This window comes from Wolbachia endosymbiont (group A) of Longitarsus flavicornis, assembly GCF_963931955.1.
Lineage (GTDB): Bacteria > Pseudomonadota > Alphaproteobacteria > Rickettsiales > Anaplasmataceae > Wolbachia.
On the sequence record NZ_OZ008337.1, the window covers coordinates 57672 to 980417 of the forward strand.

The 922746-nt window shown below is 35.2% G+C and carries 757 protein-coding genes, 27 tRNA genes, 1 rRNA gene, 3 other RNA genes and 111 pseudogenes (2 of these 899 running past the window's edge); 426 read left to right on the top strand and 473 right to left on the bottom strand.

From position 1 onward, the window contains the following. The 5 genes from AABM58_RS00315 to AABM58_RS00335 all read left to right on the top strand — a co-directional run. Window positions 1-549: the 3' portion of an ankyrin repeat domain-containing protein gene (locus AABM58_RS00315; RefSeq protein ID WP_253302212.1), read on the top strand. Its footprint begins 21 nt before the window's first position; the window shows 549 of its 570 coding nt (coding positions 22-570); its start codon lies off the left edge, out of view; the stop codon is at window positions 547-549. A gap of 184 nt (window positions 550-733) precedes the next feature. After that, a complete protein-coding gene (locus tag AABM58_RS00320; RefSeq protein WP_338405922.1) occupies window positions 734-1315 on the top strand; it encodes an ankyrin repeat domain-containing protein in 582 nt (193 codons plus the stop codon). Window positions 1316-1358: 43 nt separating this feature from the next. Continuing rightward, window positions 1359-1790 (top strand): DUF2924 domain-containing protein, encoded by a 432-nt coding sequence (locus AABM58_RS00325; protein WP_338405921.1) that lies wholly within the window; start codon window positions 1359-1361, stop codon window positions 1788-1790. A gap of 10 nt (window positions 1791-1800) precedes the next feature. After that, window positions 1801-3303 (top strand): recombinase family protein, encoded by a 1503-nt coding sequence (locus AABM58_RS00330; protein WP_338405920.1) that lies wholly within the window; start codon window positions 1801-1803, stop codon window positions 3301-3303. Window positions 3304-3324: 21 nt separating this feature from the next. Next, window positions 3325-3894: a hypothetical protein gene (locus tag AABM58_RS00335; protein WP_338405954.1), complete on the top strand. Its 570-nt coding sequence runs from the start codon at window positions 3325-3327 to the stop codon at window positions 3892-3894. A 536-nt stretch (window positions 3895-4430) separates the two neighbouring features. Here the strand turns inward: AABM58_RS00335 and AABM58_RS00340 are convergent. Continuing rightward, complete coding sequence (locus tag AABM58_RS00340) at window positions 4431-5441, bottom strand: ankyrin repeat domain-containing protein (RefSeq protein ID WP_338405955.1); 1011 nt, start codon at window positions 5439-5441, stop codon at window positions 4431-4433. 749 nt (window positions 5442-6190) lie between these two features. On the opposite strand from AABM58_RS00340, the gene AABM58_RS00345 reads away from it, so the two are divergent. The 7 genes and pseudogenes from AABM58_RS00345 to AABM58_RS00375 all read left to right on the top strand — a co-directional run bounded on the left by AABM58_RS00345 (window position 6191) and on the right by AABM58_RS00375 (window position 30438). Continuing rightward, window positions 6191-7423, top strand: a complete 1233-nt coding sequence (locus AABM58_RS00345; RefSeq protein WP_338405956.1) for a hypothetical protein — start codon at window positions 6191-6193, stop codon at window positions 7421-7423. Between the two features lie 100 nt (window positions 7424-7523). Further along, window positions 7524-9482, top strand: coding sequence for a hypothetical protein (locus tag AABM58_RS00350; protein WP_338405957.1), 1959 nt, complete (start codon window positions 7524-7526; stop codon window positions 9480-9482). Beyond that, window positions 9454-19686 carry an ankyrin repeat domain-containing protein gene (locus AABM58_RS00355; protein ID WP_338405958.1) on the top strand — a complete coding sequence of 3411 codons (10233 nt, stop codon included), beginning with the start codon at window positions 9454-9456 and terminating at the stop codon, window positions 19684-19686. Before AABM58_RS00350 ends, AABM58_RS00355 begins: the two co-directional genes overlap by 29 nt. 148 nt (window positions 19687-19834) lie before the next feature. After that, window positions 19835-19984, top strand: a complete 150-nt coding sequence (locus tag AABM58_RS00360) for a hypothetical protein (RefSeq protein ID WP_338405959.1) — start codon at window positions 19835-19837, stop codon at window positions 19982-19984. Window positions 19985-20002: 18 nt separating this feature from the next. Beyond that, window positions 20003-20829, top strand: a pseudogene (locus tag AABM58_RS00365) (IS5 family transposase). Window positions 20830-20932: 103 nt separating this feature from the next. Further along, complete coding sequence (locus AABM58_RS00370) at window positions 20933-27871, top strand: ankyrin repeat domain-containing protein (protein ID WP_338405960.1); 6939 nt, start codon at window positions 20933-20935, stop codon at window positions 27869-27871. Further along, window positions 27829-30438 (top strand): ankyrin repeat domain-containing protein, encoded by a 2610-nt coding sequence (locus AABM58_RS00375; protein WP_338405961.1) that lies wholly within the window; start codon window positions 27829-27831, stop codon window positions 30436-30438. The genes AABM58_RS00370 and AABM58_RS00375 overlap by 43 nt, the downstream gene beginning before the upstream one ends. Before the next feature lie 337 nt (window positions 30439-30775). Here the strand turns inward: AABM58_RS00375 and AABM58_RS00380 are convergent, their stop codons facing one another. Next, a complete protein-coding gene (locus AABM58_RS00380) occupies window positions 30776-31660 on the bottom strand; it encodes an Rpn family recombination-promoting nuclease/putative transposase (RefSeq protein WP_253302174.1) in 885 nt (294 codons plus the stop codon). 391 nt (window positions 31661-32051) lie between these two features. On the opposite strand from AABM58_RS00380, the pseudogene rnhA reads away from it, so the two are divergent. After that, a pseudogene (gene rnhA / locus AABM58_RS00385) lies at window positions 32052-32544 on the top strand (ribonuclease HI). Between the two features lie 89 nt (window positions 32545-32633). Further along, a complete protein-coding gene (gene wmk / locus AABM58_RS00390) occupies window positions 32634-33539 on the top strand; it encodes a WO male-killing family protein Wmk (RefSeq protein ID WP_338405962.1) in 906 nt (301 codons plus the stop codon). Here the strand turns inward: wmk (AABM58_RS00390) and AABM58_RS00395 are convergent. Continuing rightward, window positions 33496-34322 (bottom strand): annotated as a pseudogene (locus tag AABM58_RS00395) (IS5 family transposase). The gene wmk (AABM58_RS00390) and the pseudogene AABM58_RS00395 sit on opposite strands and share 44 nt — an antisense overlap. A gap of 45 nt (window positions 34323-34367) precedes the next feature. Between AABM58_RS00395 and AABM58_RS00400 the strand changes: the two are divergent. The 3 genes and pseudogenes from AABM58_RS00400 to AABM58_RS00410 all read left to right on the top strand — a co-directional run. Continuing rightward, window positions 34368-35093 (top strand): annotated as a pseudogene (locus AABM58_RS00400) (AAA family ATPase); the annotation flags it as partial. Between the two features lie 19 nt (window positions 35094-35112). Beyond that, on the top strand, window positions 35113-35607 hold the full coding sequence (locus AABM58_RS00405) for a hypothetical protein (protein WP_338405963.1): 495 nt from the start codon (window positions 35113-35115) through the stop codon (window positions 35605-35607). A 50-nt stretch (window positions 35608-35657) separates the two neighbouring features. Continuing rightward, complete coding sequence (locus AABM58_RS00410; protein WP_338405964.1) at window positions 35658-35957, top strand: hypothetical protein; 300 nt, start codon at window positions 35658-35660, stop codon at window positions 35955-35957. Window positions 35958-35966: 9 nt separating this feature from the next. Here the strand turns inward: AABM58_RS00410 and AABM58_RS00415 are convergent, their stop codons facing one another. Together AABM58_RS00415 and AABM58_RS00420 are read right to left on the bottom strand one after the other, a co-directional pair. Continuing rightward, a complete protein-coding gene (locus AABM58_RS00415; protein WP_338405965.1) occupies window positions 35967-37037 on the bottom strand; it encodes a hypothetical protein in 1071 nt (356 codons plus the stop codon). After that, entirely contained in the window at window positions 36997-38232 is a 1236-nt protein-coding gene (locus AABM58_RS00420) for a hypothetical protein (RefSeq protein ID WP_338405966.1), read from the bottom strand. Before AABM58_RS00420 ends, AABM58_RS00415 begins: the two co-directional genes overlap by 41 nt. Before the next feature lie 146 nt (window positions 38233-38378). On the opposite strand from AABM58_RS00420, the gene AABM58_RS00425 reads away from it, so the two are divergent. From AABM58_RS00425 to AABM58_RS00455, 7 genes are read left to right on the top strand one after another with little or no spacing between them, the layout of a single operon-like run. Beyond that, window positions 38379-39065, top strand: a complete 687-nt coding sequence (locus tag AABM58_RS00425) for a hypothetical protein (RefSeq protein ID WP_338405967.1) — start codon at window positions 38379-38381, stop codon at window positions 39063-39065. 6 nt (window positions 39066-39071) lie between these two features. Beyond that, a complete protein-coding gene (locus AABM58_RS00430) occupies window positions 39072-41021 on the top strand; it encodes a DUF4815 domain-containing protein (protein WP_338405968.1) in 1950 nt (649 codons plus the stop codon). An 11-nt stretch (window positions 41022-41032) separates the two neighbouring features. Then, window positions 41033-42220, top strand: coding sequence for a hypothetical protein (locus tag AABM58_RS00435; RefSeq protein WP_338405969.1), 1188 nt, complete (start codon window positions 41033-41035; stop codon window positions 42218-42220). Then, window positions 42220-42414, top strand: coding sequence for a hypothetical protein (locus tag AABM58_RS00440; RefSeq protein WP_114517444.1), 195 nt, complete (start codon window positions 42220-42222; stop codon window positions 42412-42414). Before AABM58_RS00435 ends, AABM58_RS00440 begins: the two co-directional genes overlap by 1 nt. Continuing rightward, a complete protein-coding gene (locus AABM58_RS00445) occupies window positions 42411-43841 on the top strand; it encodes a V-type ATP synthase subunit I domain-containing protein (RefSeq protein ID WP_338405970.1) in 1431 nt (476 codons plus the stop codon). The genes AABM58_RS00440 and AABM58_RS00445 overlap by 4 nt, the downstream gene beginning before the upstream one ends. A gap of 20 nt (window positions 43842-43861) precedes the next feature. Next, window positions 43862-44419 carry a hypothetical protein gene (locus tag AABM58_RS00450; RefSeq protein WP_174516840.1) on the top strand — a complete coding sequence of 186 codons (558 nt, stop codon included), beginning with the start codon at window positions 43862-43864 and terminating at the stop codon, window positions 44417-44419. Next, window positions 44416-45591, top strand: a complete 1176-nt coding sequence (locus AABM58_RS00455; RefSeq protein WP_338405971.1) for a phage tail sheath subtilisin-like domain-containing protein — start codon at window positions 44416-44418, stop codon at window positions 45589-45591. The genes AABM58_RS00450 and AABM58_RS00455 overlap by 4 nt, the downstream gene beginning before the upstream one ends. A gap of 57 nt (window positions 45592-45648) precedes the next feature. Here AABM58_RS00455 and AABM58_RS00460 read toward each other — a convergent pair. Next, window positions 45649-46475: pseudogene (locus tag AABM58_RS00460) on the bottom strand (IS5 family transposase). A 51-nt stretch (window positions 46476-46526) separates the two neighbouring features. Between AABM58_RS00460 and AABM58_RS00465 the strand changes: the two are divergent. From AABM58_RS00465 to AABM58_RS00495, 7 genes and pseudogenes are all read left to right on the top strand, one after another. Next, window positions 46527-47006, top strand: a pseudogene (locus AABM58_RS00465) (phage major tail tube protein); the annotation flags it as partial. Window positions 47007-47094: 88 nt separating this feature from the next. Then, window positions 47095-47349 carry a phage tail assembly protein gene (locus AABM58_RS00470; protein ID WP_338405972.1) on the top strand — a complete coding sequence of 85 codons (255 nt, stop codon included), beginning with the start codon at window positions 47095-47097 and terminating at the stop codon, window positions 47347-47349. A 115-nt stretch (window positions 47350-47464) separates the two neighbouring features. Beyond that, window positions 47465-49732, top strand: a complete 2268-nt coding sequence (locus AABM58_RS00475; RefSeq protein WP_338405973.1) for a phage tail tape measure protein — start codon at window positions 47465-47467, stop codon at window positions 49730-49732. Then, window positions 49732-50088 carry a phage tail protein gene (locus tag AABM58_RS00480; RefSeq protein ID WP_174516835.1) on the top strand — a complete coding sequence of 119 codons (357 nt, stop codon included), beginning with the start codon at window positions 49732-49734 and terminating at the stop codon, window positions 50086-50088. The genes AABM58_RS00475 and AABM58_RS00480 overlap by 1 nt, the downstream gene beginning before the upstream one ends. Continuing rightward, window positions 50085-50294 (top strand): tail protein X, encoded by a 210-nt coding sequence (locus tag AABM58_RS00485; protein ID WP_174516834.1) that lies wholly within the window; start codon window positions 50085-50087, stop codon window positions 50292-50294. Before AABM58_RS00480 ends, AABM58_RS00485 begins: the two co-directional genes overlap by 4 nt. Beyond that, complete coding sequence (locus AABM58_RS00490; RefSeq protein WP_174516833.1) at window positions 50295-51230, top strand: contractile injection system protein, VgrG/Pvc8 family; 936 nt, start codon at window positions 50295-50297, stop codon at window positions 51228-51230. Between the two features lie 55 nt (window positions 51231-51285). Beyond that, the gene (locus AABM58_RS00495; RefSeq protein WP_338405974.1) at window positions 51286-51660 is read left to right on the top strand and encodes an ankyrin repeat domain-containing protein; all 375 of its coding nucleotides are present in this window, start codon (window positions 51286-51288) and stop codon (window positions 51658-51660) included. Here AABM58_RS00495 and AABM58_RS00500 read toward each other — a convergent pair. The 7 genes and pseudogenes from AABM58_RS00500 to mutL (AABM58_RS00530) all read right to left on the bottom strand — a co-directional run bounded on the left by AABM58_RS00500 (window position 51657) and on the right by mutL (AABM58_RS00530) (window position 59766). Beyond that, entirely contained in the window at window positions 51657-53003 is a 1347-nt protein-coding gene (locus AABM58_RS00500; RefSeq protein WP_338406860.1) for an IS110 family RNA-guided transposase, read from the bottom strand. The genes AABM58_RS00495 and AABM58_RS00500 overlap by 4 nt on opposite strands. Window positions 53004-53214: 211 nt before the next feature. After that, window positions 53215-53670 carry a helix-turn-helix domain-containing protein gene (locus tag AABM58_RS00505; RefSeq protein ID WP_338405975.1) on the bottom strand — a complete coding sequence of 152 codons (456 nt, stop codon included), beginning with the start codon at window positions 53668-53670 and terminating at the stop codon, window positions 53215-53217. A gap of 34 nt (window positions 53671-53704) precedes the next feature. Then, a pseudogene (gene wmk / locus AABM58_RS00510) lies at window positions 53705-54605 on the bottom strand (WO male-killing family protein Wmk). An 86-nt stretch (window positions 54606-54691) separates the two neighbouring features. Further along, window positions 54692-55888 (bottom strand): hypothetical protein, encoded by a 1197-nt coding sequence (locus AABM58_RS00515; RefSeq protein WP_338405976.1) that lies wholly within the window; start codon window positions 55886-55888, stop codon window positions 54692-54694. Between the two features lie 170 nt (window positions 55889-56058). Then, window positions 56059-56716, bottom strand: a pseudogene (locus AABM58_RS00520) (JAB domain-containing protein). Between the two features lie 171 nt (window positions 56717-56887). Beyond that, entirely contained in the window at window positions 56888-57826 is a 939-nt protein-coding gene (gene wmk, locus AABM58_RS00525) for a WO male-killing family protein Wmk (RefSeq protein WP_264731835.1), read from the bottom strand. Window positions 57827-57894: 68 nt separating this feature from the next. Beyond that, on the bottom strand, window positions 57895-59766 hold the full coding sequence (gene mutL / locus AABM58_RS00530) for a DNA mismatch repair endonuclease MutL (protein ID WP_338405977.1): 1872 nt from the start codon (window positions 59764-59766) through the stop codon (window positions 57895-57897). A gap of 205 nt (window positions 59767-59971) precedes the next feature. Between mutL (AABM58_RS00530) and AABM58_RS00535 the strand changes: the two genes are divergently transcribed. The 4 genes from AABM58_RS00535 (at window position 59972) to AABM58_RS00550 (ending at window position 66087) form a co-directional block, all read left to right on the top strand. Then, the gene (locus AABM58_RS00535) at window positions 59972-60925 is read left to right on the top strand and encodes an Rpn family recombination-promoting nuclease/putative transposase (protein WP_338405978.1); all 954 of its coding nucleotides are present in this window, start codon (window positions 59972-59974) and stop codon (window positions 60923-60925) included. A 273-nt stretch (window positions 60926-61198) separates the two neighbouring features. Beyond that, a complete protein-coding gene (locus AABM58_RS00540; RefSeq protein ID WP_338405979.1) occupies window positions 61199-62581 on the top strand; it encodes a hypothetical protein in 1383 nt (460 codons plus the stop codon). 9 nt (window positions 62582-62590) lie between these two features. Continuing rightward, a complete protein-coding gene (locus tag AABM58_RS00545; protein WP_338405980.1) occupies window positions 62591-64777 on the top strand; it encodes a hypothetical protein in 2187 nt (728 codons plus the stop codon). A gap of 635 nt (window positions 64778-65412) precedes the next feature. Continuing rightward, window positions 65413-66087: an ankyrin repeat domain-containing protein gene (locus tag AABM58_RS00550; RefSeq protein ID WP_338405981.1), complete on the top strand. Its 675-nt coding sequence runs from the start codon at window positions 65413-65415 to the stop codon at window positions 66085-66087. A 127-nt stretch (window positions 66088-66214) separates the two neighbouring features. Here the strand turns inward: AABM58_RS00550 and AABM58_RS00555 are convergent. Next, window positions 66215-66362: pseudogene (locus AABM58_RS00555) on the bottom strand (IS256 family transposase); the annotation flags it as partial. Between the two features lie 76 nt (window positions 66363-66438). On the opposite strand from AABM58_RS00555, the pseudogene tnpA reads away from it, so the two are divergent. Beyond that, window positions 66439-66865: pseudogene (tnpA, locus tag AABM58_RS00560) on the top strand (IS200/IS605 family transposase). Further along, entirely contained in the window at window positions 66862-67398 is a 537-nt protein-coding gene (locus AABM58_RS00570) for a hypothetical protein (RefSeq protein WP_338405983.1), read from the top strand. The pseudogene tnpA and the gene AABM58_RS00570 overlap by 4 nt, the downstream one beginning before the upstream one ends. 379 nt (window positions 67399-67777) lie before the next feature. Here the strand turns inward: AABM58_RS00570 and AABM58_RS00575 are convergent. From AABM58_RS00575 to AABM58_RS00605, 7 genes and pseudogenes are all read right to left on the bottom strand, one after another. Continuing rightward, a pseudogene (locus tag AABM58_RS00575) lies at window positions 67778-69110 on the bottom strand (IS4 family transposase). Window positions 69111-69193: 83 nt separating this feature from the next. Further along, a complete protein-coding gene (locus AABM58_RS00580) occupies window positions 69194-69349 on the bottom strand; it encodes a hypothetical protein (protein ID WP_338405984.1) in 156 nt (51 codons plus the stop codon). 440 nt (window positions 69350-69789) lie between these two features. Next, a pseudogene (locus tag AABM58_RS00585) lies at window positions 69790-70395 on the bottom strand (recombinase zinc ribbon domain-containing protein); the annotation flags it as partial. A 71-nt stretch (window positions 70396-70466) separates the two neighbouring features. After that, on the bottom strand, window positions 70467-71714 hold the full coding sequence (gene ltrA, locus AABM58_RS00590; protein ID WP_338405985.1) for a group II intron reverse transcriptase/maturase: 1248 nt from the start codon (window positions 71712-71714) through the stop codon (window positions 70467-70469). Window positions 71715-71757: 43 nt separating this feature from the next. Next, the gene (locus tag AABM58_RS00595) at window positions 71758-71880 is read right to left on the bottom strand and encodes a hypothetical protein (RefSeq protein ID WP_338405986.1); all 123 of its coding nucleotides are present in this window, start codon (window positions 71878-71880) and stop codon (window positions 71758-71760) included. Window positions 71881-72260: 380 nt separating this feature from the next. Beyond that, a pseudogene (locus AABM58_RS00600) lies at window positions 72261-72416 on the bottom strand (ankyrin repeat domain-containing protein); the annotation flags it as partial. Between the two features lie 167 nt (window positions 72417-72583). Further along, a pseudogene (locus tag AABM58_RS00605) lies at window positions 72584-73294 on the bottom strand (phage tail protein); the annotation flags it as partial. Between the two features lie 62 nt (window positions 73295-73356). On the opposite strand from AABM58_RS00605, the gene AABM58_RS00610 reads away from it, so the two are divergent. Next, a protein-coding gene (locus AABM58_RS00610; protein WP_338405927.1) for an IS5 family transposase occupies window positions 73357-74149 on the top strand; the annotation gives its coding sequence in 2 pieces (ribosomal slippage) (window positions 73357-73620 and window positions 73622-74149; 792 coding nt in all). Window positions 74150-74164: 15 nt separating this feature from the next. After that, window positions 74165-74976: pseudogene (locus AABM58_RS00615) on the top strand (IS5 family transposase). Window positions 74977-74991: 15 nt separating this feature from the next. Here the strand turns inward: AABM58_RS00615 and AABM58_RS00620 are convergent. Together AABM58_RS00620 and AABM58_RS00625 are read right to left on the bottom strand one after the other, a co-directional pair. Next, window positions 74992-76356 (bottom strand): annotated as a pseudogene (locus AABM58_RS00620) (DUF4815 domain-containing protein); the annotation flags it as partial. Between the two features lie 16 nt (window positions 76357-76372). Continuing rightward, on the bottom strand, window positions 76373-77059 hold the full coding sequence (locus AABM58_RS00625; RefSeq protein WP_338405987.1) for a hypothetical protein: 687 nt from the start codon (window positions 77057-77059) through the stop codon (window positions 76373-76375). 251 nt (window positions 77060-77310) lie between these two features. Between AABM58_RS00625 and AABM58_RS00630 the strand changes: the two genes are divergently transcribed. From AABM58_RS00630 to AABM58_RS00655, 6 genes are read left to right on the top strand one after another with little or no spacing between them, the layout of a single operon-like run. Next, a complete protein-coding gene (locus AABM58_RS00630) occupies window positions 77311-77799 on the top strand; it encodes a sigma-70 family RNA polymerase sigma factor (protein ID WP_264377110.1) in 489 nt (162 codons plus the stop codon). Window positions 77800-77851: 52 nt separating this feature from the next. Beyond that, window positions 77852-78655, top strand: coding sequence for an ATP-binding protein (locus AABM58_RS00635; protein WP_264377111.1), 804 nt, complete (start codon window positions 77852-77854; stop codon window positions 78653-78655). 23 nt (window positions 78656-78678) lie between these two features. Beyond that, window positions 78679-79488, top strand: coding sequence for a helicase RepA family protein (locus tag AABM58_RS00640; protein ID WP_264377112.1), 810 nt, complete (start codon window positions 78679-78681; stop codon window positions 79486-79488). 26 nt (window positions 79489-79514) lie between these two features. Then, the gene (locus tag AABM58_RS00645; RefSeq protein ID WP_338405988.1) at window positions 79515-80006 is read left to right on the top strand and encodes a hypothetical protein; all 492 of its coding nucleotides are present in this window, start codon (window positions 79515-79517) and stop codon (window positions 80004-80006) included. After that, window positions 79991-81178: an AAA family ATPase gene (locus AABM58_RS00650; RefSeq protein WP_338405989.1), complete on the top strand. Its 1188-nt coding sequence runs from the start codon at window positions 79991-79993 to the stop codon at window positions 81176-81178. Before AABM58_RS00645 ends, AABM58_RS00650 begins: the two co-directional genes overlap by 16 nt. 35 nt (window positions 81179-81213) lie before the next feature. Next, window positions 81214-83358, top strand: coding sequence for an AAA family ATPase (locus AABM58_RS00655; protein ID WP_338405990.1), 2145 nt, complete (start codon window positions 81214-81216; stop codon window positions 83356-83358). Window positions 83359-84136: 778 nt separating this feature from the next. On the opposite strand, the gene AABM58_RS00660 is transcribed toward AABM58_RS00655, so the two are convergent. Continuing rightward, the gene (locus AABM58_RS00660; RefSeq protein ID WP_338405991.1) at window positions 84137-85252 is read right to left on the bottom strand and encodes a hypothetical protein; all 1116 of its coding nucleotides are present in this window, start codon (window positions 85250-85252) and stop codon (window positions 84137-84139) included. Continuing rightward, window positions 85218-86450 (bottom strand): hypothetical protein, encoded by a 1233-nt coding sequence (locus tag AABM58_RS00665; protein ID WP_264376971.1) that lies wholly within the window; start codon window positions 86448-86450, stop codon window positions 85218-85220. The genes AABM58_RS00660 and AABM58_RS00665 overlap by 35 nt, the downstream gene beginning before the upstream one ends. Window positions 86451-86674: 224 nt before the next feature. Here AABM58_RS00665 and AABM58_RS00670 point away from each other — a divergent pair, with 224 nt between their 5' ends. From AABM58_RS00670 to AABM58_RS00730, 13 genes and pseudogenes are all read left to right on the top strand, one after another. Next, entirely contained in the window at window positions 86675-87133 is a 459-nt protein-coding gene (locus AABM58_RS00670) for a Holliday junction resolvase (protein WP_338405992.1), read from the top strand. A 102-nt stretch (window positions 87134-87235) separates the two neighbouring features. After that, window positions 87236-88450 carry a DNA modification methylase gene (locus AABM58_RS00675; protein WP_338405993.1) on the top strand — a complete coding sequence of 405 codons (1215 nt, stop codon included), beginning with the start codon at window positions 87236-87238 and terminating at the stop codon, window positions 88448-88450. Window positions 88451-88478: 28 nt separating this feature from the next. Beyond that, window positions 88479-88964, top strand: coding sequence for a hypothetical protein (locus AABM58_RS00680; RefSeq protein ID WP_338405994.1), 486 nt, complete (start codon window positions 88479-88481; stop codon window positions 88962-88964). 18 nt (window positions 88965-88982) lie between these two features. Then, window positions 88983-90452: an ankyrin repeat domain-containing protein gene (locus tag AABM58_RS00685; protein ID WP_338405995.1), complete on the top strand. Its 1470-nt coding sequence runs from the start codon at window positions 88983-88985 to the stop codon at window positions 90450-90452. Next, window positions 90449-92275: a phage terminase large subunit family protein gene (locus tag AABM58_RS00690; RefSeq protein ID WP_338405996.1), complete on the top strand. Its 1827-nt coding sequence runs from the start codon at window positions 90449-90451 to the stop codon at window positions 92273-92275. Before AABM58_RS00685 ends, AABM58_RS00690 begins: the two co-directional genes overlap by 4 nt. A 3-nt stretch (window positions 92276-92278) precedes the next feature. Further along, window positions 92279-92512 carry a hypothetical protein gene (locus AABM58_RS00695; protein WP_338405997.1) on the top strand — a complete coding sequence of 78 codons (234 nt, stop codon included), beginning with the start codon at window positions 92279-92281 and terminating at the stop codon, window positions 92510-92512. Between the two features lie 40 nt (window positions 92513-92552). Further along, window positions 92553-92813, top strand: a complete 261-nt coding sequence (locus tag AABM58_RS00700; protein ID WP_077188256.1) for a hypothetical protein — start codon at window positions 92553-92555, stop codon at window positions 92811-92813. Then, window positions 92804-93085 carry a type II toxin-antitoxin system RelE family toxin gene (locus AABM58_RS00705; protein ID WP_338405998.1) on the top strand — a complete coding sequence of 94 codons (282 nt, stop codon included), beginning with the start codon at window positions 92804-92806 and terminating at the stop codon, window positions 93083-93085. Before AABM58_RS00700 ends, AABM58_RS00705 begins: the two co-directional genes overlap by 10 nt. A 102-nt stretch (window positions 93086-93187) precedes the next feature. Beyond that, a pseudogene (locus AABM58_RS00710) lies at window positions 93188-94592 on the top strand (phage portal protein). Window positions 94593-94606: 14 nt separating this feature from the next. Beyond that, window positions 94607-95659 (top strand): S49 family peptidase, encoded by a 1053-nt coding sequence (locus tag AABM58_RS00715; protein ID WP_338405999.1) that lies wholly within the window; start codon window positions 94607-94609, stop codon window positions 95657-95659. A 63-nt stretch (window positions 95660-95722) separates the two neighbouring features. Next, window positions 95723-96082, top strand: coding sequence for a head decoration protein (locus AABM58_RS00720; RefSeq protein ID WP_338406000.1), 360 nt, complete (start codon window positions 95723-95725; stop codon window positions 96080-96082). 24 nt (window positions 96083-96106) lie between these two features. After that, window positions 96107-96712 (top strand): annotated as a pseudogene (locus tag AABM58_RS00725) (major capsid protein); the annotation flags it as partial. A 265-nt stretch (window positions 96713-96977) separates the two neighbouring features. Next, on the top strand, window positions 96978-98324 hold the full coding sequence (locus AABM58_RS00730; RefSeq protein WP_338406860.1) for an IS110 family RNA-guided transposase: 1347 nt from the start codon (window positions 96978-96980) through the stop codon (window positions 98322-98324). Here AABM58_RS00730 and AABM58_RS00735 read toward each other — a convergent pair. Then, window positions 98304-98927, bottom strand: coding sequence for a hypothetical protein (locus AABM58_RS00735; protein WP_338406001.1), 624 nt, complete (start codon window positions 98925-98927; stop codon window positions 98304-98306). The two genes, AABM58_RS00730 and AABM58_RS00735, sit on opposite strands and share 21 nt — an antisense overlap. Before the next feature lie 240 nt (window positions 98928-99167). Here AABM58_RS00735 and AABM58_RS00740 point away from each other — a divergent pair, with 240 nt between their 5' ends. Beyond that, on the top strand, window positions 99168-99953 hold the full coding sequence (locus tag AABM58_RS00740; RefSeq protein ID WP_338406002.1) for an enoyl-ACP reductase FabI: 786 nt from the start codon (window positions 99168-99170) through the stop codon (window positions 99951-99953). Between the two features lie 16 nt (window positions 99954-99969). On the opposite strand, the gene secD is transcribed toward AABM58_RS00740, so the two are convergent. Continuing rightward, the gene (gene secD / locus AABM58_RS00745; protein ID WP_338406003.1) at window positions 99970-101475 is read right to left on the bottom strand and encodes a protein translocase subunit SecD; all 1506 of its coding nucleotides are present in this window, start codon (window positions 101473-101475) and stop codon (window positions 99970-99972) included. A gap of 748 nt (window positions 101476-102223) precedes the next feature. Between secD and AABM58_RS00750 the strand changes: the two are divergent. The 4 genes and pseudogenes from AABM58_RS00750 (at window position 102224) to murB (ending at window position 105475) form a co-directional block, all read left to right on the top strand. Then, a pseudogene (locus AABM58_RS00750) lies at window positions 102224-103050 on the top strand (IS5 family transposase). Window positions 103051-103119: 69 nt separating this feature from the next. Continuing rightward, the gene (locus AABM58_RS00755) at window positions 103120-103269 is read left to right on the top strand and encodes a hypothetical protein (RefSeq protein ID WP_338406004.1); all 150 of its coding nucleotides are present in this window, start codon (window positions 103120-103122) and stop codon (window positions 103267-103269) included. Window positions 103270-103718: 449 nt separating this feature from the next. Continuing rightward, on the top strand, window positions 103719-104597 hold the full coding sequence (hemC, locus tag AABM58_RS00760; RefSeq protein WP_338406005.1) for a hydroxymethylbilane synthase: 879 nt from the start codon (window positions 103719-103721) through the stop codon (window positions 104595-104597). Further along, entirely contained in the window at window positions 104588-105475 is an 888-nt protein-coding gene (murB, locus tag AABM58_RS00765) for a UDP-N-acetylmuramate dehydrogenase (protein ID WP_338406006.1), read from the top strand. The genes hemC and murB overlap by 10 nt, the downstream gene beginning before the upstream one ends. A 20-nt stretch (window positions 105476-105495) precedes the next feature. Here the strand turns inward: murB and AABM58_RS00770 are convergent, their stop codons facing one another. Next, window positions 105496-106260, bottom strand: a complete 765-nt coding sequence (locus AABM58_RS00770; protein ID WP_338406007.1) for a hypothetical protein — start codon at window positions 106258-106260, stop codon at window positions 105496-105498. 125 nt (window positions 106261-106385) lie between these two features. Here AABM58_RS00770 and AABM58_RS00775 point away from each other — a divergent pair, with 125 nt between their 5' ends. From AABM58_RS00775 to typA, 3 genes are all read left to right on the top strand, one after another. Further along, on the top strand, window positions 106386-107570 hold the full coding sequence (locus AABM58_RS00775; protein ID WP_265035506.1) for a dicarboxylate/amino acid:cation symporter: 1185 nt from the start codon (window positions 106386-106388) through the stop codon (window positions 107568-107570). A gap of 3 nt (window positions 107571-107573) precedes the next feature. Further along, window positions 107574-108170: an orotate phosphoribosyltransferase gene (gene pyrE, locus AABM58_RS00780; protein WP_265023405.1), complete on the top strand. Its 597-nt coding sequence runs from the start codon at window positions 107574-107576 to the stop codon at window positions 108168-108170. A 97-nt stretch (window positions 108171-108267) separates the two neighbouring features. Continuing rightward, window positions 108268-110097, top strand: coding sequence for a translational GTPase TypA (gene typA, locus AABM58_RS00785; RefSeq protein ID WP_338406008.1), 1830 nt, complete (start codon window positions 108268-108270; stop codon window positions 110095-110097). 351 nt (window positions 110098-110448) lie between these two features. Here the strand turns inward: typA and ltrA (AABM58_RS00790) are convergent, their stop codons facing one another. Both ltrA (AABM58_RS00790) and AABM58_RS00795 read right to left on the bottom strand, forming a co-directional pair. Further along, window positions 110449-111696, bottom strand: a complete 1248-nt coding sequence (gene ltrA, locus AABM58_RS00790) for a group II intron reverse transcriptase/maturase (protein ID WP_338405985.1) — start codon at window positions 111694-111696, stop codon at window positions 110449-110451. A 43-nt stretch (window positions 111697-111739) separates the two neighbouring features. After that, a complete protein-coding gene (locus tag AABM58_RS00795) occupies window positions 111740-111862 on the bottom strand; it encodes a hypothetical protein (RefSeq protein ID WP_338405986.1) in 123 nt (40 codons plus the stop codon). 815 nt (window positions 111863-112677) lie between these two features. Between AABM58_RS00795 and AABM58_RS00800 the strand changes: the two genes are divergently transcribed. Together AABM58_RS00800 and ubiH are read left to right on the top strand one after the other, a co-directional pair. Beyond that, a complete protein-coding gene (locus AABM58_RS00800; protein WP_338406009.1) occupies window positions 112678-113688 on the top strand; it encodes an Mrp/NBP35 family ATP-binding protein in 1011 nt (336 codons plus the stop codon). 457 nt (window positions 113689-114145) lie between these two features. Then, a complete protein-coding gene (ubiH, locus tag AABM58_RS00805; protein WP_338406010.1) occupies window positions 114146-115294 on the top strand; it encodes a 2-octaprenyl-6-methoxyphenyl hydroxylase in 1149 nt (382 codons plus the stop codon). 155 nt (window positions 115295-115449) lie between these two features. Here the strand turns inward: ubiH and AABM58_RS00810 are convergent, their stop codons facing one another. Beyond that, window positions 115450-116469, bottom strand: a complete 1020-nt coding sequence (locus tag AABM58_RS00810) for a gamma-glutamyl-gamma-aminobutyrate hydrolase family protein (protein WP_338406011.1) — start codon at window positions 116467-116469, stop codon at window positions 115450-115452. 89 nt (window positions 116470-116558) lie between these two features. Next, a tRNA-Phe gene (locus AABM58_RS00815) sits at window positions 116559-116631 on the bottom strand. Between the two features lie 81 nt (window positions 116632-116712). On the opposite strand from AABM58_RS00815, the gene coaD reads away from it, so the two are divergent. Beyond that, a complete protein-coding gene (gene coaD / locus AABM58_RS00820) occupies window positions 116713-117219 on the top strand; it encodes a pantetheine-phosphate adenylyltransferase (RefSeq protein WP_338406012.1) in 507 nt (168 codons plus the stop codon). 67 nt (window positions 117220-117286) lie between these two features. Then, on the top strand, window positions 117287-117478 hold the full coding sequence (locus AABM58_RS00825; protein ID WP_151808017.1) for a zinc-finger domain-containing protein: 192 nt from the start codon (window positions 117287-117289) through the stop codon (window positions 117476-117478). A gap of 16 nt (window positions 117479-117494) precedes the next feature. On the opposite strand, the gene AABM58_RS00830 is transcribed toward AABM58_RS00825, so the two are convergent. Genes AABM58_RS00830 through rpsB form a run of 7 tightly spaced genes read right to left on the bottom strand, consistent with a single transcriptional unit; the run spans window position 117495 to window position 122228 of the window. Then, window positions 117495-118121: a phosphatidate cytidylyltransferase gene (locus AABM58_RS00830; RefSeq protein ID WP_151808018.1), complete on the bottom strand. Its 627-nt coding sequence runs from the start codon at window positions 118119-118121 to the stop codon at window positions 117495-117497. Next, on the bottom strand, window positions 118111-118806 hold the full coding sequence (uppS, locus tag AABM58_RS00835) for a polyprenyl diphosphate synthase (protein ID WP_338406013.1): 696 nt from the start codon (window positions 118804-118806) through the stop codon (window positions 118111-118113). Before uppS ends, AABM58_RS00830 begins: the two co-directional genes overlap by 11 nt. A gap of 11 nt (window positions 118807-118817) precedes the next feature. Further along, a complete protein-coding gene (locus AABM58_RS00840) occupies window positions 118818-119213 on the bottom strand; it encodes a hypothetical protein (RefSeq protein ID WP_338406014.1) in 396 nt (131 codons plus the stop codon). 6 nt (window positions 119214-119219) lie between these two features. Beyond that, entirely contained in the window at window positions 119220-119777 is a 558-nt protein-coding gene (gene frr, locus AABM58_RS00845) for a ribosome recycling factor (protein WP_338406015.1), read from the bottom strand. Window positions 119778-119784: 7 nt separating this feature from the next. Continuing rightward, on the bottom strand, window positions 119785-120522 hold the full coding sequence (gene pyrH, locus AABM58_RS00850; RefSeq protein WP_400771558.1) for a UMP kinase: 738 nt from the start codon (window positions 120520-120522) through the stop codon (window positions 119785-119787). Window positions 120523-120538: 16 nt separating this feature from the next. Continuing rightward, complete coding sequence (gene tsf / locus AABM58_RS00855) at window positions 120539-121399, bottom strand: translation elongation factor Ts (RefSeq protein WP_338406016.1); 861 nt, start codon at window positions 121397-121399, stop codon at window positions 120539-120541. Next, window positions 121380-122228 carry a 30S ribosomal protein S2 gene (gene rpsB / locus AABM58_RS00860; RefSeq protein ID WP_264718698.1) on the bottom strand — a complete coding sequence of 283 codons (849 nt, stop codon included), beginning with the start codon at window positions 122226-122228 and terminating at the stop codon, window positions 121380-121382. Before rpsB ends, tsf begins: the two co-directional genes overlap by 20 nt. Window positions 122229-122418: 190 nt before the next feature. Here rpsB and AABM58_RS00865 point away from each other — a divergent pair. The 6 genes from AABM58_RS00865 to AABM58_RS00890 all read left to right on the top strand — a co-directional run bounded on the left by AABM58_RS00865 (window position 122419) and on the right by AABM58_RS00890 (window position 128879). Then, window positions 122419-122495: transfer RNA gene (locus AABM58_RS00865), tRNA-Asp, on the top strand. Between the two features lie 129 nt (window positions 122496-122624). Continuing rightward, window positions 122625-122996 carry a preprotein translocase subunit YajC gene (yajC, locus tag AABM58_RS00870; protein ID WP_338406017.1) on the top strand — a complete coding sequence of 124 codons (372 nt, stop codon included), beginning with the start codon at window positions 122625-122627 and terminating at the stop codon, window positions 122994-122996. Window positions 122997-123076: 80 nt separating this feature from the next. Continuing rightward, the gene (glmS, locus tag AABM58_RS00875; protein WP_338406865.1) at window positions 123077-124897 is read left to right on the top strand and encodes a glutamine--fructose-6-phosphate transaminase (isomerizing); all 1821 of its coding nucleotides are present in this window, start codon (window positions 123077-123079) and stop codon (window positions 124895-124897) included. A gap of 456 nt (window positions 124898-125353) precedes the next feature. Beyond that, entirely contained in the window at window positions 125354-127102 is a 1749-nt protein-coding gene (locus AABM58_RS00880; protein WP_338406018.1) for a recombinase family protein, read from the top strand. Between the two features lie 595 nt (window positions 127103-127697). Further along, window positions 127698-128159, top strand: coding sequence for a dUTP diphosphatase (gene dut / locus AABM58_RS00885; protein ID WP_338406019.1), 462 nt, complete (start codon window positions 127698-127700; stop codon window positions 128157-128159). A 78-nt stretch (window positions 128160-128237) separates the two neighbouring features. Further along, window positions 128238-128879: a hypothetical protein gene (locus AABM58_RS00890; protein ID WP_338406020.1), complete on the top strand. Its 642-nt coding sequence runs from the start codon at window positions 128238-128240 to the stop codon at window positions 128877-128879. A 118-nt stretch (window positions 128880-128997) separates the two neighbouring features. Here AABM58_RS00890 and nusB read toward each other — a convergent pair whose 3' ends face one another. Genes nusB through yidC form a run of 3 tightly spaced genes read right to left on the bottom strand, consistent with a single transcriptional unit; the run spans window position 128998 to window position 131586 of the window. Next, window positions 128998-129480, bottom strand: a complete 483-nt coding sequence (gene nusB / locus AABM58_RS00895) for a transcription antitermination factor NusB (RefSeq protein ID WP_338406021.1) — start codon at window positions 129478-129480, stop codon at window positions 128998-129000. After that, window positions 129480-129908 carry a 6,7-dimethyl-8-ribityllumazine synthase gene (locus AABM58_RS00900; protein WP_015588873.1) on the bottom strand — a complete coding sequence of 143 codons (429 nt, stop codon included), beginning with the start codon at window positions 129906-129908 and terminating at the stop codon, window positions 129480-129482. The genes nusB and AABM58_RS00900 overlap by 1 nt, the downstream gene beginning before the upstream one ends. Continuing rightward, window positions 129886-131586: a membrane protein insertase YidC gene (gene yidC, locus AABM58_RS00905; protein ID WP_338406022.1), complete on the bottom strand. Its 1701-nt coding sequence runs from the start codon at window positions 131584-131586 to the stop codon at window positions 129886-129888. Before yidC ends, AABM58_RS00900 begins: the two co-directional genes overlap by 23 nt. A gap of 134 nt (window positions 131587-131720) precedes the next feature. On the opposite strand from yidC, the gene AABM58_RS00910 reads away from it, so the two are divergent. Then, window positions 131721-132224: a TIGR02281 family clan AA aspartic protease gene (locus AABM58_RS00910; protein WP_338406023.1), complete on the top strand. Its 504-nt coding sequence runs from the start codon at window positions 131721-131723 to the stop codon at window positions 132222-132224. Window positions 132225-132230: 6 nt separating this feature from the next. Here AABM58_RS00910 and secF read toward each other — a convergent pair whose 3' ends face one another. Both secF and AABM58_RS00920 read right to left on the bottom strand, forming a co-directional pair. Then, window positions 132231-133106: a protein translocase subunit SecF gene (gene secF, locus AABM58_RS00915; protein WP_338406024.1), complete on the bottom strand. Its 876-nt coding sequence runs from the start codon at window positions 133104-133106 to the stop codon at window positions 132231-132233. A gap of 50 nt (window positions 133107-133156) precedes the next feature. After that, window positions 133157-135124 (bottom strand): heme lyase CcmF/NrfE family subunit, encoded by a 1968-nt coding sequence (locus tag AABM58_RS00920; protein ID WP_338406025.1) that lies wholly within the window; start codon window positions 135122-135124, stop codon window positions 133157-133159. A 168-nt stretch (window positions 135125-135292) separates the two neighbouring features. On the opposite strand from AABM58_RS00920, the gene AABM58_RS00925 reads away from it, so the two are divergent. After that, window positions 135293-136534: a hypothetical protein gene (locus AABM58_RS00925; protein WP_338406026.1), complete on the top strand. Its 1242-nt coding sequence runs from the start codon at window positions 135293-135295 to the stop codon at window positions 136532-136534. Window positions 136535-136648: 114 nt separating this feature from the next. Then, window positions 136649-138010, top strand: coding sequence for a dihydroorotase (locus AABM58_RS00930; protein ID WP_338406027.1), 1362 nt, complete (start codon window positions 136649-136651; stop codon window positions 138008-138010). A gap of 618 nt (window positions 138011-138628) precedes the next feature. Here the strand turns inward: AABM58_RS00930 and AABM58_RS00935 are convergent. After that, window positions 138629-140149, bottom strand: a complete 1521-nt coding sequence (locus tag AABM58_RS00935) for an HlyD family type I secretion periplasmic adaptor subunit (protein WP_338406028.1) — start codon at window positions 140147-140149, stop codon at window positions 138629-138631. A 263-nt stretch (window positions 140150-140412) separates the two neighbouring features. Here AABM58_RS00935 and fabG point away from each other — a divergent pair, with 263 nt between their 5' ends. Beyond that, window positions 140413-141147, top strand: coding sequence for a 3-oxoacyl-[acyl-carrier-protein] reductase (fabG, locus tag AABM58_RS00940; protein WP_338406029.1), 735 nt, complete (start codon window positions 140413-140415; stop codon window positions 141145-141147). Between the two features lie 95 nt (window positions 141148-141242). Further along, window positions 141243-141587 (top strand): TrbC/VirB2 family protein, encoded by a 345-nt coding sequence (locus AABM58_RS00945; protein WP_338406030.1) that lies wholly within the window; start codon window positions 141243-141245, stop codon window positions 141585-141587. Window positions 141588-141608: 21 nt separating this feature from the next. Here AABM58_RS00945 and AABM58_RS00950 read toward each other — a convergent pair whose 3' ends face one another. The 36 genes from AABM58_RS00950 to carA form a co-directional block, all read right to left on the bottom strand. Beyond that, window positions 141609-142889: a M48 family metalloprotease gene (locus tag AABM58_RS00950; RefSeq protein ID WP_338406031.1), complete on the bottom strand. Its 1281-nt coding sequence runs from the start codon at window positions 142887-142889 to the stop codon at window positions 141609-141611. 71 nt (window positions 142890-142960) lie between these two features. After that, the gene (gene ribB, locus AABM58_RS00955) at window positions 142961-143614 is read right to left on the bottom strand and encodes a 3,4-dihydroxy-2-butanone-4-phosphate synthase (RefSeq protein ID WP_338406032.1); all 654 of its coding nucleotides are present in this window, start codon (window positions 143612-143614) and stop codon (window positions 142961-142963) included. 6 nt (window positions 143615-143620) lie between these two features. Beyond that, window positions 143621-144115, bottom strand: a complete 495-nt coding sequence (greA, locus tag AABM58_RS00960; protein ID WP_264704997.1) for a transcription elongation factor GreA — start codon at window positions 144113-144115, stop codon at window positions 143621-143623. 9 nt (window positions 144116-144124) lie between these two features. After that, window positions 144125-145666 (bottom strand): F0F1 ATP synthase subunit alpha, encoded by a 1542-nt coding sequence (atpA, locus tag AABM58_RS00965; protein ID WP_338406033.1) that lies wholly within the window; start codon window positions 145664-145666, stop codon window positions 144125-144127. Continuing rightward, window positions 145663-146223 carry an ATP synthase F1 subunit delta gene (gene atpH, locus AABM58_RS00970; protein WP_338406034.1) on the bottom strand — a complete coding sequence of 187 codons (561 nt, stop codon included), beginning with the start codon at window positions 146221-146223 and terminating at the stop codon, window positions 145663-145665. The genes atpA and atpH overlap by 4 nt, the downstream gene beginning before the upstream one ends. Before the next feature lie 41 nt (window positions 146224-146264). Further along, entirely contained in the window at window positions 146265-146615 is a 351-nt protein-coding gene (locus AABM58_RS00975; RefSeq protein WP_338406035.1) for a YraN family protein, read from the bottom strand. Between the two features lie 23 nt (window positions 146616-146638). After that, a complete protein-coding gene (gene rplQ, locus AABM58_RS00980; RefSeq protein WP_338406036.1) occupies window positions 146639-147067 on the bottom strand; it encodes a 50S ribosomal protein L17 in 429 nt (142 codons plus the stop codon). A 7-nt stretch (window positions 147068-147074) separates the two neighbouring features. Next, window positions 147075-148142: a DNA-directed RNA polymerase subunit alpha gene (locus AABM58_RS00985; protein ID WP_338406037.1), complete on the bottom strand. Its 1068-nt coding sequence runs from the start codon at window positions 148140-148142 to the stop codon at window positions 147075-147077. 21 nt (window positions 148143-148163) lie between these two features. Next, a complete protein-coding gene (gene rpsK, locus AABM58_RS00990) occupies window positions 148164-148550 on the bottom strand; it encodes a 30S ribosomal protein S11 (protein ID WP_338406038.1) in 387 nt (128 codons plus the stop codon). A gap of 24 nt (window positions 148551-148574) precedes the next feature. Next, entirely contained in the window at window positions 148575-148943 is a 369-nt protein-coding gene (gene rpsM / locus AABM58_RS00995; protein WP_338406039.1) for a 30S ribosomal protein S13, read from the bottom strand. A gap of 59 nt (window positions 148944-149002) precedes the next feature. Continuing rightward, complete coding sequence (locus AABM58_RS01000; RefSeq protein ID WP_338406040.1) at window positions 149003-149644, bottom strand: adenylate kinase family protein; 642 nt, start codon at window positions 149642-149644, stop codon at window positions 149003-149005. After that, window positions 149641-150969: a preprotein translocase subunit SecY gene (secY, locus tag AABM58_RS01005; RefSeq protein ID WP_338406041.1), complete on the bottom strand. Its 1329-nt coding sequence runs from the start codon at window positions 150967-150969 to the stop codon at window positions 149641-149643. Before secY ends, AABM58_RS01000 begins: the two co-directional genes overlap by 4 nt. A 3-nt stretch (window positions 150970-150972) precedes the next feature. Next, on the bottom strand, window positions 150973-151443 hold the full coding sequence (gene rplO, locus AABM58_RS01010; RefSeq protein WP_338406042.1) for a 50S ribosomal protein L15: 471 nt from the start codon (window positions 151441-151443) through the stop codon (window positions 150973-150975). Between the two features lie 3 nt (window positions 151444-151446). Then, window positions 151447-151959 (bottom strand): 30S ribosomal protein S5, encoded by a 513-nt coding sequence (rpsE, locus tag AABM58_RS01015; protein WP_338406043.1) that lies wholly within the window; start codon window positions 151957-151959, stop codon window positions 151447-151449. Between the two features lie 12 nt (window positions 151960-151971). Then, entirely contained in the window at window positions 151972-152343 is a 372-nt protein-coding gene (rplR, locus tag AABM58_RS01020) for a 50S ribosomal protein L18 (RefSeq protein WP_338406044.1), read from the bottom strand. Window positions 152344-152348: 5 nt separating this feature from the next. Further along, window positions 152349-152894 (bottom strand): 50S ribosomal protein L6, encoded by a 546-nt coding sequence (gene rplF, locus AABM58_RS01025; protein WP_338406045.1) that lies wholly within the window; start codon window positions 152892-152894, stop codon window positions 152349-152351. Between the two features lie 16 nt (window positions 152895-152910). Next, on the bottom strand, window positions 152911-153306 hold the full coding sequence (gene rpsH, locus AABM58_RS01030; protein WP_007551150.1) for a 30S ribosomal protein S8: 396 nt from the start codon (window positions 153304-153306) through the stop codon (window positions 152911-152913). A 21-nt stretch (window positions 153307-153327) separates the two neighbouring features. Next, entirely contained in the window at window positions 153328-153636 is a 309-nt protein-coding gene (rpsN, locus tag AABM58_RS01035; RefSeq protein WP_064124653.1) for a 30S ribosomal protein S14, read from the bottom strand. A gap of 16 nt (window positions 153637-153652) precedes the next feature. Next, window positions 153653-154186, bottom strand: a complete 534-nt coding sequence (gene rplE / locus AABM58_RS01040; RefSeq protein ID WP_338406046.1) for a 50S ribosomal protein L5 — start codon at window positions 154184-154186, stop codon at window positions 153653-153655. A gap of 6 nt (window positions 154187-154192) precedes the next feature. Continuing rightward, window positions 154193-154510 (bottom strand): 50S ribosomal protein L24, encoded by a 318-nt coding sequence (gene rplX, locus AABM58_RS01045; protein WP_065095310.1) that lies wholly within the window; start codon window positions 154508-154510, stop codon window positions 154193-154195. Further along, entirely contained in the window at window positions 154510-154869 is a 360-nt protein-coding gene (gene rplN, locus AABM58_RS01050) for a 50S ribosomal protein L14 (protein ID WP_006279348.1), read from the bottom strand. Before rplN ends, rplX begins: the two co-directional genes overlap by 1 nt. Window positions 154870-154882: 13 nt before the next feature. After that, window positions 154883-155119 (bottom strand): 30S ribosomal protein S17, encoded by a 237-nt coding sequence (gene rpsQ / locus AABM58_RS01055; RefSeq protein ID WP_338406047.1) that lies wholly within the window; start codon window positions 155117-155119, stop codon window positions 154883-154885. Then, window positions 155112-155315 (bottom strand): 50S ribosomal protein L29, encoded by a 204-nt coding sequence (rpmC, locus tag AABM58_RS01060; protein ID WP_265033798.1) that lies wholly within the window; start codon window positions 155313-155315, stop codon window positions 155112-155114. Before rpmC ends, rpsQ begins: the two co-directional genes overlap by 8 nt. Before the next feature lie 11 nt (window positions 155316-155326). After that, window positions 155327-155740, bottom strand: coding sequence for a 50S ribosomal protein L16 (rplP, locus tag AABM58_RS01065; protein WP_338406048.1), 414 nt, complete (start codon window positions 155738-155740; stop codon window positions 155327-155329). 14 nt (window positions 155741-155754) lie between these two features. Further along, entirely contained in the window at window positions 155755-156369 is a 615-nt protein-coding gene (gene rpsC, locus AABM58_RS01070; protein WP_338406049.1) for a 30S ribosomal protein S3, read from the bottom strand. Window positions 156370-156408: 39 nt separating this feature from the next. Then, a complete protein-coding gene (gene rplV, locus AABM58_RS01075) occupies window positions 156409-156759 on the bottom strand; it encodes a 50S ribosomal protein L22 (protein ID WP_338406050.1) in 351 nt (116 codons plus the stop codon). A gap of 5 nt (window positions 156760-156764) precedes the next feature. Beyond that, a complete protein-coding gene (gene rpsS, locus AABM58_RS01080; RefSeq protein ID WP_006279181.1) occupies window positions 156765-157049 on the bottom strand; it encodes a 30S ribosomal protein S19 in 285 nt (94 codons plus the stop codon). Between the two features lie 3 nt (window positions 157050-157052). Next, window positions 157053-157877, bottom strand: a complete 825-nt coding sequence (rplB, locus tag AABM58_RS01085) for a 50S ribosomal protein L2 (protein WP_338406051.1) — start codon at window positions 157875-157877, stop codon at window positions 157053-157055. Between the two features lies 1 nt (window position 157878). Further along, the gene (locus tag AABM58_RS01090; RefSeq protein WP_015589144.1) at window positions 157879-158166 is read right to left on the bottom strand and encodes a 50S ribosomal protein L23; all 288 of its coding nucleotides are present in this window, start codon (window positions 158164-158166) and stop codon (window positions 157879-157881) included. Then, window positions 158163-158777: a 50S ribosomal protein L4 gene (gene rplD, locus AABM58_RS01095; protein WP_338406052.1), complete on the bottom strand. Its 615-nt coding sequence runs from the start codon at window positions 158775-158777 to the stop codon at window positions 158163-158165. Before rplD ends, AABM58_RS01090 begins: the two co-directional genes overlap by 4 nt. A 2-nt stretch (window positions 158778-158779) precedes the next feature. After that, window positions 158780-159502 carry a 50S ribosomal protein L3 gene (gene rplC, locus AABM58_RS01100; RefSeq protein ID WP_338406053.1) on the bottom strand — a complete coding sequence of 241 codons (723 nt, stop codon included), beginning with the start codon at window positions 159500-159502 and terminating at the stop codon, window positions 158780-158782. 9 nt (window positions 159503-159511) lie between these two features. Next, window positions 159512-159832 (bottom strand): 30S ribosomal protein S10, encoded by a 321-nt coding sequence (gene rpsJ, locus AABM58_RS01105; protein ID WP_012673184.1) that lies wholly within the window; start codon window positions 159830-159832, stop codon window positions 159512-159514. Window positions 159833-159846: 14 nt separating this feature from the next. Beyond that, a complete protein-coding gene (gene tuf, locus AABM58_RS01110; protein WP_010962309.1) occupies window positions 159847-161019 on the bottom strand; it encodes an elongation factor Tu in 1173 nt (390 codons plus the stop codon). Window positions 161020-161097: 78 nt separating this feature from the next. Continuing rightward, window positions 161098-161168: transfer RNA gene (locus tag AABM58_RS01115), tRNA-Gly, on the bottom strand. Window positions 161169-161172: 4 nt separating this feature from the next. After that, a tRNA-Tyr gene (locus AABM58_RS01120) sits at window positions 161173-161255 on the bottom strand. Window positions 161256-161370: 115 nt separating this feature from the next. Further along, window positions 161371-162570: a glutamine-hydrolyzing carbamoyl-phosphate synthase small subunit gene (carA, locus tag AABM58_RS01125; protein ID WP_338406054.1), complete on the bottom strand. Its 1200-nt coding sequence runs from the start codon at window positions 162568-162570 to the stop codon at window positions 161371-161373. A gap of 204 nt (window positions 162571-162774) precedes the next feature. On the opposite strand from carA, the gene AABM58_RS01130 reads away from it, so the two are divergent. Then, complete coding sequence (locus tag AABM58_RS01130; protein WP_338406055.1) at window positions 162775-163257, top strand: hypothetical protein; 483 nt, start codon at window positions 162775-162777, stop codon at window positions 163255-163257. A gap of 251 nt (window positions 163258-163508) precedes the next feature. On the opposite strand, the gene AABM58_RS01135 is transcribed toward AABM58_RS01130, so the two are convergent. Together AABM58_RS01135 and glpX are read right to left on the bottom strand one after the other, a co-directional pair. After that, window positions 163509-164858 carry a hypothetical protein gene (locus AABM58_RS01135; protein WP_338406056.1) on the bottom strand — a complete coding sequence of 450 codons (1350 nt, stop codon included), beginning with the start codon at window positions 164856-164858 and terminating at the stop codon, window positions 163509-163511. 81 nt (window positions 164859-164939) lie between these two features. After that, window positions 164940-165857 carry a class II fructose-bisphosphatase gene (gene glpX / locus AABM58_RS01140; protein WP_338406866.1) on the bottom strand — a complete coding sequence of 306 codons (918 nt, stop codon included), beginning with the start codon at window positions 165855-165857 and terminating at the stop codon, window positions 164940-164942. A 49-nt stretch (window positions 165858-165906) separates the two neighbouring features. Here glpX and AABM58_RS01145 point away from each other — a divergent pair, with 49 nt between their 5' ends. Continuing rightward, window positions 165907-167334 (top strand): ankyrin repeat domain-containing protein, encoded by a 1428-nt coding sequence (locus AABM58_RS01145; RefSeq protein ID WP_338406057.1) that lies wholly within the window; start codon window positions 165907-165909, stop codon window positions 167332-167334. 65 nt (window positions 167335-167399) lie between these two features. Here AABM58_RS01145 and ppdK read toward each other — a convergent pair whose 3' ends face one another. Next, window positions 167400-170081 carry a pyruvate, phosphate dikinase gene (gene ppdK, locus AABM58_RS01150; protein WP_338406867.1) on the bottom strand — a complete coding sequence of 894 codons (2682 nt, stop codon included), beginning with the start codon at window positions 170079-170081 and terminating at the stop codon, window positions 167400-167402. 864 nt (window positions 170082-170945) lie between these two features. Here ppdK and ltrA (AABM58_RS01155) point away from each other — a divergent pair. From ltrA (AABM58_RS01155) to AABM58_RS01165, 3 genes and pseudogenes are all read left to right on the top strand, one after another. Beyond that, the gene (gene ltrA / locus AABM58_RS01155) at window positions 170946-172421 is read left to right on the top strand and encodes a group II intron reverse transcriptase/maturase (RefSeq protein WP_338406058.1); all 1476 of its coding nucleotides are present in this window, start codon (window positions 170946-170948) and stop codon (window positions 172419-172421) included. A gap of 3 nt (window positions 172422-172424) precedes the next feature. After that, complete coding sequence (locus tag AABM58_RS01160) at window positions 172425-172574, top strand: hypothetical protein (RefSeq protein ID WP_338406059.1); 150 nt, start codon at window positions 172425-172427, stop codon at window positions 172572-172574. Beyond that, window positions 172525-173452 (top strand): annotated as a pseudogene (locus AABM58_RS01165) (Rpn family recombination-promoting nuclease/putative transposase). Before AABM58_RS01160 ends, AABM58_RS01165 begins: the two are co-directional and overlap by 50 nt. Window positions 173453-173463: 11 nt before the next feature. Here the strand turns inward: AABM58_RS01165 and hemJ are convergent. Next, the gene (gene hemJ / locus AABM58_RS01170) at window positions 173464-173892 is read right to left on the bottom strand and encodes a protoporphyrinogen oxidase HemJ (protein WP_338406060.1); all 429 of its coding nucleotides are present in this window, start codon (window positions 173890-173892) and stop codon (window positions 173464-173466) included. A gap of 65 nt (window positions 173893-173957) precedes the next feature. Here hemJ and pdhA point away from each other — a divergent pair, with 65 nt between their 5' ends. Beyond that, window positions 173958-174938 carry a pyruvate dehydrogenase (acetyl-transferring) E1 component subunit alpha gene (pdhA, locus tag AABM58_RS01175; protein ID WP_338406061.1) on the top strand — a complete coding sequence of 327 codons (981 nt, stop codon included), beginning with the start codon at window positions 173958-173960 and terminating at the stop codon, window positions 174936-174938. An 806-nt stretch (window positions 174939-175744) separates the two neighbouring features. Here the strand turns inward: pdhA and AABM58_RS01180 are convergent. Continuing rightward, window positions 175745-177037 (bottom strand): cbb3-type cytochrome c oxidase subunit I, encoded by a 1293-nt coding sequence (locus AABM58_RS01180; protein WP_353273403.1) that lies wholly within the window; start codon window positions 177035-177037, stop codon window positions 175745-175747. Continuing rightward, window positions 177030-178382 (bottom strand): Na+/H+ antiporter NhaC family protein, encoded by a 1353-nt coding sequence (locus AABM58_RS01190; protein ID WP_338406063.1) that lies wholly within the window; start codon window positions 178380-178382, stop codon window positions 177030-177032. The genes AABM58_RS01180 and AABM58_RS01190 overlap by 8 nt, the downstream gene beginning before the upstream one ends. 228 nt (window positions 178383-178610) lie before the next feature. Here AABM58_RS01190 and AABM58_RS01195 point away from each other — a divergent pair. Beyond that, a pseudogene (locus tag AABM58_RS01195) lies at window positions 178611-180391 on the top strand (ABC transporter ATP-binding protein). A gap of 12 nt (window positions 180392-180403) precedes the next feature. Here AABM58_RS01195 and lon read toward each other — a convergent pair. From lon to AABM58_RS01225, 5 genes are all read right to left on the bottom strand, one after another. Then, window positions 180404-182863 (bottom strand): endopeptidase La, encoded by a 2460-nt coding sequence (gene lon / locus AABM58_RS01205; protein WP_338406066.1) that lies wholly within the window; start codon window positions 182861-182863, stop codon window positions 180404-180406. A gap of 15 nt (window positions 182864-182878) precedes the next feature. Further along, window positions 182879-184156: an ATP-dependent Clp protease ATP-binding subunit ClpX gene (gene clpX, locus AABM58_RS01210; RefSeq protein ID WP_338406067.1), complete on the bottom strand. Its 1278-nt coding sequence runs from the start codon at window positions 184154-184156 to the stop codon at window positions 182879-182881. After that, window positions 184156-184782 (bottom strand): ATP-dependent Clp endopeptidase proteolytic subunit ClpP, encoded by a 627-nt coding sequence (clpP, locus tag AABM58_RS01215; protein WP_038250016.1) that lies wholly within the window; start codon window positions 184780-184782, stop codon window positions 184156-184158. The genes clpX and clpP overlap by 1 nt, the downstream gene beginning before the upstream one ends. Before the next feature lie 11 nt (window positions 184783-184793). Further along, a complete protein-coding gene (gene tig / locus AABM58_RS01220; RefSeq protein ID WP_338406869.1) occupies window positions 184794-186128 on the bottom strand; it encodes a trigger factor in 1335 nt (444 codons plus the stop codon). A 158-nt stretch (window positions 186129-186286) separates the two neighbouring features. Continuing rightward, window positions 186287-186368 (bottom strand) — tRNA-Leu (locus AABM58_RS01225). A 140-nt stretch (window positions 186369-186508) separates the two neighbouring features. Between AABM58_RS01225 and AABM58_RS01230 the strand changes: the two genes are divergently transcribed. The 3 genes from AABM58_RS01230 (at window position 186509) to AABM58_RS01240 (ending at window position 189419) form a co-directional block, all read left to right on the top strand. After that, window positions 186509-187105: a BON domain-containing protein gene (locus AABM58_RS01230; RefSeq protein ID WP_010962515.1), complete on the top strand. Its 597-nt coding sequence runs from the start codon at window positions 186509-186511 to the stop codon at window positions 187103-187105. Window positions 187106-187165: 60 nt separating this feature from the next. Further along, window positions 187166-188095, top strand: coding sequence for a glutathione synthase (gene gshB, locus AABM58_RS01235; protein ID WP_338406068.1), 930 nt, complete (start codon window positions 187166-187168; stop codon window positions 188093-188095). Between the two features lie 226 nt (window positions 188096-188321). Further along, window positions 188322-189419 (top strand): Fic family protein, encoded by a 1098-nt coding sequence (locus tag AABM58_RS01240; protein WP_338406069.1) that lies wholly within the window; start codon window positions 188322-188324, stop codon window positions 189417-189419. Window positions 189420-189724: 305 nt separating this feature from the next. Here AABM58_RS01240 and AABM58_RS01245 read toward each other — a convergent pair whose 3' ends face one another. Further along, a complete protein-coding gene (locus AABM58_RS01245) occupies window positions 189725-190567 on the bottom strand; it encodes a hypothetical protein (RefSeq protein WP_338406070.1) in 843 nt (280 codons plus the stop codon). Between the two features lie 163 nt (window positions 190568-190730). Here AABM58_RS01245 and recG point away from each other — a divergent pair, with 163 nt between their 5' ends. Further along, window positions 190731-192752, top strand: a complete 2022-nt coding sequence (recG, locus tag AABM58_RS01250) for an ATP-dependent DNA helicase RecG (RefSeq protein WP_338406071.1) — start codon at window positions 190731-190733, stop codon at window positions 192750-192752. Between the two features lie 95 nt (window positions 192753-192847). Here the strand turns inward: recG and gltX (AABM58_RS01255) are convergent, their stop codons facing one another. Beyond that, window positions 192848-194335: a glutamate--tRNA ligase gene (gltX, locus tag AABM58_RS01255; RefSeq protein WP_338406072.1), complete on the bottom strand. Its 1488-nt coding sequence runs from the start codon at window positions 194333-194335 to the stop codon at window positions 192848-192850. 149 nt (window positions 194336-194484) lie between these two features. Between gltX (AABM58_RS01255) and AABM58_RS01260 the strand changes: the two genes are divergently transcribed. Then, window positions 194485-195147 carry an ankyrin repeat domain-containing protein gene (locus tag AABM58_RS01260; RefSeq protein WP_264724182.1) on the top strand — a complete coding sequence of 221 codons (663 nt, stop codon included), beginning with the start codon at window positions 194485-194487 and terminating at the stop codon, window positions 195145-195147. A gap of 61 nt (window positions 195148-195208) precedes the next feature. Then, the gene (locus AABM58_RS01265) at window positions 195209-197188 is read left to right on the top strand and encodes an acetyl-CoA carboxylase biotin carboxylase subunit (protein WP_338406073.1); all 1980 of its coding nucleotides are present in this window, start codon (window positions 195209-195211) and stop codon (window positions 197186-197188) included. Here AABM58_RS01265 and AABM58_RS01270 read toward each other — a convergent pair. The 6 genes from AABM58_RS01270 to AABM58_RS01295 are packed head-to-tail and all read right to left on the bottom strand — an operon-like array spanning window position 197171 to window position 201735. Continuing rightward, window positions 197171-198169 (bottom strand): COX15/CtaA family protein, encoded by a 999-nt coding sequence (locus tag AABM58_RS01270; protein ID WP_338406074.1) that lies wholly within the window; start codon window positions 198167-198169, stop codon window positions 197171-197173. The two genes, AABM58_RS01265 and AABM58_RS01270, sit on opposite strands and share 18 nt — an antisense overlap. Further along, a complete protein-coding gene (locus tag AABM58_RS01275) occupies window positions 198151-199749 on the bottom strand; it encodes a glycosyltransferase family 2 protein (protein WP_338406075.1) in 1599 nt (532 codons plus the stop codon). Before AABM58_RS01275 ends, AABM58_RS01270 begins: the two co-directional genes overlap by 19 nt. Before the next feature lie 5 nt (window positions 199750-199754). After that, entirely contained in the window at window positions 199755-200231 is a 477-nt protein-coding gene (locus AABM58_RS01280; protein WP_338406076.1) for a F0F1 ATP synthase subunit B family protein, read from the bottom strand. An 8-nt stretch (window positions 200232-200239) separates the two neighbouring features. Next, a complete protein-coding gene (locus AABM58_RS01285; RefSeq protein WP_338406077.1) occupies window positions 200240-200719 on the bottom strand; it encodes a F0F1 ATP synthase subunit B family protein in 480 nt (159 codons plus the stop codon). A 3-nt stretch (window positions 200720-200722) separates the two neighbouring features. After that, window positions 200723-200950, bottom strand: a complete 228-nt coding sequence (locus tag AABM58_RS01290) for a F0F1 ATP synthase subunit C (RefSeq protein ID WP_338406078.1) — start codon at window positions 200948-200950, stop codon at window positions 200723-200725. Window positions 200951-201009: 59 nt separating this feature from the next. Next, the gene (locus AABM58_RS01295) at window positions 201010-201735 is read right to left on the bottom strand and encodes a F0F1 ATP synthase subunit A (RefSeq protein WP_338406079.1); all 726 of its coding nucleotides are present in this window, start codon (window positions 201733-201735) and stop codon (window positions 201010-201012) included. Window positions 201736-201964: 229 nt separating this feature from the next. Here AABM58_RS01295 and AABM58_RS01300 point away from each other — a divergent pair, with 229 nt between their 5' ends. Continuing rightward, window positions 201965-202231 carry a hypothetical protein gene (locus AABM58_RS01300; protein WP_338406080.1) on the top strand — a complete coding sequence of 89 codons (267 nt, stop codon included), beginning with the start codon at window positions 201965-201967 and terminating at the stop codon, window positions 202229-202231. A 120-nt stretch (window positions 202232-202351) separates the two neighbouring features. Next, complete coding sequence (gene pheT, locus AABM58_RS01305) at window positions 202352-204757, top strand: phenylalanine--tRNA ligase subunit beta (protein ID WP_338406081.1); 2406 nt, start codon at window positions 202352-202354, stop codon at window positions 204755-204757. On the opposite strand, the pseudogene AABM58_RS01310 reads toward pheT, so the two are convergent. Beyond that, window positions 204754-205038: pseudogene (locus AABM58_RS01310) on the bottom strand (hypothetical protein); the annotation flags it as partial. The gene pheT and the pseudogene AABM58_RS01310 sit on opposite strands and share 4 nt — an antisense overlap. Window positions 205039-205176: 138 nt before the next feature. Between AABM58_RS01310 and AABM58_RS01315 the strand changes: the two are divergent. Further along, a pseudogene (locus tag AABM58_RS01315) lies at window positions 205177-206003 on the top strand (IS5 family transposase). 133 nt (window positions 206004-206136) lie between these two features. Here the strand turns inward: AABM58_RS01315 and AABM58_RS01320 are convergent. The 3 genes and pseudogenes from AABM58_RS01320 to AABM58_RS01335 form a co-directional block, all read right to left on the bottom strand. Then, the gene (locus AABM58_RS01320; protein ID WP_338406083.1) at window positions 206137-206589 is read right to left on the bottom strand and encodes a hypothetical protein; all 453 of its coding nucleotides are present in this window, start codon (window positions 206587-206589) and stop codon (window positions 206137-206139) included. A gap of 46 nt (window positions 206590-206635) precedes the next feature. Then, window positions 206636-208187: pseudogene (locus tag AABM58_RS01330) on the bottom strand (magnesium transporter MgtE N-terminal domain-containing protein). Between the two features lie 202 nt (window positions 208188-208389). Further along, window positions 208390-208465, bottom strand: a tRNA-Ala gene (locus tag AABM58_RS01335). A 348-nt stretch (window positions 208466-208813) separates the two neighbouring features. Between AABM58_RS01335 and AABM58_RS01340 the strand changes: the two genes are divergently transcribed. Together AABM58_RS01340 and nuoF are read left to right on the top strand one after the other, a co-directional pair. Continuing rightward, a tRNA-Lys gene (locus AABM58_RS01340) sits at window positions 208814-208886 on the top strand. 19 nt (window positions 208887-208905) lie between these two features. Beyond that, window positions 208906-210159, top strand: coding sequence for an NADH-quinone oxidoreductase subunit NuoF (gene nuoF, locus AABM58_RS01345; RefSeq protein WP_338406870.1), 1254 nt, complete (start codon window positions 208906-208908; stop codon window positions 210157-210159). A gap of 28 nt (window positions 210160-210187) precedes the next feature. On the opposite strand, the gene infC is transcribed toward nuoF, so the two are convergent. The 4 genes from infC to nuoI all read right to left on the bottom strand — a co-directional run bounded on the left by infC (window position 210188) and on the right by nuoI (window position 213498). Continuing rightward, window positions 210188-210706, bottom strand: a complete 519-nt coding sequence (infC, locus tag AABM58_RS01350; RefSeq protein ID WP_338406086.1) for a translation initiation factor IF-3 — start codon at window positions 210704-210706, stop codon at window positions 210188-210190. A gap of 12 nt (window positions 210707-210718) precedes the next feature. Next, a complete protein-coding gene (gene thrS, locus AABM58_RS01355) occupies window positions 210719-212620 on the bottom strand; it encodes a threonine--tRNA ligase (protein ID WP_338406087.1) in 1902 nt (633 codons plus the stop codon). After that, entirely contained in the window at window positions 212613-212900 is a 288-nt protein-coding gene (locus AABM58_RS01360; protein ID WP_338406088.1) for a hypothetical protein, read from the bottom strand. Before AABM58_RS01360 ends, thrS begins: the two co-directional genes overlap by 8 nt. A gap of 115 nt (window positions 212901-213015) precedes the next feature. Further along, window positions 213016-213498 carry an NADH-quinone oxidoreductase subunit NuoI gene (gene nuoI, locus AABM58_RS01365; protein ID WP_038199316.1) on the bottom strand — a complete coding sequence of 161 codons (483 nt, stop codon included), beginning with the start codon at window positions 213496-213498 and terminating at the stop codon, window positions 213016-213018. A 222-nt stretch (window positions 213499-213720) separates the two neighbouring features. Here nuoI and mnmE point away from each other — a divergent pair, with 222 nt between their 5' ends. The 4 genes from mnmE (at window position 213721) to AABM58_RS01385 (ending at window position 216967) form a co-directional block, all read left to right on the top strand. Continuing rightward, window positions 213721-215049, top strand: coding sequence for a tRNA uridine-5-carboxymethylaminomethyl(34) synthesis GTPase MnmE (mnmE, locus tag AABM58_RS01370; protein WP_338406089.1), 1329 nt, complete (start codon window positions 213721-213723; stop codon window positions 215047-215049). 47 nt (window positions 215050-215096) lie between these two features. Then, window positions 215097-215184: transfer RNA gene (locus tag AABM58_RS01375), tRNA-Ser, on the top strand. A 170-nt stretch (window positions 215185-215354) separates the two neighbouring features. Beyond that, entirely contained in the window at window positions 215355-216371 is a 1017-nt protein-coding gene (locus tag AABM58_RS01380; protein ID WP_338406090.1) for an NAD(P)/FAD-dependent oxidoreductase, read from the top strand. A 377-nt stretch (window positions 216372-216748) separates the two neighbouring features. Continuing rightward, window positions 216749-216967 carry a hypothetical protein gene (locus AABM58_RS01385; RefSeq protein ID WP_338406091.1) on the top strand — a complete coding sequence of 73 codons (219 nt, stop codon included), beginning with the start codon at window positions 216749-216751 and terminating at the stop codon, window positions 216965-216967. A 353-nt stretch (window positions 216968-217320) separates the two neighbouring features. Here the strand turns inward: AABM58_RS01385 and AABM58_RS01390 are convergent. From AABM58_RS01390 to AABM58_RS01405, 4 genes and pseudogenes are all read right to left on the bottom strand, one after another. Then, a pseudogene (locus AABM58_RS01390) lies at window positions 217321-218147 on the bottom strand (IS5 family transposase). 29 nt (window positions 218148-218176) lie between these two features. Then, a complete protein-coding gene (locus tag AABM58_RS01395; RefSeq protein ID WP_338406092.1) occupies window positions 218177-218986 on the bottom strand; it encodes a TatD family hydrolase in 810 nt (269 codons plus the stop codon). Further along, window positions 218983-219471 carry an RNA pyrophosphohydrolase gene (locus AABM58_RS01400; protein ID WP_338406093.1) on the bottom strand — a complete coding sequence of 163 codons (489 nt, stop codon included), beginning with the start codon at window positions 219469-219471 and terminating at the stop codon, window positions 218983-218985. Before AABM58_RS01400 ends, AABM58_RS01395 begins: the two co-directional genes overlap by 4 nt. Continuing rightward, entirely contained in the window at window positions 219464-220081 is a 618-nt protein-coding gene (locus AABM58_RS01405; protein WP_338406094.1) for an AAA family ATPase, read from the bottom strand. Before AABM58_RS01405 ends, AABM58_RS01400 begins: the two co-directional genes overlap by 8 nt. 173 nt (window positions 220082-220254) lie before the next feature. Here AABM58_RS01405 and rsfS point away from each other — a divergent pair, with 173 nt between their 5' ends. The 3 genes and pseudogenes from rsfS to AABM58_RS01420 all read left to right on the top strand — a co-directional run. After that, on the top strand, window positions 220255-220581 hold the full coding sequence (gene rsfS / locus AABM58_RS01410) for a ribosome silencing factor (RefSeq protein ID WP_338406871.1): 327 nt from the start codon (window positions 220255-220257) through the stop codon (window positions 220579-220581). Window positions 220582-220719: 138 nt separating this feature from the next. Next, the gene (gene tyrS, locus AABM58_RS01415) at window positions 220720-221970 is read left to right on the top strand and encodes a tyrosine--tRNA ligase (RefSeq protein WP_338406095.1); all 1251 of its coding nucleotides are present in this window, start codon (window positions 220720-220722) and stop codon (window positions 221968-221970) included. A gap of 275 nt (window positions 221971-222245) precedes the next feature. Next, a pseudogene (locus AABM58_RS01420) lies at window positions 222246-222494 on the top strand (phage terminase large subunit); the annotation flags it as partial. A gap of 17 nt (window positions 222495-222511) precedes the next feature. Here AABM58_RS01420 and AABM58_RS01425 read toward each other — a convergent pair. Next, a pseudogene (locus tag AABM58_RS01425) lies at window positions 222512-223338 on the bottom strand (IS5 family transposase). A 35-nt stretch (window positions 223339-223373) separates the two neighbouring features. Here AABM58_RS01425 and AABM58_RS01430 point away from each other — a divergent pair. From AABM58_RS01430 to terL (AABM58_RS01440), 3 pseudogenes are all read left to right on the top strand, one after another. Further along, window positions 223374-224036 (top strand): annotated as a pseudogene (locus tag AABM58_RS01430) (phage terminase large subunit); the annotation flags it as partial. A 51-nt stretch (window positions 224037-224087) separates the two neighbouring features. Beyond that, window positions 224088-224914 (top strand): annotated as a pseudogene (locus AABM58_RS01435) (IS5 family transposase). A gap of 16 nt (window positions 224915-224930) precedes the next feature. Beyond that, window positions 224931-225462, top strand: a pseudogene (terL, locus tag AABM58_RS01440) (phage terminase large subunit); the annotation flags it as partial. 24 nt (window positions 225463-225486) lie between these two features. Here the strand turns inward: terL (AABM58_RS01440) and AABM58_RS01445 are convergent. The 3 genes from AABM58_RS01445 to AABM58_RS01455 form a co-directional block, all read right to left on the bottom strand. Then, complete coding sequence (locus AABM58_RS01445; protein ID WP_338406096.1) at window positions 225487-228915, bottom strand: hypothetical protein; 3429 nt, start codon at window positions 228913-228915, stop codon at window positions 225487-225489. A gap of 41 nt (window positions 228916-228956) precedes the next feature. Beyond that, the gene (locus AABM58_RS01450) at window positions 228957-229157 is read right to left on the bottom strand and encodes a hypothetical protein (protein WP_338406097.1); all 201 of its coding nucleotides are present in this window, start codon (window positions 229155-229157) and stop codon (window positions 228957-228959) included. A gap of 559 nt (window positions 229158-229716) precedes the next feature. Further along, complete coding sequence (locus tag AABM58_RS01455; protein WP_338406098.1) at window positions 229717-231102, bottom strand: hypothetical protein; 1386 nt, start codon at window positions 231100-231102, stop codon at window positions 229717-229719. Between the two features lie 571 nt (window positions 231103-231673). Here AABM58_RS01455 and AABM58_RS07905 point away from each other — a divergent pair. The 3 genes and pseudogenes from AABM58_RS07905 to AABM58_RS01470 all read left to right on the top strand — a co-directional run. Next, a pseudogene (locus AABM58_RS07905) lies at window positions 231674-232319 on the top strand (hypothetical protein); the annotation flags it as partial. Window positions 232320-233384: 1065 nt separating this feature from the next. Further along, complete coding sequence (locus tag AABM58_RS01465; RefSeq protein WP_338406097.1) at window positions 233385-233585, top strand: hypothetical protein; 201 nt, start codon at window positions 233385-233387, stop codon at window positions 233583-233585. Between the two features lie 41 nt (window positions 233586-233626). Next, a complete protein-coding gene (locus AABM58_RS01470; protein WP_338406096.1) occupies window positions 233627-237055 on the top strand; it encodes a hypothetical protein in 3429 nt (1142 codons plus the stop codon). A gap of 24 nt (window positions 237056-237079) precedes the next feature. Here the strand turns inward: AABM58_RS01470 and AABM58_RS01475 are convergent. The 9 genes and pseudogenes from AABM58_RS01475 to AABM58_RS01515 form a co-directional block, all read right to left on the bottom strand. Beyond that, window positions 237080-237341, bottom strand: a pseudogene (locus AABM58_RS01475) (hypothetical protein); the annotation flags it as partial. 3 nt (window positions 237342-237344) lie between these two features. Then, complete coding sequence (locus AABM58_RS01480) at window positions 237345-239321, bottom strand: ankyrin repeat domain-containing protein (protein WP_338406099.1); 1977 nt, start codon at window positions 239319-239321, stop codon at window positions 237345-237347. 194 nt (window positions 239322-239515) lie between these two features. After that, window positions 239516-241423, bottom strand: a complete 1908-nt coding sequence (gene uvrB, locus AABM58_RS01485; RefSeq protein ID WP_338406100.1) for an excinuclease ABC subunit UvrB — start codon at window positions 241421-241423, stop codon at window positions 239516-239518. A gap of 101 nt (window positions 241424-241524) precedes the next feature. Next, window positions 241525-242286: a cytochrome c1 gene (locus AABM58_RS01490; RefSeq protein ID WP_338406873.1), complete on the bottom strand. Its 762-nt coding sequence runs from the start codon at window positions 242284-242286 to the stop codon at window positions 241525-241527. Window positions 242287-242675: 389 nt separating this feature from the next. Then, window positions 242676-243905 carry a cytochrome b gene (locus tag AABM58_RS01495; protein ID WP_338406101.1) on the bottom strand — a complete coding sequence of 410 codons (1230 nt, stop codon included), beginning with the start codon at window positions 243903-243905 and terminating at the stop codon, window positions 242676-242678. Between the two features lie 108 nt (window positions 243906-244013). Next, a complete protein-coding gene (locus tag AABM58_RS01500) occupies window positions 244014-245015 on the bottom strand; it encodes an ankyrin repeat domain-containing protein (RefSeq protein WP_338406102.1) in 1002 nt (333 codons plus the stop codon). 289 nt (window positions 245016-245304) lie between these two features. Further along, entirely contained in the window at window positions 245305-245784 is a 480-nt protein-coding gene (locus AABM58_RS01505; RefSeq protein ID WP_338406103.1) for a hypothetical protein, read from the bottom strand. Beyond that, on the bottom strand, window positions 245771-246313 hold the full coding sequence (locus AABM58_RS01510; protein ID WP_338406104.1) for an ankyrin repeat domain-containing protein: 543 nt from the start codon (window positions 246311-246313) through the stop codon (window positions 245771-245773). The genes AABM58_RS01505 and AABM58_RS01510 overlap by 14 nt, the downstream gene beginning before the upstream one ends. Before the next feature lie 95 nt (window positions 246314-246408). Further along, window positions 246409-246660 (bottom strand): J domain-containing protein, encoded by a 252-nt coding sequence (locus AABM58_RS01515; RefSeq protein WP_338406105.1) that lies wholly within the window; start codon window positions 246658-246660, stop codon window positions 246409-246411. Between the two features lie 169 nt (window positions 246661-246829). Between AABM58_RS01515 and AABM58_RS01520 the strand changes: the two genes are divergently transcribed. Together AABM58_RS01520 and hisS are read left to right on the top strand one after the other, a co-directional pair. Next, window positions 246830-247402 (top strand): NifU family protein, encoded by a 573-nt coding sequence (locus AABM58_RS01520; protein WP_338406874.1) that lies wholly within the window; start codon window positions 246830-246832, stop codon window positions 247400-247402. After that, window positions 247399-248622: a histidine--tRNA ligase gene (gene hisS, locus AABM58_RS01525; protein ID WP_338406106.1), complete on the top strand. Its 1224-nt coding sequence runs from the start codon at window positions 247399-247401 to the stop codon at window positions 248620-248622. The genes AABM58_RS01520 and hisS overlap by 4 nt, the downstream gene beginning before the upstream one ends. A gap of 24 nt (window positions 248623-248646) precedes the next feature. Here hisS and surE read toward each other — a convergent pair whose 3' ends face one another. From surE to AABM58_RS01555, 6 genes are all read right to left on the bottom strand, one after another. Beyond that, window positions 248647-249399, bottom strand: coding sequence for a 5'/3'-nucleotidase SurE (surE, locus tag AABM58_RS01530; RefSeq protein ID WP_265025776.1), 753 nt, complete (start codon window positions 249397-249399; stop codon window positions 248647-248649). 1038 nt (window positions 249400-250437) lie between these two features. Further along, the gene (gene ffh / locus AABM58_RS01535) at window positions 250438-251781 is read right to left on the bottom strand and encodes a signal recognition particle protein (RefSeq protein WP_338406107.1); all 1344 of its coding nucleotides are present in this window, start codon (window positions 251779-251781) and stop codon (window positions 250438-250440) included. After that, window positions 251766-253325, bottom strand: a complete 1560-nt coding sequence (locus tag AABM58_RS01540) for a proton-conducting transporter transmembrane domain-containing protein (protein WP_338406108.1) — start codon at window positions 253323-253325, stop codon at window positions 251766-251768. The genes ffh and AABM58_RS01540 overlap by 16 nt, the downstream gene beginning before the upstream one ends. Before the next feature lie 811 nt (window positions 253326-254136). Beyond that, window positions 254137-255510, bottom strand: a complete 1374-nt coding sequence (locus tag AABM58_RS01545; protein WP_338406109.1) for a hypothetical protein — start codon at window positions 255508-255510, stop codon at window positions 254137-254139. A 130-nt stretch (window positions 255511-255640) separates the two neighbouring features. Further along, complete coding sequence (gene carB, locus AABM58_RS01550) at window positions 255641-259096, bottom strand: carbamoyl-phosphate synthase large subunit (RefSeq protein WP_338406110.1); 3456 nt, start codon at window positions 259094-259096, stop codon at window positions 255641-255643. A 409-nt stretch (window positions 259097-259505) separates the two neighbouring features. Continuing rightward, window positions 259506-260618: a hypothetical protein gene (locus AABM58_RS01555; protein WP_338406111.1), complete on the bottom strand. Its 1113-nt coding sequence runs from the start codon at window positions 260616-260618 to the stop codon at window positions 259506-259508. Window positions 260619-260770: 152 nt separating this feature from the next. Here AABM58_RS01555 and AABM58_RS01560 point away from each other — a divergent pair, with 152 nt between their 5' ends. The 11 genes from AABM58_RS01560 to AABM58_RS01610 all read left to right on the top strand — a co-directional run bounded on the left by AABM58_RS01560 (window position 260771) and on the right by AABM58_RS01610 (window position 273584). Beyond that, on the top strand, window positions 260771-261409 hold the full coding sequence (locus tag AABM58_RS01560) for an HAD family hydrolase (RefSeq protein WP_338406112.1): 639 nt from the start codon (window positions 260771-260773) through the stop codon (window positions 261407-261409). After that, on the top strand, window positions 261409-261903 hold the full coding sequence (locus AABM58_RS01565) for an RDD family protein (RefSeq protein WP_338406113.1): 495 nt from the start codon (window positions 261409-261411) through the stop codon (window positions 261901-261903). Before AABM58_RS01560 ends, AABM58_RS01565 begins: the two co-directional genes overlap by 1 nt. 59 nt (window positions 261904-261962) lie before the next feature. Next, window positions 261963-262439, top strand: a complete 477-nt coding sequence (bfr, locus tag AABM58_RS01570) for a bacterioferritin (protein ID WP_264723057.1) — start codon at window positions 261963-261965, stop codon at window positions 262437-262439. A 1-nt stretch (window position 262440) separates the two neighbouring features. Then, window positions 262441-263058, top strand: a complete 618-nt coding sequence (locus AABM58_RS01575) for an SURF1 family protein (RefSeq protein WP_338406114.1) — start codon at window positions 262441-262443, stop codon at window positions 263056-263058. 1393 nt (window positions 263059-264451) lie between these two features. Next, the gene (locus tag AABM58_RS01580; protein WP_338406115.1) at window positions 264452-264973 is read left to right on the top strand and encodes a cytochrome b; all 522 of its coding nucleotides are present in this window, start codon (window positions 264452-264454) and stop codon (window positions 264971-264973) included. 5 nt (window positions 264974-264978) lie between these two features. Further along, window positions 264979-266007: an NAD(P)H-dependent flavin oxidoreductase gene (locus AABM58_RS01585; protein WP_338406116.1), complete on the top strand. Its 1029-nt coding sequence runs from the start codon at window positions 264979-264981 to the stop codon at window positions 266005-266007. A 122-nt stretch (window positions 266008-266129) separates the two neighbouring features. Beyond that, window positions 266130-267197, top strand: a complete 1068-nt coding sequence (locus AABM58_RS01590; RefSeq protein WP_338406117.1) for a hypothetical protein — start codon at window positions 266130-266132, stop codon at window positions 267195-267197. A gap of 101 nt (window positions 267198-267298) precedes the next feature. Next, window positions 267299-267673 (top strand): hypothetical protein, encoded by a 375-nt coding sequence (locus AABM58_RS01595; protein WP_338406118.1) that lies wholly within the window; start codon window positions 267299-267301, stop codon window positions 267671-267673. A gap of 44 nt (window positions 267674-267717) precedes the next feature. Continuing rightward, entirely contained in the window at window positions 267718-270072 is a 2355-nt protein-coding gene (locus tag AABM58_RS01600; RefSeq protein ID WP_338406119.1) for a VirB4 family type IV secretion/conjugal transfer ATPase, read from the top strand. After that, window positions 270053-272974 carry a hypothetical protein gene (locus AABM58_RS01605; protein ID WP_338406120.1) on the top strand — a complete coding sequence of 974 codons (2922 nt, stop codon included), beginning with the start codon at window positions 270053-270055 and terminating at the stop codon, window positions 272972-272974. The genes AABM58_RS01600 and AABM58_RS01605 overlap by 20 nt, the downstream gene beginning before the upstream one ends. A gap of 106 nt (window positions 272975-273080) precedes the next feature. Next, window positions 273081-273584 (top strand): WBM0748 family T4SS-associated protein, encoded by a 504-nt coding sequence (locus tag AABM58_RS01610; RefSeq protein WP_265034502.1) that lies wholly within the window; start codon window positions 273081-273083, stop codon window positions 273582-273584. On the opposite strand, the gene AABM58_RS01615 is transcribed toward AABM58_RS01610, so the two are convergent. Then, complete coding sequence (locus AABM58_RS01615; RefSeq protein ID WP_338406121.1) at window positions 273581-274072, bottom strand: SH3 domain-containing protein; 492 nt, start codon at window positions 274070-274072, stop codon at window positions 273581-273583. The two genes, AABM58_RS01610 and AABM58_RS01615, sit on opposite strands and share 4 nt — an antisense overlap. A gap of 70 nt (window positions 274073-274142) precedes the next feature. Between AABM58_RS01615 and AABM58_RS01620 the strand changes: the two genes are divergently transcribed. Next, window positions 274143-275480, top strand: coding sequence for a pyruvate dehydrogenase complex dihydrolipoamide acetyltransferase (locus tag AABM58_RS01620; protein ID WP_338406875.1), 1338 nt, complete (start codon window positions 274143-274145; stop codon window positions 275478-275480). A gap of 69 nt (window positions 275481-275549) precedes the next feature. Next, entirely contained in the window at window positions 275550-276191 is a 642-nt protein-coding gene (locus AABM58_RS01625) for a hypothetical protein (RefSeq protein WP_338406122.1), read from the top strand. Window positions 276192-276236: 45 nt separating this feature from the next. Here the strand turns inward: AABM58_RS01625 and AABM58_RS01630 are convergent, their stop codons facing one another. The 5 genes from AABM58_RS01630 to AABM58_RS01650 form a co-directional block, all read right to left on the bottom strand. Then, a complete protein-coding gene (locus AABM58_RS01630) occupies window positions 276237-277466 on the bottom strand; it encodes a KAP family P-loop NTPase fold protein (protein ID WP_338406123.1) in 1230 nt (409 codons plus the stop codon). A gap of 3 nt (window positions 277467-277469) precedes the next feature. Then, the gene (gene recR / locus AABM58_RS01635; protein WP_410529783.1) at window positions 277470-278069 is read right to left on the bottom strand and encodes a recombination mediator RecR; all 600 of its coding nucleotides are present in this window, start codon (window positions 278067-278069) and stop codon (window positions 277470-277472) included. A gap of 563 nt (window positions 278070-278632) precedes the next feature. Further along, entirely contained in the window at window positions 278633-279130 is a 498-nt protein-coding gene (locus AABM58_RS01640) for a hypothetical protein (RefSeq protein ID WP_338406125.1), read from the bottom strand. Then, a protein-coding gene (locus AABM58_RS01645; RefSeq protein WP_338405927.1) for an IS5 family transposase occupies window positions 279096-279888 on the bottom strand; the annotation gives its coding sequence in 2 pieces (ribosomal slippage) (window positions 279096-279623 and window positions 279625-279888; 792 coding nt in all). Before AABM58_RS01645 ends, AABM58_RS01640 begins: the two co-directional genes overlap by 35 nt. Before the next feature lie 48 nt (window positions 279889-279936). Continuing rightward, window positions 279937-280878 carry a hypothetical protein gene (locus tag AABM58_RS01650; RefSeq protein WP_338406126.1) on the bottom strand — a complete coding sequence of 314 codons (942 nt, stop codon included), beginning with the start codon at window positions 280876-280878 and terminating at the stop codon, window positions 279937-279939. Window positions 280879-281109: 231 nt separating this feature from the next. Here AABM58_RS01650 and AABM58_RS01655 point away from each other — a divergent pair. Continuing rightward, window positions 281110-281936 (top strand): annotated as a pseudogene (locus AABM58_RS01655) (IS5 family transposase). A gap of 305 nt (window positions 281937-282241) precedes the next feature. Here AABM58_RS01655 and AABM58_RS01660 read toward each other — a convergent pair. Further along, window positions 282242-283987, bottom strand: a complete 1746-nt coding sequence (locus tag AABM58_RS01660) for a type I secretion system permease/ATPase (protein ID WP_338406127.1) — start codon at window positions 283985-283987, stop codon at window positions 282242-282244. A 391-nt stretch (window positions 283988-284378) separates the two neighbouring features. Here AABM58_RS01660 and AABM58_RS01665 point away from each other — a divergent pair, with 391 nt between their 5' ends. From AABM58_RS01665 to AABM58_RS01690, 6 genes and pseudogenes are all read left to right on the top strand, one after another. After that, window positions 284379-285557 (top strand): aspartate aminotransferase family protein, encoded by a 1179-nt coding sequence (locus tag AABM58_RS01665; RefSeq protein WP_338406128.1) that lies wholly within the window; start codon window positions 284379-284381, stop codon window positions 285555-285557. Window positions 285558-285647: 90 nt separating this feature from the next. Beyond that, window positions 285648-286931, top strand: coding sequence for an HlyC/CorC family transporter (locus tag AABM58_RS01670; protein WP_338406129.1), 1284 nt, complete (start codon window positions 285648-285650; stop codon window positions 286929-286931). 13 nt (window positions 286932-286944) lie between these two features. Beyond that, window positions 286945-287211, top strand: a complete 267-nt coding sequence (locus tag AABM58_RS01675; RefSeq protein WP_182309168.1) for a DUF2312 domain-containing protein — start codon at window positions 286945-286947, stop codon at window positions 287209-287211. Next, window positions 287204-287779: a UbiX family flavin prenyltransferase gene (locus tag AABM58_RS01680; protein ID WP_264702693.1), complete on the top strand. Its 576-nt coding sequence runs from the start codon at window positions 287204-287206 to the stop codon at window positions 287777-287779. Before AABM58_RS01675 ends, AABM58_RS01680 begins: the two co-directional genes overlap by 8 nt. Continuing rightward, the gene (gene folD / locus AABM58_RS01685; protein WP_338406130.1) at window positions 287763-288641 is read left to right on the top strand and encodes a bifunctional methylenetetrahydrofolate dehydrogenase/methenyltetrahydrofolate cyclohydrolase FolD; all 879 of its coding nucleotides are present in this window, start codon (window positions 287763-287765) and stop codon (window positions 288639-288641) included. The genes AABM58_RS01680 and folD overlap by 17 nt, the downstream gene beginning before the upstream one ends. 358 nt (window positions 288642-288999) lie before the next feature. Next, window positions 289000-289881 (top strand): annotated as a pseudogene (locus AABM58_RS01690) (IS110 family transposase). A gap of 198 nt (window positions 289882-290079) precedes the next feature. Here AABM58_RS01690 and AABM58_RS01695 read toward each other — a convergent pair. Both AABM58_RS01695 and lipB read right to left on the bottom strand, forming a co-directional pair. Next, entirely contained in the window at window positions 290080-291057 is a 978-nt protein-coding gene (locus tag AABM58_RS01695) for an LD-carboxypeptidase (RefSeq protein WP_338406131.1), read from the bottom strand. After that, window positions 291057-291698, bottom strand: a complete 642-nt coding sequence (gene lipB, locus AABM58_RS01700) for a lipoyl(octanoyl) transferase LipB (protein ID WP_338406876.1) — start codon at window positions 291696-291698, stop codon at window positions 291057-291059. The genes AABM58_RS01695 and lipB overlap by 1 nt, the downstream gene beginning before the upstream one ends. Window positions 291699-291832: 134 nt before the next feature. On the opposite strand from lipB, the gene AABM58_RS01705 reads away from it, so the two are divergent. Then, the gene (locus AABM58_RS01705) at window positions 291833-293026 is read left to right on the top strand and encodes a phage portal protein (RefSeq protein WP_338406132.1); all 1194 of its coding nucleotides are present in this window, start codon (window positions 291833-291835) and stop codon (window positions 293024-293026) included. 54 nt (window positions 293027-293080) lie between these two features. Here AABM58_RS01705 and AABM58_RS01710 read toward each other — a convergent pair whose 3' ends face one another. From AABM58_RS01710 to murJ, 3 genes are read right to left on the bottom strand one after another with little or no spacing between them, the layout of a single operon-like run. Then, window positions 293081-295624 (bottom strand): AsmA family protein, encoded by a 2544-nt coding sequence (locus AABM58_RS01710; RefSeq protein ID WP_338406877.1) that lies wholly within the window; start codon window positions 295622-295624, stop codon window positions 293081-293083. A 44-nt stretch (window positions 295625-295668) separates the two neighbouring features. Then, window positions 295669-295857, bottom strand: coding sequence for a hypothetical protein (locus AABM58_RS01715; protein WP_253303538.1), 189 nt, complete (start codon window positions 295855-295857; stop codon window positions 295669-295671). Beyond that, entirely contained in the window at window positions 295839-297338 is a 1500-nt protein-coding gene (gene murJ, locus AABM58_RS01720; protein WP_338406133.1) for a murein biosynthesis integral membrane protein MurJ, read from the bottom strand. Before murJ ends, AABM58_RS01715 begins: the two co-directional genes overlap by 19 nt. Window positions 297339-297488: 150 nt before the next feature. Here murJ and AABM58_RS01725 point away from each other — a divergent pair. The 5 genes and pseudogenes from AABM58_RS01725 to AABM58_RS01745 all read left to right on the top strand — a co-directional run bounded on the left by AABM58_RS01725 (window position 297489) and on the right by AABM58_RS01745 (window position 301074). After that, a tRNA-His gene (locus AABM58_RS01725) sits at window positions 297489-297564 on the top strand. A gap of 98 nt (window positions 297565-297662) precedes the next feature. Then, on the top strand, window positions 297663-298112 hold the full coding sequence (locus AABM58_RS01730) for a hypothetical protein (RefSeq protein WP_338406134.1): 450 nt from the start codon (window positions 297663-297665) through the stop codon (window positions 298110-298112). Window positions 298113-298538: 426 nt separating this feature from the next. Beyond that, window positions 298539-299331 (top strand): IS5 family transposase gene (locus AABM58_RS01735; RefSeq protein WP_338405927.1). Its coding sequence is split into 2 segments (ribosomal slippage): window positions 298539-298802 and window positions 298804-299331, totalling 792 coding nucleotides; the frame shifts between segments, so codons are not numbered across the junction. A gap of 404 nt (window positions 299332-299735) precedes the next feature. Beyond that, window positions 299736-300197 (top strand): annotated as a pseudogene (locus tag AABM58_RS01740) (IS110 family RNA-guided transposase); the annotation flags it as partial. Window positions 300198-300247: 50 nt separating this feature from the next. After that, window positions 300248-301074: pseudogene (locus AABM58_RS01745) on the top strand (IS5 family transposase). 13 nt (window positions 301075-301087) lie between these two features. Here the strand turns inward: AABM58_RS01745 and AABM58_RS01750 are convergent. Further along, window positions 301088-301192 (bottom strand): annotated as a pseudogene (locus tag AABM58_RS01750) (tRNA (guanosine(46)-N7)-methyltransferase TrmB); the annotation flags it as partial. A gap of 139 nt (window positions 301193-301331) precedes the next feature. Here AABM58_RS01750 and AABM58_RS01755 point away from each other — a divergent pair. From AABM58_RS01755 to AABM58_RS01765, 3 genes are all read left to right on the top strand, one after another. Beyond that, window positions 301332-302984: a 30S ribosomal protein S1 gene (locus AABM58_RS01755; protein WP_338406135.1), complete on the top strand. Its 1653-nt coding sequence runs from the start codon at window positions 301332-301334 to the stop codon at window positions 302982-302984. A gap of 29 nt (window positions 302985-303013) precedes the next feature. Then, window positions 303014-303292: an HU family DNA-binding protein gene (locus AABM58_RS01760; protein WP_064125112.1), complete on the top strand. Its 279-nt coding sequence runs from the start codon at window positions 303014-303016 to the stop codon at window positions 303290-303292. Between the two features lie 72 nt (window positions 303293-303364). Then, on the top strand, window positions 303365-303691 hold the full coding sequence (locus tag AABM58_RS01765) for a cell division protein ZapA (RefSeq protein ID WP_010082086.1): 327 nt from the start codon (window positions 303365-303367) through the stop codon (window positions 303689-303691). On the opposite strand, the gene AABM58_RS01770 is transcribed toward AABM58_RS01765, so the two are convergent. After that, window positions 303666-303944 carry an FAD assembly factor SdhE gene (locus AABM58_RS01770; protein WP_182158663.1) on the bottom strand — a complete coding sequence of 93 codons (279 nt, stop codon included), beginning with the start codon at window positions 303942-303944 and terminating at the stop codon, window positions 303666-303668. The two genes, AABM58_RS01765 and AABM58_RS01770, sit on opposite strands and share 26 nt — an antisense overlap. Before the next feature lie 99 nt (window positions 303945-304043). On the opposite strand from AABM58_RS01770, the gene rseP reads away from it, so the two are divergent. From rseP to AABM58_RS01800, 6 genes are all read left to right on the top strand, one after another. Continuing rightward, the gene (gene rseP, locus AABM58_RS01775) at window positions 304044-305162 is read left to right on the top strand and encodes an RIP metalloprotease RseP (RefSeq protein WP_338406136.1); all 1119 of its coding nucleotides are present in this window, start codon (window positions 304044-304046) and stop codon (window positions 305160-305162) included. A 7-nt stretch (window positions 305163-305169) separates the two neighbouring features. After that, window positions 305170-307506 (top strand): outer membrane protein assembly factor BamA, encoded by a 2337-nt coding sequence (bamA, locus tag AABM58_RS01780; RefSeq protein ID WP_338406137.1) that lies wholly within the window; start codon window positions 305170-305172, stop codon window positions 307504-307506. Further along, window positions 307507-308058: an OmpH family outer membrane protein gene (locus AABM58_RS01785; RefSeq protein WP_338406138.1), complete on the top strand. Its 552-nt coding sequence runs from the start codon at window positions 307507-307509 to the stop codon at window positions 308056-308058. Between the two features lie 4 nt (window positions 308059-308062). Continuing rightward, window positions 308063-308494: a 3-hydroxyacyl-ACP dehydratase FabZ gene (fabZ, locus tag AABM58_RS01790; protein ID WP_006279640.1), complete on the top strand. Its 432-nt coding sequence runs from the start codon at window positions 308063-308065 to the stop codon at window positions 308492-308494. Window positions 308495-308539: 45 nt separating this feature from the next. Next, window positions 308540-311392 (top strand): FAD-dependent oxidoreductase, encoded by a 2853-nt coding sequence (locus AABM58_RS01795; RefSeq protein WP_338406139.1) that lies wholly within the window; start codon window positions 308540-308542, stop codon window positions 311390-311392. A gap of 85 nt (window positions 311393-311477) precedes the next feature. Continuing rightward, on the top strand, window positions 311478-311867 hold the full coding sequence (locus AABM58_RS01800; protein ID WP_338406140.1) for a hypothetical protein: 390 nt from the start codon (window positions 311478-311480) through the stop codon (window positions 311865-311867). A gap of 188 nt (window positions 311868-312055) precedes the next feature. Here the strand turns inward: AABM58_RS01800 and AABM58_RS01805 are convergent, their stop codons facing one another. Then, the gene (locus AABM58_RS01805; protein ID WP_213863234.1) at window positions 312056-312448 is read right to left on the bottom strand and encodes a TraR/DksA family transcriptional regulator; all 393 of its coding nucleotides are present in this window, start codon (window positions 312446-312448) and stop codon (window positions 312056-312058) included. 106 nt (window positions 312449-312554) lie between these two features. On the opposite strand from AABM58_RS01805, the gene AABM58_RS01810 reads away from it, so the two are divergent. The 7 genes from AABM58_RS01810 to trpS all read left to right on the top strand — a co-directional run bounded on the left by AABM58_RS01810 (window position 312555) and on the right by trpS (window position 316797). Next, on the top strand, window positions 312555-313202 hold the full coding sequence (locus AABM58_RS01810; protein ID WP_338406141.1) for a heme exporter protein CcmB: 648 nt from the start codon (window positions 312555-312557) through the stop codon (window positions 313200-313202). Between the two features lie 93 nt (window positions 313203-313295). Next, window positions 313296-313487, top strand: a complete 192-nt coding sequence (locus tag AABM58_RS01815) for a hypothetical protein (RefSeq protein WP_410529787.1) — start codon at window positions 313296-313298, stop codon at window positions 313485-313487. Beyond that, on the top strand, window positions 313447-313668 hold the full coding sequence (locus AABM58_RS07845; protein WP_410529770.1) for a hypothetical protein: 222 nt from the start codon (window positions 313447-313449) through the stop codon (window positions 313666-313668). The genes AABM58_RS01815 and AABM58_RS07845 overlap by 41 nt, the downstream gene beginning before the upstream one ends. 48 nt (window positions 313669-313716) lie before the next feature. Continuing rightward, window positions 313717-314037 (top strand): 30S ribosomal protein S16, encoded by a 321-nt coding sequence (gene rpsP / locus AABM58_RS01820; RefSeq protein ID WP_006279266.1) that lies wholly within the window; start codon window positions 313717-313719, stop codon window positions 314035-314037. 10 nt (window positions 314038-314047) lie between these two features. Next, window positions 314048-315025: a polyprenyl synthetase family protein gene (locus AABM58_RS01825; RefSeq protein WP_338406142.1), complete on the top strand. Its 978-nt coding sequence runs from the start codon at window positions 314048-314050 to the stop codon at window positions 315023-315025. Between the two features lie 61 nt (window positions 315026-315086). Further along, a complete protein-coding gene (locus AABM58_RS01830) occupies window positions 315087-315650 on the top strand; it encodes a nucleotide exchange factor GrpE (protein WP_338406143.1) in 564 nt (187 codons plus the stop codon). A gap of 106 nt (window positions 315651-315756) precedes the next feature. After that, entirely contained in the window at window positions 315757-316797 is a 1041-nt protein-coding gene (gene trpS / locus AABM58_RS01835; RefSeq protein ID WP_338406144.1) for a tryptophan--tRNA ligase, read from the top strand. Window positions 316798-317054: 257 nt separating this feature from the next. Here the strand turns inward: trpS and AABM58_RS01840 are convergent, their stop codons facing one another. After that, a complete protein-coding gene (locus AABM58_RS01840) occupies window positions 317055-318773 on the bottom strand; it encodes a monovalent cation:proton antiporter-2 (CPA2) family protein (RefSeq protein WP_265034876.1) in 1719 nt (572 codons plus the stop codon). 5 nt (window positions 318774-318778) lie between these two features. Next, complete coding sequence (locus AABM58_RS01845; RefSeq protein WP_265026539.1) at window positions 318779-319351, bottom strand: thioredoxin family protein; 573 nt, start codon at window positions 319349-319351, stop codon at window positions 318779-318781. 102 nt (window positions 319352-319453) lie between these two features. On the opposite strand from AABM58_RS01845, the gene tmk reads away from it, so the two are divergent. After that, complete coding sequence (gene tmk / locus AABM58_RS01850; protein WP_338406145.1) at window positions 319454-320056, top strand: dTMP kinase; 603 nt, start codon at window positions 319454-319456, stop codon at window positions 320054-320056. 134 nt (window positions 320057-320190) lie between these two features. Here tmk and AABM58_RS07910 read toward each other — a convergent pair. The 7 genes and pseudogenes from AABM58_RS07910 to AABM58_RS01895 all read right to left on the bottom strand — a co-directional run. After that, a pseudogene (locus tag AABM58_RS07910) lies at window positions 320191-321326 on the bottom strand (IS3 family transposase). 63 nt (window positions 321327-321389) lie between these two features. Next, window positions 321390-322024, bottom strand: a pseudogene (locus AABM58_RS01870) (transposase); the annotation flags it as partial. A 14-nt stretch (window positions 322025-322038) separates the two neighbouring features. Then, window positions 322039-323310, bottom strand: a pseudogene (locus AABM58_RS01875) (IS4 family transposase). Window positions 323311-323449: 139 nt separating this feature from the next. Beyond that, window positions 323450-323829 (bottom strand): annotated as a pseudogene (locus tag AABM58_RS01880) (IS110 family transposase); the annotation flags it as partial. 596 nt (window positions 323830-324425) lie between these two features. Beyond that, entirely contained in the window at window positions 324426-325106 is a 681-nt protein-coding gene (gene rpe / locus AABM58_RS01885; protein WP_338406148.1) for a ribulose-phosphate 3-epimerase, read from the bottom strand. A gap of 94 nt (window positions 325107-325200) precedes the next feature. Next, window positions 325201-325506 (bottom strand): hypothetical protein, encoded by a 306-nt coding sequence (locus tag AABM58_RS01890; protein WP_338406922.1) that lies wholly within the window; start codon window positions 325504-325506, stop codon window positions 325201-325203. A 27-nt stretch (window positions 325507-325533) separates the two neighbouring features. Continuing rightward, window positions 325534-325629 (bottom strand): annotated as a pseudogene (locus AABM58_RS01895) (zinc-ribbon domain-containing protein); the annotation flags it as partial. Between the two features lie 77 nt (window positions 325630-325706). Between AABM58_RS01895 and dapD the strand changes: the two are divergent. Continuing rightward, window positions 325707-326537, top strand: a complete 831-nt coding sequence (gene dapD, locus AABM58_RS01900; protein ID WP_338406149.1) for a 2,3,4,5-tetrahydropyridine-2,6-dicarboxylate N-succinyltransferase — start codon at window positions 325707-325709, stop codon at window positions 326535-326537. A gap of 6 nt (window positions 326538-326543) precedes the next feature. Here the strand turns inward: dapD and AABM58_RS01905 are convergent, their stop codons facing one another. Beyond that, window positions 326544-326828 (bottom strand): DUF2610 domain-containing protein, encoded by a 285-nt coding sequence (locus AABM58_RS01905; protein WP_010962783.1) that lies wholly within the window; start codon window positions 326826-326828, stop codon window positions 326544-326546. Further along, window positions 326829-327221: a hypothetical protein gene (locus tag AABM58_RS01910; protein ID WP_338406150.1), complete on the bottom strand. Its 393-nt coding sequence runs from the start codon at window positions 327219-327221 to the stop codon at window positions 326829-326831. Window positions 327222-327301: 80 nt separating this feature from the next. Here AABM58_RS01910 and AABM58_RS01915 point away from each other — a divergent pair, with 80 nt between their 5' ends. Beyond that, the gene (locus AABM58_RS01915; RefSeq protein ID WP_338406151.1) at window positions 327302-328408 is read left to right on the top strand and encodes a class I SAM-dependent methyltransferase; all 1107 of its coding nucleotides are present in this window, start codon (window positions 327302-327304) and stop codon (window positions 328406-328408) included. A 558-nt stretch (window positions 328409-328966) separates the two neighbouring features. On the opposite strand, the pseudogene AABM58_RS01920 reads toward AABM58_RS01915, so the two are convergent. The 5 genes and pseudogenes from AABM58_RS01920 to AABM58_RS01945 all read right to left on the bottom strand — a co-directional run bounded on the left by AABM58_RS01920 (window position 328967) and on the right by AABM58_RS01945 (window position 333828). Beyond that, a pseudogene (locus AABM58_RS01920) lies at window positions 328967-329927 on the bottom strand (IS110 family transposase). A 256-nt stretch (window positions 329928-330183) separates the two neighbouring features. Beyond that, window positions 330184-330270, bottom strand: a tRNA-Ser gene (locus tag AABM58_RS01930). A gap of 29 nt (window positions 330271-330299) precedes the next feature. Beyond that, window positions 330300-331106 carry a DUF2163 domain-containing protein gene (locus AABM58_RS01935; RefSeq protein WP_338406154.1) on the bottom strand — a complete coding sequence of 269 codons (807 nt, stop codon included), beginning with the start codon at window positions 331104-331106 and terminating at the stop codon, window positions 330300-330302. A 392-nt stretch (window positions 331107-331498) separates the two neighbouring features. Beyond that, window positions 331499-331717 (bottom strand): TA system antitoxin ParD family protein, encoded by a 219-nt coding sequence (locus AABM58_RS01940; protein WP_338406155.1) that lies wholly within the window; start codon window positions 331715-331717, stop codon window positions 331499-331501. 113 nt (window positions 331718-331830) lie between these two features. Then, complete coding sequence (locus AABM58_RS01945) at window positions 331831-333828, bottom strand: WD0745 family porin (RefSeq protein WP_338406156.1); 1998 nt, start codon at window positions 333826-333828, stop codon at window positions 331831-331833. Window positions 333829-334158: 330 nt separating this feature from the next. Between AABM58_RS01945 and AABM58_RS01950 the strand changes: the two genes are divergently transcribed. After that, window positions 334159-335433, top strand: a complete 1275-nt coding sequence (locus AABM58_RS01950; protein WP_338406157.1) for a lipase family protein — start codon at window positions 334159-334161, stop codon at window positions 335431-335433. A gap of 43 nt (window positions 335434-335476) precedes the next feature. Here AABM58_RS01950 and AABM58_RS01955 read toward each other — a convergent pair whose 3' ends face one another. Next, window positions 335477-336304, bottom strand: coding sequence for a 3'-5' exonuclease (locus AABM58_RS01955; RefSeq protein WP_338406158.1), 828 nt, complete (start codon window positions 336302-336304; stop codon window positions 335477-335479). Then, window positions 336297-337181 (bottom strand): GTPase Era, encoded by an 885-nt coding sequence (gene era, locus AABM58_RS01960; RefSeq protein WP_338406159.1) that lies wholly within the window; start codon window positions 337179-337181, stop codon window positions 336297-336299. Before era ends, AABM58_RS01955 begins: the two co-directional genes overlap by 8 nt. A 1065-nt stretch (window positions 337182-338246) precedes the next feature. Between era and terL (AABM58_RS01965) the strand changes: the two are divergent. The 10 genes and pseudogenes from terL (AABM58_RS01965) (at window position 338247) to AABM58_RS02010 (ending at window position 355714) form a co-directional block, all read left to right on the top strand. Then, window positions 338247-339699 (top strand): annotated as a pseudogene (terL, locus tag AABM58_RS01965) (phage terminase large subunit). Window positions 339700-339959: 260 nt separating this feature from the next. Next, on the top strand, window positions 339960-342410 hold the full coding sequence (gene topA, locus AABM58_RS01970; protein WP_338406160.1) for a type I DNA topoisomerase: 2451 nt from the start codon (window positions 339960-339962) through the stop codon (window positions 342408-342410). A gap of 194 nt (window positions 342411-342604) precedes the next feature. Next, window positions 342605-343612 carry a D-alanine--D-alanine ligase gene (locus tag AABM58_RS01975; RefSeq protein WP_338406879.1) on the top strand — a complete coding sequence of 336 codons (1008 nt, stop codon included), beginning with the start codon at window positions 342605-342607 and terminating at the stop codon, window positions 343610-343612. Next, window positions 343593-344351, top strand: a complete 759-nt coding sequence (locus AABM58_RS01980; RefSeq protein ID WP_338406161.1) for a cell division protein FtsQ/DivIB — start codon at window positions 343593-343595, stop codon at window positions 344349-344351. Before AABM58_RS01975 ends, AABM58_RS01980 begins: the two co-directional genes overlap by 20 nt. Before the next feature lie 191 nt (window positions 344352-344542). Further along, on the top strand, window positions 344543-347338 hold the full coding sequence (uvrA, locus tag AABM58_RS01985; protein WP_338406162.1) for an excinuclease ABC subunit UvrA: 2796 nt from the start codon (window positions 344543-344545) through the stop codon (window positions 347336-347338). Window positions 347339-347392: 54 nt separating this feature from the next. Continuing rightward, window positions 347393-348034, top strand: a complete 642-nt coding sequence (locus AABM58_RS01990; RefSeq protein ID WP_338406163.1) for a hypothetical protein — start codon at window positions 347393-347395, stop codon at window positions 348032-348034. Between the two features lie 272 nt (window positions 348035-348306). Next, window positions 348307-349623: a tRNA (N6-isopentenyl adenosine(37)-C2)-methylthiotransferase MiaB gene (gene miaB, locus AABM58_RS01995; RefSeq protein WP_338406164.1), complete on the top strand. Its 1317-nt coding sequence runs from the start codon at window positions 348307-348309 to the stop codon at window positions 349621-349623. A gap of 466 nt (window positions 349624-350089) precedes the next feature. Beyond that, entirely contained in the window at window positions 350090-353458 is a 3369-nt protein-coding gene (gene ileS, locus AABM58_RS02000; RefSeq protein ID WP_338406165.1) for an isoleucine--tRNA ligase, read from the top strand. Window positions 353459-353512: 54 nt separating this feature from the next. Beyond that, window positions 353513-353638, top strand: coding sequence for a hypothetical protein (locus AABM58_RS02005; protein ID WP_338406166.1), 126 nt, complete (start codon window positions 353513-353515; stop codon window positions 353636-353638). 234 nt (window positions 353639-353872) lie between these two features. Continuing rightward, complete coding sequence (locus AABM58_RS02010) at window positions 353873-355714, top strand: hypothetical protein (RefSeq protein WP_410529771.1); 1842 nt, start codon at window positions 353873-353875, stop codon at window positions 355712-355714. Here the strand turns inward: AABM58_RS02010 and AABM58_RS02015 are convergent. The 5 genes and pseudogenes from AABM58_RS02015 to AABM58_RS02035 form a co-directional block, all read right to left on the bottom strand. Next, window positions 355671-356497: pseudogene (locus tag AABM58_RS02015) on the bottom strand (IS5 family transposase). The gene AABM58_RS02010 and the pseudogene AABM58_RS02015 sit on opposite strands and share 44 nt — an antisense overlap. 283 nt (window positions 356498-356780) lie before the next feature. Next, window positions 356781-357437, bottom strand: a complete 657-nt coding sequence (locus AABM58_RS02020) for a CADD family putative folate metabolism protein (protein ID WP_338406167.1) — start codon at window positions 357435-357437, stop codon at window positions 356781-356783. A gap of 78 nt (window positions 357438-357515) precedes the next feature. Beyond that, window positions 357516-357592: transfer RNA gene (locus tag AABM58_RS02025), tRNA-Ile, on the bottom strand. A gap of 42 nt (window positions 357593-357634) precedes the next feature. Continuing rightward, window positions 357635-357958 carry a thioredoxin gene (trxA, locus tag AABM58_RS02030; protein WP_338406168.1) on the bottom strand — a complete coding sequence of 108 codons (324 nt, stop codon included), beginning with the start codon at window positions 357956-357958 and terminating at the stop codon, window positions 357635-357637. Between the two features lie 124 nt (window positions 357959-358082). After that, complete coding sequence (locus AABM58_RS02035; protein ID WP_338406169.1) at window positions 358083-358703, bottom strand: ribonuclease D; 621 nt, start codon at window positions 358701-358703, stop codon at window positions 358083-358085. Window positions 358704-358876: 173 nt separating this feature from the next. Here AABM58_RS02035 and AABM58_RS02040 point away from each other — a divergent pair. Both AABM58_RS02040 and AABM58_RS02045 read left to right on the top strand, forming a co-directional pair. Then, window positions 358877-358949, top strand: a tRNA-Gly gene (locus AABM58_RS02040). Between the two features lie 513 nt (window positions 358950-359462). Next, the gene (locus tag AABM58_RS02045) at window positions 359463-359639 is read left to right on the top strand and encodes a hypothetical protein (RefSeq protein ID WP_338406170.1); all 177 of its coding nucleotides are present in this window, start codon (window positions 359463-359465) and stop codon (window positions 359637-359639) included. 275 nt (window positions 359640-359914) lie between these two features. On the opposite strand, the pseudogene AABM58_RS02055 reads toward AABM58_RS02045, so the two are convergent. Continuing rightward, window positions 359915-360741, bottom strand: a pseudogene (locus tag AABM58_RS02055) (IS5 family transposase). 126 nt (window positions 360742-360867) lie between these two features. Here AABM58_RS02055 and AABM58_RS02060 point away from each other — a divergent pair. From AABM58_RS02060 to dapA, 6 genes are all read left to right on the top strand, one after another. Next, window positions 360868-362307, top strand: coding sequence for a hypothetical protein (locus AABM58_RS02060; RefSeq protein ID WP_338406171.1), 1440 nt, complete (start codon window positions 360868-360870; stop codon window positions 362305-362307). Between the two features lie 4 nt (window positions 362308-362311). Then, the gene (locus AABM58_RS02065; RefSeq protein ID WP_338406172.1) at window positions 362312-362920 is read left to right on the top strand and encodes a hypothetical protein; all 609 of its coding nucleotides are present in this window, start codon (window positions 362312-362314) and stop codon (window positions 362918-362920) included. Between the two features lie 4 nt (window positions 362921-362924). Further along, entirely contained in the window at window positions 362925-363740 is an 816-nt protein-coding gene (locus AABM58_RS02070; protein WP_338406173.1) for a hypothetical protein, read from the top strand. A 13-nt stretch (window positions 363741-363753) separates the two neighbouring features. Next, window positions 363754-363827, top strand: a tRNA-Arg gene (locus tag AABM58_RS02075). Window positions 363828-363893: 66 nt separating this feature from the next. After that, complete coding sequence (gene ssb / locus AABM58_RS02080) at window positions 363894-364367, top strand: single-stranded DNA-binding protein (RefSeq protein WP_338406174.1); 474 nt, start codon at window positions 363894-363896, stop codon at window positions 364365-364367. 9 nt (window positions 364368-364376) lie between these two features. Beyond that, window positions 364377-365330, top strand: a complete 954-nt coding sequence (gene dapA / locus AABM58_RS02085) for a 4-hydroxy-tetrahydrodipicolinate synthase (protein ID WP_338406175.1) — start codon at window positions 364377-364379, stop codon at window positions 365328-365330. Here dapA and AABM58_RS02090 read toward each other — a convergent pair. From AABM58_RS02090 to AABM58_RS02105, 4 genes and pseudogenes are all read right to left on the bottom strand, one after another. After that, window positions 365323-365814, bottom strand: coding sequence for a hypothetical protein (locus AABM58_RS02090; RefSeq protein WP_338406176.1), 492 nt, complete (start codon window positions 365812-365814; stop codon window positions 365323-365325). The two genes, dapA and AABM58_RS02090, sit on opposite strands and share 8 nt — an antisense overlap. A gap of 383 nt (window positions 365815-366197) precedes the next feature. Beyond that, window positions 366198-367760: a glutamine-hydrolyzing GMP synthase gene (gene guaA / locus AABM58_RS02095; protein WP_338406177.1), complete on the bottom strand. Its 1563-nt coding sequence runs from the start codon at window positions 367758-367760 to the stop codon at window positions 366198-366200. Window positions 367761-367865: 105 nt separating this feature from the next. After that, window positions 367866-368372: a DUF2924 domain-containing protein gene (locus AABM58_RS02100; RefSeq protein WP_338406178.1), complete on the bottom strand. Its 507-nt coding sequence runs from the start codon at window positions 368370-368372 to the stop codon at window positions 367866-367868. Window positions 368373-368518: 146 nt separating this feature from the next. After that, a pseudogene (locus tag AABM58_RS02105) lies at window positions 368519-369345 on the bottom strand (IS5 family transposase). An 80-nt stretch (window positions 369346-369425) separates the two neighbouring features. Here AABM58_RS02105 and AABM58_RS02110 point away from each other — a divergent pair. Further along, window positions 369426-369755: a hypothetical protein gene (locus AABM58_RS02110; protein ID WP_338406179.1), complete on the top strand. Its 330-nt coding sequence runs from the start codon at window positions 369426-369428 to the stop codon at window positions 369753-369755. 514 nt (window positions 369756-370269) lie between these two features. On the opposite strand, the pseudogene AABM58_RS02115 reads toward AABM58_RS02110, so the two are convergent. Further along, window positions 370270-371230, bottom strand: a pseudogene (locus AABM58_RS02115) (IS110 family transposase). 387 nt (window positions 371231-371617) lie between these two features. Here AABM58_RS02115 and AABM58_RS02125 point away from each other — a divergent pair. The 5 genes from AABM58_RS02125 to AABM58_RS02145 all read left to right on the top strand — a co-directional run bounded on the left by AABM58_RS02125 (window position 371618) and on the right by AABM58_RS02145 (window position 375797). After that, window positions 371618-372784 (top strand): aspartate kinase, encoded by a 1167-nt coding sequence (locus AABM58_RS02125; protein WP_338406180.1) that lies wholly within the window; start codon window positions 371618-371620, stop codon window positions 372782-372784. A gap of 276 nt (window positions 372785-373060) precedes the next feature. After that, window positions 373061-373270: an ankyrin repeat domain-containing protein gene (locus tag AABM58_RS02130; RefSeq protein WP_410529772.1), complete on the top strand. Its 210-nt coding sequence runs from the start codon at window positions 373061-373063 to the stop codon at window positions 373268-373270. A gap of 368 nt (window positions 373271-373638) precedes the next feature. Continuing rightward, window positions 373639-373761 (top strand): hypothetical protein, encoded by a 123-nt coding sequence (locus AABM58_RS02135; protein ID WP_338405986.1) that lies wholly within the window; start codon window positions 373639-373641, stop codon window positions 373759-373761. Between the two features lie 43 nt (window positions 373762-373804). After that, window positions 373805-375052, top strand: a complete 1248-nt coding sequence (ltrA, locus tag AABM58_RS02140) for a group II intron reverse transcriptase/maturase (protein WP_338405985.1) — start codon at window positions 373805-373807, stop codon at window positions 375050-375052. Between the two features lie 49 nt (window positions 375053-375101). Continuing rightward, the gene (locus tag AABM58_RS02145; protein WP_338406181.1) at window positions 375102-375797 is read left to right on the top strand and encodes an ankyrin repeat domain-containing protein; all 696 of its coding nucleotides are present in this window, start codon (window positions 375102-375104) and stop codon (window positions 375795-375797) included. 103 nt (window positions 375798-375900) lie between these two features. Here the strand turns inward: AABM58_RS02145 and AABM58_RS02150 are convergent. The 3 genes and pseudogenes from AABM58_RS02150 to serS form a co-directional block, all read right to left on the bottom strand. Continuing rightward, window positions 375901-376867: pseudogene (locus tag AABM58_RS02150) on the bottom strand (helix-turn-helix domain-containing protein). A gap of 111 nt (window positions 376868-376978) precedes the next feature. Next, entirely contained in the window at window positions 376979-378250 is a 1272-nt protein-coding gene (purD, locus tag AABM58_RS02155; RefSeq protein WP_338406182.1) for a phosphoribosylamine--glycine ligase, read from the bottom strand. A gap of 34 nt (window positions 378251-378284) precedes the next feature. Then, window positions 378285-379562, bottom strand: a complete 1278-nt coding sequence (serS, locus tag AABM58_RS02160) for a serine--tRNA ligase (protein WP_338406881.1) — start codon at window positions 379560-379562, stop codon at window positions 378285-378287. 143 nt (window positions 379563-379705) lie between these two features. Between serS and AABM58_RS02165 the strand changes: the two genes are divergently transcribed. Both AABM58_RS02165 and dusB read left to right on the top strand, forming a co-directional pair. Further along, window positions 379706-380833 (top strand): Ulp1 family isopeptidase, encoded by a 1128-nt coding sequence (locus AABM58_RS02165; protein ID WP_338406183.1) that lies wholly within the window; start codon window positions 379706-379708, stop codon window positions 380831-380833. Window positions 380834-380858: 25 nt separating this feature from the next. Next, a complete protein-coding gene (gene dusB, locus AABM58_RS02170; RefSeq protein WP_338406184.1) occupies window positions 380859-381821 on the top strand; it encodes a tRNA dihydrouridine synthase DusB in 963 nt (320 codons plus the stop codon). 6 nt (window positions 381822-381827) lie between these two features. On the opposite strand, the gene AABM58_RS02175 is transcribed toward dusB, so the two are convergent. The 26 genes from AABM58_RS02175 to AABM58_RS02300 all read right to left on the bottom strand — a co-directional run bounded on the left by AABM58_RS02175 (window position 381828) and on the right by AABM58_RS02300 (window position 406745). After that, window positions 381828-390347, bottom strand: a complete 8520-nt coding sequence (locus AABM58_RS02175) for a DNA-directed RNA polymerase subunit beta/beta' (RefSeq protein ID WP_338406185.1) — start codon at window positions 390345-390347, stop codon at window positions 381828-381830. A 58-nt stretch (window positions 390348-390405) separates the two neighbouring features. Next, window positions 390406-390807, bottom strand: a complete 402-nt coding sequence (gene rplL / locus AABM58_RS02180; protein WP_338406186.1) for a 50S ribosomal protein L7/L12 — start codon at window positions 390805-390807, stop codon at window positions 390406-390408. Window positions 390808-390833: 26 nt separating this feature from the next. Next, entirely contained in the window at window positions 390834-391352 is a 519-nt protein-coding gene (gene rplJ, locus AABM58_RS02185) for a 50S ribosomal protein L10 (RefSeq protein WP_015588767.1), read from the bottom strand. A 12-nt stretch (window positions 391353-391364) separates the two neighbouring features. After that, window positions 391365-392018, bottom strand: coding sequence for a 50S ribosomal protein L1 (gene rplA / locus AABM58_RS02190; RefSeq protein WP_338406187.1), 654 nt, complete (start codon window positions 392016-392018; stop codon window positions 391365-391367). A 4-nt stretch (window positions 392019-392022) separates the two neighbouring features. Beyond that, window positions 392023-392463, bottom strand: coding sequence for a 50S ribosomal protein L11 (locus AABM58_RS02195; protein WP_338406188.1), 441 nt, complete (start codon window positions 392461-392463; stop codon window positions 392023-392025). Window positions 392464-392465: 2 nt separating this feature from the next. Beyond that, window positions 392466-393302, bottom strand: a complete 837-nt coding sequence (gene nusG, locus AABM58_RS02200; RefSeq protein WP_015588764.1) for a transcription termination/antitermination protein NusG — start codon at window positions 393300-393302, stop codon at window positions 392466-392468. Beyond that, the gene (gene secE / locus AABM58_RS02205) at window positions 393292-393492 is read right to left on the bottom strand and encodes a preprotein translocase subunit SecE (protein ID WP_022626186.1); all 201 of its coding nucleotides are present in this window, start codon (window positions 393490-393492) and stop codon (window positions 393292-393294) included. Before secE ends, nusG begins: the two co-directional genes overlap by 11 nt. A 19-nt stretch (window positions 393493-393511) precedes the next feature. Beyond that, window positions 393512-393584 (bottom strand) — tRNA-Trp (locus tag AABM58_RS02210). A 13-nt stretch (window positions 393585-393597) separates the two neighbouring features. Continuing rightward, a complete protein-coding gene (gene tuf, locus AABM58_RS02215; protein ID WP_010962309.1) occupies window positions 393598-394770 on the bottom strand; it encodes an elongation factor Tu in 1173 nt (390 codons plus the stop codon). A gap of 11 nt (window positions 394771-394781) precedes the next feature. Then, window positions 394782-396857 carry an elongation factor G gene (fusA, locus tag AABM58_RS02220; RefSeq protein WP_338406189.1) on the bottom strand — a complete coding sequence of 692 codons (2076 nt, stop codon included), beginning with the start codon at window positions 396855-396857 and terminating at the stop codon, window positions 394782-394784. A 21-nt stretch (window positions 396858-396878) separates the two neighbouring features. Next, the gene (rpsG, locus tag AABM58_RS02225; protein ID WP_007549313.1) at window positions 396879-397358 is read right to left on the bottom strand and encodes a 30S ribosomal protein S7; all 480 of its coding nucleotides are present in this window, start codon (window positions 397356-397358) and stop codon (window positions 396879-396881) included. 5 nt (window positions 397359-397363) lie between these two features. After that, window positions 397364-397738, bottom strand: a complete 375-nt coding sequence (rpsL, locus tag AABM58_RS02230) for a 30S ribosomal protein S12 (protein ID WP_265016038.1) — start codon at window positions 397736-397738, stop codon at window positions 397364-397366. A gap of 111 nt (window positions 397739-397849) precedes the next feature. Then, a complete protein-coding gene (locus AABM58_RS02235; protein ID WP_338406882.1) occupies window positions 397850-398386 on the bottom strand; it encodes an SGNH/GDSL hydrolase family protein in 537 nt (178 codons plus the stop codon). Between the two features lie 15 nt (window positions 398387-398401). Beyond that, window positions 398402-398860 carry an IS4 family transposase gene (locus AABM58_RS02240; RefSeq protein WP_338406190.1) on the bottom strand — a complete coding sequence of 153 codons (459 nt, stop codon included), beginning with the start codon at window positions 398858-398860 and terminating at the stop codon, window positions 398402-398404. A 75-nt stretch (window positions 398861-398935) separates the two neighbouring features. After that, on the bottom strand, window positions 398936-399271 hold the full coding sequence (locus AABM58_RS02245) for a hypothetical protein (RefSeq protein WP_338406191.1): 336 nt from the start codon (window positions 399269-399271) through the stop codon (window positions 398936-398938). A 76-nt stretch (window positions 399272-399347) separates the two neighbouring features. Continuing rightward, window positions 399348-400140 (bottom strand): IS5 family transposase gene (locus AABM58_RS02250; RefSeq protein WP_338405927.1). Its coding sequence is split into 2 segments (ribosomal slippage): window positions 399348-399875 and window positions 399877-400140, totalling 792 coding nucleotides; the frame shifts between segments, so codons are not numbered across the junction. Between the two features lie 351 nt (window positions 400141-400491). Beyond that, a complete protein-coding gene (locus AABM58_RS02255) occupies window positions 400492-400653 on the bottom strand; it encodes a transposase DNA-binding-containing protein (protein ID WP_182319418.1) in 162 nt (53 codons plus the stop codon). 266 nt (window positions 400654-400919) lie between these two features. Continuing rightward, window positions 400920-401900: an SGNH/GDSL hydrolase family protein gene (locus tag AABM58_RS02260; protein WP_338406192.1), complete on the bottom strand. Its 981-nt coding sequence runs from the start codon at window positions 401898-401900 to the stop codon at window positions 400920-400922. A 211-nt stretch (window positions 401901-402111) separates the two neighbouring features. Next, window positions 402112-404025 carry an RNA polymerase sigma factor RpoD gene (gene rpoD / locus AABM58_RS02265; protein ID WP_338406193.1) on the bottom strand — a complete coding sequence of 638 codons (1914 nt, stop codon included), beginning with the start codon at window positions 404023-404025 and terminating at the stop codon, window positions 402112-402114. A gap of 123 nt (window positions 404026-404148) precedes the next feature. Beyond that, complete coding sequence (locus AABM58_RS02270) at window positions 404149-404475, bottom strand: cation:proton antiporter subunit C (protein WP_253307288.1); 327 nt, start codon at window positions 404473-404475, stop codon at window positions 404149-404151. Then, window positions 404472-404891: a Na(+)/H(+) antiporter subunit B gene (locus tag AABM58_RS02275; RefSeq protein WP_338406194.1), complete on the bottom strand. Its 420-nt coding sequence runs from the start codon at window positions 404889-404891 to the stop codon at window positions 404472-404474. The genes AABM58_RS02270 and AABM58_RS02275 overlap by 4 nt, the downstream gene beginning before the upstream one ends. Continuing rightward, on the bottom strand, window positions 404884-405411 hold the full coding sequence (locus tag AABM58_RS02280; RefSeq protein ID WP_015589497.1) for a DUF4040 domain-containing protein: 528 nt from the start codon (window positions 405409-405411) through the stop codon (window positions 404884-404886). The genes AABM58_RS02275 and AABM58_RS02280 overlap by 8 nt, the downstream gene beginning before the upstream one ends. Window position 405412: 1 nt before the next feature. Further along, window positions 405413-405700, bottom strand: coding sequence for a monovalent cation/H(+) antiporter subunit G (locus AABM58_RS02285; protein ID WP_338406195.1), 288 nt, complete (start codon window positions 405698-405700; stop codon window positions 405413-405415). A gap of 6 nt (window positions 405701-405706) precedes the next feature. Beyond that, window positions 405707-405952, bottom strand: coding sequence for a monovalent cation/H+ antiporter complex subunit F (locus AABM58_RS02290; RefSeq protein WP_320109922.1), 246 nt, complete (start codon window positions 405950-405952; stop codon window positions 405707-405709). Between the two features lie 28 nt (window positions 405953-405980). Continuing rightward, window positions 405981-406388 carry a DNA-directed RNA polymerase subunit omega gene (gene rpoZ / locus AABM58_RS02295; protein WP_338406196.1) on the bottom strand — a complete coding sequence of 136 codons (408 nt, stop codon included), beginning with the start codon at window positions 406386-406388 and terminating at the stop codon, window positions 405981-405983. A 60-nt stretch (window positions 406389-406448) separates the two neighbouring features. Further along, entirely contained in the window at window positions 406449-406745 is a 297-nt protein-coding gene (locus tag AABM58_RS02300) for a helix-turn-helix domain-containing protein (RefSeq protein ID WP_338406197.1), read from the bottom strand. A gap of 432 nt (window positions 406746-407177) precedes the next feature. Here AABM58_RS02300 and purE point away from each other — a divergent pair, with 432 nt between their 5' ends. The 6 genes from purE (at window position 407178) to AABM58_RS02330 (ending at window position 414809) form a co-directional block, all read left to right on the top strand. Next, complete coding sequence (gene purE, locus AABM58_RS02305) at window positions 407178-407669, top strand: 5-(carboxyamino)imidazole ribonucleotide mutase (RefSeq protein WP_015589499.1); 492 nt, start codon at window positions 407178-407180, stop codon at window positions 407667-407669. 7 nt (window positions 407670-407676) lie between these two features. After that, window positions 407677-409494 (top strand): DNA mismatch repair endonuclease MutL, encoded by a 1818-nt coding sequence (gene mutL, locus AABM58_RS02310; protein ID WP_338406198.1) that lies wholly within the window; start codon window positions 407677-407679, stop codon window positions 409492-409494. Between the two features lie 435 nt (window positions 409495-409929). After that, window positions 409930-410100 (top strand): hypothetical protein, encoded by a 171-nt coding sequence (locus AABM58_RS02315; protein WP_338406199.1) that lies wholly within the window; start codon window positions 409930-409932, stop codon window positions 410098-410100. A 130-nt stretch (window positions 410101-410230) separates the two neighbouring features. After that, window positions 410231-411043, top strand: coding sequence for a hypothetical protein (locus AABM58_RS02320; protein WP_338406200.1), 813 nt, complete (start codon window positions 410231-410233; stop codon window positions 411041-411043). Window positions 411044-411120: 77 nt separating this feature from the next. Next, window positions 411121-413775 (top strand): 2-oxoglutarate dehydrogenase E1 component, encoded by a 2655-nt coding sequence (locus AABM58_RS02325; protein WP_338406201.1) that lies wholly within the window; start codon window positions 411121-411123, stop codon window positions 413773-413775. Window positions 413776-414020: 245 nt separating this feature from the next. Then, the gene (locus AABM58_RS02330; RefSeq protein ID WP_338406202.1) at window positions 414021-414809 is read left to right on the top strand and encodes a GTPase Era family protein; all 789 of its coding nucleotides are present in this window, start codon (window positions 414021-414023) and stop codon (window positions 414807-414809) included. Between the two features lie 130 nt (window positions 414810-414939). Here AABM58_RS02330 and AABM58_RS02335 read toward each other — a convergent pair whose 3' ends face one another. The 7 genes and pseudogenes from AABM58_RS02335 to AABM58_RS02365 form a co-directional block, all read right to left on the bottom strand. Next, window positions 414940-415536 carry a TIGR02217 family protein gene (locus tag AABM58_RS02335; RefSeq protein WP_264329612.1) on the bottom strand — a complete coding sequence of 199 codons (597 nt, stop codon included), beginning with the start codon at window positions 415534-415536 and terminating at the stop codon, window positions 414940-414942. Window positions 415537-415726: 190 nt separating this feature from the next. Next, window positions 415727-416485: a DsbA family protein gene (locus AABM58_RS02340; protein WP_338406203.1), complete on the bottom strand. Its 759-nt coding sequence runs from the start codon at window positions 416483-416485 to the stop codon at window positions 415727-415729. 308 nt (window positions 416486-416793) lie between these two features. After that, on the bottom strand, window positions 416794-417615 hold the full coding sequence (locus AABM58_RS02345) for a group II intron reverse transcriptase (RefSeq protein WP_338406204.1): 822 nt from the start codon (window positions 417613-417615) through the stop codon (window positions 416794-416796). Continuing rightward, window positions 417612-417896 (bottom strand): annotated as a pseudogene (locus AABM58_RS02350) (transposase family protein); the annotation flags it as partial. The pseudogene AABM58_RS02350 and the gene AABM58_RS02345, both read right to left, overlap by 4 nt. A 17-nt stretch (window positions 417897-417913) precedes the next feature. Beyond that, window positions 417914-418740 (bottom strand): annotated as a pseudogene (locus AABM58_RS02355) (IS5 family transposase). 50 nt (window positions 418741-418790) lie between these two features. Further along, window positions 418791-419335: pseudogene (locus AABM58_RS02360) on the bottom strand (transposase family protein); the annotation flags it as partial. 29 nt (window positions 419336-419364) lie between these two features. Then, complete coding sequence (locus AABM58_RS02365; protein WP_338406205.1) at window positions 419365-420354, bottom strand: reverse transcriptase domain-containing protein; 990 nt, start codon at window positions 420352-420354, stop codon at window positions 419365-419367. A gap of 569 nt (window positions 420355-420923) precedes the next feature. On the opposite strand from AABM58_RS02365, the gene AABM58_RS02370 reads away from it, so the two are divergent. The 3 genes from AABM58_RS02370 (at window position 420924) to AABM58_RS02380 (ending at window position 423723) form a co-directional block, all read left to right on the top strand. Next, a complete protein-coding gene (locus AABM58_RS02370; protein WP_007548541.1) occupies window positions 420924-421076 on the top strand; it encodes a hypothetical protein in 153 nt (50 codons plus the stop codon). A gap of 16 nt (window positions 421077-421092) precedes the next feature. Then, window positions 421093-422157: a Fic family protein gene (locus AABM58_RS02375; protein ID WP_338406206.1), complete on the top strand. Its 1065-nt coding sequence runs from the start codon at window positions 421093-421095 to the stop codon at window positions 422155-422157. Window positions 422158-422244: 87 nt separating this feature from the next. Next, entirely contained in the window at window positions 422245-423723 is a 1479-nt protein-coding gene (locus AABM58_RS02380; protein WP_338406207.1) for a UbiD family decarboxylase, read from the top strand. 110 nt (window positions 423724-423833) lie between these two features. On the opposite strand, the gene AABM58_RS02385 is transcribed toward AABM58_RS02380, so the two are convergent. The 4 genes from AABM58_RS02385 to AABM58_RS02400 all read right to left on the bottom strand — a co-directional run bounded on the left by AABM58_RS02385 (window position 423834) and on the right by AABM58_RS02400 (window position 428281). Continuing rightward, the gene (locus AABM58_RS02385) at window positions 423834-423962 is read right to left on the bottom strand and encodes a hypothetical protein (protein WP_338406208.1); all 129 of its coding nucleotides are present in this window, start codon (window positions 423960-423962) and stop codon (window positions 423834-423836) included. A 529-nt stretch (window positions 423963-424491) separates the two neighbouring features. Beyond that, window positions 424492-426324, bottom strand: a complete 1833-nt coding sequence (gene ftsH, locus AABM58_RS02390) for an ATP-dependent zinc metalloprotease FtsH (RefSeq protein ID WP_338406209.1) — start codon at window positions 426322-426324, stop codon at window positions 424492-424494. A 12-nt stretch (window positions 426325-426336) separates the two neighbouring features. After that, window positions 426337-427632: a tRNA lysidine(34) synthetase TilS gene (gene tilS, locus AABM58_RS02395; protein ID WP_338406210.1), complete on the bottom strand. Its 1296-nt coding sequence runs from the start codon at window positions 427630-427632 to the stop codon at window positions 426337-426339. Window positions 427633-427801: 169 nt separating this feature from the next. Next, the gene (locus AABM58_RS02400; protein WP_338406211.1) at window positions 427802-428281 is read right to left on the bottom strand and encodes an OmpA family protein; all 480 of its coding nucleotides are present in this window, start codon (window positions 428279-428281) and stop codon (window positions 427802-427804) included. A gap of 277 nt (window positions 428282-428558) precedes the next feature. Between AABM58_RS02400 and AABM58_RS02405 the strand changes: the two genes are divergently transcribed. From AABM58_RS02405 to AABM58_RS02445, 9 genes are all read left to right on the top strand, one after another. After that, a complete protein-coding gene (locus AABM58_RS02405) occupies window positions 428559-429980 on the top strand; it encodes a gluzincin family metallopeptidase (RefSeq protein WP_338406212.1) in 1422 nt (473 codons plus the stop codon). 23 nt (window positions 429981-430003) lie between these two features. After that, complete coding sequence (locus AABM58_RS02410; protein WP_151807539.1) at window positions 430004-431080, top strand: rod shape-determining protein; 1077 nt, start codon at window positions 430004-430006, stop codon at window positions 431078-431080. A gap of 202 nt (window positions 431081-431282) precedes the next feature. Beyond that, entirely contained in the window at window positions 431283-432395 is a 1113-nt protein-coding gene (gene mnmA / locus AABM58_RS02415) for a tRNA 2-thiouridine(34) synthase MnmA (RefSeq protein ID WP_338406213.1), read from the top strand. Window positions 432396-433182: 787 nt separating this feature from the next. After that, window positions 433183-434424: a WD1261 family protein gene (locus tag AABM58_RS02420; protein WP_338406214.1), complete on the top strand. Its 1242-nt coding sequence runs from the start codon at window positions 433183-433185 to the stop codon at window positions 434422-434424. A gap of 69 nt (window positions 434425-434493) precedes the next feature. Continuing rightward, window positions 434494-435000 (top strand): inorganic diphosphatase, encoded by a 507-nt coding sequence (ppa, locus tag AABM58_RS02425; RefSeq protein ID WP_338406215.1) that lies wholly within the window; start codon window positions 434494-434496, stop codon window positions 434998-435000. A 133-nt stretch (window positions 435001-435133) separates the two neighbouring features. Beyond that, window positions 435134-435224: transfer RNA gene (locus tag AABM58_RS02430), tRNA-Ser, on the top strand. Between the two features lie 159 nt (window positions 435225-435383). Further along, window positions 435384-436529, top strand: a complete 1146-nt coding sequence (locus tag AABM58_RS02435) for a SurA N-terminal domain-containing protein (protein ID WP_338406216.1) — start codon at window positions 435384-435386, stop codon at window positions 436527-436529. Window positions 436530-436616: 87 nt separating this feature from the next. Further along, window positions 436617-437237, top strand: coding sequence for a ferredoxin reductase domain-containing protein (locus tag AABM58_RS02440; RefSeq protein ID WP_182319821.1), 621 nt, complete (start codon window positions 436617-436619; stop codon window positions 437235-437237). Continuing rightward, the gene (locus tag AABM58_RS02445) at window positions 437221-437772 is read left to right on the top strand and encodes a 5-formyltetrahydrofolate cyclo-ligase (RefSeq protein WP_155968432.1); all 552 of its coding nucleotides are present in this window, start codon (window positions 437221-437223) and stop codon (window positions 437770-437772) included. The genes AABM58_RS02440 and AABM58_RS02445 overlap by 17 nt, the downstream gene beginning before the upstream one ends. Before the next feature lie 44 nt (window positions 437773-437816). On the opposite strand, the gene AABM58_RS02450 is transcribed toward AABM58_RS02445, so the two are convergent. After that, window positions 437817-438851, bottom strand: a complete 1035-nt coding sequence (locus tag AABM58_RS02450; RefSeq protein ID WP_338406217.1) for a hypothetical protein — start codon at window positions 438849-438851, stop codon at window positions 437817-437819. A 149-nt stretch (window positions 438852-439000) separates the two neighbouring features. On the opposite strand from AABM58_RS02450, the gene elbB reads away from it, so the two are divergent. Both elbB and AABM58_RS02460 read left to right on the top strand, forming a co-directional pair. After that, window positions 439001-439708 (top strand): isoprenoid biosynthesis glyoxalase ElbB, encoded by a 708-nt coding sequence (gene elbB, locus AABM58_RS02455; protein WP_338406218.1) that lies wholly within the window; start codon window positions 439001-439003, stop codon window positions 439706-439708. Window positions 439709-439879: 171 nt separating this feature from the next. Beyond that, window positions 439880-440188, top strand: a complete 309-nt coding sequence (locus tag AABM58_RS02460; protein WP_338406219.1) for a hypothetical protein — start codon at window positions 439880-439882, stop codon at window positions 440186-440188. Between the two features lie 2 nt (window positions 440189-440190). Here the strand turns inward: AABM58_RS02460 and AABM58_RS02465 are convergent, their stop codons facing one another. Continuing rightward, entirely contained in the window at window positions 440191-442026 is a 1836-nt protein-coding gene (locus tag AABM58_RS02465) for a peptidoglycan D,D-transpeptidase FtsI family protein (protein WP_338406220.1), read from the bottom strand. 20 nt (window positions 442027-442046) lie between these two features. Here AABM58_RS02465 and ispH point away from each other — a divergent pair, with 20 nt between their 5' ends. Further along, entirely contained in the window at window positions 442047-442976 is a 930-nt protein-coding gene (gene ispH / locus AABM58_RS02470; RefSeq protein WP_338406883.1) for a 4-hydroxy-3-methylbut-2-enyl diphosphate reductase, read from the top strand. 784 nt (window positions 442977-443760) lie between these two features. On the opposite strand, the pseudogene AABM58_RS07915 reads toward ispH, so the two are convergent. After that, window positions 443761-444693 (bottom strand): annotated as a pseudogene (locus AABM58_RS07915) (IS5 family transposase). Window positions 444694-444717: 24 nt separating this feature from the next. Further along, on the bottom strand, window positions 444718-444879 hold the full coding sequence (locus AABM58_RS02485) for a hypothetical protein (protein ID WP_338406221.1): 162 nt from the start codon (window positions 444877-444879) through the stop codon (window positions 444718-444720). A gap of 84 nt (window positions 444880-444963) precedes the next feature. Between AABM58_RS02485 and AABM58_RS02490 the strand changes: the two are divergent. After that, window positions 444964-445790: pseudogene (locus AABM58_RS02490) on the top strand (IS5 family transposase). A 441-nt stretch (window positions 445791-446231) separates the two neighbouring features. Here the strand turns inward: AABM58_RS02490 and glyA are convergent. The 3 genes from glyA to AABM58_RS02505 all read right to left on the bottom strand — a co-directional run bounded on the left by glyA (window position 446232) and on the right by AABM58_RS02505 (window position 449106). Further along, window positions 446232-447509 (bottom strand): serine hydroxymethyltransferase, encoded by a 1278-nt coding sequence (gene glyA / locus AABM58_RS02495; RefSeq protein ID WP_338406222.1) that lies wholly within the window; start codon window positions 447507-447509, stop codon window positions 446232-446234. A 40-nt stretch (window positions 447510-447549) separates the two neighbouring features. Beyond that, a complete protein-coding gene (locus AABM58_RS02500; protein ID WP_338406884.1) occupies window positions 447550-448761 on the bottom strand; it encodes an MFS transporter in 1212 nt (403 codons plus the stop codon). Between the two features lie 183 nt (window positions 448762-448944). After that, entirely contained in the window at window positions 448945-449106 is a 162-nt protein-coding gene (locus AABM58_RS02505; protein WP_006280042.1) for a hypothetical protein, read from the bottom strand. 142 nt (window positions 449107-449248) lie between these two features. Here AABM58_RS02505 and AABM58_RS02510 point away from each other — a divergent pair, with 142 nt between their 5' ends. Next, window positions 449249-449737 carry a hypothetical protein gene (locus AABM58_RS02510; protein ID WP_338406223.1) on the top strand — a complete coding sequence of 163 codons (489 nt, stop codon included), beginning with the start codon at window positions 449249-449251 and terminating at the stop codon, window positions 449735-449737. A gap of 53 nt (window positions 449738-449790) precedes the next feature. On the opposite strand, the gene AABM58_RS02515 is transcribed toward AABM58_RS02510, so the two are convergent. Both AABM58_RS02515 and hemE read right to left on the bottom strand, forming a co-directional pair. After that, the gene (locus AABM58_RS02515; RefSeq protein WP_338406224.1) at window positions 449791-450984 is read right to left on the bottom strand and encodes a pyridoxal phosphate-dependent aminotransferase; all 1194 of its coding nucleotides are present in this window, start codon (window positions 450982-450984) and stop codon (window positions 449791-449793) included. A gap of 68 nt (window positions 450985-451052) precedes the next feature. Next, window positions 451053-452069: a uroporphyrinogen decarboxylase gene (hemE, locus tag AABM58_RS02520; RefSeq protein WP_338406225.1), complete on the bottom strand. Its 1017-nt coding sequence runs from the start codon at window positions 452067-452069 to the stop codon at window positions 451053-451055. 402 nt (window positions 452070-452471) lie between these two features. On the opposite strand from hemE, the gene AABM58_RS02525 reads away from it, so the two are divergent. Beyond that, a complete protein-coding gene (locus tag AABM58_RS02525) occupies window positions 452472-453290 on the top strand; it encodes a transporter associated domain-containing protein (RefSeq protein WP_338406226.1) in 819 nt (272 codons plus the stop codon). Window positions 453291-453361: 71 nt separating this feature from the next. Here AABM58_RS02525 and AABM58_RS02530 read toward each other — a convergent pair whose 3' ends face one another. Next, window positions 453362-453640 carry a hypothetical protein gene (locus AABM58_RS02530; protein WP_338406227.1) on the bottom strand — a complete coding sequence of 93 codons (279 nt, stop codon included), beginning with the start codon at window positions 453638-453640 and terminating at the stop codon, window positions 453362-453364. An 80-nt stretch (window positions 453641-453720) separates the two neighbouring features. Beyond that, window positions 453721-454014 carry a hypothetical protein gene (locus tag AABM58_RS02535; protein WP_338406228.1) on the bottom strand — a complete coding sequence of 98 codons (294 nt, stop codon included), beginning with the start codon at window positions 454012-454014 and terminating at the stop codon, window positions 453721-453723. Between the two features lie 133 nt (window positions 454015-454147). On the opposite strand from AABM58_RS02535, the gene purM reads away from it, so the two are divergent. Further along, complete coding sequence (gene purM / locus AABM58_RS02540) at window positions 454148-455185, top strand: phosphoribosylformylglycinamidine cyclo-ligase (RefSeq protein ID WP_338406229.1); 1038 nt, start codon at window positions 454148-454150, stop codon at window positions 455183-455185. Here purM and purC read toward each other — a convergent pair. Beyond that, window positions 455182-455904: a phosphoribosylaminoimidazolesuccinocarboxamide synthase gene (gene purC, locus AABM58_RS02545; protein ID WP_010081959.1), complete on the bottom strand. Its 723-nt coding sequence runs from the start codon at window positions 455902-455904 to the stop codon at window positions 455182-455184. The two genes, purM and purC, sit on opposite strands and share 4 nt — an antisense overlap. Window positions 455905-455978: 74 nt before the next feature. On the opposite strand from purC, the gene trmD reads away from it, so the two are divergent. From trmD to AABM58_RS02565, 4 genes are all read left to right on the top strand, one after another. Then, entirely contained in the window at window positions 455979-456689 is a 711-nt protein-coding gene (trmD, locus tag AABM58_RS02550; RefSeq protein WP_338406230.1) for a tRNA (guanosine(37)-N1)-methyltransferase TrmD, read from the top strand. Beyond that, on the top strand, window positions 456673-457050 hold the full coding sequence (gene rplS / locus AABM58_RS02555; protein WP_338406231.1) for a 50S ribosomal protein L19: 378 nt from the start codon (window positions 456673-456675) through the stop codon (window positions 457048-457050). The genes trmD and rplS overlap by 17 nt, the downstream gene beginning before the upstream one ends. A gap of 200 nt (window positions 457051-457250) precedes the next feature. Beyond that, complete coding sequence (pstA, locus tag AABM58_RS02560) at window positions 457251-458501, top strand: phosphate ABC transporter permease PstA (protein WP_338406232.1); 1251 nt, start codon at window positions 457251-457253, stop codon at window positions 458499-458501. Between the two features lie 6 nt (window positions 458502-458507). Then, window positions 458508-459305: a phosphoribosylformylglycinamidine synthase subunit PurQ gene (locus tag AABM58_RS02565; protein ID WP_338406233.1), complete on the top strand. Its 798-nt coding sequence runs from the start codon at window positions 458508-458510 to the stop codon at window positions 459303-459305. A gap of 876 nt (window positions 459306-460181) precedes the next feature. Here the strand turns inward: AABM58_RS02565 and AABM58_RS02570 are convergent. Then, window positions 460182-461630: a hypothetical protein gene (locus AABM58_RS02570; protein ID WP_338406234.1), complete on the bottom strand. Its 1449-nt coding sequence runs from the start codon at window positions 461628-461630 to the stop codon at window positions 460182-460184. 359 nt (window positions 461631-461989) lie between these two features. Here AABM58_RS02570 and AABM58_RS02575 point away from each other — a divergent pair, with 359 nt between their 5' ends. From AABM58_RS02575 to AABM58_RS02585, 3 genes are all read left to right on the top strand, one after another. Then, window positions 461990-462634 (top strand): alpha/beta hydrolase, encoded by a 645-nt coding sequence (locus AABM58_RS02575; RefSeq protein ID WP_338406235.1) that lies wholly within the window; start codon window positions 461990-461992, stop codon window positions 462632-462634. A 5-nt stretch (window positions 462635-462639) separates the two neighbouring features. Beyond that, on the top strand, window positions 462640-463446 hold the full coding sequence (locus tag AABM58_RS02580) for an SDR family oxidoreductase (RefSeq protein ID WP_338406236.1): 807 nt from the start codon (window positions 462640-462642) through the stop codon (window positions 463444-463446). A gap of 177 nt (window positions 463447-463623) precedes the next feature. Then, window positions 463624-463776 (top strand): hypothetical protein, encoded by a 153-nt coding sequence (locus AABM58_RS02585; protein WP_338406237.1) that lies wholly within the window; start codon window positions 463624-463626, stop codon window positions 463774-463776. A gap of 72 nt (window positions 463777-463848) precedes the next feature. Here AABM58_RS02585 and AABM58_RS02590 read toward each other — a convergent pair whose 3' ends face one another. Together AABM58_RS02590 and AABM58_RS02595 are read right to left on the bottom strand one after the other, a co-directional pair. Continuing rightward, window positions 463849-464148: a TrbC/VirB2 family protein gene (locus tag AABM58_RS02590; protein WP_338406238.1), complete on the bottom strand. Its 300-nt coding sequence runs from the start codon at window positions 464146-464148 to the stop codon at window positions 463849-463851. 94 nt (window positions 464149-464242) lie between these two features. Continuing rightward, window positions 464243-464590, bottom strand: coding sequence for a TrbC/VirB2 family protein (locus AABM58_RS02595; protein WP_338406239.1), 348 nt, complete (start codon window positions 464588-464590; stop codon window positions 464243-464245). 136 nt (window positions 464591-464726) lie between these two features. Here AABM58_RS02595 and AABM58_RS02600 point away from each other — a divergent pair, with 136 nt between their 5' ends. Next, window positions 464727-465542, top strand: a complete 816-nt coding sequence (locus AABM58_RS02600) for a YihY/virulence factor BrkB family protein (RefSeq protein WP_338406240.1) — start codon at window positions 464727-464729, stop codon at window positions 465540-465542. After that, entirely contained in the window at window positions 465529-466284 is a 756-nt protein-coding gene (locus AABM58_RS02605) for an SDR family oxidoreductase (protein ID WP_338406241.1), read from the top strand. The genes AABM58_RS02600 and AABM58_RS02605 overlap by 14 nt, the downstream gene beginning before the upstream one ends. Before the next feature lie 146 nt (window positions 466285-466430). Here the strand turns inward: AABM58_RS02605 and AABM58_RS02610 are convergent, their stop codons facing one another. The 3 genes from AABM58_RS02610 to smpB all read right to left on the bottom strand — a co-directional run bounded on the left by AABM58_RS02610 (window position 466431) and on the right by smpB (window position 468429). After that, window positions 466431-466595 carry a hypothetical protein gene (locus AABM58_RS02610; RefSeq protein WP_338406242.1) on the bottom strand — a complete coding sequence of 55 codons (165 nt, stop codon included), beginning with the start codon at window positions 466593-466595 and terminating at the stop codon, window positions 466431-466433. Window positions 466596-467181: 586 nt separating this feature from the next. Then, window positions 467182-467973 (bottom strand): prolipoprotein diacylglyceryl transferase, encoded by a 792-nt coding sequence (gene lgt / locus AABM58_RS02615; RefSeq protein ID WP_338406243.1) that lies wholly within the window; start codon window positions 467971-467973, stop codon window positions 467182-467184. A 6-nt stretch (window positions 467974-467979) separates the two neighbouring features. Then, on the bottom strand, window positions 467980-468429 hold the full coding sequence (gene smpB / locus AABM58_RS02620; protein ID WP_338406244.1) for an SsrA-binding protein SmpB: 450 nt from the start codon (window positions 468427-468429) through the stop codon (window positions 467980-467982). 98 nt (window positions 468430-468527) lie between these two features. Between smpB and AABM58_RS02625 the strand changes: the two genes are divergently transcribed. Next, window positions 468528-469058, top strand: a complete 531-nt coding sequence (locus AABM58_RS02625; protein ID WP_338406245.1) for a Na+/H+ antiporter subunit E — start codon at window positions 468528-468530, stop codon at window positions 469056-469058. On the opposite strand, the gene AABM58_RS02630 is transcribed toward AABM58_RS02625, so the two are convergent. Beyond that, entirely contained in the window at window positions 469051-469467 is a 417-nt protein-coding gene (locus AABM58_RS02630; protein ID WP_006279382.1) for a hypothetical protein, read from the bottom strand. The genes AABM58_RS02625 and AABM58_RS02630 overlap by 8 nt on opposite strands. A 305-nt stretch (window positions 469468-469772) precedes the next feature. On the opposite strand from AABM58_RS02630, the gene purN reads away from it, so the two are divergent. After that, on the top strand, window positions 469773-470339 hold the full coding sequence (purN, locus tag AABM58_RS02635; protein WP_338406246.1) for a phosphoribosylglycinamide formyltransferase: 567 nt from the start codon (window positions 469773-469775) through the stop codon (window positions 470337-470339). On the opposite strand, the gene AABM58_RS02640 is transcribed toward purN, so the two are convergent. The 4 genes from AABM58_RS02640 to ribF form a co-directional block, all read right to left on the bottom strand. Further along, window positions 470333-471652, bottom strand: coding sequence for a M16 family metallopeptidase (locus AABM58_RS02640; protein ID WP_338406247.1), 1320 nt, complete (start codon window positions 471650-471652; stop codon window positions 470333-470335). The two genes, purN and AABM58_RS02640, sit on opposite strands and share 7 nt — an antisense overlap. Beyond that, on the bottom strand, window positions 471639-472979 hold the full coding sequence (locus tag AABM58_RS02645; RefSeq protein WP_338406248.1) for a M16 family metallopeptidase: 1341 nt from the start codon (window positions 472977-472979) through the stop codon (window positions 471639-471641). The genes AABM58_RS02640 and AABM58_RS02645 overlap by 14 nt, the downstream gene beginning before the upstream one ends. Window positions 472980-473093: 114 nt before the next feature. Beyond that, the gene (gene lspA, locus AABM58_RS02650) at window positions 473094-473570 is read right to left on the bottom strand and encodes a signal peptidase II (RefSeq protein ID WP_338406249.1); all 477 of its coding nucleotides are present in this window, start codon (window positions 473568-473570) and stop codon (window positions 473094-473096) included. Next, window positions 473567-474499: a riboflavin biosynthesis protein RibF gene (gene ribF, locus AABM58_RS02655; RefSeq protein WP_338406250.1), complete on the bottom strand. Its 933-nt coding sequence runs from the start codon at window positions 474497-474499 to the stop codon at window positions 473567-473569. Before ribF ends, lspA begins: the two co-directional genes overlap by 4 nt. A 68-nt stretch (window positions 474500-474567) precedes the next feature. Here ribF and grxC point away from each other — a divergent pair, with 68 nt between their 5' ends. The 3 genes and pseudogenes from grxC to AABM58_RS02670 form a co-directional block, all read left to right on the top strand. Then, window positions 474568-474918 (top strand): glutaredoxin 3, encoded by a 351-nt coding sequence (gene grxC / locus AABM58_RS02660; RefSeq protein ID WP_338406251.1) that lies wholly within the window; start codon window positions 474568-474570, stop codon window positions 474916-474918. Window positions 474919-475037: 119 nt separating this feature from the next. Continuing rightward, window positions 475038-475910 carry a hypothetical protein gene (locus AABM58_RS02665; protein ID WP_338406252.1) on the top strand — a complete coding sequence of 291 codons (873 nt, stop codon included), beginning with the start codon at window positions 475038-475040 and terminating at the stop codon, window positions 475908-475910. A gap of 864 nt (window positions 475911-476774) precedes the next feature. After that, a pseudogene (locus AABM58_RS02670) lies at window positions 476775-477250 on the top strand (IS110 family transposase); the annotation flags it as partial. A 16-nt stretch (window positions 477251-477266) separates the two neighbouring features. Here the strand turns inward: AABM58_RS02670 and AABM58_RS02675 are convergent. Beyond that, a pseudogene (locus tag AABM58_RS02675) lies at window positions 477267-478093 on the bottom strand (IS5 family transposase). Between the two features lie 42 nt (window positions 478094-478135). On the opposite strand from AABM58_RS02675, the pseudogene AABM58_RS02680 reads away from it, so the two are divergent. The 3 genes and pseudogenes from AABM58_RS02680 to AABM58_RS02690 form a co-directional block, all read left to right on the top strand. After that, window positions 478136-478497, top strand: a pseudogene (locus tag AABM58_RS02680) (IS110 family transposase); the annotation flags it as partial. Between the two features lie 136 nt (window positions 478498-478633). Next, window positions 478634-479426, top strand: a protein-coding gene (locus AABM58_RS02685) for an IS5 family transposase (protein ID WP_338405927.1) whose coding sequence is annotated in 2 segments (ribosomal slippage) — window positions 478634-478897 and window positions 478899-479426 — 792 coding nt in all. Because the reading frame shifts where the segments join, the coding sequence is not laid out codon by codon here. 292 nt (window positions 479427-479718) lie between these two features. Continuing rightward, entirely contained in the window at window positions 479719-480450 is a 732-nt protein-coding gene (locus AABM58_RS02690; protein WP_338406253.1) for a ComF family protein, read from the top strand. 188 nt (window positions 480451-480638) lie between these two features. Here AABM58_RS02690 and AABM58_RS02695 read toward each other — a convergent pair whose 3' ends face one another. The 4 genes from AABM58_RS02695 to AABM58_RS02710 all read right to left on the bottom strand — a co-directional run bounded on the left by AABM58_RS02695 (window position 480639) and on the right by AABM58_RS02710 (window position 484588). Further along, window positions 480639-482054 carry a Mur ligase family protein gene (locus tag AABM58_RS02695; protein WP_338406254.1) on the bottom strand — a complete coding sequence of 472 codons (1416 nt, stop codon included), beginning with the start codon at window positions 482052-482054 and terminating at the stop codon, window positions 480639-480641. Beyond that, window positions 482029-483270, bottom strand: a complete 1242-nt coding sequence (metC, locus tag AABM58_RS02700; RefSeq protein ID WP_338406255.1) for a cystathionine beta-lyase — start codon at window positions 483268-483270, stop codon at window positions 482029-482031. Before metC ends, AABM58_RS02695 begins: the two co-directional genes overlap by 26 nt. A 7-nt stretch (window positions 483271-483277) precedes the next feature. Beyond that, a complete protein-coding gene (locus AABM58_RS02705; RefSeq protein WP_338406256.1) occupies window positions 483278-483562 on the bottom strand; it encodes a BolA family protein in 285 nt (94 codons plus the stop codon). Window positions 483563-483795: 233 nt separating this feature from the next. After that, window positions 483796-484588 (bottom strand): IS5 family transposase gene (locus AABM58_RS02710; protein ID WP_338405927.1). Its coding sequence is split into 2 segments (ribosomal slippage): window positions 483796-484323 and window positions 484325-484588, totalling 792 coding nucleotides; the frame shifts between segments, so codons are not numbered across the junction. A gap of 50 nt (window positions 484589-484638) precedes the next feature. On the opposite strand from AABM58_RS02710, the gene AABM58_RS02715 reads away from it, so the two are divergent. The 3 genes from AABM58_RS02715 to AABM58_RS02725 all read left to right on the top strand — a co-directional run bounded on the left by AABM58_RS02715 (window position 484639) and on the right by AABM58_RS02725 (window position 487344). Next, window positions 484639-485067 (top strand): ankyrin repeat domain-containing protein, encoded by a 429-nt coding sequence (locus tag AABM58_RS02715; protein ID WP_338406257.1) that lies wholly within the window; start codon window positions 484639-484641, stop codon window positions 485065-485067. A gap of 203 nt (window positions 485068-485270) precedes the next feature. Continuing rightward, entirely contained in the window at window positions 485271-486458 is a 1188-nt protein-coding gene (locus AABM58_RS02720; RefSeq protein ID WP_338406258.1) for a phosphoglycerate kinase, read from the top strand. A 58-nt stretch (window positions 486459-486516) separates the two neighbouring features. Then, a complete protein-coding gene (locus AABM58_RS02725; RefSeq protein ID WP_338406259.1) occupies window positions 486517-487344 on the top strand; it encodes an EndoU domain-containing protein in 828 nt (275 codons plus the stop codon). A 143-nt stretch (window positions 487345-487487) separates the two neighbouring features. On the opposite strand, the gene AABM58_RS02730 is transcribed toward AABM58_RS02725, so the two are convergent. After that, complete coding sequence (locus AABM58_RS02730) at window positions 487488-488834, bottom strand: IS110 family RNA-guided transposase (RefSeq protein ID WP_338406860.1); 1347 nt, start codon at window positions 488832-488834, stop codon at window positions 487488-487490. 223 nt (window positions 488835-489057) lie between these two features. On the opposite strand from AABM58_RS02730, the gene AABM58_RS02735 reads away from it, so the two are divergent. Continuing rightward, window positions 489058-489408 carry a diacylglycerol kinase gene (locus AABM58_RS02735; RefSeq protein ID WP_338406260.1) on the top strand — a complete coding sequence of 117 codons (351 nt, stop codon included), beginning with the start codon at window positions 489058-489060 and terminating at the stop codon, window positions 489406-489408. 11 nt (window positions 489409-489419) lie between these two features. On the opposite strand, the gene AABM58_RS02740 is transcribed toward AABM58_RS02735, so the two are convergent. The 3 genes and pseudogenes from AABM58_RS02740 to AABM58_RS02750 form a co-directional block, all read right to left on the bottom strand. Continuing rightward, window positions 489420-490358: an RluA family pseudouridine synthase gene (locus tag AABM58_RS02740; RefSeq protein WP_410529773.1), complete on the bottom strand. Its 939-nt coding sequence runs from the start codon at window positions 490356-490358 to the stop codon at window positions 489420-489422. Beyond that, complete coding sequence (locus AABM58_RS02745) at window positions 490346-492220, bottom strand: hypothetical protein (RefSeq protein WP_338406261.1); 1875 nt, start codon at window positions 492218-492220, stop codon at window positions 490346-490348. Before AABM58_RS02745 ends, AABM58_RS02740 begins: the two co-directional genes overlap by 13 nt. 35 nt (window positions 492221-492255) lie before the next feature. After that, window positions 492256-493149: pseudogene (locus tag AABM58_RS02750) on the bottom strand (ComEC/Rec2 family competence protein); the annotation flags it as partial. A gap of 51 nt (window positions 493150-493200) precedes the next feature. On the opposite strand from AABM58_RS02750, the pseudogene AABM58_RS02755 reads away from it, so the two are divergent. Next, window positions 493201-494027: pseudogene (locus AABM58_RS02755) on the top strand (IS5 family transposase). Window positions 494028-494043: 16 nt separating this feature from the next. Here AABM58_RS02755 and AABM58_RS02760 read toward each other — a convergent pair. Next, window positions 494044-495375, bottom strand: a pseudogene (locus tag AABM58_RS02760) (ComEC/Rec2 family competence protein); the annotation flags it as partial. 32 nt (window positions 495376-495407) lie between these two features. Between AABM58_RS02760 and AABM58_RS02765 the strand changes: the two are divergent. Continuing rightward, window positions 495408-495484 (top strand) — tRNA-Met (locus AABM58_RS02765). Between the two features lie 312 nt (window positions 495485-495796). Here AABM58_RS02765 and pnp read toward each other — a convergent pair. Genes pnp through truB form a run of 3 tightly spaced genes read right to left on the bottom strand, consistent with a single transcriptional unit; the run spans window position 495797 to window position 499443 of the window. Next, a complete protein-coding gene (gene pnp / locus AABM58_RS02770; protein WP_338406262.1) occupies window positions 495797-498070 on the bottom strand; it encodes a polyribonucleotide nucleotidyltransferase in 2274 nt (757 codons plus the stop codon). A gap of 14 nt (window positions 498071-498084) precedes the next feature. Then, on the bottom strand, window positions 498085-498357 hold the full coding sequence (gene rpsO, locus AABM58_RS02775; RefSeq protein ID WP_006279944.1) for a 30S ribosomal protein S15: 273 nt from the start codon (window positions 498355-498357) through the stop codon (window positions 498085-498087). A 12-nt stretch (window positions 498358-498369) separates the two neighbouring features. Continuing rightward, a complete protein-coding gene (truB, locus tag AABM58_RS02780) occupies window positions 498370-499443 on the bottom strand; it encodes a tRNA pseudouridine(55) synthase TruB (protein ID WP_338406263.1) in 1074 nt (357 codons plus the stop codon). Between the two features lie 135 nt (window positions 499444-499578). Here truB and AABM58_RS02785 point away from each other — a divergent pair, with 135 nt between their 5' ends. Next, window positions 499579-499962 (top strand): hypothetical protein, encoded by a 384-nt coding sequence (locus tag AABM58_RS02785; protein WP_338406264.1) that lies wholly within the window; start codon window positions 499579-499581, stop codon window positions 499960-499962. Window positions 499963-500018: 56 nt separating this feature from the next. Here the strand turns inward: AABM58_RS02785 and ribD are convergent, their stop codons facing one another. Both ribD and AABM58_RS02795 read right to left on the bottom strand, forming a co-directional pair. Continuing rightward, on the bottom strand, window positions 500019-501227 hold the full coding sequence (gene ribD, locus AABM58_RS02790; RefSeq protein ID WP_338406265.1) for a bifunctional diaminohydroxyphosphoribosylaminopyrimidine deaminase/5-amino-6-(5-phosphoribosylamino)uracil reductase RibD: 1209 nt from the start codon (window positions 501225-501227) through the stop codon (window positions 500019-500021). Then, entirely contained in the window at window positions 501227-502417 is a 1191-nt protein-coding gene (locus AABM58_RS02795; RefSeq protein WP_338406266.1) for a deoxyguanosinetriphosphate triphosphohydrolase, read from the bottom strand. The genes ribD and AABM58_RS02795 overlap by 1 nt, the downstream gene beginning before the upstream one ends. Window positions 502418-502464: 47 nt before the next feature. Here AABM58_RS02795 and AABM58_RS02800 point away from each other — a divergent pair, with 47 nt between their 5' ends. Together AABM58_RS02800 and AABM58_RS02805 are read left to right on the top strand one after the other, a co-directional pair. Beyond that, window positions 502465-502926 carry a HesB/IscA family protein gene (locus AABM58_RS02800; protein ID WP_338406267.1) on the top strand — a complete coding sequence of 154 codons (462 nt, stop codon included), beginning with the start codon at window positions 502465-502467 and terminating at the stop codon, window positions 502924-502926. A gap of 39 nt (window positions 502927-502965) precedes the next feature. Continuing rightward, a complete protein-coding gene (locus AABM58_RS02805) occupies window positions 502966-503640 on the top strand; it encodes an ABC transporter ATP-binding protein (RefSeq protein ID WP_338406268.1) in 675 nt (224 codons plus the stop codon). Window positions 503641-503878: 238 nt separating this feature from the next. On the opposite strand, the gene AABM58_RS02810 is transcribed toward AABM58_RS02805, so the two are convergent. Beyond that, window positions 503879-504577 (bottom strand): alpha/beta hydrolase, encoded by a 699-nt coding sequence (locus tag AABM58_RS02810; protein WP_338406269.1) that lies wholly within the window; start codon window positions 504575-504577, stop codon window positions 503879-503881. Window positions 504578-504732: 155 nt separating this feature from the next. On the opposite strand from AABM58_RS02810, the gene AABM58_RS02815 reads away from it, so the two are divergent. Beyond that, window positions 504733-505869, top strand: coding sequence for a cysteine desulfurase family protein (locus tag AABM58_RS02815; RefSeq protein WP_338406270.1), 1137 nt, complete (start codon window positions 504733-504735; stop codon window positions 505867-505869). Window positions 505870-506448: 579 nt separating this feature from the next. Here AABM58_RS02815 and AABM58_RS02820 read toward each other — a convergent pair. After that, window positions 506449-507275, bottom strand: a pseudogene (locus AABM58_RS02820) (IS5 family transposase). 262 nt (window positions 507276-507537) lie between these two features. Between AABM58_RS02820 and AABM58_RS02825 the strand changes: the two are divergent. From AABM58_RS02825 to AABM58_RS02860, 8 genes and pseudogenes are all read left to right on the top strand, one after another. Then, on the top strand, window positions 507538-507843 hold the full coding sequence (locus AABM58_RS02825) for an integration host factor subunit alpha (RefSeq protein ID WP_265022178.1): 306 nt from the start codon (window positions 507538-507540) through the stop codon (window positions 507841-507843). Beyond that, window positions 507843-508169: a MerR family transcriptional regulator gene (locus AABM58_RS02830; RefSeq protein ID WP_007549338.1), complete on the top strand. Its 327-nt coding sequence runs from the start codon at window positions 507843-507845 to the stop codon at window positions 508167-508169. Before AABM58_RS02825 ends, AABM58_RS02830 begins: the two co-directional genes overlap by 1 nt. Before the next feature lie 45 nt (window positions 508170-508214). Then, window positions 508215-508811 carry a murein hydrolase activator EnvC family protein gene (locus AABM58_RS02835; RefSeq protein WP_338406271.1) on the top strand — a complete coding sequence of 199 codons (597 nt, stop codon included), beginning with the start codon at window positions 508215-508217 and terminating at the stop codon, window positions 508809-508811. A gap of 12 nt (window positions 508812-508823) precedes the next feature. After that, window positions 508824-511274, top strand: a complete 2451-nt coding sequence (leuS, locus tag AABM58_RS02840; protein WP_338406272.1) for a leucine--tRNA ligase — start codon at window positions 508824-508826, stop codon at window positions 511272-511274. A gap of 118 nt (window positions 511275-511392) precedes the next feature. Then, window positions 511393-511989 (top strand): hypothetical protein, encoded by a 597-nt coding sequence (locus AABM58_RS02845; RefSeq protein ID WP_338406273.1) that lies wholly within the window; start codon window positions 511393-511395, stop codon window positions 511987-511989. 402 nt (window positions 511990-512391) lie between these two features. Beyond that, window positions 512392-512526: pseudogene (locus AABM58_RS02850) on the top strand (PD-(D/E)XK nuclease family transposase); the annotation flags it as partial. Between the two features lie 146 nt (window positions 512527-512672). Further along, window positions 512673-512986: pseudogene (locus tag AABM58_RS02855) on the top strand (IS66 family transposase); the annotation flags it as partial. 168 nt (window positions 512987-513154) lie between these two features. Next, window positions 513155-514173: pseudogene (locus AABM58_RS02860) on the top strand (IS4 family transposase); the annotation flags it as partial. 15 nt (window positions 514174-514188) lie between these two features. Here AABM58_RS02860 and AABM58_RS02865 read toward each other — a convergent pair. After that, window positions 514189-515015: pseudogene (locus AABM58_RS02865) on the bottom strand (IS5 family transposase). 46 nt (window positions 515016-515061) lie between these two features. Here AABM58_RS02865 and AABM58_RS02870 point away from each other — a divergent pair. Continuing rightward, a pseudogene (locus tag AABM58_RS02870) lies at window positions 515062-515323 on the top strand (IS4-like element ISWosp8 family transposase); the annotation flags it as partial. 161 nt (window positions 515324-515484) lie between these two features. On the opposite strand, the gene AABM58_RS02875 reads toward AABM58_RS02870, so the two are convergent. From AABM58_RS02875 to AABM58_RS02885, 3 genes are read right to left on the bottom strand one after another with little or no spacing between them, the layout of a single operon-like run. Beyond that, on the bottom strand, window positions 515485-516093 hold the full coding sequence (locus AABM58_RS02875; protein WP_338406274.1) for an SCO family protein: 609 nt from the start codon (window positions 516091-516093) through the stop codon (window positions 515485-515487). Between the two features lie 44 nt (window positions 516094-516137). Beyond that, a complete protein-coding gene (gene dnaQ, locus AABM58_RS02880; protein ID WP_338406275.1) occupies window positions 516138-516833 on the bottom strand; it encodes a DNA polymerase III subunit epsilon in 696 nt (231 codons plus the stop codon). A gap of 24 nt (window positions 516834-516857) precedes the next feature. After that, complete coding sequence (locus AABM58_RS02885; protein ID WP_338406276.1) at window positions 516858-517508, bottom strand: Tim44/TimA family putative adaptor protein; 651 nt, start codon at window positions 517506-517508, stop codon at window positions 516858-516860. Between the two features lie 164 nt (window positions 517509-517672). On the opposite strand from AABM58_RS02885, the gene secB reads away from it, so the two are divergent. From secB to AABM58_RS02905, 4 genes and pseudogenes are all read left to right on the top strand, one after another. Then, on the top strand, window positions 517673-518176 hold the full coding sequence (gene secB / locus AABM58_RS02890; RefSeq protein ID WP_338406277.1) for a protein-export chaperone SecB: 504 nt from the start codon (window positions 517673-517675) through the stop codon (window positions 518174-518176). A gap of 14 nt (window positions 518177-518190) precedes the next feature. Further along, window positions 518191-520776, top strand: a complete 2586-nt coding sequence (gene acnA / locus AABM58_RS02895; protein WP_338406278.1) for an aconitate hydratase AcnA — start codon at window positions 518191-518193, stop codon at window positions 520774-520776. 124 nt (window positions 520777-520900) lie between these two features. After that, a complete protein-coding gene (gene putA, locus AABM58_RS02900; protein ID WP_338406279.1) occupies window positions 520901-524041 on the top strand; it encodes a bifunctional proline dehydrogenase/L-glutamate gamma-semialdehyde dehydrogenase PutA in 3141 nt (1046 codons plus the stop codon). 335 nt (window positions 524042-524376) lie between these two features. Further along, window positions 524377-525203 (top strand): annotated as a pseudogene (locus tag AABM58_RS02905) (IS5 family transposase). A gap of 109 nt (window positions 525204-525312) precedes the next feature. Here the strand turns inward: AABM58_RS02905 and hslU are convergent. Beyond that, window positions 525313-526803, bottom strand: a complete 1491-nt coding sequence (hslU, locus tag AABM58_RS02910; RefSeq protein ID WP_338406280.1) for an ATP-dependent protease ATPase subunit HslU — start codon at window positions 526801-526803, stop codon at window positions 525313-525315. Window position 526804: 1 nt separating this feature from the next. Next, entirely contained in the window at window positions 526805-527359 is a 555-nt protein-coding gene (gene hslV / locus AABM58_RS02915) for an ATP-dependent protease subunit HslV (RefSeq protein WP_077188416.1), read from the bottom strand. A 115-nt stretch (window positions 527360-527474) separates the two neighbouring features. Here hslV and gshA point away from each other — a divergent pair, with 115 nt between their 5' ends. Continuing rightward, entirely contained in the window at window positions 527475-528635 is a 1161-nt protein-coding gene (gene gshA, locus AABM58_RS02920) for a glutamate--cysteine ligase (RefSeq protein WP_338406281.1), read from the top strand. Window positions 528636-528638: 3 nt separating this feature from the next. Here the strand turns inward: gshA and AABM58_RS02925 are convergent, their stop codons facing one another. The 3 genes from AABM58_RS02925 to AABM58_RS02935 all read right to left on the bottom strand — a co-directional run bounded on the left by AABM58_RS02925 (window position 528639) and on the right by AABM58_RS02935 (window position 531257). Continuing rightward, window positions 528639-529451 carry a hypothetical protein gene (locus AABM58_RS02925; RefSeq protein ID WP_338406282.1) on the bottom strand — a complete coding sequence of 271 codons (813 nt, stop codon included), beginning with the start codon at window positions 529449-529451 and terminating at the stop codon, window positions 528639-528641. Window positions 529452-529529: 78 nt separating this feature from the next. After that, window positions 529530-530477: a ferrochelatase gene (gene hemH, locus AABM58_RS02930; protein ID WP_338406283.1), complete on the bottom strand. Its 948-nt coding sequence runs from the start codon at window positions 530475-530477 to the stop codon at window positions 529530-529532. After that, entirely contained in the window at window positions 530478-531257 is a 780-nt protein-coding gene (locus AABM58_RS02935; protein WP_338406284.1) for a hypothetical protein, read from the bottom strand. Between the two features lie 113 nt (window positions 531258-531370). Between AABM58_RS02935 and ndk the strand changes: the two genes are divergently transcribed. Next, complete coding sequence (gene ndk / locus AABM58_RS02940) at window positions 531371-531790, top strand: nucleoside-diphosphate kinase (protein ID WP_338406285.1); 420 nt, start codon at window positions 531371-531373, stop codon at window positions 531788-531790. A 380-nt stretch (window positions 531791-532170) separates the two neighbouring features. Here ndk and rnc read toward each other — a convergent pair whose 3' ends face one another. From rnc to AABM58_RS02970, 6 genes are all read right to left on the bottom strand, one after another. Continuing rightward, on the bottom strand, window positions 532171-532869 hold the full coding sequence (rnc, locus tag AABM58_RS02945; RefSeq protein WP_338406286.1) for a ribonuclease III: 699 nt from the start codon (window positions 532867-532869) through the stop codon (window positions 532171-532173). 90 nt (window positions 532870-532959) lie between these two features. Further along, window positions 532960-534027, bottom strand: coding sequence for a quinone-dependent dihydroorotate dehydrogenase (locus AABM58_RS02950; protein ID WP_338406287.1), 1068 nt, complete (start codon window positions 534025-534027; stop codon window positions 532960-532962). 130 nt (window positions 534028-534157) lie between these two features. Then, a tRNA-Cys gene (locus AABM58_RS02955) sits at window positions 534158-534229 on the bottom strand. 5 nt (window positions 534230-534234) lie between these two features. Continuing rightward, complete coding sequence (locus AABM58_RS02960; RefSeq protein ID WP_338406886.1) at window positions 534235-535131, bottom strand: class I fructose-bisphosphate aldolase; 897 nt, start codon at window positions 535129-535131, stop codon at window positions 534235-534237. A gap of 64 nt (window positions 535132-535195) precedes the next feature. Then, the gene (locus AABM58_RS02965; RefSeq protein ID WP_338406288.1) at window positions 535196-537502 is read right to left on the bottom strand and encodes an AAA family ATPase; all 2307 of its coding nucleotides are present in this window, start codon (window positions 537500-537502) and stop codon (window positions 535196-535198) included. A 198-nt stretch (window positions 537503-537700) separates the two neighbouring features. Further along, a complete protein-coding gene (locus tag AABM58_RS02970; RefSeq protein ID WP_338406289.1) occupies window positions 537701-538666 on the bottom strand; it encodes an ankyrin repeat domain-containing protein in 966 nt (321 codons plus the stop codon). Window positions 538667-539163: 497 nt separating this feature from the next. Between AABM58_RS02970 and AABM58_RS02975 the strand changes: the two genes are divergently transcribed. Further along, window positions 539164-540846, top strand: coding sequence for a recombinase family protein (locus AABM58_RS02975; RefSeq protein WP_338406290.1), 1683 nt, complete (start codon window positions 539164-539166; stop codon window positions 540844-540846). Between the two features lie 561 nt (window positions 540847-541407). Here the strand turns inward: AABM58_RS02975 and dapE are convergent. Further along, a complete protein-coding gene (gene dapE / locus AABM58_RS02980) occupies window positions 541408-542604 on the bottom strand; it encodes a succinyl-diaminopimelate desuccinylase (RefSeq protein ID WP_338406291.1) in 1197 nt (398 codons plus the stop codon). Between the two features lie 42 nt (window positions 542605-542646). On the opposite strand from dapE, the gene AABM58_RS02985 reads away from it, so the two are divergent. Both AABM58_RS02985 and AABM58_RS02990 read left to right on the top strand, forming a co-directional pair. Next, entirely contained in the window at window positions 542647-543927 is a 1281-nt protein-coding gene (locus AABM58_RS02985) for an iron-containing alcohol dehydrogenase (protein ID WP_338406292.1), read from the top strand. A 306-nt stretch (window positions 543928-544233) separates the two neighbouring features. Further along, a pseudogene (locus tag AABM58_RS02990) lies at window positions 544234-545060 on the top strand (IS5 family transposase). Here the strand turns inward: AABM58_RS02990 and AABM58_RS02995 are convergent. Next, window positions 545010-546500, bottom strand: coding sequence for an actin-bundling T4SS effector WalE1 family protein (locus AABM58_RS02995; protein ID WP_338406293.1), 1491 nt, complete (start codon window positions 546498-546500; stop codon window positions 545010-545012). The pseudogene AABM58_RS02990 and the gene AABM58_RS02995 sit on opposite strands and share 51 nt — an antisense overlap. 450 nt (window positions 546501-546950) lie before the next feature. Here AABM58_RS02995 and AABM58_RS03000 point away from each other — a divergent pair, with 450 nt between their 5' ends. The 5 genes and pseudogenes from AABM58_RS03000 to AABM58_RS07850 form a co-directional block, all read left to right on the top strand. Continuing rightward, window positions 546951-547142: a hypothetical protein gene (locus AABM58_RS03000; protein ID WP_338406294.1), complete on the top strand. Its 192-nt coding sequence runs from the start codon at window positions 546951-546953 to the stop codon at window positions 547140-547142. 74 nt (window positions 547143-547216) lie between these two features. Then, entirely contained in the window at window positions 547217-548254 is a 1038-nt protein-coding gene (hflK, locus tag AABM58_RS03005) for an FtsH protease activity modulator HflK (RefSeq protein WP_338406887.1), read from the top strand. A gap of 2 nt (window positions 548255-548256) precedes the next feature. Continuing rightward, window positions 548257-549129 (top strand): protease modulator HflC, encoded by an 873-nt coding sequence (gene hflC / locus AABM58_RS03010; protein WP_338406295.1) that lies wholly within the window; start codon window positions 548257-548259, stop codon window positions 549127-549129. Window positions 549130-549132: 3 nt separating this feature from the next. Further along, window positions 549133-550626: a DegQ family serine endoprotease gene (locus AABM58_RS03015; RefSeq protein ID WP_077188355.1), complete on the top strand. Its 1494-nt coding sequence runs from the start codon at window positions 549133-549135 to the stop codon at window positions 550624-550626. A 117-nt stretch (window positions 550627-550743) separates the two neighbouring features. Next, window positions 550744-550857, top strand: a pseudogene (locus tag AABM58_RS07850) (WPE palindromic element domain-containing protein); the annotation flags it as partial. Window positions 550858-551099: 242 nt separating this feature from the next. Here AABM58_RS07850 and dnaK read toward each other — a convergent pair. Beyond that, the gene (gene dnaK / locus AABM58_RS03025) at window positions 551100-553022 is read right to left on the bottom strand and encodes a molecular chaperone DnaK (RefSeq protein WP_338406297.1); all 1923 of its coding nucleotides are present in this window, start codon (window positions 553020-553022) and stop codon (window positions 551100-551102) included. Between the two features lie 87 nt (window positions 553023-553109). Continuing rightward, window positions 553110-554882 carry an Rne/Rng family ribonuclease gene (locus AABM58_RS03030; RefSeq protein ID WP_338406298.1) on the bottom strand — a complete coding sequence of 591 codons (1773 nt, stop codon included), beginning with the start codon at window positions 554880-554882 and terminating at the stop codon, window positions 553110-553112. A gap of 149 nt (window positions 554883-555031) precedes the next feature. On the opposite strand from AABM58_RS03030, the gene rpmG reads away from it, so the two are divergent. The 3 genes and pseudogenes from rpmG to AABM58_RS03045 all read left to right on the top strand — a co-directional run bounded on the left by rpmG (window position 555032) and on the right by AABM58_RS03045 (window position 556972). After that, window positions 555032-555232, top strand: coding sequence for a 50S ribosomal protein L33 (rpmG, locus tag AABM58_RS03035; protein WP_015589280.1), 201 nt, complete (start codon window positions 555032-555034; stop codon window positions 555230-555232). Window positions 555233-555257: 25 nt separating this feature from the next. Next, complete coding sequence (locus tag AABM58_RS03040; RefSeq protein WP_213863160.1) at window positions 555258-555533, top strand: helix-turn-helix domain-containing protein; 276 nt, start codon at window positions 555258-555260, stop codon at window positions 555531-555533. 167 nt (window positions 555534-555700) lie between these two features. Beyond that, a pseudogene (locus AABM58_RS03045) lies at window positions 555701-556972 on the top strand (IS4 family transposase). Between the two features lie 410 nt (window positions 556973-557382). Here AABM58_RS03045 and AABM58_RS03050 read toward each other — a convergent pair. Then, window positions 557383-558264 (bottom strand): zinc ABC transporter substrate-binding protein, encoded by an 882-nt coding sequence (locus tag AABM58_RS03050; RefSeq protein ID WP_338406299.1) that lies wholly within the window; start codon window positions 558262-558264, stop codon window positions 557383-557385. Here AABM58_RS03050 and AABM58_RS03055 point away from each other — a divergent pair. Next, window positions 558256-558996, top strand: coding sequence for a metal ABC transporter ATP-binding protein (locus AABM58_RS03055; RefSeq protein WP_338406300.1), 741 nt, complete (start codon window positions 558256-558258; stop codon window positions 558994-558996). The two genes, AABM58_RS03050 and AABM58_RS03055, sit on opposite strands and share 9 nt — an antisense overlap. Next, the gene (ubiB, locus tag AABM58_RS03060; RefSeq protein WP_338406301.1) at window positions 558993-560423 is read left to right on the top strand and encodes a 2-polyprenylphenol 6-hydroxylase; all 1431 of its coding nucleotides are present in this window, start codon (window positions 558993-558995) and stop codon (window positions 560421-560423) included. Before AABM58_RS03055 ends, ubiB begins: the two co-directional genes overlap by 4 nt. Window positions 560424-560736: 313 nt before the next feature. Here ubiB and AABM58_RS03065 read toward each other — a convergent pair. Next, window positions 560737-561563 (bottom strand): annotated as a pseudogene (locus AABM58_RS03065) (IS5 family transposase). Window positions 561564-562141: 578 nt separating this feature from the next. Here AABM58_RS03065 and AABM58_RS03070 point away from each other — a divergent pair. From AABM58_RS03070 to AABM58_RS03080, 3 genes and pseudogenes are all read left to right on the top strand, one after another. Next, complete coding sequence (locus AABM58_RS03070; RefSeq protein WP_338406302.1) at window positions 562142-565528, top strand: hypothetical protein; 3387 nt, start codon at window positions 562142-562144, stop codon at window positions 565526-565528. A 114-nt stretch (window positions 565529-565642) separates the two neighbouring features. Further along, window positions 565643-566824 (top strand): hypothetical protein, encoded by a 1182-nt coding sequence (locus tag AABM58_RS03075; protein ID WP_338406303.1) that lies wholly within the window; start codon window positions 565643-565645, stop codon window positions 566822-566824. 102 nt (window positions 566825-566926) lie between these two features. Beyond that, a pseudogene (locus AABM58_RS03080) lies at window positions 566927-567753 on the top strand (IS5 family transposase). 14 nt (window positions 567754-567767) lie between these two features. Here AABM58_RS03080 and thyX read toward each other — a convergent pair. The 4 genes from thyX to acpP all read right to left on the bottom strand — a co-directional run bounded on the left by thyX (window position 567768) and on the right by acpP (window position 571541). Beyond that, on the bottom strand, window positions 567768-568619 hold the full coding sequence (gene thyX, locus AABM58_RS03085) for an FAD-dependent thymidylate synthase (RefSeq protein ID WP_338406304.1): 852 nt from the start codon (window positions 568617-568619) through the stop codon (window positions 567768-567770). Between the two features lie 9 nt (window positions 568620-568628). After that, window positions 568629-569906 carry a UDP-N-acetylglucosamine 1-carboxyvinyltransferase gene (gene murA / locus AABM58_RS03090; RefSeq protein ID WP_338406305.1) on the bottom strand — a complete coding sequence of 426 codons (1278 nt, stop codon included), beginning with the start codon at window positions 569904-569906 and terminating at the stop codon, window positions 568629-568631. Window positions 569907-569998: 92 nt separating this feature from the next. After that, the gene (gene fabF, locus AABM58_RS03095) at window positions 569999-571267 is read right to left on the bottom strand and encodes a beta-ketoacyl-ACP synthase II (RefSeq protein WP_338406306.1); all 1269 of its coding nucleotides are present in this window, start codon (window positions 571265-571267) and stop codon (window positions 569999-570001) included. Window positions 571268-571280: 13 nt separating this feature from the next. After that, the gene (gene acpP / locus AABM58_RS03100) at window positions 571281-571541 is read right to left on the bottom strand and encodes an acyl carrier protein (protein ID WP_338406307.1); all 261 of its coding nucleotides are present in this window, start codon (window positions 571539-571541) and stop codon (window positions 571281-571283) included. A 145-nt stretch (window positions 571542-571686) separates the two neighbouring features. On the opposite strand from acpP, the gene AABM58_RS03105 reads away from it, so the two are divergent. The 7 genes from AABM58_RS03105 (at window position 571687) to ltrA (AABM58_RS03135) (ending at window position 578457) form a co-directional block, all read left to right on the top strand. Beyond that, the gene (locus AABM58_RS03105; protein ID WP_338406308.1) at window positions 571687-572694 is read left to right on the top strand and encodes a polyprenyl synthetase family protein; all 1008 of its coding nucleotides are present in this window, start codon (window positions 571687-571689) and stop codon (window positions 572692-572694) included. Next, the gene (locus AABM58_RS03110; RefSeq protein WP_010963087.1) at window positions 572687-573628 is read left to right on the top strand and encodes an FKBP-type peptidyl-prolyl cis-trans isomerase; all 942 of its coding nucleotides are present in this window, start codon (window positions 572687-572689) and stop codon (window positions 573626-573628) included. The genes AABM58_RS03105 and AABM58_RS03110 overlap by 8 nt, the downstream gene beginning before the upstream one ends. A 1065-nt stretch (window positions 573629-574693) precedes the next feature. Continuing rightward, complete coding sequence (locus tag AABM58_RS03115) at window positions 574694-575293, top strand: peroxiredoxin (RefSeq protein ID WP_338406309.1); 600 nt, start codon at window positions 574694-574696, stop codon at window positions 575291-575293. Next, window positions 575280-576218, top strand: coding sequence for a thioredoxin-disulfide reductase (gene trxB, locus AABM58_RS03120; RefSeq protein ID WP_338406310.1), 939 nt, complete (start codon window positions 575280-575282; stop codon window positions 576216-576218). The genes AABM58_RS03115 and trxB overlap by 14 nt, the downstream gene beginning before the upstream one ends. Window positions 576219-576303: 85 nt before the next feature. After that, window positions 576304-576675: a hypothetical protein gene (locus AABM58_RS03125; protein ID WP_338406311.1), complete on the top strand. Its 372-nt coding sequence runs from the start codon at window positions 576304-576306 to the stop codon at window positions 576673-576675. Between the two features lie 368 nt (window positions 576676-577043). Then, window positions 577044-577166 carry a hypothetical protein gene (locus tag AABM58_RS03130; protein ID WP_338405986.1) on the top strand — a complete coding sequence of 41 codons (123 nt, stop codon included), beginning with the start codon at window positions 577044-577046 and terminating at the stop codon, window positions 577164-577166. Between the two features lie 43 nt (window positions 577167-577209). Then, entirely contained in the window at window positions 577210-578457 is a 1248-nt protein-coding gene (gene ltrA, locus AABM58_RS03135; RefSeq protein WP_338405985.1) for a group II intron reverse transcriptase/maturase, read from the top strand. Here the strand turns inward: ltrA (AABM58_RS03135) and AABM58_RS03140 are convergent. Both AABM58_RS03140 and AABM58_RS03145 read right to left on the bottom strand, forming a co-directional pair. Then, complete coding sequence (locus AABM58_RS03140) at window positions 578351-578890, bottom strand: alpha/beta fold hydrolase (protein ID WP_410529774.1); 540 nt, start codon at window positions 578888-578890, stop codon at window positions 578351-578353. The two genes, ltrA (AABM58_RS03135) and AABM58_RS03140, sit on opposite strands and share 107 nt — an antisense overlap. Window positions 578891-578906: 16 nt before the next feature. Continuing rightward, window positions 578907-579434 (bottom strand): c-type cytochrome, encoded by a 528-nt coding sequence (locus AABM58_RS03145; protein ID WP_338406312.1) that lies wholly within the window; start codon window positions 579432-579434, stop codon window positions 578907-578909. Between the two features lie 1192 nt (window positions 579435-580626). Here AABM58_RS03145 and ruvA point away from each other — a divergent pair. Further along, a complete protein-coding gene (gene ruvA / locus AABM58_RS03150) occupies window positions 580627-581208 on the top strand; it encodes a Holliday junction branch migration protein RuvA (protein WP_338406313.1) in 582 nt (193 codons plus the stop codon). Further along, a complete protein-coding gene (gene ruvB / locus AABM58_RS03155; protein WP_338406314.1) occupies window positions 581205-582179 on the top strand; it encodes a Holliday junction branch migration DNA helicase RuvB in 975 nt (324 codons plus the stop codon). Before ruvA ends, ruvB begins: the two co-directional genes overlap by 4 nt. Window positions 582180-582227: 48 nt before the next feature. On the opposite strand, the pseudogene AABM58_RS03160 reads toward ruvB, so the two are convergent. Then, window positions 582228-583054, bottom strand: a pseudogene (locus AABM58_RS03160) (IS5 family transposase). 235 nt (window positions 583055-583289) lie between these two features. On the opposite strand from AABM58_RS03160, the gene AABM58_RS03165 reads away from it, so the two are divergent. Both AABM58_RS03165 and lpdA (AABM58_RS03170) read left to right on the top strand, forming a co-directional pair. After that, entirely contained in the window at window positions 583290-583514 is a 225-nt protein-coding gene (locus tag AABM58_RS03165) for a hypothetical protein (RefSeq protein WP_338406315.1), read from the top strand. 626 nt (window positions 583515-584140) lie between these two features. Next, complete coding sequence (gene lpdA / locus AABM58_RS03170; protein WP_338406316.1) at window positions 584141-585526, top strand: dihydrolipoyl dehydrogenase; 1386 nt, start codon at window positions 584141-584143, stop codon at window positions 585524-585526. A gap of 1 nt (window position 585527) precedes the next feature. Here lpdA (AABM58_RS03170) and AABM58_RS03175 read toward each other — a convergent pair whose 3' ends face one another. Then, window positions 585528-585920, bottom strand: coding sequence for a hypothetical protein (locus AABM58_RS03175; protein ID WP_338406317.1), 393 nt, complete (start codon window positions 585918-585920; stop codon window positions 585528-585530). Between the two features lie 69 nt (window positions 585921-585989). Here AABM58_RS03175 and murG point away from each other — a divergent pair, with 69 nt between their 5' ends. Then, a complete protein-coding gene (gene murG / locus AABM58_RS03180) occupies window positions 585990-587027 on the top strand; it encodes an undecaprenyldiphospho-muramoylpentapeptide beta-N-acetylglucosaminyltransferase (protein ID WP_338406318.1) in 1038 nt (345 codons plus the stop codon). Window positions 587028-587075: 48 nt separating this feature from the next. On the opposite strand, the pseudogene AABM58_RS03185 reads toward murG, so the two are convergent. From AABM58_RS03185 to AABM58_RS03205, 6 genes and pseudogenes are all read right to left on the bottom strand, one after another. Next, a pseudogene (locus AABM58_RS03185) lies at window positions 587076-587252 on the bottom strand (IS4-like element ISWosp8 family transposase); the annotation flags it as partial. A 212-nt stretch (window positions 587253-587464) separates the two neighbouring features. After that, the gene (locus AABM58_RS07855; RefSeq protein ID WP_353278117.1) at window positions 587465-587686 is read right to left on the bottom strand and encodes a transposase; all 222 of its coding nucleotides are present in this window, start codon (window positions 587684-587686) and stop codon (window positions 587465-587467) included. Further along, window positions 587686-588327 (bottom strand): hypothetical protein, encoded by a 642-nt coding sequence (locus AABM58_RS03190; RefSeq protein ID WP_338406319.1) that lies wholly within the window; start codon window positions 588325-588327, stop codon window positions 587686-587688. The genes AABM58_RS07855 and AABM58_RS03190 overlap by 1 nt, the downstream gene beginning before the upstream one ends. Window positions 588328-588533: 206 nt before the next feature. Continuing rightward, window positions 588534-589118, bottom strand: coding sequence for a pyridoxamine 5'-phosphate oxidase (pdxH, locus tag AABM58_RS03195; RefSeq protein ID WP_338406320.1), 585 nt, complete (start codon window positions 589116-589118; stop codon window positions 588534-588536). Window positions 589119-589133: 15 nt separating this feature from the next. Further along, a complete protein-coding gene (gene mutM, locus AABM58_RS03200) occupies window positions 589134-589949 on the bottom strand; it encodes a bifunctional DNA-formamidopyrimidine glycosylase/DNA-(apurinic or apyrimidinic site) lyase (RefSeq protein WP_338406321.1) in 816 nt (271 codons plus the stop codon). Window positions 589950-589966: 17 nt separating this feature from the next. Then, a complete protein-coding gene (locus tag AABM58_RS03205; RefSeq protein WP_338406322.1) occupies window positions 589967-590185 on the bottom strand; it encodes a hypothetical protein in 219 nt (72 codons plus the stop codon). A gap of 20 nt (window positions 590186-590205) precedes the next feature. On the opposite strand from AABM58_RS03205, the gene AABM58_RS03210 reads away from it, so the two are divergent. Further along, a tRNA-Thr gene (locus AABM58_RS03210) sits at window positions 590206-590278 on the top strand. A gap of 53 nt (window positions 590279-590331) precedes the next feature. Here the strand turns inward: AABM58_RS03210 and AABM58_RS03215 are convergent. Together AABM58_RS03215 and AABM58_RS03220 are read right to left on the bottom strand one after the other, a co-directional pair. Continuing rightward, window positions 590332-591849 (bottom strand): acyl-CoA carboxylase subunit beta, encoded by a 1518-nt coding sequence (locus AABM58_RS03215; RefSeq protein WP_338406323.1) that lies wholly within the window; start codon window positions 591847-591849, stop codon window positions 590332-590334. 144 nt (window positions 591850-591993) lie between these two features. Beyond that, window positions 591994-593025 carry a hypothetical protein gene (locus AABM58_RS03220; protein ID WP_338406324.1) on the bottom strand — a complete coding sequence of 344 codons (1032 nt, stop codon included), beginning with the start codon at window positions 593023-593025 and terminating at the stop codon, window positions 591994-591996. A gap of 130 nt (window positions 593026-593155) precedes the next feature. Between AABM58_RS03220 and der the strand changes: the two genes are divergently transcribed. The 8 genes from der to AABM58_RS03260 all read left to right on the top strand — a co-directional run bounded on the left by der (window position 593156) and on the right by AABM58_RS03260 (window position 601519). Further along, window positions 593156-594481 (top strand): ribosome biogenesis GTPase Der, encoded by a 1326-nt coding sequence (der, locus tag AABM58_RS03225; RefSeq protein WP_338406325.1) that lies wholly within the window; start codon window positions 593156-593158, stop codon window positions 594479-594481. Further along, window positions 594478-594999 (top strand): disulfide bond formation protein B, encoded by a 522-nt coding sequence (locus AABM58_RS03230; protein ID WP_338406326.1) that lies wholly within the window; start codon window positions 594478-594480, stop codon window positions 594997-594999. Before der ends, AABM58_RS03230 begins: the two co-directional genes overlap by 4 nt. Then, complete coding sequence (locus AABM58_RS03235; RefSeq protein ID WP_338406327.1) at window positions 594974-595516, top strand: demethoxyubiquinone hydroxylase family protein; 543 nt, start codon at window positions 594974-594976, stop codon at window positions 595514-595516. Before AABM58_RS03230 ends, AABM58_RS03235 begins: the two co-directional genes overlap by 26 nt. 233 nt (window positions 595517-595749) lie before the next feature. Beyond that, entirely contained in the window at window positions 595750-597852 is a 2103-nt protein-coding gene (locus AABM58_RS03240) for a hypothetical protein (RefSeq protein WP_338406328.1), read from the top strand. Window positions 597853-598220: 368 nt separating this feature from the next. Then, window positions 598221-598343, top strand: a complete 123-nt coding sequence (locus tag AABM58_RS03245) for a hypothetical protein (RefSeq protein WP_338405986.1) — start codon at window positions 598221-598223, stop codon at window positions 598341-598343. Window positions 598344-598386: 43 nt separating this feature from the next. Then, window positions 598387-599634, top strand: a complete 1248-nt coding sequence (gene ltrA / locus AABM58_RS03250) for a group II intron reverse transcriptase/maturase (RefSeq protein ID WP_338405985.1) — start codon at window positions 598387-598389, stop codon at window positions 599632-599634. A gap of 49 nt (window positions 599635-599683) precedes the next feature. Beyond that, on the top strand, window positions 599684-600067 hold the full coding sequence (locus tag AABM58_RS03255; RefSeq protein ID WP_338406329.1) for a hypothetical protein: 384 nt from the start codon (window positions 599684-599686) through the stop codon (window positions 600065-600067). Between the two features lie 219 nt (window positions 600068-600286). Beyond that, window positions 600287-601519 carry a TomO hydrophobic C-terminal domain-containing protein gene (locus AABM58_RS03260; protein ID WP_338406330.1) on the top strand — a complete coding sequence of 411 codons (1233 nt, stop codon included), beginning with the start codon at window positions 600287-600289 and terminating at the stop codon, window positions 601517-601519. On the opposite strand, the gene AABM58_RS03265 is transcribed toward AABM58_RS03260, so the two are convergent. From AABM58_RS03265 to AABM58_RS03275, 3 genes are read right to left on the bottom strand one after another with little or no spacing between them, the layout of a single operon-like run. Further along, entirely contained in the window at window positions 601464-602396 is a 933-nt protein-coding gene (locus AABM58_RS03265) for a tyrosine recombinase XerC (protein ID WP_338406331.1), read from the bottom strand. The genes AABM58_RS03260 and AABM58_RS03265 overlap by 56 nt on opposite strands. 2 nt (window positions 602397-602398) lie before the next feature. Then, window positions 602399-603778, bottom strand: coding sequence for a dihydrolipoyl dehydrogenase (lpdA, locus tag AABM58_RS03270; RefSeq protein ID WP_265034459.1), 1380 nt, complete (start codon window positions 603776-603778; stop codon window positions 602399-602401). Further along, entirely contained in the window at window positions 603771-604880 is a 1110-nt protein-coding gene (locus AABM58_RS03275; RefSeq protein ID WP_265034458.1) for an outer membrane protein assembly factor BamB family protein, read from the bottom strand. Before AABM58_RS03275 ends, lpdA (AABM58_RS03270) begins: the two co-directional genes overlap by 8 nt. Window positions 604881-605254: 374 nt before the next feature. Here AABM58_RS03275 and AABM58_RS03280 point away from each other — a divergent pair, with 374 nt between their 5' ends. Beyond that, window positions 605255-605992: a WD_0702 family putative metalloprotease gene (locus tag AABM58_RS03280; protein ID WP_338406332.1), complete on the top strand. Its 738-nt coding sequence runs from the start codon at window positions 605255-605257 to the stop codon at window positions 605990-605992. An 18-nt stretch (window positions 605993-606010) separates the two neighbouring features. Here AABM58_RS03280 and AABM58_RS03285 read toward each other — a convergent pair whose 3' ends face one another. Next, entirely contained in the window at window positions 606011-606163 is a 153-nt protein-coding gene (locus AABM58_RS03285; RefSeq protein WP_338406333.1) for a hypothetical protein, read from the bottom strand. Between the two features lie 38 nt (window positions 606164-606201). On the opposite strand from AABM58_RS03285, the gene AABM58_RS03290 reads away from it, so the two are divergent. From AABM58_RS03290 to recJ, 3 genes are all read left to right on the top strand, one after another. Beyond that, on the top strand, window positions 606202-606333 hold the full coding sequence (locus AABM58_RS03290) for a hypothetical protein (protein WP_338406334.1): 132 nt from the start codon (window positions 606202-606204) through the stop codon (window positions 606331-606333). A gap of 106 nt (window positions 606334-606439) precedes the next feature. Then, complete coding sequence (gene tsaD, locus AABM58_RS03295) at window positions 606440-607447, top strand: tRNA (adenosine(37)-N6)-threonylcarbamoyltransferase complex transferase subunit TsaD (RefSeq protein ID WP_338406335.1); 1008 nt, start codon at window positions 606440-606442, stop codon at window positions 607445-607447. Between the two features lie 431 nt (window positions 607448-607878). Continuing rightward, window positions 607879-609618 carry a single-stranded-DNA-specific exonuclease RecJ gene (recJ, locus tag AABM58_RS03300; RefSeq protein ID WP_338406888.1) on the top strand — a complete coding sequence of 580 codons (1740 nt, stop codon included), beginning with the start codon at window positions 607879-607881 and terminating at the stop codon, window positions 609616-609618. 310 nt (window positions 609619-609928) lie between these two features. Here recJ and AABM58_RS03305 read toward each other — a convergent pair whose 3' ends face one another. Continuing rightward, on the bottom strand, window positions 609929-610825 hold the full coding sequence (locus AABM58_RS03305) for an aspartate carbamoyltransferase catalytic subunit (RefSeq protein WP_338406336.1): 897 nt from the start codon (window positions 610823-610825) through the stop codon (window positions 609929-609931). A gap of 222 nt (window positions 610826-611047) precedes the next feature. Beyond that, window positions 611048-612073: an extracellular solute-binding protein gene (locus AABM58_RS03310; protein WP_338406337.1), complete on the bottom strand. Its 1026-nt coding sequence runs from the start codon at window positions 612071-612073 to the stop codon at window positions 611048-611050. Window positions 612074-612381: 308 nt separating this feature from the next. Between AABM58_RS03310 and AABM58_RS03315 the strand changes: the two are divergent. Together AABM58_RS03315 and AABM58_RS03320 are read left to right on the top strand one after the other, a co-directional pair. Continuing rightward, a pseudogene (locus AABM58_RS03315) lies at window positions 612382-612659 on the top strand (IS110 family transposase); the annotation flags it as partial. Window positions 612660-612661: 2 nt separating this feature from the next. Further along, window positions 612662-612897: pseudogene (locus AABM58_RS03320) on the top strand (IS481 family transposase); the annotation flags it as partial. A 7-nt stretch (window positions 612898-612904) separates the two neighbouring features. On the opposite strand, the gene tldD reads toward AABM58_RS03320, so the two are convergent. Beyond that, window positions 612905-614323 (bottom strand): metalloprotease TldD, encoded by a 1419-nt coding sequence (gene tldD, locus AABM58_RS03325; protein ID WP_338406338.1) that lies wholly within the window; start codon window positions 614321-614323, stop codon window positions 612905-612907. Between the two features lie 62 nt (window positions 614324-614385). Here tldD and AABM58_RS03330 point away from each other — a divergent pair. From AABM58_RS03330 to radA, 3 genes are all read left to right on the top strand, one after another. After that, window positions 614386-614470, top strand: a tRNA-Leu gene (locus tag AABM58_RS03330). A 70-nt stretch (window positions 614471-614540) separates the two neighbouring features. Beyond that, a complete protein-coding gene (locus AABM58_RS03335; RefSeq protein ID WP_338406339.1) occupies window positions 614541-615014 on the top strand; it encodes a hypothetical protein in 474 nt (157 codons plus the stop codon). Between the two features lie 788 nt (window positions 615015-615802). Further along, entirely contained in the window at window positions 615803-617146 is a 1344-nt protein-coding gene (gene radA, locus AABM58_RS03340) for a DNA repair protein RadA (protein WP_264723993.1), read from the top strand. Here the strand turns inward: radA and ftsY are convergent. Further along, on the bottom strand, window positions 617133-618044 hold the full coding sequence (gene ftsY / locus AABM58_RS03345) for a signal recognition particle-docking protein FtsY (protein ID WP_338406340.1): 912 nt from the start codon (window positions 618042-618044) through the stop codon (window positions 617133-617135). The two genes, radA and ftsY, sit on opposite strands and share 14 nt — an antisense overlap. 178 nt (window positions 618045-618222) lie before the next feature. On the opposite strand from ftsY, the gene iscU reads away from it, so the two are divergent. Genes iscU through hscA form a run of 4 tightly spaced genes read left to right on the top strand, consistent with a single transcriptional unit; the run spans window position 618223 to window position 621218 of the window. Further along, entirely contained in the window at window positions 618223-618606 is a 384-nt protein-coding gene (gene iscU, locus AABM58_RS03350) for a Fe-S cluster assembly scaffold IscU (RefSeq protein ID WP_151808025.1), read from the top strand. 12 nt (window positions 618607-618618) lie between these two features. Next, on the top strand, window positions 618619-619032 hold the full coding sequence (locus AABM58_RS03355) for a HesB/IscA family protein (RefSeq protein WP_338406341.1): 414 nt from the start codon (window positions 618619-618621) through the stop codon (window positions 619030-619032). Then, window positions 619025-619483 carry an iron-sulfur cluster co-chaperone HscB C-terminal domain-containing protein gene (locus AABM58_RS03360; RefSeq protein WP_338406889.1) on the top strand — a complete coding sequence of 153 codons (459 nt, stop codon included), beginning with the start codon at window positions 619025-619027 and terminating at the stop codon, window positions 619481-619483. Before AABM58_RS03355 ends, AABM58_RS03360 begins: the two co-directional genes overlap by 8 nt. Next, complete coding sequence (hscA, locus tag AABM58_RS03365; protein WP_338406342.1) at window positions 619461-621218, top strand: Fe-S protein assembly chaperone HscA; 1758 nt, start codon at window positions 619461-619463, stop codon at window positions 621216-621218. Before AABM58_RS03360 ends, hscA begins: the two co-directional genes overlap by 23 nt. A gap of 7 nt (window positions 621219-621225) precedes the next feature. Here hscA and lepB read toward each other — a convergent pair whose 3' ends face one another. Beyond that, entirely contained in the window at window positions 621226-621972 is a 747-nt protein-coding gene (gene lepB / locus AABM58_RS03370) for a signal peptidase I (RefSeq protein WP_338406343.1), read from the bottom strand. A gap of 161 nt (window positions 621973-622133) precedes the next feature. Between lepB and AABM58_RS03375 the strand changes: the two are divergent. Then, a pseudogene (locus tag AABM58_RS03375) lies at window positions 622134-622960 on the top strand (IS5 family transposase). A 58-nt stretch (window positions 622961-623018) separates the two neighbouring features. Here the strand turns inward: AABM58_RS03375 and AABM58_RS07920 are convergent. Continuing rightward, window positions 623019-623123 (bottom strand): annotated as a pseudogene (locus AABM58_RS07920) (IS5 family transposase); the annotation flags it as partial. Between the two features lie 354 nt (window positions 623124-623477). Here AABM58_RS07920 and AABM58_RS03380 point away from each other — a divergent pair. Further along, window positions 623478-624484 (top strand): annotated as a pseudogene (locus AABM58_RS03380) (IS110 family RNA-guided transposase). 297 nt (window positions 624485-624781) lie between these two features. Next, on the top strand, window positions 624782-625729 hold the full coding sequence (locus tag AABM58_RS03385; protein WP_338406344.1) for an IS110 family RNA-guided transposase: 948 nt from the start codon (window positions 624782-624784) through the stop codon (window positions 625727-625729). A 216-nt stretch (window positions 625730-625945) separates the two neighbouring features. On the opposite strand, the pseudogene AABM58_RS03390 reads toward AABM58_RS03385, so the two are convergent. Together AABM58_RS03390 and AABM58_RS03395 are read right to left on the bottom strand one after the other, a co-directional pair. Then, window positions 625946-626772, bottom strand: a pseudogene (locus tag AABM58_RS03390) (IS5 family transposase). A 355-nt stretch (window positions 626773-627127) separates the two neighbouring features. Further along, entirely contained in the window at window positions 627128-628192 is a 1065-nt protein-coding gene (locus tag AABM58_RS03395; RefSeq protein WP_338406345.1) for a 5-(carboxyamino)imidazole ribonucleotide synthase, read from the bottom strand. Between the two features lie 99 nt (window positions 628193-628291). Between AABM58_RS03395 and apaG the strand changes: the two genes are divergently transcribed. Both apaG and AABM58_RS03405 read left to right on the top strand, forming a co-directional pair. Then, the gene (apaG, locus tag AABM58_RS03400) at window positions 628292-628693 is read left to right on the top strand and encodes a Co2+/Mg2+ efflux protein ApaG (RefSeq protein WP_174516854.1); all 402 of its coding nucleotides are present in this window, start codon (window positions 628292-628294) and stop codon (window positions 628691-628693) included. A 177-nt stretch (window positions 628694-628870) separates the two neighbouring features. Beyond that, window positions 628871-629812, top strand: coding sequence for an Rpn family recombination-promoting nuclease/putative transposase (locus tag AABM58_RS03405; RefSeq protein WP_259245307.1), 942 nt, complete (start codon window positions 628871-628873; stop codon window positions 629810-629812). Window positions 629813-629822: 10 nt separating this feature from the next. Here the strand turns inward: AABM58_RS03405 and AABM58_RS03410 are convergent, their stop codons facing one another. After that, on the bottom strand, window positions 629823-631421 hold the full coding sequence (locus AABM58_RS03410; protein WP_338406346.1) for an ABC transporter permease: 1599 nt from the start codon (window positions 631419-631421) through the stop codon (window positions 629823-629825). A gap of 486 nt (window positions 631422-631907) precedes the next feature. On the opposite strand from AABM58_RS03410, the gene trhO reads away from it, so the two are divergent. Then, window positions 631908-632735 carry an oxygen-dependent tRNA uridine(34) hydroxylase TrhO gene (trhO, locus tag AABM58_RS03415; protein WP_338406347.1) on the top strand — a complete coding sequence of 276 codons (828 nt, stop codon included), beginning with the start codon at window positions 631908-631910 and terminating at the stop codon, window positions 632733-632735. Window positions 632736-632927: 192 nt separating this feature from the next. Here trhO and terL (AABM58_RS03420) read toward each other — a convergent pair. From terL (AABM58_RS03420) to AABM58_RS03445, 6 genes and pseudogenes are all read right to left on the bottom strand, one after another. Continuing rightward, window positions 632928-633620, bottom strand: a pseudogene (gene terL, locus AABM58_RS03420) (phage terminase large subunit); the annotation flags it as partial. 58 nt (window positions 633621-633678) lie between these two features. Continuing rightward, window positions 633679-634505, bottom strand: a pseudogene (locus tag AABM58_RS03425) (IS5 family transposase). 39 nt (window positions 634506-634544) lie between these two features. Then, a pseudogene (locus AABM58_RS03430) lies at window positions 634545-635288 on the bottom strand (phage terminase large subunit); the annotation flags it as partial. Between the two features lie 572 nt (window positions 635289-635860). Next, window positions 635861-636439: an RlmE family RNA methyltransferase gene (locus AABM58_RS03435; protein ID WP_338406348.1), complete on the bottom strand. Its 579-nt coding sequence runs from the start codon at window positions 636437-636439 to the stop codon at window positions 635861-635863. An 85-nt stretch (window positions 636440-636524) separates the two neighbouring features. Then, entirely contained in the window at window positions 636525-637100 is a 576-nt protein-coding gene (locus AABM58_RS03440; RefSeq protein ID WP_338406349.1) for a PopZ family protein, read from the bottom strand. Between the two features lie 19 nt (window positions 637101-637119). Further along, entirely contained in the window at window positions 637120-638355 is a 1236-nt protein-coding gene (locus AABM58_RS03445; RefSeq protein WP_338406350.1) for a TolC family protein, read from the bottom strand. 132 nt (window positions 638356-638487) lie between these two features. Here AABM58_RS03445 and rplM point away from each other — a divergent pair, with 132 nt between their 5' ends. The 3 genes from rplM (at window position 638488) to AABM58_RS03460 (ending at window position 639870) form a co-directional block, all read left to right on the top strand. Next, the gene (rplM, locus tag AABM58_RS03450; RefSeq protein ID WP_253302273.1) at window positions 638488-638946 is read left to right on the top strand and encodes a 50S ribosomal protein L13; all 459 of its coding nucleotides are present in this window, start codon (window positions 638488-638490) and stop codon (window positions 638944-638946) included. 10 nt (window positions 638947-638956) lie between these two features. Then, entirely contained in the window at window positions 638957-639412 is a 456-nt protein-coding gene (rpsI, locus tag AABM58_RS03455; RefSeq protein WP_338406351.1) for a 30S ribosomal protein S9, read from the top strand. A gap of 146 nt (window positions 639413-639558) precedes the next feature. Further along, window positions 639559-639870, top strand: coding sequence for an HU family DNA-binding protein (locus tag AABM58_RS03460; protein ID WP_338406352.1), 312 nt, complete (start codon window positions 639559-639561; stop codon window positions 639868-639870). Here AABM58_RS03460 and AABM58_RS03465 read toward each other — a convergent pair. Further along, entirely contained in the window at window positions 639863-640570 is a 708-nt protein-coding gene (locus tag AABM58_RS03465) for a pyridoxine 5'-phosphate synthase (protein WP_338406353.1), read from the bottom strand. The two genes, AABM58_RS03460 and AABM58_RS03465, sit on opposite strands and share 8 nt — an antisense overlap. A 373-nt stretch (window positions 640571-640943) precedes the next feature. On the opposite strand from AABM58_RS03465, the gene prmC reads away from it, so the two are divergent. Further along, on the top strand, window positions 640944-641783 hold the full coding sequence (prmC, locus tag AABM58_RS03470; RefSeq protein ID WP_338406354.1) for a peptide chain release factor N(5)-glutamine methyltransferase: 840 nt from the start codon (window positions 640944-640946) through the stop codon (window positions 641781-641783). A gap of 164 nt (window positions 641784-641947) precedes the next feature. Here the strand turns inward: prmC and AABM58_RS03475 are convergent, their stop codons facing one another. From AABM58_RS03475 to AABM58_RS03510, 8 genes are all read right to left on the bottom strand, one after another. Further along, a complete protein-coding gene (locus AABM58_RS03475) occupies window positions 641948-642799 on the bottom strand; it encodes a P44/Msp2 family outer membrane protein (RefSeq protein WP_338406355.1) in 852 nt (283 codons plus the stop codon). Window positions 642800-642920: 121 nt separating this feature from the next. After that, entirely contained in the window at window positions 642921-644933 is a 2013-nt protein-coding gene (locus AABM58_RS03480; RefSeq protein WP_338406356.1) for a type IV secretory system conjugative DNA transfer family protein, read from the bottom strand. A 30-nt stretch (window positions 644934-644963) separates the two neighbouring features. Further along, on the bottom strand, window positions 644964-645956 hold the full coding sequence (gene virB11, locus AABM58_RS03485) for a P-type DNA transfer ATPase VirB11 (RefSeq protein ID WP_338406357.1): 993 nt from the start codon (window positions 645954-645956) through the stop codon (window positions 644964-644966). 1 nt (window position 645957) lies between these two features. Next, window positions 645958-647403 (bottom strand): TraB/TrbI/VirB10 family type IV secretion system protein, encoded by a 1446-nt coding sequence (locus AABM58_RS03490; RefSeq protein ID WP_338406358.1) that lies wholly within the window; start codon window positions 647401-647403, stop codon window positions 645958-645960. 16 nt (window positions 647404-647419) lie between these two features. After that, window positions 647420-648220, bottom strand: coding sequence for a P-type conjugative transfer protein VirB9 (virB9, locus tag AABM58_RS03495; RefSeq protein ID WP_338406890.1), 801 nt, complete (start codon window positions 648218-648220; stop codon window positions 647420-647422). Next, entirely contained in the window at window positions 648207-648887 is a 681-nt protein-coding gene (locus AABM58_RS03500; protein ID WP_015588757.1) for a VirB8 family type IV secretion system protein, read from the bottom strand. Before AABM58_RS03500 ends, virB9 (AABM58_RS03495) begins: the two co-directional genes overlap by 14 nt. Window positions 648888-648959: 72 nt before the next feature. Continuing rightward, the gene (locus tag AABM58_RS03505) at window positions 648960-650042 is read right to left on the bottom strand and encodes a GTP cyclohydrolase II (protein ID WP_338406359.1); all 1083 of its coding nucleotides are present in this window, start codon (window positions 650040-650042) and stop codon (window positions 648960-648962) included. A gap of 29 nt (window positions 650043-650071) precedes the next feature. Next, a tRNA-Leu gene (locus tag AABM58_RS03510) sits at window positions 650072-650159 on the bottom strand. A 190-nt stretch (window positions 650160-650349) separates the two neighbouring features. Here AABM58_RS03510 and AABM58_RS03515 point away from each other — a divergent pair. Next, entirely contained in the window at window positions 650350-651594 is a 1245-nt protein-coding gene (locus tag AABM58_RS03515; protein ID WP_338406360.1) for a metallophosphoesterase family protein, read from the top strand. A 148-nt stretch (window positions 651595-651742) separates the two neighbouring features. Here AABM58_RS03515 and AABM58_RS03520 read toward each other — a convergent pair whose 3' ends face one another. Next, entirely contained in the window at window positions 651743-652099 is a 357-nt protein-coding gene (locus AABM58_RS03520) for a hypothetical protein (RefSeq protein ID WP_338406361.1), read from the bottom strand. A 98-nt stretch (window positions 652100-652197) separates the two neighbouring features. On the opposite strand from AABM58_RS03520, the gene AABM58_RS03525 reads away from it, so the two are divergent. After that, window positions 652198-652806 carry a superoxide dismutase gene (locus AABM58_RS03525; RefSeq protein WP_338406362.1) on the top strand — a complete coding sequence of 203 codons (609 nt, stop codon included), beginning with the start codon at window positions 652198-652200 and terminating at the stop codon, window positions 652804-652806. Between the two features lies 1 nt (window position 652807). Continuing rightward, window positions 652808-654079: a M16 family metallopeptidase gene (locus AABM58_RS03530; RefSeq protein ID WP_338406363.1), complete on the top strand. Its 1272-nt coding sequence runs from the start codon at window positions 652808-652810 to the stop codon at window positions 654077-654079. Window positions 654080-654257: 178 nt separating this feature from the next. Here AABM58_RS03530 and AABM58_RS03535 read toward each other — a convergent pair whose 3' ends face one another. The 3 genes from AABM58_RS03535 to nuoE all read right to left on the bottom strand — a co-directional run bounded on the left by AABM58_RS03535 (window position 654258) and on the right by nuoE (window position 657708). Continuing rightward, window positions 654258-655847, bottom strand: a complete 1590-nt coding sequence (locus AABM58_RS03535) for a hypothetical protein (RefSeq protein ID WP_338406364.1) — start codon at window positions 655845-655847, stop codon at window positions 654258-654260. A gap of 142 nt (window positions 655848-655989) precedes the next feature. Then, the gene (tgt, locus tag AABM58_RS03540) at window positions 655990-657207 is read right to left on the bottom strand and encodes a tRNA guanosine(34) transglycosylase Tgt (RefSeq protein ID WP_338406365.1); all 1218 of its coding nucleotides are present in this window, start codon (window positions 657205-657207) and stop codon (window positions 655990-655992) included. Further along, a complete protein-coding gene (gene nuoE, locus AABM58_RS03545; protein ID WP_338406366.1) occupies window positions 657208-657708 on the bottom strand; it encodes an NADH-quinone oxidoreductase subunit NuoE in 501 nt (166 codons plus the stop codon). 224 nt (window positions 657709-657932) lie between these two features. Here nuoE and AABM58_RS03550 point away from each other — a divergent pair, with 224 nt between their 5' ends. Beyond that, a complete protein-coding gene (locus AABM58_RS03550; protein WP_338406367.1) occupies window positions 657933-659021 on the top strand; it encodes a hypothetical protein in 1089 nt (362 codons plus the stop codon). Here the strand turns inward: AABM58_RS03550 and AABM58_RS03555 are convergent. Continuing rightward, window positions 658978-659804, bottom strand: a pseudogene (locus tag AABM58_RS03555) (IS5 family transposase). The gene AABM58_RS03550 and the pseudogene AABM58_RS03555 overlap by 44 nt on opposite strands. Window positions 659805-659917: 113 nt before the next feature. Continuing rightward, window positions 659918-660565 (bottom strand): hypothetical protein, encoded by a 648-nt coding sequence (locus AABM58_RS03560; RefSeq protein WP_338406368.1) that lies wholly within the window; start codon window positions 660563-660565, stop codon window positions 659918-659920. On the opposite strand from AABM58_RS03560, the gene AABM58_RS03565 reads away from it, so the two are divergent. Continuing rightward, window positions 660558-660920 carry a hypothetical protein gene (locus AABM58_RS03565; RefSeq protein ID WP_338406369.1) on the top strand — a complete coding sequence of 121 codons (363 nt, stop codon included), beginning with the start codon at window positions 660558-660560 and terminating at the stop codon, window positions 660918-660920. The genes AABM58_RS03560 and AABM58_RS03565 overlap by 8 nt on opposite strands. 158 nt (window positions 660921-661078) lie before the next feature. Next, an RNA gene (gene rnpB, locus AABM58_RS03570) (RNase P RNA component class A) lies at window positions 661079-661425 on the top strand. Between the two features lie 52 nt (window positions 661426-661477). Here rnpB and AABM58_RS03575 read toward each other — a convergent pair. Next, a complete protein-coding gene (locus tag AABM58_RS03575; RefSeq protein WP_250295452.1) occupies window positions 661478-662248 on the bottom strand; it encodes a response regulator transcription factor in 771 nt (256 codons plus the stop codon). Between the two features lie 325 nt (window positions 662249-662573). Here AABM58_RS03575 and AABM58_RS03580 point away from each other — a divergent pair, with 325 nt between their 5' ends. The 4 genes from AABM58_RS03580 to AABM58_RS03595 are packed head-to-tail and all read left to right on the top strand — an operon-like array spanning window position 662574 to window position 666007. Further along, the gene (locus tag AABM58_RS03580) at window positions 662574-663557 is read left to right on the top strand and encodes an NAD(P)H-dependent glycerol-3-phosphate dehydrogenase (RefSeq protein ID WP_338406370.1); all 984 of its coding nucleotides are present in this window, start codon (window positions 662574-662576) and stop codon (window positions 663555-663557) included. A gap of 19 nt (window positions 663558-663576) precedes the next feature. Next, entirely contained in the window at window positions 663577-664059 is a 483-nt protein-coding gene (locus AABM58_RS03585) for a phosphatidylglycerophosphatase A family protein (protein WP_338406371.1), read from the top strand. Further along, window positions 664049-664828: a GNAT family N-acetyltransferase gene (locus tag AABM58_RS03590; protein ID WP_338406372.1), complete on the top strand. Its 780-nt coding sequence runs from the start codon at window positions 664049-664051 to the stop codon at window positions 664826-664828. Before AABM58_RS03585 ends, AABM58_RS03590 begins: the two co-directional genes overlap by 11 nt. A gap of 42 nt (window positions 664829-664870) precedes the next feature. Continuing rightward, entirely contained in the window at window positions 664871-666007 is a 1137-nt protein-coding gene (locus AABM58_RS03595; RefSeq protein WP_338406373.1) for a hypothetical protein, read from the top strand. Between the two features lie 3 nt (window positions 666008-666010). Here AABM58_RS03595 and AABM58_RS03600 read toward each other — a convergent pair whose 3' ends face one another. The 8 genes and pseudogenes from AABM58_RS03600 to AABM58_RS03640 form a co-directional block, all read right to left on the bottom strand. After that, window positions 666011-666799: a succinate dehydrogenase iron-sulfur subunit gene (locus tag AABM58_RS03600; protein WP_338406374.1), complete on the bottom strand. Its 789-nt coding sequence runs from the start codon at window positions 666797-666799 to the stop codon at window positions 666011-666013. 86 nt (window positions 666800-666885) lie between these two features. Continuing rightward, complete coding sequence (gene ybeY, locus AABM58_RS03605) at window positions 666886-667338, bottom strand: rRNA maturation RNase YbeY (protein WP_213863136.1); 453 nt, start codon at window positions 667336-667338, stop codon at window positions 666886-666888. A 237-nt stretch (window positions 667339-667575) separates the two neighbouring features. After that, window positions 667576-667974, bottom strand: coding sequence for an EVE domain-containing protein (locus AABM58_RS03615; RefSeq protein WP_213863010.1), 399 nt, complete (start codon window positions 667972-667974; stop codon window positions 667576-667578). After that, window positions 667974-669170, bottom strand: coding sequence for a cell division protein FtsZ (gene ftsZ, locus AABM58_RS03620; RefSeq protein WP_338406376.1), 1197 nt, complete (start codon window positions 669168-669170; stop codon window positions 667974-667976). Before ftsZ ends, AABM58_RS03615 begins: the two co-directional genes overlap by 1 nt. Before the next feature lie 237 nt (window positions 669171-669407). Further along, a complete protein-coding gene (locus AABM58_RS03625; RefSeq protein WP_338406377.1) occupies window positions 669408-669911 on the bottom strand; it encodes a hypothetical protein in 504 nt (167 codons plus the stop codon). 83 nt (window positions 669912-669994) lie between these two features. Then, complete coding sequence (locus AABM58_RS03630) at window positions 669995-670846, bottom strand: YifB family Mg chelatase-like AAA ATPase (RefSeq protein WP_338406378.1); 852 nt, start codon at window positions 670844-670846, stop codon at window positions 669995-669997. Further along, window positions 670843-671669: pseudogene (locus AABM58_RS03635) on the bottom strand (IS5 family transposase). Before AABM58_RS03635 ends, AABM58_RS03630 begins: the two are co-directional and overlap by 4 nt. A gap of 50 nt (window positions 671670-671719) precedes the next feature. Further along, a pseudogene (locus tag AABM58_RS03640) lies at window positions 671720-672400 on the bottom strand (magnesium chelatase domain-containing protein); the annotation flags it as partial. A 125-nt stretch (window positions 672401-672525) separates the two neighbouring features. On the opposite strand from AABM58_RS03640, the gene AABM58_RS03645 reads away from it, so the two are divergent. The 3 genes from AABM58_RS03645 (at window position 672526) to AABM58_RS03655 (ending at window position 675973) form a co-directional block, all read left to right on the top strand. Next, complete coding sequence (locus AABM58_RS03645; RefSeq protein ID WP_338406379.1) at window positions 672526-673359, top strand: polysaccharide deacetylase family protein; 834 nt, start codon at window positions 672526-672528, stop codon at window positions 673357-673359. Then, a complete protein-coding gene (locus AABM58_RS03650; protein WP_338406380.1) occupies window positions 673314-674867 on the top strand; it encodes a penicillin-binding transpeptidase domain-containing protein in 1554 nt (517 codons plus the stop codon). Before AABM58_RS03645 ends, AABM58_RS03650 begins: the two co-directional genes overlap by 46 nt. A gap of 185 nt (window positions 674868-675052) precedes the next feature. Continuing rightward, window positions 675053-675973, top strand: coding sequence for an RluA family pseudouridine synthase (locus AABM58_RS03655; RefSeq protein WP_338406891.1), 921 nt, complete (start codon window positions 675053-675055; stop codon window positions 675971-675973). 7 nt (window positions 675974-675980) lie between these two features. Here the strand turns inward: AABM58_RS03655 and AABM58_RS03660 are convergent, their stop codons facing one another. Together AABM58_RS03660 and aspS are read right to left on the bottom strand one after the other, a co-directional pair. After that, window positions 675981-677243: an MFS transporter gene (locus AABM58_RS03660; RefSeq protein WP_338406381.1), complete on the bottom strand. Its 1263-nt coding sequence runs from the start codon at window positions 677241-677243 to the stop codon at window positions 675981-675983. A 35-nt stretch (window positions 677244-677278) separates the two neighbouring features. Beyond that, complete coding sequence (gene aspS, locus AABM58_RS03665; RefSeq protein ID WP_338406382.1) at window positions 677279-679081, bottom strand: aspartate--tRNA ligase; 1803 nt, start codon at window positions 679079-679081, stop codon at window positions 677279-677281. Between the two features lie 190 nt (window positions 679082-679271). Here aspS and AABM58_RS03670 point away from each other — a divergent pair, with 190 nt between their 5' ends. Together AABM58_RS03670 and ccmA are read left to right on the top strand one after the other, a co-directional pair. Then, on the top strand, window positions 679272-679703 hold the full coding sequence (locus tag AABM58_RS03670) for a hypothetical protein (protein WP_338406383.1): 432 nt from the start codon (window positions 679272-679274) through the stop codon (window positions 679701-679703). Between the two features lie 3 nt (window positions 679704-679706). Then, window positions 679707-680330, top strand: a complete 624-nt coding sequence (gene ccmA / locus AABM58_RS03675; protein WP_213862934.1) for a heme ABC exporter ATP-binding protein CcmA — start codon at window positions 679707-679709, stop codon at window positions 680328-680330. Window positions 680331-681093: 763 nt separating this feature from the next. Here ccmA and AABM58_RS03680 read toward each other — a convergent pair. Next, window positions 681094-682719 carry an ankyrin repeat domain-containing protein gene (locus AABM58_RS03680; protein ID WP_338406384.1) on the bottom strand — a complete coding sequence of 542 codons (1626 nt, stop codon included), beginning with the start codon at window positions 682717-682719 and terminating at the stop codon, window positions 681094-681096. A 100-nt stretch (window positions 682720-682819) separates the two neighbouring features. On the opposite strand from AABM58_RS03680, the gene priA reads away from it, so the two are divergent. Further along, entirely contained in the window at window positions 682820-684823 is a 2004-nt protein-coding gene (gene priA / locus AABM58_RS03685; RefSeq protein WP_338406385.1) for a replication restart helicase PriA, read from the top strand. 18 nt (window positions 684824-684841) lie between these two features. On the opposite strand, the gene petA is transcribed toward priA, so the two are convergent. From petA to AABM58_RS03720, 7 genes are all read right to left on the bottom strand, one after another. Beyond that, on the bottom strand, window positions 684842-685441 hold the full coding sequence (petA, locus tag AABM58_RS03690) for a ubiquinol-cytochrome c reductase iron-sulfur subunit (protein WP_338406386.1): 600 nt from the start codon (window positions 685439-685441) through the stop codon (window positions 684842-684844). An 86-nt stretch (window positions 685442-685527) separates the two neighbouring features. Beyond that, window positions 685528-688236 (bottom strand): DNA gyrase subunit A, encoded by a 2709-nt coding sequence (gene gyrA / locus AABM58_RS03695; RefSeq protein WP_338406387.1) that lies wholly within the window; start codon window positions 688234-688236, stop codon window positions 685528-685530. A 52-nt stretch (window positions 688237-688288) separates the two neighbouring features. Continuing rightward, a tRNA-Val gene (locus AABM58_RS03700) sits at window positions 688289-688361 on the bottom strand. An 81-nt stretch (window positions 688362-688442) separates the two neighbouring features. Continuing rightward, window positions 688443-689318 (bottom strand): tetratricopeptide repeat protein, encoded by an 876-nt coding sequence (locus AABM58_RS03705; RefSeq protein WP_338406388.1) that lies wholly within the window; start codon window positions 689316-689318, stop codon window positions 688443-688445. A 168-nt stretch (window positions 689319-689486) separates the two neighbouring features. Further along, window positions 689487-689876: a DUF1284 domain-containing protein gene (locus AABM58_RS03710; protein ID WP_338406389.1), complete on the bottom strand. Its 390-nt coding sequence runs from the start codon at window positions 689874-689876 to the stop codon at window positions 689487-689489. Beyond that, window positions 689873-690400, bottom strand: a complete 528-nt coding sequence (locus tag AABM58_RS03715) for a biotin transporter BioY (protein WP_264723819.1) — start codon at window positions 690398-690400, stop codon at window positions 689873-689875. The genes AABM58_RS03710 and AABM58_RS03715 overlap by 4 nt, the downstream gene beginning before the upstream one ends. 81 nt (window positions 690401-690481) lie before the next feature. Next, window positions 690482-691274, bottom strand: a protein-coding gene (locus AABM58_RS03720) for an IS5 family transposase (RefSeq protein WP_338405927.1) whose coding sequence is annotated in 2 segments (ribosomal slippage) — window positions 690482-691009 and window positions 691011-691274 — 792 coding nt in all. Because the reading frame shifts where the segments join, the coding sequence is not laid out codon by codon here. 77 nt (window positions 691275-691351) lie between these two features. Between AABM58_RS03720 and AABM58_RS03725 the strand changes: the two genes are divergently transcribed. Continuing rightward, window positions 691352-691939, top strand: coding sequence for a nitroreductase family protein (locus AABM58_RS03725; protein ID WP_338406892.1), 588 nt, complete (start codon window positions 691352-691354; stop codon window positions 691937-691939). Beyond that, window positions 691920-692708: a diaminopimelate epimerase gene (gene dapF / locus AABM58_RS03730; protein ID WP_338406893.1), complete on the top strand. Its 789-nt coding sequence runs from the start codon at window positions 691920-691922 to the stop codon at window positions 692706-692708. The genes AABM58_RS03725 and dapF overlap by 20 nt, the downstream gene beginning before the upstream one ends. Window positions 692709-692716: 8 nt before the next feature. Here dapF and sucD read toward each other — a convergent pair whose 3' ends face one another. From sucD to hemF, 7 genes and pseudogenes are all read right to left on the bottom strand, one after another. Beyond that, window positions 692717-693592 (bottom strand): succinate--CoA ligase subunit alpha, encoded by an 876-nt coding sequence (gene sucD / locus AABM58_RS03735; protein ID WP_065094448.1) that lies wholly within the window; start codon window positions 693590-693592, stop codon window positions 692717-692719. 3 nt (window positions 693593-693595) lie between these two features. Continuing rightward, window positions 693596-694735 (bottom strand): ADP-forming succinate--CoA ligase subunit beta, encoded by a 1140-nt coding sequence (sucC, locus tag AABM58_RS03740; protein ID WP_338406390.1) that lies wholly within the window; start codon window positions 694733-694735, stop codon window positions 693596-693598. Between the two features lie 37 nt (window positions 694736-694772). Continuing rightward, on the bottom strand, window positions 694773-694973 hold the full coding sequence (gene rpsU / locus AABM58_RS03745; protein WP_006279819.1) for a 30S ribosomal protein S21: 201 nt from the start codon (window positions 694971-694973) through the stop codon (window positions 694773-694775). Between the two features lie 199 nt (window positions 694974-695172). Next, a tRNA-Pro gene (locus AABM58_RS03750) sits at window positions 695173-695246 on the bottom strand. A 209-nt stretch (window positions 695247-695455) separates the two neighbouring features. After that, window positions 695456-696144: pseudogene (locus AABM58_RS03755) on the bottom strand (16S rRNA (uracil(1498)-N(3))-methyltransferase). Between the two features lie 28 nt (window positions 696145-696172). Continuing rightward, a tRNA-Glu gene (locus AABM58_RS03760) sits at window positions 696173-696244 on the bottom strand. A gap of 104 nt (window positions 696245-696348) precedes the next feature. After that, window positions 696349-697173, bottom strand: coding sequence for an oxygen-dependent coproporphyrinogen oxidase (gene hemF, locus AABM58_RS03765; RefSeq protein WP_265026170.1), 825 nt, complete (start codon window positions 697171-697173; stop codon window positions 696349-696351). Window positions 697174-697333: 160 nt separating this feature from the next. On the opposite strand from hemF, the gene AABM58_RS03770 reads away from it, so the two are divergent. From AABM58_RS03770 to AABM58_RS03790, 5 genes are all read left to right on the top strand, one after another. Then, window positions 697334-699817: a response regulator gene (locus AABM58_RS03770; protein ID WP_338406391.1), complete on the top strand. Its 2484-nt coding sequence runs from the start codon at window positions 697334-697336 to the stop codon at window positions 699815-699817. A gap of 90 nt (window positions 699818-699907) precedes the next feature. Further along, window positions 699908-700750, top strand: coding sequence for a ParA family protein (locus AABM58_RS03775; protein ID WP_006280226.1), 843 nt, complete (start codon window positions 699908-699910; stop codon window positions 700748-700750). Continuing rightward, the gene (locus tag AABM58_RS03780; RefSeq protein WP_338406392.1) at window positions 700747-701598 is read left to right on the top strand and encodes a ParB/RepB/Spo0J family partition protein; all 852 of its coding nucleotides are present in this window, start codon (window positions 700747-700749) and stop codon (window positions 701596-701598) included. The genes AABM58_RS03775 and AABM58_RS03780 overlap by 4 nt, the downstream gene beginning before the upstream one ends. An 852-nt stretch (window positions 701599-702450) precedes the next feature. Then, window positions 702451-702981, top strand: a complete 531-nt coding sequence (locus tag AABM58_RS03785; protein ID WP_338406393.1) for a phospholipase D family nuclease — start codon at window positions 702451-702453, stop codon at window positions 702979-702981. 109 nt (window positions 702982-703090) lie between these two features. Further along, the gene (locus AABM58_RS03790; protein WP_338406394.1) at window positions 703091-703633 is read left to right on the top strand and encodes a hypothetical protein; all 543 of its coding nucleotides are present in this window, start codon (window positions 703091-703093) and stop codon (window positions 703631-703633) included. Window positions 703634-703709: 76 nt separating this feature from the next. On the opposite strand, the gene uvrC is transcribed toward AABM58_RS03790, so the two are convergent. The 10 genes from uvrC to AABM58_RS03840 all read right to left on the bottom strand — a co-directional run bounded on the left by uvrC (window position 703710) and on the right by AABM58_RS03840 (window position 716163). Beyond that, entirely contained in the window at window positions 703710-705527 is a 1818-nt protein-coding gene (gene uvrC, locus AABM58_RS03795) for an excinuclease ABC subunit UvrC (RefSeq protein WP_338406395.1), read from the bottom strand. Further along, window positions 705511-707628 (bottom strand): glycine--tRNA ligase subunit beta, encoded by a 2118-nt coding sequence (gene glyS / locus AABM58_RS03800; protein WP_338406396.1) that lies wholly within the window; start codon window positions 707626-707628, stop codon window positions 705511-705513. Before glyS ends, uvrC begins: the two co-directional genes overlap by 17 nt. A 3-nt stretch (window positions 707629-707631) precedes the next feature. Continuing rightward, window positions 707632-708471 (bottom strand): glycine--tRNA ligase subunit alpha, encoded by an 840-nt coding sequence (locus AABM58_RS03805; protein ID WP_338406397.1) that lies wholly within the window; start codon window positions 708469-708471, stop codon window positions 707632-707634. 44 nt (window positions 708472-708515) lie between these two features. Next, complete coding sequence (locus AABM58_RS03810) at window positions 708516-709274, bottom strand: phosphatidylglycerophosphatase (RefSeq protein WP_338406398.1); 759 nt, start codon at window positions 709272-709274, stop codon at window positions 708516-708518. Window positions 709275-709420: 146 nt separating this feature from the next. After that, window positions 709421-710416, bottom strand: coding sequence for a porphobilinogen synthase (gene hemB, locus AABM58_RS03815; RefSeq protein WP_338406399.1), 996 nt, complete (start codon window positions 710414-710416; stop codon window positions 709421-709423). After that, complete coding sequence (gene nuoH / locus AABM58_RS03820) at window positions 710409-711434, bottom strand: NADH-quinone oxidoreductase subunit NuoH (protein WP_338406400.1); 1026 nt, start codon at window positions 711432-711434, stop codon at window positions 710409-710411. Before nuoH ends, hemB begins: the two co-directional genes overlap by 8 nt. Then, window positions 711418-713466, bottom strand: coding sequence for an NADH-quinone oxidoreductase subunit NuoG (nuoG, locus tag AABM58_RS03825; protein WP_338406401.1), 2049 nt, complete (start codon window positions 713464-713466; stop codon window positions 711418-711420). The genes nuoH and nuoG overlap by 17 nt, the downstream gene beginning before the upstream one ends. Window positions 713467-713471: 5 nt before the next feature. Next, on the bottom strand, window positions 713472-713684 hold the full coding sequence (locus tag AABM58_RS03830; RefSeq protein WP_017532424.1) for a hypothetical protein: 213 nt from the start codon (window positions 713682-713684) through the stop codon (window positions 713472-713474). A 237-nt stretch (window positions 713685-713921) separates the two neighbouring features. Next, window positions 713922-715424, bottom strand: a complete 1503-nt coding sequence (locus AABM58_RS03835) for a leucyl aminopeptidase (RefSeq protein WP_338406402.1) — start codon at window positions 715422-715424, stop codon at window positions 713922-713924. A gap of 97 nt (window positions 715425-715521) precedes the next feature. Beyond that, window positions 715522-716163: a protocatechuate 3,4-dioxygenase gene (locus tag AABM58_RS03840; RefSeq protein ID WP_338406403.1), complete on the bottom strand. Its 642-nt coding sequence runs from the start codon at window positions 716161-716163 to the stop codon at window positions 715522-715524. A gap of 539 nt (window positions 716164-716702) precedes the next feature. Between AABM58_RS03840 and AABM58_RS03845 the strand changes: the two genes are divergently transcribed. Beyond that, complete coding sequence (locus AABM58_RS03845; protein WP_338406404.1) at window positions 716703-716852, top strand: hypothetical protein; 150 nt, start codon at window positions 716703-716705, stop codon at window positions 716850-716852. Between the two features lie 293 nt (window positions 716853-717145). Here AABM58_RS03845 and AABM58_RS03850 read toward each other — a convergent pair whose 3' ends face one another. Both AABM58_RS03850 and AABM58_RS03855 read right to left on the bottom strand, forming a co-directional pair. Beyond that, a complete protein-coding gene (locus AABM58_RS03850) occupies window positions 717146-718453 on the bottom strand; it encodes a bifunctional folylpolyglutamate synthase/dihydrofolate synthase (RefSeq protein WP_338406405.1) in 1308 nt (435 codons plus the stop codon). After that, window positions 718450-719040 carry an MlaC/ttg2D family ABC transporter substrate-binding protein gene (locus tag AABM58_RS03855; RefSeq protein ID WP_338406406.1) on the bottom strand — a complete coding sequence of 197 codons (591 nt, stop codon included), beginning with the start codon at window positions 719038-719040 and terminating at the stop codon, window positions 718450-718452. Before AABM58_RS03855 ends, AABM58_RS03850 begins: the two co-directional genes overlap by 4 nt. A gap of 101 nt (window positions 719041-719141) precedes the next feature. On the opposite strand from AABM58_RS03855, the gene ssrS reads away from it, so the two are divergent. The 3 genes from ssrS (at window position 719142) to AABM58_RS03870 (ending at window position 720523) form a co-directional block, all read left to right on the top strand. Further along, window positions 719142-719302, top strand: a non-coding RNA gene (ssrS, locus tag AABM58_RS03860) — 6S RNA. 19 nt (window positions 719303-719321) lie between these two features. After that, complete coding sequence (locus AABM58_RS03865; RefSeq protein ID WP_338406407.1) at window positions 719322-719783, top strand: type II toxin-antitoxin system RatA family toxin; 462 nt, start codon at window positions 719322-719324, stop codon at window positions 719781-719783. 53 nt (window positions 719784-719836) lie between these two features. Next, complete coding sequence (locus AABM58_RS03870) at window positions 719837-720523, top strand: DsbA family protein (protein WP_015589356.1); 687 nt, start codon at window positions 719837-719839, stop codon at window positions 720521-720523. Between the two features lie 29 nt (window positions 720524-720552). Here the strand turns inward: AABM58_RS03870 and AABM58_RS03875 are convergent, their stop codons facing one another. Then, window positions 720553-720831: a DUF2671 domain-containing protein gene (locus AABM58_RS03875; protein WP_007551133.1), complete on the bottom strand. Its 279-nt coding sequence runs from the start codon at window positions 720829-720831 to the stop codon at window positions 720553-720555. A gap of 251 nt (window positions 720832-721082) precedes the next feature. On the opposite strand from AABM58_RS03875, the gene AABM58_RS03880 reads away from it, so the two are divergent. Continuing rightward, window positions 721083-721730, top strand: a complete 648-nt coding sequence (locus tag AABM58_RS03880) for an O-methyltransferase (RefSeq protein WP_338406408.1) — start codon at window positions 721083-721085, stop codon at window positions 721728-721730. A gap of 1 nt (window position 721731) precedes the next feature. Here the strand turns inward: AABM58_RS03880 and AABM58_RS03885 are convergent, their stop codons facing one another. After that, window positions 721732-722385 carry a glutathione S-transferase family protein gene (locus tag AABM58_RS03885; RefSeq protein WP_338406409.1) on the bottom strand — a complete coding sequence of 218 codons (654 nt, stop codon included), beginning with the start codon at window positions 722383-722385 and terminating at the stop codon, window positions 721732-721734. An 89-nt stretch (window positions 722386-722474) separates the two neighbouring features. Between AABM58_RS03885 and ffs the strand changes: the two genes are divergently transcribed. The 7 genes from ffs to dnaN all read left to right on the top strand — a co-directional run bounded on the left by ffs (window position 722475) and on the right by dnaN (window position 728551). Continuing rightward, an RNA gene (gene ffs, locus AABM58_RS03890) (signal recognition particle sRNA small type) lies at window positions 722475-722574 on the top strand. Between the two features lie 15 nt (window positions 722575-722589). After that, a complete protein-coding gene (dnaX, locus tag AABM58_RS03895; protein ID WP_338406410.1) occupies window positions 722590-724191 on the top strand; it encodes a DNA polymerase III subunit gamma/tau in 1602 nt (533 codons plus the stop codon). A gap of 21 nt (window positions 724192-724212) precedes the next feature. Then, the gene (locus AABM58_RS03900) at window positions 724213-724527 is read left to right on the top strand and encodes a YbaB/EbfC family nucleoid-associated protein (protein ID WP_338406894.1); all 315 of its coding nucleotides are present in this window, start codon (window positions 724213-724215) and stop codon (window positions 724525-724527) included. A gap of 365 nt (window positions 724528-724892) precedes the next feature. Continuing rightward, on the top strand, window positions 724893-725570 hold the full coding sequence (locus AABM58_RS03905; protein WP_338406411.1) for a P44/Msp2 family outer membrane protein: 678 nt from the start codon (window positions 724893-724895) through the stop codon (window positions 725568-725570). 315 nt (window positions 725571-725885) lie between these two features. After that, window positions 725886-726779, top strand: coding sequence for an RNA polymerase factor sigma-32 (locus AABM58_RS03910; RefSeq protein ID WP_265034553.1), 894 nt, complete (start codon window positions 725886-725888; stop codon window positions 726777-726779). Continuing rightward, window positions 726772-727269 (top strand): invasion associated locus B family protein, encoded by a 498-nt coding sequence (locus tag AABM58_RS03915; RefSeq protein WP_265034554.1) that lies wholly within the window; start codon window positions 726772-726774, stop codon window positions 727267-727269. The genes AABM58_RS03910 and AABM58_RS03915 overlap by 8 nt, the downstream gene beginning before the upstream one ends. A gap of 124 nt (window positions 727270-727393) precedes the next feature. Beyond that, complete coding sequence (dnaN, locus tag AABM58_RS03920; RefSeq protein WP_338406412.1) at window positions 727394-728551, top strand: DNA polymerase III subunit beta; 1158 nt, start codon at window positions 727394-727396, stop codon at window positions 728549-728551. 88 nt (window positions 728552-728639) lie between these two features. Here the strand turns inward: dnaN and truA are convergent, their stop codons facing one another. Next, a complete protein-coding gene (gene truA, locus AABM58_RS03925) occupies window positions 728640-729377 on the bottom strand; it encodes a tRNA pseudouridine(38-40) synthase TruA (protein ID WP_338406413.1) in 738 nt (245 codons plus the stop codon). A gap of 142 nt (window positions 729378-729519) precedes the next feature. Here truA and recA point away from each other — a divergent pair, with 142 nt between their 5' ends. The 7 genes from recA to plsY all read left to right on the top strand — a co-directional run bounded on the left by recA (window position 729520) and on the right by plsY (window position 735887). Next, complete coding sequence (recA, locus tag AABM58_RS03930) at window positions 729520-730587, top strand: recombinase RecA (protein WP_012673345.1); 1068 nt, start codon at window positions 729520-729522, stop codon at window positions 730585-730587. Window positions 730588-730758: 171 nt separating this feature from the next. Then, window positions 730759-731451 carry a phosphatidylserine decarboxylase gene (locus tag AABM58_RS03935; RefSeq protein ID WP_265022137.1) on the top strand — a complete coding sequence of 231 codons (693 nt, stop codon included), beginning with the start codon at window positions 730759-730761 and terminating at the stop codon, window positions 731449-731451. Next, on the top strand, window positions 731448-732218 hold the full coding sequence (locus AABM58_RS03940; RefSeq protein WP_338406414.1) for a CDP-alcohol phosphatidyltransferase family protein: 771 nt from the start codon (window positions 731448-731450) through the stop codon (window positions 732216-732218). Before AABM58_RS03935 ends, AABM58_RS03940 begins: the two co-directional genes overlap by 4 nt. A 23-nt stretch (window positions 732219-732241) precedes the next feature. After that, the gene (locus AABM58_RS03945) at window positions 732242-733585 is read left to right on the top strand and encodes an alanine/glycine:cation symporter family protein (protein WP_338406415.1); all 1344 of its coding nucleotides are present in this window, start codon (window positions 732242-732244) and stop codon (window positions 733583-733585) included. Between the two features lies 1 nt (window position 733586). After that, window positions 733587-735053 (top strand): alanine/glycine:cation symporter family protein, encoded by a 1467-nt coding sequence (locus AABM58_RS03950; RefSeq protein WP_338406416.1) that lies wholly within the window; start codon window positions 733587-733589, stop codon window positions 735051-735053. 10 nt (window positions 735054-735063) lie between these two features. Continuing rightward, window positions 735064-735312 (top strand): hypothetical protein, encoded by a 249-nt coding sequence (locus AABM58_RS03955; RefSeq protein ID WP_338406417.1) that lies wholly within the window; start codon window positions 735064-735066, stop codon window positions 735310-735312. After that, a complete protein-coding gene (plsY, locus tag AABM58_RS03960; RefSeq protein ID WP_338406895.1) occupies window positions 735312-735887 on the top strand; it encodes a glycerol-3-phosphate 1-O-acyltransferase PlsY in 576 nt (191 codons plus the stop codon). Before AABM58_RS03955 ends, plsY begins: the two co-directional genes overlap by 1 nt. Here plsY and AABM58_RS03965 read toward each other — a convergent pair. The 3 genes from AABM58_RS03965 to AABM58_RS03975 all read right to left on the bottom strand — a co-directional run bounded on the left by AABM58_RS03965 (window position 735882) and on the right by AABM58_RS03975 (window position 738756). Then, a complete protein-coding gene (locus AABM58_RS03965) occupies window positions 735882-737708 on the bottom strand; it encodes a hypothetical protein (protein ID WP_338406418.1) in 1827 nt (608 codons plus the stop codon). The two genes, plsY and AABM58_RS03965, sit on opposite strands and share 6 nt — an antisense overlap. A gap of 52 nt (window positions 737709-737760) precedes the next feature. Further along, window positions 737761-738657: a cation diffusion facilitator family transporter gene (locus AABM58_RS03970; RefSeq protein WP_338406419.1), complete on the bottom strand. Its 897-nt coding sequence runs from the start codon at window positions 738655-738657 to the stop codon at window positions 737761-737763. 26 nt (window positions 738658-738683) lie between these two features. Next, window positions 738684-738756 (bottom strand) — tRNA-Val (locus AABM58_RS03975). 250 nt (window positions 738757-739006) lie between these two features. Here AABM58_RS03975 and AABM58_RS03980 point away from each other — a divergent pair. Next, entirely contained in the window at window positions 739007-742408 is a 3402-nt protein-coding gene (locus AABM58_RS03980) for a peptidase M2 (RefSeq protein WP_338406420.1), read from the top strand. Between the two features lie 502 nt (window positions 742409-742910). On the opposite strand, the gene AABM58_RS03985 is transcribed toward AABM58_RS03980, so the two are convergent. The 17 genes and pseudogenes from AABM58_RS03985 to rlmB all read right to left on the bottom strand — a co-directional run bounded on the left by AABM58_RS03985 (window position 742911) and on the right by rlmB (window position 760908). After that, a complete protein-coding gene (locus AABM58_RS03985; protein ID WP_338406421.1) occupies window positions 742911-743276 on the bottom strand; it encodes a hypothetical protein in 366 nt (121 codons plus the stop codon). A 120-nt stretch (window positions 743277-743396) separates the two neighbouring features. Further along, complete coding sequence (locus tag AABM58_RS03990; protein WP_338406422.1) at window positions 743397-745064, bottom strand: aminopeptidase P family protein; 1668 nt, start codon at window positions 745062-745064, stop codon at window positions 743397-743399. A gap of 8 nt (window positions 745065-745072) precedes the next feature. Continuing rightward, on the bottom strand, window positions 745073-747007 hold the full coding sequence (gene mnmG, locus AABM58_RS03995; protein WP_338406896.1) for a tRNA uridine-5-carboxymethylaminomethyl(34) synthesis enzyme MnmG: 1935 nt from the start codon (window positions 747005-747007) through the stop codon (window positions 745073-745075). Between the two features lie 724 nt (window positions 747008-747731). Beyond that, window positions 747732-748524, bottom strand: a protein-coding gene (locus AABM58_RS04000; protein ID WP_338405927.1) for an IS5 family transposase whose coding sequence is annotated in 2 segments (ribosomal slippage) — window positions 747732-748259 and window positions 748261-748524 — 792 coding nt in all. Because the reading frame shifts where the segments join, the coding sequence is not laid out codon by codon here. A gap of 61 nt (window positions 748525-748585) precedes the next feature. Then, window positions 748586-749458: pseudogene (locus tag AABM58_RS04005) on the bottom strand (transposase); the annotation flags it as partial. Window positions 749459-749481: 23 nt separating this feature from the next. Then, a pseudogene (locus tag AABM58_RS04010) lies at window positions 749482-750308 on the bottom strand (IS5 family transposase). Between the two features lie 157 nt (window positions 750309-750465). Continuing rightward, window positions 750466-750538, bottom strand: a tRNA-Met gene (locus AABM58_RS04015). Further along, window positions 750538-751830: an adenylosuccinate lyase gene (gene purB / locus AABM58_RS04020; RefSeq protein ID WP_338406423.1), complete on the bottom strand. Its 1293-nt coding sequence runs from the start codon at window positions 751828-751830 to the stop codon at window positions 750538-750540. Before purB ends, AABM58_RS04015 begins: the two co-directional genes overlap by 1 nt. Before the next feature lie 106 nt (window positions 751831-751936). Next, complete coding sequence (locus AABM58_RS04025) at window positions 751937-752134, bottom strand: hypothetical protein (RefSeq protein WP_338406424.1); 198 nt, start codon at window positions 752132-752134, stop codon at window positions 751937-751939. Between the two features lie 42 nt (window positions 752135-752176). Then, window positions 752177-752731 (bottom strand): 50S ribosomal protein L9, encoded by a 555-nt coding sequence (gene rplI, locus AABM58_RS04030; protein WP_338406425.1) that lies wholly within the window; start codon window positions 752729-752731, stop codon window positions 752177-752179. Between the two features lie 7 nt (window positions 752732-752738). Next, on the bottom strand, window positions 752739-753014 hold the full coding sequence (gene rpsR, locus AABM58_RS04035; RefSeq protein WP_007548890.1) for a 30S ribosomal protein S18: 276 nt from the start codon (window positions 753012-753014) through the stop codon (window positions 752739-752741). Next, on the bottom strand, window positions 753014-753787 hold the full coding sequence (gene rpsF / locus AABM58_RS04040; RefSeq protein WP_012673215.1) for a 30S ribosomal protein S6: 774 nt from the start codon (window positions 753785-753787) through the stop codon (window positions 753014-753016). Before rpsF ends, rpsR begins: the two co-directional genes overlap by 1 nt. Before the next feature lie 48 nt (window positions 753788-753835). After that, window positions 753836-757165, bottom strand: coding sequence for a DNA polymerase III subunit alpha (dnaE, locus tag AABM58_RS04045; RefSeq protein WP_338406426.1), 3330 nt, complete (start codon window positions 757163-757165; stop codon window positions 753836-753838). A 492-nt stretch (window positions 757166-757657) separates the two neighbouring features. Next, window positions 757658-758635: a quinone oxidoreductase family protein gene (locus AABM58_RS04050; RefSeq protein ID WP_338406427.1), complete on the bottom strand. Its 978-nt coding sequence runs from the start codon at window positions 758633-758635 to the stop codon at window positions 757658-757660. A gap of 169 nt (window positions 758636-758804) precedes the next feature. Further along, entirely contained in the window at window positions 758805-759341 is a 537-nt protein-coding gene (locus AABM58_RS04055; RefSeq protein ID WP_338406428.1) for a cytochrome c oxidase assembly protein, read from the bottom strand. Continuing rightward, window positions 759342-760064, bottom strand: coding sequence for a Bax inhibitor-1/YccA family protein (locus AABM58_RS04060; protein WP_338406897.1), 723 nt, complete (start codon window positions 760062-760064; stop codon window positions 759342-759344). It lies immediately after the preceding gene. Between the two features lie 79 nt (window positions 760065-760143). After that, complete coding sequence (rlmB, locus tag AABM58_RS04065; protein ID WP_338406429.1) at window positions 760144-760908, bottom strand: 23S rRNA (guanosine(2251)-2'-O)-methyltransferase RlmB; 765 nt, start codon at window positions 760906-760908, stop codon at window positions 760144-760146. A gap of 92 nt (window positions 760909-761000) precedes the next feature. Here rlmB and AABM58_RS04070 point away from each other — a divergent pair, with 92 nt between their 5' ends. Beyond that, window positions 761001-761495, top strand: coding sequence for a Smr/MutS family protein (locus AABM58_RS04070; protein ID WP_338406898.1), 495 nt, complete (start codon window positions 761001-761003; stop codon window positions 761493-761495). Between the two features lie 358 nt (window positions 761496-761853). Here the strand turns inward: AABM58_RS04070 and AABM58_RS04075 are convergent, their stop codons facing one another. Then, window positions 761854-763437: an actin-bundling T4SS effector WalE1 family protein gene (locus tag AABM58_RS04075; protein WP_338406430.1), complete on the bottom strand. Its 1584-nt coding sequence runs from the start codon at window positions 763435-763437 to the stop codon at window positions 761854-761856. A 379-nt stretch (window positions 763438-763816) separates the two neighbouring features. Between AABM58_RS04075 and AABM58_RS04080 the strand changes: the two are divergent. Continuing rightward, window positions 763817-764643: pseudogene (locus tag AABM58_RS04080) on the top strand (IS5 family transposase). A gap of 172 nt (window positions 764644-764815) precedes the next feature. After that, window positions 764816-766079 (top strand): annotated as a pseudogene (locus AABM58_RS04085) (IS4 family transposase). A gap of 70 nt (window positions 766080-766149) precedes the next feature. Here AABM58_RS04085 and mdh read toward each other — a convergent pair. The 8 genes from mdh to AABM58_RS04125 are packed head-to-tail and all read right to left on the bottom strand — an operon-like array spanning window position 766150 to window position 770337. Continuing rightward, on the bottom strand, window positions 766150-767100 hold the full coding sequence (gene mdh / locus AABM58_RS04090; protein ID WP_338406431.1) for a malate dehydrogenase: 951 nt from the start codon (window positions 767098-767100) through the stop codon (window positions 766150-766152). Between the two features lie 26 nt (window positions 767101-767126). Continuing rightward, window positions 767127-767414 (bottom strand): hypothetical protein, encoded by a 288-nt coding sequence (locus AABM58_RS04095; protein ID WP_338406432.1) that lies wholly within the window; start codon window positions 767412-767414, stop codon window positions 767127-767129. After that, window positions 767411-767962 (bottom strand): NADH-quinone oxidoreductase subunit C, encoded by a 552-nt coding sequence (locus AABM58_RS04100; RefSeq protein WP_338406433.1) that lies wholly within the window; start codon window positions 767960-767962, stop codon window positions 767411-767413. The genes AABM58_RS04095 and AABM58_RS04100 overlap by 4 nt, the downstream gene beginning before the upstream one ends. After that, on the bottom strand, window positions 767955-768470 hold the full coding sequence (locus tag AABM58_RS04105; protein WP_096617324.1) for a NuoB/complex I 20 kDa subunit family protein: 516 nt from the start codon (window positions 768468-768470) through the stop codon (window positions 767955-767957). The genes AABM58_RS04100 and AABM58_RS04105 overlap by 8 nt, the downstream gene beginning before the upstream one ends. Before the next feature lie 3 nt (window positions 768471-768473). Beyond that, window positions 768474-768827, bottom strand: a complete 354-nt coding sequence (locus AABM58_RS04110) for an NADH-quinone oxidoreductase subunit A (RefSeq protein ID WP_338406434.1) — start codon at window positions 768825-768827, stop codon at window positions 768474-768476. Window positions 768828-768845: 18 nt separating this feature from the next. Continuing rightward, complete coding sequence (locus tag AABM58_RS04115) at window positions 768846-769214, bottom strand: HIT domain-containing protein (RefSeq protein WP_338406435.1); 369 nt, start codon at window positions 769212-769214, stop codon at window positions 768846-768848. Between the two features lie 3 nt (window positions 769215-769217). Further along, on the bottom strand, window positions 769218-769493 hold the full coding sequence (locus AABM58_RS04120) for a hypothetical protein (RefSeq protein WP_410529775.1): 276 nt from the start codon (window positions 769491-769493) through the stop codon (window positions 769218-769220). A gap of 4 nt (window positions 769494-769497) precedes the next feature. Then, entirely contained in the window at window positions 769498-770337 is an 840-nt protein-coding gene (locus AABM58_RS04125) for a hypothetical protein (RefSeq protein ID WP_338406436.1), read from the bottom strand. Between the two features lie 185 nt (window positions 770338-770522). On the opposite strand from AABM58_RS04125, the gene AABM58_RS04130 reads away from it, so the two are divergent. After that, on the top strand, window positions 770523-772073 hold the full coding sequence (locus AABM58_RS04130; protein ID WP_338406437.1) for a UDP-N-acetylmuramoyl-tripeptide--D-alanyl-D-alanine ligase: 1551 nt from the start codon (window positions 770523-770525) through the stop codon (window positions 772071-772073). 50 nt (window positions 772074-772123) lie between these two features. Then, window positions 772124-773074 (top strand): complex I NDUFA9 subunit family protein, encoded by a 951-nt coding sequence (locus tag AABM58_RS04135; RefSeq protein WP_338406438.1) that lies wholly within the window; start codon window positions 772124-772126, stop codon window positions 773072-773074. Window positions 773075-773082: 8 nt separating this feature from the next. Here AABM58_RS04135 and AABM58_RS04140 read toward each other — a convergent pair. Beyond that, window positions 773083-773156 (bottom strand) — tRNA-Arg (locus AABM58_RS04140). Window positions 773157-773257: 101 nt separating this feature from the next. Then, window positions 773258-774084 (bottom strand): annotated as a pseudogene (locus AABM58_RS04145) (IS5 family transposase). A 113-nt stretch (window positions 774085-774197) separates the two neighbouring features. On the opposite strand from AABM58_RS04145, the gene AABM58_RS04150 reads away from it, so the two are divergent. Beyond that, entirely contained in the window at window positions 774198-775211 is a 1014-nt protein-coding gene (locus tag AABM58_RS04150; RefSeq protein WP_338406439.1) for a hypothetical protein, read from the top strand. A 60-nt stretch (window positions 775212-775271) separates the two neighbouring features. Next, window positions 775272-775781 (top strand): DNA-3-methyladenine glycosylase, encoded by a 510-nt coding sequence (locus tag AABM58_RS04155; RefSeq protein WP_338406440.1) that lies wholly within the window; start codon window positions 775272-775274, stop codon window positions 775779-775781. 19 nt (window positions 775782-775800) lie between these two features. On the opposite strand, the gene purF is transcribed toward AABM58_RS04155, so the two are convergent. The 3 genes from purF to AABM58_RS04170 are packed head-to-tail and all read right to left on the bottom strand — an operon-like array spanning window position 775801 to window position 779827. Further along, window positions 775801-777186, bottom strand: a complete 1386-nt coding sequence (purF, locus tag AABM58_RS04160; RefSeq protein ID WP_338406441.1) for an amidophosphoribosyltransferase — start codon at window positions 777184-777186, stop codon at window positions 775801-775803. A 25-nt stretch (window positions 777187-777211) separates the two neighbouring features. Next, window positions 777212-778315: a rod shape-determining protein RodA gene (gene rodA, locus AABM58_RS04165; RefSeq protein WP_338406442.1), complete on the bottom strand. Its 1104-nt coding sequence runs from the start codon at window positions 778313-778315 to the stop codon at window positions 777212-777214. A gap of 45 nt (window positions 778316-778360) precedes the next feature. Then, window positions 778361-779827, bottom strand: coding sequence for a proton-conducting transporter transmembrane domain-containing protein (locus AABM58_RS04170; protein WP_338406443.1), 1467 nt, complete (start codon window positions 779825-779827; stop codon window positions 778361-778363). A gap of 64 nt (window positions 779828-779891) precedes the next feature. Here AABM58_RS04170 and AABM58_RS04175 point away from each other — a divergent pair, with 64 nt between their 5' ends. The 3 genes from AABM58_RS04175 (at window position 779892) to virB9 (AABM58_RS04185) (ending at window position 781632) form a co-directional block, all read left to right on the top strand. Beyond that, window positions 779892-780206: an NADH-ubiquinone oxidoreductase subunit NDUFA12 family protein gene (locus tag AABM58_RS04175; protein WP_007548590.1), complete on the top strand. Its 315-nt coding sequence runs from the start codon at window positions 779892-779894 to the stop codon at window positions 780204-780206. A 2-nt stretch (window positions 780207-780208) separates the two neighbouring features. After that, window positions 780209-780664: an outer membrane lipid asymmetry maintenance protein MlaD gene (gene mlaD, locus AABM58_RS04180; protein WP_338406444.1), complete on the top strand. Its 456-nt coding sequence runs from the start codon at window positions 780209-780211 to the stop codon at window positions 780662-780664. A gap of 185 nt (window positions 780665-780849) precedes the next feature. Beyond that, window positions 780850-781632: a P-type conjugative transfer protein VirB9 gene (virB9, locus tag AABM58_RS04185; protein ID WP_338406445.1), complete on the top strand. Its 783-nt coding sequence runs from the start codon at window positions 780850-780852 to the stop codon at window positions 781630-781632. A gap of 3 nt (window positions 781633-781635) precedes the next feature. Here virB9 (AABM58_RS04185) and AABM58_RS04190 read toward each other — a convergent pair whose 3' ends face one another. The 6 genes from AABM58_RS04190 to AABM58_RS04215 all read right to left on the bottom strand — a co-directional run bounded on the left by AABM58_RS04190 (window position 781636) and on the right by AABM58_RS04215 (window position 787886). Next, window positions 781636-782232, bottom strand: a complete 597-nt coding sequence (locus tag AABM58_RS04190) for a ribonuclease HII (RefSeq protein ID WP_010082329.1) — start codon at window positions 782230-782232, stop codon at window positions 781636-781638. A gap of 6 nt (window positions 782233-782238) precedes the next feature. Next, window positions 782239-783219, bottom strand: coding sequence for a phospho-N-acetylmuramoyl-pentapeptide-transferase (gene mraY / locus AABM58_RS04195; protein WP_065094848.1), 981 nt, complete (start codon window positions 783217-783219; stop codon window positions 782239-782241). Window positions 783220-783287: 68 nt separating this feature from the next. After that, window positions 783288-784598, bottom strand: coding sequence for a hypothetical protein (locus AABM58_RS04200; RefSeq protein WP_338406446.1), 1311 nt, complete (start codon window positions 784596-784598; stop codon window positions 783288-783290). Between the two features lie 4 nt (window positions 784599-784602). Then, entirely contained in the window at window positions 784603-786423 is a 1821-nt protein-coding gene (locus tag AABM58_RS04205) for a hypothetical protein (RefSeq protein ID WP_338406447.1), read from the bottom strand. A 49-nt stretch (window positions 786424-786472) separates the two neighbouring features. Continuing rightward, the gene (gene ltrA / locus AABM58_RS04210; protein WP_338405985.1) at window positions 786473-787720 is read right to left on the bottom strand and encodes a group II intron reverse transcriptase/maturase; all 1248 of its coding nucleotides are present in this window, start codon (window positions 787718-787720) and stop codon (window positions 786473-786475) included. A 43-nt stretch (window positions 787721-787763) separates the two neighbouring features. After that, window positions 787764-787886, bottom strand: a complete 123-nt coding sequence (locus AABM58_RS04215) for a hypothetical protein (RefSeq protein WP_338405986.1) — start codon at window positions 787884-787886, stop codon at window positions 787764-787766. Window positions 787887-788258: 372 nt separating this feature from the next. Here AABM58_RS04215 and AABM58_RS04220 point away from each other — a divergent pair. Next, window positions 788259-788651, top strand: a pseudogene (locus AABM58_RS04220) (prolyl oligopeptidase family serine peptidase); the annotation flags it as partial. Window positions 788652-788655: 4 nt separating this feature from the next. On the opposite strand, the gene AABM58_RS04225 reads toward AABM58_RS04220, so the two are convergent. The 3 genes from AABM58_RS04225 to AABM58_RS04235 all read right to left on the bottom strand — a co-directional run bounded on the left by AABM58_RS04225 (window position 788656) and on the right by AABM58_RS04235 (window position 792203). Next, window positions 788656-789534 carry an Rpn family recombination-promoting nuclease/putative transposase gene (locus AABM58_RS04225; RefSeq protein WP_338406448.1) on the bottom strand — a complete coding sequence of 293 codons (879 nt, stop codon included), beginning with the start codon at window positions 789532-789534 and terminating at the stop codon, window positions 788656-788658. Window positions 789535-789733: 199 nt separating this feature from the next. Then, window positions 789734-791647 (bottom strand): ATP-dependent helicase, encoded by a 1914-nt coding sequence (locus AABM58_RS04230; RefSeq protein ID WP_338406449.1) that lies wholly within the window; start codon window positions 791645-791647, stop codon window positions 789734-789736. A 127-nt stretch (window positions 791648-791774) separates the two neighbouring features. Further along, window positions 791775-792203 carry a WD_0964 family protein gene (locus AABM58_RS04235; RefSeq protein WP_338406450.1) on the bottom strand — a complete coding sequence of 143 codons (429 nt, stop codon included), beginning with the start codon at window positions 792201-792203 and terminating at the stop codon, window positions 791775-791777. A gap of 196 nt (window positions 792204-792399) precedes the next feature. On the opposite strand from AABM58_RS04235, the gene AABM58_RS04240 reads away from it, so the two are divergent. The 9 genes from AABM58_RS04240 to ccmE all read left to right on the top strand — a co-directional run bounded on the left by AABM58_RS04240 (window position 792400) and on the right by ccmE (window position 800321). Beyond that, a complete protein-coding gene (locus tag AABM58_RS04240) occupies window positions 792400-793302 on the top strand; it encodes a hypothetical protein (protein ID WP_338406451.1) in 903 nt (300 codons plus the stop codon). 73 nt (window positions 793303-793375) lie between these two features. Next, entirely contained in the window at window positions 793376-793963 is a 588-nt protein-coding gene (locus AABM58_RS04245) for an NADH-quinone oxidoreductase subunit J (RefSeq protein WP_015589295.1), read from the top strand. Next, window positions 793954-794262, top strand: coding sequence for an NADH-quinone oxidoreductase subunit NuoK (gene nuoK, locus AABM58_RS04250; protein WP_019236815.1), 309 nt, complete (start codon window positions 793954-793956; stop codon window positions 794260-794262). Before AABM58_RS04245 ends, nuoK begins: the two co-directional genes overlap by 10 nt. Further along, on the top strand, window positions 794259-796106 hold the full coding sequence (nuoL, locus tag AABM58_RS04255) for an NADH-quinone oxidoreductase subunit L (RefSeq protein ID WP_338406452.1): 1848 nt from the start codon (window positions 794259-794261) through the stop codon (window positions 796104-796106). The genes nuoK and nuoL overlap by 4 nt, the downstream gene beginning before the upstream one ends. Before the next feature lie 3 nt (window positions 796107-796109). Beyond that, window positions 796110-797552: a complex I subunit 4 family protein gene (locus AABM58_RS04260; protein ID WP_338406453.1), complete on the top strand. Its 1443-nt coding sequence runs from the start codon at window positions 796110-796112 to the stop codon at window positions 797550-797552. After that, complete coding sequence (locus AABM58_RS04265; protein ID WP_338406454.1) at window positions 797549-798934, top strand: NADH-quinone oxidoreductase subunit N; 1386 nt, start codon at window positions 797549-797551, stop codon at window positions 798932-798934. Before AABM58_RS04260 ends, AABM58_RS04265 begins: the two co-directional genes overlap by 4 nt. 4 nt (window positions 798935-798938) lie before the next feature. Next, window positions 798939-799811, top strand: coding sequence for a biotin--[acetyl-CoA-carboxylase] ligase (locus AABM58_RS04270; protein WP_338406455.1), 873 nt, complete (start codon window positions 798939-798941; stop codon window positions 799809-799811). Then, window positions 799808-799945, top strand: a complete 138-nt coding sequence (locus AABM58_RS07925) for a CcmD-like small membrane protein (RefSeq protein WP_167482792.1) — start codon at window positions 799808-799810, stop codon at window positions 799943-799945. The genes AABM58_RS04270 and AABM58_RS07925 overlap by 4 nt, the downstream gene beginning before the upstream one ends. After that, entirely contained in the window at window positions 799929-800321 is a 393-nt protein-coding gene (gene ccmE / locus AABM58_RS04275) for a cytochrome c maturation protein CcmE (RefSeq protein ID WP_338406456.1), read from the top strand. The genes AABM58_RS07925 and ccmE overlap by 17 nt, the downstream gene beginning before the upstream one ends. A 187-nt stretch (window positions 800322-800508) precedes the next feature. Here ccmE and AABM58_RS04280 read toward each other — a convergent pair whose 3' ends face one another. Further along, entirely contained in the window at window positions 800509-800718 is a 210-nt protein-coding gene (locus tag AABM58_RS04280; RefSeq protein WP_338406457.1) for a hypothetical protein, read from the bottom strand. A 261-nt stretch (window positions 800719-800979) separates the two neighbouring features. Between AABM58_RS04280 and AABM58_RS04285 the strand changes: the two are divergent. Next, window positions 800980-801806: pseudogene (locus AABM58_RS04285) on the top strand (IS5 family transposase). A 15-nt stretch (window positions 801807-801821) separates the two neighbouring features. Here the strand turns inward: AABM58_RS04285 and AABM58_RS04290 are convergent. Continuing rightward, window positions 801822-802832 (bottom strand): annotated as a pseudogene (locus AABM58_RS04290) (IS4 family transposase); the annotation flags it as partial. Between the two features lie 271 nt (window positions 802833-803103). Here AABM58_RS04290 and gyrB point away from each other — a divergent pair. The 4 genes from gyrB to AABM58_RS04310 all read left to right on the top strand — a co-directional run bounded on the left by gyrB (window position 803104) and on the right by AABM58_RS04310 (window position 810465). After that, window positions 803104-805491 (top strand): DNA topoisomerase (ATP-hydrolyzing) subunit B, encoded by a 2388-nt coding sequence (gene gyrB, locus AABM58_RS04295; RefSeq protein WP_338406458.1) that lies wholly within the window; start codon window positions 803104-803106, stop codon window positions 805489-805491. A 171-nt stretch (window positions 805492-805662) separates the two neighbouring features. Next, on the top strand, window positions 805663-807159 hold the full coding sequence (gatA, locus tag AABM58_RS04300) for an Asp-tRNA(Asn)/Glu-tRNA(Gln) amidotransferase subunit GatA (protein WP_338406459.1): 1497 nt from the start codon (window positions 805663-805665) through the stop codon (window positions 807157-807159). A 421-nt stretch (window positions 807160-807580) separates the two neighbouring features. Further along, a complete protein-coding gene (terL, locus tag AABM58_RS04305; RefSeq protein ID WP_338406460.1) occupies window positions 807581-809044 on the top strand; it encodes a phage terminase large subunit in 1464 nt (487 codons plus the stop codon). Window positions 809045-809217: 173 nt separating this feature from the next. Next, a complete protein-coding gene (locus tag AABM58_RS04310; protein WP_338406461.1) occupies window positions 809218-810465 on the top strand; it encodes an IscS subfamily cysteine desulfurase in 1248 nt (415 codons plus the stop codon). A gap of 34 nt (window positions 810466-810499) precedes the next feature. Here AABM58_RS04310 and AABM58_RS04315 read toward each other — a convergent pair. The 7 genes and pseudogenes from AABM58_RS04315 to AABM58_RS04345 form a co-directional block, all read right to left on the bottom strand. Continuing rightward, window positions 810500-810700: pseudogene (locus AABM58_RS04315) on the bottom strand (Rpn family recombination-promoting nuclease/putative transposase); the annotation flags it as partial. 7 nt (window positions 810701-810707) lie between these two features. Next, window positions 810708-811534 (bottom strand): annotated as a pseudogene (locus AABM58_RS04320) (IS5 family transposase). A 51-nt stretch (window positions 811535-811585) separates the two neighbouring features. Continuing rightward, window positions 811586-812296, bottom strand: a pseudogene (locus tag AABM58_RS04325) (Rpn family recombination-promoting nuclease/putative transposase); the annotation flags it as partial. 282 nt (window positions 812297-812578) lie between these two features. Then, entirely contained in the window at window positions 812579-813742 is a 1164-nt protein-coding gene (gene dxr / locus AABM58_RS04330) for a 1-deoxy-D-xylulose-5-phosphate reductoisomerase (RefSeq protein ID WP_338406462.1), read from the bottom strand. A 65-nt stretch (window positions 813743-813807) separates the two neighbouring features. Continuing rightward, window positions 813808-814305: a hypothetical protein gene (locus AABM58_RS04335; RefSeq protein ID WP_007548965.1), complete on the bottom strand. Its 498-nt coding sequence runs from the start codon at window positions 814303-814305 to the stop codon at window positions 813808-813810. A 204-nt stretch (window positions 814306-814509) separates the two neighbouring features. Continuing rightward, the gene (locus AABM58_RS04340) at window positions 814510-815211 is read right to left on the bottom strand and encodes an ABC transporter ATP-binding protein (protein WP_338406463.1); all 702 of its coding nucleotides are present in this window, start codon (window positions 815209-815211) and stop codon (window positions 814510-814512) included. Then, entirely contained in the window at window positions 815204-815986 is a 783-nt protein-coding gene (locus AABM58_RS04345; RefSeq protein WP_338406464.1) for an MlaE family ABC transporter permease, read from the bottom strand. Before AABM58_RS04345 ends, AABM58_RS04340 begins: the two co-directional genes overlap by 8 nt. A gap of 474 nt (window positions 815987-816460) precedes the next feature. Here AABM58_RS04345 and rpmF point away from each other — a divergent pair, with 474 nt between their 5' ends. The 4 genes from rpmF to AABM58_RS04365 all read left to right on the top strand — a co-directional run bounded on the left by rpmF (window position 816461) and on the right by AABM58_RS04365 (window position 820072). After that, window positions 816461-816643, top strand: coding sequence for a 50S ribosomal protein L32 (gene rpmF, locus AABM58_RS04350; RefSeq protein WP_041573607.1), 183 nt, complete (start codon window positions 816461-816463; stop codon window positions 816641-816643). Between the two features lie 10 nt (window positions 816644-816653). Next, window positions 816654-817691 carry a phosphate acyltransferase PlsX gene (plsX, locus tag AABM58_RS04355; protein ID WP_338406900.1) on the top strand — a complete coding sequence of 346 codons (1038 nt, stop codon included), beginning with the start codon at window positions 816654-816656 and terminating at the stop codon, window positions 817689-817691. Further along, on the top strand, window positions 817684-818640 hold the full coding sequence (locus AABM58_RS04360; RefSeq protein ID WP_338406465.1) for a beta-ketoacyl-ACP synthase III: 957 nt from the start codon (window positions 817684-817686) through the stop codon (window positions 818638-818640). The genes plsX and AABM58_RS04360 overlap by 8 nt, the downstream gene beginning before the upstream one ends. A 328-nt stretch (window positions 818641-818968) precedes the next feature. Beyond that, window positions 818969-820072, top strand: a complete 1104-nt coding sequence (locus tag AABM58_RS04365) for a hypothetical protein (RefSeq protein WP_338406466.1) — start codon at window positions 818969-818971, stop codon at window positions 820070-820072. A gap of 35 nt (window positions 820073-820107) precedes the next feature. Here AABM58_RS04365 and AABM58_RS04370 read toward each other — a convergent pair whose 3' ends face one another. From AABM58_RS04370 to AABM58_RS04435, 14 genes are all read right to left on the bottom strand, one after another. Further along, complete coding sequence (locus AABM58_RS04370; protein ID WP_338406467.1) at window positions 820108-820887, bottom strand: exodeoxyribonuclease III; 780 nt, start codon at window positions 820885-820887, stop codon at window positions 820108-820110. Beyond that, a complete protein-coding gene (locus tag AABM58_RS04375; protein WP_338406468.1) occupies window positions 820887-821594 on the bottom strand; it encodes a uroporphyrinogen-III synthase in 708 nt (235 codons plus the stop codon). Before AABM58_RS04375 ends, AABM58_RS04370 begins: the two co-directional genes overlap by 1 nt. Before the next feature lie 245 nt (window positions 821595-821839). After that, complete coding sequence (locus AABM58_RS04380; protein ID WP_338406469.1) at window positions 821840-823066, bottom strand: DEAD/DEAH box helicase; 1227 nt, start codon at window positions 823064-823066, stop codon at window positions 821840-821842. Between the two features lie 35 nt (window positions 823067-823101). After that, a complete protein-coding gene (locus AABM58_RS04385) occupies window positions 823102-823353 on the bottom strand; it encodes a cold-shock protein (protein ID WP_064124857.1) in 252 nt (83 codons plus the stop codon). Between the two features lie 174 nt (window positions 823354-823527). Further along, the gene (locus AABM58_RS04390; protein ID WP_338406470.1) at window positions 823528-824862 is read right to left on the bottom strand and encodes a TldD/PmbA family protein; all 1335 of its coding nucleotides are present in this window, start codon (window positions 824860-824862) and stop codon (window positions 823528-823530) included. An 18-nt stretch (window positions 824863-824880) separates the two neighbouring features. After that, window positions 824881-825744, bottom strand: a complete 864-nt coding sequence (gene atpG / locus AABM58_RS04395) for an ATP synthase F1 subunit gamma (RefSeq protein WP_338406471.1) — start codon at window positions 825742-825744, stop codon at window positions 824881-824883. A gap of 209 nt (window positions 825745-825953) precedes the next feature. Beyond that, window positions 825954-827174 (bottom strand): heme biosynthesis protein HemY, encoded by a 1221-nt coding sequence (locus AABM58_RS04400; RefSeq protein ID WP_338406472.1) that lies wholly within the window; start codon window positions 827172-827174, stop codon window positions 825954-825956. Then, a complete protein-coding gene (locus AABM58_RS04405) occupies window positions 827171-827902 on the bottom strand; it encodes a hypothetical protein (protein ID WP_338406473.1) in 732 nt (243 codons plus the stop codon). Before AABM58_RS04405 ends, AABM58_RS04400 begins: the two co-directional genes overlap by 4 nt. Then, window positions 827895-829124, bottom strand: coding sequence for a lipoprotein-releasing ABC transporter permease subunit (locus AABM58_RS04410; RefSeq protein ID WP_338406474.1), 1230 nt, complete (start codon window positions 829122-829124; stop codon window positions 827895-827897). Before AABM58_RS04410 ends, AABM58_RS04405 begins: the two co-directional genes overlap by 8 nt. Window positions 829125-829535: 411 nt before the next feature. Further along, on the bottom strand, window positions 829536-830825 hold the full coding sequence (locus AABM58_RS04415) for a sugar phosphate nucleotidyltransferase (protein ID WP_338406475.1): 1290 nt from the start codon (window positions 830823-830825) through the stop codon (window positions 829536-829538). Between the two features lie 115 nt (window positions 830826-830940). After that, window positions 830941-832224: a hypothetical protein gene (locus tag AABM58_RS04420; RefSeq protein ID WP_338406476.1), complete on the bottom strand. Its 1284-nt coding sequence runs from the start codon at window positions 832222-832224 to the stop codon at window positions 830941-830943. A gap of 84 nt (window positions 832225-832308) precedes the next feature. After that, window positions 832309-832665, bottom strand: coding sequence for a succinate dehydrogenase, hydrophobic membrane anchor protein (gene sdhD / locus AABM58_RS04425; RefSeq protein WP_338406477.1), 357 nt, complete (start codon window positions 832663-832665; stop codon window positions 832309-832311). After that, window positions 832662-833039 (bottom strand): succinate dehydrogenase, cytochrome b556 subunit, encoded by a 378-nt coding sequence (gene sdhC, locus AABM58_RS04430; RefSeq protein ID WP_338406478.1) that lies wholly within the window; start codon window positions 833037-833039, stop codon window positions 832662-832664. Before sdhC ends, sdhD begins: the two co-directional genes overlap by 4 nt. Window positions 833040-833139: 100 nt before the next feature. Then, window positions 833140-834643 (bottom strand): 16S ribosomal RNA (locus AABM58_RS04435). Window positions 834644-834829: 186 nt separating this feature from the next. Between AABM58_RS04435 and AABM58_RS04440 the strand changes: the two genes are divergently transcribed. The 3 genes and pseudogenes from AABM58_RS04440 to AABM58_RS04455 all read left to right on the top strand — a co-directional run bounded on the left by AABM58_RS04440 (window position 834830) and on the right by AABM58_RS04455 (window position 837922). Continuing rightward, window positions 834830-835411, top strand: a complete 582-nt coding sequence (locus AABM58_RS04440) for a hypothetical protein (RefSeq protein ID WP_338406479.1) — start codon at window positions 834830-834832, stop codon at window positions 835409-835411. A gap of 81 nt (window positions 835412-835492) precedes the next feature. After that, a pseudogene (locus tag AABM58_RS07930) lies at window positions 835493-836525 on the top strand (IS3 family transposase). 122 nt (window positions 836526-836647) lie between these two features. Next, window positions 836648-837922: an APC family permease gene (locus AABM58_RS04455; RefSeq protein ID WP_338406482.1), complete on the top strand. Its 1275-nt coding sequence runs from the start codon at window positions 836648-836650 to the stop codon at window positions 837920-837922. Between the two features lie 40 nt (window positions 837923-837962). On the opposite strand, the gene AABM58_RS04460 is transcribed toward AABM58_RS04455, so the two are convergent. Then, window positions 837963-838376, bottom strand: coding sequence for a hypothetical protein (locus tag AABM58_RS04460; protein WP_338406483.1), 414 nt, complete (start codon window positions 838374-838376; stop codon window positions 837963-837965). Between the two features lie 133 nt (window positions 838377-838509). On the opposite strand from AABM58_RS04460, the gene AABM58_RS04465 reads away from it, so the two are divergent. The 5 genes from AABM58_RS04465 (at window position 838510) to AABM58_RS04485 (ending at window position 843155) form a co-directional block, all read left to right on the top strand. Then, entirely contained in the window at window positions 838510-839526 is a 1017-nt protein-coding gene (locus tag AABM58_RS04465) for an aspartate-semialdehyde dehydrogenase (protein ID WP_338406484.1), read from the top strand. A 395-nt stretch (window positions 839527-839921) separates the two neighbouring features. Continuing rightward, complete coding sequence (gene sdhA / locus AABM58_RS04470) at window positions 839922-841721, top strand: succinate dehydrogenase flavoprotein subunit (protein WP_338406485.1); 1800 nt, start codon at window positions 839922-839924, stop codon at window positions 841719-841721. A 430-nt stretch (window positions 841722-842151) separates the two neighbouring features. Further along, window positions 842152-842487, top strand: coding sequence for a divalent-cation tolerance protein CutA (cutA, locus tag AABM58_RS04475; RefSeq protein ID WP_338406486.1), 336 nt, complete (start codon window positions 842152-842154; stop codon window positions 842485-842487). After that, window positions 842478-842552, top strand: a tRNA-Gln gene (locus AABM58_RS04480). The genes cutA and AABM58_RS04480 overlap by 10 nt, the downstream gene beginning before the upstream one ends. A gap of 135 nt (window positions 842553-842687) precedes the next feature. Beyond that, complete coding sequence (locus AABM58_RS04485) at window positions 842688-843155, top strand: hypothetical protein (protein ID WP_338406487.1); 468 nt, start codon at window positions 842688-842690, stop codon at window positions 843153-843155. Window positions 843156-843162: 7 nt separating this feature from the next. Here AABM58_RS04485 and AABM58_RS04490 read toward each other — a convergent pair whose 3' ends face one another. Then, a complete protein-coding gene (locus tag AABM58_RS04490; RefSeq protein ID WP_338406488.1) occupies window positions 843163-843450 on the bottom strand; it encodes a hypothetical protein in 288 nt (95 codons plus the stop codon). A gap of 845 nt (window positions 843451-844295) precedes the next feature. Between AABM58_RS04490 and polA the strand changes: the two genes are divergently transcribed. The 3 genes and pseudogenes from polA (at window position 844296) to nth (ending at window position 848817) form a co-directional block, all read left to right on the top strand. Then, window positions 844296-846815: a DNA polymerase I gene (gene polA, locus AABM58_RS04495; protein WP_338406489.1), complete on the top strand. Its 2520-nt coding sequence runs from the start codon at window positions 844296-844298 to the stop codon at window positions 846813-846815. A 126-nt stretch (window positions 846816-846941) separates the two neighbouring features. Further along, window positions 846942-847922 (top strand): annotated as a pseudogene (locus tag AABM58_RS04500) (IS110 family RNA-guided transposase). A 256-nt stretch (window positions 847923-848178) separates the two neighbouring features. Further along, window positions 848179-848817, top strand: coding sequence for an endonuclease III (nth, locus tag AABM58_RS04505; protein ID WP_338406490.1), 639 nt, complete (start codon window positions 848179-848181; stop codon window positions 848815-848817). A gap of 30 nt (window positions 848818-848847) precedes the next feature. Here nth and AABM58_RS04510 read toward each other — a convergent pair. Further along, window positions 848848-849674, bottom strand: a pseudogene (locus AABM58_RS04510) (IS5 family transposase). 49 nt (window positions 849675-849723) lie between these two features. Then, a complete protein-coding gene (locus tag AABM58_RS04515; protein WP_338406491.1) occupies window positions 849724-851040 on the bottom strand; it encodes a hypothetical protein in 1317 nt (438 codons plus the stop codon). Between the two features lie 304 nt (window positions 851041-851344). On the opposite strand from AABM58_RS04515, the gene AABM58_RS04520 reads away from it, so the two are divergent. Continuing rightward, complete coding sequence (locus AABM58_RS04520) at window positions 851345-852850, top strand: type II secretion system protein GspD (protein ID WP_338406492.1); 1506 nt, start codon at window positions 851345-851347, stop codon at window positions 852848-852850. 7 nt (window positions 852851-852857) lie between these two features. Here AABM58_RS04520 and AABM58_RS04525 read toward each other — a convergent pair whose 3' ends face one another. The 3 genes from AABM58_RS04525 to ligA form a co-directional block, all read right to left on the bottom strand. Continuing rightward, the gene (locus AABM58_RS04525) at window positions 852858-853817 is read right to left on the bottom strand and encodes a P44/Msp2 family outer membrane protein (RefSeq protein ID WP_338406901.1); all 960 of its coding nucleotides are present in this window, start codon (window positions 853815-853817) and stop codon (window positions 852858-852860) included. A gap of 66 nt (window positions 853818-853883) precedes the next feature. Beyond that, window positions 853884-855110 carry a tRNA (N(6)-L-threonylcarbamoyladenosine(37)-C(2))-methylthiotransferase MtaB gene (gene mtaB, locus AABM58_RS04530; RefSeq protein WP_338406493.1) on the bottom strand — a complete coding sequence of 409 codons (1227 nt, stop codon included), beginning with the start codon at window positions 855108-855110 and terminating at the stop codon, window positions 853884-853886. Between the two features lie 92 nt (window positions 855111-855202). Then, entirely contained in the window at window positions 855203-857191 is a 1989-nt protein-coding gene (ligA, locus tag AABM58_RS04535) for an NAD-dependent DNA ligase LigA (protein ID WP_264339493.1), read from the bottom strand. A 214-nt stretch (window positions 857192-857405) separates the two neighbouring features. Here ligA and gltX (AABM58_RS04540) point away from each other — a divergent pair, with 214 nt between their 5' ends. Together gltX (AABM58_RS04540) and AABM58_RS04545 are read left to right on the top strand one after the other, a co-directional pair. Then, window positions 857406-858728 (top strand): glutamate--tRNA ligase, encoded by a 1323-nt coding sequence (gene gltX, locus AABM58_RS04540; protein ID WP_264339494.1) that lies wholly within the window; start codon window positions 857406-857408, stop codon window positions 858726-858728. Continuing rightward, window positions 858725-858940 carry a hypothetical protein gene (locus AABM58_RS04545; protein WP_338406494.1) on the top strand — a complete coding sequence of 72 codons (216 nt, stop codon included), beginning with the start codon at window positions 858725-858727 and terminating at the stop codon, window positions 858938-858940. Before gltX (AABM58_RS04540) ends, AABM58_RS04545 begins: the two co-directional genes overlap by 4 nt. Window positions 858941-859036: 96 nt before the next feature. On the opposite strand, the pseudogene AABM58_RS04550 reads toward AABM58_RS04545, so the two are convergent. The 3 genes and pseudogenes from AABM58_RS04550 to AABM58_RS04560 all read right to left on the bottom strand — a co-directional run bounded on the left by AABM58_RS04550 (window position 859037) and on the right by AABM58_RS04560 (window position 861604). Then, window positions 859037-859863: pseudogene (locus AABM58_RS04550) on the bottom strand (IS5 family transposase). A gap of 581 nt (window positions 859864-860444) precedes the next feature. Then, window positions 860445-860993, bottom strand: a complete 549-nt coding sequence (pth, locus tag AABM58_RS04555) for an aminoacyl-tRNA hydrolase (RefSeq protein ID WP_338406495.1) — start codon at window positions 860991-860993, stop codon at window positions 860445-860447. Beyond that, entirely contained in the window at window positions 860993-861604 is a 612-nt protein-coding gene (locus AABM58_RS04560; RefSeq protein WP_338406496.1) for a 50S ribosomal protein L25/general stress protein Ctc, read from the bottom strand. Before AABM58_RS04560 ends, pth begins: the two co-directional genes overlap by 1 nt. Before the next feature lie 145 nt (window positions 861605-861749). On the opposite strand from AABM58_RS04560, the gene AABM58_RS04565 reads away from it, so the two are divergent. After that, on the top strand, window positions 861750-862049 hold the full coding sequence (locus tag AABM58_RS04565; RefSeq protein WP_065094969.1) for an NADH dehydrogenase ubiquinone Fe-S protein 4: 300 nt from the start codon (window positions 861750-861752) through the stop codon (window positions 862047-862049). 51 nt (window positions 862050-862100) lie between these two features. Here AABM58_RS04565 and ftsL read toward each other — a convergent pair whose 3' ends face one another. After that, window positions 862101-862406, bottom strand: coding sequence for a cell division protein FtsL (gene ftsL, locus AABM58_RS04570; RefSeq protein WP_250295957.1), 306 nt, complete (start codon window positions 862404-862406; stop codon window positions 862101-862103). Beyond that, window positions 862403-863401: a 16S rRNA (cytosine(1402)-N(4))-methyltransferase RsmH gene (rsmH, locus tag AABM58_RS04575; protein WP_338406497.1), complete on the bottom strand. Its 999-nt coding sequence runs from the start codon at window positions 863399-863401 to the stop codon at window positions 862403-862405. Before rsmH ends, ftsL begins: the two co-directional genes overlap by 4 nt. A gap of 220 nt (window positions 863402-863621) precedes the next feature. On the opposite strand from rsmH, the pseudogene AABM58_RS04580 reads away from it, so the two are divergent. Then, window positions 863622-864386 (top strand): annotated as a pseudogene (locus tag AABM58_RS04580) (MFS transporter); the annotation flags it as partial. On the opposite strand, the gene AABM58_RS04585 reads toward AABM58_RS04580, so the two are convergent. After that, on the bottom strand, window positions 864372-865718 hold the full coding sequence (locus AABM58_RS04585) for an IS110 family RNA-guided transposase (RefSeq protein ID WP_338406860.1): 1347 nt from the start codon (window positions 865716-865718) through the stop codon (window positions 864372-864374). The pseudogene AABM58_RS04580 and the gene AABM58_RS04585 sit on opposite strands and share 15 nt — an antisense overlap. Window positions 865719-865984: 266 nt before the next feature. Between AABM58_RS04585 and AABM58_RS04590 the strand changes: the two are divergent. Beyond that, a pseudogene (locus AABM58_RS04590) lies at window positions 865985-866485 on the top strand (MFS transporter); the annotation flags it as partial. 27 nt (window positions 866486-866512) lie between these two features. Here AABM58_RS04590 and map read toward each other — a convergent pair. The 3 genes from map to ftsA form a co-directional block, all read right to left on the bottom strand. After that, window positions 866513-867295 (bottom strand): type I methionyl aminopeptidase, encoded by a 783-nt coding sequence (gene map / locus AABM58_RS04595; protein ID WP_338406498.1) that lies wholly within the window; start codon window positions 867293-867295, stop codon window positions 866513-866515. A gap of 150 nt (window positions 867296-867445) precedes the next feature. Beyond that, window positions 867446-867847: a nucleoside triphosphate pyrophosphohydrolase gene (locus AABM58_RS04600; protein ID WP_338406499.1), complete on the bottom strand. Its 402-nt coding sequence runs from the start codon at window positions 867845-867847 to the stop codon at window positions 867446-867448. A 41-nt stretch (window positions 867848-867888) separates the two neighbouring features. Next, a complete protein-coding gene (ftsA, locus tag AABM58_RS04605; RefSeq protein WP_338406500.1) occupies window positions 867889-869127 on the bottom strand; it encodes a cell division protein FtsA in 1239 nt (412 codons plus the stop codon). A 149-nt stretch (window positions 869128-869276) separates the two neighbouring features. Here ftsA and def point away from each other — a divergent pair, with 149 nt between their 5' ends. Together def and AABM58_RS04615 are read left to right on the top strand one after the other, a co-directional pair. Further along, window positions 869277-869816, top strand: coding sequence for a peptide deformylase (gene def / locus AABM58_RS04610; RefSeq protein WP_253309681.1), 540 nt, complete (start codon window positions 869277-869279; stop codon window positions 869814-869816). After that, on the top strand, window positions 869806-870627 hold the full coding sequence (locus AABM58_RS04615) for a uracil-DNA glycosylase (RefSeq protein WP_338406501.1): 822 nt from the start codon (window positions 869806-869808) through the stop codon (window positions 870625-870627). Before def ends, AABM58_RS04615 begins: the two co-directional genes overlap by 11 nt. A gap of 35 nt (window positions 870628-870662) precedes the next feature. Here AABM58_RS04615 and AABM58_RS04620 read toward each other — a convergent pair whose 3' ends face one another. Further along, complete coding sequence (locus AABM58_RS04620; protein ID WP_338406502.1) at window positions 870663-871874, bottom strand: bifunctional 2-C-methyl-D-erythritol 4-phosphate cytidylyltransferase/2-C-methyl-D-erythritol 2,4-cyclodiphosphate synthase; 1212 nt, start codon at window positions 871872-871874, stop codon at window positions 870663-870665. 84 nt (window positions 871875-871958) lie between these two features. Between AABM58_RS04620 and AABM58_RS04625 the strand changes: the two genes are divergently transcribed. From AABM58_RS04625 to AABM58_RS04660, 8 genes are all read left to right on the top strand, one after another. Beyond that, entirely contained in the window at window positions 871959-872876 is a 918-nt protein-coding gene (locus tag AABM58_RS04625; protein ID WP_338406503.1) for a PGAP1-like alpha/beta domain-containing protein, read from the top strand. Between the two features lie 37 nt (window positions 872877-872913). Further along, window positions 872914-873978, top strand: a complete 1065-nt coding sequence (locus AABM58_RS04630) for an AI-2E family transporter (RefSeq protein ID WP_338406504.1) — start codon at window positions 872914-872916, stop codon at window positions 873976-873978. A gap of 129 nt (window positions 873979-874107) precedes the next feature. Continuing rightward, window positions 874108-874743 (top strand): DnaA ATPase domain-containing protein, encoded by a 636-nt coding sequence (locus AABM58_RS04635; RefSeq protein WP_338406505.1) that lies wholly within the window; start codon window positions 874108-874110, stop codon window positions 874741-874743. Between the two features lie 204 nt (window positions 874744-874947). Then, entirely contained in the window at window positions 874948-875118 is a 171-nt protein-coding gene (locus tag AABM58_RS04640) for a hypothetical protein (protein WP_338406506.1), read from the top strand. Next, window positions 875108-876094, top strand: coding sequence for a tyrosine recombinase (locus AABM58_RS04645; protein ID WP_338406507.1), 987 nt, complete (start codon window positions 875108-875110; stop codon window positions 876092-876094). The genes AABM58_RS04640 and AABM58_RS04645 overlap by 11 nt, the downstream gene beginning before the upstream one ends. A gap of 56 nt (window positions 876095-876150) precedes the next feature. Then, window positions 876151-876876: a lysophospholipid acyltransferase family protein gene (locus AABM58_RS04650; protein ID WP_338406508.1), complete on the top strand. Its 726-nt coding sequence runs from the start codon at window positions 876151-876153 to the stop codon at window positions 876874-876876. A gap of 51 nt (window positions 876877-876927) precedes the next feature. Next, a complete protein-coding gene (gene rpsT / locus AABM58_RS04655; protein ID WP_010081981.1) occupies window positions 876928-877197 on the top strand; it encodes a 30S ribosomal protein S20 in 270 nt (89 codons plus the stop codon). A gap of 77 nt (window positions 877198-877274) precedes the next feature. Further along, window positions 877275-878525, top strand: coding sequence for a citrate synthase (locus AABM58_RS04660; protein ID WP_338406509.1), 1251 nt, complete (start codon window positions 877275-877277; stop codon window positions 878523-878525). A gap of 70 nt (window positions 878526-878595) precedes the next feature. Here AABM58_RS04660 and AABM58_RS04665 read toward each other — a convergent pair whose 3' ends face one another. The 5 genes and pseudogenes from AABM58_RS04665 to AABM58_RS04685 form a co-directional block, all read right to left on the bottom strand. Continuing rightward, on the bottom strand, window positions 878596-878724 hold the full coding sequence (locus AABM58_RS04665; RefSeq protein WP_338406510.1) for a hypothetical protein: 129 nt from the start codon (window positions 878722-878724) through the stop codon (window positions 878596-878598). Window positions 878725-878778: 54 nt separating this feature from the next. Beyond that, window positions 878779-879605, bottom strand: a pseudogene (locus tag AABM58_RS04670) (IS5 family transposase). A gap of 154 nt (window positions 879606-879759) precedes the next feature. Continuing rightward, window positions 879760-880839, bottom strand: a complete 1080-nt coding sequence (gene recF / locus AABM58_RS04675; RefSeq protein WP_338406511.1) for a DNA replication/repair protein RecF — start codon at window positions 880837-880839, stop codon at window positions 879760-879762. A 16-nt stretch (window positions 880840-880855) separates the two neighbouring features. Next, a complete protein-coding gene (gene bcp, locus AABM58_RS04680) occupies window positions 880856-881323 on the bottom strand; it encodes a thioredoxin-dependent thiol peroxidase (protein WP_015589489.1) in 468 nt (155 codons plus the stop codon). Between the two features lie 184 nt (window positions 881324-881507). Beyond that, entirely contained in the window at window positions 881508-882935 is a 1428-nt protein-coding gene (locus AABM58_RS04685; RefSeq protein ID WP_338406902.1) for a sensor histidine kinase, read from the bottom strand. A gap of 66 nt (window positions 882936-883001) precedes the next feature. Here AABM58_RS04685 and AABM58_RS04690 point away from each other — a divergent pair, with 66 nt between their 5' ends. The 4 genes from AABM58_RS04690 to AABM58_RS04705 all read left to right on the top strand — a co-directional run bounded on the left by AABM58_RS04690 (window position 883002) and on the right by AABM58_RS04705 (window position 886023). Continuing rightward, window positions 883002-884177 (top strand): aspartate aminotransferase family protein, encoded by a 1176-nt coding sequence (locus AABM58_RS04690; RefSeq protein ID WP_338406512.1) that lies wholly within the window; start codon window positions 883002-883004, stop codon window positions 884175-884177. 14 nt (window positions 884178-884191) lie between these two features. After that, window positions 884192-884698 carry a ribosome maturation factor RimM gene (gene rimM / locus AABM58_RS04695; RefSeq protein ID WP_338406513.1) on the top strand — a complete coding sequence of 169 codons (507 nt, stop codon included), beginning with the start codon at window positions 884192-884194 and terminating at the stop codon, window positions 884696-884698. Window positions 884699-884760: 62 nt separating this feature from the next. After that, complete coding sequence (gene efp / locus AABM58_RS04700) at window positions 884761-885327, top strand: elongation factor P (protein ID WP_338406514.1); 567 nt, start codon at window positions 884761-884763, stop codon at window positions 885325-885327. Next, a complete protein-coding gene (locus AABM58_RS04705) occupies window positions 885328-886023 on the top strand; it encodes an inositol monophosphatase family protein (protein WP_338406515.1) in 696 nt (231 codons plus the stop codon). Between the two features lie 118 nt (window positions 886024-886141). Here AABM58_RS04705 and hemA read toward each other — a convergent pair whose 3' ends face one another. The 4 genes from hemA to AABM58_RS04725 all read right to left on the bottom strand — a co-directional run bounded on the left by hemA (window position 886142) and on the right by AABM58_RS04725 (window position 893138). After that, complete coding sequence (gene hemA / locus AABM58_RS04710) at window positions 886142-887350, bottom strand: 5-aminolevulinate synthase (RefSeq protein WP_338406516.1); 1209 nt, start codon at window positions 887348-887350, stop codon at window positions 886142-886144. A 68-nt stretch (window positions 887351-887418) separates the two neighbouring features. Then, complete coding sequence (locus AABM58_RS04715; RefSeq protein WP_338406517.1) at window positions 887419-890916, bottom strand: host RNA manipulator TomO; 3498 nt, start codon at window positions 890914-890916, stop codon at window positions 887419-887421. Window positions 890917-890954: 38 nt separating this feature from the next. Then, window positions 890955-892859 carry a molecular chaperone HtpG gene (gene htpG, locus AABM58_RS04720; RefSeq protein WP_338406518.1) on the bottom strand — a complete coding sequence of 635 codons (1905 nt, stop codon included), beginning with the start codon at window positions 892857-892859 and terminating at the stop codon, window positions 890955-890957. A gap of 96 nt (window positions 892860-892955) precedes the next feature. Next, the gene (locus AABM58_RS04725; RefSeq protein ID WP_338406519.1) at window positions 892956-893138 is read right to left on the bottom strand and encodes a hypothetical protein; all 183 of its coding nucleotides are present in this window, start codon (window positions 893136-893138) and stop codon (window positions 892956-892958) included. Window positions 893139-893198: 60 nt separating this feature from the next. Between AABM58_RS04725 and AABM58_RS04730 the strand changes: the two are divergent. Then, window positions 893199-893456: pseudogene (locus AABM58_RS04730) on the top strand (phage terminase large subunit); the annotation flags it as partial. Here AABM58_RS04730 and fabD read toward each other — a convergent pair. After that, window positions 893443-894420 (bottom strand): ACP S-malonyltransferase, encoded by a 978-nt coding sequence (fabD, locus tag AABM58_RS04735; protein ID WP_338406520.1) that lies wholly within the window; start codon window positions 894418-894420, stop codon window positions 893443-893445. The pseudogene AABM58_RS04730 and the gene fabD sit on opposite strands and share 14 nt — an antisense overlap. Window positions 894421-894549: 129 nt before the next feature. Here fabD and rpmE point away from each other — a divergent pair, with 129 nt between their 5' ends. The 5 genes and pseudogenes from rpmE (at window position 894550) to AABM58_RS07935 (ending at window position 899765) form a co-directional block, all read left to right on the top strand. Then, window positions 894550-894762 (top strand): 50S ribosomal protein L31, encoded by a 213-nt coding sequence (gene rpmE / locus AABM58_RS04740; protein WP_338406521.1) that lies wholly within the window; start codon window positions 894550-894552, stop codon window positions 894760-894762. A 38-nt stretch (window positions 894763-894800) separates the two neighbouring features. Then, window positions 894801-895586, top strand: coding sequence for an NAD kinase (locus AABM58_RS04745; RefSeq protein WP_338406522.1), 786 nt, complete (start codon window positions 894801-894803; stop codon window positions 895584-895586). A gap of 92 nt (window positions 895587-895678) precedes the next feature. Continuing rightward, window positions 895679-897565: a hypothetical protein gene (locus tag AABM58_RS04750; RefSeq protein WP_338406523.1), complete on the top strand. Its 1887-nt coding sequence runs from the start codon at window positions 895679-895681 to the stop codon at window positions 897563-897565. A 115-nt stretch (window positions 897566-897680) separates the two neighbouring features. Next, window positions 897681-898507: pseudogene (locus AABM58_RS04755) on the top strand (IS5 family transposase). Window positions 898508-898808: 301 nt separating this feature from the next. Beyond that, window positions 898809-899765 (top strand): annotated as a pseudogene (locus AABM58_RS07935) (IS110 family transposase). 532 nt (window positions 899766-900297) lie between these two features. Here the strand turns inward: AABM58_RS07935 and ubiA are convergent. The 7 genes and pseudogenes from ubiA to AABM58_RS04805 all read right to left on the bottom strand — a co-directional run. Then, on the bottom strand, window positions 900298-901155 hold the full coding sequence (gene ubiA / locus AABM58_RS04770) for a 4-hydroxybenzoate octaprenyltransferase (protein WP_264339226.1): 858 nt from the start codon (window positions 901153-901155) through the stop codon (window positions 900298-900300). 3 nt (window positions 901156-901158) lie between these two features. Beyond that, window positions 901159-901557: a ribosome-binding factor A gene (locus AABM58_RS04775; RefSeq protein WP_006279769.1), complete on the bottom strand. Its 399-nt coding sequence runs from the start codon at window positions 901555-901557 to the stop codon at window positions 901159-901161. Window positions 901558-901566: 9 nt separating this feature from the next. Continuing rightward, a complete protein-coding gene (gene infB / locus AABM58_RS04780; protein WP_338406525.1) occupies window positions 901567-903891 on the bottom strand; it encodes a translation initiation factor IF-2 in 2325 nt (774 codons plus the stop codon). Between the two features lie 9 nt (window positions 903892-903900). Beyond that, window positions 903901-905463, bottom strand: coding sequence for a transcription termination factor NusA (gene nusA / locus AABM58_RS04785; protein ID WP_338406526.1), 1563 nt, complete (start codon window positions 905461-905463; stop codon window positions 903901-903903). 88 nt (window positions 905464-905551) lie between these two features. Beyond that, window positions 905552-907530: pseudogene (locus AABM58_RS04790) on the bottom strand (efflux RND transporter permease subunit); the annotation flags it as partial. A gap of 10 nt (window positions 907531-907540) precedes the next feature. Beyond that, a complete protein-coding gene (gene ltrA / locus AABM58_RS04800) occupies window positions 907541-909307 on the bottom strand; it encodes a group II intron reverse transcriptase/maturase (protein WP_338406529.1) in 1767 nt (588 codons plus the stop codon). A gap of 522 nt (window positions 909308-909829) precedes the next feature. Continuing rightward, window positions 909830-910927: pseudogene (locus tag AABM58_RS04805) on the bottom strand (efflux RND transporter permease subunit); the annotation flags it as partial. A 175-nt stretch (window positions 910928-911102) separates the two neighbouring features. Between AABM58_RS04805 and AABM58_RS04810 the strand changes: the two are divergent. Further along, complete coding sequence (locus tag AABM58_RS04810) at window positions 911103-911690, top strand: hypothetical protein (protein WP_338406530.1); 588 nt, start codon at window positions 911103-911105, stop codon at window positions 911688-911690. Between the two features lie 834 nt (window positions 911691-912524). Here AABM58_RS04810 and AABM58_RS04815 read toward each other — a convergent pair. Then, window positions 912525-913262, bottom strand: coding sequence for a type I glutamate--ammonia ligase (locus AABM58_RS04815; RefSeq protein WP_338406531.1), 738 nt, complete (start codon window positions 913260-913262; stop codon window positions 912525-912527). A gap of 326 nt (window positions 913263-913588) precedes the next feature. Between AABM58_RS04815 and dnaA the strand changes: the two genes are divergently transcribed. Then, window positions 913589-914971, top strand: a complete 1383-nt coding sequence (gene dnaA, locus AABM58_RS04820) for a chromosomal replication initiator protein DnaA (protein ID WP_338406532.1) — start codon at window positions 913589-913591, stop codon at window positions 914969-914971. Between the two features lie 64 nt (window positions 914972-915035). Beyond that, on the top strand, window positions 915036-915170 hold the full coding sequence (locus AABM58_RS04825; protein WP_338406533.1) for a hypothetical protein: 135 nt from the start codon (window positions 915036-915038) through the stop codon (window positions 915168-915170). Between the two features lie 145 nt (window positions 915171-915315). Here the strand turns inward: AABM58_RS04825 and AABM58_RS04830 are convergent, their stop codons facing one another. Further along, window positions 915316-915825, bottom strand: a complete 510-nt coding sequence (locus AABM58_RS04830) for an RDD family protein (RefSeq protein WP_338406534.1) — start codon at window positions 915823-915825, stop codon at window positions 915316-915318. Between the two features lie 136 nt (window positions 915826-915961). On the opposite strand from AABM58_RS04830, the gene icd reads away from it, so the two are divergent. Next, the gene (gene icd, locus AABM58_RS04835) at window positions 915962-917389 is read left to right on the top strand and encodes an isocitrate dehydrogenase (protein WP_338406535.1); all 1428 of its coding nucleotides are present in this window, start codon (window positions 915962-915964) and stop codon (window positions 917387-917389) included. 266 nt (window positions 917390-917655) lie between these two features. Here the strand turns inward: icd and AABM58_RS04840 are convergent. From AABM58_RS04840 to AABM58_RS04860, 4 genes and pseudogenes are all read right to left on the bottom strand, one after another. Then, window positions 917656-918616 (bottom strand): annotated as a pseudogene (locus AABM58_RS04840) (IS110 family transposase). A gap of 311 nt (window positions 918617-918927) precedes the next feature. After that, complete coding sequence (locus AABM58_RS04850) at window positions 918928-921315, bottom strand: ankyrin repeat domain-containing protein (protein WP_338406536.1); 2388 nt, start codon at window positions 921313-921315, stop codon at window positions 918928-918930. A 446-nt stretch (window positions 921316-921761) separates the two neighbouring features. After that, entirely contained in the window at window positions 921762-922370 is a 609-nt protein-coding gene (gmk, locus tag AABM58_RS04855; RefSeq protein WP_338406537.1) for a guanylate kinase, read from the bottom strand. Further along, on the bottom strand, window positions 922354-922746 hold the 3' end of the coding sequence (locus AABM58_RS04860) for a pentapeptide repeat-containing protein (protein ID WP_338406538.1). 1413 nt of this gene lie beyond the right edge of the window; 393 of the gene's 1806 nt are visible here — the last part of the coding sequence; its start codon lies beyond the right edge, outside the window; its stop codon occupies window positions 922354-922356. Before AABM58_RS04860 ends, gmk begins: the two co-directional genes overlap by 17 nt.

Genomic DNA, 922746 nt, shown 5'->3' on the forward strand with positions numbered 1-922746 from the left:
ACAAAAAATGCTTTTGATAAGTTACTGAAAGCAATATCAGAAGAAAACATAAAAGGAAAAGATTCAGGTGGTTGTACGGCATTGCACCGAGCAGCACAAGTGTCAAACCCAGAAGTAATAAAGTTATTAATAGAAAAAGGTGCAGGTATAAACGATAGAAACAATAGAGGCGAGACACCGTTGCACCTAGCAGCATTTTTAGGAAATAGAAAGAATGTGAAAGCACTGATAGAGAAAGGAGCCGAGGTAAATGCAAAGTCGAACAACAAAGCAGTACCACTACACTTAGCCTGTTTAGCAGGGAGGAAAGGAACAATAGAAGAGTTAATGAAGGCGGGAGGAGATCTTGATACAGTAGATAAATTTGGATGTAGTCCACTAAACTATGCGAAGATTTACCAGAAGGTAACGAATTTTCTAGAGAAAAGGGGAGTGAATATGAGAGATGTGGCGGTGATGTATGGAGAAGCAAACAAGGCAATAGAGGAGATAATGGAGAAACGAAACGTAAATGAATTACAACAGCAGGAGGTAGATTTAACAGATTAAACATATAGATTTATATCTTAATATAATATGCTGAAAAAATGTGTATATTTTGTAAAAAAAAACTTGCTTTTTATGCCAAAACAGCCCTAAGTGAAAAAGTAGCTAGTAAATAAACAAGATTTGCTAAGCGCTAAAGTGAGCCAAATTGGAGCCACTTTATATTGTATTAATAGCTGAGGAACTTATGGTAAAATTTAGTAAGAAAGAAAGAGAAGAATTTAATAAGTCGTGGAAAGAAGTATTAGATAACCCAATAGAAAATATTAATAAAAAAGACACAAAAGGAAGGACGATATTACATTATGCAGTAGGGATGCTAGATCCAAAAAAAGTGAGGTTATTAATCAAAAAAGGAGCAGATATAAATGTGGCGGATGCAGGGCAATATAGACCACTACACCTAGCAGTGATGGGCCAACGTCTAGAAAATACAAAAGAGCTGATAAAGGCAGAAGTCGATGTAAACGCAGTGGAACGAAATAGCAAATTTGCCCCGTTACACCTTGCCTGCATGGTAAGTGAAATAAAAATAGTAGAAGAGCTAGTAAAAGCAGGAGCGAATATAGAGCAAAAGGATAAATTTGGCAAAACCCCAATGGATTATGCGAGAAATAATAAAGAGATAAAAGAAGTGTTAGAGAACGTAAGAATCGCAAATAAACAGAGGGAGTTTATAGAAAGAATAAGGGTTGTATCGGAAAGTACGACAGCAGGTGTGATAGTAGCAAAGGAAGAGCTAGAAACTGTGGATGAGAAAGTGCTATAGCGTTTTAAAAATTCAGAAGGGCTGTGTTTGAAAAGGTGATCATATGGAAAAAAAAGTAGAAAAAGAGGTAAAATGCTTAGAGAAAAAACCACTAGCAGAACTGAAAAAAATATGGAAGAAGGTATTTGAGGAAGAAGCACCTAGACACTCAAAGAAATACTTGATACCGAGGTTAGCATATAGGTTACAGGAGAAAGCGTATGGAGAAATATCAAGAAAAGGAGCAAAAAGACTAGAATACCTGGCAGATCGACTAGAGAAGGGAAAAAGAATAAGTAGCGATAAACTGCCAGTGGAGGGAACGGAGTTGATACTAGAAAGAGGTGAGGAAACGCATGCGGTATTGGTAACAGATACTGGTTTAATCTACCGAGAAGAGTTTTATACGTCATTATCAGCGGTAGCCGGAAAAATAATGGGAATGAGCTACAACGGTCCTTTATTATTTGGGATGCGTGATAAAAAGGTAAGTTGAGGGGGAGAAAATGCTAAAAGAGGTGAGGTGTGCGATATATACGAGAAAATCAAATGAAGATGGACTAGAACAAAAGTTTAATAGCTTGGACGCACAAAGGGTAGCATGTGAAAAATATATAAAAAGCCGAGAAGGGTGGGTAGCATTAGCCAAAAGGTATGATGATGGAGGCTATTCAGGAAAAAATTTAGAAAGACCAGCGATAAAGGGATTGTTTGAAGATGTAAAAGCCGGAGAAGTGGACTGTGTGGTAGTGTATACGCTAGATAGGTTATCAAGAGAAACAAAGGACTGCATAGAAGTAACGTCATTTTTTAGAAGGCACCGGATAAGTTTTGTAGCAGTGACGCAAATATTTGATAACAACACACCAATGGGAAAATTTGTACAAACAGTGTTATCAGGAGCGGCACAGCTAGAAAGAGAAATGATAGTAGAGAGAGTAAAAAATAAAATAGCAACATCGAAGGAAGAGGGTCTATGGATGGGAGGGAATGTGCCGCTAGGGTATGACGTAAAAGATAAAGAATTAATAATAAATGAAAAAGAAGCAAAAGTAATAAAGCATATATTTGAGAGGTATATGGAGCTGAAATCAATGGCAGAATTGGCAAGAGAGTTAAACAGAGAAGGATATCGAACGAAAGCAAAATCAGATATCTTTAAAAAGGCCACAGTGAGGAGAATAATAACAAATCCGATATATATGGGAAAAATCAGACATTATGAGAAGCAATATGAGGGAAAACATGAAGCGATAATAGAAGAAGAAAAATGGCAAAAAGCGCAAGAATTGATAAAGAATCAACCATATCGAAAAGTAAAATATGAGGAAGCGCTGCTAAAGGGGATAATAAAGTGCAAGAGCTGTGAAGTAAACATGACGCTGACCTATGCAAAAAAGGAAAATAAAAGGTATCGATACTACATATGCAATAACCATTTAAGAGGAAAAGATTGTGGATCAATAAATCGAACCGTAGTAGCAGGAGAAGTGGAAAAAGAAGTAATGAAGAGAGCGGAATGCTTATATGAAAATTGGGAAAAAGGGGCAAAAAAAGAAAAATGGGAAAATTTAAGTTTCAGAGAGCAGAAAGAAGCAGTGAAAAAATTAATAAAGGTAGTGTGGGTAAGAGAGGAAGGAGTAGAAGTATGTTCTGAATCAGAGGAGACATTTATAGCAATGAATTTGAAGAAGAAAGGAAACAAATGCACAGTAGTGGAACCAGAAGGAAAAACAAACAATGCGCTACTGAAAGCAGTGGTGAGAGCCCATCTTTGGAAACGTCAACTAGAGGAAGGAAAATATAGAAGTGTGAAGGAGCTGAGCGTTAAAATTAATATAGGTACAAGACGTATACAACAAATTTTAAGATTAAATTATTTAGCTCCAAAGATAAAAGAAGACATAGTAAATGGGAGGCAGCCAAGTAGTTTGAGGTTGGTTGATTTGAGAGAAATACCGATGCTGTGGAGTGAGCAATTGGAGAAATTTTATGATCTTAATTTATAAAAACAATAGGAGAAAAACATTATGAGAACACCGAAAAAAATATGGAAAGATATTGCTGAAAAGCTTAGAAATAAAAAAGGTACCACTACCGCAAAAGGAGCTGATATGGAGATGCCGGCAGATGTTGAGGAAGTTAAAGTTGAAATAAAAAAGCAAACCAATACAGTTGATAAAGCTACAGAGACTGACACTAAATTATGTAATATAAATAGTGAAGATCTTCAACCTATATGTGAAAGTAGCGAAAAAGCGCAAAATGATTCAGTAGAAACCACTGTAGAACCAACTTCCGTCGATAGAGCTGACAGCCCATCTCCCACTGAACCATGTTTTGATGCTACAGACAAAAAAGACAAACCGTTAACGCAACAAAGGCAAGCAATCCTGGCTGGTGTTGTTGGTGCAGCGTTATTGGTAAATTGTGCTGCATTGTATATCATGAAAATGCCTGTAGTAGCAGTGGTTGTGGGAATAGCTGGATTGGTGTGTCTGAGCTTTGCGTTGCATAATGTGCTGAAACCAAGTACGAAAATCGAAAAAGTAGAGGACATAGAACAACCAATTGTTGAGTCTCCTCTGAATCCAACGTAAAAGGTTATATTCAAAAAATCATAATCGTCAAAACGGGATGATTTATTTAGAAAAATCCTTAAATCATTAATTAAAGATTACCTTTCTCCACACTTCCGCCATTTCTCCTTAACTTGAGCTTATGGAGCTTTTTACCCTATTTATTAAGAATTTAATGAACTATCGAGAATAACAATAAAGAGCACGCCTAACATTATATAAACGAATACCATAATAAAAGCCCCTTAGCTAACCACATTAAAACCACTGCCCTTCTTGGCTTTTTTGATTGTTTCGTTTACTTCTGCCTTATTACAATACATAGTACGAATAAAAACTAATGCAAGCATAATTCTTCTAACTTTAGTATTTTTTAGAGAATTTATATTTTCTTTCCTTTTATACCCACTTTCCCTTAAATAGTTTACATGTTTACACAATGCCATCTACTTTATCCTTAAGAATGTTTTCACCTTTACATGTTCTATTCAAATTCTTGAGCAGAGCAAACCTTTCTCCTTACACAAAACCTCAAGCAGAACGGAGCCAAAACCCCATCACAATAAATGCAAAGAGCTTAGTAACTGGCCATGCGGCACTGGTTGCGCTTCACTTAACCTGCTACTTGGATCTGGCTGATCACCTGTAGCCTGAACATTTGGTTCTTGCTGATGGCTAGGTTGAGCACCAGATTCTTGTTGTTGATTGGCCTGATCATTAGTGACTTGAGCATCATTTACAAATCCAGGAAGCTCTGATGGATAAGTGATATCGCTTACAATAGTGTTCATTTCCTTTGCACTTTTATCATTACCACTTTTTGATGCTTTCGTCATTCCTAAAGAAAACGGAGCAGTAATGTTGATACCTTGTTCATGTAAAAGTTTACCTAAGAAACGTATTCTATCGAAGATTTCCTTTAGCTCTTCATTTTTTGGATTTGCAGCATAGTCCAATAAAATAGAAAGCTGACTTAGTAGAGCTTCATGCCCTGTACTATCAATACATTGAAAGTTAAGAATTAAGCTAAGAGTAGTTTCGCCAGATCTGTTTACAGTATTAATATCAGCCCCTTTTTCTATCAGAAATTCTACTATACTCCAGTCTATATTTTGAGAATCAAGAGCTAAGCGAAGAAGAGTATTGCCATCACTGTTTTGAGTGTTAACATCATCCCCTTGCCTTGTTAAAAACTCAACAATATTCACATTACCATGAGAAACAGCTAGGTGAAGAAGAGTATTGCCGTTCCCGTCTCGAGTATTAACATCAACCCCTTGCCTTGTTAAAAACTCAACAATATTCACATTACCATGAGAAACAGCTAGCTGAAGTTCGTGATATACGTTTCGAATGTTAACACCAGCTCCTTGTTCTATTAAAAGTCTAATAACATCCACATGACCATGAGAAGCAGCTAAGTAGAGAGGAGTATTGCCGTCCCTGTCTAGAGTATTAACATCAACCCCTTCTCTTATTAAAAACTCAACAACATTCACATGACCATGAGAAGCAGCTAGGTGAAGAGGAGTATTGCCATCTCTGTCTTGTTCTAAATCTCTATCCATAAAACCCGTCCTAATAAAAATATTATGTAAATTAGGTGTATAACATAAATTTAATAACAAGCAACACCTAAATTTGTATACTTGAAATAATTTTTAAAAGGAAAAACAACATCAAAATATTGAATTTTATTCTATAAACAACACTATAGAGACTAACTCTTTGGAAATACAATGAGTTTCTAAAATCAAACTTTCAAGAAAATATACCTTTCTTTAGCATCAACGAAAATTTATTTGTTTACTTTTTTAAAAACATAAAAATAGTACGTATACTTGCGAGAACACGTTGCGTAAAAACGTGGTTGTGAAAATAAAAGCTTGAAATTGTTACAACAAAGCTAAGCAAATTAGTTCATATATAAATGTGGTGAAAGTAGGCTAATATAGCTAGTTTTGCGATATAATAAAATTATTATATAGTAAAGTTCGAACGGTACACTTGGTAGACCATAAGATCCAAAAACGAACGATTCTCACCGCCCTTGGTTTTGAGCGCTGGAAATGGTTATTCTGCTTGAGATCTTAATAATATATTTTACTAAATTAATAGTAGTTTGCTTGCGTAAGAATTAATAAGCGTATGACAAAAACAAAATTTAAAATAAACAAAAGATCTTATATCGAGCCTGTTAAGAGGCTTTCATCAAAAACAACTCCAAACTAAAAATTTTCTAAAATAGTAATTGACAAAGTTTTAAAGGTAGAGCAATATGCCTAAGATATATTAAATCTTGTTAGGGAGGGTAAGTATGGATTACGAGAATGTACAGAGGGTATTACTAACATCTATCAAAGAAGATGATCCTCATAAAGGATTCAAGGAATTAGAAATTAAGAGATATTGTATTGCATATCAGACGTTATTGCGTGAATGGGACAGGACAATAATAACACCATTTATTAAGGAAATTTTAGAAAGCGGGGCCTGTTGGAAAATCGATGACGTCTTAGGTCATGTTGAGCTTGATAGGTATACACTAGGGAAAAAATTATTAACCTTAAAAACTAAAGATGGACAAAAATCTCTTCTTGATTCCTTTGATCGTTACAGAATTGCCTGCTGGTGTTGTTTTGAGGACGAGATAAGAGCTATTTTTGAAGAATTTAAATCAACATTAGGTAATAAACCTGTAGAGAATTTAGTTAAGGGATGTGATAAAGGAGCTTTAATGATCTACTGGTCACATGCTATGAATAACCAGGAACATCAGTTAGAATTAAATAATGAGCATCCATACGTTTACGCTTTTAAATGTGCAATGATAGAAAAGCATGTTGAAGCCTTAGAGTTTTTTTGGAATAAGTTACAGTCAATTGATTCTGTATCTCAACAGAGGAAAGAAGATTTGTTAATGGAAGTAGCATACAATAAGGGGCGTTTTTCTACTGATGATGTTGGTATGGTTGATTTTTGCATACGTCGTCTTGATGTTGACAGATACCATGAATTATTGAAAAGGGACTTTAAACAACATGGGTGTTATTATACTTTAAGTATATTAAGAAGAAACCATTCTTTCGAAAATGCCAGAAAGCTGTTTGAACATTTAAAGTCAGAAGATTTATCTCCTGAAGGTTATAGTACATCAATGTTTTCAGCATTAAACTCACTTGTTTCTCCACTAGATGATAGTTTTATTAAATCTGGTAGTGACATGCTCACCTCTATGTGGAATAGTCCTGGCTTTGAGGCTCATAGACAACACTATTTACATAATCTAAGCATAAGATTGTCATCTAGAGATTTAATTGTCCATCTTATCAAGGAAAACAAAGCTACTAAAGTAGTATCAGAAATTATCAATTCTCTTAGTCAGGAGCAAATGCAGTCTATTATGGAACTCAATAAGTCAGAGTATGAGGTGTTTATTAGAATTAGAAACAAACAATTAGATGGTAGAGGTGATAGTCAGTTACCAAGGTCGTTGTTGGATGTAGAAGCTGTACAGCAGGAAGTTACTGATATTAGAAGCAAAGTGTAGTGTTAGGATAAAGTTATTTAGTTACTTAAACTTAAACGAAAGCATGCAAAGAGTTTAAGTAAGAGTAAAAATTGTAAAAGGTTAAAATCAGGAGGTAGTTATGGTTAATAACAATCAACAGCAAGAAAAACCACAAGATTTCGAGTTAATTGAGTTGCTTTTGGGGAAAGTAGATTCTTCAACTTCTAATGCAGTAGATCAATCTTGTGAAGCAAGATATCAGTCATTGGTTGATCAAATACAATCCTATTTACATTCTAGTGAAAAACCTGGCTTTTTTCCTCATAGATTTTTAGGTTCTTTTTCCAGTGTATTAGATACTAAACTTAATGACAAGCTAGGTATAAAAAAATTGCACTTTCGTTTTGAGGGAGCAAGAACTTTAAAGGTTGTAGCAGAAACAGAATCCAAAATACATGTTTTTATTTTTACTGAAGATATAGAAGCTCAACACTCTAAGCCTTCAGATACCCATACTAGGAGCTTTGAATTCACCATAGGTGAGTGGAAGAATGTGATGGGTAGAGATTACACTCCATTGGACGAACGTAAGCTTCAAATTGATGTAATAAAAATCTTGAAAGATAAGTATGAGTTAGTAAAAAGCAAACCTAAATCAGACAAAGATGTTAAATCAAAGAAGTTATACTTATATCTGAAAAGTGATGGTGTGTTAGAGTATAAAGCTAAGAATGTATATGGTAATGTTAAAACAATTGAGATTAGTCGTGATCAACTAAAAGGCAAGGTTTTCGATGAAGTCAAGCAATTTCTAGGTAAGCAAGGTAAAGATCTTAGTGATGATGTGAGAAAGGAGTTATCAAGAATCACGTCAGCAAAGGGATATACTTTAAAGAGTGATGGAGAAGATGAAAAAATAAACATTAAGGTAGAAAGTAAAAAGAAGATTATAGATCAACCTATTGAGCCTACAGTAAAGTTTCAAGAAGTGACAAAAAAGTTAGGTAAGTCTGTTTATTTAGAAAGTTATATTGAAAAGCTAGCTAACCCAGGTGCAGAAATAGATCAAGTTCAGGATAATCTTAAAGAAATTCTAACTTACATAAAAGAAGTTCATACTAATTTAAATTTACAAAATAATGTTTATGGCATTAAAGCTCGCGAAGCTGATCAACATGGCTTTGTAGCAGGAGTATTTGATAATTTTCGATATCGTGATAATACCAAACTCTATCTGGAGCAATTTGCTGGTGGAGGTTACGCTGATATCGTTTTGCTTGTCCGTGGGCCTAATCGTGCTGTTGATTCAGTTCCAATTCTTATTGAACTCAAGGCTGGAACTGAAGGACAAGTTGATCCAAGTGATGCGCTGAGACAAGCTGAAGATTATATAAAAGGTTTTAGACCAAATAAGATGAGGATTTTAACCAATGCAGATAATGCTATTGCTGTTGGGTTAAATTTAGATAATGCGGAACCGTTTAAAACTGAAGTACAACCTATTAAACAACCACCAGCTCCTTTGATGGAGGAATTTGTAAAATTAGTTCACAGATGGAATAATCAACAAATTTCTGAAGAAGATTTTAAGCGAGAAATAGCAGGTTTATTATCAAGTGAATACCATACTTTTCCAGCAAATAAAGAAACAAAAGATCATTACTATTTCAGTCGAGACATATTAGGTCAATCAATTTTAATCAACAAGATTGGTCAAGATCAAAGTAACATTAAAAAATATATATACTCATATGATGAGTACCCGCTGAACTGGCCTCAGGGAACAGAATACACTTTATCTAAAAGCCCAGTTATGACATTAATACTTGTTCAAGGTAATGAAGGACAAGAAAAAACAGCATTCATTTTTCATATACGAGAGTCCAATACAAAGGAATTCTATGCTGATAAAAAAATTCCAGTGCTGAACATACCTGAAATAGGAAGAGTAGGCAATGTTATAGAAATTAAAATGAGTCTCAAAAAATATGAAACAGGGTTATCTTTTGAAGAACTTTTTGAAATAGAACAGATAAGCAAATATAAACCAAGTAGTGCAGATCAACAATTTGCAGGTAGTTTTTTTCAAGATACCTAATTCTGATGAATTAAAGGGAAAACTTGATCAAGCAATTACTTCTCAACATGCTTCTGACGGTGAGGTTTCATTGCAAGCATATAAAGCGTTGCTTACTGAAGTAGCAGATAAGATTTACCCTATTAAAGATTTGATTACTAATGAAGCAAGATTGCAAGCCATTCTTAATGGTTTATTTAGTAGTTACAGCGATTTAAAGCTACAGGAAACTTCTTCTAAGACTGTAATCATACCTGAATTTCAAGTAGGAGCAGGTGGTCGTGTAGATATGGTAATTCAAGGTATTGGTCCTTCACCTCAGGGTGCTAAAGAATACACTCCTGTAGCGCTGGAATTTAAGCTTATAGATAAAAACTTAGATGAAGAAGGAATGAAAAAAGAGGTTGATAAATTAACAAAAGAACAAAATATTAGATATGCTAAAGGGGCAGCACTGAAAACAATAACAGATGGTGACAAAATGTTTTTCATGGGCGTAGTTGTTAATGTAAAAGCTAAAGACAAAAATTCTTTAATATTAACAAGTGATGAACTTGTTCCTGCTTTAGTGGTTCATAGTTCTATTGACATAACTAAGAGAAAACATTTAGAAGGAATACAAGAGGTAACTCAGAAACTTAAAAACACTGGTATACAAGAGGAGAATTTACGTACATTAGAATCTGCAACAGCAGAACAAGATTATCATTATTGGCTGCAGCAACATGATATAGCTGATACTGCAAGAATAAAATATGGTTATGGAACTGACACATTATTTGAAATAGTGGGATCACCAGAACATATAGCTAGTCAATTGCAACAGTTTAAGAATAGTGTAACAACAGGAGGTGAAAGAAGGCCATTAACTTTAATTGTTAATTTAGATAATAATCATTGGGTTGCATTAGTCATCTCTCATCAAAATGAGCAGTATAATGGATACTATGTAGACTCGTTGGGTAATAATATTCCAGATAATATTCGTCAAGTTTTACAGCAGGCTCAAATTACCGTTAATGATGTTTCTGTTACTCAACAAAGAGATGGTTATAATTGCAGCTTATGGGCGTTGGAAAACGCTAGAGATATTAATGCTGTGTTACAGGGAAGTAGATCACGTAATATTCCTAATGAAATGCGCAACCGTTTGCAAGTTCGAGGAAGAGATGAGGATTATTTTATACGTATGAGAAAAGATATCTCAGAAAGATTGAGTACAGATCCAGAACGTATAGCTAACTTAGAAGCTGTACTTGCTGAAACACAACAACCTAGGAAGAAATTTGACCTAAATAGTTGTGTAGGAGGAGGTGGTAGAAGTATTAATCCTTGTTTATTTTCAAAGGGTGATGTAGAAAAGTTTAGCAAAGGAAGGATAGATGAAAATAATATAGATAAGATTATAGTTGATAGTGAAAAGTTCCTAACTTATGTTAAAAGTAGTCAAAATGAAGGGAAAAATGCTCAGCTAATAGAGTTCGTTGGAGATAAAAATATCGAAGGTAATCATAAGTACTTATTTGATAAGGTAGTTGAAGATCAAGGGTACGGACGTTATATTGAAAATGAACGTATTAAGAATTTGCACGGTGACGTTTCACAGCAAACTGGTAGTACAACAAAAAGCTCAAAGTTGAAAAGCAGGTTAATGAACGCTGCAGGTGGAATACAATTAATAAGAGGAATTCATGGAGCTATTGTATCTTGTAAAGATGGAACAGCAATAGATTGTGGATTAAATTTAGGTGGGATAGCATGGTCTTTTGCATCTCAACCAATTGAGAATGTAATGGTTAAAATTACTCCAAAAGTTGTAGCATCAGCTGAAAAAGTTGCAGAAAAAATTGTATCAGGCACTCTGGGTAAACAGACAAAATTTGCTATTCGGATTGCAGGTGTAAAGTTTGGAAGTACAATAGCAAAAGGTACGGCAGGAGCTATAGCTGGTGTTTTTGATGTTGTTGATATAGGTATGTCAGCAAGTAATCTTGTTGATTGTAAAAAAAGAGAGGATAGTGATAATCCATGTGGAGAAAAGGAGATAAGAGATAATATAGCATCTATATCCTTTTCTAGTGTATCATTTGTTTCTGGTGTTGCTCTTACAGCAGCAAGTATGCCGGTAGTTGGTATTGCAGTTGGGTTTGGGCTCATGGTAGGTTATGGAATTTATAGTGGTGTCAGCAATATCGTGGAGTACGAGAAAAAGTACGATACAACCCATGATGAAAATTGGCGTATTTTTTGGCATACATTTGCTTTTCAACCTATACCACAAGATGTACAACATCTTGCAGCAAGAAAGGAAATGGTTAATAGTCTAGCTAAAGGAGTTTGGAAAGCTTTAAATAATGACCCTAGTAATGTTGTTGCTTATGGTATTGGTCTTGGAAAAATAAACGGTAATACTCTTCGTCCAGATTATGCAACGATTATGATGAATAGGAAAAATGCCAATACACAAGATCTTTCGCGTGTTATACCTGATTATATTGAAGGTGCTAGCATGATTTGTTTGCCACACAGTACTAGTCAAGATTACGAAAAGGGTATTAAAAGCTCAGTTCCATCGGCTAAGTACTATTGTGATAATGCAATGGTTATTAGCCATGATAAGAGAGTAAATATGATGCAAAAGGACAAAACAATTATTTATGATTTAAGCAATGTGGACAGAGGTACCATCGTTGGAAGTAACGAGTGGAACAATAATTTTCTAATTGGCTCAGGTACAGCAAACATAACTGGTGGTAGTAATAAGGTAGTAAATAGGTTTGTTGTAAATAACGTTGACTTCTCAGGTAAAATTATTGGTGGAAGTAACTCTGTTAATATACTTGATTTGAGCCAATTGAAAGATACAGTTATAGGAGTGAATGTTAACTATCGTTTTAAGCCTAGTGCCTCTGGGTCATTAAAGGCAAGAGTAAATGGTCGTTGGCTAATCAATGATCAAATTGATAATAATGGCATTTTTAATTACTACTATGTTGGAAGAAAGAACAAGGTGGATGAGATTTCGTGCATGGGTTACTCTGAACACTTTACAGGAATCGATGATCGTGACGTTATCATAGATAGTAGTGGTGGTTCTAATAAAAATGAGAAAGATGTAGTTGAAAATTGTAAAAAAGTAATTATTTCGCCGTATACTACAGTTAAGGGTGGAAAGAGCAATTATACTTTTTACGTAAAAGCTGCAGACTACAAAGGTAAGGGTTTATATTCAGAAATTGATGTAGATGGAACAGGAACTGTAATTTTTCCGGAAATTGATTTATTAGGTGATTGTGATCAAATAACTTACTCTACAAATAGTAATACTTTATCTTTAAAAATAAATTTTGGTCAAAACAATCAATTTACTCTTGATGTAAAAAATTATGTCGAGCAAAGCAGTAATAAACCTCACTTTGCACTAATAGATAAAAATGGTAGTAATATTGTTCCTAAGATTGAAAGATCAGACTCATCAACTATAAAAATTACTTCATTTGAATTACATTCAGAACATTCCCTAGATAATTTTGACAATGTTGAAACTCATTACAAAAAGATTCTAAACGATAATAAGGATTATAAAGTTTTGAGCGTTATTAGAGACAAAATGCGAAGTCAAGGTAATAGTGTAGTTCAATATATGGTTTTTGGTTCTTCAGGAGATGATGTAATCAACTTTGATCAAGGCACTATCTTTGCAAGAGGGGGAAAGGGAAGTGACGTATATGTTATTACTGATGATATAAACAACAAAGAAGTTAAGATTGATAATAATTCAGATGATGAAAAAGTGGACACGTTATTTGTGCCAGAGGTTGAAAAAGATTTTTCAATCCAGCAATGTGATCTGTATTTAAAATATAATAATAGTAACATTCGAGTGAAAAACTACCTTCAAGATCCTAATTGTAGGCATCTTATAATTATGAATAAAAAAGGAGAAACTTTTATCCCTAATATACAGTCAATATCATGTTCTCCCTCTTCTTCGAGAAATGGTAAATTAGTTCCTTTTTTCCACGCTACACAAGCTCAAAACATGTTTGTGTTACCTAAAGATTTTCAAGATGATCATGTAGTGATAGATTCCCGTCTTGAAGATATTGAGCGATATAGAAACAAAGATCATCTTTTACTGATAAGGAATAACGAGGTTCCTTTTATAATAAAAGTAGAAAATTTTTATGATAATCGAAGTAAATGGAGAAACGTTAATTTTTTTCTGTGGAATGATGGTAATTTTTCCTCATATCTTGGTTTACAGCAAGAAGTTAATGGAATAATGGACTATCAAGATAAACTTAAGAGTGATTATGAGAAAACTGTAAAAGAATACACTATAGACTTCACTGAGTCTGTCGATATTACACATAATCAAAATGGTACTTTAAATTCGATAGAGGAAGATGAAAAGCGTATAGGAGTAATGATACTAAAGAATATTACTCCAGATCGGATTAGAGTTTCTGGTAGTAACACAGATTTGGTGTTTTCTGATGAAGTATCCAATCACACAATCAATATAAAGAATTGGAATAATTCTGAGTCTCATAGAATTTCTACGTTGGAGTTTGATCTAGGTTTAGAACCAATAACGCTCCGTAGATTAGATAGGTTTAGTTTATCTGAGGTAAGAAAAATACAAGCTTTAATTGATAAAGCTTCAGAAAATTACCAAAATAGAAGTAAATATACTCCTAAAGTAGAAAATGACTTTAAATGTTTAATATCAGTTAACGATTTTGAAAGAGGAAATAGAGATTTAGTACATCAGTGTCTTGATTTTCCTTCACTGCAAGACCGGGTTAGCTTTACAGAAAGTTCCTGTAGTTTAGAACAAATTGAGGAATTAAAAAATAAAACGCCAAGTAGTAATCAGATTTTAACATTGCTTGAAAAGTTAGAAAACAACCTTTTGCTGAATGGCTATGATTCAAACATAATAGATCAGTGCAATAAGTGGATGATCTCTTTAGGGTTGGGAGTATTGAAACCTTTGGTAAGTACAGCAGTTTATGAAGGTAAATGGGATGAAGTTAAAACTCTTCTTGATAAAACTGCTAAAAAAAGTAATGTTGATATTGAACATAAAAATCAGTGTTCACAGAACTGGACGCCTTTGCATTATGCTATTTACAACGGTAATGTAGAATTAAGCAAGAGTGTATTCAAAGCATTTTTAGAGAAGAAAGGTAATATTAATGTTTTAGAGAGTACTAGTTGCAACAGTGATAATTGGGCGCTTTTGCACTATGCTGTTTATTATGGTAATCCTGATATGGTTAGCTTTCTTATAGATAAAGGTGCTAATATTGAAATTAGAAGTAAGGAGGGTAAGACACCCCTGCATTTGGCTGTTGAAGAAGCAAAGCAAAACGTAATTAATCTTCTTCTTGATAGAGGTGCTGATATCGAGGCTAAAAACAACGATGGTAAAACACCTCTATATTTAGCCGCTTACAATAATGACTCAGGTGTAATTGAACTTCTTTGTAACAGGATCAAGACTAAAAGTAATGACGCATTTAAAATGATAAAACAGGTTGAATTTTTAAAGAAGGAAGTTGTTAACCAAGCAAATATTCCATCTAATGCAAAAAGATTGGTAGAGTCTTGTATAAGTAGTTTAAGAGATTCAATAAAAAATGCAGCCAAAAAGGTGCTAAAGGACGGTATGCTGCATAATCTTAGTGCTTCAACTATTGAACTTGTGGATAGGGTTTATAATTTCGATGAAAGATTGTTTGACGAAGCAATTAAGGAAGCTGTAAATGACGTATATTGGCAAGTAGATAAAAAAGAAATGTTAAAGTTTATACATAGTCATAATAACCCTGGTAAGAGTATCTCAGGTTATATGGCTGTGTTTGATAAAATGCCAAAGAACGATGGTACATTATTTGAGTTAGCTCGCTGTATTAAAAATACAATGGACTCCAGTAAATATTCTAGTGTCCGTTCAGAAAAAAGATCTAACCTTGAGAAACTAAAAAGTAGATTACCAGAATCAGTGAAGAATTTGGTATTTTCGTCTAAAGTGTGTTTTAAAGATGTTAGGATTAATGAGTACTTGTGTGCTACTGGATATGAATATGATTCAGATAGACGAAGGGTATCTACTTATACTTCAAAAGGAGGTGATGAATGTAGGTGGTTGATTGAACGTAGTGGAAATAATATTCATATAAAAAATGATTATTATGGTGAATATCTTTACTCTGCTGGTAATGATTTTAATTATGATTCAAATAGGCGTAGGGTATTTACTTGGATTCCAAAAAACAAAGTTTATAGTGGTTGGAAGATCGAACCTAGTGGTGATAAAGTTTATATAAAAGATAATTCTGGTGAGTTTTTGTACTCTGCCAATCTTGATGATGGGCATGATTATGAAAAAATCGCTTATGGTGAAAATTATGGTGCACTTGACTTATCGACGAAAGCACGTGGAGTATTTACTTGGATTTCAGGAAAAAGAGTTTATAGTGGTTGGCAGGTTGAAGATTGTAGTAGATCTAGAAAAAGAAGGGGTGTTACTAGCTTAGATGTGAGTATTGGCACTGGAGATAATAAAAACAATATCTCCTTACACGTAACTTTTCAACACAGTAATGCATCCAATGTAAGTACTAGTCTTGATTCGGATATAGCAGCAGCATCGGAGCAAACAGAATTTGACAATGAAAAAGTTACACCAAGTTACAGAAATCGTCGATTGCTTAGTATAGAAGTAACAAACAATACTACAAGGCCAGCTTATCTCAAATTAGAAGATGATAGTGATCAGCACACTATTGTAGAAGATGCTGAAAGTTCATTACAAGTAGTAGACTATAAGTCAATATTGACTGGAGAAAATAGTCAGCAAATAGCGAGTAGAGTATCTGCTATAGTTGAAGATGTTGAAAGGCACACCTTTTTAAATCAGTTAAAAAATAAGTTAGATTTAGGTAGTTATTTAAATAGTAGAGGGAGAAGCAATGCTGATCTCTATCCGGATTCTATGAGGAGAGATGTATGTAGTGAACTCAATGCAAGTGGGAGAAGAAATATTGTTCTAAGCGGAAACGATGTATGTGCAATTACTTCAGGTTATGAAACACTTGATATTGAAAACTTTCCTATTCAAGAAGTAGTGATTAATGATGATGTCAATGGAAAGAAAAGTTTAAAGAGAACATTAGATTTGCATCAGTTAGTGAAGCAAGTAGATAAGGATTTGAGTATAAAACCAGTACCAATAGTTATTAAAGACAAAAATGATTTATTAATTAAGTTATCTATATCAGCTACCAGCTTGCAGCAAGATGTAATAACAGTTAGGTTGAAAGATGCCCTTGTAAATAAGTGGTATAAAAAATTACAAATTATTTTTGATAATGCACCAATGGAAATAGATGATAGTTTAGGTTTAAAGTCTTCGTTCTTTATTTCTGATGAAAGAATTATTGTAGTCAGACCTCAAAACATAGAAGAAAAGAATAAACTAATTATATCTAAAAAAGCAGGGCAGTATACCTATCTTCATAATAAGTACGACTTGATAGTTACCAATGCCTTTAATGCTGATATAGAGGAAAGTGAGTTGTGTATTATACGTTTTAGAGATTTCTATAAAGAACCTAAAATGAAAACATTGTCTATAAAATTTAATGACAAAGAAATATTGTTAAGTGATGAAATGGATAAAATATATGATTCAAGCAGTATTGATAAATTAACGTATGTTAAGCCTATTATTGATTTACAAGAAAGTTCTGCATCTTTGGAAGTTAAAAACAGTGGAGACATAAATGCTCGGGGCAAGCTTGACAGAACACTGTTGCATCTTGCTTCCGAGGCGGGTGAATTTGATAAAGTTAAACTTCTTCTTGATAGAGGAGCTAATATTGAAATTCAAGATAAATTTGGGTACACACCAATATTTCTTGCTACTCAATCAGGTAAATGGAGCGTGGTAGAACTTCTTCTTGATAGAGGAGCTAATATTGATGCTCAAGATAAGGAAGGTAAAACGCTTTTACACTTTGCTGCGTCAGGGAATAATTTAGATATGGTTCAATTTCTTCTTAATAGAGGTGCTAATATTGAAGTTCAAGACAAGTTTGCTTGGACACCAATACTTTCTGCTGCTCAGTCAGGTAAATGGGATGTGGTAAAACTTCTTATTAGTAACGGTGCTAAATTTAATAATGAAATAACATATCAGGGAACACCTTTACATTTTGTTGTTCAAGAGGGTAACTTGGATATGATTAGATTTCTTCTTGATGAAGGCGCTGACATTGAATCTCAAGACAAAGATAATAAAAAGCCTTTACATCTTGCTGTTGATACGAACAGGTTGAGTGTAGTTAAACTCCTTCTTGATAGAGGCGCTAGTGTAAATGCTAAAGATGAGAATAATAAAACACCTTTAGACTTAGCTGCTAAAGGAGATATGATAGAACTTTTGAAGAGAGCACAGTTGAATCAAGGATTGTCAATCAATGCACGAGATGGCAATCTCAACAGAGTTAAAGGTCTTATCACCGGAGGTGCTAATTTAGAGACCAAAGATAATAATGATAATACTCCTCTACATAATGCTTGTAATAATGGTCACTTTAACGTAGCAAAATATCTTATCGAAAAGGGAGCTAGTTTAAAGGCTAAAAATAAAGACGATAAAACACCTTTAGAGTTGGCTGATCACAAGGGTTACATAAATATAGTAGAAATGATAAAGCAGATACAATCAGGATTAGATGAAGAATTGTTGTCTGCGGTGAAAAATGGTGATCCTAATAAAGTTGATGATCTTGTTAGCCATGGTGCTAGCTTGGAGGTGAAAGATAGCAATGGTAACACTCTTTTACATTATGCTTCTCAAAATGGTCATTTAAAAGTAGTAGAATATCTTATCGAAAAGGGAGCTAGCTTAAAGGCTAAAAATAAAGATGGTAACACACCTTTAGACTTGGCTGTTAAAGAAAATATAAAAGAATTTTTGAAAAAAGCACAGTCAGGTTTAAATAAAGAATTGTTGGCTGTAGTAAACGGTGATGATCTTAATAGAGTCAAGGCTCTTGTTAGCCAAGGTGCTAGTTTAGAAGCGAAAGATAATAGTGATAATACTCCTTTACATAACGCTTGTAATAATGGTCATGTGAAAGTAGTAGAATATCTTGTCGAAGAGGGAGCTAGCTTAAAGGTTAAAAATAAAGATGGTGAAACACCTTTGCATGTAGCTGCTCAACATGATAGTACACTTGAAGTAATTGAATTTATTTTGAACAGAGATCTTAGTGGTATTAATGATATAACTAATAACGGTAGAACACCTTTACATTTAGCTATACAAGGAAATAAACCAAGTACAGTCAAACTTCTTCTCAATAAAGGTGCTAATATTAACGCTAAAGACAAGGATGGTAAAACACCTTTGGATTTGGCTGTGCAAGAAGGTTATACAAATATAGTGGAGATGATAGAGCAAGTACAATCAGATTTAGATGAAGGATTGTTGACTGCAGTACAAGATGGTAATCTCAATGAAGCTGAAGGTCTTGTTAGTCGGAATGCTAATGTTAATACTACAGATATATACAGTTGGACACCACTACATTGGGCTGCATTTGAGGATCGTTTAGAAATTGCAAGGTTTTTGATAAAAAAAGGCGCTGATATTAATGCTGCAGATAAAGGCCCTTATGGTAAAAAGCCTGTGCATGTTGCTATTGAGAACAATAGTAAAGATATCATAGGGTTTCTTCTCAGCAAAGGAGTGAGTATTAATGATACTGACAAGCAAGGTTATACACCACTGCACTATGCTGCATGGAGAGGACGTTTAGAGATTGCTGAGCTTCTCGTTGATAAGGGAGCTAGTATCAATGCCGCAGACGCCTCTACTGCTGGTGAAAAACCTATACATGTTGCTGCTGAAAATAATAGTAAAAGTATTATAGAGTTTCTTATCAGCAAGGGGGTAAACGTTGATGAGGCTGATAAAAATGGTTGGGCACCTTTACACTATGCTGCTAAGTTTGATCAATTAGAGGTTGCAAAATTCTTGATAGAAAAAGGAGCTAATATCAATGCTGCAGATACTTCTACTATTGGTGAAAAACCTATACATGTTGCCGCTGAGAATAATAGTAAAAACATTATAGAGTTTCTTATTAGTGTCAAACAGACGAAATCTGTCAAACCAGGAAGAAACTCCCAATTTAAGTTTTGAGTAATTTCTGATATAACTTTGTGAGAAGCGCTTTTGCAGTTATAACCGACCAAGTCACTGGTGCCTTTAGTGCCCGTTCGTAAGCGTGGTTTTGGGAGGAACGGTCAAATCATTGATGGAGTTTTTGTAGACTACCTCGGTTAGGAGATTGTACTATCAACCGTTCCAAGCTGAAGCGTTTCCCTATTACAAATTATACGAAGGAGTTGCCATGAAAAAAGCAAAAAGTAAATTAGAAATAGTGAATCCTGATGCAGCAGGGATTAGACTTCTTTCAAAATTGTTAGAGGGAGTGTAAGATGAAGTATTTGAAAGCATGAAATATAAGGAAATAGAAAAGTTAGAAGGAGAAAAGTTTCGACGTTTAACAGGGGTAAAAAAAGCAACATTTGAGCGAATGGTAGAAATTCTAGAAGTGGAGGATAAAAGAAAAAAAGCTAGAAGTGGAAGAAAAAGTAAACTTTGCATAGAAGACAGGCTACTTATGGCACTGGAATATATAAGAGAATATCGTACATATTTTCATATTGGGCAAAGCTATGGCATGAGTGAAAGTAACAGTTTTAAAATAATAAGATAGGTAGAAGACATATTAATAAAACATCCAGATTTTGCATTACCAGGAAAAAAAGAGCTATTAAAGAGTGATGTAGAATATGAAGTTTTAGTAATAGACGGAACTGAAACGCCAGTAGAGAGACCAAAAAAAAGCAAAAGCCCTTCTACTCTGGAAAGAAAAAAAGGCATACTATAAAAACACAAATAGTAACAGAGAAGAAGAGTAAAAAAGTCATATGCACATCTTTCTCGAATGGTAGAAAACACGATTTTCGGATGTTTAGAGAATCAAAGGTAGCAATATTACCGGACACCAAAATCTTAGCTGATGCCGGCTACAGGGGAATGCAGAAGATACACAAAAATGTTGTATTACCGCACAGGAAAATGAAAAAGAATCCGTTAAGCAAAGAACAAAAAAAAGAGAACAGGGCACTTATGAGCCAAAGGGCAATTGTTGAAAACGTAATTGGCTTATTGAAAAGGTTTAAAATCATCTCGGACAGGTATAGAAACCGACGAAAACGTTTTGGTTTAAGGTTTAATTTGATTGCTGCAATTCACAATTTTGAGCTCCATACATGAATTTTGAAAGAAGTCTATTGATTTAGAGAAATCCGTATTTTTATATAATGAGTACCCACTTGCTTCTTCTACAAGGTCGGGTGCACAATCAACTGAAAGACCTGTGACAACATTCATGCTGACTAAAGGAAATCAAGGGCAGGATAAAGAGGTGTTTATTTTTCATATTAGAGAGGGAGGAAAAGGAGAGTTTAGTGAGAAAAAAATACCCATTAACCTAACAACAGTCAGTAAAATAACAGAAGTATGTATAAGTTTACAAGAGGAAAGAAAATCAGATTTTTTCGATGTAGAGAAGGTTAATAGATATAATTCCTTGAATGAGTATAGGCAGGGAAAAAGTTTTTTTGATGGAGAGTGGAAAAACATTCCTTATCCTGCTGGGTTAAAGGAAACATTTGATGAGGTATTGAAGTCTCAGCTTGCTTCTTCACAAGATCAATCTCAATCAATAGGCAAGTATAAGGAGTTATTTGGAAAATTAGGTGAGACAGTGCTACCTTTTAAGGTTCTAATAGAAAAGGAAGCGCATACTCAAGCTATATCTCACGGAGCATTTAGCCACTATAGTGATATAAAGCTAGGAGAACTACAAGAAAACAGGGCATTAGTATTAACTGAGTTTCAAACTGGAAGAGGAAAACGTATTGATATGCTGGTTCATGGTATCAAATTTGCAGATCAAGCTAGCAGCGCTAAAGAATACGATCCAGTAGGGTTAGAGCTTAAAGGACCAAGGGAAGGCAAGACAGCTGATGCGTTAAAAGATGAGGCAAACAAACAAATAGCCGATGAGTATAAGAAAGGTGTAACTTATAAGACGCTGACAGATGGAAAAAAAGTAGATTTTATAGGTGTTGTATTTGATAAAGGTGCGAATAATGCAGATTCCCTTATCTTAATGAGCAAAGATGCGTTTACTCCTGTTAAGGTAGTTCATAGTTCTATCTTTAGTATTAGTCAGCAGCAATGTTTTAAAGGAAGGAGAACACGTAGTATAGGAATACCTTGTATAGATTCATTCGATGAAGAAAAGATTACAGAGGAGGAAAAAAAACAACGTGTTAAAAAGTTGTTTGATATTGATAATGCTAAAGATTTAACTAATGAAATTATAGATATAGGTCGTGAGCAAGTGTTTGATATGATAGGCAATGCTGATAGGACTGATGTATATGTAAAAGTAAAAGATAACAATGGTAATGATAAAAAATTGATAATAGGTGATATTATAGAAATGAAGAATGCAGAAAGATATTTTGTAGATGATTATAGTGATGGTATTGAGATCTTAGTAAAAGTAGGCAGAGATAAGGATCGCGTTATAAAAGAAAAAATAAAAGGACAAAATATTGAGTATTATTTAAGCATCGATGGCTATGAAGTAAAATTCGATGATATAATTAAAAATTTTACTACAGATGCAGAAAGAGAGAAAATTCATAATAAATTACATCAACTATCAAATGATAAGCAGTTGTTAGAGAATAAAAAATACATTGAAGACATAGGTGATGTTCAAGATGTTGGAACTAATCAAGATTACAATGATATTGTAAAGGAAATTAAACAGAATTTATTAGCAAAAGGAGTTAGGGAAGATACTTTCGACAGGTTTAAAAGTCATTTTGATGATCTTGGTGAAAAAGTTTTTGCAGATTATATTAGTAATGTAGAAAGCAGCCTTAAAGAAAAAGGAATTGCATTTGATCGTGATAAATTTGATTCAACGAAAATAAAAGGAGCAAAAGGTGGAAAGTTTTTTTCCATGATGGCTATATATGACTTGCTTGATAGTATAGGTGATACAGCAACACTTGGACGACATAATAATGATGCTTTAAAGCAAGTATTTGGTATCAATGGTATACTAGATGCTATGGATGATGTTAGGACGAGTGTAAGTATTTCTCCTAGTAGTAAAGTAGGAAAACTGATTGGTAAAATACCAGGGCCTGCACGTCAAGCTTTTGTTAAGGTTATCAGTAATCCTGTAGTTCAAAGTATTACATTTGCAACCATTGCTTATCAATTTGGATACAGTATAAACGAAATAGCTCAAGGTAATCATCATCCATTAAATTATTATTGGACAGCTAGTAGTGGTGTAAAATTAACAAGCATGAGTATAAGGCCTGTAAGTGCAGGAGTTAGTTTCGCAGTAAAAAGTGTAAGTACTGCTACTAAGATTTTAAGAGGGTTATCTGCTGCAGGCAAAGTTTTAGGTAGGATGTCAGTATTTACTATGGTTCCTGATATTGTGTTTTCATTGCATCAATCCTTATACAGTAGAACAATGGAAGCGCAAGCAATAGCAGCACAAATTCCCATATCTAATATCGATCGTACTAAAATATTTTTTTCAAATTCCGAAAAAGTAATATACGAAGACTATATAAGGATAAAGGGTTATTTAAATACTGTGAAAAGCAATGCCATAAATTACCTTAATTCTGATCCTAATATAGCTGCAGTTGTGCAGTATGTTACTAGTATTGAAGAAAAATATAGTGAGATCATTCAAACCGTTGAAAAAAAACTTGCATGTATGGGAAGTGGGATCGGTTGCCAGGATCAGTGGGTATGTGGATTAGAAAAAAGATATGAGAGTATCTCTTTCAATAAGGTTAATACGACTTCTAATGTAAAAGATGATTTATCTTCATTAAATATATCTAGACCTCTCGACTTAGAATTTTATCAGCTGGATGACATAGGCGCTACAAGATTTAAGAGTACTAAAAAATATGAAGAGTTTCTTGCAAAACAAGAAAAGAAAAAAGTTTATTTGATTAGTAAAGAGGCAAAATATCTTCCCCATATAACTCAAGACGAGTACAATAGCGGGCTGAGAGTCGTAATGGTCCCATCAGGACATTTAATACCACAACATCAATGTAGTGGCATAATTAATGAACAACGTATATTCCGGCCCTACGCTTTGGATAAGGTATATATGCCTTGCAATGCTGGCAAAACCTATAGAAATTGTCAAGAGAGCTTTACCCTCTCAGGTGAACCTTTTATTTTTACTAGTCCAACAAGAAAAGATCCTAGTAATACAAAAAAGCAAACCTTTCCTAAAGGATCAGTATTATATATTTCAGGACCAAAAACATTAACAGCAGCTGCAAATTACCCAGCAGTAATGTATATTCCAGATGGTAATGTAAATTATGTTGGTTCAAAAAACAAGGAAACTATCTTTGTTATTGGCAATTCTATATCTGGTACCCTCGAAGGTGGAGTAGGAAAAGAAAATACTGTAGTAATGAATGTTAAAGCTAATAATATCGTTGCTGATTTATATAGTGGAACTATACACTATGGTAATAGCAATAACATAGCATTGGTTAACACACATAACTACGTATCTAATTCTGACAACAGGCAAAATATTACTACTAACTGCAAGACGACTTTAATTAATGTAAAAAACGCAGAAATTTGGCAAAATTCATTTAACTGCACAGATAAAGATTATGAGGTTAGAGTGGTCAACAAAGAAAATGTACATCACAGAGGATTGAAGCAAACAGTATTTATTATTAATAAAAACAGTGATAGTGCTAGGATAGTAAGTGATTTAGGCAGTACAGGAAAAATAAAGGGAAATATTGACGTAATAAGTGTTCAAGTTGCTAATATCACACAGTGGGGAATAAGTGAAGATATAGAAAAGGTCGGCTATAGCTTAGATCTTTTAGCTAATAATACACAAAGTATTGTTTCAAGTACTAAAATCGATGATTTTAAAAATCTAATAATTCAAGTAAACTGTAGTGGAGTGACAGAATCTGTTGCAATACAAGACAAGTCTTTGTTTGATACGGCGGAGGATATTAGGTATCAAAAGTTGAAAAATTCAGGCAATGATATTAGTGGAGAAGTCATACAAAATAGTGAAAAAAAGTTAAAAGCATTTATACAAGCAAGCATTATAGATCAAGAATTATTTGATACTTATCAAATTGCAAAAGGTATTGCTGATAACAATAATTTTGACATACCAGTATCTCAAATAGAAGTCATTAAAAATCACATGGGAATACCTAGTGAAAAAGTGATAATTGCTTGCATGTACTCAGGTCAAGTCATTGTTGATTTTAGCTATAATAATTCTGACGTTACAAGTAGTTATCAAAAATATCAGGATAATAGAGGAAGCTATGATTATGCTCACTATATGATACTATGTAATTACTATCAAGACGTCACTGTGGAGGGGAGAGAAGGACAACATCAGTATATTATCAAACTACCAGATACATTAAATAGCGAAGTTTCATCGTCGCCGATAAGGATCAATCTAAAAATAAAAAACAAAGCAGCACCTTATCAAAGTATGTCTTACAATATTATTGACTTTGCTGAGTTGAATGTAACAGATGTTGATAGTATAAGCATACAGAAAGGTAAAAGGAGTTATACAAATGAATGTTATAACCAATCGATCTCTGACCTTACAGAGGATAGCTTAGAGATAAAAGATATTACAGTACTTGGTAGTGAAGGTACTAGATGGTCTTTATCCGTTGGTTTAGTTGATTATTTTCAAAGTCCAGAGCATCAGCAAATTGTATTACAAATGAACAATAAGCTTTATAAAATTGACAGTACAAATTTAAAGCTTGAGCATGTAGAGATGGATCCTAACTCTTTCAGATACTATCAGCCAGATGAACAAGGATTACAGATTTATCATAATCAACCTATTGACAAGAATGAGGTTGGGTTGGTTGATTTTAGAGATAAGTCTATATTGGGTTTTGATATGGAGATTGCTGATGATAGTTTAGTGCTATCATATGGAAATAGTACCATTGCAAAAGTGGAGAATTGGAGTAATTATCAGCCTGCAAGAGAAATGATGTTCGCTTTTAATGATACAATGGTTTCTAATCTGAAGTGCATAGTCTCCGCTTGTAATTCAGAAGGTATTATAGTGGAATTTAATCAGAAGAAAGTAATTTTATTAAAGGAGGAAATGTTTGATGCTATAGTACAAAATGGTACCAATGAAGCTAATGATTTAATTAGAAAAATTGAAACTATTGAAGGTAAAAGTGGATTAATACCTTTATACGTTGCTATTCAAGCAGGTAGATTGGACATAGTAGAAATTCTTTTTGAGAGAAAGCATTTTAGTGTTAAAGATAAAGACATCCATCCCCTGCACTGGGCTGCTCAGCAAGGCAATTTGAATATAGCTAGGTTTCTTGTGGATAAAGGTGCTGATATTGGAGTTAAAGATAATGATGGTAGAACACCTCTGCGTGTAGCCGCTTATAGTGGTAACCTAGATATGGTCAAATTTTTTCTTGATAGGAACATGAGTATTGAGGTTAAAAATAATGATCCATATAAGATGATGGGAGTAGTTGAGGGCGTAAAGAACGAAATTATTAACCAAGCAGATACTGCACCTAATGTAAAAAGATGGGCAGAGTTTTTTGTAGAGAAGTTAAGATATTCAATAAAAAGTGTAGCAAAAGAGAAGCTAAAGGATGGCATGTTGCATAATAGGTATAGTTCAGTTAATGAACTTGCTAATGAAATTTATAAATCAGATGGAAAGCTGTTTGATGATATAATTAAAGGAGTTATAAATGATGTGTATGGGAGAGTAGATACGAAAGAAACATTAAGTTATGTACGCAGTCATAATAATGCTGGTCAGCGTATATCAGGTTATGTAGCTGTGTTTGATGCAATGCAAAGAAATGATGATTTAAATAATAGTGCAATATTTAAGTTAGCTTACTCTATTAAAGAGGCAATGAGTTTTGATAAATATTCTAGTCTCGATTCAGGAAGAAAATCTGAGCTTGAAAGGTTAAAAAATAAATTGCCGGAATCGGTAAGAAATGCGGTGTTTTCGTCAAAAGTGTGTATTAAAAACATTTATCAAAATGAATATTTATATGCTGCTAATAGTTGTTTTAATTATGACAGCAATAGAAGAAGAGTATTTACTTGGATTTCAAAGGGTGCATTAACCGATAAATTTAAGTGGAAGATCAAGCTTGATGGTGACAACTTTAATATAGTGAATGCTGAATTTAATGAAAATTTATATGCTGCTAGTGATTATTTCAATTATGACAACGACAGGAGAATGGTATTTACTTGGGTTTCAGGTGGAGGAGTTGCACGAGATGTGTGGATGATTAAACCTGATGGTAACAACTGTTCTATAATGAATGTTAAGCTTAAAGAACATTTATATGCTGCTGATTATGCTAAATATGACAATGATAGGCGTAGAGTATTTACTTGGATTCCAGGAGGTCAGGTTTCACAAGGGATGTGGATGATTGAAGATTGTGGATCTACTTTAAGAAAAGTGAGAAATGCAGATGCTAGTTCTAATTTAATAGTTTCAAGGCAAGTACAATTGGATTACGCATTGTTGAATGCCACAAAAATTGGCAATATTAGTGAAGTAACAGGCCTTGTTAATCAAGGAGCTAATGTTAATACTGAAGACAGAGATGGTAATACTCCTGCACGCAATGCTGTATTAAAAGGTCACTTTGGCATAATTAAGTACCTTGTTGAAAAGGGTGTTAGTTTAAAGGCTGAAGATCATTATTGTGGTCCCCCTACATGTAATGCCGCTCATAGTGGTCATTTAAATATACTAAAGTACCTTATTAGCAAATGTGTTGATATTAATGATACTGATAAAAATGGTTGGACACCGCTACATTTTGCTGCATGGAGAGGCTACTTAGAAGTTGCTAACTTTTTAATAGAAAAGGGTGCTGATATTAACGCTGAGAACATTTTTGGCAGAAAACCTATACACATTGCCGCTGAAAACAATAACAAAGACATTATAGATTTTTTTCTCAGCAAAGGAATGAGCATTGATGATACTGGTAGAGATGGTCGGACGTTACTATACTTGGCCTCTCGGAATGGTCACTTGGATTTAGTAAGGTACCTCGTAGATAAGGGGCTGACATTTACACTCAAGACAAAGGCGGTAAAACATTGCTGGATATTGCTACTGATCAAAAACACAATAATATTGTAGAGTATTTAAAACAAGTGCAATTAGATAAAGAATTATTGATTGCAGTACAATATGGAAATCTTAGCAAAGTTGAAGATCTTGTAAGTCAAGGAGCTAGCTTAAGTGCTAAGTATAGCGATGGCCGAACTCTTATGCATTGTGCTGCTTATGGGGGCGAGCTAAATGTAGTAAAATATCTTGTGGTAGGTGAAAAAAGTAGTTTAAAAATTAAAGATAATAGTGGTAGAATTCCCCTTCACTATGCTGCTTACAATGGTAAACTAGATATAGTAAAATATTTTATAGACGAAGAAAAAATTGATGTTAATATTAAAGATCATGGTGGCTGGGCGCCTCTATATTATGCTTCTTGTGGTGGTTATTCTAATGTAATAAACTACCTTGGTAAAATACATAATTCAGATTTGATAAGTAACTTACAAGAAAATTCTACGTCTTTAGAAATCCCAAATAGTAATAACATTGAGGTTCAAGACAAACTTGGTAGAACACCCTTACATCTTGCTGCCAAAGCAGGTGATCTGAGCAAAATAAACCTTCTTTGTGATGATTATAATGCTAATATTGAAGCTCAAGACAATTTTGGTTATACACCAATTTTTTTCGCTACTCAATCAGGAAAATTGAATGTAGTGAGTCTTGTTCTTTATTATGGTGCTAATATTAATGCTCAAGATATGTATGGTTCTACGCCTTTACACTATGCTGCTCAAGAAGGTAACTTAGGTATGATTCAGCTTCTTCTTAGTAGATGTGCTAGGATTGAGCTTCTAGATAGGAATAATTGGACACCTATACTTTTTGCTGCTCGAGAAAGTAAATGGAGTGCAGTAGAACTTCTCGTTAGTAAGGGTGCTAAATTTAATAATGAAATAACGTATCAGGGAACACCTTTACATTTTGCTGTTCAAGAGGGTAATTTGGGTATGGTTAAATTTCTTATTGATCAAGGTGCTAATATTGAGTCTCAAGACGACTATAATAAAAAACCTTTGCATCTTGCTGTTAGGGTGAACAGATTGGATATAGTAAAATTTCTTCTTGATAAGCACGCTAACATTGAGGCTAGAGACATGGATGGTGATATACCTTTAGAATTGGCTATTCAAAGTGGTTACAAAGATATAGAGGAAGTTTTAAGGCAAGCACAATTAGATCTAGATAAAGAATTATTGAATGCTGCAAAAAGCGGAGACCTTGATAAAGTTAAAGAATGTATCAAACGGGGTGCTTATATTAATACTAAGAGTAATAATGGAAGGACTTCTTTACACTGGGCTGCATTTGAAGGTTGCTTACCCGGAGTAGAGTATCTTATAAAGGAAGTTGCTGACATTAATGCTAAGGATAACACTAGTAGGACTCCTCTACACTATGCTGCTAGAAATGGTCATTTAGATGTAGTAAAATACCTTATAGAAGAAGGTGCTGATTTTGAAGTTAAAGACAAGGATGATAAAACACCGTTGGATCTTGCTTCTTGGAAAAAACATAATGATGTTGTAAAATATTTAGAGAAAATCAAAGAAGAAAGAGACAAAACTGTTCAACGCAAACGCCGTCATCACCATGGAGATCATGCTCGTCATCATATGTCAAGAAAACCTCTTGCTATAGATTCAAGTAATCAACCTGAGATAGCAGCAAGTGGTAGTACAAGACCATCTTCATGGATAAATGATTTATTTGGTTGGGTAAAGAGCTCTATAGGTGGATTGTTAAGTTCTAAACCTGTGGGAATATCAAGCACTAAGGATTCAATCTCACAAGTTGATGGGCAATTTGCCAAAGCTTCGGTAAGTAATAGTAGTCCAACAAGTACCACACTATCATCTGATGGTACAGATAAAAAACAAGAAAGTAATTATTTTACAAGTGGGGGTTTTTCCCGAGATAATATTGATTATGTAAATGCAAATATAAAACAAATGCGTGAAAGGCAAACACCTGTTAAATTTAAACCTAGTGGCGGAAATACAATACTAGAAATGGGAGATCACTATCTATCACATGTTGATTTTAATGGTACAATAATGTTACTTGATTTATTAATTAGAAAAGTTACAGGTCAGAAGTATATTTCTACAGTAGATCAGTCTATATCCCCACTAGAAGCACAGGGCTATGCATTAAATATTACAAAGGAATTTGAGAAAGTAGTAGAGCAAGCTGGATTAAAAAGTGGTGTATCAATGTACCGGTTAAATATTGATTTTGTGGAAATACAGAAAGAAGTTACAGGAAAAATTATGAGTGGTAAATTTAATGAGATTTCAGGGATTTTAAGCTCATATGTAGAGAAAGCATGTCTTGGTGAAGAAGCTGGTAAATTAAGTCCGAAAAAATTTGAAAAGTTTATAGCTCAATTTGATAAGGGTCTGCTAAATCAATCAATAGAGCAGATATTACACAACAGAGATGGTAGATTAGAAGTTGATGATGCAAAGCAAATGAGTTTAGAGCCTCAAAGTTATTTAAGTAATGCTTCAGTTCACAGCCATTCAGAAGTATCAACTTGTCTTTCTGAGATAGGAGTAACCAAGCTTGGAGGTAATCTCAATAGGTAGGTTATAGGTGGAGCTATAATATGCCAAGTAGTGGAAAATTTAAAGTGAAGGTGGCAAAATTAGCCAAAATAATTAGAGATACCAGACCAAGTTTGATGGTCCTAATACTAAAATGGATGAAGTAGACATTAAATGCTAAGTGGTTAATATGTTTTCCATATTGAACTTACAGCACGTAGCTTTGATGTAGAAGTTTGGGTAACGTTATGATAGTAATTTATATAATTCTATGTGCAATCTTTATAGCCATTTTAGACAGTTCACTAGATTCTTAATTAGGGGATATGTCTAACTTAGAGAAGGTTTTCATAAATGTTAAAGTGAATAAGTAGGAATATTATGTTTTTTCTTTGAGTTGTGAAATTTCAGAATGAGAGAGACCGGTAATTTGAGCTATAACATCTATAGAGACACCGGCCTTAAGTGAATTTTTTGCAACTTCAATTTTACCTTCAATTTTACCTTTTTCATGGCCGATTAGGATGCCTTTTTCAGTAGCATCATCAAGGCGTTGTTCCCAAATAGCAGCTTCTTTCTGTACACTCAATACTCTTTCTTCGTATGCTGCAAGATCCTCTTCTTCCCAACTAAACTTGTCTAATTCATCATATGCTAGCTTTATTATTGGAGATTTTTCTGCAATATCTTTTAGGTCTTCATCTGTAGTATCCTCTGCATACCGAAAAAAGAAACACCACCTTTCTACTGTACTCTCTAGTTGCTCTACTCTGTTCTTTGTAAATTTAGGCAACTCAATAAAGATGAATTGAAAATCTTTTAAGTAATGTCCGTTAGTCTTTATATCACGTATATTGTGAGTGGAAATATACTCAACCTCTGTAGGAAATAGCGTACTGTTGGAAATAGCGATAAAGAAGACTTTCTTAAAATCAATATAATTTCCTGATTGTCTTGAGTAAGCTTTAGAAGCATAAAGTTGGGCACGTTTTTCAAAGCCCTTGTCACGAGCGAGCTGCATCTCCGCAATATATCTATTCCCGAAAGAATCCTTACAGAGAACATCAACAATACTCTGTTTATCAGAAGCAATCTCAGGATCCATAATAGTGCTAAGAAACTTAACATCTTGAATTGTGTTAACACCAGTAAACCCTAAGATGTCATTTAAAAAGTGGATAAGAATATTCTTGTTTTTCTCAGTGCCAAACACCCGTTTAAAGGGCAAATCGTATTTAGGGTCGAGGAACTTAGAAAGAGCCATAAAATTAACCTAAAAAGCATTAATAATTATACACAATTCTGAAGAAATATTCAACGTTTTTATTTTTAGGTAAGATTCAAGAGTGTTGATGAAAAAAACGACCTTCAGAGGTGAGCTTAGAATGGTACTTTAAGCCTTGAACATGTATCTTTGCATCTTTTTATAACCACCTCTATAAACACCCTTAAAAGCCCAGCAAATGGATGCAATGAATTTGGAGCTGTAGAAGACATCAAAGATACGCTTTTTGGTGTGGGAGCCTAATAAAAATACGAGCGTAAAAACTCAATTACGATTTACTTAACATCGTGAGCCCACACCTTTACATTATAAAGAACTCAAAACTCAATATCAACATATTTCAGTAGAAAATTTATCATATCCTGTGAGTATGGGCGAAAAAAAGAAGGTTACAATATATACGGATGGAGCTTGCTCTGGAAACCCTGGTCCAGGAGGCTGGGCTGCTGTAGTTATGTATGAAAATAAAAGTGTCTTTATCAAGAAACGTATTTCTGGAGGTGAAGAAAACACAACGAACAACAAGATGGAATTAAAGGCTGTAATTAACGGGCTAAAGATGTTAAAAATTTCTTGTGAGGTTATTTTACATACAGACAGTCTTTATGTAAAACAAGGTATAACAGAATGGATCAGCAAGTGGAAGACAAACGGTTGGAGAACAGCAACTAAAAAACCAGTAAAAAACATGGAATTGTGGAAGGAATTAGATGAAGCTGCCTTGCGGCATGATGTTAATTGGAAGTGGGTTAGAGCTCACAATGGTAAACGAGGAGGCAGATAAGCTTGCCAGAAAGGAAACTAAAAAGCTGAAATACAAAAACTACCAAAGCTGCAGCGAGTACAAGGCAAATAGAAATTAATGTTTTTATTCAGATACAAATTTGTGTAAGCGCTTACAATGAGGTATACATGGTTGTTTCCGTGAAAGAAGTGATCGTTAGCAGCTGTAATGATAGCAAAGCATATTAATCCTGTAAGATACAAAATAGCACAAAAGGTAAGAAGCTGGAGGTTAAAGCGAGGATATACCCTGAAAGCTTTAGCAGATAAAACAGGCATAAACTACTATACGCTGCTAAGATATGAACAAGGGGTACAAGGTATTCCAACTGAAGACTTAAAAAGACTAGCGGACGCATTCTCAATTAAGGCTGGAGCTCTATTTCCTAGACAAAAAGTACTAAGAGAAAACTGTTGTTTTGATAAAGCCAAGGAACAAGCAATATACAATCTCACGGCACAAACAAGAACGCGAGAATCACGCAAGGCAATTTATGCATTGACCCAATCTGTCCGAGCTCAGAAGGAAAGTAATGTAAAAGAGGCAAGGGTAAGAATAGCACAAAATCTACTTAAAGCAGGGTTTTCTATTGACATTATCTACCAAGCGACTGGTTTATTAGCTGATGAATACGACGACAAAGAGAAAAAAATACCTAAGCGTCAAAACGAAGGAGAAGAGATAAAAAATTGGAGGATAGTACGAGGATATGCTCAAGAATATTTAGCAGAAAATCTCGGTGTATCACGTTCGAAAATACACAACTGTGAACAAGGGAACGTTATCATTTTAGGTGAAACGTTATGGGGAATAGCAGTAGAATTATCAAAGGATGTTGACGATCTTATAACTAAACCAACGAAAGAAGATTATTATGAAGATAGTGAAGGAGAAAATGAGCGATTAAGTTTGGCGAGAGAGTGTCAAAAAATTGACGATCAAGAATCACTAGACGAACTGGGTATATGGGTAGAATTTTTATCCCAAAGAAGGCAAATTTACAAAGAAAAGATTAGACTTCTTTCAAAATTCATGTATGGAGCTCAAAATTGTGAATTGCAGCAATCAAATTAAACCTTAAACCAAAACGTTTTCGTCGGTTTCTATACCTGTCCGAGATGATTTTAAACCTTTTCAATAAGCCAATTACGTTTTCAACAATTGCCCTTTGGCTCATAAGTGCCCTGTTCTCTTTTTTTTGTTCTTTGCTTAACGGATTCTTTTTCATTTTCCTGTGCGGTAATACAACATTTTTGTGTATCTTCTGCATTCCCCTGTAGCCGGCATCAGCTAAGATTTTGGTGTCCGGTAATATTGCTACCTTTGATTCTCTAAACATCCGAAAATCGTGTTTTCTACCATTCGAGAAAGATGTGCATATGACTTTTTTACTCTTCTTCTCTGTTACTATTTGTGTTTTTATAGTATGCCTTTTTTTCTTTCCAGAGTAGAAGGGCTTTTGCTTTTTTTTGGTCTCTCTACTGGCGTTTCAGTTCCGTCTATTACTAAAACTTCATATTCTACATCACTCTTTAATAGCTCTTTTTTTCCTGGTAATGCAAAATCTGGATGTTTTATTAATATGTCTTCTACCTATCTTATTATTTTAAAACTGTTACTTTCACTCATGCCATAGCTTTGCCCAATATGAAAATATGTACGATATTCTCTTATATATTCCAGTGCCATAAGTAGCCTGTCTTCTATGCAAAGTTTACTTTTTCTTCCACTTCTAGCTTTTTTTCTTTTATCCTCCACTTCTAGAATTTCTACCATTCGCTCAAATGTTGCTTTTTTTACCCCTGTTAAACGTCGAAACTTTTCTCCTTCTAACTTTTCTATTTCCTTATATTTCATGCTTTCAAATACTTCATCTTACACTCCCTCTAACAATTTTGAAAGAAGTCTATTGTTTCCCCAAGAATTTTAACCAAGAGAGGCTTATTGGTATTTGGTGGCCCACCTAAAATCGGCAAAAGCGACTTTTTGATCTCTTGGCTTGTCTACATGGCTGCTGGTAGATCATTTCTTGGTATGATGCCAAGTAGACCTTTGAAGATCTTCTACATGCAAACTGAAATTGAGTATGACTATATGAAGGAACGTTTGCAACAGCTTCAACTTGATAAGGAACTTTTGGATATAGCTGCCAATAACTTAATTATCACGCCAAGAGTGCAATTATCGCTTAGTAGTGAAGAAATAGATGAAATCAAAAATACTGTTAAAGAGCGTTTTAAACCTGATATTATTGCGATTGATCCTCTTCGTAATATCTTTAACTCAAGTGAATATGGCAACGAAAATGACAACAGCGCTATGCTATTCTTCTTGCAAAAAACACTTGAAAAACTGAGAAATGTTATTAATCCAGATGCCAGCGTAGTACTTACTCATCATACAAAAAAATTATCCAAAAAAATGTTAGAAGAAGATCCATTTCAAGGTTTAAGCGGTGCTGGGTCCTTAAGGGGCTTCTACACTACAGGAATGGTGATGTTCAGTCAAGATGAAGGAAGCACTGTCCGTCAAATAGTATTTGAGTTGCGTAATGGTGAACGTGTGCCAAGTAAGCTTGTCGATAAACTAAATGGCCATTGGCAACTTGTGGATAAATGGAATAGTTAATTTTTATAGGAGATAATATATGTTACAAGATTTAACTGATTTTAACACTGCAAAGTCGCAAAGTAATTTAATACCTAAAGGTACAACGGTAAAAGTCAAAATGGCTATTAAGCCTGGAGGTTATGAAAATTGGTTCACTAAAAGCTATACTACTGGCAGCATCTATTTAAACGCTGAATTTACGGTCACTGAAGGTCCATATACAAAACGTAAGATTTATCAAGTAATTGGTATTAAAAGTGGCAAAGCAAGCGTTGAAGGAGAAGATACTTGGGGAGAAATGGGTCGTTCTATGCTTAGAAGTATTTTGGAGTCAGCACGGAACATTCATCCACATGACACTTCAGAAAAAGCAGTTGTTGCTAGAAAAATCAACTCCATTGCAGATTTAAATGGACTAGAGTTTATGGCAAAAGTGGGAATTGAGGCCGATAATAGGTACGGAGACAGGAACAGAATTGATACGATCATTACTCCGAATGAAACTCAGAAGGATGACTGGATTCCATTCTAAGCGAATAAAAGAATCATTTTTTTATCATAAATTATTGAAGGGCACCTTTTATGAATAGATCTCTAGAAGAAATAAAAGCGTTAGTAATTGATAGAATTGAAGAATACCTACTCTATTTACTACCTGGTGGTGAGTTTTACAAAAGTAAGTTTTACATTGGAGATTCACGTGGAGATAAAATAATAGTTGAGACAACAGGAGAAAGAGCAGGAGATTGGTATAAACTAGCCAAAATTAAAGGAGACGTAGTTGAATTTTTTACTTTCATTGCAGGTGACAAAAAAAGCGCTGAAGAATTGTATCTGTATATTTTAGAGAAGTATCCTTCTGCGTTTTCTGTCCAACATTGACTAAGGAGCTTAGCTAGCACTTAAGTTAATGGTAGATGGATTAAGCCGGTAGCCTGACCAGTTACATGCTTGTATCACATCATCTCGTCTTATATTTAGTCCCAAGGTGCTAGCTAGCTTTTCTGCTATTGTTTTTTGCATTCTGTTAAGAGGTCTGCGCACCTGCTGTTCTGGGTCTTCAATACCTAAACTATCTGCTATTTGAATGATACTAAGAAATTTATATTCTTTAGCTTCTTCCAAGTCACGCAAAAATTGTTTAAGTAATACTCTAAAGATGCGGATGCTTGAAGTTGCTTGTTTGCCTATAATTTCAACGTCATTAACATAAATAGTATTATCTATAATTTTCAACCTTAATATTTTTTTCTCCTGATGAACTGTTTTTTGTAGTGGAATACAAGGAAATGCTTGAAAAGAAACGTTAGGTAATAATTCTGGTACTCCTTTTTCAACTGCTTCGCTTAGTATTTGATTTAGAGTTTTTTGTTCACAAATTAAATCGGCCATGGGAACAGTGTATAGGGTTAACAATGTTTTTAGGTCTACCTTTCCAAAAGTTATAAGAACAGCAACATTAGCTCTTAACCTATCTACAGTTAAATATGACTTATCAGTACATAAAGTTGGTATTATAATGCTTACTATTTTACTTTTAAAGCTTATATGATATATCCCATTTGCCGCCTTTTCCCATATGAGTCCTATTAATAGTTTTTCAAACCAACTTATAATTTTTTCCGTATTAAGTTTTATTGAAAGCACAAGATAACGCTGTTTTTTATAAGTATCAGGAAAAATATCACGACCACAATCCTCGCAAGCTAGATCATCACAATCTTCATCAAAACCATGAGGAATGATAACCTCGTTTTTGCAATAAGGATTTTGTATATTTGGAAAATCAAGATCTAAATCATTAGCGCAAACAACGAAATAATACTTCTCAAGTTTAACAAAATCAAGCTGACTGAGATGCTCTGCAGCCTTTATATAGTTCTCGTTAGGATTTACCCAGGACCTATTTATTAACATAGTATCAATATCTTGAGAGTGTTCTCGACAAAACGGTAATTCCATAGCTATCTCTAATTAAAGACTTAAAATCATCTCGTTCTTTTCTATTGAGAACATATTCTGAGTAATCAATTTCTATATAATTTGCGCATTGCGTGTCTGTCTGAAAGGATAAAGTAACTTTTTTACTTTTGAACAATACTTTGATATGCTGAACAAGCGAAACATCATGCAGTACACTACCAACCGAAGGCTCTATTTTCTGCAACCACTCTTCAATATTATCCGTGTTTAACGTAAGATTAGTTTTAGATTTAGATGGACCAAATTTCAATTCAAATAGGCGAATATCAGGTACATGTTGTTTTACACAGTCATTCAAAAAAGTCCTCACTTGTGCTGTTGTATTTTGGTGGCGCATGTTAGTAAATGAACATTCTCGCTGAAAATAACAGCTTACTATTCTATTTGCTATTTTTAATCCTTGATCAAAACTTTGAATAGATAGATTTACTTGGTTAGCGTTTAAAGCAAAGTCAATAATAATTCTACTAGGTTTATAACCGTGTATTACCTTATTTGAACTGATTAATAAATCCTCATCTTTACTAGCACGTCGTATAAATAAGTAAATACTATTTTGGTAGTAAAAGAGTTCTTGAAACTGACTTTCAAAACTATCATTTTCCGAGAGATCATGCTGTTTTAATATTTCCTGTATTGTACTTTCTGATAAAAAATCCTTAAATGAAGTGGGCTTTTGTCTTGGAGGATTTTTTAATATGAAAGGTAAAAACCCTTTTTTTTGTACTTGATTAAAGCAGAAAATTTGTTTCAGCAAGTTATGATTAGTTATAAAGAGAGTAAACAACAAGGACTTTTTGTCATATTTGTTATTTTGGAACAGAAATGATTTCAGAAGATCTTGGCTTAACACAGATTGTGCTACTTCAGCTATAGTTGTTTCTGATTTTGCACGACTAAAACGATTGACTAAGTAATAATCAAACAGAGATTCAGAAATTTTAGTAAGCATTTTACGCTTTTGCTGAGTTGAAATATCATCGCATTTTTCGTATTCTTTAAATAATTGCCTATTTTGTTTATTCTGAAAATAATGGTTAAAAATAACACTTAATTGTCTACCAGAAAGAGAATTAAGCCAACTTTCACGTAAACTTGGATTTTGAAAGTCCTTAAGCAGAAAGGATACTGGCATTTCTAAACTGCTTTCCCAAAACTCCTCACTAGCTATCATATATCTAAAAGTAAACATATTATGTCTAAAATAGATTAAAGATTAGTCAACAAAAATCTATTATGAAAAAAAAGAAGAATTTTCCTAAAAAAACTGAACAGTTTTTGTAATTTTGGTGAATATATATACAGGAGTCAAATTTTCAAATGTCAATTCTCACACAATCAGGAAGAGCAGCAATAGCAGCAAGTATAAAAGAGCAAGCTATACATCTTGCTTGGGGCAGTGGTGATGCTAATTGGGAAAGCAATCATAAAGTAGAAAAAACTTTTGCAGCTGGTAACGAAATCAAGCTTGATCACCATCTCATTAAAGACGTAAAAGTTTTTATCGGACAAACAACTTATCAGCCAAGTATTGATTATACAGTTGATAGCAGTACTGGTGTAATTAAACGTACGGAAAATAGCTCTATTCCAGTAAGTGATAAAGTTACTGTAGATTATACTGAAAGCACACCACCTGAACCTATAAATTCTATAAAGCTCTTGAATGAACTTGGCAGACGTACTGCAGATGAAGTACTATTCTGCATAGGTGATGAGAATGGAGAGCTTGTAACTCCTACAGGTAGGTTTAAACCATCGAATGTACCAATCAATAATCTGTATCTTAAATTTACTTTCGATTTCACGGACGCAGCAAATCAAGTTATACGGGAATTAGGGGTTATGGTTGGTACTAAAATAAAAGAAGGATTACCTGAAGGACAGAGATATTTCGAGCCAAAAGACGTGGAAAATCCTGGAATTTTGTTAGTTTTAGAACACACCGTACCACTTATCAGAACATCTGCAACTCGGGAAACTTTTTCATTTGTTGTAACTTTTTGAAACAAAATGACCTTAAATAGTTATTATAACCGCTTTAATCCTGACAAAGAATATGAGAAAAGCTTATTTCTTGCAGGAAGAGGTTTACAGTCTGCAGAATTAAATGAAACTCAGGAGTATGCTCTTTCTAAGCTTAAAGGTATAGGTGATGCAATATTTCGTGATGGTGATGTTATAACAGGAAGCAATTGTATTATAGATAGAGAAACTGGTAAAGTTACGCTTGAATCAGGAAAAATCTATCTTCGTGGAGCAGTTAGAAAAGTCGAAAAAGAAGAATTTATTATTCCACTGAGTACCACAGTGCGTATAGGTGTTTATTACGTAGAATCTACCATTACAGAACTTGAGGACGAAAATCTTCGTGATCCTGCTGTTGGTACAAGAAACTATCAGGAAGTAGGAGCTGCAAGGCTTAAAGTTTCCACCATTTGGGGATACCAAGTAGAAAGTGTTACTGTTAACTCTACAAATGGCGAATTTTACCCAATTTACAATATTGAAAATGGAGTATTAATAGAACATTCACCACCTCCACAAGCAAACATAGTAACTACTGCTCTTGCTCGTTATGACAAAGAAGCAAATGGTTCCTACGTTGTAAATGGTCTTGAAGTAATGTTCCTGCAAAAGGAAGAGGGAGAAGAAGGGGTAAAAAAAGGTAAAAAAGAAATATTTGTGATTAATGAGGGTAAAGCTCATGTTGATGGCTATGAGATTGAACTTCATCACAGTATTCGTGTTTCTTTTGATGAAGATCCGGATATAAAATCAGTTGAATCAGAACCACATACTTTTCAGCCAAATAGCCAAAGAGTAATGGAACTGAAGGTGAATGATTTTCCAATAAGTGAAATTAAAAAAGTAGATATAACTGTTCAAAAAACCATTACCATTACTCATGGTTCATATTCAGGAGCTGTTGATCCAATACCTGACTCTGCAGTACTTGAAATTATTCAAATTAAACAAGGTAATGTTATTTATGAAAATAGTGTAGATTATAAACTAAACGCAGGAAACGTTGATTGGTCATTACCAGGTAAAGAACCAGCTCCTGGAAGTAGTTATCAAATAACTTACCGCTGTCGTACTCATGTAAGTCCTGAAGATATAAGTGAAGAGGGATGCAAAGTAAAGGGAGCAGTTGATAACAGCTTGGTTTTGATTGATTACACCTGGAAAATGCCACGCTTTGATTTAATTACTATCGATAGCAAAGGGGTGGTAAGAAGAATAAAAGGAATTTCCCACTCTTGGAGACCATCGATGCCTCAAGCACCTTCTGGACAACTTTTGCTCTGCTACATTCATCAGACATGGAAAAACGGAGAAAAAGAAGGGGTAAAAATAGTGAATAATGCTATTCATGCTGTACCGATGAATGAGCTTGAAGCAATGAAAAAAGGAATAAATGATCTTTATGCGCTGGTTGCACAGGAACGTCTACGCAGTGATGCAAATTCAAGAGAACCTACCACCAAAAAAGGAGTATTTGTTGACCCATTCTTTGATGATGATATGCGTGATCAAGGAATTTCGCAGTCTGCAGCAATAGTAAATAGAGAGCTAGTTCTGCCAATAGATGTAGAAGTTGCAGATATTGAAAAAGGTGGGGAAAGATATCTTTTGCCATATGAACTTGAACCGGTACTGGAGCAGCTTTTACAGACTAAAGGAGAAAAGATCAATCCATATCAAGCTTTTGATCCAGTCCCGGCACAAATTACTCTAAATAAAAACATTGATCACTGGACGGAGGTAAAAACAAATTGGAAAAGTCCAGTAACCAGAGTATTTAATGTTAAAGAAACGACAGAGCTGCTGTCAAGTACTTCATACGAAACTGAATTTATGAGAGAAGCAGTACAGAATTTTGAAATTGAAGGTTTTGAGCCAGATGAAAAGCTTAAGGAAATAAAATTTGATGGCATTTCTATTATACCTATGGCATAGAGGAAAAAAAAGTGGAAAAAAGAGCTAACAACCAGGGAAAATTAAAGGGAAAGGTGAAAGTACCAGCAAACATTCCAGCAGGTACTAAATTAGTACAGTTTTATGGGAATAAAGGAAGCTATGGAGAGGCAACTTATACTGGTAAAAAAACTATTACTATAGAAGAAAGAAGAAGAGTGATCGCAGCAAGAAGAGTTGATCCTTTAGCGCAAACATTTACTTTAAATGAGAGCAGACACATAGGAGGTCTAGAGTTATGGTTTATAAATAAAGGCAAAAAACGTGTTGTTGTGCAGATTAGAGAAACAGCAGTGGGAATGCCATCGCAGACTGTTATTGCTGAAAGCTATATTGAGCCGAAAGATATAAGAGTAGATGGCACAGCAACACATATAACTTGGTCACCAGTGTTTTGCCATGCAGGAGAGGAGTATGCAATAGTGCTACTTACTGATGATCCTGGTACTGCAGTAAAAATAGCAGAACTTGGCAAATATGATGCAGTAAATAGCCGCTGGGTAACGAGTCAACCATATCAAGTAGGAGTATTACTTTCATCGAGCAATGCAAGTACCTGGACTCCACATCAAAATTTAGATTTAACGTTTCGACTACTAGCTGCAAAATTTAGTGAAGTTTCTCACGTTATTGATCTAGGAAAAGTTACAGCAAACAATACTTCAGATTTAATTATTTTGACGAACGTCGAAAAAGTAGCATTTGATACCAATGTAGAATTTATCTTAACAGATGAGGAGGGAAGAGAAAACTTTTTGTCTGATAATTTGCCACTTGCACTGCGTGAAAGATTATCTGGAGAGCTAACAGTAAAGGCAAGCCTAAAAGGAGGGCGAGAAAAAAGTCCAGTGCTATATCCTGGGTTACAGCTAGTTATGGGTAATATAGGGGAAAAAGGAGATTATGTTACAAGAAGTATTACAGCAGGAGCTAACACTAAGATTACCATAACCTATGATGCGCTAATACCTGGCACTGCAGATGTAAAAGCATATGTGCAAAAAAATGTGGATTGGCAATTAGTAAATTTAACATCAGGAAAACCAATTGGAGAAAATTGGGTAGAGAGAACTCATGTGCTGACAAACTTTAATGGCAATGAAACAAGGATAAAATTAGTTTTAAGTGGAACGGTTGTTTATCGCCCTAAGGTAAAAAATCTCAGAGTGATTGTCACATAATGACTGTTGACCAAACCAAACGAGGATATCCACTGCCTCATCCAGAAAATATTGCAGTTCAAGATGTGGTACGTATTCGAAGAGCTATAGAAAAAATAGATGAAGATATTACCGAAAGAGAAGATGAGCATAATCAACTAAAAAATAATTTTAAACGATTTAGATTTGAAACTTTTTTGAATTTTTGGGAATGAAAGAAGCAATAGAAGCGTTACATAAAAGGATAAAGGATTTAGCAGTAAGTAGCACAGCTGATCAACTGGCATATCTTGCAAAATCGCTGGAATTGATAGCAGATAAAAAAGCTATTTCTGATATTGTGCAAATGACTAAAGTAAAAGGAATAATTGATGCACTGCAAGAAAGGCTTAAGGATTTAGCAGTAAACAGTACACCAGATCAACTAGAATATCTTGCTAAAGCATTGGAATCAATAGTAGATAAAAGTTCGGTATCTGAAATTATACAGATAACTGATGGTAAGCTAAAAGAACTTCTTGATAGTGCAAAAAAACACTTAACTGATCTGGATACTAAAAAAACTAGCTCTTTAGCAGCGATCTCTGAATCAGAGAAGCAGTTATTAAAGAGAATTGATGAAAAAGGAACAACAAATTTATCACTACTTGATACGAGAAAGAATGCCAGTATTGCAGCAATAAATAGTGTTGGCAATGATCATAAAGATGGTCTTAAAGGTTTAGTAGAAGATTTTCGTGCTGTTAATAATGTACCATCTGGCTCATCAATTATAGGAGAAATAGAAACTCGAACTAAAAACATTTATAATGAGATAAAAACTAGAGATGATCAACTAAGAGCGTTGCTTACAAACGAAATAAGAAAGCGCAATATGGTTGAACCAGGGTCATTACCTTTCTTATTTGGTGTACTTGGAAGAAAAAATAATTACTTTGGCCACGGAACTTTTACAACAGAGCTTGGAAAGTGGAGTAGTGATATAACAAAAACCGACTGTATGTTGCAATTACTAGCAGGTAGCCATACATACGATACAGATTACGTTAGTTTTTATCGGCCAAGACAACTCTATTTTATAGAGGGAAATAAAGGAACATTTATTTACGGAGAGTTATGCACAAAAAGTTTTTCGGGTAGTTATGATGAGATATACTATTACCCATATGCTGCACTTGGAGTAGTGTTTGTAAAAAATACAACGAATGTGAACATAAATAAAACAATAGAATTTGTTGGATCATCATACTCGAGTACGGAGTATGGGGGTGCAGGACTATTTGTGGGAACACCAGATAATACTAATTCTAATAAATCAAGTATTTCAAAAATAGTATGGAAAAATGTTTACCAATACACGAGTTCTGATAGCAAATTAGCTGGATCTGGTAATGTGGAGATTCCAGCAGGAAAAACAGTTGCAATATTACTTTACACATCATCTTACCTATGTTCCAGAACACAAGTCAGTCAAGGTATGCTTGCATCAAATTATGTATACAACTATGGTCAATTTATTCAGTGGGGAATATATAACATACGTAGCAATTTTCTAACCACGGGGCTTGAAGTAGATGTAGAAAGAACGCTAAAAGCTTGGCAATGTCCTGGGTTATCTAGCACACATAAAATTTGGCAGTGAATAAAATAGAGAGAAAAACTGTGAGCATTTACATACGTTTTGAAAACCACAAGCAGATTGAAACAACAACACTTGAAAGCAAGCCAACTGGAAATGATTGGTATGAAGCACCAAAGAATTTTGATTGGCAAAAAAGTTATTGTTTAACAGAGGGAGGAGAAATTGCTCAGCGTACTAAAGAAGATATACAAAAGGAGTTACTGGATAATGCGAAGCTTTGTGCATTTGATAGTATGCGTTTCTATTATGATAATCATACTCACCAATACGCAGGGCATTCTTACCAAAAAGCTAAATCTTATGAAATTCAAGCGGAAGCCGCAAAAAGCATTCTAGCAGCACCAGAATCTATGAATGAAAAGGATAAAGAAATTATAGAACCTTTAGCAAAAGTCCGTGGTATTACGGTTATTGAAATGGCAAGAATAATCGAGGAAAAAGTGAAAAAAGCAGTAAAAGCAATAGTGAAATGCGAGGAGTTGGAAGACATGGCCAAGAGGAAAATTGAAGAAGCTAAAAGTGAAGTAGAGCTACAGACTTTGCTCAATGATTTTAAACAAAGAATGCAAAAAAAATGACAGAGCAATTTTTACATGGTGTAAATGTTATTGAGGTAACCTCAGGGGCCAAGGTAGTACGCACAGCTAAATCATCAGTGATAGGTGTAATTGGTACTGCACCTGAAGCTGATGGGCAAAAATTTCCACTCAATAGTCCAGTACTAATAGCAGGAAGCTTAAAAGAAGCAGCAAAGCTTGGAAGGAGTGGCAGTTTACCTTCTGCAGTAAATGGAATATTTCTCCAGATTGGTGCAACAGTAGTAGTTATTCGAGTTAAAGAAAGTGAAAACAGCGATCCAAAATTAAAAGAAGAAGAGACGCTGAAGAATATAATTGGTAGAGTTGACGAAGAAACTGGAGAATATCAGGGAATTGAGGCATTTCTCAGCAGTGAAAGCATAGTTCATGTTGCGCCAAGAATACTCATTGCGCCTCAATTTACTCACCAACTACCAGAAGATGGCAAAAATCCAGTGGTTGCAGCATTAATTTCTATAGCAGAAAAATTAAGAGCTATAATAGTAGCAGATGGTCCAAATACCAATGATGAAGAAGCAATCAAGTGGAGAAAAAGTGTAGGCAGCTCAAGAGTTTACGTAGTTGATCCTTGGGTTAAGGTATTTATTGAAGGAAAAGAAGAAATCTTGCCATCGAGTCCATTTGTAGCTGGGTTAATAGCTAAGATAGACAGCGAGCAAGGATTTTGGCATTCGCCTTCAAATAAAGAGATAAATGGTATTGTTGGAACAAGCAGGCCTATTGATTTTACGCTCGGTAATACAAATTGTAGAGCAAACCATTTAAATGAAAATGAAGTAACAACGATAATTCATCAAAATGGCTATAGGCTTTGGGGAAATAGAACATGTTCAAACGATTCGAAATGGGCTTTTCTATCAGTAAGGCGCACTGCAGATTTAATTAACGATAGTTTACTTCGAGCTCATCTCTGGGCAGTTGATCGCAATATCACAAAAACTTATATAGATGATGTGATTGAGGGGGTGAATTCTTATTTGGCCAATTTAAAAGCACAAGGAGCTATTATCAGCGGAAAATGTTACGCAACTTCAGAATTAAACACACCAGCAAACATCGCAAGCGGAAAAGTATATTTTGACTTTGAGTTTACACCACCATATCCGGCTGAGCAAATAACATTCAGATCACATCTTGTAAATATAAGTTAGGAGAAAGCAAAGTGTTACCGAAAATACTGAGAAATTTTAATAGACTTCTTTCAAAATTCATGTATGGAGCTCAAAATTGTGAATTGCAGCAATCAAATTAAACCTTAAACCAAAACGTTTTCGTCGGTTTCTATACCTGTCCGAGATGATTTTAAACCTTTTCAATAAGCCAATTACGTTTTCAACAATTGCCCTTTGGCTCATAAGTGCCCTGTTCTCTTTTTTTTGTTCTTTGCTTAACGGATTCTTTTTCATTTTCCTGTGCGGTAATACAACATTTTTGTGTATCTTCTGCATTCCCCTGTAGCCGGCATCAGCTAAGATTTTGGTGTCCGGTAATATTGCTACCTTTGATTCTCTAAACATCCGAAAATCGTGTTTTCTACCATTCGAGAAAGATGTGCATATGACTTTTTTACTCTTCTTCTCTGTTACTATTTGTGTTTTTATAGTATGCCTTTTTTTCTTTCCAGAGTAGAAGGGCTTTTGCTTTTTTTTGGTCTCTCTACTGGCGTTTCAGTTCCGTCTATTACTAAAACTTCATATTCTACATCACTCTTTAATAGCTCTTTTTTTCCTGGTAATGCAAAATCTGGATGTTTTATTAATATGTCTTCTACCTATCTTATTATTTTAAAACTGTTACTTTCACTCATGCCATAGCTTTGCCCAATATGAAAATATGTACGATATTCTCTTATATATTCCAGTGCCGTAAGTAGCCTGTCTTCTATGCAAAGTTTACTTTTTCTTCCACTTCTAGCTTTTTTTCTTTTATCCTCCACTTCTAGAATTTCTACCATTCGCTCAAATGTTGCTTTTTTTACCCCTGTTAAACGTCGAAACTTTTCTCCTTCTAACTTTTCTATTTCCTTATATTTCATGCTTTCAAATACTTCATCTTACACTCCCTCTAACAATTTTGAAAGAAGTCTAATGTATTTGTAGATGGCCGTGGTTATGCAGGAAAAATAGATGAAATAACCTTGCCGAAGCTTACCATAAAAACCGAAGAGTACAGAGCTGGTGGTATGGATATCCCAATAAATATTGACATGGGCATGGAAAAGCTTGAAGCAGACTTTACTTTCGCTGAGTATGATTCAGAACTATTTAGACTTTTTGGCTTGATAGATGGAAATTCAGTATCTTTAACGCTCCGTGGAGGAATGCAAGGTAGTGGTAGCAATGAGGTTGAAGGAGTAATTATCAACCTTAGAGGCATATTCAAAGAATTTGATTTTGGTAGCTGGAAACCTGCTGAAAAAGCAACGCTGAAGTGTACTGTAGCTGCCCATTATTATAAACTTACGATGGGTGGTAATGAGCTGATAGAAATCGATGCTGAAAATATGATTAGAAAGATAAATGGTGTTGATCAGATGGCCTTGCTGCAAACGGTTTTAGGAATATGAAAACTTATTTGAAATTTTATTTTTTAAGGAGAAGCATATTAAAATAACTTTAAAAGTGTAAAAATATTTTATTTTTTAGGAGAATTTTATGAAAACTATAACACTAAACAACCCAATAACAGTTGATGGAATTTCTGTTTCAGAGTTATCAATGCGTGAACCTAAAGTAAGAGATTTACTTGCTATAGAACGCATAGAAGGCGAAGCTTTGAAAGAAGTAGCTTTAATTGCTAATCTAGCGTCTGTGCCAAAAGAAGTAGTTGAAGATTTATGTATTAAAGATTATGTAGAAATACAGAAGGTGCTAAAAGATTTTTTGTCGCCGCTGGAACAGAGAACTTAAAGTATAATGTATTACTACTCAGTTCTATTTCAGGAAGTGGAATTGAGCAGATTACTAATATGGATGTAAATGAATTTTTATCATGGGTAGAAATAAGTAAAGGAGTAGCAAAAAAATGTCAATGCTTTCAATAAAAATAGGTGCAACGTTAGATGGTAGTTTTAACAATGCAATGACAGGTAGTGCAGCAAAGCTTTCTAAGTTAGGCGATAGTATAAGGCAACTTGATTCGTCAATGAAATCTGTTTCCAAATTTAAGCAATTAAATCATGATGCCCTTGAAGCCATGAAGAATTGGAAGGAAGCGGAGAAGAAAGCGAAAGAATCAGCTACAGCAATTGCTAAAGAGAAGAAGGAAAAAAAAGAGCCAAGCGAAGCACTGAGAAATGAATTCGAAAAATTGAAAGCATCGGCATCAAAGGCAAAAGAGGCTTATATTAAAAAGAGAGATGCACTTCACACATTAAATGAAGAAATCAGGAAAAGTGGAAAGGATGTTAAATCTTTAGTGAGAGATCAAACTAAACTTGGTTCATCTATTGAAGTACTAAAAGGAAAATACAGTAAATTAGGATCTGTAATACAAAAACAGCAAAATGCTTTAGCAAGAAAAGCGCATTATAGATCACAAGTAATGGAGACTATAGGACTAGGACTTTCACTTGCAGCACCAATTAAAGTTGCGATTGATTTTGAAAGTGCTATGGCTGATGTTAAGAAGGTAGTAAACTTTACTCAGAACACAAATGAAACTATTGAGTTTGCTAAGAAGCTAAAAGAATTATCTCGTGAAATACCGCTATCAGCTGCAGAGTTAGCACAAATAGCTGCAAGTGGTGGCCAACTTGGGATTCAAAAAAATAAGTTAATTGGATTTACAACAACAGTAGCTAAAATGGCTACAGCATTTGACATTTCTGCTGAACAAGCTGGTGATTCTATTGCCAAACTCGCTAACATTTATGGAATTGCAGAAGAAAAAATGGAAGGAGTTGGCAACGTTATAAATCACCTCTCAGATAACACTGCTGCCAAAGCAAAAGATATGGTTGAAGCTCTAGCAATAGTTGGTGGTACTGCAAAACAATTTGGTTTAGATATTAATCAGACAAGTAGTTTAGTAAATGCCTTCGTTAGTTTAGGTAAACAACCAGCAAAAGCAGGAACTGCCATAAACGCTTTACTTTCTAAGCTCCAAACTGCTGAGGGACAAGGAAAAGAATTTAAAGCAACATTGGAATCCATGGGCATAACCGCAGAAGAGATGTCACAAAAAATTGCTCAAAACGGTCAAGAAGCATTACTCCATTTTTTTAAAACTTTAGAGAAAATAGATAAACAAGAACGTTCACAAATCCTTCTCAATCTCTTTGGTCAAGAATATCAAGATGATATTGCATTGATAGTTGGAAGCCTAAAAAAATATGAAGGTGCCATAGCTCTTGTAGCTGACAAAGAAAAGTATAAACATTCCATGCAAGAAGAATTTGACAATCGCGCAAGTACTACAGCAAATAATTTGCAGCTACTCAAAAATACAATAGCAGAGCTAGGAATGAACTTAGGGTCAGTTATGCTGCCTCCTTTAAATTGGATAAGTAAGATTTTGAGGTCTATATCTACAGGTATAGCTTGGTTCGCAGAGAAGTGTCCAATTTTGACTACAGGAGTTATGAGCATAATTTCAGCTCTTATTATTGGCAAGATTGCAGTGGTAGGTTTTGGTTATGCATTTGCATTGGCTGGAGGTGGACTATTAACTTTTAATGCTATTTTGCATGGAACACTTTTGCCAGTATTAACTTCGTTATCAGCACGAGTAATTCCAGCAGTAATCATGGGACTGAAAGCTTTAACGCTAACCAATCCTATAGGAGCTGCTATTGCTGGACTATCAGTTGGTGCAGCGCTTGTAATTGCTAATTGGCAAAAGGTAAAGGACTTTTTTTCAAGTCTCTGGAAATCAATTACAAAACCTATAGAAAATTGGATTGGTATAGGAAAATTGTTTAATGATAATCCAATAAAAGCATTAGAGAAACCAGTAGAAGCAAAAATAGGCAGTGCAACTAGTGAAAATAGAAATGTTTTTAGTAAAGGAAATCCTTTATTAAATAATAATACTTTTAGTGGAATTTCGAATAGTAGAACGAATATTGAAAGTGTGATTACAGAAAAAGGTTCTGTAGCAGATAATTCAGAGAAAGTTTTAAAAGACTGTGAAAAGTGTGAACAAAAAATTTTCAATCAAACTTTTACATTTAATATAAGTATTAAAGCAGAACCTAACCAAGATGTACGTAGTCTTGCCGATGCAGTGATAAAAAGAATAAGAGAAAAATCGCGTGACGTTCTGTTTGATTCAGTAGAGCCGATTTACTAATGCTATCACTTGGCCGGCATAAGCTTTCTCCAACAAGTGTAAGGTATAGTAAAGAAAATCGTTGGAGTACAATTGAGTGTATTGGTAAAATACCTTCATCACAAAATATTGGTCAAGGTACAGAAAATATAGACTTAGAAGGAGTAATTTATTTCCATAATCTAAATGATTTAAATCAATTAAAAAGTATGAAAGAAGCTGAGAAAAATCAGGAACCAAGTATCTTAGTAGATAAATTAGGAAATGTTTTGGGAAGATTTGTTATTATACGGTTAGAAGAAAAGCAAACGTCGTATTTTCCCTGTGGATTACCTAAAAAGGTTGAATTTAGTTTAAGTTTAAGGCGTTATGTATGACAGTACATTATATAACCAGAGAAAACGAAATGTTAGATTACATATGTTTTAAACACTATGGATATAGCTCTGGAGCAGTAGAAATAGTATTGGAGGAAAACCCTGGACTTGTAGATTATGGAAGTTTTTTGCCTGCAGGATTAAAGATCAGGTTACCTAGAATACAAGAGCAATTAAAAAAATCGAAGTTAAAAGTGTGGGAATAAATGAAACCTGAATTTAGCATTGAAGGAATAAAAGATCATGTAATATCGGTGCATCTTACTGATGAATCTGGTACTATAGATGATATCGCAGAGGTATATGTTGATTATGGCAATGAAAATGTAGAAGTTCCAAATGAATTGAACATAGCACTAGGTTATAAGGAAACGGGAATCTTTCCAATGGGTGTATATACAGTCAATGAAGTTACGATACAAGGCCCACCTAAGACCCTACTAATAAAAGCTCATGCAACAAATTTAAGAATATCTTTGAAGGCAAAAGTATCAAAAGAATGGCGCCAAATTACCATAGAAAACTTAGTAAAAGAAATAGCCCAAAAACATGGATATGGATATAAAGTTGCTGAGGAATTTAAGGATGTACTGATACCCCACATCAACCAAATAGACGAAAGTGATATCAGCTTGTTAACTAAAATAGCAACAGAGCGTGAAGCAATGGCAAAATTAGCTGGTGGATATATATTATTTATTTCAAAAAACATGGCAAAATCAGCTACAGGAAAAGCTTTAGGAACAACGACTATTAGACCTCAAGACACAATTAATTGGAAAGTGCATTTTACCGTACGTGATAAATACAATTCAGTAGTAGCAAAATGGCACAGCTATGAAAAGGGTGAAACTATTAAAGAAACAGTTGGTAGCGGCGAGCCAAGTTATATTATGCTAGAAATCTATCCAAATGCAAAGTCAGCACTAAGTGCAGCAAATGCCAAGTTAAAACAATTGAAGCGTAACAATGAAACTTTAGATATAACCATGCCTGGTAATCCAGAGTTATTTGCAGAAGCAAAGCTTAATCTTATAGGTTTTAATCAAGCGGTAGATGGTGAATGGATAGTTAATAGAGTGGAGCATACTTTAAATACCTCAGGTTACCTTACTGTGTTGTCAGCATCTTTGAGTAAGTAATGTTAATAAAAAATGAGTAATAATCTTTTTAATATGAAGAAACTGTATGTTAAGTATGAATAAACTGAAGTATAATGAAAAAGATAAATTACATTTTGTGTGGTTTATACTGTTAATAGTATGCGTTGTTATTACTTATTGCTACCAAAAATCCAAAGCTACAGATAATTACAAAAGAGTGTTACAGATCGCGTCTGAAAATTGCAATCTAGAAATTGTGAAGTTTTCAGTGAAAAATCTATTGAGCATTAATACACAAGTTCCTAGATTAACAGCGCTACATTGTGCAGCAGAGGGAAAATGTTTAGAGTTAGTGAAATTTCTAGTGAATGAAGGAGTTGATATAAATGATACAGGTAGACATAAAGGATGGACAGTATTACATTCTGCTGCATTAGGAGGAAATTTAGAAATAGTCAAATTCTCCTAAGAAACTCCTTGAACTAACTCATCTTTTTTTACCAAGAGATAGCCAAGTTCCTTTGCTCTTTTGATCAAATTTTTTACAGTTCTATCTTTATAGCGTATTTCATAGTATTCCATTCCTTTTTCTACATATTCCTGTCCGTATTTGAGCATACTATAAAATATGCACGCTATCTTTCTTGCAGTAGCTGTTATTGCTTTTGGCGCTCCTAATCGTTTTTTTAATTTCCTGTAGTATGCACCTAATGCACTTTTACTATTTCCCACAGAATTAGCAGCCATTCGAAATGCATTCGCAGCACGATTAATGACTTTACGCGTTCTTGTGCTAAACACTTTTTCTCCTGTAATTTTATTGGCAGGGCTGAGTCCTAACCACGATGAGAAGTGTTTTTCTGTTGACCATTTACTATGGTTTATACCAGTTTCTGAAATTATGGTCTGTACACTTAGTACATCAAGCCCTGGAACTTTAGTAAAATCCATACCAGTTATCCGGTGCAGTTCCTCGTGCAAAGCAAAGTTTGGCTTACTTTTTCTATGCTTATTCTTTTCCTTACTCAACTGTTTACTTTCGCCAGGTTTTGTTTCGAACGTTTTGTAATAGGCCTCAATATTTCTATCACATTCTGCTATTTTTTCTTGATAGATATTATATAGTTCAAATTCTTGCTTTAGCGTGAATAAGTGTTCCTCTCTATAGTCACCAGCTAACGCTTTTGCAATAGTAGACTGATCATTTTTTATTCGTGCATCCCTGAATTCAACCAATTTCTCAGGATCCCTTTCGCCTTCGATTATAGCCTTGATAATTTTCATACCAGTTACTCCAGTAATATCTCTTATAACTTTATGCAGCTGTATATTCATTTGAATTAATGCCTTCTGCATACGCAGAACATGTGTAGATGCACTTTCAGTAAGACTTTTACGTTGCCGCACATAACTACGCAATACACAAATTTGATCATCGGGTCTGAATGATCCATGAAGTAGTCCATAACTGTGTAGTTGTTGTAACCACTGACAGTCCTGAACATCTGACTTTCTTCCAGGTACATTTTTTACATGTCGCGCATTTACCAGTTTTACTTCAAACCCATATGATTCGAGTACTTGAAATAAAGGAATCCAGTATACTCCTGTTGATTCCATAGCTACAGTTGTAACTTTACATTTTTTCAACCACCGTGCTAAATTATGAAGGTCTTCAGTGAAGCAGCCAAATTTTTGGATACGTTGTTCATCTCTTCCTTCAGGTACACATACATAATGTACAGATGAACCAACATCAATCCCTGCTGCATCAGGATTCACTATTTCTAATTTACTTTTTGCTTTTTTCATGGCAACTCCTTCGTATAATTTGTAATAGGGAAACGCTTCAGCTTGGAACGGTTGATAGTACAATCTCCTAACCGAGGTAGTCTACAAAAACTCCATCAATGATTTGACCGTTCCTCCCAAAACCACGCTTACGAACGGGCACTAAAGGCACCAGTGACTTGGTCGGTTATAACTGCAAAAGCGCTTCTCACAAAGTTATATCAGAAATTACTCAAAACTTAAATTGGGAGTTTCTTCCTGGTTTGACAGATTTCGTCTGTTTGACGCTTACTAATGGATACAGCTTCTTACGTAATTCCTGATCCTTAATTTCTCTATGTATTTTTGTTAGATAGACTATTTCTTTATCCTCATCTTCATACCAACTGTTTTCTTTTAGTACTGTTGGTCCTGGAAGTAGATCTACAACACTAACTGACAATGCTCCTGCTATTATATACGATTCTTTGATTGTAATAGCCTTGCACCCTAGTTCAAAGTTATGTATTTCCTTATGTGTTAAACCAATTTTGCTTGCTAGTTTTGCCTGAGTATACCCTTGTACTATCCTACAACCTTCTATTTTTTTCCCTAGCTCGTAGCTTACTGAGCCAATATGCTCTGAATTATCATAGATAAATCCTCTAAAAGCTGTTTTTCCTACAGAAGCAAACATATATTCTATCACAAAAAAATCCACTATTGGCTAAGTTTTTATGAAATCACAAAAATTTCTCAATCATATAATTTGATAAGCCTGTCGTTTGCAAGATAATATCAACAGAAATTCCTTCTTTCACTTGCAACTTCAATCTTCTTTTCCTCTCTGACCTTTTCTCTACAAACATGTATACCTTTAAATAAAGACTTGATTAGCATATCGCGTAATTCTCGACTCTCAATCTTTTTGTATTCTTCTATCAAGTTTGATAGCTTTTCTTCCGCTTCACTATCCTCATCTGATTCGGGAAGTAGATCTATGATACTGATTGATAATACCTTTGCTATTTCATCTAACATTTCAAGTGAGACAGCAGCTCTCCCTTGTTCATACTCGTATATTCCTTGATTTGTTATGCCAACTTTATTCGCTAAATCTTTTTGTGTATATCCTCGTATCAATCTCCACTCTTTTATCCTTTGCCCTACTTTGTATGGAACCGGAATTTTGTTCTCCTCATACTCACCAATAGATAAGTTAGTTGTTCGAGAGATAACATGAGCAGAAACTCCTACTTTCATCAAACCCCTTGCTACTTCCATTTTTACCGCTTTTCTGCTTCTTTCCTCACTCAAACGAATAAATTTGGTTAATAAATAAAATACCTCGCTTAATTCTTTATCTTTATAACCCTTTATTAAATTTAATATTTCTTCATCTTCAAAATATCTTTTTTCATCTGGTAGTGTTTCTCTACAAACTAGACCTTTCACATTCACTGATAATGCTTCTGCTATGGCATATAACTTCTTAATTGGAATTTTACGGTTCCCTTTCTCATATTGCAATATTACCCAGTACTTTACACCAACCTTCTCTGCTAAATCCTTTTGAGTATAACCTCGCTCTAACCTCCAATTTTTTACTTTTTGCCCTACCTCACAGCCTAGACTTTTTTTCATACAAAGAACCATACATATAATATTTTCTACTATAGCTCAAAGGCTCCAGATATAATGGTAGACTCTGGAACCTTAAAATAAATGAATTAAAGCCCCCTAAAAGTTTCTTTACTATTTTCACGTACTTTATCTACCCATGAAGACAATTTTTCACTTGGGCTATCAACCTCCTTCATAAGCTGCTTGCTATTCCATATGCCACACCTCATAAAACTTCCCTTTTCTACTGCTTCTTTAAGTTTTACTCCAGCAAAAAGACAATTTTTTCCTATTTCTTCTCCTCTTTGTTGTAGTTCAGCCCACATTTCCTTGTTTTCTACTCTTACTTGTACTTGATCATATTTTTTTACATCATGGTACAATATAATATCTAGCTTACCAATGCTTGTAGGAAATTCTAATATAATAGAGCTTTCATCTGACATATCGATATAGTTTCTTATACCTCCCTTCTCACTTTTAACCTCAACTGCATCATTGCCAATTTTTAAAATATTACTTCCTAACTCTCTCAGTATTTTGGCTACCTCTACCTTGCTATCCCCAGAAAATTCTATATACGATGTTGTATTATCTATCTCAACATCTATTAATTCTCCTTCTTGCACAGCACTTTCGCCAGCTTTCTCTAGTTCTTCTAGTCTCTCATCTATCTGTGGCTGAACTTCTGGTTGTAGCTCATTATAGATTTCACCTATCAATTTATTCTCCAATAAAGTATCATGAAACTCTGCACCGTTTAGCATTAATTTACGTATTAGCTTTTTACGATCAGCCTTATCAAATTTATGAAAATGTGTGCCCAGTATCACATATTCCGCGAGGCTCCACTCTCCATCATTACATGCATTTAGCCTTGCTCCAGAAGCTAGTACTTTGTCTATAACTTTGTGCAATTCATTTACATTCTTTGTCTCTACCACTTCACTTTTAAACCAGCTCAAAGTTCCACTTTCACCTGCACTCGGCTTTATTTTTTTCAAAGCTGAAGCAAATGGATTTTTATCTTCTTGATCACTTACAGGTTTTGTGCCATAAACATAGTCAAATCCTTTCCCATAGTTGATTTTGTTTTCGCGAACTTCTCTACCAGGGAAAGGTGCTATTTCTTCAGGCTTTTTAGCCTTATTAATTTTGCTTATAAAGGTGGATTGCTCCTTAGTACGACCAATTCCTACAATAGCATTTAACACCTCACCTTTTGATAATCTATCAAGATCAATGTTTAACTCGTAAGTACCTCCTTCTTGATCATCAAAAGGTACAATTATTTTATTACTCATATTAGCCTCCGCTATTAAATATACTTTACTAAGTCTACAACCGACTTTATTACTTTATTATTAATTCAATATATACTTTCTCATTAATTATAAGCAATGGTTAATGTACTTGCAAATACTTTCTTCATTCAAGTAGTTAAACAACTCATGAAAATCTTCAAATATCTGCTTTATAACAGTCCTTGCTCTTTAAAACTAAAATATCCAACACTTGTAATGATAATGTGATCCAGTAACCTAATCCCTATAGTCTGACAAGCTTCAGCCAAGTCTTTAGTTACAGCTTGATCCTCATCAGATGGCTTTAACCTTCCTTCTGGGTGGTTATGCGATATTATTATTGACGTCGCTTTTCTTATTAATGCCTTTCTTGTTACTTCTCTTATGTAAAAAGGTACCTTATCCACTGTACCAGTAAACACTTCTTCCCCCTTTAAACGGCACTTTTGATCAAAATATATTATTTTCATCTTTTCCTACTCTGAATAACCAATACTCACCCTCAAATATTTTACGATGGTTTCCAAGTTATCCATTACAGGTCCTTTCTTTAACTCTTCTCTTGGTACCCTCTTTGCAGCTTCCTTTAGGCATAAAATTACTGCTACTGTAGAGTCAGTTATCCCTTCTATAGTTTTCAAGTCATCTATTTCCTGGCCTAGAACTCCTCCTATTCCAAAATTATCTATTAGCTTTCTAGCAATAACTCGAGCTTCTTCCCTGTCATGCACTGCACGTTTCTATTACTTCACGATCAAGTAGTGCTTTACCGTTGCTTTCTAATGCTCTGAATTCTATTTCTTCTCTACGATCTTTCTTATTATTCATAAAAATTACCCTTCACTAATAACAAAATGTTTTTATATATTTACTGCTGTTTTTTTGTCAGCATTGGCATAAAGCCATAGCTTTTGAGTGAAGTCAAATCAATTTTTCAATCTTTTTTACTTATTTTTTCATCAAAAAGTAAAAATATTAATAGATACTGATTTTTTTATTTTAAATTTGTTGAATTTCGTCTAAAGAGATGCCTACTGTTTTTAAAATAATATTGATAGAAATTCCTTCCTTAACTAAATTCTTTGCAATTTTCATCTTTTCTACTTTCTTCACTTTCTTTTTGCAAATTTGTATGCTTTCAAACAGAGATTTTATTAGTACATTACGTAGTTCTTGGCTTTTAATCTTTTTGTATTCTTCTATTAACCTTGATAGTTCCACTTCACTATTCTCATTTTCTCTTGTTTCTGGAAGCAGATCTGTAATATTAATTAATAGTACCTTTGCTATTTCATCTAACATTTCAAGTGAAACAGCAGCTCGTCCTTGTTCATATTCATATATTCTTTGATTTATTATACCCACTTTACTTGCTAAATCTTCTTGAGTGTATCCTCTTCTCAACCTCCATTCTTTTATTCTTTGACCTACTTTATACGGAATGGAAATTTTTTTCTCATCATTATCATATTCATCAATAGATAAACTGGTCGTTTGATAGATAACATGAGCAGAAACTCCTTCCTTAACTAAACCCTTTGCCACCTCTATTTTTACTGCCTTTCCACTTTCTTCCTCACTAATACGGATGAATTTAGTTAATAAATAAAACGTCTCACGTAATTCTTGATCCTTAATCTCTTTATGTCTTCTTACTAGATTTAATATCTCTTCTTCCTCATACCTTTCCTCATTTGATACTTCTTGTCCGCAAGCTAGATCTCTAGCAGTTGTTGATAATGCTTCTGCTAATTCATATAATTTCTTAATTGAAATTCTGCGTGTTCCTTTTTCATATTGCAGTATTACCTGATATGTTGTTCCGATTTTTTTTGCTAAATCTTTTTGAGTATACCCCTTTGCTATCCTACAACTTCTTACTTTCTGTCCTACTACTTTATAATATAAAAAATTAGAGTAATTATTCTCTTTTTTCACATTTTATACTCCATAACCAGAAGAGCTGTTACGTATGCTTAATTGAGAACCTTTTTGACAAACTGAACTCATCTCCTTTCAAACAATTTTTCTATATCACTTAGTTTCATTTCTATATACGTTGGTCTTCCGTGATCAGCATACGGTGTTTCCTCCATTTGTCTCATCAACTCATTCATCTCCTCCAACTTCATTTCCCTTCCAGCTCTATGGCACACAATGGTAGCTAGTATCTTGCTCACTTTTTCTTCTATAGGTAGAGTATCTCCTATCTCCATTAATCTATCAATTATATTCATCACCATCTCTCTCACATTTATTGTTCCTAAAATTGCAGGTATTTCTTTTACCCTTACTTTATCTTCTGATTCTATTTCAATAGCAAAACCCATTTCAAAAAGCTTATCTTTATAAGTTTTAACCATCTCCATTCCAGCTTGGTTTTTGATTTCAACTGTTTCAGGAAGAAGAAGTTTCTGTCTTTTTATGCTTGATTTTTGCTTTAAGCACTCGTATATCAATCTTTCATGAGCTGCGTGCTGATCTACTATAATTAATTTGCCTTTAGCCTCAGCAATAATGTAAGTACTGTGGACCTGACAGCGTGCATACCCTAGAGGATGATCCTCTATTAAATCAATTTGCTCCCTTTCTAAAACCATAGTCTCCGCTTGTAGTGGTAATCTCTGTATACCAGTATAGTCAAATGATTCTGACCGTTCTGATAAGCCTTTCTCTCCTGCATTTGGCAAGTTGAATTCTTTCATTAGCTGATTCTCAAAAGGACTTGGCCTTCTTTCGTAAAATTCTTTTCGACCCTTTACTTCTCTGCTTTTTCCATTATTAACACGCTCATTATTCCTTTGACTTTCACTAACATCAAAAGACGAACCACCCAGTTCTTCTCCAATACCTTGACACCTAGATCCATCAATATCACTCACTGAAGAGGTACCTATTCTCATTGACAACACTTTTATTAGCCCTCTTCTCACTATTTCATATACTAGCCTCTTGTTCTGAAACCTTACCTCTGATTTATTTGGATGCACATTTACATCTACTTGATCGTATGGTATCTCTAAGTGCAGCACTGCAAAAGGATACCTCCCACTTGGAATAAAGTCCTGATACGCATATCGAATTGCACCAATAAGTAGATTGTCTTTTATCGGCCTGCCATTAACAAACGTATAGATCTGAGTTGAATTACCACGACTAATAGTTGGTTTACAGATGTGTCCCGTAAGTTTGATGCCGTCTTCTTCCTCTTTAACTTCCAGCGAATTGCTCTGAAATTCTTCTTCTGTTTCACATAATCTGTTAAATAATGAAGTTTGCTTAACATATTTTAAGAGCTTTTTATTACCGGAAGTGAGAGTAAACCCAATACTATAATTAATCATCGCTAAGTTATTCACAATATCAACAATACTTTGTGTTTCTGCCCTCTCGGTTTTTAGAAATTTTAATCTATTTGGTGTGGCAAAAAATAAGTCACGAATTTCAATATATGTACCTTGCAACAAAGAACAAGGGATAATCTCTCTTATTTTTTCTCCTCCCTCATATCTTATAGACCATGCTTCCTTTGCTCCACTTGCCTTAGATGATAATTTCATTCTGCTTACTGCTGCAATTGAAGGCAGAGCCTCTCCTCTAAAGCCAAGATGTCTGATCTCTATTAACTCACTATCACTTAATTTTGAAGTGGCATGCCTCATAAGTGCTAGTTCCAGATCGTTCTTTTCTATTCCATTTCCATCATCCGTTACAGTTATAAGGTTACGTCCACCACTTTCTATCTTGATCTCTATCTCTGAACTTCCAGCATCTATTGCATTTTCTACTAATTCCTTTACTACACTCGCTGGCCTTTCTATTACCTCTCCTGCTGCTATACGGTTTATAGTTTTTGTGTCTAAAAGAATTATTGCCATATTCCCAACTCTCAGTCTGATGAAGATATAGCTTTAATGTTAATAAAAATCAATCTCTATTAGGCATCTTCACTAATTTCAAAACAGAAATAATTGTAAAAACCCCAGGCCAAAATTTTATGGCAAGCTCTCCTGTAGTTTAATTTTAGTTGAATATTTCTTCACAATTGTGTATAATTATTAATGCTTTTTATCTTACTTTCTCATGGCCCTCTCAAAATTTTTAGATCCTAAGCTTGATTTAACATTTAAGAAAATTTTTGGTACTGAAAAAAATAAGAATATCCTTATCCAATTTTTGAATGATATTTTGGGGTTTACTGAAATAAATACTATACAAGAAGTCGAATTCCTTAGCACCATTATGGACCCTGAAATTGCCTCTGATAAGCAGAGTATTGTCGATGTTCTGTGCAGAGATTCCACTGGGGCCAGATACGTGATTGAGATGCAACTCGCTCGTGATAAAGGCTTCGAAAAACGGGCGCAATTATATGCTGCTAAGGCTTACTCAAGGCAGGCTGATAAAGGTGGTAAGTACATTGATTTAAAGAAGGTTTTCTTTATTGCTATTTCCAATTGTAATTTATTTCCTGATAAGCTTGATTATATATCTAGCCATACCATAAGAGATGAAAAAACTAATGAGCATGACTTAAAAGATTTTCAATTTATTTTCATTGAGTTACCAAAGTTTCCTAAGAACAGAGAAGAGCAGCTAGAAAATGTAGTAGATCGTTGGCTATTTTTCTTTAAATATGCAGAAGAAACAACTGATGAAGATTTAAGGAAAATAGCAGAAAAATCACCGATAATAAAGTTAGCATATGATGAGTTAGATAAATTTCATTGGAATGAGAAGGACTTATTAGCATATGAAGAAAGAGTAATGGATTTACAGAAAGAAGCTGCTATCTTGGAACAAAAACTCGATGATGCTAAACTAGAAGGTAGACAAGAAGGCATCCAAATCGGCCAGGAAAAAGGTAAAGCGGAAGGTATTAAAATTGGTGCAGAAAAAGGTAGGGAAGAGGGCGAAAAACAAGCTAAAATAGATGTGGCCAAAAACCTACTTAAGGCTGGCGTGTCTGTTGACTTAATAGCTGAATCTACAGGCCTTTCTCAAGCTGATATTTCACAGCTCAAGGAAAAAGCTTAAGTACTGTAGCTCCCTTAGAGCGCTTTTCAACTTATTATACTTCTTTATCCATTAGTCTAATATATTAAAGCCTACATCTAACTCTTCCGCTATTCTCGCTATGGCCTATTTGATTTTCTCACCAATTCTACGCATCAGTTAAGTGCAAAATAGATGATATTTAAATATAAAAAATGTTTTTCATAAAATTTTTCTTGTCCTTGATAATTTTAGTGTTGCTATTTGATTCTAACTTTTGCATAATGCAGTAAATATTTTTATATAGGGGGTACAATGCCAAGGAAGACAGATCGCCATGCTACAATACTTAAGAAATTACAGAATATCATTAAACATCCAGATTCTAATATTGCTGCTGGAAGGCGTTTGACTATCGAAAGGTGGGTCAAAACTTACATTAGGCAGTTACAATATCTTGAAGATAACAAGCTACAATTCTTATACAACATATTTCGCGATGAAAGTTGTTGGTCGGGTATAAAATTAAATAATACTACTCTAGGACAAAGATTGACTGAAAGAAGTATAAGCCAAGTAGAAAACCCGCTTTCCAGATACAAAATGGCATGTAGGTATTGTGTGAAAGAAAAAATTAAAGATCTCTTTCAGGAAAAGTTCGATCTCCACAAGAGCAGGTTTTCTCCTGATGCAGTAGATGATGATGGTAGACCTGCAGCTAGCAACAACAAGTATATAAGAAGTGATCTGTTAGACTCTATGGAAAGTTATGATCCTGTATCTAGTTTTTGGATTGATAGAGAATCTGAAGAATTAAAATTAAAAGAATACGGCAATGTAGATGGGTTCCGAGAAGCTGTAGGTTTTAAATGGAATGAGGGAGCGGAATATTTCTATAATCGTTTAAGTGAGCAAGAGAGAAAAGAGGAAGTTACTAATGCGATTATTGCTTTGTCTACTATTCAATGCAACTACGATCGTGCTAACGTTTTGGATTTTTGCCTGCATAAAATGGATAATCCAACAAAACGTGAGTTGTTGCTTAAATTGTCAGAAAAAGATCAGGGAGTATATTCACTTCTTAATGGGTTAATCAGGTGGAGTTTTCTTGATACAGTTCAAGATATAGTGAAGCGCTGGTGCTATGAAGAAGTTTCAGTACCTGCAGGAAAAATACTCTCACATCAGGATTATGCACTCCTTCTTTCCTCACTTTCAAATGTGATGTTAGACAGTCCTGAGTTAAGTGTCCAAGCTAGATCAATTTTTATGGTCCTTTGGAGATGTGATCGTTTTAATGAGCACAAAAAGGTTGCGGTTGATTTTTCTAAGAATATAGATCCTATAACAGATGTACTAGCAGAATTAATTGTTGATTGCAGACGCTATGATGATAAGGACAGCTTAACTGTAAAAAAGGGTGAGATGTTAGAAATATTGCAGTTTGCCAAGGAAGTTTGTTCAGATAAAGATTTTGGAGACTTTAAAGGAGATATTATTGGTAATTTAAGAGTGGTTAGAAAGTCTAGTATGAAGAAGAATATTAATTACAGCGGGCTAGCAGAAGAATTGTTTTCTGAGTTAGATAAGAAGGTGTCTATTCCTCATAAAGGTGGCGGTGATCTTGGTGACTCTGGTGACCCGCAGTCCATGTTAGAGGCTCCTGGTGTTAGTGGTTTCCCTGGTCATAGTAGGTAGAGGTGTTTTATGCATAACAATGGTGAGAATATCGGGTTCATTAGGAATTTGTTAGATGGAAATTGTCAGGAGTTTAGAGAAAGGTTTGAGTCTTTCTTGGATCAATGTCCATCTTTTTTGCACTCGGTTGGTAAGGGTCGCTTTTTTCCAGCATTCTTTTTCGGTATGTTTGCTACTGCATTTGATTCTGATATTGCAAACGACAGTGAAAGAATTTTCTTTCGTTTTGACAATGATCCAGATAGACCTGGGAAAGGAAATTTAAAGGTTGCTATTTTAACTGAAGACGGAAACGGCAGGCAAATAGTAAGGTGCTATACTATTGCTGACAGGATAAACAGCATTGGTTCAAGATTCAGTGAAGAAGAGAAGCAGCGGATAGAACGTAAACTACAGGGGAATGGTACTAAAAGAAGAAAACTAAAATTAGAATGGGAAGAGTATAAAACATTTGTATGGGCAGAAAATCTAGGAGAAGACGAGGAAGAGGAAGCAATAAGATGTGAGCGATTTTCTGAAGGCGAAGCATTTACTCAAGGTTCAGCATCTCCATGTAATGATTTTGAAGAGATCATCAGAACTAAACAACAAGGCTACTTATCAGATCTTATAGGAAGGCTAGCAAGTAATAACGGAATAAACGTGAAAAGATCTACCAAAAGAATTTTGCAGTACATAATTGACATCTACAATAGATATAATCATGTACTAGATTTCAATGGCAAGGAGTCAGACTATCATGGCTTTCTGTCAGGGTTTTTGATGAACTTTAGGTATCGCCACACGGCTGGCATTTATCTTGAGTTATTTGTAGGAGGTGGATATACAGATATTACTTTCCTTGTACGTGGTGTGAATAGGTTAAGAGATTCTGTTCCTATTATAATCGAGCTCAAAGCTGGAGAAGAGAGTGCTGATCAAGCATTGGAACAGGCTGAAAATTACGTTACAAGATGTCCTGTTTCATCTATATCCATCCACACCTCATCGGATGATGCCGTTTGTATAGGGTTAAATTTTGATTTAGACAACAACGAACGTTTGCAGCTTAGCACTCAAAATTTTTTGGAAAGAGAATCTTCTTTGGTAGAAAGGCTGTTTAATGGATCTATGGCCGAAATTCGAGAGAGTATTAGAGACTATTTACTATACCCATCTTTTGGTGTGCCTGCTGTGCCTGATATTAGAGGTACTAACAGCAGAATATTTTCCTATACAACTAGATTTACTTTTGCAAGTGCTACGTTTGCAAAAAGAAGAATTGAGTTGGAAGATGGAAGTGAAGTATATGTAGATAAGCACTTGTTTAAATACCATGATGATGATAGGATGCGAGGTCCACATGGAAGAGTCACGCAAGTAAATGTTGGGGATCGTGCCTTAACTATGGTTTTACGAGCATTATGGCAAGGAGAAGAAAGAATTATTGTGCTTGATATTCGTCACGTGTTAGCTCACCAATTTCCCATACAAGGTCTAGACTTGTCACGTTGGCCAGATGCTAGAGTATATGAAGTAGCATGCACGTTGAATCCAAGGAGAAGAGATGAGGATGATCTTGGTTTAGCAGTTGATGTAACACCATTTCAATCACCTGCCGATTATCTACAGAGTAAGGGCAATCAGTCTTTTCAAGGTGAGCTTTTAACAATAGGTGGTGTTAGTAATATACACAGCACTGCAAATGTTATGATGAATACAGGCTGGCAAGATATCAATAGGCATAAGGCATTATTTCAAGCAATTTCCAAAGTGCTATTTCCGTTAATGTGGGTAGTGAATAGAAATAACGCCCGAGAGGTTGGGTTTCATTCTGTGTTGCATGGATTGTTTTATACTTGTAATAATCCAGCTAGGATAATTATAGAGTTCCAGTTGGGAGGAGGAGAGAAGATAGATTTGGTGTTATTAAGGTCTGCAGAAAGTAGAGGTGGTGTTCATCCAATTGGGATAGAGCTGAAGTTTGCTGATACTGGCGAACTACAGAGTAAAATACAAGAGGCAAATAATCAGTTAAATAGTTATTTGCAATGTAGAGGATATAAGCGTATTACCGATGGAGACACAGTAGTTTTGTCGTATGCCATATGGAATGATCGTGCACAGGGGCCAAATACTCTTATATCAGTTAAGGATGTTCTTCGTATAAAGGACAACTTAGGACATAGTTCTGCAGATGATCTTCCTGGTAGATGAGGGTTACTGAGAGTTTATATGTCAAAAATGAATTCCTATTAATTCAGCAATATATATCGTTAAAATCTTAGATAATTTAGCCATTTTCAGCAACCAAAACCAGCTAGCGTGAGAGCTTTTTGTTTCGGGACGCGTTGGTCTACCAAGTGATACATTAGAACTTTTTCACATAGTAACTTTACTATACGCTAAAATCAGCTATATTAGCCTACTTTTACTACATTTACATATGAACTAATTTACCTAACTTTGTCGCAATAATTTTGTGCTTTTATTTTCACAACCCTATTTTTACGCGGCTTGTTCTCACAAATATATGACCTTTCTTGAAGGAGTAAATAATTCAATCCTTTGCAACGCTGATCTTTAATATCTTTCCATATTAGCTGAAGCGATCATTAATAACTTACAGTATTAGGAAAAGTAAAAATTTGACTTTCTCATCAAAATAAGTAACTGTTAAATTATCATCTTAATAGAGGGAATCATAGCTTTAGTGGAAAGAGATACTAGATGCAGTAAAATCAAACTATGGTAGTATACTTGAAGCAATAAAAGAGGAATTAAAGAAACAAGATCAAGATACATATCAAGAGTGGGAAGGGAAAGACTTTGATATAAATCATCTATTTGGTGTGTCACTGACCACAGAAGGGTACAATGCAAAATTGGCATTATCACATATAGCTGCTTACAATGGTCATACAGAGATAGTAAGTGCTTTAGTAAAAGCAGAAGGAATCGATGTTAATGCAGCAAGTAAAGATGGAATGACTCCTTTACATTTGGCTGCTTTTAATGGCCACTTAGATACAGTTAGAGTTCTGTTAGCAAAAGGAGCTGATCCTTCATTAAAGAATAAGAATGGTGACACTCCGAGACAGCTAGCTAAAGATAAAAATATAATACAACTTTTAAAAAATGCAGAAACTAAACAAATAACTAGCAAAGCAATAAAGACTGGTGTTACTTTGGGTATTATCACTGCACTGACAGTAGGTGTTGGATGTGGTATCGCTGGTGTTTGGGTATCAATATTAGCTATAGTTACGACTGCTGCGTTGGTAGTTGGACTTGTTGCTGGTGGTATTACATATGCAATATTAAAACCTAGCGATAAGCTAGATAAAGCCAACTTACAGCAATCATCTCCTATCAACCAGCAATTGGATGTTTTATATTTTCCACTTTCTCGAGTTTTGCATTTGGCTTTAGAGTACTGTACAACGCATAACTCATACAAGCTAATCCAACCATTCCACCGCTATTGTATTTTTCATAATATAAGATGCAACACAACTCACCAATAACACCTCACCAACAATACCAGCTAGAATTACTTGCCTTTGTTGCATTAACGGTTTGTCTTTTTTGTCTGTAACATAAAAACATGGTTCAGCGGAGGGAACGTTCAAAAAAGTGTGTCAAACCGAATTTTTAGCTCAACTCAATTTTCAATCTATTGGAAAAGAAAATATCAAGTTGAGAGACAGTTAATGCCCAATTAGGCAAAGCCATAATCCATTTTGCTCTACCTTTTTATAGCACAATATACCTGTTTGTACAAGGCATTTGTACTAGTAAATTAGCCCTTAGTGTCCCCCGTCGGGGAATATAAAAACCCCTCGCCTTGAGGCGAAGGAAAAGTTATGATGTCGCGTATGCGACGATATAGGTATAACGCACATTCTAAATATGACATGAAGGTACATTTAGTCTGGATTCCCAAATACCGTAAAAGGATTCTTATGGGCCAAATTGCAGTCAGAACCAGAGAGTTGCTGAGGCAGGTTGCAATGGAAAATGAAATTCAAATTATCTCCGGCAAAGTGTCTGTTGATCATGTTCACATGTTTATTTTGTACAAACCTCAGCAAAGTGTTAGTAAAATTGTGCAGTTTTTAAAAGGGACAAGCTCAAGGTTATTAATGCAGGAGTTTGCTAGCTTACGCAAACAATTTTGGAAAAGACATTTGTGGGCAATTAGCCGTTAGCTCTGGCACCATTACAGATGAAGTGATACAAGAATACATATCTATACAGGAAGGTGAGCCAGTTCATGATGACGATCAATTTCAAATTGATTGAAAATTTTAACCCTTCGCCTTGTAGGCGATGGTTGTTTAGTTAATAAATTAAATGATATTGACTTATACAAAAATATTAGTTACACTATTAGTAATTTACTAATAAAAGGGGCCAACATTATGACAGACTTTATAGATTTTTTCAATAATAATTCAGAATTTGTTAATGATAACTCTTATTATGAAGTACACAAATATAATAAAGATGGTCAGCATATTAAAGATGATTTTTACTTATACTCGCTGGTGCTTCATCCGTGTGGAAATGAAGATGAAAATTTAGCATTTTTTCATGAAGATCATGAGAGAACATCTCTTATATGGCTAGACAAAGAGTATTTGCAAATATCAGAGGGTAGCTGGGGAAGCGGAAGCTATTATAGTGATCTTCTGAATTCTGACTATGTGGTAAATGACGTAACTTTGGATAAAAACATAGTAGAATTTAATGTAACTCCAGCTGTAGAGAGCTACTCACAAGGGGTAAATAAAATTGTAATCTCGAAAATCGGCTTGAAGAAAGGTAATTTATAACCCTTGATCTTGCCTAAAATAATGGGCTGTTGAAAAAGTATGAATGGTGAAAATGAGACAAGTATAGTATACTTTTAAGTAGCAACAAATAAAGATATAAAAAGATAATTTTAATTATCCTTTTAGGGAACATTCAACAAACCATACGCATCAAGTTAAGAAAAAGTGGCATAAGGAAGAAAAGAAATGAAAAAAACTATTTTATATGTTAAGTAATAAAGTTAGTAATTTATAAATTCTTTAAAAAATTTACCTTATTTTAGATCAAAACTTCTTAAAAAATAAATATAACAAATAAGGCACCTACCTTCAATGGTTGCTATATTGGGCTTATTTTCTTAACTTGACGCGTATGGTTAAATAAACCATACGCGTCAAGTTAAGAAGCAAGGGTAAGAAAATTCAATGAACTTAAGGTGGATACTCTAGTTTTTCTATATCTGTCTTTCACAGAAAATTGTGACCAGTCTGTGGTAAGTTTTTTCAGGAAAATTCTCAAATTATTAATTTTACTGCTTAACGCTAAAAACAACTCCCTAATCCTTCTTTTTAATTCAATGAATGCCTTTGTTAAACTCAGCTCTGTATTCTCTTTCAGTTTTATACAACCAACTATTCCATGAAATATAAGAATTGCGCACAATTTAGCGTATAGTTCACATAATACTCTGTATGGTTTTCCTTTAAGTTCGTCAAGCCTGATGTGACTCTTATACAATTTAAATAATAATTCAATCTGCCATCTTACCCTGTAAATTGTTAATACTTGTTCAGCGCTGATTTTACTCTCTGGAACGTTAGTTATGAATATCGACCAATCCAGCAAATTTTTGATTCTTTTGAGAAGATGTATATCCATGTGATTTTGCTAACTTACTAGCCCTTCTTCTTCTAATTATAGACTGTTCTTCAGTTAATTTTTGACATATAATTCTTACTTTAATTTTTACTTCTTTTCCTAATAGCACTTCCATCTCTAGAAGGGATTGACCTTCTAAACATTCCAACAACTCTATTTTTTGATTTGTTTCTATATCATATATATTGGTATTAGACTTATAACGACTAACAAAATATGCACCTGCTTCATCAATCTGTTTCAAAGAACTAGGCACAAAGTAGCCCAAATCAAATATTGGCAAATCATTGGCTGATAAACCGTTCAGATAATCCCTATAACCTTGATCCGACCTTATTCCTTCCATTAAATTTAACTTATCTAGTGCTTGATTCAGGTAATCAAAGACTAACTGTAGCTTTATTCCTGATTTGGTATTACTCTCGCAATCTCTATAGCTACTGCCATATCCTTTGTACATATTTTCCATGCTACTGGGCAGGCTAATATAGCTACTATCCAATAGCTTAATGCTTCTAAATTGCTTCAAAATTCTGCAATCAACCTGTAAGCTATTTTTAAATAAAACTAAAGATTCATTATACATTCTTTTCATACATTTCACTGCTTCTTCAGTAAATCTAAAATCCAAACCCTGTTTTGTAATTTCTATCGAGTCTTCATTTAGCAATTGGCACATTGTTTCTATGCTGCAATCACCAACTCCTATGTTACCAAAGACCATAGCTTTTATGAATGATGAGCCATTAAGTTTTCTCTTTCTTTTTATAAAATCTACTGCAATTGATATTTTGTCTGCTTTTTCATTAAAGAATTCATTGAGGTCTTTTGATAAGCAAGCTATTCTGTCCATTGTAAGTTCTCTCATTCACATATCCAAGAGAACTTATACCTTATTATTTTCCTTCACTCTATTAATTTTACTTACACTTTTCCTTAACTTGACGCGTATGGTTTATTTAACACTCCCGGCTGTACTGGACCTTCTAATTTTTCGAGTTTCGTATCCGGCTTCATATTACTATAAAACGCAAAACTTATGCAAGCCAATCCAACAATCCAGCCAACTACCGCTAATATATGCATTTTCATGATATACAATGCAATACTGCTTATCAATAATACTGTACCGACAATACCAGCCATAATTGGATGAGTTGCCTTTTTTGATGTCTACAGAATTTCCTTTGCTAGATCCTCTACATGATTCAGTTTGAAGTTGGATATCATAAGTACTTGGCTCTTTTGCGGCAGTGTCTTACTAAAGCATTTACAACCTCTTCTCTGCTTCATACACAGGTTGAAGATCTTCGCTATTTTCATTGACATCCTCATATGACTAAGTGTCAGTTTCTGTAACACTGGTTTGCTCTTTCACCTCAAAATCTTCTCCCATAATCCTTGGTTCCTCTACAGTAGCTCCTTATGAGGTAGTAGTAATTTGGATACCCTTTTTATTTTTAAGTTTTCCAGCAATACCTTCCTATATTTTTTCGGTGTTTTCATAGTTCTTCTTGTTGCTTTTATAAACATTACAATGCTAAGCCATAAAACTTTTCCAATTGCTCACTCCATAACATCGGTATTTCTTTCAGATTAACTAGCTTCAAACCTCTTGGCTGTCTCCCATTTACTATGTCTTCCTTAATCTTTGGTGCTAAATAATTCAACCTTAAAATTTGCTGTATACGTCTTGTACCTATATTAATTTTAATGCTCAGCTCCTTCACACTCCCATATTTTCCTTCCTCTAGTTGACGTTTCCAGGAATGGGCTCTCACCACTGCTTTCAGTAGCGCATTATTTGTTTTTCCTTCTGGCTCTACTACTGTGCATTTGTTTCCTTTCTTCTTCATTGGTATAAATTTTTCCTCTGATTCAGAACATACTTCTATTCCATCTTCTTTTACCATTACTCCCTTTATTAACTTTTTCACTACTTCTTTCTGTTCTCTGAAACTTAAATTTTTCCATTCTTCTCCCCATTTTTCATATAGCTGCTCTGTCTTTCTCATTACTTCTTTTTCCACCTCTCCCGCTACTATAGTTCTGTTTATTGATTCACAACCTTTTCCCCTTAAATGGTTATTGCACACGTAATATCGGTACCTTTTATTCTCCTTTTTTGAGTAGGAGAGTAGACCAGTGGAACTTCCCCACCAGTCTCTCGCAAAACTGTACGTAAACCTCTCGATTTATACAGCTTCCATTATTCAGCCTTTTGGCCTAACCCTAGTGTCCAGTGATAGAAAATATCCGGAGACCTCTTTCTCACCTTTCCTAGAAATTGTCTTGCTAGTCTTCCGTGACTCCTGAGTCTCTTATATTTCCTTTTCACCCACTTTTCTAGATGCCGCTCTATATTCTTTAGAGATTTGTATACTTCAGTTCTGTAAAATTTGCCATAGTACTGATACCAGCCTCTGACTATTGGATTTACTTTTCCTGATATCTCCTCTAATGTTATATGCGTATTTCGTAGCATTTTCCATGACCTTATGGTTGTAGTAATCTTTTTCTTGGCCTTGTTGCTAATTGCTGGAAGAAATGAAACAAAATACTTCCCTATTTTATTTCTTGCTAACCTGGGTCTGAATGTGTAACCCAGAAAATTAAAACTTTGTTTAGGAAATTCACCACTCCTATTGTCATCCTTACAGTACACTATCTGTGTCTTTTCAGGATGCAATTTCAACTTATACTCAGCCAATCTTTCTTCGATCATTACTTTCACAAACTCTGCCTGTTTCTCTGTTCTGCAGTGCACTATCGCATCATCCACATACCTCTCAAATGGTACTGTCGGGTAGTTCTTTTTCATCCATATATCAAACACATGATGCATGAATATATTAGAGATGATTGGGCTAACTGAACCTCCTTGCGGAACTCCTTTATCCCTAACTACCTTACTGCCATCTGCTTGCTGAATGGGGGCTTTCATCCACCTCTCAACATACAGTATGACCCATTTGCAGTCTGTGTGCTTTTTGATAGCTTGCAATGCCAAGCCGTGGTCCAAATTGTCGAAAAATCCAGATATATCAAGATCTATCGTCCAATCGTACCTCCAGCATCTTTTACGAGCTGTATCTACCGCATCCAGTGCAGACTTATTTGGTCTATAACCATATGAATCCTCATGAAATTTTGGTTCTACCAGCGGCTCTAGATACATAGCAGCAGCCGTTTGCCCTATCCTGTCGAATACTGAAGGAACACATAAAATTCTTTGCCCTCCTGTATCTTTTGGTATCGCAACAGCTTTTACCGGCTCTGGAAAATAACTTCCGGATGACATCCTATTCCATAGTTTGTACAGATTATCTTTTAGATTTTCTTCAAACTTTGTTATCGAAACCTCATCCACACCAGCCGCACCTTTATTTTTCGATACTTGTTTATAAGCCCTACAAATAAGTTGCTTTGGTATATCAAAAGACTTTGTTTTATTCATTAACTCCTCCCTTTCGGTTGATACATAATTAAAACTGAATAACTCAGCTCCTTCGCTCCATTTCCATTACAGAAACTTCTTCACTACTACGAGCTGATCCGCCCCTGTTTTTCGCATCGGTACTCTCATCCTTAGAGTTTAGCTCCTTGGATTTCTCCCTTATCATCGAAACGACAGGTTCCCGTAGTTCCACACAATAGCCTGAAATAGATTCATGCCACCTTTATGCCGGACGCCATCTATCCAGTAAACAAGCTCCCGATAGATTTATCCCAGGTTACAAACGACCCCCTGGTTTTGACGTCATTTAAAAGGTTTCGACACTTCATCAGTGGTTCACTTTCGTTCATCTCTCTATTCCTTACATGACATATAATTATGCCTTTTCCATAACGCTCACTACCTTGGCTCTTTACCAAAGCAGCTTATGGTTGTTTGAAGCCTGCTCTTGTAAACCGGCTCCGAGGGACCTACCCTCATCTACTGTGCAGCTTTTGCACTTAGTTTGCTCTTACTTGAACATTCTTTGTGTCTCTACGGCACACCATCTGCCCCTTTTTTTATTAATAATCTCACTGTTTTGTAATCAGAGATTTCCACTGCTTGGTGCAATATCGTCTCTCCTTCTTCATTTCTTTTATTAATATCGTTACTTGATACTTCTTTAAAAAACTTACTAAAAGATTCTTTGCTAAACTTCATACTTACCTCACAAAACTAGCTTTTCTAGCGTTAGATAAATTTCTTATATTTACCTGCTGCTATTCAAGTTATGTCCGTTTTAGCATGAGAAAGCAAGTCCTTTTCTTTTTATTTCATACACTTTTACCTATTATTAATATAATATATGAGGATCTAAATACAAGCATTTAACTTATTACACATATTGCTTGACTATTTTTCCAACTTCTGTGCAAATGTCGATGTTCGTGCCATTTCAGTACTCCTGGGTAAAATACCAAAATATGCTTTTCTAATTCATGTATTGAGTCTTCTTGCTCTAAATCGTTTTTATAGTAAACATTGTGTTCTGCTAAAACATAGTTTGTAATCTTCTGATCAGTATAATTTTCTACTTTGTAGTGGTGAGTAACGCTAAACCTTTCTAAAATTGGTTTGTGTTTTAAATTCCAACGTTGCCATGAAAGTTTATCGTTTCCCAATACAAATTTATTTCCTTCTTCTTCTATGCTACCAACCGGAAAGCACGCATTTGTTTCTCCTAAGTTCCAACTGTCCGATAATACTATCTGCGCTTTTGCAAATTTAATCGATGGTAATAAACTCTGTGGTAATGGATATAGTGCTTTTAAGTTGTACCACAAATGATTTCTTTCATAAATACCGTTATAATTCTTTGTGTGAGGCTCGGTTTCTCCAAGGATTGCTACATCTAGGCGATATATATCATTGCTTAAAGCTCGTTCATAATGATCGCGTAGATAGTTTTCTATAATCCTAATAACTGGACCACTAGACCTGAAAAAATTTACTCTTCCAAATGATAACACTGGTCCATCTTTTTCTATTTTTACCCCTGAATAATCAGAAAGAAGATCTCCAAATAAACTTTCATCTAAGAACCTGTACATGATCTCAAGAAAGGAATAAACTAAGAGATAATGTATATAAGTTAGGATATATGAGGAGTTTATACCCAAGTAATATAAGTCGGGAAAGATTTGAGATTATATTACCAGATCTAGAGTCCTGTAGAAAAAAAACAAAACCAAGAAAACTTGATTTGTATGATGTATTTTGTGGAGTGTTATACGTTCTGAAAAGCGTTTGTCAGTGGAGAATGCTACCAAAAGAGTTTCCAAAATGGCGCAATTGTTACGACTATTTTAAGAAGTGGAGTGAAAAACCAGATGCAAATAAAGAAAGTGTTCTGGAGCTGGTGTTAAAAAAAAATAGTTGGCGTAGTCCGACAAAACAATGGTCGGAAAGAAAAAACCAGCTTCTGCATAATTGATGCACAGAGTGTAAAAAATGCAGATACTGCTGAAGAAAAAGGCTACGATGCAGGCAAAAAGATTTCAGGAATAAAACGCCATATTGCAGTAGATACGCAAGGTTTGCCACATGCAATTTATGTAACAACAGCAGAGATAACTGACCGTAGCAGTGCTGTGAGAATGGTAGAAAATGCAAAAGAAAACCTCTCGGGAGTTAAAAATGTACTGGTTGATGCAGGCTATACGGGAGAGAATTTTGCAACACAAATAAAAGCAACTATTGGTGCAACTGTTGAGGTAATAAAACGCAGTGAATTACATACCTTTGCTGTATTGCCAAAAAGATGGGTTGTAGAGCGTTCTTTTGCTTGGTTGGAAAAATGTAGACGGTTATGGAAAAATTGCGAGCGTAAACTCAACACCAGCTTGCAAATGGTAGTTCTTGCTTTCACTGCTTTGTTCCTCAAAAGATTATGAACAGGTTCTAAGGAAATAGAAAAGTTAGAAGGAGAAAAGTTTCGACGTTTAACAGGGGTAAAAAAAGCAACATTTGAGCGAATGGTAGAAATTCTAGAAGTGGAGGATAAAAGAAAAAAAGCTAGAAGTGGAAGAAAAAGTAAACTTTGCATAGAAGACAGGCTACTTATGGCACTGGAATATATAAGAGAATATCGTACATATTTTCATATTGGGCAAAGCTATGGCATGAGTGAAAGTAACAGTTTTAAAATAATAAGATAGGTAGAAGACATATTAATAAAACATCCAGATTTTGCATTACCAGGAAAAAAAGAGCTATTAAAGAGTGATGTAGAATATGAAGTTTTAGTAATAGACGGAACTGAAACGCCAGTAGAGAGACCAAAAAAAAGCAAAAGCCCTTCTACTCTGGAAAGAAAAAAAGGCATACTATAAAAACACAAATAGTAACAGAGAAGAAGAGTAAAAAAGTCATATGCACATCTTTCTCGAATGGTAGAAAACACGATTTTCGGATGTTTAGAGAATCAAAGGTAGCAATATTACCGGACACCAAAATCTTAGCTGATGCCGGCTACAGGGGAATGCAGAAGATACACAAAAATGTTGTATTACCGCACAGGAAAATGAAAAAGAATCCGTTAAGCAAAGAACAAAAAAAAGAGAACAGGGCACTTATGAGCCAAAGGGCAATTGTTGAAAACGTAATTGGCTTATTGAAAAGGTTTAAAATCATCTCGGACAGGTATAGAAACCGACGAAAACGTTTTGGTTTAAGGTTTAATTTGATTGCTGCAATTCACAATTTTGAGCTCCATACATGAATTTTGAAAGAAGTCTATTGCTTCAAGCTCATTCATCGGTACAGCATGAATAGCATTATTCACTATTTTTACCCCTTCTTTTTCTCCGTTTTTCCATGTTTGGTGAATGTGGCAGAGCAAAAGTTGTCCACTAGGCGCTCTAGGCATTGATGGTCTCCAGGGATGGGCAATTCCCTTGATTCTTCTCACCACTCCTTTTGCATCTATAGTGATTAAATCATAGCGGGGCATTTTCCAGGTGTAGTCAATCAGAACCAAACTGTTATCAACTGCACCTCTGACTTTACATCCCTCTTCGCTTATATCTTCAGGACTTATATGAGTGCGACAGCGGTAGGTTATCAGGTAACTACTTCCAGGAGCTGGTTCTTTGCCTGGTAATAACCAATCAACGTTTCCTGCGTTTAACTTATAGTCTATACTATTTTCATAAATAACATTACCTTGTTTAACTTGAATAATCTCAAGTACTGCAGAGTCAGGAATAGCTCCTGAATATGAACCGTGAGTAATGGTAATGGTTTTTTGAATAGTGATATCTACTTTTTTAATTTCACTTATTGGAAAATCATTAACCTTCAATTCCATTACCCTTTGGCTATTTGGCTGAAAAGTATGTGGCTCTGATTCAACTGACTTTATATCTGGATCTTCATCAAAAGAAACACGAATACTGTGAGGAAGTTCAATCTCATAGCCATCAACATGAGCTTTGCCCTCATTAATCACAAATATTTTTTTTCCTCCTTCTCCCTCTTCCTTTTGCAGGAACATTACTTCAAGACCATTTACGACATAGGAACCATTGGCTTCTTTGTCATAACGAGCAAGAGCTGTAGTTACTATATTTGCTTGTGGTGGCGGTGAATGTTCTATCAATACTCCATTTTCAATATTGTAAATTGGGTAAAATTCGCCATTTGTAGAGTTAACAGTAACACTTTCTACTTGGTATCCCCAAATGATGGAAACTTTAAGCCTTGCTGCGCCTACTTCCTGATAATTTCTTGTACCAACTGCAGGATCACGAAGGTTTTCATCCTCAAGTTCTGTAATCGTAGATTCTAGATAATAAACACCTATGCGAACTGTAGTATTAAGCGGGATAACAAACTCTTTTGCCTCTACCTTTCTCACCGCTCCACGAAGATAGATTTTTCCTGACTCAAGTGTAACTTTTTCCCCATCTATGATGCAATTGCTTCCTGTTATAACATCACCATCACGAAATATTGCATCACCTATGCCTTTAAGCTTAGAGAGAGCATACTCCTGAGTCTCGTTTAGTTCTGCAGATTGCAAACCTCTTCCAGCAAGAAATAAGCTTTTTTCGTATTCTTTGTCAGGATTAAAGCGGTTATAATAGGCGTTTAAAGTCATTTTATGCTAGAAAAATTCAAAAAGTTACAACAAATGAAAAAGTTTCCCGAGTTGCAGATGTTCTGATAAGTGGTACGGTGTATTCTAAAACTAACAAAATTCCAGGATTTTCCACGTCTTTTGGTTCAAAATATCTCTGTCCTTCAGGTAATCCTTCTTTTATTTTAGTACCAACCATAACCCCTAATTCCCTTATCACTTGATTTGCTGCGTCCGTGAAATCGAAAGTAAATTTAAGGTACAAATTATTGGTTGGTACATTTGAGGACCTAAACCTTCCAGAAGGAGTTACAAGTTCTCCATTCTCATCACCTGTGCAGAAGAGAACTTCGTCTGCAGTACGCCTGCCAAGTTCATTGAGTAGTTTTTGAGAAGTAATGGGCTCCGGTGGTGTGCTTTGAACGTACTCTATAGTAACTGTACTACTCTCTACAATAGAGCTGTTTTCTGTGCACTGAATAATACCAGTACTACTATCAACTGTATAATCAATACTTGGCTGATAAGTTGTTTGTCTGATAAAAATTTTTACGTCTTTAATGGGATGGTGATCAAGCTTGATTTCGCTATCAGCTGCAAAAGTTTTTTCTACTTTATGATTGCTTTCCCAACCTGCATCACCTGTTCCCCAGGCAAGATGTATCGGCTGCTCTTTTATACTTGCTGCTATTGCTGCTCTTCCTGATTGTGTAAGAATTGACACCTGTGATGAGTTTGAAAGGCTTATATAATATATATTCAGGATTTGGAAAATTTTTGTCCAAAAAAAATGAATTTTTGCCTAATTTTTTGTTGCAGTATTATTTAAAAATCGAACTGTATTATTCTCGAAAAAAAACAATAGAATATCAATAGGTTAAAAATTGCATCTGTATTATTTATTTTTGCCCCTGTCCTACAAAGTGGACCTGTAAGTTCTCATCCTTAAAGCATTAATTGTTTTAGGGAAAAGTTATGAAACTAAAAACTGCCATAGTTGTTCAAAATATACGGTATCAAGCTAAGAGATTAAAACTTTTTGAATGCTTTGCTCATGAAACTCATGAAGATCTTGAGCAAGAACTTTTCTGTGAAATTTGGACTTATCTTGATAGATATGATGAAAGTAAAGGTAGCTTTAACACTTTTGTAGCAAGATTAACTGAACGTCGTGCCAATAACTTATTGGAGAAACAACTATGTATGAAGCGCAATATTAATAACTATGTCAATATTGAGAAAACAGAAGCTTTTGAAGATGAAGTAGCGAAACGTACTGATGTAGATTACATGATTTCAACGCTACCAAGAAAGATGCAAAAGATATGCGAACAACTCAAGTACTTTAACTTATATGAAGTTGCTAAGATGAACAACATATCAAGAACTACTTTAAATACTATGATAAGAAAAATACGTATAAAACTCTCTTCCATCTACTACAAGAGCAAAAAGAAAAATTGAACATAAATTCTACCTTTCCTGAATATATAACATATACCATTGAGGTGAATAAATGACTTTTAAAATTCTAAACAATAATGAAAGATTGAAAACAACTACAGGAATAAAAGTAGTAATTTTTGGTCCTTACGGTATTGGTAAAACCAGCCTCTTAAAGACTATAAGTGAACCAACACTATGTCTTGACTTTGAAGCAGGTCTGCTTGCTGTTCAAGATTGGCAGGGAGATTCAATTAGTGTTCGTACTTGGAATCAAGCTCGGGATATTGCCTGCCTAATTGGTGGTCCGAACCCTGCACTAAAATCTGATCAAGCGTATAGCCAAAGACACTATGAGCACGTATCAAGTAAATACAATGAAGAGTTTTCTAAATATCGATGTATTTTTATTGATAGCATCACTGTAGCATCACGTCTTTGTCTCTTATGGGCAAAAATGCAACCGGAAGCTTTTTCTGAGAGAAGTGGAAAGCAAGACATGAGAGCTGCTTACGGAATACTTGCGCAAGAGATGATGGCTTGGCTCAATCAGTTTCAACATATCAGAGATAAAGACATCATAATAGTTGGCACATTAGGTCAATATCTCGATGACTGCAATCGTCCAACTTGGCTACCTCAATGTGAAGGAGCTAAAACTGCTAGTGAGATTCCAGGGATAGTTGATGAGGTAATCAGCATGGTTGGAATCAAGAAAGATGATGGTACAGAGAAACGTTCATTTGTCTGTCAGACTATTAATACTTGGGGATACCCAGCTAAAGATCGCAGTGGCTGCCTGAATATGGTTGAGGAACCACATCTAGGTAAATTACTTGCGAAAATTAAAGCCAAAACTTTGGCTCCTATTGTTTAATTAAAAATTGGAGAATAATTATTATGGAACAAAGCTTTTTCAATATCGGTCAAAAAATTCCCTTTTTCAGCATAAAAGAGTATTTAAACGACAAAGCACCGATACCAGAAGATATAATCTCACCAAGGATTTTAACAAAAAGAGGCTTATTGGTACTAGGTGGCCCACCTAAAATTGGCAAAAGCGATTTTCTAATTTCATGGCTTGTCCACATGGCTGCTGGAGTTTCATTTTTGGGTATGACTCCAAGCAAACCTATGAAAATTTTCTATCTGCAAACTGAAATTGAATATGAATATATGAAAGAACGGTTGCAACAACTTCAACTGGATAACGAACTTTTGAATATAGCTGCCAATAACTTAATCATTACACCAAGAGTACAATTATCTTTCAGCAGTGAAGAAATAGATGAAATTAAAAATGTTATCAAAGAGCGTTTCAAACCTGATATTATTGCCGTCGATCCTCTTCGTAACATTTTTAACTCAAGTGAATATGGCAATGAAAACGACAATAGCGCTATGTTATTCTTCTTGCAAAAAACACTTGAAAGACTGAGAAATGTTATCAATCCAGATTCGGGCATAATACTCACTCACCATACAAAAAAACTATCCAAAAAAATGTTAGAAGAAGATCCATTTCAAGGCCTAAGTGGTGCTGGATCTTTACGTGGATTTTATAGCACTGGCATGGTGATGTTTGCTCATGATGAGGAAAGCACTGTCCGTCAAATAGTATTTGAGCTTCGTAATGGTGAACGTGTAGCAAATAAGCTTGTTGATAAGATAGATGGTCGTTGGAAGCTTGCAGACCAATGGAGTAACTGATTTTTACTTAATTTATAGGAGACAATATGTTATCAGATTTTTTAACTGATTTTAATAACGCAAAACTGCAGAGCAATTTAATACCAAAAGGTACAATAGTCAAGGTAAAAATGGCAATAAAGCCTGGAGGTTATGAAAATTGGTTCACTAAAAGCTATGCTACCGGCAGCATCTATTTAAACGCTGAATTTACCGTCACTGAAGGTCAATATGCAAAACGTAAGATTTTTCAAGTAATTGGTATTAAAAGTGGCAAAGCAAGCGTTGAAGGAGAAGATACTTGGGGAGAATCTGGACGTTCTATGCTTAGAAGTATTTTAGAGTCAGCACGGAACATTCATTCAAATGACACTTCAGAAAAAGCAGTTATTGCTAGAAAAGTCAACTCTATAGCTGATTTTAACGGGGTAGAGTTTACTGCAAAAGTTGGTATTGAAGCTGATCGATATGGAGAAAAAAACAAGATTGCCACTGTTATTACTCCAGAACAATCTGAAGTTGATTGGTTGCCATTTTGAAGTACGACGAAGAGAAGCTCTGGATTGCTGTAATTGAGAGAGCTATCAAAGATGCAGCAGTAGAGCTAAAGAAAGAAGCAATTAAATGGTTTGATTCAGAGTCTTTTGAAACTGTTTGTGAGCTAGCTAATCTCAGCTCTAAACGTATGAAAAGTATGTATGGGGGTTTTATGCAGAGAAAGGAAATAAAAGGATTATTGATTGATAATATTAAGGAGTGTGTACCTTACCTAATTCCAAACGGTAATTTTTATCGAGAGAGGACTTATGTTGGCAATTGTGATGGGGATACGATTACAGTTAAAATAGTGGGTAAAGAAGCTGGAAATTGGCGTAATTTTACTAAAGGAATCAGTGGTGATATTATTGATCTTTGGACTTTAGTTAAAGGTGATATAAATTCCGCTAAGAAGTGGTTAAATACTAAAGAAAACACAACAGAACATAAAATTACATCGTTTTCAGCAAGGCATTACTTGAATGATAAATCACCAATGCCAAAAGATATAATAGGCCCAAGAATTTTAACTCCAGGCGGTCTTTTGGTTATAGGTGGAACTCCCAAAATAGGAAAAAGTAATTTTCTACTTTCCATGTTGGTACATTTAGCTGCTGGAGTATCATTTCTTGGTATGAAGCCTGCAAAGCCACTTAAGATATTCTATCTACAGAATGAAATGGAATATGATTACATAAGAGAGCGCTTACAGAAGCTAAGAATCAGCAAGAAAACCCTTGATGCAGGGACAGAAAACTTAGTCATCACTCAAAAAATAAAACTAACCTTGAATGTGGAAAAAATAAAAGAAATTATGTCGGAAAATCTCGATGTAAAAACAGTTGATCTTATAGTGATAGACTCTCTTTTTGATTATAGGAGTATGATCTCTTTTCTGCAAAATAGTATTGATGAACTACGCTCTATAACTAATCCTGCTGCTGGAGTAATAGTTACACATTACACCAAAAAAATGTCAACAACCACGTTAAAAAAGAATCCATTTCAAGCATTGAGTGGTGCTAATGTTTTAAGAAGTTTATATACATCTGGAATAATGATATTTAGGCCAGAAAGGAATACTCTGCAATTGATGTACGAACTTAAAAACGGCAAACCAATACCAACAAAATTCATAAATATGGTTAACGGACGCTGGATAGCTACAGCTTAACCAAATTTCTAAACTTTAAATATATTGGAGATTTTATGGATATCTATTGTGATTTTAATACTGCAGCTCCACGAAAAAATGCACCGTTAGTAGAAAAAGAACAACTTAAAGCTCAGCTTCTGTTAAATATCAGATCATGCCTTTCTTATCTATTGCCAAGAGGGATTTTTCGTGGTGGTAAGTTTTATGTAGGCAATGTACAAGGTGATAAAGGAAAGAGTCTAGTAGTAGAATTAAGTGGCAGTGAAGCTGGCCTATGGCATGATTTTGCAACAGGAGAAGGTGGTGACATTATCGACCTTTGGGCAGAAGTGCATAGAAAAAGTACTAGAACAGAGTTTACTGAAGTAATGGACTCTATAGCTGAATGGCTTGGTCATTTTAAAAAGATCAAAACTGACAAAACTGCAGGTAATCCAACTGCATATTGGGATTATTACGATGAAAACGGCCAAGCTATTGTTAGGGTCTATCGTTATGATGATAATAATGGAAAGCGATATCTTCCTTTTGATATAAAAAAATCTGACTTTGGTGCACCGAAGATAAGGCCACTCTATAATATTCCAGGTATTTTGAAATCCGATAAAGTTATTTTTGTTGAAGGGGAAAAATGTGCAGAAGCGCTGATAGAGAAAGGAATAACTGCAACAACAGCAATTTCTGGAGCAAATGCACCTATTGAGAAGACAGATTGGACTCCACTTAAAGGTAAACACATTATTATATGGCCAGATAATGATGAACCAGGTAAACGATATGCTGAAAATGCTGCAAAAAAGCTTTTAGAGATCGGAGTTGCATCACTTGTTAAGCTTAAGATACCACAAGATAGGCCGAAAGGTTGGGATGCTGCTGATTGTGTAAAGGAGGGTATAAGCATTGAAGAATTTTTAGCTTCAACTCCTTTACTTACTATTGATACCCCATCTACTGACATTCCAAATACTTCAAATATGAAAAGTTTAGAAAGATCTACAAAACATCCGCTTAACATTTTAGACTGGAGTGTGAGTCGTTATTTAGGTTCAGTACCAATACAAAGGTTTCTTGTTGAAGGTTTATTTCCTTTAGGTGTTACCTCAATAGTAGCTGCTATGGGAGATACAGGTAAAGGTATGCTACTCCTTGACTTGGCACTTAAGGTTGCAAGTGATGCAGATCAGATATGTGGTTTTGGTTCCCTTGTTACAGAGCATGGATCAGTAGTGATTTTTTCAGCAGAAGATGATGCAGGTGAGATACACCGTCGTCTTGATCGTCTTGATCCTAGTAGCAAGAGAGCAGAATATCAAAATCGATTATTTATTATACCTATTCCAAATACGGGAGAGCCCTTTTCTATAGTGAAAAGCAACATGCGTGGTAAATGTCCTGAAACTTCAGATAAATTTGAAGACATCTGTAGACAATTAGATAAAGTAAAAGATCTAAAACTAATAGTATTTGATCCACTAGTATCATTTGTCCATGCTAATATAAACTCAGATCCAGAAATGGGATATTATGCAATGGGGTTACTTGCAAACTTAGCAAATGAAACAGGAGCAGCTGTAATTGTAGCACATCATATGAGAAAACCCAAGTGCAGTGAACCGATTACGACTGTGGAACAGGCAAGAGATGCGATAAGAGGTACAACTGCACTTGTTGATGGAGTTAGGTGTTCTTTTGCATTATGGCCTGCTTCAAAAGAGCATCAGAATACTGTGTTTAATACATTAAAGGTTAGTAAAGTTAATAATGCAGTATACCAAGGAGCTATAGTTAAGTCTAATGGAGCAACAGATAGGAATATAAGAACTTACTTACGCTCCTCAACTGGCTTGCTTGAGGATATATCTGAGGAATTTAAGCTTGGAAAATTATCTGATGAATACTTAAAAAAGATACTGATGCAAGCTATTGCAGTGTCAGCAGAAGAAGGTCATCCGTTTACTCATACAGGTGGACCAGGAGTGTTTCAACAACGGCATAGATTACCAGCTGCATTTCATAGTGTTAGTAGGCATAGACTTGAACGTTTAGCACAGGAACTATTAAACGAAAGAAAAATAGTAAAAGGTATGGCTACAAACTCAAAAGAGGATAAATGGCTTGATATCAAAACTGGTTCTTTTGCCAGAGGAGAAGGTAAGTTTAAGCTAGGTGCAGGAAGGTTTGAAATAGGTAACTTCTAAAAAATACTTAAAGCTCACTTATGAAAGTTTTGTGGGTTCATTTTGTCTCTCTGAAAGTAAGGTTTTAAGAACAAAAAATGAATTCCACACGACCAAATTTCCATGATTTCCGGAAAATTTATCAAGATTTGGAAATTAGAGTATATTCACACTTAAACTATTGAAATTCGTTGATTTTTAGCCATCTAATATAAGAAATATTACGTTTCCATTTCCAAAAAATTTAGCTAATTTGGTAATACTCAAACCCGCTACAGTGGCTGATTTCCACTTTCCGAGAATCTTATATATTATATATATATAAATAATAATAAATGATATAATAATAAACTAATATAAAATACAATAACTATAGTAATGGTTCATAGTAACTTTTGAGCAAAAAGAAAGAAGTTTGGAAAAGTAGTCACTAATAAAAATACAACACAGAGACAAAAATATGAAAAACCTACTATTGCATTTTGAACAACTTGAAAAAAAAGATGAAGGACCTAAAAGTGAAAGACAAATGCTTACAAAAGACAAAACAATTTATAATAGCATTTTAAAAAGACTCTATGACCCGAGGGTACAATTTACCACCTTGACCTAAAGAACGCTTATAACAGCCCTTAAAAGCCGATTAACACCATGTCTTAACTTATAAGAAAGACCTTATGTTAATTTTATCACGTTTTACTTTAGTTGTAAAGAAATTTTTTTAATGTATGACAGATTTGTATAGTCGATATTTTACGTAACTTATGGCGTTTAATTGGTTATTTAGTATCTCTAAAACTTAACGAGTTGCTTTTATAACCAAAGTAAAAGGGTTAATACGGTAGCCATAATCTTTACGTGATGATCCAGGCCAACCAACTGTTTGAATCACATCATTACGTTCGATGTTTAATCCTAACTTTTTAGCTAAAGTGGTTTTTATTGTTCTTTGGATTGTGTTTATTGGTTTTCTAATGTAATGTTCTGGGTCTGCTTCTGGATCAAGATTTAGGCGCTTTTCTATTTCAGTGATGCTAAGCAACATGTGTTTTTCAGGGGGTAATTCTTTTTTACAATCATTCAAAAATTGTTCAAATAATACGCGCAAAACTTTCATACATGCTACAGCTTTCTTATTTAGAATCTCTATATTGTTTACGTAAAGTGAGCCCTCTATCAATTGCAACTTTAATAATTCCTTCTCTTTAGGAGGTTCAATTAGATTAAGTGCAGTATGTAAGATTTGCATTGAAGTATTTGGTATGAACTCTAGTACTCCTCTTTGTGCTGCTTCTTGGAATACTTCAATTAACGTCTTATGCTGAAAGAAAAGGTCAACCATTTTTACTATGGGCAAATCAAGAGGTATGTTTGATGGATTTTTTCTCAGTATTATTAATACAGTTGGATTAGCTTTAAGCTTATCTATCGTTAAGAATGTTGGATTGGTGCAAAAATCAAGTATGATTAAACTTACAATCTTACCTTGTCCACCAACATGATAAACTCCACTTTCCACTTTTTGCCACATAAAATTTGTATCACTTAGCTGACCTTCAAACCAATTCATAAATTTCTCTGGGTTTAAATATGCAGATAAGCGGTGAAATCTTTGCTTCTTGTAGGTATTAGGCAAAATATCACGGTTGCAATTTTCACAAATTATATTATCGCATGCTTCGTTAAAGTCCTCATCAATGAAAATCTCATTGTTACAGTATGGATCAACTATATTTGGCCAATCTAATTTATCTTGTCTACGAGAGCAGATAATGTAAGACCTCTCCTGCATCTTAATTAATTCAAGATCTGACAAATACCTTGCTGCTTTGATGTAATTTTGATTTGGGTTAACCCAAGAGCTGCCAGAATTAAGAAGATCAGAGATTTGCTCTTGGCAAGATTGTAAGACCATAAAATTGTTTTATGTATGCTTTAAAATCCTCTCTTTCCCTTTTATTCAGAGGATGTTCAGAGTAGTAAATTGCTATATACTCATCACTTCGCTTGAAAAATAAGCCTATCTTTTTGCCTTGAAATATTACTTTAATCGACTCTATAAGTGGCACTATGTTTCCTACAAATGGCTTTAAAACATGCAATTCCGGTGCAATAGGATCATATGGAGCAACAGTCAAAGTGATATTAGTATAGCTGTAATTGAAACGATTTGACTGAAACTTTAACTCAAAAACACGAATATTTGAATCAGATTCATTAATACAAGTTTCTATAAATTTATGCACCTGTTCCGCGAAATTTTTATCCTGCACATCTACAAAAATACATTCGCAGCCAAAGTAACAACTTGCAATGCTATTTGCTATTTCTATAGCTTGATCAATATTTCTAGCACCAAGATCTACCTGAGTGCCATTTAGTAGAAAATCCAAAATCATCCACTCTGCCTTATGGCCATGAATAACTTTGTTTGAATTTAACAACAAATCTATATCGCTAGCTTTTCGTATTAACACATATAAACGATTCTGATGATAGAAGAAACCTTGTAGTTGATTCTCGAAACTGTCATTTCTCTTAATGTTATCTTCTTTCAGTATTTGTTGTATGATTTCCTCTGAGATAAAGTCCTTAAATGGAGTACTTGGTCGTCTTGGTATTTTTTGTAAGGCAAAAGACATGAAACTCTTTCTTTGTATTTTTTCAAAGTGATAGACAGACTTTAAAAGATTGTAATCTGCATGAAACAGTAGAAACAGCAAAGACTTCTTATCATATTTATTATTATTTTTTACAAGGTAGGATTTCATGAGTTCCGTAGTTAATGCAGATCTTGCAATTTCACTGACAGTGACTTCTAGTTTTGCACGGTCAAAACAGGTAATCAAGTAGTAAGTAACGAGAGAATCGGAATAATTAGCAATCACTTTACGTTTGTATTGTACAGATGTATTATCGTAGCTTTCATCATCAAAGAGTTGAGCATTTAATTTATCTTTAAAGGAGTTTTGAAAAATAATATTTAATTGCTTACCAGAAAGTGAATCTATCCAAGACTGACGTATTTTTGTATTGTGAAAACGATCAAGCAAATGGTTAACAGGTACTTCTAAATCATCTTCCCAAAATTTACGATTTGGATAAATGTTCATAAGAAACTAACCACACCATAATAGCATAATAGACTATTTAAATAGTTAAGATAGAAATTTGAAAGTCTTGACCAATAATTATGCAAGGGCTGTTTACTGATTTTTAACCAAGCTTTTTCTAAAAAGTTTGCTTAAGAAGAAGATTTTTTGGACAAAATTTTTTCAAATCCTGAATATATATTATATAGGGTTCACGTACTCTAGTGAAACAAATCTGAATATAAATGTCAATCCTAACACTAGATCTCGGCAAACAAACAGGCTGGGCAATTCTAGCAGATGGAGTAATTGAAAGTGGAAGCAAAAGTTTTCATGGTAGTCGTTTCAGTGGAGGTGGCATGTGCTTTTTGAGTTTCCGTAATTGGCTTAACTCTTTAGAACATAAGTTCACTGCAGTGTATTTTGAGGAAGTAAGAAGACATTTAGGAACTGATGCAGCTCATTGCTATGGTGGTTTTCTTGCAGTGCTGTCTGCTTGGTGTGAAGAACATCATGTGCCATACAAAGGTGTTCCTGTAAAGACTATAAAGCGCTTTATAGCAGATGCAAGTAAGAGTGAAGTTATTGAAGCTGTAAAGGAAAAAGGTTTTTTGCCTAAAGATGATAATGAATCTGATGCTTTAGCATTAATGTTTTACGCTATGAATCTTGGTAAAGATTTTAACATATCAAAAATACCATAAAAGTGGGTCCTTTCGGCCATACTGGCGGATTTGGTGGGTCAGACCCCAGGCCTTCTTTAGCGTCAGAGATATTTTGAATATTAACTTTTTAATTATTAAGATATGAATTTAGCAATCCACTACTATCCTACTCAAAATCTGGTCGAATATGAGCGTAATCCTCGTAAAAATGATGACGTAGTAAATAGAATGTGTGCTTCTATTCGGGAATTCGGCTTTCGTATACCAATAGTTGCAAAAAGCGATGGAACTGTGGTTGATGGTCATTTAAGACTTAAAGCAGCAAGAAAACTTGGTATGGAAAGTATTCCAGTGGTCTTAAGTGATAATCTAAATGAACCACAAACCAAAGCTTTTCGATTACTGGCAAATCAATCAGCTAATTGGGCAAAGTGGGATGATGAGCTTTTGAAAGTAGAAATTCAAGAGTTAGAAGATTTACAGTTTGATCTTAAAATGACTGGATTTGAATTAGAAAAAGTTCAACATTTCCTTGATGATTTAGATAGTGAAAAAGAAGATCTTTCTGACTTAGCTGTTGATGACAAAAAGGTAACAAAACCAGGTGATCTTTGGATTTTAGGTGATCATCGAATCTATTGTGGTGATAGCTCTGTAGTTGAATCATTTAAAGCAGTACTGGGCGATAAAATGGCAGACATTACTATTTGTGATCCTCCATATAACGTTGATTATGGTAGCAGTCAAGAAAGAGAAGATAAAAAAATATTAAATGATAATCAAGGTGAAAAGTATGAGCTTTTTCTCTACGACATCTGTTCCCATATTTTAGCATATACGAAAGGTGCAATTTACATCTGCATATCATCATCAGAGTTTTCAACGTTGCAAAAAGCATTTGAAGAGGCAGGAGGAAAATGGTCAACATTTATCATTTGGGCAAAGAATCATTTTACGCTAGGCAGGTCTGATTATCAAAGACAATACGAAGCAATGCTCTATGGATGGAAAAGGGGCAATAAACGTGAGTGGCATGGGGGTAGAAATCAAAGTGATCTGTGGTTTTATGATAAGCCAACACATAACTCATTACATCCAACAATGAAGCCAGTAGAGCTAATGGAGAGAGCAATAGTAAACAGCAGCAGATCAGGAGACATAGTACTTGATCCATTTAGCGGTTCTGGAAGTACACTGATTGCATGTGAGAGAACAGGAAGAATTTGCAGGACAATAGAGCTAGATTCAAAATTTGTAGATGTAACCATAAAACGTTGGCAAATATATACCGGAAGAGATGCCCTTTTAGCCAGTACTGGTAAAACTTTTGCGGAAATTCAAGAAGAAAATTCGTAAAAAGGAGCGAAAAGAGAGGAGGAAAAGAGTGGAAAAAATCACGCAGACGGAATGGGCAAGAGAGATAGGAGTATCAAAGCAATATGTCTGTTATTTAGTAAAAAAAGGAATAGTTGAGTTGGAGGATGGTTTGATCAATAGAGAACAAGCAAATGAAGCGGTGGCAGCAATAAGAGATCCAAGTCAGCCACTGAGGAGGAAAAATCCAGAAAACGAAAATACAAATAACCTTTCTACAATGTTGCTAAAAACGCGAATAAAAAATGAGATGGAACGTGGTAAACTGCTTGAGGCAAAGGCAAAAGCTGAGATTGGTGAACTTGTAGCAGTAGAGGAAGTAAAAACTGAAGCATTTAATGTAGCAAGAGTTGTCCGTAATAATCTGCTTAATATTCCAAATAGAGTTTCAGCACTACTTGCATCACTGAGTGACACTGAAAAGATTCATATGGCGCTAACTGAAGAGATTACAAACTCGCTTGAAGAATTATCTAACACTAAATTTCAAATATAAAAAGATTTTAAATATAAAATGGCTGATAACTTAAGTTTGGAGTTAATAAAGTGTCTCATTAATCAACCTGGATTAGATGTTAATGTTAGAGGGTTAAACGGAAAAACACCACTACATTGCGCTATAGAATTTGACGAATTAAGCATGGTGGACTTGTTACTCACGAAGAAGAACATTAATCCTTTTGTAGAAGATAATGATGGTAAAACATCTCTTGATTACGCCAAAGAGGGAAAAAAAGCAGAAATATTACAAGCGCTAATTAATAACAAGTACGGGTCAGAACAAGATAGCTTACTTCATTTGGCTGCAATGATAGGTGAAGTTAATGCAGTTAGATATTTGATAGGAAAAGGTGTTGACGTTAACGTACGAAATGCTCTGCATCATACGCCATTACATCTAGCAGCAGGCATAGGACATGCAGAAGTTGTAAAGATTTTGATAAGAGAAGGAAACGCTGAAATAGATGTCTTTGATGCGCGAAATCAGACACCAATGCACTATGCAGTTAATAATAAAAAGTTGGAGATAGTAAAGTTACTGCTGAAGCTTGGAGCAGATGTGAATAGTGCACGCATGGGACAAAACTCAATGAAATTGTCACCTGTTCATATAGCTGTAAGTAATACTAATTACGATGAAAGAGATTTGTGTTTGGATATCCTCAAATGCTTAATAAGGGAGCCTAATGCTCAAGTCAATTTGCAAGACTACGAAAATAAAACACCACTACATTACGCTGAAAGACTTAAAACAATAGAAGTTTTACTAACGCGAGAAGATATAGACCCTCTCGTAAAAGACGATAGCGGCAAGACACCATTTGATTACGCTAAACCTGAGATAAAAAAGGCTTTGATGAGTAATAAATACGGTTCTGAAAAGAATAGTCTACTACATTTAGCTGCACAAAGAGGAGAAATTGAGATTGTAGATGCAATTTTAAAAGAAGAAATTGATATTGATATTGTAAATAATAAAGGTCTATCACCGATTTACCTTGCTGCAGAAAAAGGACATTTACATGTAGTAAAATTACTGCTGAAAAAAGGAGCAAACTATACACCTGTTCTGCATTTAGCAATCAAGTCAAATAATTTAGAATTGCTAAAAACTTTATTTAAAGAAAAGAGTATCAAATTACCAGATAAGATAGGCAGATCTGTACCAATTTATTATAGGTGTATGGAGCATAGAGATGCAAAAGTAAGAAAATACAATAGTGTGATCTGTGTTTTTACCTCAGTAAGTGCAGTAGCAATGGCAGCATATATAGGTTTAACAGCAACAACAATAAGCAATGCAATCATTTTTGCAACAATAACAGGAATATTTGCGCTTATTATAGCAATAATGATAAGTGAGATGAGCAAAAGGTATATAGAAAATGAATTTCAGAAAAAGATGTTTATGGAATTGGAGGAATGTAGTTCTACTGTTAATGATGTTGAGATAGAACCAGCAATAAGTAGGGTTAAGGTATGATCTATGCTACATCTTTTTCTGAAGGTTTAAGACCAGATCCACTACTTAAAGTATCAGAGTGGGCGAATGAGTATCGAGTTTTAGCGCCAACTGCAGCATCAGAGCCAGGTAAATGGAGAACGGAAAGAACTCCTTATTTAAAAGAAATCATGGATTCACTTTCTCCGTCCTCACCAGCAGAAAAAGTAGTATTCATGAAAGGAGCGCAGATTGGGGGAACAGAAGCTGGTAACAATTGGATTGGCTACATCATAGATCAAACACCAGGGCCAATGTTAGTTGTGCAGCCAACAGTTGAAATGGGAAAGCGTTGGTCAAAAGGAAGATTTGCACCGTTAATAGAGAGTACGCCATGTTTAAAAAATAAAGTAAAAGACCCAAGGTCAAGAGATTCAGGCAATACTGTGCAAAGTAAGGAATTTCCAGGTGGAATAGTAGTAATAACTGGAGCAAACAGCAGTGTAGGTCTCAGGTCTATGCCAGTAAAATATCTCTTTCTTGATGAGATAGATGCCTATCCAGGAGATTCAGGAGGTGAAGGAGATCCAGTACTGCTCAGTATTGCACGAACTAATACATTTGCAAGGCGAAAGATTTTTTTAGTATCAACACCAACGATTCATGGAATAAGCAGAATTGAGAAAGAATTTGAAGCAACAGATAAGAGATATTTTTTTGTACCATGTCCGCATTGTAATTATTACCAAATTTTAAAATGGTCACAAATAAAATGGGAAGATAAAAATCCAAATACAGCACACTATATATGTATAGAATGTGGTGAAAAGATAGAAAATCATCAAAAGACAGAGATGCTTGAACGTGGAGAATGGAGACCTACTAATAGAGTAAAAGGTGAGAAAAAAGGATTTCATCTTTCAAGTCTTTATAGTCCAGTTGGCTGGTATAGTTGGCAACAAGCAGTAGAGGATTTTCTTCATGCAAAAGAAAGTGAACAATTACTGAAGGTTTGGATAAATACCACGCTAGGAGAAACTTGGGTAGATAAAGGAGAAGTACCAGATTGGAAGCAATTATTCAACAGGAGAGAATTTTTTCCCGTAGGCACAGTACCTAGGAGAGAAGTGGTACTTACTGCAGGAGTAGATGTCCAAAAAGATCGTTTAGAAGTAGAAGTTGTAGCATGGGGAAAAAGCCGTGAAAGTTGGTCAATAGACTACCGAGTATTTGAAGGAGATACAGGAGGAGGAGAAGTATGGAAAAAGCTTTCGGAGCTCCTCAATCATCATTTTATTGGTGAAAATGGGCTTAAATATATGATAAGTATGATGGCGGTTGATGCAGGGTATGCAACGCAGAAAGTTTACAACTGGGTGAGAAGTCATCAAGGGTCTGGAAGAGTAATGGCAGTGAAAGGTGTAAATAAAGCACTAGTGCCGCTGAGCAGCCCAAGTAGAGTAGATATAACAGTTGGAGGGCAAAAGCTGAAAAGAGGAATAAAGCTATGGCCAGTAGGAGTATCGATATTAAAGTCAGAGCTTTTTCAATTACTTAATATTTCAAAAGGAGAAGAAGGAAAAGCTCTACCTGGATATTGTCATTTTCCCGAGTATGCACCTGAGTATTTTAAGCAGCTAACGGCAGAGCAATTAGTCAGCAAAGTAGTAAAAGGATATACCAAACAAGAGTGGCAAAAGGTAAGAGAAAGAAATGAAGTACTAGATTGCCGGATTTACGCAAGAGCAGCATCGATAGCACTGGGGATTGATAGATGGCCAGAGAGTAAATGGAATAGTTTAAGTGAAAAACCAGAAAGTAAAAAATCAAAGAAAATAGTGAAAAGTAAATGGATCAGCAAGTAGTCAATGTATAACGAAGATTATTTAATTCAAGTCGAAGAAGCGATAAAGAAACTACAAAATGGAGAGAGAGTAGTATCAATTGCATATGGTGACCATGTTGTGCGGTACGGGGAAGTTCAAATAAAGGATTTATTGGAGCTCAGGCAACGTATTAAAGCTGAACTGAAAGTTGCAGGTGTGAAGCCAAAGAGAAAGATAGTGTTTTCAACGAGTAAAGGGATTGACAAAATTATATAAAAGTGTTACAATTCGAAGTTGATATCTTGCAGTGAATAATATGGATCAAAATCAAGGAAGGATTAATGTTAATGTAAATTTTGAGGGGGAGTTTGCTCATTACCTTATAGAAATGGCGAAAGTTCAAAATAGACCTATAGAAGAGATTGTAAAAGATCTAGTAGAAGAAGAACTTGAAGTAAGTAAACTATCTGAAGGTGACGAAATGGATGAAGGAGAAATAGCTCTACTTGAACTTGCTGCTAAACGTAATGTTCCTGGAGCAAAAATAATTAGGCATGAAGATATCAAGTGGGAATAATTTACCAAATTGGTTATTTAGAAGGTGTAGATACCGAAGATCTTCCTTCTCTTCCGAAAACAATACGGTTAAGGGTGCAAAAAGCTATAGAAAAACGTCTCACAATTATTCCTGATAAAGTAGGTGAGGCTTTATCGCGTAAATGGGTAGGCTACTTTAGGTTGCGTGTTGGCGATTATCGAGTCATATACTTAATAGATAACTCAGAGCACATGGTCAAGATTGCAGCAATAGGACATCGAAAAGAAATTTATAAACGTAGTCCAGAGTAATGACTCTCTACATACAATCTGTTAAACAAATTCTCTAGCAACTTGCTATAATTTTTCAATGTCAAATTGTGCAACAACTTGCTGCATAATTAAAGAGGCAAAATGTTATTAAAATCATTCAAACAACTATTTAACAGACCAAAGATAAAAAGTTCAGCATGGGATGCAGCAGGGTCAGGAAGAAGATTTTTTCACTTTCAACCAGAGTCAGGAAGTATAAATAATTTGCTGTCTCAAAGCCTTAAAACTTTACGTAGTAGATCACGTGATATGGTGAGAAAAAATCCATATGCAGCAAATATCGTTGATACAATAGTAAGTAACTCTATTGGAACAGGAATAAAACCGCAATCAAAAGCAAGAGATGGAGAATTTCGAAAGAAAATACAAGAATTATGGCTAAAATGGACAGATGAAGCAGATAGTAACGGAGTAAGTGATTTTTATGGATTACAAGCTCTGGTATGTAGGAGCATGATAGAAGGTGGAGAGTGTTTTGTACGCCTCCGACATCGTAAACTCGAAGATGGATTTTCTGTACCATTGCAACTTCAAGTATTGGAATCAGAGCATTTGGACAATAAGAGCAATCAAACACTAGCCAATGGTAATGTAATAAGAAACGGGATTGAGTTTTGGGCAAAGAGAGGCATATTACTTATTTAGAGAACATCCAGGAGAAGGCTCATTTGGAGAATCAGTGAGAGTACCAGCAAACGATGTTTTACATATCTATAGACCACTAAGACCTGGTCAGATAAGAGGAGAGCCATGGCTTTCTAATATACTGCTAAAGCTTTATGAGCTTGATCAATACGATGATGCAGAATTAGTAAGAAAAAAGACAGCGGCGATGTTTGCAGGATTTATTACGAGACTCGATCCAGAAGCAAATATTTTAGGTGAGGCGCAAGCAAATGAGCAAGGAGTAGCACTATCTGGACTGGAACCTGGAACAATGCAGCTTTTAGACCCAGGAGAAGATATAAAATTTTCAGAGCCGTCTGATGTTGGAGGAAGTTATGAAGCATTCATGAGACAGCAGCTAAGGGCAATAGCAATAGGCACAGGAATAACATATGAGCAACTAACAGGAGATTTAACAGGCGTTAATTATTCATCCATTCGAGCGGGATTAATAGAGTTTCGTCGTCGATGCGCTATGCTGCAACATAACATTATGGTATTCCAGTTTTGCAGACCAGTATGGAGTAGATGGCTAGAGTTAGCAGTACTTTCTGGAGAACTCTGTATAGATGAAAAAGTAGTAAAAGCAGCGAAAGAAGAAGTAAAATGGATACCACAGGGATTTGATTGGGTGGATCCTTTAAAAGATCAACAAGCACAGCAAATGGCAGTAAGGAATGGATTTAAGAGTCGATCGGAAGTAGTATCAGAAATGGGTTACGATGTTGAAGAAATTGACCAAGAAATAGCAGAAGATCAAAAGCGTGCTGATTCTCTCAACCTTTTCTTTGATTCTGATGTCAGGACACAAACAAAATAAGTCTCGTTTACTTTATGGAAATTTTACAAACCAACTGGCTATGTAGGCCGATGATGATAGAGCAAAAAAGCTTTGACCTGTTGTCACTATATAACGGAAAACAACCTATCTTGAAAAATATAAAACATGCAGTAAATCAGAATATAGAAAAAACAGCAGTAATAGCAATACATGGAATTTTGACCAAAAAACCAGGGGCTTTTGACGATTTTCTGGGAATGACATCATATGAGAAAATTCAAGAAGAAATAGAAGAAGCATTATCAAACAAAGATATAGAAACTATTCTGCTTGATATAGATAGCCCCGGAGGAGAGGTAAACGGTATATTTGACCTAGCTGACTTTATTTATGAATCAAGAGCAAAAAAGAGGATAATAGCGATAGCAAATGATGATGCATACTCTGCTGCATATGCTATAGCTTCAAGCGCTGAGAAGGTATTTGTGAGCAGAACTTCTGGTGTTGGCAGTATTGGAGTAATAGCAAGTCATATAGATCAAAGTAGATTTGATGAAAAGCAAGGTATTAAGTACACCACAATCTTTGCTGGTAGTCGAAAGAATGATTTAAACCCACATGAGCCAATGACGTCTGAAAGTCTGGAAAGCTTACAAAAAGAAGTAGATCGACTATATGAAATGTTTTTGCAGCTAATAGCAAGGAACAGAGGTCTTTCAATTGAAAAGATTCGATTAACAGAGGCAGGGCTATATTTTGGGGAGAAAGCAGTAGAAATAGGCCTTGCAGACGGAATGACAATTCTTTCATCTATTAATAAAAACAGGAGTATTACTATGAATGAACAAACTACAAATGACCTAGAAACTGATAATTTAACCAAGTATCGTACTGAAGTTCTTGAATTAATACGTTTATGTAATTTATCACGAATGCCAGAGAAAATAGGAGAATTTATTGAGCAGGGCGTAAGTATTGAGCAAGCAAGGGAAGTTTTAATGGAACTGCTAGCAGAGCGAACGAAGAAGACAGAGATACTGAGTGCAATATCACAGAATTCGCCGAAAGATTTGATGATGCAAGTAGCGAAAAGTCGGTGTATTTAAATTTTATAACCGCCGTATATAGCATTGACAAAAGCGGCGGTAAGCAATTAAGGAGAAAATTTTATGAGTTGTATAACCGAACAAAATAATCTGGGTGACCTATTAAAGTATGAGGCATCAAGTCTATATTCAAGAGATCAGATAACAGTAGCCAAGGGACAAAATCTTAAACTTGGTACAGTTGTTGGTTGTGATAAAGACAACATGATTAAGATAATAAATCCAACTGCCACAGATGGAGCGATAGGTGTGATAATAAGCGATGTAAACGCAAAGGAAAATACTAAAGGAGTCATTGTTACTCGTGGTGCAATGCTAGCAGATTATGCAGTTGTATGGCCAGCAAATATTACTGAAGAACAGAAAAATGCAGCAATAAAGCAGCTTGAAGGACGAGGAATCATTATCCGCAAGGGAGTTTAACTAAAATTAATAAGGAGAAAAAGAATGCAAAATCCATTTACAAATACAGCATTTAGTATGACGGCACTAACAAATGCGATGAATATATTGCCGATAAATTATGGACGAGTTGAAAATTTAAATTTGTTTCCAAGTAAGTCAGTAAGATTTAGACATATTACCATAGAAGAGCAAAATGGAGTATTAAGTTTACTACCAACGCAGTTACCCGGAGCACCAGCAACAGTAGGAAAAAGAGGAAAAAGAAAGGTAAGAACATTTACGATTCCGCATATTCCACATGATGATGTAGTGCTGCCAGAGGAAGTACAGGGAATAAGGGCATTTGGATCAGAAAGTGAACTGAAAGCGTTGGCAGATGTAATAACTGATCATTTGCAGCTAATGAGAAACAAACATGCAATAACGTTAGAGCATTTGCGTATGGGAGCGCTGAAAGGAATCATTCTTGATGCTGACGGATCAGAATTATTAAATCTGTACAACGAATTTGAAATAACACCAAAAGTAGTAAATTTTGCCCTTGGAATAGCAACAACTGATGTAAAGCGTAAGTGTCTGGAAGTACTCCGGCATATAGAAGATAACCTAAGTGGTGAATATATGACTGGAGTTCATGCACTCATAAGCGTCAAACAGACGAAATCTGTCAAACCAGGAAGAAACTCCCAATTTAAGTTTTGAGTAATTTCTGATATAACTTTGTGAGAAGCGCTTTTGCAGTTATAACCGACCAAGTCACTGGTGCCTTTAGTGCCCGTTCGTAAGCGTGGTTTTGGGAGGAACGGTCAAATCATTGATGGAGTTTTTGTAGACTACCTCGGTTAGGAGATTGTACTATCAACCGTTCCAAGCTGAAGCGTTTCCCTATTACAAATTATACGAAGGAGTTGCCATGAAAAAAGCAAAAAGTAAATTAGAAATAGTGAATCCTGATGCAGCAGGGATTGATGTTGGTTCATCTGTACATTATGTATGTGTACCTGAAGGAAGAGATGAACAACGTATCCAAAAATTTGGCTGCTTCACTGAAGACCTTCATAATTTAGCACGGTGGTTGAAAAAATGTAAAGTTACAACTGTAGCTATGGAATCAACAGGAGTATACTGGATTCCTTTATTTCAAGTACTCGAATCATATGGGTTTGAAGTAAAACTGGTAAATGCGCGACATGTAAAAAATGTACCTGGAAGAAAGTCAGATGTTCAGGACTGTCAGTGGTTACAACAACTACACAGTTATGGACTACTTCATGGATCATTCAGACCCGATGATCAAATTTGTGTATTGCGTAGTTATGTGCGGCAACGTAAAAGTCTTACTGAAAGTGCATCTACACATGTTCTGCGTATGCAGAAGGCATTAATTCAAATGAATATACAGCTGCATAAAGTTATAAGAGATATTACTGGAGTAACTGGTATGAAAATTATCAAGGCTATAATCGAAGGCGAAAGGGATCCTGAGAAATTGGTTGAATTCAGGGATGCACGAATAAAAAATGATCAGTCTACTATTGCAAAAGCGTTAGCTGGTGACTATAGAGAGGAACACTTATTCACGCTAAAGCAAGAATTTGAACTATATAATATCTATCAAGAAAAAATAGCAGAATGTGATAGAAATATTGAGGCCTATTACAAAACGTTCGAAACAAAACCTGGCGAAAGTAAACAGTTGAGTAAGGAAAAGAATAAGCATAGAAAAAGTAAGCCAAACTTTGCTTTGCACGAGGAACTGCACCGGATAACTGGTATGGATTTTACTAAAGTTCCAGGGCTTGATGTACTAAGTGTACAGACCATAATTTCAGAAACTGGTATAAACCATAGTAAATGGTCAACAGAAAAACACTTCTCATCGTGGTTAGGACTCAGCCCTGCCAATAAAATTACAGGAGAAAAAGTGTTTAGCACAAGAACGCGTAAAGTCATTAATCGTGCTGCGAATGCATTTCGAATGGCTGCTAATTCTGTGGGAAATAGTAAAAGTGCATTAGGTGCATACTACAGGAAATTAAAAAAACGATTAGGAGCGCCAAAAGCAATAACAGCTACTGCAAGAAAGATAGCGTGCATATTTTATAGTATGCTCAAATACGGACAGGAATATGTAGAAAAAGGAATGGAATACTATGAAATACGCTATAAAGATAGAACTGTAAAAAATTTGATCAAAAGAGCAAAGGAACTTGGCTATCTCTTGGTAAAAAAAGATGAGTTAGTTCAAGGAGTTTCTTAGGAGGCTTTGATATATTTCATGAATGTTAGTGTTGTTAGTATAGTCTTCTAGTTCTTTTGAAATCTCAGCCTCTAATTTTGCAACCTCATTTTCTAGTATAGAATAGTATTTTTGCTTCAATTGATCACTCAATACTGATTTACCACCATCCAGAGCATTTAAAATGTCTTGTTTGCATACCTCAATTTCTTTAGAAATTTTAGAATTGTGTTGTAGCTCCGCTTCTTGTATATCTTGATCCATTTTGGCCTGTAATTTTTTACTGATCTCATCAAAATCTTTGGATAAATTCCTGTGAACAAGGTATTTTAATATAATAGGTAAAGCTAGCGCATTTTCTTTATAAAGTGAAGACAAAAGCTCTAAAGCGAAAGAATTAGGTATTGCTTCTCTTGGTAGAGTTAAAGTTAAAATTTTATTGCCAAAGTAATAATGTTTCATAACTAACTCTACCAAAGAATCTTTGAATCCTTTTCGATCATCTATATTAAATATATTGCCAACAAAGAATTCTTCTAATGCTTTAAAAGGACAACGGTTTTTCTCTAATTTTACTTTTATAATACGGCTTAACATCGTAACCTCACTAATTATTTTATGCACGCAGTTTAACACTATTTTAATTACTTGTCAAAAGAGTATAATTATTAACTATAATATTTAATTAATAAAGCTTTGTTTCGTTTAATAAGGAGCAATCTAAGATAGACGGCTGTTAGAAACTCTCATTGCTGCCTTTTTGTTAACAGTGGTATTAGACTTCAAGTTACTGCAAAAAATGTTTTAAAACATAATTGACTTTGCTTAGTTAATACTCCAAATTATAAAAAAACAGATAGTTCTATGACGACAAGTCTATTACAAGGCAAAAAGGGGTTAATAACTGGAATAATAAATAAGAGATCAATAGCATACGGTATAGCAAAAACTCTCTCAGAGCACGGGGCAGAACTTGCAATCACCTACCAGAATGAAATAATAAAAGAAAAACTATCACCAATAGCAGATGAATTAAATGTGGAGCTAATATTACACTGTAACGTTTCAAATGAAAAAATCATAGATAACACTTTTGAAATAATAGAGAAAAAATGGGGTACTCTTGACTTTTTGGTTCATGCAATAGCGTTCTCCGATAAAAATGAGTTAAATGGCAAATATGTCAATACTTCACTGAATAACTTCCTCAATGCAATGCATATATCATGCTATTCTTTTACTGCTTTAGCGCAAAGAGCTGAAAAAATGATGTCAAGTGGTGGTAATTTACTTACTTTATCTTATTATGGCGCTGAAAAAGTTATGCCAAATTATAACGTTATGGGTTTATGTAAAGCAGCACTTGAAGCAAGTGTAAAATATATAGCATGTGATCTCGGGCCACAAAATATCAGAGTAAATGCAATTTCCGCTGGTCCAATCAGAACTTTAGCATCTTCTGGAATAAGCGATTTTCACTCCATATCAGAATGGAATAGAAATAATTCTCCGCTCAGACGCAATGTTACAATAGAGGATGTTGGCAAGGCAGCGTTATACTTATTAAGCGACTTAAGTAGTGGCACTACTGGGGAAATTTTGCACGTTGATTCAGGATATAACGTTGTGGGAATGAAGGTAGTTGACTGAGATCTAAATCCTTAATTCAAAGCGCTAGTTCCTTCGGGTTCATACACAACTCTATCAGGAGTTTTGTGACTGTGATTGCAGAAAACATCGAACATAAAATTCCTATTGATAGAGTGACAGAAAAGCCTCTTATTGCTCCACTGCCAATAATGAACATTATTCCTGCAGCAATTAATGTAGTGATATTTGAATCCAGTATTGTCTTTATAGCGTTTTTAAACCCTTCTTCAATAGCACGTTCCACTCTCTTGCCAGATTTGATTTCCTCACGAATTCGCTCAAATATTAAAACATTTGCATCCACCGCCATACCGACAGTGAGTGCAATACCGGCAATTCCAGGTAAAGTTAGAGTTGCTTCAAGCAGAGTGAGAATTGATAATATAAGAATTACATTAGAAAAAAGCGCAACAGAGGCCAATACACCTAATTTGCCGTAAGTGATGATTATAAATAAAGCCACGGCTACAATAGAGATTGTTGCTGCCATTTCCCCTGCCTTTATTGATTCTTCTCCAAGGCTTGGGCCAATATTTTTTTCTTCAATTATTTTAAGTGGTGCTGGCAGTGCTCCAGATTTTAAAAGTATTGCAAGTTCGCTTGCTTGTTTTTCAGTAAAATTACCGCTAATTTCTCCCTCTCCATTTAAAATTGGCTCACGTATTGTAGGTACTGTTAAAACTGTGTTATCCAGAACAATTGCAAAAGGTTTTCCTACATTTTCTTTAGTGATTTTCGCGAATCTTTTACTCGCTATGCTGTCAAATTTAAAATGCACTGTCGGTTTACCTAAATTGCCGAATCTAACTGATGCGTTAACCAGCGAATCGCCACCTATTTCAGTTTTGCGGAATATTGGATAAGAATTACCTAAAGAATCCTTGAGCATGACAGTAGTTTCGTGATCTATATCCTGCACCTTGGCTATGTTAGTGTTTGCCAAATGAAAAGCTAGCTTAGCAGTTTTGCCAAGCAAAGATTTTATCTGCTTGGTGTCTTCTACTCCAGGCACCTGCACTAATATTTTATTCTGCCCTTGTTTTTGAACGCTGACTTCCTTTGTGCCAAGTTTGTCCAAACGGCGCTGGACATTGTTTATTGATTCTGCAACTACTTCACTGATCAAAGAATTTTTATAATGGGGTTTATACGAAATGAGAATTGAAGAATCTTTTTTATTTAGCTCTAAATTTGGATTTATCGCATTAATCAACACAGATGCTTTTTTATAATCATCAATATTATTTAAAGTTACAACGCTATTTTGTACGTTAGATTCAATATTTTTTGTTAGCAATGTCTCTTTTATCTCACCTGCTAGCATGACTAGCTTTTCCTTAAAATAGAAGTCTAAGTCTATGTTTAGAAGCAAAGATGCCCCTCCTTTCAGGTCAAGGCCTAAGTTTATTCTTTTTTTCGAAATAAAAAGCTTATTATCAAAGAAATTTGGTAGTGTTATGTATAAAGCAAGTAAACAGATGCATAATACTGAAAAAGATTTGACTATAAGCCTGTTGTACATAAGTTGTAGGTTTAAAATTGCAGTGTAAGTTAAAAATAGATTTTTGTAAAATTCTCTATTGCCCAAATAACCTATGGTGTCATGCAAGTAGCCCGCAGAAACGAAAAAACTTACTTGACAAACTCCGCCAGTCCTCTTATCATGATAGTGAAGCTATTTATTTATCTTCGCAATCTGTGCAGGTTAATGACAAAAAACTTAGGGTATTTGGCGTCTCATGTTTAATTTTTCGCACTACGTGCATCGCATGTCTTTAAAAATTTTTAGGTTTTTACCTATATAAGCCGAAACGCGCTTACAAAGCGTTTAAGACAGCAAAAAACGTCAAATTGACAAGGGAGAATTTGAATACTAGCTACCCTAGGGTTTCTTTGCCTTTTTTCCTGCTTGGTAAATTTCTTAAACACTTGCGGTGTAGGTTAGTTGCAAGTTAAAAGCAGCTAAATCGCTCTTAATCAAGCGTTTTAGAATAAAAAAAACGCCGATATTTTAGTACATAGTAAATAGCCAACCACCACGGGGCTTCTTTTGCCTTTTTTTTCATTTGGTAAATTTCTTAACATTTATAGCTAAACGACAACCGTCATCCCGCTGCTTGTTAGCGGGATCTAGAGATACCGCGAATGAATCGCGGTATGACGGTTCGCGGCGGCATGACGATAAGGTTTATACCTTGTCATGCAAGTAGCTTGACACTAGACTTCTTTCAAAATTGTTAGAGAGAGTGTAAGATGAAGTATTTGAAAGCATGAAATATAAGGAAATAGAAAAGTTAGAAGGAGAAAAGTTTCGACGTTTAACAGGGGTAAAAAAAGCAACATTTGAGCGAATGGTAGAAATTCTAGAAGTGGAGGATAAAAGAAAAAAAGCTAGAAGTGGAAGAAAAAGTAAACTTTGCATAGAAGACAGGCTACTTATGGCACTGGAATATATAAGAGAATATCGTACATATTTTCATATTGGGCAAAGCTATGGCATGAGTGAAAGTAACAGTTTTAAAATAATAAGATAGGTAGAAGACATATTAATAAAACATCCAGATTTTGCATTACCAGGAAAAAAAGAGCTATTAAAGAGTGATGTAGAATATGAAGTTTTAGTAATAGACGGAACTGAAACGCCAGTAGAGAGACCAAAAAAAAGCAAAAGCCCTTCTACTCTGGAAAGAAAAAAAGGCATACTATAAAAACACAAATAGTAACAGAGAAGAAGAGTAAAAAAGTCATATGCACATCTTTCTCGAATGGTAGAAAACACGATTTTCGGATGTTTAGAGAATCAAAGGTAGCAATATTACCGGACACCAAAATCTTAGCTGATGCCGGCTACAGGGGAATGCAGAAGATACACAAAAATGTTGTATTACCGCACAGGAAAATGAAAAAGAATCCGTTAAGCAAAGAACAAAAAAAAGAGAACAGGGCACTTATGAGCCAAAGGGCAATTGTTGAAAACGTAATTGGCTTATTGAAAAGGTTTAAAATCATCTCGGACAGGTATAGAAACCGACGAAAACGTTTTGGTTTAAGGTTTAATTTGATTGCTGCAATTCACAATTTTGAGCTCCATACATGAATTTTGAAAGAAGTCTACTGGAATCCAGTTTTCCATATAATCTCATCGAAAATGTTGTAACCACTTTCTGTGCTAGTTTGCTTGCTCACAAGCAAACTTTCCTGGATCCCAGTGTCAAGCACTGGGATGACACCTCTGGGCGCTGGGATGACAGGAGAAGGAGGCTACTTTCATGACACCATTCTTTTTCCTGGATCCCAGTGTCAGCTACTTGGATGACATCATAGGGGCGCTGGGATGACAGGAGAAGGAGGCTACTTTCATGACACCATTCTTTTTCCTGGATCCCAGTGTCAGCTACTTGGATGACATCATAGGGGCGCTGGCCTGACAACCGTCATCCCGCTACGTGTTAGCGGGATCTAGAGATACCGCGAATGAATCGCGGTATGACGGTTCGCGGCGGCATGACGATAAGGTTTATACCTTGTCATGCAAGTACTAGAATCCAGTAAGCTTATTTATGCATATAAAAGGTTATTATTTTGTAAAGTCAAAGTTGCTTTTGGTTTTAAGTTAAAGTACAATAAATGCAAAGGCTCATATAAACTGGATCCAAGTACTTGAATAACATCAGAGAGAGGGTAACCGAGGTTCATGCGATACACGCTACCAAAGTGTTTAAATAATTAATTAGGTTAAGGTTTGGTATTCAAACAGTCGTACATATGCTAGTCAAAATAGGCACCAGAGGAAGCAGCCTTGCAGTTGCCCAGGCTTTGGAAGCAAAACAAAAGTTGCTGGACTCTTTTCCTAACTTATCTATTGAAATTGTTAAGATAAAAACTTCTGGAGATAAGTATGCAAACGCAAATCTTGCTGAAATAGGAGGCAAAGGATTATTCATTAAAGAAATTGAGGCTGAATTGCTCGAAAATAATATAGACATGGCAGTTCACTCGCTAAAGGATGTACCTGCATTTTTCTCAGGGGGTTTAACAATTCCTTGTGTTTTAGAAAGGCTAAGTCCATGCGATGCGTTTATTTCTCATAAACACAATAGCCTTGAGACTTTGCCACAGCAGGCTACTATTGCCACTTCTTCAATAAGAAGAAAAGTTCAGTTGTTAAATGTTAGACCAGATTTAAATATAATATCGCTACGTGGAAATGTAACAACCAGATTGCAAAATCAAAGTTTTGATGGAATAATTTTAGCTGAAGCAGGACTCATAAGATTAGAAAAACATCACTTAATTACAGAGGTATTGCCACCAAAAGTTATGTTAAGTGCAGTGGGACAGGGAGCGATTTGTATTCAATGTAGAAGGAATGATGTAAAAATTATCGATCTTTTAGAGAAAATTAATAATAATATGTCTTTTATAAGAGTGAAATCAGAGCGCAGTTTTATGAAGACAGTGAATGGTTCGTGTTTCACACCACTTGCAGCTTTGGCTGAATATGTGAGCAAAAATATGCTACACCTTCGTTGTATGTTGGCAGATGGAAAAAATATATACTTCACTGAGCGCACTTCATTTATAGAAGATGCGGAGAAAATGGGTATGGATGCAGGGTTAGAGTTGAAATCAAAATGCTTATAAGCTTACCTAAAGTACGTGGAGTCTATCGTTATGACATCTTAATGTCTAAAGCAACGTGGTTAAATGTCGGTGGACGAGCTGATATATTATTTAAACCACGTGATATTGAAGATTTAACATGCTTGATTAAAAACACTGAGTTGCCAATTAACGTTATCGGTGCAACATCCAACATAATAGTGCGAGATAGTGGCATTCGAGGAATAACAGTAAAATTAGGTAAGGAGTTTGCATATATTAAAAGTAAGGGTAACAACTCTATTGTTGCAGGTGGTGCTGCGCTGCTCAGGAACCTTGCTTACTTTGCAGGAGAGCAACAAATTAGTGGACTCGAGTTTCTAGTTGGAATTCCAGGAACAGTTGGTGGCGGAATAGAAATGAATGCAGGTGCATATGGTAATGATATCGCAAGCGTTGTACAATCCATAAAAGCAGTGAATCTAGAGGATGGAAACCTATATGAGTTCTCCAGCGAAGAAATGGGGTATTTTTACCGTGGACATAGCCTAAAAGGAAATTGGATTTTTGTTGAAGCTGAGTTTAAAGGAGTAAACTCAGAGTATGAGCTTATACTGCAAAGGTTAAAGGAAGTTATTGAGAGGAAAAATAAAAGCCAGCCAATAAGAGGAAAAACTGCTGGGTGCATATTCAAAAATCCAAAAAACTACCGAGCATGGGAGTTAATTGATAAATCTGGCTGCCTAGGGCTGAATATTGGTGGAGCTAGAATCTCTCAGAAACATTGTAACTTCTTGCTCAATTACGATAATGCAACTGCATCTGACTTGGAAAACCTTGGCAACAGAGTAAAAGATGCAGTGAAGGATAAATTTAATATTGAACTTGAGTGGGAGATAAGGGTTTTGGGTAGCTATTAGACAGTTTTTATAGTTGCTATTTACACTTTGACTGCGAAACTTTCTAATGATTCAATGCTACTTATTTCAGTTTGTGAGGTTTTATTACTACCACTTGATAGACTAACGCCATCGGAGTTATTTGTAGTACAAGGACCACTATTGCTATTTTCTTCCTTCGAAGAAGAACATTCCTTATCACTTGATAGACTAACGCCATCGGAGTTATTTGTAGTGCAAGGACCACTATTGCTATTTTCTTCCTTCAAAGAAAAACATTCCTTTATTTTTTTAATTACAGGCATTGTTACAAAATTCGTTACAAGGAAGCTTATAACTGGTACTAGACCCCCGATTATTCCTAGCATTAAAGCTCCTGACACAACTGCATCAGGCGAAATAGCATTTGCAGCTACACCAACACTAACTCTGATTGCAGCGCTAGTGGCCCAGAAGCTCAAAAAAAACAAAATTACTCCACAGTAGCCGTCACCAAATTTAGATAACATTTCTTCGTGCACTTTTTTTGGTCTACCGGCGAGTACAAGATTACTTGCAGCAAAAGTTATTGGCCCTACTAAAGAGCCACAGAAAAGAGCTTCTACTACTTGAAGTGGTAAAGTTATAGAACCTAATCTAGAACCTATAGAAGCCCCCGATATACTACCTATTATTGCTAAGAGCACATGAAACAATACAAGTTCTTTATTTTTTTCACGTTCTTCACGTTTTTTAAGTTCTTCACGTTCTTTAAGTGCTTCACGTTTTTCACGTTTTTTAAGTTCTTCATAAGCTTTTTCATGCATATCATCTCCATATTCAGTTACAAGTTAAGTATTAACATTTTGCCTAACTTGCAAGACTTTTTATATCAATCTGATTCCAAAACAGCAAAATTGTTGTATAATGTTACTTTGAAGTTTTATTTTCAATGCACAAGTTTGCAATACTCTTTTCTATACTGCTTGCAATAGTTGCTTACTACCTAAACAATGAAATCATATTTGAAATAGCAAAGCTATTTAGTGATATCTTTATCAGCTTGCTCAAATTAATAAGCTTACCTCTGGTTTTTTTATCCATAGTTTCCACAATTTCCGGGCTCAAAGACTCAATTGAAATCAAAGTCTTAGTTAAGAAAACACTATTTTATACTCTGCTTACAACTATTATAGCTGCGTTTGTTGCATTATCGTTTTATTTGTTAATAGATCCAGCAAGAAAAAATTTCATAAGTAATACAATAGGGAGTATTAACAGCAATAACCACAGTTATTTTTCATATTTAAAATCACTCATTCCTTCTAATTTTGTGCAAGTTTTTCTTGAAAATAATATGATTGGTAGCATATTAATCGCTTTTTTGATGGGAGGAGCTATTGTTTCACTTTCAAAAGAAAAGCAGGATATATTATATCAAGTATTCTCTGCACTTTTTGATACGTTACTTAAAATTGCTCAAGGATTATTAAAATTTATTCCGCTTGCTGTTTGGTCTTTTATTACATGTTTTTTGCATGAATTAAAAGGCGGTAGTGAGTTCTACAATCTTTTATGGTATTTTGTTTGCATAATGTCTGCAAATTTTGTGCAGGCATTTCTGATTTTACCGCTATTTATGTGGTATAAAGGCATATCACCAATTCAAACGCTGAAAGGGGTTATGCCAGCACTCACACTTGCGTTTTTTTCTAAATCATCCAGTGCAACATTGCCAACAACTATAGAATGTGTGCAGAACAAGCTAAAGGTGCCAAAGAAATTATCGTCTTTTATTTTACCAATATGCACAACAATTAACATGAATGCATGTGCTGCATTTATACTAATCACTGTAATATTTGTTGCAGAAATGAACGGATACGCATTTTCCTTGAGCGAAATGTTGATATGGATTTTTTTAGCTACAGGGGCTGCAATTGGTAACGCTGGAGTGCCTATGGGATGCTATTTTATGGCAACCAGTTATCTCGTATCGATGAATGTTCCTCTGCATATTATGGGACTGATTTTGCCTATTTACACGATCATTGATATGTTTGAAACTGCAATAAATGTGTGGTCTGATATTTGTATCACTCAGATAATTAATAAAGAATGTAATAGTGAAACTTAAAAAATGATATTAGACGAAAATAACCTAATAATAAAAGAATTTAAAGAAGCAGAGGCAATTTTGCATGGGCATTTTGTTTTATCATCCGGACTGCATAGTGACACATACATACAGTGTGCGAAGATTTTTGAAAATCCAAGCAGAGCCATGAAAGTTTGCGCATTATTAGCAGATAAAATAAAAAAAGAATTAAATAGCTCCATAGATTTAATATTATCTCCTGCAATTGGTGGAATAATCGTGGGTTATGAGATTGGTAGGCAGCTTGGAATAAAGACAATGTTTTGCGAGCGCGTTAATGGCAAGTTTGAATTACGCCGTGGATTTAAGATCAAAAAGGGTGAGAAAATATTACTTATCGAGGATGTAATAACCACAGGCAAATCTTCACTTGAAGCAGTGGAATGTGCAGAAGGGAAAGGAGGTAAAGTTGTTGCTGAAGCTTCTTTGATAAAGAGAAATAGTGAAACAAAACTGCCTTTTCCCGTCATATCTTTGATTGAACTGAACATCAAAAATTACAGCGAGGAAGAACTTCCAAGTGAATTAAAACAACTACCCATAACAAAACCTGGGAGTAGAGAATATTTAACAAAGTAATCCTATAATATCTTGGAAGCACAGCACAGCTTTAGTTATTTACTCCAAGTGTATTTTATGTATACTTATTACTAAATTAATTTTGAAATGATAGAAAATGAACGAATTTAAATCGATCCGAAATATAGCAATAATCGCACACGTTGACCACGGTAAAACTACTTTACTTGATAACATGTTAAAACAAAGTGGCACGTTCCGCGAGAATCAAGAAGTTCAAGAACGAGTGATGGATAGTGGCGACCAAGAACGTGAACGCGGAATTACAATACTTGCAAAGTGCACATCAATAATGTGGGGCGATGAAAAGATCAATATTATTGATACGCCAGGGCACGCGGACTTTGGTGGAGAAGTAGAAAGGGTATTATGCATGGCAGATGGTGTGTTGCTGCTGGTTGACGCTGCAGAAGGTCCAATGCCACAAACAAAATTTGTGCTCTCAAAAGCACTAAAAGCAAATTTGAAGCCAATTGTGATAATCAATAAGGTCGACCGACCAGACAGCAGAATTGATGAAGTACTAAATGAAATATATGAGTTATTTTTTAACCTTGATGCAACCAACGAGCAGCTAGATTTTCCAGTGTTGTATGCTTCAGGTAGAAATGGCTGGTGTGCTAAGGAGCTTTCTGATGAAAGGAAAGATTTAAGCCCATTATTTTCAACGGTTATAGATTATATAAAACCTTCTGTTTATGATCAAAATGCCCCTTTTGCTATGTTGGTCACTCTACTTGAGTCTGATAAGTTTCTTGGCAGAATATTGACAGGAAAGGTTTATCAGGGCGTTGCAAAAGTCAATTCAGATCTTAAGGTGCTTGACCTCGATGGTAAAGTAATTGAACGAGGAAGATTAACTAAATTGCTCTCATTTTCTGGCTTGAAACGTATTCCAGTAGAACAAGCTGTGGCGGGAGACATAATTGCAATTGCAGGACTTGAGGAAGCTTCGGTTTCAGATACTATAGCAGCACCAGAAGTTACAACTGCAGTAAGCTCAACTCCAGTTGATCCGCCGACAATGGCGATTACTCTGAGCGTTAATGATTCACCTTTTGCTGGGCAAGAAGGTACAAAGCTTACTTCAACTGCTATAAAGGATCGTTTATATGCGGAAGCAGAAACAAATGTTGCAATTACTGTGACTTTGGCACCAAGCGGTGAAGCATTTGAAGTAGGTGGACGCGGTGAGTTGCAGCTTGGAGTGTTAATTGAAAATATGAGAAGGGAGGGTTTTGAGCTTTCGGTATCACGCCCTCGAGTGCTATTCAAAGAGGAGGATGGCAAAAAACTTGAACCTATAGAGGAAGTAGTAATTGATGTAGATGATGAATATAGTGGAATCATCATGGAAAAACTCAGCTTCCGAAAAGGTGAAGTGACTGACATGAGACCTTCTGGTAATGGCAGGACAAGATTAACGTTTTTAGTGCCATCAAGAGGATTAATTGGTTATCAAGGAGAGTTTTTAACTGATTCTCGGGGCACAGGCATAATTAACCGTTTATTTCACAGTTATGCTTCGCATAGAGGTCTAATTTCTGGAAGGCGCAATGGAGTTTTAATTTCTACAGATAAGGGTGAGGCTGTGGCATATGCAATTTTCAATTTGCAAGACAGGGGAATTATGTTTATTAAACCACAGGATAAGGTATATTGTGGCATGGTTGTCGGCCAGCATAGCCGTGACAATGATTTGGAGATAAATGTGCTAAAAGGTAAACAATTAACCAATGTAAGAGCTTCAGGTAGTGATGAAGCCATAAAACTCACTCCTCCAAAGATAATGACACTGGAGGATATGATAGCGTATATAGACGATGATGAATTGGTGGAAGTAACTCCAAAATCTATACGTTTACGCAAGAAATTCCTTTATCCAAATGAACGTAAGCGTGCAGGAAGGGCGAAGAATAAGGAGTAGAGGTTTCTTTTTGCAGCCAGCGCATGATGCACAATTGTACAAACATTGTAGCCAAGTAGCCCGCAGAAACAAAAAACTTGCTTGACACATTTTGCCAGCCCTCTTATTATGGCATTAAGGGTATTTATGACTCAAAACTTGTTTTTGACCTGCAGGCTCAATGACAAAATTCAGTAAAAAACTTAAGGTATCTTTTGGCGGATTACATAAAATTATAGCGGCTGCATGTCTTTTAAAATTTTTCTACATTCAGCCAAATCGCGCTTAAAATAAGGGAGAGTAGACCAGTGGAACTTCCCCACCAGTCTCTCGCAAAACTGTACGTAAACCTCTCGATTTATACAGCTTCCATTATTCAGCCTTTTGGCCTAACCCTAGTGTCCAGTGATAGAAAATATCCGGAGACCTCTTTCTCACCTTTCCTAGAAATTGTCTTGCTAGTCTTCCGTGACTCCTGAGTCTCTTATATTTCCTTTTCACCCACTTTTCTAGATGCCGCTCTATATTCTTTAGAGATTTGTATACTTCAGTTCTGTAAAATTTGCCATAGTACTGATACCAGCCTCTGACTATTGGATTTACTTTTCCTGATATCTCCTCTAATGTTATATGCGTATTTCGTAGCATTTTCCATGACCTTATGGTTGTAGTAATCTTTTTCTTGGCCTTGTTGCTAATTGCTGGAAGAAATGAAACAAAATACTTCCCTATTTTATTTCTTGCTAACCTGGGTCTGAATGTGTAACCCAGAAAATTAAAACTTTGTTTAGGAAATTCACCACTCCTATTGTCATCCTTACAGTACACTATCTGTGTCTTTTCAGGATGCAATTTCAACTTATACTCAGCCAATCTTTCTTCGATCATTACTTTCACAAACTCTGCCTGTTTCTCTGTTCTGCAGTGCACTATCGCATCATCCACATACCTCTCAAATGGTACTGTCGGGTAGTTCTTTTTCATCCATATATCAAACACATGATGCATGAATATATTAGAGATGATTGGGCTAACTGAACCTCCTTGCGGAACTCCTTTATCCCTAACTACCTTACTGCCATCTGCTTGCTGAATGGGGGCTTTCATCCACCTCTCAACATACAGTATGACCCATTTGCAGTCTGTGTGCTTTTTGATAGCTTGCAATGCCAAGCCGTGGTCCAAATTGTCGAAAAATCCAGATATATCAAGATCTATCGTCCAATCGTACCTCCAGCATCTTTTACGAGCTGTATCTACCGCATCCAGTGCAGACTTATTTGGTCTATAACCATATGAATCCTCATGAAATTTTGGTTCTACCAGCGGCTCTAGATACATAGCAGCAGCCGTTTGCCCTATCCTGTCGAATACTGAAGGAACACATAAAATTCTTTGCCCTCCTGTATCTTTTGGTATCGCAACAGCTTTTACCGGCTCTGGAAAATAACTTCCGGATGACATCCTATTCCATAGTTTGTACAGATTATCTTTTAGATTTTCTTCAAACTTTGTTATCGAAACCTCATCCACACCAGCCGCACCTTTATTTTTCGATACTTGTTTATAAGCCCTACAAATAAGTTGCTTTGGTATATCAAAAGACTTTGTTTTATTCATTAACTCCTCCCTTTCGGTTGATACATAATTAAAACTGAATAACTCAGCTCCTTCGCTCCATTTCCATTACAGAAACTTCTTCACTACTACGAGCTGATCCGCCCCTGTTTTTCGCATCGGTACTCTCATCCTTAGAGTTTAGCTCCTTGGATTTCTCCCTTATCATCGAAACGACAGGTTCCCGTAGTTCCACACAATAGCCTGAAATAGATTCATGCCACCTTTATGCCGGACGCCATCTATCCAGTAAACAAGCTCCCGATAGATTTATCCCAGGTTACAAACGACCCCCTGGTTTTGACGTCATTTAAAAGGTTTCGACACTTCATCAGTGGTTCACTTTCGTTCATCTCTCTATTCCTTACATGACATATAATTATGCCTTTTCCATAACGCTCACTACCTTGGCTCTTTACCAAAGCAGCTTATGGTTGTTTGAAGCCTGCTCTTGTAAACCGGCTCCGAGGGACCTACCCTCATCTACTGTGCAGCTTTTGCACTTAGTTTGCTCTTACTTGAACATTCTTTGTGTCTCTACGGCACACCGTCAGCACATTATTACAGCGCCAATTTAAAGTATTACAGGGTCAAAACTCGCACCACGGGATTTCTTTGCCTTTTTTTTCGTTTGGTAAATTTCTTAAACATTTATAGCTAAACAACAACCGTCATCCCGCAGCGGGATCTCTTGTTAGCGCCGCGGCGGTATGACGGTTAAGTAGGGTGTCATTCCAGTCTGGAATCTAGTTCTTATTGTACATTTACTTGATGTAGAGTTAAGTTTCCTGGATCCAAGTAGTCAAGCTACTCGGATGACAGGAGAAGGGGCTACTTGGATGACAAGAAAGAGGCTACTTTCATGACACTGTCATAAAGTGAACCAGTACTTGGCTTGTGTTCTAGGCAAAACCTGCTATAACATTTAACATACTGTTTCCGAAACAAATGTTCCGCACTGGGATCTGCTATGTAAGAGGCCTAATGATCAACAAAGAAATTGTAAGAGAGAACTTAAAAAAAGTCATAGAGCAAAAAAGCGGTAAAGATGTGATCGCTCTTGGCATAATATCCTCAATCATTATTAAAGGCTGGGACATTGGTTTTGCGCTTGAAGTTGCCGGTGACACGCAAGCAAACGAAGAATTAAGAAGAAATTGTGAGCAAGCTGTTAAAGCTATACCGGGGGTGACAAAAGTGATCGTGGTTGCTACTTGTCAAAAACAAACTGGGCAACAAAAAGCTAAATTACATATCGAAGGAGTGAAAAATATAATTATTGTGGCCTCTGGTAAAGGAGGCGTAGGTAAATCCACAGTTGCGCTAAATCTTGCTCTCTCATTAGCAAAGTTAAAACACAAAGTTGCGCTGGTTGATGCAGATATATATGGTCCTTCAATTCCTAAAATGCTTGGCGCCGAAAAATTAAAGCCAGAAATACAGGGTGGAAAAGCAATACCTATAGAAAGGTATGGACTACATACTATTTCAATCGGCTATTTTGTTGACAAGGATCGTGCAGCAATATGGCGCGGACCTATGATCACAAAAGCACTTTATAATCTGCTAATGGGAACAAGGTGGTCTGATATAGAATATTTGATAGTTGATACACCACCTGGAACTGGCGATGTGCATTTAAGTCTTATGGAAAATTTTAACTTAACCGGGGCGATAATAATTTCAACTCCACAGGAGCTCTCTTTAATCGATGCTCGCAAAATTTATGATATGCTTAAAAAGCTCAGCGTACCGGTTATTGGCATTGTAGAAAATATGAGCTATTTTACTCAAAGCGGCTCAAAAATATACATATTTGGAAAAGACGGCGCAAAAAAAATGTCTGAGGAGCTGGGCATCAAACTCCTAGGCAGAATTCCTCTAGATCCACAAATATGTCATGCTTCTGATTGTGGAAATCCTTTAATGCTAAGTGAAGATTTGGCAGAGATTTATGAAGGTATTGCTAAAGATGTTATAGCTAAAGTGGCTTAGGTTTACCTACAATTTGAAAAACCGTCATTCCGCTACTAGTTAGCGGAATCTATACCGCGCATAGCTGTACGAACATTGTCTACCAGAAGGGTGTCATCCAAGTAGCTGACACTGGGATCCAGGAATTTTATTAAGTTGGTAAGCATAAAAGTAGCCGTTTTATGTTAAAATACAACATTCTGATGATTATGAAAAAGCTGGATCCCAGTGTCAAGCACTGGGATGACATCATAGAGGCACTGGAATAACATCATCCTTTTTTCTGAATTCCAGTGTCAGCTACTTTCATGACATCGTTTACTATATGCCACATTGCAATGTTCGTACAGCTATGGAATGAATCGCGGTATGACGTAGGGAAACCTTTCTTGGGTTAGCTATAGGTCTTTGTCTATAAAGTTTGTTTAAACTATTTTTAAAATAGATAAAATATAATTTTACAATTAGCGTAAATAAAATGAATTATGATGTAATCATTTCAGGTGGTGGATTACTTGGTCTTATTACCGCTATTGGCCTTAGTTGTGACTCTGTGTCTGTAGCTGTGATTGAAAAAAATAGTCTACCACGTGTAATTGATGATAATCGAGCATTTGCTATTTCTCAAGGCTCGAAAAAAATATTGGAAAAATTAGGGATTTGGCAGTTCTTAGAAGGTGAAGCTGAACCGATACTTGATATATGCATATTAGATGCGGTTACTGTGCATTACAATCATAAAATGGTTAGCGAAGAGCCAATGGGTTATGTTATTAACAATGCTACTATATGGAATGCAATCAACAATAATTTTCTGAATAAACTAAATATATACTCTCCACATTCCTATAAAACAATTGCTTGTGATTCAGGATATGTGGAAGTTATTCTTGATAATAACCAGGAATTAATATCATCGCTACTTATCTGCGCTGAAGGCAAAAACTCTAAATTACCAGAGTTATTTTCTATACCGATGATAAAATTTGACTATAAACAAAGTAGCATAGTATTTAATGTAAAGCATGAACTGCATCACCAAAACTTAGCTGTAGAGCGTTTTTTCCCTGGCGGTCCATTTGCAATTCTACCGATGAAGGGTGGCTATACTTCTTCGATAGTTTGGACAGAAAAATCTGAAATTTCAAAAATGCTAATGGATCTGTCTGAAGAAGAATTTATTATAGAGCTTAAAAAAAGATTTGGTTCTTATTTAGGAGAGATAAAATTAGAGGGTGAAAGAAAACTTTATCCTTTAAGTTTTGCTTTCGCAAAAAAGTTATATAAGGGTAGAGTTTTGCTTATCGGCGATGCAGCACATTCAATTCATCCAGTTGCAGGTCAAGGGCTTAATCTTGGAATTAGAGATGTAGAAAGTGTTATAAAGCACGTAGTTGCCGCAAAAGCGGCTGGTATTGATGTTGGCAGTAGTTATTTATTAAAGAAAATTTCACGTAATAGATACTTTGATAATTTTACAATGGCGCTTGCAACTGATGGATTAAATAGGATATTTTCCAACAGAATATTCTGCGCTAAAGCACTAAGAAATCTTGGCTTGATTGCAGTTGAAAATTCAAATTCTCTCAAAAAAAGCTTCATTCGGCATGCTATGGGATTTATATAAACCACTTTATAGCTCATGCAAGTCAGTACGTCATACCGCCACAAACCGTCATACCACCGCGGTATCTCGGCCGCTAACAAGCAGCGGGATGACGAATTTGTCGTTTATCGAATCGTCGGTAAGCCTAAACTACTTTAGCCATAGGTATATATCCATTAAGTACGATAAAGAAAATCATTTATAATCGCTATAGCAACTAGTGTAGACACTTGACGTTCCTTGTGATTTGATAAATAGAGGTTTTTATATGATTTTACAACAAGGGCTTCTGGATGACATTGAAAGTAAATATTACCGTGCTTATCTTCAATTGCCTCTATTACCCCATCACTGGAAAATGCTGCAACTTTATATCCAAGTAACTCCAATTTTCTTCTATTTTCTGGTGTATTACTTACTGCCCCTGAATGAGCATCTGGAAAATATGTTGAAAACCAGCCATTTTCATTAGGTATTAAGAATTTAGCTACTAATTCCGCTAAACGGCTGTTTGGAACGATCTTTATCTGCTGGAGAGGTGCATAATCTTTATGTGGATCAGGTGCTGATTCTAAATGAGATCTTTGCTTCTCTTCATCGCTCACAAGATCTGCCACACTCACTACTTCAATTCCCTTTGCATTCATTATGCCTTGCAAACCACCACATATGCCAAGTAAATGAATTGCAGGGTTATCATCAACTATTTTTACAATTGCTTCAGTAAAAAGCTGGCGATAAGGAGTGGGTGCTGAGTGTAAATTATCCGGAATAAATATTCTATTTATTTTGTGCTCTTTAACAAACTTTGCAACTTCAACTTTTATTCGGTCTAATGTTAGCTTCTTTGCCAATGTTTCATCTTGTTTTGCGAGATTAAGTGACTCTGCCTGAATTTTTTCAAGGCTAATTATCTTATTATAATCAATTAGTACAGTCTTAACCCCAAAGTTATTAAACATCTCGTAAATATTTTGAGATAGCCCAAACTCATGTGCTTCTTCCGTTTTCAACAAACCAACAACTACGTCATTATTTACTGCATTTTCCGCCGTCAAGGCAGTTGACGCTGGTTCTTCTTTTCTGGTTACATGTTGAGATGCCGGTTTTTCACTAACGCCAGCATAAGTAATGTTGCTTAATAATAGAACTATAATTAATAAGATATTAAATGTTCTACTATAACATTTATACATATAGTTTACCTTCCCAACACTTGTATCAATATCATAACATATTATAGAACGTTTTACAATAAAAAGGTAAATTTGGTAAGAAAGAGAAGTGGCCTGAGCAGGAATCGAACCAGCGACACAAGGATTTTCAGTCCTTTGCTCTACCAACTGAGCTATCAGGCCAACTGTATACTTTTATTTTTAGATAAAAAATGTTATTATGTCCATCAAAAGTTTTTAAAGTAGTTTATATAAAAATAAAGGATGAACATTAATAACAGAATAGGAATCTACCCTGGCACATTTGACCCTATAACTTTTGGGCATCTTGACATAATCAAAAGAGCGTGTAAACTAGTCGATAAATTAATAATAGGAGTTGCAGAAAACGTTAATAAGCATACTGCCTTTGACACAAAGCTACGCACAAGCATGGCTGAAAATGAAATCAAAGGGCTAGGAATTGATGCAGATGTTATATCTTTTAATGGGTTGCTAGTGAAGTTTGCCAAAGAGCAGAATGCTTCTGTTATTATTAGAGGATTAAGAGCAGTGTCAGATTTTGATTACGAGTTTCAAATGAGTTGGGTAAATTATAAACTTCTTCCTGAAATCGAAACCATATTTCTTCCCGCTTCTGAAGATACTCAATTTATCTCATCAAGTTTTGTAAAGGAAATAGCAAGATTAGGAGAAGATGTTAGCAAATTTGTATCAAAAGGCGTTCAAAACGAATTGATTAACCTGAATAGGATAAAAAATGGAGAATAGTGCTTGTTGTTTTTTATTTCTGAATGGGTATATTCAATATATAAATGTTATAAGCTAAAGGAGTAGCATGTCAAAAGTGAGGGTTAATAATAGAAAAGTTTGTTGTCATGGTGATGAAAATGATGAGGGTTCCGGCCATCCATTAATATATTTAGATATGGGAGAAGAAGAGGAAATAGCCTGCCCTTACTGTGAAAAGACGTTTGTCCATGACTGTACTGTAGAAGCGGTTGGGGAGCTGACTAGGGATGATCTCTAATGGCACTTCTGTAGACTTAGTTTATGTAAATAGCAATAAGGGGGGCAGTAAAAATGAAGCTGTCCATACGGTCGAGCACTCCTCCATGGCCAGGTATCATACTTCCACTATCTTTAACACCGTAAGCTCTTTTAACAAGCGACTCAGTGAAATCGCCAAGCTGCGCTAGAATAGCAATTGCAAGGCCAATGATTGGAGAATAAAAAATTGAAAATAGACCAAAAAATATTGATCCAAAAATTGTGCACACTACTCCAGCTAAAATCGCACCAAGAAGTCCTGTCCAAGTTTTTCCAGGGCTAAGAATTGGGCAAATTTTAGCTCCACCAAAATTCTTGCCAAACAGGTAGGCAGTAATGTCAATTCCCCAAATGGTTAAGACGAACCATACTAATGCGTATTTTCCCTGTGGTAGATTATATAAATATATTAATGAGGCGCTTGGTAGTGCAATCAATAATAATGCAAAAACGTATAAAATTTTGTTTCCTTGGGTTAGATTATACCATTCAAAAGAAGATAAAACTGCTATTGAAAAAATCAATAGATAAAACGATAAATCACTGAAATATGTAGCAAAAGAAAATATAAATAATATTACTATTGAGGATAATATTCTAACTATAAAATTATTATCTACCATATTTCTTCTCTCTTTTTGTATAATCTTCTAATGCTTTGCTCAAATCTTGACAAGAAAAATCAGGCCACAAAGTATCACAAAAATACAATTCAGCATAAGCTGCTTGCCATAATAAAAAATTGCTTAACCTTTTTTCGCCACCAGTGCGAATTAATAAATCCAATTTTGGCAAATCTTTAGTATATAGAAACTTTTCAAATTCTTCTTCTGATACACAATCAATATCTTCCTTGATAATATTGCTTATAGCTTGTGTAATTTCTTGCTTTGCTCCGTAACTAACTGCAATAGTGAGTAATAAACCATCGTTCTTACATGTCATTTCTTCTGCTTTTTTAATTTGATCCAATATTTTACTGGGTAACAGACTTAAATTGCCAATAAAATTCAACTTAATGTTACAATTGTAAATGAAATTGACTTTATCTTCATTAGTTAAAACGGAGTAAAATAAATCAAATAGACAGTCAGTTTCGTTTTTAGGTCTAAGCCAATTCTCCATAGAGAATGCATACAAAGTTAAGTAGGGTATGGTTAAGTCCGTACAATACTTGGCAATATCGTATGCAACTTCACTGCCCTTTTTATAACCATCAATTTTTACCCTTCCTTGATTGTTCGCCCATCTACCATTACCATCCATAATAATTGCTAAATGTTTCGGTAAAGATTCTTGATTCAACATTTAAAGTTCACCTAAACCATCCGCCAACACTCTTCTGTCATCCAAGTAGCTGACACACAGCTATACGAACATTGTGCTACCGGGAGGGTGTCATTCCAGTGCCCCGACACTGGAATCCAGAAATTTGATTGCAAGTGAGCACACTGAGCTGATAAGCATAAAAATAGCTGTCTTATGCTAAAACAAACGTCTTTGACGAGATTGTATGAAAAGCTGGATCCCAGTGTCACGCACTGGGATGACAGGAAAAAAAGGCACTGGGATGACAAAAAAGAGGGCACTGGAATGACATCATTTACTGTATAATATTGTGCAATATTGCAACGTTCGTACGGTTGTGTGCCTGCTACCTCCATGGCACCCTTGCATGTAATTTTTTCTTTTTCACTACTGAAGGTTTCTTTCATATTAACTTAGTGATGCAATATATCCTTTTCTTTGATGGACAATTCACCATCAACCTTTTTTATATTATCATCAGTAATATTTTGTATTTCCTTTTTAGTGCCATGAAAATCATCTTCTGAGATTTCTTTATTTTCCTTCATTTTTTCTATTTCTTCAATAATATCTCTACGTATATTTCTAATGGCAATCCGTGCATTTTCAGCAAACTGATGCAATAATTTCACTAATTTTTCACGGGTTTCTTGTGTTAAGTCCGGAAGAGCTATACGTATGGTATTGCCCTCAACAACAGGATTTAAATTCAAGTTGGCATTTAATATAGCATTTTTCACTTCACCTATAACACCGATATCCCAAACTTTAATTGATAGAGTTTTGTTATCTATAACCGAAACGCCTGCAACTTGATTTAACTTTTGATGTCCACCATAGATATTTACAACTATACCATCAAGCAACGATGCGCTAGCTCTACCAGTGCGTACACCTTTGATATCATCATGAAAGGACTGAATAGTTTTTAGCATCCTGTCCTTTGTTTTAGTTTTTATTTCATTTAACATAAATTACCTAATGTTTACAATCTGAAACTATAGTATAAGTACCTTGACCCTTAATAATATTGACTATTTTTTCTCCCTTCAAAGAAAAAACTATAATGGGAATAGAATTCTCACGAGCAAGTGAAATTGCTGATGCATCCATAACTTTTAAATCACGAGTCAACAAATCCGTGTAAGAAAGCCTATCATACATTACAGCATCCTCATTTTTTTTCGGATCAGCGGAGTATACACCATTTACTTGTGTACCCTTTAGAATAACGTCACAATTCATTTCAACAGCACGTAAAGCTGCAGTTGTATCTGTAGTAAAAAATGGATTGCCTGTGCCTGCTGCAAAAATTACCACTCTACCTTTTTCTAAATGACGAATAGCTTTCCTTCTGATGTAAGGTTCGCATACAGTGGCCATGGGTATTGCAGATAATACCCTAGAAGCTACTAAATTTTTTTCTAAAAAGTTTTGTAAAATTAAAGCATTGATTATAGTTGCAAGCATTCCAATATAATCACTGCTTGCTCTTTCACAACCACTTAAAGACGCAGATGTGCCACGAAAGATATTACCACCACCAACAACAATACATACCTGAACTCCAAGATTACAAACTTCAACTATGCCTTTAGATAACTCACCTATAGTCTCCATATCGTGACCAAATTGCTTTGATCCCATCAAAGCCTCACCAGAGATTTTAAATAACACCCTGGAATATTTTATTTCGCTTTTTTCATTTGTTGAAATAAACATTTTTTGCTATTTAATCTGCATCACCCAAAACAAGTAACTTGTAATTAGAGAGTTTAACAGCACTCAACTCGCTTGATTTTATAAAATCAGAAATCTTCATCTTATCATCCTTTATAAATTTTTGCTCCAGTAAAACAACTTCTTCATAGTACTTAGCCATTCGCCCATCTACTATTTTTTTTGCTACTTCTTCAGGTTTATTTAAGCTCCTCACTTGCTCTTCAATTATAGAACGTTCGTTGTTCAACTTCATTTGATCTAAATCATCTATAGACAAAGCTTCAGGCTTCATAGCAACTACATGCATAGCTATTTGTTTTCCAATCTCTTGTAGCTTCGCCTTATCACCAGATGATTGCAATGCAATTAAAGCACCAATCTTACCTAAGCCATGCGCATCACCATGTACGTAGCCAGCAATAACTCCATCCTTAGCTTCTAAGTAACAAAGCTTGCTTAACTCTAGCTTCTCACCAAGAACTGACGTACCATTCATAATAGCTTCCTGCACTGTGCCAATGCTTTCATACTTGGCATTTTTTAACTCATCAACGCTAGTACAGCGTTCTTGATGAGCAATTGATGCTAAATTTAAAACTAACTCTATAAATTTCTCATTCCTTGCAACAAAATCGGTTTCGCAATTGAGTTCAACCAATGTACCATAATTTTCAGTCAAACACATAGCAACGAGCCCATCTGAAGCTACTCTATCAGATTTTTTGTCAGCTTTAGCAAGACCTATTGTACGTAACTTATCAACGGCTTTCTTGATGTCACCATCACATTCTTCTAATGCTTTTTTACAGTCACTTAAGCCAAGCCCTGTCCTATCACGTAATTCCCTTATATTATCTGGATTCATCTTCATTTGTTACTACCTCCCTTTCTTCTTCTTTGTAAACTTTACTACGTCTCCTTTTAGTTTGCACAATACCACCTTCTTTTTCTTGAATAAACTCATCACCCCTTATATCATCAATCTTAACTCCAGATCTTGCTAGACTAGACTCTATTCCAGCTAATATAGAATCGGTAGCTAATTTACAATAGAGCTCTATTGATTTTCTTGAGTCATCATTTCCAGGTATTAGATAAGTAATACCATCTGGATCAGAATTAGTATCAAGTATTGCAACTATTGGAATTCCTAACTTTTTAGCCTCCTTAACCGCTATATGCTCTTTATTAGTATCAATGATGAATAAGATATCAGGAATTGCTCCCATTTCTCTAATACCGCCAAGCGCCTTATCAAGCTTTTGCTTTTTCTTTTCAATGTTCCCCAATTCTTTCTTTGTTAAAACGCTATCCTCGTCATTTAATATTTTCTCATATTGCATCAAGGTTTTTATCGAAGAAGAAACAGTGTCCCAATTAGTAAGCATACCGCCAAGCCATCGATGATTCACATAATATTGACCACAACGAATCGCTTCACTTGCAATAATATCAAAAGCTTGAAATTTTGTACCAACAAATAGAATGCGACCACCTTGAGATGCAACGTCATATAAAGCCTTCATGGCTACCTGTAGCAATGGTAATGTTTTTCGCAAGTCAATTATATGTATACGATTTTCTTGATGTACCCCATATATATATGGAGCCATTTTTGCGTTCCAGCGACTAATTTTGTGACCAAAATGTACACCAGATCCGGCTAAATCACGCACAGTGACTTCAGGCAAACTTGCCATATTTATTCCTCCAAATAGTTTATCTTCCATGGCATTGCCCTAAAGGGACTACTTGTACAAGCCATGTGTGAAATTAAATTATTTACATAGTAATAGAAAAGACAGCAAAGCGCAAACAAAAAATATTGACAAAGGGCAACATGTTTATTAGCTTTAAAGTCGAAGCCCGAAAACGCTAAAAAGAAATTAGGGGGGTGTAGCTCAGTTGGTTAGAGCGCATGCCTGTCACGCATGAGGTCGTGAGTTCAAGTCTCATCACTCCCGCCATATTAGTTTTAGCATAACTTAGAATTCGCAACCGATATTGAGAAATGCTTCCACCAAACTTGACATGGTATGGTATTGCAATTAATACTTAAATAGGTTTATTTTTATCGTTAACAATTAGGATTAAATATGTTCATTTCTGAAGTTTTTGCAGCAGATGCAACTAGCAATGCATCAAGTATCAGCGCATCTTTTGCTAGTTTTATTCCACTGATTTTAATATTTGTGGTATTTTATTTTCTCATTATTCGTCCGCAACAAAAAAAACTAAAAGAACATAGAAAGATGATAGATCAAATAAAGCGTGGTGATACAGTCATTACTTCTGGTGGAATAATAGGTGAAGTTAATAAAGTTGATGAGGCAAATGCACAATTTATAATAGAAATAGCACCAAAAGTTGAGATAAAAGTCCTAAAGTCCGCTATATCTGAGGTTTTAAGCAAAGAAACTCAAAAAGTAGCAGCTAAACCAATTAAAAAGGTAAAATCGAAAGAATGATAAAAAGAATATAAATCAACCAGTAATAAAGGCAAAAATGCTTAACATGTTTAGAAAAAAGTTTGTTTGGTGATCCATTTGTGTGCGGAATATTTGGTGTAGTAAGTAGCGGTGATTCAGTAATACCAACTTTACTAACTGGGTTGCAAAAATTGGAATATAGGGGATATGACTCTTCAGGTATAGCAATCATAAATAACGAAGGTAAGATAGAAGTCAAAAAATCAGAAGGTAAAGTCGAAAGGTTATGTGAAGTTGTTGATGACAGCAAGATGTCTCACAGTACAGTTGGTATAGCACATACTCGCTGGGCTACACATGGAGTTCCAGGCCTTAAAAATGCTCATCCCATTCGTACAAATAATGTTGTTGTTGCTCATAACGGCATAATTGAGAATTACAATCTGCTAAAAAAGGGCCTAGAAGAAAGGGGCATGTCATTCCATACTGACACTGACACAGAGATCATACCAAACATGCTAACCTTATATCTTGATGAAGGATTGTCGCCAATTGATTCTCTATTTAAGTGTTTAAACAACTTACATGGCTCATTTGCCTTGGTCTTATTATTTGCAGAATATCCAGACGCCTTATTTGTTGCGAAGAGAAATTTGCCTTTAGCAATAGGCTATAACTGTAACACAGTGTTTGCTGCATCTGACTTTAATGCTTTAAGTGCATTTGTGGAAAGAATATCGCATTTGGAAGATGATGACATTGCAGTGATAAAATCTAGTGGAGTTAGTATATACAACAATGGTACACAAGTTAAACGCAGTATAGAAAATAGTAGTCCAAGTGATTTTCTAATTAGCAAAAATGGTTACCCTAGCTTCATGTTAAAAGAGATTTTTGAGCAACCGCGTGCACTAAACAAAACAATAAATCAATTTTACAAGCAATATAAAGAGGTAATATTTGCTAACAAAAAATTGTTTTCTGAGCTGAGTTACATTACTATAGTTGGATGCGGGTCATCTTATTTTGCTGGGCTAATAGCGAAGTATTGGCTGGAAAGTATTGCTCAAGTTCGAGTATATCTAGAAATCTCATCAGAATTTAGGTATAGCAACGTCAAGCTGGAAGAAGGCAGTATTGGGTTATTCATTTCTCAATCTGGTGAAACTGCAGATACCATAGAAGCGCTGCGTTATGCAAAATCACAGAAGCAAACAATCATTAGTATAACTAATACATTTAGCAGCAGCATTGAAAAGATCTCAGATATTGTGTTACATACTCTTGCTGGGCCAGAAATTGGTGTTGCTTCAACAAAAACCTTCTCTGCGCAACTTGCAACTTTAGCATGCTTTGTCGTGGAGCTTGGAAAAATAAAAGGTGTACTGGGTGGAGAGAGAATAAAACAGCTAAGCAACGCTATTAACTCTATTCCCAAGTATGTTGAGCATGTTTTAAATGTGATGAAAATACAACATATATCAGGCAGCATATTAGAACACAATAACGTTATTTTAATTGGCAGAGGAAGTTCATACGGAGTTGCAATGGAAGGTGCATTGAAGATAAAAGAGCTTTCATACATCAATACAATTGGTATTGCAGCGGGAGAAATGAAGCACGGTTCTATTGCTTTAATAGACTCTACTGTGCTTGTTATAGCAATTATCCCTTATGATGATTTATTCTTTAAAACGCTATCTAATATACAAGAGATTATTGCAAGAAAAGGCAAAGTAATTGCCTTCAGTGATAAGCAAGGAACGCCATTCCTAAGGGAAGTTTGCGCAGATGTGGTGCAACTTCCAGACGCTGATAATTTTATCTCTCCAATCATCTACAGTGTTGCTATGCAATTCCTTGCTTACTTTACTGCAGCAAAAAAAGGGTTAGATGTGGATTGTCCGAGAAATTTAGCTAAGTCTGTTACGGTCGAGTAGCCTATTTAAAGTTAAAGCTAAACTTCTGTATCTGTTCAGGATAACGGCAAGACCATAGAGTAAAAGTGAATTTACAACAAATGGTGTCATCCGAGTAGCTGACACTGGGGTCCAGGAAAAAGAATGGTGTCATGAAATTATCTGACACTGGTTCCTTTACACTACCGACAATGTTGCAAAAAACATAAAAATAAAACTAGAGAAAACCATTTCTCGAAAACTTCTGTGTCCAGAACCAAGAGTCCGATTTACTTATAGCGCTAATAATCAATTAACCATCGGCTTTAAGGAATGATATGAACATATTATTTCAAGGAAAGTTCATGGGAAACAAGAGATTAGCTATACGAATTAGCTGTAGCTATGAACCTAACCGGTTGGCAGAACAATGCTTATCAGATGCTTATGAAAAGGTAGCATCAAAGGAAACAAGTCAAAAAAACTTAAAACATAAAAATGGGATTCAAGGAGGGTCAAATGGTAACAGTATGTTTATATGCGAGAGTTTCTTCGGGGAAACAAGTAGAAGGAAATACGATAGAAAGTCAAATTGCAGCTTTAGAGAAGCAAATTAATCTGGACGGATACAAATTGTTAAGTGAGTATAAATTTATTGATAACGGCTACAGTGGATCTCATTTAGTCCGCCCTGATTTAGAAAAATTACGTGATAAAGTAACAGAAGGTAAAATTGATAAGATTTACATTCATTCTCCTGATCGTTTATCTAGAAAATATGCATATCAAATGGTGCTGATTGAAGAATTTGAAAGAGCAGGAGCAAAAGTGGTTTTTTTAAATTATGAGATTAACGGTAACCCAGAATCTCAATTACTGTTACAAATGCAAGGTATGATAGCAGAATATGAACGTGCGAAAATTATGGAACGAAGTCGTCGTGGTAAAATCTATGCAGCTAACAAAGGCTGTGTAAATGTAATGGGAGGGGCTCCTTATGGTTATCGTTATATAGATAAACATATGGGAGGAGGACAAGCTTTATTTGAGATTAACGAAGAAGAAGCTGATGTCGTTCGCAAAGTATTTTTGTGGGTAGGCAGAGAAAGAACAAGTATTGGGGAAGTATGTCGTCGGCTAAATACTATGTCCATTAAGACACAAAAAGGAAAAGAACGCTGGAATAAAGGTACAATTTGGAGTATGTTGAAAAACCCTGCTTACAAAGGACAAGCAGCCTTTGGTAGAAGAAGGTTAGGAGTAAGATTAAAACAAGTAAGACCACAGAAAGGCTCTTGTGAGCAGCCAAAAAGTAACCATTCTGTCTATCCTGTTGAAAAAGCAAATTGGATTTATATTAAAGTGCCAAATATAGTAGATGAAGATATATTTGATATTGTTCAAGAACAATTAGCTGAAAATAGAAAAATAGCAAGGACAAGAAAAAGAGGAGCAAAGTACTTACTACAAGGTTTAGTCATATGTAAGCGTTGTAATTACGGATGTTACGGAACTTGCATGAAAAGTAGACGAGAAGAAGAAGGTGGCCATTATGCATATTACCGTTGTAGTGGTAAAGATTCTTACCGTTTTGGTGGTAATAAGATTTGTGACAATAAACTCATCCGCTCAGATGCATTAGAAACAGCTGTGTGGGAAGAGGTTAAGCAGTTATTGAAAAATCCAAATAGGGTTTTAGAAGAATACAAGCGTAGGCTTTCAGAACTAAAAAAATCATCATTGGATCAAAAAAGCGACCTGCTAGAGAAACAAGAAAATAAATTAAAACGTGGTATTGCTAGACTTATTGATGGTTATGCTCAAGAATATATCAATCAAGAGGAATTTGAACCACGAATTAAAGCAATGAAACAAAGCTTAAAAACAATTGAAGAAGAGAAGAAAAAGATATTTTATCAAAAGGAATTAGAACAGGAGGTCACTCTGGTTGTGACCAATTTAGAAGACTTTTCTTCCAATATTACGTTAAACCTTGATAACGCAGACTGGCTAACTAAACGTGATATTATCAGAACATTGGTCAAGAGAATTGAAATTAACCTTGAGGACGTAAATGTGGTATTTCGCGTAAAAGAGCTACCGAACTCTTCTGGACATAATGGAGAGGAAAATAAAAATTTGCAACATTGTCGTAGGTGTATTTATGACGGCAGTACCCAGAGGTGTCATCCGAGTAGCCCCTTCGGTGTCATCCCAGTGTCAAGCACTGGGATGACACCCTCCTAGTAGAAACGCTTTTGTAATTGCAACATTCGTGCAATCTTTAGCCATAAACATTAAGAAATTTACCAAACGAAAAAAAAGGCAAAAGAAGCCCCGTGGTTGGCTAGTTACTTACATTATACTTTCAAGTATGGCGTTTTTTTATTCTAAACGTTTAATAACCATGACTCAGCTGCTTTTAAACCGCAACTAATTTAAATTATAAACGTTAAGAAATTTACTAAACAGAAAAAAAGGCAAAAGAAACCCTAGGGTAGCTAGTTATTCACTATCCATTTTTTAAGTTGGCGTTTTTTAATGTTTTAAATGCTTTATAAGCGCATTTCAGCTTATATTAGGTAAAAACCTAGAAATTTTATAAAGACATAAGGTGCACATAGTGCAAAAAATTAAACATGAGACGCCAGATACGTGAGTTTTTTTGTCATTTAATCTGTACAGAGAAGATAAATAAATAGCTTCAGTTTTATGATAAGAGGGCTGGCGGAGTTTGTCAAGGAATTTTTATGGCTGCGCTGGAATGACATCATTTACATTTATCACTTTTGCAGATACAATTTACATGCTATAATTGAGTCTTCATAGATGGTAAATTGGAGTGCAAAGAAGTAAAATTAAAGTAGAAATAAAAAGATTATCACACGGAGAAGACTTGTCTCTTCCATGTTATGCAACTGTGCAGAGTGCTGGTATGGATCTTTATGCTGCATTGAATGACTCTGCTGTTTTAAATCCACTTGAGAGATTACTTGTTCCAACTGGAATTGTGATTGCAATACCAAACGGTTTTGAGGGGCAAATACGCCCACGTTCTGGTCTTGCTGCAAAACATGGAATCACTGTCTTAAACTCTCCGGGCACTATAGACTCTGATTATCGAGGTGAGGTTAAAATTTGCCTAATTAATCTAAGTAATCAACCATACGAAATAAAAAGGGGAGATAGAATTGCACAAATTCTTATTTCTCCTGTATCTCAGGTAATTTGGGATGACAGAGAAGAATTCTGCACAAAAGAAACCGGTCGCAATACAGGGGGCTTTGGCTCAAGTGGCAGGTAACTTACGAAAAAGCTTGACTATGACAATTTTTTTATACACAATTTAAGCATATTAATATTTTATTAAACGAGGTCGTTTATGCTAACTTTTAAAAATCACTGTGGTCAATTCCACAAAACAAATACTGCTCTTGTAGCACTTACTGCTCTGTATGTCATAGGCGCAGCAGTAGCACTTTCATCACCATATTGGGTGTCTTCAACTTCCATGCTAGCTCCACTTGCAGCTTTTGCAGCTACACCACTTGGAATCGGTATATTAGCAATTGTTGCTATTGCACTAACTAGTCTAGCAATATACGCTATCAGCAAAAATAACAAAACATCTGAGTTAAACGCTCCGAAGATTGTTGATAATGATAAACAAGCAGCATTGCTAGTAACAAAAGACACATTTACGGAAATGGCAAGTAATAACCAAGTTAAAGATGAAAAAGGTAAAGTGGAAGAGGGTAAATGTTATATAGACTTCAGCTTAGAAGGCAAGAACTACCGTATTATTGTTAATAATTTGCCTGATAAGGGCAATACGGTAGGCAATACTTTATTATTAAGTATAAATTCACTAGAAGAGAAAAACGATGAAGGTAAGTTCGAGGCAGTAAATAAAACAGAGTGGAATAAAACATTAGGTTTAGACAAAGAGGGTGCTAAAGAGGTTAACACTTATTTAGGCTCACTTATTGTTGAACAAGTTGCTTCTCAACAACAGACAGTATAGCCAAGTGAAATAAAAGAGGTAGATTAAGTCTGCCTCTTTGTTTTTTTAGTGTCGGTTACTCAAATTCATTATGGGAATTGTCTTGAAAAAGAGACATTCGTACAGTTGTAAGAAGCTGCTAAGAATTTTTATTTAATTTAACTGCATCTTTTGCCTTATCCAATAACCCATTAATAAAACCAATTTCGCTTGATTTATCAAGTAAATCAGATGCAATGTTAGTATACTCATTAATGACAACTGGAACTGGTGTATCGCAATTAATCAACTCACATATTGCAACGCGCAAGATAGATAAGCTTATAAGATTTAACCGTGAGAGGGACCAGCTTGGGTGTAAGTAAGACTCTATTATTTTATCATATTCTTCACTGCTTTTTATAACCTTATATAACAAGTTTTCTAAGAACTGATGTTCAAATTCTTCACATTCAAATATATCTTTCAACTTACTTATGTAGTCCTTAAGCTCACAATTTTCCAGTTTAAAAGTGCTTTTGTTGTAACCTACGAAAATATTTGAATAAGCAATTTGTACAGCAAGAAATCTCGCCGTGCTTCTTTTTATGCGCCACTTTTTATCTACTGGTTTTTCCTCCATTATTTTAATTTATTGTGTAAATCTATCATATGCAAAACAGTTGAGGCTGCATGGCCACCAACGTTCTTTTTGTTTTTATCAGCTCTAACTAGTGCTTTATCTTTGCTGTCAGCGGTAATTACGCCCATACCAAGGGGCATTGCATAATGCATAACAACTGCATTTAAGCCTTCAATTACTCCTTTACAAACATATTGATAATGATCGGTTTCACCGCGAATTACGCACCCAAGAGCTAAATAACCATCATAATTAGTATGCCCACTCTTGACTGCAAAAAGAATTGTAGCTGGTATCTCAAATGTACCAGGAACCTCAACTACATCGTAACTGGCATTACTGCCTTTTAATTTATCAATTGCACCTTCAAGCAAAAGGTTCGCTATTTCAGTATAATAAATCGAATTAACTATTAGTATTCTCGACATTTACTACCACTTTTTTTGTTAAAAACAACTTTATTAATGATTGTTGAATTAAAGTTATAATACTACTAAATATCCAATATATTATCAGGCCAGCAGGAAAAGAAGAAAAAATAAAGACAGAAATGTAAGGTAAAAACTTCATAACATTTACTTGAATATCGTCTTTGCTTTTCTCACTTAGCTTCTGCTGAATTATCATAGTAATACCAAAAATTATAGGCAAAATTCCTATAGAAATAGGGAAATTGTAATTAAACAACCCAAATAATGTAAAGATGTTCGTTGGGTCAGGAGCTGAAAGATCCTTAATCCATAAATAAAAAGGGGCGTGTCTCATCTCTATAGTAACAAATAATACTTTATATAGAGCAAAAAATACCGGTATTTGTATTAGCATGGGAAAAATGCTCGACATTGGGTTTACGTTGTTTCTCTTAAACAATGCAATTGTCTCTTTACGCTGCTTTAAGTTGTCATTTTTATACAACTCTTTTACACGAGTTAGCTCAGGCTGCAAGCTTTTCACCTTGAACATTGAAACATATGATCTATTAGATAAAGGAAGCATCAAAAGTTTGATTACTAAAGTCAGCAATAATATTGCTAAGCCAAAATTCTTTAAAACGAAGTTAAAGTATTCAAGCAGTAAAAACACTGGTTTAGTTATAAAGTAAAGAACACCAAAATCTACAGCTTTATCAAATAAAGGTATATTGAGAGTATCCTTATAAGAATCCAGTAAATTCAACTTTTTTGCTCCAGCAAAAAAATAATTCACATTAGAAACGCTTGCACCAGGAAGTATGCTCTTGTAAGGTTTGACAAAATCTACTTGGAATTTATCAGTATTATTAACGTTTGTGTGTTTAATGCTTACATTTATTTTATCGGATTTCTCAGGTATGATGGCTGTAAGCCAGTATTTATCAGCAAAACCAAACCAATTTTTTTCACTCGTGCTTGCTTTTACTAAATGTTTTTTGGAAATATCCTTATATGTCCACTCCTCTAGTTTATTATCAAATGCACCCAGTACTCCCTCATGTGATATCCAATAAGACTCATTAATATTATCACGTTTACGGTTGATTTTACCATAAGGAACCAAAACTACATTATCCTTTGTATTATTTTCAACAACTTGCTCAACCTTAAACATGTAGTTATCGTCGAGGCTAATTTTCATTTTAAACACAATGCCATTTTCATTATCCCAAAATAAATTGACCTCTTTTTGATTGAATTTATCTGCTTGCCAGACTGCCTTAGAATCTGGAACTTTAATCTTGTTATTCGGATCGAGCCACCCAAATTCTGCGAAATATACATCTTTTGATTCTGCAGGTGACAGTAACACCACTTGTGGAGAAGAAGAATTCGGTTCTAAGTGGTAATTAGTTAAAATTAAGTCATCAAACCTTGCACCTTTCAGAGAAATTGATCCTTTAATCATGTTATTGGTTAAACTAACCCTCTGTTCTCGAGTAGAATTAATAATTTCAGAACGATTTTGGTATATTATAGGAGCAAGGTCGTTAAAAGATTCGATATGTTCAATATTTTCAATCAATGGCTGGTTTTGGTTTGTACTAAAAAAATTATCATAAATAATACGCCAAGATACCATGATCAACATGGAAAGGATAGCTGCTAAAATTAAACTTTTTGCTTCTGACATGAAATTAAATCAAACATATCTTCTTAAAGTGTATATTAAATATTGTACTAAAACAATGAAATTTACTTATTTTTAATAATAACTTTTAACGCTAATCTTTAAAATTTATTTTAATAGCTTCGAATTTTAATAATATGAACGCGGTGAAAAATCTAGTTATTTGGTTACTAATAATAGCCACCACTGCAATGCTTATTGATTCACAAAGGGACAAACTAAGCGACAGATTTCTCAGTACTTTTTTACCATATAAAGGAAAAATTCAAAATAGTGGAAGTATCGAATTTACGAAATCATATGATGGACACTTTTATATTCAGGCTCAAGTCAATGATAGCAATATAACGTTTTTGCTTGATACTGGAGCAACCGATATTGTTCTATCACAAAAAGACGCATTACATGCTGGTATTAACTTACAAAACGTTCAGGATTTTAAAATATATGAAACTGCGAAAGGTCAAATAAAAGCTGGAGTGGTCCAAATACCTCAAGTTAAAATAGGAAATTTTTTGATTAATGATGTACAGGCAAGCGTTAACACTCATTCTATGTCTCATTCACTACTTGGAATGAGCTTTTTAAGGTATTTTCATTTCACTATAAGAGATAATAAGTTGATATTATACCGCGACTAAACACTTCTACAATCTGCTTATCAAAGCTCTGTAGGTTAATATAGGAGCAGAAATAAATATTGCAGAACAAGTGCCAATCAAAATACCAAAAAAAATGATCAAGCTGAAGTCTCTCACTGCATCTGTGCAGATTAATGCCAAAGGAAGAGCAGCAAGAAGGGTTGTACCCGAGGTTAATATAGTGCGAAATAATGTAGCGTTGATACTTGCATCTACTATTTCACTCATCCGCCCACTTTTACCACTCTTGCAATACTCTCGAATCCGATCGTATATAATTACTGAGTTATTGATTGAATAACCAATGACAGTGAGAAGAGCTGCAACTGATGAAATATTAAACTCAATGCCAGTTAGGCTAATAAAACCAACAGTTAAAATCACGTCATGAATCAGTGCTGTTATTCCACTGAATCCACATTGCCAATTAAATCTAAACCAAACGTAAAAAAATATTCCAACAATCGCGATCAACATGGATAACATTCCTTCAAATATTTGTGTTGAGCTTATTTGTGGGCCAACATAATCTATTTTACGATAGCTTATTGAGCTCCCCAGCTTTTCTTCTAGTATGCTTTTTATCTTTTTGATTTTATTTTCACCTCCTTCATCTTTAAAACGCATGACTAAATTATCACCCGCTTTTGAACTCTGCACTGTAAAACCATTTTCTTTTAATGCATCGAGAATAGAGTGATTCTCATCTGAAGATTTTATCTCTATCAAAATTCCGCCTGCAAAGTCTATGCCTAAGTTCACTCCACGCAGTACAACAATGAGCATTGAAAAGATGATAAGAATAATGCTAACGAGTGCAGTCAAATCCCTATATTTACTAAACTTGATATTGAGGTTATCTGGAATGAGTCTAAGTGCCATGCTATTTACTTAAACTTGAATTTTATATACTTTTCAAAAAATTCGCTAGTTTATTCTGTGATTAGTCTTGCTCGTCCACTAGAAGGAAAAGCAGCAAGAAGCGAGCCAAAAGCGATGAGGAAGGATCCAAGCCAGATTATAGGCATTCCAGGTTTATAGTGCACTTTAGCTGCGATTTTGCTCTTACTCTTATCAATCTCTCCAATTACAACATAAATATCAGAAAATAAATTGTGGTAGATACTGCTTTCAACATTTTTCTGACCTTCCGCAAGGTAAAATCTATATTCAGGAGTTACTTCACCTAATATCTTATTATTCAGCAAATTCCTGATATCCATTGTACCCCTCACTGCATGGAAATTTTTTTCTTTTATTAGCTCAATATTTCGTAAAGTAACTTTAAATTTATTGACTGTTATGCTATCCCCTATTTTTAAGTAATTTTCTTTTTTCTCCTGCCAACCAACCGAATAAGCTATACCAAGCACTAGAATTGCCACTCCAGCATGAGCAAGCATCATTGCATAGTAGGATTTAGAAACTCTTCTTGCTAATAAAATTGATTCACCAAATGCTACCTTAAATAAACGAATTCTTTTACTGTATGCTTCTAAAACAAAGATTAATAATGCTATGGAGATGGTAATTGATAGCACAATCATTAGCTCCATGTGAAAGATAAACGGCAAAATAGCTGCAGCACTGCAGAATGAGAATCTGTATTCACGGAATATTGGCAATAGACTATTTCCCTGCCAACTGCAGTATTGCCCGATCATGGTGAGCACTAGAATAGCTAGTGCAATAGAGTTAAATAAAGAATTGTAATATGGTGCTCCAACTGAAATTAATTCACCGGTTAAATATTCGAGCACTGTAGGATATAAAGTGCCAACGAACACAATGAAAAAGGCAGTGATGAATAATAAATTGTTCATCAGCATCATCGTAAGGCTTGAAAAGAATCTTCTACCCTCTGTCACTTGAGTAGCAAGTTTCTTTCTGGATTCCAGTGTCACGCACTGGAATGACATTGCAGATGTGTGATTTTTTCTCGTAAACACTACAAATATTACTAAGCTACTGACTGTAATTACACCAAGTAGAGTTAATATATACAGTCCATACCTTGGATCATCTGCAAACGTGTGCACTGAAGTAAGTATTCCTGAGCGGACTAGAAATGTTCCAGTCACACTCAATATAAAAGTTGTAAGCGTAAGTAAAATAGCAAAGTTTCTTAAAACATTGAAATTTCGTACCACAAGCAACAAATGTGTCAGCGCTACTGCAATTAGCCACGGCATCAAAGAAACGTTTTCCACTGGATCCCAAAACCAAAATCCACCCCACCCAAGTTCGCGATATGCCCACCAGCTACCCAAGCTGATGCCCAAAGTGAGCAGCGACCAAGAAATAAGTATCCAAGACCTGACAATTTTAGCCCAAACATTTCCTTCAACTTTTGCAATTAATCCAGCTATAGAGAGCGAAAAAGGAACACTAAATCCAAGGTACCCCAAATATAATATCGGTGGATGAATAGCAAGGCCTATATCTTGCAATATCGGATTAAAACCCAGTCCATCTGTTTCAATGCCTGGCATTTTAGTAAAAGGATTCGACTCAAGTAAAGTGAACAGTAAAAAACAAAAGCAAATCAAGCCTTGGGTGATCAAGGATACTTTCTTCAATTTACTGTCGTTATCAATAAAAATACCCATCAGAAATAGGTAAAAGGTAAGTACTAATGCCCAAAGCAACATGGACCCTTCTTTGTTTCCCCAAACACCACAAATCTTGTAGATCAAAGGTTTTGTTGTGTGTGAGTGGTAGTATACGTTTTCAAGTGAAAAATCATTTGTAATGTGGCAGTAGATCAAAATAGCCATTGATGTTGATACACAAAAAAATATGGCAGTGGTAATAAACCGACAAGAACTAAGCGGTAAAAACAAATATGTCAAAGACAATAAGCAGGCTATGAGTAGCAATATATTCCCAAATTCAGGCATAAAAAATTATAGTTTTTATATAAACAATATTACTGATGACAAGTAAGAAGTTAAAGTGTTAATTGATGCTAGCATAATGCTCCCGTAGTTAGCTGTGCTAGTATTAATTAAAAATTAAATATTAAATCTTTATACTTTTATAGATAGCGTTAATATTGAGGTAACATTGTGGGTACAACTAAGATTAGTAAATTTCCATTTAATATAAAAGGTAAAGTGGCAAAACAACATGCCGAACCAATAGTCGCAAAAAATCTCTATACTATTTTGGGATTCAAAGATATAGAAGATTTTGGAAATAAGACAAGTAAGCTTGTTAATAAAAAAGTTTGGCAATCATTTGTTGACTGCTTTGCAAAAGAAATAGATTATGCAGCAACCGAAAAAGTTGTAAAAAACATCGTTTGTAACATTGCAAAAAGTGATCAAGGTAATGCTTTTACCAAAACTGAACATCTGATATTAAATGAAAAGCAAGATAATAAAAAGAGAGAAAAAGCGATTAGAAAAGCTATTAGTATTTTGAGGAAAATCAATCCAGAAAAAGCCTTTAATGAACTTTCAGTAATAAAAAAACAAGCTGAAGATTTTTTACAAACCGATTTTTATAAAGCACAGAGTAAACCACTTCAAGGATTTGCTCCCTCCGGTGGACAGCTCTTTGCGGAAACTCTGAAATATATAGAAACACTAGAAAGATTATCCGAAGTAAAAAAAGAAGGGCTAGTTAAAGATTTCTTGTTAAATCATGTTAGTTCATTGAATAAAAAGTATCCTAAATCACAGAGTAAAAGGGAAGATGCTATAACAATACTATCAAGTGATGAGTTGAAGAATTTTTACAATAAAGGTGTAGAAGAAGGAATATTACAACCAATGGCATCTTACAAAGAATGTAGAAACCTGTATGACAAAATGAACCAGATAAAAAATGAATCCAAAAGTATAATTAAAAGAGAAGAACGGGAAGAAAATTTAAAGAAAATAGATAAGTCGATAATCAGCGCAATTAATGACATAAAAAAACATAGAGAAGCAATCCTTAACTGTAAAGACTTTCAAAGTTCTTACATAAAAGAGAAAAAAGAACATCCATTTAGAGGCAACGCATGTCAAAAAATGATTGATATATATCAAGAGAGAATTGTTGGATATCAGGAGAAAATTCGTCAAAACTTAAACCAAATAAAAGCGATATTAAAAAGTGCGCCGCAAGAAATGGATGATGTGGAAGAATTAGAGGAAATAATCGATGGTATACATGAAGCAAAACAGTTCGATGAAGATTTTGATTCAGCTTTAATTTGTTTATCGAACATGCAGAATGAGCTAGATATTCAACTGGAAAATCCTCCAACAGAGCTAAGAGTTTCACACATTAACGTTAAAACTAAGCTAATTAGGTTATAAGGGCGGGATTTTTGGGATAATTTTAATTCAAGACAGCTCTTAGTCTGTGTTTTAATTTGGTTGTGTTTTATTAAAAAAACTTTAGATTTATTGCATAATCGATACTCAAATATAATGACACAGACTTGGAATTTGTTACAAACAGGGCAAAAGGAAGGCTATAAAATTGCGTATACTAATGCTCGTATTATCGACCCGGAAACTAAACTTGATATAAAAGGTTCGCTATTGACTGAAGGGGATAAAATTGTTGATTTTGGCGAATCATTATTTTCAACAAGTGGAGTTGACGAAACAATAGACTGTAAAGGGCTTGTTCTAATGCCAGGCCTTATTGACATTCACGTACATTTTCGTGAACCAGGGCAGGAACATAAAGAAACTATATATACAGGTAGCAAATCTGCAGCTGCGGGAGGTGTTACAACTGTAGTTTGTCAGCCGAACACTGCTCCAGCAATTGATAGCGTTGTTTTGGCTAAATATTTGAAATATAGAGCATTTGAAACTTCGCATGTGAATGTTGAATTTTACGCTAAAATCACCACTTCGGAAGAACACCTGACTGAAATGGCACTTTTAAAGGAAGCAGGTGCGGTTGGGTTCACTGATGATGGCATGCCAGTTATGAACCCAATGATTATGAGACAGGCGCTGCTTTATTCAAGCATGCTGGGTGTTCCTATTGCTCAACATGCAGAAGATTTAAATTTATCAGCAGGTGGTGCAATCAACGAAGGTAAAATTTCTGAAGAATTGGGAGTAAAGGGAATCTTGAGTGCATCAGAATCGGTTATGGTAAGTCGCGATATACTGCTCATGAAAGATATGGAGAATGTGCACTACCATATTTTACATGTCTCTTCAAAAGATTCACTTGATGCTATTAAACGTGCAAAAGATTTGGGATTAAATGTTACGTGCGAAGTAACCCCTCATCACTTCACTTTGACTGAAGATATAGTAAAACAACATGGGGCAATTGCAAAAATGAACCCGCCACTTCGCACTGAAGAAGATCGTTTAGCTATGATTGAAGGTTTAAAGACAGGTGTGATTGACTGCATTGCAACCGATCACGCTCCGCATGATCGTAGTTCTAAAGATCTGCCACTTGAAAATGCTGCATTTGGTATTGTTGGTCTTGAAACAATGCTGCCCCTTTCACTTGAACTCTATCACAGTGGGCAAATGGGTCTACTTGATGTGCTCGCAAAATTGACATATAAGCCTGCAGATATAATACACATACCACGTGGTCGTATACAAAAAAACCTTGCTGCAGACTTAATTTTAGTTGACCTCAATCATGAATGGGAAATTAAAACTGACAACTTTGCTAGTAAATCAAAGAATTCCCCTTTCGATGGTCGCAAAGTAAAAGGACACATAGTACGCACTGTTGTGTCCGGCAAAACTGTATACTCACAGAAGCCCCCTCTCATCATTCCAGTACCCCCCATCCAAGTAGCGTGACACTGGTTCCTTAACAAGAGATCCCGCTAACAAGTAGCGGGATGACGGTTGTCGTTTAGCTACAAACATTAAGAAATTCACCAAACGAAAAAAAAGGCAAAAGAAGCCCCGTGGTTGGCTAATTACTTACATTATACTTTCAAGTATGGCGTTTTTTTATTCTAAACACTTAATAATCGCGATTCAGCTACTTTTAAACCGCAACTAATCTAAATTATAAACGTTAAGAAATTTACTAAACAGAAAAAAAGGCAAAAGAAACCCTAGGGTAGCTAGTTATTCACTATCCATTTTTTAAGTTGGCGTTTTTTTATGTTTTAAACGCTTTATAAGCGCGTTTCAGCTTATGTAGGTAGAAATTTTATAAGACATAAGGTGCACATAGTGCAAAAAATTAAACATGATACGCCAGATACGTGAGTTTTTTTGTCATTTAATCTGTACAGAGAAGATAAATAAATAGCTTCAGTTTTATGATAAGAGGGCTGGCGGAGTTTGTCAAGGAAGTTTTTTCGTTTCTACTGAATGACGGCTACGCGCTGCCAAAACTGGCTTGTTATGCAAGAAGTCCACTCTAAGACCTTAGCACCGTTATGAAAAAAGCCTATTTACTCTAATCTACCTTTCTATAAAAGACCTATCGACTGTTGCAATTATAGGCGTAAATAAGAATGATAAAAGAGTACGGGATTGAGTAACTATGTACACTTCTGCTGGCATACCAGGGTATAGGTATACATTTTTAAATTGAGCAAGCTCTGACTTTGGTATCACCACGCGCACTGAATAATAACGCCCTAGTCTTGGATCATCAAGAGCGTCAGGAGAAATATGGCTTACTATACCACTAATTAAACTTAAACGACGTGCACTGTAAGCACTTAACCGGACTTTAACCTTTAGCCCTTCTAGCCCATCAATAGAGACTATGTTGCTATCTTTCTTTTGTGCCGACAGTACCTCTTCTATGTTTCTGGTCTGAATTTTAGCATCTATTATTAGGTCATCATCCGATGGCACTACGCTCATGATCGGAACTCCAGATTGTATAACACCACCTTCAGTATGGTATCTTATATCTGTCACTATCCCATCTTGAGGCGATTTTATTATTGTACGTGCTAATGAATCTTCAGCAACCATCAGCCTCTCTTTCAAGTCTGCAATAGACGTACTAACTTCCTTAAGTTCAGCGTTTGCTCTTTCTTGAGAATCATTTTTTACGTTTATAATTTCTAATTCGTTCTCTCCAATTTTTTGCTGCACTTGAGATATTGCAGAACGGTAATGTCCAACTCTGCCTTCAATTTCAGCAAACTGTTTTTCTAAAGCTAAAATGTGTGGTTTGCTTATATGGCCACTATCAAGTAATTGTCTTTTTGTTTCCAACTCCTCAGTTATCAAGTCATATTGCTTATGAGCTGCATTTAGTTGAAAGTTTAGCCCCGCTAATTCATCATTTAACTGTTTTATACGTTGCTGCAGTATGTCCGTTTTTCCCAATATGCTCTTTCTCTGAGAGTTAAACAATTTTACTTGATTCTTTATCACTTTATTTACAAGCTCATCGTTAGATAATTTTTTAACCTCATCAGAAAATTCTAGTGTGTCCAAATCTACTCTGATTGCAAGAAGCCTTGCTTCTGTTGCTAAAAATGATAAGAGCTTCTCTTTGATGATACTTAAATTCGCCTTCTCGTTAACATCACTTAATAAAACTAAAGGCTCATCTTTTTTAACTGCTTGGCTCTCTTTTACTAAAATTTTGCTTATTATTCCTCCACCCAAGTGTTGAACTATTTTCCTATTTGAAGACACAATAACTTCTCCACTTGCATGCACCGCCCCGTCAATTGGAGCTATAGCCGACCAAATACCACCTATCCCAAAAAAGATGAGTATCACTATCAGACCAAAAGATAGTGGCCCCCATGTTACTTTCAGGACTTCATTTACGTTATTACTTTCGCGTTTTAAAATAAAATTTATCATCGCATCAATCAATGCGAACGTCTTATCCAAAAATTTTGGGTACTTCTTCTTTTTATTTCTTGTTTCTTGCATATTTATATCATCACTATGGCCAATCAGGCCTGTCAAAGAAAATCCAGTGCTAAGCTTTTTTAACTTACTGATCATAATACTACTGTGAATTTGTGTTAACTCAAGATAACACACAAAAACAAAGAATCTATAATTTAAGCATTCCATTTAGACTGTAGAGCACCAGAATAAACTATTTAGTAACAATTCCTGCAACTATGTTTTTAAAATTTTTTGACGTTTAACTTTATTATAACTTTTCCTTTATTTTGTGAATATCTGAGTTACTTATATTATGTAAGAAATCTATTGCCAACCAGTCAATATTCTGTTAGGAATTAAGATAATATAAAGTTATTATGTTTAAATTGGAAAGCAGAAAGTTCCTGATTACTGGCGCATCAGGCGGAATAGGGCAAGCAATTGTAAAAATTATGCACAAAGCCGGAGCAACTTTATGTATTTCTGGCACAAAAAAAGAAGTACTCGAAGAAGTTGCTAAACAATATGAAAAAAATATGCACATACTCCCTTGTGACTTATCAAATGCTGAGGAAGTAAATCAACTAGTAAATAGAGCAAGTGAGTTGATGGAAGGCTTTGACGGGCTTGTATGCAATGCGGGCATTACGCGAGACAGTTTATTATTGAGGATGACAGATGAAGCATGGCAAAAAGTAATTGATATTAACTTGAGCTCTACATTTAAGCTGAGTAGAGAAGCATGCAGGAAACTAATTAAGAATAATTGGGGAAGAATTATAAATATTTCCTCAATAATAGGGCTGACAGGAAACGCCGGGCAAGCAAATTATGCAGCGTCTAAAGCTGGAATAATAGCTATGAGCAAATCTATAGCAAAAGAAGTTGCAAGTCGTAATATAACAGTAAATTGTATTGCTCCTGGGTTTATAGATACTAAAATGACTGAAGTTTTAAATGAAGGACAAAAGGGAAAAATATTAGATAATATTCCAATGAAAAGAATGGGAACAGGGGAAGAAATAGCAGCAGGGGTCTTATTTTTAGCAAGTGATGAAGCAAAATATATAACAGGGCATGTGCTTAACATTAATGGTGGGTTATTTATGTAGCAACACTTATGTATGGACAAATTATAATTTTTATTTTAAAATAAAAATATGTGTAGGTTTAAGTTTGCATTAATTTATTATTTAAAGGCAAGAAAATGAGCTCTATGATAAAAAGATTTTTTAGTATTTTTTGTGTAGTATTACTTTTCTCTTTCTCAGGTTATGCAGCTACCACTGATCCTGATATGGATGACACAACTAAAGTAATATGCAATATTATTGGTTACGTTTGGGGAATAGGCGGTCCACTTATGACGGTAGTAATAATTGGTGCAGCTTTGCTTGCAATATTTGGCAGGATGCCGTGGCCAGCCCTCTTTGCTCTAGGCATGTTCTGTGGTGTATTTTTTGGCGCTAAAACTATCATAACGAAAATTATGCCCAACGTAAGCGATGAAGCAAAAGCTATGTTGGAAAAGTGTGGACAAAATAACCCATAAAAGTACAGAAATGCTTTTTTGTTATCCATTAAATCGCTTCATATCTTCAACTTGCAACAAATAAGGGCTATCTTTTGGTAAAGTTTTAACAGCTAGCTCAGCATATTTTGTAAATTGCTTTAAATTACCTTCAATGCAAGCCTTTTTTGTCAAGGCAAAATAATGCATTGCCGTATCAGCTTCACATTTATATGCAATGCTTAAATATTTCCAGACAAAAGCGTTATTTGGTTCTACATTCAAAATCTGCTCCAGGTAAAAAATCGCCTTTTTTGCATCACTGTGTAATAATAAAGTATGAGATAATGCAAGTTTTACTAAATAACTATTCTTCTCAGATAAATACCTAAGCGATTCTTCATACATTTTTATTGCTTCACTTAAGTTTCCAGCTTTGTATAGCATTTCTGCTTTTAATTCATATAGGTATGGATCACTGTGTGACTCTTGAATCAATGAGTTAACTTTAGCAATAGCCTCTTCTATCTTTCCTTGCCTATAGCAAACTATAGCATTTACATACTCAGAATTATCTTCATATTTATTAGATAACACATGAATAGGAGCAAAGAAAGAGTCTAGCTTTGCAACCACACGCTCAAACTTTAGTAACTTATCCGCAAAAATTGGTTTTACGTTGTTTTTGACCTTATAATTTTGTACAGCAAATATGCGTTTCTCACTAAGTGGGTGAGTGCGGAAATATTCCTCGGTGTTCTCATGCTCAATACTTTTAAAATAATCAAAAATCTCTTTCATACCTGAATTATCATAGCTAGATTCATCAAGGTACCTTAAAGCATAGCTATCTGCTACACTTTCTTGCTCTTGAGAATAGTTAAAAAATAGCCTTGAACTGAATGCTACACCACTAAGCAAAATTGCACCAGCAACCTGAGGGTTAATGATAATACTAGAAACTAATCCTACCATATAACTAATCATTGCTATCGATTGAAAATAACCCATAGCACTACTCATTTGCAATATATGACCAGCAGATATGTGAGCAATCTCATGTGCTAATATACCAAGCAGGACATAAGGTTTAGCCGAATATCGTAAAAGCCCTAAATGAATGAAGATACTGTTATTGTTAATTACAAAAGCATTAATCGAATTGTCATTAATTATAAAAACTTTTATTCGGTCACTATCAATGTTTGCAGCGAAAAATAAAGGTTGCGCTAGCTCTTTCACTATTGCTTCCACTTCACTATCTCTAATAATGTTAATAGAGTAAGCATTATTATAATATGCAAAAAAGAACAATAAGGTCAAAAACTTAGCAATTCTAAACATGAAAATTCTGTGCTTGTATAATTTATAGGAATTCTATATTTTAACACTTAAATTATACAAATTTATAAACGCTAGTTTAATTTTTTAACGTAACTGATAAGTTTGTCGATGGTAGTTAACTTAATTTTATGTTGTTCAGCAAATTTAAGCAACTGAGGTAAGCGCATCATAGAGCCATCATCATTCACTAATTCACACCCTACAGCTGCATGATTAAGACCAACCAACTTTGCTATTTCAACACTTGCTTCAGTGTGACCATTGCGTGCTAAAACCCCGCCTTCATTTGCAATAATAGGGAAAACATGCCCTGGAGTAATAATATCGTCCTTAGTACTCTTTTCATCAATGGCAGTAAGTATCGTATGCGTTCTATCATGAGCAGAAACACCTGTTGTGATACCATAACGTGCATCAATTGATGTAGTAAATGCAGTATGAGGAGCAATCTTTTCGTCTACATTACTTCTCTCCATAAACTCAAGATCTAGTTTACTCATATGAAGCTCTGTCATGGCTAAAAATACAATACCAGTACCGTATCTAACCATAAAAGCCATATGTTCCGGCTTTATTTTCTCAGCTAAGACAATCAAATCACCTTCATTTTCTCTATTTTCATCATCAACTAAAATGAATAATTTACCGGAACGAGCATCCTCTAATACATCTTCCACAGAAGAAATACCGGGTAGACTCATTGAAGCATAAGTGGCCTGTACCATAATAATTTACTTAAATTCAATCTTAACTATTTTATACAATTTCTCTCCATTTGGCACTGTCACTTCCACATACTCACCGACTTTTTTGCCGATTAAAGCACTCCCGAGTGGTGAACTAGTAGATATTAACTGCTTTGAAACATCAGCTTCATATTCGCCTACAACCTTATAAACATATTCCACTTCACCGTTATTATCACTTAACATGCTTAATGTCACAGTTGCACCAAATATTACTGAATCACCAGACAAATTTTTTACTTCTATTACTTCCGCATGTGAGAGCTTACTTTCTATCTCCATTATACGGCCTTCAATAAAACCTAACCTTTCCCGTGCAGCATGATACTCTGCGTTTTCAGACAAATCACCTTGATCACGAGCATCAGAAATAGCTTGTATAACAGAAGGCTTTTCTTCCTTTAATTTTTCAAGTTCGGCTTGCATATTCTCAAAACCTTCCCTCGTCATAGGAAATTTATTAATAATAGATGAAGCCATAATTACCACCTAAACGCAATTAAACTGAGTAACAAAATTACTCACAATATTAAAAATATCACCTTTTATATCACCATTCATGTCATTTGACAACTTTTTTAAAACCCCAGGGTGTACAGTACGAAAATAATTAACAAGATCATGTTCAAATTTATTAACGTTACTTATTTGTATTTTACTTAACTGATTATATAGACTAGAAAAAATATACATCAGCACTACTTGCTCTTCTATTGGCATAGGTAAATGTTGTTTTTGCTTTAATAACTCAACAAGATATTTACCCTTATTCAAGGATAATTGAACACTAGCATCAAGATCAGAACCAAATTTTGCAAAATCTTCTAATTCTCTATACTGAGCTAAGCTTAGCTTTATAGAACCAGCAACTTTTTTCACAGACTTTAATTGTGCAGCAGAACCAACCCGTGAAACCGACAAACCTATATTTACTGCAGGTCGAAATCCTTTATAAAATAATTCAGACTCAAGAAAGATCTGCCCATCGGTAATTGAAATAACATTTGTTGGCACATATGCAGATACATCACCAGCTTGAGTTTCGACAATTGGCAAAGCAGTTAAAGACCCCTGCCCTTTTTTATCAGACATTTTAGCAGCTCTTTCAAGCAAGCGAGAATGTACATAGAATATATCTCCAGGGTAAGCTTCACGACCAGGAGGACGTCTGAGCAATAAAGACATCTGCCTATATGCTACAGCATGCTTAGATAAATCATCATATACAATCAAACAATGCATTCCATTGTCACGAAAAAATTCCCCAATAGTGCAACCAGCATAAGGTGCTAAAAATTGCATAGGCGCGCAGTCAGATGCACTAGCCACAACTACAGTTGTATACTCTAATGCTCCACTTTCTTTTAGCTTATTTACCACTTTTGCTACTGTTGAAATTTTTTGTCCAATAGCAACATAAACACAGTAAACTTTTTGATTTTCATCTACTTCATCATTAATCTTCTTCTGATTTATAATAGTATCAAGCGCAATAGTAGTTTTACCAATTTGTCTATCGCCAATAATTAATTCACGTTGCCCTCTACCTATTGGAATTAGCAAATCTATAATTTTAATTCCTGTTTGCAACGGTTCATGCACAGATTTACGATCAATAATACCTGGCGCTTTGGATTCTATATCCATTCTGTTTTTGGCTCTAATTTCCCCACCGTCGTCTATAGGATGGCCCAACGCATTTACAACTCTCCCTAACAATTCATGCCCTACAGGCACCTGCACAACATTACCACTACATTTTACAACATCCCCTTCTTTCACATCACGGTCATTACCAAGCACAACTATTCCAGCCGTATCATGATCTAAATCAAGAACTATTCCTTCTACACCGCTTGCAAAAAATACCTTTTCACCGAATTTTGCTTTTTCCAGTCCATAAACCAATGCAATACCATCTGTTACTGAAATTACTTCACCTATATTTTCCCGCTTTATAGGATTATCAAACGTCTCAACTTTTTCCCTTATTACACTTGCTATCTCAGAAACATTCATACTGTTCTTCATACAAAATTCCTTACTTTTAATATTTCCATTTTACTTAAGTCAACTAACCTATCCAAGTAACTTTTTAGCGAAGCATCGATCAAATTAAAACCATACCTAACTACGAAGCCACCTAGTATAGAAGGGTCAATCACATTGCTTACTTTTATTATTTTACCAAGAAAGCTCAAAGATTCAGTAATTATTTTTATATCAGATTCCTTTAAAGTTTCTGCTGACTTTATAGTAATCTCGAATTCATTTTCATTTTCTCTTGCAAGACTTAAGAATTTTTCTAATATAAGGATCAATAAACTAGAGCGTTTATTTGCAAATATAACCATAATAAATTTTACTAAATTCTCACTCAAGTGCTCATTTATAGAAAGTATCACTTCTTTTTTGTGTGCAAAAGAAATCATAGGATGAGATAGGTACACAAAAACATCACGTTGATCCTTAAAAAAAGCCAACAAAAATTCTACTTCTTTCCTTATAATACCTAACCTGCTTCCTGAGACATGAAACAGCACTCTAGCGTAAGATGAAACTAAATTATTGTATTGGGTCTTTTTCATATTAAATCCAGTAAATCTAAATTAATTCAGCTACAAATCTTTCATTCTTCAATCCAAGCATTTTTTATATAAACAGGTCTTCTCTTTAAGGAAAGAAAATATAAATCATATCTGACTGAATAATTTAAAAAACTAAGGTTTTTACTTAAGAAATACTTAGAAGAATTTATAATAGACTGACATTGAAGATGAGATATCGGTATTTCTTTTCCAAGTAAACTTGTTTTAACTTCTATAAAAATCAGCTCCTTTTTTTTAGATACAATTAAGTCAATTTCACCGAACTTACAACGGTAACGACGTTTTATAACATTATACCATTTCAGCCTTAAACACGCTAAAATTAACAATTCGCCAAAGTAACCTATAAAGTAGCGTAACCTACTTACCATAAGAAGAACAATTATGATAATAATTAATTGTGTGTAACTACTTTGCCTCCTTCTCTATTTTTACTATAAACCTTGCCTTTTGCTGCAATATCCCTATCAACCAGTTCTACCACTGCCATTGAAGCACAATCACCCTTTCGAGTGCTAAATTTTATTATTCTAGAATACCCACCCTCACGATCTTGATAACGGCTGGCTAAGACGTTTAATAACTTATCAACTGCTAACTTACTATTATGAAGGCGTGAAAGCAAAAGTCTTTTACCATGTAAAGTATTCTTATTCTTAGCAATTGTAATAAACTTTTCGACATATGGACGAAGTTCCTTAGCTTTTGGTAAAGTAGTTACAATCTGCTCATGATTAATTAATGAGATAGATAGATTCTTTAACATCGATAATCTATGTTCAGTACAAAGAGATAGTTTACGTTTTTTTATTCCATGTTTCATATATCACCTAATCTTCATCAGTATGTTGTTTAGCCAACTCATCTATATCTTTAGGCGGCCAGTTTAACACATTCATACCCAAAGACAAGCCAAAATTAACCAAAACTGCCTTAATCTCATTCAAAGACTTTCTGCCAAAATTAGCAGTTCTTAACATTTCACCTTCTGTCTTCTGCACAAGATCACCTATATAAGTGATGTTTTCGTTTTTCAGACAGTTATGAGACCTGACAGATAATTCCATTTCATCTACCTTACGCAATAAGACAGGGTCATAACCCAAGTCTTTAGCACCACTAGACGAAGAAACTTGCGATTTTTTATAACTCACATCAGAACTAATAAAGGGCTGAAGTTGCTCCTGTAATATTCTTGCAGCAAAGTCAACAGCTTGACTCGGAGAGATTGTACCATCAGTTTCAATTGACAATATCAGCTTATCTTTATCAGTAACTTGGCCAACACGACTGTTCTCTACCTTGTACGAAACCCTGTTGACAGGGCTATACAAAGCATTAACTGGAATAAAACCTATTAAATCCTGTTCGCTCATAAGCTTCACAAGTTCATTTTCTTTATATTTAGTTACAGGAAGATAACCTTTTCCGCTAGCCACATATATGGTCATGTTAAACTCTATATTTTGCCCCAGCGTACATATTAACAAATCTTTATTAACAATAGAGCATTGATCATCCGTTTCTATCATCCCAGCTAATACCTGGCAAGGCCCTTTAGCGTTTAAATTTAAGCATTTATTAGAAGCACCATTTAATTTACACCTCAACATGCCCATATTTAATACTATATCAGTTACGTCTTCTCTCACCCCTTGAATTGAAGTAAACTCATGAGTTACACCTTCAATTTTTATTCCATAAACAGCACTACCTTTAAGAGAAGATAACATTACACGTCTTAATGCATTACCTAATGTTAAAGCAAAACCACTTTCCAACGGTTCTAGCACTACATCACTTTTTTCACTGGAATCATCTGATATTACCTTAACTGAACTAGGTTTAATCAATTTATCTAAATTGCTACAAAGAGAAACATCATTATTATAATACATAAAACAACCTTTTCAAATATCCTATACTCTTCTTTTTTTTCTTAACCTGCACCCATTATGAGGAATTGCGGTTTTATCTGCAATTGAAGTCACAGTCAACCCACAGTTCTGAAGTGCTTTAACCGCAGCTTCGGTACCAAAGCCAGGACCACGAATTATTACAGAGACAACCTTCATACCAAATCTCTCCATTGCATTCTTCGCAGCAGACTCCGCAGCCTTACCTGCAGCATAAGGTGTGGATTTTCTCGAACCTGAAAAACCACATGCACCCACAGAAGTTTGACATAGCGTATTACCATGAACATCAGTTACATTTACAAAAGTATTATTAAAAGTTGCACGAATATGGACAACACCAGTAATAAACTCCTTTGTACTCTTACCAACCGTTTTGACTTTTTTCATTAAAACTCACAATAATAATAAATTTTATTTTTTCCCAGCAATAGGCAACCGAGATCTACCTTTACGAGTCTTAGCATTAGTATGAGTCCTTTGCCCTCTCACAGGTAAACCTTTTCTATGTCTCACTCCTCTATAGCATCCCATTTCCACTAAAGATTTTATGTTCATAGCCACTTCTTTTCTGAGCTCACCTTCTATAACATAATTTTGTCTAATGAAACTGCTGATCTTTTCTATATCTTCATCTCGTAATTCTGAAACACGTTTGCACTTATCAACTTCGCAAGCATGACAAATTATATTCGCAGTAGCAATACCTATACCATATATATAAGTTAATGCAAAAGGAACACATTTCCTCACTGGAATATTTATGCCTGCAATACGTGCCACTGGTACCTCGATACTTTATTAATAACAACTCTTAATTTATACCATAAAACAACTCAGAGTCAAACCAAATTACAAGAAATTTTACTTTCAATCTCTTGCGTTACCTCATCAACACTCAAATTAGCGTCAATTGTTAATAATTTGCCTTTATAATACTCGCGTAAACCTTTCATTTGAAGGTGATATTCACTTATTCTCTTATTAATTGCAGACATATCAGCATCATCAATTCTTTTCTCTAACCTCGTACTTTTACATTTAGCACAAGTAGTACTCTTAAAAGAAGATATACTATATATGCTTTTACAGTCCAAACACGCGAGACGATTTTTTAATCTATCAATTGCAATATTATCGTCAAGCTGCAGCTCAATCACAATATCAACATCCCTATTATATTTTTCTTGCAAAACTTGAGTCAAAAAATGAGCCTGGTTTAAATTTCTCGGAAAACCATCTAATAAGCAATTATCATCCACTAATGCAAGCTGGTCACGTAATAATCCACATATAATTTCATCTTGAATTAAATTACCAGATTCCACGGTACCCTTTATTTTTTTACCTAACTCACTGCCATCAGATATAATATTCCTTAATAAATCCCCTACTGAAATTAATTTTAAATTATATTTTGCTATTAACAAGCTTGACTGAGTACCTTTACCGGAGCCAGGAGGACCAAAAATCGTAATGATCATCTTACTTTCCTCGTTCTAGACTCATATTTCTTTATCCAGCTGTCGTACCTATTCGAAAAAACATAGGATTGTATTTGCATAATAGTATCAGTAATAACGTTCACTATAATCAGCAAGCTCGTTCCACCAAAAATAAATGGTATATCATAATAATATCTCATAACTTCAGGTACAGTACATATGACTACCAAATACGCAGAGCCAATGAATGTCAACTTAAAAACTATATCTTGAAGGTAATCAGAAGTATGTTTCCCAGGCCTTCTACCAGGTATAAAACCACCATTTTTTTTAAGAAAATCTGCATTTTCCTCTGGATTAAATATAAAATTGGTATAGAAAAAATTAAAAAATACTATCAGCACCAAATAGGCTGCAATATATACTACTTTATTTGCCATAAAGTAATTCAAAATAAAATCAGAAAAAGCGTGCCCCTCATAGAAATTTGCAATTGAAATAGGTGTCAATAAAATTGCATTAGCAAAAATGGTTGGTACTACACCAGATAAATTAATCTTCAATGGAATATAAGTAAAATCGTCATTATATAATCTCTTAAATTGCTTTTTAGGATATTGAACAACAACTTTTCTATAAGAAGACTCTACAAAAATGACTAAGAGTAACAGCAAAAAAAACAATACCAAAACAAAAAGGATAATAAATAACGATACGCTACCGTTTTTATTTAATGTTAACAGAGATGACAAAGCGCTGTGTAACTCTGATATTATGCCCGTGAAAATGATTAATGAGATACCGTTGCCTATACCGCTAGCACTGATTCGTTCACCAAGCCATATTAAAAGCATAGTTCCACCTAAAAGGCTGAAAACACCTATTGTGCGAAACATAACACCAGGTTCGATTACAACCAATACCCCTTCCCTATTCATCCCTTCCAATCCAACCAAAATTGGAATTGATTGAAATACACAAATTACTATGGTCAGATAGCGTATATAAGAATTCATCTTTCTACGGCCTGACTCTCCATCATTCTTAACCTCCTTCATTCCTTTAATCGCAGAAGAAAGCAACTGAATAATGATAGAAGCCATTATATATGGCATAACGTTCAATGCTAGAATTGTCATTCTAGCCAATGCACCACCAGAAAATAAATTAAATACTCCAAAAACGCCTGATCCCTCTTTGGGAAATATATCATTAATTACATCAAGATTAATTCCAGGAATAGGTACATAAGTACCTAAACGGTAACAAATTAAAGCTATTAGCGTAAAAAATATACGCTTTAATAAATCGCCTTTATATAACAACGTAGGATCCAAGCTATTAAATGCGGATTTACTGCTCATGATTTACGATAGTATTTCCACACTGCCACCAGACGAAGCTACAGATTTTTTCGCAGCTTCTGACGCAGAATCAACATGAAACACAAATTTTTCGCTCAACTTACCTTTATTAAGAAGTTTAATTTTATCCTTAATAGACTTTATAAAACCTAATTTATACAGCTTCTCCTTATCTATAACAGAGTCTTTCACTATTTTTTTAACTTCCATTAAGCGCTGTATATCGCCAACATTAATTATAGAGTATATGTTCCTACGTATAGGCTTAAAACCCCTTTTAGGCAAACGAGTATATATAGACTGTTGTCCACCCTCAAAACCATTTATGGAAACTCCACTTCTAGCTTTCTGCCCTTTATGCCCTCTACCGGATGTTTTACCTTTACCACAACCGATACCTCTACCCAGCAACTTAGGCTTCTTTTTCTTAGATAATTTAGTAAATATAGAGTTTAATTTTACAGCATTATTCATACTTTACCTGTTTCCAACTATCTCGCTAATCTTTTTGCCTCTTTTGCTTGCTACCTGACGAGGAGATAACATACTATCAAAAGCCTTAAACACCGCACATATAACGTTATGAGGATTATTTGATCTAGTAGATTTAGCTACCACATCCTTTATACCTAACACCTCAAAAACTGACCTAATCGCTCCACCAGCAATAATACCTGTTCCGGCTCTTGCAGTTCTTAAAACTATCTCACCAGAACAAAATTTAGCTTTAATATCATGATGCAAAGTTCTACCTTCACGCAAGTACACTCTAATCATCGATTTCTTTGCAGCATTTGCAGCTTTGACTCTTGCTTCAGCAACTTCTGCGTGCTTACCTATTCCACATCCTACCCTACCCTTCTCATCGCCAACAACAACCAAAATTGAAAATGAAAATCTTCTACCACCTTTGGTAACCGTTGTTACTCTTCGTACCGAAACTAAAAGCTCTGATAAATCATTATTATTTTGTAAATTCTTTATAGCCATATTCAAAACCTTCTAAAATTCAAATCCAGAACTTCTTAAAGCCTCAGCAAATTGAGAAACTAATCCTGTATATTTATACGCTCCACGATCAAACGTAAGCTGCTGCTCTAATTTCATGCCAGACAGACGCTCAACCATTAAAGAAGAAACCTGTTTTATAGTTTCAGCATTGACCTTCCTTTTACATACTCCCCTAATTTTAGCATCCAAAGTAGAAGCAGAAGTGAGAGTTACTCCTTTTGCATCGTTAATTAACTGAACATAAAAATGTTTATTAGATTTAAATACGGATATACGTAAACGCTCAACACCACTATTGAGCTTCTTTCTATTACGTAACTTCCTTTTTTCAGAATTACTTAAAAAATTATACGACCTTTTCATTTTAATTACTTCTTTTTACTTACAACCTTACGCAGCATAAATTTGCCTTTTATTACAATGCCCTTACCTTTATAAGGATCATATTTTCTAATTTTGCATATATCAGACGCCACCATATAGACCTTCTGCTTATCCATACCACTAACTACTAAGTGAGTTGGCTTTATGCACTTAATCTCAACATCTTTAGGCACTTTATATTTAACATTATGGCTATAACCAAGATACAAAGTCAAATACTTACCATCACACTCTGCCTTATATCCAACACCGTTAATCTCAAGATTAACAGAAAAACCATCAACCATACCGTTAATGATATTATTAATATTACTCCTATAAGTGCCCCACATAGGCTTTATTTCATCATAATCATCTTTATCTTGATCAACAGAAAGCAATAGCTGATTATCAATAATCTGACACACAACATCCCTGATCAAGCTAACTTCTTTTTCAGCCTTAGCACTCTTTATTAGCATACTACCATTATTATATTCAACTGAAATACCAGCAGGAATATTGATAGGAGCAGCACCTATACGAGACATAAATTTCTCCTATTATTTAAAACACACGACACAAAACTTCTCCACCAACCTTTAACTTATGTGCATTATAATCAGTCATCACTCCTTTGGGTGTCGATATAATAAAAATACCAAGACCATTATATGCTTTAGAAATGTCCTTATACTTAGAATAACGACGACAACCAGGCTTTGACACCCTAACTATGTCACTAATTACAGGTGATTTCTCATAATACTTCAATTTTACAATGAAAGAAGGCAAATTATCTACAACTTGCTTTTCATAATCAAGGATATACCCTTCCTCTTTTAAAATCTCCAATATAGAAGAATTCATCTTAGAAAATAGTACCCTTGTCGCCCTATGCATTGCTAATTGAGCATTACGTATCCTTGTTAAAAAATCACCAATACTATCAGATAACGCCACAATATACTCCTTATATTATATTTACCAACTAGACTTTGTAACTCCTGGAACTTGCCCAAAAGAACATAAATCACGCAAAACAATTCTACATAAACCAAATTTTCTATATACTCCTCTTGGTCTCCCAGTCAAAGCACACCTATTTCTAATTTTGGTTTTAGAAGAATTTCTAGGCAATTTTTTAATTAATTTATTTTGAGCTGTAAACCTTTCTACAATAGACAAATTCTTATTATTTATTATAGATTTCAATTTTTCTCTTTTTTCTTTATATTGATCACATAGTTTTATTCTGCGAAGATTTCTTTCTATCATAGATTTTTTTGCCATATATTTCTCCTCTCAATTAATCAAAAAAAGGAAATTTAAAAGCCAGTAATAATTCTTTTGCTTCCTTATCACTAGCCGCAGTTGTTACAATGTTAATGTCCATACCTATAATTTTACTTATTTTATCATAGTCTATTTCTAAAAACGAGATATGTTCCTTTATACCAAAGGAAAAATTACCATTACCGTCAAATTGCTTCACACTAAATCCTCTAAAATCTTTTTCCCTTGGCAAAGCAATATATATCAATCTTTCTAAAAACTCATACATTTTATCTCTACGCAAAGTTACTTTGCAACCTACTGTAGCACCTTTTCTGATCTTGAAGCCAGAAATAGATTTTTTTGCAAAAGTTGATAAAGGCTTCTGCCCAGCAATCAAATATAGGCTATCAAGTGGTTCATTTATTGCTTTACTATCTGTAGCAGCATCTCCAACGCCCATATTGATACACACCTTGACAAGTTTAGGCACTTGCATTATATTGCCGTAATTAAACTTATCCTTTAAGGACTTTACTACGCTATCTTTATATAATTCTTTAAACATATCAACCTAATCTATCACTTCTCCAGAAACTTTTGCAAAACGCACTTTTCTACCGTCTATAACCTTAAACCCCACTTTAGTTGGAGTTTTATATTTAGGGTCCAATGTTGCAACGTTGGATATATCAATAGCTAACTCTTTATTTAATATACCACCACTACTACCAGCTTTTGGTTTAGTATGTCTCTTATGCACATTCACTCCAGAAACAATTACTTTCTTTTTAGCATCACGTGCTATAACTTTGATTACCTTACCAATTTTTCCCTTATCTCTACCAGTTAAAACTATAACGTCGTCACCACTTTTTATTTTAGCACTCATTATAAAACCTCAACAGCTAATGACATTATCTTCATAAAAGAACCAGATGATAACTTTTTTACCGGACCAAACACCCGAGTGCCAAGTGGTTCACCTTGATCATTAATCAAAACTACAGCATTGCTAGAAAAACGAATTACAGAACCATCAGATTTTCTAATAGGGCTTTTCACCCTCACCACAACTGCTCTATATACTTTTCCCTTCTCAACCTTCCCTCTTGGAGTAATAGATTTAGTAGATACAATAACTGTGTCACCTATAGATGCAGATTTTCTACCACCCAATAAACCAATACAAAGCACTGCACGCGCACCAGAATTATCAGCTACTTCCAATAATGTATTTTTTTGAATCATGTAAATATCCTATTCAATGTGAGCTATTAACAACAATCCATTTTTTAGTAGTAGAAATAGGCTTATGTTCTTGTATTAAAACCTTATCCCCTTTCTTACAACTATTACTCTCATCATGTGCTGTATATTTCTTATATTTTTTTATAACTTTTTCATATAGCTTATCCTTATACACTTGTAATACCGAAACCTTTACAGTTTTATCACACTCAGCTTTAACTACAGTACCACAAAAAACCTTTTTAGGCATTCTTTTCCTCTCTTCTTCTTTTATTTAATATAGTTAGAATACGAGCTATGCTCTTTCTTATTAAGCTAAAACGTGAAATATTGTTGCACTGCCCCAACTTCTTTTGAAAAACCAAATTAACAAACTCTTTTCTCAAATTCACAAGAATTTCATGCAACTCTTGTGAGGACCTCGATTCAATGTCAGCTATATCCATTGCAACTCCATTTAATTATGATTAGATACAAATTTACACTTCATAGGAAGCTTAGCGGTTGCCTTTTCAAGTGCCAATTTTGCTAAATGCATAGGAACATCACTGCTAATTTCAAACAACATTCTACCGGGCTTAGTTTTAAATACCCAAAATTCAACACTACCTTTCCCTTTACCCATACGCACATCTGCTGGCTTTTTACTAACAGGGGTATCAGGAAAAATTCTTATCCACACTTTACCAGAGCGTTTTAATGTTCTAGATATTACACGCCTTGCAGTTTCAATATGCTTAGACTGAATCCTACCTGCTTCCATAGCCTTTAGACCATAATCTCCAAAAGATAATGTGCTACCACCTTTCGTGTTACCCTTAATTCGTCCTTTAAATACTTTTTTATATTTACTTTTTTTAGGAACAAACATTTCAATATACCTAATTAGTTACCAATATAAACCCAGACCTTAACTCCTATGATGCCATATATAGTTTTTGCTTCAGCAAAAGCATAATCTATATTAGCACGTAAAGTATGCAAAGGCAAACGGCCTTCTTTATACCACTCAGTACGAGCTATCTCAGCTCCGCCAAGGCGCCCAGAACAACTTACTTTAATACCTCTAGCACCCATCCTCAAACAACTTTGAATAGCTTTTTTCATCGCTCTTCTAAATGAAACCCTTTTTTCTAACTGCTGTGCGATGCTGTTTGATATTAAAGTTGCATCTATTTCAGACCTTTTAACCCCTACTACATTCACTTCCACATTATTTTTTACTTTTTCAGCTATTTTTTGCTTTATCTTCTCAATATCTGAGCCTTTCTTACCTATTATCACTCCAGGCTTAGAAGAATGTATTATTACAGACACCAAATCGATCGTACGCTCTATAATTACTTTAGAAACACCAGCATGCTTAAAAGATTCATTTATATAACTGCGAATAGATAAATCTTGATGCAGCCCTTGTTTATAACCCTTCTCAGCATACCAAACAGATGACCAAGTATTAATTATTTTTAACCTAAATCCTTTAGGATTAACGTTTCCCATACTTTTGCATTTTCCTTATTAATTTTCTATTTTTATGAATCATATAATTTCCCCCAATTTTACAGTTATATTACTATAACGTTTATTAACTCTATTAGCTCTACCCATAGCTTTTGGACATACCCTACGCAAAGTAAGAGACTTACCTATTGAAATTTCTTTTATATATAAATTATCGATATCCAATCCATAATTATATTGAGCATTAGCAATCGCAGAATTTAATACCTTCCTTATAAGACCCGCAGCTTTCTTTTCACAAAATCTTAATTGCACAGTGGCAAAAGAAACTTTTTTATTACGTACTAAACCAGCAACCAAATTCAATTTACGAGGAGTTGATTTTAAAACCCTAGAACCAGCTTTAACTATTACATCTCTGTTTTTCATATCAATTACCTTCTTGTCGCCTTTTTATCACCACTATGCCCAGTAAATTTACGAGTGGGTGAAAACTCACCAAACTTATGACCTATCATATTCTGATCATTAACATTCACAGGAATGTAATCCTTACCATTATAAACAGCAAACTTTAAACCTAAACAATTAGGAAGAATTACAGAAGCCCTGGAATGAACTTTTATAGCCATGTTAACAAACCCCTTGTTTAAAGCATTATTCACCGACTTTAATATAGAAGGATGACAAAAAGGAGGCTTCCATGCAGATCTACTCATAAACTAACCTTTCAATTGTTTTATATACTTATCACTAGATTTATTTTTCCTCCGAGTTTTCTTTCCTTTTGTTGCAACACCCCAAGGAGTAACAGGATGACGACCACCAGAGGTTTTTCCTTCCCCACCTCCATGAGGATGGTCAACCGGATTCATTGCAACTCCACGTACAGTAGGTCTAATCCCAAGCCACCTACTTCTCCCAGCTTTACCCAACTTTCTATTCTTATGATCAGGGTTAGATACTACACCAATAGTAGCCTTGCAAGAAGATAAAATCAACCTAATTTGACCAGACCTGAGTCGTAATAAAACATATTGGCCATCACGACCAACGATTTGTGCATAACAACCAGCAGCTCTAGCAATCGCAGCACCATTACCTGGCTTCAGCTCAACATTATGAACGAAAGAACCAACAGGTATATGCTTGAGTAGCAAACAATTCCCTGGCAAAATATCAGCATCATTCCCAGCTGTAACAACATCACCTGGCTTCATACCTTGAGGAGCTAATATATAAGACTTAACATCATCTTCCTTATATGATATTAACGCTAAAAACCCACTTCTATTTGGATCATACTCTATTTTTTCAACTATACCTTGACCACTTCTATTACGCTTAAAATCTATCACTCTATACTTCTTTTTATGACCACCACCCCTATGACGAGTTGTAATTCTACCATAATTATTTCTTCCACCACTGGACTTTTTACCGGATGTAAGAGACTTTTCTGGATTATCTCTTGATAAACCAACTTTACTTACTAACACAGTCCCACGAGAAGACGGAGTAACAGGATTAAAAAATTTCATACCCATATTAAACGCTCATTATATCTAATTTTTGACCATCCATCAAAGAAAAATAAACTTTCTTTTTCTGTTTTTCACAACCAATCACACCCCTAAAACGCCTATATTTAGGCTTAATTCTAACAACATTTATAGAAGAAATTTTAACATCAAATAGAGACTCTATTGCCAACTTTATTTGACGCTTATTTACATTTACAAAAACATACAAAGAATATTTATTAAACTTCTCCCTCAAAAAAGAGGCCTTTTCTGTAATTATAGGAGATTTTATTATATTATTATATTTGATCATAACAATCTACCTTCAAGATGCTTTAAAGTATCCTTTGTCAACATCACGCATTCGTGATTCAATATATCAAAAACATTTAACCCAATAGGTTTGATTAAGTCTACATAGTGCAAGTTTTTAGCCGCACGCAACAAATCCTCTCCATAATCACCAACTATCAAAAAGGAAGAAAATTTAAAATTTTTAATACATTTACACATTTCAGACGTTTTCTTCACATCAATATTTAAATTATCCAGAATAATTACTTGATTATTTAAATACTTTAGAGATAAAGCAATTTTTAAACCAAATTTGCGTACCTTCTTATTAAGAGAATAAGTATGACTCCTCACAACAGGGCCGAAAATAATCCCACCACCTCTAAATTGAGGAGATCGCAAGCTCCCTTGTCTTGCCCTACCGGTACGTTTTTGACCATAAGGTTTAGCTGTTGTACCAGAGACATCACTGATACCTTTTGTTTTATGAGTACCAGCTCTTCTCTTCGCTAATTGCCATCTCACTATATCATGCAAAATACTCAATTTTTGCTTAGCAGAAAATATCAAAGGATTGAGCTGAGCAGTACCTACATTATTATTAGATAGATTAACTAAATTACATTCCATAACTAACTTACCAAATTACTAGCATCATCATTTACATCTAACAGCAGACCTACCGGAAAAGGAACATCTTTATGTAAAGATTTTTTAACTGCATCTCTTACAAAAACATAGGAATTTTTAAACCCAGGAACATTATTACCCTTCACAGCAATTATACTATTTTCATGATCAATGGATAATATCTTCATATTTTGTGCAGTTATCCTGCTGTCACCTAAATGACCAGCCATTTTCTTTCCTTTGAATACTCTACCAGGATCCTGACATTGACCAGTAGAGCCTTGTGATCTGTGAGCAATAGAAACACCATGAGATGCCCTAAGCCCACTGAAATTATGCCGCTTCATCACACCAGCAAATCCTTTACCTATAGAATAACCCGTAATATCAAGATATTGACCAACAACAAAATGATTGATTCCCACTTTTTTATCACATTCTATTCCCGACAGGTCATTTAATCTACTTTCGTATAACTTACATTTATTATTTATACCCTTTTTCTTTAAATATTCCAACTGAGGTTTTGCTATATTTTTAAAATCTCCTGTGCCTAAAATGACTGAATTATAGCCACATTTATCTTGTCCTTTTATATCAATAATATAAGTTTCGCTGAGATGCAATAAAGTTACAGCCATGCGACTATTGTCAGAGTATATAGCAGTATGACCAATATTCATCATTAATAAACCAATTCTCCTCAGCGAATTTATTCTCTTCATTTCCTTCTCCTAAACCTTAACTTCCTTGACTTTTAAATCCACTTCTACGCCAGCAGAAAAAGATAAACCTGTAAGCATCTGCATCATAGTAGGAGTAAGATCATGTAAAACAATCAAACGCCTAGAAGTTCTCATTTCAAACTGTTCACGAGATTTTTTATCAACGTGAGGAGATCTATTAACAATAAATTTAGAATCTTTTCTTGGCAACGCAATCGGACCAGATAATTTTGCACTGGACCGCTTTAATTCATCAACAAATTTTCGAACACACTCTTCCAATAAAGAACAATCGAAAGCCTTAATGTTAATATATATATCTTGCTTCATCTTAGTTACTACACTCACTCCAAAATTTCAGAAACAACACCAGAACCAACAGTTCTACCGCCTTCTCTTATCGCAAAACGCAATCCCTTATCCATTGCTATCGGTACTTGCAATTCTACTTCTACACTCACATTATCTCCTGGCATTACCATCTCCTTCCCATCTAGTAATTTTATGCTCCCAGTTACATCCGTTGTCCTTAAATAAAACTGTGGCTGGTAATTCGCAAAAAATGGTGTATGCCTTCCTCCTTCCTCTTTCTTTAATATATAAACCTCCGCCTTAAACTTTCTATGCGGCGTTATCGTCCCCGGTTTTGCTAATACTTGCCCTCTCTCCACTTCTTCTCTTTTTGTTCCTCTTAACAATATTCCTACATTGAGTCCTGCACTTCCCTTATCCAGCAACTTCTTAAACATCTCAACACCTGTGCATATCGTCTTTTGCGTCGCTTTCAGACCTATTATCTCTATCTCTTCTCCCGTCTTTATCTCTCCCTTCTCTATTCTTCCTGTTACCACTGTTCCTCGCCCCGATATCGAAAATACATCTTCGATTGGCAATAAAAATGGTAAATCCACAGGCCTTGGTGGAACCGCCACATATTCATCTAACTTTTCCATCAATTTATCTATTGATTTCTTTCCATATTCGCTGCTGTCATCCTCCAGCGCCTTGAGTGCTGAACCAACCACCACAGGCACTTCATCCCCTGGAAATCCGTATTTACTCAGTAATTCCCTCACTTCCATTTCTACTAAATCTATCATATCAGCATCAGCAACATCAGCTTTATTTATATACACCACGATATATCCAACACCCACCTGCTTCGCCAGCAATATATGCTCTCTCGTTTGTGGCATTGGCCCATCAACCCCTGACACTACCAATATCGCCGCATCCATCTGTGCTGCACCTACTATCATGTTCTTTACATAGTCAGCGTGTCCAGGACAATCAACGTGTGCATAATGCCTTTTCTCTGTCTGATACTCAACATGCGCTGTTGCTATCGTTATCCCCCTCTTCCTTTCTTCTGGCGCTTTATCTATCTGATCGTACGCTACAAAATTTCCATAATGCTTTGTTATCGCCGCTGTTAACGTTGTCTTCCCATGATCCACATGCCCTATTGTTCCCACATTTACATGCGGCTTTCCAAATGCTTCCACTACTGCTGTCATAATTTAAACTTTTCTACCTAAAATACAAATACATCAATAAATAATATGTTGATTTTATAAAAATACAACAAAAAAAAGAGCGGATAGTGGGAATCGAACCCACGTCACTAGCTTGGAAGGCTAGAGCTCTACCATTGAGCTATACCCGCACAATGGAGGAGGTAGGATTCGAACCTACGTACGCTCACGCGGACAGATTTACAGTCTGTTACCTTTAACCACTCGGTCACTCCTCCACAAAAATTTGTTAAGAGAACGCTATTTTAGTACCTTAACTCAAGCTTTTATTGTATTTAAATACTAAACACCTAAAATTAAAAAATCAAGCAATAAAACCTACCCTAATTAAAATCATGCAGATTTCATTTTATATAACACAATATTGCCAATAAAACGTCTAAACAAATAATGCGAATCATGCGTGCCTGGCGCTTCTTCTGGATGGTATTGCACAGAAAAGACTGGGTAATCCTTCATCATTATTCCCTCTACACTATTATCAAATAGAGAAATGTGAGTAATTTCAACATTACTTGGAAGAGAAGCTGAATCAACAACGAAACCATGATTTTGGCTAGTGATCTCAACTTTTCCACTAATTACATCATAAACTGGATGGTTACTCCCTCGGTGACCAATATCCATTTTAATGGTCTTTGCCCCCAAAGTAATCGCAAGTAATTGATGGCCCATGCATATGCCAAAAATTGGTATTTTAGATTTTATAATAATGTCTATTTCTGAAACTACACTTTCTCCTATTTCTTGCGGATCACCAGGACCATTTGAAAGCACTATACCATCTGGATTCATACTCAACACTTTTTGAGCAAAACCTGTATCTGGTCTGATTAATTCAACTGTACAACCAAGTTCTATTAAGCGTGAAACTATACTGATTTTTACGCCAAAATCAACGATTACAACCCTATATTTTGCATTAAGGTCAATAGCTCTATCTGGTGTCATTCCAGTGCGTGACACTGGAATCCATATATTTTTTGCTGGATCCGAGTAGTCAGCTACTTGGATGACAAAGTGCTCCGCTAGTCTATTATTTTCAAAACTGTTATTTAAGCTAACTTTATTGGTTATTTCTATCCCACTTACAGATTTGTATTCCTTCAATTCATCCAACACATGCGCCTTACTCGATGAGCATATCATTCCATTTTGAGATCCATGTTCTCTCAAATGTCTCGTTAAAGCTCTAGTATCAATTCCTGATATCCCAATCACGTTATTTTTCTCTAACCAATCATTTAAACTGATATATGAAGAAGGGTGGGACATAGAAGAAAGTTCACGCATAACCACACCACTTGCAAAAATTTTCTCTCCTTCATTATCTTTATGGTTTATTCCAATGTTACCAATATGAGGAAAAGTGAACGTTATAATTTGATCGGCAAAAGAAGGATCAGTTATAGTATGCTGATAACCGGTCATACCAGTGGTAAAACAGACCTCACCTATGCACTTGCCTTTTTTACCTACTGATTTTCCCCAAAAGCACTTGCCATCTTGTAAAATTAAAACTGCGTCCTGCACTTCATTATCTATTTAACTGATTCAAAACAGTATACAAGAATTTCAAATAATACGTAACTCTTTCTAAAACTCCAAATTTAACCACGAGGCAGCGAAGAACAATATGAAAAAATTTTTAACGCGCCCTTCCATAAAATATGTTGACTATCTCCGTATTTTATATTAGATATGTTTAGTAGTTAAAAAATAGAGAGGTTAGTTATTATGTTAAAAGGGTTTCAGTCTAAAGATAAGTTACTAATTGCAGGAGCTGGCTTACTATTCTTTGCTATGGTATTCCCATCATTTTTTCTCTTAGCAAAAATAGCCATAGGGTTAGCTATGACCGCAATTGCAATAATCGCGGTAAAAATTGCCTCAAAAACAATATCAAACGTTCTTGAAGAGAAGGAAGCAGGTCAAAATCAGGAAGCACAACAAACAACACAAAGTAAAATTATAAACCTAGCTATTGGATTAACATCTATACTTGTAGGAGGATTATCACTATTCATTATAGCACAAACTGGCTTAATTGCAGCATGTGCAGCTATAACTGCTTTAGCTCTACACGAATATGTTAAAAATGAAGAAATAGGAAAAGATATAAACAATAAATTCGATAAGGTAGCTGACGGCATAACTGACTTTATTGTTAGCAATGTTGAAAAACTTATTCCAACAAAGTCGCCAGGCATAACAGCCTAAACTGTCTCCGTTCAGGAGAGTGGTTAATAGATAGAAGGTTTTGAAAAGGGTTCAGCCTCCTTTGTTTCCAAATTAAGTATAATGAAATTATTCTTTCTGCTTTTAAACTTTCATTCTCTTTATTCCAACCTTTCTATTTTTGCTTCTAACTTTTCTATTTTTTGCTATAAATTTTCGCACAGTTTTAAAGAATCAACCATATTACCTCACTTTTTCTCTATGATTATCTTTATTATCTTGCTTTGTCTACCTTATTTTGCGCTCCCCTGAACGGATACAATCCCTTCTTCTACAGTTGTTCCCCCATCAAGAGAAGAGCCAGGTACGATAATACTCTCGTGCGATTGCGTACTCTTCTTTTCCTCACATGGTGTTTGCTTAATGAAATGTTCTGCTAAAACTTCATGTAAAGCTTTACCTTTTATAAGCACAGCCTCGTTTTGCTTAGCTAACTCTAAAATTTTCTTTGGTTCAACATTTTCACCATTAATAGTTGACTTTTGAATACTAACTTGACCAAAATTTATATTTAGAACAACAGTACAGTTAAGGTCTTTTCCAGATTCATCTTTTGCACCCCAACTAATTTCGATGTCACATATTGCAAATTCTGTAAAGGAGTAGTTCCTCTGTTGTTTCTCATTCTCCTCAATTGTTACTATTCTTTTATCATTACTGTATATTTTTACTCTTTGTACCTCATTTTTAATTGTTTCCATCCTTTTAATCTTTTTGCTAAAAAGACGACTAGTTTCTAAACTCTGTCCAGGTTTAGTAATGTTGATACTAAGATTATCATAATGATTAACAAGATGTCCTGCCTTTTTGTCTGGCCAATAACATCCATCAAAGAAACCAATTAGATCATCTTTGTTTAGAAATTCTTTTGCATCATTCATTCCTTCGTCAATTCGAAGAAGATATCTACCCAACCTCTTTTTAAAATTTTCTTTTAACTCCTCCTGATCTTTAGAAGTAAGCTTCTTATCCAATATATCCATTATTTCTCTTTGCTTACTTAATACCACATAGTTAAAAAGGAAAATGCTCTCCTTCTCCCGTCGATAATAGTTTGCTATTTTGTCAAATGGATCTGCTGGCCGGCCGTTATTATAATTTACAGAATCAGAAGAATCTTGACATTTATTATCCTTAAAATTGAAATTCAATTTTTCAAAATCTGATAACACTTCTTCTGCCCTATCTTTAAAAGACTGAAGTCTATCTTGAAGTTCTTTTCCATAACTCATTCCTTTGTCAATTTGAAAAACATATTGACTATATTTCTTTCTAAACTCCTCCTGTTCTTCGAGAAAAGGAAGATTCCTATCTAACATATCAATTATTTCTTTCCGCTTATTCAATATCACGTAATTAAAGAGGGAACTCTTCCCCTTCTTTTCATAATCGTCTGCTATTTTGTCAAAACACTTATTATCCTTAAACTCCAATTTCTCAAAATCTGAGAGCACACTTTGTACCTGAGTCTCATCGAATTGAAGATTTGCTTGAGGAGATAGAAGAGTCAACTTTTCTTCACTTTCCTTGGTACTCGAATTTTTGTACAAACCATTAAATAGATTTACAATACTAGAAAACATTTCACACCTCTATTGTTATAAGTAAACTTAATTATATCTTAATGCTAAATGTTGTAAAGCTAAAATTAGAAACTAAAAAAGCTAACATAAGTTCTGCATTGTTTGCAGCTTTATCAGCTTGTTAGGTAGAATTATTAAAGAACTAGTTGAACATATGTTATCAACTCCATCCACAAGTTCTCCGCTTGTTACTCCAGTTGCAATGAACACTGATTCACCTCTTGCCATATCTTTTACGGTGTAGATTTTTTCTGGATCGTGAATGTTCAAATCTTTTGCCCTTTCTTTTAACTGATCTGTGTCAAATATCAATCTTCCCTCCATCTGCCCACCTATTGAGCTTAGCGCTGCAGCCGCAAGCACCCCTTCTGGTGCTCCTCCTATACCGATATACATATCATGATTGCCATTTACTAGTGAAACTACGGCCGCAACATCGCCATCATCTATTAGTTTAACTTTTGCTCTTAATTTCCTGATTTTCTCTATTAATTCATTGTGCCTTTCACGTTTAAGTACAGTTACCACGAGATCATTTACTTTGCATTTTTTTGCCTTGGCTAAATTGTCTAGATTCTTTTCAAGGCTATTTTTTAGTGAGACTACACCCTCTGGGAGATTTTTTCCTACTGCTATCTTTTCCATATAAACATCAGGTGCATGTAAAAAATCACCTTTTTTCGTTGCAGCAAGAATGGACATTGCCCCTTGTTTGTAATGAGCACAAATTGTGGTACCCTCAAGTGGATCAACAGCAATGTCAATCTCAGGACCATTTCCAGTGCCAACCTTCTCGCCAATATATAGCATCGGAGCTTCATCTCTCTCACCTTCACCAATTACGATAGTACCATTTATTTCCATAGAATTTAACACTGTTCGCATTGCATCAACTGCAACCTGATCAGCCTTTTTTTCATCGCCGAAGCCTGCTAGTTTATATGCAGCAAGCGCTGCAGCTTCGGTCACTTTAACTAATTTATAGGCTAAATCTTCCATCATTTGCTTTAAGAACCATAAATAAAGCATTCAATATACATCATGCTGCTTGAAACTGCAATATGCCTTGACTGGTTTTGATGGAATTGGTATAATAGGTTATATTTATAGTAGTGGGATTGCAGTTATGCCGTATAGTAATGATGATATTGAAAACCTGGTCTCGCACATAGCTAGAATGTTGCAATATACAGAGGACATTGATCTGGAAGACTTGCTAAAAGGTTCAAGATGGAAAGAAGTTAATTTCCAAGATAAATGTGAAGGAGGCAATTCGTTAGGAGACTTACTTCTAAAACATGCAACCGAAAATAACAACCCACGCATTAAGGATCTTTTTCTTAGAAATGGGTTCAAGCTTTCTCAACAAGAACAAATAGCTGCAGCGATAAATGAGGAAGAAGAGGAGAAAAACACACCTGATGTGGAAGAGAATAGAGCAGACAGTGATGAAGTAGATTTTAGTAACTTCATAGACACTCAATTTGCTATGCCATACAACAAGATAAAAGAAATTGTAACTAACAATCCTAATATAACTGTTGAAGAGTTTGGTAGGAAGCTCAAAGAAAAGAAAATAAATACAAATAAAATAAGTAAAGGTCATTGTACTTTACTTGGGCATATTGTTAATTCAAATGGACCTAATATTACAGACAACACCAATGATCGTGCTATATTTCTACAAATTATTAAATTACTCACAGATTTGAAAACTCAAGCCAACACTGGTACTAAAATCATAAGAACTGGGTTGAGCGAAGCTATAACGACTAAGCAAGCTGATGTTGTGAGAATACTCCTGGATAGCGGTAAGTTTAATGAAGAAGAAAAATTTAACGCTTTGCTCTGTGCTGTTACTCAAAAGTATGTCCAGGGAGTTAAATTATTGTTAGGTCATGTAAATGATGAAAACATGCAAAAGGCTTTAAAGGTGGCCATGGATAAAGAACAAACTACACAAGTTGAAGAAATTACTCAGGTGCTTTTAAACTTTATTACACCAGAAACATCTAATGCAGAAGAAAATATAGTACCAGCACCTCCTATAGTAACAGAAGCAAATGCTAACCAACCTGTGTCAAGTAGTGTTAATGGCCAATCAAATCATAATAACAAAAATAAAACGCCTGTAATACCAGAGACTAAGCAAACTGCCACACCAAATAATGATAATAAAGCTAACGGCTTCGTAGATGCTCAATTTTCTAGGCCAAATGAACAAGAAACTAAATATAAGGAAAATTTTTACACCTCATTGACAAAAGATGTTGTTGGAGTTGTTGTTACAGGGTTACTGATTACTGCTGCTGTGATGGTTCCATCTGTGGCTGGTGCGGTGGTTTGCGGTATTGTAGCTGCTTTAGTTGCAATAGTTACCGGGTGGCATATAAAAAGTTCTACGTTACCAAGTTATAGAGAAATGGAAGAAAATAAAGTTGAACACGTGAGTCCAAAAACTGCACAAACGTTGTGATTCAATTTCGCTAGGGAGGATGTCATTCCAGTGCCCCTTTCTCGTTATCCGAACTGGGATCTAATTTACCCAACACACTTAGATTTTATGCTAAACTGTGCTGCCACTAACTTTGCAACCGGTACTCTATAGGGTGAGCATGAAACATAATCCACCCCTGATTCGATGAGAAACTCTATAGATCCTGGATCTGCACCATGTTCTCCACATATACCCAGTTTTATTTCTTTTCGGGTTTTTTTGCCTCTTTCAATGGCCATCTTGATTAACTCCCCTACCCCTTCGATGTCCAGCACTTCAAATGGGTCGTTTTCGAATATGTTGCTTTCCTTATAAGAATCAAGGAAATTAACTGAATCATCTCTTGAAAGTCCCATGGTTGTTTGCGTTAAATCATTAGTGCCAAAACTAAAGAACTCTGCATGTTTTGCTAACTTATCAGCAATCAGTGCTGCTCGTGGTAGCTCTATCATTGTTCCAATTGAGTACGCCTTGTCTGATGTCATTCCAGCGCGTGACGCTGGAATCTGCTTCTTGATCCTAGCTGAGATGACAGAAGATTCTTTCTTCACTAGCTCGCATATCAGAACAAATTCTTTCTCATTCATTATAAAAGGGATCATGATCTCAGGCTTGATTTCTACATTTTTTTCCTTTTTTAGCTCATTTGCAGCACTAAGTATTGCCCTAATCTGCATGCTATATATTTCAGGATGAGAAATGGCAAGTCTACAACCTCGATGGCCAAGCATTGGGTTCTTTTCTGATAACTGTGCTATTTTATTTTTTACTGACTCAACTGACTTACTAAGTGATTTGGCGATTTTTTCTATAGTAGACTGATTATTGGGTAAAAATTCATGCAAAGGCGGATCAAGCAACCGTATAGTGACCTCCCTGCCCTCCATAATAAAAAATATTTCTTTGAAATCAGACTTTTGCATTTCTTCCAGTTTAATGAGCGCATTTGCCCTTTCATTTTCATCGTCAGCCATTATCAACTTTTGAATGAATTCGATTCTATCACTAGCGAAAAACATATGTTCTGTGCGACATAAGCCTATACCTTCTGCACCGAATTCTTTTGCAATTTTTGCATCTTTTGGAGTATCAGCGTTCGCTCTCACTTTGACCGTTTTGATTTCATCTATCCAGTTGATTATCGTTTTGAATTCTTGCGATAATTCAGGTGAAATTGTAGGGAGAATGCCAAGCATAACCTCCCCTGTTCCTCCGTTGATGGTAATTGGTTCACCTTTATTTACTTTTGTATCCCCTACAGAAAAGAAAATTCCATCTTTATCGATATAAAGTCCACTCACACTGCAAATGCATGGCTTACCCATTCCACGGGTTACAACAGCAGCATGCGAGGTCATCCCTCCCCGTGCTGTTACTATGCCACTTGCAGCATTCATTCCATTAATATCTTCAGGACTCGTTTCTGACCTTACTAAAATCACTTTTTTACCCTGCTCTGCAGCTTTTTCAGCATCACTTGCACTAAACACTACATATCCAGAAGCAACACCTGGAGAAGCAGGTAGCCCCTTCCCTATTACTTTTTGGTCACTCTTAACGTCAAGAACTGGATGCAACAAATTGTCAAAAGTTTTTGGATCAATTCTCAATATTCCTTCTTCCTTTGTAATCGTTCCTTCGTTTACCATATCAACTATTATGCGAATAGCAGCTTCAGCCGTACGCTTGCCAGACCTAGTCTGCAAAATCCATAATTTACCGTCTTGTACAGTAAATTCGATATCCTGCATGTCTTTATAATGCCTTTCAAGTTTTTCACATACCGCGCATAATTCCAGGTAGACACTTGGCAGCAACTTCTCCATGGTGTTTTTTTGCTCTCCGTCAATTGGCATAGGAGTATAAACACCGGAAACCACATCTTCACCTTGAGCATTGACCAAAAACTCGCCAAAACATTTTTTTTCTCCAGTTGAAGGATTTCGTGTAAATATCACACCAGTTGCAGAATTATCATTTAAATTACCAAAAACCATTGCTTGCACGTTGACTGCTGTTCCAAGGTTTTCAGGAATATTATGTATTCTTCTATAGGAAATAGCTCTGTCATTTTTCCAAGAGGCAAATACTGCATTAACTGAGTTTAATAATTGCTCTTCAACGTTCTGCGGGAAGTGTTTTTCGGTTTTTTCATGTACTATCTTCTTGAAATTGTCAACGATCTTTTTTAAAATATCAACATCAAGATCAGCTAAACATTTTGCTCCATTTTTTTGCTGCTCATTGTCAACAACATCTTGAAATAGGTGATGGTCAAGCTGTAGTACAACATTGGAGTACATCATGATGAAACGGCAGTAGCTATCATAGGCAAAACGTTCTCCACTTTTTTTTGCAAGCCCAATTACTGTTTCATCATTTAAACCAACATTTAAAATAGTATCAAGCATGCCCGGCATTGAACTAACACTACCAGAGCGTATTGAAACTAATAAGGGGTTATTTAAATCCCCAAATTTACAACCGATGTCATTTTCGAGCATCGCCATGTAGTTTTTGATCTCGTTACGTAGGTCGTTAGACAATTCATTATCCTGACAGTAAGTCTGACAAACAGAGGTGGAAATTGTGAAACCAGGTGGAACAGGAATGCCAACATTGCACATTTCTGCTAAATTTGCTCCCTTCCCTCCCAGCAGATTTTTCATTTCTGCATTGCCTTCGCATTTACCCTGGCTAAAGTAATGTATTAACTTTTCCCCCATCATTTTCTCCGGATTTTCACTGATAAACACATTGTACATATAGTTCCAATAAACCTGTGAAGACTTGAAACCTTAGGATAATAAATTTTACAAAATTTGGCAACAACGTTCCTTACAACAACATCAGTAAAGTTAACAAAAAAGACGACAAATTATTGAATTATTATTAATAAGAATATATAATATAAAGATATATTTAAAAATTTTTTTATGGCTTTTTCGAAGTTCCTTGATCCAAAAAATGACTTTGCATTCGTGCGACGTGAAAAGTCGCTTATTAAATTGTTTAGCAGGTCACCCTGACTAAACCGAGTGTTTTGCCGCTCGTACCCTACTAGACTGTACAAAAGCAGTAATGCTTTGTGCAAAGCGTTTAGGACAATGAACCCGCCTGAAAAGGAGAAGTTCGGTCTGCGAAGAAAGAACAATGCTATAAGTGTCGAGTTGGCACGGGGGCTAGGGTTAATGGTATGGATAGCGCAAGCAAATGATCCTAAGCATCGTTACGTCGAACAAGCCAAAGACACTGATAGGCTTGAACCAAAAGGTAAGTAGACTGGTTATCAAACTGAACGCATTTGATACGCAAACATCAAGGTCACCGGTGTAGAGATCAATCCTAACCCGTTGTTGTTTAATAGGTGGAACACGGAAACCCCATATATCTCTGGGTTGGATATTCAGTAAGGCCGATCGTGAGAAAGGCTTATGGGTATGTGGGATTGGGAGTGTGGAAAAAGTGAACGCTCATCTGTAATGGATGTGATACAGGTTTAAACGTTACCTGGCTCGAAAGAGAACTGACGTCCACAATGGTCATCTTGGACAAGATTGTTTGTAAAACTTTTAAAGAGAGGAAAGCAGATGGTTACAGGTAAAATTGTAAGTGCACCTTTCGGTACTGCCGAGCACTGGAACCAAATTAATTGGTCTCAATGTAAGAAAAAAACCAGGAAGCTACAAGCTCGTATTGTTCAGGCAACAAAAGATGGGAGATGGAATAAAGTGAAAACTTTACAACATCTTCTCACACGTAGTTTTAGTGCTAAAGCATTAGCAGTGAAACGCGTAACTTCGAACAAAGGAAAATACACGGCTGGTGTTGATAATCAGTTGTGGCAAAGTCCTTCAGCTAAATCTCAAGGAATTGCTAGCCTAAAGCGACGTGGATATCGCTCTCAACCTATGAGACGCATTTATCTAATCAAGCCTGAGGGCGGCAAGCGGCCGATTAGTATTCCAACTATAAAAGATCGTGCGATACAAGCCTTATACCTTATGGGCTTGGACCCTGTTGCAGAAACAATAGGAGACACTCACTCATATGGATTCAGGGTGCATCGTTCAGCAGCAGATGCGGTAAGTCAAATTTTCATAACATTGGCAAGACGTGATGCTCCGCAATGGATTTTAGAGGGGGATATTAAGAAGTGTTTCGATGAAATAGACCACCACTGGTTGAAGAACTCAATTCCAATGGAAAAGAGTATCCTAAATAAATGGTTAAGGTCTGGATTCGTAGAAAGACGAATGCTACGTCCCACAATAGCAGGAACTCCACAAGGTGGAATTATATCTCCTGTACTTGCTAATTTAACTCTCGACGGTCTTGATGATGTTTTCAATAAACATTTCGGAAAAAAGGGAACCAAAAAACGCAAGAAATATGGTGTACACATGATCCGCTATGCGGATGATTTTATAGTAACTGGAAAATCGAAAGAAATTCTAGAGACTAAAGTCAAACGGCTTGTAGAGGATTTCCTGAGCCAAAGAGGGCTATCTTTATCGGCAGGAAAGACAAAGATCACACACATAGAACAGGGATTCGATTTTCTCGGTCAGACAGTACGCAAGTACAAAACAAAACTAATCATCAAACCTTCAGAAAAAAGTGTAAACAGACTTCTGAAGCGCATCCGGTACCTAATTCGCAAGAAGAACGCAGAAACCCAAGAAAAAGTAATTGATATGCTTACACCTCAAATTCGAGGATGGGCCAATTACCATCGAGGAATATGTGCGAGAAAAGCTTACGAAAAAGTGGACCATGAGATCTTCAAAGCCTTATGGCACTGGTCAAAACGCAGACATCCTAATAAAGGATTACGTTGGATTAAAGGTAAATACTTTAATGTCAAGGAGTCTCGAAAATGGTGTTTTGCAGTACTGGCTAAGAATAAAAACATAATTGAATGGAAAGAACTCTTCCAAGCGACAAGTGTACCAATTCGCCGCCATAAGAAAATTAGAGCAGTAGCTAACCCCTATGATAAAGAGTGGTATGCTTACTTTAAAGAACGTCAATCAAAAAAACTCTTCTCGTTGCAAAAATGGTAAGGTATGATTAATGTTAGTTCTAAGAAGGAATTTGTTATGTCCAAATATTCGATAAAAACTGTTGCCGGTTCTAAAGAAAAGGACTTAAGGTGGCTCGAGCCGTATGAAGGGAAACTTTCACGTACGGTTCCTAGAGGAGGGTTCGATGGGTAAATATCTTAGTCCATTGAACTCTTACTCTTTCCTGGCGTATCTTTGGCACTGAAAAGAATAAAGATATTCTCATTCACTTTCTCAATGATATCCTAGACCTTACTGATGCAGATCAAATCAAAGATGTTTCTTTTCTAAGCACGATTCAAGATCCTGATATTGCTTCTCAAAAGCAGAGTATTGTTGACGTTCTCTGTACTGATTCCACTGGAACTCAGCTAATAATTGAAATGCAAGTTGCTAAAACTACTGGCTTTGAAAAGCGCGCTCAATACTATGCTGCCAAAGCTTACTCAAGTCAAGCTCACAAAGGCGATCAATATCATAATCTAAAAGAGATTATTTTTATTGCTATCACTGATTTTATTCTATTTCCTGATAAATTAGCCTATAAATCAGATCACGTTACTCTTGATAAGGTTACCTACGAACATGATCTCAAAGATTTTAGTTTTACTTTCATAGAACTACCGAAATTTCCAAAAACAAAGGAAGATCAGCTAGAAAATATAGTTGAAAAATGGATCTATTTCTTTAAGTACGCTGATGAGACTAGTGAAGAAGATCTAAAGAAAATAATAGGTGGTGACGCTATTATAGGAAAGGCTTATGACTTGCTAAACCAATATAATTGGACTAAAGAAGAACGTTTTACTTATGACCAAGCAACAAAACATATCAATGATTATATTTCTTGTATTAATCAAAAATTTAATGAAGGTGTTGAATTTGGTAAAAAAGAAGGTAGAGAAGAAGGTGAAGTGAAAGCTAAAATAGAGGTGGCAAAAAATCTACTTAAAGCAGGTGTATCAATTGATATCATATCTCAAACTACAGGTCTTACGGTTGATGAAATTGAAAACTTCATTTTAGTTTGAGTTTACAAAGTTTAAAACGGTTTCACAACAACCATAATAACTATGATTATTATCAATACTGTAACTGCCTCATTTAAAACGCGAAAGTAAACGTGGGTTTTTTCATTTGAACCTATTACAAAACTTTTCCTATGCATTGCAAGTAGCCCATGAATAGCAAACACAAAGAGTAATGCTAGTGCTTTTACATGGAACCACCCTTCGCGATATGCTTCTCTTATAATCATTAATGTCATTCCCAAACCAAGTGAGAAAAGCATTGCAGGGTTTATGATATATCTAAGTAGCCTCTTTTCCATTGTTTGAAGCAAGCTATCATTTTCTGATCCCGGTTTTACAGTTGCGTGGTAGACATAAAGCCTGGGTAAATAAAGCATACCTGCCATCCACATAATGACGAAGATAACGTGAAAAGCCTCAAGCCAGTGGTAATAACCCATTGAGATTTATTACAAAATGTTAAAAATTTCTGATATTATTTTAGTTTAATGAAAAAGAAACTAATATGAAAGCAGAAAATTTCACTAAAGAACAGATAATTGGATTCTACAGGAAAATGCTACTCATACGCAGATTTGAGGAAAAAGCAGGACAATTATATGGGATGGGATTAATAGGCGGGTTTTGTCACCTATCAATAGGACAAGAAGCAGTTGCAGTTGGAACTCAAGCTGCATCAAAATTAGGTGATGCTTTTATCACAAGTTATAGAGACCATGGCTTAATGCTTGCATGTGATTCTGATCCAAATGTTGTAATGGCAGAACTCACCGGCAAAGAAACGGGATGTTCAAAAGGTAAAGGTGGTTCGATGCACGTATTTGACATTGAAAAAAAATTCTTCGGCGGACATGGAATAGTAGGAGCGCAAGTTCCAATTGGTACAGGAATAGCATTTGCTAATAAATACAAGAAAAAAGATACCGTGGTATTCACGTATTTTGGTGACGGTGCTGTAAATCAAGGGCAAATATATGAATCGTTTAATATGGCAGCTTTATGGAAGTTGCTTGTGGTTTATATTATAGAGAATAACGGATATGCAATGGGTACTTCTGTAGAAAGATCCACTTTGGTAACTGAGCTATATAAAAAAGGAGAAAACTTTGGTATTCCTGGAAAACAAGTTGATGGAATGGATTTTTTCTCTGTTTATGCGGCTACAAGCGAAGCAGCGGAACACACACGCAGCGGAAAAGGGCCTATCCTGCTTGAAATGAAGACATATCGATATCGCGGTCACTCAATGTCAGACCCTGCTACTTATCGCTTAAAAGAAGAAGTTGAAGATATGAAGCAAAATCATGATCCTATAAGCACTTTAAAGAAATACATGGTAGATAATAAAATTGCTTCAGAAGAAGAATGCAAAGTAATTGATAAGGAAATACGTGATTCAGTGAAAAAATCAGAGGATTTTGCCAAGAGTAGTAAAGAACCAAGCATTGATGAGCTGTATACTGATGTTTACAAATTTGTTAGCTAATTTTTTTATCCAGAACTGTACAAACATTGTATAGTAAACGATGTCATTCAAGTAGCTCCTTCTACCGTCATCCGAGTAGCCCCCTTCTCCTGTCATCCCAGTGCCTTGACTACTTGGATCCAGAAAAAAGAATGGTGTCATCCGAGTAGCCCCTTCGGTGTCATCCGAGTAGCTGACACTGGGATCCAGGTTGCTCACAAGCAAACTAGTATAGAAAGTGGTTACAACGTTTCCGATGAGATTGCAGAAAGGCTGGATCCCAGTGTCAAGCACTGGGATGACACCCTCCTAGTAGAAACGCTTTTGTAATTGCAACATTCGTGCAATCTTTAGCCATAAACATTAAGAAATTTACCAAACGAAAAAAAAGGCAAAAGAAGCCCCATGGTTGGCTAATTACTTACATTATACTTTCAAGTATGGCGTTTTTTTATTCTAAACGTTTAATAACCACGACTCAGCTGCTTTTAAACCGCAACTAATCTAAATTATAAACGTTAAGAAATTTACTAAACAGAAAAAAAGGCAAAAGAAACCCTAAGGTAGCTAATTATTCACTATCCATTTTTTAAGTTGGCGTTTTTTAATGTTTTAAATGCTTTATAAGCGTATTTCAGCTTGTGTAGGTAAAAACCTAGTTTGATAAAGACATAAGGTGCACATAGTGCAAAAAATTAAACATGAGACGCCAAATACGTTGAGTTTTTTTGTCATTTAATCTGTACAGAGAAGATAAATAAATAGCTTCAGTTTCATGATAAGGGCGCTAGCGGAGTTTGTCAAGTAAGTTTTTTCGTTTCTATGGGTCAGTTGGTACGCGCTTTGCCTTTTAACAGATGTAAAAGCACAATTATTACGAACAACATTCCACCAACAACTGATATAGCGCCACCTATAATGAAGCACGTGCGTGCTAACATTGATGAAATACTTGGCAGATCTGCAACTTTTCTTAAGGCACCATATCCACCAAGCCACACAAGACCAGTGATATGGAGAAAATGCCCTATACTGTAGGCATAAATCTGTAATTTTACGATAGAGTTTTTTACCTCTTTAAAGTTTAATTTGGGTAACAGCCAATAAATGAAATTCATAAAAGCTATAGTGATCCCAACTACAGAACCGTGATAATGAGCGGGAATGGTGACATTTCCTTCAATAGTCAGCACTCCAAGCACATCTCCATAAATGAACAACAAAAATGAATGTAATAAATAGTTGCTTTTATCATTAGTAAAAGTTCTGATGTTGCAGCACACTAATATTATCAAAAAGCACGGCAAAACTGCTCCAGCAATCCTCATATGCCAAGTAAAAAACTGTATTAACTTGGCACTATCAACTGGATAAACAAAATATACAAACGGTGCGCCTACAGCTAAAATTGTGTTTATAAACAGCGGTAAAATAGTAATTTTATTGCTTGAAGCTAAACTAGCATCACTGATTATTAAATACACTAAAAACATTCCTTGAGTAAAAGCAAACTGCAATAAATGTCCGCCTCCCCAAAAGAGATATTCGTAAAACAAATTCTTATCTGAATGATATAGACCTGGAGGCATATTTTGATATGCTAAAACAAAGCAAAGAAATGATGAAACAAGTATAATAACCAGCCCAATTTGCCCCACAGAGAGATATGAAATCTCTTTTTTTGATGTGTATGCTAGCATTGTATTTACTAATATACTGGCAATAAATAAACTGAGTCCAAGTAAAAATAATTTGTTTTGTAATACGGGAATATAGTTACTTTTGATAACTTCAGTGTTTGGAACGAATGCGGATATAAACATGAGCAGCATCGAAAGGGTTGATAGAACCCATGAAAAGTTAAACCAACTATTGGTATTTTGTAGGTTTATGATAAGAAGTAGAGATATTATAGAGCACATCCACACCAAAATTGACAAATTTACGTGTATCACCAGCGCATTATCAAAAATATATTGTGCAGAAGGAACGAAAGAGGAGATAAAAGGCAATCGTAAAAAAATAACAATTATTGACAACAATCCAGAGCAAGCAAGGGCACATACTGCTAAGAATATCCATCTTTTACAAAGTGAAGTATTGTCTTGTATGTTAAGCACAATCTTTTTTCTCAATTTTGTTCAATACAATATATAACACTGCAATAATACCTAAAACATAGCAATAGTATACGTGTGGCATGACTGCCAAAGGTGAAACTCCAGCAATAGTGCTAGCCAAAAGCAATTGAGCGCCATACGGTATTAATCCTTGAAATACACAAGAAAATGTGCCTAACCATGTTGCACTATAGTGAGGCGGTATTTCATATTTCTTAGCAATATCTCTAGCAATTTCACCACTAAAAATTATAGCGATGGTGTTATTTGCAAGTAAAATATCAAATATACTGACTATTTTTGCAATAAATAACTGCGCAGTTTTTTGTCCACCACGTTGTATCATAACCCAAGATGAAAGTTTATCTGCAAGCTCCTTAGAATTTTTACCTACTAGTCCTGAAAGTCCGCCAACCATCAATGACAGTAGCATAATTTCATGCATACTCATAAACCCTTTGGTGATGTTTTGGCTTAAAAACAATAAACCATGATTGTTGTTATTTATAAATCCAATAATTCCAGCAAAAGTTATGCTTAAAACCAATGCCGTAAATACATTGATTCCAAAGTTTGCAAGCAATATAAGTATGATGTAAGGAGCCACAAGCAATAAAGAATACTCCTTAACTGAAATAGCAGCACTATTGCTTGAGCTATAAAATAATATAATTATTGTGAATATAGAAGCAATTAGTGCCACTTTTGCATTCAGTTTTAATTTTTTCTTTATATCAGCCTTTTGAGACATCACAGATGCAATTGTAGTATCAGAGATAATAGATAAATTGTCGCCAAACATTGCTCCTCCTACAACGGTTGCCACTCCTAAGGAAGGAGAAATCCCAGCTTGTGTCAGTTCAACTGCAATAGGAGCAATTGTTGCAATGGTGCCCATTGATGTACCAATAGCAGTGGAGATGAAAGCTGCTACAAAAAATAATCCTATGAGTAAAAATTGTGTTGGTATAAATGAAAGAGCCAAATTAACTGTGGCATCAGCACTACCGATTGCTTTAGTTACTTCACTGAATGCACCTGCAAGTAAAAAAATGATGCACATAGTGATAATATTACGATCTCTTACCCCATCTAGAAAGGCATACATTTTTTCTTCAGTATTGCCCTTGTATAAAACCCAACCCAGAGCTATGGCAGGAACAATGGCTACCAGTGGAGATAACTGATAAAAAGCATTTGACACGCCAAGAACAGTAAAATATATACCACTCCCTACAAAAAGAAAGAGGAACAGTAAAATAGGCAAAAATTTGTAAGATAAAACATACCTCAGCTCTGATAAATGCAAATCAACTATGATATAATTTATATTATTATAAACCACAGTTGGCACCTTGACCAATGTTTTTCTAGAAAGCAATCTACCAGAAAAGGTTTCCATGAAAAGGACTATTATAATATGATTGTTATCATCTACTTGAATTAAACTGGGAGATAGAATAAGTAAAAAATATGAATGACATAACAACAAAGCAAGTCATATCCTTATGGGATGCGCAAGTTGGTGGGTTTTTGCCAGATAGAAAGGAAGGTAAAGAAATTGAGTGTTCAAATGAATCATCAGCTACCTAAAACTTTATATTCTTTCATCTGGCATTTTTTGAAACCATACAAATTATCGGTCTCGATTTTTGTTTCCCTTGCAATCTTTGCGGGATTTTGGGGACCGTTGAACAGCATACTGATTAAGAACATCATCAACCTTCTACCACATGTGCAGAATGGAGATATTTCAATTTTAATATTACCATCAAGCCTGATTGTCGTGAATTTTATCGTATTTGATAATTTCACTTGGAGAGGAATTGGTTATATACGCTGTAGATTTATTCCTGTTGTTATTAATAGTGTCATTGGAAAAGTGATGGATCATGTACTCGGAAAATCTAATAAATTTTATCAGGATAATTTATCAGGAAAAATTTCAAGACAAATTACTAATCTAGCAGATGGAATTGAAATTCTGATAAGCAGAGTTGCACCGAATTTCTTAAGAGGAGCTTCATTGTTGTTGGCTGCTTTTATAGCTGCTTACTCTGTAAATTCTATATTTTATTTCATATTGGTTGTCTGGTTCATATTCTTTGCAAGTGCAAGCATTATGATGTCACGAAAGCTTATTTCGCTGTCTGATGTTCAAGCTAAAGAAGAATCGATAGTGATAGGTGAGCTGGTTGATTCTCTATCTAATCAAAGTAATGTCAGAAATTTTTCTAGAAAGTCTTATGAAAATTCAAGAATGATTCCATTTTTGTGTAATCAGCAAAAAGCGTATACAGCAACCCATTTTTACTCATTTATCATGCACTCCATACAAGGAGGATTAATAGCCATTATGATGGCTTCTTCTGCTTGTTTTCTAATTTATCTTTACAGCAAAAACTTAGTGGCTATAGGTGATTTTGCTTTAATATTAGGTTTATCGATGGAAACAGGACATATGATGTGGTTCACCATGTCAGAGGTCGATGAATTCAATAAAGCAGTCGGTAGATGTAAGCAAAGTTTAATTTCATTAATGATACATTGCGAAATTCAGGATAAACTTGATGCAGTTTCTCTCAAATGTAATAGTGGGCAAATCACTTTTAATAATGTCAAATTCCATTACGATGGTACCGAACCTCTTTTCCAGAATAAATCAATCGCTATCAAAGCTGGACAGAAGGTAGGACTTGTTGGCTATTCAGGTGGTGGTAAATCTACTTTTGTGAACCTGATATTAAGGCTTTACGATGTAACTGATGGTGCAATTCTCATAGATATCAAGATATTTGTAATGTTACGCAGGATTCTTTGCGTGCAAAAATCGCAATGATCCCACAAGATCCATCGCTTTTTCATAGGACTTTGATGGAGAATATTCGCTATGGAAAAACAAATGCTAGCGATGATGAAGTAATTGAAGCGGCAAAAAAAGCACATGCTCATGAGTTTATTTCAAAATTACCCCAAGGTTATGATTCACTCGTTGGTGAAAGAGGTGTGAAACTTTCTGGTGGACAAAGGCAACGTATCGCAATTGCCAGAGCTATCTTAAAAAATGCTCCTATATTAATTCTGGATGAAGCAACTTCACAGCTTGATTCTGTGACTGAAAGTAATATTCAAGAATCTCTATGGGAGTTGATGCAAGATAAAACTACAATAGTAATAGCCCACCGCCTATCTACGCTTTTGCATATGGATCGCATTTTAGTGTTTGATCAAGGTAAGATTTTAGAAGATGGCACGCATCAGGAACTTCTTGATAAAAACGGAATGTATAAGACCCTATGGAATGCGCAAGTTGGTGGGTTTTTGCCGGATAAAAAAGAAGTGGAGATTGTATAATATTTTCTTAATCTAATGCTTCAATGTTTCCGACATAGGAAAAGTATCATCTTTATTTTCTATAGAGGAAGGCACACTATTTTGATTATCATCACCATCAATTGGAGTAGTAGGGTGCATTAAAGCAACTTTCATAACTTCATCAATATTCTTAGCAAAAACTACGTTGATCCCTTCTTTGATGCTTGCAGGAATCTCTTGCATATCTTTCTCATTTTCACTTGGTATAATCACAGTTTTGATTGATCCTCTGAGCGCTGCAAGCAATTTTTCTCTTAAGCCCCCAATAGCTAAAACTCTACCACGCAATGTCACTTCGCCTGTCATAGCAACATTTTTGTTAACTGGTATATTCGTCATAAGAGAAACAATAGACGTACATACCGCGCCGCCAGCAGAAGGGCCATCTTTTGGTACAGCACCCTCAGGTACATGCAAATGTATATCATTATTTTGGAATTTTTCGGGCTTTATACCAAAAAACAAACAATTTGATCGAATATAACTATACGCAGCTTTTATAGATTCTTGCATAACCTCTCCAAGCTTTCCTGTGTATTTTATCTCTCCCTTGCCCGGAATTAGGACTGATTCTATCATCAAAATATCACCACCTGTTTCAGTATAGGCAAGCCCAGTTACTATTCCCACCAAACTCTCATTTTCTGCAATGCCAAAGGTATATTTACGCACCCCTAAATAATCTTGTAAATTGTCAACCCCTACGGATATTTTCTTATTTTTATCAGTCAATATTTCTTTAACTGCCTTTCTCATGAGCTTTGCAAGCTCCCTTTCCATACTCCGCACACCACTCTCACGTGTATATAAACGTATCAACTCGTATAACGCCTCATTAGTTATATCCCATTCCTTCTGATACAAACCATGCTCCTTCTTTAACTTCGGAATAAGGTGGTGTGTAGCAATACTGATTTTTTCATCTTCAGTATACCCGGACAATTGTATAATTTCCATCCTATCACGCAAAGGATGTGGTAAATTTAAGCTGTTTGCTGTAGCTACAAACATTACACTTGAAAGATCAAACTCAATTTCCAAGTAATGATCCGTAAAGTGTTTATTGTGCTCAGTATCTAAAACCTCAAGTAATGCAGATGCAGGATCGCCACGCGAATCAGAACCCATCTTATCTATTTCATCAAGCAGAAAAAGCGGGTTGCATGACTTAGCTTTTTTCATGTGTTGAATGATTTTACCAGGCATTGAGCCAATATAAGTTTTCCTATGCCCTCGTATCTCGGACTCATCACGCACACCACCAAGAGCTATGCGAACAAAATCTCTTCCTACTGCTCTTGCCATAGACTTAGCTAAAGAAGTTTTACCAACACCTGGTGGTCCAACTAAGCAAAGTATAGGACCCTTTATCTCTTTTACTCTTTTTAATACTGCTAAAAATTCTATTATCCTATCTTTTACTTTCTCTATGCCATAATGATTTTCATCTAAGATTTTCTTAGCTGCATTTAAGTTAATTTTTGCATCTTTGTACTTTCCCCATGGCAAATCAAGCAACCAATGCAAGTAACTAGATATAACTGTAGCTTCAGGAGAAATGGGATTCATTTTCTTGTATCTCTTCAAATCAGTTATAGCTTTCTCTCTTGCTTCCTGAGAAAGCTTTGTTTCATTTATCTTTCTTTCAAATTCATTGAGTATATTTCCTTCATCCCCATTCTCAAATTCACCTAATTCTTTCTGTATAGCTTTCAATTGCTCGTTAAGGTAGTAAACTTTCTGAGTGCTTTCAACTTGCGATTTAATTGTCTTATATAAACGGTTTTGTGCGTTCAAAATACTCATTTCTCTCTCAATAAAAGCAAAAGCTTTTTTTAAACGCTCTTCTGGGTCATAAGCCTCAAGTATGCTTTGTTTATCTGATACTTTTATATTTAAATGTGAAGCTACCGTGTCTACAAGTTGATCAACTTCTTTGATTTGATCAATGGAGTTAATGGCAACCTCGGGCTGATTTTTCTTGTTTAGCTTACACCAGCTATCGAACGCGTCTACAACAGACCGCCTTAAAGCCTCTAAATCAATATTGCCTTCATCTTCTTCATATTCATAATGACTGTCTAACTCTACCCTTGCTTGTAATAAAGTATGAGAGCTAATATATTCTACAACCCTTCCCCTTCTTATCCCCCGGATTATAACTTTTACTGCATTGTCAGGTAATTTTATTAACGGTTGTACAATGCTTGCTAACACACCTACTTCATAAAGATCTTCAGGCTCTGGATTATCAACAGAGCCATCTTTCTGTGCTACAAGAAAAATCTCATTTTGGTGATTACTACTACTTATTGCATACTCTAGTGCATTAACAGATTTTTCTCTGCCTATGAATAAAGGCACCATTATATTTGGAAAAATTACTACATCTCTTAAAGGTAATACTGACAATGCAGCAAAACCAGAGCTTACAGTACGTTCAATGTTCATAATATATGCCTCAAATTAATCATTAACCGTTATAACATTGCCATTATTATTATGATTAACCGTTGCTTTTCCTAACTCTACCATTTTCTTAGTGATTACTATAGTGCTACCTTCAAAGCCTCCATTTCCGGCTGTATACATAATGTCAAGCAAAAGTGACTCTAAAATAGCACGTAACATTCTTGCGCCTGTTTTATAGCTTATAGCCTTTTTAGCAATAGCTGATATCGCTTCATCTGAAAACTCAAGGTTTACTTTGCTAAACGCAAGCAATGCTTTGTATTGTTTTATTAGCGCATTTCTTGGTTCTGTCAAAACATGTATTAAATCTTCATGATCCAGCTCATCTAAAACAGCAGTTATTGGAACCCGCCCTACAAATTCGGGTATTAAACCGAATTTGATTAAATCTTCAGGTTGAACATCATGTAAAGCATTTTTTTTCTTTTGCTCTTTAGACTGACTTATATCTGCTCCAAAGCCAACTGATGTTCCCTTTTTTCTCGCTTCAATAATTTTATCGAGGCCTTCAAAAGCTCCTCCACAAATAAACAGTATGTTACTAGTATCCACTTGTATAAACTCTTGTTGTGGATGTTTTCGCCCTCCTTGTGGCGGAACATAAGCAACTGTACCCTCCATAATCTTAAGCAGAGCTTGCTGGACCCCTTCACCTGAAACGTCACGGGTTATTGAAGTGCTTTCAGATTTTCTTGTAATCTTGTCTATTTCATCTATAAACACTATACCACGCTGTGCTTTTGCAATGTCATAATTTGCAGCTTGTAATAAACGCGACAACACGCTTTCTACATCATCACCCACATAACCTGCCTCAGTTAAAGTTGTCGCATCAGCCATAGCAAATGGCACATCTGAAACTTTAGCAAGTGTTTTGGCCAGCAAAGTCTTACCAGAACCAGTGGGACCAATAAGCATTATATTTGACTTCTCGATTTCAATATCACTTATAGCATGAAATTGTACCATGGATTGACAATGGTTATACATAGCTACAGATAAAACGTGTTGCGCATGTTCTTGACCTACAACATGCTTGCTAAGAAAATTTTTTATATCCTCAGGTTTCTTTAGTAATAGCTTCATATCAGATATACGATCTGAATTAAAAGATCTATCTTTCTTTTGACTTATTGCTTTATGGGATAATTCTATGCACTCATTACAAATAAACACCTTTAAACCATCCGAAGAGTTAGTAATCAATTTATCTACTTCATCTTGCGCCTTGTTGCAAAAAGAACAGTAGTGTAAATCATTATTATTATCCATTAACCCACCTTTTGTTTAACTTTAGTATTTTCAATTTCAATATCTGTACGCTCAGCTATCACCCTGTCAATTAAGCCAATTTTCCTTGCTTCTTCAGGATCCATGAATTTATCTCTTTCCATCATTCCTTCAATTTTCTTCAGTGAATTTCCAGTATGTTTTTCATAAATTTGATTTAGTTTTTTCTTAACTCGCAAAATTTCATTAGCATGTATTTCTATATCAGTTGCTTGACCATGATAACCACCAGATGGCTGATGTATCATAATTCTTGAATGAGGTAGAGAGTAGCGCTTACCTTTTGTACCAGCTGCAAGCAACAAAGAACCCATAGATGCAGCTTGACCTATACATAAAGTTGAAACGTCTGGGTTTATATACTGCATTGTATCGTAGATTGACAAACCAGCAGTTACAACACCACCTGGTGAGTTAATATACATACAAATGTCTTTATCGGGGTTTTCCGATTCTAAAAATAAAAGCTGTGCTACTATTACACTGGCCATGTTGTCCTCAATAGGGCCAGTTACGAAAATTATTCTTTCTTTTACTAGCCTTGAATATATGTCATAAGCGCGCTCACCGCGACTAGTTTGTTCAACTACAATTGGTATAAGAGTCATACCTTTTCCTATTAAATATTACCAAACAATTCCTTTAATTCTTTCACAGAAATAATCTGCTCTTCTTTACTCACTTTTTCTATTATATAATCTGTCACTTTATACTCAAGCGCTTGTCCTCTAACTAATTCTTGAAATTGTTTATTTGATTCAAAATGCTTAAGTACTCTGTCAAACGGTACATCCTTACTGACATATTGATTTACAATAACATTCAAAACATCATTTTGAGTTAATGATATTTTATGTTCTTCACTAAATTTCATAAATAACATAGCAAGCTTTACACGTTTTTCAGCTTCTTTACGAGAATCATTTTGAGCACCCAGTTCTCCTTCCATTCTTTGTTGCTCCTGTTTTACTATGTCTGTGGGTAAATCAAAACTATAATTAGCATCCAAATAATCAAACAGCTCCTTTTTAATTAAGAGATTTCTCATTTCGGTACACTGATCACCAATCATTTTTTTTGCATGATTTATTAGCAAAGAATAATCTTTAAAACCAATACTCTTAGCTATTTCATCATCATTTTCAAAATCTTTGGCAAATTGAATCTCATTAACTCGCACAGAAAAATCAGCTTCCTGTCCTGCAAGGGAAATGGCTTGGTAATTTTCAGGAAATTTCAACTTAAAGTCCTTTGTTTCTCCCTTTTTTATACCAGTTAATTGATCTTCAAAACCATTAATAAATGTGCCAGACCCTAAATTAACGGCAAAATTTTTGCTACTTCCACCTTGAAAGAGCTTATTCCTAATCCGCCCTTCAAAATCAATTATCAATTTATCCCCATCTTTCGCTTGATAAGAAGCATCATCAACAGAGGCAAAATTGGGGAATTTTGTTTTGATAGAATCAATAAATTCTTTTATATCTTCCTCTTCAATCTTTGCCTCAATTTTCTTTAAGTTTATTTTGTCAAGATCTATCGCCGGTACTTCAGGCATCGACTCAAAAGATAGCTTGTATACAAAATTGCCCTCCTCATTTTCTTTGCCCAGATCTGGTAATGATATAACATCAACCTTAGGATAAATGTGAGACTTGACTTCAATTTTTTTCATCAAATCACTTGAGCAATAATCAATTGTATTATTTATCACATATTCCAAAGCTTCGTTTTTATAATTTGCAACAACAAGGTCATAGGGCATCTTTCCAGCCCTAAATCCAGGTGATTTTGCATTTTCTGCTATCTCTTGCAACCTGGAATTTACCTTTTGTTTTATATAATCACTACCAACTGTGATTTCATACTCATACTTTAGTTTATCTATACTAAGCTCTTTGTAGGTATATACGCTACTTACTTCGACTGTATTTTGAGGTATATTATTAGACATCATAATTCATTTATTAACATTTTAATTCATATCTTAATAGAGTCATTTTACCAGAATTTAAGTTAAACACAATCCTTAAGAACAGGTTTTTATACAAACAAAAGTGTATTTAGTGATTATAAATTTTCCCTTAAAACCTAAGTTACATGACTTTAAAGTGCGGATAGAGGGACTTGAACCCCCACGAGCAAGCTCACCAGGACCTAAACCTGGCACGTCTACCAATTCCGCCATATCCGCAAGAAATTTTCAGTACCCTATTATAGGTATTCCATTAAAAATATTCAAGGTTTAAAGTCTTACTTAATTTATGGTATTTACACAATCAAAAAAGCTTATTAACATTTCTTAATGAAAGCTCTAAACCCTGAAAATCAATAATGAGATTAATAACAAGCTTCTTACTCGCAATTTTTTTGATTACACAAAGTGGTTGCACAACCCTTATAATAGGTGGTGTGGTGGCTACAGCGGCAGCAACAGCAATAACAATGCAGGACAAATCTTTGGGAAATATCATTGATGATACGACTATGGTCATCAGAATTAATAAGGGGCTCTTAAAACATGGGCTATTTTCATCCATAAAGGTTAAAGTAAGTGAAGGAAGAGTATTGCTCATTGGAAGTGTTGACACTCCTGAAAAACAACTTACAGCAGAAAAAATAGCTTGGCAGCAAAAAGAAATTAAAGAAGTGATAAATGAAATAAGAGTAATACCAATTCAAATGGCTTCCATGCTAGACACCACTGTAGATGGCATGATAACAGCGGAAATAAGAACAAGACTTCTGGGAAAAAGAAATATTAAGTCAATTAATTATAGCGTTAATACGGTTGATAGAGTTGTTTATTTGATGGGCATAGCCCAAAATAAAGCGGAATTAAAAGCTGTAATAGCAATTGCAAGAAAAGTAAAGGGAGTAAAACAAGTTGTAAGTTATGTACGATATAGGTACAGTAAATTACGCCATTAGGCAAAAATCGCCTTCAAATTATAACATTTGTACAGTTGTGACAATAGGTAGAGAACATAAATGAAAGTTGCCTTTCAGATGGATGAAAATATAAATTTTGAAACTGACACTACATTCGTGCTAATAAAGGAAGCACAAAGGAGGGGGCATGAGGTTTTTGTCTATGCTCCTAACAATTTAGCACTAAAGCTAAACCATCCAATTGCTTTAGCCCAGAAAGTTACAGTTGATAATTGTGGATTCATTTCTAAAGAAGATATGGCAATCAACTTGAATGAAATGAACATCGTATTTATCAGACAGGATCCACCCTTTGATATGCGTTATATTACAACAACATATATCTTAGAAAAAACTAGCGCATTGGTAATTAACAATCCAACAGAAATAAGGAATTGTCCTGAAAAACTGATAACTTCATTATTTCCAGAGCTAATTCCGCCGACTTTGATTACTGAAAATATATCAATGATTAGAGATTTTTACCGCAACTATAAAGATATTATCCTGAAGCCATTGTATAGTTATGGAGGAAACGATGTGATAAGAATACAAGACGAGAATAGTATTCAAGTAGTAGTGGATCTCATGATAGCAAAATATGAATGTCCTGTAATTGCGCAATCATTTTGTAAAAACATAGATAAAGATAAAAGAACATTGTTACTGGATGGCCAACCAATTGGAACAATGAAACGAGTTCCAAAGATTAGTGGAGAGATCAGGACAAATGTGCGGCTTGGAGCAAGTTTTGAGCCCGCTCAAATGAACGATAGGGACAATGAAATATGTAACAAAATTGGTCCTGAATTAAAGAAAAGAGGGCTAATATTTGTTGGTATTGATATTATAGATGACTTCCTGCTCGAAATTAACACAACTTCACCCACGGGAGTAGTTCATATCAATAAATTGTATAATATATCGCTAGAAAAAGATCTTTGGGACGTGTTTGAAGAAAAAGCAAGCAGCCATCAACTAAACCTGTGAACAATCAATTGACCTTACCCAGAAAAAGTGTCAGGGGTTTAGCAGTGGACTAGGTAATGACAAAAAGGAGGAAATACTAGGAGAATGTATGAGTAATTTATCCTATGTTGAACTAGAGAATCAAAACGAAGTGGTAAGGTAAATTATATTTCATTAAAGTCATTTATCTTGAAACATAAGCAGGATTTTGTATAATTGTTTCAATTTGGGTCTGTATATTGAAACAATGCGTGAAAGTGGATATTACCATTATATAGATAAGTTAGCACACTTTGTCCCTTATTCATTACCACCAAAAGATCCTCCTTTTATTTTTAGTGAAAATATTGCTGTTCTTTACGGTGAAACAATGATAAAGCTTGGTCAGTTGAATGAAATGGCTGAGCGTTTACCAAATGCAGACAGGTTTATTAAGGCATATATTGTAAAAGAAGCACTACTTTCTTCCGCAATTGAAGGTGTACACACAACTTTACTTGATGTTTTTACTCAAAGAGTATCATCAACAAAACCTAACAAGCAAACCCAATTAGTTATGAATTATACAAGATCACTTGAGATGGCGCTCAGTACAGCAAAACATTCAACAATAGCACAAACCATCTTAACTGCTCATAAAGAATTAATGCAATCTAAAGAAGGTGGCGGTGAATATCGTGCAGATTCTGTACGTGTTGGTGATCTCATTGCAGCCCCTGCACCTGAAGTAGTCAATCTAATGAACGACTTAGAAAGCTATGTTAACACTGATAACAAATTGCCTCCACTTATAAAGGTAGGGCTAGTGCATGCACAATTTGAAATTATTCACCCATTTGTAGATGGTAATGGAAGAATAGGAAGACTTTTAATTGTAATACTACTAATTCATTACAACTTATTATCAACTCCAATACTTTATCCATCCTACTATTTTAAAAAGAACCACTTTGATTATTACAGATGTTTAGACAGAATAAGAACTCATGGTGACTTTGAGGAGTGGATTGAGTATTACTTAAATGCTATAAAAGATAGTAGCTTTGATGCTTATTGTAGAGCTAAGAGCATTGAAAAGTTGGAAAGAGATTTAGTAAACATAATTCAAGTAAATCAATGCTTCTTCAAGATCCGTGATACGGCATTGCAAGCATTGAATATACTTTTTCAACTTCCAGTTATAAATGTTAGAGAGTTAAGTAAAAGGTTAAATAAAGCCTATAATACAGTAAATAATCTAATTCTACAATTTGTTGAAGCCAAAATATTAGTGGAAGACAGCAACAACAAAAAGCGTAATAAATTTTATAGGTTTGAGGCTTATCTAGAACTTCTTGAACAATAAGCTCTCCTTTAATACACAGTTGTACGAACATTGTATCATTTATTCAATCAAAAAGACAGCATCTCCTTTTCTTGTTCCTGTCATCCGAGTAGCTCGGTCAACTACAAATGAGTACACCAGCAATAAACGCTGGATCCAAGTAGTCTGGGCACTGGGATGACACCCTTCACGGGCTCTTAAATTACTTTAGCCATAAATATTAAGAAATTTACTAAGCAGAAAAAAAGGCAAAGAAACCCCGTGTAGATAGTTGTTCACTCTCTATCCTTGCAGCACGCTCTTTTGATCCATTTTTGGCATCGCTATTAGTTCCCAGGTCCATGTGCATTTCCATGTTCATTACTATGGGCAGGAGGTTCTACACTTTCCAGATGGCTGTTTACTTCTAGTGGCTTATCCAAGTTATGCTCTATTTTTAACTTAAATCCTAGCTTCTCGCAGAATTTGTAAAAATACTCCTTAATGACATCAAATAAATTTCTGCCATCAATTTTGTAATCTCTCAATTTTCGAGGAACAGTGAGCAACAATTTACCATCTTTATATGTCACATCATCTTTCCCATCTTGAGATTCAAGTGTGAATTCTAGTGAGCTATCCAACTTACATAATTCTTCTTCTGGTTTTGCTAAAGTGCAAACTGCAATTTTTTCTTCAATTCTGATTGTTGCATGACTTGGATCACTACAATTAATATATGTTGTATGACTAGAACCGAAAACTAACTCATGTGCCGTAGCTACATGAAAAAGAGGTTTATCTTCAGCGTATAATGCACCTACGTACCCTGCCTGATTACAATTGGTAACCAGTTCTTCTAGGATAGAATCATTTGGAACTTTTGCTTCAGCATATTTGAACATTTCCTTAAAAACTTCTTTTACAAACGGATGATAATTCTTTTCTCCAATTTCGTCGTTTTCAATCAAGCTAGCGTATTTTGCATATAATTGATTAATAAAGTTTTGATCTATATCTTTTTTATTAATAACAAAATCCATTCTTGGAAAATCTTTATACGCTTGATAACCAGAATTCGCTTCAGCATTGTCTTTACCAGCTCTTAACTTACTAAAATCAAACTTTTCTGCTTGAGCTCTTAGTGTAACTACTGGATTTTTCTTTTCTTCTGGTTCAGAGTTGTTCATTATTAATACTTTAATATGAGCTGCTAATAGTATAATAATACACAAAAATAGTTAACAAGTTAATAAAATGTTTAATATAGATAGTAAATATTGCATAGCTTGACTATAGGGTGACAGGATCTTAAGAAGACTCTATAACAGTTTTACACATGTATGAATCTCAATGAGCAATCAGATTTTTCTAAATAGCAGGCTGGAGAATATACCTAAATTTCATTCCACAATATTGCCTAAACTTTGTGGTGGGGACAAAGTGGTGGACCTGCTATTTCATAGGCCACTTAGTTATGTAGACAGAAGTAAGTCGCTATCTGATGCTCAAGTTGGAGAATTTACAACTTTCATGGCAAAAGTTTATGAACATCAGCCTCCTACTTTGAGAGGTAGACCATATAAAATAGTCGTTGAAAGTGAGAGTCAGTATATATTCATAGTCTTTTTTAATTACTCAGTTAAGTATTTATATAAACTATTTCCAATTGGAGCTTCTATAATCATCAGTGGTAAACTCGAAAAGTTTGCTGAACATTGGCAGATTACTCACCCAGATTACGTGTCGCTTGACATCAACCAATTTAAAGAAATAGCTCGCATAGAGCCAGTCTATCAATTATGCCGTGGCATTACTAATAAGAGCATTGGAAACATAATAAGCTCTAACCTGAAAGAATTGCCTGATTTGCCAGAGTGGATAGATGATACATTAATCAAGCAAAAAAAATGGCTAAGTTGGAGGGAAAGCATCATAAAGTTGCACAGACCAAGCTCATTGGCGGAAGCCGAGGTTTGTAGAAAAAGGCTTGCTTATGATGAATTGTTTGCGTATCAGCTAGCGCTGAAACTTGCAAGAAAAAATCATGTGAAAGAAAGGGGAAGAGAATTTATAGTATTGAGTAAGTATAAAGAGCAAGTGTTAAATGAATTGTCGTTTCAATTAACAAATGATCAAACTCGTGCAATAGATGAGATCTCAGAGAGACAAAAATCCAAGTATCGCATGATAAGCTTGCTGCAAGGTGATGTTGGTAGTGGCAAAACCGTAGTTGCACTTTTTGCGATGCTAAATGTGGTAGAAAACAACATGCAGGCAGCTCTAATGGCACCTACTACTATCTTAGCGGAGCAACATTATAATTGGATTAAGGAAGTTTTATCCTGTACCGATATAAAAGTTGCGCTGCTTACTGGTAAAACTTCGCGCAAGGAAAGAAAGATTATTATGAACGAACTTGCAAGTGGTGTTTTAAACATAGTAATCGGCACCCACGCACTGTTTCAAGTTAACGTTGTATTTAAAAACTTAGGGCTTGCAGTCATAGACGAGCAACAGCGATTTGGAGTGATGCAGAGAAATCGCTTGGTAGGAAAAGGAGAAAATGCCGATATACTTTTTGTTACTGCAACTCCCATTCCAAGAACTTTGCAGCAAGCTATGTATGGTGACGTTGAATGTTCAATTTTGAAAGAAAAACCAAAATCCAGATTGCCAATAAAAACTGTAACTATGAACATTAGTAGGGTCCCAGATGTTATTGAAAAGCTAAAAGGTGCCATAAACAGGGGCGAAAAAGCGTATTGGATTTGTCCATATATAGAAGAAAACGAAGAGACCAATATTGCTGCAGCAGAGATGCGTTTTCAGGAATTACAAAAAACATTTCTTGATAAAGTTAGCATAATACATGGAAAATTGACTCAAGAGCAGAAAGATCAAGTTATGTTTTCCTTCAAAAGAAATGAATTTTCTCTGCTTGTTGCAACCACTGTGATAGAAGTTGGTATAGATGTGCCAGATGCAACCATTATGATTATAGAAAATGCAGAGCAATTTGGGTTATCGCAATTACACCAATTAAGAGGCAGAGTAGGACGAGGAAACAAGCCATCTTTTTGTGTATTATTATACGATAATTTAAGTAAAAGCTCGTCTTCGAAATTAAAGATCATGTGTGAGTCACAGGATGGATTTTACATTGCTGAAAGGGATATGATGCTAAGAGGCAGTGGAGATATTTTAGGGACAAGGCAATCAGGATGCATGGAATTCAAATTCGCTGATTTGTATAAGGACAGAGAGCTGCTCAATCTTGCGTATAATAACGCAAAAGGCGCAATGGCTGATTTTGAATTACTGCTTGATATATTTGAATATAGAAGTAGGTTACATTTTTCAAAATTTCAGTAGGAGAGTATCAGAATCATGAAACTTCTTATCCAAGTAGCTTACAAAAGCGAAAAACTTCCTTGACAACCTTTGCACTTAACTTAAAACTAAATTAGCTACAATTCTTGTAACCTTCTTATACACTCGTCTTTACCAAGAATCACCATGATATCGATGATTCCAGGTGCATCCATTACTCCAGTTATAGGGGCGCGTAATGAGTGGTATACATCGCTTATTTTCATATCATGTAACTTTGAAAATTCCTTGATCTGAGAAGATAAAAAACCCTTATTCCAATTTTCATCACCGATATTTGAAAAAAATGATGCAAGTAACTTGATTATATCGAGGTTAGATTTGACAATTTGACGAGCTTCTTCACTTAAAAGAAGCGGTAAATCTTGTATATAAAAGCTGGCTAAACATAATAATTCAGCTAGGTAGCTAACTCTTTTTTTTAGCTCTGTTAACCCTTGCAATAAATAGCCCTTTTTTTTGTCAGTCAAAAAGATACCCTCCGCATTACCCCCTGTCATCCAAGTAGCTGACACTGGGATCCATTCTTTTGTCTTTCTGGATTCCAGCGTCACGCGCTGGAATGACATCAAAGATTGGGTTAAAGAAAGATCTTTTGCATTACTCTCGAACATTGGAATAATAATACTTAAAATATCTTCATTGCTCATGTTATTAATATAATGGTTGTTCAAATGTTCCAATTTTTTAAAATCAAGCCGTGCAGGTGAACGACCAATATTTTCTAAATTAAACCACTCTATTGCTTGCTCATCGCTAATAATCTCATCATTACCATGGCTCCAACCAAGCCTCAGTAGGTAATTACGCATCGCTTCGGGTAATATTCCCATCTTTTCATAATCGCAAACGCTTGTGGCACCGTGCCTTTTAGATAGCTTATTCCCATCTTCCCCGTGAATAAGCGGCACATGCGCAAAACGTGGAACATCAAAATCAAGAGCCTGGTATATTAGCAACTGTTTAAAGGTATTAGTGAGATGGTCAGAACCGCGTATTATATCAGTTATTCCAGCATCATGATCGTCAACTACCACGGCAAAAATATATGTTGGAGTGTTGTCAGAGCGTAAGATCACTATATCGTCAAGCTGCTTGCTATTCACCTTAATTTGACCGTATATTTTATCATCAACGACGATCTCTTGCGAGTCTGGCACTTTAAAGCGGACAACAGGCTTTACGTTTGATGTCACACTAATACATTTGTGCTTATATATTTTTCCTTCTTCTCTCGCTTTTATTTTCCTTTCTGTCTCAGGGCAATAACAGTGATACGCCCTACCCCTCTCAACTAAAAGGTTTGCTACTTCAATGTGCCGCTCTATTCTTTTTGACTGATATACTATTTCCCCATCACAGCTCACACCGAGCCATTTTAGCCCTTCTATAATTGCATCAATTGCTTCCTGTGTTGAGCGCTTCCTGTCGGTGTCCTCAATCCTTAGCAAAAACCTGCCACCATGGTGCCTCGCGTAGAGCCAATTAAATAACGCAGTACGAGCCCCACCAATATGCAAAAACCCTGTGGGTGATGGAGCGAATCTCGTGACTACGTTTGGCATGTTATTGTTACAGTAAAGTATAGGCTATGATACCTAAAATCCACGTTTGTAACAATGTAGAATTTATTTATTCTGAGAGGTAAAATCTACTTGTTTTTCGTAAGTTATGTTGTATAATTTAGTGTTGGTTAAATATAGCGAGGTATGTTATGGCTGACTTATTTGAAGTTGCAAAAGCAAGAAATAAAGATGAATTTGTCAGAATTTGCACAGAGAATGTTGCTTATGCAGCTAAGCATAGGCTTGATGAAAATGGGAACCCATTTCATATAGCAGCAAGTCAAGAAATTCTGCTACCTGCACTCAAAGAGATTATGAGAAATTTGGAAGAAGGTACTAAGAGTAAGGTTAAAAAAGCAGAAGAAGCTAAAAATTGGAAAGAATCAGAAAGATTAAAAGAGAAACTTAAGGATAATAAGAGATATATTAAAGAAGCACTCTGTGATAAAAGCTGCATTCTTCATGGGAGAGTAGCGGTAGCTCCTCTTTATTTTTTAAATGCTGCAGAACGGGAAGAAGCTAAGCAAATTGCAGGTATAAAGGGCGGTTTTATATGTAATAGCAAATTTCATTTGTGCTTATACATAATAGGAGCTATAGCGTGTATTGCTGCCTTATGTTTATCCTTGTACTTTTTATTTTTGGTTTCTCAATCTCTTGCACTAGCTTCAGTAGCTACAATAGCTTCTGGAGGATCTACATGTTTGTTGTTTAAGGCATGTAACGGGATATACGGCTTGTATGATGAAAGTACTATAGTGACAGATCCTGATGTTATGCAACTTTTAAATAGTGATTTAGCTGTAGCATGAAGCTAAAAATTACTTGCAGGCAATAATTTACTTTCTCAACTTAAGAAAGTATACTCATACGATGACGGAAAAGAAGTACAGTAAGATTTTAATAGCAAACAGAGGAGAGATTGCCTGCAGGATTATCAGAACTGCTCGTAGGATGGGTATATCTTGTATATGCATATATTCGGATGCAGATGTAAATTCTGTGCATGTAAGACAAGCAGATGAGTCAAGATATATCGGCCCTTCGCCATCTTGCCTCAGTTACTTAAACATTGAAAAAATATGTGAAGTAGCAGTTGAAACAGGTGCTGAGGCGGTTCATCCTGGCTATGGTTTTTTAGCAGAAAATCCAGATTTTCCACGTGCTCTTCAAAAACATAATATAGACTTCATCGGCCCCAGTGCAGAAACAATAGAAGTTACAGCCAACAAAATAACAGCAAAAGAAGCGGCAAAAAAAGCTGGAGTGAATGTAGTGCCAGGATATATGGGTAAGATTAGCGACGCTGCCCACGCAGCTCAAGTTGCTGAAGAAATTGGCTTTCCGGTTATGCTTAAAGCTGCATCAGGCGGTGGTGGCAAAGGAATGCGAATTGTAAACTCCAAAAAAGAAATTGAACTAGCATTTACATCAGCCACAAATGAAGCAGAGAAAAGTTTTAAGGATGGCAGTATCTTTATAGAGAAATATATAGAGTTGCCAAGACATATTGAAATACAAATCATAGCAGATAAATATGTCAATATAGTGTGTCTTGGAGAAAGAGAATGCTCGATACAAAGGAATAACCAGAAAATAATAGAAGAAACGCCAAGTCCATTCATTAGTGAAGAAGTAAGACAAAAAATGTATGTCCAATGTGTTTCTCTAGCAAAGCAGGTTGGTTATTTTTCAGCAGGTACTGTTGAGTTTGTTGTAGATAAAGACCAAAACTTCTATTTTCTTGAGGTAAATACGAGATTGCAAGTTGAGCATCCAGTAACAGAATTTATAACTGGAATAGACATAGTAGAAGAAATGATTAGAACTTCCTGTGGAGAAAAATTAAGGTTCAGTCAGGATGATATTAAACTTACTGGTTCTGCAATAGAAAGTAGAATTTGTGCTGAAGACCCATCGAAGAAATTTTTCCCCTCCAGCGGAAGAATAAAATATTACGATAAACCGGGTGGAAATGATCATGTAAGAATAGACGATGGAGTTGCTGCAGGTTCAGAAATTAGCACGTTCTATGACTCAATGATTGCAAAAGTTATAACATATGGGAAAGATAGAATAGAAGCAATTAGCAGAATGCAAAAAGCGTTGTCTGAATGCTATATAGAAGGAGTAACAAATAATATAGAATTTCTAGAATCCATCTTCCATCACCCAAATTTTATTGCAGCAAAGCTCCACACGAGATTCATTCCAGATCATTACCCTAGTGGGTTTCACGGCGATTTTGTTACAGAAGAGTATATTAAAATATTTATTTTCACTACGTTATATGTTCATTTAGAAAATGAAGAAAGGTATTATCATAAGGCAGTGAATGAAACGCTTGTAGTTGTAATAAATGACAATGAGTACTCTGTAAACGTAAAGTACCAAGATAATACGTTAATAACAATATACAACCATAACGTATATTCTGTAAGTGGTAAGTGGAAATCAAGTCATAAGTTACTATATATTACAATTAATGATGATGCTGATATAACACTTAAAGTAGAAAAACAAGGCAGTAAATACTTCATAAGACATGCAGGCATGAAAGCTGAATGTTGTGTATTCAAATCTCATGTAGCTGAATTAAGTAAGTTAATGCTAAACAATAAAACAGAAGGGATTTCAGCAGATGCCGTAAGATCCCCAATATCTGGCTTATTAGTTAAATTACACGTAAATGTAGGAGATCAGGTAGAAATAGGACAACCTTTATTTGTTGTGGAAGCGATGAAAATGGAAAATATTATATGTGCTGAAGCAGCAATGGTGATAAAAAATATTCCCGTTCAAGAAGGAAAAAATGTGCAGATTGGTGATATAGTATTAGCTCTGCTTTCTTAAATAACACAAGAAGTATAAACTTGATCCAAACAAGATAAATGAAAACACTTGATGAGCTATGGCAATGGCTATTGGTATGTGTAACAAAAGAGTAACCACCCCTAAAATTATCTGAATGACGATGGAGAGCAGCATAATATATACCGGTTTTACGCTAGCATTTTTTACTGTGAGTATTACTACCAAAGTTAGTATTAGCAATGCCAGTGCTCGATGTATAAATTGCACTGTTGCTCTGTTCTCAAAGATATTCAGCCATATAGGCTGTAAGAAAAATAAATCTTCTGGAACGACTTGTCCGTCCATTAGTGGAAAGGTATTGTAAATTAGACCAGCATTTAATCCTGCAACAAATGCGCCGAAAATTATTTGTATCATGATCAGAACTAAAATAATTCCTACGTAGTACTTGGTGTTACAACTAATCTTAAGTTTAGTTTGCTTTGGCCTGATTTGGTAATCAAAAAATTGATATGACAATAATGCAAAGATAATTAATGCTAATAATAAGTGAAGTGCAAGCCTATAGTGGCTAACATGAGGTTCAGTTACTAAACCACTTTTAACCATATACCAACCAGCAAAAGCTTGTAAAGCTCCAAATAATAATGCCATAAATAGCTTTATTACTACTTTTTTAGATATTTTTCTTCTTAATGTGAAATATATAAATGGCAGGACAAAAACTAAACCTGTTAGTCTTGCAACCAATCTGTGTACATATTCTATTAAGTATATAGCGCGAAACTCCTCCATACTCATACCATAGTTGAATGCTTTATACTCAGGTGTAGCCTCGTATTTTAATTTTTCTTGTAGCCAGTCTTGCTCATTCAGTGGTGGTAATGTTCCAGTAATAGGTTTCCACTCCGTGATTGACAATCCCGCTCTTGTAAGTCTGGTAAATCCACCAATTCCTACCATAAGAATTACCATGACCGAGCAGAGAAAAAGCCAAATAGCTACAGGTTTTGCTTCCATAAACCATGTTTAGTTTTGTTCCATCGCTCAGGGTAAAGAATAAATTCCCACAAGGCAAGAAAAGCTGCTGCACTATGTAGCAGACTATAGACCGGAAAAAATATCGATACTATATAAAAATAAAAAGGCATCTTTTGCTGTTTGACAGCTATTACCAAAAGAATCAGGTTAGTAACGTATACCACTACAAAGTAGTACAAAAATAATTCATTTAAAACTTTAGTTAATATCAATGAAAGCAGTAAAAATGGAGTAGTAAAAAATATAAAAGCTGCAGAGCCAACAAAAAGATTCAATAGCAAAATTCCCTTAAATCCAGTGTGTTTATAAAGTGACTTTATATTTTTTAAATGAACAATATAAGTTTGCATATAGCCTTTGATCCAGCGCGCTCTTTGCTTAATCCAAGCAAATACAGCAATTGGTGACTCTTCCAATGTTTCTGAGTCAATCATCCTGGTTTTATATCCCATTTGCGCAAGTCTCAAACCGAGGTCAGCATCTTCGGTAACACTATAAGCATCCCAGAAAAACACTTTTTTTAGAATTTTTACTGAAAAATGATTACTGCTACCACCCAAAGGCATCGGCATGTTCATTTTTTGGAATCCAGGCAATAAGTATTGAAACCAGTTCATATACTCCAGAGAAAAGGATTTTGTGAGAAAATTATAATCACAATTATAGTAATTTAATTTTGCCTGTACACAGGCTAACTTATCGTCGCCCTTATTAAATTCAATCAGTGCTTTTTTTAACTGCAATGGGTCTGGTTTATCGTCCGCATCATATATTACTGCATACTTTCCTCTAGCAAAGCTCATAGCATAATTGCATGACTTGGCTTTTGTTCTAGGCAAAGAATGAGGCACTTTTATTACTTCAAAATACTGCGGTAAAGTGTACTTTTCTATAGCTGCTAGCGTTTCTTGGTCATCACTTTCTACCTGAAGCTTCACATCTAATTTTGATTTTGGATAATCCAAACTTTCAATGCTTTCAACCAATTGCTCTATCACTGCACTTTCTTTAAAAGCAGGCAATAAAATAGTATATATAGGAAAATCTTCTTCACTCAGCTTACTATAATCCACTTTTTGGTTGGAGGTTTCACATAAGTTAAAAATTGTAGCTATAAACTTGAATAAATAGCTAGAACATCCGATTATAAATATCAACATCAAAGCAAAATATTTATATTTCTCTGTTAGTGTTAAAATTGAAGTTACAATAAAGAAAGAAGCAAAAAATATTGAGCTTAGTTTAATGCTTTTGGCTGAAAAATTAGGATTCTTGTAATATAAGTAGTTGCTTGCAAATTCTGAAATACCAAAGTGCGAGTTAAGAAGATTTAAAATCTGTTCGCTATCCACTTTTATTAATACATAGTCAATACCGTAATGAGTTTCGACCCAACAGGTGATATCTAGACTTGTGTCTTCAACCATAAAAAAAGTAGTATCATTTAATTTTTGCCAAGGAATTATATTAAATTTATAGTAAAAAAGTTTCTCTTGCTCTTTGCACAAACTAGAATCAAACTTAATTTTTTCTACATTATCAGCTTGAAGTATAGGCATTAAACCTAATGCAATTTTTTATTTAAGTTACGTGAAAATGAAGATATGACCTCACTACTACGCTTATCATCTTTACGTTCATGCATTATTTTTTTTACAGCATCAGCAGCTATACTCGCTGTGTTAGCCTGTAAATCTCCAAGAGCTTTTTCAACTTGGTCAGTGACTTTCTTCAAATTAGAATGGGCATTGTCATCTAACGTCTGATCTAGCTGCTGTCTATTGTGCTTAATGATACTATTAGCTTTATCAAGTGTTTCATTCATCATTTTATTAACTTCTGCATCTAATTTTTTGTATTTTTCAGAAGATTTTTTGTAATACTCCAACATATCTTTCCTGAATTTTTCAGTTTCTTCACTTGAAAATTTGCTTTTGTTACGCTTATTGTTAAGCGCATTTTTTATCACTTTCTTCAGCAATTTATACGAAAGGACAAAAATTACCAAAAAGGCAAGACCGATAATCATTGATGTAGACATAAAAACCCCTAAAATTCTTTGGACACCAAGTCAGCAATAAATTCCTCTTCAATTTCAGAATTGGTCAATTTAGTATAATAAATTAAAGCAATACTAGTAGCCATTTGTTTTAACTGATCAGTATATTCAGATTTAAATTCTGCCACTTTTTCTTCAATAAGCTTGCTCATTTTTTTGTCTTCCTCTTCTAATATATTCTTAACATTAGCTCTCATTTCTTCTACCTGAGCAAGTGCATCATCTATGATTTTTTTTGCCTGTATTCTAGCTTGGTTTAAAGCGGCATTATACTTGGCAATCTGATCTTCCGTAAGTCTTAAAAGATGAACAGAACTATTAAAAGAATCCAATACTTCTTTACTTCTAGTGCTTATTATTTCATCTAACTTTGGCAAAAATAAACAACTTACTACAAAAAAAAGTGAAGAAAAAAAAATTAAAAACCAAAAAACTTGAGAAAAGAAAGTTGAAACATCAAGTTGTGGCATCTGTTAAGCAGCAAATATTAATAACATTGCAAGTACAAACGCAAGCAATCCCATGATTTCAACCATGGCAGCACCAATATAAACATAACTTTTCATTTTACCTTCTGATTCAGGGTTTCTCGCAATCCCATTTAACATAGCAGAGAAGATATTAGCTATACCTAAACCAGCACCGAGCATTCCAAACACAGCTAAACCAATTGCTATAAATTTTAAAGCTCCTAAATCCATATATTACCTTTAATTATTTCTTTATAATATAATTGTAAAATATTCTACAAGGAAGTCAATTACTTTACTGCATCTGACAAATATACACATGTTAATATAGTAAATATATAAGCTTGTAAAATTGCAACAAATACTTCAAACCCTATCAATGCAATTATGAACAAAAACGGCGCAGGAGTGAGAAATATGTTCATATTTACAATAAACCCTGCTATCACTTTGATGATTGTATGACCCGCAATCATATTTGCTGCAAGCCTTATTGATAGGCTAATCGGCCTTACTAAATAAGCAAACAACTTAATAATAATTATTATAGGTGCAAGCCACGAAGGAGTTCCTTTTGGTAGCAATATGCGTAAAAATTCTACTCCCCTTTCTTTAAATCCAACAATCGTTATATAAGTAAAAACTACCATCGATAAAGCGAAGGTGACTATCACATGACTTGTGACCGTGAAACTATAAGGAAGAACACCAACCAAATTACATGATAAAATGAAAATAAACACTGTAAATATCAATGGAATGTGCTGCAAGCCTTTGCTTCCAGTGTTACTTTCTATTATTGAAATAACAAAATCATATACATACTCAACTGCAGCTTGCAAATATCCTGGTATTACTGACCCCTTCTTTATTCCAAAAAGCAAAAAGAGTATCATCAATATCACCGAAATCATCATGAAAAGAGATGAATTGGTAAAGCTTACGTCATACCCAAATAACCTAGGTAACTCTATTATCGTATATACTTTAAATTGCTCTAGCGGATTTAACGCCATTTTGACCCTATGTACTTGAACTATAACAGTAAATAAAGTATGAATTTTATAGGACAAAGTCAAGGGTTAAGATAAGGCTCTGTGTTATTATAACATTGATACATTAACAAAATATGTAATTAGAGTGTTAATTACAGTCAGCTCTGTATTTTAAAATTTACTAATCTTATTAAATTATTTGACTTAACATCTTATTTTAATTATAATTTAATTTTTAGTGAGGTATATAATGAACGAAATAGATTTTATTAACGCTAATCATCCCTTAAATTTAGAGCAGGAATTTGGTAACGGATACATCAAATTGACAGATGGTTCCTTTAACGAATATACTGGCCATTATCAAATAGGAAGCGAAATACTAGATGAAAGCCATAATATGATAGGAGACTTAACTATAGATGGCTACATTCATAGCTTCCATGCAGATAACCACAATATGAATCTTAAATTCTTTACGGAGATAGATTTAAAAGGTGATATCAAGAAGATATAAAGTTACAAAAACTTCTGCATCATTGCTCATGATACAGAAGTCACTTTTCATTTCACTACAATAAGCTTTAAAATCACTACACTTTACATTACAATAACTTTTTCACTTCTTTTTAGGTCCATGAAATTCACATTATCTTGGTTATTAGAGTACTTAGAAACCAATGCTAGTTTAGAAGAAATTACCGATAAATTAACTCACATAGGGTTAGAAGTAGAAGATGTGATCGATAATTCCAGATTGACTGGGTTTATCGTTGCAGAGGTATTAGAAGTCGTACCTCATCCAAATGCTGATAAATTAAAATTATGTAAAGTAGATGACGGAAGTAAAATTCTACAAATAGTTTGCGGAGCAAACAATGTTAGAGAAGGTATGAAAACTGTGCTTGCATCTCTTGGTAGCACATTGCCAGAAAGTGATTTCACAATCAAGCCCACAAAAATACGAGGAGTGCTAAGTGAAGGGATGCTTTGCTCTGCTTCTGAACTTGCATTTACTCAAGAAGAAAGTGAAGGAATAATTGAACTTTCTAATGATTATAAAGTAGGGGATAAATTTTTCAATTGTGACCCTGTAATTGATATAAATGTTACTCCAAACCGTGGAGATTGCTTAGGCATTTATGGAATAGCTCGCGACCTTGCTGCAACTGGAATTGGGACATTAAAGACTTTAAGCATTCCACAACTTACTAGCTCCATAAATTCACCAATCGATGTTGAAGTTACCGACAGGGAAAGTTTTATTAGTGGAATATACATTGCCAATGTAAAAAATCAAGAAAGCCCAAAATGGTTAAAAGATAGGCTGGAATCGATAGGAATGCGCTCCATTTCTGCAATAGTTGACATTACTAACTATATTATGATATCTTTCAGCCGCCCAATGCACGCGTATGATGCAAAAAAAATAGAAGGAGAGCTCACAGTACGCAAAGCAAATGACGGAGAAAAATTTGCTGGTTTAAACGGTAAAGAATACTTATTAAACAAAGACATAAGCGTTATTGCAGGTGATAAAAATATTCATGGAGTTGCTGGAATTATAGGTGGAAAGTGCAGTGGATGTACACTTGAAACTACTGATATCTTTTTAGAGTCTGCTTGGTTTGACCCTATATCTATCGCTAAATCTGCAAGGCAAATAAACATCTCCACAGACGCTAGTTACAGATTTGCACGCTCAGTTGATCCTGGATTCACTCTTGATGGGCTGGATCTTGCAACTCAGATGATCTTGGAGTTATGTGGTGGAGAGATCTCAAGCGTAGTGTCTGCCGGTAATCTAGATAAAGAATACACCTCTGTCATTCCAGTGTGTGACACTGGGATCCAGGAAAAAACATGCCGGAATGATGCTAAGATAAGCCTTGATTACCAAGATATAAACAAGTTTGGAAGTGTATCTGTATCGCCTGATGAAGTGTTCGATATCTTAACGAAACTAGGGTTTAGTATTGATAAAAAAACCGAAGGCAATTGGAATGTACAAGTACCAAGCTGGAGACCGGACGTGACAATACCGGCTGACCTAATTGAAGAAGTAACAAGAATATACGGCTATGACAAAATAAAAGAAGAACCACTACCAAATAATGTTGAAGAAGTAGATAGTACATACGACAATTTGCGTATTTTGATGACAAACAGAGGGTTTCATGAAGTGCTAACCTGGTCGTTTATGAGTGAATCAACAGCTGAAAAATTTGGTTACTTGAATAAGTTATTTATCATCGATAATCCGTTTAATCATAACTTTAATATAATGAGACCAAGTATCATGCCAAATTTGTTGCAAATTACTGCCGATAATATCGCTCATGGAATATCTGACCTTGCAATCTTTGAAATTGGACCGATTTATGATAATGAAGGTATTCTCAATCAACCTAAATATGTTTTAAGTGGAATAAGAACAGGAAATAATTTGCCGAGAAATCATTATAATACTGATAGGAAAGTAGATGTTTTTGACGCAAAGGCTGATTGCATAGCAGCTTTGGAGTTTTTTAACGTTAATTGTGATAATTTAACGATAGAGAGAGCAGAAAAAGAACATTACCACCCAGGAAAGTCAGGCACTCTCTTTTTTAAGAATAAAGTAGCAGGTTATTTTGGAGAGTTGCATCCTAATATATTAGATCTTTTTGATATCAAGCAAAAAGTTGTAGGTTTTGAGGTAATACTAGAAAATATTGAAAATTTACCTGCACGTAGAAAGAAATTTATCGATTATAAATACCAAAGTGTAAAGCGTGATTTTGCGTTTATTGTAAATAAGGATGTAGAAGCAGGTAACATAGTCAATATGGTGAAAAAAAGCTCAGAGCTCATCACAGAAGTTTTAGTATTTGATATATACCACGGGAATAATATAGAGCCGAATAAAATGTCTATAGCATTGTCAGTCACTTTCTGCTCTCCAACTCACACTTTAACTGAAGAAGAAATCCAAAAAGAATCAAGTGCTATAGTTAATTTAGTATGTGAAAATACCGGAGGAACTTTGAGAGCTTATCATTAAGCCGCAATCGTAGTTTCCTGCTTTGGCTGTGCCAAGCTTACCTCATCTAATCTACTCCCAACCTTGAATTCAACATCCTTAAAAAATCTATCCCACATTCCATGCAAATGCTCTTCTATTTTAGGCCATACATCATTTTTAAATGTTTCTCCTTCATCAGAAAATAAATCACCTAAAAAAGCCCCAGCTTTCTCATAATTTGACTCGAAATGTTGAAGAAATGTCTCTACTTCCTTATAAGTATCATGTGCCGCATCCAATGCTTTTCCTTCTATACTCTCATTCTTTTTCGTGGCTGACCAACCCGTATTAATATATCCCCAACTAATTTTCAAAAAGTCCAAAATCCGCAAAAACCTATTCTCATTAGACTTCTTTCAAAATTGTTAGAGGGAGTGTAAGATGAAGTATTTGAAAGCATGAAATATAAGGAAATAGAAAAGTTAGAAGGAGAAAAGTTTCGACGTTTAACAGGGGTAAAAAAAGCAACATTTGAGCGAATGGTAGAAATTCTAGAAGTGGAGGATAAAAGAAAAAAAGCTAGAAGTGGAAGAAAAAGTAAACTTTGCATAGAAGACAGGCTACTTATGGCACTGGAATATATAAGAGAATATCGTACATATTTTCATATTGGGCAAAGCTATGGCATGAGTGAAAGTAACAGTTTTAAAATAATAAGATAGGTAGAAGACATATTAATAAAACATCCAGATTTTGCATTACCAGGAAAAAAAGAGCTATTAAAGAGTGATGTAGAATATGAAGTTTTAGTAATAGACGGAACTGAAACGCCAGTAGAGAGACCAAAAAAAAGCAAAAGCCCTTCTACTCTGGAAAGAAAAAAAGGCATACTATAAAAACACAAATAGTAACAGAGAAGAAGAGTAAAAAAGTCATATGCACATCTTTCTCGAATGGTAGAAAACACGATTTTCGGATGTTTAGAGAATCAAAGGTAGCAATATTACCGGACACCAAAATCTTAGCTGATGCCGGCTACAGGGGAATGCAGAAGATACACAAAAATGTTGTATTACCGCACAGGAAAATGAAAAAGAATCCGTTAAGCAAAGAACAAAAAAAAGAGAACAGGGCACTTATGAGCCAAAGGGCAATTGTTGAAAACGTAATTGGCTTATTGAAAAGGTTTAAAATCATCTCGGACAGGTATAGAAACCGACGAAAACGTTTTGGTTTAAGGTTTAATTTGATTGCTGCAATTCACAATTTTGAGCTCCATACATGAATTTTGAAAGAAGTCTACTGTAATTACTCATATTAACTCCTATAAAAAATTATAATTTTCAAAATCAACTCAGCTACATTGAAATGGTATGTGGAGAAAGTAATAGCCTGCTAGCAAGCTATTACCTTTTTTATTAAAGCAATCCGTTCTCTTCACCAGTAATATGGAGTAATGGAGGAGCTTCTCCAATCTCTGGTATATCATCAAGTCTAGTCTGAAGATCTTTAAGTTTAGCGTCTATCTCGCTTGTCTTTGCGCCTATGTTTTCTATAGTTAATGACAGTGGTGTTACTACGCCATTTGTAATCGCCTCACTTATATCGCCGTTATATTTATTAATACTTTTCATCAGACCATCATAAAAATTTTTAAGATTCTTAACGCTTACCGTGATTGCCGGTATAGCATTAATCTCTTCTTCTTTCATGACCTTGGTTATATCAATCCCATCCGGTGCGCTTTTAGTAGTAATCTTCTTTATTTCTGGTATTGCAAAATTTGGTTTATCAAACGCCGGTTTCTGAAGTTGCAATGCATTATTTGATTCAACTTCTTCACTAGAATATAATTTTATATTTTTATTCATAATAGTTACCTCCTATAAAAAAACTACCTATCTTTATAAATCACTACTATACAAATAACAGTGAGTCATTATTAATGTCTACTATTGTGAAGTCTGGAGCCTGTCCGATTTCTGGCATATCGTCCTTGATTTGCTTGAGCATCTCAATCATTTCCTTGTTCTGTTTACTCTGCTCTTCAAGTTCCCCTTTTAATGCATCAATAATAGCTTTGATCTTGATTGCTGAGATCACCGATCACAGCTGTCACTTTCTCATAAGGCAGTTTGTGAATGATGTCTTTAAGCTCTTCTGCGCCTACGTTATCCAAAAGTTCTTTAAACTGCTCATTAGACATATTGCGAGCAAAAGCTTGAAGTTTTTCTGGATTATCAACTAAAGACTTAATGATAATCTGAATCTTATTAGAATCAGTTAAATCCTGAGCAATTAATTCGAGTTTCTCATGATCAAGCTTATTAACTAAGTCTTTCAGTTGGTCTTCTTGCAGACTATTTACTAAAGCTTTCAACTGATCACCTTCTAATTCTTTGGAGAGTATTGTCAAGTGGTGCTCAGCTAAGTCTTTTGCAAGCACTGTAAATTGCTCGTCATTTAAAGTTTTAATAAGTGCTTTGAACTGATCCACTTTTAAGTGAGGTAAAATTTCTTTTACTTGCTCTGGATTTAAGTCTCTAACTAGAGCTTCAAGCTGAGCATCATTTAAAATAGGAACAATTATTTGTAATTTTTCTGGATTTAGTTCCTGAGCAAGAGTTTGTAATTGGTGATTGGTTAGATGATCTACTAAAGCTTGGAGTTGTTCATCTGTTAAGTTCTCTGCTAAAGCCTGCAACTGACTTGAGCTCAGTTCAGGAATTATTTTTTGTAGCTGTCCATCCGTTAAATTCTGTGCAAGAACCTGCAGTTGATTTGAATTCAGTTCAGGAATTATTTTTTGCAATTGCTCGTTACTAAGGGTATTGGCAAGAGTCTTTAACTGGTTTTCTGTTAAGTTCTCAGCAAAAATTTTGGCAAATGCGTTTGATAATAGTATACTCTCTGGTATATTGGGTAGTACTATATCTCTTATCATCTGTCTCTCACCGCAGTATAACATAATGTCTTGTAATGCCTCATTGTCAGGTGAGTCGATTATATTTCCTTCCTTGTCTGAAAAATAATATTTATTGTTACCAGTATCTGACTCTTCCCATGTTACATATTGGTATTTCAGTTGTTCCGACCCAACAGTACTCCTACAACCACTAATGACCATACCCTTCACAAAATTTGTTGCGATTGATAACTTAGCTAATGTATTACCGTAATATACAAATGCATGCTTATTGTTTACATAATCTGAGCTAGAATCGTGTTCTGCCTTGCTTGCCAGACCTTCTTCATTTTCCTCTATGCATATGAAATGGTCTCGGCAAAGATCGCCGCAAAATTTTGCAGGTAAGTTTAGTACTACATCATTTTTATCATCCAGTGGTACAAGCTCAACTTTTTTAACAGGTGTACGATGCGTTCTAGACCAATCTATGTTATGTCTAACTTGGTCTTTAAGCACCTCTTTTCCAGGCACCATCTTAAAAACATGTTTTTTTCCACTCATGAGTATTACCTAATAAATTTAATTATAGCTATTCTAACATTCATTGATTAATTTATTGTTAAGTTGGTATATATTAGAATTATAATAACAAACATTACTTGTGTAGAGAGAAGTTACGAAAAGCAATAGGGATTTTTAGGAAACTAGTATAAAACACTCATGGGCTAAATAGGCTGACTTTATGATATGCTGAAACCTATATTGGTGGAGGCAAGCGGGATCGAACCGCTGACCTTCTGCGTGCAAAACAGATGCTCTACCAGCTGAGCTATACCCCCAGGTAATTCTTGCTTAAAGCATAAATCACTCAGGCTGAAATGCAAGAAATATTTATCTGTTAGGCTATTGCTAAATAGTGCACAAATTCTGCAGTTATGTACAATTCTCTATCTTTTTGTCTTTTCAGATTTGTACATCACACTATAAGCTTTGCCAAATGAATCTGTGAACCGAAAATTAACAAGAAGTTTTCCTTTGGAAATTTTTTTAAATTATCCATAGATTTTTTAACTAAATTATCACTAACGCAGTATATTATATAATTTATTTAACCACACATGAAAATTTTAGTTTGATTAAAACGGATAAAAACTGTATTGATGTTTAGTATAGCTGAAAAATGAAATGATCCCGTAGCTCAGCCGGTAGAGCAACTGACTTTTAATCAGTGGGTCACGCGTTCGAATCGCGTCGGGATCACTCACAAATTTTGAAAAACATGCTAAAAGAACAAGACAAAATATTCACCAACCTAAATGGTAAAGAAACTCCACTACTTGAGGGTGCAAAAAAACGTGGTAGCTGGCAAAAAACAAAGGAGTTACTAGATTTAGGATCAGAAAAGATCATTGATGAAGTAAAGAAATCTGGTTTGAGAGGTCGAGGGGGTGCAGGATTTTCCACCGGCCTTAAGTGGAGCTTTATGCCCAAAAATCTCCCAAAAGCATATTTAGTAGTCAATGCAGATGAGTCAGAACCTGGTACATGTAAAGATAGAGATATATTGCGATATGAGCCACATAAGTTACTTGAGGGAATTCTCCTGGCTGGCAGAGCGATCAGCGCATCAGTTGCGTATATTTATATCAGGGGTGAATTTTATAATGAATATTTAGTTCTAAAAAAAGCACTTGAGGAAGCCTATAAAGAAAACTTAATTGGAAAAAATGCCTGCAAATCAGGTTATGATCTTGATGTGTTTATCCATAGGGGTGCAGGAGCTTACATATGTGGAGAAGAAACAGCTCAACTTGAATCAATTGAAGGAAAAAAGGGCTTTCCTCGCATGAAGCCTCCATTTCCCGCAGGTGTTGGACTTTTTGGCTGCCCAACCACAATAAACAACGTTGAAACTATAGCCATGGTTCCAGATATTCTAAATCGCGGAGGAGAATGGTTTGCATCTCTTGGTAAACCAAATAATACTGGTACCAAGGTCTTTTGTATTTCAGGACATGTAAACAACCCGTGTAATGTTGAAGAAGAGCTCGGAATTCCACTACGTGAATTAATTGAAAAATACGCAAGTGGAGTGCGAGGAGGTTGGGATAATTTACTTGCTGTAATACCTGGTGGGTCTTCAGTGCCATTAATTCCAAAATCTATATGCGATACTATTGAAATGGATTTTGATTCATTAAGAACTGCACAATCAGGGCTTGGTACTGCTGCTGTAATAGTGATGGATAAATCAACTGATATAATAGCTGCAATAGAGAGGTTATCACACTTTTATATGCACGAGTCCTGTGGACAATGCACACCATGCCGTGAAGGTACTGGATGGATGTGGAGGATTATGAAGAGGATGGTGGCAGGAGATATTAAGCCTGATGAAATAGATAAGCTGCTTGACCTTACAACTCAAATAGAAGGACATACAATTTGCGCGCTTGGCGATGCTGCAGCTTGGCCGATTCAAGGATTAATAAGACATTTTCGCCATGTTATCAAAGAGAGAGCGATAGTTTAACTCTACTTATACTTCTTAAGCCGTCTTACTACTTAGCAACCAGAGCTAAAAAATATTGATTCCCTTCTCTTTTAGGTGCCAATTCTACCTTTGCGATATCTTCAGTGTCTCGAATTAGCCGTTCTAATTTTTCCAGTCCAACTTCAGTGTTTATAAGCTCTCTCCCTCTAAATCTCATTGTGACTTTAATTTTATGTCCGTGGGCAAGTAAGTCTCTTGCTTGACGCAATTTTGTTCCGTAATCGTGATCACCAATATTGGGACCCAGTTTAATTTCTTTTATAGTTAATGTTTTTTGTTTCTTTTTTGCTTCACTTGCTTTCTTTTTTATGTCATACTTTTGTTTACTATAATCCAGAATTTTACATACTGGAGGGGTTGAATCAGGTACAATTTCTACCAAGTCTAAACCAACGCCCTGTGCAAGTTCCAAAGCTCGTTCTATTAGCACGATTCCGACCATTTCACCACTATGATCAACTAAGCGTACCTCCTTAGCTGTGATGAATCCATTAATTCTGTTTTTATTGTTCTTTTTAACTTGCAAACTTTAACTCCCTTAATTCAAATTAATACTTTTTAACAACAATTCAATAGCCTTCTCCAAAGAAAAAGACTCCTGTCTTTCCGATCCTAAATTTCTCACTGACACAGTTTTACTTGTAACTTCATTTTTGCCTACAATCCACAATATAGGAACCTTGTTTAGACTATGCAAACGTATCTTATAACTAATTTTTTCATTGGTCAAATCAGTCTTGACTCTCACACCTTGTTCTTTTAAGACATTGCTGATTTCTGTGGCGTAACCGTCAGCCTCATTTGTAATGGTCAGAATAGCAAGTTGCGTTGGAGCAAGCCAAACTGGAAATTTTCCTGCGTAATTTTCTATCAAAATTCCAATAAAACGCTCAAAAGTCCCAAGAATTGCCCTATGTAACATGACAGGGTGATGCTTGTGCCCATCTGCCCCTATATAAAAAGCTCCCAGACGTTCTGGTAAAATGAAATCAACTTGCAATGTTCCACATTGCCAATTTCTGCCTATTGCATCTTTCAAGACAAACTCTAACTTTGGACCATAAAATGCACCTTCACCAGGGCTCAGTTCATAACTTAAGCCCGCTGCTTGAACGGCTTCAAGCAGCGCTTTTTCAGCTCTATCCCACACTTCATCATCTCCTGCCCTAACATCTGGACGGTCTGAAAATTTCACAGAAATTTCATTGAACCCAAGCTCTGAATATACTTCTTTTAAAAGGTCACAAAACTTTATAGTCTCAGAATTCACTTGTTCTTCCATACAAAAAATGTGTGCATCGTCTTGCGTAAAACCACGCACTCGCATCAGTCCGTGCAATGAGCCTGAGCTTTCATTTCTATGGCATGTGCCAAACTCTGCCATACGTATCGGTAAATCACGATAGCTTCTGGTGTGAGAATTAAAAATCTGCACATGACAAGGACAATTCATGGGTTTTATTGCTAGCTTTTTGCTTTCAGATTCATCAACAATAAACATATTTTCACGAAACTTATCCCAATGTCCAGATTTTTCCCACAGTTCTTTGCTTACTAAAATAGGAGTTTTTACCTCAAAATAGCCATTATTTATTAGCTTCTTTCTGATGTAAGACTCAAGAACATTATATAAAATATATCCTTGTTCATGCCAAAAAACCTGCCCGACAGCTTCCTCTTGGATGTGAAATAAATCCATATCCTTGGCAATTTTGCGGTGATCACGTTTTTCTGCTTCTTTGAGGCACTCAAGGTAAGCGTTTAATTCATCCTTATTTCTCCATGCTGTACCATATATTCGCTGCAACATTGGGCCATTTGCATCACCTCGCCAGTATGCACCCGCTACTTTCATAAGTTTGAACGCTTTAACTCTACCGGTTGATGGTGAGTGCGGACCACGGCATAGGTCTACAAAATCGCCTTGTCTATAAACAGTTAGGTTTTCACCCTCTGGTATGGATGAGATAATATCAACCTTATATTTTTCGCCTATACCACTAAAGAAATCAACTAACTGCTTGCGAGTCCAAACTTCTCGAACAAATCTGTGGTTACTTTTTACAATCTCTTTCATTTTCTTTTCTATTGCGGTAAGATCGTCCGTAGTGAAGGTACGATCTGTAGCAAAATCATAGTAAAAACCGTCCTGAATTGTTGGGCCGATAGTAATCTGAGTATTAGGAAATAGCTCTTTCACTGCCTGCGCCATTATGTGAGCAGCATCATGCCTTATTATATCTAAACCCACTTCGTCACTCAGTTGTATCACCTCTATCTCTGCATCAGCTTCAATTTCACGTGAGAGATCATGCAACTCACCATTTACCTTAAAGGCAATTGCTTCTTTCAAAGCATCCGGTTGTAATATATCAAAGCCAGTGACTTTACCACTGTATTCTTTTACTTTTTGTTCGGTTGAAAAAGTAATCCTAATCATAAATAAACCTATACGGACATGTAGCTTGAAGGCGGTTTGCTTCTTCCAACGGTGTCATCCCAGTGTCACGCACATAGCCATACGAACATTCATTTTCGAAGGTAAATTGCACAGCAAATGGTGTCATTCCAGTGCTTGACACTGGAATCCAGCTTTTTTGTAATTTCATTGAAAATGTTGTATAGTGTGCTTGTTCACAATCAATTTTACTGGATCCCAGTGTCAAGCACTGGGATGACACCTTTGTGTTTGAGGCAAAACAGGCTATAACATTTAACATACTGCCCTCGCAAACAAATGTTCGTACAGTTGTGTATCAGCTACTGGGATGACACCACCCCTAGTGGGCACTGCCCCTAAATCATAATGGATAACAGGGTTATAAGCTCTGAACATTAATAATAAGGCCTATTCTTTTTTAACCTGAGTGCAATTGCGTCTTCCCAAACTTCACCATTACGCAATAACTTTTCTTTATTGTACATTAGCTCCTCTCTTGTTTCAGTAGCAAATTCAAAGTTAGGACCTTCAACAATTGCATCAACTGGACATGCCTCTTGGCAAAGTCCGCAGTATATGCATTTTGTCATATCAATATCATAGCGCGTGGTGCGTCGACTACCGTCTTCTCTTTCCTCTGCTTCAATAACTATTGCTTGAGCAGGGCAGATAACTTCGCATAATTTACAAGCTATGCATCGTTCTTCACCGTTTGGATACCTACGCAACGCATGCTCACCACGAAACCTTGGACTTAAAGGGCCCTTCTCCATAGGATACCTCAAAGTAACCTTTGGCTTAAACATATATTTTAATGTAATAACAAACCCTTTAATTAACTCTACAAAAGACCAGTACCAAGCTAATTTCTTGAGCATAAAATATTTAAAACTTGTGTCAGTCATTATAAATCATATTATCAGTTTTCAAAATAAATATTTTCACCTGGGTGACTTTTACAGCTTTTCTATATAATACATTCACTAGTATGATAGTACTGCATTAATATAAACTAGCAAGATAGATAAAAATTTTGAATATTTTCAAATTAGGTATTTTGGTTTCTTAAGTGTAATATTGCTAAGTAGTTTATATAAATAATGACAAACACAAATGAAACTATTTTTGCTTTATCGACCGTATTTGGTAAGTCAGGAGTTGCAGTAATCAGAATTTCAGGCAACTACGCGCTTAAAGCTTTAAATCATTTTCATATTAAGAAAGAAATTAAACCAAGATTTGCTACTTTAGTTGATCTATATGATGATTCCAATCAATTGATAGATAATGGAATAATCATCTATTTCCCTGCTCCAAACAGTTTCACTGGCGAGAATGTTATAGAGTTACAAGTGCATGGAAGTAAGGCAGTCATAAAAATCATCTTGGAGGAATTATCAAAAATTTTCGTTATGGCCAGGCCTGGAGAATTCTCACTTAGGGCTTTTCTAAATGGTAAATTTGACTTAACTCAAATAGAAGGAATTGCAGACTTAATTGATGCTGAGACGAAAATGCAAGCCAAACAAGCGATTAAGCAGATATCAGGAGAATTGGAGAGACTATACAGCAATTGGAGGCAAAGATTAATAACGATACAATCCAAAATCGAAGCATATATAGACTTTCCAGAGGACATTTGGGCAGAAAAAAGTGAATTGGAAAAAATTAATAATGAAGTGCAATCTCTCGTGCGGTTGATACAAGAGCATTTAAATGATAATAGACGGGGCGAAAGGTTGCGTGAGGGTTTACATATTGTAATAACTGGTGAACCAAATGTCGGTAAATCAACTCTGTTTAATTTCTTAGCCAAGCGTGATATTGCTATTGTTTCTGAATATGCAGGCACAACAAGAGATATACTTGAAGCTCATATTGACATTGGCGGATACCCAATCATTCTCTCTGATACCGCTGGAATTCGTGAAAGTTCAGATCCAATAGAATCAGAAGGTATAAGTCGAGCGAAAAAGAGGTCTTTTGAAGCTGATTTAAGAATAGAACTATTTCCTTTTGAACAACGTTATAATATCAATTGCAACGTTGTAAATAGCGATACTATTTATGTATTGAGCAAAGCTGACGATGTTATCAATAATCACAATATAAAAATTAATGGCATAGATCTTCTACCCATTTCTATTCTAAAGGAAATAGGTACAAACAAATTGATCTCTCTCATAAAAGAGAAGGCAGAGGAAAAATTTGGGCATGATAGAGACACTCCTGTGATTACTCGGCAAAGACATAGGAATCACATGAAGAAAGCACTGGAACATTTACAACGTTTTAATATCGATAATCCAATTGAGTTGATATCTGAAGATTTGAGGCTTGCTGCATTTGAACTTGGTGCGGTGATTGGAATTATTGATGTTGAGGAAATATTGAGTAGTGTGTTTAGCAACTTTTGCGTGGGCAAGTAAAGCTTTTATAGATTGCTTAAAATCAAATGTTGTGATAGAAAAGAAATGGACGGATGGCCGAGCGGTTTAAGGCACCAGTCTTGAAAACTGACGTACGTGATGAGCGTACCATGGGTTCGAATCCCATTCCGTCCGCACTTAGCATCCCGCTATGTTAGCTAATTTTTAGAGCTTATTTGGACTATGTGGCTCGTAATGCTGGAAATCTTATCTAATCTAGCCACATCTTTTAAAAATACATCCCTTTGTAAATTGACCTTGTTAGCAAAGAAAGCTAATATCTATAAATAGATTACCATCTGAATATGAAAACCGATATAGTAATAATAGGTGCAGGGCCTGTTGGAATATTCACTGCTTTTCAAGCGGGAATGCTTGATATGGGATGTCATATAATAGATGTTTTGGATCAAGCAGGAGGACAATGCACAGCTCTTTACCCAGAAAAGCCAATATATGATATACCTGGTTATCCTGTAATTACTGCCCAAAAATTAATTGAGCAACTAATGGAGCAAGCTTCGCCATTTAAGCCTATTTACCATTTAAGTCAAAAAGTAGAAAAGATTTCGAATAACTGTGATCAAAGCTTTATTATCATAACTAATACAGGTACAGAGGTAAAATGCAAAGCCGTTATTGTTGCTGCAGGTAACGGAATGTTTGAACCTAACCGTCCGCCCTTGAATGGTATATTAGAATATGAAAATAAATCTGTATTTTATAGTGTAAATAAAATTTCCGATTTTCAGGACAAAACTATAGTCATTGCAGGGGGAGGTGATTCTGCGGCTGATTGGACCGTAGAACTTTCTAAGGTTGCAAAGAAAATTTATGTGATACATAGAAGAAAGGAATTTCGCTGCACTCCTGAAACTAGAAATAAATTAGAATCACTTGAAATTGATGGAAAAATAGAACTGGTAGTGCCATATCAATTACACGAACTAGCAGGAGGTAATGGGCAATTGAGCGCAGTGATAGTAAAAAACATTGCCTCTAAGGAAGAAAAAGAAATATCCGCTGATTTTTTGCTGCCATTTTTTGGACTATCAATGAATCTTGGTCCAATAAACAATTGGGGTATAGAGTTAGAACATAGCCGCATAGTTGTTGATCCGACTACCTTAAAAACCAGTAGAGATAGAATATATGCAATCGGAGATATAGCTACTTATTCAGGCAAACTAAAGTTAATATTAAGTGGTTTTGCTGAGAGTGCCATGGCTTGTTATGACATATACAAAGTAATCCACAACTCTCCAGTCAATTTTCAATACTCGACTTCAAAGGGAATTCACGGAAAAGAAAAACTTGCTTGACAAACTCCGCCAGCCCCCTTATCATGAAACTGAAGCTATTTATTTATCTTCTCTGTACAGATTAAATGACAAAAAAACTCACGTATCTGGCGTCTCATGTTTAATTTTTTGCACTATGTGCACCTTATGTCTTTATAAAAATTCTACCCACATAAGCTGAAACGCGCTTATAAAGCGTTTAAAACATAAAAAAACGCCAACTTAAAAAATGGATAGTGAATAATTAGCTACCACGGGTTTTCTTTGCCTTTTTTTTCTGCCTAGTAAATTTCTTAAACATTAAAACTAAGGTTAGTTGCACTTAAAAGCAGCTAAATTGCAGTGTTTAAGACTTAAAAAACGCCAATACTGAAAATAGACAATGACTAGGGCTTCTTTTGCCTTTTTTTTCGTTTGGTAAATTTCTTAAATATTTATGGCTAAAGATTGCACGAATGTTGCAATTACAAAAGCGATCTCTACTAGGAGGATGTCATCCCAGTGTCAGCTACTCGGATGACATTATAGGGGGCACTGGGATGACAGAAGAAGGAGGCGCTGCCGTCTTGGATGAAAAGGCTGGATCCCAGTGTCGGAGCACTGGGATGACATCATAGGGGCACTGCCGTCATAAAGGAACCAGTGTCAAGCTACTTGGACGACACCCTGATAATCATCATCCCGCTGCTTGTTAGCGGATGAGATACCGTGACGGTATGACGTAGGACTACTGTCATCCCGCTACGTGTTAGCGGGATCTAGAGATACCGTGACGGTATGACGAGGGAGAACAGTCAATGGCGTCAACTTAAGGACACATTTTAGACTTCTTTGTTGAAATAAAACAGAAACAAAAGTGCTGTTTATTGCACTCTTTGGATAATTTAATGATAAAAAATTTAGAGAGAAATTTTATACACTATCGCTGATATTTTTCCTTAAGTTGACGCCATTAGACTTCTTTCAAAATTCATGTATGGAGCTCAAAATTGTGAATTGCAGCAATCAAATTAAACCTTAAACCAAAACGTTTTCGTCGGTTTCTATACCTGTCCGAGATGATTTTAAACCTTTTCAATAAGCCAATTACGTTTTCAACAATTGCCCTTTGGCTCATAAGTGCCCTGTTCTCTTTTTTTTGTTCTTTGCTTAACGGATTCTTTTTCATTTTCCTGTGCGGTAATACAACATTTTTGTGTATCTTCTGCATTCCCCTGTAGCCGGCATCAGCTAAGATTTTGGTGTCCGGTAATATTGCTACCTTTGATTCTCTAAACATCCGAAAATCGTGTTTTCTACCATTCGAGAAAGATGTGCATATGACTTTTTTACTCTTCTTCTCTGTTACTATTTGTGTTTTTATAGTATGCCTTTTTTTCTTTCCAGAGTAGAAGGGCTTTTGCTTTTTTTTGGTCTCTCTACTGGCGTTTCAGTTCCGTCTATTACTAAAACTTCATATTCTACATCACTCTTTAATAGCTCTTTTTTTCCTGGTAATGCAAAATCTGGATGTTTTATTAATATGTCTTCTACCTATCTTATTATTTTAAAACTGTTACTTTCACTCATGCCATAGCTTTGCCCAATATGAAAATATGTACGATATTCTCTTATATATTCCAGTGCCATAAGTAGCCTGTCTTCTATGCAAAGTTTACTTTTTCTTCCACTTCTAGCTTTTTTTCTTTTATCCTCCACTTCTAGAATTTCTACCATTCGCTCAAATGTTGCTTTTTTTACCCCTGTTAAACGTCGAAACTTTTCTCCTTCTAACTTTTCTATTTCCTTATATTTCATGCTTTCAAATACTTCATCTTACACTCTCTCTAACAATTTTGAAAGAAGTCTATTGGCTGAACGGATACCTTAAGTTTCGTAAACAGCCTAAAAAAGTTGCTTGTGGTTACCTCCGCTACTTGTTCTGGTGACTCATTCCATAACTCTGCCAAACAATCAACAACGTATTTCACCATTGCTGGTTCATTCTTTTTTCCCCTATAAGGCTCAGGTGATAGATATGGTGCATCAGTTTCGACTAAAACACGTTCGCGTGGTACATTTTGTGCAATTTCTCTGAGTAAGCTCGCATTTTTAAAAGTAATAATTCCAGAAAATGAAATATATAACCCTAAATCCATAGATTGATAAGCAAGTTCTTTAGAGGAAGCAAAGCAGTGCATTACTCCACTAAAAGCACCGGCTTTCATTTCTGACCTTAACATATCGATCATCTCATTATCAGCGCTTCTTGTGTGAATAACTAAAGGTAGTCCAGTTATTCTTGACGCTTCTATATGCAATGCAAAACTTTTTTTCTGATTGTCTTTGTTATCAGATTTATAAAAATCTAACCCGGTTTCACCGATACTAATTACTTTTTGGTTCTTGGTAAATTCAACTAATTCATCAACGTGTATACACTCACCGTTTTCTATAGTAGCATCAAGCGGATGTACACCAACAGAGGAGTAGACTTGATCATAAGACGAAGAAATTTTTAATAACTTAGGAACATCATCAATGCTTATGCATATGTTATGCAAAACCTTTACACCATTTTTCTCTGCTCTTGAAATTACTTTTGGTATTTCATCATCGGAAAAATAAATCAAGTGGCAATGAGAATCTACTATCATGAGCTTATTGTTGAGGCTTTTATTATAGAAGAAAACTCTTCTATCACTGTTTTATAAACTTCTTTTTTAAATGATATAGCACTGGCTACTAAACTATCTGTACTTTGCCAACGCCACTCTTTGAACTCTGGATGATCAGTATAGTTAATATTAATATCCTTATCCTCTCCATAAAATTTCATTAAGAACCACCTTTGCTTTTGACCAGAATATCTTCCATTCCAGCATGTTGGTATAACTTCCTCAGGCAAGTTGTAGTATACCCAATCCTTGCTTTTAGTTATAACCTTTACTTTATTAGTGCCAACTTCCTCTAGCAACTCACGTAACGCTGCTTGTTCCAGTTCCTCACCATCATCAACACCTCCTTGTGGCATCTGCCAGTAAGAGTCGCTATCAAAGCGTTTTCCAATGAAGACATGTCCTTGTTCGTTAAATAGCATTATGCCAACACAAGAACGATACTTATCTTTCTGCTCAACCACGAGTACGCTCTGTTTTTAAATGATTTGCTACAGAAGCCCTAATTAATTTTCCATTTTTTTCTTCCTTCATCTCTTCAACAATTTTCTTTGCTACTTCTTTTGCACTTAAATTTGAGTTACTAATTTCAAGTGTACCTTCAGGCATAAATAGCCTTTTCCCTTCAATTTTTTTCATAGCAAAATCCGAATCAATAATTTTATTTTCCCGGCATCTCTCCTCTGAGTGAATACGCCTTGCTAGTTCTTCGTTATTACAGTGTAACACTACAGGAAGAATTTCCATATCCATTTTTTTACTTAAATTTACCACTGAGTTGTATAATCTTTGGTCATAGGAATCACCCTCTATCAATTCATTTGTAAATATATAATGTTTTGATTTTATGTAGTGTTTTTCCAGTATTGCTAGCATATTTTCTCTGGCTGCAAAAATCTTTTCCCACAGATCATCTGGAACTTCAGCATCTTGTAATTTAACAATATCAAATATAATATTATTGAATAGATTATTGCTTACTATCACCGCATCAATGATTTTACACAGTTCCTTTGCAGTAGTAAACTTACCACTACCTGGAAAGCCGATTAAGTAGATGAGAGTCTTGCCCATAATGAATACTAGTAAAAAGCTATTCTCAATCATATATAAAATATATATATTGTACATGCTAAAAACATGATGATAAACAGGTAATACCTTTTTAACGAACAATCGCGTTGAAAATAGTTCATATTTAAAGATTTTGAGTGTATAGTTATGAGCAAATTAAATAATTTAAGATGATGACTAATGTATCCAGTGATACAGAATCAATAAAAAGCACGATTGTCAGTATAATAGATCAAAACAAAGGTCACGATATAGTTACTTTCGATGTGCAGAATAGAACCATTATTGCAAAATATATGATTATCGCGTCTGGTGATTCGAGTCGCCATGTGAAAGCTTTAGCTGAGCACGTAATAAAAAGTCTCAAGCAATATGATAAAATAGATGTAGAAGGTATGGATGAAGGTAATTGGGTGGTTTTAAGTTTTCAAGGCATAATGGTTCACATATTCAGGCCGGAAGTAAGGGAGTATTATAAAATAGAAGAGTTATGGAACTGATTGCCTGGGCCATTCAAGTACAACTGTATAAGTATCGCACCTTTAGGATAGCTCCCCAAGAAAAGGTGTGTCATCCGAGTAGCTGACACTGGGATCCAGAAAACTTTATTATAAACGAGCACACTATACAAGGAGATTATGAAACACAAGTCCGAGTTTTTAAATTTTATCCAAGAAAGAGGGTACCTATACCAATGCACAAACATTGAAGGACTAGATCAGTTATTATTGCAGAGCAATTATATAGTCGCATACATTGGGTTTGATTGCACAGCACCAAGTCTTCATATTGGTCACCTAATGCATATTATGATGTTCCGTCACCTGCAAAAATTTGGTTACAAGCCGATAGTCTTACTTGGAGGTGGCACAACAAAAATTGGTGACCCATCCGGTAAGGATAAAGCAAGAAGCTTCTTATCTATCAAGGATATTAGTGAAAATATATCTAGTATAAAGAAAACATTGGAGAAAATGATATCTTTTGATGATGGAAAGACTGATGCAGTTATAGTAAATAATGCAGATTGGCTAGATAACATAAAATACATAGATTTTTTGCGTGACATAGGAGCACATTTTTCGGTAAATCGTATGCTAAGTTTCGATAGCGTAAAAACTAGGCTAGATAGAGAGCAAACCTTAAGCTTCTTAGAATTTAATTACATGTTATTGCAGGCTTACGATTTTACTGAATTAAACAAAAAGTATGACTGTCGTTTGCAGATAGGGGGATCAGACCAGTGGGGAAATATAGTAAATGGGATTGAACTTGGAAAAAAATTAAACTTGCCTGAGCTGTTTGGCCTTACTACGCCTCTTTTATTAAATGCACAAGGAAAAAAAATGGGCAAAACTGAAAGTAGAGCGATATGGCTCGATGGCAATATGCTAAAACCTTACGATTATTGGCAATATTTTCGCAATGTTGATGATCAAGACGTCGGACGTTTCTTGAGATTGTTCACTGATTTGTCAATTGATGAGATCAAAAAGTTAGAATCCTTAAAAGATCAGGAAATAAATGAAGCAAAAAAAGTTTTGGCAACAGAAGTGACAAAAATATGTCACGGTGACAAAGAAGCAGAACTTGCACAATCTGCTGCAGTCTCTGCTTTTGAAAATGAAGATAGCTCACTACTTCCTGATCACATTATAAAAAAAGAACAAGTTGCAAGTGGCATATTTTTAGTAGACCTCCTGCATGACACTGGTTTTGAACCTTCAAAAGGCGCTGCAAAGCGTTTAATACAGGGCAATGGGTGCAAAGTTAATGATAATATTATAAGTGACATTAACTACATAATAAATCCCGAGAGCTTTAAAGATCAGTCATTCATAAAACTGTCTGCAGGAAAGAAACGCCATGTAAAAGTTGTGGTAGATTAGGTCTCGAAGTAAGAAAACAAATTTTATACAAATGAGAAATTAGATATGGAGCAAATTTTCAAAATTCGAGAATTATGTATAAAACAACTGGAAAGATAGTGGAAAGCGAAATTCTATTATATATAGCTAACCCAAGAAAGGTTTTCCTACGTCATACCGCCACGGCGCTAATGAGTAGCGGAATGACGAATTTGTTGCTTTTCAAATTGTAGAGCCACTTTAGCTATAGATCCAAGTAGTCAAGCTACTCGGATAACATCTTTCAACATTATATCATGAACAAAATAAACTTTCTCAAATTCATTGAGTTATGCTTTCAAACGGTAGTGCCGGGATGTGAGTATAATAATTATCGGTACATAAAAGTCATAGCAGATAGGCTGGAAGCGGCGAGCGCTGGTGAAGTGAAACGAATAATATTCAATATGCCTCCGCGTTCAATGAAATCCATATGCGTAAGTGTTGCGTGGCCCGCATGGATACTGGGAAATCAGCCGACTGCAAGAATAATAGTTGCAAGTTATTAGACTTCTTTCAAAATTCATGTATGGAGCTCAAAATTGTGAATTGCAGCAATCAAATTAAACCTTAAACCAAAACGTTTTCGTCGGTTTCTATACCTGTCCGAGATGATTTTAAACCTTTTCAATAAGCCAATTACGTTTTCAACAATTGCCCTTTGGCTCATAAGTGCCCTGTTCTCTTTTTTTTGTTCTTTGCTTAACGGATTCTTTTTCATTTTCCTGTGCGGTAATACAACATTTTTGTGTATCTTCTGCATTCCCCTGTAGCCGGCATCAGCTAAGATTTTGGTGTCCGGTAATATTGCTACCTTTGATTCTCTAAACATCCGAAAATCGTGTTTTCTACCATTCGAGAAAGATGTGCATATGACTTTTTTACTCTTCTTCTCTGTTACTATTTGTGTTTTTATAGTATGCCTTTTTTTCTTTCCAGAGTAGAAGGGCTTTTGCTTTTTTTTGGTCTCTCTACTGGCGTTTCAGTTCCGTCTATTACTAAAACTTCATATTCTACATCACTCTTTAATAGCTCTTTTTTTCCTGGTAATGCAAAATCTGGATGTTTTATTAATATGTCTTCTACCTATCTTATTATTTTAAAACTGTTACTTTCACTCATGCCATAGCTTTGCCCAATATGAAAATATGTACGATATTCTCTTATATATTCCAGTGCCATAAGTAGCCTGTCTTCTATGCAAAGTTTACTTTTTCTTCCACTTCTAGCTTTTTTTCTTTTATCCTCCACTTCTAGAATTTCTACCATTCGCTCAAATGTTGCTTTTTTTACCCCTGTTAAACGTCGAAACTTTTCTCCTTCTAACTTTTCTATTTCCTTATATTTCATGCTTTCAAATACTTCATCTTACACTCCCTCTAACAATTTTGAAAGAAGTCTATTCTCAATTGCTTAGCGAAAAACATTCGCTCGATACGAGGTGCATAATGCAATCTGATTGGTATAAAGAACTATTTCCAGAGGTAAAATTATCCAAAGACCAGAATACCAAATACAAATTCCAAACAGTGCAGAGAGGATACAGAATCGCAACATCAGTTGGAGGAACATTAACCGGTGAAGGTGGAGATTTCATCATCGTGGATGATCCGCTTAACCCTGCTCAAGCTTTGAGTGAAACATTTAGAAAACGTGTTATAAACTGGTTCGATCAGACTTTGGTAACGAGGCTCAACGATAGAAAAAAAGGAGTAATTGTGCTTGTGATGCATAGGCTCCACCTGGAAGACTTGACTGGGCACCTCTTATCTAAGCCAAAAAACATATGGCATCACATTTGTTTGCCAATGATTTCTGAAAAAGTGGAGATAATCGACTCAATTACGACACAAGAAAAAGGTTTATATTCAAGGGAAGAAAATGAGTTATTATATCCCCTGGAGGGAGGAAGAGAAGAAGTTGAGATGATAAAAGTTGAACTCGGGAGCTACGCTTTTGCTGCGCAATATCAACAAAACCCCCTGCCGCTTTCAAGCGGTATAATTAAACAAGAGTGGTTAAAGCGCTATAAAAATTTCCCTGATAATAGACTTCTTTCAAAATTGTTAGAGGGAGTGTAAGATGAAGTATTTGAAAGCATGAAATATAAGGAAATAGAAAAGTTAGAAGGAGAAAAGTTTCGACGTTTAACAGGGGTAAAAAAAGCAACATTTGAGCGAATGGTAGAAATTCTAGAAGTGGAGGATAAAAGAAAAAAAGCTAGAAGTGGAAGAAAAAGTAAACTTTGCATAGAAGACAGGCTACTTATGGCACTGGAATATATAAGAGAATATCGTACATATTTTCATATTGGGCAAAGCTATGGCATGAGTGAAAGTAACAGTTTTAAAATAATAAGATAGGTAGAAGACATATTAATAAAACATCCAGATTTTGCATTACCAGGAAAAAAAGAGCTATTAAAGAGTGATGTAGAATATGAAGTTTTAGTAATAGACGGAACTGAAACGCCAGTAGAGAGACCAAAAAAAAGCAAAAGCCCTTCTACTCTGGAAAGAAAAAAAGGCATACTATAAAAACACAAATAGTAACAGAGAAGAAGAGTAAAAAAGTCATATGCACATCTTTCTCGAATGGTAGAAAACACGATTTTCGGATGTTTAGAGAATCAAAGGTAGCAATATTACCGGACACCAAAATCTTAGCTGATGCCGGCTACAGGGGAATGCAGAAGATACACAAAAATGTTGTATTACCGCACAGGAAAATGAAAAAGAATCCGTTAAGCAAAGAACAAAAAAAAGAGAACAGGGCACTTATGAGCCAAAGGGCAATTGTTGAAAACGTAATTGGCTTATTGAAAAGGTTTAAAATCATCTCGGACAGGTATAGAAACCGACGAAAACGTTTTGGTTTAAGGTTTAATTTGATTGCTGCAATTCACAATTTTGAGCTCCATACATGAATTTTGAAAGAAGTCTAATTTCTCGCATGTAACTCAAAGCTGGGACACTGCAGTTTCAACAAGCGATTCCAGCGACTTTAGCGTCTGCACCACCTGGGCAAAAATAGATAATAAATTCTATTTACTTGATGTATACCGTGCAAAGCTTGAGTACCCAAAGCTTAAAGAGCAAGTTCTGTCACTAGCTGCAAGATGGGTACCACATGCAATTTTGATCGAAGCAAAAACGAGTGGTCAACAGTTAACACAAGAGCTAAAAGCAAACAGTAATTTACCCATTATCGAAATAATTCCACACAACGACAAACTCACTCAAAATTGTTCCAATTATAGAGTCTGGCAGGGTTTTTCTGCCACAGCAAGCAATATGGCTCAATGATTTTGAGTATGAGATTTTAATGTTCCCAGAAGCTCGCCACGATGATCAAGCGGATAGTACCGTGCAATATTTACAATGGATGAGAAAAACTAGCACCAGCGTTTTCAGGGTCAGGGACTTTGGCCCCAACCCTAATAAAACACTTAGGTGGCTCAGAGCAGTGGATTAGATTAAGTAAAGGCCCCTATCATTTTTATATCTTGGCTTCTTGTAAACTGCTGCAGAGTTCGGAATCGGAATCGGAAAAACTTGAGCGTGGTGGATCTCTTGCCTCTTCAGGCGATGGAGACTTACGTTTTAGCGATTTTCTTTCAGTATTCTTCCTATCAGATTTAGACGATGAATTACTGCTTTCGCTTCCCGAAGATTCCCTTGAACTACCTTCATCTTCAGGCGATGGAGACTTACGTTTTAGCGATTTTCTTCCAGTATTCCCCCTATCAAATGATTCTTCATAATCCATATCCTCGCCAAAATCACGTTCAAGAAAGTATAGACCTTCGTTGAATGCGATTGGTGTTTCTGCCAACACTTCTTCACTAGGAAAACAGCTACAAGATGCTTCTTTAGGAGAATAACCACAAGATGCTTGCAACTTTCTATACTCCTCCTTTTCATATTTCTCTATACTTTTGACGACGTTAATGTCGATAGCATTTTTTATATATAAGGCATCATTCTCATAATAAACTAAACTATCATCCAAACCACACTCCTTCCACCTTGATTTAAATGCTTCAACATAAATACTCTTAAATTCCTCAAACAACTTTGATTTCTCTTGAAAACGCTTGCTATCAAAAAACACATACCATACGTCAGAATTCTTACTTTTTGTTGCTAGATACGCAGATTCTTTTATACGTTTACGAGCTTCTTTAACTCCCATTTTTTCTAGCTTTTTAACCACTTCTTCTTCTACTTGTATCCTAAAGTCCTGAATAAGATGGACTTTTAAGTTGGGTATGGCATCATCTATATTATATGCAATTATTATTTTTCCATCTTTATCACGCTGAAAATCAGAAGGAAAGACACATGGAAACTGACCAAAATTATAGACTCTTTTTGCTACTTCCTCAGTGCCACAATCATGTTCTATTATATAATTTTTTACCTGGTCTAAATATTCTGTTGTATTAACATGATCACCAAGCAAACTAACAATCTTCCCATTTTTTAAAGTAAAGTTGATATGAACACCACCTCTATAATAATTACTGCTGTTGAACCTATAAAGCAATGCTTTAATCAACCCTTCTTCCTTTGAAAGTGTTTCATGCGTAGGTTCAGTTCTACATTTATTAGCACCTGTCTTAGCACGTAGCTGTGTCCATTCGGGCGATGATTTTCTATCAGACATATGTACATTGTCAGCTATCTTTTTGATGACGTTAATATCTTTAATATATAACTTGTTATTTTTATAATCGAAAAAGTCTGAATCCTCAAGACCACACCTATTTAATTCTGAGTGAAGCGTTATAGTATAATTATCCTTAAATACACCAAAAATACTTTTAGCACATGACTCCTTACCCTTAAAATACTCTTCCTCTTCGTCAAAAGATATACAATATTGGTAAGGTTTATCTGCTTCTTCCAGTTTAGCAAACCCTTCTATGTATTCGTGAATTTTCTCCTTTGTTAGGGTGTTCTTTTCTTCTATCTTTTTAGCTGCAATCTCTTTCACACTTTTTAGAAATTTATTAATAATAAGCTCTTTCTCAGTCAACTCTTCTTGATTTTCATAATTAGACGTGTCAGTAAACGTTGACGATGGCCGAGATTCATAACCACTCTCTGCAGAATATACAGAAGCAGATCTTTCATTAGTAAGCAACCCAGGCGATCTTGGACAACCACTATCTGTAGAACATCTAGAAGTAGACCTTGAATATGGCTGGAATCGTGGACCACTAAATGACAAAGAGTTCGGAGCACTAGTCGATGCTGATCCACTTTCATTAGCACCTTTCCGTGGTGAAGGTCTAGCAAAAGGTAACCGGAGTCGTGGACCACTAACTAGAAGAGATATAAGAGAAGAACGCGGCGGCGGCGGTAATGGATAAGGGTTTCCAGTTGCTGATCCACTTTCATCAGCACCTTTCGATGATGAAGGTCTAGCCACAGACAACAGGAATTGTGGACTACTAAAAGGTATAAGAGGAGGCGGTGGTGGATAAGGGCCCCCAGTACTAGTCCTTGCTTGAGCACTTAATGATTTAGATGTCCCTGGAGCAACAGGATTAACTGCAATACAATTTATCTGCGTCAATGGATTCGCTACAGCTAAGCTTACAGAATTATGCAGATGCCGCAGCAGCCCTTCTGTTCCTGATCCTCTTTCTCCTCCTCTTTCTGAACCTTGCCTGGGCTGTACCTGTGATTGCTTAAGGAATGAGCTTGGACTACCACTTGAAGAACATGCAACAGAATGTTGTGGAGGTGAATCACCAAGACCACTATCTCTGTTTCCTTTAGATTTAAGAAACCTACGTCCAGTTTGTTCAGGCGGTGTTCTTGGTGGCTCAGGCGACAATGCTCGCAAACGAAGCTCAGGGTCAATGGACAGTTCATGGTCTTTGTTGATTACAGAGCTTTCTATGATTTTAGTTATCACACAGTGAGAAATTTCTGGATTGGAAAAGTCTATGCTATACATTCCATCACTTTTATCTATTGATAATTCTCCCTGAGTTCTATCATAAAGATTATAAAATACAGCACCATCAAATGCATAATTTAGTTTAAGAGCTTCTTCGCTTGTCAATATCCGCTTTCCTCCGCCACCTAATACAAGAGGTATAAGAATTGAGGCCTCTTCTCTATTTAAAGGAGACGCACATATAAACCCAACTACTATTATTTTCGTTGATTGATAAACAGAGTTTATTATTGAGTCTTTAAGCAACATCACACTATGATCAACATCATTGCCAACTCCAAGATCGATGCCTATACGCCATGCGGCACGCCGCGTTACACTATCAATAAAACGAGCATCATCAAAAACATCCTTGATATATACACTATCGCCTTCAATCTTCAGAGGGTTCTTAGGAACATTTTCATATTTTCTTTCTTTCATCCTTAATAAAAACTTACTCTCAAATTCCTTGCGTAATTCTTTATTATCAAATTCACCGCACCATAAATATTTTTTCTTGTCAAACGGTTGAGAAGTTATATAAGTTAACATATCTTCTTGGACATCTTTTTTAAGTGAAAAAGCCAAATGAGACTTTAGATTAAAAATTACACCTTTATCTACAGGTGTTACAAACTTAAACCCATGCTGTTTATCCCAAGACCAGTCTCTATCACTGATATAAAACGGGAAAGAATTAACATCAAAAATTAGCTTAGCTGTATCCAATATTTCTGCATCATTACTTTCCTCAATGCCGTAGAATTCACGTATTATCTTCCTTTTTATACTGTCCAGATATTCTCTACACTGGTACGTATCCATACTCTTCTCAAATGAGACTACGATATAGTCCTTCTTGCCCTCGCTTTGCAGCTTAAAATTAGTTTTAACTGCATTGAAATCATAATTATTAACATTAAAAGCACTAACCAATGCTCTTACTGTTTCTCTTTCTCTTGTATTAGGCATACCAACCTCCCCATTTTTAAATTACAACAACTACCCTTTACTTAACGTTTCATAGAACTACCAGGATTGTTTTTCTGCTCAGACTGACGTCGCTTCTCTATTTCCATTAGCTTCCTGGCTGTATCACTATGGTCATCATACCTCATTCCTTTTGCTCCCTGCACTATACCACCACCTGGTGCTGTATTCTCACGTTTCCACTTTTCAGCATCAAAACCTTTTTTATCATTACCGCTATGCATATTGCCTCCTAAGTAAAAATATTATGTAATTAATATACTAAAAATAAAATTAAGTGCAAGCACTTTTTTATATTTTTTTTAAAAAAACTTTATTCACTCTTTTTCATAAAACTCAACTTTCAAGATTCCAGCGTCACACGCTACCCTTTCTTGTCATCCCAGTACTGGGATCCAGTCTTTTTTGTCACCCAAGTAGCTAACACTGGTTCTTTGCAATTTCATCAAAAACGCTCCCTCTTAACATAAAACCCTACATTTATCAAACCCAATGCACAGTCTGGATTCCAGCGTCACGCGCTGGAATGACAAAAAAAGATGCTGAATGACACTCGTGTTTCTTTATGTCATACCAAATACCCATAGGTGTCATCCCAGTGCCCAGACACTGGGATCCAGTCTTTTTTGTCATCCAAGTAGCTAACACTGGTTCTTTGCAATTTCATCAAAACCACTCCCTTTTAACATAAAACCCTACACTTACCAAACCCACAGCCTGGATTCCAGTGTCACGCACTGGAATGACAAAAAAGAAATCACTGTAATCTAACTACCTTCATGATTATGTCTTTCCTACTGACTGACCTTCTGCACATTTCTCAACTTTTACATCATTAGTCAATCCTTTTGGTGGTTGAGCATTATTCACAGAACCTTCATTCTCAGCACCATTCCAAGTACCTATGTTAAAATCAAATCCACAATTAGCAACAGAATTTTTAACGGATTGCTTCGGAGCTCTTTTGTCAGAAGCAGATTCCTGAGCAGATTTTCCTAGAGTATTTTCACTGGTTTGGTTAGGTTGCCCGTTAGAAACAGAGCTTTGAGCAGGTTGATTCGAAGCTTCCTTATAACTGCTCCTTCTTCCCCTACTACTATTGCATCCATAAGGCTCCCTTCTCCTCGTCCCCGTTGTATTCGCTGCAGTCTTTGGAGCAGGTGGACACACCTCTTTCTTCTGTTCCTCAGGTTTTGCTTTCTTCTCTTCTTCCACTTTTGGTTTTACCTCGCGGTTCTCCTCCTTTATAACCTCTTTAGGCATTAGTTCTTTCATAGGTTTTGGTAAAAGATCAAGCTCTGGTTTGCTCAGAACAACCGGTCTTACAAACTCAGATGAAAAATCAAAAAGGAAAACTGGCACAGCGGGCTTTTCTCTTTCATCTACCTTTATTTCTATATCTTTATGAACTTCTTTATTTGCTTCTAATGATGTTTTTTCTGCTTTTTTATCTTCTTTTTCTGTAGATGCCTCTACCGCAGCCGCCAACTCAACTCCAAACATCTCTGCGAACATTGTAACAATCCATCCGACAACAGCCATTTGTAACCTGAGTTTAAGATCTTGCAATGCAGTTAATCTTTCTAACGCCCTTGCAAACTCTTCTTCTGATAACTCACCACTGTTTAATTTCTCCTGCAATTCTTTTATCTCTTTGTCCAACCTCTGATCGAAACTTAAATCGCGTGCAAAAATCTTCCTGATTAACTCCTTAAGCTTATCACACAAAAACTTAATTATCGCAGCAATCAGGTTTTTTTCTTTCTTCTCCTTGAGCATTTGGTAGATTTTCGGATCTACATCTACTTCAAAGAGGTTGAAGAGAGATTCAAAGAAATTCCAGAAATCTCCCAGCGCTCTTTCTCTTTCACCATTGAAATAATCTTCATCATCTCCTTCGGTATGTAGCTCTGCTTGAGATGATATTTCATCGATACAACTAGAGGCCTGACGCTCACATTCGGCTCTTCTGAGAAAATCTTGTCTGGCAAGCTCTTCCATGGTGGCTTTTAGTTCGTTTAGCTTCTGCTCCGCAGAGAAATCTTGCTCCCTGATTTTTCCTTGGAAGATTGAGCTACCGTTTTCGTTATTATCTGAAAAATTTTCCATTACTTTTGCCCCCTTAATAAAATTACTATCTTTATTGTCACCTGAAAAGCTTTCCACCATTTTTACTCCCTTCATAAAACTTAATTCTACAGTACTAAATATTTAAGAAATATTAATGTAAAGATGTCAATAAAATTATTTACATCTTTATACTATATTATATCATACACCATTTAATCTTTCAATAATATTTTTTATTCTTGCTGCTTCTTCAAACTCTAGCATGCGCTTTCCTTCTTATTAGTGTTTAATTTTGCCTCTACCATCACTTTTTCTTATAAAGTATTTGATGTAGATTTTATTATACTCTTTGGCATAACATTTGCAACATACTTTATCTATAAATGGAAATTATTATACTTGCAGCTAGGCACAATTTGAAATAATTTACACTATAAAGTTAAGGAACGAGATCCCAGTGTCAGCTACTTGCATGACAGCAGTCCTACGTCATACCGCCGCGGCGCTAACAAGAGATCCCGCTAACAAGCAGCGGGATGACGGTTTATCAAATCGTCGGTAAATCCAAGTCACTTTAGCTATATCAGAGCAATAGAGGCAGTGCGTAGAGGAGCTTGCCAGACAAGATTTTCTCAGAAGAGCCGAATGTGAGCGTCAGGCCTCTAGTTGTATCGATGAAATATCATCTCAAGCAGAGCTACATACCGAAGGAGATGATGAAGATTATTTCAATGGTGAAAGAGAAAGAGCGCTGGGAGATTTCTGGAATTTCTTTGAATCTCTCTTCAACCTCTTTGAAGTAGATGTAGATCCGAAAATCTACCAAATGCTCAAGGAGAAGAAAGAAAAAAACCTGATTGCTGCGATAATTAAGTTTTTGTGTGATAAGCTTAAGGAGTTAATCAGGAAGATTTTTGCACGCGATTTAAGTTTCGATCAGAGGTTGGACAAAGAGATAAAAGAATTGCAGGAGAAATTAAACAGTGGTGAGTTATCAGAAGAAGAGTTTGCAAGGGCGTTAGAAAGATTAACTGCATTGCAAGATCTTAAACTCAGGTTACAAATGGCTGTTGTCGGATGGATTGTTACAATGTTCGCAGAGATGTTTGGAGTTGAGTTGGCGGCTGCGGTAGAGGCATCTACAGAAAAAGAAGATAAAAAAGCAGAAAAAACATCATTAGAAGCAAATAAAGAAGTTCATAAAGATATAGAAATAAAGGTAGATGAAAGAGAAAAGCCCGCTGTGCCAGTTTTCCTTTTTGATTTTTCATCTGAGTTTGTAAGACCGGTTGTTCTGAGCAAACCAGAGCTTGATCTTTTACCAAAACCTATGAAAGAACTAATGCCTAAAGAGGTTATAAAGGAGGAGAACCGCGAGGTAAAACCAAAAGTGGAAGAAGAGAAGAAAGCAAAACCTGAGGAACAGAAGAAAGAGGTGTGTCCACCTGCTCCAAAGACTGCAGCGAATACAACGGGGACGAGGAGAAGGGAGCCTTATGGATGCAATAGTAGTAGGGGAAGAAGGAGCAGTTATAAGGAAGCTTCGAATCAACCTGCTCAAAGCTCTGTTTCTAACGGGCAACCTAACCAAACCAGTGAAAATACTCTAGGAAAATCTGCTCAGGAATCTGCTTCTGACAAAAGAGCTCCGAAGCAATCCGTTAAAAATTCTGTTGCTAATTGTGGATTTGATTTTAACATAGGTACTTGGAATGGTGCTGAGAATGAAGGTTCTGTGAATAATGCTCAACCACCAAAAGGATTGACTAATGATGTAAAAGTTGAGAAATGTGCAGAAGGTCAGTCAGTAGGAAAGACATAATCATGAAGGTAGTTAGATTACAGTGATTTCTTTTTTGTCATTCCAGTGCGTGACACTGGAATCCAGGCTGTGGGTTTGGTAAGTGTAGGGTTTTATGTTAAAAGGGAGTGGTTTTGATGAAATTGCAAAGAACCAGTGTTAGCTACTTGGATGACAAAAAAGACTGGATCCCAGTGTCTGGGCACTGGGATGACACCTATGGGTATTTGGTATGACATAAAGAAACACGAGTGTCATTCAGCATCTTTTTTTGTCATTCCAGCGCGTGACGCTGGAATCCAGACTGTGCATTGGGTTTGATAAATGTAGGGTTTTATGTTAAGAGGGAGCGTTTTTGATGAAATTGCAAAGAACCAGTGTTAGCTACTTGGGTGACAAAAAAGACTGGATCCCAGTACTGGGATGACAAGAAAGGGTAGCGTGTGACGCTGGAATCTTGAAAGTTGAGTTTTATGAAAAAGAGTGAATAAAGTTTTTTTAAAAAAAATATAAAAAAGTGCTTGCACTTAATTTTATTTTTAGTATATTAATTACATAATATTTTTACTTAGGAGGCAATATGCATAGCGGTAATGATAAAAAAGGTTTTGATGCTGAAAAGTGGAAACGTGAGAATACAGCACCAGGTGGTGGTATAGTGCAGGGAGCAAAAGGAATGAGGTATGATGACCATAGTGATACAGCCAGGAAGCTAATGGAAATAGAGAAGCGACGTCAGTCTGAGCAGAAAAACAATCCTGGTAGTTCTATGAAACGTTAAGTAAAGGGTAGTTGTTGTAATTTAAAAATGGGGAGGTTGGTATGCCTAATACAAGAGAAAGAGAAACAGTAAGAGCATTGGTTAGTGCTTTTAATGTTAATAATTATGATTTCAATGCAGTTAAAACTAATTTTAAGCTGCAAAGCGAGGGCAAGAAGGACTATATCGTAGTCTCATTTGAGAAGAGTATGGATACGTACCAGTGTAGAGAATATCTGGACAGTATAAAAAGGAAGATAATACGTGAATTCTACGGCATTGAGGAAAGTAATGATGCAGAAATATTGGATACAGCTAAGCTAATTTTTGATGTTAATTCTTTCCCGTTTTATATCAGTGATAGAGACTGGTCTTGGGATAAACAGCATGGGTTTAAGTTTGTAACACCTGTAGATAAAGGTGTAATTTTTAATCTAAAGTCTCATTTGGCTTTTTCACTTAAAAAAGATGTCCAAGAAGATATGTTAACTTATATAACTTCTCAACCGTTTGACAAGAAAAAATATTTATGGTGCGGTGAATTTGATAATAAAGAATTACGCAAGGAATTTGAGAGTAAGTTTTTATTAAGGATGAAAGAAAGAAAATATGAAAATGTTCCTAAGAACCCTCTGAAGATTGAAGGCGATAGTGTATATATCAAGGATGTTTTTGATGATGCTCGTTTTATTGATAGTGTAACGCGGCGTGCCGCATGGCGTATAGGCATCGATCTTGGAGTTGGCAATGATGTTGATCATAGTGTGATGTTGCTTAAAGACTCAATAATAAACTCTGTTTATCAATCAACGAAAATAATAGTAGTTGGGTTTATATGTGCGTCTCCTTTAAATAGAGAAGAGGCCTCAATTCTTATACCTCTTGTATTAGGTGGCGGAGGAAAGCGGATATTGACAAGCGAAGAAGCTCTTAAACTAAATTATGCATTTGATGGTGCTGTATTTTATAATCTTTATGATAGAACTCAGGGAGAATTATCAATAGATAAAAGTGATGGAATGTATAGCATAGACTTTTCCAATCCAGAAATTTCTCACTGTGTGATAACTAAAATCATAGAAAGCTCTGTAATCAACAAAGACCATGAACTGTCCATTGACCCTGAGCTTCGTTTGCGAGCATTGTCGCCTGAGCCACCAAGAACACCGCCTGAACAAACTGGACGTAGGTTTCTTAAATCTAAAGGAAACAGAGATAGTGGTCTTGGTGATTCACCTCCACAACATTCTGTTGCATGTTCTTCAAGTGGTAGTCCAAGCTCATTCCTTAAGCAATCACAGGTACAGCCCAGGCAAGGTTCAGAAAGAGGAGGAGAAAGAGGATCAGGAACAGAAGGGCTGCTGCGGCATCTGCATAATTCTGTAAGCTTAGCTGTAGCGAATCCATTGACGCAGATAAATTGTATTGCAGTTAATCCTGTTGCTCCAGGGACATCTAAATCATTAAGTGCTCAAGCAAGGACTAGTACTGGGGGCCCTTATCCACCACCGCCTCCTCTTATACCTTTTAGTAGTCCACAATTCCTGTTGTCTGTGGCTAGACCTTCATCATCGAAAGGTGCTGATGAAAGTGGATCAGCAACTGGAAACCCTTATCCATTACCGCCGCCGCCGCGTTCTTCTCTTATATCTCTTCTAGTTAGTGGTCCACGACTCCGGTTACCTTTTGCTAGACCTTCACCACGGAAAGGTGCTAATGAAAGTGGATCAGCATCGACTAGTGCTCCGAACTCTTTGTCATTTAGTGGTCCACGATTCCAGCCATATTCAAGGTCTACTTCTAGATGTTCTACAGATAGTGGTTGTCCAAGATCGCCTGGGTTGCTTACTAATGAAAGATCTGCTTCTGTATATTCTGCAGAGAGTGGTTATGAATCTCGGCCATCGTCAACGTTTACTGACACGTCTAATTATGAAAATCAAGAAGAGTTGACTGAGAAAGAGCTTATTATTAATAAATTTCTAAAAAGTGTGAAAGAGATTGCAGCTAAAAAGATAGAAGAAAAGAACACCCTAACAAAGGAGAAAATTCACGAATACATAGAAGGGTTTGCTAAACTGGAAGAAGCAGATAAACCTTACCAATATTGTATATCTTTTGACGAAGAGGAAGAGTATTTTAAGGGTAAGGAGTCATGTGCTAAAAGTATTTTTGGTGTATTTAAGGATAATTATACTATAACGCTTCACTCAGAATTAAATAGGTGTGGTCTTGAGGATTCAGACTTTTTCGATTATAAAAATAACAAGTTATATATTAAAGATATTAACGTCATCAAAAAGATAGCTGACAATGTACATATGTCTGATAGAAAATCATCGCCCGAATGGACACAGCTACGTGCTAAGACAGGTGCTAATAAATGTAGAACTGAACCTACGCATGAAACACTTTCAAAGGAAGAAGGGTTGATTAAAGCATTGCTTTATAGGTTCAACAGCAGTAATTATTATAGAGGTGGTGTTCATATCAACTTTACTTTAAAAAATGGGAAGATTGTTAGTTTGCTTGGTGATCATGTTAATACAACAGAATATTTAGACCAGGTAAAAAATTATATAATAGAACATGATTGTGGCACTGAGGAAGTAGCAAAAAGAGTCTATAATTTTGGTCAGTTTCCATGTGTCTTTCCTTCTGATTTTCAGCGTGATAAAGATGGAAAAATAATAATTGCATATAATATAGATGATGCCATACCCAACTTAAAAGTCCATCTTATTCAGGACTTTAGGATACAAGTAGAAGAAGAAGTGGTTAAAAAGCTAGAAAAAATGGGAGTTAAAGAAGCTCGTAAACGTATAAAAGAATCTGCGTATCTAGCAACAAAAAGTAAGAATTCTGACGTATGGTATGTGTTTTTTGATAGCAAGCGTTTTCAAGAGAAATCAAAGTTGTTTGAGGAATTTAAGAGTATTTATGTTGAAGCATTTAAATCAAGGTGGAAGGAGTGTGGTTTGGATGATAGTTTAGTTTATTATGAGAATGATGCCTTATATATAAAAAATGCTATCGACATTAACGTCGTCAAAAGTATAGAGAAATATGAAAAGGAGGAGTATAGAAAGTTGCAAGCATCTTGTGGTTATTCTCCTAAAGAAGCATCTTGTAGCTGTTTTCCTAGTGAAGAAGTGTTGGCAGAAACACCAATCGCATTCAACGAAGGTCTATACTTTCTTGAACGTGATTTTGGCGAGGATATGGATTATGAAGAATCATTTGATAGGGGGAATACTGGAAGAAAATCGCTAAAACGTAAGTCTCCATCGCCTGAAGATGAAGGTAGTTCAAGGGAATCTTCGGGAAGCGAAAGCAGTAATTCATCGTCTAAATCTGATAGGAAGAATACTGAAAGAAAATCGCTAAAACGTAAGTCTCCATCGCCTGAAGAGGCAAGAGATCCACCACGCTCAAGTTTTTCCGATTCCGATTCCGAACTCTGCAGCAGTTTACAAGAAGCCAAGATATAAAAATGATAGGGGCCTTTACTTAATCTAATCCACTGCTCTGAGCCACCTAAGTGTTTTATTAGGGTTGGGGCCAAAGTCCCTGACCCTGAAAACGCTGGTGCTAGTTTTTCTCATCCATTGTAAATATTGCACGGTACTATCCGCTTGATCATCGTGGCGAGCTTCTGGGAACATTAAAATCTCATACTCAAAATCATTGAGCCATATTGCTTGCTGTGGCAGAAAAACCCTGCCAGACTCTATAATTGGAACAATTTTGAGTGAGTTTGTCGTTGTGTGGAATTATTTACTATCTGCTTTTAACACTTGCGCCAATTTGCTGTGGACAAGTTTGCATAAGATCAGTAGATGGAACATCCTTAGTAGTCTCGATTGACTCTGTAGGCACACTACCATTTTTCTTAAAACCTTTATCTTCTATAGCTTCCAGAACACTTTTTCCTCCCAAAAGACAGTTTTCTCCTAAACTTTTCTTCTTAGCTTTTAACTCGTTAAGCTTTACTTCGCTCTTCTCACCAATCTTTACCTCTATTTTATTATCACCTTCCGTACTAGGACTTAGATAAATACTAATCTCTCCTACCTCAGTGGTAAAAGACATTTCAATGCTACCTTTTAAGATATCTGTATAATTTCTTTTTCCGTCTATGCTTTCAACTCTTACTATACTTTCCCCAATTTGAAGTATGCCGACTTTTAAATTTAACACTTTAGCTTTTTTATTGTTTAAGATTTTCACAGGTTCAATAATACTATCTTGTGAATATTTCATATAAAAATATTGATTATCTATCTCCACTGTCTCTAGCTTCTCCTTTTGAGCTTGCCCATCTCTGTTTACAATACCTTCATATGCTATACTTATTAGCTTGCTTTCAGTTTCTTTACATTTTTTAGAGAGATTATTTATATAATTAGATCGATAATTTTGTGCTAGCTTAGTATTACCTGAGAGAAATTTTTGTCTTGCTTTCCCACCTTTTAATAATAACTTGCTAGTGATGCTTTCTATGATGTTTAAAGCTTTATCTTTATCTTTATTTTTATCGTCTTGTTCGGGAATATCATTAACCCTTCCTATATACTCTCTGGTTTCATCGCGTGGTTTCACACGATCAGTAAGAATATTGTTTATTTTTTCAAGTATCAAATTTGTTACAGTTTCTTTATCACCTTTTTTATTGTCATTACTATAACTTGAATTTAACCTTATTCCTTCCGTCAAGTACTTATTTACTATTTTCTCAATACTTTCTTCAGGTTCTTGTTTATTTCGTGCTATTATCTTTTGTATATCCTTACAAAACTCTTTAATTAGCTCCTGTTCATCTGTAGTTAATGGTACTTCTAGCTTCGCTAACAGTGAGTCTTCTAGAAAAAGATAATCACTTGAACTACAGCTCGAATCCTCGTCTTCTGTGTTACAATTACTCGATTCAGTAGAAATTGTTTGATTATTATCACAAGGTGCTTTTTCTGAATTCGAATTACCGAAAAGAATTTTCTCAATAGCTTGACGGCACTCATATTCAGTAATATATTCAAATGGAGTCTTTCCACTTTCATCTCGTATACTTGGATTAGCTTTTATTACTTCTAAAAGATACCTTATATTTTCAGTATCGTTGCGTTCAGCAACGTAATGTAACAGAGTTTTTTCATTTTGATTCTGTATATTTGGATCAGCTCCTGCTCTTAGAAAAAATATTATATAATTGTGATGATCTAATAGACTTCTATCGCTTTCTAACCCATTTAAAATGTCAAACAATTTTTCATTTAAATAATCTGACAGAGTTTCTTCATTTTGATTCCGTATATTTGAATTAGCTCCTGTTTCTAGAAGAAACATTATATATTGAGTATAATTGAAATCATTTAATAGACCTCTATTGCTTTCTAACTCATTTAAAATGTCAAACAATTTTTCATTTAAATAATCTGACAGAGTTTTTCCATTTTGGTTCCGTATATTTGGATCAGCTCCTGCTTGTAGAAGAGACATTATACGTTGAATATCATTGGGATTATCTAATAGACCTCTATTGCTTTCTAACTCATTTAAAATGCTAGATAATTTTTCATCTAAGTAATCTGACAGAGTTTTTCCATTGTTTTGTGTACTTCGATTAGCTCCTTTTTCTAGAAGAGAAATTATATATTTAATATTACCGGGATTATCTAATAGACCTCTATTGCTTTCTAACTGATCTAAAATGTTACGTAATTCTTCATTTAATTCCTTGTTTGGTACCTCACCATGCATATTCTATAACCATTACTCACTAATTCTTCAGTGATTATCGTAATACACAGATAAGTCAATAAAAAAATACACCTTTCCTTCTTCAGTTCTAAAATATTGTCAAAAGGCCCAAAAAGATGAGTTAAAGTAAGAAGGAGAATAGCAGGTTGTTTACACTTTCATGCTATGCCCATAGCATCATATATTACTTAACCTTACAATAATTTTTTTATTCTTGCTGCTTCTTCAAACTCTAAATTTTCAGCATGCTCTATCATTTGCTTTCTCAAATCATCCTTATTAGTATTTACTTTCGGTTCTGCTATTGCCCTCTCCTGTAAGGTGTTTGATATAGGTTTTATTATAGTCTGCGGGATAATATTGTGCAATATATTATGTTCTTCTTGTTTTTTTCTTCTTCTTTCGGTCTCTCTTAATGCACGATCTAAAGAACCAGTGATTTTATCTGCATATAAAATTACTCTGCCTTCAGCATTACGTGCAGCACGACCGATCGTTTGAATTAATGAAGTTTCTGATCGTAAAAATCCTTCTTTATCAGCATCCAAAATTGCAACCAACCCACATTCTGGAATATCAAGACCTTCCCTCAGCAAGTTAACACCTACTAAAACATCGATTTCTTTAGATCTTAATTTACATATAATTTCTATTCTCTCCAGCGCACCAATATCAGAATGCAAATAACTCACTCTCATATTCAATTCACTCATATATTCAGCTAAATTTTCAGCCATTTTTTTCGTCAATGTAGTGATTAAAACACAAAATCCCTTCCTGATCGTCACTTGTGCCTCATGAATTACATCATCAATTTGACTCTCTATTGGTTTTACAATGCAGATTGGGTCCGTAAGCCCTGTTGGACGGATAACTTGCTCTATAAATACATTATTGGTCTTTGCCAACTCATACTTTCCGGGGGTGGCTGAAATGTAAATAGTCTGCGGCCTAACTTCCTCCCATTCTTCAAATTTTAATGGACGATTATCAAAAGCGGAAGGGAGCCTGAAGCCATAGTCAATCAATTTCTTTTTACGCGCCTCATTACCACTGTACATCGCACCAACCTGAGGAACGGTGACATGACTCTCATCAACAAATAAAATTACGTCTTTGGGTAAATATTCAAACAAAGTAGGCGGTGGATCCCCAGCTTCCATTCCATAGAGATAACGCGAATAATTTTCAATACCTTTACATATTCCTATTGTTCTCATCATTTCGATATCAAAATTAGTGCGTTGCTCGAGGCGCTTTGCTTCAACAATCTTATTTTGCGAGTAGTAATAATCCAAGCGTTCATGCAGCTCTTTTTTGACTAGTTCAACTGCCTGCAACAAAACCTCACGCGGGGTTATGTAATAGCTGTTTGGAAAAATGGTGATTTTATTTACGTCTTTAGTAACATTGCCCGTTATAGCATCAATTTCAAAAATTTCTTCTACTTCATCGCCAAATAACGATAAACGCCAAGCTTTATTTTCATAATGGGAAGGAAATATATCAATAATATCGCCGCGCACTCTGAAATATCCTCTCTCAAACCTGGCATCAGAGCGCTTGTATTGGAGATCAGTTAAGTTGCTCAGGAAATCATTAATACGAATTTTATTTCCAACACTAAGCGATATGATCATGCTGCGGTAGCTCTCAGGCGAACCAAGACCGTATATGCAGGAAACACTGGCAACTACGATCGTATCTCTGCGCTCCAAAAGGGAGCAGACGGTGGAATAACGCAGCATCTCAATTCTTTCGTTGATTGCAGAATCTTTTTCGATATAAGTATCAGTTTGTGGTAAATAGGCTTCTGGCTGATAATAATCATAATAAGAAATGAAGTATTCAACAGCATTATGAGGAAACAATCCTTTCATTTCCTCATAAAGCTGTGCTGCTAAAGTTTTATTGTGTGCCATAATTAATGCAGGCCTGTTTGTCCTTGCAATAACATTTGCCATAGTAAAAGTTTTCCCAGAACCAGTAACTCCAAGCAAAACCTGATCTCTTTTATTGCTATTTAGCCCTGCAATTAAGCTATCGATTGCCTGTGGTTGATCCCCAGCTGGTTGAAAATGTGTAGTGATTTGAAATTCCATGAGTTCTACCTATTATATTTTCATAATGTGTTTATTATTGTATAATACACTTGCTAGTGTAAATAAGGTATGAAAGTGAATGTAAATGGATGTAAGAAATTCTATTCTTTCTTTTTATAGAGCTTGCTCCAAATTCTATTGTTAGTTAATACAAAAAACACTGTTAAAATTATAAAATACGCCACTACTTTTAATCCGAGTTTATGCCTGCGCTCTAATTCTGGCTCTCCTGCCCATTGTAAAAAATTTACCACGTCATATGCCATATTTTCAACTGTGGCTTGTCTTGCACCATCATATTCCACCATTCCTTCAGAAAGTGGTGGCGCCATAGCTAATCTGCCTGTTGGAAAATACGAATTAAAATGTAAATCATTTTCATCGTGTTCGCCGTTTTGATAGCCTGTTAACAGTGAATAGACATAATTTGCACCATCATGCCTTGCTTTAATAATTAACGATAAGTCTGGTGGAACAGCACCATTATTGCTTGCTGCAGCTGCTTCTTTTGTATCAAAAGGTGCAATAAAATAATCCGAAGGTATTCCAGGTCTGTCAAACATTTCACCCAAATCATTCGGACCATCTTTAACTTGATAAGAAGCTGCAATCTGTTTTACATCTTCTTCAGAAAAACCAACATCTTGCAAATTACGAAACGCTACTCTATTCATTGAATGACAAGCAGCACAGACTTCCTTATATACCTTGTAGCCACGTTGAATTGACTCTCTATCGAAAGACCCAGTAATTCCATCACATTTCCAGTCCATTTTTTTATTTGGTGATGGCTTGAATTCTTCTGCAGATATAAGACTAGATAGAAATAACATGCAGAAGATTGCAAATACATTAGATCCCATGCATAACCACTGTTTTAGTAAATTTCGAATTGATGTCATGCAAGTAGCTGACACTGGAATCCAGCTTATTTCATCACTGACATTATGGTTATCGTGCACTCCTAGAATCTGTTGTCCATTGCATGATTTGTAAGTATTTTTATATCTGGATCCCAGTGTCAAGCACTGGGATGACAACGGAAGATAGTGGAATGACACTGTGTGTTGTATACAACGTTCATACAGTTGTGTACATGATGCTGGAATCCATTTATTTTTCTTCTGGATCCCAGTGTCAAGCACTGGGATGACAGAAGAGGGCCCTGGGGTAAAAGAAGAGGGTCCTGGGGTGAAAGAAGAAAGTTCTGGGATGACAGAGAATTTTGTAAGAGATCTGCTTTGAGTTGACATTACTTCATCTCCGGCACAGAATCACTTAAGGTTTTTGGTGGTTCTTTTGGCTTTTCATACTTACTAAGCAGTGGTAAAATTATTACAAAGTATGCAAAATAATAAAGAGTGGACAGCCTACTCATAGTGATGTAAGGCTCTTTTACCTCTTGTCCTCCAAGCCAGGCAAGAAGTGCAAAATTTATTGCAAAAACCCAAAAAAATTTCTTGAATACCGGGCGATAAGCACCACTTTTAACTTTTGATTTATCAAGCCAAGGTAACAAAAACCACACTAAAATAGACGCAAACATGGTAAGCACACCAGTAAGTTTATCTGGAATTGAACGTAGCATTGCATAAAAAGGTAAAAAATACCACTCTGGCACTATATGTACCGGAGTGACCATAGAATCAGCTTCTATATAATTGTCTGGATGCCCAAGATAATTGGGAGCATAGAAAACAAATGCGAACAAAACTACAAAAAACAGACCAAAAGTTATGCAATCCTTGACTATATAATAAGGATAGAGAGGGATGGTATCCTTATCTGATTTTACCTCCACTCCACTTGGGTTACCAGAGCCAAACCTATGCAGAGCTATCACATGAAGCATAGCTAAAGCAATAATAACAAAAGGCAGAAGATAATGCAGAGCGAAAAAACGGTTAAGTGTTGGGTTATCCACTGAAAAACCACCCCATAACCATATAACTATTTTATTGCCAATTAAAGGTATAGCAGAAAATAAGTTGGTTATAACTGTTGCACCCCAGAAACTCATTTGTCCCCAAGGCAATACATATCCCATAAAGGCAGTTGCCATCATTGCAAAAAATATAAATATACCAACAAACCACACCATCTCTCGTGGTCTCTTGTAAGATCCGTAATATAATCCACGCATTATATGAATATAAACCACCATAAAGAAAAGTGATGCTCCAACAGCGTGAGTGTAGCGTATTAACCACCCGTAATTCACATCCCGCATTATGCGCTCTACACTATTAAACGCATAATCAACATGCGGAGTGTAGTGCATAGCAAGAAATATACCTGTTATTATTTGTAAAATTAGCGCTATACCAGCCAAAGAGCCGAAGTTCCAAGCATAATTTAAGTTTTTTGGCACTTTGTAAGAAGCAGTGTGTCTTAGAAAAGAAAATATAGGCAGTCTATATTCTATCCATCCTAATATGCCTTTTTCTTCTTTTATTGTTTCTTTCTTGTTATCTTCCTGCATAACTTAAAGCTTTTTGAATATTGCTATCTTTAACTCATTTTATTGTAGCAGCTTATCCCCAACGAGCAATAAAAAGTTTAAACTTAAGGGATAGATTTTGACTATAACTTAAAAGAACTTTTGATGCACACCTTTAGATATTGTTGTGTTGCTTAGTGAACTTCCAGGGCATTGATAAAGCTCTTCGAACTCACTAATTGCCATCTTGACATTTCTTTCTATAGCACTAACCTTTCTTTCTTTAATTTGCTCCAATGTCAAAAGCGAATCATCTATTGGCTTCGAATATTTTTCTCCCGTGAACCTTCTTATTACTATATCAGCCAGCAGAGCCGTTCCATTAACATTAACTTGTGAAGAACTGATTGAGCTTCCAGCCGAATGAGTAACAGGCTGCTGTGCAGAAGGTAAAGCAGGAGTGCTTTGGCCAAATACAGCAGTAGTTGAAGCTCCTACCCAATTAAACATACTATTAATAAAAGAAGAAGGTTTTACTGCACTATTTACCACATCTGTGGTATCGATAGCTTCTAACGCTGATCTAATAAAATCTAACATTGCTTTACAATCAACTAGAGCGGTACCATTCAATATAGCTGTTATTTTTTGTCTTGTATCGCTATCACATATATTTCCTCTATAATTTCCAACAACATCTAATGCTGTTTTGCCATTCACATCTTTAATACTAGTATCAGCATTGTTGCAGAGTAGAAGTTCTACTATAGTTTGCCGACAATAGAAAGATGCTAAGCACAAAGGTGTAAAACCTTCATAATTTGTAGCATTGATGTTAGCACCACTATCAAGTAGAAATTGTGCTATTTCTAGTTTGTCACTAGTAACAGCAATGTGCAAGGGAGTAGTAAAATATGTAGTACTAATAGCATTAACATTAGCATCATTGTTAAGCAAAAACCGTATTATTTTTAAATCACCATTGTAAACAGCATAATGTATAGGGTTAATAGTGTGTTTTTCACTATTAATAATCTGGTCTTTTATACCTCTACTCTCTGCCTCTTTAATACATTCTTCAACTTCCTGAAATTTACCCATGTCTATAGCAGCAAATAATTTATCTCTCAAGCCCTTAATTATTTTTTGCATCAAATACCTCCTAAAGGATAACATTTTCGGCTTTATATCATATAATTTAGTATACACAAGTGAAATTTACAGAAGAAACAAAAAAATTTTCAATGGTTAAAATTGAAATCAGGCTACTAATTCTTCAGCAACCTATCACGTGCCGCGTTTAACTTTTGTGCAAAATATTCCGAGTCTCCTTATTCAAATGTTTTGGCACTTAATAAGAGGTAATATGTTTTAAGATAAGAAAGGAAATAAGGGATAGAAAAATAAACACTCAAGCTTGAATGCTTATTTTGACTATAACTTAAAAGAACTTTTGATGCACACCTTTAGATATTGTTATGTGACTTAGCGAACTTCCAGGGCACTGATAAAGCTCTTCAAACTCACTAATTGCCATTTTGACATTTCTTTCTATAGCACTAACCTTTCTTTCTTTAATTTGCTCCAATGTTAAAAACGAATTATTCATGGGCCTCAGAAATTTTATTCCAAAGAGCCTGTTTACTGCTACAATAGCTAGCAGAGCTGTTCCATAAAAATCAACTTGCGAAGAACCAGATGGGCTTCTAGCCGAATTAGCAACAGGCTGCTGAGCAGGAAGTAAAGCAGGAATGCTTTGGCCAAATGCAGCAGTAATTGAAGCTCCCACCCAATTAAATATACTATTAATAAAAGAAGAAGGTTTTACTGCACTGCTTGCCACATCTGTGGTATCGATAGCTTCTAACGCTACCTTAAGATTTCTAGTGGGCAATATTGCTTTATAATCAAATGCCAACATCACCTCTCAACATAGATACTATTTTTCGTCTTATATGGTTATTACACATAACTTCTGGATCATCTCCAACAACATCTAATGCCGCGTTGCCATCTACATCTCTTATATCAGCATTAGCATTATTCTTGATGAGAAGTCTTACCATCCCTAATCGACAATGGAAAGACGCTAAGTACAAAGATGTCTTACCTCTTGCATCTCGCAAATCGACATCAGCAAGACGACCAAGTAGAAATTGTCCTGCTTCTTCTCTGCCATACTTAGCAGCAACGTGCAAGGCAGTTCTCAAACTTACATCACTAGCAGCATTAACATCAGCACCATCGTTAACCAAAAGCCGCAATATCTTTAAGCTATTTTTTTTAACAGCAAAACTTATAGGTTTCATATCGTATTTTTCACTATTAAAAACCTCGCCTTCTACAGCTATATACCTTGCAACTTCAATACATTCTTTAGCTTTCCGAAGATTATGCTCTTCTATAGCAACAAATAATTCATCTATAAAGACTTCAATCTGTTTGCTCATCAAATACCTCCTAAAAGACAACGTCCCCGGCTTTATATCACATAATTTAGTACGCACAAGTAAAATTTACAATGGTTAAAATTGAAATCAGGTTACTAATTCTTCAGCAACCTATCACGTGCCGCATTTAGCTTTTGTGCAAAATATTCTGAGCCTCCTTTATCTGGATGAACTAACTTCATTAAATTTTGATATGCTTTATTAATTTCATTTTGACTTGCCTCAGGATTCAGCCCCAGTATCTTTAATGCTTCATCTTTGGACATGTTATCACCAGTGTAATTTTCAGTACAACTTCTACTGCTATTAAATTCGTTCAAAAACTTACTCAATATAGAGTTCATCATGAAACTTATGTTATTTTTTTTTGTCAGGAAAAGAAAAAATACAACAACGCTAGGCAAGACAAATGTAATTACTATGAATACTAAAAAAAGAAAAAAGATGAATGACATGTATATTTTTTTATCATTTTATGATTAAATAGTAACAATTATAATCGTCATGGTAAATAACATGTTCATCCAGATTGAAGAAACACCAAATCCAAATACACTAAAATTTCTCCCTGGATTTGCAATTCTAAACGAAGGAGAAACGGCTGATTTTTCAAATGCAGATGAAATAAAAAACTCCAAGTTAGCAGCAAATCTTTTTCAAACAGAACATGTAGTGAGAGTATTTTTTGGTCATGATTTTATTTCAGTAACAAAATTGGATGGAATTAATTGGGATATATTAAAAGTGGAAATTTTAACTACAATTATGGATCACTTTACTTCAGGTGGAAAAGCGCTAGATAAAGAAGGAGTGAATGATAATAACATACCAAATGAGGAATTTTTTGATGAAAGTGATATAGAAATTGTAAATAGAATAAAAGAATTGATGGAAAGTTATATCAAACCTGCAGTTGCTCAAGATGGTGGCGATATCAAATTTCGTGGCTATAAAGACGGGATAGTTTATGTTGAATTACAAGGAGCTTGCTCTGGATGCCCAAGTGCTGCAATTACTTTAAAGCAAGGAGTGCAGAATATGCTGAGCTACCACATACCAGAGGTTGCAGGTATAGAGACCACACTATGACTAATCAAACAGTTAGAGGAACGAAAGACCTTCTATTTGATGAGTGGTATAAGTTTAAATACATTCAGCAAACAGCAAATAGAATCTCAAATCTATACGGCTTTTTGCCCGCCCAAACTCCAATATTTGAGTACACGGAGGTTTTTACAAAAACCTTAGGTGATAGCTCAGATATCATCACTAAAGAGATGTATAGCTTCAATGATAAAGGGGGAAAGAGCATAACTTTACGTCCTGAGTTCACCGCAGCGATTGTTAGACTATTAATCGAAAAAAAACTGCAAACACCGATCAAATTATTCTCAACAGGGCCTGCATTTCGTTACGAAAGACCACAAAAGGGACGACAAAGGCAATTTCATCAGATAAATTTTGAGGTTTTTGGCATAGAAGATCCAAAAGCTGATATTGAATTGATATCACTCGCTCAGCACTTACTAACTAAATTTGGCATCAATAAAAATGTAAAGCTGGAAATCAACTCTTTAGGTGATGGTGAAACAATAACTAAATATAGAGAAGCTTTGATCTTATACTTTACAAAGTACCAAAATGATCTATCAGAAGATAGCAAAAATAGGTTGATCAAAAATCCACTCAGAATACTAGATTCTAAGGATGAGAAAGATAGATTAATAATCTCTGGTGCACCTAAAATCAGCAATTATTATACGAAAGAGTCCTCAGATTTCTTTGAACAAATACTAAATGGATTAACAATTCTTGATATACCTTATACCGTAAACAATAAACTAGTTCGAGGTTTGGATTATTATTGCCACACAGTGTTTGAGTTTGTCACAGAAGATTTAGGTGCACAAGGGGCAGTTTTTGCCGGTGGAAGATACGATAATTTAGTATCTTCAGTAGGTGGAAAACACACTCCAGCAATAGGATTTGCAGGGGGTATTGAGCGCATAATGGAGTTAATCAATTATTCTCCGAAAGAAGAGCGACCTATTTACCTAATTCCAATCGGTAGAGAGGCTGAAAAACATGCTTTAACACTTGCAAATGAATTGCGCAGAAATGGTTTATATGTAATCTATGAATATAGCGGAACGCTCAGAACCCGAATGAAAAAAGCAAATCAAGCAAATGCTAAAGCTGCTTTAATTTTTGGCGATGAAGAATTGAGTAGTAAAACTTTAAAGATTAAAAACATGGATACAGGTGAAGAAAAAATAATTGCTCGCGATCACACAATAGAAAACATCTAGTTAGGAGCAATGCAAATGTTTTTTTCAGTCAGCTATAGAAGAAAATTCGTCTGCACAAGAATTTTTCATAGCATTCAATGTATCATAATCTGTAAAATCTAATTTTACTGGTGTGATAGTAATAAATCCTTCTTTTATTTTATTTACACTACCACTGCCTGAGTGCTCTCGAGACCAATTTAAGCTAAAAGAGCCATTCGAATTTTCAGTAAAAGTTAAATCCCCATCAATGTTATATTCACCTTGTTCAGCAAATTCTACTCCTTTTACTTTTTCCGTAGCAGGAAAATTTACACTCATCACTATGTTTTTAGGCCAACCAACCTTAACTAGCTTGGCAATAACCTTTGGTGCAAAAACCTTTGTATTGTGCCAGTCTATTTTATCATGATAAACTTGGCTTAGCGCAATAGAAGGTATAGACCTTGCAGCACCTTCCATTACAGCACCAATTGTTCCTGAATAACAAATATCGTCCCCGACATTTGATCCAATATTTACTCCGGACAATATTAAGTCTGGTTTTTTATTCATAACTTTATTTAGCGCAATAATGACACAATCTGCAGGAGTACCAGACACACTAAATTCCCTTTCACTATGTTGTTTTATTCCAATAGATTGTTTCACTGGATAATCAAGAGATCTTGCAGCTCCGCTTCTATCAGTATCTGGTGCCACTATCCATATTTCTGACGCAAAATTCCGTGCAATCTCTTTGAGTAATTTTATTCCTTCACTTCCAAAGCCATCATCGTTTGTTATTAATATTATCATATACAATACTCAGCTATACAGCTCCAAATTATGTAAATCACTGGCTGTAAATAAACTCATGAGGCTTTAAGTTTCTTTGCATAACTATGAACTGTAACAAAAAACCTGCTGTAAATCAACAGATTTCTTGCACAGGCCATAACTGTCATTACAATAGAAACGAAAAACTTCCTTGACAAACTCCGCCAGTCCTCTTATCATGATAGTGAAGCTATTTATTTATCTTCTCTGTACAGATTAAATGACAAAAAAACTCACGTATCTGGCGTCTCATGTTTAATTTTTTGCACTATGTGCACTCTATGTCTTTATCAAATTTCTGGGTTTTTACCTACACAAGCTGAAATACGCTTATAAAGCATTTAAAACATTAAAAAACGCCAACTTAAAAAATGGATAGTGAATAATTAGCTACCTTAGGGTTTCTTTTGCCTTTTTTTCTGTTTAGTAAATTTCTTAACGTTTATAATTTAGATTAGTTGCGGTTTAAAAGCAGCTGAATCGCGGTTATTAAGCGTTTAGAATAAAAAAACGCCATACTTGAAAGTATAATGTAAGTAATTAGCCAACCACGGGGCTTCTTTTGCCTTTTTTTTCGTTTGGTAAATTTCTTAATGTTTATGGCTAAACGACAACCGTCATCCCGCTGCTTGTTAGCGGCTGCTTACTATTACCCACAAATATAAATGTTTGTTGCATAGCTCTTAATGGCATAACTTTTGCTTGAAATAACTGTTTATATGGTGCAATTTACAGCTTTTAGTTGCTAAAATTATAACTCTTAGTTTAATAATTTTAATCTAATAAGCTTTCAGGTTAATAAAATTAAATCATTTGAGTAAATACAATACTATGTTTTTATTTGTGGGTAATAGTAAGTAGCGGATGAGATACCGCGAATGAATCGCGGTATGACGTGTTGCTTGGGTCAGCTATAGTATTTCCTAAAATTAATAATAAATTTCTTGGCTAGCAAGAAGCTGTAAATTTTTTTGCGAGACCTAAGCCGGCTTTTGATATAGCTAAAGGTAAGGTCACTCACTTTCTGCTCAGCATATCCATCAAATCAGATTCTTTGAGTTTACTATGGTCAACTTTACTGAACTTATTTACCATAGGGCTCATTTGATTGTACTTCTTAATCAGAAGATTAACGTCAGTTACACTTGTTCCGGACCCCTTAGAAATTCTAAGTCTTCTTTTGCCATTTAAAATATCTGGATTTTGCCTTTCTTTTTCAGTCATTGAGTTTATGATGGCTATATATTTTTTCACTTTATTGTCATCTGGCACACTGCTACTTAGCTTTTTTGTGAATGAACTAGGAAAGAATTTCATTATGTTGCTAATGCCATCCATTTTACTCAGAGTTTTTAACATTCCCACTAGGTCGTTTAGGTCGAATTTACCCTTTTTTACTTTCTTTTGTAACTTATCAATTTCTTCCTGACCAACAATCTCAGCAGCTTTTTCAACCAATGAGACAACATCACCCATGCTAAGTATCCTTTTTGCAATTCTATCGGGATAAAAATCATCGAGGTCACTTAATTTTTCACCACAAGCAATAAATTTAATTGGACAATCGGCGATCATTTTCATAGAAAGAGCAGCACCACCACGTGCATCACCATCAACACGGGTAAGAATAATGCCGGTTACACCTATTACCTCATTGAATGATTTGGCAATGTTGACCGCATCCTGGCCTATCATTGCGTCGGCTACTAAAATAACTTCTGTAGGTGAAGCTATTTCCTTTACGGCTTTCAACTCATTCATCATATTATTGTCAATATGAAGCCTGCCTGCAGTGTCTAGTATTAATACATCATAATTATCGTTCTTTGCTGCTGCCAGTGCCCTTTTTGTAATTGCAATAGGCTCCTCATTTATTACTATAGATAAAGTTTGTACGTCTATTTGTTTACCCAGCACCTCAAGTTGTTTCTGGGCAGCCGGCCTATAAATGTCTAAAGAGGCAAGCATCACTTTTTTCTTTTGCTTTTTTAGCTTTAAAGCAAGCTTTCCTGAGGTGGTTGTTTTACCTGCACCTTGTAAGCCCACCATCATAATCACAGCAGGGGGTTTAACTGCTAGATTTAAGTCACTTTTCTCTGATCCGAGAACTGCAACTAAATTATCCTGCACAATTTTGATTATCATTTGTGCTGGAGAAACGCTTTTTATGACTTTTTCCCCAATCACTTTATCTTTAATGTCGTTGATGAATTTTTTTGCAACTTCAAGTGAAACGTCAGCTTCAATTAAGGCTATGCGTATTTCACGCATGGCAAGATTAAAATCATCTTCAGAAATGATTGACTTTCCTCTTAGTTTACTAAATACAGAATTTAAACTTTCGGTTAACGACTTAAACATAATAGCATTAGTAGAATACTCATTAAAAAGAGAGAAGAAGCTGAAACAAAACTCACTGAGTTATAACTCAGCACTTCTTTAAGTTTAGTAATATTATTAAAGTATAAACCAACAAGTGGATTAGTCAAGTTTTGCACTACGCTGGCAAACATTTCTCTAGTTTTAGAGACTAACTGATTGAACAGCAAGATAATATAGGGTATGAAAGCTCTAAAAATCCAATCAACATCCATTTTAAAATTTACTCTCGGGTAAAATAACTTGCGTAAAGGAATAAACAATAAAGTGGTACATAGTAATAAATTAAATTGCGACCAAATATTTTTTGTGTTGTACGCAAGATTAAAAATTGAAGGCTTATTGTAAATAGGTAAGTAAGGATTGCCAGCAATAATGCATATAAATGCTAAAATAATCATAGTCATTTTTCCTCCCCCCTCTGCTAAAGGTTTTGACTTACTTTTCGCAATAAATAAATAATAAAGAAACTTGAGCCCCACGCTTAAATAAAGCAGCAAATTTAGAGTCTTATATAAGTTTTTATACACTTCTAAATTAGCACCACTTGCTTCAATCTCGGCTGTAATGTATGATTTGCTAATAAATCCAGCGGTTCCAGGAAATGCAGCCATTGTAAGTATTGCGATTATAGCACACATGCCTTCCACTGACATCAGTTTGCCTACTCCATTAAAACTAATTGTTTTTGTTCGTGAAATAATCGAATTGCTGACCACAAACAATAATGATTGATAAACAAGAGAGAAGATTATATGCAGTATCAAAATTGGTATTGCCTTTTCCGAAGGGCTGAGTAAACCTCCTGCAATAATCAGCAAGCCCATTTGTCCTACAATATTATAGCATAAAAATCTACGAATATTTTGCTCAAGAGAAGCAAATATAATGCTGTAAATTGCAGTGATGGCGCCTACAAGCGCTAACATTTCAGTACAATCTTGCCATAGGTTATAAGTGTGTAAAAGCATCACTAAAAAAGAGACTTTAGTGGTAAATAAAGAGAGATATGTGGTGCCATGTAGCGATGCAGCAGGATATGCATCAACAACCCAAAACGAAAAAGGAAAACAAGCGCAGTTTATCAATAAACCCAAAATTATCAGGTTAGTGCTTTGAAGTGCCAATCCTGCTATTAATATAACTCCAACGAAAAAGTGTACACAAGCGTACCTTATTGCAGGTCCACTATCTCTACAGCTAGCTGCGATAATAAAAAATGCACTGACGGTCATTAATTCACAGAATATTATAACCAATATCATATGTTCAGATAAAACTGCATAAAGTGAACTAATAGTGTAAGCAGCAAAAGATAGCATTTCTGAAAAAGTCAAATTTTGTGCTGGTAGAACAGCTAAAAATGCAACTGATAAAAAAGATATTAGTATGGTACGAAAAGATAAATCAAAATCTAGAATTGGGAGAGACCAATTTACTGCAATGCTCAAATTTTCGGGTAACTTTAGGACTATAACTATTAATACAGTCAGTAGAAGTAACAGTGACGATTTATAAAGTTGCACAATAATTTAAACCAATATGGTTTATGCTACCTCAATATATGAATAAAATCAATTTGCATATTAACCACTAATTAAACTAATTATCATATAATTATATCAGAGTTTAGAGGGTTATAGAGAAACCGGTCAGATTAGGTTTTTAATCTAATCTGACCGATAGCTTTAATAGTGAGGTAAGCTTTAATATAGCATTCTTCATTCACAATGCTACACTCGTGCATAATTTATTTTTAATTTGTGCACGAGCGTTAGTAAATTATTTACTTTTTGAAATAAAATTTGGCATCACTTTAATATTGAGACTTAGTAAACCTCAGTAGGGCTGCCAGTTGGGCCCATAAGAATTATTTGCTCGCCTTCTCTTAAGTGTCTGCATAAATTAGTGGAGCCGCCAGCTTTCGGTGCACTAATTCGACTTTTATGACCTTTGCAGTGTTTGAAAGAATTCTTCGTTAATCCGGTCTTTAACGCTTTTTTTCTATAGCTAGCACAGGTCTGCACGTCATACCGCCGCGGTATCTCTAGATCCCGCTAACAAGTAGCGGAATATTAAATTGTTGTAAGTTACTTCAGCTATAGATCCCTGTATCAAGTACACAACTGTACGAACATTGCAATATGGCACATAGTAAACGATGTCATGAAAGTAGCTGATACTGGAATTCAGAAAAAAAGGATGATGTCATTCCAGTCTGGGATCTAGAAAACTTAACTTTAAATAAGTGGCTGCATAATAAAGACTAGATTCCAGTGTCAGCTACTTGCATGACATCATAGGGGCACTGCCGTCTTGGATGGAAACCAGTGTCAGCTACTTGCATAACACCCATTTGTTCCTACAGTTGTCTTGTCTCATTACCATATCTCGCCACTTTGCTGGACGGATACCCTGTTCTTTAGTTTTGTGATTTGTTTCCGTCCAGGAAAATGAAATGTCCTCTAGGTGAGATTGTGGAGTATTCGTTGCAGCATTTGGCTGTGCAATCATTGGTATAATACTTCTATTTCTTTCAAAATTTCCATCTCGTATAGCTTCCAGAACGCTTTTTCCTCCTAAAAGACAGTTTTCTCCTAAACTTAATTCACTTTTTTTTAATTCTTGAAATACTTTTTCACTACTTTCATCAAGCTTTACTTCTATTTCATTACTATCTTCCTTAGGATTTAGATGAATACTGATTTTTCCTGCTTCACTATCAAAAGATAATGTTACACCTTGCTTACAAACATCCAGATAATTTCTTTTTCCGTTGTCGCTTTCAACTCTTACTATACTTTTCCCAATTTGCAGTATACCAACTCTTAATTTTAAACCTTTATTCTTTCCATTGCTTAGGATTTTTGCAACTTCAACAGTACTATCTTGTGGATATTTTATATAAAAACATCCATTATCCATCTCTACTCCTAATTCATCCTTTTTGGTTTGCTTATCTTTGTTTACAATACTTTCATATGCTACATTTTTTAGATTATTTTTAATTTTCCCACATTTCGCAAGGATACTATTTGTATAATTAGAATCAAGAGTTACATGTCCTAGCTCAACATCAAAGAAGGTATATTCTTTTACTTTCCCACCTTTTGAGAATAAACTTTTAATGATCTTCCTCATGATTTCTTTACTTTCATCTGATAATATTTCTTTATCACAATCAGAATGATCTTTTCTATTGGCAGGAGACATACCTTCATTGAGAGTAGCGTGCACCACTTCCTCAAATACTAAATTTGTTACAGTTTTATAATGCTCACCGTAACATGCGTTTAGTCTTATCCCTTCCTTTAAATATGTCTCTGTTATTTCTTGAATAAACCTTAAAGCACTTCTTTGGTTATTTTCTTTTTCCACATTTTCCATCTCCTTACAAAACTCACCAATCAGCTTCTCTTCATTTTCAGTTAATGGTATTTCTAGATCCATTAAAAGTGAGCCATCGTCCAAAAAATAAGAATAACCTGGACTGCAGCTCGAATTTGAGTTCCAATCACTTGATTCAGTAAAGCGTCTATCAGCGGAACTATCATCTGAACCATGATCACTTTCGCCTAACCTAATATCAGTTAGTGTTGGATCATATAATTCTTGGGTATTTCTTGCTTCTGTTTTCCTCGTCTTACGCAACGGATAAGGCTGATAAAATTCAGTTAATTGTACTAATTTCTTTTTTACTCCACCAGTCATGTTATATAACCATTACCCACTAATTCTTTGACAGATAACACAATACATAAGTAAGTCAATAAAAATATTTAACTTACATCCCTCTACCACGATTTCGAGATAGAGTAGTGAATTATTCTAGTTTTAGTACTTAAATGTTTTGTATCTGCTGTAATGATTTCACTTCCAATTTGCTATTCTTTACATATTGAATTGCAAGCACTAACGCTTTACTCCCAGAAGCTGTGGTGCTGTAAGCTATATTTTGCAAAATAGCAGTTCTCCTGATATCTTTGCTGTCTGAGACTGATTTCACACCTTTTGAGGTATTGATCACTAGATTTATTTTTCCATCTTTGAGCATATCAACGATGTGGGGTCTGCCTTCTCTCACTTTATTTACAGCTTTTGCAGCAATGCCGTTATTGTTCAGATACAAAGCCGTACCTTTGGTTGCATATATTTCAAAACTCAGTTCTTTCAACATTCGTACAACAGGCAATATATACTCTTTATCATCATCTTTTACTGAAACCAGAGCTGCTCCTTCTGTTGGTAACTTGTATCCTGCAGCCATGTGCACTTTTGCAAGTGCAGCTTCGAAAGATGAGTCGATTCCCATCACTTCTCCTGTTGATTTCATTTCAGGACCAAGTAGAATATCAATTCCCGAAAAGCGCGTGAATGGAAAAACAGCAGCTTTAACTGCAAAATGATTGAAAGGCTTGTTTTCCTGATTCAATTTTTTACCCAAAATAACCTGAGTGGCAAGCTTTGCAATAGGAATATTGATTACCTTGGAAATAAAAGGAACGGTTCGACTAGCCCTTAAATTCACTTCAAGTATGTATACATCACTAGACCTCTTGCATAACTCGATTTCTGAAGGCAATTTTGTCGTCAAAGCTTGTCTGCGCTCCTCAAATACATTCGAGTATTCTGTGGTGCTCATCTGCACTTTTTCTAAAAATTTCTCATCACAAACAGGTTCTGCAAGAGGTCTATTCTCTTGAACAGCAAACTGAATGTTTATCAGACCTTTCACTTCTAGTGCAAGAGCTATTCTTTCAGTTTGTAGCTTAATCTCTTTTATTACTTCGTCACTCAATGTATTTGTCGGTATTGAACATGTTGAATCGCCAGAATGAATACCAGCTTCTTCAATGTGCTCCATGACCGCTGCAATGAAAACTTTTTCCCCATCACATACAGCATCAACGTCAACCTCAACTGCATTGACTAAAAATTTATCAAGAAGCAGTGACCCGTGTTCAAAAATTTTGGTTTGATCCAAGACGTACTCTTTAAAGCTCTGAGTATCGTGTCTAATCGACATAGACTGACCGCCGAGGACATATGATGGCCTGATTACTAGTGGAAACCCCACCTTTTCTGCGTTGGTTAACGCTTCTTCTACTGAATGGCAGATAGAATTTTCAGGTTGTTTTAAATTAAGTTGCAAAGCAAGATTTTTAAATCTCATGCGATCTTCTGCAAGGTCAATAGAATCAAACGAAGTTCCCAGAATTTTGAAACCTCTCTCGTTAAGCACTTTGGCTAACTTTAAAGGTGTTTGACCACCTATTTGAACTATTACACCAACCAGTGTGCCATTTTCTTGCTCTTTACTTAGTATTTCAAGCACATCCTCTGCAATCAGTGGGGCAAAATATAAACGATCAGCGGTATCGTAGTCAGTTGAAACAGTTTCTGGATTACAGTTGATCATTATTGTTTCATACCCCATTTCTTTGGCGGCAGAAGCTGCATGTACGCATGCATAATCAAACTCAATACCTTGACCAATGCGATTTGGACCACTTCCTAAAATGACAACCTTTTCTCGGTCAGAAATATTCGCCTCACATTCCGTTTTATTTTCAACATCACCCTCATAGCAGCCATACATATAAGCAGTGCTTGATTCAAATTCAGCTGCACAGGTGTCTACGCGTTTATAAACTTGTTTAATGCCAAATTTTTTTCTTATTTCTTCGATTTGTTTTACTCGATCTCCAGCGTGTAACGCTGGCTGGATCCCAGTGTCACGCACTGGGATGACATTAGAGGGTACTGAAATGACAGAGGTAGGTCTATTACTTAACTTTGCTAATCTTGCATCTGAAAATCCCATTTTTTTCATCTCTAACATTTCATATGCAGTCTCAGGAAGGCCATTTTCCTTGATTTTTTGTTCAGCTAATATAATTTGCTGTATATTCTGCAAAAACCATAAGTCATATCCTGTAATCGAATTTATTTCTTCTATGCTAATTCCGTGGCGCATTGCGTCAGCAGCAATCAGTAATCTGTTTGGTAGCAATTTTGCTAATTGAGATTTTACGTGATCAATATCAATGTTCTCAGGAAATACTTCATCAAGTCCTGTAAGATCAGTTTCAAGTGAACGAAAAGCTTTCTGCAGTGACTCATTAAAAGTGCGGCCTATAGACATTACTTCTCCCACTGATTTCATGGAGGTTGATAGTTCACAATTCGTCCCCTTAAATTTCTCAAACTCAAATCGAGGGATTTTAGTGACGATATAATCAATCACTGGTTCGAATGCTGCTGGTATTATTGGAGCACAGTCGTTACGTATTTCATCGAGCGAATAGCCAATAGCAAGTTTAGTTACAACTTTTGCAATAGGATAGCCTGTTGCTTTCGAAGCCAGTGCAGAAGAGCGAGAAACCCTTGGATTCATTTCAATTACAACGAGGCTTCCATCTTCTTTAGGATTCACTGCAAACTGAACATTTGCACCACCGGCACTAACATCAATTTCTCTCAGCACTGCTATAGATGCATTTCTCATCTGTTGGTATTCTACGTCACGCAGAGTCAAAGCAGGAGCAACAGTTATGCTGTCTCCAGTGTGCACCCCCATTGGATCAACATTTTCTATTGAACACACTATTATACAGTTATCCTTGCAGTCACGGATAACTTCCATTTCATATTCTTTCCAGCCGATAATTGATTCATCTATCTGAACTTCATTTATTGGCGAAATTTTGAGAGCACTTTCTGCGATATTGAAAAACTCCTCTTTATTATATGCTATGCCACTACCTGCACCACCAAGGGTGAATGATGAGCGGATAATTGCTGGTAATCCAACGTAATCCAAAGCCTTTTTTATTTGTTCTTGATTTTTTATAATGATACTTTTGGGGTATTTCAGTCCTATTCTATCCATGGACTGACGGAATAACTCTCTATCCTCTGCTTTTTTTATTGCTTCTCTATTTACCCCTATTAATTCTACGTTGTATTTGTCTAACACTCCATCATCTGCAAGTTTTATTGCACAATTGAGTGCTGTTTGTCCGCCCATTGTTGGCAATATTGCGTCTGGCCTCTCCTTAATTATAATTTTCTCTATGATTTCAGGCAGTACCGGCTCAATATAAGTTGCATCAGAGAATTCAGGATCTGTCATTATAGTTGCGGGGTTGGAGTTAACCAAAATGACTTTATAACCTTCGCTTTTTAATACTTTACAGCTTTGCGTTCCGGAATAATCAAATTCACATGCCTGACCTATAACTATTGGGCCTGCTCCTATTACTAATATAGATTCTATATCTGTGCGTTTTGGCATAATTACAATAACGGTCTTTATTCAAGTAATGTTACCAATCTTTCCTATAAATGTGAATTTTTATTGGACTTATATAGCAACTACTTTTAGGCTTGGCGCATAACTGTACGAACATTGCAATTTGCAGGTGGCAAGTGGTGTCATGCAAGTAGCTTGGCACTGGAATCCAGCTTTTATGTTGTATAGCGCACAATCAATTTTTCTGGATCCAAGTAGTCAGGGCACTGGGATGACACCCTTTTGGATAGAAACCAGTGTCAAGCACTGGAATGACACCGAAGGGGCTACTGGGATGACAGGGAAGGGAGGCTGCTTGGATGACACCCTTCCTAGCGAACTCAAATCACAATGTTCGCACAGTTATTGTATAATTGAATACTTTTTTAAACTAATGAAGCTTGAAAGCGGATCACCTTTCACGACCCGTGTTTACTTCATTCACTTTAGGAGTATGAATAGGCGTTATCATTGGGTTTTCAAGTTGTGTTGCTTGCTTTAAACCTTCACTTATGCTCCGATCTTGATCTAAAATCTTGTCAAAGTTTTTACTTTGTTGATGACCATTCACCACGCTAATTTCTAAGCCGGGACTTTTATGATTGAAAGACTCACCAGGTTGGACACTATATTCCTTATCATTAATATTTAAGTTAACCGCATTAGCAATATTGGGAGAAGTTGTATCTTGCTGCAGATTTTGCTTTGTCTCAGGACTATTGTATGTAATATTAATGTTGAGAGCTTTATCCTGATAATTAAAAGCCTTTTCCGGTTCTAAATTGAACTCTTTTCCATTTATATTTATGAAAGAGCTCTGATCCATACTTTTTTGTTGCATTTCATTATTTGATGTATTTTTTTGAGCCGCTTCTCTCATGTCATGAGTATTCTCCACACTCTTTTCATCCTCACCCAAAAGTTTTTCTAATATTTTCTTAACAAAGCGCTTCAGAAGACTCAAAAACCCTTCTTCTTTTTGATTTTCTTGTGGTTGAGGCGTGGTATCTTTTTTGTCCGGCTCAGTGTTGAGCTTCTCTTTTACAGAACTCTTGCTCACTGAGGAACTAACGATGTGCTCTGATGGCTGTGTATCTGTTTGTACAGAAGCCTCAGAAGTCTTTTTTTGTCCACTTTGTTCAACACTTTTACCTTCTGTTGTAGTTTCCCTAAGAGTGTTAGCTGCTTCTTGAAATTTTTTGTCATTTTTTAATTCTGCAACTTTTTCACTTGTGAAGATGCCCTTCCCTTTATATTGTTGGTCAAGCTCAGCAATTCTTTCAAAATCTTGACGTACTTTTTCATCTGCACGTCCTTCTTGACTTTCAAGTTTCTGATTCAATTCTGCAACGTTTTTCATTTTGTTCTCAAGCTCCTTATTTTTCACAGCTTTTAGAGCCTCTGTCCCTTTTGCGACATAATTAACCTTATCTTCTAATGAAGTACCTTCTGGAAAAGCACCTGGAGAACGTTCAAAGACGTCTTTAAACTTTTTTTCAACACTTTCTTGAGATGTCTGGGCCATACCTGTTACCTATTAAAACATATCATATAACCAGTATATTAGCTAATTATATAAAAAACAGTTAACATAACTTGTGGTAGAGCGTCCTATTTATATCTTTTTCATTAAAATGCTATTTACTTATTAAGTTAAAATGTATAATTATATAAGAGATGAAAGATAGCTCATTAGCAGTAGTATTCGATTGGGATAATACCTTAGTTGACACTCAAGATAATATTTTTAATGCTATTAAGCATACCATAAACTCAATGGGATATAGTAATAAAGCTGCTGATAGAAATTCCCATGAGTCGAGAAAGAGCTATATGGTCAATTTGTTTGGCGATCAGTGGAAAAAAGCAAATCAGATATATCAACAATACTTAGATAATGCGCTATTACAAAACATTGCTCTGAATCAAGGAGTAGAGAAAATGTTGCAGACACTGAAAAGCCACAATGTTTATCTAGCAATAGTAAGTAATAAGAAAAATACTAATTTACGTGAAGAAGTTACCTATTTTAAACTAGATTCTTACTTTGAAAGAGTAGTTGGGTCATGCGATACTGCAGAAGATAAACCCTCCGCAACTCCACTGCTATTTGCACTAGAAGAGAGTGCATTGCCTATAAATAGAGAAAATGTGTTTTTTGTTGGTGATAGCATCACGGATATTTTGTGTGCACAAAATGCCAATTGTTTACCTATTATATATGGCCAATCAATAAGCGGTTATGAAGATTTGTTATGTTTTCAACATTTTGATAAACTTACAGATTTTATAATAAAGTATTTAGAAGATAGGTAATGACCGCTGTTACAGAGATTGCCAGTATAACAAGACGCTTTTGCGCATATTTAATAGATGTAGCAATTTTATTAATTCCAACTTTATTAATTATACTGCTATTAGAGGATTCTCCGTTGATATTACATCTATCATACATGTGTGTAAATTGTAGTTACTTCACATATTTTATATCTTCAAAGGCCCAAGCAACTCCCGGTCAACAGTTACTGAATATATATACTATCAATTTAGATAATTCTAAAATAGACTTGAATTTAGCGTTTGACAGAAGCACTTCCCAGTTTTTTCTTCCTCTGTTAAACAGTGTAGTAGTTGTCCTTACTGAACTTTTGCAAGATCAGGAAGTATTAGTGAATGTCTTGAGTGCATTGAAAGTAATGATAGTGCTACTCACTCTCTGCTGGTATCTAGTTGCTTGTTTTTCTAAAAAGAAACAGACATACCACGACATGCTATTTAATACGGTTGTTATCAAAGGAACTATTAAATAAGTTGCTATAACTATCGTTATCATATAAATTATGCTGATAAATTGAACTAAGGGAAGATTATGAATGAAGAGATAGTAAAATGTTTGAATAAATTATTGACCAATGAGCTGACTTCTGTACGCCAGTATCTTTTGCATTTTGCGGTTCTCAAAAACAATGGAATTAATAGACTTGCAGAAAAGGTAAAAAATGAGCTTAACGAAGAACTTGAACATGCAAACAAGTTGGCAGAAAGAATTTTGTTATTTAAAGGAGTTCCAAATTTTCAGGATACAAACGAAATATCAAAGCATGATGGAAAGTTTACAAAAGACACAATACGGAAAATCTTAGAAGCTAATTTGAAATTAGAGGGAAAAGGTATTAAGGATATCAAAGAAACGATTTCTATCGCTGAGAAAGAAAAAGATTTTGTTAGTGTAATGTTATTAGAAGAGATGTTAAAAAATGAAGAAGAGCACTTCCATTGGATTGAGAAACAGATTGACCTTATTGAACTAATGGGTGTTGAAAACTATTTAAGAACACAAATATAGAGTGTTAAAAAAAATAGTATTTATTTTAATTGTACCTTGCTTGCTCCTTTTTTTATTAGGATTATGGCAAGTATTCAGATTGAACTGGAAGAATAATATTATCAAAAATATGAGTCTTCCAGTTGTTCATCTATTGCCCAATAACGACCTTGAAAAATTTAACTATAGGCATGTCAAGATTGATGGGATTCTAAGTGACATAGAACTATATGTTTTTGCAGGACAACATGGCTATCATGTGTTATCTCCTATGCTACTTACTACTGGAAATTATATGCTAGTGAACAAAGGAATAGTTAAAGAAAAAAAAGAGGAAAAAGCAAAAATTGAAAAAGTAGCTGCAGGTGGAGTTTTATATTGCAATAGCAGTAAAAGCAAAAATTGGTTTATCAAGAACGATACTGCTTCGAATACATGGTTTACCCTGAATACAGAAGAAATTTCCAATGAGTTAGGTATTAAGCTAGAGAAGTGTGTATTGTGGCCGAACAATTTTGGCAGCAAGTTAGCTATACAGCCAATGAAGCATTTGGAATATGCAATCACTTGGTTTGCACTTTCCTTAACTTGGTTGATTATGTGCGTAATTTACCATAGGCAAAACCTCAATAAAGCTTGAAGCTTTCTGTACATAAAATTAGAGGTATCTGTTCTCCCAATGGCGTCAACTTAAGGAAAAATATCGGTGATAGTGTATAAAATTTCTCTCTAAATTTTTTATCATTAAATTATCCAAAGAGTGCAATAAACAGCACTTTTGTTTCTGTTTTATTGCAACAAAGAAGTCTAAAATGTGTCCTTAAGTTGACACCATTGTCTGTTCTCCCTCGTCATACCGTCACGGTATCTCTAGATCCCGCTAACAAGCAGCGGGATGACGAGCTTATCGTCATGTCACCACAAACCGTCATACCGTCACGGTATCTCAGCCGTTAACAAGTAGCGGAATGACAGCAGTCCTACGTCATACCGCGATTCATTCGCGGTATCTCTAGATCCCGCTAACAAGTAGCGGGATGACTGTTGTCAGGCCAGCGCCCCTATGATGTCATGCAAGTAGCTGACACTGGAATCCAGGAAAAAGAATGGTGTCATCCGAGTAGCCCCTTCGGTGTCATCCCAGCGCCCCTATGATGTCATCCGAGTAGCTGACACTGGTTTACTTTATGATGGTGTCATCCCAGTACTCCTTTTTTTGTCATCCCAGTGCCCAGACACTGGGATCCAGTTTCACCTTATGATGGTGTCATGCAAGTAGCTGACACTGGAATCCAGACTTTAATTGTTATACTTGTAAATAAGTCTGGTGAAAATAAACGTTCATCTCAAAATGCAGTATTTTTGTTGAAATAGCTCAACTGGATTCCAGCGTCACGCGCTGGAATGACACCATTTTCGGTCTCTTAAATTACTTTAGCTATAAATATTTAAGAAATTTACCAAACGAAAAAAAAGGCAAAAGAAGCCCTAGTCATTGTCTATTTTCAGTATTGGCGTTTTTTAAGTCTTAAACACTGCAATTTAGCTGCTTTTAAATGCAACTAACCTTAGCTTTAATATTTAAGAAATTTACTAAGCAGAAAAAAAGGCAAAGAAGCCCCGTGGTGCGAGTTTTGACCCTCTAATACTTTAAATTGGCGCTGTAATAATGTGCTAACGCTTAAAATAAGCGCGATTTGGCTGAATGTAGAAAAATTTTAAAAGACATGCAGCCGCTATAATTTTATGTAATCCGCCAAAAAATACCCTGAGTTTTTTACTGAATTTTGTCATTGAGCCTGCAGGTCAAAAACAAGTTTTGAGTCATAAATACCCTTATTGTCATGATAAGGGGGCTGGCGGAGTTTGTCAAGTAAGTTTTTCGTTTAATCCGTTTCTATGGCTTAGGTGCCCTTGACTCCCGGCTGGGTCGAATTTGTATAGCTACATTGTTGGTAAATCTAAATTGCTTTAATAATTTTGATTGAAAAATAGTTTTTCTATTATATAAATGCTACTTTAGAGTAATCAAAATGGAAGACAATAAATATAGCCTAGGTTTAAGAGTTATCCATTGGTTGATGGCTGTTTTTATTATCGGTATGCTTTGTTCTGGACTTTATATGAAAAGCTTACCACTTAGCAATGAAATTAAGTTCAACATATACGCTATTCATAAGGCTTGCGGTATCACTATTCTTGGATTAATCATAGTACGCATATTTTTTCGCGTCTTTACTTATGTTCCACCACTTCCAGCAAATTTTTCTCGGTTTGTAATCAATACAAGTAAAGCAGTGCACTTTGGTTTATATTCTTTAATGGTGCTAATGCCACTATCTGGCTATGTTATGTCTTCTGCTTCTGGCAAACAGATCAAGTATTTTTTTCATATCCCTTTGTTGATTAATCAAAACAAAGACCTAGCTAACACGGCTAATCAGCTACATTCGATGCTTGCATATTTTATGGTACTCTTTATAATCTTACATATACTTGGCGCTTTGAAACACACATTTATAGATAAACAAAACATTTTTAAACGCATGATATAGGTTATATGTTAAGTAGCCTCTGGAAAAAAGGAACAGATTTTCTTGGCAGTGAGTTTGCGATAATGGGTGGTGCTATGAGCTGGGTTTCAGAGAGAAATTTGGTTTCGGCAATCTCAAACGCTGGAGGTTTTGGTGTGATTGCATGCGGTGCAATGTTTCCAGACCTATTGAAAAAAGAAATCATAGAGACGCAGCAATTAACTAACAAGCCATTTGGTGTGAATCTAATTACTATGCACCCAAAGTTGAGTGAGTTGATAGATGTGTGCATTGAAACAAAAGTAAGCCATATAGTGCTTGCCGGTGGACTACCAACAAAGCCTAATATAGAAAAAATCAAGGGTGCGGGTATTAAAGTTATGTGCTTTGCACCAGCATTAAGCCTTGCGAAAAGGTTAGTAAAAATGGGAGTAGATGCGTTAATAATAGAAGGAATGGAAGCAGGCGGGCACATAGGGCCAGTTAGCACTTCTGTTCTCGCACAAGAGATATTGCCTCATTTTAAAAACGAACAAATACCAGTGTTTGTTGCAGGTGGAATAGGAAGAGGTGAAATGATAGTTAATTACTTAGAAATGGGAGTAAGTGGCTGTCAAATAGGTACATTATTTGTCTGCACTAATGAGTCAATTGCCCACAAAAATTTTAAGGAAGTGTTTATTAAATCGGCCGCACGTAATGCAATACCTTCTGTACAGATAAGTGCTGATTTTCCTGTAATTCCAGTAAGAGCTATAGCCAACAAAGCAAGCGATGACTTCATGAAGCGTCAAAAAGAAGTTATTGATGAATACCAAAAGGGACAGATCTCCAAAGAAGATGGGCAGCTTGAAATAGAAAAGTTCTGGGCTGGTGCTTTAAGAAGAGCAGTGATTGAAGGAGATGTTGAAACGGGATCTTTAATGGCTGGCCAAAGTGTTGGCATGGTTGATAGGGAAAAGCCTGTGAAAGAAGTAGTGGATATGTTAGTTCAACAGGCAAACAATTATATTGAGAGCAAATCTGTAGAAGTAGAAAACCCAGAAAGCAAATAGTTAAGCGACCTCACAATAAGCAAGTTGCCATTAATTATCCATAATATGGCATAATTATCCAATTTTAATGTAAAATTAACGCTAAAGAGGTATCTATACATTTTATTTGTATGGAGGAGTCTATGCCAGGTACTTCAAAAAAACCTCAGAATAATAAAGAAGTTATTAACCAACAATTGCACGGCACTATATACAAAAAGGTAACAAAAAAAACACATAATCATGAAAGCCCAAAAAAAAATGGAGATGGAACTATCACAAAATGCATAGGGTTGTTCAAAAAAGGGGCTGACCCTGAGGTATTAACTAAATTAGAAAAATCGCTGAAAGAGCAAGAAGAATCTCATGGTTATTATATCAAAAACTTTCTTCTTGCGTTGAAAGCAGAAATAATGGAATCAAAGGTCGAATTTCCAGTATCTAACAATGAAATAGAACAATTACAAAGATCACCAACAAGAAGAGGGAAAATATTAGAAATAATTTCAGGGATTATTAAAAGGAGCAGCAATAAAGATTCAAAAATAGAAGAACAACCTATTAATTCCATAAAAAAAGAGATCCCAGTGTTAAGCACTGGGATGACAGAAAATAATGTAGAAAGTCTAACTAAAGAAGAAGTATATGCTAGTAGCTCAGATAGTAGAGTAAGTTCACGCAAACCGAGTGAAGAAAGTTTAGAATCACCAATAAGTAGTAGAAGGAGCAGTATGAGCTCAATATTAAGCTCTGCTGGAGAAGGTAATGATCCAGTATTGTCAGAACAGATTGCAGAAAAAAAGCCACAGGTGCAAGAAAATGAAAACTCAGATGGTCAAGAGGGAAAAATTCCAAGCCAAGTTAAGGGAGAGCTGAAATCAAATGATAAAGAGCCTGAACTAGCATTACTTGAAGAACAAAAGAAGGAAGCTGTTTTAAGTAAACAAGAAGCTTCTAATAAGGAAAATAATAGTGAAGTTAAACAACCCAATAACAGAAATCTTCACGTTGCACTTGTAGCAGGTTGTGCTCTCTCCACAATAGGGTGCATTGTTGCAGGAGCAATGACATCAGGATTGATAGGAGCAGGACTACTTGCTATGGCTGCAGTGTTTGCTATAGCAGCAGTAGCTGAATTGCATTCAAACTTCCTATCAAGTAAATTAACATCCATTAATGTGAGTCCTCTTGTTGATGGTAAACAGCGGTAAAAATTAAATATATGTTACTTGTAGTGGATAAGTGAATTCAGTTCTTGCTTGTTGATATAAAAGTTGTTATATTTGAGGAATATTTAAAGGGTGTTTAGTTGATGCGCATTCAATTGAATAAAGTTTTGGTTTTTATAGCCTTATTAAGTTTCATTTTTGCATCATATTCTAGCGAAGCAAGTTCGGCGAGTGATGAATTAAAGGATGTACAAGAAACGGTAAAAAATTTTATTTCTTCATTTTCAATTAAAGATACTGTAGAAAATATGAGTCCTTCAACAATCATAGGGTTGTGTATAGCTGCGGTGATACTTGCAATAGTGTTTAGAGGTCTGATCTTTTTTATGATAATGTTTGGTGTGTTAGTCATAATGTTTGGTAGCACAGAAAAGGCAACAGACTACTTAAAAGAAAAATTTAACTTTACAAAAGATATAAAATTACAATCCGATAGCGAAAAAAAAGATAAAAATTAAGATAGTATTTTTATCTTTTTTAATTATCTTTATTGAATACGCATATGCAGTTAAAAGTACCAACAGTTAACTCTAAGCTTGAAAGAAAGAACAACTTAGCATTACTAGAAAGCATCGATTTAGATTTTGTTCCTTATGCTTGTCATTACGATGAAGAAACCATACTAACAAAACAGGGAGAATTGTTAAAAATAATCAAGTTAGAAGATTATTCTTCTGTTGATAACTACAGCGACCTCAGAACTGAAATTAGAAAAAGCATATCAAAAAATATTAATAGCCTGTATTTTACTGTTTGGATTCATACCGTTAGAAAGCGCAATAAACTGAGCTTGAAATGGAATAAAACTGAAGACTTCTCTGACAACCTATATTCAACGTGGTTTAATAAACTAACTGATAGTAAATTACAGTATATAAATGAACTATACATTGTAATATTGTTTAGCGATTTTGGCAAGCATACTAATAATTCGTTTTTTTTCAATAGAATAAAGAATAAGCATAAGTTGTCTTTACAAGAAAGCCATCAGGAGTTGCAAAAGATAACTGACTTCATTCAAAATGATTTAGAACCTTTTGGAGCTAAAAAACTGGGTCTAAGGTTTAGTGAAGGTAAAATATATTCTGAAATGATAGAATTTCTCCACTATATTGTTACATTAACGCACAAAGATTATCCAATACATGAAAGGGACCTGTCGCAATATATTAGAAATTTTAAAATAGCTTTTGGTTTCAATACGTTTCAAACAATATTTGAAAATCAACAGAAATTTGGCTCTATTTTCAGCATAAAAGAATACCGGGAAATCTCTTTAGGTAATATAGATAGATGCTTGCAGCTTGAATCTGAATTTATCATTACAGAAATAATGATATTTACTAGTAATAATAAAGCAATAAAAGAATTTAAAAAACAAATCAACATGCTGCAAATTAGTGAGGATAATACCTTACTTAAAAGCTCAGGAATTGAAGAAATAATAGAGCTTGAAAAGACCTCTAGTATAGACTTCTGCCAACAGAAAATTATTTTTACAATATTTGCAGACGATAGGAATAAGTTAGCTGAAAGTATTAGTGATTTATCTTCTATAATGTCATTAGTTGGCTTCATGATGTTTAGAACTGATTTACATATGGAAAGTCATTTTTGGGCACAACTTCCAGGCAATTTTGCTTTTATTACGCAACCGAAAAATATCTTAACAAAATACGCTTGCAGTTTTGCTATGCTGCATGATTTTACGTCAGGTACATTAAAAGGAAGAAGGTGGAAAGAAGCGGTAACAGTTTTTTTCTCAAAAGAAGGAAATCCTTACTTCTTTAATTTCCATGGAAAAAGAAATAATGGCCATACTACGATACTTGGAGCTCCAAATTCAGGCAGAACTTCACTCATTAATTTCCTATTATCAGAATCAAGAAAGTTTAACCCAAGAATTCTCATATTGGATAACACTGGAAAGTCGATAATTTTTACTAAAGCAGTGAGTGGTAAATATTACATAATTGATCCGAAATATAAAGATAAAAGCCTAAAATTTAATCCACTAAACATTGAAGATAGTGCTTCCAATCGCAATATGTTGGTTGAACTGATCAGAAGAATGGTAGCCGATACGAGCTTGGTGGACGTAGAAGAAAAGATAAGAAAAATTGTGGATTCTATATTTGCTATACCCAAGGAATCACGTTCTATTTCACAAATTTCTGAGGTGCTCTTGCTCCTTGGGGGTAAGATAAGTAGATGGTGTGACGATGGTGACTTTGCTTACTTATTTCAAGATGGTGATGAATCAGATATTGACTGGGAAACAAAAATTATATCTCTCAACACCGCAAACCTTACAAAACAAAAGGAATGTATGTCCGTGATACTTTACTATTTTTTATATTCTTTTGAGGCAAAATGTGATGGCTCGCCTGCAATACTTGTTTTGGATGAAGCGTGGGAGATAAGTAATATTTTTCCTACAGAGAAAGAGTTTGATAACTGGATGCAAAGAATGACGGAACTAAATGTTGTAGTAATCCTAAGTACTGAAAATTTAAATCTCGCATTTGCTAGCAAATTTACTCAATATTTAGATAAACATGTTGATACAAGAATCTTGATGCCGAACGTCAATGCAAATAGATTATACATGAAAGCATTTTCTCTATCGAAAGAGGAGCTGAATATAATTCTGCAGACGCCAACACAGGAAGGTTTATTTTTGATAAAACAGTACAAAGGATTAGTAACTTTAAATTTAGATTTAAAGAATATGCAAGAAATACATGTACTTTCAGCTAACAAAGAGACTATAAAGTATATGTATGAGGCAATAAAGGAAAAAGGAGAAGAAGTTAATGAGTGGTTACCGGTGTTTTATGAGAAGTGTAAGGCTTAATTTTTCGTTGATATTCTTCTTGATATTTGGTCTTTCGTATCAAGGATATGCTGATTGTCCAACATTTGTAGAAAGTAATACTTGGTGGGAGGCAATAGCTGGTGGCAATTGGGTAAAAGAAATTAAGGTAAAAGCAATAAAAGATCAAGGAGTGGTTGGCTATTTTAATCCTAAAATTAGAGTATGTGCTTATGATGGAAAAAGTTACTGCTATGACTTGCAAAGTGGGGAATCCTGCCGCCAAATATATGGAACACAAAGTACAGGTGGGGGTGTTTCTGCTGCAGCTTTCATTGATTGGGAAGGAAATAGAATGTTAGCTGATGGAACAATTAAGACAGATAACAGTGAAAAAATTAAAGAAGGAATTGCGAAAGGTCTTGGGTGGGAGTGGGCAGATGATGTGACTGATGAGGAAAAAAGAAGATTCGCTAACTCTCCTAAGATATGTGCCTGCAGTCAAAAAGGGGCTTGTATGTCAGGAATTTCTTCGTGGGGTGCTAAAGTGTTTTCGGGAGCAAATATTTTTCGTCCTGGAGATATGGATAAAGCTTGTGACACCTGTTACCAAAAGAAGATAAAATGTGCTCCTATACCACTTGCACCTGGCCCCCCTCCATTTTGCGAGCAACTTGCAATGTCACCTCCACAAGTTAGAATTGTTCCTATAACAAATGGAGACAATGATTACTTTAACCCTAAAGTTAAGGTAATAGCTGGTGATCTAATAGAAGAAGACAGAAAGATTGGAAAAGAATTAGATTTTCCCAGAAAATACAAAAAAGATAAAGCTGGGGAGCGCCTTACTTCGGATGAAGTTGTTAGGGAGTATCCTATTTTGGATAAAGATGGCACGACACATTACTTCGCAACTTATAGAGAAAAAGATAAGCTCTGCGCTGAATACCATGGAACTCAAAGTATAGATGGAAAAAATCCACAGTTCGTCCGCTGCTTCCCGGCACCACCTGCTCCAGAACCTAAGATAGTGAAGGTAGCAAATGAAAACACGCTAGAAATAGAAATGAAGATGAGCGAGAGCACTTGTAGAGCACACGGAACCTACAGTAATGGTTCCTGTACTTTTAATGTTACCAACCATCCTGTAAATATTGGCCCTCTATCTTTAAAAGTAGTAAAACCAGCAATAGTAGCAAAAACGACTGATAGTAATAACAAAAAAAATTATATTGATAATATTATAGAAGGTATATTAGAAAGTAATCCGCAACAATTTAAAGTTCTGAAAGAATATGGCTATGTTCCTGATATTGAAACGGAATGTAAAGAGTTTCAGGGGAATAAGTGCAAATTGAACAACTTAGGACAACCAGAAATAGAAGTAAAGTATAAAGGAAATTCTAACAGTAAAATGCTTTGTCTTTCTGGTTGGCAACCAGAACCAGAAGAGTTTATCCTTAAAAGAGGAGAGGAGATAATACCACTAAAATTAATGGGAATAAAATATATTAAATACAATGCTGTTTACTCCAAGGAATCAAATCAGTTCTATTATCTTCCAAGCAAGGAAATAGTTGACCTTTTGAAAGAACCTCAAAATCGGTTGGATAAAATAATATTTAATAAGCAAGGATACGTTTTCTTCCCTGACGAAAATAAGCAGAAGAAGGGAGAATGCAGTTACTGCGTGAATTACGATAAAGACATAGATGAACAATTTACAAACAACAAAGTCAAAGTAGTATATAAGTTGATAGATACAGAGTATAAAGAAGGATGTAAGCAAGGTAATGATGGTTGCATCTGCTTTGATGGAAAGTGTAGCCGTTCAAAACAATATTTGAATAAAAATAAAAATGAAAATGATAAGCAATTTTACTTAAGGTATGAGGAAGTGGATTGTAAAGATAAGGATGGTAAAGTATTAAGAGATAAAAAAAATGAAGTACGAAAGTGTACACAATTAAAAGATCAACTGATTAAAGCAGATAGAACAGAGGTCTTTTATGCTGATAAATTGTGTAGGCTTGACTGGGAAGGTTTAAAAAAGAAATTAAAAGAGATAATCAAGAAACAACTGAAAGATAAGAAACAAGAACTGGAAAAAAATAGTGAAAAATCCTATAAGCCTGAAGATGGAGATGTTTATACAGATGACTTATCAATAATGTTTGACCGTGTTGAAATAGAAGCGTGGGGAAGTGGTGAAGCAGGTCATATACAAGGTAGTGGCTGTAAAAGTGAAAACTGCCATTCTACTGAAAGCAGAGTAGGAATGCCAGGAGATTATATTAAAGCTCAATTGGAAATTGATCCTAATTATCCTCGAATTAATATTCGAGTTACAGAGGGAGGAGGTAATCAGGAAAATAACTCCTCAGACAAGGACGGAGGACCTATTTTTATAAAAATGTGTCGTTCAGACAAACAAGATTGCAAGCCATTAATCACTGTTGCAGGGGGAGGTATGTATAGAACATATGGTCCTGAACGTACAAGTTATCGGGACACAATAATTCATGAACCGAGTTTAAAATTAGAAGAAAGGATCATAACAGCAGATGCATTGAAGTCTACTGAAGATGATAAAATAACATATATAGAAGATGGTAAAGTCAAGTATGAAACAGTAAATTGTGAAAGTAATTTTAGAAGCAATAAACCTGGTGCAGGTGGTTGCATTGATAAAAACAAAGAAATTCATGATGAAAACTCTCCAAGATATATGCAGAAAGGAATTTATGGTAAAGGCTCTCCAGGGTATGTGAAGATTAGACCTATTATGAAGGAATTTGACGAAGAAGAAATAAATGCTGCTATTAAAAAAGTAATAGAGGATCTATACGATCTTGAAACTATGACTGATTTTTGGGTAGGGGACCTTAACGTGAATATAAGAGAGATAATTGAAGAGGAAATCAAAAAAGAATTGTTAAGGTAAAAAGATATAAATTATGCTCTTGTTTTAGTAATTAATTAAAGTAAAGCATGTAGTAAATGGTGTATCTTAACAAAAAGGTATAACGAATGTAAGGAGGGAGTACTTTATGTCTCTAAAGAATAAAATTTCTGAGCTAATAGAACAACAATTTAGCATTAAATACCATGACAATTATTTGGCTTACGCTATACATAAGTGGGCTGCAAGTGAAATATCTAATTCTATTGCTTTTTGCATAATTGGTTGTGGAAATTGCAAGATTGGACATCAAGATGCTGCAAATTCATTCAACATAACAAAAGAAGAAATTGAACAAGGCAATATTGCAAGCATAGAAAGTAAAATAAAAAATGAAGCTGAAAAATCAGGTAGCGAGTTTTCTGAGTTGATCTCTAGGTTTGATCAATCGCTAAAAGAACAAAGTGGAAAGTCTATTGTACAAATTTTAGATTCATCTGCTGAGGAGATGTTACAGAGTTTTTGTGACAGCACTATATGGCAAAATAATTCTCCAGAACCTCAAGAAGTTAGTGCAACTCCTGCTTCATCTGAAGAGTCTGCTACAGAAGGTTTGGAAACTAGTGTTAGTCCAGATCCTTTTTCAACTTAATCAACCCCGTATATATGTTTTTTTTGTACCCATGCTTTACGTTTTGGGGTAGAAAGAAAACACCACTCTTCGTTGCACTTTTCTATTTTCATTACTACAAACTTGTCTATTTTCATAGTAATCTTGCTGTCTACACTCTGTTTTTGATATCCATAAGCGTCTTCTTTTACAATCGCGTAGTACTTATCACTAAGAAGATTGCCTTTTATCCATCCGCAGCCTTCATATATATCACAGACCTTTTTCCAACTCTCAAACTCTTCTATCACTTTCAGGGGCAGATTTTTGCAAGTGTATATCCATTTTACAGGATAGTGAAACCCTGGCCCCGTTCTCATGTTGATCTTATTTGATTTGGTTGAAACAAAGTTGTTAGCAAACAAGCTATGGCTAAATAATAAAAACAATAGGATAATAGTACTGAACCAAGATCCCAGTGTCACGCACTGGGATGACGTGAGTGATAGTGTAACAGATTTGTTCATCATAATTCACGATTAGATTGACATAAGATAAAGAGTAAATTAAAAATTGAATAGATCTTTAAATGCAAAATCAATGCCTATAGAAATATTAATGCCTGCTCTTTCACCGACAATGAGCAAAACTGGAGGAAAAATTGTAAAGTGGCATAAAAAAGAACAAGACAAAGTTGAAGTAGGCGACGTAATTGCTGAGATAGAGACTGATAAAGCCATAATGGAGTTTGAATCTATAGATGAAGGAGTTTTAGCAAAAATTTTAGTAACAGAAGGAACAAGTGACGTGCCTGTAAATCAACCAATAGCTTTAATGCTGGAAGAAGGAGAAGATGAAAGTGCACTTAACAACTATACTTCAACTTCCATCAATAGTGCAGTTAAAAAGGAAGTGACAAAAAGTGCTGTTGATAATCAAAAATCAGAACACCAAGATTTAAACGGAAAGCCAATAAGTCATTCTTCGGTGTCATTCCAGCGCGTGACGCTGGAATCCAACCCCTCAATGTCATCCCAGTGCTTGACACTGGGATCTAGAAAAGAAGAAGATACTAAGACAACAGAAGGTAGAATAAAAATAAGCCCATTAGCTAAGAAAATAGCTCAAAATGAAGGGGTTAATGTGCAGCAATTAAAAGGTACAGGACCATACGGTCGCATAATTAAGGCTGATGTGTTGGAGTTTTTAGGCAGTGGTATACATACTGAAAGTCCTGAGAAAGATACCATAGTTGAAGTAAGCAACATGCGCCAAGTGATAGCACAGCGCCTAACTGAATCAAAACAGAATGTTCCACATTTTTATTTAACTGTAGACTGCCAGGTTGATAAGTTAATATCGTTAAAAAACGAGATTAACTCAGCAGATGAAAACAATAAAGTAACAATCAATGACTTAATTATCAAAGCTGTGGCTTTTAGCATGAAAAAATTTCCTGATATAAATTCTTCGTGGATAGATAATAAAATACTTAAATACTCGAATGTAGATATCTCAATCGCTGTGGCACTTGAAGATGGGCTAATTACTCCTATAGTAAAAAATGCTGATAAAAAGGGTATTTTATCTATATCAAAAGAAGTGAAAGATTTAGTAAGCAGAGCAAGATCTGGAAAATTGAAACCTGAAGAGTTTCAAGGAGGAGGGTTTACTATCTCCAACTTAGGGATGTTTGGTATAAAAGCCTTCAGTGCTATAATCAATCCGCCGCAATCTTGCATTATGGCAGTTGGTGCATCTAAAAAACAACCAATTGTTATGAATGAGAAAATAGAAATAGCAGAAATAATGACAGTGACACTCTCTGTTGACCACAGGACAGTTGATGGAGCATTAGGAGCAAAATTTTTAAACACCTTCAAGCATTATATAGAGAATCCTCTGGTGATGTTTATTGAAACTGCGGTAACCTATTAGCATCGTTATTACAAAATTAATACCTCTAAGTTTATAATTCTACTAGTTAATAGGCTTAGAGGTAAAAAAATGAATACTACAGTAGAAAAAAATAATCCAAAAATTTTTCCTAAAAATGAAGGAAAGGTTAATTCAAAAGGCATGGTTGCTCCACCTGTTCCTCCGAAATCTTCCCAAGCTAAATTTGCTGGAATAAGAGCAATTTTTGAGCAAAATGCATCTCATTTCCAAGCAAATGATAGTAATAAAACAGTGAGTAGCAATCTTGGAAGAACATTTGGCCCAACAATGCGAAAACTCATGGAAGACAACATTCATGTAAATGCTAGCACTCCTAACAAACAACGCCGTGATTCAGGGGATAGTGGTATCAGTGATGTTAGTAGCAGCACTCTTGATAAAAAAGCTAAAGCTTATAATCCACTTGATTGGAATCCAATCTATCAAGGTAAAAAGCTTTTTAGTTTAGACAATATGTCAAGCAACTCGTCTTCATGCAGTGAAAAAAGTAGTATTTCAGATATAAGCGATAAGTCTAATAATTCAAACATTGTTAGATGTAATATTACTAGGAGTAACAGTAAGGAGGACCTTCATAAACCTGATGCTTCACATAATGACAAATCTGCAGGTAAAAAATTATCTAATGTCAATGTAAGCGAATTAATCAGAAAGTTTGAACAAGGTAGTGACATAGTAAAAGGGCGTTAATCAAATGTTACCCTATCCTTGTATATGCAAAGGTAGGGTATCTTTTTAAAATATTATGTCCTTTATAGCTTTGTTAATTTTTGACTCCCTCTCTGCAAAAGCAGTTTCTAAAGAGGTTCTAAGTTTTTTCCATTCTTCTTGACCATTTATGTGGGTTAAAATTAAAGATTTATATTCATTTTCAATTTTTTCCAATGCTCTTTGATATGAAAAACCTAATTCCTCATATATATCAATATTTATCGATTGCAGTATTACCAAAAATGAAAACAAATTCGGATCAGGTAATTCTTTTCTTGTGTGATTCAGAAGACACAGCTTTATTTTTTTTACGCAGTATTCTATTGTTTTTAACGATAGTGACAGGCTTTCTGCATAAAATATAAAACTATCTACAATCAAATTTTTTGACTTTTTCGGTAATTTAATATTTTCAAATAGTTCTTTTGTAAATTTTTCTATCGGTTGTTTTGGCAAATGTAAAGAGAGATCAGTAAAAGATTTTAGGTCAAAATTTGGTCCAAGTATTGTGCTGATTGCTCTTTGTACATTACTCTTATCTTTACTTACAGAAATAATGAAAACCAGCCCCTCCACATCAAGCATATACTTTATAGATTCCAAAAAATCAACAACGAATTTAGGACGGCACACATCAAGATTATCCACCATTATATAAATGTTTTTGTCTTTTCTGATTTTATTAACCACATCCGCTAACTGTGTTTTAAAATCTCTAGTACTCTCTTTTCTTCTTTGGAGAAGACTTAATTCACTCAAGACAAAACCTATGTCTTTTTTATCAGCCTCTTTTGCAGCGTCAAGAAATACTGAAAGCATAGCAAGTGGAGATTTACTGATCAGCTTTCCTATTGTGTTTAGAGAAAATAGTTCTTGGTTTATGTTCTTGAACTGTTGTATAACGCTTCTTTTTACTTCATACGATGCAAATAAATCTTCAAATAGAAAATTTAAAAAAGAAGGAAGTGGTTGATCCAGTGCATTGATATCCCATGCACTATAATAAGCTGCAATTTCATTTTGCTGTTTTAACTCTTTTACCCATTCTTTCAAAAAAAACGTCTTGCCCCATCCGTCATATCCTTCCAAAGATATTATTGTAAAAGACTGATCAATTGTTTTAATTATAGTGTTGAATTTACCTGAAAATTGCTTATAGTTTAGACGGTCATTTTCCCAAGCCACCACTTTAAGTGGTGGTGCTGTTTCTTTCTTCTTGAACGTTATTAACGATACAAGTTTTTTAAAGCACATACCTTATTTTATATTTAACTCATATTCTTGTCTTGAAGTAAGTGCTATCCTCAGCGTTCCTTCATCTAGGTAGTCAATTTCTCCGCCCATTGGTATGCCGCAAGCAAGACGTGATATTTTCACATTCAAGTTTTTTAGCAATTCAATTATATATTGTGCAGTAACTTGGCCCTCTAATGTCGGATTAATTGCGATAATTATCTCTTCAATTTTAGACTCCGTCACTCTTTTCAGAATAGTGTCAAGGTTAAGTTCTTTTGGACCTATGCCATTTATTGCAGACAATCTGCCACCCAAAACATGGTATAAACCTGAATATATATTTCCTTTTTCAAACGCCCATAGATCACCTAATTCTTCTACTACACACAGTAACTTAGTGTCACGTTTTGGGTTAGTACAAATAGAACAAGGTGACTTAGTATCTAGATTTCCGCAAACTTCACACTCTATTATAAGATCTGCTAGCTCTTTAATCAAAGATGCAAGTGGTAGCATAACTTTTTCTTTGTTTTGGAGTAAATGTATAACTAACCTGCGTGATGATGATGGCCCTAAACTTGGCAATTTAGAGAAAGCATGAACTAGATTTTTTATGTTAATGTTCATCCAATAAATTCAGAATAGGTAGTCAAATGGTAACATCAAACCCTTTGTAAAGAAAGTGGTAAGTTTCTCTTGATCCACTTTGATTAGCTATAGAAAAAATTTTTTACTCTAACGCAAAAAATTACTTCCGCACACTTAAAGCCTGATTATAATAGACTTCTTGCATAACCCAAACTAAGTAGAAAAAGGTATCATCCGAGTAGCTCTCCTTTGTCATCCGAGTAGCTGACTACTTGGATCCAGCCTTTCCATCCAAGACGGTGTCATTCCAGTCTGGAATCCAGAAGAAAGAATGGTGTCATGAAAGTAGCTGACACTGGGATCCAGGAAAGTTTGCTTATGAGCAAGCAAACTGATTTGGTGAGTATAAAAGTATAGCTAACGCGAGCTCTACGTCATACCGCGATGAATCGCGGTATCTCGGCCGCTAACAAGCAGCGGAATGACGGTTTTTCAAATTGTCAGTAAATCTAAGTCAGTTTAGCTATAATTTCCTAAGTTTGCTCACAATCTCTTGACTTGACAAATATGTTTTTTTTAAACATTCCCAAATGTTACTATCTTCCTCCTTTTCCTTTCTCAATTTGTGCAACCATTTCCTTTACATTTGCATGCGTGAGAAGGGAATTTTTGCTGACATGAGATTTTGCTGCTGTTAGGTGATTCATTGCAGATCTTTTATTTCCTGTTGGAAATGAATGAGATTGTTTTTTCTTCACACCGATATCCGCTTGTGCTGCTGGGGTGGTTTTGCTTTCAGCAAGCCGTACATTAGCATTTCCTTTTACTTGATTTTGCTCAAATTTTTCTTTTAATGCCTTTACTTTACTGCCCATCTCGCGATTAGCTCCTCCTTTCATAGTAGCTGCTGCTACTTTTGGTATCGCCTTACCAGCAGCTTTTTGTGCTGATTTCCTATTGTCTTGATTTTCAGATTTTAGTGGTACTGTAGGTTTACTTTCAACTGATTTTTTCCCTACTACTTTTGGCTCTGTGTTTACTTTTTGGCTTAGAACCTGTTCATAATCTTTTGAGGAACAAAGCAGTGAAAGCAAGAACTACCATTTGCAAGCTGGTGTTGAGTTTACGCTCGCAATTTTTCCATAACCGTCTACATTTTTCCAACCAAGCAAAAGAACGCTCTACAACCCATCTTTTTGGCAATACAGCAAAGGTATGTAATTCACTGCGTTTTATTACCTCAACAGTTGCACCAATAGTTGCTTTTATTTGTGTTGCAAAATTCTCTCCCGTATAGCCTGCATCAACCAGTACATTTTTAACTCCCGAGAGGTTTTCTTTTGCATTTTCTACCATTCTCACAGCACTGCTACGGTCAGTTATCTCTGCTGTTGTTACATAAATTGCATGTGGCAAACCTTGCGTATCTACTGCAATATGGCGTTTTATTCCTGAAATCTTTTTGCCTGCATCGTAGCCTTTTTCTTCAGCAGTATCTGCATTTTTTACACTCTGTGCATCAATTATGCAGAAGCTGGTTTTTTCTTTCCGACCATTGTTTTGTCGGACTACGCCAACTATTTTTTTTTAACACCAGCTCCAGAACACTTTCTTTATTTGCATCTGGTTTTTCACTCCACTTCTTAAAATAGTCGTAACAATTGCGCCATTTTGGAAACTCTTTTGGTAGCATTCTCCACTGACAAACGCTTTTCAGAACGTATAACACTCCACAAAATACATCATACAAATCAAGTTTTCTTGGTTTTGTTTTTTTTCTACAGGACTCTAGATCTGGTAATATAATCTCAAATCTTTCCCGACTTATATTACTTGGGTATAAACTCCTCATATATCCTAACTTATATACATTATCTCTTAGTTTATTCCTTTCTTGAGATCATGTACAGGTTCTTAGATTTTTAGGCTTTGGCGGCACTGCAGGTTTATCTTTGACTACCACTTTCGATTTTTGTCTAACTTCTTGACCAGTAGTAAACATTTTTTTTGGTACTTGCGGTGCTCTTGGTGGTTTTGGTGGTACGAGGGATTGAGATTGTTGTTTCTGCTTACGTTCTCTTTTTGCTCCTATATGTTCTTTAGAAACTGTTGCACAAATTGGCTCTTCTTTGGGCGATTTTGAACTCTGCGAATTTTCTATTAAAATTTTACTCTTCTTCTCTTGATAATTTGATATCTCTTCGTATACAGACTCTTCATTTAATGAACTTCCATAGCCTAAATCTTCTCTCTGTTCATATAAAGGATTTTCCTTTTGCTTTTTCTCTTGATAATTTGATATGTCTTCATATTCATGCTCTTTATCTAATGAACTTCCATAGCCTGAATCTCCTTTTCTTTCTTGTAGCTCATATAAAGGATTTTCTTCTTGCTTTGACGCTGTTCTATCCTCTAAGTTCACTCCATACAATCTATGTTCCTCCTGATTTTTTTTACTTTGCTCTAAATCTGAAATTTTCTTTAAAACATTTAGGTATTCGAATGTTATTTTTTCAGCAAGACTGGGCAATTTATCATTAGCAAAATTTCTTATACTGTTATCCTGAATTGAAGTATCTTTTCCCAAGATTTTATTAAATGTTTTCTTGAATATTCCAAAAAAACCTGATGGCTTTTTGTTCACCGGTTCTATATAATTATTCAAGTCACTACATATAACAAACTTAGCTACATCTTCTGCCTTATCTGTAAAACTCTCTAATGTTTGGGATAAATCCCTCACTGTTTTATTATATTGTTCACCAATGTTTTTCAGCTTTATAGCTTCTATCAAGGAGTCGAGATTTTTTTTATAGTTCTCACTTTTAAATGGATCATTCATACTAATTACAGCTCATTATTTGTTAAAATATAGATCTAAAATATTAAGATCTAGTAAATATTACTTTTGTAATTCATGTAGAACTATAGCTACATAAGTAAGATTTCCCTACGTCATACCGCCACGGTATCTCATCCGCTAACAAGCAGCGGGATGACGATTGTCAGGCTAGCTGTCAATAGACTTCTTTCAAAATTGTTAGAGGGAGTGTAAGATGAAGTATTTGAAAGCATGAAATATAAGGAAATAGAAAAGTTAGAAGGAGAAAAGTTTCGACGTTTAACAGGGGTAAAAAAAGCAACATTTGAGCGAATGGTAGAAATTCTAGAAGTGGAGGATAAAAGAAAAAAAGCTAGAAGTGGAAGAAAAAGTAAACTTTGCATAGAAGACAGGCTACTTATGGCACTGGAATATATAAGAGAATATCGTACATATTTTCATATTGGGCAAAGCTATGGCATGAGTGAAAGTAACAGTTTTAAAATAATAAGATAGGTAGAAGACATATTAATAAAACATCCAGATTTTGCATTACCAGGAAAAAAAGAGCTATTAAAGAGTGATGTAGAATATGAAGTTTTAGTAATAGACGGAACTGAAACGCCAGTAGAGAGACCAAAAAAAAGCAAAAGCCCTTCTACTCTGGAAAGAAAAAAAGGCATACTATAAAAACACAAATAGTAACAGAGAAGAAGAGTAAAAAAGTCATATGCACATCTTTCTCGAATGGTAGAAAACACGATTTTCGGATGTTTAGAGAATCAAAGGTAGCAATATTACCGGACACCAAAATCTTAGCTGATGCCGGCTACAGGGGAATGCAGAAGATACACAAAAATGTTGTATTACCGCACAGGAAAATGAAAAAGAATCCGTTAAGCAAAGAACAAAAAAAAGAGAACAGGGCACTTATGAGCCAAAGGGCAATTGTTGAAAACGTAATTGGCTTATTGAAAAGGTTTAAAATCATCTCGGACAGGTATAGAAACCGACGAAAACGTTTTGGTTTAAGGTTTAATTTGATTGCTGCAATTCACAATTTTGAGCTCCATACATGAATTTTGAAAGAAGTCTATTGTTATAAATTTTCGCAGCAACATTATTTATATTATAATTTTTTTATAAAATTACCACTAATATTAAGTTATTTAGATAACAAATTAAGAAAATTCATTAAGACGAATTTGTTGTTTTTCAAATTGTAGGTAAACCTAAGCCACTTTAGCTATATCTGCCGATTGACTTTAATTAATAAGAGTTATTAATCTATTTACTATTCTTGTAATATTATTTCTAATGGTAAAGAAATATATATTTTTCTGGAACAGTTGTTATTTCAGATACAGAATTTATTGTAAGTAAACTAACCATTTGCTGAAGAGCGCTCATCTTCTGTGGTACTTGATGATGGAGCAACTAATTTGCTCAAAATCTCATCTTTTGGTCCCATAGCGTAAATGACACCATCTGACATGAGGATCACTTTATCAACTACGGACAATAACGGTAGTTTGTGAGTGATGATAACAGTAGTAGTATTTTGCTTTCTTGCAATGCCAATTGCATTAATTAAGCATGCCTCTCCATTGCTATCTAAGTTAGCGTTTGGTTCATCAAGTACTAAAAGTTTTGTGTGACCATAAAAAGCTCTAGCAAGTCCAAGAAGCTGTTTTTGGCCGCCAGAGAGCGTCACTCCTCTAGGACCTCCTATTGTTGTATCATATCCATTTGGTAAGCTTAGTATTAATTCATGTATTCCCGCAATTTTTGCTGCTTTGATTATTTCTTCAGGATTTGGATCTGGCCTCATGCGAGCAATATTAGCTTTGACGCTAGTGTTAAATAACTCAATATCTTGAGGTAAGTAACCAACATAATTACCAAAATTCTCTCGATTCCAAGTGTATACATCAGCGCTATCCAGTCTTACTACACCAGATATGGGTTTCCATACACCAACAGTTAATTTTGCGATAGTGGATTTACCAGAAGCACTTGCACCAATCACACCTACTACGTCCCCTGGTTCTATTACAAATGATATTCCTTTTACTGTCGGCTTATTGCTTCCATAAGGAGTAAAAAATACTCTATCAAATTCCAATTTTCCTTCAGGTTCTGGTAGAGCCATTGTTTGCTCTCTTTTTGGCGATGTTAATATAAGCCTTTGTAGCCTTCCATATGACATTTTGGCCTGATTTAAAAACTTCCAAGTATGAACCGCAGCATCAAATGGTGCTAATACTCTACCCATTAAAATTGAAGCAGCGATGATGCTACCGGCAGTCTTATGAGCTGTGATTGCAAGTAATGCACCTGTTCCAATTACTGATATTTGCAGAGTTGAGCGCAAAAATTTAGTGATTCCGGTGATCACATTAGAGCGATTTTGTGCTTTAATTTGCATTGCTCGGTTCTGATCATTTCGTTTACACCAATCAGAGACTATGAATTCTGACATGCCCATAGCTTCAACCACTTCTGCATTTCTTGTTGCAACATCTATAGCATTGATATTCCGTATAGTTTCTTCGTTGGTTTCTTGTAATATTCGTTTAGTGGCAAGTTCATTCCATATTGCCATAGAGACTAATATAATGATTCCAGCAATAGCTATAAACCCCGTGGAGGTATGTATCATGAAAATCACAACAAGGTAAATTAACGACCATGGAGTATCAAACAGTGAGAATATGCCATTTCCTGTAATGAAATTTTTTATTACTCCAAGATCCCGTATTGCTTCACCACTTGAAGTTGAGCTCTGCACTGATGTTAGCCTGATTGATCTTACTATCAGATCTGGTGTTGCGGTTTTATCAATCCAGTCACCTATTTTTGCCATGGCTAAATATCGACAAGTTTCAAGCATTGCAGAACATGCAAATGCAGATAAAGTGATAATTGTCAGCATAGTTAGTGTTGACACACTTTCGCTCGATATCACCCGATCAAGCACTTGAGAGGTATAAAGTGGCAGGAATAACATTAATAAATTGATTCCCGCACTAAACCAAAAGATAAACCAAAATGCACTTTTGCATTTTTCTAGGCAAATATATAGAGTACTTTGCTTCAATTCTTTTTTTATTGATGGCGTAATTTCCACAATCTTCCTCTTAATTTGATTACATGCACCATATACAATTTTTATTACAAAAATATTAATAACGGTAGTTAGCTTACTTTAAGTAAGTAAAATATTAATATATGTGAATAGGAAATATAAACAAAGAAGTATAGTTAATATTTCCTTCATTACCTATAGCTAAAGCAATTTAGCTATACCGATGGTTTGGTAAACTGTAAACTCATATCTCTGGATTTCGCTAATAAGTGGCGAATCGTTGGTAAAACTAAGTCACTTTAGCTATAGAATGACAAAAAAGGTTTGCATTGGCTAAATTTTTAGTTGAAGTAGCATAAGAAGTTAAAGGAAAAGCTTTGTGTTAATGGATTCATTTCAGGTATAGTATAGGTAATACCACAATACTTATAAAATGGATCATGTTGTTAATGCGTATAATAGACTTGACACTCCTATAGTTAGGGGAGAAGGGGTATATCTTTTTGATAGAGGTGGTAAAAAATATTTAGATTTTGCTGCAGGTATTTCTACAACTTCTTTAGGGCATTGTCATCCATACATTACAGATAAGCTGAAAGAGCAATTGAGCTCACTATGGCACTGCTCTAACATTTTCACTATTCCCGAGCAAGAAAGGCTTGCTGACCGTTTAACAACCCTTACTTTTGCAGATAAAGTTTTTTTCTGCTCAAGTGGGCTTGAAGCAACAGAAGCTGCAATTAAGTTTATTCGTCGTTACTTTTATTCAAAGGGGCAAGCAAAACGTAATCGTATTATTACAATTGAAGGAGGGTTTCATGGCCGCAGTATTGCTGCAATTTCTGCTGGAGGCAATGAAAAATCACGCGAAGGTTTTGCTCCACTCCTTTCTGGTTTTGATAAAGTGCCAAGAAATGACATTAAAGCTTTGGAGAAAAAAATCAGCGATGAGACAGCTGCTGTGTTTTTAGAGCCCATACAAAGCGAAGGTGGAGTATATCCACTAGACGTAAAATATCTTCAAAAAGTAAGGGAAATAACAAAAGCTCAAGGGACAATTTTGTGCTTTGATGAAGTGCAATGTGGATATGGACGCATCGGTTCTTTATTTCATTATCAAAATGTCGGCATTGAACCCGATATGCTAACCTGTGCAAAAGCTATGGGTAACGGTTTTCCTCTAGCTGCATGTTTAGTAAAAGATTACATAGCAGAAGCAATTACTCCAGGAACTCATGGATCAACCTATGGTGGCAATCCACTTGCCATGACTGTTGGTAATGCGGTACTCGATATAATGCTAAAAGAAGGCTTTTTTGACCATCTTAAGAGAATTAGTAAATATTTAAAAGAAAAGCTGTTGCCTTTAGCTAAAGAATTTCCTGAGATGATTTCAGAAGTTCGTGGAGAAGGGTTACTAATGGGAATAGAACTAGCAACTCCTGTAGCTGATAAAATTATCAGTCGATCTCTTGATAAAGGTTTAATAATAACTAGGGTTTTAAACAACAAAGTAGTAAGGATAACCCCACCACTTATCATTGAGGATGAGCATGTGAACGCAGCGTGTAATATACTTTATGATTTGTTTTTTAAGATTAAAGATATATAAAATTTGGCAATATAAAACTTCAAGCTTGCAAATGCTTCTCATAACATGTAAAATTAATTTTGTTTTTTATCACAATAACATCGTACTTTAATGGATTGGTTATTGGTCTTAGTATCATCAGCAATTTTTATTTTGTTAATTTTATCGTTTTTGTTCTCAGGAGCAGAAATAGGCTTAACCTCAATTAGCCGTTCTCGAGTTAATAAGCTAAAGCTAGATGGTAACAAAAGAGCCAGGATAATAGATCGCTTATTAAATAGGAAAGAATTAACAATAGGAACGGTATTGCTCGGCAATACAATTATTAATATTACTTGCTCTGCTTTATTTACAGCAATATTTATCAATCTTTTTGGAAATGAGGGCATTCTCCTATCAACAATTATAATGACATTTTGTATTTTATTGTTCTGCGAAGTTCTACCAAAAACTTATGCTATTCAAAATCCTGAAAAATTTGCATCATTTTCTGCTTATTTTGTATTGTTTTTTGTAAAGATTTTTTCTCCATTGACGCTAGGTATTCAATTTATTGTTAACCTCATCCTGAAATTATGTGGGCTGCATAAAGATAAGGAAGTGATATCTGCAGCGGATGCAATGCGTAATATGATTACTCTTCACCGCAGTGAAGGAACCATGTTACAACAGGATTTAGATATGCTAAGCAGCATACTTGATTTGGCTGAAACAGAGATATCACAAATTATGACCCATAGAAGAAACCTATTTTCTCTTGATATAGATCGGAATAAAGAAGAGTTAATAAGAGAGATTTTAACCAGCAGTCACAGTAGAGTACCTTTATGGCAAGAAGAATCAGAAAAAATTGTAGGTGTAATTCACGTGAAAGCTCTAATAAATGCTTTGCGTGAAAAGAATAATAAAGCGGAAGAAGTTGACATTACCCAAGTTATGTCAAGGCCTTGGTTTATACCAGAAAGTACACCGCTCAGCGTGCAACTTCACAACTTCCGTAAGAACAGGAAACACCTTGCATTTGTTATTGATGAGTATGGAGCACTGCAGGGAATTGTAACTCTTGAAGATATACTGGAAGAAATAGTTGGAGAAATTTCGGATGAACATGATTTGATTACGGAGAATTTTATAAAGAAAATATCTGATAATATGTATCATATAGAAGGAAAATCTACTATTAGGGACATTAACAGGCAGTTATACTGGAATCTCCCTGATGAAGAAGCTACAACTCTAGCAGGTATGATTGTGAATGAAATAGAGCGCATTCCTGACGAAGGCGAGGAGTTTTCCATGTATGGTTTTCGCTTTAAGATTTTAAAAAAAGATAAAAATATTATTACTGTTGTTGAAGTGCAAGTAAAAACTGGTAATACTAGTAGCAGCAATTAATTAGTGGAGTTTCATGGAAGATACAGTAAAAATAACGGCTGAAGAGTTGAAGGGTTACATAGAGAGAATCGAAAAACTTGAACAAGAAAAGAGGGATGTGCAAGATCACATTCGTGATGTATATGCAAAAGCTGCAGATGAAGGTTGGGATATAAAAGTGATGAAACAAATTATTAGGCTGAGGAAGATGGATGATGATGACAGAGAGGAACAGGAAATATTGCTTGATACCTATAAACGTGCATTAGGAATGAGTTGCGAAGAAGAGTTAAGTGAATAGCAGAATTGTAATTGGAATAAGTGGAGCATCTGGTTCTATTTACGGTGTACGTATTTTAGAAGCGTTGAAAGACGTCGATTATGAAACTCATTTAGTGATAAGCAGTGCTGGGAAAATAACTTTAGCTCATGAAATTACAGAAAAACTTGAAGATATTACATCACTTGCAGATTTTTACTATTCTGAAGAAAAAATAGGAGAAAAAATAGCAAGCGGCTCATTTAAAACCTCAGGAATGATTGTAGCTCCATGTTCTATGAAGACAATGTCTGAAATCGCATCAGGTGTTACTTCCAATCTACTAACAAGAGCTGCAGATGTAACGCTAAAAGAAAGAAGAAAGTTAGTTCTTATGGTGCGAGAGTCACCACTGCACCTTGGGCATTTACAAAATATGTTAAAATTAACAAAGATGGGAGCAATTATTGCTCCACCAGTGCCTGCTTTTTATATTAAACCAAAATCGTTGGATGATATTATTAATCATTCTGTTGGCAAAGTATTAGATTTATTTGATATCAAATTACCCGACTTTAAGGAGTGGCAAGGAAGTGACAATTATTATTGATGGTAAAAAAATAGCAAACGACCTATGTGAGAGGCTATCACAAAAAATTGATATTTTAAAGAGAGAGTATAACATTTTTCCTTGCTTGAAAGTAATTCTCGTGGGCAGCAATCCAGCAAGTCAGGTTTATGTTCGCAACAAACAGAAAAAAGCAGAATCAATAGGCATAAGTTCTGAGACCATTGTTTTGCCTAATAATACTTCAGAAGATGAATTGATTGAAAAAATCAATGAGTTAAATGAAGATCCATCTGTGCACGGGATTTTAGTGCAATTGCCTTTGCCAAACCACATTAGTGCAAGCAGAGTAATTAATGCAGTAAGTGTTGAAAAAGACGTAGATGGCTTCCATGATGAAAACGTTGGCAAATTAGTTAAAGGTGAAAAAAACTGCCTTATACCTTGCACTCCTAAAGGTTCTTTGCATTTAATTAAATCAATTGAAGAGAACCTTTCCGGTAAAAACGCAGTGGTAATTGGTAGGTCAAATATCGTGGGCAAGCCAATGTTTCACCTATTGCTGCAGGAAAATTGCACTGTTACCATCTTGCACTCACAGAGCAAAGATTTAGCTGAATATTGCTCTAAAGCGGATATAGTAGTTGCAGCAGTCGGAAAGCCAAATTTTGTTCAAGCAGACTGGATAAAGAAAGGTGCAATAGTGATCGATGTTGGCATAAATAGCGTTAACGTAGGAGAGCTCGTAGGTGATGTTGACTTTGAGGGAATAAAAGGGAAAGCCAAAGCTATGACCCCAGTACCCGGGGGCGTTGGCCCAATGACAATTGCATTTCTAATGATAAACACTGTCATTGCTGCTTGCTTGCAGAAGGGAGTTGATGCTTCTAATTTCATTAGTTGAGATATAATGAAGCAACATGTATGTTTCTTAAAATTGTGATTTAAGTCCACCAGGGAAGGGTGTCATTCCAGTGTCAGCTACTTTCATGACATCATCATAAAGTAAACCAGTGTCAGCTACTTGGATGACACCCTGACAACCGTCATCCCGCTACTTGTTAGCAGCTAAGAGATACCGCGGCGGTTGTAAGTTAAAAATATGTTATAAAAGAAACAAGAGGGAACTACTCACTATAGGAATAGCGGGCGTGTGCGACCGACGCGGCAACAACCGTTCATATCAAGGTACACTAGCCCCATCCCTCGATACGTTTGAATAGTTGCATGGGACATATGTATGCACCCGTTTACAATCTTAAATCAATAAACTATCGAGGTTATCATGCTATCAAAATTTTATTGGCATTGACATCGGAAAATTTAAAAATGTTGTTGCAATTCACGAACAGAAAAATGCTGTCGAATGTGACAATAATGCTTCTGGTTGGCAACAATTGTTTAAAAAGTTTTCAGACATTCTACCTAATTCTTTAGTAACTTTAGAAAATACAGGAAATTGGCTTATCACATTTTCTTATTGACAAAAATATTGCCGTGCATCGAGCTAATACTCGTAAAGTAAAAAGCTTCATCTTGTCACACGGAACTTTAGCAAAGTCCGATAAATCAGATGCAAGGGCTCTTGCTCAATATGCGCCATAGAACTCTCTCTCCCTACTTCTGAAAAGCAATCAACCTTGGTTGCCAACGTCGTTACGCAAATGAGAGTTCAGGAAAAATGTAGACTGGAAGCACCGGCATATAAAAGAAAGCTGTCAAAAGACCATCGAGTTTTTCGATAGTCAAATAAACGAACTCAATAATACTATACAAAAGATTATTGACGAAAGCCGTGAATTACAACAACGTCAAAAAATCCTTAAAACAGTTCCTGGCAAAGTTATCACAAGATTTTCTGTGTTTAATGCCAGAGCTTGGTTACTTAAGCAGAAAAGAAGTAGCAAGTCTTGCAGGCTCACCCTAAGGAAAGTGGTAAAGCTGTTGGTTATCGAAGAATAACAGGTGGTAGAAGTAATAAAGCTCTTTACGGCTGCAATGGCTGCTCAAATCTGCACTTGGTACCTTTTATTCCAAGCTTGTTGAAAGTGGTAAGAAGAAAATGGTAAGCTCTAATGCGAAAAATTATAGTAATTGCTAATGCAAGACTTAAAGAAGCAATTGATTTACACAGCAGTCACTGAAATGGGTTTGTGAATAAGTACGTTCACACAGACTTAAAGCACATATTCATTGGCTTAAGCAGGTAGTGGCTGTTTGATATACAATTCTATTTCTATGACAAACGGGTTTTTATTGCCCATATGAAGCTGCAATTGCGCAAATAAAAAATTTTTAAAAAACATAGTTGATATGACGTAGAGCTCGCGTTAGCTATAAGATTAGCTAACATTCTGCACATCCATAAAAAACAAACCTTCTTTTTCATCTTGAACGCTAATAATAGCGTGAGTGTTAAGAGGTAAAGGGTCATTTGTATGTCCATGGCCTACCCCTTTCATTGTAAATACAGGAAAGTTAACACTTTTTGCAAACCTTTCTTTTACAACTTCAACAAGATTATCATTATAACAGTTAATGAAATCCCCAAAGATTACTGCATGTACTCCATCGAAAATATTAGCTTGCTTTAAGTGATCTAAACTGCGCTCTATTGCGTATGGGTAGACTCTTATGTCCTCTAAAAATAGAATTTTACCTTTCGCATTTATTTGCCAAGCAGTTCCTATACTATTTTCAACTAGAGTCATATTACCACCGATGATTTTAGACTTTAATCTGCCATCTTTTAGTATAATGCCATTATTTATCATCTTTAGCTTATCAAAGCTGATAGAATCCTGCTTGTTAAGAATTAACTCTTTCAATTTTTCAACAGAGCTTTCAGAAACGGAGTTATTTACTATCATTTCCAACATGGTGCCGTGAAGAGTTTGCCAATTATATTTAGCTTGTAGATAGATGTGCAAGGCAGTTATATCGCTATAGCCTATGAGGATTTTTTTGTTTTGAGCAATCCTTTCTTTTTTATTATTGGGTAACTTTTCTAGATAGGGAATTAACCGAGAAGCCCCTTCTCCTCCTCTGATACACCAGATTATTTTACTATCACCGGTTAGTGCACTAATCAAATCATTTGCTCTGAATTCATCAGAGTTGGAATAAAATGGATTATCATTACTATATATTTTCTCCGAAATATGGGGATTAAAATCCAAAGCTTCTACATATTCTTTTATAGTAGTCAGATCTAATTCTTTTCCCTTCGAAGAAGGAGCAATAATATCAACTTGGTCGATTGCATGAATACCTGTGTTAGCACATAAAGTGAGAATGAAATATAAAAGGTAAACAATCATTAAAATATCTTATAAAACTCTTTTTTTAGTATATCATCCAATTCAGAGAGTGGAACTTTCACTCCTAGTTCTTCCATTGACGTGACGCCATAATCTTGCAGTCCACAAGGAATAATGCCCTTATAGTGAGAGAGGTTGGGGGAGACATTAAGCGCTATGCCATGATAAGTTACCCATTTTCTTAAACGGATACCAAAAGCTGCAATTTTTTTTTCTACTCCGTTATGGTTTACCCAAATGCCTATTCTATCTTCTCTAAACTCTCCAAGTATATTAAATTGCTTTAAAACATTTATGATCCACTTACTTAGATCTCTAATATATAGCTTTATATCGCATTTGTTTCTTTTTTTAAGGTTTAACATTAAATATATGATGCGCTGTCCTGGACCATGATATGTGTGTTTACCACCCCTTCCTGTTTTATATATGGGAAATAGTTTTTCAACAATATCATCAGCTGTTGCACTGATTCCTGCAGTGTAAAGTGGAGGGTGCTGGAGTAGCCATACTAATTCGTCTGCTGAATTATTGTGAATTTGTTGAATTTTCTCTTCCATAGATTTTACGGCACAGTTATAATCAATAAGCTGATTAGATATTAGCCATTCTGTCATGTTCAATTTCTTTTTTTTTAGTATAGCAGTTCGTTCTTTTCCTGTCACCCAAGTGCTTTCCTTCCGTCATCCCAGTGCGTGACACTGGGATCTATGTCTTAGTTTAACTACAGAATCTAAAACACTTTTAACTTTTAAACATCTTTCATGAGGCACATATGAATTTCAACATCTTTCAAAGAAAAAAAAGCGCAGTATTTACTAAATATTCTGCTTTGCAGCTAATGATGGAGCCAAGTTGGAGTAAGCGTGATTATGTAAGTTTTGCTGAGGAAGGTTACATAAAAAATGTTATTGCCTTTCGAGCAATCAATATGATTGCAAATGCTGCATCTTCGGTACCTCTTACTCTCTGCCAGCTTACTGACCAGGGAAAATCGCAACTAAAAGCCCATCCATTACTGAAATTACTTTATTCTCCTAACCCAATGACATCAAAATCGGAATTTATTGAGGGGATTGTAACTTATCGGTTAGTTAACGGCAATTCTTATATATTGATGGTTGAATCGCAAAACAATAGAAAACCACCAACGGAGCTTTATCTTCTGCGCCCCGATAGGGTTGAAATTGTTCCAGGGAGAAATAACGTTCCTTATATCTATCGTTATGCCATAAATAACAATAGTTATGACTTTAAAGTTGATAAACTAACTGGATGTTCAGCAGTGTTGCACCTAAAGACCTTTAACCCTTTGAATGATTGGTATGGGCTATCACCAATTGAGGCAGCTGCATATAGCATAGATCAGCATAATCAGGCGGGTGCTTGGAATCAAGCGATGTTGCAAAACGGAGCAAGACCAAGTGGTGCAATAGTTGTAAAATCAGCAAAAGATGGAAGTGGTGGAAGTTTAAGTCAAGAGCAGTACCAACGCTTAAAAGAGCAAATAAATGATCATTATTCAGGTCCTGTCAATGCTGGAAGACCGATATTGCTTGAAGGAGGCTTGGAGTGGAAGGAGATGAGTCTTTCGCCGAGGGATATGGATTTTATTGAGTCCAAACACAGTTCAGCTCGTGATATTGCCTTGGCTTTTGGCGTTCCGCCGCAGTTGCTTGGCATACCAGGTGATAACACTTATAGCAATTTAGTCGAAGCACGCCTGTCCCTTTGGGAGCAGACGGTTTTACCAACGCTAGAAAATATTATCTGTCACCTGAATTCTTGGCTGATACCAAGATTTGGTGAAGATCTGTGCTTGTCGTATGACAAAGATGCAATAGAAATTCTCATGGAAAAGAGACAAAAGTTGTGGAAATACGTAGAAAATGCAAGCTTCATGACGCTCAATGAAAAAAGAGAAGCTTTTGGCTTGCCACCACTGCCAGGTGGTGATGAGTTAGGTTAAGTTTGTACCCGTTCAGATGAGTTCATTGTCTCCTAAACCGTACGCCTAAGTAAATCAACTATTTTTCTTGCCAACCAGAGCGGTGAAGATTTGGTCTACATCAAAACTCATCTTAGGACACCAAATAGGGCCATCCAAATGCATATCGATATAGATTGGATCACTATAACCTGGTGGAATGAAAAAGAACCTGAATATAGAAGCTAAAGCGAAGTTAGATAAGGTTAAATTAGAAGAGATTGACCCTGATGCTTGATCAATCCCGAATTGTAAACTAGTTGAACATATACCACTCTTAATACTTGCTTTTCCGCTAATATTTTCAAAAGATGTTTTACCGTTATATATATCAACATAAGCAAGTGTGGAAATTTCAGATTTATTCTTACTGCTTAACAAATTAGTGATAAATGAATTAAAATCCACATTAGTAAATTCTATTCCCTGCGCTTGTAAATTTACATCTCCTGATAAGTTACTAGCCCAATCATGAAAACTTTTTCCTTGAGTTTTGATTTCACCATTTAAGCTTACCTGACCATTTACATTGTCAATTCCTATAACCTTACCAATCTTTTTAGTGTCCAAATTTACAATAGAAAACCTTGTATTTATTGAGTCTGATCTTAAATAACCCTGAAAAAACACTTGCCCGTGTTCTAATACGTAACTCGCCTGCCTGATAGTGATAGTGTTGTTTCTCATTACCGCATCCAAATTAAAATCTTTCAAAACATTCTGCTCGGTTTTAAATTCTGCAGTATTGATTTGCACATTTGCATCAAAGCCTTCTTTGTCATCCAAAAAATCAAGCTGCTTTGTTGACCATTGAATTTGATCTATCTCATTTCTTGAATTTCTTTTCGTCTCTACTAAATTTGGTAATGTAATAATTTTTCCATTAAATTTACTGCCCGTAAGGTTAACATCTAATAAAGGTTTGGCGTATTTTTGATCTGCTAATATTTTTGCATTACCGGTAATATTGAAATCTTCTCCAGATAGTTTTATTTTATCTGCAACTAGCTTACCTTTTTCCATTTTTAGCAAAAAATCCAAATTTTTAATTTTCGTAGCGTTCAATGTAAGGTTATTAACACTGGCCTTTATGTTTGCATCATACTGAAAAATTTTCAGCCATTGCATTTTAGGTAAACTGCTAAATAATGAATGATCATATTTATCTGCATCAAGATTATGCATGCTAAATTCACCATCGATCACACTACGTTTTTTTGCGTAATTCATCTTAATTGATCCTTGCAAGGATTCCTTATTATTTAGCAGTCTAATGTCTGAGATAGATAATATTCTTGGTGCAAGGTACAATTTAGAACTTAGTGTAAATTGATTTTTCTGGTTTTCTTTCATCTTTATAGAAGGGAAAAAACATGAAATGAATGACTCAAAATCATTTCCTTCGACTAATAAATCACCGTTGAATTCAGATAGGACATTATTGTTTGAGATCTCTCCTGATAAGTAAGATATATTATTGATTCCAGGAAATTTAAGAAGCGTATTAACTTTTACTTTGCCATCAGTGGATTTTAGTACAGCACGGAAATTATCCAATATTTTGTTTTGATATTGAATGTTAGAAGCTTCTATATTAAAATTTAAGCTCAAGTTCTTTGGCACAACTTCTCTAAAACATTCCAGAAGGTCTTTCATATTCGTTGTTCTTTGTGAATCATTTTGTATGGAATCTAAATCAACTTTACTGAAGCTAATATTGAGATTAGTATGATCACTTTTTCTATCGCTTTGTATTGTACCACTGGCTTGCATGCTTTTGGAATCAATTTTTAAGTCAGTTGCCGTAAACTCACTTTCATTAAGACTTATATTGGATGATATCTTGATATTTTCGCTAGGAATAACACAAGAGAGAAAGCTAAGATTAATGATTTTTGCTAAATCACTCACAGAACCGAAACTATTATTAATCGTTAGTGTTAAATTACCCTGGAGTTCTTCTTGATTTCTATTACCTGTAAATAGCAAATTTACAAAATTTGATTCAACACTAATGTGTACATTCCTTTTTGTGATATTAACCTTTCCTGAAAAATCGTAATTATTATCACCTACCTTTACTTTACCAGAGAATTGCCTATTTTTTTTTACAGCAACCTCCTTTATGTTAACAACATCAGCGAAATCACTCTTAAAACTTACTTGGCTGTCTTTTATTACTATATCGATTGTGTTACCACTGGCTTTTGTATTTATAATATTAATTAAATTTTCTTTATTGCTTTTCATGCCAAACAATGTGATTGACTTTGGTTGCAACGAAAATAAAAACAACGATAGGAGCGATGGCCTTATTTCAATTTTTCTTACACTAATTAAATCTGACAACTTTTGCTCTTTATTTTCGTTGTATTGTACATATACATTATAAATAGTGAGCTTTGGGGTAATCAACGAAACTTTAATTTTTCCCCCAATACGCACTTCAGCATCATACGTCCTCTCCAGCTCTTTTATAATATATCCCTTGTAGCCACTCCAATCCTTAAAAGTTGCAGTAACGTGCATAAGAATTAATAGCAGCGAGATTGATAATATGGCATATAAAGAAAGTCTCATAGTAGACCTCTCATTCCAGCATCCTTTCATCTTGTCATCCCAGTTCACCTTTTTCCTGTCATCCCAGTGCGTGACACTGGGATCCATCTTATTTTCATCATGGGCATTATTTCAGCGTATGCTCCTAGAATCTGTTGTCTATTGCACAATTTGTAAATACTTTTATATCTGGATCCCAGTGTCAAGCACTGGGATGACACCATTTGTTGTACCTTCAGATTACATTTATACATGTTTTCAAACTTCCTCTAAAAGTTAGGTAAAGAATACCAAAATATACAATAACACTCAAAGCTATTAAAGTCGCTAAATAAACAATACGAGCCAACATTTTATCAAAAAATAATCCTGCCAACAAAGAATTAAAAATATAGAGGGCTATTGACATGACTACCGTTGCTACAAAAATTTTCATGATATTTAACAATAACGCTTGGCTAACCTTATACATCTTATTTGTTGTTAAATAACTAATTAATAGAATGGAGTTTATCCAAGTGGAAACGGAAGTAGCAATAGCAATCCCCGTATGCTGATACTCGTTCATTAACAAAAGGTTTAGCACTACATTAATTCCAAGACACATTAGCGAAAATATGGTTGGTATTTTCAGATTGCCTTTAGCAAAAAATGTAGGTAGCAATACTTTATTTATAATAAATGCAGGTAAAGAAAGAGAAAATGCTATTAAAGTGGGAACAGTTTGCTGCACTGCATAATGATCAAACCGGCCGTAAGAAAAAAGCGTAAGTAAAATTATGTCGGGAATAATGATAAAGGCAGCAGTTGTTGGCATAATTAACATTAATCCTATGTTGAGAGCCTTGTTCTGTATTTTGACTATATTTTCAGTATTATTCACCTGTTTTGAAATTAGAGGAAGAAGCACTGTACCAATTGCAGTAACGATTATTCCCTGCGGTAGTTGATTTAGTCTATCGGCATAATATATATAGGACACCGCATTTGGTATAAAACTCGCCATGATTGTATCAATCCATAAGCTTATTTGAGTTACACAATTATTGATAATTGCAGGTACCACACGCTTAAAAAACAACCTTACTTCATTGCTTAATTCAAGGCTAAAAGAAAAAGCTGCCTTTAACTTGTATGCACTAAATAGTATCAAAAGTAGCTGGAAAATTCCTCCTATAAGAACAGCTATAGAAAGGTTGTGCGCTGGAGTTTTTACGTAAGGCACAAACAAACTGATGATTAAACAGAGATTCAAAACGATTGGTGCAATAGCTGTTGAAGCAAAATGCTGCTTTACTTGCAGCATTCCACCAATAAGTGATGCAATTGAAACAAAGATTATGTAGGGCATCATAATTCTTGATAAAGTAACAGTAAGGGTAAACTTACTTTGGTCAAATCCAGGAGCAAAAATTTGAATCATATAAGGGGAGAAAGTTTGCATAATAAGGCAAAAAATTACTAAGATAATAAACGTAATGGATATTACACTACTTGCAAAATTAAATGCCTTTTTATTATCATATGATTCTGTCGAATATAACGGTATGAATGAGGTAGTGAACGCTCCTTCTGCAAAAAATGCTCGAAATAGATTGGCAAAGCGAAACGAAGAAAAAAATATGTCTGCAAGAGAGTTTGCACCAATAACCGTAGCAATCAATACATCTCTTATTAACCCTGAGATCCTTGAAATAGCCGTAAAAAAACTAAATGTGAAAATACTTTTAAACATACCACTACTTCATTAGTGTCAATACGATTAACTATAATGGTAAAAGTATCAATGAAAATATTTATTGGCTAAACTTAAAACCCTCTGCAAAAGGAGAGTTAAATAATCAATTGACTATTTGCGCTCTTATGTTAGAAATTTTATATCTTGGCGGGCGTAGCTCAGTTGGTAGAGCGTCAGTTTGTGGTACTGAATGTCGCCAGTTCGATCCTGGTCGCTCGCCCCACTAAAATTTTCTGCTTGACGGAGATATGAACAAATGGTAATATATCAAATTAATTAGGGAGGTTATATGGATGACGGCACTAAAAGTCTTTTAATGCTTTGTGGCGCAGCATCGGTAATAGGTGCATTTACAGGTCTGGGATTGAGTTTTACAGCTTTATCACTTTGGTTATAGGTGGAATTGTTGGCTCCATAACTCCAGCATTGATTGCAGCTTTCTGTGCAGTAGCTTTGCTATGTAAATTTTGCACAAAGGATCCTATTGAAAAAGACAATAAAGAAAATACACTCCTTTTTGTTATTGGGACACTTGCAAGCGCTGCAATTGGAGTTGGCCTTGCTGCAGCCGCAACTGCTATTTTTCCTGGCGCAATGCTTGGAATGGGCTCTGCAGCTTTAGCAGGTGCAACAATAGGAGTGATAGCACCGATAGCAGGGTTATTTGCAACCATGGCTATAATATTTGCTGCTGAAAAAGTGAATGAATATATTATATCACCTATAGTTGAGTGTTTTTCTTCAAAAGAGAAGGGGTACGAATCACTTTAAACCAATTAAGTAAGGTTTCTGCTTTCTGTTATTCTAGTGTGCAGCATAGTTATCTAAGTGGAGAAAGTCACCTCTCCCCACTCGACTTCAAAACCGGACTTGTGACTTTCACCACATCCGGCTTCTCTCTAACTTGGTGTTTGTCATACATACTTCTCCATGTAATTAACATTTCAAAGCTTGGTAAATTTGTTTTTATAGCTTAAATACAGCATTCTCTATATTACTAGAGAAGTCCTATTCATTCATACCTAACACTTAATGTTGGCTCATAACATATTAACCACTACTCACAACTTTACCTTCCAAATTACAGTGTCCACGTCAGCATATCCTAAACATTACTTTAGGCCTTGGCTTCTTAGAACCTGTACATGATCTCAAGAAAGGAATAAACTAAGAGATAATGTATATAAGTTAGGATATATGAGGAGTTTATACCCAAGTAATATAAGTCGGGAAAGATTTGAGATTATATTACCAGATCTAGAGTCCTGTAGAAAAAAAACAAAACCAAGAAAACTTGATTTGTATGATGTATTTTGTGGAGTGTTATACGTTCTGAAAAGCGTTTGTCAGTGGAGAATGCTACCAAAAGAGTTTCCAAAATGGCGCAATTGTTACGACTATTTTAAGAAGTGGAGTGAAAAACCAGATGCAAATAAAGAAAGTGTTCTGGAGCTGGTGTTAAAAAAAAATAGTTGGCGTAGTCCGACAAAACAATGGTCGGAAAGAAAAAACCAGCTTCTGCATAATTGATGCACAGAGTGTAAAAAATGCAGATACTGCTGAAGAAAAAGGCTACGATGCAGGCAAAAAGATTTCAGGAATAAAACGCCATATTGCAGTAGATACGCAAGGTTTGCCACATGCAATTTATGTAACAACAGCAGAGATAACTGACCGTAGCAGTGCTGTGAGAATGGTAGAAAATGCAAAAGAAAACCTCTCGGGAGTTAAAAATGTACTGGTTGATGCAGGCTATACGGGAGAGAATTTTGCAACACAAATAAAAGCAACTATTGGTGCAACTGTTGAGGTAATAAAACGCAGTGAATTACATACCTTTGCTGTATTGCCAAAAAGATGGGTTGTAGAGCGTTCTTTTGCTTGGTTGGAAAAATGTAGACGGTTATGGAAAAATTGCGAGCGTAAACTCAACACCAGCTTGCAAATGGTAGTTCTTGCTTTCACTGCTTTGTTCCTCAAAAGATTATGAACAGGTTCTTAGACAATCCCTCATTATAGGTGCATACGGGTGGCTCCCTGCTTAAAGAATAAGAGCATCTATAATGTTACTCCGTTCCATGAAATTGTTTCATGTTAGCTCCGACCCACGGTGTGTGTTATACCAAAAAAAGAAACTTCATTATCATAATCATTTATACACCTGGAAGTTTTTGGATATAATTTTTCAGGAGTGCTTTTGCAGTTATGATCCACTAAGTCAATGGTGCTTTAAGTGCCCGTGCGTTAGCATGGTTTTGGATAGGAACGGTTGAACCATTGGTGGTATATAACCCCGATTAGAAGAGTGTATTATTTAACCGTTCCAAGCTGAAGCACTTCTCTATTATAAATTATAAAGAGGAAATTAACATGAAAAAAGTAAAAAAGAAAAAAATGAAAGGTGAGTTAAAAATGATTAATCCTGATGCAGCAGGAATTGATATTGGTTCGGAAGTACATTATGCATGTGTACCTGAAGGAAGGAGTAAGCAAAGAATTCAAAAGTTTGGGTGTTTTACAGAAGATCTGCATAATTTAGCAAAATGGTTGAAAGAATGTGGAATCAAAACAGTATCTATGGAATCAACAGGAGTATACTGGATTCCTCCGTTTCAGGTACTAGAGTCTTATGGATTTGACGTAATATTGGTGAATGCACGACATGTAAAAAATGTTCCTGGTAGAAAATCAGACGTCCAAGATTGCCAATGGTTGCAACAATTACATAGCTATGGGCTACTTCAAGGATCATTCAGGCCAGATGATCAAATCTGTGTGTTACGCAGTTACATTAGACAACGAGAAAGCCTGATTAGAACTGCAGCTATACATATTAATCGTATGCAAAAAGCATTAGACTTCTTTCAAAATTGTTAGAGGGAGTGTAAGATGAAGTATTTGAAAGCATGAAATATAAGGAAATAGAAAAGTTAGAAGGAGAAAAGTTTCGACGTTTAACAGGGGTAAAAAAAGCAACATTTGAGCGAATGGTAGAAATTCTAGAAGTGGAGGATAAAAGAAAAAAAGCTAGAAGTGGAAGAAAAAGTAAACTTTGCATAGAAGACAGGCTACTTATGGCACTGGAATATATAAGAGAATATCGTACATATTTTCATATTGGGCAAAGCTATGGCATGAGTGAAAGTAACAGTTTTAAAATAATAAGATAGGTAGAAGACATATTAATAAAACATCCAGATTTTGCATTACCAGGAAAAAAAGAGCTATTAAAGAGTGATGTAGAATATGAAGTTTTAGTAATAGACGGAACTGAAACGCCAGTAGAGAGACCAAAAAAAAGCAAAAGCCCTTCTACTCTGGAAAGAAAAAAAGGCATACTATAAAAACACAAATAGTAACAGAGAAGAAGAGTAAAAAAGTCATATGCACATCTTTCTCGAATGGTAGAAAACACGATTTTCGGATGTTTAGAGAATCAAAGGTAGCAATATTACCGGACACCAAAATCTTAGCTGATGCCGGCTACAGGGGAATGCAGAAGATACACAAAAATGTTGTATTACCGCACAGGAAAATGAAAAAGAATCCGTTAAGCAAAGAACAAAAAAAAGAGAACAGGGCACTTATGAGCCAAAGGGCAATTGTTGAAAACGTAATTGGCTTATTGAAAAGGTTTAAAATCATCTCGGACAGGTATAGAAACCGACGAAAACGTTTTGGTTTAAGGTTTAATTTGATTGCTGCAATTCACAATTTTGAGCTCCATACATGAATTTTGAAAGAAGTCTACTATTTTGGATAGAATATCTTTCCAATATTTCATCAACATCCGGTTTTAATCTGGACCTTCTGGAAAACGACCTAATCCACTTACTATCCTTAAATAGCATATTCTTGATACATATATAATTTTCTCGCTATATTTTATATAGCTTAAACAATTCTCGAAATGAGTTAATGAAAAATTACTTGTCAATAATTGTTAATATTATATAATATATGAATTCTAATAAAGTTTAAGTTAAAGGTATGAATAATAATAATCCAGTTGTAAATCTACCGGTTACTATCAGAAAGCTATCATCAAACAAGTTTATAGAAGAGATATTTCAAGGTCAATTTGAGGATCAGGATAATGTCTTATTTGAGGATTCTTTTATTAATAAAATTAAAGAAGGAGATGTGGTAGAAGGTGTAATTACAAGAATAAACCCTAATGACGTTGTGGTTGATATTGGTTTAAAGTCTGATGGGAGAATTCTGATCAAGGAGCTTGGGTGTAATGATGAGGTTGTTATTGGTTCTAAAATTAAAGTTTATGTGGAAAGAATTGAAGATTATCATGGTAATGTTGTTCTTAGCCGTGAAAAAGCAATTAGAGATGAGAAATGGAATAAGTTGGAAGAATATACAGTTACAAAGGCTGAAGTAAGTGGAGTTATTAAACGCTCAATTAAATGTGGCTTTATTGTTGATCTTGGTGACGGAATAAGTGCCTTTTTACCGCTAAGTCATGTGGATTTGAAGCAAGTAAAAGACGCTAGGCACCTTGTTGAAACTGAACAAAAGTTCATCGTGCTTAAAATGGATAAGAAGCAGGGCAATATTGTAGTATCAAGAAAGCTGGTGTTAGAAAAATTGCACGCTGGTGAAAAAATTAAATTTTTAGAATCTTTAAATGAAGGCGATATAATAGAAGGGAAAATAAAAAGCATCACTCATTACGGTGTATTTGTCGGTATTCATGAATCAGATGCAGTGGGAGTTATAGATGGATTACTACATATTACAGATATCTCTTGGAGTAGGGTAAGTCATCCATCTGCAGTTTTTGCTTATGGCCAGGCTATAAAAGTTAAAATTATAAAAATAGATAAGGAAAATGCGAAAGTTTCCTTAGGTGTAAAGCAGCTAGAAGATAGCCCTTGGCAAGATGCAGAGTCAAAATATCCGGTTGATAGTGTGCATAAGGGTCATGTAACAAGTATAGAAGATTATGGATTGTTTGTTGAGCTTAGACCTGGGATTGAAGGTTTAGTACACTCATCGGAAATAACTTGGGTTAAGAGCAGTTTGCCAGTTAGTAGTCTCGTAACAAGGGGACAAGAAGTACATGTAAAAATTCTCAGTATTGACATTGCTAAGAATAGGATGAGTTTAAGCATGAAAAGGTGTATAGATAATCCTTGGCAAGTATGTGTTAATAAGTATCCTCCTGGTTCTATTATTTCTGGTGAGGTTAAGAATAATACCGGCTCATATATATCTGTTGCTTTCAATGATTCTGAAATAGATGAGAACGTAGAAGGGACAATCTATGTGAAAGATCTAAGTTGGTCTAAAAATAGCTCAGATGAGATAAAGAAATATAATGTAGGTGATAAAATAGAAGCAAAAGTAATAAGGGCTAACGTGAATCGGGCAAGAATTTATCTTGGCATAAAACAAATAGAGTATGACCCTCTTGAAGAACTAATAAAGAAAGTTGAGGTAGGCGATAAAATACAGGTTACTGTAGGTAAGAAAGAAGATAATGGACTAGTCGTTGAAGTTGAGAACGATGTAACCCTTCTAATAGATCAAGAGCATTTACCGGAAAATAAAAAGTTCTCTATATCAGAAAAAATAGAAGTTGAAGTATTGGGTGTTGAAGAATATAACATAGTATTATCTGCTAAGTGATAAGGTTTACTTATTTTGGCTTCATATAAATGGCAACAAAATCTGATATAATAGCGAGGGTAGCAAAAAGACATCCTTTTTTAGATAAGATTATTATAGCAGCTATAGTTGATAGATTTTTTGGGATACTTTCAAACACATTGAAACATCATAATAGAGTCGAAATTAGGGGATTTGGTTCTTTTTCAGTTAGAAGTTATAACTTGAAAGAAGCAAGCCATTTAATGTTACAGAAGTTTACAAAGAATCAATACTTTAAAACATATTTTCGTAGCAGTAAAAAATTGTCTGACTTGATAAATGAATAAAAACTTATACCATAAATAAGATGAAAGTAGGGGTTTGAGTTTATACTGTACGATAGAAATTTTTAGCACCATATGCAAGTAGTAGAAATAGTTATACGTAATAACACATATAAAATATCTTGCGAAAGTGGGAAGGGGAACCATTTATTACGCCTTGCTAATAGTTTTGACAAGTTAGTTAGTTCTGTATCTCAAAAAACTGGAGGTAAGGGTTCGGATGCATTAAATTTCTTACTTGCAGCACTAATTCTTGAGGATAAAATTTTAGAATTAACAAAGCGATTAGATGAAGTAAATCAAGAGCGCGAAAAGTATAGAAACGAGAAAAGAATAGAATATACTGAGGTACTAGATAAGGTAAATAAGATTATCACTAATCTTGAGTGCATAAAGGATTAGCTTCAATAAAGCAAGCAATTAAATTGACTATCTGACTATTCAAGCCAGGAGGGAGGTTTGTCTTACGAGTTATGTAACAATATAATTCGTAATCATCAAGATCAACTATTTTTTCGTATTCGATTAGTTCGCTTAAGGAAAATTTATCAAGATATTTCAATGCGAAATGCCCTAAAAGTATATCGGTTTCTTTGCAACCCCTATGCCAACTTCTATACATCAATTTTCTTCTGAGTAGTGAGGTATCTGTCATTACAATTAAACTTTTTTTAATTTAAAAGTTAAACTAAATACTTGTCAAGCGAGGCGCGTTTTAATATACTTAACATTTTGTTAAGATCTAAATATACAGGTGGAATTAATTTCTAATCTTATCCATCAATTTAGCGATGGAATATATTATTTTTTATCATTTTCTTTAATAATTTCTGTCATAGTATTCGTGCATGAATATGGGCATTATGTTGTTGCCAAAGCATGCAAAGTTAAAGTTGAATCTTTTTCTATAGGCTTTGGCCCTGAAATTTTTGGTTTTAATGATAAGTCTGGAACTAGATGGAAATTAAACGCTGTTCCATTGGGTGGTTATGTTAAAATGCTAGGAGATACTAATGCAGCGAGTGTCCCAGCTGATCAACAAGAATTAACGGAAGAAGAAAAATTGTATTCATTTCATACAAAACCGCGGCATAAAAAAGCAGCAGTAGTTTTTGCAGGGCCTTTTGCAAACATGGTATTTGCTGTTATAGCTTTTACAATATTTTTTAGCATAGCAGGTTATTATCGCACTCCATCGGTGATTGGAAATGTAATCGAAGGCAGCGCAGCTAAGCAAGCTGGTTTGTTGCCAGGTGACACTATTACACAAATCAATGAGTATAAAATAAAATACTTTGAAGATATTTCGCGTGTGATAATGTCGAATCCTAAAACAAGAATGGAGATTGAGTATAGCAGAAATAATGAGAAGCACAGGACCAGTTTAACTCCATTAATAATCAAGGACAAAGACGTTTTTGGCAACACAATAGAAAGAGAAACTATAGGGATTATTTCAGTCAATACATTAAAGCAGTCGTCTTTTCTTGGGGCTGTGAGCTTATCAGTAAGTGAAACTTACCACACTATGTGCTTAACGATTAAAGCTATCTTTCAAATTATTGTTGGTAAGAGAAGTGCAAGTGAAATAGGTGGACCAATAAAAATTGCAAAATATTCAGGGCAGTCAGCTAAAAAGGGATTTATTATGGTTTTGTATTTCATGGCAATTATTTCAGCTAATTTAGCTGCGATTAACTTGCTACCAATTCCGCTACTAGATGGTGGGCATTTATTTCACTATATTATAGAAGCAGTTATACGTCGAGATTTAAGTTTGAAATACCAAAAATATGCAGCTACTTTTGGTGCTTCCATATTGTTTTTGTTGATGGCAGTTGCAATCTCAAATGATATTAGGCATCTTTTTTAAGATACATATGAAAAAGCTATTCCACATACTAATGATAATTTTTATCTCTTTTCCTACTCTACTTGTTGCTTTAGAAAATAAGGAAAAAACGCAGATAAAAGATATCAAATATATTGGTAATGAGCGTGTAAGCAATCAAACAATAGGTTTTTATATAAAATTGGAACCTGGTAATTATGTAAACGACGATGATATAGATTCGATTATAAAAGGTTTATATAAAACAAAGCTATTTGCTAGTGTTAATGCTTACATAGATGATAAAAAAAATTTAGTAATAAAAATTCAAGAAAATCCACTGATTAACAAGGTAGTGTTAAAAGGCAATAAGTTATTTAACAGCAAAGAGCTGCTAAATAATGTGATTCAATCAAAGTCGCTAACTATTTTAACTGAAACAAAATTGCAAAACGATTTAGTGAATTTAGTCACTACTTATAGAAATAACGGTAAGATTGGTGTTAAAATTGAATATGACCTGAATAAGCTTGATGGCAATAGGGTCAATCTAATTTTTAAAATAAAAGAAGGCAAAACCTCTAAAATTAAGGATATAAGATTTATAGGCAACAAAAACTTTTCTGAAAATGAGCTAGAGCAAGTTATCAAAAGACATAGTAATGACATATTTAGTAAATTATTTAGAGCCATTTTTAAAGGCGGAAATCATTATTCACCGCAATATCTATTGATTAACACAGAATTGCTTGATCATTTTTATTCATCTAAAGGATATATTCAAAATAATATTCAACCAATTGTTGAGGTTGATAATAACAATCAAACAGAGTTAACTTTTTTGATTGACGAAGGACAGCAGTATTTGTTTGGAAATAATGAGGTTAATATTGAAACTGAAATTCAGGATTTGAGCCTAAAAGAAGAAATATTGGATTTTATAACAGAGGAAAACGATAAGATATTTAATAGAGTTAAAATTAATAATACAGTAGAAAAAATAAACAAATATTTAAATGAAAAAGGATATATATTTGCAAAAGTTAATCCAGAGTATGCACAACGTGACAACGTTGTAGATGTAACCTACAGAGTGCTGCCGGGTAAAAAGATTTATATAAATCAAATTACAATTGATGGTAACGATCGCACTTTAGATAAAGTGATCAGAAGTAAGCTAAGTGTAGCAGAAGGTGATGCGTACAATATATCTGAGATTCAAAAATCACGTAAAAAACTAATGAGTAGTGATTTTTTTGAAACAGTGAAAGTAAATAGTTACGCAGTTAATGACGATGCAGTAAATCTTGACTTAAATGTTAAAGAAAAAAACACTACTTCGTTGTATTTGGGAGGAGGTGTGTCTCTTCCTGGTGGAGCATTGATTAAAATTGACCTCAAAGACCGTAATTTATTTGGTACTGGAAAAGAGCTCTCTTTTGCTCTCGAAAAAAGTCAATACGTATTTTCTACTGATTTAGAGTTTGTTGAAAATAATTTTAATGATTCTGATACGTCACTAGGTGTAGACGTATTTTACGAAAAACAAGATAAGCCAAACACTACTTTTGATAGTTGCGATATGGGATTTTTTACAAAGTTATCATATAAAGTCACAGAGAACTTAACTAATTCCCTTCGCTATTCTTATAAGTATAATCATATACACATGGATAATAAGGGTGGACAAGACACCGATATCTCTGAAATAATACTGGACCGAAAAGGTAAACATCAGATTTCATCAGTGGGATACACGTTGGCATATAATAAACTGGATAATCTATATGCTCCAAAAGAAGGGTATTTACTGCGCTTAAGTCAGGATATTTCAGGATTGGGAGGAAACGTGAATTTCCTAAAATCTGAATTCTTATCTTTTTATACGCACCCTATATTAAGCAAAATTGACGACGATATAACGCTACGCTTTAAGATGGCGGCAGGTCATATTTTTTCTTATACTGATGAAAATCTAAACATTGGCCAGCACTTTTTTAAAGGGGGTAATGAGATTAGAGGGTTTGACCTTTCCGGTATTGGACCAAGAGCAGAAGACAAAAATAAAAGCTCATTGGGAGGCAAAACTTATTTTAACCTAACACAGCAAGTGGATTTTCCTCTACCAAAACTATATGACTATGCTGGTATCAAAGGCTCACTATTTGTTGACTATGCGACACTTTTTGGCTTAGATGATAAAAATAAGAAGTATGAAGGGAAATACTATGATAGCAAGCTTATGAGAGTGTCACCAGGTTTTGGCTTTTCAATGCTTTCTCCTTTTGGTAGACTTAGATTGGATTTCGGGTTTCCTTTAGTAAAGGAATCTTATGATATAATACCATCACCAAATGTTAAATTTTCTATTGAAGCGGGGATTTGAATGAAATATATACAGTTATTTATATCAGTTATTGCCTTAATTATTTCCTTATTTGTGGGGTATAAGTTTGTAGGATATCAACCTCAGAACACAAAGGCTGCCATTATTGATAGTGACAAAGTCATCAATGAATCTCTTGCTCTGCAAAATATACAACAACAAATAAAGGAGCAGAATTCTAGATTACAACAAGAATTTGAAAATGAGTTAGAAAAACTTAAGCCATCAAAAGAAGAATTTGAACTTTTGTCAGAAGAAGCAAAAAAAGAAAAGACAGAACAGTTTAATAAGCATACTGTAAATACTAGAGATAATTACGCTAAAAAAATGTTACATTTAGAAGAAAGCTATAGAGAAGCAGTAGAGAGTGTCTTTAATAAAATAAAAGAAGTTGCTAAAAGAACGGCAGAAAAAAACAACATAGATTTGGTACTATTTATTTCAAAAAAGAACCAAGTTTTATACTCTATGGACGAAGTTGATTTATCAGATGTGGTACTAAAAAATGTAAACAAGGAAATACCTGAATTTGCTTTACAAAGCATTGAGTAGGATTATGCAATTTAATATCAGTGATATTATAAAAATATTACCACATTCTTATCCGTTTCTCTTAGTAGATAGGGTTATAGAATGCGACCCTGGCAAAAGTATAAAAGCAATCAAAAATGTGACTTTCAATGAGCCATTTTTTATTGGTCATTTCCCTGGTCATCCAATAATGCCCGGAGTCTTGATAATTGAATCTCTAGCTCAAGCATCTGCTATATGTGTTCTTGGTAAAGAAACAATAGAAAATAAAGTTGTTTACTTGAGATCCATTGAAAATGCAAAATTCAGAAAGCCAGTTACTCCAGGGGACACATTGATTCTTCAAGCTAACATTCAAAGTGTGTGTTTAGGTGTACACAAATTTAGGTGTATTGCATCTGTTAGTGAAGAAAAAGTTGCGGAAGCAACAATCTCAGCAGTACTGCAAAATAAATAAAATCTTCATCTGTAAGAAACAGCATGTACACTTTATAGTATAGCAATGAAGCTGAATTTCAAAATCTCATTTTCGAATCTATATACTCGCAATGGATTAATAAAATTAGATGAGACATTTTTGAATTATATTAAATCATGTGATGAGAGCTTGTTTTGTTCATTAATTGAAGCAAGAGAAAAAGCAGCTTCTTCTTCGATGTCATCCCAGTTTCACCCCCCGTCATCCCAGTGCTTGACAATGGGATCTAGAAAACAAGAAGGACGGTCAGCTGCTTGGATGACAGATAGCCAGCTCATTATAGACCTTTCGTACTTACTTGATGGATTTATTGCAAAACTTTTCAATATTGAAAAAGAAATAGAAGAGCTAAAGAAAAAGCACAACGACTTTGCTGTAATATATAAATGCAAAAGGTTATTTGTCCAACGCTATGCATTGAAGAAATACACTAATGTGGCGAATATAGATATTACTAACAAACTAAGTCATTTTTTCACTTTGCCAACAACAGAAAAAAATTTCGCTGAGCAGGTGATGCATTGGTTTGAAGATAAAGAAAATCACAAAGAGGAAATAGAACTTGCGGCACAATATGCAGCGTGGAGAGTGAAAAATAAACAGAGCATATTATTTAGCATACATAAAAAAATTGACCACGAAAACCTCATACCATTTTCTAAAAAAGAAGTGGACAAAGTTGAAGTGCTGTATTCAAATGAAGTAAAAAGACGATACGGTTTTGATCTAACAAGCAAAAAGGTGAGTTTGAATAAAGCACTAGATAATGCTCACTACTGCATATTTTGTCATAAGCAAAGTAAGGATAGCTGCTCAAAGGGGCTAATTAATGATGACAATACTTTCAAAAAGTCTCCACTTAGAGTTGAACTGCACGGCTGCCCACTAGAGCAGAAAATATCAGAAATGAATCTGGTGAAAAGCGAAGGGTACAGCATAGCAAGTCTTGCAATTGTGATGATAGATAACCCATTATGCGCGGCTACTGGACACAGAATATGCAATGACTGCATGAATTCGTGCATATATCAAAAACAAGAACCCGTAAATGTGCCAGCAATTGAAACAAGGATTCTGGATGATGTGCTCAGTTTACCGTACGGATTTGAAATATATTCTCTGCTCAGCCGTTGGAATCCTTTAAATTTTCAGCGTTCATTGCCAAGAGGAAACACTGGAAAAAACGTTCTAGTTGTAGGCCTTGGTCCTGCTGGTTTTAATTTAGCTCATCATTTGTTGAATGATGGGCATAACGTTATTGCCATTGATGGACTAAAAATTGAGCCTTTGATCGATAATTTCCAGCTAATTAAAGATTTCAAACACGAAAAATTGAGTGAACGCATGGCAGGAGGGTTTGGTGGGGTGGCAGAATATGGTATTACTTCTCGGTGGGATAAGAATTACTTAAAGATTATTAGATTACTGCTGGAAAGACGTGAGAATTTCGTACTTTATGGAGGCATTCGTTTTGGTGGCACGATTAATGCTGATGACGCGTTCAACTTGGGTTTTGATCACATCGCCCTAGCACTTGGCTCTGGTAAGCCACGAATGATCAAAATAAAAAACATACTAGCTCGTGGAGTACGCATGGCATCTGATTTTCTGATGTCGTTACAACTGACTGGCGCTCTTAAATTCGATTCTATAGCAAATCTGCAAGTTCGTATGCCGATAGTTGTCATAGGTGCGGGGCTTACTGCGATTGACACTGCCACTGAAGCTTTAGCGTATTATCCAATTCAAGTAGAAAAATTTCTTCTTCGTTATGAGATATTAGTTGATAAGTATGGAAAGGACTGTGTTGAAAAAGATTGGACAGAAGAAGAACGCGAAATTGCGAATGAGTTTATATCGCACGCACAATTGATCCGAGAAAAGCAAAAGTTAGCAAAAAAAGAGAGTAGAGAAATAAAAATATTAGAGTTGATGCAGAGCCTCGGGGGAGTGAAAGTTATATATAGAAAAGAGCTAAAAGATTCACCAAGTTATCGATTAAATAGCGAAGAGGTACAAAACGCATTATCAGAAGGGATTTACTTTATTGAAAACTTAGAGCCAGTTGAAGTTGTGACGGATAAATATAACCATGCTGAATCAATAAAACTAATAGACACAAAATCCGGCGAAATCAAACGTATAAAAGCACGTTCTATTTTTATAGCAGCAGGTACTGAGCCAAATACGGTTATTGCAACAGAAGATAAAAAGCATTTTAAATTAAGTAATGGGTATTTTACTCATTTGAATTCATCAGGAAAAGAAATAGATCCAATATTTTCTCCAAAAATGCAAAATAAAGATAGAATATTAGTGTATAAGCAAGGCAATAAAACAATCAGCTTTTTTGGTGATCTTCACCCTTCGTATAGCGGTAGCGTCGTGAAAGCTATGGCAAGTGCTAAGAACGGCTACCCTATTATTTCCCAGCTTTTGAATAGAGTTAATAGCTTCGTTTCTGTCATTCCGGTGTGTGATGTTGTGGGCCAGAAAAAAAATGCGTGGTCAAGTGTTGAAGACCTGGCTAACAAAGAATTCTTCAATAGAATCAAAGAGCAATTCACTGCAAAAGTCATAAAAGTTCAATATTTAACAGATAAAGTGATAGAAATAGTGATTAAAGCACCACTTGCGGCAAAGAATTTTAAGCCTGGGCAATTCTTTAGATTGCAAAATTTTGAAACCAATAGCAGAAAAACTAACCTTGCTATGGAAGGTATAGCTGTGACTGGCACTGAAGTAGACAAAAAAAAAGGAATTATTTCCACTATTGTGCTGGAAATCGGCGGCTCCACTAATTTATGCAGACACTTAAGAGAAGGCGAGCAAATAATTCTTATGGGCCCAACTGGCAGCCCTACTGAGGTTCATTAAATCTATTTTGTATTCATTATACCACAATGTATATTATTTATTAATAAATCTATACTACAATAATGATTTTTATTAAGGTAGTATTATGACATATCATTTAACATTTACATTTCCAAAGGAACAATATTCCATAGACAAGGGTAGTAATGAGTTTTCAGCAAAAGATCAAGAAGGCAACAGATTTATCATGACTGCAGATAATAAACAAAAAGGAAAAATTTCTTTTTGTAAAGATGATAACAGTGAGTGTAAGTTTACACAACACTATGCAGTTAAAGATCCAAAAATATGTAATAAACTTTCTGATATTGATGGTGTTGACTATATAAGCGTTATTATGGAAGATTATGGTGAAAAATATTTCCACAACAGGATATTAAGTGGACTCAATAAGTGTAATATTGATTACACAGTTGTGGATGACGGTAAAACACAAGAAGATGTCAATGTGCTGTCAGAGGATTTTATAATCTAATTTTCATTATACAGCTACTCAAGAGCTTTCTTGGTTTCAGTGTCCGCTACTCGAATGCCGTCTGACCTTACCCAGAAAAAGTAGAGAGAAAGTTAAGACGTTTTTGTCATGAGAATAAATTGTGCAGGAATGCAATAGTTAATAGTAGAATGTCTACGTTGTTTGTTATAAAAGATTTGGTCAGTAAATTAATCGTCAATGTTGTACACGTTCTTTTCTTTTTCTACTCTCTCTTGCTCTTCAATACAATATATAGCAAGCGGATTAGCTTTAAGTCTTTCGACTCCTATTTCTTCTCCTGTTCCATCGCAGTAACCATAAGTGCCTAATTTTATTTTTTCTAACGCCTCCTTAATTTTTTCTTTTCTATCTTTTCGACGCTTGATTAATTCCTCGTTTCCACTATCTCCATCAGAATAGTATGTATCAATACTATTCTCTTCTAGTTCTTGTTTCTCCAGCTCAGCAAGTATTGACTGTAACTTTAAGCTGAAGTATTCCAGTTGTTTTACGCTCATATATTCTTCATCTTCTGAAGGAGTGTAATCTTCTGGTGACTTTATTTTTGGTAACTTTTCCATAATTGCATTATCAAAAAAATAATAAAACCTATATAACTTATGAACAAAAAATTATACTACCTCAAAGTAAACACTATAATTTATAATAAACATTTAAAAGCCTAGTATGATTGGCTCAGTAAAAAAATTAGTAATAGATAATAAGAACCTTACCTATGTAGTATGTATTTTTATCATAATGTTAAGTTTATCTTCATTTACACTTGAAAACAACAATAAACAAGAAGTTATGTTAACATTAACATGGATATGTGCTACATTTGTTTTGCAGATCTCTACAAATAATTTGTTTACATCTGATTATCATGATGGAATATTAGAGCAAATCTTTGTACAGCCACTCTCTTCTAGGCTTATAGTTGCTTATAAAATTTTCGCTCACTGGTTATTATTTGGGTTACCGATTTCAGTAATTTCTTCCATATTCAGCCTTGCAGTTCTAGGCAATAGTGTTGAACACTCAATAGCAGTTGGAGTGTCTTTATTATTTAATACGCTGATAATCATTAATATTTCAGCTACTGGAAATGCATTGATGATTGGTCGAAACAACTTAGCATCAGGAGTATCGCAAATTCTTGTTTTGCCAATGATAATGCCAACCTTTGTGTATTTTAAAATGCTAGCTCAATTTGAAAATTTATCCTTGAATATTTATACACTACTAATCACCATCTTAATTTTTGTCATTTTGATTGTTAACAGTACCATAACTACTCACATGGCATTAAAATTTGCTGTGGAGCAGGATTGAAAAATCTTACTGTTATTCAGTAGACTTCTTAGAACCTGTACATAATCTCAAGAAAGGAATAAACTAAGAGATAATGTATATAAATTAGGATATATGAGGAGTTTATACCCAGGTGACATAAGTCGGGAAAGATTTGAAATTATATTACCAGATCTAGAGTCCTGTAGAAAAAAAACAGAACCAAGAAAACTTGATTTGTATGATGTATTTTGTGGAGTGTCTGAAAAGAGATTGTCAGTGGAGAATGCTACCAAAAGAGTTTCCAAAATGGTGCAATTGTTATGATTATTTTAAAAAATGGAGTGAAAAACCAAACGGAAGTAAAAAAAGTGTTTTGGAGCGTGTGTTAAAAAAAATAGTTGGCATTTCAAAAATGAATGTTCGTACAGCTGTGCGCCCAGCGCTGCCCTACATTATTGGTAATTATATTATAAGGTGCAAAAGTTGTATAATTCATTTGACTTAAAACGGCTCATTGTATAAAATTGTGGCTAATATATGAATAAAGGTTAACATGGCAGTTAAAATAAGGTTGGCAAGGTTTGGCGCAAAGAAACGCCCTTTTTATAGGATAGTTGTAGCTGATTCACGAGCACCAAGAGATGGGCGTTTTATTGAGAAAATAGGACAATATGATCCAATGTTACCAAAAGACAATAAAAATCGTGTTGTGGTGAAAGCTGATAGATTAAAACATTGGCTAAGTGTAGGCGCGCAGGCAACTGAAAGAGTACTGTGGTTTATCAAAAAAGGCATAGTAACTTTAGAAACAGAACCAAAGAAAACAGAAAAGAAGAAAGTAGAGAACGAGAAAGCACAAGGGCAAGAGGCATAAGTCTCTTAAAATGCTAATAACAAACAGCGATAAATTAGACGATATTGTATCTTCTGATTTGTCAGCTATGAATGACTTTGTCTTCAAAAATGTCAATGATGAAGATGCTAAGCTTGCTACTGATATTATATCTCATCTTGTTAGGTCAGGTGGAAAAAAAATAAGGCCTAAACTAGTTTTTATTATATGTAAAATGCTAAACTATTCTGGGGAGAATAGGATCAATGTTGCTGCATCGGTAGAGTTTATACACAATGCTACTTTACTTCATGATGATGTGCTCGATGAAAGTGAGGCACGCCATGGAGTTAAAACAGCGAATAAGATTTGGGGGAATAAATCAAGCATTTTAGTTGGTGATCTATTGTTGACACTAGCATTTAGATGGCTTATAGAGTGTGGAAATTTAAATATTCTCTCTATTTTATCTAAAGCATCGTATTTACTTGTGAAGGGTGAAATAAAGCAGATGACAACACGTTTTGACCCCCACACAATCAGGGAAAATTATTTTGATATCATTGGAGAAAAGACAGCGTCTTTATTTTCTGCATGCTGTGAAGCTGCATCTACAGTATCTGGTGCAACAGATGACGAAACAGAGAGGCTAAAGAATTTTGGTTTTAATTTTGGTATGGCATTTCAAATAGTTGATGATATGCTCGATTATACTGCTAGTCAAGGCACTTCTGGAAAGCAAATCGGAAAAGACTTTTTCGAAGGTAAAGTCACCTTACCTGCTATTATAGCATACGAAAAGGGCAGTCCAGCAGAGCAAAAATTCTGGGAAAAATGCTTTTCTTCAGCTAGACACAATTTTGACCAAGCATTACACTATATTAATCACCATAATGCCATTCAGCTTTCTATGGAAAAAGCTAGACACTACATTAATATGGCGCAAAATGATATTAGTACTTTTTCTGATTCTTTTTATAAAACTACTTTAATTGACTTTTTAAATGCGAGCATAGAAAGACGAATGTAGCTGGCGCTTGATATTTTCGAATTAATTGCTATATATTTATTAGATTCTTAAGGGTAATAATATGTCAGATAGTAGTAAAGAGAAAAAGAAGAAGTTTGTCGATATGGTAAGTAAGCAGAAAGGTAACGATCAACAAGATGATGCTCATAAACAAAATGATGATTTAAGTGAAGGCCTTAATGCATTAAGAGAACGTGCAGCTCAACTTGAAGATCATTTACGCCGTGTTGCTGCAGATAATGAAAACGTCAAACGTATAATGCAAAAGCAAATTAGCGATGCAAGTGACTATGCAGTCACAAAATTTGCACGTGATATGATTGACTCGTGTGACAATTTAAAAAAAGTAATGGAAATTTTGAAAGACGGTGATCCTGTTCATGAGGGGATTAAAGTAGCTTATCAAAAAATTATAAATGATCTAAAAAAACATGGAATAGAGGAAGTAGATCCACTTGGTGAGCTTTTTGATAGTAATTTACACCAAGCTGTTGTGGAAAGAGAGGACGATAAAAAAGAGCCTGGCACTATTATAGAGGTACTACAAACTGGTTATACTATCAAAAATAGGTTGCTCCGCCCTGCAATGGTTATTCTTTCTAAGAAATCTGATGGAAATGCGTAAACGTCAGAGGTTAGATTTTTTACATAACCATTGTTTAAGCAAAAAACCAACAGCCAACTTTGGTGTCATTCCAGTGCGTGACGCTGGAATCCAGAAAAAAAGAAATATGGATCCCAGTGTCAAGCACTGGGATGACAGGAAACTATATAATGAGTCTGTTGTCTTTTCAGGTATCCAGCCAAGTGGCGTACTACATTTAGGTAATTATCTTGGTGCAATCAAACAGTGGATAGACTTACAGGATAAATACAAATCTCTTTTTTGTATTGTCGACCTACATGCAATCACAGCAAATAAGCTTCCCGCAAGTGAATTAAAAAGTAATATTTTCAAAACAGCAGCAGCTTATATTGCATGTGGAATAGATCCAGAAAAGTCCATTATTTTTAATCAGTCCACAGTTAGTGGTCATGCAGAACTGGGCTGGCTGCTTGGGTGCTATACACCAATTGGTTGGCTTAATCGTATGACTCAGTTTAAAGATAAAGCTGGTAGCGATAAACAAAAAGCCTCTCTTGGATTATATAGTTATCCAGTACTTATGGCTGCAGATATATTGTTGTATCAAACTAAATACGTTCCTGTTGGTGATGATCAAAAACAGCATTTGGAGCTTGCACGTGATATTGCATCAGCTTTTAACAATCATTATAAACTGGATTATTTCATCGTACCTGAAATCTTAACTTTGGATTGCACATCAAGGATAATGAGCTTAAGAGATGGCACAAGCAAGATGAGTAAATCTGACCCTTCAGAATATTCGTGCATTAACCTTGATGATACAGATGATTTAATTGTTAAAAAAATAGAAAAAGCAAAAACAGATTCAATTCTAGGCTTTGCTACTTTAGAGTGCCGACCAGAAATAAGCAATTTGATAAACATTTATTCAGTGCTTAGTAATGTAAATGTGGAAAAAGTATGTGAAGAAGTGAACAAACATGACATGAAGCACTTCAAAAAAGAGTTAGCTGATTTAATTATCAGTGTTATATCACCCATACGTGAGAAAATGAATGATCTTTTAAAAGACCAATTCCATTTACATGAAATATTAAAAAAAGGTACAAAGAAAGCAACAGAAATTGCAACCCATAATATAAAAGAAATCAAGGAGATTATTGGATTTGCTCAATATCTGTAAGGTCCAAAAGTGTAGGTATAAATAAATCAGGAAATTTTGTTCACTTTTTTTGTCATCTGAGTAGCTGACACTGGTTCTTTTATGACGGCAGTGCCCAGACTACTTGGATCCAGGAAAAAGAATGGTGTCATCCCAGTGTCGGAGCACTGGGATGACACCATTTATTGTAAGCTCACATTTACTCTATGATTATCTTTTTAGATCACCTTGTTTACCTATTTTGCCACTCTGCTGAACGGATACAATTAGAAAAGTAGTCATTCATCTTTATCACTACCAAGGTCTTTTAACATACTATAATTACCTTTTCTGAATCTACTTTTTAAAGACGTAACTCCACTTTCGCTAATACCACTGAGGCTCAGTGCAGCTCCACCTAGCTGCAATCCTATCTCAGATGTTTCAGGAATAATTTTACTAGCTCCTAGATCTCTATAAACCTCCACATTACTCAGATCTGGTAAGCGTATTACAATATTTACATGCGGAAAATTTGCAGCAACTAAAGAAACAACTTTTTTTATAGTAACTTCATTCTTTATTGAAACCACGAGAGCTTGAGCTCTTTCTATTCCTACCGATTTTAAAATTTCACATCTTGTAACATCTCCAAGATATATAGGAAAACTATCACTTTTTCCTTCTTTGACTATTTTCGATTGAATATCTACAACAACGTAACTTAAATGCTCTGCCGTAAGCATTTTTGTTACCATATATCCCACTCTACCAAATCCAGCAACTATCACATGATTATAAAGATCTTGTGTATCTGTTTCAACAGCTTCATCATCTAATATTGTTTTCTCAGTGCTAAATGAGTTTGCTATCCAATCTCCAAGCCCCGATAAAAGAGGAGTGAAAGCCATGGTTACTGTAGTTACCATCATAAGTACTTGAGCGATTTCACTTGGTAGCACATTTAGTTCATTTGCTAAGCGAAATAAAATAAACGCAAATTCACCGCCTTGTGAAAGTAGTAACCCAGCTTGTATAGCAGGTGCACTCTTAAACCCAAAAAATCTACACAATATATATATGATAGATGTTTTTAAAACGATAAGGATAATCGATAATAAAGTAATTAGTGGTAACTTATTGAGTAAAAGTTCGGTATTGATGGACATACCAACAGTCATGAAAAATAAGCCAAGAAACAAATCTTTAAATGGTAATACTGCGTGCTCCACTGAGTGTCTATATTCTGTTTCTGCAACTAACAATCCAGCGACAAATGCACCTAATGCCAACGATAAATGAAATTGCTCAGTAATAAATGCTGCTCCTAATACTATTAAAAGCGTTGTTGATATAAAGATCTCATTACTTTCCATTTTAGCAATAACCGAAAATAAAGGTCTAAGCAATAATCTACCAGTTATAAATATCAGCACTAATGCAATAGCTGCTTGCACTAATGAGCCTGCCAATGAGCTTATCAGGCTGTGCTCAGAATTGCCAGCAAGTAAAGGTACCAATACTATTAATGGTACCACTGCAAAATCTTGCATTAATAGCACTGCTATCGACAACCTACCAACCTGACTTGCTTGAGAACCTTTTTCTTGCAGAACCTGCAACACTATTGCTGTTGAGGATAGCGCAAGCCCACCACCAATAACTGTTGCTATATTCGTATTCACTCCGAAAGCAAGAGCGATGCACCATATTGCTACCATGGTAACTATAACTTGAAGAGAACCGAACCCAAATACATGAATACGCATAGCGATCAGGCGTTCAAATGTCAATTCAAGGCCTATAATGAATAATAGAAAAACTACACCAAATTCTGCAAGATTATCCATTGCTTCAGCTGAGTGTATCAGATTAAATCCATGAGAACCAATAACTGCACCTGCAACGAAGTAACCGAGCACTGGACTAATATTCATTTTCCAAAACGCTATGACTATAAACACAGCAGCAGAAAGTAAAATTATAATATCAAACAAATGCTGAGAGCCACTGTGCATGATATTTAACCTGTAGAATTAGACCATTTAATTGAGCAGCCAATACTTGATTTTTGGTCAATTGGAGAATTACCAGTTTCTGCAATAAATTTCATAGCTTGAGATAAGTCACTACTTCCTACTTCATAGCTTTGAACCTTTTCTTTTTTTGTGTCGTTAAAACGTCCACGATAGCAAAGGTTTAAATTGGAATTAAAGCCGAAAAAGTCAGGAGTGCAAACAGCCCCGTATTCTTTAGCTATTTTCTGTGTACTATCAATTAAATATGGAAATGTAAACTTATTTTCCTTGGCAAAATTAATCATATTTTCAAAGGAATCTTCTGGATATTCATTTACATCATTTGGCATTATTGCAATGGTGTTTACCTGATAATCTTTTTTCAATTGATCAACATCGCTTACCAGATTGCTAATAATTGACTGAACGTAAGGACAGTGATTGCATATAAACATTACAATAAGACCATTTTTTCCACAACAGTCACTTAATGTATAGTATTTATTGTCTACTCCCAAAAGATTAAAATCTTTTGCAGTAAAACTAAAATCGACTTTAGGAGTATTCAGAGCAACCATAGACTATCATTATACCATATGTAATTTACGGTCTTATTATTTAAATGTCAAACGGTTTCTATGTATACTGTTTGCATATTCTTTTTTAGTATTATAAAACTTATGTTCATAACTTTCGAAGGAATAGACGGTTCTGGTAAAACAACACAATCTAAGCTACTTGCAAATCATTTTAAGCAAATTCGCGGTGAAAATAGCGTAGTATTGACTCGGGAACCAGGCGGCACTGATTTTGCAGAAAAGATAAGAGGAGTGTTGTTAACAAATAATATTGATCCTATTTCTGAACTCTTGCTGCTTATCTCGATGAGGCACGAACATATGAAAAAATTAATATTACCAGCTCTTGCAGAAGGAAAAATAGTGATTTGTGATCGGTTTATTGATTCAACTATTGCATACCAAGGATATGGGTTTGGAGTTGACTTAGGGCTAATAAGGGACTTACATAAGCTAGTGGAAATTAAATATCCAGATATTACATTCATTCTAGATATTGATGTTAAAGTTGGGTTAAGTAGAGCAAAAGACAAGAATAAATATGAAGAAATGAATGTTAATTTTTACAATAAGGTCAGAAAAGGATTTCAGAAAATAGCCATAAAAGAGCCCGTTAGGTGCAATGTTATCACTGAAATTGAAACAAAAAATGACAATCAAGTACATAATGAAATTCTTGATAAAGTCACTATTGCAAAGACTTAGTATCTATTCAGCGGAATGGCAAAATAAGGTAGACGAGAAAAGACAACTATAGGAACAAATGGGTGTCATCCGAGTAGCTGACACTGGGATCTGACCTTACCCAGAAAAAGTGGAGAAAAAGTTTGGAATGTTTTTTACAAAAAGAATGATGCATCAAATTGTTCTGGAATGCAATAGTTAATAGTGGAGTGTCTACGTTGTTTGTTATAAAAAATTTCTATGTATTCAAATATTGCAGTTCTAGTTTGTTGAGCAGAGTGTTGTGAAGTATCAATAAGTATTTCTCTTTTCAATGAGCTAAAGAAGCTTTCTGCAACAGAATTGTCGTAACAACAGCCTTTATTACTCATGCTAGGTACTATATTCTTTACAGCTAAGAGATATTGATACCCTTGCGCAGTATATTGTGAACCTTGGTCACTGTGCAGCAGTAGATTTTTAACAGGTTTACGCCTATTAATGGCCATTAATAAAGAGTTCATAACCAATTGTTTATTTATTGCACTACTCATTGACCAACCAACTACCATACGTGAGAATTATTGCTGCCAAATATAGCCATCCCTCCTTGGTTTTGATGTAAGTAATCCCATACTTTATTTGGTTGATCAACAATAAAGTTTTGATCTAGTATATTGGGAGCTACAGCTCTATTATCTGTTTGTTGTTTTTTAATTTTAAACTTTCTTCTCAGTATAGCCCTGATGTCATTTTTCTGCATAATACTTTGCACCGTTTTCAAATTGCAACTTTTACCCAAAGCCTTCAATTCAGCACGAATTTTAGGAGCTCCATATCTACATTTAGAAACTTGATATATTTTTTGAATAGCTGCGAGTAGCTCTTTATTTGCTGATTCTCTACTGCTTATTTTTCTTGTGGTCCACTTATAGTAGCCACTAGCAGAAAACCCTACATAATTCCTGCACTTTATAGTGTTTACTATGCTCTTTTATGAAAAAATATTTTACTCTTTTTGACTGGCAAAATATCCCAGGGCTTTTTTTAAAATGTCTCTTTCCCTTGTTACTCTTGCTAACTCTCTTTGTAAATCAAACCTCTCTTTGTCGTAAGGAGCCATGTTACCTCTACCTGGAAATGCATCTGCTGCCGACTTTTTTTCGTTGTGTTTCTTTATCCATTTTCCTAATAAACCACCCTTTATTCCTAAATCCTTTGCTATTTTTGTAATTGTTTGACCTGCCTTTCTTTGTTCATTTGCCAGTTTAACAGCTTCCAATTTGAATTCTGCTGTATATTCTCTTACCATTTCTAATCCTCCAAAATTTTATTTTACCCAAAAAAACTCTTTTCTTTCTCTCCACTTTTTCTCCTATGATTGTTGTCCAATAAAAAATTCAAATTTTGTGAAATCTTTAAAAACCCAGTCATTTTTAAGGGTATAGAAAATAGTTGTAAGAAATTTCCTGGCAGTAGCAATAATAGCCTTAGCAGAACCACGCTTTTTTTTTACATGCTCGTAAAAGCTGTTCAGATAAGCGTATAGCAACCCAAGTACACTGCACTAAAGAAGTACGAGCTATTTTTGATCCACGTTTGGTAATTCTTCCGATCGTGCACTGTTGATTAGATTGAGAAACTCGTGGCACAATTCCAAAATATGCAGTAAGTTTCTCAGGCCTATGAAAATCATTAATGTCTCCAATTGTTGCAATAAAAACAGCTGCAGAAATTGGGCCAATTCCTTTTATGCTGATAAGGTTCAGGAAGCTGTTTGGCAAAAGCTATAATTTCCTTCTCAAGTTTTTTAAGACTTTCCCGAATAGCTTCCAAATGATAGCTCATTACTTCAATTTCAACCTTTTCTAAAGGATCCCAAGTATACTTTCCAATAGCACCCACCTTAGTTGTAAGTGCTTCCTTTTTAATTTTTATCCCATGGTAATTAAAAAGACCATGCATTTTATTGATTAAAGATACCCGTAACTGGTCTCTCAATGGCGTCAACTTAAGAGCCTCCATTAGCAAACTCTCCTAAAGACATGATGGCGTTTGGGCTTATCTACCTTATCGCGGCTGTCCTGGTCGGATTTTAACTTTAGCGCGTATACTTGCTCTATCAAAAAGGGCTTGAAAGTTTTTTGGCGAACAATTTCCAATAAGTACCTGATAGAGTTTCTGCCTCATTACACCAAATAAAACTGAAAAATTTAAACGATACTCAGCAATTTGATCTGGATTCCAAGGCCCTTGTGCATCACACATATGAAGCGACAATATATTACACATGACTAAGTTTGCCCAAAATTCTTGTAATACAGCCTCTAAATTTACGCCAGAAAAATTCTCTAATTCTGCACCTATTTTGAGTCGTTTATAGCACTCCTCTATATGCCACCTTAACACATAAGCTTTGCTGATATCTTCCAAAGTAAATTTTACTCGGTCAAAAAGTGAAGTAATCAATACCTCTGTTTCTCCGTTGGCTAATGTCAGCACTATAACTCTTACTTTCTGTCCTTTCATTTTATTTTTTAGCTTTTCATTTTCTAATATAAAATCGAAATCTAATTCTCCAGATGCAATTCGTTCCCATAGCTTGCTATAATTTCTTTTTTGCAAGCGAAAAATAAAATCTACTTCCAAATCATAATGCTGCTGAATGAATTTTACTGAAGGATAACCACGATCATAGATAAATAATAATTTCTTTTGATTTAATGAACGCATTTGAGTGATAACTTCGGGTAATTGCTCTTCCGCCAACGTTTGTTCACCTATATTCCAAGCCGCAAGACGAGCACTACAAATCAGCGAAGTACACAAATCAACAAACAAATTGCCAATGGTGGCATTGTGCCTGTTGTTCCATTTGGTTTAAAGCGGCCAAACTCGGATACAATTTCCTCAGAGCTGGGTAATCTCATACCAGAACCATCTGCTGCAATAAGTCTATAGCCTCTCCAAGTTCCATACTCAGGTTCATCCTGATAGGCTGTTTGGATGCTTAGCTCTAATAATTCTTGAAAGCCTGTATGGCAAATCTTATACCTTGCTTTAGAAAAAGCTTGCTTTGAGGGTGGAGTTTTACATGTCAATGGCTCCATAAGTTCACATTCTATTCCCAAACTTTTTTTAACTAACTTTAAAATCATAGAAAATACTGTCGAAAAAGGAAGTTTTCTTGTTCGTGTAAAACTGTTTTTTCCAACACAATGGATTCTCTGAAAAGCTTTCGAGTATATTATATTTTTAATTTGTAGAATAAAATTTTTCCTTTTTGCATGTTTCACCTAAAAAGGACACATTTTAAACTTCTTTGTTGAAATAAAATAGAAACAAAAGTGCTGTTTCCTGCGGCTTCTGGATAATTTAATGGTAAAAGTTTTAGAGAGAAATTTTATACACTATCGCTGATATTTTTCCTTAAGTTGACGCCATTGACTGGTCTCTTGTTTGAAGAAGAGAAGCTAACTGCTTGCATTGTTTGCTTTGCTTCAGGCAACATACCTTTGCTTAGAAAAAAAGCAATAGCTCGCGCATCGTGCTTGTCCGTTTTGTTCACAGAGCGACGAACAACTTCAAACTGTCCAGGAGACCACGCGCTTAACATAGGGTGACACTGCGTCATAAAAAAAACAGCTATTGCCTGTTGCTTCTACAGCTATTTCATCTGTTTCTTGAAGATTTCTGATAAAATTATTCAAGTCTTTTAAGCGAAACGTTTGAATATACTCCGGTTTTCCTTCTTGCAAGTAACAAACAGTAAAACTATTGGTATAATGCCTATGTGACGCATATTTTTCCTCCAATTGCACATTTCAATATATCAGAGTACTGGTTGGTCCAAACTCCTATACGAGGTCATCACATTTTGTGAGCCTCACGATGATTTTCGTTGGCAGGGGCGGTTAATCTGAGTAACGAGGTCTTCTTTCATATACTTTATACAAGAACAGAAAGTGCCTCAGAAAAAGTGCCAACCTGCCACCTATCCACTCTGAGAAGTGATTATCTTCTCTTGCTTCCAACCAAGCAATACCTAATTCATACCATCTGGGTAAGGTCACTTCATCAGTGGTTCACTTGCGTTCGTCTCTCTATTTCATACATGACACATAATTGTGCCTTTTCCATAACGCTCACTACCTTACCAAAGCAGCTTATGGTTGCTGCTCTTGCAAACCGGCTCCGAGGGGCCCACCCTCATCTATTGCGTAGCTTTTGCACTTAGTTTGCTCTTACTTGAACATTCTTTGTGTCTCTACGGCACACCTAACCCAAGAAAGGTTTCCCTACGTCATACCGCAATTCATTTGCGGTATAGATTCCGCTAACGAGTAGCGGAATGACGAATTTGTTGTTTTTCAAATTGTAGGTAAACCTAAGCCACTTTAGCTATATAGGGTCACAACGATGGATTTTTAAGATCGTTTACGGCTTTCTTAATGTCTTCAGCCTTGAATATCGCCGATCCCGCAACTAAAATATCTGCACCTGCTTTTATTATATCAGCTGCGTTAAAAAAGTTAATTCCACCATCTATTGAAATTTGTGTTTTAAGGTTACGCTCTTGTATCATTTTTTTTATAGTAGATATCTTGTTCAACTGTGAATGAATGAATTCCTGTCCTCCAAAGCCAGGGTTGACTGTCATAATCAGCACAATATCTAGCTCATGTATTATGTATTCAAGCACACTTGGAGAAGTTGAAGGAACAATTGAAACTCCAACTTGAATCGGTTTTTTTTCGTCGTTTACATTTTTGTATGACTTTATCTTTCTTATCAACCTCTCAAGGTGTGTCTCTGCTTCTGCATGTACAGTGATAATATCAGCACCAGCATTTATAAAGCTTTCAATGTGGTTACCAGGAGATTTGACCATTAAATGCACATCAAAAGGAAGATTGCTATATTTACGTATTGCAGAAACAACGCTAGGACCAATTGTAATATTTGGAACGAAATTCCCATCCATAATGTCTATGTGTATGTAATCCACACCTAAATCGCTAATTTTTCTTACTTCTTCCCCTAATTTTGCAAAATCTGCTGAAAGTATAGAAGGTGCAATTTTAATACTCATGAGCTGCCTTTTTTGCTAAAAAATAACTTATTTTTAAAACTCTGTCACCCTAAGCACCATCTGAGTAGCTAGAGACCGATATCAGTATGCCTATTTAACTAGATCTTAAATTAGATAAAAAAAGGTAGTCTTGATAAAACTTATTTACAGCAAGTTTTTTTACATTTGGACTTTCTGTTTGTTCTTTTTTGTACCCTAATTTATAGCTTATTGAATCCTTATATGAACTGATCGTTTTGTATGCTTTGTTCATCTCTCTAGGAAAGATACCATTAGCAATTACAACGCATAACCCTGTAGCTGTTGCAAAAGCTAGAGTGGTAAATGCTAGATTTTGTAAAAAATTCCTTCCACCAACTTTTTTTTCCTGTATATTAGCAGAGTGCGATTTGTTTGACACTTCTTCTAGATATTCATGCCATATGTGATTGCAGTTCGTACATTTTACCTTCCTTCCGGACGCACCAATTTGCTTAGGAGATACTAAGTAAGTTTTAGTACAACTATTACATTGTATTTTCATAGCACTTACATATAAAGTAGTAACAAGCTTAAATGATACAGAGCTACAAATTTAATATCAATATATATATATAACAAATGGAAGGTTTGCAACTAAAAAAAACACAGAGTGAGATAGAAAATATTTGGAAAAATAGAGAAAAATTTAATGACTGTAATCTAAAAAAAACAGCAAGAATAGCAATTAAAGAGGTAATTGAGCTCCTTGATAGTGGCAAAATTAGAGTAGCAGAAAGGCTATCAAGTGGAGAATGGGTAGTACATAAGTGGATAAAGCAGGCAATATTATTACATTTTCTCACTGAAGAAAACAAAATAATAGACAATACCAATTGCTGGTTTGACAAGATCGGTAACAAATTTAGTGAATGGAATGAGGAGAAATTTCGCCAGTTAAAAATTAGAGCAGTTCCTGGGTGTTTTGTCCGCCGATCTGCTTATATAGGTACGAATGTTGTTCTAATGCCAAGTTTTATCAACGTTGGTGCATATGTTGATTCAGGAACAATGATAGATACCTGGTCAACGATTGGTAGCTGTGCGCAAATAGGAAAAAACTGCCATATTTCTGGTGGAGTGGGAATAGGTGGAGTCCTTGAGCCTATTCAAGCTTCACCTGTCATTATAGAAGATAATTGCTTTATTGGAGCACGTAGCGAAGTGGCCGAGGGTGTGGTAGTGAGAGAAGGATCAGTCCTTGGCATAGGTGTGTTTATTGGGGCATCAACAAAGATTATTGATAGAGAAACTAGCAAGGTATTTTACGGCGAAGTGCCACCTTATTCTGTAGTGGTACCAGGGTCTATTCCATCTAAAAATAATATTTCAACCTATTGTGCAGTCATAGTAAAAAAAGTGGATGAAAAGACGAGATCGAAAATCTCTATAAATGAAATATTGAGGGATTAAACTATCTTACTCCTTGTCGTCACTTTTTTTATCATTATTACTAACCACAGTAATGGCATATGCGCATAGCTCTGAGAAAGAGACTCCATTTTCTTGAGATAATTTATATAATTTTTGCAGACTTTCTTTTACTTTATTAGGGATATTTCCTCCACGTTCTTTTACAAGCCAGGAATCTTGATGATGAATTGGATGAGCATCACTTTTTGGATTTCCTATGTATATTGCAAAAGGTGAACTTTGCCCTTTGAAGTCACATTGTACAGTAAATTTTTTTATAGATTCAGCCATCTAAAGACCTCTACTTTTCTTTTTGGTCGATTTTATAGCAGGTGGAAGAGGTGGTTTCTTTATAAAATCTTGTCTATTGACAACACTTTCTTTACCTTCCAAAGCTCGGCGAACATCAGCTCTGCTTAATTGCGACTCTTTTGCTACCTTCATTCCATGCTTTGCCATAATATTAGCATATGCTAGTACTTTTTTTACCAATTCTAGATCACCATTTAGCATTTGAACTAGCACTTGAAATACCTCTGCTAAAGTTAATCCGTCAGCATTTATAACCTTATTCTCTATAAGATTGACAGCTTCTTCAAATTTGTATTTAATATCATCATCTTGAGAAGCAAGTGCAATGTAATCAGTGTCTTGATTGTCCATAATAGAAGCACTATTGCTCATAAGCTTAAGTTTATACTATATATATAAGTACGCCACTATTTTATATCATGACACGCTATAGTTAAACATTTATTAATAACATGCTCACTTATGTACACGAATTAATTGACAAAAGTCAAGGATCAATATCCATCAGTGATTTCATGAATGCCGTTTTGTACCATGAAAAATACGGCTATTATACAAGTAAATTACCGCTTGGTAAGGATGGTGATTTTACTACCGCACCTGAGATCAGCCAATTATTTGGTGAAGTAATTGCAGTTTGGATAATGCATACATGGGAAAAATTAGGAAAGCCATCAAAATTTTCTCTAGTTGAACTTGGGCCAGGCAAAGGAACACTCATTCACGATATAATAAGAGTCACTAAAAAATACAGCAGCTTTTTTAATTCAATGTTGATCCACTTAGTTGAAATAAGCCCTACTTTACGGAAGATACAAAAGGAAAAATTAAAAAGCTTAGATGTTAATTGGCACAAAAATATTGACAACCTACCAGAACAACCAACCATTTTTTTAGCAAATGAGTTCTTTGACGCTCTTCCGATAGATCAGTTTGTATATCATGATGAGGGGTGGTATGAAAATATGGTGACAAAACAAGATGATGGCAGTCTCTTGGTGTCATGCCAGTGTGTACAGAGTGATGTCATGCAAGTAGCTGACTACTTGGATCCAGAAAACTTAGTTGCAAATGAGCATACCAAGCAATTGTATAATAAAAACTGGATTCCAGTGTCAAGCATTGGAATGACAGAAGGTTTTAATGGTGCAGTGATGGAAATATGTTCAGTTGGGGTTGAAATATTAAAAAAACTTGAGAAGAAGATATATAATAATAAAGGAGCTGCTTTGATTATAGATTACGGTTATGTATACCCCGCATATAAGAGCACTTTGCAATCGATAAAACAACATAAGTATGCTAATTTTCTTGAGAATGTTGGTAATAGTGATATTACCGCACTTGTGAACTTTCAAGCGTTAAGAGATTCATTAAAGCATGTAGATTGTGAGATTTTAACTCAAAGGGAATTTTTATATCTTTTTGGCATAAAAGAAAGAACCCAGGCTTTAATGAAAAGCGCAAGTGATGAACAAAAGAATAGGATCTTTAGTGAATTCCTAAGGTTGACTGAAAATATGGGCACTCTTTTTAAAGCAATGCTATTGATAGCATAGCTAAAGTAATTTATGTTATTGGGTAAGTTAAAAATATGATATAAATGAGATAAGAGGGAGCTACTCACTATAGGAATAGAGTTATCACGGGCGTGTGCGACCCACAACTGTACGAACATTTGTTTGTGCAGAAATATTATAGCCGGTTTGCCTCAAACACAAAGGTGTCATCCCAGTGCCCAGACACTGGGATCCAGATTGGATACTGAGTTGGTGAGTATAAAAGTAGCTAACCTTATGTTAAAACACAATATTTTTGATGAGGGGTTGCATTAAAAGCTGGATTCCAGTGTCAAGCACTGGAATGACATCGTTGTAACATTGTACCATATTACAATGTTTGTACAGATACTGTCTTTCATGTCAATAGTAATTTTAAAAAACTTTTTAAACCGAATTTAAATTCCATTGATTAGTGTAGCTGTGCTTTAAGTTTGTGCGGACGCACAGCTACACTAATTTAGGGAAGCTGACCTATTTGTTACATTTCTCAGTAAAAACTCTACTATCTCTGGTCAAAGAGTTAGAAAAGGTAAGCAACTTTCTCATGTCAATGAGTCACTTAACTAAACCACCATTGAATGGTTGATTGTTTTTAAGAATACCAAAAAATACATGCATTAGTTTTCTCATCAGCGCAACAATTATAACCATTGGGCATTTTCCTTTACTTTCTAAACGTTGGCAAAACTTTTGAAAGTGAGAATTATGATTCTTGGCTACTATAGCTGGCATATAAAGAGCTTTGCGAATACGCTCAGATCCTATTTTACATATTCGACTTTTTTTACTTACGGATGATCCTGATCGATAATGCTGTGGATTTAAACCAGCAAAGGCTGTGAATTGCCTAGCATGATCAAAATTATCAACTGATGGCATTTCCGCAACAACAGCTATAGCAGTAAGATGTCCTACACCTTTTACAGTCTTGATATTTTCTATCATATTTTTTAGGTGTGGATGGTTATCTATATGCCTATTAATTTCTCTCTCTAGCGCAGCAATTTGTGTTTCTATTGTAGCAATTACTTCAAGTATGGCTTGTTTACAACTGGAATACATGTTTTTGTTTTCTAAGCGATTCGTTTGTTGCAACTTGTCATCTTTGAGCGTTTGCAAACAACGATAAAGTTCTCTTAAACACCTAACTTCAAGAGGAGCAGGTTTCCAAAGATTAGGTTTATTAGCAATACAAAACCTAGCAATCATGGCAGCGTCTGACTTATCTGTTTTGTTTCTCAGTAGCTCACTTTTGCCAAAAGCTTTCTGGGTTTGCCACACTTACATTATATCCCAGATCGTACATAAAGTTAACCAAATCTTCACTATAGCAACCAGTTGCCTCGAGACATAGATGAATAAGTTTTGCTTCATGATTATTGCACCAAGCTACAAGCTTTTCAAAGCCCTCCTTGTTGTTGTGAAAAACTTTATGTCGTTCTTTGCTGCCTACCAACAAACAAGCATCAAATTTTTGTTTAGAAATGTCTACACCTAAAATAGCATTTACTTGCATAAACCCGTCTCCAAAACTATAAATAAAACTGAGAGTTTAGACCAACCTTGTAAATACGGGATATAATTCCAAAGATACTGTTCAGTCTTTTAACTCTACGTGGAAGGGGAGCAAATCTGTACGTCGGCCTTGTTGGCATCAGTTGTGCGTCAGCTTCACCCTTCCTGTAAGATATTTTAGCTCTAATATCTTACATAGTGAAAGATACAAGTTGTGCGCGCGACCGAGGGTTTTATACCATTCTAGAAGTAATATGCGGAAAAGGGGGGATTCGAACCCCCGACATATTTTCATATGTGCACGCTTTCCAAGCGTGTGCTTTAGACCACTCAGCCACCTTTCCATGTATTCATAATATTGAAAATTGTACTGCTAAACAATATAAAAACCTGGTATATAGGGTTCACCACGAAAATTTACAGTATTGTTAAACTTGCTTCTGCAAGTTGGAAATGTTTTATCGCAACCTGCGAGTATTGAATATTTATCCCCAGCAGAAATTTGGTATGGAGGCGAAGTAAACAACGTAACTACTTTATTTTTATATTCTTTTACTACACCTTCAAACGCTGTTGAGCCAAAGAATTTCACTACTCCGTGCTTATAATATTCATCACTCTCAGTTAAATTCGTGTCTTCAAATCTTCTTTCATCTATTACTTTAGTGATTGTACTTATTTTACTAAATTTTTTAGTATCGGCTTTACACTTATCATCGCAAAATTGTGCTCTGCATGCAGGAGAGTATAATTCTGCTATACTTCTCTCAAGCTTTGCTGAAAGCCCTCTAATTTCAACAATAAATCTTCCACTACTTAATGTCACTTTACCAAAAGTTCCTGAATGTAGATTCATTGTCCCCTGGGTCAAGTCTTTATAATTCACAAGAAATATCTCAATATTTGCAAAGTCGTACTTTCCTGATAAAACATCTTCTTCTTTAATATCAGCATTATTTAATATCCCTTCAATTTCTAGATTATCAGTTTTTAAATCGCTGTTTAATATTATACTACTGGCTGTAAATCCACTTGAAGATTTATAGAGTATATTATCAATATTTAAATCTTCATCATAGTCAGTGAATCCCATTACTTCTCCACCTACAAGCGTTAATTTCCAGCACGTAGCAGTGGTAAGTAATTCTCCAGCTAAATAATTTTTTAGTGTGGTTTGCATAGGGGACTCCTGTTTAATTGATTGAATTTGAAAGTAGCTATACGGCTAGTAGAATAAGGGCAGTGTGTTCTTTTCTCATCATCTAAGTAGCCATAAAGCGTCATTCCGGTGACCATAGGGTGTCATTCCAGTGCTTGACATACAGCTTTACAAACAAATGTTTGTAAAGGTAGTATGTTAAGTGTTATAGCCGGTTTTGCCTCAAACACAAAGGCAGTGCCCAGACACTGGGATCCAGAAAAATTGATTGTGCATTATACAACATTTTCGATCAAAAGCTGGATTCCAGACTGGAATGACAGGAGAGGGGTGCTGGGATAACAAGGAGAGAAATACTGGTATGACAAAAATTGGCACTGAGACGATAGAAAAGGAGCACTTATGGAATATGGCTACAAAGGCTTATACTCTTCAATATTGCCTAATTTAGCATCTTCAATACCTGATAAAATTTCTTTAATGATGTTATAGCTTAGCTCAGGGTTATCTTCAACAACTTGACCAATTTTAGCCCAATGCTCGATTTGTTGTGGTACGGAACGATTTTGTAACGTGAAATGAGACTGTACTATTTTCTCAAATTCTCCATCAAGATTTACTGTTATACCCATGATATTGTTACTTCTACTTTAAGCTATTATACCATATATTGGAAATTTTTTCAATATAAATAATTTTCACCTGGAAATACACACCACATTAAATTGTGGTGTGTACTGGCTGATTAGAAAGAAAACTTCACACCAGTAAGAAGGAGAATTCCTTGGTTAGAAGGTACATCAGTATCCTTTTGATCTTTCAGCGCACCTTTTTCATCAGTCATAAAATAATGTAAGGCTGCATAAGGAACAAATTTGCTCTTACTGCATGCAGGAGATAGATCATATTGAACGCCAAGTGCACCATCATGAAGCACATCTCCATCATTCATTCTGCTACCAAAGTATGTCAAACTTGTGTAGATATTCTCATGTTGATAACCAGCTCCTACAGTCCAATACATGGTATCTATACTATCTTTACCAAATTGAGCTTCCAGCCCTTCCATTCTTTTGTTAGTAGCAAGAAGCGATTCATATTTATCAGGTTTACCACCAGTACCTTTTTCCAGCGTTTGAATACCCTTCGGTTGACCAGATTTGCCCAAGTATGCAAAAGAGGCAGCAAATTTTACGCCTTGGTCTTCATTAATCTTATAATCAGCGCTTACACCCAAATTAACACCCATCAGGTCATTATACTCCACAAATTCCTTATAAAGATGCTTATCTTTACTTGGTTGCTTTGGAAAGCCATATTCACCAACTGCAGAAGTTTTAACTTTTATGTTATGTTTATCAAAGTCATATTCATATGATGCACCAGCACTTATTATGTGCTCATAGTCTGGACCGACATGCTTTATCTCTTCTTTATGCTTTATCACCTTGGTACCACTTATATCCTCCTCAAAAGGAACTGTTTCTTTTACAGTAAACAAACTACTATCATAACGAGGTGCATAACTGATGCCAAACCTTGCGCCCATATAATTTGGTGAGTAGTAAGCAACTCTAAATGGCAGTGTAGTCATAACGCCTTTATTATATTTCCCTGCCATGCGGAAAGAGAATTTTTCACTTTCACTCGAAAAACTTTCAGTGTAAAGACGTGGTGTTACATAAAATGGAAAGCTAGCAGCGCTTCCTTCTAAGTTCACTTTTCTGAACCAGTCACTATCTGCAGCTCCGTCAACAGTTGCAATTCTTGTTGCATCAAGTCTCATCAGAGCCTCAGGACCAAATTGGTAACCAAGCTTCACGTCACCATATTTTGAGTTAACAAACACATGCGCACTTCTGCCTTTCGCAGCATAAACACCCTGTGAAGCTCCCTTACCTTCGGTCACTGGAACATGAAACTGCACGTCAGCACCATAAAGAAGACCTAAATCTTCATTCTTATTTTCTGCTCTGAGGTGCAATATTGCATCAGCGATCATACCCATATCGTTGCTGTAATCACCAATATTTCCTATTCCACTAGGGAATACGGGATTTGCTCCTTGTATCTTATCCTGAGGGGCAGTATAATACTCTATAGATCTATTTGGCATAACGTTATAACGTTTATAATCTTCACCACTTGGTCCAGCTTTACCATAACCTTGAGCATCAACAACACCACCAAAAGTTATTCTTAAATTACTTTGCCCTTGGTTGGTATCAATAATATCAACACCACCAACTGAGACAACAGCATCTGCCTTACCTTTTTTCTCTGTATTTTGATTAACAACTTTTACATCCTTCTTTACATCTTTAGCTTCAACTTTAGCATTCTTAGTTTTAGAACGCTTAGTTTTTGAAACTTTACCTTTTTCTATATTAGAATTCTTAGCGCTTAGAGCTTTCGCTTTTGAATCCTCTATAAGCTTTGCTTTTTTCTCATTTGCTAGCCTGATCTCCTCTTTTTTCTTCTGTTCGGCCGCTAATCTCATCTCTTCCTTTTTCTTAAGCTCTTCAGCTTTTTTTCTTGGATCAGCATTACATATTCTGTCCATCTTTTCTTTTAGTTTTTTATTTGATGTTTTCATAACTTCTGTTTTTCCAGAAGTTTTTGTGCTCTCTTGCTTTTTTATTTCCTTCATACTCTCATCAGGAAAGTCAGCTGCAAAACTGCTGAAAGAGCATAAAGTTAATAAAGAAGCTAGAGCAGTTCTAGTATACATAGATTTTTTCATGAAGTGCCCCCAAAAAATTTCGAAATCATTGTCTTAAATATAAAAAATGTTGAAAATTCAACTTAAGGCAATCTTATAGCAAAAACAAAAGTAAAATGCAACACTTTAAAGACAACTTTTTTAATATGCCCAACGTGTATATTAACTAAAACTTAGCACAGAAGTTAATATTTTTTGCCTGTTAGTGCATTATAACTCTACTATTTATTCTATGGAAGTAAATTTTTTTTATTCTAGCAATAGAAAGATTATAGAAAACACTATTGACAATAATGTCAATCTACATTATAGTTAAATAAGTTGTTTAGCTGATAATAGATTGAGGTAGTTATGGATTTTAGTTTTTTACGCAATTGGTTTAGCGCCACAGGTACTAGTGCAAGTAGTATAGATTCACAATTAGAACAATCAAGCTCCATCTTAGCAGATGACGGCAAATGTAAGATGGAAGAATATGATGATGAATTTGATATCATTGAAGATTATGAATTTATAAATCCTGCTGACCCAAATGAACCACATTCTTTACCTTCTTCTTACCAAATAGATGAAAGTATTGCAGAAATTGCAGGATTTAATAAAGAGAAATTATTAGAAATGAGTAATTTCTGTAAAATAAGCTATGGTGATAACGACGACAAGTTAAATAAAGAAAATTTTAAAGCACCAATTTATAAAAATGAAAAAATATATAAAACTAGAGCTGAACTTATTAGCGAAGGTTATGAAATTATTCCATTTGGCAATAGCTTCGAAAAAGATGCTGGTCATGTTTTTATAAAAGGTAAAGAAATAACAATAGCTTACCATGGTACTCGTCCGAGCCATGGTTTAAACGATGTAATCACTGATCTAAACTTTGTGTTTGCTACTTCGGAACTTTTACCTGAAGGTGGGAGAATGCATGGCGGTTTTTATAATTCATTTATAGATTCATGGCCTAATCTTTATGACATTTTGAAATCTCATGCTGAAAAACAAGGATCAGAAATCAAAGATTTTAAAATCAATCTCACAGGTCACAGTATGGGAGGAGCTATTGCTAAGATAGCTGCTTTATGCCTCAACAAAACGGAAGGAGCTGAAGATGTTCATGTTGCAACTTTTGCAGATCCAAGGGTTTTTGATCTTACTGCTAGTGAAATTTATAATGACGCTCTTCAGGAAAAAACCATAAGGGTCACTCACCACAGACAAGATCCAGTACCAGCAGCGTGCCCTGGTTCGTTTGGTTATGCTCACGTAGGTGCACAATTAAGAGTATCAGCACCAGAAGGATATTCTGGTATAGGCTATTTTCATGGAATAGATGGTTATCATGAAGCTATCAAGATGGTGGATGAAAGTGATTTTCGATCAAATAATGATGTTTCTCTCTTTTACTATCCTGCTAGAGCATTAAGTCGGATTAGCTGTGCGGTTGGAGGTAATGCTCAATATTACGTTGCCAATGCGGTAAATTATATTTTTGGTGGGTCAAATTTTTTTGAGAAAGTAAAAAAGGAATATCAAGATAATAAATTAAAAAGTTCTTCTCAGGTTGAACAAGCAGAAGTTGAGCAGATAGCACATGAAAACTTCTCATCTATTGCAATGGGTGGATAGCTACTATTATGGAGCAATTGTTAGATTGCTCCATAATATCTGTTCATTTAAATTCAATACAAAACTTTCCACCACAAGTTATTTCCCATTCTTCTTTAAATTTCTTTAGGTATTCTTTTTTTTCGCACTCTAAAAGCAGCTCTTCCACGCTTTTGTTGTAGCTTTCAGTAGTAATCCTTCCCTGATGATGCATGAACCTTAAGTAAATCAAATAAGTGTTAATTACATCTGTTTCACAATAATCTCGAATCTCTTGTATCTTGCCGCTATCGTATAAGCTCATAACTTGTGACCCATCAACTCCAATCTTACCAGGAAGATTAAATGCTGCACAAACTTCGTTCATTTTTACTCTCGCAGAGGCTCCAAAATCAGAGAGGGTTTCAAGTAAGTCACAATGCCAATCACTGCTATATCTCTGATTGTAACTATTCCACTTATCACCAGCTTTATGAAAATATTCTGCTTGAATGCCATGGACCATAGCACGATACTTCAGCACTGGTATATCAAAAGTGCGTCCGTTGAACGAAACTAATCTTGGCTTTTTCTCTGATATGTAGTTAAAAAATCCTTTCACTAGTTCCTTTTCACTGGAATTTAGTGTGCCTCCAGATCTTATTTCTTGCAGTGTGAACACCTCATAACCGCTCTGGTAGCTTATATTGCAAAGTAAAAAACTAATAACTACAATTTGGTGGAAGGGCTGACGCAGAAAAGAGTTTTGCCCGTTTGTTATTTCAAGATGATATTTTGTTAATGCATCCCTCTTCTCTTCTACACTACTATCATCACTAATATTGAGTAAATTCTTGCAGGAATTTACATCTGGTATAGTTTCAATATCAAATACCAATAAAGAATTAAGCATTGCCTATATACTCCTCAGGACGGTCGATCCAAGGTCGCACTTTCACAAATAAAAAGAGATGTACCTTGCGCTCAAATAATTTTTCTAGTTCAGCACGCGCTTCGATATTAATTTTTTTAATATTACTGCCATCTTTCCCTAGCACTATTTTTTTATGACTATCTTTCAACACAAATATGATCTGTTTGATGACTAAACTCTTATCTTTTTTTTCCTCGAATTGTTCAGTTATAACAGCCGTAGAGTATGGCAATTCTTCACGCAAGTTCAAGAATAATTTTTCTCTCGTAATTTCTGCTGATAAAAAATTTGTCGAGGAATCGGTTATTTGATCTTCTTCATAAAACCAGGGGCTCACCGATGCAACTTCAGATAAGTAATTCATCAAATCAGAAAGTCCATCATTCTTTAATGCTGATATCATAAAAACCTTTTCAAATTTATAAAGCAAATTCAGATGCTCATGCGCCATCTTTAATTCAGGCTTTTTTACCAAATCAGTTTTATTGATAACCAAAATGCATCTGCCTTTTGTACGTTGCAGCCGCGCGAATATGGTCTTGATTCTTTCTATATTTTTCAAATAATTGCTTGCATCGATAAGCAACAAAGTGATGTCATCACCCTTGATTGCTGACCATGCAGACTTGACTAAAGCTTTTTCAAGTTTTGTTTCTGCTGAGAAAATTCCTGGGGAATCAGTAAAGACAATTTGTGTGTTGTTGCATGTTGCAATACCCCTTATTTGTGTCCTTGTTGTTTGCACTTTAGGGGTAACAATTGCAATCTTCTTGCCTATGATGCTGTTAATTAATGTAGACTTTCCAGCATTTGGTAAGCCAGCTATGGTTACAAATAAGCACTTTTGTTCTTTCACAAAGAAAATTATAAAGAAAACTGGATACGAATGTCAAGCTACTTTCATGACACCAATCCCTACCATCCCCTTGATTTCTACTGCCTTTTTTATTCTAGGCTGTGCTTTTATGGCAACTAATCTCGTTCGAACTATGATTAGTGAGTCACAAATAGACCAAAATAATAATTCCAAAAGTAGTAGTTGTTTTTATAGTCAACCTGCGACAATTGGAGCCTATACATAAAGTGTAAGCAGAAATTGTGGGCTTATTGGGGTAGGAGCGCTCAGTATTTCACATCAATGGATTTCTTGCCCAAGCCACAATTGTCATTCAGTAGGAACAAAAAACTTACTTGACAAACTCCGCCAGCGCCCTTATCATGATAGTGAAGCTATTGTATTTGCTTTCGCCAATCTGCAGATTAAAAGGTAAGGATTACTTAATGTATCGGCGTCTTATGTTCAATTTTTTGCAGTATATAGATACTGTATGTCTTTACAAAACTTCATCTACATCTAGATTTTTATCTAAATAAGCTGAACGCGCTTATAAAGCGTTACAAGACATCAAAAAATGCCAATACTCGACAGAGATAGTAAAAGACTAGCTAACTCGGGGATTCTTTGTCTTTTTTTCTGCTTAGTAAATTTCTTAAACATTTGCAGCGTAAGTTAGTTGCAATTAAAAGCAGCTTAATCTTGCTTGTCAAGCGTTTAAAACATAAAAAACGCCAATATTTTAAAGCGGATAATAACCCCAGGGCTTCTTTTGCCTTTTTTTTCATTTGGTAAATTTCTTAATATTTATAGCTAAACAACAACCGTCATCCCTAAGTATCCCGCTGCTTGTTAGCGGGATCTCTTGTTAGCGCCACGGTGGTATGACGTAGGATTATTGTCATTCCGCTACTTGTTAGCGGCTGAGATACCGCAGCGGTATGACGGTTCGTGGCGGCATGAAGATAAGCTCGTCATCCCGCTGCTTGTTAGCGGGATCTAGAGATACCGCGACGTCTCACCTATAGCCTTCAGTGCTCCTTTTTTTGTCATCCCAGCGTCACGCGTTGGTTTCAACATTATATCATGAACTTTCTAAAATTCATTGAGTTATGCTTTCAAACGGTAGTGCCGGGATGTGAGTATAATAATTATCGGTACATAAAAGTCATAGCAGATAGGCTGGAAGCGGCGAGCGCTGGTGAAGTGAAACGAATAATATTCAATATGCCTCCGCGTTCAATGAAGTCCCTGTGCGTGAGTGTTGCGTGGCCTGCATGGATACTGGGAAACCAACCAACTGCGAGAATAATAGTTGCAAGTTATTCTCAGCGGCTCAGCGAAAAGCACTCGCTCGACACCAGGTGCGTGATGCAGTCTAGTTGGTATAGAGCGCTATTTCCAGAGATAGAACTATCCAAAGACCAGAATACCAAATATAAATTTCAAACAGTGCAGAGAGGATACAGAATCGCAACATCAGTTGGTGGAACACTAACTGGTGAAGGTGGTGATTTTATCATTGTGGACGATCCGCTCAGTTCTGCTCAAGCTTTGAGTGAAACGCTTAGAAAGCGTGCCACAAACTGGTTTGATCAGACTTTAGTAACGAGGCTGAACGATAGAAAAAAAGGAGTCATCGTTCTTGTAATGCACAGGCTACACCAGGAGGACTTAACTGGACACCTTCCTCTCCAAGCCAAAAAACATATGGCATCATATTTGTTTGCCAATGATTTCTGAAAATAAGCAGGTTATTTATTCAATCAAAAAGCCAATGCCTCCCGTTCCTGTCATCCGAGTAGCTCAGCACTGTGCGACCAGGCGATTATATAATAAACCAGCGTCACCTGTAAGGATATTATATTCAAGAGAAGAAGGTCAGTTGCTATATCCCCTCGATGGAGGAAAAGAAGAAGTTGAGACGATAAAAGTTGAACTTGGGAGTTATGCTTTTGCTGCGCAATATCAACAAAACCCTCTGCCGCTTTCAAGTGGTATAGTCAAACGAGAGTGGCTAAAGCGCTATAAAAATGTTCCTGATAATCTCTCGCATGTAACACAAAGTTGGGATACTGCGGTTTCAACAAGCGACATGAGCAACTTTAGTGTCTGCACCACCTGGGCAAAAATAGATAATAAATTCTATTTACTTGATGTATATCGCGCAAAGCTTGAGTATCCAAAGCTTAAAGAACAAGTTTTATCACTAGCTGCAAGATGGTCACCACACGCGATTTTGATCGAAGCCAAAACAAGTGGTCAGCAATTAGCACAAGAGCTGAAGGCAAACAGTCATTTGCCCATTATCGAAATAGTGCCACATGATGGTAAGCTCACTCGATTCCACCGGATTGCTCCGATGATAGAGTCTGGCAGGATTATTTTGCCGCACCAAGCAGTATGGCTGAATGATTTTGAGTATGAAATTTTAATGTTCCCAGAAACGCGCCACGACGACCAAGTGGATAGTACCGTGCAATATTTGCAGTGGGTGAGAAACAGTACCTCTAGGGTCGCAGCTTTACGGGCATTGTGATTTAAGCCTACCAGATCCAAGTAGTCAGCTACTTGGATGACAAAAAAAGGAGCACTGAGATGACATCATCATAAAGTAAACCAGTGTCAGCTACTCGGATGACAGGGGAAGGTGGCTAGCCTGACAACCGTGTCCAAGGGGTTTTTGGAAACCATGAATAACCTACTTTGTAAAATTCACAAGACCTATTAAAATATTTTTTTACTTTTCATCGTATATTTCTCAACATATTATCTTTAAGTACTAAAATAATTAACAATATGGCATTATTAATAGTTGAATCACCTGCGAAAGCAAAAACAATAGGTAAATATTTGGGTAAAGAGTTCAAAGTAGCTGCATCCTTTGGACATGTGAGAGATCTTCCAGCAAAAAACGGTTCTGTCGATCCAGATAATGATTTTGCTATAAAGTATGAAACCATTGAAAAAGCAGAAAAGTATATAAAAGAGTTAGTAAAAGCCGCAAGCAAAACATCAGATATATATCTTGCAACAGACCCAGACAGAGAAGGGGAAGCAATGGCTTGGCATGTGATAGAGACATTAAAAGAAAAGAAAGCAATCAGTAATGAAAACAACATTTATAGAGTAGTCTTTAATGAGATAACAAAAAGAGCAGTACAAGAAGCAATAAAGAATCCACGTGAAATAAATATGGATTTAGTGCGTGCACAACAAGCACGTAGAGCTTTGGATTATCTAGTTGGATTTAGCTTGTCACCACTGCTGTGGACAAAATTGTCGGGGAGCAAGTCTGCAGGGCGAGTGCAGTCTGTTGCATTAAAGATTATATGCGAACGAGAAGATGAAATTATTAAATTTATAACACAGGAGTATTGGAGCATAAAGGCAGAAATGCAAAATAGCAAAGATGAGGCTTTTTTTGCTATGCTAAGCCACTATGACAATAAAAAGCTAGAAAAATTTGATATTAAGAATGAAGAAGAAGCAAAAAACTTAGTCAGGGAGATTGAGTCAAGGCAATATGCTGTAAGCACAGTAGAACGCAAGCAAGTTAAGAGAAACCCGCTTCCTCCGTTTATTACTTCAAGTCTTCAGCAAGATGCAGTGAATAAACTGTATTTTAATGTGAAAAGTGTTATGCGCATAGCGCAAAATTTATATGAAGGTATCGATATTGGTGGTGAAACTGTAGGGTTGATAACTTATATGCGTACAGATGGGTTTCATATTGCAGATGAGGCTATAAACTCAATTAGAGGGTCAATTAAGTCATTATATGGTGATAAATATTTACCGCAGTCTCCTCGTAAATATGTAAAAAAGGTCAAAAATGTTCAAGAAGCACATGAAGCAATTCGTCCAACTGATATCAATAGAACGCCGGGTAGTATTAAGGATTACTTAACGCCAGAGCAATTTAAGTTGTACGATTTAATCTGGAAAAGAACCATTGCAAGTCAGATGGAATCAGCGATTCTTGATCAAGTGGTAGTTGAAATTAGTTCTACTGATCAAAAAGTAGTTCTGCGAGCAAGTGGATCGAGTATATTCTTTGATGGTTTTTATAGAGTCTACCAAGATAACATGGAAGCCGAAAATGAAGGTCTGCTACCTGCCATGAAGGAAGGGGAAGCGTGTAAGTTGATTTCAGTTGAGCCAAAACAGCATTTCACTCAACCGCCACCTCGTTATAGTGAAGCAAGTATCGTTAAAAAAATGGAAGAAATCGGTATAGGTCGCCCGTCAACTTATGCAACAATTATTTCGGTATTACAAGATCGTGAGTACGTTTCATTGGATAGCAAAAGGTTTATTCCAAGCAGTCGTGGTAAAATCGTTACTATATTTTTAGAAACCTTTTTTCAGCGTTGTGTAGAGTATGACTTCACAGCACAAATGGAAGAAAAGCTTGATTTAATTTCAAATGGACATGCAGATTGGAAAAAAGAATTAGGCCACTTTTGGGTGCCATTTTTTGGTCATGTAAACTCTGTCAAGCAAATGACGCATGATGAAGTTTTCAGCGGCATTCACAATTTGGTAGTCGATTGGTTTTGTTCAGAAGAAGGAAGAAAAGAGGTGAATACGAAATGCCCTGACTGCTTAGGTGGCATATTGAAATTGAACTTTGGAAAAGCCGGAGTGTTCCTTGGATGTTCTAACTATCCTGAATGCAACCATACAAAAGAAATTACAGATAGTAACGACAATTCAGAATATCCAAAAAGTTTAGGTGTAGATGATATCACAGGACAAGAGGTAGTAATTAAAAAAGGTCCTTTTGGGCTTTACCTGCAGTTTAATAATGAGTCAGAAAAGAAAAAAGCGGTTTCTATACCAAAAGATATAAATGTTAATGAGATTGATCTGAATACCGCTACTCAGTTACTTTCCTTGCCAAAAGTAATTGGAGAACACCCAGAAACCGGAAAGGAAGTAAAAATAGGCCTTGGACGATTTGGATACTATATTTTCTATGATGGTAAATACTTTTCTCTTAAGAAAAGCTCCAAAGAGGTGCTGAATACAGAATTGAGCGAAACTGTACAAATTATTGCAAACAGTCCACGCAAAGAGTTAAAATCTCTCGGGCTTAATGAAAAAGGAAAAGAAGTTTTTATCTGCAACGGTAGGTACGGATTCTATATAAAATGCGGTAAAACAAACGTTGCTTTGGGCAAGAGTGCAGATATTGAAAGCATAGATTTGAAGAAGGCTTTAGAGTTGATTAAGGGTAAGAAATAGACTTCTTGCATAACCATATGCTCTTTATTGTCATTCCAGCGCGTGACCTTACCCATATGGTATGAATAGTTATTGCTTGGTTGGAAGCATAAGAAGATAATAGCTTCTCAGAGTGGATAGGATAGAGGATTTTTCAAAGCATTTTTTCTATTGAAGATAAGAGCATCTTTTATATGCTTATAGTAAAACATAGAATGCTTATGGTTCCAACTATAGCAATTTTGAGTGGTGGATTTTCTTGTGAAAGAGAAGTATCACTTATGAGCGGAAAAGCAGTAAAGAAGGCGCTTGATAGCCTTTCATATAATGCAATAGAAATAGATGTTGACAGCAACGTTGCTGAAAAGCTTAGAAAAATTAATCCGGGCCTTGCTTTTATAGCTCTGCATGGACCTTATGGTGAAGATGGCTGCATTCAAGGTTTATTGGAAATCTTAGGTATAAAATATACACACTCAGGAGTTATGGCTTCGGCTGTTGCTATGAACAAGGCAATGTCAAAACATATATTCCGGTCCCTTAGTATTGATACTCCAAAAGGTTATGTAATTAGCCGAGAAGATGTACTAAAAAATAATATTAAAATCGATTATCCGTACGTTTTAAAACCAATTAACGAAGGTTCTAGCATCGGAGTGCACATAATTTTCTCGCATGAGGATTATTTAAAACTAAAAAACATGCTTCCAGCACGTGACCAGGCAGTGTCTGGCTACTTGGATGACAAGGAAGGAGCTACTTGGATGACAAGAGACTTGATGATCATAGAAGAATACGTTCCAGGTGTAGAATTACACACTGCTGTACTACTGAGTGAAGCAATCGGTACTATAGAAATAAGACCAAAAAATAAATTCTATGATTATGAAGCAAAGTATAAAGATGGATTTGCAGCACATATATTTCCTGCTGAAGTTCCTGACAACATATATAAAATGACCTTGGAACACGCACTGAAAGTTCATCAATTTTTAGGATGCAAAACTATTTCCCGCTCAGATTTTCGTTATAATCCCCAAAATAACACTTTAAAAATGCTTGAGATTAATACACATCCTGGCTTTACTGAGTTATCGTTAGTGCCAGAAATTGCAAAATCGACAAAAGGAATTGATTTTAATGAATTAGTTAAAATTATTGTTGAAGACAGTTTACAGCACAAGAGTATTAGAGATCAAGCAGATGTTGAACAATGTTACTAGAAGCCAAAGGCGTTTTTTGCGCAAGTGCGCTTTCGTTATTATAACTGCGCTTTTTTTTACATTAGTACTTTATAGTTCACTCGATAAAATAATAAATCGATTTAATTGCTACTTTGCTTGGTATAATGACTGCCTATCCAGCTTATTACTCAGTAGTGGATTTTCAATCGATGAAGTAGTCGTGAGCGGCAACAAATTTGCAAACGAAAAGGACATTCTAAGTTTGGTAGATAGAACGCAACCTATCATGTATATATCACTCTCAAAACTTATAGATAGTATACAATCTGTAAGCAGATGGATAAAATACGTAAGAGTTCACAGAATTTTGCCCAATACTCTACACATTAATATAGATGAGCATAAACCGTTTGCTCTCTGGAAAGATAATAACAAAACTTCGGTAATTGATTTCGAAGGTAAAGTGATCGTAGATGACTATTTAATAGATGATCTTGTTGTAATTACAGGACAAAACTCGTTATCAAACCTAGAATTTGTTAAAGATGTGTTAGAGAGTAAAACTCAATTAAGTGACCACATTTCTTCCTTTGCTTATATAGGGAATAGAAGATGGAATATCATACTTGATAACGATTCCACAGTGAAACTGCCTGAAGATAACCCTTATAGTGCATGGGACTATTTAAACCACTTGCAAAATACAACTGATTTTACTTTCAGCAATTGGAGTATAATTGATATGCGTATTACTGATAAAATTTTTGTGAAGAGGTGATATCCAAGTAGCCCTTTTCCCGTCATCAAAGTAGCTGACACACAACTGTACATCGCATAGATTTCGCCGACAAGCAATGGGATAGCAATTTATCAAAAGCTACCTCATTCTCCGTAGTAGTTAAAAAATCAGTGGAAAGTTACTGTAAGTTCATGTATTTTGAGGCTATAATGGTTAAAAATACGTGACGTATGGACGATTTTATCAGAGTTAAGGGCGCAAGAGAACATAATCTGCAAGGTGTAGACGTCAATATACCGAAAAATAAGCTGGTTGTTATAACTGGGCTTAGTGGTTCTGGCAAGTCTAGCCTTGCTTTTGATACAATTTATGCGGAAGGCCAACGCCGGTACGTCGAAAGCCTATCAGCTTACGCACGTCAATTTCTCAACATTCAGGATAAACCAGATGTTGAGTCGATTACAGGTCTTTCTCCTGCAATATCTATCAACCAAAAATCTATCTCAAAAAATCCAAGGTCAACCGTTGGAACTGTTACCGAAATTTACGATTACTTGCGCTTAGTGTATGCACGAATAGGAGTTCCTTATTCACCCGCAACTCAATTACCAATAACAAAACAAACTGTATCTCAAATTGTAGATATTATAATTGCGTTACCTTTAGAAACTAAAATATATATACTTGCCCCTGTTGTGCGTGGTAGAAAGGGAGAACATCTCAAAGAGATATTGGAAATTAAAAGACAAGGTTACGTAAGGTTCAAAATAGATGGTGAAGTGTACAATGTAGATGACTTGCCTAAACTCGATAAGAACAAGAAACACGACGTTTTTGTGGTTGCAGATAGAATATCAATATTGGGCGATATAGGAAATCGACTGCCAAGTAGTATAGAATCCGCACTAAAACTTGGTCATGGTCTAATGTATGTAGAAGTAGTGAACCTACCTGACAACCATAATTCTGAGTATAACAATGGTCAAATTCTGGCTTTTTCAGAGAATTTTGCATGCCCCGAGTCTGGTTTCACTCTTGAGGAAATAGAACCAAGATTATTTTCTTTTAACAGCCCTTACGGTGCATGTGGTTCGTGTAATGGGCTTGGTAAAAAGCTGGCTATTGATGTAAAGCTGATAGTGCCAGATGAAACTCTTTCAATATCTGAAGGCGCTTTAAAGCCAGTGGGATCAATGTTCCGTCAAGTGCACACAGGTTATGGATTTCTAAAAAGTGCAATTCTATCACTAGCTGAAAACTACAAATTTAGCCTTGATGTTCCGTGGAAGAACATAGATCAAAAAGTAAAAGATATGATACTCTTTGGCTCTGATAAATTTCAAGGTTTGGTCAGTATCTTAGAAAACCAGATGGATTATGATGAAACGCTTGTTGAGCGATATTGCTCTGTTACTCACTGCAGAGAATGCACTGGCTATAGATTGAGAAAAGAAGCGCTTACAGTAAAAATTGATAGCAAACATATAGGTGAAATATCAGGGCTCAGCATCGATGAATCCCTTAAATGGTTTGAAAATTTGCCAGACAAGCTCACAGAACAACAGAAGCAAATCTCAAATAAAATACTAAGTGAAATAATCAAGAGGCTAACATTTTTAAAGAATGTAGGGTTGAATTACCTAACGCTTGATCGAGAATCTAGCACTCTCTCTGGCGGCGAGAGTCAGAGGATCAGACTTGCTTCGCAAATTGGCTCAGGATTAACGGGGGTTTTATATGTTCTTGATGAACCCTCGATTGGCCTTCATCAATGTGATAATGATCGGTTAATTGCCACACTAAAAAACTTAAGAGACATGGGTAACACTGTAATCGTTGTTGAGCATGATGAAGATACAATAATGGCTGCTGATTATGCGATTGATATTGGTCCTGGAGCTGGCGTAAATGGTGGAAAAGTTGTTGCAGAAGGAACACCAGACCAGGTGCAAAGAAATTCAGGGAGCATAACAGGGCAATATTTGAGTGGAGAGAAAAAAATTTTAATTCCAAGGAGAAGAAAGCAAGCAACTCAGTTCATAAAAGTAATAAATGCATGTGAAAATAACTTAAAAAATGTAAACGTTAAATTTCCTATAGGGAATCTTATTTGTGTTACTGGAATATCAGGAGGAGGAAAATCAAGTTTAGTCATAGAAACGTTATATAAATATTCAGCACATAAGATACATCATTCGTCTGCAAGGTATGGCCAATGCGATAAGATAGAAGGTCTTGAATACGTAGATAAAATTATAGAAGTTGATCAGTCGCCAATTGGTAGAACTCCAGCGTCAAATCCAGCAACATATGTTGGTATGTTCACTCATATAAGAAATTGGTTTGCTGGTCTTCCAGAGTCAAAAGCAAGGGGATATAATATAGGCCGGTTTTCATTTAATACCAGAGGGGGAAGGTGTGAGGCTTGTAAAGGTGATGGGCACTTAAAGATAGAGATGCATTTTCTACCGGACGTTTATGTGAAGTGTGAGCAATGTAAAGGGCGAAGGTATAATCGGGAAACATTGGAAGTTACTTATAAAGAAAAATCAATCTCTGATGTGCTTGATATGACGATAGATCAGGCTTGTGATTTTTTTGAAAACCTTCCAATGGTAAAAGAAAAGTTGGTTTCTTTGCAGGAAGTAGGGCTTGGCTATATAAAACTCGGACAGTCGTCAACAACGTTGTCTGGGGGTGAAGCACAACGAATAAAGCTGTCCAAAGAGCTATCAAAACGATTTACCGGAAGAACATTGTATATTCTTGATGAGCCAACAACTGGATTACACTTTGAAGATATAAATAACTTACTAAAAATACTCCATAGATTAGTCAATCTGGGAAACACTGTTATAGTTATCGAGCACAATTTGCACGTTATAAAAACTGCAGATTATATAATAGACATCGGACCAGAGGGCGGAATAAAAGGCGGAGAAGTGATTGCTACTGGAACTCCAGAAGAAGTGGTAAAAATTCCAGAAAGTGTTACAGGCAGGTATCTTAAAACATATTTATTATAAACTATTTCTTAATCATTATTGACTATGTTGCATATTTATGATTTGGAGAGGGTAATGTCAGTATATCGATACTTTAAAAGGTACGTTGAATATGGAGTTGTACCTGCTAAGAGAGCAGAAGATTGCACACTAGTTCCAGAAAGTAGTTTCTATAAGTCTGTACATTATGTTGATAATATATTAGGACCTGTAAAAGATGTAATTTGTGGAGTTGAGAGTAAAGACGATTATAATGATCGATACAAAAAAGGTCGAGAGTATATGGGTTACAGAGCAGAGAAAGTGTATTCATTGTGTGCACTGAGTTCTATTTTAGCAGCTAGCATAATATTGCAACCTTTATTTTTGATGGTGGCATATTTGTCATACTTTCCAACCAAGTTATTGTCAAAAATAACAGGGGACTATTGTTTAAAAGCAAGTACAAAGTCATTAGTTGATCATTCAAATGCATTTTTAAGTGCTGGGCAAGATTGTGCTAGTGCAGTAGCTAGAGTATTTAATAAGATTGTAAGTTATGCTTGCGCTGCTATCATTTGGGCTGCCGCGTTAATTATAACGCCACTTGTATGGGCTTGTGATAAAGTGCAAAGTAAGTTGAGTGAAATACAGGAACCAGAAAAATATCAGCGTTTATCTCATTGGAGTGATTCGGAAACTACTTTAGTCAATGGTATACCACAAACTGAGTTATAAGTTCTGCTTTTATATAGCTAAAGTAACTTAGGTTTACCGACGATTTGATAAACGACAACCGTCATCCCGCTGCTTGTTAGCGGGATCTATGTTAAGAGATACCGCGGCGGTATGACGTAGAACTGCTGTCATTCCAGTGCTTGACATTGGGATCTAGTTTTTCGTATAATTTTGTCAAAATCTATTGTGCTAGCAAGTTCACTAGCGTCACGCGCTGGTCTGTTAGACATTTACATGTAGGGTGAAGAAATTTTGAAAAAGACATACCAAATATGAAAGGCCTATATATTAAAACTTACGGCTGTCAGATGAACGTTTATGATTCCGTTTTAATGGAAAATATGGTAAAACCTCTAGGGTTCAACGTTGTTAGTGATGCAGGAAAAGCTGATTTGGTGATACTGAACACTTGTCACATTAGAGAGAAGGCAGCAGAAAAGCTTTACTCAGAGCTTGGGAAGATTCATTCGTTACGAAAAGAAATGACTATAGTGGTGGCTGGATGTGTAGCGCAAGCAGAGGGAGAAGAAGTGTTCAGAAGAGCCCCATTTGTGGATATTGTTGTTGGTCCGCAAAGCATTGCCGCTTTACCAGAACTGATAGTCAAAGCAAGCAGAAGTAAAGGTCATGTAATAAATACTGATTTTCCGGAAGTTGCAAAGTTTGATAAATTGCCAGATGAATGTTACGGCAATAGCCAAGGGTCTTCTGCGTTTCTTTCCATACAAGAAGGTTGTGATAAATTTTGTACGTTTTGTGTGGTGCCCTACACTCGCGGAGCTGAATATTCACGACCAGTAAATGAAATATTCCGCGAAGCATTGAAATTAGTTGCAAACGGAGCAAAGGAAATCAATTTGCTTGGTCAGAACGTCAATGCTTACCATGGGGAATGCGAAAGGGAAGTGTGGGATTTAGGAAAATTAATTAGTCATATTGCTAAAATTGAAAAGCTAGAGAGGATTCGTTATACAACTTCTCATCCAAGAGATATGCACGAATCTCTCTACTTGGCACATGTGGAAGAACCAAAACTCATGCCGTTTGTTCACCTGCCTGTGCAGTCAGGTTCGAATAAAATATTGCACGCGATGAACAGAAAGCACACTGCAGAGGAGTATTTGGAAATAATAGACAGATTTCGCAAATTGAAACCTGAAATCGAATTTTCTTCTGATTTTATCGTTGGTTTTCCTGGAGAAACCGAAAAAGACTTTGAAGAAACTATGAAATTAGTAGAAAAAGTAAAATACGCTCAGGCTTATAGTTTTAAATACAGCCCAAGACCAGGCACACCGGGAGCGGAAAGAAAAGATCAAGTACCAGAAGAGGTTAAAACAGAGCGCCTTCTTCGTTTACAGAAATTAATTAGTGAACAGCAACTTGAGTTTAACCAGAGTATGGTAGGCAAAACTATACCTGTTCTATTTAGCGATAAAAAAGGTAAACACCAAAACCAAATTATTGGTAAAAGCCCATATATGCAATCAGTGTGCATTGATGATCCTGAAGGGAAGTATAGAGATAAAATAGTAAATGTGAAGGTATTGGAAGCTCGGCAGAATAGTTTATTAGGATGTGGGCTTTAAAAATAGACTTGTTGGGCATCTATCACAACTGTACGAACATTGTAATATGGTACAATGTTACAACGATGTCATTCCAGTGCTTGACACTGGAATCCAGAAAAGTTTGCTTGTGAGCAAGCAAACCAGCATGGAAAGTAGCTGATCTTATACTAAATGAATGTTTTTGATGAGGTTGCATAGAAGCTGGATCCCAGTGTCTGAGCACTGGGATGACAAAAAAAGGAGCACTGGAATGACACCGTCATAAGGGAACCAGTGTCAGCTACTTGAATGACACCATATGGGTGCGATCTTTCTACACTCCCTCTTTTGTCATCCCAGTGCCTTGACTACTTGGATTCAGAACATACTAAATTATAAAAATTTATCATTTAGTATGAAGAATACTATATAGGAGTAAATGTGTTTCTTTTTGAATTTGTAATTTTTCAGAAAGCCCTATATTCTTTAGTTTTACATAGCGAACATGAAGTCAAAGCATTATCCTGATACAGTAAGTAGTCCTGATTTTTCGTCGTTAGAAAAAGAAATCATAAAATTTTGGCAGGAAAATAAAGTTTTTGAGCGGTCAGTTGGAGAACGTTCCAAGGATAATTGTTTTGTGTTTTATGATGGGCCTCCGTTTGCAAATGGACTTCCGCATTATGGACATTTACTCACTGGTTTCATCAAAGACGCATTTGCAAGATATCAAACTATGCTTCAAAAAAGGGTTGAACGTAGATTTGGTTGGGATTGCCATGGATTACCGGCTGAGATGGGAGCAGAAAAGGAACTTGGAATATCTGGTAGAACTGAGATAGAAAAATTCGGCATTGAAAAATTCAATAACCATTGTCGTACTTCTGTAATGAGATTTTCATCAGAGTGGGAAAAATATGTCAATAGGCAGGCAAGGTGGGTGGATTTTCATAATGACTATAAAACCATGGATAAATCATTTATGGAGTCGGTCATGTGGGCATTTAAACAGCTTTATGATAAGGGTCTAGTGTATGAATCAGTACGCGTTGTTCCATATAGCTGGGCGTGCGAAACTCCATTATCCAATTTTGAAACAAGGCTTGATAACGCGTATAGAGAAAAGACTAGCAAAGCTGTAACTGTTGCATTTGAGCTTTTAGAAAACCCACAGCAATTTAAAAATATTGAACAAAAGTGCAAATTACTTGCTTGGACTACAACCCCATGGACGTTGCCGAGCAATTTAGCTTTGGCGATAGGAAAGGACATCAAGTATTGTGCAGTGTCAGTCCACTCTTTGGCAGCGCGTGACGCTGGAATCCAGGAAGGTAATAAATGTTTGCATGCTGAAGTGACATCAAATCAACCTAATGAAATATATATCTTTGCTGAAAGTTACCTAGAGAAATTTGTCAGCCACTGTGAACAAAGCAATATTCCATATGAAAACTGCAATATAAAACTTAAAGCGAATGATCTTGTAGATCTTTCCTATAAGCCGCTGTTTGATTACTTTAAAGATACAAAGAATGCATTCCGTGTTTTTGTTGCTGATTATGTTACAGGAGAAGATGGTACTGGCGTTGTACACACTGCTCCTGGATTTGGTGAGGAAGATTTTTACCTTTGCCAAAGCCATGATATTCCAGTTATTTGTCCAATTGATAACAGTGGAAAATTTACTGCTGAAGTTTCAGATTTGGCAGGGGTTCATGTTTTTGATGCCAGTGATACAGTAATAAAAAAATTGAAAGGGCAGGGGAGTTGGTTTAAGACTGAGCAATATATTCACAATTATCCACACTGCTGGAGAACTGACACTCCTTTGATCTATCGCACTATGCCTTCTTGGTATGTTGCCGTTACAAAATTCAAAAGCAGAATGGTAGAGCTAAATAAGAGAGTTAATTGGATACCAAACCACATTAGAGATGGTCAATTTGGAAAATGGCTTGAAGGGGCACACGATTGGTCAATTTCACGCAATCGATTCTGGGGTACGCCAATCCCTGTATGGAAATCAGATGATACAAAATATCCAAGGGTAGATGTATATGGTTCAATAGAAGAACTGGAGAGAGATTTTAATGTTAAAATAGACGACTTGCACAGACCATTTATCGATACTTTAACAAGACCAAATCCTGATGACCCAACAGGAAAATCGATTATGCGTCGTGTGCCTGACGTATTTGACTGTTGGTTTGAATCTGGCTCGATGCCATTTGCGCAAGTCCACTATCCATTTGAAAATAAGGAATGGTTTGAGAATAACTTTCCTGCGGATTTTATTACCGAGTACATAGCACAAACCAGAGGTTGGTTCTATACACTTTTTGTATTGTCTACTGCTTTGTTTGACAGTGAACCGTTTAAGAATTGCATATGCCATGGTGTTGTTTTGGATGTAAAAGGGCAAAAATTGTCCAAACGTTTGAATAACTATGCAGATCCAATGGAGGTTTTTGATAGATACGGTTCTGATGCACTGCGTTTTCTTATGCTTTCTGGATCTGTTGTTTGTGGTGGTAATTTGCTGCTTGATAAAGAAGGAAACTCAATACGAGATGTTCTGAAAAACGTAATAAAACCTATTTGGAACAGTTATCACTTTTTTACTATGTATGCAAATGCAGATGGAATTAAAGCTGAAGTTTGTAAGGATTATCAGAGTACTATTGATCGCTACACGATTTCCAAATGTTTTGAAGCTGTAGAAAGTATCCAAGCTTCTATGAACAGCTATAACTCCCAAGAGGCTTGCAAAATTTTAATGAACTTTTTTGAAGTGCTAAATAATTGGTATATTCGTCGCAGTCGCGAGCGTTTTTGGAAAAGTGATTTGGATCAGGATAAAACTGATGCTTATAATGTTCTATATACGGTTTTTTATTACATACTAAGAGCTGCAGCTCCTTTGTTGCCACTTATAACAGAGAATATATGGCAAGGGCTTAAGTATGAAGAAACATCTGTTCATTTGGCTAATTTTCCACAATTAGAGAAGTTTGATAGTCAGCTCATTGCCAAGATGGATTTAGTGAGAGAGATATGCAACTCTTCGCTCTCTATTAGAAACACTTTTAACATACGTATCAGACAACCACTTAGTAGTATGACGATTTATCATCAGTCTTCCTGTGGTTTTCTTGACGATACACAACCCTCTGTCATTCCAGAGCTCCCTTCTGTCATCCCAGAACTCTCTCCTGTCATCCAAGTAGCTGACACTGGGATCCAGAAAGAAAAAAGTGCTGGAATGACACCAAGTATGAATGAATATCAAGAGATGATAAAAGACGAGGTAAATGTAAAAGAATTAGAAATAGTAGGTGAGTTGAAAGAAGTTGCATCACTAGAACTGAAACTAAATTTTCCTATGCTTGGAAAAAGAATTCCGGAGAAGATCAAGAAATTAGTACAGTACGTCAAAGAGGGGAAATGGAGGCAAATTGAGGATGAGAAAATATTTTTAGGGAATGAATCAGAAAACTACATCATAGAAAAAGGCGAGTATGAACTATTGTTAAAAGCAAATAGTGAATTTTCCTCTGTATTTGATAACAACAAAGGGGTTGTTATTCTAAACACCGCTTTAAATGATGAATTAATTCTAGAGGGACTTGCAAGAGATGTCGTGAGGCTCATTCAGGAAACCAGAAAACAAGCTGACTTTCATATATCAGATAGAATTAAAGTAATAATCAAAACAGAAGATGAGAAAATCAAGGAAGCAATAAATACGTGGAGTGAATACATAAAAGAGCAGACCCTTGCCTTATCTTTGGACATTAATACAGAAATTGGAACTAACTTTTATTCTAAGGAATATCAGGATTTAAGTGTTGGTATTAAGTTAGATTGTCAGTAGTTGAAAATCGTCAGTGTTTGTGCTATACTTAAAGTACTTGGATAAGGTTATGGTATGAACGCTGTTGCAGATGATTATGAAGAAGTTGTTAACAATAGTGGTGATTTAGGTAAAGTAGAATCTACTTCCAATGTTACTTTGGAAGAGGAAGAAGAGTTTTTTGATGCTTTAGAGGAATAAGATTGGTCAACTAATATTAATATTCTGCGAGAATCTGCTCGCATTCCGAAAGAACAAGAAGAATTTTTTGATAGTGTAGCTGCTGGTTTTGACGTTCCACTCAGTATATTTCATTATAAAGATTATAACTCTGATTTTTTTACTTCTTGGTATAATATATCAAGTAGGATATTTAAAGAGATAAACCAAGCTTGTCCGGAAAAACAAGCGTTGAATTTAGCACTATCGGTTTTAATGTTTCCTTATATAGTTTTCACTGCGTTAGGATTAGCCGTATATAATAAATTAAAAACAAATGATAAGACACAAATCAGCTCAGAGGAAAATAAAACAAAAAAAGTAAGTGAAAGTACAACAAAAAGATTAGCATATGGTGTTCTTGCTTCAATCGCGGTTCTTGTTAGTATACCTATACTTCTACTCTTGCTTATTCCTGCAACACCTGCCTTAGCTACTTTTTATCTTTTAAATAGAGAGTTATCTCATTCTTTGGTTGCTGCTATTAAAATAAGTAATGGGTTATATAAGAATGAACACCAGGATATCGAAGTATCTTTTCATGAAATAGGTGCTGATGAGTTAGACATTAAGTGGGACATGGAAGTTAAGTTTCCACCGCAATTTGAACAACTACTTAAGGATTTATACAAAAATAAAGATGGTAGTTGGGTTGATATTAGACAGGATTCAGAACACAATACCATACTGAAATTGTCAGCTAATATCCACTTAAAAAATGGTCTTAAGCCTTTACGTAGTGAGATTAGGAATGTGCTTGCAACTTCGATTCAAGAATTTGCAAAGACTATGGAAGAGCTGATGAAGCTAGAAAAGAAAGAGATTACATACGATAAGCTGAAGGAATTGTTGAACGAATTCAGGCTGAAAGTGGTAGATAGTATAGGTTCTAAATTGACAAGTCACTTAATATACAACGCCTATCAAGTTGCCTTTATACAAGTAATTAAATTTGCACAGGAAAGAAGAAAAGATGGTTTTTCATTAGAGGAAAGACTGAAAGAAGTATTAGTGAAACAAGAGTTGGAGAACCAAGGTAAGGAATTGCCAAGTGAAAAAGAAATTATAATAAAAGATTTGAAAAGCGTGGGAATAAAAGTACGAGAAAACTCAAAGGATGATGAATTTTCTGTATATGAAGCAGACAGGAAACAGCTTATAGAGGAAGGCAAAATAGCTAAAAGGAAAATAATTGATATTTATAATGGTGTATATCATAAAGAAACAACAGAAGCTTTACGTAAAGCTGAAGAGATGATAAAAGAGTTAAAAGGAATGGGAGAAGAAAGGTATGGAAAGATACGTGAAGAATTAAAAGAGATATACGAAAATAGAAAGAATAGTAACCTGAAAGATGGTGCCTTAAAAAGGAAGTTAGAAGACCTTTTTAAATTTGAATATGACGATCAAGAGGTTGAGCACAGGCTAATAGAATCAAGAATAAGAACTATTCAAACTCTATTAAGTAAATCAGATAACAAAATAAAGCAATCTTTAGTGGAAGATCTTAGTGAATTAAATGAAATAAAGACTTCAGATAAAATAAATGACTTTATAGAAAAGATGTATTTAGGAATAAAAAAATATAAAGTACAAAGGTTGCTTAAAGGACAAAAAGAGGGTGTTTTAGATTTATGTGGGACATTAAAAAGATATGATGAATCAGATCTAGCAGAGATAATTGAAGCTTTTCGCGTGCAAGATGAAGGACATTTAGAAGAATCCACATTAGCACAAACACTCAAAGATCAAAATGAGCGTTTACAAGCTAAACAAAATGACAGGGAAAGAGGGCATCCAATTACAAAGTCAATAGAAGTGCTTCTAGAAAGGAATGAAGCAATTCTAGAAGCGTTAGAACAATTAGAATTAGAAAAAAAGGGATTATTGATAAATGAAGAAACAAAAAATAATTATAGAGAAGAGCTGGAATCTCGTGAAAAAATAAAATTTGCAATAATAGAAGATAAGTTGTTGGAGGTGCTCAAGAAAGAAAATAGACTTCTTTCAAAATTCATGTATGGAGCTCAAAATTGTGAATTGCAGCAATCAAATTAAACCTTAAACCAAAACGTTTTCGTCGGTTTCTATACCTGTCCGAGATGATTTTAAACCTTTTCAATAAGCCAATTACGTTTTCAACAATTGCCCTTTGGCTCATAAGTGCCCTGTTCTCTTTTTTTTGTTCTTTGCTTAACGGATTCTTTTTCATTTTCCTGTGCGGTAATACAACATTTTTGTGTATCTTCTGCATTCCCCTGTAGCCGGCATCAGCTAAGATTTTGGTGTCCGGTAATATTGCTACCTTTGATTCTCTAAACATCCGAAAATCGTGTTTTCTACCATTCGAGAAAGATGTGCATATGACTTTTTTACTCTTCTTCTCTGTTACTATTTGTGTTTTTATAGTATGCCTTTTTTTCTTTCCAGAGTAGAAGGGCTTTTGCTTTTTTTTGGTCTCTCTACTGGCGTTTCAGTTCCGTCTATTACTAAAACTTCATATTCTACATCACTCTTTAATAGCTCTTTTTTTCCTGGTAATGCAAAATCTGGATGTTTTATTAATATGTCTTCTACCTATCTTATTATTTTAAAACTGTTACTTTCACTCATGCCATAGCTTTGCCCAATATGAAAATATGTACGATATTCTCTTATATATTCCAGTGCCATAAGTAGCCTGTCTTCTATGCAAAGTTTACTTTTTCTTCCACTTCTAGCTTTTTTTCTTTTATCCTCCACTTCTAGAATTTCTACCATTCACTCAAATGTTGCTTTTTTTACCCCTGTTAAACGTCGAAACTTTTCTCCTTCTAACTTTTCTATTTCCTTATATTTCATGCTTTCAAATACTTCATCTTACACTCCCTCTAACAATTTTGAAAGAAGTCTATTGAATATTTTGTACTATCTCTAGATAGCAGACAGTATCTTCAAGCCGGTCAGTCATAAGCCCTAAAGGAGGAGATTTAAAAATAAAATCAACATCAATACTAACTAATTGGGAATGATACTTCTCTTCTGCACTATAGCCTAAATGAACCCAAAGCCGTAAGTCAGATATAAGAAGATTACATGCAGACATTGCATCCCAACATCACTGAGTTTAAGCTACTTATAACTACTAACACACGCTAGCATTCATCATTCCATCAAGAAAACCCCACAAGAGCTTTGCTCCCTTTTGAGCACCCTGCATAACTTTATCTTGCTCTTTTTCATCTAGATCTTCAATAAGATTTGCACACTCCTCAGAATGCCATTCATCAGCATGCATATGAACCGTAAAAAATTGAAGAGAACGCTCATCACTTATTGAATAGTGTTTTTTTAAACCTTCAATTTTAGACTTAGAAACCTCTGGAGTTTGACGTTCATAAGCATAAAGTGCACCCAAACCGGAAGCAAAGTCTGATCGTACAATATCAAAGTAACCATCAACTAATTCTTGTGTCTCCTTAACCTGTGCATCTTCAAGAAGATCAGACCTTGCTACTCCCAGTCCCTCAGCAAAACGCTTCCATAATTCTGGATGATTTTCATCACCTTGTTCTTCTTCTATTAAATTACCAAGCAAAACCTGTCGCATTTTTAGATCTGGGCACAAAAAATGTATACCACTGATATAACGAGGAAACGCAGCAACGTGGTGATAATATTCTTTAGCGTAGGTTTGTAAAGCTTGCAAGCTTAAGCTTCCTGTATTCCATGATTGGTAGAATGGATGATTTAATAAATGCAGTTCATCTAACTTATTATTCAGAGATTTAGTAAACTTCATTATTTCCTCCATTATATCAACATATAGTTCATATACTATAGTTTTCTCCTTGTTACGATCATGCTAAGATCAACACAATGGTGGGATTGGTAGGACTCGAACCTACGACCAATTCGTTATGAGCGAACTGCTCTAACCGACTGAGCTACAATCCCTTTTATCAATATTTATAATACACACAAAAGCAAATTTGTCTATTAGCTTATTTCACTATCAACCCAACTTAGCAAATCATTTGTTGCACCAATTTTGCGTGCAATTTCCTTACCATCTTGAAATATAATCAAAGTAGGTATAGATTGAACCCCATACTTACTTGGCACTTCAGTTTCTCCATCTATATCGAATTTGCAGATCTTAATCTTGCCCTTTCTATCCTTAGCCAATTGTTCTATACGTGGCATTAGACTTTTACATGGCCCACACCATTCTGCCCAAAAATCTACCAGCACGAACCCTTTATAGTCAGTGACTTCAGATTTGAAATTTTGATCATTTGCCGATGTAATATCATTACTCATAAAATACCTAAATTTTTGTAAAATATAGCGCATCAATTAGCAACTAATCAACTAAATTCTTACCGCAGAGCTTGAAAAATTGCCCTAAAGTGTCTTGCACAAACAAAAAACTTCTCACAAATGGTTATATCTGATGATTAAAGATATCCACGTTTTCCCAACCCATTAAGTCTAACTCAATGCGAGTAGGAAGAAATTCAAAGCACTTTTGGGCCAATTCTTTTCTATTTTCACGTTCCAGCATTAAGTCTAGCTTTTCCTTTATCCTATGGAGATACAAAACATCAGATGCAGCATAACTTTTTTGTTTGTCTGTTAAATTTTCATTTCCCCAATCAGAAGATTGCTGCTGCTTATTTAGTTTGGTATCAAGCAGCTCTAAGCATAACTCTTTTAAGCTATGATTATCTGTGTAAGTGCGAACTAACCGTGAAGCTATTTTTGTGCAATAGCACGGAAGTGCCCAAGTTTCCAAGTAATGACGTATTATGCTTACATCAAATCGCGCGAAGTGAAATATTTTAGTTATATCTTTATCCTCTAATATTTTTCTCAAATTTGGCGCTGTATAATCGTTCTTGAGTTGAACTAAGTGAGCGTTGCCATCATTAAAAGAGAGCTGCACAAGGCATAATCTATCTCTGCTATGAAGTAGCCCCATTGCCTCGGTATCAACAGCTATAGACCTTACATCATCTGGTATTGAACTAGCTGGCAAGTCGTCTTTATATAAAAATATTCCCATAAAGCTTTGTGGAATAATTAAAAACTTATGATAATCAAAAATAAGCCTTAAGTATACGAAAAGATCATAGAAGGAACCACGCAAATTTATGGACTCTCACATTTTTCGTGTACACGGGGGTTTACAAATTGCTGTATATGCCTATAATTAAGTAAATTTAGGTTAATTTAATTGCGGGAGTAGCTCAGTTGGTAGAGCGCAACCTTGCCAAGGTTGAAGTCGAGGGTTCGAACCCCTTCTCCCGCTCTTTACTTTCAAAATCATTTCGTCAAAAATCCCTTGACAAACTCCGCCAGCCCCCTTATCATGGAACTGAAGCTATTGTATTTGCTTTCGCCAATCTGCAGATTAAAAGGTAAGGATTACTTAATGTATCGGCGTCTTATGTTTAATTTTTTGCAGTATATAGATACTGTATGTCTTTACAAAACTTCATCTACATCTAGATTTTTATCTAAATAAGCTGAACGCGCTTATAAAGCGTTACAAGACATCAAAAAATGCCAATACTCGACAGAGATAGTAAAAGACTAGCTAACTCGGGGATTCTTTGTCTTTTTTTCTGCTTGGTAAATTTCTTAAACATTTGCAGCGTAGGTTAGTTGCAATTAAAAGCAGCTGAATTTCGCTTGTCAAGCGTTTAAAACATAAAAAACGCCAATATTTTAAAGCGGATAATAACCACGGGGCTTCTTTTGCCTTTTTTTCGTTTGGTAAATTTCTTAATATTTATAGCTAACATGAAGCTAAGTGCAAACTTTGTTAAACACAACAAATGATGTCATCCCAGTGCTCCTTTTTTTGTCATCCCAGTGCCCAAACACTGGGATCCAGGAAAGTTTGCTTGTGAGCAAGCAAACTATCATAGAAAGTGGTTACAACGTTTTCAATGAGATTGCAGAAAGGCTGGATCCCAGTGTCTGGGCACTGGGATGACACCGTCTTGGATGGAAATCAGTGTCGGAGCACTGGGATGACACCCTGACAATCGTCATCCCGCTACGTGTTAGCGGCTAAGAGATACCGTGACGGTATGACGTAGGACTGCTGTCATGCCAGTGCTTGACACTGGCATCCAGTCTTTATTATGCAGCCACTTGGTTAGAATTAAGTTTTCTGGATCCCAGTGTCTGGGCACTGGGATGACACCTCTGGGCACTGCCGTCATAAAGGAACCAGTGTCAGCTACTTGAATAGACTTCTTTCAAAATTCATGTATGGAGCTCAAAATTGTGAATTGCAGCAATCAAATTAAACCTTAAACCAAAACGTTTTCGTCGGTTTCTATACCTGTCCGAGATGATTTTAAACCTTTTCAATAAGCCAATTACGTTTTCAACAATTGCCCTTTGGCTCATAAGTGCCCTGTTCTCTTTTTTTTGTTCTTTGCTTAACGGATTCTTTTTCATTTTCCTGTGCGGTAATACAACATTTTTGTGTATCTTCTGCATTCCCCTGTAGCCGGCATCAGCTAAGATTTTGGTGTCCGGTAATATTGCTACCTTTGATTCTCTAAACATCCGAAAATCGTGTTTTCTACCATTCGAGAAAGATGTGCATATGACTTTTTTACTCTTCTTCTCTGTTACTATTTGTGTTTTTATAGTATGCCTTTTTTTCTTTCCAGAGTAGAAGGGCTTTTGCTTTTTTTTGGTCTCTCTACTGGCGTTTCAGTTCCGTCTATTACTAAAACTTCATATTCTACATCACTCTTTAATAGCTCTTTTTTTCCTGGTAATGCAAAATCTGGATGTTTTATTAATATGTCTTCTACCTATCTTATTATTTTAAAACTGTTACTTTCACTCATGCCATAGCTTTGCCCAATATGAAAATATGTACGATATTCTCTTATATATTCCAGTGCCATAAGTAGCCTGTCTTCTATGCAAAGTTTACTTTTTCTTCCACTTCTAGCTTTTTTTCTTTTATCCTCCACTTCTAGAATTTCTACCATTCACTCAAATGTTGCTTTTTTTACCCCTGTTAAACGTCGAAACTTTTCTCCTTCTAACTTTTCTATTTCCTTATATTTCATGCTTTCAAATACTTCATCTTACACTCCCTCTAACAATTTTGAAAGAAGTCTAATATTTCCCTCTAACGTTTAATGAATTTCAATAAATTGCCTTTTTAATTCTAGATAAGTATATGCTTTGTTAATATGTTTAGTTCAAAATCCAAAAGTAAGTTTATGCTTTCTATTGGAGAAGAAGGCATAATGTTACTATATTTTAAAAATAACACTTTAAATAAAAGGTATTTTGTTAAGGGCAAAAACGATAAAGCAGTTTCCGACTTAATTTCATGTCTTTCATCAGATAAAAAAGCACCTTTATACCTGGTGCTTAATCATGCAGATCAAAACTACTTGCTACAGTCTATTCCAAGGGTAAATAAGATTAGCGCCTATCTATCAGCAAAAACAAAGATGGAGCATTTTACTCGCAATAACGATATAAGCTCAATTTTTTTGGTTGAGAAGCCAAACGAATTTAATCAAAACTGGTGCTATCTCCTTGTTTCATTAAAAGCAAAGCATTTAGTAGAATATTGGTTGAATGTGTTCATTGAGATAGGCTCTAACTTTAAGGGAATATTAATGTTTCCTATAGAAATAAGTAATATAACAAAAAAGATTCTACATAAAGATCCTAATAATTGGAAAATTACAGTTGCTGCAACTAAAACGGGAGGCTATAGACAAGTGGTTCTTAAAGAGAATAAAATGGTACTTACGCGTTTGATACCATTTACTAATGATAATTTACCAGGAATTATTGCGGGTGGAATATATCAGGAAGTGCAAGATACTATTCGATCCTTAACTAAGTTTGGGTTCGAAAAAAATAACCCTATCGACCTTTGCATTATAGTGTCAGAAGATATTAAAGCTAATTTATCAGTCATAAATTTTTCAGAGAATAGCGTAAGCATATTAACTCCATATGAGTTAGGCAAGCTATTGGGAGCAGAGCTAGCCATAAGTGAAAAAGATAACTTTTGCGATACCATAATTTTGTTTCACAGCTTTAAGAATAAATTAGCAGCTATTTTTAATACAAAAGAAACTAAAGAATTTTATCTATTCAATTACCTTTATTTAAACTCTCCTCGAACTTTTCTATACTTTGCTTTGGTTTTAGTTGTAATTAATGCACTTTGTTTGCTAAATTTGTATTCAAACTTCAATGTCGCTGATAATTTATCCGCAAAGCAGAGCACCTTAAATAACCAACTAATAAAACTTAGCCAAAGCTATAATGTAAAAAAAATAGATGAAATTTATGATTTTATTAATATCAATAATATTTTATCAAAAATAGAATATTCTCCTCTTACACAAGTTAAGTATGTAGAAAAGTTAAAAGTACCAGGCATAGAGCTTCAATCATTTGAATGGAATTATAATGAGGCAAAAAATTATATTACCACAACTTTAAGGTTTAATTTTCAATCCGGTAAAAATATTTCTTATCAATACGAAAAACTACAAAAAAATTTAAACGATAATTTCCGTACCCACGACATCAGTATTTCTAACTTACCTGCTGCTAAAGGGCAAAATCTATCTATTAATGTTGAAATAGGAGAGGCTATGTAAGCTAATGACCATTTTTCAGTTAAAAAGAAGAGTTGCAACTCAGCTTATATTGTATTTGTTATTATCTGTTGGATTAATAGGGTTATTAACATATGTTGTTATCTATAATGAAAAAATTTATAATAAAAACCAAATTGAGATTGATAAAATACGTTTTATTAATTTACAGATTACTGAGATTCAAAAAAAGGAAGTCATTCTAAATAAAAATCTAGATTTATGGAAAAAAATTTCCTCTTCAAATTTACATAGTAGCAGATACATTGCAAATTTAAATTTTGAGCTTAACAGGTTATATAAAAAGTACTATATATTAGAACCTGAAATATCAATTTCTATACCTGAAGAGGTTGAGCTCCACAACAAAAGTGAACGCACAAAAGTAATAAAAAGTGAAGTGGCCCTAAATTTAAGCTCAATCAGCGATAAGCATATTTTTTTATTTTTACAGTCTATTCCAAATCTGCCTGGTTATGTTATGATCAAATCTCTTATTTTAAACAAGCAGAGAAATATTGATGCTGCAGCTATGAACCAGATTTTGAGTGGTAATATGATAGAAATAGTGAGAGCTAATATAGTCTTTGATTGGTATACTATATTAAGTAGATAAGATAATGAATATAAAGCTGTTTTTTATTTTTACGCTACTCATTTCCAATGTTAATGCATATTGCAGTTGTGAAGATATTATAGAAAGCATAGGAATTTGTAAGAAGTATTCTTGCCGACAACATATTAGCAATGAAGATTTTATTGAGCATAAAATATTAGGATTAAATAGTGAAAATTTATGCGTATATATAGAAAAACAAGGTAATGATGAAATGGTTTGTCATCATTCTCAGTATGGAATGATGATAGAAAAAAGATATTTTGAAAGTATTCTTAAAGTTGGTAATCAAGAAATCGATGATTTTATTGATATAGCAAATTTGCGTGCAAAAGAGTGTTTCTTTATTAACAATCAAAGACTAAGCTATACAGATCGGGACAACATAATAAGAGAAGCAGCGGAAAGTGACTTTGACGTTTTGTCACAATATAGTAACGTAAAAAGCATTTTTTTTGATGAAGAGCCAGTTAATAGAATGGTCAATGAAATGGAAAAGTTCAATTTACGGTCTTCAAGAGCTGCAAAAGAGGAGGTATCAGATAATTTCAACTGTAAGGTAGTGAGTTTAGACTCAATTTTATATCTTTCTCCCGATACATGGAAAATATGGGTAAATGGAAAACTGTTTATAAATACTAAGGATTTAAAAGTGCACTCAGTCACTGAAAATTATGTAACTTTTGTATGGACCGTAGATCAAAAAGCAATAAAAAAGCATGCGAATGATTCTCAAAATGTATATTTTGGATATGGGAGTATTATGTTTACGCTTTATCCAAAACAAAAATTTGACTTGGATAGCTTATCTATTAAATAACTTAAATATATATGCGCTTGTAGCTCAGTTGGATAGAGCGTTGCCCTCCGGAGGCAAAGGCCGTGGGTTCGAATCCCTCCAAGCGCACTTTAATTAAATTTGACAATAGTACTTTCACATAAGATAATAAAGGGATTTATTTAGAGCATAATTATGTCTGGTGGTACCATAAACAAAGTCATACTAGTTGGTAATTTAGGAAAAGATCCTGAAATTAGGACTACACAAAATGGAAAAGAAATGGCAAGTTTTTCAATAGCCACGTCTGAAAGTTGGACTGATAAATTTTCTGGTACGCGCTCTGAAAAGACAGAATGGCATAATATCGTAATTTTTAGTGAAGGATTAGTAAAAATCGTCAAAGATTTTGCACGTAAAGGCAGTAAAGTTTATGTTGAAGGTTCTTTGAGAACTAGAAAATGGACTGACCAAAACGGTAGTGAAAGATACACAACAGAGGTGGTTCTATATAATTTTAATAGCGCTCTTACTCTCCTCGATTCACGACCAAACTCTGATTACAAGCCGAGTGAATACAAGCAAAATGAAACAGAACAAAAAAATAAGCACGAAAGTTTTGACAACGATATAAAAGATGAACTAATCGACGATGAAATACCATTTTAATAACTTCAGTTGAAATCTACATTTTTATGGACTGCTTGTGTTACTCCATTTAATTACAATGGGGATAGCGTAGATTATAGCAGTTTGCAGCGTTTACTGACAATGCAAGTTAAAGCTGAAAATGGTATAGTGTTACTGGGTAGCACAGGTGAAAGCCTATCGCTTACTGATTCTGAAAAACGCGAGTTAGTTGAATTTGTATGTAAGCTAAAATTAAATACGAAAATTATAATTGGCGTACCAGGGGTGAATCTATATCAGACTCTTGAATGGCTTGATTTTTGCAAGGATATGCCTATTCACGGCTATCTAATGACAACTCCCATTTATGCAAAGCCCGGAATTATGGGGCAGACTTTATGGTTTGAAAAGCTACTTGAAAAAGCACATGTGCCGGCTATGTTTTACAATATTCCATCGAGAGCAGGAGTGAGTCTTCACGCCGAAACTGTACGCAACTTATCCAGCCACGAAAAATTTTGGGCTATCAAAGATTCAAGTGGCACCGTTGATACTTTAGCTCAGTATAAGAAAGTTGCTCCAAATATTGAGGTCTTTTGCGGAGATGATAATATGATATCTGATATGGCAGCTTATGGTGCGGCTGGCCTGGTTTCCGTTGCTTCCAATGTTTGGCCACGCATAGCGCATGAATATGTTAAGAAATGTCTGAACGACGAACTCTCTTCACTGTCATTCCAGCGCGTGACGCTGGAATCCAGAAGGAAACCTGTTCAAATGACAGGAAATGACATGAAAAGTTCAACAGATATCTGGCAACAAGCCTGCAAAGCTCTATTTATTGCCAGCAACCCAATACCTACTAAAGCGCTATTACACGACATTGGGCTCATAGAACACAAAACTGTCCGCCTACCACTCAGCACAGAAGACTTGCCGTCTGTTGAAACATTAAGGCAAGCCAATAAAATGATTCTTGGATGGAAAGAACTGATTAATTAGTAGGACAAGGATTACAACCTTTATCAGCACCATCAGCTTTCACACCATCAAACGAGCTACCTGGTGTTGGTGGAGAAGAAGAGCGTTCAATTATTTCACTTAAAAGGAACATAACAAATGGATTTGCTATTAGAGTTACAACACCTATAGCTATAGGTGATGTGACACCAAGAGCAACTAAACCCGCTCCGATTCCAAAACAAGTAACAGCCCCTGCTATAGCAGGTCCAGCCAGCTTACTTGAGTTATCAATCAATTCAATATGTGTCTGTTCTTTTGCATTTTTTCTGTAAAAGTCTTTATTGAGCGATACAATTCCCAAAACAGCACATCCAAGTAGCGGTAGCATAGAGCCAATCATTCCCCCTACAATCAGAGGTGATAAACTAGAATGATACATAGTAAGAGCTATGGTACTAGCTATAAGCCCTACAGAACCTATGGTTATTGCTGCATATGATGCAAGCTTTTTTTGATTAGTCATGAATACCTTTTTTATTAATATAATCCTTTATTGTATATAATTTTGCAATCAATATCAATTTCATAATAGAGGGCTTTTTAATCGACTTTGAGCGCACCTTAGTCTATATAATCCTAATATCTTAAGCTATAAGACATGCCAGATCTATAGCTAAAGCGGATTAGGTTTACCGACGATTTGAAAAATCGTCAAGGTGTCGTCTGGGTAGCCCCTTTCTTGTCATTCCAGTCTGGAATCCAGTTTTCCATATAATCTTATCGAAAACGTTGTAACCACTTTCTATGCTAGTTTGCTTGCTTACAAGCAAACTTTTCTGGATCCAAGTAGTCAAGCTACTCGGATGACACCGTCATAAAGGAATCAGTTTGCATGACATCTCATGATTACTCCCACTCGATGGTTGCAGGTGGCTTGGAAGTTATATCGTACACAACTCTATTTACTCCGGGAACATTATTAACAATTATACTGCCAACATTCTGTAAAAAATCCCAAAATACTAGCAAGTGTTGATCCTTATCTTCAAATGGAAATGCATCGGCTGTCATACCATCAGATGATGTTACAGCCCTTAAAGCACAAACATATCCATACGTACGATCATCTCCCATAACGCCTACAGTTTTTATTGGTAATAATACAGCAAAAGCTTGCCATATCTTATCATATAGATCGTAATTTTTCATCGTATTAATATATATTTCATCTACTTCTTGCAATATTCGCACCTTTTCTTCATCGACTTCACTTATAATCCTCACTGCAAGTCCAGGTCCAGGAAATGGATGTTGAAATATTATCTCATCCGAAAGCCCAATTTCTTTTCCAAGTAGCCTTACCTCATCTTTAAAGAGGTAACGTAAAGGCTCCACTAGCTTCAGATTCATCTTTTCTGGCAACCCACCAACATTATGGTGAGACTTAATTGTACTAGTGTTGTCTGAGGCATGCCCTGACTCAACTACATCAGAGTAAATGGTACCTTGCATCAAAAAATCCACATCACCTATTTTTTTTGCTTCTTCTTCAAACACTTCAATAAAAGTGTTACCGATAATTTTTCGCTTTTCTTCTGGATCAGTTATTCCCTTCAACCTACTCAAAAATAAATTTGATTTATCAACGTAATTTATCAGAATCTCTTTCAACATAGCAATGGTTTGGTTCTTGCGTAATAACCCAGTATCAATGAAAATACAGTTCAATTGTTTTCCTATAGCTTTATGTGTGAGAGCCGCTGCAACACTTGAATCAACCCCACCACTTACTGCAGCGATTACTTTTTTCTCTCCTACTACATTTTTGATTTTTTCCTTTTGCTCCTCAATAAACGACTTCATTGTCCAGTCTCTTTCGCAATTTGCAATATCCAAGAAGTTAGAGAGCAATTTACTGCCATTTGTTGTGGGCTTCACTTCAGGATGGAATTGAGTACAGTAAATCTTCCGCTGTTCGTTAACAATCATTGCAATTGTTTGATTTATCACACCTGATGCGATAACAGTAAATCCCTGTGGTATAGTATCAACACTGTCCGCATGGTTCATTAATACATCCACCTCAGAATTAACATCCCAGGTATCCTTTATAATGGGGGATTCTTTTAGCATCTTGATTTTAGTTCTGCCAAACTCCTGTTTGAAACTCTCTTTTACTTTTGCTCCAAAATAATGACAAATGAGTTGCTGTCCATAGCATATTCCAAGTATAGGAACGTTTGTTGCCTCATTAAGTTTTATAATTTCATGTACTACTCTACTTGTTTCAGAACAATCATCATTTACAGATTGTGGTCCTCCAGAGAGAATAAACCCATTGAATTTTGATATTGTTTCAAAACTGATGTTGCTTGGAAATATCTCACAATAAACGCCCATTCCTCTTACTTGTCTTGCGATAAGCTGTGTAAACTGTGAACCAAAATCAATAATGGCAATTGCTGACAATTTGCTCCTCCATATTATTTAAAGCAATATCTGATAATAAAGGAAATAAAGGAGTAAGTAAACTAAGACCTCTTTAAAAGCTTTAATGTGTGGCTTAAACGTTAGCTATGATCTATTTTTAGCTGACAGAAACTTTGAACGGTGGTAACTCAGAGTCCTCAGTTTTTCTTTGGGGTCAAGGCATACTTTAAAAAAATCCCAACCGTTGCAACTTTTACCGGTAATTCTTGTGCCAGCCGTAGAAGGAGCACTACATTCTTCCCCATTGTAAATAAACTTTCCCTCATTACTGACTGTAACTTCATACATTTTCTTTTTATATTCTCCAACAAGTGTTCTACCTATAAAAAGAGCTTTAATAACTTTTTGATTTTGCGTTAAGCCATCATCATCAATTTCTATAATTTCCTTAGACTTATCCGTTTTGGGCTTATTTAGTGGTTCATTACCCACCATATTATTTAATACTTTGTTCACTATATACGTTACTGCTTCGTCTTTAACTTCTTCTATCCTTTTGTCTACATATTTTTCTACTTCACTACGTACATGCCCTTTCAAACTTTCAAGCAAGTCCTGCAAGTCGAGTAAAGTCAATTCAGATGTTTCCATAAAACCCCCCAGTTTTATTATCACGTATCAATAATACATCTAGTATACTTAAAATATCTTTAAGAAAGGCGACTCTGACCCTCAGGTAGCTAATGTTAACTACCGATATCGTACGTGAACCAAAATCAATAGACTTCTTTCAAAATTCATGTATGGAGCTCAAAATTGTGAATTGCAGCAATCAAATTAAACCTTAAACCAAAACGTTTTCGTCGGTTTCTATACCTGTCCGAGATGATTTTAAACCTTTTCAATAAGCCAATTACGTTTTCAACAATTGCCCTTTGGCTCATAAGTGCCCTGTTCTCTTTTTTTTGTTCTTTGCTTAACGGATTCTTTTTCATTTTCCTGTGCGGTAATACAACATTTTTGTGTATCTTCTGCATTCCCCTGTAGCCGGCATCAGCTAAGATTTTGGTGTCCGGTAATATTGCTACCTTTGATTCTCTAAACATCCGAAAATCGTGTTTTCTACCATTCGAGAAAGATGTGCATATGACTTTTTTACTCTTCTTCTCTGTTACTATTTGTGTTTTTATAGTATGCCTTTTTTTCTTTCCAGAGTAGAAGGGCTTTTGCTTTTTTTTGGTCTCTCTACTGGCGTTTCAGTTCCGTCTATTACTAAAACTTCATATTCTACATCACTCTTTAATAGCTCTTTTTTTCCTGGTAATGCAAAATCTGGATGTTTTATTAATATGTCTTCTACCTATCTTATTATTTTAAAACTGTTACTTTCACTCATGCCATAGCTTTGCCCAATATGAAAATATGTACGATATTCTCTTATATATTCCAGTGCCATAAGTAGCCTGTCTTCTATGCAAAGTTTACTTTTTCTTCCACTTCTAGCTTTTTTTCTTTTATCCTCCACTTCTAGAATTTCTACCATTCACTCAAATGTTGCTTTTTTTACCCCTGTTAAACGTCGAAACTTTTCTCCTTCTAACTTTTCTATTTCCTTATATTTCATGCTTTCAAATACTTCATCTTACACTCCCTCTAACAATTTTGAAAGAAGTCTAATATTGCAATTATAAAAAATTAAAAATTTTGGTAGACAAGTTTGAAGATTTTTACTCCGAAGATTATGCGGATAAAAATAATATAAGCGATGAGGTGAAGAGCAACATTAACCAATCAATAATAGAAATAAGAGAATTTGTCTTTAAAGAGCTTTACATAAAATTTTACGAAGAGTATGGAAAAAGTATTCAAAGAGGTGCCATAAAGCAAAAATTAAGGGAATTAGTTACAGATGATAGTATAAAGGAAGCAGTGTATTATTCAATGTATAATATAGAAATCCCTGCAGAACCACCTACTTATCTTGAAAGAGTAAAAGCATTTTTTGGAGGTCATGCAAGGTCTTCTGCTGCTTAGTGGTTTAGTTCGTGCTATATAGCTAAACTGACTTAGATTTACTGACAATTTTAAAACAACAAATTCGTCATTCCGCTACTAGTTAGCGGAATCTATACCGCGCATAGCTGTACGAACATTGTGATTTGAGAGCAATTTCCACAAGGGAGGATGTCATTCCAGTGCTTGGCACTGGAATCCAGCCTTTATTATGCAGCTATCTGGTGTACTTATTTAAAATTAAGTTTTCTGGATCTCAGTGCCAAAGCACTGGGATGACACCCTTCCTGGCGGAGATTATTCTCAAGTCACAATGTTCGTACAGATACTGTCTTTCATGTCAATAGTAATTTTAAAAAACTTTTTAAACCGAATTTAAATTCCATTGATTAGTGTAGCTGTGCTTTAAGTTTGTGCGGACGCACAGCTACACTAATTTAGGGAAGCTGACCTATTTGTTACATTTCTCAGTAAAAACTCTACTATCTCTGGTCAAAGAGTTAGAAAAGGTAAGCAACTTTCTCATGTCAATGAGTCACTTAACTAAACCACCATTGAATGGTTGATTGTTTTTAAGAATACCAAAAAATACATGCATTAGTTTTCTCATCAGCGCAACAATTATAACCATTGGGCATTTTCCTTTACTTTCTAAACGTTGGCAAAACTTTTGAAAGTGAGAATTATGATTCTTGGCTACTATAGCTGGCATATAAAGAGCTTTGCGAATACGCTCAGATCCTATTTTACATATTCGACTTTTTTTACTTACGGATGATCCTGATCGATAATGCTGTGGATTTAAACCAGCAAAGGCTGTGAATTGCCTAGCATGATCAAAATTATCAACTGATGGCATTTCCGCAACAACAGCTATAGCAGTAAGATGTCCTACACCTTTTACAGTCTTGATATTTTCTATCATATTTTTTAGGTGTGGATGGTTATCTATATGCCTATTAATTTCTCTCTCTAGCGCAGCAATTTGTGTTTCTATTGTAGCAATTACTTCAAGTATGGCTTGTTTACAACTGGAATACATGTTTTTGTTTTCTAAGCGATTCGTTTGTTGCAACTTGTCATCTTTGAGCGTTTGCAAACAACGATAAAGTTCTCTTAAACACCTAACTTCAAGAGGAGCAGGTTTCCAAAGATTAGGTTTATTAGCAATACAAAACCTAGCAATCATGGCAGCGTCTGACTTATCTGTTTTGTTTCTCAGTAGCTCACTTTTGCCAAAAGCTTTCTGGGTTTGCCACACTTACATTATATCCCAGATCGTACATAAAGTTAACCAAATCTTCACTATAGCAACCAGTTGCCTCGAGACATAGATGAATAAGTTTTGCTTCATGATTATTGCACCAAGCTACAAGCTTTTCAAAGCCCTCCTTGTTGTTGTGAAAAACTTTATGTCGTTCTTTGCTGCCTACCAACAAACAAGCATCAAATTTTTGTTTAGAAATGTCTACACCTAAAATAGCATTTACTTGCATAAACCCGTCTCCAAAACTATAAATAAAACTGAGAGTTTAGACCAACCTTGTAAATACGGGATATAATTCCAAAGATACTGTTCAGTCTTTTAACTCTACGTGGAAGGGGAGCAAATCTGTACGTCGGCCTTGTTGGCATCAGTTGTGCGTCAGCTTCACCCTTCCTGTAAGATATTTTAGCTCTAATATCTTACATAGTGAAAGATACAAGTTGTGGGCTTGACCATAGGATCCAGTCTAAAAAATCTGGATTCCAGCGTCACGCGCTGGAATGACAACTTAAATTGTTCAATACAATCATAAAATTTGTTTCAGTAAACCTAATTTGGGTTAGCTGTATCTCTACAAAAACTATATTTTTCTTCAGAAGAGAGTTATATTGTAACCATGGACAAAATAATCATAAAAAAATTTGGTGGGACTTCGCTAACTGATTTAAACCGAGTTGCAAATTTGATAAAAAACGATATTGAGAAAGGTTGTAATGTAATCGTTGTTGTATCTGCTGTTGCAGGATTTACTGACCAAATGGCTTTTCAGGCTAGGCAAATCTCAAATTTAAGTTGCAGACAAGAGTTATCAGAGTATGACGTTATGCTTTCAGCAGGAGAGCAAATCTCTTGCGGTCTATTAGCTATCACTCTCCAATCGATCGGAGTTAATGCTAAATCGTGGCTTGCCTGGCAGTTACCAATTGTAACTGATGATTTTTATTCTGAGTCTAAAATAAAAACAATAAAGATTGACCGTGTGAAAAGATCTTTTGCTGAGGGTTATACTGCTGCGATCATTGCTGGTTTTCAGGGTATAAATGATGATAGAATCACTACTTTTGGAAGAGGAGGCTCTGATATATCAGCAGTTGCCTTCGCGGTAGCCTTTGGTGTTAGAATTTGCGAAATTTTTACTGATATTGATGGAATATATACAGCAGACCCGAGAATTGTTCCAAAGGCACGCAAGCTCAAATTTATCTCTTACGATGAAATGTTGGAAATGTCGTCATCTGGTGCTAAAATATTGCATAATCGTTCAGTACAACTTGCAATGAAACATGACATTAAAGTGCAAGTGCTATCCACTTTTAAGGAAGTAGAAGGTACCACAGTGCTACACAAAAGGGAGGTACTAGAGAGATACTTAATTACTGGAATAGCTTATAGCACTAATGAAGCTCTTGTAACTTTCACTAACCTTGCAAATAACTTGCGTACTTTAAGAGATATAGCAGGAGCAAACGTTAAAATTGATATGATACATGGGTCAAGTTTTGTTATCTCCAAATTTGATATTGATTTAATGGAAAAGTTACTGAATAAGAATGAAAATTATGCTATAAACGATAATGTAGCTAAAATTTCAATAATTGGTATTGGTGTTATGTCTAACGCTGAAGTGATGCACCGCACACTCAAGGTTTTAAGCGAAAAAAAGACAGAAATACTTGCTATTACAACATCTGAAATCAAAATCAGTATAATTGTTCAAAAAGAATACGCTGTAGCTTTGGTCAAAGATTTACATACTGAGTATGAGCTTGATATGCAGTACTAAATAGGCTTAACGTCTACAACTGTACGAGCAACGCTAGAATGACAACTTATACCAAGTCTCATTATTAACAAATCAAATCGAGTTTAGTTCTGGTGAATATGAATGTAGATATGCAAATTGTCTATTTGTTTATTCTACAGTCGGAATTGGTATTAGGCTCATTTCGAATATAAATATTTTTGTTTAATTAAAATCTCAATCATTATTAATATAATATTAATAAAAATTTAATAATAATTCTTAATAATATATAAATTAGTATGTTCGTAATTCTCTATGATAGAGGAAACAAAAGATGGATATGCTTCCTTATATGTTGCAATTCAGGAAGGTAATATCGAAGTTGTAGAACTACTAATAAAGTATGGCGTAAACGTCAATGATAACGATGAGCGCAATCGTACACCACTGCATATTGCCATTGGACGTAAACAATTAGAAATAGCGAAACTGCTAATAAAAAATGGAGCAAATGGTGTGCCGTAGAGACACAAAGAATGTTCAAGTAAGAGCAAACTAAGTGCAAAAGCTGCACAGTAGATGAGGGTAGGTCCCTCGGAGCCGGTTTACAAGAGCAGGCTTCAAACAACCATAAGCTGCTTTGGTAAAGAGCCAAGGTAGTGAGCGTTATGGAAAAGGCATAATTATATGTCATGTAAGGAATAGAGAGATGAACGAAAGTGAACCACTGATGAAGTGTCGAAACCTTTTAAATGATGTCAAAACCAGGGGGTCGTTTGTAACCTGGGATAAATCTATCGGGAGCTTGTTTACTGGATAGATGGCGTCCGGCATAAAGGTGGCATGAATCTATTTCAGGCTATTGTGTGGAACTACGGGAACCTGTCGTTTCGATGATAAGGGAGAAATCCAAGGAGCTAAACTCTAAGGATGAGAGTACCGATGCGAAAAACAGGGGCGGATCAGCTCGTAGTAGTGAAGAAGTTTCTGTAATGGAAATGGAGCGAAGGAGCTGAGTTATTCAGTTTTAATTATGTATCAACCGAAAGGGAGGAGTTAATGAATAAAACAAAGTCTTTTGATATACCAAAGCAACTTATTTGTAGGGCTTATAAACAAGTATCGAAAAATAAAGGTGCGGCTGGTGTGGATGAGGTTTCGATAACAAAGTTTGAAGAAAATCTAAAAGATAATCTGTACAAACTATGGAATAGGATGTCATCCGGAAGTTATTTTCCAGAGCCGGTAAAAGCTGTTGCGATACCAAAAGATACAGGAGGGCAAAGAATTTTATGTGTTCCTTCAGTATTCGACAGGATAGGGCAAACGGCTGCTGCTATGTATCTAGAGCCGCTGGTAGAACCAAAATTTCATGAGGATTCATATGGTTATAGACCAAATAAGTCTGCACTGGATGCGGTAGATACAGCTCGTAAAAGATGCTGGAGGTACGATTGGACGATAGATCTTGATATATCTGGATTTTTCGACAATTTGGACCACGGCTTGGCATTGCAAGCTATCAAAAAGCACACAGACTGCAAATGGGTCATACTGTATGTTGAGAGGTGGATGAAAGCCCCCATTCAGCAAGCAGATGGCAGTAAGGTAGTTAGGGATAAAGGAGTTCCGCAAGGAGGTTCAGTTAGCCCAATCATCTCTAATATATTCATGCATCATGTGTTTGATATATGGATGAAAAAGAACTACCCGACAGTACCATTTGAGAGGTATGTGGATGATGCGATAGTGCACTGCAGAACAGAGAAACAGGCAGAGTTTGTGAAAGTAATGATCGAAGAAAGATTGGCTGAGTATAAGTTGAAATTGCATCCTGAAAAGACACAGATAGTGTACTGTAAGGATGACAATAGGAGTGGTGAATTTCCTAAACAAAGTTTTAATTTTCTGGGTTACACATTCAGACCCAGGTTAGCAAGAAATAAAATAGGGAAGTATTTTGTTTCATTTCTTCCAGCAATTAGCAACAAGGCCAAGAAAAAGATTACTACAACCATAAGGTCATGGAAAATGCTACGAAATACGCATATAACATTAGAGGAGATATCAGGAAAAGTAAATCCAATAGTCAGAGGCTGGTATCAGTACTATGGCAAATTTTACAGAACTGAAGTATACAAATCTCTAAAGAATATAGAGCGGCATCTAGAAAAGTGGGTGAAAAGGAAATATAAGAGACTCAGGAGTCACGGAAGACTAGCAAGACAATTTCTAGGAAAGGTGAGAAAGAGGTCTCCGGATATTTTCTATCACTGGACACTAGGGTTAGGCCAAAAGGCTGAATAATGGAAGCTGTATAAATCGAGAGGTTTACGTACAGTTTTGCGAGAGACTGGTGGGGAAGTTCCACTGGTCTACTCTCCTTAATGCAAAAACAAAAATCAATGATAAAGATGGTTTAACACCAACGCATTTTGCAGTGTTTGCAGATACGCCAGAATTTATAGAATTACTAGCTAGCCATGGTGCGTTGATTAATGAAAGAGAAAGCACCGAAGGACACACTCCTCTTCACTTTGCTGCTTTATATGGAAATAAAAGTATAATACAAGCCTTAATTGATAAGGGGCAAGATATTGAAGATGTAGATAACAATGGGCGAACAGCTTTATTTTTAGCTACCCGGCAATGCACTGAAGCAGAGAATGATGGCAGAGTAGAAGTTATCAAGTATTTAATAAACGAGCTTAAAGCAGACATAACAAAAAAAGATAATAATAACAATACAGTACTTTTTCCTGCTGCCAATAATTGCTCTGGAGAAGTAGTGAAACTCGTTATTGAACAGTATATAAAAAGCTTTGAGCTAGAAAATTTTATCAACCACAAAAATAATGATGGAATGGATGCTTTAGATATTGCGCTGAATAGTGAAAACAAAAAAGCTATTGAAGTATTAAGATCATATGGAGCAGATATCAAGAATAAGGTAGATGGTAGTACTCAAAAAATTACTACAGAAAAACCAAGTAGTACCCTAGATGGAGCAGAAAGTGCAGAGGTGACACCTCCGATCAAGCAAAAAGCATAAGGTTTTTTATCAACAGCCGGCTTAATGATTTTAACTTGATTTGCTTGGTCATTAAAAGTCGGGAGTGTTTGTAAAAGACAAGATTTGATCTGACAGACAAGAATTAACTGACAGAAGAATTGACGTAGTCAAAACTAATATCAGGCTGTTGTTTAATGCTACTAATATTCTTCTGAAAAGCAATATGTTTACTATCCAAAAAATTTGCATAGGATAGCAGTATTTGCCTGATTGTCTTATTGTAAGAACGCAACCAATGATCAACATCGATCTGTCAAAGAATAGTAGATTTTCTTTCTAAAGATAATATTGATCTTGCATAGTTCTATGGAATCTTTCACATATGCCATTAGTTTGTGGAGAGTTGGCTTTGGTTCTAGAATGATCAATGTTTTCGATTCCTAAATATAACTGATAAGCGTGATTTTCGGGCTTCTCCGTACCCCTATCAGTTAAAATGCGTAATAATGGAATTTTCTGCTCATCAAAAAATGGAATAACTCTATCGTTGAGAAGATCTGCAGCTGTAATAGCTGTGTAAAGTTTAACCATTGCAACTCTGGAATAAGTATCAACAAAAGTTTGCTGATCTATACCTTTGATATTGCCCACATAATAGGTATCTTGAGAACCCAAATAACCTGGATGTTGCGTCTCAATTTCACCATGAGCTTCCCTTTGTTCTTTCACTTTTTCTAAAGCTGCAAGTTGTTCTTCAGTTAAAATCTTGAGCTACTTTTGTCTCTAGTGCTTTAAGTCTCTTTTTGAGAGTTTCAAGTTAGCCATACATCCTCCTTGGGATACCTCTTTTTCTCAGCTCATTTGCAGCTCTTTCTTGTCCATATGCAGGAAATTCTGTAGCTATCTGCTCTTTCTATATCGTCGGAAACTCTGTTTGCTAATAGCGGTTTTTTCTTACTTATTTCATGTAATGCTTCTTCTCCTCCATTTTCATATAACTCCTTAAAGCGATAAAATGTATCTCTTGAGTATCCCATCACTTTGCATGCTTGAGACACATTTCCTAATTGTTTTGCTAGCTCTAATAACCCTAGTTTTGGTTTTAGTATTTTTGTTTCTCATTTCTAACACTCCTTTCTTTTATTATTTTATAAATTACTTATTTTAAGTGTCAGATCAAGTCCTATTTAATACACTTTCTGGCACATCTGTAGTTAATATTAACTACCAATATCGTATCTGAAGAAGCCCCCCGGCCATTCTAAAAAATTTAATGCTGAGTACACTTTACTTTTGGCTTCTTCTATAGTGCTCCCTTCTGCTACTATATTTAGCACTCTTCCACCATCGGAAACCCAATTACCATTTGCGTCCAATTTAGTACCAGCATGAAACACCAATACACCAGGAATGCTCTCGATTTTATCCAATCCCTTAATTACTTCTCCCTTTTGATAATCACCTGGATAGCCTTTACTTGCAACAACCACACAAATTGTAGATTTGTTATTAAGCTCCACCACTTTGGCACTTAATTTTCCTTCTGCAACTGACAACATCAATTTTAACAAATCGCAATTTGCATCAAATCTAGGTAACATAGATTGTACTTCTGGATCACCGAATCTAACGTTATACTCGAGAAGTTTTGGACCATCTTTGCAAATCATTAAGCCAGCAAAAAGCACTCCTCGATAGGGTGTCCCCATGTTAGTCAGTGCTTGAATTGTAGGATATATTATTTTTTGGATAATTTTTTGCTCCATGTCCTTACTTATAATTGAAGGTGATGAGTACGACCCCATACCTCCAGTATTTTGGCCTTCATTACTTTCATCAACTCTCTTATAATCTTTTGCACACCCAAGAGTTACTACTTTCAACCCATCAACAAGAGCAAAAAAACTTACTTCTTCTCCAATTAAAAACTCCTCTATGATTATTTCTTCGCCTGACTCACCAAAATTTTTCTCTACTAGCATTGAATCTATTGCTGAAAAAGCTTCGCTTTCTGTGCAACATATCATCACACCTTTCCCTGCTGCAATTCCATTTGCTTTCACTACAAATGGAAATTTTATTTTATTGCTACGTACAAAATTTTTAGCTAACCCCTCATCAATAAAACGCTCGTACTTGGCGGTTGGTATACCATATTGTTTACATAATTCTTTGGTGAAAGACTTTGATGCCTCAAGTTTTGCAGCTGCTTGACTTGGAGCGAAAACATTTATCCCCTCTGCAGCTAAATCATCGGCAAGTCCATTGATTATTGGTTGTTCTGGACCAATAACAACTAACTCTATATTTTCTCTCTTGCAAAATTGTGTAACATCTATTGAATTTTGAATATTTATATCCACAAGAACTCCCAAATTTCCCATGGCTGGGCGACCAGGAGTGACATATAATTCAGTTAAGATAGGAGATTTTTTTAGAGCCCAAAGTAGAGCGTGCTCACGCCCACCAGAACCTATAACCAGAACCTTCATCTTTATTTCCTCGCTTTTCTATATGTCAAAATTATTATTTGCTTATAACAGTATCATTACTCATGTATTTTTGCAACACGTTTGGTATTGTAATCGACCCGTCAGAATTTTGATAATTCTCCATTATGGCAATAATCGTTCTTCCTATAGCTAAAGCTGAGCCGTTTAAAGTGTGAACATATTTTTTTATCTTTTTATCAGTTTCTGAAGAGTATTTAGCGTTCATCCTTCTTGCTTGAAATGCACCACAATTTGAGCAGCTTGATATTTCTCTGTATTTATTTTGCTCAGGTAACCATACCTCTATGTCATAAGTCTTGTGTGCAGCAAAGCCCATATCGCCACTGCACAGCAGCATCACTCTATACGGTAACTCCAGTTTTTTTAATATCTCTTCAGCAACATTCGTCATGCGCTCAAGTTCATCATTTGATTGGTCTTCAGTTGTAATACTCACCAATTCCACTTTACCAAATTGGTGTTGCCTTATCATGCCTCTCGTGTCTCGCCCTGCGCTGCCTGCTTCTTTACGAAAACACTCTGAATACGCAGTAAAGCGAATAGGTAGTTCTTTTTCCTCTACTATTTTATCAGCAACCAAATTTGTTAAAACCACTTCATTTGTGGGAATCAACCTCAATTCATCGGTAGTTAAATACGAATCATCTGAAAATTTCGGTAGCTGACCAACGTTATACATAGCTTCGTTTTTTACTAAAGCTGGGTGATATACCTCAGTATAGCCAAATTCATTAACATGCATTTCAAGCATAAAATTTATTAGCGCTCGTCCAAGCTTAGCTAACTGTCCTTTTAATATCGCAAATCTTGATCCGGAAATTCTTGCCGCTTGTTCGAAGTCCATTAAACTTAATTTTTCTCCGAGTTCATAATGAGATTTTGCTGTAAAATCAAACTGTCTTTTTTCTCCATATTTTCTCACCTCTAAATTAGAGTTCTCATCTGCGCCTATTGGCACATCTTGTGCAGAGATATTCGGCAAGTTAGATAAAACATTCACTAACTTATCCTTTTCCGCTTGTTCTTTTAAGCTGATTGCCTCTATTTCATTTGTGATGTTTTTCGACAACTCTATTTGCTCTTCACAGGGGCTCTTGCTCATTTTAAGCTTCTTTATTTCCTCTGTGATTTCATTGCGCTGCCTATTTAAATCTTGCAATTTAGTGGTTAATGACCTTTTCTCGTGATCAATTTCTAATATCTCTTTTGCAGTAAACTCTCTTATCCCCCTGCTTCTCATTGCCTTTTCAAATCCTTCAGGGTTTTTGCGTATATATTCTATATCGTGCATATATTGTGCTATTACTAACATTATTACTGTACTTCAAAAGCTCTTAATATTCAATATTTTCTCATACTACTAAAATTATTATGGTTGATTTTTTTGTTAGAATTTGTTAAAATTTAATTAACTTAGCATTCATAGGATGTAGTATGTCGAACATCACAAAAAAATATAATCAACTTAAAGAGAGCACTTACTTTGCTGGTGGAAAATTCGTTATCTACGCTACTTGTGTATGCCTAGCAGCCACATTCGCTGCTGGCTGTTTAGGAGCGGTAATAGGATCCCCTCTATTGACCTTTCCACTTGCTATGCTCATCTCTAACCCCGTAGTTTGGGTTTTAATGGGAATAATTCTTACAGTAGCATACAGAATGGTTGTTGGACCTTTATTTGGCTCAGCAAAGAACTATATTAATGGAAAAAGAGCTTCAAAGGGGGAAAAGAGTGAATCAATGGACAGTGGGGTGGATACTATATCAAGAAAAACAAACGGTTCAGATGATACAGAGCGTAGAAGTTCTTCTACTTCGTTAGACAGTGGGTTGGGTGGTAAAGAGTTTCATGAAAATTTGGACACTCTTGTGCATCAGACAAACAGAAAAAACTATACTTACTGGTTAGATGATAATGACATTACACATATTGCAAGAGTTGTATATGGGTACTCACAAAGTGAATATAGTAATAGTAATGTCTATTTTCTTGCTCCTAGCTATTCTGATGGTTGGGATGGACTCACAAAAGAATTTCTTCAGAATTATAGAGGTGAATTAAAACAAAATTCTAAATTGATATTTACTTCGGTTCTTCATGTTAACAACAATCATTGGGTAACTTTGGTTATTAAACCTGATGCAGGTGATAAGAAATTTAGAGTTTATTACTGCGACTCATTTGGTAATCAATTGCCAAATAATGTGCTAAATATTGTCGAAGGAGAACTGTTAAAAGAACAATGGTCACTAGACATAGCTAGCTCCAAAGTTAATCAGCAGAGTGACGGGCATAATTGTGGAATATTTGCGTTAGAAAATGCTCATAAAATTACACAAATGCTTAACGAAGACAAATCATTTGATGAAATTGACAAAAAGTTATCAGAATATAAATTTGATTTGAATGAGAAAAGAGAAGAATTTACAAGAGCGCTTATGGAAGATGAGAAATGGAAGGAAGATCCAAGAAATGGGCTTTTACGTAAGCGTCCGCCAAGGACGGAAACATCTCAGTTTTCTATTTCAAGGGAGAATGCAAGTTTGTGTTGCATTATGTAATCAATGAAAAATTACCATTGACCTTATGCCCCTGCAAATAGGAAATTTGACGATTGATTCTCCAGTAATCTTGGCGCCAATGTCTGGAGTGACTGATTATCCATTTAGAAGTGTTGTTAAGAAGCTTGGTGCAAGTTTGTTAGTTTCAGAGATGATTGCAAGCAGAGCTATGATTATGCAAACTCGCCAGAGTCTACAAAAAGCAAAAGTTGATGAGCTAACTGCTGTTCAGCTTGCTGGATGCGAACCGGATGTAATGGCAGAGGCTGCAAAGCTCAACGAGGATATGGGAGCAAAAATAATAGATATAAATTTCGGTTGTCCTGTTAAAAAAGTTGTAAACGGCTATGCAGGATCAGCGCTAATGCGTGATGAGAAAAAAGCTGCTGAAATAATTGAAGCTGTAGTCAAGGCAGTGAATGTGCCAGTTACAGTGAAAATGCGCACCGGGTGGAACGATGAAAATCGCAATGCACCGAGACTTGCGAAAATTGCCGAAGACTTAGGAGCAAAGATGATTACTGTACATGGAAGAACAAGGGCACAGCTTTATAACGGTCAAGCAGATTGGAAATTCGTTAGAAATGTTAAAGAGCAAGTAAAAATCCCAGTTATAGTAAATGGCGATATTAAAAATTTAAATGATATTCAGAATGCTCTCAAAGAATCTAGAGCGGACGGAGTGATGATAGGTCGTGGTGCCTACGGTAAACCTTGGCTGATTAATCAAGCAATGCACTTTCTCAGTGGAAGTGAAACTTCTGAACCAACAGCTTCAGAGAGATTAAGCATCATACTTGAGCATTACGACAGTATTCTTGAGTACTATGGAAATGACACAGGAATAAAGATGGCCCGCAAACATATAGGTTGGTACAGTAGCGGGCTTCAAGGCTCATCCGAATTTCGCGTGAGAGTAAATAACATGACAGATAGCACGGAAGTGAAAGAAAATATCATTGGCTTTTTTGGTCACGAGACACACTAGCTGTACTCAATTCGACTGATCATAATGTGATGCTACCACGCTCTCTTCCTCACCAGAGTGTAAATGACAACTATTATCCATTAACCATTTCTCGTCATAAGTTTCAATATCAAAATATTTTTCATATTTATCTACATTATCACAAAGTGAAAGCGCTTTGATCTTATTCATAATCAAACCTGTACCAGCAGGAATTAATCTTCCTACTATAACATTTTCTTTTAATCCACTTAAAGGATCACTCTTCCCGCAGAATGCTGCTTCTGTAAGTACTTTTGTTGTCTCTTGGAAAGAGGCAGCAGAAATAAAGGAGCTAGTTTCAAGACTTGCCCTAGTAATCCCCTGCAGAATAGGAAGATAATGAGTAGGTCGTTTGCCAGAGTTACTCATAGCATCATTTTCCCTATCAACTTCCAGCTTGTCAATGCTTTCGCCAACCAAGTACATAGTATCACCAGGATCAGTAATTTCCACTTTTTGTAGCATTTGTTTTAAGATCACCTCCAAATGCTTGTTGTCTATACGAACACCCTGCAATCTATAAACTTGTTGTATTTCAGAAATCATATAGTGCGCTAAAGCTTCTAACCCAAGCACACGTAAAATATCATGGAGATCAGGGTCACCATCCATCAATAGATCACCTTTACGTACAAAATCACCTTCATTGACTATTACATGCTTACTTCTTGATACCAAATATTCAACTGGAGAAATTTGTTCATCTACAGGTTTAATTAATATACTGCGTTTTCCTCTACGGTCTTTTTCAGAAAACGCTACATAGCCATCTATCTCACTAACAATAGCATGCTCTTTAGGACGACGTGCTTCAAATAACTCTATAACCCTCGGTAAACCACCAGTAATATCACGAGTTTTAACTGACTCTCTTGGTGTTCTTGTAATAACATCACCTGCATGAACCTTCTGGCCATCTTGTACATTGAGCACTGCACCGATTGGTATAAAATAACATGCTTCAACGCCACTTGCGAGTGTCATTACTTTACCATTATCGTCAAGCAGCACAATACGAGGACGTAAATTAGCCCCACCAGAATGCAATTTCCAGTCTTTTACTACTTTGCTTGATATTCCTGTAGATTCATCCATCACTTCAGTGATCGAAATTCCATCTTTTAAGTCCTGATAAGACACTGTACCAGTCTTCTCCGTGATAATAGGCAATGTATAAGGATCCCATTCCGTAACTTTATCGCCAATTTTTACTGACCCACTCTCATCCACATAAAGTTTAGCACCGTAAGGTACACTATGCTTCAACTTTTCACTACCAAGGCTATCAATCAACACGACTTCACAGGAGCGGCTTATCACAATTTTATTTCCGTCTCTATCTATAATTATATTACTATTGTTTAACTTTATTTTAGCATTAATAGAAGCTATAATATTCGAGGATTCAACGCCTCTAGTCATTACTCCACCTATATGGAAAGTACGCATCGTTAACTGAGTACCTGGCTCTCCAACAGATTGAGCAGCGATAACACCAACTGCTTCACCTATTGAAACAATTTTACCAGTTGCAAGGTCTCTTCCATAACATAAAGAACACACACCAGGACTTATTTCACAAGTTAAAGGCGATCTAATTTTTACAGCATCAAGACCTGCAATGCTGATTTGCTTTACTTTATCCTCATCAATTAATTCCCCTGCTTTTACTAATAATTCTTTTGTCACTGGGTTATATATATCATTTGCAGCTGTTCTACCCAGCACAACACTCTCTAGAGATGCAACTATAGTACTTCCTTCAACTGTAGCTCTCACGACAAGACCATCTTTTGTTTTACAGTCATGCTTTGTAACTATGCAATTTTGAGACACATCAACCAAACGACGAGTTAAGTATCCAGAATTTGCAGTTTTAAGCGCAGTGTCAGCTAAACCTTTACGCGCACCGTGAGTAGAATTAAAGTATTCAAATACGTTCAGTCCTTCACGGAAATTAGAAATTATAGGCGTTTCTATAATCTCACCAGAAGGTTTAGTCATGAGCCCTCGCATTCCTGCTAGCTGTTTCATCTGTGAAGTAGAGCCCCTTGCACCAGAGTTAACCATCATGTAAACTGAGTTGTACTTACTATTTTCATCATATATAGATATTGCTTTTAACATGTCATTGGCTATCATATCCGTACACCTAGACCATTCATCTATAACCTTGTTATACCTCTCACTTCTAGTTATTAGCCCATCTTGATATTGCATAGAGAATTTCTTAATTTCACCCCTCGCGTGATCAACATGTGTAGCCTTAGTTTCAGGTATAACCATATCACAACGACCAAAAGATACACCAGAAAATGTGGCATACTCAAAGCCAAGTACCATTAATTTATCAGAAAATACCACTGTAGCACTTTGACCACAGTTACGATATACCAAATCAACTATACCAGTTATTTCCTTGACTGTTAATATCTGATTTATTAGATCGAAACTTAGATTCTTATGCTTAGGAAAAATCTGCCATAATATTAAACGGCCAGGAGTTGTACAAACAGTTTTATAGTGAGTTTCACCACTGCTATTAATATACTCCATCCTATACTTTATACTAGAATGAATATGTAAAGTACCATCACTCAAGGAATGCTCAACTTCACAAAAAGCACCAAAAGATGGTAAATTATCTTCCTTAGGTTCTTGTAAAGTCAGATAATATATACCAAGTACTATATCTTTACTAGGAACTATAATCGGTCTGCCATTAGAAGGACTTAAAACGTTATTAGTGGACATCATCAACACCCTAGCTTCAAGCTGAGCTTCCAATGAAATTGGCACATGCACTGCCATTTGATCACCATCAAAATCAGCATTAAACGCTGTGCAGACAAGCGGATGAAGCTGTATTGCTTTGCCTTCAATAAGGATTGGCTCAAAAGCCTGAATACCAAGTCTATGTAGCGTAGGCGCTCTATTCAACAAAACAGGATGCTCTTTTATTACCTCTTCAAGCATATCCCAAACTTCTGGTTTTTCTGCTCTTATCAACTTACTAGCAAACTTAATAGTTGGAGCCATACCATACATCTTAAGCTTTGAGTAAACAAAAGGTTTGAATAGTTCAAGAGCCATTCTTTTTGGTAATCCACACTGATTTAGCTTCAAAGTTGGACCAACAACTATTACAGAACGTCCAGAGTAATCTACCCTTTTTCCTAAGAGGTTCTGACGAAAACGACCTTGTTTTCCTTTCAGCATATCGCTAATAGATTTTTTATATCCAGCAGCACCGGCTTTATTTACCAGAGTATTACGACGGCTATTATCAAAAAGAGAATCAACTGCTTCTTGTAACATCCTTTTTTCATTACGAATCATAATCTCAGGAGGATTTAAGCTCAACAATTTCCTCAACCTGTTATTTCTATTAATAATAGTCCTATAATGATGATTCAGATCAGAAACTGCAGGACGACCACTTTCAAGCGATACCAAAGGACGCAAATCAGGTGGTAAAATAGGTATAGTTGTAAGTATCATCCACTCAGGTCTATTTCCAGACTTAATGAAGTTTTCAATAATACGTAATCTCTTTATAATTTTCTTTCTTCTTATCTCAGAAGCAACAGACTCTAACTCTAGTCTTAAATTCTTTCTAATTTCATGTAAATCAAGGCGCGTTAGCAACTCTCTTATAGCTTCAACACCTTGCATAGCTATAAAATTATCGATCCCATAGCTATCTTTAGCTTCATTATAAGCTTTTTCACTAATAATCTCACCTTTTTCAAAAGGAGAAACAAGAGGATCTATCACGATATAATTATCGCTATATAAAATATTCTCAATGTCTCTGAGAGACATATCCAATAATGCCCCAATTCTTGAAGGAAGCGATTTTAAAAACCATATATGAGCAACAGGAGATGCAAGCTCTATATGACCCATCCTTTCTCTTCTTACTTTAGAAGATGTAACTTCTACTCCGCATTTTTCGCATATGCGACCTCTGTGTCTTCTTTTTTTGTATTTTCCACATAAACATTCATCGTCATTGACAGGGCCAAAAACCTTAGGGCAAAATAATCCACCTTTCTCAACTTTGAACGTACGATAATTTGCAGTTGAAACATCTTCTATCTCACCACAAGATATACGTTTAATACTTTCAGGGCTAGCAATTGATATGCTAACCTCATTAAAAGGTTGCGCAATGTTAGTGTGAGATATATCTTCAATCACTACATCATTTTGCTTTAAATCTACATTTAAACATAAAGAACGTAGTTCTTTTATCATCACATTAAAGGACTCGGGAATTCCACATTCAAAATTACTGTCACCTTTTATTATCGATTCGTAAATCTTAACTCTACCATTAATATCATCAGACTTCACAGTTAACATTTCCTGCAAAGTATAAGCAGCACCATAGGCTTGTAATGCCCAACATTCCATTTCACCAAAACGCTGACCACCAAAATGAGATTTTCCTCCTAGAGGTTGTTGAGTAACTAAACTATAAGGCCCTACTGAACGCGCATGAATTTTACCATCAACCAAGTGGTGCAACTTAAGCATGTACATGTAACCAACTGTAACCTTGCGGTCGAATTTTTCACCAGTGCAACCGTCATACAATACAGCTTGTCCAGAGTTATCTAAACCAGCAAGTTCAAATAATTTTGCTATTTGTTCATCTTTTGGACCCTCAAATACAGGTGCAGCAACAGGAACGCCATCACGTAATTTACGTGCAAATTCAATGAGATTATTATCACTAATATTACGAATATCATTACAGATAGATACGTTACTGCCATAGCTATAAACCTCAATCAGGAAGTTACGTAAATTGCTATATGAACTTTTACAAGAGCTCAAATAGTTCTCTACTAACGCATTCAACTCGTCATTTAGTGCATTCTTATTGGGTGTATTTAAAACAGAAGCCGTTATTTCATCATCATCAATATTTTCAATTTTTTTATTGTCAAGGTATGCTACTGCAAATTGTGTAAAATTATCATCGTTAAGGGACCTAATTTCCTTGCAAAAAGCACTTTTGATTTTATTGATCTCATCGAGAAGATTACTTACCTTTTCCCCTAATTTTCTACAAGCCCAACCTACATGCGTTTCTAGTATTTGCCCTACATTCATTCGTGAAGGAACACCAAGAGGGTTAAGAATAATATCAACAGGAGTACCATCTTCCAAATAAGGCATATCTTCCACTGGCACAACTCGAGAAATCACACCTTTATTTCCATGTCTACCAGCCATTTTATCCCCTGGTTGCAGACTATGTTTCACAGCAATGAAAACTTTTACTGACATCGACACACCTTGAGGCAGGTCATAACCTTCATGTAATTTTTCTACTTTTCGCTTAAACTGTGCTATTGCATGTGATACTTTTTCATCGAAATCTTTTTTTAAGCTCTTAACTTGCTCAGAAATGGATTGGTTTTTTAATCCTATACCCCACCATTGCTCACGTTCAATAGAGTCAAATTTTTCTCGATCTTGAGAACCAGAATTAATAAGAAGTTTCTTCAGTTCATCATAGAAATATTCACTAGTAACATTGATTATATAATCTCGCTCTTCCTCAAAGTCATTTACCTCTTTTTGTTTGATAAGTAATGCCCTTTCATTTTCTTCAACCCCCCTGCGTGTAAAGACTTGTACATCAATTACTGTACCTTCAACATCTGGAGATGTATATAAAGAGGAATCCGCACAATCGAATGACTTTTCACCAAAAATTGTCATTAATAATTTCGTTTCAGGAGGCAATGAAAGAGAAGGTTTAGGTGTAACTTTACCTACCAGAATATAGCCTGGACCAACTCTTGTACCAATTTTCACTATACCACTATCATCCAAGTGATATAGATTCTCTTCATTAACACCAGGTATAGCACGAGTTATTTTTTCTGATCCTAAAGGGGTATCATGTACAACACAGTCAAATTCTTCTATATGAATAGAAGTAAAGAGATCTTTTTTAACAACTTCACTAGAAATAATAATAGAGTCTTCAAAATTATAACCTTGCCAAGACATAAAAGCGACTAGCAAATTTTTACCAAGTGCCAACTCACCACTGTTAATTGCAGGACCATCAGCTATTACATCACCCTTTTTAACATAATCACCTACGCACACTAGCGGTCTTTGATTAATACAAGTATTATGGTTAGAACGCTGAAATTTCCTTAGATGATAAATATCTACGTCCAAGTAGTTAACCCTTTCTTTATCAAAAGCACGTATAACTATAGAGTTACTATCAGAACTATCAACTATGCCATCGCGTTTTGCTAAAACTACAGCACCAGAGCCAGAAGCTACAAAAGACTCCATACCAGTAGCAACCAGAGGAGCGGTAGGCTTCAATAAAGGTACGGCCTGACGTTGCATATTTGAGCCCATTAATGCTCTATTAGCATCATCATTTTCTAAAAATGGAATCAAGGAAGCTGCAACTGATATTACCTGCTTAGGAGATACGTCAATGTAACTCACCTGATCACTACTTACCATAACGAAACTACCAGCATACCTACAGTATAGCATGTCATCAACAAAGCAATTATTTTCATCGAGCTTTACGCTAGTATCAGCTATATAATATAAACCTTCATCTATGGCAGACAGATACTCAATTTGATCAGTAACAACCCTATTAACTACTTTTCTATAAGGACTTTCAATAAAACCATATTTACTAATACGTGCGTATATAGCTAAGCTGTTGATTAACCCTATATTTTGCCCTTCAGGAGTCTCAATAGGGCAAATTCTTCCATAATGAGTTGGATGAACATCACGCACTTCGAATCCTGCCCGTTCTCTTGTTAAACCGCCAGGACCTAACGCGGACAACCTTCTTTTATGCGTTATTTCAGATAACGGATTAGTCTGATCCATAAATTGAGATAATTGAGAAGAATTGAAGAAATCTCTTAAGACATTAGTTAACACTTTTGGATTAATAAAATCAGATGGAGAAACTTTATCTAAACTAGAAGTGGACATAGAATCAACTATTGCGCGTTCCAATTTCAACAACCCAGTTCTAAATTGATTTTCTATAAACTCTCCAACTGATCTTACTCTTCTGTTTCCTAAATGATCAATATCATCTACAGATCCTTGGCCGTCACGTAACAATACTATTTTTTTTACAATTTCAATAATATCTTCATGTGTTAAAACAGTTAAATCCTCATCATAATTTAATCCAAGGTAAGAGTTAAGCTTCAACCTACCAATGTTAGACAAATCATAATATTCCGGACTGAAGAAAAGATTACGAAAAAACTCCTCTACTATCTCTAAAACAGGAACTTCACCAGGACGCAAAACTCTATATATTTCATATAGCGCATCCTGATAAGACATGTTTGCGTCTAAGAAAAGCGTATTTAATATATAAGGCCCAACAAACAAATTATCTATGTTTAACACTGATATTTCATCTACAGATAATAACTCAAGCTTCTTTATGTCTTCCAGCTTTATAGATTCACCAGCAGATAAAATTTTCGTAGAGCTAGCACTATCCATTAAATCTTCTGCGAGGAATAAACCACATATAGAATTAAAAGGAACCAGATACTCTTTCAATTCATTATCATATAGCTTTTTAGCTAGTCTTGAGGTAATACGAACGTTAGCTTTAAGCAGCACATTACCTTCAATATCCATTAAGTCGAAAGGCAGCCTCACTCCTTTAAATTTATCAGGAACAAAAGGCACTTTCCAACCATCTTTATGTTTTACATACTTTATCTTCTCATAAAATCTATCGAGTATATCATTATTTGATAAACCCAACGCCTTTAATAAAACTGAGATTGGCAATTTTCTTTTTCTATCAACACGAAAATACAAATGGTCTTTAACATCAAATTCAATATCAAGCCAAGAACCCCTATAAGGAATAATTCTAGCAGAATAGATCAATTTACCAGAATTGTAAGTTTTTCCCTTATCGCTATCAAAGAATACACCAGGAGACCTATGCATTTGTGAGACGATAACTTTTTCCACACCATTAATGATGAAAGTGCCCTTATCAGTCATCATAGGCAACCCACAAAAGTGGACTTTCTGCTCTTCTATAGATTTTACAACGGTTGCAAGTTTAGAATGATCTCCACTCTCTTTAATCGATTTATATTCATCAAGAGAAATACCATCCTGCATAACAACAAGACGTATAGAAGCAATAACCTGAGCAGAAAAAGTTACACCACGCTTTATACACTCAGATTCATCATACTTAGGATCATCTACCCTACAACTTATAAACTCAATAGTAGCCCTACGCAAAGGATCATTTATTGGAAAGATTGTATGAAAGATAACTTCAAGTCTTTCATTACCCTTATTCTGAGGAGTAAATGAATCATACGATTCTTTTTGAACCTTAACCAAATCCAATAAAGAATCTTTTAAATCAATCGACCTAGAATAAGAAACTCTAGGAACAAAAGCACCAGAAGCGTACATATAAGAAGAATCAACCATTAAAATACCCCAAACTAATTAAAAGAGCTATATCAATATAAAATTAATACATTAAATATTATTCAAGCTCCACTTTAGTTGCTCCTGCTTCAATAAGTTTTTGCTTGATTTTTTCTGCTTCGTCTTTAGGAACATTAGCAGTCAAATCTTTAGGTAAAGATTCAACCAACTCTTTTGCTTCTTTTAAACCCAATGTAGAATTAATCTCTCTCACAGCTTTAATAACTCCTATTTTTTTACTCGCATCAATTTCTTTAATCACAACTTTATATTCAACTTTCTCTTGAGCAGCAGGAGCAGCAGCATTATCGCCAACAGGCGCCCCAGCACTAACAGCTCCGCCAAGAAAAGAACCAGCAGGCAACCCTATTTTCTCTTCTAGAACTTTTACAAGTTCAGAAGCCTCTAATAGATTTAAAGATAATATTTTATCAACCAAATCACTTGTTACATTACTCATAATTACCACCTTACTTAACAATAAATTTATTTTTTAGAACTATAATAATCCAAAACTCTCATAAGCCTCATAGAAGATGAATTAATAGACAACGCCAATCGAGCAGGAATATCATAAGATATTAAACGCATAATTTTAACACGCAATTCATCCAGAGAAGGCAACTTAGCCAGTTTATTAACATCTTCCACTGTTAACAATTCATTTAAATGAGCCGCGCAAATCACAGACATTTTTTCTTTGTTAGCATTAGCAAAATCAACTATTAACTTTGCAGCTTCTACTATGCCACTAGAGTATATAATAGCAACAGGACCAGAAAATTTGCCTGATAAATAAGAAAATTTGCCAGTCCTTTCCAAAGCCAAGCGAGCCAGAGTATTTTTAACTACTAATACCCCACCTGTTATAGACTTCAGGTTATTCCTCAGGATTAATGAATCATTAGCATTTATAGATTTAAAATTTACTAATATTAAGAAATCATTATTTACAAATACGTTTATTGTGTTCTGTATAAATTCATCCTTATTTTTACGCTTCACGGTATCGCTCCCTTAAATTATATCTTCCACTTTGCTTATCTTATAAGCTTTACCCATAGTTGAATTTAAAAAAACACCCTTAAAGTAAACTCCTTTCACAGAAATAGGTTTATTATCTTTAATTACTTTAAGAAAGGCTTTTAAATTTTCTAGCAAGTCATCAATATCAAATTTAATATTTCCTAATTTACCATGAATAACACCATTTTTATCTGTTCTAAATTTTATCTGACCAGACTTAATGGTTTTAATAGCTTCTACAATGTTAGAAGTCACAGTACCAAATTTAGGGTTAGGCATCAGCCCTTTAGCACCCAATACTTTTGCAATAGGAGTGATTTTTGCCATAAAATCAGGAGTAGTAATGCACCAATCAACATCCAACTTTCTACCTTTTTTTATTTCTTCAACTAAATCCTCTCCTCCTGCAATATCAGCACCAGCTTTTTCAGCTTCTAATAAATGTTTATCTTGAGTGAAAACAGCTACTTTAATATTCTTCCCGATACCCTTAGGCAAAACTACTGTACCACGCATCTGCTCTTCAGATTTACGTGAATCTACGCCTAGATTGACCGCAACATCAACTGATTCATTAAATTTTGCTGAAGCAGACTCAACAATCTTCTCCAAACATTGCTTAGGATTATCATTATATGTATTCATTCACCTAACCTTCCACAACTTCTATACCCATAGATTTTGCAGTGCCTATAACCATCTTCACTGCTGAATCTTCATTATCCACTTTCATATCAACCATCTTGCACTTTGCCACTTTAATTATAGCAGACATAGGTAATTTAGCCACTAATTCTTTACCAGGATTACCAGAACCTTTACTTAATTTAGCTTCCTGCTTAAGTAAATAAGCCACAGGCGGACCGCTGACAGTAAAATCATGAGAGCGATCATCCTTTATGGAAATTCGCACTGTTACTAAATCGCCTACTTTATAATTAGCGTTAGCAGCGCTAGTAACTTTATTAAAAGCTTCACAAAACTTAGGAACAGGTATACCACGCGGACCAAGTACTGAAGCAATTTTTGGTCCTGGAACTGCTTTTCCAGCTTCCATAAGTAAGTTAATCTTAGCAACTACAACACTCATAATTAATCCTCTATTTTCTCTACTTGAGCCAGATCAAGCTCTATTATTGTCGGCTTACCTAAAATCGATACTTCCACATTAATAATTTTTTTCTCATCGTTTACCATATTTACCTTACCAGTAAAATTTTGAAAAAGACCATCATTAATTTTCACTTTTTCACCTTTTTCATAACCATAACCTAACTTCTTTGTCTCTTGAGCATTATAAAGTGCATTACACATTGAGTGAATCTCATCATCCAAAATTACCTTTGGAATATTACCATTTTTCAAAAATCCATAAACCTTAAGAGATTTTGGTATATTATTGATAAAATTCAATACTTCATCGCATAAATTCACGTATAAAAAGACATAACCAGGAAAGCATTTCCTTCGTGTAGCAATTTTCTTAGATTTCAACTCTATTTCACTTAGCTCTTCATATGGAATAAAAACTTCCTTAAAGTAATCATTAACACCCAATCTCATAGAATTTTCCAATATATGTTGGCGCACTTTCTCTTCACAATTGGAAGCAACTCTCAAGATATACCATTTATATCTATTAAATTCTTTACACTTTAAACTTATCTCATCATCTGAAATCATCTCAAAATCACCAGATTCGCCACTACAGAATCCAGGCGTTTGATTCAAAATATTTTTGCTTTCATCACACAGATGCATATATACATACACTTCACATAACTCTTTTATATCAGACTTTGAATTACATACCGTTTGATAAGGAATAAACACTTCCTTAAAATAAACAGCATTACTTACCAATTCGCGTATGTTTTGCTCATATCCATAATCAACTTTAATGATATACCATTTATATTCACATTCCATAAATAATTCCAAATAAAGCCTTAATTACGTAAAGAGACATAAAATCCACAAAACAGAAGAAAATCGAAAAGCATAATATAACAATCATTACAACAAATAGAGATGACAACACCTCCTGTTTCTTTACCCAAGCAATTCTTCGTATTTCTTGCTTTATATCACAGAAAAAACCACACAAACTTTTTAACATTTCCACCACAACATTAATGCAGGAGCGATAGGAATTGAACCTACAACCTCTGGTTTTGGAGACCAGCGCTCTACCAATTGAGCTACACTCCTATAACTCAAACTCTCACTCCAAAATTTCAGAAACAACACCAGAACCAACAGTTCTACCGCCTTCTCTTATCGCAAAACGCAATCCCTTATCCATTGCTATCGGTACTTGCAATTCTACTTCTACACTCACATTATCTCCTGGCATTACCATCTCCTTCCCATCTAGTAATTTTATGCTCCCAGTTACATCCGTTGTCCTTAAATAAAACTGTGGCTGGTAATTCGCAAAAAATGGTGTATGCCTTCCTCCTTCCTCTTTCTTTAATATATAAACCTCCGCCTTAAACTTTCTATGCGGCGTTATCGTCCCCGGTTTTGCTAATACTTGCCCTCTCTCCACTTCTTCTCTTTTTGTTCCTCTTAACAATATTCCTACATTGAGTCCTGCACTTCCCTTATCCAGCAACTTCTTAAACATCTCAACACCTGTGCATATCGTCTTTTGCGTCGCTTTCAGACCTATTATCTCTATCTCTTCTCCCGTCTTTATCTCTCCCTTCTCTATTCTTCCTGTTACCACTGTTCCTCGCCCCGATATCGAAAATACATCTTCGATTGGCAATAAAAATGGTAAATCCACAGGCCTTGGTGGAACCGCCACATATTCATCTAACTTTTCCATCAATTTATCTATTGATTTCTTTCCATATTCGCTGCTGTCATCCTCCAGCGCCTTGAGTGCTGAACCAACCACCACAGGCACTTCATCCCCTGGAAATCCGTATTTACTCAGTAATTCCCTCACTTCCATTTCTACTAAATCTATCATATCAGCATCAGCAACATCAGCTTTATTTATATACACCACGATATATCCAACACCCACCTGCTTCGCCAGCAATATATGCTCTCTCGTTTGTGGCATTGGCCCATCAACCCCTGACACTACCAATATCGCCGCATCCATCTGTGCTGCACCTACTATCATGTTCTTTACATAGTCAGCGTGTCCAGGACAATCAACGTGTGCATAATGCCTTTTCTCTGTCTGATACTCAACATGCGCTGTTGCTATCGTTATCCCCCTCTTCCTTTCTTCTGGCGCTTTATCTATCTGATCGTACGCTACAAAATTTCCATAATGCTTTGTTATCGCCGCTGTTAACGTTGTCTTCCCATGATCCACATGCCCTATTGTTCCCACATTTACATGCGGCTTTCCAAATGCTTCCACTACTGCTGTCATAATTATTACCCTTAATTATACTTTAACTTTAACTCATCAACCACATATTGTGGTACTTGTTCATAACAAGAAAAATGCATACTATACTGAGCTCTTCCCTGAGACATAGAACGCAAAACGTTGATATAACCAAACATATTTGCAAGAGGCACCGAAGCAGTAATTATTTTGCTATTATTACCTAAATCCAGCATATCAGCAACATTTCCTCTTCTACTATTTATATCACCCATAACATCACCCATATATTCTTCAGGAGTAATGATTTCAACTTTCATTATAGGTTCTAACATTTTTGGACCAGCTTTATTCGCCATTTCCTTAAAAGCACCCTTAGCAGCAAGTTCAAAAGCTAAAGGACTAGAATCAACCTCATGAAAAGCACCATCAAGAAGAGTAGCCTTAAAATCAATCAACGGAAATCCCGAAATTATACCACCTTCTTTTATCAACTCCAAGCCATTTTCTACTCCAGGAATATACTCCTTTGGAATAGCACCACCTACAATTTTACTTTCAAATTGAAACCCAGAACCAGGCTCAAGAGGTTCAAATTTTATTTTAACCTTAGCAAACTGACCAGCCCCACCAGATTGTTTTTTATGAGTGTAATCAATTTCAACAGATTTAGTGATAGTTTCACGATATGCAACCTGAGGAGCACCGACATTAGCCTCAACGTTAAACTCGCGCTTCATTCTATCAACAATAATCTCAAGATGGAGCTCACCCATGCCTTTCAATATAGTCTGGCCGCTTTCCGCATTTACTGACATTCTTAAAGAAGGATCTTCCGCAACCAACCTATTTAGAGCAAGACCTAATTTTTCCTGATCTGAAGTGGTTTTAGGTTCCACAGCAATTTCAATAACAGGCTCAGGAAATTCCATACGCTCCAATAATATAGGAAAATCAACAGAACATAAAGTATCTCCGGTGGTTGTTTTCTTTAGCCCAACTAAAGCAACTATATCTCCAGCCCTAGCCTCAGTTATATCTTCTCGGTTATTTGCATGCATAAGTAACATTCTGCCAATCCCTTCAGTTTCGTTTTTTAACGCATTTGAAACGGTAGATTTAGACTTTAATTTACCAGAATAAATACGGATAAACGTCAAGCTGCCTACAAATTTATCCGTCATCACTTTAAACGCAAGAGCAACAAATTTCTCTTTTTCTGAAGGTTTGACCTCAATTTTCTTTTCTGAATCTTTAGGATCAGTTCCAACAATTACATCAACATCAATAGGAGAAGGTAAAAAGTCAACCACACCATCTAAAAGTAGTTGTACGCCTTTATTTTTAAAAGCTGACCCACATAACACAGGAACAAATTTTCCTTTAATGGTCCCATTTCTCACGCATTTTTTCAGTAAATCCACTGGTAGATCATTAGACTCAAAGTAAGTATTCATCGCTTCATCATCCATCTCAGCTGCAGCATCTAATAAAAGATTTCGATATTCTTGAGCCTTATCAAGCAAATCAGAAGGAATATCTTCATAAGAAAATTTAGCGCCCAACGTTTCTTCTTGCCATATAATGGCTTTCATAGAAATAAGGTCAATTATACCTTTGAAATCTTTCTCGCTCCCTATTGGTAAATGAATAACTAAAGATGCTGCACCAAGCTTCGTCTTTATCATATCGACACACCGATAAAAATTTGCCCCTATCCTGTCCATTTTATTAACAAAGCAGATACGAGGAACACTATATTTATCAGCTTGACGCCAAACTGTCTCAGATTGGGGCTCAACTCCAGCAACTCCATCAAATACAGCAACTGCACCATCCAAAACCCTTAAAGATCTCTCAACTTCAATAGTGAAATCAACGTGACCAGGAGTGTCTATTATATTAACCCTATGATCATTCCAAAAACATGTTGTTGCAGCAGATGTGATTGTAATACCACGCTCTTTTTCCTGCTCCATCCAATCCATAGAAGCTGCACCATCATGCACTTCACCAATTCTATTTTGCTTACCAGTATAAAATAAAATACGCTCTGTTGTGGTAGTCTTACCAGCATCTATGTGAGCCATTATCCCTATATTTCTGTATTTAGATATTCCAACTTCCATATCACAATTAATTAGCTAACATTAAAAACGAAGATGAGAAAATGCCTTATTAGCCTCAGCCATTTTATATTTTTCTTCGCACATCTTAAACGCACCACCGCGTTTATTATAAGCATCCAGTATTTCAGATTGCAAACAATCAACAGTGGTTTTTCCACTCTTTTTTCGAGCAGCAGAAGTTGCTTTAGCAATCCACCTTAACGCTAAAGAAACTGCTCTATCTTGTCGAACTTCAACAGGCACTTGATAAGTTGCACCACCAATGCGTCGAGAACGCACTTCTATAGAAGGAGTAACATTTCCTACCGCTGTTTCAAAAATTGATAACCCACCTTCGCCTATTTTCTTTTCAGCTAAAGACAAAGCGTCATAGATAATCTTTTCTGCAGTAGATTTTTTACCACATTTCATGATTGTATTAATGAAACGCATCAGCAAAACACTGCCGTAACGCGAATCAGGACTTATTTCTCTTTTTTTTGCTTTATTCCGACGAGCCATAAACTTTAACCAGATTTCTTTACACCATATTTTGAACGAGCTTTCTTCCGATTTTGCACACCACGCAGATCAAGGGCACCTCTTATTATGTGATAACGCACACCTGGCAAATCTTTAACCCGCCCACCACGTATCAAAACAACAGAGTGCTCTTGTAAATTATGACCTTCACCAGGTATATAAGCTGTCACTTCACCATATCCACCAATTTTTACTCTGGCTACCTTACGGAGTGCTGAGTTAGGCTTCCTAGGAGTTGTAGTATACACTTTAGTGCAAACACCTCTCCTTTGAGGGTTGCTTTCTCCCAAAGCTGGTACCTTTTTCTTATGGGTCAATCCTAATCTACCCTTACGTATTAATTGATTTATCGTAGGCATATGTTATAAACTCAAGCTCATTAAAATAACTAAGTTTTTAGTTATAAAATAATAAACCTCAATAGTCAATATAAAAATAAACATTACTACTCTAATAATTAAGCTCAATAACTATTCATACCATCTGAATAAGGTCATTCTTTTCATTTTAGAGTTAAGATCAGATGCTTTTATTTCAAGATCTGTATTTTTCTTCATATAATCTAAGCCATTAGCCAATTTTGCATTGAAACTCTCTGTGAGCTTTGTAGCTAATTCCCCTGCTTCTTCATCTCTATTAAAAGCTGGTATTAAGCCAATGTCAGGTGCGTTTGCAACAACTACACACTTAACACCATGTTCATTTAGAACCTTGAGTGCATTACATATTTCACTCACTGCTTGTTCCAACACTCCTTCCGCTTTAGTATCATCATAAGCAGTGGCAACCATAACATCATTTCTGCCGATTATGATGCAAAATAAATCTTCTTTACCTATATCTGGATGATGTTTTATTACCGCATCTAGCTGGTTAGCTAAACGAAATTTATTGAAGAAATAAAAAAAAATAGGGTCAAAAATTTCAGACGCTGTTGCACATGAAACTGCATAGTTTTGACCTTGCTGTTCGTAGCATCTACCAAAAAAATGAATAACTCCACCCAGGTTTAAATCTCACTTTTACCCACAATTTTGAGAGGTTATGATGTGAAGCATAACAATGCTCTCCTTAAGGTTTTCATAGCCCCGCCATAGAGTCATAGACCCTGGTAAATTATCACTTTTTCTATTCATAAATCCACCCAATTTTCCTAACCAAATAATAGCTTGTTTTATGTTTGGAGGTTCTTCGGGTAATGTTGCTACCCGATACTCACGCATGTAAAGGACCTTCCACTCTTCGTTGGTTAAAATTTTAGTACAGGTTTCCATGGGATTTGATAAAGCCACTTTTGTCAAATATAAAATTTTAAACGCGATTATACTTTTTATAGCAATTAACTTCTGTAATCTTTCTTTTGTAGCTAAGCGAGAGCTTTCTATCTTACATCCTGATTTTAAAATCCTAAAATACTCTTCAATTTTCCATCTTAGCTTATACCAATTTATCTTTTCTATGGCATCTAAAGTATGGTACATTAGTTAGTAGAGTCCAGTCGACAGCTTCCAATCCATCAGGAGCTTTTGCATTTACCACATATACAGGGACTTATTTTATGTATTGTATCTTTTGACCCATAAATGGAAGAAGATCTGATAGGCTTTCATATACTTAATTTCAATATTAGCTTTCCTTGATCTCTGGTTTCCACCTTTAGTAACTTCTAGAGAAATTTTCTTTTTTACTGGCAGTTGAGTGATGCGTGTTTGCAAATCTGTTTTTCCGACTTCAGTACAGATAAATCTTCTATTAGCTCGATTGCGGATTACATAAAAACTACCTAACGTCTCAGCCACCCATAAAAATTTGAAGATGTCTGCTTCCCTATCACCAAAAGTTGTACATTTGGAGGAAGGTTGTTTATAGTTTCTTTGAGAGCTGTTATCCACTTATAACTTTCTTTTTCTTCTATGGAGGTACCTGTTTGCTTTTTCTTGTGCCGTTTCTTTTTCCCTAAGAACCTGTTCATAATCTTTTGAGGAACAAAGCAGTGAAAGCAAGAACTACCATTTGCAAGCTGGTGTTGAGTTTACGCTCGCAATTTTTCCATAACCGTCTACATTTTTCCAACCAAGCAAAAGAACGCTCTACAACCCATCTTTTTGGCAATACAGCAAAGGTATGTAATTCACTGCGTTTTATTACCTCAACAGTTGCACCAATAGTTGCTTTTATTTGTGTTGCAAAATTCTCTCCCGTATAGCCTGCATCAACCAGTACATTTTTAACTCCCGAGAGGTTTTCTTTTGCATTTTCTACCATTCTCACAGCACTGCTACGGTCAGTTATCTCTGCTGTTGTTACATAAATTGCATGTGGCAAACCTTGCGTATCTACTGCAATATGGCGTTTTATTCCTGAAATCTTTTTGCCTGCATCGTAGCCTTTTTCTTCAGCAGTATCTGCATTTTTTACACTCTGTGCATCAATTATGCAGAAGCTGGTTTTTTCTTTCCGACCATTGTTTTGTCGGACTACGCCAACTATTTTTTTTTAACACCAGCTCCAGAACACTTTCTTTATTTGCATCTGGTTTTTCACTCCACTTCTTAAAATAGTCGTAACAATTGCGCCATTTTGGAAACTCTTTTGGTAGCATTCTCCACTGACAAACGCTTTTCAGAACGTATAACACTCCACAAAATACATCATACAAATCAAGTTTTCTTGGTTTTGTTTTTTTTCTACAGGACTCTAGATCTGGTAATATAATCTCAAATCTTTCCCGACTTATATTACTTGGGTATAAACTCCTCATATATCCTAACTTATATACATTATCTCTTAGTTTATTCCTTTCTTGAGATCATGTACAGGTTCTAATAGAACGCGCCCAACATTGTTGGGAAGATAGACCTAAAGGTAATCCGTCTTTGCTAGGCACTATGCAACAGTAAACCCATTTTATGCTTTGTATAAGCTTTAGAAATACTACCTAGTCTCTTGGTCTTTATATGAGAGTCAAAATCCAAATAACTTGTATCTTGAATTGAAAAAACTAACCGGTTCCCTTTTATTCTTTCCTTAGTTTCTTTGTAGTGGGAAGAATAAATTTCCTTATCTTTAAGTTTTTCATTGCTTATATGCACCCTTAGCTTCTTTCCACCCACTACAGCTTTGATTCAGATGCCTTACCCTCTATGCAATAACTTGTTTTTATAAGTCTTTTATTAAGCCTTATATCTCCCAAATTAATGTGTTTTAACTCTCTTTCCAGCCATTTATCCCCTAAGCCATCTGTATATTGCACGCTTGTACTTGTTTCTATCATTTTGATCCTAAATTATTTAGCTTACGCACTTTTTATATTTGTGGGTAAAAGTAAAATCTAAATCCGATAGAGCATTGTTGGCACACCATCAAAAGTCGCCTCAGACCTCTAATGCATCAATGTACAGACTTACACCTTTTAGTTGGTAATACCATTTTAGACGTTTATCATTCATTTTAGAAAATACTATAGAGTATCCACCTTAAGTTCATTGAATTTTCTTACCCTTGCTTCTTAACTTGACGCGTATGGTTAAATAAACTGTGTTAAATCAACTCATACATTTCATTACCAACTTCATGATGAAGTTCTGCAGTTGGATGAAAATAATCAAAAAAGAAATAATCCTTTAGTGTTTCTTTGCTACACTCAGGGTTATAGTGAATGTCAAGTTCCCCTTTAAATATCAACTTTAAGAGTATTTTTATATTTTCTTTAAATCTCCCAATTTGGTCTGCAATGTTCGATGTGCATGCATCTTGACAATTTAAACCTTTGCTCTTGTATTCGCTAAGCATACTTTTCATTTTAGAGTTAAGATCAAATGCTTTTATTTCAAGATTTGTACTTTTCTTCATATAATCTAAGCCATTAGCCAATTTTGCATTGAAACTCTCTGTGAGCTTTGTAGCTAGTTCCCTTGCTTCTTCATCTCTATTAAAAGCTGGTATTGAGCCAACTTCAGGTGCGTTTGCAACAACTACATGCTTAACACCATGTTCATTTAGAACCTTAAGTGCATTACATATTTCACTCACTGCTTGTTCCAACACTTCTTCCGCTTTAGTATCATCATAAGCAGTGGCAACCATAACATCATTTCCGCCGATTATGATGCAAAATAAATCTTCTTTACCTATATCTGGATGATGTTTAATTACCGCATCTAGCTGGTTAGCTAAACGAAATTTATTGAAGAAATAAGAAAAAATAGGGTCAAAAATTTCAGATGCTGTTGCATATGAAACTGCGTAATTCTGACCTTGCTGTTCGTGGCATCTCCCAAAAAATGAATAACTCCACCCAGGTTTAAATTCATCTAAATCTAAATATTTTGCTATATATTCAACAGCAGTAGGGCCATTGCTAAAAGATCTTCCTTGATAAAAAGGATCATCAAATTTTACGCTTTTTGCAAAGGATAAATTATTTAAAATTCCAATGATTGCGCCATTATCGGATAAGCTATCACCCAGAACATAAAAATTTCTATACTTTGAATTAGAATTGTCATTTTTGTTTGTCATAATATTTACCGTAGATTAGCATATTGTTTCATTAGATTCATAAAAAAAGAAAAATAGCGGTGCAACTTTTTTACAACCCCCATTTTAAACTTTATTGTATATTTCCTTCATATCATACCTTTTTGAAAAAACGTTTTATTTTAAAAACGCTCTGACTTTCTCTCCATTTTTTCCGGGCAAAATCAGCTTCTTCTTAACTTGACACGTATACTTAAAAGAACCCTCTAAGCTTTCTAGCGCGGCTTGGATGTTTCAACTTGCGCAGTGCTTTTGCCTCTATTTGCCTAATTCTCTCACGTGTTACATTAAAAATTTTTCCTACTTCTTCTAAGGTATGTTCCTTCCCATCTTTACCAAGGCCAAAACGCATTCTTAAAATTCTTTCTTCCTTTGGTGTTAAAGTTGCAAGAACATTGGTTGTAATGCCGCGCAAGTCAGCAAGTATTGCAGCATCCTCTGGTCTGGAGACTCGCTTGTCTTCTATACAATCACCGAAGGTACTACTATCATCTTTTCCTGTTGGAGCTTCAAGACTTACTGGATCCCTTGCTATTTTCATAACTTTGCGTATTCTTTCCAGCGGCATTGTCAGTTCTACACTCAATTCCTCTAACGTCGGTTCCCTCCCCATCTCATGAGTCATATTTCTTAATGCTCTGTTGATTTTACTGATAATTTCCACCATATGAACTGGTATTCTCACTACTTTAGACTGCTCAGGTATTGCCCTAGTGATTGATTGTCTTACCCACCAAGTGCCATAAGTTGAAAATTTATATCCACGTTTGTAATCAAACTTATCCACGGCCTTCATAAGACCAATATTGCCTTCTTGTATCAAATCAAGCAGATCAAGACCTCTTTTTGAATACTTCTTAGCAATGGAAACTACTAGCCTTAAGTTAGCCTTAATCATTTCTTGCTTTGCTTCAGAGACTTCTCGTTCGTGTTTTTGTATTCTCTTGATTAGCTCCTTAAATTCTTGCACGTTATCTTCCTGTATATGCTGCTTAATACCGTTCAAGGTACTAGCTATATGTTCAGAGTTATCGTCTATAAACCTTAAAAATTTGTTTTTTAATTCACCTGTAAAAGAGGACTGATTTTCATTGATCTTTAAAAGACTTATCTCTTTCAACTCGTGCTTTAAAAGCATGTCATCATAAACTTTATAGAAACTTTCTCTATCGATATCGTATTTTCTAGCCTCAGCAATAAGATTAGCCTCTTCAAGCGTAATGGATCTATTTATCTTATAAAGTTCTTGTGTAATTCTGGCAACAGCAGCATCACTTAACTTAATTTGTAATGCTATAGACCATATTTGATTATACAAATTTTCTAGTTCGTCAGAGGAATCTTTAGAATCTTTTCTTAATACCAATGCTCCATTTGCTAAAGTAATTATCTCATCCAATGCAACTATGACCTTTGGCAATAAATCACTTTCCATTTCAAGAATAGAAACATTTAAATTGACTGAACTTATATCTTCATTATCACCGTCTTTCTCATCATCACTTTTTTTACTATCTTTCTCATCATCACTACAGTACTCAGCATCTTCAGCACTTTCCTCACTCTCTTCTTTGGGTACCACATTAAAATCAGAGTTATAAATTGCATCCAGATCTATAATTTCTCTCAGTAAGAGAGCTCCACTACTTAAATCATCACGCCATACTTTTATCACCTTTAATGTTACTGATGTTTCAATTATTGCACGTAACATGTTATGCTTTTCAGATTCAATTTTTTTTGCTATCTCGATTTCATCTGCCCTCGACAAAAGCTTTACAGAGCTCATGTCTTGTAAATAAATCCTTACTGGATCATCATTTTGTACTAAAGTTGCAGTAACATTTGGCGATGTGTCATCATCATCAAGTTTACTATCATCACTGTTGGAAGGAATATCTTCTTCATCTTCGCTACTTTCAAGTACATTAATTCCGGAGTCCTGCAATAAAGATATAGCATCATCTATAAAGTCAGACGAAAAATTTTCATCTGATAATTTATCATTTATATCATCAAAGGTGATAAAACCACCCTTTTTTATACTCTTAGTTACCAGATCTCTGATAATTTTTTTCTTATCTTCTGCATCATTAATAGTTGACATCATTACCTTTATAGTTTATAATTTTATTTCTTATTAACAAACAAACTTACAACGAGCAAGTCTATAATTTTACTTTTAACTTGTGGCTATTTGTTACTTCATATAGTTTAAGATACTGTTAATTTATGTACACTTGTCTTGATCAATTGTTCCATACTTTTCTTCCATTTTTACTGCTATGGACAATCCAACTGAAAATGTTGCAATTCCAACCACTATAGCAGTAAGCATTAAAACATGGGGTATAGGATTGCTATATGAATAAAAATTTGAAACCAATATAGGAGGCAAGGAACTTTTTATATATCCTAGAGAGATATAAAACAACAAAACAGATGCTTGGAAGACGCTTACCCCTATCATTTTCTTGATTAAATTTTTATCGTTTATAATAATATATAAACCTAGCACCATTAATACAATAATAATCGTATAATTATATAAAGTCATTGTTTTTTCCTACGAGCAAAATTTATATATATAATTAACATAGAGGAGCAGACAGTAAATGCTACACCTAATTCCACTAAAAAAATACCTAATTTTTGACCGGTTCTATTATTGGCTAACAAGATATCGTAAGATAAAAAATTTTGGCCAAGTAAAGTTGTTGCAACGCCCGTTCCTCCATAAATTAAAATACCTAACACGTTAGTCAATCTAATCACAGAATAAGGTATTGCTTTTAGAGTTGTAGATACACCAAATAGCATTGAATATAATATTATCCCGGAGGCAATAATTATTCCTGCTTGAAAACCTCCACCCGGAGTGTAATCACCGTGAAATTGTATGTATAAACCAAATAAAATGATAAAAGGTATCATCAAAAATGTTACTGCATTTAATATCGGATCTTTAATCATTTTCTTTTTCTTCTTTTAATATCAACGTTATACAAAGCGCAGCAGTAAAAACTACTATAGTTTCTCCAAACGTGTCATAACCACGAAAGCTTGCCAAAATAGCTGTCACTATATTAGGAATACCGGTAGCTTTTTCGGTATTTTCCACATAATAAGGAGCAACATGCAAGTGGATCGGAGCATTGTGGCTGCCAAAATCTGGCAATTGAATCATAAAATATGACAAACATACAGCCAGAAATAACATAAAAAAAAGCGTTATAGGGTTATGAGATAGATTTACTTTATGATTCTTTATCAAGGAGAGTGCTGCAAACGTAAAAACCGTACTGAGCCCCGCACCAACAGAAGCTTCAGTAATTGCAACATCAGGTGCATTCATAATTAAGTATATAAGCGCAATAAGTGAACTAAATACACACATTAGAACAGCACTTACGACTAAATGTCGCGAGAAGACTATAAAAACCGTAACTGTTAGTAACAACAAAAGTAGCACTACATTTAATATTTCTAACACCTTAACCTTCTTTAACAGTTTTTTTCTTAACTTTATAATAAGTGCGCGCTAAAACATAACTATTAGTTGAGCTAGCTGCCCATATTATAAGAATTAATAATATTATTTTAACAGTATTGATTGAAAATCCATTCTGCAAAGCAAAACCAATTAACAATAACGTTGCACCGCTAGAATCTGTAATACCTGCTGCATGTAACCTAGTATAGAAATCAGAAAATCTAATTACTCCCACACTTGAAATGATTACTAAACAAATGCCTAAAAATATAAGAACGGACCCTATCATAAATTATTAAAACAACATTAATCTCATTAGTGCTATAGTTGATATAAAGCTAACGCTAGCATATAACAATGCTATATCAATTAAAAAAAAATTATTCAGAATGATTGATATTGCTGTTATGAGTACAACTACTTGCGTTGAGAAATTATTGAACGCTAAAACCTTATTGTACACATCACTTGACTTAGACACTATGCGACACAACATTACACTCATACAGAACAACAGTGTATAGATAGCAATGTGAATCATTTAAAGACTATGTAACTTCAGTAGATTTCTAAACGGATACTTCTTCATCGCCATCTTGATCATTTATTTCATCATCTATTTCACCATCCACTTCATAACCTTGGCTTTCTTGACTTGCATCAAGATCTGTGTTATCAGAAAAATTTAATAAATTCGCTAGCTTACTTGTATTACTACTGTAAACATTATTCATATTTCCTTTCATGTACTCCTTGCACCTACCTACCAAAAGGTTAAACAGCTCATGAGTATCCACCTGTTTTTCTGCTATTTCATGTAAGGAAACTATGGTGTTCTTATGGTCTTTAAACTGAGCTGTTTGAACTGGATTACTTGCCCCTGTATTTAAATCATGTGTTCTTTGACTTGCCAATAGAACCAATTTGAAACGGTTACTTACCTGTTCTGTACACTTTTCTACAATAGACTCAGCCATAAGATACTACCTTAATAAATTTTATACTATATCACAAAAAACAAGTTGTCAACTTTGTATCTATTGCGATTCAACTTCATGTTTTACTTTTTCTGCCTCAGATTTTATTTCTTGGCTTTCTGTCATCGTGATTGTTATTTCATGATCAAATTTTTTCAGAAATCCTAACAATCGCTCTAAAGAAAAACCATCTATTTTACCATTTTTAATTTGTGATACCTTTGGCTGATCGATACCAAGTTTCTCAGCTGCATAAGCCTGAGTCCAAGCATTTTTTTCTATAATTTTATTTATTATATGAAGCAACTTTGTTTTTACTCCTGCACTGTCTAAGTTATTTAACGATATTATTTCCATAATCCTTACACTCACATATCAATTAACTTTATTAAACATTTATAATATTTAATATATCAAGATATTAATATCATATAACTTGTCAATAATTATATGACATCAATATTTAAAACTTTAAGTTGATTATATATTAATATTTCAATCAAGTTTTTAGTAATTTTAAATTATCATTTTACTATCAGTCTATCTGAGAAAATCATTTACAGAAAGAACAAGCTAAAATTACAAAGCTTGAAATACAAAAATAATTATTTTATAAATTTATCTTACATAAGAAGTTTATATCTCTATATCTTAACATAGATATTTATTTAAATTTTTAAAATTTCTATTTTAACGAGAATTCTATATATTATATTTATAATATAACTTAAATATTTGTTGCTTTTTAGCTGGAACATTATTTAGTTAGTAAGTAAAATTGTGTTGAATATGACAAAAATAAAAAAAGATATTGCTGTTATCATGGGAAGTGAGTCAGATTACACCACTATGGTCCATACCGTCGATATGTTAAAAGCATTAGAAGTTTCACATGACATATTCATAATATCTGCACATAGAACGCCAGAAAGGCTCTTCAATTTTGCTAAATCTGCACAAGAAGAAGGTTTTAAGGTTATTATAGCTGGTGCAGGAGGTGCAGCTCATTTACCTGGTATGGTTGCGTCACTAACTTGTTTACCAGTTATCGGCGTTCCTGTGCATAGTAAACAATTAAATGGGCTGGACAGTTTACTTTCTATAGTTCAAATGCCAAAGGGTGTTCCAGTTGCAACCATGTCTATAGGAGAAAATGGAGCATATAATGCTGCCATTACCGCCGTATCTATATTGTCAATTTCCAACAGTGAAATTGCAGGTAGGTTAAAAAAGTGGAGAGAGAAACAGACCAAAGAAGTAAAAGAAAAACCAGTTTCATAATAAATCTATGGCAATAATCCTTTTAGACACAAAAACCATAAACCGTATAGCAGCGGGGGAGGTGATAGAAAGGCCAGCAAGTGTAGTAAAGGAATTAGTGGAAAATGCAATAGATGCTGGAAGTTTAGAAATAGAGATCAAAATAGAAAGTGGTGGGCGTAATCTTATTACTGTGATAGATGATGGTAACGGAGTAGAAAAAAACGATTTAGAACTTGCGTTTATGCGTCATGCTACTTCAAAATTGAGCGATAGTGAGTTGATAGAAATCAAGCATCTTGGCTTTAGAGGAGAAGCTCTGCCTTCAATTGCTGCAGTAAGTAGAATAAAGCTATCGTCTAAGGCACATGGAGCAAGTGAGGCGTGGTCTATAAGTTATGAGGGTGGAGAGAAAATAGGGGAGCAAACCCCTTACTCTTTATCACAAGGGACACATATTGAAGTACGAGATTTATTTTTTGCCACTCCAAATAGACTAAAATTTCTAAAAACCGAAAGAGCAGAAACTCAAAGCATTGTTGATATTGTAAACAACCTAGCAATGATTAACTATCATATAGGGTTTACTCTCACTTCAGGTAATAAAAAGCTCTTAAAATACGCTAAGCAGACTTCGTTATTTCATAGATTGTGTGAAGTAGAAGAAGAATTTCAGGGCAATTCTTTGGAGATCAATGAAGAAGAAGACGGCATTAAACTTACGGGACACATCTGTAAGCCGACCGTCAATCGTAGTAAGTCGACTCAGATCTATACGTTTGTTAATGGAAGGCCAATTAAAGATAATTTACTTATTGGCGCAGTTAGGTATGCATATCATGATTTTATTCCAAGCGATAGATATCCTTTTGCAGCGTTACATTTAGAGATACCTTATGATCAAGTAGATGTAAATGTGCATCCAAATAAGTCAGAAGTAAGGTTTCAGAATAAGAAGCTCATATATGAGATAATGACAAGAGGATTAATTAAAGCATTGTCAAGAAGGATAGGCACCTTTCCAGCGCATGACCAGAAAATGGATTCAACATTGCCAGATCCTTTTGATAAACCTGATGTTCAAAATGAAAGAAGGCCAAGTCCTTTTGAAAATCAACTAATAAAAGAATTTGCTTCTCCAAATGAAAAAGCAAAAGGCTTATCAGAACAGTCAAAATCGTTTGATTATACCGGCATACAGAAATTCCCATCACAAGCGGAGACTATGGTTCTGGAAAAAAAGGTGTTAGAGCAAGTTGATTTGATAGAGAGCCACCCGCTCGGGTTTGCACGCTGTCAGGTCTATAATACTTATATTATTGCAGAGGTAAGGGACAAATTGATTATAGTCGATCAGCATGCAGCCCATGAAAGACTAGTATATGAATGCTTAAAACAAAAATCAAGTATAAAAAGACAAAAACTACTTCTTCCTGAAACGGTTGAAATCAAAAATCAAGCCGGAATGGAGATGATTGAAATCTATAAAGATAAGTTATTTGAAATGGGTTTTGATATTGAAATCAAATCAGAGAATAAAGTGATAGTAAAAGAAATCCCTGCAATTTTGGGAGCAATAGATGTGAAAGAGATGCTAATTAACATAATTGATAGATTAACGGAAATAGAAGATACATTGCCAGTAGAAGATAAAGTGAACAAAATATTGGCCACTATCGCTTGTCATGGATCAATTAGAGCAGGCAGGAAAATGAGATTAGAAGAAATGAATGTGCTGCTTAGACAAATGGAAAAAACCCCATATTCCGGGCAATGCAACCACGGAAGACCAACTTATATAGAAATGAAACTCAGTGATATTGAAAAACTTTTTGAGCGGAGGTAAGAGGTTGCCATAAATATGTAAGTGCTCCTTCCTCATCATTCAAGTAGCTCATAGAAACGGATTAAATGCAAAACTTACTTGACACATTTTGCCAGCCCCCTTATTATGGCATTAAGGGTATTTATGACTCAAAACTTGTTTTTGACCTGCAGGCTCAATGACAAAATTCAGTAAAAAACTTAGGGTATTTTTTGGCGGATTACATAAAATTATAGCGGCTGCATGTCTTTTAAATTTTTTCTACATTCAGCCAAACCGCGCTTAAACTAAGCGTCAGCACATTATTACAGCGCCACTTACAGTAATATAGAGTCAAAACTCGCTACTCGGGGCTTCTTTTGCCTTTTTTTCGTTTGGTAAATTTCTTAAATATTTATGGCTAAAGTAACTTAAGTTCACCGACAATCGTCATCCCGCTACGTGTTAGCGGGATCTATGCTAAGAGATACCGCGAATGAATCGCGGTATGACGGTTCGCGGCGGTATGACGTAGAAGCTATACTTTTATACTCACCAACTCAGTATCCAATCTGGATCCCAGTGTCTGGGCACTGGGATGACATTATAGGGGCTACTCGGATGACAAAGAAAGGAACACTGGGATGACCCCTTTTCCGGTGGAACAATATTTGTACAGTTATGGAATTGTGCAACAGGCACAATTTAATATAAAAAGCTTTGCTTTTTGAAATTTTGGGTTATAATTAACTTAAGATATTTCAGTAGGGGATTTATTGTGAATAGAAAGGAAGCTTTAAAAATATTAGGTTTTAGTGAGAGTGATAATCCTGAAAAATGGGAATTGGAAGAAAGATATAAGGAGAAATTGTTTTTCACTCTTTCTCAAAATAAAAGTAGCGGAAAGATATTGGACCAGCATAGAGAATTAACAACTGCATTCCACTCTCTTTCAGAACAATTTATCGGTCCAGATTCCAAGCCTTTTGACTATGTCGATTTAGATGATGATATTAACTCTCTTAGTGATCTACAGTCTGTTTTCACTTCTGCTATTCTTCGGAAAGATATAAAGCTTCTCAAAGAGATCTTCTCTAAATTCAAAAGCAGCAAGAATGGACAATTTGGTGATTATATAAACCAACCTTATATAGGGACAAATCTATTATCTTATGTTGTATCGAATGGAAATATTGAAATTGTAGAGCTTTTCTTAAAAAATGGTGCAGATCCTAATACAGAAATTAATGAATTATCCTTACGGAATAGTAAAGTTAAAAAATTATTAGTCGAGTATGGGAGAATCAATAAATCCAGTGTATTTTGTCAGTTAGCTCTTGCAGTTCTAACAAGTTATGTTGCTTTTGCGATTTACTCTTCATGTGACACATCTCTTTTATGTTATGCGGGAGTGGCAGCATTTGCTCTTGCTGGAGTTTTTCTTGTTGCAAAAGCTATACATGATGTGTTTTATGTACAAACAAGATGGCCTTCTCCTGATTTTGATGAAGTTAATGCTGAACAAGCAATAAATAATGTTGGGCTAAATGCCAAGGACAATTCTCAAAAAATCGGTAATGCATTAGCTTAATCTACAGAGATCAAAAAAGTTCTTTTTTAAAAAACTTAAGTTATACTTATAAGTGTTTGATATCTTATATAGTAATTATGTCGAGTTTAAGCTGCCTTTATGGTGATAATGCAGAATTTGTGGAAGAAATGTATAGCCGTTATTTGCAGGGTGATAAATCAATCGGGGAGGATTGGTATAGAATTTTTTCAAGCAATTTAGAAGTTAATAAAGCGGAGACCTGCGGTGCACAGCGTGCAACTAAGGTGGATGATTCAGTTTCTAGTTTAGCAAATTTTTTCAGATCTTACGGTCATTTTTTTGCGGATCTTAATCCGTTATCACCCAATGTGAATAAGGAAGTAGATTATCAGAAATATTCGAATCTCTCTCCTATGGGTGACACTAGAATCTATAGAGATATTTACTGCAAGAACATCGGTTTTGAATTTATGCATATTTCCTCTTATGAGGAGAGAGTGTGGCTGCAGGAAAAGATCGAAAATCAAACCTATACGCTGAGTTCACAAGATAAAAAGGAAATACTGAGGCACTTGATCGAATCTGAGATGTTCGAGCAATTTCTCCATATGAAATTTCCTGGATATAAACGTTTTTCTATCGAAGGTGGAGAATCAGCTATTGTTGCAATTGAAAAAATTATTAGTGATTCCGCTGGTTATGGTATTGAAGAAGTAGTTCTTGGTATGGCTCATCGCGGACGGCTCAATGTTCTAACCAAAGTTATGGGAAAAGAATATGCGGCAATGCTATCTGAATTTCAAGGCAATCTCGCACACCCAAGTGGTCTTGAGGTGTCCGGTGATGTTAAATATCACCTTGGTTATTCTTCTGATCGAGCACTTTCAGGTGGCAAAAAAATACATTTAAGTTTATGCCCTAATCCATCTCATCTTGAAGCGGTAAATCCGGTTTTGGCTGGAAGAATAAGAGCAAAACAGAATATAAGATCTGTGCTTGGCATATCAATTCATGGTGATGCGGCTTTCATCGGTCAAGGAGTGGTTGCTGAAACTCTAACCTTAAGCAATATTGAAGGCTATAAGGTGGATGGCATTGTGCACATTGTCATTAATAACCAAGTTGGTTTTACTGCTAATCCGTGTTGTGCGCGATCCTCTTTTTACTGTACTGATGTAGCAAAATCAATAGAAGCTCCAGTGTTTCACGTTAATGGAGATAACCCTGAAGCTGTGAGTTTTGCTGCAAGTCTGGCGATGGAATATAGGCAGAAATTTAAAAAGGACGTAGTGATTGACATAATATGTTACCGCAAATATGGCCATAATGAAGGTGATGAACCGAATTTCACTCAGCCACTTATGTATAAGGCGATATCAAAGCATAAGACTCCTGGAACATTGTATGAAGAAAAATTGACTGCAGAGAAAGTATTAGATGGCGATGAAGTAAATAAATTGCGCAGTGAGTTTAGGGCAAGATTGGATAAAAGTCTTGCTGAATCAGCGGCTTATACTCCAAAAAAAGCTGACTGGTTTTGTGGAGTATGGTCAAAATTAAGAAGAGCAAAGTTGAACGATTTGAGCGAATACTACACGGATTCTGGTGTTCCGCCAGATGAGTTGAAAAAATTAGGTGTGCATATAAATAGCAATATCCCAAGTAGCTTTAACATTAACAATAAGGTTAGAAAAATACTTGATGGCAGAATAGACAGCATAAATTCCGGTAGTAATATAGACTGGGCAACTGCCGAAAGTCTTGCGTTTGCATCACTGCTCACAGAAGGAATAGGAGTGCGTTTATCAGGACAAGACTCTGGTCGTGGGACTTTCTCGCACCGTCATTCAAGGCTTGTTGATCAGGCAACAGAAGAAGCGTTTATTCCGCTAAACAATATAAATGAAAAGCAAGCTCACTTTGAGGTCATAGATAGCGCTTTATCAGAGTATGCTGTAATGGGCTTTGAATATGGATATAGTCTTGATTCCCCGTATTCACTGGTGCTCTGGGAAGGACAATTTGGTGATTTTGCAAATGGTGCACAAATTATGATCGACCAGTTTATCGCATCTGCAGAAACAAAGTGGTTGCGATCAAGCGGTCTAGTTTTATTGTTGCCCCACGGTTATGAAGGGCAAGGACCTGAACATAGTTCTGCTCGTATAGAGAGGTTTTTACAACTCTGTGCAGAAGATAATATGCAGATAGTTAATTGCTCCACTCCGGCAAATTACTTTCATGTTTTACGTCGGCAAATTCATCGAGACTTTCGTAAGCCTTTAGTAGTGTTTACACCTAAATCGCTATTGCGTCACAAAAGAGCAGTTTCTAACCTATCTGACTTTGAAGGAAAATTCCTCACGGTGATTCCAGAATATAGAACAGATTTAGTTTCGAATGATAAAATACGTAAAGTTGTAATATGCAGTGGTAAAGTTTATTACGACATATGTGAAGCACAAAAAATAAACGATATAGCAGTAATACGTTTGGAGCAATTCTATCCGTTTCCTGCCGATAAACTAAGTATTGAACTTGAAAAATACAAAAGCGCTGAAATTATATGGTGTCAAGAAGAACCAAAAAATATGGGAGGATGGTTTTTTGTCAACCCATTGATAGAAGAAGTGTTATCCAATCTCGATATTCAAGCAAAAAGACCTAAGTGTATCGCAAGACCTGCTGCTGCATCTCCTGCATGTGGTTATGCTAGTGTCCATGCTCAGCAACAGGAGGAGATTTTGAAGCAAGTTATGCAGGGGATCTAGCACAATTGTGCAAATATTGAAGCGAAAGCTGGCAAGCGAACATTGTTCATCAGATCTTGACGCTGGGCACTGCAGCCAGGCGCGATAGAAAACGTATCACACCAATCAAACCTCTTTGATGCTCAGACAAATATAAAAAGACTTTCATTCTATTGAAAAAGCTACAATTTTTATTAAAATTTTCATTTATTTTTATTTAAAAAGTAAATATCATTAATATTTACTTTAATTAATATAGGATATATATGAATATAGAAATATTTGAGAGGTTAATAGGGCAAACTAGTCTACGCAGCAATAGCAAAGCTGAGATCATAAAGTTAAATAGAAACGAAAAGGCTTTTATAGATGAGGATAAAAAGTCTATCGAATTAGCTGAGGCCATTTTTGAAAAGAATAATATGTTTCGTTTCCGCAAACCAGGTCCTGCTATGGATTACATTTTGTACAAACTAATAAATGATAGGAAGCTTTTCGAGGAAATGAAAGATAGAGGTACAAGTATAATACGTCTTTTTTCTTTGTTATCAATGTATCATAGTCTTCCCAAGTGCTGTGTTGTGAGAAGAAGAGGGCGTATTACTGAGTGTGGAATATTTGCTTATGCTGACAACTGTTTAGAACTAGTACCTTTAGAGGACTTTATACTTATTGAGCCTTCCTCGTACCTCGAGTACATTGTGTTTGACAATGAGAATATCAGAAATAGGTTAGCTGAAGACTTAACTGAAGATAAAACAAAATTAGATATCTTTTTGAATGGAATTTTAGCAACAAAGAATTCGGATTTAGTATTATCTTGTATTAACAAGATAGAGGTTCTTAATGAGGAAGATAGATATTTTGTTAATCGCTTACAGAAAAACAACATGCTAGACTACATCTTAAACAAAGATGATACAACACTTGCAAAATCAACTCTAAAGGAGTTGTTGAAGCTTTCTATTTTGCAGGAAGAAAAAAGCACTGAGTTAGAATCTCCCCAAGCTTCAAGTGTAAATGTTAGCAAAGCTCAGCAACATTGTAGTATATAGCTGGTGATAAAGTTTAAAATAATTGCATATACTAAGGCTCATTTAAATATAGAGCCTCAGTGGTGCTTAATTTTTTCAATTGATGGTGACTAGTAGCCCTACTATGATGTGGATCTATGCTCGCTTATAACTAAAATTTCACTTCCACCAAGGGGATATTATTCCAGCTATTGCTTCCATAGTCATCAATAGAAGCGTTTAAGTAATCTGTATCAAAGCGCACGGGCACATCAAATTCAAAGCTCGCAGTGATTATCACATCTTTTACTGGTGGCTTCATAAATGTTATTTCTCCAGTTGAATAATTTACTGAATATTCACTCTCTTCTTTACCATTTAAATAAATCTTTACTGTCCCATGTACTGGCTTTTTGATCATACGTATATGCTTATCTTCCCCACTTACATAAGTTTTGATTAGCTGAAAAGTCGTTTTTTTGTTATCTCCTATACCAATCTCTTGATTAATGGCTATAAAATCCGACCAATCCTTAAAACGAAACCCTATTGCTTTACCTTTTCGTGCATGAAAAAATGTTATTAGTTCTAGTAGCTGCTCGTTTGATCTGACCCCGTAAGCTATGTTGTATCTAGTGCGTGCATGAGACCAATTGATGTTGCGCTGTTCACAACCATTGTGAGTTGTTACAACGTCAGTGGAAAATTCCGGTCCTCCAGTGGAACCATAAGATATATTTTCTGGAAATCTAATTTCTGTGAATGACATATACCCTCCTGTGAAAGTAAAATAGTTTGGTTGAAGAAAATGTTGTAATTTGAAAGCGTTTCACATAGTAAATGACGCTATGGAAAGTGGATGAGACTACTGAGTTAAACTGCTGTCACACCCACAGTTACTATACTCAGGTTCATTTGAGTTGTCAAGCAAAAAAATAAAATTTTATGGCAAACTGTAACTAGCCTTGCTTGTGACTTAATTCATCTACTTTTTTGCGTAATACATTCAAATCAGTTGCTCCTACAAACAGGCTATCTCCAATTATTAAAAAAGGTGTACCACCTACTCCCAAATCTCTTACTAGAAGCCTACTGTTGTTTATCATTTGCTCAATTTTGTCCGCGTTATCTTTTATGGAATCATTAAAATCGTCCTCATCAATCCCTATGTTTTTCACTATATCCAATATGCTTTCGTCTGAAAATTCTCCTTTGTGACTTAAAGCAGCATGGTGAAAATCGAAATATTTTTCTTTATCGAGAAAATAGACAGCTAAAGCACTTTTTGCTGCCTTTAAAGAAGCGTTACCAAGTATTGGAGCATCCCTAAAGATATACTTAATTTTGCCGTCGTTAATTAACTGCTTTATATCATTCTTTATAGCTTTGCAATGTCCACAAGAATAGTCAAGGAAGCCTACAGCTATAACACTACTATTTTCATTTCCGGAGTAAGGATAAGTAAGGTCAAATATTTGATCCTTGTATTGTGAAATTTTACTTTTGGTTACATTATCTCGAGCAGCGTAACTACTTTTAATCGACTCCTCTTTGAGAGTTCTTACGATCTTATCAAAATTTCTGCTTATATAATTATCTAATTTCTCACCTATATAATCATCGCTTAGCATTTGGCTGCGATTTGAAAGCCAATTGTTTATTATCGGCAAGCTTGCTATTGCTATTATTAAAATTAATAAAAACGATATTCTAGACATACAATTTATTTAAAAACCTACAACATAAAACTTTTAGTACACATTTATCTGTATATTAAAAGAAGCATCTAATGTTAATATATAAAAACATTTATATCAAGTGTATTTTATAGCTGGTTTTGCCTCAAATGCAAACTTTACACAATAAAACTCAAGCACATTACCACAAAGTTCATCAGAAGACTTGGTGATGCAAGTGACAAAACTACCTCCAGAATAGCCAATTATGAGATGCTCTATCTTTTACCGCCACGCTGTAAATACGGCGGTAAAACAAAGTTGATAATTTGTTATCTAAGTGGAGAAAGTCACCTCTCCCCACTCGACTTCAAAACCGGACTTGACAGTTTCCCGTCATCCGGCTTCCCTCTAATTTGGTGCTTGTCATGCATACTCCTCCTATGTAAATCATCGTGACAATGCCCATGCAATAAAGATAAATTTTTTATGGTTTTATTGTTTCTATTTCTATCTTGATGATGTACTTCTATTATATCATCACCTTTAAAATATAATTGACAATAATTACATTTACCTTCTTGTACCTTCAGTAATTTTATTACTCTCGGTGATTTTCCTCTTACTCTATTAAGGCGATTACCCCAATATACCCAATCTCCGTCATAAGGGGATCTAATTCCCTTTACTTTGACGTGCCATTTTATAGCGTGATCTTCGTATTTGATAAGATGTATTCCACTATTCGTCATAAATTTCCAATTGTCGTTTCCATGCTTTCTAAAGTATTTCTTCTTTATCCAGCGTTTTCCTTTGTTTAGATGTCTCATAACTGACCATCTCCAAAGCTTTACAAACATTTTGTTATCCAACGAGCTGAAAACTCTGCTAGATACTGCTGAAGTATAATATTGACACCATCCTCTTATTATTGGATTAAGATTCTTTATTAATGCTTCTTGAGTTATTCCACGCATTTTCCTCAGTTTTTGTTTGATAACTAATGAATGTTGTTTTATAGACTTACGACTTGGTTTGATCAATAACTTATAACCTCTTTTACTTCGGTTTGTTGAATACTGCCTTACTGTGAACCCAAGAAAATCAAATCCCGGCTTTTGTTCCTCTACAGATTTTAGTGTATGTGAGATTAGACTTCTTTCAAAATTCATGTATGGAGCTCAAAATTGTGAATTGCAGCAATCAAATTAAACCTTAAACCAAAACGTTTTCGTCGGTTTCTATACCTGTCCGAGATGATTTTAAACCTTTTCAATAAGCCAATTACGTTTTCAACAATTGCCCTTTGGCTCATAAGTGCCCTGTTCTCTTTTTTTTGTTCTTTGCTTAACGGATTCTTTTTCATTTTCCTGTGCGGTAATACAACATTTTTGTGTATCTTCTGCATTCCCCTGTAGCCGGCATCAGCTAAGATTTTGGTGTCCGGTAATATTAGACTTCTTTCAAAATTCATGTATGGAGCTCAAAATTGTGAATTGCAGCAATCAAATTAAACCTTAAACCAAAACGTTTTCGTCGGTTTCTATACCTGTCCGAGATGATTTTAAACCTTTTCAATAAGCCAATTACGTTTTCAACAATTGCCCTTTGGCTCATAAGTGCCCTGTTCTCTTTTTTTTGTTCTTTGCTTAACGGATTCTTTTTCATTTTCCTGTGCGGTAATACAACATTTTTGTGTATCTTCTGCATTCCCCTGTAGCCGGCATCAGCTAAGATTTTGGTGTCCGGTAATATTGCTACCTTTGATTCTCTAAACATCCGAAAATCGTGTTTTCTACCATTCGAGAAAGATGTGCATATGACTTTTTTACTCTTCTTCTCTGTTACTATTTGTGTTTTTATAGTATGCCTTTTTTTCTTTCCAGAGTAGAAGGGCTTTTGCTTTTTTTTGGTCTCTCTACTGGCGTTTCAGTTCCGTCTATTACTAAAACTTCATATTCTACATCACTCTTTAATAGCTCTTTTTTTCCTGGTAATGCAAAATCTGGATGTTTTATTAATATGTCTTCTACCTATCTTATTATTTTAAAACTGTTACTTTCACTCATGCCATAGCTTTGCCCAATATGAAAATATGTACGATATTCTCTTATATATTCCAGTGCCATAAGTAGCCTGTCTTCTATGCAAAGTTTACTTTTTCTTCCACTTCTAGCTTTTTTTCTTTTATCCTCCACTTCTAGAATTTCTACCATTCACTCAAATGTTGCTTTTTTTACCCCTGTTAAACGTCGAAACTTTTCTCCTTCTAACTTTTCTATTTCCTTATATTTCATGCTTTCAAATACTTCATCTTACACTCCCTCTAACAATTTTGAAAGAAGTCTATTGCTACCTTTGATTCTCTAAACATCCGAAAATCGTGTTTTCTACCATTCGAGAAAGATGTGCATATGACTTTTTTACTCTTCTTCTCTGTTACTATTTGTGTTTTTATAGTATGCCTTTTTTTCTTTCCAGAGTAGAAGGGCTTTTGCTTTTTTTTGGTCTCTCTACTGGCGTTTCAGTTCCGTCTATTACTAAAACTTCATATTCTACATCACTCTTTAATAGCTCTTTTTTTCCTGGTAATGCAAAATCTGGATGTTTTATTAATATGTCTTCTACCTATCTTATTATTTTAAAACTGTTACTTTCACTCATGCCATAGCTTTGCCCAATATGAAAATATGTACGATATTCTCTTATATATTCCAGTGCCATAAGTAGCCTGTCTTCTATGCAAAGTTTACTTTTTCTTCCACTTCTAGCTTTTTTTCTTTTATCCTCCACTTCTAGAATTTCTACCATTCGCTCAAATGTTGCTTTTTTTACCCCTGTTAAACGTCGAAACTTTTCTCCTTCTAACTTTTCTATTTCCTTATATTTCATGCTTTCAAATACTTCATCTTACACTCCCTCTAACAATTTTGAAAGAAGTCTATTCTTGTTTTCTCAGGATTTAGTTCTAATCCTATGGTTTTTAACCATTGTTCAACTAGAATTTTTGCCCTTTGTATAATCTCTTTACTTTCATGTATAATAATACTATCATCAGCATAGAAAATTACACTCAGCCTCTCTTGTGCCTTTCTCTGTGATATATTGCTATTTTTGTTATTTTTTACGTACTGGAAAAGATCACTTGCTAACTCTTTTTTGAGATACTGTTCTAACCCATTCAGTGCAACACATGCCAACAATGGCGATATTGTGCCTCCTTGGATTGTTCCACATCTAGTGGATTTGAACTTTCTACCTTCCATAATGCCTGCTTTTAACCACCTTCTTATTATCTTTGTTAAAGTTGGAGTGGTTTTTAGTTTTTTCAACAATGCTTTATGGTCTATATTATCGTAGCATTTTGAGATATCAGCATCTAATACAAATGCTGTCTTTTTATTCAGTGCGTTAAATATAGCTTTAATTGCATCATGACATGATCTGCCAGGTCTAAAACCATAAATGTTTGGCTCGAATTTTGCCTCCCATTCAGGTTCTAAAGCTATCTTTACAAGCGTTTGTTTTGCTCGACACGATATAGTGGGTATACCAAGGGGACGACGTTCCAATGGCTTTCCACCAGGCTTTGGAATCCAAACTCTTCTTGACGGCTTTGCTTTTTCCCTTAAATCCATAGAATATGCTAATTGCATTCTTTCTTTTTGGTTAAGATTAGCTTTTCCATCAATACCTGCAGTCTTTTTCCCTCTGTTATCCTGAGTTACCCTCCTAACAGCGAGCATTTTTGCACTTGTTGATTTGAGTAATAATCTCTGAAGATTATGCATCTTTTTGATGTCATTACTTTTAGAAGCTCGGTAAATTCGTTTTTGCAGCTTAAATGAAGATTTCTCCAGCTTACGCCATGGAATTTCATTCCATTCATACCTAACATTTTGTTGGTTCATAACATATTAACCACTACTTACAACTTTACCTTCCAAACTAAAGTGTCTACGTCTGCATATCCTAAATATTACTTTAGGCATTAGCTTCTTAAACAATCCTTCCACATAAATGCTTGCGGCTGGCTACCTACTTATATTTAAATAAATATAAGATCATTTATATGGTTACCCTGTTTTATGAAATCGTTTTCTCGTTAAACTTAGGCTCCTACTATCTGCCGGGAGATTGGAAACATCTTGATCAAACGGAATACTTTTAATCATCCATTTTCTCCATACCTTTTGGTTTATGCGTATCAACCTTTTTCGCATATTTCACATTACGACAGTTCACACATAGGTTTCTTTCGTAGCCATATTTAACTCTTTTCGGGAGAATCTATTATAAGGTTTAATATTACTCCCTTTCTGATTCATGCTTGCATTTTAAAAGTTGCCACCTTCTAAAATGTGAATCATAATTTCAACCAGATGTTATAGTGGATGGAATTTAACCATCACGATTTCACAACTTTCAGGTCACACTATTCCGCTGTGTATAATTTCAACAAACTCCGCGGAATAAACATATGAGTGAACCAATAATTGGCAGAGAAAAAGAAATAGCTATTCTACAAGACAAACTTCTTTCTCAATCAGCCGAATTTATTGCTGTTTATGGTCGGCGTCGTGTAAATGTTGTATTATCTGCATTTTATCAGCATAATATAGAAGTAATGTAATGCAGATATTATGCCGATGCCGAATTATAAGATTACTTCTAAAATTGCTAGTTGTCTTATAAGGATTGAAGCAGCAAAAGAAAAAGTGTTACATTTGCCGCTCACTGTATCAATGCTTTTGTCTCTTCGTGAAACTGCACGGCTTTATACCACACACTATTCTACTATGATTGAAGGAAATCGACTTGAGCCTAAACAGATTGAAGAGGTTTTAAGTGGTAAAAGCCACTTTCCAAAATATAGGAGAGATGAAAATGAGGTTAAAGGATATTATGCAGCTTTAACCCAAGTTGAACAATGGGCAGCAAGAGGAATACCTATTACTGAGAAGGCTATTCAAACACTGCATGCTCTAGTAATTGCAAGTGGAAAACCTAAAGTAAAACCAACCCCTTATCGTGATGGTCAAAACGTTATTCGTGATAGCCGTACACGTGCAATAATTTATATGCCACCTGAAGCAAAGGATGTACCAAAGCTCATGAGCAGTATGATTGATTGGATTCGTGGCAGTGAGCAAGTGCCTTGCCCAGTTATTGCAGGTATTGCTCATTATCAATTTGTAACAATTCACCCTTACTATGACGGTAATGGTCGTACTGCAAGATTGCTGACTACATTAATTTTACACCTTGGTGGATATGACCTAAAAGGACTGTACTCATTGGAAGAATATTATGCTAAAAATCTAGGGGCTTATTATGAAGCAATAACATCGCACAATTATTACATGGGGCGAGCTGAAGCAGATATTACTAAGTGGGTGGAGTATTTCGTAGAAGGTATGGCAAATTCATTTGAGAACGTTTTACAACGTATAAATAAAGAAGAATACCACGCTGATCAGACTGATCTTATACGTAAGCTTGATCCTAAACAGCGTAGGGCTCTTGAGCTCTTCCAGGAGTTTTCCGCTATTACAGCTAGTCAGGTTGGCGAACTATTTAATTTTAAGCCTCGTACCAGTGCGCAACTTTGTAAAAAGTGGGTGGAAATGGGGTTTATCAAGATTGTAGATTTTTCCAATAGAGGAAGGAAATACAAACTTAGTAAGCAATATGAAGATTTGATCTCAAATTAACTGAAAGCTCGCTAGACAGTGCATAGATCAAATTTCAATAAAGTGCTTGAAAACTAGATATAAACTTAAAATTTTAAAAACTGGAATATGTACAACAACTTACGCGACTTCATCAAAGCCTTAGAAGAAAAAAAAGATCTGATTAGGATTAAGGAGGAAGTTTCAACAGTTCTTGAAATGACAGAAATTCACCGTAGGGTTTTGTCAAACAAAGGGCCAGCGATCATTTTTGAAAATGTTGTCACAGAAAATGGTAAAAATTCGATTCCTGTTTTGGTGAATTTATTTGGTACTATTAAGAGGATTGCATTGGGGTTGAACATAAACCCTGATGAACTAAGAGATCTTGGTAAACTTTTAGCATTTTTGCAATCACCTGAGCCGCCAAAAAACTTTAAGGATGCTATAAAAATGTTTCCTTTGTTGAAAGTCGTGTTATCGATGCGAAGTAAAGTCGTGAGCAAGGCTCCATGTCAAGAGGTAGTGCTAACCGGAGATGAAGTGGACCTAAGTCTACTGCCCATTCAAACATGCTGGCCAAATGAACCTGCACCACTTATCACCTGGCCGATTGTGGTGACAAAAGGACCTACGAAAGACAAACAAGATAATTTCAATCTTGGAATATATCGTATGCAGGTCATAGATAAAAAAACAACTCTAATGCGTTGGCTTGCGCATCGTGGAGGAGCAGGTCACCATAAACGATGGAAAGAGAAGGAACAAAATATGAAATTTCCTGCTGCTGCTGTGATCGGTAGTGATCCTGCAACGATTATTGCTGCAGTAACTCCAGTGCCAGAAACATTTTCAGAATACCAATTTGCTGGACTACTGCGAAAGAAGCCGCTTGAGCTGGTAAATTGTAAGACTATTCCACTTCAAGTGCCAGCTCACGCGGAAATCGTTCTGGAAGGCTATGTGAGTTTGGATAGATATCAAGATGAGGGACCATATGGAGACCACACTGGCTACTATAATTCTGTTGAGCAATTTCCAGAATTTAATATTACTGCAATTACTATGCGTAAAAACCCGATATATCTTAGCACTTTCACTGGCAAGCCACCTGATGAACCATCGATTCTTGGTGAAGCACTCAATGAAATTTTTGTGCCCATTCTTATCAATCAATTTCCAGAGATAGTGGACTTTTATCTGCCACCGGAAGGTTGCTCATATAGAATAGCGATAGTGTCGATAAAAAAATCCTATCCAGGGCAGGCAAAAAGAATTGTTATGGGCATACTTTCTTTTCTAAAGCAGTTTTTATACACGAAGTTTATTATCGTTGTTGATGATGATATAAATATACGTGATTGGAAGGAAGTGATGTGGGCAATGTCAACAAGGATGGACCCTGTGCGTGACACAATCATGATAGAAAGTGTACCTATTGATTATTTAGACTTTGCTTCCCCTGAAAGTGGACTTGGAGGTAAAATGGGATTTGATGCGACAAATAAAATCCCGCCTGAAACCAAACGAGAGTGGGGAAAGAAAATTGAGATGAGTGAGGAAATAGTAAGGAAAGTCGCGGAGAAGTGGGAGGAATATATGGACTAGACTTCTTGCATAAAAGCAGAAAAAAGTTTGGCGTTTTTTATAATGCCGCATTAACTGATAATTGTGCGTCACAGTGCCCTCTTCTTGTCATCCGAGTAGCTGACACTGGTTCACTTTATGATGGTGTCATGAAAGTAGCCTCCTTCCCCTGTCATCCCAGTGTCAGCTACTCGGATGACATCATCCTTTTTTTGGGATTCCAGCGTCACGCGCTGGAATGACACCTTCCGTATAAACATTAAGAAATTTACCAAGCGGAGAAAAAGGCAAAAGAAGCCCCGTGGTTGGCTAATTACTTACATTATACTTTCAAGTATGGCGTTTTTTTATTCTAAACACTTAATAACCGCGATTCAGCTACTTTTAAACCGCAACTAATCTAAATTATAAACGTTAAGAAATTTACTAAACAGAAAAAAAGGCAAAAGAAACCCTAGGGTAGCTAGTTATTCACTATCCATTTTTTAAGTTGGCGTTTTTTTATGTTTTAAACGCTTTATAAGCGCGTTTCAGCTTATGTAGGTAGAAATTTTATAAGACATAAGGTGCACATAGTGCAAAAAATTAAACATGATACGCCAGATACGTGAGTTTTTTTGTCATTTAATCTGTACAGAGAAGATAAATAAATAGCTTCACTATCATGATAAGAGGACTGGCGGAGTTTGTCAAGTAATTTTAGCTCTGTTTCTGTGGGTCAGATAGCTACCTGATGACGCCATTGCTGCAACTAAAAACTTTCATTTTAACAGTTAAACAAGGCCAAATTTAATAGAGAGAGGATTTTTTTACTTTCTCATTCTTCTCATTTTCCTCTCTGACAATTTTTTTTCCGTTTAGTATATCCTTTATTTCATCTCCTGTTAAAGTTTCAAACTCCAGTAGATTTTCAGCAATAAGCTCTAAGCCTTTCTTATACTTGGTCAAAATCTCTTTTGCTTTTTCATAGCAAGAAGACACAACTTTCTTCACTTCTTCATCTATAAGTTTTAACGTATCTTCAGAAATTATCTCAGAACCATGTATGGTTTGTTCGCGATTGTGATAGATCGGGCCTATTTTGTCGCTCATTCCCCATTTTGTTACCATAGAACGTGATAAATCTGATGCTTGTTTTATATCCGAAGATGCACCGCTTGTGACTTTATCATAGCCAAAAATTAGCTCTTCTGCCACACGTCCACCCATTGCAACAGTTATATCTGCTAGCATCTTTTCTCTTGTGAGGGACACTCTATCTGTTTCTGGTAGTCTCATCACTAAACCTAGGGCTCTACCCCTTGGAATAATAGTTGCTTTGTGTATCGGGTCAGAGGCAGGCATGTTGATAGCAACTACTGCATGACCAGCTTCATGGTATGCAGTCAGTCTCTTTTCCTCTTCTGTCATAATGAGAGATCGCCTTTCTACGCCCATCATCACTTTATCACGTGCATATTCAAAATCATCCATGGTAACAATCTTCTTGTTTCTTCTTGCAGCGATAAGTGCAGATTCGTTCACTAAATTTGCTAAATCAGCTCCAGAAAAGCCTGGTGTTCCTCTTGCAACTGTTCTCACATTTACATCGGGAGCCATTGATATTTTCTTTATATGCGTATTTAATATCTTTTCACGCCCATTTATATCGGGTAAAGAAATAGTAACCTGTCGGTCAAAACGACCAGGTCTAAGCAGTGCTGGATCTAAAACGTCTGGGCGGTTAGTTGCAGCGATTATTATCACACCTTCATTAGACTCAAAGCCATCCATCTCAACTAATAACTGATTTAATGTTTGCTCTCTTTCGTCGTTGCCGCCACCAAGACCAATGCCACGATGTCTACCCACCGCATCTATTTCATCTATGAAAATTATGCAAGGAGCATTTTTCTTGCCTTGATCAAACATATCACGAACACGACTTGCACCAACACCCACAAACATTTCAACAAAATCAGATCCAGAAATACTAAAGAATGGCACATTAGCTTCTCCTGCAATTGCACGAGCAAGTAAAGTTTTACCAGTTCCAGGAGAGCCAATCAAAAGGCACCCTTTTGGTATTTTTCCACCTAATATTTGAAATTTTTGCCTTTGTTTAAGAAAATCAACAATCTCTACTAGCTCTTCTTTTGCTTCATCAATTCCGGCAACATCATCAAATGTTACTTTTTTTCCACTAGTCATGAGTCTAGCCCTTGACTTGCCAAAGCTTATAGTTCTGTTGCCTCCTGCTTGTGTTTGTTTAAAAAAGAATAGCAATAAGCCAATAAATATAAATGTTGGGACCCATGAGATAAGTAATCCACCAATTACGTTCATGGCAGAATCTCCAGTTGAAAAGGAGAATCTCACTTTTCTATCATGTAAATTTTTTATTAGGTCGCTATATATAACACCGCTTGAGTTGAAACTTGAACCATCCCTGAACTTGCCTTCAATGCTCTGATTTTTTATGACAATATTTTCTACATCATTGTCTTCTAGTCTAGTTAAAAATTCCGAAAAAGGTATAATTGTTTTACTTTTACCTACATTTCCGCTGAACTGAATATAAGCAACTGAAATAAGAACAATAATTACTAACCAGATCAATAAGCCTTCTAAAAATTTTTTCATTTCTATTTTTAACTAAATACCCATCAAGCTTACCAAATTTTGTTTTATCGTGCTATCAATAATGCATTGAATCTTATCGTCATTGGTATTTTTTCCGTTATAATTTACATCAGGATAAGCAAGCACCTTTCTATCTTTTTGTACTGTAGGCAAAGAATAGAAAACTTCAGGGCAGCAGTTGTAATCCTTCAGAAATTCAGGAATTTTTTGTGTTTTTTTTAATGGAGCGATGATAACTGAACACTCTTGATTTCCGAGTATTGTGCAGCTAAATCTGTTATCCCATTCAATAGGTTCATTTAAAGGTAGGTTTACGGTAATTTCTTGTATCCTTGACGATTCTCTAATTATTAAGATATTTTCTCCATACTTTCTTATTTTGCACCCAGAAAGTGTACAGTTAACATTACTATCCTTTTGCAATATTCTATTAAATATTGCAATGAGGCTGCTGTACCTTGGTTTATAGTGTTTACTGGCAATTGCCATTATAGAGTAAAGAAGAAGCCTCAAGGCTATTTCCTCTGGCAATTGATAAAATTCACTTAGTTTAATTTCAATATAACCAAGATCATGCACATTAACGCAGTCATTAAACGCAAGGCGTGTGTAGTGCATTAACGCTTTTGCAGCTCTTTTCATATGAAGGGCTGTGAGGCATATTCGCTCTGTTAAAAGCTCTTGATTATCACTTGCTTTAAGTAAGTTGCGGTATAAAGTTCGTCTGTATTTTAAGTCATGATTGCTTCTATCTTCGATCCATTTTAACCGGTGAAGCTTAGCGTACTTTTCTATTTCACTACGACTAAAATTTAACAATGGCCTAAATATATAAATACCATTTAGGAAAGACTTGTAGTCCATTGATGATAATCCATCTACGCCGCTACCTCGCTCTAATCTTAATAAGAACGTTTCTGCTTGATCATCTTTGTGATGAGCGACAAGCAAACATTTAACATTATTGTTTTTACACCACTCTGCTAGTAACTTATACCGTGCTTTTCGTGCCTGTAACTGAATATTACCTTTAATATTTTGCTTCTCCCAATTTAATATGAACGATTCCTTTGCTCCAAGTTCTTTTGCATAACTTACAACAAAATCAGCTTCTTTTTGAGACTCTGAACGTAACCCATGATTTACTGTTAATGCTATAGGAAGTGGAAGCTTGTTTTTTTTTGCCCAGTTATTCATTAAGTGCAGTAAGACTATACTATCTACACCACCTGATACTGCAACTGCAACTTGATTATTATAGAAAGCAAAACTATTAACCACATTTTGAAATAATAACTCTAATTCCATTATGCCTCTTGATGGCCAGATAGTCTCTACGTCATACAGCGACTTATTTGTGGTATATATAGATCCCGCTAACAAGCAACGAAATATGACAAGTTTGTCCTTTTTTGTCCACCCCAGTGCCCTTTCTTTATGTCATCCCAGTGCTTGACACTGGGATCCAGGTTTTAATCTATTTCTTTATCCCAGAAAATGAAAATTCCACTCTACGATTTTTAGCATGCTCTTTTTCATATTTAGAATTTCTAGAATCATCTTTTACATTAACCAAAGGCTCAGTTTCACCCTTAGAAGCAGTTTTTATTCTGTTTTCTATGTATGGTGTACAACTAACCATAAATTTTTTAGCTGCATCTGCCCTTCTAGCGCCTAGCGCAAGATTATATTCATGAGAACCACGGTTGTCAGTGTGACCAGTTAAAGTAACCTTCGCGTCAGGGTTATCTTGTAACACCTCCATTACGTCAAGTAATGCATCTGCACTTACTTCAGTAATACTAAATTCATCATAACCAAAGAAAACTCTTTTATCACCTATCTGCTTAACAACAGAATTCATTTTATTTGTTGTATTTGCTCCTTTTTTTGGGCAAGAACTTACACCAGTAAGTAGTAAACAAAAACAGCACATTATAACCAGTCTACTCCACATTACTAAACCTCCATAAATTTTAAAATAGTGCGTAACTTTAATTTCAGCACCTAATATCTCTCCATATTGTAATATAGTCAAGAGAAATAAAATACTAAATACTTTTTCTACAACCTTACAATTAATTTTCTTATAATATGCTGGACTCTGAGTAGAAAAATCCAATAAAGGAATAAAATATGCAATTTTTTATTGTACTTTAAGCAAATATACTTTTAACTTTATTATTAATCTATTACGATATTAAACAGATGTTTTCTAAAATAATGAACAAATTATGAAATCTTATAAGTTTTTAGAGGGAGTATTACATAGGGTAAAGAATATCGAAAATACGCTAAAAGTACTAAACCAAAGCCAATTGAATGCAGAGGACAAAGTTGAACAAATAGGTCTTCTAGAAGAAATCAGACATGAAATTATCTCTCATGACGTAATAAAGGAATCATTAGCAGATGCTCTTGACAACAAAAAGAGTGCAGATGCTTGGCAGCTAAAGTTAATAGAGAGAATACATAAGAGCAACAGTGCTGTTCCTATTGATTTAGTAAAATCTTTGTCCAAAGCTAAAGTTGAATGCCAAAGTTTATGGAGGCTAACCAATTCTGAAGCCAGTAACTTGGAAAAACTAAAAGAACGTTTCACTGATTTAATCAAACTCATTCGCGAAGTAGCTTCTATAAAATCGCAGCAATTAAAATGCTCAAAATACGATTCACTGCTTGCTGATTATGACTCTGATATCACAGAAAAGAATATAAAGGAAATATTTCCCAAGGTAGGCAAATTTTTTAGTGGAAATGTAGATAAAATAATTGAAAAGCAGAAAAAGGATAAGGTTACTAATATACAAAAAGTTGCTACTCAGAAGCAGATTGAACTTGGCTCGTCATGTTTACAGCAAATGGGTGTCGCACTGCATGAGGTTCGTACTTCTTATTACTACCCTATAGATTATGATGAATCTGACTTTTGTTATGGTTTATTTTCACTTTTACGGCATAGTGGTTATGCAATTTATCAAAAATGTTTAGCGCAAAATTCTATGAGTAGCCCAATTACGAGACATGTTATGTATGAAACTCAAGGGTTATTCATGGAAAGGATGATTGGAACATCCAGAGAATTTATTGAGTTCATTCAACCACACATAAAAGAGAAATTTGCTATAAAAAGCAAAACTAACGAGAAAGTTAGCAGTGTTGAAAATTTGTACTTGATTTTCAATGAAATAAACCTTTCTTCTTTTTTAAAAAATGCAGATGAATTTAGTCTGTTAGCTCATATTATGTTGAGAACTAGGTTAGAACAAGATATAATAAATGGTACATTGGAAGTCAAAGACCTGCATGATGCGTGGCTGGAAGGTATGAAGCACTATAAAATTCCAGTAAAAGCTGAAAATGAGCTAAACACTTATTTTCAAGATGAATATTGGGCAAGCGGTGTTATGGGCTACTTTCCTATAAAAATTATTGCTTTAATTGCTGCTGTGCAGATTTTCTCTTGCGTTAAAAAGAATCATTACGAATCATTAAGTGCTATAATAAAAGGAGATTTTAGTTTACTTATCAGTTGGTTATCTCAAAATATATACAGTGCAAAGTGTGGCCTGGAACTGCTAAAAAAAGTAACAGGTAAGGGTTTAGACGTTGAGTGCTGCATTAGCTACTTATCTGGAAAGTATAATTTGTCTTAATAAATGGTTTTCTTGAGTTATGTATGAATTTTGTTCGAAAATTAACCGGAAAGTTTTGTAGCCTTTTCACTTTCAAAGGTTTATTCGCTAGCGATATTGCTATAGATCTTGGCACTGCAAACACTTTAGTTTATCAGAAAAATCAGGGAATAGTGCTTGATGAGCCTTCAGTTGTAGCAAGAATAAAAGAAAAAGGAAGCTACGTTCCTTATGCTTTTGGTAAAAAAGCTAAAATGATGCTTGGAAAAACGCCTGGAGAGATAGAGGCGATAAGGCCCTTAAAAGATGGAGTCATTGCTGATTTTAAAAGTGCGGAAGAAATGCTAAAATATTTCATACGCAGTGCAAACACAAAATTCACTGTTAATAAACCTAATATTATCATATGCGTTCCATCTGGGTCCACGCCAGTTGAAAGGCGTGCTATACAAGATGCAGCAGAAAGCGCTGGTGCAAATGAAGTATTTTTAATTGAAGAACCAATGGCTGCAGCAATCGGAGCTGGGCTCCCGGTTACCGAACCTGAAGGTTCTATGATTGTTGATATAGGAGGCGGTACAACTGAAGTTGCAATTATTTCTTTAGGTGGAATTGTTTATTCACGTTCTGCCAGAGTAGGTGGCGATATTATGGATGAGGCAATAAAGTCATATATTCGTGAAAATCATAAATTATTAATCGGTGAAACAACCGCTGAGAAAATTAAGAAAAGCATAGGTTCAGCCAGTCTGCCAGGTGAAAATAACAAAGAGGGAATGATAATTAAAGGCAGGGATTTAGTGAGTGGCATGCCAAAAGAAATGCTTTTATCAGAATACCAAGTTGCAGAGAGTTTAATAGAGCCTGTACATCAGATAATTTCTGCTATTAGGACTGCACTGGAGAGCACTCCACCTGAACTTTCTTCTGATATAGTCGATAAAGGAATAATTTTATCCGGTGGTGGCGGATTATTGCGTAACTTGGGCAAAGTTATCAGTGAAACAACAAAACTACCAGTTCGTGTTGCAGATGACCCACTTTGTTGTGTTGCTTTGGGTAGCGGAAAAGTGCTTGAAAACATGGATTATTTTGGCCATGTTTTATTTAAGCAGGATTAAATTATTTTTAAAGGTAGTTCATCGAATTTTATAGCAAATTTTACCTCAAGCATAAAGATGTCATGCAAGTAGCCAACACTGGGATCCAGAAAAATTGACTATAAACAAGTATGCTGTTTCGATGAAATTGTGTAATAGAAACTAGATTCCAGTGTCAGCTACTTGCATGACACCAAGTTTGTGTTTATAAATTAAGGCGATTATGCTAAAAGAATTTGAAATAGAACCTCTGCTAAAAGATAAAGCTCCGCACCAGACCAAGGCTGTTGTTGCAATGTCCGGGGGAGTTGATAGCTCCGTTGCTGCAGCACTGCTATATAACTTTGGGTACCAGGTGATAGGTGTAACTCTTCAGCTATATGGCACTGATGGCAATGCTAATGCGAGAAAAGGTGCATGCTGTGCTGGACAGGATATTTACGACGCTAAGCGTGTAGCTGAAAGTGTTGGCTTTCCTCACTATATTTTAAACTACGAGGAAATATTCAAAAAGGAAGTAATAGAGGATTTTGCGAGTACCTATATGCGTGGGGAAACTCCCATACCATGCGTGAGATGTAACCAAACGGTAAAATTTCGTGATCTATTGCAAGTTACAAAAAATCTTGGTGCGGATGTGCTCGTAACAGGACATTACGTGAGAAGGTTAGAAAAAAATGGTGAGGTAAAGTTGTGCAGAAGCATTGATAAAAGTAAAGATCAAAGCTATTTTCTGTTTGCAACTACTAAGGAGCAGTTAAAGCTTTTGCGATTTCCACTAGGTGGGTTCTATAAAAGTGATATAAGAAAATTAGCAAAATATTTCAGTTTACAAATTTCTGAAAAGCCAGACAGTCAAGATATATGCTTTGTTTCCGAAAGCTATAGTAAAACAATAGCTAAATTAGCTCCACAATCTGTACAGAAAGGTAAAATAGTGGATGTTAATGGAAAAGTGCTAGGCGAGCACAGTGGCATAGTAAATTTTACAGTGGGGCAAAGAAAGGGCTTGGGTATCGCACACAATGAACCTCTTTATGTGATAAAAATTAATACAGAAAATAATGAGGTTATAGTAGGTCCGATCAACGTATTAATGCAAAAAAAAATATTGATCAAGGAGTTAAATTGGTTAGAACAACCAAAGGAAGGTATGGAAGTAACTGTGAAGCTGAGATCATCACATGCGGGAAGTTTAGCAACAATACATTCAACTGACGAAAAAAATAAAGCCTGTGTCATTTTAAACGACGATTACTTTGGCATCAGTCCAGGTCAAGCCTGTGTAGCGTATAAAGATGAGCAAGTTATCGGCGGTGGATGGATATGCTCTTAACTAAAAGCTTTAATGCAGAGTGTAAACATACAATAGACTTCTTGCATAACCATATAACATTGGGAATAGAAACAAAAAAACTTGCTTGACAAACTCCGCCAGCCTCCTTATCATGAAACTGAAGCTATTTATTTATCTTCTCTGTACAGATTAAATGACAAAAAAACTCACGTATCTGGCGTCTCATGTTTAATTTTTTGCACTATGTGCACTCTATGTCTTTATCAAATTTCTAGGTTTTCAAGCTGAAATACGCTTATAAAGCATTTAAAACATTAAAAAACGCCAACTTAAAAAATGGATAGTGAATAACTAGCTACCCTAGGGTTTCTTTTGCCTTTTTTTCTGTTTAGTAAATTTCTTAACGTTTATAATTTAGATTAGTTGCGGCTTAAAAGCAGCTAAATCGCGGTTATTAAGTGTTTAGAATAAAAAAACGCCATACTTGAAAGTATAATGTAAGTAATTAGCCAACCACGGGGCTTCTTTTGCCTTTTTTTTGTTTGGTAAATTTCTTAATGTTTGTAGCTAAACGACAACCGTCATCCCAGCGGGATCTAGAGATACCGCGAATGAATCGCGGTATGACGGTTCGCGGCGGCATAAAGATAAGTCTCGTCATCCCGCTGCGTGTTAGCGGGATCTCTTGTTAGTGGCTGAGATACCGCGGCGGTATAGCTATACCTTTTTCTACTTAGTTTGGGTTATGCAAGAAGTCTAATAACATTTATTGCTATTTTGCCATGTATCCCTTATACTATAAAGTAGAACATTATAGGTTTCAGCAATGATAAAAGAAATTGAAGAACTAATAAAAATTGTTGGTAAGGGTAATTTATTAGAGACTTTGTTTATTTTTTTAGGTGGCTTTCAACATGCTGATTTAGGTCGTAGTATGGACCACAGAAATCATTTTGGTTTGTCTGCATTCATTAGAAAAAAAGAGGAACCATTAGATAAATATTTTAACTTAAAATTTAGTCTACAAGGGCTGTTTTTAATTTATGCTCAAGCTTATAAAATTCTAAGTGAAAGTAATAACCTGAATACTAAAGATGTCATAGATAAAATATATGAAGTTATTAAAGGGTCTGAGTTAAATAGAAATATAAATGAAGTAGTAGATGGAAGAAAATTAGATTTACTTAACATCTTAGCAAATCCAAAGAGAAAACCAATATTTAAAACAGAAGAAGATTTTGAAAATAAAGTACTCATTGGTGTTAGAAAGTTACTAAGTGAAGGAAATACATTAAACAAATATGACAGAGAATTTGCTGTAAATCAGTGCGTTATCAGCAACTATTATTCTATTCATCAAGACATAAAAGTAGACAAGGATATAGTATTACTGCTTTCTATAGGTGGTCACTATGAAGAACTTTCACCATTTAACAAAACAGTAAAAAGAGAAGTATTAGAGCTAGATAAGAGCCCGTTAATAGCATTATTAGCTAAAATGTTAACATGTATCGATTTATCAAGTGAGAATAGATCTACTAAATATACGCTGAATCGCGAAAAGATAGGTAGCCTAAACAGAACATTTAATATGTTGGCAGATCAAAATAATCAAGATTTCCCAACCTTTAAAAGCATTGGACCAACCTTGAAGCAATTGCTAAAAAACCAGAATAGTGATGAATTTGAACAATTAGTAACGAGCCCTGATAATATATACTACTCAGTGCTGCAAGAAGAGAATGAATGTAGGCCAAATCCTATCACCAGCAAGAAAAAAGAAAAAGACCATAAAAACACAGTCTGTAAACTTATTTTAGGTATGTTTGTATTATCTGTTGGGTTATATGTTGCTGATTATTTCTTTATGGAGCAAAAATTGTTCAACTCAATAAAAAATGTTTTGCCACAAGACAACCTTACTAACCTGATAGTTGGTGCGGTGCTTACTATCGTAATAGTATATGCCTTATTTCAATTATTGGAACCACCACAGGAACCACCACTTTCAACAGTCAATAAGATGACGAATGAAAATTTAGGACCGCTCCATGCAAAACAAGCTTAGAACTACATAAATGTAGCAACTTAAAAGTACATATTGTATAATGCTTATTCTTAAGTTAAGAGGTAATTTATGGATTTAAGTAAAATAACAGCAGGACCAAATGCGGTGAATGTGGTAATTGAAATAAGTGCAAATGCTGAGCCTGTAAAGTATGAATTTAATAAAGAGCTTGGGTTGTTACAAGTTGACAGATTTTTATCTACCTCAATGACTTATCCTTGCAATTATGGATTTATACCAAATACCTGCGCAGGTGATGGTGACCCTGTGGATGTTTTGGTGCTAACTCAATTTCCCTTAGCATCTAGTGTTTTAATATCGGTGCGTCCAATAGGTGCATTACTCACTAAAGATGAAAAAGGAGAAGATGAGAAAATATTAGCTGTGCCTGTTTCCAGTGTTGATAGCTATTATGACAATATAAAGGACTATTCTGACTTATCTAAAAACCTATTAGATAAAATTGCTCATTTCTTTTCTCATTATAAAGATCTAGAAAAGGGAAAAACGGTAACAATTGGAGAATGGGTTGGTATAGAAGAAACAAAGAAAATCATTGAAAAAAGCAGAAATTAGTTTGCGTTGATTTAGCCTGGAATTACAGTTATTCGGAAAAATGTTGTTATTTTTAATGGGTAAATATTGCAATTAAAAGCATTAGACAGGCGGTGGAGGTCTTGGTATTATATAATCTTTAGGTTCTAAATTTGGAAGGGTGGCCGAGCGGCTGAAGGCGGCGGTTTGCTAAACCGTTATACGACCCAAAAGTCGTATCGAGGGTTCGAATCCCTCTCCTTCCGTATACTGTTTTTAGCACGGTTTAAATTCGCTATATTAGCCTGTTTACCTGATCTTGTTGTAATGTTTTTTTTATTTCCGTCTTTAACTATTAAAAAGTTGGCTAGCATTGACTCAGTATTTATTATAGAATTGGTTATTAACTAAACAACTTTGCTTGTATGTATAGAATACTAATTTTACTGTTAATAGTGTTGCCACTTAGGTTGCTTGCAACCGAGATTGAAATTGTTGCAGATGTAAATGGTGAACCAATTTCAAATTTAGATATCGAAAAGCGCATCAACTTTATAAATTCATTGTTTGGCACTCAAAGCGTTAATCAAAAAGAAGCAAAGTCTCAAGTTCTTAGGGAGCTAATAGACGAAATTATCATTATCAATGAAGCGCAGAGGCTGAATATAAAATTGAGCAACGAGGAGTTAGATAATGCTGTCATGTTATTTTTAACCCAAAGTTTTAAACTTAAGGCTAATGAAGTTGATCAATACATAGAAAAGCATAATATAGATCTTAGTATTTTAAGAAAACAAATAAAATGTCAGTTACTGTGGAGCAAAATTATTGAAGTAAGAATTGTGCCATTTATTAATATAAGCGATAAAGAAGTAAATGATGTAAAAAGGCAAACAGAAAAGCCGGATTATCTTATCACGTTCCAAGAGTTTATAATTCCTGATCAAAAAGACAAGGACGTTTATGGTATAGCTGAAGATTTAGTAAAAAAATTACGCAACAGTAATAACCCAGAATCTCTAATAAAGATGCGTAAAGCAACAGTTAATTTAAGTCAGTTGAAAGGCAAACTCAAGAGCGTTTTAGAAGGATTAGAAGTCAGCGACATAGCAGGTCCATTCAGTTTTAGTGAAGGTTACTCTGTTATAAAAGTAATAGATAAAGTACAACTTAATCATGCACTGCTGGAAAGCACTTTAAAATTAAAACAGATTGTGGTTGAAGGTTCAGAAAGTTTATTAGATAATCTCAAGGAGCAAAAAGTTAATTGTTTAAATTTTGATAAATTGGCAGATAATTTTAAGTTGCCAAACGCAAAGGAATTTGAAATAAAAATGCGAGATTTAAATCCTGATTTACAGATTTTATTTAGTAAAACAAGTGTGAATGAAATAGTAGAATTGAGAGAAAATGGCACTGCAAAGTTGATGATGTTGTGTGATATCAAGAGTAATGTAGCGGGTATAGAAGCAATTAAACAGCAGATGTACCAACAAAAGATTATGATACAAAGCAACCTGCTATTGGATGATATGCGTAAAAATGCAGCTATCAGTTATCGGTATAGTTGAAGTCAGAGAGTGTCTTTGTCTCTGTCTTTGTGTGCCTTTGTTCTATAAAATTTCAAAAAATTTGAACAAATATAGTTAAAATAGCACATGAAGAACATAATGCTAATTGGTGGTGGAGTTGGAAATGCAGTGTTATTTTCGATAGGGAAGGCATGTCTTGAAAATAATAACAAGGTTTTGTACTTCGCTGGCTATAAGAAGTTAAGTGATGTATTTAAACGAGCACTGATAGAGCGTGCATCAAATGCAGTAGTTTGGGCATGTGAAGAAGGATTGATAGAAACAAGCAGAGATCAAGATAAATCCTTTCATGGTAATATAGTTGATGCAATAGTCTCTTATCAACAAGGAAGATTAGGTATTAATTTGAACGTTATAGATAAAATTATCACTATTGGTTCTGACAAAATGATGAAAGCTGTGAATGAAGCTAGAAAAACAATTTTAAAGCCATATCTGAAATCAGGCCACATAGCAATATCATCAGTTAATTCTCCTATGCAGTGTATGATGAAAGAAATCTGCGCTCAGTGTGTGCAACAACATATAAATGCAAAAACAGGAGAAAAGAGTTTTGTTTATAGTTGCAGTAATCAAGACCAGGATATGGAGTGTGTTGACTTTGACTTTTTAAGTGAGCGCTTGAAGCAAAATAGTTTACAAGAAAAACTTACTGCAAAATGGATAGATCATGTTCAAAGATATTAAACAGCACAAAAAGGAAATAAGAGAGCAATATAGAGCTATAAGAAAAGATATTGATGAAAGTTATTCCAGTTATGCGGCAAATTCCCTTATTAATCTCTTTAATCAGAACTTAAGCTACGTTAAAGGCAAAACAATAGCAGCTTACATTCCAATGGATGAGGAAATAGATGTTGTGCCTTTGATGCATAGTTTACTCGATTTAGATTATAAAGTAGCAATTCCTAATAAAAATAAGTTACTAAAATTTGAGGAATGGAACGAAACAAATGAAGATGTAATTCCCGACACAATCATTACTCCTGTTATTGCTTTTGATGATCATTTTAATAGATTGGGTTTTGGCGGTGGTTGGTATGATACAATGATAGAAAAACTGCGGCCACTTGGAAAAATATTTATAGGTGTAGCCTATGAGAAACAATATTGTAAAGATTTACCTGTAGAAAAACATGATCAAAAATTGGATATTATAATCACTGAGATGTGTGTTAGATGTGGAAGTGGATTGCTCAAAAAAGTGGATAAAAAGGAGTAGCGTAACCCCACTTTCTGATAGTAATTTTTGCGTAAAAAAATGCATCAACTTGGTCCTGTGATTCCTCCTTCACTAACTCGTGCAGCACTTGAAATACCTAAGTGAGAAGATGGCTTCATTGCTGCAACTTTCTCATCAACAATTTTTTCTACCTCCTCTATTTTACCCTCACCAATGGCCATAATTTTAGATTGAAATTTCTCCATAAGTTCCTCAAGTGCTTCCTTATCACTTTCATAAGTACTAGTACCTTTTTCTCTAAGCTTTTTCATGTCATCTTCTGAAAAATTTTGAATAGTTCCATTCTTTACTAACTCTTGTATAGCAGATCGCTGCCCTTCATTTTGAAGCATGCCTATGACCTTTGCTTTACTCTGGGCGTTTTTTATTTTTTCACCTTCTTCGGACATATTATAGCCTATAATCTCTTGAGCCAAACTGTTGTATAATTTACTAAAGTTATCTTTTTTTGGCCCAACCTCAGGCAATTTATCCCCTAAATTTTTAGATAAACTTTTCACTGCTTTTCCTGCATCAATCGCACCTTCTTTTATTTTTTCCCCTGCCTTTCCTATACCTATTCCTACATAACGTGCTCCAATAGCCACAAGCGCTATTAATGTAGCAAGCACAATAAGCGGAGAAAATGCTACTCCTAATACCATTCCAGCAGAAGCTATTCCTATTTTTTCATTTGCAGATGCTGATTGAAAATAATTGACTAGATTATCCAGCGGACCTTTATTATTATTTATAACATTACTTATTGCTTGCTGATTAACAGATTGTAGTGCTTCTTCTATTATCTTTGGCTCGATATCTTCAGGCTTTGAATTTTCAAGCGCTTCTTCAATGAATTCTATAAATAATTCTTTGTTAACCTCCTTTTGCAAGCCTTGGTCATTAATTGCTAAACCTAAATCTTTGAGATTCATCCCTCTAACTTGTTCTGATAGGGCCTCAAACAACTTTCCTTTTTCTTCCTGTGAGGATTGTGCGATGCTTTCTATCATATCTGAAATAGTTTTTTTTAGTTCTGGGTAGTCAGTGTCAAAAAACGTACTGTTTGTAGGTGCCATATTCAGCTTCATTAACTATGGATATGCCTAATTATACATGCTAGTTATTAATTATATTATAATAAATATGAGGTAATTAATATAATAACCTCTTTCCAAATATAGAATTTGTATTAAAATATCTAGATTACATGAAATTAAGGTACTTTATGGGTGAAAAAAAATTAAAAGCTGCTGTGGTTTTATCAGGGTGTGGTCACCTTGACGGTGCAGAGGTAAGAGAAGCGGTTTTAAGTTTGCTTGTGCTTGATCAGCAGGAAGTGGATGTTAAATGCTTTGCACCTGATATCAATATCACACAAGTTATGAATCATAGAACAAAAGAGGCAACAAAAGAAAAAAGGAATGTACTTGTGGAAGCAGCAAGAATCGCAAGAGGCGAAATATATGACTTAAAAGAAGCCAAAGCTGAAAATTTTGACATGCTAGTTGTACCTGGTGGATACGGGGTTGCGAAAAATTTATCTGACTTAGCTGAAAATAAAGGCATGGTGACAGTAATGCCTGAATTTGAAAGATTAGTTTCAGAATTCTTTGTTACAAAAAAGCCAATAGGAGCGATATGCATATCTCCAGCTATCATTGTTTCAATTTTAAGTAGTAAGATAGGTAAAGAAGAAAGTAAGGTTAAGGTAACTATAGGAGATGACAAAGAACAGTTGATAGAAAAGCTTGGCGGCGAACACATAAAGTGCGATACAGGGTTATCAATAGAAGACGAAGAGTATAATGTATTTTCTTGTTCTGCTTATATGCGTAGTGACGAAAGTACATACTCTGTATATCAAGGGATAAAGCATATGATTGACAGCATGGTAAAAAAGATTAACAAAAAAACTAAACAGCCATTCCTATAAGGTGTACTAAATAAGACTTCTCTATTAATCACTTAACTGTTGAATTTTACATTTCTAGCTGTATTATGACTATGTAGCTAAAGTAACTTAGGTTTATTGACACTTTGCTACTTGTTAGCGGTGTGGCCGTATATGTTTAGTTCTTTTTTTTGTAGATGCAAGGTATTTTGTATGTCAGATCTTTTCTATATTGAAGGTGTGTTTTGTGTAGATGGTCATTGTGATGTTTATACAAGAGAAGTGAGTTTTAATGATGTCATGTTAGGCAAGTTCAGTCTAAATTCGTACAGCGGGAAAGAAGCTATGATAAATCTAGACGTTATTACATTCGATATTAATATCGCTATCGATGGTCAAAATGGAAAGACAATAAAAAGAGACCTTAAAGGTCTTGAATTTATAACTAAAGATGATGGTTCTTGGTATATTAATAAGGATTTTGGTAATGATAAATTTGAAATTATAGTAAAGCAATCATAATTTTACATCTCAGGTGTAACATTTAGTATAGGTGCTACTCTATTTATAATGTTTCTTACTATAGGCGCAGCAATTACTCCCCCGGTATGGTGCATCCCTTGAGGCTCATCAATAGCAATTAGCACTATGTACCTTGGGTCAAGCATAGTTAGCACTCCTATAAATGATGCTATGTTCGCATCTTTGCTATATTTACCATCTACAACTTTTTCCGCCGATCCAGTTTTTCCTCCTATTGAATATGCCTTTATTTTTGCTTTTCTGCCAGTGCCATCTGTTACTGCTGCGCGTAATAATTTTCTCATTTCCCTGGAAGTTCTTCTTGAGATAATTTGCTCTCCTATACTTCTCTTATTCAACATCAAGGTTGCGTTATGAAATATCCCATTATTGATTAATGCTGCTGCAGTTTGTGCAAGATGTATAGGAGTTACAGCTATGCCATAACCATAAGATGCTGTTATTAAAGTGTTTTCACTCCATTTATCCGGGATTATCGGTGTGGATTTTTCTGGTATTTCTATTTTCAAAGGAGAAAATAGCTTCATAGCTTTAAAGTATTCTACCTGTTTTTCAATACCTAGTTTGACTGCAATTTTTGCTGCACCAATGTTGGATGATTTTACAAATATATCTTGCACAGTAATTTTTGGAATTTTAGATTTATGAAAATCCTGAATTTTATACTTTCCAATGGTGATTGGTGTTGATACGTCATATAAATCGCTAGTTTTTGTAGCGTTCGCATCAAGCGCTGCGGCTATTGTAAAGTATTTTAATACCGACCCCATCTCATATACCCCAAGACTGGCGCGATTAAACTTTTGTACGTCTTCTGCCTTATTCTGTAAGTTGGGATTAAAATCAGGTAGGCTGACCATCGAGATGACTTCACTATTTCTCACATTTAAAACAATTCCTACTCCGCCAAGTGCCTGATATCTGCTTACAGCTTTAGTTAGCTCTTCATGCACTATGCTTTGCACTCGTGTATCTAAGGATAGTTGAACATATTGATCAGCAGAGCGTGACCATCCCTGTTGGATGACAGAAGATTGTGCAGAAATTTGGTCTGGTGTCATTCCAGTGCACTGACACTGGAATCCAGTTTTATGCGCAATTTCATCACAAACATTGTTTTTGACATATGTTTCTGGAATCCGTTGTTCATCACGTAATTTGTCAGTATTTTTATATCTGGATCCCAGTGTCACGCACTGGATCTGTTGTGTGGGGAATTGCTGTGCAGGAATTGCTTTCAAGTTGCAACATTCATACAACTGTATATCAGGTACTTGGATAACAGAATGTTGTTTGTTTTTACTTATATACGCCTCAACTCCTGCAATACCATTGCCATCTATGTCAGTGTAACCAAGCACGTGTGAAAATAAATTACTGTGAGGATATATACGCTTTATGTCGTCATAAAAATTTACTCCTGGTACACCAGCGTTTTTGATCGCTAGTAATTCTTTTGGAGTCAAGTGCCGCTTTATCCAAGCAAATTTCTTTTCTGAAGTAAGTACTCTATATAAGTTCTTGTATTCGAGGTCATGCAAAGTAGAACACAGTTGTGCTGCTATACTTTCCGGATTCTTTACTTTGGTTGCATCTATATATAGTGATGTTGTGGGCACATTTGTTGCTATTACCACTCCATTTCTATCTAAAATATCGGGTTGTTTATGTACTATATTATCTTTTCTAAAATTTTCTGAAGTAGTAAGTTGATCAAATGTGAAAGAGAATATGCGAAAAATAATTATTATATAAAATATAAATAGTGGTACTATAAAATACAGTGAGCGGAGCTTATTTTTAAGTAATGCTTGCATATTTGCTTGATTTGACAAAAATGGAAATCATCTTAGCTGAGCCGCGAGGTTTTTGTGCCGGGGTAAAAAGAGCTGTGGACATATTAGCTATTACTTTAGAAAAATACAAAAACAAGTGCCAAGTTTATGTGCTACACGAAATTGTTCACAATAAATATATAGTAGAGGACTTTAAGAGACAAGGAGTGGTTTTTGTAAACAGTATCGAGGAAATTGAAGATAATGGAGGAATACTGATCTTCAGCGCGCACGGAGTGTCAAAAAATATAGAAGATGAGGCAAAAAGAAAGGGTATTCAAGTGATTGATGCAACATGTCCTTTAGTCAGCAAAGTGCATAAAGAAGCAAAAAGGTATGAAAACAGTGGTAAAGAATTAATTCTCATTGGGCATGAAAACCATCCAGAAGTTAAGGGAATTAGGGGAAGAGTAAACAATCCTATCACTTTAGTGCAAACTTTGCAGGATGTATATGATTTAAAGGTTAAAGATCCAGATAATTTATCTTATGTTACACAAACCACGTTAAGCATCGACGATACCCGTGACATTATTGCTGCCCTGAAATTAAGGTTTCTAGGCATAACAGGTCCAGATTTAAAGGACATATGCTATGCAACGCAAAACAGACAAAATGCTGTTAAAAAGCTAGCTGAAATTGTAGACATGGTATTAGTTGTAGGAAGTAAAAATAGCTCAAATTCAAACCGCTTATTAGATCTGTGCACTGCCAGAGGAAAAAGAGCCTACTTAATTGATAATTACAGATGTGTGAATAAAAGCTGGTTTCAGGGCGTAGAAAAGATAGGAATCACTGCAGGTGCTTCCGCTCCTGACATATTGGTTGATGAATTAATGGACTACCTAAAAGTAAACCTGAGTGTAAAAATTTCAGTTATGCCAGGTGGTATTATTGAAAATGTTCAGTTTAAAATACCGAATCTGGTTTAAAACACAACTTATCTACTAAGCTTCTCTTGAAATCACACAAACCAGCATCTATAGCTAAGACGTCATGCCGCGATTCATTAGACTTCTTGCATAACCATATAACAAACTTTTATTGGAAATAGAAACGAAAAAACTTGCTTGACACATTTCGCCAGCCCCCTTATCATGACAGTGAAGGTATTCAGTTATCTTCATCTGTGCAGATTAAACAGCAAAAAAACAACGTAGTTGGCGTCTTATTTTTAATTTTTTGCACTATGTGCACCTCATGTCTTTATAAAACTTTTAGGTTTCTACCTATACAAGCCGAAACGCGCTTATAAAGCGTTTAAGACAGTAAAAGACGTCAAATAGACAAGGGAGAATTTGAATACTAGCTACCACGGGTTTTCTTTGCCTTTTTTTTCTGCCTAGTAAATTTCTTAAACATTTATAGCTAAGGTTAGTTGCATTTAAAAGCAGCTAAATTGCAGCGTTTAAGACTTAAAAAACGCCAATACTGAAAATAGACAATGACCAGGGCTTCTTTTGCCTTTTTTTTTATTTGGTAAATTCCTTAATGTTTATGGCTAAACGACAATCGTCATCCCGCTGCTTGTTAGCGGGATCTAGAGATACCGCGAATGAATCGCGGTATGACGGTTCGCGGCGGTATGACGTAGGACTGCTGTCATCCAAGTAGCTTGACACTGGAATCCCAAAAAAGGATGATGTCATCCCAGTGCTTGACACTGGGATGGCTTTGTTGCATCGCACTTCGGATAGTAGGTAACGTACAATAAATTCATGAAGCTATCTCAAACTTAGCCATGCCTATTTCAGTAAATTTGTTAAGCAAATAACACTTGAGTAGCAGTTCCTTCTCACGATTAATCTCAGATTTGCTCCTAAAACTAAACCCAAATATTCGCTTCAACCTTGAGAAAAATCCTTCAATATACGATCTTTTTCCGTAATTTACTTCTTCTTTCCATCTTTTTATACCATTCTCACCATGTAATTTCATTAACTGAATAGCGGCATTTCTATCAAGCATATAATCCAATTTTGGATGCTCTGCTGCGTTGTTTTTCGGAGGAATTTTCGTTTTTATACCGTATTGATTACACAGCTTATAGAGCTTTTCTCTATCATATGCCCTATCTGCATATAGTACTTTTATGACATACTGAAAATCGACTTCTTTTAGCAAATCACAAGCTCCATAGTGATCAGCCGTTACTGTATTTTACAGCTATGGCTTTTTTGCTGTTTGTATTCAACATTACATGCAATTTTCTTGTCTGTTCATAGCTGCGATACTTTCTATCTTCGCTATTTTCCTTCAGGAGTGTTGTTGTATATACTAATTCCTGTACTGTCTATAGCAATTTCGATATCTTCCATATTATTTTCTGCAATCATTGATCTTAATATTGAGTTTCTTAAACCTTCTTGATGATTGTGAATAGCTGATAACTTGCAAATTTTTCCCAATTTGCTCAAGGTATCCTGCTATAAACCCAACTGTTTGCCTCAGGCCTATTCTAAATAAACAAGTTATTATGTGCACCAAAATTACAACTTTATCGCTATAAATATTGTTGCCACCTGGTATTTTTGGACCATTCTCGTACCACTTTTCTATGGCTTCGTTGATATAATGAAAAATATTTCCTCTTTTTTCTAGAAATTTGTTATATTCGCTATGGTTACTGACCCTCATTTTTTGTGGCATATTTTTTCTTCCAGGGTTAAATGGCTATTTTATAATGAATTTTGTCAGTAGCCACCAGATTTTTTCAGTTGCTATGCAACAAAGCCATCCCAGTGTCAAGCACTGGGATGACATCATCCTTTTTTGGGATTCCAGCGTCACGCGCTGGAATGACACCTTCCGTATAAATATTAAAAAATTTACCAAATAAAAAAAAAGGCAAAAGAAACCCTAGTCATTAGACTTCTTTCAAAATTGTTAGAGGGAGTGTAAGATGAAGTATTTGAAAGCATGAAATATAAGGAAATAGAAAAGTTAGAAGGAGAAAAGTTTCGACGTTTAACAGGGGTAAAAAAAGCAACATTTGAGTGAATGGTAGAAATTCTAGAAGTGGAGGATAAAAGAAAAAAAGCTAGAAGTGGAAGAAAAAGTAAACTTTGCATAGAAGACAGGCTACTTATGGCACTGGAATATATAAGAGAATATCGTACATATTTTCATATTGGGCAAAGCTATGGCATGAGTGAAAGTAACAGTTTTAAAATAATAAGATAGGTAGAAGACATATTAATAAAACATCCAGATTTTGCATTACCAGGAAAAAAAGAGCTATTAAAGAGTGATGTAGAATATGAAGTTTTAGTAATAGACGGAACTGAAACGCCAGTAGAGAGACCAAAAAAAAGCAAAAGCCCTTCTACTCTGGAAAGAAAAAAAGGCATACTATAAAAACACAAATAGTAACAGAGAAGAAGAGTAAAAAAGTCATATGCACATCTTTCTCGAATGGTAGAAAACACGATTTTCGGATGTTTAGAGAATCAAAGGTAGCAATATTACCGGACACCAAAATCTTAGCTGATGCCGGCTACAGGGGAATGCAGAAGATACACAAAAATGTTGTATTACCGCACAGGAAAATGAAAAAGAATCCGTTAAGCAAAGAACAAAAAAAAGAGAACAGGGCACTTATGAGCCAAAGGGCAATTGTTGAAAACGTAATTGGCTTATTGAAAAGGTTTAAAATCATCTCGGACAGGTATAGAAACCGACGAAAACGTTTTGGTTTAAGGTTTAATTTGATTGCTGCAATTCACAATTTTGAGCTCCATACATGAATTTTGAAAGAAGTCTATTATCTATTTTCAGTATTGGCGTTTTTTAAGTCTTAAACACTGCAATTTAGCTGCTTTTAAATGCAACTAACCTTAGCTTTAATATTTAAGAAATTTACCAGGCAGAAAAAAAAGGCATAGAAAACCCGCAGTAGCTAGTTATTCACTCTCTATTTTAAAATTTGACGTTGGGTGATGTCTTGAACGCTTTATAAGCGCGTTTCAGCTTATATAGGTAAAAACCTAGAAATTTGATAAAGACATAAGGTACACATAGTGCAAAAAATTAAGCATAGTACGCCAAATACAAGTTTTCTTGTCGTTTTAATCTGCACAGATTGGGAAGTTAAATAAAATAGCTTCACTGTTATGATAAGGGGACTGGCGGAGTTTGTCAAGTAAGTTTTTTCGTTTCTGCGAGCTACTTGAATAACGCCACATAAATTAATAAATAGGAAAATTACTACAAATCTTTTCAACTTTAGTTTTCACCGTTCTTTCAATATCAGGGCTATTTCCGCTGATTAATCCCTGAACCACTTCATTTATTAGGCCGGCTATTTCTTTAAAATTTTCTGCCTCAAGTCCGCGTGTTGTCTCAGCAGCGGTGCCAAAACGTAGCCCTGAGGTGATGGTTGGCTTTTCTGTGTCAAATGGCACAGAGTTTTTATTGCAGGTAATGCCAGCCCTCTCAAGGCTATCTACAACGTCTTTTCCAGTTAATTTCTGCGATCTTAAGTCAACTAGCACTATATGAGAGTCAGTGTCACCGGTTATAATGTCAAGTCCATGCTTTTGCAATTCTTGAGCCAGCACTTTCGCATTTTCCACGACTTTCTTGCTATAAGTTTTAAACTCTGGCGCTAATGCTTCTTTAAATGCAACAGCTTTTGCAGCTATCACATGCATAAGTGGCCCGCCTTGCAATACTGGAAAAACTGCAGATTGAATTTTTTTGTGTAATGCTTCATCATTGGTCATCACTATTCCACCACGAGGACCACGCAAAGTTTTGTGAGTTGTGGAAGTCATAACATGTGCATATTCAGCAGGGGATGGATATTCGCCCGCTGCAATAAGCCCTGCATAGTGAGCAATGTCTGCAAGCAAATAAGCACCAACTTTATCTGCAATTTCGCGAAAGCGTTTGAAGTCCATTTTTCTCGGATAAGCAGAAGCACCAGCTATGATCAATTTCGGTTTATGCTCCAGCGCCAGCTTTTCTATCTCATCCATATCCAGCAAGTAAGTGTCTTTATTCACTGTATATTGAATTGACTTAAACCATTTACCAGAAAGGCTTGGTGCCGCACCATGAGTTAGATGCCCACCGCAACTCAGTGATAATCCAAGTATTGTATCGCCTGGAGTAAGCAGTGAAGCAAACACTGCTTGATTTGCCTGAGAACCAGAGTGAGGCTGAACATTTGCAAATTTTACACCAAACAACTTACAAAGTCTTTCTATAGCCAGACTTTCAACTTTGTCCACATGCTCACAACCACAGTAATATCTTCTGCCTGGATAACCTTCTGCATATTTATTAGTCAGAAAAGAGCCTTGTGCCTCCATTACCGCTTTGCTTGCAAAATTTTCTGATGCAATTAATTGCAATTGTGATTTTTGGCGTTGTAATTCTTTTTCTATAGACTGATAAACCTCGTTATCAAAAGATTTTAAACTATTTTTAGAGCCACAGATTTTTTTTAAAACACTCATCATAGATCAAACCTCGCTTTAATTTTAAGATGCACAAGCAATTTTAAGACTGCTTATCCTGCTTTTTTAACCATAAGAGCCCAAAAACAGCTATTAGCAAACATACAGGAATAATTGATGTTGCTTTTATCAGCAATTCAACACTATACACAGGATTTCCTTGTATTACTGTTCTATCCCAACACAAATCTATTATTTTTGCGATTCCAGTGTGAAAAAAATAGCCAAAACCCATGACTATCATGTTTGACACAGCTGTAGCCAGGCCTACCAAGTTATTATTCACATAACTTAGTGCTTTATAAATTGTAACTACTTGATATCCAGATGCGAAACCAATAATAAAAAGCGTAGGTAATACAACATACAAGCCACCAATCTGAGTAAAAAGTAATAAAAAACCGGCGATCATTGCAAATGAACAGGCAATTATTACTTCATAATGCTTATTTTTATATTTTTCCAATAAATAAGCCAAAGAGAATGATCCTGTTAACATTCCTATCAATATTACGGAAGAGAGAGAAGATGCTAAGTCTTCATTCATTTCATATACTTCAAAAAAGAATGCCTTTGCCCAACCATCCGCAAAACCTTGCATTGGACCGACCATGAGTCCACCAAAAAAGCTAATTAGAATAATATGCTTGTTGAAAAGTATGTTTTTTAAGTCTCTAATGCTAACTTTTTTCTGCTGAGCATTGCTTTCAGGTGTTACTAAGAACAGCAACAGAGCAAGTAAACACCCAAATGCTGAGAAGGTATAGATAACATAATTCCAGCCAAATTTATCGAGTAAGAAGTCTAAAGGTAATCCGCCACATATCCCTCCCAAAATTCCTATAATTATAGATAAGCTGGCCATTCTTGCTGATTTTTCTTGCGCAAAATACATGCTTGCAACTTTAAAAAGCCCAATTGCTGAAGCGGATGACCCAATTCCAACGACTATTCTGCCAAGTATTGAATAATACCACTCATCAAAGCATATAAGTGGTAATGTTCCGGTAAATGTTAAGACAATACAAATAGGCAAAACAAATTTTGGCCCGAATTTGTCAAGAGCAAGACCAATAGGTATGTGAGCCAGCGTATAGCCTACATAGTATAACCCACCAAACTGGCCAACATCTGCAATACTTATGTTAAATTTTGTTATCAATTCAGGCGCAATTATGTTTGGAATTACGCGTAATATATATTGGTATGCATAAAACAGTGACGCCAACAACCAGATTAAAAATTCCTCTGCAATACTTTACCCCAAAGCTAGTATTATAGATACTCTGTTTATAGAAAACAATACTTTTATGAATACTTATTTTAATTTACCGGAATTTTATACAGTTGAACTCATAGCCAACATAAGTAGTTTATGCATTAACTAAATTTTCCAGGTTCAAGTTTGGATGATGGAAAAAGTTCACTTTTTCTATTTTTAAAAGAGACCTTTTATTTTACTTATAATTTTTTCTACCATATCTACAACTGGCTCATGAATAAGGTATATGAAAAAAATTACACCACAAATGATAAGTATATTTATGATTTTACCCTTATTCATCTTTATCTTAAGCTTCACTTTTGTTACAAGATCCATTTTGTTTATGTTTTTATTTCATGCTGACAATTATATCTTAAATACCATAATTTTCAGTAAAATTTGACTTCAGAAGTATTCTATTAATTCAATATTAACCTTTTTATGTGTAAAATAGTTAATATAATATTAAAGCAGGCTGATGAATATAAGCACGATAGATAATACGCTGCAAAATTACATAACAAAATACATTGAACAAACATTCGCTACACACGTGCTAGGCAATAGATACGACAAATTGTATAGGAAACTTCTAAGTGGTATAGAAGAGATAATAAAGCTTGCTGTAAATGAAGCAAAACACTACGATGAAAATTTAGAAGATCTATATAACGATTCAAGATTTAATAAGAAATTTATTCAAGCTGTTGCTAAACATCAGGTGTCGGAATTTTTAAATACTTACCCGAAAAGAAAAGAAATTGTTGCAGAATTTTACAATGAACATCACATTAACGAAAGTGATTTAAAGACTCTGGAAAAGGGGAAAGATTTAGTAAATAAAATAAATAACATTAACTTACTGCAACAAAATGAAAAAAATGAGGAATTCAATATTAGAAAGACACTTGCTCAATCAATAAAAATGCCTTCCATAGAAAAACACAAATTAGAGCATTCAAGATAACCTTAGTGAATATTTTTGACGCGGTGAAATGGGTAATTAATGGATAGTCTATTTCATTTTAACTCCTGGCACGCTTTAGTAATACTATCACATCCAATTTCTAATTGTTCCTGAGAGGTTGCATAAGAAATTCTGATAAAATTTTCTAGACCAAATGCAATTCCTGGAACCACAGCAACCAAATGATCTTCCAGTAAGTATTCAGTAAAATCTAAATCATTATTTATTATCTTACCACTTTTTGTGCTTTTACTGAGCAATCCTTCACATGAGACAAATAAATAAAACGCACCTTGTGGAACAGATGCTGATAATCCCGGGGCAGAATTTAGCTTTTTCACCATAAAATCTCTACGACTCTTAAAAATCCTTGTTCTTTCCTTCAAAAAACTATGGTCACCGTTTAATGCTGCTGCTGCTGCTGCTTGTGCTATCGAATTTGGATTAGAAGTGCTTTGAGACTGCAGCGTAGAGATAGCTTTTACTACATCACTTCTACCTGCAATATACCCTATTCTCCAGCCTGTCATTGCATAGGCTTTTGATACTCCATTGACTACAAAAACTCTATCATAAAGCTTCGGCTCAACCTGAGCGATAGTAAAAAACTTTTCGTCGTATATTATATGCTCATAAATATCATCTGTAACGACATTCACATGTGGATATTCAAGCAATATTTGTGCTATGTCTTTCAATTCATCACACGTGTACACAGCTCCTGCAGGGTTGTTCGGTGAGTTAAGAATTAACCATTTAGTTTTTTTAGTTATCCTGCTTTTCAATAATTCCGCTGTCAGTTTAAAATTTTGTTTGCATTCCACTACAACTGGTAAGCCCCCAAAAAGATTTACCATATCAACATATGAAACCCAATAAGGAGCTGGAATAATAACTTCATCTCCAGAGTTAATTGTTGCCATGAACAAATTGAATAACACCTGCTTAGCACCTGTACCAACACAGATTTGGTTAAGTGTGTACTCGAGGTTATTATCCCTTCTTAACTTATTAATTATTGCCTCTTTCAGTTCACGTGTTCCATCAACAGTAGTATATTTAGTTTTACCTTCACTTATTGCTTGAATAGCCGCTTTTTTTATATGATCTGGAGTATCAAAATCTGGTTCTCCTGCAGCTAAAATACAGATCTTTTTTCCTTCATTTTTCAACTTATTTGCCTTATCAGTTACAGCAATCGTAGGTGATGGTTTTATTAGGGACATTCTTTTTGCAAGGTCTGACATATCTTACTGAAGCTAAATTCAAATGATAAACCCCGTACAACAAAAAAGCTAGAATTTTGTGTATTGTATTAGTAGCTTTTTACCAGGTTTACCAACGCAGCAATATTTTCAACTGGAGTGTCAGGGAGTACTCCATGTCCAAGATTAAATATGAAGGGTAAATCTCTAAAGCAATCTATTATACGTTTCGCCTCTTTTATTGCTTCCATTTTATTATAGGCTAAAAGATTAGGAGCAAGATTTCCTTGTAGAGGAATTTTTAGATTCGCTTTCGCCCATTCTATTGGAACGTCATAATCTATACTTACTGCAGATACACCTGTTTGTTCGCAGTAATCTTTATAAAGATTTCCAGCAGACCTTGGAAAACCTATTATTGGAAAATCAGAAAATCTATCCTTTATTGCCAAGACAATTCTCTTTGTTGGTTCAATAACATATTCTTTAAACAATGGTTCCGATAATGCACCAGCATTACTGTCAAATAGCTGAATAACATCTGCTCCAAACTCTATCTGTTTAATCAGATAAATAATTGTTGCTTCCGTTATTCGGTCAATTATTTCTTTCAAAGATGAAGGGCAAAAATTTAGTACCTTGGAAAAAGTTTTGCTGCTTCCGCCTTCTATAATATATGAAGCTATTGTCCACGGTCCTCCAGCAAATCCTATGAGAGACTTTTTTTTTGATAGTTGACTTCTGACTTTTTTTATAGCGTTTAGAATTGGTAAGGTTTTAGTTTCAATGTCTTGTGGACTTTTCAATTCTTTAGGACTTTCTATAGGTTTTATTCTCGGGCCCACATTGCGCAGGAAATTCACGTCACAACCCAAAATATCAGCTATTATTAAAATGTCTGAAAAAATTATCGCCGCATCTACGTCAAATCTTGTCATTGGCTGCAACGTTAATTCTGCAACCAAATCTGTGTTGTAGCACATCTTCATGAAATTGCCCATGCTTTCCACTGCTTTACGGTACTCAGGAAGAGACCTGCCAGCCTGACGCATTAGCCAAATAGGCACTCTTTCACTTGGCTCATTTCGTTTGATAACTTCTACTATTGTTGTTTTACTGCTTTCCAATCTATTTTATCTATTCTTCTGTATATTAAAGTATAGTAGTAATAATAGTCCTATCAACAACTTGTTACTAACTTAAAATTCGGTAAAAATTGGTGTTGTTCAATTTGTGGATAAATATGTTAATAACTTCTGTATGCTATTGATTTTCTGTTATGATTTATGTGTATAAGTAAGATATTCAGAGTGTTAGTAATTTTCTTTTATGGAAAATATTTTACCATCATGCATTGTTACATAACTATGTATATGTTGTTGAAAAAGTTGTTGATCAATTGTTGGTATTTTATATCAACAAATAATTCACAAATTAATTTGACATTATTCACATGCTTATTAAACATTTAATAACAGTTTTCTTGATAAATCTAATCTGAAAACGTTTTTGCCATTACAGAGAATAAATTGAGTAAAAAAAGAACCTTAGTAGAAAAAATAGTATACAAAATTTTTCTCTTCCTTTTCAAAAGAGCTTCTGTGTTGGAAAAGTGTGCAACTGAGGCATTAATGAAAAATCTGCCAGACCTTAATATATTTAATGGTCTATTAAAATTCCGCGATTGTGGTATAATGGATATAATGACTCCACGTACAGAGATATACGCAGTAAACATTGAGTCAAGCGAGCGTGAAATAATAAAGAAGATAAAAAACACTTGCCACACTAAAATACCAATTTATAGAAATAACTTTGATAACGTAATAGGCTTTTTTTATGTAAAAGATGTTATTTTAAATAGGGATAAAAATTTTAATCTGAGAAATATTATACAAAGCGTAATATTTGTTCCGCCCTCGATGAAGACAACTAATCTTTTTATTAGAATGAAATCTTCTAAATCATGCTTAGCTATCGTATTGGATGAATATGGTGGAACTGATGGTTTAATTTCGATGACCGATCTTATAGAGGAGCTAATACCAAACATTGATAGTGAGAACGAAATAAATTCAGAATATGCCATTACTGAATTGTCTCAAAATAAGTTTGAAGTGTCAGCAAGGGCTCTTATAAAGGATATAGAAGATGATCTAAAAATAGAATTACGTGACCCTGAAGAAGACTATGTTACACTTGGTGGTTTGATTCTTTCGATTGCTGGTAAAGTGCCTTCTGTAGATGAAGTCATTAAATATAAAAATGGTATGAAGTTTATCATCAAAGATGCAAATGAGCGCTACATTAATAGAATAGTACTAGACTTAAGTGATTACAAAAATTAGATTTGGTATCCCTTGTCGGGGAATGTTTTGCCTTGAAACGAAGGAAAAGTTGTAATAACCAAATATGCAACTCAAGTTATAATTAAACCTATCTCCAGCAAATTATTTTTGCAAATACAATGCATTTCAGTGTTATAGTACTCTAATAATAAAGAAGTCATATAGATATTAATATCTTTTGTATTTAAATTAGTGTCATTTTTTTTGATTAATTTGTCTACTAATGATTTGCTTATTGGTTTGTGTTCATTTAGAATTTTTATAGTTAATAGCGTTTTATCTTCTATTTGACTCAGTAAAACAGACACTAGTTCAACTTCCGCCACTGCACTGGCTATAGTTAGCACCATATTAGAAATTATCTTATTTATCTTTTCAATTAAATCTTCCTTACCTTTTGTAGAGTATGCATCTATTTTCCATGTGAGCTTTACTTTTTTTTTAATAAATAATTTTCGATATTAGATTTGGTCTGATCAAAGCTGTAATTATCCACTGAAGAAGAATATGCCTGCTTCATAACTTTATGTTTATATATTAAATCATCAGAGCTTTCTTTAAGCAGTGACAATGCTTCCTTCTGCGTATCAGCATGGTTCTTATCTATTACTTCAAGCTCTTCTAAGCCAAACATTATTCCATTCATAGAGTTAGCAAAGTCATGAAGCAGCCGTCCTGATAGCAGCTCCATTATTAACAGTATGTTTTTGATGTTTTTGTTCATTGGATAGTTATAAATGATTTAAATTACCCTATATTGGTAAGCATATAATAGTCAATTAAGAGAAAGTTTCGTTGCACTTTTTGTGTTAAAGCATTAATGTAGTATTAATAATTATAAAATTTTTGAAAAAGTTATGAACACTTATGCTAAATCAGGAATAGATCTTGAACTATATAATAAGTTAATAAAAGAAGTCAAGCCTATTGCTCAAGAGACTACTAGAGAAGAAGTAATCAGCGAAATAGGTTCATTCTCTGCGTTGTTTGATTTTGCTGCACTAAGTAAGAAGTATGACCATCCAGTAATCGTTTCCTCAACTGATGGAGTGGGCACAAAGCTGTTAATAGCTCAAGAGGTAAATAAGCATGATACTATAGGTATAGATTTAGTTGCAATGTGTGTAAATGACTTACTTGCAGAAGGAGCAACGCCTTTGTTTTTCCTTGATTACTTTGCAACAGGCGTTTTGACCAAAGATGTTTTATTATCTGTGGTTAAGGGCATTGCAGAGGGGTGCAAGCAAGCTAAAATAGCATTGGTTGGTGGAGAAACTGCGGAAATGCCTGGAATGTATGGCAATAATCACTATGAACTTGCAGGATTTGTAGTTGGTGTAGTTGATCGAAAGCAAATTCTTCCAAACTGTAGCATGATGAAAGCAGGTGATTATATAATTGGCTTAGAGTCAAGTGGAATTCACTCAAATGGGTTTTCTTTAGTGCGCCATATTTTTAAAGATTTAGGTATAAATTATAATGATTTGTCTCCATGGAATAATCAGCCTTGGAAAGAAGTGTTGCTCGAACCAACAAAAATATATGTTGATTCTTTGTTGCCTATTATGCCAAAGGTAAAAGGCATTGCACATATAACAGGTGGTGGCTTGATAGATAATATTCCGCGGATTCTTCCAAAAAACTTATTTGCAAACATAGACATTAATTCCTGGAAATGGCCAGATATATTTTTATGGCTAACAAAGGAGGGTAAAATAGAGAAGAAAGAAATGCTAAAAACATTTAATTGTGGTATTGGTATGGTATTGATCGTAAGTTCTGAGAATATGCAAAACGTGAAAAATCATTTCCAAAAACGTGGAGAAAAAATTGAAATTATTGGAAAACTTGATGAGGCATGTAACCCTCCACTTGATAGAGTAGTATTTAGTTAACCTAACTTTACTGACAGTCTTTTTGCAACTTCTAGGTATGCTTCCTTTAAATCTCCTAAATTCAAACGAAAGACATCTTTATCTAGCTTTTTATAAGTATTTTTATCCCATAATCTGCAGTTATCAGGGCTAATTTCATCAGCTAAAACGATTTTAGTACTGTCATTTATTAATCTGCCAAATTCTAACTTGAGATCAACTAAATATATACTTGCATTTGAAAATAGGTGGACTAATATTTCGTTGATTTTTAAAGTTGTAGTTTTAACTTCATCCATTTCTTTGCTAGATAGCCAATCAAAATACAGTATGTGATTTTCACTTACCATTGGGTCGGCTAGGTCATCATTTTTGTAAAAAAAATCGATTATAGGAGATGCAAGCCTCTCACCTTCTTTGATATTAAAACGTTTGCAAAAGCTGCCAGCTGCGACATTTCTAACTACTACCTCAAGAGGTATTATCTTGAGTTTTTTGACTAGCTGTTCTCTTTCGTTTAGAGTTTTTATAAAGTGTGTGCTAATTTCTGCTTTCTCAAGCTTTTCCATGATAAAAGCACTAATATGATTATTAATTATTCCTTTACCATCGATTATTTCATATTTTTCCTTATTGAATGCTGTAACATCATCTTTAAAGTGCTGTATGACAATTGATAAGTCTTCAGTTTCAATAATGGCTTTCGCTTTACCTTCGTATATCGTTTTATTCAGTGACATGTTTAATTTAACTATATATTATATCAATTTACTATTCTTAGAGTATAGCCCCAAATAACTTAAAATAAACCTTAATGGCATTCAATGTTACAATATTAACCATATTCCCAGAAATGTTCCCGGGGTTTTTGAACTATTCTCTTGCCGGAAAAGCGTTAGAAAAAAAAATATGGAACCTTGAAGTAATAAATATTCGTTCTTTTGCGAAAGATAAACATTCAACTGTGGATGATGTTCCATATGGAGGTGGAGCAGGAATGGTTATGCGTTCTGATGTAGTTGGTGATGCAGTAGATAGTATGCTCTCTGTTCATAAAAACACTAAGTTTATTTACATGACTCCATCTGGCGCGAAGTTTAATCAGAATATTGCCAGAGAATTATTAGAGTTTCCTCATATAACAATATTGTGTGGTCGATTTGAAGGTATTGACCAAAGGATAATTGATGCGTATACTCCTTATGAGTTAAGTATTGGAGATTATATACTTTCAGGAGGTGAGCCAGCTGCGATGGTGGTTCTTGATGCATGCATTAGACTTCTTCCAGGTGTAGTAAATAATACCGATAGTATTACTGAAGAAAGTTTTAGTTATGATGGTGGTATGCTTGAATATCCTCAATATACTAGACCTGAGCAGTGGAAGGGATATAAAGTACCTGAGGTTTTGTTATCTGGCAATCACAAAAAAATAAGTGATTGGAGGCAGAAGCAGTCTCATGTTATAACAAAAAAGCGTAGGCCTGAATTATTGAATGGAGAGATAAATGACAAATTTACTTAAAAAATTTAACGAACAGCAAATGCAAGTGTTAGCTAAAGAAATACCAGAATTTCGTCCTGGCGATGATTTGAAGGTCACTTTTAAAGTAGTTGACGGTGCAAGTGAACGTATACAGATATTTGAAGGTGTATGTATATCAAAAAGGAACCGCGGGTTACATTCTTCTTTTGCAGTCAGAAAAGTGAGCCATGGGGAAAGTATAGTGTCTCAGTTTTTTGTTTATTCTCCTGCACTGGTTTCAGTGCAAGTGACAAGAAAAGGAAAGGTTCGTAGAGCAAAACTGTATTATCTATGCAAACTGTTTGGAAAAGCTGCAAGGGTCAAAGAACGTACCACTTATGTTAAAAAGAAATCTAAGTAGGTACAACGGAGAATGATATCCATTGTGTCATCCCAGTGCTCCGACACTGGGATCCAGCATTCATTATTCTCCTTTTGGTTTGTGCTTTCATGGAAAATGTAAAAATTATTTGCAGGCAAAGCCTGCTGGATCCCAGTGTCAGCTACTTGCATGACAAAAAAGGGGAAAGTTTTTTCAAATCCTCGTGTAAAGAAAAATAAATGAGTATAAAGAAAAAATTCCTTAAATTACTTCAGTCAAGGCGTGTACATGCTCGTATAAAAAGGAAAAATAAAAAGAACAGAGCGTTACGCTTTTGTTCTTTCACGGCACTAGTTATCTCACTTGGCTGTCCTGTGTGCATATTGTTGAGTATATTAGTTAACTCTTACAGTGCCTTAACAGTAACGAAAATTTTATTGCCAGTTGAAATAAATGCTGATCTTACTTTGGCGAGTAATCCTAGTGATTTGCGGTATAAGTCCATTGGCTTACTCAACGATTCTTTACGTAAGGTGTTTAAAGGAACTGGTTTTAAAGACAGTGACGAAATTTTAAGTCGTAATTCTTACAAAGAACTAGAGAAATTTTTTCGTAAGAAAGTAAAAGATAGTGGTGAATATGAGATCTGGTTTACCGCGTCAAGTATAATTAATTCAATAAATAAAGATAAACATTTGAATGATCGTTATGCTAAATTACTTGATTGGCTAAAAGAAAAGAGGAGAGTGAAAAAATTTTTTAATAAGTCTTTATTCCTTAAATCTGACTCTCGTGAACCTGAGAATGCAGGGATTTTAGGGGCATTTATCGGTTCATTAATGACAATTATAGTGTGCCTAGCATTAGCATTACCAATAGGAATTATGTCGGGCATCTGTCTTTATGAATTTATGCCTAAAAATAGGCTAATGACTAATATTGTAGAAATTAGCATAAATAATCTTGCTGCAGTGCCTTCAATAATATTTGGTGTAGTGGGCTTAACTCTCTATCTTGGCATATTTGGGCTACCACGCTCTTCACCACTTGTTGGTGGAATGACTCTTTCATTTATGATGTTACCTAATATTATAATTGCAACAAAAAATGCCTTTGCGAATGTTCCTATTACGATAAAAGATGCAGCGTTTGCGCTCGGTGCACCTCACATCAAGGTGATATTAGATCACTCTCTGCCGATTGCATTACCAAGAATAATACATGGTACTGTGCTTGCAATTGCAAGGATTTTAGGTGAATCTTCCCCTTTACTTATGATAGGTATGGTAGCATTTATTGCTGATACGCCTATGTCCTTCTTCGATCCGGCAACTGTTCTACCTGTGCAAATATACATATGGTCAAGCAGTCCTGAAATTGCATTTGTTGAACTTGCTGCTATCGCAATTATAGCTTTATTATTGGTGTTATTTGCGTTAAATTTAGTAGCAAATTTTGTAAAAAGGAAATTCGAATTTTTTAATTTTTAGCAATTCATGAAAATCACAGTCCTATCTGGTTATGGCTTAAATTGCGAAAAAGAAACCGCATTTGCATTTATGGAATGCAGCAGAAAACTTGGTATTGGTAATATTGAAGTAAAAATCGTTCACATTAACGATATCATAGATAATCCAGGTGAACTGAAATTAAGCAATATACTTGCAATTCCAGGGGGTTTTTCCTATGGTGATGACACTGGTGCTGGTAATGCATTTGCTTTACGCATTAAAAACAACTTGTTGGATGAGTTTCAAGAGTTTTTATCTCAGGACAAGCTGATTATAGGAATATGTAATGGTTGTCAGATATTAGTAAAGTTAATTCCAGAATTCTCTAGTCTAGCTTTAATCCATAATGATATAGGCAATTATCAATGCCGTTGGATTAGAGTGAGAGTTAATTCAAAGAGTAATTCTGTTTGGCTACGGGGCCTGAGTGAACTATATCTCCCTATTGCTCATGGAGAAGGCAAGTTTTTTATGGATCAAGATACTTTGAATCAATTAATCGAAAAAAATTGCACAGCATTACGTTATATAGATGATAATAGTAGCTATGCTAATCTGCAATTTCCTCACAATCCAAACGGATCTACATACGATCTGGCAGCTTTATCAGATAAAAGTGGGAGAGTATTGGCTTTAATGCCCCATCCAGAAAGGGGAATATTTTTTACTCAGCAAGATAATTGGCCTCTTGAAAAAGAAAAATGTAAACGTTTAGGAGTGGCTATACCAAAATATGGCGATGGAATGCTTATATTTGAAAATGCACTGAAGTATTTTTGTTAAAATTTATTGGTAGGGGTTTATGGTTAAAATTATCCTCTGGTATTGCAAAAAACCTACTTGACAAACTCCGCCAGCGCCCTTATCATGGTACTGAAGCTATTTATTTATCTTCTCTGTACAGATTAAATGACAAAAAAACTCACGTATCTGGCGTATCATGTTTAATTTTTTGCACTATGTGCACCTTATGTCTTATAAAATTTCTACCTACATAAGCTGAAACGCGCTTATAAAGCGTTTAAAACATAGAAAAACGCCAACTTAAAAAATGGATAGTGAATAACTAGCTACCCTAGGGTTTCTTTTGCCTTTTTTTCTGTTTAGTAAATTTCTTAACGTTTATAATTTAGATTAGTTGCGGTTTAAAAGTAGCTGAATCGCGGTTATTAAGTGTTTAGAATAAAAAAACGCCATACTTGAAAGTATAATGTAAGTAATTAGCCAACCACGGGGCTTCTTTTGCCTTTTTTTTTATTTGGTAAATTTCTTAATGTTTGTAGCTAAAAGAGTCCAAGAGAGGTGTCATCCCAGTGTCCCTGTGATGTCATTCCAGCGTGTGACGCTGGAATCCCAAAAAAGGATGATGTCATCCAAGTAGCTGACACTGGGATCCAGTTTTCCATATAATCTCATCGAAAATGTTGTAACCACTTTCTATGCTAGTTTGCTTGCTCACAAGCAAACTTTCCTGGATCCAAGTAGTCAAGGCACTGGGATGACAGAAGAAGGAGGCGCTGCCGTCTTGGATGAAAAGGCTAGATTCCAGCGTCACGCGCTGGAATGACATTGTAGGGTGTTATCTGAGTCCTTTTTTTCGTCATTCGAGGACCGTATGACGTCATCCAAGTAGCGTGACTACTTGGATCTAGCGCTGGATTACCAAGTCCAGTCAAGTGCAACATCATCACTTGCTGGAATGTCAAATTTCGGTTGTGACATTTCCTCTTGCACAGCTCTTTTAAATTCTGGACTGCTTATCTTTATCTGTGCTGCATGAGCTTGTAAAGCTGGCTGATCAGCTATTTCAGCAGCTGTTGGTGTCATCCCTTTTGCGGCTAAGAAAGCCTTTGCTGTTTGATCACTGTTGACACCATACTTATTGTCAGTAGAGTTATCAAGGAATCTTCCTAACTTATCTACTAAAATTGATTTGTTGCCATCTTTTGCACCAAGTACCTTTTCTGCTACAGCTAGTGTTTCAAGTTGAGAAGTTTGAACAACTTTGTCTGCGAGCTTGTTTAACATAACAGTTACACCAGAATCAGTTGCATTAGAACCATCAATTTTGGCAACTTGGTCATTTCCTTTGAGTTGGCCTAAAATAGCTTTAGCACCAGCTTCGGTTACATTAGAACCATCAACCTTAAGAACTTTATTTGCATCTATAAGTTTGCCTAGCATAGCAGTTACACCAGCATCAGTTGCATTGTCACCAGCAACATTAACTTTATTATTTAAATCAGTTGTCTTAGCAAAAGTAGCACCTATTTTGGTTTCAGAGATTTTGTTATTGCCATCTTTTGCATCAAATATAGCATCCACAACATCTTTCGCTGCAGCTTTTGTTTTAAGCTCTGTAGCTTTAACAAATGCAGCATCAGCAGCTGTTTTAGTATAAACTTCATCAGCTTGATCAGCTTTAATATATACCTTATTTGTAAAATCAGAAGAAGCAGTTATAGCATCCACAACATCTTTCGCTGCAGCTTTTGTTTTAAGTTCTGAAGTTTTAACAACTTCGTCTGTGAGTTTGCCTAGCATAGCAGTTACACCATCTTTAGTAACATTAGAACCATCAATTTTAGCGACTTGGTCGTTTCCTTTAAGTTGACCTAAAATAGCTTTAGCACCAGCTTCAGTAACATTAGAACCATCAATTTTAGCAACTTTGTTTGTAAGCTTGTCTAACATAGCATTTACACCATCATCAGTTGCGTTGTCACCAGTAACGTTAACTTTATCTGCTAATGCAGTCTCTGCTGCTGATTTAGTGTAAACCTTCTTAGTATCATCAGTGCCAACTGTTGCAAGAGCAGGCACTAAAACATCCACTAAGGCTTTTCCTTTATCTGCTTGGGTTGAAATATTGGAACCATCAGTTTTAACAAAACTAGTATCCGCTGTGCCTTTAGTATAAACTTTCTTAGTATCATCAGTACCAACTGTTGCAAGAGCAGGAACTAGAACATCCACTAAGGCTTTTCCTTTATCTGCTTGAGTTGTAATATTGGAACCATCAGTTTTAACAAATTTGTTATTTAACTCAGCTATAAGCTCCCCTAATGTGTTATTACTCAAAGCACTCAATTTATCAGTTGAATGCATATTACCCTCCGTTAATTACAAAAACCATAGCATGCATGAAAATAGTATAATTTTCGTTAATGCTAGATTTTACATAAGATTTCCTTGAAACTTGTCGTTTTAGAATTCTCCTCTTGTCATTCCAGTCCCCTCTCCTGTCATTCCAGTGTCAGCTACTTTCATGACATCGTTTACTATGTGCCATATTGCAATGTTTGTACAGTTGTGCGCGGTATCTCAGCCGCTAACACGTAGCGGGATGACGGTTGTCGGTGAACCTAAGTCACTTTATCTATAGTATCGGGAACGTAATTGCACATGGGTTTTTACAAATTTGAAAATTAGTGTTAAATAAAAATATAAACGCAAAAGGAAAAGAGATGATTAAACTTAAAGGCCCAGAAATTTGTGCAGATGGAAACAAGAAAAATTTGATTGTTTTTTTACATGGTTGGGGCTCAAGTGGTGATAATTTTGTTCACCTTGCTAAAGTTATGAGCAAGTTTTTACTGGGTTCATATTTTGTAGCACCCAATGCTCCGTTTAAGAGAGAAATAGGTGATGGTTATCAGTGGTTCAGTTTGGAAGATCGTAGTGAGGAGGCGCTATATAATGGAGTAAAAAATGCTACATCAATTGTAAATCATTTCATTGATACAAAATTAAAGGAGCTTAATTTAAAAGATACGCAACTTTCTTTAGTTGGATTTTCTCAAGGAGCAATGCTTGCAATACATACAGCTCTCACCCGCTCTCAATCCTGTGCATCAGTTGTTGCATACTCTGGTAGGTTTCTTTCACCTTCAAAAGCTGCACCAGAGATCAAATCAAAACCTAACATATGTGTTATCCATGGTGATGCTGACGACGTGGTACCTTTTTCGTCCCTCGACTTAGCGGTTAAAGCTCTGAAAGAAACAGGGGTAAATGTTGAAGGGCACCCAATTCATGCATTAGGGCATATTATTAATGAAGAGGGAATAAAATTAGGAGTAGAATTTATCAAGAAGAATTTTAAAAATTAATTTTCATGCACTTGTTTTGCTTTGGTTATGGATATGTAGCTAAATTTTTATCGAAAAAATTACTGAACTTAGGTTGGAAAGTCAGTGGCACATCAAGAAGTAAAGATATACAAAATGTAATCCTCTTTAATTATGAGAAGGTTAGCCAAGATCTGCTTAAAAGCGCAACGCACGTTTTAATTTCTATTCCTCCAGATGGTGATGATGTTGTGGAGAGATACGGTGATTGCCTGCAAAATGTTAAATGGTTCGGTTATTTGTCTGCAACTAGCGTCTATGGTGATCACTCTGGTAATTGGGTGGATGAGGAATCTGAAACAAAACCTATAGAAATCAGAGGAGAAAAGCGCCTTAAATCTGAAAGGAAGTGGCTGAATAGCAGATTGCCTGTACATATTTTTCGTTTAGCTGGAATATACGGTCCTGGTAGGAACGTGTTAATTGACTTGCAGCTTGGCAAAGCAAGGAATGTGAAAAAAGAAGGGCATTTTTTTTCTCGTATTCACGTTGAAGATATATCGAATATTTTATTTTCTTCCATGCAAAACATAAAACCTGGTGAAATATACAATTGTGCAGACGATTTACCCACTACACAATCTGAAGTGGTAATGTATGCAGCCAAACTTCTCAATGTTAGCCCTCCAGAGCCAATTGAGTTACCAGATTATGCACAGAGTTTTTATTTAGGATCAAAGAGAGTAAGTAATGTTAAAATTAAAAAAGATCTTAATGTCTCTCTAATTTATCCTAACTACAAGGTGGGATTAGAGAGTTTGCACGTAAAAAAAACTGAAATCACATCAGAATGATAGATAGGCCTATTGTTTAGTTGTATCCGTTCAGCAAAGTGGCAAAATAGGTAGGCGAGATAAACCAAAAAATCAAGAAAAAGTAAGTTTACAACAAATGGTCAGTGCTTGACACTGGAATCCAGCCTTTCCATAATCATCAAAAACATTGTATTTTAACGTAAAACAGCTATTTTTATGCTTACCAACTTAATAAAATTCCTGGATCCAAGTAGTCAGGGCACTGGGATAACACCCTATGGTTATTCACTCCACCCTGTCATTCCAGCGCGTGACGCTGGAATCCAGACTTTAACTGATATGATTACAGAAAGAGAATTTATTAGGTAGTTATAGACACTGAAAGTGTTCAGCTTGACCACTTTCAAGTAAAGAAAACTACGTTTATGCCTCCAATAATTTCTATGGCTTATTCACTACTGCACCGTTTTGACAAATCACACCGTCTGGTGTTGTTTTTGAAACGACTACAGGGGCACCAAAAAACGCAGCGGTAAACATACCTAATGCAAATAAAGCAGGCCAAGGCATTCTACCAAATATTGCAAGCAGTGCCGCACCAATTATCACTATCGTAATCATCGGCCCACCTATGCTGTGAGTATAACCTACTATCTTACAGATTGTATCTGCTGTTTCATCAGCATTTGCATCAAATGCAAAGGAGAAAATTAGAGCTACAACTAGAAGAAAATTTTTCATTACGCCTCCTATAATTTATGTTTCATGTTTGATTATCTATCCCTTTGATTAAATTTAGGTAAATGATACAAGAAGCATCACTTACCCAATACTTTTATTTACACTTATAATTCCCTGATCCTACAGGGTCCTCTTGCAATGTTTTAGTACCCGTACATGTCTCGCACCTACTTGCTGTGCCTGGTGCTATTTTTGAAACGACGGCAGGAGCACCAAAAAACACAGCAGTAAATGCACCGAGTGCAAAAAGTGCTGGCCACGGCATTCTGCCAAATATTGCAAGTAAAGCTGCACCTATTATCACTATTGTGATCATCGGCCCACCTATACCGTGAGCATAACCCATTATTTTGCATATCACTGCTGATGTTGCATCTAGATTAGCATGCGCATCAAACGCAAAGGAGAGAATTAACGCCACAAGTAGAAGAAAATTTTTCATTACGCCTCCGATAATTTCTATTTAACGCTGGATTATCTATCATTTTGATTAAATTTAAGTAAACGGTGAGGATTTTTTTGCTTAAAAGTATCCTTTATTTCATTTAGAATACTTTTCTTGGTTCGTTTATATTACAGTGCTACAGAAATTTTACAGCATCGTTTATTGCCTTTATCGTGCTTTGATTGACACAATTCATAATGATGGAGTGGAGCACGCAGGGTATCTATCATTTTTAATCCTGTTATCGATATTTCCTTTTCTTATTGTTTTAATGGCTGTGGCGTCAACATTCGCAAATTTCTTAGACCAGTATAACATTGGCTGGGTATTTATCATTGATAACATGCCACAGGATATTTTATCATCTTTGATGCCGCGCATTAGGGAGATAATATCAGGCCCGCCACAAAGCTTACTAACTTTGGCAATTGTAGGTGCTGTTTGGACCGCTTCATCGACAATTGAAGGGCTTAGAACAATACTCAATAAGGCCTATAAAGTTCCGGTTTCGCCGCCTTATATATTAAGAAGAGTACTAAGTATATTACAATTTTTAGTAATCACGCTTATTATAACTCTAACTATAGTGTTTTCTACACTAGTACCAATGCTAATTGATTTTTCCTATCAGGGGCTAAGTTATACTAGGTATTTACTTATTGAATTTGTACTTTTCACAGTAGTCTCTTGGCTATATTTTATGTTACCAAACATAAAACAAAATTTATCAGACGTATTTCCTGGATCTTGTGTAGCTGTTATTCTTTGGACGATTTCTGCTTCAGCTTTTAAGCAATACTTAAAAGCTTCCTTTGACCAACTGGATTTGATATATGGAAGTTTAGGTGGTGTGGTAGTGTCATTACTATTTTTTTATATGCTCAGTTTAATTTTTATATATGGAGCAAAATTTAATTTTCAGCTAAAATATTTCAATGAATCTCGCTAAGGAAAAAGAAATGGGTAAGTTAGAAGGTAAAGTAGCTTTAATTACCGGGGTTTCAGATGGAGTAGGCTCTGCTGTTGCAAAAAGGTTTGTAAGAGAAGGTGCATGTGTGATTCTGATTTCAAGGTCTATCGATCACCTCAAGCCACTATATAATGAAATTGAAGGGCTTGAAGAATTTAAAGAAGGCTCTGTGAAGCTAATACAGCTTGATCTTTTAGACTTTGAGAATGTAAAGATACTGACAAACATGATAGAAAGCATGAAATTATCAGAATCTGGAGCACTTGATATATTAGTTGCATGTGCTGGAATTTTAGGCAAACTGAACCCCACTTACGACTGTGAGATTGAAGAGCTACAGAACGTAATGAATACAAATTTTACTGCCAATTGGTACTTACTAAAAAACTTAGATCCAATGCTAAAAAAGTCTAATGCTGGAAGAGCGATATTCATGACTTCAGAAGTGACACTTTCTCCTTCCTCTTATCCATATTGGATGCCGTATACTGCAAGTAAAGCTGCACTGGAAATAATGGTGAAAATATATGCATCTGAAACAAAACATACAAAATTATGTGTAAATGCTGTATATCCAGAAGGACCTGTGGGTAGTGAGCAGGCATTTCCTGGATCTGAATTAGTGTCACCCGATAAACTAACAGATAAATTCGTGGAATTAGCTTCTGAAAACTGCAGCGTATCAGGAAAAATCTTACCGCTCAGCAAATCTCCCGAATAAATTACACTAGGAAGGGTGTCATGCAAGTAGCTGACACTGGTTTCCATCCAAAAGGGTGTCATCCAAGTAGCCCCTTCCCCAGTGCCCAGACACTGGGATCTCATTTTACTTTATGATGATGTCATGAAAGTAGCCTCCCTCCCCTGTCATCCCAGTGCTTGACACTGGGATCCAGGAAACTTAATTGCAAGTAATGCATTGGGTTTGGTGAGTATGGGTTTTGCGTTATAGAATGAAGCACTTTTTGTGAATTTGTAAAGAAAACTGGATCCCAGTGTCAAGCACTGGGATGACGGTTGTCGTTTAGCCATAAATATTAAGAAATTTACCAAACGAAAAAAAAGGCAAAAGAAGCCCCATGGTTGGCTAATTACTTACATTATACTTTCAAGTATGGCGTTTTTTTATTCTCAACGCTTAATAACTGCGATTCAGCTGCTTTTAAACCGCAACTAATCTAAATTATAAACATTAAGAAATTTACTAAACAGAAAAAAAGGCAAAAGAAACCCTAGGGTAGCTAATTATTCACTATCCATTTTTTAAGTTGGCGTTTTTTAATGTTTTAAATGCTTTATAAGCGCATTTCAGCTTATATTAGGTAAAAACCTAGAAATTTTATAAAGACATAAGGTGCACATAGTGCAAAAAATTAAACATGAGACGCCAGATACGTGAGTTTTTTTGTCATTTAATCTGTACAGAGAAGATAAATAAATAGCTTCAGTTTCATGATAAGGGCGCTGGCGGAGTTTGTCAAGGAATTTTTATGGCCTAGCGTTACGCGCTGGAATGACACCGGATCTCATATTTATTCTACTACAACGCAGAAAATTCGTACAATTGTGCATGATGTGGGGCTTCTGGCTACATTTTTCTATTAAACTCACCTTTCCTCTATGTAACAGATTTCGTATTAAATTTTAAATTTAATGCGCCTAGATATACAAGCATTCCCAGCAAAACCATAGGTATAGAAAGCAACTGCCCCATAGTTAAATCAAGCCACAAATAGCCAATTTGATAGTCTGGTTCGCGAAAAAACTCAACGAAAAAACGTGCTATTCCATACCACATAACTGCAATACCAGTTAATGCACCGTGATATAGTCTTATTCTAGTCAAAAAAAACAGTGAATTTGCAACTGCAAAAAGTAGCAGTCCTTCAAAAAATGCCTCATAAAGCTGGCTTGGATGACGTAGCAAATTATCATCACTCTCTGGAAATACCATGCCCCACGGCACATTTGTTACTCTGCCAAATAACTCTCCGTTTATAAAATTGCCTATGCGACCTAAAAATAAACCTATGGGAACTCCGCAAGAAACTAGGTCCAGTGCATAAAATATAGGAATGTTATGTCTTTTACATGAAATTATTACTGCAAGCAAAACTCCTATAGCACCACCATGAAATGACATCCCTCCTTCCCAGGTCTTCAATATCTCGATAGGGTTGCTTATATAAAGAACTGGATCATATATCAATACGTAGCCAAGTCTGCCTCCAAGGATAATACCTACAATAGTGGCTGTTAATAACGAATCGTAAAAATTCTTAGTAAATATTTTTTGGTCATCTAGCTTATGTAAATACCAATATGCAAACACTATACCCAAAACGTAGGCTAAGGAATACCAATATATAGAAACAGGACCGATGCTGAAAATTACTGGATTTAAAGACATATTTTGCTACAAATTATTCTTAGACAATCTACTTTTTTCACGATCCCACTCTCTCTGTTTTATGGTTGCTCTCTTATCGTAGAGTTTTTTTCCTTTTACAATGGCAACTTTAGTTTTTGCCAATCCTTTATCGTTAAAATAGACCGAAAGCGGCACAACAGTTATCCCAGCGGTTTTGATTTGACCAATTAGTTTGTTTATCTCTTTTTTATGTAAAAGCAGTTTACGTTCCCTTTTTGGCTTATGATTTTTTTTGTTCGCAGCTTTATATTCTGCAATGTGCATGTTATGTAGCCATATTTCACCATTTTTTTCAATAACGTAAGCGTCGGAAATATTTACTTTTCTTTCCCTTAGTGACTTTACCTCACTACTTAATAAGACCATACCTGCTTCAAATTCTTCTAAGATGAAATATTCAAACCTTGCTTTCCTATTTTCTGCAATAACTTCCATATCTAAAGATATCTTTAAGCTTCAATATATTACAGAGTTTTTGACTTAATTCATAATATATCTTTCCTTAAAGAGTCATTTAAGTTATATTACAGACTATGAAAAACCTCAACTTTAGGAAGAAAATCAAATTTTTTTCTCTGTCGTTTATAACTTTATTTGTTCTATGGATTATACTGTCTGGTTATTTTGAACCGTTTTTTATTTTTTGTGGAGTGTTTTCCTCTATATTCACATTGTTTATCTTTAGACGGTTGATAAACGCTGAAAGCGCTCTGAGTCAGATTTTAAATGGTACGAGTAGACTGTCGTTTTATAAGTTAGTAAGTTATATACCGTGGTTAATGTACCAAATCATTTTATCAAGTGTTTATGTAACAAAAAAGGTGCTACAACTCAAATCTAAGCTTGAACCGATCATTATCCTAAGAAAATGCAAAGGGCATAATGACGAAAGCATTGCGTTATTTGCCAATTCAGTCACAATCACTCCCGGAACTTTAACTATCAATGTTGAAAGCAAGCAAAAAACGTATTTGTCTACCATATGCTTGATAGATAAAAACCTTGAAAGCGGCATTTCTGAAATAGAAAACAAAATCTTAAAAATACTACGTTCAGTTAAGTAATTGCTTTAAATAAGTTAACAGCATCCTTATATTCCCTTACAAGACTTTCAAGCATTTCTTTTGGAAGGCTATTATTAACAATAGAACATAAATAATTATATAAATCTTCTAACCTTAATATGTTATTTCTCTTCTTGCTGTTAAATTTATACGGAAAAATACCTTCCATAACTTCAATAGTAGTAGCCTTGTTTAAAAATACATTTTCACTTGTCACGCTTATTCTTGCTAAAACAGTGTTAATTTCAGGTTCGTCACTCGTATAAAAATCTGATAGCTGAGTTATTCTAATAACGTACAAAGTTACTATTTTTGACAAGCAATTATCAGCATATTCACAATTTTTTATTACCTCCCACTGAGTAACCTGAGATTTACCTATTTTTGCATTGTTCGGTAATTTACTCATTGAACTTTCTCCATTTAATCCAGTGTAATAAATTATACTAATACTTTGTTAAATAAATAATAACGCGATTACAAAAATATATACTTATAGTGGTATATTATACAAAAATAGCACAATATCTAAGCATTAAAGCTAGTTTAAGCTGGGTACATGAGGCTATTCGTTATTTTTGTGTTGTCCAATGAGGTCCAAAATTAGAGGTCCACTTATATAAAGAGTTTAGTCTGCCTTCTTTGCTATAAAATAAGTTTTCCTTTTGAGCTGTTTTGTTAGTATTAACTAAATTCTAAACTAACTGTGCTATAATGAAAAAGATAAAACTCGGAATACTAATTTCAGGTAGGGGGTCGAATATGCAGGCCTTAATAGAAGCATGTCAAGATCAGAATTTTCCCGCAGAAGTTGCATGTGTTATCACAAATAATAGCGAAGCTGCTGGTCTGAAAACAGCAGAGCAAGCAGGAATCCCAGCGTTTATTGTTAAAGATAAACCACTTGATGCTGATAAAATTCACAAAATACTTGTTCAACAGAAGGTTGATTTAATTTGCCTTGCAGGGTTTATGAGAATTCTCAAAGCTGATTTTCTGAGTAAATGGCATAACAAGGTGATAAATATTCATCCCTCTTTACTTCCGTCTTTTAAAGGCCTAAACGCTCAAGAGCAAGCTCTAAAAGCAGGTGTAAAAATTACAGGTTGTACTGTACATTATGTCACTCCTGAAGTTGATGCTGGAGCCGTAATTGCTCAAGTTGCTGTGCCAGTGCTACCAAATGATGATGTTCAAAGCCTCTCAGAACGCATTCTAGCTGAGGAGCATAAGTGTTATGTAGAAGCAGTAAGGTCAATAGCAGAAAGTATTAATTATTGACCTTGAGCGTTTTTTCCAACTTCAATAAAAAATAAATTTTCGGGCTCCAGTAAAGAACTTGCCAGTTCATTTACTTCCTCTAATTTAACATCATTAATGACATTCGCATAATTATTTATACGGTTAACATCAAGATCATTTATCTGCATACCATCGAGCAGCATTGCTATATTTGTGTTATTAGACAGGCGAAGGACAAGATTATTTACCAAACCAATTTTTGCATCCTTGAACAATTGTTCGTCAATTCCTTCCTTTTTTATCCTGCTCAATGTATCTTTTACCGCTGATATAGCTTTGTCAGCAGTAGAACTATCAGTATTCACGAATCCAGATATAATATTTCCATGTTTATTGGGAATAATCATTGCATAAACACCATAAGTAATACCCAAGTTTTGCCTCAATTCTGTCATTAATATTGAATTCAGTCTCATGCCACCAAGTGCATCAATTAAGACACTAGCGTTATAATAATTAGGATCTTCATAAGCTATACCTTTTTGAGCAAAAAGTACCACACTTTGTGGTATATCCATAAAAATGTTCTTACTTTCTGCAGAACCAAAATCATTTTTCACAGGTATTTTTCTCACTTTTGATCTTTTTGACGGCAATTTAGATAAATATTTATCTAATAGCGTAATAATTTCTTCTTTTTTTGCACAACCAGCAACACTGATAACTATGTTATCTTTAGCAAAATTACGCTTTATGTATGTTAAAACATCGTCTCTAGTAATGCTCACTCTAGTGTCAAGAGTACCGTACATACTTTTTGAGTAAGGGTGTTTTTTAAACAACAACGTATTCAATTCTTCTACAGCAACAAAGCCAGGATTTTTTTCAAGATTATTAAAATCAACTTTGGCTTTCTCGAAAACTCTATTCAACCCTTCAGGGTCAACTTTAGGACGCATTATAGTATCGCTCAGTAATGAAATTGCTTCCTCTAGATTGTCAGACAAAGTATTTAATAAAACCCTAAATGCTTCTAAATCAGCAATAAAATTTAAACTAATCCCTTTATCTTCAAGCTTTTTCGCAAAATCTTTGGCATCATTTTTTCCTGCCCCTTCTTGGATTACAAGAGAAGTAAACCAAGTAAGCCCTTGTTTTTCCGCATTCTCATACACGTAACCTGCATCTTTGAACGATATATTGAGTGAAACTTTTGGCAAATCATGATTTTCTACAAATAAAAACTTAAATCCTTTACGGGTGGTGACCTCCTCTATATTTAGGTTACCACTTGCTTGTAAATTAAAGCCTAGACAGAAAAAAAATAGAAATATAATTTTACTTATTCTCATTATTATCTCCTTTTGGTAATAAACGACCAATTAACTTATTAGCAGAAAAAATAGCACGGATTTTATTATTTACATCCTCTAGATTGACATCATTAATCTTGCTATATGAAATATCTATTTCATCAAGTGGAATGCCAAGTGCTAGGTGCGGCACATAAAACATTGCTATATGAGTTAAGTCAGATAGATTATCAAACTGTGCTGCTTTGTATCTATATTTTGAGCTTTGTAATTCCTCGCTCGTCACCCCTTTAGATACGAAGCCATTAATAGTATTATCTAACTCTCTTTCAACAATATCTAAATTAGCGCCACTTTTTGGAATTATCATAATATCAATGTAGCCATCACTAAAAGCTAGGCTATTATAATAAGCAAACACTGATACTGCCACATCTTTATCTAAAACCAAATCTTTATACAGTTTGCTGGACTTGCCGCCACCTAAAATGTCAACCGCTAAATGAGCAGCAGAGGCTTCATTTATGTGATCAAATAAGGGAACACGATAACGAAAATATAAAACTGATTCTTTTACTTCAGTGCTCTCTAAGGTCACCGATAGACCTGCATTATGCACTGGATCCTGATTTGGGTAATGTCTCATTACAGGCTTAGCTTTAATTTCGCCATATTTTTCTTCTGCTAATTTCACTACTTCATCAAACTCCACATCACCCACAATCAGCAATATTGCATTACCAGGGTGATAATAACTATCGTGAAACCTCACTATGTCATCCTGATTGTAAGTTTTGATATCGCTCTCCCAGCCAATAACAGATCTACCATAGCCATTACGGTAAAATGCACTATCCATTTCTTCCCACAACAAGTTATGAGGTTGGTTATCAAATCTCATTTTTCTTTCTTCCAGTACAATGTTTTTTTCTCTATCTATTTTGTCTTGAGTAACATTAAAGTTGCCCATTCTATCTGCTTCAACTTCCATTGCAAGTGGTAAATCTTTTTTGGGGATCAACTCAAAATAACAGGTATATTCTTTAGTGGTAAATGCGTTAAATTTAGCCCCAATGCTACTCATAGTGGCTTCTATGTCTTTAAACTTTCCTGTAGTTTTAAACATTAAGTGTTCAAAGTAGTGAGCCAATCCTGCTTTGCCGATTGGATCATCCATTCCCCCAACTTTGTATATTACTGCATGTAAAACAGATGGAATTCGATGATTAGGAACAACATAGACATCTAGTCCGTTACTGAGTTTAGCATATTTTATGTTGTGCTCTATGCTCAAAGCCTTCAAAGAAATTGAGCAAGTAAAAAAAAGTACAGGTAGTATAAGAAAACTAAAAAACTTATGAAGCATTATTTCGACCTAATATAAAAACAATTATTTTATTCCTCATTGTTGTTTGAAAATAAACATATCATATGTATACCACTTATATAGCGATGTCAACATTATGTAAACATAATTATTTTATTCCTCATTTTGTTTAGAAATAAGCATATCGTATATATACCACTTATATAACAATGTAAACATTCCACAAACTATAGATAAATCTGCTAAATTAAAGGCTGGCCAATACCAATCATCAATATGAAAATATATGAAATCATATACAGCTCCCCAATAGATCCTATCAACTACGTTTCCGATTGCTCCACCAATCATCAGAGAAAAACCAAGGTAAGTTGACTGATCGTCAGACTTGTATATCAAGTATGCAAGTATACCAATTATTAGTATTGAAAATGCTGAAAAAAAGAAACCGCCATGTGGCAAAGCGCTACACATTCCAAAACTAATACCTGAATTCCAAACTTCAACTAGCTTTATAAAGCTAGTGATCTCAATTGATTCTCCTTCATCAATCAATGAGTTTATGTACAATTTGCTCGTTTGGTCAATCAATACTATAATTAATATAATAATTAAGCATAACTTTTTCATAAATTTGCCTTTAACCTATAAACTTTAAGTATATCATAATTTATCTGTTTTGTTAACTCCTCAATACTATGGAATTTTTTTTCTGACCTTATGAATTTTAGAAGTTGTATATTGACTTTATGATTATATACGTCTTCATTAAAATCGAATATGTGCATTTCTATTATGGGCTTTTTCAGATCCTTAAATGTAGGTCTCATACCAATATTGACTACTCCATATAACCAATTTGGGTTATTATAAGAAAACATCACTTTGGCGTAATATGTACCAAATTTTGGTTTTATCATGTAATCTTCTATAGGAATATTTATGGTTGGAAATCCTATTTCTCTACCTCTACATGCACCTTTTGTCACAACACCAGAAACTTGATAAGGTCTGCCGAGCAATTTATTAGCAATTTCTATTTCGCCCCTTTGTACATACTCCCTTATTGAAGAAGAAGAGCAAATTTTGCCGTCAATTATTAATGGCTCTAATTTAGTCAAAGAGTATCCATACGTTTCAGAATATTGCTCTAGAGTTAATATATTACCTAATCGTTTATGACCAAAAGTGCAATTTTCTCCGACAATTATGTGTTTAGCGCCATATTTATCTATTAAAATCTTACTGATAAAGTCATCGCAGCCAACCTCAGAAAAACCTCTATTAAAATTAATAATATACAAGTAATCTATACCATAGCTGCTGATCAGTTCCTTTTTTTGTTCTTGGTCTATTAACCTAAAATTGTTTCTGCCAAATAAAACAGTTGATGGGTGAGGCTCAAAAGTTAAAACTGCAGAGGGTAATCCTCTTTCTTGTGCTACCTTCTTTAGAGTGGAAATTGCAAATTCATGTCCTAAATGAATGCCATCAAAATTTCCGAAGGTTAGTGCTACATTGTTTTCTATCTCTTGCTCACAATTATAAATAATTTTCATACAATTTGATGTTTTTACATATTTCTTATATATAATAACTATATTTTAGTAAGCTACGGAGATAAATTGTGAAAAATACTAAAGAAAAAGTTATAATATATGTAAAGCAGCACTGCCCATTCTGCAAAAAAGCAAAAGAGTTGCTGGATAAAAAAGGTGTGAAGTATGAAGAAATCGATGTGCTCAAAAGCTCAGATCTATTTAACGACATAAAATCAAAGTATAACGTTAGAACAGTTCCACAGATTTTTATCAACGATAAGCACATTGGGGGGTGTGACAAATTGATGGATCTTGAAAAAGAAGGAAAGTTGGATGATATGCTAAATAATAATGACAATCACATTGATGTCACAACCTACACAAGTAGCAATGACGAATATGAAGAAGGCGTTGTACTACACGATGATTTTATATAATTTTTATCTCGCTTTCATTGTCATGTAATGCACGAGTGAAAAGCTAGTATGCTCACTTTAAACAATTCTTAATGAATTAAAAATACAATTCATTTAGTGAGTTTTTTTAGTGGGAAAAAATGACAAAAAATATTTCAATTATTAGCAGAAACTTAATTAGTATCGAATTAGTTAACAAACAAGATTTAGAGAATTTCATCAAAATTTTCACAGTGCTTGATAAGAATATAGCAGCTAAAACACTTTTTACAGAAGAAGTGAAAATAGAGTACAAGCAGCACAACGGCAAAGAAGTTGTTGAATTGCTAAAAGATACAGGCTTTACATATCATGATATTGAAAATGTATTGAATCACCTGAGTAAACACGTAATGGAAGTGCCAAGCAGCATCATAGCACATACCCTTTTTTCTGCATGCAATCACGCACTTGAATCTAAGGATGTAGCATTTTCCTTTTCTGAAGGATTTCCACAATTTAATATCAGAGTAAATAAGAATACCTTTATAATAACTCCTATGAGTGAAGAGAATTTGGAATTGAATTCACAAAATAGCAGAATGCTTATAGAGTCATTAAAAAGCGAAAAAAGTATTTATGATTGTATAGCAGAAGAAAATACCATTAAAGTTATAGTGCATTCTGAAATGCATCAAGCTATAAATTTGATTATAAAATCACTGATGAAGTCTCGCCTTTTAGCAAAAGAGGAAGAAGGAAAATTCAAAGAGAAATTGAGACAACTTGCTTTTAAGGATCAAGCTTTTGTTGAGTATTCTAGCATCAGAACCATCAATAGGTATCCACATAATCATCCTCTGAGGAAGCATGAAAGTGTTACTAAGGATATAGAAAATATTTTATGTGATTTCATAACAAATGAGAACAGCGAGTTTGCTATAGAGCGACTAAATAGGCTGAGCTCAGCAGTTTCTCCGGATACTCCAAGAATCATCACTAAAACTATAGATAAACTTGTTAAGTTTCACTAAGGTATACGAGAGCCAATAGATTTCTTGTATTACCTTTTGTCATCCAAGTAGCCAAGGCTACTTGGTTCTTTTTTTGGGTTTCAGCGCTATGTACATAGCTGTACAAACATTGTAGCCGTTATTCAGTAGCCCGCAGAAACGAAAAAACTTCCTTGACAAACTCCGCCAGCCCCCTTATCATGAAACTGAAGCTATTTATTTATCTTCTCTGTACAGATTAAATGACAAAAAAACTCACGTATCTGGCGTCTCATGTTTAATTTTTTGCACTATGTGCACTCTATGTCTTTATCAAATTTCTGGGTTTTTACCTACACAAGCTGAAATACGCTTATAAAGCATTTAAAACATTAAAAAACGCCAACTTAAAAAATGGATAGTGAATAATTAGCTACCCTAGGGTTTCTTTTGCCTTTTTTTCTGTTTAGTAAATTTCTTAACGTTTATAATTTAGATTAGTTGCGGTTTAAAAGCAGCTGAGTCGTGGTTATTAAACGTTTAGAATAAAAAAACGCCATACTTGAAAGTATAATGTAAGTAATTAGCCAACCACGGGGCTTCTTTTGCCTTTTTTTTCATTTGGTAAATTTCTTAATGTTTATGGCTAAACGACAACCGTCATCCCGCAGCGGGATCTAGAGATACCGTGACGGTATGAAGGTTCGCGGCGGTTGTAAGTTAAAAATATGTTAAAAAGAAACAAGAGGGAACTACTCACTATAGGAATAGCGGGCGTGTACGACCAACGCGGCGTTGACAACCATTTATATCAAGGCTATCCCTCGATACGTTTGAATAGTTGCATGGGACATATGTATGCACCCGTTTACAATCTTAAATCAATAAACTATCGAGGTTATTAATATGGTTACATCTTATCAAAACTTTATTGGTATTGACATCGGAAAATTTAAAAATGTTGTTGCGGTTCACACACAGAAGAGTGTTGTCGAATTTGATAATAATGCTTCTGGTTGGCAACAATTGTTTAAAAAGTTTTCAGATATCTTACCTAATTCTTTAGTAACTTTAGAAAATACAGGAAATTGGTTCATCGCATTTTCTTATTGACAAGAATATCGCTGCCCAAAAGCTTTGTCTTGTCTCACGGAACTTTAGCAAAGTCTAGATGCAATGGCTCTTGCTCAGTATGCGTCATAGAACTCTTTCTCCCTACCTCTAAAGAACAATCAACTTTGTTTGTCAACGTCGTTACACAAATGAGAGCCCAAGAGAAATGTAGGTTCTGAAAATGACTATACAAAAAAAGTTGCCAAAAAACCATTGACTTTTTTAACAGTCAGATAAATAAGCTCAATAATGCCATACAAAAAATCATCAGACTTCTTTCAAAATTCATGTATGGAGCTCAAAATTGTGAATTGCAGCAATCAAATTAAACCTTAAACCAAAACGTTTTCGTCGGTTTCTATACCTGTCCGAGATGATTTTAAACCTTTTCAATAAGCCAATTACGTTTTCAACAATTGCCCTTTGGCTCATAAGTGCCCTGTTCTCTTTTTTTTGTTCTTTGCTTAACGGATTCTTTTTCATTTTCCTGTGCGGTAATACAACATTTTTGTGTATCTTCTGCATTCCCCTGTAGCCGGCATCAGCTAAGATTTTGGTGTCCGGTAATATTGCTACCTTTGATTCTCTAAACATCCGAAAATCGTGTTTTCTACCATTCGAGAAAGATGTGCATATGACTTTTTTACTCTTCTTCTCTGTTACTATTTGTGTTTTTATAGTATGCCTTTTTTTCTTTCCAGAGTAGAAGGGCTTTTGCTTTTTTTTGGTCTCTCTACTGGCGTTTCAGTTCCGTCTATTACTAAAACTTCATATTCTACATCACTCTTTAATAGCTCTTTTTTTCCTGGTAATGCAAAATCTGGATGTTTTATTAATATGTCTTCTACCTATCTTATTATTTTAAAACTGTTACTTTCACTCATGCCATAGCTTTGCCCAATATGAAAATATGTACGATATTCTCTTATATATTCCAGTGCCATAAGTAGCCTGTCTTCTATGCAAAGTTTACTTTTTCTTCCACTTCTAGCTTTTTTTCTTTTATCCTCCACTTCTAGAATTTCTACCATTCACTCAAATGTTGCTTTTTTTACCCCTGTTAAACGTCGAAACTTTTCTCCTTCTAACTTTTCTATTTCCTTATATTTCATGCTTTCAAATACTTCATCTTACACTCCCTCTAACAATTTTGAAAGAAGTCTATTGATAAAAATCTAGAGTTACAGAAGCGCCAAAAAATTCTGAGAACAGTGCCAGGCAAAGTTATCTCAAGATTTTGTGTGTCTGATGCCAGAGCTTGGCTACTTAAACAGAAAAGAAGTAGCAAGTCTTGCTGGCGCATCCAAAAGAAAGTGGAAAAGCTATTGGTTATCGAAGAATAACAGGCGGTAGAAGCAATGTTCGTACTAACGGCTGCAATGGCTGCTCAAATCTGCACTTGGTGCCTTTTATTCCAAGCTCATTGAAAGTGGTAAGAAGAAGATGGTAAGCTCTAATGCGTAAAATTATGGTTATTGCTAATGCCAGGCTTAAAGAAGCAGTTAATATGAATTAAAAAAATCTGCATAGAAAATAAGTTAACGAATATGTGCGTCCACACACACTTAAAGCACAAACCATAAAATCTAAGAACCTGTACATGATCTCAAGAAAGGAATAAACTAAGAGATAATGTATATAAGTTAGGATATATGAGGAGTTTATACCCAAGTAATATAAGTCGGGAAAGATTTGAGATTATATTACCAGATCTAGAGTCCTGTAGAAAAAAAACAAAACCAAGAAAACTTGATTTGTATGATGTATTTTGTGGAGTGTTATACGTTCTGAAAAGCGTTTGTCAGTGGAGAATGCTACCAAAAGAGTTTCCAAAATGGCGCAATTGTTACGACTATTTTAAGAAGTGGAGTGAAAAACCAGATGCAAATAAAGAAAGTGTTCTGGAGCTGGTGTTAAAAAAAAATAGTTGGCGTAGTCCGACAAAACAATGGTCGGAAAGAAAAAACCAGCTTCTGCATAATTGATGCACAGAGTGTAAAAAATGCAGATACTGCTGAAGAAAAAGGCTACGATGCAGGCAAAAAGATTTCAGGAATAAAACGCCATATTGCAGTAGATACGCAAGGTTTGCCACATGCAATTTATGTAACAACAGCAGAGATAACTGACCGTAGCAGTGCTGTGAGAATGGTAGAAAATGCAAAAGAAAACCTCTCGGGAGTTAAAAATGTACTGGTTGATGCAGGCTATACGGGAGAGAATTTTGCAACACAAATAAAAGCAACTATTGGTGCAACTGTTGAGGTAATAAAACGCAGTGAATTACATACCTTTGCTGTATTGCCAAAAAGATGGGTTGTAGAGCGTTCTTTTGCTTGGTTGGAAAAATGTAGACGGTTATGGAAAAATTGCGAGCGTAAACTCAACACCAGCTTGCAAATGGTAGTTCTTGCTTTCACTGCTTTGTTCCTCAAAAGATTATGAACAGGTTCTAAGCAGTAACTGTTGTTTGATATAAAATTTTTCTATGATGAATTAGGGTGTTTATTGTCAAAAATGCATTTTCTAATTGAATAAAAATACAAAATTATAAACAAGAGTTGTAATAAAACTAAATTCAAAAAATTTTAAAAAAACATAGTTGATATGACGTAGGTTGCACTAGCTACAGCACTCAGCAGTATGAACTATATTGAAATAAAATAAAAAGTGAAAGGGTGTAAATCTAAGTTACTTTAGCTATACTATATAAATTTTATAATATATTTAATGAATTGTGAACCTTCTCTTACTAAAAAAAGCTACAAATCTCATATTTCCAAACGTATGCGTAAGTTGTGAATGCATCATTGATGAAAATCTTAATCTGTGTAGTGAATGCAACAAAAAAATCAATTTTCTAACTAAGCATTACTGCAATGTTTGTGGCATAGTAATCTCAGACAATATTTATACGTGTGGTAAGTGCATCATCAATCCTCCATCGTTTAAAGTATTAAGATCAGTTTTTGCTTATGATCAACATAGTAAAAACATGATTATAAATTTCAAATTTTTTGATAATTTGAATTACGTAAAAATCTATGCAAAGTGGATATACCAAGCTAATCAGGATACGTTTCAGAACGCAGAGGTCGTAATTCCTATACCGTTACATAAAATGCGTTTGTTTAAACGTAAATATAATCAAGCAGCACTGCTTGCAAAAGAGTTGAGTAAGTTGTCCAATTTATCCTATACGCCATTTGCAATAAAACGCCTTCGCCATACCACGCCTCAAGCTGGTCTTTCACTTAAACAGCGTGAAAAAAATTTAAAGAAGGCTTTTAGCATAAGCAACAAGAAAATTATCGAAAATAAAATCGTGATATTAGTTGATGATGTGGTAACAACCGGAGCAACTGTAAGATCTTGCTCTCAAGAAATTTTAAACTCCGGTGCAAAAGAAGTGAGAGTGCTATCGCTTGCAAGAACGGTGAATGATTGGACCTCTTGCATAAAAAATTAGCAGTCAGTGTCATCCAAGTAGCTTGACTACTTGGATCTATTTTTTTCTAGATTCCAGTGCCAGCGTCACGCACATAGCTGTACGAAAATTGTTTGCCAAGGAGGGTGTCATCCCAGTGCTTGACACTGGGATGACATCACTTTTGCTTCAATATTCGCACATTAGCGGAGGTAAGCCCATTGCGAAAATCAGTATGTTAAGGCATGATTTTTAATAACCTCAACATCACTAAATTCAAAAATTTGATTCCCTATAATTTGAAATTTCTCATGCCCCTTTCCTGCAACTAGCAGAATCATACCCTCATTATAGGCAATATCTATGCCTTTTTCTATGGCTTCTTTCCTGTCCCCTATCTCCAGTGCATCAGATAAAATATCGTGGCGAATTTTTGCCGGATCTTCATCACGCGGATTGTCATCTGTGATTATCACTCTGTCTGCATACATTTGTGCTATTTTACCCATTTCTGCGCGTTTTGTTTGATCGCGATTTCCACCGCATCCAAAAACTAGAACTATTTTTTTATTGAAGTGCCATTTTAAAGACAATAGGGCTTGTTTAAGTGCACTTGGAGTATGAGCGTAATCTACAAATGCAAAAGGTTTCACTTTTTCCATTCTTCCTGGTGGAGAAACGAGTTTTTCTACGCACATTTCTCTGTAATTCAGTCCAGACGAGGTAACTATACCAATTGCACATAGCAGATTATATGCCTGAAACTGCCCCAAAACTGGAAAAAACATGTCATAAATTTCATCACCAATTTTAATTGTAAGGTATTGACCACTTGGAGTTGGTGTTTGCTCTAATAAAGTAATATCAGAGCCTGTTTTTCCATAGGTGATAATTTTGTTGCTGCGTTTTTCAGCTATTTTAAGCAATGCGCCGTATTTATCTATATCCGCATTTAAAATCGCTGTTTTTCCTTCTGGTAATACTTCGTAAAATAACCTTTTTTTAGTTTCTAAATATCCACCAAGACTTTTATGGTAATCTAAATGATCTTGCGAGAAATTAGTAAAAGCTGCAGCACTCAACTTTAATCCATGGATTCTGTATTGATCAATCCCATGACTTGATGATTCCAACACTAAGTGTTCTACACTTATACCACGCAATGTTGCGTAAAGGTCTTCTGCACCTGGAGTGGTAAGGCTGTTGCTATTACCTTTTCTGCCATTATTGATGCATGTTCCAAGTGTTCCAATAGACGCAGCATTATAGCCAGCGTTTTGCCAGATCTGGCGGCAAAATTCTACTACTGAAGTTTTACCATTTGTACCAGTTACAGCAGCAACATATTTGGGCTGTTTGAATTGATAAAACCTGCTGACTATTTCGCTGTATATTTCTTGAGGGTTTGGGTGGAAAATATGAATTCCAGCGTCACGCACTGGAATGACACCATTTGTTATGCAATCACTTGCAATTATCGCTTTAGCTCCACAAGATAATATCTGATCTATGTAAATCCTATCCCTTTCTGACACACAAACGAAAAGATAACCTTCCTTGACTCTCTTGGGATTACATGTAACGCCCTTGATTTCAATATCAAAGTCAACATCAATGATACTATGCAGTAATTCTCTCAGTTTCACGTTCTACTTCGTCAGTTTTAATGTCAGAACATGGCAGTCTTGCTAGTGCAGCATTCAAATCAGAGATCAAATCCTCAGAATCTTCCAGTCCACAAAATATCCGTATAAAACTTCCACCATAATCTGAATTCATTACAGATCTTGACATAGATCTACGATCTATTGGTAATATCAAACTGTCGCACCCTCCCCAAGAAGCACCGATACCAAAAATTTTCATGTGATCAACCATGCAGCTTAGTTCTTCACATGAATATTCTCTACCCAGTACTATACTAAATGCGCCGCTTGCTCCTTTGAAATAACTTTTCCATAATTCGTGTTGAGGATGGGAGGGAAGTGCTGGATATAAAACCTTTCTAACTTTTTGCTGTGCTTCTAGCCACTTTGCCACTTCCATTGCTGTATTTTGGTGCCTTTTCATACGTGTGTGCAGTGTTCTTAGTCCCCTGTGTGCAAGGTAGCAGTCGTGCGATTGAATGGTTACTCCATAATTTTTATAGCTCTCATAAAGCAATTTAAAAATTTCACCTTCAGCAATAATAGCCCCCATCAATAAGTCTGAGTGACCGGCTAGATACTTTGTCACCGCATATAGTGCAACATCAATTCCATAATCAAGCGGCTTAAATAACAAAGGAGTGGCCCATGAATTGTCGCAAACGGTTACGATTCCACGTTCTTTAGCAACTTTTACTATATGCTCTACATTCGAAATCTCAAACGCTACAGAACCAGGAGTCTCGATCATTATCAATGAAGTATTACTCTGAATTAAATCAGTTATATCCTGTGTTGGATCATAAAAAGTTACTTCTATTCCCCTTTTTGGTAACTCATTTTCGGCAAATCTCTTGAGTCGGTAATAACTATTATCTTGAATTAAAACGTGCGAGCCTGCTTTAGTGAAAGTCAAAATAGCAAAAGTAAGTGCAAATAGTCCGGAAGGGTAGATTAACGCTTGTCCTCTGCCTTCAATTTCAGCCAGTGCATTTGAAAGATAATGGACAGTGGGAGTACCAACATTACTGTAGCTATAATCCCTTGCAACACCATCGTTAATTACATCGTATATACTTTCTCCATTTGCAGCATTTAAGTAGTCCTTGTAAGTAGGAAATAATATGGTAGAAGAATGATAAACTGGCGGGTTCATAGAACCTTTATAGTCATTAAATTTTCTTCCTGCTTTAACCAACAAAGATTCTTCTTTCACGTTTCTATTATTTATTTTTTAAATTGTATTCACTTTGTGTATACAAGTGAAGAGAAATTGCATGTATTAGCTCTATCTCACTCTTTAATAATTCATAGATCAGTTTATGCCTTTTGAGAGTGTTCATTCCGATAAAGCTGTCAGATATCAATATTAGCTTGATATGTGAAGGTAGTGTTGAAGATGAAGCAAAATAATGATCAGCATGCTTTGCTGATTCATCGATAATGTTGATATCAATTACATCTATCGAATTGCGTATCTTTTCTTCTATCGTTTTAATAATATCCATAATGGCTCCTTTAAGCAACAATACGCTCCTCTTGTCATCCCAGCGCGTGACACTGGAATCCAGAAGTTTTAATAAGTTGGTGAATATAGCAAGCATGAAAAAAAATTCAAGTAGGTTGCCGGATGCGATATAAAATACTCTTGTTTGAATACTACTCATTCTGATATAATATCATTTTGTATATGATAGAGGATAAATATGTTCAGTACACTTCAATGGCTCTTAGAACCTGTTCATAATCTTTTGAGGAACAAAGCAGTGAAAGCAAGAACTACCATTTGCAAGCTGGTGTTGAGTTTACGCTCGCAATTTTTCCATAACCGTCTACATTTTTCCAACCAAGCAAAAGAACGCTCTACAACCCATCTTTTTGGCAATACAGCAAAGGTATGTAATTCACTGCGTTTTATTACCTCAACAGTTGCACCAATAGTTGCTTTTATTTGTGTTGCAAAATTCTCTCCCGTATAGCCTGCATCAACCAGTACATTTTTAACTCCCGAGAGGTTTTCTTTTGCATTTTCTACCATTCTCACAGCACTGCTACGGTCAGTTATCTCTGCTGTTGTTACATAAATTGCATGTGGCAAACCTTGCGTATCTACTGCAATATGGCGTTTTATTCCTGAAATCTTTTTGCCTGCATCGTAGCCTTTTTCTTCAGCAGTATCTGCATTTTTTACACTCTGTGCATCAATTATGCAGAAGCTGGTTTTTTCTTTCCGACCATTGTTTTGTCGGACTACGCCAACTATTTTTTTTTAACACCAGCTCCAGAACACTTTCTTTATTTGCATCTGGTTTTTCACTCCACTTCTTAAAATAGTCGTAACAATTGCGCCATTTTGGAAACTCTTTTGGTAGCATTCTCCACTGACAAACGCTTTTCAGAACGTATAACACTCCACAAAATACATCATACAAATCAAGTTTTCTTGGTTTTGTTTTTTTTCTACAGGACTCTAGATCTGGTAATATAATCTCAAATCTTTCCCGACTTATATTACTTGGGTATAAACTCCTCATATATCCTAACTTATATACATTATCTCTTAGTTTATTCCTTTCTTGAGATCATGTACAGGTTCTTAGATGATAGTATTCCATTACATACAGCTGCTTTTCGTGGTGAAATAAGCAAAGTTAGGTCGTTACTTAGTGCAAAAGCTGATGTCAATATCAAGGATAGAGTTGGATTTACAGCCTTGAACGTGGCTGCTTATTCAGGGCATTCAGACGTAGTAAAGTTACTAATAAGTAAAGGAGCTGATGTTGGTGCAAGAACTATCGAAGGCAGTACACCTTTACACTTTGCTGTTATGAGTGAAAACAAAGCTACAGTAGAGGAGTTGATTGAAGCAGGAGCTGATTCTAGCGTAAAAGACTATATTGATGGTAAGACACCTTTACATATTGCTGCTCAAAATGGACATGTGGAAGTTGTAAAGGTGTTACTTGATACTCAAAAAATTGAGGTTGATGTTAAAGACAATACATTAACTTGACGTGTATGGGATGACACCCTCCTTTTTCCTGGATCCAAGTAGTCAAGCTACTTTGATGACACCACTTTTAGATGGAAACCAGTGTCAGCTACTTTCATGACACCATTCGGTATGCAAATTTCCTTCAAATTAAACGTTTGTAAACTTAAAACTTTACTTTAGGTCAAACTGCTGTATAGTAACTTTATAGCTTGAGTTTTACAATGAATATACCTAGTATAGAAAATTGTGATCTTCACAATAAAGTCGTCTTACTCAGAGTTGACTTCAATGTTCCTATAAAAGATGGAGAAATTCGTGATGTCACTCGTATTTTGAGAGCATTGCCTACTATTCAGTATTTAGTGAATGCGAGTGCAAAGGTTATTATTATATCGCATTTCGGACGCCCAAAAGCTAGAGACAATAATCTGTCGCTAAAAAATATAATTGACACTTTATCACAGTTACTAAATAAAAAAGTGAAATTCATTGATGATTGCGTTGGTGAAAAAGTGCAAAAAGCAGTGAGTGCTATGGATGCAGGAGATATAATATTACTAGAGAATCTAAGATTTTATGAAGGTGAAAAGGAGAATGATGCAAACTTTGCCAGACAATTAGCATCTCTGGCGGATATATATGTCAATGATGCATTTTCTTGCTCTCACAGAGCTCACGCTTCTATTTCACGCATTACAGAGTTTTTACCTTCCTACGCGGGATTTTGCTTACAAGATGAGCTAAAGTATCTTGAAAAAGCTGTATCGTTTAAAGCTAAACCTATTACTGCGATAGTTGGGGGAGCTAAAATATCAACTAAAATAAAAGTGCTTATGAAGCTAACAGAAAAGGTTGATTACCTAGTTCTTGGTGGTGCAATTGCTAATAATTTTTTGTCATTTAGCAAAGTAAATATAGGGAAATCTTTCTTTCAAAATGGTGTTGACGACCTTCTACATAATATTATTGAAACAGCAAATAAAAACAATTGCAAAATAGTTGTGCCAGAAGACGTTCTGGTTGCAGTAAACTCTGATTACAGCACTAGTATTTCAAGAAAAACTGAGTCCATTTTGGACGGTGATATAATTTTGGATATCGGACCACAAACTTTGAGTACAATAAGCAGTATAATAGCGAGCAGTAAGACTCTGCTGTGGAATGGACCTATTGGTGTTTTTGAACATTCAGCTTTTGCAAGTGGTACAATAGGGGTAATGAAAGTCGTAAGTGACTTAACGCACAAAGGAAAGTTAACCAGCATAATAGGGGGAGGTGATAGTCTATCTGCAATAAGCGCTGCAGGCTTTACCGATAAGGATTTTACATATGCTTCCACTGGTGGAGGAGCATTTTTAGATTGGTTAAGTGGCGATGAAATGCCGGGAGTTGCTGCTCTGCAAAAATGATTAGATTAAAACTTTTTTAAATTGTTTCTTGTAAGCTAGCTTTTTTGTGAACGTGATTATGTCGAAGACAGTTAAACTAATTTTGTGTTTAATAATACCAATAATAGGGTTTATTTTTTATATTATGGATCATTATTTTCACACCGGCTATGTAGAAGAAAATGTTGAGGTCAATTTTGAACCATTTTTCAGTTCACAACCAGGTTATATACCACCGTTTCCAGAATTAACTGACTTTGATAGAGGAGTGTTGAAAGTTTGTGGAGATTGGGGAGCACATCCAGATAAAGAAGATTTCAAAATTTTACTTAGTTGTCCGCAGCATCAAGAAGTAGTGAAAGAAATATATGATGAGCTTGATCATCAAATTGTCACACCAGATGCGGATTTGGAGTTATTTAAAGATGAACTGGCTAACATTTGGTTTACAAATAGTGGAAGTGAAAAAGAAACTATAGGGTTTGGACATATTTTTTGTGGTGAGCCAAACGATAAATTAGGTGGTATGCATTTTATAGGTAGATATGTTGAAGCTCAAGAAGATAAATGGGCAGGTGCAATTTGGAATGATAAGTCCCTATGCAATAAATCAGATATTAAGCCACCAGTTTATACATTTGGAATGAAATATTTAGGTAAGGATGGAGAAGTGAAAGTTAAATGCCCAAATGGATATGCATATAACCTTCATGCTGATGATATTTTAATTTCTGCAACTAAGGCGTTTAAGGAGTTAGGAAAAGATGGAATGTGCCTATATAAAATGGAAGATGACAATTATCAATCAGTGTTTATAAGAAAGAATGACGCTATACTCACGTTCTATCCTGACTTAACACCAAAATGTGATGATAAGAGTACTAATTGCAGCTGCAGTAAATCTTAATTTCAAAGCCAATAGGGTGAACAAATGATAAAAATGTTATAGGGTGTAGCAAATCCAAATGAGTCAAAATTTTGATTAAAGGGTTTTATGAGTAATAATGAAGAAGGACATTATTCGTCTAATAAAAGCAATTCAATACTCTCCTAAGAAACTCCTTGAACTAACTCATCTTTTTTTACCAAGAGATAGCCAAGTTCCTTTGCTCTTTTGATCAAATTTTTTACAGTTCTATCTTTATAGCGTATTTCATAGTATTCCATTCCTTTTTCTACATATTCCTGTCCGTATTTGAGCATACTATAAAATATGCACGCTATCTTTCTTGCAGTAGCTGTTATTGCTTTTGGCGCTCCTAATCGTTTTTTTAATTTCCTGTAGTATGCACCTAATGCACTTTTACTATTTCCCACAGAATTAGCAGCCATTCGAAATGCATTCGCAGCACGATTAATGACTTTACGCGTTCTTGTGCTAAACACTTTTTCTCCTGTAATTTTATTGGCAGGGCTGAGTCCTAACCACGATGAGAAGTGTTTTTCTGTTGACCATTTACTATGGTTTATACCAGTTTCTGAAATTATGGTCTGTACACTTAGTACATCAAGCCCTGGAACTTTAGTAAAATCCATACCAGTTATCCGGTGCAGTTCCTCGTGCAAAGCAAAGTTTGGCTTACTTTTTCTATGCTTATTCTTTTCCTTACTCAACTGTTTACTTTCGCCAGGTTTTGTTTCGAACGTTTTGTAATAGGCCTCAATATTTCTATCACATTCTGCTATTTTTTCTTGATAGATATTATATAGTTCAAATTCTTGCTTTAGCGTGAATAAGTGTTCCTCTCTATAGTCACCAGCTAACGCTTTTGCAATAGTAGACTGATCATTTTTTATTCGTGCATCCCTGAATTCAACCAATTTCTCAGGATCCCTTTCGCCTTCGATTATAGCCTTGATAATTTTCATACCAGTTACTCCAGTAATATCTCTTATAACTTTATGCAGCTGTATATTCATTTGAATTAATGCCTTCTGCATACGCAGAACATGTGTAGATGCACTTTCAGTAAGACTTTTACGTTGCCGCACATAACTACGCAATACACAAATTTGATCATCGGGTCTGAATGATCCATGAAGTAGTCCATAACTGTGTAGTTGTTGTAACCACTGACAGTCCTGAACATCTGACTTTCTTCCAGGTACATTTTTTACATGTCGCGCATTTACCAGTTTTACTTCAAACCCATATGATTCGAGTACTTGAAATAAAGGAATCCAGTATACTCCTGTTGATTCCATAGCTACAGTTGTAACTTTACATTTTTTCAACCACCGTGCTAAATTATGAAGGTCTTCAGTGAAGCAGCCAAATTTTTGGATACGTTGTTCATCTCTTCCTTCAGGTACACATACATAATGTACAGATGAACCAACATCAATCCCTGCTGCATCAGGATTCACTATTTCTAATTTACTTTTTGCTTTTTTCATGGCAACTCCTTCGTATAATTTGTAATAGGGAAACGCTTCAGCTTGGAACGGTTGATAGTACAATCTCCTAACCGAGGTAGTCTACAAAAACTCCATCAATGATTTGACCGTTCCTCCCAAAACCACGCTTACGAACGGGCACTAAAGGCACCAGTGACTTGGTCGGTTATAACTGCAAAAGCGCTTCTCACAAAGTTATATCAGAAATTACTCAAAACTTAAATTGGGAGTTTCTTCCTGGTTTGACAGATTTCGTCTGTTTGACGCTTGTGAAGGAATAAAATCAGCTTTTATATCAGAAATTGCGTTCAGACAGGAGTTACTACTTTTTATAGTATGTGTTTCAACTTTGTTTGTTTTGGATGTAAGTAATCTAGAACGTGCAGTAATGATAAGCAGCCTATTCCTGGTGTTAATTATGGAAATTGTTAACACTGCTTTTGAAACAACAATTGAGCGTATTTCCAGTGAACAACACATACTTTCAAAAAAGGTGAAAGATCTAGGTAGTGCAGCAGTTTTTCTTTCATTAATTAACTTCTTGATAACATGGATGATAATATTGACAGGTTAATACGAATGTTATTAAGATATGTTGTCAAACTCACCAATTAAAGTTTTTATATCTTGCGGTAAATCAGAGACAAATTCCATGTATTCCTTGCTTTTTGGGTGATATAAGCCCAGTGTATAAGCATGTAGTGCTTGTCTGTTGAAATTACGAATGAAACTAGAGTTTTTAGCATATTTTGTGCTTTTACTACTATTTTTTCCGTAAACTTGGTCACCAACTATGGAATGTCCTATGTGGCTCATGTGGACTCGAATTTGGTGTGTTCTGCCTGTCTCTAAAGTGCATTTAACCAGGCTTACTTGTCCTATAACTTTTTGCACTAAATAGTGAGTGATTGCTAATTTGCCCGTTGTTTTTGTAACACACATCATTTCTTTATTACCGCGTTTGGGAGCAATGTTAGTTTCTATAGTTCCCTGGTCAGAAGGTAATATTCCCCAAACTACTGCTAAATATTCTCGCTTTATTTTACGATTTGATAACAATTCAGACAAAAAACTATGGGCTTCTTCATTTTTTGCAATTACCATTAGCCCACTGGTATCTTTATCGAGTCTATGAACAATTCCTGGTCTTACATCAAGGTGAGCGATAATTGCGTTCAAAAGCGTATCATTGTTTGTCCCAGCACCTGGGTGCACTGTTAATCCACTTTGTTTACTCAGAACTATAATGTCCTCATCTTCATAGACGATATCAAGTTTTATGTCATAATTAGGCTCAATTGATGTGGATATGTCAGGTTGAACGAGATGCACCACATACTCTTCATCTGGTTTTACTATGTGGTCATTATTAATTATCGATGTGCCAAGTAATTTTACCTGCTCATTTTGTATCAATCTTTGCGCTTTACTGCGTGATATGTTGCATTTTTCAGCTATATAGGTGTCTAACCTTAATTTTTTCTCATCACTATTAATGTTTAAGGTTATATCTATCCTGCACACGCTACTTTAAATGCTGCTTGAATATTTTGATCTACAAAATCAACTTTTGTACTAGGAAGATCACCTTGTTTTTTAATATGGCAAATTGTTTGAGAGCCATCTTTCCAGTGAATTATTATTTTGTTATCAAAATCCCGTAGTGTTGCCTCAACCTTTTTTTCTTTATTATCTTTTTCTTCCAGCTTAATAAATTTTAATAAATAATATAGAAAGTCACTTGGTTTGCCGTTGATTTTTTCTTTCCACTCCTTTATTTCTTTTTGTTTAGGGCGTGCTTCCTTAAGGTTTTTTATTTTTTCTCGCTTCTCTTCTATCCTTTCTTCTTTTCCTAGTCGTGCTAATTCTTCATCCAATATTTCTTCTTCATCTCGTTGTGGGCCATTAGAAGTGGTGCTGCTAGTTTGAGGACTGGTACCACTATTATTTTCCTTTTCTTCTAATGCCCTCTTCAATGCTTCTATTTTCTTTTTTAGCTGCCCTATCTCTTTTACTCCTCCTTCCCAATCCACTCGTTGTGCATGTTCTTCATCATGTTCTTCATTACTACTTGCCCGTTCGCCTTGAGGTGATTGGTCACTTCTGCTTTCTCTAGGTACATTAGGTAATCTTTCATTTGCAAAAGTCGCTCCCGCTAGTCCCGTATATTGTCCTGGCTTTAACCTAGCTACTCTATCATCAATAGTCTCTACTGCATTCTTAATAGCATTTATTGTGTCCATTACCTTCTTTACATCCACTTCACTCAGTTTACCTTTTACGTCTTTGCTAACTCCCTTGCATAACTCATCAACACTTTTATCAATATTGACCAAACATTGAGTTATTGCTTCATTCGCAGTTGCTTCTACTCCATCTAAATTTTGTTTTATGATCTCCTCTAATTTATTCAATAAAGTTGCAACGTCCTTTTTCATACCATCAAGTGTTTTTTCGATGTTGGCATTTGCAGGCCCTAAAAGATCGTTCTTAAATAAATAGCAAATTTTATTGATAAGGTCAGTTAGGTGTTTATCAAATAATCTTTCCAATCGAGATATGGGATCATTCTCCTCTTTACTTTCAAATTTGTTTTCCATTACCGACACAACACTACCTTTTCTACATGGAAGTAGAATATCTAAGTTATTGAATTTTTTAACAACATTGTATGTGTTATTTACTTCATTACTTTTTAATTTACTCAATGCTATACATATTCCAGCAATGAAGACAGCACTCACGAATGCAATGAAACCCCATTCTGCCCAGCCCTGAACATTGGCAAAACTAAATTTATTTTGTATCAATGAACCAGCTACAATTAGACCGCTCAGCACATATGGCACAGCAAGCAAAATAACTTTATTTCTATTCTCTTGTCTTTTGTTTTCTAATATTTCTCCCTGTTTTTCAGAGATTGGTAAAACTATTGAAAAACCTTGCTTTTTATCGACCAAATCAGGAATAATTTCTATTGTTAATGCATTTTGGGCAATCTCATTTATTTCATCACTTTTTCCACCTCGAATTTTTATATCTATTGGGCTATCACCATCTTTTGATTTCTCATTTTCTATTTCTTGTTTGTATATATATCTTAGAGCAAGAGAGGTTAATAAAACCACTCCAAGAATAACAGAAACCAGAAAGTAAGTTGGCATTAATGTTGGGTTAAAAGTAGCAATAAAGCTTAAATCGTTAAGGGTTATTACCATTGCAGTTACGTAAGCTAGAGAAAATTGAAGCCAAGTATTCACGGCTGCTATAGGTAGAGTGTTATTTATAGAATACTTTTTTATTGTGTACCATACTTTAGTAGAGTAACCGGTAATATCATTTACCGGAGTCTTGATATTAAAATCAATCTGAGGAGCTGGACCCATAAATTTCCTTACATTTAAATTTAATTAATTATATATTAATAACGCTTTGAAATCAAGCTTTTTAACTTATGCCAAGGCCGGTTAGAGCGCACTGTATTAATCTTTACGTAACGATTTGTTAACCAAATTGAATGTGTGCCATATGTTTTTAGATTGGTGTATTTAATAGTTTTAGTACTACAAACTGAATAGTCGAATTCACTTAATTGAATTATTAAATCAACACTATTACAGTTTCTCAAGATATCTTCTTCCTTGTAAGCAAGTAGCACTGATTTATTATTTCCTTTATTATATATGCAGCTATACTTTAGTCTTTTATCTGGATTGCTATATTTTGTATGATTCAAAATTTGGTTCTGCCCATTTTGCTTCGCCCATGTTTTGACAACAAAGTTCCTATTTTTTCTGGTGAGAGAATATAGTAAGTTATCACTTTCTTTTACAGCAACATTATCAGCATTTATTAGGATGTCGGGGGTTTTATATGCGGTGCTAAAGCAAATACCTAGTACAATAAAGAAAATTCCGAAAAAACGCCAATTTCTTTCCCATAAGCACAGCCACAATAAACCAAGTGTTATTATAATAATTGATGAGGCAGGAAAAGTACGAATGGGAATAACCAAATACTGAAAACCAGCGATTGCATTTGTTATATACAAAATACTGTCAATTGGGCGCTCTATAAATGGCGCTATAATCCATTCAATACCTAAAGGAATTAACAAAACATAAATTATTCCAAGTGGAATAATAATTAATGTAACTATTGGTATAGCAACTAAATTTGTGATAATGCCACTAATTGAAAAATAATTAAAATTGTATATCGTGTACGGAACAGTTGCTAAACTTGCTATTACTGAGCTGATCATTATCGACACAAAATATTTCATTATTTTTATTTTGAATAATTTGTTGGCATTAGACTTCTTTCAAAATTGTTAGAGGGAGTGTAAGATGAAGTATTTGAAAGCATGAAATATAAGGAAATAGAAAAGTTAGAAGGAGAAAAGTTTCGACGTTTAACAGGGGTAAAAAAAGCAACATTTGAGCGAATGGTAGAAATTCTAGAAGTGGAGGATAAAAGAAAAAAAGCTAGAAGTGGAAGAAAAAGTAAACTTTGCATAGAAGACAGGCTACTTATGGCACTGGAATATATAAGAGAATATCGTACATATTTTCATATTGGGCAAAGCTATGGCATGAGTGAAAGTAACAGTTTTAAAATAATAAGATAGGTAGAAGACATATTAATAAAACATCCAGATTTTGCATTACCAGGAAAAAAAGAGCTATTAAAGAGTGATGTAGAATATGAAGTTTTAGTAATAGACGGAACTGAAACGCCAGTAGAGAGACCAAAAAAAAGCAAAAGCCCTTCTACTCTGGAAAGAAAAAAAGGCATACTATAAAAACACAAATAGTAACAGAGAAGAAGAGTAAAAAAGTCATATGCACATCTTTCTCGAATGGTAGAAAACACGATTTTCGGATGTTTAGAGAATCAAAGGTAGCAATATTACCGGACACCAAAATCTTAGCTGATGCCGGCTACAGGGGAATGCAGAAGATACACAAAAATGTTGTATTACCGCACAGGAAAATGAAAAAGAATCCGTTAAGCAAAGAACAAAAAAAAGAGAACAGGGCACTTATGAGCCAAAGGGCAATTGTTGAAAACGTAATTGGCTTATTGAAAAGGTTTAAAATCATCTCGGACAGGTATAGAAACCGACGAAAACGTTTTGGTTTAAGGTTTAATTTGATTGCTGCAATTCACAATTTTGAGCTCCATACATGAATTTTGAAAGAAGTCTATTGATCTGATAACTGGCAACCAGTGCCAAAACAGCAGAAAATGACATCTGAAAGCCAGGCTTTAAAATTGCTTCTGGTTCTATGATAAGTATCACTGAAGCGGCAAACGCAATTGCTATTAACCCTCGATATTTTCTCCCTATCATTATTGCAACGAGTACTAAAATCACCATGATGTAGGCACGCTGAGCAGAAATTTGCATGCCGGTAATCAACAAATAAAACGTGGTTGGCAAAATGGTAAGAAATGCAGATATTTTCTTGGTGTTATACTTAAGAGTCAAAGTTTCAGATATTGCGAATAAATTACGAAACACTACAAAAAACAGACCAGCAACGAATGATAAATGCAAACCAGATATGGCAAACAAATGTGCTATACCTGAATCTCGTATCGCGTCCATAGTTTTTTGATCTATGCCGTCTTTTTTACCGATCAGTAATGCAGAAATTATGTCTGCATGTGGTTTTTTAATATTTTGCTGCAGGTTTTCATAAATGTATTGACGGAAAGATTCTATATACTCTAGAAATTTCCTTGCTTCAGTCTTTTTGTACAGGGCTATTTTGCTTGTTGCAAAACCTGTTGCACTTATTTTCTGATAATATGCTATTCTTGCAAAATCATATGCATACTCCGAAGGCGCAATCTTTAGAGGGAAGAGTTTTGCTGATAATTTTACTTGATCGCCTATTTTAATGCCTTCTTCCACTTTGGTTCTAACTGATATTCTGATGTTATCTAGAGCTCTATCCGGTGTCATTCCAGCACGTGACGCTGGAATCCATATCTTTTTTTTCTGGATCCCAGTATCAAGTACTGGGATGACAGAAGAGGGCGCTGGGATGACAGAAGGGGGCACTGGGATGACAGAGGAGGATTCTGGAATGGTGGAAGGCTTTGTAATAGAAAGCAGAAATTGTTTGTGTGAGCCCCTGTCGTTAATATCCTTCACTGTGGCAACGATATCTTTTACATATCTCTCTTTATCAAGAATTTGAGTATCAACTAAAGCTGTTCTTAATTTACTGGCTGTGAATCCTATGAGCACTGCAATTAAAGCAATGCATAATATTGCATACTTTCTGTATAATATTGCAATCAAAATTAGTGTGGGTAAAAGCAAAAGAAAAATAGATATGCAGCTTGGTTCAAAACTTAGGGAAAAATATGTTAAAATTCCTGCACACTGAAGAACAGGAAACCACAGTATCAAGTTATATTTTTCATTGCGTAGGTTATGACGTATATAATTAACTATTATGTCAAGAAAAGTTAATAAATACACAAAATATACACCATAATGTAATTTTATCCTTTTATTTTCCATTATTGTACGTATAATAACTAAATAAGCAACGACGCGGGATGGAGCAGCTCGGTAGCTCGTCAGGCTCATAACCTGAAGGTCGTAGGTTCAAATCCTACTCCCGCAACCATCTCTATGATTATATGAAAGCTATAGTATTTTCTCAGGTAGGTTATGTACGATTTCCAGATTCCATTCTGCCCACCTCACTCTTTGCTATTTTCAGTGTCACTCTGACGTGTGATACTCAAACACAGAAAATTTATTTTACTTAAACCTTTATCTAATTTGAAAGGTACTACATTGACGCCCGCGATAGCCCTATTCCTATAGTGAGTAGGGTTATCTTCCCTCTTGCTTCATTTATATCATATTTTTAACTTACAATAACTATGTTTCTGACACTTTCAACACTTATGGAGGTAACGCAAGAAGTTTACTCTTAATAAAAACCTGATGATGAATCATTATTACCAAATTTCGGCCTGTTTCTGTTGCTGAAACCAGAACGAGGACGAGGAGGCCTCTTATGGTGACTTCCTCCAGGTTTTCTATTAAATGAATTATTGTAATAATTATCCCTGTCATTTGGACCATCTTTCCTTTCCTCGTTGTAAAGCTCACCTTCAAAAAACTCTCCCGTCTCTTGATCAACCCGACGTCTTGACAACTTTGGACATCCACCTTTTTCAAAGTCAATTACTAGTGCTTTGAAAGTATCATCTTGTTTAAGTATGCTCTCTATAGAATCTATGTGTTCATTAGCTATTTCACTTATGTGCATTTTTCCTTTTCTGCCATTAAGAAATTCAAGCTCTACAATAGACTTCTCTATTCTTACAACCTTGACATCAACTATAGAACCTTGTTCTAGTTCTGTTATTGAATCAATCATCATACTCTTTGCAATTTCAGCTTCAGTGCCACTTGTGGCAAAAACAGAAACTTTACCATCATCTCCTATTTCAATTTTTGCATTACTTCTTTCACACACACTGCGTATATTTTTTCCTTTAGCACCAATAGCTGCAGAAATTTTGTCTTTATCTATGTAAAATGATAACATCCTTGGTGCATGGTCTTTGACGTCATCACTGTGTTCTGAAATCACTGCATTCATTTTTTCTAAAATATGTAATCTTCCAGCTTTTGCCTGTTCTAAAGATTTTTCAACAATTTCAAAGCTTATACCAGAAATTTTCATGTCCATTTGTAGTGCCGTAACCCCTTCACTAGTTCCTGCTACTTTAAAGTCCATATCACCAAGATAATCTTCATCACCAAGTATATCGGAAAGTATTACATACTCGTCTTTATCTTTGATGAGGCCCATAGCAATTCCAGCAACAGGGGCCTTTATTGGTACACCCGTATCCATTAAAGCAAGAGAAGTCCCACAAACTGTTGCCATAGAAGAAGAACCATCAGATTCCAAAATTTCGGACACTACTCTTATTGTATAAGGAAATTCAGACTTATCGGGTAAAACAGGATGAATTGCTTTCCAAGCAAGTTTGCCATGACCGATTTCTCTTCTTCCTGGTGCACGCGCAGCAGAAGTTTCTCCAACAGCAAATGAGGGAAAGTTATAATGCAACATGAAATGCTCACGTCTATCCCCTTCAATATCATCCACAATTTGCTCATCTTGAGTAGTGCCAAGAGCAGTAACAACCAGTGCCTGAGTATTGCCTCTTGTAAATAGTGCAGAACCGTGAGTTTTGGACAGAATATCAACTTCAACTTCTATCTGACGTATCTCATCATGCTTACGACCGTCTATCCTTACACTTTTCTTCCTAATTATTTCACGTACTAAAGATCTTTCAAAGTTTTTTACTGCATACGTAATTAACTTTTCGTCTTTTCCAGTTTCTTTAAGAGCATTCAATATATTCTCTCTGACCGCTTCTAGAGCTTGAACTCGCTCTTGTTTTACTGTTTGCGAATATGCTTTTTCAAAATCTTTACCGTATTTTTCGAGCTCTTGTGTTATATCTGATGTATCAATAGGGGCAAAGCTCTCAGGTTTATTGCCAATTGTATCAGCAAACTCTTTTATGAGCTTAATGACAGGCTTAAGATGTTCATGGCCAAACTTTATTGCATTAAAAACATTTTCTTCAGAGAGCTCTTTCACTTCTGATTCAACCATTAAAATTGAATTTTCATCACCAGACAAAAACAGATCCAAGCTGCTTGCTTTCATCTCTTGAACAGAAGGGTTGAGTATATAGTTATTATTTTCATCACAACCAACCATCACTCCAGCTATAGTAAAGTGAAAAGGAACACCAGAAATTGCAAGAGCTGCAATAGTACCAATCAATGCTGGCACTTCAGGAGGATTGACTGTATCATAAGTTAATAGATTACACACCACACTAACTTCATCATTAAATCCTTCTGGAAATAGTGGTCTTACACTTCTATCTATTACTCTTGAGATTAAAGTTTCTCTATCAGATGGCTTGCCTTCTCTTTTAAAAAAACCACCAGGGATCTTACCCATGGCATAGCTTTTCGCGATAAACTGCACATTTAAAGGTAGGAAATCAACATTTTCTTCCTTCTTTTTACTTACAACAGTTACTAAAACGGAAGTATCACCGTAATTTACAACTACTGAACCATGAGCTTGGCGTGCTATTTTTCCTGTTTCTAAAGATAAGGCACGACCACCCCACTCTATAGATTTTTTTATAATTTTAAACATATTAAATTCCTCGATTATTTTCTAATGCCTAACTTCTCTATTAATTCCTGATAGGCTTCATTACCAAATTTACGCTTTATATAATTTAAGTGTTTGCGTCTTCTACCTATCAATATAAGTAAACCACGCTTAGAGTGATGGTCATGCTTGTGCACTTTAAAATGCTCAGTTAAATTACTGATCCTCTCGGTCAAAATTGCACATTGTACAAAAGATGAACCTGTATCATCTTCTTTAATTGCATATATATTTATCAAACTCTTTTTCTTTTCGGATGTTATCGACATCTAAACCTCATTTTAAATATTAAAAACACGAATAGGTTTCACACAACCATAAATAAAACTGCAGATTGCAATAGGTATACTACCAACTATCGTACAACAAGTATCATAATTCTTTAAATTACGCAAGTTATTTAATACAACTTCCTGACCTTTTCTGATTTTCCCTGCATCTTCTGGGGAAATTTCAACTTTGACCATTGATTTTAAAGCTGATTCAATGGGGATGACGAAACTTTTTGCATTACTCACTGTCACTCCATCATCTTCTGTCATCCCACCCCCCTCTGTCATCCAAGTAGCTGACACTGGGATCCAGCCTATTTCATCACGAATATTGTTTTTGACATATGCTCCTAGAATCTTTTGTCTATTACATGATTTGTAAGTGTTTGTATATCTGGATCCCAGTGTCAAGCACTGGGGAGAGTAAGTTGTTGTGTTTTTTTTAGTAAGTTGCTCAATTGTCACTGATTCATTTTCTCTAAAGTCACCTACCATAGTTCTTCTTAATTTTATAACATGTCCAAAGCAATTTAATACAATTCCAAGATCACGAGCAATTGATCTCACATATACACCACTACCGCACATCATAGAAAAATTTGCACTATTATTTATGGTGTCCACAGATATCAATTTCAGTTCATGTATTTTGACTTGTCGGGGCTTTATATTCACCTTTTGCCCACTTCTTGCCAATTTATACGCCCTTGCTCCTTTAATTTTTATTGCTGAAAATTGAGGAGGTGTTTGCTTGATCTCACCAACGAAATTTTTAATTGCACAATTTATTTGATTATATTGAGGTTCTATAGTGCTAGTTCTAATGATATCACCACCCAAATCATCCGTGGTTCTTTGTTCGCCCCATTTTATTGTAAAATCGTATGCCTTTAAGTCACAAGATAAATACGGTATAGTTTTTGTTGCTTCACCAAGAGCAATTGGCAACACACCTGAAGCTAAAGGATCAAGTGTCCCCAGATGACCAGCTTTCTTAATTCCAAAAATCTTTTTAACTTGGGTTACAGCTTGTGCAGAACTAATTCCTATTGGTTTATCGAGATTCAGCCAACCATATTTCATAGTTAATTATATACAATTGGTAACAGTTTAGCTTGAAATATATGCTTTAAATAATAACGTAAAAAATAGCTTGACTAACATGCATCTATTAACACATACTTAATCTTTTTATTAGCCTTATTTAAGGGGACTATTATGACTACAAATAAAGATCAAAACATATGGAAGTGGGAAAACACTGCACATATAACAAAAATGGGTATTGAAGGTACAGTTGCACTTGCATCTTTAGCAGCAGCAATAACAACAATATTAATTGCTACTAAAGTAATTGCTGGACCTGCATCTTTAGCACTTGTTGCTAGCCCTGCTGGAATTGCAGTTCTATTTATTGCAGCTGTATATTTTGCTGCACAAGCTTATTCTTCATATCAGCAAATGAATGTAATGGAGGGAGCTAAGGGTGAAGCGCTTAATGACAACGATTTCAACGAAAAAGTTAAAGCTTCCTTAGGAAATCCTGATGTTACTCAAATATTTGATAACAAATACGCACTTAAGTCTCCAGGAGCTGTCTAAATAGCACAAGAGGTAGAGATGGTTCTGCCTCTTTTTTTCATTTGAGCATGTAAAGGTTATGATAATCTATCCCACACCTCAACTACATCCTCACTAAACTCTATTATCTCTACTTTTTTGAATTGATAGCAGTTGTTGATGGATTCAATCTCTAAATTCCCTACAAAAGGAGTGGCATCATTGCCTAAAATTTTACCACTGCGGCAGATTATTAATCTATCGATTAAATTATGCTTTAATAGCTCTGTGATTAACACTCCTCCACCTTCAACTAATAACCTTGTTATACCGATTTCTGAAACAAGTTTTGATACCATGTCTTTGAGGCAGACTTTGCCAGCATTGTTTGAATTAACTACTAAGTAGTTAATGTTTTTTATTTTTTTCTTTACTTCATTGTTTGTAATTACCCAAGTTGAACCTCCTGTCATCCCAGTGCGTGACACTGGGATCCATTCTTCTTCTTTTTTTCTAGATTCCAGCGTCACGCGCTGGAATGACATCGAAAGGTATGCTGTTGGCTCTTTGCTTAAATCATGGTTATATAAGGTATCTGCAGTCTTTGCAATGTTATGCTCTTCCTTTAATTTCCCTTGGCTATCAATAATTAGCCTTATTGGTGATCTATTTTCGAGCCCTGGTAACCTGCAAGTTAAGAGTGGATCGTCACTAACAAGGGTATTGCTGCCAATCATAATTGCATCATATTTTGCTCTAAGCTTCTGTACCCAATTTCTCGTATCTTCACTTGTTACCCATTTGCTATCGCCTGTAAATGTTGCAATTTTCCCGTCAAGAGTTGTTGCGATTTTACAGGCTATAAATGGCCTGTGTAGTTTTTTAGTGGTGAAAAAACCGACATTCAGTTCTTCTGCCTCTTTTTGCATAATTCCTTGTTTCACTTCAATTCCTGCTTCTTTCAGAGCTTTAATGCCTCCACCTGAAACTCTACTATCTGGGTCAATAGTTGCAATTACTACCCTTTTTATTCCAGCTCTTATAATTCCTGCGGTGCAAGGTTCTGTAACTCCAAAGTGGCAACATGGCTCGAGCGTGATATACATAGTTGCATCTTGAGTTGAACCTTTCGCGTTTTGCAAAGCGACTACCTCCGCATGCGGACGCCCACCGATCCCTGTATATCCCTCACTAATAATTGTACCATCTTTTACAATAACACACCCGACAGCAGGATTTGGTGCAACATTTCCAAGATTTTTTTCTGCAAGCCTTAATGCAATTGACATGAAATGATCATCAGTCATTAGAAAGAAGTCATTTCGTATGAGGTATCAAAAATTCTTCTGTGCTCGTGTATGGCAAATCTATCTGTCATACCCGAGATATAGTCACATATTATTACTGAACGCTGAGATTCACAAGCGAGTTTACTCCACTCTGTGGGAAGTAATCCTGGGTTTTCATAAAAACATTGAAAAAGTTCCTGTATTATGCGTTTCGCTTTGTTCATCGTTCTACTCAGTTTATAGCTTCTGTATATTTTCTCCATGTTGAATCTTTTCATTTCTTTTGTAGCATTCGCAACTTCTGGTGAAAATGTGACTAGCATTTTATTTAGACTTCTTACGTCTTCTACACTTTTTATTTTGTGATCTTCAATATTTCTTTCAGTCTGAGAAACAACATCACTTATCATAGTTCCTATAGTTCCACTCAGTGATTCATGTATGAGTTTGCTCTGAGGCAATTCTGAATATCTGCTCCTTATGTCTTTAAACATTTTTTCAATTAAAGGAACCTTCAGCAAATCTTCGATGGTTACTAAATTCGCCCTGAGTGCATCATCAAGATCGTGAACACTGTAAGCAATATCATCGGCAATTGAAGCAACTTGCGCTTCAATGCTTGAAAATTCTTCAAGTTTTAGATCATATTTTTTGTTGTATTCTAGCAATAGCTGATTATTTGTGTGAGATACTGCATTCTGACCAAGTAAGGGACCGTTATGTTTTGCAACTCCTTCAATCACCTCCCAACTTAGATTCATACCATCAAAGTCAGCGTGTTTTTGTTCGAGGTAAGTTAAAATCCTTATAGCTTGAACATTATGATCAAACTCATACTTCTCATTATCAACTTGAACTGATTGCTTTAGAGCATCCTCACCTGTGTGACCAAATGGGGGATGACCAAGGTCATGTGCAAGCGCTATGCATTCAGTGATATCCTCATCTAAGCCGAGTCTACGCGCAATGGACCTTGCAATTTGTGCAACTTCAAGGCTATGAGTAAGCCGAGTGCGATAGTAATCGTGCTCGTAATTGATAAAAACTTGTGTCTTGTACCCTAATTTTCTAAACGCATTAGAGTGAATGATACGGTCCCTATCACGCTGAAAGCAGCTGCGATTCTCATCTTCTGGCTCTTTGAAGTATCTCCCTTTTGTTTTGCTTGGAAAGCATGCATAATTTAATAGAAAATTATTGTTTGACATGTAAAATTTCTACTATAATAAGTTATCAATAATAAACGGTGGTTACTATGTCAACAGATTACAACATCAACTTAACTGATAATGCACTAAAAAAAATCCACTCTCTTGCAGAGAAGGAAGGAGATAAGAGTTCCGTTTTACGGGTTGCAGTTTCAGGCGGTGGATGTTCTGGCTTCAAATACAATTTTCTTATGGATCAAATGAATAAAAATCTATCTTTGGATGATGAAGATGATGATTACGATGATGAGTTTGATGACGAAGACGAAGATGATGATTATGAAGAAAGCGAGGACTATAGAAGCCATTCCAGTTTTAGCGAAAAAGGTAAAGATATAGTAATTAATGATGAAAATGGCAATCCTGTATTAATGGTTGATAATTGTTCAGCAAAATTTTTGAATAATTCAGTTATAGATTATACTGAGGATCTCAGTGGTTCTGGTTTTCAAATAAAGAATGCCTTTGCTAAGTCTCAATGTGGTTGTGGTAACAGTTTTTCGGTTTAATTATTACTAAAACTTAGATGCCTTCTGGGTCTTTTAAACATGGGTGATAATGTAGCTCTAGAACTAACTTCTGTAGATAAAAGCTTCAAGGATAATTCTGCTGTTGTAAAAGACATCAACCTAAGTGTCACAAGAGGGCAGGTAGTAGCGCTGATTGGCAATTCAGGTGCAGGAAAAACAACTATATTGCAAATCGCAGGCTTGTTGGACAAGCCAACTTCAGGTATAGTTACGATAGATGGAATAAATTGCACACAAGCCAATAATAAGCATAAAACCCATGTAAGAAGAAATTTTCTTAGTTTTGTTTATCAATTTCACTATTTGTTACAAGAGTTATCGGTGTTGGAAAATATTATGCTTCCTCAACTCATTGCAGGAAAAAGCAAAGCTGAAGCAAAAAAAAATTCGCAAGCAATGTTGAGAAAATTTGGTCTGGAAAACAAAGCAAGTAGCATGGTATCTGAAGTTTCGGGTGGGGAAAGGCAGAGAATTGCAATTGCAAGAAGCATTGTAAATTCTCCAAAGCTTTTACTTGCAGATGAGCCAACAGGAAATTTAGATCCAACAAATTCTTTTAACGTGTTTTTACTGCTACATTCATACGTAAAGGAAAATAACAGCTCTATGCTTATAGTAACACACAATCATCTCCTTGCAGAAAAGGCAGACTGCATTTTCCAATTGAGAGATCGATCATTAGTGAAGTTGTGAATAGGAAAAATAGCACAATTTCTATGCCTTATACTTATCTAACCAATGATCATTAACAGAGTACAACTCGCATGAAATGCTTTCATTGCTTTTTATACACGGACTTCTTAACTTACGCTGTTTACTTAGGGAACACCCCGATAACATAAACACAGCTAAAACAAAAAATAATAGCTTTTTAAACATAACAAAACCTTTTCATTTATATTACTACACTTATTTCTCTTGTTTGTAAAGATTAGGCATATTCTTTTACTCTTACCTCTTTTTTGACCTTTTGAGAAGAAATAGTTGCACTATTCAAGCGCAGTTTTATATAATTGTCCACGATTTGAGTCACTTCCTCTTCTTTATCCCTTAGAAAGTGATTAGTATCGTCTATTATATGGTATTTCATGTGATCACTTTTTACTGAATTTATCAACCTTTTTGCTAATTCTGTTACATCGCTTTCTTCTGAGATTGTATCATTGCTGCTTTGTATTATAAGCCCAGAAACTGGACAGGGAGAAAGAAAAGAAAAATCGTACTTAGTTACCGGAAGAGAAAGAGCAATAAAACCCACTATCTCAGGGCGGCGCATTGTTAGCTGCATAGCCACCCATGCTCCAAAAGAAAAACCAGCGATCCAAATTGGAACATTGCTAGGATTATGTTCCTGAAGCCAATCAATGGCTACCGCAGTGTCAGTTAATTCTCCTATACCCTTATCAAAAGTTCCGGTAGATTTTCCCACACCACGAAAGTTAATTTTCAATGCGGAAAAATTGTTGTCGATAAAAGACGTATATGTACTATGTACAATTTTACTATCCATATTACCACCATATTGAGGATGATGATGTAAAACCAGCACAACCGGCGCGTTGGCATTTTTGCTTTGATGGTATTCACCTTCTATCTTTCTTGTTGCATTATTCAAAAAAACTTCAACCATGGTAACTCCTAATAAGAACCCGCTTGACAGGTATTGATGACATGAGTTATTAATTATGTATTAATTTCGCTGTTTTTGCAATAAATTTTTTATCGTGTTAAAGCTAACGTACATAGTTATGGTTATAGTTGATGGTAAACTTATTTAAGTGACAGATGAGTCCATTCTCTTTAGAAAATAGTGGTTGCGTATATGCTGATTACAATGCAACTGCTCCAATTAGCGAGAATGTAAAAAAAAGTATATTTGAGGTCTTGTTAAAACAAACGCTCAATCCATCATCGCTACATAAAAGAGGACAAGAAGCGAGGAAGATTCTTCAGGATGCAAGAGATAACGTACGTGGTGCTATTGGTGTTCTAAGTGATAAAGAAATAGTTTTTACGTCTGGTGCGACTGAAGCGAATAACCTTGTTATGAGAGGAATAGCAGGCTATCTGCATATAATTTCAGCTATAGAGCATCCTTCAATTCTTAATTCTGCATGTAATCCATATATAATACCCGTTAATCAGGAGGGCATTGTTGACTTTTTAGAGCTAGAAAAAATTCTAAGCGAACTTAAAGGAAACAAAGCAATAGTTTCAGTTATGATGGCAAATAACGAAACCGGAGTTATTCAACCTATTGAGGAAATAGCTGAAATAGTACACAAATTTGGAGCAATTTGCCACACTGACACTGCTCAAAGTGTTGGGAAAATTAAAGTTAATATGGAAGATTTAGGAGTGGATTTACTCACTTTATCCGCCCATAAATTTGGCGGTGTAGCAGGCAGTGGAGTTTTAATATTCAATAAAGAACTTGCGATAGAACCTATTATAATAGGTGGTGGACAAGAGAAGGGATTTCGTGGTGGTACGGAAAATATTGTTGCGATTGCAGGCCTTTCTGCTGCACTGCAAAATATTCCAGACCTTCTATCAAAAATGGATGAAGTAAAGGAGCTACGTGATCAATTAGAGTGTGAATTATTAAATCTTGCCAGTGACATAAGAATCTTCGGTAAAAGCTCTAAGAGGCTGCCAAACACAAGTTTTATTTATATGCCAGGAGTAAAGAGTGATGTGCAGCTCATGCATTTTGACTTGAATCATATTGCAGTTAGTAATGGCTCCGCGTGTTCTTCTGGAAAAGTTGAGCCTTCCCATGTTTTGCTTGCAATGGGGGCAACAAAAGAGCAAGCAGAGTGTTCAATTAGAATCAGTATAGGTCCAGAAACTAAACCACAAGACATAAAAAAAATAGTGGATTGTTGGTATAATATCTACAAGCAGAACTCCTTGGTATAGATAATACGTGGTATCATGCAGGCACTGGCCGAGCATTAGATGTAAAAAATTACTTGACAAACTCCGCCAGCGCCCTTATCATGGTACTGAAGCTATTTATTTATCTTCTCTGTACAGATTAAATGACAAAAAAACTCACGTATCTGGCGTCTCATGTTTAATTTTTTGCACTATGTGCACTCTATGTCTTTATCAAATTTCTGGGTTTTTACCTACACAAGCTGAAATACGCTTATAAAGCATTTAAAACATTAAAAAACGCCAACTTAAAAAATGGATAGTGAATAATTAGCTACCTTAGGGTTTCTTTTGCCTTTTTTTCTGTTTAGTAAATTTCTTAACGTTTATAATTTAGATTAGTTGCGGCTTAAAAGCAGCTAAATCGCGGTTATTAAACGTTTAGAATAAAAAAACGCCATACTTGAAAGTATAATGTAAGTAATTAGCCAACCACGGGGCTTCTTTTGCCTTTTTTTTCGTTTGGTAAATTTCTTAAATATTATGGCTAAAGATTGCACGAATGTTGCAATTACAAAAGCGATCTCTACTAGGAGGATGTCATTAGACTTCTTTCAAAATTCATGTATGGAGCTCAAAATTGTGAATTGCAGCAATCAAATTAAACCTTAAACCAAAACGTTTTCGTCGGTTTCTATACCTGTCCGAGATGATTTTAAACCTTTTCAATAAGCCAATTACGTTTTCAACAATTGCCCTTTGGCTCATAAGTGCCCTGTTCTCTTTTTTTTGTTCTTTGCTTAACGGATTCTTTTTCATTTTCCTGTGCGGTAATACAACATTTTTGTGTATCTTCTGCATTCCCCTGTAGCCGGCATCAGCTAAGATTTTGGTGTCCGGTAATATTGCTACCTTTGATTCTCTAAACATCCGAAAATCGTGTTTTCTACCATTCGAGAAAGATGTGCATATGACTTTTTTACTCTTCTTCTCTGTTACTATTTGTGTTTTTATAGTATGCCTTTTTTTCTTTCCAGAGTAGAAGGGCTTTTGCTTTTTTTTGGTCTCTCTACTGGCGTTTCAGTTCCGTCTATTACTAAAACTTCATATTCTACATCACTCTTTAATAGCTCTTTTTTTCCTGGTAATGCAAAATCTGGATGTTTTATTAATATGTCTTCTACCTATCTTATTATTTTAAAACTGTTACTTTCACTCATGCCATAGCTTTGCCCAATATGAAAATATGTACGATATTCTCTTATATATTCCAGTGCCATAAGTAGCCTGTCTTCTATGCAAAGTTTACTTTTTCTTCCACTTCTAGCTTTTTTTCTTTTATCCTCCACTTCTAGAATTTCTACCATTCGCTCAAATGTTGCTTTTTTTACCCCTGTTAAACGTCGAAACTTTTCTCCTTCTAACTTTTCTATTTCCTTATATTTCATGCTTTCAAATACTTCATCTTACACTCCCTCTAACAATTTTGAAAGAAGTCTAATGGGTTTATGTTTATTGTCAGCGGAATTGTAGTGTCAATGTTAGCACTTTTTACAGATCATAAAATGGCGCTTTTTGCGATATTTGCAATGTTGGCAGTTGCTAGTATTTTAAATTATGCTACAAAAGAGACATACCCTAAAAAATAAAGTAGCTGAACCTTAAGTCAGTTGCTATATTGTGTTTAAATATTGCAATACTTACTCAATTATGGATCATGTTATAACAAAAGACACAGCAGTAACTAAGGCAACAATAGCTGAAAATATAAACCAAGAAATAGGATTATCAAAGGAAGACTCTGCTTCGATAATAGATGATATATTGGACGAAATAAAGACGAGCTTGGCAAAGGATGGAATAGTAAAAATATCGTCATTTGGAACATTCTTGGTCAAAAAAAAGAAGGAAAGGCCAGGAAATATACCAAATACATCGGAGAAAGTGATGATTCAGGCAAGAAATTCAGTTTCTTTTAGGCCTTCAAAAATTATAAAAAAATCAATCAATAATTAATGAACAAGGAAAAATTATTTTATACGATTGGGGAAGTAGCTGAAGAGCTACATTTGGAACAGCATGTTTTGAGATTTTGGGAAGGTCAATTTCATCAAATTAAGCCTACAAAGCGTAAAGGAAGAAGGCTATATGATCGTAAGTGTATAGAGGCCATAAAGAAAGTAAAATACATGCTATATGATAAAGGATATACAATAAAAGGAGTGCAAAAAGAATTTGGTAATGATATAAAAGTCACAAAGAATTTGTTGCAAGAACTCACCGATTTGAGAGACTATTTAACTAGTAAAATAAATAGCGAGGAAAGTAACAAGCAGACGTGAAACACTACGTCTCGCTAAAATTTTGGAGTTTTATGAGAGTTTAAAATGTGGCATATAGCCTCATTTCTTATGTTATTAGCAATATTAATAGGCTGTGGCCTGCAAAAACCCGCACCTGTGCTGCTTAAAGGCGAAGAATTTTACGGAAAAAGAGATCTGGAATATACAAGAGAGTACCATTTAATTAGGGAGCCTTCAGTGCAAAAAGAAAGTAGAAAAGCCATCATAAATAGGATATACAGAGATAACAATAATGCACAAAACGTGGAGGTAAATTGTAAATTTGTAATGCCAGTTAAAGGTTCAGCTACCTCTTCTGATGAAACGTGTAAGGATGGCATAAAAATTGCTGCTCAAAATGGAACGAACGTAATTGCCTCTGCACCCGGCAAAGTGATATATGTAGGCAAAGGGCTGAGATGGTATGGAAATTTAATTATAGTGGAACACAAAGATAATTACATGACTGTGTACTCCTATTTAAAAAACATACATGTTGAAATTGGTGATAAAGTAAAACAAGGTCAAGTAATTGGATCTGCAGGTAAATCAAGCACACAAGATAAAGACCCGCAGATGTGTTTCACAATACGGCATAATGGCCAAGCGGTTGATCCTTTGGTGCACACAAACTGTGATTAAATTTGGATTGATATGAAATATGATTTTAAAAATGTTGAAAAATTTTATCAAAATAAATGGGATTTTTCTGTAAGCAAGAGCGGTAAACAAGAAAAGTGTTACGTGTTGGAAATGTTTCCATATCCATCTGGTAAAATTCATATGGGACACTTACGTAACTATACAATAGGGGATGTGATAGCGCGTTACAAGAGAGCTAATGGATTTGAGGTTTTGCACCCAGTTGGCTGGGATGCGTTTGGATTACCAGCTGAAAATGCAGCAAGGGACAATAATATTAGCCCTGCGGTATGGACGAAAGAGAATATAGATAATATGCGTACACAGTTGAAATCTATAGGTCTTTCTTATAATTGGGAGCGTGAACTCTCCACATGTGAACCTGACTATTACAAACACGAACAAAAATTTTTCCTGGATTTTTTAAAGCATGGGCTTGCCTACCGAAAAGAGTCGTGGGTTAACTGGGACCCGGTAGACCAAACAGTGCTTGCAAATGAACAAGTAGTCGACGGAAAAGGATGGCGGTCAGGCGCCGTTGTTGAAAAACGTAAGTTGTCCCAATGGTTTTTAAAGATTACTGATTTCGCTGAAGATTTACTCAAGTGCTTGCAAAGTTTAAAAAATTGGCCAGAAAAAGTCAAAACAATGCAGGAGCGTTGGATAGGAAAATCTGAAGGGATCACCATAGAATTTGAAATAGTTGGCTTAAATAAGAAATTAAAGATTTTTACAACTTCTCCTCATACTTGGTTTGGAGCTTCTTTTTTTGCGGTAGCAGCAGAACACCCTATTGTGCAGGATCTTAAGGACAAAGAAATACGAGACTTTATCGATGGCATGAAAGCAAAGGAGGAAAATGACGAAAAAATAGGAGTTTACACCGGATTAAACGTCAAGCATCCATTTCTTGATAAGGAATTGCCGCTTTACATAGCGAATTTTGTGTTGATGGAATATAGGGAAGGCGCGATTTTTGGGTGCCCTGCACATGATCAGCGTGATTTTGAATTTGCACAGAAGTATGGTTTGCCGATTATTCCTGTTATTTGTGAAAAGGGTGCACAAGCCATAGTGACTCTAGAAGAAGCCTACACTGGCGGCGAAATAATGTGCAACTCTGAATTCTTAAATGGATTGACGGTTAGTGAAGCAAAGGAAGTAATCATTAAAAAGCTCAAAGAAAAAGGGATAGGTGAGAAAACAACAAACTATCGTTTACATGATTGGGGAATTTCGAGACAACGTTATTGGGGATGCCCTATACCTATTATATATTGCAAAGACTGTGGTACTGTTCCAGTGCCAGAAAAAGACCTGCCTGTAATACTGCCCGCGGATGTGGAATTCACAAGTGGTGGCAATCCACTTGATAAACATCCTACTTGGAAATTTGTTGATTGCCCAAAATGTGGAAAGCAAGCAGAGCGTGAAACTGATACGTTTGACACCTTTTTTGAATCCTCTTGGTATTTTGCTGCATTCTGTAGCGAAGATAAATCAATAGACAAAGATGCGTGTAATCGTTTTATGCCTGTTGATTATTATATAGGTGGAATAGAGCATGCAATTCTGCATTTGCTTTACTCACGATTTTTCTGCCGTGCTTTAATCAAATGTGGCTATTTTGATATTAAAGAGCCTTTCTCTACTTTAATCACTCAAGGAATGGTCTGCCATGCAACTTATAAAGACGAAAATGGTAAGTGGCTATTTCCCGAAGAAGCAAAAGAGTTGATTGCACAAGGAGCTAAGGTTCAAGTTGGAAAAGTCGAGAAAATGAGCAAGTCGAAAAAGAACACAGTTGATCCAAATTTTATCATAGAAAAGTATGGTGCTGATACTGCCCGCTTGTTTGTGTTGTCTGACACTCCTCCAGAGAAAGATATGGAATGGTCCGATGATGGCGTGGAAGGTTGTTCTCGTTATGTAAATAAATTGTGGCGTATGGTCATGCAGCTTAAGCCTGTGAATATGCACTATGATAACAAAAGTGTTATGGGTGGACTTCTAGAGTACAGAAAAAAAATTCATAAACTCTTACACGGACTTACAGATGACTTGGAAAGCTGCAGATTAAACTGTGTAGTGGCAAAATTCCGTGAAATGACAAATTTAATAGCTGAAATAGATGTAAAAACTGGAAAATCTCTTATTGATGAAGGTATATGTATACTAATCAGAGTAATTGAACCGTTCATGCCACATCTGGCTGAAAGCCTATGGCAAGAAATAGGAGGTCAACCTTGGCCAAAAGCTGATGAATCATTATTAGTTGACGATACGGTAACTATAGCAGTGCAGATCAATGGAAAGTTGCGTGCGACAATCGAAGTGGCAATTAACTTACCTCAAGAAGAATTGAAGAAAATAGCGATAGACTCCGTGTCCAGTAAAATCGATCAAAATAAAGTTCGCGCTGTATATGCTGTACCAAATAAGATAGTAAATATAGTTATATAAAAAATCCGTAGCGCACCTTTGACTTTATGATTATACTTTTTTTAACATGCGATTATATCTTTTTTAATATAAAGGATATATACTTATGCATTATATATTTTTTTGTATGAGGAGTTATATGAAAATGAAAAGATTATGTGCTTTAGCTGTGTTGCTCACATCATCTCTAGCAGGTGCAGCTAATAATAGTGCAAGTAAGTCAGAAGATCAGTACTATGCAGGTTTAAACTTTGGTGCTGGATGGGGTGGTGGCTTAAAAATAAAACCTAGCGTTGTTTTTGGTTATCATCATGACAAAAACTCTAAGTTTGAACTTGAGGTTCTCACTGACATAAGTGATATGTTTGGTAAAGAAGAAAAGAAAATGGGGGCTAGCTTATTAGCAAATTACCGTTATTACCCTGACCTTGATATTGATCCCGTTAAGCTATATGTCAGCGGAGGTTTAGGAGGATACCTACAAGTAATACCTTTTGGCTTTGGTAAAGCAAGTGAATCTTCAGAAGGGGATGGAGCTGCTGCAGAGGAGGCATCTGTAGTAGATAAAATACTGGGTTCTATTTCCTATAAACTAAAGGTTGGTGTTGATTATGAAATTGCTCCACAGATAGTTGGTACAGCTGGTATTACCGCAGGCGGGCAACTAAGTGGCTTTAAACCACCAGTACAAATACCGGACGCGATTCTAGAAGTAGGAATACGTTATAATTTTTAATGCTGCTACTTAGTTCATAAAGGTAGAGGCAATGTTGAGGATGAAATAAACAGCATTAAAAAAATCCGGAAACATATGAGATACTTTTCGAATATGGTTTTGAACGCTAACTATAGATTAGAAAAATAATAAGAGAGAGGGTGAACTCCAGTATTTTAGCAAAAAATAGGAGGTACCCCATAAATAAAAAGATGATAGAATTGTTTTGTAGACGATTATTGTAACGAAAATTTTGTAAACAGGCTATTGTCTAATGGGGAAAAATCTACGTAACCAGACTGCATTCTGTGATTTTTAGCAAAACACGATCTTTCATTTGAGCTTTCTTCAATTTAAAATAGATACAGAAAGTTGCTGCCTAGCTATCTTCAAAAATATGGTTGAATAATTGTGTGTATAATTATTAATGTTTTCCAAGCATTTTGGCCATCAAAATTTCTCGATCCTCGCAATGATTTGTGTTTCAAAAAAATCTTTGGAACGGAAAAAAACAAGAATATCCCTATCCACTTTTTGAACGATATTTTAGGGTTTTCTAATTGCACATAAGTCAACAATAATTTTCACACAAATCAAAACAGCATATCTTCTCCATAATCCTTGGTAATTTTACATAAGTTAAAAGTAGCATATGGTTCTCTCCACGGTCTGAGATGACAATAAATTTGTCAAGCCACACTATACTTGTTAGGGCGGAAGTGGATGGCAACATGTTTACCACGAAGTCTAAACTATTACAACTACCTGAAGCAATTGGAGCTTCTCGAGTTACGAAAAATATTTTGAAATCTGAAAGAATGATGTGGAAATTTTTAGATGACCCAGAAAATATTCCGCTGACAAATAACCACGCTGAACGGTAAATTCGGCATTATGTCGTTTATCGCAAAAATTCATATTTTACCCAATCGAAGCAGGGAACTTGAACGGATAATTTCGTTATACTTAACATGGAAACAAAGGGCCTTTTCACAATCTCCTATCTATTGTTTCTTAAACCACTCTGCTGAACGGACAATGGCGTCAACTTAAGGAAAAATATCAGCGATAGTGTATAAAATTTCTCTCTAAAACTTTTACCATTAAATTATCCAGAAGCCGCAGGAAACAGCACTTTTGTTTCTATTTTATTTCAACAAAGAAGTTTAAAATGTGTCCTTTTTAGGTGAAACATGCAAAAAGGAAAAATTTTATTCTACAAATTAAAAATATAATATACTCGAAAGCTTTTCAGAGAATCCATTGTGTTGGAAAAAACAGTTTTACACGAACAAGAAAACTTCCTTTTTCGACAGTATTTTCTATGATTTTAAAGTTAGTTAAAAAAAGTTTGGGAATAGAATGTGAACTTATGGAGCCATTGACATGTAAAACTCCACCCTCAAAGCAAGCTTTTTCTAAAGCAAGGTATAAGATTTGCCATACAGGCTTTCAAGAATTATTAGAGCTAAGCATCCAAACAGCCTATCAGGATGAACCTGAGTATGGAACTTGGAGAGGCTATAGACTTATTGCAGCAGATGGTTCTGGTATGAGATTACCCAGCTCTGAGGAAATTGTATCCGAGTTTGGCCGCTTTAAACCAAATGGAACAACAGGCACAATGCCACCATTGGCAATTTGTTTGTTGATTTGTGTACTTCGCTGATTTGTAGTGCTCGTCTTGCGGCTTGGAATATAGGTGAACAAACGTTGGCGGAAGAGCAATTACCCGAAGTTATCACTCAAATGCGTTCATTAAATCAAAAGAAATTATTATTTATCTATGATCGTGGTTATCCTTCAGTAAAATTCATTCAGCAGCATTATGATTTGGAAGTAGATTTTATTTTTCGCTTGCAAAAAAGAAATTATAGCAAGCTATGGGAACGAATTGCATCTGGAGAATTAGATTTCGATTTTATATTAGAAAATGAAAAGCTAAAAAATAAAATGAAAGGACAGAAAGTAAGAGTTATAGTGCTGACATTAGCCAACGGAGAAACAGAGGTATTGATTACTTCACTTTTTGACCGAGTAAAATTTACTTTGGAAGATATCAGCAAAGCTTATGTGTTAAGGTGGCATATAGAGGAGTGCTATAAACGACTCAAAATAGGTGCAGAATTAGAGAATTTTTCTGGCGTAAATTTAGAGGCTGTATTACAAGAATTTTGGGCAAACTTAGTCATGTGTAATATATTAGACTTCTTTCAAAATTCATGTATGGAGCTCAAAATTGTGAATTGCAGCAATCAAATTAAACCTTAAACCAAAACGTTTTCGTCGGTTTCTATACCTGTCCGAGATGATTTTAAACCTTTTCAATAAGCCAATTACGTTTTCAACAATTGCCCTTTGGCTCATAAGTGCCCTGTTCTCTTTTTTTTGTTCTTTGCTTAACGGATTCTTTTTCATTTTCCTGTGCGGTAATACAACATTTTTGTGTATCTTCTGCATTCCCCTGTAGCCGGCATCAGCTAAGATTTTGGTGTCCGGTAATATTGCTACCTTTGATTCTCTAAACATCCGAAAATCGTGTTTTCTACCATTCGAGAAAGATGTGCATATGACTTTTTTACTCTTCTTCTCTGTTACTATTTGTGTTTTTATAGTATGCCTTTTTTTCTTTCCAGAGTAGAAGGGCTTTTGCTTTTTTTTGGTCTCTCTACTGGCGTTTCAGTTCCGTCTATTACTAAAACTTCATATTCTACATCACTCTTTAATAGCTCTTTTTTTCCTGGTAATGCAAAATCTGGATGTTTTATTAATATGTCTTCTACCTATCTTATTATTTTAAAACTGTTACTTTCACTCATGCCATAGCTTTGCCCAATATGAAAATATGTACGATATTCTCTTATATATTCCAGTGCCATAAGTAGCCTGTCTTCTATGCAAAGTTTACTTTTTCTTCCACTTCTAGCTTTTTTTCTTTTATCCTCCACTTCTAGAATTTCTACCATTCGCTCAAATGTTGCTTTTTTTACCCCTGTTAAACGTCGAAACTTTTCTCCTTCTAACTTTTCTATTTCCTTATATTTCATGCTTTCAAATACTTCATCTTACACTCCCTCTAACAATTTTGAAAGAAGTCTATTGTCGCTTCATATGTGTGATGCACAAGGGCCTTGGAATCCAGATCAAATTGCTGAGTATCGTTTAAATTTTTCAGTTTTATTTGGTGTAATGAGGCAGAAACTCTATCAGGTACTTATTGGAAATTGTTCGCCAAAAAACTTTCAAGCCCTTTTTGATAGAGCAAGTATACGCGCTAAAGTTAAAATCCGACCAGGACAGCCGCGATAAGGTAGATAAGCCCAAACGCCATCATGTCTTTAGGAGAGTTTGCTAATGGAGGCTCTTAAGTTGACGCCATTGCCTGAACAGATACCTTTACGAACATTTATTTTTGAAGACAGCAAATAGTGTCATTCCAATGCGTCTTCCCGTGGAGATTAAATTATAATGCTCATGCAGTTGCGTGCTCGGCTAATTAACAGAAAAATCTATAATTCAGTTTACGTATTTTCTTATCTCAGCCAAAATCTTATCAGATTGACTTTCGTCTGAATTTAAATCAGCTGCAAAGTGTGTAACATATCTTCCTTCAGGGCCAATAAGATATATTATCGAAGAATGGTTGATTTCTTCTTCTCCACCAACTTTGCTAGCGTATACTTTATACTTTGCAATTACTTCGTCTATTTTTTCTCTTTCACCAGTTAACATTTGTATTCTATGGTCAAATTGCTGCTGAAATTCTTTGAGTTTTTCAGTGCTATCGCGTTCAGGATCAACTGTGATGAAGAATGTTTGTAGCTTGTTGTTAGTCTTCTCATCTAACTTTGCAAGTGTTTCTGAAATTATTCCAAGGTTCATAGGGCAAATTCTTTTGCATGAGGAAAACCCAAAGAAAATCATCATGTATTTATCTTTAAAATCACTACTGCGCAGGATCTGTCCGTCCTGATTAATTAAAGAAAAATCTCCGCCTATCTTAACTTCTGCGTTGTGAATCGCTGCTGGGGCAAATATGCCTTTTTTGGTGAAATAACAATAACCTAAAAAAACAACTGCTAATGCTACTAGCATATTAGATAACAATCTTATAAACCTTACCATTAGGGTGCTCTCAGTAAAATTAAATTGTATCTTTATTGGTTGATCTATTCAATATATTTATTCCAAAGTGTATTGTTAATTTTGTCTAACAGTTTCTTATGTTCATCAATTTCTTCACTATTTGGTGAATGTTCTCTGGGAGTTAGATTACGCACTTTATGCTGAACGAATGTAGAGTTACTGTCCTGATTGCATTCATTATCAAACAGAAAGGTTTGTAACCCTCCTGTAAGTTCAACATATACCTTTGCAAGCAATTGAGCATCAACTAGTGCTCCGTGCAATTCTCTATTCTCTAGCGATATATCAAAACGCTTACATAATGCATTCAAAGAAGCAGGTGATCCTGCGAATTTTTTCCTCGCAAGAGGTAATGTATCTAGCACTCTATCTGAGGAAATTAACCCAGCATTCAGCTTGCTTAACTCCATGTTAAGGAACTTAACATCGAATTCAGCGTTGTGAATTACCAAAATATCATTAGATATAAAGTCAAGAAATTCAAGTGCAACATTTGAAAATAATGGTTTATCTTCTAAAAATTCTTCACTAATACCGTGAATCTTAAACGAGTGATAAGGTATATCTCTTTCTGGGTTAAGGTACCGATGGAATACTTTACCTGTTGGAATACGATTAATTAATTCCACACACCCTATTTCAATAATTCGATGACCAGATTCAGTGTCAAGACCTGTCGTTTCAGTGTCAAGTACTATTTCGCGTAGCTTGCTTTCCATGGTTAACTCTAAATAAAACTAATCTTACTTGTCATTTGTCTTATCGTTACTTGTCTTTTTATAGTGAATAGAAACAAGCAACCAGCTTGGGTCTGATGAATTAACACTTTTTTTGAATTGCCATACATCCTCAACTTTATTAATAGTGGATGTACTACCTGATATGATATCTCCTTTATTATTCTTAACGAAGTTAATTTGCTCTGAAAGGAAATATACTGCAATAAACACTACATTTTTTACTAGCTTTATTTCTAAAATCTTTTGTGAAACGATAGAAACAATGATAGACTCGTGCACCTCTTTACGATGTTTAATCTTCTCTGCAAAATTATCATATAAGTCTTTATCGAGAAGTGGTTTTAACTGAGACAAATTTCCTTGATTGAAATACTTTATTATTAATTCAAAAGCTATGCTTGAACCTTCTATAAAGTGGGAAATAGAAAAATCTTTATTTTTTTTTAATATTTGTTCATAAGTAACTTTTATTGAATTTTCATCATTGCTATCAATGTAACCCTCAATGTTTTCTACTACGTCTTCTCTACTTCGGCTTACATCCAATACACCAGTTAGCTTTTTTAGGTTGAGGTTGGCTGATCTTCCTAAAGAATTATACAAACGTGAAAAAATGAACGCCGCTAATAAAGCATATATTACAAGCTCTATCATAGTAACTCAACTCCTTGGCATATAAAGTATCCGAACATTATTAATTATTAATGAAAATATGTTTTTCATATCAACTTATAATCAGGTTTGCTATTCGTTTGTAAATGAATATATTATATAAGAAAGTATTAAATATCTCAACTTAATTAAAGGAGACGTAAGAAATGCCACAACAAAAAATGAGAATTCACGGTCAATATGTTAAAGATCTATCATTTGAGAATCCGAATTCGCCATTCCTTTCTTCTAGTAAAGCTCCAGATATTAATGTAATGGTTAATATCAATTCAGCAAAATTAGAAGGGACGAAAAACAAAGAAGAAGTGAATGAAGAAAAATCTTTCCATGAAATTACTTTGCATATAGAAGTCAAAGCAACGATAAAAGATGAAGATATAAAAGATGGCGTAGCTTTCATTTGTGAAACGAAATATTGTGGCATTTTTTCAATAGAAAATTTAAAAGAGTTGAGCGAGGAAGAGGTAAGACAAGCTTTGTTTATTGGCGGACCTACTTTTCTTTTTCCTTTTGCAAGAGAAATAATTGCAAGAGTTACAAGTAGTGGTGGATTTCCCCCACTGATGCTAGATCCGATAGATTTTGAAACTATGTATGAGCAGCAAGGTCAACAACAAAAAAGTAACGGTAGTAATTCCAATTTTAACTAATATAGTGTGATAGGATGAACAATTCTTTAAATGCAAAAACGACTTTAAACATTGACGGGAAGTCATACAACTATTTTAGCCTAAGTAGCGCTAGTGAATTTTTAGGAATAGATGTGACTAAATTGCCCTGCTCACTTAAGGTTCTGCTTGAAAATTTATTGCGTAATGAAGATGGAGTGAACGTCAAGCTGGATGATATAAGAGTACTAGCAGACTGCGTTAATAAACACACTAATCACGAAATTAGCTATAAACCAGCAAGGGTATTGATGCAAGATTTTACAGGGGTTCCTGCTGTTGTTGATCTAGCTTCAATGCGGGGCTATGTTAAGAAAAATGGAGGAAGCCCGAGCAGCATAAATCCTTCTGTACCGGTTGATCTTGTGATTGACCATTCTGTTCAAGTAGATAGTTATGGAAGTGTTTCCGCATTCAGTAAGAATGTTGAGCTAGAAGTAAAAAGAAATTTGGAGAGATATCAATTTTTAAAGTGGGGGGAATCGTCCTTCACAAATTTTAGAGTAGTGCCGCCTGGCACAGGGATTTGCCACCAAGTGAATCTTGAGTATTTAGCGCAAGTTGTGTGTAATAATGATGGAGTCATATATCCTGACACTTTAGTTGGTACTGACAGCCATACTACAATGGTTAACGGGTTATCAGTCCTTGGTTGGGGTGTTGGAGGCATAGAAGCTGAGTCTGTGATGCTTGGTCAACCAATTAGTATGGTGATTCCAGAAGTAGTTGGATTTAAATTAATTGGCAGATTGTCGGAAGGAGTAACTGCGACCGATTTAGTGCTGACGGTTACCAATATCCTAAGAACAAAAGGCGTTGTTGGTAAGTTTGTAGAATTTTATGGTGATGGTTTAGATTATTTATCTTTGGCAGATAGAGCCACTATAGCAAACATGGCCCCGGAGTATGGCGCAACTTGTGGATTTTTTCCAATTGATCAGAAAACACTCGATTATTTACATTTAACAGGGCGACCAGAAGAGCTGATCAAATTAGTTGAAGTCTATTCAAAAGAGCAGGGATTGTGGCGCAGCAATGACGAATTAGCATTTTTTGACACACTAGAGCTTGATTTATCAAGCGTGAAGCCAGTAATGGCTGGTCCCAAAAGACCACAAGATAAAGTTTTTCTTTCACAAGTGGCAGAGTCTTTTTCTAAATCATTTTCAGTTAATGAGTCAAAGGAAAGCGATAAACTCCAAGATGGAAGTGTAGTTATTGCAGCAATAACAAGCTGCACTAATACTTCAAATCCAAGTGTGATGATTGCTGCAGGTCTTGTAGCTCGTAATGCAATTAAACTTGGATTAAAATCAAAGCCTTGGGTTAAAACTTCTCTTGCTCCAGGGTCACAAGTTGTAACAGAATATTTAGAAAAGTCTGGATTGCAGGTAGATCTAAATGCTTTGGGTTTTAATCTAGTTGGATATGGTTGCACAACTTGCATTGGGAATTCTGGTCCACTTAATAAAGATATAGAAGATGATATTAAAAATAAAAACCTAACTGTTGCTGCAGTTTTATCTGGCAATCGTAACTTTGAAGGAAGAATTCATCCGTTAGTCAAAGCTAATTACTTGGCATCTCCGCCACTTGTTGTTGCATATGCACTTGCTGGTACTGTGCAAATTGATCTGACAAAAGATTCAATATGCAAAGATAAGAATGGAAATGATGTCTATCTCAAAGATATATGGCCAACAAACAATGAAATCGAAGATTGTGTTAAAAGTGTGGTAACACGTGAGATGTTCATACAAAAGTATAAGGATGTTTTTTCTGGTGATGAACATTGGCGAAAGATAAAGTGTGAAAAAAGTGAAATCTATAATTGGGATGCAAACAGCACTTACATACAAAATCCGCCTTATTTTGATAACTTATCACCTAAAAATAATAAAATCGATATAAAGGGTGCACAAATATTAGCAATGTTTGGCGATAGCATAACTACTGATCATATTTCCCCTGCGGGAAATATTGCCTCGAGTAGTCCTGCCGGTCTATATTTAAAAGGGCTTGGAATTGAACCACAGGATTTCAATTCATATGGATCTCGTCGTGGTAATCACAATGTAATGATGCGTGGGACTTTTGCTAACATTAGAATAAAAAATGAAATGGTTAGCACCGAAGGTGGATATACAAAATATATTCCTTCTCAAGAAACTATGCCAATTTTTGATGCGGCGATGCGCTACAAGGAAGCTCTCATCATTGTGGCAGGAAAGGAGTATGGCACAGGTTCAAGTAGGGATTGGGCAGCAAAGGGTACTTTATTGTTGGGGATTAAAGTTGTAATTGCAGAAAGCTTTGAGCGTATACATAGGTCCAACTTAGTTGGTATGGGTGTTCTTCCACTTATATTCCAAAATGGAATAACCAGAAAGATATTTGATGGTAGTAAGGTAATAAGCATAAAAGGTGAAATAGTGCCAGGTGGAAATCTAGAATGTATCATCAAAGGAAAGGATAATTCTGAACAATCAATTCAACTCAAATGCTGTGTACAAACCGCAACTGAGATTAAATACTTAATGCATGGCGGAGTGTTAAGCTACATACTTGCACAATCCTTTTAAAGTTATTGCATGGACTTCTTCTAGCCAGCCCTGATCCCTTTTTAAATAATGATTTGTTCTATGCAAAGTTATGATATAATTTTGCCTTACATATGGTAACAGAGTGTTTTGCAGATAATTATATATGATTAGTCCTATACAAGAACCTAACGAGTTGAGAAAACGTTTACAAGGGTTTTATCGTACTGATGAGAAAAGTTATGTACGCCGCCTTGTAGAAAAAACAGAGCTTTCGGCTGATTCAAAAAATAGAATTTATAATATAGCAAAACAAGTTATTGAAAAGATTAAAGGCAACAAATTAGATGTCATAGATTCTTTCATGCAGCAATACTCGCTTTCCAATGACGAAGGAATAGCGCTTATGTGTCTTGCTGAGTCACTACTTAGAATACCAGATGATTATACAATAGACGAGCTAATCAAAGATAAAATTGCCAATCAAGAATGGAGTAAATATTTAGGACATTCTTCCTCATTGTTTGTCAATGCTTCCACATGGAGTTTAATGATAGGAAGTAGTATATTGAGAGATAATGAAGGCGATTCGAAGTTCTATTACGCAATTTCTAAATTACTTAAAAATTTAGGAGAGCCGATTATTCGCAAAGCAGTAAAACAAGCAATGTCTATGCTTGGTAATCATTTTGTTGTTGGAGAAACCATAGAAGAAGCTTTAAGATATGCAAAACTAGATGACAATAGTAAGTTTTTATACTCTTTTGATATGCTTGGTGAAGCTGCTCACACAGCTGAGGATGTGGAAGAGTATTTTAATTCATATATGCATTCAATAAAAGCTATAGGTGAATCCACTGATATAAGTGATTGTTTTAAATCGCATGGAATTTCAATCAAATTGTCTGCGTTACATCCACGTTATGAATTCAGCCAATTCGATAATATAGCTGAAGAGTTGAGAGCTAAACTGCTAGAGCTTTGTCATGAAGCAAAAAAGTACAATATTTCATTATGCATAGATGCAGAAGAATCAGAAAGACTTGAGATGTCATTAGTTTTATTCGAGCAATTGCGTCTTGATGACTCACTTTCTGAGTGGGAAGGGCTTGGCTTGGCTGTACAAGCATATCAAAAGCGCGCTTTATCTGTTCTTGACTTTGTTGAAGATGTTGCTATTCGATCAAAGCACAAAATTATGGTGAGGCTTGTAAAAGGTGCATATTGGGATTCAGAAATCAAGCGTACGCAAGAATTGGGATTAAATGATTACTCAGTATTTACAAGAAAAAGCTATACTGACGTATCTTACCTCGTGTGCGCACAGAAACTTTTGAGTAAACCAAACAGCTTTTACCCATGCTTTGGAACTCATAACGTCTATACTTTTGCTTCTATCATGGAACTTGCTGATAAAAACCACCCTGGATTTGAATTTCAACGCTTACATGGAATGGCAAAAGACTTATATGATTATGCAATGTCAGAGCTTGCAACAAATGTTAGCTGTCGTGTCTACGCACCCGTTGGGGAACATAGTGACTTGTTGCCTTATCTTATAAGATGCCTTCTTGAAAATGGAGCTAATAGTTCATTTGTTAATCAAATAAATGATTCTAACGTTAAAATTGATGAGTTAATTTCAGATCCACTGGAAAAAGCTATAAATTTTAATTATGAACCTCATCCAGGCATTCCATTACCACAAGATATTTTGGGACCAGAGAGAAAAAATTCCTTGGGAATGGATATTAGTGATTCAATTACAGTTTCGCAACTTGCAAATGATATAAAAAAATTTAGTGAAAAGAAATGGCAAATTGGGCCAATAATTGATGGAAAGGCACTATTTGATAGTGCTGAATTTATCGAAGTAGTGAATCCTGCACATTTGGAAAATGTAATTGGAGAAGTGTCAAGTGCAACAAGTGATCAGGCTTTAAATGCTCTTGAAATAGCACATAGTGCTTTTGCTGAATGGCAGAATGTTTCAGCAGTAGAGCGCGCTCAATACCTCGAAAAAGCTGCAGATTTGCTTGAAGAAAGGATGAAAGAGCTGATTTACATTCTGATTGTGGAAGCAGGAAAAATTTTATCCGATGCAATAGCAGAAGTAAGAGAGGCAATCGACTTTCTGCGTTATTATGCAATGATAGCAAAAAATGAACTGAGCGACTGGAAAAAATTGCCGGGCCCAACAGGTGAAGATAACTTCATCTTTTTTGAAGGCAGAGGAGTTTTCTTATGCATATCACCGTGGAATTTTCCGCTCGCTATCTTCATTGGGCAGGTTTCAGCTGCACTTGCAGCAGGTAATGCAGTGCTGGCAAAACCGGCAGAGCAAACGCCGATTATTGCCTATGAAGCTGTTAAGATACTACATGAAGCTGGGATATCAAAAAATGTGTTGCACCTCATTCCTGGGGATGGTGGATATTTAGGCAAAATATTAGTTCCAGACAATAGAATTTCCGGTGTAGCTTTTACTGGTTCAACACAAACTGCTCAAATAATCAATAAAATGCTTGCAAATAGGGATGGTCCTATCGTGCCACTTATTGCTGAAACAGGAGGGCTCAATGCTATGATAGTTGATAGCTCTGCTCTTTTAGAGCAAGTGGCTATGGATGTTGTACTTTCTGCGTTTCGCAGCGCCGGCCAACGCTGTTCTGCACTTAGAGTGCTGTTTATTCAAGAAGACATAGCAGAGAAGCAGATAAAAATGATATGCGGTGCAGCGCAAGAACTCAAGATTGGTGACCCAATACAACTTAGTACTGATATTGGTCCAATAATTGACAAAGCATCTATCGATATGCTCACTCAACATACGCAAAAAATGTCAGAGGATAAAGATTCAAATCTGTTATTTAAAGTACCCATGGATACAAATTCTCATAATGGTTATTTCTTTCCTCCATATATTTATGAGATACAAAAAATTTCGCAATTAAAGCAAGAAGTATTTGGTCCTATTTTACATATCATACGTTTTAACAAGTCACAATTAAATGAAGTTATAAGTGATATAAATAGTACTGGATATGGGCTTACGTTTTCTTTGCAGAGTCGTATACAAAGTCAAATTGACACTATAAGTAAAAAAATATCAGTTGGAAATGTCTACATCAACCGTAACCAGATAGGTGCAGCAGTTGGGATACAACCATTTGGTGGTAGAGGACTATCTGGCACTGGGCCAAAAGCTGGTGGTCCTCATTATTTACAGCGTTTTTCTACAGAAAAAGTTGTAAGTGTTAACACTACAGCATTCGGTGGTAACACTACACTTATGTGTTTGGATTAATTTGCGGGCCATAATTTTTCTTACCCCTAAACTAGACATTCGTGCAGACAGCGCTAAAATCCGAAAAGGACCAGTTCATGCACTAGACTTCTTGCATAACCTAAACTAAGCAGAAAAAAGGTGTCATCCGAGTAGCCTCCTTATTTTTGTCATCCCAGTGCCCAGACACTGGTTTACTTTATGATGATGTCATGAAAGTAGCCTCCCTCCCCTGTCATCCCAGTGTCAAGCACTGGGATGACAAAAAAAGGAGCACTGGAATGACATCACAGGGGCACTGGAATAGACTTCTTTCAAAATTGTTAGAGGGAGTGTAAGATGAAGTATTTGAAAGCATGAAATATAAGGAAATAGAAAAGTTAGAAGGAGAAAAGTTTCGACGTTTAACAGGGGTAAAAAAAGCAACATTTGAGCGAATGGTAGAAATTCTAGAAGTGGAGGATAAAAGAAAAAAAGCTAGAAGTGGAAGAAAAAGTAAACTTTGCATAGAAGACAGGCTACTTATGGCACTGGAATATATAAGAGAATATCGTACATATTTTCATATTGGGCAAAGCTATGGCATGAGTGAAAGTAACAGTTTTAAAATAATAAGATAGGTAGAAGACATATTAATAAAACATCCAGATTTTGCATTACCAGGAAAAAAAGAGCTATTAAAGAGTGATGTAGAATATGAAGTTTTAGTAATAGACGGAACTGAAACGCCAGTAGAGAGACCAAAAAAAAGCAAAAGCCCTTCTACTCTGGAAAGAAAAAAAGGCATACTATAAAAACACAAATAGTAACAGAGAAGAAGAGTAAAAAAGTCATATGCACATCTTTCTCGAATGGTAGAAAACACGATTTTCGGATGTTTAGAGAATCAAAGGTAGCAATATTACCGGACACCAAAATCTTAGCTGATGCCGGCTACAGGGGAATGCAGAAGATACACAAAAATGTTGTATTACCGCACAGGAAAATGAAAAAGAATCCGTTAAGCAAAGAACAAAAAAAAGAGAACAGGGCACTTATGAGCCAAAGGGCAATTGTTGAAAACGTAATTGGCTTATTGAAAAGGTTTAAAATCATCTCGGACAGGTATAGAAACCGACGAAAACGTTTTGGTTTAAGGTTTAATTTGATTGCTGCAATTCACAATTTTGAGCTCCATACATGAATTTTGAAAGAAGTCTAATGACAAGGTTTATCGTTTGGTTTTAAAAACACTATAGAATACCGTTCACAGAAATAAGAGGAAGATCCGTGAACGATTACTCTCGTTTTTCCTAAAGTATAAACTTAGATAAATCCAACTGCTTCGAAATTGACTCAAGTTTATCTTTTACATACTTGCTGTCTATAATGAATTTTTCGCTATTTTTCTCAGAAGCAATGAAACTTATTTCATCTAAAAGCTTCTCCATGACAGTGTGAAGCCTTCTTGCGCCTATATTTTCCACTTGCCTATTAACTGTAAACGCTATTTCAGCTATGGTTTTTATACCATCATCAGTGAACTCAAGTGTCACATTTTCTGTTTTCATTAAAGCTATGTACTGCTTTAACAAACTAGATTCTGGTTCCTTTAATATTCTTATTAAATCCTCTTGAGTAAGTGCCTTAAGTTCTACCCTGATCGGTAATCTGCCCTGCAATTCCGGTAAGAGGTCAGATGGTTTAGACTGATGAAAAGCACCAGATGCAATAAATAATATATAGTCTGTTTTTACATGGCCATACTTAGTTGTAACAGTTGTTCCTTCAAGTAATGGTAACAGATCGCGTTGCACTCCTTCTCTGTTTACTTCACCTTTTACTTCTGTACGCGCTGCAATTTTGTCTATTTCATCCAAAAATACTATACCGTCATTACTAACAAGATCAATGGCTTCTTTGATTATCTTATCTTCATCCATTAGCCTTTCACTTTCTTCATTAATTAATATTTCACGCGCTTCTTTTACCTTCACCGTAATAGTTTTTGTTTTTTTGCTCCCATTAAACATCTTGCCCACTATTTCTGTTACATTCATCACGCCAACTTGCCCACCTGGCATGCCTGGTATATCGAAAGTAGGTAACATACTCTTGCTCTCTCTGACGTTAATAGAAACTTCTCCGTCCTCAAACTCTTTATTCCTCAACCTTTCTCTAAAATTTTTTTTACTCTCTTCGGTTGCACCTTCGCCTACCATAGAGTTTACTATTGTTTTCTCAGCTAAAATTAAAGCCTTTTTAGCTAAGGCTTTATGGGCTTTCTCTTTAACTAAAACTATTGCTGCATCAACTAAATCGCGTATTATCGAATCAACATCACGTCCAACGTATCCTATTTCAGTAAACTTCGTTGCCTCAATTTTTATGAACGGTGCACCTGCAAGTTTTGCTAAACGGCGAGCTATTTCAGTTTTACCAACCCCTGTATGACCAATCATCAATATATTCTTAGGTATGATTTCATCACGCAATGGAAATGGAACCTGATTGCGACGCCAACGATTTCTGAGTGCAATAGCAACAGCACGCTTTGCATCATCCTGTCCGATTATGAATCTATCCAATTCTTTAACTATCTTCTGTGGTGGCAGGTCATCTAACAAAACTTGAGTACTGTCATTAACTTGAACATCGCTGTCATTTGAATCAAAACCACTCTTAGTATCTCTATAGAGGTCATGTTTTTCATCATAGGTGTCACTACTACAAGACCGCCCTTCTGAAAGGGTTATAGGCTGATTGGAAAAATTAGTGCATAAAGTTTTTTGTTCAGAAGACATATCACTCCTCTATCTTTTCAATAATTACATTATGATTTGTATAAACACATATATCGGCAGCTATCTTCATAGCCTTTTTCGCAATTTCCTCTATTGATATTCCTTTAATATCAATTAAAGCTCTTGCTGCAGATAGAGCAAAATTTCCCCCAGAGCCAATAGCTGCGATTCCATCTTCAGGTTCAAGAACATCACCTGTTCCCGTAATTACTAATGAAATAGATTTATCTGCAACAATCATCATAGCTTCTAATTTCCTCAGATATTTATCCATTCTCCAGTCTTTTGCAAGTTCAACACATGCCCTCATTAATTGCCCTGGGTGCTTGTCAAGTTTAGATTCTAGTCTTTCAAAGAGAGTAAATGCATCGGCTGTTGCTCCAGCAAAACCGGCAATTACAGAATCACCAGAAAGACGCCTAACTTTTTTTGCTCCGGATTTTATAACAGTGTGGCCCAGTGAAACCTGTCCATCACCTATTACTACTACGCTTTTATCTTTTCTAATTGACAGTATAGTAGTTCCATACATTTTATTGTTATCGTGTTGAATCATTTTTCTATCACTTTAAATAAGAATCTCATTATACTTTAATCTTTAGTCAAATTTGCTAAATATGTTTAATTATAGCTTATAATATAATACCTTCCTTATAACATTTAAAGTGTAGATGCAAAACATAATTCACCCAGATTTGGAAAAAAGTATAAATAATTGGTTTGAGGCAAAATTTAACGGCCTTACATTGCCATTTTATAGCTCTATAGATCTTAGAAACTCCAGCTACAAAATTGCCCCAGTGGACGCTAATTTATTTCCTGCGGGGTTCAATAACTTAAGTGAAGAATCAAGAACGATGGCAGCAAGATTGATAGAAAGCTACTTTAAAAGACATCAATACAAAAAGGTTCTTATAATACCGGAAAATTATACACGCAATAAAATGTATATAGAAAACGTATTTGTTATAGAGAAAGTACTGCAGCTCGCAGGTTTTGAAACTAGAATTGGTCTTTTACATAATGAAGTATACAATTTAATAGAACCGTATGAAGCTATTGTGAAGGAAACCTCTCTATTAAAGACAACTTCAGGATTTGTGCCTGATGTTATTATACTGAACCGTGATATGACGAGCCACATTCCAGACACGCTAAAAGACGTAAAGCAAGATATAGTACCAAGCCCACTATACGGTTGGCATAGCAGGCAGAAATTTAAGTATTTTGAAATCTATCAAGAATTAGCGTCCGAATTTTGTAGCGAATTTAAAATGGATCCATGGCTTATTTCTGTGCTTACAGAAAACTGTAATGGAGTTGACTTTAATGATGATTCATCACTAGGAGCAGTAGCGACTAAAGTTGACCAAATATTGTCTCTAGTGCAAAAAAAATATGAGGAATATGAAATAAAAACACAACCTTACGTTTTTATCAAAGCAAGCAATGGCACATACGGGATGGGCATTATAACGGCAACAAGTGGAGAGGAAATATTAAACCTCAATAAAAAAAAGCGTCATAAAATGAAAAAGATAAAAGAAGGAATAGCAATCAATAGCGTTATTATACAAGAAGGTGTACCAACCATTGACGTATTTAAAAGCAGTTCTGCAGAACCGCTAATATACTATATAGGAAATACTCCAACATGTTACTTATACCGATGTAATAGCAGGAAAGATGTATATTCCAGCTTAAACTCCATTGACTGCGAATTTTATGACGTTAGCAAAATAGTGGAAGAAAAACCTCTAGCACTTTGGAATATAGTTAGTAAATTAGCAGTGTTAGCATTGGCGGTAGAAATAAAATCTTTTCACCTCTAACCCTTACATTTCCACAACGTTGCCATCGGGCAGATCATTACCGGGCTGAATATGGTTATGGCCAGCATTATCAAGTTCAGTGGAAGGGTCATCATTGATAGGTTGATTAAACAACTTGTCAAGTTGAACTGCAAGAAATACTGCACTATATATTATGCTGACTGTTACGCTTAAGTTGAAATTATAGATTATACCATTACCTAAGTTTATTGGTATAGTTGGAGTCTCTATCCTTCTTAATATGAAGTTTAATAAACCTAACGACAAAGTTAATGTGCTAATAATAAGGTCCTTCTTACACTCAGCAGACTTTTCAGGATCCTTATTATCCAGATATTTCTTGCATGTATAATAATAGCTTATAGGTTCTGAAATGAACAAAAATAGGATCGTTGAGGTTAAGTTAATATAACTTATTATGTCTGTATTGCTTCCAGTGCAAAAATGGATGATTTTCAACATCATTAGCGCTTCTATGGTGCTGCTTGCAAGATTAGCCGATTTACCCAAAATTTTTGCTAATTCTTTTTTACCCTTAGGGTCTTTATAATCTTTTACCAAATCCCGTAAGATAAATGCAGAATGGACAATGTATAGGGTAGATGTCGGAAATTTCACCCATCGGGCAACATTCTTTATAAAGGAGATATTGGATCTGTTATTGTCAATAAACTCACAACAAAATTGCAGTGAAATCTTACACAATAGGGCTGTTAAACCTGTTGTGATGCAGATTACCTTCCTGAAATCATGATTATAAATATCATGCACCTTTTGTGCGGGCGTGTTGGATTCCTTTTTTAGCTTGTTTGGCATGAAATAGTTAACAAAATAATAACTCCCTGTTATTCTATCACATAAAATCCTAAAAGAAAAGCCCTATAAATCAGGACTTTAAGGGAGATTTATGCACAAATCGGCTAAGCATTTTATAAACAAGGGATCGGTACTGAGAGTTGGCACGCGAAAGTAATATCCATCCTTGATAATTGTTTTATATTCTATATCAAGTTCAACTAGAGTTTCCGAATGCTCAGAAACAAAAGATATAGGTGATAGAACTACAGGTACACCATCAGCTTTTGCGCGTAATAGCTCACTTTCAGTGCTTGGCTCTAGCCATTTTACAGGACCAATCTTACTCTGATAACATATTGACCAATCTAAGTTATTGATAGCTAACTTTTCTACTATTAACTCTACACTTCTTTCTACCTGTGAAGCGTAAGGGTCGCCCTTTTTAATGATACTAAGAGGTAAGCTATGGGCTGAAAATAGGACTCTTGGTTTACCGATTTTGCTAGCCAATTTATAGTACTTAGCTATCAGATTAGCGTGAGCTTCAATAAAATCTTGGTTATCATAATAACGGTGAATCATTTTTGTATTGCATTTTAGGCCATACCGTTTAGCATTTTTTTGCCAATTCTCGATGGATGACAGAGTTGTGGTAGTTGAATATTGTGGATACAGTGGCAACAGAATTACTTCGTCAGGATCAAATTGTTTTACACTTTTAACAACTTCGTCGGCAAAAGGGTGCCAGTAGCGCATGCAGATGAATACCTTGTATACATGGTTTCTATCTTCATTTAATTTTAGTTCTAAAGCATTAACTTGTGCTTTCGTATTATCCAAAATCGGCGATTTGCCTCCGATTTGCTCATATATTTCTCGTGCAGTATTTTCTCGTTTTGCAGATATAAACTTTGCTAAAAGAAACCGAAAGGGATTCAGTAGATTGATTATTCTCCTGTCATAAAAAAGATTGAATAAAAAAGGACGGACTGCATTCAGTGAATCTGGCCCGCCAAGATTAAATAAGATAACTGCCTTTTTCACCTACGCACTACTACAACAAGTTACTTTTGGGGTGCCTATACGTTCAGCTACAGGTTCATCAAGTATAGATATAGGCACTAAATTTCTCACACTAGCATACAATAAATGACCTGATCTCTGCAGGTTACTCTTGGTAGATGCGAATTTTTCTCTGTCAAAAACCGCGTCGACACAAAAACTTGGCACTACTTCAAGAAGTTCAACAGCAGCTAAAGATAGCATTATACAACTTTGAAGAACCTTCAAAAGAACCTTTAGAGGGAAAAGTAAAACTTTAACGAAAAGAGAGGTGCTACTTGTTTCATCCAGTAGTTGCCCTGAGTTAGGCGAATTATACTCGATGTGTTTTCTATTTTGATCAAAAATAGGAAATTTTATAGTATCTTTCTTAAATTCCTCATCTATTTCTTTTCTACTATTGTTGGTGATTTTTTCCATTAACTTTTCACGTAGATTAAAAATTCTGACAATAAAACATGTGGCAATCATTAAAGCAGCGCATACAAGTACGCATTGTAGAAGACCAGTGAATGCAAGGCAAACAAGCGGTACTATGACAGCCATTTCAAGAAACGGAATAGTATTTCTTTTCATTGCAAAGGCAGCGCCTTTTTTTAATTCTGTATTATGATATGAACTATATTCCAAATAACTTAAAAAGGCTAAATTAAAAGTCAGAAACCCTTTTGTTCCACAAAAAATTGACGATTTCAAGTTATTGACCAATTTTTTAGCAGTAGATTCAGGTTTTTCATTAGTTTTTTTACAACAAGTATGCATACAATACTCCCTTGATGATTTGTTCTTAATTATAGATAAAAAATCACTTCTATGAAATTAAAATTTGTAATAAAATAAATCTATAAATGTACTATTCTATATAAGGAAACAATATGGCAATTGAGAAGACACTTTCAATCTTAAAACCTGATGCAGTAAAAAATAATATTACAGGCAATATAAATTCCTACATCGAACAATCTGGGCTGAAAATCACAGCACAAAAAATGATGTTACTAACAAAAAAACAAGCAGAGCTGTTTTATGAAATTCATAAAGATAGGCCTTTTTTTGGGGAATTGGTAGAGTTTATGACTTCTGGTTCTGTGATAGTTCAAGTTTTAGTTGGTGACAATGCAGTAAGTAAATACAGACAAATCATGGGAGCTACCGATCCAAAGCAGGCAGATAAAGGCACAATCAGGGGTGATTTTGCTGATGACATAAGTGAGAATAGAGTTCACGGCTCAGATAGCACAGAAAACGCTCGTAAGGAAATAGCTTTCTTTTTTGCTGAATGTGAGTTGGTGTAGTTAATTCAACTCAGATTTTCCTATATATAACTAAATTTTCTGGATCCTATGTCAAGCATACATCTGTACGAACGTTGTAATTTTAAGATGGTAAATGGTGTCATCTTAACTGGTGTGACATTAAAATGACAAGGTTGTGCCAAGTAGCTCACACTGGAACTTATAGCTATAATAAGTAACTACGTCATACCGCCGCGGTATCTCAGCCTAGATCCCGCTAACAAGTAGCGGGATGACGAGGTCTTTCAATAGTAAATCTTACCTGTGTTAGCTATAGAATATCTTAAATTACAGATTTGGTTACTATGCTTCTCCTTAAATTGACCATTTCCCCTAAACGCTATTAGCTTCCTTAAAACTTACATTAATGCCTATTTTGCCTAAACTGAAGCGTCTTTTTCAATTTTTTCTAGCATCAACTCAGCAGCTTTTTGTTCAGCAATCTTTTTACTAGAAGCGCATGCAGAAACTTTACCATAATCTTCTATGCAAACTGATATAGTAAATTCAGGATTGTGCGCTGGTCCAGTTTGTTTTACAAGCTCATATTCTGGTAAAGGCAATTTGTTTTTCTGAGTCCACTCTTGCAGTGAGGTTTTAGGATCTTGAGGGGGATCAAGCATGCTTTTAGCTAGCTTTTCCCAATATTGGATAATAAACTTTTCAACATTTTCAAGTCCGCCATCAACATAAATTGCACCTATTAGTGCTTCAAGCGAGTTTTCTAAATTTTTTAAGTTACATCTTCCTCCATTGCAGCGTTCACTATTATTCATGATAATGAAGTTGCCTAATTTTATTTCTTTAGCAACATTAGCAATGGTGTTGCCACAAACTAAATCCGTCTTTCTTTTTGCCAATGCTCCTTCTTTTTCTTCAGGAAATAGTTTAAACAGTATGGCAGATACGACCATATTCAAAACACTGTCGCCCAAAAACTCTAGTCTTTCGTAGCTTACGATCTGGTTTTTGCTATTCCTTTTATTTACGCTTGGGTGAGTTAGTGCCTCTTCTAATATTGCATAATTTGTAAATTTATAATCAATGATCTTAGATATTGCATCATTCAAACTCTTCATACCCATTATTTAAAAGAAAAACACTTTCTACCACCTTTATACCAGAGAATTAGTTTTATTTTATTAAAATAATACCACCAACTTCCAAAATTAATGTATACAACCCACCACCTCACTAATGTTACTAAATCCATCTTTCCTTATTAGTTCTGCAAGTTCTAGATTAATTTTGTTTACAACTTGAGGTCCGTGGTATATGAGAGCAGTGTACAACTGCACCAAAGAAGCTCCTGCCTTTATTTTTTTATATGCATCAGCACCACTTGAGATTCCTCCGCACCCTATCAATAATATTTTGCCCTTAGTAAATTTGTACATATCGCCCAATAACTCGGTTGAAAGTTTGAACAGTGGTTTGCCACTCAACCCGCCACTCTCGTTGTGGTGGGAATGTAAGTTATTCCGACTGATCGTAGTGTTGCTCACTGTTAATCCGTCAATCTTATATTCCAATGCAAGCTCAGCGATATTTTCTTTCGTTTGCTGATCTATATCTGGTGAAATTTTTAATATTATTGGTATGGATTTAGAATTATCAATTGATTTCCGGGTTAGAGTTACGGATCTCAACAATTCCGATAATTCTTGCTTATTGTGCAGATTGCGTAAATTAGGCGTGTTTGGGGATGAGATGTTCAGCACTATATAATTGCTCTTTCCATATACTATCTTTATTAAGTCAACATAATCACTGATTTGGTTCTTTGATGTACTGTTTTTTCCTATGTTGATGCCAAAAATGCAGTCATCAAGCTTGGTTTCATCTATTTGTTTAAGAAAATAGTCTATTCCTTTATTGTTAAATCCCAATCTGTTAATTACCCCTTGATCTTTAATTAACCGAAAAATTCTTGGCTTTTTGTTTCCATATTGTGGATTACGAGTTACAGTACCAGTTTCAATAAACCCAAAACCAAATGAGAGCATAGGCCTTATAACTTCTGCATTCTTGTCAAAACCTGCAGCCAGACCTACGGGGCTTCTGAGCTTATTACCAAAAAAATTCACACTCAAAGATTCTGGTAGCTCTATAGGATTCTTATAAGGTATTTTCTTTAATGCCATAATTGCCAAAGAGTGAGCAACTTCGGGCGGTAGTAAAAATAGTAAATTACGTTTGTAAAACACTTTGCTTATTTTTAGTTTATTTTTTACCATGAAACGCTATAAGAGTATAACCATAACTTGAAAAGAAATTGATTTTACTATGGATAAGCTTTCTCTATAGGTTACACACTCAAAGCTACTGTTGAATTGAGCAACTTTTACAAGATATAGAAAATGAAAGAGGCCGGGACCGGAATTGAACCGGTATAAAAGGATTTGCAGTCCTCCGCATAAGCCATTCTGCCACCCAGCCGTTTTTTATGCGTAGATATCCATTATATCTTTTAGCATAGATAAAGCTTCTTCTTTTTTTCGTTGAAAAGTGTTACGCCCAATGATTGAACCATTACCACCACCCTGCTTAATTTCTTTCGCTTCATTGTATATGTTATCTACTTCCTTCGATTCACCACCAGAAAAAACTACTATTCTTTTCCCTGCAAAACAAGACCTTTTAACATATTCAATTCTTTTAGATAATGATTCAATATTTTCTGTTTCTATTTTCTCCCTTTCCAAATATTTAGTTGGAAGTTTTACTTTTATTATATTAGCGCCAAGCAAAGCTGCCATGTGCGCAGCATAGGCAATAACATCAACTGCTGTTTCACCTTCTTTGGAAATCCCTTCACCGCGTGGATAAGACCATAGCACTACTGCAAGTCCATAAGATTTGGCTTCAGCTATGATTCCACGGGCTTCCTCCATCATATCGAAACACTTAGCAGAACCAGGATATATAGTAAATCCGACAGCTAAGCATCCCAAACGCAGCGCATCTTTCACAGAAGAGGTTATTGCTTGATCAGAGGTTAGATCCTTTGAATGTAAAGAGTTGGAACTATTAAGTTTCAAAATAAGTGGGAGCATTCCAGCATAAGTTGCAGCACCAGCTTCAATCATACCAAGTGGAGCAGCATATGCACTTACTCCCGAATCAACCGCAAGCTGAAAATGATAATGTGGGTCATAAGCATCAGGGTTAACTTCAAAACTTTTAATTGGACCATGCTCAAATCCTTGATCTACTGGCAGAATCACTAACTTGCCAGTGCCGCCAAGCTTTCCATGCATGAGAATACGAGTAAGATTTGCTTTTACCCCAGGGTTTTCACTTTCGTAGTAGCTTAGGACTTGTTTTACTTTATCACTTATCACTATAATTCAAATTGAATTTAAGTTATAGATTGTAACAAAGATGAAGTTCAATACAAGGATTTTAAACTATATCAAAAGCAATTTTATTTTCTACTTTATTCATATATATTCTTAATTTCTTTCCTTTTGTTAATTTACGATTCAGTATTTCTTCCGCTAAGTAACTTTTTATCTCTTTTTCAATAAGTCTCTCTATCGGACGTGCTCCCATTTCCTTACTATAACCCATTTGTACAAGATAAGATTTCACTTCATCCTCTACCAAGCAGTTTATGCCTTTTTGCGTCAGTTGCTTTTTCAGTTCTAGGACAAATTTATCCACAATATGCAAAATCACATCCGTACTTAAGTCAGAAAAAGAAATAATCGCATCAAGACGGTTACGAAATTCAGGGCTAAAAACCTGTTCTATCGCTTTTTCACTATCACCAATGTTAAAATTTTTATGCCCAAAGCCAACAAAACTTTTGCTGCGTTCAGCTGCTCCTGCATTAGTTGTCATAATTAAAATTATATTGGAAAAGTTAACTTTACGTCCGTAAGTGTCTGTAACACAACCATAATCCATAATTTGTAGCAATATATTATAGATATCGCTATGGGCCTTTTCAATTTCATCAAGCAGCACAACACTATATTGATTGTTAGATACAGATTCTGTGAGTAACCCACCCTGATCATAACCTACATATCCAGGAGGAGAACCAATCATCCTTGATATCGTATGAGATTCAATATATTCGGACATATCAAAGCGTATAAGATTCATGCCCATGCTTTCTGCTAATTGTTTTGCTAGCTCGGTTTTACCAACACCAGTTGGTCCTGCAAAAAGATAACTTGCTAAAGGTTTATTGTAATTCCTCAACCCAGATTTAGCAATTTTAATAGAATTAACAAGAGATTCTATTGCCTGCTCTTGGCCAAAAATCACTTTCTCTAGATTAGCTTTTAAAGACTTTACTTTCTGCAAATCATCAGATTCAGATCCACAAGGCACATTTGTAATTCTAGTAATGGTATTCTTAATATCTCTACTATTTACAATTTTACCCCTGTTTCTTAGCAATTTACAATATGCCCCTGCCTCATCAATAACATCAACCGCTTTATCAGGTAATATTCGCCCAGTAATATACTTATGCGAAAGTTCAGCCGCATACCTAATGGCATTCTTTGTATAATATACTCCATGATACCCTTCATAGTAGTGCTTTATACCATCTAGTATCTTTATCGTTTCATTAACAGAAGATTCTTTAACATTAATTTTTTGAAACCTTCTCGCTAGTGCTTTATCTTTTTCAAAACTAGCGCTGTATTCTCTATATGTGGTTGCACCTATACAACGCAGTGTACCTCTTGCAAGCGCAGGTTTGAGTAGGTTACCTGCATCAAGAAAGCTACCACTTGTAGAACCTGCTCCAATGATAGTGTGTATTTCGTCAATAAAAAGGATAGCACCTGGTTTTGCCTCAATCGCTTTTATTATGGATTTTATTCTCTCTTCAAAATCACCTCTGTAGCGTGTCCCTGCAAGGAGTGATCCTAAATCCAAAGCATAAATTATACTGGACCTGAGCGCACTCGGAACACTGCCTTCAATGATCTTGAGTACCAAACCCTCAACTATTGTTGTTTTACCAACACCTGGGTCTCCAACATACAAAGGGTTGTTTTTTCTACGCCTCAATAATATTTCTATAGTGCGATTTAACTCATAATCACGACCAATAACATAATCTATTTTTTTGCTTCTTGCATAGTCATTTAAATTTTTACAATAACTTTGTAGAATTTCCTCATCTTTTAGTAGCTCACCTTTATTTACTGTAGTAGGAGCGTCATTATTTTTATCAAGTTTTACTTTATGATTGGTGGTGTATTCATCTATATCGTTAGAGTATTTCATATTAGATATATGGTAAATCAAATTGGAATCTTTCGCATTTTGTTTCTGCAATAGATTTTCAACGTATAAGTCTTGCCTAGACAAAATTTCTACTAGAACATTTGCTCCATTTATTTCTTTTTTTCCCAAGCTATGAGCCCGTATTATTGCTCTGTGTATTATGCATTGAAACATTGAGCTAGGTTTAACTCCACTGATAATCAATTCAGAACTGCTTTGTAAAAACCCTTTTATATTATTATTATAATCATTAGCCTTAATATTGCACCTTGATAGAATGTTATCCATATTTATGATTTCATCGGCTCTGATATTACATCTCGATAAAACGTAATTTACGTCCACGTCTTTAGTTAATGCCAGCAATAAATGTTCTACTTTCGCATATTTAAGATTAAAATTAGAAGCAATGAGTAGCGCTCTATTCAAACTTGCCTCTAAGTTTTTGGAAATCATCTCCTATTCTCTTTAAAAGTGGGAACTCATATATAATGAATAGCACACAATTATTAAAAAAATTGAAATCCAGGAGTTCGCTGTAGCCAATTTGAATCTCCACTATGGATCTATGTCATAGCACCACGATATCTCAGCATAGATTCCGCTAATGAGTAGCGGTATGACGGTAAACCTAGATTACTTTAGCTATAATTATTAAGCTGCACCTGCTGGATTTGGTGATTGACTATTAAGAAACTCTGCCCTAGCTTTAGTAAACTCAGTTGAGGGTTTTGAAAAGAACATAACTTTTATTGCGCAGTACGCACAATATAATGCACAAGCAGCTGTACCTGCTGCAAGAATAACAAACCCAATTTTATCTGCTTTTCTGACATCTCCAACTGCAGCTTCAAGTGCGCAGCCAATACTGAAAAATGTAGAACACACTACACCACCAGAGTATAGTAATACCTTACCACGATCAACGGCACCAAATAGCTGCCCAACTTTACTGTCGTGATCAGCATAATCTGCTGGTCTTTTGTTGTAGTTATCTTTTAAGTCTGGATCAGCGCCTCTCCTTAAAAGCAATTTCACAATTTCAACAGATTTGTGAATATGATCTTCACATAAGTAATGTAACAGTGTTTTACCTTGATTATCTTTTGCATTAGGGTCAGCTCTGTTGTCTAAAAGTAATTCAGTAACTTTGTGGCAAAAAACGCCATTGCTGTTATTAACAACGCAATGTAATGATGATTTGCCTTCTCGATCTTGCTTATTAGGATTAGCACCATGCTCTAAAAGCAAAGCTATGATCTTAACTCTTGACTCATGTTTCCATGTATATCCAAATGCAAAGTTCAATGGCATATTGCCACTAGTGCCCTCTGTATTCAAATAATCAAGTTTATCATCATTTTTTACTGTTTTTAGCAACAACTCTAAAAAGTCTAGCTTATCCTTATCAATAGCTGATATTACAAGATCCGAAAAAATTTCTGCTTGACCTGGTTGGCCATCGGTAAGAAATCTACATGCTTCTATTTTTTTTGAGAGCCCTTGTATATTGTCATTATGCAAATTTTTAAGTTGCTGTTTAACTTGATAAATAATCTCATGGTCAGAAAGATCACCTGTTATCCCCAAGGTTTCTAAAGCTTCTTCTCTACTAATCATAATCACCCCCTGCTAACAATTAATCATGTTTTAAGTTAAGTGTAACCCAAAAATTCAAAAAGCAAAGTTTTTTATGTTAAGCTGCATCCACTGCGTAATCCCATAACTGTACAAATATTGTGATTTGATAGACCGGGAAAGGGTGTCATCCGAGTAGCCTCCTTCTCCCGTCATCCAAGTAGCTGACACTGGTTCCTTTACACTACCGACAATGTTGCAAAAAACATAAAAATAAAACTAGAGAAAACCATTTCTCGAAAACTTCTGTGTCCAGAACCAAGAGTCCGATTTACTTATAGCGCTAATAATCAATTAACCATCGGCTTTAAGGAATGATATGAACATATTATTTCAAGGAAAGTTCATGGGAAACAAGAGATTAGCTATACGAATTAGCTGTAGCTATGAACCTAACCGGTTGGCAGAACAATGCTTATCAGATGCTTATGAAAAGGTAGCATCAAAGGAAACAAGTCAAAAAAACTTAAAACATAAAAATGGGATTCAAGGAGGGTCAAATGGTAACAGTATGTTTATATGCGAGAGTTTCTTCGGGGAAACAAGTAGAAGGAAATACGATAGAAAGTCAAATTGCAGCTTTAGAGAAGCAAATTAATCTGGACGGATACAAATTGTTAAGTGAGTATAAATTTATTGATAACGGCTACAGTGGATCTCATTTAGTCCGCCCTGATTTAGAAAAATTACGTGATAAAGTAACAGAAGGTAAAATTGATAAGATTTACATTCATTCTCCTGATCGTTTATCTAGAAAATATGCATATCAAATGGTGCTGATTGAAGAATTTGAAAGAGCAGGAGCAAAAGTGGTTTTTTTAAATTATGAGATTAACGGTAACCCAGAATCTCAATTACTGTTACAAATGCAAGGTATGATAGCAGAATATGAACGTGCGAAAATTATGGAACGAAGTCGTCGTGGTAAAATCTATGCAGCTAACAAAGGCTGTGTAAATGTAATGGGAGGGGCTCCTTATGGTTATCGTTATATAGATAAACATATGGGAGGAGGACAAGCTTTATTTGAGATTAACGAAGAAGAAGCTGATGTCGTTCGCAAAGTATTTTTGTGGGTAGGCAGAGAAAGAACAAGTATTGGGGAAGTATGTCGTCGGCTAAATACTATGTCCATTAAGACACAAAAAGGAAAAGAACGCTGGAATAAAGGTACAATTTGGAGTATGTTGAAAAACCCTGCTTACAAAGGACAAGCAGCCTTTGGTAGAAGAAGGTTAGGAGTAAGATTAAAACAAGTAAGACCACAGAAAGGCTCTTGTGAGCAGCCAAAAAGTAACCATTCTGTCTATCCTGTTGAAAAAGCAAATTGGATTTATATTAAAGTGCCAAATATAGTAGATGAAGATATATTTGATATTGTTCAAGAACAATTAGCTGAAAATAGAAAAATAGCAAGGACAAGAAAAAGAGGAGCAAAGTACTTACTACAAGGTTTAGTCATATGTAAGCGTTGTAATTACGGATGTTACGGAACTTGCATGAAAAGTAGACGAGAAGAAGAAGGTGGCCATTATGCATATTACCGTTGTAGTGGTAAAGATTCTTACCGTTTTGGTGGTAATAAGATTTGTGACAATAAACTCATCCGCTCAGATGCATTAGAAACAGCTGTGTGGGAAGAGGTTAAGCAGTTATTGAAAAATCCAAATAGGGTTTTAGAAGAATACAAGCGTAGGCTTTCAGAACTAAAAAAATCATCATTGGATCAAAAAAGCGACCTGCTAGAGAAACAAGAAAATAAATTAAAACGTGGTATTGCTAGACTTATTGATGGTTATGCTCAAGAATATATCAATCAAGAGGAATTTGAACCACGAATTAAAGCAATGAAACAAAGCTTAAAAACAATTGAAGAAGAGAAGAAAAAGATATTTTATCAAAAGGAATTAGAACAGGAGGTCACTCTGGTTGTGACCAATTTAGAAGACTTTTCTTCCAATATTACGTTAAACCTTGATAACGCAGACTGGCTAACTAAACGTGATATTATCAGAACATTGGTCAAGAGAATTGAAATTAACCTTGAGGACGTAAATGTGGTATTTCGCGTAAAAGAGCTACCGAACTCTTCTGGACATAATGGAGAGGAAAATAAAAATTTGCAACATTGTCGTAGGTGTATTAACAAGAGATCCCGCTAACAAGTAGCGGGATGACGGTTGTCGTTTAGCCATAAACATTAAGAAATTTACCAAACGAAAAAAAAGGCAAAAGAAGCCCTGGGGTTATTATCCGCTTTAAAATATTGGCGTTTTTTATGTTTCAAACGCTTGACAAGCAAGATTTAGCTGCTTTTAATTGCAACTAATCTATGCTGCAAATGTTTAAGAAATTTACTAAGCAGAAAAAAAGACAAAGAATCCCCGAGTTAGCTAGTCTTTTACTATCTCTGTCGAGTATTGGCATTTTTTGATGTCTTGTAACGCTTTATAAGCGCGTTCAGCTTATTTAGATAAAAATCTAGATGTAGATGAAGTTTTGTAAAGACACACAGTATCTATATACTGCAAAAAATTGAACATAAGACGCAGATACATTAAGTAATCCTTACCTTTTAATCTGCAGATTGGCGAAAGCAAATACAATAGCTTCAGTTTCATGATAAGGGCGCTAGCGGAGTTTGTCAAGCAAGTTTTTGTAGCTCTCATGGTTTTTGCTGGAATGATACTAGTTGTTACTCAAGCAACAGTTATGCAAGAGATCTAAGCTAACAATGGACCACTAGATATATTACTAACCACGTTGACCTGATTCAATATTTTATTAGTGGGATTGAAATAATTTTCTATAAATTCCTTATATATAGCTGTTAACTTGTGTATATCGTTTACTAATACGCATTCATTTGTCTGATGTGCGGTTTTGTTGATTATACCAAATTCAATCACTGGACAAACATCTTTGATAAACGCAGCATCAGATGTGCCACCACTTGTGCTCAGCGCAGCATCAATACTGGTAACTTTATTTATCGCATCAAGCATAATATCAGTATTCCTATCGGGAATAGAGAGGAAAACGTCCCTGCTGCTATGCATAAAAAGCTTATAATCGTTTGTTACACTAGAGCATATTTCATCAATCAGCTTATATAGGCCACCCGGTGTTTGTTCATTGTTATATCGAATGTTAAAACGTGTAGTTGCTGAACCAGGTATTAGATTGCTAGTATTATTTCCAACATCGATAGTAGTAACTTCGCAATGTGAAGGCTGAAAATATTTATTACCACGATCAAAAGTAGCATTTTTTATCTTACTCAATATCGATATTACCTTATATATTGGATTATCTGCTAGGTCTGGGTAGGCAACGTGCCCTTGTTTTCCATGGCAAATTAATTCAAATGTTACAGAACCTCTTCTGCCTATTTTTATGGTATCACCTAATTTCTCACTACTGGTTGGTTCAGCAACCACACAGAAATCCACCTTTTTTTGCTTACTTTTCATCCATTCCAAAACTGCCTTTGTTCCATATTCTTCCGTGCTTTCTTCAGCACTGGTAATCAATGCACTTATTGAACCATTGAATTGAAACTTCTCTGCAATCAAATTTACCATAGCAGCAATAAACGCAGCTACTCCGCTTTTCATATCAGCGGCCCCTCTTCCATATAGCATTCCATCCCTCACTTCTGGATTAAATGGACCAAATGCCCAATCTTTTAACTGACCCGGTGGTACAACATCAACATGCCCAGCAAAGCACAAATTTGGTACTCCATTTATATATTTCGCATAAAGATTTTTAACTTTATCACCAAACTCTAAAATTTCACAATCAAAGCCACTTTTCTTGAAGATTGTTGCTATATGCTCTATTGCCCCGCCGTCCCTTGGTGTTATACTCTCAAAAGAGATCAATTTCTTAGTTAGCTCTACAGGGTCAATTTTCATGTCAACCTTAAAATAATTATATTGCTATATTGTAAACACTCTATGCATTATTTAAAACAAATATTACATCAAGCCGAACAAACTTTTCTAAGGGAAGTAATAACAGATTACCACCTTGCTGATGATATCTATGAAATATGCACACGACACGGAAATGACATCTTTCTAGTTGCAGATGAAAATACAGCAAAACTTTTAAACAAAAACGTATTTAATAAAATTTCTAACTTAATTATTCCAGCTCCACCTGTCATTCCAGCGCGTGACACTGGAATCCATAAGTTGTTTTCCTGGATCCCAGTGTCAGCTACTTGCATGACACCAAGCAGAGCTGCCTCTCTTGAAACCGTAAATCTAGTTAGAAAGAAAGCAAAAGACAGTGACTTAATAGTTGCATTTGGTAGCGGCACTGTTAACGATATCTGCAAATATGCAAGCTACCTCGAGAAAAAAGATTATATATCCTTCCCAACAGCCGCTTCTATGAATGGATATACATCCGCAAATGCTTCAATATTAGTAAATGGATATAAAAAATCGTTCAAAGCACATCTTCCAAGAACGATATATATAGATATAGACATACTTGCCAATGCACCACTGCGCCTCACATTAAGCGGATTTGCAGATTTTATTTGTCGTTCAACAGTTCAGGCTGACTGGCTACTATCTCATTTGTTGCTTAGCACAGAATATAATGAATTACCTTTTACACTTGTTCACGATTTGGAGCAAATTTTGCTAAGAGAATATACGGCGCTTACTAAAAGAAGTAGAAAAGAGGTCCTATTACTTATGGAAGTTCTACTAATTTCAGGACTTGGAATGGTGATGTCAAAAGGCAGCTATTCTGCAAGCCAAGGAGAGCATATGATAGCTCACGCAATGGAAATGGTAACAAAAGATTATTCCTCACTACATGGTGAAAAAATTGCTGTCACAACGATTACTATGGCTAATTTACAGGAAAAGATATTATCAATACAAAACCCAATAATTAAACCGACCACTTTAGATGTAAAACATATAACTCAGTGCTTTGATAATATCGAATTTGTAAGAACTTTTGAACAGAAGCAAATTCTGCAGCAAAAAATCCAAGAGATTATTTGTAAAGAATGGCATAATATTTCCAGTTTAATTAAGCAAAATTTACTACCTGCAAAACACCTGCAAAAAATATTTGAAGATCTATCAATTCCACACTTACCAGAGCACCTCAATTGGAATAAAGAACAATATTGTAAAGTGGTCGATCTTGCGTTTGCAACAAGAGATAGATTCACCTTTCTTGACTTAGCTAACTGCATAGAAGAAAGTTAAGTTTTGTAGTAAAATTCTGTCATTTAAAGAGATCATAGGCCAAAAACTAAACCTTTTCACAATCTCCTATATCCATTGTCCTCTAAACTGTACACCCAATGGCGTCAACTTAAGGACACATTTTAGACTTCTTTGTTGAAATAAAACAGAAACAAAAGTGCTGTTTATTGCACTCTTTGGATAATTTAATGATAAAAAATTTAGAGAGAAATTTTATACACTATCGCTGATATTTTTCCTTAAGTTGACGCCATTAGACTTCTTTCAAAATTGTTAGAGGGAGTGTAAGATGAAGTATTTGAAAGCATGAAATATAAGGAAATAGAAAAGTTAGAAGGAGAAAAGTTTCGACGTTTAACAGGGGTAAAAAAAGCAACATTTGAGCGAATGGTAGAAATTCTAGAAGTGGAGGATAAAAGAAAAAAAGCTAGAAGTGGAAGAAAAAGTAAACTTTGCATAGAAGACAGGCTACTTATGGCACTGGAATATATAAGAGAATATCGTACATATTTTCATATTGGGCAAAGCTATGGCATGAGTGAAAGTAACAGTTTTAAAATAATAAGATAGGTAGAAGACATATTAATAAAACATCCAGATTTTGCATTACCAGGAAAAAAAGAGCTATTAAAGAGTGATGTAGAATATGAAGTTTTAGTAATAGACGGAACTGAAACGCCAGTAGAGAGACCAAAAAAAAGCAAAAGCCCTTCTACTCTGGAAAGAAAAAAAGGCATACTATAAAAACACAAATAGTAACAGAGAAGAAGAGTAAAAAAGTCATATGCACATCTTTCTCGAATGGTAGAAAACACGATTTTCGGATGTTTAGAGAATCAAAGGTAGCAATATTACCGGACACCAAAATCTTAGCTGATGCCGGCTACAGGGGAATGCAGAAGATACACAAAAATGTTGTATTACCGCACAGGAAAATGAAAAAGAATCCGTTAAGCAAAGAACAAAAAAAAGAGAACAGGGCACTTATGAGCCAAAGGGCAATTGTTGAAAACGTAATTGGCTTATTGAAAAGGTTTAAAATCATCTCGGACAGGTATAGAAACCGACGAAAACGTTTTGGTTTAAGGTTTAATTTGATTGCTGCAATTCACAATTTTGAGCTCCATACATGAATTTTGAAAGAAGTCTAGTTCTGGTGAAGCAACTGGAGTAAGCTGAGGAGAACCATCACTTAAGCGACTAGATGAATTGCTTCTTCTAAGAAGACTAGGATTGACTGTTGCAAAATTATCTGAACCTAAACCAGGGACAACATCAGTACTTTCAGTTCCTATAGAATGTGGTGGCTTTGGTGGAGCAACGTAAAAAGTGCTCTCCCCTACTCGTCTAGATGGCGTGTCTGATTCAGAAGAATCTGGAGATTTAACGTTAGTAGTTTCTTCTGGTGCTTTCTTACCCCCAAGCCGTGATGGCATTTTTTCTCTAAATGAAGAAGGTGTTTTTACTTCTTTATGCTTCGTGGGATTTAACAATTCCGCTTCGCTGCTAGCAGTACTTTCAGTCCTTACAGAATTTAGTAAATTGTTTTTTGACAAGCTGTTAGATTGTTCAGAGTCTTTTCTTCCCAGTGAAGAGAATGATGAAAGTGAAAAAGACTTACTAGCTTTTCTTTCTTCCGCGTCTTTTGCGTTGTTACGCCTCACAGATTGATCAAATTTGCATTCTCTAATAACTTCCTTAATTTCATCGTGATGTCCAGAGAAAACACTATCTCTAAAGTACTTGCTTTTGTCTAACATTCTTTTTGTGACTAAGTCATGCAAACTACTTGCGTCTAAGTTATCAACAAACTTTTTCTGTTCTTTCCATCTATCTACCTCCTTATTTGGCAAGCCATCTCTAAAATCAAGGTAGGTCTCTCCTGCTATTTTTTCTTCTATTTTTGATGATATTCCAGAAAGTATACTTTTTATTAACGTGGAATTATCTTCTCCACTAGCAAAAATTGCCCTAAAATCCTCTTTTACTCCTTGAATTTTCTCCTTTTGTGGTGAACCAGAAACAAGCTCATTATCTATTCTGTCTGAGTAATTTTCATTACCAGCCGCACGATATAACTTATTCGCTGTTGCAGTGAGTACATTACTTGCCTTTTCCTTTGCTCTTTTATTTATAAGATGAGCGCCTCTCTTCAGTGAATCTACTGAATGTTCATAACCTTCTTTTACTGAGTTCCTAGCATGCACAGCACCATCTCTAGCTTTTCCTGCAGCATATGTTGACGCGTCCTTAACTTTTCCGGCAGTATATTTCGCCCCATCAACTGTTTTTTCTGCTGACCATTTGAGCCCTTTGAATGTGCATTCAACTGCTTTATAAGCAAAAAATAGAGTAAGGGCACCTACTGCACCTATTGCAGCAGCCGGTAAAGCAACTGCCACAAATGGAAGTAATGCACTAACCATCGCACCTACTGCACCTGCTGCAACCATTTGCTCTTTTGCAGACCAATTAGAGAAATCTTTTATATTTTTTAGTTTACCCTGCACAGTTTCCATGAAAGTAGAATTTTTTTTAATAGGACTTGAATTTGTTTGTTCATTGGCTAACATTTTTAACCTCACTATTAATTAAATATATTATATTGTGCACCCTCGATTCTTAAGTTAGTGTTAAATTGATTACCAGTATTTATTTGTCTTCGAATAATTTCGCTTGACGTGTTTTTTGGTGACGTGGAAAATTAAACTGTATGGATGCTGTTACCAGCAGGCAAGTCGCTGACACACAAATGTACGAACATTGTAATATGACACGATGTTACAGAGTAAACGATGTCATTCCAGTGCTTGACACTGGAGTCTAGTTTTTATTACTATACAACTACCTGGCGTAAAGTTAAGTTTTCTGGATCCCAGTGTCTAGGCACTGGGATGACACCCTCCTACTAGGCTCGAGTCATAATGCTCGTACAGATATGTGTGTGACACTGAGATGACAGAAAGAAGGCGCTAGAATGAGAGAGGCAATAACGCTAGAATCGTATGAGGCATAGAAAAAGAGTGTTTATCTTACTAGCTGCTGTAATTTTAGCAATTTTATTATTAAAAAACTATAGTGGTTTTCACGAAGACGTAGTGCACTTAAAGAGTGACAATAAGGAATTTAAAAAAAAACCGGAAAATTCTGTAGAATCGACCATATTACATAGGGAAAAGGAAGTGTATGATCATGTCCTTCGCTCCGATAATTAATTTGTAAATAAAATAGTTTTGCATTTTCTTATAAGATGAGTAATATTAGCGTATTAATTATAGAATCAATCATTATGTTTGATGAGAATAATCCTTGGAATCTGGGGAAGAAACCGGTAGGGAGCAAAACTCCTAATAATGAAGATATTTTAAGTAAAGCTGTATCTGATATAAGGTTCTTTCTTAATGGATTAACCAAAAACAGGGGCAAAAAACCTTATTTCATCATTTTCATTATTTTGCTACTCTATGCTTGCACTGGCTTTTATATTGTTCACCCCAGTGAAGAAGGTATAGAACTTACCTTTGGTAAATACTCTAACACAGAGATGTCCGGTTTGCGCTATCACTTCCCCTATCCTATTGGTAAGGTTTTTAAAGTGAACGTTAAGGAAGTAAATCGCGAAGAAATTGGAGTAAGCGGTTCTTATGGACGAGATATAGACCGCGGTGAAGGTGTTATGCTTACCGGAGATGAAAATATAGTCAACGTTAACTTCGAAATTCAGTGGCGCGTTAGAGATGCTAAGGACTATTTATTCAAAGTGCGGGATCATCAACCTGGTTTAAGCGTTAAAAACGCTGCTGAAAGTGCTATGAGGGAGATAATAGGTAAGAATACGATTTCTTTTGCACTGGAAGGTCAAGGGAGAGCCGAAATTTCCAGAGATACCAGAATTTTATTGCAACAGATTCTTGATGGATACCAAATGGGCATAGAAATTTTATCTGTCCAAATGAAAAAAATCGATCCACCAGAAAAAGTAATTAGCTCATTTAGAGATGTGCAAAGTGCTCGTGCAGATAAAGAGCGTACTATAAACGAAGCATATTCTTATAGTAATGATATCATACCTCGAGCAAAAGGTGAAGCGATAAAGATAAAATTAGATGCACAAGCATATGAAAATGAAATAATAAATGAAGCAAAAGGTAATGCAAATCGCTTTTTATCTCTTTATGAGGAATATAGACAGAATCCTTCTCTCGTTAAGAATCGTATTTATCTTGAAACTATGGAAAATATTTTCAGTAAGGTAGACAAAGTTGTTGTAACTGATGATCTGAAAGGTATGTTTTCTTATTTACCTCTTACAAATTTAGGAAAATAACCATGAGTAGTAATATTAAAATTGTTTTTGTTTCTGTATTTGTTGTTTTATTGATTGTTTTATCTAATTCAATATTTGTTGTGCAAGAAACAAAGCAAGCAATAGTTATACAACTGGGTAAAGTTGTAAGGGATGTTAGGGAAAGTGGCTTATATTTTAAGTTGCCATTCATAAATAGTGTAGAGTTTCTTGATAAAAGAGTTTTAGATTTAAGTCCTGACAAAACTCCAAGAGAAGTGATAACTGCAGATCAAAAACGTATTATAGTAGATGCGTATGCAAAATATAAAATAACGAATCCTATTACTTTTTACCAGGCTGTGAGGAATGAATCAGGGCTGGTTAGAAGATTGTATCCAGTTATAGAAGCACACATAAGAGAAAATATAGGCAGATTCTCGTTGATTAGTTTGTTGAATGAAAAAAGATCAGAGGTTATGCAATTGATTCAGCGTGGAGTTTATTCTGAAGCTGAAAAATTTGGCATAGAAATAATAGATGTAAGAATTAAGAGAGCAGATTTACCAGAAGAAAATAGTTCTGCAATATTTCGCCGTATGCAAACTGAAAGGGAAAAAGAAGCAAAAGAAATTAGAGCAGAAGGAGAGCAAGCGGGGCAGGAAATTAGATCAAAAGCTGATAAATTAAAGAGGGAAATTATCTCCAGTGCAGTAAAAGAATCGTATGAAATAAGGGGTCGTGGTTATGCTGAAGCAACTAGGATTTATAATGAGGCATTTAAAGTTGATGAAGAGTTCTTTAACTTTTATCGCTCTATGAGTGCTTACAGTAAATCATTTGCCGAAAATAATACTAAATTTGTACTTTCACCAAACAATAACTTTTTAGATATTTTAAATAAAGGATGGAAATAATTTATGAAAAGTAAGGCATTTATTTTATCTATATTTGCATATTTTCTAATTGCGTTTTCTTCGTATGCTAATATGTTTGATTGGAATGCAAAAAAGGTCGTTGATGCTAGCACTACTGCATGCAACTGTAATCAAGGACTTGCCGATTTAGTGGAAGAACTCATTCCTGCGGTTGTAAATATTTCAAGCGAACAAATCATCAAACAAGAAAATAACAGCAGAACTAGAGTTCCATCTATGCCAGGAAATAATTTTTTTGATGATTTTAGAGAGTTTTTTGAGCATTTTGATCAGTTTTTTATGGATAGGGGCCCTAGTGTTAACAAAGAGGTGGTGTTGCTTGGTTCTGGGTTTATTATAGATAAAGGTGGAACTATAGTAACCAATTATCACGTTATTAAAAACGCCAAAGATATCACAGTTACTATGAACGATAATACTTATTTCAAAGCAGAAGTTTTAGGCTATGATGCAAGAACTGATCTTGCTGTGCTTAAGATTAATTCTGATAAAGATCTTTCTTCTGTTGCATTTGGTGATTCTGATAAAGCAAGGGTTGGTGATACGGTTATGGCAATAGGTAACCCATTTGGTTTGGGTGGCTCTGTAAGCACAGGAATTATATCTGCAAGGTCCAGGGACATTAGTATTGGCACTATGAATGAATTTATTCAAACTGATGCTGCAATTAATAGGGGTAACTCTGGAGGACCGTTATTTGATTTAAATGGAAAAGTTATAGGTATTAATACTGCTATCTATTCTCCATCTGAGTCTGGCGGCAACGTGGGTATAGGTTTTGCCATACCATCTAATTTAGCTATGTCAATTATTGACACATTAAAAAGTGGCAAAAAAATAAAACATGGTTGGCTTGGTGTGCAAGTTCAGCCTATAACGAAAGAATTTGCTGAGTCTTTGGGTTTAAAAGATATAAAAGGCGCATTGGTTGCAAGTATAGTAAAGGATAGTCCTGCAGAGAAAGGTGGGATTAAAGTAGGTGATATATTATTAGAATTTGACGGTAAAAAAATCGATAGAATGACACAATTACCTCAAATGGTTTCAAGAGCTGGACCTGAGAAAAAAGTGCAAGTTAAGTTACTTAGAAAGAGCAAAGAGGTTAATATTAAAGTTGTGATCGGAGAATCTACAAATGATGGCCAAGATAACAATCAAGAAGAAAATAAATCAACATCTGATTATGTAACCGGTTTAACTGTTTCAAATCTGCCAAAAGAATCAAAAGAAAGTAAAAATAATGTACCTACAAAAGGTGTGATAGTTACCAATGTAGATAGTAACAGTAATGCCACACTGCGTGGTATTAAAAAAGGGGACATCATTATCCAATTGGATGGAACTGATATAGAAAATACTAACGATTTTCAAAAACAAGTTGATTTAGCAGTAAAGAAAAACGGTAAAGATTCAATAATGTTGCTCATTTACCGCAATGGAAATCAATTTTTCGCTTCAATAAAGTTAAAGAAGTAATTTTATTCACTAAATTTACAAAACAGTAGTGTTGTAAGCTCGCTACTGTAACACTTCAATCTTATAAAATAAATTAAAATCTACACTAGATTTCTTGCATAACCATATAAAAAACCAAAGGATGTCATCCCAGTGCTTGACTACTCAGATCCAGAAAATTTAACTGCAAATGAGCACATCAAGCAGTTGTATAATGAAGACTGGATTCCAGCGTCACGCGCTGGAATGACAAGAAAGAGGTACCAAAAAGAGACCTTTGCTTGTCGCCTTAGTAGCCATTCTAAGTACCTATCATAGAATGTCATCCCAACTAGGAAGGGTGTCATCCCAGTGCCCTGACTACTTGGATCCAGGAAAGTTTGCTTGTAAGCAAGCAAACTAGCATAGAAAGTGGTTACAACGTTTTCGATGAGATTATATGGAAAACTGGATTCCAGTGTCAGCTACTTGGATGACAGGAAAAGTGATCACAATTACTTATTCTCTTCCTTATTATCTATGTCTTGATAATCAGAATCTACTACTTTTTCTTCTTTATCATTTGGATTTCCTTCTGATGAAAAGCCATTTTCAGCACTATTTTGTTGAGATGCTTGATACATAGCTTCTCCAAGTTTCATAGATAATTGAGAAAGATTAGTAACTTTCTGCTGTATTGAATCAGCGTCATCAATGTTATCAGATTTACTAGCCTCTTTCAGCTCATTCAGTGCACTTTCAATAGCAGATTTATCTTCAGGTGAGACTTTATCACCATACTCTGTCAGAGACTTTTCTGTAGAATGGACTAAACTATCCGCCTGGTTCTTAACTTCGATGAATTTTTTACGCTTTTCATCCTCGTGAGCTTTTTCTTCAGCTTCTTTCACCATGCGATTTATTTCATCATCAGATAGACCACCTGAAGATTGAATGCGTATTTTTTGCTCTTTTCCAGTAGCTTTATCTTTTGCAGAAACGTGCGCTATTCCATTTGCATCTATGTCGAATGTCACTTCAATTTGTGGCCTTCCGCGCGGAGCAGGAGGTATCCCTTCCAAACTAAACTGACCAAGTAGCTTATTATCAACTGCCAGTTTTCTTTCACCCTGATGCACCTTAATTGTAACAGCTGTTTGGTTATCTTCTGCAGTTGAAAACACCTGAGATTTTTTAGTAGGAATTGTGGTATTACGTTCAATAAGTGGAGTAAATACTCCTCCTAGAGTTTCAATACCAAGAGAAAGTGGAGTCACATCAAGTAGTAATACATCTCTTACATCACCTTGAATGATCCCCGCCTGTATTGCAGCTCCAATTGCTACAACTTCATCAGGATTGACTCCTCTATGTGGATCTTTGCCAAAGAATTCTTTAACTTTCTCTATGACTTTTGGCATACGAGTCATGCCACCAACAAGAACCACTTCGCCAATTTGACTAGCAGACAAACCAGCATCCTCAAGAGCTTTTTTACAAGGAGCCATAGTTCTTTCGATTAAATCATTCACTAAACTTTCAAGTTTTGCTCTCGTTAATTTCATATTTAAGTGTTTTGGGCCACTTGCATCAGCTGTAATAAACGGTAGATTTATTTCCGTTTCCATTGCGCTTGATAATTCAATTTTTGCTTTTTCAGCAGCTTCTTTGATTCTTTGCATAGCCATTGGATCATTTCTCAAATCAATGCCATTACTTTTCTTGAATTCATCTAGTAAATAACTCACTACTCCATTATCAAAGTCTTCACCTCCAAGATGGGTATCACCGTTTGTTGCTTTCACTTCGAAAACTCCATCACCTATTTCAAGTATTGAAACGTCAAATGTACCACCACCAAGGTCATATACTACTATTGTGTGCCCATGTTTCTTATCAAGACCATAAGCAAGTGCTGCAGCAGTCGGTTCATTTACTATTCTGAGTACATTTAATCCGGCAATTTTTCCTGCATCTTTTGTTGCTTGACGTTGAGAGTCGTTGAAGTATGCTGGCACTGTTATCACAGCATCTTTTACTTCCTCTCCAAGATAAGCTTCTGCTGCCTCTTTCATGTTTTGTAGTATAAATGCACCAATTTGGCTAGGAGAGTATTCTTTATTATCAGTTGTTTTAACCCATGCATCACCATTTTTTGCTGCAAACACTTTATACGGCACGTTTAGATTTTTCATTTCAGAATCACCGTATTGACGGCCTATTAATCTCTTAGTAGCAAAAAAGGTATTACTTGCATTGGTGGTTGCTTGTCTTTTTGCAGGAGCGCCAATCAACCTTTCTCCTGACGAAGTAAATGCAACTATAGATGGGGTAGTTCTTGCCCCTTCTTTATTTTCTATTACCTTTGTATCCTTGCCCTGCATTATTGCAACACAAGAATTTGTTGTTCCAAGATCTATGCCTATTGCTCTTCCCATAATGAGTACCCCATTGTAAATATTATCTGATATAAGAATATATAAGTATAGGGCTTATTAATTACAAGCCCAATTTAGGAGTTCTAATTAGTCATTAGAACTTAAAAGGCGCGAAAGCCACTTAGTCAGCCAAAAATTGCCTCGTAGTTTATTTGAATTATCAGCTTCTTCATTGCTGCTATCCCCAATTTGGTATCCAGAGTTCTGTAATGGCTTATAACCGTTTAAATTAACATCATCTCCTTGTTTTAAAACAAATGTGTTTACATCTAAACTGTTATCAATACTGACGTTCAATGTAATATTAAACTCTTTTTCGATTGTAGAAACTGTATTCCGTTTATTATTAAAAATGTGCGCTATAACTCCACTGTGCGCTACTAAATCAAAAGACTTATTTCGATTCTTGTTAGCAATATGTTGTAAATCCCTTAGTATTGATGAAACAATTACTTCGTTTGATTTTATTCTTCCAGTACCTTTGCAGTGTAAACATTCTGTAGTATTAATTTCTTGTATATTTGGTTTAATTCTTTGTCTTGAAAATACCATTAAACCAAAGTCATTTATGTAGCTCAATTGAACTTTAGCTTTATCGTCTTTAAACGCTTGCTTTATAGCAGACTCAACAGCTCTGCAATACTGATATTTCAACATATCAATAAAATCGACTACTATTAATCCTGATAGGCCCCTAAGATTCACCTGTCTTGATATTTCAGGTACTGCTTCCATATTGGTTCTATAAGCTGTTTCTTCTATGCTATCTTCTCCTGTCATCTTTCCTGAATTTACGTCTATTGAAACAAACGCCTCAGTTAAAGTTATTATCAAAGACCCACCAGATGGCAATTCTACTCTATTGCTATATAACTCAGAAATTTGATCTTCGATTCCGTAATAAGTAAAGATCGGAACATAACCTCTATACAATCTATAGCGCAACTTACTACCTTTTAGTGCATTGTTAGCATATTGCCTAACTGCTTCAAAAGCTTCCTTTCCAGACACTATAACTTCTATACCATCACTACAAAAATCACGAACAGATCTCATAATTACATCTGCTTCATTGTAAATTAATGATGGAACGTTTACAGAGAAGGCATTTTTTTGAATGCTCTGCCATAGTGAGGATAAGTAATTGTAATCCTGCTCAATTTCTTTCTTATTTTTTCCTGAACCAACAGTTCTTATTATTAAACCTGATCTTTTTTGCAAGTTTATTGAACTCAGTATCTCCTTTAACTGCTTTCTGACATTAGCATCTTCAATTCTGCGAGACACTCCACCTTTACTCATGGAATTTGGCATGAAAACACAGTATCTACCCACTAAAGTTATGTATGTTGTAAATGAAGCTCCTTTATTGCCTCGTTCCTCTTTAGTTAGCTGAACCAATACTTTTTGATTTACTGAAATAACATCTTGTAATTTGTATTTTTTATATAAAGGTACCTCTCTTACAAAACCACTACCTGACTCGTTGACATTCTTACTAGCTGCAGAATCTGAAGAGACATTTGCTATGGTATCGTTCCCTTTTTCTGTATAATCGTCATTTGAGTAGCTCTCAAAGAGAGTTTCCTTTTCTTTTTCTGGAATATTGAAGTAATCTAGAGATATCTCGGAAAAAGACAAAAAACCTTGCTTATTTTTTCCATATTCGATAAATACGGCTTGCAAAGAAGGCTCTATACGCTTTATATAAGCAACGTATATATTACCTCTTAATTGTTTTTTTTCCTTGAATTCTTGTTCAAATTCTACAACCTTATTATTAACTGATAAGGCAACTCTTACCTCATTAGAACAGGTAGAATTTTCTATCAATAATAACCTTTTACCACTATTTGCCACTTATTTACCGTTTGCTTTTCATTCTGAAGTTAACTTCATGCTACTTAATGCACTGTTGATTGTCAAGAATTTTACGATCTGCATTATTCGGTTGACTTTTAGTGTTTTGCGTAATAAACTCGCATAGAATTTATTATATCATTATAAGTATGGCGAAAAAAAATGCTTCTTTGCTCGTTAAGTTAGTTAGCACTGCAATCAAGACAACAAAAACTGGTGAAGAAAAATCAACAGGTTATTTTTATGTAAAAAAGCGTAATCCAAAAAAGCTCACCAAAAAACTGGAGTTTAGGAAGTATGACCCAGTAGTCAGAAGGCATGTGTTATTTAAAGAAGAAAAACTAAAGTAATTTTTTTATAAGGGATTTTATTATTATGCAAAATTTACAATTAAGTTATCCTATAATAGTAGAGTTGGGGGATGTGAAAGATACAAAACTGAAATTAATAAAGATCATTGCACAATTAATAAGTAAGAAGTACACAACACAGAAAAAAGCAGCAAACGCTCTAAAGATTGATCAACCTAAAGTATCTCAAATCAATAGGTCAAAAATCGAAGGGTTCTCCTTAGAATACTTGCTTAACTTATTGATTGTATTGGGCCAAGACATAAACGTAAGAATAAAGCATAATTCTAAACCTGCATAATATGGTATCCGTTCAGCCAATGGCGTCAACTTAAGGAAAAATATCAGCGATAGTGTATAAAATTTCTCTCTAAAACTTTTACCATTAAATTATCCAGAAGCCGCAGGAAACAGCACTTTTGTTTCTATTTTATTTCAACAAAGAAGTTTAAAATGTGTCCTTTTTAGGTGAAACATGCAAAAAGGAAAAATTTTATTCTACAAATTAAAAATATAATATACTCGAAAGCTTTTCAGAGAATCCATTGTGTTGGAAAAAACAGTTTTACACGAACAAGAAAACTTCCTTTTTCGACAGTATTTTCTATGATTTTAAAGTTAGTTAAAAAAAGTTTGGGAATAGAATGTGAACTTATGGAGCCATTGACATGTAAAACTCCACCCTCAAAGCAAGCTTTTTCTAAAGCAAGGTATAAGATTTGCCATACAGGCTTTCAAGAATTATTAGAGCTAAGCATCCAAACAGCCTATCAGGATGAACCTGAGTATGGAACTTGGAGAGGCTATAGACTTATTGCAGCAGATGGTTCTGGTATGAGATTACCCAGCTCTGAGGAAATTGTATCCGAGTTTGGCCGCTTTAAACCAAATGGAACAACAGGCACAATGCCACCATTGGCAATTTGTTTGTTGATTTGTGTACTTCGCTGATTTGTAGTGCTCGTCTTGCGGCTTGGAATATAGGTGAACAAACGTTGGCGGAAGAGCAATTACCCGAAGTTATCACTCAAATGCGTTCATTAAATCAAAAGAAATTATTATTTATCTATGATCGTGGTTATCCTTCAGTAAAATTCATTCAGCAGCATTATGATTTGGAAGTAGATTTTATTTTTCGCTTGCAAAAAAGAAATTATAGCAAGCTATGGGAACGAATTGCATCTGGAGAATTAGATTTCGATTTTATATTAGAAAATGAAAAGCTAAAAAATAAAATGAAAGGACAGAAAGTAAGAGTTATAGTGCTGACATTAGCCAACGGAGAAACAGAGGTATTGATTACTTCACTTTTTGACCGAGTAAAATTTACTTTGGAAGATATCAGCAAAGCTTATGTGTTAAGGTGGCATATAGAGGAGTGCTATAAACGACTCAAAATAGGTGCAGAATTAGAGAATTTTTCTGGCGTAAATTTAGAGGCTGTATTACAAGAATTTTGGGCAAACTTAGTCATGTGTAATATATTGTCGCTTCATATGTGTGATGCACAAGGGCCTTGGAATCCAGATCAAATTGCTGAGTATCGTTTAAATTTTTCAGTTTTATTTGGTGTAATGAGGCAGAAACTCTATCAGGTACTTATTGGAAATTGTTCGCCAAAAAACTTTCAAGCCCTTTTTGATAGAGCAAGTATACGCGCTAAAGTTAAAATCCGACCAGGACAGCCGCGATAAGGTAGATAAGCCCAAACGCCATCATGTCTTTAGGAGAGTTTGCTAATGGAGGCTCTTAAGTTGACGCCATTGTCCGTTCAGCGGAGTGGCAAAATAAGGTAGACAAGATAAATCAATCCCGGTGTCAAGCACTGGGATGACAAGGTATAAACCTTATCGTCATGCCGCCGCGAACCGTCATACCGCGATTCATTCGCGGTATCTCTAGATCCCGCTAACAAGTAGCGGGATGACGGTTATCAGGCCAGCGCCCCTACGATGTCATCCCAGTGCTTGACACTGGGATCCAGGAATTTTATTAAGTTAGTAAGCATAAAAGTAGCCGTTTTATGTTAAAATACAACGTTTTGATGATTATGAAAAAGCTGGATTCCAGACTGGAATGACACCATTTGTTGTAAACTCACTTCTTCTTGATTTGTAGAACAATAAAACAGTAAACTAAAAGGGAACTTATTACTCAACAAAACAAGACTTAAAATTTTGTGCAATGCTATTGATTATAGCTAGATATGCATCTTTTCCAGGCTCTATGTCTGATCCAATAGGATCAAGAACTACCATTTTTGCGTCATTAGAAAGGGCGTTAGGCTTTATGCTATCTTCCTGTGAATGAGCAAATATACATTTAACGTTTTCTTCCTTCATTATCTTTTTTAGCTTCATTAAACTCTTCATACCTATGTAAGAATCCTCTTCTATAGAAAGAATAGCGCTTGGATGATTTAGACCGAAATATTTTTCAAAATATTGATAAGCATCATGAGTAACGATGTATTTTTGATTTTTAAAATCATTCAGTTCTTTCATGATTTCTTTTACTTCTTGGTCTATTTTTTTTATAGCTTTTGTTGCATTAGAACTGTATCGATGGGAATTTCCTTTATCTATGTCAGACAATGTTGCACTTATAGAAAGTATCATGCTCTTTGCATTTTCGGGACTCAGCCACATGTGTAAATCTTTTTCATCTTGAATGTGAGTGATTTTTCTAGAAAATGAATGTGGCCGAGTAGGAAGTAGGTTGATTGCCTTTGACAATTGCACTAGTTCTTTATTATTTTTGGCGAAAGTTTGAACAAACGTCTCTAAGTTATCGTCAACATAAAATATAACGTCACTTGATTCTAAATTACTCGCATCAGATGGCTTTAATATATAATTATGCGCAGATGTTGCATAGCCAAGCAATTCCGGTTCTAAAATCCCTTCTGTAACAGAAGCTACAAGTGAGTGGATAGGTTTGATTGTAGCTACAACTTTTAAATTGGATGAAAAGGCGATATTATAGTATAGTGTAAATGAAAGTAATAGAAACAAAGTCAGTAAATGTCTCATATAAACGTTGAGAAGAAGTTAAATTTTGTCAATAAATTAAATAATGTCAATAATCATGTTCTAAAAATAGAAAATCTTGCTCTCACATATGATGGTAAAAGAATCCTTGACAATATCAATATGTTCATGGAAAGAGGAGACGTAATTACAATACTTGGTCCAAATGGTGGAGGTAAAACCTCTTTAGTGAAAGCAATTGCTGGCATAAATAAAAGCTGTACCGGTAATATCGTATTTGCTGACAACATAAAAATTGGCTATATGCCGCAAAATTTTAGTATTAGTAATTTGATGCCAATAACAGTTGAATATTTCCTTTTAAATAGCTCCTTGAAAAGACTAAAGAAAAATCAATCCATTATTACAGAAACGATAGAGTTGGTTGGTATCGGTAACATTTTGAAGAATCAAGTGTTAGAAATTTCTGCAGGGCAAACACAATTATTGCTACTTGCACGTTGTTTAATTGCAGAGCCTGACTTGATCATTCTAGATGAGCCAGTTAGTGCAATGGATATTAACGCACGGGCTAAGTTCTATGATATTATAAGCAAAATAGCAAAAAACCGATTAGTGTCGATTCTTATGACTTCTCATGATCTTAACTCTGCTCTACCATCCTCAGATTACATAATTTGTATAAATAATACTGTCTACTGCCAAGGCAAGCCTGATGAGATTATGAAAAATAGAACCCTAAATGAAATATTTAGCAGTTACGCAGCGAAATGATTCAAAATATTTTGCGTCTTCTGCACATAACTACAGTGCTGACGCGTTACAATATATTACCTTATTTACTTCCACCATCAAAGAAATCAATAAATAAGATACAAGGCCATAAACTAAAGCGTGCTCTTGAAAAATTAGGTCCGGTGTTCATTAAGTTTGGGCAGTCTATCTCATCACGTACTGATGTTTTAAATGAGGATATAACAAATAACTTGTTATTGATATGTGATAGATTGCCATCATTTTCACATAAAATAGCAGTTAAAACTATAGAAAGTGAGTTTAATTGTAAATTGAGCGACATTTTTTCAAGCTTTTCTGAAAAGCCAATTGCAGCAGCATCGATTTCTCAGGTGCATAGAGCGGTTACAACTGAGGGTAAAGAAGTTGCTGTGAAGGTTTTAAGGCCAAATATTGAGAAAACATTCTCAAGGGATATAAAGATGCTTTCTTGGCTTGCGGAAATTGCAGAAAAATTTAGCGAACAATCAAAAAGGCTGAAGCCGATTGAATTAGTCAAAACTTTTGCTGAAATTTGCCGATTAGAGTTAGATCTACGTTTTGAAGCTGCTCACTCTTCGGAACTAAAGGAAAACACAAAAAATGACAGAGGTTTTTACGTACCTGAAGTAGATTGGAATAGAACTTCGAAAAAGGTTTTAACATTAGAATGGATAGAAGCAACGCCAATATACGAAGTTGAAAAACTGAATAATCATAAGCAAATAGCTATCAATCTTATAGAATCGTTTTGTAATCAGGTATACAGGGATTGTTTTTTTCATGCTGATATGCATCCTGGAAATCTAATGGTTGATAGTAATAACAATATTATTGCTCTGGATTGTGGAATCATGGGTAGAATAGATCGTGAAACATGCTATTACGTTATAGAGATACTCAAAGGCTTTTTAAATCGGGATTATGATCACGTTGCAAAAATGCACTTTAAAGCTGGTTACGTTTCATCACAGCATAGAAATTTTGTCACAGCTTGCAGGGCAATAGGTGAACCCATTATTGGGCAGCCTATACAGAAGATTTCATTTGCTAGTTTACTTGCTCAGCTATTAAAAATAACTGGTGATTTTGATATGAAAGTTCAAACACAATTGTTATTGCTGCAGAAAACTATGATTTTACTGGAAGGGACATGTAGAAAGATCTACCCAGAAATCAATATGTGGAAAGTAGTTGAAGCGTGGATAAGCAGTCAACATGAAAGTAAAATAGGGTATAGGGAAAAAATTAGAAGTTCTTATCCTGTAAAAACAATCCAAGGGATATTTAGCCTTATAGAAAAATTAAACCTAATAGCTGATAAAAAATTAGAAAACATCCAAATTAAAAATAAATCAAATGGAAAAGTCTATTTTTTACTGTGGTTTGTAATTATAATTCTAATCGTTAAACTTTTAATTTCTTAAACTATGGGAAAAAACTGCGTCAAGCCCAATTTTTATTCAACTTAATTTTTGTATCTATTCAGGGGCATCGCAAATATTGAAGCAAAAATTCCAGTGCTCCCTTTCTTGTTATCCCAGTGCTTGACACTGGGATCCAGATTGAGCACTAAGTTGGTAAACACGAAAGCGCTTTACAACGTTTTTGATGGAACTGTGCGAAAGGACTGGATTCCAGCGTCACGCGCTGGAATGACACCTTCCGTATAAATATTAAAAAATTTACCAAACGAAAAAAAGGCAAAAGAAACCCTAGTCATTAGACTTCTTTCAAAATTCATGTATGGAGCTCAAAATTGTGAATTGCAGCAATCAAATTAAACCTTAAACCAAAACGTTTTCGTCGGTTTCTATACCTGTCCGAGATGATTTTAAACCTTTTCAATAAGCCAATTACGTTTTCAACAATTGCCCTTTGGCTCATAAGTGCCCTGTTCTCTTTTTTTTGTTCTTTGCTTAACGGATTCTTTTTCATTTTCCTGTGCGGTAATACAACATTTTTGTGTATCTTCTGCATTCCCCTGTAGCCGGCATCAGCTAAGATTTTGGTGTCCGGTAATATTGCTACCTTTGATTCTCTAAACATCCGAAAATCGTGTTTTCTACCATTCGAGAAAGATGTGCATATGACTTTTTTACTCTTCTTCTCTGTTACTATTTGTGTTTTTATAGTATGCCTTTTTTTCTTTCCAGAGTAGAAGGGCTTTTGCTTTTTTTTGGTCTCTCTACTGGCGTTTCAGTTCCGTCTATTACTAAAACTTCATATTCTACATCACTCTTTAATAGCTCTTTTTTTCCTGGTAATGCAAAATCTGGATGTTTTATTAATATGTCTTCTACCTATCTTATTATTTTAAAACTGTTACTTTCACTCATGCCATAGCTTTGCCCAATATGAAAATATGTACGATATTCTCTTATATATTCCAGTGCCATAAGTAGCCTGTCTTCTATGCAAAGTTTACTTTTTCTTCCACTTCTAGCTTTTTTTCTTTTATCCTCCACTTCTAGAATTTCTACCATTCGCTCAAATGTTGCTTTTTTTACCCCTGTTAAACGTCGAAACTTTTCTCCTTCTAACTTTTCTATTTCCTTATATTTCATGCTTTCAAATACTTCATCTTACACTCCCTCTAACAATTTTGAAAGAAGTCTATTGTCTATTTTTAGTATTGGCGTTTTTTAAGTCTTAAACACTGCAATTTAGCTGCTTTTAAATGCAACTCCCCTTAGTTTAAATGTTTAAGAAATTTACTAAGCAGAAAAAAAGGCAAAAGAAACCCCATGTTAGCTAGTTGTCACTCTCTAATCCTGCAAATTGGCGTACTATACTGTCTTGAACGACTTATAAGCGCGTTTCAGCTTGTGTAGGTAAAAACCTAGAAATGTTGTGAAGACATAAGGTGCACATAGTGCAAAAAATTAAACATGAGACGCCAGATACGTGAGTTTTTTTGTCATTTAATCTGTACAGAGAAGATAAATAAATAACTTCAGTTTCATGATAAGGAGGCTGGCGGAGTTTGTCAAGGAATTTTTGTGGCTGCGCTGGAATGACAGATTGCAATACCTTACCTAGGTGCACAAAAAAATTTTAACGCTTAACACATTTTTCATAGTACACACCATATAATTGATAAATAAAATAATGAATAGATTTATATAATTTTTAGAGGCTACTAATGGTCAACGATAAGATTACTTTGAATTTTGAGATAGAAAAAGGTGAACCTATAGATCGATACTACTTTTCTGCACGTATAAAGCTTACAGATGGAAGCAAAAATTTTTTGCGTGAGAAGCTTGGCAGTACAATTCAACTCGATAATCTAGATGATCACTTCAATCTTAACCATGAGAATTTTTATATCTACTACAATAAATATAGTGAGTACAATGGTAGAAGCGAACTATACGTTAGGGATGATAACGGTAGATCTTTAACTTCCAATCTTCCACTTAATCACTATGGATTCTCAATGGAACTATCATCTGATGGGGCGTCAATCGTAGATTATGGTTTTTATCCTTTAGCTGTAATTTATAATCCAAATCACTATGATAAAGCAAAGGAAAAAGTATTTGATGATCATGGTAAATTGTCACCAATTGCATCAAATATGTTAGATAATTTTCTAAACAATAAAAACAACTTAACCACACAAGATGTATTACAAAATGTATTCTCACAACTGCAGAAGGAAGCTGATGAAGAAGCAGAAAGATTGGCAAGAGAAAGAGAAGAAGAAAGACAAAGGGAGGAAGAGTTAAATGAAAAGAACGAGGAATTAAAAGAACTTATAGAAAAGGATGAGATTAAGATATTTAAAGTGGTAAAAGGTAATGATATAGGTAGCGGGCGTTCAGCAGTAGTTTTACAGTTCACTGCAGAAGGTAAGGGAACAAATGAAGTTATCCTTGATTCAAATAAATACTATATAGCAGAATACGAAGACAATGAATATTTACATTGCGTTAGTTCTGGTTATGATATGCTAGTTGATCATGAAAACTTGTTTTTTGTGCTCAATAAAAGCTCCTACTCTGGCTTTGAAAGTGGGTTTTATTCAGCAGATAGCACTGATCCCCATAATTATGCTAAATATTCAAAGGAACCATATTTGAGTGGTGACCAGCTATCTGAAAAATTATCTAATGAATTGGAGGAAGATAGCAATCAGATAGGTACTGAATTTACAATTGATGATGAGCAAGTAGATGAAGAAGTTGTGGTAGAGAGTGAAATTAAATCTAGGAGGAAAAAAGTGGCTGAAGAGAATGATAATAGTACGGAAGAAAGTGATAACTCAGTAAATACTCAAGCAAGAAAAGAAGACCAGACCATGAAACCTCAGGTGTCGCAAGAACTCATGCAGAACTTATTTCCAAATACAGAGAATGTAACAATAAATAATAACCTGACTATAGAAGTGAAGTATGGTGAAGGTATGGAAAAAGGTTATACATATGACTACATGAAGGATGCTTTAAAAGAAGTTTACGAGGATTGGTGTGATAACTTCTATACACAAAAAAGCAATAATGGGGGGCCTGCAAAAATACAGCTTTATATTTTTAAAAATGATGATGACTATGAAAAATATATTGAGGAATTATCAGGTGAGAAGTTTTGGCGTGGTGGAACGGTAAGGGAACACGAGCCTGATGGCACTATAGCAAAAACCTTCATATTAGGAGGGTCCCTCCCGTGTTCGAAGTCTTTATACCTGATGGAGCAAATGAGCGATGCGTTTCTTGAATATGCTACTGGCAATCTGGATGCTGTACCTCAGGCTTTGCGTAGTGGTATGGGTGGTTTTATGTGGAACTATGGTTTTGCAAAACAGGGTAAAAACGATATGTATTACATGAAAGATGCACTTAATGAGATGCGAAAGCTAGGTTGTACCACTCCCTATGATATAATTAATGTGAGCAAAAGCCTTTATGCACCAGGTTGTCTTGTACGATTTTTGCAGGATAAGTATCCATCCCTGATTAATGATCTGATACGCAACAATAGTAAATATGCTATTAAAGCAGAGCTGGAAAAGAGGTTAAAAAATCCAGAAATTGAAAGAGAATTCAAAAAATGGATATTAGAGCAAAGTGGTGAAAAAATCATAGAGGATCTTGTGCCTAATAATGATAGCATGTTACTGGAAAACTATAAAATTAAAGTGGATATAAAATATGATGGAAAAAATTTGAGTAATGAAAAATTAGAAAGTATAAAAAGCACTATACAAAACTCTATAGAAGATTACGACTCAACATTTAATGTTAATGCACCTTGGTATGACAGAAACCTTAGTGTTTTTATATTTAACACAGAAGAGGATTATCAAGACTACTTAAAAGCATCAAAAGGAAGCAGTTCCTACATGAAGTCTTCTGGTATGACAACTATCGAACGTCATAATTTTCATGTACATCTGTATATTCAGAATAACTTCGAAGATTCATGTAAAACTTTGAAGCATGAAATGGGTCACGCTTTAAATATCATGAACTCTTATTATGGCACAGGTGTTGACGTACCGCTGTCAATGCACGAGGGTATAGCGAACTATGTTGCTGATTTAGAAAATGGCAAACATATCAATGATCATGGAGATAAAGAAGCCTTGATTGCGATAAGAAACAAAGATCTCAAACCAGATGAGATATTGCGCAATAATATTCAGAGTAATAGAGGAGAACATTATCATTCAGACGCTGAACAAGTGATAAAATTTCTTGAAGATAAACACCCAGATATGATTGATAATTTGCTAAAAAACCTTTCTACACGTGGTACAGATAGATCTCAAGGTAGTAAATTAGTTGAGGATTTTTTGACTAAGCTAAAAGGTTATGATCAAGAGTTTAAACAGTGGGTCGAGGTTGAATTGAGCAGTGAAAAACATTCACAACATAAGTACGTGAAGGTTAATCAACCAGATTATGGTAGTGAAGCAGAGAAAGCCCAAAATGAACAGGAATCATCTCATCTGCCAGCAAACCAAGAAAAAACATCTCAAAGTGCAGGCGAAGGCCTATCTGGTTTATATACTTCAATGCAACATGCAAGTAATGATAAAACTAATGTAGAAGAGAAGACACCTAGATCAAATGTCAGTAAAGAAGATGGCATGCAACTTGCTAATGAGAAAAGGAGCAAAAGAGCCTTAGAAGAGGATAAGAACGAACAAGAAGAAGTCGTCATGAAAAGCGTTATAAACAGCATGAAAGATAATACACAGGAAAACCTAAAGCACCCTTTAAAGATAAAGATAGGTGAACCTATTGAAACGGGAAAGTATAAGGCAGTGCTACAAGCTACAGGTGAAGACATAGATAATTTTTATCAAAACTTAAATAGTCAATACACCGCTAGAAAATACGATTATGATCAAATGATTACTCTGTATAAAAAAGTTTATGCACGAGATTCTAGTTATGATGAAAAACTGATGATTCTTCCTGATGCATATGTTACAAATAATCACCTGTTTATCAAAAATTATGATTTTGGAACTCTAAGTGATTTCAATGAGATGTTCTATAAAAGTGATGAGTTAATTTGATCAATACTAACACAATAAGTTAAGTTTAATAAGTATATAATTAAAATATTAATTGCTTAGTGGTGTAAATTGTTGTAATATTAGCTAATATAGTTAATATTTTAAATAATTAATATGCCAAAATACGTTAATAAATATGTCAATCATATTGATGAATCCAGTATATTAAGAGTCTATACCTCTAAAGATAACTCTCAAATTAAAGTATTTTTCAAAACTGCAAATGAAAAAATTGATAGAATTTTTTCAGGGCAAGAAGTAGTGAAATTTTTAAATAAAACTACCAATATAAGAGATCATGAAAACAAATCTGCCATTAGTAAAAATGTGGAACAAGGCATCATTAGAGATATAGAAGGTATACATAGAGAGAATGGTAGATATGTATATAAAGCACCAGTTTTATTACCTAGTAAACAATACAAAGAACTGTTTAAAAGTGAGAAAGCTATTCAATTCAATTTGAATGATTTTATGTCAGATAGCATATCAAAACTTGTACACTTAAAAGATAGATTTGAGGAAATTTTGGGTTTTGATCCTGAAGAGGGCCTATGTCATCCATTAAATTATTTTATTACTCTTTTAGAATTAAAGAATATGGAAGACTTTGCTGGATTTCTCAGGTCTGCTGATGTTGTACCTGAACAAGATTTTATAGATTATATTGATGGAAGAAAAGAACAAACAACTGAATTGTTGATGACGCAGATCTTGTTGCAATTCTTACCTATTCTTCATATTCAGAGCATTGAGAGACGTGAGGGAGATCAATTTTATGACAAGACAATATATGAACAAGAGTGTAATGATTTATCGTCAACAGAAGTATGGGTTCATATTAATCAAGAAAAAGTCAAGTGTGCTTTGGATAATATAGAGATAGAATGCTACTTAGAATTTAATTTCTCCTGTTATGCTTGTAATGAAGGAGGTAGTGATGACGAGAATATTGCACATTCTATGTTGGTATATAAAGCAGAGAATGGTAAATACATATTTTTTGACCCTAATAGAGGAGCAGTTGGCTTTTGTCCTAATACAGGAGTTGCTAATTTTACATCAGAGGAAGTTTGTAGGGCAGTAGAACTGGCTGTAAATTTTTATTCATATAATATGTATATTGAAAATTCTCCAGACTATTGTGAGATTTACGTTACACTTAGAAATGCAACATTAATGTTAAAGAAAGCTGAGGAACTTTATGAAACAACAGAAAGAACAAACTCAAAAATAGTTGATATATCAGTTGATAACAATACTGGTAAATTGTTGCTTACACCTATAAATCTATAAATATATACAATTGCTATAAAGGTTTATGCATATGCCTTTATCTTTAAGATTAGACTTCTTTCAAAATTGTTAGAGGGAGTGTAAGATGAAGTATTTGAAAGCATGAAATATAAGGAAATAGAAAAGTTAGAAGGAGAAAAGTTTCGACGTTTAACAGGGGTAAAAAAAGCAACATTTGAGCGAATGGTAGAAATTCTAGAAGTGGAGGATAAAAGAAAAAAAGCTAGAAGTGGAAGAAAAAGTAAACTTTGCATAGAAGACAGGCTACTTATGGCACTGGAATATATAAGAGAATATCGTACATATTTTCATATTGGGCAAAGCTATGGCATGAGTGAAAGTAACAGTTTTAAAATAATAAGATAGGTAGAAGACATATTAATAAAACATCCAGATTTTGCATTACCAGGAAAAAAAGAGCTATTAAAGAGTGATGTAGAATATGAAGTTTTAGTAATAGACGGAACTGAAACGCCAGTAGAGAGACCAAAAAAAAGCAAAAGCCCTTCTACTCTGGAAAGAAAAAAAGGCATACTATAAAAACACAAATAGTAACAGAGAAGAAGAGTAAAAAAGTCATATGCACATCTTTCTCGAATGGTAGAAAACACGATTTTCGGATGTTTAGAGAATCAAAGGTAGCAATATTACCGGACACCAAAATCTTAGCTGATGCCGGCTACAGGGGAATGCAGAAGATACACAAAAATGTTGTATTACCGCACAGGAAAATGAAAAAGAATCCGTTAAGCAAAGAACAAAAAAAAGAGAACAGGGCACTTATGAGCCAAAGGGCAATTGTTGAAAACGTAATTGGCTTATTGAAAAGGTTTAAAATCATCTCGGACAGGTATAGAAACCGACGAAAACGTTTTGGTTTAAGGTTTAATTTGATTGCTGCAATTCACAATTTTGAGCTCCATACATGAATTTTGAAAGAAGTCTATTGTTTATCAAGTATAGACATCAGCTCGTCCCATTCTCTTTTACCAATATTACTTTCTTCTCTAGTAACGTTTTCCCCTTTAATTAATTTGCGAATTATTTCTAGACCAGTTCTTGAAATACAGGCTGATTCTAGGCAATATTCAACAAAGGCATTGTAGGCCAATGGGACCCATTTTTTTATTATATCCAACATAACTTCTGCATAAACTCTGATTTCATATTGGGCATGCTTATCAGCTCTAAGCTTCAAAAAATGAAGGAGGTTGTGCAGATCTATTTTCCAATAAAATTGCGTGTAGTAATTAAGCGTTAGGTTAGTTCGGGCAATTTCTCTTGCAAGCCCCTGCTCAATAAATTTTTCATAATGAAAATATACTAAATTAGAGTCATTTGTTAGAGAATCTATTATTTCCTTTGAGGTATCTGGATCAAAAGCTTCCCCACTACCTTGTTTATTATTGTCAGATTGTTTTGCAACTTGTTCTGGTTTAGGTGTATAAAATTCATTATCAAGTATTGAATACCTTGCTGAATATTCATTCACATTTGCAGTTCTATGCCTTATCCATTGCCTTGCAACAAAAATTGGAAGTTTCACGTGAAACTTAATTTCACACATTTCAAATGGAGTTGTATGATGATGTCTCATTAAATACTTTATAAGTGCTTCATCCTGACTTATCTGTTTTGTTCCCTTGCCATAAGAAACACGAGCAGCTTGAACTATGCTACTGTCAGAGCCCATATAATCCACTACTCGAATAAATCCATGGTCTAATACCTTATGTTCTTCATATAAGATTCCATCTATTTCTTTTACTGTAGTTCGTTTGGTTGCTTCATTCATAAAATATCCTCAAGATGAAATGGAGATATCAGCTCCACATGAATTGAGTTTTTCATGCATTGCTTCATATCCTCTCCATAAATGATGTGAATTGTTTATTATAGTTTCTCCACCGGCTACCAAAGAAGCAAGCACCAAAGCTGCTGTTGATCTTAAGTCAGTAGCATATAGATTAGCTCCAGACAAGCTTTTTATTCCACTTATAGTAGCTTTACTTTTTTCGATGCTGATATTAGCGCCTAACTTTCTCAATTCATCTGCATGTGCAAATCTGTTTTCAAAAATATTCTCTTCAATTACTGATATCCCATCAGCAATGCACATTGCAGACATTAGTTGTGGTTGCATATCACTGGGAAAGTTGGGGTATGGATCTGTCGCAACGTTAGCAGATTTAATAGAGCCATTTTTTCTGAAAATAACAATGCCCCCATCATACAGTTCAACCATAGCTCCTATAGTCTCCAACTCATTTGTAATACACCTTATATCAGATAGATTTATTCCTTCCAGCTCCAGCTTACCGTTAGTTATTATGGCGGCCAGTGCATAGGTGCCTGCTTCTATGCGATCTGGTATTATTTTATGAACACATCCATTTAATTCTTCAACTCCTGTTATTGTGATCCTTGTATCACTAATCTCAATATTAGCACCCATTTTCTTTAGGAACTCTATTAAATCAAGAACTTCCGGCTCCGTTGCAGCATTGTTTATTATTGTCACTCCTTCTGCAAGTGTTGCTGCCATTATTACATTTTCTGTTGCACCAACGCTTATTTTCTCAAGTATAACTTCTTTTCCTTGTAGCTTTCCTTTCACTGTTGCAATTATATTACAGCCTTCAACTTCAATTTTAGCTCCCATTTCTTCTAATGTTTTGATATGCATATCAACAGGACGCTTTCCAATATTGCATCCACCAGGAAAGACTGTTATGATTTTACCAAATCTACTGAGAATTGGACCTAGCATTAAAAGAGATGCTCGCAGCTTACTTGCAGTTTCATGTGACATTACGTGATTGTTGATATTACCGCAGTCAATTTCCAAAGTATGATTTGCTTTATGATCTTTATTGCGTGTAAAGTTCACTTTCGCTCCAAGACTCTCAAGCAGCTTAGACATTAGATGCACATCAATTAAATCAGGTACATTATGCAAAATTACCGGGAAGCTACTCAATAGACTTGCTGCCATTATTGGTAAAACAGCATTTTTTGAGCCATTAATCTTGATTTTTCCGACCAGAGGTTCATGGTTACTACTTACTAATATTTTGTGCATTTAATTAAGCTAGATCTTACTGAATAAGTATAGTAAATCGACAGTAAAAGGCAAATTACATGATAGTGTTTGGTCTAAAAAAACAGAATTGATTACACTTGTCCAAAGATGAGCGATGCATTAGTGCCACCAAAACCAAACGAATTAGAAAGTGCATATTGAATTTTATGCTCTTGAGCTTTAAGCGGTACAAAATTTAAATCACATCCTTCTGAAGGTTTGTGTAAATTTAAGGTTGGCGGAATAATTCCATTATTTAACGCAAGAATACTAAATATTGCTTCAACGCTCCCTGCAGCACCAAGTAAATGTCCTATAGAAGATTTAGTTGAAGAAACAGGTATTTTATAAACGTAGTCACCGAATAACTGTTTCATTGCTATTACTTCAATTTTATCTCCAAGTGGCGTTGAAGTTCCATGTGCATTGATATACCCTACTTGATTGGGATTAATTTGTGCGCTCTTTAAAGCAAGCTGCATTGCCTTAAATGCGCCTCTTCCTTCTGGATGTGGTGCTGTAATGTGGTGCGCATCTCCTGTGAGTCCGTACCCAACCAGTTCAGCATGTATTTTTGCCCCCCTTTTTTTTGCATGTTCGTATTCCTCCAACACCAATATACCCGCTCCTTCACCCATAACAAAACCATCGCGTTCTGCATCCCATGGTCTTGAAGCTTCTTTGGGTTTATCATTGAATTTAGTTGATAACGCTTTCATAGATGCAAAACCTGCAATTCCAACTCTACACAGTGCACTTTCTGCTCCACCTGCAATCATAACATCCGCTTCACCAAGTTTTATAGTTCTTGCTGAGTTTATGATTGCATGCGCACCTGTTGCACATGCGGTTACTGCTGAATCGTTTGGACCTGTAAATTCGTACTTAATAGAAATATGGCCAGATATCAAATTTATTAGACTTGCAGGGACAAAAAATGGACTGACACGTCTGGGTCCCTTTTCCTGCATGGTAATTACATTTTCCTGAATTGATGGTAAACCACCTATACCAGAGCCAATAGTTACGCCAACACGTTCTCTATCTATTTTTGAATCTTCTAAAGATGAATCCTCCACAGCTTGAATCGCTGCTGCAATGCCGTAATGAATAAAACGATCCGTTCTTTTTAGATCTTTTTTAAAAATATAACCTACAGGATTAAAATAATTCTCAATATTATCGGATTGCACAGGCACCTGCCCTGCAATCTTGCAAGCAAGATCAGAAGAGTCAAATCTATCTGTATTGATTGCTTTTATGCCAGACTCACTTTTTATTAGCCTTGACCAAGTGTTGTCAACACCTGCCGCTAGTGGAGTGATTAAACCAACACCAGTGATTACTACTCTTCTGCTCATTTAACACTAACTATTAGCCTTTTTTACTATTAATGTACTCAACTATTTGCTCCATAGTTTCCATTTTTTGTGCGTCTTCATCTGGAATTTCTATTCCGAACTCTTCTTCTGCCGCCATGATGATTTCAACTGCATCTAAACTGTCTGTACCATGCTCCGAAAGCTTTGAAGAGCTGTTGAATTTCTCTACATCCTTACTAATGTGCTCTAGTATAATCTTTTTCACTTTTTCTTCTATGTCTTCTCTAGTGCTCTTTGCTAGTTCGCTATTCACATTTCTTACCAAAAAAATAACCTATTCTTTGATGTTATAAAAAATTTTTATGTTTGCAATATCTTTTATAACTGGTAAACTACAGTAAAATTTTCTACTGCCCTAGCTGGCTAGCGTTACGTGCTAAACAATTAACAATTCAAAAATGCTAGACGAAACAACAAAAAATTTGCTTATTGTAGAAGTAAATAAACTTTTACCAGAAAATAGCGAGAATAAGCTTATATCAGCTATGCGTTATATACTCCTTGCTCCTGCAAAACATATACGCTCCTTTTTAGTCGTAGCTTCATCGCAAGTGTTTAACGCGGAAGCTAAAAAAGTAATATCAGTTGCTGCAGCAATTGAATTTGTTCATGCTTACTCTCTAATTCACGATGATTTACCGTGCATGGACAACAGTGATACTCGCAGAAGCCAGCTAAGCTGCCATAAAAAATTTGATGAAGCAACAGCAGTGCTTGCCGGAGATGCACTACTTACTCTGGCTTTTGAGGTATTATCTTCGTTAAATGAGAAACGCTGTGAGATCATAAAAGTTCTTTCTCAGGCAATAGGAATTAGGGGAATGGTGGGAGGACAGGCTTTAGATATTAACAGTGAGCATATAGATTTTAGCCCCCAACCCTCTGTCATTCAAGTAGCGGACACTGGGATCCAGAAGGCTTTGCCTACAAGCATTTCGTGCAAAAAGCCATGCGATAGTGGAGCTGAACATGAAATGGATTCCAGTGTCAGCTACTTGAATGACACCCTTTCTACCTTAAAACTACAACATTCGTACGGCTGTATGTATGACGCTGGAATGACGTCGGGCCAAGCTGATAAAATAAAAGAAATTCATTTGATGAAAACCGCAAAACTATTTGCAGCTTCATGTGAAATAGGTGCTATAATAGGGGGTGCTACAGACAAGCAACGTAAAGCGTTATATAACTATGGAATAAATCTAGGGCTTATCTTTCAAGCTAAGGATGATATTGAAGACTACGAACAAGATAAAACAAATAATCTTATGTCTGTGCTTGGTAAAAGTGAAGTAGAGGACTATATAGACGGCCTCTTTAAACAAGGCTTGGATAATTTGAGTGCGCTTTCAGGGGATACTAATTATTTATATGATTTATTGAATCAAGTAAAGAAAGATGGTTAGAAAAATTATATTACAAATGCTTATTTCCGTAGTAATGATTCTCACTTTAACTTCTGCTTTTGTGTTTACTATTGTCTATATAAACAAAGGTAAACCGGAAAAAAAGGACAAGCTTTATGAGATAAATGCCACGCATGGTGGTTTGATACAGACGATAGCACATTACCTAGTGAAGCCAATACTTGAATCAGCACTTGACCGCTATATTGAAAAGCATGGGCTGACAGAATATTTAGAAGAAATAACGCAGCAAAAGGAAGAAGATTCAATAAATTTTTATGAAATTACTGAAGGCAGTGGCAGCAAGGCTTTTTGTGGCCTGGAAGTCCTATTGCAAATATATAAAATTTCTAATAATAACTCAGCAACACTCCCTAGCAAAGTTTCTGATGTTACTTTGAAAATAGGTCAAGATGACCTAAAAGAAGTGAGTTTAGGGGTAATAGGTATGAAAGAAGGCGGAGAGCGTGTAGTTACTATTGCCAATGAGAACAAAATGAATTTTAATTCTTATTACGTCAAACTGATCGAAGTAAAGGATAAATATCCCGACTCAGTAAATAATCTGATGGTTTTTAATGACTTAATTAACAAGACTGGAAAACAAGTAAGGTGCGGTGATGAGATATCGGTTAAATATAGCGTAAAGGAGCATAATGGGGAATATATAGTCAAAGATCAAACAGTGCAATTTAGGGTTGGCGATAAAAAAATACCACTTGCTATAGAGCTTGGAGTTGTGGGAATGAGAGCTGGTAATAAAAGAACTATTCTTTCTCCGCCTGACCTTTTGACTATTACTGACGATATGTTAATAAAAGATATAGATTATGATGAAGAAAATATCTCAATAATTGACTTAAGCTTAGATGTTAAGCAAGAGGTCGCAGCACACCATTCTACTGTTGAAAAACAGCCCAAGGAATATAGCTGAAATTTTAGGTCTACTGGCTGATCTTCTGAACACTCTCTATACTACTTAAAGTAGGCTTCTTGTTTGTAACAGTTCACACTTAATTAAACAGACTAAATTCTGTAATTTTAGGATATTGAAAAATTTACCTTACGTTGTCATTCCAGTGTGTGACGCTAGACCATAAAAATTCCTTGACAAACTCCGCCAGCCCTCTTATCATGGAAGTGAAGCTATTTTATTTAACTTCGCAATCTCTGCAGCAGATTAAAATGACAAGAAAACTTGTATTTGGCGTACTATTGTTTAATTTTTTGCACTATGTGCACCTTATGTCTTTATCAAATTTCTAGGTTTTTACCTACATAAGCTGAAACGCGCTTATAAAGCGTTCAAGACATCACCCAACGTCAAATTTTAAAATAGAGAGTGTAATAACTAGCTACCACGGGTTTTCTTTGCCTTTTTTTTCTGCCTAGTAAATTCCTTAAACATTTAAACTAAGGTTAGTTGCTTTTAAAAGCAGCTAAATTGCAGTGTTTAAGACTTAAAAAACGCCAATACTGAAAATAGACAATGACTAGGGCTTCTTTTGCCTTTTTTTTTATTTGGTAAATTTCTTAAACATTTATGGCTAAACGACAACCGTCATCCCGCTACTTGTTAGCGGCTAAGGGATACCGCGAATGAATCGGGGTATGACGTAGGACTGCTGTCATTCCAGCGCGTGACGCTGGAATCCAGTTCTTATTACCTGGTGTAAAGTTAAGTTTCCTGGATCCCAGTGTCTGGGCACTGGGATGACACCTCCGGGCACTGCCGTCATAAAGGAACCAGTGTCAGCTACTTTCATGACACCCTGACAACCGTCACCCCGCTACCTGTTAGCGGGATCTATCCGCGGCGGTATGACGTAGAAGCTATACTTTTATACTCACCAACCCAGTATTCCAATCTGGATTGTATCTTGTCGGTAAAAAAGAAGGGCTATTTGAGGAAGTTTTTATAGGACTAAAACTAAAGAAAACTTGCATATAAGTTTATCAAGATGTAAAATTAGAGTTGTTTTAAAAGAATAGGTCAATTATGAATCTTGTAACAAAATCTGCTATCGATTTTACTGCTTCAGCTGTTCTCTCTGGCGGAGAAATTGTTGATGATTTCTGTCTGAGTAAGCGCATAAAAAATAAGTATGCTGTCCTTTTTTTCTATCCACTTGATTTTACCTTTGTCTGTCCAACTGAGTTGATATCATTTAGTAATAAAATAGAGGATTTTTCAAAACGTGGTGTTGAAGTTATAGGAGTAAGTGTAGATTCAAAATTTTCACATTATAAATGGCGAAACACTCCAGTTAATGATGGTGGTATTGGAGAGATTAGCTACACTTTAGTGTCTGATATCAAAAAGTCTATATCAAAAGACTATGGGATCTTATATGATGACTCAATTGCGCTGAGAGCAACTTTCGTTATTGATGATAAATTTATTGTACGTCATCAATCGATAAATGATTTGCCTTTAGGGCGTAATATCGATGAATTCGTTAGAATCGTTGATGCAATTAAACATAATGAAGAGCATGGTGAAGTATGTCCAGCAGGGTGGAAGAAAGGTAAGCCAGCAATGCAGGCAAGCGATGAAGGAGTAGCTGATTATCTAAACTCATACAGTGAAGAATTATAGATTTAGTACAAAAGTTCTTATTATTGGATCCGGGGCAGCGGGTTATGCTGCCGCTATATATGCAGCACGTGCAAACTTAGAGCCAATTGTAGTAACGGGAATGCAGCCTGGTGGTCAGCTTACAATTACTACAGATGTTGAAAACTATCCTGGTTTTGTTTCAATACAGGGTCCAGAACTAATGGAGCAAATGAGGTTGCATGCAGAAAAGGTTGGAGCAAAAATAATAGATGATGAGATAAAAAGCGTTGAACAACTTGAGGATTTTAATGAGTATAGATTTAGATCTTCTGGTAATATCAATGACTACTATTCAGATGCAATTATAATTGCATCTGGTGCGCAAGCGAAATGGCTTGGTTTGGAGAGTGAAAAGAAATTTCAAGGTTATGGAGTTTCAGCTTGTGCAACTTGCGATGGCGCATTTTTTAGGAATAAAGTTGTAGCTGTGATTGGTGGTGGAAATACCGCTGTTGAAGAGGCGATATTTTTAACTCGATTTGCCAAAGAAGTGCTATTAATACACAGGCGTGATAAATTGAGAGCGGAAAAAGTAATGCAAGATAGACTCTTTAAAAATGATAAGATAAAAGTGATATGGAATCATACCGTAGAGCAGATTCTTGGAGAAGAAAATCCAAAAAAAGTTACTGGTATTATAGTTAAATCAACGGAAGCTCAAGAGTTAGAAGTGGATGGAGTGTTCATTGCAATTGGGCATGCACCAAATACGGGTATTTTTAAAGGCTTTGTTGAAATGGGTGAACAGGGTTACATAATTACAAAACCTGGAACAACTTTAACTAGTAAAGCAGGAGTGTTTGCTGCAGGTGATGTTCAAGATAAGGTATATCGTCAGGCAGTAGTTGCAGCAGGAACAGGATGCATGGCTGCGCTTGATGCAGAAAAGTTTTTGGAGTCGTAGTTAATTCTAGGATTTTAGATAAATTGCTTGCAATTTTCCTTTTCTTTTACATAATTATGTTAGTAAATTATTAGATGGGTTTAATATGCTTTATGGAGAGAATAGGACAAATACTAATGGTTACAGATATCAGAGAACTCTAGATGCACCGACACAAAAGTTATTTAAAGCTATTGATGATGAAAATCTAGAAGATTTTAGACAGGCTATAGAAGAAGGTGCGGATGTTTATGCACGTGATGAGAAGAACATGAGACCTTTGGAGTCTATAAAGGATAAGTTAGTGAATGTTTTATCTAATAAGAGTGCCTGTGCTGTTAGCAGTGATAAGCAAAAAACTACGTTAAAGAAAATGACTAAATTGCTTACTACAAAACAGTTATTTAAAGCTATTGGTGATAAAAACCTAGAAAATTTTAAACAAGCTATAAAAGAAGGTGCGGATGGTGTGCCGTAGAGACACAAAGAATGTTCAAGTAAGAGCAAACTAAGTGCAAAAGCTGCACAGTAGATGAGGGTAGGTCCCTCGGAGCCGGTTTACAAGAGCAGGCTTCAAACAACCATAAGCTGCTTTGGTAAAGAGCCAAGGTAGTGAGCGTTATGGAAAAGGCATAATTATATGTCATGTAAGGAATAGAGAGATGAACGAAAGTGAACCACTGATGAAGTGTCGAAACCTTTTAAATGACGTCAAAACCAGGGGGTCGTTTGTAACCTGGGATAAATCTATCGGGAGCTTGTTTACTGGATAGATGGCGTCCGGCATAAAGGTGGCATGAATCTATTTCAGGCTATTGTGTGGAACTACGGGAACCTGTCGTTTCGATGATAAGGGAGAAATCCAAGGAGCTAAACTCTAAGGATGAGAGTACCGATGCGAAAAACAGGGGCGGATCAGCTCGTAGTAGTGAAGAAGTTTCTGTAATGGAAATGGAGCGAAGGAGCTGAGTTATTCAGTTTTAATTATGTATCAACCGAAAGGGAGGAGTTAATGAATAAAACAAAGTCTTTTGATATACCAAAGCAACTTATTTGTAGGGCTTATAAACAAGTATCGAAAAATAAAGGTGCGGCTGGTGTGGATGAGGTTTCGATAACAAAGTTTGAAGAAAATCTAAAAGATAATCTGTACAAACTATGGAATAGGATGTCATCCGGAAGTTATTTTCCAGAGCCGGTAAAAGCTGTTGCGATACCAAAAGATACAGGAGGGCAAAGAATTTTATGTGTTCCTTCAGTATTCGACAGGATAGGGCAAACGGCTGCTGCTATGTATCTAGAGCCGCTGGTAGAACCAAAATTTCATGAGGATTCATATGGTTATAGACCAAATAAGTCTGCACTGGATGCGGTAGATACAGCTCGTAAAAGATGCTGGAGGTACGATTGGACGATAGATCTTGATATATCTGGATTTTTCGACAATTTGGACCACGGCTTGGCATTGCAAGCTATCAAAAAGCACACAGACTGCAAATGGGTCATACTGTATGTTGAGAGGTGGATGAAAGCCCCCATTCAGCAAGCAGATGGCAGTAAGGTAGTTAGGGATAAAGGAGTTCCGCAAGGAGGTTCAGTTAGCCCAATCATCTCTAATATATTCATGCATCATGTGTTTGATATATGGATGAAAAAGAACTACCCGACAGTACCATTTGAGAGGTATGTGGATGATGCGATAGTGCACTGCAGAACAGAGAAACAGGCAGAGTTTGTGAAAGTAATGATCGAAGAAAGATTGGCTGAGTATAAGTTGAAATTGCATCCTGAAAAGACACAGATAGTGTACTGTAAGGATGACAATAGGAGTGGTGAATTTCCTAAACAAAGTTTTAATTTTCTGGGTTACACATTCAGACCCAGGTTAGCAAGAAATAAAATAGGGAAGTATTTTGTTTCATTTCTTCCAGCAATTAGCAACAAGGCCAAGAAAAAGATTACTACAACCATAAGGTCATGGAAAATGCTACGAAATACGCATATAACATTAGAGGAGATATCAGGAAAAGTAAATCCAATAGTCAGAGGCTGGTATCAGTACTATGGCAAATTTTACAGAACTGAAGTATACAAATCTCTAAAGAATATAGAGCGGCATCTAGAAAAGTGGGTGAAAAGGAAATATAAGAGACTCAGGAGTCACGGAAGACTAGCAAGACAATTTCTAGGAAAGGTGAGAAAGAGGTCTCCGGATATTTTCTATCACTGGACACTAGGGTTAGGCCAAAAGGCTGAATAATGGAAGCTGTATAAATCGAGAGGTTTACGTACAGTTTTGCGAGAGACTGGTGGGGAAGTTCCACTGGTCTACTCTCCATATGCCGATTAATGCTGCAATTTTTTTCTGGAAATTGAAGGGCAGTGAGCAGCATCAGCCATCCTCCCATACTTGAACCTATAATTATTTGTTTATCGCTAGTTAATTCACTTATCACTTTAGCACAATTTTTTTGCCAATCACTTATCGTATAATCAATAAAATTACCACTTGAATGACCGTGACCAAAATAATCAAATAGCACAAGTGCTATATCGTTTTCTTGGCAAAATTTGTAAATAGCAGTTGCTTTAGTTCCATCCATATTAGATGCAAATCCACCAAAAAAAACTACAGAAGCTTTCTTTCCTTGTAGCTTTCGATATGCTATGTGACCATTATTTCCATCAAACAATTTACAATAATCCATACTACTTTGGCAAAGCAACCGGGTTATCACTCAATTGACGCAAATAACTAACTAGATCTGCAATTTCTTGTGGATTGGAAATACCTGCAAATGCCATACGCGTACCTTTTATATAGGCTTTTGGGTTCTTTAAAAAGGCAAATAACTCCTCATATCCCCATTTTTCACCTTTTTCAAGCAATGCTTTTGAGTAATTGAATGAGTTGCCAAGATGGGCCTTTTTATTTCCAACTACGTTCCATAAGTTTGGTCCTACTTTATTCATTCCACCTTTCTCAAAACTATGGCAAGCTATACATTTTTTCGCTGCTGATTTACCTTTCTCAAAGCTAGCATTCTGCATGAGTACTCCAATATCGAGTGCCACTTGCTCGATTTTTTGCTGAGGTTCACTGCTGCCAGCAGCTACTATCGTTTGGTGTTCAATCTTATATTCCTCCGGACTGTAAAGCATATCAACTATATTACTGACTATCATAATGATTAGCCCAGAAAGTAAAATCGATGCTGCAATCTTATTAAGCTCCATAGTTAATTTTTATCAAGTAATGTTACTTAAATTATGCAAATATTTTTGCAAACAGCAACCAATTACCTTGAAGCTCGCTAAAGATGAAAGTCTCTATAACTAACCCAAGAAAGGTTTTCCTACGTCCATACCGCCGCGAACCGTCATACCGCGATTTATTCCACAACTGTACGAACGTTGCAATGTGACACGATGTTGCATAATAAATGATGTTATGCAAGTAGCTGACACTGGAATGAAAGCAGTCCTACGTCATACCGCGATTCATTCGCGGTATCTCTAGATCCCGCTAACAAGCAGCGGGATGACGGTTGTCAGGGTGTCATCCCAGTGTCCCTATGATGTCATCCCAGTGCCCAGACACTGGGATCCAGAAAAGTTTGCTTGTTCACAAGCAAACTAGCATGGAAAGTAGCTGATCTTACACTAAATGAATGTTTTTGATGAGGTTGCATAGAAGCTGGATTCCAGTGTCAAGCACTGGAATGACACCTCTCTTGGGCTCTTTTAGCTACAAACATTAAGAAATTTACCAAATAAAAAAAAGGCAAAAGAAGCCCTGGGGTTATTATCTGCTTTAAAATATTGGCGTTTTTTATGTTTTAAACGCTTGACAAGCAAGATTTAGCTGCTTTTAATTGCAACTAACCTATGCTACAAATGTTTAAGAAATTTACCAAACGAAAAAAAAGGCAAAAGAAGCCCCGTGGTTGGCTAATTACTTACATTATACTTTCAAGTATGGCGTTTTTTTATTCTAAACGTTTAATAACCGCGATTTAGCTGCTTTTAAGCCGCAACTAATCTAAATTATAAACGTTAAGAAATTTACTAAACAGAAAAAAAGGCAAAAGAAACCCTAGGGTAGCTAATTATTCACTATCCATTTTTTAAGTTGGCGTTTTTTGATGTTTTAAATGCTTTATAAGCGTATTTCAGCTTGAAAACCTAGAAATTTGATAAAGACATAGAGTGCACATAGTGCAAAAAATTAAACATGAGACGCCAGATACGTTGAGTTTTTTTGTCATTTAATCTGTACAGAGAAGATAAATAAATAGCTTCAGTCTCATGATAAGGGCGCTGGCGGAGTTTGTCAAGTGGTTTTTTAGCCACGTTTCCCTGTTATAATGTTCGTTTGCTTGACCTAAGATCCAGGAGTATTTAAACTGAACCCTATATAGTACTAAAAATGATAGGAAATCTAAGCGGAATAGTTGATGAAGTGCACAGTGATCACATAATCCTAAACGTGAATGATGTTGGCTATATGGTGTATCTTTCAGCCAAAACTTTAAATGCATGTTCCATCGGAAGTAGAGTTAAATTACTTATCGAAACCTATGCAAATAACAGAGAAAATGTCGCTCAGCTATATGGTTTTATAAGCAAAGAAGAACAGCAGTGCTTGAGGTTGCTAGTTAAAGTAAGCGGCGTTAGCTATAAAACTGCAATGTCAATTTTGGGCAAATTAACTCCAGAACAGCTATTTTTGGCAATTATGAATGAGGATAAAGTAGCACTCAAGATGAGTGGACTTGGCCTGAAACTCATAAATCGAATCATCACTGAATTAAGTGGCAAAGTGAGTAAATTAGAAATAAATAACAATAATTTTCATCCAATCAATGAAGATGCCCTTTCAGCATTGATCAATCTTGGGTATGAAAAAATGAAAGCTTATGATACGATAAAAAAAATACAAGACGAATCGTCAAATCTGGACACTAAGGATATTATTCGCATGGCGCTTAAGGAGCTCTTAACATTATGAAATCAATATCGTGCGGTAAAGAATATACTGAAGATGCGCGCAATATCAACATCAGACCTGAACAACTTGATGATTTTGTCGGACAAAAAGACTTAATACAAAATTTAAAAGTGTTTATAAACGCTGCACAGACGAGAACTGAAGCTTTAGATCATGTTTTATTGTATGGTCCCCCAGGACTTGGCAAAACAACTTTAGCACAAATTGTTTCTAAAGAATTAAGGGTCAGCTTCCGCGCAACTTCTGGTCCTTTACTTAGTAAAGCTGGGGACTTGGCTGCAGTGCTTACCACTTTAAATGCAAAAGATGTTCTATTTATCGACGAAATCCATAGATTAAATCGCAGCATCGAAGAAGTTTTATATACTGCTATGGAAGATTTTTGCTTGGACATATTAGTAGGTGAAGGTCCATCTACTCGCACTTTAAGGATAGATCTACCACCATTTACGTTAATCGGAGCAACTACACGGCTTGGATTACTTTCTGCGCCGCTGAGAGATCGCTTTGGCATTCCCTTACATCTTGAGTTTTATTCTTTTGAAGAGCTGGTTAATATTATAAAAAGAGGCGCGAGAGTTCTTTCTGCTGAAATTGAAGAGGATGCAGCACGGGAAATTGCCTGCCGTGCGCGCGGCACTCCAAGAATTGCTCTGAGATTACTGAGGAGAATAAGGGATTTTGTTGAAGTGAAAGATGATAAAAAAATCACTTATGAAGTCGCTGATTCTGTATTACTAAAACTGGGTGTAGATAAAATGGGACTTAATAAACTTGATATGCATTATCTAAGATTTTTATTCAACACCTCAGGACCCGTTGGAATTGACACTATATCTATTGCGCTATCTGAGGATGTTGGCAATATTGAAGAAACAGTAGAACCTTACTTAATCAAAATTAGTTTTGTAAAGCGCACACCAAGAGGACGCGTTCTAACTGACCAAGCAAAGGAGTATTTGAGCCTTTAACATAAAAAATTTTGCTGCTGTAGTTATACATTGGACTTCTTTCAAAATTCATGTATGGAGCTCAAAATTGTGAATTGCAGCAATCAAATTAAACCTTAAACCAAAACGTTTTCGTCGGTTTCTATACCTGTCCGAGATGATTTTAAACCTTTTCAATAAGCCAATTACGTTTTCAACAATTGCCCTTTGGCTCATAAGTGCCCTGTTCTCTTTTTTTTGTTCTTTGCTTAACGGATTCTTTTTCATTTTCCTGTGCGGTAATACAACATTTTTGTGTATCTTCTGCATTCCCCTGTAGCCGGCATCAGCTAAGATTTTGGTGTCCGGTAATATTGCTACCTTTGATTCTCTAAACATCCGAAAATCGTGTTTTCTACCATTCGAGAAAGATGTGCATATGACTTTTTTACTCTTCTTCTCTGTTACTATTTGTGTTTTTATAGTATGCCTTTTTTTCTTTCCAGAGTAGAAGGGCTTTTGCTTTTTTTTGGTCTCTCTACTGGCGTTTCAGTTCCGTCTATTACTAAAACTTCATATTCTACATCACTCTTTAATAGCTCTTTTTTTCCTGGTAATGCAAAATCTGGATGTTTTATTAATATGTCTTCTACCTATCTTATTATTTTAAAACTGTTACTTTCACTCATGCCATAGCTTTGCCCAATATGAAAATATGTACGATATTCTCTTATATATTCCAGTGCCATAAGTAGCCTGTCTTCTATGCAAAGTTTACTTTTTCTTCCACTTCTAGCTTTTTTTCTTTTATCCTCCACTTCTAGAATTTCTACCATTCGCTCAAATGTTGCTTTTTTTACCCCTGTTAAACGTCGAAACTTTTCTCCTTCTAACTTTTCTATTTCCTTATATTTCATGCTTTCAAATACTTCATCTTACACTCCCTCTAACAATTTTGAAAGAAGTCTAATAATGGCAATTGCTGACAACTTACCTCTCCATATTATTTAAAGCAATATCTAATAATAAAGAAAATAATGGAGTAAGTAAACTAAGACCTCTTTAAAAGCTTTAACGTGTGGTGCAAGTTAGCTATATAGCTAATTTTCCTACACCATACCGCCGCGGCGCTAACTAGTAGCGGAATGACGGTTGTCAGGCCAGTGCCTTCTCCTGTCATCCCTGTGCCTCTATGATGTCATCCCAGTGCTTGACACTGGGATCCAGATTCACCTTATGATAGTGTCATCCCAGTGCCCAGACACTGGGATCCAGGAAAGTTTGCTTGTAAGCAAGCAAACTAGCACAGAAAGTGGTTACAACATTTTCGATGAGATTATATGGAAAACTGGATCCCAGTGTCAAGCACTGGGATGACAAAAAAAGGAGCACTGGGATGACATCATCCTTTTTTTTGGATTCCAGTATCAGCTACTTGCATCTTGGGCTCTTTTAGCCACAAACATTAAGAAATTTACCAAACGAAAAAAAAGGCAAAAGAAGCCCTGTGGTGGTTAGCTATTTACTATGTACTAAAATATCGGCGTTTTTTAAGTCTTAAACGCTGCAATTTAGCTGCTTTTTAATGCAACTAACCTTAGCTATAAATGTTTAAGAAATTTACTAGGCAGAAAAAAAAGGCAAAGAAAACCCGTGGTAGCTAGTTATTACACTCTCTATTTTAAAATTTGACGTTGGGTGATGTCTTGAACGCTTTATAAGCGCGTTTCAGCTTATATAGGTAAAAACCTAAAAATGTTGTGAAGACATAAGGTGCACATAGTGCAAAAAATTAAACAATAGTACGCCAAATACAAGTTTTCTTGTCATTTTAATCTGCTGCAGAGATTGCGAAGTTAAATAAAATAGCTTCAGTTTCATGATAAGGAAGCTGGCGGAGTTTGTCAAGGAAGTTTTTTCGTTTCTATGTTGTCAGCTACCTGAATATTGATCATACGGGTTCCATCTGTTATATATAATCTTTTTGAATACGAAGAAAACTGATGAATGAGTATGATATTACAGTTATAGGTAGCGGTCCTGGTGGTTATATAGCAGCAATTAGGGCGGCACAGCTTGGGTTTAAAACTGCAATTGTAGAAAAAGAAAAAAATTTAGGCGGTATATGCTTAAATTGGGGATGTATACCAACAAAATCGCTACTTAGGGCGTCTGAGGTTTATAGGCTAATAAAAAGATCAAAAGAGTTTGGTATAGAAGTAAAGGAAGCGAGTTTTGATATACAATCAATAGTGAAATATTCAAGAAGCGTTGTTGATAAATTATCAAGTGGCGTTGCATATTTGATGAAAAAAAATAACATCAAAGTTCATCAAGGCTTTGGTAAACTTGCAGGCAATAGTACTATAAAAGTCGTTAGCGATAAGGAAGAACAAGAAATTGTTTCCAAGCATATCATTTTAGCAACAGGCGTGAGGGCACGGAATCTGCCTGGAATAGAGGCAGATGGAGATTTAATATGGAATGCACAGCACGCTATGATGCCGGGCAAATTACCAAAATCACTACTAATTATAGGGTCTGGTGCAATTGGAATAGAATTTGCAAGTTTTTATAGCACTTTGGGGGTTGATGTAACAATCATAGAGATAAAGAGCACTATTTTGCCGCTGGAGGATAAAGACATTTCAGATTTAGCACAAGAAATATTCACAAAACAGGGAATAAAAATATATACAAACAGTAGCGTAAAAGCTTTGACTAAAAGTAAAGACTCTGCTCAAGTGCTACTAAGTAGTGGTGAGAGCAAAGAATTTGATAGGGTGATTGTTGCGGTTGGAATTCAGGCAAATATTGAAAATATAGGTTTAGAAAATACAAAAGTTAAATTAAGCCCTTCTGGCTTTATTGAAACGAATGAATGGTATGAAACTAGTGAATCAAATGTGTATGCAATAGGTGATGTAGCTGGCCCACCATGTTTAGCACATAAAGCGAGCCATGAAGCCGTGATCTGCATTGAAAAGATTGCTGGTAAAAATGCTCATGCGTTAAAAAAAGAATGCATACCAAATTGCACTTATTCTCATCCACAAATAGCGAGCATCGGCCTTACTGAGGAACAGGCAATAAAAGGTGGGTATGATATAAAAATAGGAAAATTTCACTCTAACTTTAATGGTAAGTCTGTTGCACTCAGTGAAACTGAAGGGTTAGTGAAAACAATTATAGACAAAAAGACAGGCGAACTTCTGGGTAGCCACATGATAGGTGCAGAAGTAACGGAGTTAATTAGCAATTTTGCTCTTGCAAAGCAACTAGAAGGAACAGACTTCGACATAAAATCTACGATTTTTCCTCATCCAACCATTTCAGAGATGATACACGAATCAGTGCTTGCTGCAGATGATGAATCGTTAAACAGTTGAACTAACGTTCCATCGTTTTAGAGGTGTCAATGTCTTGAGTAGTAGTTTGATTAGGCGCTTTAGTTTCAATAGATTGATTACCACCAGCATCAGAGTTCTGTAACTCTTCTTTCAATCCCTTAGCTGCTTCTTTGACTTCAAGCTTTGCCTTTGGATGAAGATCTTCTGGGCCTTTTCCTTTAGTATCCAAACCTTGTTGTAGATTAGTGCTTTTCATTTTATTATGCTGCTCGTGCCCAGGTAGGTCAACGACCGAATTGAAAAGAATTTTTGTTATATTTTTTAGCAGTTCTAAAAAACCTCCGCTTCTGCCTTCTCTTTGTTCTTGAGGTTTATTTTTCTCATTAGGTTCTTTTTTACTATTACTTTTAGGCATTTTTAACTCAACTATCATAAAGCTTAATAAAATTCTACGTGCAAATTATTAAATAACAGTTAACAATCTAGGATTTATTATTTACAGATGGATATTATTTTAGCAACAGGTGGCACAGGCGGACACATTTTTCCAGCTATAACTTTAGCAAGAGCACTAAAGGCACAAGGATATAGTTGCATAGTATTTACTGATAAAAAAACAAATAAAAATACCGACATAGAAAGCTACACTTTACCATTACGTAGACCAAGCGGCAACAAATTTAAGTTTTTCCTTTTCTTGATATACAGCTCTGTGTTAGCACTGTATCAAGTAAGAAAATTAAAACCAAAATCGGTCATTGGTTTTGGTAGCTATGCTTCTTTTCCAACTCTTCTTGCAGCAAAGGTTCTTTCTATACCTATAATTTTACATGAACAAAACACAGTTTTAGGGAGGGTAAATAGATTCTTTTTCAAGAGTGCAAAATTAGTTGCAACCAGCTTTCCGGAGACTAAATATGCAGAGGGCAATAAATGTATTTTTACAGGAAATTTTGTTGATATAAAAGCACAGAGCCATTCTAGCACTGAGAAAGCCCTAAACATATTGGTCATAGCAGGCAGCCAAGGTGCAAATTTTTTTGATGATGTGGTAAGCAGCGTAATTTGTGATTTACCTATTAAAATGAAAAAGAAAATTAGAGTGACGCAGCAATGTACGAAGAAAAATGTAAACAAGGTCAAGAGTCTATACAAAAGTGAAAAGATCGATTGTGAATTAAGTGAATTTTTTAATGATATGGAAAATAGACTGGCCAATGCTCACTTGGTAATTAGCAGAGCAGGAGCAACTTCAATAGCGGAGATCACTCTTGCTGGGCGTTCTGCTATATATATACCTTATCCTTACTCAAAAGATAATCACCAATTTTATAACGCAAAATATATTGAAGATTCGGGAGCAGCTATGATAGTCGAGCAGAATAGTGAAGCAAAAAAAAATCTAACAGAGTTACTATTTGATTTATTAAGTGATTCTCAAAAATTGCGTGATATGACCAATAATACAAAAAAAACAGGGATAAAGAATGGGACTACCGAGTTTGTTAAGGTAATTGTTCACACAATGGCGTCAACTTAAGAGCCTCCATTAGCAAACTCTCCTAAAGACATGATGGCGTTTACCACTTTATCGCGACTGCCCTGGTCGTACCTTAACTTTAGCACGTATACTTGCTCTATCAAAAAGAGCTTGGAAGCTTTTTGGTGGATAATTCCCAATAAGTACTTGATAGAGTTTCTGTTTCATTACACCAAATAAAACTGAAAAATTTAAACGATATTCAGCAATTTGATCTGGGTGTATGGTCCCAGAGTGTGATGGTAACTTCTCATATATCATACCATCACACTCTGGGACCATACACCATAAGTGTTGAAAGTATCAAAAATAACGTGATATGAGATGATCAACGGCATCCTCCCGACAGTAAAACAATCGAACGTATAAAAGAGTCATTTAGATCCAATGTGAATTGCAGTAATGCTATTTTGAACCCATGTAGATTATTTTTGATTTTATAAACAAGAAATAACAAAGCCGATCATGTAAATATACACCTTCATGCCATTCATAGTATGGCTTAAAAAGTGCTTATATCCAAGATTTTGCTTTATAAATTTAAAGAACACTTCTATATCCCATCTGCGCCTATATAGCTCTGTTACTTCATAAGCTGGCATTTCAAACAAGTTTGTCAAAAACCATATTTCATCTCCAATTTTATTTCTGATTTTTATTAGCCGTAGATCATTGCCACTTTACCTCGTGCACGATAAAGATTAACTATTATATCTTCTAAAATCTCTGATCCATCCGATTTTTGTTCTCTTATAACTTTGTTCCTGCTTATAACATCATGTTTTCTTCCTACTTTAACTCTTGTGATAAATTTGTACTCCTTTTCATCAAATTCGGCAAAAGTTCCAACTTTTCTGATTCCTCTATCAAATAATAAAATATCCTCTTTTTCAACTTTAGCTTCATTAATTGCTCTCACTAATGCTATATCTTCACTACTTTCTTCTTGTCCTTTACAAAATCTTATACTTGTCGGCAATTGATCCTTTAATCCTACACTCACTTTAACTTGACTGTCGTTACTTTTACCGCCTATTTTTAGCCCATCTTTTATGAGATATCCCGATAAATTTATGATCGTCAAATCAAACTTATGTAAGTTATTTGATGTTTTTTGGGGTAATAGCTTTTTAATCTTGCTCATCAAATCAATATATACTCCCTTAAAATATTCTGGATTTATAACTTTTAACCTTTTTGACAAACCACTGTATGTTACTGTACTTTTATCGCTATTCTTATCCATTATACACCTGTTTATTACCATTTCTAGCGCTCTTAGGCTTGTTTTTTGCCCCATTAATATTAACTTCATTAGACCTTTAAATATAATCTTGCCCAACAATTTAGTATTACATTTATCTACTTCACTCTAGCCTTTCTAAATCCTCATCTTTTATTAAATTTAGTACTCTTTCTATCTGATCCATTATTGCCTCCATTTTCTTGCAATAATAGTTCTTTATGTCTTTTTTGTGTTACTTTCAACACTTATGGACCATACACCTAAGGATACAATTGTTCCGCTTTCCAATCGCTTCCCTCAACAAGGGTATATCTAAATCTAATATGCTTCCTATATTCACCTTCTTGCCAGAATTCGATTACTTTTGGTATTACACAAAATCCCACCCAAAAGTCAGGACGAGGGACCTTTTGATCATAAAATTCTTTATTCTTCAATTCAATAGCTTGCTCAAAATCTTGCCAATCTTTCAGAATGCTCGATTGTTTTGAGCACCATGCGCTAATTTGACTATCACGTGCTCGAGAAGAGAAGTATTTGTCAGTTCTTTCATCGTTTAGAAGTTTAACCTCTCCTTCAATTCTTACCTGCCTAGAAAATTCTATCCAGTGAAACACTAATGCAGCTTTAGGGTTCTCGGTCAATTCTTTTCCTTTTCTACTATTTACGTTAGTGAAGAACACGAAGCCTTCTTTACTATATTCCTTTAGTAATACCACTCTTGCAGATGGAATGCAGTCTTTGCTACACGTTGCTAGCGTCATTGCAGTTGGCTCTTTACACGAAACTGCTTTGTACCACTTTGAAAACAAATCAAACGGATCTTTTTCAGGTGAAAATGTCATATTCAAAAATAAAATTTAATTCTGACATGCATTGCAAAAATAAGTGCTACGACCATTTTGCCGTATAAATGTTATGATATTATTGCAAATCTTGCAAGGTTTTTGAACTTTACCATATACGTAAAAGTTATTTTGAAAGTATCCAGCAGATCCAGATGGCTGTGCATAATCTTTCAGTGTTGAACCGCCTGCAGCAATTGCATCACTCAGAGTATTTTTTATTTCAGCAGTAAGTTTTTCGCACTCTCTATAGGTCAAGTTTTTTGCTGACCTGAGTGGTGATATGCGAGCTCTAAACAAGCTCTCAGAAGCATATATGTTGCCTACGCCAACTATTAATTTATTATCCATTAATGCTGATTTGATATTCACTTTTTTGTTTTTCAGCAACTCCTGTAAATAGTCTCCACTGAATTCATCTGTGAGGGGCTCTATTCCGAAATCATCAAAAAAATTTACTTCTTGTTCTTTATTTAAGACAATGACTAATCCAAATCTTCTTGGATCATTAAAGATTATTGAAGTATTATCAGAAAATAAAAATACCACGTGATCGTGCTTATTCCGCATTTGATCGTGGTCAGCATATATAAGCTTTCCGCTCATGCCAAGATGTATGATTACAGCCATACTATCATCTGTATTCCAGATGGTATACTTACCTCTACGCTTGATGTTGCGTATGACTCTGCCCTTTAGCATATCATCAATATTTTTTGTTATTGGGGCACGTAAATTCCAATTATTAACTATAACATTGCTAATTTGCTTGTTTTTAATTTTATCAAGCAAAAAATTAGAGATTATTTCCACTTCCGGTAGTTCTGGCATGATACCTCCTTCAAAACTTAAGTTTCTGATGGTAATTTTGTCGTTAAAGCTTCCTCAAATACATTCGAGTATTCTGCGGTGCTTTCTCCTAAAAATTCCTCACCACAAACGAGTTTTGAAAGGGTTCTCTGTCTACTCTGTTGCTGCTTTTTTCTTTTCAAAATATTTTGCTTTAAAGCTTTCGCTAATCTTTTTTTCTCCTCTTCTTTTTCCTTATTCTTTTTTATATTATTCATTATCATTATATACAAATCCTGCCGTTATAGCTCAGGTGGTAGAGTACGTCATTGGTAATGACGAGGTCCCAAGTTCGAGTCTTGGTAACGGCACACTGATTACACTTATAATATTGCATAACTTGTAAGCAAGGCTTAGAAGAAAGTTACAGAGGTAAGTTGTCATGCTTTTTCCATATCCTTTCTACTTTCTTGTTTTTGAGTAGCTCTAATGCTTTACAAAAGTGATGCCTTGTTTTACTTGGCACTATAATGTCATCAATGTATCCATATGATGCAGCAAAAAATGGATTAGCAAATTTTTCTTTATACTCTTTAATCAGTGTTTGCTGATCTTTTTCGTGTCGAAATATAATTTCAACTGCACTTTCAGGGCCCATCACAGCTATTTCAGCAGTTGGCCAGGCATAATTTATATCACCTTTTAGATGTTTTGAATTCATAACAATGTATGCACCACCATACGCTTTTCTAGTGATAAGGCTAATTTTCGGCACGGTCGCTTCAGCGTAAGCGTAAAGCAGTTTCGCTCCGTGTTGTATTATATTATTGTATTCTTGATTTGTACCCGGCAGAAATCCTGGAACATCAATAAGTGTGATGATCGGAATGTTAAATGCGTCACAAAACCTTACAAACCTTGCAGCTTTTCTTGAAGAATCAATATCCAAACATCCTGCAAGGTGCATAGGTTGATTTGCAACAATACCAACAGTATTTCCTCCAATTCTACCAAAACCAATTATGATATTACGAGCAAAGTCAGGTTTTAACTCAAAAAATTTCCTTCCATCACAAACTTTTTCAATGAGTTCATACATATCATAAGGAGTATTAGGATTGGTAGGAATTAGAGTGTTTAAGGATTCATCGATGTCATTGCAGATTGGTGCAGATTTTGGTGATTCTTGATTATTTGCTGGTAAGAAAGTAAAGAATTCACGCATTTCTAGCAGCATTTCAACATCATTATTGAATGCAAAATCCGCTACTCCTGTTTTGCTTGTATGAATTTTTGCTCCACCAAGGTCTTCGAAACTTACATCTTCGTAGGTAACCTTTTTTACTACATCTGGTCCGGTTATAAACATGTATGAACTATTTTTCACCATGAAAGTAAAGTCAGTTAATGCTGGGGAATAAACAGCCCCTCCTGCACATGGACCCATAATTAAAGAAATTTGTGGTATAACACCCGATGCATTTACGTTCCTTTGAAAGATTTCTCCATAACCAGCAAGAGAATTTACTCCTTCCTGAATTCTGGCTCCACCAGAGTCATTTAGTCCGATAATTGGAACCCTGGCATTAATTGCCATATCCATAATTTTGCATATTTTTTTTGCATGTGACGTACCAAGTGACCCACCAAAGATAGTAAAATCCTGAGAATAAACAAAAACTTTTCTGCCATAAATAGTACCATGACCAATCACTACTCCATCACCTAAAAAATTAGCATTTTGCATACCAAAATCAGTTGCGTGATGTTTTACGAATTTATCGTATTCTTCGAATGAATTTTCATCAAGCAATATACTGAGTCTTTCTCTAGCAGTTAATTTCCCTTTTTTGTGTTGTTTGGTAATCCTGTCAGAACCACCTCCTTTTTCAGCTTCTAGTGCTTTGGTTTTTAGATTTTCTAGTATTTTAAAGTCTTGCATACAATAAAGTAGTTTTTAAATTAGTTGTAGACCTTAATTAAGCTTACAAACTCTACTACTATATACATACACTATTGCTATATGCAACAGTGTATGTGTATCGTAATAATTAAAACTTTTTCAATTTGGACTTTGGCCACTACTCTATGAACTTTTGACATTGCCCTGAGGCTGCTGGACATTAGCATCGCCCATAGAAGAAAGAGGAGGTTTGTTTTGCACAAAACTTTTAGCAACTTCAACAACCTTGCTTATACGTGGTTCTTTTTCTAGCTCTTTTAGATACTTTGAGAATATTTCACAACTTTTGTCATCCATATGTACCATTATTTTACCAAAACTCTCAGCTTTTTCAGAAGATAAAATCATTTCAATTTTTTCACTATCACTCACTTTAAAGGTCATTTTTACTTTGCCTTGCATATCATGATATTGTCCGTTTTTTATTCGGATTACATTATCTCCTTCTCCGATCTTTAATGCTCCATCTAAATTTTCAAATTCTGGTTTACTCAGAAATTTTCCAGGAGTAATAACGCTTTCTTCTGGACACTTCACACAATAAAATGCATTATCTCTTTCTACTGTAACATCTTTTTTTTCACCTTTTTTGATGCTATCACACACGATTTGTTTTAGACCTGACAAGTAGTTGTTGTGTTTTTTCTGTGTATCTACTGGCAATAATCCCCAAACTGCTTGGCTCACACCAGTGCCTGTTGAAACTAGAGCGGACATTTCTAACCAAAGAGGCATTAGTTTGCTTTTTCCAATCTCAGTAACGTTTGCATCATTCTTCATGAGGTGGTGTAAAACCAGTATCGAATAATCTATTATTGAGTACTTTTCTTTTTTGGATACATCAGTGTGACACGGTACACTAAACATGACCTTGTTTTCTTTCGCACTTTTTACGGATTTTTGAAATTTCTTTGCCATGTTTGCTATAGCTTCATCATTAAGTAAGTGTTCCGATGTGTTATATGACTCAAGAGCATCAAATATTTCATGCAATGTATTTGAGATGTTTTTTTCCATATGTTGATTAACATGTCCATATATCGTTGTGCTTGTAAAACCACTTACCTCTTCCGGACACTCTGTATCTTCATGTATATGATTTTGTTGCTTTAGTTTTTCTCTATCTACACTCTCTATTTGCTCTAACACTGGCATAACTACCTCCTATTTTACATAATGAAATAAAAAATTCTAACTACAGTATGCTTATGTAATCTACGAAGTCAATAGTTAAATTGAAAAATTTTGATTATAATTTACTTTACATAGAAGATGCCCTTGAATTATGCTAAAAATCGCTATAGTAGGTCTACCAAATGCTGGAAAATCGACCCTATTCAACAGATTAGTGGGAAGAAAAGCAGCAGTAGTGAGTAATATTCCAGGGGTGACGAGGGATAGACGTGAGGGAATAGGTAGAATTAGTGATCTGGAGTTTAAAGTTATAGATACAGGAGGATGGAACGACCAAACTAGTTTTTCACTGCAAGTTATTGAGCAAATAGAGTTTTCTTTATCCAGTTCAAACATAATTTTCTTTCTTGTTGATGCAAAAGTGCAAAATGAGCGAAATAAAGAGTTTGCAAAGTGGCTGAAGAGAAAAATAAATAAACCTGTGATACTGATAGCAAATAAATGCGAGAGTCATAAGTCTGAAAATGTTGATTATTTGCAGTTTTTTGATTTTCTTGGCCCGGTATACATCTCTGCCGAGCATAATCTTGGCATGGTTGATCTTTATGATGCATTAGCTGGTGTTATTGAAGATTTAAATGAGGACACTGAACTACTTGAAAATGAATCCAGCAGACTTAGAATTGCAATCATCGGTCGCCCGAATGTCGGAAAATCAACTTTTTTAAACAGCCTGCTTACAGAAAACAGAGTAATAGTGAATTCAGAGCCAGGCACAACACGTGATTCTGTAGATATTGTATATGATCATAATGGAGAGCTAATTACTCTTATTGATACTGCAGGAATTCGAAGAAAGGCGAATGTTACAGATGAATTAGAATCAAGATTTGTTGAGAAAAGCTTAGAATCAATCAAGCGCTCTCATGTGGTAGTTTTAATGCTAGACTCCCTGCTTGGTATTGAGCAACAGGATTTATCAATTGGTGAAGCTGCAATTAAGGGAGGGAAAGGGATTATTGTTGTTTTAAATAAGTGGGATTTAATAGGTAAGGATGACAGAAGTAAGTTAATAAAATTTGTCAAACAACAGGAAGTGACTCGGTTATTCTTGGAAGTGCCAACTATAACAGTTTCTGCGTTGAAAGGCATGCGCTGCGGTGATGTGATAGATAAGTGTCTTGAAGTGAGTGAATCTTTGAACAAGAAGATCAGCACTGCAAAACTGAATAAGTGGCTAATTGATGCTTTAGATAGGCACTCTCACCCGCTTGTAAAAGGCAAAGCAGTTAAAATGAAGTATATTGCTCAAATTGGTACTAAACCTCCAGCTTTTTCTTTGATATGTAACATACCTGAAAGTGTCGATGAAAGTTATAAACGCTATTTGATTAATGACCTTAGAAAAAATTTTTTTGCAGACGGCGTACCAGTTAGGCTACTTTTGAAAAAAAATAAAAATCCCTATGCAAAATGAATACTCTGCTTTATACTTTCAGGGATAATTTACTTAAAGTCGTGTGTAATAACTCCAGAATTCCTGCAATCTTTCTGCTGTCGAGCGCCGCTGCTCTAATTTTTGCATATGTGCTAGAATATTTTTTCAACATGCTGCCATGCAAGTTATGTACATACGAGAGGGTAGTTTACTATGTTGCAGGGTTACTTGCAGTAGTATGCATGCTTAAAGACAACAAAATTCTAATCTATGCAATGTTTTGCAGTTACCTCGCAGGGGCAATAATATCTTTTTATCATGTAGGTCTTGAACTCCACTTGTTTCATGACATTTTAGGATGCACAGAGCAAGCAAGTGGTAACGCGAGTATAGAAGAGCTCAGAAATAATCTACTAAATCCTAATTACTCTCCATCTTGTGACAGACCTCATTACGTTCTAGGTGTTTCCTTAGCAACATGGAATTTAATTTATCTCATAGCAGCTCTGTTCGTATCAGGTAAGGTGTATTGTGGAGAAAGAAAGAAATCTAAATAATTTAAGGTACAGCAACAATCAGTTCTTGCAACAGGCAATTAGAGTAAATCATGCTGGGGAATATGGAGCTATTTGCATTTATTCTGGTCAAAAATTTATTCTTAAAAAATCTTCTATAATCAATGAAATAATTGAAATGGAAGAGCAGGAAAAAAAGCATTTTCACTATTTTAATGAGAAAATCAAAGAGCAAAAAGTTCGTCCTACTGTTTTGTTGCCAGTTTGGCGTGTTTTAGGAGTGTCACTTGGCGTTGCAACTGCCATTATGGGCAAAAAAGCTGCTATGGCTTGCACTGCTGCAGTTGAAGAAGTTATAGGGGAGCACTACAAAGAGCAAGTTTCACATTTAGAAGATGAGGAGTTAAGAGAAACTATAAGTAAATTTCGCGACGAGGAGTTAGAGCACAAAGATATTGCAATTCAGCACAATGCTGAAAGCGCATTTGGCTACAACATTTTATCTTCATTCATAAAAACAGGCTGCAAAGCTGCTATTTACTTGTCTAAGTTAATTTAACTAAGCAGCTTTCTTAAAGTGTTTTAAATGTTCTGATAACAACAGAAACCAGGAAGGAATTCAAGTGTAATAATTATTTTATAACTATGTTTACATATCACCATTATTAATCAATAATTAGTGTTTGTAAATTAACTGTATTTGGAGTATAGGTTACAAAGTGGTGGCAAAAGTGCATTTTGAATTAGAAATGTAGAATGCTCCTATGTAATACCTGTGCCACAGGTTATCATGTGGCTGCTAAAGTAAATAATGATTTAGAGGTTGATATGAATCTTGAAGAATGTGAAAGTTTTGAATGCTTAAGAGAAGAGGTGAGATCTTTACGAGATGAAATTAGGAAGCTACGGTCAAGTAGAACGCCTGGACCTCCAAGTTTACCAGGTATTCCAGGTGATAAAGGTCTTCCAGGTTTAACAGGTCTTCCAGGTCGAGATGGTTTTTCAGGTCGTCCAGGTCCAGATGGTATTCCAGGTGATAAAGGTCTTCCAGGTTTTCCAGGTTCAGATGGTATTCCAGGTGATAAAGGTCTTCCAGGTCGAGATGGTATTCCAGGTGATAAAGGTTTTCGAGGTAAAGACGGTGATAAAGGTGATAAAGGTCCAAGAGGTGATAAAGGAGATATAGACTTTAGAGGTTGGGGAGGTCCTCCAGGTATAAAAGGTGAGCGGGGCGAGCCGGGAAGCGATGCAAATCCCGAGGATGTGGCAGATATTTTATTATCACGTGAAAAAAGAGAAGAACTCGGAAAGGTGCTGTTTGATACGCCTATAACTGAATTAAAAGGTAAAACACTTGAGGAGTTTATTACTCAAGACCTGCCGAAGGACATTGCAAGTGATAAAAACTTTAGAAAAAGTATAAAGGGTGAAAAAGGTGAGCAAGGGTTAAAAGGAGAAGTTGGTCTTCAAGGTCCAGTAGGTCCTAAAGGTGATAAAGGTCCAAGAGGTTTCAATGGTACACAAGGAGAAAAAGGTGCTCAAGGTATACAAGGTCCTAAAGGCGTTAATGGTACGCAAGGTCTTCCAGGCGAAGAAGGCTTGCAAGGAATAAAAGGTTCAATAGGTCCTCAAGGTCTAAGGGGTGTTTTAGTTCCAGGTCCAAAAGGTGAGTCAGGTCAAGCTGGTAAAGACGGACCCCCTGGTCCTAAAGGAGCAAATGGAGTAACTCCAAGTATTGATAAAGTTGCTGATAAGGTTGTAGGGAGCGATACATTTATACAGAAAGTACTGCTAAAACCTATGATAGATGCAGGAGATCTTACTCACACTCAGAGGATTTTAGCTGATACAGTTAAAGAGAGGTTAATAAAGGACCCACAATTCAAGAACAATATAAAGGGTGAGCCTGGCCCAGCAGGATCACGAGGTGAAAAGGGAGAATCAGGAGCTCCTGGAACAAAGGGCGATAAAGGAGATGCCCCAAGTGCTACAGAAATTGCAACTGAATTAGTTATTAGTCAAAAAGCCAAGCTAGGAGAAGCAGTGCTTGACGCAAAGGACAGCAGCGGTAAAAACCTTGTAACTCAAGTTGCTAGTATAGTTGCTGATTTTAGTCCACAGGATTTTGTGAATAAAGTTGATGCAACAAAATTCACTGAAGGAGTAGTACATAAACTTTCTCGAGAGGAAGCGAAAAAAATTGCAGAAGATACTGTGGATAAGATAACAAGTGATGCTACACAACGAAATAACCCCGATCCTAACGCTTTCAAGAAATATGAAAAATTTGCAGAAAAACTTGCTGAACTACTTGTTGATAGAAGCAATATGAGCAAGGAAAAGGCTAACACTCTTGTACAAAATAAAGTGAGTGATTGGGGGCTTGCTAAGTATCTTCTGTTGCATAGTGATTTACAGGAGCAAGCAACAGCTCTCCGCATGGTGGAACAAAAAATAAATAAGGAAAAATTAGTTGAGTACTTGTTTGAGTATACTAAATTAAAAGGTGATGTAGATCAAGCAAGAACAATAGTTGAAAATATTGTTCATCAGTTCTTTAACACTAAAGTAGATGAATTAGGGAAAGCAGTACTAGAAGCAAAAGATGATCAAGATAAAAAAATCCTAGTAAATGATCCAGCTTTACAAAAAGGAATAGCAGAAGAGTTGAGAAAAAATCCTGGACAAATAAAAGGAGAAAATGGAGCACAAGGTGTGCCTGGCCCTCAGGGTCCGAAAGGTGATAAAGGTCCAGAAGGTATTATAGGGCCACAAGGCTTGAATGGTACACAAGGTCCAGCTGGTAAAGACGGAGCAAACGGTTTACCTGGTCCTAATGGCCCTAAAGGTAATACTGGAGCACCTGGTAAAGATGGAGCAAGCGGTGTGCCGTAGAGACACAAAGAATGTTCAAGTAAGAGCAAACTAAGTGCAAAAGCTGCACAGTAGATGAGGGTAGGTCCCTCGGAGCCGGTTTACAAGAGCAGGCTTCAAACAACCATAAGCTGCTTTGGTAAAGAGCCAAGGTAGTGAGCGTTATGGAAAAGGCATAATTATATGTCATGTAAGGAATAGAGAGATGAACGAAAGTGAACCACTGATGAAGTGTCGAAACCTTTTAAATGACGTCAAAACCAGGGGGTCGTTTGTAACCTGGGATAAATCTATCGGGAGCTTGTTTACTGGATAGATGGCGTCCGGCATAAAGGTGGCATGAATCTATTTCAGGCTATTGTGTGGAACTACGGGAACCTGTCGTTTCGATGATAAGGGAGAAATCCAAGGAGCTAAACTCTAAGGATGAGAGTACCGATGCGAAAAACAGGGGCGGATCAGCTCGTAGTAGTGAAGAAGTTTCTGTAATGGAAATGGAGCGAAGGAGCTGAGTTATTCAGTTTTAATTATGTATCAACCGAAAGGGAGGAGTTAATGAATAAAACAAAGTCTTTTGATATACCAAAGCAACTTATTTGTAGGGCTTATAAACAAGTATCGAAAAATAAAGGTGCGGCTGGTGTGGATGAGGTTTCGATAACAAAGTTTGAAGAAAATCTAAAAGATAATCTGTACAAACTATGGAATAGGATGTCATCCGGAAGTTATTTTCCAGAGCCGGTAAAAGCTGTTGCGATACCAAAAGATACAGGAGGGCAAAGAATTTTATGTGTTCCTTCAGTATTCGACAGGATAGGGCAAACGGCTGCTGCTATGTATCTAGAGCCGCTGGTAGAACCAAAATTTCATGAGGATTCATATGGTTATAGACCAAATAAGTCTGCACTGGATGCGGTAGATACAGCTCGTAAAAGATGCTGGAGGTACGATTGGACGATAGATCTTGATATATCTGGATTTTTCGACAATTTGGACCACGGCTTGGCATTGCAAGCTATCAAAAAGCACACAGACTGCAAATGGGTCATACTGTATGTTGAGAGGTGGATGAAAGCCCCCATTCAGCAAGCAGATGGCAGTAAGGTAGTTAGGGATAAAGGAGTTCCGCAAGGAGGTTCAGTTAGCCCAATCATCTCTAATATATTCATGCATCATGTGTTTGATATATGGATGAAAAAGAACTACCCGACAGTACCATTTGAGAGGTATGTGGATGATGCGATAGTGCACTGCAGAACAGAGAAACAGGCAGAGTTTGTGAAAGTAATGATCGAAGAAAGATTGGCTGAGTATAAGTTGAAATTGCATCCTGAAAAGACACAGATAGTGTACTGTAAGGATGACAATAGGAGTGGTGAATTTCCTAAACAAAGTTTTAATTTTCTGGGTTACACATTCAGACCCAGGTTAGCAAGAAATAAAATAGGGAAGTATTTTGTTTCATTTCTTCCAGCAATTAGCAACAAGGCCAAGAAAAAGATTACTACAACCATAAGGTCATGGAAAATGCTACGAAATACGCATATAACATTAGAGGAGATATCAGGAAAAGTAAATCCAATAGTCAGAGGCTGGTATCAGTACTATGGCAAATTTTACAGAACTGAAGTATACAAATCTCTAAAGAATATAGAGCGGCATCTAGAAAAGTGGGTGAAAAGGAAATATAAGAGACTCAGGAGTCACGGAAGACTAGCAAGACAATTTCTAGGAAAGGTGAGAAAGAGGTCTCCGGATATTTTCTATCACTGGACACTAGGGTTAGGCCAAAAGGCTGAATAATGGAAGCTGTATAAATCGAGAGGTTTACGTACAGTTTTGCGAGAGACTGGTGGGGAAGTTCCACTGGTCTACTCTCCTTTATGCACGTGATGAGAAGGGCATGACACCTTTAATGATTATTGCTAGGGCCCGTGTCTATGATAGGCAGCAACCTGTGCTAAAGGAAATGGTTACATTGCTGTTATTTAAGGCTATTGATGATGAAAACCTAGAAGCTTTTAAACAAGCTCTGGCAGAGGGTGCGAATGTTAATGCGTTTGATGAGGAGGGCATGACACCTTTGATGTCTATTGCTAGAGCTTGTGATGTCACTTATGGTAGACAACCCATGTTAGAAAAAATGGCTAAATTGCTTATACAAAATAGCAGTATCGATATTAACGCTCGAAGTAGGGAATATGTTTATGAGGAAAGGCAAAAGAAAGACAGCTAAGGTCATGTAGTTTTTCAATACCTTGGAAAAGAAATAGTACGTGATGGTTTTTCTGGTTCCAAGCGCTTTACACTAAGAAATGGACGGGGATCAATAAACGCTAGTAAATTCAAGTACATTGATAGTAATGAAATAGTAACGAAAGATGATAATGAACCTATATGGTTTACTACTGATCATTTTGTAGGATATCATGAAGAAAATATTGGTTTCAAGGTTTTGACAGAAAGCTATGACGGTGTAAAGGAGGAGGTAAGGACACCCTTAATACAAAAAAATACAGCCCTACATATTGCTTGCCAAGTTGGAGCTAGAGATATGGTAAAAATATTGCTCACGCACCCAAATGCAAGCACTAATGTCAGAAATTATAAATATGAAAGCCCTGAAAATTGTATTGAAAGAGGTTCCGGAGATGTAATAAAATTGGAGTTTAAAAAAGCACAGGAAGGAAAAGAATTATTAGATGCTCTTTCTAGCGGAAATATTTACCAAGCGAAAAGACTATTAAATCAAGAGCTTAACCCTAATTGCTGGAAAAGAACCTACAATGAAGAAATAGAAACACCGCTTAGCTTAATTATTGAATCGTGTTTACGAGGAATAACACAAGATAACGAAGAAGTATTGACTAAACTTTTAAAACATAAAGACCTAGATTTTAGTCAAATAAAGCCAATACAAGATATAGAGAAAAATCTATGGGTGAAGCAAATAATTGAACAAGCCATTAAAGAGCGATTAACCGGTACTATTAATAGAAAAGATCTAGATGATGTAAAAGAATTGGTAAAGGATAATTGCTTCATAAATCGTGCAATTGTTACTGCTGCATTGAGAAATGCTAGTGAGCCAACTGAGTCCATTAAAAATTATCTAAATGAAAAATTTCCTGCAAGTGTGGAACAACCTGTGGCAAATACGAATAATATACCAGCAGGTTTTGAGCGAGCTTTTCAAGAAGTTGTAATTGAGCTTGAAAAAATAAAAGCTCAACTTGCAGAAACAGAGCAAGAGCTGGATAGTGCAAAGCAAGAGAAATTAAGTCAGCAAGCAAGGATTAGCGCTCTTACTAATCAAGTAGCTCGACTGACTGAAGAAAGAGATAGGCTTTCATCAGAAAATAGACGGCTCTGTACTGAAAGTCTGAGTAATAAAAACGAAAAACCCTCGCAAGCAATTTCTCCTGGTAAAAAACAAAGCAACTACGCTTCTGCTGCTTTTGTATTATCTGGAGCGTTTGCTGTTGGTGCATGTTTAGCAGTTTTATACGATTATCCAGTAATAGGTGCTTGTCTTACAGCAGTTGCACTGGTTCTTCTTTTAGTAGGATATTTTTTATACAAAGGAGATGAAAAAGACATAGGACCTGGTAGTGCCACAGATAATCCTCGAGTTACAAGGGTTTTGGCTTCTTCTCCAAACTTTGTTGGAAATTCTTATACATATTAAAAACATCTTGATAATTGAGGTGAGTGTAAACTTGAGTGGTCTCAAGACTCGAATGACCAAGCAGTTGTTGTATTGATCTTATGTCAATATCTTCCTGAAGCAAATGAGTAGCAAAACTATGACGAAATGCATGTGGAGATAAGATTTCTGGCAGATTTAATATTCTCCTTATTTTCTGCAAACGATTAGCCACATAAGTTCTTCCCAATTTTTTTCCTCTTACTCCTAAAAAAAGATATTGTGCTTCATCATTAATGCCAAGATAAGGACAGGTTTTTACATATTCCTGTATACATTTTTTTACTACCGGAAGAATGAATACCTGCCTTTGTTTATCTCCCTTACCTGTTACTATTAAACTTTCATTGTTAATATCACTAACCCTAAGGTTCAACGCTTCACTGATTCTTAAGCCTGTACCATATAGCAGGACGATAATCGCAATTTCTCTTTTTACCACCCAAGATTCGCCCAGGTCGGATAGTTTCATTTCTTTCAATAAAGTTTTTATATTAGATATTGAAAGTGCTTTGGGCAAAGTTCTTCTCTGAATTGGCCTTGATAAGGAAAATACAGCTTCATTGTCTATATTGTGGTTGTTTTTTATGTACTTGAAGAAATTTCTGATTACTGAGAGTGCTCGAGTGTTGGATCTTGCGTTTACACCTCTTGCGTAACGAGAGGTAAGCCAACTTCTTAACTCAGGTATGCTTAAATTTTTCAGAGTACCAACATTTACTTCTCCACCAATGTGAGTATTTAGGAAACTTAGAAGATCCTTCAAGTCCCTCATGTATGACTCTAAAGTGTTTGGTGAATAAGATCTGTTGCACCTCAGCCACTCATACCATTTTTCAACGATTGAACCGAGGTCCACGGTTATTTTTTAAAGAAAGCATCGATGCACGCATCTCGAAAGGCTTCATTTATATCAGGATGAGAGTGACAAATTCTATATATATCCTCTGCTGCTGCGCCATATGCCATTGCAACCGCTGCTTCGTTGATTAGCGTATCAGCGTATGCTCCTATGATATGCACACCTAGTATTGTATCTGCTCTGCTACAAGTCAGCACTTTCACGAATCCTTCAGCATCATCAGTGATTTTTGCTCTGCCATTTGCAGCAAATTGACACTTACCCACTTTGTATTCACGGCCAGCATTTTTGAGTTCCTCTTCGGTTTTACCAATCGAAGAAACCGCAGGGTGAGTGTAAATGACAGATGGTATGATTCCATAATCAACGTGAGGTACTTGCCCAGCGATTATCTCTGCAACTGCCACTCCTTCTTCCTCTGCTTTATGAGCAAGCATTGCTCCACCGATCACATCACCAATAGCAAATATTCTTTCCACGTTAGTTTCATATCTGTTGTTAACTTGAACGAAACCACGACTATCTTTCTTTATTTTTTCAAGACCCTCAGTGCATGGTTTGCGACCTACTGCAACCAGCACCTTATCTGCTTCTATAGTATTTGTTTGGTTATCTTGAGCAGAGCAAACTTTCACACTCAAAGAGTTACTACTTTGTTTTATCTCCTCAACTTTAGTGCTAAGTAAAAATTTTATTCCTTGTTTTTGTAGACTAGAAAGTAGAGACTTACTTAATTCTCCATCCATTGCTGCAGCGATTCTGTCAAAAAATTCTACTACAGTGACTTCAGACCCTAGCCTCTTCCATACAGAAGACATTTCAAGTCCTATTGCCCCGGCTCCGATTACGACAAGTTCTTTTGGTACTTCAGTTAAAGATAGTGCACCGGTGGAAGAAATAATGTCTTTCTCATCGATATTAATTCCTGGCAGAGAAATAACGTCAGAACCGGTTGCAATTACTATATTTTTTGTTTTCAGTGCCTTGCCTTCAACTGAAACTTCAAGATTGCCTTGATCAAAAGAAGTAATTTTCCCAAGTCCATTGATTTTAGTGATTTTATGAAGGTTAAATAGATATTCTATACCTTTTCCAAGTTCCTGGACTCTGGCATCCTTATAGCCTAGCATTTCTTTTAAATCGAAACTTGCATCCTTAATTTTTATGCCAAGCTTTGACAGATCATTTTTCGTGTGAGCATACTGATAGGAAGAATGGAGCAATGCTTTGGAGGGTATGCACCCAACTCTGAGGCATGTGCCACCAAAAATGCTATTTTTATCTATACAGGCAACTTTTAATCCAAGCTTTGCAGCAGCGATAGCGCACTTATAGCCTCCTGGGCCACCACCTATAACAATTAAATCATAATCAGTCATAAAAAACAAACCTATTTTCTAAAGAATAAACACCATTCTTCTCAGTTGTTACATATATCTTATTGCGAGTAAACACTGGAGTGTGAAACACATTACCAGGTACTTTGACTACCTTTCCTGCACTTTCAGATCCCGGAAAAGCAAACATTGAACCTTTATTGCTTGTCACCCACAGTGTATGGGCATGCATAATTGGAGCAAATAGTTGCGTATTTTCTATTAAATCAGATGCCCAGACTGTTTCTCCATTTTTTATATCCAGGCCAATTATTTTATCGTCTTTAGTAACTATAAAAATTCTTCCGCCTTCTTTTTGTTTCTTTACAGGAATGAGAGGACTGTAATATGATTCAATGTCTGATACACTTTTTACTTGCAGTGACTTTGACCATAAAATATTTCCTGATTTCACGTCAATGCTATAAATATAAGAATTATTTGTAGCTATTAAAGTATCGCCAAGCACTCTTGGTGTAGTAGTTACATCTGTGAGCTGTGTATCCAAAAGGTTTGTAGCCAATTTTTGGCTCCACAATTTTTTACCGTCTTCATTAAAAGCTATTAACTCACCATTTGAAAATGGCGCTATTATTTTATCGTTAGAAATTGCTGGCGATATGGAATACCAACCTCGAACCTCATTGATACCGTTTTGATAAGTCCAAACGGAGCTGCCATCTTTTATATCAAACACGTACAGATAATTATCAATAGTCAATACTACCAATTTATTATTTATTACTGCTGCTTTCCCTCTTACTGGAGCTCTCAATTCTTTTTCCCACTGAATCTCGCCGGTTTTTGCATCTATTGTGTGTAGAACGTTATCCACTATAAAGAAAACATTTCCTCCGTGACGCAATAGGCTCATGTTACCAATTTTTTTCCTATGTGAGAGGTGTAATTTCCAATTCATAGCCTTTGAGTTATCAATATCAAAGGAATATAAAGCGCCGTGCTTGTCTGATAAAATAACGCTATCTTCTGTAAGCACTGGAGCTACATATCCTTGAGATAGTTTTTTATCCACTAGAATTATTCGCTCGCTTGCCATTGTGTAACTGCTACACAATAACATTATCATGACAATTATTACTTTCATTATTTATTGAAAACAAGATTCATTAATATACATCTTAAGAACCTTAATTACAACGGAAATGTTCTTGCTGCATGTTAAAAACGTTAATTTATGAACGAAATATTATATTATTATGTAAAAAACTATACTCTTAGAGCTCATCCACTATGCGGCAACTTGCATAGCTGTACGAACATTCATTTTTGAAGGTAAACTGTACAGCAAATGTTATCATGCAAGTAGCTGACACTGGAATGACAACATTCGTTTCGTTAAAAACAAATGTTCATGCAGTTATGTGATCTTCATTAGTTATATCTGCAATCAGGCTTTCTAAAAACACTTTGTAGCCTATCAATTCTTGAGTATAAAAAAAATTCCTTTAATAATAAGGCATGCTAATCAGGAATTTAATAAAACAAGCAACGGGAGTAGGAAGCAGTGAAAATGCAATACGGTATGTCGAATATCTCTATCAATTTGAGAAGTTCAGGAACACATTAAACCTCACTTTATCACTAATAAAGCAAAACAGGCTCTCATTTGAAATATACCAAGAGGGATTAGTGGATATGGAAGAGGGAGTGTGTAAGACAATCAGGTCTTCTGGTGTAAATAGATATGTTATTGTGCTAAGAAGGTCAAACCCATACATTATAGTGCATGAACTTTCACATATGGTTGAAAATGAACTGAACTTAAGTTTAGAACAGGAATTTCTCCATAAAGTTTATCAAGATATTGAGCAGAACTTAAAGCAGTCAAATATTCTTGTACAGAAAATTATCGGCCAAGTCATATTTAAGGAGATACAGGCTTATCAAACTGCAAAATCACGTGCATCTGAATTATTTGCACGCTATTTTGAGCTATTTGCTTGGGCGCAGGAGGTTTACCCTAAAGACAAAGAATACTTGATCCGCACTCAAGACTTAAACAAAGTGTTCCTTGCTACTAACCAATGGAAAAAGAGCTACCTGGATTCACAAATAATGGAGAGAATAGATAAGGAAATCAAGGAATACAGCAATAAAACTGCCACTAAAGACGTAACCAAAGTGCAAAGCAGTTGGACTAATAAATTTTCTCCTGGGGGCAAAAAAATTAGCTCTATATTTGGAGATGATGATTAGCTTATAGTGCAGGTTTTCCTACGTCATGCCGCCGCGAACCATCATACCGCGCTTCATTCTTTTGGTGTACGAACATTGCAATTTGCAGGTAATTTGAGTAGTAGATGGTGTCATTCCAGTGCTTGACACTGGAATCCAGGAATTTTGATTGGGCACTAAGTTGGTAAGCATAAAAGTGGCTGATCTTATGTTAAAACACAACGTTCTTGATGAGATTACGGCAAGACTGGATTCCAGTGTCAGCTACTTGCATGACACCATTTGCTGTGCAGTTTACCTTCAAGAATGAATGTTCGTACAGTTGTGGATTCATTCGCGGTATCTCATCAGCTAACACGTAGCGGAATGACGGTTATCGGTAAATCTTTTAGCTATAGAAGTTAACTTTGCAGTTAACTTCTATAGCGTTTCAAGATATAGTTTTGATAATAAAGTGCTCGAATATACATGAAAACCATTTTAGCTGTTGAAACAAGCTGCGATGAAACTGCAGTAGCGATTGTAAATAGTGACAAGCAAGTCCTTGCTCACGAAATTCTCTCCCAAGCAGAACACAAAAAACGTGGTGGGGTGATTCCTGAGATAGCTTCACGTGCTCATATGGAACATTTAAGTGGCCTGATAAAAAGCGCTGTAAAAAAATCTAACCTTAACTTTTGTGACCTCAATGCAATTGCAGCAACATCAGGACCAGGACTCATAGGTGGATTAATAGTTGGTACAATGATGGCTAAAGCAATTGCACATGTGGCACAAAAACCATTCATTGCAGTGAATCACTTAGAAGCGCATGCATTGGTTATTAGGTTACTGCATGAGGTAAAATTTCCATTTTTAGTCCTATTAATATCAGGTGGTCACTGTCAATTTTTAATTGCACAGGATGTAGGTAAATACATTAAACTTGGAGAAACGCTTGATGATTCACTAGGAGAAGCATTTGATAAAGTTGCTAAGATGCTGGGTTTAAGCTATCCCGGAGGGCCATTAATTGAAAAGTTAGCTAAAAAAGGCAATGGTGCAAGATTTAAACTGCCAAGGGCAATGATAAAACGTTCTGGATGTAATTTTTCATTTTCTGGAATTAAAACAGCAGTAAAAAATTTAGTGCAAGAACTGAAAATGAGCGAGCAAGATGTGTGTGATGTATGTGCTTCGTTTCAAGAGTGTATTAGTGACATACTGCTGGACAGGGTTAGTAATGCGATTATTATGGCCGAATCTTTAAATATCAAAATCAATGACTTTGTGATTACCGGCGGAGTTGCAGCAAATAATTTCTTGAGAGAAAAATTGAAAAAACACACAAATTTAAATATATTTTTTCCCCCTAATAACCTATGTACAGACAATGCAGTAATGGTTGGATGGGCAGGAATTGAAAGGTTAAAGAAGAATTATATAGATCCACTTAATTTTGCACCAAGACCAAAGTGGGAATTGGAAAGTTATTAAAAGCTCTCAATTCTGAATTAGGTAATGAAGATAAGGTTTCACGACGTCATACCGTCACGGTATCTCTTAGCCGCTAACACGTAGCGGGATGACGGTTCTTCAAATCGTCAAGGTGTCATCCCAGTGCCCCTGTGATGTCATTCCAGTGCTCCTTTTTTTGTCATCCGAGTAGCTGACACTGGGATCCAGGAATTTTATTAAGTTGGTAAGCATAAAAGTAGCCGTTTTATGCTAAAATACAACGTTTTGATGATTATGGAAATGCTGGATCCCAGCGTCAAGCACTGCCCTCTTGGATGGAAACCAGTGTCAGCTACTTTCATGACATCATCTTGTATCTTTTTTTTGCTTAGCTTAGGTTATGCAGAAGTCTAATACAATTATAGAACAAGCCTAAAAATTCTGGTAAAGTAGTGTTATTTACAAAGAATATGCTACTTGATATTGAAAAGCGCAGCATAACAAATGCATTGTGGAAGTTGCAAGAAGCAGATCAAAGGGAGATCTTAACTCTTACCCAGAGATTTGAGTTACCAGAAATATTAGCAAGAATATTAGTTACTCGTGGTGTTAACATAGAAAATGCAAGCGACTTCTTATATCCACTAATCAGATCATTATTACCAGATCCCTTTCATCTTCTTGACATGGATAAAGCTGTTTCTCGCATAATAAAAGCAATAAACAATAACGAAAATATTGCAATATTTGGTGACTATGATGTTGATGGTGCAACATCGTCAGCATTGATTAACAGGTACCTAAGAGCAATCGGTATACACTCTATAATCTACATTCCAGATCGTGTTGATGAGGGCTATGGATTAAACGCAGATGCCTTATTACAACTTAAAAAGAATGGAATTGATTTATGTATTTCTGTTGATTGTGGTACGCTTGCATATCAACCGATAGAAGATGCAAAGGTCTTTGGACTTGATATTATAGTTGTCGATCATCACCTTGGTACAGAAAAATTACCAAGCGCTGTAGCAGTTGTTAACCCAAATCGCCTTGATGAGAACTCCACTTATAACAATCTTGCGGCAGTTGGAGTGTCGTTTCTGCTGATTATTGCTCTTAATAAAAACTTACGTGAGCAAGGATTTTTTACCAGCAAAAAAGAGCCAGATTTATTTGATCTGCTGGATTTGGTTGCCCTGGGAACTGTCTGTGATGTTATGCAGATTACAGGCCTCAACAGAGCACTTGTCTCACAAGGATTAAAAGTGATGTCAGCAAGAAAAAACGTTGGCTTGCGTGTTTTATTTGATGCTTTGGGAATCCTTGAAAAACCAAGTGTTTCGCGGTTGGGGTTTAGCATTGGACCGTGCATAAATGCTGGAGGAAGAATTGGAGAAGCGTCGCTTGGTGCAAGGTTGCTTTCCACCGATGATGAAGAAGAGGCACATTCAATCGCGCTAAAATTAATAGATTTAAATAATGCAAGGAAAGTGTTAGAAAATGAGGCTCTCTCGAAAGCTACAACACAGGCGGAAAAGTCTGCCCAATCAGGTGCGAATTTTATAATGATAAGCGGCAATTGGCACCAGGGAATAATTGGTATAATTGCATCAAGGCTAAAGGAACAGTTTCACTTACCAGCAATAGTGATATCTTTAAATAATGGAATAGGAAAGGCAAGCTGCAGGTCAATTTTGAGAGTTGATATTGGTGCTGCAGTCCTTTCCGCAAAGTTTATAAATTTGATTATTGAAGGTGGTGGCCATAATATGGCGGCAGGATTTTCAATTAAAGAAGACAAAATAAATGATTTGCATGATTTTTTTACTGAAAGATTTTCAAATTCTATAAATGAGAAAACTTTAAAAGCTGATAGTATAGTAACTGCTAAAGCAATAAATTTGTCTTTATGGAATCAATTGCAACGCTTGGGACCATTTGGAGTTGGGAATCCTGAACCAAGGTTTATTATCCAAGGAGCAAAGATAAGAAAGCCTGAAGTTATAGGAGTTGACCATATAAAATGTTTTATTGCTGATGATAATGTTATGGTAAGAGCTATTGCATTTCGCTCTGCAAATACTCACCTTGGCTCTGCTATCATGCAGGGTAATGTTAAAGCCATTTTGGGTAAAATCTCTATGAATTACTGGAATGGCAATGAATTTGTACAATTTTTGATAGAAGATGTATTAACCATCAGTTGAGTGACCTTAGCCAGATGGTATGAATTAGATATTGCTTGGTTGGAAGCAAGAGAAGATAATCACTTCTCAGAGTGGATAGGTGGCAGGTTGACACTTTTTCTGAGGCACTTTCTGTTCTTATTATGGAGTATAGGAAGAAGACCTCGTTGCCCAGATTCTGCCACCGGTGTGGCTCACAAAATGTGATGACCTCGTATAGGAGTTTGGACCAACCAGTGCTCTGATATATTGAAACGTGCAATTGGAGGAAAAATATGCGTCACATAGGCATTATACCAATAGGTTTACTGTTGTGTAGCATTTTTGAGTATTAACAAGCCCTATAATAGTGCAGCACTGCCTTACGTATTGCCAATCCGAATTCTACTTGCTGTAAAATAACACAATCTGCTACATCACTGCTAATCTCAATCCCTCTGTTTATTGGCCCTGGGTGCATAACAATCGCATCTGGTTTTGCGTATGATAGCTTTTGTGAATCAAGTCCATACAAATGAAAATATTCTTTCTCTGAAGGAACAAAACAACTATTATTCATGCGCTCTCTCTGCAGCCTTAAAAGCATAATTACATCAGCATCTTTTATACCTTCAATTAATGAATAATGGACTGAATCTACTTCAGGAAAATGCTTACAAATTAAAGTTGGTGGTGCGACCAAGCTTATCTCTGCTCCAAACATTTTTAGCAACCTTATATTTGACCTTGCAACTCTGCTGTGCAGAATATCTCCACATATCACAACTTTGAGATCCTTTATTTGCTTTTTATGACTGCTGATTACAAGATAGTCTGCAAGAGCTTGAGTTGGATGTTCACTGCTTCCATCGCCTGCGTTGATTAGCGAGCAGCTAACATTCTTAGCCAGGATATTAGCAATACCGCTATTTTTTTGCCTGATTATTATATAGTCAGGATTCATTGCATTTAATGTTTTGATCATGTCTTTTAGATCTTCTCCCTTGTTAATAGAAGAAGATCTTATTGGCAAAGTTACAACATTTGCTCCAAGGCTTTTTGCTGCTATTTCAAAAGACGCAAGTGTACGCGTTGAATTTTCAAAGAATAAATTTATTACTGTCTTATTTTCCAAGATATGACCATTTGCAACTTCTTTTTTAAGGTACTGGCTAGCCAACTTAGTTATATTTTCAACGTCATCGACTGTGAGGTCTGAGATGTTTAACAAATTCCTTCTGTTATTCATAATTTCCTTTTAACATGCAATTGTTGTCCAACTACTTGAACCAATTCTACTTTCTTATTATCGTTTTTCAATAGATCTCTTGTGCAACAATTGTTTTGGTGAAAGAACGGGAAAAGATAGTAAAGTCAAAGTTGAGTTGAAGAAAAGTTCAGCGAGTCAAGAGCAAAGCACTGCAAAAGGTTAGCATAAATCTTTCATCCCAGTGTTTGGTGGCACTGGGAATTACTTCCACTTACACTCGTCCGCTATCATAACAGCCTCAAGGAGGTGTTTTTCAAGTTCACTTAGAGGCAAATCACTTTGTGAATAATTCCCCCAAGATTTTAGTATATCAGAAGTTTCAACGCCTTCAATAATAGGATATTCTTGGTTTTTCTTAGCATATAACTCCTGAGCCTGCTTGCTTACTAAAAATTCCAATAAGGCTATAGCATTTTCCCTATTTTTTGCGTTTTTTGTTACTGCTGCACCACTAACATTTACCATTACGCCGTAATCATTGTGATTAGGAAAAAAAGCCCCTAGCTTGTCTGCAACATTCTTTTTATTTTCTGATGAAAGAATTCTCGCAAAGTAGTAGCTGTTTACTATTGCAACATCTCCCTCACCAGCTGCTACGGCGTAAATTTGGTCTGTGTCACCACCACTTGGTTTTCTTGCCATATTGCTCACAATTCCGCTTACCCATTCTTTCGTCTTTTCAAAACCATTATTTGCAATCATAAAAGCAATTAACGATCGATTGTATGGACTTGTGGAAGAACGCACTAATATTTTTCCTTTCCATTTTTCATTTGCCAGGTCTTCATAAGTACTTAAGTCTTTAGAGTCTACTGATTCTTTATTATAAACCAATATCCTAGTTCTTTTTGTAAGGCCAAACCAATAATCTTCACTGTCTCTAAATTTTGCAGGTACAGCACTTTTCAAAGCCTCTGAATCCACTTGAGACAGAAGCCCCCTTTTTTTTGCTAAAATTAGGTTCACTGCGTCTGCAGTTAAAAATAAGTCAGCTTCACCACCGTTTTCTATTCGTGAAAGTAGCTGAGAATAATCATCAATGATGTAACGTACTTTAATGCCTGTATTTTTCGTGAATTCATCAAACAAAGTACGTACTAATTCCTCTTTACGCGATGAATAAACATTTACCACTTGTGAGTCATTAGTTCCGTCGTTTCTGTATAAATAAGTAATAACTATCAATATAATTGCTATTAAGGACGTGAATATAAAGGCTTTTTTCATATTGGATAAAAAATAACTTCTTTCAGTTAAAGGTACTCAAATAGCGCAATCTTAGCAAGTATAAAATTCGTTAGATAAGTCATAAAAACTTCCTTGACAAACTCCGCCAGCCCCCTTATCATGAGACTGATTTTTTATGTACAGTCCCAGAGTGTGATGGTATGATATATGAGAAGTTACCATCAAAGGAGGAATTATGGTTACACGGGTGCGCCAGAACGACAGAGGCAATTCGTAGCAGCGAACAGATAAAACCTGTCAAACCAGGAGAAAAACTCCATTGTTTAGTCATTTTTGAGTATAACTTCGTTCAGAAATTTGGCTGCTTTACTGAAGACCTTCATAACCTAGCACGGTGATTAAAAAAGTGTGAAGTTACAACTGTAGCTATGGAGTGTACTGGATTCCCTTATTTCAAGTACTTGAATCATATGGGTTCGAAGTAAAACTGGTAAATGCAAGACATGTAAAAAATGTACCTGGAAGAAAGTCAGATGTTCAGGATTGCCAATGGTTGCAGCAATTGCACAGCTATGGATTACCTCAAGGGTCATTTAGGCCAGATAATCAAATATGTGTACTACGTAGGTTGAACGTATGAACAAAACTTTAAAGAATGCTACAATTAAGAAGTATTACTACCAGCAACTCAAAGAGCATCTTTATGACTTTGTTATATTACGCTAAAAGACTCAAAACTCTTAATGGTCTGACTCCTTATGAATTTATATGTTATTAGTGCTCCTGAATTATTTATACTGAATCCTCACCATCACACTCTGGGACCATACATGTTGTGCGTCATGCGCTGGAATCCCTCTTAGCTCTTATCTATATCTCAGTCCCACCAACAGTTATTGCGTCAACTTTGAGTGTTGGCTGACCAACTCCAACGGGCACATTTTGTCCATCTTTCGAGCATGTGCCAACACCAGGATCCAACTTTAGATCATTACCAACCATAGATACTTTTTTCAACACTGTTGGACCATCACCAATTAGTGTTGCCCCTTTGACTGGCTGTGTAATTTTGCCATTTTCTATTAGGTAAGCTTCCGAAGATGAAAAAACAAATTTTCCTGACGTTATATCAACCTGCCCACCACCGAAATTTACTGCATATAGACCTTTCTTTACGCTAGATATTATTTCCTCCGGTGCATGTTTTCCAGGCAACATATAGGTGTTTGTCATGCGCGGCATAGTAACTTCTTTATAACTTTCCCTTCTACCATTACCAGTTGGATTTACACCCATGAGTTTAGCGTTCATATGATCCTGCATGTATCCTTTTAGGATCCCATCTTCTATCAGTATATTATAACTGGGTGAAGTGCCTTCATCGTCTACACTGATAGAGCCGCGTAAATTAGGTAGAGTTCCATCATCAACTACCGTTATGCCACTAGCCGCTGCTTGCTTACCCACAGAATTTGAAAATGCTGAGACTTTTTTGCGATTGAAGTCGCCCTCAAGTCCATGACCTACGGCTTCGTGTAACAATATTCCTGGCCAGCCTGGACCTAAAACGACTGTCATTTCTCCAGCTGGAGTTGGAATTGCTTCAAGATTTATTAGTGCTTGTTTTAATGCTTGATTTGCAACTTCTTTCCACTTTTTCTCAGAAACAAACTTACTATAAGAGTCCCTTCCACCATGCCCTGCAGAACCTCTTTCGATTTGACCGTTTTTCTCTGCAATGACTAGCACATTAAAACGTACTAGAGGCCTAATGTCACTTAATCTGTGATCACCCTTTATTATTTGTACAACTTGCCATTCTCCACTTAAAGTTATTTTTACTTGCTTCACGCAGTTATTTTTAGATCTTATATATTCGTTAACCTCATTGAGTAGTTTAATCTTTGAATTCAGATCCATTTCATTTATGGGGTTAATCCTCGAATATAGGCTTGTTGTCTCTTCATTTAAGTTTATTGAATTTGTTTTATTTAAAGACACTGAACTTTTTACTATAGAAGCAGCATTACTAATTTCCTTTTCGCTAATTTCAGAAGAGCAAACAAAAGACGTACTATCCTCACAAAAAGACCTTAAACCAAACCCCCTTCTAGTATTCAAGTCCATGTGTTTTAATATGTTATCCTCAAAAAGCAGAGACTCTGACTGACAGAATTCTAGAAACAGCTCACCACCATCGCTATTGCTCAAAGCACTATTGACTGTTTTATATACGTTATTAATATTAACATTGTTTTGAGCGAAAAATATTTGGTCTAGATTTGGCATTACCTTTGAACTAAAAATTGTTTAAGTATATTATTTAATTTAAACATAGTAAACTATAAAAAGCCCGGGTGGCGGAATTGGTAGACGCGCTAGCTTCAGGTGCTAGTAACTTTTTAAGTTGTGGAAGTTCAAGTCTTCTCTCGGGCACTCTTAGCTTCCATATTGCTTGTTGAATTAATTAATGCTATAACATAACGTATTAGGTAATATTTATGCTATGTATGGTGAAAAAAATAAGTTAGCCTACAGAAAGAAGGTACGAACTTATTCAAAACGCTTAGTTACTACACTATCTACCGCCTTTTTTATTGGATATATAGCAGCATCAATCTTTAATATTTCTGCCTTAAGTTTATGTTTTACTATTGTCAGCACTGTACTAAGTGCACTTTCGTTTATCTTAAATATATGGTCATTAAATGATCATTTTCGACAGCAGAAGCAACTTGGTGTAGCAGGACAGAAAAAGCTAACAAAGATTTGTCTTGATATCACATCTAGTGTTTTATTTTTAGTAGGAGGAATTACACCTATATTGCCTTTCGAATCTCCCATTATCCCTTTTATTTCTACTACTTTTTTCATTTTAGGCTGTGCTACTATGGCAGCTAATTTCGTACGGACTATGATTAGTGAGTCACAAATAGACCAAAATAATAATTCCAAAAGTAGTAGTTGTTTTTATAGTTAACATGCGACAATTGGAGCCTATACAAAAGTGTAAGCAGAAATTGTGGGCTTATTGGGGTAGGAGCGCTCAGTATTTCACATCAATGGATTTCTTGCCCAAGCCACAATTGTCATTCAGTAGAAACGAAAAACTTGCTTGACAAACTCCGCCAGCTTCCTTATCATGAAACTGAAGCTATTTTATTTAACTTCGCAATCTCTGCAGCAGATTAAAATGACAAGAAAACTTGTATTTGGCGTACTATTGTTTAATTTTTTGCACTATGTGTACCTTATGTCTTCACAACATTTTTAGGTTTTTACCTATATAAGCTGAAACGCGCTTATAAAGCGTTCAAGACATCACCCAACGTCAAATTTTAAAATAGAGAGTGTAATAACTAGCTACCACGGGTTTTCTTTGCCTTTTTTTTCTGCCTAGTAAATTTCTTAAACATTTATAGCTAAGGTTAGTTGCATTTAAAAGCAGCTAAATTGCAGCGTTTAAGACTTAAAAAACGCCAATACTGAAAATAGACAATGACTGGGGTTTCTTTTGCCTTTTTTTTCGTTTGGTAAATTTCTTAATGTTTATGGCTAAACGACAACCGTCATCCCGCTGCTTGTTAGCGGGATCTAGAGATATCGCGGCGGTATGACGTAGGGGTCGCCAGCGTTACACGCTGGAATGGCACCATGTAGTATACAAATTTCCTTCGAATTACAACGTTTGTGAGACTCAGTGTTTAGATTTACTTCGCCTATTCAGCTAATTTTTATTACAATTACAACAAAATAATTTTGGCTTTGATGAAAACTGTATATGTATGTCAATCCTGTGGTCATAGCACTGGCAGGTGGGTAGGGAAGTGTATTGCATGTGACAATTGGGATACAGTTGTTGAGGAAATAGCAGTAAAAACGAGCAAAAGAAGTATATCTGCACCAATTTTAATAAAGACGTTATCGGGTAGCGAAATTATCACTCCAAGTCGTTTTTTAACAGGAATAGAAGAATTAGATAGAGTTTTTGGTGGGGGTATCGTTCAAGGTGCTAGCATTTTAATTGGTGGCGAACCTGGAATTGGGAAATCCACCCTTTTGCTTAGAATTGCAGCTAATGTTGTGCAACTTTCCTCTTTTGAATGTCTTTATGTATCTGGCGAGGAATCTTTAGAGCAAGTGAGTCTCAGAGCAAAGCGTCTTAAGATAAATGAACCTAAAATTAAGCTTTTATCTACAGTGTCTTTAACTGATGTAGTAGCAACAATAAAGGAAAATAAAAGTATTAAATTTTTAGTAATTGACTCTATACAAACAATGTATGATAGCAGAATTACATCAGCACCAGGAACTGTAACTCAGGTCCGCACTTGCGCACATGAATTAACCATTCTTGCGAAACAATATGGTATTTCTCTTTTAATAGTTGGTCATATAACTAAGGATGGACAAATAGCTGGACCTAAAACTTTGGAGCATATGGTGGATACGGTATTATATTTTGAAGGTGAAAATAGCAATCAATACCGCATTTTGCGTACTATTAAGAATAGATTTGGCCCTGCAAATGAAATTGGTGTTTTTGAGATGTCTGAAGCAGGACTTGTGCCTGTTGATAACCCATCATCATTGTTTCTGATGGCCCATGACAGAGAAGTAGTTGGCAGCGCCGTATTTGCAGGAATTGAGGGTTCAAGACCAATTTTAATGGAAGTGCAAGCATTAATAGCAGGAACTAATATGGCAACCCCAAGAAGGGCAGTAGTTGGGTGGGATATTAATAGATTGGCTATGATCATCGCGGTGCTAAATGCTCGTTGCAAAATGTTTTTGCATGATAAAGAGGTATACCTAAACATTGCAGGGGGACTCAAAATACAGGAACCATCGGCTGATCTTGCTGTTGCTGCTTCCCTTATTTCAAGTGTAGTAAATTTACCGCTGCCAACTTCTTCAATAATCTGCGGTGAAGTTGCACTTTCAGGAGAAATTAGGAATGTCTCGCATGCTGATCTCAGACTAAAAGAAGCACAAAAGTTAGGATTCAAAAAAGCAATTATGCCTAAAAATGGTAATTACTCTTCTCACGATATTGAGATAATTAAGCTTGGTCACGTAAGGGAATTAAGAGAAATTTTTAATTACAATTAAATAATGCTTCAGCAAACTCTTTACTAGTAAACTCCTTTAAGTCCTCTATACTTTCACCAATTCCTATAGCATGTAACTTTATCTTATAAACTTCTGCAAGTCCAATTACTACTCCGCCTTTAGCGGTGCCATCTAGCTTTGTTACGATTAGCCCGGTAACATTAACCATTTTGCTAAATGCTTCTAATTGGCTATAAGCATTTTGGCCGGTAGTTGCGTCAAGAACTAAAATAACATCATGAGGGGCAGTGTCATCCAATTTCTTTATCGTTCTATATATTTTTGATAATTCCTCCATAAGGTTCACATTATTTTGCAGCCTTCCTGCTGTGTCAATTAGAACAACATCAACGTTATCTTTTATAGCTTGACTTACAGCTCTATATGCCACACTTGCAGAGTCGCTACCGTACTCTCCAGTAACGATAGAACAACCAGAGCGTTCTGCCCAAATGTTTAATTGCTCACTAGCAGCCGCTCTAAATGTGTCGCATGCAACAAGCATAACGGATTTTCCCATTTCCTTGTATTTATATGCGAGCTTACCTATAGTTGTGGTTTTACCGTTACCATTTACTCCGCATACCATTATTATGTGGGGTTTTTTATTCAAAACTAACGGCTGCACGACCGGATTTAATATAGCTTCTATTTCATTCACTAATTGCTGCGTGATAATATTATACTCAACTTCTTTGTCAAATTTGATGCTTGTGAGCCTGTCAATAATTAATTTGGAAGTTTTATGACCAATGTCCATGCTAATTAGCAATTCTTCTAGCTCATCTAAAAGCGACTGATCTAATTTTTTTTTGCCAGAAAAAATACTTTTCACCCCGTCGCTAAAGCGAGAAGAAGTTTTTAACAAGCCTTTATAAAGGTTACCAAATAAACTCAAGAGAATACTCCTTTTTAATTACAATATAGAGAATGACATGCACTACATGTATTTGTAAAGTAAATACACTCGTAACCCATATATTTTGTGAGTAAAATATACTGTTTGCTAGTGTATTTTACTTTAGTTTTTAACCTAAATATGTTATAATGTAGAATAGCGGTTCACAGGTAATTTTATGAGTTATAATGAGAAAATTTTAGATCATTACGAAAATCCAAGGAATGTTGGCTCTCTGGATAAAAATGATCCAAGTGTTGGCACTGGTCTAGTTGGTGCACCATCGTGCGGTGATGTAATGAAATTGCAGATAAAGGTCAATGACAAAGGTGTTATTGAAGATGCAAAATTTAAAACTTTTGGTTGTGGTTCTGCCATTGCTTCAAGTTCCTTGTTAACAGAGATGATAAAGGGAAGAACCATCAGTGACGTTACACAGATAAAGAATACTCAAATAGTGGAAGAGTTGTCTTTACCTCCAGTGAAGATACACTGTTCGGTACTTGCTGAAGATGCTATAAAGGCTGCTATTCATGACTATCAAAGTAAACAAAAGAATTAAGAAGCTACGAACATGGGTGAATATCAAGAAGTAGGCGGAGGTGAAACTGTAAAAAAGAATAAAAAACTTATCACTATAACTGCAAATGCAGTAGAAAGGATAAGGTATTTATTGGACCAAAAGAAGCATACTAACCTCGAGAAACCGGAAGAAGCAATAGGAATAAGAGTGCTAATTAAACAAAAAGGATGTTCTGGTTTAAAATATGATATTGAATATGCATATGATACTCGTCCTTTAGAGTCGATAATTGAGGAAACCTGTAGTGATGACCAAAAAGTTAAAGTGTTGATCGATCCAAAATCCGTCATGTTTATTCTTGGTTCTGAAATGGATTATGTAGAGGAAAAATTCTCATCGGGTTTTGTTTTCAAAAATCCTAATGAGAAAGGAAAATGTGGTTGTGGAGAGAGTTTTCATGTCTAGCAACTATTTTGCATTGTTTGAAATTGAACCAGCTTTCAATATCAGCTTTGATGAGTTAGAGAAAAAGTACATTGAACTAAGCAAAATTGATATAAATGAAAGACAGTCCAAAAACATGGAAAATATCAACAAAGCTTATCAGGTGCTAAAGTCACCACTAGAACGTGCTGAGCATTTGTTGAATCTTTTTGGTGTGGGAAGCCCAAAGGATCATCCGAATTCTGAAATATTAAATGAATCAATGGAAATAAGAGAATATTTGCTGGAATGTGACGATCTACAATTTGCAAGCAGGATGATTGATGAAAAAATAAAAGATTGCGTTAAAAACCTAATTAACACTTTTGCTGTAAAGAATTTTGATGGAGCTGCTACACAAGTCTTAAGATTGAAATATTTATATAAGTCATTTGAGGAGGTGAAAAAGAATGCAACCAATTCAAATTTCTGAACCAAATTCAAGTGAAGTAGTTTTTGGTATAGATCTTGGTACTACCAATTCTTTAATTGCCATGGTAAATAAAGCTGGCAATGTGGAGATATTTAAAGATAAGCAGGGAAGAGAGCTACTGCCTTCTGCTCTTTCATATGAAAATAATACATTGAAAACTGGCTGTGACGTCGGTCAAAATGCAATCTACTCAATAAAGCGTTTAATGGGTAAAAGTGTTGAAGAATTAAATAAAGAAGGCGTCAATTTTGAAATAGATCATGAAAGCGAAAAAGTTATTAGAATAAAATGCGCAGAGGAAAAGTATCTCACTCCTGTTGAAATTTCTGCTGAGATATTAAAAGCTTTATGCGAGAGGGTGAAAAAGTCTACAGGAATGGAAGTAAAAAAAGCAGTGATTACTGTGCCAGCTTACTTTGACGATTCAGCACGTAACGCAACTAAATATGCGGCAAAATTAGCTGGCATAGAAGTTCTTCGCCTCGTTAACGAGCCAACCGCTGCAGCGCTTTCTTACTCCATTGAAAAGAACAATAGCAGTGGAATATATGCAGTTTATGACCTTGGTGGTGGAACATTTGATATTTCAATATTGAAATTGTATCAAGGAGTGTTTCAAGTTCTTGCGGTTGGTGGTGACACCAACCTCGGCGGTGATGATTTTGATCATCTTCTGAGTTCAATTGTGCTTAATAAGTATAGAGAAAAGACTGGAAAAACCCCTAAGCAACTAAATTCCTTACTTATCGAATCACGCTCTGTGAAAGAGTACCTAAGCAATCACACTATGGGTATCTTCGAATTTAATGTTAACGGCAAGTCATTTAAATGCGAAATTACTAGAGAAGAATTCGAGCCGGCAATAAGTCCTTTAGTTAATAGGACTATCAATATAGTCACTCGTACTATAAGTGATATAGATCTTAAAATTGATGATATAAAAGGAGTAATTTTAGTTGGTGGTGCAACTAGAACACCATTGGTTCAAAATTCACTAGTCAAACTCTTTGGAAATAAAGTACTAAATGACGTGGATCCAGATAAAGCAGTTGCCATTGGGGCAGCTCTGCAGGCTCATGATTTAACTTCGAGCTCAAAAGATAGGAATATTCTCCTGGATGTTCTACCTTTATCACTTGGCATAGAAACTATGGGAGGCATAGTTGAAAAAATCATACCAAGAAATACGCCACTACCAGTTTCAGAAACAAAAGAGTTTACAACTTATGTTGATGGGCAAACAGCAATGAAAATTCACGTTTGTCAGGGAGAACGTGAAATGATAGAGGATAACAAATCTCTAGCGCAGTTTGAACTAAAAGGTATACCGCCACTGCCTGCAGGTTCTGCAAGAGTTGAAATAGAATTTACAGTTAACGTTGACGGAATCTTGACTGTTACTGCAAGAGAAAAAGCTACCAGAATCGAGCAGACAGTTGAAGTAAATTCAAGTTTTGGCTTGAGTGAAGCTGATATTCAAAATATGGTTGACCAGTCAATAAACAGCTTTGATGAAGATATGAAGGCTCGTTCCCTTGCAGGTGCTAAAATTAATGGAAATAAACTCATACACTTGGTTGAAAACAATAATAACTTTTCCACTGATCAAAAGTTGAAAAACCTATTACAAAATGCAAAAAACGCTTTACAAGGCAATGACTTGAATGAAATTAACAACACTATCGCCGAGTTAGAAAATTCTTCTTTAGAGTTGTGTGAATTAACAAATAGGTAGAAAAAGCTTACACAACCTTGTGCAATACCCTATTTAATCTCAAAGCAACAGGTAATCTGAAATTAAATGGTAACCAATCGACCTTCCCCAATTTAAACGATAAACCAACTATGCTTACACGCCCAATGATATTTTCCATTGGTACAAAACCAACTTCAGGAAACCTGCTATCTAAAGAATTATTTCTATTGTCTCCCATAACAAAAAATTGATCGTTAGGTACATAATAAACCAGAGTATTATATGATAGCTTATTAGAAATGTTATCTATCAAAATCTCATGTTCCTTGCCACTTAAAAGCGTTTCTATATATCTTGGTATGTTACGATTTGACTCATAATCAAAAAAACTTTCAATTTGCCTTCGCTCTACTTTCTGATCATTTAGGTATAATTCTCCCTCTATCATTTGCACTTTGTCGCCCGGTGTTCCTATTACCCGCTTAACAAATCGGATACTGTCGTTTTTTGTGGGTTTGAAAACTACTATGTCGCCACGCTTTGGAGGGGTGTAAAAAATCCTGCCGCTAAAAATGTTTGGAGAAAATGGAAAGGAGTGTTTACTGTAACCGTATGAATATTTACTAGTAAAAATGTAATCCCCTTCAAGTAGGGTGCTTTTCATTGAACCAGAAGGTATATGAAATGGTTCGAATAAAAAACTACGTATTGATAGCGCAATTAGTAGTAAAAAAAACAATGAAGATAAAAATCTTCCCGTTCTTATCACCCAGTTTTTGCTTAGTTCTTCCAACTTTGTTTTTCTTATAAATTAAGCTTATTATAATACATAAATTAAAAAATGGTAATATGAAATTTTACTTGTGAATGTTATTCCTCTATTCAAAACGATTTTGGTTCATTAGACTTCTTTCAAAATTGTTAGAGGGAGTGTAAGATGAAGTATTTGAAAGCATGAAATATAAGGAAATAGAAAAGTTAGAAGGAGAAAAGTTTCGACGTTTAACAGGGGTAAAAAAAGCAACATTTGAGCGAATGGTAGAAATTCTAGAAGTGGAGGATAAAAGAAAAAAAGCTAGAAGTGGAAGAAAAAGTAAACTTTGCATAGAAGACAGGCTACTTATGGCACTGGAATATATAAGAGAATATCGTACATATTTTCATATTGGGCAAAGCTATGGCATGAGTGAAAGTAACAGTTTTAAAATAATAAGATAGGTAGAAGACATATTAATAAAACATCCAGATTTTGCATTACCAGGAAAAAAAGAGCTATTAAAGAGTGATGTAGAATATGAAGTTTTAGTAATAGACGGAACTGAAACGCCAGTAGAGAGACCAAAAAAAAGCAAAAGCCCTTCTACTCTGGAAAGAAAAAAAGGCATACTATAAAAACACAAATAGTAACAGAGAAGAAGAGTAAAAAAGTCATATGCACATCTTTCTCGAATGGTAGAAAACACGATTTTCGGATGTTTAGAGAATCAAAGGTAGCAATATTACCGGACACCAAAATCTTAGCTGATGCCGGCTACAGGGGAATGCAGAAGATACACAAAAATGTTGTATTACCGCACAGGAAAATGAAAAAGAATCCGTTAAGCAAAGAACAAAAAAAAGAGAACAGGGCACTTATGAGCCAAAGGGCAATTGTTGAAAACGTAATTGGCTTATTGAAAAGGTTTAAAATCATCTCGGACAGGTATAGAAACCGACGAAAACGTTTTGGTTTAAGGTTTAATTTGATTGCTGCAATTCACAATTTTGAGCTCCATACATGAATTTTGAAAGAAGTCTACTGTAAATATAGTTGCCGCCTTGCATTTTTGGACTATTTTAATACCAATTTTCAATTGCTTCGTTAATGAAGTGAAAAATATTTCCCCTTTTTTCAAGGAATTTGTTATATTCGTTTTGGTTACTGACTTTCATTTTCTGTGGCATATTTTTTCTTTAAGCAGTTAAATGGCTATTTTATAATGAATTTTGTCAGTAACTGCTAGTTTTTCTGAACGCTATGCAACAAAGCCATCCTGGATCCAAGTAGTCAAGCTACCCAGATGGCAACAAAGGGCTTGTATCTTGTAAAAAGCATCTAATGTTTTAAGCTTAAGCATTAGATGGAGAAGGGAAGCACTCTGTCATAGGGCTTAGATATAAAATCTGTCAAGTAGATAAGAGCTCCCTTCTCAAAGGTATAGGCTGGACGGTATCGTAGAAAGACCTAAATGGTTCTAATTCTGTATTCACAAGGTTAGCCCTACTTTTCATTTTAAATAGTAACGTATGGGGTTATATATGATCAACAACTTTTTGGGCATAGACATATCAAAAGATCGCTTTGATGTTTATCTCTCATTCATAAGTAAAAAAGGAAAACGTGAAACTAGGAAAAGAAGCTTTAAGAACGATGATAATGGGTTTCAAGGTCTACTGAACTTTCTACAAAAACATAACGTAGAACAAGTGAAAGCTTGTATGGAAGCTACTGGTTGTTATAGCGAAGCTTTGGCTGAATTTCTACACAATTCTGGATATTTTGTTAGTGTTGTAAATCCTTATTGTATTAAATCTTATGCGAGGAGTAAGCTTGTAAGACAAAAGAATGATCAGACCGATGCAGAAATTATTGCTGATTATTGCCAAAGACAGGAACCTTCTCGTTGGACACCACCTTCTCCTGAATTGAAAAAACTAAAACATCTTTATCGTTGCTCGGTTGCGTTAAAAGATGAGTTAACATTAGTAAATAACCACTTAGAAAAAAAAGAGAGACTTCCCAAAGAAGTTGCAAATGCTTGGGAAGACCTTGCAATGAATATAGCTCAAAAAATAGAAACAATAAAAAACTCCGTACGTGAACTATTAAATCAACACAAAGAATTGTTGGAAAATTTTCAACTTCTATTCAGGCATAGGAGAAGAATCAGCAACAGCTATTTTAGCTGAAGTTCCTGACACAAAGGCTTTTAGAGATGCCAGGCAATTGGCAGCATATGCAGGAGTTATACCGAGAAATATAACCCTCTGTATATGCCAAACCCAGATTAAGTAAATCAGGTTCACGAACACTACGTAAGGCAATGTATTTTCCTGCTATAGTAGCTAAAAATCACAATCCTATTATTATGACTTTTTGCAAGAGATTAAAAGAAAAAGGCAAGCATAATATGGCCATTGTGGGAGCTGCGATGCGTAAGTTACTCCATATTGTTTTTGGTGTTCTAAGTTCAAAGAAGGCTTTTGATCCAGACCATATCAAAAACTACAGGGCAAAGCTGTTGGAGGAAGGTTTACTTAGCTGATTGTTAAAAAAAATACTTTCAATCTTATATAAAATATTGCCTTATTTTGTAATTTTCTTGTTGACTAACGAGACGGTTGTAAGTTGGAAATATGATATAAAAGAAGCAAGAAGGAAGGTAGCTCTATAAAAAAATATAGTTATCAAAGGCTTGAGCGACCGTAAGACGGTAGTATTACACATACGTAGATATCAAGGTACTCAAGCCTATCCTTCGAGACGTTTGAATAGTTGTTTGGGACATACATATGCACCCGTTTACAATCTTAAATTTTAACTTAAACTCTCGAGGTTCTTTATGGTTATATCTTATCAAAATTTTATTGGCATTGATATCGGAAAACTTGAATTTGTTATTGCAGTTAATGAACAAAAAAGTGTTATCAAGTTTGACAATAGTTGTTCTGGCTGGAAACAATTTTATCAAAAATTTTCAAATATCTTACCCAATTCCATGATAATTTTAGAAGCTACAGGAGGCTATGAGCTTGGCTTATTGTATTTTCTTATTGACAGAAACATTGCTGTGCATCGTGCTAATACTCGTCAAGTTAAAAACTTCATTCTATCTCATGGAACTTTGGCAAAGACTGACAATCTGGATGCAAAAGCGCTTGCCCAATATGGTGCTGAGCGTTGTGGACGTCTGCAGCTATTTACACCTATCTCAAAAGAACAAACCACCTTATTTACACTTTGTCAGCGTCGTGATGATATTACGAAAATGCTTGTTCAAGAAAAAAATAGGCTTAAAACTCCTGGAAATGATTACATTAAGGAAAGTTGTCAACAAACTATTGAATTCCTCAATAATCAGGTAGAAAAGCTTGATCAAGCTATACAAAAAATAGTCAATGAAAACCCTGAACTGAACCGATACCAGAAGATTCTTGAAACAGTTCCTGGAATAGGTAGAAAAACCTCTCAATGTTTATTGTGCCTTATACCGGAACTTGGTTCCTTAAACAAAAGGCAAGTTGCAAGCCTTGCAGGTGTTGCACCTCATCCTAAGGAAAGTGGTAAAGCTATTGGTTACCGAAGGATTATAGGTGGAAGAAGTAACGTTCGTTCAAAGCTTTTCACAGCTGCTATGGCTGCTAGAAACTCCAAGTCAGAACTTGCTGCTTTTTATTGTAAGCTTATTGATAGTGGTAAAAGAAAGATGGTAGCACTCACTGCACTTATGCGTAAAATTATAGTCATCGCCAATGCCAGACTTAAAGAAGCAATTAATTTGCATGTTTAGAAATTTACATGGCAATAATTAAAATTAGTTAATGAATATGTGCGTCCACACACACTAAAAGCACATATTCATTGGCTTAAGGTAGTAGCTGTTTGATATAAATTCTATTCTTATACAACAAAACGGGGTTTTATTGCCCATATGAAGTTGCAAAATTACACAAATAAAAAATTTTAAACATAGTTGATATCTACTTGAATAGACTTCTTTCAAAATTCATGTATGGAGCTCAAAATTGTGAATTGCAGCAATCAAATTAAACCTTAAACCAAAACGTTTTCGTCGGTTTCTATACCTGTCCGAGATGATTTTAAACCTTTTCAATAAGCCAATTACGTTTTCAACAATTGCCCTTTGGCTCATAAGTGCCCTGTTCTCTTTTTTTTGTTCTTTGCTTAACGGATTCTTTTTCATTTTCCTGTGCGGTAATACAACATTTTTGTGTATCTTCTGCATTCCCCTGTAGCCGGCATCAGCTAAGATTTTGGTGTCCGGTAATATTGCTACCTTTGATTCTCTAAACATCCGAAAATCGTGTTTTCTACCATTCGAGAAAGATGTGCATATGACTTTTTTACTCTTCTTCTCTGTTACTATTTGTGTTTTTATAGTATGCCTTTTTTTCTTTCCAGAGTAGAAGGGCTTTTGCTTTTTTTTGGTCTCTCTACTGGCGTTTCAGTTCCGTCTATTACTAAAACTTCATATTCTACATCACTCTTTAATAGCTCTTTTTTTCCTGGTAATGCAAAATCTGGATGTTTTATTAATATGTCTTCTACCTATCTTATTATTTTAAAACTGTTACTTTCACTCATGCCATAGCTTTGCCCAATATGAAAATATGTACGATATTCTCTTATATATTCCAGTGCCATAAGTAGCCTGTCTTCTATGCAAAGTTTACTTTTTCTTCCACTTCTAGCTTTTTTTCTTTTATCCTCCACTTCTAGAATTTCTACCATTCGCTCAAATGTTGCTTTTTTTACCCCTGTTAAACGTCGAAACTTTTCTCCTTCTAACTTTTCTATTTCCTTATATTTCATGCTTTCAAATACTTCATCTTACACTCCCTCTAACAATTTTGAAAGAAGTCTAGTGTCATCCCAGTACCTTCTCCTGTCATCCGAGTAGCCTCCTTTTTTTGTCATCCCAGTGCCCTGACTACTTGGATCCAGTTTCACCTTATGATGGTGTCATTCCAGTCTGGAATCCAGTTTTCCATACAATCTCACCGAAAACGTTGTAACCACTTTCTATGCTAGTTTGCTTGCTCACAAGCAAATTTTCCTGGATCCCAGACTGGGATGACAGGGGAAGGAGGCTACTTGCATGACACCATCTGCAGCCCTGCAAATTGTAATGTTCGTACAGTTGTGGCGGTATAACGTAGAAAAACTGTTAACTTAAATCTATATTGATATGTCCCATTTTACGCTTATCCCTAACCTCTTTTTTCCCATATATGGTTAAACTAGCTTTTTCGTTGCTCAAATACTTATGAGAATCATATATATCATTACCTATTATATTTTTCGTCATACAAGGAAAGCGTAATACTACTTCCTGCATAGGTAGCCCGCATATTATCCTAACTAGCTGTTCAAATTGACTAACGTTACATACATCCAAGCTCCAGTGGCAAGAATTGTGAGGTCTTGGAGCTAGTTCATTAACTAACAATTCGTTATCCTTAGTAACAAAAAATTCAATAGCCAGAATTCCTATTACATCAAGCGCATTTGCTATTTTCTTTGCAGTTCGTTGTACCTCTTGAGTTAATTTGCTATCTATTTTAGCTGGCACTGTTGAAGTATCAAGTATTCCATCAACGTGGTAATTTTCTGCTATAGGAAAAAAAGCTACTTTACCGTTTTTATCTCTTGCAACGACTATTGAAACCTCTTTCAGTAAATCAACACTTGCTTCAAGAATGTACTCTGTATTCCAATCAAAGGAAGCAAATTGCTTCACTTCAGAATCATTCTCAAGCACATATTGCCCTTTTCCATCATAACCCATTTCTGTTGTTTTCAGCCTTGTTGGATAGCCAAAAGCTCTACTGCTTTTCAGTAGCTCATTATAATTTTGTATACTTTTGTATTCAGCAGTTTTTATACTCAAGCTTCTAATGAAATCTTTCTCTCTAAGCCTATTTTGCGCAATGTGTAACGCTTTTTTACCCGGATAAAAATTTACATCGATATCAATTGCACTACATGGAATATTTTCAGACTCAATAGTGACCAAATCCACACTCTGTGCAAAAGATTCAAGCGCTTTCTTATCAGAGAAATCTGCTATTGTGAAATCATCAGCAACAGAGCAAGCTGGATCGTCTTTAGCACTGGCAAAAACATGTGTTTTTTGTCCAAGTTTTGTTGCAGCGATAGCAGTCATTTTACCTAATTGTCCACCACCTATTATTCCTATTACTTTTTTGCTCAGCGCATCTGGTTCATTCATACTATAAATTGATATTTCCTAATTAAAGTATACTTGAAAAATCTATGAAAAAAGTATATAATTAGAATGTTATCTTTTTATCATGAATATTCTATAATGATTCTAGAATACACACTAACTACCAACTTTGTTGAAGTTACAGTTTTACCAATTTATATTGAAGAGCAATCCATTCCTTATGAAAATTGCTATGTATGGATGTATAACGTTAAGATAAAAAACAAAAGTCAATCAACTATTCAATTGTTAAGTCGTCATTGGCAAATAATAGATTATAAGGGAAAAGTAAATGAAATTGCCGGAGTTGGTGTTATCGGAGAACAACCTGTGATAAAATCTGGAGAGGTATTCAAATACACAAGTGGAACATACTTAAATGCACCGTCAGGAATAATGCAGGGTAAGTATGAATTTCTGAATGAAGAGAGCATAAAAATTTTTGAGGTTATGATACCACCCTTTTCTTTGGATAGTCCATACGTCAAAACTAGACCCCATTAACTATCAAAATAGTTTATTTGTAACCAGACTGCATTCTGTGATTTTTAGCAAAACATGATCTTTCATTTGAGCTTTCTTCAATTTAAAATAAATACAGAAACTAGCTATCTTCAAAAATATGGTTGAATAATTGTTAATAATAGTGTATAATTATTAATATTTTCAAGCATTTTTGCCATGGCTCTTTCAAAATTTCTCGATCCTCGCAATGATTTGTGTTTCAAAAAAATCTTTGGAACGGAAAAAAATAAGAATATCCTGATCCACTTTTTGAATGATATTTTAGGGTTTACTGAGATAAATGCAATACAAGAAGTTGAGTTTCTTAGCACTATTATGGACCCCGAAGTTGCCTCTGATAAACAAAGTATTGTTGATGTTCTCTGCAAGGATTCTCACGGAAATAGATATATAGCAGAAATGCAGCTCGCTAGAGACAAGGGCTTTGAAAAGCGCGCACAACTCTATGCTGCTAAAGCCTACTCAAGACAATTAGATAAATCTGGCAACTACATTGATTTAAAGAAAGTCTTCTTTATTGCTATATCAAATTGTAACTTACTTCCTGAAGAAGTTGATTATATTTCTACTCACAATATACGTGATATAAAAACTAACGGCCATTACTTAAAAGATTTTCAGTTTGTCTTTATTGAGTTGCCTAAATTCGCAAAAAATAAAGTAGAGCAGTTAGAAAGTATAGTAGAAAGGTGGTGTTTCTTTTTTAAATACGCAGAAGAAACAACAGAAGAAGACTTAAAAGAGATAGCAGAAAAAGCGCCAATAATAAAGCTAGCATATGATGAATTAGACAAGTTTCGTTGGAACGAAAAAGATTTAGTAGCCTATGAAGAAAGGATAATGGATCTACGCAAAGAAGAAGCTATTCTTGAATACAGACTTGATCTTGCTGAAGAGAAAGGTATACAAAAAGGTATAGAGAAAGGGAAAATTGAAGGGAAAATTGAAGGGAAAATTGAAGGGAAAATTGAAGGGAAAATTGAAGGGAAAATTGAAGTCGCAAAAGCAATGCTGGCTAATAATGTTGATGTCAACACTATTGTTAAGTTTACTGGCCTTTCTATTAGTGAGATTGAAGAATTAAGTGGAAATCTGTGAACGGTTACGTTTATTTTTTATCCTTATCATCAAGTGTAAATAAGGTTATTGTAGAGATTAAGCCTATTATAACTATCATTAAAGAAAATGGGGCAGCTTCTCTATAGCGCTCATCGCTTACAAGTTCATATATTCTAGTTGATATTGTTTCAAAATTGAATGGTCTTATAATGAGTGTTGCTGTGAGCTCCTTGATAGTATCCATAAATACGAGCAAAAATCCCGATAATATACTCTTCTTGATGAGAGGGATATGAACATTCAAACATGTGGAAATAGGTCCGTGACCCATGGTATATGCAGTCCACTCAATTTCATTTGGTGTTTTTTTGAGCCCTGACTCTACCGCCTTGAAAGATATAGCAAAAAAACGAAATAAATATGAGTAAATTAAAGCACCGATAGTTCCTACTAAGCTAATTTCCACAACATATTGAGTAATGAAAGAGGATATTCTGCTTAAAAATATTATTATACTAATTGCGATAATTGCATTTGGAATTGCGTAGCCTAAAGAAATGAGACGCGCTATATTGTTGATTACCTTATTTTTATGCGCCGTATATCCAATCATTATTGCAATGCTAATTGAGATTAATGCGGTGATAAATGATAAACTAATGCTATTTGCTATTATGTTATAGAATCTTGCTTCGTATATGAAAAACCCCTTCTCTATGCTCCAATATATAAGTGGAATCATTGGTAAAGCAAAACCTATCAATATTGGTAATGCACACATAATATAAGTGCAAATCAACGGCATAGCGCCACTTATACTCCGTTTGTTGTGATAATCCGAATTGGTATTGATTGAAGAGTAAGATATTCCTTTTTTTTGTAGTTTTTTTTCGATAGCTATTAGTATCACAACGAAAATTAATTCTGCAACTGCTAAAACAGTAGTTGAATATTTGTCATGCAGTAAAAACCAGGTGCGATATATTCCTGTCGTAAAAGTATCGATAGCAAGAAACTGTGGTGTGCCGAAATCTGTAATTACTTCCATTAGTACCAAAGACAACCCAGCTATAATTGATGGGCGTATGGAGGGTATGATGACAGAAAACAGGCTCTTCAATGAGGAGAACCCAAGTGTTGATGCAATAGTGACTGAGTTACTAACATTCTTTAGACTTGAGCGAACTAACATATAAACGTATGGATATAGGCTGAATCCCATTACTAATATTCCACCACCTAGGGATTTTATTTCAGGAAACCAATAGTCACCTTTGCTCCAATCTAAAATGTCTCTTAATAAGCTCTGCACCGGACCTGAAAACTCTAGCGTATTTACATAGACGAACGCTACTATATATCCAGGAATCGATATCGGAAAGAACAAAGCAATCTCAAAAATTTTACTTCCAGGAAATGAAAAAAATGTGGTAAGCCAAGCTGGAATTACTCCAAATATGAAGGATATCCCCCCCACTCCTATCATCAAAATTAACGTACTCAGTATATATTCAGGGAAAAGTGTACTGATTACCCATCCGGAATTTGCTGTATCTGTAAATAGAATTGATATTAATGATAATATTGGACAGACGAATAATATACTTACTAGAAATAAGAATATATTTTTAAATACTCTTAAAAACATTAATTTGAATCTATATTTTATATTAAAATGTTATATGTAAAAACTGAAGATATCCAGTAATTATAGCTAACCCAAGAAAGGTTTCCCTACGTCATACCGCCCACAACTGTACGAACATTCGTTTGTGAAAGCAGTGTGTATAGCAGGTTTTGCCTCAAACACAAAGGCAGTGCCCAGACTACTTGGATCCAGAAAAATTGATTGTAAACAAACAACTATACAACATTTTCAATAAAATTACAAAAAAGCTGGATCCCAGTGTCAAGCACTGGGATGACAAAAAAAGGAGCACTGGGATGACATCCTCCCTTGTGGAAATTGCTCTCAAATCACAATGTTCGTACAGCTATGCGCGGTATAGATTCCGCTAACGAGTAGCGGAATGACGGTTTTTCAAATTGTAGAGCCACTTTAGCTATAACAGCCGTACTATTGAATATCTTTATAATTTTGTATATCATGTTTTTAGTTGATAAGTGAATAATCATGAGCTTCGTCATTGCAACTTTCTATCACTTTGTAGAACTCTCTAATTATTATGACATGAAAGACGAAATAAAAGCTGCATGCAACAACGTTGAGTTAAAGGGCACTATACTCCTTGCAGAAGAGGGTGTTAATGCAACAATATCTGGTGAAAGAAACGCAATTGATAAAATATTCGATTTTCTACGTTCTGATTATAGGCTAAGGGACCTTACATGGAAAGAGAGTGCAGCAGAATATCAACCATTTAGCAAGATGAAGGTAAAATTAAAAAGAGAGATTGTGAATCTTGGTGTAAGCAATCTTGATATTTCCCTTAGGGGTAAATACGTTAACCCAGAGCATTGGGATGATTTTACTTCTCAACCTGACGTTCTAGTAATAGATACACGAAATGAGTATGAAGTGAAGTTAGGCAAGTTTAAAAATGCAATCAACCCACATACTCAGCGTTTTCGCGATTTTCCTGAGTGGGCAAAGTCTTTCTCTGAGAGTAAAGACCTGAAAGTAGCTATGTACTGCACTGGTGGAATTAGATGTGAAAAATCAACAGCATATATGAAAAGTCTTGGATTTAACGATGTGTACCACCTGAAAGGCGGCATTCTTTCTTACCTTGAAAAAACTCGTAATGAAAATGGTAATTGGAAAGGAGAATGTTTTGTTTTTGATGATAGAATTGCTGTTGATAACTCACTTACTCCAAGCAACACAATAAAATGCATATTCTGCTCAAATCAAGTTTCAACTAATGAACTGAAGTCAGTTCCACGTGGCCAGGTGATTTGTTCTGATTGTAAACTTCAGTGTTATAGCTATAATAAGTAAGAATTCCCTTTACTTGACCTTTATAATCCCAGCGCGTGACGCTGGTCCCTATAACTACTTCAAACAGAATCACAACTGTACGAACGTTGTAGTTTGGGCCACCAGTGGGGTGTCATCCCAGTGTCAAGCTACTCGGATGACAAAAAAAGGAGCGCTGGGATGACATCCTCCCTTGTGGAAATTGCTCTCAAATCACAATGCCCGTAAAGCTGCGACCCTAGAGGTACTGTTTCTCACCCACTGCAAATATTGCACGGTACTATCCACTTGGTCGTCGTGGCGCGTTTCTGGGAACATTAAAATTTCATACTCAAAATCATTCAGCCATACTGCTTGGTGCGGCAGAAAAACCTTGCCAGACTCTATAGTCGGAACAATTTGATAAAATCGAGTGAGTTTGTCATCATGTGGCATTATTTCGATAATTGGTAAATCACTATTTGCTTTTAGCTCTTGCACCAATTGCTGACCACTTGTTTTTGCTTCGATTAAAATTGCGTGTGGTGTCCATCTTGCTGCTAAGGACAAAACTTGCTCTTTAAGCTTTGGATACTCAAGCTTTGCGCGATATACATCAAGTAAATAGAATTTATTGCCCACTTTTGTCCAGGTGGTGCAGACGCTAAAGTTGCTCATGCTGCTTGTTGAAACTGCAGTGTCCCAGCTCTGAGTGACATATGAGAGACTATCAGGAAAATTTCTATAGCGCTTCAACCACTCTCGTTTAATTATACCACTTGAAAGTGGCAGAGGGTTCTGTTGATATTGTGCAGCAAAAGCGTAACTCCCAAGTTCAACCTTTATCATCTCAACTTCTTCTTTTCCTCCATCGAGGGGATATAGCAACTGACCTTCTTCTCTTGAGTATAATATTACGGGTGGTGTCATTCTAGCACTTGATGCTGTAATCCAGCTTTTGTACTCATTAGACTTCTTTCAAAATTCATGTATGGAGCTCAAAATTGTGAATTGCAGCAATCAAATTAAACCTTAAACCAAAACGTTTTCGTCGGTTTCTATACCTGTCCGAGATGATTTTAAACCTTTTCAATAAGCCAATTACGTTTTCAACAATTGCCCTTTGGCTCATAAGTGCCCTGTTCTCTTTTTTTTGTTCTTTGCTTAACGGATTCTTTTTCATTTTCCTGTGCGGTAATACAACATTTTTGTGTATCTTCTGCATTCCCCTGTAGCCGGCATCAGCTAAGATTTTGGTGTCCGGTAATATTGCTACCTTTGATTCTCTAAACATCCGAAAATCGTGTTTTCTACCATTCGAGAAAGATGTGCATATGACTTTTTTACTCTTCTTCTCTGTTACTATTTGTGTTTTTATAGTATGCCTTTTTTTCTTTCCAGAGTAGAAGGGCTTTTGCTTTTTTTTGGTCTCTCTACTGGCGTTTCAGTTCCGTCTATTACTAAAACTTCATATTCTACATCACTCTTTAATAGCTCTTTTTTTCCTGGTAATGCAAAATCTGGATGTTTTATTAATATGTCTTCTACCTATCTTATTATTTTAAAACTGTTACTTTCACTCATGCCATAGCTTTGCCCAATATGAAAATATGTACGATATTCTCTTATATATTCCAGTGCCATAAGTAGCCTGTCTTCTATGCAAAGTTTACTTTTTCTTCCACTTCTAGCTTTTTTTCTTTTATCCTCCACTTCTAGAATTTCTACCATTCGCTCAAATGTTGCTTTTTTTACCCCTGTTAAACGTCGAAACTTTTCTCCTTCTAACTTTTCTATTTCCTTATATTTCATGCTTTCAAATACTTCATCTTACACTCCCTCTAACAACTTTGAAAGAAGTCTATTTGTAGTTACTCGGGTGACAGGAACAAGAAAAGGAGGCGCTGGCTTTTTGATTGAATAGATAATCTCCTTATTTTCAGATATCATCGGTAAACAAGTATGGTTCCATATGTTTTTCGGTTTGGAGAGAAGGTGCCCGGTTAAATCTTCTTGATGTAGCCTATGCATCACAAGAACAATTACTCCTTTTTTTCTATTGTTGAGCCTGGCTACTAAAGTCTGGTCAAACCAGTTTGTAGCACGCTTTCTAAACGTTTCACTCAAAGCTTGGGTGGGACTCAGTGGATCATCCACGATGATGAAATCACCACCTTCACCTGTTAACGTCCCTCCAACGGACGTTGCGATTCTAAATCCTCTCTGCACTGTTTGAAATTTGTATTTGGTATTCTGATCTTTGGATAGTTCTATCTCTGGAAATAGCGCTCTATACCAACTAGACTGCATCACGCACCTGGTGTCGAGCGAGTGCTTTTCGCTGAGCCGCTGAGAATAACTTGCAACTATTATTCTCGCAGTTGGTTGGTTTCCCAGTATCCATGCAGGCCACGCAACACTCACGCACAGGGACTTCATTGAACGCGGAGGCATATTGAATATTATTCGTTTCACTTCACCAGCGCTCGCCGCTTCCAGCCTATCTGCTATGACTTTTATGTACCGATAATTATTATACTCACATCCCGGCACTACCGTTTGAAAGCATAACTCAATGAATTTTAGAAAGTTCATGATATAATGTTGAAACCAACGCGTGACGCTGGGATGACAAAAAAAGGAGCACTGGAATGACACCTTCCTGCCCAGTTCATGTTGCTATAAATATTAAGGAATTTACCAAACGAAAAAAAAGGCAAAAGAAGCCTCGTGGTTGGCTAATTACTTACATTATACTTTCAAGTATGGCGTTTTTTTATTCTAAACGCTTAATAACCGCGATTTAGTTGCTTTTAAGCCGCAACTAATCTAAATTATAAACATTAAGAAATTTACTAAACAGAAAAAAAGGCAAAAGAAACCCTAGGGTAGCTAGTTATTCACTATCCATTTTTAAATCGGCGTTTTTTGATGTTTTAAATGCTTTATAAGCGCATTTCAGCTTATATTAGGTAAAAACCTAGAATTTTATAAAGACATAAGGTGCACATAGTGCAAAAAATTAAACATGGGACGCCAGATACGTGAGTTTTTTTGTCATTTAATCTGTACAGAGAAGATAAATAAATAGCTTCAGTTTCATGATAAGAGGGCTGGCGGAGTTTGTCAAGTAAGTTTTTCGTTTCTGCGGGCTACCCAGATTAATATTATATAGAAGGTTTGCTGCCAATAAAGCCTAAACTTACCAAATACATTTCTGTAGATTCAGATCTACTTGACTTTGGTTTAAAGTATTTTACTGTTTTAAACATTTTTTTTAGCTCGTTACAAAAATCTTTATCAGATTCTCCTTGGAAAATTTTTACTACAAACGTGCCACCATGGCTCAAGAAATGCTTTGCAAGATTGAGCGCTGCTTCGCATAAAAGCATAATTCTGATATGATCCAACGATTTTAAACCACAAGATTCGGGGGCCATATCAGATAAAATTACATCAAATTTTTGATCCTTGAATTTTTCTCTTAAAATTTCAAGCTCATTGATAATATCGCATTGTATAAACTCTACTCCATTAATTGCATTCATTGGTTTTACGTCAAGAGCAACCACATTTGCACCTTTCTGAGATGCAACTTGTGACCATCCACCAGGAGAAGCACCAAGATCAATAATTTTTTGCCCTTCTTGGAATAATTTAAATTTGTTATCTATTTCTACCAGCTTATATGCTGAGCGTGACCTATAACCATCCTTGCTAGTTTTTTGCACATACTGATCATTCAAATGACGATGTAGCCACCTTGTTGAAGATAGTTTTCTGCCTCTAGCCGTCTTTACTCTAGTTTTTATTACTAATACCCTATAAAAATCACTTATTATTGATTATATCTTTGAGCTCTTTTTCAACTACTTCTTTTACCAGTGCATGTAGATATTTATTCAGCCATTCTGAAAGCTGAGGTTTTAAAAGAGATGTAACTAATTCTTCAACAGTAAGATTCGCTCTTTTTTGTTGTTTATGCTGCAATTCATTTTGCATTTTTCCAAGCAGCGCTTTGATCTCTTCCATATTCTCTTTTAAAATTAGATGATCGTTATTTTGTGCTTGTAAGCCGCTATTACTCGCTTTGTCATTACTCACTTGGATATTATCGTGCAAATAAATATCTTTTTTTTCTTCTGAATTGTAGCTATGGCTATTAAATTGGTTACTGTTGCAAGCCATTTCCTCACTTTGGTCATCATTATCAATGTCCTCTTTTTCACTATTTTCTTTTTTGCCATCTTCTTCCATGTCTTCTGGATACTCTTCCTCAAGGTATAGTACATCATCATTTTCATCCTTTATTTTTGCTTTATCTTCACTCGCGTTTTTACCCGATATAGCTTTTTTTATATCTTCTAGGATATCTTTTACAGATTGATTGCCTTGTTCATCATGCATAGTGCTAATACCATTAAATTTAGAGGTTTATACTATTTATCATAAAAAGCAAGTTGTAAACACTAATCACATAATTGCTTTTTGCTTCAACTAAGTCTGAACGTGCTTTAAATAATGCATCTTCAGTGTCCAAAAGGTCAGATGTACTCTTTAAATTTAAGTTTACCTCTTGCTCAACTCCTTCCAATGCTAAAGCTGCTGCTTTTTCCGCTTCTTGACTTGCTTTGATAATGGCCTTTGCTGTCAGCACATTATTCCAAGCATTTACAACTGCTTGTTCTATATTTTTTACCTTTTCATAATAATCGTAGGTAGATTTTTTTGCATCCATTTTAGCTTTACTGACACCAAAAGCATTAACTCCTCTTTTAAAGATTGGAACATCAAGAGTAAAAACTACATGAACATTTTCTAATAGCTTGTCTAATTTTATACCATCACCCCCAAAATTTTTGCTTGCGCTTAGATTTAAAGAAGGAAGCCACTTGGAGCTTTCAGCAACCACTTCCATTCCGGCTGCTCTTTTTTGATAAACTGCTGCTTTTAAAGATAAATTATTGGTTTTTGCTAACTGTAAACATTCATTTAGCTCTGGAACAGAAGGTAGTTTATCATTAGCTTCAGAAAGGTCATCAGCATCTTCGCCAATCAAATGATAATAAGCAATATTTGCCAACTTTAATTTACCTTCAGCATCAACTCTTTCGGATATAGAAGACGAGAATTTTGCTTTTGCTAACAAAACTTCAGCATTGGTTACCTCTCCAAGGGAAAAGCGTTTTTTCATAGCTGACAAATGTTCCAAAGAAACGCGTTCTTTATGTTCTCTGAGCTTTAATATTTCTGTCTTTTGTAAAACACTAACATATGCTTTCACAGCATTAAGTGCAAGCTCTTGTTTTGATTGCTGAAATTGCATTTTTTCTGCTTTGAGAAGATGACTTGATCGACTAAATGTGGCAAAGGTGCCGCCGCCATCTATTATTCTTTGGCTTAATATCAGGCGTTTTCCAGAGTCTTGTGGATTATTAATAATATTAAAATTACTATCGAAATTGTATTGCAAATTAATGTCAGGTAAAAATCCAGCTAACCCAGAGGATTTATAATATTTTTCTGCGCTTTTATATTGGTAAAATTGAGACTTTATTTTTGAGCTATTTTTGATGGCTTTGCTTATAACTTCTCCCACATCGGTTGCATAGCAACTTATAGTACTAAAAATGATCGCAAGTGTGATAATCAATCGAAACATTCTACTTCCTATGCATATTGGTTGCGCAGCTCAATTACTAACATAAATTACTTTAATAATCAATAACTAATATTGTTGACACTATTGAGAAATTAAGTATATAGTAGCTTACTATTGTTTAGTTAAATTACAATGAAAACTTTTTTCTTAAAAGAGAAACAAATCGACAAAAAATGGTTTGTCATAGATGCAGAAGGATTAGTGGTAGGGAGGCTCGCAGCATTTGTAGCGACACTATTACGTGGAAAGCATAAACCTGAGTATACACCTCATATGGATTGTGGCGATAATGTAATTATTATCAACGCAGAAAAGGTGCATTTTACCGGGAAGAAACTGAAAGATAAAATTTACTATAAGCATACAGGTTATTCTGGTGGTTTGAAGAAAACTACTCCAGATAATATTTTAAATGGCAAATTTCCTGAGCGTGTAATAGAAATGGCAGTGAAAAGGATGCTTGATGATGGGCCTATGGCACGTAGACGCTTTGAAAATTTGTATGTTTATTCTGGTTCAGAGCATAAGCATCAAGGGCAGCAACCTGAAAAGATAGATTTTGCCTCTTTGAATCGTAAAAATAAAAAATAATGGAGTAAAAATGAAGAATTCTACAATAAATAACAATGATTGGTCAGAAGAGACAATTAAATCAGCAGTTGATTCGCTTGGTCGTTTATATGCTACAGGCCGAAGAAAAGAATCTGTAGCAAGAGTATGGATAAAGCCGGGAAGTGGAAAATTTAGTGTTAACAAAAAAGGCGATCTAATTTCTTATTTTAAAAGAGAATCAGTGTGCCAAACAGTAAAAATGCCATTTGTTGCGACCTCTATGTTAGATAAATATGATGTATTTGCAACTGTAAAAGGTGGAGGGCTATCTGGTCAAGCGGGTGCTCTAGCTCATGGAATAAGCAGAGCTTTAAGTAGCATAAGCCAAGATTTGCATTCTATATTACGTAATGGTGGGTTCTTAACTAGAGATTCACGTATTGTTGAACGTAAGAAATATGGTCAACATAAAGCTCGAAAAAAGTGTCAATTTTCTAAGAGATAGTTATTTTATAGGGGTGTTTTTTTGTAAGTATTATACAAATATTTGCAAAAGTGTATGATATCCTCTATTTTTGTGATGAATTTAGTTGACTATCGGTGTCAACATAATATGCTATTTGTGTGATTTTTTCAATATTAAGGTAATTTATGAGTAAAGAAGATATAATAAAACAATTAAAAGAAGATTGTTCTGGTCAGAATATAGATATAACAAAATCTGATTTGAGCAAGATTCATGATGCGTTTATAAAAATAATAAAGAATGAGCTGCATGGGAAAGGTGAAATACGTCTGCATGGGATAGGAACACTTTCTACTGCCATAAGTCAGGAGAAACAATGTCGTAACCCCCAAAATGGTGAGATCATGACTGTTCCTGAAAAGACAAGGGTAAAATTTAAAGCAAGCCAAGCTCTTTTAAGTATTTTAAATGAGAAGGAAAAAGCAGCAGTTAGTTAGACATTGTCATTTTCATTGTTTTTACTACGCTGTGTAAGCCGTAAAATACAGCTTCGCTAATTAAATAGTGGCCTATGTTAAGAGCTGAGATGTGAGGTATTTTTGTCATCCTCTTAGCGTGTTTATAAGTTATGCCATGTCCTGCGTGGCATTCTATTCCTAATTTATTGACGTACTCTGCAGCATTGGTGATTAACTGTAACTTTCTCTTTGATGGATTATCACAGTAATCCCCTGTGTGAATTTCTATTATGTCAGGTTTTGTCTCTAGCTTTTCAAGATATTTCAGTTGATTGACATTTGGATCGATAAACAGTGAGACTTTTATGCTAGAGCTATGCATTTCTTCTATTATACTAGAAAGCTTACTGTGCATATTAACGATATCCAGGCCACCTTCGGTTGTTAATTCTTCTCTTTTTTCTGGTACTATACAAATCGAATAGGGTTTTACTTCTTTTGCTATTTTTAGCATTTCTTCCGTGGCCGCAATTTCAAGGTTTAGCTTAGTGTCAATGCTTTTTTTTAGGTTAAACACGTCCTCATCCCTAATATGCCTTCTATCTTCTCGTAAGTGTACAGTAATAAAGTCTGCTCCAGCGTCAATGGCTATTTCTGCTGCTTTGAGTGGATCTGGGTAGGAGGTTCCGCGTGCGTTACGAAGAGTTGCGATATGATCAATATTAACGCCTAGTTTCATAATTTACCTCAAAAATTATTTATAGATTATACATGTTATTAGGTCTTTTGCATAGTGACCTTACCCAGATGATATGACAACACAGAGAAAAAATACCTAAGCGTCAAAACGAAGGAGAAGAGATAAAGAAGTGGAGGATAATACGAAGATATGCTCATTTTGGATGTAGGAGCTTTCCAGGAATTGTCTTCTTGAATTCTATGGTATTTTGTTTAACATTGAAACAAGAGTCCAGTATCAGCTACTTGCATGACATCGTTTACTATGTGCCATATTGCAATGTTTGTACAGTAAGCCATAAGGATGACAGAGCAGATTTAAGTTAGCTATTATACTCACCGTTTGTGGCTGAAAGGAGCACATTTTTAGAATAATGAAAACAATCAGCACTTTAATTCAAGAAGGATCGGAGTTATTATCGTCACACAAAGTCGAATCACCACATCTGGATTGTGAAATCATTATGCAGCACGTACTTGGAGTGGAAAGATCATTCATAATTATGAACCATGCTGATCAAGTGCCGATGGAGAAAGAACTTTTATTTTGGAAATTAACAAAAAAAAGAGCGGAAAGATATCCAATATCGCAAATAATAGGTAATCGTGAATTCTGGAGTAAAAATTTTATAGTTAATCAGCATGTTTTGGATCCAAGACCAGATAGTGAAACATTAATCTCAACAGTGTTAAAATATTACCCAAATAAAAAGCAGAGACTAAAAATTGCAGATTTTGGTACAGGTACAGGTTGTTTATTGATATCCGTACTTAGTGAGTATAAATATGCTGTTGGCGTCGGTTTTGAAAAAAGCTTGGAAGCATACAAAGTTGCCTATCAGAACACAAAAAAACATGATCTTCTCAGCAGAGCCAAAATATTTCCAAGTTCGTGGACAGAGTGCAGAGATTCATTTGATCTGATAATTAGCAATCCTCCATATATTAAAAGAAGCAAATTGAAAGACTTGCAAGCTGAAGTGCAAAAGGAACCAAGAATTGCCCTTGATGGTGGTATTGATGGTTTGAGCTGTTATTTGAGCATTTTCCCAATATTGAGAAAGTGCCTTAAAAAAAATGGGTTTGCGATATTGGAGATCGGTGAAGATCAAAATGATATTGACAAAATAATACCCTCATACGAATTAGCTTTTCAGGAATACGTATATGATTTGGCAGGAATGAAGAGATGCATTGTTATGCAAAAAACATAGCTAATGTTTTCTTGTATTATCTACTTCATCCCATATTATCCTATGTCATCCCAGTACCCTCTAGCTAGTCATCCAAGTAGCGTGACTACTTGGATCTATATTTACTATGGTCAAGCCATAGGATGACAGGAACGGTTTTATGCATTTTTTAAAGGGCAACATGTTTAAGCTTTGCTGGCAAAGTGGAAAGTAAGGCCAGCCTCTATGCCGTGTGTGTGAAATAGTTGATTACCTATATTTATTTCCTCAGTTACTTTCTTACCTGAGCTAGGATTAAGCTTCTTTTTTCCAGCATTATTAGGGTCGTCTACCACTTGTCCTAACTTTTCTGCTGTAAGCTTAATATCGCTACCAATAGCACCAAAACCTCTATATCCGATATGCATATTTACATCTTCATTTATGCGATAGTCAAAGCCAGCTTTTACTTGACCTGCGGGTCTTATTGACGGTTTTTCAAACATCGTCATTCTTGTTGCACCGACTCCAATACCAACGTAAGGAGAAAAAGAGAAACGGTCACTTTTCCAATGATGATAAACATTTGCCATTACAGATATGTTCTCAATTTGGTCATGACTAACTGCAGCACTATAGAAATAAGTTTCTTTACCAGTCTCCTTTAGGTATGAAACAGTTATTTGGCTACTTGTTAAATCAATATTATCCACTTTTACAGAAGAATACATCCCTTCCAATTCAGCCCTATAGCTGTTACCATTCAATTCCCCTGTATAACCCAATGCTACATTTGTAGCAAAAGGTGGGTTATAATCTCCTTTATACTGACTCAGTAACTGACCGCCTGTATTCTGAGCACTTCTGTCATTTACAGATACCTTATTGGTAGCTGTAGCATCAGCACCTCCAATTTTTGCTTTCAACTCACTCGTGTAATTTAAATATTGACCGTAATACCCACTACCAAAGTAAAACCCTTCTGTTTCACTCGCAAAAGATTGTTGTGACAACAGCAAAGCAAGTGCTGTAACTGCTAATGTTTTTTTACTAATCATTACTACTCCCCTAGTTAAAATAGCTAATCTAATACTAATTAATTAAAAATGGCTTAATATGAAAAACCTAATTATTTGCATAACTTGCACTTTCCTGAGCTAAAAATAGGCAAAGTTAACCTTACTTCTCGTCATTTTTGAATTTATCGTCAATATCCTCATCTTCAAATTCATCCTCCTCTTCTTCGTCATCAAACCCATCATCGCTTCTATCCTCATCTTCCTCGTCATCATCTTCAAACTTATCGTCGATATCTTCATCATCAATATCTTCGTCTGCAAATTCATCTGATTCATCATATACTGCATCTTCTGTTTTAGTTTCAGCAGGATAATCAACTGGATTAGGTCCCTCAAGAGCATTATTCCCTTCGTTATTAACCTTATCTTTACTCGCAGCGGCAGAAAGAACTTTATTTGGGTCATATGGTTCTTGTGTAGGCACACGAGTTTGCTTGAGCAGCCTTCTTGTGAAGGTGGTATCACTGTAGTACAAAATTTTCTTTGATTTAATTGGGTAAGTCGACTCTATTAAAATTATCTGATCGTCACGTGGCAACATAATAACTTCTTGAGGCAATAGCAATGCTCTCTGTATTTCAGAGATATGTAACGACCTTGAAGCAGGATTCAAGTCTAAAAACTTAGGTTTGTTTAACGATTCTTGTTGTACAGTTTTGTTTCCTATAAGTTGCGATATTAAATTAGCTGTTTCAATATTATTGGCTGCAAAAGTTATTCTGTAAGTCGAGTTTGACAAAAAGGAGTTCATCCCTGCTTCTTCGTATATTCCTTTGAGCTGCTCAGTATCTTGAACAATTAAGAATAACCTAACTCGATAACCACGAAAATATGCAATACCTGTTTGAAATTGCTCCATTTTTCCAAGTGTAGGAAACTCATCCATTAAAAACAATACGCCATAAGGCTCGTCATCCGATGGCAATTTTCTACATAAAAACTCAGTTGCCTGTTGGTAAAAAACCTGCATTAAAGGCCTGAGCCTAGTCAAGTTGTCAGGAGTTAAACCAACATAAACTGTAATTTTCTTCTTTTTAAAATCTAGAATATTAAAATCACTTGACGCAGTTGCAGTATCAATCAATGGGTTTGCCCACAATTCAAGTGATGAGTTCATGGTTGATACAACACCTGACCTTTCTTTATCAGCTTTTTGTAAAAAAGCTGCAATATTCATATATGCTACAGGGTGTAGTATTTTACCCATTGTATCAAGAGCAACAGCAAGATTATAAACCACGTCATCACTACGCATCGTACGCACAACTTCACCAAAAGATTTAACTTTCTCTGGTGCAGCAAGTAAGTATAATACCACTCCAACAAATAAGCTTCTTGCTTCATTCTGCCAAAAGTCTTGTTCAGGCATGATTAGGTTAGCTATTTTCTGCACATCGTCAACCATCTGCCCAGGTTTTTCACTAATCCATTGTAATGGATTGTAACAGTGACTTATTCCATCTGGCTGCGCTGGATTCCATACGTATACTTTTTGTCCTTGTCGTTCTCGCCAACCACTTGTTATTTCATAGTTTTCTAATTTTATGTCGTGTACAATTACCGAGTCAGTCCAAAATAATAAATTAGGAATTACAAAGCCAACACCCTTACCAGAACCTGTAGGTGCAAATAACAATGCATGCTGAAACCCATCAGAAATGAAGTATCCTCTTTTATCTTTACCAAGCAATAATCCCTTTTTGCTTCTTAACCCTGCTTTTCGTATGTCTTTCTCTGATGCCCACTGCGAGTCTCCATGAAGTGATTCTTTCTTTTTAAATGGTCGCCACTCAATTATCCTTTCTCTTAAATTCCACAAAATAACCATTAAAATAATGATAGGCAGTGCAGAAGATATAATTAATGTGATTTTGAGCTCAAGGCTATATAACTCTGGGCGGTGCCAACAATATTGTATATGATCAAAAATCGTTGGCCAAAGAGCTTGAGGGAAAGGCGTCAAACTAGGATTAATTGCTTTAAAATCCACACCATCTGGACCGTCAACTAATAGAAAGAACAATATACCAGATAGATAGAAGCAAAACTCAAGTACGCTAAAAGCTACTACACCTCCTATGAGAATATTACGTAGGTGATTTCCATTACTCATAAACTACTCTTCCTTAACTTATGTATAAATTTAAGCATTTTCGCTCGCAGATCTAGTAAATAATATCTCAGAAATGCTTCTTTTGCCCCCACCGGTTCTTTTTAGCTGAATAACAATATCAATCACATTTCTAATGTATGGTATGATCTGATCTGGAGGAATGCCAAGATTTGCCTGCATAACCATCAATTTTATTTGCTCAAGGGCCATTGTTGGACTATCCGCATGAAGGGTTGATATTGATCCAGGGTGACCAGTATTTATCGCCCTAAGAAAACTAAAAGCTTCCGCTCCACGGAGCTCACCAACTATTATTCTGTCTGGCCTTAAACGTAAGCACGCCTCTATCAAATCTTGAGTGGTTACTTTTGCTCTGCCCTGCCCTCCTTTAGAGGCAATTAGATGGACTTTATTGGGATGTTCGTTCAAAACGATTTCCCTTGCATCCTCAACAGTAATAATTCTTTCCTCAGCTGGAATAGCACGCAAAGTAGCATTAGTAAAAGTAGTCTTACCAGTGGAAGTTCCACCGCTAATTATAATATTTTTCTTACTTATTACAGCGTATTCTAAAAACTCTTTTATTTTTTTTTGTCTTAACAGTAAATCCAAATGACGGTCAATTGGATTATCAGTTGCTTCTGTAACAGTCTCAGAAAAAGCCCCCATTTTTTCGTAATCATCCAATGCTAATTGCATGCTAGAAGGCTTACGAATCGACATGACTACTTTATCAGGTTCACATGCTGGCGGAAATACTATCTGTATACGATAACCATTTGGTAATGTTGCCGAAAGTAAAGGTGCTTCTTCGCTAAGTTTTTGTTCTGTAGCTTGAGCAATCAGTCTGCCAAGAGATTTCAAATGGTTAAGATCGAATACTTCTAATTTTTCACACCTTATTTCACCGCGATTTTCAATCCATACTTCCTTTGGCTTATTTATTGATATTTCATTTACGCCTTCTTCTTGAAATATGCCTTGTAATGGCTCCAAATATGTATCAAGTGCAGCATAGTTCATTTCATTGATTTAATATTGCCTGTGGAGGAAATACTATATCTTGGTTAACAAATACTTTCAATGCGGTGCCTTGATCGACATAAATAGTTGGTTTTTTATCTGTATATCTGCCCACTACATCTCGCATATCTTTAGAAAAATCCTCGATCGACTTCCCAATTGCTTCATCATAGACAGACTTGCTTTTTCTTTGAAATTGTTGTAACAGTTGATTTACATTTTCCAGGCCTATATTTACCTTGTCTTCTCCAATTCCTAGTGCTTTTGCTATTTCCTGGTTCATTGTTTTTAGTAAATCTTGTTCACTTTTGGCACTCCGAATTTTTCCGATAGCTCCAAGGCCCAGTTTCCATTTATCACTAGATATATCCTTTGCTGCTTCACCAATAACATCTTTGAGTGAAGAAAAATCTATTTCAGTTGCAGTGATGGATCTCACCGCATCCATAGGAGTTAGCGTACCAATAAGATTAGAAGCCTTTTGCCCTATAACAGCTGAACCAATCGAAACACCAGCAAGTGCCACTGAAGAGAATAATGCACTTACTATTTTATTATCAACTATTCCTGCTATCCCTGCTCTACCAAGCTCGTCAGTACTAAGTGATGAGATGGCAACATCTATTCCATGTGGCAGAATCACTCTATTCCAGTTTATATTTACACGAGATTTAGCAACATTCGAGTCAAATGAATAACTACCTATCAATCTTGAGCCTTTAGGTATTAAAACTGTATCACCAGTTTCTGCATAAACATCTCTACTCACCATAGCACGCAGCATTCCTTGCAGATCAGAATTTATTGCAGTTTCAAGAACAGCATCAATAATTTTACCTTGAGTAATCATTAAACCAAGCTTTCCTACTCTGGTAGCTTTGCTCGACTGTGCTGAAGTGTCGGATAAAATAGCATCAGCAGCCTTGTTCTCTCCACTACTACCTGAAATTGTTAACATTTGTGCACTACGTCTGTCTCTAGGATAACCTCCGCCCCCTATTGTAGGAAACGAGGTAGGTAAATTGCTAATAACATTACTAGAAGGAAAATTTGGCTTTGGCAAAATAGGTATATTTGACACAGGGGTTTCTTTTGGTTTCTCTTCTTCTTTTTTAATTTGTTTTATTTCTGGTACGATTTGTGGTGTAGGAAGAGGAGGTAAGGGTGGTAAGGAATCGGTTATTATTCTTTCTGGAACTATTACATTATCTGGAACTTGTTCCAACTTTCCTTTAAATTCTTGAACGTTTTGCTTTGTTTCCTCTTTTTTAATAACTTCTGAATCCTCTTTATGAGAAGGACTAAAATAGAAATAATACACTACACCAACCAGAAGCACTAAAATCATAACCATCAATGCCCTATGACCTTGATTAGAGCCAACTGTTACTACCTTGTTCTCTATTTCTGACTCATCTTCTGAATTGTTACGCCTTTCTTTATTCATATTGCATGTACCACAGCTAAAGTGACCTATTTATAATTTCAACTTCACCATCTTCATAACGCATAAATAGCTTTTTATGTACCCCTTTTATTATAACATAATCATCAAATAACAGCCTTTTACAAGGTTTATCCTCCCCTTCTACAAAAATCTGAGGTATTTTATTATTATTTCTAAATTTTAAATAGGTTAAATAACCATCATCAAATAACTCAATCGGAACTATATCCGCATTACCACCTTCATCAATATATGTATAATTATACTTCGTATCATTTTCTTGTATTATTTTTTCTGGCTTGTCTGTAGTATACTGCATTTGAGTAGGTAAAGAAACCTCATCTAAATCAACATCAAATTCACCTTCTTCTTGAGGATAATAAAAACGTACTACGTAAGATATATCCTTTTCAGCAGAATAATCGTGATCCACTTTCTTAGCATTAGTGTCCAGGTATTTATCGTAGTTTGGCCTTGAGATTAAATCAAAAATGTAATTTCTTTTTTTAGTTGTCGTAATAATCATGTTAGTGCGGCTACTAACTTCAAATGGCATGATAAGCAATTTATTGTCATAAGGATTAATTTTCCAACTTGATGCATCACCAACAGCGATATTTTTAACTTTTTCTCCTTCCGCAAATTCAATATAAGAATAGTAACCCTGACTAAAAACCACCGTAAATACTTCATTAGGGCTATACACAAAAGTCTTTATTCTACTATCTACAGAAATAGGTTCATTATAATTAATGGATGCGTTTAAATTGCTACTTACAAGTAAAACTAAAACTAATAATATCCTATACATATTCATCATCTACTCTATATGAAATAACTTGAAACCCTAATGGGTTAATATATCTTTGCTGATCATTCATTTCAAGCGATGCATATCTATATGACATAATAACTATCTTATTTTTTCTTGTGGAACTTCCATCTTTCCGTATAAATTCCACAAAAAACCTCACCTGAAGAGCATCGTTACCCAATTTTTGAATCGAGCGAATTTTAAATTCATTTTTGGTATCTGAATATAAATTAAAAAGATCATCCATATTCTGCGATCCTATATAATTTCTAAATTCATTATACACATTAGATGAGGAAAACAACCTCACCTTTGTATAATAGTTATAATTATAATGATATGGATCAAAAACCTCCCTTGCTTTTATATACTCTGAAATAAAATAATCGTTCAGCGCTTCATCTGCAGAATACTGCTTTACTGTGACAGGATCAACCAATTGCACTATTCCCGATTTCTTGTCAATTTCTATAACAAATGGCTCAATAGTGCTACTTGTGCTAATTTTAAATATGACTAATATGCTGATAGAGATCGTTGCTAATAATATTAACGCAAATAAAAGTAGAATATTCCTTTGAGCAATAACTGTGCTGTAGCGGTTTGAATTCCAATTTATATCCTTATCTAACGATTCAGTACTTTTCTCTCGCTTAAAAAATCTTAGCATTTTAATATTCTTAAAAATCTTAACTTGTGTTAATAAACATAGCAAATTAACAAAGTAGTTACAACAAAAAAGCTAAAAAACTCTTAACTTATGGCCTAGCTTACCAAACTTTGTCTCCATATATGAATCGTTATATTTATTACGTTCCACAATAAGTGGTAGACACTTTGTAACCTCTATACCACTACTTTCCAATTCTGACAATTTCCTATCATTGTTTGTAAGTAATTGGATTTTGTTAATGTTCAATTTCTTAAGCATTTTAGCTGCAACAACAAAACTCCTTTCATCATCTTCAAAACCCAATATTCTATTTGCATCAACAGTATCAAGGTTATGTTCTCTTTGCATACTGTATGCTCTTAACTTATTAGTTAAACCAATACCTCTTCCATCCTGCATCAAATACAATATAATACCACTTCCAAAGTCAGCTATCATTTGAATTGCTTGATGTAACTGACTTCTGCAATCGCATGATAAGCTATCTAACAAGTCACCCGTATAGCACGAAGAATGAATTCTTACTAATGGTTCGTCATCTTTATCTGGATTGCCAATGATAATTGCATGATGTTCTCTTCCGCCACTTTCGGTTCTATAAGATATGATATCTACTTCTTGAGTCTGTTTTAAAAATAATGATGTTTTGCACACTTCATACACACTCTGATTTTGTTGAAAATCATTTACGAGTAACGTATCTAGTGCAATAATGTCATTTTCTTCACACCAATTTCGCATTTCATACTTATTCTCAAAAGTCATATCAGCTACTAACGCGTATGGCAATAATTCTGAGAACTTAAGCAAGGCAATAGCACATTCATCTATTGTCTTTGAGCATTGCAACTCTTTTATGCAATCTTCCTTTGAACAGTTTATTAAATGGAGCAGTTCATCAAAATTATTCACCAACAGACGTTTGCTGTTATGTTCTTTATTCTGAGATATGTATTTTACCTTACTTGAAGTTAAAGTAACATATACATTACTTGATATAAGCTTGTATTGATTAAATAAATCTCTTTCTAAAGCCTCAGCAGCAGCGAACAATAGGTAATTACTTTCATCATATATTACAATTGGCCGACCGCGTCTGATTTCGCTGATAGCTCTTTCTACCTTATTGCTACTCTGATTTCCTATAAACATTTTTACCCATATTAAACAGCGATAAAAACTGGTGCGGCCGAGAAGACTTGAACTTCCAAGGCCTTATGAGCCACAGCGACCTCAACGCTGCGTGTCTACCAATTCCACCACGGCCGCACTATATTCTAGTTTTTATATAATTATTTTAAATTACTTAATCATTTTAGAATTTTTCATCTAGAGTGTCAATCTGATACTAGAATAATTTAGAAATTGCTTGTATAATTTGATTATGAATTTTGTGATTATAAATTTTAATCATTTAAGATAACCTTACTACTAATTTTTAACTAAGGTTTTTATACAAATGAATATAGCTAATATCTTTATTTTTTTAGCTCTCTCTCTTATAACTAGCTTTCATTTCGTCCATGCACAAATATTATACACATGGTCTCAAGTTATCCCAGAAAATAAATTAAGCGTACGTGCAATTACAGACAATGACATGTGTCCCATTGCTCATGTAGATGGTGAGGAAGTAGAAATGCTAAATCGCAGTTCAATTAATAATGGTGATCATAACGAAACAGTTTGTGAACTGACAGTACAAACAAGTGCCAAAAACATTAGTATTGAGGATCTACGGGTTCCTATATTACCAAAAAAGGTTAATAAAATTGCTTTCATTGGTGACACGGGCTGTAGAATAAATATGTTATTTCAGCAGGAATGTAATTCAGTAGATAGCTGGCCTTTAAAAAAAAATTTAGACTCAATTGCCCTTCATAAACCAGATTTAATTATCCATGTTGGTGATTATCATTATAGGCAAACAAGATGTAGAAATACAAAAAAGTGTGGCGATATTTATGGATATAATAAAGAAGCTTGGTACGCTGATTGGTTTGAGCCTGCAAAGGATATTTTATCACAATCCCCTTTCCTTTTTGTTCGTGGAAACCATGAGAGTTGTGATAGAGCTTATGAAGGATGGTTCAGGTATCTAGATTCATACCCCTTTTCGTCTGAAAAATGTGGAAACTTCGTTTCTAGTTGGTCCTTAGATGCTGGACCGATGAAATTTTTTATCTTCGACTCTTCATCCGGTGAGGATATTTTTACAACCCAAAGCACAATTGATGCTTTTGAAAGGCAATTTGATAAATTGATACAAGATAAGCCCACGTGGTTTTTAACTCATAAACCGCTTTGGAGATCTCCAAAAAAAGAATTTTTGACATTAAAAAGCCGTGGTAATCTTACACAAATTGAAGCTTTCGGAGATAAATTTCCAAGCAATGTCACTACCATAGTTTCTGGCCATATTCATATAGCCCAGATTTTATTAATGGATAATGTTCCAGACCAGATTATAGTTGGAAATGGCGGTTCATTACTACACGCTCAAGATCAAGAACCTGTTTATCAAAATGTAGAATTTGACTATTCAAATGGTAAAAACTACTTAGCACACGAAGTCAGAAACTTTTTCGGCTTTGGCTTTGCAATACTAAACTTAGATGATCACAAATTTACCTTCTATAACCAAGATAATAAGGAAATGTATTCTGCAAAGCTAACGGAAGATTTTAAACTCAAAACGGATTAAAACTATAGTCGATTCATTGTATCTGTTCAGCTAATGGCGTCAACTTAAGGACACATTTTAGACTTCTTTGTTGAAATAAAACAGAAACAAAAGTGCTGTTTATTGCACTCTTTGGATAATTTAATGATAAAAAATTTAGAGAGAAATTTTATACACAATCACTGATATTTTCCCTTAAGTTGACGCCATTGGCTGAACAGATACTTGTATAGAGCACAAGTAATAAGTTTGCAATATTAGCATGATCTAAATTATACTCTTTACCGTAAACTCTTTTACTTCTTCTCCCCAGACACATTGTTGGAGTGTCGAAATCATAATTTACTCCTACAATCATATCCTTGATTGGCCCTAAAGCACTATCAATATAGTATACAGATTTATAGAAGCTGTTTTGCGAAACTCTACTGTTATCACTTTTTTTTACAGCAGGAACAGTACTATACTCAGCATATTTTTTGAAATTCCCATATGTTTCTTTAAGACTTTCATATACATCTGACATCTTTACCTCTCGAAAAATCTATATAATAATCGTTTAATTACATGTTGCACAAGAGTACATATTGCAATACTATCTAGGTTAGAAATTGAGGAGGTTGAATGAATTTTACTTTACCTGAATTACCGTATGATAAAACAGCTTTAGAGCCTTACATATCTGCAAAAACTTTAGACTTTCATTATGATAAGCATCATAAAGGGTATTTAAATAAACTCAACGAGCTGGTTGAAAATACGGATTATCAGCATGTGAAAATTGAGGGATTAATAACAGAAGTTCATGGTAATAGCAGCAACTTGCCTATATTTAATAACGCAGCACAAGTTTGGAACCACACTTTTTATTGGAACTCAATGAAAAAAAATGGTGGTGGTAAGCCTAAAGATAGTAGTCTTTTAGCAAAAAAAATTCAGGACGATATCGGTGGCTTTGATAAATTTTATGAAGAATTCTCCAACCATGGAGTAAGCCAGTTTGGCAGTGGATGGGTATGGTTAGTGCTCGAAAAAGGAAAGCTCAAAATCACCAAAACTCCAAATGCAGATTTGCCATTAATTTATGGCCAAGTGCCATTGCTCACTATGGATGTGTGGGAGCACGCCTATTATTTAGATTGTCAAAATCGTAGAATTGACTACATAAAAGTTTTCCTTGACCATTTAATTAATTGGGATTTTGCAGAAGAGAATTTAAAAAAGAACACATAAGATGAATGTACCCCAGGTAACAAAATTAGATAATGGTCTGCGCATAATAACTGAGCAGGTGCGTGATGTTGATTCCGTAGCTTTAAGCATACGAGTTGGTGTTGGCAGTAGAGCGGAAAGTGCAAATCAAAATGGAATATCCCATTTTCTAGAACACATGGCTTTCAAAGGGACGAAGACAAGAACTGCATTTGAAATTGCAAAAGCTTTTGATGACATAGGTGGGGTTTTCAACGCCAGCACTGGTAGGGAAAGCACCACCTATTATGCAAAAGTCCTCAAGAAAGACATCAAAACTGGTATTGATATACTAATAGATATATTGATGAATTCAACATTTCCAGAAGATGAATTGGAGCGTGAGAAGGGCGTTGTAATACAAGAGATTTTTCAAACTAATGATTCACCAAGTGACATTGTTTTCGATAAATATTTTGAGGCAGCTTATAAAGATCAACCTTTCGGCAGGTCAATCTTAGGCACGCAAGATACTGTAAAATCTTTTACTCGAGGAGATCTAGATAATTACATAAATGAGCATTACTTTGGTGAGAATATGCTATTTGCCGTTGCAGGAAATGTTGAACATGAAGAAGTTGTTGCATTAACCAAAGATTTTCTCTCAAAGATTCATTCTAAAAAGCTGAAAAAAAGCCAAAATGCGAGCTGTACTGGTGGTGAGTATTTAGAACATCGTAAATTAGATCAGGTGCACTTGCTAATTGGTCTACCTAGCGTTTCTCGTTATGACGATAAATATCACACGTTTCAAGTGCTTGATTCTATATTAGGGAGCGGAATGTCATCACGTTTATTCCAGGAAGTAAGGGAAAAGCAGGGATTAGCTTACTCTGTTTATTCATTTAATTCCAGCTATACTGATACAGGAATGTTTTCCATTTTTGCTGGCACAGACAGTAGTAACTTAGATAAGCTTTTAAAATCTATAACAACAGAGTTGAAGAAGTTGTCTACAGATGATTTGAGGGAAGAAGAAGTAAATAGAGTGAAAGAGCGAGTAAAATCCCAAATTTTAATGTCGCGCGAAAGCGTGAGCTCACGTGCTGAAACATTGGGGCACTACTACGGTAACTATAATAGGTACATCAGTAAAAATGAATTAATAGAAAAAATTAGTGCAGTTACCACTGCTAACGTAAAAAAAGCAGCAGAAGAATTGTTATCTCAGCATGAAAAAACCACTCTAGCTGCAATTGGAGAAATTGAATCATTGCCAAGTTACGATAAAGTGGTTTCTATGCTTAAAGCTTAGTGCATTCTGTTATATTGATTTGGCTGCTTTACAATATAATTTAGCACAGTGATTAAAGAAGCGTAAAGTTGAAACAATGTGCTATGAACCACACATATAAGCAATTATATGTATTAAACAAGAGCCTGACATTAGTTTTAATTCTTCTGTCAGTTAACTCTTGTCTTTTATACATGAATCACTTACCTATTTTAATCCCACCTGCATTTCTGCTTTGCGTAACTTTTTCCGTATAATTTTTAGGAGGTACTGGTGGTGCAAGTGGTTTTTTGCTTACAGGGTTTGAGTCTATACCTTTCTTTTGCCGATGATAGTTCCGTGCTTCTTGAACGGTCTGAAATATAGACTCTCCACCATTATAGTTTCCTCTCACAGAGTTTGAGTTTATGTCTTTCTTTTGCGGAGGATAGTTCAATGCCTCTTTACGAGTCTGGAATATAGGCTCTCCATCATTATAGTTTGAGTTTATATTTTCCTTTTGCGAACCAGCGTTCAATAATTTCGATATCTCTCGCCCTAGCTGATCACCTTTATAATTATTGTTAAGATCTTTGATTTTCTCCTCACCCAATTCCATTATTCGAATTAGAGAGGTATCAATAAAATCCGTTTTTATTTTGTCAATATCTATCGATTTATTACCATAAATCGTAATTTCACTTTTACCTTTTTCACTATTCACATCATAGCCTTGCTCTTTAACTCCTGTTATTACTTCCTTCTTTAGTAATCTATGAATAGTATTTATTATTTTTTGACCACAATCTTGAAAAAAATCTCTGATTGTATCAAATGCCTTTGATAAGGAGATGGTTTCAGTATGTGCGTATTTTTTACCTAGTGGTGGCTCTTCAGCATTCTGGTGTATAGATTCTATTTGCTGAGGGTCAAGCATCATTGCATGACGTTTTGAGCGTGTTGGGTTTGCTTGTGTTTCAGATGACAACATGCCCTTAATATCTTGTTTTTTATTCTCACCATCAGCAACCATACCATCACTTGATTTCCTTTTTTTAGGAAGTAATTGTGGTGGATCCTCATTATTCTGGGATACTGCATTTAAATTCTTAAGTTTAGGAGGTAATTGTGGTGACTCTTCTTTCCTAGGACTGATAAACTCTTGTACTCTTTCTAGATAACCAACATTTTTGTCCTCTTTAGGCACTCGCGCACCTTCAAATTTGATTTTTTGTATCTCTTCAATACTCAGCCCATTTTCTTTAAGCCATCCCCCTCTTTTACTCATTGATGCAACAAACTCATTAATCTTCTGAATATTTTTTACATCATCATCAACTAACATTACATTTTTTGGCAACTCACCATGTTTATCCTTGTACTCCACAATTGCCTTACAGATATGCAAATTCTTTCCAACTTTACTTTGTTGTTCTTTATCACCTTTTAACTCATTATCATAATTTTCTGGAAATCTACCAAATACAGAAATACTGTCTGCCTGCTCTTTAGATAAACCCAAATGGTTTTCTACAACCCTTTTTACAGCATTTGGATATCCTGTATATGATGCAATATTCACTTCTATTCCACCTGAAAGTGCAGATTGTAATGTAGATTTCAACCTCTCTTCATTTTTCATTCCACCTGTATTTTTTAGAAAATTTTCTATATTGTGATCAGTCACTGCATTATTTTGAGTAGAATTAAAATCACTTTTTCCTCCATTACGGAAAGCACTATGCATGTGTCCATTAGTGATAGTGTTATCAAAATCAAATATTAATAGGGTATTATTTTTTATAACCATACCTTTGCCTCCAAATTTTTACAAATAATGGATAAAGGTTAACATTAATAGATTAATTATTTATTATAACCTTTCTAATTAATAGTGTGATAAATAAAGTAAATATAACAAGAAGTAAAAATCAACAGCATAAAGAAAAGACTTAAAGAGAGGCCAAATCAAAGTGCAATGGTATTTCACTAATCCAGTTATTCTTCTCTTGATCTAACCTATCATCTAATATTGCCTGTCTTATTGATTCCATAAGCTTATTCATGAAGAAAACATTGTGAATAGTGATGAGCGTGTAAGCTAGCAGTTCTTTAGCTTTCAGTAAATGGTGTATATAAGCTCTTGAATGTTTTCTGCAGGTAAAACATAAACAGTCACTTTCAATTGGGTTATTGTCCAGCTCAAATTGTTGATTCCGCAAATTAATATGCTCTTTGCACTTTGAAGAAATAGAATCTCTATTTTTTACTTTAATAAGTGCACCACCATGCCTTGCCAAACGAGTTGGATGCACACAATCAAACGTGTCAATTCCAAGACTTACTCCATGAAAGATGTCCACAATCCCACCGATACCAAGCAAATGAGTAGGCCTGTCTTTTTTCAAGTGGTCCATAGTGAAAGAAACTACATCGTACATCTGCTCTTTACTTTGACCAAGTGATCCACCTATTGCTTGACCGAAAAATGGTAAATTGTTGATAAAATCACAACTTTCTCTACGCAGATCGTGATATATTCCGCCTTGACTAATTCCATACAGTGCCTGCTTGCCATTATTGTTTTTTTCAAATTCATTTAAAGAACGTTCAGCCCATCTGTGGCTCATGAGCATTGATTTTGCTGTGTATTCTTTGCTTACGTGAAATGGAGTGCATTCATCTAAAACTAGGATTAAATCTGCACCTAATTTTTGTTGAATTTGTATAGACTTTTCAGGAGTTAAGCAATAAGTTTTACCATTAATGTAAGAACGAAAAATTGCCCCATCCTCATTAATTTTGATCAGAGTTTTTTGTTTTTTTCTTATTCCTTTTATCTCTTCCGAAACTGATCCGTGGCCTAAGCTAAATATCTGATATCCACCTGAGTCAGTTAGCATTGGCCCATTCCATCCCATCATCTTGTGCAAACCACCAAGTTTTGCAACAGTATTCTCTCCTGGTTGAAGCATTAGGTGATAGGTGTTGGAAAGTATGATTTGGGTACCTGCTTCACTTATTCTTTCGGTATCTACAGCTTTAATTGCAGCTTTTGTTGCACAGAATATAAAAGCGGGGGTTTCTACGCTTCCATTTGGAGTTTTAATTGTTCCAACTCTTGCAGAACCTGATTGCTTGATTATCTTAAATGCAAATTCTTCTTTCATCTATTTGCCTAAAAGTTCTGCTATGATGTTTTCTACTTTCTCAGGAGTAAGATTTTCATAGAAGTCATTATTGATCTGCACAACGGGAGCATTAACGCATGCACCTAGGCATTCAACTTCTTTTAAAGTGAACAAATTGTCTTTAGTAGTCTCACCGATATCGATTCCAAGTTTCTTTTTAAAGGTGTTTAAAACTTCTTCACTATTGCACAACCAGCAAGGAGTTGTTCTACAAATTTGTATTAGATATTTGCCTACTGGTTTTAAATTATACATGGTATAAAAGTTTGCCACTTCATATACACGAATATGTGGAATATGCAGCATATCAGCAACATAACGCATAGCAGATTCAGAAACCCATCCGCATTGCTCTTGAACCAGGTATAGTAAAGGCATAACAGCACTACCTTCTCTATCTTTGGGATACATCTCTATAAACTTTCCTGCTTTCTTGAGGTTTTCTGATGTAAAACTAAACTGCTCTTCTTTTTCTATCATTCATGAGACTCGTGTAAACTTTAACAGATTATACCTGTAGAACCAATGATTGCAATTGTTGGTTTTTTGAGAAATAGCATAAAGCTTCTTAGCCCTCTTCAAGCTTATATTTACCTTTTAGTATAAAACATTATATTAATTTTTTAATTTTAGTTAAAATTTTCATTGACATTAACACACAGGAGTAATCATAATAGCATTTTATTAATATTTTAAATAAAATTATGTCTATATTAGGAAGATTGCTCGGGATCAACTCAAATACACCGGAAGTTAAAGAAGCGATAGGTTTTAACCCAGCAAACGTAGGGTTGATTGAAGGAGATGGAGTCGCTTATGGACTCAGCTATCAAGATAATGGTAATGGGAGCAGTAAAGTAAAATTACTTATTAGTCCATTATATCAATCAAAAACATACGAATGGGGTACAAATATCAGCGTAGCAAATGAATTTAAAGATCAATTATCTCTCACATTAATAGAAGATTTAGCTGAAATAGATAAAGTTGGAATCATCTTTCCCGAAGAAGAAATTGGCAAAGAAGGAGAAAAATACGTTAAAGGTTTGTCTTTTAACACTTACGGAATTAAACAATCAGTTAATACTCCTTCAGTTGAACATTTAGGTAAAACAAAATTACAAAAGAATATTAATAACGACAATGCTGCAAATGCAGGCAATAGTTACTTTCAACCAAGAGCAGCAAAGGTTGACAATGGCGATGTAATTGTAATCGCTCATAACTTAAAGGATCAAACTTTAGTTTCTTGGTACTTAGAGTCAAATGGAAGTGGGAAATTTAAGGCTTTACGTGGAAAAAAAGGCATCATAGAAAGAAAATTATTGAAGTTTAATAGCCCAGGACAATTGGCATTAGATGGAAATACAATACTTTATTCGCAAGTGAGAAAAGACATTGTTGGAAATCAAGAAGTAAGAACAAATATTTTTAAGTTCGATATGGCTAAAGTGGTTGATGATCTAAAAAGTGGAAAGGAAGATGAATGTTTGCTTGGTAAGAAAAATTGTCAGATAAATAAAGTGCCATCTTTTTCTAGTGAATATGAAATAAGCTTTTTGCAGTATGTAAAGCAAACACAAGGCGATGATCTAGTTGCCTTTCTTGCAGAAGACAGGTTGTCTGATAAACAAACGTTACATTTAACAAGTCTTGTTAAGAATGGATCAAAATCGAACTTTACTGTTTGTGAATTTGCAGATTCTATAGAGCAATTGTACGTTAAAGACAATAGACTTCTTTCAAAATTCATGTATGGAGCTCAAAATTGTGAATTGCAGCAATCAAATTAAACCTTAAACCAAAACGTTTTCGTCGGTTTCTATACCTGTCCGAGATGATTTTAAACCTTTTCAATAAGCCAATTACGTTTTCAACAATTGCCCTTTGGCTCATAAGTGCCCTGTTCTCTTTTTTTTGTTCTTTGCTTAACGGATTCTTTTTCATTTTCCTGTGCGGTAATACAACATTTTTGTGTATCTTCTGCATTCCCCTGTAGCCGGCATCAGCTAAGATTTTGGTGTCCGGTAATATTGCTACCTTTGATTCTCTAAACATCCGAAAATCGTGTTTTCTACCATTCGAGAAAGATGTGCATATGACTTTTTTACTCTTCTTCTCTGTTACTATTTGTGTTTTTATAGTATGCCTTTTTTTCTTTCCAGAGTAGAAGGGCTTTTGCTTTTTTTTGGTCTCTCTACTGGCGTTTCAGTTCCGTCTATTACTAAAACTTCATATTCTACATCACTCTTTAATAGCTCTTTTTTTCCTGGTAATGCAAAATCTGGATGTTTTATTAATATGTCTTCTACCTATCTTATTATTTTAAAACTGTTACTTTCACTCATGCCATAGCTTTGCCCAATATGAAAATATGTACGATATTCTCTTATATATTCCAGTGCCATAAGTAGCCTGTCTTCTATGCAAAGTTTACTTTTTCTTCCACTTCTAGCTTTTTTTCTTTTATCCTCCACTTCTAGAATTTCTACCATTCGCTCAAATGTTGCTTTTTTTACCCCTGTTAAACGTCGAAACTTTTCTCCTTCTAACTTTTCTATTTCCTTATATTTCATGCTTTCAAATACTTCATCTTACACTCCCTCTAACAATTTTGAAAGAAGTCTAATGGTCAAGACAGTTTTATTGTAACTGCAATAAGTGAAGAAAACATTGCAATTTTCAATCATCAAAGATTTGAAAAACCTTCTAAGGTAACAATAATACCGGCAAGTAGTATCAAGACTCTCAGTGATTTTGTTGATATCATTAACGGTCGATTAACACCTGATATTATTTCTAGTAGTACCGTGGCTCCTATAACTGTTGCAGAAACGGTTGTGACTTCTAAGAAAACGCCGACTGCTGCAATTACTAGCACAGCAGAAACCGACGCTGTGAAGACTACTAAATTGACAACGGAAGCCGTTGCACCTACTTCTACAATAAGTAAACCTTCAACGGAGTCAACGACAGTAGCAAAAACAACTACTACTTCACAAGCGACCACGGTTGCTACAACGTCAACTAGTGTGCCGATAGTAACTTCAGGGACTGAGACAAGTACTGTAAAACCCACATCAGCGACTGTTGCGTCGACTTCTACAGCAAGCAGTACTACGATGAGTAAGCCTTTAACAGAGTTAACAACTAAAATAAGCACGGCATCTACGTCATCAGAGCCAACAACAGTAGCTGAAACTATTGCCACCTCACAAGCGACTGTGATTACTACAATGCCAACTAATGCGCCAACAACAAACTCAGAGAGAACTACACAAACAGTGTCTACTATGCCGAGTACTAGAACAAGGGAGTTGACAACTCCTATGTTCACTACAACTTTATTTTCTCAAACTACTTCTTCACCACAGCCTACTCAACTTGCTATAGGGTCTAATAGGGCAGGAATGATAGGGGGATCTTTGGTTGGAGCAATAGGTATTGTTGGAATTATAGGATTCATAGCATATAGATATGTTAAGGGTCGTAATGCTGCTCCTGTGTTAGAACTAACTGATTTGGGTTATAGAAGGCGATCATCTTCAAGTAGCGATGAAGAAATTTTTACCACTGATGACAGAATGCGAACTATATATCAATCTGAAACAGTGCTAAATAGTATATCAGTAGAAAGTAGTAGTCGATCAAGAAGTAGCTCATCGTCTTCGAGCAGTGGACCAGGCTCTTGACTAACTGAAATGGAGTCTAAAAGTGAAAAAAGCTTATCTTGGGATAGCGATGATGTGCCAGAATATCACCTTTAGCTATTTGTCTAAATGTTTTTAATATGTAGACTGTTAGGAAATTGTCTTTTGCTTTTGTGATTTTCATGTTAAAATATAATTTCTGGGTGAAATAAGTAGCTGCTGTTGTGTGATAAACATAGCAGAGGAAAGTCCGGGCTCCAAGGAAAAATAGTGACGGGTAACGCCCGCCGGAGGTAACTCCAGTTATAGGACTACAGAAAATTACCGCCTAAAATATTTTAGGTAAGGGTGAAAAGGTGTGGTAAGAGCACACCATGGCAATGGCAACATTGGTAGTCGAGTAACCAACACTAGGAGCAAGATTAAATAGAAGTAGACTTTATGTTTTCCTCATATCTACTTGGGTAAATCGCACGCAGTAAATGGTAACATTTACTCCAGATAAATAGCTACATAAACAGAACTCGGCTTATATTTCACCTAGGCGTTCACATGATATGTGCAATATAAGCCATGCTATATTTAAATGTGTAGGCATTTTATGCGTTGTCCTTCACTTGTTCTGCTTGATAGCCATCACTACTTTCGCCTACATTAACATTAGAATATTCTTCATCATCAACATACTCTTTCAGAACATATCCTCTGCCCCAAACGGTTTCTATGTGGCTTTTTCCATCATTTGCACTTTCAAGTTTCTTACGTAGTTTGCACATAAAAACATCAACTATCTTGTTATCTGAAGGTTCATCCAAGCCATTGTAAAGATGATTTAAGAACATTTCTTTTGTTAATACTGTTCCTTTACGCAGTGCTAGCAATTCTATCATAGAATACTCTTTATTAGTAAGGTGAACCGTTTTACCTTTCACCTCAACAACCCTGTGATCAAAATTGATATTTATATTGCCAATCTTTATCACCGATTCAGGATGGCCTTTAGTACGACGCACTATGGCCTTAATTCGAGCTAATAACTCACTTTTATGAAATGGTTTGGTTAAGTAATCATCGGCACCATACCCGAGTCCTTTAGCTTTGTGATTAACAGCAGATATACATGAAAGTATTAGGACAGGAACTTTGATTTTTGCACTTCTTAATCTTAACAATATATCATATCCGTCAATATCACCAGGCAAGTGTATATCTAAAATAACTAGGTCATAGTAATCTCCGTTTGAGGAAACCATATTATTGTTATAATCTTGTGCAGAAGTAACAACGTCACAAAAGTGCCCATCAGAGGTTAAGGCATTAACCACAGTCTTTGCACTTACTTGATCGTCTTCAATTAATAATATACGCATATTTTACACCCCATAAATAATTTATAATTTTAGTAATATATATAACTAAGGAAAGTAACAAATCAAACTTTTATTAACAAACGATCAAAATTACACTTATTAATTAGTAGTAAATATATTGTTCCAAAGTTATATAAATAGATCTAAAATATAATAGACATACCATGATAGTAATAATATTTTTAGTAAATATTGAATTAAAGTTATTATTATTAAAAGAATACTTAGGTTAATAAATATTTAACTATTTTATGCGTCTATGTTATATTTTTAACTTACTTATTCTACTATTTTAAAGTATAAGTAATACTTTCAGGAATATTGTGTGGCAATATCAATTTTAGGTGCTGGTGCATGGGGTACAGCAATCGCAATTTCATTAGGTAGTAAGAAAGATGTGATTTTGTGGACTCGCAATAAAACTACATTTAAATCAATCAACGGGAAAAGAGAAAGTGACAAGCTACCCGGTTGTCGAATTTCTGATAATGTGTCAGTAAAATTGGCTATTGAAGACACAATTCATGCTTCAGTAACAATCCTTGCTGTTCCCACTCAGTCTCTGAGGGAGGTATGTCAGCAATTGCATAATTGTAATCTGAAAAAAGATGTAGCAATAATTTTAGCTTGTAAGGGAATAGAAAAATCTACATTAAAATTACCTAGTGAAATAGTAAATGAAGTTTTACCTAACAATCCTATTGCTGTTTTTTCAGGTCCTAGCTTTGCTGTAGAAGTTGCAAGAAAATTACCCTATTCAATGGTTCTTGCATGCCAAAATAACATATTGGGTTCAAAGCTAATATCAGAACTACAGCAAGAAAATGTTAAATTACACCTTAGTAGCGATGTTATAGGGATACAGATTTGTGCAGCGTTAAAGAACGTTTTTGCTATAGCATGTGGGATTGTTCTAGGTAGTAAACTTGGGTTTAATGCTCATGCAGCATTGATTACGAAAAGTGTGAGCGAAATTAAGGCTTTATACTCAGCAAAAGTTGGTAACGGTAATGTGGATATAAATACACTACTTGGGCCGGCATGTCTGGGTGACCTAATTATGACATGCACATCCTTGAATTCAAGAAACCTATCTTTTGGGTTTAAAATAGGTAATAGTGACAATGGCTTTAATGTTCAGCAGATTTTGTCAGAAGGCAAGTCAGTGATTGAAGGTTTTAGCACTGCTGAGTCCATATTTAATTTAGCAGGAAAGCTAAAGATAAAAATGCCTATATGTGAAGCAGTCTATAGATTATTGTATGAAAGTGCCTCTATAGAGGATACTATTTCTGTTCTTGTAAATTAGTTTTGTACTTTGGTGTATTGTGAAATTTTTATATAAATTGATATCAACATGGTGGCTGGCTGGCACAGTAAAAAAAATGCCAGGTACTGTGGGTAGTTTGGCTTCTTTTCCGCTTGTTCCTGTAATCCTGAGCAACAAAATTTTAGGTGCAGCAATTATTTTTTTTTTATTCTTGATTGGATTATGGTCTATAAGCAATTATATAAAACATTACAAGACTTCATTTGATCCAAAAGAGGTAGTAATTGACGAAGTAGTTGGTCAATTGCTGACAATACTTTTGGTTTCGATATTGTTAAGCCAAGAGATGAATTGCTCTTTATTGTTGTTGTGCTTTTTTTCTTTTAGGTTTTTTGATATAATAAAAACGTGGCCTATAAATTTGATCGATAAAAATACCAAAGATCCTTTAGGTGTTATGCTAGATGACATTATAGCTGCAATTTTAGCCTGTGTTCTTATAGGAGCCTTTTATTGTTTATTGTTGATGTATGCAGGATAAAAAAATTTATTATTCAAGCTTAATTGTTCAAAATCTAAAGGATTATATACTGTACGCAGCAAATTTATCTGAGTGGGAAGTCCACGATGAATTTGATAACGTTACATTTACAATAAATGGTACCAAGGAGTCATTATTTAATTTTGTGTTCTGTGGAGATCAATATACCGAGCTTTCTATACAAAAAACTCTAGATTATCTCAGAACAAGAGATATAGAAGCAACATGGGTAATAAATTCACATATGAAAATAAGAGATATTTTAGAAAAGTGTGAAGTAAAACACGTTAGCACACCAAAAAAAGCTTTACTTAATATGAAAAATTACTTTTTACCTGTTGATGTTATTCCAAACTTGAGGTTAAATGCTGTAAATGGTAGCGATCTTTTAGAACAGTTAGATTTACACACTTCTAAAATTTTTTATCATGGCGTTGGAATTGTCAGCACATTTTTTCGCGGATTATCAAATTATGATGATAAGAACTCAAGATTAAGATTTTTTCTTGTAACACTAAATAATGAAATTATTGGGACATGCGGTCTTTATGTTCAAGACAGCGTAGCTGGTTTTTATAGTGATGGAGTTTTACCAATTTACAGGAATCGTGGAATAGGTACCCAAATGGTTTTAGAAAGAATAAAGATAGCTAAACAGCTTGAATGCAAATATATAGTAGCACATTGTATGAAGCCTTCTGTAAACCTTTATAAGAGATTGGGCTTTCAGATGTTAGGCAATCTTTACTTATATAACTCTTCAGCATAATTCTGAGCGGTTACAAATTTTTACATTTGTTTTAGAAGTGCTATGTTTTTTTTGTATGAAGTAGTTTTAATATTGATTCTAATATTATTCTTTCTCTCTTATTCTAAATTAAAAATTAGTAATAAGATTAAGAACTTACAACATCAAAATGTTATCATAAATAATTTAATTGATACTGTGAATGATGGGTTTTATATTTGGGATGCAAAAAAACGTATAGAAAAGTTCTCTCCCAACTTACTAATTTTGCTTAATACTGTTTTTTACTCATTTAATGAGTTTGTGAATTTTTTTGAGCAATCAGAAGGCTTAATTAAAAACTTTGTTGAGGCAAAGGAAATAAATAAATCTTTTACTCTAGATTTAAAGTCAAAAGACAGTGAGGTTTATTGCATATGTTACGGCAGAAGCATAATAGATGATTCTAACAATGTGATTGGTGTGTTGTTATGGATAAGGAATATTTCAGACTGTAAGATAAAAGCTAACGGACTTGAGTTAGAAAATAATAAGCTTATACAAGAAGTAGAGAGCTATAAAAACGTTTTCAACTCTTTACCATTTCCAATACTAAGATATAACAAGAGTAGAAAGGTGGAATTTTATAACTTATTTTATGATAAATATATAAATGGCTCTAAGAAATTTGCTATTACCAGTAGCGCTCATAACACAACACCAGGAAGACATTTCATAACTTATAAGAACGAACCTAAGGTTTTCGATTTTGTTAAAATTCCAATACAAGATTATGGTAGCATAGTAATGTATGGGAAAGATGTTAGTGATGCAGAGAAATTATATACTGAATTAAACAGTTATTTAGCTACACAGAAAAATTTGCTTGAGAGGTTACCGGTTGCTATAGCAATATATAGTAAGAATCAAAAGCTAAAATTTTATAATAATGCTTTCATAAAAACCTTTCAATTTGACCCAAAATTTTTGGCATCTTACCCAACTTATCATGAAGTTATGCTTTACCTCTGCGAATCTAAAAAGCTTTTAGAAAAAGAGGATTTTCAAACTATTAGTAATCAAAGACATGAGTTGTTCAAAAAATTATTTGAATCGTATGATGATACGATGCATTTCACGAATGGAAAAGCGTTCAGGGTATTAACAATACCCTACGCTTCGGAAGGTTTGCTGTTCTCTTACGAAGAATGCAAAAGATAATACTTAAACTCCTTCTCTCTCTACCATGAGCTGTTTTACTTTCGCTATTGCTCTTGCTGGATTAAGTCCTTTAGGACAAGTTTTTGTGCAATTCATTATTGTATGACAACGATACAACTTAAATGGGTCGTTTAAAACATCAAGTCTTTCACCTGTCTTATTATCACGGCTGTCAGCAATCCATCTGTAAGCTTGTAATAGTATTGCTGGTCCTAAAAATTTATCACTATTCCACCAGTAGCTTGGGCAACCAGTCGAACAGCAAGCACATAATATACAGTCGGACAAGCCATCTAATTTTTTTCTATCTTCAGAAGATTGAGAGTATTCTTTATTTGGTAGGGCAGGCTTATCTGCTTGTAACCAAGGTTTAATTGATTTGTATTGCTCATAAAATTGGCTCAAATCCGAGACTAGGTCCTTTATTACATACATGTGAGGTAATGGATATATTTTTACGTCACCTTTCATATCATGTATAGATCTAGTACATGCAAGAGTATTGGTTCCGTCAATATTCATGGCACAAGATCCACATATGCCTTCTCTACAAGAACGTCTGAAAGTTAAAGTCGAATCTATTTCATCCTTTATTTTTATTAATGCATCAAGTACCATAGGGCCACAATTATCCATATCAATAAAAAATGTGTCTATTCTAGGGTTTTTCTCGTCATCAGCAGACCAACGGTAAATTTGAAATCTTCTGATGTTTTTTGCTCTAGCAGGAATAGGATAAATTTTGCCCTTTTGATTAATCTTAGAATTCTTTGGCAAAGAAAACTGAACCATATCACTTACCTTTTATTGTTTATAGCTAAAACCCTTTGTAGATAACATATTTTATTATCATCTACTATATTTTTATTAAATTCCTTTTAAATCGCGCACATATTGTAGCCAAGTGAAGCTAAAATCTCTCTTTCTAGATTTTTCATTATAATTTCTTCCTCTTTTTTTTGGTGATCATAACCAAGTAAATGCAGTAATCCATGCACTAACATGTGTGCAATGTGAGCAAGAATGGGTATACAATACTCATGCGATTCTCTTTTTATTGTGTCTATTGAAATTGCTATATCTCCTAAATCACACTCATTAGATAATTGTTCACACGGAAATGATAGCACGTTAGTTGGTTTATCCATTTTTCTAAATTTTAAATTAAGTTGGTGCAGCAAATCATCATCAGCCAGAGCTATTGATATATTTGGTTTATAGTGATCTATTTTTAATTCTTTTAGAGAAGCATTTATAATATTTAATACAAAGCCTTCTGGATCATCTGTAATGCTGCGCCATCTCTCATCAAGAACATTTACTTCTAACATGAGTAACGCACCAGTAAGGGTGTCATGCAAGTAGCTGGCACTGGAATCCAGTTTTTATTATACAACCATCTGGTGCACTCATTTAAAATCAAGTTTCCTGGATCCCAGTGTCTGGGCACTGGGATGACATCCTTCCTAGCAGAGACTACTTTCAAATCGCAACATTTGTACAGTTGTGCGTGTGACCAGAAAAGGAGAACTATGGACTCCAGTGTCAAGCACTGGGATGACAGGGTATTACACATCACTCATGCTTATTATTTCATTCCATTCAATTTCCGAAACTGGAGAAACTGATAAACGTGGTTGTTTTAATATAGCCATATTTTTCAAAAGTGGGTTTTGTTTTATATTATTTAACGTTACTTGGTTGTTTAAAGGTTTCAAAAACTTTACATTCACTAATCCAAACTTGGGGTCATCAACATGATAATACTCTTTAAATACTTCAACTATTCCAAGTATTGCTTTCTCTTTATCTGTATGATAGAAAAACGCAAGATCGCTTACTTTCATAATTTTCATGTAATTTTGAGCTTGATAATTGCGCACACCATCCCACTCAACTACCTGCTCCTTTTCCATTTTTTGCCATGAGTATTCACTTGGCTCTGACTTGAGTAGCCAAAGTTGCATTATTTTTTTCTTCTTAAGTAAGCTGGTATATCATAGATATTGCTGCCCCACTTAGCTCCTTCGCTTACCTGTTCAGCTGGTTTTGTTTCCAGTGTTTTGTCTTGCATATTTTCACTTTGGCTATAGGGCCACTTAAATTTCTCTTTCTCTGAGTCTTCACTCTGACTTATAGGTGAAGTTTCTGATTTGTTATCGCGACTATCAATACCAGTTGCAAGAACAGAAACTCTAACTCTTCCCTCCATCGCTTGATCAAAAGTAGCACCAAATATTATATTTGCATTTTCATCTACTTCTTCACGCACTCTATTGGCTGCAGCATCAACTTCAAACAGAGTCATATCTCCACCACCAGTAATGTTAATTAATATTCCTTGTGCACCTTTCATTGATACATTATCAAGCAATGGATTAGATATTGCAGCCTCTGCAGCACTAATTGCTCTATCTTCTCCTTCTGCCTCTCCAGTGCCGATCATCGCTTTGCCCATCTCGCTCATTACTGTTTCTATATCAGCGAAGTCAAGATTAATAAGCCCTGGCATGACCATCAAGTCAGTTACTCCTCTGATGCCAATGTGCAGAACATTATCAGCAAGTTTAAATGCATCAGAAAATGTAGTTTTTTCATTTGCAATTCTAAATAAATTCTGATTTGGAATGACAATAAGTGTATCCACGTATTTTTGCAGTTCTTCAAGTCCAAGCTCTGCAATACGCATACGGCGCACACCTTCAAAGCCGAACGGTTTAGTTACAACTCCAACAGTCAATATCTTTTTTTCTTTTGGCGCCCTATCCTTAACTGCGGCTCTTGCTTCTCTGGCTGCTTTTGCAATTACCGGTGCTGCACCGGTTCCAGTACCACCACCCATTCCTGCTGTGATGAAAAGCATATGACTATCTTTTATATGCTCCATAATTTCATCGATTGATTCTTCTGCTGCACCTTTGCCAACATCAGGCAAAGCACCAGCACCAAGCCCCTTAGTTAAATTAATGCCAAGCTGAATTTTTTTATCACATAACGACTTTTCTAGTGCTTGAGCATCGGTGTTTGCGACAACAAAATTCACTCCTTGCAAATTGGATTGGATCATGTTATTCACAGCATTTCCACCAGCACCACCCACTCCCACAACGGTAATCCTTGGGTGTAATATAGGCAGCTCTGGTAAACTAAGGTCAATTGACATTTAAATTACTCAAATAGTTAGTGAATTCACTTCATAATAAGTTACTGCTTTTTTAACAATATGCAAATACTTTTCACTTCTATAGACATAAATAGTAAACGGGATTTACTTATTCTTAACATTTATACTAATAAGTGCTGTTAATTAATAGTAACTAGGTTTTTAGGTGACATCATTTAACCGATACAAAAAAATAGAAAATGTTTATAAAAAGGGATAGAAACCTATACCTTTTTATTAAAAACTGTGCTGGTTTGCTGTTTGTTCCTCTCCCAGGAGTGCTAGCTTAGCTTTGCTTAAGTTGCCACTTGGACTTTCCTTCTCAATCCACTCACGTGCTTCCTCAATTCTGTCTGCTTTATCACTATTCTTATATGCAAGCACGGGTGCAGCTATTAAAGCTACCACTGAAATAGCAATTATCAAGCTAGCAGCGAGTGGATGGGCAACTGCAAGTGCAGATAACTTAGCAATGGCAGGACCAACAAACATTGCAATTTTTGCTCCAGTTGTGTCAACAAAAGCTGCATAAGCTGGACTCATAAAATAAGCAGTTGTAAGCGCTATTGCTGAAAATGCAAGAATAATTCCTGCGATTTTTAATTTGTTATTAATTATATATTGACCAAAACCACTAGCAGCACCTGGAATTCCCCAATAATCATCAGCTTGTTGATATCCTTCTGAAATAGCATGAAAAAAGCCATCCCCTTTATTATACTTATAATTTGTTAATGCCATAATTCTACTCCTAAACAAAACATTAAAATTTCACTCAGGGTAATATATAGTAGAAAAAGTTGCCTGTCAAGTAAGTTAATTTATTAATATACTCTTATTCTGTAATTCAGCGCTTCAACAATGTGTGCTCTTTTTACTTCTTCATTTTTTGCAAGATCTGCAATGGTTCTTGCAACTTTTAACACGCGTGTGTAGCCTCGATTGGAAATGTAATTTTCTTTCAGTACGTATTTTAGCAATTCTAACCCTGCCTGATCTGGTTCAGTAAATTTATTAAATGCTTCACCGCTTACTTCTGCGTTACAACGAACATTCAATTTACTATAACGCTCAGTTTGAATTTTTCTCGCTGCTATCACTCTTTCTCTTATGATCTTAGTACTTTCTCCCTCCACAGAGATTTCAGGAGAGAGTATGCTAACGTTTGGCATCTCAATGCATATGTCTATTCTATCAAGCAATGGCCCTGATATTTTGTTTTTGTAATCTGTGCCACACTTTGGAGCTTTGTTGCACGATCTGCTTGCATCACCTAAATAACCGCACCTGCAAGGGTTCATTGCAGCTATCAGTTGAAAATTGGCAGGGTAGGTTATGTGAGCATTTGCCCTTGCAACGGTAACTTTTCTATCTTCAAGTGGTTGGCGCAGAGAATCAAGCACGAGTCTTGGAAATTCAGGTAACTCATCAAGAAACAACACGCCATTGTGAGCCATGGTAATTTCTCCAGGTTTTGCATTCTTTCCTCCCCCTATCATTGCTGGCATAGAGCATGAGTGATGAGGTTCACGAAAGGGACGAGTTACTTTGAATATTTCGTTACCAGTTTTTGTTATGCTGGAAATAATATTAACATCAATCATTTCCTGTTCAGTCAAATCAGGTAATAGCCCTACAAATCGTTTAGCAAGCATCAGACTTCTTTCAAAATTCATGTATGGAGCTCAAAATTGTGAATTGCAGCAATCAAATTAAACCTTAAACCAAAACGTTTTCGTCGGTTTCTATACCTGTCCGAGATGATTTTAAACCTTTTCAATAAGCCAATTACGTTTTCAACAATTGCCCTTTGGCTCATAAGTGCCCTGTTCTCTTTTTTTTGTTCTTTGCTTAACGGATTCTTTTTCATTTTCCTGTGCGGTAATACAACATTTTTGTGTATCTTCTGCATTCCCCTGTAGCCGGCATCAGCTAAGATTTTGGTGTCCGGTAATATTGCTACCTTTGATTCTCTAAACATCCGAAAATCGTGTTTTCTACCATTCGAGAAAGATGTGCATATGACTTTTTTACTCTTCTTCTCTGTTACTATTTGTGTTTTTATAGTATGCCTTTTTTTCTTTCCAGAGTAGAAGGGCTTTTGCTTTTTTTTGGTCTCTCTACTGGCGTTTCAGTTCCGTCTATTACTAAAACTTCATATTCTACATCACTCTTTAATAGCTCTTTTTTTCCTGGTAATGCAAAATCTGGATGTTTTATTAATATGTCTTCTACCTATCTTATTATTTTAAAACTGTTACTTTCACTCATGCCATAGCTTTGCCCAATATGAAAATATGTACGATATTCTCTTATATATTCCAGTGCCATAAGTAGCCTGTCTTCTATGCAAAGTTTACTTTTTCTTCCACTTCTAGCTTTTTTTCTTTTATCCTCCACTTCTAGAATTTCTACCATTCGCTCAAATGTTGCTTTTTTTACCCCTGTTAAACGTCGAAACTTTTCTCCTTCTAACTTTTCTATTTCCTTATATTTCATGCTTTCAAATACTTCATCTTACACTCCCTCTAACAATTTTGAAAGAAGTCTATTGACTTTCCAGTACCGGGAGGTCCAACAAGAAGCATATTGTGTCCACCTGCTGCTGCAATTTCAGCTGCTCTTTTTGCAACCACTTGGCCTTTAATATCCTTCATATCGGGAACCAATCTTTTTTCTTTGGGTGCATCACTATGATTAAAAATTACCGGCTGAATTGACTGCTCACCCTTAAAGTGTCTGATAATATCGGTTAATTTCTCTATGGCCAGAATTGAAACATTTTTTACCCATAAAGCTTCTACTCCATTTCCTCTTGGGCAAATTACTCCTTTATTTACCTGTTTTGCATTGATTGCTGTTGGAAGTACTCCTGAGACTGGTATGACTCTGCTGTCTAGTGCAAGCTCACCCATAATGATATAAGACTGAACTTTTTCAACTGGTATCACATTCATTACAACAAGTAGTCCAATAGCAATAGCCAAGTCATAATGACTGCCTTCTTTCAGCAAATCCGCGGGGGAGAGATTAACTGTGATTCTTTTTGGGGGTAATAGCAGATTGATTGAATTTAACGCTGCTCTGATGCGCTCTCTGGATTCTGCAACAGTTTTATCCGGTAATCCAACAATATTAAAAGCTGGAATACCATTTGCCATATGAATTTGTGCATTGACATTTACTGTGCTAATTCCCTGAAGCGCAACGGTATTTATATTTGCAATCATAATATATTATATAAAATTGTTAATATAATATATTAAAGAAGTGATGAAGTAAAGGCTACAGCAATTAAAGATGGCTTAACTTAGCAAAAAAGTGCATAATATCCTATCACTTTACTGATTACAAAATGTTTATAAGGATAATCGCTTTTCTTTTGCTATACTCAAGCACAGTTTTCTGTAGTGATTGTAATTTTAATTTACCATACTGTGGGCTCAGTTGTAATCTGGATCTATCATATAGGAATTTAAGTAATATAAAAAAATTATTGAATAATGACGATAAATTTGTTGCGCTTACGTTTGATGATGGACCGTCTAACAATAGAGTAAACGATATTATTAACGTTCTGGAAAGCTATGAGGCAAAAGTAACGTTTTTTGTGCTTGGTAAACGTATAAATAAAAAAACGTCTGAAATAGTAAAGAAAATTCATGAATCAGGTCATGAGTTAGGCAATCACTCTTGGTCGCATAGGAAGTTGACATCACTTTCAAGTGAGGAACAATTGCAAGAATTGGAAAAGACAAATACAGCAATTAAAAATGCAACAAAACAAGATGTAAAATGGTTTCGCCCACCATATGGATGTCATGACGATAATCTGATTAAAAATACTAGTCAATTGAATATGTATTCAATATTATGGACGGTTGATTCGCTAGATTGGCAAGGTGATAAGCCAGAAACTTTAGTTGAAAGAGTTTTAAGTAATGTACATAATGGAGCAATTGTACTATTTCATGATCATAATAACAGATCAAACACAATTGAAGCTTTACCTCATATTATTAAAATACTAAAAAAATCAGGTTACAAGCTTGTTACCTTAAGTGAGTGGGGAAAAAAGGTTTGTAATGCAGTAAAAGCCAGAAGTATACCAATAGAAGAAGGAGTGTATTTTGAAGGAATTTTATGCGGACAAAAAACAAAGTCTTTAACCGCAGAGCATTCATATTAGGTGGTATTCAGCTTACCATTTCCGCTATTTTTAGCTATAGGTTATATAATTTACAAATACGAAACAGACAAAAGTACGAAGCATTATCTAATAGTAATAGAATAAGAGTCGCTACTATTATGCCTCAGCGGGGCAAAATTTTAGATAGGAATAGCATTGAACTTGCGATAAATAAAATTTCGTATGTTGTTCTGTTTGATGGACAAAAAACTTCTGGTGAGGAGGTCGATTTGCAAACATTATCAGAAGTCGAGTCTAAAATAGCAAAATCATCAGAAAAAATAACTGCTCTTTATAAACGTTATTACCCGTTTGGTTCAATATGTTCTCATGTAATCGGATATACAAAAAGACAGCAAGGCATAAACGAAGTAGGAATCAGTGGTATTGAATATACATATGATCATATATTGAAAGGCAAGCCAGGAAAATCTGAGCAGGAAATAAATTCTAAAAAACGCGTCATAAAAGAATTATCAAGCATACCACAACAAGACGGACAAGATGTACAGCTAACAATTGATATTAATCTGCAAGAGAAAATCGCAAAGGTATTTAAAGATCACCAAGGGTCCGCAGTGGTAATTGATGTAAGTAACGGAGAAATTTTAGCACTATATAATTCACCTTCTTACGATAATAATCTTTTTGCAAGCAGACTATCAAATGAGACTTGGGAAAGCTTGAATGCTCCTTCATTACCACTTGTGAATCGTGCATTGTCGTATCAAATTCCACCTGGTTCAATATTTAAAATAATAGTTGCGCTTGCGGGTTTAAAAGACGGGATAATAACACCAAAAGAGAAATTCTCGTGCAAGGGCTATATGAAAATAGGTGAGCGGAAATTTCGTTGTCTGAAAAGCAAAGTCCATGGGTATGTATCTTTAAATGAGGCAATGGCATTATCATGCAACACTTACTTTTATAATATAGGGAAAAAAATAAGTGTAGACTCTCTGGTGGAAATGGCCAGAAAATTTGGTATTGGCAGTGGGTCACTGATTGGAACGTTTAAGGAAGAAGCTCCAGGATTGTTGCCCGATAGAGATTGGCGCGCACGAAAGCTATATTCGCAGTGGTATTTAGGTGACACTATCAACTTAGTTATAGGACAAGGGTATATGCTTACAACACCACTACAGCTTGCAGTTCTTGCAGCGAGGATTGCAACAGGAAAAGAGGTAATTCCCCGCATTAAGATGAGTAAAACGATGCAAAATTTTCCTGAAATTGATGTGGATCATGAGCATCTTAGCATAGTTCAAAAAGCTATGTTTGACGTGGTGAATTCTAACTATAGAAAAGGGCTAAGCAGTATACAAATTGCCGGTAAAACTGGTACACCAGAAATAAACTCTAAGGGCGAAAGTCATAAGTTATTTATCGCTTATGGCCCTTACCATAACCCGCGCTACGCAATCTCTGTGTTTACAGAACACGGCAAAGCCCCACGCCAAGATGTTGCTATAGCTAATGAGATATTTCAGTATATGCTTGAAAGATAAATATTAGTAGCATTAAACAAGAGCCTGATATTAGTTTTAATTCTTCTGTCAGTTAATTCTTGTCTGTCAGATTAAATATTGTCTTTTACAGACATTCTAAGAAGTGATTTTCAAGGTATATTTTGTGCTATACTTTATTTTATGTCATGCAAACAGTTGATATTAGCATACATCCAAATAGAGTAATGGAGAATATAAAAACCATATCAGTAGAAGACGATAACGTTAGACTGGATAGGTACATCAGAAGAATCTTTCCTGATCTAAAGCAATCTGTAATTGAAAAATCTTTAAGGAAAGGATTAATCAAAGTTGATGATTGCAAAGCAAAGTCCAGTGACAAAGTAAACTCTGGGCAAACTATAACGCTGAAGCACTTGAATTATATTGAAAACGCTAATTCTGATCGCAAATATAATGAAAAGTTAGTGAATCTGCTAAGAGAGAACATATTATATGAAGACGAATATATATTAGCTATAAACAAACCCGCAGGGGTCATCGTTCAAGGTGGTGTAAAAGTAAAGATTAGTATTAGTGATTTGCTTGACCAAATAAGAGAGGGAGAAACATTTAAAATTGTCCATAGGCTAGATAGAGATACGAGTGGAGTGATAATATTCGCACGCAATGCTAATGTTGCAAGATACCTTATGGAGGAATTTAAAGGACGAAGAGTAAAAAAAACTTATTTAGCATTGACTTCTGGCATACCGAGCAAGGATAGTGGAACAATAGACTATCCATTGGCGAAAAAATATATTTCTGGTCAAGAAAAGGTAGTTGTTGATGAAAATTCACCTCAGAATGCCACTACGCATTTTTCAATTATAGCAAAATTCAAACACAATGTTGCTTATTTAAAATTACAACCAATTACCGGCAGAACCCATCAGTTACGTGCACATTTAGCTCATATAAATTGCCCTATTCTTGGTGACGGTAAATACGGTGGTAAAAAAGCTTTTATTGATGGAGTAGCAAGTAAAATTCACCTTCATTCACATTCTTTATCTTTAAAATTACCAAATAATAAAGAAATCACTATTACCGCTCCTATCACTAAACACATCGAAAAGTCTATTGAAGCGCTATTTTTCGACTGAAACGATTTCACCAATCAACTTTTCTGTCTTTGGCTTTGATTTGAAGCACAGATATTAGGCTAATTAATGCGCAGGCAGTAAGATAAATGCCTGCTGCAAGTTTTGTTTCGGTTTTTTCTATAAGCCACATGCATATGGATGGAGAAAGGCCGCCAAAAATACCTGCAGATATGTTGTGTGCGAGGCTAAAGCCCGTGCACCTAACTTTCGTTGGAAATAACTCGCAAGCAAGAGAATTATATATTCCAAAAGATGCACTTATTGGTATGGTTATTAGCCAATAAGTGGGCGTTATAACATAGTGGTTATCATAGGACAGTAGCGAAAATGCCGGTAAGCTAGCGCAAGCTAATACTATTAGTACAGGAACCATCACGTTTTTCCTCCCAACTTTATCAGATAACGTTGCGAACAACACTGCAGATGTTCCAAATATAATTTCGCTTATAATTCTTACTACATTTTTAATATCGATGCCTGACAGGGTAAATTCTTTTACAGATATGTTGTAAAACATGATTGCTGAATAAACGATTGCATTTTGAGCAATACCAAGTCCAATTGCTATCACAAATGCTTTTTTATAGTCCCTGATTAACTCTAAAAATGGAGAATTAGATAAGCTTTTATTTTGATCGTGCACTTTATATGCTAAGCTCTCTTCCATTATATATCTTGTTAAAAAGCCTATTATGCCCATAATGAAGCAGAAATAGAAGGGCAACCTCCAGCCCCAAATTTCATAATTTTCACCTGTAAACTTTTTGCAAACAGCTATCATTACAAAGCATGTAATAGAACCAAGAGCACCACTAAAAGCTTTCATGCTACCTAAAAAACCTAGATTTTTTTTATCGCTTGAATGCTCTATTAAAAAGGCTGAGTTGATACTTGTTTCTCCACCCGCTGCCATTCCTTGCATGATTCTACACAATAGAAGTAGTATAGAAGAAAATATTCCTATTTCTTTATAGCCAGGTATAACTCCAATTACAGTAGATGGTATTGAAACTAATATCACTGAAGTAAGTAAAACTTTCCTTCTACCGAATTTATCTCCAATGTAGCCAAAAATAAATGCACCAAGTGGCCTAAATCCAAAGCCAACTGCAAAGGTACCGAGAAATTTGATTGTGCTTAAGTAATCACTTTCTGATGAAAAAAAAATGCTACTTATTGTGTGTGTTAAGACCCCAAAAAGAGTTATTTCATACCATACAATCATGTTGCAGATTATGCCTGATAGTATTGCTTTTTGAATATCGTTCATGACTTCCGGTTTACCACACTCCGCTATAAAAATTTTTATTCAATAACCTTCAAGGATAATTCACATAAATGTTTATTGTCCACCTTAGAAGGAGCACCCATTAGAACATCTTCACCTTGCTGATTCATAGGAAAACAGATTACTTCACGAATGTTCGGCTCATCAGCAAGCAGCATAACCATTCTATCAACTCCTGGTGCTATTCCACCATGAGGGGGAACACCAAATCTGAATGCACGTACAAGTGCGCCGAATTTTGTATCAACTTCTCCCCGGCTATAACCTGCAATGGCAAAGGCCTTATACATGATATCCAGCTTATTATTACGAATTGCCCCGCTTGACAGTTCTATTCCATTGCAAACAAGATCATATTGGTAAGCAAGGATATCCAGTGGATTCTTTTCCTCTAAATCTTTCAAGCCGCCATGTGGCATGGAGAATGGGTTATGAAAGAAATCGATTTTTTTACTTTTATCGTCATATACAAAATAGGGAAAATCAATGATCCAACAAAACTTGAAGATATTGTCATCTATAAGACTGAGTTCTGACCCTAAAAGAGTGCGCACTTTCCCTGCAATTGTTGCTGCCTCATTCTCTTTGTCAGAAGCAAAAAACACACTATCTCCAGGCTTAACATTCGTTACTTCTCTTATGTGGTTTAGCCTATTGTCATCGAGGAATTTAGCAATCGGTCCTTTCGCAGTTCCATCTTTATCAAACGTTATATATCCAAGACCCTTAGCACCGAATTCTCTTTGCGCATGTTCTATCTTTTTATCAAAGAAGCTGCGTGGTTCCTCTGCTGTTTTAGGAGCAGGGATGGCTCTCACTACCATACCACGCTCAATATTGCTTTTGAAAATATTGAACTCTGAATCACGGAAAATTTCTGTAACATCGCTGATTAATAATGGATTGCGCAGATCTGGCTTATCAGAACCATATTTAAGCATTGCTTCTTTATATGTAATACGTGGAAAATCTTTATCAACAGACTTACGAGAAAATTTAGCGAACACTTTATATAAGGTAGACTCAATAATCTGAAAGATGTCTTCTTGAGTCACAAAAGACATTTCAAGATCTAGCTGATAAAACTCTCCCGGAGAACGGTCAGCCCTTGCGTCTTCATCACGAAAACACGGTGCAATTTGGAAATATTTATCAAACCCTGAAACCATGAGCAACTGTTTAAAAATCTGTGGAGCTTGTGGCAATGCATAGAATTTACCGGGATTTAGTCTGCTTGGCACCAAATAATCACGTGCACCTTCAGGAGATGAAGCAGTGAGTATTGGAGTTTGAATTTCCAAAAACCCTTGCTCTATCATAAGCCTTCTGAGTTCTGCAATAATTTGTGAGCGCAGAATAATATTGTTACGGGCTTTTTCACGCCTTAAATCAAGAAAACGATATTTAAATCTCATATTTTCCGGATATTCTTGTTCGCCAGCAATGCTTGCTAATATACTTCTTTCTTCTTTCGCTATTTCTTCATCACGGTGGAACTCGACTTCCGATTCAACGTGCAAATTGCTAACTACAACCTCAATTTCCCCGGTTGCGATAGAGGTGTTTACCGTATCTTCAGTTCTAGCTTTGACTACCCCTGTAACAGTAATTACACTCTCCAATTTTAAATTTGATATCTCATCAAAAAAGTCTTTGTCATTATTAAATACTAGTTGAGTGATTCCATAGAAGTCTCTTAGATCAACAAAGATTAGGTTGCCGTGATCACGCTTACGGTATAACCATCCAGAAAGGGTAACTTCCTTTTCTACATCATTCTTCCTTAATTCATTGCACGTGTGAGTCTTGTAGCAGTTCATATTTGTTTCACTTCTAAATTCTTTAAAAAGTATAGAAATAAACCTTACCACATACAAGCCCATTCGTCAGATATTTGTCCAGTTTACGAAATAGAGCAGTATTACTTTTATACTGTCTTTACTCACACAAAAATTGCACAATTTCTATAATTATGGTATAATATAATGTGGCGTAAGCTGAGTACAGAAAATGTCTTTCGGACAAATCATTATATATAGTATAGCATTACTTGCTATAGTCAAAGTATTTCTCTTTTTGAGAAAAATATACAAAAATCGCATTAGAAAAATCATATTTCCTATAAAAGTCCTTAAAGAAGAGTGGGAAGAAGACAGAAAATTCAATGAATTATATCAAAAAAATAAGCAAAAAGAGTTGATGAAACAACATGAAATACTGCGTGAGAAGCAAAAAGATGTGCAAGTTTATAAAGAAGATCCAGAAATAGTTGACATAGCAAAACCGGTAGGTAAATGGACAAAGATGGTTATGATGGGTAATGGCTTAATGCAGCGTTTTGCACAATTGATACATAGAGAAGGCGGACAGAAAGGATTTTGGGAGCTGTTTGTTAAGGCTCAGGCTTCAACTCAAGGTAAACATAAGGGGAAGGGCAGATAATCCATGCTTGAATGTGAAAATTTATCCTGCGCTCGTAATAATAAGGTACTATTTAAGAATCTCAGTTTTAAAGCTGAGCTAAAATCAAAGATTCTAATCACTGGTCCAAATGGTAGTGGTAAAACCAGCTTAATTAGAAGTTTATCTGGACTTTTACCGCCGGTATCAGGCAATATAAGGCACTGCGGAAAAGACATATATGATGATCCAAAATCCTATATACCTTCTATGGTCTATATAGGCCATAAGAATGCCTGTAAAGATAGCTTAACTGTTGCTCAAAACGTAGAATTCTGGGCAGGAATACGAAATACTAGAGAATTGATTGTGGCAGCTATTTGTTGCTTGCAGTTGCAACCTGTACTTAATATTAGATATGGCGAACTTTCTGCAGGCTGGAAAAGAAGAGTTGCGCTTGCTCGCCTCTTGATTTCTAATGCAAACGTTTGGCTGATAGATGAACCATTTTGTAATCTTGATAGTGCAACGTGTGAATTAGTGCTGAACCTAATCTCAATACGCTCTGAGCAAAATGGTATAGTAATTATTACAGGGCATAGCTCTACAGAGCAATTGTGTGATTTTACAACGATCGATATACGCGATTTCAATAGACTTCTTGCATAGTTTTTGGCAACAACCATTAGAAACGAAAAAACTTACTTGACACCCTTCGCCAGCCCCCTTATTATAGTATTAAGGGTATTTATGACTCATTGTTTTTGACCTGCAGGCTCAATGACAAAATTCAGTAAAAAACTCAGGGTATTTATTGGCGGATTACATAAAATTATAGCGGCTGCATGTCTTTTTTATTTTTTCTACATTCAGCCAAATCGCGCTTATTTTAAGCGTTAGCACATTATTACAGCGCCACTTACAGCGCCACTTACAGTAATAGAGAGTCAAAACTCGCACTACGGGGGTTTTTTTGCCTTTTTTTTCATTTGGTAAATTTCTTAATGTTTATGGCTAAACGACAACCGTCATCCCGCTGCTTGTTAGCGGGATCTAGAGATACCGTGACGGTATGACAGTTAAGTAATTCGTCATCCCGCTACGTGTTAGCGGGATCTATGTTAAGGTATGACGGTTAAGTAAGGGATCTATGTTAAGAGATACCGCGAATGAATCGCGGTATGACGGTTAAGTAGGGTGTCATCCCAGTGCTTGACACTGGGATGACAGGGGAGGGAGGCTACTTGGATGACACCGTCTTGGATGAAAACCAGTGTCTGGGCACTGCCGTCATAAAGGAACCAGTGTCAGCTACTTGCATGACACCCTTCCTAGTGAAAGTTGCTCTCAAATCGCAATGTTCATGCAGTTGTGCACACAATACTAGGACCCAGAAAAAGCATGTCTAGACGAGCTATTCGAACGACATTAGTTACGCAGCTTTCATAACAGCTTCACTATTACAACATTTGTCTACTGCTATGTCCGTAAGGTATCCTACTGCTCCACCTAATGCTGCACCTGCAATTCCTAATAATACAGCAGTTGCAATTACTCCGATAGCAATAATCTCAGGTATAATTCCTATTGCAACTAGTGTAGCTCCTACAGCACCAAATAATAATGCTAAACCTATTGTCCATCCTCTCGAAGAAATTTCTGAAGATTGTTTTTGTAAGGAATCATGTATTTTATTGTCTACTACAAGTAGTGACTGAGTATTTTGTTTTGTGTGCGAATTATTGTTATTTTCTTTTGTCCACTCTCCCCCTAAAGGTTGTTTTTGTGGAGAATGATGATTCTTATTATCTGTTATAGGTGGCTGAGCACTTTGCACTCCTAGTCCTAAAGTTGGTTGGAAATGATTATTAGTGTGTTGTACGGGTGAACCTGTTTTATTTTTATACTGAGCAAATAATTCTATAAATTCCTTGTTTTTCTGTTGTTGAACAATTTCTAATGCACTTGGCCACTTTCCTACTACTAGCGTTTGCTCAGCTCCTGCTTGTAATAAAAGGTTAGCGATGTTAACAGAATTAGGTTTGTTGAATTGACATATATCTTGCAAAATAGTTGCACACCCATCTACCGATATCAGATTAGGATTAACTCTATATTCAGAAAGTAGCTTGCTTACAAGCTCAACCTTGCCTATCCTACAAGACACTAAAAATATTTTATTCTTTTCCTCGGTAGAAGCTCTGTCTAAAAGCATTGTTGTCACTTCTGCACTATATTTCCCTTCAGCAAGGTCATAAAGAATTGTACCAGGAATAAGAAACCTCTCACCATTACTAATTTTAGCCTTGTGCTCTAAAAGCAGTTTTACAGTTTGAACATGGTTACCACTAGCAGCTTGATATAATGGACTGTGTGACAATCTATCCAGCTTATTCACATCTGCTCCATATTTTAAAAGAACTTGTATCAAGTCCATACGACCGTACTTTGAAGCCACGTGAAGAGGGGTAGTACCTGTTTGATCGCCAATATTAACATCTACAAATTCTTTCTGTGGGAGCATCAAATTTATGGCTACACCTGTTCCTGTATCATTATCTGATGATAAAAATTTCTCAAGAAGTACTTCCCAACCACCGTTAGGCTTATCACAAGCATTTCTCACAATATAATGTAATGGTGCTTTGTCCTCAATACTAACATTACCAGGTCGACTCTTTATATTAGGATTTGTAATTTCTGGTAATAATAACTCCGCTTCTTTCAAAGATCTACCTGCAAGAGCAATGAATAAATGAATTTCTATACCATTTAAGTGTGATCCAAAAATGCCTCCCATACACTCATCAACCCAATCATCATTAGGCTGTTGGCTAATGAATTCTTCAGTTATCTTGCCTATTGATATTTTATATGCTACTGATATTTCTTTAAACTTTTCTGTTGCTGTCTTTTGCTCTTCTTGGCTTTTATCTGACCATTTGTCGGGATGCCATTTCAATGCAAGCTCGTGATATGTCTTCTTAATCTTTTCTGTGCTTGCACTCTCTGACAATCCTAATACTTTGAATGCCTCTTTACGTGTTTTTGGAATCATACTCACTCCCCCAATCAAATTAATTTAGTATAATACTATACCAGTTTAACCCACAAAAATCAAACGAATATTTTCAAAACAGTGCTAAACTTAGGCTGCTATGACAAGAACAGTTGATGTATTACTACCACTTCCAATTGATCAGTTATTTTCATATGCAATTGAGGAAAATACTGAGATTTTACTTGGAGATTACGTAGTGGTGCCATTTGGCAAAAAACGCTTGATCGGAATAGTTTGGAAATACAGTGATAAAAGTAACCGAGAATTAAAATTTATTGAGCAAAAAATCGATTTACCAAATATTAGACCAAAATTGATCGCATTTGCAGAGTGGGTTGCGCAGTATAACTTAATACCTATTGGTATGCTTGCCAAAGTGATAATGGGGGGAGTGTTAAAAGTAAATCACATAGATAAATTGGTTTGTGCTAAGCAGAAGCAGGAAATAAGTGAAATAAGTTGCCAATTAAGCCCTGAACAGCAGGTAGCTAGTGATAAAATAATCAGCAATTTGAATGAGTATTCAGTGACTTTGCTTGATGGTGAGACAGGATCTGGAAAAACGGAAGTTTACTTATCCGTAGTTGCAAAATTGGTAGAGACTGTAAACAGTGCACAAATTTTAATCCTCTTGCCTGAAATTGTTTTAACTTCACAATTGGTAAATCGTGTTCGCGGTCAGATATCAAAAAACTTAGTTGAATGGCACTCAAGGCTCACTCCAAAAACTCGCCGAAGTAATTGGCTCAATATAGCAAGTGGAAATGCGCAGATAATTATTGGTGCACGATCAGCGCTTTTTTTGCCTTATAAAAACCTAAAATTGATTATCGTTGATGAAGAGCACGACTCATCTTTTAAACAAGAACAGGGAATTATATATAATGCTCGAGATATGGCGATAATCTTAGCCAAATTTGAAAATATTCCGATTATTTTATCATCAGCTACTCCACTGCTTGAAACGATTCATCATGTTAAAAACGGGAATTACAATCATGTAAAGCTAACTAAACGATTTGGTGGTGCAGAATTGCCACTCATTAAAGTAGTAGATATGAGGAACAACAAGCAATGGATCTCCTCTGAGCTTTTTGAAAGCATCAAACAAACCATAGAGAAAAAACAGCAGGTTATGCTTTTTCTAAACCGCAGAGGGTATGCACAACTGGCAATTTGTAAAAAGTGTGGATATAAAATTTCCTGCTTAAATTGTGCTGTTTGGCTTACATATCACAAGAAAAAAAATGCTCTTTTGTGCCATCATTGCTCTTATCAATTAAAACTTCCAGAGAAATGCTCTAATTGCCAAAGTGAACAGCCATTGTCCCTCTACGGCATAGGAATTGAAAGGTTGCTTGAAGAAATGGTGAAATTAATACCAAACGCAAAAACTGCGATGATAAGCAGCGATCAGAAGTCGGTTAGTAACGTAATTGACTTGATATTGAAAGAAGAGGTGAACATTATAATCGGCACACAAATAATTGCTAAAGGGCACAATTTTCCCAAATTAACTTTGGTTGGAGTAATGAATGCAGATTTGAGTCTCGAAAATTCTGATTTGAGAGCAGCGGAAAAGACGTATCAATTATTGCACCAAGTTGCAGGCAGATCAGGAAGGTTTAATGAAAAAGGAATGGTAATAGTGCAAACCAATAATCCTGAAAGTTCAATAATAAAAGCATTGCTGCATCAAAAAAGAGACTCATTTTATGAAATCGAACTTAAGTCAAGACGCGAAGCCAAAATGCCACCATTTAGCAGATTAATAGCGCTTATAATCTGTGGTAAGAATCAGATTGCAACACAAAAAGCAGCGAATGAAATAGTAAAATCTCTTCTCTGTCATTCAAGTAGCTCAACTATTTGTATCCAGGAAAAAAATGTAGGTGTAGACAAAAAGGAATTTGAAATTCTTGGCCCATCACCAGCAGCGATAAATTTTTTAAATAATAAGTATCGGTATAGGGTATTATTAAAAATACACAATAAGCATAGTCTATCCATACAAAAAAAGCTGAAATATTGGATTAAAAATTGTAACTTGAATTCGAGTATTGCAGTGATAATAGATGTTGATCCTGTGAGTTTTTTTTAACGAGTTTATTTATATTCGTTAAGCCTTCTTGCCAATTACCACAACATTCTCACTGGGAAAAAAATAATCAGGTACAGCCATATTTTTCGGTGCAGGACCCCCAATTACTCGACCTGATGTATCATAATATGAACCGTGGCAAGGACAGAACCAACCATTACCATCTCTTGTAGCGTGGTCAACCGGTACACACCCAAGATGTGTACATATTCCGATCATGATTAACCATTCGTCTTTTCCTTCGCATACTCTTTGCTCGTCTGACTGAGGATCCCTCAAGTTCTTTACATTCACAGCTCTTGCAACCTCAACTTCTTGCTTTGTGCGTCTACGAATGAATACTGGTTTACCTTGCCACTTTACTTTTACTCCGTGTCCTTCCTGAATTCCAGACAAATTCACCTCCACTGTGGAAGTTGCTAGAACTTCAGCAGAAGGATTCATAGACTTAACCAGTGGCCAAAGTCCACTTGCAGCTCCTATACCTGCCATAGCGCATGTAGTTAATGTTATAAAATCTCTCCTACTCTTATTTTTAGTAAGATCTTTAACAGGAGGTGTTTTTTTATCCTCTTTGTTTGCCAGTGGTTTTTTATTTTTAGTTAAATTTTTGTCCATCGATCTTTACTTAGCCATAAGTATATATTTTAATTTAAATACTGCGTATTAATCAACAAAAACTTGCGCTTTTTGTTTAACCTGTACTACAGTTGAGAAGAGATAGAGTTTTCAACTTCAGAAATACTATCTTCAGTGGAATCAGGATCTTCAATTTTCGCTACTGAGACCACCTTTTCTCTACTCTCTGTTTTAAACAGAGTGACTCCTTGAGTGCTACGCCCTGCAATTCTGATATCATTTACTGAAATACGAATTAACTTTCCTTTATCTGTAATAAGCATTATATTATCACCCTGCTCAACTGGAAAACTAGCAACAACATTACCGTTTCTGCTAGTAGTAAGAATATTGGTGATACCAACACCACCCCTGTTAGTTATTCTATACTCATACGCAGAAGTTCTTTTACCAAAGCCATTTTCGGTAATAGTTAATATAAACTCCTCATTCACTGCAAGTTTTAAGAATAATTCGTTATCTATTCCTAAATCATTTAAAGTCTTTTCCAATTTAGAATCAATGGAGTTATTAATTGCAGTTCCCAGTCTTTTTGCAAGTGGAACTTTTAAGTAAAGTTCTTTTGTTTCTGTTGCTACACCTATCCCATTTAATATGGTCATGGATATCACGCTGTCATTCTTTGCAAGTTTGATACCTCTTACGCCATCTGAATTGCGACTCTTAAATTGACGCACATCACTTACAACAAATCTGATACTTTTGCCGAATCTTGTTGAAAGAAAAACATGATCAATTGCATTGCATACTTTAACCGATATTAATTTGTCTCCTTCATCGAGCTTTATTGCTATTTTTCCATTGCTTGGAATATAGTGAAAGTCCGCTAAAGAGTTACGCCTTATGTTTCCATAGGCAGTAGCAAAAACTATGTTTTGATTTTCGTCATTTTCACTTGGCAACGGCATTATATTAGTTATAGTTTCACCATCGCTAAGCGGAAATATGTTAACAAGCGCTCTTCCACGTGCAGTTGGTTCTGCAAGAGGCAACTTATAAACCTTTAATCTATAGACTCGGCCAATATTAGAAAAGAATAAGAGGCTAGTGTGAGTATTTGTCACAAATAATTCTGTAATTACATCTTCTTCTTTTAATCCCTGTCCTAGCTTTCCTTTTCCACCACGACGCTGAGTTCTGTAGTGAGAAAGTTTCACACGCTTGATATAACCATTCATAGTTACGGTTATCACCATATCCTCTTGTGGAATGAGATCTTCAGCTTCAATGTCCGTATCTGATTCCTCTATTGAAGTTTTTCGCGGCACAGCAAATCTGTTCTTTATTTCTTGTAGATTGTTTTTTATTTCTTTCATCAACTTCTCTTCTGAGCCAAGAAAAGCGATATATTCTTTTATCAGGTTGATCATTGAACTTAGCTCAGCTTCTAATTTGTCTTTTTCAAGGCCTGTTAAACGCTGCAGTTTCATATCAAGGATAGCTTTAATTTGTAGCTCAGTTAATCTATACACTCCATCTTTCAAAAAGCTTGCGCTATCTGAAATCAACTCAATAATAGTGTTGATTTCATTCGAAGTTTTCCATTCTTTATTTAAAAGTTCTCTACTTGCTTCCGCAGGATCTTTTGCACCGCGGATGATTTTTATCACTTCATCTATGCTGAGAACCGCAATGTAGAGCCCTATATATATATGAGCTTTTTCTCTCGTTTTTCTTAGACGAAATTCTGTTCTTCGAATTAGTACTTCTTTTCTAAAATCAACAAAAGCAGCTATGATTTCTTTTAACGACATCAAAGCAGGCCTGTTGTTATTGAGTACTAAAGTGTTAACACTAAAACTACTTCTTAGTGGAGTTAGTCCCAATATTTGATTAAGTATAAAACTTGCTTCAGCATTTCTTCTGAGGTCAATTACTACTCTAATACCAGACTTATCGGACTCATCCCTAATTTCTGTTATACCATCAATTCTTTTTTCTTTTACAAGCTCACCTATCTTCTCAATTAATTTTACTTTATTTACCTGATAAGGTATTTCATCAATCACTATTGCTTGCCTATCTTGTGGCAGGTCTTCTATGTGAGTCTTGCCTTGCACAACAATTGATCCACGACCAGTTGCAAATGCTGATTTTATTCCAGACCTTCCAAGAATTGTTCCCCCAGTTGGGAAATCCGGCCCTGGCATCACTTCAAGTAACTCATCCAAAGTAACTTCAGGATTATCTACATATAATATACAAGCATCTATTATTTCTCCAAGATTATGAGAAGGAATATTGGTTGCCATACCAACTGCAACACCACTTGCACCGTTTACCAATAGATTCGGAAACTCTGCAGGCAACACAACAGGCTCTGTTTCATTTCCATCGTAGTTTGGCCTAAAATCAACTGTATCTTCATCAATATCATTCAGTAAAAAGTGCGACACTTTTTGAAGTCTTGCTTCTGTGTATCGCATTGAAGCTGGTGGATCTCCATCTATCGAACCAAAGTTACCTTGCCCATCAACAAGTGGTAAAAGAAGAGAAAAATCTTGAGCCATCCTGACCAAGGAATCGTAAATAGCTGCATCACCATGTGGGTGATATTTCCCCATTACATCCCCAACTATACGAGCCGCTTTTTTATATGGCTTACCGGCATCGAATCCAGCTCTCGACATTGCATATAATATGCGCCTATGAACAGGTTTAAATCCATCCCGCACGTCAGGTATAGCCCGGCTTATGATAACGCTCATTGCGTAGGAGAGATAAGAATCTTCCAGCTCTTTTACTATTGAGATTGGTACTATATTATCCTGCATTTTCTATACTTTAATTGAAGTAATTAATAATACTAACATTCAGTTAAGCAAATGGGCAATGACAGACTTGAACTGCCGACCTCCTCGGTGTAAACGAGATGCTCTACCAGCTGAGCTAATTGCCCCTTTAGATCTAATTCTATAGCTCAATATTATTATTGTAAACAAAAATAGCGATAAATTAGATTTAGGTAAGCTATAAGCTTTTATGAAATCTTTGGGTGCGTGCTGTGAAGTTTTATAAATTTTAGTCTTGCTGTCACTTTGTATAAAGGTATTTTTTCACTCACATCTTTCGAAGTTGTAGCCATGTTCAACAACTTTAAGTAGAATATTGTAGCATTTTTAAAATCTGAAAGTTTATCTAGAATAACAGCTAAATTATAGGTATAAAAAATATTGTTTTCATCAAGGGAAATAGCAGTTATCATATACTCTTTACCTTTTACATAATCCTCCTTTTTCATATAAATCAGACCTAAATTTGCTAATAAAGGAGCATAATTTTTATGTATATCATACAATTTTAACATTTCACTCAACGCCAGATCAGGATCATATTGTGAGATTATCGTCAGAAAATTTTTTAATATGTAAGGGTTACTAGGGTATTCTTTTAACAGTCTTGTGTAAATCTCTACAGCTTTTTTGTATTCTTTATTAGCGTAATAAATATTCCCTAGTCCAATCAAAGCATTTTTATGATAAGGAAACTTTGCGATAATCTGATTAAGGAGAGAAATAGCTGTTTCATTATCTCCTAACTCAAAGGAATCTTTTGCTTTTTTTAAAGTAGAGTATATGTCAAAACTCTTGCCAGAATTCTGCGAAATTTTGATATTAAATTTGTCACTTTTTCTCTCAATAACATCAAGATCTTTATATTTTTTATCAGCTTTTATATGCTTGACAATACTATCAAAGGCCTTTTGTATCTCCAAATTTTCACTAGCATAGGTAACAGAAGACCTCCATAAAATCACAACGCAAATTAACATGCAGATAAACATAGGTCCTAGTGTTGTGGCATTGGCTGCAGCGTGTAACCAGTAAACCTTATTTCTTTGAGCTATGCGTAACACATTACAAATTCATAAATGCTAAATTACCTATCTCATACAATAATAAAGATATTATTAATTAGCGGGACGAACATGCTGTGTAGCTTTTCAGAAGGCATTTATCTTTTGTCTTCCATATTTCGCTTTATTTCCACAAAAATGCTTCAATTTATCTTAACATTTTGTCAACTACCTTTGTAGATTTAAAAGGGCATTTTTACATATTCCATATGGCTTCCAGCTGCACCCTTCACATGCGTACTCGAATTTCTTTAAAGACATTTTCTCTCTAATCTTTTCTACCGCTTCACTCCAGGTCAAAGTCTCGCCAATTTTAATTCCTAAAATTTCCATATGCCTTCTATCTAGCTCTAAAACTTTAGCTTGTGTGGTGCATTTACCTTGTTTAGTCTGGTTTGGGCAAGCACTACAAATACTATCAAGATTGCCAACTACTTCGATTTGAGTACTAACCACTTCACTTGCTATCTTTTTATAATTTTCTACAAAACCCTGAGAATACCCATATCCCCGAAACGCGAGGGTGCACATGAAATGATGAGGGCGAAACTTTATCATTTTTTCAAATATTGCAAAGCCGCTACAAGTAGAAAAATTTTTACCAAACCAGGAAGGATAAATGGTAAAACACCCACCATTATTGCTTGTCTCAGACCCAAGTAAACAGCAAGCCAACTAACACCACAAATAAAGATTATAACTGTACCAGCCAGACAACTTAAAGAGTTACACACAAATGATTTATACTTAGAGTTCAGTAATTCATTTACTTTGCTCATTACCATAACGGCAGCTAAACAGCCAATTAAATATCCACCTGTTGGTCCGAGAAAAATGTGATAACCACCAGAAAAATTCGCAAGAACAGGCAATCCTGCTGCACCAAGTGATAGATATGTAAGCACAGAATAGAATGCTGTTCTGCGGTTAAATTTAAGCCCAATAAGCATTACTCCTAAAGTTTGCAATGTGATAGGCACAGGCTGCAATGGTATGCTTATTTGAGCCATCAAGAATAAAAGTAAAATGCAAGACAATATTTCAGCCAGTGTTGATCTACTGCTAGATTGTGTTATAAACATACCTTCCCAATAAAAATAACTTATTAAATGTAATATATGTGTATGAGAGGTTTTGCAATTTAAATTTTGCTTAGAACCTGTTCATAATCTTTTGAGGAACAAAGCAGTGAAAGCAAGAACTACCATTTGCAAGCTGGTGTTGAGTTTACGCTCGCAATTTTTCCATAACCGTCTACATTTTTCCAACCAAGCAAAAGAACGCTCTACAACCCATCTTTTTGGCAATACAGCAAAGGTATGTAATTCACTGCGTTTTATTACCTCAACAGTTGCACCAATAGTTGCTTTTATTTGTGTTGCAAAATTCTCTCCCGTATAGCCTGCATCAACCAGTACATTTTTAACTCCCGAGAGGTTTTCTTTTGCATTTTCTACCATTCTCACAGCACTGCTACGGTCAGTTATCTCTGCTGTTGTTACATAAATTGCATGTGGCAAACCTTGCGTATCTACTGCAATATGGCGTTTTATTCCTGAAATCTTTTTGCCTGCATCGTAGCCTTTTTCTTCAGCAGTATCTGCATTTTTTACACTCTGTGCATCAATTATGCAGAAGCTGGTTTTTTCTTTCCGACCATTGTTTTGTCGGACTACGCCAACTATTTTTTTTTAACACCAGCTCCAGAACACTTTCTTTATTTGCATCTGGTTTTTCACTCCACTTCTTAAAATAGTCGTAACAATTGCGCCATTTTGGAAACTCTTTTGGTAGCATTCTCCACTGACAAACGCTTTTCAGAACGTATAACACTCCACAAAATACATCATACAAATCAAGTTTTCTTGGTTTTGTTTTTTTTCTACAGGACTCTAGATCTGGTAATATAATCTCAAATCTTTCCCGACTTATATTACTTGGGTATAAACTCCTCATATATCCTAACTTATATACATTATCTCTTAGTTTATTCCTTTCTTGAGATCATGTACAGGTTCTTATATTGTGCTACAATGAATTATTTATGCACTATTAAATTAAAAATGATGAGTAAACAAGATCTATTATCGTTGATGAAAGCAAGACACAGCGGACGTTCATACGATCCTACAAGAGCAATATCTCAGGAAGACATGGATATTTTAATGGAAGCTGTAAGGCTGACTCCCTCATGTTTTGGTGATGAACCCTGGAGATACGTAATATGCAACAAACAGAACAATCAAAGCGCATGGGAAAAGCTGCTAAATTGCCTTGATGAATCTAATCAAAAATGGGCAAAAGATGCACAAATACTAATTATATCTCTAAGCGCTAAGAATTTCCGTAAATCTGACAAAGGTGAAAATTTTTGGGCTAATCATGATACTGGTGCAGCAAATTATGGACTTATGTTACAAGCTGCAGTTATGAACTTAATGGCCCATCAAATGGGTGGATTTGATAGAGATAAAATAGTGAAAGAGTTCAATATACCCAATGACTTTAACGTAATGTCAGTGATAGCGGTTGGTTACGAAGAAGAGGGTGCTGAAATCAAGGAGAAGAAAAGAAGACCAATAGAAGAAATATTTTTTTATGATGAGTGGCCAAGGTCCTGAAAATTTTATCAAGATGCATGGTACTGGCAATAATTTTGTTATTATAGACTCACGTTCAACAAACAATTTAGACTGGAACTATAGACAAATTGCTGATCAAAGCAGTTGTGATCAAGTGATAATTATAACAATGTCTAATGCTGCAGACTGCTTTATGCATATCTATAATGCTGATGGTAGCAAAGCTGAAATGTGCGGAAATGCAGCACGTTGCGTTGGATATTTGCTAATGTCAGAAAAAGGTGCTGAGTATATCACTATTGAGCTGGTAAACAAACGCATTTTAGAGTGTTTTAAAGTGGGTGATAAATCCATAAAGGTTAACATGGGTAAACCTTTGCTAAAATGGCATAAAATTCCCTTGTCTACTGAGTGTGACACTCTTCACTTACCTATAGAGCTTGAAATGCTAAAAGATCCTGTTGCAGTAAATATTGGTAATCCTCACATAGTTTTTTTTGTTGATAGCGTAAATGAAATACCATTGCAAAGTTTAGGACCAAAGCTAGAAAATCACGCATTATTTCCTCAGAAAATTAATGTTAGTATTGCACAAGTTGAAAAGTCTGGAGAAATAGCTTTAAGAGTTTGGGAAAGAGGTACAGGCATTACTGCATCATGCGGTAGTGCAGCCTGTGCGGCACTTGTTGCATCCACACTACGTGGATATCTGACTGCCCAACAGACTTCAGTAGATTTACCAGGAGGTAAGTTATTAATCGAATGGGCAAATAACGTATTCATGACCGGTGATATAGGGTTTTTGTGACCCCAATTCTAGTGATGCATTACTTCCAATACCTTCTTACCAATCACTGCAGGGGTTTCAGCAATTGCAATCCCGGCGCTCCGCATAACTTCTAGTTTTGCACCAGCACTTCCACCACTGGAAGAGATGATTGCTCCAGCGTGTCCCATACGTCTTCCTGGAGGTGCCGTTTGGCCTGCTACAAAACCAACGATTGGCTTTTTAGTTTTTTCTGTTTTCACAAAATGTGATACATCTTCTTCTTCGTTTCCACCTATTTCACCAATAACTACAATACCATGAGTATCGTCATCTTTTAAAAAGAGCTCCATACAGTCAACAAATGTCATACCATGAACTGGATCCCCCCCAATTCCGATACATGTGGATTGACCAAGACCAACAGCGGTTGTTTGTGCTACTGCCTCGTAAGTTAAAGTTCCGGAGCGAGACATAATTCCTATGTGTCCACGCTTATGGATATGGCCAGGCATAATTCCTATTTTGCACTCTTCAGGCGTAATAATTCCCGGGCAGTTGGGACCAACCAATCGACTTTTTGAATCAACAAGCGCGCGCTTAACTTTCACCATATCAAGTATAGGAATGCCCTCTGTAATACAAACTATCAATTCTATTTTTGCATCTATTGCTTCAAGTATTGCAGCAGCAGCAAATTTAGCAGGTACATATATAACTGTAGCATTTGCACCGGTTTTTTCTTTGGCTTCTGCTACAGTATTAAAAACCGGTAAACTAAGGTGAGTGCTACCACCCTTTCCAGGAGTTACACCGCCAACCATTTTCGTCCCGTAGTCAATAGCTTGCTCTGAATGAAACGTACCTTGTGCACCAGTAAAACCCTGGCATATTAATCTTGTATCTTTGTTTACTAAAACGGACATGCTTTATTTTACCTCTTTTACTATCTTTTGCGCAGCATCACCCAGTTCATCTGCAGCAATAATATTTAATCCTGACTCTTCTAAGATTTTTTTTCCTTCTTCAAAATTAGTACCTGATAATCTAACCACTAGAGGAACTTTAATGCTCATTTCTTTTGCAGCCGCAACAATTCCACTTGCGATAATATCGCAACGCATTATACCACCAAATATGTTAACCAGAATTCCTTTTACGTTGCTATCAGACAATATGATTTTAAATGCTTCAGTTACAGTTTCTTTACTCGCTCCACCACCAACATCCAAAAAGTTAGCAGGCTCTGCTCCGTAGTATTTTATTATATCCATTGTTGCCATAGCAAGACCTGCACCATTTACCATGCAACCAATACTGCCATCCATTTTGATGTAACTGAGCCCATACTTTGAAGCCTCTATCTCTTCTTTCACTTCTTCATCATAATCACGAAGTTCCATAATTTCTGGGTGACGATATAAAGCATTATCATCGAAATTAATTTTCGCATCGAGCGCAATAAAATCTCCAGAACTTGTTTCAACCAGTGGATTAATTTCAATTTGGCTCGCATCAGTTGCAATAAACGCATCATATATATTTTTTGCAACATTTGTTATTTTTTCTATTTGTTCTGGACTCAAATGAAAACTGCTGCTATCAAAACTTGTAGCAGAATCAATATCAAATTTCACAATTTTTGCGGGAGAATTTTTCGCCACTTCTTCAATGTCCATTCCACCTTCTGAGGAAAATATGAATATTGGCCTACTGAGCTTCGGGTCGATTACCAGGCTTAAATAATACTCTTTCTTAATGCTTGAGCCTTCTTCAACGTACACTTTTCTTACTTGCTGCCCGCTTGGCCCTGTTTGATGAGTAACTAAAGTCATACCAATCATGTCCTTTACAAACTGTTGAGCTTCTTCAGCTGACTTTGCTAGCTTTACGCCACCGGCTTTACCCCTACCACCTGCATGAATTTGAGCTTTAACTACAAACACGTCAGATTTTAATTGACTTACTTGAGTCTTTACTTCTTCCGCAGATGTAGCAACAAAACCTTTTGGCACTGGAACATTAAATTTATGCAAAACTTCTTTCGCTTGATATTCGTGAATATTCATAAAATAACCAATGATAAACTATTAACTTGAGTACAAACTACCAACCATAACGCTGCCTTCTGCACTCTTGTTGGTACCTCTTTTTTTTAGCTTCAGCTTTCTTTTTAGCTCTTTTTTCTGATTTTTTTTCATGATATTGTTTTTTCATTTTCAACCCTCTTCCTTCCTTTTGAATTGTTTTTTTCAATACTGGAAGAGCTCTGTCTACATCACCATAATGGACTGATACTTCTATCAAACTCTATACCTCCTTCGGTAATCATTTCAAAATCTATTTATAAATTAGAAAATTAACATTGTCAATTATTTTATAAACTTGAGCGTTAAAATGTAATATGCCATAATTTACATGGTAAATAATGTCATTCCAGTATCAGCTACTTGCTTACTGATGGAGATTGCTCTTATGTTACAGCGTTTTTACAATTATACTAACATCGGGGCGGAGAGATTTGAACTCCCGACCCTTTGGTCCCAAACCAAATGCGCTACCAGGCTGCGCTACGCCCCGACTTCTTTACTCAGAGTATCAATAACTCAGGCAAAATGCAAGATTCATTTGTTTACTTTAGAAAAAATATAATACGAGATTTAATATTATCTTAGAATATGTTTTTTATTAGCTCCTCTTTAACAACAGACTGCTTCGTAGAGAGTCTACAGAGTTTTTGTGCGCGCAACACTGAACCAGATTTCTTTATCTTAGCCATATTTAAAAATCTAGCTACACCAATTGGTGAAAGTTAATGCAGCAACTACAGCAGTATCAACCCTTAAAATTCTTTTTCCTAGACTCAATTTTTGACAAAACTTATCGGCAAGATTAAGTTCATAAGATGAAAAACCACCTTCAGGACCAACAATAATAGCAACATTTTTTTTGCCTTTCAGCACTTTATCAGCTTTACCTGTTTCATCACATAAAACAAAATTTTTACTCTGGGAATCAGGTAACTCACAAAAGTTAATAGGAGGCAAAATCTCTGGTATACTCATCCTACCGGATTGTTCCGCAGCTTCGATTGCCTGTAATTTTGCTCTACTTAGGTTAATATTTTTTACCACTGTACGTTCTGTTGAAATAAATTGAATGCAGGTTACTCCCATTTCAGTTGCCTGTCTTACTATGTTGCCTAAAGCACCACTTTTTACCATGGCACAATATAAGTATAAATTTTCCTCATGTTGCTGTTGTTTAGTGCATTCTTTGAGTGTGACTTTTGTCAATTTGCGCGATATATTAACTACTTCTCCTAACCATTCTCCATCCTTTCCATTAAAAAGAAAGAGAGATTATCATACTTCTTAAGCCGCATTACATTGCAAATATAGTGACTTTGTTGTGGATTAAGTGCTAAACTCACGCCTTGTGATAAAGCTTCTTCAACATAAAGCCTAATTTTTCCCATTTAAAACTTTAATTATATTCTATTTGAGTGACTCTTACGGGATTTGAACCCGTGTTACCACCGTGAAAGGGTGGTGTCCTAACCACTAGACGAAAGAGTCAATGTAAATTAATTTAAGTTATATTGATTATGCACACAAAGTCAATTCAATTGTTTTATGACACAAGCAGTTTTTGTGAAATCCCAATTTGTAATAAGAGTGATTTACACCCACTTAACAAGTGGTGGCATTGACATCATAATTGCATCTGGATTGCCGTCAGTCATCAAACCAAACCTTGTGCCACGATCGTATAACAGATTGAATTCTACATATCTGCCACGTTTTATTAATTGATTTTCTCGTTGTTCTTTTGTCCAAGATTTTTGTATATGTTTACGTATGATGTGCAAATAAATTTCCAAAAAGGCTTCACCTACTGCTTTTGTGAACTCAAAATCATTCTCCCAATTGCCAGAACTCAGATTATCATAGAAAATACCACCAATGCCACGCGGCTCTTTTCTGTGTTGTAAGAAAAAATAGTTGTCACATTGCTCTTTAAATTTTGGATAATATCCGGTGTCAAATCTATCACATGTCATTTTGATTAATTCATGAATATACTTGCAATCTTCTTCATTTTTATATATCGGCGTAAAATCCATTCCTCCACCAAACCATTGTTTTGAAGTATATATCAGCCTTGTGTTCATATGCGCTGCAGGGATAAGGGGCGATTGCATATGAGACACTAAAGATATACCGCTTGCCCAGAACTCTCCGTTACTTTCACTTGCACCAGGAATTTCATTGATGGCTGAATCTGCAAATTTTCCGTGTACTTTTGAAACGTTTACTCCAACTTTTTCAAAAACATTACCAAAAATAATTGTAGATTCACCACCTCCACCACCTGGGCGATCCCACTTTCTCTTTTCGATCTTTGGCTCTGCGGATGATTGTTTTTCAATTAATAAGAAAGATTCTATAATCTTATCTCTTAGTGCACAGAACCATTTAAATGCTTGTGTTCTTTGTTTTTCCATAATACCCTCTCGCTAGCTTATTAACATTGTTATATCTGATATTTAAGGAACTTAATTAGATTTGGATGATAATTATCTATCAAAGACGTTAATAAATCTATAATAATTAAATCAATATAATAAAACATTTTCGTATGTACAACAATGCCAAGTAACAATAATGAATAAAAGATACATAGATAACAAAAAAGAGAACAGGGTTGACTTCATACTAAGAAATTATGGAATGTCAATTGTTGTGATGGCAGTTATTATGCTCTTACCTCCAGTAGTAATATCGATACTCTACTTTTTTGATATATATAGTCAGCATATTAATATAGAGATTAATTTATTAGTTAGCATTCTAACAACTCTCTTTATGATATATAATGTAAAACGCTACAGATATCTACTTAATACTATAGAATTTCAAAATGCAATATTTGCAAATGCACTAAATCATAATACAGAATTTTGCCTTATTTTACATAAAAATGAGGGTGTTATTTATGCTGATGCAAGGTTCTACGAAAGGTTTAAAGATCATATAATAGATGATGACATTACGTTAGGCAAGATTCTTGAAATAGGAGATGTTTCAGAAGCAGACAAAAAAGTACTCTATCATGCACTAAAAAATAACTCTTCTGTACAGGTATGCATTTCCTTAAACAAGAAGAATAGAGTATCTAACTTTCTTTTGCTCTTTGAGCCGATACCAGATAATCCCCAAATTGCTATAAATAGTAATAAGATTTTAAATTTATCATTAGTGCCAATAGCAAGGCCAGATGGGTATTTTGTGTTAAAAGCGACACAGATAAACAAGGAGCAGGTATATGAAGAGTTAATAGAAAAACACAGTATAGGAACTTACATTGCAAATGCCAAAGGAGTGATTTTATCTGTAAATAAAAGATTTTTAGACATATTTGAACTGAAAAAACTGGAAAAAGGTAGCTCAATCAGTGATTTTATATCTCAATCTAAATATAACAATACAATAACCGATAATGAAATTTTGTTTTTTACTATAAGTGGTATTCCATTCAAGGCTTATATGAGTACTGCTATATTTTGTGATAAATACAACCATAGCTATATACATGGCTTTATAACACCAACCGAATCAAATCTTGTTGATTATCAATTACACCCTTGTTTTGCAAATTCATCAATTGCTATTGCACAATGTGACATAAACGGCAACTTTGTAAAGAAAAATACGGCACTAATAAAGCTTGCAGGGTCAGATAATAATTCAATCTTTACATTGATATTGGATAGTTATCATGTGAAAATACGTGAATATTTTTCGAGTAATAGAATAAATAATGCGTCCTTTGATGTACAGCTCAACGGCGGTAATAACATAAAAATATATTTCAATAAGTTTCTTCATAATAAAATGATCTTCATACTTTGTTATTTTATTGACAATACTGAACACAAAAACCTAGAGATAAAGCTTGAGCATTATCAAAAGATGCAAGCTATAGGGCAGTTAGCAGGTGGTATTGCGCATGATTTCAACAATATATTGACTGGGATAATAGGATTTTGCGATTTGCTTTTACTCCAACACTCAGCTGGTGACCCATCTTTTGGAGATATAATACAGATACAGCAAAATGCAAAGCGTGGATCAAATTTAGTAAGACAATTGCTTGCTTTCTCAAGAAGACAGACCTTGCAGCCAAAAATTATTGATGTAAATAATACTATAGCTAATCTTTATGAAATGATAAAAAGATTAATAGGTGAAAATATAAAATTTAATATTTATTATGGTAGAGACTTGGGTGCTGTTAGGGCTGATCAAGGGCAATTAGAGCAAGTTATACTTAACTTAGCAGTCAATGCTAGTGCTGCTATGGAAAAGGGCGGAGAATTAACTATACGAACCTTTAATCAAAAGATTGACTCATTAAATTCTACACCTCAGGATATGTTTTCTCCAGACAAGGAAGCGATTGAACATGGAAATTATGTTGTGATTGAAGTAATTGATACTGGATGTGGAATGACGAGTGATACAACTGAAAAGATCTTTGATCCATTTTTTTCTACTAAAGATATTGCTTCCGGTACAGGTCTTGGCCTCTCTACTGTATATGGCATTATTAAACAAACTGAAGGATACATCTATGTTGCTAGCAAAGTAAATCATGGAACTAAATTTAGCATATTTTTGCCCATGGTTTACATATCAGATGAAAATGATAGAGAGGAAGATAGTGAAGAAACAGAAAAACCGGTAGTAAGTGAAATTAAAGGTAATGGTATAATTTTATTAATCGAAGATGAAGATTCAGTAAGGGAATTCATCTCTAAAGCACTCAAAAGAAAAGGATTTGATGTAATAGAAGCGAGCATAGGCAGCGAGGCGCTAGAAATAATCAGTAAAAAAAGTCAACATATAGATCTTATAATCACTGATGTAATCATGCCAGAGGTGAGCGGCCCAGAAATAGTTAAAGAAGCATTGATCCATAGGCCAAATATCAACGTTATTTTTATTTCTGGGTATGCAGAAGATGCTTTTTTAAAGAGTGATGACATCAATATAGAAGATTTTCACTTTTTGCCAAAACCATTCACTCTGAATGAATTAGGAAACAAGGTTCAAAGTGTGTTACACAAAGCAAAAAAGACAGTCTAATTTTAGTGTGGTTAACAACAAAAAAATTTTCTAATGCAAAAGTTTCTTGCATATATACAATAGAATTATTTTATACATAAGATAAAAGGCGTGAGCAAGATTATTGCAATAGTAAATCAAAAGGGTGGAGTTGGCAAAACCACAACTAGTATAAATTTATCGACAGCCTTTGCTGCTGTGGGAAAAAGCACTTTATTGGTAGATCTTGATCCTCAAGGAAATGCTAGCACCGGGCTCGGGATTTCTTATCGTAGTAGGGAAGAAAAAAATATATACAAAATACTACTAAGCAGCGAAAATAAATTGATAGAATCGGCAATTTTCAATATAAAGGAAATTCCAAATTTATCACTAATTTCGTCAGTAGTTGATTTATCAGCTGCAGAAATTGAATTATCGCAACTTGAGCGAGGAAAATTTGTGCTAAAAAGCGCATTAGAGAAGATACGCGATAATTATGAGTATATAATCATCGATTGCCCTCCATCACTTGGGCTTCTAACCATAAATGCTTTGACTGCTGCTAATTCTATTATTGTCCCTCTTCAGTGTGAATTTTTTGCTTTGGAGGGATTAAGCCATTTAGTTAAAACTGTAGAGCTGATAAAAAGAAATAACCTAAACCCTTTTTTGGCAATAGAAGGGATAGTGTTAACAATGTATGACAGGCGCAACAAACTCAGTGAACAGATTAAAAACGATATTTGCCAGTATTTAAATGATAAAGTATACAAAACTATCATCCCATTGTATGAGACTGTTATTCCACGTAACGTACGGTTATCAGAAGCGCCTTCTCATGGAAAACCCGCTATTGTGTATGATCTTAAGTGTCCTGGTGCACAAGCATATATAAGTTTGGCAAGGGAAATTTTAAAAAAGCACGCGAGCAGTTGTAAGGAGAAGAAACTAGTAAGCGAGGGCGTAGTATGAAGGATGATAGACGCCTCGGCAGAGGTCTTGCCGGCCTCATAGGCGATAATTATGATAATAAAGAAGATCGACAAGAGTATTTGCCTATTTCATTGCTGCACCCAAGCAAATTTCAACCGAGGAAACATTTTGACGAGGAGTCATTAAGAGAGCTTGCAAATTCGATAAAGAAAAGTGGCATTATACAGCCTATCGTGGTACGCAAAGATTCAAATGATGATGGTTATGAAATAATAGCTGGAGAACGTCGTTGGCGAGCAAGCAAGATTGCAAATCTTGATAGTGCACCGGTTATCATAAAAGATCTGAGCGACAAGGAATGCTTGGAAGTATCCATTATTGAAAACATACAAAGGCAAGATATTAATCCAATAGAGGAAGGTGAAGCTTACAGAAAACTGATAGATGAGTTTTTCTATACACATGAGGAATTAGCTTCAGCTATAGGCAAAAGCCGCAGCCACATAACCAATATGATTCGGATGTTGTTGCTCCCTGATAGGGTGAAAACAATGATCAATGAGAAAAAATTGTCTATGAGTCATGCAAGAGCGTTGATTAATGTTGAAAATGCGGAAAGTATTGCAGAAAGAATAGTTTCTCAAGGCTTAAGCGTCAGACAAACTGAAAAATTGATAAAAGATTTGCATCAAGGCAACAACCAAAAAGAGCAGAGATATACTAGAAATCAAGATATGACGGTAATAGAAGGCGCTATATCCTCTCAACTTGGTTTAAAGATCAAAATTAATGACAACAATTCTAAGGGTAAAGTTATGATACGGTATAACAATCTCAGTGAATTGGATTTGATATTGAAAATTTTAAATAGAAACCTTGAGGTATAGCTAGTAGCTGGCTAGCAAAGCAACAAACCAATATCAACTGTTGGTGTCATGAAAGTAGCTGACACTGGAATCCAGGAATTTTATTAAGTTGGTAAGCATAAAAGTATAACTTCTACGTCATACCGCCGCGGTATCCGCTAACAAGCAGCGGGATGACGATTGTCAGGGTAGCTGTCATCCCAGTGCCCTGACTACTTGGATCCAGGAAAAAGAATGGTGTCATCCCAGTGCGTGACACCCTAGTAGAAATCGTTTTTGTAATTGCAACATTCGTGCAATCTTTAGCCATAAATATTAAGAAATTTACCAAATGAAAAAAAAGGCAAAAGAAGCCCTGGGGTTATTATCCGCTTTAAAATATTGGCGTTTTTTATGTTTTAAACGCTTGACAAGCAAGATTAAGCTGCTTTTAATTGCAACTAACTTACGCTGCAAATGTTTAAGAAATTTACTAAGCAGAAAAAAAGACAAAGAATCCCCGAGTTAGCTAGTCTTTTACTATCTCTGTCGAGTATTGGCATTTTTTGATGTCTTGTAACGCTTTATAAGCGCGTTCAGCTTATTTAGATAAAAATCTAGATGTAGATGAAGTTTTGTAAAGACATACAGTATCTATATACTGCAAAAAATTGAACATAAGACGCCGATACATTAAGTAATCCTTACCTTTTAATCTGCAGATTGGCGAAAGCAAATACAATAGCTTCACTATCATGATAAGGGGGCTGGCGAAGGGTGTCAAGTAAGTTTTTTCGTTTCTAACGGTTGTTGCCAAAAACTATGCAAGAAGTCTATTGACAGGTGATTAAATTATGATGTAGCCTATCGCCGTATATCCGGGGGTGGGTTGTTGTGAGGCTTTTTCACTTTTTATTCTTGTTAATGTGTTTTTCTCTGTATTACTATGCGGGTTTTATATTTTCGCCCTGCCCAAAAGCTACGGTTTGCTTTTCACCTGGAGAAGACTGTGCTATGCCGATAATCAGCGTAATAGATCAGTCTAAAAAATCTATCTTAGTTCAAGAATATACATTTACTCTTGGAACAATTGCAAAATCTTTGATCAATGCTAAAGAACGTGGCGTTGATGTTAAAGTCATTTTAGATAAATCGCAACTCTACTCAAAATATAGTGTTATAAATGAATTATTTTCAGGTGGAGTACCAGTTTGGATCGATGATAAGCCAAAAATTGCTCATAATAAGATAATGATTGTTGATAATCAAAAAGTTATCACAGGGTCGTTTAACATGAGTAAGACAGCTAAAAAAGGAAATGCTGAAAATTTATTAATTATTACAGATTATCCTGAATTGATTCAGCAGTATGTGAAAAACTGGGAGGCACGAATGTCACAATCTTATAAATATGCTCCCAACTAATCAAGAGCACTTGCTTAAAATCAGCTCTAAAAACAGCAAGGAAGAGCTTTTTTGATTGATTGGCATAATGATTATGATATAATAAACCAAAAGTTTAGGGAATAAAGTAATGGATTACATAAATGATGCTGCCGGTAGCTACACTGCCATTCACGATTTTTTTCAAAACAACGGTGTTGGAGATTATAAAGTTCAATGCAGTTATGGTGGTGTACCGTATGCTACTGACGAATACGTACATTCTGGCGATAAATTTTGGAGCAATAATTTCATAGACTCACATTTTGGCAGGGAAATAAAAATGTATCCTCAAAGTGAACTTTTAGCTAAAGAATACGCTGGAAATACGCTGCCAGTTTCAATATCACTAGATAAGGATTTAATAAAAATAAAGGAATGTCAGAAAAAAACGAAATTTGTAGAACTAGAAAGAGAGTCAGGTGATCTAGTGTATGATAAACAAAAGCATGTAAAGTGTTACACAACGAAGCTATCATATGATGATGTGAATATTTACAATAACGATAAAGTTTCAACATTTAGCATTAAATACGACGTGCCAAATGATCCGAAATACAATTTAAATGTAACATTTACAAAGGTTAATGATAGTAAACCAGGGTTTTGGCAAAAATTTAAAAATATGTTTTAACAGAGTAGCTTTTCAATGAAGAGATTCTGAGGGAAAGTGTATAAATATCTGCTTTAATAATAAAATGGGTTTGGTGTCATTCCAGTACTCCTCTCTTATAATTTACGTGTTTAAGAATAACTTCTGCTAAACCTTTACTAATTCCAGGTACGTTTTGAATTTCAGCCAGAGAAGCTTTGCTTATATTTTTCACTGAACCAAAATAAGACATCAACGCTTTTTTTCTTTTGTTGCCAATGCCGGGTATTTTGCTTAATTGTGAAACTATGAACTGTTTATCGCGTTTTTTTCTATGTGAAGTTATTGCAAAACGGTGGGCTTCATTACGCAGCGATTGTAAGTAAAGCATGACTTTGCTGTCATTTGCCAAACTGAATTCTTCCCTGCCCAGCATATAAAATCTTTCATTTCCTGCGTTACGATCAGGACCTTTTGCCATACAAGCAAAAGGAACGTTTATATTCAATACTTCCAGTACATTCTGTACTATGGAAACATGTCCTGGCCCACCATCAATCAGTAAAAAATCAGGTATTATGCCTTTTATATTGCCGGAGAAACGTCTGGTTAGCACTTCCCTCATCATTTTATAGTCATCGCCTGAAAATTTTTCCTTTATAGTAAATTTTCTGTACTCACTTTTTAAAAAACCCTCCTGCCCTGCAACAACCATTACACCAATTTGTTGATTTCCAGATATATGGCTATTGTCATAAACCTCGATACGCTTTGGAATACTTGGTAACAAGAAAACTTTGCTAAGCTCCTCAAGCTTTTCTAGGTTATTTCTATAATCGATAAGCTTCTGCTCTAAGCTATGCTGAGAGTTATCATAAACAAATTTCAATAAATCACGCTCTTTTTTATTCTTTGCATGCAGAACTTTTACTGGCTTTTGAGCAACCTTATATAGTGCTTGTTCTATAATTTCCTTATCCACAATAGAATCTGGAACGTAAATTTGTATTGGAGGTATGTTAGCTGAATTATAAAAATTGACCAAAAAGGTGGATAAAATTTCATCATTTGAGTGATCACCACAGTTCTCGGCAAAGTAAGGAGTGCTGCCGTAGTTGTCTTTATTTCTAAACGATAACACACTAATACATGCTAGATCCTCTTCACGTACAATACTGAAGAAGTCTGCATCTTTTTCAAAAGAAAAATCCGTGTGCTGTATTTGAATTTGCTCAAGAAACTTTACCCGATCTCTATATATAGCAGCAAGCTCATAGTTTTCTTCACTGCTGCACTTTCTCATTGTGAAAAGTAACTGTTCTTTCACTTCCTTATTTCTTCCAAGCAATGTATTTCGTGCCTGTTTTACTGATTGGCAGTAGTCGTCTTTTGTGATTTTATCTACGCATGGTGCTGAGCAGCGCTTAATTTGATATTCAATACATGGTCTTTTTGTTGAGGAAAAGTATTGATCTGAACATACTCTTAGGAGAAAAGCTTTTTGCAATGACAATATAGTTTGCTTAACAGCAGCGGCAGATGTAAAGGGACCATAATAATGAAACTCATTCTTCTTAAATTTGCCTCTATATTTTGCTATTCTTGGATAATCGTGCTTGGAAATTGTTATATAAGGATAAGATTTTCCATCCTTAAGCACAATATTATAAGGTGGTTTCAACGATTTTATTAGCTGTGCTTCAAGAAGCAGTGCTTCGATTTCATTCTCAGTGATGAATATTTCAACCTTAATAACCTGTGAGAGCATAACTCTAATTCGTTCAGAAAGATTTTCGAATTGAAGGTAGTCGGATAACCTTGACTTTAAGTTTTTTGCTTTTCCAACATATAAAACTTTATTCTTATCTCCAACCATCTTATACACGCCACAGGACTGTGGAGATGATTTGATTTGTTCTTTATATTGCCTGAGCATTTATCCATTGCTTAACCTGTATGAGGTTAAAATCTGCTACTAAATGAAAGATGGAAACTACATTTTCAAGCAAAGATAATCTGTTTCTTCTCAGCTTATCAGAATCACAGTTAATCTTTATACTGTCCATAAACTGATTGATAAACGGAGCAAAACCAGCAAGTTCATCAAGTGCTACATTAAAGTGGTTATTTTTTATCGCTTGTTTTATGTTTTTACAAGCAGTTATAGCACAATTTGATAGCGCAATTTCTTCACTTTCAATCAAAAACCTCTTACCGTAAGATGCACTATAAGTAGTGCCATCACTTTTCTTTACTTTGCTCATCATGTTACTGACTCTTTTGTAAGTGCTTAGAATCTGTTCACCTTCTGGCGTACTAAGATAACGATCCAATATAACAGTTTGCTTTTCTGCTGTCAGCAGATCATTAATATCGATTTTATATAGTATTGAATCTACAACATCTTGCCTTATATCTCTATTTTTTAAAATAACCTTGAATCTTTCTAAGCAGAATCTAAATACTAGTTCTGAAATTTGTTTTCTATTTGGCTTATCAACTGACGCTGTATTTTTATTAAATAGAAGCCTTGAATATAAAGATACTGACTTGTCTATCATTAGCCTAATTGGAATATACAAATTATTTTCAAGTATTGTCCTAATTATACCAATTGTCATTCTCCGCAAACCAAACTGATCATACGAACCAGAGATTTTCTCACCTGCTGCAATTAAACCAACTAAGCTATCCACTTTGTCTGCAATTGACACAGCAATTGCTGAAGGGGATTTAGGACACTCCTGCTCTGGCCCGATTGGCTTATAGTGTTCAGTTATAGCTTCCACTATTTCTCTATCTTCTTGAAAATAAGAAGCATAATATCCACCCATTACTCCTTGTAATTCTGGAAACTCTCTTACTATCGATGTTGCCAAATCAGCTTTTGCCAAATATGCAGCACGTTCAACTTTTATCAGCGAAGCATGTGGAATAAATATAGCTATATACTTTGACAGAGCCGTAATACGCTTCACCTTTTCCCCCACGCTGCCAAGAGAAGCATGAAATAATATCAAACCTAATTTTTTGACATAATAATCTAGATTTTCCTTTTTATCTTGAGATATTAAAAATTGGGCATCAGCAAGACGTGCTTCTAATATTCTTTCGTGCCCTTTAACAACTTCACCATTGTTGACGTTGACAACAGTGACAAAGTGTGAAATTCTCTTTCCATTACTTAAAGCAAGGTATTTTTGCTGCGTATTAATTATACTAAGTATTACTTCTTTTGGTAATCCGAATGATTTTTCCTGACTCACTTTACCAAATAGTACAATTGGCCATTCTATAAGCCCTGTCAATTCATTTAGTAAATAATCATTTTTCTCAAGTTGTAAATTCTGCTCTTTTGTGAATTTATTAATCTGATCTAGTATAAATTGCTTTCTTTTGTCCATTTGGAGAATTACACTGTTTTTTTCTAGCAATTCAAAATAGTCTTTAGGTGCTTTAACAGTAAGCGCTGTACCACTTGAGAGAAATCGATGGCCATATGTTGTGTTAGATGCTGTGATCCCTGCAAAAGATACAGGTATTATTTCGTCATTTAAAATGCATAAAATATTTTTAATTGGCCTAACCCACCTTTCTTTTCCTTCGCCCCATCTCATACTTTTTGGCCAAGAGAAATTTTTTAATATTTCTCCTAGTTGATTTTTAAGAAACTCTTGAATGTTAAATGAGCAGCTTTCTCTTTTTATGAAGTAAAAATCCTCATTATTTACTTTTCGAACGAGCAAATCTTCTTCATTTTTCTGATATTTTCTTAAAAAACCTTCGATAGCACTTTTTGGTGCGTTAATGTTTGGTCCCTTAACTTCGTTATTGGAATCCTTTAGCTCCAAAGCATTTATGTTGTCAACAAATAGGGTAATGCGACGTGCCGTTACAAAAACCTCCATTGATGTAAATTTTACATTATTTTTGTTAAAAACATTGGCAATACAGCTCTTAACTTGAGTTGTAGCTACATTCTGCATTCTCGGTGGTATTTCTTCTGAAAGGCACTCAAATAATAACTGCAACGACATACGCTATTTACTCATGTACAATTCACAACATTTTTTTGTCAGCTCTCTAACTCTACCAATATGCGCTGTACGTTCATTTACACCAAGCACACCTCTTGCATCAAGCAGATTAAGTAGGTGACTAGTTTTAATACATTGGTCATAAGCTGCCATTGGTAGCTCCTTTTCAATAAGGAACTTACACAATTTTTCCGTATCTTCGAATTGCTGCTGTACCACTTTAGTATCATAATAATCTAACGCTAGATAAGAAAATTCATATTCTCTTTGTTTAAAAATATCTCCGTAAGTTACACCGTTATCGTTCCAAGTTATATCGTAAACATTATCTACACCTTGTATGCACATTGCTAAACGTTCCAACCCATATGCCACCTCACCAGGAATCATCTTGCAGTCAATCCCTCCAACTTGCTGTATATAAGTAAGCTGTGTTACTTCCATTCCATTGCATGTCACTTCCCATCCAAGCCCTGATGCACCAACGCTCGGATTTTCCCAATCATCTTCGACAAACTTAATATCATATTTTTCTGTAGATATGCCAAGAGCTTTTAAGCTATCTAAATAGACGTCTTGTAAATTATTACCAGACGGTTTTATTATAACTTGGTATTGATGATGTTGATATAAGCGATTAGGGTTATCGCCATAGCGCCCATCTGCTGGCCTAATTACTGGTTGTAGATATGCAATTTTTGTTGGTTTTGTATCAATTGCAGACATAATTGTTGCAGGATGTAATGTGCCAGCACCAACTTCAGATGTGTATGAGTGAAGTATAACACATCCTTCACTAGCCCAAAAATCTTGTAACTCTTTTATTATACTTTGTAAGTTCACACAAATTGCACACTTTTTATACTAAATATATAAATAAATAAGTACTATTCAATACCTATTTTTTTAACAGTATCATGTAAATAATCACCTAAAACTGCTGAACTTTCCCTCACATACTGAATTATGCTTTTATTTAGGACAATTGCATCATGCATAGTTAAATCGCAGAATATAAATGCTATTAAATACAGTAAAATCACCGCATAAAATGTATGAAAAATCCCCTCAAATGTAATTGACATTGCATTATTATAGCTGAGCTGTATTGAACTTATTGGCCATGGTTTTATTGCTTCTACAACATTAAAAAACACATAAGGTATCATAAGAAAAAAGAAAAAGTGCATAAAATCATTAAACCAAAATGGGCATTGAAACATCTGCTTACATATACTCCCATAGAGTTTACTTACAGCATAATAAATCGACATCATTGCCGGCATTGAAAGTGCTACAGTCAGTACTTGCCCTGACGCTATTTGTATTACTATTTCTTCACCACTGTTTGCTGAAGGGTCTTGAGCGTGAAAAATAAATATTCCAATTAATTGCATTACTAACATAACTATTGCCAATTTTGTAAAAACAGCAGCTACAACTATTCCTGAGTCTGGCATTTTATATAGTAAGTATTCTCCTCCATATGTAAGAATTAATATAACATCGACAATAAATAATATTAAAAAAGAAGACCAATAGTTCTGCCAACTTGGTAAATATCCTATTCCTAAAAGAGAGCTTACTGTTTTAGCAGGAAAAACCTTGCCTAGCATCTTCCCCAAAAATTTAAAAAAAATCCCCATGTTCTAAGTAACACTTGGTTTATATTATTTATAATACTGTATTGTAATAGACTTATCAATAGCTTAAAACATGTATTGGAAGATTTTAGGTAGTATGCAGCAACAGTAGAAGAACGTGCGCCAAAAATTTAATAATTTTATAGGGCTTATGCACTTAAATTTTTTGCAATATCAAGTGCAGCGTAAGTGAATATTGCACTTGCACCCGCACGTTTGAAACCAATCAAAGACTCATAAATCACCTTGTCATAATCTAGCCAGCTATTATTTGCAGCAGCTTTTATCATTGCGTACTCACCGCTTACTTGGTAAGCAAAAATCGGAAAATTAAACTTATCACTTGCTGTTTTGATAATATCTAAATATGGCATACCTGGTTTAATCATAATAAAGTCTGCACCTTCATTTATATCCATTTCAATTTCGCACATTGCTTCGCGCGCATTTTTATAATCCATTTGATAACCACTTTTGTCTATAGAATGTGATAGCCTACATGAACCAACGACTTGCCTGAATGGAGCATAGAAGCTAGAGCAATATTTCACTGCATAAGATAATATTAATACGTCTTGAAAGTTGTTATCATCTAATGATTTTCTGATTCTTCCTATTCTACCATCCATCATATCAGAAGGAGCAACTATATCACATCCTGATGCTGCTAAAGCAAGTGCTTGCTTACATAATATCGACACGGTTTCATCGTTTTCTACATCCACCTGATTGCTTTTTAAAATGCCGTCATGGCCGTGAATAGTGTATGGATCCAATGCAACGTCTGCAATAATACCAATTTCAGGTACCTTTAATTTTACAGCACAAATTGCTCTGCAGATTAAGTTGTCAGAATTATATGCTTCCTCAGCGTTTTCAGATTTTAATTTACTATCAACTACAGGAAAAATTGCAACAGCATTAATTCCTAAATCTTTAGCTTCCTTAACTATAGACACTAACCCATCTATTGAATAACACTTTACACCTGGTAAGCCAGAAATTGGTTCAGTTGTTTCTTCTCTGTCATGAACAAACAGAGGAAGAACCAGATCATTTACTGATAAACTATTTTCACTTGTTAAATTGCGAACCCATTTGCTCGAGCGCCTGCGCCTTAACCGTGTATTTGGAAAATTAAACATTGGATCCTGGCAAATTTCCAGTAAAGAGCAACACCCCTGAAACGAGGATCACCCAAAGCACCGATATTGGCAGAAACACTTTCCAACCAAGGCGCATTAGCTGATCATATCGGTAACGAGGTATTGTTGCTCTAATCCAAATAAATACGAATAAAAGTATAATTATCTTCAAAACGAACCAAATTAAACCTGGAATTTTATAAAGCAAACCAAGTTCTAACGGAGGATACCATCCCCCCAGAAAGAATATTGTCATCATAGCACTTGCTAAAATCATATTTGCATATTCTCCAAGAAAAAAGAGGGCAAAAGGCATGGATGAATATTCAACGTTATATCCAGAGACAAGCTCTGCTTCAGCTTCTGGTAAATCAAATGGGTGACGATTAGTTTCTGCAAGCAAAGAAATAAAAAATATTATTCCTATAGGCATTAGTAGTAAATCAACCCAAAATGGCATATTGTGTTTCGCTACCACCATCTCTCCAAGATTTAATGTTCCAGTGGTAATAACGACTGTAGCAACTATTAAGCCTATTGAAACTTCATACGAAATCATCTGAGCAGCCGACCGTATAGCGCCAAGAAATGCATAATTAGAATTGCTTGACCAGCCTGCAATAATCACGCCGTATACTCCCAGCGACGATATAGCTAGCACATAAAGCACTCCAACATTAATATTTGCTATAACCTTAGGAATAACTACTTGCTGGCCATTTTCTACAATTACTTCAGCACCAAACGGTATAACTGCCCAGGCAATTAATGCCAAGATAAAGGTAAGCATTGGAGCCATAATGAACAGTATGGTGCTCGCTCTAAATGGTATTATCGGCTCCTTAATCAGAAGCTTAATAGCATCTGCAAATGGCTGCAATAGCCCAAAAGGTCCAACTACACTTGGGCCGTGCCTCAGTTGAATTGCAGCAAGGACCTTACGCTCAAAGTATGTCAAATATGCAACTGAAAGTAGTAGCGGTACTAAAATAAATAAAATATTAACTAGCGTGTTCATAAAAAGCTTTAGTACAATCTGCCATTATTTTTGAAGCGCGACTTATTGAATCCGTCATATAAAAATTACACTCCTTTAAAGTAAAAGGTGTATTACTTAAATTTATTTTACCATTGCTGATTGGTACCCATGTGTTTTTTACCACTTGATCAGCATTTCTAAACTGTGGACCGATAGTATCTAATTTTTTTCTTACGTCAAATAAACTATCATATGGTAAGGAAAGATCCAAATATTGCGAGAGATTTTTAATAATTAACCAATCCTCCTTTGCTTCACCTGGAGGAAATACAGCTAAATTTGTTCTTTGCACTCGACCTTCAGTGTTTACATAAGTTGCATATTTTTCTGTATATGCAGCACCAGGCAAGATAACATCTGCCACATGTGCACCCTTATCACCGTGATGACCTTGATAAATTACAAATGTGTTTTCTAACTTTGATGTGTCAATTTCGTCTGCACCAAGAAGATAAACAACTTCTATTTCACCACTTTCTGCATGTTCCAATATTTGATTAATATCCCTTTCACCTTTTTTAGGAACAAACCCAATATCTAGCCCACCAACTCTTGCTGCAGCTTTATGCAGCACATTAAAGCCATTCCAGTCATCTCTTACCATATTAAATTTTTCTGCAATTTTGCCAGCTAGAGCTAAAACTGATTCAGAATCATCTCTTATTAATGCATCTTGACCGATAATCAGCATAGGGTTTTGAGCAGCTACCAGCAGCTCACAGAACTTATGATTTCCATTTGCTATTTCACTCAAAATACCAGAATTATTGCCCAATTTCTCAACATGATATAAATATTCAATGTTAGGACCAACACTTGCAATAGGAAAGTTGCCCTGTAAATATCTCTTTCTCAATCTTACGTTAATGATCGGTGCTTCTATCCTTGGGTTTGTATTTATAAGCAGACACAAATCCGCATTCTCTATACCTTCAATAGTGGTATTGAACACATACGATCCACGATTATTTGGTATAAGTTTTGCACCATCCTGCCTGCAATCTATATTTCCCGAGCCGAGCTTCTGCATCATTTCTTTAAGTAGAAGCATAGACTCACAATCTGCTAAATCACCTGCAATTGCAGCTATTTTATTTGATTTTGTATTCTTTAATTTCTTTGCAGCAACAGTTAATGCCTCATTCCAATCAACTGGGGCTAATTTACCATCTTTTTTTATATAAGGTCGATCAAGACGTTGAACTTTTAGTCCATCATAGGCAAAGCGGGTTTTATCTGATATCCATTCTTCATTTACCTCTTCGCTCAGCCTTGGTAATATCCTCATAACCTCCGGGCCACGATAATCAACTCTAATTGCGCTACCCACAGCATCTAGCACATCTATAGTCTCACAATGTGATAGCTCCCATGGACGCGCTGTAAAGGAGTAAGGCTTTGAAGTTAAAGCTCCTACCGGGCAGAGATCTATGATATTTCCAGATAATTCAGAACTAATATGCCTTTTTATGTAAGTGCTAATCTCTACATTTTCTCCCCTTCCGATTCCTCCAAGTTCATTTGTACCTGCAACATCAGACAAAAATCTAACACACCGAGTGCAATGAATGCATCGATTCATCGCGGTCTCAATCAGTGGTCCGAAGTGTTTTTTTGGCACAGCCCTCTTATGCTCATCAAGTCTGCTGGTTCCTTTCCCATAAGCCATCGTGATATCTTGCAAATCGCATTCACCACCCTGATCGCAAATTGGGCAATCAAGCGGGTGGTTAATTAGCAAAAACTCAAGCACACCTTCACGTGCTTTTTTAACCTTAGGGGTATCAGTGTGAATAACCATCCCTTCTGCAACTGGCATTGCACAAGAGGCTACTGGTTTTGGAGGTCCACCCTCCACTTCAACCAAACACATTCTGCAGTTACCAGCAATTGCTAAACGCTCATGATAACAAAAACGTGGAATTTCAATGCCCACAACTTCACAAGCTTGAATTATAGTGAGCCCATGCTCTACTTCACATTCCTTAGAATTAATAGTAACTTTAACCACAATTATTATACAGCTTCCCACTTTATAGGATTGCCGCTTATCTCATCTTCAACCAGATTGCCATTGTCATATTGAGCAGACATATAATTCATGCGCGAATCACGATCTATATATCTAACAGGTTTTACCGGTTTATCTTTATACATTTTTTGCTCAGCTTTCTTACGCTGAGTAGGGTTATTTTTACTAGCTGTCTTTGCTTTCCCACCTGCTGCCATATAAACTCCTAAAAACTTTTCATTCTATTTTAACACTTAAGTATATAGCGTCAATATTTAATAACTTTAAAATTTCAATAGATCTCTTATTATAATCATCATTTGAATAAAAAGTTACCCTTGATATCATTTCAGTGCTTGACCAGAAAAAAAGAAATATGTATCAGCTACTTTCATTTGCTGCGCCTCGAAAATAAACGTTCATGTAGCTAAGCCATAAATCCAGTATAAAGACCTTTAATCATTGGCTTCGTAGTACTTTTTAACCAACTTATTAAGTAACCTTACACCAAAACCTACTGCTCCTCTTGGACAAATGTCAGTACCTTTCTCGTGCCAAGCAGTGCCTGCGATATCTAAATGTGCCCAGCAAGTTTCATTCACAAAACGCTGTAAAAACTGTGCAGCCATTATGCTATCTCCACCAGAGCCTGCAGGAGCGATGTTTTGAACATCAGCAATCGGTGAATCAATAATTTTGTCATAAGTTTCATTCATAGGAAAACGCCATAACTTCTCATTTACTTCATTTCCTGCATCAATCAGACGGCTTGCTAATTCATCATTATTTGAAAAAAGACCAGCATATTCGTTATTTCCAAGTGCAACCACTATAGCACCAGTTAAAGTTGCAAGATCAATCATAAATTTTGGTGAGAATCTGTCTTGCGTATACCATAAAGCATCTGCAAGTATTAATCTTCCTTCTGCATCGGTGTTCAACACTTCTATTGTCTGTCCAGACATTGAAGTTACTACATCACTTGGTCTTTGAGCATTACCACCCACTGCATTTTCTGCAAGTGCGACCACGCCAATTGCATTTACTTTTGCTTTTCGTCCTGCTAAAGCATGCATCACCCCAACCACAGCAGCAGAGCCTGCCATGTCATATTTCATCGACTCCATACCACGTGAAGGTTTGAGTGATACTCCACCAGTGTCAAACGTTATACCTTTACCAACAAAAGCTATTGGCTTTTGTTCTTTAGAAGTCCCACTCCATTTTATCACTACTAATTTTGGTTCTTTACTACTTCCTTGTGCCACTCCAAGCAAGGCTCCCATTTTTTTCTCTTCCATCTGCTTTTTATCAAGCACTTCAATTTCAAGGCCAAGCTTAGTAAGTTCTTTTTTTATATGATCAGCATAGGATTCTGGATATAGAATGTTAGGAGGCTCTGTTATAAAAGAGCGCGCAAGAAATATACTCTCACCTTCTTGCCTTAAGTGCTCAAATGATCTTTCAGCATTACTTAATTGCTTATCTTTTACTAATACGGTAATCTCCTCTACCTCTGTAATTTTCTCATCCTTTTTAGTTTTATACTTATCAAACTTAAAACTACGCAGAAACGCACCATATGCAACATTTGCTGCACTACCTTCGATTAAAACCGCTGCTTTTTTAATTTTTAATCTGCTTAGCTCACAATATATTTTACCACCAATATTTAATTCTTTATTTTCATTCCATTCATCCTTCTTACCAAGTCCGACAACTATGACATTTTTTTCTTCTGGCAAAGCAGTAGAGAAAAATTCACCAAAACTTCCATTGAAATCGCTAAATTGCTTTATATTATCTATGACCTGTTTTCCTTGCAAAACTCCGCCATCATTTACGGTTTCGTTGTCCTCAAATAAACCCGTTACTATTGTTTTAAAATCGGGCGAAATTTTAGAAATTGTTATTTTCATTGCTGGCATCTCCGTTGCAAATAATTGTAAACTGTACATAAAACACAGCAAAAACATCAGTAAGATATTTTTCATATACATCCTAAGTACAATAACACTCAAGTTTACTATGGACTCCCTTACATGCAAGGGTTTTTTATCTTTTATTAGAGAACTTATTATATCCGCCCAAGGTAATGTTAAACGTATAGGTTTTTATGACCTGATCACTGTAAGTAAATGGTGTTACGAGAAGGCTTGCAAGCCCATTACTAACAAAATCTCCAAGAACAGGATCAGCACAATTATCGCAATTATGGTCAACAAAAAACATTTGCGTTGTGAATTCCGGAAAATCCGGATGTTGAACTAGAAAGTTGATATGTGGAGCTCTATCACCAATTTTACCAGGTGCTATCGTAATAAAATTATAATAGCCAAGATTATTCACTACAAACCTTCCTGATCCAGCAAAATTCGGATCATCCTCTATATTCTTATCGTAATGGTTCACGCCGCGTGAATTTGCGTGCCATATAGAAACTACAGCATTTTGTATTGGTAAACAGTTTATATCAGTAATTCTACCCACTATGTGTATTAATTCTCCTGTTGCACTATTTGGAGAACCAGGTTTTCTTCTTAAATTGTTTGAAGAGTTAAAATTTTTTGGCCTTGCATCAAGATCATAAATCTCTGGAGTTTCAATGCAGTTAAGCAAAACAGGATCAGCTGCAAATAGCGGCAAACTGAATATCATTTGTACTAAAAGTGCTAACAAGATATTTTTCACATTCATTTCATTTATAATAGACTTCTTGCATAACCATATAACAAACTTTTATTGGAAATAGAAACGAAAAAACTTACTTGACAAACTCCGCCAGCCCCCTTATCATGAAACTGAAGCTATTTATTTATCTTCTCTGTACAGATTAAATGACAAAAAAACTCAACGTATCTGGCGTCTCATGTTTAATTTTTTGCACTATGTGCACTCTATGTCTTTATCAAATTTCTAGGTTTTTACCTATACAAGCTGAAATACGCTTATAAAGCATTTAAAACATCAAAAAACGCCAACTTAAAAAATGGATAGTGAATAATTAGCTACCCTAGGGTTTCTTTTGCCTTTTTTCTGTTTAGTAAATTTCTTAAACATTTATGACTAAAGGTTAGTTGCATTAAAAAGCAGCTAAATCGCGGTTATTAAGCGTTTAGAATAAAAAAACGCCATACTTGAAAGTATAATGTAAGTAATTAGCCAACCACGGGGCTTCTTTTGCCTTTTTTTTCGTTTGGTAAATTTCTTAAATATTATGGCTAAAGATTACACGAATGTTGCAATTACAAAAGCGATCTCTACTAGGAGGATGTCATTCCAGTGCTCCTTTTTTTGTCATCCCAGTGTCAGCTACTCGGATGACAAAGGAGGGCGTTACTCCAGTGTCAGCTACTCGGATGACAAAAAAAGGAGTACTGGGATGACACCATCATAAAGTAAACCAGTGTCAGCTACTCGGATGACAAGAAGAGGGCACTGCCGTCATAAAGGAACCAGTGTCAGCTACTTGGATGACAGGAGAAGGAGGTACTGGGATGACAAGAATTGAATGATATCATAGGGCTTGCATGATAGGAGAATTGGATTTGAGCTACTCAGATCTGCCATGCAAACTGCAACCCTAAATGTTGGAGCACTGTCGTACACTAAGCGCTGTAATGACAATTTTAGTCGCTACATACAACACTATAAATAATCGAAGTCATTTTCCCATCGGTCAGTTAATATCATTAAAGTTAGTATTCTCCATAGCGAAGTCTCTGGCTAGAAATAACGAGCCACAGATCAGTATGGTTTTGACGTTTTGGATAGAGGCTTTTAATATGTGATTTGATATTGCATCGCCAATTGACTCACACTCAATTGCTTTTATTCCTATGTTATTGGCTTTTTCCCTAATCAAGTTTGTATTTGTTGCTTTGGGCTCAGATTTAACACAAACCGCACATAATAACTTGATATATGGTTTTAAGTGTTCTAAGAACTCTTCCACATTTCTGTTACGAGTAACACCAAAAATTATATAGATACCTTCAGCAAAATTATCTTTTATCCACTGAAATAGCACTCTAGCACCATCATTATTGTGCGCACCATCTAAAAATAATTGCCAATCTTTTGGTAATAAAGAAATTAAATTGCCCTCTTTTATACGCTCCAGTCGTGCAGGCCAATAAGTGCACTGTAAACCTGAAGTGATATCCTCTTCTCCAATATCAAATCCATATTTTCCACTCAAAATGCTACATGCTGCAATAGCATTGCCTGCATTAATTATTTGGTGATCACCCTTTAAAGACGGCAAAGGAAATTCTATTGATTGAATAGCTGATTGGAAAACCATTTTGTTGTTCTTTTTTTTGCAATTCCATTCAAAACCTCCTCTATATAAGGGAGATTTCTTATTTATTGCGTGGTATTCTAGCGTGTTCATTATAGATTTTTCTTGTGGTGCTATCACGCAAGGAACATTAGGTTTCATTATTCCAGCCTTTTCACCTGCTATAATTTCTATAGTAGGGCCAAGATATTCCGTATGATCAAGTGCAATGGAAGTAATTATTGTTAAAATCGGACTATCTATAACATTTGTTGTATCAAGTCTTCCACCCATACCCACTTCAATTAAAGTTATATCGGCTTTATGACGAGAAAAAGCTAAAAAAGCTGCAATAGTTGCAGCTTCAAACAGAGTGATAGGTTGTTCTGCAATTACGGCACGGCATTCTTCTAACAAGCTATATAATTCATTATCGTCGATATAACTGCCTGCAATAACTATTCTTTCATTAAAATTCACCAAATGTGGAGAAGTGTATGCGTGTACCTTATACCCTGCTGCTTGCATTATATATCTTATAAATGCTAGTGTTGAGCCTTTCCCATTAGTTCCAGCTATATGAATTACGGGAGGCACTTTTTTCTCGGGATTATCTAGTTTACTAAGAAAGCTTTTTATGCGATCAAGAGAAAAATCATTCGGCCTGCTACCAAGTGGCTTAGGCCAATGAGGCATATATATCATAGATTATTGTTACATTTTAATTCACCTATCACACTTGCTATGCCATGCGTGTCAATCTTCTCACTAAATTGAGAACGTTGATTAATAGCAATACTTATTCCACTCATTACAACATCACTTATCAAGAAAGAACTGTTATTTTTAGTAACTTTAAAATCAATATTTGTAAATTCTTCATCACCGTAAGAAAATCTTGTACTAATTAAGCAAGTTTCATCGTCAACTGCTCTTGAGCTTATTATGATCATTTCACTATTACTCATGTATTTAGATAAAATTTTAACGCACAAACGTGTAAGATACACTTCATACTCTCTTAAGAAATCTTCCCTTTCCTTCTGGGTAGTCAAAACCCCATATTTTCCCATGACAAATCGAGATATTTCTTTGAGGTTAACATTATTCTGAATGACCTCCTGAAGCTTTTCGTGTACATGCTCTAGGTTTTTTCTATTTCCTTTTGTAGATATGCTGTCTACTTGTTGTTTCATAGTATGCACAAAAATTTTGTGACCTGTACAATTAGTGTAAGCACTTGAAGAAATTACAATAAAAACAATAATGATTAAAACTTTAGTAATATTCATAAGATATACTTAAAATGCAAAGTTTAATAAAGATTAAATAACAATCGCTGACTTTAATATACCTATAGACATGCTCTGTGTAAATCATCTATAATTCAAGTAGGGGTCTGTGCTATGCGTTATGAGTTAAGTTAAATTTCCCGAGCGATAATTTCTAGTCAAGGGAATTGCCTCTATTAATTTCGTTGAAATTAATACGCGATGCCCACCTTAACTTTAGTCTCAGGAATCTACTAAGGCTGACGGTAGATACGGATCCTTTTTTGATTGGTACTAAATTTATGCTTCATCAATACAGAGAACAAGGTACCTTCCTATGTTCGCCTAATGAAGTATTCCAAATTGTAATTGATGTTGAAAGGTATCCTGATTTTGTTCCTTGGTGCAAAGCCGTTTATATAAAAGAAAAAATTGACAATCAAATGGTTGTGGACCTTCTAGCAGCTTTTCATGGAACTAAAGGAAGATATACATCAGAGGTAACCTTTCTTTCTCCAAGTAGAACAAATGAAGGTTGGATAAAAGCTGTATCATCAAATGGAATATTTAAACATCTATGCAATAAATGGCAATTCATTCCCATAGATGAAAATAAAACTATGGTAAAGTTTTATATAGAGTTTAAGTTTAAGTCCAACTCATTTTCAACCCTATTAAACTCAGTATATAAATATACACAAAGTAAAATAATTGCTGCATTTAAAGACAGGGCTGAAAGCCTTGCTAAACAAAAGTTACCTTGACATTATTTATATAAATATATAATTTTTTTAGTAAGTTAAGTATTTATATCGTAATGATTTTTAGACTATTGCTTTTATCAATTTTTATAAGTGTTAATTCTTATGCAGTTGTTAACCAACATATTCAAAAAGAAACTAATGAAATAACATCAAAGGAGTTACTATCACTATTACCCGATGATAAATTATTAGGAGATCCAAAAGCACCAATTCTAATGATAGAATATGCTTCATTAACTTGCTATCACTGCTCTCTTTTTCATAAGAATGTTTTTCCTAAAATAAAAGAGAAATATATAGACACAGGTAAGATGTTATACATATTTCGTCATTTTCCTTTGGATTACAGAGGACTAAAGGCTGCAATGCTAAGTCATTGCTACGAAAAACAAGAAGACTACTTTAATTTTAACAAAGCTGTTTTTAACTCAATAGATTCGTGGAATTACTACAATTTAAGTGATTTGACTTTACTACAAAGAATTGCTGCACTAAGCAACTTAAAGCAAGATGCATTTAACCAATGCATTAATGATAAGAAAATTATGGATAAAATCATAAATGATAAATCACTGGCAATTAATAAACTTGGTATCACAGCTACCCCAATATTTTTCATCAAGCTTAACGATGGTAAGTCATATATAGAGCATAATAAAGTTAAACATGAAGGGTATAAAGAGCTGAAATACCTCACTGACGTGATAGATAAATTATATGGAAAAGCTATAGTGAAGTAATACCACTGTAGCTTACCATATAAAAGACTCTATGCTGAGTCATTGTTTTTTACGACTGTTTGTTGTTTTTTACGCTCAAATTCTCTTTTTTTACTGTGCCAAGCGTAGTAATACATAGCAATTTTATTCTCTATTAATACTATTGTTCCATCATAAAACTGAACCATATCCATAACTTTTCTCTGAGCTTCATCAAAACGTTCTTTATACTTTTCACGATAAGCTGGATTATTTAGTAACATAACCCCTTCATTCTTGTTAGATTTTTTGTTTAACGTTTCAACTTCGCTAGCAATAGTATAAGACATATAACCCCCTCTAATTGATTATAAAAATTATATTTTAATAAAGAGAAATGCGCATAAACAATCTCTTTAATTCCAGCACAATAATCGACTGCTTATTATACTAGTTAACTATAGTACAATATATAATAATTCTTGTCACTTAAAATTTTATACTATGAAATAATAACTTAAAATAAATGTTTTTATTATTTCAAACTATATTATTATATTTATAAATTGTGTATGAATTAAGCTTCCTTAATTTATAATATATGCGTAATAATTTTAGTATAAAATTGTCATACATAAGAAATCTATTTGCAAAAGAATATAAAACAATAGAAGAATATTGTATTCTTGAAAAAAAGCAACATATTCAGATCGGCCCTGAAGAAGGAAAGCTATTAAGTTTATTTATAAAAATCCATAAAATCAAAAGTATTGTTGAGATTGGCACGTTATACGGTTATTCGTCGATTTGCATGGCAAAAGCTCTACTGGAAGATGGTCACATATATACAATAGAAAATAACCCTCAATACTCAAGAATAGCAAAAAAAAATTTTAGTGCTTTTAATCTGAGTGATAAAATTACTCTAATAGAAGGCAATGCATTGGAAAAACTTAATGAATTATCAGCAAAAGCACCATTTGACATGATATTTATCGATGCTGATAAAGGTGGTTATCCTAAATATTTAGATTGGGCAGAGTCATACATTAAACAAGATGGGCTAATCGTTGCAGATAACACTCTATTGTTTAACACAGTATTTTTAGAATCGCCTCCAAAAGAAGTATCAGAAAAATCATGGCATGCTATGAGGGAGTTTAATAATAGATTATCAGATGAAAAAAAATATTTCTCTATATTGATTCCAACTGATGAAGGAATGACTGTAGCTTTAAAGCTAACATAAGTTAAAAATCAAGGTCAGCATAATGTTTAGGAGAGATTAAACCAGAAATCCTCTCTAATAATATCTCACGAAAACAAGGCTTTGATTTAACAATGGAGTACCATTCTTTTAAAATTTTACTTTTTTCCCATGGAAAACTACTTACATAATCCATTACGGAAATATGCGATGCTAAAGTAATATCAGCCAAAGTGAACTTATCAGTTGCAAGCCAAACGTTCTTGTTAATTAAGTGTTCGATGTATTCCATATGGTAAGGCAGGTTATGCTGAGCTGCATGAAGAAATCTAGAGTCAGGGCTGCGGTTAGTAATTACTTTTTCATTCATAATATACTTAGTAACTTCATTGTAAAATTTGTTATCGAACCAATTGATTAGAGCGCGTATTTTAGACTTAATAATAGTGGATGAACCAAGTAATTTGATGTCGCTATTGTAAGTTTCTTCTATATATTCACAAATGGCATTACTATCCGCTATTACAAAGTTATTATCTATTAATACTGGTACTTGCCCGGTTGGATTGATCTCCATAAATTCATTCCGCTTTTCCCACGGATTTTCATACACTAGATCACAGCTCAACTTTTTTTCTTTGAGAAGAGCTCTAACTTTTCGTGAAAATGGACAAAGAGGAAAATGATATAAAATCATAATTAATTTCTATATATAGTTTATGCAACCCCGACTGATCATAAACTAACATAGGATATACCTTGCTAAATAAAAAAAAAAGTATAATATTTTATAAGGTATGCAGGCAAAAAATCTGTAACTTGGTCAGATCAGAAATGAAGCAGCCATATCGGAACCTTTTTGGGTTGCATACCTATTTCATTATTTGTTTTATCCGAGGCTATGAATATAGCATTAAAACATCGTCCTAGTAGCTTTAAAGATCTAGTAGGTCAAGATATATTAGTGCGTGTGTTAGAAAATGCTTTTACTTTAAACAAAATTCCACAATCTATACTGCTCTCTGGTAGTAGTGGAGTTGGTAAAACTACCACTGCAAGGATAATAGCTTTATGTTTGAATTGTTCCCTGGGGCCAATTTTTGAACCTTGCGGATCATGTGAAAATTGTCTAGCAATAAAAAATTCAAGCCATCCAGATGTGATTGAAATCGATGCAGCAAGTCACACTAGCATTGACGATATTAAAGTAATCCTGGGAGATATTTGCTATTCACCTATAAGCTCTAAATTCAAAGTCTACATTATAGATGAAGTACATATGTTATCCAGCAGCGCATTTAACGCATTACTTAAAACCCTAGAAGAGCCACCATCTAGTGTAAAATTCATTTTAGCAACTACGGAAATAAAAAAGATACCAATAACTATTATTGCACGTTGTCAAAGATTTGATTTACACAACATTCCTGTAGCTAAAATAGTGGAACGTTTAAATGATGTTGCACAAAAAGAGAGTTATTCCATTGAAAAGGGAGCATTAGAATTAATTGCACGACATTCTGGAAATTCAATGCGTAACGCCTTGTTTTTGATGAATCAAGCAGTGCTATATAGCAAAGATGGTGCAATATCCACTAAAAATGTGACAGACATACTTGGCCTAGTGGATAAAGATATTATATTCGATCTATTAGGGGCAATATTAGAAGGTGATTTACAGAAAGCTCTATCAGTGTTTGACAAGGCGATAAAAACAGCAAACCCACTTAGTATTTTTGAAGGTCTATTGCAAACAATTCAGTTAGTATGCCGTTTTTTGATTACAAAAGAAATTGATAATGCAGTTACAGAGTATGAAAAGAACAGGATAAAAGATTTAAGTATAAAGAGATCTTTAATATTTTTTTCGAGATTGTGGAGGGTTCTCCTTAAAGGTATTCAAGATGTAAAAGCTTCGACATGCAATGATGTTGCTGCTGAAATGATGCTAATTAGTCTTTGCTATCTCTCTGATCTACCTTCTCCAGAACAGGTGATCAAAAAAGTTCTTTCACAGAATGCAGAGCAAGAAAATAGACAGGGCAGACCTGTTGCACCTTCCCCCTCTGTCATCCAAGTAGCTGACTACTCGGATCCAAAAAAATATGTGGAAAGTAAACAACAACCCCACTCTGTCATCCCAGTGCGTGACACTGGGATCCATGTGGAAAATAAACAACAAAATTACGATTTTGATAAGATTTTGCAACTATTACGGCGGAGTAACCAAATTTATCTTTACAAACAACTGTGTAATAATCTACAATTAATAGATTGTAAACCTGGATATTTAAAATTAAAAGCTGTATCTAAGTTGGATAGTAATTTTTGCAATGATTTAAAAAATTACTTAAACCAGGTGACTCAGCAGGAGTGGGTTATTACAGTTGATACGGGTTATATAAACAGGGAAGTGAGTAATTTAAATTATGCACCTGCAGTTAAGGATATCCTTGACACGTTTAAAGGTGCAAAAGTAGTTAATATAGAAAATAAGGAGTAAGTTGTGGATCTTAGTCAAATAATGAAACAAGCGCAAGAGATGCAAAAAAAGTTTGCAGAAGCTCAAGAAAAATATATTGGAAAAGAGTTTCAAGGTATTTCTGGTGGTGGCAAAGTTTCTATATTAGTGGAAGTCATAAAAATAGGTAGCTATAAAGCTAAAAAGGTGAACATAGACTTAGAACTTATGAGAAATGAGGAAAAAGATATAGTAGAGGATTTAGTAACAGCAGCGTTTAATGATGCCGTTAAAAAAGCAGAAGAAGATATGGCAAATGCAACTTCTGATCTTGCAGGTATGATGGGTTTACCACCTGGATTTAAACTTCCTTTTTGAATTTACTACTGAAGTTTCTTTTAGTGTAAGTATTTTTTTTCTAATATTTCCAACGCTAGTACTTCTTCATATAATGCACCTATAGCTAGCACAGCCCTACGTCATACCGTGATTCATTCGCGGTATCTCATCCGCTAACACGTAGCGGAATGACGAGGTCTTTCGATAGTAAATCTTACCTGTGTTAGCTATACCAAAAAATCAAGAGTAAAAAAGTCGTATTTATTCATTAATAAAATCTTTGTCTTCTCCTAAAAATTAGTTAAAATGTAGAATATTTTGTGTTATTAAGTTAGCACTTGACTTAACTTTAGTTGTTACTTAGACTGCTAAAGTGGAATTTTAATTTTTTTACGAGGACAATTATGCATTATAAAAAGTTTTTTTCAGCAGCCGCTTTAGCAACGTTGCTAAGTTTATCAAACTCTGCTTTTTCAGATCCTGTTGGTCCAATAAGTGATGAAGAAACTAGCTACTACGTTCGTTTGCAATACAATGGTGAATTTGTACCTCTTTTCACAGACATTGGAGGTATTAAACATACCGCAGGTAAAGAAAAGAATAGTCCCTTAAAACCATCTTTTATAGCTGGCGGTGGTGCGTTTGGTTATAAAATGGACGACATCAGGGTTGACGTTGAAGGACTTTACTCATGGTTGAATAAAGATGCAGATGTAGTAGATAGTACAGTTGCAGATAATTTAACAGCAATTTCAGGACTAGTTAACGTTTATTACGATGTAGCAATTGAAGATATGCCTATCACTCCATACATTGGTGTTGGTGTTGGTGCAGCACATATTAGCACTCCTTTAAAGACAGCCGTGGATAATCAAACCTATAAATTTGGTTTTGCTGGTCAAGTAAAAGCTGGTGTTAGTTATGATGTAACTCCAGAAATTAAACTCTACGCTGGGGCTCGTTATTTCGGTTCTTTTGGTGCTAATTTTGATAAAGATGCTATTACAGGCAAAGACAAAGGGGAACACAAAGTTCTTTACAGCACTGTTGGTGCAGAAGCTGGAGTAGCGTTTAATTTCTAGTCTATCTCAGTCTTGTTATCCCAGTGGGTTTTTTCTTGTCATCCAAGTAGCATGACACTGGGATCTAGAAAAAAGAAATGTGGATTCCAGTGTCAAGGCACTGGAATAACATCACTTACTATGTATTTACACTATAATGTTTATCATTACACGCTGGCAGGATGTCATTTAATATTATATGGTGTCAACCAGGTAGCTGATGCTGGGGTTTCTAAGATCCCATAGATGGAAGGTTTGTACTTTTTTCAAATCAAAGCTTGAATTTTTGCTGGAAAATCAATATATTATATGCATGAAGTTTTAATTTAAGTTGTTATGTTGACCCCAATGGCAAGCTTATGTGTTGATAGCAGAACCAATCTCATGCAATATATTGCTAGGGTGCGAAAATTTCCCATGCTGTCTCAAGAGGAAGAAGTACAACTAGCAAAAAATTGGAACCAATACAAGGATATTTCTTCTGCTCATAAATTGATTACCAGCCATTTGAATTTGGTAGTGAAAATTGCAATGAAATTCAAAAATTATGGACTATTGTTGATGGACCTGGTCATGGAAGGGAATATGGGTTTAATGCATGCAGTAAAAAAGTTTAATCCTGATTTAGGGTTTCGTTTTTCAACTTATGCAGTGTGGTGGATTGAAGCTTCAATAAAAGACTTTATATTGAAATCTTGGTCATTTGTGAAGATAGGTACAACGCAAGCACAAAGAAGATTATTTTTTAGTTTACGTAAAATAAAAAAAAGAATTTTACAGTATACAAACAGGGAAACTTTAAGTAATGAAGAAATAAAAGCAATATCTAATGAGCTTTCTGTATCCGAAGGAGACGTTCTGCAGATGAATTACCGTTTGGCTTGTAAGGATCAGTCGCTAAACGATTGCATAAAAATAGGTGATGACTCTAAAAGGGAGTTGCAAGATATGATCCCATGTAACTTGGTCAGTCAAGAAGTAACCTATCAGAATCATGAAGAAAAAGAATTAAAAGAAACAATTTTAAACAATGCACTAGCGAGCCTCAACGAAAGGGCAAGAGACATTTTTATCAGTAGATATTTGTCTGAAAACACTCAAACTCTGGATGAACTTAGTAAAAAGTATTGTGTTTCAAGAGAAAGAATAAGGCAGTTGGCTGAGCAGGCGATGGCTAAGGTAAAACGATATATACAATCTGAAAGTTTGAAATTTGGTTTGCATGCGTAGTTTTTTTATATTTCTAATATTTTTTTCGATAGACGCTTTTGCATCAGTTAGTGATGTGCAACTGAAGGAAAAATATAAAGATTGGCTCGTGTATACTGCATTGGAAGATGGAGAGAAAGTATGTTATATTGTATCCTATCCTAAAAAAAAAAGCGAACATTATACAACCAACCGCAAGCCATATGTAATGGTTAGTTATGTTGATAAAAAAGCAGATGAGGTAAGCGTTACCTCTGGTTTTCAGTATGACAAGGAGCCTGTAGCTCTCAATATCGACAAAAAAATTAAATATACATTGCCCATAATACAGGGAAGTTTTGCGTGGGCAGAGCATACAAAAATAGATCAAGATCTCATTCTAAAAATGAAGCAGGGATTATCAATGGTAGTTAATGGAAAAACAAAAACAGTGACCATTGATGATACTTATTCCCTACTTGGTTTTCAAAAAGCGTATCAAAAAATGCATGATTTATGCCATACAAAGTAAACTTATTGTAACAGAATACCCAGCTATAGTATAAACTAGACTACTCTTTCAATGGAAATATAAATAGCACTTTATTTTATATGGGATGTGGATATCATTTAAAATATATTTTTGAGAGTTAGCAATGTCAGAGGTTGCAGGTGTAGATACAGAAATCAAAAAGCAAAATTCTGTGTGCGAGCAGATGCATTTCAGCGTGAGCCGCACAAGTCTTTTAAATACATTATCCAGAGTAAGTGGAGTGGTTGAAAGGCGTAATGCAATAGATGTTTTGGCGTGTATAAATATCAAAACACAACACAGCAGCATAAAATTAATGGCAACTGATCTTGACATTTCAATGTTTGCCTCACTTGCTGCAACCGTATTAACAGAAGGAGAAGTAAAAATTTCAGCGCATACTTTACATGACATAGTGAAGAAGTTACCCGCTGATTTGGATGTCAATTTTGAAGTAAATAACCAAGGAAAATTATTGATGTCTTGCGGAAATGCAAACTTTTCTTTACCGAATGTAGTTTCAAGCAGTTTTCCTGCTCTTGAAGAAGACAATTATAAACATGATTTTACTCTACTAAATACGGACCTGATAGACTTATTAACTAAAACAAAATTTGCTGTATCACTAGATGATACAAGGTATAATTTAAATGGAATATATCTACATACAGATGAGCAATTTCTGTACTGCGTTGCAACTGATGGCCATCGTTTATCATGTATAAAGAGGCCAAAGCCTGGGAACATCAATGGCGAATTTGGTGTGATTATTCCACGTAAAACTGTTATGGAGCTGTTAAAAATATTGGACGATTGTAATGAAATTAATGTAAAACTCTCAGACAGAAAAATCAAGTTTACATGCGGTGAATATATTCTAATATCAAAATTAATAGATGGGACTTTTCCAAATTATAAAGCAGTTATTCCAGCATCTCAAGATAAGCATATGATTATTGAAAGTAAAAAATTTTCAGATGTTATAGATCGAGTTTCCGTTGTTGTATCTGATAAAGTAAAATCTATTAAATTCTCACTACAAGAAAAGCTGCTAACTCTGCATTCAAACTCCCAAGAGTGCAGTGATGCAACTGAATCCATAGAAGTGGACTACAATGAAGCCCCTATAGAAATAGGGTTCAACTCGCGTTATTTGCTTGATGTTCTATCTTGCATAAAAAATAAATGTAAGTTTAGCTTAGCCGATGGTAATAGTGCTACAATTATCACTGATGAAGATGATTCAAGTGTATTATATGTAGTGATGCCAATGAGAACTTAAACTCGTCATCTCGCTGCTTGTTAGCGAGATCTGGAGATACTGCGGCGGTATGACACTTATTTCACTAAGAACGTTACTTTTTATTAAATTAGTAATCTATCTTTACCAAATACAAGCCAAAAGGCGGCGCGGTAACCCCAGCAGCACTTCTTTTGCATTGGCTTAATATATGTAGCATTTCTTGCGGATTGGTTCTATTTTTTCCAAATTCAACTAAAGTACCCGCAATAATCCTCACTTGGTTATGTAAAAAGGAAATAGCAGATATTTTGATGTGTATATGATTCCCGTTTTGTACTATATCGATATCATCAATTGTTCTTATCGGATTTGCGGCGTGACAATCTTTTGAACGGAAACTTGAAAGGTCATGTTTTCCAAGTAGATGTTTAGCAGCTTCACGCATAATATTTACATCAAGTGGACTAAACACTTGCCATACATAACCTGTCTCCAGAGCGGCAGGAGCATAGCGATTAACTATTCTGTATTCGTAATATCTTTTTTTTGCTGAAAACCGTGCGTGAAACGCATCATCTACAACTTCTACATTGAGCACGACTATAGGAATTGATTTTAAATGATAATTTATTGCGTTTCTTATTCTATAAAGCTCAAATTCCTTTTCCATATCAAAATGAGCAACTTGTCCTAAAGCATGAACCCCTGCATCAGTCCTGCCACCACAGTACAAGGCAATTTTCTCACCACTAAAATTAAATATAGCATTTTCTATCTTCTCCTGGATTGAGTTAGCAGAGTGTTGCTGTTTTTGCCAACCAGAGAAACTACTACCATTATATTCTACCGTTATTTTGTATCGCACTGCAGAGTCTATCTAACTTTCTATCTTAATATAATTTAGGTAGCTAATTTTTCTATGATAACGTTCTTCATTATTAAAAAACCCTTGGCAGGTTACTTGCGTTCGATTATCATAGAGAATTATATAAATTAATAAATGATCTATGGCAAGTAACCCAGAAGAAAGAAATAGTGATAAACAAAAAGCGCTAGATAACGCAATAAGCCAGATTGAAAAAGCATTCGGTAAAGGTGCAATAATGAAGTTGAAGCAAAACCCTGTAGAAAAAATAGACACAATATCCACAGGATCAATTGCGCTTGATTCGGCTCTAGGTGTTGGAGGTCTGCCAAAAGGGCGTATAATTGAAATATTTGGTCCCGAGAGTTCTGGTAAAACCACTCTTGCCTTGCACGTGATTGCTGAAGCACAAAAAAAAGGAGGATCATGCGCATTTATCGATGCAGAACATGCATTGGATGTCTTATATGCTCGTAAACTTGGGGTAAGCACTGATGATTTAGTAATTTCACAACCAGACACTGGAGAGCAGGCGTTGCATATTGTTGAGTATTTAGTGTGTTCCGGTGCGGTTGATGTGATAGTTATTGACTCTGTTGCAGCGTTAACCCCAAGAGCTGAAATTGAAGGTGATATGGGTGATCAACATATGGGGCTGCAAGCAAGGCTTCTAAGTCACGGGCTACGAAAGCTAACCTCTGCCGTTTCAAAAGCGAACTGTATATTGATATTTATTAATCAAATTCGTATGAAAATAGGAGTAGTGTATGGAAATCCTGAAACTACCACGGGTGGAAATGCATTAAAATTCTATACTTCTGTAAGGCTTGATATAAGAAAAATTGGTGTAATAAAAGACAAAGAAAATATTACAGGCAATGAAACAAGAGTTAAAGTTGTAAAAAATAAAGTTGCTCCTCCATTTAGAGAAGCGAAATTTGATATAATGTACAATGAAGGTATATCAAAACTCGGAGAAATAATAGATATGGGAGCAAAGCTTGGTGTGCTTGAAAAAGCAGGCGCTTACTATTCATATAACAACACACGTCTTGGGCAAGGAAGAGAGAATGTAAAAACTTACCTAAAAACAAACAAAGAAGTCGCAAATGAAATAGAAACGAAAATCAGAGATTTACTCAGAAATCATGATAATTCTATCATAATAGACGAGGATAGTGAGCAACTTTTAGAAGAATCAGTTTTCTGATCTAAACTTAGGCATTAGATTTTGTGTTGGACGGGTTGTTACAGTATGATGGTGTGCTAATATAACAATCTGTCTTGTATCAAAAAGACTTTGCTGAAGCAGTTAAAAAAAGCTTTTCATGAGAAATTATAAATGATAAATTGTTAACAATAGGTTATTGTGAATAAGATTATGTGTTTTAGTTTACCTAATATAAACAGGGAAGGTTATTCATTTATAGTAGTTTCCTTTATAGTAACGTGTATAGCATTCTCTATATCTTGGGGGTTTGGTGTTACGTGCTTGTTCCCGACATTATTGTGTACTTATTTCTTTCGTGATCCAGCAAGAGCTGTGCCAAACAATAAGGATCTTATATTAAGTCCTGCTGATGGTGTGATTTCAAAAATTGAAGAAGTTAATTATCCTTTATCGGCAGAAAATGGAGAAGAGAAGAAGTTTACGCTTGTTAGCATATTTTTAAGTGTTTTGAACGTCCATGTGAACCGTATACCAATATCTGGTACGATAAAGGAAATGAGTTATAAAAAAGGCAAGTTTGTATCCGCAATGAGCAATAGGTCTAGTAATGAAAATGAAAAGCAGGTTATTGTGATTGAATACGAAAAGGGAAAAGAAATTATTGTGGAGCAAATAGCTGGATTAATTGCACGTCGTATCGTTTGTAATTTAGGAGTATCCCAGAACGTAAAAGCAGGTGAAAGGTTTGGAATTATAAGATTTGGCAGTAGAGTGAATATTTATGTTCCTGCTGATATAGAAGTAAGAGTTTCAGAAGGGCAAACTGTTATTGGTGGTGAAACAATTATAGCAAACTTAAATAAGGAAAACGTTCAAGAGAAGCTTACTTTTGACGTTATATGAATAACGATGGAAGTAACAGTAGATTCTTACCTATTACTAAATTATTCCCAAACTTTATAACTTTATTGGGTTTATGTTCTGGTCTCACTTCACTTAAATTTACATTTAATGAACAATGGGAATTCTCAGTAATTTTTATCATCATTGCAGCAATAATAGATGGAATGGATGGCAGAATAGCTAGAATTCTAAAATCAACTAGCGATTTTGGAGCCCAGCTTGATTCTTTTGCAGATTTTCTAAATTTTGGTGCAGCGCCTGCATTTCTTTTGTATTTTTGGAAGCTAAACGAAATCAAAGTCATAGGTTGGATTTTAGTAATGATATATGTAATCTGCATATCAATAAGACTTGCAAGATTTAATGTTTCGCTACACTCAGAACAATCACACTGGGAAAAATTTTTCTTTTCTGGTATTCCAGCTCCAGTGTGTGCTTTACTTTCTTTGTTACCAATAATTATTACCTTTCAATCTCATGAGAGTGAATACTTACTTCTCATAGAGCGATTTTTTAACACAAGAAACGTAGCTTGTTACTTTCTGGCCATTTCATTTTTTTCGATAAGTCACATTCCAACTTTCTCTGCAAAATATATTTATATTCCCAAAAGCCTATCCTATATATTTGTGTCATTTTTTGGAGTACTTATTGTATTTTTCATCAGTAAGCCCTGGATAACTCTACCAATTTTAGGTATAGTGTATACACTTACTATTCCAATAAGCATCGGGTTTTACATATATTTTACATATAAAACTCGTTAGCTATATCAAAAGTAGTGAGCAGCATGATTGTAAAAGTAACTGATCTATTAAACTCTCTTCTATATATAAAGATATTCAACATTCCATTTATAATTATTTGGGTAATTGCAACTGGAGTTTTTTGTACGGTTCGGTTCAAATTCATTAACTTTAGATTATTCAAGCATGGAGTACAGACGCTATTCAACCTAAAGTGTAATGGTAATAACAATGGTATCATCACTCATATTCAAGCATTTGCAACAGTAATCTCAGGAACAGTTGGCCTTGGAACAATATCAGGAGTTGCAATAGCTATCACAATAGGAGGCCCAAGTGCAGTCTTTTGGATGGTAATTACTGGAATACTTGGTATGTCGATAAAGTTTACCGAGGTGGTGCTTGCATTCACTTATCGCTCTGAAAATACAACTGGCGGGGCTTTTTATTACATGAAGTACGGGCTTGCAAAAATTGGATTTGCAAAAACTGGTAGATTTCTTGCCTTCACTTATGCGATTATGCTACTTATTGCAATGATTTTGGGCGGTATACCATTTCAAGCAAATCAGATAGCAGCATTGTCAAATAACCTCTTCGAATACAACGCGTCCATTATTATATCCCTGCTTGTCTTTATTGTAATATTGGGAGGAATAAAGCGCATTGCTTTCGTTTCAACAAGCTTAGCACCAATTATGATAGTGCTATATGTGGGTATGTGTATATATTTAATTTATGTAAACGGAAGTAACTTGCTGAATGCTTTATCCATAATATTCCAAGACATCTTTAACAAATCAGCTATAGGAGGCGGAGTATTGAGCGGATTAATAGCCGGAGTGAGAAGATCAGTGTTTGCTAACGAAGCAGGTACCGGAACAGCAGCTATAGCACATTCAACTGTAAAAGAGGTAAATCCAATTAAAGTTGGGTGCGTTGCAATGATTGCACCACTTATAGACACAATATTAATCTCATTTTTGACTGGTATTGTGATAATTATCACTGGTATGCATAGCACTGATAACGTGGGTGATATTACACTAATTAGTTCGGTATTTTTAACAGCTTTACCTTTGTTCGGCAAGTTAGTTTTTCCACTAATGATGTTTTCCTTTGCATTTTCCACAATAATAGCTTATTGTTACTACTGCGAAGTTGCTCTGCTGTATTTATTTGGTAATAAAAAAATACTGATACCGTTCCAAATTCTTATAGTGATTTCAGTGTATATTAGTTGTATGTCAAAAAATATAGAATTTATATCTTACCTAGGTGACAGTTTGTTTATGTGCCTTATGATTCCAAATGCTGTTGCAATATATCTACTAAGAAGGGAAGTTTTGAATACAATAGATTCTTATTACAATTCTAAAAGGTATTAACATGATTTATAGATTGCTTTGTATGGTGTTATTTTGCCTATTGTTTAATGATGTGTACGCTGCTTCAGGTTTTTACGAAAGTTATGACGCTGTGTTGAATGGAATAAATAACTTCATGAATGAAGTACTGTTTTTCAAGATCCTTTACGTGCCATTTATAATCCTTCTACTAGTTTTTGGTTATGTGTTTCTAACATTACGTTTTGGATTTCTCAACATAAGAATGTTTAAGCATGCGTTTGCTATTTTATGTGGAAAATATGACACGAATCACCATGATGGTCATATTACGCATTTTCAGGCATTTATGACTGCACTTTCAAGCACAGTAGGCCTTGGAACTGTTGCTGGAGTCGCAATTGCAGTTTCAATGGGTGGACCAGGAGCGGTGCCTTGGATGATGATTACAGGTTTTTTTGGTATGTCAGCAAAATTTGCTGAGGTAACGTTGGCGTTTAGACATAGAACAGAAGATCAGGACCAATTGTTTAGTGGTCCCTTTCAGTATATAAGGAATGGTCTGGAGGAATTTGGATTTAAAAAACTTGGTATTGTGCTGGCTGCCATGTATGCAGTATTCTTTGTATTATCAGGTCTTGGTGGAAGTGTAGCGTTTCAAACCAACCAAATGGTTTCAATATTATCTGGCTATTCAAGTTGGGTAGATGGTCACTCTTGGTTTCTTTCTTCCATAATCTCTGCGCTGCTTGCTCTAGTGATTATTGGCGGAATTAAAAGGATAGCTAGAGTATCTTCTGCACTAGTGCCTATTATGTCACTTATATATATCTTTAGTTGTATTATTATTATTGCATTTAATATTCATAACCTTGGTTATACGTTGAAAATATTATTTTCCACTATGATAGATTTCAATGCTGTTGGCGGAGGGATGGTAGGAGCATTTGTTGCTGGAATTCAAAGGGCAATCTTTGCCAGCGAAGCGGGTGTTGGTTCTGCTTCAATTACTCATGCAACAACTAAAGATGAAGAACCAGTAAGAACTGGACTAGTCGCTATGATAGAACCATGCTTTGACACAATGTTAATTTGCTGTTTAACAGGAATAACAATAGTAATAACAGGTGCATACCAGACTAGTGTTGGTGAAGGGATATTAATTACTCAAAAGGCATTTGAGACAGTTTCCCCATGGTTTCCTATACTTTTAACCATAGCTGCACCTTTGTTTGCATTTTCTTCGGTAATTTCATTTGTATATTGTTGTGAAATGGGGTGGCTATATTTATTCGGTGCAAAAAGTATAGTGATATACCGCATAGCGGTAATAATTGTGGCGTTTTTCTCTGGCCTTTCTAAAGATATAATGGCTATTGCCAATATTGGTGGAACTTTATTCTCTTGTTTAGCTCTTATCAACATGACAGCGCTTATACTGTTTAGTAATCAGATTAACGATGAAGTTCAGTGCTACCTAAAAAGGCTGAGGAATAATAAAATTAATTAAATTTTGGCATATGAAGGTACAACAACAGATGTCATTTCAGTGCCATTTTCTTGTCATAGCAAAACTCCCTCTTGTCATCCCAAAGCTCTTTCTTGTCATCCCAGTGCTTGACACTGGGATCTATTTTGCATGTAGTTCCACCATAGTGTTATGTTTTAATGTAAAATTTTATATTTATCTACTAGGTTCGTTTGCGAACAAAGTTCGCTGGATCCCAGTGTCACGCACTGGGATGACAAGAGAGAGGATGCTAGAATGATGGAGAGGTATGTAATCCTTATGCTATCCTACGTACTCGGTTCAATACCGTTTAGCTTAATCATTACAAGAATAAAAGGGATAAACTTAAGAGAAATAGGTTCAGGAAACATTGGTGCTACAAACGTTGCAAGAACAGGAAATAAATTTCTTGCTGCTCTGGCATTACTTCTGGATTCCTTGAAAGGATTCATCGCCGTTTATATAGCACAACAATTTTGTGATAATAACGATTTTTATATATATGCATCTGCAATTTTAGCAGTTTTAGGACACATGTTTCCTGTATGGCTAAAATTCAGTGGAGGAAAGGGCGTTGCAACCACTCTAGGGATACTGATAGCATTTAACATTGATATTACTTTAGTATTCGTAATAATTTGGATAATAGTCTTTCTTGCCTTTAGATACTCTTCCCTTGCTTCACTCAGTGCTACTTCAACGGCTGTAGCATGGTCCTTTTTTTTTCAGAGGAATTTGTTCTTAACATTACTAATTATAGGAGCACTAGTTTTCTTAAAGCACCACAAAAATATTGTGAATCTTCTGCAAGGTAAGGAACATAAATTTTTATAAGCGTGCTGACTCTGCTGCTTCTGCTGCTATATTACTAACAGATACTTCATGCGAGAAACGACTTGAGACTACTTCCTCTACTTCTTTTATCATTTCTTCCATGCTTTTTCCACTTTTCTTACATGCATCATCAAGTGCTAATTTTAGCTTACGTATATCATTCTCTTCTAGCATCTTATCCATTTCTTCTTTCGTTATCTCTAATTTTTTTAGTAAGATGTCCTCCATTATCTTTCTTTCATCACCTTTATACTGGCTACTTAGTCTGTTATATGCAATGCAACACTTCTTTTCTCGTGGCAAGGCTGACAGATTTTGCAATGTAGCATCTATTTGAGCTTCTATAGGGTTAACTTCCCTAGCCTTTTCAGCAGCTTCTGACCTAAATTTCCCAACCTCTCCTATTATTATTTTGTCAGCTATTCTTTTAGCTCCATCCAAAGATGAATCCTTGAGAGAAAAATCTGTCTTGAGTAGATCTCGATTTAATAGCCCTAAGAATACTTTTTCTTTAACGTTTTTTAATAAATGTTCTTGATTATCTAAACTATTTTCCTTCAGCTTATTTCTTATATGGTCAAGAAGAAAATCTTCTAGCATATTTAATTCCATAAAACCAATGCTTTTCATTAACGTCAGCACAATTTGTTCACTATATTGAGAAGTAATACTCAATAATTTTCTCATTAAAGGAATACTTACTTCTGAAATAAAATCATCAACTATTTTTTGACTTTCATTGTCACCAGGATTGTTCTGAACCTTATACCAAGCATTAAAAATTTCTTTATTGTTTTTCTTGTTTTTTAACCTGTCTAACATGAACTTACGTGCTTCATTTTGTGCTTCTGGAAGTAATATTTGCCTTGGAGGAGTAAATCTAATTTCTGGATCAGGATGAATACCTTCTAATGTACTTAACATCCTATAAACAATACCGGTAAAGCAGGTGTTAGGAATACGCTCTTGTCTAGAGAAAGTTTGGCTATCAAGCAAATTTGTAATTAACGCGTCTTTTTTATTTTTTACAGCTTCTCTCTCTCCATCATTGCAGGCTCTCAGAACTAGAAGTAAAATCTGCCCACCTGTGAAACCAGAGCTATGCTTTTGATCATCTTTGCAAAAGTCATTTAAAAATGCAATTACTCTTCCTTTATCTTCATCACTAAATTGACGATAATTAAGTTTATATAAATCATTTATATATTCAATAAATTGCTTAAATTCTCTATCATTAATAACGTCTTCGGATACTTCTTCACCATACTTATGTCTTAATTCGTGAACGTTATTATTGATACCATCATTTAATTGATGAGGAAGCAAATGTTCGAGCTTAACATCAAAACTATTAACCATACCACGTAAATTCTCTTTTATACCTTCCAAAAAGAAATTTATAGAAGCTTTAAGCAGCGTAAATGGGTTAAAATCTTTTGGCCTTAGTTCACTCTGCAATAAAATTAATAGCATTGTAAGTGGTATAGTTCCCAGTAACGAAATTAGTAAGAAAGTGGAGGTGAAAGTCAAATATGTTATGAAAGCAGAAAACAAGAGGAAGGCTACTACCTTGATTGTATTGTTTTTAAAAAATATTCCCCAATATTCCCTTTTGCTCATTTTTTGCTGTTTTGCCGTTTTTATTTCTTTGTAGATATAAAGAGTTTTAATTTCAGACCTGAAGAATATAGTACCAAGAGAAAAAAGAACATTAACGGGATTAGTGATAATGCTTAAAGAAACAAAAGTTGCAAAATAACTAACAAACTTTAGCCTGCTAGATTCCTTTGAAGGAAATTGTATTTGAGAAATACCTATCATAGCTTAACTTCAACATCATTACACTTTAGTAATAGCATAATAATTTAAAACGTCAATGTTTAAGTATCTTATTATCCGCACATTCATCGTATTCGATCTCGACTGTAGAGTGTGCTATCTCGAACTTATCTAGCAATATTTTTTTTATTTCATATAAAACATTGGTGTGTTGTGCATCTTGCTTTACTTTGGCATGCATGGTAATTATAAAATAATTATCAGACAGTGACCATGCATGTATGTGGTGCACATCTATCACTTCAGGTAATTCTGATGTGATCTTACTTTTTATTTCCTCAGTAGATATCCCTTCAGGTGTACCTTCAAGAAGTATGTGGCAAGAATTCTTTAGAATTTTGTAGCCACTATTCAAAATGATTACACTGACAAATACCGATAAAATCGGATCCACCATTTGCCATCCAGTAAACATGATAATTATGGATGCAAGTATAGCAGCTACAGAACCTAAAATATCTCCTATAACGTGTAGTACAGCACTTTTTATGTTTATATTGCTCTCGCATTTACTATGTAATATAAAAAAGACTATTATGTTAGAGACAAGACCGAGTGTAGCAATTATTAACATTACTTTCCACTCAACATTGACTGGAAAAATAAACCTCTTTATTGATTCAATTATAATAATTACTGCAATGAAGAATAAAGTTAAACCATTAACAAATGCTGCAATTATCTGCAACCGATGATATCCGTATGATCTCTGCAAATCGGATTTCTTAGCTGAAAACCTATGTGCTACCCAGCTTAAAACTAAGGCAAAGAGGTCAGTAAGCATATGCCCTGCATCTGACAATAGAGCAAGCGAATGTGAAATTATTCCACCTACTATTTCCATAAACATTGTTATCGCAACTATTATTATGGAATAGATTAAGCGCTTGGACTGCGCTGCTGAGTGTTTGCCGTTGTGCACTGCTGTCATATAAAATCTTCTCATAAACAAAAACGTGGGTAACACTGGGTTCGAACCAGCGACCGCTTGCACGTCAAGCAAGTGCTCTACCAACTGAGCTAATTACCCATCGTGGTTTTAGTATAGTGCTTTGGTGGAATGAAAGTCAATAAACCACTTTGCTTTTGTCCTTGTCCAATGTGATTCCGGAATATAGCTGTATAGAATTTCAGCCATATTCTAAATTTTACATATTAAGTTAACTATCTATACTTTATTTATTAAGATATAAATTATATTAATACAGGGATTTACGTTTTTTTTAGGGAAATTACTTTATGCTTGATATTGAAAGATCAGCAAATTAGAGGTTAAAATTATGACAATTAGTCAACAAGTAAATAAAAATATAACTAAAGCAGAATATTTCAACAATAACGGCAAAGGGTTTAATTCGCCACATGTTATAGAAGTTGAAGATTTAAATATTAAAGTAGAGGTTTATTCTCACAATTTAAGAGCAAGTAAAGTTGCTAACATTGAAAGTGAGATAAGAGAAACAGCTACTAATTTTAAAAACGCATTCGAGTTAGAACGCGGCAGTTCAGAACAAACATTTAAAATTTACATGTTTGATGACAAGGATGATTACACTCACCTTGGTGGAAGCGAGCGTTTCGGTTCTTACCTTGGAGACGAAGGTGGTAAATGTTACTACAAAGGGAAAGCTGATGTTTTTGCTGAAATGTACGTCTACCAGCAAGGTGGCGTTCATAATCTTCAGCATGAATTTGCACATGGTTTAACTTACTTGGCTACAGGAGGCAAATCTTTACCTACAGTATTAATGGAAGGAATTGCAGACTACTTTGAGCATCATTCAGATCATAAATTCAATTCTCAAGGATCAAGTATCGACAAAACTGAAGCTGCAAATTTGGATTTAGATAAAATTTTAAGTTTAGAATATTCAAAGGACAGCGAAGCAAATAGCCTGGTTTATAAAACAGGTCATGCGTTGATAATGTACTTACAGGAAAAAGATCCTAGTTTATTAAGAGACTACCTAGATGCTTTACGTCAAGGTGACTCACATAAATCAGGAAGCTTTTTAGATCAAATAAAAGGGCATGATAACGCCTTTAAAGGCTGGCTTGCTGAGAATGATACAGAAACTGCAATGGAACATCTCAACGCTTTGCAAGTTACAAAAGGAGATTTTATAGCAACTGGTCAAGAAATAGTGGGTGGAGAAATTAAAAACGTATCCTACTATAAAGCAAATATAGAAAAAATGGATGGAGAAAACGTTGGAAGTTTTTCTCCTGTAGAACACGTTGCATTTTATGATGTTGCTCGTGCTATAAATAGGGCAACAAATGATAACCTCGATATATCAAAGGAATATCATTTCTTAAAGGTAATCAAAACTTCTGATGGACAGGATAAACTAACTTACTCTGATCAACAAGGTAATGAATATCAAAACAGTCAAGAGTATAAAATGCAAGCTTTTAGAATGCTATCAAAGTATGATGAGAATTTAAAGAAAATTTATGATGATGCATTAAAAAATCTGGATGAGCAGAGGCAAATGGAATATCCCAAGATAAGTAGAGAATATCGCGAGGGAAAGATTTCTTACAAAGAATATTTAGACAAACATCACTCAATTCCTTCTAAATATCAGGAATTAAAAAGTGCCTTGCTTGATAAAACCATAAACACTGGTTTAGAGCAAGTAAAAGCGACTAAGAACATCGATGTAGAAAAGATGTTAGAAGAGATGATCAATATCGATTCAAACTTGATAAGGGGTACAAATCATATTGATCTGCAAGAAGGCAAGATTTTTTCTATGCAAGCTCACGGTCAAGGAGATATGGGTGCACTGTCTATATATGACGGAAATACAAAGCTTGGAGAATTATTGAGCGAATCAGGATTTTTTAAGCAAGTTGAAGGCCAAACTAAAGAAACTTTCATTTTTGAGGATATATTGCACAACTTAAATACTCAATATGATGGTGGTGCTTACATGGCAGTTACAAAAGAAAACGGTCATTATAAAGCTTCCCTAATAGATGGCAGAACAGTTGAACGTGATGAATACTTTGATGAAGCGCATTTACATGAAAATGAATTATTGCATCCTAGCACTGGACACATCCAAAAAGATTTAGATTCTCTGCTCCTTAGAGGTACCAAAATTTTGAATCATCAGGATTCAGAGCATGCTCAATATTCTAATGAGCAAAAGGCAAATGGAGTAATCGTGGAAAAAGGAAAATTATTGGATAATAAGGGAACAGATAGAACAGACGATGATGTGTACGAAGCGGTTGTAAAGCAAGGAGACGAGCGCTTACATGAGTTCAAAAATATGGGCTTTTATATTACCGAGAAAGGTGATCTATTTATTCATGACCATGGAGCAAATGTAAGGTTTCAACTACCACAAAGTATTACTCACCTAAAATTAGTGGAAAAAGATGGAGCATATAAGCTTGTTCCGGTGACGAAAGATGGGAATGAACATCCAGTAGGTATGCCAAATATATCAGACGAATATAGATACATAGATCCAATATTTGCACATGAATATGAAAAGAGAGATTATTCCCATAAACATGTAAATGTGGGCCTTATAAACTTAGAGAAATATGGCTCTGGCAAACTTTTTGCTATAAAGTACGACCCAAATGATTACCACATACAAAAAAACTCTAGCGGTGAAATAGTTAGAATAAAAGATCAAACATATTTCACTAAAGTAAAATTGTTTGATGGCGACGAAGAAATTGGAATGTTATCTAATAACTTCCATAACTTCAAAGGGAAAATATTCTTTTCTGCTGACTACAACTACAGTTATAACGATTTCCTAGCATCTGTTTCTCCTCAAGTTGAAATTGAGGATATGGGAAATGGAAGTAAAAAAATAACTTTCGATCAAGGTAGTGGTGATATCGGTGATACTAATAGAGGCTACACGGACTATCAGAGAATATATACAAAAACCGAAAGTTCAAAAGGGCAAGTAAGTGAAACTAAGACAGAAGTTAACATGAGTCACAATACTACTAATGTTATTGCACAAGCCGCTAAAGAACAAACTGAACTGAATGTCATGAGAGAAGACGAAATGCAATCTGATCAGTCAATTTCATCACAAAGCTTAACAAGAACGAAAAGAGCATCTTTAGTGGAGGAAAAAGAGCAGGTATTGAAAGACACAATTCTCAAAATAGAAAAGAGTCGCGAGCAGGACTCAGAAGGGAAGCATAAGGCAAATGTAACCATAGATTATCATGACCTAAAAGCTTTGTACAATAGGGCAGAAGGGGAAGATAAAGACTCTGTGTTAAAGTTTTGGCACAAATTGGCTGAATCAGGATATAAGGTTGGTGCTTTGCCGGAAGACAAATATTACTTTAAAGATGGCAAATTCGTAATTCACGATAGTAATGCGAAGAAACTTATAGTGCTACCTGAAGATAAGGTGTCCATCAAGATAATGAAGGATGGCAATCATTATGATTTAGCTATATCTAATAATGATAACGGTAAAGTGATAAGTAGCATTACCAAAATAGACAACTTAAACTATGAGTTGCTGTCAGATACAAACGGTTTCAGCTTAGAAACACAAGATAGCACTATATTTTTAGGTCAACATAACGAATATAATCTTTATCTAGAGAATGGCTTTGCGAAAATGTTCGATTACACAAGCGACCACATTTATCACGATCACAACTCGGCCTATATCTATAGCTAACCCAAGAAAGGTTTTCCTACGTCATACCGCGATTCATTCGCGGTATCTCATCAGCTACTTACTATTACCCACAAATAAAAACATAGTATTGTATTTACTCAAATAATTTAATTTTATTAACCTGAAAGCTTATTGGATTAAAATTATTAAACTAAGAGTTATAATTTTAGCAACTAAAAGCTGTAAATTGTACCATATAAACAGTTATTTCAAGCAAAAGTTATGCCATTAAGAGCTATGCAACAAACATTTATATTTGTGGGTAATAGTAAGCATCAGCTAACAAGCAGCGGGATGACGGTTCTTCAAATCGTCAAGGTGCCATCCGAGTAGCCCCTTCGGTGTCATCCCAGTGTCAAGCACTGGGATGACACCTCTGGGCACTGCCGTCATAAAGGAACCAGTGTCAGCTACTTATATGACATCAATAATTGACCTCGACTTACCGTCCAACTAGAAAGTTGTACATAGAATGACAGAAGAGACTCGCGTTAGATATTATTTATTTACTTTCGATCTTTTCTATCAATTTTTTAACTAAGCCTCTTAGCTTTTTACTGGATTCATCAAGCTCTTGAATCTGCGAGCTATGCCCTTTCATTAGTTCCTTATAGTTACCTCTTATGTAGTCAATCATTTCCTTCATCTGAGCAATCATCTTGTTAGCATCCATGCTGCCCAAATCAGGTATCATGTTAGGCATAGCGCCTTCTAACATACCGCCAGCCATAAGCTGCTGAGACATTTGCATAAATGGTTTAAAAGCCTGATTAAACAATTCAGGATCCTTGGCTAATTTTTCTATTTGCTCTTTGCAAGTATCCATATACTGCTTCATAAATTCATCTTCTTGCACTTTACCTATCATAATTACACCTACTTGAAAATATCGATTTTCTATTATATATTGTTTTTAAATTAAAAACAATACAAAATACTCATCACAATTGCATTAATACTTTTTAAACAACAAAAAATGCTCCTTTGCTTATAAAGGGTCACATACTTTCTTTAACCACTCCTTATCTTTGACGCTATTTTCTAAGTTTTTATAGACAAATTGATGGTAGCCATTTATCCATTCAATTTCATCCTTAGTAAGCATTTGCACACTTATTAGCCTTCTATCATATGGAATAGAGGTTAGTTGTTTAAATCCCAAGAAACCATTTTTATGTTTATCAACATACATCAGATTTTCAATCCTTATTCCATACTCTCCCGGAATGTAATAACCAGGTTCGTTGGAAAGCATCATGCCTGGCGTGAGTTTCACTTTATTTCCCTTTGATATTGCTTGTGGTCCTTCGTGTACTGATAGGTAACTTCCTACTCCATGCCCTGTACCATGCATATAGTCCATTCCAAATTTCCATAAATGCGTACGTGCCAATATATCCAATTCTCCACCAGTAGTGCCGGGGGGAAAGACGACACTTGCTATAGCAATGTGAGCTTTGAGTACTATTGTATAGTGGGTTATTTGCTCATTGGTCGGATTACCAACTACTACAGTTCTTGTCACATCAGTTGTGCCGTCAAGGTACTGGCCACCAGAGTCAATCAAATACAGTCCATCTTTCTGAATTACTTTATTTGTTTTACTGCTTGCACGATAGTGAATTATTGCTCCATTTTCATTGAATGCTGAAATTGTTGGAAAGCTCAATTGTTTAAACAAATTCTGCTCTTTTCTGTATTCTAAAATCTTTTCTTCAGCTTCAAGCTCTGTACCAACATTACTTTCAAGCCAATGTAGAAAATTTGTAACTGCCACTCCATCTCTGATGTGCGCATTTATAGCCCCAGCTATTTCAGTTTGATTTTTTACTGCTTTATAAATTAAACAAGGATCCTCTCTTTCAGCTACCTGTTTATCTTTTATTACAGCCATGATACTCATTGGAGTTGTGTTTGGATCTATAACTATTGAATTTAGCTTGTGCAGCGAATTTTCTAGCTCACTAATATCAAAAATATTTATATGATTGCCTAAATTTGCTTCTATAGTTGAATGTTCTTTATCTTGAATAAACAAATCAACATTACCGCTTTTATACAATATAGCACGGCCCAATATACATGGAGTATATTTAGCATTTTCGTTTCTTAAATTTAATAACCATGAAATTGAATTTGGATCAGTTAAAAGCACTGCTTCAGCTTCTTTATCTATGCTTCTAGCTATTTTTCCACATTTGTCCTTACTACTTTCACCAGCATATTTAATAGAATGTAAAACCACTGCTTGTTTTCGATAGTCACTTTTTTTTCCAGCTAAACAGGGTATGAATTTACAGATATTCTCATACTTTCTTATATCTTCTATGGTAAAATATTGCAAATAATAACCTAGTGAGGCAGTCGATGTTAAGTTTGCTTTTATCCATTCGCGTGGATCCTCTTCTTGTATATTATATACTTGAAAATTGCCCTGATCGAGCTGATTGTGAGCTTGTGTGATATAGCGTCCATCTGTAAAAAATGGGCACTTGTTGTTTTTTGTAACAATGAGCAGCCCATTTGTTCCTGTGAAGCCACACAGCTTTGTTAGCTCCTCTGAATACTCATTTAAATATTCATCTTTGGTGTGCAACATAAACGCCTCAGCATTTATTGCACGCATAAAAGAACGAAATTCTTCGATTTTTGACATAGAACACCTCACACAAAATTAGCAGCTACTTTCGTTTTCCTGTTTCTCAAGTACACTAATATGCTAACTATCGCTGCGGGAGTGATGCCTTGTATTTGCTTTGCAATGCCAACCGTTGCTGGTTTTATCGTCTGCAACTTTTCTATTACTTCACTTGACAGGCCTTTAACTTGTGAATAGTTGAAATCAATTGGAATTTGAGTGTTAATTTCCTCTCGTAAAAACTTCATATCTGCTTCTTGTCTTATTAGGTAGGGTTTATATTTTGCTTCAATTTCAACCGCTTCGCATATTTCATTCTTAGCTCTATTATCCGCTTTGGTGTGTCCCATTTTGCCATTCCAGCGCGTGACGCTGCTTAACTCCGGCCATATTTCTTGTAATTTATTCCAGTCGATATTTGGATAGCTAAGTAGATCTAGTGCCGTTTTTCTTATCCCATCATAAGATATTTTAATACCATAAGACCTAAGCTGCTCAGGAGTAATCGTCAGACTCCCTAACTTCTCTTCAAGCTGCTTAATGGATTCAAGTTTATTCTGTAAAACAGAGTATCTCTCATGCGACACAAGGGAAATATCATAACCTTTTTGTGTTAATCTCCTATCTGCATTATCTGACCTGATAGCTAGCCTATATTCTGCACGCGAGGTAAATAATCTATAAGGTTCGATCACCCCTTTGATGACTAGATCATCTATCATTACGCCGATATATGAGTCTGTGCGATGAAGAACAAAGCTTTCTTTTTTTTCAGATGCAGAAAGTGCTGCATTGATCCCGGCAATAATTCCTTGCCCTGCTGCTTCTTCATATCCAGTGGTGCCATTAATTTGGCCAGCAAAATATAGGCCTTTAATTTTCTTAGTTTCAAGAGTATGGCTTAGTTCTCGTGGATCAATATAGTCATACTCAACTGCATATCCAGGCCTTAGTATTTCTGCGTTTTCAAGTCCTTTGATACTCTTTATCATTTCACGCTGCACTTCAATAGGCAATGAATTTGAAATTCCGTTCGGGTATACAGTATCATCATCCAGGCCTTCTGGCTCTAGAAATATTTGATGACTACTTTTTTCTGCAAATTTATTAACTTTAACTTCAATTGATGGGCAGTATCTTGGTGCTATAATATCATCCAAATACGAAGAAGCTGACCTGTGCAGATTCTCTCTAATTATTTTATGCGTGTTTTCATTAGTATGGGTAATAAAGCATGATACCTGAGGTTGGTTAATTTTTTCTGTGAGATAAGAAAACGGCACAGGTGGGTTATCACCCACTTGTTCTTGCAATATTGACCAGTTTATAGTGCCACGATCAAGCCTTGGTGGAGTTCCGGTACGCAGTCTACCTAATCTAAAATCATACTTCTTCAACGTATTTGCAAGTTCTACGGCAGGCTTATCTCCCATTCTCCCCGAAGGAGTTACCTGCTCTCCTATATGAATCACACCTTGCAGGAAAGTTCCTGTAGTTAAAATGACTTTGCTTGTCAGTATATGCTCCCCTGAGCTTGTTATTACAGCTTTAATGCACAATTCTCCATTGTTATTACTCTCTATAAGGAAATCGTCAACTGACTCTTCTTTTACCGTCAAATTATTATAATTTAGAATAATTTCCTGTATTGCTTGCTTGTATAATTTTCGATCTGCCTGTGCACGTGGTCCCCACACTGCCGCACCTCTGCTGCTATTTAAAATGACTGAGTGTATGCTTGCTCGGTCGATTGCTCTTCCCATTATTCCATCAAGAGCATCAACTTCCCTGACTACAACACCCTTTGCAACTCCTCCGATTGCTGGATTGCAAGACATTTCCCCTATAGTTGAAATTTTATGAGTTATAAGCAGCGTGTTTGCACCAAGGCGAGCTGCAGCCGCAGCCGCTTCGCACCCTGCGTGACCACCACCTACTACTACTACATCATATTTATGCATGCCTTCTTGAGTAATTCTTACCCTACTAATATTCCGACTATTAGCGGTTAATGTCAAATTTTATAGTGATACCTCTCCTGTTACTCCGTACTGCACATACAACTATACGCACACTCGTTTTTGCTAAGGTAATTCGCACGACAAATGATGTCATGCCAGTGCTTGACACTGGCATCCAGGAATTTGATTGTAAGTAAGCACACTGAGCTGGTGAGCATAAAAGTAGCTGATCTTATACTAAATAGACGTTTTTGGTGAGATTGCATAGAAAACTGGATCCCAGTGTCTGGGCACTGGGATGACACCCCTTTGTGTTTGAGGCAAAACCGGCTATAACACTTAACACACTGCCTTTGCAAACAAATGTTCGTACAGCTAGTGCGACCCGAAAGTCGTGATTTTGTGATGGTTAAATTCCATCTTCCCTAGACATCGGGGATAATGTATGTCTCACATTTTAGAGAGTGGCAACCTCTAGGATGCAAGCATGAGATAAAAGCAGGTAACACTAAACCTTATAGTGAATCCCTGCAAACAGAGTTAGATATGGTTACGAGAGGAACCAATGCCTGAATTGTCGTAACGAACGATATGCGAAATAAGGTTGGTTAACGCATAGACCAAAAGGTACGGAGAAAGTGGATAATTAGAACTTGACTGGTCTGATTAAGATGTTTCCCATCTCCCGGCAAAAAGTTGGAACCTAAGTCTTCTAAGAACCTGTTCATAATCTTTTGAGGAACAAAGCAGTGAAAGCAAGAACTACCATTTGCAAGCTGGTGTTGAGTTTACGCTCGCAATTTTTCCATAACCGTCTACATTTTTCCAACCAAGCAAAAGAACGCTCTACAACCCATCTTTTTGGCAATACAGCAAAGGTATGTAATTCACTGCGTTTTATTACCTCAACAGTTGCACCAATAGTTGCTTTTATTTGTGTTGCAAAATTCTCTCCCGTATAGCCTGCATCAACCAGTACATTTTTAACTCCCGAGAGGTTTTCTTTTGCATTTTCTACCATTCTCACAGCACTGCTACGGTCAGTTATCTCTGCTGTTGTTACATAAATTGCATGTGGCAAACCTTGCGTATCTACTGCAATATGGCGTTTTATTCCTGAAATCTTTTTGCCTGCATCGTAGCCTTTTTCTTCAGCAGTATCTGCATTTTTTACACTCTGTGCATCAATTATGCAGAAGCTGGTTTTTTCTTTCCGACCATTGTTTTGTCGGACTACGCCAACTATTTTTTTTTAACACCAGCTCCAGAACACTTTCTTTATTTGCATCTGGTTTTTCACTCCACTTCTTAAAATAGTCGTAACAATTGCGCCATTTTGGAAACTCTTTTGGTAGCATTCTCCACTGACAAACGCTTTTCAGAACGTATAACACTCCACAAAATACATCATACAAATCAAGTTTTCTTGGTTTTGTTTTTTTTCTACAGGACTCTAGATCTGGTAATATAATCTCAAATCTTTCCCGACTTATATTACTTGGGTATAAACTCCTCATATATCCTAACTTATATACATTATCTCTTAGTTTATTCCTTTCTTGAGATCATGTACAGGTTCTAAGAAACTTCCTTCATAATCAGATCTTTCTCCATCATAACATAACCAAATTCCTTTGCTTTTTTGATCAAATTTTTTATAATTTTCTCTTTATAGCGTTTTTCATAATATTCTATACCTCTTTCCACATACTCTTTCCCAAACTTTAGCATATTGTAAAAAGTGCATGCTATTTTTCTTGCTGTAGCGGTAATAGCTTTAGGAGTGCCCAATCGTTTTTTTAATCCCCTGCCGTATGCACCAAGTGCACTTTTACTGTTTAATGCAGAATTAGCTGCCATTCTAAACGCATCTGCAGCGCGATTAATTACTCTACGAGTTCTTGTTCCTATTACTTTCTCACCTGTTATTCTATTAGCAGGACTCAACCCTAACCATGAAGAAAAATGTTTTTCTGTTGGCCATTTATTAGGATTCATACCAACTTCTGAAATAATAGTTTGTATAGTTAATACATCAAGTCCAGGAATTCCCGTAAAATCAACACCTATCACTCGATACAATTCCCCATGTAATGCAAAGTTCGGCTTGTTTTTTGTAGATTTATTTTTTGCTTTACTACACTGTTTGTTTTCGTCAGGTTTTGTTTCAAATTTTTTATAATAGCATTCAATAGCTTTATCACATTCTGCTATTTCTTCTTGATATACATTATATAACTTAAATTCTTGCTTTAGTGTAAATAAGTGCTCCTCCCTATAGTCACCTGTTAATGCTTTTGCAATAGTAGACTTATTACTTTTTATCCTATAGTCTTTCAACTCAGCCAATTTATCAGGGTTACTCTCTCCTTCAATTATGGCCTTGATAATTCGCATACCAGTTGTACCAGTAATATCACTTATTACCTTATGTAATTGAAGGTTCATTTGAGACACTAGACTTCTTTCAAAATTCATGTATGGAGCTCAAAATTGTGAATTGCAGCAATCAAATTAAACCTTAAACCAAAACGTTTTCGTCGGTTTCTATACCTGTCCGAGATGATTTTAAACCTTTTCAATAAGCCAATTACGTTTTCAACAATTGCCCTTTGGCTCATAAGTGCCCTGTTCTCTTTTTTTTGTTCTTTGCTTAACGGATTCTTTTTCATTTTCCTGTGCGGTAATACAACATTTTTGTGTATCTTCTGCATTCCCCTGTAGCCGGCATCAGCTAAGATTTTGGTGTCCGGTAATATTGCTACCTTTGATTCTCTAAACATCCGAAAATCGTGTTTTCTACCATTCGAGAAAGATGTGCATATGACTTTTTTACTCTTCTTCTCTGTTACTATTTGTGTTTTTATAGTATGCCTTTTTTTCTTTCCAGAGTAGAAGGGCTTTTGCTTTTTTTTGGTCTCTCTACTGGCGTTTCAGTTCCGTCTATTACTAAAACTTCATATTCTACATCACTCTTTAATAGCTCTTTTTTTCCTGGTAATGCAAAATCTGGATGTTTTATTAATATGTCTTCTACCTATCTTATTATTTTAAAACTGTTACTTTCACTCATGCCATAGCTTTGCCCAATATGAAAATATGTACGATATTCTCTTATATATTCCAGTGCCATAAGTAGCCTGTCTTCTATGCAAAGTTTACTTTTTCTTCCACTTCTAGCTTTTTTTCTTTTATCCTCCACTTCTAGAATTTCTACCATTCGCTCAAATGTTGCTTTTTTTACCCCTGTTAAACGTCGAAACTTTTCTCCTTCTAACTTTTCTATTTCCTTATATTTCATGCTTTCAAATACTTCATCTTACACTCCCTCTAACAATTTTGAAAGAAGTCTATTGGCTGTACACCTGAGTGGATACACAACTGAACGTAACCATTTCAAGTAGCTGACACTGGGTTTCACCAATAGCACTATCTTGCTAAACATAGTTTAGTTCGAGTGGCTGAGGAGGGACTTGAACCCCCGACCAAGAGATTATGATCCTCCTGCTCTACCAACTGAGCTACTCAGCCTAATTGAAAACCTTGCTATACATGTGACCTACATGTTTTGTATAATATTTCAAATCAAACAAAGATTCAAGTTTTTCCGAGTTAATAACCTTAAGTAAGAGTTTATCTTGTTTCAATTCGGCCAGAAAATCACTGTTGTTTTGTTTCACTTTCATTGCATTGCTCTGAACAATTTTATACGCCTTTTCCCTCGCCAAACCACTATTTACTAACTCAAGCAATACACGCTGTGAGAAAACTAAACCTTTTGAAGAATTTAAGTTCTTTTTAATGTTTTCCTTATTGATCACCAATTTATCTATCAAATCTGTTAATCGCACTAAAGCAAAATCCATTGTTATACAAGCATCAGGAGCAATGCATCTTTCCACAGACGAGTGTGATATATCACGTTCGTGCCACAATGCAACATTTTCTAACGCAGGAAAAACATAACTGCGTATTAAACGTGAGAGTCCAGTCAGATTTTCACTTAAAATAGGATTACATTTGTGTGGCATAGCAGAGCTTCCCTTCTGCCCAGTGGAAAAATGCTCAGAAATTTCGCCGATTTCAGTTCTTTGCAAATGACGAATTTCAATTGCAATATTTTCTATTGAGCTTGCAATCACTCCCAAAACCGAAAAGAACATGGCATGTCTATCACGAGGAATGACTTGAGATGATATGGTTTCAGGTATGAGTCCCATTTCTTTCGCTACATACTCTTCAACAAACGGATCAACATTTGCAAAATTACCTACTGCACCTGATATTTTACAAATTGAGATCTCTTTTTGCGCGCTAATTAATCTCTGATAATTGCGTTTAAATTCAGCATAAAATCTAGCAAATTTTAATCCAAGAGTTGTTGGTTCTGCATGCATTCCATGACTGCGCCCAACACAAACAATATCTTTATAGTCCTCAGCTTTTTTTTTCAATGCTGCAAGTAAATTTTTTAGATTCTCGAGTAAAATATCACATGACTCTTTCAACTGCACCGCAAGGCATGTATCCAAAACGTCAGAACTTGTCATTCCATAGTGTAGATGCCGAACATCAACTCCCGCTTTTTCAGCAACATATGTCAGAAAAGCTATAACATCATGTTTTACAATGGATTCAATTTCGTTGATACATTCAACATCAAATTCAATAGCACCAGAGAGGTTCTCAGCAACATTATTCGGAATCACTCCTAACTCTGCTTGAGCTTCACACACTAATTTTTCTATTTTAAGCCATATATTAAACTTGTTGCTCTCTTCCCAAATCTCAGACATCTCTTTTCGGCTATAACGAGGAATCATTAGATGACCCCCGTCTTATCTTCGAACATGCTAGATCCCAGTGTCACGCACTGGGATGACACCAGCTTAGCCATGGCAGAAATTTCTTTACAGCTATAGCGGGGAATCATTTTTGATTTATTCTAATAATGGTGTCATTCCAGTACGTGACACTGGAATCCAGATATAAAAGTATTTGCAAATTATTCAATGGACAACGGATTCTAGAAGCATAAAATAATGTCCATGATGAAATAAACTGGATCCCAGTGTCACGCACTGGGATGACATGAGAGGAGCACTGGGATGACACCAGCTTAGCCATGGCAGACATTTCTTTTCGGCTATAACAAGGGATCATCTTTGATCAGCTATCATCACCATCAGTAGCTTCTTTATTCGCATCTTGCTCTGCCTCTTGTTGCTCAGACTTCTGATTTTGCAATTTTACTTGCCTTAGCTCATTTGCATCTGTTTCGGATTTCACGACGTATATAGTAATTGGTACTACTACTTCACTATGTAATTCTACGTTTACTTGGTATTCACCCAAGTTTTTGATGCTTATTCCACCAAAAGATAAACTACGGTGATCTATCACATGTCCTTCTTGTAGTAAAATTTTCGCAATTTCACGTGTTGTTACAGAACCAAAAATTTTACCATCCTCTGAAGCTTGCTTTATTAATACCACAAACTTATCATGTAGTGACGATGCAAGCTCTTTTGCTACATTTAATCTTTTTATATTCTCTTCTTCCAGTAATAAACGTTGCTCCTCTAGCTTTGTTAAATTTTCCTTGGTAGCTTTCACCGCTTTTCTTTGTGGAAAAAGAAAATTACGTGCATAACCTGGTTTAACTTTGACAACTTCACCAAGCTTACCTAAAGTCCTTATATTTTCCTTTAAAATTATCAACATAAATTACCTAAACTTTTTTAGTACAGTAAGGAATAAGAGCTAAAAAACGTGCCCTTATGATCGCTAAGCGTAACTTCCTTTGTTTTTTTGCACATACGCCTGTTAATCTTCTAGGTAATATCCTACCATAGTCAGAGGTAAACTTGGATAATAAATCTATATTCTTATAATCTATGTCTTCATCTTTAGACGCAGCAAGAGGGCAAACTTTAGAACGCCTAAAGCCAGTCCTATTATTTACAGATACGTAAGAATTATTAAAACTATTTCGTCTTTTCATCATTATGCGCTTTGCTCCTCAATTTGTTTATTCATCATATAAGATTTACCTTCAAAAATTTTATCAACCTGCACAGGAAAGTGGCGAATAACGTTCTCATTAAGTTTCATTCTACGCACAAATTCATCCAGAATGCTTGCAGTAGAACTTATGCACATTATACAATAATGACCGCTCTTCATTTTATTTGTGTGATATGCAAAATCCAAAAGACCCCAATGTTCATACTTGATTAATCCTGATGCTTCAATGTTTTTCAAAAGCATTTCCAATGCTTTGCTCGATTGAGTTGGACCGTTTATTCTAAAATCTTTCAAAATATCTTGAAAAATCTTTATTAGATGTTCTGAAATATTTCTCTTCAAAGCATTTACTGCGTTATGGATAAACGCACTTTTAGTACTGCCTCCTAGAAATTTTGTAAAATCTTGCGTTATTCCTAAATCTTTTAGGTCATCTTTCAACTCTTTATCGATTTTTGACTTCACTTCTTTCAAATTTGAAAGATCTTCTTCTAATTCAACCCATAAAATTTTTGTAAGATCTTCCAAGAAATCAGAGTAAGCAACTAGACTTTCTTTAATGTTCTCAGCACGCACTTCTAACTCTTGTTTTGTAAGCTTGTCATTTCCTTTTTTCAGAATATCCCTGATTTGCTGGAACATAACATCTGTTTTAATGTTTTTCAACAAGACAGCTAGCTCTTGGACCATCTCCTCTACTTCTTGCTGTAATAATCCTTGTTGTGCTATAAAAGTAAATTCATAAAGATTCACTATATCTTCCTTTAATACCGATTAAATATTTCATTATATAAAGCTTTTTTATATAAGCAAGTTATTTGTATTAATTTCTACGCCTTTAATCCAGCTTAAGTTAGATATTTCATAAATTACTTGAGGAGCAATTGAGTATGCACCTGGTAATAAGATGCTCACTTTATGTTTTTCGAGAAGAAGTTTTAGCATTATTTTGGTTCTGCCTTCATCTTTCAATATTGTGTTTAATTCCATAGCGGCTTTTTGCGAATCCGTGCACTCAGTGGTGAGAACTAATTCTTTTATTGTAGAAGTGACTCTTTTTGTAAACTCAGATATATCCTTGCCTGCTAATCTTGTCGTATTTTCCGAAGCTTCAAGATCAATTATCACAAATGTTCCTGGTGAAAATAAATCTCTTTTTTCTTCTATTATTTCATTATTATAGAATGCTATTTCAGAAACGTTATGGGGATCAGAAAGTGTAAGGATAACAAACCTTCCACGCTCTGAAGTTCTCATACGTGCATTTAATATTACCCCAGCAGTTTTTACTGTTCTATTTTCTCCGATAAACCCAATATTTAACTTTTCCAGAAGAGTTCTAAATTTTTCAAGTGGATGATTAGTTAAATAAAATCCTAGTGAAAATAACTCATGTTCTAATTTTTCCTCCTCATCAAAATCTTCCACATTCTCAAGTTTCGGTTTGAGGACATCAAGACTACCAAACAAAGCAGCTTGACTTGATTCTCTATCCTGTTTGTTTTTATTTGCAAAGTAAATCAGCATGTCCATTGACTCATATAGCTGCTTTCTGTTCTTATGCACGCTATCGAATGCTCCGGATTTAATCAGGCTTTCTAGCGCTCTCTTATTTATTATATGACCTGAATTTTGAATGAATTCCCATATGTCCTTACAAGCGCTTGAACGTACGTTCACTATTCCTTCCGCTATAGAAAAACCAACATTCCTCAAGGCAGCAATACCATAACGTATGCGTTCGTTCTCTATTGAGAATTCAGCTTGAGACTTGTTTATATCAGGTGAAAGAACGGTAACGCCACTAAACTTTGCTGCATGATAAAATAAATTCAGTTTATCTCTATCATCAATATTCAGATTCATTAGTGCTGTAAAAAATTCTAATGGATAATTAGCTTTAAGGTAAGCCGTTTGATAAGATATAACCGCATATGCTGCAGCATGAGATTTATTGAACCCATAACCAGCAAATTTTGCAACAAGGTCAAAGATATAACTTGCCCTGTCATAATCAACGCCATTCTTCGTTGCTCCTTGGATGAAAAGTTCACGTTGTTTATCCATCTCTTCCTTAATTTTCTTACCCATGGCACGTCTCAGCAGATCTGCTTCCGCTAAGCTATACCCGGAAAGAATACGGGCTATTTCCATCACCTGTTCTTGGTAGATTATTACCCCAAACGTTTCTTTTAACACTCCCTCAAGTAACGGATGAATATAATCTGGCTTTTCAAGTCCATGTTTTCTTGCAACATAAGTTGGAATGTTATCCATAGGTCCTGGACGATAAAGGGAAATTAAAGCGATAATATCTTCAATGCAATCTGGCTTTAATTTGATTAAAGCTTCTCTCATTCCCGAACTTTCAAGCTGGAACACTCCAATTGAATCACCGCTTGAGAGCATCTCATAGGTTTTTTGGTCATCTAAAGGAACTGAAGAAATATCGATCTTTTGTCTATCACGATTAATTAAACGACACACATGATCTATTAGCGTTAGCGTACCAAGTCCAAGAAAATCAAATTTTATTAGCCCAGCTTTCTCCACATATTTCATGCTGTATTGAGTGATTGGCAGAGCCGAATTTGGATCATAATACACAGGAACAAAATTTTCCAACTTTTGATCACATATTACAACTCCAGCAGCATGAGTTGAAACGTGACGATATATCCCTTCAAGCTTAAGAGATATACCAAGAAGCTTTGCAATTACCTCATCACTATCCCGTTCTTTCTGCAGATTTTGATCAAACTCTATCGCTTGCGATAAAGTTACAGGATTTACTGGATTAAATGGAACCATTTTAGATATTTTATCCACTTGAGAGTAAGGCATTTGTAATACCCTCCCAACATCACGCAATACTGCCCTTGCCTGCAATTTTCCAAAAGTGATTATTTGAGCAACATAACCGTACTTTTTCTGAACATAATCAATAACCAGGTCTCTTTTCTCTTGGCAGAAATCGATATCAAAGTCAGGCATCGATATACGATCAGGATTCAAAAATCTTTCAAATATTAGGCCAAACTTTATTGGATCAAGGTCTGTAATCTGTAAGCCCCAAGCAACAATTGAGCCTGCACCAGAGCCTCTTCCTGGACCCACTGGAATGCCATTTGCTTTGCTCCAGCGGATAAAGTCAGAAACTATTAGAAAATACCCGGAATAATTCATTGAAGTTATTACGCTTAGTTCGTAATTTAGCCGATCGTAGTATTGTTTAAGGTCTATGTCTGTCTCATTCGCAATGCGGAATTCTAATCCTGCAACTGCCTGCTCCCTCAGTTCTTCATTCTCAGTTTTATTTTCTCGACAAGGAAATTTAGGCAGAATAGGCTGCCTGCTTCTTGGCATGTAAGAGCACCGCTTAGCTATCACTAAAGTGTTATGAATTGCTTCAGGAATATCACTGAACAGCTCCTCCATTTCTGCCACAGATTTGAAATAATGCTCAGTGGTTAGCTTTTTCCTGTTATTTTCGAGAGCATAACTACCCTCTGATATACACGTTAATATATCATAAGCTTCATAGTCAGATCTATTTGTAAAGAATACATCATTTGTTGCAACCAGTGGTATATTGCGCTGATAAGCAAAATCTATTAAAGTTTCTTCAAGCTCTAGCTCCTTGCTCAGCCCATGACGCTGCAATTCAACATATAAATGACCATTAAATGCTGAAAGCAGTTTTTCAACCGTTTCTTTATCTTGCCCCAACAATAGTTGAGCCAAACATCCACCGGTTAAAGCGATCAGACCCGTACTTAAATTCAATAGCTCATCAAAATCAACATAAGGAATATCGCTGTTATTCTTGCGCTTTCTAAAAGACTCACTTACCAAAGTGACTAAATTAGTGTACCCTTGCTCATTTTTTGCAAGCAATAATATAGGTAAATTTTGTTCTGAATGTTTAACTATAATATTGCATCCTATTATTAGCTGTATTCCCCTACTTGCCGCATATTCTGAAAACTCGAGCGAGCCAAACAAGTTACCTGAATCAGTAATTGCAACCGCTGGCATTTTATTTCGCAAACAAAGGCCGATCAGCTCCTCAATTTTAACCGAGCTTTCAAGCAGCGAATAAACACTATGAACACGTAAGTGTATGAACATAAAAAACTTTAGACCAGTAATAAAAGGATAACATTAATTTACTCATGAGAACATAATTTTCATGAGAACAAAAGCCTATAAGATTTCTCAAATCTAAGGTTAAAATACAAAAAACTTCCTTGATAAGTTTCGCCAGCCCTCTTATCATGAAACTGAAGCTATTTTATTTAACTTCGGTACGAACATTGCGATTTGGGCCTACCAGGAGAGTGTCATGAAAGTAGCTGACACTGGGATGACAGGAGAAGGGGCTACTGCCGTCATAAAGGAACCAGTGTCAGCTACTCGGATGATACCTTTTTCTACTTAATTTGGGTTATGCAAGAAGTCTATTCGCGGTATAGATTCCGCTAACACGTAGCGGGATGACGGTTGTCGGTAAATCTAAGTCAGTTTAGCTATATGCTTTTAATTTCCCCAAAAGGAGAATGAAATATGTGAAATTCTAGTTGATATAATTTAATGAATGGTTAGTTTAAATTACTAATTTATTTAAGAGACTTTGATGATATTTAGCCCACTCGCTTTTCTATTTTCCATATCACGATGTGCTTGAATTATTTCATCAAATTTATATTTTTTATTGATCCGTACAGTTAAAAGTTTTTTTCTTATCATCTCGAAGATTTCCATTGTGGTAAGCACTAATGTGAATCTATCATGCTTATAATGATATATTAAGGTTCCAGTTGCAAATAACGAACGTGAACTAAGTAAAGAAAAACTAATAGGAGCGTTACCTGATATCTGCCCATAGGAAACGTATATGCCGAACCTGCCTAAAGATTCAAAAGAGAGCTTACTTGTAGCGTAACCTATGGGGTCATATACTGCACCTACTCCTCTGTTTTGCGTAATCTCCATAATTTTAGAAACGAAGTCTTTATCATTGTAGTTTATTGCGTATGTGCAGCCACTTTGTAAAGCTATTTTCATTTTTTCATCAGAGCTTACAGAACCTATCACTACACCTTTTTTATCCTTTGCCCATTGGCATATTATTTGTCCTAAGCCACCATTAGCCCCATGAACTAGCACAAAAGCACCAGGCCTAACTTTATAAGATTGATTAACTAAATAGTGAGCTGTCATACCTTTAAACAGCACTGCAGCAGCAACTTCATCAGATATGTCATCTGGAATTTTTATCAGATATTTCTGGTGTATAATGCGCTTTTCACAATATGCCCCTGGAGGAGCTGTGCAATATCCAACTCTATCTCCGACCTTCAACCCATCACTGATTTTTTTACCAAGCTTTTCAATAACTCCCACTGCTTCTGCCCCAAGCACTGATGGTAAATTTTTAATTTTGCGCGTACCTTTTCTGTGCTCTAAATCATAACGATTTAAGCCGATAGTTGTGTGACGTACTAAAACTTCCTCGCCTTTTGGCTCACCTATACTCTTATCTACAAATTCTAATACTTCTGGTCCTCCAGTTTTTTTTATTTGTATAGCTCTAACCATGATGAATGTAAGATAAAAACTTTGATTATGTTATCTAATAATTAATATTTTGCAAAGTCATTGTTTCCACAATCAATAGACTTCTTGCGTTACCTCTTGTCATCCCAGTGTCAGCTACTCGGATGACACCCTATTGATTACTGAAATGACACGGTTTGCAAACATTCTGTTACTTAAGCTTAAAAAACGTGTATGACAGTGTTATTTCGCTCAAATCTTTTGTATTGTTATCAAGCATTATCTCAGGATCTATATAGAAAGATACGGGCATAGCTGCTTTTTGTTTTGGTAGCAACATTTGCTCTTCAAAACAAAAGCATGCAACTTTATTGAAATACTTACCTGCTTTGAAAGGCGTAACATTATACACCGCCATTCCAAATGAAGGCTGATCAGATAGATTTTTTGCGTAATAAAACGCTAAACTTTGTTCTCCTATGTTTACATCAACGTAGTTAGTTTCTGATTTAAATTCCCAAGGTAGATCGGACATTATATCAGCATTGAAGTGAACCCTGATTTTTTGGTCAGTTGCACTTATTGTTGCATTAGTTACTTTTTTTATTGTGCCACCATATCCAGTAGCTTTACAAAAAATGCTATATAATGGTACCGATGCATATGTAAGACATATCATCGACACAACTAAAGATACTAAAAAGAAAACTATAGAATTCTTACTGCCTTTCCTTAAAAAGGAAAACATCTAATCCCTATTGTTGAACAAGTTAAGTAACCTGAGTAGATTGAGAAATATATTAATAAAGTCAAAATAAAGATTAGTTGCACCGAGTATTGCCAATTTAGTAGTAGCAACTTCTGATCCGTCATTATATTTATAATAAACGTCCTTGATTCTTTGAGCATCATACGCAGTCATTAAGGTAAATACTATTACTGATATGAACGATATTGCAAAATAGAGAGGACTACTTCCAAGGAATAAATTTACTATAGACGCGATAATTAACCCCAAGACTCCCATAATCAAGAAAGAGCCCATACTTGTAAGATCTCTTTTTGTGGTATTACCATATAAAGCCATAGAGCCAAACATAATTGATGTAATGAAAAACGCTCTTGCTATATTTTCTGCAGTATAAACTATAAAAATATAAGATAAGGAAAGCCCCATCAACACTGAGAACGAGAAAAATATAGTAACGGCAGACTGAGCACTTAGGTGTTGAATTCTATAAGACATGTAGAACACCAATGCAACCGGAGATAACATTACCACAAGCGATAGAACGGGATTAGAATGAATTACCTGAAAAAGACCTGAAAACACCGTTAGGAACGCGACAAGCCCTGTAACACCCAAAGCTAAAGCCATGTAGTTATATACTTTAGTTAGGTAACTTCTAAGCCCAGCACTGTAGTAAGCGCCTTGAGAGCGAATATCCTGTTCATTTCTCATATAAGACATAATATAACTCCTTTTATCCATTACTTAACACATTATAATATAAAACCACATTTTTATCAAGTGTTTTTATTATAAACAGCTATGCGCTGGCATTTGTTTTAATATAAATAGAATATAGGCCTATTGCCGCTGCATTTGAAACATTTAAACTGTTAATTGCATTTGACATTGGTATTTTTAAAAGATAATCACAGTTTTCTTTAACTAGTCTTCGTACCCCTTTCTCTTCAGAACCAAAAATAATTACTCTTTTTTTCTCAAAACTCTTTATTTCATCTATATTTTCTTTAGTATTGCAATCAAACCCATAACACCAGTAACCGACCTTTTTTAAATACTGCATAGTTTTTACTATATTTGTAACGTATATTAGTGGGACAATATCTAATGCTCCGCTTGCTGCTTTTGCAATAGATGCATTTTCACTCGGTGAGTGGTTATGTGGTAAAACCAATGCATTGACATTAAAACAAGCTGAAGTTCTTAAAATTGACCCAATATTGTGTGTGTCAGTGACTTGATCTAAAATGACTATAGTAGAGCTGTTGTTTGAGCTTTCAGCTATTTCTTCGATGCTTAAGTTATGAAGGATAGGAGCAACTTTTAAAGCAATTCCTTGATGATTAGCACCTTTGGGTAAAACGTCATTAAGTATTTTGTTTTCTACTAATCGAACTTTAATGCCCTTACTATTTGCACATTGCTTAATTTCTTTTTCGTGTTCTCTATAGAAATTTTCTGTTACTAACAGTTCTATACACCGCCTATTTTTATTCTTCAGTGCTGACATGCAGGTGTGCTTTCCATACAGCCAAAAATTCTCATTAGTTTTTGACGATTTCATCGTATTATTGAAAATCGGGTTTTTATAGAATAAGCAACATTTTACTATGTTTGAATATTGTTGTAAAATTATACAATTCGATTAATGCGTTTATGTCGGACGATGAGTTGGATTGGCAAAAAAATGTTAAGCCAATAAAATGTGGAAAAGTTACTTTGAAAGTTGATCATAAAGTAAATATAAAGTCTATGGTTGATAAAGGTACCTCCGACTTACAAGGGAATTTTCTTAATACCAATAATAGTAACTCATCATTTTGTCTTGACCAAAACACAAAATCAAAAGTTGATAGGGGTAAATATTTTATAAGCGATAAGCTCGATTTGCATGGCTATAATATAGAGGATGCTTACTGTAAATTGATAGATTTTATTATCAAAAATTATCGAGCAGGAAATAGATGTTTATTGGTAATTACGGGATACGGCAGTGCAACAAACAAAACAGACACTATAAAGAGTAACTTAAATAAATGGTTAAATGACACTAAAATCCAGCATATGGTTCTATACTACCAACAAGCTACGAAAAAACATGGTGGTAAAGGGGCTTTTTATGTTTTATTAAGAAGGCTTAGGCCCTATTAGCTGCTTAAGTTTCCTTTTAAGCCTTAATTTTTCTTGTATAACCATACAGTGTTCGGCAGCGCGTGACGCGCAACTGTACGAACATTGTCTATCAGAAGGGCAATGCCTCCTTCTCCTGTCATCCAAGTGCCAAGCACTGGAATCCAGCTTTTATGTTGTATAGTGCACAATCAATTTTTCTGGATCCCAGTGTCAGCTACTCGGATGACACCCTTCCTAGCGGAGAAATCATAATGTTCATACGGTTGTGCGCATAACGCTGGACTCTTTATGGTCAAACCTTCAGTTAGAAAAAACAAAAAAGGATGTTACTCATTGAGTAACATCCTTTTGGAGAAGGTGAGTGGTTTTGTTTACGCTACTTACCAGCTATAACTTCTGGCTGCTGTAGACTAATGTGAACCTCAGACTTATACGTACGAGGCTCTTCTAGACTTAAGTCATCTAAAGAAAGACTCAGCTTCTTTGGCGTAGAAGAACCAGAACCCATGCCACTATCAATAGAAGGGCTTCCAGGCACCTTTGGTGGAGCAACTGGAGTAAGACTATTAGAACGAGAACGGTTTGCTCCTATTGTTGCAGTTTTATTAGTATTCTCAATTGGAGTAGGAGTATCAACGTAAAAGCGACTATTTCCTACTTGTCTAGATGACGTGTCTGATTCAGAAAGAACTTGATATTTAATTTCAGAAGTTTTTTCTGACTTTTTGCCACTTTTGAAAGGTGATGAAACCTTATCCCAAAGTGAAGTAGCTGTTTTCACTTCTTTATGGTTTGCAGGATTTAACAATTCCGCTTCACTGCTAATGGTACTGTCAGTACTTACAGAATTTAGAAAACTCATTGAACTGCTTCTTGATGAGCTGTTTTCAAAAGATTGCATTGAACCTTTTCTGATACCATACTTTCCTGCTACTTCATTAAGGTTCTCTATAGAGTTAGAAAGTTTATGCTCTGTTTTGCATTTTTTAATAATCTCCTCAATTTCATTATGATGTTCAGAGAAAATTTCATAAAGACTATTATTATCCTTAGACAACAAATTTTGCAACTTCTTAGCGTCTAATTTATTGACAAAATCTACTTGCTGTTTCAACCGGTTGATCAACTGGTCCTTTTTGGCACCTTGTGGACCACCAACAGAATAAGCTTTCTCTAATATTTTTCCCTTCAATTCAGAGAATATCTTTTTAATTAAAACAGAGTTATCTACGGCTTTGTCTTCAAGCATTTCCTTAATAAACATCTCCTTTACACTATTGAAATTCCCTGTTTTTTCTTCTGTTTTCAAAACAACAGTTTGACCTTCGTTACCTATTGAATATGAGATGCCGTCTAAACTAGACATGCTCACACCACTATTACTCATCTTTCTCCCAAATTTTTGAACGCCATCTCCCATTGCTCTTAATGCAGAACTAGTTCCCTCTCTTGTTGCCTGTCCCACAGAACTTACAGCTTCTTTTACTGAGTCCTTAGCATGCACAGCACCATCTTTAATTTTTCCTGCAGCGTATGTTGATGCGTCCTTAACTTTCTCAGCAGTATATTTCGCCCCATCAACTGTCTTTTCTGCTGACCACTTGAGCCCTTTATATCCAGATTGAACTGCTTTTACAGCGACTTTTACAGCGAAATATAAAGCAAGACCAACTATAGCACCTGGTATAGCAAGTGTTGCACCAACTGCCAAAAGTGGTAGTACTGCCGTAAATAACCCACTTGCTGTACTTACTACAAGAATCTTATCTCCTTGTTTCATCTTAGAGAATTCTGTATCTCCTTTTAACAGGTCAGTTATTCTTTCTTTTAGCTTCTTGTGATCATTAGCAATATCTGAATTTGATAGATTTTGCATAGTTTTATTCAAATCAAGACTACCTTCTTGTTGTAGGTCTATTTCAGTTTCAACAAAATTTGAACTTTTTTTATCAGGTAACATTTTTATCCTCACTATTAATTAAATATATTATAATTGTATTCCTTGATTCTTAAGTTAGTGTTAAACTGATTGCCAGTATTTATTTGTCTTCGAATAATTTCGCTTGACGTGTTTTTTGGTGACGTGGAAAATTAAACTGTATGGATGCTGTTACCAGCAGGCAAGTCGCTGACACACAAATGTACAAACATTGTAATATGACAAGATTTTACAGAGTAAACGATGTCATTCCAGTCTGAAATCCAGGTTGCTCACAAGCAAACTAGCATAGAAAGTGGTTACAACGCTTTCGATGAGATTGCAGGAAGGCTGGATTCCAGACTGGAATAGACTTCTTTCAAAATTGTTAGAGGGAGTGTAAGATGAAGTATTTGAAAGCATGAAATATAAGGAAATAGAAAAGTTAGAAGGAGAAAAGTTTCGACGTTTAACAGGGGTAAAAAAAGCAACATTTGAGCGAATGGTAGAAATTCTAGAAGTGGAGGATAAAAGAAAAAAAGCTAGAAGTGGAAGAAAAAGTAAACTTTGCATAGAAGACAGGCTACTTATGGCACTGGAATATATAAGAGAATATCGTACATATTTTCATATTGGGCAAAGCTATGGCATGAGTGAAAGTAACAGTTTTAAAATAATAAGATAGGTAGAAGACATATTAATAAAACATCCAGATTTTGCATTACCAGGAAAAAAAGAGCTATTAAAGAGTGATGTAGAATATGAAGTTTTAGTAATAGACGGAACTGAAACGCCAGTAGAGAGACCAAAAAAAAGCAAAAGCCCTTCTACTCTGGAAAGAAAAAAAGGCATACTATAAAAACACAAATAGTAACAGAGAAGAAGAGTAAAAAAGTCATATGCACATCTTTCTCGAATGGTAGAAAACACGATTTTCGGATGTTTAGAGAATCAAAGGTAGCAATATTACCGGACACCAAAATCTTAGCTGATGCCGGCTACAGGGGAATGCAGAAGATACACAAAAATGTTGTATTACCGCACAGGAAAATGAAAAAGAATCCGTTAAGCAAAGAACAAAAAAAAGAGAACAGGGCACTTATGAGCCAAAGGGCAATTGTTGAAAACGTAATTGGCTTATTGAAAAGGTTTAAAATCATCTCGGACAGGTATAGAAACCGACGAAAACGTTTTGGTTTAAGGTTTAATTTGATTGCTGCAATTCACAATTTTGAGCTCCATACATGAATTTTGAAAGAAGTCTATTGGCGTCAACTTAAGGAAAAATATCAGCGATAGTGTATAAAATTTCTCTCTAAAACTTTTACCATTAAATTATCCAGAAGCCGCAGGAAACAGCACTTTTGTTTCTATTTTATTTCAACAAAGAAGTTTAAAATGTGTCCTTTTTAGGTGAAACATGCAAAAAGGAAAAATTTATTCTACAAATTAAAAATATAATATACTCGAAAGCTTTTCAGAGAATCCATTGTGTTGGAAAAAACAGTTTTACACGAACAAGAAAACTTCCTTTTTCGACAGTATTTTCTATGATTTTAAAGTTAGTTAAAAAAAGTTTGGGAATAGAATGTGAACTTATGGAGCCATTGACATGTAAAACTCCACCCTCAAAGCAAGCTTTTTCTAAAGCAAGGTATAAGATTTGCCATACAGGCTTTCAAGAATTATTAGAGCTAAGCATCCAAACAGCCTATCAGGATGAACCTGAGTATGGAACTTGGAGAGGCTATAGACTTATTGCAGCAGATGGTTCTGGTATGAGATTACCCAGCTCTGAGGAAATTGTATCCGAGTTTGGCCGCTTTAAACCAAATGGAACAACAGGCACAATGCCACCATTGGCAATTTGTTTGTTGATTTGTGTACTTCGCTGATTTGTAGTGCTCGTCTTGCGGCTTGGAATATAGGTGAACAAACGTTGGCGGAAGAGCAATTACCCGAAGTTATCACTCAAATGCGTTCATTAAATCAAAAGAAATTATTATTTATCTATGATCGTGGTTATCCTTCAGTAAAATTCATTCAGCAGCATTATGATTTGGAAGTAGATTTTATTTTTCGCTTGCAAAAAAGAAATTATAGCAAGCTATGGGAACGAATTGCATCTGGAGAATTAGATTTCGATTTTATATTAGAAAATGAAAAGCTAAAAAATAAAATGAAAGGACAGAAAGTAAGAGTTATAGTGCTGACATTAGCCAACGGAGAAACAGAGGTATTGATTACTTCACTTTTTGACCGAGTAAAATTTACTTTGGAAGATATCAGCAAAGCTTATGTGTTAAGGTGGCATATAGAGGAGTGCTATAAACGACTCAAAATAGGTGCAGAATTAGAGAATTTTTCTGGCGTAAATTTAGAGGCTGTATTACAAGAATTTTGGGCAAACTTAGTCATGTGTAATATATTGTCGCTTCATATGTGTGATGCACAAGGGCCTTGGAATCCAGATCAAATTGCTGAGTATCGTTTAAATTTTTCAGTTTTATTTGGTGTAATGAGGCAGAAACTCTATCAGGTACTTATTGGAAATTGTTCGCCAAAAAACTTTCAAGCCCTTTTTGATAGAGCAAGTATACGCGCTAAAGTTAAAATCCGACCAGGACAGCCGCGATAAGGTAGATAAGCCCAAACGCCATCATGTCTTTAGGAGAGTTTGCTAATGGAGGCTCTTAAGTTGACGCCATTGCCTGAACAGATACAACTTAAGCCTCTATAAAACCACTAATTTACTTATAAGCTTAAAGACTTCACTAGCTCTTTTACTGCATTCACAGATTTATCGAACATTTCTCGTTCACTATCATTCATTTTAACTTCTAGGATCTTTTCAATTCCGTTTTTTCCAATAATTACAGGAACACCAATAAACAAATCTTTTACACCATATTCACCATTAAGGTAAGCAGCACATGGTAATATACGCCTTTTATCTTTTAAATATGACTCTAACATGCATATAGCTGAAGATGCAGGAGCGTAGTATGCAGATCCAGACTTAAGCAGATCAACTATTTCTTTACCGCCATTGCGAGTGCGTTCAACTATTTCATCGACTTTTTTCTGCGTAATGAGACCCATATCGATAATTTGGGTAAGTGGAATGCCAGCAACAGAGGCACAGTGAATGAGTGGTACCATAGTGTCGCCATGTCCACCGAGCACAAAAGCAGACACATCTTTAACTGAAATATTTAGTTCACTTGCAAGAAAATAACGAAAACGGGCAGAATCAAGCACTCCTGCCATTCCAACAACCATATTAGCTGAAAGGTTTGAAAATTTATGCACCACTGAAACCATGGCATCCAGAGGGTTGGTAACCACTATTACAAACGCGTTTGGAGAATATTTTTTAATATTTTCGCCAACCTCCTTCATTACTTTAGCATTGGTTTGCAGGAGGTCATCCCTGCTCATTCCAGGTTTTCTAGCAATGCCTGCTGTTATGATGATTGCATCAGAGTCTTTTATGTCTTCATACTTATTTATACCAACTAAGTTAACATCAAACCCATCAATGGAAGATGATTCTGCTATGTCGAGTGCTTTACCTTGTGGTATTCCATCACTAATATCAAGTAAAACAACATTGCCGAGCTCCCTTAGTGCAATCATATGGGCAAGAGTTCCACCGATATTTCCTGCACCGATTAAAGATATTTTTTTTCTTTGTACTGTCATTATATACCTCTTGTATTCAATTTTAATTACCCTCTATGTCTTATAGTAAAACCTGCTGCTGTGTCTTCAAAAGCAATTTGGTTACTACTTTCGCTTGTAATCCAAGTGGCCCCACCATTGTCATCCCAGTGCGTGACACTGGGATCCACCTTATTTTCATCGTGGACATTGTTTTTGATATATGTTCCTAGTATCCGTTGCCCATTGTATAATTTGCAAATATGTCTATACTTGGATCCCAGTGTCACGCACTGGGATGACAGGAAAAAAAGCATGAGAATATATTTTTCAGGCATAGGCAAAATTCTTATCACTTTTTACCTTCCCAAGGCGATAGGCTGTCAAACATACGAAAATCTTGCGGTAAATCTATAGGATTATATACAACCTTTTTTGTCTCTATATCATATCTTACTTCCTCATAACCAGTGAGAGGGAAATCTTTTAACATTGGATGACCTTTGAATCCATAGTCTGTTAGAATCCTACGCAAATCAGGGTGATCAGAAAACTCTATTCCATACATATCAAACACTTCACGCTCAAACCACAAAGCCGTACTAAATATCTTCGCTACACTTGGAGGCATGTCGCTTTCACATAACTGAAGCTTTATGTGTACTCTAATATTATGCACAATGCTGAGCAGATTGTATATTAGCTCGAAACGCTTCTCTCTATTTGGATAGTCAACTCCAAAAATATCAACTAACAATTCAAACCTACACTTTTCATCATCACGTAGAAAGGATAGGTGCTTTTCAATTTCATCTAAAGTTGAATATATTATAATAATGCCATCATCTTTTTGAATGCACTCGCACTTGGTCTTTTTTTGTATATGCTTTGCAGTTTTATCCATGCTTTATATTCTGAGTTCGTTTTATTTTGTTTTGTAGGCATAGCATTCCATATAGCAACGCCTCAGCAGTTGGTGGACATCCAGGGACATACACGTCAACCGGCACAATTCTATCACAGCCTCGGACTACTGAATAAGAGTAATGGTAATAACCACCACCATTTGCACAACTTCCCATGGAAATAACATACTTCGGGTCTGCCATTTGATCATAAACCTTGCGCAATGCTGCTGCCATTTTATTAGTTAGTGTGCCAGCAACAATCATCACATCTGATTGACGTGGGCTTGCACGGAACATTATACCATATCTATCAAGATCATAACGGCTAGATGCGGTATGCATCATCTCAACTGCGCAACATGCAAGACCAAATGTCATTGGCCACAATGAGCCAGATCTTGCCCAATTCATTACATAATCTGTTAAATCACCAAATTTAGTGACAAGAAACCCTTCTTTTTTATAACGACCCCAGTCATCATTAGATAGAATTTGATTTGTCATAAACTACTCCCACTCTAATGCACCTTTACACCATTCATAGATAAAGCCTATAGTGAGTATTGCAAGGAATACCATCATAGACCAAAATCCACCATAGCTTATCTTAGATAAAGAAACAGCCCAAGGAAAAAGAAAAGCAATTTCTAAGTCAAATATTATAAATAATATTGAAACTAGGTAAAATTTAATGTCAAAATTTTTTCTTGCACTGGATAGTGGGTTGAAGCCACACTCATATGTGGAAAGTTTTTCACTATCTGGCTTACTCACTGCAAGAAACATAGGCAATATACCTAAAACAAAAGATACTATAATTGATACGCAGATAAAGATTACTATGGTTAAATATTCGCTCATTTAACAAAACATATAACACTATGAATTTACATGCTTTCCTAACTTTTTACCACCTAAAATATGCACGTGAAAATGTGATACAACCTGCTCTCCATTTTCACCGTAGTTAGTGACTAACCTATACCCTGTTTTTTCTAGATTATATTTATGTGCTATCTCTCTTACAGTTTTGAAAAAACTTATTATCTCCTCTTCAGAAGCTTTTAGAATAAAATCATCGTATGAAACATATTGATTTTTGGGTATGGCTAAAATGTGAACTGGTGCATCAGGGTACTTATCGCGAAAAGCTAGTACATTTTCATTTTCATGTACCTTCTCACAAGGTAACTCATCTCTTAATATTTGAGCAAAGATGTTATTGCTATCATAAACTTCATTGCTCATATTTTAAGAGCGACCTTTCCCTCTTCCTTCGTTTTTTTCTACATTAGGTGTAGATAGTGGTTTTATCGTTTCACCAGAAGCATCTTCAAGATTTAAAGAGCTTACAAGTTCCCTTGCTTTTACCATGTTCTGCCGTTCCTTCGAAAAGGTTTCTATTCCACTTACCCCTTTTCCAGCAGTAACTCCTGGTTGTAAGTGATACATATCCCCAGGAACAGTTAAACTATGATGTCTTTCCTCTATTTTAACTTCATTCATAATACTCCCCTTATAACTCATAACTTTACCTCCTATTCCTTATATTTTCAGAACCCTGCTCAACTTTATTCTGCCAATTTGCAGTTTCCTTTAATAACTCTCCTCTACTACTACCTGCAAGTGTTTCAGCAGCTTCCAATGCCTTACTAGCAGATAAAGCCAGAGTTTCTGAAGGCTGACCAACATCAGACTTCACAACTTCGTTTGATGGCTTCTTTTGATTATCATATTCCTTATACAATTTTTCTGCAATACCATTTAGCAATTTTAAGTCTGTGTGAACTTTAAATTCTCCGCCAGTAATTTTTGCTAGATTTTTAAGGTCTTCGTCAACTTTATTAGCAATTCCTTTAAGAACAAGCTCTTTTATTTCTTTCTCGCTCTTGCCTTTATTATCAGGATTAGTTTTAATAGTGTTAGCTATTTCCTCAACGTTAATTTCAATTACAATTTTGTTTTCTCCTCTAAAAATAGTTACATTCGATAAATCTTTTTTTATTGTATTTAATTGCTCTGGGCTCAAATAAGGTATATCTCCTGTCAAAGTCCTTGATGCTAAAAAACTTACCTTTCCTGTCCCTTTCTTTTGCTCTGTTATTTGTACGCCAAGATCCTCACTAGCTTGTGTGGTTTCTATGGGTGGGTCATATTCTTCAAGTGGGTTGCCAATAATAGAACGCCCGCCATTTTTTATGTCGTGCCGCATTTCATCCCAGGACTTAAACCAATTCTTTGGCCATATAGGGTATACTGCACCCTTGACTAGAACTTTTACACCTCTACCCAGAAAACTTCCTACTCCCGAAGCTGCATTACCAACTTTAGCTAGTATAGAAGTAGATTTTTCATTTTTTCCTGTGAACATATATACCTCCAAGGTACTTTCTACAACTAAATACATTTTAATTATAGACGAAAAAATTTAAACTTCTATATCCATTATAAGATAGAATTATAGGGATTGCAACCATTATTTGTACATTGTCTAAAACATGTAGTATTTTCGCTACTTTTATTGTTCAATTTATTATAAGGAATACTCTCTAAATTATGTTTAAATGGAGCACAAATAATATCATTGATGCAACTGGCGGAAGAGACGTAAATGGTTGTAATTGGATACATAGCTCAAATATTTCAACGGACACAAGAAGCATAAAAAAAGGTGATTTATTTATTGCACTCAAGGGAAGGAATTTTGATGGCCATAATTTTTTGCATGAAGCGTTTTTAAAAGGGGCTGTCGCTGCAATAGTAAGTGAGGGTAAATATAAAAATTTCCCTCTCATTATTGTACAAGATACCCTGAAAGCTTTGCACGATATGGCATCATACTACATTAGAAATGTTCTTATTGACGCTAAAGTTATTGCAGTTACAGGCAGTGTCGGAAAAACCACTACAAAGGATATGCTGCACACTGTTTTATCGCAATATGGAGTGTCCCATGCAAACGAAGGTAACTTAAATAATAATATAGGATTGCCTTTGACAATTCTAAAAGCTCCAAAAAACTGCCAGTACTTAATTCTTGAAATGGGAATGAATAAAGCTGGTGAAATAAAAAAATTATCAAAGATTAGTAATCCGAATATTGCAGTTATTACCAACATCGAACCTGCACATACTGAAAATTTTTCATCACTATTTGACGTTGCACAAGCGAAGTTAGAAATTCTGTATGGTATGAAAAATAACGGTACTTTGGTTTTAAGCAGAGATAATAAGTATTATGATTATCTCTCATCACGCGCCAATAGAAATGTAATAAGCTTCGGTAAAGATAAAAATGCTGAAGTTTGTTTACTAAACTTAATAAGAAACGATGAATCTTCTGTCATTTCAGCACTATCTTCTGTCGTTCCAACACCCTCCTCTGTCATCCCAGTGCTTGACTACTTGGATCCAGAAAATTTAATTGCAAATGAGCATATCAGACGGTTGTATAATAAAGACTGGATTCCAGCGTCACGCGCTGGAATGACATCAAACCGAGTTGCTAATAGATTAAGTTTAAAAATCAGGCTGAGTGATAATCAAACTATAAACTGTAATTTACGTGTACAAGGTGAGCATTTTGCATACTCTGCATTAGCTGTTGCAGCGGTTGTGCAAAGCCTCGGACTTGATTTATCAAAATTACCACTTGCACTTAAGAATTTTAGTGTAGCGAAAGGTAGAGGCAATATTCATAAGGTCAAATATAATAGAAAATATATACATTTAATTGATGACTCCTATAACGCCAGCCCTGCTTCGATGAAAACTGCAATAAAAACTTTGAGTACATATTCTAATCAGAGAAAAGTAGCTTTGCTTGGTGATATGTTGGAACTTGGTGATGAAAGCATAGAGTTTCATACAGATTTGGTTAAGATTATCACAGGAAATAATATAGATAAAGTTTATACAGTTGGTAAATTTATGTTAGAATTGCATGAGCTTTTGCCAGATAATATGAGAGGCGCACATTTTAATGATTCTAATCAATTGAAAAGTAATTTAGCTGACATTATTCAGAATAATGACGCAATTCTAGTTAAAGGCTCACGAGGAATGAAAATGGACCTTATTGTACAAGAATTCATAATAGAGTATTAAGTAAAATCATTGTATTAATTTACAGCAACAAATTATTGGGAACTTTAATTGTGACAAAACGTGTAATTATTTTTGGTGGAACGGGGTTTATAGGGAAACACATCGTAAGACGCTTGGCAGCAGAAGGATATTTAATAAAGATATTCACTCGTAATCAGGAAAAAGCTGCTTGTTTAAAATTGTGTGGCAATTTGGGACAAATATCAATATTTAAAGGCGATTTTTTTGATGAAAAATCAGTTCTGGAGGGTATGGAAGAATGTGATGTAGCCATAAACTTAGTGGGAATATTATATGAAGCAAAAAAGCACGATTTTTACGCTGTTCACGTTAAAATAGCTGAAAGGATAGCAAAAGCTGCAAAAATGAAAAATGTACCTATGATGATACATTTTTCTGCTATGGGAATAGAAAATAGCAAGTTGTCAAAATATGCTCAAAGTAAATTGGAAGGTGAAAAAGCTGTAACTTCAGCATTTCAAGAAGCAATAATAATTAGGCCAAGCCTTGTATTTGGTAAGGAAGATAACTTCTTTAATAAATTTGCAAGATTAGCAACTATTCTTCCTTTCTTACCACTAATTGGCAATGGAACGACTAAATTTCAGCCCATATGTGTAACAGACTTAGCTGAAGTGGTATATCGTATTATCAGTTTTAATAAGCAAGACAAGAAAATTTATAACATGGGCGGACCAAAGGTTTACTCTTTCAAAAGCTTATTGAAGTTTATTCTGAATGTTACTAACAGAAAGTGCTTGTTGATCAATGTATCTTTTCCAATGGCAAAGTTAATAGCTTTCTTTTTAGAAAATAAAATTATTTCTATGCTGCTAAAACCAATAACCGGAGATACGAACCCTGTGCTTACTCAAGATCAGGTGAAAGTTATGATGAATAGTTCAATCGAAAGGTCAGCTGACCTTGAAACAATGAAGGTTCGACCATTAGCAATTGAAAATGTGGTACCAGAGTACTTAAAGATTTATAGAAAGTATTGATAAAAGAGTGTGCCCGGTGGGATTCGAACCTACGACCCACAGCTTAGAAGGCTGTTGCTCTATCCAGCTGAGCTACGGGCACACAACATATATAAAATGCTTCTTAGTACAAGTGAAGTCAAGTATTTCGTGTGAATATGATGTTTATCTTGCAACACCTTGTCATTAGACTTCTTTCAAAATTCATGTATGGAGCTCAAAATTGTGAATTGCAGCAATCAAATTAAACCTTAAACCAAAACGTTTTCGTCGGTTTCTATACCTGTCCGAGATGATTTTAAACCTTTTCAATAAGCCAATTACGTTTTCAACAATTGCCCTTTGGCTCATAAGTGCCCTGTTCTCTTTTTTTTGTTCTTTGCTTAACGGATTCTTTTTCATTTTCCTGTGCGGTAATACAACATTTTTGTGTATCTTCTGCATTCCCCTGTAGCCGGCATCAGCTAAGATTTTGGTGTCCGGTAATATTGCTACCTTTGATTCTCTAAACATCCGAAAATCGTGTTTTCTACCATTCGAGAAAGATGTGCATATGACTTTTTTACTCTTCTTCTCTGTTACTATTTGTGTTTTTATAGTATGCCTTTTTTTCTTTCCAGAGTAGAAGGGCTTTTGCTTTTTTTTGGTCTCTCTACTGGCGTTTCAGTTCCGTCTATTACTAAAACTTCATATTCTACATCACTCTTTAATAGCTCTTTTTTTTCTGGTAATGCAAAATCTGGATGTTTTATTAATATGTCTTCTACCTATCTTATTATTTTAAAACTGTTACTTTCACTCATGCCATAGCTTTGCCCAATATGAAAATATGTACGATATTCTCTTATATATTCCAGTGCCATAAGTAGCCTGTCTTCTATGCAAAGTTTACTTTTTCTTCCACTTCTAGCTTTTTTTCTTTTATCCTCCACTTCTAGAATTTCTACCATTCGCTCAAATGTTGCTTTTTTTACCCCTGTTAAACGTCGAAACTTTTCTCCTTCTAACTTTTCTATTTCCTTATATTTCATGCTTTCAAATACTTCATCTTACACTCCCTCTAACAATTTTGAAAGAAGTCTATTGACTAATTGATACAATGCTTGTATGTTGACATTTGTGTGTTAATAATAATGGAGGATATATGTTAGGTAAGGTTAAAGAATTCCTAAAAACTATTCTATTTTTCCACAATGAGGATAAAGTTAAAACTCCTTATGTGCCTATGGTGGAGGGACTTCCTTCTGATGATACAACTTTAAAACCGGATAAGAAAAAGCCAGAAGAGCATCTTACCCTTCTAAGTAATAAAGCAAAGGAGAGCGGTAATTCTGATAAAACAAAAGGACTTCCTAGCGATTTGAGCACTCAGGATATACCTAAATCAACACCAGACAAGAATAAGCGTAAATATGTCGAGTTAGAAAGCGATGAAGAATGGAATAAGTTCTTTGCATTACAGAACAACCCTTCTACCAATACCACAAACCAAAAACCTTTTTCTCCGAAGAAAGGAGAATCTCAGTATCACGGCAAAGAGATTGTAGGCAAAATTGCTGACCAAATTAAATTAGAGATATCTGAAGGTATGAAAAATAATACCATAGGGTCCATAATGATAAAAGAAGGCAAAAGGGAAGAGAATGTTGTTTACCCTTCCGTGAGAGTTGTGTTGAATGTTAGTAAAGAAGGAGTAGATATAGCTAAACTTCTGAGTGGTAATATATGTAAAAAGTACAATGTAAAAACAATTACATTTTGTCATTCTAATCAGGAAAAAAAGAGAGGGGCATGTTGCTATATTAATGATAAAGGGGAAAGAGTTTATGAGATAATTAGTGGATTATATGAAATGACTTTAAAGTGGTATGTTGATGGAAAAGAATGTAAAATTAAAATTAATATTGACGATAAGAATGGTGTAAGGCTCCTTGAAAGCAACGGTGTTACTGAAGAACAGTTACGTGCAAACAAAGAAGTAAAAGTAGGCAAGAGACGTGAACCAAAGTTTTTACATGAAGCATTAGCACCACAATTGCCACAAACACAATTACAACAAAGCTCTGAAGAAGTAAAATTTTTGGAGCAGCATTCAACAAATGTAGAAGACTTGAGCGGCGCATCACAAAAGCATCAAGCTCCTGCTGCTTCAAAATAGGTAAAGTAGTGAAAATTCAGTATAAGTTGCTTGCATTTGTAAGTAACTTATACTTTTATAATGAGCAATGTAATACTGCCAAGAAATTTCTACGAGCGGCCGACCTTAACTGTAGCTGGAGAGTTATTGGGAAAAGTCCTCAAATTTTCTAACTTTAGTGGAGTAATAACCGAAGTTGAAGCCTATATAGGAATGAATGACCCAGCTTGTCATGCGGCAAGAGGCTATACTAATCGAACCTCAGTAATGTTTGGTATGCCGGGGTTTTCGTACGTATATTTTATATATGGGATGTACTATTGTCTAAATATTGTAACAGAAGCAGAAGGATTCCCAGCAGCAGTGTTAATACGAGGATTAAAGCTCATTGAACCGCTTGAAGCAAACTTAGGCGGACCAGGAATATTGTGCAAAAGATTAAACATTACAAAAGAACATAACAAGCAGGACCTTACTATAAGCCACGAATTTTGTGTTTATGAATCTCACCTCAAACCAGATTATGTTTGCACTCCAAGAATCGGAATTAGTAAAGGCCAAGAGAAATTTTGGCGGTTTAAGATTTTCTAAACTTAAGACCTTGCGTAGACTATTTGCCAATTGGATAATCACCAGTGAAACAAGCATCACAATATTGTGGTGTAGCATTGTTACGCACCCCTCCTTTAACAGCCTGATATAGTCCATCAATACTCAAGAAGGCTAGGCTATCTACTCCTATAACTTCCTTAATTTCCTCTACAGATTTATTTGCAGCAATTAAATCTTTGCACTCTGGCGTATCTATTCCATAAAAACAAGAATGCTTAATTGGTGGGCTTGAAATTTTGAGGTGAATTTCTTTTACTCCTGCATCCTTTAACATAACTATTATATTTGTTAACGTACTACCACGCACTATACTATCATCTATTAAAATTATGTTTTTACCTTTCAAAGTGTGCTTATTAGCATTGAATTTTAATTTTATTCTAACTTTACGTACTTCAGCGGTTGGTTGTATAAAAGTTCTTCCTATGTAATGATTACGAATTATTCCCAGTTCCATAGGTAATCCTGAATGCTTTGCATATCCAATAGCTGCAGGTATTCCAGAATCAGGTATTGGTACAACCATATCTACATTGTTTTTTGGTGGGCTCTCTTCTGCAAGTATTCTTCCTATTTCTTTTCTTATATCATATATGGACCTATTCTCCATTATGCTGTCTGGTCTTGAAAAATAAACGTATTCAAAAATACAAAAACTTGATTTTTGCTGTGGGAAAGGAAATGCTGAAGCTAGATTACCATTTCGATCAATGGTGACTAACTCACCTGGTTCTATTTCTCTAACAAACTCTGCATTTACTATATCAAGAGCACAAGTTTCAGATGCAAGAACATAAGAACCGTTTAACTTCCCTAAAACAAGAGGCCTGATTCCAGATGGATCACGTACTCCAATAACTACTTCTTGATTGATTGCCACAAAAGAATAAGCACCTTGTATTTGCTTTAATGCATATATAAAACCCTCTAAGAAGCTATCTTTTTCACCGCTTGCTGTCAGATGCACTACTACTTCTGTATCAATATCTGACTGAAAAACGCACTCTTGTTTAATTAATTGTTCGCGTATTGGAGAAATATTAATTAAATTACCATTATGTGCTATGGCGAAATCCCCAAATTTGCTACTTTTGCCAAACATGGGCTGCACTCCAAATTTACTACCACTTGTTGAGTATCGAACATGACCTATTGCACAATCCCCAGGTAAGGATTTCTTTATTTCATCTATATCATCAAATACGCTGCTCACTTGACCTTGAAAGTGATAAGAGTGCAGCTTATCGTTGTTACTGGTTGCTACGCCAAAAGACTCTTGACCTCTATGCTGCAAAGCGTGGAGAGCAAGTATAGAGTTAAAAGCAGCACTTTGGTTGCAGCTTATGCCAAATACCCCACATTCCTCACGTATTTCATCTAGCATAAAAACTATTAAGTAAAGTTTAATTCTACTTTAGCATAGGTAAAATACAAGCATTTTGTTGTTCATCTGCTTTTATTGCCAGCAATAGCCCTATACATATCAAACTTGCAGCAGTTGTACTTCCTCCATAGGACAGAAATGGCAATGGGTCACCTATCACAGGTAAGAGGCCCATTGTCATTCCGATATTTATAAAGAAATGAGCACTAAAAAAGGCGAAAATACCGATAGATACCGACTTAGAAAAATAATTTTTTGACCTATAAGCAATAGAGAGCATTATAGCAAGCAATGTAGTATAGAGTAAAATTAAAGCCATGCTACCTAAAAATCCCCACTCCTCACTCAGCACTGCAAAAGCAAAATCTGTACGCTTTTCCGGCAAAAATCCAAGTTGAGTTTGACTTCCGTTAACAAAGCCCTTACCAAGCAAACCTCCTGAACCAATAGCTATCTGAGATTGCTGCGCATTATAACCTATCCCAAGTGGATCCACTGATGAATCCAAAAACGACAATATCCTTTGCTTGTGATAAGGACGTAAAAAAGACCAAATAGCCGGTACTGTAAAAATGCCAAGCATTCCACATATTACTAAATGAGATCTTTTTATTATTGCTGTGAATATAATTGATATCCCTATAAATAACATTATCACAGCTGTGCCTAAATTAGGTTGCTTTAACACCAAGAACACGGGTAAGAAAATAATTATAAGTGCCTTAAGCAATCTTTTAAATTCCATCATTTTATATACACTCTGCTTATCAAAATAGCGAGCAAGCGCAAGTATTAAGCCTACTTTTGCAAATTCTGATGGTTGCAAACTAATTGATCCAATTCTTATCCACCTTGTTGCACCCATTATGTGTGAGCCAAAAAAATTCACTACTAATAGCGAAATCACTGCTGCTACATAAAAAAAGTAGGCGTGCTTCAAATAAAAATCTAGCTCTATGAATGACATAGCTATAGCAAGTAGGAAAAAGAAGGAGAATATGACCAGTTGGTGAATCGCAAATGGCACCCACTTTCCTCCAGCAGAAGAGTATTGAACAACAATGCCAACGCAAAACAGCGCTATCACGTTAATGACTAACAACCAATGAATCTTCTTCAGCCTATCCACACTTATAACCTTAAAGTATAGTAAAATATGAAACAAAGATAAAAATCAAAAAACCAACTTCTCAACTACTAACCGAATTGGAGTGCTATATATTCCAGTTACTACTGTTAAAGCTGCCATAAATAATAGACAGAAAAGCATAGGAAATGGCACATCATTAATTTTGTCCGGTGTCATTCCAGTGCGTGACGTTGCATCATCTTCAAAATACATTTTCTCTACCATCTTCCACATATATATCAATGCAAGGAAAGAGCCAGCAGCAAATATTACAAGGGAAATCCACGCATGAGATTCGATAATTGCTTTCATTATATACCACTTGCTTACAAAGCCATTTGTTAAAGGCACACCGATTAATGCTAAACTGAGTAGAGTGAACGCAAGTGCTGTATAAGGCATTGATTTCTTGAGTCCCGATAAATTCTCTATTTTTGTTGTATCAAATTTGTAAGAAATACATCCTGCAGCCATGAATAAAGATGTTTTTATTATGCTGTGGTTTACTATGTGAAGAATTGCTGCAAATACACCTGTTTTTGAGTTAAAACTCAGTGCTAAAATTATATAACCAATTTGGCTAATACTAGAGTGAGCAAACAGTCTTTTTATGTCTTTTGCGGTTATTGCAAATATCGACCCAAATACAATAGCGCAAAGTGCGAGGATAATTATCACATTGTCCAACAGCGGCTTAAACAAGAAAAAATTTTGTTGGAAAATGGTATAAAAGATTCTGATGAAAACATATATCATCACTTTAGTTACTGTGCCTGAAAAGAATATGCTGATGAAACTTGGCGCTTCACTATATGCATTAACCAGCCACCTGCTTAATGGAAACAGTGCCATTTTAATTGAGAGACCAACAAAAATGAACAATGTGCCAAGTTTTATGATGTTGTTATCGTATAATGGAACTATTCTTTCAGCCATGTCAGACATATTGAGTGTTCCAGTCATTGAATACAAGAGCCCGATGCCAAATAAATAAAATGTTGCGCCTATTGTTCCACTAATTAGATATTCAAATGCTGCAACCAAGGCTTTTTTATCCCTTCCCATTGAAACTAATACATAAGAAGAAAGAGATGAAATTTCCAAGAAAACGTAAAGGTTAAATATGTCGTTTGTTACTAGAATCCCGAGCAGTCCGCTTAAGCACAGTAGAAATAGAGAGTAAAAACCAGTGATTTTGTTTTTGCTAATTTCTTTTTCGTTAATATAAAAGCTATAAAGCACGCTAATCAGCGCTATAAAATTCACCAAAGTTAGAATCAAGGAGTTCAACACGTCGATTCTTAACTCTATACCGTACGGGGGAGCCCAATCCCCAAGGTGATAAGTTATAATTTCGCCTTTATATGTTTTAATGAGTAGTATTGATGAAATGATAAGAGTGATTGTTGTTGCAATAAAAGAAATAAACCAAGATACCTTGTGTTTCTTGGCAAGAAAGCAAAACATTGATGCAATTATTGGGATAATAACTTGTAAAATTGGTAATTGCATTAAATTGTTGTTAATATATCGTTAAAGTATTAGTATATATAATACTTTTTGTTTTAATACCCTTATGTTATCTAAAATTTGTAACGCAATAAAACGCCTATTACGAAGAGAAGATAAATTTGTAGGAAGAGATGAAAATGGAAATTCTTACTATGAATCAAGTAAAGGAAAAAGGTGGGTTATGTATAGCAGTGTCTCTGAGCCTACAACAGTGCCTCCGGAATGGCATATATGGCTTCACTATACTGATAATGTAGTACCAGTTAATAATAAAAAAAGAAAAGTAAAACATACTCCTAATTTAACGGGTACAAAAGATGCATACTATCCAAACCAAAAAGTGAAAAATTATTATAAAAGCTGGAGTCCTGATAACTAAAGATGCGAAGGTCAAATATACTTGAAATAACCGCTGGATTATTTGTATTAATTTTTACTATTTTTCTGATTTTCTTTGCTATTGATAAGCTATCTTACATAAAGAAAAACTATAAGGATTGCAATAAAATATATGGTCTTTTTGCTAACGCTAACGGTATAGGAGTTGGTGATAGTGTCAAGATCTCTGGTGTGGACGTTGGAAGCATAACTGGTGTATCACTTGACAAAGCTACCTACGTAGCACGAATCGACATGTGTATAAGCAGAGACATAAAATTGCCAATTGATAGTTCAGCTCTGATCACTAGCAGTGGAGTTGTTGGCAGTAAATTTGTTAATATATCACCTGGGTCAGATGCTAAACTAATCTTGCACGGTGGTAAAATAGAGCATACTCAAGCTGAAGCAAATATGGGTGGAATAATGGACAAAATTATTGGTATGTTTACGAAGTGAAAATGGCAGGATTCCAAGTATATCCGTTTAGGTGAAGCCTCCTGTAGTTCTAAAGTATTTAAGGAGTTTGCCTTATTTCTTGCCTTTTCTACCGCTTGCTTTGGGGTTTATAGTATAGAAAGTGCCTTAACAGTTGCAGTGCATGTCTATCAATGATAAAATGAAGATTAATTTATTTTGATATTATGATTGGTTTACTGTTTGCCGTACTGTTGTTCCTCTGTGGTAGTGATGCACTTGCAAAACAGGAGCCACGTTCAATAGCTGGAGATAATCACATAAAGGTGATAAATTATAACCCACAAGCCATACATAAGTATACGGGTTTTTATGGTTATCAGTCCAGTATATTGTTTGAACCAGGGGAGATAATACAAAATCTTTCAATGGGTGATTCAACTGGTTGGCAACTTCTTCCTCAAGGTAACAGATTGTTTATTAAGCCTATAGATGATATTGCCGATACTAATGCAACTATAATTACCAATAAAAGAGTTTATTACTTTGAACTTCATGCTGAAGAAGCAACTGGACTAGATGATCCAAAATTAGCATATGAAGTAAGGTTTCTTTATCCACTATTTAGCAGTGATGAGATTTACACAACAAATAACGGTGATATCTTCGAACAAGCTAGTCATACCATTATTCCTGATATAAACGATATTGAAGTTGTAAAGAAAGGCTTAAATTTTAATTATTCCATCTCGCACGTTAAAGGCAGTCAGTCAATAATACCAATTAAAGTTTTTGATGACGGAAAATTTACATATCTAAAGTTCAATAAAATAAACTCTGATTTCCCAGCAGTTTTTATGGTTGATTCTGCAGGGTATGAGTCTTTAGTAAACTTCCGTACAGTTGACGACTACCTGATAATCGAAAGGGTGAGTTCAGTGTTTACCTTAAGGAATGGATCAAGTACAGTTTGCCTATTTAATGAAAACATGCCTTTCAAAAAAGGGTAAAGGCTATAATGCCCGAGATATGGGTGCAAAGTTTTTTCTATGATGTTCTGTAATTCCATAAAGGCCAATAGCGTTAAGGTGCTCTTTTGTCCCATATCCTTTATTTTTATACCAATTATATTCAGGATGCTTATTGTGCAATTCTTGCATAAGCCGATCTCTCGTAACTTTTGCAACGATTGAAGCTGCTGCAATTGATGTACTCAAATTATCACCATTTACTATGGATTTCACTTGCCATTTTACTTCAGGTGGTTGATTACCATCAACTAGCACATAATCTAATTCTAGGTCCAAATCTATCAACGCACGTTTCATTGAAAGTTTTGTTGCTTGCAAGATATTGTATGAATTTATTTCTTCTACGCTTGCCATTCCTATACCAAATTTTGCAACGGATGTTATTTTTTCATATAGGACTTGCCTACATTGAGGAGTCAACTTTTTCGAGTCGTTGATTCCATCAATAATTGTATTTCTATCAATAAACACTACGGCTGCGGATATTACTGGACCAGCTAGCGGACCTCTTCCAACTTCATCCACTCCTGCTATCACTCCTGATAATTTATTTTCTAATGTAAAGTCTGGGTATTTCATAGGTTTTTATAATAAGAAAGTTATAGTAAAAACTGAACAGATAATAGAAATTATCCAAAATTTCATAACGATTGCATTTTCTGACCATCCCTTCTTCTCAAAGTGATGATGTATTGGTGCCATAAGAAAAACTCTTTTTCCTTCTCCATATTTAAACTTTGTATATTTAAAATATGATATCTGAATAATAACAGATAGAGTCTCTATTACAAAGATTATTCCAATAATGGCAAAAAGCATTTCTCTTTTAATTAGGACACTAGTTAACCCTAAAGCCGCACCTACCGACAAGCTACCAACATCACCCATAAATATTTTTGCTGGATGTGTGTTAAACCACAAGAAACTTAGAATAGCTCCTATAAATGCAATGCAGAATAAAGTAATATTCATATCTGCCTGAGTTATATATGCAATTAGCCCCAAAAAAGCAAAGGAAGTGATAACTTGAGTTGCAGCAAGGCCATCCAAACCATCTGTGAGATTCACAGCATTAGAAGAGCCGACAATTACAAACGCAGCAAACGGAACATATAGATAGCCAAAATCTATTATTACTCCTTTAAATAGGGACGTTTTTGTAAAACCTTCAGCAGAGTATAGCTTAAGTATAAACACACCAACCAGAGCAACAATAAACTGAATAAGTATTTTGGTTTTTGCACTTAAACCTCGATAGTGATTTGTCTTCAATTTTAAATAATCATCAATAAATCCAAGTAGAGCAAAAAATAGAGTTATCAATATCAGCAGCAAAATTTCTGGTGTTAACTGAGCCCAGAGTAAAATTGGTAATAAAGAAGAAATCAGTATTATTATTCCGCCCATAGGTGGTACATTCTTTTTTGTTATTAAATGACTTTCTGGTCCACATGATCTAATTGGTTGCCCATCTTTGCTTATTTTTTTTAGAAGCTTTATAAAATAGGGAAAAAGAATAAATCCAAAAACAAATGAGGTAAAAAATACTTTTGTAGCTAAGATCATCTAAATTGACTAAGTATTATACCAACCGCTCACAAATATTATTTGACTTTTTTCTACCTGTAGTATGGTTAAAATAACCCTGGAATAGTATGAAGAGTTATATTGTCATTTTCCGCAAAACAAAATTCGCTCTTTTCATCTGTCCATGTATATATTTCTTTTAGACTAATCTCAGAAGAATCATAAGTATCATATTCCGTTTTTTTATGGTAATCGCGATGTTGAAACTGGCCGTTTTTATCAAAATAGCCAAATTCATCAATTAATGTAGCCATTTTTCCGTCTTTCTTACCATTTTTTAATTCGAATATGGCAACTAAATAGTGATCTTGAGAGCCTGGTTCAGTAGATTCTTCTGTAATAAAAAAAGATGGCCGATGGCTAAGTAACTCACCAAGATTTGGGTTATATTTTTTTTTCATACAACTTAAACTGATGAATTTATATTCATCTAAAACGTTCGAATACTGTGGATCGTATTTTTTGTATTCAAAGAATTCATTACCTAAAAAATTACAAAACGTTAATTTATAATCATCATTATTAAATTTCACAACTTTTAAATAGTGAAAATCCCTTGGGATAACTACCTTCTCTTGTGTCACGTGATTACGCATGACCAATTGATCATTGAGCATGTAATAACCTATTTTTGGTAAAGTAGCTATGGTCTTATCATTCAAAGCAATATTTGCTTCATAGATATCAGGCGATAATTCTTCCCCTTTTCGCAAAGTAAATTTCTGCTTTAAGCTATATATTATTGTTGATACATCGCTTATTGTTAATACATCACATTCATCTTTTGTGTATTGATACTTATAGCAGCTGCCATCTTTACACACTGGAAGACACTTTCCATCTTTGTCTGATATATAGATATTGTCATCTTCTATTGTAAAATAAAGTCCACCTTTTTCTTCCTTGATCTGTTGTAGTACTGGATCATCTTCATCATTAAAATCGAGGAAGTTTAGTACTCCAGTCGTTTTACTGTGTCTAGAAGTGGGTAATGCTATACCAAAATATGGACCATCTTCTATGTGGTAAAGCGAAATCTCTATTGGTTTTGATCTAAGCTTTTCTATAATATTGTCCCTGTTTGCACTTATGATATCTTCTTGCTCTATAATAAGATTCTCTTCTTTACCATCTTTATTTTTCACTTTCAGAGGTGATCTTCCCTTATATAAAACTATTTCATCACCCAGCTTCTGTAACTTTAAATCACTAATAGTATCACCCAACTCAACCGTACCAATGTGTGAACGAATAGTATACTTGTTGTTATTAAACTCTAATCTGTAATATGCAGTAGAAAGTTTAATCAGCTTCTTATAGAGCGGATCTTTATTATCTATTCTAAATGTATTTCCCATACTATTACCTTAAACAATTAACAGCCTTCAGATCAATCGCCTTGAAACTACTTGGAGGAGTAACATCGCTTATAAAACTCCTTGGCTGCTCGTTATCTGTTGCTGTTTTCTCAATATTAACAAAACCCTTTTGTTGCTCATTGTTTTCTAATGTTCTTTCCATACGATCTTTGAAAGTAGTCAAAAATCTATCAGTTTGTTTGTAATTTGGACATGATTTTTTTGCAGATAAATATAAGAGTTTTAACAGCTCATTACGACTTTCATCATTAAATAATGACCTATCTAGAATGGTTGACTGTAGTTTTACTGGATCAAAATTTAGGCTTTTCTTTGGAATGCCGCATTTTGAAGCTGTTTCTTCTAATACTTTTTCAAATCTCATAACAATATCTGCTGCATCTATTATTTTTGCCACTTGATTAAGCTCTTGTATTTTATTCTCTATTTTATATTCATCTTGTTTTACAGAAGGATAAAAGAAATTTATTACTTGAGATATAAATGAAGTTGGCCTACTTGCTCCACTTGTTACTGGTGGATTATTTAATTTTTCAATTTCCCTCTTCTTTCTATGCACAGTACAAACTTGATCTGTAGGTTTTGTTTTACAAAATATATCCTTTACCTTACTATAAAGTGCTTGAGTATTTTGTTCTGATCGAAATGCTTTATCAGCAAAATTGTCAGCCTCTTCTTTAAAACCTTCAGCTTCTTTGGCGAAATTTTCAGAAGCACTTTTAGCATCTTCTGCTGCCTTTTTAGCATTCTGAACTTCAATTTTTGTTTTATTTATTTCGCTAAGAAACTGATCAGCCACCGCAGCACCTATTCCATCTTCTCCCTTTGGACCTTTTGGACCTACTGGACCTTGAGCACCTTTTTCTCCTTGCGTGCCATTGAAGCCTTGTGGACCTGGCAATCCATCCATTCCTGGTGCTCCAATTTCACCTCTATCTCCCTTGAGACCAAGATCACCTTTTATTCCAGGCATCCCTGGTAATCCATCTACTCCTTTGTCACCTTTTAATCCAGCCGTACCCGGCGCTCCGGTATCTCCTTTATCACCCATATCGCCTTTTGTACCAGCTTGACCTTTCTCACCAGACACACCTAGCGCTCCATCTGTACCTGGAGCACCATCTACTCCTTTAAGACCTACTGGACCTAAATCTCCCTTATCACCTTTCTCTCCTTGTATACCTTGATCACCTTTTATTCCAGGCATTCCTGGTAATCCAACATCACCTTTCTCCCCTTGCGTGCCATTAAAGCCTTGTGGCCCTGGAGTACCTATATCCCCTTTTAGACCCTGAGAACCTTTATACCCTCGTGTACCATTAAAACCTTGAGGACCTTGTATACCTTGATCACCTTTTATTCCAGGCATTCCTGGTAATCCAACATCACCTTTCTCCCCTTGCGTGCCATTAAAGCCTTGTTGACCTTGTATACCTTGTGGACCTTGATCACCTTTTGAACCTACTAGACCTTGAGAACCTGTATCTCCCTTTGCTCCTGGCAATCCAACATCACCTCTACCTCCTTGATCACCTTTCGGACCCACTAGACCTTGCGTGCCATTAAAGCCTTGTGGCCCTGGAGTACCTATATCCCCTTTTAGACCCTGAGAACCTTTATACCCTCGTGTACCATTAAAACCTTGAGGACCTTGTATACCTTGATCACCTTTTATTCCAGGCATTCCTGGTAATCCAGTATCTCCTTTATCACCTTTTGGTCCATCTGGGCCTTCTGGTCCAGTATCACCTTTTGGACCATTAGGACCAGGCAAACGGAGAGTAGACCAGTGGAACTTCCCCACCAGTCTCTCGCAAAACTGTACGTAAACCTCTCGATTTATACAGCTTCCATTATTCAGCCTTTTGGCCTAACCCTAGTGTCCAGTGATAGAAAATATCCGGAGACCTCTTTCTCACCTTTCCTAGAAATTGTCTTGCTAGTCTTCCGTGACTCCTGAGTCTCTTATATTTCCTTTTCACCCACTTTTCTAGATGCCGCTCTATATTCTTTAGAGATTTGTATACTTCAGTTCTGTAAAATTTGCCATAGTACTGATACCAGCCTCTGACTATTGGATTTACTTTTCCTGATATCTCCTCTAATGTTATATGCGTATTTCGTAGCATTTTCCATGACCTTATGGTTGTAGTAATCTTTTTCTTGGCCTTGTTGCTAATTGCTGGAAGAAATGAAACAAAATACTTCCCTATTTTATTTCTTGCTAACCTGGGTCTGAATGTGTAACCCAGAAAATTAAAACTTTGTTTAGGAAATTCACCACTCCTATTGTCATCCTTACAGTACACTATCTGTGTCTTTTCAGGATGCAATTTCAACTTATACTCAGCCAATCTTTCTTCGATCATTACTTTCACAAACTCTGCCTGTTTCTCTGTTCTGCAGTGCACTATCGCATCATCCACATACCTCTCAAATGGTACTGTCGGGTAGTTCTTTTTCATCCATATATCAAACACATGATGCATGAATATATTAGAGATGATTGGGCTAACTGAACCTCCTTGCGGAACTCCTTTATCCCTAACTACCTTACTGCCATCTGCTTGCTGAATGGGGGCTTTCATCCACCTCTCAACATACAGTATGACCCATTTGCAGTCTGTGTGCTTTTTGATAGCTTGCAATGCCAAGCCGTGGTCCAAATTGTCGAAAAATCCAGATATATCAAGATCTATCGTCCAATCGTACCTCCAGCATCTTTTACGAGCTGTATCTACCGCATCCAGTGCAGACTTATTTGGTCTATAACCATATGAATCCTCATGAAATTTTGGTTCTACCAGCGGCTCTAGATACATAGCAGCAGCCGTTTGCCCTATCCTGTCGAATACTGAAGGAACACATAAAATTCTTTGCCCTCCTGTATCTTTTGGTATCGCAACAGCTTTTACCGGCTCTGGAAAATAACTTCCGGATGACATCCTATTCCATAGTTTGTACAGATTATCTTTTAGATTTTCTTCAAACTTTGTTATCGAAACCTCATCCACACCAGCCGCACCTTTATTTTTCGATACTTGTTTATAAGCCCTACAAATAAGTTGCTTTGGTATATCAAAAGACTTTGTTTTATTCATTAACTCCTCCCTTTCGGTTGATACATAATTAAAACTGAATAACTCAGCTCCTTCGCTCCATTTCCATTACAGAAACTTCTTCACTACTACGAGCTGATCCGCCCCTGTTTTTCGCATCGGTACTCTCATCCTTAGAGTTTAGCTCCTTGGATTTCTCCCTTATCATCGAAACGACAGGTTCCCGTAGTTCCACACAATAGCCTGAAATAGATTCATGCCACCTTTATGCCGGACGCCATCTATCCAGTAAACAAGCTCCCGATAGATTTATCCCAGGTTACAAACGACCCCCTGGTTTTGACGTCATTTAAAAGGTTTCGACACTTCATCAGTGGTTCACTTTCGTTCATCTCTCTATTCCTTACATGACATATAATTATGCCTTTTCCATAACGCTCACTACCTTGGCTCTTTACCAAAGCAGCTTATGGTTGTTTGAAGCCTGCTCTTGTAAACCGGCTCCGAGGGACCTACCCTCATCTACTGTGCAGCTTTTGCACTTAGTTTGCTCTTACTTGAACATTCTTTGTGTCTCTACGGCACACCGTCTGCTCCTGATTTCACTGAAGATTTGATATTCAAGCAATTGTCAGGCAAGCAAAAGGAAGAACTAGATTCTAAAGGTGCAATAGATTTTACTTCAGAGCATTGTACATACAAAATAACTAAAAATTTGATCGAAGATGGCAGAAAGAACCTTCTTTTAAACAAAGAGACAATAGATATAAACTGTCCTGTGCGCTTATTGCATAGCATTAATGATAAAGATGTTCCTTATCAAACTTCATTGAATTTAGCTGAAAAAATTAAGTCAACCGATGTTGAAGTATACTTGATGAAATCAGCAGAGCACAACATGTCTGACAATCACTCACTGAAAGTTTTATTTAAGACCATTAGAGAATTTTTGCCAGCAAAAACATATAGGTAGCCGTTCACAGATTTCCACTTAATTCTTCAATCTCACTAATAGAAAGGCCAGTAAACTTGACAATAGTGTTGACATTAACATTACTAGCCAGCATTGCTTTTGCAACTTCAATTTTCCCTTCCTCTTTACCAATTTTTTTACCTTTCTCTTCAGCAAGATCAAGTTTGTATTCAAGAATAGCTTCTTCTTTGCGTAGATCCATTATTCTTTCTTCGTAAGCTACTAAATCTTTTTCGTTCCAACGAAACTTGTCTAATTCATCATATGCTAGCTTTATTATTGGCGCTTTTTCTGCTATCTCTTTTAAGTCCTCTTCTGTTGTTTCTTCTGCGTATTTAAAAAAGAAGCACCACCTTTCTACTATACTTTCTAACTGCTCTACTTTATTTTTTGCGAATTTAGGCAACTCAATAAAGACAAACTGAAAATCTTTTAAGTAATGGCCGTTAGTTTTTATATCACGTATATTGTGAGTAGAAATATAATCAACTTCTTCAGGAAGTAAGTTACAATTTGATATAGCAATAAAGAAGACTTTCTTTAAATCAATGTAGTTGCCAGATTTATCTAATTGTCTTGAGTAGGCTTTAGCGGCATATAATTGAGCGCGTTTTTCGAAGCCCTTGTCTCTAGCGAGCTGCATTTCTGCTATATATCTATTTCCATGAGAATCCTTGCAGAGAACATCAACAATACTTTGTTTATCAGAGGCAACTTCGGGGTCCATAATAGTGCTAAGAAACTCAACTTCTTGTATTGCATTTATCTCAGTAAACCCTAAAATATCGTTCAAAAAGTGGATCAGGATATTCTTATTTTTTTCCGTTCCAAAGATTTTTTTGAAACACAAATCATTGCGAGGATCGAGAAATTTTGATGGCAAAAATGCTTGAAAATATTAATAATTATACACACAATTATTCAACCATATTTTTGAAGATAGCTAGTTTCTGTATTTATTTTAAATTGAAGAAAGCTCAAATGAAAGATCATGTTTTGCTAAAAATCACAGAATGCAGTCTGGTTACACATATAGTTGAAGTAATTCAGATTTGTAAGATATGTTTATCTGCAGTATAGCTTCAACAGTAGGCGTTACTCTTAATTACCTCAACATTTTCTCTTGGCAATTCTTTAATGAACCGAGAAGTGCGCATTGGTTGCCACTGATTATTGATTTCTCTCCTATCTGCACATGAAATGATTAACCTTTCTTTGGCTCTGGTTATGCCAACATATGCGAGTCTCCTTTCTTCTTCTAAAGCTTTACCACTTTTGTCATCAAAAGATCTTTGATGAGGAAATAATCCCTCTTCCCAACCAGGTAGAAATACGCACGGGAATTCAAGTCCTTTGGCTGCATGAAGAGTCATAACATATACGGTGTCATCGTTATTCATATTATCCACTTCCATCACCAGACTTATATGCTCCAAGAAAGTTGTGGCATTATCGAAATTTTTTAAAGATGAGATGAGCTCCTTGACATTTTCTATTCGTGCTAAGCCTGTTACCTCATCATTTTCAAGCATTTCAATATACCCTGATTGGTTTGCTACGATTTTAACGAATTCATGCAGCGGTTTTACGCTTACTATTTCTTCCCAAGCTTTAATTTTATTTAAAAAATCGTTGAGTGAGAGTTTAATTCTTTCGGTTACCTGATTACTATTAACTAATATTTTTGCTGCCTCAAAAAAAGAAATTTTGTTATCCTGAGCAGTCGTGTATATTTTCTTTAGAGTTGTAGCTCCTATGCTTCTTTTTGGCCGATTTACTATCCTTTCGAAAGCTAAGTCATCGTTATTGTTTGTAACAAGTCTTAAATATGCAATTATATCCCTGACTTCCTGACGTTCGTAGAATTTTACGCCACTTATAATCTTGTAGGGAATTGAATATTTTATAAAATACTCTTCCAGAACTCTAGTTTGAAAAGTGGCCCTTACCAGCACTGCAATGTCACTAAATCTGTATTTATTGAGCTTTAATATCTGTTCGCTTATGAACCTTGCTTCAGCTTTCCCATCCCATAATTTTATTAGATTTACCTTTTCCCCTTCAATGTTTGTTGTCCACAATTTTTTTTCTAAGCGAGTCTTATTGTGATTGATAACATATGACGCAGTTGCAAGTATGTGGGATGTTGACCTGTAGTTACACTCTAGTTTAACGGTTTTTGCATTTTTAAAATCATCAGAAAACTTCAAAATATTTTCAACTTCTGCACCACGCCAACTATATATCGACTGGTCATCATCTCCTACACAGCAAATATTTGAGTGCTCTTTTGCAAGGTATTTTAGCCAAAGATATTGTATCGCATTTGTATCTTGATATTCATCTACCATGACATATTTAAACTTGTTTTGGTAGTAGGACAGAACTTCGGTCTTTTGATTAAAGAGCTGTATGTTATATAGCAATAAGTCACCAAAATCGACAGAATTAAGGAATTTCAACCTTTCCTGATACTGGTGATAGACCTTGAGTGCAGTTACATATACTGGCCTAAATGATTGAATATCTTCCACTTCAGATGGCAATAAGCACTTCTCTTTCCATTGCTGAATAATATTCATAATGGTCTTACATTTTTCTGATAGGTAATCAGGGCTTATTTCATTCATGATGTTTTTTATTACCTGTAATTGGTCATCCACACCAATGATTGTAAAATTGGGGTTTAAGCCCACAATTTCTGCATGCAGGCGCAAAATTTTTGCTGCAATTGCATGGAAAGTGCCAAGCCATGGTATGTTTGTGCCCGTTAGCTCAAGTACCCTTGATACCATCTCATTTGCTGCTTTATTTGTAAATGTAACTGCTAATATCTCATCAGAATAAGCGTGACCGTTCCTAATTATGTGCGCTATTCTTGAAGTAATCGTTCTTGTTTTTCCCGTTCCGGCTCCTGCCAGTATCAAAACTGGTCCATCTATGTTAGTTACAGCTGATTGTTGTTCTGGATTTAGCAGTGAGAGATAATCGTTCATCGTAGCCCTATAGATTATAACTTCGTAAAGTTAAACCTATGATTGAAATATTGTAAAGGTTTTATTGAATAGAACAGTTAAAGAATGCTTCACTCAAGTACTACATATTTAAACGTAGGTTTTACATCTATTTTGTTTTAGTAGTTTCAGGTGTATGTCGAGTAACAACAACTTGATTTGAGGTATTGGCACCAGAACTTCTGCTTGTTAGGTGGATAAGTGGAGTTTGGAATGACTTATATGTACGGTTTAGTTCCTTCATTTCTATTTCTTCAACTTCAACAAGGGGTTTTTCTTTTGGGGTATAGCGATTATGCGTTGCAGGTCGTTCAGTGAGATTTTCATATGTTTCTTTCAACCAAGTTCCGATATCATACACAAATCCATACGCTTTTTCTTTAAATTCTCTCAATGATCTACTGAAACTTGCTAGTGTGTTATTAAAGTAAATTGTCATATAGTCTCTTGTGGTGTATTGATAACTTTCTCTATTTAATTTACCACTTTGTGTATTACAAGTGTTATTACTTTGAAAATAACCAAATATGTTGTACATTTTAAGCCGCCATTAATTACTAACATACATATATTATACGTTAATAAATTAAAATTGTCAAGAATTTTACTACTTGCACTCTGTAAAGTTTTTGTTGTGTACTTTGAACTTTAAGAAAAATGGACGCCTAAATTTGATAATTGTGAAAATATTAGTTAAAGTTATTGTATGTTAAGTATAGTAAATAGGAGAAAATATGCCTACTAACTCTGATGACCAAGGAAAAATATCGCTTAAAGGATTGGAAAGTGCTGTTGTGGACATGTTGTGTTGTAGAGACAAATACAAATTAAAAGGATATGAATCAGGACGAGGTGTTGCAGAGTTATCTAAAGAAAATACCGATATCATAGATAAGTATATTGAATGTGTAGGGAAACCTTCTGAGCGATTTATTAAAGCAATTAATGAAGCACAAATCCGCTATCTGCTAATACTTGATAACCTTGACCCTGATACTATTGAAAAATATGTCAATGAAGGTAAGATAGACATATTAAGAGGGTATATAAAATCTATTGGGAGCCGTATAGAATATATTTCGAAGGTTTTGGAGAAATGTGGTAATTCAGATGATACGGAGATGGTTAGACGTGTACTTGCAAGAAAACTTGAACGGATAGAAGAAGCTTCAAAACTTGACGTGCGGAATAAAAGGGATTTATCAGCGAGTACCGATTTAAGTGGTGGCAGATTAATTAATAAAGCCAACAATCAAAACCAAGGTGACACTAATAAAAAGGAACAGGGAGTACAGTCTGCACCTGATGTAAAACAGCAGAAGGGAGTGCCAAATCCACAAACAGAAGTGAAGATCAAGGCAAGTATCTATAAAACTTATTGTGCTTTAAGTGGTGGTGCAATTATTGGAGCAGCTATAGCATATCTTGCAGGAGCTGCTGCTTTAACTCCTGTTGTTGCTGTTGCAGTATTTATTGCAGCCACTGTTGTTGGTGCACTGGTGGGTTATGGTATTGGAAAATTTTGTGAAAAAGTCAGTGAAGAGAAGCAAAATGATCCTGATATGAGTATGTGTACTGCAATTAAGAATGTCCTTACCCCTGAGTGTTTAACATCACAATCGCAAGTTCATCCATAAGGTAGGCATTTAATATTGACTTTACAACGATAGTTGCTTTAAATTAGTAACTATTGTTGCAGTTAAAGTATCAATGCCTTTTTTCTTTTATTTTTTTGCAATTCTCAGCATTTTATCTGCTGTATGCGTAATTAGCGTAAGAAATCCTGTGCATGCAGTATTATTTTTAATTTTCACCTTCGTTAACTCTGCAGTTCTTTTCATTCTCCTTGGAGCTGAATTCATTGCTATGATGGTGCTGATAGTATACATCGGTGCGGTTGCGGTGTTGTTCCTCTTTGTAGTTATGATGCTCGATATTGACTACATAAGGTTGCGCCAGGGTTTTGCAAAGCATTGCACTCTTGGTGCTATGTTGTGTGTTGTGTTTTTTCTAGTCATCAGCTTTGTAATCCGCAGCTCAGCACCGAATATAAGCAATGTTATAAACTATAATACCAATAATGTGAAAGCTATTGGTAATTTGCTGTATACCGACTACATGTACGCTTTTCATCTTTCTGGTATTCTGCTGCTTGTTGCAATTGTCGGTGCAATTGCTCTTACTTTGCAGGACAAGAAAAAAGGAGTTAAAAAACAGAATGTATTAAAGCAATTGACACAATCTTCATCTGTAAAATTGGTTAAGGCTAAATTTGGAAAAGGAGTGGAATGGAAATAGGATTAAATCATTTTCTGATAGTTGCTGCTATTTTGTTCACTATTGGAGTATGCGGTATTTTCATCAACCGTAAGAGCATAATCAACATACTGTTATCAATAGAAATATTATTGCTGGCGATTAACATCAATCTAGTTGCTTTTTCTGCCTTTATGAATGATATAGTTGGGCAAATTTTTGTGATGTTTGTGTTGACTGTTGCGGCAGCAGAGTCAGGAGTTGGGCTTGCAATATTGGTTGTATATTATAGAAGCCGTGGCAATATAGACGTTGAACAAGCAAATTTAATGAAAGAATGATGGATATACTGAAATTAATAGTATTTTTGCCACTTTTTGGTTCACTATTTGCAGCACTTTTTAGAAAAAGTCAGTTAGTTACAACGGCAGGGATTGGAATATCTGCAGTTTTATCTTGGTATGTTTTTCTCACCTTCTCTGAAAACTATCATTTAGTTTTATTTCCTCTATTTTCATTAAGTGTATTAAAAGTAAATTGGGCAATTAGTGTGGATGCTCTCTCATCCTTAATGCTTATTGTTATTACCACCGTTTCACTGGTAGTACATCTCTATTCTATCGGTTATATGGAGCATGATAAGGGGAAGTCGAGGTTCTTTTCTTACCTATCGCTATTTACGTTTTGCATGATTGTGCTGGTTGTGAGCGATAATTTCGTGCAGCTTTTTTTTGGCTGGGAAGGGGTTGGCCTATGTTCTTATTTACTCATAGGATTTTGGTTTCAAAAATATTCTGCCAATAACGCAGCAATTAAAGCTTTTGTTGTAAATAGGGTAGGAGACTTTGCACTATTAATTGGAATTTTTCTTATTTATTATACATTTCACTCTTTGGAATTTGCTGAGGTATTTGGTGCCGCTGATTTTCTTGGCACTCAGAACATTAAAGCATTCTGCTGTGAATTCAAAACTATTCATATAATATGTATATTACTTTTTATTGGCTGTATGGGTAAATCTGCTCAACTTGGCTTACATGTTTGGCTGCCAGATGCAATGGAAGGGCCAACCCCCGTTTCTGCACTTATTCATGCAGCAACTATGGTAACAGCAGGTATATTTTTAATAGCAAAATGTTCTCCACTGTTTGAATTATCAAGCGTTGCAAGGGAGTTAATAGTTATTGTTGGGGCACTTACTGCTTTTTTTGCAGCCACCGTTGCGATTACTCAGAATGATATAAAAAAAATAATTGCTTATTCAACGTGCAGTCAACTTGGTTATATGTTCATGGCATGTGGCCTTTCTGCTTACAACGTTGCTATTTTTCATTTAATGACACACGCTTTTTTTAAAGCTCTACTATTTCTTGGTGCTGGCAATGTGATTCATGCAATGCATCATGAGCAAAACATTCAGAAAATGGGAAATTGCTGGAAGAAAATCCCTTGCACTTACGCTCTCATGTGGATTGGGTCTCTTGCGCTTTCTGGAATATTTCCATTTGCAGGTTTTTACTCAAAGGATTTGATAATTGAACATGCTTATAGCACGGATAGCTTTGCTTTTGTAATAAGCTTAGTTGTTGCATTCTTCACAGCGTTTTACTCTTGGAGGTTATTGCTTCTTGTGTTCCACAGCCAAAAACAAAGTAAAATTAATATACATGAGGCACCAAAGATTATGCTTATACCATTACTGATACTTGCTTTTGGATCGGTATTTTCTGGAGTGTGGGGAGCAAATATTTTGAACATAACTAGTAATGCGTTTTGGAAATCAAGTTTAATGGTGATTGATGAGCATGGAGTTCATAATTTCTTTATAAAATTACTACCAACCTTGGCGAGCCTAAGTGGAATAGCACTTGCGTACCTAATTTACCAATATCAAGTAATTAGGCAAATTAAGAGTAAATTTTTACTTAAGTTTTTGCAGAATAAATGGTACTTTGATGAGGTGTATGAGTTTGTTATCATTGCACCGATAAGGTTTATGTCTAGGCTTTTATGGAAGTTTGATGTTAAGGCTATTGATTCATTTGGGCCAAATGGTGTTGTAAGGTTGGTTAATGAATGTTCAAAAAGTTCTATAAAGTTGCAAACTGGTTATATATTTGATTATGCATTTATTATGTTTGTTACTCTAATAATCGGTGCTTTATATATTATTGGAATTAAATAGAAGGTGTTGTTACTTAGTATATTCTTGCTTCCACTGATAGGAGCATTGATTTTATCCTTAATCAGGATTAATCATCAATCTATACACTTAAGATTCCTTGCCCTATTTTTTGCTGTACTTCCATTTTTGCTTAGCATTGTAGCTTGTATAGAATTTGATTATAACGATGCGGACTTTCAGTTTGTCAGCTACCCAATTAGAAATGTTGGAATAGGGATAGATGGTATATCGTTGCTTTTCCTTCTGCTTACAACTTTCTTGTTTGTAATTTGTATACTCTACAACTGCAAAATGAGTTATACGACCCTAAAAGCCTATATGGCATTATTTCTACTGCTTGAGAGTGTTGTAGTCGGTTTTTTCGTTTCACTGAATGCTATAAGCTTTTATGTGTTTTTTGAAGCTGTTTTAATACCAATGTTCTTTATTATTGGCATTTGGGGAGGAAAACACAGGGTATATGCAACGTTTAAGTTGTTTCTTTATACATTAACTGGCTCATTATTATTTCTACTTGGATTGGTGTACATCTATAGCATTTTTGGGACGTTTAATATACAAGAATTAGCTACATTAGTGCCAAGCCTTGATCTTAAAGTGCAGTCATTGCTGTGGATTGCATTTTTTATTTCTTTTGCAATAAAAGTACCGATGTTTCCATTTCACACTTGGCTTCCTGATGCACATGTGCAATCACCAACTTCTGGATCTGTGATTTTAGCTGGCTTGCTTATTAAAATGGGGGGATATGGATTTTTAAGGTTTTCTATTCCAATGCTTCCTCAGGCAAGTTTGTATTTTTCAAATTTCGTTGTTGTGCTGAGCATTATTGCTGTGATATATGCTTCTCTAGTTGCGTTTGCTCAAGATGATATAAAGAAGTTAATAGCTTATTCTTCAATAGCACATATGGGGATCGTTACTGCTGGCCTCTTTTCATTTTGTGAGGAAGGAGTACTCGGCGCTATATTTCAAATGATTAGTCATGGCCTTATTTCTGCTGCTTTATTTTTATGTGTTGGAATGCTATATACTCGAACTGGAACTTTGGAGATTGCAAAGTATTTTGGCATAGTAAATACGATGCCAAAATTTGGTTTTATGTTCATTTTGTTTTCAATGGCTTCAATAGGGCTACCTGGAACATCTGGGTTCGCAGGTGAGTTTTTGGCTATGGTTGGGATGTTTAAAAGCATAGGGTTTTTTACAGGATTTATCGCACTTGGCACTATTTTAAGCGCAGTTTATATGCTGAATTTATGTAAGCAAATAATATGGGGGGTTAGCTATTCTAAATTATTAAATAACCGCTTGGATAGCATAGAATTTTCTGTCTTAATTCTGCTTGCAGTGTTTGTTATTTTGCTTGGATTCTACCCAACCCTTGCACTGAATTATTTGAAGCCATGTATGGCAAATTTGTTAGTCAAATATGATGCGCTATGAATTATATACAGATATTGCCGGAAACGTTCTCTATTATCTCCTCGTTAGTGTTGCTACTGCTTGGAATTATATTTAACCGCCGAACTATCAACTTATTAGCACTTGGCTGCACAGTGATAACTTTGATTATTTTAATTCTTTCGGCAGAAAACAATGAAATTTTTCTCTTTAATTCGTTGTTAAAACTCAATTTATACATTAGGTCAGCCCAAGGGTTAATTCTCAGCACAGGAATTTTAATACTTTTGATGCTGAATTTATCAAAATATGACTATAAATATGAATTTTCAATACTGATTCTTTTTGCGCTATTTGGCATGATAACTTTAGTTTCAGCAAATAGTCTGATTTCTTTTTACTTAGCTTTTGAGTTGATGAGCATATCTTTATATGTTCTTGCGAGCTTTAATAAAGATTCGATTTATTCATGTGAAGCAGGAGTGAAATATTTTACACTCAGTGCATTATCTTCCTGCATTATGCTGTATGGTATGTCATTGCTTTATGGATATACAGGACAAGTCAATTTCTCTGAGCTCGGTTCATTCTTGCAAAGCCATCAGATAACTTATGGAATAGTTTTTGGGTTAGTCTTTGTCCTAATTGGTTTGTGTTTCAAGCTTGCTATTGCTCCTTTTCATATGTGGGCTCCAGATGTCTATCAAGGGGCACCTACCATAGTAACTGCGTTTTTTTCTACGGCCCCAAAAGCTGCACTTGTAACATTTTTAATTCGATTGATGAATGAAGAGTTAGTAAATGTAAAAAGTTATGTTCAGCCTATTTTCTTATACGTTTCAGCATTGTCTGTGCTTATCTCAGCTTTTGGGGCCTTGCGTCAGCAAAACTTAAAAAGGCTGCTTGCTTACAGTTCAATTGGTCACATTGGTTTTATATTTGCTTCACTTTCTATTTTTACACAAGCAGGAACAGATAGTGCCTTAATGTATCTGGTGATATATATCATCACAAGCATAGGGCTATTCTCATATCTCGTACAAATTGACGATGACGATTGTGATATTGCAAATTTATCTGGTATAGGGAAGAAACGCCCAATTGTAGCATTTCATCTTTCTGTGCTGTTACTCTCGATGTCGGGAATACCTCCACTTGCAGGTTTTATCGCTAAATTTTTTATATTCAAAAGTTTAATAAATTCTGGCTTTATCAGCCTGTCTTTGATCCTTGTAATAGCGAGTGTGATATCATGCTACTATTATTTAAATATCATGAAAGTTATGTATTTTGATAAAGCTAGTGGTAATAAGGTTGCTTATTCTAAGGGTCTATTCATTATCACTTCAGTGGCTTCACTGATCAACCTCGTTCTTTTCTTGTATGTAGAAGATCTTTACTCACTCATTGAACTAAAGAGCTGACAAGATGATCCCTGAGGGTTTTCATATTCATCATTACAAAGAAGTTTCAAGCACTAATAGAGAAGCGTTGGATTTAATTGATAAAGGAATATCAAATGAAACCGTTATTATTGCCGACAAACAAACAGAGGGTAGAGGGCGTACCGGAAAAAGTTGGATTTCTCCAGAGGGTAATTTTTATGCAAGTTTGGTAATAAACCTCTTTAACGATTATCTGAATGAAAGCCAGCTTTCGGTGTCATTCCAGCGCGTGACGCTGGAATCTAGAAAAAAAGAAGAATGGATCCCAATGTCAAGCACTGGGATGACATCAGAGGGCATTGGGATGACAGAGAAGGGTTTGGTGAATAAAATTGCGGATGTTAGCAAATTAACAGAATTGACTTTTGTTACTGCTCTTGCTGTTGGAAATACTATACTGTCATTTATAAATGGTCTAAATCTCCAGTATAAGTGGCCAAATGATGCCCTTATTGATGGCAAGAAAATAAGTGGAATATTGCTTGAAAAAAGATCCAATTCGAATTGGCTCATTATAGGAATTGGAATTAATGTCAGTCATGCACCACTTCCAGGAACAACGTGCATTAGCAATTACGGTGAGTCTGTATCTAACATAGATCTATTAAAGAAATTAATAATAAATTTTAATAAACTAAGAAAGCAATGGCTATTTGATGGGTTTTATGCTATAAGAGAAATGTGGTTAAAAAAAGCATTCAAAATGAATGAGCAAATCAGTGTAAAGTTAGCTGACAAATTGTATGAAGGAATTTTTGCTGATATAGATGAAAGTGGTAAATTGGTGTTGCAGCAAAAGGATGAAAGCTTAATTTATTTTGATGCAGGTGAATTATTTATTGGTAATACATTATGAACACATATGTAATTTTTGCTTACCTTATTAGTTTTACGTTGATTACCGGAGAACTGATTTTTACCATTTCTTGCTATATCAAAAGTAAAAAAATTCTAGAAAGCCTGAAAGATAATAATGAAGAAGAAACATAAGCGATTACTTATAACTTCAGGAATTTTCTGCTTTTTAAGCTGCATAGTCTTTTTTATTTTAACAACGCTCAAAGAAAATATCTCATTTTTCTATACAGTAAGTGAGGCAATAGTTTTACCAAATAGTCAAAAGCCAATCCGTGTTGGTGGAATGGTTGTTGAAAATAGCGTGATACGCAACGAAAGTGAAGTGATTTTCCAAATGACAGACTTTTATAAGAGCGTTATGGTGAAATATCAGGGAATACTTCCACCAATGTTTTCAGAAAAAAGTGGTGTTGTTGTGCAAGGTAAAATGTTTGATAATAGTACCTTTCTTGCAGATACAGTGTTTGCAAAACATGATGAGAACTATATGCCGAGAGTTTTAAAATAAACTCCCTAACCCCGGCTATACCTAAATAGTATGTGGAGAAAGCAACAGCCTGCTTAGCTAGTGCAACCCTACGTCATACCGCCGCGGTATCTCTAGATCCCGCTAACAAGCAGCGGGATGACGGTTTATCAAATCGTCGATAAACTTAAGTTACTTTAGCTATAGTAAGCTGTGACTTTCCTAACTACTACAATATATCAGAGTGAGTTGGTGCTTCCCATTCGTCTATGTTGTCATCACTAACCGTTCCTGTTTTTAATTTTTCAACTTCTTCTCTTAGATTATTAAAGTTTTTTTCCAAAATTTCATAATTCTGATTAGTACCCATAACTACCTTGTCCAAATCATATAAATCCTTACTCAATTTATTCTGAACATAGTTTGCATTAAGCCTCAATTGGTAATCCAAGTCAGAAACAAAGTTGTCGTTTAAATCTTCGACTAGTTTGTCTAGAACTTTATGAACATAACCAACCGACGCATTCTTTTCTTTATTGCTCTCAAAAGATTTAGGCTTAATTTTGACTTCTATGTCATCTATTATTCTATATTCGTCTTCGACTATTCTGCTTACTGATTCAAAGTCTTCTCCGCTTTCTTTTACACTAGACTTCTTTCAAAATTGTTAGAGGGAGTGTAAGATGAAGTATTTGAAAGCATGAAATATAAGGAAATAGAAAAGTTAGAAGGAGAAAAGTTTCGACGTTTAACAGGGGTAAAAAAAGCAACATTTGAGTGAATGGTAGAAATTCTAGAAGTGGAGGATAAAAGAAAAAAAGCTAGAAGTGGAAGAAAAAGTAAACTTTGCATAGAAGACAGGCTACTTATGGCACTGGAATATATAAGAGAATATCGTACATATTTTCATATTGGGCAAAGCTATGGCATGAGTGAAAGTAACAGTTTTAAAATAATAAGATGGGTAGAAGACATATTAATAAAACATCCAGATTTTGCATTACCAGGAAAAAAAGAGCTATTAAAGAGTGATGTAGAATATGAAGTTTTAGTAATAGACGGAACTGAAACGCCAGTAGAGAGACCAAAAAAAAGCAAAAGCCCTTCTACTCTGGAAAGAAAAAAAGGCATACTATAAAAACACAAATAGTAACAGAGAAGAAGAGTAAAAAAGTCATATGCACATCTTTCTCGAATGGTAGAAAACACGATTTTCGGATGTTTAGAGAATCAAAGGTAGCAATATTACCGGACACCAAAATCTTAGCTGATGCCGGCTACAGGGGAATGCAGAAGATACACAAAAATGTTGTATTACCGCACAGGAAAATGAAAAAGAATCCGTTAAGCAAAGAACAAAAAAAAGAGAACAGGGCACTTATGAGCCAAAGGGCAATTGTTGAAAACGTAATTGGCTTATTGAAAAGGTTTAAAATCATCTCGGACAGGTATAGAAACCGACGAAAACGTTTTGGTTTAAGGTTTAATTTGATTGCTGCAATTCACAATTTTGAGCTCCATACATGAATTTTGAAAGAAGTCTAATATATTACACATGACTAAGTTTGCCCAAAATTCTTGTAATACAGCCTCTAAATTTACGCCAGAAAAATTCTCTAATTCTGCACCTATTTTGAGTCGTTTATAGCACTCCTCTATATGCCACCTTAACACATAAGCTTTGCTGATATCTTCCAAAGTAAATTTTACTCGGTCAAAAAGTGAAGTAATCAATACCTCTGTTTCTCCGTTGGCTAATGTCAGCACTATAACTCTTACTTTCTGTCCTTTCATTTTATTTTTTAGCTTTTCATTTTCTAATATAAAATCGAAATCTAATTCTCCAGATGCAATTCGTTCCCATAGCTTGCTATAATTTCTTTTTTGCAAGCGAAAAATAAAATCTACTTCCAAATCATAATGCTGCTGAATGAATTTTACTGAAGGATAACCACGATCATAGATAAATAATAATTTCTTTTGATTTAATGAACGCATTTGAGTGATAACTTCGGGTAATTGCTCTTCCGCCAACGTTTGTTCACCTATATTCCAAGCCGCAAGACGAGCACTACAAATCAGCGAAGTACACAAATCAACAAACAAATTGCCAATGGTGGCATTGTGCCTGTTGTTCCATTTGGTTTAAAGCGGCCAAACTCGGATACAATTTCCTCAGAGCTGGGTAATCTCATACCAGAACCATCTGCTGCAATAAGTCTATAGCCTCTCCAAGTTCCATACTCAGGTTCATCCTGATAGGCTGTTTGGATGCTTAGCTCTAATAATTCTTGAAAGCCTGTATGGCAAATCTTATACCTTGCTTTAGAAAAAGCTTGCTTTGAGGGTGGAGTTTTACATGTCAATGGCTCCATAAGTTCACATTCTATTCCCAAACTTTTTTTAACTAACTTTAAAATCATAGAAAATACTGTCGAAAAAGGAAGTTTTCTTGTTCGTGTAAAACTGTTTTTTCCAACACAATGGATTCTCTGAAAAGCTTTCGAGTATATTATATTTTTAATTTGTAGAATAAATTTTTCCTTTTTGCATGTTTCACCTAAAAAGGACACATTTTAAACTTCTTTGTTGAAATAAAATAGAAACAAAAGTGCTGTTTCCTGCGGCTTCTGGATAATTTAATGGTAAAAGTTTTAGAGAGAAATTTTATACACTATCGCTGATATTTTTCCTTAAGTTGACGCCATTGGCTGAACGGATACTCGTAAAATTGTGCTTTTAACATGGGTTATCAGTTTAAAAATGTTGCTAACTAGTATATCTGAATGTAACATCAATTAACGTGTATAAATAAAGCAATCTAATGGAAAATAGTTATAATGCCGATGCAATAAAAATCTTAAGGGGTCTTGATGCTGTAAGGAAACGTCCAGGTATGTACATTGGTGACACTGATGATGGATCTGGCTTGCACCACATGGTATATGAGGTTGTTGATAACGCAATAGATGAATCTTTAGCTGGATATTGTGATAAAATTGAAGTTAGCATAAATAAAGATGGTTCAGTATCTGTAACTGATAATGGTCGTGGCATTCCAACTGACATTCATGAAGAAGAAGGAATATCAGCAGCAGAAGTAATAATGACTCAACTCCATGCTGGTGGTAAATTTGACAATAATACCTATAAAGTTTCTGGGGGATTACATGGTGTTGGAATCTCAGTTGTGAATGCATTATCAAGCTGGTTGGAATTAATTATTTGGCGCAATAAGAAAGAACACTTTATGCGTTTTGAAGATGGTGAGTCTATTGAACCTTTAAAGGTAGTCAACGAAAATACAAACAAAAGAGGAACTAAAGTCACGTTCATGCCATCAACAGAGACTTTTAATGGCATTAATTTCAGTTACTCAACGCTTGAAAGTCGTATAAGAGAATTAGCATTTTTAAATTCAAATATCGACATTACTTTACGTGATTTGCGCAATGAACCATATACAGAATCTCATTTCAATCAGAGCAATCAATCTAAAGACAATTTTGGTACAGCAAATTTTGTGCAGTATTTAGATAAGAATAAGACACATGTAACTAAAATTGCCAGTATGAAAGGAGATGCAGAAGATCTTGGCATCAGCTTGGAAATATCGATGGAATGGAATGATTCCTACTATGAGAATATGTTGTGTTTCACTAATAATATACGGCAACGAGATGGTGGTACGCATTTGGCAGGATTTAGATCTGCACTAACTAGATGTATCAATACCTATGCAACTAATGAAGGGTTTTTAAAGAAAGCAAAAGTAAATTTAACTGGAGAGGACGTTAGAGAAGGTTTAACTTGTGTTTTATCTCTCAAGATGCCTGACCCTAAGTTTTCTTCACAAACAAAAGATAAACTAGTTAGTTCTGAAGCACGTGCAGTTGTAGAAAGTATAGTTTCTGATAAATTGAGCACAATCCTTGAAACTGATCCCAAATTGGCGGCAAGCATAGTAGAAAGAGCAATTAGGTCAGCAAAAGGAAGAGAAGCCGCAAGAAAAGCACGAGAGTTAGTTAAAAGCAAAAACAATATTGATATTGCAACTCTGCCAGGAAAGCTTGCTGATTGTCAGGAAAAAGCTCCTGAGTTATCGGAATTATTTATAGTAGAGGGTAATTCAGCAGGTGGTACTGCAAAGCAGGGGCGTAATCGTAAAACACAAGCAGTGCTTGCCTTAAGAGGAAAAATTCTAAACGTAGAACGTGTAAGTTTAGATCGTATTTTTTCATCTGCAGAAATAGGCTCTTTAATTACTGCAATTGGTGCTGGAATAGGTAGTGAACACTTCGATATTGAAAAAGCTAGATATCATAAAATTATCATCATGACAGATGCAGATGTTGATGGTTCACATATAAGAACTTTGATTCTAACTTTCTTTTTTAGACACATGCGTGAAGTTATTGAAAAAGGCTACTTATACATAGCACAGCCACCCCTCTATAAAGTTACAAAAAATGCTAAAGACACTTATATTAAAGATGACGAAACTTTTGAAGAGTATATAATAAACTCAGCAGTTAAAAGATTAACACTAAGTGGTACAACTACAGAATTTAACGACTTGCGCCTTATTTTGAATAAATGCGTTAGCATTTCTAATATTAGCAAAAATTATGATAGAGAAATACCACAAAATCTCTTAGAGTCATTGCTAATTTTAAGCAAAAAGAATGCTCTATCATCGGCTGATGAGATATTAAAGTATTTAAAATTAATGTACAGTGAATATACTTGGGAAGTAGAAATAAAGGATGAAGAAAAAGAAATTCACATCTCTAAATTATTTCAAGGATTGGCAGACAAATATATATTTGCACTTAGTATGCTTGAAGGCAAAGATATGCAAAACATATTAAGTTTGCTTGATGGTATAAGTAATTTATTTAATGGTGATTCATTTTTAAAGTCACAAGAAACTGAAATAAGAATCACTTCTCCAAGTACGCTTGCAAAAATAATAATGGACTATGGTAAAAAAGGTTTAACTCTGCAGAGATTTAAAGGTCTTGGTGAAATGAATGCTGATCAGCTATGGGATACTACGTTAAATCCTGAGGCTAGAACTTTATTAAAGGTTGAAATAAAAGATTGTGAAGAAGCTGATTCCATATTTTCAATATTAATGGGTGATATAGTTGAACCACGCCGTGATTTTATTAATAGCAATGCACTTAATGTGCATGATGTTGATATTTAAATTTAGAAGACACATAAACTTAGCAAAATGTACGAATGTTATATTTTGAAAGCTATATGCAGTTTTGCCTCATATACAGCAATATTATCTCATTTCTAGCTGTAACTATAAATGTATGGATTTTTTATCGTACTATGTTATAATTAACGTCTTGCTAAAAATTAAATATTGATGAATGAACTAAGAAAGTTAAGTATTACACAAATGCATGACGGGCTCAAAAAAAAGAGTTTTTCTGCCGTTGAACTTGTAAAGGCGCACATTAGTGCGGTTGAAAATGAGAAATTAAATGCATTTATAACAAAAACCCCAGAGATAGCAATGAAAGCTGCTAAAGCTGCAGATGAACATTTCTCTAGGCAAAAGGATGATTTAATCTCGCCGCTCATGGGTATACCAGTTGGCATCAAAGATCTATTCTGTACAAAAGGAATAAAAACAACAGCATGCTCAAGAATGCTGGAAAATTTCGTTCCGACTTATGAATCTACAGTATCTGACTTGCTTTTAAAAAGTGGAGCAGCCATGCTCGGTAAGCTTAATATGGATGAATTTGCTATGGGTTCTGCGAACACAAACAGCTATTTTGGCCCTGTTGAAAATGTGTGGATTAGAAAAAGTGATGGGGAAAAAGTTGTTCCTGGTGGATCATCTGGTGGATCTGCAGCATCGGTGGCTGGATTTTTATGCGCTGGAGCACTAGGGAGTGACACCGGTGGATCTGTACGCCAACCAGCAGCTTATTGTGGAGTAGTTGGAATAAAGCCAACTTATGGAAGATGCTCGCGTTTTGGTATGATTGCATTTGCGAGTTCTCTAGATCAAGCAGGAGTCATTACTCGTTCTGTCTCTGATTCAGCATTAATGCTGGAAGCAATTTGTGGCTATGATACAAAAGATTCAATATCAAGCGAAAAGCCAGTGCCTAAATTTTCTAGCTTTATAAATGGCGATGTCAAGGGTAAGCGTATTGGTATACCAAAAGAATATAGGATGGATGGAATTTCAGAGGAAATAGTCCATAATTGGGAGAAAGTTGCTTCCTATTTAAAAGAAAATGGCGCTGAAGTTGTTGACGTTACTCTGCCACATACTAAATATGCAATACCAGTCTATTATTTAATTTGTTCTGCTGAAACTTCGTCCAATCTTGCTCGTTATGACGGTGTGCGTTATGGGTTCAGGGTTGATGCTGATACCCTTGAAGAAATGTATTCACTAACAAGAGCAGAAGGTTTCGGTAAAGAGGTGAAAAGAAGAATTTTAATTGGTGCTTATGCGCTTTCCTCAGGTCATTACAATGAATATTGCGAAAAAGCACAGTGTATCAGGGCATTAATCAGAAATGATTTTATAAAAGCGTTTGAAAAAATAGATTACATACTTGTGCCATCTGCTCCAACAGAAGCTTTTGGCTTAAATGAAAAGCCAGATCCGCTAATTATGTGCATCAATGATGTGTTTACTGTGCCAGCAAGTCTGGCAGGATTGCCTGCTATTTCTGTTCCCGTTGGGCTCTCCAATGAGGGTTTACCACTTGCCTTGCAAGTAATTGGAAATTATTACGACGAAGCTGGAATATTAAATGTGGCAAGTGTGATAGAGCAAAATTGCGGCAGAACAATTAGCACTGATTTCCATCCAAAAGGGTGTCATTCCAGCGTGTGAAACTGGCATAAAACGAAACTAGAATTAAATGTAAAACTTACTTGACAAACTCCGCCAGCCCTCTTATCATGAAACTGAAGCTATTTATTTATCTTCTCTGTACAGATTAAATGACAAAAAAACTCACGTATCTGGCGTCCCATGTTTAATTTTTTGCACTATGTGCACCTTATGTCTTTATAAAATTCTAGGTTTTTACCTAATATAAGCTGAAATGCGCTTATAAAGCATTTAAAACATCAAAAAACGCCGATTTAAAAATGGATAGTGAATAACTAGCTACCCTAGGGTTTCTTTTGCCTTTTTTTTCGTTTGGTAAATTCCTTAATATTTATAGCAACATGAACTGGGCAGGAAGGTGTCATTCCAGTGCTCCTTTTTTTGTCATCCCAGCGTCACGCGTTGGTTTCAACATTATATCATGAACTTTCTAAAATTCATTGAGTTATGCTTTCAAACGGTAGTGCCGGGATGTGAGTATAATAATTATCGGTACATAAAAGTCATAGCAGATAGGCTGGAAGCGGCGAGCGCTGGTGAAGTGAAACGAATAATATTCAATATGCCTCCGCGTTCAATGAAGTCCCTGTGCGTGAGTGTTGCGTGGCCTGCATGGATACTGGGAAACCAACCAACTGCGAGAATAATAGTTGCAAGTTATTCTCAGCGGCTCAGCGAAAAGCACTCGCTCGACACCAGGTGCGTGATGCAGTCTAGTTGGTATAGAGCGCTATTTCCAGAGATAGAACTATCCAAAGATCAGAATACCAAATACAAATTTCAAACAGTGCAGAGAGGATTTAGAATCGCAACGTCCGTTGGAGGGACGTTAACAGGTGAAGGTGGTGATTTCATCATCGTGGATGATCCACTGAGTCCCACCCAAGCTTTGAGTGAAACGTTTAGAAAGCGTGCTACAAACTGGTTTGACCAGACTTTAGTAGCCAGGCTCAACAATAGAAAAAAAGGAGTAATTGTTCTTGTGATGCATAGGCTACATCAAGAAGATTTAACCGGGCACCTTCTCTCCAAACCGAAAAACATATGGAACCATACTTGTTTACCGATGATATCTGAAAATAAGGAGATTATCTATTCAATCAAAAAGCCAGCGCCTCCTTTTCTTGTTCCTGTCACCCGAGTAACTACAAATGAGTACAAAAGCTGGATTACAGCATCAAGTGCTAGAATGACACCACCCGTAATATTATACTCAAGAGAAGAAGGTCAGTTGCTATATCCCCTCGATGGAGGAAAAGAAGAAGTTGAGATGATAAAGGTTGAACTTGGGAGTTACGCTTTTGCTGCACAATATCAACAGAACCCTCTGCCACTTTCAAGTGGTATAATTAAACGAGAGTGGTTGAAGCGCTATAGAAATTTTCCTGATAGTCTCTCATATGTCACTCAGAGCTGGGACACTGCAGTTTCAACAAGCAGCATGAGCAACTTTAGCGTCTGCACCACCTGGACAAAAGTGGGCAATAAATTCTATTTACTTGATGTATATCGCGCAAAGCTTGAGTATCCAAAGCTTAAAGAGCAAGTTTTGTCCTTAGCAGCAAGATGGACACCACACGCAATTTTAATCGAAGCAAAAACAAGTGGTCAGCAATTGGTGCAAGAGCTAAAAGCAAATAGTGATTTACCAATTATCGAAATAATGCCACATGATGACAAACTCACTCGATTTTATCAAATTGTTCCGACTATAGAGTCTGGCAAGGTTTTTCTGCCGCACCAAGCAGTATGGCTGAATGATTTTGAGTATGAAATTTTAATGTTCCCAGAAACGCGCCACGACGACCAAGTGGATAGTACCGTGCAATATTTGCAGTGGGTGAGAAACAGTACCTCTAGGGTCGCAGCTTTACGGGCATTGTGATTTGAGCCTACCAGATCCAAGTAGTCAGCTACTTGGGTGACACCATTCTTTTTCCTGAATTCCAGTGTTAGCTACTTGGATGACACTTTTGTACTTGATGCAAGATTATATCTTGAAAAAATTAAGTTTTAGTGCTATTAAATAGTTGTAAATTTTGTCTCTGTGGTAGCTTTATGAATGTTGAAAGTAAAAAAATACATGATGCTAAAATAAAATTACCAATATTTCTTGATTATCAATCTACTACTAAAGTAGATCCCCGTGTTTTAGAGGTGATGATACCTTACTTTGGTGAGTTCAGTAATGCACACTCTCGCAGCCATTCATTTGGTTGGACTGCTGAAGAAGCAGTGGAAAAAGCAAGGAAACATATCGCTGATCTGGTGAACGCAGATAGCAAAGAAATTATCTTTACCTCAGGTGCAACTGAGTCAAATAATACGGCAATCAAGGGTGTTGCTCACTTTTATAAAAATAAAGGAAATCATATAATAACTGTCTGCACGGAGCATAAGTGTGTTCTGGATTCTTGTCGGCATCTGGAAAATGAAGGCTTTAAAGTTACATATTTGCCTGTTAAGCAAAACGGAATTATAGATTTATCAAAGCTTGAGGAAGCAATTACTGATAAAACAATCCTGGTTTCAGTGATGATGGTAAATAATGAAATCGGAGTAATTCAGCCTGTAAAGGAGATTGGTAAAATATGCAGAAAGCATAATATATTCTTCCATACAGATGCAGCTCAAAGCTTTGGAAAAGTTCCAATTGATGTTAATGAGATGTGCATTGATCTCATGAGTCTCTCTAGCCACAAAATTTATGGACCTATGGGAATAGGTGCATTATATGTACGTAGAAAGAATCCTCGTGTTAGGCTGATACCACTAATTAGTGGTGGTGGACAGGAAAGAGGCATGCGTTCTGGAACAGTTCCAACACCTCTTGCAGTTGGTTTTGGTGAAGCGGCACGTATTGCTAGAGAAGAAATGAAAAAAGAAACAACTAGAGTGGAAGAATTAAGGGATATTTTGTATAACAAGATAAAAGAAGCGTTTCCTGATATCGTTTTAAATGGTGATTATGAAAATAGAATTCCTGGCAACCTAAACTTGAGCTTTCCCTATGTTGAGGGTGAGTCTCTCATCATGGCAATCAAGGATTTAGCAGTAAGTTCTGGTTCTGCGTGCACGTCTGCGTCTCTTGAGCCTTCCTATGTAGTACGGTCGCTAAATAATGGCCATGACCTTGAGCATTCATCAATTAGATTTGGCCTAGGCCGATTTACAACTAAAGAAGAAGTTTTGTATGCAGCAGATCTTGTTGCTAAAAATGTTGGCCGACTGAGAGAAATGAGCCCACTTTGGGAGATGGTACAAGAAGGAGTAGATTTGAACACCGTGAAATGGGACTCTCATTAAATGTATCCGTTCCAACTGCAAATGCACTTTGAAATTACTCTGTACCGTTCACACTTAATTCTTCAATCTCACTAATAGAAAGGCCAGTAAACTTGACAATAGTGTTGATATCAACATTATTAGCCAGCATTGCTTTTGCGACTTCAATTTTCCCTTCAATTTTCCCTTCCTCTTTACCAATTTTGATGCCTTTTTCAGTAGCAAGGTCAAGTCTGTATTCAAGAATAGACTTCTTTCAAAATTCATGTATGGAGCTCAAAATTGTGAATTGCAGCAATCAAATTAAACCTTAAACCAAAACGTTTTCGTCGGTTTCTATACCTGTCCGAGATGATTTTAAACCTTTTCAATAAGCCAATTACGTTTTCAACAATTGCCCTTTGGCTCATAAGTGCCCTGTTCTCTTTTTTTTGTTCTTTGCTTAACGGATTCTTTTTCATTTTCCTGTGCGGTAATACAACATTTTTGTGTATCTTCTGCATTCCCCTGTAGCCGGCATCAGCTAAGATTTTGGTGTCCGGTAATATTGCTACCTTTGATTCTCTAAACATCCGAAAATCGTGTTTTCTACCATTCGAGAAAGATGTGCATATGACTTTTTTACTCTTCTTCTCTGTTACTATTTGTGTTTTTATAGTATGCCTTTTTTTCTTTCCAGAGTAGAAGGGCTTTTGCTTTTTTTTGGTCTCTCTACTGGCGTTTCAGTTCCGTCTATTACTAAAACTTCATATTCTACATCACTCTTTAATAGCTCTTTTTTTCCTGGTAATGCAAAATCTGGATGTTTTATTAATATGTCTTCTACCTATCTTATTATTTTAAAACTGTTACTTTCACTCATGCCATAGCTTTGCCCAATATGAAAATATGTACGATATTCTCTTATATATTCCAGTGCCATAAGTAGCCTGTCTTCTATGCAAAGTTTACTTTTTCTTCCACTTCTAGCTTTTTTTCTTTTATCCTCCACTTCTAGAATTTCTACCATTCGCTCAAATGTTGCTTTTTTTACCCCTGTTAAACGTCGAAACTTTTCTCCTTCTAACTTTTCTATTTCCTTATATTTCATGCTTTCAAATACTTCATCTTACACTCCCTCTAACAATTTTGAAAGAAGTCTAATGGCTTCTTCTTTGCGTAGATCCATTATTCTTTCTTCGTAAGCTACTAAATCTTTTTCATTCCAGCTAAACCTGTCTAATTCATCGTAGGCTAACTTTATTATTGGTGCTTTTTCTGCTATTTTCCTTAAGTCTTCTTCCGTAGTTTCATCTGCATATTTGAAGAAAAATAACCAACGATCCACTATGCTTTCTAGCTGTTCTTCCTTATTCTTAGGAAATTTAGGTAGTTCAATAAATACAAATTGAAAATCTTTTAAGTCATGCTCATTGGTTTTCTCATCTCTTATAGTGTGGCTGGATATATAATCAAGCTTATCAGGAAATAAATTACAATTAGAGATAGCAATAAAGAAAACCTTCTTTAAATCAATGTACTTACCAGATTTATCTAATTGTCTTGAGTAAGCCTTAGCAGCATACAGTTGAGCTCGTTTTTCGAAGCCTTTATCGCGAGTAAGCTGCATTGCAATCACATACCTGGCCCCACTAGAATCCCTGCAAAGAACATCAACTATACTTTGCTTATCAGATGCAATTTCAGGATCCATTATAGTACTGAGGAATTCCACTTCTTGTATAGTATTTATCTCGGTAAATCCTAAAATATCATTCAAAAAATGTATGAGAATATTCTTATTTTTTTCAGTGCCAAATATTTTTTTGAAGGTCAAGTCCAGCTTAGGGTCGAGAAACTTAGATAAAGCCATAGCCAAAGTGCTTAAAAATATTAATAATTATACACACAATTATTCAACCATATTTTTGAAGATAGCTATAGCTATGCCGCCGCGAACCGTCATACCGCCGCGGTATCTCTAGATCCCGCTAACAAGCAGCGGGATGACGAATTACTATACCACCGAGAACCGTCATACCGCGATTCATTCGCGGTATCTCGGCATAGATTCCGCTAACTAGTAGCGGAATGACGATTGTGTATCGTGTTTTGCTAAAAAAAAAATCACAGAATGCAGTCTGGTTACATTACTCTAGCTATACGCAACAACTTTACTTTCAACAATTTTGTGAGCAATAATACGACTTTCACAATCAATATTTATTATATCAGATAGTGAATTAATATCGGTATAACTACCAAAACTTTCCATTGTTGATTCCACTACCTCTACTATTTCCAAAAAGCCGATTCGTGACTTCAAAAATTCATTAACAGCTATTTCATTTGCAGCATTGAGCACAATACTATTTGCTTGTGGAGTAGAAGAGTTTAACACTTCCATGCTAAGCTTTAGCACAGGGAAATGCTTATGGTCTGGCTCTTGAAAGGTCAATTTTCCTTGCTTTGTTAGGTCTAGTTTATAATTTAAAGCTGATCTTTCCGGCCAAGATAGAGCATATGAAATAGGAATTGCCATGTCAGTCTCTGCAAGCACAGCAAAGTTGAAACCATCCTTATAAACTACGATTCCATGTACTATTGACTCAGGATGCACTATTGCTTCAATTTTATCCGGGCTGATGTTAAACAAGTTATGTGCTTCTATTATCTCTAGTGCCTTATTCATCATTGTTGCGCTATCAACCGAGATTTTCTTTCCCATATTCCAAGTGGGGTGACTAAGCGCCTTATCTACCATAACATTTCTTAATTGCTCAAGGCTATAATTTAAGAATGGTCCACCAGAAGCAGTAAGTATGATCTTTTCTACGCATTTGTCGTCATTTTGCAAAATTTGAAAAATTGCGTTGTGCTCAGAGTCAATAGGGATTATTTGTACATTTTTTTCTTTAGCTTTTTTGAGTAATAACTTTCCACCGCAAACAATGCTTTCTTTGTTTGCCAATGCAATGACTTTGGTACCGCTTTCTATAACTTCCATAACTGGCCCAAGGCCTGCAATGCCAACTATTGCAACAACTGAGAGATCAACAGGTATAGCAGCAACATTTGTAGCACCAATTGCTATTTTTACATCTGTACCAAGTAAACTTTCTTTCAAATCTTTGTAAAGCCTTTCATCGGAGATAGCAACATATTTTGCATTTAGCAGTTTTGCTTGGTGTGCCAGTAGAGCAAAGTTCGAATGGGCACTTAGTGCTTCCACTTGGTATTCTTCTTTTCTCTTTGAGAGCAAATCTACAGTCTTTTTTCCAACACTTCCTGTTGACCCTAAAACTGAAACCTTTTTCACTAAGACAAACTCATAACAATAGCAACTTTTCTTGCGAACCCAACTATTCAATAGTTTTTAAGTGTTTAACCAAGTTCATGTCCGTGGTCATCGCCAACAGATGGTGAAGGACCAGGTGAAAAAGATTGACCATGGTGATCACCTGCATCATGCATGTCTTGCAAACCATCAGCATTATGAGCTATTTCGTTATTGGCATGAGGGTAATCATCTGAGTGATGTCCATCATCACCATGAGCCATATCCATTCCTTCTGATGGCATATCTTCCCCACCTCCACCTGAAAAATATTCTGCAAGGCCTTCAAGAAATTTTATGCCAAACATATTACCTGACTTTCCAAACAATGTTACTAGACTACTACCACTCACTAAACCTTCAAACACGTTACTATAAGCAGCAATTGCTCCTTCATGAAAGTTGAACAACCATTTCATTCCATCGACAACTGTTGAAACAGAGTCACTATGACCAAGACCAAAACCACTTTTTTCACCAGCAGCCTCTTGGTGTTGCTGCTGCGCTTGCCATTCTGCAATGTTTGGACCTTGAGCTTCACTCATAAGTTTTTATTCTCAACCTTAAGTTATTATTTTATCACAAATATTGCAAAATATCAATAGAGCTTTTGAATATAGCTAATACAAACAATTCTGTTATCTTATATAGGATCCAGTTTGAAAAAAATCTGAATTCCAATGTCCACTACCTTTTACAAAGTTAAAACTTAAAAATATGACTGTTAGCAATAGTGTATATATCTTTAGCTATATATAATGAATGAATTTTTTTATATATTCGTTATTAGTATTTTGTATTTCCTGAACAGTTCCATGGGAAATGATCTCCCCTTCATATAATACTGCTATTTTATCAGCTATTTTAAATGCGCTATGAATATCATGTGTAATCGTGATAATTGTAGGGTTAAAGTCTTTAGATAATTTTATTATTATCTCGTTTACTATATCTGACATAATTGGGTCCAATCCTGAAGTTGGTTCATCCAATATGATGATTTCTGGGTTGTGTGCAATCGCCCTTGCAAGTGCTACTCTTTTTTTCATTCCACCTGACAACTCTATTGGAAACATATCTGCTATGTTTTCCTCCAGTCCAACATCATTTAATTTCTCGATTGCTAGCTGTTTTGCCTCCTTTTTGCTGATATTAAAGCGCTTTTTATAATTAAAAGATATATTTTCCCACACTGTAACGTAGTCAAATAAAGCGGAATTTTGAAATAAAACCCCAAATTTATTTTTGCTTTTACTATTTATTTTAACAGACCCTGAGTCTGGAGCAAGCAAGCCGATAATTGTTTTTGTTAATACAGATTTGCCGCTTCCTGAGCCACCAAGTATGACTAATGATTCCCCTTTTGATATATCAAGATTTAGATCTTTTAGTACTGTCCTGTCATCAAAAGATAAGCTTAAGTTCGATATTGATATTATGGGGTTACGCATGTATCAAAGTAATCATGTAGTTTGCTAAAATGATCAGTATGGACGATAAAACAACAGTTGATGTTGTAGCAACACCTACTCCTCGTGCACCTTCTTTGCAATGGTAACCGTAATAGCAACTTGAGACAGAAATTATGGCGCCAAAAGCAGTTGCTTTAGCTAGCCCAGTTACAAAATCGTACGTATTAAAGAACTGAGCTGTGTATTTAATGTATATATTTAGATTGTGGTTAAATTCGAAGACTGCAGTGATATATCCTCCAAATATTCCTATTAGATCTGCACATACTGTAAGTATGGGAAATACTATGATTGACGCTAAAATCCTTGGTGCAATTAAATATTTGAAAGGGTTGATGTTCAAAGTTGTAAGAGCATCTATTTGTTCGGTGATGCGCATCGTACCAATTTCTGCTGCAACTGATGATCCAACCTTTCCTACCATTATTAAGCTGATCAAAACTGGTCCTAACTCTTTAATGATAGTGATCGTAACAAGTTTGGGTATTATCTGTTCTTGGTTAATTAATGGGTCACTCAAGCTACTTTGTAAAACTATCGCCGCTCCTATAAAAACTCCAGTGAGCCCAACAATTGGCAGAGAGAAAAAGCCTATCTCTATCATTTGTCTTGCTATGTTGCTAAAATAATATGGTGGCACGAAGCAGTGGTATAGAGATTGAATAAAAAATATGAATGCACTACCAAGCCTTAACAAAAAATTGATAAAGTACCTACCAATTATTCTAACACTATTTATATCAAAAAAGCTCACTTTGTATTCATTTTAGCTAGAGGTTAGTCTTACTGATTTTATTAAAATTTTTATTAACTTTATCGCAAAGTATAGCTGAGATATGTTTTAAGTTCAATAGCTAACGTAACTTTACCTTATACCGTACACAACTATACGAACGTTTATCTTTCTAAAAGCAATTTGCATAGCAAATGATGTCATTCCAGCGCGTGACGCTGGAATCCGGAAAAAAGAATGGTGTCATGCAAGTAGCTGACACTGGAATCCAGTTTTTTCATAATCATCAAAACGTTGTATTTTAACATAAAACGGCTACTTTTATGCTTACCAACTTAGCTGGATCCCAGTGTCAAGCACTGGGATGACATCTTCTCTAAAGGATTTATAACTTAAATTACATAAGCAAATCTTACTTATTTTACTATCCCTGTTTACTTCCTGTAAAAAACATGTTACTAATGTATTGTATTTTGTAGTAGAATGGAGGAAATTTTGGCAGTTCCAAAAAGAAAAAAGTCAAAGTCAAGGCGTAATATGCATCGTTCTCATCATGCTATTGAGCCTAAGAATATTGTGGTGTGTTCAACAACTGGGGAATTCATGTTGCCTCATAACGTAGCAGTTGATGGCAGTTACAAAGGAAAACGGGTTTTCATCAAGCAACAGGCAGAGTGACTATTATGATATGTTACCTACGGTCAATAATAATATAGTTATTGCACTTGACGCTATGGGGGGCGATTTTGCGCCTCTTTCCGTAATTCAGGGTGCTGGTTTTTTTTTAGACAACCTTGTTGACCCAGGCATTAAAGTTTTTTTTCATATTTATGGAGATAAGGAAGAAGTATCTCCTTTGCTTTTGAAATATAAAAAAGTAAGTAACAATTCTGAATTTACTCATTGTTCTGACAATGTTCTTGCAAATGATAAGCCATCTTTTGCACTGAGGCATCGTAAAGACTCAAGTATGAAAGCTGCAATTGTTGCAGTGAAAGAAGGTAAAGCTTTCGGAGTGGTGTCTTCAGGCAACACCGGAGCATTGATGGCAATTTCCAGATTTATTTTAGGAACATTACCAAATATTTATCGTCCTGCTATTGTCTCTATCTGTCCAACTAAGACAAAAAGCTTTGCTTTGCTTGACCTTGGTGCAAATGTCGATTGTAATGCCGACTCATTATTTCAATTTGCGTTAATGGGTAGTATATTTGCAAAAATAGCATTAAAAATTGACAATCCTGAAGTTGCTTTGCTAAATATCGGCACAGAAGAAGTTAAAGGTAATGACTCAGTGCGCGGCGCTTTTGAGTTGCTTAAAAACGCTCCAGGCATTAATTTCAAAGGGTATATAGAGGCAAGTGAATTTTTAGAGGGTAATATAGATGTGATTGTTGCTGATGGTTTTGTTGGCAATGTAATGCTCAAAACGGCTGAGGCAACCGCTAGTACCTTTATCAATCTAATAAAGCAGGAAGTATTCAACTCGTGGATAGCGAAAATGCTTGTTGGTATATTGTTAAAATCCAAACTAAATAAAGCTTTAACGCGTTTTAATCCCAAAATTAGAAGTGGAGCTATGTTTTTAGGGCTGAATGGTATCATCATTAAAAGTCATGGAAATTCTGATGCTATTTCTTTTGCCCATGCCATAAAATTTGCAGTAAATGCAATTAGTGAAAATTTAAATCAAAAGATAATTAACGGGGTAAGTCATATTGAATAAAAGTTTCATATTAAGCACTGGATCTTACCTACCAAGAAAAATGTTGAGTAACAACGAAATTGCATCGATAGTTGAGACGAGCGATGAATGGATAAGGCAGAGAACAGGAATAGTTCAAAGGCATATAGCAGATGAAGGAGAACTAACGTCAGATCTAGCTGTAAATGCAGCAAAAAGTGCTATAGAAAAAGCTAAAATTTCAGTAGATGAAATTGACTTGATTATAGTTGCTACAACAACTCCTGATAAAACTTTTCCTAGCTGTGCAACGATTGTACAAAGTAAGTTAAAATGTAAAAACGCATTTGCTTTTGATGTACAAGCAGTATGCTCTGGTTTTATATATGCAGTTGCAGTTGCTGATTCGCTCATAAAATCTAACAATAGAATTAAATATGCATTGGTTATAGGTGCTGAAATAATGTCTAGGATTGTTGATTGGGAAGATAGGTCAACTTGTGTACTCTTTGGTGATGGTGCTGGTGCAGTGGTGATGAAATCAGAAATGGGTAGAAGCGGTATAATATCAACTAACCTATACTCTGACGGCAACGTGGACATACTATGTACGAACGGAGGGGTATCCTCTACTGGTGATTCTGGAAAAATATGCATGAATGGAAGAGAAGTGTTTAAACATGCAGTGGATAAGTTAACAGCCTTAATAGAGGAAACTCTGAAATGCAATAATTTGAAAATTACTGATATTGACTGGCTAATTCCCCATCAAGCAAATATTCGTATTATTGAAGCAGTAGTAAAGAAGTTAGATTTCCCTATAGAGAAAGTGATTAATACCGTTGATCAACATGCAAATACCTCAGCGGCATCAATCCCACTAGCACTTGATTATGCAATACAAAAATCAAAAATAAAATTAGGAAACCTGGCACTGCTGATTTCAATAGGTGCAGGCCTAACCTGGGGTTCTGTGTTGCTGCGTTATTAGACTTCCTGCATTACCTCCTGTCACCTAACTCGTAGAACATCACAGGTTGCACCCATAAGGCACAGCCCATAACTGTACGAATACTGAGATATAAGAGTAATTTGTACCAAGAAAAAAGATGTCATCCAATGACCGAAGGTATGATAAAAATAATACAGAAAATATTGAAATTGCCATAAACAGTACAGATTTACAACAATACCCCAGAAGGAAAATAGTGCAGACAGAACGGCTATGAGCAGACATGATGTAATGTTGAGTATAAATCATTTGAACTAATACGAAAAATATGTTAGAATAGAACATAGCAAATGCAAATAGGTCAGTCATGACAGGCCCACAAGTAAAAAGTTCAAAACCTCCAAAGTTACCTACCCAGGTGACTAATGAAGATGAGAAAATTTTTGAAAAAGAGGAACATCAGGTAATCTATCGTGCTTTCCTAGATACTTTAGAAAATCCAGAAAAGCAAACGAAACAGGAAATAGAAAAGAAGAAACAGAAATTGAAAGAAGAACTTTCAGATCAAGAAAAACAAAAATTACAGAGTGATCTGAAGTCATTAGGGAAACTGTTGGGTCAATTACAGGGTCAAAATGAAGATGAAAAGAAAATTTTTGCTTTTGTATTTGAGAATAGAGAAGAGATATTCAAGAATATTAATCAAGAAGATATAAAGTTACTAAGTGAAGAAAATTTTCTTCAGTTTTTAGTTTCCGTATCTAAAAAAATTAAAAAAGAAAATTTAGCTAGAGAAGAGAATTTAAAGAATGGCAAAATAAAGCAAGAAGTAGCTGAATGTGTAGCTGATATACGTGGTACAGAAGCTTGGGATTGGGTTGTTGATTCTGCTAAACGTAAAATACCTTTGAGAGAATTATTAGAAAAAATACCAGGTCTCGGGAAAGTTTTAGGTGTTAAAAAAGAAGAGGATGAACCACCGCTCAGTGATGAAGAGATGGTAAAAACGTTCTTAAGTAAATCTTTACTTCCTATTACTCTTTTTGCTTTTTCAGCATTAATATTTGGCACTGGCCCAATTGCACTAGCAATTAGTGGTGGTCTCCTTGTATGGACTGAAGTAAGTACAATCAAAAGTCTTTTTTCAAATAACAAAAAAGGTACTTTGTATGACCCTAGCTCACAAGATAAAGATGATACAGAAAAGAGAGCAAAACTGAATGGAAAAATTCTCGAGGGCATTGATGATATTTTAAAAACCCCAGTTACAGGAGTTGAGAAAGGCACCCCTGTTCCTGAGCAAGTTACTTCGGTAGGAAAAGAAAAGAGTGAACAACAACCTGTTCCTGAGCAAATTTCCCAGGAAAACAACAGGGGAAACGAAAAGAGTGAGCAGCAAGATCGATCTTGGGCAGGAAAGGAAAACAAACGAAGGGAAGAGACCATAGAGCAGCAACCAAGTAAGACCTAGGTTTGCCAAAAGTGAGTTGTGTAAGAGGTCTAATATTATTCTATAGCACATACAACAGGAGTATGGTCAGACGGATTTTCTAGCTTACGCAATCTATCATCTATGTAGCATGTTTCCAATTTATCTACAGCTTGTGGTGATAACAGCATATAATCTATTCGCATTCCTTGATTATTTCTGAGTGAATTGCCTTGATAATGCCACCAAGTGAATTGTTGCAAATTTGGGTGGGATATTCTAAACGTGTCTTTAAACCCAAGATTCAAGATTGCTCTTAACTTCTCACGTTCTCTTATATGAAAGCACACTTGGCCATTCAATAAGTTTGAATCAAAGACATCAATTTCATCCGGTGCAACATTATAATCGCCAGCTATAATAGTTAACTCTTCATTCTTTAACAAAGTGCTCATCCTTTCATATAGGTTATCAAAAAACTTGAGTTTATATTCAAATGCTTGAGAGTCCAGGCTTTGACCATTTGGCACGTATACACTTCCTACCCTTACCTTCTGATTATTGTGCTTTATTATGCACTCTATATAACGCGCTTCTTGATAACCTTCTACGATATCAATCTTAAACTTCTCCAGTATTGGATATTTAGATAAAACACAAACGCCATTTCTTGCAACTTGTCCATAGATAGCATGTTCATATCCTAACTTTTCTATCTCTGCATAAGGAAATTGCTCTTCCGTACATTTTATCTCTTGCAGCAAAACTATATCTATCTGACTATCAACTATAAAACTACAAAGTTGGTTAACTCTTTTACGTATGGAGTTTACATTCCAAGTTGCAATCTTTAGCATCAACAATCCTTATTAATTATATCAATTAAACTCTCCCCAGTAGGCAACCTCGATGTTATAATTTTTTTCCATTTGATTAACTTTAAACTATCAGCAATGTTCTTACTCATAGTATATGCAACTGTATTATTCATCACATGAGATAGCCCACTTTTTAGAACTAATGAACAAAATACCCTTGCTGTCTGTGAGGAAAAAAAAGCAACACTACCAATTTTACCATCCAACAGTAAATTTTTACACCTATTAGTTAGACTCCTTTTAATGATTGTTTTATAGAGTACAACTTCTCTTACGTTAAAATCTTCTTCAGATAATCTCTTTTTTAGGTCACATGATACTTCTTGTCCTCTTATATATAAGAACTTTATTGCACTTGAATAGTGAGCTTTTATGAATGATATCAGACCATCAACGTTGCTGTCTGCTGAGATTATATCAGAAAATCCCAAATTTTTTGCAGCCTGCATGGTTGAATTACCAACTGTAATAATCGGAAAGTCATCCACTTTGCATATTTGACTAAAAGCCTTTACACTGTTTTTACTTGTGGATATTACAGCGTCAAATTCGTGCGCAGATATATCAGGATTTAAGTACTTTATTGTGAATACTGGTTCTATATAAACTTTGTATCCATACTTTCTCAATATATTTCTTGTATTGAACGAATCCAATAAAGGCCTCGTTAATAAAATAGACTTCATTCTGATTTATTTTACTACCAGTAAAATAATATCCTTTATACACAAATTACTAAATAAAAATTTTTATTTTTCAAATGTGACCTTACAACCGCCGCGGCGCTAACAAGTAACGGAATGACGAGTTTTACGCTTATCAAGTTGTAGGTAAATCCAGTTTGGATTAGCTATATATTTTTTCTACCATCCCCCAATCACTTCGCTTTGCAGCAAGTTTATTGGAGTTTTTGAAGAATAGTTAAAGTATATTAATACGCTTTTTCTAGTACTCTGCTTTTCTTCTGAAATGCATTGATCTTTTTTCTACCGTATTTAGTCTTTAGCGTACTTGGCCTTTTAAAGACCTTTTTGCTGTTACGTTTTTTAAATTGCACACTACAATCAAAATTTGGCTCTCCTTCTTTGTCTGCCAGTGCAGGCAGTCTTCTCTTATCTTGAGGTGTAACAAAAGATAGCGCATGCCCTTCAGCTCCAGCACGTGCAGTTCTACCTATACGATGAATATAGTCAGCTTGCGATTGTGGTGCATCATAATTGATAACATGTTGAATGTGGGGAATATCAAGGCCGCGAGAAGCAACATCTGTTGCAACCATGATTTGATTACGGCCACGACGAAAAGAATTAATGACCCTTTCGCGCTTGTGCTGCCTTAAATCACCATGGATTGCTAAAGCACTATAGTCATCTTTGTGCAATCTGCTAGCTAGCTGATCCGCTCCTTGCTTTGTTTTGACAAAGATAATGATTGATCCTTCGCGCTGACATAGTTGTATAACAAGCTTTCCATATTTTTCTGATTCTGATGCATAAACAACTTCTTGCTTAATTTTTACAGAAGTTGTAGCCTCACAATCAACAGAAATACGTTCTGGTCGATTAAGGTACTTCTCAGTAAGTTTAACTATATCACTAGGAAGAGTTGCAGAAAACATAAGAGTCTGCCGTATTTTTGGCAGATATTTCATGATCCCTTCAATTTGAATTCCAAAGCCCATATCAAACATACGATCCGTTTCATCAAGCACAAGAACGCTAACATTGCGAGTAATCAAAGTTTTACGCTCAATATGGTCCATAATACGACCAGGAGTACCTATTACAATTTGTGGTTTCTTCTGAAGCTGATTTAGCTGCTTAAAAATAGGCTCACCACCAATCAACAAAGCGACCCTTAGTGCAGAATTTTGGAATAAGAGTTTTTTTATCTCATTTGTTACCTGATGCGCAAGCTCCCTGGTTGGCACAATGACTAAAGCTGAACCAGCGTTAGGCTCATTCAGCAACTTAGCAACCAACGGAATAGCAAATGCCAAAGTTTTTCCAGTTCCCGTTTGAGCAGATCCGAGAATATCTTTACCTTGTAGCGCTAAGGGAATCGCTTGTATTTGAATCGGAGTTGGGACGAAAAGATTATTTTTATCTAGAGCTTGTGTAAGCGAAGCTGGTAGACCCATCTCATGAAAATTATTCACAATACGTTAATCCTATTAAAAGACTTCATAATAGATTAATCTTCCAATCTTAAGTTTATTGCAGATTTTTTATCTTCTCCGTTTCTACCGCGCTCTTCTTTAACTTCATAACTCACCCTTTCTCCTTTTATTCCCTTCTCTTTATTCTCTCCTTTAAGTGTCTCAGGTCTTATTCCTGAACGTTCCAATGTGCTAATATGTACAAAAACGTCACCCCCTTTACCTTCTGGCTTGATGAAACCATAGCCTTTTTCGGCATTAAACCATTTTACATTACCAAATTCCATTTAAACAACTCCTAAATTATTAACTAATATTACTAATGTGATGAAAAACTTTGAAATTACGATTGAGAATGCTTTAAGCTTAGCTATTGAAACTAAACCTTTATACTCCATAGTCTATTCTTAACATTACATGACAATAATACACAATTGTTGCACTTGATGCAAATAAAATTTTTAATCGTTAAGCGAACCTGCAACCGTCATTTCGCTAACTTTAATCGTCGGTGAATTAAATTGCCCACAAAAAGTTAGATCATCTGCAACTACTAAATTGCTAAACATATCCTTCAAATTGCTAGCAATGGTAATCTCATGTATTGGATACGTTATTTTTCCATTTTCTATAAAAAATCCGGAAGCGCCTTGGCTGTAATCGCCATTGATTAAATTGATACCAAAACCAAATAAATCAGTTACATATACTCCCTTTTTCACTTCCTGAATTAATTCTTCAAATGATACATTACCATTCTCAATGTAGAGGTTACTAGCTGCAGGAATAATTGCAGCATTACTTGCACGAGTTGCACTTCCGGTTGTTTCTGAGTTTAATTTTTTAGCCGAGTATAAGTCTAAAATCCAATTTTGTAATATTCCGTTTTTTACAAATATATTTTTCTTGCTAATTATCCCTTCTCCGTCAAATGGTCTTGATGCTATGCCTCTTGGCAATAACGGATCATCGATAATGCTAATTCTATCATTAAAAATTTGAGCGTTTAAACTACTCCTCAAGAAAGAACTGTTGCTCACAATGCTGTCGCCATTTATAGCAGAAGCGAAACTTTTTATTAGCCCCTTTGCTGCTCTTTTTTCAAAAATAACTGGAAATTTACCAGTTTTAATTGTACGTGAATTCAATTGATCAACTGCTCTTTTTGCTGCTCCTTTTCCTATTAACTCTGGCAACTTTAAATCACTAAAATTACATGCTATATCATAATCGTAACCAACCTTCATTTCACTTTCTCTTCCAGCAACAACAGAGACCTGATTAGCAAAGGTTGATTTACTAAACGAGCCAATAAAACCAGAAACAGTTGATAATACTGTATTCACTAAAGCGTATGAAGAAGAGGCTCCTTCAGAATTAGTGATACTCTTATGTGCGAGGGCTGAATTTTCTGCAGCTTCAGCAATTTCTTTTAGGTTATCAACGGTTACAACATTATTATCTGAGATACTTAAATCTACAGAAGAGGTATAATTACTACCATTTACAGCAAAATTAATGCAAGGATCTTCTGGCGCATTCTTTGCCATTTCTACCACTTGGCTTACCGTATCACTAAGATTATTCAAATCGTTTGTAGAAATATACGCAGCTTTGTTTTTACCTGCTATAGCTCTGATTCCTACAGTGCAATTTTTAGATTGTGATATCTGCTCAATTTTTGATAGACGCTGAGAAACTGAAGTCTTATTAGTTTCATATATTGTAACTTCCGCATCTTGATTCTGCTTTTTTATTAATTTAGTGATATCTGCTGCAATATTTAATATATTCATTTTCTGTTCCTTAGATTTTTATAAAGACTCTGCACCACTTATAACTTCAATTAAATCAGTTGTAATTGCTGCTTGACGAGAACGATTATAAAGCAATGCTAGTTTGTTCAGCATCTCTTTAGTGTTTCTGTTTGCTGATTCCATAGCAACCATTCTAGCACTATTCTCACTCGTTGCACTTTCAAGTAAAGCAGAGTAAAGAGCAATTACAACGTAATCTTGAACCAAAGATTTTAAAATAAATTCAATATTTTGTGGTTCATACTCATAGCCGTAATCTGTTATTGGACCAGCCAGAGAGTTATCAATCAAGGATGAGTCTTTACTCCATGGTTTTATTGTTTCCAACATTGGTTTTTGTGTGAAGGTATTATAGAATTTGCTATAAAAAACTTTAACTTTATCGTATTTACTTAGATCTATACCACCAACCAAAGCTTCTACGTGCTTTAACGTGATTCCCTTACTATTTTCAATTTTTAAGATACTTTTAGAGTCAAATCTATTTTTCCCTACATCAAAAGCTTTTTTACCAAGAAATACAATATCTACTTTTTTGCCATTTGCGATTAACTTATTTTGACTAAATTTGACAATAGAAGAGTTAAAGTTGCCGCACAAGCCACGATCAGACGCAATAATGAATACTAGGTAAGAACCGTCGTTACTGACATTTAGAATTTTTGCCAGTAATTCTTGATCAACTGATAGCATTAATGAAGAAATAATGCTATGCAGCTTAGATACATATAATTTTGAATTTAATAACTTCTTTTGGCTTTGTAACAACTTTGCTGCAGAAACCATTTGCATTATTTTCGTGGTTTTCTGTACAGACTTAATATTCTTAATTCTTAAGGATAATTCCTTTAAGCTCTTCATTTTGTATACAACCCTGATTTATTAAAATATATAATTGTTAGTGTCTAAAAGCAAGTTTTTTTGACATTAGAACCAAGTCTAACTAAAAAACTTGCAGGTTTATTATTTTGAAATAAGGGTTATATTAAGAGATCTACTCCAAAAATTGTTCAATAGAGGTCTTTGATGGTAATTTTCCATATATTATTATCATCACACTTTGTGGAGCCTTATAATATATAATAAACACAATTAAAACTATTGCAATTTGAACATTTATGATCCCATTGCTTTAGTTCTCTGTTACAACTTTTACACTTCCAGCCTGGATCAGGCAAAGCTTCTGAGCCCATCTTGTTTAGCCAATAAATTACCTTGTCGTGTTCTTGCAATGTAACCTTGAGCTGTATTACAATAAAGTAGATTGACATGTAATTAGCTTTTTTCATAGCAGTGTCTAAATATTGACTTGCAAGATCATATTTACCTGAACTCATTGAGGACAGAGCAAGTAAACAGTAACTAAAATAATAATCAGGGCGTAAGTTGTATAGTCTTTCAGCACCTTTACTATTCAAATTGATGTACATTTTAGCTGACTGAGGAGTAGGATTTACTGTATACTCTGCTTCTAGCACTGCAGAAGCTTTTCTGATTTTTCCAAGTTTAATATATAATTCTGCCTTTAAATAATTGATGGGCCGAAAGGTTGCATAATAACTTTGTGCTCTGAATAAAGACTTTATAGCCCCTTTAAAATCCCCTTTACTTTCATATTGTTTTGCCAAAGCACAATAAAAAACTGCAAACATTTCTTTATGGTCAAAGGGAAGAAAAATATTGAACTTAACTGCTTCCTTCAACCTCAAAATTGCATTAATCCAATCTTCTTTCAATATGCAATGCTCTATTTGAAAGGGAATAGATAGCATTTTATCGTTAATTGAACTAGAGCAATATTCTATAAATTTTTGAAAGACTACTTTTTCTTGTTTGAGGTAAACGATCAGCTTATTGGCCAGAAGTAGAGCTAAGTTACGATTTTTATTTGCAACGTTTGTTAAACCGTTACTGAAAAAGCTGTAATTTCCCGTCTTACCTGAGTTAAAGAGCTTTATTAAAGATAACCTATCGCTCTTCTCATTTAGACTTTTAACTACCTTTTGGGCGTTCTCTATATTGTCTAAGTCTATGCTAAAGAAAACTTCAAAGAGAAGCAATTCTTCCCTATCCCTTCTTCTATTTCTTATGTTGGCAAATGTTGATGAAATGGAAGAAAAAAAGCGTGCAAGTGCAATTAACAAAAATAATAAAACTACACAAGTAAAAATAATGAAATATAGATCAATACTTATAATGTAATTGCCTAATTCTAATTTTATTACTTCACCACTTACCTTGACCCATATGCCAAATAAAAACGAAAGAGCGAAAATTATAAAATAAATCATGAGATATATTGTAATAAGTGATGATATATTGTTGAAATATTCTTAGAAGCTACAATAAGACCATTCAATTTATTCAGCCATGGTTTGAACTCTGAATGCGTTAAATCTTTTACTGTAGTAGCTATACTTTGCCAATCATTATCATTTATTGACTCCTCAATTTCCGCAAATTTTACTCTTAACGGATCATTCCGATCGTTTATCTTTATCCAGTTTGAAATGATTTTTTTAGACAATGTACTTTTGTTGTAATCGATAATATCAATAGTTTTTTCAAAAGATAACTTCAATTCGTGTAAGGTATTTATCTCTTTCAAATTTTCTAATTCATCTACTGCATTTTCTATCTCTGGATCATCAAGCTCTGATATCAAAGGCTTTATTGAATTTATATGGTTATCAAATTTTGCTTCTCGCAATAACGAATTCTTCGTTTTAATCACAAGTAACAGCAATTTTGCAAGGTTCTTACATCTTGAATTATTATCACCTTGCTCACACTGAGTATGCTGACTTCTCTTTAAGTCAAATATCCTTTTTTCCGTTCTAGATTGATTAACTTCAAGTAACATTCTAAGCTCATCCATGCCTTCCATTAAAGTTTTCACATTATTTTCACTCTCTTGCTGATTTATTTTTAAAAAGATTATGTTATTTATTGTGATGTAACCGGTAAATAACAATACAATTAAGAACCAACCTATGTACTTTTGCTGAGTATCATTCATAACGTAATATCTCTGCAGGATCTTGTGCAGCTGCCTGTAATGCAGGAGCAATTGTCGCTAAAAATGATAAGAATAATGCAAGTGCAGAAATGTTCACTACATCTTGAGGAACTAATATCATTGGTAAACTTGAAAAAAAGTATATCATAGGATCAAACAGCTTGACGTTAGTAATGTTTTCTAAAAACACTCTAATGCTTTCGATATTGAGAGAAAAAACGACACCTATAATACAGCCAAGACAAGTTCCCGTAAAACCGATTAATAGACCACAAGCACAAAATATGCGCATAATGCTTCCACTTGTTGCACCAAATGTACGCATAATTGCAATCGCGGATTTCTTTTCTTGCACTATCATCATTAAATTTGAGATAATATTAAACGCTGCTACAACTATAATCAAAGTAAGAATTAAAAACATCACATTTCTTTCAGTTTTTAAAGCACTAAAATAATGGCTTTGCTGTGATTGCCAACTTTCAGCTTCCATTCCTATTTCTTTTTCTATAGCATCTGCCAGCTTATCAGCTCTAGTAACGTCGTCTACAAGTACTTCTATATTTTTTATGCTATTTTCATAATTAAAAAAGGCTTGTGCTGATTTTAGAGGCATATATATCAAGGTATTATCATACTCAAACATACCCATATCAAATATTGCTATAACTTTATATTTTTTCATTCGCGGCATTTCACCAAGTAATACATCAAATTCTTCAGATGATATAAACGTAATTTCGTCGCCATAGTCAATGTTCAAAGCTTCTGCCAATCGTGCTCCTATTATTATCCCTTCATCAAATTTTGTTACATCACCTATAATTACATTATTTGTAACGGCAGTACTATCAAGCAAGTCTTTAGTTGACACACCTCGCACTACGCTACCTGCAATTTTACCATTTGCTGCAATAATGACTTGATCATTGGTCATAGGAGTAGCTTTTAATATACCAGGAATTCTCTCAATAGATTTTGAAACTGCGTAGTAATCTGAATTTATGTTCCTATCAAAATAAACGTTAATATGGCCATCAATGCCAAGTATTGAGTCAAGCAACTTTGCTCTGAATCCGTTCATCACAGACATCACCACTATTAGTGTTGCAACTCCAAGGGCAATGCCGATAATAGAGAACAAAGTCATTATAGAGCAAAATCTGGCATTTTTCGCTCGCAAATAGCAAGCAGCCATAGTAATTTCAAAGGCAATGGACATTACAAAATATTTTGAGGTTAGACATTATATTTTTGAAACTTCGTATAATTGTAGACTTTTCTTTATTTAAAAACTAGAGATTTTTGCTTCCTTAAATTTAGCAGGCTTATAGAATATATTCAATACCTTAACACACAGCTATACGAACATTTGTTTTTGTTAAGGTAATTCATACAGTAAATGGTGTCATGCCAGTGCTTGACACTGGCATCCAGGAAATTTTTGCTTGCAAATAAGTAAACTGATTTGGTGAGCGTAGAAAGCAGCTGATCTTATGCTGAATAAACGTTTTTGATGAGGTTGCATGAAAGCTGGATCCCAGTGTCGAAGCACTGGGATGACACCCTTCCCTGGTAGAGATTTGCCCTCAAATCACAATGTTCGTACAGTTATGACCTTAACATTAGAATTTCAAAATCTTCCATATACATCATCCAACCTCACTATATCATTATCAGATAAATGCTCTCCTATCTGAAATTCAACTATTTCAAGTGGAAAGCTTGTGCTTCTATTTTCAATCCTATGGGAAACTTCCCTTGGGATTTCTATCATATGGTCTTTTACTATAGCATATTCTTTGTCTTCTAAACTAACATACCCAACTTCTGATAGCACTATATGGTATTCATCTCTATAGTGATGGAATTGCTTAGAAGTGCAGCTTAATGGATTTATAAAAAGATATTTTACAAGAAAATTTTCGCTCATTAAAATTATACTACAAAATCCCCATGGTTTAACTTCTTTTCTTATTGCCTTTACTTTCTTAACTTTATGAATAAATGAAATTAGACTTTTGTTTGGTTGCTTACAAGCTCCACCCAATAAATTTTTATTACTTTCTGTCGTTGAAACTGGTTCTTTTTCTCTAATCACATGCTGAAATGACACCGGTTCTTTACTAAACTTCTCACTCAATTCTAAAACTGAATTCCAAGTTCCAACATCCAACCAATCGAAATTAGCTTCTATCATTGCAACGTTTTTTGCTTTCTCCATCACCAAGTAATCAATGGATATGTCTTTAATTCCTGCAAAATCTCGTTGTTTTAAATATAGAAATCTCTCTTGCGGTGTGAAATGTTTAAAACATGAATTGTAAAGATTCGGGGCAGATTTTTTGATCTCATCTATGTAGCGTTTTGCTTTAAACACAAATATTCCAGAGTTCCAATAATGATTATTATCTAATTCATGCACGGGTTTTTCTGTGAAATCTTTCACTATATGATATTTTTCTTTCTGATCATAAACTGCATTTATATAACCGTATTCAGAATTGAATTCATGAGGCTTAACCCCAAAAGTGACTATAGAGTTAGTTTCAGAGGCTAGCTTAGATGCTTTCTCAACAGAAGTATAAAAACTATCCAAATCACCTATAAAATGGTCTGAAGGCAGAATTAACATTATTTCGTTTTCATTACAGAGAAGCGCAGCAATTAATATTGCCGCTGCTGTTCCAATTTTTACTGGTTCGAAAATCACTTTATATTCTTGTAGCGCATGTAACTCTTTCATCACTAATGATTCATACTGTATATTCGTGGTAATTATGGGTGGCATATAATCACTTTTTAGCCTCAACAAAGTGTTGTGAAACATAGTGTTCTGACTAAATATTTTCTGAAATTGCTTTGGCTTAGATAAAGGCCAAAGTCTACTGCCACTACCACCACACAATATTACAGGACGCATTTAGTTAAGATATTAATTAAATAATTAATATCTTATACCGAGGGCAAAATGCATGCAAGTTTTTGTTGTGGAATAGTTAAGATAGAGAGTAGATATTCAGCAGAGTAATGGCTAACTAGCGAGAAGATGATTGAATTCTTTCATCTTGCAATGAATTTCGTTTGCTTAGTACTTTATCAGCATGGTTGCTCAATTTCTCCTGAGCAATAGCCTTTTTTCTAGACTCAGCTATGCTTTCATTATTTAAGCTTTTTCCAACACCTGGTTCTCTAGATTTATCTATACTTTCACTACTTTTATTTGACGGCTTCTCCAAGCCTTTTTTAATACCTGGCCTTCTAGCGTCAAGCTCATCCCACGTACCTATAATTGTATCGAGATTAGGGCGCTTTTCTTTTTGTTCTGCTTCTCTTTCTCCACCTTTAATAACATTAAAGTCACTTTTTGCTTCTTCCCAACATCCTTTCAATTGGTGTTTCCACATAGTGAAGTAAGCATCACCATATTTTTTCTCATTTGCTACAAACAATAAAATTGGAGCCTTAAGTATTGTAGCTACCATATTTACTGAATTCTTCACTGCCATCGCAGGGGTGAACAAAAGATAGCCAAAAGACTTTGCAATTGGGTTTTGTTTGCTTATTAAATGCTCCCCTAACTTTACAGGAAGAGAAGTCAACAATTTAGTACAAACTTTAGCCAAGCTTGCAACGAAAATAATAGGAACAGATATAAGACTTTTATCTAGCTCTAGATTACCATTCTGATCTCTAATTTCTGAAAAATGGGTGCTTAGCTTCTTGTAATCACTAGTGTATAATAATTCTCCATTTCTTCCTTTTTCATCAACAACTTCCTGAACTTTACCTTCTTTATTTTTTACCTCTTTAGTTAGCACAGAAGAGTTAGTTAATTCAAACGGATATTGAGGATCCTTAGTTTTTTCAGCTTCAAAAATTGGCACGTGTTTTTTCAAATCCATTCTCGAAAAGCCTAATGGCTCAAAATATGACTTATGCAACTCATCTATCGGAATTTGCTTACCCTGATTGTCTATATAATTGATAGTAAAATAAGATCTATCATTATCTTCATTTTTGGTAACTAAAGATAATCTGAAACTTGGTTGTTCTCCATTCTCATCTTTTTGACCATACAAAAGTTTATAGGTTGGATTTTTATCTTTATCTAGTATAGCATTTCCATGCATATCCCTGTTTTCTATGATTTTAGCAGACTGTACAATTTGATCATAATTTTTTGGATACTGGCATTTCTTTCCATCATACATCATTACCTTTCTAAGATCTTTGACGTAAACTTGAGATTCAGGTGAAGTAAATAGATCCTTCACCTTTAGCGTAAGGTCCGTTCCCCACTTTTTCAATGTCTCTAACATATTGCTAAACCAAAATCGCTATAATGCTATAGTTCAATAATAAAACTAGTACACTAATAATATATTAACACAGAACCGGTGATTTTACAAGAAAATATGCCTGTAGAAGATAAAGATTGTAAAAGCGAGGGTTATATAAGTAATGCTTGATAAGTACTTTATGCATGTAATTGTAAAAATCCTCAAAGGTATGCTGTGTATATAATCTTCACACACTACCTGCATTCCAAGAACTGCGTGCCAAAAAATGCAAAACAACAATACAACAAAAAATAAAAGCTCTAAAGGGTGATTAATAAATTTCCCACTAAAAGACAAAGAGCTATCAGTATAAAATGCGCAAGAAAATGAATAGATGAACCAAGGAAATAGAAGCAGCAAAATCACTGCAGAAACACGCTGAACCCACCAATGATGTACTGAATTTCCAGACTGACTCATATAAACATAAATAAAAAAGCCATAGTAGAAAGAAGTAGCGTTACTGTCAGCAGTATAGCACTCCTTGAAACGCCAGTAATTTCTAAATTAAGCCCAGCATCCCACAATAAATGACGAATACCATTAAGAAAATGATATACAAAACTTATAAAACATAAGACATAAGCTAATTTAGCAACAGGAGTGAATAATAATGCATTTAAGTACCTTACTATAAGTAACTCAGGAAAATAAACATGTAATATGAAATACCAAGAAAGTATCATTAATAAAAGGAATAGCAAGATACCAGTCAATCTGTGCATAATAGAGAAAAAACTAGTAACTTGTACTTTATATATTTGTAAATATGGAGAAAGAGGCCTATCACTCATAAAATTCCGTTATCGGGAAATTAAAATAAAGTAGAAGTAAAGACAGCAGTATAGCACACAACAACACCATCATTAAAAATGGTAAGTTATGTGCAAAGCCTAAGGAGGTAATCCAGCTGCAGATTCCCCTACTGCTACCTTGTTACGACTTCACCCCAGTCACCGATCCCACTTTAAATAACTCCCTCCTTGCGGTTAGGTCGTTAGCTTCGAGTGAAACCAATTCCCATGGCGTGACGGGCAGTGTGTACAAGACCCGAGAACGTATTCACCGTGGCGTGCTGATCCACGATTACTAGCGATTCCAACTTCATGCACTCGAGTTGCAGAGTACAATTCGAACTGAGATGACTTTTAAGGGATTGGCTTAGCCTTGCGACTTTGCAGCCCATTGTAGCCACCATTGTAGCACGTGTGTAGCCCACTCCATAAGGGCCATGATGACTTGACATCATCCCCACCTTCCTCCAGTTTATCACTGGCAGTTTCCTTAAAGTCCCCAGCATTACCTGATGGTAACTAAGGATGAGGGTTGCGCTCGTTGCGGGACTTAACCCAACATCTCACGACACGAGCTGACGACAGCCATGCAACACCTGTGTGAAACCCGGCCGAACCGACCCTATCCCTTCGAATAGGTATAATTTCCATGTCAAGGAGTGGTAAGGTTTTTCGCGTTGCATCGAATTAAACCACATGCTCCACCGCTTGTGCGGGTCCCCGTCAATTCCTTTGAGTTTTAATCTTGCGACCGTAGTCCCCAGGCGGAATGTTTAACGCGTTAGCTGTAATACAGAAAGTAAACTTCCCATATTTAACATTCATCGTTTACAGCGTGGACTACCAGGGTATCTAATCCTGTTTGCTCCCCACGCCTTCGCGCCTCAGCGTCAGATTTGAACCAGATAGACGCCTTCGCCACTGGTGTTCCTCCTAATATTTACGAATTTCACCTCTACACTAGGAATTCCTCTATCCTCTTTCAATCTCTAGACTAGCAGTTTTAAAAGCAATTCCAAGGTTGAGCCTTGGGATTTCACTTTTAACTTACTAATCCGCCTACGCGCCCTTTACGCCCAATGATTCCGAATAACGCTAGCCCTCTCCGTATTACCGCGGCTGCTGGCACGGAGTTAGCCAGGACTTCTTCTGTGAGTACCGTCATTATCTTCCTCACTAAAAGAGCTTTACAACCCAAAGGCCTTCTTCACTCATGCGGCATGGCTGGATCAGGCTTTCGCCCATTGTCCAATATTCCCCACTGCTGCCTCCCGTAGGAGTCTGGACCGTATCTCAGTTCCAGTGTGGCTGATCATCCTCTCAGATCAGCTATAGATCATTGCCTTGGTAGGCTATTACTCCACCAACTAGCTAATCTAATATAGGCTCATCTAATAGCAATAAATTTTTCCCCCGTAGGGCGTATACGGTATTAGTTGCCGTTTCCAACAATTATTCCGTACTACTAGGTAGATTCCTATACATTACTCACCCGTCTGCCACTAAGTTATACTATAGCAAGCTACAATATAACTCCGTTCGACTTGCATGTGTTAGGCCTGCCGCCAGCGTTCATTCTGAGCCAGGATCAAACTCTCAAATTTAGACTTCAACCTATAAAAGGTTGAGGGTACATCGGATAAATCCGACAAAAAATAATTTAGCTTAATACTGCTGTCTTTATTTCTACTTTAGAAATATTTTAATCTCCAACTATTCAAACAACTTTGAGAACATTATTATGTGATATAATCACTATGTCAATATGTTTTTGCAAATCAAAAGCATTAATGTATAAATATATAACTATTTGGAATATTACCATGAAAAAATACATCTTTCTGCTTGCACTTGCGCCAATGTTAGTTGGCATTACACTATACTTATTGCGCAACATTGATAACACAAAACAATCTATAACTGCAGGTGACAAGTTTTACGAAGTATTATTCTTAAAAAAAGATAATAAGCCGCTGCTAGAAGAAATAGATTCAAATTGGGAGTATTTAACAAATTTTGAACGCGCATTCAATCATATCTCAGATTCAATGCCAACAGACACAGCATCTATTTATAATGATTTGGCAGATGATAAAGATGCTCCTAATGTTTTGCGTGAGTTAGCACAATATTTAGAAGTAATGAGCTTACTTCACTCCAACGGTGAAAAAATAAATAAAGATAAAATTGATAATTTAGAATCAAGCACAGTGTATCCTTATTCAAGCCAAGAAGCTATTGCTGTAGTAAAGATACATAATAACGACATTAAAGGTGCAACTGAAATATTGCGTTCCCTATTAAATGACAGAAAATGCCCTACTCTAATAAAGGCTAATGCACAAGAATTACTCCGGATATATGGGAGTTAGACTGACTTTACCCAGAAAAAGTAGAGAGAAAGTTAAGACGTTTTTGGAGTAAAATAAAACGTTTTTTCAAAGAGGTGTAATATGATAAATAGAAGAGAATATACAGCAGAATTTAAATTAGAAGCTGGTTAAAGAAACAGAAGTACAAAAATAGCAAAAGATCTAGGTATAGATGGCAGTATGTTAAGTAAATGGGTAAGAAAATATGATGGAAAAATGTCAGAAGCATACGCATTTCCAGGCAAAGGCTCCTTATGACAAAGAAAGATTTGATCTAAAAAAAGAACTAGCAAGAGTAACAAGAGAAAGAGACATTTTAAAAAAAGCCCTGGCCAAACAAAAAGAGTAAAGTATTCTTTTATATAGAAATTGCTATAAAATACAGGAACTATGTAGGGTTTTCTGCTGGTGGTATGGGTTGCTAAGAAAACAAGTAATAAAGAACTAGCAAGAGAAGAGCTTCTAGCAGATATTCAAAAAAATCATCTAAATGCAGATCCCTAAAATTCACGCTGAATTAAAAGCTTTAGGCAAAAATTAAAACAGTACAAAGTGTTATGCAAGAAGATGGCATTAAAGCCAAGCTTAGACGAAGGTTCAAAAATAAAAAACAGCAAATAAGCAACCGAGTTGTGGCTCCGAACATATTGGATCAAAAATTCACCACTGATCAGCCAAATAAAGTTTGGGTTTACTTATATAAAAACTAAGGAAGGCTGTTGGCAGCAATAATTTTCACGTATGGTGTTAATGAGTAGCTCAATAAATAAAAATTGGTTATTGACTCTTTATTGATGGCTGTTAATAAGCGAAAACCCGATAAAAATCTACTGTTACATAGCGATCAAGGGTCACAGTATACCTCTCAAAATTACCAATTTCTATTGAATACAAAAAACATCATTTCCAGCATGAGCCATAAGGGATGTTGTTACGATAACTCTGTTGCAGAAAAGTTCACTCAAAAGGAAGCTGCTTATTGATACTTCTCGCTCAATAAACCAGAACTGCCATATTTGAATACATAGAAATCTTTTATAACAAACAACGTAGATATTCTACTATTAACTATTGCATTCCTGCACAATTTATTCTCATGACAAAAACGTCTTAACTTTCTCTCTACTTTTTCTGGGTAAGGTCACATTTAACTTTTGTATACACGAGTTAAGTTACTTATTCGTTGAAGTTTTCCAATTTAAGCCATATTATTAATCTATTCAGATAGAAATTATTGTGTCAAACAAAATAGGTTTTTGGGCTATTTTTGCCTTAGTGATTAGCAGCCAAATTGGCTCTGGAATTTTTATGCTTCCAATTAGCCTTGCTCCATATGGCGCTTATAGTCTTATAAGCTGGATAATATCAGGGCTTGGTGCTATATCTCTTGCTTTGGTTTTTGCCTCACTCTGCGCAAAATTTCCAGAAATCGGTGGCCCTCACGTCTATGTAAAGCATGCTTTTGGCCCTGCTGCAGCTTTCTTTGTTGGTTGGACATATTGGGTGATTTCATGGGTTAGCACGACAGCAGTAATCGTTGCAAGTATTGGCTATCTTACTTCGCTTTTTCATGGAGATATTCAAAATATACGCTTATTTTTAGAAATACTATTATTTACGATCATTACACTAATAAATTTAAGAGGTGTCACTACTGCTGGATGTGTTGAGCTTTTATTGATGATTGTCAAAATTACTGCACTGCTTGCAATACCCATAGCAGCACTATTTTTCTTTGATAGAAATAATTTTATTACAAGTGAGGAAACATCAAGCCTTACGATGTCTCAAATTCTTGCTCGCTCTACATTACTCACTCTCTGGTGTTTTATTGGACTTGAATCAGCAACAGCATCCGCAGGGGCAGTTAAAAATCCAAGCAAGACAATTCCAAGAGCCATAGTACTTGGCACAATCTTTGTTGCTGTCATATATTTTATTAATAGCCTTTCAATCATGGGGTTGATCAACGGAAATGATCTAGCTAATTCAAAAGCACCGTACGTTGACGCAGTAAAAATTATGTTTCCTGGGAATTGGCATTTGATCATTTCTATTGTTGCTTTTATTGTTTGTGTTGGCAGTTTAAATGCTTGGGTACTAGCTAGTGGACAAGTGGCCCTTGGCCTTGCAGAAGATAAACTTATGCCACAGTTCTTTGCTAAAAGAAACAAGCTTGGCTCTCCTTTTTGGGGCATAACAATCAGCTCAGTTGGAACTTCAATTTTACTAATTCTTACTTCAAGCAACAATTTTGCTAAGCAGATCACATCAATCATCGACTTTTCTGTAGTTTCATTTTTGTTTGTCTACCTTGCATGCAGTCTTGCTTTTCTAAAGGTTATCATAAAGAAGAGAAATTATTACAAGCTTTTAATTGGCAGTATAGCAACAACCTTTTGCTGCTGGGTAATATTTGAAACTTCTGTGAATACCTTGCTGATCGCAAGCTTATTCACTGCAAGTGGCATACCCATTTATTTATTTTGGTATCGCAGAGTTTCTGTATAGCAAATGTTATAGCTAGAGATAATTTTTAAATGATTGATATTTATGAACCACGACTTTTCTTGTTGTCCACTTGTTCAGCATTACCCTTCTCAAGTTTACTATCTACTTCTTTTGCATGTTCATCATCTATACTAGTCTCATCTTTTATCTTACTGGAGTAACCTGCTTGCGATTTTTCATATGCTTCCATTATAGGGTTACTGACGACTTCTACTTTTTCAGATGTGAAAATCCTTGCTAAAAATCTTCCTATTATTGGTGTTGACCTTAAGAAATTTCTTAGCTTTGAAGCTTTATTTGGGGACTGTTGGTCTATTTTAGGGGTTTTTACACCATACTTTTTATCATCAAAATTTATTGCTGACTTTCTTTTATTCGAAAGAACGCTTTGGGCCTTTGATCCACTGGTTTTTTCAGGCTCTTGAGGTGTAGACATTGCAGGTTTAACCTTCATTTTATTATGTAATATTACTAATATTGCATAATAATAGATAAATTACAATTAATTGCAAGGTAAAAATATTAAAATAATTGTAAATTTTGTCAGTAAAAATATAATAGAACTTTGAAATTAGAGGTTCATCTATATGAGATACAAAATTGCTGTTATTGGAGCAACCGGAAGAGTAGGGCGTGAGATATTAAGCACGCTTGCTGAGCTTCAAGATGAGGCGATAGATTCTGTTATTGCACTTGCATCGAAAAAATCAGAAGGAAAGAAGGTGAGTTTTGGTGACAAAGAGTTAACAGTTTTATGCCTTGAAGATTATGACTTCGTTGGAACTAATGTAGCCATTTTCTGTGCCGGATCTCATGTTTCTGAGAAACACGTACCGACTGCAATTAAGGCTGGGTGCATCGTAATAGATAACACTTCCCATTTTAGAATGAAAGAGGGTGTGCCGCTCATTATTCCAGAAATTAATAAGGAAAAAATTATGGAATATAAAAACCACAACATAATATCCAATCCAAACTGTACTACAATACAGATGCTGCTAGTACTACATCTATTACACCAGAAAGCAAAAATAAAGAGAATCGTTGCTTCAACTTATCAATCAACTTCTGGTGCAGGCAAAGCAGCAATGGATGAACTTTATAATCAGACAAAAAAAATCTTTATGAACGAAGCTAAAAAACCCGAGATATTCCCTAAGCAAATAGCGTTTAATTGCATTCCCCATATAGGGAAATTCATGGAAAATGGTTCTACTGAAGAGGAATGGAAAATGCAAGAGGAGACAAAAAAAATTTTAGAGGAAGATATAAAAGTTACTGCAACTTGTGTAAGGGTACCCGTCTTTATCGGTCACGCTATGGCAGTAAATGTAGAATTTGATCAACATATCACTGAAGAACAAGCTCGTGAAGTGCTAAGTGAAGCCGAAGATAGTGGAGTTTTAGTGTACAACAGGCGTGAAGACAGTGAATACATCACTCAAATTGATGTTGTACAGGAGAATGCTGTATATGTATCGCGTATTAGAAGAGACAATACTGTTGAACACGGATTAAATATGTGGATAGTGGCTGATAATCTGCGCAAAGGTGCAGCATTAAATATAGTGCAGATTCTTGAGATTCTAATAAGAGAGCATTAAGTGCATATAGAGTGCACGTACGTTGTAATTCGGAGGAAATTTGTATACCACATGATGTCATTCCATTGCCCCTATGGTGTCATCCCAGTGCTTGACACTGGGATCCAGCATTTCCATAATCATCAAAATGTTGTATTTTAGCATAAAACGGCTACTTTTATGCTTACCAACTTAATAAAATTCCTGGATCCCAGTGTCAAGCACTGGGATGACAAAAAAAGGAGCACCGGAATGACAGCAGTCCTACGTCATACCGCGATTCATTCGCGGTATCTCAGCCGCTAACAAGAGATCCCGCTAACAAGCAGCGCCACGGCGGCATAGCTATAGAAAACTTGTATAGATTTTTTCTACTTCTGTGATATCATAAGCCTGTAATGATAAAATAAGCAAATATGGATAAGTCAGCGTATGAGATCATAGAACATGAGTATGATGTGGTAGTAGTAGGTGCAGGTGGAGCAGGGCTCAGAGCAACGCTTGGGATGGCTGCAACTAATTTTTCAGTTGCCTGCATTTCTAAAATTTTCCCTACGCGAAGTCATACAGTTGCAGCACAAGGTGGAATTAGTGCAGCTTTAGGTAATATCGGTGAAGACGATTGGCGCTGGCATGCATATGACACAATAAAAGGTTCAGACTGGCTTGGTGATCAAGATGCAATAGAATATATGTGTAAAAACGCTGCTAAAGCTGTTATTGAACTTGAAAATTTTGGCGTACCTTTTTCTCGTACAGAAGATGGCAAAATATACCAGCGCTCTTTTGGTGGAATGACAACTCACTTTGGTAAAGGAAAATCAGCGCAGCGCACTTGTGCGGCAGCAGATAAAACTGGGCACGCAATCCTTCACACTCTATATCAGCAGTGTCTTAAATTCAACGCTGAATTTTTTGTTGAATACTTTGTGATTGATTTAATTATGGATAGCGAAACATGCTGCGGAGTTCTTGCTTGGTCGCTATGCGACGGCACATTACATAGATTTCGCGCGCATAGGGTGGTGCTAGCAACAGGTGGATATGGACGTGTTTATTTCTCTGCAACAAGTGCGCATACCTGCACAGGTGATGGTAACGGCATGGTAGTAAGGGCTGGATTACCACTTGAAGATATGGAATTTGTACAATTTCATCCAACAGGAATATATGGCTCAGGGTGCTTGATGACAGAAGGGTGCCGTGGCGAAGGGGGATATCTCGTTAATTCTCAGGGCGAAAAGTTTATGGAACGTTACGCACCAAAAGCAAAAGATTTAGCTTCTCGTGATGTGGTAAGTCGCGCAATAACAATTGAAATTAGAGAGGGAAGGGGAGTTGGACCGAAAAAAGATTACATGTATTTAACTATAGCACATCTTGATCCGGAAGTAATAAAACTCAGATTGCCGGGTATTAGCGAAACCGCAAGAACTTTTGCTGGAGTTGATGTCACTAAAGATCCAATACCGGTCATTCCGACTGTTCACTATAACATGGGTGGCATTCCAACCAATTATTATGGAGAAGTGATCACGCTGAAGCAAGGTAAGGAAGAAGTGGTAGATGGACTATTTGCAATTGGAGAAGCTGCGTGTGTCTCTGTGCACGGTGCAAATCGACTTGGCTCTAACTCGCTTCTTGATCTTGTGGTTTTTGGTAGAGCTGCAGCGCTCAGAGCAAAAGAGAAGCTAAAATCCGGTACACCACATAAAAAATTGCATTCAGACTGCACAGACTGGATAGTAGATAGGTTTAATAAAATGCGATTTGCTTCCGGTGGGCTAAAAGTAGCAAAAATACGCGGTGAAATGCAGAACACTATGCAAAAATACGCATCAGTTTTCCGTGTTGCTGAAGTTTTAGAAGAAGGTAAAAAAGCTATAAAAAAGGTAGCAAAAATGATGCCTGATATTGCAATTGAGGATCGCAGTATGATGTGGAACAGTGATTTAGTTGAAGCACTGGAGCTTGCTAATATGATCCCACAGGCGGTTATTACCATGGAATGCGCAGCCAATCGAGAGGAGAGTAGAGGTGCCCATGCTCGTGAAGATTTCCCTGAGCGTGATGACAAAAATTGGATGAAGCACACTATAGCGTGGCTTGAAGAAAAGAAAGGGCAGATCAATGTAAAAATTGATTACAAGAAAGTTGCTGAAAAAACTCTGAGCGATGAGATTGATTTCATAGCTCCAGAAAAGAGGGTTTATTAGTCAGCCGTATCCGTTCAGCCAATGGCGTCAACTTAAGGGAAAATATCGGTGATAGTGTATAAAATTTCTCTCTAAAATTTTTACCATTAAATTACCCAAAAGCTGCAATAAATAGCACTTTTGTTGCTGTTTTATTTCAACAAAGAAGTCTAAAATGTGTCCTTAAGTTGACGCCATTGTCTGTTCAGGATAGCGGCAAGACCATAGAGTAAAAGTGAGTTTACAACAAATGGTGTCATCCGAGTAGCTGACACTGGAATGACACCGCCTGCTACGCAAATTACCTACAAATCACAATGTTTGTACAGATGTATGTCTGGGCACTGGGATGACAGAAGAGAGTGCTGGAATAACAGAAAAATCCAATCTATTTTCTCTTGATGAATAAATCTCGGTAGAGTATAATAGCAATGCATTTATGTAGCTACTAATGAATAATTTAGTTTTGGTTTATACAACTTTTTCAAATTTTGAAGAAGCTAAAACTGTTTCTGAAGAATTGTTAAACGAGAAATTAATTGTATGTGTAAATATATTTCCCGAAGTGAATTCTCTGTATTTATGGGAAGGTAAAATTAGTAATAGTTGTGAAGTAGTAGCAATTATGAAAAGCAAAAATGATCAAGTTGATAAAATTGTAGAAAAAATTGAAGCAATGCATTCTTATGATCAGCCAGCTATTGCTGTGATGCCCATAGAAAAAGCAAATAAATCTTTTACTAATTGGGCTAATAGTGTTATTGATGTAAATAGTATTGGGGTGTAGCCAAGTGGTAAGGCAGCGGTTTTTGATACCGCCACGCGAAGGTTCGAATCCTTCCACCCCAGCCATGTTGAAGTGGGTGTAAAATGATATCACTTTTCTATAGATTAAGATTATTAAATTATATATTAGGTAGTCTAAAAGATATAACTGTGAAACTGTTTCTCTTCACAATGTATCTTTATACATCCAGCATTATGCTCATGTTTCTCACCAATGGCTTTTGGTATGCTGTAGAATTTGGCTCTTTAAAAAATGCGTTTTACCATTTGTTTCAATATTGCAAATTGTATTATGAAAATAGGGAAGATCTCGGTTATGGAATTTCTATTCGAGTGTTAGTAGCATTCCTTACTCCGCATTTTCTCTATAAGTTGTTCCTTAGCACAGGCTGGAAGTCCTTTTTAAAGGAAAAGATAATATGGATACTTATGTTCATAATCACAAGAAGAAAAAAGGGTAGTGAGTTCAGTAACAGTAGTAAACCAAGTGGCAGTAGTTATAGTAATAAGAATAATTACAGCAATAACAGTGGTAACAGTGAGCGTCAAGCTCAAGATGCAAAGCGAAAAATAAACATAATAAAGCAGCTATTAATCAAAGATATAGAGGCAACTATAGATAGGAGATTGAATTATATTTTTTTCGGTAAAAGGAGTAAACCTCATTGAAAAGGCTTTATCTAGTAAGGCTTTTTAAAATTGGTTGTATTTTGTTTTTTACGTATACCGGATCACAATCAGCCAATATACATGTGTGCACAAAATCTTGACTAAAGTCTGACAACCAAGAAATCGCTTTACGTTTTTCCACCAAGCTTTCTGTTTTTTTACAGTTACTTGTTGCATCAATCGTTGCCTGCGCTATTACTGATTTCCACAGTATACAGTACCGTTGTATATCATCTGACGTACTATTTGCTTCGTAATGGTGAAAAAATTCTTTAAAATTGAAGTTATTTGACATAATGATACCTCTTTGGATTGAAATTTGAAATGATTTGAGTTTATGCCGCCACAGCAGATCCCGCTAACACGTAGCGGGATGACGGTTGTCAGGCCAGCGCCCCTATGATGTCATGCAAGTAGCTGACACTGGAATCCAGGAAAAAGAATGGTGTCATCCCAGTGCTTGACACTGGGATGACAAAAAAAGGAGCACTGGAATGACACCTCTTTTGGGCTCTTTTAGCTGTAAATACTTAAGAAATTTACCAAATGAAAAAAAAGGCAAAAGAAACCCCGTGGTTGGCTAATTACTTACATTATACTTTCAAGTATGGCGTTTTTTTATTCTAAACGCTTAATAACCGCGACTCAGCTGCTTTTAAACCGCAACTAATCTAAATTATAAACGTTAGGAAATTTACTAAACAGAAAAAAAGGCAAAAGAAACCCTAAGGTAGCTAGTTATTCACTATCCATTTTTTAAGTTGGCGTTTTTTAATGTTTTAAATGCTTTATAAGCGTATTTCAGCTTGAAAACCTAGAAATTTGATAAAGACATAGAGTGCACATAGTGCAAAAAATTAAACATGAGACGCCAGATACGTGAGTTTTTTTGTCATTTAATCTGTACAGAGAAGATAAATAAATAGCTTCACTGTCATGATAAGGGCGCTGGCGGAGTTTGTCAAGCAAGTTTTTCGTTTCTATTCCCAATGTTATATGGTTATGCAAGAAGTCTAATGGGAATTGGTATAACCATGCATGAATGCTATTTTCGGCAAAATCTCTTACAACACTCAAAAACAAAAACTTGATTTTCGCAGCTAAATAGTGGACCATCAAAAGCACGCATAAATATCTACAATGAAAGAAAAAACTTTCACAATCATCGATGGCTATGGTTTTCTTTTCAGAGCTTACTATGTACTACCTCACTTAATTACCACAACAGGAATGCCAATAGGTGGCGTATATGGCTTTCTGAATATGGTTCTTAAGTACATTGCTCATTCAGACTACTTAACTATAGCATTTGATGCAGGGAAAAAGAATTTTAGGCACAATTTATATCCTGAGTACAAAGCGAACAGAGTAACGCCTCCTGAGGATCTAACTCCACAGTTCACCATACTGAGGGAAGCGGTAGAAGCTTTTAACCTCAGCTATGAAGAAATTGAAGGTTATGAAGCAGATGACATAATCGCAACACTAGCTGCAAAATATGCCAACCACCAAGACTTTAAAGTGGTAGTCGTTTCATCAGATAAAGATTTGTTTCAACTCTTGAACCACAATATTTTAATATTCGACCCCATTAAAAATATATATATAGATGAAAAACAAATAGTAGAAAAATTTGGTGTAAACTCACACAAGCTTCTTGATTTATTTTCTCTAACTGGTGATGCATCCGATAACATTCCAGGCGTTCCGGGAATAGGTCCGAAGACTGCAGCTAAATTACTAGATGAATTTGATTCATTGAATAATATTATAGAGAACATTGATAACATCGAGCAAACGAGGATTCGTAATATTCTTACCGAACATAAGGAAAAAGCACTAATTTCAAGAGAACTTTTATCACTATGCGAAAAAGTAGACCTTCAACATGATATTGCAAAATATGAAGTCCATTCTCCAAATATGGAAAAACTATTATCCTTTTTAAAGAAGTATGAATTCAATTCTTTAATAGGTAAAATGGAAAAGCTTTTTTCCTATAATGGGTCTAGCACAAAAGAGAAAATAGAATATAGTAGTGAAGAGTTAGAGAAATTTTTGGAGCATTGTAGATATGAAGGCAAAATTGCAATTCATTACCACCTTGAAAACAATGTATTAAGTCTATCTTATAGCGAAAGTAATATTTTTTATATAGAGCAAGACAGCATACAAGATGCACTCATTATAATTAACTTAACTTTGCTCTCAAATGGAGTGCTTAAAATAATACATAACATTAAAGAGATCAGGAAAATCTTCCCTACAGTAGAGAAGATGCTAGATTCAGTTGATGATTTGATGATAATGTCGTATAGCTTGGATACAGGAAAGCATGATCACAGTATTCCAAACATAGTTGCACATAATTTGAGTGAAAATGCAGAAATTTTCTCGGCAAAAACTTTAATAGCAATTCATGAAAAGCTAAAGCAAAGGTTATTTCAGGAAAAATTGCTCACAATTTACGAGCGCTTCGATAAGCCACTTATGAAAGTAATATTTGATATGGAGAAAAATGGGATATTACTGAACATACAAAAATTACAGGAGCTGTCCGATAAATTTCAGCAGGTAATTGCCGTGCTTGAAGATGAGATATATAATTTGGCAGGAGAAAGATTTAATATTGCTTCGCCAAAACAATTAAGTGATGTTTTATTCAACAAAATGGGGCTTAATAAAAAGAAAAAGTCAAAAAAATCTGGATCGTATAGCACCAATTATGAAGTTCTAGAGGCACTCGAAGAAGAAGGGGTAGAAATCGCAAGTAAAATTCTAAATTGGCGACATTTAAGTAAATTAAAAGGCACCTACACTGATGCATTAATAAAGCAAGTTGATCCACTTGATGGTAGAATACACACAAGCTTTTCAACGACTGCAACTGCAACTGGAAGGCTGAGCTCCAGCAATCCTAATTTACAGAATATTCCTATCAGAAGCGAAGAGGGAAATCTCATCAGACAAGCATTTATTGCGCCAAAAGGGCATAAGATAATTTCTGCTGACTATTCACAAATAGAGTTAAGACTCCTGGCACACGTTGCAAACGTTGCAGCATTTAAAGAAGCTTTTGCAAACGAACAAGATATTCACGATATCACCGCTAGGCAAGTTTTTGGAGTGCAAGAAATAGATGAGCAATTAAGACGCAAAGCAAAATCCATTAATTTTGGAATTATATATGGCATTAGCCCATTTGGTCTTGCAAAACGGCTTGGAATTACCATTGCGGAAGCTGCTGAATACATTAATTACTATTTTTCCTGTTACCCAGAAATAAAGGTCTATATGGAAAAAGCAGTGTCTATCGCAAGATTGCATGGTTATGTAGAAACTTTGTTTGGCAGGAGATGCTTTGTAAGAGACATAAACAATACAATTCCTTATGTAAGACAATTTGCAGAAAGGGCAGCAATAAATGCACCACTGCAAGGCACCGCCGCTGATATAATAAAACGTGCGACGATTCAGCTTTTTGACCAATTGAAAGTAGGTAAAATAATCCTCCAAGTTCATGACGAATTGCTTGTTGAAGTGGAAGAGAGCAGAGTGCAAGAAACAGCAAAACTTGTGAAAAATATAATGGAAAATGCAATAGAAATTTCTATACCACTTGAAGTAGAAATAAAAATTGGCGACAACTGGGGTTCTTAATTATGATTTAAACATTGCGAATTCTAGGAGTATAGGAAGAAGACCTCGTTACCCAGATTCTGCCACCGGTGTGGCCCATAAAATTTGGTGACGCGTATAGGAGAATGGACCAACCGGTACTCTGATATGTTGGAGTATTCAATAAGAGGGAAAATTTATGCGTTACATAGGCATTATACTAATAGATTTACTGTTTGTTACTTGCAAGAAGGAAAACCGGAGTATATTCAAACGTTTCGCTTAAAAGACTTGAATAATTTTATCAGAAATCTTCAAGAAACAGATGAAATAGCCTTAGAGGCGACAGGTAATAGCTATTTTTTTTATGATACCTTACGTTAAGCGTGTTGTTGTGGTTGCTCCCTTGCAATTTGAAGTTATTCTTCGTTCTGTGAACAAAACAGATAGGCACGATGCAAGAGCTATTGCTTTTTTTCTAAGCAAAGATATGCTGCCTGAAGCAAAGCAAACAATGCCAGCAGTTAGCTTCTATTCTTAAAACAAGAGATCAGTTAGTAAAATCGCGGGTATCTTTAATCAGCAAAATGCATGGCCTTTTTAATTACCATGGAATAAAGATTAAAAAGGAGGTACTTACAACCAAATCTGGATTTGAACGTTCTCTTGGTAAACATGATAGGAGTTACTTGGAAAAGGTTGAGATTGAAGTGATTAGCAGTAATCTGGAAGTCATTCGAGAAAGTCTCAAAAAACTTGAAAAGGAAATTATAGCTTTTGCTAAACAGCTTCCTGAATCTCATCAGCATTAAAGGCATTGGTGCAATTTCTCAGCTGTTTTTATTGCAACAATAGGTGATATTAATGATTTTAGTAATCCAGAAAAGCTCACAGCTTATTTTGGAGTTGTACCTCGAATCCAATCAGCAGTGCACAATTGGAACAAACGTGATAGGTCGTACTTCTTTAGTACAGTGCACTTGGATTGCTGTACGCTTATCTGAACAGCTTTTACGAGCATGTAAAAAAAAGCGTGGTTCTGCTAAGGCTATTATTGCAACTGCCAGGAAGTTTCTCACAACTATTTTCTATACTCTTAAAAATGACTGGGTTTTTAAAGATTTTACAAAATATGAAATTTCTAATTGACAACAATCATAGGAGAAAAGTAGAGAGAAAGTTAAACTGATTTTTACTGTTGACAAGACGAATAAAATAATATATAGGCTCAAAATAGTTGGTTGTGGTAGAAGTTATGTTTTGCAGAGGTGGCAAGCGAATTTGCTGAGAGGAGTTTCGATGAAGTAAATCTAATGTATCTGATGTTAACACTGAACAGCCATCTAGACCTTAAGCGATTGAACTTACACAGCAAACAGTATAGTATAAACTTTTAGCTCTATGCATGGATTCAAAAAAAGTAGAACTGATATTTGAAAGATTTCAGCAATCAAACCCTACGCCAAAAATAGAACTAAATTATACCAATCATTTTACGTTACTAGTCGCGATAGTTTTATCAGCACGGACAACTGATGTAAGTGTTAACAAAATTACAAAAGAACTATTTAACATTGCTGATAAACCGAAAAAGGTGCTGAGCTTTGGGCAAAACGAGCTGAGAAAACACATAAGCAGTATTGGTTTATATAATTCCAAAGCAAAAAATATAATTGGGCTTAGTAAAATATTGGTAGAACGATACAACAGCAAAGTACCTACTGATTTCGATGATTTGGTGTCCTTGCCTGGAGTGGGGAGAAAGAGTGCTAACGTCTTCTTAAATTCAGGACTCGGCATTCCGACATTGGCAGTTGATACTCACGTTTTTAGGGTGAGCAATAGAGTTGGACTTGTGAAAGAAAAAGATGTGTTTAAAACAGAACAATCTCTTTTGAATGTAGTTCCAAAAAAATACCTACTTTATGCTCATCATTGGCTAGTTTTACATGGTAGATATGTTTGCAAGGCACAAAAACCTTCGTGTGAGACGTGTATAATTCATGATTTATGTGAATTTGAGCATAAAAGGTATAAAGTCTAGGCAGTGTCGACATTAGACTTCTTTCAAAATTCATGTATGGAGCTCAAAATTGTGAATTGCAGCAATCAAATTAAACCTTAAACCAAAACGTTTTCGTCGGTTTCTATACCTGTCCGAGATGATTTTAAACCTTTTCAATAAGCCAATTACGTTTTCAACAATTGCCCTTTGGCTCATAAGTGCCCTGTTCTCTTTTTTTTGTTCTTTGCTTAACGGATTCTTTTTCATTTTCCTGTGCGGTAATACAACATTTTTGTGTATCTTCTGCATTCCCCTGTAGCCGGCATCAGCTAAGATTTTGGTGTCCGGTAATATTGCTACCTTTGATTCTCTAAACATCCGAAAATCGTGTTTTCTACCATTCGAGAAAGATGTGCATATGACTTTTTTACTCTTCTTCTCTGTTACTATTTGTGTTTTTATAGTATGCCTTTTTTTCTTTCCAGAGTAGAAGGGCTTTTGCTTTTTTTTGGTCTCTCTACTGGCGTTTCAGTTCCGTCTATTACTAAAACTTCATATTCTACATCACTCTTTAATAGCTCTTTTTTTCCTGGTAATGCAAAATCTGGATGTTTTATTAATATGTCTTCTACCTATCTTATTATTTTAAAACTGTTACTTTCACTCATGCCATAGCTTTGCCCAATATGAAAATATGTACGATATTCTCTTATATATTCCAGTGCCATAAGTAGCCTGTCTTCTATGCAAAGTTTACTTTTTCTTCCACTTCTAGCTTTTTTTCTTTTATCCTCCACTTCTAGAATTTCTACCATTCGCTCAAATGTTGCTTTTTTTACCCCTGTTAAACGTCGAAACTTTTCTCCTTCTAACTTTTCTATTTCCTTATATTTCATGCTTTCAAATACTTCATCTTACACTCCCTCTAACAATTTTGAAAGAAGTCTATTGTTTTTTCTTCACACTGATATCTGCTTGTACTGCTGGAGTGGTTTTGTTTTCAGCAAGCTGCACATTTGCATTTTCTTTTGCTTGATTTTGCTCAATTTTTTCTTTTAATGCCTTTACTTTACTGCCCCTCTCGCGATTAGCTGCTACTTTTGGTATCGCCTTACCAGCAGCTTTTTGTACTGATTGCCTATGGCCTCGATTTTCAGATTTTAATGGTACTGTAGGTTTACTTTCAGCTGCTACTACTTTTAGCTCTATACTTACTTTTTGGCCTAGATTTTTAGGCTTTGGCGGTACTGCAGGTTTATCTTTGACTACCACTTTCGGTTTTTGTCTAACTTCTTGACCAGTGGTAAACATTTTTTCTGGTATTGGCGGTGCTATTGATGGTTTTGGCAATATTAGAGGTTTAGACTGTTGTTTTCGTTTACGTTCTCTTTTTGCTTCTATATGTTCTTGAGAAACTATTGCATAAATTGGCCCTTCTTTAGGTGGGTTTGAACTCTGCGAATTTTCTGTTGGAATTTTGCTTTGATAATTTGATATTTCTTCATATTCAGACGATTCACTCAATGGACTTTCATAGCCTGAATCCTCAGAAAGATTTTCCTTAGCATCAGGCATGCTAAAACTACTAGCTCCTTTTAGTAAAGAAGATGTAGACTTTGTCTTGCTTTCTCCACCTGAGGATATTTCTGATTTAAAGCGTACCTTCCTCGAATCTGGAGCAGCCGGAGGTGCTGTTGTTGGCCGCTTTATTTGCCTCATGCGATTACCACCTAATTTTTCTTTTGGCTGTTCTTCTTTTCGCAGCTCAAAAGTACCTTCCTTTTGCTTTCTACCTTCCAAACTCACTTCGTGTGATCTATCTTTTCCTTGACTCTTTTCACTTTGCTCTAAATTTAAAGGGTCTTTTAAAATATTATTTTTTCTTAATTCTTTTTCTAATTGTTCTAAGATATCAATTTTTTTTAAAATTCTTGTATACTTAGCTGCTGTTTCTAAAGTGAAACTTGACAACTCATCATTTACAAAATTACTTATACTACTGTTCTTGGTTGGGAAATTTTTTCCCAAAATTCTATTCATTAATGTTTTAAAAAGACCTAATGGCGGTTCTACATAATTGTTCAAGTCAGTATATATAACAAACTCAGCTATACCTTTTGCCTCATCTGTAAAACCTTCTAATGCATGGGATAAATTCCTTAACGTTTGGTTATATTGTTTCTCTGCATTTCCTAGCCTTATAGCTTCTATCAAGGAGTCGAAATTTTTTTTATAGTTCTCACTTTTAAATGGATCATTCATACTAATTACAGCTCATTATTTATTAAAATATAGATCTAAAATATTAAGATCTAGTAAATGTTACTTTTGTAATTCATGTAGAACTATAGCTATAATAAGTAATACCGCCGCGGTATCTCTAGATCCCGCTAACACGTAGCGGGATGACGGTTTTTCAAATCTTCGGTAAATCTAAGTCAGTTTAGCTATAGCCAGTGTAGGTCAAGCCAATATATGACAATTATCTGCTCGATGAAAATGAGATTAAATACATTTTTAATACTTTTATAGAAATCTATTAGTATAGATTTTGTATGCTGTTCTAATGGCTATTTTTAAATGCTTAATACTCCTCTTCATTATTTCTTGCACACACCTGCCTACTAAGCAACATCTCACTAATATAGACAACGAAGATCATCATAATATAGGTGAGCACGATTATTCGTTGCAACAATATAACACCTCTTTGGAGAGTAATGAACCGGCAATACCAGAAATTATACCTTTACCAGTAGAGTTTCCCGATCTTACAACCAGTAATCAGCTTATTTCTATTAATGTTAGTGAAGAAGTATCAGTAAAGGATTTGCTGATTGAGATAGGAAAACTTTCTGACGTTAACTTGGACATAGATCCCAAAATATCAGGTAATATTATTTTAAAGCTAAAAGATAAGGATATAAACGAAGTAATTCAGAGTATAGCAAATAGCGCCAAACTGCGTTACTCAACAAGTAACGGTGTAATTAGAATTGAGCAGAACTTGCCATACGCGCAAAATTATTACGTAGACTTCATTAATATTCAACATTCTGCTCAAAGCAGTTTCGTCATTAGTAACAATATTACTAACAGTGATGGAAGTAACGTTGATAGGGACTATAACAATGTTATGAAGTCTCAATACAGTAGTGACTTATGGAACTCATTAGAAAAAGGCTTGAATGCAATAATGGATGTTAACGGGGTGGATGATGGCGAATTCCTTTCATCCAACAGAGAAGCTGGTGTTATTATTTTGAATGCTAGAAAAGATATCCACAAAGCTGTTGAAGAATATATTAACAAGGTTAAGAAGTTAGCGTCTTCTCAAGTAATGATAGAGGCAAAAATAGTTGAAGTTGTGTTAGATGACAAGTACCTTTCCGGCATGAACTTAAATGATTTACACAATGGAACCAAGTCTATAATAAATCAAGATAACTCCATTATTAACCTAGCAATGAACTTTGGTGCGAGTGATTTAGGGGATTTAGTAAAAAATTTAGACAAATTTGGCACTTCAACCGTAATTTCAAGCCCTAGAGTACATGCTATAAATAATCAGCAAGCGATGATTTCATTTACTAAAAACCATATTTATTTTACTTCCGACATACAAAAAGATACTAGAAACTCTAATCAGACCTTAATTACCAAGATGAATAGCGTCCCAATAGGTGTTGTGCTAATAATCCACCCAAGCATTAACATTGATACTAGTGAAATATTCATGGATATACATCCAACTTTATCAAGAATTAACGGCTACACTAAAGATCCAGATATAGAGTACGTCACACAGCAGAGTAAAATGAAATTAAATAGCGACATTCCAATTGTTGAAATCAGAGAAATGAACTCTATGTTAAAAATTAAGAGCGGTGAAATTATGGTAATTGGCGGGCTTATAGAACATAGAGAAGATAAGCAAAGCTTATTGCACCAGAAGTCAAAAAGGCTAGCGAATAATATTAGAACAGTAGAAACTGTCATTTTTTTAAAAGCAACAATCGTACCAACATTTGGTTTGTTAGATAGAAAAGATAAGAATTTATATATATATTAAATCATTACTAAAAATTAAATATCAAACCAATTTCAATATTGTGAGTAGATATTTCATCTGCAATAGGTGTCGGAATGCTAAAATAACGATAGCCGAGAAAGGTTTTGACTTCTGGGATTATTGAATAATTAACACCAAGTTTTATTTGATAAGCAAACCAAGGAAGATTAAGTGGCATTGAATTTTGGGGTGACCCACTAATCCTTTTTAATCTAAAAACTGTTGGCCCTATACCAAGACCGATGTACGGAGCAAATTGTGTACCCTGAATGCTGGGATTATAATAGAAGTTTAACAAAAACGCAAATACACTTGCTGATTTATCAAATACCGGAGGAGAATTACTATCTTCAATATTGGCTCTAGAATACATGGTTTCAAAATCAACTCGGCCATTTTCTCCAGCATAGTAACCTAAAGATATGCTGTTAAGCCATTGGAAATTAATTTTACCGTTAAACTGCCGTATACTCTCAATTTCATCTACTAATCCCTTTTTTATTAACCCTGATATTGCATTTTCTATCCAAGAACTATTAGGATCATCTGCATTGATTAAACTAATAAATCTTTCTCCTATTGCCTTTATACCCTTTACAAATGTTTCTGAATTATCATGGTATACCTTACCACCGTTAGCGCTAACATAAAAATCAAGTTTTTTTGATTTTTCTTTTGTAATCTGCTCATTATCAGCTTGATCTGCAATACGTGACCACATATTTTTCTGATCAGCTACTTGGAGAATAGAAGGTTGTTCAGTAGGACTACTTTCAAGTTCTTGATATTTTATTGGTATTTCTTTTGCAGTAACCTCCTCAGAACGTATCACACTTTTATTATTGTCTGTTTCTAATTTTAAGGGTTGTACTTGCTCAATGTGTGTATCATTACTAATATAAGTAATAAAAAAATAGACACATGAAATGAAAATCAAAAATAAAGTAATAGATATTCTAGTTATCATAAATGAATTCACAATTATCATTTACAGTATAATTACTATATCGTATATTTCTTCAATGTACAAAAATTAAGAAAAAATATTTCCAATTAGATAATTATTTTCCACTCCTTTAACATTAACTTTCACAATACTCTTGGCCTGAGCTTTTGATTCAAGCTTTACTAATGCAAAATTTTCTGTTCTACCGACATTATTTTGCTCAACCAGAACACTTTGTTCAGTGCCTATCAAAGATTGATAAAAGCTACTCATCATTTCTCTATTCATTTCTCTTAAATTTTTTACTCGTTCTTTACGCACATTCTCTGGTACTTGTGGCATTCGTGCAGCAGGTGTATTCTTCCGCTCTGAATATGGAAAAGCATGTAGGTAAACTATATTTGTTTTTTTCAGTAAATCAACTGTATCCTGAAACATTTCATCAGTTTCTGTTGGAAATCCAGCAATAATATCAGCGCCAAATGCTATATTAGGCCTCAAGCTCTTCATTTTATGACAAAATTCTATCACTTGTTCTCTGTTGTGACGACGCTTCATTCTCTTTAGTATTAAATTATTACCAGATTGTAGACTCAAATGTAAATGAGGCATAAGTCTTAACTCATTAACTATTAAATCCATTAATTCGTCGTCAACTTCAGCAACATCGATAGAGGAAAGTCTTAGTCTCTTCAACTCTGGTATATCTTTTAAAACTCTCCTAATCATTGAACCAAGTGATGGCTTACTCAACAAATCTGTACCAAAGTCAGTAATATCAACTCCTGTAAACACTACTTCTTGATATCCATTTTCTACAAAGATCCTAATTTGCTCTATAATACTGTTTATTGGCACAGATCGATTATCCCCTCTTGCCTCAGTAATTGAGCAAAATGTGCAGCTATGATTACAACCATTTTGAATTTCAATAAATGCCCTTGATTTATCTTCAAATCCATTAATTAGAACAGGTTCTACTTGGCTATCACTGACTAAGATTTTATCGTCATTTAGTAAGTAATTTTCAGCTTTTAACTTATCTTGATTACCCAGCACTTTACTCACACCAGGAATACCACTATACGATTCAGGATCCAACTGAACAGCACAGCCAACTACGATAATTTCTTTACTTGGGTCGTTTTTATAGATCTTACGTATTTTTTGCTTTACTTGGCGTTCTGCTTCGTTTGTTACTGCGCAGCTATGCACCACAACAACATTTTCTCTCTTTGCTTTTTTTAATGCTTCTTTGATTAACTCACTCTCGTAAAAATTGAGACGACAACCAAATGTTATTACTTCATTCATGCTAGTATTCTTTACAATTTAATTATTATATCAAACATCCAAGCAAAATGACCATTGTTTTGGAGTGCTATGCAGACGTTGAGATCTAAGTTTCATTTGAACACTCCCAAACTTATCACTTTATGCCACTGGTCTTCATCTAAAATTTCTACACCTAATTCCACTGCCTTTTTATATTTGGATCCTGGTTTTTCTCCTGCAATTAGGTAGTCAGTTTTAGCAGAAAGATGTGAGCTGACCTTTGCTCCTAGAGTTTTGGCTCTTACTTTTGCCTCTCCTCTACTCATAGCAAGTAGCTTACCAGTAAACACTATAATTTTATTATTTAAAACAGAGTCACTAGAGTTGGAGCTCACAGAAAGAATTTGAAGACAAGCAGTAAGATCATTTAACATTTTGATGTTATGTTCCTTAGAAAAAAATGATTCCAAAGATTCAGCTACTTTTTTTCCTATGCCGTCTATACCTACTAGCTCAGTATTATCTGATGACAGTTCAATCATCGAATTATACCAATTATCATAAGAAACATAATAATCTGCAAGCAATTCTGCTGCAACTTGGCCAATAAATCTAATACCTAAAGAAAATATAAACCTATCTAGAGTTATTACCCTTCTGCTTTGTATAGCATTTAATAAATGAGCTATTGATTTCTTGCCCCAACCAGACTGTTCTTCCAGATTAAATTCATCCAATCTTTCTTCTAAAGTAAAAATATCGGGAATTTGTTTTATCAGACCAAGGTCGTAAAAAAACTCTATCTGCTTATCACCAAGGCCAACAATGTCAAATGCATCTTTCGATACAAAATGCTTTAGTTTTTCTATTATTTGAGCTTTACAGGCAAATTCCTCAGGACATCTTACTGCAGCCTCTCCCTCAACCTGACGTACTTTACTACCACATTCAGGGCATACTTCAGGAAACACAAATTCAGGTGTATTTGGAAGACGAGAATCTCTGCTTACTTCAACGATCTGGGGAATTACATCCCCTGCCCTTTTGATTGTTACAATATCTCCCTCTCTTATGTCTTTACGTTTTATCTCATCTTGGTTATGCAGACTTGCTCTACTAACTAGCACCCCACCAACATTGACTGGCACTAAATCTGCAACTGGAGTTAAAACCCCTGTTCTGCCCACCTGTATAAATATTTTATTTAACTTTGTTTTTGCATAAACCGCAGAAAACTTGTATGCAAGTGCTGAGCGCGGTGCTTTATGAGTATTCCCTAGACGATTTTGTAGTACCAAATCATTTACTTTATAGACTATTCCATCAATATCATAATCCAAGTTATAGCGACAGTTATAGACCTCGTTATAGAACTTCAGCATTCCATCTAAACTACTCGTTAAGGACTGATGCTCATTTACGCAAAAACCAAGTGCCTCAAGCTTATTTAGTACCTCACTTTGACTTTTCTCTGCTCCACCAATCAAAGAATAAGCAAAATATCTAAGAGGTCTGCTTGCTGTAATGTTTGCATCCAATTGCTTTAGAGAACCAGCGGCTGCATTTCGAGGATTGGCAAATTCATCGTTTTCATTTAACTTTAAAAAGTCGCTGTTACCGATGTATATTTCACCTCTTACTTCTAGTCTTCCTTGCACACCTTGCAAAAACTTAGGAAAGCCTTTTATTGTTGCAACATTGTGAGTGACATCTTCCCCTACAAAACCGTCACCTCGAGTTGCAGCTTTAATAAATCTTCCATCCTCATAAATTGCAGAAAACGACAACCCATCAATTTTTGGTTCACATAATATCTCTATTTTGTCCTCAATTAAAAACCTCTTTATTTTAGACAAAAATTTCTCTACACCTTGTTCATCATAAGCATTCTCAAGGGAAAGCATAGGTTCTTGATGTTCCACCTTAGAAAACCTCTCATCAGGTGGAGCACCAACACTATCTTGTGTTGCATAAATTTCTGGCTCTATTTCAGCTAACTTTTTCTTCAGTTCATCATATTCAGCATCACTTATTTCTGGCTTATTTTTTTGGTGATACAAAACATTATGATAATTTATTTGATCTTGCAGTTTTTCTCTCATCTTTTCTAAGTTAGTCATGATACCAATATAATGCTACATTAGCCTTTGTCGTCAAGCTGTGAATTTTCTTGAATTTATCATATGGTCTTAATCCATCAAATATCAAAGGTGCCACAATGCTATAGCCATACTTATTCTTCTCTTGCTCAATTGTATTAGCAGATCTCGCTTGCTCTAGCCATATATTTATATAAAATTAAAATAAATTAGAGTAAACAATATTGCTATTTAAATGCTAACAAGATTCGCTCCAAGTCCAACTGGCTACCTCCACGTAGGAAACGTACGAACTGCCTTGGTTTGTTGGATGTACACACGCAATCAAAATGGAAAATTTTTACTCCGTTTTGATGATACTGACCTTCAGCGTTCAGATGTCAAATATATAAATGATATCATACAAGATTTGAAATGGATTGGTATCAATTGGGATGCAAATTTCAAGCAATCAGAGCGCTTTGAGCGTTACAATGAGGTGTTTTTGCAGTTAATAAAAGAAGGGCATATTTATGCATGCTATGAAACAAGAGAAGAGTTAGACATTAAACGAAAATTGCAGTTAAAACAAGGACTTCCCCCTGTATATGACAGAAGCGCGTTACTTCTAACTGAGCAAGAGAAAATTAGTTATGAGCAAGAAGGAAGAAGACCACATTTTAGATTTAAGTTGGATAGAAATGAAGTTGTTAAATGGAATGATGAAGTTAAAGGTGAAATAAATATTGCAACCAGTAGCATAAGTGACCCTGTGGTAAAAAGAGAAGATGGAATTTACACATACATGTTACCTTCTGTTATTGATGATGTTGACTTTAATGTAACCCATGTTGTACGCGGGGAAGATCATGTAACTAATACCGCAGTTCAGCTCCAAATGATTAAAGCATTAAAAGCGAAAATCCCTACATTTGCTCACCTTTCTCTGCTACATTTTGATGATAGCAAGATATCCAAGCGAGCCGGCGTGCTAGATATCAAATCTATAAAAGAAGATGAAATTGAACCGATGGCGCTAGTTAGTTATTTAGTAAAGCTCGGAACATCCAATCCAATTGAAGCTTGCGCCTGTATGCAATCTTTGATTGACTCATTTGATATTAAAAAATTTAGCTCAGCATCTGTACAATTCAGCTTGAGTGAAGTATACAAGCTAAATAGCAAAGTGCTGCAACAAATGCCATTTGAAATTATACAAGAACGTTTAAATCAAATTGGAGTGGACTCCTCAGAGTTTTGGTATTTTATAAAGAACAATATAGAAAGGTTTTCTGAGGTGGCCAAGTGGTGGAAAATATGCAAATCCGATATAGAGCCTGTGATTCTTGATAAGGAGCTTATAAAAATTGCGTTCAATGCATTGCCCCAAGGTGATTGTAATGAAAACACGTTGTCAGAATGGGTCAAAACTATTCGACAAACAGTGGATATAAAGGCAAAAAACCTATTTACGCAGTTGCGTTCAGCTTTAACAGGAACAGAAACAGGACCAGAGCTCGCTAAACTATTAATTTTTATCGGCAAAGAAAATATCATTGCAAGGTTAAAAGAAAAGTGAAAACCAAGGTGTCCATTCAGCAGAGTGGCAAAATAGGTAGACAAGATAAACCAAAAAATCAAGAAAAAGTGAGTTTACAAGTTTACAACAAATGGTGTCATCCCAGTACTCCTTTTTTTGTCATCCAAGTAGCTGACACTGGTTCACTTTATGATGGTGTCATCCCAGTAGCCCCTTCGGTGTCATCCCAGTGCCCAGACACTGGGATCTAGTCTTTATTATGCAGCCCCTTATTTAAAGTTAAGTTTTCTGGATCCCAGTGTCAAGCACTGGGATGACATCATTATAAAGTAGACTTCTTTCAAAATTCATGTATGGAGCTCAAAATTGTGAATTGCAGCAATCAAATTAAACCTTAAACCAAAACGTTTTCGTCGGTTTCTATACCTGTCCGAGATGATTTTAAACCTTTTCAATAAGCCAATTACGTTTTCAACAATTGCCCTTTGGCTCATAAGTGCCCTGTTCTCTTTTTTTTGTTCTTTGCTTAACGGATTCTTTTTCATTTTCCTGTGCGGTAATACAACATTTTTGTGTATCTTCTGCATTCCCCTGTAGCCGGCATCAGCTAAGATTTTGGTGTCCGGTAATATTGCTACCTTTGATTCTCTAAACATCCGAAAATCGTGTTTTCTACCATTCGAGAAAGATGTGCATATGACTTTTTTACTCTTCTTCTCTGTTACTATTTGTGTTTTTATAGTATGCCTTTTTTTCTTTCCAGAGTAGAAGGGCTTTTGCTTTTTTTTGGTCTCTCTACTGGCGTTTCAGTTCCGTCTATTACTAAAACTTCATATTCTACATCACTCTTTAATAGCTCTTTTTTTCCTGGTAATGCAAAATCTGGATGTTTTATTAATATGTCTTCTACCTATCTTATTATTTTAAAACTGTTACTTTCACTCATGCCATAGCTTTGCCCAATATGAAAATATGTACGATATTCTCTTATATATTCCAGTGCCATAAGTAGCCTGTCTTCTATGCAAAGTTTACTTTTTCTTCCACTTCTAGCTTTTTTTCTTTTATCCTCCACTTCTAGAATTTCTACCATTCGCTCAAATGTTGCTTTTTTTACCCCTGTTAAACGTCGAAACTTTTCTCCTTCTAACTTTTCTATTTCCTTATATTTCATGCTTTCAAATACTTCATCTTACACTCCCTCTAACAATTTTGAAAGAAGTCTATCCTTTTTTTGGGATTCCAGCGTCACGCGCTGGAATGACATCATAGGGGCTCTGATGACACCATAGGAGGCTACTGGGATGACATCACAGGAGCACTGGAATGACACCTTCCTGCCCAGTTATGTTGCTATAAATATTAAGAAATTTACCAAACAAAAAAAAGGCAAAAGAAGCCCCGAGTAGCGAGTTTTGACTCTATATTACTGTAAGTGGCGCTGTAATAATGTGCTGACGCTTAGTTTAAGCACGATTTGGCTGAATGTAGAAAAAATAAAAAAGACATGCAGCCGCTATAATTTTATGTAATCCGCCAATAAATACTCTGAGTTTTTTACTGAATTTTGTCATTGAGCCTGCAGGTCAAAAACAAGTTTTGAGTCATAAATACCCTTATTATCATAATAAGGGGGCTGGCGGAGTTTGTCAAGGAAGTTTTTTCGTTTCTACTGAATGACAGTTGTAGCTTGGGAGGTGATGCAAGAAATCTGTTATTTTAATTGTGTGAAATTTAGTTTTGTGTTTCGTAGTATTATATAATCGAATTGATAAAAGCTGTATTATCTCCTTGCAGCATTAAGTGTATATTTTTCGCTATTTTTTCTACTAAGGGAGTAACATTATCAAAATTTGAAAATTTTGATAACACATAATCTGCTAAGCTTTTTTGATCTTCAGGTCTACCCACTCCAAATCTCAAGCGCCAATAATCGTTGCCAATAAAACTATCTATGGATTTAAGTCCATTATGTCCAGCAGAACTACCACCTTTCTTTACTTTTATTCTTCCAAGTTCCAAATCAGCGTCATCGTGTATGACAACGATATTATCTAGCGATAATTTGTAAAAGTTTCGTATTTTTGCAACAGGGATGCCTGAATTATTCATAAATGAATAAGGCTTTGTTAACATGATTTTATTATCATTAATTATGCCAGAGGTTATCAGATAATCGGCTTTTTTAGAGAACAACTGAAAACCCCAATATTTGCAGATTGCATCAACGGTGATGAAGCCGATATTATGATGAGTTAGCTCATATTGACTGCCAGGATTACCAAGCCCAACTATCAGGTGCACTATTCCTCTGTTTCTGCTTGAGGTTCTTCAACGTCACTATCGGCAGCAGAAATTGTAACAATGGTAAAATTTTCTTCTTCATGGGCTACAAACTTAACACCTTCTGGTAATTTTACATCATTAATATGTATAGACTGGCCAATCATTTTACCGGATAAATCAACTTCTATAACCTGAGGTATTTTATCAGGAGAGCATTTAACAGCAATAGAACGACACAAAACATTAAGCACTCCACCTAACTTGATCCCTGGGGCTTTACTTTCATTCACAAATGATAGAGGTATGTCTATTTTAATTTCACTGCCTTTATCAACAAATTGAAAATCAACATGTTGCACAGTATCCTTTACTACATGCAATTGGATATCGCGAACAAGAGCATATTCCTTTTTGCCCGAAATATTCAGCTCTATCAAATGTGCAGAAAGAGAACCTGATTTATATTGCTTCGTGAATTCCTTTGCAGGTAATGTTAAATTTACGTTATCATGGCCTTTCCCATATATGATTCCAGGGATGTTTCCTTTCTTCCTTAGAGAATGCATCGCTTTTGTTTTTGTTATATCACGTAACTCTGCATTAATTGTTACTATTTCCTGTTGCGTCATCGATTACTCCTATTCAGCTAATCCTTTTAATATAATTTAATAATAATATAACATAAAAATATTTATTGCAAACTTCATTCTTTCATACTAATTGTTTGTGAAAGGATTTATTTGGATATATATTTAAGCTTATTTAACAAGAACTATGGGCATTGACGATAAAGTAGTTTTTAGGATTTATAGACCAACAAGAACTGCAACACAATCTGGTTTAGGTAATACAAATTTCTGGCACCTAAAAATTGAATCTGGTTCTTACTACATTGAACCTTTGATGGGGTGGGTTGGCTCAAAAGATCCAAAAAAACAGATTGTATTAAAGTTTGATTCTCTTGAAAAAGCAGTATTCTACGCAAAAAAACGCAACGTTAAATACATAATTGAAATGCCAAAAAATGTTAAGAGGCTGCCAAAATCTTACGCAAGCAATTTCATACTAAAGTAAGTTTTATTGCGGTGTGCTTGTCTGTAAAAGGTAAGGCTTAATATAACCAATTTAATTCTGGGTTTTAAGTTGTGCTAGCACGCTGCGGCCATTTAAAGAGTCAAGATTTTTAACCTGGCTAGCCAGTATTAAAGAGTTATTTTTCAGGTATTTCTTTACAAGACTTGCAAGCCTTTTTGGATTATTCAAATAGCTCCATTCTGCTTGTAAAACTTTTATATCACTTTGCACTAAATTAATTTCACTTTTTATTTTTATTAGCTCTCTATTTAATGACTGAACATGTAATTTTACCTTAAATAGTCCTACAATGCTAAGAAAAAACATAACTATTGAGATGATGCAGAAAGTTCTCACGACAACCTCTGTATAGCTCTTAGTTTTGCTGAGCGTGAACGCGGATTTGCACTTACTTCTTCTATACTTGCTTCGATCACTTTTTTATTTAGAAGAGAGAATGTCTTGCAATCAGTAGCACATAAATCTTTAAAAAAAGTTTTGACTATACGATCTTCTAAGGAATGAAAGGTGACGACAATTAATTTGCCATTCTCACTTAAAATCTCAGATGCAGCTTTAATGCCCTTTTCAAGTTCTCCCAGCTCATCGTTTACCCATATTCTGATTGCCTGAAATGTTCTGGTTGCAGGATCAATTTTGCTTTTTCCACGAAATACCACGGAACGTACAATATCTGCAAGCTCAAATGTAGTTTTGATAGTTTTTTTCTTCCGTGCACTTACTATTGCTCTTGCGATTTTGCGAGAATGACGTTCGCCTCCGTAGTTATATATAGTATTTGCAATTTCTTCTTCACGTAAAGCGTTAACAAACGTTGAAGCGTTTATATAAGAAGAGTTATCCATACTCATATCGAGTGGACCATCATGTAAAAATGAGAACCCTCTATCTCCGTTATCAAGCTGCATAGATGAAACTCCGATGTCAAATATGACTCCATCTACAACATTAATAGATCTATTTGGTGTTGTTTCAGCGCATGACTGCGTTTTCTCTTTCTGGATCCCAGTGTCGGAGCACTGGGATGACAAGAATTGGATGACAGGAGAGGTTTTTGAGATAACAGAGGGCTCTATAAGGCCTAATACATTTTTTATATTACTAAATTTTTCAATAAATAGTTTTATTCTACTGGGATATTTAATGCTCAAATCATCATAAAACTTAGTTACCGTTTCATCTCTATCAATTGCATATACTTTGCAATCAGCTGACTCCAATATTGCTTTGCTATACCCTCCAGCTCCAAATGTGGCGTCCACATATATACCATCATCCTGCGGTGATAGTAGTGATAGCATCTCTTTTAACAAAACTGGAGTGTGTGTCATAGTGCTCCATCAAGAGACTCTGTGCATACAAATAAAAATAACTTCCCACTAAAACATATGGAAGTATATAGGCAATAATATAAAAACACTTGAATATAGTCAATGATATAAAAATATTAAGATTTAATAAGATGCTATTATTAATATGATGTTCAAATTTTTCTATTATATAAAAAAAAGTAATGTATATTACTAAATACTAAACAAACTATAGAAAATTATGCAGCAAATAACAAAAGTAATATTTTCAAGTTTGATTTGTAACACTTTATTGTGGTATGACCACATGCTTTTTGGCCACTTAATAAACATAATAGGTGGTGTGTTTTTTCCATCGGATGATCAACTAATCAGCGTATTGAAGGCTTTTGGAGTGTTTGCAGTGGGTTTCTTAATGAGACCAGTAGGTGCTGCTATATTTGGTCACATTGGTGATAAGCATGGCAGAAGAGTTGCCTTATTGCTCTCGATTATATTAATGACTTTATCAACCGTATTAATTGCTTTTGTTCCAGGTTATCAAAGCATCGGAATACTAGCATCAATTCTGGTAGTTTGTTTAAGGCTATTGCAGGGTATATCCCTTGGAGGAGAAGCAGGAAATGCACCATTTTTAATAGAACATGCTCCTAAAAACAAAAAAGGATTTTTTGGCAGCATTGAAGTATTAAGCGCAATTTTTGGTTCAATATTAAGCCTGATAGCGGTACTCATATGCAAAAAAGTATCTGATTTTGAATCTTGGGGGTGGAGATTACCTTTCATTTTCAGTTTAGCAATGGGATTAATCAGCATATATATGAGATATATACTTGATGAAAGCCCAGAGTATAAAAGACGAAAAAATCCGTCTAAATTGCCATTAAAAGAGTTATTAAACAATTACAAAAAGCCTGTTCTAATATCAATAGGTATTGACTTGGTTGAAAATGCGTCTCTCTATATATATTTGGTATTTTTCAATGTGCTCCTAAGAAACTCCTTGAACTAACTCATCTTTTTTTACCAAGAGATAGCCAAGTTCCTTTGCTCTTTTGATCAAATTTTTTACAGTTCTATCTTTATAGCGTATTTCATAGTATTCCATTCCTTTTTCTACATATTCCTGTCCGTATTTGAGCATACTATAAAATATGCACGCTATCTTTCTTGCAGTAGCTGTTATTGCTTTTGGCGCTCCTAATCGTTTTTTTAATTTCCTGTAGTATGCACCTAATGCACTTTTACTATTTCCCACAGAATTAGCAGCCATTCGAAATGCATTCGCAGCACGATTAATGACTTTACGCGTTCTTGTGCTAAACACTTTTTCTCCTGTAATTTTATTGGCAGGGCTGAGTCCTAACCACGATGAGAAGTGTTTTTCTGTTGACCATTTACTATGGTTTATACCAGTTTCTGAAATTATGGTCTGTACACTTAGTACATCAAGCCCTGGAACTTTAGTAAAATCCATACCAGTTATCCGGTGCAGTTCCTCGTGCAAAGCAAAGTTTGGCTTACTTTTTCTATGCTTATTCTTTTCCTTACTCAACTGTTTACTTTCGCCAGGTTTTGTTTCGAACGTTTTGTAATAGGCCTCAATATTTCTATCACATTCTGCTATTTTTTCTTGATAGATATTATATAGTTCAAATTCTTGCTTTAGCGTGAATAAGTGTTCCTCTCTATAGTCACCAGCTAACGCTTTTGCAATAGTAGACTGATCATTTTTTATTCGTGCATCCCTGAATTCAACCAATTTCTCAGGATCCCTTTCGCCTTCGATTATAGCCTTGATAATTTTCATACCAGTTACTCCAGTAATATCTCTTATAACTTTATGCAGCTGTATATTCATTTGAATTAATGCCTTCTGCATACGCAGAACATGTGTAGATGCACTTTCAGTAAGACTTTTACGTTGCCGCACATAACTACGCAATACACAAATTTGATCATCGGGTCTGAATGATCCATGAAGTAGTCCATAACTGTGTAGTTGTTGTAACCACTGACAGTCCTGAACATCTGACTTTCTTCCAGGTACATTTTTTACATGTCGCGCATTTACCAGTTTTACTTCAAACCCATATGATTCGAGTACTTGAAATAAAGGAATCCAGTATACTCCTGTTGATTCCATAGCTACAGTTGTAACTTTACATTTTTTCAACCACCGTGCTAAATTATGAAGGTCTTCAGTGAAGCAGCCAAATTTTTGGATACGTTGTTCATCTCTTCCTTCAGGTACACATACATAATGTACAGATGAACCAACATCAATCCCTGCTGCATCAGGATTCACTATTTCTAATTTACTTTTTGCTTTTTTCATGGCAACTCCTTCGTATAATTTGTAATAGGGAAACGCTTCAGCTTGGAACGGTTGATAGTACAATCTCCTAACCGAGGTAGTCTACAAAAACTCCATCAATGATTTGACCGTTCCTCCCAAAACCACGCTTACGAACGGGCACTAAAGGCACCAGTGACTTGGTCGGTTATAACTGCAAAAGCGCTTCTCACAAAGTTATATCAGAAATTACTCAAAACTTAAATTGGGAGTTTCTTCCTGGTTTGACAGATTTCGTCTGTTTGACGCTTACGAATAAAATATTAACAGTAAATACTCATTTTAATCATATAGTGGAAATACTGAGTCAAATTGCGCTCGGAGGATTGACAATATTGTTTGCAATACTTTCTGATAAGGTAGGAAGAGAAAAAGTTATGAAGTTTGCATTTATAGCTTTTGTAATAGTGAGTTATCCAGTTTTTTCAATGTTATGTAGTGGCAATTACTTGCTGGCACACATTCTTTTATAATTCCAATAGCTGCCATCGCTTGGTCCTGTCAGTGCACTTATGTGCGAATTATTTCCAACAAAGGTTCGGTACAGTGGATTTGGTTTATCAAGAAATATAGCTGCTGGATTTTTTGGCGGCCTTGCACCATTTATATGCACAACAATTATCAAGGTTACAGGACAAGAGACTTCAGCTAGTTTTTACATGATTTTCTGTGCTTTAATTGGGCTAGTTGCTATATCGCAAATTAAGGGTGAGCTTTCTTCACAATCACCCAAAGTAAACCAAGTATAGTTGCAGTATAGCAGAATTTAAAAAAATCTAATTATAAGGTGGGAAATGCCAATTCTTAGGTGATAATGTGAATATTTCAGCACCATCTTTTGTTACTCCAATCGTATGCTCAAATTGAGCAGAAAGTGAAAGATCGCGTGTTGTTACTGTCCAGTCATCGAGTTTACTGAGCAGAGTCTCATGTTTTCCAGCATTAATCATTGGCTCTATTGTAAAAAACATACCTTCCTTCAAGACGAGATTTTCATCTTGATCATAGAAATGCACTACATTCGGTGGAGCATGAAAGACTTTTCCTATACCATGTCCGCAGTAGCTGCGTACGATAGAATATCCAAAACCTCTAATATATTTCTCTATAGCAAGCCCTATTTCATTTAACTTATTGCCGGGCTTAACTTGTTTGATTGCTTCCATCAATGCATGATAAGTAGCGTCACACAAGCGTTTTGCTTTTATTGATGGCTTGCCAACCCAAAACATGCGACTTGTATCACCATGCCAGCCATTTAAAATCACCGTGACATCAATATTTAAAATATCTCCATCTTTAAGTGGTTTATCATCGGGAACACCATGGCACACAACTGCATTTTTTGAAGTGCAAATCGATTTTGGATACCCCCTATAGTTTAGTGGTGCTGGAATTGCACCTGCATTAATTATAAAGTCATGACATAGATCATTTAACTCATTAGTTGTCACCCCTACCTTTACGTACGGTGCAATGAAATCAAGAGTTTCAGCAGCAAGCCTGCCAGCCTTGCGCATAAATTCAAAATCTTCTTGTAAGTGTATAGTTATGTTCATATTTTCCATGTCTTATTGTAATTGGTACGCTTACTTGCAAGTACATAAATGTAATAACTTTACGTATTATGAAAATAAGCTCTATGGATCCTAGTGTCAAGTCATTTGTATGAAAGGTGGTCAAGCAAGAAGTCTATTTAATAATCTGAACTATACAACTACTATCTCAGGATAATCTGAAGATTTTTTGTGATAGTAATCGATGCTCTTAGAATTCACCTCAATGTAAGTATTGTAGATACGATTCTCAAAACCACCTCTCTCTTGTTTTTTAGAGATACGCTTTTCTTCAATTTGTTCTACAGATAGTCCACTTTCTTTGCCTAATGCATGTATGACCTCAAGTAAATCGGCTAACTCTTCAAGGTTTTCATCTGAGGTTTTAGAGGCAATAACCTCCTTTGCTTCTTCTAAAAGTTTATCTTTGAGACATTCAATGTATTCATCTTTTTCCATCACCCTCTCATAAACAATAATTCCGTGGGAACGTATAATTTCAGTTGTATGATCACGAACAAGTTTATTAATTTTGAAACAATGTTTTTTATTCATAATGTTTCCTTTGATAGATATAAGAATTTCATTCAGTAAAATTAAACTGTAACTTTTGATTTAACCCAATTATACAATTTACTCATTTTACCATCCTGACCTAAAATACCAGAATTATTTTTATAAAAAGTGTCAACTATTAGCTTTATAGAACCTATAGCAGCAGAAAATACAGGATTTTTATCATATTCGCCATCAAGGCCACTGAGAGATTCAGGGGACCCAATTCGAACTTGTTTATTGAATATATAGCCTGCAATTTCCTTCATGCTTGTAAGTTGACTAGTTCCACCTGTGATCACCACTTTATTAATTGGATCTTTCTGCTCTTGAAATTGCTCTCTTACCATTTCAAGTATTTCTTCAACTCTTGGTCTTATGATGTTAATAAGCTCAGATTTGAATACTTGAGTAGGTTCATCATTTTCACTATTTTGGACTGTAATATATTCGTTCTCATCTATTGAAGTTACGATAGTGCTACCATACAGTATTTTTATATACTCTGCACGTTCTATGCTTGTGCATAGCCCGTAAGCAATATCTCGAGTGATATGAACGCCACCAATTGGAACGCTGCTTGCATACACAAGTTTCCCTCTTTTGAAAATTCCAATTGCAGTGCACCCACCGCCTATATCAACAATAGCAGTCCCGAGCTCTTTTTCATCTTCACTGAGACACGCAAGACCTGCAGAATATGCAGAAGCAATACAACCTGCCATATTTAATCCACCATTATTGGTAATACAGTTTTCAATATTGGTAAGCGCTGGACGCGAAGCAGTAACAACATTAACATCAGCAGATAGTCTTTTTCCGTACAATCCACCAACTTCTTTTATGTCAGTCATGTCATCTAAGTGATATTTCAATGGTATATTGTGAATGATAACATTTTCTTCAATATATTTCTCAAACGTCTGAAAAACTACACGTTTTATATCCCGGTCAGAAATTTCATGATTAGCTGCAATAATTTCATTATGTACATTAAAAGATGAGATGCCACATCCAGCAATGCTCACATATATCTGGTCTATAGTTTCCTCTGACACTTGCTCAGCTAAACCTATAGTTGATGAGATGGAGTAATTTGCGTGTTTTACATTAGTTATCGACCCACCGTTTACACCTTCTGCAATCTTATAGCCCGTTCCTGTTACTTTATAGCTGAAGTTGCCATTTATTTTAACGATTAGACAAATAATCTTTGTTGTACCTATGTCTAAAACAGCAAAAACGTTTCTCTTTGGTTTTGCTATTACTGCAGAGTACATTAGTTAACCTTATTACGCAATTTCATTTAAATTGTAGCTTTCTTTAATAATTTATATTTCTATTATAGATATAGCAACATTTTAATATACACTAAATTCTGGACAAAAGGAAAAGCAAAACATAGAATTATAATTTTTATGTCCATTTTATGTCCATATTACCAATTGTAATTGCCCCTGATGAAAGACTAATCACACGTGCCAGTGAAGTAACAGATATAAACGATAAAATTAAAGAATTAGTAAACGACATGTTCGAAACTGTGTACGATGCAGAAGGTCTTGGCCTTGCTGCAGTGCAAGTTGGGGTGCTGAGGAGAGTTTTTGTTATGGACATTCAGCTCTCTCGAGCTGAAGACGAGCCAGTAGGGTATGAATCGACTGGCAAATTTTACATGATTAACCCTGAAATTACGGAATTATCCGATGAACAAGTAATTCTCAAAGAAGGGTGCCTTTCAATTCCAGAGCAAAGCTATGAAATTAAGCGTCCAAAATATTTGACTGTGAAATATAAGGATTTAAATAATGAGGAACAGACGCTAAAAGCTTGCGGCTGGCTCGCAAGGTGTATTCAGCATGAGCTAGATCACTTAAATGGCATATTATATATTAGACATTTATCTAAATTAAAGTATGATATGGCCATGAAAAAAGCACAAAAGGTTAAAAAGCATTATGAGCAATAAAGACCTAGAATTATTAAAATTTTACCATGAAGTGGGCGTTGATTGCACACTAATGGAGGGTGAAGAGGAAAAAAAATTGGAGAGCAAAGAGAGTGTACAACCCTCTGTTATCCAAACTGGGACCAAGAAGAAAGATGCAGATATGCGCTGGAATGACACTAAAGATGGAAAAGACATGTTTCCAAGTGACTGGATAATTGAAGCAAGGAAACTTGCAAGTAAATGTGGTAGTGTGGATGAATTAAGAAGTGCAGTGAAGTCATTTGAAGGTTGTGAAATAAAAAAAACTGCAACTAATACTGTTTTTTCCGATGGTAATCAAAATGCAAAAATTATGCTCGTTGGTGAAGCTCCAGGGGCAAATGAAGACCTTCAAGGCATACCATTTTGTGGTGCAAGTGGAATGTTGCTCGATAAAATGTTAAATGCAATCAATCTTGATCGCACTAAGGTATACATAAGCAATACCGTATTTTGGCGCCCACCTGGCAATAGAAAGCCAACCGACCTAGAGCTTGATATGTGCAGACCATTTGTTGAGAAGCATGTTGCACTGGTTTCACCGCAAATTCTAATTTTGGTCGGGGGAATTGCGTGTTATAGCCTTCTTGACAGCACAAAAACTATATCGAATTTGCGTGGTAGATTTCATACGTACACTAACCAATATTTGTCCAATTCAATCACCACAGCCGCTATATTTCATCCAGCTTACCTACTTCGCCAACCTGCACAAAAACGTTTAGCCTGGGAGGATTTGAAGAAGATTAGGGAGTATCTTGATAACACCAATAACTGCACAAATACCTAATAAAGTGGTAGACCTCTTGCATAGTTTTTTCGTTTCTATTTCCAATAAAAGTTTGTATGCAATAACACAGAAGCATGCACTGCTATTCCTTCATTTCTTCCAATAGAACCTAATTTTTCTGCAGTGGTTGCTTTGATATTCACAAATTCATCATCAATTTCTAATGCTTTTGATATGAATTTCTTCATTTCTACTTTGTAAGGCGATATTTTAGGCTCTTCACAAACTATAGTAATATCTAAATTAGACACGCTGTACCCTTTTTCCTTTGCTTTTTTAGCAGCAAAGTCAAGAAAGTGAGATGAATTGCAATCTTTCCATTCAGAGGAACTAGGAGGAAAGTGCTCTCCTATGTCGCCATATCCCAGTGCTCCGAGTATTGCATCAACGATTGCATGTATTGCAACATCACCATCTGAATGTGCTTCTATTGCCATGTTGTGCTCAATTTTCACACCGCAAATCTTTATAAGGCACTTAGTGCTATCTTGAATTTTTATAAATCTGTGTATGTCATAACCAGTGCCGACACGAAATTTTGGCTCTTCAAAAAGAAGTTTTGCCATATTGATATCCTCTTTTGTGGTTAACTTAAAATTGCTTTTTTCACCTTTAATAATCACAACGCGCTTTTTGTGCTCTACCATTAGCGATGAATCATCAGTAAATTCTTTGGTTGATTGGTGACATGATAATAGTTCTTTAAAGTTAAAAATTTGAGGAGTTTGTATGGCTCTAAGTTTTTCCCTTGAAATTGTAGATTCAATGAAATTATTACTTACCAATGACATAGTATCTTCAACTTCTATTGCTGGAACTACTCCTGTATATTGATCATTAATCATAGATTCAACCAAGTTATCTATCAGAACATTTGACACAAAAGGCCTACAAGCATCATGTATAACTACAAAATCTGGGTTAACTTTTTGTAAGCTTTCAAGTCCTAATTTGACTGAACTTTGCCTACTTTCTCCTCCGTATACAGGGCTTAGTAATTTAGTGTCTGTAATTAGTGATATAGCTTTCTCATAGAAACTTTCATGGTCTCTATTAATTGCTACTCTTATGTAATCTATATATTGGTTAGCTAAAAATTTTCTAATTGTATGAAATAAAACAGATTTACCTGCCAGTTTTATATATTGCTTAGGAAGCGTAGAATTGCATCTACTGCCTACTCCCGCTGCAACTATTAATGCTGCTATTTTGTATTTCTTAAGTCTGTTAGTGTGCATATTTATCATTTTCAGCGTGAGTGTATAGTAACAAATTATTTACAGTTTTAAAAAAAGAGTGTATTATCTTATAAGATATAATACGATGCTAGAATGCATATTACTAAGTGTAATAAAGAAAATGAGATACACCTTATATTCTTTCATGGAATAGGGGATAATCATAAAAATGCTCAACAATGCTTACAGGATTTATGTGACAGAAATGGGCTAAGAGCTATTGCTCATACACATAAATATCCGGCTACATTCCAAAACTACATAACTTGTGTCATAGCCAGCTTTTTATTTCTCGGAGCATCCGTATTAGTGCCCGTTATAATATTACTTATGAATCCAATAACACCTAGAACAGTTGGTTTAGTAAGCTTAGCTGCTCTAATTTGCATTTTTTTATCCGTAATGCTTATTATTATTCCCTTTATAAATAGAGATCAAAGTTTGCTTAAGCCCTCGATAGAAAAAATCAATGAATTAATGGACAAGGGTGTGAGGCCTGAAAACATTATACTTTTTGGCCATTCCTTTGGAGGAGCAGTTGCATCGGCAGTTTTGAAGCACTTTGCAGACAAAAACGTTAAACTTAGAGGTGTTATTTTTACTAGCACTTTCAGCTCTTTTCATACAGCAATAGAGCATTTTCCGATCCCTCAAGCAAAAATTTTAAGTATGTTGCCCCCATCCATTTTTAAAAAATTGCTAAAGGCTTTAGATCTAGATTTTGATTTAGTAAACGATATACGAAAGTTGCGAGATGAAGGAAAATTGAATATGCCAATAATAGTTATTAATAGCAAAGAAGATTACTTAGTACCACAGCCTGCACAATTGGCGCACGCAATAGAAAATGATGTATTGCTACGTGGAAAATTGATCAAGACTGTTAATTCGAAAAGGTGTGAAGATGATCCACATAACGGAGTTTTATCTAGTTGGGAATTGGGTGAAAATTTGACTGATCTAATACTTAATAAAATTGATAAAACAATGAATAGACAGTATTTACAATAAACTGTATATTTTTCAGTAAATTAGCTATGCTAAAAGCATGCAAAAACGTCATATAACTATTTGTTTTATACTGCTTTTTATAATAGGGATGTTATTCCTGATGCGTCCTATGATTTTTCCATGTTTAATATCTGTTGTTATTGCATATTTGTTTAATCCGCTAGTAGTTAAGTTTGAAAAGTATAGAATACCGCGTTCATGTTCTGTAATTTTTATAATACTTATTTTATTAATAGCTTTTATACTAGTCATAACATTTGTTTTACCTATTATATATGTTCAAATTACTTCAATATTAAATTTCTTAGTGAGTAAAGTGCCTTCATTAAAGCTTAAAGTAATCCCCTCTGTATTAGAATTTCTTAATATAAAAATCGAGGATAGCTTATTTGATCATTTATCTAAAAATCTAGCAGAAAATTACAGCAACTATGTATCTTATTTCATGAATGCTCTTGATATTGCTAGTAACTTTATAATCCAAGTGTTAAGTTCAAGCTTTAACACGGTATCATTAATGGTGATTACTCCTGTAGTGTTTTTCTATATATTACGTGATTGGCCTTTAATTATAGAAAAAGCTAATAAATTAATTCCTGTTTCTTATAGAGAAAAAGTTGCAAATTATTTTTCCAAAGTGGATTTCATTATATCTAATTATCTAAAGGGGCAGGTAAATGTATGTATTGTCATGATGGTCTTTTACTCTGTGAGCCTGAGCATAATCGGATTGGAACACTCTATTGTTATTGGAATTTTATCAGGAATATTAACGTTCATACCTTACGTAGGGCCATTATTATATACCATTATTGGGTTTTTGAGCGCTATCACTCAATTTAGTAGATGGTTTGAAAGTGCTGCTGTTTTGCTATTATTTGGTGTTGGACAATTAATAGATTCAAACATATTAGTTCCTTTATTAATAGGAAAAAAAGTTCATATACATCCAACTGTAATTATTCTGGGAATTACTATATGCGCTTCATATTTTGGATTTATAGGTATATTACTTTTTATTCCAATAATAGCAATGTTCAATGTATCAGTAGAATATGCAATCAATAAATATTTTAAAAGTGAGCTTTATAAAAACGGCTAACAGACCTTTTGCATAATCAATTTATGGTAAGAGGAGAAATGAGCCCAGAATACCTGACATATTTGAGGAGCGTAAGTAAATTTTTGCGCAAAAATTACTACCAGAAAGAGGTTACGTAAGAGGTTCAACGTGCAATTAAATTTATTTAACAACAATCAAGCTGATTATAATCGGCAAAATTACATCATCTTAGATGAAAATAAGCACGTATATAATTCGGTAGTTAATGATTTATCTTGGAAATGTCTGATTCTTTTTGGACCTAAAAGCTCCGGTAAAACTCATCTTGCTCATATTTGGCAATCAATAAATGATGCAATCTTTATCAATGTGAATAACTTCGTAAGCGAGATTAGGTATAGCGATGCTTTTATTTTAGAAGACGTACAAAACATTAAAGATGAAGCAATGTTATTACATTGTTACAATTACATGAAAGAAAACGACAAGAGGCTGCTAATCACTTCTTCAATTTCACCAAAAAAGCTTAACTTCAAATTAAGAGATTTAAGTTCTCGAATATTATCAACTATCAGCGTAAAAATTTTGCCTGCAAGCGAAGAATTATTAAGAATCATGCTAATAAAACGATTTTCAGATAAACAGTTAAAAATTGATTTAAAAGTGATTAATTATATTTTAGCAAGAATAGAACGTTCTTTCTATAGCATTGACAAAATTATAGAGAAGATAGATAATGAATCTATAGGGTCAAATGTGACCGTTCCTTTTATTAGCACTTTATTAAAAAAAGATGCCATTTGATTCCTTCTTTTGTAAAGGTATATATTAAAAATTTATTAACACCCATAACACTAACGTAATTGAAATCTCTATCTGTCCATGTTAGAATCATAATCAATGTTATGTTATAATAAATATAGATAGATACAGCTAAGAAGTATTTTATATTATAGTAGAGCTCACTTTATAAGGTGTTTTTTATAGATTTGACGTTATAATTTAACTATGATAAGAGTAAGATTAAATTTAAAAAAAAGGTTAAAGCAAAAGTTTGTGATGTTCACTCTACTGATAAATGCCTTATTTGTCTCATATTTTCTCATAAGAAACATAGGAAACACTTCCAATCAAATTATAGCTAAAGAAATAAATATAGGAGCTGATAATGAAAAATAAACAGTCGCAAAATAAAAAAGAAAATCTTTACATAACATATTACATAGATGCTTTAGCTTCAGAGAGGTCCGCTACACAAAATACTTTGGAAAGTTATCGTTCTGATCTACATCAGTTTGAAGAATTTTTATTGGAAAGCAGCACTACCTTGATTGGTGCAAACAAAACCAATATTAAAGACTATATGAAATCTCTATGTACGCAAAAAAAATATAAAAGTAGCTCTATATCAAGAAAAATATCCGCTATGAAAAATTTCTATAAGTGTCTATTTAATGACGGAATAATAGATTTTAATCCAGCGCCGGCTAATGATGCTGAATTAAAGAATCCAAAAGTTTCTCGTCCTTTGCCTAAGTATTTAAGTGTCAAAGAAATATTTTTGCTAATGGACACAGTGAGAAAATCAGCAAGCGAATCGAATAAAGAGATAAGCAGTAAAAGGCTATGTGCGATTTTAGATATCCTTTACTCTTCTGGAATGCGTGTTTCTGAACTAATTAATATGAAGTTATGTGAAGTGTCACATTTAATAAACAGTAATAACAAAGAATGCTATATAATAATAAAAGGAAAAAGTGGTAGAGAGAGGCAAATCCTTTTTAATGAACAAGCATTACAGAGCCTTAGAAATTATTTATCAGTTCGTGATAATCTGATCCCTAAAGAAAAGGAATCCGATTGGCTATTCCCAGGTGATAAACCTAATAAACCAATTACAAGGCAGAGGGTCGGTCAATTAATGAAGGAGTTGGCAAGAAAATGCAATATTGATGAAAATAAGATCTCTCCACACGTGATTAGGCATTCTTTTGCTACCCATCTACTGGATAGCGGGGCAAATATTGTGTTGATACAGAAAATTCTTGGCCATACTAACCTTTCTACAACACAAATATATACTCATATTGCTAACGAAAAGTTAAAGGACAAACTAGCTGATTCGCATCCTATTACTCAGATGATCAATAATTAAACTTATTGCTTTTAATTTGTAGTAAAGTTAAATTCAAAATAAGTTTATGTGAGTTTGTGATTTCAAGTTTGTTGTTTAATTTCTTTCTTATATTATGGGAAGTATTCTATACTTTAATTACTCTCCCTGTAATTCTCTTTCCTGAGTGTGTAATAACCATTTTTCTCGTCTGTTCGGTGAGAGTTGTATTATTCATGCTGCGTTTATTATGTGGCATTAAATATGAAGTGAGGGGAATGGAAAACATTCCTAAGCAACCTTTTATAATTGCATCCAAACACCAATCTCCATTTGAAACATTTATTTTTATACTACTATTTAGAAAAGCGGTTTTTATTTTAAAACGTGAATTGAAATGGATTCCATTCATTGGTTTGCATCTCATGGCGCTCAGAATGATTTTTATTAACCGCTCAGATGGTATCAGTTCTATGCGTCATATCATTAAATTAGCAAAAATGCGTATAAAAGAAAATAGAGGCATAATAATATTTCCTGAAGGCACAAGAACGACTATAAACCAAAATATAAAATATCAACCAGGTATTGCTGCTTTATATAGCATATTATCTGTTCCTGTGTTACCGGTTGCTTTAAACACTGGTTTGTTTTGGCCAAAAAGCATACTTTCTCTGAGAAAGAATCCCGGAAAGGCAGTAATAGAAATATTGCCTCCAATACATCCTGGATTAAACAAAAATGAATTCTTGCAAAGTTTAGAAAAAATTATTGAAGAGAGAAGTAGTAAATTAACCACAGAAAAAACTGATATTGCAAATTAACAAAAAAGCTTTATAATTAAAAGAAAAGTACAGTATTTTAGGTATTAATATATGGCAAATCATAAGAGTGCTAAAAAAATGATAAAGGTAATAGCAAAGCGCACTTTAATAAATAAGATGCGGAAAAGTAAAACTCGCACTGCTATTAGAAATTTGGTTGATATAATCAAGTCTGGCGACAAAGAAAATGTTGTTCTGGCATTTCGGAATGCTGAATCTAATTTACACAAGTGTGTGAATAAAGGTGTTATTCATAGGAATACCGCTGCACGTAAAATAAGTCGCTTAAATGCAAAAGTAAAAGCATTGATGACCGCTTAATACGGTTAATGTAAAGTTAACTGTATTAATATATACTCCTCAGTTTGTATATTCTATATAAAATTTAAGCTTAAGTGATGGATAAAAAAGTGCTATTAGAACTAAGTAATGGATTAAAAATCGAGCTACCTGTATTAAGCGGAACAACAGGTCCTAACGTGTTAAATATCAAGGACTTATATAAGACAACAGGATTATTCACTTACGATCCGGGGTTTGTTTCCACAGCTTCATGTTCTTCTTCGATTACATTTATTGATGGAGATGAAGGGGTGCTTAAATATAGGGGACATAATATAGCTGATTTGGCAGAGAATAATAGTTTTACTGCTGTGATTTATTTATTACTCTATAGTGAACTACCCAGTTCAGAGCAACACAAAAAATTTCTTCTCAAAATACAAAAATTATCCAAAGTATCAGAGCAAATTACAAATGTAATTAAAGCATTTCCACAAACTGCCCACCCTATGTCGATTTTAGTTGCATGTTTTGCAAGTTTGTCAGCATCTTACTATGAAAAGCATGGCAACAATGTCAATGGTGAAGATCTAGACTTTGGAATTTCTGCAATAGCGCAAGTTCCTGCAATTGTTGCAATGATTTATAGGCATATCAACAATCAGGAATTCATAAATGCTAACAATGAATTAAGTTACAGCGAAAATTTCTTAAAGATGATATTTGGCGATGCTGTTGATAATGATAAAAGCGCCCTTTTTGCAAAAGCTTTGGATAAAATATTTACTCTCCATGCTGATCATGAACAGAATGCTTCTACGGCGGCTGTCAGACTGGTAGGATCGGCTGGTTCTAATCTGTTTGCAAGCCTCTCTGCAGGGGTTGCTACACTTTGGGGACCAGCACATGGTGGAGCTAATGAGGCAGTTATAAATATGCTAAAAGAGATAGAGCAAAGTGGAGATATAGATAAATTCATCGAAAAAGCTAAAGATGATAAAGATCCATTTAAATTGATGGGATTTGGACATCGTGTTTATAAAAATTATGATCCGCGCGCGCGTATATTGAAAGACGCTTGTCATGAGGTTCTAAGTAAACTAGAACAAAATAATGAATTGCTCAAAATTGCAAAAAAACTTGAAGAAATAGCTTTAAAGGATGAATATTTTATCGTGCGTAAGTTATATCCAAATGTTGATTTTTACTCAGGTATAATAATGAATGCTATCGATATTCCCTCAAATATGTTCACGCCTATTTTTGCACTTGCAAGAACCACTGGTTGGGTTACTCAGTGGTATGAAATGATAAATGATAAAGAAACTAAGATCTGTAGACCAAGACAACTCTATCTTGGTAAATAAATTTATTTTCACTTCATTCACAATTTTTCTTTGAGCACTTTGACTCCTAAGATCTTCAAATATTTTTTTATTACCAGAGAGCAACCGAAGACCCTACTCCAAAACTGTGCTCTATAGCTGACCCAAGCAACACGTCATCCTGCTGCTTGTTAGCGGCACCGCGAATGAATCGCGGTATGACGGTTAAGTAGGGTGTCATCCCAGTGCCCTCTTCTTGTCATCCCAGTGCTTGACACTAGACTTCTTTCAAAATTCATGTATGGAGCTCAAAATTGTGAATTGCAGCAATCAAATTAAACCTTAAACCAAAACGTTTTCGTCGGTTTCTATACCTGTCCGAGATGATTTTAAACCTTTTCAATAAGCCAATTACGTTTTCAACAATTGCCCTTTGGCTCATAAGTGCCCTGTTCTCTTTTTTTTGTTCTTTGCTTAACGGATTCTTTTTCATTTTCCTGTGCGGTAATACAACATTTTTGTGTATCTTCTGCATTCCCCTGTAGCCGGCATCAGCTAAGATTTTGGTGTCCGGTAATATTGCTACCTTTGATTCTCTAAACATCCGAAAATCGTGTTTTCTACCATTCGAGAAAGATGTGCATATGACTTTTTTACTCTTCTTCTCTGTTACTATTTGTGTTTTTATAGTATGCCTTTTTTTCTTTCCAGAGTAGAAGGGCTTTTGCTTTTTTTTGGTCTCTCTACTGGCGTTTCAGTTCCGTCTATTACTAAAACTTCATATTCTACATCACTCTTTAATAGCTCTTTTTTTCCTGGTAATGCAAAATCTGGATGTTTTATTAATATGTCTTCTACCTATCTTATTATTTTAAAACTGTTACTTTCACTCATGCCATAGCTTTGCCCAATATGAAAATATGTACGATATTCTCTTATATATTCCAGTGCCATAAGTAGCCTGTCTTCTATGCAAAGTTTACTTTTTCTTCCACTTCTAGCTTTTTTTCTTTTATCCTCCACTTCTAGAATTTCTACCATTCGCTCAAATGTTGCTTTTTTTACCCCTGTTAAACGTCGAAACTTTTCTCCTTCTAACTTTTCTATTTCCTTATATTTCATGCTTTCAAATACTTCATCTTACACTCCCTCTAACAATTTTGAAAGAAGTCTAATGTCGACAAGACCTAAGCAGTGTGAGAGACAATAGATAGGAAGTTTTGAAAAGGGTTTAGTGGAAGTTGTTTGTATGAGCTTTGAAAGAGGTCCATTGTAACTATTCATTTGATAATTCAAAAAACTTGAAAGAATAAAGATAGTTATTAAAATTATCTTGATTTACATCAGTTATCCAAGTTTGACATTGAATACTTAACATTTCCTCTATTAACGCCTTTCTGTAATGTTTATCCAGATGAGACATTATATCGTCAAGCAGAAGAAGTGGTGCCTTATTGTAATGAATACACCTTGCTTTTACACTGGATAAAATAATAGAAAGCAGTAATAACTTTTGTTCTCCAGTGGAGCACAGATTTATTGGTACGTTTCTTTTTTGACAAAAAACCCGAAAATTATCGTTATGCACACCAAAGGTTACTCTACCAGTCAATGAGTCTTTTTCTCTGTTTTCCTTTAGACGATTCTGAAAATATTCTGCAGTATCGTTCAAAGTTAGCTGGCTGCTGAATTTCAAACTTGCCTTTGGAAAAAGCTCACTGGAATGGTTATCAATTGTGTCTTGTAATATTTTTAAAACAGACGATCGCATACGTAAAATACTAACTGCATTAACAGCCATTATGTTTTCAAGACTAGAGAGCCAATTTTCGTCCAAGGTGTTCTCTCTCAACAGTTTACTTCGCTCATGTTTAGCTTTTCTATATTTCATGTAGCAGCAAGTGTAATTTTCCTCAAACAGTGAGACTATACGGTCTAAAAATTTTAATCTGTCACTTGGAGAATTAAGAAGAACATAGTCCATTTGTGGAATCAGCCATATTACATTGGATATCTTATACAAAGATGAATAACTCGATTGCGTTTTTCCATCAATTTGTATTAATTTCTTATCAAAACTCTTTGCGATACCAATTGAATTAAAATCCATTCCATTAAAAAAATCATAGTGCACTACCCAATCTTCATTACTGAATCTATTTTGTATCTCACTGGCTTTTGCTTTTTTCATTCCATTGCTTTTAGCAAGCAACGAGATTGCTTCAAGTATATTAGTTTTACCAATACCATTTTTGCCAGTTATTACAACTGAGCTATCATCTGAATCCAGTTCAAAGTTTGAGTGGCTACGAAAATTATGTAATTTCAGCTTTTTTATGTAGCAATGGGTAGCCATTAACCTATTCTTTAGTTTATATTCTCTTTACTTCTTCCAGAACCTCATCAACATGTCCACTAACTTTTACATTTTTCCAGATCTTCACTATTTTACCTTTTTTATCTATTAAAAAAGTAGTGCGTTCTATTCCCATATACTTTTTGCCAAACATACTTTTCTCTACCCAAACACCATATTTTCCCAACATTTCAGCATTCTCATCAGAAACTAAAGAAAACGGCAGAGAGTATTTTGCTTTGAAGTTAGTGTGGCACTTAACACTATCTTTTGATACACCAATTATCACTGTGTCAAGGGAAGAAAAATCATCTATTTTATCTCTAAAGCCTTTTGCTTCCATCGTACAACCCGGAGTATCGTCTTTAGGATAAAAATAAAGAGCTACATTTTTTTTATCAAAAAATTCACTCAGTGATAAATTTTCACCAGAATCTGTTGGTAAACTAAAATCAGGTGCATTATTTCCTACTACTAACTCCATACCTTGCTCCATTAATAACGCTTCTATCTATAGTAGTATATTGTAGTCAGAGTATCAAATTTTATATATAGCTAACACAGATAAGATTCTTGATAGGGGGCTTATTGATAACTGCCTTCTCGGCTTGCCGCTTTTGATAAAGTGTGGTTTTCGTCTGATGTAAGGCCATATCAAATAGATCCTATTAAAAATCAATCGAATCTTCACATGTTTGTTCTTCATAAAAGAAGTTCAATGTTATCGTAGTACCAAGTTTCGCTTCACTTTTAATGTCAAAAGTTCCACCCATTAACTCTACTAATTTCTTGCTTAGCGGTAATCCGATGCCTGTACCTTCGTTTCTATATCCCGAATCTGCTTGGCCAAAAACAGACATAACTTTATATATATCCTGCTGCATTATTCCTATTCCATTGTCATGAAACTCAATGGTTAATAAGTTTTTTTCTATATTTTCTTTTATCACCATTCTTATTAAACCATCTTTGGGAGTAAACTTGATTGAGTTTGATAATAAATTTATTATAACTTGTTTCATTCTCTTGGGATCTGCAATGACTAATAATTGTTTATTAGTCATCTCTTTTTTTAAATTAATCCCGGCTTCTTTTAATTTAGGCAATAGCATATTTACACATGAATCTATTATTTTGTTCAGGTTAAACTTCACTTTTTCTACTGTTAAACTACTTGATTCAGCTTTTGAAAAATCTAACACATCATTAATTAAGGCAAGTAAGTGTGTCCCTGCATTATATATATCGTCTGCATACTCCTTGTATTGAGAGTTATCCATTGAACCTAAAGTTTCATTTTTGATCAACTCTGCAAATCCAATAATAGCATTAAGAGGTGTGCGTAATTCATGTGTAACGCTTGCAAAAAACTTTAGCTTGTTTGCATTTTCTTGCTCTAATGCCTCTTTTATCTGCTGTAATTCAATGTTAGTTTTATGTTGCTTGGCCAGCATTTTGGTATTAGAAAAGTGCAAATAGAACATTATTAATATTAAAATTATTAATAATAAGCCTAAAAATATTAAAAATAGGCCATATGCTATAACATAAGAATTATTGTAGTTTCGAAGAATCTTCAAAAAAAACGACGGTTTAACGCTATTTTCATGGAATATAGGAAAAATAGAAGTTAATGTATTTCCTGTAGTATAAAATATTTCTTGGTTACTTAATAGTTCATCAATTTCATCGTTTGTAAGTAACTGTTCATAATCATAATCTTGAGTGTTAAAATTACTGAATATTATTCTGCCGTTTTGATCATATAGTATTAAGCTGAAATCCTTTACTTTGCTCACTGATTGTAATAATTCAGCACGTAGTTTTACTAGTTGGTTTATGTAGTCAAAATTTTTGTATTTAATGTGATGCTTTTCTATTAGTAAATAATGGTATTTTTTTATTATACCATTTTCTAATACACTTTTTAAGTTTACACTTGAATCACGGTAAGAAGAAAGGAAATTACTCCTTAGTAAATAATTACAATATATCACACTGAATAAAATCATAAAAATTGATGAGAATAATGCGATAACTTTTGTGTATTTGTTTTTCCCCAGTGCAGAAAACATTAATTTACCTATCTTATACATATCCTTACTCATTGCGAAACAACGGCTTTTATGTTATTAATAATAAAATTTAGCATATAATATTTTATGACAATTTCTCCTATTTTGCCAGTTTATTCTCCTATTAACATAAATTTTTCTTATGGTAAAGACATTTACTTGTATGATATTGACGGTAAGCGCTACGTAGATTTTCACTCTGGAATAGCCGTTAGCAGCTTAGGTCACACCAATTCGCGATTAATTAGTGCTCTAAAATTGCAAGGAGAAAAATTATGGCATATATCAAATACCTATAATATACCTGCTGCCAATAATTTTGCAGAAAAATTAATAAACAACAGTTTCGCTGACACTGTATTTTTCTCAAATTCTGGATCAGAGGCAGTAGAATGTGGACTTAAGATTGCTAGGATCTATCAAAATGGAAAAGGCAATAAAAATCGTCACAGAATTTTAACATTTCATGGTGCATTTCATGGAAGAACCTTTTTAACTTGTGCTACAAACGATAAACAGAAATTTTCTGAATTACTAAATCCCTACATTGATTGGTGTGATAACATCGAGCCCAATATTGAGAGCGTAAAGAAAGCAATTTCAAGTGGTATAGGCGTTATATTAATAGAACCAATACAAGGGCAAGGTGGTATCAAAGTAATGAATGAAGTCTTTATGAAAGAACTAAGAAGGCTGTGTGATGAAAATGACATATTGTTATTTTTTGATTGCGTACAATGCGGTGCTGGTAGGACAGGAAAATTATTCGCATACGAACATATAGGAGTGGAACCTGATATATGTGCCCTTGCAAAAGGAATAGGAGGAGGCTTTCCGCTGGGAGTTTGTCTTGCAACTGAAAAGGCTGCTAAATACATGGCATTTGGTATGCACGGTTCCACTTTTGGTGGCAATCCACTTGCAACTTCAATAGGCAATGTTGTGCTTGAAGAATTGCTAAGTCCTGGCTTTTTGAAAAATGTTGAAATTAGAGGTAAATACTTAAAAAATAAACTAGAAAACTTAGCAAGTAAATTTCCAATAATAGAAGAAGTAAGAGGAAAAGGGTTAATGCTTGGAATAAAAGTGAAAGCAAACAATAAAAAGTTCGCAGAAGAATTAAGTCACCGCGGCTTACTGACTGTTGGAGTAACATCAGATAACGTTGTGAGAATTTTACCTCCACTAATTATTACTGAAAAAGAGATTGATGAAGGAGTTGAGATTCTTAGACAATACTTATCTGAGAGATCTTCTGATTAAATACTTGCATTAATATGAACGACAATCTGGTATGCCTCGGAATTATTACCTCTCCTCACGGAATTAAAGGAGCGGTTAAATTAAAAACTTTTACCGAAAAACCTGAAAATATCTCCTTATATGGTGAGCTAATAAGTGGTGATGAGAATTATAAAATAGACTCAGTATCCATCATAGGTGATAATTTAGTAATAGCTACAATAAGTGGAGTAAATTCCCGTAATGAAGCAGAGCTTTTGAGGAATAAGAAGCTATATATAGAAAGAAGCAAGTTACCAGAGCTAGATGATGAGGATGAATTTTACCAAAGTGACCTTGTAGATATGGAAGTAAGGCTGAAAAGTAATGAATTATATGGCTATGTAAAATCTGTGTATAATTTCGGCTCAGGAGATATATTAGAAATTTCGGTTATCAGTACAAAAAAGAATATTATGCTGTCTTTCACTAAAGAGATATTTCCACATGTAAATATAAAGGGGAGGTATATAGTATTAAATATGCCAGAATTTATTGGCTAATAAAGACTTTGATATTTATATAAAGCTATTTATAATTGTAAGATCAAACTGAAAATGTAATTATGGCAGAAAGAGCTAACGATATCAGACCAGGTCAGGTGTTGGAACATAACGGCGGATTATTTTTGGTTGTAGGTATTATGCATACTCAACCTGGTAAAGGTGGTGCATACATACAAGCCGAAATGAAAAACATCAAAACCGGAGCAAAACACTATGAAAGATTTCGCTCTGATGCAACAATCAGAAGGGCAATTTTAGATGAAGAGGAGTATGTTTACCTTTTCACTGAAGGAAGCATTGTAAATCTTATGCATCCAAATAATTATGAGCAAATCACTATAAATTTGGATTTATTGGGAGAAAAAAAGATTTATTTGCAAGATAATATGAAAATTAAAGTAGTAACTTATCAAGACAAAATAATTTCTGCGCATGTGCCTGATTATGTTACACTTGCTGTGAAAGAAACAGAGTCTGTTATTAAAGGACAAACTGCTACTGCTTCTTATAAGCCTGCAATTTTAGAAAACGGAATGCGTGTTAACGTGCCTCAGTTTATAAAAGAAGAGGATAAAATTATAGTACACACTACTGATGACAGCTATTACGAAAGAGTAAAAGAGTAAATGTCCATTTCCTCACCACGAATCAATGTGATGCTTGATTCTGTACGCAGTGCTTCCAAGCAGCTTATGCGCGATTTTAATGAATTGCAAATCTCCAGTGTTAAGTCAGCGGACTTTATCAATAAAACTTATTCAAAATCCAAGCAAACCATATACGATTGCTTGCACGACTACAAACGAGACTATGGGTTTATTTCCGAAGATGATACTGATCAAGAAGTAAAAGATGACACTTATACCTGGTTTATTATGCCTATAGAGGGCAGGGAGAATTTTTCTAGTTGCATGGTTTATTTTGCAGTATCAGTCTGTCTCATTCATAAAAACAAAGTTGTAGCAGCTGTAATTGATGCTCCGGCTCTTAGAGAAACTTTTTGGGCAGAAGAAAAGAAAGGTGCTTTTCTTGAGGATTTTAGATCTCGTCATATAAAAATGCGGGTGAAAAGCCGTGAAGGGGGTCTAATAGATGTAAGTGGTAATTTGTTAAATAAATTGCTGCCTGGCAATAGTAATGTACGCTCCATAGGTTCAACAATTTTAGGCTTTGCATACCTTGCGGCAGGAAGGCACAGAGGAACAGTTTATTCTGGAGTTAACAAATATAAAACCTTGCTCGGTAGACTTTTTCTACAAGAAAGCGGTGGAAGGCTAACAGAAGACAACGGATTGATTATTGCTGGAGATATAAAACTATAGCTAAAGTAATTTATGTTTACCTACAATTTGATAAGCGTAAAACTCGTCATTCCGCTACTTGTTAGCGGAATCCATGCTGAGATACCGCGAATAAATCGCGGTATGACGTAGGGCTGTACTAGCTATAGCATAAACAGGCTAAAGAGATAGACAACTTCTCAAAAACTTTTACAAGAGATTCTGTCAAATGTTCTATCATTTCATCTGTATGATAAGGTGTAGGGGTAATACGGAAACGCTCAGTTCCTCTTGGAACTGTCGGGTAATTTATATGTTGAACATATATTCTATGCTCATCAAATAATAATTTTGATGCTTTTTTGGATAACTCTGGGTCGCCAATTATTATTGGAATTATATGAGTTTCTGTTGGAATGAAGTTAATTCCTGCATTTCTCAGTGAGTTTTTTACTTTTTCAACGACTTGCTTTTGCTTTTCCCTTTCAATGTTACTCGATTTTAGGTGCTCAACGCTTGCCTTTGCTGCCGCTGCTAAAACAGGCGACATAGCAGTGGTGAAAATAAATCCTGGAGCGGAACTTCTTATTACATCTACCAAGCTCTTTGAAGACGCGATATACCCACCCATAACTCCAAAAGCCTTCGATAGTGTACCTTGAATAATGGTTATTCTATCCATCAGGCCTTCTCTTTCTGCAATTCCGCCACCACGTGAACCATACATGCCAACTGCGTGCACCTCATCCAAGTAGGTAATTGCATTATGTTGATCTGCCAGGTCGCATATCGCTTCAAGCGGTGCTATGTCACCATCCATTGAATATACGGATTCAAGAGCTATGATTTTTGGTGTCTTTTTGTCTATAGACTTGAGTAACTGCTCTAGATGATCAACATTATTGTGTTTAAATATATGTTTTGGTCTTTTTCCTGATTTTATGCCTTCTATCATCGAAGAATGGTTCTTCTCGTCTGAAAAAATTACTACGCCCGGAATAACAGACGATAAAGTGCTAAGTGTTGTCTGGTTAGCGAGATAGCCACAAGCAAAAGTTAAAGCAGCCTCCTTTTTATGCAAACAAGCTAAGGATTTTTCCAGTTCAACAACCTCTTTTGTTGTACCAGATATATTTCTTGTTCCTCCAGCGCCAACAGATGAATTTTGAATAGCGGCAATAACACTCTCATTCTGTGACATTCCCAAATAGTTATTACTGCACCAGACGATTACTTCCCTATTTCTTTCATAGTCCATAATGTGGGGGAGCCTACCTGGCAATGACGCAAAGTTCGTAAACTCACGGTAGCGCCCCTCATCTTTTATATCTTTGATTTTGTTCAAGAATATTTCTTCGTAGTTTACCAAGTTTTCATTCGCTAATAATTAATATAATTATAATAAATTATTAAATGGTAAACTACAATATTTATTCTTCAACTTACTGTTGCAGCAAGCTCTTTATCAGCTATAAGTTCAACATTACTACCCTTAAATGAACTTGAAGGTCTGTTACAGCAATATATGATTAAAGCAGCAACTAAACAACAAACTCCAACACCTGCTATTATTCCTGTTGTCAGCAAGCTAACACTAAAAGCAAAATATGCAACCGGTGTAGCAACTCCTGCAAGTACTCCAGCTACTGCTAACGTCCATGTAGTTATGGTAGGCCACTTACTCTTTTGCGTATTTTGTGTTGCAGTAATACTTCCATTTCCTGGATTATTAGGCAGCTTGCCATTGGTTTGAGTATCATTCACCTGCTCAGATTTGTTGTTAGCTACTGAAGGTATTAGTGTTGGCTTCAGTGCCGGTGTTGTTTGTGGTGTCGGCTCTGGCGTAGGTGTTGGAATTGGGTTCGGTGTTAGGTTCGGCGTTGGCGCCGGCGTAGGTGTTGGAATTGGATCTTCCTCTGAAAGCCTATGACCGTCAATATCATCCTGTGCCCCAGTGCCAATAGCATTGCGAGTTCTATCATTAAGTGCACCATTCTTATACAAATCTGTAAGTACTTTTACTATATTTTGCAATTCTTCTGGACTTGCTTCGTTGATCACATTCAAATTAAAGGTAATGCAACCATTAGAGGCAGGAAGTTGGATTTCCGATATTCCATTGTTAAGAAACTCCTGTACCGTAAGCTTAAGCGGAGTAAAATCCTCTCTACCATGCTTGTTGAAAATTTCAATGACATTGAGGGAAGCAAGCTGTTGACTACTTAAAACTGCAGATTGCAAATTCTGTGCATTTCTTGTTTTGACAGTAATATTTCTTTCATGCGCAACTTTCAATGGAGTATAGCCAAAACTATCTCGTACCCTAATAGATTGAGGAGAATGCGTGTTATCTTCTGGAGGTGGAGAAACTTTAACAAACTCGTTATCACTACCGTCAGTAACATCCTTATCACTCACAAGACTATCTACTTTTTTAGGTATAGTTACTGCTGCATTAGCAGAGGCTTCTGTATCTTCAACATCACCACTCGCAGAACTCTGTGGTGAAAGTGGTGGTGAATCTGGCTGCTCATCGCCGCTTTGAACATCATTCACTTGTCCAGAGTTTTCGTTAGCTACTGAAGGCACTGGTTCTAGTATTGGTGCTGGTTTTGTATCTTGTTCATCAGTTTTAAACGTAGAATTCTTCTCACCATTTGTGCCATTATCTAAAGGATTATCATCATTCGAAGAACCTAGACCACCTGCTTGTTCTACATATCCAGCAGGTTGGACAGGAGCTTGTTTCTTCTTACTACTATCAACTTCAGTGATTACCTTTGAGCCATCATTTTTACCAACATATAGTTCTCTAAATGGCACTTCTTTTTCTTGTTCATTTTTCTTTTTTTCTTCTTTAGATCGTTTTATGCTCTCTTGACGTTTTTTAGCACTATTTTTACCCATTTCACCCTCCTCAAAACTATTGCTAATGAGCTCCTCTGTCGAGTCCTCTCTATTATTCATAATATTTTCTCGTCTGTCCACATTTTCTTGTGGCTGTTGACTGTCAGTACTTTTGGATTTTTGACTACTTAATTGACTATTATTTTTTCCATCCACTGCTTGGCTTGAGGTTGCAGTTTCGCCTATCATAGCTGAGGTATCCTCTACATTCACAATAGGTGATGCTGCATTATCACTGCTTCTTTTATTAACTTGTGTATTCGCTTGTGTCTGTATATTTGCTTTACTGGAAGTATTGATTAATTCACTACTTTCTAACAAACTTCTAATTAGATATAGATTTGTCAAAGTATCTCTATTTTTTTGACACTCATTACGAGTCATACTTGGAGAAAGTTCCATACTTATTTTTTCAAGCTGTTCTGCAACTACTGGTAAAGCTTTCTCAAATTCTTCCTTGTATATTGCCTGAAGAGCTGCGAATTTTAGGTCAACATGCTGACATAAGAGTACAACAACTTCACAATTAGCTTCTTTTATAGCATTTCTCAGTATATTTTGTATGGTTTGCCTGAATACTTGCTGTTTATTACTGAGTATGCTTTGACAAACTTGAACATGAACCAGAACACTGGCTATAATGTCTTGACTTCCAGTATTAGATAATGCAACTAGAGTTGATTCGCATGTGTTATCAAATTCGTTATTTTTAAGTTTATGATCAAGATAATTAATCACATCGTTGCTGCATTCAGCACATTTTTCACACAAGTGCTCGATAAATGCAATATTACCAGCATCCAAAGCAGTTTTCAGAATTAAATCATAAATTTCTTTTCTGCCACGAGCTCCTATGTTTTTCAGGATTTGTTGCCTTAGTATTGTAATAACTTTATCATCTGCAAATGCTTGTTCATATACATCGTAAATGGCATGATCTGCACTATTAGTGTATCGTTTGCACAAGTATTCAACGACAGATATGTGTTCTTGACTTATCGCAGTTTCTAACAAGGTAGCAAAGCTCTTTTTTAATAACTCTTCTGTTGAGGCTTTTTTAGTTGGCTCATTAATATATCTTTCAAATGCACCTAGCACTATCGTGATGAATTCTTCATTTTTGATCAGAGACGCTGTTTCAAGCACACCATACAAAGGATCAGGTTTACTTGTTTTTAACACCTGTCCAAAATCTCTTAAAACGTGTTCGACAAAAACTGCATTTAATAATTCTTGCTCTTTTCTTAGTGCTATAACTGAGAAAAAGTCAATCTTATTAGGTTCGACAAGTTGTATAGCTTGACCTTTTAATCTTCCATAAACTCCATCGGTACCATGGAATTTTTCTATAAAAGCTTCAATATATTTTTGACCACCAATAAGTAAAGGTAAAAGACTCAAATTTTCTTTAATAAAAAGTATGTCCTGATATCGTTCTGTCAGCTTGTCATTAGCTGCAATTGCCAATAGTACCAATTCTTTTACTGAATAATCATACTTGAACTCCTCTTGATCAAATTTATACTGTGATAGTACATTTGAATATATATGTTGGTGATCACTCCGATTTAAATCTAAGTTAAGTTGTTGCTCACAAAAACTCTTTAAATTTACATTATCCAGCGTAATAGACCTGCCTTCATAATCTTCAATATTTTGTACAACCTCGTCTAGTTCTTCACAATTATCTTCTTGTATAGCTTGATTTAGGATATTTGTTATTTCAGCAAAAGTTAAACTTTTAGAAATGATATCAAATGAAACTTCATCTTTTAATTCTACGGTAAGCGACCTATCACAACCATCAGGAAAGTTTGCAAGTATTGCATTCTCTAAACTTAGATCTTCAGGGGATGTACTACATGGAGTAGCTGGTATCTCTTGATTTTCGCCATCTAAACCTTCAGACTTCTCTTGACTCTCATTACCTAAATCTTCAGAATGGCGACGATCTTTAGTTGTTTCTTGATTCTCTTCTGTGCCCAAATTAACCCAACTTGAATCTAAAGAGTCAGTTTGATTAACCATATCTTATCTCCTAACTAGCAGCTAAGCTAAGTATAGCATTAAACAGAAATCTTGCCAAGCAAATTATTCAGTCTCTTAGCAAACAGACTTACATCATCCATCTCTTCACCTTCCACGATGCAAGCTTGGTAAAATAATAAATGAATCATGTCTTCTAATGTTGGGTTTTCACCATTTTCAGCGTGAGATTTCATTATACTTTTTATTACAGGATGTTTAGTGTTAATTTCCAGCACCTTTGGCGTGCGGTAATTTAGCTGCTTTTGTTCACGCAAAAAACGTTCCATGCGAAGATCCATAGCACCTTCATCAACCGCCAGGCATACGGGACTATCAGTCAATTTTTTGGAGATTTTTACGCTTTTTACTGAATTGCCAAGAACTTTGGTGAAATATTGCATTATAGAATCTGTATTTTCCTCAGTTTTTTCTTCTTTCGATTTATTTTCTTCATCTTTCTTATCTTCTTCTGAAGAGAATTTTTCCAAATCAACATCAGCGCGGGTCACAGACTTAAATTTTTGATCTTTGTATTCATGAATCACGCTAGTCCAGAAATCATCAACTGGATCAACAAATAGGAGCACTTCTAGTCCTTTACTGACGAATCCTTCAAGTTGTGGACTGTTTTTCACTGAATCGAGGCTATTTCCGGTGAGATAATAGATATGCTCCTGCTCAGGCTTCATTCTGCTTATATAGTCATCAATGCTGACTAATTTCTCATCACCAGTGCTATGAAATCTGCAAATTGAGAGCAGCGCTTCTCTCTCATCAGTTGGCATAGCTTCGCAAAGACCTTCCTTTAAAACTGCACCAAAATTGGTCCAGAATTTTGTGTACTCTTCTAAATTCTCCTTTGCCTTTTTACCAAGCTCTGATATCACGCGCTTAGTGAGGGATTTTCTGATCTGCTCAACAACACGATTATTCTGCAACGTTTCTCTGCTGATATTAAGAGGCAAGTCCGGTGAATCAACAATACCTTTCAGGAAACGTAAATACTGCGGTATGATCTGTACGTTATCTTCAGTGATAAATACTTTATTTACATATAACTTAACAGAACAACGTCTATCTGGATGAAATAAATCAAAAGGTTTTATAGAAGGAACATAAAGCAAATTCGTATATTCTATTGCACCTTCATTTTTATTATGCAATATCATCCAAGGCTCTCCGCCAACATGAGCAACACTGCGGAAAAAATCGTTGTGCTCCTCTTGAGTAACGTCATTTTTTGGCTTAGTCCAAATTGCAGCCTTACTGTTTAACTTTTCACTTTTTCCTTCTTCGTCTATAAATTCAACAGGAAAGTTTATGTGATCAGAGTAAGTAGTGACAATATTTTCAACACGAAATTTATCTAAAAACTCATTCTCTTCAGGATGCATAATGAGTGTAATTTTAGTTCCACGAGAAATTTGATTATCTAGTTTACTTATCGAATACTCTCCATCTCCCTTGGATTGCCAGACCCAAGATTCTTCTTCTCCAGCTTTTCTTGATTCTACTATCACTTCCAATGCAACCATAAAGCTTGAGTAAAAACCAACACCAAACTTCCCAATCAGCTCCACAGCTTGGCTTGAATCCTTGCTATTTTTAATCGCATCTAAGAACTTTTGCGTACCAGAGCTTGCAATTGTACCAAGGTTATCTATTAAATCTTGTCTGTTCATTCCGATGCCATTATCAGTGATATATAGCTCGTTCTTATCTTTATTGGAGCTAATAGTGATTTTTAATTCATCACTCAAATCTAGCAAATTAGGATTTAGTTGAGATTCATAGCGCAATTTATCACATGCATCCGATGCATTTGATATTAACTCACGCAGAAAAATGTCCTTATTAGTATAAAGTGAATGAATCACTATATTCAGTACTTTTCCTACTTCAGCATCAAATTTTAAATTTTCAGTTTCTTGTACGTTATGCATTTTGAGCTCCATTATTTGCCTACTACCCTAATGATTTAAGTATTGAATCACGATCTTTCAAGGTCACGTACACCAAAATTAATGTGGGTTTAGTTATTATGACACCCAATTTATGGGATTATTGCACAACTGCCATGCTACAGAATATACCAGATGTTTTTCACTTTGATTATTGTTTTGGTCTATATTTTTACCAGGAAGCGTAATTGTCTGGATTTTCATCCCATTTCGAGTTTTTACAAGCTCTTCCTTAGTGTTTATTCTTTCCGTTGCTGTCATACCTTAATTCTCACTACATCAATTTCATAATACATAAAATCTTTAAAAGAGTCAATCCTCATGAATAAAATCAACTTTCTCAAATTCATCGAACTATGTTTTCAAGCAGTAGTGCCGGGGTGTGAGTATAATAATTATCGGTACATAAAAGTCATAGCAGACAGGCTGGAAGCAGCGAGTACTGGTGAAGTGAGGCGCATAATATTCAGTATGCCTCCGCATTCCAATGAAATCCATGTGCGCTAGTGTTGCGTGGCCCGCATGGATACTGGGCAACTGATAGTTGCAAGTTATTCTCGGCTGCTCAGCGAAAAGCACCTTTTTTTTTCGCTGTTAGTACTAATGATTCATTAAAGAAGCTGTCAATATCACCAATACTATCTATATTTTTTGTACTGATAGATTGGTCAATTCTTTTAACTAGATTAGATAAAACTTGATTAGGTCCAATTTCAACGAATTTGTTAATACCACAACGCGCCATATGTAAAACCATTTCTCTCCATCTCACTCTGCTTATAATTTGCTTAGCAAGCAAAGTTTTTATAACTTTGGGATCACTCTCCTCTTTAGCTGTAACATTTGATATCAAAGGAACTATAGGGCGAGTCATTTTAATACCCTTCAAAAATTCCAAAACTTTTTCATCAGCAGGTTTCATAAGAGATGAATGAAAAGGTCCACTAACCTGTAATTTAATTAATTTCCTCACACTCGAGTTTTTGAATAAATCAGGTAATATCTCAAGAGCTTCTGCAGTACCACTTACCACTACCTGCCCACCGCCATTATCGTTTGCAATTTCACAAATTCCGTCAATTTGAACTGATTTTAATATATCTTCCACTTCATTTATCTCTGCTCCAAGCAATGCGACCATTCCGCCTTTACATTTCAGTGAAGCTTCATGCATTGCTTCGCTGCGAACTTTTAGCAGCTTGACTGCGGACTCAAGAGTCAATGCCCCTGCAGCACACAGCGCTGTATATTCGCCAACTGAATGTCCACAAACATATTTAACATTGTGATCAGTGAAAAGAGATTTGCCAAACACATGCTCCATAACACGTAGCGTCGCGATTGACACTGCCATTATAGCTGGCTGAGCGTTTTCTGTAATGGTTAATTCTTCAATAGGACCGTTGAAGATTAAATGAGACAGCTTTCTACCCAATATGCTATCTACTTCATTAAATACTTGTCTTGCAACGGAAAACTCACTACATAAGCTCTTTCCCATTCCTACAAACTGAGAGCCCTGACCGGGGAAAGCAAAAATCATGATAGTTATTATTTATTCCTTATTAAATATACTACTTTATTTATTTTTTGTCAATATTTTACGATAGTGATTGACCTAATGAACTGAATTTACTAGAATGTTAATTAACTAAAGATTTACAAATTAGCAATGGCAGAAATTAATTATCATAAAATTATCGTAGTTATGACAGACGGTCAAGAGTTTGAAACTCGTTCCACTTATGGAAAGGAAGGTGACAGGATAAAACTTGATAGAGATCCTCTCGTTCACCCTGCATGGACTGGAAGTCTGACAAGCGGGTCAGCAAGTAAAACTAGCAAATTAGCTAAGTTTAACGATAAATATGGCAGTATTTTCTAATTTTCCTCCTCTTTAAGTTTTAGAGAGTTTGCTGAAGCATGCATAAATACAAAAATATAGGCTATGTTGCTTCTCAATCACCAAAATCGCAGGAAGTATCTAAACTATTAAAGAAACTTAATTTTATCAATATAACAGAAGAAAATAAGTCCGAAATCGATCTATTGATAGTTGTTGGCGGTGATGGCTTTATGCTACGCACTTTGCATAATTACGTTATAGAAAACAAAAACACACACGTATACGGAATAAACACTGGCAATGTTGGGTTTTTGATGAATAAATGCTTTAAAGATTTAATTGATCATATAGAGCATGCAACTTCAACTCAGTTAACTTTGCTAAAAATGGAAGCAACAGACACAAGTGGCAAGAGATATCATTACATAGCAGTAAACGAAGTATATGTCTTTAGAAAAGCAAATCAAATAGTAGAGATGAATATTACTATTAATGATAAGCTAAAAGTAGAAAAATTTAGAGGGGACGGAGTAATATTATCTACCCCCACAGGCAGCACTGCATACAACTTCTCTGCCGGTGGCCCAATCTTGCCGCTAAATTCAAACTTACTTGCACTGACCTCCATCAATAGCTATTACCCAAGGCATTGGAATGGAGCGTTAATATCAAACGATACAATCGTACAAATTGACATTAACGACACAAAAAACCGTCCAGCACTTGTAGTATCAGATTACAAGGAGTTTCATAATATATCACAGATAAAAATACAAAAAGACCACGAAAACACAATAACTTTGCTTTTTGACAAAGATTACCCTCTGAATGAAAGAATCTTTGATAGACAATTCTTATATTAAGCTTTTCTAGAGTTATCCGTAAATTGGTATTTACTACATCTTAATAACTATAGCGTAATCAATGCAGCATAGTAATTAATTTTGGAGTGAATATGCATAAATCAGAAAACAAAGGTAACGTCACACCAATTCCAACACCTAGAACAAGTACTCCCCAAAAAAATGATGAAGAAATAAATCCACCATCGTCTAAAGAAGCAGAAAAAACTATCTCAAGTGCTATGCTGGATATGGCAGGAAATAATACACTATTAATATTTGACTTTGATCAAACAATTACCAATCAGTCTATGCACAATTTCTTTGTATCCAAGAACTATAGTGATTATAATTCTGGCGAAAAAGATGCAGTAACTGAAGAAAAAATAAAAGAATTTTTACAAAACCCAGGAATCAAAAATAAAGAAAAGCTAAGGTCTGTATTACAATCTGCACTTTCAAGCGAAGTAGAAGTTGATATTGTATCGTTTGCAAAATACATAAAAGCAGTAGAGTATGTAGTAAAGAATCATCTGGGTTTAACAGGAGAGCAGGCGCAAAGTATCAAAGTAGTTGGAAGAACGATTAAGCTTCAAGGTCTACAAGCTGAAGATCTATCAAATTTAACAGAAGAGCGGATGCAAAGTATTGTTGAAGGAAAGACTAAGCATCAAGATCCACAAATTGAAAAACATCTATGTGTTTTATATCTTTTAAAAGCATATAAGAAAGACAAAGGTATGTTACCGCAAAAAGTAATGTTAGTTGATAGTAATCAGCGGAACATTGATCCTGCTGATGACTTCCGTAGAAACGTAAAGGAATTACTAGAAAAAGATAAAGAAAATATAGATCAAAAAATAGCGGAAGTTTGTATCAGTGAAAAGGAATTAGAAAATATCACATTTGAAGGGATTAATGTACCTCGTGAGCCAATAACAGAAACAAACAAAGCAGCAGGTAATGATTATTTAAACGAAGTAGAAAAATGGATTAAAGAACCTACACATCAGAATCTTCAGGATATTAAAAGTCCAGGTACGTTTCCAACTCCACCACCATCATATAAAAGCAAAGATGACTCTGAAGAGTCTTTGTCACTAAATTCTGATATAGGTAGCACAACAAATAAAAAAACAAACAGATTCTTGCCAAGAGCAAAGTATGCCATGCAGCAGAAGGGTTTTATAATTTTTGGTGCAAGTGCTATTATACTCAGTATATCTGCAGCTTTATTATATTTACAAGATAAAGCAAAATTTATTGCATTTTTTACAAACAGCCCAAAATATATCACTATACCAGTTATCGCACTTGCTGCATTGCTTGCAATTGGTCCAATATTTTTTGCAACAAGGCAATTTATAGATACTGAAGAACATTCCATTCAAAAAAAAGGTGCGGATGAAATTTTAGCTGAGGTGTTGGAGCACCAGCCAAAAGATAAAGCTATAAAATCTGTAAGACTGGAATATAGCAATGGCACTCATTCAAATTTTGTACTTAATGCTTGGGAAGCTAAACAAGGCTTCACTAACATTGACGAAAAAGTAATTACTAGAACTAATAAAATAAAATCAGTAATTAACGACAGGCCACTATTTACTGCACTATTAACTGGTGTTATTACTGCAAATATAGCGTTTCCTTTAGGGCTACTTGCAATACATGGTGTTAATGGTGTACAAAAATTTTACCAAAACCCTTTGACTAATAACATAGGATTATCATTACTTATAGGTTCTGGTATACTTGCATTATCAATTATATGTCTTGGCGTGCATTATTATAGAAAAACAAATTGCACTAACCTTATATATTCTCAGGAAAAGATTGACACTGAAAGCGTTAACAAGAAATTCATTGAAGAAATAAAACAAGAAAGAACAGAGGTTCTTGGAGAAAACCACAGTAAAGATGCTAAACGCAGCAGCTTAACGCTTGAGCAAGTTGTAGTCCAATCTCATAATTGTAAGGATGTTATTTATAGTGTCGGTTAATAAAATGCACAACGTAAAACACAATGCCTTATGCTCTTTCTTCGTCATCCCAGCGCGTGACACTAGACTTCTTTCAAAATTGTTAGAGGGAGTGTAAGATGAAGTATTTGAAAGCATGAAATATAAGGAAATAGAAAAGTTAGAAGGAGAAAAGTTTCGACGTTTAACAGGGGTAAAAAAAGCAACATTTGAGCGAATGGTAGAAATTCTAGAAGTGGAGGATAAAAGAAAAAAAGCTAGAAGTGGAAGAAAAAGTAAACTTTGCATAGAAGACAGGCTACTTATGGCACTGGAATATATAAGAGAATATCGTACATATTTTCATATTGGGCAAAGCTATGGCATGAGTGAAAGTAACAGTTTTAAAATAATAAGATAGGTAGAAGACATATTAATAAAACATCCAGATTTTGCATTACCAGGAAAAAAAGAGCTATTAAAGAGTGATGTAGAATATGAAGTTTTAGTAATAGACGGAACTGAAACGCCAGTAGAGAGACCAAAAAAAAGCAAAAGCCCTTCTACTCTGGAAAGAAAAAAAGGCATACTATAAAAACACAAATAGTAACAGAGAAGAAGAGTAAAAAAGTCATATGCACATCTTTCTCGAATGGTAGAAAACACGATTTTCGGATGTTTAGAGAATCAAAGGTAGCAATATTACCGGACACCAAAATCTTAGCTGATGCCGGCTACAGGGGAATGCAGAAGATACACAAAAATGTTGTATTACCGCACAGGAAAATGAAAAAGAATCCGTTAAGCAAAGAACAAAAAAAAGAGAACAGGGCACTTATGAGCCAAAGGGCAATTGTTGAAAACGTAATTGGCTTATTGAAAAGGTTTAAAATCATCTCGGACAGGTATAGAAACCGACGAAAACGTTTTGGTTTAAGGTTTAATTTGATTGCTGCAATTCACAATTTTGAGCTCCATACATGAATTTTGAAAGAAGTCTACTTTATAATGATGTCATGAAAGTAGCTGACACTGGTTTCCATCCAAGAGGGCAGTGCCCTCCTCCTGTCATCCCAGTGCTTGACACTTGTATCTTTATGATGTGAGGCATTAGAGCTAAAATACCTCACAGGGAGGGTGAAGCTGATGCGACGCTAATGCCATTAAGCCAGATTTTGCTTCCCTCCCATAGAGTTAAAGACTGAACAGTATCTTTTGGAATTATATCCCGTATTACAAGGTTAGTCTAAACTCTCAGTTTATTTATAGTCTTGGAGGCAATTTTATGCAAGTAAATGCTATTTTGGGTGTGGATATTTCAAAAAAGAAATTTGATGTTTGTTAGTGGACAGTAAAAAACGACACAAAGTCTTTCAAAATAATCAAGATGGTTTTGCAAAACTTGTAGTTTGGTGCAATGGTCATGGAGCAAATCTTACTCATTTATGTCTTGAAGCAACTAGTTGGTATGGAGAAGATTTGGCTACTTTCATGCACGATTTAGGACATAATGTCAGTATAGTAAACCCAGAAAGCTTTTGGCAAAAGTGAGCTGCTCAGAAATAAGACAGATAAATCAGATGCAGCTATGATAGCTAGATTTTGTATCGCCAACAAACCTGCTCTTTGGAAGCCCACTGCACCTGAAATTAGGCATTTGAGGGAGCTTTACCGTTGTATGCAATCGCTAAAAGATGATAAGGTGCAGCAGACGAATCGCTTGGAAAACAAAAATATGCATTCCAGTTGCAAAGAAGCTATATCTAAAGTAATTTTGGCAATAGAGGAGCAAATTATTGTTCTCGAAAAAGAAATTAATGAGCATATAAATAACTATCCACATCTAAAAAATATGGTGGAAAACCTTAAGACTATAAAAGATATAGGATATCTTACTGCTGTTGCTGTTGTTGCAGAAATGTCATCAGTTGATAACTTTGACAATGCTAAACAATTTACAGCTTTTGCTGGTCTAAATCCAAGACATTATCAATCGGGATCATCAGTAAGTAAGAGAAGTTGCATATGCAAAATAGGATCTGAGCGCGTCCGAAAAGCTCTTTATATGCCAGCTATAGTAGTCAAAAACCATAATAATCATTTTCAAAAGTTTTGTCAGCGTCTAGCAAGTAAAGGCAAATGTCCAAAAGTCATAGTTCTTGCGTTAATGCGAAAATTAATGCATGTCTTTTTTGGTATTCTTAAAAATGATCAACCATTTAATTGTAATTTAGTTGGATAATTTGTTTGACAGCAGAGACAGTATCTGGGATCCAGGAAAGTTTGCTTGTGAACAAGCAAACTAGCATAGAAAGTTTACACTAAATGAATGTTTTTGATGAGGTTGCATAGAAGCTGGATTCCAGTGTCAAGCACTGGAATGACACCTCTCTTGGGCTCTTTTAGCCACAAATATTAAGAAATTTACCAAACGAAAAAAAAGGCAAAGAAGCCCCGTGGTGCGAGTTTTGACCCTATAATAATTTAGACTGGCGCTGTAATAATGTGCTAACGCTTAAAATAAGCGCGATTTGGCTGAATGTAGAAAAAATTTAAAAGACATGCAGCCGCTATAATTTTATGTAATCCGCCAAAAAATACCCTGAGTTTTTTACTGAATTTTGTCATTGAGCCTGCAGGTCAAAAACAAGTTTTGAGTCATAAATACCCTTAACACTATAATAAGGGCGCTGGCGGAGTTTGTCAAGTAAGTTTTTTCGTTTCTGCGGGCTACCTGAGTCTATTGATTTCATTAGAGCCGAAACTCTTGAGACCTAGGTGATAATTCTATCTAAAAGAATGCCGAAAAAGAGCAGCAACCCTACGTAGGAATTATTTTTAAATATGGACATGCATTGACTGGGATCGTCAGGATTGAAATTTTTGTATTGGCGGTGAAATATGAACCCTACAGCAAGTAGAGCAATATAAAAAATGTTATTTAATGATGATAAGATACCAGCATATAGCCACGTCATAAGAGATATTAAATAAAATCTTTTCAACCAAGATTTTGTTGTATCACCAAAATATAATGCGGTAGATTTCATCCCGAGTTTTTCATCATCTTTTTTATCTTGATGGGCGTATATGGTGTCATAGCTAAGTGTCCAAAAGACGCATCCTATATAAAACAGCAAGGATTCTATACTGATCTGGTTTGTTATTGCTGCTGAGCCCATGAGCGATCCCATATTGAAGGTAAACCCTAAGAACAATTGTGGCCACCAAACATACCGCTTTAATAAAGGGTAAGTAGCTATCATACACATTGAGATTATTCCAAGTATGAGTGTAGTTTTATTAGTTAATAATAAGATTACCAGGGCAATAAACAGTAGCAGTGAAAGTAAAGCTAAAGCCTGCTTTATGTTTAATGCACCACTTGCAAGTGGCCTATATTTTGTTCGTTCAACGTGCGCATCTATTTTTCTATCGAAGATATCATTGATTATGCACCCTGCGGGTCTCATTAAAAATGCACCTATAGTAAACAAAACAAGGAGAAAAAGAACCTGATACGATAGAGAAGTTGAGGCTAAAAGAATACCGCTCAAACTGGGAAATAGCACAAGCCACAAACCCGTTAAACTGTGCAACCTCATTAATGAAAAGTAACGATTGAAATGCATTAATTAAGTGTGATTATGTAATATTTTGCTTACATTAACAAAATTATCGAACGCTAAGTCAGGCTTGAAAACTAGTTCAGGTATAAATCGCAAATCAACATAACACAATATAGATTTACGTATTGACCATGCAGATTGGTTCATTTCATTAACAACAGTATTAATATCACAATTATTCTCAGAAGGATCTCCAGTGCGTCTTTTTTCTGGATCTAAGTAGTCAGCTACTTGAATATTCAATGAAGATAACACAATATATACATCTGCTTTTTTCAAATCTTTACTTAATTTTACGTCAGATACCGCTACATTTTTATTGAACACCTTACCTTCCATTAGAACTCTTGATATTGCTCTATGCAATACCGATGCTATCTTTAGGTTTCTAATTTCCTTTTTCATATCCAGCTACTATAACACCCTTTCTTCTTGCACTAATTGATAAGCTTCCAAAATATCTCCAACTTTAATATCGACATTACCCTCTAGTGATACTCCGCATTCAAAGTTTACACCTACTTCTTTAACATCATCTTTAAATCTACGTAGTGCTTTTAACTTTCCTTCATGCACCAATTTACTATTGCGCACTACCTTAATTAAAGAATCTTTTTTTATGACTCCATCACTTACATAACATCCAATGATATTACCAGCTTTAGATACATTAAATATTTGCCTTACAGATGCAGAACCAACACGAACCTCTCGTGTAACAGGCTTTAACATTTTAGTTAAATACATTCTCATGTCGTCAATGAGCTCGTATATTATGTTATAAGTATGTATTTCTATACCTTTTTGTTTTGCCAAGTCCCTTATTTTTGAGTCCACTTTTACATTAAAAGCTAAAATTACTGCACTTGATGCTTCTGCAAGCAGCACATCTGAATCTGTTATCCCTCCTACTGCTTTGTGTAGGATATTTAATTTCACTTGATCTTTACCGAGTTTATCAATTGAACTTGATATTGCTTCAATAGAACCAGTTACATCGCACTTTAAAACTACAGATAGTTCTTCTATTTCACTGTTATTACGGCTGAATATATCTAAATCATCCTCATCTAAATTTTCTTCTTTTTTCTTGATTAACTCTAACCTATGTTCAATAATTTCACGTGCATGCTTTTCAGAATTTATAACAACAAATTTATCTCCAGCATTTGGCACACCATTTAGACCAGTAATTTCAATTGGAGCAGAGGGTAGTGCTGCTTTTTCTCTTTGACCAAGGTGATTAACCATACTACGTACTTTACTGTATGTTGTACCAACTACCAATATATCACCAACCTTTAACGTTCCTTCCTCAACTATCAATGTGGCTGATATTCCTTTCGCTTTATCTATTTTGGATTCTATTACCCATCCAAGTGCTCGACAATCTTCTATTGCTTCTAGCTTCATTAATTCAGCGATTAACAAAATCGTCTCTTCTAGTTTATCTAAATTAGTTTTCTTTTTTGCTGATACTGGCACAATCATAACATCACCACCAAGCTCTTCAGGAATGAGATCATATTGAGGTAAGCTACTCATTACTTTCTCCACATCACCAGGCTCAGATTTATCAATTTTATTAATAGCAACTATAATAGAAACATTTGCTGCTTTTGCATGATTTATTGCTTCAACTGTTTGTTTCATGATTCCATCGTCAGCTGCAACTACTATTACAACTATATTAGTAATATTGGCACCACGTGCACGCATCGCAGTGAACGCTTCATGTCCTGGTGTATCAATAAAGGTAATTTTTTGCTTATCTTTTGTCGTTATTTGATAAGCACCTATGTGTTGAGTTATGCCACCTGACTCTCTTTCTGCAACATTAGATTCACGAAATGCATCGAGCAATGAGGTTTTACCATGATCGACGTGTCCCATAAAAGTGACGATTGGTGGTTTAGGTTTTTTAGGCAGGCTTTCTCTGCCTTCTATAAAAAATAAATCTTTTTCTCTGTTGGTATCGCTCACTCGTTTAGCCGTATGATTAAATTTTTCCACTATTTCACATGCTATATCTGGATCCACCAGATCATCTACTCTATAACTCTCACCGACTTCTTCTTTGAACATTTTTAGCACACTCTTGCTATCTTCTGCCATGCGAATAGATAACTCCCTGATAGTTATTTTGTCTGGTATAATAACTTCTCTTGATATATTTTTACCCTTAGTAAACTTTGACTTTCTACCTCTTATACCAAACCTTTGCTTAAATACAGGGGGTTGTTCAGTTTTTTCATCTATTGCCTGTGCAATTACCAGTTTAGAATGCTTAGAATATATATCTTTGTTGACTTTAAAAGACTTTTTATCGTTGTCCTCATGGTCAATACTATCTTCTTTTGGTTCAACTAAGTGGGTATTACTTAAAACTTGCTTATTTATTTCCTTAGATAAAGCGTCCGCTTCATTTTTCTCGTCAGTCTCTTTATTGCTGTCTTCTTTTGCTGTTTTCTCTTTTTCTTCTCTCTGATTTCTTTCTTTCAGCAAAGCAGCATTCTGCACAGCATTAATGCGAAAAATTTGTTCTTTCTCTGTTAAAGAACCTAATTTACTCTCGTCAAATAAATTATGTTCTTCTGCATCATGAGATTTTTTTCTTCTTTTTTTTACTACTGTAGCTCCAGTACTTGGGCTAGCTGAAGAGTTTAAATTGAGGTCTAATTTAAGCTTGCTTAAACCTTGGAGCGTTAATTTTTTATCACTGATATCTTCATTATTCATATTATTTTATTATATTAATCCAAGCTTTTTACGTGCTTCTATGATTATTGAATCTACTGTATCTTTTAGATCTTCTTTGCTATCGGATGAGGAAGAGAGTATGCTGCAAAACTCATAACTTGATAAATCTGCTATGTCCTCTAAAGTCTTAATATCATGCTTACTAAGAGCAATTTTATTGTCTATTGATAAAGTTAAATTGATTACATCATCCTCCATACCTAAACTTTTTAGCTCTTCTATTTTTCTATCATTTTCTGCTTTCAGGTACTTATTTGCTCTATTGTGAAGTTCGTTTGCAATATCTTCATTAAAGCCCTCTATTGAAGCAAGCTCTTTAATTGAAGCGCTAGATATGTCTTCTACACTTGAAAAACCTTCTGTTACCAATAGCTGACCCATAATCTCTTCTAAGTTTAAAGCTTCAGCAAATAAAGCTGAACATTGACTAAGTTCTTTACTTCGCCTTTCTGATTCTTGCTGAGTGCTTAATATCTCAATTTTCCATCCAACAAGCTCTGAAGCTAATCTTACATTCTGGCCCTTTTTTCCTATCGCTAAACTCAATTGATCTTCAGCAACTATTAACTCTATGCAATTTTCATTTTCATCAATAATAACCTTCGATACTTCTGCAGGAGTAATGGCTTTAATAACAAATTGACCCAAATCTGAGGAGTAATTTATAACGTCAATTTTTTCACCATTTAATTCGTGTATAATAGTTTTTATTCTATCTCCCTTAACTCCAACACAAGCACCTACTGGATCAATGTTCTTGTCGGGAGAGAAAACGGCAACCTTAGACCTTGAACCAGCATCTCTAGCTATACCTTTAATTGTCACTAATCCGTCAGCAATTTCTGGTATTTCTTGATTTAATAATGCCTCCAAAAAGCCTTCATGAGTCCTAGAAAGAATAATTTGACGTCCATCATCAGAGCGCTTAGCAGTCTGTATGTAAGCTTTAACCTTATCACCTTCACGAAATGATTCACCACCAGTTAAATTTCGCAATGGAAGATATGCCCTAGTGCCATTTATGTCTATAATAAGATCTGAATATTCTACTTGTTTAACAATACCATACCTTATTTCTCCCACCTTATCTTTAAATTCCTCATATTGCTTTTTTGACTCTTCATCTTTAATTATTTGAGCAATCTTTTGCTGGGCAATTCTTGCTGAAGCAAGATCAGTGTTAAGAGAGAGTAATTCACTAACAGTATCTCCAACTTTTGCATCTCCTTTTATTAATTTAGCTTGTGTAAGCGTAATTGATTCACACTCAGTATTCTCTTTTTCATTTGATTCATCATCAATAACTTTTAGTTTTCTGTATGAAGTAACTTTGCCTGTGTTTCTATCTATATTAACTACAATTTTACTTTTGCTACCATATTTTTGATAAGCCACTGCTTCTATAGCACTTTCTAGTGCCTTTATTACAACATCAAAATCTAAACCTTTTTGAAGTGAAAGCTCTCCTGCTGTTTTTATTACATCAAGGCTTCCAACTATGTTATTCTTGTTACTTTTCTGCTTAACACTGCTTTTACGATTAGCAATCATAATAAATAAATCCAATGTAATTAGTTATAATTATAGCTCCAACGGGCAAAGAACACTATCTTAAATGTTAAATGATTGCTAATTTAAGTCAAGTTTTTTCATGTCTTTGTATAACAAGCAACGCAGGAGTAAAGAATAAAGTTAAAACCGTTGCAGCCAATATTCCACTTGCTATGGTTGTTGAAATGTCAACCCACCACTGGCTTGATGGAGCATCATATGTGATTTGTAGCGTAAAAAAATTGATATTTAACCTGGTAATCATCGGTATTAAACCAAGAACTGTGGTTGCAACGGTAAGCAATATTGGCCTAACGCGAGAAATTGCAGCGTTTATTACACATCGCTTGATGTCATTTTTGTGTACCTTAATTTGGTGATGAAAGGCATCAAGTAATAGTATGTTATTATTCACTATAATTCCCGCCAAAGCAATTATCCCCACTCCACACATAACAACTACGAAAACTTGTTGGATAAGAAAGAAAACAAAAAACACACATGTTGTGGATAAAAACACTGCTGTCATTACGATAAATGTATGGTATACATTATTAAACTGTGTCACTAATACCAATATCATTAGTGTAATCGCTAATATAAAAGCCTTTAACAAAAATGCTCCTGATTTTTGTTGATCTTCTTTGTCGCCTTTAAAATCAATTTTTACTCCCTTGTCCCAATCCTGGGCAATAGAATTCTGAATGAACTTTACTCTTTCATCAACAAGATAGCCAGTATCAACGTCAGCAGAGATTGTCACTATGCGTAATCCATCAATCCTGTTTAGTTTGTTTACCTTTTTTTCGGGAGCATATTTTACTATATTGCTCATAGGATACGGGCCATTAACTGTATTGATAAAAAGATTGTCTATAGTCTTCATGTTGCGATCCTTTCCAGGGAAACGGAGTACAATATCGATTTCTTCATCCGTGTTATTTGGTCTATATTTTCCAATCAACACTCCATTTGTAACCATCTTTATAAAATCGCCAATGGTTGCAACACTTACTCCAGAACTTGTAGCCTTACTCTTATCAACATTCATATTCCACTCTATTTCAGGTGCTGATCTGCTATCTTGAATATTTATAAACCCGGATGAAGGTTGGTCCATAATTTTTAGAATTTTCTCTGCTGCTAAATTCAGATTGGATGCACTTCCGCTGAGGTTAATTTGTATTGGCTTATCAGCTGACGGTCCTGACTTTTCTTCTTGAACATCAATTATTACTCCTTTCATGTCTTGCACACTGCTCCTTATATCGCTTAATATATGCTTAGCTTTTCGCCTGAAGCGCCAATCCATAAGTTCTAATTGAATTTTGGCAATGACATTATCTGAAAATGCTCCTGATCTAGCATAAGAAACATGAATTTCTTTTTCAACGCTCAAAATGCGTTCTTCCACTTCTTCAAGTATCAGATCTCGTGCTTTGGCTGATAAGCTTTCTTTCGCTCTAACACTAATTAAAATATTATCCGGATCCACTTTCGGAAGAAATTTCACTCCAGGACCGAAGCTAAAGTACAGCACACTAAGTGAAAACAGGACGAATACAGTAGCACATACGAATTTTTAGGATGATCTAAGACCTTTTCTAGCATTCGTACATAAGCTCTTATTATAGGTCCAGCGCTTTTTATCTCACCACTTTCGATAGCATTCATTTTTTCAATTTCTTCCTTTGAAGTTACTGATGGCTTTCCAAAGATTGCACCAAGTGTTGGTATAAAAACCAGAGCCATAATGAGCGATCCAGTCAAAGTTAGAATTATTGTAATTGGTATGTACTGCATGAATTTACCCACAGTATCAGGCCAGAATAATAGAGGAAAAAACACTGCTAATTTAGTTAACGTTGATGATAGAACCGGATAAAACATATCGCGAACTGAAGTGTGAAAAGCTTCTACTTTGTCCATTCCGCAGATCATCTTTCTATCGGCATATTCACTGATCACAATTGCATCATCAACCAGCATGCCAACAGCCATAATTAAACTGAAGAGCACAACGATATTTAAAGTGATGCCCATAAAGTAAAGAGCTATGTTATCTAAGTGGAGAAAGTCACCTCTCCCCACTCGACTTCAAAACCGGACTTGACAGTTTCCCGTCATCCGGCTTCCCTCTAATTTGGTGCTTGTCATGCATACTCCTCCTATGTAAATCATCGTGACAATGCCCATGCAATAAAGATAAATTTTTTATGGTTTTATTGTTTCTATTTCTATCTTGATGATGTACTTCTATTATATCATCACCTTTAAAATATAATTGACAATAATTACATTTACCTTCTTGTACCTTCAGTAATTTTATTACTCTCGGTGATTTTCCTCTTACTCTATTAAGGCGATTACCCCAATATACCCAATCTCCGTCATAAGGGGATCTAATTCCCTTTACTTTGACGTGCCATTTTATAGCGTGATCTTCGTATTTGATAAGATGTATTCCACTATTCGTCATAAATTTCCAATTGTCGTTTCCATGCTTTCTAAAGTATTTCTTCTTTATCCAGCGTTTTCCTTTGTTTAGATGTCTCATAACTGACCATCTCCAAAGCTTTACAAACATTTTGTTATCCAACGAGCTGAAAACTCTGCTAGATACTGCTGAAGTATAATATTGACACCATCCTCTTATTATTGGATTAAGATTCTTTATTAATGCTTCTTGAGTTATTCCACGCATTTTCCTCAGTTTTTGTTTGATAACTAATGAATGTTGTTTTATAGACTTACGACTTGGTTTGATCAATAACTTATAACCTCTTTTACTTCGGTTTGTTGAATACTGCCTTACTGTGAACCCAAGAAAATCAAATCCCGGCTTTTGTTCCTCTACAGATTTTAGTGTATGTGAGATTCTTGTTTTCTCAGGATTTAGTTCTAATCCTATGGTTTTTAACCATTGTTCAACTAGAATTTTTGCCCTTTGTATAATCTCTTTACTTTCATGTATAATAATACTATCATCAGCATAGAAAATTACACTCAGCCTCTCTTGTGCCTTTCTCTGTGATATATTGCTATTTTTGTTATTTTTTACGTACTGGAAAAGATCACTTGCTAACTCTTTTTTGAGATACTGTTCTAACCCATTCAGTGCAACACATGCCAACAATGGCGATATTGTGCCTCCTTGGATTGTTCCACATCTAGTGGATTTGAACTTTCTACCTTCCATAATGCCTGCTTTTAACCACCTTCTTATTATCTTTGTTAAAGTTGGAGTGGTTTTTAGTTTTTTCAACAATGCTTTATGGTCTATATTATCGTAGCATTTTGAGATATCAGCATCTAATACAAATGCTGTCTTTTTATTCAGTGCGTTAAATATAGCTTTAATTGCATCATGACATGATCTGCCAGGTCTAAAACCATAAATGTTTGGCTCGAATTTTGCCTCCCATTCAGGTTCTAAAGCTATCTTTACAAGCGTTTGTTTTGCTCGACACGATATAGTGGGTATACCAAGGGGACGACGTTCCAATGGCTTTCCACCAGGCTTTGGAATCCAAACTCTTCTTGACGGCTTTGCTTTTTCCCTTAAATCCATAGAATATGCTAATTGCATTCTTTCTTTTTGGTTAAGATTAGCTTTTCCATCAATACCTGCAGTCTTTTTCCCTCTGTTATCCTGAGTTACCCTCCTAACAGCGAGCATTTTTGCACTTGTTGATTTGAGTAATAATCTCTGAAGATTATGCATCTTTTTGATGTCATTACTTTTAGAAGCTCGGTAAATTCGTTTTTGCAGCTTAAATGAAGATTTCTCCAGCTTACGCCATGGAATTTCATTCCATTCATACCTAACATTTTGTTGGTTCATAACATATTAACCACTACTTACAACTTTACCTTCCAAACTAAAGTGTCTACGTCTGCATATCCTAAATATTACTTTAGGCATTAGCTTCTTAAACAATCCTTCCACATAAATGCTTGCGGCTGGCTACCTACTTATATTTAAATAAATATAAGATCATTTATATGGTTACCCTGTTTTATGAAATCGTTTTCTCGTTAAACTTAGGCTCCTACTATCTGCCGGGAGATTGGAAACATCTTGATCAAACGGAATACTTTTAATCATCCATTTTCTCCATACCTTTTGGTTTATGCGTATCAACCTTTTTCGCATATTTCACATTACGACAGTTCACACATAGGTTTCTTTCGTAGCCATATTTAACTCTTTTCGGGAGAATCTATTATAAGGTTTAATATTACTCCCTTTCTGATTCATGCTTGCATTTTAAAAGTTGCCACCTTCTAAAATGTGAATCATAATTTCAACCAGATGTTATAGTGGATGGAATTTAACCATCACGATTTCACAACTTTCAGGTCACACTATCCCAATGAGAAAGGAACCGGGTATCGAGAGTGCCACAAGAATAGCAATCCTTGTTCCCATCGAAAGCATCATTATGATCAATATTAACAACACAGCGAATATTATACCGTTTTCCAAGTCATCAAGCACATCGCGGACGTTTTTTGACTGGTCGTTTAAATACACCACTTTTAAATTTTTAGGTAATTGATCTTTTGCCTTATCCATTAAGTATTTTACTTGATTTACTGTGTCTATTATGTTTTTTCCGTTACGTTTTGAAATTTCTAGCACGACACTAGGTAATCCATTAATGCGAGCAAACCCTTGGTGATCCTCAAACCTAGGGTATACTTTTGCTATATCTTTGATTCTCAAAACTGCATCGCCTTGAGATCTAATAGGAATATTCATAATATCTTCTATGTCTTTTAATAACCCTGATATTTTAATCGAATATTTACCGGCCAGTGACCCAGCTCCCACTAGTCTATTATTGCTTGATATAGCTTGGAATATTTCGTTTGATTGAATGTTATATTTTGTTAGAACTGTGGGCTCAATTATAACTTCCACTGTTTCTTTACGCATACCTGCCACTTCAACTTTGAGAACATTTGGCAGAGATTCTATTTCTTTCTTTAACTTGCGTGCTATTTCAGTTAAGGCTCTTTCTGGCAAATTACCAATTAAGCCAACATTTAATATGGGAAATAGACTCAAGTTTATTTCATTTATTATTGGAGATTCCGCTTCAACAGGTAACTTCGATTTTATGTTTGAAAGCTTTGAACGGACGTTGTCAAGCACTTCTTTATTATCATACTCTGTTCCAAATTCGAGTATCATGTGAGCACCATCATTAGTTGCAAAAGCTCTCAATTCTTTTACACCTTCGATGGATCTGAGTTCATTTTCTATAGGAAGCACTAATAGCTTTTCACTATCTTGAGCAGAAATTCCAGGAAGTCCAACGAACACGATGATTATAGGGATTTGTATGTCAGGATTGCTTTCCCTTGGCATTTTTACATAAGCGTATGAACCGAAGATAAAAATTACTATAAGTAATAATACCACCGTCCTGTTTCGCTCTATGAGTAAGCTCTGCATGTTGAATGTTAACTAAATATGTGCGTTTGTACAATATTATAGTCGAGATACATTGCATATTAATTAATCCTTGTATAGCTTTAAAACTTTACGTAAGTAATTAAAATTTTCGCAAAATTGCAAGTATAAGAAAATTTCTGTATAATAATTCTAGAACAGTATTTGAGAGGTTATTATGGTGGCAATTTTAAATGTAACAAAAGGCAAGAATAAAGTTATTACATCTGGGTTAGCTGGAGCTTTATCAGCTTTAATATTTTTAACAGCAATCCACATTGCCGCAAAGATAGCCATTATCGTTGCTGCTGCTGTAGTTACTTACTTATTACTTTCGCTGATTCATAAAATAAGAACTAAAAAAGAACAGCCTGCTGAAATTACTGGTGTTTCAGGAGATAAAGTTTCAGAAGATGAAGGGTATAGCAGTGTTGATGAAGGTGAAGAAAAAGATACCGTAGAAGAACCAGAAAAAACTGAAGCTGAGTTAGAAGAAGAAATAATAAGGAAAAGAGCAGAAGAAAAAATGAAAAATGGACTACCTGAACATATGGACCTTGACGGTAACTCACTTGCTGGGGCTGATGATACAAGTCAGACTAAATACGCAACGAACTATATGGATTTAATGCGATCTCCTCCTCAGCATATGAATGGAGCTTACCGAGAAATCAAAGAACCTACCAATGCTCCGAGAACTTCCGTAAGTAATTATCCAATGACAGTACCAGAGCGGCTAACTGCGGCTAACTATGGAAAATATTAGATCTCTTGCATAACCATATAACATTGGGAATAGAAACGAAAAAACTTCCTTGACAAACTCCGCCAGCCTCCTTATCATGAAACTGAAGCTATTTATTTATCTTCTCTGTACAGATTAAATGACAAAAAAACTCACGTATCTGGCGTCTCATGTTTAATTTTTTGCACTATGTGCACTCTATGTCTTTATCAAATTTCTGGGTTTTTACCTACACAAGCTGAAATACGCTTATAAAGCATTTAAAACATTAAAAAACGCCAACTTAAAAAATGGATAGTGAATAACTAGCTACCCTAGGGTTTCTTTTGCCTTTTTTTCTGTTTAGTAAATTTCTTAACGTTTATAATTTAGATTAGTTGCGGCTTAAAAGCAGCTAAATCGCGGTTATTAAGTGTTTAGAATAAAAAAACGCCATACTTGAAAGTATAATGTAAGTAATTAGCCAACCACGGGGCTTCTTTTGCCTTTTTTTTCGTTTGGTAAATTTCTTAATATTTATGGCTAAACGACAACCGTCATCCCGCTACGTGTTAGCGGGATCTAGCTTACTATTACCCACAAATAAAAACATAGTATTGTATTTACTCAAATAATTTAATTTTATTAACCTGAAAACTTATTAGATTAAAATTATTAAATTAAGAGTTATAATTTTAGCAACTAAACGCTGTAAATTGCACCATATAAACAGTTATTTCAAGCAAAAGTTATGCCATTAAGAGCTATGCAACAAACATTTATATTTGTGGGTAATAGTAAGCGTGTTAGCTATACCTTTTTTCTACTTAGTTTTGGTTATGCAAGAAGTCTATTGTTAACCAACGTGGTTAAAGTTTATATCAAACTCTCCATCTTATATTGAGGATCAGATGCAATGCCATACACTCTATTTGGCGGAGCAATTTTGTTCTCTATACCAAAAACTATACCTTCAATTATTGCTGTAAGTACCTTTTCAAGGTTACAATCTGCTCCAGGAACACGGTGCTCTAGGCGGCATCTTTTGGAATCGTTGCCAAAATGGGGAATTCTTATCGCAGCAGTTCTGTTATTTACTCCCCAACTAATCGTAGTTGGAGTATGAATATCCGGGTACTGAAATCTTAAATATGAATCATCATTTGGAGCAAAGAACAACATATGTTTTTTCATCATTGCACATAATCCACCAATACTGTGAATCAGATAGTCACTGTACTTTTGCTCATTGCTATAAAATAAGTTATCGTTATTTGAATTCACGAGATTAACATGCACATTTAATGCACTGCCTGCTCTATCCAAATAGGGCTTTGCTTTAAAAGAAACATTCCCACCTAGTTTTTGTGCTGTTTCAGTAAGTGATTGTTTTGCTAACTCAAAATGCTTGATTAAATTGTCGGAGTTTGTATAACAACCACTTTTTATCTCATATTGATGTGTAGAATTCTCCTTCTCGCAAGAAAATTCAAGAGATGCTATTTTATTTTTGATGCTACTCAGAAATAAATATTCTTTTTCTATTCCTTCAATGTAAAACTCTAGTTCAATACCGAATACAGCATGACAACTCAAATTATTTAATATAATCATAAATTTGCTTCAGTAAATCTATATTAGGTTAGCTATATTTATATGAATACTTTACTTATTTGCCAGTAAATTTAACATCTTATTTATACATAATGTATTACTATTTTTAATAGCATGCTTCTAATCCTCGATACAAGCGACATTTACAAATTGATCATTTTTTTGAAATAAAAATGATCAATTTTAGTGTTTTTATACCCTTTACAACCCATCAAAAAATCACCATAATTTTTAGTATGTATTAAGTAGTATTAGCTTTTCATTTTGCAGTAAGCTATTGATTATCTTATGTTTTTCTAATTATTGCTTTTTTCTTGGTGTGGTATATGAACTTAACTAGCCCTAAGGTTTCTACTATGTTTTTTGATCAGATTATTACAGTAACAGATCACAATGTTACTTGGGAAAAAATCCAAAATTGTCTTTATAATCTTTATGGAGAAGCAACATATAACAGCTGGCTGAGTTCGCTAAAATTTGTCAGTAGCAGAAATGGGGAAGTTCTTTTATCCGTGTCAACAAGGTTTATAAAAGAGTGGATTACAGTTCATTACATGAAAAAAATATTATCATTATGGCAAAGCGAAGATAAAAGTATACGTTCTATTGATATTCAAGTAATTGAGGAAAGGAATTCAAATTTTAATGTTATACTAAAAAACAGAGAGGAAAGTAATCATAATCTTGGTTCGCCGCTGGATCCAAGGTTCACTTTTGATAATTTTGTAGTGGGAAAGCCAAATGAATTAGCATTTACGGCGGCAAAGCGTGTGGCAGAATCTATAGATCCAATATTAGGTAGCAATCCTTTGTTTCTATATGGTGGAGTGGGACTTGGTAAAACACATCTAATGCATGCTATAGCTTGGCACATAGTCAATTCCCCATCAGAAAAAAGAAAAGTAGTATATTTATCAGCAGAGAAATTCATGTACCAATATATTACAGCGCTGCGAAGCAAAGATATTATGTTATTTAAAGAGCAATTTAGATCAGTAGATGTATTGATGGTAGATGATGTGCAATTTATCAGTGGTAAAGATAGTACACAAGAAGAATTTTTTCACACTTTCAATGCATTGATAGACCAAAATAAACAATTGGTTATATCAGCTGATAGGTCTCCTAGTGATCTTGATGGAGTGGAAGAAAGAATAAAATCACGACTCGGTTGGGGGTTGGTGGCAGATATTAATGAAACAACTTTTGAATTAAGACTTGGTATATTGCAGGCAAAAGTGGAGCAGATGAATATGTATGTTCCGAAAGATGTCCTAGAGTTTTTAGCAAGGAACATAAAATCTAATATAAGAGAATTAGAAGGAGCATTAAATAAGGTTGCCCATACCTCATTAATTGGAAGAAGTATGACGGTAGAATCAGCTAGTGAAACCCTAATCGATCTTCTTAGGTCAAATCATAGGTCAGTCACAATAGAAGAAATACAAAAGAAAGTAGCTGAATTTTTCAATATAAAGGTTGCAGATATGCAATCTAATAGAAGGCTTCGCAGTCTTGCAAGGCCAAGACAAATAGCTATGTATTTTGCCAAAAAATTTACGCAAAAAAGCCTACCAGATATTGGAAGAAGCTTTGGTGGCAGAGACCATGCTACTGTTATACATGCAGTAAAGCAAGTAGAAAATTTTATAAGAACCGACTCAAAATTTGCTGATGAAATCAATCGATTAAAAAAAATGTTTAAGTAGCGTTTTTAAAATAGCTAATAACAAATCCTAAAATGGTATCTCTTGGCCGCTAACAAGTAGCGGGATGACGGTTCTTCAAATCTTCAAGGTGTCATCCCAGTGCTTGACTACTTGGATCCAGGAAAAAGAATGGTGTCATGAAAGTAGCCTCCTTCTCCTGTCATCCCAGTGCTCCTATAATGTCATCCAAGTAGCGTGACACTGGGATCTAGTCTTTATTATGCAGCCACTTATTTAAAGTTAAGTTTTCTGGATCCCAGACTGGGATGACATCATCCTTTTTTAGGATTCCAGCGTCACGCGCTGGAATGACACCCTTGGTGGCAGACAGCTAAAGAAAAATATCAACTAGGTTTATAGTCTATTACTACTGTTTTTGCAATTTTATCATAAAAAGTCTGCTTGCGCCGGTCGAATATCGCAAATATTAAAACTAAAATTGGTAAAATTATAGACCACCGAGAAACATAGTGAGTCAGCAAAGAAGAAATAATCGAGAAAATTGTCTGAGAAATACTTCTCACTGCTGCTTGTGTTAGGGTGGTACTTTTAAGTGTACCTACATCTTTGATATACATGCCACACAACAGCTTTCCTGGAGTACCACCAAGTTTTGTTATCATTAGTATTTCTAATACTGTGCACAGCGCTGATGCAAAGATTTCATAATAGAAATATGTTGATTGTTTAGTTTCATCAAGAAGATCAACATAGATCTCACTATTGTCTTGTAATGCAATAGACAAGATCAAAATGAGTAAAGGAAAGTACAGTATGATACAGTCAAGTATTACTGCTACAGTACGCCTTGTGAATCCTACATAATTTACTTTAACATTTATTTCAGTATCCATAACCCACCTATATTTTACTGACTAATATAAAAGTATTTTATTACATAACCGTAAATATACTAATATGGGTAATATTAGCTACTTGTGCCACTCTATTATTTGAATTAACATTAAATCATTTACAGTTAAGGAAGTTATGTCAACACCAATCACAGTTGCATATGGTGACGGTATCGGACCAGAGATTATGGAAGCGGTGCTGTCGATATTGCGCGAAGCGGAAGCAAAGATCTCAATAGATATTATTGAAATAGGTGAGCGTGTTTATAGTAAGGAATGGTCTCACGGAATTTCTCCAAGTGGTTGGGAGTCTATTGAAAGGACAAAGATATTACTTAAATCTCCAACAACAACTCCGCAAGGTAAAGGCCACAAAAGCTTGAACGTTGCACTGAGAAAAAATCTAGGGTTATATGCAAACATCAGGCCGTGTATTTCATATCATCCTGTTATAGAAAATAAATTCGATAAGTTTGATATCGTAGTGATACGCGAAAATGAAGAGGACGTTTACACCGGAATAGAGCACAGGCTCACTGGTGACTCTTACCAATGCACTAAAATTATTACTAGATCTGGCTCAGAGAAGATATGCAGGTACGCTTTTGAATATGCAAAAAAACATAGTAGAAAGAAGGTAACTTGTCTTACTAAAGATAACATAATGAAAATGACTGACGGAACTTTCCATGCAGCGTTTGATCGCATTGCAAAGGAATACCCGGACATAAAGGCAGAACATTATATAGTTGATATTGGCATGGCACGTGTTGCCACAGAACCGGAGAATTTCGATGTTATAGTAACCGAGAACTTATATGGCGATATATTATCGGACATTGTGGCGCAAACCTCTGGATCTGTGGGACTCGCTGGAAGTAGCAATATAGGTAATGAATATGCAATGTTTGAAGCAGTGCACGGTTCTGCTCCTGATATTGCAGGAAAAAACATAGCTAATCCTTCTGGTCTTTTAAATGCTGCAGTGCATATGTTGGTCTACATCGGTCAAGTGAGTACTGCAAAACTAATTTACGATGCATGGCTCAAGACTTTGGAGGATGGAATACACACTGCCGATTTATATAAGGAGAAAAGGAGTAAACAGAAAGTTGGTACAAAAGAATTTGCAGAAGCTGTTATAGATAATCTAGGAAAAAAACCGAAAACATTATCTGAGCTTATAATTGGCAGTGATCCAAATAGTAAAGTGGATAAAATACAGGATAATTATGAACAGGATTATAAGATTAAAAAACTAGTGGGTAGCGATATAACGCTTGCTTGGAACAAATCCAGCAATTTTGATCAAGTAGTAAAGTTATTTGAATCAAGTAATCTGCAAATGATAGCAATATACTCAAAAGGACTTGCAATTTGGCCAGGAAGTTCAAAATCTTTAAGAGACCAAATAACCTGTAGGTTTATCGCAAATAATGAAAAGCAAGCTATTACAAATAGTGATGTAAATAACTTGCTAATCAAACTCGAGGAAAATAGCTTTGACGTGGTGAGAATGGATAAGTTGTATTTATATGATGGGAAAGAGGGGTTTTTCTCTTAATGATCGTTATATCAACTATGTTTTTTTAACACTTCCGGTAGACAATGTTCGTACAGATACTGTCTTTCATGTCAATAGTAATTTTAAAAAACTTTTTAAACCGAATTTAAATTCCATTGATTAGTGTAGCTGTGCTTTAAGTTTGTGCGGACGCACAGCTACACTAATTTAGGGAAGCTGACCTATTTGTTACATTTCTCAGTAAAAACTCTACTATCTCTGGTCAAAGAGTTAGAAAAGGTAAGCAACTTTCTCATGTCAATGAGTCACTTAACTAAACCACCATTGAATGGTTGATTGTTTTTAAGAATACCAAAAAATACATGCATTAGTTTTCTCATCAGCGCAACAATTATAACCATTGGGCATTTTCCTTTACTTTCTAAACGTTGGCAAAACTTTTGAAAGTGAGAATTATGATTCTTGGCTACTATAGCTGGCATATAAAGAGCTTTGCGAATACGCTCAGATCCTATTTTACATATTCGACTTTTTTTACTTACGGATGATCCTGATCGATAATGCTGTGGATTTAAACCAGCAAAGGCTGTGAATTGCCTAGCATGATCAAAATTATCAACTGATGGCATTTCCGCAACAACAGCTATAGCAGTAAGATGTCCTACACCTTTTACAGTCTTGATATTTTCTATCATATTTTTTAGGTGTGGATGGTTATCTATATGCCTATTAATTTCTCTCTCTAGCGCAGCAATTTGTGTTTCTATTGTAGCAATTACTTCAAGTATGGCTTGTTTACAACTGGAATACATGTTTTTGTTTTCTAAGCGATTCGTTTGTTGCAACTTGTCATCTTTGAGCGTTTGCAAACAACGATAAAGTTCTCTTAAACACCTAACTTCAAGAGGAGCAGGTTTCCAAAGATTAGGTTTATTAGCAATACAAAACCTAGCAATCATGGCAGCGTCTGACTTATCTGTTTTGTTTCTCAGTAGCTCACTTTTGCCAAAAGCTTTCTGGGTTTGCCACACTTACATTATATCCCAGATCGTACATAAAGTTAACCAAATCTTCACTATAGCAACCAGTTGCCTCGAGACATAGATGAATAAGTTTTGCTTCATGATTATTGCACCAAGCTACAAGCTTTTCAAAGCCCTCCTTGTTGTTGTGAAAAACTTTATGTCGTTCTTTGCTGCCTACCAACAAACAAGCATCAAATTTTTGTTTAGAAATGTCTACACCTAAAATAGCATTTACTTGCATAAACCCGTCTCCAAAACTATAAATAAAACTGAGAGTTTAGACCAACCTTGTAAATACGGGATATAATTCCAAAGATACTGTTCAGTCTTTTAACTCTACGTGGAAGGGGAGCAAATCTGTACGTCGGCCTTGTTGGCATCAGTTGTGCGTCAGCTTCACCCTTCCTGTAAGATATTTTAGCTCTAATATCTTACATAGTGAAAGATACAAGTTGTGTGTCAGCTACTTGCATGACACCATTTGTTGTAAACTTGTAAACTCACTTTTTCTTGATTTTTTGGTTTATCTTGTCTACCTATTTTGCCACTCTGCTAAACGGATACAATTAGCCCATCTAGCTTATTTATGAATTGACGTAGTATTGATATATCGCTCATTTTGGTAGCTGGGTTTTCTGTATGCTCTGATTGATTTTGTTGTCTTTTTGCTGCCAGGTCTTCAGAATCATTTCCTAAATTCTGTTGATCATTGTCAATAGGGTTCTTCGAAGCTTGATTCTGCTCTGTTGTTGAATTAGAGCGATTTTTGTCGTTAAATGTGTCCTGTGCTTTGTTGGTCGATTTTTCAAAAAGTTTCTTAATACCATCAAACCCTAAAGTGAGAGTAAGACATATAACTCCAGCAGTAGCTATGATAGGAATGGCTGCTCCAATTGCCATTTGACCCTGAAAGAAAGCAAATGTTACCATTGCAATAACAGTAATCGTTATCGTGATTGCTAACAGTTCGCGGGTCCTTTTTGCCGGATCTATGAATCCTGCTACAACAGATACTCCTTTTCTTATACCAGAACCTGCTTCTTTAATGCCAGACTTGCATTTTTTTGAAGCAGTTTTACAGTGGTATTTTTCCTCAAGCTTCTCTTTTAGTTCTTTAGCTTTCTCCTGTGCTTTCTGTGGAGTCCCTGAATAATCTTTTAGATCTCGTAAAGTTAAATAGTACTTTTTAGTATGGAATTTTGGATCTTTCAGCTCCAGAGAACAGGGATCAGCGCCTATTTCTAGCAGCATTGTACAAAATTTTGTTGTATTGTCATAAGCAGCTGCTGTATCAAAAATTGTTCCTTGCGGTAAGTATTCGATACTTCTTTTTTCTGCTTTTTTCTTTAATGCCAATTCTAGGGGTGTGTTCTCTTCTCCATTAGGTGCATTCACAGCCTCTCTTAATTGATCTTCAGATATTTTTCTTTCTTTTACTAAACCTAAAATCAATTCCAAACATGCAACTTTTTGTTCTCCTTTGAATGAAGCAATATAGTGCAGAGCATTTTTTTCATCTTTATCTTGCACAGTAATATCTGCACCATTTTGTAGAAATAACTCTAAGGCTTTATACCTGCCAGTATCCTTAAATTCTTTTTTTACTACATTTTTTATTTTATTTTTCAATGAAGGTTCTTTATTCTTTTCTTGTATGCGCTGGAGTACCTGATGGAGCGGTGTTTGCCCTTCTTTTTTATCATTTACAGCTTTTATAAATTGTTCTTTTTGGCTTGCTTCTAGCAATATATTGAGAAGTTTAAGTTTTTGTTTTGTTTCAGGTTTAACAATCAAGTGTAAAGCATTATTACCATCTGTGTCTTTAAGGCTAATATCCGCCCCTTTTTCCAATAGTTCTTTAAAAAGTTTTTTATCACTATTTTTAATTACTGGATGTAATAGATAATTATCATTACTATCTGGAGTATTTATGGTATGTGGTATAATTTCTTTAATTTTTGCTTCTGTATTGATTCTTATTTCTGGCTTTAATTTAGATTTCTTTCCTTGCTCTGCTAATTTTTCTAAGAAATTACGATAGTATGTCTTTTGCTCTTCTTTTAAGTCTTGTAATTTTTCTGTAGATAATTCTAAATTATCAGAGCTGGCTCCATGCTCTAACAATTTTGTAAGAAACTTAAGTGTGTTATCGTTACTTCGAATTGTATTAGACTCATGTTTTTCTTTTGTTACCTTGTTAATTAGTGCTACCTGAAAAGGGGTTTTTCCGTCCTGATTTTCACTATTAATGAGTTGTGCTAAATCTTTCTTGGTGACCGTTTTTATTAGGGTACCCAGAAACTTGCATTTCTGTTTCTTTTCCAACGACGCAATGAGGTGTAAAATATTTTTCCCTTCTTCAGCTTTTATGCTGCTAATATCCGTACAATCTTTTAGATATTTTTTTAATTTCCTGTTATTTCCATTTTTGATCGCTTTTAGTAATAGAGCATTGTTATTTGTTATTTCGTTGCTTATTTCTACTTTATGATCATCTTCAACATCGCTACCGTAGCCACTCTCTGTTTCGCTGTCCCTACGGTTGTGGGTAAAACAATATCTGCTATTGTCAGTAATTTTAGAAATTACTTGCTTTTTTGTTTCATTTGATATTTTTTTCGATCGTTCTATTGCTTCATCTAGCACTGGAAGGAAGCATTGGACATAATACCTATAATATTTTTCTTGTTCTCTAAGTGATTCTTCTAATTTAGTTAATACTTCAGGACTAGCACCTTCCTTGAATAACCTTTTACACTTCTTGAGGGTTCCATCTCGACTTCTTGGTTTTTCACGCTTGTGTTCTTCTTTTTTTACCTTTCTCTCTATAATGCCATACAATTGTTCGTCTTTTCTATCCCGCTCTTGCTTTTCATTTTTATCTATGTATTCATCTAATTTTTTTGCATTAGTAGCTAGTGCACTTAGATCTATACTCATACTAAAACCTCAATATTAAAAGCTATTTAAGTTGTCAGCTAAGATTCAATTTTTTTAATTAAGTCAAACGTTGTATATAGCTAACAAAGCCCGCTTCTGTCATCCTATGGCTTGACCATAGGATCCAGTCTAAAAAATCTGGATTCCAGCGTCACGCGCTGGAATGACAACTTAAGATATCGCCTATAATTAACCATAAACATATTTCGGTAAACCTAAGTTACTTTTAGCTATATGTAGTTGAAATACAGATAGAAAGGCAGGTAAGAAGGCAGAAAATTAATTTCTGTGAGAAAATTTGCCGTCATAGTTAAACCTCACTTGAACAGTTGTCTACTATTTTAACCATTTAATCTTAAAAAATAATAAATATAGCTAAACTGCGAAACGTGCTACTGGCTAAAATAGGATAAGAAACTATAGCTGCAAATATCCAAATTGATTTTTTATAAGTCTTCCAGACTTGGTTTTTCTTTTAGTTTTTTAAGTCTTTCTTTATTTAGTATGGAGCTTATCTCTTCTACACTTTTATCAATATCATCATTGATTATTACATAATCATATTTATCACGTTTGCTTATCTCTTTTTGAGCTTCGGCTAATCTGCGCTCTATTTCGCTTGCATCATCACTATTACGCTTTTGCAAACGCAACCTAAGCTCTTCCATTGAAGGGGGAAGTATAAAAACACTTACAACTTTTTTTCTCATGAGCTTGAATAAGTGAAATGCTCCTTGCCAGTCTATGCTGAGTAAAACGCTTATTCCATTGCTTAAGTTTTGCTCTATAAAATTTCTTGGTATACCATAAAAATTCTCAAAAACTTTGGCGTATTCAAGCATTTGGCCAGCTTTGCATAACTCGTGAAATTTTTCTTCGGTAACGAAAAAATAGTCTTTTCCATTTATTTCGCCGGAGCGAGGCTTGCGCGTAGTCATAGAAACAGACCTAACTAAATTAGTTGATTGCTCAAGTAATTTTGCTGATATAGTAGTTTTTCCAGCTCCAGAAGGGGAGGATAGAACCAATAATACGCCCTCACTTTTTACGGTCATTTTTCTTTGCATTTTTTAACATGGCGCTTTTTGGATCAGAGTTTAAGAAGCTAGAACCTTCTAAATTAGAATTTGATAAGTTGGTGCCAATAAGAGAAGAGTTATCAAAGACAGTATAGCGCAAATCGGTTTTTTCAAGATTTGCCTTATTCAAATTAACGTTTACAAACTTTGCTCTACTCAATGTTGAATTAGAAAAATCGGCATTTTCTAAATTCATATCCTTAAATTCAAAGTAAGAATAATTTACATTAAATTTTTCACCCTGTGATATTTTCTCTTGCAAATCTTCAATTGAAGTTATAGCATTTCCTGAACCTGTGAGTTTCTCCTGCCCTTGATTGTCAATCAAAATTGAATTATCAAATTTGCAACC

Coding starts and splice junctions, on each gene's coding strand:
- AABM58_RS00320 (WP_338405922.1), top strand. CDS start 734: ATGGTAAAATTTAGTAAGAAAGAAAGAGAAGAATTTAATAAGTCGTGG.
- AABM58_RS00325 (WP_338405921.1), top strand. CDS start 1,359: ATGGAAAAAAAAGTAGAAAAAGAGGTAAAATGCTTAGAGAAAAAACCA.
- AABM58_RS00330 (WP_338405920.1), top strand. CDS start 1,801: ATGCTAAAAGAGGTGAGGTGTGCGATATATACGAGAAAATCAAATGAA.
- AABM58_RS00335 (WP_338405954.1), top strand. CDS start 3,325: ATGAGAACACCGAAAAAAATATGGAAAGATATTGCTGAAAAGCTTAGA.
- AABM58_RS00340 (WP_338405955.1), bottom strand. CDS start 5,441: ATGGATAGAGATTTAGAACAAGACAGAGATGGCAATACTCCTCTTCAC.
- AABM58_RS00345 (WP_338405956.1), top strand. CDS start 6,191: ATGGATTACGAGAATGTACAGAGGGTATTACTAACATCTATCAAAGAA.
- AABM58_RS00350 (WP_338405957.1), top strand. CDS start 7,524: ATGGTTAATAACAATCAACAGCAAGAAAAACCACAAGATTTCGAGTTA.
- AABM58_RS00380 (WP_253302174.1), bottom strand. CDS start 31,660: ATGGCTCTTTCTAAGTTCCTCGACCCTAAATACGATTTGCCCTTTAAA.
- wmk (WP_338405962.1), top strand. CDS start 32,634: ATGATAGCAAAGCATATTAATCCTGTAAGATACAAAATAGCACAAAAG.
- AABM58_RS00405 (WP_338405963.1), top strand. CDS start 35,113: ATGTTACAAGATTTAACTGATTTTAACACTGCAAAGTCGCAAAGTAAT.
- AABM58_RS00410 (WP_338405964.1), top strand. CDS start 35,658: ATGAATAGATCTCTAGAAGAAATAAAAGCGTTAGTAATTGATAGAATT.
- AABM58_RS00415 (WP_338405965.1), bottom strand. CDS start 37,037: ATGGAATTACCGTTTTGTCGAGAACACTCTCAAGATATTGATACTATG.
- AABM58_RS00420 (WP_338405966.1), bottom strand. CDS start 38,232: ATGATAGCTAGTGAGGAGTTTTGGGAAAGCAGTTTAGAAATGCCAGTA.
- AABM58_RS00425 (WP_338405967.1), top strand. CDS start 38,379: ATGTCAATTCTCACACAATCAGGAAGAGCAGCAATAGCAGCAAGTATA.
- AABM58_RS00430 (WP_338405968.1), top strand. CDS start 39,072: ATGACCTTAAATAGTTATTATAACCGCTTTAATCCTGACAAAGAATAT.
- AABM58_RS00440 (WP_114517444.1), top strand. CDS start 42,220: ATGACTGTTGACCAAACCAAACGAGGATATCCACTGCCTCATCCAGAA.
- AABM58_RS00445 (WP_338405970.1), top strand. CDS start 42,411: ATGAAAGAAGCAATAGAAGCGTTACATAAAAGGATAAAGGATTTAGCA.
- AABM58_RS00455 (WP_338405971.1), top strand. CDS start 44,416: ATGACAGAGCAATTTTTACATGGTGTAAATGTTATTGAGGTAACCTCA.
- AABM58_RS00470 (WP_338405972.1), top strand. CDS start 47,095: ATGAAAACTATAACACTAAACAACCCAATAACAGTTGATGGAATTTCT.
- AABM58_RS00475 (WP_338405973.1), top strand. CDS start 47,465: ATGTCAATGCTTTCAATAAAAATAGGTGCAACGTTAGATGGTAGTTTT.
- AABM58_RS00480 (WP_174516835.1), top strand. CDS start 49,732: ATGCTATCACTTGGCCGGCATAAGCTTTCTCCAACAAGTGTAAGGTAT.
- AABM58_RS00485 (WP_174516834.1), top strand. CDS start 50,085: ATGACAGTACATTATATAACCAGAGAAAACGAAATGTTAGATTACATA.
- AABM58_RS00490 (WP_174516833.1), top strand. CDS start 50,295: ATGAAACCTGAATTTAGCATTGAAGGAATAAAAGATCATGTAATATCG.
- AABM58_RS00495 (WP_338405974.1), top strand. CDS start 51,286: ATGAATAAACTGAAGTATAATGAAAAAGATAAATTACATTTTGTGTGG.
- AABM58_RS00500 (WP_338406860.1), bottom strand. CDS start 53,003: ATGAAAAAAGCAAAAAGTAAATTAGAAATAGTGAATCCTGATGCAGCA.
- AABM58_RS00515 (WP_338405976.1), bottom strand. CDS start 55,888: ATGAGTAATAAAATAATTGTACCTTTTGATGATCAAGAAGGAGGTACT.
- mutL (WP_338405977.1), bottom strand. CDS start 59,766: ATGGCAATAATTCTTTTAGACACAAAAACTATAAACCGTATAGCAGCA.
- AABM58_RS00535 (WP_338405978.1), top strand. CDS start 59,972: ATGGCCCTCTCAAAATTTTTAGATCCTAAGCTTGATTTAACATTTAAG.
- AABM58_RS00540 (WP_338405979.1), top strand. CDS start 61,199: ATGCCAAGGAAGACAGATCGCCATGCTACAATACTTAAGAAATTACAG.
- AABM58_RS00545 (WP_338405980.1), top strand. CDS start 62,591: ATGCATAACAATGGTGAGAATATCGGGTTCATTAGGAATTTGTTAGAT.
- AABM58_RS00580 (WP_338405984.1), bottom strand. CDS start 69,349: ATGAAAATGCATATATTAGCGGTAGTTGGCTGGATTGTTGGATTGGCT.
- ltrA (WP_338405985.1), bottom strand. CDS start 71,714: ATGAATAAAACAAAGTCTTTTGATATACCAAAGCAACTTATTTGTAGG.
- AABM58_RS00595 (WP_338405986.1), bottom strand. CDS start 71,880: ATGATAAGGGAGAAATCCAAGGAGCTAAACTCTAAGGATGAGAGTACC.
- AABM58_RS00630 (WP_264377110.1), top strand. CDS start 77,311: ATGAAACTAAAAACTGCCATAGTTGTTCAAAATATACGGTATCAAGCT.
- AABM58_RS00635 (WP_264377111.1), top strand. CDS start 77,852: ATGACTTTTAAAATTCTAAACAATAATGAAAGATTGAAAACAACTACA.
- AABM58_RS00640 (WP_264377112.1), top strand. CDS start 78,679: ATGGAACAAAGCTTTTTCAATATCGGTCAAAAAATTCCCTTTTTCAGC.
- AABM58_RS00645 (WP_338405988.1), top strand. CDS start 79,515: ATGTTATCAGATTTTTTAACTGATTTTAATAACGCAAAACTGCAGAGC.
- AABM58_RS00655 (WP_338405990.1), top strand. CDS start 81,214: ATGGATATCTATTGTGATTTTAATACTGCAGCTCCACGAAAAAATGCA.
- AABM58_RS00660 (WP_338405991.1), bottom strand. CDS start 85,252: ATGGTCTTACAATCTTGCCAAGAGCAAATCTCTGATCTTCTTAATTCT.
- AABM58_RS00665 (WP_264376971.1), bottom strand. CDS start 86,450: ATGAACATTTATCCAAATCGTAAATTTTGGGAAGATGATTTAGAAGTA.
- AABM58_RS00670 (WP_338405992.1), top strand. CDS start 86,675: ATGTCAATCCTAACACTAGATCTCGGCAAACAAACAGGCTGGGCAATT.
- AABM58_RS00675 (WP_338405993.1), top strand. CDS start 87,236: ATGAATTTAGCAATCCACTACTATCCTACTCAAAATCTGGTCGAATAT.
- AABM58_RS00685 (WP_338405995.1), top strand. CDS start 88,983: ATGGCTGATAACTTAAGTTTGGAGTTAATAAAGTGTCTCATTAATCAA.
- AABM58_RS00690 (WP_338405996.1), top strand. CDS start 90,449: ATGATCTATGCTACATCTTTTTCTGAAGGTTTAAGACCAGATCCACTA.
- AABM58_RS00695 (WP_338405997.1), top strand. CDS start 92,279: ATGTATAACGAAGATTATTTAATTCAAGTCGAAGAAGCGATAAAGAAA.
- AABM58_RS00700 (WP_077188256.1), top strand. CDS start 92,553: ATGGATCAAAATCAAGGAAGGATTAATGTTAATGTAAATTTTGAGGGG.
- AABM58_RS00715 (WP_338405999.1), top strand. CDS start 94,607: ATGGAAATTTTACAAACCAACTGGCTATGTAGGCCGATGATGATAGAG.
- AABM58_RS00720 (WP_338406000.1), top strand. CDS start 95,723: ATGAGTTGTATAACCGAACAAAATAATCTGGGTGACCTATTAAAGTAT.
- AABM58_RS00730 (WP_338406860.1), top strand. CDS start 96,978: ATGAAAAAAGCAAAAAGTAAATTAGAAATAGTGAATCCTGATGCAGCA.
- AABM58_RS00740 (WP_338406002.1), top strand. CDS start 99,168: ATGACGACAAGTCTATTACAAGGCAAAAAGGGGTTAATAACTGGAATA.
- secD (WP_338406003.1), bottom strand. CDS start 101,475: ATGTACAACAGGCTTATAGTCAAATCTTTTTCAGTATTATGCATCTGT.
- hemC (WP_338406005.1), top strand. CDS start 103,719: ATGCTAGTCAAAATAGGCACCAGAGGAAGCAGCCTTGCAGTTGCCCAG.
- murB (WP_338406006.1), top strand. CDS start 104,588: ATGCTTATAAGCTTACCTAAAGTACGTGGAGTCTATCGTTATGACATC.
- AABM58_RS00770 (WP_338406007.1), bottom strand. CDS start 106,260: ATGCATGAAAAAGCTTATGAAGAACTTAAAAAACGTGAAAAACGTGAA.
- AABM58_RS00775 (WP_265035506.1), top strand. CDS start 106,386: ATGCACAAGTTTGCAATACTCTTTTCTATACTGCTTGCAATAGTTGCT.
- pyrE (WP_265023405.1), top strand. CDS start 107,574: ATGATATTAGACGAAAATAACCTAATAATAAAAGAATTTAAAGAAGCA.
- typA (WP_338406008.1), top strand. CDS start 108,268: ATGAACGAATTTAAATCGATCCGAAATATAGCAATAATCGCACACGTT.
- ltrA (WP_338405985.1), bottom strand. CDS start 111,696: ATGAATAAAACAAAGTCTTTTGATATACCAAAGCAACTTATTTGTAGG.
- AABM58_RS00795 (WP_338405986.1), bottom strand. CDS start 111,862: ATGATAAGGGAGAAATCCAAGGAGCTAAACTCTAAGGATGAGAGTACC.
- AABM58_RS00800 (WP_338406009.1), top strand. CDS start 112,678: ATGATCAACAAAGAAATTGTAAGAGAGAACTTAAAAAAAGTCATAGAG.
- ubiH (WP_338406010.1), top strand. CDS start 114,146: ATGAATTATGATGTAATCATTTCAGGTGGTGGATTACTTGGTCTTATT.
- AABM58_RS00810 (WP_338406011.1), bottom strand. CDS start 116,469: ATGTATAAATGTTATAGTAGAACATTTAATATCTTATTAATTATAGTT.
- coaD (WP_338406012.1), top strand. CDS start 116,713: ATGAACATTAATAACAGAATAGGAATCTACCCTGGCACATTTGACCCT.
- AABM58_RS00825 (WP_151808017.1), top strand. CDS start 117,287: ATGTCAAAAGTGAGGGTTAATAATAGAAAAGTTTGTTGTCATGGTGAT.
- AABM58_RS00830 (WP_151808018.1), bottom strand. CDS start 118,121: ATGGTAGATAATAATTTTATAGTTAGAATATTATCCTCAATAGTAATA.
- uppS (WP_338406013.1), bottom strand. CDS start 118,806: ATGTTGAATCAAGAATCTTTACCGAAACATTTAGCAATTATTATGGAT.
- AABM58_RS00840 (WP_338406014.1), bottom strand. CDS start 119,213: ATGAAAGAAACCTTCAGTAGTGAAAAAGAAAAAATTACATGCAAGGGT.
- frr (WP_338406015.1), bottom strand. CDS start 119,777: ATGTTAAATGAAATAAAAACTAAAACAAAGGACAGGATGCTAAAAACT.
- tsf (WP_338406016.1), bottom strand. CDS start 121,399: ATGAAGATGAATCCAGATAATATAAGGGAATTACGTGATAGGACAGGG.
- rpsB (WP_264718698.1), bottom strand. CDS start 122,228: ATGGCAAGTTTGCCTGAAGTCACTGTGCGTGATTTAGCCGGATCTGGT.
- yajC (WP_338406017.1), top strand. CDS start 122,625: ATGTTCATTTCTGAAGTTTTTGCAGCAGATGCAACTAGCAATGCATCA.
- AABM58_RS00880 (WP_338406018.1), top strand. CDS start 125,354: ATGGGATTCAAGGAGGGTCAAATGGTAACAGTATGTTTATATGCGAGA.
- AABM58_RS00890 (WP_338406020.1), top strand. CDS start 128,238: ATGCTAACTTTTAAAAATCACTGTGGTCAATTCCACAAAACAAATACT.
- nusB (WP_338406021.1), bottom strand. CDS start 129,480: ATGGAGGAAAAACCAGTAGATAAAAAGTGGCGCATAAAAAGAAGCACG.
- AABM58_RS00900 (WP_015588873.1), bottom strand. CDS start 129,908: ATGTCGAGAATACTAATAGTTAATTCGATTTATTATACTGAAATAGCG.
- yidC (WP_338406022.1), bottom strand. CDS start 131,586: ATGTCAGAAGCAAAAAGTTTAATTTTAGCAGCTATCCTTTCCATGTTG.
- AABM58_RS00910 (WP_338406023.1), top strand. CDS start 131,721: ATGAACGCGGTGAAAAATCTAGTTATTTGGTTACTAATAATAGCCACC.
- secF (WP_338406024.1), bottom strand. CDS start 133,106: ATGGCACTTAGACTCATTCCAGATAACCTCAATATCAAGTTTAGTAAA.
- AABM58_RS00920 (WP_338406025.1), bottom strand. CDS start 135,124: ATGCCTGAATTTGGGAATATATTGCTACTCATAGCCTGCTTATTGTCT.
- AABM58_RS00930 (WP_338406027.1), top strand. CDS start 136,649: ATGACACAGACTTGGAATTTGTTACAAACAGGGCAAAAGGAAGGCTAT.
- AABM58_RS00935 (WP_338406028.1), bottom strand. CDS start 140,149: ATGATCAGTAAGTTAAAAAAGCTTAGCACTGGATTTTCTTTGACAGGC.
- fabG (WP_338406029.1), top strand. CDS start 140,413: ATGTTTAAATTGGAAAGCAGAAAGTTCCTGATTACTGGCGCATCAGGC.
- AABM58_RS00945 (WP_338406030.1), top strand. CDS start 141,243: ATGAGCTCTATGATAAAAAGATTTTTTAGTATTTTTTGTGTAGTATTA.
- AABM58_RS00950 (WP_338406031.1), bottom strand. CDS start 142,889: ATGTTTAGAATTGCTAAGTTTTTGACCTTATTGTTCTTTTTTGCATAT.
- ribB (WP_338406032.1), bottom strand. CDS start 143,614: ATGGTACAGGCCACTTATGCTTCAATGAGTCTACCCGGTATTTCTTCT.
- greA (WP_264704997.1), bottom strand. CDS start 144,115: ATGGCTTCATCTATTATTAATAAATTTCCTATGACGAGGGAAGGTTTT.
- atpA (WP_338406033.1), bottom strand. CDS start 145,666: ATGAAGAACAGTATGAATGTTTCTGAGATAGCAAGTGTAATAAGGGAA.
- atpH (WP_338406034.1), bottom strand. CDS start 146,223: ATGAAAAAGACCCAATACAATAATTTAGTTTCATCTTACGCTAGAGTG.
- AABM58_RS00975 (WP_338406035.1), bottom strand. CDS start 146,615: ATGGTAAGTAGGTTACGCTACTTTATAGGTTACTTTGGCGAATTGTTA.
- rplQ (WP_338406036.1), bottom strand. CDS start 147,067: ATGAAACATGGAATAAAAAAACGTAAACTATCTCTTTGTACTGAACAT.
- AABM58_RS00985 (WP_338406037.1), bottom strand. CDS start 148,142: ATGTATTATAATAATGATGTTTCTCTTTGTAGCAATTTAGATAAATTG.
- rpsK (WP_338406038.1), bottom strand. CDS start 148,550: ATGAAAAAAGTCAAAACGGTTGGTAAGAGTACAAAGGAGTTTATTACT.
- AABM58_RS01000 (WP_338406040.1), bottom strand. CDS start 149,644: ATGATCATTACGATTTTTGGTCCTCCTGGCTCCGGTAAAGGTACTCAG.
- secY (WP_338406041.1), bottom strand. CDS start 150,969: ATGAGCAGTAAATCCGCATTTAATAGCTTGGATCCTACGTTGTTATAT.
- rplO (WP_338406042.1), bottom strand. CDS start 151,443: ATGAATAATGCTGTAAAATTAAACTCTATATTTACTAAATTATCTAAG.
- rpsE (WP_338406043.1), bottom strand. CDS start 151,959: ATGGCTATAAAGAATTTACAAAATAATAATGATTTATCAGAGCTTTTA.
- rplR (WP_338406044.1), bottom strand. CDS start 152,343: ATGAAAAGGTCGTATAATTTTTTAAGTAATTCTGAAAAAAGGAAGTTA.
- rplF (WP_338406045.1), bottom strand. CDS start 152,894: ATGTCTCGTATAGGTGCTGCTCCTATCAATATTCCTGCTGGTATTTCA.
- rpsN (WP_064124653.1), bottom strand. CDS start 153,636: ATGGCAAAAAAATCTATGATAGAAAGAAATCTTCGCAGAATAAAACTA.
- rplE (WP_338406046.1), bottom strand. CDS start 154,186: ATGTTTAAAGAATTATATAAAGATAGCGTAGTAAAGTCCTTAAAGGAT.
- rplX (WP_065095310.1), bottom strand. CDS start 154,510: ATGAGTGCTAAAATAAAAAGTGGTGACGACGTTATAGTTTTAACTGGT.
- rplN (WP_006279348.1), bottom strand. CDS start 154,869: ATGATTCAAAAAAATACATTATTGGAAGTAGCTGATAATTCTGGTGCG.
- rpsQ (WP_338406047.1), bottom strand. CDS start 155,119: ATGCCTAAAAAGGTTTTTTGTGGTACTGTAGTTAAAGCTGAGTGTGAT.
- rpmC (WP_265033798.1), bottom strand. CDS start 155,315: ATGGATATAGCTGACATTGAATCGAGGTCCTCACAAGAGTTGCATGAA.
- rplP (WP_338406048.1), bottom strand. CDS start 155,740: ATGTTTGTTCCTAAAAAAAGTAAATATAAAAAAGTATTTAAAGGACGA.
- rpsC (WP_338406049.1), bottom strand. CDS start 156,369: ATGGGAAACGTTAATCCTAAAGGATTTAGGTTAAAAATAATTAATACT.
- rplV (WP_338406050.1), bottom strand. CDS start 156,759: ATGAAAAACAGAGATGTAATAGTTAAAGCTGGTTCTAGGGTTTTAAAA.
- rpsS (WP_006279181.1), bottom strand. CDS start 157,049: ATGAGTAGATCTGCATGGAAGCCTCCTTTTTGTCATCCTTCTATATTA.
- rplB (WP_338406051.1), bottom strand. CDS start 157,877: ATGGGTATGAAATTTTTTAATCCTGTTACTCCGTCTTCTCGTGGGACT.
- AABM58_RS01090 (WP_015589144.1), bottom strand. CDS start 158,166: ATGATCAAATATAATAATATAATAAAATCTCCTATAATTACAGAAAAG.
- rplD (WP_338406052.1), bottom strand. CDS start 158,777: ATGGAATGTAATTTAGTTAATCTATCTAATAATAATGTAGGTACTGCT.
- rplC (WP_338406053.1), bottom strand. CDS start 159,502: ATGAAGAGAATAAATTCGCTGAGGAGAATTGGTTTATTAATGATGAAT.
- rpsJ (WP_012673184.1), bottom strand. CDS start 159,832: ATGAAGCAAGATATATATATTAACATTAAGGCTTTCGATTGTTCTTTA.
- tuf (WP_010962309.1), bottom strand. CDS start 161,019: ATGACAGCAGTAGTGGAAGCATTTGGAAAGCCGCATGTAAATGTGGGA.
- AABM58_RS01130 (WP_338406055.1), top strand. CDS start 162,775: ATGTTAAAAGGGTTTCAGTCTAAAGATAAGTTACTAATTGCAGGAGCT.
- AABM58_RS01135 (WP_338406056.1), bottom strand. CDS start 164,858: ATGTTTTCTAGTATTGTAAATCTATTTAATGGTTTGTACAAAAATTCG.
- glpX (WP_338406866.1), bottom strand. CDS start 165,857: ATGGAAGATTTAGCCTATAAATTAGTTAAAGTGACCGAAGCTGCAGCG.
- ppdK (WP_338406867.1), bottom strand. CDS start 170,081: ATGGGGGAAAAGTTAATACATTACTTTAGCCAGGGTAAATGCGAAGGC.
- ltrA (WP_338406058.1), top strand. CDS start 170,946: ATGGTTACAGGTAAAATTGTAAGTGCACCTTTCGGTACTGCCGAGCAC.
- AABM58_RS01160 (WP_338406059.1), top strand. CDS start 172,425: ATGATTAATGTTAGTTCTAAGAAGGAATTTGTTATGTCCAAATATTCG.
- hemJ (WP_338406060.1), bottom strand. CDS start 173,892: ATGGGTTATTACCACTGGCTTGAGGCTTTTCACGTTATCTTCGTCATT.
- pdhA (WP_338406061.1), top strand. CDS start 173,958: ATGAAAGCAGAAAATTTCACTAAAGAACAGATAATTGGATTCTACAGG.
- lon (WP_338406066.1), bottom strand. CDS start 182,863: ATGAACATTGAACGTACTGTAAGCTCTGGTTTTGCTGCATTGTCAGTA.
- clpX (WP_338406067.1), bottom strand. CDS start 184,156: ATGGATAATAATAATGATTTACACTACTGTTCTTTTTGCAACAAGGCG.
- clpP (WP_038250016.1), bottom strand. CDS start 184,782: ATGACTCTTATACCAATTGTAGTTGAACAAACTAGTCGCGGTGAGCGC.
- tig (WP_338406869.1), bottom strand. CDS start 186,128: ATGTCTAATAATATACCTCAAAATACAGTCGAAGTAAGTAGCGTATAT.
- AABM58_RS01230 (WP_010962515.1), top strand. CDS start 186,509: ATGAGATTAATAACAAGCTTCTTACTCGCAATTTTTTTGATTACACAA.
- gshB (WP_338406068.1), top strand. CDS start 187,166: ATGAAAGTTGCCTTTCAGATGGATGAAAATATAAATTTTGAAACTGAC.
- AABM58_RS01240 (WP_338406069.1), top strand. CDS start 188,322: ATGCGTGAAAGTGGATATTACCATTATATAGATAAGTTAGCACACTTT.
- AABM58_RS01245 (WP_338406070.1), bottom strand. CDS start 190,567: ATGAACAACTCTGAACCAGAAGAAAAGAAAAATCCAGTAGTTACACTA.
- recG (WP_338406071.1), top strand. CDS start 190,731: ATGAGCAATCAGATTTTTCTAAATAGCAGGCTGGAGAATATACCTAAA.
- gltX (WP_338406072.1), bottom strand. CDS start 194,335: ATGCCAAACGTAGTCACGAGATTCGCTCCATCACCCACAGGGTTTTTG.
- AABM58_RS01260 (WP_264724182.1), top strand. CDS start 194,485: ATGGCTGACTTATTTGAAGTTGCAAAAGCAAGAAATAAAGATGAATTT.
- AABM58_RS01265 (WP_338406073.1), top strand. CDS start 195,209: ATGACGGAAAAGAAGTACAGTAAGATTTTAATAGCAAACAGAGGAGAG.
- AABM58_RS01270 (WP_338406074.1), bottom strand. CDS start 198,169: ATGGAAGCAAAACCTGTAGCTATTTGGCTTTTTCTCTGCTCGGTCATG.
- AABM58_RS01275 (WP_338406075.1), bottom strand. CDS start 199,749: ATGCCTATACTTCAAGCTGATAATGTAGAAAAAATTAAGTTTGATTCT.
- AABM58_RS01280 (WP_338406076.1), bottom strand. CDS start 200,231: ATGTCTACATCAATGATTATCGGTCTTGCCTTTTTGGTAATTTTTGTC.
- AABM58_RS01285 (WP_338406077.1), bottom strand. CDS start 200,719: ATGCCACAACTTGATGTTTCAACTTTCTTTTCTCAAGTTTTTTGGTTT.
- AABM58_RS01290 (WP_338406078.1), bottom strand. CDS start 200,950: ATGGATTTAGGAGCTTTAAAATTTATAGCAATTGGTTTAGCTGTGTTT.
- AABM58_RS01295 (WP_338406079.1), bottom strand. CDS start 201,735: ATGGCGTTAAATCCGCTAGAGCAATTTAAAGTATATACGATAATAGAG.
- AABM58_RS01300 (WP_338406080.1), top strand. CDS start 201,965: ATGAACGAAATAGATTTTATTAACGCTAATCATCCCTTAAATTTAGAG.
- pheT (WP_338406081.1), top strand. CDS start 202,352: ATGAAATTCACATTATCTTGGTTATTAGAGTACTTAGAAACCAATGCT.
- AABM58_RS01320 (WP_338406083.1), bottom strand. CDS start 206,589: ATGAATAAAAATATAAAATTATATTCTAGTGAAGAAGTTGAATCAAAT.
- nuoF (WP_338406870.1), top strand. CDS start 208,906: ATGCTAAAAGAACAAGACAAAATATTCACCAACCTAAATGGTAAAGAA.
- thrS (WP_338406087.1), bottom strand. CDS start 212,620: ATGATTAGGATTACTTTTTCAACCGAACAAAAAGTAAAAGAATACAGT.
- AABM58_RS01360 (WP_338406088.1), bottom strand. CDS start 212,900: ATGTTAAATGTTATAGCCTGTTTTGCCTCAAACACAAAGGTGTCATCC.
- nuoI (WP_038199316.1), bottom strand. CDS start 213,498: ATGCTCAAGAAATTAGCTTGGTACTGGTCTTTTGTAGAGTTAATTAAA.
- mnmE (WP_338406089.1), top strand. CDS start 213,721: ATGACAAACACAAATGAAACTATTTTTGCTTTATCGACCGTATTTGGT.
- AABM58_RS01380 (WP_338406090.1), top strand. CDS start 215,355: ATGAAAACCGATATAGTAATAATAGGTGCAGGGCCTGTTGGAATATTC.
- AABM58_RS01395 (WP_338406092.1), bottom strand. CDS start 218,986: ATGATAGTAGATTCTCATTGCCACTTGATTTATTTTTCCGATGATGAA.
- AABM58_RS01405 (WP_338406094.1), bottom strand. CDS start 220,081: ATGGGCAAGACTCTCATCTACTTAATCGGCTTTCCAGGTAGTGGTAAG.
- rsfS (WP_338406871.1), top strand. CDS start 220,255: ATGACTAATGTATCCAGTGATACAGAATCAATAAAAAGCACGATTGTC.
- tyrS (WP_338406095.1), top strand. CDS start 220,720: ATGAAACACAAGTCCGAGTTTTTAAATTTTATCCAAGAAAGAGGGTAC.
- AABM58_RS01445 (WP_338406096.1), bottom strand. CDS start 228,915: ATGCCTAATACAAGAGAAAGAGAAACAGTAAGAGCATTGGTTAGTGCT.
- AABM58_RS01450 (WP_338406097.1), bottom strand. CDS start 229,157: ATGCATAGCGGTAATGATAAAAAAGGTTTTGATGCTGAAAAGTGGAAA.
- AABM58_RS01455 (WP_338406098.1), bottom strand. CDS start 231,102: ATGGTGGAAAGCTTTTCAGGTGACAATAAAGATAGTAATTTTATTAAG.
- AABM58_RS01465 (WP_338406097.1), top strand. CDS start 233,385: ATGCATAGCGGTAATGATAAAAAAGGTTTTGATGCTGAAAAGTGGAAA.
- AABM58_RS01470 (WP_338406096.1), top strand. CDS start 233,627: ATGCCTAATACAAGAGAAAGAGAAACAGTAAGAGCATTGGTTAGTGCT.
- AABM58_RS01480 (WP_338406099.1), bottom strand. CDS start 239,321: ATGCATGGTGAGGTACCAAACAAGGAATTAAATGAAGAATTACGTAAC.
- uvrB (WP_338406100.1), bottom strand. CDS start 241,423: ATGGAATTTCAAATCACTACACATTTTCAACCAGCTGGGGATCAACCA.
- AABM58_RS01490 (WP_338406873.1), bottom strand. CDS start 242,286: ATGGGATCTAATGTATTTGCAATCTTCTGCATGTTATTTCTATCTAGT.
- AABM58_RS01495 (WP_338406101.1), bottom strand. CDS start 243,905: ATGCAGGAAGATAACAAGAAAGAAACAATAAAAGAAGAAAAAGGCATA.
- AABM58_RS01500 (WP_338406102.1), bottom strand. CDS start 245,015: ATGCAAAAAATAATTAAGGGCTTGAGAGATAAATTATTTGCTGCTATA.
- AABM58_RS01505 (WP_338406103.1), bottom strand. CDS start 245,784: ATGTTGGCATTTGATTATAAAGCAATATTGCCCACTAGAAATCTTAAG.
- AABM58_RS01510 (WP_338406104.1), bottom strand. CDS start 246,313: ATGAGCAAACAGATTGAAGTCTTTATAGATGAATTATTTGTTGCTATA.
- AABM58_RS01515 (WP_338406105.1), bottom strand. CDS start 246,660: ATGATGAACTCTATATTGAGTAAGTTTTTGAACGAATTTAATAGCAGT.
- AABM58_RS01520 (WP_338406874.1), top strand. CDS start 246,830: ATGTTCATCCAGATTGAAGAAACACCAAATCCAAATACACTAAAATTT.
- hisS (WP_338406106.1), top strand. CDS start 247,399: ATGACTAATCAAACAGTTAGAGGAACGAAAGACCTTCTATTTGATGAG.
- surE (WP_265025776.1), bottom strand. CDS start 249,399: ATGATAATATTAATAACAAACGATGATGGCTTTGGAAGTGAAGGAATA.
- ffh (WP_338406107.1), bottom strand. CDS start 251,781: ATGTTTAAGTCGTTAACCGAAAGTTTAAATTCTGTATTTAGTAAACTA.
- AABM58_RS01545 (WP_338406109.1), bottom strand. CDS start 255,510: ATGACTGGTGGAGTAAAAAAGAAATTAGTACAATTAACTGAATTTTAT.
- carB (WP_338406110.1), bottom strand. CDS start 259,096: ATGCCAAAACGCACAGATATAGAATCTATATTAGTAATAGGAGCAGGC.
- AABM58_RS01555 (WP_338406111.1), bottom strand. CDS start 260,618: ATGGCCCAGACATCTCAAGAAAGTGTTGAAAAAAAGTTTAAAGACGTC.
- AABM58_RS01560 (WP_338406112.1), top strand. CDS start 260,771: ATGAAAGATAGCTCATTAGCAGTAGTATTCGATTGGGATAATACCTTA.
- AABM58_RS01565 (WP_338406113.1), top strand. CDS start 261,409: ATGACCGCTGTTACAGAGATTGCCAGTATAACAAGACGCTTTTGCGCA.
- bfr (WP_264723057.1), top strand. CDS start 261,963: ATGAATGAAGAGATAGTAAAATGTTTGAATAAATTATTGACCAATGAG.
- AABM58_RS01580 (WP_338406115.1), top strand. CDS start 264,452: ATGGAAGACAATAAATATAGCCTAGGTTTAAGAGTTATCCATTGGTTG.
- AABM58_RS01585 (WP_338406116.1), top strand. CDS start 264,979: ATGTTAAGTAGCCTCTGGAAAAAAGGAACAGATTTTCTTGGCAGTGAG.
- AABM58_RS01590 (WP_338406117.1), top strand. CDS start 266,130: ATGCCAGGTACTTCAAAAAAACCTCAGAATAATAAAGAAGTTATTAAC.
- AABM58_RS01595 (WP_338406118.1), top strand. CDS start 267,299: ATGCGCATTCAATTGAATAAAGTTTTGGTTTTTATAGCCTTATTAAGT.
- AABM58_RS01600 (WP_338406119.1), top strand. CDS start 267,718: ATGCAGTTAAAAGTACCAACAGTTAACTCTAAGCTTGAAAGAAAGAAC.
- AABM58_RS01605 (WP_338406120.1), top strand. CDS start 270,053: ATGAGAAGTGTAAGGCTTAATTTTTCGTTGATATTCTTCTTGATATTT.
- AABM58_RS01610 (WP_265034502.1), top strand. CDS start 273,081: ATGTCTCTAAAGAATAAAATTTCTGAGCTAATAGAACAACAATTTAGC.
- AABM58_RS01615 (WP_338406121.1), bottom strand. CDS start 274,072: ATGATGAACAAATCTGTTACACTATCACTCACGTCATCCCAGTGCGTG.
- AABM58_RS01620 (WP_338406875.1), top strand. CDS start 274,143: ATGCCTATAGAAATATTAATGCCTGCTCTTTCACCGACAATGAGCAAA.
- AABM58_RS01625 (WP_338406122.1), top strand. CDS start 275,550: ATGAATACTACAGTAGAAAAAAATAATCCAAAAATTTTTCCTAAAAAT.
- AABM58_RS01630 (WP_338406123.1), bottom strand. CDS start 277,466: ATGTGCTTTAAAAAACTTGTATCGTTAATAACGTTCAAGAAGAAAGAA.
- AABM58_RS01650 (WP_338406126.1), bottom strand. CDS start 280,878: ATGAATGATCCATTTAAAAGTGAGAACTATAAAAAAAATCTCGACTCC.
- AABM58_RS01665 (WP_338406128.1), top strand. CDS start 284,379: ATGGATCATGTTGTTAATGCGTATAATAGACTTGACACTCCTATAGTT.
- AABM58_RS01670 (WP_338406129.1), top strand. CDS start 285,648: ATGGATTGGTTATTGGTCTTAGTATCATCAGCAATTTTTATTTTGTTA.
- AABM58_RS01675 (WP_182309168.1), top strand. CDS start 286,945: ATGGAAGATACAGTAAAAATAACGGCTGAAGAGTTGAAGGGTTACATA.
- AABM58_RS01695 (WP_338406131.1), bottom strand. CDS start 291,057: ATGATTGTTTACCTTTTATATTTCATTCTCACTTTATGTGCTAACACA.
- AABM58_RS01705 (WP_338406132.1), top strand. CDS start 291,833: ATGAATTTCAACATCTTTCAAAGAAAAAAAAGCGCAGTATTTACTAAA.
- AABM58_RS01710 (WP_338406877.1), bottom strand. CDS start 295,624: ATGAGACTTTCTTTATATGCCATATTATCAATCTCGCTGCTATTAATT.
- AABM58_RS01715 (WP_253303538.1), bottom strand. CDS start 295,857: ATGTATAAATGTAATCTGAAGGTACAACAAATGGTGTCATCCCAGTGC.
- murJ (WP_338406133.1), bottom strand. CDS start 297,338: ATGTTTAAAAGTATTTTCACATTTAGTTTTTTTACGGCTATTTCAAGG.
- AABM58_RS01755 (WP_338406135.1), top strand. CDS start 301,332: ATGAATAATAATAATCCAGTTGTAAATCTACCGGTTACTATCAGAAAG.
- AABM58_RS01760 (WP_064125112.1), top strand. CDS start 303,014: ATGGCAACAAAATCTGATATAATAGCGAGGGTAGCAAAAAGACATCCT.
- AABM58_RS01765 (WP_010082086.1), top strand. CDS start 303,365: ATGCAAGTAGTAGAAATAGTTATACGTAATAACACATATAAAATATCT.
- AABM58_RS01770 (WP_182158663.1), bottom strand. CDS start 303,944: ATGACAGATACCTCACTACTCAGAAGAAAATTGATGTATAGAAGTTGG.
- bamA (WP_338406137.1), top strand. CDS start 305,170: ATGAAAAAGCTATTCCACATACTAATGATAATTTTTATCTCTTTTCCT.
- AABM58_RS01785 (WP_338406138.1), top strand. CDS start 307,507: ATGAAATATATACAGTTATTTATATCAGTTATTGCCTTAATTATTTCC.
- fabZ (WP_006279640.1), top strand. CDS start 308,063: ATGCAATTTAATATCAGTGATATTATAAAAATATTACCACATTCTTAT.
- AABM58_RS01795 (WP_338406139.1), top strand. CDS start 308,540: ATGAAGCTGAATTTCAAAATCTCATTTTCGAATCTATATACTCGCAAT.
- AABM58_RS01800 (WP_338406140.1), top strand. CDS start 311,478: ATGACATATCATTTAACATTTACATTTCCAAAGGAACAATATTCCATA.
- AABM58_RS01805 (WP_213863234.1), bottom strand. CDS start 312,448: ATGGAAAAGTTACCAAAAATAAAGTCACCAGAAGATTACACTCCTTCA.
- AABM58_RS01810 (WP_338406141.1), top strand. CDS start 312,555: ATGATTGGCTCAGTAAAAAAATTAGTAATAGATAATAAGAACCTTACC.
- AABM58_RS01815 (WP_410529787.1), top strand. CDS start 313,296: ATGAGGAGTTTATACCCAGGTGACATAAGTCGGGAAAGATTTGAAATT.
- AABM58_RS07845 (WP_410529770.1), top strand. CDS start 313,447: ATGCTACCAAAAGAGTTTCCAAAATGGTGCAATTGTTATGATTATTTT.
- rpsP (WP_006279266.1), top strand. CDS start 313,717: ATGGCAGTTAAAATAAGGTTGGCAAGGTTTGGCGCAAAGAAACGCCCT.
- AABM58_RS01825 (WP_338406142.1), top strand. CDS start 314,048: ATGCTAATAACAAACAGCGATAAATTAGACGATATTGTATCTTCTGAT.
- AABM58_RS01830 (WP_338406143.1), top strand. CDS start 315,087: ATGTCAGATAGTAGTAAAGAGAAAAAGAAGAAGTTTGTCGATATGGTA.
- trpS (WP_338406144.1), top strand. CDS start 315,757: ATGGATCCCAGTGTCAAGCACTGGGATGACAGGAAACTATATAATGAG.
- AABM58_RS01840 (WP_265034876.1), bottom strand. CDS start 318,773: ATGCACAGTGGCTCTCAGCATTTGTTTGATATTATAATTTTACTTTCT.
- AABM58_RS01845 (WP_265026539.1), bottom strand. CDS start 319,351: ATGGTTGCTCTGAATACTCCTAAAGTCGATTTTAGTTTTACTGCAAAA.
- tmk (WP_338406145.1), top strand. CDS start 319,454: ATGTTCATAACTTTCGAAGGAATAGACGGTTCTGGTAAAACAACACAA.
- rpe (WP_338406148.1), bottom strand. CDS start 325,106: ATGAGTATTAAAATTGCACCTTCTATACTTTCAGCAGATTTTGCAAAA.
- dapD (WP_338406149.1), top strand. CDS start 325,707: ATGGAAGGTTTGCAACTAAAAAAAACACAGAGTGAGATAGAAAATATT.
- AABM58_RS01905 (WP_010962783.1), bottom strand. CDS start 326,828: ATGGCTGAATCTATAAAAAAATTTACTGTACAATGTGACTTCAAAGGG.
- AABM58_RS01910 (WP_338406150.1), bottom strand. CDS start 327,221: ATGAGCAATAGTGCTTCTATTATGGACAATCAAGACACTGATTACATT.
- AABM58_RS01915 (WP_338406151.1), top strand. CDS start 327,302: ATGCTCACTTATGTACACGAATTAATTGACAAAAGTCAAGGATCAATA.
- AABM58_RS01935 (WP_338406154.1), bottom strand. CDS start 331,106: ATGCAAACCACACTAAAAAATTATTTAGCTGGAGAATTACTTACCACT.
- AABM58_RS01940 (WP_338406155.1), bottom strand. CDS start 331,717: ATGGGTATAACAGTAAATCTTGATGGAGAATTTGAGAAAATAGTACAG.
- AABM58_RS01945 (WP_338406156.1), bottom strand. CDS start 333,828: ATGAAAAAATCTATGTATACTAGAACTGCTCTAGCTTCTTTATTAACT.
- AABM58_RS01950 (WP_338406157.1), top strand. CDS start 334,159: ATGGATTTTAGTTTTTTACGCAATTGGTTTAGCGCCACAGGTACTAGT.
- AABM58_RS01955 (WP_338406158.1), bottom strand. CDS start 336,304: ATGCTTAATTCTTTATTGGTATTTGATATTGAAACTATACCAGATGTA.
- topA (WP_338406160.1), top strand. CDS start 339,960: ATGGCATTATTAATAGTTGAATCACCTGCGAAAGCAAAAACAATAGGT.
- AABM58_RS01975 (WP_338406879.1), top strand. CDS start 342,605: ATGCTTATGGTTCCAACTATAGCAATTTTGAGTGGTGGATTTTCTTGT.
- AABM58_RS01980 (WP_338406161.1), top strand. CDS start 343,593: ATGTTGAACAATGTTACTAGAAGCCAAAGGCGTTTTTTGCGCAAGTGC.
- uvrA (WP_338406162.1), top strand. CDS start 344,543: ATGGACGATTTTATCAGAGTTAAGGGCGCAAGAGAACATAATCTGCAA.
- AABM58_RS01990 (WP_338406163.1), top strand. CDS start 347,393: ATGTCAGTATATCGATACTTTAAAAGGTACGTTGAATATGGAGTTGTA.
- miaB (WP_338406164.1), top strand. CDS start 348,307: ATGAAAGGCCTATATATTAAAACTTACGGCTGTCAGATGAACGTTTAT.
- ileS (WP_338406165.1), top strand. CDS start 350,090: ATGAAGTCAAAGCATTATCCTGATACAGTAAGTAGTCCTGATTTTTCG.
- AABM58_RS02005 (WP_338406166.1), top strand. CDS start 353,513: ATGAACGCTGTTGCAGATGATTATGAAGAAGTTGTTAACAATAGTGGT.
- AABM58_RS02010 (WP_410529771.1), top strand. CDS start 353,873: ATGTTTCCTTATATAGTTTTCACTGCGTTAGGATTAGCCGTATATAAT.
- AABM58_RS02020 (WP_338406167.1), bottom strand. CDS start 357,437: ATGAAGTTTACTAAATCTCTGAATAATAAGTTAGATGAACTGCATTTA.
- trxA (WP_338406168.1), bottom strand. CDS start 357,958: ATGAGTAATGATATTACATCGGCAAATGATCAAAATTTCAAATCTGAA.
- AABM58_RS02035 (WP_338406169.1), bottom strand. CDS start 358,703: ATGGGAATATTTTTATATAAAGACGACTTGCCAGCTAGTTCAATACCA.
- AABM58_RS02060 (WP_338406171.1), top strand. CDS start 360,868: ATGTTTAGTTCAAAATCCAAAAGTAAGTTTATGCTTTCTATTGGAGAA.
- AABM58_RS02065 (WP_338406172.1), top strand. CDS start 362,312: ATGACCATTTTTCAGTTAAAAAGAAGAGTTGCAACTCAGCTTATATTG.
- AABM58_RS02070 (WP_338406173.1), top strand. CDS start 362,925: ATGAATATAAAGCTGTTTTTTATTTTTACGCTACTCATTTCCAATGTT.
- ssb (WP_338406174.1), top strand. CDS start 363,894: ATGTCTGGTGGTACCATAAACAAAGTCATACTAGTTGGTAATTTAGGA.
- AABM58_RS02090 (WP_338406176.1), bottom strand. CDS start 365,814: ATGACTAATCAAAAAAAGCTTGCATCATATGCAGCAATAACCATAGGT.
- AABM58_RS02100 (WP_338406178.1), bottom strand. CDS start 368,372: ATGGAAACATCTGAATTGACTTTACTCGACTTGCAGGACTTGCTTGAA.
- AABM58_RS02125 (WP_338406180.1), top strand. CDS start 371,618: ATGGACAAAATAATCATAAAAAAATTTGGTGGGACTTCGCTAACTGAT.
- AABM58_RS02130 (WP_410529772.1), top strand. CDS start 373,061: ATGATAGAGGAAACAAAAGATGGATATGCTTCCTTATATGTTGCAATT.
- AABM58_RS02135 (WP_338405986.1), top strand. CDS start 373,639: ATGATAAGGGAGAAATCCAAGGAGCTAAACTCTAAGGATGAGAGTACC.
- ltrA (WP_338405985.1), top strand. CDS start 373,805: ATGAATAAAACAAAGTCTTTTGATATACCAAAGCAACTTATTTGTAGG.
- purD (WP_338406182.1), bottom strand. CDS start 378,250: ATGAAGGTTCTGGTTATAGGTTCTGGTGGGCGTGAGCACGCTCTACTT.
- serS (WP_338406881.1), bottom strand. CDS start 379,562: ATGCACGATATAGAATATATACGCAAAAACCCTGAAGGATTTGAAAAG.
- AABM58_RS02165 (WP_338406183.1), top strand. CDS start 379,706: ATGTCGAACATCACAAAAAAATATAATCAACTTAAAGAGAGCACTTAC.
- dusB (WP_338406184.1), top strand. CDS start 380,859: ATGCCCCTGCAAATAGGAAATTTGACGATTGATTCTCCAGTAATCTTG.
- AABM58_RS02175 (WP_338406185.1), bottom strand. CDS start 390,347: ATGGTTGATTCTTCTTATATGTACGCTTCTGGTGCTTTTGTTCCTAGA.
- rplL (WP_338406186.1), bottom strand. CDS start 390,807: ATGAGTAATGTAACAAGTGATTTGGTTGATAAAATATTATCTTTAAAT.
- rplA (WP_338406187.1), bottom strand. CDS start 392,018: ATGAATACATATAATGATAATCCTAAGCAATGTTTGGAGAAGATTGTT.
- AABM58_RS02195 (WP_338406188.1), bottom strand. CDS start 392,463: ATGAGTGTTGTAGTTGCTAAGATTAACTTACTTATGGAAGCTGGAAAA.
- nusG (WP_015588764.1), bottom strand. CDS start 393,302: ATGGAATGTGAATATAAATGGTATATCATTAAAGTTGATTATGGATAT.
- secE (WP_022626186.1), bottom strand. CDS start 393,492: ATGTTAAAAAGTTTGTGTGGTTTTTTCTGTGATATAAAGCAAGAAATA.
- tuf (WP_010962309.1), bottom strand. CDS start 394,770: ATGACAGCAGTAGTGGAAGCATTTGGAAAGCCGCATGTAAATGTGGGA.
- fusA (WP_338406189.1), bottom strand. CDS start 396,857: ATGGAAGTTGGAATATCTAAATACAGAAATATAGGGATAATGGCTCAC.
- rpsG (WP_007549313.1), bottom strand. CDS start 397,358: ATGGCTCGTCGGAATAAAGCAAAAAAAAGAGAAATAAGTCCTGATTCG.
- rpsL (WP_265016038.1), bottom strand. CDS start 397,738: ATGCCTACGATAAATCAATTAATACGTAAGGGTAGATTAGGATTGACC.
- AABM58_RS02240 (WP_338406190.1), bottom strand. CDS start 398,860: ATGTACCATACTTTAGATGCCATAGAAAAGATAAATTGGTATAAGCTA.
- AABM58_RS02255 (WP_182319418.1), bottom strand. CDS start 400,653: ATGATAGAAACAAGTACAAGCGTGCAATATACAGATGGCTTAGGGGAT.
- AABM58_RS02260 (WP_338406192.1), bottom strand. CDS start 401,900: ATGACAAACAAAAATGACAATTCTAATTCAAAGTATAGAAATTTTTAT.
- rpoD (WP_338406193.1), bottom strand. CDS start 404,025: ATGTCAACTATTAATGATGCAGAAGATAAGAAAAAAATTATCAGAGAT.
- AABM58_RS02270 (WP_253307288.1), bottom strand. CDS start 404,475: ATGACTTTATATAATTATACGATTATTATTGTATTAATGGTGCTAGGT.
- AABM58_RS02275 (WP_338406194.1), bottom strand. CDS start 404,891: ATGATTAAAGATCCGATATTAAATGCAGTAACATTTTTGATGATACCT.
- AABM58_RS02285 (WP_338406195.1), bottom strand. CDS start 405,700: ATGATAGGGTCCGTTCTTATATTTTTAGGCATTTGTTTAGTAATCATT.
- AABM58_RS02290 (WP_320109922.1), bottom strand. CDS start 405,952: ATGATTCACATTGCTATCTATACACTGTTGTTCTGTATGAGTGTAATG.
- rpoZ (WP_338406196.1), bottom strand. CDS start 406,388: ATGGCTGAGTCTATTGTAGAAAAGTGTACAGAACAGGTAAGTAACCGT.
- AABM58_RS02300 (WP_338406197.1), bottom strand. CDS start 406,745: ATGGAAATAATATCGTTAAATAACTTAGACAGTGCAGGAGTAAAAACA.
- purE (WP_015589499.1), top strand. CDS start 407,178: ATGACAAAAATAAAAAAAGATATTGCTGTTATCATGGGAAGTGAGTCA.
- mutL (WP_338406198.1), top strand. CDS start 407,677: ATGGCAATAATCCTTTTAGACACAAAAACCATAAACCGTATAGCAGCG.
- AABM58_RS02315 (WP_338406199.1), top strand. CDS start 409,930: ATGCTAAGAGATACCGCGAATGAATCGCGGTATGACGGTTCGCGGCGG.
- AABM58_RS02325 (WP_338406201.1), top strand. CDS start 411,121: ATGTCGAGTTTAAGCTGCCTTTATGGTGATAATGCAGAATTTGTGGAA.
- AABM58_RS02330 (WP_338406202.1), top strand. CDS start 414,021: ATGAATATAGAAATATTTGAGAGGTTAATAGGGCAAACTAGTCTACGC.
- AABM58_RS02335 (WP_264329612.1), bottom strand. CDS start 415,536: ATGTCATTCACAGAAATTAGATTTCCAGAAAATATATCTTATGGTTCC.
- AABM58_RS02340 (WP_338406203.1), bottom strand. CDS start 416,485: ATGTCTAGAATATCGTTTTTATTAATTTTAATAATAGCAATAGCAAGC.
- AABM58_RS02345 (WP_338406204.1), bottom strand. CDS start 417,615: ATGAATTTTGAAAGAAGTCTAATCTCACATACACTAAAATCTGTAGAG.
- AABM58_RS02365 (WP_338406205.1), bottom strand. CDS start 420,354: ATGAACCAACAAAATGTTAGGTATGAATGGAATGAAATTCCATGGCGT.
- AABM58_RS02370 (WP_007548541.1), top strand. CDS start 420,924: ATGAGTGAACCAATAATTGGCAGAGAAAAAGAAATAGCTATTCTACAA.
- AABM58_RS02375 (WP_338406206.1), top strand. CDS start 421,093: ATGCCGAATTATAAGATTACTTCTAAAATTGCTAGTTGTCTTATAAGG.
- AABM58_RS02380 (WP_338406207.1), top strand. CDS start 422,245: ATGTACAACAACTTACGCGACTTCATCAAAGCCTTAGAAGAAAAAAAA.
- AABM58_RS02385 (WP_338406208.1), bottom strand. CDS start 423,962: ATGTTTATACGGAAGGTGTCATTCCAGCGCGTGACGCTGGAATCCCAA.
- ftsH (WP_338406209.1), bottom strand. CDS start 426,324: ATGAAAAAATTTTTAGAAGGCTTATTGATCTGGTTAGTAATTATTGTT.
- tilS (WP_338406210.1), bottom strand. CDS start 427,632: ATGGAATTAGAGTTATTATTTCAAAATGTGGTTAATAGTTTTGCTTTC.
- AABM58_RS02400 (WP_338406211.1), bottom strand. CDS start 428,281: ATGTGGAGTAGACTGGTTATAATGTGCTGTTTTTGTTTACTACTTACT.
- AABM58_RS02405 (WP_338406212.1), top strand. CDS start 428,559: ATGAAATCTTATAAGTTTTTAGAGGGAGTATTACATAGGGTAAAGAAT.
- AABM58_RS02410 (WP_151807539.1), top strand. CDS start 430,004: ATGAATTTTGTTCGAAAATTAACCGGAAAGTTTTGTAGCCTTTTCACT.
- mnmA (WP_338406213.1), top strand. CDS start 431,283: ATGCTAAAAGAATTTGAAATAGAACCTCTGCTAAAAGATAAAGCTCCG.
- AABM58_RS02420 (WP_338406214.1), top strand. CDS start 433,183: ATGATAAAAGAAATTGAAGAACTAATAAAAATTGTTGGTAAGGGTAAT.
- ppa (WP_338406215.1), top strand. CDS start 434,494: ATGGATTTAAGTAAAATAACAGCAGGACCAAATGCGGTGAATGTGGTA.
- AABM58_RS02435 (WP_338406216.1), top strand. CDS start 435,384: ATGTATAGAATACTAATTTTACTGTTAATAGTGTTGCCACTTAGGTTG.
- AABM58_RS02440 (WP_182319821.1), top strand. CDS start 436,617: ATGAAGAACATAATGCTAATTGGTGGTGGAGTTGGAAATGCAGTGTTA.
- AABM58_RS02445 (WP_155968432.1), top strand. CDS start 437,221: ATGTTCAAAGATATTAAACAGCACAAAAAGGAAATAAGAGAGCAATAT.
- AABM58_RS02450 (WP_338406217.1), bottom strand. CDS start 438,851: ATGGCACCTACAAACAGTACGTTTTTTGACACTGACTACCCAGAACTA.
- elbB (WP_338406218.1), top strand. CDS start 439,001: ATGGGTGAAAAAAAATTAAAAGCTGCTGTGGTTTTATCAGGGTGTGGT.
- AABM58_RS02460 (WP_338406219.1), top strand. CDS start 439,880: ATGTCAGATCTTTTCTATATTGAAGGTGTGTTTTGTGTAGATGGTCAT.
- AABM58_RS02465 (WP_338406220.1), bottom strand. CDS start 442,026: ATGCAAGCATTACTTAAAAATAAGCTCCGCTCACTGTATTTTATAGTA.
- ispH (WP_338406883.1), top strand. CDS start 442,047: ATGGAAATCATCTTAGCTGAGCCGCGAGGTTTTTGTGCCGGGGTAAAA.
- glyA (WP_338406222.1), bottom strand. CDS start 447,509: ATGATGAGTGTTTTAAAAAAAATCTGTGGCTCTAAAAATAGTTTAAAA.
- AABM58_RS02505 (WP_006280042.1), bottom strand. CDS start 449,106: ATGGATCTTGTAACAAAAGTGAAGCTTAAGATAAAGATGAATAAGGGT.
- AABM58_RS02510 (WP_338406223.1), top strand. CDS start 449,249: ATGAATATAAGCACGATAGATAATACGCTGCAAAATTACATAACAAAA.
- AABM58_RS02515 (WP_338406224.1), bottom strand. CDS start 450,984: ATGTCAGACCTTGCAAAAAGAATGTCCCTAATAAAACCATCACCTACG.
- AABM58_RS02530 (WP_338406227.1), bottom strand. CDS start 453,640: ATGGTGCTAACTATAGCCAGTGCAGTGGCGGAAGTTGAACTAGTGTCT.
- AABM58_RS02535 (WP_338406228.1), bottom strand. CDS start 454,014: ATGAACAAAAACATCAAAAACATACTGTTAATAATGGAGCTGCTATCA.
- purM (WP_338406229.1), top strand. CDS start 454,148: ATGAACACTTATGCTAAATCAGGAATAGATCTTGAACTATATAATAAG.
- purC (WP_010081959.1), bottom strand. CDS start 455,904: ATGTCACTGAATAAAACGATATACGAAGGTAAAGCGAAAGCCATTATT.
- trmD (WP_338406230.1), top strand. CDS start 455,979: ATGGCATTCAATGTTACAATATTAACCATATTCCCAGAAATGTTCCCG.
- rplS (WP_338406231.1), top strand. CDS start 456,673: ATGACAAATTTACTTAAAAAATTTAACGAACAGCAAATGCAAGTGTTA.
- pstA (WP_338406232.1), top strand. CDS start 457,251: ATGAGTATAAAGAAAAAATTCCTTAAATTACTTCAGTCAAGGCGTGTA.
- AABM58_RS02565 (WP_338406233.1), top strand. CDS start 458,508: ATGAAAATCACAGTCCTATCTGGTTATGGCTTAAATTGCGAAAAAGAA.
- AABM58_RS02570 (WP_338406234.1), bottom strand. CDS start 461,630: ATGCATTCAACTGATAAATTGAGTGCTTTGAGTAATAACACATTAGGG.
- AABM58_RS02575 (WP_338406235.1), top strand. CDS start 461,990: ATGATTAAACTTAAAGGCCCAGAAATTTGTGCAGATGGAAACAAGAAA.
- AABM58_RS02580 (WP_338406236.1), top strand. CDS start 462,640: ATGCACTTGTTTTGCTTTGGTTATGGATATGTAGCTAAATTTTTATCG.
- AABM58_RS02585 (WP_338406237.1), top strand. CDS start 463,624: ATGCTTACCAACTTAATAAAATTCCTGGATCCAAGTAGTCAGGGCACT.
- AABM58_RS02590 (WP_338406238.1), bottom strand. CDS start 464,148: ATGAAAAATTTTCTTCTAGTTGTAGCTCTAATTTTCTCCTTTGCATTT.
- AABM58_RS02595 (WP_338406239.1), bottom strand. CDS start 464,590: ATGAAAAATTTTCTTCTACTTGTGGCGTTAATTCTCTCCTTTGCGTTT.
- AABM58_RS02605 (WP_338406241.1), top strand. CDS start 465,529: ATGAATCTCGCTAAGGAAAAAGAAATGGGTAAGTTAGAAGGTAAAGTA.
- AABM58_RS02610 (WP_338406242.1), bottom strand. CDS start 466,595: ATGGCTAAACGACAACCGTCATCCCAGTGCTTGACACTGGGATCCAGT.
- lgt (WP_338406243.1), bottom strand. CDS start 467,973: ATGTCTTTAAATCCAGTAATTTTCAGCATCGGTCCTGTTTCTATATAT.
- smpB (WP_338406244.1), bottom strand. CDS start 468,429: ATGGAAGTTATTGCAGAAAATAGGAAAGCAAGGTTTGAATATTTCATC.
- AABM58_RS02625 (WP_338406245.1), top strand. CDS start 468,528: ATGAAAAACCTCAACTTTAGGAAGAAAATCAAATTTTTTTCTCTGTCG.
- AABM58_RS02630 (WP_006279382.1), bottom strand. CDS start 469,467: ATGAGTAAATTACCGAACAATGCAAAAATAGGTAAATCTCAGGTTACT.
- purN (WP_338406246.1), top strand. CDS start 469,773: ATGAAAAAGATAAAACTCGGAATACTAATTTCAGGTAGGGGGTCGAAT.
- AABM58_RS02640 (WP_338406247.1), bottom strand. CDS start 471,652: ATGAGAATAAGTAAAATTATATTTCTATTTTTTTTCTGTCTAGGCTTT.
- AABM58_RS02645 (WP_338406248.1), bottom strand. CDS start 472,979: ATGCTTCATAAGTTTTTTAGTTTTCTTATACTACCTGTACTTTTTTTT.
- lspA (WP_338406249.1), bottom strand. CDS start 473,570: ATGAAAAAGTTATGCTTAATTATTATATTAATTATAGTATTGATTGAC.
- ribF (WP_338406250.1), bottom strand. CDS start 474,499: ATGAAAATTATTTATAATTGTGAGCAAGAGATAGAAAACAATGTAGCA.
- AABM58_RS02665 (WP_338406252.1), top strand. CDS start 475,038: ATGACAAAAAATATTTCAATTATTAGCAGAAACTTAATTAGTATCGAA.
- AABM58_RS02705 (WP_338406256.1), bottom strand. CDS start 483,562: ATGGATATTATTAAAACGATAGAAGAAAAGATACGCAATTCGATAGAT.
- AABM58_RS02715 (WP_338406257.1), top strand. CDS start 484,639: ATGTACAGGTTCTTAGATGATAGTATTCCATTACATACAGCTGCTTTT.
- AABM58_RS02720 (WP_338406258.1), top strand. CDS start 485,271: ATGAATATACCTAGTATAGAAAATTGTGATCTTCACAATAAAGTCGTC.
- AABM58_RS02725 (WP_338406259.1), top strand. CDS start 486,517: ATGTCGAAGACAGTTAAACTAATTTTGTGTTTAATAATACCAATAATA.
- AABM58_RS02730 (WP_338406860.1), bottom strand. CDS start 488,834: ATGAAAAAAGCAAAAAGTAAATTAGAAATAGTGAATCCTGATGCAGCA.
- AABM58_RS02745 (WP_338406261.1), bottom strand. CDS start 492,220: ATGGGTCCAGCTCCTCAGATTGATTTTAATATCAAGACTCCGGTAAAT.
- pnp (WP_338406262.1), bottom strand. CDS start 498,070: ATGTTTAAAATTATAAAAAAATCTATAGAGTGGGGTGGTCGTGCCTTA.
- rpsO (WP_006279944.1), bottom strand. CDS start 498,357: ATGTCGATAACATCCGAAAAGAAAAAGAGTTTGATAAATATATATGCA.
- truB (WP_338406263.1), bottom strand. CDS start 499,443: ATGAAATATGGTTGGCTGAATCTCGATAAACCAATAGGAATTAGTTCT.
- AABM58_RS02785 (WP_338406264.1), top strand. CDS start 499,579: ATGACTACAAATAAAGATCAAAACATATGGAAGTGGGAAAACACTGCA.
- ribD (WP_338406265.1), bottom strand. CDS start 501,227: ATGACTGATGATCATTTCATGTCAATTGCATTAAGGCTTGCAGAAAAA.
- AABM58_RS02795 (WP_338406266.1), bottom strand. CDS start 502,417: ATGTCAAACAATAATTTTCTATTAAATTATGCATGCTTTCCAAGCAAA.
- AABM58_RS02800 (WP_338406267.1), top strand. CDS start 502,465: ATGTCAACAGATTACAACATCAACTTAACTGATAATGCACTAAAAAAA.
- AABM58_RS02805 (WP_338406268.1), top strand. CDS start 502,966: ATGGGTGATAATGTAGCTCTAGAACTAACTTCTGTAGATAAAAGCTTC.
- AABM58_RS02810 (WP_338406269.1), bottom strand. CDS start 504,577: ATGGTTGAAGTTTTTTTGAATAATGCAACAAGAAAGATAGAAGGTGAA.
- AABM58_RS02815 (WP_338406270.1), top strand. CDS start 504,733: ATGAGTCCATTCTCTTTAGAAAATAGTGGTTGCGTATATGCTGATTAC.
- AABM58_RS02825 (WP_265022178.1), top strand. CDS start 507,538: ATGGATCATGTTATAACAAAAGACACAGCAGTAACTAAGGCAACAATA.
- AABM58_RS02830 (WP_007549338.1), top strand. CDS start 507,843: ATGAACAAGGAAAAATTATTTTATACGATTGGGGAAGTAGCTGAAGAG.
- AABM58_RS02835 (WP_338406271.1), top strand. CDS start 508,215: ATGTGGCATATAGCCTCATTTCTTATGTTATTAGCAATATTAATAGGC.
- leuS (WP_338406272.1), top strand. CDS start 508,824: ATGAAATATGATTTTAAAAATGTTGAAAAATTTTATCAAAATAAATGG.
- AABM58_RS02845 (WP_338406273.1), top strand. CDS start 511,393: ATGAAAATGAAAAGATTATGTGCTTTAGCTGTGTTGCTCACATCATCT.
- AABM58_RS02875 (WP_338406274.1), bottom strand. CDS start 516,093: ATGGTAAGGTTTATAAGATTGTTATCTAATATGCTAGTAGCATTAGCA.
- dnaQ (WP_338406275.1), bottom strand. CDS start 516,833: ATGGAAAGCAAGCTACGCGAAATAGTACTTGACACTGAAACGACAGGT.
- AABM58_RS02885 (WP_338406276.1), bottom strand. CDS start 517,508: ATGATAGAGCTTGTAATATATGCTTTATTAGCGGCGTTCATTTTTTCA.
- secB (WP_338406277.1), top strand. CDS start 517,673: ATGCCACAACAAAAAATGAGAATTCACGGTCAATATGTTAAAGATCTA.
- acnA (WP_338406278.1), top strand. CDS start 518,191: ATGAACAATTCTTTAAATGCAAAAACGACTTTAAACATTGACGGGAAG.
- putA (WP_338406279.1), top strand. CDS start 520,901: ATGATTAGTCCTATACAAGAACCTAACGAGTTGAGAAAACGTTTACAA.
- hslU (WP_338406280.1), bottom strand. CDS start 526,803: ATGTCTTCTGAACAAAAAACTTTATGCACTAATTTTTCCAATCAGCCT.
- hslV (WP_077188416.1), bottom strand. CDS start 527,359: ATGATTCAACACGATAACAATAAAATGTATGGAACTACTATACTGTCA.
- gshA (WP_338406281.1), top strand. CDS start 527,475: ATGCAAAACATAATTCACCCAGATTTGGAAAAAAGTATAAATAATTGG.
- AABM58_RS02925 (WP_338406282.1), bottom strand. CDS start 529,451: ATGCCAAACAAGCTAAAAAAGGAATCCAACACGCCCGCACAAAAGGTG.
- AABM58_RS02935 (WP_338406284.1), bottom strand. CDS start 531,257: ATGCATACTTGTTGTAAAAAAACTAATGAAAAACCTGAATCTACTGCT.
- ndk (WP_338406285.1), top strand. CDS start 531,371: ATGGCAATTGAGAAGACACTTTCAATCTTAAAACCTGATGCAGTAAAA.
- rnc (WP_338406286.1), bottom strand. CDS start 532,869: ATGAAGAGTTTGAATGATGCAATATCTAAGATCATTGATTATAAATTT.
- AABM58_RS02950 (WP_338406287.1), bottom strand. CDS start 534,027: ATGGTAAAAAATAAACTAAAAATAAGCAAAGTGTTTTACAAACGTAAT.
- AABM58_RS02965 (WP_338406288.1), bottom strand. CDS start 537,502: ATGATTTCCAAAAACTTAGAGGCAAGTTTGAATAGAGCGCTACTCATT.
- AABM58_RS02970 (WP_338406289.1), bottom strand. CDS start 538,666: ATGATTAGTAGAGAAGAAGCTTTAGAAACCTTGGGGATAACAGGTGAT.
- AABM58_RS02975 (WP_338406290.1), top strand. CDS start 539,164: ATGGGATTCAAGGAGGGTCAAATGGTAACAGTATGTTTATATGCGAGA.
- dapE (WP_338406291.1), bottom strand. CDS start 542,604: ATGAAAATTGACCCTGTAGAGCTAACTAAGAAATTGATCTCTTTTGAG.
- AABM58_RS02985 (WP_338406292.1), top strand. CDS start 542,647: ATGCATTATTTAAAACAAATATTACATCAAGCCGAACAAACTTTTCTA.
- AABM58_RS02995 (WP_338406293.1), bottom strand. CDS start 546,500: ATGTTAGCCAATGAACAAACAAATTCAAGTCCTATTAAAAAAAATTCT.
- hflK (WP_338406887.1), top strand. CDS start 547,217: ATGTTTGATGAGAATAATCCTTGGAATCTGGGGAAGAAACCGGTAGGG.
- hflC (WP_338406295.1), top strand. CDS start 548,257: ATGAGTAGTAATATTAAAATTGTTTTTGTTTCTGTATTTGTTGTTTTA.
- AABM58_RS03015 (WP_077188355.1), top strand. CDS start 549,133: ATGAAAAGTAAGGCATTTATTTTATCTATATTTGCATATTTTCTAATT.
- dnaK (WP_338406297.1), bottom strand. CDS start 553,022: ATGGGAAGAGCAATAGGCATAGATCTTGGAACAACAAATTCTTGTGTT.
- rpmG (WP_015589280.1), top strand. CDS start 555,032: ATGGCGAAAAAAAATGCTTCTTTGCTCGTTAAGTTAGTTAGCACTGCA.
- AABM58_RS03040 (WP_213863160.1), top strand. CDS start 555,258: ATGCAAAATTTACAATTAAGTTATCCTATAATAGTAGAGTTGGGGGAT.
- AABM58_RS03055 (WP_338406300.1), top strand. CDS start 558,256: ATGTCTCATATAAACGTTGAGAAGAAGTTAAATTTTGTCAATAAATTA.
- AABM58_RS03050 (WP_338406299.1), bottom strand. CDS start 558,264: ATGAGACATTTACTGACTTTGTTTCTATTACTTTCATTTACACTATAC.
- ubiB (WP_338406301.1), top strand. CDS start 558,993: ATGATTCAAAATATTTTGCGTCTTCTGCACATAACTACAGTGCTGACG.
- AABM58_RS03070 (WP_338406302.1), top strand. CDS start 562,142: ATGGTCAACGATAAGATTACTTTGAATTTTGAGATAGAAAAAGGTGAA.
- AABM58_RS03075 (WP_338406303.1), top strand. CDS start 565,643: ATGCCAAAATACGTTAATAAATATGTCAATCATATTGATGAATCCAGT.
- thyX (WP_338406304.1), bottom strand. CDS start 568,619: ATGAATGAAGCAACCAAACGAACTACAGTAAAAGAAATAGATGGAATC.
- murA (WP_338406305.1), bottom strand. CDS start 569,906: ATGCACAAAATATTAGTAAGTAGTAACCATGAACCTCTGGTCGGAAAA.
- fabF (WP_338406306.1), bottom strand. CDS start 571,267: ATGAGCAGAAGAGTAGTAATCACTGGTGTTGGTTTAATCACTCCACTA.
- AABM58_RS03105 (WP_338406308.1), top strand. CDS start 571,687: ATGCTAGACGAAACAACAAAAAATTTGCTTATTGTAGAAGTAAATAAA.
- AABM58_RS03110 (WP_010963087.1), top strand. CDS start 572,687: ATGGTTAGAAAAATTATATTACAAATGCTTATTTCCGTAGTAATGATT.
- AABM58_RS03115 (WP_338406309.1), top strand. CDS start 574,694: ATGAATCTTGTAACAAAATCTGCTATCGATTTTACTGCTTCAGCTGTT.
- AABM58_RS03125 (WP_338406311.1), top strand. CDS start 576,304: ATGCTTTATGGAGAGAATAGGACAAATACTAATGGTTACAGATATCAG.
- AABM58_RS03130 (WP_338405986.1), top strand. CDS start 577,044: ATGATAAGGGAGAAATCCAAGGAGCTAAACTCTAAGGATGAGAGTACC.
- ltrA (WP_338405985.1), top strand. CDS start 577,210: ATGAATAAAACAAAGTCTTTTGATATACCAAAGCAACTTATTTGTAGG.
- AABM58_RS03145 (WP_338406312.1), bottom strand. CDS start 579,434: ATGGAGCTTAATAAGATTGCAGCATCGATTTTACTTTCTGGGCTAATC.
- ruvA (WP_338406313.1), top strand. CDS start 580,627: ATGATAGGAAATCTAAGCGGAATAGTTGATGAAGTGCACAGTGATCAC.
- ruvB (WP_338406314.1), top strand. CDS start 581,205: ATGAAATCAATATCGTGCGGTAAAGAATATACTGAAGATGCGCGCAAT.
- lpdA (WP_338406316.1), top strand. CDS start 584,141: ATGAATGAGTATGATATTACAGTTATAGGTAGCGGTCCTGGTGGTTAT.
- AABM58_RS03175 (WP_338406317.1), bottom strand. CDS start 585,920: ATGATAGTTGAGTTAAAAATGCCTAAAAGTAATAGTAAAAAAGAACCT.
- murG (WP_338406318.1), top strand. CDS start 585,990: ATGGATATTATTTTAGCAACAGGTGGCACAGGCGGACACATTTTTCCA.
- AABM58_RS03190 (WP_338406319.1), bottom strand. CDS start 588,327: ATGGGGCAAAAAACAAGCCTAAGAGCGCTAGAAATGGTAATAAACAGG.
- pdxH (WP_338406320.1), bottom strand. CDS start 589,118: ATGACATTTTCACCTGAAAAAGATCCGTTTGATTTGTTTTCAAAGTGG.
- mutM (WP_338406321.1), bottom strand. CDS start 589,949: ATGCCAGAACTACCGGAAGTGGAAATAATCTCTAATTTTTTGCTTGAT.
- AABM58_RS03205 (WP_338406322.1), bottom strand. CDS start 590,185: ATGAATAATATAAAAAAGAATAAGGAAAAAGAAGAGGAGAAAAAAAGA.
- AABM58_RS03215 (WP_338406323.1), bottom strand. CDS start 591,849: ATGCAAGACTTTAAAATACTAGAAAATCTAAAAACCAAAGCACTAGAA.
- AABM58_RS03220 (WP_338406324.1), bottom strand. CDS start 593,025: ATGCCAGTGTTAGAGCAAATAGAGAGTGTAGATAGAGAAAAACTAAAG.
- der (WP_338406325.1), top strand. CDS start 593,156: ATGCTAAAAATCGCTATAGTAGGTCTACCAAATGCTGGAAAATCGACC.
- AABM58_RS03230 (WP_338406326.1), top strand. CDS start 594,478: ATGAATACTCTGCTTTATACTTTCAGGGATAATTTACTTAAAGTCGTG.
- AABM58_RS03245 (WP_338405986.1), top strand. CDS start 598,221: ATGATAAGGGAGAAATCCAAGGAGCTAAACTCTAAGGATGAGAGTACC.
- ltrA (WP_338405985.1), top strand. CDS start 598,387: ATGAATAAAACAAAGTCTTTTGATATACCAAAGCAACTTATTTGTAGG.
- lpdA (WP_265034459.1), bottom strand. CDS start 603,778: ATGACTGATTATGATTTAATTGTTATAGGTGGTGGCCCAGGAGGCTAT.
- AABM58_RS03275 (WP_265034458.1), bottom strand. CDS start 604,880: ATGAAAGTAATAATTGTCATGATAATGTTATTGTGTAGCAGTTACACA.
- AABM58_RS03280 (WP_338406332.1), top strand. CDS start 605,255: ATGCTAATCAGGAATTTAATAAAACAAGCAACGGGAGTAGGAAGCAGT.
- AABM58_RS03285 (WP_338406333.1), bottom strand. CDS start 606,163: ATGCTTACCAACTTAGTGCCCAATCAAAATTCCTGGATTCCAGTGTCA.
- AABM58_RS03290 (WP_338406334.1), top strand. CDS start 606,202: ATGAGATTACGGCAAGACTGGATTCCAGTGTCAGCTACTTGCATGACA.
- tsaD (WP_338406335.1), top strand. CDS start 606,440: ATGAAAACCATTTTAGCTGTTGAAACAAGCTGCGATGAAACTGCAGTA.
- recJ (WP_338406888.1), top strand. CDS start 607,879: ATGCTACTTGATATTGAAAAGCGCAGCATAACAAATGCATTGTGGAAG.
- AABM58_RS03305 (WP_338406336.1), bottom strand. CDS start 610,825: ATGAATAACAGAAGGAATTTGTTAAACATCTCAGACCTCACAGTCGAT.
- AABM58_RS03310 (WP_338406337.1), bottom strand. CDS start 612,073: ATGAAAAAAGCCTTTATATTCACGTCCTTAATAGCAATTATATTGATA.
- tldD (WP_338406338.1), bottom strand. CDS start 614,323: ATGCCAAATCTAGACCAAATATTTTTCGCTCAAAACAATGTTAATATT.
- AABM58_RS03335 (WP_338406339.1), top strand. CDS start 614,541: ATGTATGGTGAAAAAAATAAGTTAGCCTACAGAAAGAAGGTACGAACT.
- radA (WP_264723993.1), top strand. CDS start 615,803: ATGAAAACTGTATATGTATGTCAATCCTGTGGTCATAGCACTGGCAGG.
- iscU (WP_151808025.1), top strand. CDS start 618,223: ATGAGTTATAATGAGAAAATTTTAGATCATTACGAAAATCCAAGGAAT.
- AABM58_RS03355 (WP_338406341.1), top strand. CDS start 618,619: ATGGGTGAATATCAAGAAGTAGGCGGAGGTGAAACTGTAAAAAAGAAT.
- AABM58_RS03360 (WP_338406889.1), top strand. CDS start 619,025: ATGTCTAGCAACTATTTTGCATTGTTTGAAATTGAACCAGCTTTCAAT.
- hscA (WP_338406342.1), top strand. CDS start 619,461: ATGCAACCAATTCAAATTTCTGAACCAAATTCAAGTGAAGTAGTTTTT.
- AABM58_RS03385 (WP_338406344.1), top strand. CDS start 624,782: ATGGTTATATCTTATCAAAATTTTATTGGCATTGATATCGGAAAACTT.
- AABM58_RS03395 (WP_338406345.1), bottom strand. CDS start 628,192: ATGAATGAACCAGATGCGCTGAGCAAAAAAGTAATAGGAATAATAGGT.
- AABM58_RS03405 (WP_259245307.1), top strand. CDS start 628,871: ATGGCTCTTTCAAAATTTCTCGATCCTCGCAATGATTTGTGTTTCAAA.
- AABM58_RS03410 (WP_338406346.1), bottom strand. CDS start 631,421: ATGTTTTTAAGAGTATTTAAAAATATATTCTTATTTCTAGTAAGTATA.
- trhO (WP_338406347.1), top strand. CDS start 631,908: ATGAGCTTCGTCATTGCAACTTTCTATCACTTTGTAGAACTCTCTAAT.
- AABM58_RS03440 (WP_338406349.1), bottom strand. CDS start 637,100: ATGCATGATGAACAAGGCAATCAATCTGTAAAAGATATCCTAGAAGAT.
- AABM58_RS03445 (WP_338406350.1), bottom strand. CDS start 638,355: ATGTTTCGATTGATTATCACACTTGCGATCATTTTTAGTACTATAAGT.
- rplM (WP_253302273.1), top strand. CDS start 638,488: ATGAAAACTTTTTTCTTAAAAGAGAAACAAATCGACAAAAAATGGTTT.
- rpsI (WP_338406351.1), top strand. CDS start 638,957: ATGAAGAATTCTACAATAAATAACAATGATTGGTCAGAAGAGACAATT.
- AABM58_RS03460 (WP_338406352.1), top strand. CDS start 639,559: ATGAGTAAAGAAGATATAATAAAACAATTAAAAGAAGATTGTTCTGGT.
- AABM58_RS03465 (WP_338406353.1), bottom strand. CDS start 640,570: ATGAAACTAGGCGTTAATATTGATCATATCGCAACTCTTCGTAACGCA.
- prmC (WP_338406354.1), top strand. CDS start 640,944: ATGAAAACAATCAGCACTTTAATTCAAGAAGGATCGGAGTTATTATCG.
- AABM58_RS03475 (WP_338406355.1), bottom strand. CDS start 642,799: ATGATTAGTAAAAAAACATTAGCAGTTACAGCACTTGCTTTGCTGTTG.
- AABM58_RS03480 (WP_338406356.1), bottom strand. CDS start 644,933: ATGAGTAATGGAAATCACCTACGTAATATTCTCATAGGAGGTGTAGTA.
- virB11 (WP_338406357.1), bottom strand. CDS start 645,956: ATGAACTATGCTGCACTTGATACATATTTGGAGCCATTACAAGGCATA.
- AABM58_RS03490 (WP_338406358.1), bottom strand. CDS start 647,403: ATGAATAAAGAAAGGCGTAACAATTCAGAAGATGAGTCAGAAATAGAG.
- virB9 (WP_338406890.1), bottom strand. CDS start 648,220: ATGAATATGTATAGGATATTATTAGTTTTAGTTTTACTTGTAAGTAGC.
- AABM58_RS03500 (WP_015588757.1), bottom strand. CDS start 648,887: ATGCTAAGATTTTTTAAGCGAGAGAAAAGTACTGAATCGTTAGATAAG.
- AABM58_RS03505 (WP_338406359.1), bottom strand. CDS start 650,042: ATGTTTATAGGAAATCAGAGTAGCAATAAGGTAGAAAGAGCTATCAGC.
- AABM58_RS03515 (WP_338406360.1), top strand. CDS start 650,350: ATGAATATAGCTAATATCTTTATTTTTTTAGCTCTCTCTCTTATAACT.
- AABM58_RS03520 (WP_338406361.1), bottom strand. CDS start 652,099: ATGTCAGATGTATATGAAAGTCTTAAAGAAACATATGGGAATTTCAAA.
- AABM58_RS03525 (WP_338406362.1), top strand. CDS start 652,198: ATGAATTTTACTTTACCTGAATTACCGTATGATAAAACAGCTTTAGAG.
- AABM58_RS03530 (WP_338406363.1), top strand. CDS start 652,808: ATGAATGTACCCCAGGTAACAAAATTAGATAATGGTCTGCGCATAATA.
- AABM58_RS03535 (WP_338406364.1), bottom strand. CDS start 655,847: ATGGTTATAAAAAATAATACCCTATTAATATTTGATTTTGATAACACT.
- tgt (WP_338406365.1), bottom strand. CDS start 657,207: ATGAAAGAAGAATTTGCATTTAAGATAATCAAGCAATCAGGTTCTGCA.
- nuoE (WP_338406366.1), bottom strand. CDS start 657,708: ATGATAGAAAAAGAAGAGCAGTTTAGTTTTACATCAGAAAACCTCAAG.
- AABM58_RS03550 (WP_338406367.1), top strand. CDS start 657,933: ATGTCTATATTAGGAAGATTGCTCGGGATCAACTCAAATACACCGGAA.
- AABM58_RS03565 (WP_338406369.1), top strand. CDS start 660,558: ATGTTCACTACAACTTTATTTTCTCAAACTACTTCTTCACCACAGCCT.
- AABM58_RS03575 (WP_250295452.1), bottom strand. CDS start 662,248: ATGCGTATATTATTAATTGAAGACGATCAAGTAAGTGCAAAGACTGTG.
- AABM58_RS03590 (WP_338406372.1), top strand. CDS start 664,049: ATGCAGGATAAAAAAATTTATTATTCAAGCTTAATTGTTCAAAATCTA.
- AABM58_RS03595 (WP_338406373.1), top strand. CDS start 664,871: ATGTTTTTTTTGTATGAAGTAGTTTTAATATTGATTCTAATATTATTC.
- AABM58_RS03600 (WP_338406374.1), bottom strand. CDS start 666,799: ATGGTTCAGTTTTCTTTGCCAAAGAATTCTAAGATTAATCAAAAGGGC.
- ybeY (WP_213863136.1), bottom strand. CDS start 667,338: ATGTTAGAAGTAAATGTTCTTGATGAGAGATGGCGCAGCATTACAGAT.
- AABM58_RS03615 (WP_213863010.1), bottom strand. CDS start 667,974: ATGCAACTTTGGCTACTCAAGTCAGAGCCAAGTGAATACTCATGGCAA.
- ftsZ (WP_338406376.1), bottom strand. CDS start 669,170: ATGTCAATTGACCTTAGTTTACCAGAGCTGCCTATATTACACCCAAGG.
- AABM58_RS03625 (WP_338406377.1), bottom strand. CDS start 669,911: ATGGCATTAACAAATTATAAGTATAATAAAGGGGATGGCTTTTTTCAT.
- AABM58_RS03630 (WP_338406378.1), bottom strand. CDS start 670,846: ATGAATTTTGAAAGAAGTCTGATGCTTGCTAAACGATTTGTAGGGCTA.
- AABM58_RS03645 (WP_338406379.1), top strand. CDS start 672,526: ATGTTTATAAGGATAATCGCTTTTCTTTTGCTATACTCAAGCACAGTT.
- AABM58_RS03650 (WP_338406380.1), top strand. CDS start 673,314: ATGCGGACAAAAAACAAAGTCTTTAACCGCAGAGCATTCATATTAGGT.
- AABM58_RS03655 (WP_338406891.1), top strand. CDS start 675,053: ATGGAGAATATAAAAACCATATCAGTAGAAGACGATAACGTTAGACTG.
- AABM58_RS03660 (WP_338406381.1), bottom strand. CDS start 677,243: ATGAACGATATTCAAAAAGCAATACTATCAGGCATAATCTGCAACATG.
- aspS (WP_338406382.1), bottom strand. CDS start 679,081: ATGAACTGCTACAAGACTCACACGTGCAATGAATTAAGGAAGAATGAT.
- AABM58_RS03670 (WP_338406383.1), top strand. CDS start 679,272: ATGTCTTTCGGACAAATCATTATATATAGTATAGCATTACTTGCTATA.
- ccmA (WP_213862934.1), top strand. CDS start 679,707: ATGCTTGAATGTGAAAATTTATCCTGCGCTCGTAATAATAAGGTACTA.
- AABM58_RS03680 (WP_338406384.1), bottom strand. CDS start 682,719: ATGATTCCAAAAACACGTAAAGAGGCATTCAAAGTATTAGGATTGTCA.
- priA (WP_338406385.1), top strand. CDS start 682,820: ATGACAAGAACAGTTGATGTATTACTACCACTTCCAATTGATCAGTTA.
- petA (WP_338406386.1), bottom strand. CDS start 685,441: ATGGACAAAAATTTAACTAAAAATAAAAAACCACTGGCAAACAAAGAG.
- gyrA (WP_338406387.1), bottom strand. CDS start 688,236: ATGCAGGATAATATAGTACCAATCTCAATAGTAAAAGAGCTGGAAGAT.
- AABM58_RS03710 (WP_338406389.1), bottom strand. CDS start 689,876: ATGATAAAGTTTCGCCCTCATCATTTCATGTGCACCCTCGCGTTTCGG.
- AABM58_RS03715 (WP_264723819.1), bottom strand. CDS start 690,400: ATGTTTATAACACAATCTAGCAGTAGATCAACACTGGCTGAAATATTG.
- AABM58_RS03725 (WP_338406892.1), top strand. CDS start 691,352: ATGAATTATTTATGCACTATTAAATTAAAAATGATGAGTAAACAAGAT.
- dapF (WP_338406893.1), top strand. CDS start 691,920: ATGAGTGGCCAAGGTCCTGAAAATTTTATCAAGATGCATGGTACTGGC.
- sucD (WP_065094448.1), bottom strand. CDS start 693,592: ATGTCCGTTTTAGTAAACAAAGATACAAGATTAATATGCCAGGGTTTT.
- sucC (WP_338406390.1), bottom strand. CDS start 694,735: ATGAATATTCACGAATATCAAGCGAAAGAAGTTTTGCATAAATTTAAT.
- hemF (WP_265026170.1), bottom strand. CDS start 697,173: ATGGAAAAACAAAGAACACAAGCATTTAAATGGTTCTGTGCACTAAGA.
- AABM58_RS03770 (WP_338406391.1), top strand. CDS start 697,334: ATGAATAAAAGATACATAGATAACAAAAAAGAGAACAGGGTTGACTTC.
- AABM58_RS03780 (WP_338406392.1), top strand. CDS start 700,747: ATGAAGGATGATAGACGCCTCGGCAGAGGTCTTGCCGGCCTCATAGGC.
- AABM58_RS03790 (WP_338406394.1), top strand. CDS start 703,091: ATGGATTACATAAATGATGCTGCCGGTAGCTACACTGCCATTCACGAT.
- uvrC (WP_338406395.1), bottom strand. CDS start 705,527: ATGCTCAGGCAATATAAAGAACAAATCAAATCATCTCCACAGTCCTGT.
- glyS (WP_338406396.1), bottom strand. CDS start 707,628: ATGTCGTTGCAGTTATTATTTGAGTGCCTTTCAGAAGAAATACCACCG.
- AABM58_RS03810 (WP_338406398.1), bottom strand. CDS start 709,274: ATGGGGATTTTTTTTAAATTTTTGGGGAAGATGCTAGGCAAGGTTTTT.
- hemB (WP_338406399.1), bottom strand. CDS start 710,416: ATGTTTAATTTTCCAAATACACGGTTAAGGCGCAGGCGCTCGAGCAAA.
- nuoH (WP_338406400.1), bottom strand. CDS start 711,434: ATGAACACGCTAGTTAATATTTTATTTATTTTAGTACCGCTACTACTT.
- AABM58_RS03830 (WP_017532424.1), bottom strand. CDS start 713,684: ATGGCAGCAGGTGGGAAAGCAAAGACAGCTAGTAAAAATAACCCTACT.
- AABM58_RS03835 (WP_338406402.1), bottom strand. CDS start 715,424: ATGTACAGTTTACAATTATTTGCAACGGAGATGCCAGCAATGAAAATA.
- AABM58_RS03840 (WP_338406403.1), bottom strand. CDS start 716,163: ATGAATGTGAAAAATATCTTGTTAGCACTTTTAGTACAAATGATATTC.
- AABM58_RS03845 (WP_338406404.1), top strand. CDS start 716,703: ATGTTGCAATTACAAAAGCGATCTCTACTAGGAGGATGTCATTCCAGT.
- AABM58_RS03850 (WP_338406405.1), bottom strand. CDS start 718,453: ATGATATATATGCCTCATTGGCCTAAGCCACTTGGTAGCAGGCCGAAT.
- AABM58_RS03855 (WP_338406406.1), bottom strand. CDS start 719,040: ATGAATATTACTAAAGTTTTAATCATTATTGTTTTTATTGTAATTTCT.
- AABM58_RS03865 (WP_338406407.1), top strand. CDS start 719,322: ATGCTTCATCAATACAGAGAACAAGGTACCTTCCTATGTTCGCCTAAT.
- AABM58_RS03870 (WP_015589356.1), top strand. CDS start 719,837: ATGATTTTTAGACTATTGCTTTTATCAATTTTTATAAGTGTTAATTCT.
- AABM58_RS03875 (WP_007551133.1), bottom strand. CDS start 720,831: ATGTCTTATACTATTGCTAGCGAAGTTGAAACGTTAAACAAAAAATCT.
- AABM58_RS03880 (WP_338406408.1), top strand. CDS start 721,083: ATGCGTAATAATTTTAGTATAAAATTGTCATACATAAGAAATCTATTT.
- AABM58_RS03885 (WP_338406409.1), bottom strand. CDS start 722,385: ATGATTTTATATCATTTTCCTCTTTGTCCATTTTCACGAAAAGTTAGA.
- dnaX (WP_338406410.1), top strand. CDS start 722,590: ATGAATATAGCATTAAAACATCGTCCTAGTAGCTTTAAAGATCTAGTA.
- AABM58_RS03900 (WP_338406894.1), top strand. CDS start 724,213: ATGAAACAAGCGCAAGAGATGCAAAAAAAGTTTGCAGAAGCTCAAGAA.
- AABM58_RS03905 (WP_338406411.1), top strand. CDS start 724,893: ATGCATTATAAAAAGTTTTTTTCAGCAGCCGCTTTAGCAACGTTGCTA.
- AABM58_RS03910 (WP_265034553.1), top strand. CDS start 725,886: ATGTTGACCCCAATGGCAAGCTTATGTGTTGATAGCAGAACCAATCTC.
- AABM58_RS03915 (WP_265034554.1), top strand. CDS start 726,772: ATGCGTAGTTTTTTTATATTTCTAATATTTTTTTCGATAGACGCTTTT.
- dnaN (WP_338406412.1), top strand. CDS start 727,394: ATGTCAGAGGTTGCAGGTGTAGATACAGAAATCAAAAAGCAAAATTCT.
- recA (WP_012673345.1), top strand. CDS start 729,520: ATGGCAAGTAACCCAGAAGAAAGAAATAGTGATAAACAAAAAGCGCTA.
- AABM58_RS03935 (WP_265022137.1), top strand. CDS start 730,759: ATGTGTTTTAGTTTACCTAATATAAACAGGGAAGGTTATTCATTTATA.
- AABM58_RS03940 (WP_338406414.1), top strand. CDS start 731,448: ATGAATAACGATGGAAGTAACAGTAGATTCTTACCTATTACTAAATTA.
- AABM58_RS03945 (WP_338406415.1), top strand. CDS start 732,242: ATGATTGTAAAAGTAACTGATCTATTAAACTCTCTTCTATATATAAAG.
- AABM58_RS03950 (WP_338406416.1), top strand. CDS start 733,587: ATGATTTATAGATTGCTTTGTATGGTGTTATTTTGCCTATTGTTTAAT.
- AABM58_RS03955 (WP_338406417.1), top strand. CDS start 735,064: ATGAAGGTACAACAACAGATGTCATTTCAGTGCCATTTTCTTGTCATA.
- plsY (WP_338406895.1), top strand. CDS start 735,312: ATGGAGAGGTATGTAATCCTTATGCTATCCTACGTACTCGGTTCAATA.
- AABM58_RS03965 (WP_338406418.1), bottom strand. CDS start 737,708: ATGATAGGTATTTCTCAAATACAATTTCCTTCAAAGGAATCTAGCAGG.
- AABM58_RS03970 (WP_338406419.1), bottom strand. CDS start 738,657: ATGACAGCAGTGCACAACGGCAAACACTCAGCAGCGCAGTCCAAGCGC.
- AABM58_RS03980 (WP_338406420.1), top strand. CDS start 739,007: ATGACAATTAGTCAACAAGTAAATAAAAATATAACTAAAGCAGAATAT.
- AABM58_RS03985 (WP_338406421.1), bottom strand. CDS start 743,276: ATGATAGGTAAAGTGCAAGAAGATGAATTTATGAAGCAGTATATGGAT.
- AABM58_RS03990 (WP_338406422.1), bottom strand. CDS start 745,064: ATGTCAAAAATCGAAGAATTTCGTTCTTTTATGCGTGCAATAAATGCT.
- mnmG (WP_338406896.1), bottom strand. CDS start 747,007: ATGCATAAATATGATGTAGTAGTAGTAGGTGGTGGTCACGCAGGGTGC.
- purB (WP_338406423.1), bottom strand. CDS start 751,830: ATGATTCCTCGTTATAGCCGAAAAGAGATGTCTGAGATTTGGGAAGAG.
- AABM58_RS04025 (WP_338406424.1), bottom strand. CDS start 752,134: ATGGCTAAGCTGGTGTCATCCCAGTGCTCCTCTCATGTCATCCCAGTG.
- rplI (WP_338406425.1), bottom strand. CDS start 752,731: ATGTTGATAATTTTAAAGGAAAATATAAGGACTTTAGGTAAGCTTGGT.
- rpsR (WP_007548890.1), bottom strand. CDS start 753,014: ATGATGAAAAGACGAAATAGTTTTAATAATTCTTACGTATCTGTAAAT.
- dnaE (WP_338406426.1), bottom strand. CDS start 757,165: ATGTTCATACACTTACGTGTTCATAGTGTTTATTCGCTGCTTGAAAGC.
- AABM58_RS04050 (WP_338406427.1), bottom strand. CDS start 758,635: ATGGTTAGAGCTATACAAATAAAAAAAACTGGAGGACCAGAAGTATTA.
- AABM58_RS04055 (WP_338406428.1), bottom strand. CDS start 759,341: ATGTTTTCCTTTTTAAGGAAAGGCAGTAAGAATTCTATAGTTTTCTTT.
- AABM58_RS04060 (WP_338406897.1), bottom strand. CDS start 760,064: ATGTCTTATATGAGAAATGAACAGGATATTCGCTCTCAAGGCGCTTAC.
- rlmB (WP_338406429.1), bottom strand. CDS start 760,908: ATGAAATCGTCAAAAACTAATGAGAATTTTTGGCTGTATGGAAAGCAC.
- AABM58_RS04070 (WP_338406898.1), top strand. CDS start 761,001: ATGTCGGACGATGAGTTGGATTGGCAAAAAAATGTTAAGCCAATAAAA.
- AABM58_RS04075 (WP_338406430.1), bottom strand. CDS start 763,437: ATGTTACCTGATAAAAAAAGTTCAAATTTTGTTGAAACTGAAATAGAC.
- mdh (WP_338406431.1), bottom strand. CDS start 767,100: ATGACAGTACAAAGAAAAAAAATATCTTTAATCGGTGCAGGAAATATC.
- AABM58_RS04100 (WP_338406433.1), bottom strand. CDS start 767,962: ATGGATAAAACTGCAAAGCATATACAAAAAAAGACCAAGTGCGAGTGC.
- AABM58_RS04105 (WP_096617324.1), bottom strand. CDS start 768,470: ATGACAAATCAAATTCTATCTAATGATGACTGGGGTCGTTATAAAAAA.
- AABM58_RS04110 (WP_338406434.1), bottom strand. CDS start 768,827: ATGAGCGAATATTTAACCATAGTAATCTTTATCTGCGTATCAATTATA.
- AABM58_RS04115 (WP_338406435.1), bottom strand. CDS start 769,214: ATGAGCAATGAAGTTTATGATAGCAATAACATCTTTGCTCAAATATTA.
- AABM58_RS04120 (WP_410529775.1), bottom strand. CDS start 769,493: ATGAGTTATAAGGGGAGTATTATGAATGAAGTTAAAATAGAGGAAAGA.
- AABM58_RS04125 (WP_338406436.1), bottom strand. CDS start 770,337: ATGTTCACAGGAAAAAATGAAAAATCTACTTCTATACTAGCTAAAGTT.
- AABM58_RS04130 (WP_338406437.1), top strand. CDS start 770,523: ATGTTTAAATGGAGCACAAATAATATCATTGATGCAACTGGCGGAAGA.
- AABM58_RS04150 (WP_338406439.1), top strand. CDS start 774,198: ATGTTAGGTAAGGTTAAAGAATTCCTAAAAACTATTCTATTTTTCCAC.
- AABM58_RS04155 (WP_338406440.1), top strand. CDS start 775,272: ATGAGCAATGTAATACTGCCAAGAAATTTCTACGAGCGGCCGACCTTA.
- purF (WP_338406441.1), bottom strand. CDS start 777,186: ATGCTAGATGAAATACGTGAGGAATGTGGGGTATTTGGCATAAGCTGC.
- AABM58_RS04170 (WP_338406443.1), bottom strand. CDS start 779,827: ATGCAATTACCAATTTTACAAGTTATTATCCCAATAATTGCATCAATG.
- AABM58_RS04175 (WP_007548590.1), top strand. CDS start 779,892: ATGTTATCTAAAATTTGTAACGCAATAAAACGCCTATTACGAAGAGAA.
- mlaD (WP_338406444.1), top strand. CDS start 780,209: ATGCGAAGGTCAAATATACTTGAAATAACCGCTGGATTATTTGTATTA.
- virB9 (WP_338406445.1), top strand. CDS start 780,850: ATGATTGGTTTACTGTTTGCCGTACTGTTGTTCCTCTGTGGTAGTGAT.
- AABM58_RS04190 (WP_010082329.1), bottom strand. CDS start 782,232: ATGAAATACCCAGACTTTACATTAGAAAATAAATTATCAGGAGTGATA.
- mraY (WP_065094848.1), bottom strand. CDS start 783,219: ATGATCTTAGCTACAAAAGTATTTTTTACCTCATTTGTTTTTGGATTT.
- AABM58_RS04200 (WP_338406446.1), bottom strand. CDS start 784,598: ATGGGAAATACATTTAGAATAGATAATAAAGATCCGCTCTATAAGAAG.
- ltrA (WP_338405985.1), bottom strand. CDS start 787,720: ATGAATAAAACAAAGTCTTTTGATATACCAAAGCAACTTATTTGTAGG.
- AABM58_RS04215 (WP_338405986.1), bottom strand. CDS start 787,886: ATGATAAGGGAGAAATCCAAGGAGCTAAACTCTAAGGATGAGAGTACC.
- AABM58_RS04230 (WP_338406449.1), bottom strand. CDS start 791,647: ATGAACGATTATCTCTCACTGCTAAATCCAGAACAACAATCAGCTGTA.
- AABM58_RS04235 (WP_338406450.1), bottom strand. CDS start 792,203: ATGTACAACATATTTGGTTATTTTCAAAGTAATAACACTTGTAATACA.
- AABM58_RS04240 (WP_338406451.1), top strand. CDS start 792,400: ATGCCTACTAACTCTGATGACCAAGGAAAAATATCGCTTAAAGGATTG.
- AABM58_RS04245 (WP_015589295.1), top strand. CDS start 793,376: ATGCCTTTTTTCTTTTATTTTTTTGCAATTCTCAGCATTTTATCTGCT.
- nuoK (WP_019236815.1), top strand. CDS start 793,954: ATGGAAATAGGATTAAATCATTTTCTGATAGTTGCTGCTATTTTGTTC.
- nuoL (WP_338406452.1), top strand. CDS start 794,259: ATGATGGATATACTGAAATTAATAGTATTTTTGCCACTTTTTGGTTCA.
- AABM58_RS04265 (WP_338406454.1), top strand. CDS start 797,549: ATGAATTATATACAGATATTGCCGGAAACGTTCTCTATTATCTCCTCG.
- AABM58_RS04270 (WP_338406455.1), top strand. CDS start 798,939: ATGATCCCTGAGGGTTTTCATATTCATCATTACAAAGAAGTTTCAAGC.
- AABM58_RS07925 (WP_167482792.1), top strand. CDS start 799,808: ATGAACACATATGTAATTTTTGCTTACCTTATTAGTTTTACGTTGATT.
- ccmE (WP_338406456.1), top strand. CDS start 799,929: ATGAAGAAGAAACATAAGCGATTACTTATAACTTCAGGAATTTTCTGC.
- gyrB (WP_338406458.1), top strand. CDS start 803,104: ATGGAAAATAGTTATAATGCCGATGCAATAAAAATCTTAAGGGGTCTT.
- gatA (WP_338406459.1), top strand. CDS start 805,663: ATGAATGAACTAAGAAAGTTAAGTATTACACAAATGCATGACGGGCTC.
- terL (WP_338406460.1), top strand. CDS start 807,581: ATGAACTTTCTAAAATTCATTGAGTTATGCTTTCAAACGGTAGTGCCG.
- AABM58_RS04310 (WP_338406461.1), top strand. CDS start 809,218: ATGAATGTTGAAAGTAAAAAAATACATGATGCTAAAATAAAATTACCA.
- AABM58_RS04335 (WP_007548965.1), bottom strand. CDS start 814,305: ATGAGTGAAGCTCAAGGTCCAAACATTGCAGAATGGCAAGCGCAGCAG.
- AABM58_RS04340 (WP_338406463.1), bottom strand. CDS start 815,211: ATGCGTAACCCCATAATATCAATATCGAACTTAAGCTTATCTTTTGAT.
- plsX (WP_338406900.1), top strand. CDS start 816,654: ATGTTACCTACGGTCAATAATAATATAGTTATTGCACTTGACGCTATG.
- AABM58_RS04365 (WP_338406466.1), top strand. CDS start 818,969: ATGACAGGCCCACAAGTAAAAAGTTCAAAACCTCCAAAGTTACCTACC.
- AABM58_RS04370 (WP_338406467.1), bottom strand. CDS start 820,887: ATGCTAAAGATTGCAACTTGGAATGTAAACTCCATACGTAAAAGAGTT.
- AABM58_RS04375 (WP_338406468.1), bottom strand. CDS start 821,594: ATGAAGTCTATTTTATTAACGAGGCCTTTATTGGATTCGTTCAATACA.
- AABM58_RS04385 (WP_064124857.1), bottom strand. CDS start 823,353: ATGGAATTTGGTAATGTAAAATGGTTTAATGCCGAAAAAGGCTATGGT.
- AABM58_RS04390 (WP_338406470.1), bottom strand. CDS start 824,862: ATGAATATATTAAATATTGCAGCAGATATCACTAAATTAATAAAAAAG.
- atpG (WP_338406471.1), bottom strand. CDS start 825,744: ATGAAGAGCTTAAAGGAATTATCCTTAAGAATTAAGAATATTAAGTCT.
- AABM58_RS04400 (WP_338406472.1), bottom strand. CDS start 827,174: ATGATTTATTTTATAATTTTCGCTCTTTCGTTTTTATTTGGCATATGG.
- AABM58_RS04405 (WP_338406473.1), bottom strand. CDS start 827,902: ATGAATGATACTCAGCAAAAGTACATAGGTTGGTTCTTAATTGTATTG.
- AABM58_RS04410 (WP_338406474.1), bottom strand. CDS start 829,124: ATGTCCATTGCCTTTGAAATTACTATGGCTGCTTGCTATTTGCGAGCG.
- AABM58_RS04415 (WP_338406475.1), bottom strand. CDS start 830,825: ATGCGTCCTGTAATATTGTGTGGTGGTAGTGGCAGTAGACTTTGGCCT.
- AABM58_RS04420 (WP_338406476.1), bottom strand. CDS start 832,224: ATGTTAGAGACATTGAAAAAGTGGGGAACGGACCTTACGCTAAAGGTG.
- sdhD (WP_338406477.1), bottom strand. CDS start 832,665: ATGAGTCAGTCTGGAAATTCAGTACATCATTGGTGGGTTCAGCGTGTT.
- sdhC (WP_338406478.1), bottom strand. CDS start 833,039: ATGAGTGATAGGCCTCTTTCTCCATATTTACAAATATATAAAGTACAA.
- AABM58_RS04440 (WP_338406479.1), top strand. CDS start 834,830: ATGTATAAATATATAACTATTTGGAATATTACCATGAAAAAATACATC.
- AABM58_RS04460 (WP_338406483.1), bottom strand. CDS start 838,376: ATGAAGGTTAAACCTGCAATGTCTACACCTCAAGAGCCTGAAAAAACC.
- AABM58_RS04465 (WP_338406484.1), top strand. CDS start 838,510: ATGAGATACAAAATTGCTGTTATTGGAGCAACCGGAAGAGTAGGGCGT.
- sdhA (WP_338406485.1), top strand. CDS start 839,922: ATGGATAAGTCAGCGTATGAGATCATAGAACATGAGTATGATGTGGTA.
- cutA (WP_338406486.1), top strand. CDS start 842,152: ATGAATAATTTAGTTTTGGTTTATACAACTTTTTCAAATTTTGAAGAA.
- AABM58_RS04485 (WP_338406487.1), top strand. CDS start 842,688: ATGTTTCTCACCAATGGCTTTTGGTATGCTGTAGAATTTGGCTCTTTA.
- AABM58_RS04490 (WP_338406488.1), bottom strand. CDS start 843,450: ATGTCAAATAACTTCAATTTTAAAGAATTTTTTCACCATTACGAAGCA.
- polA (WP_338406489.1), top strand. CDS start 844,296: ATGAAAGAAAAAACTTTCACAATCATCGATGGCTATGGTTTTCTTTTC.
- nth (WP_338406490.1), top strand. CDS start 848,179: ATGGATTCAAAAAAAGTAGAACTGATATTTGAAAGATTTCAGCAATCA.
- AABM58_RS04515 (WP_338406491.1), bottom strand. CDS start 851,040: ATGAATGATCCATTTAAAAGTGAGAACTATAAAAAAAATTTCGACTCC.
- AABM58_RS04520 (WP_338406492.1), top strand. CDS start 851,345: ATGGCTATTTTTAAATGCTTAATACTCCTCTTCATTATTTCTTGCACA.
- AABM58_RS04525 (WP_338406901.1), bottom strand. CDS start 853,817: ATGATAACTAGAATATCTATTACTTTATTTTTGATTTTCATTTCATGT.
- mtaB (WP_338406493.1), bottom strand. CDS start 855,110: ATGAATGAAGTAATAACATTTGGTTGTCGTCTCAATTTTTACGAGAGT.
- ligA (WP_264339493.1), bottom strand. CDS start 857,191: ATGACTAACTTAGAAAAGATGAGAGAAAAACTGCAAGATCAAATAAAT.
- gltX (WP_264339494.1), top strand. CDS start 857,406: ATGCTAACAAGATTCGCTCCAAGTCCAACTGGCTACCTCCACGTAGGA.
- AABM58_RS04560 (WP_338406496.1), bottom strand. CDS start 861,604: ATGACGCAACAGGAAATAGTAACAATTAATGCAGAGTTACGTGATATA.
- AABM58_RS04565 (WP_065094969.1), top strand. CDS start 861,750: ATGGGCATTGACGATAAAGTAGTTTTTAGGATTTATAGACCAACAAGA.
- rsmH (WP_338406497.1), bottom strand. CDS start 863,401: ATGACACACACTCCAGTTTTGTTAAAAGAGATGCTATCACTACTATCA.
- AABM58_RS04585 (WP_338406860.1), bottom strand. CDS start 865,718: ATGAAAAAAGCAAAAAGTAAATTAGAAATAGTGAATCCTGATGCAGCA.
- map (WP_338406498.1), bottom strand. CDS start 867,295: ATGAACATAACTATACACTTACAAGAAGATTTTGAATTTATGCGCAAG.
- AABM58_RS04600 (WP_338406499.1), bottom strand. CDS start 867,847: ATGAATAAAAAACATTGTTTCAAAATTAATAAACTTGTTCGTGATCAT.
- ftsA (WP_338406500.1), bottom strand. CDS start 869,127: ATGTACTCTGCAGTAATAGCAAAACCAAAGAGAAACGTTTTTGCTGTT.
- def (WP_253309681.1), top strand. CDS start 869,277: ATGTCCATATTACCAATTGTAATTGCCCCTGATGAAAGACTAATCACA.
- AABM58_RS04615 (WP_338406501.1), top strand. CDS start 869,806: ATGAGCAATAAAGACCTAGAATTATTAAAATTTTACCATGAAGTGGGC.
- AABM58_RS04620 (WP_338406502.1), bottom strand. CDS start 871,874: ATGATAAATATGCACACTAACAGACTTAAGAAATACAAAATAGCAGCA.
- AABM58_RS04625 (WP_338406503.1), top strand. CDS start 871,959: ATGCATATTACTAAGTGTAATAAAGAAAATGAGATACACCTTATATTC.
- AABM58_RS04630 (WP_338406504.1), top strand. CDS start 872,914: ATGCAAAAACGTCATATAACTATTTGTTTTATACTGCTTTTTATAATA.
- AABM58_RS04640 (WP_338406506.1), top strand. CDS start 874,948: ATGATAAGAGTAAGATTAAATTTAAAAAAAAGGTTAAAGCAAAAGTTT.
- AABM58_RS04645 (WP_338406507.1), top strand. CDS start 875,108: ATGAAAAATAAACAGTCGCAAAATAAAAAAGAAAATCTTTACATAACA.
- rpsT (WP_010081981.1), top strand. CDS start 876,928: ATGGCAAATCATAAGAGTGCTAAAAAAATGATAAAGGTAATAGCAAAG.
- AABM58_RS04660 (WP_338406509.1), top strand. CDS start 877,275: ATGGATAAAAAAGTGCTATTAGAACTAAGTAATGGATTAAAAATCGAG.
- AABM58_RS04665 (WP_338406510.1), bottom strand. CDS start 878,724: ATGACACCCTACTTAACCGTCATACCGCGATTCATTCGCGGTGCCGCT.
- recF (WP_338406511.1), bottom strand. CDS start 880,839: ATGGCTACCCATTGCTACATAAAAAAGCTGAAATTACATAATTTTCGT.
- bcp (WP_015589489.1), bottom strand. CDS start 881,323: ATGGAGTTAGTAGTAGGAAATAATGCACCTGATTTTAGTTTACCAACA.
- AABM58_RS04685 (WP_338406902.1), bottom strand. CDS start 882,935: ATGTATAAGATAGGTAAATTAATGTTTTCTGCACTGGGGAAAAACAAA.
- AABM58_RS04690 (WP_338406512.1), top strand. CDS start 883,002: ATGACAATTTCTCCTATTTTGCCAGTTTATTCTCCTATTAACATAAAT.
- rimM (WP_338406513.1), top strand. CDS start 884,192: ATGAACGACAATCTGGTATGCCTCGGAATTATTACCTCTCCTCACGGA.
- efp (WP_338406514.1), top strand. CDS start 884,761: ATGGCAGAAAGAGCTAACGATATCAGACCAGGTCAGGTGTTGGAACAT.
- AABM58_RS04705 (WP_338406515.1), top strand. CDS start 885,328: ATGTCCATTTCCTCACCACGAATCAATGTGATGCTTGATTCTGTACGC.
- AABM58_RS04715 (WP_338406517.1), bottom strand. CDS start 890,916: ATGGTTAATCAAACTGACTCTTTAGATTCAAGTTGGGTTAATTTGGGC.
- htpG (WP_338406518.1), bottom strand. CDS start 892,859: ATGCATAACGTACAAGAAACTGAAAATTTAAAATTTGATGCTGAAGTA.
- AABM58_RS04725 (WP_338406519.1), bottom strand. CDS start 893,138: ATGACAGCAACGGAAAGAATAAACACTAAGGAAGAGCTTGTAAAAACT.
- fabD (WP_338406520.1), bottom strand. CDS start 894,420: ATGATTTTTGCTTTCCCCGGTCAGGGCTCTCAGTTTGTAGGAATGGGA.
- rpmE (WP_338406521.1), top strand. CDS start 894,550: ATGGCAGAAATTAATTATCATAAAATTATCGTAGTTATGACAGACGGT.
- AABM58_RS04745 (WP_338406522.1), top strand. CDS start 894,801: ATGCATAAATACAAAAATATAGGCTATGTTGCTTCTCAATCACCAAAA.
- AABM58_RS04750 (WP_338406523.1), top strand. CDS start 895,679: ATGCATAAATCAGAAAACAAAGGTAACGTCACACCAATTCCAACACCT.
- ubiA (WP_264339226.1), bottom strand. CDS start 901,155: ATGCATTTCAATCGTTACTTTTCATTAATGAGGTTGCACAGTTTAACG.
- AABM58_RS04775 (WP_006279769.1), bottom strand. CDS start 901,557: ATGAAAAAGGAAATTAGAAACCTAAAGATAGCATCGGTATTGCATAGA.
- infB (WP_338406525.1), bottom strand. CDS start 903,891: ATGAATAATGAAGATATCAGTGATAAAAAATTAACGCTCCAAGGTTTA.
- nusA (WP_338406526.1), bottom strand. CDS start 905,463: ATGATTGCTAATCGTAAAAGCAGTGTTAAGCAGAAAAGTAACAAGAAT.
- ltrA (WP_338406529.1), bottom strand. CDS start 909,307: ATGAACCAACAAAATGTTAGGTATGAATGGAATGAAATTCCATGGCGT.
- AABM58_RS04810 (WP_338406530.1), top strand. CDS start 911,103: ATGGTGGCAATTTTAAATGTAACAAAAGGCAAGAATAAAGTTATTACA.
- AABM58_RS04815 (WP_338406531.1), bottom strand. CDS start 913,262: ATGATTATATTAAATAATTTGAGTTGTCATGCTGTATTCGGTATTGAA.
- dnaA (WP_338406532.1), top strand. CDS start 913,589: ATGAACTTAACTAGCCCTAAGGTTTCTACTATGTTTTTTGATCAGATT.
- AABM58_RS04825 (WP_338406533.1), top strand. CDS start 915,036: ATGACGGTTCTTCAAATCTTCAAGGTGTCATCCCAGTGCTTGACTACT.
- AABM58_RS04830 (WP_338406534.1), bottom strand. CDS start 915,825: ATGGATACTGAAATAAATGTTAAAGTAAATTATGTAGGATTCACAAGG.
- icd (WP_338406535.1), top strand. CDS start 915,962: ATGTCAACACCAATCACAGTTGCATATGGTGACGGTATCGGACCAGAG.
- AABM58_RS04850 (WP_338406536.1), bottom strand. CDS start 921,315: ATGAGTATAGATCTAAGTGCACTAGCTACTAATGCAAAAAAATTAGAT.
- gmk (WP_338406537.1), bottom strand. CDS start 922,370: ATGACCGTAAAAAGTGAGGGCGTATTATTGGTTCTATCCTCCCCTTCT.